Here is an 889,829-nt window from a genome sequence, read left to right as displayed (position 1 = left end):
CGCTTGCGAGCCAAGGTTCGATGTCAGCACGATCAGCGTCTGTTTGAAGTCGACCGTGCGCCCCTGGCCATCCGTCAGCATCCCGTCGTCCAGCACTTGCAGCAGAACGTTGAACACATCGGGGTGGGCCTTTTCCACCTCGTCGAACAGCACGACCTGATAGGGTCTGCGCCGCACGGCCTCGGTCAGAACGCCGCCTTCTTCATAGCCGACATAGCCCGGAGGCGCACCGATCAGTCGCGCGACCGAATGCTTTTCCATGAATTCCGACATGTCGATCCGCACCATCGCAGTGTCGTCGTCGAACAGGAATTCAGCCACGGCCTTGGTCAGCTCGGTCTTGCCCACACCTGTCGGGCCGAGGAACAGGAAACTGCCCAGCGGGCGGTTTTCATCATTCAGCCCAGCGCGCGCGCGGCGGACGGCGTTGGCGACAGCATGGACCGCCTCGCGCTGACCGATGACGCGGCGGCCCAGCTCGTCCTCCATCCGCAGCAGCTTGTCGCGCTCGCCTTCCAGCATGCGGGCGGTCGGGATACCGGTCCAGCGCTCGACCACTTCGGCGATCTGCTCGGGGCGGACGGTCTCTTCGACCATGACGCTTTCTGCCGTATCCGCCGCCGCGATATCGCGTTCCAGCTGCGGGATAATGCCATAGGACAGCTCGCCCGCCTTGCCGAGGTTCCCCTCGCGCTTGGCGATCTCCAGCTCGGCCCGTGCCTTTTCCAGCTTTTCTTTCAGGCCGCGCGCAGCTTCCATCTGGTCACGTTCCGACTGCCATTTGGCGGTCAGGCTGGCGGCGCGTTCTTGCAGATCCGACAGCTCACGTTCCAGCTTTTCAAGGCGATCCTTGCTGGCGGTGTCATCTTCCTTCTTCAGCGCCTCGGCCTCGATCTGCTTTTGCAGCACTTCGCGGTCCAGCGCGTCGAGCTCCTCGGGCTTGCTGTCCACTTCCATGCGCAGACGGCTGGCAGCCTCGTCCACAAGGTCGATGGCCTTATCGGGCAGGAAACGGTCGGTGATATAGCGATGCGACAATTGCGCCGCCGCCACCAAAGCCGAATCCGAGATCCGCACCCCGTGGTGCAGCTCGTATTTCTCTTTGATGCCGCGCAGGATGCTGATCGTATCCTCGACATTGGGTTCGGCCACGACGATGGGCTGGAACCGGCGGGCGAGCGCGGCGTCCTTCTCTATATACTTACGGTATTCGTCCAGCGTGGTCGCGCCGACGCAATGCAACTCGCCCCGTGCCAGCGCAGGCTTGATCAGGTTCGCCGCATCCATCGCACCATCGGCCTTGCCGGCACCGACCAGCGTGTGGATCTCGTCAATGAACAAGATCACCTCGCCCGCGGCGGCTTCGATCTCTTTCAGGATCGACTTCAGACGTTCCTCGAATTCGCCGCGATATTTCGCACCGGCGATCAGCGACCCCATATCCAGCGCCAACAGCTTTTTGTTGCGCAACGATTCAGGCACGTCGCCGTTGATGATGCGCAGAGCAAGGCCCTCGGCAATCGCGGTCTTACCCACGCCCGGCTCGCCGATCAGGATCGGGTTATTCTTGGTGCGGCGCGACAGCACCTGCATGGCGCGGCGGATTTCCTCGTCCCGGCCAATGATCGGGTCGATCTTGCCGGCCGCGGCATCCTCGGTCAGGTCGCGCGCATATTTCTTCAGCGCGTCAAAGCCGTCCTCGGCCCCGGCACTATCGGCGGTGCGACCCTTGCGGATATCATTGATGGCGGTGTTCAGCCCCTGCGGCGTCACGGCACCGGCGTCCAGCGCCTCTTTCGCCTTGGACTTGACCAGCGCCAGCGCCGTCAGCAGCCGTTCCACGGTGACGAAACTATCGCCCGCCTTGGTCGAGATCTGTTCCGCCTCGTCCAGCACGCGGCCGGTCAGCGAATCAAGGTACACCTGCCCCGCATCGCCCGACACTTTCGGCAGGCGGCTGACAGCCAGATCCACAGCCTCGCGCACGCGATCGGCCGCGCCACCTGCGCGGTTGATCAGATTGGCGGACAGACCTTCGGGATCGTCCAGCAGGGCTTTCAGAATATGTTCGGGCAAAAGGCGCTGATGCCCTTCGCGCATGGCAATCGTCTGAGCGGCTTGCAAAAAACCACGAGACCGCTCGGTGAACTTCTCTAAGTTCATGTGCATTCTCCCTTTCAAAGCGCCCCGGATGGTGATGACGCCCGCCCATGCGGCACGTCCCTATTGGGGCCTCTGGGCCATAATTGGGCATGTTGCGCTTATGATACAAGTGCGCCCGCGCCCTATTTGAATTGACTTGCCCGCCCCGCCCGTCCAGAAGGCAACCGTTTGTTCAGGAGATGCCCCAGATGCCACATGTTGATGACCGCCTTATCGTCGCCCTTGATGTTCCCAACGCCATCGCGGGCCTGCAACTGGCCGAAAAGCTGGGCGATGCGGCAAGCTTTTACAAGATCGGCCTGGGGATGCTGACCACCGGCGGCATGGCCCTTGCGCGCGAGCTAAAGGACGAACATGGCAAGCGCGTCTTTCTGGATATGAAACTGTTCGATATCGGCGCAACGATTGAATCGGCCGCGCGCGGCATCGCGCAGTTCGACCTCGATTTCCTGACCGTCCACGGCGATCCCCATGTGGTCAATGCCGCCAAACAGGGCGCGGCAGGCAAAGACCTGAAAATCCTCGCGGTGACGATCCTAACCTCGCTTGACCGCGCCGATCTGGATGCGGGCCTGATCCGCAGCGGTGACATCCCCGAGATCGTCGCCGAGCGTGCCGCCCGCGCCTTTGCCGCCGGTGCCGATGGCGTCATCGCCAGCCCGCAAGAGGCCGCGCTGATCCGCGCCCTGCCCGAGGCCGCCGGTCGCCTGATCGTCACCCCCGGCGTGCGCCCCGCAGGCGCGGCTTTGGGCGATCAAAAACGTGTCGAAACCCCCGCCAGCGCGATTGCCGCAGGGGCGGATCATATCGTTGTCGGCCGCCCGATCTGGCAAGCGGCAGATCCCGCCGCCGCCGCCCGCGCTATCGTGGCCGAGCTGCCCTAACGGCGATTATCGTTGATATCATCGCGGAAGGTGCGACGCTCGCCCTTCCGCGCGCCAAAGGCCAGACGCAGCGCGATATAGGCCGCCAGCGAAAACAGCGCGAACATGAGCAGCAGCCACGGCACCGACGTCAGCCCCAGCAGCACCACGATCCCCGTCAGCACCGCGCCAATCGCAAAGCCCAAGAATATGAACGCGGGCACGACCACTTCGATGATCGCAAAGACGACCCCCGCGCAGACCCAGGCCCACCAGACGGTCATCAGCGCCGTCATTTCAGCCGTCCCCCCAGCATCTTGAACGCATCGGCAAAGGCATCCAGCGCATTTGCCGGCAACACGATGGTCTGGTTGCCATTCGCGCCAGACAGTTTCGTCAGCCCCTCGACCTGTTTCAGCGCGACCTGATACTGCGCCGCCTCTAGGCCGTTTTTGGCGATCGCCTCGGCGACGACGCCCGTGGCATAGGCCTCGGCATCCGCCTCGATCCGGCGGGCTTTCGCGCCCTGTTCGGCGGCATATAGATCGGCGTCCGCCTGCAATTCGACCGCGCGTTTGCGCCCTTCGGCCTCGGTCACGACGGCGCGGCGGGCGCGTTCGGCGTTCAACTGCTGCAGCATCGCCGAGCGGGTCGCCTGATCCAGATTCACATCCAGAATCTCGGTGCGGGTCACCTCGATCCCCCAGTCATCGACCTGATCGGCCAGTTGAACACGGATCGCCTCGATCAGCTGGCCGCGGTTGGACTGCACCTGATCCAGCTCGATCCGGCCAATTTCCGACCGCACGATCCCCGCCACCGTGGTCTGGATCGCCGCATCCACATCGCGGATACGGTAGACAGATTTTTCCGGGTCATTGATGCGATAAAAGACCGAGGTTTCGACCGAAACCAGCACGTTATCCGAGGTGATGGCATCTTGCTCGGTCGCAGGCATCTGCCGTTCCAGCACCGAGATGCGATGCGCCACGCGGTCAAGGAAGGGCACGATAAAGTTGATCCCCGGCCCCAGCACCGAATGCAGACGGCCAAACCGCTCGATCACGAATTTTTCGGACTGCGGCACGATGCGAATGCCCCAGAAAATGCTGATGACGACAAAGGCCGCCACCAAAATCAGGATCAGGCCCGTTCCGGATATATCGCTGGGCATTGCTGCCTCCTTTGCAAATCTGCGTAGATTTTTGGCATTTTCGGCCTAAAGGTCAAGAAAAACAGGATATTCACCGGCGACAAGCTGCCACTTTCACGTTCTGTTCCGCCCTGCTATTATGGGTCATGCCCAGCCTGTGCCGCTCTTGTCTGTCCGTCTTCGACGATGCGCCGCCGCGCTGCCCGGCGTGCCGCAGCCCGCGTATGCTGTCCCATCCCGAACTTTTCGACCTTGGCATTGCCCATATGGATTGCGACGCTTTCTTTGCCAGCGTGGAAAAGCGCGACAATCCCGCACTGCAGGACAAGCCCTTGATCGTCGGCGGCGGTACGCGGGGCGTCGTGTCGACCTGCTGCTATATTGCGCGGGTGCGCGGCGTGCGCTCGGCCATGCCGATGTTTCAGGCCAAAAAGCTCTGCCCCGATGCGGTGGTCGTGCCGCCGCGCATGTCTGTCTATGCCGAGGTCTCGCGCCAGATCCGCGCCATGATGGACGCGCTGACCCCCGCGATCGAGCCGCTCTCACTGGACGAAGCGTTCTTGGATCTGCGCGGCACCGCCCGCCTGCACCACGCCCCGCCCGCGCTGGTCATGGCGCGGCTGGTGCGCCGGATCGAACAGGAATTGGGACTGACGGCCTCGGTCGGGCTGTCGCATAACAAATTCCTGGCCAAGATCGCCTCTGATCTGGAAAAGCCGCGCGGGTTTTCGGTGATCGGTCAGGCCGAGACGCTGGCTTTCCTTGCGCCCAAATCCGTGCGGATGATCTGGGGCATCGGCCCTGCGGGACAGGAACAGCTGGAACGTGCCGGTATCCGCACCTTTTCCGACATCACCCGCTGGGACAGACAGGCCCTGCACGAGCGGTTCGGCGCGATGGGCAGCCGCCTCTATCACCTTGCACGCGGGCAGGACGCCCGCCCCGTCGCCCCCGACCGCGCGCTCAAAGGCATCTCGAACGAGACGACGTTTGACGTGGATACATCCGACCCCGATCTGCTGGATGGCCATATCTGGCGCATGGCGGAAAAGGTATCGGGGCGCGCGAAGGCGCATGATATGGCGGGCTGGACGGTGACGCTGAAACTGAAACGCGCCAACCACACGCTGATCACGCGGGCGCGCAAGCTGGATCGGCCGACACAATTGGCCGATGCGATCTACCGCACCGCCCGCCACCTGTTTGATGCGGTCGGCAACCAAGGGCCCTATCGCCTGCTGGGCGTTGGTATCAGTGACCTGCTGCCCGCACGCGATGACGATCGCCAAACCGACCTGCTGGACCCCGATGCGCCCAAACGCGCCGGGGCGGAACGCGCCACCGACGCGATCCGCGCCCGCTTTGGCAAGGATGCGATCATCAAGGGGCGCAGCCTGCGTTAGGCGCGCGGCTTGAATACCCGCGTCGTCGAGGCTGGATGGCGCAGCAGCGCGGCGGGCGGGCGCACAGGGCGGCGCACCAGCTCGCCCGCGCAATTGGGGCAAATACCGCCCAAGACATCCTCGGCGCAATCGACGCAGAAGGTGCATTCAAAGGTGCAAATCCGCGCATCGCGCGATTCTGGCGGCAGGTCGCGGTCGCAGCATTCGCAACCGGGTCTCAGTTCCAACATCTTATCCCCCGACATAAAGAAAATGGGGCCCTGAGGCCCCATTCTTTTAGTTCACATCGAAATGCATCGCCGTCACCTGGCCAAACTTGCCAGAGGCGCGAACCTTGTCCAGCACCGCCTCGTCGGGGCGGCCATCGACATAAAGCACCGCAATCGCCTCGCCGCCCTGATCCGCGCGGCCAAGGGTGAAGTTCGCGATATTGACGCCATTCTCGCCCAAGATACCGCCCAGAGTGCCGATCACACCGGGGACGTCTTTGTTGGTCGTATAGATCATATCGGCACCGATCTCGGCATCGACGTTGATCTCTTTGATCTGGATAAAGCGCGGCTTGCCATCGCTGAACACGGTGCCAGCCACCGAACGGGTGCGCTGCTCGGTGGTGACGGTGACTTTGATATAGCCTTCAAACGCGCCGGCTGCATCTTGCTGCGTGGTCGATATCTTGATCCCGCGATCCTTTGCGATGACCGGCGCAGACACAAGGTTGGTATCGGGGTTGAACTTGCGCATGATGCCCGCAATCACGGCCGAGTTCAGCGCCTTCAGGTTCATGGTCGAGGCCACGCCATCAAACAGGATATTGATCGCGACAATCGGCTCGTTGGTCATCTGACCGATGAAATTGCCAAGATGACCCGCCAGTTTGATCCACGGGCCCATGATCTTGGCTTCTTCGGCCGTGACTGATGGCATGTTCAGCGCATTGGTCACCGCGCCGGTCAGCAGGTAATCGGCAATCTGTTCGGCCACTTGCAGCGCGACATTTTCCTGCGCTTCGCTGGTCGATGCGCCAAGGTGGGGCGTCACGACAACGTTGGGCAGGTTGAACAGCGGGCTTTCCGTTGCAGGCTCGACCTCGAACACGTCGAAAGCGGCGCCGGCGACATGTCCGGATTTGATCGCCTCGGCCAGCGCGGCTTCGTCCACCAGACCGCCACGGGCGCAGTTGACGATACGCACACCGGGCTTGGTCTTGGCGATCGCCTCGGCCGACAGGATATTGCGGGTCGCATCGGTCAGCGGCACGTGCAGCGTGATGAAATCGGCGCGGGCCAACAGATCATCCAGCTCGACCTTTTCGATCCCCAGTTGCGTTGCGCGATCTTCGGTCAAGAAGGGGTCATAGGCGACAACCTTCATACGCAGACCTTTGGCACGGTCACAGACGATCGAGCCGATATTGCCCGCACCGATGACGCCCAGCGTCTTGGCGGTCAGCTCGACCCCCATGAAGCGCGACTTTTCCCATTTGCCCGCATGGGTCGAGGCCGACGCCTCGGGGATCTGGCGCGCCACGGCCATCATCATTGAAATGGCATGTTCGGCGGTGGTGATCGAATTGCCAAAGGGGGTGTTCATCACGATGATGCCCTTTTTCGACGCGGCGGGAATGTCGACGTTATCGACACCGATCCCGGCGCGGCCGATCACCTTCAGATTGGTGGCTTGCTCGATCAGCTTTTCGGTGACCTTGGTCGCCGAACGGATCGCCAGCGCGTCGTAATTGCCGATGATCTCGGCCAGCTTTTCTTTGTCTTTACCCAGCTTGGGCTGGAAGTCGACCTCGATGCCGCGATCACGGAAGATCTGCACGGCGGCGTCAGAGAGTTCGTCGGAAATCAGAACCTTGGGAGCCATTTTCAGGTATCCTTGGTGAAAATTTTAGGGGGTCTGCGGGCGCTTTGGCCCGCAGTGAATTACGCTTGAGCGGCGAGTTCGGCCTGATAGGCCCACTCGAGCCAGGGCAGCATCGCGGCGACATCAGCCGTCTCGACCGTCGCACCGCACCAGACGCGCAGGCCCGCAGGCGCATCGCGATAGGACGCCGCATCCAGCGCCGCGCCCTCGGCCTCAAGGCGTTTTGCAACGCCCTTGGCAAAAGCCGCGCCGTCTTTGATGGCGGGGTTGGTGAATTTCAGGCAGACCGAGGTGTTCGACCGCGTGGCCGCATCCTCGGCCAGATTGTCGATCCAGTCGCGCGTGGCGCAAAAATCAAAGATCGCCTGCGAATTGGCGTCGGCGCGCGCCTGCAGCCCTGTGAAACCGCCGACCGATTTGGCCCAGTTCAGCGCAAAGATGTAATCCTCGACACAGAGCATCGACGGGGTGTTGATCGTCTCGCCAACAAAGATCCCCTCGATCAGCTTACCCTTCGAGGTCAGGCGGAAGATCTTGGGCAGCGGCCATGCGGGGGTGTAGCTTTCCAGACGCTCGACCGCGCGGGGCGACAGGATCAGAACACCGTGGCCACCCTCGCCGCCCAGCACTTTTTGCCAGCTAAAGGTGACGACATCCAGCTTGTCCCAGGCCAGATCCTGCGCGAATGCGGCCGAGGTCGCATCGCAAATGGTCAGGCCGGCGCGGTCCGCGGGGATCGCATCGCCGCTGGGCAGGCGCACGCCCGAGGTGGTGCCGTTCCACGTGAAAACAACGTCTTTGTCGAAATCGACGGTGGCAAAATCAACGATCTGCCCATAGGGGGCTTTTTTGATCTCGGCGTCCAGCTTTAGCTGTTTGACGACATCGGTGACCCAACCCTCGCCAAAGCTTTCCCAAGCCAGCATTTCCACCGGGCGCGCGCCCAGCAGCGACCACAGCGCCATTTCCACAGCGCCGGTGTCCGAGGCAGGCACGATACCGATGCGGTAATCAGCCGGAACGCCCAACACTTCGCGTGTCAGGTCGATCGCCTCTTTCAATTTCTTTTTGCCAATCGCGGCACGGTGCGAGCGGCCGACGGGCGCGTCGGACAAGGCTTCAAGCGACCATGTCGGGGGTTTTGCGCAGGGGCCCGAGGAAAAACGCGGGTTCGCCGGCAGCGCAGCCGGTTTGGTGGTGGTCATGTCTGGTATCCTTACAGATAATCGCCCCCCGTTGGGGAGGGGTGTCCCACCGCCGTGGCTACTCTTGCCCCAAAGTAAAATCAAGTGATGTTTTTACGGCACCTGCCGCCTGATGTGGCTTTATGACAACGGATGCGCGCGAAGTATCATGGGCGCTGTCGCGGCCCCTGCGGACATATTGCCGAAGCTACGCAAGCCCGCTATCGCGCACGGCTTCAGCACCAAAGGATAGCCCATTGAAAACCTTCGCCATTCCTGCTGCCGCTTTGGCGGTATCGCTTGTCGCCAGCCCCTTGTTCGCCCAAAGCACTGACACGCTGCAATACGCCATCTATGGCGGCGCAGGCGTCTCAAGCGATGACCGCGAGGCGAACGATCATACGCAGCTGGCGATCGGCATGATGTATAAGGTCACGAACAGCCCGCTGGTTGTCGGCTTTGACATCGCGCGCGAGGGGATCAAATCCGATTCGACCTGGTATCGCAGCAACGCAGACCGCACAGCGATGTCGTTCAACTTTCTGGTCGGTGCGAACCTGTATCAAAGCGGCACGCATCGCATCGACGCCGCCCTGCTGGCTGGCGTGCGCGAAGAGGCGCAGTCCTGCCGTCGGTCCTATCTCGGATATCAATGCTATGCCGATACGGCGCCCAACGTGGATTACACCGGCAACTTTGGCGCCGTGCTGACGGTCTCGTTCGATCGTTTCGTCATTGGCGCGCGCGCCACCAGCGAAAGCACGCAATTGCTGGTCGGCTTCCGTTTCTAAGACTTAAACAACCGGAAAGCCCCGGCATTTCCCGGGGCTTTTGCCCTTCAAGCCGCATGGACTTCGCAATGGCGCGGGTGCATCGTTGGCACAGACTCACCCGATGAAGGGCATTTAAATGCAAGGGTTCATGGCCGCGATGGCCGATCCGGCGGCCTGGGCCGCGCTGGTCAGCCTGATCGCGATGGAGATTGTGCTGGGGATCGACAACCTTGTCTTTCTGGCATTGCTGACCAATCAGCTTCCCGAACATATGCGCCCGATGGCGCGCGCTGTGGGCCTTGGGCTGGCGCTGATCGTGCGGCTGATCGGGCTGGCCGCGATTGCCTGGGTGGTGACACTGACGACGCCCGTGTTCAGCGCCTTTGGCCACGGTTTTTCGGTCCGCGATATGATCCTGATCGGCGGCGGGCTGTTCCTGATCTGGAAAGCGACGGTCGAGATCAGCCATATGATCAACCCCGACTTTTCCGAGGAAGACGCCGGGCCAAAGGTTGGCGCCGCCAGCTTGATGATCGTCATCGTACAGATCCCGATTTTCGATATCATCTTCTCGGTCGACAGTATCATTACGGCCGTCGGCATGACCGATCATCTGCCGGTGATGATGATCGCGGTGGGCGTGGCGATATTGGTGATGCTGTTCGCGTCAGGGCCGCTGGCGCGGTTCTTGCAAGATTACCCCAGCCTGACCGTGCTGGCGCTGGGGTTCTTGCTGCTGATCGGCGCGACGCTGGTGGCAGATGGCTTTGGCAGCCACTTTCCGCGCGGCTATATCTATAGCGCGATGGCGTTTTCGGCAGTGGTCGTGGCGCTGGATCTGATGATGCGGCGCGCGGCGCGCATCCGGCGGGTCAAGGGGCGGCGCCTGAAATAGCGCCGCCGGATGGCTTTATTTACGGGCGGCGAAGGCCAGGAAGATCGCCGCCCAGCCCTGCAACAGCAGGTCGATGGCAAGGATTGCGCCCAGCACAAACAGGCTGTTCACCGGCCAGCCGATCAAGATCACAAGGCCCGCAAGCGTTGTGACCACGCCCGCCAGCACGATCCACCATTTGCCAAGGTCGGGATCGACGCGCCATCCCATGATGATCCGCACGACTCCGCCGACAATCAGCACCGCGCCCAGCAGCAGCGTCAGCACCGAGCTGGCAAAGACCGGGTTGGAAAAGGTGACAAAGCCTGCCGCGATATAGATCAGGCCGCCGATCAGCCAATAAAGACGGCTCCAGCCGGTGGCGCGAAAGACCTGCACGATCTGCGCGGCGCCCCCCAGGATCATCAACAGGCCGACGTAGTAAACCGATGCGACGGTGGCAAGGAACAGATTGCCCAGTGCCAGCACGCCCGCAAGCACCATGACGATTCCAGCGGCCAGGATCCATCCCCAGTTGCGCCGCAGCTCGTCCCGCACCTCAGTTCCGAATGAAAGCAGAAACGCCATTTTGGCCTCCTCTGATAGGCTTTCATCGGGGACATAGCCTTGTTTGCAAGGACTTTCTTCCCCGTGGGGAAGGTTTTCCGCCCCATGCGCTGACGCTAGGACATTTCCGTGTGGGTTTCACCAGAAAGTTGCACAATGTTTGACGCATCGCGCGTTGCGCCAGACTGTGCGGCGGCCAGCAGGCGGTCAAGGTTATCTTCGGCCCAGCCCGCCAGCGCGGTGACTTTCTCGGCCGCCTCATGGCCGATGGGGGTCAGCACATATTCCACATGGGGCGGCACGGTTTTGAAATCGATCCGCTGCACGATGCCATCGGCTTCCAGCGCTTGTAGGGTTTGGGCCAACATCCTCTCGCTGACGCCATCGACGCGGCGACGCAGGGTGCTGAACCGCTGCTGACCGTCCAGCATCAGCGCGACCATCACCAGCACACCCCAGCGGCTGGTCAAATGCGACAGCACACGGCGCGAGGGGCATTTACTGCTGAGGACATCAGCCGCCAGCATATCTTCGCCGTGTTTGCGCAGGATCTGGGGATTCATGACACTTACCTTTTTGTAGGTTCTTACATTTCGTAAGTCTTGGCGCATATGATGGTGCAGAGCCATGGATGCAAGGAGAATCGCCATGACAATCGCTGTTACAGGGGCCACCGGCCAGCTCGGTCGCCTGGTTATTGCGCAGTTGAAGGAAAAAGTGCCCGCCGATCAGATCGTCGCGCTGGTGCGCGATGTGGCCAAGGCCGCAGATCTGGGCGTCACCGCCCGCGCCGCCGATTACAGCCAGCCCGATAGTCTGGAAGTTGCGCTGGCAGGCGTTGATAAGCTGCTGCTGATCTCGTCCAGCGAAGTCGGCCAGCGCGCCGCCCAGCATGCCAATGTGATCGCCGCTGCGAAATCCGCGGGCGTCACGCATATCATCTATACCAGCCTGCTAAAGGCTGACGAATCGCCCCTGTCGCTGGCGGATGAGCACCGCGAGACCGAGGCGCTGCTGAAGGCATCCGGCCTGACCTATACGATCCTGCGCAACGGCTGGTATACGGAAAACTACACCGGCAACCTTGCGGGTTCGGTTGCGGCTGGCGGTCTGATCGGAAGTGCGGGCGAGGGTCGCATCGCATCTGCCCCGCGCGCAGATTTCGCAGCCGCCGCTGTCGCTGTGCTGACCGGCACCGGCCACGAGGGTAAAACCTATGAGCTGGCGGGCGATACATCCTATACGCTGGCCGAACTGGCTGCCGAAGTGGCGGCGCAAACCGGCAAGCCCATCGCCTATAATCATCTGGCCGAGGCGGATTATGCCAAGACGCTGGAAGGCTTTGGCATTCCCGCCAGCTTTGCCGAGGCGATCGCCTCGTGGGACACGGGTGCCTCGAACGGCGCGCTGCACCACGAGGGGAATGACCTGTCGCGGCTGATCGGTCGCCCGACCACGCCGCTGGCCGATGTCGTGCGCGATGCGCTGAAGGGTTAAGACCCGACCCGCTGCACACCGTCCGTCCAGACCACTACGATATTGGGACGGCTGGCGGTGTGCAGCACCTTTTCCAGCAGGCGCAGGCCTGTGGCACCAAACGGGCGAATGGTGCCCTCGGCGCGCAATGTGTCAATCGCCATCGCGTCAAATTTCATCCCCACTTCGAACGCGCCGACCGGCAGGCCCAGTGCCTGTGCGCCGCCACGCGTGGCAAGGTGGAAGGCCGTTGCCATATCAATCGCGGGTTCGGCCGTGCCACGCGCGTCCGCCGCGATATCCGCATCCACACCGCGCGCGCGAATGCGCGAGGCAGCGACCGTCATGCGCGCCGCCTCGAAAATCGAGGGGTTCGGGCCGCCCGAGATATCGGTGCCAAGGCCGGTGTTCAGCCCGATATCCAGCGCGCGGCGCAGCGGAAACACCGCCCCCGCAAAATAGGCGTTCGAGGCCGCGCAATGCGCAACGCCCGCGCCGTGATCGCGGAGCAGCTCCATATCGGACGCGCTCAGATGCGTGCCATGGGCAAAGACGGAATATTCGCGCAGCAACCCGTAATGGGCAAAACTTTCGGCGTCCGAACGCCCGGTGCGGGCGCGCACAAACCCGTGCTGCCAGTCGGATTCGGAAATATGCGATTGCACACGCACGCCGGTCTCGGCCGCAAGCTTGCCTAGGCCATGCAGACATTCATCGGTGCAGCTGGGAATGAAACGCGGCGTGATCGCGGGGGCGACCAGACCGTCCTTGCCCGCAATCGCGTGGATATGGTCGATGACGGCGCGGGTGCCGTCAATGGCGTCAGTGGCCGAGGCATCGCGGTAGAAATCGGGGCAAGCATCGGGGTCGTCCATCGCGACCTTGCCGATCACGGCGCGCTGGCCACGGCTGAGGCAGATCTCGGCCAAAAGGTTCGTCGCAGGCACATGGATCGTCGCAAAATGCAGCGCGGATGTGGTGCCAAGCGCCAGCATATCGGCGATAAGCGTATCATAGACCGTGCGGGCGAAATCCAGATCGGCGTAACGCGCCTCGAGCGGGAAAGTATAATGCTGCAGCCAATCCTCGAGTGGCAGGTCCAGCGCGCTGCCGAGCTGTGGATATTGCGGCGCATGGACATGCAGATCGACAAAGCCGGGGATCAGGATCTGGCCAGCGGGCAGCACCAGCGCATCGGGGTGATCGGCGCCCTCGGTCACTGCGACAATCGTGCCGGTCTCGTCCAGCGAGATCAGCACATCGGTGAATTCCTGTACCTCGCCCAGACGGGGCGCGTGAAACGCATGGGCTTTGATATGGTGCAGGCGCATCGCGGACTCCTTTATGGGCATGAACGCGGTTTAGCGCTGTGCACAGGTCAAGGCAAATGCGGCAATGCTTGCCAAGGCGCGGGAATTGGGCAAGCCTGCGCCCCGTTAGTCTGTCCCGCCACTTACCCGAACAGAAGAAGCCCCCATGACAATCGAACTTTTGCAGACCTCGCCCCTTGCCCCCGCGCTGGTCGAAAAGATGCGCGCGCATTTCACCGTGCATCAGCTGTATAATGCCCCCGACCCCGAGGCGCTGCTGGCCGAGGTCGGCCCCCGCATCCGCGCCGCGACCAGTGGCGTTGCGCCCGCAGATCTGATCGCGCGCCTGCCAGCGCTAGAGATCGTCGCCAACTTTGGCGCGGGCTATGACAAGGTTGATACCGATGCCTGCGCCGCGCGCGGCATTCGCGTCACCAATGCGCCTGCCCAGATGCTGAACGACGTGGTGGCCGAGCTGACCGTCGGGATGATGATCGGGCAGGAGCGCCGCATCGCTTGGCACGATGATTTTGTGCGCGCCGGCAAATGGCTGACGGGCCATGCGCCCCTGACCGGCACATTGACGGGCAAAAAGGCCGGTATCGTCGGCATGGGCCGCATCGGGATCGAGATTGCGGAACGTCTGGTGCCGATGAAGATGGAAATCCTTTATACCGCCCGCAGCGCAAAGCCCGAGCTGCCCTATCGCTATGTGGCGGATCTGGTGGAACTGGCGCGCGAAGTGGATTGGCTGGTCGTCATCGTGCCGGGCGGCGCGGGCACGTCAAAGCTGATCTCGCGCGAGGTGCTGGAGGCTTTGGGGCCACAGGGTCAGATCGTGAATCTGGCGCGCGGCACCGTCATTGACGAAGCCGCCATGGTCGAGCTGCTGCAAGCGGGCGGCTTGGGCGGCGCGGCGCTGGATGTGTTCGAGAACGAGCCGCAGGTGCCCGAAGCGCTGTTTGCCATGGAGAATGTGCTGCTGCTGCCCCATATCGGCGGCGCGGTCGAGGCGGCGCGCACTGCGATGGGCGATCTGATGCTGGGCAATCTGCTGGCGCATTTCGAGGGCCGCCCCCTACTGACGCCCGTGGTCTAAGCAGCTTCCCTTGCGGCGCGGGCGGCACTAGAAGGGGGCAAATCCCCTTCCCTGCCCGCGCGAGGCCCCATGTTTACCGCAACGCTTTTGACCGATCCGCAGAACCCCGCTTTAGAGGGCGGGCTGATCGCTGCGCTTTCCAAAACATGGGGCGGCGGCGAGGCCCGCTGGCTGGCGGCGGGGGAAGCCGCGGAATTCGACATGCCCGCCCTGCCCGCCGATCAATGGCAGGCTTGGGCTGATCTGCAGGCCATCGGCGTTGATCTGGTGGTGCAGCCATCGGCAGGCCGCAAAAAGCACCTGCTGCTGGCGGATATGGATTCGACCATGATCCGGCAGGAATGCATTGATGAGCTGGCCGCCGAGGCCGGCGTTGGCCCCCGCGTCGCCGATATCACCGCCCGCGCGATGAATGGCGAATTGGATTTCAACGCCGCCCTGCGCGAACGTGTCGGCCTGCTGAAGGGACTGGACGAGAGCGTCATCGACCATGTGCTGGCGACGCGCATTACCTATACCCCCGGCGGGCGCGATCTGATCGCGACGATGAAGGCGAACGGCGCCTATTGCGCGCTGGTCTCGGGCGGGTTCACCGCCTTTACCGCCCGCGTCGGCGCGGCGCTGGGGTTCGACGAGAACCGCGCCAATACGCTGCTGGCGGCGGATGGCCGACTGACGGGCGAGGTCGCCGATCCGATCCTGGGCCGCGAAGCCAAGGTTGCCGCACTCGAAGAGCTGCGCGCGCGTCTTGGCCTTGGGTATGAGGCGGTGATGGCGGTGGGCGACGGCGCGAATGATCTGGGGATGCTGGATCTGGCTGGTGCGGGCGTTGCGCTGCACGCAAAACCCGCCGTGGCGGCGCAATGCGATATCCGCATCAATCACGGCGATCTGTCGGCACTGCTGTTCATTCAGGGCTATACCCGCGCGGAATTCGCGGCCTGATCATGTTGGAAGTCGCACCTGATATTCTGATGCTGCTGATCGCGGCCGCATTTCTTGCGGGCGTCGTCGATTCCATTGCGGGCGGCGGCGGGCTAATCACCCTGCCGGTGCTGATGCTGGCAGGCGCACCGCCGGTGACCGCGATTGCCACCAACAAGATCCAAGGCGTCTTTGGCACGGCGATGGCGACCTATAGCTATGCGCGGGCGGGGCATGTGGACTTACGCAAACAGATCTGGCCTGCCGCTGCGGCCTTTGTCGCATCGGTGCTGGGCGCGCTGCTGACCAGTTCGCTGCCGGTCGAGGCGATCCGCATGGGCCTGCCGATCCTGCTGATCGGTATCGCGCTGTTTTTCGCGCTGAAGCCGGGCCTCAATGATATCGACCGCCGCCAGCGCATCACGCCGCTGCTGTTTGGGGCCAGTGTCGTGCCGCTGGTCGGGTTCTATGACGGTTTGGTCGGACCCGGCGCGGGGGCGTTCTATATGATCGGCTTTGTCGCGCTGGCCGGTTACGGCGTGCTAAAGGCCACGGCGCATACCAAACTTTTGAACCTGTCGTCGAATGTGGGCGGGATGCTGGCCTTTGCCGTGGTCGCAACCCCGTGGTGGATCACGGGGCTGCTGATGGGGCTGGCGCAGGTCGCGGGCGCCTATGTTGGATCGCGCCTTGCCATGCGGGTCGGCGCCAAGATCATCAAACCGCTGCTCGTCATCACCTCGACGGTGCTCGCGATCCGCCTGTTGATGGGTTAAGCGGCGTCCAGACGCGCATAACGACCACCTGCGGCGACCAGCTCGGCATGGGTGCCGGTCTCGATAATCTGACCGTCTTCCATGACGAAAATGCGGTCGGCATTGCGGATCGTTGCCAGCCGGTGCGCGATGACCAGCGTGGTGCGGCCAACGGCCAGACGGTCGAGGGCGCCTTGGATCTCGCGCTCGGTCTGGGTATCGAGGGCGGATGTCGCCTCGTCGAGGATCAGGATCGGCGGGTTCTTCAGGAACAGGCGCGCGATGGCGACGCGCTGTTTCTGGCCACCCGACAGCATGACGCCGCGCTCGCCCACGATGGTATCGAGGCCTGCGGGCATACCGGCGATCATATCGGATAGCTGCGCAAGGGCGGCGGCCTCCATAATCTCGGCATCAGTCGCACCCAGGCGGCCATAGCCGATATTGTCGCGCAAGGTGCCGCCGAACAGATAGACATCTTGGCTGACGATACCGACTTGGGCCCGAAGGCTGGCCAGCGTCAGGTCGCGCAAATCGGTGCCGTTCACGGTGATCTGGCCGCCCGTCACATCATAGAATCGCGGCAGCAGCGCCAGAAGCGAGGTTTTCCCCGCGCCCGAGGGGCCGACAAAGGCCACCGTCTCGCCCGGTTTCACGGCGAACGAGACACCTTTGAGCACCTCGCGCCCGTTGGAATAGGCGAAATGCACATCGTCAAAGCGGATATCGCCGGTCAGGACGGGGGCATCTTTCGCGGTGGCGCGGTCGGCGATATCGGGGTCGATCGACATCAGTTCTTGGAAGTTCTTAAAGCCTGCGATGCCGCGGGGATACATCTCGATCACGGTGGCGATCTTATCGAGCGGGCGCAGGAACACGTTCACCAGCAGCAGAAAGCCGACGAAGCCGCCCGTGGTCAGGCTGCCGTCCAGCACAAAAGCCGCGCCTGCGACCATGACGATGATCTGCGTTGCGCGCATCCCCACATAGTTCAGCGCGTTAGAGCCTGCCATATAGCGATAGGCGTCGATTTTGGTGTTGCGATAGGCGGCATTGTCCTTGGCAAACAGTTTGCGCTCGTGTTCCTCATTACCAAAGGCCTGGACGACGCGGATACCGCCGACGTTTTCCTCGAGCCGGATGTTAAATCCCGCGACGCGGGAATAGATCGCGCGCCATGTCTGGGTCATGCGACGGCCAAAGAACAGCACCACAAGGAACGAGACCGGCACCACGATCAGCGTCAGCAGAGCAAGCGGCACATGCAGCATCGCCATCAGGCAGAACGCGCCGATAAAGGTCATCACGGCGATGAACAGATCCTCGGGGCCGTGGTGGGCGACCTCGCCGATTTCCTCAAGGTCGCGGGTGACGCGTGCGACCAATTTGCCGGTGCGCTGGGTGTCGTAATAGCTCCACGACAGCTTTTGCAGATGGTCAAAGGCGCGGCGGCGCATCTCGGTCTCGATATTGATGCCCAGTTGGTGGCCCCAATAGATCACGACATACATCAGATAGGCGTTCAGCCCGTAAACCCCCGCCAGCGCCAGCGCGGCAAAGACGGTCAGTTGCAGATCGCCCAAGGGGATCAGGCTGTCGATGAACCAGGTAATCGCCAGCGGAAAGGCAAGTTCCAAGAGGCCCGAGACAACGGCCGAGCCAAAATCAAGGATGAACAGCTTGCGCCACGGTCGGTAGTAAGAGAAAAATTCGCGCAACATCACTCGCACCCACATTCGAAATCAGGCGCAAAGAATGCCTGATGGGGCGCGAAGTCAACCCGCAGTGATGTCACGCGCGGTGGGGGATGGGCGGCTGAACACGGGCTTGCCGGGCAGGCTCTCGGGGTTCCAGCGATAGCCGCCCACGCTGAAGGCGCGCAGATCGGTCGGATCGGTGATGCGGTTATCCATCGCGAAACGCGCCATCGCGCCGCGCGCGCGCTTGGCATAGAATGACACGGTTTTACCGACGCCGTTCTTCACCTCGAGGAAGGTCGGCTCGATCACCATCAGCTTGAGCGCCTTGCGGTCGACGACTTTGAAATATTCCTGACTGGCACAATCGAGCAGGAATTCGGTGCCCAATGCCTCGGCCTGATCGTTCAGCGCGCGGGCGATGCGATCGCCCCAATAGGCATAAAGCGTGTTGCCTTTTTCCGTGGTCAGGCGGCGACCCATTTCCAGACGATAGGCCTGGATCGCGTCCAGCGGGCGCAGCATTCCGTAAAGGCCGGACAGAATCCGCAAATGATCCTGCGCATAGGACAAAGCCGGTGCATCCAGCGTGGCCGCATCAAAGCCCTGATAGGTATCGCCGTTGAATGTATAGATCGCGGCCTTTTCATGATCCGGGCCGGGATGATTGGCAAAGCTTTGGAAGCGCGTGCGGTTCAGCTGCGCCAGTTCTTCGGACAGATCCATCATGGCGCGGATCTCGGCCACGGATTTTTGCTTCATCAAGCCCGCCAGATGCGCGGCGTCCTTTTGCCAGGCGGGCCGGGTCGTCGTGGTCGGGTTCGGCGTCAGATCCAGCGCCTTGGCAGGCGAAATTACACAAAGCACGGGCAGCAGTCCTTATTGGTCGCGGGTCTAGTTTGCGCGCTCTATGGCGCGAAGAAAAGCCGCGCCGAAGCGCTCGGCGTGTTTTTCGCCGATCAGGCGGGTCATCGCATCCATGTCATGGGGGCGCGCCTTGGCCACGCGCGCGAGTTCCGCCGACGACAGGCTCATGGGTTTGTCAAAGCCGCTGGTCCCCCGCTGCAGATCGGCCTGCGCCGCCAGCAGCAGGTCATAAAGCTGCCCGCCCGCCTGTCCGGCAAGCCTGCGGCGCATCGGATGCAGGCGCGCGGCCTCGCCGGTCAGAACGGCAAGGAATTCCTCGCCATAAAGCTCCAGCTTTTTCACGCCGACGCCGCTGATGCGGGCCATATCGTCAAGGGTCTCGGGCTGCGCGGCGACCATTTCGGCCAAGGTCTTGTCGGGAAAGATGACATAGGCGGGCACGCCCTGTGCCTTCGCCAGCGCCGCGCGTTTGGCGCGCAGGGCGGAAAACAGCGGCGCATCCTCCTCGGCCACAATGGCACGCACGGTGGGGGCGGATTTCGCGACCTTCAACGCATCAGATCGCAAGGTGACCGGCTGTTCGCCCTTGAGCACGGGACGCGCGGCCTCGGTCAGGTAAAGCGCACCGTGGCGGGCGCTGTCGGGGCGCAAAAGGTCGAGGCCCATCATCTGGCGGAACATGCCCTGCCACTGCGGCCGCGACCAGCCATTGCCGACGCCAAAGGTCGGCAGGGCATCATGGCCACGCTCGCGCAGTTTATCGGTCGCATTTCCGGTCAGGATATCAATGATATGGCCCGCGCCAAAGCTTTGCGCGGTGCGGGCGATGGCAGACAGCGCCATGCGCACGGGCGTCGTCGCATCGAACAAAGCGGGCGGCGCATCGCACAGATCGCAGTTCTGGCACGGCGGCGGCGGTGCCTCGCCAAAATAGGTGAGCAACCCGTGGCGGCGGCAGGTCTGCGCCTCGGCCAGACCCAGAAGGGCGTTCAGGCGGGCATGGTCGGCGGCCTTGCGGTCATCGGGGGCGGCGCCTTCGTCGATCTGGGCGCGGCGGTAACGGATATCGTCGGCGCCAAACAGCGTCAGCGTCTCGGCCGGGGCACCGTCGCGGCCGGCGCGGCCGATTTCCTGATAATAGCCCTCGATCGATTTGGGCAGATCGGCATGGGCGACCCAGCGGATATCGGGTTTGTCGATGCCCATGCCAAAAGCGATGGTGGCAACGACGATCAGCCCGTCTTCTTGCTGGAAACGCTCCTCGGTCTCGCGCCGCAGGTTCGGCTCCATGCCGCCGTGATAGTGGCAGGCGGGGATGCCCGCTTCGCGCAGGGCTTGGGCCAGCACTTCGGTCTTGGCGCGGGTGCCGCAATAGACGATACCGGACTGCCCCTTGCGCGCAGAAGCAAAGCGCAGGATCTGCTGGCGCGGTCCGTCTTTCGCCGCAAAAGCGAGGTGGATGTTCGGGCGATCAAAGCCGCGCAGAAAGGTCGCGGGGGCATGGCCGCCGAACAGCTTTTCGACAATCTCAAGCTGGGTTTCGGGGTCGGCGGTGGCGGTAAAGGCCGCCAGCGGCACATCCAGCGCGCGGCGCAATGCGCCGATGCGCAGGTAATCGGGGCGGAAATCATGGCCCCATTGGCTGACGCAATGCGCCTCGTCCACCGCGATCAGGCCGACGCCGACGCGTTCCAGCATCTGCACAGTGGCCCCGGCGGCAAGGCGTTCGGGTGCCAGATACAGCAGCTTCATCTGACCATCGGATAATGCGCGCCAGATGGCGTCATTTTCCTCGGGCGTGTTGGCGGATGTCAGCGCGCCTGCGACAACGCCCTGCTGCGTCAGCCCGCGCACCTGATCGCGCATCAGCGCAATCAGCGGCGAGACCACAACCGTCACCCCGCCCCGGCACAGCGCAGGTAGCTGATAACACAGCGACTTGCCCCCGCCTGTCGGCATGATGGCCAGCGTATTCTGGCCCTGGGTCACGGAATCGACGATTTCCTCTTGCCCGGGGCGAAAGGCGTCAAAGCCGAAGACCCTGCGCAGGGTTTCGTATTTTTGCATCAATTAATAGAAAGCGGCGGCGTTGCTGCGCAGCAGCATTTCCAGCACATAGATCGCCAGAATGACCAGCAGCGGTGCCCAGTCGATCCCGCCCATCGGCGGCACAAGGCGGCGCACGGGGGCAAAGACCGGCTCGGTGATGCGGACCAAGGTATACCAGATGCGCGCAACAATCGGCTGGCGCAGGTTCAGCACTTGGAAGGTGATCAGCCAGCTCATCGCGAAATAGATCAGGATCACATAACGCGCCAGCGCAAGGATCAGCAGCAGAAATTCCAGCAATGTCGACATGGCCCCACCTGTATCAGCACAAGAATGAACTAAGGCGAGAGGGTGCGAAGGGCAATCCCTGCCCGCCCATCAAAACCGTTTCGCCGATGACAAAGCGGTGCTAGCGTGGTGAAAACAGCATACAGGCCCCAACATGAGACCCGTCCTTGCCGCTTTAGCCATTGTGATGGCGCTTGGCGCCTGCCGCGCCGAAGGTCCCGATCCGACATTACAGGCCCATCTGTCCGACAGCCGCGTCGCGCGTGAGGCCTTTGGCTATCAAAGCACAGCCTCCAGCGCCTCGGTCGGGCCGGTGGGCGGCTATGCGGTGGGCTGTCAAGCGGGGGCGATGGCGCTGCCCGAAACAGGCCCGACATGGCAAGCGATGCGCCTGTCGCGAAATCGCAACTGGGCCCAGCCCGAGACGCTGGCCTTTGTGCAAGACCTCAGCCGCTATGCCGCGACATTGCCGGGGTGGGAGGGGCTATATGTCGGCGATATGAGCCAGCCGCGCGGCGGGCCGATGCTGTCGGGCCACGCCAGCCACCAATCCGGCCTCGATATGGATATCTGGATGCTGCCGCCCAGCCGCCTTGACCTGACCCGGAGTGAGCGCGAGGCGATCTCTTCGCGCGATATGCAGCGCGCGGGCGGGGCCTATGTGAACAGCAGCTGGACGCCCCAGCACGCCGCACTGGTGCAGCGCGCCGCCCAAGATCCCCGCACCGCGCGGATCTTTATCTTTGGCGGGGCCAAGGTTGAACTGTGCCGCACTGCGACGGGCGATCGCAGTTGGCTGAACAAGGTGCGCCCTTGGGCCGGGCATAATACCCATTTCCACGTGCGGCTGAACTGCCCCGCCGGCGCGCGCTATTGCGAGGATCAGGTGCCACCCCCGCCCGGTGACGGCTGCGCCGAGGCCGAAGAATTCGTCGCCAATATCCTGAACCCACCGCCGCCGCGTCCGCGCGATCCCAATGCGCCGCCGCCGCGCGGGCCGCTGCGGGTGAATGAACTGCCTGCGCAATGTTCGCTGGTCTTGGCCGCGCCGTAATCGCGGTCGCAGCGCTGGCCACGGGTGCGGCGGCCGAGGCCGTCGTCACCCCGTGGCACGTCGATGCGCCGTGGTTCGGGGGGTTCTCAGGGATTGATCTGTCTGATGACGGTCGTGATTTCATCGCGCTGTCGGATCGCGGCTATCTGGTGGCGGGCGCGTTCACGCGCACGGCTGATGGCGCGATTGCCGCGATCACCGTGCTGGATCACGCGCCGCTGACGGACACAGACGGCGCGGTGTTGCAAGGGCCGATGGGCGATAGCGAGGGGATCGCGCGCGCTGAGGGTGGCACGCTGTTCATCAGTTTCGAACATCAGCCGCGTGTGACGCGGCAAATGGGGCTGCATGGCTTGCCCGAAATACTGCCCCGCCACGCCGATTTCGGGGCCCTGCCCCGCAATCGCGCCCTCGAGGCGCTGGCGGTTGATTCCGGTGGCGGGCTTTACACCCTGCCCGAGGGCGGCGGGCCGGTTTACTATCTGGGGCCGGGCAGCCGTGATTGGCAGATCATTTTTCATCTGCCCACGGATGGCCAAGGCTGGGCGGCGGTGGGCGCAGATTTTGGGCCTGATGGGCGGCTTTATATTCTAGAGCGCGCCTTTCGCGGCATCGGTTTTCAATCCCGCATCCGCAGCATGACGCGCGATGGCACTGATATAAGGGGGGAATTCACCAGTGCGATGGGCCGCTTCGGCAATCTGGAGGGGATTTCCGTCTGGCAGGGCAAAGATAATCTGGTCGCCACATTGATCGCGGATGATAATTTCGGACGCCTGCTGCCCAGCCAGATCGTTGAAATACAGCTCTTGACGGGCGAGTGACGCAGGTTTAACGCGCCGCCTGTCCGGCATGTGCCGGGCCAAGTCCTCCGGTCACCTTGTCAAAACGGACAGAGATCCATGAAATTCCTCCCTGGCGTTATTGCCATGGCTGCGACTGTTGTCGCGTCCAACATCCTTGTTCAGTTCCTGATCCTTGACGGGATTCTGACCTGGGGTGCCTTCACCTATCCGATCGCCTTCCTGATCAACGAGGTCACCAACCGCGTTTACGGCCCCAAAGCCGCGCGTCAGGTGGTCTTTGCCGGTTTCGTCACCGGGATCATCTGCTCGCTGATCGGCACGCAAATCATGCTTGAATTCGGCCCCGCTGTGGCGATCCGCACGGCCTATGCCTCGGCCATTGCCTTTGGCGCGGCGCAGCTGCTGGATATTGCCGTGTTCAACCGTCTGCGCACGCAGGCGTGGTGGAAAGCGCCGCTGATCTCGTCGATCTGCGGCTCGATCCTGGACACTGTGCTGTTCTTTACCATCTCGTTCGCGCTGTTCATCACCATCTTTGGTGCGGTGGCCGACGAACAGATCGCCTGGGCGTCCGAGACCGTGCCGCTGCTGACCTTTGGGCCGGATGCGCCGCTGTGGGTCTCGCTGGCGATTGCGGATTGGGGCGTGAAAATGGCGATTGCCGTCATCGCGCTGGTGCCATTCCGCGCCTTTGTGCGTTATCTGATGGCGAGAACCGCCTAAGGACACGCGATGCTGCATATCTCGGATCAGATCACGATACAGGATTGGGAACTGACCGAGCAGTTCGTCCGGGCCTCGGGTCCGGGCGGGCAGAATGTGAACAAGGTCTCGACCGCGGTTGAACTGCGGTTCGAGGCCGAGCGATCCCCCACCTTGCCTGATCCCGTCAAAAGGCGGCTGAAACGGCTGGCGGGCTGGCGCTGGACGGGGGACGGCGCGATTATTATCGCCGTGCAGGACACCCGCAGCCAAGCCCGCAACCGCGAGATCGCCCGCGAACGTCTGGCCGAGCTGATCCGCGCCGCGCTGGTGGTGCCAAAGCGGCGCATTGCCACCAAACCCACCGCGGGGTCCGTCCGCCGCCGTCTGGATGCGAAAAAACGCACCGGCGCGGTGAAATCGCTGCGATCCAGCCCGGGTGAAAGCGAAGACTAGCGAGGGCGAGGACTAAACCTTTACCTCGAAATACTGCTGCTGGCCGACGCCAAAGACGCGCTTATAGCGTTCGATCTGGTCCGCGGGGCCCATGGCTTTGCCCGGATTATCCGACAGTTTCACCGTCGGGCGGCCATTCACAGACGCCGCTTTCACCACGATGCTAAAGGGCGCAAGGCGGTCGCCGGGGACAAGGCCGATGAAATCATTGGTCAACATCGTGCCCCAGCCAAAGCTGACCTTGATGCGGCCATAGAATTGCTTGTGCAGCGCCAGCATCTTGTCGACATCCAGCCCGTCCGAGAAGATCACCAGCTTTGTCGTCGGATCTTCGCCGCGATCACGCCACCAGCGAATGGCGAGTTCCGCCTTTTCTGCCGGATCGCCGGAATCGATGCGAATGCCTGTCCATGACGCCAGCCATGCGGGGGCGTTTTTCAGGAAACCTTCAGTGCCGAAAGTGTCGGGCAGGATGATGCGCAGATTGCCCTCGTGTTCGACCTGCCAATCTTCCTGCACCTGATAGGGCGCGGCGGCAAGTTCCGCATCGCTATCCGCGAGCGCGGCGTAGATCATCGGCAGCTCATGCGCGTTGGTGCCAATCGCCTCGAGGTCGCGGTTCTTGGCGATCAGGCAGTTCGAGGTGCCGGTGAAACTATCGCCCAAGCCCTCTTGCAGCGCCTGCACGCACCAATCCTGCCACAGGAAGGAATGGCGGCGGCGGGTGCCAAAATCGGCGATGCGGATCTCGGGCACTTCGCGCAGCCGGTTCACCTTTTCCCAGACCTTGGTCATGGCGCGGGCATAGAGGACCTGCAGCTCGAACCGGCCCATATCGCGCAGCACCGCGCGCGAGCGCAGCTCCATGATGATGGTCAGGGCGTGGATTTCCCACAGCATCACCTCGGGCCAGCTACCTTCAAAGGTCAGCTCATATTGGCCGTCGCGCTTTTCCAGATGATAGGCGGGCAGACGCAGGCGTTCGAACCATTCCATGAAATCGGGGCTGAACATCTGACGCTTGCCATAGAATGTATTGCCGCGCAGCCATGTGCTTTCACCGCGCGACAGCGACAGGGTGCGCACGTTATCCAACTGTTCGCGCAGCTCGCCCTCGTCAATAATCTCGGCAAGGCGCAGCGAGGTGTTGCGGTTGATCAGGCTGAAGGTGACATGCGCATCGGGCCGGTTGCGGCGCACCGATTGGCACATCAGCAGCTTGTAGAAATCGTCGTCAATCAGCGAGCGCACGATCGGGTCGATGCGCCATTTGTGGTTCCAGACCCGGGTTGCAATATCGACCATCGGGGTCTCCCTTACTTGATAACGACGCCAGCCTCGGCCATGGTTTCCAGCGCATCGGCCAGCGAGCCGTTCAGGTCGATCCCGCGCGAGAGGCCGGTGTCGACACTCACCGCATAGCCAAGGCGCGCCGCATCCACCGCAGAATAATTCACGCAAAAATCCGTGGCGAGGCCGACCAGCGTCACGCGCGTGATGCCGCGCGCGCGCAAGTAGCCATCAAGGCCTGTCACCGTGCTGTGGTCGTTTTCAAAGAAAGCCGAATAGCTGTCGATGCCGGGGCGGAAGCCTTTGCGGATCACCAGATGCGCCGCATGCACATTCAGCGCGGGGTGGAAATCCGCGCCGCCTGTGCCTTGGACGCAGTGATCGGGCCACAGCACCTGCGGGCCATAGGGCATGTCGATCACGCTATAGGGGCTCTGGCCTGCATGGCTGCTGGCAAAGCTGGAATGACCTGCGGGGTGCCAATCCTGCGTCAGCACCACGGTCTGGAACTGCGCCATCAGATCATTGATGCCGGCGACGATCTGATCCCCGCCCGCCACGGCCAAGGCACCGCCTGGACAGAAATCATTCTGCACGTCGATGACGATCAGAGCCTCATTTTCCGGAAAGGGATCGCGCGTTTGCATGGCAATTCTCGTGCAAGGATCTGTTACATGGCGAATGGGTAAGCAGCATTGCCACCATCGTCAATGCCCCCGCTTGTCAGTCCGCGCGCACGGGACTAAGGACAGGGCATGTTCACCGTTGCTGCGCTTTATCACTTTACCCGCTTTCCCGATCCGGCCGCCCTGCGCGGGCCGCTGCAGGCGCTGTGCCGTGAGGCGGGCGTCTATGGCACGCTGCTGCTGGCGCCCGAGGGGATCAACGGCACCATCGCCGGCCCCCGCGCGGGGATCGACGCGCTGATCGCGCATATCCGCGCCCTGCCCGGCTGCGCAGATCTGGTGTGGAAGGAAAGCCATGCCGAGGAACAGCCCTTTTTGCGGATGAAAGTGCGCCTGAAACGCGAGATCGTCACAATGGGCCAGCCCGATGTGAACCCGCTGGCGCGCACCGGCCATTACGTCGCCCCCGCCGATTGGAACGATTTGATCTCGGCCCCCGATGTGGTGGTGATCGACACACGCAATGATTACGAGGTCGCCATCGGCACGTTCGAAGGCGCGATCGACCCCAAGACGAAATCCTTCAGCGAATTCCCCGCCTGGTGGCAAGAACACAAGCAGGAATTCGCGGGAAAGCGCGTCGCCATGTTCTGCACCGGCGGCATCCGCTGCGAGAAATCGACGAATTACCTGCTGAACGAGGGTGTCGCCGATGTGTACCACCTGCAGGGCGGTATCTTGAAATATCTGGAAGATGTGCCGGTGGATGACACCAAATGGCAGGGCGAATGTTTCGTCTTTGACGGCCGCGTGGCGTTGAAACACGGTCTGGCCGAGGGCGACCACACCCTGTGCCACGCCTGCCGCATGCCGCTGTCGCCCGAGGATCGCGCGCTCAATTCATTCGAGGAAGGCGTCTCGTGCCTGCATTGCATCGCCGAGACATCTGACGTGGACAAGCTGCGCTTTCGCGAGCGGCAAAAACAGATCGCACTGGCAAAGGCGCGGGGCGACCAGCATTTGGGGCAAGCGCCCCATCTGGATACGGAGACAGATTAAGGCATGAAGATCAGCGCGCGGCATATCCTTGGGCTTGTTTTGGCAACTCTGGCGGGATTTGGCGCCTACGCTTTGAAAATGCCGCTGCCGTGGATGATGGGGCCGATGCTGGTGATGGCGGCTTTGTCCATCGCGCGCGCGCCGATTGCAGGGCCGGGTCGCATCCGGCCCTTTGTCATTCCGATCCTTGGTGTGATGATGGGATCGCGCGTCACGGTCGAGATGTTTGGCCAGATCGGCGATTGGGCACTGGCGGTGATTGGCCTTGTGCCGGTGCTGATCGTCTCGGCCTGGATCGGCTATGTCATCTATCGCAAGACGTTGAAGATGGACCCGGTGACCGCGTTTTTCAGCGCCATGCCGGGCGGCCTGAACGAGATGTTCGTGCTGGGCGCGGCGGCGGGCGGCGATGATCGCCAGATCGCGCTGGCCCATGCGACGCGGATCATGATGACGGTCTCGCTGATCGCGCTGCTGTTTGGCGCGATTTACGGCGTCAGCACCAGCAACAGCGGCGGCAGCAATTGGGTGGCCTTGGATGTGCCAAGCGTGCTGGACTATGCCCTTCTAGCCGCTTGCGCGGTGCTGGGGCGGACGGTGGCGCGCCTGTTGCATCTGCCTGCGCCCGACCTGATGGGGCCGATGGTGCTGTCAGGCGCGGCGCATATGATCGGCTGGGTACAGGTGCCGCCCCCCACTGTGCTGGTCAACGGCGCGCAGATCATTATGGGCGCCACCATCGGTGCGCGGTTTCTGGGCCTGCCCGCCCGCGCTGTGCTGCGCGCGATGGTGCCCTCGGCCATTGTGGCGATGATCATGATCGGCACCACCTATCTGTTCGCGCTGGGACTGACGCAGATCACCGACATCCCGCCGCCGCAGGCCTTCCTTGGCTATGCTGCGGGCGGCGTGACCGAGATGAGCCTGCTGGCGTTGGCGATGGACGAAGAGGTCGCCTATGTCTCGACCCTGCATATCTTGCGGATCGTGCTGATCATTGCCGTGGCGCAGCCGATCTTTCTGGGCCTGCGCCGCTATCTCGTCCGCGCCTGAGGGCGAATGCGCAGGATTCGGGTTGGCGCGGATAGGGGCATGGGTTTTCCTTTGGCCATCGGACCAAAGGAAAACCCATGCCGTTCCAGATCGAGGGGCTAGACCCTGCGGATTTCGCCCCGCTTTTCACCCTGAGCGATAGCGCATTGCAGCGCATGAATGCGCGGCGCGTTGTGGTTGATGCCCATCCGGGCACGCCCTGCCGCATCAGCCTGACGGATGCCGCGATTGGCGAGACGGTGCTGTTGATCAACTATGAACACCAGCCTGCGCACACGCCCTTTCAATCGCGCCACGCGATCTTTGTGCGCGCGGGTATCGCGCAAGCGCGGCCCGAGGTCGGGACGGTGCCGCCGTCGTTGCTGACACGGCTGATCTCGCTGCGCGGCTTTGATGTGGATGATATGATGATCGCGGCGGATGTGGTCCCGGGCCATGATCTGGCGGCCGCGCTGGCCGAAGTGTTTGAAAATGCGGATGTATCCTATGTCCATCTGCATTACGCCAAACAGGGCTGCTTTGCCGCACGCGCGCGTCGGGCGTAAAGCAGCGGGCGTAAAAAAGGGCCCCGCAGGGCCCTTTTGATTAAAAGTCGAGGTTCGCGACGCTGAGGGCGTTGTTCTGGATGAACTCGCGGCGCGGCTCGACCACATCCCCCATCAGCTTGGTAAAGATGTCATCGGCCTCGGTCATATCATCAACGCGGACCTGCAGCAGGGTGCGGGCATCGGGGTCCAGCGTGGTTTCCCACAGCTGTTCGGGGTTCATCTCGCCCAGACCCTTATAGCGTTGCAATTGCAACCCGCGCTCACCCTCGGACAGGATGGCTTTCAGCAGGTCCAGCGGGCCATTGATCAACTGGGCACGATCCTTGCGCACCAGCGTCGCGGGCAGGCCGTAGACCTCTTGCAGCGACTGGGTAAAGCTGCCCGCGCGGCGGCTTTCGCCCGAGCGCAGCATCTGCCCGTCCAATGTCCGCACCTCTTCAACGCCGCGCAGGATACGGGCCAGACGGATACCGCGATCTTGCGTGATGCGGCCAATCCAGCCGCGCTCGTATTCAGCGGCGATCAGATCCAGACGCGTGGCAACACGGTCGGCCACGCCCTGCAAATCGCTGTCCACCACGCCCGGCACAAAGGCACCGGCGATGGCAGCCTGTTCCAGAATATGGCGCTGATAGCTGGTTGGGAAGGCGTCAAGAACGCGGCGCAGCTGGCGCGCTTCCTCGATCACGCGCAGCAGATCGGCGCCCGCAAGCTCCATCCCGTTGCCCAGTTTCAGCACGGTGGCATCCGCGCCCTGCTGGATCAGATATTCGTCGTAAGCAGCCTGATCTTTCAGGTAAACCTCGGACTTGCCACGCGACACCTTATACAGTGGCGGCTGCGCGATATAGACATGGCCCGCCTCGATCAACTGCGGCATCTGACGGAAGAAGAACGTCAGCAGCAGCGTGCGGATATGCGCGCCATCGACGTCCGCATCGGTCATAATGACGATCTTGTGGTAGCGCAGCTTGGCCAGATTGAACTCGTCGCGGCCAATGCCGGTGCCAAGCGCCATCACAAGGTTGCCGATTTCGGCCGAAGACAGCATCCGGTCAAACCGCGCGCGTTCGACGTTCAGGATCTTGCCGCGCAGCGGCAGGATCGCCTGGGTCAGACGGTCGCGGCCCATCTGTGCCGACCCACCGGCCGAGTCACCCTCGACGATGAACAGTTCGGTTTTCGAGGGGTCTTTCTCGGCGCAGTCTTTCAGCTTGCCGGCCATGAAATTCACGTCCAGCGCGGATTTGCGGCGCGTCAGCTCGCGCGCTTTGCGGGCGGCTTCGCGGGCTTGGGCGGCCTCGATAATCTTGCCGACGATCATGCGGGCCATCTGCGGGTTCTCTTCGAACCATTCGGCCAGCTTTTCGCCGACAAGGTTTTCAACCGCGGGGCGCACCTCGGACGAGACCAGCTTGTCCTTGGTCTGGCTCGAGAATTTCGGATCAGGCACTTTCACCGACAGGACACAGGTCATCCCCTCGCGGGCATCATCGCCGGTCAGGTCGATCTTTTCCTTTTTGGCGATGCCGCTGTCTTGCGCATATTTGGTGATGGTGCGCGTCAACGCCGCGCGGAAGCCCGCAATATGGGTGCCGCCGTCGCGCTGGGGGATGTTGTTGGTAAAGGGCAGCACGTTTTCATGGTAGCTGTCATTCCACCACATCGCGACCTCGACACCGATACCGGCGCGCTCGCCCACCATAAAGATCGGCTCGGGCATGATCGCGGTTTTCGAACGGTCGAGGTATTTGACGAACTCGCGCACGCCGCCGTCGTAATAGAGTTCCGTCTTCAGCGGCTGGGCGGGGCGCTCATCCTCAAGAACGATACGCACGCCCGAGTTCAGGAAAGCCAGCTCGCGCAGGCGGCGTTCCAGCACGTCATAGGAATATTCAAGGTTCGAGAACGTGCCCTCGTTCGCCGCGACACGCACAGCGGCAAGGAAGCGCACCTCGGTGCCACGCTCGCCGTCCGAGGGGCCGAGGTCTTTGACGTGCTGGACGACATTGCCATGCTCGAAACGCGCGTGATATTCATGGCCGTCGCGCCAGATGCGCAGCTCGAGCCATTCCGACAGCGCATTCACCACCGAGACGCCAACGCCGTGCAGGCCGCCCGAGACCTTATAGGCGTTGCCGCTTTCATCCGTATTGTTGAATTTGCCGCCCGCATGCAGCTGGGTCATGATGACTTCAGCCGCCGAGACGCCCTCTTCGGCATGAATGCCGACCGGGATGCCGCGACCGTTGTCGCGCACCGAGACCGAGCTATCGGCGTGAATCTTGACGTAAACGCTGGTGGCATGACCGGCCAGCGCCTCGTCGATGCCGTTATCGACGACTTCATAGATCATGTGGTGCAGACCCGAGCCGTCATCGGTGTCACCGATATACATGCCCGGGCGCTTGCGCACGGCGTCCAAGCCCCTCAGAACTTTGATGGAATCGGCGCCGTAATCACCCGGCTGCGGCTTGGGCTCGCTCATTCGGTTTATCCCGTATAGTCTACCGGACGAGTATAGCCGAGCGGGCCGGGAATGTCACGTCCGGCCCGCCATTTAAGCCCTTTTATGCATTAATAAACGTAGGCCATGCTGCCCAGCGGCACGCGGTTGTACAGGTCGATCACATGGCTGTTGTACATGCGGAAACAGCCGTTCGAGCTGGAGCTGCCGATCGAGGCGGGCTGCACGGTGCCGTGGACGCGGATCGCCGTGTCGCGGCCGTCTTGATAGAAATACAGCGCACGCGCCCCTAGCGGGTTCGTCGGGCCGCCAGGCATACCATCACGATAGCGTTCATAGGCGGCGGGGTTCCGCTCGATCATCTCATCGGTCGGGCGCCACGAGGGCCATTCGACCTTGCGCTGAATGCGCGCGCTGCCGTGCCAGCCGAGGCCTTCCGAGCCGATGGCGACGCCGTAACGGATGGCGCGGTTCTCGGGCAGAATGAAATACAGGTGATAGGCCGCCGAGACGATATGAAAGCTGCCCGGCTGCAATCCGGCCTGCACCGGCACGATACGCGCCTGATAACGTTCGGGGATCTGGTAATTGCCCTCGACATTCGGCGGCAGGGTCAGATCGTCACTCGTCACTTCGGGGGTGACGGTCATACGCAGCGGCGTTTGCGCCAAGGCCAGCGCGGGCGCAGCAATCATCCCTGCGGCAGCCCCCAAAATTAATTTTCTACGCGTTGTCATCTTGTCCTCCGACAGCGGATTCTAGCATCATTCAGCAACAAAACACTGAACACACACTATAACTTACGTAAAAGACTAGGCAGGCGGATCACTGCTTTCAATCTTTGGCCATGCGAAAGAATGAAAAAAGGCCCCGAGCGATGCTCGGAGCCCACAACTTTTACGAGAAGACCCGGCCTTATTCGCTGGCTTCGGACGTCTCTTCTTTGGCGATTTCTTCGCCGGTGGCTTGATCGACGATCTTCATCGACAGGCGCACCTTGCCGCGATCGTCAAAGCCCAGCAGCTTGACCCAGACCTCTTGGCCTTCTTTCAGCACATCCGAGGGATGGTTCAGGCGGCGGTTTTCGATCTGGCTGACGTGCACCAGACCATCGCGCTTGCCAAAGAAGTTCACGAAAGCGCCGAAATCGACCAGTTTGACAACGGTGCCTTTGTAGATGCCGTTGATTTCCGGCTCTGCCACGATCGACCAGATCATGTCATAGGCCTTCTTGATCGCTTCGCCGTTCGAGGATGCGATTTTGATCGTGCCGTCGTCGTTGATGTCGACCTTGGCGCCCGAGGTTTCCACGATCTCGCGGATGACCTTGCCGCCCGAGCCGATCACTTCACGGATCTTGTCGGTCGGGATCTGCATCGTCTCGATCCGCGGCGCATGGGCCGAGAAAGCGTTCGCGGTGGTCAGCGATTTCGCCATTTCGCCCAGGATGTGCAGGCGACCGGTGCGGGCCTGCGCCAGTGCTTTGCGCATGATCTCGGGCGTGATGCCCGCGACTTTGATGTCCATCTGCAGCGAGGTGATACCAGCTTCGGTACCCGCCACTTTGAAGTCCATATCGCCCAGGTGGTCTTCGTCACCCAGAATGTCGGTCAAAACAGCCCACGAGCCGTCTTTTTCCAGCACCAGGCCCATGGCCACGCCAGCAACCGGTGCCTTCAGCGGGACGCCTGCGTCCAGCATCGACAGCGAGCCACCGCAAACCGACGCCATCGAGGACGAACCGTTCGATTCGGTGATCTCGGACACGACGCGGATCGTGTAGGGGAAGTCGGTGTTGGCCGGCAGAACAGCCTGCAGCGCGCGCCATGCCAGCTTGCCGTGGCCGATTTCGCGGCGACCGGGCGAGCCTACGCGACCCACTTCGCCGACCGAGTAGGGCGGGAAGTTATAGTGCAGCAGGAAGTTCGATTTGAAGTTGCCGTGCAGCGCGTCGATGAACTGCTCGTCATCGCCGGTACCCAGCGTGGTGACGACCAGACCTTGGGTCTCGCCGCGGGTGAACAGCGCCGAGCCATGCGCGCGCGGCAGCAGGCCGGTTTCCGACACGATCGGGCGCACTTCGTCCAGACTGCGACCGTCGATACGGCGGCCATGCTTGACGATGTCGCTGCGCAGAACGTCGGATTCCAACTGCTTGATCACAGCGCCGAGGCTGCTGTCAGCCAGCTGTTCTTCGGTCAGGCCAGCTTTGATCTTGGCGACGGCGGCGTCGATCGCGGCGACGCGGTCTTGCTTGGTGCGGATCGCGAAAGCGGCGCGCATGTCTTCGCCGCCCAGCGCGGTGACAGCCGCCAGCAGGGCCGAAGTGTCAGCCGGTTGGAAGTCGAAGGGCTCTTTGGCGGCGTCTTCGGCCAGATCGATGATCAGGTCGATGACCGGCTGCATTTGCTCATGTGCAAAAACAACGGCGCCCAGGATCTCGTCTTCCGACAGCTCATAGGCTTCGGATTCGACCATCATCACGGCGTCTTTGGTGCCGGCGACGACCAGGTCCAGACGCTGCTCCGATTTATTGCGGATGTCGTGCAGCTCGTCGATGGCGGGGTTCAGCGTATAGGCGCCGTTCGAATAACCGACGCGTGCCGCACCGATCGGGCCCATGAAGGGGACGCCCGAAATGGTCAGCGCAGCCGAGGCTGCAATCATCGCAACGATATCGGGGTCGTTGACCAGATCGTGCGACAGCACGGTGGCCATGACCAGAACTTCGTGTTTGAAACCTTCGACGAACAGCGGGCGGCACGGACGGTCGATCAGGCGCGAAATCAGGGTTTCGCGCTCGGTCGGGCGGGCCTCGCGTTTGAAGAAGCCGCCCGGAATTTTACCGGCGGCATAGTATTTCTCTTGGTAGTGGACGGTCAGCGGGAAAAAGTCCTGACCGGGCTTGGGAGCCTTGGCAAAGGTCACGTTTGCCATGACGCTGGTTTCACCCAGCGTTGCAATCACGGAACCATCCGCCTGGCGGGCAATCTTGCCAGTTTCCAGGGTGAGGGTCTCGTCCCCCCACTGGATGGATTTCTTGATTTGATTAAACATCGGTTTTCCTATCCGGGCCTCCGATCGAGGCCGTTTGCGTAGGGGCCGTATGCCCCTGGCCCTATGGTTTGGTGGGCTGGCAGGCGGGTCGGGCCCGGCCCGTTGCCTCATCCCAGAAATTCAACGTATGCGGGCCGCACTGTTGCCAGCGCGGCCCGTTATTGATTAGCGACGCAGACCCAGGCGCTCAATCAGGCTCTGGTAGCGTGCTTCGTCCTTGCCTTTGACATAGTCGAGCAGCTTGCGGCGCAGGGCCACCATCTTCAGAAGGCCACGGCGACCGTGGTTGTCCTTCTTGTGGTATTTAAAGTGCTCGGTCAGGGTCGCGATGCGCGACGACAGGATCGCGACTTGCACTTCGGGCGAACCGGTGTCGCCTTCTTTGATCGCGAATTCTTTCAGCAGGCGGGCTTTTTCTTCGGGCGTAATCGACATCACTGTCTCCTTATGTAACGACAAAATGGGCCATGCCGGGATGTCGTCCAGCATGGTCCGATAGATCCTGACACACACGGGGCATGAAAGGATGCGTGCCCATAGCCGAGATTCTTATAAAAGAAAAGCGGCAACAGACCCAGCGTCAGCTGTCTGGGCTGGGGTTTTGGGTGGCGGATTGCTTATCCGCCTGCCGATCCGCCCAGCGCTGCAGCCATTCCGTGCCGCTGGTGTCGGTGATGTCATCGGCGGCAGGCGTCAGCACGATGCGATCCAGTGGCAGATCGGCCTGCCCCTCAAAGAAAGCCAGTGCCACCCCATCCGCCAGCAGCATGACGCCGCCCTGCCCCGCCGCGGTGGTCAGGACGGGGGGCGTATCGCCATCATAGAGCACCTCGATCAGGTCATCATCCGAGATGTAATCCTGCACCTCGGCGAAACCCTCGGCCCCTTGGGCGGCGGTCAGCACAAAGGTATCAGCGCCGGTGCCGCCGTGGCCGATATCCAGCGCGCCAAGGTACAAGCGGTCATCCCCCGCGCCGCCGTTCAGCCAGTCACGCGTGGCCTGCCCCGCCGGTTCGCGCCCGTCCAAAATGTCATTGCCCGCGCCGCCGAACAGAGTGTCCGATCCAAGGCCCCCGACCAAAATGTCATCGCCCGGCCCGCCATGCAGCACATCATCGCCGCTGCCGCCGTGCAGGTAATCATCGCCATCGCCGCCATGGATCAGGTCATCGCCCGCCTCGCCCAGCAGGATATCATCCCCGGCGCCGCCATAGAGCTTGTCATCCCCATCGCCGCCGATCAGCACATCATTGCCATTGCCGCCCAGCAGTTCGTCATCGCCCGCGCCGCCCTCTAGCCGGTCGTCGCCGTCGTCGCCCAGCAGATAGTCGTTCAATGCGCTGCCCTGCAGCACCTCGCCGCCCTTTGCCGCCCAAGCGAGGATGCCTTGCAGCGGATCAAGGGGGGCCGGGGTTGTGATCTCGATAGGGTCGTCCTCGTCCAGCAGATCGCCGCCCGCTGTTGCCGGTTCATCGTCGGGCTTCGGAAGAGGGTCGTCGTCTTCCTCGGGCGCGGCGCGGCCGAAATCCAAGATGGGCGACAGCGCATAGCCTGCGGCCATCAGCCCCAAAAGACCCAATAATGCAAACATCGCCCACACCCGAACAAAAGGGATACATGGGCGATGTCATAGCACGCAGCGCAGCACGCGCGGCGCTCAAAGTTAGAGATTGGTTAACGCAGCCTATACGCCGACGATCACCCGCGCAGGGTGCAGTTCGCTGCCGCGATACTGGCCGATGGCCAGGGCGCGACCGTCGACAGACACCCAGGCTTCATCGCCGAACTCCAGCCCCGGCGCAGGAAAGACCAGCGCGGGATTGCCGTTGCGAAACCGTGTCAGGCTGGCTTCGGGGCAGGTCACCATGGGCAGATCGGCCAGTGCAACCTCCAGCGGTTGCAACAGATCATCCAGCGCGGGGGTGCGGGCCAGGCTTTCGACCTGTTCCATCGTGACAGCCCCCTTCAACGTGAAGCTGCTGGACCAGATGCGGCGCAGCTTTAGCACATGACCATAGCAGCCCAGCGCCGCGCCCAGATCGCGCGCGATGGACCGGACATAACCGCCCTTGCCGCAGGTCATTTCCAGCACCGCATGATCGGCATCTAGGCGATCCACCAACAGCAGGCTTTCGACGAACAGCGGACGGGCCGCGATTTCAAATTCTTGCCCCTCGCGGGCCAGATCATAGGCGCGCTCGCCGTCGATCTTGATGGCGGAAAAGGCGGGCGGCACCTGCATGATATCGCCGACAAAGGCGTTCAGCGCCTCTTTGATGGCGGCATCTGTAGGGCGGGCGTCGCTGGTTGCGACCACTTCGCCCGAGGCATCATCCGTGCTGGTGCTGGCGCCAAAGGTGACGGTGAATTCATAGGCCTTCAGCGCGTCGGTGACATAGGGAATGGTCTTTGTCGCCTCGCCCAGCGCCACGGCCAAAAGGCCGGTTGCATCGGGGTCGAGCGTGCCGGCATGGCCCGCCTTTTGCGCGTCGAACGCCCAGCGGATCTTGTTCACCACCGCAGTCGAGGTGATCCCCGCCGGTTTATCGACGATGACCCAACCCGAAATATTGCGACCCTTGCGTCCACGCGCCATGAAAAGACCCTGTTTTTAAACCTTCGCGGCGCTTATCCCCCTGCCCTGCGCGGGTCAACCGCCCGCAGAGGGTTGGCTGCCGACAACGCCCAGCACAGGCCCCATCGCGACGCCGCCATCACGGCGGCCAATCTCGGGCGCCCAAAGGCGCGAGACGCGGCCATCCAAATACAGCGCCTGATTGATCCCAAGGCCGTCGCGGAACAGCCGCCCGAACTGGTGGAAGGTCACCGGCTGGCGCGAGATGGCAAAGGTCGCCGTGCGCCCGTCATCGGATGTGCCCACCCCGTTGCGGATATTGCGCGAGGTGCTGTCGGGCAAAAACCGGGGGTGCAGCGCACCATCGATCACCAGCATCGGCCCCGATTGCGTGGCAAAGCGGCAGGTCGGCGGATCATCGGCAAAGCGGCGCGATTCGATCACGCGGGCGCTGCCCTGCTGCACGCAAAAGACGCCATTGGGCAGCATGCCGAAATTGCCGGGGCCTGCGGATGTGACGATACCGGCCTGCTGGTCGCCCTCTTCGATATACAATCCCACAGGGCGGCGGTCGGCGTGATACATGCCCGCATTCATCGCAAAGGCCAGCGGACGGCCCAGCGCGGTCTCGATCGCCGCGAAATGGCCATAGGGCTTGCCGTCCTTGTCATTGAGGAACAGGCGCAGATCATCCGTCTGCATATCGACGGTGCAGATCGTGTAATCCGCACCGTCAAACGTCATGGCCCGGCAATTGGCGGCGGCAACCGGCGCGGCCCAAAGACCGAACAGGAAGGCCAGCCAGCGCAACAGTTTAGGCGTCTTTTTCCGCGTCATCGTCTTGCTGATCTGCAGCCACATCCTGACGGACGTGATCGTTTTCGAACAGGCGGCGCGTCTCGTCCATGCGATCAAAGGTGCGGTCAATTTCGAACCGCAGATCGGGCACGAACTTTAGCGTCATGCCATGGCCGATCATGTGGCGGATCTCGGATTTATTGCGGCGCAGCGCGGCCAGGACCAGATCGGCATTGCCGCCGCCCAAAGGCAGGACATAGGCGGTCGCGACCTTGAGGTCGGGCGAGGTGCGCACTTCGCCCACGGTGATCGAGGTGCGTTGCAATTCGGGGTCATGCACTTCGCCACGCTGCAAAACGCTGGACAGCGTGCGGCGGATCAGCTCGCCCACGCGCAATTGGCGCTGCGAGGGGCCGTTGAAGGCAGGGTCATTGGGAAAACGGTTCTTGCTCATAGCTGTCAAATAAGGGTTTGGCCGGTGAAAGCCAAGCGTGCCTTTGCCTTTGGCGCGCAGCCCGCCTAAAGTCGCGCGGAATTCAGAACGGGGAAGATGATGGAACTGCCGGGGATTGTCGTCACAGGCGCATCGGGGCGCATGGGGCAGATGCTGCTGCGCGAAGTATTGGCGTCAAGCAAATGCCGCCTTGTGGGCGCGCTGGTGCGGGTGGGCAGCCCGTGGATCGGACAGGATGTCGGCACCATGCTGGGCGGGCAGCCGATTGGTGTCACTGTCAGCGATGATGCGGTCGCAGCCTTTGCAAAGGCGCAAGGCGTGCTGGATTTCACCAGCCCCGAGGCCAGTGTGGAATTCGCCGAACTTGCCGCGCAGGCCCGCGCGGTGCATGTCATCGGCACCACCGGCTTTGAACCCGCGCATATCCAAAAGCTGCTCGCCGCCACGCGCCATTGCGTCGCCGTGCGGGCCGGAAATACCAGCCTTGGGGTGAACCTGCTGGTCAAGCTGACCCAGCAGGTCGCCGCCGCGCTGGATGCCGATTTCGACATCGAGATCGTCGAGGCGCATCACCGCAACAAGGTCGACGCGCCATCGGGCACCGCCTTGATGCTGGGCGAAGCGGCGGCGGCGGGGCGCGGCGTGGATCTGGACGCGGTCTCTGACCGGGGCCGCGATGGGATCACTGGCGCGCGCGAGCGGGGCCATATCGGCTTTGCGTCCGTGCGCGGGGGCGATGTCGTGGGCGAGCATGACGTGATTTTTGCCGCCAATGGCGAGCGGATCGTCCTGCGCCATTTGGCCACTGACCGGGCAATCTTCGCCCGCGGCGCGCTGAAAGCCGCACTATGGGGGCAGAACAAAGAACCCGGCGCCTATGACATGATGGATGTGCTGGGGCTTTAGGCAATTGCTGGCGGTTCGTGCAAAAACAGCAAGGCCGCGCGTGATGGGACAGTTGCAGGGGCCTCTCGCCCTCCCTATATAGCCCGTGATCCGGCAAGGGGTTTTATACCCAAATGCCGTAACTGTTACGAACCGGCTGGGGTGCCTTTGGGGCCTTGGCCGCTCAAACCGCCTGTTGGAAAGGGATTTGAAATATGTCGAAAGTCATTGGCATCGACCTTGGAACCACGAACAGCTGCGTCGCCATCATGGACGGATCGCAGCCCCGTGTGATCGAGAATGCCGAAGGCGCGCGGACCACGCCCTCGATCGTCGGCTTCACCGAAGGTGAGCGACTGGTCGGGCAAGCCGCCAAGCGCCAAGCTGTTACCAACCCCGAAAATACCGTCTTCGCCGTCAAGCGCCTGATCGGCCGCCGCGTCGACGATGCGGCTGTGACCAAGGACAAGCACCTTGTGCCCTATGCCATCGTCAACGGTGGCAATGGCGATGCATGGGTCGAAACCCGCGGCGAGAAATACTCGCCCGCCCAAGTCTCGGCCATCATCCTGCAAAAGATGAAAGAAACCGCCGAGAACTATCTGGGCGAGACCGTGACCCAAGCCGTCATCACCGTGCCGGCCTACTTTAACGACGCCCAGCGTCAGGCCACCAAAGACGCCGGCAAAATCGCCGGTCTTGAAGTGCTGCGCATCATCAACGAGCCGACTGCCGCAGCGCTGGCCTATGGCCTTGATAAATCGGGCACCAAGACCATCGCCGTTTATGACCTTGGCGGCGGCACGTTCGACGTGACCATTCTGGAAATCGACGACGGCCTGTTCGAAGTGAAATCGACCAACGGGGACACGTTCCTGGGCGGCGAAGACTTTGACATGCGCATCGTTCAGTTCCTGGCCGAAGAGTTCAAAAAAGAGAACGGCGTTGACCTGACCAAGGACAAAATGGCCCTGCAGCGTCTGAAAGAAGCCGCTGAAAAGGCCAAGATCGAGCTGTCCTCGGCCCAACAGACCGAAATCAACCAGCCGTTCATCTCGATGGGTACCAACGGCCAGCCGCTGCACTTGGTGGTCAAGCTGACGCGTTCCAAACTGGAAAGCCTGGTCGAAGACCTGATCAAAAAGTCGATGAAGCCCTGTGCCGACGCGTTGAAAGACGCGGGCGTGTCCAAAGGCGAGATCGACGAAGTGGTTCTGGTCGGCGGTATGACCCGTATGCCCAAAGTCATTGAAGAAGTGACGAAATTCTTCGGCAAAGAGCCCCATAAGGGCGTGAACCCCGACGAAGTTGTGGCACTGGGCGCGGCCATTCAGGCCGGCGTTCTGCAAGGCGACGTGAAAGACGTTGTCCTGCTGGACGTGACCCCGCTGTCCTTGGGGATCGAGACTCTGGGCGGCGTGTTCACCCGTCTGATCGACCGCAACACAACGATCCCGACCAAGAAGAGCCAAGTCTTCTCGACCGCCGAGGACAACCAGAACGCCGTGACCATCCGCGTCTTCCAAGGCGAGCGTGAAATGGCCGCGGACAACAAGATGCTGGGCCAGTTCAACCTGGAAAACATCCCGCCCGCACCGCGCGGTATGCCCCAGATCGAGGTGACCTTCGACATCGACGCCAACGGCATCGTCTCGGTTTCGGCCAAGGATAAGGGCACGGGCAAAGAGCACCGTATCACGATCCAAGCCTCGGGCGGTCTGTCGGATGCCGATATCGAGCAGATGATCAAAGACGCCGAAGCCAACGCCGATGCCGACAAGGCCCGCCGCGAAATGGTCGAAGTGCGCAACCAGGCTGAAAGCCTGATCCATTCGACCGAAAAGTCGGTCGTGGATCACGGCGACAAAGTTGACCCCTCGACCATCGAAGTGATCGAGCTGGCCATCGCAGCGCTGAAGGACGAGCTGGAGAATGACAACGCGGATAAGATCCGCGCGGGCATCCAGAACGTGACCGAAGCCTCGATGCGTCTGGGCGAGGCGATCTACAAGTCGCAGCAGGCCGAAGCCGAGGGCGACGCGCCCAAGGGGGATGCTGGCAACAAAGGCGATGACGACATCCTCGATGCCGATTTCGAGGATCTGGGCGAAAACCCGCGTCGCTAAGCGCCGCGAGACTGTCAAAGGGCCGGCCCTAGGGTCGGCCCGAATTTTGCCCTGGAGACATAGCCGATGGCAAAACGTGATTATTACGAGGTGCTGGGCGTTTCCCGTGGGGCCGGCGCCGATGAGATTAAAAAGGCCTATCGCACCAAGGCCAAAGAGCTGCACCCCGACCGGAACAAAGACAACCCTAACGCCGAAGAACAGTTCAAAGAGGCTAATGAAGCCTATGACGTTCTAAAGGACGAAGATAAAAAGGCGGCCTACGACCGCTTTGGCCATGCCGCATTCGAGGGCGGAATGGGCGGCGGCGGCGGTGCGCGCGGCAATGCGGGCGCAGGCGGATTTGGCGCCTTCTCGGATATATTCGAGGATCTGTTCGGCGATTTTGGTGGCCGTTCGGGCGGCGGCGGGCGGCAACGCGCGCAGCGCGGCTCGGATCTGCGCTATAATATGCGGATCACCTTGGGCGAGGCCTTTGCGGGCACGCATAAGACGATCACCGTGCCGACATCCGTGTCCTGCGGCCATTGCCATGGATCGGGCGCCGAGGATGGGTCTGAACCTGTCACCTGCCCCACCTGTGGCGGCATGGGTAAGGTGCGGGCGCAGCAGGGCTTTTTCACGGTCGAGCGCGCTTGCCCGACCTGTAACGGCCTGGGCCAGATCATCAAGAACCCCTGTTCGGTCTGCCACGGCGCGGGCCGGGTCGAGCGTGAAAAGCAACTGTCGGTGAATATTCCGGCAGGCGTTGAAACCGGCACCCGCATTCGCCTCTCGGGCGAGGGCGAGGCTGGTATGCGCGGCGGCCCTGCGGGCGATCTGTTCATCTTTATCGAGGTGCGCGACCACGAGCTGTTCCAGCGCGACGGGCTGCATCTGTATTGCCGTGTGCCGGTGTCGATGGCGACAGCGGCTTTGGGCGGCGATATCGAGGTGCCGACGATTGATGGTGGCAAATCGCGGGTCAAGATCCCCGAGGGCAGCCAGAACGGGCGTCAGATGCGTCTGCGCGGCAAGGGTATGCCCGCCCTGCGCAGCAAAGAGTTCGGCGATATGTTCATTGAACTTGCGGTCGAGACTCCGGTCAACCTGTCCGCCAAGCAAAAGGAACTGCTGCGCGAATTCGACAAGCTGGGCGAGGCGCGCAACAACCCCGAAAGCACGAATTTCTTCAGCGCTGTCAAAAACTTCTGGGACAGCATGAAGGGTTAAAAAGGGCGCCTACGGGCGCCCTCATCATGTCAGAACGGCGCTTTGGCCGTGAAACGCAGGGTGCGCCCGCCATCGGGGTGGCGCAATTGCAGCGTTTCCGAATGCAGCATCAGGCGCGGGAAATCACGCGCGGGCCCCGTCGCATAAAACGGATCGCCAAGGATCGGATGGCCGATCTCAAGCATATGCACCCGCAATTGATGCGAGCGGCCGGTTTTCGGCATCAGCCGCATCCGGCTTTCGCCGCCGCCCGTCCTGACCCGTTTCCAGTCAGTCTGCGCGGGGCGGCCATTTTCATGGTCCACCATTTGCAGCGGCCGGTTCGGCCAGTCGACGATCAGCGGCAGGTCGATATGGCCTTCGGGCGCCGCAACCTCGCCCCAAACGCGGGCGATATAGATCTTTTTGGTCTGGCGGTTTTCGAATTGCAGACCCAGATGGCGCTGCGCATGGGGGGTCAGGGCAAAGACCATGACGCCCGAGGTGTCGCGATCCAGCCGGTGCACCAACAGCGCAGTGGGAAAGACGCGCTGCACGCGGGCGATCAGGCAATCGGCCAGATGCTCGCCCTTGCCCGGCACCGACAGCAGGCCGGACGGCTTGTCCACCACGACGATCTCGTGATCCTGATGCAGGATGACCAGCGGGTCCTGCGGGGGGGAATAGATATCGTCCAAGGGCGCCTCGTATCAGATCACCCCCGAATTATGCAGCAAAGCGCGTGGGCGCAAGATCGGGGGGCTGGTCAAGGGGGCCATTCATGGGTCAACTGCGAGAAAGATTCGTAAGGGGTGACGCATGTCTGGATTGCAATCATGGGCCAAGGTTCTGCCGCAGCTTGTCGCGGTGGCCGCAGGGCGCGCGCCCGCTGATCTGGTCATTCGCGGCGCAAAAGTCGTCAGCGTCCACAGCCGCGAGGTGATGGAGGGCTGGGATGTCGCCGTGATCGCGGGCCGCTTTGCCTATGTCGGGCCGGATGCCAGCCATTGCATCGGCGCTGCGACAAATGTGGTCGATGCGGGCGGGCGCTATCTGATCCCGGGCCTGTGCGACGGGCATATGCATATTGAATCGGGGATGCTGATCCCCGCCGAATTCGCCGCCGCCGTCATCCCGCACGGCACCACCACCATGTTCACCGACCCCCATGAGATCGCGAATGTGCTGGGGCTGGACGGCGTGCGGATGATGCATGACGAGGCGATGGCGCAGCCGATCAATATCTTTACCCAGATGCCCAGCTGCGCGCCATCGGCCCCCGGCCTTGAGACCACGGGATACGAGATCACCCCCGAAGACGTGGCCGAAGCGATGCATTGGCCCGGTATCATCGGTCTGGGCGAGATGATGAACTACCCCGGTGTGGCACATGGCGACCCCAAGATGCTGGCCGAGATTGCCGCGACGATGGATGCGGGCAAGACCGTCGGCGGCCATTTCGCCAGCCCGGTGCTGGACAATGCCTTTCACGCCTATGTCGCGGGCGGCCCCGCCGATGACCACGAAGGCACGCGCGAGGCCGATGCCATCGCCCGCGTCCGTCAGGGGATGCGCGCCATGCTGCGGCTGGGCTCGGCCTGGTATGATGTGGAAAGCCAGATCACGGCGATCACGGAAAAAGGCCTCGACCCGCGCGGCTTTATCCTGTGCACCGACGATTGCCATTCCGGCACGCTGGTGAACGAGGGGCATATGAACCGCGCTTTGCGCCACGCCATCGCCTGCGGTGCCGATCCGCTGGTGGCGCTGCAAATGGCGACGATCAACACCGCGACGCATTTCGGGCTGGAACGCGAGGTCGGCTCGATCACCCCCGGTCGGCGCGCGGATATGATCCTGACATCCGACCTCAGCGCGCTGCCGATCGAGGTGGTCTTTGCCCGCGGCGTGAAAGTGGCCGAGGGTGGCCGGTTGCTGGTGAATTGCCCGCATTACGACTGGCCAGACCGCGCCCGCCAGACGGTGAATATGCAGGCGCTGGAACACACCGCCTTTACCGTCCACGCGCCCGAGGGTGCCAATACCGCCACCGCCCGCGTCATTGGCGTTGTGGAAAATCAGGCCCCGACAAAGGCGCTGACATTCGATCTGCAGGTGCAGGACGGCCGCGTCATGCCCGATCAGGCGCAGGACGTGGCGCAAATCGCGCTGGTCGAGCGGCATCAGGCCACCGGCAAAGTGGTGAACGGCTTTGTCTCGGGCTTTGGCTATCGGGGCAAGATGGCGCTGGCCTCGACCGTGGCGCATGACAGCCACCATATGATTGTGGTGGGCACCTGTCGCAAAATGATGGCCGCCGCTGCGAACCGCCTGCATGAGGTCGGGGGCGGCATCACCCTATGGGCCGAGGGCGAAGAGCGCGCGCTGGTGCCGCTGCCCATCGCGGGGCTGATGTCCGATCGTCCCGCCGTCGAAGTGGCCGCCGCCGCAGAACGCCTGATGCAGGCGATGGCGGACACCGGCTGCACGCTGAACAATGCCTATATGCAGCATTCGCTGCTGGCGCTGGTGGTGATCCCCGAGATCAGGATTTCCGATCTGGGTATCGTCGATGTGACGCGTTTTGAAATTACCGACTTGCTGGTGAGTGAATGAAATTGATCACGCCCCCCGCCGCCCCACATGAAAGCTTCATCGACCCCGGCGCGGCTGTCGCCCATCTGCAAAAGCTATATGCCGAGGCCACGGGCTTTTTGCGCAGCGCCTTTCTGGAGGCACTGACCAAGGGCCGCCCCGCTGGCCGCGTGCGCGCCTATTACCCAGAAATTCGCGTCACAACAGATAGTTACGCCCGCACGGATTCGCGCCTATCCTTTGGCCATGTGGCCGAGCCCGGCACCTATGCCACCACGATCACGCGCCCCGATCTGTATCAAAACTATCTGATGCAGCAGATCGGCATTCTGATGCGCAACCATCAGGTGCCGGTGACGATTGGGGTGTCCTCGACCCCGATGCCCGTCCATTTCGCCGTCGCGGGCGATGACGGCGTGACCATCCCGCAAGAAGGCGCGCTGGATTTCGTGCTACGCGATGTGTTCGATGTGCCGGATCTGGCGACGACGAATGACGATATCGCGAATGGGCTGCATTTCCGCTATCCCGATGGCGCGGCGCCGCTGGCGACCTTTACCGCGCAGCGCATCGACTATTCGCTGGCGCGCCTTGCCCATTACACCGCCACGAACCCGCGCCATTTCCAGAACTTTGTGCTGTTCACAAACTATCAGTTCTATGTCGAGGAATTCGAGGCCCATGCCCGCCATATGCTGGCAGACCCAGCCAGCGGCTATACCGCGTTTGTCGGGCCGGGCAATGTCACCATTACCGCGCCTGACGCGCCGCTGCCTGCGCCCGCCAAGATGCCGCAAATGCCCGCCTATCACCTGACCCGCGCCGATGGCGGCGGGGTGACGCTGGTGAATATCGGGGTCGGGCCGTCGAATGCGAAAACGGCGACGGATCATATCGCCGTGCTGCGCCCACACGCCTGGATCATGGTTGGGCATTGCGCGGGCCTGCGCAATTCGCAGAACCTTGGCGATTTCGTGCTGGGTCATGCTTACCTGCGCGAGGATCACGTGCTGGATGACGACCTGCCGCCGTGGGTGCCGATCCCCGCGCTGGCCGAGATTCAGGTCGCATTGGAACATGCGGTCGAGGAGGTCACCGAACTGAGCGGCTACGAGCTGAAACGCATCATGCGCACTGGCACCATCGCATCCATCGACAACCGCAATTGGGAACTCTCAGACCCGCGCGGGCCGGTGCAACGTTTGTCGCAATCGCGCGCCGTCGCGCTGGATATGGAAAGCGCCACGATTGCCGCCAATGGCTTTCGCTTTCGCGTCCCTTACGGCACCCTGCTATGCGTATCCGACAAGCCGCTGCACGGCGAATTGAAGCTGCCCGGCATGGCGTCGGATTTCTACAAAACGCAGGTCGCCCGGCATTTGCAAATCGGTCTGCGCGCCATGGAGCTTTTGCGCGATATGCCGCTAGAACGTATGCATTCGCGCAAGTTGCGCAGCTTTGATGAGACAGCTTTCCTGTGAATTCGCGTAAACCAGCCGCAAAAGGACTTGCAAAGCCTCGCATTTCATAGTGCAGCTACCGAAGCAAACCGCGTGTTTCGGCGTTAACATTCGCAAAATCCGAGATGCGCGGCAACGTTACAGGAGAACGACATGGCAAACCAGATGACCAAGACCCAGCTTGTTGCGGCTCTTGCTGAAGCGACCGGCACCGACAAGAAAGCCGCAGGCGCAGCAATCGAAGCGCTGGGCAAGATCATCACCGACGAAGTCGCCGCTGGTGGCGCTGTAACCCTGCCCGGCGTCGGCAAGTTCTATTGCCGCGAGCGTCCGGCCCGCGTTGTGCGCAACCCGCGCACCAACGAAAGCCATGAGAAGCCCGCCGACAAAGCCGTCAAGGTCACCGTCGCCAAGGCGCTGAAGGACTCGGTCAACGCCTAAGCGTCAGACCTGTTCGATATGAAAAGGCCGCCCCGAGGGGCGGCCTTTTTTGTTAACCGATCTGACCGCGAATGCCGCCGGTCTGACCGCGATCCAGCAGCAGGTGGTCGGCCAACACAAGGGCCATCATCGCCTCGGCCACGGGCACGGCGCGGATACCGACGCAGGGGTCGTGGCGGCCCTTGGTGATGACCTCGAGCGGCGTGCCATCGGTGCGGATCGACTGGCGCGGCGTCAGGATCGACGAGGTCGGCTTGACCGCGAAACGCAGCACAATGTCCTGCCCCGTGGAAATCCCGCCCAAGATCCCCCCCGCATGGTTCGAGCTGTAGCGGATATCGCCATCCTCGTAATAAATCTCGTCCGCATTCTCGCTGCCGCGCAGGGCGGCGGCAGCCATGCCTTCGCCGATCTCGACCCCTTTGACGGCGTTGATCGACATCATGGCGCTGGCCAGATCGCTGTCGAGCTTGCCATAGATTGGCGCGCCAAGGCCGACGGGCACGCCCTGTGCCACAACCTCGATCATGGCACCGACGGAATCGTGGTCCTTGCGGCGCAGGTGATCCAGCGTGTCGTTCCACAGCACGGCGGTTTCGGCATCGGGGCACCAGAAATCATTGCGGCCGATTTCGTCCCAGTCAAAGCGGCTGCGGTCAATGGAGCGTGTGCCCATCTGCACCATATAACCGGTGATTTTGACCTGCGGTGCCAGCGCCTTCAGCACCTCGCGGGCGATACCGCCAGCGGCGACGCGCGCCGCAGTCTCGCGCGCGGAAGAGCGTCCACCACCGCGATAATCGCGGATGCCGTATTTCTGGTGATAGGTGATATCGGCGTGACCGGGACGAAAGCTCTGGGCGATATCGCCATAATCTTTCGAGCGCTGGTCGGTGTTGCGGATCAGCAGTTGGATCGGGGTGCCGGTGGTCTTGCCCTCGAACACGCCGGACAGGATCTCGACCGCATCGGCCTCTTGCCGCTGGGTGGTGTTGCGGTTCTGGCCGGGTTTGCGCTTGTCCAGCCAATGCTGCAGCAGCGCCTCGTCGACCGCAATGCCGGGCGGGCAGCCGTCCACGACAGCGCCCAGCGCCGGCCCGTGGCTTTCACCCCAGGTGGTAAAGCGGAACAGGTGACCAAATGTATTCAGGCTCATGCCTATTTCCCCCCTTTGCAGATGTTAGGGTCAGACTTAGGGGAAAGTGTAACCCGATGAAAGGGCTTGCGCGCCATCACGCTTGCGCTAGTGTTTACGGCACCTCGGGGTGTCCCTGTTTTGGGGCTGAGATGCGGGCGAAGGCCTGTCGAACCCGTTGAACCTGAACCGGCTCATACCGGCGGAGGGAATGGTCAAGGCACGCGGTTTCGCGGCCAACGTCATCTTTCCGTCCGGCGCTTTTCGAAAGGAACCAGCCATGCGGAAGACCGCAGCACTGGCCAGCGCAGGACTTATCATCACGGCGGGGGTTGCCCTTGCCGATACGCCTGTGCTGACCATCTATACCTATGACAGTTTCACCAGCGAATGGGGCCCCGGCCCGGCGGTAAAGGCCGCGTTCGAGGCCGAATGCGCCTGCACCGTCGATTTCGTCGCCGCTGGCGATGGGGCGGCGCTGCTGGCGCGGCTGCAGATGGAGGGCGGCACATCGGATGCCGATATCCTGCTGGGGCTAGACACCAATCTGACCGCCAGCGCAGTGGCGACCGGCCTGTTTGCGCCGCACGGCGTGACGCCCGATGTCGATCTGCCGATCGCGTGGGATGACCCCACCTTCCTGCCCTATGACTGGAGCCATTTCGCCCTGATCGGGCGCGAGGGTGGCCCTGCGCCCGCATCCTTCCGCGCGCTTGCGGATTCGGACGCGTCCGTGATCATCATGGACCCGCGTTCGTCCACGCCCGGCCTTGGGCTGCTGATGTGGGTCAAGGCGGCTTACGGCGATGAGGCGGGCCAGATCTGGGCCGATCTTGCGGATAATATCGTGACCGTGACGCCCGGCTGGTCCGAAGGCTGGGGCCTGTTCCTTGAGGGCGAGGCCGATCTGGTGCTGTCCTATTCCACCTCGCCCGCCTATAATATCGTGGTGGACAACGATCATTCGCTGCGCGCCCTGCCGTTTTCTGAGGGGCATTACATGCAGGTCGAGGTTGCCGGCAAGCTCGCGGGCAGCGATCAGCCCGCGCTTGCGGATCAGTTCCTGCGCTTCATGCTGACGCCTGCGTTTCAATCCGCGATCCCCGAAACGAACTGGATGTATCCCGCCGTCATGCCCGAAGGCGGCCTTGGCGAGGGGTGGAGCACGCTGCTGCAACCCGAGGTCAGCTTGCTGCTGTCCCCGGACGAGGCGCAGGCCCTGCGTTCGGCGGCGGTTGACGAATGGCGCGACGCGCTGTCGCAATAAACCTTGGGCTGGGGGCAGCGGTCGCTGCCCTTTGCCTGCTGCCCCTTTGGGCGGTGGCGCGCGCGGCCGTGGGGCCGGGCGCGCTGTCTGCCGCTGATTGGCAGGCCATCCGCTTTACCATCTGGCAGGCGTTTTTATCGGCGGTCTTCTCGGTCGGCCTTGCGATTCCTGTGGCGCGCGCATTGGCGCGGCGCAGCTTTCCGGGGCGAGGCCTGTTGATCTCGCTGCTGGGCGCGCCGTTCTTGCTGCCGGTGCTGGTGGCGGTGCTGGGGATTTTGACGATTTTCGGGCGCGGTGGGCTGCTGAACAGCGGGCTCGCGGCACTGGGACTGCCACCGTTTTCCATTTACGGGCTGCACGGCGTCGTGTTGGCGCATGTGTTTTTCAACCTGCCGCTGGCGGTGCGGCTGATCTTGCAGGGCTGGCAGAGCATTCCGGCCGAACGCGTGCGTCTGGCGCGATCGCTGCGCGCGCCGCAGTTTCGCGTGCTGGAATGGCCGATGCTGCGCGAGGTTGTGCCCGGTGCGCTGGTGCTGATCTTTCTGGTCTGCCTCACGAGCTTTGCGGTTGCGATCACCTTGGGCGGCGGGCCGCGCGCAACGACGCTGGAACTGGCGATTTATCAAGCGGTGCTGTTCGATTTCGACCTTGCCCGCGCCGCGCGGCTGGCGCTGGTGCAATACGGGCTTTGCGCGGTTGCGGCGGGTGTTGCGGGGCTGATCGCAAGGCCGGCCAGCTTTGGCGCGGGGCTGGGCCGCAGCATTGCATTGGGCGGCGGCAGTCGTTTGTTCGACGGCGTGGCCATCGGGTTGATGGCCGTGTTTCTGTTGCTGCCGCTGGGCGCGGTGCTGGTGCGGGGCGCGATGGGCTTGAGTAGTCTGCCAGCGACCGTTTGGGCATCAGCGCTGGTCTCCGTCACGGTTGCATTGGGGGCGGTGGCAATGGTGCTGCTGATCGCCGTGCCGATGGCATTGCTGGGCGGGCGGATCGGGCGCGGGTTGGCGCTGGCAGTGCCGCTGGCCAGTTCCTCGCTGGTGCTGGGCGCGGGGGCGTTTTTGCTGCTGCGCGGACTCGTGCGACCGCAAGATGCCGCGCTGGGGGTGACGATGGTGGCGAATACGCTGATGGCGCTGCCCTTTGCGCTGCGCATATTGTCCCCCGCCGCAGATCAGGCGCGCGCGGAGTATGACCGACTGGCGGCGGCGCTGCGCCTGCCTATTTTGGCGCGCCTGTGGATCGTCTATCTGCCGCGGATGCGCCGCCAGATCGGCTTTGCGGCGGGGTTGACCGCTGCGATGGCGATGGGCGATCTTGGGGCAATCGTCTTTTTCGCGGCCGAGGGTCAGGCCACCCTGCCCCTGCTGATGCAGCGCCTGCTGGGCGCCTATCGCACCGAGGCGGCGGCGGGCGTGGGTCTGGTGCTGGTGATCCTCAGCTTTGGCCTGTTTTGGCTGTTCGACCAATGGGGGCGCGGGAATGCTGCAACTTGACCAGTTGAATATTCGGCAAGATGCCTTTGCCCTTTCGGCAGACTGGACGCTGGCGCGCGGGCGGTTTGCGGCGGTGATCGGGCCGTCAGGCGGCGGGAAATCGACGCTGCTGTCGGTGATCGCGGGGTTCTGGGCGGCGCAATCGGGCCGCATCCTGTGGGAGGGCGCGGATCTGACACCGCGCGCGCCCGAAGGCCGCCCGATCAGCATCCTGTTTCAGGACAACAACCTGTTCCCGCATCTGAGCGTGTTGCAAAACCTGACCCTCGCGCTGCGCCCCGCGCTGCGGCCCACCGCCGATGAGCGGGCACAGATCGAAAACGCTTTGGCGCAGGTCGGCCTTTCCGGCCTGTCCGCGCGCAAGCCGGGGCAGTTATCCGGCGGGCAGCAAAGCCGCGCGGCGCTGGCGCGCCTATTGCTGGAAGGCCGCCCGCTGGTGCTGATGGACGAGCCGTTTTCGGCGCTCGGCCCCGCCCAGCGCGTGGAGATGCTGGAGCTGACCGCCCAGACCCTGCGCGGCGCGGGGCAGACGCTGTTGATGGTGACGCATGATCCCAAGGATGCCGTGCAGATCGCCGACGATCTGGTGCTGGTCGCGGGTGGCATGGCCCATGCCCCGCGCGCTGTGCCGGAGGCGATCAGCGATCCGCATCCTGCTTTGCGGGATTACCTAGGCGATTACCAATCCTCATCCTTTGCGGCGCGGCTGGGCCTGTAGGGGGCCCAGATCTGGCGGTTCACCATGAACAGCAGCCACGCCAGCACTGCCAGAAAGCCGACCGCGGTCAGGCCGAATGTCTTGCGCTGGTCCTGCTTTGGCTCGGCCGTCCACATCAGAAAGGCGGCGATGTCCTGCGCCTCTTGGGTCAGGGTCGCGGGTGTGCCGTCCTCATAGGTGACGTCATCGCCGATCAGCGGCGGCTCCATCTGCGTCCAACTGCCGGGCACGGTAGGATTGCCATCGCCGTCGCGGCATGCGGGCGGGAAACCACCGCTTTCAAAGGCGATGTTGTAAAAGCCGGGAAAGTCCGCAGGCGCGCAGGCGGGGGCCTCGCGATAGCCCGCAATATAGGATGCGATGTAATCGGCGCCGCCCATGCCGCGCCACAGCCGTTCGAACCCTGCGTGGCCGGTGCGGGCCTTGGCCATCAGCGACAGGTCGGGCGCATGTTCCTCGGCGCTTTGCAGGAAATAGTCGGTAGGGATGCCGGTGCGAAAGCCGCCTGCGCCGTCCGGCACCTCGACCCCGGCGGCATAGGCGCGGGTCTGATCTTCGCTCAGCGCGGCCCCCCCCACATCCGCAAGGCTGCGAAAGGCGACATATTCCAACCCGTGGCAATTGGCGCAGACCTGCGTGTAGACCTGCAAGCCGCGCTGCAATTGGTTGCGGTCATAGCTGCCAAACGGGCCGTCAAACGAGAACGAGAAATCGGTGACCTCGGCCGCAGCAAGGCCGGGCAGCAGCATCAGGGCAAGGGCGAGGCGCTTCACTCTGCATCCTCCGGCAGGTTGTGGCGGCGGGCGAAATCGGCGGCAACACTCTGGGGGGCGCGGCGCACGCGTTCCAGCAGCGGCGACAGCGGCAAGAGGATCAGGAAATAGGCGAACCAATAGGCCGTCGCCCATAGCGCGATGGTCGGATAGAGACCGGTGGGCGGCATGGCCCCGACCCAAGTCAGCAGCGCAAAATCCGCGACCAGAAGCCAAAAGGCGATCCGCTGCATGGGACGATAGCGCCCCGAGATCGCACGCCCGCGATCCAGCCACGGCGCCAGCATCAGCACCACGCCAAAGCCCAGCATCGCCAGCCCCCCCATCAGCGTCGCATCGACCGCGCCGCCGCTGCCCCAATGCAGCAGCCGCACCAGCCACAGGTCGGATGTAAAGGCGCGCAGCACCGCATAGAACGGCAGGAAGTACCATTCGGGCACGATATGCGTGGGGGTGACCAGCGGATTTGCAGGTTCGTAATTCACCGGATGGCCGAGGACATTCGGCGCAAAGCCCACCAGCGCGAAAAAGCCGACCAGCACCACTGCCAGCGCGAACAGGTCTTTCATCACGAAATAGGGCCAAAACGGCAGCGTATCGCGGCGGTCGCGGACGGGCACGCCGCTGGGATTGCTGTTGCCGGTGTGGTGGAACGACCAGACATGCAGCGCAACCAGCGCCACCATCAGCACCGGAAACAGGTAATGCAGCGCGTAAAAGCGGTTCAGCACCGGCTGGCCGACGGCGCTGCCACCCAGCAGCCAGCTTTGGACCCCCTCGCCCACGAACGGGATGGCGCCGAACAGGCTGGTGATGACCGATGTGCCATGCAGCGACATCTGCCCCCATGGCAGCACATAACCCATGAAAGCCGTCGCCATCATCAGAGCGTAAAGCAGGATGCCGATGACCCAAGTCACCTCGCGCGGGGCGCGATAGCTGCCATAGAACAGGCTGCGAAAGACGTGGAAATAGACCGCCAGAAAGAACAGCGAAGCGCCGTTCATATGGATATAGCGGATCACCGCGCCGCCGCGCACATCGCGCATGATATGTTCGACACTGGCAAAGGCCAGATCGACATGCGGCACGTAATGCATGGCCAGCGCAAGGCCGGTCGCCATCTGCATCACCAGCGTGAACACCAGCACCATGCCCCAGATCCACATCCAGTTCAGGTTGCGCGGCGTCGGTGTCAGCATGAACCGCCGGCCAAAGCCGATCACCGGCAGGCGGGATTCAAACCAGCGACCAAGGCGGCTGCGGGGTTGCCAATTATCGCGCCCGTCCTGCATCAGCCCAGCTCGATCGTTGTATCGTCGATGAAAATAGCGCGCGGTACCGGAAGGTTGCGCGGCGCGGGGCCTTTGCGGATGCGGCCGGCCGTGTCGTAATGCGAGCCGTGGCAGGGGCAGAACCAGCCATCGTAATCGCCGGACTGGCCCACAGGCACACAGCCCAGATGGGTACAGACGCCCATCTGCACCAGCCAGATCCCATCAGGCGAGAGCGCGCGGTTCGCGTCATCGGCGGGGGCGTTCGGATCAAGGTTCGCGTTGCGGGCAAGGCCGTCGGGTAGCTGATCGGGGTGGTCAGCGCGCGCGCGTGCGATTTCCGCATCGGTGCGGGCGCGGATAAAGACGGGGCGGCCCTGCCATAGGACGGTGATCTGCTCGCCGCGCTGAACGGCGCTGATATCGACGCGGATCTTCGCTTCGGCCAGCACATCGGCAGAGGGGTTCATCTGATTGACCAGCGGCCAGACGGCGGCACCCGTGGCCACCACACCGGTGCCGATCGCAGCCACTTTCAACAGATCGCGGCGCGGTGCGTCCAGATGCGCATCATCATTGCCCAGCGCGTCGTCCTGTTGTGGTTCGTCCTGCATCAGCCTGCCCTTTCAATTGGGCCGCAATCTAGCCCCGATTATCAGGGGGGGCCATCCAAGGGCGTGATGAAAATCACACGGGATGGCGATTTAATGCCTCGCATCTGCGTGAGCGCGCGATTCTGTCAATTGCATGTTAACCTGACAGCGCATAACTGCGAGGAAATAGCCATTTCCCAGCCATCCTTGCCCGAGTTCTGTCCCATCATGTCCGCTTGTCTCCGCCTTATCCCTGCTGCCCTTGTTGCGATGGCCGTTTTTCCGGCCTCGATCGCTATGGCTGAGGTTGAGCTGGGCGTTTATGGCGGCGTGCAATCCGCCCCCCACAGCACCGTCACGATCGACGGCGACAGCGTGCTGGCGGATCGCGACTTCACCGCCGGTTGGGACGGCAATTCGCTGGAGGCGCCACCCTATTGGGGTATTCGCGCCACGTGGTGGCGGCATGACAATATCGGCTTTGGCCTCGATTTCACACATGCCAAGGTTTACGCGGATGGCCAGACTCTGGCAAATTCCGGCCTTGATACGCTGGAATTCACCGACGGGCTGAACATTCTGACGCTGAATATCTATCGTCGCTGGCCCGAAGCGCTCAGCTTTGGCACGCCCTATGTGGGTGGCGGTCTGGGGATCGCGATCCCGCATGTCGAGGTTGAGGGCGCCGGCAGCAGCACGCTGGGCTATCAGGTCACCGGCCCGGCCGCGTCCTGGGTTGCGGGCCTCAGCTATCCGATTGCGGATAATTGGTCGGTGTTTGGCGAATATAAAGGCACCTATTCGATGAATACGGCCGATCTGGATACCGGCGGCACGCTGGAATCGAATATCATCACCAATGCGGTGAATGTCGGCGTCACCTTTAGTTTCTAATAAAAAGCCCCGCGTGATGCGGGGCTTTTTATTTCAGATCGCGCAACCATCGGGGCCGCAGGCATCTGCATTCGCATCGCCAAAGGATTTCAGCGCTGTGCGCCCACTTTCCGCCCAGATCTGATCCAGCGCGCGGGCAAACAGGGCAGGCTCTTGCGCGCCCGAGATGCCGTATTTGCCGTCGATGACAAAGAACGGCACGCCATTGGCACCAAAACGCTGCGCTTGCGCCTGATCGGCGGTGACATCGGCGATATAGGCGTCGGATGTCAGCATGCTCTGCACCTCGCCGCGATCCAGGCCGATCTCGGAGGCCAGATCCAGCAGGGCGGCGCGCTCGACCACATGGATGCCATCGGTGAAATAGGCCGCGTAAAGGCGGTCGAGGGCCAGATCACCCAATCCCTTGTCGCGGGCGAATTTTATGATGCGATGCGCGTCGGTGGTATCACCGGTTTTCGCCCCTTCGGTATTATAGACCAGCCCCTCGCCAGCCGCAGCATCCACGACGCGGCCCATCATCTGGCGGATCTGATCAGGGCCGCCACCGTATTTACGGCCGAGCGAGGTGACGACCTCTTCGGGTTTGCCACCTGGATCAAGGCGATAGGCGTGATGCGTGACCTCGACCCGCCCGGCGTGCGGAAAAGCGGCCAGCGCCTTTTCAAAGCGCGCCTTGCCGATCCAGCACCATGGGCAGATCACGTCGGACCAGATCTCGACCTTCATTACATCACTGGGCATTACATCATCGGCCATCGCCGCACCTCATACCATGTTACTGGCGAAAGATAGTGGCGCGCGCGCCATTGGCAAGGCGCATACCCGTGATGATCAGGCGCGTGCCGGGGGTGATTTCACGCGCAAGGCGGATCAGATTGGCGCGCGCCATGGCGATGCAACCCGCGGTCGGCGCGCCGCGGCGGCGCCATTGATGCAGGAAAATCGCCGACCCCCCGCCCGCCCGCGCAGCGGGATAATTCCAGTCGGTGACGATCACGATGTCATAAAGCGGGTCCGGGCGGCGCATCGCCTCGTGGCTATAAGCATAGGGAGCGCGGACCATGTGGTTATAATCGGGCTGGCCGCTGGCGTCCGACCACAGATCCCGCGGGCCGATGGCTTTGGCGCCGGGCACAGGCGGCGGCAAACGGTCAGGACGATACAGCACCTGCAGCAACCGCATCGGCGCGTCAGGGGTGGCACCGTCCCCCTCATGCTTGGTCCGCGACAGCCCCGCACGGCCGATGGTGCAAGGGATGCGCCGCCCCCGCCAGATCAGCCCCATCGGCGTCAGCCGCAGCACATCTTTCGCCATCACCCCGAAATCCCTGCAATAATCCTGAAATATTCCGCCCAAAATGACACGAGCGCGTGACCCTTTGTAGCATTTCTTGCAACCCGCGCCGCGAAGGGCCACCTGCTACACGAAACACACACGGTAAGTCATGGAGACGTGAACATGGCCCAATTGAAAAAAATCCTGCTGGTCGATGATGATGACGATCTGCGCGAAGCCCTCAGCGAACAGCTGGTGATGACCGAAGACTTTGACGTTTTCGAGGCGAACAGCGGCCATACCGCGCTGGAAAAGATCAAGGACGCCCATTACGACCTGATCATTCTGGACGTCGGCCTGCCCGACACCGACGGGCGCGAGCTGTGCCGCGTCATGCGCAAGCAGAATGTGAAATGCCCGATCATCATGCTGACCGGCCATGACAGCGACAGCGACACCATTCTGGGCCTTGATTCGGGCGCGAATGATTATGTGACCAAGCCGTTCAAATTCCCGGTGCTTTTGGCCCGCCTGCGCGCCCAGCTGCGCACGCATGAACAATCCGAGGACGCTGTCTTTGCCCTTGGGCCCTATACCTTCCGCCCGGCGCATAAGATGCTGGTGACGGCGGATGACAAGAAAATCCGCCTGACGGAAAAAGAGACGAATATCCTGAAGTTCCTCTATCGCGCGCCCGAGGGCGTGGTGCAGCGCGATGTGCTGCTGCATGAGGTCTGGGGCTATAACGCGGGCGTCACCACCCATACGCTAGAGACGCATATCTATCGCCTGCGCCAAAAGATTGAGGCCGACCCCTCGAGCGCGCAGTTGCTGGTGACGGAATCGGGCGGCTATCGTCTGGCTGTGTAACGATTATTGCGACTGGCTGGCCCACAGGCTGACCTTGGCCGATGCCGTCAGCCGGTCGCAAAATTAACTTCTCATCACGCATTAATGAATTAATGTGAACATAACGCATTTTTGGAGTGTGTCATGTTTCGCAACGCTATGATGGCCGCCGCTGCGGTCGCCACCCTTGTCGCCGCGCCAGCAATGGCCCAGACCGAGACGATCCGGTTTCAGAACAGCTCGGGTCTGACGGTGATGTATCTGTATTCCAGCCCCACCCATAACGACAGCTGGGAGAATGACCTGCTGGGCAATCGAGTGCTGGAAAATGGGCGCAGCTTTGATCTGACCATCCGCAACGTGTCGAATTGCTCGTATGATCTGCTGATCGAATTCAGCAATGGGCGCAGCACGCGCGATGTAGTGGATGTGTGCCGGGTCGGCACCTATGTGATCCGCTAAGGAAACCGCGCGGGCGGGGCTTATGTTTCCCGTCCGCACCCTCTAGGGTGGCCTCGCCAAGCCAGAGGATGCGCCATGACCTTTACCCTTGCCACCTGGAACATTAACTCGGTTCGCCTGCGGGCGGAACTGGTTGCGCGGCTGCTGCGCGAAGAGCTGCCGGATGTGCTATGCCTGCAAGAATGCAAATCCCCGGTCGAACTGATCCCGACCGAGATTTTCCGCGCGCTTGGCTATCCCTATATGATCGCGCGCGGCCAAAAGGGCTATAATGGTGTCGCCATCCTGTCGCGCCTGCCCATGCGCGAGGTGGGCGCCCATGATTTCGCCGACCTTGGCCATGCCCGCCATATCGCGGGTCAGTTGGACAATGGCGTCACGATCCACAACTTCTATGTCCCCGCAGGCGGCGATATTCCCGACCGCGAGCAGAACATCAAATTCGGCCAAAAGCTGGATTACCTGACCCAGATGCGCGACCATTTTCACGGGGAAAAGCCGCAAAAGGCGATTCTGGTCGGAGATCTGAACATCGCCCCGCGCGAGGACGACGTCTGGAATCACAAGGCGCTGCTGAAAATCGTCAGCCACACTCCGATCGAGGTCGATCATCTGGGCGCCGCGATGGATTCGGGCGATTGGGTGGATATCACCCGCGCCAATATCCCCGAGGGGCGTCTTTATAGCTGGTGGTCCTATCGCTCGCCCGATTGGGATGCTGCGGATAAGGGGCGGCGGCTGGATCACATCTGGGCGACACGCGACATTGCGGCGGCGGGCCATTCCAGCCGCGTCTTGCGCCCGGCGCGCGGATGGGAAGGCCCATCGGATCACGCACCGGTTTTCGCGACCTTTGACCTTTAATGCGCGGCGGTTCGGTCGCCGAAAATGGCCGAACCAACCCGCACATGCGTCGCCCCATGGCGGATCGCGACGTCGAAATCGCCGCTCATCCCCATGGAAAGACCTGTCAAACCGTTGCGCGCCGCCATTTCGGCCAGCATCGCGAAATGCGGCGCGGGGCCCTGATCGGCGGGCGGGATGCACATCAGACCTTTGACCGGCAGATCCATCGCGCGCGCGGCGGCCACAAGGGAATCGACCTCCTCCGGCAAACAGCCCGCTTTTTGCGGCTCGGCCCCCGTATTGACCTGAACGAATAAATCCGGGCATTTGCCCAATTCCTGCGCAAGGCGGGCGAAAGTCTCGGCCAGGCGCAGGCGGTCCAGCGTGTGGATCGCATTGAACAGCTCCATCGCCTGACGGGCTTTGTTCGATTGCAGCGGCCCGATCAGATGCAGATCGACATCGCCGTAAGTGGCGCGAAAGTCGGGCCATTTTCCCATCGCCTCTTGCACGCGATTCTCGCCAAAAACCCGTTGTCCTGCGTCCAAAACCGCTGCAACTCGGTCATTTGGTTGCACTTTTGAGACGGCGATCAGCGTCACATCGGCAGCAGAACGATCGCAATCCAACGCCGTATCGCGGATGCGTGACAGAATATCTGAAAGAGGCATATCAGGCGGCTCGCATATTGTTTGGCGCGCCGGTGGCACGCGCTTTTGTCCTGCATATCGTGATCCCAGAAGCGGCGCTACCTGTGTGGCGACATTGCATCAGGTTGGCGCTACGCAGAAATTCTCAAGTCAATTTGCTTGTCTGAAAGTGCCGCAACGCGCAAACAATCGCTCAATGCTAGGCAAACTGGCATTCTCGGGAATGCAACACGAGGGACATTTTATGAAACGCATCCTTCTCGCTTCGGCCGCGCTGACCGCCTTTGCAGGCGCCGCTGCTGCAGAAATCAGCTTCAACGGCGATGCTCGTCTGGGCTACAACGACACCGCGATTGAAAACGACGGCTTCTACTGGCGCCTGCGCATGAACATCGCTGCCAGCCAAGAGCTGGACAACGGTCTGACCTTTGGTGGTAGCGTTCGTTTCGACCTGATCGACAACGGCTACATCAGCGATCCGGCTCTGGACACCAACAACCTCAAACTGTTCTTGGAAGCAGGCGAGCTGGGCGGTCTGTACTTCGGCGACTACGAATTCTCGGCAGTCGACGCATGGAAAGCTGCTGGCCCGATGTTCGCTGACGGCTTCTCGGAGCAAGACGGCGAGAAGACCCTGCGCGGCGACATCAACTACGGTAACGTCGCTGTTTCGGTTTCGACCCCGATCAGCAGCACCACCGGCAACGACAACGCTTCGGAAAGCCAACTGGGTCAGTGGAACTTCGCTGCCTCGACCACTTTCGGCGCATTTGACGTTGTGTTCGCCTACCAAGGCGAAGGCGATGACGACTACTTCGCAGAAGCTGCGCTGGGTGACGACATCAACCCGAACGAAATCATCGGTCTGTCGGTTGGCACGACCTTTGCTGGCGCTTCGGTTCGTCTGGCCTATGCAACCACCGACTACAAAGTCGCTGGCACCACGCAAAGCTCGCTGGGTCTGACCGCAACCTACCCGCTCGGCCCTGTCGCTCTGACCGGCTGGGTGATCTTCGAAGACGGCGACGTCTCGGACGCGATGGACGAAGACCTGTTCTACGGCGCACGCGTTGCTTACGCTGCAAACGGCTTCTCGATCTCGGCTGACTACGGCGAGCGTCTGGCCAACAACCTGTCGATCGGCGGCCGTGACGCACGTCTGGCAGTCGAAGGTGGCTACGACCTGGGCAACGGCATCAACCTGAAAGCCGGTTACCTGTCGCGCGACTCGTGGAGCATCGGTTCGGGCGAAGCCTACTACGTCGGCGGCACCTACGATCTGGGCGCTGGCGCAACCCTGCTGGTTTCCTATGCTGACGCAGACGACACCTCGGCCGGCTACCTGTCGGACGACGAAGTTGGTGCGCCCGCTTACCAAAACGGCGCGACCATCGAAGTTTCGTTCAAGTTCTAATCTTAGAACTTGGCACTTCGCTAAAGGGAGGGCAGCCTGCGGGCTGCCCTTTCCTTTTTCAGCCTATGGCAACGGGCGCAAACATTGGCTAAACCATCGGTAACTGCCGTAACTGCCCTTCAAAGGACTGCTTTCTCCGATGTCCCGCTATTCTGCCGCCGAAATCGAAGCCAAATGGCAAACCGCTTGGGACGAGGCCGAGGCCGCCAAGGCCGTCCGCTCGGACGATAAGCCGAAATATTACGTCCTTGAGATGTTCCCCTATCCGTCCGGGCGCATCCATATGGGCCATGTGCGCAACTATACGATGGGCGATGTGATTGCGCGCTATAAACGCGCAACCGGCCATGCGGTGCTGCATCCGATGGGCTGGGACGCGTTCGGGATGCCCGCGGAAAATGCCGCGATGGCTTCGGGCGGCCACCCCAAGGACTGGACCTATCAGAACATCGCGGACATGCGCGATCAGATGAAGCCGCTGGGTTTCTCGATCGACTGGAGCCGCGAATTCGCGACCTGCGATCCTGAATATTACGGCCAACAGCAGGCGCTGTTCATCGACATGCTGGCCAAGGATCTGGTCTATCGCAAGAATGCGGTGGTGAACTGGGACCCGGTCGATATGACCGTGCTGGCCAATGAACAGGTGATCGACGGCAAGGGCTGGCGTTCGGGCGCCGATGTCGAGCGGCGCGAGCTGACGCAGTGGTTCTTTAAAATCTCGCATTACTCGGACGAATTGCTGAGTGCGCTGGACGGGCTGGATGACTGGCCCGCCAAGGTCAAGCTGATGCAGGCGAACTGGATCGGCCGCTCGCGCGGGTTGCAATTCGCATTTTCAGTGACCGATGAGGCGGCCGCTGGCACTGACCGGATCGAGGTTTACACCACCCGCCCCGATACGCTGATGGGCGCAAGTTTTGTCGGCATCTCGCCCGATCACCCGATCGCGAAAAAGCTCGAGGCTGAGAACGCCGAGATCGCCGCATTCTGTGCGGATGCCCGTAAAGGCGGCACGACCGAAGAAGCGATTGAAAAGGCGGATAAAAAAGGCTTTGATACCGGGCTGCGCGTGCGCCATCCGTTCGATACCGCCTGGGAGCTGCCGGTCTATATCGCGAACTTTATCCTGATGGATTACGGCACCGGCGCGATCTTTGGCTGTCCGGCGCATGACCAGCGCGATCTGGATTTCGCGCGGAAATATGATCTGCCGGTCGTCTCGGTTTTGCGCCCCTTGGGTGATCAGGATTATGTCGCGCCCGAAGATGGCGGCGCGGCCTATGCCCCGCCCAAGGGCGAAAAGATTGCCTATGTCGGCGGTTTTGCGGGTGACGAGCAGCAGACCGGCAACGAGGGTATCGAAAGCGCCATCGCCTTTTGCGAGAGCAATGGCGTTGGCCACGGCGTGACCAAGTTCCGTCTGCGCGACTGGGGTCTGTCGCGTCAGCGCTATTGGGGTTGCCCGATCCCCGTCGTGCATTGCTATAGCTGCGGCACAGTGCCGGAGAAAAAGGAAAATCTGCCGGTGCGCCTGCCCGATGACGTCACTTTCGACGTGCCGGGCAACCCGCTGGATCGTCATCCGACCTGGCGCAACACCGCCTGCCCCGTGTGCGGCGGCGCGGCCCTGCGCGAGACGGATACGATGGACACATTCGTCGATAGTAGCTGGTATTTCACCCGCTTTACCAATTCCCATGCCGCGACCCCGACCGTTCAGGCCGATGTCGATTACTGGATGAACGTCGACCAATATATCGGCGGCATCGAACATGCGATCCTGCACCTGCTGTATTCGCGGTTCTTTGCCCGCGCGATGCATGCGACGGGTCATCTGCCCTCGACCGCGACCGAGCCGTTCGATGCGCTGTTCACGCAAGGCATGGTGACGCACGAGATTTACAAAACCACCGACGCGAATGGCCGCCCCGTTTACCACTTCCCCGAAGAGGTCGAAGGCGGCGTGCTGAAAGCGACGGGCGAGACGGTCGAGATCATCCCCTCGGCCAAGATGTCGAAGTCGAAGAAGAACGTCGTCGATCCGATGTCGATCATCTCGAGCTATGGCGCCGATACCGCGCGCTGGTTCGTGCTGTCCGACAGCCCGCCCGAGCGTGACGTGGAATGGACCGCGTCTGGCGCCGAGGCCGCGCACCGCCATCTGTCGCGCGTCTATCGCATGGCCTGGGATATCGCCCATGGCGAGGATGCGGGCGACGCCAGCGCCGATCAGGATCTGCTGCGCCAGATGCACCGCGCGATTGCGGATGTCACGGGCGGCGTGTCCAGCTTTGGATTTAACGCAGCGATTGCAAAGCTTTACGGCTTTACCAGCGCGCTTTCGAAATCCAATGCCTCAGCCGCTGCCAAGCGCACCGCGATGCTGGCCCTGGCGCAGCTTATGGCCCCCATGACCCCGCACCTGTCCGAAGAGATTTGGACGATGCTGGGCGGCACGGGCCTGTGTGTCCTGTCGGATTGGCCCAAAGCCGACGAGGCGATGCTGGTCGAGGATAGCGTCACCCTGCCGATCCAGATCAACGGCAAGCGCCGCTCGGAAGTGACCGTCCCCAAAGACATGCCCGCCGCCGAGATTGAAAAGCTGGTGCTGGCCGATCCCGCCGTACAAAAGGCGCTGGACGGCAATGCGCCCAAAAAGCTGATCGTGGTGCCGGGACGTATCGTCAATGTGGTTGCCTGATCCCCTCAAAACCACGCGCCGCGCCGCCCTTTTCGGGGCGGCGGCGCTGCTGGCAGGCTGCGGTTTCGCGCCCGCCTATGGCACGCGCGGCGCAGGCAGCCACCTGCTGAACCGCATCCGCTATCAGGTGCCCAATACCGCTTTGGGCTATCGCCTACGCCAATCGCTGCGCGATTCATTGGGGGAAGGCACGGATATGGTGCTGGATGTGAATGTCACGACAGGTGTGTTGACCTCGGCCGAGACGCGTAGCGGCGAGATTTTGCGTTATACCCTGCCCGGCACCGCCACCTTTACCCTACGTGATTCGGCGGGTGGAACGATTACATCGGGCAGTGTTGATGCCTTTACCGGCTATTCGGCATCTGCATCCATTCGCGCGGTCGAGACGGCGCAAATCGATGCTGAAGACCGCCTTGCCCGGCTGCTGGCCGAACGGATCATTACCCAATTGTTGGTCGCGGCACCCGCCCGATGAAGCTGAACGCCCGCGATGCTTTGACCTATTTCCGCAAGCCCGATCCTGCGGGAATGGGTGCGCTGATCGCGGGCGAAGACAGCGTCCGCGTGGCCGAACGGCGCCGTCAGTTGCTGACCGCGCTCCTCGGGCCGAATGCCGAATCGGAAATGCGTCTGACCCGCATCGCCGCGGCTGATCTACGCAAAGACGGTGCGCTGCTGCTGGATGCGCTAAAGGCCATTGGCTTTTTCCCCGGCCCCCGCGCCGTGTTGCTAGAGGATGCAACCGATGGGCTGACGCAGCAGATCGGCAAGGCAATGAAGGACTGGGCGCAAGGCGACGCGCAGCTGATCATCACCGCAGGCGCACTGACCGCCCGCTCGTCTTTGCGTAAATTGGCCGAAGCAGCGCCGCGGTTTGCCGCCGTGGTCCTTTACGATGATCCGCCCGGCCCCGAGGAAGTGGCACAAATGCTGGCGGAAGCTGGCCTCAGCACTGTCGCGCCCGAGGGCAAGGCCGCAATCCTTGCCCTGTCCAAGCTGCTCGATCCGGGTGACTTCCGTCAAACCATTGAAAAGATATCACTTTATAAAATTGGCGACAGTAGTCCCGTCGGGCTGGAGGATATCGCAGCCTGCGCACCGCAAAGCCATGAGGCCGATACCGACACGCTGATCGCCGCCGTAGCCCTGGGCCAGCGCGAGGCGATCGCCGGACAATTGCGGCTGCTTTATGCGCAAGGCGTGCAGCCGGTCGGCCTGTGTATTGCCACCTTGCGGCATTTTCGACAGCTGCACGGCGCGATGACCTATCCGGGCGGCGTTGCAGAGGGGCTGACCCGTGCGACCCCGCCCGTCTTTGGCCCGCGCCGCGATGCGATCATTGCCCAGTCGCGCGGCTGGAACGTGGCCCGCGTCGAGGAAGCACTGCATTCGATACTGGAAACGGATCTGCGCCTGCGCGCCAGCAACCCACCCCCTGCGGGGCCACTGGTTGAACGGATGCTGTTGCGGCTGGCGTCTTTTGCCCGCGCGCAAACGCGCTAAGCAGATATGAAAAAGGCGGGGCATTGCCCCGCCTTTGCCGATCTCCGGACAGCATCGGCTGCCAGGGATCGCTTCGAATTAGTTGTTCGAAGCCAGAGCAACCAGACCGACCAGAACGGCGATCGGCAGGATGATGCCCCACGACGAGGTGGGAGCTTCGGGCTCAACGATGACGACGGGGGGCTCAACAACTTCAGCAGCGAAGCCGCCTGCAATAGCCGAACCGGCGACGGTGGTGGCCAGAGCGGCCGCGATCAGGGTTTTGGTGAGGCGCATTTTTTGCTCCAGTTTTGAATTCAAAGCGTGTTAACCGCTGTGACCTATTGATATCCCAAGCGGGTTTCTTGTCCAACGCACAAGATAGGGGTAAGCGATCAAAGCCGATTAAAGCGCAAATATGCAACACTTGGCGAGACATATTGACGAGATGCCGCGATTTTCTGCTGCTGATCCAGCCAATAAATGTTGTCAAAGATCATTTGCGCGCCACTGCACCGCTCATTCACGCGGGTTGCAGCCAAGGTGGACAGGGCTAAAGCGACCTCTTCTTCGCCGGCAATGGTAAACGTGCAGGTGAAATTCTGGCTTTCGATCTGACTTTGGGCATTCAACCGCTCGACAATACGGGTGACTTGGCCGGTGCCGCTGCGAATCGCTGATAGCAGGGCTTCGGGGTCGATTGCGCCTGTGGTCACCAGATCATCACCGAACCCGCGCGAGGACAGCAGCATCCCTTGGTTCAGGGTGAACTGAAATCCTGATTGGGTCAGATAGGTTTCATGCAGCCCCGAACGCTGCTGCAGCCGTGCCATTTCATTCAGACCTGCGGCATTGACCGTGACGACCAAGAAGTCCTGTGGTTGCGCGGCAATCACATCGGGCGCAAAAAGCGCGGGATCAACGGTTGCGGCGGGCGCATCATCGGCCGGACTTATGACCGCGCTGGCCATTTGACCGACGGCACTCAGCGGTCCCTGCACAGCCTGACAGGCCGCAAGGCTGATCATCGCGCCCGCGGCCAGCAAGATTTTCAGTTTCATTGCCAGAACTGCCCCCAGCCTTCATCCAGGGCCGATTGGTGCCCCGTACGCACCAGATCATACAGATCGCCGGTGCCGCGCACCCGCGCACCGCCATCACGCAGCGGGCCGTTCAGCGCGACATTGCGTTCACTGCGCGTCGCGCGACCGATAAAGCCATCCAGCGGTACGGTCAGGCGAATGCCCTTGGTGAACGAGCCGCTGCCATAATCCGAAAACGGCATATCGGTCATGGTGACAAAGCCGCCGACGCGCCAGCCATTGGCGAATTCGCGATCAAGGCCAATGGTCGCGCCCCAATCGCCGGCCAGGTAACGGCCGACATCCGCGCGCGCAAGGAAGCCGTTATCAAAGTCGTAATAGCCTGAAACGAAAACAGAAACGGTCTCGTAATCCTGAAAATCGAACAGCATGTCATAGTCGCGCTTGACGACATAATCCAATTCGACCCCGACCGCCCATCGGCTATCGACGGGTTTATACAGCACCTCGGCCGAGGCACCGCCATAGGCGGCCTCCAAAAGTCCAAAGGTCACACGGGTATAGATGTCGGTCGCGGGGCGTTCATACCAGGCCAGCGCAAGGCGGCTGATCCCCGGGCCGTCGGCGCCATATTGGCCGCCATCACGGCGCACCGTTTCATAATCGGGATTGGGGATCGGCAGGTCATCTTCGATATTCGACAGCAGACGCTGGCTGAGAACACCGTCAACGATCAGGTTCGGCATGATCGCATAGGATGCGTTCACCTGCACGCCCAAGGCCAGCTCGGCATCACGCCCGTCGCCGCGGCTGAACTGGCCCAATGTCGGGCCAAAGCCCCATTCAAAACGCGGCTGCGGCAGCGCCGTGATCTGGCCCGTCCCTGCCGCATCGCGCAGGTCCATCGCAGCGGCAATCGCGTCGGTGCCGCCAACGCGGTTCTCCCACCGCTCGAGGTCGGCGCGGCGGAAGGTGGCGCGGCTCAGAGGGATGCCGTTGCTGACAGGCTCTAGCACAAAGCTGTCGATTTGCGCCGGCATCTGCGCGGACAGCACCCGCAGCACACGGCCAACGGCCTGCGCCTCGGCGCGATAGCGTGTGTTCTGGTACTGGATACGTGCGGAAGTTGCCGTCATTTCAATGGCATGAAGCGTTACCCCCTCAGCCGCAAGGGCAGCTGTCAGGCGGGTGTTCAGATCGGCAGGGGCGTTCGCGGGCGCGCTGCTGCGCGGGGTGATCGGCTGGGGTGGATTGCCGGTGCCCTGTGTTGCACCGTTGCGGCCCGGATACAGATAGAACGTGCCCGACAGGCCAAAAGTGTTACCATAAAGATAGGCTGCACTGAGATTGAAGGTATTATTCGGCCGCCATGTCAGGCCAAGGTTCACCGGCGATTCACGATCAAACAGCGGATCGCCCAGCGCATCGCGATAGCCGTCATCGGTGGAATATTCGACTTTCAGCGTGAAATCATCGTGGAAAGCCCATTCTAGCCCGCCAAATACGGCCATCGGCCCGTGGAACAGATGCGACAGGCTGGTATCGGTGCTGAAGCTGGGGTCAAAGGCATCGCGATCATCCAAGCCCAGCAGATTGTCGAACGACCCATCCCCCGCCAGGCGGCCCCAGCCCAGACCCGCCGTGACGCGTACACTGTCTGACAGCGTCTTAGTCGCGACCAGATATTCACCCGAATTATAGCCGCCGGTGATGTCGTTCACGCCCAGCGCGATGGCGGGCCATAGCCCCTCCTCGCCGCGGATGTTCCAGCGCAGATTGAACGCACGGGCGTTATAACGCGCGTCCCCGTCGAATTCAGGCACGATCCCCAATGTGTAAGAGGCGAATAGCCAGTCGGTCACCTGGAACCCAAGGTTCAGGCGATACTCACCGCCGGCATAAGAAACTGTGGTACCCAAGGTTGCATCGGGTGACGGCATCGCGCCGGGCATTTCGATCAGCCCGGGGGCGCCGTGCAGCGAATAGGTGACGCCGCGTTCTTGCGCCTGCACAAGGGCGGTCGAGGCAAGCAGGGCAGAGACCCCGAAGGCAAGAGAGCGGATCATCGTTTATCCTTTGGCCGTGTTCACGAAAGATTAACCTGCCCCGCGCGCATTTGCCAACTGCTTCGCATAATAGACGGCGGCAGATTGCCCGGCGCGCAGACCGGTGGCAAAGCAGCCCGTTAGCAGATAGCCGCCGGTCGGGGCCTCCCAATCCAGCATCTCACCCGCCGCAAAGGTGCCCGGGCGCACGCGCAGCATCAGATCATCATCCAGCGCGTCAAACCGCAGGCCGCCCGCGACCGAGATTGCCTCGTCCAAGGGGCGGGGGCCAGCGTGGTGGATCGGCAAGGCTTTCAGCAGCGGCGCAAGGTCATCAGGCAGCGGCCGGGCGAATTCCTGCACCAATGCGATGGCGGCGGGGGCAAGGCCTATGGTTTTACGCAAGTGATTGGCAAGGCTTGACTTTCCACGCGGGCGAGCAAGGCGCTGGCGCAGATCCTCCACCGCCAGATCGGGAAAGAAATCCACCATCAGCGGCGCCTCTTCGCGCAAGGGACGCGACAACGGATAGATCCCGCCGCCCTCGATCCCGCGGGCCGAGATCACCCATTCGCCGCGACTGATCTGATCGCCCGCATGCAGCGCCGCGCCCTTGATCGGCGTGCCAAAATGCGGGGCCATATGGCCACTCCACAGCACATTCAGGCCCATATTTGCAGGGGCGAAGGGCGCGGTGTCCGGGATGAAATCCGCCCAGCCGCCATCGCTGCCCAAACGCGCCCAACTGGCACCACCGCAGGCCAAAACAGTGACGGCGGGCGTCAGCGCCTGCGGCCCCTGGGGCGTGTCGAACAGCAGCGCCTCGCCCTGCCACCCCGTCCAATGCCAGCGCGTGCGCAAGGTGACGCCAAGCCCGTCCAGCCGCGCCAACCATCCGCGCAGCAGGGGCGAGCCTTTCATCACCAGCGGGAACACCCGTCCGGTCGAGCCGGTAAACACCTGCTGTCCAAGGCGAATGGCGAAATCCTTGACCGCATCCGGCCCGAAATCCTGCAAGGCCATGCGCAGCGCAGGCTGCAACGGGTGGAAGGCACGCAGGAAATCCTCCAGCGGCTCGTCTTTGGTCAGGTTCAGCCCGGATTTTCCCGCCATCAGGAATTTACGGGCCGGGCTGGGCATCGCGTCGACAATCAGCACGCGCAGGCCGGCACGGGCCATCGCCTCGGCCGCCATCAGACCCGCTGGCCCAGCGCCAACGACCAGCGCTTCGCATGATTTCGCCTGTTGCCCTTGATCAACCATGCCCGCCCCGGTTTACGGCTTTTCATAAATTGAAAGCCCGTCTAGCATCTTGGCGGGTTACGGACCATCCAGCACAGTCAATTGTAGCGTGAAGGAAAAACGATGTCTCGGTTTCATAAGGTTGGCGGCGCAGCCGCATTGGCTTTGGTGCTGGCAAATCCGGCTTATGCAGATCTGACCGCAGATCAGCTCTGGGATGCGACCAAGGCAGGGATCGAGAGCGCCGTTGCGCAAAACGAGGGGCTGAGTGTTACAATCGGCACCGAGAACCGCACAGGCGATACCGTTACCCTCGCGGATATTGCGATCATCGTCGACAGTGCGCCCACTTATGTCGCGGTCAATATCCCGTCGATCACACTGACCTCGCGCCCTGACGGCACGGTGCTGATGGATCAGTCGGACAGCTATGATTTCGAGATCCGTATCGACGACCCCGAATCCACATCCGCGACGCCTGATCAGATCACCCTGAAACTGGTGGGTTTCCAGGAGAATGACGAGACGATCTTTTCCGGCACACTTGAGGATTTGCAGATCGCCTATAGCGTTCCGCGCTCGGGCATTCGGATGCCAGCGGGCGGTCTCAGCATCAGCGGCGCGGATGCAGCCGATGTCCCGCAGATCTCGGGCGAGCTGACCTATTCCGGCCTTGCGGGCACGTTGGGTTATAAGACCGAGGGCGCGCTGCTGTTGCTGGACAGCGATATGACGATCGCCAGCGCCGCGCTGTCGCTGAAAGTCGTCGACCCCCAAGAGGGGACATTTACGCTGAACGGCGCATTTGCGGAAATGAACGACAAGCTGGATGTGGCGCTGCCGCTGAATGGGCTGACGTCGATGCAGGCGGCCTATGACAACGGGCTGCGGATGGAGCAGGATTCGACCGTCGGGGCCAGCAGCTTTGATTTCACCATGCGCGGCCCGTATGACATGCCGATGGACGGCAATATGACCATAGGCAGCCTGACCAGCACCAGCAATATCAGCCGCGATCTGGTTGCGATGGATTTCGCTATGGGCGACGTTGCACTCAGCAGCAGCATGACCGGACCGCTGGGCACGATCGGTCGTTTCGAGATGGGCTTTGACATGGCCTTTGCCGAGACAGCGGATCTGCAACCCTATGCGATCACAACGAAAATCACAGATCTGGTTGCATCGGACATGATCTGGGCAATGGTCGATCCCGGCGGTCAACTGCCGCGCGACCCCGCCAGCATGGATGTGACACTGAATGGCGAATGGCAGGTGCAGGGCGATGTGTTTGACGAGGCGGCCTTGGCCAGCGGTGCAGCCACGATCATCCCGCGCAGCTTTGGCTTTGCGCCGCTGAACATCAGCGCGCTGGGTGCCTCGATCACTGGTGGCGGCACGTTCGAGCTGGGCCCGGATATGGATGCGGACATGCCCATCACCAATGGCAGCGCCGAATTCACCCTGATCGGCATCGACGCACTGCTGCAAAAGCTGAATGCGATGGGGCTGATCCCGCCGGATGCGGCGATGGGCGCGACCTTTGCGCTGCAGGGCTTTACCACGCAGGTTGATCCGCAGACCCGCACCACCAAGATCGAAGTGAATAACGGTGTCATCAACCTCAATGGCATGGTGATCCCCGGATTCCAGTAAATCGCGCTGCGGGCTGGCTCTTGGGCTTTGGGGTGATTACATTGCCCCAAAAGCCAAAAGGAAGACGCTATGCCTCTGGACCCGATGTCCGACCGCCATGACCTGGCCCGCATCACTGCCGCACTGCTGGATGCGGCGCGCAAGGCCGGGGCGACATCGGCAGATGCAATGGCCGTCGCGGGCACATCCGTTGCCATTGATGTGCGTGATGGCCGTCTGGAACAGGCCGAGCGTTCCGAAGGCATCGATATCGGCCTGCGCGTGATGATTGGTCAACGACAGGCGGCCGTGGGCGCATCTGACGCTCGCGATATCACGATCGAACGCATGGCCGAACGTGCCGTTGCCATGGCGCGCGAGGCCCCCGAGGATCGCTATATCGGCCTTGCCGACCCCAGCCAACTGGCCTCTGACCTCGATATGGCGCGGCTGGAGCTGTATGATGCCACCGCAGAGCCCGATCCTTCGGCGCTGGAATCCGACGCCCGTGCGGCGGAAGAGGCCGCGATGAATGTCGATGGTGTGACGCAGGTGCAGGGCACCTCGGCCGCCTATTCGCACCACAAAATCCATATGGCGGCCTCGAACGGGTTCGACGCGGGCTATATGCGCACGGGGCGGAACATTTCCTGCGTTGCGATCTCTGGCAGTGGCGCCACGATGCAGCGGGATTGGGATGCCGATACGCGGGTGTTTCAGGCCGATTTGCGCGACCCTGCTGATATCGGCCGCATCGCGGCCGAACGCGCTGTCGCCATGCAAGGGGCGCGCAAGATCGCCTCGGGCCATTTCCCCATTCTGTTTGACGAGCGGATCGCGACAACGCTGATCGGCAATTTGATGAATGCGGTGAATGGCTTGGCCGTTGCGCGCGGCAGCTCGTTCCTGCGCGATGCGATGGGCAAACAGGTGCTGCCCGCAGGCATGTCCCTGGTTGAGGAGCCGCACCGCAAACGGATCGGCGGATCGCGCCTGTTCGATGCCGAGGGGATCGCCACCCAGCGCCGCGCCATTGTCGAGGACGGCGTGCTGCAAAGCTGGACGCTGGATCTGGCCTCAAGCCGCCAACTGGGTTTGACGACGACCGCAAACGCCAGCCGCGGCACCTCATCGGCGCCCAGCCCCAGCGCGGGCAATCTGCGGCTGACGGCGGGCACGGCAAGCCGCGCGGATCTGATCGCACAGATGGGGACTGGCCTGCTGGTGACCTCGTTCATCGGCGCGACGATCAACCCAAACACGGGCGATTATTCGCGCGGCGCCAGCGGTTTTTGGGTCGAGAATGGCGAGATCCAGTTCCCCGTCCACGAAGTGACCGTAGCCGGTAACCTGCGCGAGATGCTGCTGAATCTGGTCGCCGCCAATGACGGACGCGAGGATCTGAGCCGCGTGGTCCCCTCATTACTGGTGGATGGCATGACAATCGCAGGCGCGTAATGGGTCTGTTTTCCCCGCTGGCAAAGCGGCGCGGCACGGCGGCAGAGGCAACGGCCCCGGCCCGCCCTGATGGCGTCTTGCTCTGGGTGCATTGCCCCAGCGCCGCCCGGCTGCCCATCGTGGCAAGCCTTGCGGCCAGCCTGCGCGCCGACGGGGAAGATCTGTCCATACTGGTCACCCTGCCCCCCGTGGCCAAGGACCAGATCACCGTGCCCGCCCCCACAGCGCGTGCGGATTTTATCATTACATCTCAACCTGTTGACGCCGCAGAGATCACCGCATTTTTGGACCATTGGTCACCCGATCTGCTGATCTGGATGGAGGGTGATCTGCATGCGCCGCTGCTGAAAGCCACGCATCTACGTGGCATTTCGGCGCTGCTGGTGGATGCGCATTCTGACCGTCTGCCGCCCCTGCGCGCGAACTGGCCCCTGCGGCTGAACAGCTCGCCCACGACCCTGTTCGACCGCGCGCTGGCCAGCGATGGTGCGACCGCACGCCGCCTGATCCGTGACGGCCTGCCGCCCGCGCGGGTCGAGGTGAACGGCCTTTTGGATTCTGTTCCCGCCGCCCTTCCCTATAACGAGGCCGAGCGCGCCGATATGGCCGCCGATCTGGGCACGCGACCGGTCTGGCTGGCTGCGGGCGTCACGCTGGCCGAATTGCCCGAGGTGATCTTGGCGCAGCGCAGCGCGCTGCGCAGTGCGCATCGGCTGCTGTTGGTGCTGCTACCCGCCGATCCCAAGGACGAAGGCGCTTTTGCCGCCGCGCTGGGTGCGGCGGGGCTGGTTTACGGTTTGCGCGCCGAAGATGATTCCGTGGATGAGACATCCAGCGTGCTGCTGGCGGATTCCGCGATTGAGCTGGGCCTGTGGTATCGGCTGGCCAGCATGACATTCATGGGCGGCACATTGCGCCCCGGCGGCCAAAGCCGCCATCCGTTCGAGCCTGCGGCGCTGGGGTCCGCCGTGCTGGCAGGCCCGAATGTGCAGCCCTTTGGTGCGGCCTATCTGCGGCTGGAACGGGCGGGTGGCGCGCGGCTGCTGCGCTCGGGCGAGGAATTGGCCGCGACCATAGACCAGCTGCTTGCCCCTGATAAAACAGCGAAAATGGCGCTGGCCGCGTGGCAGATCACGACGACCGGGGCCGAAGGCACGAACCGCATCGTCGATCTGGTCAAGCTTTACCTTGAGCGGCAGGGCGCAGCATGAGGGCGCCCGGCTTTTGGCAAAACCCGCCAGCGCGGCCCGGCTGGCAGGCTTATGTGCTGGCGCCGCTGGGTTGTCTTTATGCCCGCATGACCGCGCGCCGCCTGCGCCAAAGCGGGATGCGGGCGGATGTGCCGGTCATTTGCATTGGCAATATCAACGCGGGCGGCACCGGCAAAACCCCCACCGCGATGGCGCTGATTGCGCTGCTGCGTGCACGCGGGCATCAGGTGCATGTCGTCTCGCGCGGGTATGGCGGTAGTCTGTCCGGGCCGGTTCAGGTCGACCCCGCCCGCCATAGCGCGGCGGATGTCGGCGACGAGCCGCTGCTGCTGGCGCTGCAAGCGCCGACCTGGGTCGCGCGCGATCGCGCCGCAGGCGTGCAGGCGGCACAGGCGGCCGGGGCCGCGGTCGTGCTGCTGGACGATGGTTTTCAGAATCCGGCGGTGGTCAAAGACCTGTCGATTGTCGTGGTCGATGCCGCCCAAGGTTTCGGCAACCAGCGCCCGATCCCGGCGGGTCCCCTGCGCGAGGGATTGGCCGCCGGCCTTGCCCGCGCCGATCTGGTGCTGACCATTGGCGCGCAGGACCTTTTCACCACGCCGCTGCCCGTGCCGCGTCTGCAAGGCACGCTGGTGCCGATGGAGACGGGGATGCCATGGGCGGGCCTACGCGCCCTGGCCTTTGCCGGGATCGGCAATCCGGCGAAATTCTTTGCGACCCTGCGCGGCCTTGGGGCCGATGTGGTGGTGGAAAAACCGCTGGACGATCATCAGCCCCTGACCGAGGCGCTGATGGCGCGCCTGATGGCCGAGGCAAAGGCCGCGAGTGCCCGCCTTGTCACCACCGAAAAAGATGCGATCCGCCTGCCCGAGGCCTTTCGTGGCGAGGTGCTGGTGCTGCCCGTGCGCCTGCAGATCGCCGATGATACCGCGCTGATCGCCGCGCTGGAACGCCTTGGCCTATAAGCAAAAAACCCCGCCGAGGGCATGACCCAAGGCGGGGAGGCAGCGCGCCTTGTGGGACGCAAATACCAACCAAGGCGCTGACGTAAACTTTTGGATCAGTCGCCCATCTCGTCGCGGATCTGTTGGCGCAGCGCGTCGATCGGCACATTCTGCCCGTCGCGCTTAAAGTGCCAATAGGTCCAACCATTGCAGCTAGGCGCGCCTTCCAGACGGGCACCGACCTGATGGATCGAGCCGGTATGATCGGTCGCAACCAGCGTGCCATCGGCGCGCACCTTGGCGCTGTGGCGGCCGTTCAGGCTTTGCAGCTCTTCGCCCGGGCGCAACATGCCGCGCTCGACCAAAAGGCCGAATGCGACGCGCGGCTCGGCGCGTTTTGATGTGGTGACGGCCAGTGCCTCGGCCGACAGCGGGCGGACTTTGGCAAGGCGGCGGGTGGCAACCTTGCGGTAGCTTTCCTCGCGCTCGATCCCGATGAAATGACGGCCCAGCATCTTGGCAACAGCGCCGGTGGTGCCGGTGCCAAAGAATGGATCAAGCACGACATCGCCGGGATTGGTCGTTCCAATCAGCACGCGATGCAGCAGGCTTTCGGGCTTTTGCGTGGGATGCGCCTTGGCCCCGTCGTCACCTTTCAGGCGCTCATGTCCGGTGCAGATCGGCAGCACCCAGTCCGAGCGCATCTGCACCCCTTCGTTCAGCGCTTTCAGCGCCTCATAGTTGAACGTCGGCTTGGCATTTTCGGATTTCGCGGCCCAGATCAGCGTTTCATGCGCATTGGTCAGGCGCTTGCCACGGAAATTCGGCATCGGGTTCGACTTGCGCCAAATCACATCATTCAGCAGCCAATAGCCCTGATTTTGCAACTCGGCCCCAAGGCGAAAGATGTTGTGATAGGAACCAATGACCCAAATCGCGCCATTAGGTTTCAACAGGCGGCGGGCCTCGGCCAGCCAAGCGCGCGAGAACGCGTCATAGGCGGCAAAGCTGTCGAATTGATCCCAATGGTCATCCACGGCATCAACACGGCTGTTGTCAGGGCGGTGCAACTCGCCCTTCAGTTGTAGATTATAGGGCGGGTCCGCGAAGATCAGATCGATCGACGCATCCGGAAGCGCGCGCATTGCATCTATACAATCGCCCGCAATTATACTGTCGAGGGGTAGCGCTTGCGCGCCCCCTGCACTGGTTTTTGCCATTATACTGCCTCATCCCGGCGGATTTTTCCGCTCTCGTGTAGGGCGAAGATGGGCGAGGTTTGCGGCCAAGTCAAAATGTTTATTGTATCAAGGCGTTGGCTTTATGCCTTGATACAAGATGTTGTGCACAGGCTTGAACGAACGGCGATGATGCGGTGTTACCCCATGGGCAATCAGCGCGGCGCGATGGGCGGCGCTGGGGTAGCCGGCGTTCCGCTCCCAGCCATAGGCCGGAAACTGTTGCGCCAGATCCACCATAATGCGGTCGCGCACCACCTTTGCGATAATGGATGCGGCTGCGATGGAAAGTGATCTGGCGTCACCGCTGATCAGTGCCTCGGCGGGCAGGCTTAGGTCTTTGGGCAGCAGGTTGCCATCGACCAGCACGTAATCGGCAGGCAACCCCGCCAGCGCGCGGCACATCGCGACATGCGAGGCGCGCAGGATGTTCATCTCGTCGATTTCCGCGACAGTTGCATGGGCGATGGACACCTGCGCCACCGCCATAATCTGGTCGAACAGGGCATCGCGGCGCTTGGCCGATAGCTTTTTGGAATCGTTCAGGCCTTCGGGAATGTTCGCGGGATCAAGGATCACCGCCGCGGCCGTCACCGGCCCCGCCAGCGGGCCACGGCCCACCTCGTCCACGCCCGCGACGCGCGCAAAGCCACGCGCCTGCGCGGCCAGTTCAAAACTGTAATCGGGTCTATCTGTCATGGCGCATCCAGATCATTTCCGCGCCAAAAGGACAAGCGCGCCGCAGGCGGGACAACAGGACGGCGGCGCGCTCGGCCCCTGACTGCATGGGCCGCGGCTGTCAGGCAATAACAGCGGCGTGTCATCCAATGACCGCCCGCGCGGCGGGGCGATGATTTTCTTGCGATGCGGGCGGGACATGGGCAATGATAAGGGATGAAAGCTCTACCCTTCAGTCTTTTCATCATGCTTATGTCGATGGGCGCGGCCCATGCGGCCTGCTATGTCGATTACAAAGCCAAGCAGGACGATCCGCTGCGCCTGTTATATGGGGTTGCACAGATCAACGGCGAATGCAGTATCGCGGCTGCAACAGCCGAGATATCCGCGCGCCTTGCGGCGGCAGGTTGGCAATTGCTGGACGTGCTGGATACGTTCGACGAGACAGGGCTAGAGGAGCGACGCGCAAGTGCAGGGGAAAACTACCTCCGCTACTGAGATCAAGCTGGTGGGCAATCGCGCCGTCGCGATTGGCGTGGGCGCTGTGGTGCTGTTCCTTTCCCTTGCCGCCGTATTCTTGCTGGTGAACCTGCCGGACTCATCCGCCTTTGACAGCCGGGTCGAACAGCTCTTCGTTGAAAACGCCGATCTGACCGGCTTTGCCGAGCTGCGCCTGCTCGAGATCCTCGCCCAATCGGGCACCGCGTTTTCCGAGACGCTGGCCTCCTATCGGATGATCATTTTCGTGCTGCTGGTGTTTGCGGTGGCGCTGCTGATCGCCTCGATCACGTTTCTGGTCATCTTGCTGCAACAGAACCGCCGTATCGCGACGATTGAACGCAAGGGGATCGAGGTCAGCTCGCTGGTAGTGAACCGCGCGGAAAACACCGTCGTGCTGAATGATTTTGCGCTGAAGCTGACCGATGCCGCCATCGAGACCATCGCCGTTCTGGCCGAAGCGCGGATGGACGACGAATTCCTGACCGGCGCCGAGATCGAGGGCGTGATCACCGGTCGCAATGCGGTCGATTGTGACGAAGCGGCGGGCGCGACGCGGATCAAACGGCTGCGCGACACGCTGGGCAATCAGATGATCACCGAAATGCTGGTCAAGAATGTGGCGCGCCGCGGCTATGTGCTGGCAATCGACAAATCAGTCATCCAGGTAATTTAGCGCGATATCAAAGGCTTTGCGCATCACTGTCGGCAGGCCATTGGGATCGAGCGCGATGAAACTGCCACTTTCAGGATTCGCGCCCTGCCCGACATGCGCATAACAAACCGTCAGTTCCAAATGGAAATGCGTGAACGTATGCAGCGCGGGGTCAGGCGCGACCTGCCAATCAGCAGCCAGAGGCGGCGCGGCGGCGGGTTTATCCACGGCCCATTCACCCCCCGGCCATCCGAGCATACCGCCCAGCAGGCCTTTGTCCGGGCGACGCTCTAGCAGATAGGCGCCATCGGCGCGGCGCGCGATATAGGCGGTGCCACGGCGCAGCGGCTGCGGCTTTTTCGGCAGTTTGCGCGGCAGCGTGGCGGCCGTGCCAGCGGCGCGGGCAAGACAGCCAGCGGTCAGCGGGCAAATGACGCAAGCCGGGCTTTTGGGGGTGCAGATCGTCGCGCCCAAATCCATCACCGCCTGCGCGTAATCACCGGGGCGGGTGTCGGGCGTCAGGCGGGCGGCATGTACGGTCAGTTCGGGTTTCGCCTTGGGCAGCGGAGTCTCAACATTGAACAGGCGGGACATGACCCGCTCGACATTGCCATCGACCACGGTTGCGGGGACGTCATAGGCAATCGCCGCCACCGCCGCCGCCGTATAGGGGCCAACGCCCGGCAGCGCCAAAAGCCCCTCTAGCGTCTGCGGAAAGACCCCGCCGTGATCGGCGACCACGGCGCGGGCGCATTTGAGCAGGTTGCGGGCGCGGGCGTAATATCCCAGACCGGCCCAAGCCTCCATCACATCGCTGTCGGGCGCGGCGGCCAGATCCTGCACGGTTGGCCAAAGGGTGGTGAATTTCACATGATAGTCGCGCACGGCGGCAACGGTGGTCTGTTGCAGCATCACCTCGGACATCCAGACGTGATAGGGGTTCGGGCGCACCCCCGCCTTGCGATCAGCGGGCGAGACGCGCCAGGGCATTACCCGCGCATGGCGGTCATACCAGTCCAGAAGTTGGTCGGATTCGACGATCATGTCTTTTACGGACAATCGGCCCCTGCCTTTACGCTGCACGCATAGAATTTAGCGGATTTCTTTGACAGATCCCTTGGCCAAAGGCCAGTCTTGGCCGTATTATCACGCCATGAAACCCAGATCAGGCAGCAAATTCCGACTGACCGGCGCGCTGGTCGCGCCGCAGATCCGCAATGCCAGCGAAGAGCGTGGCTTTGCCGTCGTCCGCCTGCTGACGCATTGGCCCGAAACCGTAGGTAGCGCGCTGGCCGCGACCTGTCGGCCCGTCAAGATCAACTATGGCCGTGGCGGCGTTGGCGCGACGCTGGTGCTGCTGACCACCGGCGCGCAGGCCCCGATGCTGGATATGCAGCGCGACGCGATCCGCCAGCGCGTGAATGCCGTCTATGGCTATAATGCCATCGCCAAGGTTTTGATCACCCAAACCGCCGCCACCGGTTTTGCCGAGGGTCAGGCCGCGTTTTCACCGGCGCCGCCCCTCGCCCCGCCCGCAAAATCACCCGAAGTTCAACGCGCAGCTGCAGGTATTACACATTCTGTTCAGGACACGGGTTTGCGACTTGCGCTTGAGGCGCTTGCGGCCAATGTTCTCGTCAAATCAAAAGGCAAGCCCAAGGGGAACCTATGACCATCATCCGTAACGCCGCCACCGCGGCCGCCATTGCACTTGCAGGCAGCTTTTATGCAGGCACTGCCATGGCACAGGACGCCGCCGCCACGACCGAGGCTGCCGCGCCTGCCATCACCGAGATGGCCGTCGGTGCCGAGGACGCGCCGATCACCTTTATCGAATACGCGTCCTTCACCTGCCCGCATTGCGCCAACTTTCACAACAACCAGTATCAGCAGCTGAAAGAGAACTACATCGACACCGGCAAGGTGCGTTTCGTGTTCCGCGAAGTGTATTTCGACCGCTTTGGTCTGTGGGCCTCGATGATTGCGCGCTGCGGCGACAACAATACCCGTTTCTTTGGCATCAACGACCTGCTGTATGAAAACCAGCAAGGCTGGATCGGCAGCGGCGACCCTGCCGAGATTGCCAACAACCTGCGCGCCATCGGCCGCGAGGCGGGCATGAGCGATGCCGCCATCGACGCCTGCATGGCGGACCAAGCCTTGGCCGAAGGTCTGGTCGGCTGGTTCACCGAAAATGCCGAGCGTGACAATGTCACCGCAACGCCGACGCTGTTCATCAACGGCCAGCAATACGGCAATATGAGCTATGAGAACCTGGCGGCCATTCTGGACGCCGAGCTGGCGAAGGCCCAGTAAACCCTTAGCGGGCGGGCCGCAGGGTCTGCCCCTTTTGCAAGACGGGGGTCAGCGTCACGCGCTGGCCCCCTTCCATTTTCGGGTCGATGTGGCGCGCGGCGATAATCTCGGCCGCTTTTTGACCCGCCTCGCGGCGGCAGGCGTCCATCGTGGCAAGGCGCAGCGGCAGACCATCCAGCAATTCAATATTGTTGAACCCGGCAAGACCGATATCGCCCGGAATATCGCGACCCCGCGCGATCAGTTCCAGCAATCCGCCCGCGCCGACCATGTCATTGGCATAATAGATGAAATCGAGATCCGGCGTCCGCTGCAGCAGGCGGACGGTTTCCTCGCGCCCCTTGGCCAGCGCGGAGGATCCGGCATAGATCGTGCGATCCGCAATCGACAGGCCATGCGCGGCAATCGCGGTTTCAAAGCCCTCAAGACGTTTGCGGGCGCGCAGGTCATGTTCCATCCCGGTGCCGACAAAGCCGATCCGCTTGTAACCGGCGGCGGCGATGGCATCGCCCATCTTTTGACCCGCGCGGCGCTGGGAAATACCAACCATCGCATCAACCGGCTCGCCATCCACGTCCAGCACCTCGACCACGGGGATGCCAGCGCGTTTCATCATGGCGACGCTGGCCTCGGTATGCTCGAGCCCCGCGATAATCACACCGGCGGGACGCCATGACAGCATCTCGAACAGGACTTTTTCCTCTTTTTCAGGCGAATAATCGGTGACACCGACGACAGGCTGCAGGCCGGTGCCGTCCAGGGCCTCGGAAATGCCCGATAGCACTTCGGGGAACACCAGGTTTCCAAGTGACGGGATCACCACCGCGACCAGATTGACGCGCTGCGACGCCAGCGCGCCTGCGATCTTGTTGGGCACATAGCCAAGGCGGCGGGCGGCCTCCTGCACTTTCAGGCGCGTGGCCTCGGATACGTCGCCCTTGCCGCGCAGCACGCGGCTGACGGTCATTTCGCTGACGCCCGAGGCTTCAGAAACATCACGCAGAGTCAGTAGTCGCTGGCGCGGTCGTGTCACGTTAGATCCTCGGGCTTCGTCATTCGAATGACATTAGCGCCTAGCCCGCTGTTTTCATAGACCGCTGCATACCGAATTTGGGGCAGCAATTGACCTTTGCCTGAAAATGAGGACAAGGGAGGGTGCTGGACGGCCCCGTAGCTCAGGGGATAGAGCGACCGCCTCCTAAGCGGTAGGTCGGTGGTTCGAATCCACCCGGGGTCACCAGTCTGATTTCATCGTGGCAGTGAAACCGTATGGCTGATCATCTGCGCGCCTTGCCAGTGGTGCAGCTCTAACCTTGGCGTCGTTGCCATTGGCCGGTGCGGTGCCGCGCCCGAAAACGACAGCCCCAACCCATGCCCAATGGCTGGTGCGGTACTGCACGACACGCCCTGCCACAGGGCGCTGATGGCGCGATGGCTGTGACCTGCGATGAGCCGCACGATCTGGCCCGTTTGTAGCATATCCGCCAGCACCGCCCGCCCCGCAAACCCATGCCGCTCCAGATGCGGCAGGCCGGTGGGGAATGGCGGGTGGTGCAGCGCCAGCAGCACCGGTTTTGACGCGGCGCGCAGTTGCGCATCTAGCCACGCAAGATGGCGCGCCTCTAGCCCCGGCAGGCCGTTTGGCAGCGTCGTTTCCAGCGTGATCAGATGCAGATCACCAAGATCCGCGGTAAAGCTCAGATGATCGGGGGCGAAATCGGCCCAATTTTGGAATGCAGCGCGAAAGGCGTCGGGGTCGTCGTGATTTCCGGGCATCGGCAGCACGGGCACGGGCGCCGCGTGCAGCAGCGCCAGCGCGGGGCCGTAATCACTGGTGCTGTGGTCATTGATATCGCCGGTCAGCACTATGGCATCGGGCTGCACATCCAGCGCGCGGATCGCCGCAAAGGCGTCGCGCGTGGCCTGATAGGGATCATGGAACGGATCGGCCCCATCCGCGCGCAGATGCAGATCGGTCAGCTGCGCGATCAGCGTCACAACAGGTTCCCCCGCCGCCCCATCAGCGACAGCACGATCAGCGGCAGTGCTGTGGTGATGATGATCGTTACAAAGGCCATTGCCATGCCCAAACCCACCGAGCCTTGTTCGAATTGCCGCCAGATATAGGTCGAAATGGTGCGCACGCCGACCGGCGCCACCACGACCGAGGCCACAAGTTCGCGCGTTGCCACCGCAAAGACAAGCAGCATCGACGCCAGCAGGCTGGGCGCGATCAGCGGCAGCAGGATGCGCCGGAACGCCACCATGGGACGGGCGCCAAAAACGCGGGCCGCGGCCTCGAGGTTGTCGCCCACCTGATGGAAGGCGGCCGTCGCATAACGCACCGGCTGCGGCAGCAGGATGCAGCAATAGGCCAAAAGCAGTATGAAAACAGTGTTATAGGGCGTCATCGGCAGCCAAGGCTGGTTCCACGCCAGGATCAGCCCGACCGCCACCACGATTCCCGGCAAGGCCGATGGCAGGATCGTCAACACATCCAGCAGCCCCCTGCCCCTGGCCCGCGATTTCACCACCGCATAGGCCGAGACCGCCCCCAGCAGCCCCGCAAATAGCGCGGTCGCCACGCCCAGCGTCAGGCTGGTGCCAAGGGCGCGCAGCGCGCCGGTGCTATCCGTCAGGATCGCCGCAAAATTGTTGAGCCCCATATTCTGCCACGCCAGCCCGCCCGAGATCGTGCGGCTCAGGGCCGTCGCCAGAATGGCCAGCAGCGGCAGGATCGTGGCGACAAAGCCGACAAGCGCGAACAGCGCAACGACCGGAACAGTCCACGGCCCCAGCGCCCTTTTCGCGCCGCCTTGCGGTTTGCCGGTGGTGGTCTGCCAATTCTTGCGCGTCAGAATCCAGCGTTGCAGCAAGAAGGCGCCAAACGACAGCGCGACCAGCACCAGTGACAGGATCGCAGCCCCCGGCAGGTCAATCGGCCAGTCCGAAACGCGCAAGTCAATTGCCGTCACCAGCACGTCGAATCCGGCGCGACGCCCCAGCGCGGCGGGGGTGCCATATTCCTCAATCGCCATGGAAAAGACCAACAGCAGGCTGGCGGCAAGCCCGGGCGTCGACAGCGGCAATGTGATCCGCCAAAACGCGCGCAGCGGCGTCGCGCCAAACACACGGCCGACATCGGCGTAACGCGCGCCTACCGCCTCGACCGTGCGCGAGACGGCAAAATAGATCACCGGAAAAGCGTTCAGCATCATCACGAAAACAATGCCGGGAACCGAGAACAAAAACCCCGCCAGATCAAAGCCCAGCAGCTGATACAGATAGCCGCGCGGTTGCAGCGTCATGATCCAGCCCAGCGTCGCGATATAGGGCGGGATCATAAAGGGGATCAGGAATAATACATCCCACAGCAGCGCCCCCGGCACGCGAAACAGCGCGCGCATCACCGCCAGCGGCACGGCAACCAGCGCAGAAAGCAGTGCGACCGCCACCCCCAGCAACAGCGTATTGCCGGTCATGCCGATCAGTTTCGGATCTGCAAAAGCCGCCGCAAGCGCGCTAAAAGGCGCAGCCAGCGAGCCGCGCCCCAGTTGCGGATAGACCGCTTGCAGCAGGATGAACAGGAAAGGCACGGCCACCACGACCAACAGCCCCGCCGCTGCCAGAATGACAACGGGACTGGTCTGCGACTGCGTCTTGGCCATGCTTTGTCTTTCTTACTGTGCGAACTTACTGCGCGAAGGTTTCGGCGAAAGTGGCCAAAGTCTCGCCGCGCGAAGCATAGACCGCAGCCGCATCAATCGGCAGAATCGTCAGATCGGCGATCAGCGGACGGTTTGCCGCCACATCGCTGCGCGCGGGCATCAGGTTCTGGCCCGCGACAATCGCCTGACCCGCATCCGACAGGATGTAATCGACGAAGGCCTTAGCATCATCCTGATTTTGCGACCATTCCATGATCATCACCGGGCGGGGCGCGATCACCGTGCCGCTGGCCGGAAAGATCACCTCGATCGACTCGCCTTTGGCCTGACCGTTCAGCGAGATGTAGTCCACTGCACCGAACACAGCCGCTTTTGCGCCTTGCAGGACGGGGTTCAACGCCTCGGCATTGGCGCCGGCAACGATGGCGTCATTGGCTGCAAGACCGTTGAACAGATCCCAGCCTTGGCTGCTGGCCAGTGCGGCGACCAGCTCGAACGTCGCGCCCGATTGGGCGGGATCGGGCAGCGTCACGAGGTTGTTGAAATCAGCGCCGGTCAGGTCCGACCACTCGGTCGGGCGCGGCGTGCCGGAATTGGGGTTCCACGCGATGGCAAGCGCCGAGACGCCCTGTGCGACAGCGGTGTCGGTTTTCAGAAAGTCCGGCACGCTGGCGGCGTTCGGGCTGGTATAGGGCAGCAGCCAGCCGCGTTCGGTAAAGTCGGTTGCCGTATCCCACGACGCCGAGATCAGCACATCAACGACGGGATTTGCGGCCTCGGCCTCGATCCGGGCCATGACTTGGCCGGTGGTCGCCTGAAAGAATTCGATATTGATGCCGGTCTCGGCCTTGAACCCCTCGGCCAGCTGTTCGATCAGCGCGGCGGGGCCAGCGGTATAGACGGTGACATCGGCAATTGCGGCTTGCGCGGCAAAGATCGCAGCGGCGGCAGTGCTGGCGCGCACAAATGTGGTCATCATGGATCTAGTCCTTAGACGAGGGTTAGGGAGCTATCGCCCGCTGGGAACCAGCGCAGGCGGTCGGAGATGATCTCCAATCCGATGCGATCCCCCGGACGCATGCGGATATTGCTTGAAAGCGAAACGGTTTGCGGCGCGGTGCCGCCATCCAGCGCAACCGCGACCGCATAGGCGGTGTCACGGTATTGAACGCCCGTCACCGTGCCGGTCAGATCGGCCGCATCCAGCCCGACAACACGCAAAGCGCGCGCGGTGATCAGCAGGCGCGCGGCGGCGCTATCGGGGCCAGCCAGCGCAAAGCGGCGCCCACCAGATGCCCAACCTACACCGCTGCGCTGCATGTCGATGACCGTGCCAAGGCGTAGAAATTCCGCGACTTTCGCGCTGGCGGGGGATTCGATCAACTGATCGGGAGGGGCAAGCTGGGCAATCATGCCCGCCTCCATCACCGCGACCTGATCGGCAAGGGTCAGCGCCTCGGACTGGTCATGGGTGACATAGATTGCGGTCAGGCCAAGGCCGCGGATCAAGGCCCCCAGCTCGGCCACCATCACCTCGCGCAGCTCGCGGTCGAGGTTCGATAGCGGCTCGTCAAACAGCACGATATGCGGCTCGGCCACGATAGCGCGGGCGATGGCGACGCGCTGCTGCTGGCCGCCGGACAAAGCTGCGGGCGAGCGATCCGCCATCGCGCCAAGGCCGACACGCTCCAGCGCCTCGGTCACGCGGGCCGTGCGATCAGCGCGGGGGATTTTGCGCATCTCGAGGGGGAAAGCGACGTTTTCGGCAACGCTCATATGCGGCCAAAGGGCGTAATCCTGAAACACCATGCCCAGGCCGCGCCGCTCGGGCGGCAGGAAAACGCTGTCGCTGGCCATCACTTGGCCGTCGATATGCACCTCGCCCGCCGTGGGCGCCAGCAGGCCAGCGACCAGACGCAGCAGCGTGGTCTTGCCGCAGCCCGAGGGCCCCAGCAGCGCAAGCGTTTCGCCGGGGTTCAGCGCCAGATCAATGCCGCGCAGGATTTGGGTATCGCCATAGGTCAGCCGCAAGTCACGCGTGGCGACGGCAGGCGTTTGGACGGGGTGGTTCGATTGAAACATTGTGATCGCAAAGCGGCTTCTTTCCGCCGCATCTACGATCTGACTGCGAAGCTTTTATGACGGATCTTGTTATTCGCCCGCGCCCAACAGGGCCTGCAATCCACGCCTGTAATCGGGATACAGCAGGCTGACGCCCAGATCCGCCTTGATCTTTTTGTTACAGATGCGGCGGCTTTCTTCATAAAAGCTGCGCGCCATCGGGGTCATCTCGGCGGTGTCGAAGTCTTCCAGTGGCGGCACGGGCAGGCCCGCAAGCCCTGCGGCATAGGCGATCACATCCGCGTTGGGCGCGGGCAGATCATCGGCCAGATTATAGATGCCGGGCTTGCGCTGCACCATCGCGGCCAACAGCACCTGCGCAATGTCATCGACATGGATGCGCGAGAAGACCTGCCCCTCGCGGTGGATGCGGCGCGCCTGCCCGGCCCGCAACCGCGCGAAAGGCGCGCGGCCCGGCCCATAGATACCCGCGATGCGAAAGATATGCGCCTGGTCCGACACATCCGCCCAGGCGCGTTCCGCCATCAGGCGATCCGCCGAACGATTGGCGACGGGGCTGACAGGCGTTTCCTCGTCCACCCACGCGCCCTGATGATCGCCGTAAACGCCGGTGGTGGACAGATAGCCAAGCCAATCGGGGCGGCGATGCGCCACCAGTCCCGCGACGGTGGTAAAGAAAGGGTCCTGCCCCCCGACCGGCGCGGCCGAGATCAGGATATGCGTCGCCCATGCAATATGGGGCGCAAGATCGCTGCCCGGCCATTGGATTGCGGCACCGTCGCTGCGGGATGTGCCGCGCAGCTGCCACCCTTCGGGCAAAATTCGGGCCAGCGCCTGCGCGACATAGCCATGGCCAAGGGTCAGCAGCCGCATGATTTACACCGCCGCGAAGGTGCGATCCAGCAGCGCCTGCAGCGCATCGGCGTCGGCTTGTGTAAAGGCATCGGGCAGGTCGCTGTCGATATCAAAGACGCCAATCAGATGGCCCGCGCCATCGCGCACCGGCAGCACAATCTCGCTGCGGGTCGAGGAGGAACAGGCGATATGGCCAGGAAAGGCCTCGACATCCGGCACCAATTGCACCTCGCCGGTGCGCGCCGCCGCACCGCAAACCCCGCGCGAAAAAGGGATTTGCAGACAGCCGTGACCGCCCTGATAGGGGCCGATTTTCAGCATTTCGGGGGCGGTGACACGGTAAAAACCCGTCCAGTTGAAACGGTCATCCGCGTGATGCACTTCGCAAGACAGGGTCGCCATCAACGCAACCGCATCTGTTTCCCCTTCGACCAGCGCCGCGACGGTTTTGGCAAGCTCGGTATAATCGACAGTCATGATTTTCCGCTATGGTTAGTTTAGCTGCACTTGCAGCGCATAGACTCCATCCGTCAGATGGCCGAACATATTGGGCACATCGGGATGGTCAACGGGATCGCCGGTTGGGTCCAGCACCAGGTTCTGCTCGGACACATAGGCGACGTAATAGGATTCGGCGCTTTCGGCCAGCAGGTGATAGAACGGCTGATCTTTGCGGGGGCGGATGTCTTCGGGGATCGACTGATACCAGCCTTCGGAATTGGCGAATTCGGGGTCCACATCAAAGACCACACCGCGGAACTGATGCACGCGGTGCCGAACGATCTGCCCCAGATGAAATTTAGCGCGCCGCGTCTGCATTTTTTCTCCTGTCATGGGGCAATCATGCTGGATTTACGGCGGCATGTCCATGCGGGCACCATGGGCCGCCCCGCGCGTCCGACACGTCTGCGTGAGGGAACCGGCAGGAACGCGCCCGCGTAAAATCCCATGGTTCCCAAAAGCCGACCCTTGGGTTACACTTTCCCCCAATATAATAATAAACATGTGGCCCGAGGCAGATGAGCAGAACCATTCGAGCCCTGTTGCTTGTGATTCTTGTCGCAGGCTGTGGGAGCCGTGAATTCAGCGCCCCCCGGAATCTGGACGACGCGTGCAGCATCGTTGCACAGCGCCCGCAATATTTGCGTGCCTTCCAGCAGACCGAGCGCACATGGGGCATTCCGGTCGCCGTGCAGATGGCGATCATTTATCAAGAGAGCAAGTTCATCGGCAATGCACGCCCGCCGCATCAATATGCGTTGGGTGTCCTGCCGATCGGGCGACAATCCTCGGCCTATGGCTATAGCCAGGCTTTGGATGGCACGTGGGATGATTATCTGGCGTCTTCTGCGGGCCGATCACGCGCGCAGCGCCATGAAATCCGCGACGCGACCGATTTCATGGGCTGGTATATGACCGCCACCACGCGTGAATTGGGTATCCCCCTGAACGATACGCGTAACCAATATCTGGCCTATCACGAGGGCCGCGCCGGTTATCGCCGCGGCACCCATAATTCCAAGGCATGGCTGGTGCGTATCGCCGCCGAATTGGAAGGCCGGGCGATCATGTATGACGCCCAGCTTCGGTCTTGTGGCCGGATCTAGCCGGGTTTAACCGGCGCGCCGCATCTCGCTTTCGATATTAAAGATGCTGTCGGAAATCTGCCCACCAATGCGGATTTCCGAGAGTGTCGTCGTGGTGCGACCACCGGCCTGATCAATCACCGTCCATTGCCACAGAGTCATCGGGCTGATCTGAAAGACCAGCTCGATCGCGCCGTATTCGGGGTGGCTGGGGTCCTGCGCGGTGACAATCGCGCGGTTGCCGTCCACCTGCATGCCGCGCACCATATTACGACGGCCAAGGTCGACGTTGCGCTCTAGAATGATATTCAGCGGCGTCTGGTTCAGCGGATAGCGATCCGGCGGCAGGTTCGAGCGTGGATCAAAAATCGCAAGCTGCCCGCCCGAGGCCAGCATCCGGCCATTATCCGGCGGATCATATTCGAACCGCATCCGGCCCGGCCGCTTGATATAGATCGCGCCTGCCGATTGGCTGCCGTCTGCATTCGCCTGTGTGAAACGCCCCTCGGCGGTGGTCAGCCCGTTCAGATAGGCTGAAATATCGTTCAGCGTGACTTGCTGTGCAAAGGCGGGCAATGCGCCGCCCAAGGTTCCTGCGCTCAGCGCCATCGCGCTGGCCAAAAGGTCACGTCGGTTTAGTCTCATCTTTCAATTCCCCCAAGGGCCATACCCTATATGTCGGGGGAGGGGCGGGGCAGTCAATGACAGCCCGGCCGTTAGGCGATAACAGAGCCGTGCTTACGGCTCGGGTAGCAAGATTTCGCGCTTGCCGACGTGGTTTGCGGCGGTCACGACGCCTTCTTCTTCCATTTGCTCGACCAAACGGGCGGCTTTGTTATAGCCGATGCCCAATTTGCGCTGGATATAGCTGGTCGAACATTTGCGATCGCGCGCGACAATTGCGACGGCCTGATCGTAAAGCGCATCCTCGCCCGAGGAATTGCCCCCGCTGTTCAGGCCCAGCACCGCGTCGATATCACCCTCGATCTCGTCATCAGGACCCTCGACCACACCCGATTGATAATCCGGCGGCCCATAGGTTTTCAGATAGTTGACGATCTCTTCGACTTCCTCGTCGGACACAAACGGGCCGTGGACACGGGTCACGCGCCCGCCGCCTGCCATGTAAAGCATGTCGCCCATGCCCAAAAGCTGTTCGGCCCCCTGTTCGCCCAAGATCGTGCGGCTGTCGATTTTCGAGGTGACCTGAAAGCTGATCCGGGTCGGGAAGTTCGCCTTGATCGTGCCGGTGATCACATCGACCGAAGGCCGCTGCGTCGCCATGATCAGGTGAATGCCCGAGGCGCGCGCCATTTGCGCAAGACGTTGGATGCAAGCCTCGATTTCCTTGCCCGCAACCATCATCAGATCGGCCATCTCGTCGACGATGACCACGATGAAGGGCAGCAGTTGGGGCTGGGTTTCCTCGGTCTCAAAGATCGGATCGCCGGTTTCCTCGTCAAATCCGGTCTGGATCGTGCGGCTGAACATCTCGCCGCGCGCCAGTGCATCGCGGACGCGGCCGTTATACCCTTCGATATTACGCACGCCCATGCGGGACATCTTGCGATAGCGCTCTTCCATCTCGGCCACGACCCATTTCAGGGCGACAACGGCCTTTTTGGGATCGGTCACCACGGGCGACAGCAGATGCGGGATGCCGTCGTAAACCGACAGTTCCAGCATCTTGGGGTCGATCATGATCAGGCGGCATTCATCCGGCGACAGCTTATACAGCAGCGACAGGATCATCGTGTTGATCGCCACCGACTTACCCGAGCCGGTGGTTCCCGCGATCAGCAAGTGCGGCATTTTGGCGAGGTTGGCGACAATCGCCTCGCCGCCGATGTCCTTGCCCAGCGCCAGCGGCAGGCGCATCTGTTCATTGCCATATTCGCGCGCCTCGAGGATCTCGCGCAGCACGACCTTTTCGCGATGGGCGTTGGGCAGTTCGATCCCGATCACCGAACGCCCCGGCACGGTCGAGACACGCGCCGACAGCGCCGACATCGAGCGGGCGATATCATCAGCAAGACCGATGACGCGGCTGGCTTTCAGACCCGGCGCGGGCTCTAGCTCGTACATCGTCACCACGGGGCCGGGACGGACCGAGACGATCTCGCCCTTGATGCCATAATCATCCAGCACCGATTCCAGCAGGCGGGCGTTTTCCTCTAGCTGATCGTCGGACAGGTCATGGCGGGTGATGTCGGTCGGGTCGCTCAGCAGCGCGATCGGCGGCAGTTCATAATCGGCAAAGCGACTTTTCTCGACCTTGGCGCGGGTGGCGGATTGGCCAGCGCGTTCCAGCCCGCCAAGACCGACGGCACGGGTCACGCGCGCCTCGGGGCGGGCGCGGGTGTCGCCGGTCGCCTCCCAGCTTTGGCCCGCATCCAGCAGCAGATCCTCGCCCAGATCCGCCATATCGGGGTCGAAAATGTTCAGCGGCGGCTCGTCCGCAATATCATGCAGCGCAGCATTGGTGTTCGCCGTCAGATCCAGCATCGGCGCAGGCGCCTGGCTGTAAAGCGGCGCGGCCATGGGCACGGTGGTCTTGGGCAATACGGCAGCGGACGCATCCGGCAGGGCGCTTGGCACGGCGCTTGGCATGCGCGGGCGCGCCGGCGTTGGCGGCACGGCGCGGGCCGGCTGTTCGGGTGCGGGGGCCGCGCTGCGCGGGCGATGCGGCATCGGCGGCAAGACATGTTGACCGCTGTCAACCACAACAGCGGCGGATTTGGGGCTGTGAAAATGCGCGGGCCGCGCGGCTTTGGGTGGCAGGGCAATGCCGTCGGCCATCACCGCATTGGCCATAACTGCAGGCGCCGCCGCCATCACAGTTTCCATAACAGGGGCCGCTTGCACAGCGGTCTCGGCCACGAACATCGCATGGCTAGCGGTCAAAGGCGGCTCGATCCGCTGACCTGGCTCTGCCATCACCATCCGGCGCGGACGCGGCGCGGGTTGCGGCGCCACCAATGGGTTGATCACGCCCTCATCATCCTTGCGCGCGGCAATCGCCTGCGAGATTTTGCTGCGGATACGGTCGCCATCGGGCATGTCCACCGCGCCGCTGCGCGGGGCGCGGGGGACCAGCTCGGGTTCGGGCATCTCGGTGCTGCGGGAGTTTTCAATCCCGGCCGCGCGGCGCAACATCCCCGATGCACGCGATAAAAAGCCCGCCTGTTCACGCGGCGCGTCATCCGCCTCGTCATAGCGGTGAATATGGGGCGCGACATCGGCGAAGCTGGGCGGATAGGGCGCGGGGCTGTCGCCAAAGTGGCGCGGCATGTCATCTTCGTCCAGCGGCACATGGCGCGCCTCGGGCGGCGGCGGCACGGGCGAGGCCATGCGCGGTGCAGCCTGAGTTTGCTGCGGGCGGATGACAGCGGTGCGGCGTGCCTCGGATACGGGCGCATGCATTTGCGGCTCTGGCTGCATCTGCGGTTGCGGCGCAAAACGCGGCATCTCCCGCGCATCAAAGCGCGGATCATTGCGCGAGAACATACTGCCCTGCCCGCCCAGCGTCACCTGCGGGTGGCGGTCGTCATCGCCGTAATCGTCGTAATCACGCTCGTCCTCAAAGACGAAATCCTGATCATCGGCATAGCCATAGGGCGGCAGATCCTGCGCCAAAGGCGCGCTGCGGTGCTGGCTGCGGCGCGCATTCAAGCCCTCGGATGCGCTACGCGACAGCGCCGCGCCGCGATCGGCCGCACCTTTGAGGAAGGTGGCCCCCGCCATCGCCCCCGCCAGCGAGCCGCCAAAAACGGCGGCGGTGGTGCGACGCGCCTCGCGCAGGGTGATGCCCAGCGCATAGAAAATCAGCACGGCCGAGGCGCCGAACAGCAGCATCGACAACATACCGGTCGCAAAGGAATTGCCGATAGGTATCAGCGTCAGCACCATCGACAGGACGGTGTAACCCAGCATCCCGCCAGCGCGATAGTTGAAGCTGCCCTGCCCGTCGGGCGCAAGTGTCGCCAGAAACAGCGCCGAGATCACGATGGCGACGGGAATGAAGGTCGCGCGGGCCATGGCGCGTTCTTCGCCCCGATGCAGCACGAAACGCAGGCCCCAGACCACCATCGCCAGCGGCACGATCCACGCCGCCTTGCCCACCACCATGAACATCGGATGCGACAGCGAGGCCCCCAGCGGCCCCAGCCAATTGCGCACCGGCGCGTCGGTGGCGTTCAGCCAGTTCGGGTCTTCGGGCGAATGGGTTACCAGCATCAGCCACACCAACAGGCCCGCAAAGGCAACCAGCCCGCCGATCACCTCTTTGCCGCGGCGCTCGATCAGGCTTTGCAGGTCACCGCCCAAAAGCGGGTCGCGGTCGCGTGTTGGATAGGCCATGTGTTAGCCCCCCTCGGTGCCATAAAGGCAGTTACGGATCAGATGCAGCGCACGTTCGGTCGTGGCGGGGTCATCCACCAGCGCGACGCGGATATAGCCCTTGCCGGGGTTTTCGCCCGCAACGTCGCGCGACAGATAGGACCCCGGCAGCACGCGCACGCCGGTTTCAGTCCACAGTTTCACGGTCGCAGCCTCGTCGTCTGGCACCGGCAGCCACAGGAAAAACCCGCCTGCGGGCGGCATATAACCAGGGACATTGCCGAAGATCCGGTCGGCAATCGCGAACTTTTCCTGATAGAGCGCGCGGCTGGCGACCACATGCGCCTCATCCGCCCAAGCGCGTTCGGACACGCGTTGCAGCGGCATCGGCAGCGGCGCACCGTTATACGAGCGCAGCTGGCGGATCAGCGCGATCGAACGCGGCCCGCCCGCGGCAAAGCCAGACCGAAGGCCCGGCAGGTTCGAGCGTTTGGACAGCGAATGGAAAATCACCACGCGCTCAGGATCGGCGCCCATTGCATGGGCCACCTGCAACGCACCCGCAGGCGGGGTGTCGCGGTAGATCTCGGCATAGCATTCGTCGGCGAAAATCTTGAAATCGTGCTTTTCCGCCAGTGCGATCAGGGTCTGCCAGTATTCAACGCTGGCCACCGCCCCCTGCGGGTTCGCGGGCGAGCAGATATAGGCAATCGTCGTGCGATCGAGCACATCGGCGGGCAGCGATGCGAAATCAGGCAGGTGGCCAGTGTCGGCGGTGGCGCGGACATAGACGGGCTCGGCCCCAACCGACAGGCTGGCGATGGCATAGACCTGATAGAACGGGTTCGGCATCAGCACGACGGGTGGCTTGCCGTTTTTCAACTCCGGCGACAGCGCGACGGCGGCGTTATACAGCCCCTCGCGCGTGCCGTTCAGCGATGTGATCTGCGCGGGCGGCACGTCAATGCCATAGCGGCGCTGGAGCCATGCGGAAATCGCGGCCAGCAGCTCGGGCGTGCCCTCGTTCGGGGGGTATTTGCTGAACTCGGCCACATGCTGGGCCAGCACCTCGGGGACGAAATCGGGAAACGCGTGGCGCGGCTCGCCAATCGTCATCGACACGGGTGCGCCACCTGCGGGCAGGTGGTCGATCAGCTTGCGCAGGCGCGGGAATGCGTATTCCGGAAGACCGGAAAACCGCTCGGGTTCGTTCATGACTGCCTCAGGTTCGGGGTCGTTTGATGCCCCTTTGGCCTGAAAACTAAAGGAAACCCGACGTCCCTGTCCAGAAGAACGCGCAAAATCACGCGATCTGGGCGTGAAAATGTGGCTTTTATGTGGCCAGCGCGGCCTCGGCTGCCTTTGCAAGGCGCAACAGCGCGCCCTGCTGTGCGGGCAGCGCGTTCAAGAGCAGCCCCGTCATCGGCTGATCCAGCGGCAGGTTGACCGAGGCAAGGCCGAACAGATTGGCCAGCCGCGTATTGCGCAGGGCCTGCAGGTTCACCTGTTTGTAATAGGCGCTATCGCTTGTCAGTCGGCTGATGCTGGGCGCCGTAATCGGCGCTGCGGGACATAGGATGGCGTCATAGCCTGCGGTCGCGGACGCATAGGTGCGGCGCAGCGCGTGCAGCTCGTCCCAGGCGGCGATGTAATCAGGGGCCGCAACCTGCTGACCCGCCGAGATGCGTTCATAAATCTGGTCGAACATCTTATGCGGCGCGGGGGTGATATAATCGCGCCAATAGGCCCAAGCCTCGGGCGCGTAAAGCAGCGCGGCAAGGGGATAGGCGGCGGCAACCTCGGGCAGCACGATGCGGGTGATTTGCGCACCGGCGCGGGCCAGCCGGTCAAGGGCCTGTTCAAATGCCATGCTGACGGCGGGCTCTAGCCCTTCGCCAACCACCGTATCCATGACGGCGAGGCGCGTGCCGTGCAGGCTGGCGCCCGACAGATCCACAGCGGCACCGCCCAGCGCCGCATCCAGCAGCGCCGCATCCTCGACCGAGCGCGCCAGCGGGCCGATGGTGTCAAAGCGGCGGCACAGCGGCACTATACCCTCCAGCGGATGCGCGCCATGCGCGGGTTTGAACCCGACAAGGCCGTTCCACGCTGCAGGCAGCCGGATCGAGCCGCCGGTATCCGACCCGATTGCCCCCGCCGCAAGGCCGTAGGCCAGCGAGGCCGCCGCACCAGAGGATGACCCCCCCGGCACCAGATCCGGGCCGTTGATATTGGGGGGCGTCGCGGTGATCGGGTTATAGCCAAGGCCGGAAAAGGCGATCTCGCTGAGATGGGTTTTTCCCATAAAAACAAGGCCGGATGATGTGCCTTGGGCCAGAACGGGCGCATCGGCGGATGGGGTGCGGCCCTCCATCAGGGCGGTGCCGGCCTCGGTCGCGATGTCTTTGCTGTCGATCAGGTCTTTCCAACTGACCGGCACACCATCAAGGGGGCCAAGGCGGGCACTCGATTGTGCGCGGCTGCGGGCGGCGGCAGCCTCGGACAATGTGCGATCGGGCGCGGTGCGGGCATAGATGCGGGCGGCGTCAGGGTGGTTCGCTGCCGCCTCAAGGTAACATTCCGCCAGGTCCACGGGGTCGATTTTCCCCGCCCCGATCCCGCGTCCCAGATCAGCCGCTTTGGCAAACAACCATTCTTGCATCACGCATCCCCTTGCATTTCCCCCAGCCTAAACATGAGATTCCATGATGGACAATCGCCCGCGCGCATCCTAGCACCATTGGCATGGAAAACATGCGCGCAGATGTGCTGATTATTGGCGGCGGGCTCAATGGCCCGGCACTGGCGCTGGCGCTGACCCGCGCAGGTCAGCGCGCGGTGGTGATCGACGCACTGCCGGTGGATCTGCGCAGCGCCGACACATTCGATGGCCGCAGCTATGCTTTGTCGGCTGGCACCGTACGAATGCTTCAGCGGCTGGGCGCATGGCCCGCGGCCCATGCCACCGCGATCCGACAGATCAAGGTCACCGATGGCCGCGCGGGCGAAGGCCCTGCCCCCTTCATGCTGCATTTCAACGCCGCCGAGGGCGACAACGGCCCGATGGGTCAGATGATCGAGGATCGCTATCTGCGCCGCGCTTTGCTGTCAGCCATAGATGCCAATCCCCGCGTCACCCATATCGCGCCCGCAAAAGTGGTCGCCCAAAATGTGGATGCGCGCGGGGCCAGTGTCACATTGGACGATGGCCGCATGTTCCACGGGAAACTTTTGGTCGGCGCGGATGGCAAATCCAGTGGCACGGCGGAACGTGCAGGCCTGACGCGCAGCCCCCTGCCCTATCATCAGATGGCGATCACCTGCGCGATTGCGCATGAGCGGCCGCATGATGGCATCGCGCATCAGTTCTTTATGCCCGGCGGGCCACTGGCGATCCTACCCCTCACAGAAAACCGCAGCTCGATCGTCTGGAGCGAGGACGAGACCCGCGCCCGCGCGCTGATGGCGATGGATGATGCAGACTTTCTACAGGCTCTGCGCCCCGCTTTTGGCCGCTTTTTGGGGCAGATCAGCCTTGCCACACCGCGCAGTGCTTTTCCGCTGGCGCTGTCGCTGCTGGAGGCCTTTGTCGCGTCGCGCGTCGCGCTGGTGGGGGATGCGGCACATGGCCTGCATCCTGTTGCGGGCCAAGGGCTGAACGCGGGGATGCGTGATGTGGCGGCGCTGGTCGATGTCCTGACCGATGCCCGCAAGCGCGGCGAGGATATCGGCGCGACTGATGTTTTGGACCGCTATCAAAGCTGGCGCCGCCCCGAGGTGCTGGCCCTGGCCGCCGTGACCCATGGCACGACCAAATTGTTTTCCAATGACGATCGCCTGTTGCGCGGTGTCCGCGATATCGGGCTGGGCGTGATCAACGCCATCGCCCCCCTGCGCCGCGCCATGATGCGCGAGGCGGCGGGCATCACAGACAGCCTGAACGGCCTGCCGCGCCTGATGCGCTAGGCAGGAAAGACCTGAACAGCGAGGGCGTCGAGCGCCGCCGCATCCACGGGGCTGCGCTGCAATACACCGCGATGCAGATCATTCGCCGCGCCCGCGCGCTGTGCCATATGCGCCAGCAACAGTGCCGCCGCCGCGGGCAGTGCCAGATCATGCGCCAATGCAAAGCGTTTCACGGCTGGCTCGCGCATGACGATCCGATAGGGCGGTGCCTTGTCCGGATCATATCCGTTCGAGAAATTCACCCTGCCCCCTTATGCAGCGCCGCCATCGGTCGCCAGCATATAGCCCGCGCCGCGCACGGTTTGCAGATAGCGGGGCTGACGGCTGTCGGGTTCCAGCTTGCGACGCAGGCGGGTGATCTGCACATCGACGGCGCGTTCTTGCAACGGCTCGGGGCCGCGGCTCATTTCCTCGACCAGTTCGGTGCGGCTGACGACGCTGCCTGCCCGCGCGGCCAGAACACGCATCAACTGCGCCTCGGTCGCGGTCAGACGTTGCAAGGTGCCGTGAAGCCACAACTCGCCGCGATCCGCATCATAGCGCGCCGCGCCCATATGCAGAACTTTATGCGTGGGGACGCGCGCCTCGGCCACTGGGGTGCGGCGCAGGACGGCATTGATGCGCAGCAGCAGCTCCTTTGGCTCGAACGGCTTTGGCAGATAATCATCTGCACCCGCCTCGAGACCCGAAATCCGGTCCGATGTCTCGCCTCGCGCGGTCAGCAGCAGCACAGGCACGCCAAGTCGCGCGCGGATATCGCGGCAGAAATCGATGCCATTCTCGCCCGGCATCATCACGTCCAGCACGACCAGATCGAACTCGAGCCCCTCGAGCAGACGCCGCGCATGGGCGGCGTCGCGGGCGGCGGTCACAAAAAAGCCGCTCCGTTGCAGGAATTTTTGCAACAGCGCACGGATGCGCGCATCATCATCGACGATCAGCAGATGGGGCTGTTCCATTGCGGCCCTCCGGTGCCTTGATCCTAGCGCCCACCCGATGTGGAAGAAACGCCTGTTAAGCTTTCATAAATGCGTCTTTCTTCCGCGTCCATCATCGCTTCCAAAACGGTGCGGAATCCCGCAACAGCCACCGGCCCTGCGGCGCGATAGGCGCGGCGCATCCGTTCGGTCTGCACATCGGCCAGCTCGAGTTCCAGCGCGGTACCTTTGGTGGTCAGATAGAGGTGGCGTTCACGCTTGTCATCGGGGCCAACGCGCGATTCCACCATGGCATCATCAACCAGAACCCGCAGCACGCGGTTCAGGCTTTGCTTGGTAATGCCCAAAATCGCCAACAATCCGTTCACCGTTACACCCGGTCGGCGATGGACAAAGTGCAGCACACGGTGATGCGCGCGGCCATAGCCGTAATCCAGCAAGATCAGATCGGGATCGGCGGTAAAGCCGCGATAGGCGAAATACATCGCCTCGATTCCCTTGCGCAGCTGATCGTCCGTCAGGAACAGCAGTGCCTGACCGCCCTGAAATCCGCTGTTATCAGCCATGGGTCTTCCTCTCATTCTTTTGACTTAGAATACGTCAGTGTCGTTGACATTCCAAGTTCGAAGCGCTACTTACGCCTCAATTTCGCGCAACATTATATCACAAACCACGATGCTGGCGAAACAAAGTGAAATCAGGAGGGCACGGCAATGGCCGGGAACTATGACGATCGTGACGGCAAAATCTGGATGGACGGCAAATTGGTCGAGTGGCGTGACGCCAATGTCCATATTCTGACGCACGCGCTGCACTATGCCTCATCGGTCTTCGAAGGGGAACGCTGCTATAACGGCAAGATTTTCAAAGGTATCGAACATTCGCAGCGCCTGCGCGCTTCGGCGAATATGCTGGACATGGAAATCCCCTATTCGGTCGAAGAGATCGAAGCCGCAAAATACGAAATGCTCAAAGCGAATGGCTGGACTGACGCCTATGTGCGCGCGGTCGCCTTTCGCGGTGCAGGTTCGGAAATGGGTGTCTCGGCTGTTGGCAACCCCGTCCGTCTGGCCATCGCAGGCTGGGAATGGGGCGCCTATTACGGCGACGCCAAAACCAAAGGCGCGCGCATCGACATCTCGAAATGGAAGCGCCCCTCGCCCGAGACGATCCCCGTCGCCGCGAAAGCCGCTGGCCTTTACATGATCTGCACCATGTCCAAACATGCGGCGCAGGCCAAAGGCTATTCGGACGCGCTGTTCATGGATTACCGCGGCTATGTGGCCGAGGCGACCGGTGCCAACATCTTCTTTGTGAAAGATGGCGAGGTTCACACCCCGCTGGCGGATGCCTTCCTGAACGGCATCACGCGTCAGACCGTCATCCAACTGCTGCGCGACAAGGGCATCACCGTCCACGAGCGTCATATCGAGCCGTCCGAGCTGGAAACCTTCCAGCAGTGCTGGCTGACCGGCACCGCCGCCGAAGTGACCCCCGTGTCGTCGATCGCCGATATCTACAATTTTGAAATCGGCGCGCTGACGCTGGATATCGCCGAGACCTACGAGCGCCACGTGCGCGCCTAAACCACAAAGGGCGGCCTTCGGGCCGCCTTTTTCATTTAGACCGGCGGCGTTGCCTTGCGCTGGCGGGCGCGCTGTTGGCCCAGATAGCGTTCGCGCAGGATGATCATAATCCCCGCCGCGATGATAATGGCGGCCCCGATCAGCATGGTGATGGTTGGCACCTCGCTGAAGATGAAATAGCCGACGATCAGCGCAAACAGCATCGAGACATATTCAAACGGTGCGATCAGCGAGGCATCGGCATAGCGATAGGCCGAGGTCATCAGGATCTGTGCCACCCCGCCCGTCACCCCCACCAATACCAGCAGCGTAAACTGGAACGGCGACGGCATGACCCAGCCCCACGGCACCGTCAGCAGCGATAGCGCCGCCGATGAGATCGAGAACCAAAAGACGATGGAGGCGGTGCTTTCGCTATCCACCAGTTTTCGCACGATAATTTGCACCAATGCCGCAAAGAATGCGGCGCAAAGCGCCAGGGTGACCCCAATGGGGCTGCCGCCCTCGGCGCCCAGGCTGGGCCATAATACAATCAGGACGCCAGCCAGCCCCATGACGACCGCCGAAATGCGGAATTTGCGGACACGTTCGCGCAGCAGCACGGCCGCCAAAATCACCACCAGCAGCGGCGCGGCATAGCCGATGGCCGTCGCCTCGGGCAGGGGCAACAAGGCAATCGCGGCAAAGCCAAACATCATGCTGCTGGTGCCGATAATCCCCCGCATCAGATGACCCATCGGATTTGCGGTTTTCAGGCCTGTCCGCAACTCGCCCCGCATCATCAACCAGATGATGATCACGGGCGCCGCGAAAATAGATCGGAAAAACACGGATTCTCCAGACGGGATCTCGTCCGAGACGTATTTCACCATCGATGCCATGATCAGGAACAAAAGGACTGACAAGACCTTGAGCGCGATGCCGTGAAGCGGATACATCCGAATGCACTTTTAACGTTGGGGTTTCGCTTGCTCTGCCTGATCGCCGGCGGAAAGAAAAGCGGAAACAGGCCCGCCCGCCATGGGGCAGGCCTGCTGCAAAGAGGTCAGGCGTAGACCGATTCCTTGCCGAAATGCTTGGTCAGCATATAATAGACAACAGCGCGGTATTTATTACGCTCGGATTTGCCATAGGCCTCGACCACTTTGGCGATGGCGGCATCCAGATCAGGGCCGTCTTTCAGGCCCAGTTTTTTGACGAGGAAGCTGGCTTTCACCCGATCAAGCTCGGACTGGTCGCTGGCGGCAACGGTTTCCGCATCGGCGCTATAAATGGCAGGGCCAACACCAATGGTGACTTTGGTCAGCAGCGCCAGATCGGGCGTCACACCCAGTTTCTCGCGCAGGTCCGTCGCGTATTTCGCGATAAGATCGTCTCGTTTACCCATCATTCACTCCTTCAACATGAACATTGGCCAGATGAATAGGGCCATGTTCACCGCGGAATGACGTTAAGGCAAGCGCGTATTGCAAAAGAAAAGGGGGCCGGGTGAAACACCCAGCCCCCTCATTTACCTCAGGAATGCAACTAACCGAGGAAATTAGAAGCGCATCTGTGCGCCAAGGTAGACGTTACGGCCAGCGCCATTGCCGCTTTCGATGCCCCACGGCACATAGACTTCGTCCGTGGCATTGGAAACCTTTGCCGTGACGCTAAAGGCATCTGTCACGTCATAGGATGCGAAGACATCCCACAGGCCATAGCTTTCGGTGGTGTCCTTGGTCGAGAACGCAGTGCCACCCGACGTATAGCTATAGGTGACACCCGTGGTCAGCGCGCCGTTCAGGAAATGTCCGGCAACTGTCGCCGCATAGGTGTGCGACGGCTGCAGATCATAAGCCGAACCATCGGGAATATCCGAATCCGAGTCCGTATAGGACAGAACGGCCGAGATCAGGTCGCTCTCATAGGTGGCCTCGATCTCAAGACCTTCGGTGCGCGTCGTGCCATCGATGTTGACATACTGATAAGTCGTCAGCGTGCCCGCCGTCACGGTAGTCGTCACGTTGGTGATGTAGTTGTCGACATCCAAGATGTAATAGGCAACGCGGGCGTTCAGGCTGTCACCGGCGGTGAACAGGTTGTCTTTGGCGATGTTGAAGCCAAGTTCACCGCCACGGGCGGTCTCGGCCTCGAGGTTGGGGTTGCCGATCAGCGCGTGGATACCCATGCCATAGGCCGAATAGTCACGCACCGTATCCATCAGCGTTTCCTGCGCCGTCGGCGCACGCGAGGTTTGGTACAGCGAGAGATACGGCTGCAGCCAGTCGTTCGACTGATAGGCAATCGTGAATTTGGGATCGATGCTCGTTTCGTCGATATTCACATATTGGCTGGCAATCGGCGAGCCGGTGCCGCCAACGTAATCGCCTTCGACCTTATATTGCGACAGACGCACGGCGCCGGTCAGCTCCCACGGGCCGTTGACGAAAACATTTTCCGAGAACAGCGAAACACGCGAGCCTTCGCCCTGCACCGGGGTCAAGCCGCCATTATTGCCGCCGATTTCGTCAAAGTTGAACTCGAGACCATTGGTCGAGGTCAGATCAAAGCTGCCGACAGTTGCAACGCTGGTGTTCGACAGGTTGCCGCCATAGGTCTCGACCTCGTAACGGCGGCCGATGAACGAACCCGAACCCGTCAGGCTGCCAACGTTTTCGGTGCCGGTGAAGCTGTAATAGACGCTTGCACTCAGATCGATCAAATCGCCACTCGACAGACGATAGGACAGTTTGGCGATATCCGAGTTCATGTCTTGGTAATACGAGTTCGCGCCAAAGCTCGCCTCGTTGTGTAGGACAAGGAAATCAATGGATTGTGCGGCATCGATAGCATAGCCAAGGCGCGCCATGACAGCCTGTGTGTCGCGCGACGAATTCGCGATCGTGGTGCCTTCACCATCTTCGGTTTCATCAGAGGTGCGCTTGGTGATCGCCGCCATGACCGAATACTGACCCGAAACATAGCCCGCGCCCAAGGTGCGGGTGAAATCGCTGTCGGCCGTCCCATAGCTGAGACGTGCGAAGCCGCCAAAGCCCTCACCATCGACCAGATCCTCGGCACGCAACAGACGGAAGTTTACCGAACCCGCAAGACCAGCGCCGCCCGTCGTGACCAGCGCGCCGCGCGTAACGGTGATGCCCGACACGAAAGCAGGCTCGACATAGGCATAGCTTTCGCCATCGCCCGACGCCGGGTTGAAACGGTAGTTCTGGGGGATACCCTCGATATCCGTTGCGACACGGCCGTTGCCCGACAGGCCACGGATTGCAACCGAAACGCCGGGCTGGCCGGCTTCGTTGTTGTTGGTCATGACGCCCGGAACCTGACGCAGCACATCATCAATACGTGCCGTGCCGCCTTGGGCGGTGACCGCGCTGCCTTCCAGGATCGTGGTGTTCTCGCCCGCGTAAACCGGGGTGCCATCCTCGGAATATCCGATAACGATGCGGCCCAGGTTCGTCGCGCTATCTTGGGCGACGGCAGGAACGGCCAGCAGCGCAACACCCAGCGCGATGGCAGTTGTATTGATCAAGCGAATGCGGTTGTTCATATGCGAACGTCCTCGTTCAAAGCCCGCGCGCGCGAGCCGGAGAAATGGATGGGAGGCTGTGCAGAAAGCGGGATCATGATCCCGTCCTGACGATGCGCGCTTGAAGCTGGCTTTGGCTGCTGGTGCAGCGTGAAATCCGCTCTGGCTGGCGACCTGATGATGGCGTTGCCAGACCTGACAAAAAAGATCAACAATAATCGGCGGATTTTGGATTATGGCGCATTTGGGGCCATCACAATTTGATGACCTGCGGCAAAAACAAAACGGGCCGCACAGCGCGGCCCGTCTTTTTAGGCAGGCAGATCTTAGTAGCGGTAATGCTCGGGCTTGAAGGGGCCTTCGACGGTTACGCCAATGTAATCAGCCTGTTGCACCGACAGCTCAGTCAGTTTCACGCCGATCTTTTTCAGATGCAGACGGGCGACTTTCTCGTCCAGATGCTTGGGCAGGATATAGACGCCGGGGGCATATTCATTGCCCTTGGTCCACAGTTCGATCTGCGCCAGCACTTGGTTGGTGAAGCTGGCGGACATGACAAAGCTGGGGTGGCCGGTCGCATTTCCAAGGTTCAGCAGGCGGCCTTCGGACAGCAGGATGATGCGGTTGCCCGAGGGCATCGCGATCATATCGACCTGCTCTTTGATATTGGTCCACTTGTGGTTTTTCAGCGCGGCGACTTGGATTTCGTTGTCGAAGTGGCCGATATTGCCGACGATCGCCATATCCTTCATGCGGCGCATGTGTTCGATACGGATGATGTCGCGGTTGCCGGTGGTGGTGATAAAGATATCGGCCGTCTCGACGACATCTTCCAGCGTAGTGACCTGAAAGCCGTCCATTGCCGCCTGCAGCGCGCAGATCGGGTCGATTTCGGTGACGATCACGCGCGCACCGGCACCCGCCAGCGACGCGGCCGAGCCCTTGCCCACATCGCCATAACCGCAGACGACGGCCACTTTACCAGCCATCATCACATCGGTCGCGCGGCGGATACCGTCGACCAGCGACTCTTTACAGCCGTATTTGTTGTCGAATTTCGACTTGGTGACGCTGTCGTTCACGTTGATCGCGGGGAACGGCAGCTGGCCTTTCTTGTGCAGATCATACAGGCGATGCACACCGGTCGTGGTTTCTTCGGACACGCCTTGCAGCGCGGCGCGCTGTGCGGTGAACCAGCCGGGGCTGGCGGCCAGACGTTTTTTGATCTGGTTGAACAGGCAGATCTCTTCTTCGCTGGTCGGCACTTCGATCAGGCTGGTCTCGCCCGCCTCGACCCGCGCGCCGATCAGCACGTAAAGGGTCGCGTCACCGCCATCGTCGAGGATCATATTCGCCGTGCCTTCGGCAAACTGGAAGATCTGGTCGGTATAGGTCCAGTATTCCTCGAGGCTTTCGCCCTTGACCGCAAAGACCGGCGTGCCGGTGGCGGCGATGGCCGCTGCGGCGTGATCTTGGGTCGAAAAGATGTTGCAGCTGGCCCAGCGCACATCCGCGCCCAGCACTTTCAGCGTTTCGATCAGCGCCGCCGTCTGAATCGTCATATGCAGGCTTCCCGCGATACGGGCGCCTTTCAGCGGTTGGCTCTTGCCGAATTCCTCGCGCAGCGCCATCAGGCCCGGCATTTCGGTTTCAGCGATGTCCAGCTCCTTGCGGCCAAAATCCGCGAGTGCAATATCTTTGACGATGTAATCGTGCGCCATTGCGGCGGCTCCTTGATCTGATCCTTTGGGTTGCCGCAGGTTTAGCATTGGATGCGTAAAGGAACAACCAAGGCAGGAGCGATGATGCAGCGCGCTTGGCAAAGGATGCTATCGGGACGGCGGCTGGATTTGCTGGACCCGTCACCTTTGGATATCGAAATCGAGGATATCGCCCACGGCCTGTCGTTCGTGGCGCGCTGGAATGGGCAGACGCGGGGTGATCACGCCTATTCCGTGGCCGAACATTCACTGTTGGTCGAACAGATTTTTGCGCGCGACAATCCAGGCATGGCCGAGTGGCGGCTGGCGGCGCTGCTGCATGATGCACCGGAATATGTGATCGGGGATATGATCTCGCCGGTAAAGGCCGCTGTTGGATCAGGCTATGCCGATCTGGATACGCGGCTGACGGCAGCGGTGCATCAGCGGTTTGGCCTGCCCGCGCGCCTGCCTGCGGATGTGAAACGGCGGATCAAAGCTGCCGATAAAATATCGGCTTGGCTGGAAGCGGTCGAGATTGCAGGGTTCACCGCTGCCGAGGCGGATCGGCTGATCGGGCGCTGCACGTTGGGGGCGCGCGAGGGGCTAGCGATACGCTTGCGTCCCGCGTCCGAGGTCCGGGCAGATTTTATTGCCCGGTTCCAGTCGCTTACTTAGGGCTGCGCTTGGCCAGAATACGCTGCAAGGTGCGGCGGTGCATATTCAGGCGACGCGCGGTTTCCGACACGTTGCGGTCGCATAGCTCGTACACGCGCTGGATATGTTCCCAGCGGACGCGGTCGGCGCTCATGGGATTTTCGGGCGGTACGGGATGGTCGGATCGGCGCGCAAGCAGCGCATTCGTCACATCTGTCGCATCGGCGGGCTTTGACAAATAATCAATCGCACCGATTTTTACAGCCGCAACAGCGGTTGCAATCGCGCCATAGCCCGTCAGCACCACGATGCGACAGTCAGGACGGCTTTCCCGCAAGGCCTCGACCACATCCAGGCCGTTGCCATCTTCCAGCCGCAGATCAACGACAGCGTAAGCTGGCGGGTTCTGTGCGACCTCAGCTTTGCCGGCGGCGACGCCTTCGGCCAATTGGACCGCAAAGCCCCGCTTTTCCATCGCTTTTCCAAGACGTTTTAGAAAGGCGTCATCATCATCGACCAAAAGCAGGCTACGGTCCCTGCCCAGATCAAGTTCCTCGCTATCCATACGCTGATAACCTTTTGTCGCGTTCGATCAGGTGCCACCACGGGGGAATTGCCGGTGGGGGCTGCGCGCGCACCCTAATGCGCAGGTGAAGCAGCGTCAATCCGCCGCATATCCTGCGGCAAAACACGATCTTGTCGCAGTTTTGCGACAGATTCGCAGCTGGCCAAGGCTGCTGATTGATCATTTGCCGCGCAAGGCAGACAATAGCCGCACGAAACTTCGCCCGTCAGGACACAATATGGCTGCCAAACCCAACCTTGCCGGCGTAGACGACGCGCCCGAGCTATTTCCCGACGTCGGCAGTGAAAGCCATCTTTTCACCACAACGCGCGAGTCGAACCTGGTGCGGTTGCGCACGCTGGTTCTGGTGCGTTGGATGGCGATTTTCGGGCAAGTCGGCGCAGTTTGGGCGGCGGTGTCGATATTCAACCTGCAAATCGCTGTCGGCCCCGTTGCCGTTGCAATCGGCCTGTCGCTGGCGGTGAACGTGCTGTCGACGGTGCTGTTTCCGCAAAGCACGCGGCTATCGGCACGGCAGGCCATGTCCTTTTTGGTGCTGGATGTCGTGCAATTGGGGATGCTGCTGTATCTGGTCGGCGGGTTGAACAACCCGTTCGCGCTGCTGATCATGGCGCCGGTGACGATTGGTGCGACCGTGCTGACGCGGCGCGGCATTTTGCTGCTGGCAGGCCTGACGATTTTGGTGATCTCGCTGCTGCGGGTCTTTTATGTGCCGATGGTGCTGGCCGACGGGTCGATGCTGCAAATGCCGGATATTTTCCTGTTCGGCTTTTGGCTGGCGCTGGTGGTCGGCGTGGTGTTCCTGTCGGTCTATGCGCGGCAAATCACGCGCGAGTTGCAAAAGATCAACGAGGCGCTGCTGGCCACACAGATGGCACTGGCGCGCGAGCAGAAGCTGACCGACCTTGGCGGCGTGGTCGCCGCCGCTGCGCATGAGCTGGGCACGCCGCTGGCGACGATCAAGCTGGTCGCGTCCGAACTGGTGCGTGATCTCAGCAAGCAGCCCGACCTGCGCGATGATGCGATCCTGCTGCTGGATCAGGCCAACCGTTGCCGCGATATCCTGCATTCCATGGGCCGCGCCGGCAAAGAAGACCGCTTGCTGCTGCGCGCCCCGTTCGAAGCGCTGCTGCGCGAAGCGGCCGAGCCGCATTTGGCCCGCGGCAAAGAGGTTTTGTTCCTTGTGGCCGAGGATGTCGCCCCCGAATCAGGCCACCAACCCACCGTATTGCGCCGCCCCGAGGTCATTCACGGCTTGCGGAACCTGATCCAGAACGCGGTCGACTTTGCACATTCCACCGTGCGCGTGGAATATTACTGGGACCATATCCACCTGCGCGTGTGTATTCGCGACGATGGCGAAGGTTTTCCGCCCTCGGTCATCGGACGCATTGGCGATCCTTTTGTGCATCGCCGCCGTCCGGCAGAAAACGCCAATCGCCGACCCGGATATGAGGGGATGGGTCTGGGCCTGTTTATCGCTAAGACCTTGTTAGAACGATCAGGTGGGCGACCGACCTTCTCGAATGCGGTGCCGGAATTCGACTTTCCGGGGCATGGCGCAGTGGTCACCGTGGTCTGGCCGCGCGCATTAATCGAGGCGCCGCCCCTGGATATGATCGATGGATTTGGTGAAAATCGGCCATTTCGCATTTAACGTTTATACGCAGATTTACTCAACTTTTACGTGTTAATGCCTCCGCGTCAGCGCCGAGATATTAACCCGGTATTAATCTATTGATTGAAATCTCGCTCCAGGGAACGGCCGGGGCGGGCAATGAAAAATGCCATGGAATAGTCTGAACGGGATCACTGATCTGACGCCGCTGGCATTGGCCTTTTGGGTCTTGTCCATTTTGATATTTGTTACCGCCATTGCGGGCTTGATCACCGTAGGGTTGATCCGCCGCAAAAGGGATCAGTTGCGCAATGCGACGCAGCCGTTAGCCATGTTCCTATTTGATGACGGGGTGTTACAGGTCGCCGATGGGGATGCGCAGCAATTCATGCCAGGCGATAAGCAGCGCGCCTTTACGGAATCAACCCTGATCGCCCAACTGACATTGCGTTTTGCCGATCTGCCGCGGCGCATTGATGCGATGGGCGGGCATGGCTATCTCATGCTGAATGAAAACAATGGGCCACTTGCGTTGCGACTATTGCGGCGCGGGCCGTTATGCCGGATCGAGATGGCGACCCGAACAATGGCCGCGACCGATAGCGCCTCGTCCGAGGATCAAATCCTGCGCGCTATGGCAGAAGATAGTCCGCAGGCCATTTGGGTCACCGATCCTGATGGCCGCGTTTTATGGGCCAATGCCAGCTACTTAGACTTATTGCCGGCGAATGCGCCCGTCAGTTGGCCACTGCCGCAGGTGTTCAAGGATTCTGATGCCCTACGCACCAGCCTGACGGTCCAAGGGAAAGTGCACGACTTTTCCATCAGATCCAGTCAGCGCGGCCCACATAAGATGCATTTCGCGACAGATATTACCGCGATCACAGCCGCCGAGACTGCGCGCAAACAATTCCTGAATGGCATCGGTCAGATCTATGCCGGCCTGCCCATGGGTATCGCACTGTTCGATGCCAGTCGGCGCATGATGCAATTCAACCCGGCGCTGACCGACCTGACCGGACTGTCGACGGCTACATTACTGCAGCGTCCGACACTGGCAAACTTTCTTGACCACCTCAGGGATTCGCATCTGCTGCCCGAGCCGCGCGATTATCTGAACTGGCGCGCGCGGCTAACCTCGCTCGAGGCCGGCCACAGTCCCAGCCTGTCGGAAACATGGCATCTGGGGGATGGCCGCACGCTGCGTGTGACCGCCCAGCCCTACCCCGACAACGTTATGGCGCTGTTATTTGAAGATATTTCATCCGAGGTTCAAATGACCCGCGCCTTTCGGGCCGAGCTGGATACGCTGCATGGTGTGATTGGCGCGCTGGATGAGGCAATCGCGGTCTTTGCCCGGACAGGAACGCTGATCGTCGCCAATGCGGCCTATTACGACATGTGGGCGCTGCATGATGATATCGTGGCGCCGCTCTCTTTGGACAGCGAAATTGCCCGTTGGCACAGGCAGTTCGCCTCCGCCGCGCTGGCCCGGGCGACCACGGGGCTGCGCAACAGCGATCCGATTGCCCTTGATCTATGTTGGCATCCGTTGGACGATGAGACCGAATTGCGCGCAAATAGCATCGGAAGCGGCCGCGTGATGGTGGGGTTTCGCGCCATCTTGCAGGGCAGACGCAGTACTAGCGCAGGCATTCGCTTTAGCGCTTAGGGGCGCTTCACGCTTGCGATAAGCCGCGCCGCCTGCCACATCTGAAACATGCAACTGACCATTCTTCTTTCAAGCGAGGCCGAGACCGCCACGCTCGCCGCCCGTCTTGCACCGCGCCTTGCTGCGGGTGATATCCTGTTGCTGAACGGCCAGATTGGCGCAGGGAAATCCTTTTTTAGCCGCGCGCTGATACGGGCACGCCTTGGCAATCCGACCGAGGATGTGCCCTCGCCCACCTTCACGCTTGTGCAAACCTATGAGGCGGATGTGCCGATCTGGCATTGCGATCTTTACCGCCTGACCCATCCGGATGAGGTGATCGAACTGGGCCTGACCGACGCCTTTGACACTGCGATTTGCCTGATCGAATGGCCCGATCGCTTGGGCAGTATGACCCCTGCCAGCGCCCTGACCCTTGATTTCATCGCGCTTTCAGATGGGACGCATCAAGTCACCCTGACCGGATCAAAACAATGGGACGCAAAGCTCGATGATCTTTGATGAAAGCGCGCGCCTGTTTGGCCTGCCGCCGGGTGCAGATTTTCCTGCCGCACTGATCGCCGGTCTGCATGATCGCATGGCGGGCCGCGCGCCCGAGGACTGGGCCCGCGTCACCCTATATGTGAACACAGCGCGGATGCAGCGCCGCCTGCGCAACCTCTTTGATCAAGGCGGCGCGATGATCCTGCCGCGAATCCGGCTGGTGACGGATCTGGCGCTGGACCCCGTTGCAGCCGATCTGCCGCTGCCCGTTCCCGCCCTGCAGCGTCGGCTAGAGCTGACGCGCCTGATCGCGCGACTATTGGAAAGCGCGCCCGACCTTGCCCCGCGCGCGGCGCTTTACGATCTGGCCGATAGCCTGGCGGCGCTGATGGATGAAATGCAGGGCGAGGGCGTCAGCCCCGATGTGATCGCCGCGCTGGATGTGTCGGATCAATCCGGGCACTGGCAGCGTACGCTGGAATTTCTAAAGATTATCAGCGGTTATTTCGACCAGACCGGCCAGCCCGACCGCGAGGCGCGTCAGCGTATGGTGATCGAACGGCTTGTCGCGCACTGGCAAATCGCACCGCCCACCGACCCGATCATCATTGCCGGATCAACCGGATCGCGCGGCGCGACACAACTGCTGATGCAGGCCGTGGCGCGCTTGCCGCAAGGCGCGGTCGTGCTGCCTGGCTTTGATTTTGACATGCCAGACCATGCGTGGGAGGCGATCGGCAGCGCTGTCGCCGCCGAGGATCACCCGCAGTTCCGGTTCCGCAAGATCGCGGACGGGCTTGGGCTGGCGTTGCACGATATCCGGCCTTGGACATCGTCGAATGCCCCCGACCCCGCGCGTAACCGACTGATATCACTTTCACTGCGACCTGCGCCCGTGACCGACCAATGGCGGCTTGAGGGAAAGGATCTGGGTGATCTGAACCTCGCCACCGCGCAAATGACCCTGCTCGAGGCGCCATCGCCCCGGCTTGAGGCGCAGACAATTGCGTTGCGCCTGCGCGCGGCGCTGGACGAAGGACGAACCGCCGCGCTGATTACGCCAGACCGGATGCTGACCCGGCAGGTTGCCGCAGCACTTGACCTTTGGTCAGTTAAACCCGATGATAGTGCGGGTCAGCCGCTGCCATTGTCGCCGCCGGGTCGGTTATTGCGACAGGTCGCGCGACTGTTCGGCCAACGGCTGGATGCGGAAAGCTTGCTCTCGCTGCTGAAACATCCGCTGACACATGCCGATGCGAACCGTGGCCAGCATTTGCTGAACAGCCATGATCTAGAGCGGTATATCCGCGACCGGGGCATGCCCTTTCCCACAGCCACCGCCCTGCTGAAATGGGCTGGTCAAGAAAATGCACCAGATCATCGACGCGCATGGGCCGAGTGGGTCATTCATTTTACCAACGATCTGGATAGGATCAGCACACGCCCGCTGTCCGCTCATCTGGCGCATCTCATTGACACCGCAGAGGAAATTTCGCGCGGTCCAGCCCTGTGGGAGGAGGCGGCAGGTCGCAAGGCCCGCGCCGTCATCGCCGATCTGCAACTGAACGCTCCCCACGGCGGCGAGATGGAGCCACGCGACTTTACCGCGATCCTTGATGGTGTTCTGCGCGGGGCCGAAGTGCGCAATCCCGATACCGGCCATCCAAACCTGCTGATCTGGGGCACGCTCGAGGCGCGCGTGCAGGGGGCGGATCTGGTCATCTTGGCGGGGCTGAACGAAGGCATTTGGCCCGGTGCATCTGCCGCAGACCCCTGGTTGAACCGCGCCTTGCGCGCGCGCGCCGGGCTGCTGCTGCCTGAACGCCGCATTGGCCTTGCCGCGCATGATTATCAACAGGCCATCGCCGCCCCCGAGGTTTGGCTATCGCGCGCGATCAGGTCCAGCGATGCCGAAACAGTTGCCGCGCGTTGGGTCAATCGCCTGACCAATCTTTTAGAGGGGCTGCCCGACCAAAACGGTCCTGCCGCTTTGGCCGCAATGCGTGCAAAGGGGGATGCCTGGCTGGCCCGTGCCAGCGCTATGTCGCAACCAGACACACGCCTTCCCGCCGCTGCACGCCCCGCGCCGCGTCCACCGCTTGCCGCGCGGCCGACCAAACTCTCGGTCACCGGGATCGAGACATTGCTGCGCGACCCCTATGCGATCTATGCCCGCCATGTTCTGCGGCTGAACGCGCTGGGGCCGCTGAACCAAAGCGCCGATGCGCGGATGCGTGGCACGGTCATTCACAAAGTTTACGAGGATTTTATAAACTCGGGCACAGCGCCCGATGCGGCCCATGCCCTTGCCTTGCTTGATCAATTCGCAATTGCCGCGCTGGATGAGGACTGCCCTTGGCCCGTCACAGCACGGCAATGGTTGTCGCAGATCCGCCGCGCCGCGCCCTATTTCCTGCAAACCGAAGGCGAGCGTCAGGCGAAAGGCACCCCCACACTGCTGGAAAAGCGCGGCGAGATTGCCCTTGGCCGTCACGATTTCACGCTGGTCGGGAAAGCGGACCGGATCGACCTGCAGCCTGACGGACAGGCGCTGATCTATGATTATAAAACCGGCGCGCCCCCCAGCGCCAAAAGCCAGCGCTATTTCGACAAACAACTGCTGATCGAGGCAGCGATGATTGCGCGCGGCGCGTTCCAGCAGATCGGCCCACGTGATGTGGCTGGCGCGGAATTCATTGGCCTGGGGTCAAAACTTGCCACCGTGCCCGCCCCGCTGGATGAACTGCCGCCCGCGCAAATCTGGGCCGAATTGCAACAGTTGATCGACGCTTGGATGCAATATCCGCGTGGATATACCGCGCGCATCGCGCCGTTCGAGATGAAATATGCTAGCGATTACGACCATTTGGCGCGCTATGGCGAATGGGGCGACAGTGATCTGCCGCAGCCCGAGGATTTGGCATGACTGATTTAGCAACCCAGCGCCAGGTGCAGGCCGCGCGCCCCGACGCGTCGACTTGGCTGTCGGCGAATGCGGGTTCGGGCAAGACGCGCGTGCTGACCGACCGCGTCGCGCGGCTGCTGCTGGGCGGGGTCGATCCGCAGAATATCCTGTGTCTGACCTATACCAAGGCCGCCGCTGCCGAGATGCAGAACCGTCTGTTCCGCAGCCTTGGCCAATGGGCGATGATGGATGACGCGGCGCTGCGGGAAAAGCTGACCACGCTTGATGCCGCGCAATCCACTGATGCCGCGCAACTTGCGACCGCCCGCCGCCTGTTCGCGCAGGCGATGGAAGTGCCCGGCGGGCTGAAAATCCAGACCATTCACGCCTTTTGCGCCTCGGTGCTGCGGCGCTTTCCGCTGGAGGCCGGCATCTCGCCCGCCTTTCGAGAAATGGAGGATCGCGCGGCCGAGCTGCTGCGCGAGGATGTGGCCGAACGCATGGCCCTTGGTCCCGCGCGCGATCTGATTGATGGAGTCATGCGGCATCTGGGGGGTGGTAGTTTCAGCAGCCTGTTGGCCGCGATTACCGCGCGCCGTCAGGCCTTTATCGGCCCTGCCGATCACGCTGCGCTACGCGCCGCGTTGAACCTGTCCGCGACCGCCAGCCGCAATGATGCGCTAACCTTGGCGATCCAGCCCAGCGACCGGCAGTTGGCGCAAGAGATCAGCGCCGCTTTTCAGGGCCAGACCAAGACCTATACCGAATTCGCCGCGGCACTGAACCGCCTGCAATTCGACGCGCCCGGCGCGGATGATATGGCGGTGCTGCACCGGCTGTTCACCTTCAGCGACGGGGCCTCGAAATCGGGTCGGTTCCCGCAAGCGAACCATGCCAAAGCCGTCGCCGCGATGGAGCCGATTGCCGAGGCGGTCTTTGATTGGATGGACCGCTATGCTGCGGCGCTGGATCTGTTGAACAGCTTGGATACGCTAGAGAAAACCATCGCGCTGGATGATTTCGCGCGTGCCTTTGTACCCGCCTATGAGGCGGAAAAGCTGCTCAGTGGGCAGTTGGATTTTGACGATCTGATCGAAAAGACCCGCGCGCTTTTGCAAGATTCCGCTGTCGCGCAATGGGTGCTGTTCCGGCTGGATGGCGGCATCGACCATATTCTGGTGGACGAGGCGCAAGACACCTCGCCCCGGCAATGGCAGGTCATCGCCGCGCTGGCGCAGGAATTTGCGGCGGGCGATGGTCGCAGCAAGGCCGAGGCGCGGACGATTTTTGTCGTCGGCGATATGAAGCAGTCGATTTATTCGTTCCAAGGCGCAGATCCGCGCGAATTCCAGCGGATGCGCGACGATTTCGCGGCGCGCCTTTCCGATGCGGGCAGCGGGTTGAACACGCTGGCGCTAGAGCATTCTTTTCGGTCCAGCTGGGCGATCTTGCGTCTGGTGGATGCGGTGTTTGTCGGGCGTCAGGACAGCCTTGGCGATATCTCGACCCATATCGCGTTCAAAGGTGATCTGCCCGGCCGCGTCGATCTATGGCCCGCCATCCCCAAGGCCGATGACAAACGCGAAAATGGCGATTGGTTCGCTCCCGTCGACCTGCAAAGCCCGGCGCATCCCAGCCGCATTCTGGCCGATCAGGTCGCCGATGCCTGCGCGGATATGGTCGCAAATGCCTATCTGCCGAACCACGACGGCAAAACCCGGCGCAAAGTGTCCGAGGGCGATATCCTGATCTTGGTGCAGCGCCGTTCCGATATTTTTGCACATGTGATCGCGGCGCTAAAGGCGCGCGGGCTTCGCGTTGCGGGCGCCGACCGGCTGCGGATTGGCGCAGAGCTTGCGGTGCGCGATATCATGGCGCTGATCAAATTCCTCAGCCTTGCCGAGGATGACCTGTCGCTGGCGGCCGCGCTGAAATCGCCGCTGCTGGGGTGGAACGAACAGATGCTGTTCACCCTTGCCCATCACCGCCCCAAAGGCGCGCCGCTGTGGCAGGCCCTGCGCAGTGCCGATCATGCTGACACTTTGGCGATGTTGAACGACCTGCGCGATCAGGCCGATTTCCTGCGCCCCTATGATCTGATCAACCGGCTGCTGCTGCGCCATGATGGCCGCCGCCGCTTGCTGGCGCGGCTGGGGACCGAGGCCGAGGACGGCATCGACGCGCTGCTGGCGCAGGCTTTGGCCTATGAGGAAGGCAATATCCCCAGCCTCACCGGTTTCATCGAATGGATGGAGGCGGATGAGCTAGAGATTAAACGCCAATTGGGCAGCGGCGCGGACCAGATCCGCGTGATGACGGTGCATGGATCAAAGGGGCTCGAATCCCCGATCGTCATCATGCCCGACACCGCCAAACGCCGCCCCAGCAATGACGGCACGATCGCGCTTCACCCTGATGGCATGGCGCTCTGGCCCAGCAGCCCCGCGCCTGCCGCGGTGCAGGCGCTGCGCGAGGCCTCGGCCGAGGCGCGCGCGGACGAGAGCCTGCGCCTCTTGTATGTCGCGCTGACCCGCGCTGAAAGCTGGCTGATCGTCTGTGCCGCGGGCGAGACGGGTGAAGGCAGCGATAGCTGGTATGGGCTGGTCGAGGATGCAATGAAGGCGCTCGATACGGTGCAGGGCCCGCGCGGCATGCGGCTTGCACATGGCGATTGGGATGGCCTGCCCGTCGCAGCGCCATCCCAAACGACCGCCGCATCACCTGCCCCGGTCTCAGACGCGATTTTGACCGGCGCAGTTCCCGACATGCCAGTTGCAGCGGCACAGGCACTGTCGCCTTCCGATCTGGGCGGCGCAAAGATCGTGCCAGAGGAGCAATCCGTGCCGGATGACGCCTTACAAGAGGTCGCAAAGCTGCGCGGCACGATCATTCACCTCTTGCTGGAACATCTGCCGCAGATCGCACCGGCGCAGCGGCAGGCGCATGGCACCCAATTGATCAATCTGGTCGAGGATCACGCGCTGGCAGGCCCCGCCGCTGATCTTGTTGCTGATGCGCTGGCCATCCTCGAGAACCCGGATAATGCGATCCTGTTTGGCGGTGACAGCCTGCCCGAGGTGGCGTTGAGTGCGGCGGTTGGCGGCCAGCGCCTGCACGGGATCATCGACCGGCTGCAGGTCACCCCAGCCCGCGTCACGGCGATTGATTTCAAAACCAATCGCATCGCGCCCGCCTCGCCCGCCCAGATCCCCGAGGGGATCTTGCGCCAGATGGGCGCCTACCACGCGATGCTGGCGGCGATTTATCCCGATCGTGTGATTGATGTGCGCATCCTCTGGACGGCAAGCGGTCAGTTGATGCAGGTTGATCCAACTGCCGCGTCTGGGGCGCTGGGACGCGCCCTTGACGCTATGGCCCCCCAGCCCTACCTGTAGTGCAAGATTTATCGCCCCCACCCAAAGGAGGGAAACATGTCCAAAAATACCGTCGCCGTTACCGATTCCAGCTTTGAGCAGGACGTCGTGAACGCAGATGTGCCTGTCGTTGTTGATTTCTGGGCCGAATGGTGTGGCCCTTGCCGTATGATCGGTCCGGCTTTGGAAGAGCTGGCCAGCGAATACGGCGAGAATGTGAAGATCGCAAAGGTGAACGTGGACGAGAACCCGGGCATTGCCTCGGCCCTCGGCATTCGCGGCATCCCTGCGCTGTTCATCTTTAAAGAAGGCAAGATCGTCTCGACCCGTGCCGGCGCTGCGCCCAAAGCTGCGCTGAAATCCTGGATCGACGAGTCGGTCTAAAGATCTAGGGCCGCCCGATGGGGCGGCCCTTTTCATTACACGGGACGATAGGCTGCGGCCAAACGTTCCCAGACCAGCGCATAATAGGCGTCGGCATCGATATCCGGCAGATAAAGCGCATTCGCGGGCTTGCCCGTCACGCTGCGCCAATCGACGACGGTCATACCGCGCGTGGGCGCCTGCAGCGCAATCTCCACATTCACATGACGGCCCGCGAAAATCTCGGGGCGCAGGATATAGGCGACCACGGTCGGGTCGTGCAGCGGGCCGCCATCGGTGCCGTCCTGACGCGCGTTATAGGCCTTGTTCGCAATCAGCAGGTGATAGAACGGCTCGATATGCGGCTGGGGATAGGCGCGCAGCGCATTCATGCGGGGCGTGGTCGTCAGCGCCTTATGCGTGCAATCCAGCGGGATCATCACCACCGGCACGCCGCTGTTCATCACGCGCCAAGCGGCCTCGGGGTCGGCATAGATGTTATATTCGGCGGCGGGGGTGATATTGCCACCCTCGGTGCGCGCGCCGCCCATCAGGACAATCTCGCGCAGGTGGCCGGCCAGTTTCGGCTCGAGCAGCATCGCCAATGCGATGTTGGTCAGGGGCGCAAGACAGGCCAGTGTCACCGTGCCCTTGGGGCGGGACATGACCAGCTCGACGATTTTTTCGGGGGCAAAGCCCGCGGCGGCGGTGGCTTTGGGTTCGGGCAGGTCATAGCCGTCGAAACCCGTGCGGCCATGGACATGTTCGGCGGTCTCAAGCGGCACCATCAGCGGGCCCTCGGCACCTTTATAGACCGGCACATCGGTGCGGTTCACCAGCTCTAGCGCCATCAGCGCGTTGCGGGTGGTGTAATGCAGCGGCACATTGCCACCCACTGTCGTAATCGCCAGCAGGTCAATTTCATCGGGCGATCCCAGCGCCATCAAGAAGGTTACGGCATCATCGGGCGATGGGTCGGTGTCGATGATAATGGCGCGGCGATCGTTGGGCATCCGGGGTCCTTTCGCGGAATTTCGCCCCATTTCCACCCTGATCGCGCCCAGTTTCAAGCCCCTATCCGCGCGCCCCTTTTCCTTTCGGTCATTCATGCGCATATGTCCCCCAAGGATTAAAGGAGAGCCCGATGAGCCAAAGTGATTTTCCCGGCTGGCACGGCACGACGATCATCGGCGTGCGCAAGAATGGCAAAGTGGTCATCGCGGGCGATGGTCAGGTCAGCCTTGGCCAGACCGTGATCAAAGGCACCGCCCGCAAGGTGCGCCGCCTGAACCCCGGTGGTCGCCCCGTGCTGGTCGGCTTTGCCGGATCGACCGCAGATGCCTTCACGCTGCTGGAACGGCTTGAGCGCAAGTTAGAGGCCGCCCCCGGCCAGATGGCCCGTGCCTGTGTCGAACTCGCCAAAGACTGGCGCACCGATAAATACCTGCAAAAGCTAGAGGCGATGCTGATCGTCACCGATGGTGATGCGCTGCTGGTCGTCACCGGCGCAGGCGACGTGCTAGAGCCGGAACATGATGTCGCCGCCATCGGATCGGGCGGGAACTATGCCCTTGCCGCTGCCCGCGCGCTGATGTCGACCGATCTTGATGCCGAGAATATCGCCCGCCGCGCCATGTCAATTGCGGCCGAGATCTGTGTTTACACCAATGGGAACGTGACGCTGGAACAGCTGTCAGCCCCGAAAAACCCCGATCTGTTGCCCGCCTGAATATCGGAAGAATGACAATGACCGACCTAACTCCCCGCCAGATTGTCGCCGCGCTGGATCGCCATATCGTCGGCCAGCATGATGCCAAACGCGCCGTTGCCGTCGCGCTGCGCAGCCGCTGGCGGCGCAATCATCTGGATGATGCGATGCGCGACGAGGTTTATCCAAAGAACATCCTGATGATCGGGCCGACCGGCGTTGGTAAAACCGAAATCTCTCGCCGCTTGGCGAAACTGGCGCGCGCACCCTTTATTAAGGTCGAGGCGACCAAGTTCACCGAGGTCGGCTATGTTGGCCGTGACGTGGAACAGATCATCCGCGATCTGGTCGATGCCGCCATTATCGAGACCCGTGAATATATGCGCGCCGATGTGCGCCAGCGTGCCGTTGCGAGCGCCGAAGAACGCGTTATCAGCGCGATCGCAGGCGAAGGCGCGCGCGAGCAGACCCGCGAGATGTTCCGCCAAAAGCTGCGCAACGGCGAGTTGGACGGCACTGAAATCGAGATCGAGGTGCCCGATACCGCCGCCCAGCCACAGTTCGAGCTGCCCGGACAGCCCGGCATGGGGAATATGGTCAATCTGGGCGATATCTTTGGCAAAGCTTTTGGTGCGCGCCGCGTGAAAAAGCGGCTGACCGTCGCAGAAAGCCATGATGCGCTGCTGAATGACGAAGCCGACAAGCTGCTTGACGATGAGGCGGTGAAGGTCGCTGCGCTGAAAGCCGTGCAAGAGTCCGGCATTGTTTTCATTGATGAAATCGACAAAGTTGCCGCCCGCAGTGATGCGCGCGGTGCCGATGTCAGCCGCGAGGGTGTCCAGCGCGATCTGCTGCCGCTGATCGAGGGGACGACGGTTTCGACCAAACATGGGCCGGTGAAAACCGACCATATCCTGTTCATTGCGTCGGGCGCGTTTCACGTTGCAAAGCCTTCGGATCTGCTGCCCGAGTTGCAGGGTCGCCTGCCGATCCGCGTCGAGCTGACGGCCCTGACCGAGGATGATTTCATCCGCATCCTGACCGAGACGGAGAACGCCCTGACCCGCCAATACACCGCCTTGATGGCGACCGAGGACGTCGATGTCAGCTTTACCGAAGACGGCATCGCCGCCATCGCCCGCATCGCCGCCGAAGTGAACCAAAGCGTCGAAAACATTGGCGCCCGCCGCCTTTATACGGTCATTGAGCGCGTGTTCGAGGATCTGTCGTTTGACGCGCCCGAGCAATCGGGGCAACAGGTGGTGATCGACGGCGCCTATGTTGACCGCCATCTGGGGCAGCTTGCACGCCAAAGCGACCTCAGCCGTTACGTCCTTTAACCATCAGGCCTCTATGACCAAAACGCTCTATATCGCCGGCCCCGAGGTGTTCTACCCCGATGCCAAAGCTGTGCTGGCCCGCAAACGTGAAATGGCCGCCGATTACGGATTTGACGTGATCGGCCCCGGCCTTGGCTTTGGCACCTTGCCCGCTGACAAACGCGAAGCGGGCATCGCCATCGCCCGCATCAACGAACAGGTGATGCAACGGGCCCAGGTGATGATCGCCAATATGACCCCGTTTCGCGGTGTCAGCATCGACCCCGGCACCGCATTCGAGGTCGGCTTTTTCTGCGCGCTGGAACGCCCGGTCTTTGCCTATACCAACGACCCGCGCGACTTTGGCCCGCGGACGGCGGATGAATGGTATAAGGGCGAGGTGGCGATGGACGACACCGGCCATATGCGCGCAACAGTTGATGGCCAATCGGTCGAGGCGCATGGCTTTGCCGATAATCTGATGCTGGACGGCGGAATTTTGTCGCGCGGCGGCAAAGTGCTGCGCCCCGCGGGCGATGTGCTGCTGCCGACATCTGACCTGACGGTCTATGAAGAAGCTTTGAGAGCGGCGCGCGATGCGCTGAACGCCTAACGACGGCGGCGCAAGTAGACGTAATAGGCGCCCATGCCCCCGTGGCTGATGTGGGCTGGGCGCACCTCTAATACCATTCCATGCAGGGGTGCCATGCGCAGCCATTGCGGCACCGCGTGGCGCAGCACACCCATGCGGGACGGCATCGGCGCAAATTCCTCGCGCTGTTTGCCTTTGCCGGTGATCACCAGAACCAACCGGCGTCCCATCATATGCGAATGGGCGATGAAGGACAGCAAGGCAGGATGCGCCTCGTCCATGGTCATGCCATGCAGATCGATGCGCCCCTCGGGGTGCAGCTTGCCGCGCACCATGGTCTTGTGGGTTTTCGCATCCATCTGCAGCGGTGCACGCGACAGGCTTTCATGGATCGGGGGGGCGATGTCATGCCTGGGCTTTTTCGTGCCCGCCTTTTGCCCCAACCGGAACGGCGCCGGGGCCAAAGGCGTGAACACCGGCGCGGGCACATCAACCACAACCGGTGCTTTCATCGGGCTGGCAAGCGGCGTGAAGCCGCTTTTGTCCAGCTTTAGGCGCGTATCGCGCCGCGTGACGAGATCCCAAAGGGCGCGCTCATCCGCGCTTGCATTGCGACCACGCCGCGCCATCCCACATCAACCGCCCGTCGCAACCAGCGTCCAGTTCGGATCGGACGCGCCCATCTTGCGGGCAAAGGTCCAGACGTCTTTCTGGCGTTTTGCAACATCAGGTGCGCCCTCGACAACGGTGCCATCGGCATCGCGCACCACGGATGTCATCTCGGCGACAAAGCGGACGACTAGCTCTGCCTCGCCCGTAGCGGGATCAAAGGCGGCATCATCCAGACCAACGTCGCGGATACCGATGAAATGCGCCTCGACTTTAAGGCCGCGGGCCTGGCGGTCAGCAATCACACCCGCGAAGGCATCAAAAACCTCGGGCGCGATAAAGCCGCGCACGGGTTCGATATCACCCCGCTCGAACGCCATCAGGATCATCTCATAGGCCCCGCGCGAGCCGGACAGGAATTCGCTAAGGCTAAAGCTGGGCTCGGCCTTTTTCATCTGGCCGATGATCAAGGCGGTGGCGCTACCTTCGGGGACATGATCGACGATATCACGGTCGGGGCCGCCCTCGATCACATCCAGGGTCGGACGCTTGCGCGCTTCTTCGGGGGGGACCTGCGCAATCGGCTTTTCGAACCCGTCACGTGACCCCAGCACCGATCGCAGGCGCAGGATCAGGAAAATCGCGATCGCAGCGAGGATGATGATCTGGATGATCGGAGAGTTCATGTGGTCCCTTTCCCGCTTTCGGCCCGCAGAAGGGGCCGGATGTGGTAAAATCTACTGTTCGCACCTATCTATGCATCAGCTTGACGCAAGTCTACCTTTTGCCCAACGGGAAATACCCGAAAGCTCGGAGAGAGAGATGCCTTTATTTTGGCTGTTCCCAGCCCTGATCCTGATCGAGATCGCTGCCTTTGTGATGATCGGCAGCGAAATAGGTGTGGGGCTGACATTGCTGTTGGTGCTGGGGTCAACGGCTTTAGGTGTCTGGACGCTGCGCCGTCTGGGCCTGCAGGCCGCACAGGCCATGCAAAGCGGTTTCGCCTTTGCTGCGCGCGGGGGACGTGAAAACCCTGTCCAGCAGATGGGCGACGGCACATTAAAGGCATTCGCCAGCGGTCTGTTGATCGTTCCGGGCCTTGTCAGCTCTGCGCTGGGTGCGGTGCTGCTGATCCCTGCGGTACGCCAGTTTCTGTGGCAGCGCCTGCAAAGCCGCCTGAACATCCGCACCGCCAGCTATGGCGCCGCCCATGGGCGCAACGAGGGCGTCATTGACGGAGAGTTTACCGAAGTTGATACGCGCGCCCCGCAGGTTGGCGGCGCGGCGAACGAGAATTCGGTCTGGCGGCAACACCCGCAGGATGATCAGAAATAAGGCAGGCGATAGGCATTGAAGCCCCTTGCCCTAACCGCTACCACTGTGGCGACCCTTATCAGGCCGGAGAAAAACAATGTCCGATAGCCCCGAAACCACGCCGCAAGGCGCAGCACCCGCCGCGGGCGAACCGGTTCGCGTCAACACGCGCATCCTGACGCAATATATCCGCGACCTGTCGTTTGAAAACGTCGTCGCCCGCAAAGGCATCACCGGCACCCCGCAGCCCGAATTGCAGGTGCAGGTTTCACTGGATGCGCGCAAGCGGTCGGATACCCAATACGAAGTCATCACCAAGCTGAACCTGACGTCGAAAACGTCGGGCTCGAACGAAGTGCTATTCGTGCTGGAGCTGGAATATGCCGGCGTCTTCCACATCGAAGGCGTGCCCGCTGAACAGCTGCACCCCTATCTGCTGGTAGAATGCCCGCGCATCACCTTCCCGTTCGTGCGCCGCATCGTGGCGGATGTTGCGCGTGATGGCGGCTTCCCGACCGTGAATCTCGATATGATCGACTTCTTTGGTCTGTACCGCAACGAGCTGGCGCGCCGCGCCGCCGCTGCAAAAGAAGGCGCAGAACCCGCGCCGCAGACGATCCAGTAATTACGAATTCCACGCCGCCTCTGGCCCGAGTTTCTCGACAAAGGCGGCGTGGGCCTTGGCCTCATCCTCAGTCAGACGTGTTGGCAGGGGGTTAGGGCGCGGCTGTGGGCGCCATGCGCTGCGCGTGACATTGCCCTGAGCGGGCGTGCTCGCCGCCGCTGAAAGGCCAAAGTCGGGCTGACGCCCGCCGATCAGCTCTAGATAAACCTCTGCCAGAATTTCACTATCCAGCAGCGCGCCGTGCAAGGTGCGTTTTGAATTGTCGATGCCAAAGCGGCGGCAAAGGGCATCCAGCGAGTTCTGCGCCCCCGGAAAGCGTCTGCGCGCGATCAGCAGCGTATCCACCGCGCGTGCAGGTGCGATCAGCGGCTTTTTCACCCAGCCCAGTTCGGCGTTCAGGAATTTCACGTCAAACGCCGCATTGTGGATCACAAGGTTCGCATCGCCGATGAAATCCAGAAAATCCTGTGCAACTTGCGCAAAAAGCGGTTTGTCCGACAGGAATTCGGCACTCAGGCCATGCACCTTGAACGCATCTTCGGGCATGTCACGCTGAGGGTTGATGTATTGGTGATAGGTGCGGCCCGTCGGCAGATGGTTCAGCAGCTCGACACAGCCGATTTCGACGATACGGTCACCGGTCTCAGGCTCGAACCCGGTGGTTTCTGTATCCATTACGATTTCACGCATCAGCCTCACCTGTGATCTGCTGCAGTATCTGCTGCACGCGGGCGCGGGCGGCATCGATACTGGTTGTCTCGATTATATAATCCGCACGGGCGCGTTTTTCAGCATCGGGGATCTGCCGCTGCAATAGCTGCTGGAACAGGGCGTCGTCCATCCCTGCCCGCGCCATGACCCGGGCGCGCTGCACATCGGGCGCCGCGGTGACAACGGTTACAGCGTCGAGCCACAGGTCTGCCCTGATCTCGAACAGCAGCGGAATATCGAACAGCAGCACCGGCGCATCCGCGTGTTCGGCAATGAAATCCGCGCGATCTGCGGCGGTCAGGGGATGGACGATATCCTCCAAAGCCTTGATCTGGCCGGGGTTGTCTTTCAGCAGTTGGCGCAACTTCAACCGATCCACCGCGCCGTCCTGAATTGCGGTGGTAAAAATTTTTGACAATGGCGCAACCGCCGCCCCGCCCCGCTGGTAAAGTTTGTGAACCACGGCATCGGCATCCCAAACGGGGACTCCCTCTGCCTTGAAAAGGCCAGCCGTTGTTGACTTGCCCATCCCGATCGAGCCTGTCAGCCCCAGCAGAAAGCTCATGCGAGGGCGGCCTGCCGCAGGGGCTCATCCACTTCGGGGCGCTGACCGAACCAGCGTTCAAAGCCGGGAACCGCCTGGTGCAAAAGCATCCCCAGACCGTCGACGGTGGTGGCACCACGCGCCTGCGCCTCGGTCAGGAAATGCGTCATCAGGGGGGTATAAACGATATCATTCACCACCTGCCCGCGCCGAAAACCCGACAGATCAAGGCGCAATTCCGGCTGCCCCTGCATCCCCAGCGCGGTGGTGTTGATAATTGTGGCCGCGTCGCCGATCGCCTCGCCCGATGTCACCCATTCAATTGTGCGAATGCGCGCGCCGAAATCTGCACGCAGCCCCTCGGCCTTTGACCGCGTGCGGTTGGCAAGGATCACCTCAGGCACGCCAGCCTCAAGCAGCGCGACAATCACCGCACGCGCAGCCCCCCCGGCCCCCAGAACCAGCGCGGGGCCCGAGGCGGGATTCCACTCTGGCGCCTCTTGCTTGATATTGGCAAGAAAACCGTAACCATCTGTATTATCTGCGTAAATTTTACCGTCACGAAAGGTCAGCGTATTTGCAGCCCCGATCAGCGTCGCGCGATCACTGATCGCATCCGCAAGTTCCAGCGCACGCACCTTATGCGGGATCGTCACATTCACGCCGACAAACCCCATCTGCGGCAGGGTGTGCAGAACCTGCGCCAGATCGCCATCTTCGACATGCAGCGGCACGTAATGCCCCGTCAAACCATAGCGGGCCAGCCAGTGGCCATGCACCTTGGGCGAGCGCGAATGTGCGATCGGGTTGCCGATCACGCCGGCAAGGGGAATGCGATGTTCAGTCATGACGGAATGATACCACGCAAGGATAAATAAGAAAGCAACTCGAGCAAAGGCAGCCCGAGCACATTGAAATAATCACCGTCAATGCGTGTGAAAAGACGCACCCCTTCGCCCTCAAGCTGATAAGCGCCGACGCATTCACCAATCGCGGGCCAATTGCGCGCAACATAGCTATCCAGATAGCTATCGGACGCATCGCGCATGGCCAGGCGCACCTCGCCGACATGGCGCCATTGCGGTTCGCCATCCTTGTAAATAACGGCCGCAGACAGCAGCTTATGCACTTTTCCGCGCAGCAGTTTCAGTTGTGCCAGCGCGTCGGCCGGTGTTTCCGGCTTGGACAAAATCTGACCGTCAATCTCTAGGATCTGGTCGCAACCAATCACAAGCGCGGCAGGCGCACGCATCGCGCCGCGCATCGCCTTCATCTCGGCCAAAGCATCGGCGATATCGCGTGGCTTTGCCCCCTCGGCCTGCAGCGAGGCACGAATGGTTTCTTCATCCACGCGCGCTTGCTGCACACGGAAGGTGATTCCAGCCTGTGTCAGCAACTGCGCGCGAATGGCCGAGCCAGAGGCCAAAATGATGTCGGGCTGATTTGCCATCCTGTGTATAAATCCTTGGATAACTCTGCGCGGGACTCTGTCGAGAATTTCGCCGAAATCTGCCCCGCACCTTCGCGGTGGAGAAAGCCCTGAGTCCCCCCCTGATTCAAGCCCGATTCCTCCACAGTGGATAAGGATAAACCAAGCGTTGTTGAAAGGCTGCACTTTCTCTCATAATTTTCAGTTAAATAACTGATATATTTAGATATATATCACAGTACATCGAACCGCAAAAATCCTGATAAGCCTGTGGGTAAGTCAAGAATGACCACTTATCCACTGCCCTACTGAATCATCAATCTTTCTTTATCTTTATCTTATTAAGGATAGAGAGACCGGTTGCGCCTTGGTTGACTCACCGGGCTTGATACCCTATGTCAGGGCCAAGCTTCCCCGTTCGGGGCAAAAGCTCTCCCTTTTACATTGACGCGCGATTTGCTGGTCACCAGCCATACAGGCGATTTCCATGAGCGAAGAATTCCGTTTGAACCTTTCCGACCTGAAGGCGCGTAGCCCCAAGGATCTGCTGGCGCTGGCCGAAGAGCTGGAAATCGAAAACGCATCGACGATGCGTAAAGGCGACATGATGTTCGCCATCCTGAAAGAGCGCGCCGAAGAGGATTGGACCATCGGCGGCGACGGTGTGCTGGAAGTGCTGCAAGACGGCTTTGGTTTCCTGCGCAGCCCCGAGGCAAACTATCTGCCCGGCCCCGATGACATTTATGTCAGCCCTGACATGATCCGCCAATATAGCCTGCGCACCGGCGACACCGTATCGGGCGTGATGCAAGAGCCGTCCGAGACCGAGCGTTATTTCGCCCTGATCACGGTCGAGACGATCAACTTCGAAGATCCCGACCGCGCCCGCCACAAGGTTGCTTTCGACAACCTGACGCCGCTTTATCCCGACGAGCGCCTGAAGATGGAGATCGAGGACCCGACTATCAAGGATCGCTCGGCCCGGATCATTGATCTGGTCGCACCGATTGGTAAGGGCCAGCGCGCGCTGATCGTGGCGCCGCCGCGCACCGGTAAAACCGTGCTGCTGCAGAACATCGCCCATTCGATCGAGGTGAACCACCCCGAGTGCTATCTGATCGTGCTGCTGATCGACGAACGTCCCGAGGAAGTGACCGACATGCAGCGTTCGGTGAAGGGCGAGGTTGTGTCCTCGACCTTTGACGAGCCTGCGACCCGTCACGTCGCTGTGGCTGAGATGGTCATTGAAAAAGCCAAACGTCTGGTCGAGCATAAGCGCGATGTCGTCATCTTGCTGGATTCGATCACGCGCCTTGGTCGCGCCTATAACACGGTTGTGCCGTCCTCGGGCAAGGTGCTGACCGGCGGTGTGGATGCAAACGCCCTGCAACGCCCCAAGCGCTTCTTTGGTGCTGCGCGTAATATCGAAGAAGGCGGCAGCCTGACCATTATCGCCACCGCGCTGATCGATACCGGCAGCCGCATGGACGAGGTGATCTTTGAAGAATTCAAGGGCACCGGTAACAGCGAGATTGTGCTGGACCGTAAGGTCGCAGATAAGCGCGTCTTCCCGGCTGTCGATATTCTGAAATCGGGCACCCGTAAGGAAGACTTGCTGGTTGATGCGAAAGATCTGCAGAAAACCTATGTGCTGCGCCGTATTCTGAACCCGATGGGCACAACGGATGCGATGGACTTCCTGATTTCCAAGCTGAAGCAGACCAAGTCCAATTCCGACTTCTTCGACTCGATGAATTCGTAAGGCCCTGTGATGGATACGATCTTCGCACTGGCCACCGCCCGCGGCCGTGCGGGGGTCGCTGTCATTCGACTGTCCGGGCCTGCGGCGCGGACAGCCGTTGAACAATTGGCCGGTCCCCTGCCCGTTCACGGTCGCAGCTTGCGATTGCTGCGCGAGGGGGCTGAGGTGGTCGATGAGGCCTTGGTGCTGAGTTTTGATCACGGTCGCAGCTTTACCGGCGAGGTTGTGGTCGAGCTGCATTTGCACGGCAGTCCCGCGATTGTGCAGGCGGTCTTGCGCATCTTGGGGAATAACGCCGATTTGCGCGCAGCCGAAGCGGGTGAATTCACGCGCCGCGCATTGGAAAATGGTCGCCTTGATCTGGCCCAGGTCGAGGGGCTGGCTGATCTGATCGACGCCGAAACTGAAATGCAGCGTCGCCAAGCGATGCGCATTTTTCAGGGTGCGATGGGCGCCAAGGCGAATGTCTGGCGCGCAAAACTGCTGCGCGCCGCGGCGCTGATCGAAGCCACGATTGATTTCGCCGACGAAGATGTCCCCGTCGATGTCCGCCCCGAGGTCGAGGGACTGCTGGTGGATGTTCTGATCGCGCTTGAGGCAGAGGTGGCTGGGGTTTCCGTCGCCGAACGTCTGCGCGATGGGTTCGAGGTTGCGATTGTCGGCCGCCCGAATGTCGGAAAATCTACGCTTCTCAATTATTTAGCGGGTCGCGATGCGGCGATCACCTCTCATGTTGCAGGCACAACCCGCGATGTGATCGAGGTGCGCATGGATATCGCGGGTCTGCCCGTGACATTGCTGGATACCGCTGGACTGCGCGAGACGGCGGACGAGGTCGAGCAGATCGGCATTGCTCGCGCGCGTAGCCGCGCTGAACTTGCCGATATTCGTGTTCATATTGTTGCGGCGGACGAGCTGCCCGAGCTACCCATTCAACCCGGTGATATCGTGCTGCATCCGCGCGGCGACGAGACTGGTGATGTGAACGGGATTTCCGGCCTGACCGGTTATGGTGTGCAGCGGCTGACCGGACATATCGAACAGGAATTGTCTGCGCGCGTCGCCTCGGTCGGGGTCGCCATGCGCGAGCGGCACCGGCTGGCGATGGTGCATGCCATAACGCTGATGGCCGAGGTTATTGACCTTTTGCCCGATGCGGTAGAAAAGGCCGACTTGGTTGCCGAGGATCTGCGCCTCGCCATCCGCGCTATCGATTCCCTTGTCGGGCGGATCGATGTCGAGGATATTCTAGGCGAGATTTTCTCCAGTTTCTGCATCGGCAAATAGGAGTGTTTCACGTGGAACATCTGGATTTCGATGTTGTCGTTGTTGGTGGCGGCCACGCCGGGGCCGAGGCTGCCAGTGCAGCTGCGCGCAAAGGGGCGCGAACGGCCCTTGTGACATTGTCGCAGGCAGGCATCGGTGTGATGTCCTGTAACCCTGCGATTGGCGGTCTGGGGAAAGGGCACCTCGTGCGCGAGGTTGACGCGATGGACGGTGTCATGGGCCGCGTCGCCGATTACGCTGGCATTCAGTTCCGCATGTTGAACCTGAAAAAGGGTCCAGCGGTACAGGGCCCCCGCGCACAGGCCGACCGTGCACGTTATCGCACACAGATGCAGCGCGAAATTATGGCGACCCCCAACCTGACTGTCGTTCAGGGCGAAGTCGTTGATCTTGTTGTAAAAGACGGTGTTGTTACTGGCGTTGAACTTGCGGATGGCGCGCAGATTGCGACCCGCGCTGTGGTGCTGACGACCGGCACGTTCCTGCGCGGCGTTATTCACATCGGTGATAAATCCCACGCAGGTGGCCGCATGGGCGAGCAGCCCTCGGTCCGTTTGGCGGAACGGATGCGCGCGCTGGCCTTGCCGCTGGGCCGATTGAAAACGGGCACCCCTCCCCGTCTGGATGGTCGCACGATTGACTGGTCGGTGTTGGAAAGTCAGCCGGGCGATGATGTGCCGGTGATGTTTTCATTCTTGAACAAAGTGCCACCCGCACGCCAGATTTCTTGCGGAATCACGCATACGAATGCGCGCACGCACGATATCATTCGCGAAAACCTATCACGTTCGGCGATGTATGGCGGCCATATCGAGGGGATCGGCCCGCGTTATTGCCCCTCGATCGAAGATAAAATTGTGCGCTTTGCGGACAAGGAATCGCACCAGATTTTCCTCGAGCCAGAAGGGCTGGACGATCATACGGTCTATCCCAACGGAATCTCGACGTCGCTGCCACAGGATGTTCAGGCCGATTATGTGCATTCTATCAAAGGGTTAGAAAACGCCGTCATTACCCAGCCCGGCTATGCGATTGAATATGACTATGTCGATCCGCGTGCGCTCAGCGCCTCGCTAGAGGTCAAGGCCCTGCCTGGCCTATACCTTGCCGGTCAGATCAACGGCACGACCGGATATGAGGAAGCCGCCGCCCAGGGGCTGGCCGCTGGACTGAATGCTGCTGCCAAAGCATTAAGCCAAGAGGCCATGATCTTCAGCCGCGCAAATTCCTATATCGGCGTGATGATCGACGATCTGATTACCCGTGGCGTGACCGAACCCTATCGCATGTTCACCTCGCGCGCAGAGTTTCGCTTGTCGCTGCGCGCGGATAATGCGGATCAGCGCCTGACAGAATGGGGTCGCGAGAATGGCGCGGTGAAGGACGCGCGTTGGCAGGCCTATGCCGCCAAGCGCGATGGCCTGAATGATGTCCGCGCGCGGCTTGAGGGCGTGAAATTCACCGCCCGCGCGCTGGCGGCGGCTGGCGTCAACATTAATGCGGATAAAGAAAGCCGTGACGGTCTTGGTGTACTGGCGTTGTCGGATACCAGCTTTGATACGATCATCAGCCTTGCGCCCGAGATGTCTGACGTGCCGGGTGATATACAGGCGCAGATCAAGCGTGACGCCCTTTATTCCAGCTATATGGATCGGCAGAACCGTGACATTGCCGCGCTGCAGCGTGATGAAAATCTGACCATTCCGGCTGAAATGAGTTTCACTGCCCTGCCCGGCCTGTCTAGCGAACTCGCCCTGAAACTGGGCCGCATTCGTCCCGGTAATATGGCGCAGGTCGCTAAAATCGAGGGCATGACGCCCTCGGCCATGTTGCTGATCTCCATCGCGGTGCGCCGCTTTGGCGCAATGAGCCAGTCGGCATGACGGATCTGGTGAACCTCCTCCCTAACGTCAACGTTTCACGTGAAACCGAGGCGCTGCTGCGCGAATTCGCCGCGCTGATCCTGAAATGGACGCAAAAGATCAATCTGATCTCTGCCGCATCCGAGGACGAGATATGGCAACGCCATATCCTTGATTCCGTTCAGGTTTATACGGCGCTTCCCCAGGATTTTCAGTGGAAAACCTGGGCAGATTTCGGCAGTGGCGGCGGCCTTCCGGGCATTATAATCGCCGTTTTAGCGCGCGAAACGGGTGGTCAGGTTGTGATGGTCGAAAGCGATCAGCGCAAGGCGACCTTCTTGCGCACCGCTGTTCGCAGCCTTGGATTGACCAATGCGCGCGTCGAATCCAAACGCATCGAAGCGCTACCGGCGCTATCGGCGGATGTCATTTCGGCGCGTGCGCTTGCGGCGCTGGACATGCTGTGTGCTTTTGCGGCGCCCCATTTGCAGACCGGCGGGATCTGTCTTTTTCCCAAAGGCCGCCGCGCCGGCGCAGAAATACAGCAGGCCCGCAGCCTCTGGACCTTTGACCTGACCGAGATTCCAAGCCAGTCTGGCGACGGCACGATTCTGCGGCTAGAGGGGCTTCGTCATGTCTAAGATAATCGCCATCGCCAACCAAAAGGGCGGCGTGGGGAAGACGACGACGGCAATCAATCTGGCGGCAGCCTTGGCTGAAAATGCACGTCGCGTGCTGCTGATCGACCTTGATCCGCAGGGCAACGCCTCGACAGGGTTCGGAATCACGCCCGATCAGCGCGATACCACGACCTATGATGTGATATTGGGCGAGGCAAGCCTGGCCGCAGCGACGCAGAAAACCGCGTTCGAAAACATATGGTTAGTGCCCGCGACAACGGATCTGTCATCGGCAGATATCGCGGTTGTTGACGATGAACGACGCTCGTTCCTGCTGCGTGATCGTTTGCGCGGCGCAGTGAGCGCGTTTGATTACGTGCTGATCGACTGCCCGCCGTCGCTGAACATTCTGACGATCAATGCAATGGTTGCCGCCCATTCAGTGCTGGTACCGCTGCAAAGCGAATTTTTCGCCCTCGAGGGGTTGTCGCAGCTGATGTTGACCGTGCGCGAAGTGCGATCCGTTGCGAATGCGGACCTGCGGATCGAGGGTATCGCCCTGACCATGTATGATAAGCGCAACAACCTGTCGCTGCAGGTCGAGGCTGACGCGCGCGACAATCTGGGCGAGCTGGTTTTCCGCACCGTAATTCCGCGTAATGTGCGGCTGTCGGAAGCGCCCTCTTTCGCGATGCCGGTTTTGTCGTATGATCCGACCTCAACCGGCGCCGAAGCCTATCGTCGACTTGCCGAAGAACTTATCGCCCGCGAAAATTAAAAGGAGCTGCCATGGCCGAAAAACCCGTCCGAACCCGTGCTTTGGGCCGTGGATTGTCGGCTTTGATGGCTGATGTCGCCGCCGATACCAACGAAGAAAAACCGCGTAGGCCTGATATGCGTGTTCCAATTGAACATGTTCACCCCAACCCTGATCAGCCACGTCGTCATTTCGACGAAGAGGCTTTGGACGAGCTGACCGCCTCGATCCGTGAAAAAGGCATTATCCAGCCGCTGATCGTGCGCGCGGACCCCGGTCGGCCGGGGCAATATCAGATCGTCGCGGGTGAACGCCGTTGGCGCGCGGCGCAGCGCGCCCGTCTGCACGAGGTTCCGGTCGTTCATCGCAGCTATTCCGACACGGAAGTGTTGGAAATCGCAATCATCGAGAATATCCAGCGCGCAGATTTGAACGCGATTGATGAGGCCGCCGGCTACCGTCAATTGATGGAGCGTTTCGGCCATACGCAAGAGCAGATGGCGACCGCCCTTGGCAAAAGCCGCAGCCATATCGCGAACTTGATCCGTCTGCTGCAACTGCCTGATACCGTTCAGGAAAAGGTTGTACTGGGCGCGCTGTCTGCGGGCCATGCCCGCACGCTGATCGGGCACCCAAAGGCCGAAGAGCTTGCACAGCACATTGTCACGCGCAACCTTTCGGTGCGCGAGGCCGAGCGTCTGACCCGCGATCCCGCCTCGCCGGGGTCAAAGCCGCGTCCACGCGCGACAAAGTCCGAGCAGGCGAAGGACGCCGATACTGTCGCGTTGGAAAAAGAACTGTCTGCGACATTGAAAATGGATATCAGCATCGACCACCTTCCGGGCCAGGAAAGCGGATCGATTACACTGAGATATAAGGATTTGGCGCAGCTGGACGACGTGCTGCGGCTGCTGTCTGGCGGCTAATCCGCCAGAACTTCGCGCAAAATCGCGTTCAGAACAGGGCGACCCGCAGTGGTCGTCCGCAGGCTATCCCCCACCTGTTCCAGCATGCCGATCTCGATCACGCGGTCGATATTGGCTTGCAGGCGCGCGCCGCCCAAACGGTAGAGCCGTGCCTTACTGATGCCTTCAGACAGGCGCAGGCCCATCATCACGAATTCTTCCAACTGATCGGTCGGTGTCAGCGCTGCGCGAACGGTTTCTGATTTCCCCGTCTTTTCAACGTCTTCCAGCCAGCGTCCGGGCGCGAGCGGCGTCTCGGTCGCATAGCGCTGGCCGTTCAACGTCAACCGTCCATGCGCGCCGGGGCCAATGCCCGCATAATCGCCATAGCGCCAATAGACGGAATTGTGCCGGCTTTCGGCCCCTGCCCGTGCGTGGTTGGAAATCTCATAGGCGGGAAAGCCAAGCCGATCTGCGACCTCTTGCGTGATGTCCCACATCTCGTCGGCGTTGTCTTCGTCGGGCAATCCGCGCAGCAGGCCGCGATCATAGCGCGCGCCAAAGGCTGTATTCGGCTCGATCGTCAGTTGATACAGCGACAGGTGATCGACCGCCATCGACAAGGCTTCGCTGAGTTCCGCCCGCCAATCTTCTGGCGTTTGATGTTGTCGGGCGTAAATCAGGTCAAAGCTGACGCGGTCGAACACGTCGCGCGCAATGTCAAAGGCGGCGCGGGCCTCGGTCACCGAATGCATCCGCCCCAGCGCTTTCAGATCCCGCTCGTTCAGCGATTGCACGCCCATCGAGATGCGGTTGACCCCGGCGTCGCGATAGCCATGAAAACGCCCCGCCTCGACCGAGGTTGGGTTTGCTTCCAGCGTAATCTCGACATCATTCGCCAAGCTCCAGCGGGCGCGGACGCGCGAGAGCACGCGATCAACAGTCTCGGGCAGCATCAAACTGGGCGTGCCGCCGCCAAAAAAGACCGAGTTCAGCACCCGCCCTTCGGTTTCAGCGGCGATGCGGTCAATCTCGACCTCATAGGCGGCGGCCCAGCGGGATTGGTCGATATGCTGCGCGACATGGCTGTTAAAGTCGCAATAGGGGCATTTGGCCATGCAAAATGGCCAATGGATATAAAGGCCAAAGCCCCCGTCGCGCCAATCCTCTGAGCCGGAAAAACTATGCAAAGCAGCCCTTTACCAGTTTCTCAAACGCATTGGCACGATGGCTGATGAAGTTCTTTTCAATCTGGTCCATCTCGCCAAAGGTTTCTGTCATCCCGTCGGGCAGGAAAATCGGATCATAGCCGTGACCATGTTCGCCGCGCGGCGCGACGATTTGGCCGTGGACTTCGCCTTCGAACACTTCGTCATGGCCGTCGGGCCAGGCCAACACGAGGGTACAGCAAAATTTGGCACGCCAAGGCGTCGCGGCGCCGGTGGCACGCAGCTCATCATGGACGCGCGCCATCGCCATGACGAAATCGCGCCCATTCGGCCCTTCGGACCAATCGGCGGTATAGACGCCGGGCGCGCCATCAAGCGCCTCAATCGACAGGCCGGAATCATCCGCCAGCGTCGGCAGACCCGTGGCCTTGGCGCCTGCATGTGCCTTGATCCGGGCATTCTCGACAAAGGTGGTGCCGCTCTCGACCGGTTCGGGCAGGTTGAAGTCCGCGTTCGAGACGATATCCATCCCGAACACATCCAGCAGCGCGCGGATCTCGTCCAGCTTGCCACGGTTATGGGTCGCGACCAGCAGCTTTGCGCGTTCCAAACGGCGGGTCATTTCACCGCCTCTAGCTGCGCGGCGGCCAGCCATGCATTGCCCTGCGTCGCCAGATCAAGCAACGTATCCATCTGCGCACGGCTGAATGTGGCACCTTCGGCGGACATCTGAATTTCGACCAGACGATCGGCAGTCATGATGAAATTGCCGTCAACGCCCGCTTCGCTATCTTCGGGATAGTCCAGATCCAGCAGCGCTTGCCCGGCATAGATGCCGCAGCTGATCGCCGAAACCGGCGCCGACAGCGGATCGCTAATGATGACACCTGCTTTCAACAGCTTGTTCACCGCCAAACGCAAGGCGACCCAACCGCCGGTGATGGCCGCACAGCGCGTGCCGCCGTCGGCCTGAATCACATCGCAGTCGATGGTGATCTGACGCTCGCCCAAGGCCACACGATCCACGCCCGCACGCAGGGCGCGGCCTACAAGCCGTTGAATTTCTTGGGTACGGCCGGATTGTCCGTCTTTTGCCTCGCGCTTCATCCGCGAATGGGTCGCGCGGGGCAGCATGCCGTATTCTGCGGTCACCCAACCCAGCCCCGAGTTCTTCAGGAACGGCGGCACGCGCGCGTCCAGCGATGCCGTGCACAGCACATGCGTATCGCCCATTTTGATCAGGCACGACCCTTCGGCATGCCGGCTGACGCCGGTTTCAATCGTGACTTTACGCATTTCATCGGGCTTGCGGCCGCTGGGACGCATGGGACACCTCATATCTGTCGCTCTAGCGGGGGACATAAACCCCGAATGCCCCGACGCCAAGGGCGTTTGGCGCTTTGCCTGATTGAGTTTTCCCCCCGCTTTTCCCATATTACGGTGAGAGGCCAAAGATGTCTGATAAAACGCTACCTTTAGACGAAATGAACGCCCGCTCGCGCGAGGTGTTTCGACGCGTTGTTGAAAGCTATCTTGATACCGGCGCGCCGGTGGGGTCGCGCACGCTGACGCGCAATATGACGGAAAAGGTCAGCGCCGCGACCGTGCGCAATGTGATGCAGGATCTGGAATATATGGGTCTGCTGGGTTCGCCCCATATCAGCGCGGGCCGTGTGCCGACGCAGGCGGGTCTGCGGATGTTCGTTGACGGGCTGATGGAGGTGTCCGACCTGTCGGGTGATGACCGGCAAAAGCTGGATGCGACGCTTTCGGGCGAAGGTGATGTGGCATCGGCGCTGGATCGCGTGTCCTCGGCGCTCTCGGGTGTGACGCGCGGGGCCAGCGTTGTGCTAACGCCCAAAACCGACAGCGCGCCGATACGGCAGATCGAGTTTGTCTCACTCTCGCCCGACCGCGCGCTGGTGGTGCTGGTGTTTGCGGATGGCCATGTTGAAAACCGCTTGTTCACGCCGCCAGCGGGTCTGACCCCCTCTGCCATGCGCGAGGCCGCGAATATGCTGAGCGCGATTGCAGGCGGCCGGACGCTGAGCGATCTATCGGTGGTGGTTGCGGCTGAAATCGATGCGCGCCGGCAAGAGATTGACAGCCTGGCAAGCGCGCTGGTGCAGGCGGGTGTGGCCGCCTGGGTGCAGGAAAAGGGCGAAAAGACCGGCCGTTTGATCGTACGCGGCACGGGGAATCTGTTGGCCGATACGGATGCGGGCGAGGATCTGAACCGTATCCGCAACCTGTTTGATGATCTGGAACGCCAAAGTGATATCGCCGAATTCCTCGATTTGGCCCGTTCTGGCGATGGTGTGCGCATTTTCATAGGGTCAGAGAACAAGCTTTTCTCTTTGACGGGTTCCTCTTTGGTGCTGTCTCCCTATATGAACGCTGACCGTAAGATCGTTGGCGCCATCGGCGTCATCGGACCGACACGACTGAATTACGGTCGGATTATTCCGATCGTGGACTATACCGCGCAACTAGTTGGCAAGCTGATTGCCGAGCGTAGCTGAGGAAGAAAGATGCAGGACGACAACAAGGATCTCCAGTCGCTGGACGAAATGCTGGAAGAGGCCGAGGCTGAAGAACTGGAAGCCGAGGATCTGGCCGCCACGCTGGAAGCCACCCTTGCCGAGCGGGACGAGCTGAAAGACCGCTTGCTGCGCGCTTTTGCCGATAGCGAGAATATGCGCAAGCGCGCCGACCGCGACCGCCGCGAGGCCGAGAATTATGGCGGCTCGAAACTGGCGCGCGATATGCTGCCGGTTTACGACAACCTGACCCGCGCGCTCGAGGCAATCACCGACGAGCAGCGCGAGGCGAATGCTGCCCTCATCGAGGGGATCGACCTGACCATGCGCGAGCTGGTTGCCGTTTTCGCCCGTCATGGCATCAAACAGATTGCCCCCGCAGCCGGTGACAAGTTCGATCCGCAGCAGCATGAGGCGATGTTCGAAGCCCCCGTCCCCGGCACCAAATCCGGCGAGATTATTCAGGTGATGCAGGTCGGCTTTATGCTGCACGACCGTTTGCTGCGCGCGGCAAAGGTCGGCGTCTCGTCTACACCCGCCTAATGTGAGTGGCCCGCCCCCAAAAGGCGGGTCATTTCTTTTCCAGCAGGCCCTGCAATTCATACACCAGATCCAGCGCGGCGCGCGGGGTCAGCTCGTCCGCGCTCATGCCGCGCAGGCGATCCTCGACCGCTGATGGTTTCGCTTTTGCTGGCGGAGGTGCGGCGGGGATGGCGGCGAACAGCGGCAGATCGTCGATCAGTGCTTTTGGTTTATCGCCGGTGCGCTCGCCGGCCTCTAGCGTCTCCAGCACGGTGCGGGCGCGCGCGACGACCGATGCGGGCAGGCCCGCAAGGCGCGCCACCTGCACGCCATAACTGCGATCGGCGGTGCCCATGCGCACCTCGTGCAGGAAGATCACATCCCCCTCCCATTCGCGCACAGTGACGGTGGCATTGGCGACGCCGTCCAGCCGCTGCGCAAGTTGGGCCATCTCGTGGTAATGGGTCGCAAAGATCGCGCGGCAGCGGTTCACCTGGTTCAAATGCTCTAGCGTTGCCCAAGCAATTGATAAACCATCATAAGTTGCCGTGCCGCGCCCGATTTCATCCAGCACGACCAGCGCGCGGTCATCGGCCTGGTTCAGGATCGCAGCGGTTTCCACCATTTCGACCATAAAGGTCGACCGCCCCCGTGCGAGGTCGTCGGATGCACCGACGCGGCTGAAAATCTGGCTGACCATGCCGATATGGGCGGATTCTGCCGGAACATAGCTGCCCATCTGGGCAAGGATCGCAATCAGCGCGTTCTGGCGCAGAAAGGTCGATTTACCCGCCATGTTGGGGCCGGTCAGCAACCAGATGGAATCCTGGCTCAGATCGCAGCTATTGGCGACAAAGGGCTGCCCCGCCTTGCGCAGCGCCTGCTCAACCACCGGGTGACGGCCGCCGGTGATCGCAAAGGCGCGGCTGTCGTCCACCTGCGGGCGCACCCAATCCAGCGCCAGCGCCAAATCGGCCTGCGCGCAGGCCAGGTCGATCTGCGCCAGCGCGCGCGATAATGCGCCGATGGGGCCGGATTGATCCAGAATCGCCGCGCGGAACATATCGTAGAACCGCTTTTCCAATCCCAGCGCATGGCCGCCCGCGTTCAGGATACGGGTTTCCAGCTCGGACAGTTCCAGCGTGGTAAAGCGGATCTGGTTCGCAGTGGTCTGGCGGTGAATGAACGTCTCGTTCAAGGGCGGCGCCAGCATCTTTTCGGCATGGGTGGCGGTGGTCTCGATGAAATAGCCCAGCACGTTATTATGCTTGATCCGCAGGCTAGAGACGCCAGCGGTTTCGGCGTAGCGCGCCTGCAGGCTGGCGACAACGCCCCTGCCCTCGTCGCGCAGACGGCGGGTATCGTCCAGCTCTGCGTCATAGCCACCCGCGACAAAGCCACCATCGCGCGCCAGCAAGGGCGGCTCGGCCACAAGCCCGGCGTCCAGTAGGCCCAAAAGATCATCCAGCCCGCCAAGCGCGGCAAAGGCTTCGGCCAAACCATCGGGCAGCGCGTCGGTTGGCAGTGCTGCAATCGCGCCGGCGACCGCGATCGTATTGCGGATCGCCGCCATATCGCGCGGGCCGCCGCGTTCCAGTGCCAGACGTGACAGCGCGCGTTCAATATCATGGACGCTTTGCAACTGGTCGCGCAGCCGTTCCGCCAGCATTCGGTTTTCCAGCAGATAGCCCGTTACCTCTAGCCGCGACTGGATCGTCGGCAGATGGCGCGAGGGGGCGGCAAGGCGCCGCTCGAGCAGGCGGGCGCCCGCCGCGGGTCTGGGTGCGGTCGATGGCGTCCAGCAGCGATCCAGCGCGCCCGCCACCTTGCGCTTGCGTCAGCTCTAACGACTTGCGGGTCGTGGCGTCGATCTGCATCAGGCTGTTCAGCCCCTCGCGCACGGGCGGCCGGATCAGCGGAAGCTTTCCTTTTTGCGTAATTGCGATGTAATCGGCAATTGCACCCATGGCGGCAATCTCGGCGCGGGTAAAGCTGCCAAAGGCATCCAGCGAGGCCACATTATATAGATCGCACAGGCGTTTAGCCGCATTGGTGCTGTCAAATGACGCGCGGCCCAGTGTGGTCACCGTTGCACCGGCACTGCGCGCAATTTCATCGCTGGCACTGCCATCGGCCAGCAGCATCTCGCGCGGGGATAGACGCGCAAGTTCGGGCGCAAGACGGGCGGGCGGGCATTCCATGACCACCAGCGCGCCGGTGGAAATGTCGACCCAGGCCAGCGCCCCCTCGTCGCGCACCTCGGCATAGGCGGCAAGATAGTTGTGGCGGCGCGCCTCGAGCAGGCTGTCCTCGGTCAAGGTGCCGGGGGTGACAAGGCGCACCACGGCGCGATGCACGACGGATTTTGATCCGCGCTTTTTCGCCTCGGCGGGATCTTCCATCTGCTCGGCGACGGCGACGCGAAACCCCTTGCGGATCAGGGTCAGCAGATAGCCTTCGGCGGCATGGACAGGCACGCCGCACATCGCGATATCCTCGCCCATATGCTTGCCGCGTTTGGTCAGCGCGATATCCAACGCAGCGGCGGCGGCCAGCGCATCGTCAAAGAACATCTCATAGAAATCGCCCATGCGGTAGAACAGCAGCGCATCGGGGTTTTCCGCTTTGATGGTCAGATATTGCGCCATCATCGGGGTTGCGCCGTCAACGGCTACCACGTCGCTCATTCTTCTCTCCGCTTTGGGCTTTGGTCTTTTATGCGGGATTTTGGCCCGCGCTGCCAGCCGTAACGCGCGATCTTGCCCAGTGGCGGCCCGATCCATTAAGGATGGAGCAACGCGGGATGAGGAACGCAAAGCATGACAATCTGGAATTTGGGGTCGATCAACGTCGACAACACCTATGCGCTGCATCATATCGTAGCGCCCGGCGAGACGATCGTGGCCAGCAACCTGCTGACCGGACTGGGCGGCAAGGGCGCGAATATGTCGGTTGCGATGTCGCGCGCGGGCGGCAAGGTTGTCCATATCGGCGCGGTTGGTCGCGATCTGGATTGGCCGGTGGCACGCCTTGCCGAATATGGCGTCGATACGGGTTTTATCGCCACGGTGGACGAGGCGACGGGCCATGCGATCATCACGGTCGACCGCTCGGGCGAAAACGCGATCATCGTCTATTCGGGTGCGAATAATGCCGTCCCCCTTGAGGTGCTAAAGGCCGCGCTGGCCGAGGCGAAGATCGGTGACCGTTTTGTCATGCAGAACGAGACCAATAATCAGGCCGAGGCCGCACGTCTGGCCCGCGCGGCCGGTCTGTGGGTTGCCTATGCCGCTGCGCCCTTTAGCGCGGCTGCAGTCGAGGCTGTCCTGCCCCATATCGACTTTCTCATCCTGAACGAGGTCGAGGCCGCGCAGCTACAAGAGGCCACCGGCAAAGCGCCGCAAGATCTGGGCGTGCGCGATGTGATCGTCACTTTGGGCGGCGATGGTGCCGCCTGGTATGGCGAGGATGGCGTGCAAAAGTTTCCCGCCATCAAAGTCACCCCCGTGGATACCACCGGCGCGGGCGATACGGTCACCGGCTATATTATCGCGGGCCTCGACAATGGTTTGCTGATGCCCGAGGCGATCAATCAGGCGATGAAAGCGGGCGCGTTAATGGTCATGCGCCATGGCACAGCCGATGTGATCCCGAAACTGCCGGAAGTTCAGACTTTTTCGGTTTGAACGCTTGCGACAGGGGCTGATCCGGTGCCTGATGGGTGAAAATCCATCAGGTGAGCCGCACTATGTCCACGAACACCCATGTCTCGACCCATAAGGCCGAGGAAGACGCCCGCAACGAATCCCTGCTTTACTATGTGAACGGCCGCATCGTGCCACGCGCCGATGCCGTTGTTTCCATTTACGATTCCGGCTTCATGCTGGGTGATGGCGTGTGGGAGGGGATGCGCCTTTACGACGGCAAATGGGCCTTTATCGACGAGCATATGGAGCGTCTGTTCGAGGCCGCAAAGGCCATCGACATGGATATCGGCATGACACCGGATGAGGTGAAGCAAGCCGTCTATGACACGCAGGCGGCGAACCAGATGCAGGGCGATGTGCATTGCCGGTTGATGGTCACGCGCGGCGTCAAGACCCGTCCCTTCCAGCATCCCCGCCTGTCGCAGCAGGGCCCGACCGTCGCGATCATTATGGAGCATTCCAAGCCCTCGATCCCGCGCCCGATCCGCCTTGCGACTGTGCCGCATCTGCGCGGCCTGCCGATGACGCAGGACCCAAAGCTGAATTCGCATTCCAAACTGAACTGTATCCTTGCCTGTATCGCCGCCGAAAAGGCGGGCGCGGACGAGGCGCTGATGCTGGACGTGCACGGTTTTGTGAACACAACCAACGCCTGCAACTTTTTCATTGTGAAAAAGGGCGAGGTTTGGACCAGCACCGGCGATTACTGCATGAACGGCATCACCCGCCGCAAGGTGATCCAGGTCTGCCGCGAAAATGGCATTCCGGTGCATGAGCGGAACTTTTCGCTGGTTGACACCTATGTCGCGGATGAGGCGTTCTTGACCGGCACTTTTGGCGCGCAAACGCCTGTCGGCACGATTGATGGCCGCACCATCGGCACGGGCGAGATGGGCCCGATGACCCTGCGCCTGCGCGGTCTTTATAAAGAACTGGTAAACCGCACATGACGACCCGCATCGCCATGTGGTCGGGCCCCCGCAATCTGTCGACCGCGCTGATGTATGCTTTTGGCGCGCGCGGCGATTGCGATATCTGGGACGAGCCATTCTATGCCGCCTATCTGAAGGCGACCGGCATTGACCATCCGATGCGCGACGACATCATCGCCGCGCATGAGGATGACCCCGCCCGCGTTGCCGCCGCCTGTCGCGGCCCTGCCCCGCACGGCGCACCGGTATTTTATCAAAAGCATATGACGCTGCATATGGTGGACGGCTTTGACCGCAGCTTTATGCGCGACTGCATCAACGTGTTCCTGATCCGCCATCCGGCACGGGTCATTGCCAGCTATGCCCGCAAACGTGATCAGCCAACGTTAGATGACATCGGATTTCCGCAACAAGAACAACTGTTTGATGAGGTAACCGGCTGGCTGGGACATCGCCCGGTTGTGGTCGACAGCCACGATATCCGCGCCGATCCGGCTCGCACGCTGGCTGCGCTTTGTGCCGCAATCGGCATTCCCTATACCGACAATATGCTGCGCTGGCCCGCTGGCGGCCATGCGGATGATGGCGTTTGGGCGCCGCATTGGTACGGCGCGGTGCATGGGTCCAGCGGCTTCGAGGCGCCCGAGGGTGATCTGCCGGTCTTAAGTGGTGCGTTTCAGGCGCTCGCCGATGCGGCGCTGCCCTATTACCAGCGTCTCGCGCAGTATCGGATCACGCCTTAAATATAAGGTCGCAATGCGTCCCGCACATGGCCCCCATGCAAAACTATGGGGTGCTGTGTGCAATTGCATACCGTATATCTGCCTATGGACGGACGAAGGAGATGCACCATGACGGACGCCCCGACCCAAACAAAGCCCGCAGCAGCGATCATCGCGAAACCTGCGGCAAAAGCCCAAGATAACAAAGCCGCCTGCGATGCTGCCGAAAAGGCACTGGCGCAGATGTATGGCTATTTCTCGCGCGCGGCCTGAAACAGCCAGCTTGATGCGGATAAAAATAAAGGCCGGGGGAAACCCCGGCCTTCTGTGTTTCAACCGCTTGAAACGGCTTACTTTTTCACGCGCGCATTGCGGTTTGCAACCAGACGCAGGCGCAGGGCGTTCAGGTGGATAAAGCCTGCTGCGTCCTTTTGATCATAGGCGCCTGCATCTTCCTCGAACGTCACGTGCTTTTCGGAATACAGCGAGTAATCCGACCAACGTGCGATCGTGCGCGCAACGCCCTTGTACAGTTTCAGGCGGACGGTGCCGGTGACATATTCCTGCGTGTGGTCGATCAGCGCCTGCAGGGCCTCACGCTCGGGGCTGAACCAGAAGCCGTTATAGATCAGCTCGGCATAGCGCGGCATGATGCTGTCTTTCAGGTGACCCGCACCCGAATCCAGCGTGATTTGTTCGATGCCGCGGTGGGCTTCCAACAGGATCGTACCGCCGGGAGTCTCGTAGACACCGCGCGATTTCATACCGACGAAACGGTTTTCCACGAAATCCAGCAGGCCGATGCCGTGTTTCGCGCCCAGCTCGTTCAGCTTGGTCAGGATGCTTGCGGGGGACATCGCCTCGCCGTTGATGGCGGTGGCGTCACCCTTTTCAAAGGTGATTTCGATGATTTCGGGCGTGTTCGGCGCATCTTCCACGGCGACGATACGCTGCGCGACATAATCGGGCGCTTCCTCGGCGGGGTTTTCCAGAATTTTGCCTTCGGACGAGGTGTGCAGCAGGTTCGCATCGACCGAGAACGGCGCCTCGCCACGTTTGTCCTTTGCAATCGGAATCTGATTTTCCTCAGCAAAAGCAAGAAGTTGCGTGCGCGACATCAAATCCCATTCGCGCCAAGGTGCGATGACCTTGATCGCCGGGTCGAGGGCGGCGACGCCCAGTTCGAACCGCACTTGGTCATTGCCCTTGCCGGTCGCGCCGTGCGCAACTGCATCGGCACCGGTGGCCTGTGCAATTTCAACCAGCTTTTTCGAGATCAGCGGACGCGCGATCGAGGTGCCCAGCAGATAGAGCCCCTCATAAACCGCATTGGCGCGGAACATCGGGAAGACAAAGTCGCGCACGAATTCTTCGCGCAGGTCGACGATATGGATATTCTCTTCCTTGATGCCCAGCAGCAGCGCCTTTTGGCGCGCGGGCTCCAGCTCTTCGCCCTGACCTAGATCGGCGGTAAAGGTCACGACTTCGCAACCGTATTCGGTTTGCAGCCATTTCAGGATGATCGAAGTATCGAGACCACCGGAATAGGCGAGCACGACCTTTTTCGGTGCGGGCTTTTGTGCGGACATTGCAAGGCTCCGTCGGAGTGAAACAGTTTTGCGATGGGTCTAGGGCGTTTTTTACAAGGCCACAAGGGCGTCCGCGTGAAACCGCAACTGGACGCGCATTCGGCGGCGGTCTAATGAATGACGCATGAGCACTTTTGTCGAAAACGCCCGCGCCGCGACGCTTGCCCTGCGCGATCTCTTTCCCGAGACGCCTCTGCAGCGCAATGATTACCTGTCCCAGCGATATGAAGCCGATATTTGGCTGAAACGCGAGGATCTGACGCCCGTGCGCAGTTACAAGATTCGCGGCGCTTTTACGGCGATGCGGATGGTACTGGCGCGCGATCCGGCGCAGTCGCATTTTGTCTGTGCAAGCGCAGGCAACCACGCGCAGGGTCTGGCCTTTGCCTGCAAGCATTTTGGCGTGAAAGGCACGATCTTCATGCCGGTGACGACGCCGCAGCAAAAGATCGACAAGACGCGCGCCTTTGGCGGTGAAAACGTGCAGATCCGTTTGATCGGTGACTATTTCGATCAATCCCTGTCGGCGGCGCAAAAGTTCTGTGCCGATCAGGGCGCCTATTTCCTTGCGCCTTATGATGATCCTGATGTGATCCTAGGCCAATCGACCATCACGGTCGAGATCATGGAACAACTGGGCCGTGCGCCCGATGTGATGATCGTCCCCGTCGGCGGAGGCGGCCTGTCAGCGGGCACCACCAGCTATATGCGCGCCATCAAAGCGGATACGAGTTTCCGTTTCGTCGAGCCGACCGGTGCGGCCAGCCTGTCGGCGGCCGTCGCTGAACACGCGCCTGTCACGCTGAACAAGGTCGATGGCTTTGTCGATGGCGCAGCCGTCGCCCGCATCGGCAAGCATAATTTTGATGCGCTGGATTGGGTCAGCTCGGGCTCTGTCCTGCGCGCGCCCGAGGATCGTATCTGCGCCACGATGATCGAGGTGCTGAATATCGAAGGCATCGTGCTGGAGCCTGCAGGGGCCCTGTCGATCGATGCGCTGCAGGACATCGCCGATCAGATCCGCGGCAAGACCGTGGTTTGTGTGGTGTCTGGCGGTAATTTCGATTTCGAACGTCTGCCCGAAGTCAAAGAGCGCGCCCAGCGGTATCGCGGGCTAAAGCGCTATTTCATCCTGCGCCTACCCCAGCGCCCCGGCGCGCTGCGCGATTTCCTGATGATGCTTGGTCCCGATGATGATGTGTCGCGGTTCGAATATCTGAAAAAGAACGCACGCAACTTCGGGACGATCCTGCTGGGTCTGGAGACGACCAAGCGCGAGAATTTTGATATCCTGCTGAAACGCATGACCGAAGGCGGCTTTGGCTATCAGGACATCACCGAAAATGAAATGCTGACCAGCTTCTTGCTGTAGGGCCATGAGGGAGAAAACATGACCACGAATGCAAGCCTTGGGCGCGAGACTGTCCGTCACGGGATTTCCATGGTGCTGCGCAATTGGCGTCAGGCACTGGCGGTATCGGTCGGGCCGGCGCTGATCGGCATCGCCTGTTTGTTTGGCCTGCAATTCGCCACGGGCGTCGATGTCTTTGGCCTGATGACCTATAGTCCCGGCCCCGAAGAGGTCCCCTCGTTCGAGGAATTGCTGACGGCGTTGATCATATTCGTCGTCTTTATCTTTATCTCGGCATGGACGGCGGTGTCGTGGCACCGCTTTGTTTTGCTGGAAGAATATCCCGGACTGCTGCCCCGCATCCCGCAAAACGAATTGGCGGGCTATATGTGGAAGACGATTGTCGTCTCGGCCATGCTGGTTTTGATCCTTGTGCCTGTCAGCGCTGTGATCGGCATTATGATGATGGGACTGGTGTTCCTGCCCAGCATCATCGTCGGCACGCTGGGCGGTTTTGCCATTACGCTGGTGGTCATGTGGCTGTCGCTGCGCTTTGGCCTTGTGTTGCCAGCGGCTTCGGTCGGCGCAAAGATGGGCGTGTTTCAGGCCTGGCGGGCGACGAACCCTGTGTCGGGCCAGATCTTTGTGATCGCGGTTATTGTCACGCTGCTGAATGTGGTGCTGTCGCTGATCGTATCGGTGTTTGACGGTATCTCACCAATGCTCAGCTTTGGGCTGAATATCGGCGTTTTGTGGTTCAGCACGCTGCTGGGCCTGTGCCTGCTGACCACGCTTTACGGTGTATTGGTCGAGGGGCGGGAACTGCCCGCCCACTGATTACAGCAGGCGGCGCAGCCAAGCGCGCTCGCCGCTGTTTTCCAACATCTCCAGCGCATCGGCGATATCCATCCAAAGAGCGGTATGGCCGGGCTCGCTGGGGGCGCTGATCTGGCGCACGGGCCGCGCCACATAAAGCATACATAGCTTTTCTGCCCATAGATCATATTCCGGCATGTAGCAGAACCGACGATAGGCCCCGACGCGGCGCGGTTGGGTGATGTGCCAACCGGTTTCCTCGCGCACTTCGCGCATCAGGCCCTGCGTCGGGCTCTCGCCTTTTTCAATCCCGCCGCCGGGCAATTGAAATTCGGCATCGGGCATTTGCAGCGTTGTCAGAATGGAATTGCCGCGCAAAATGATCCCATAGGCACCCGGGCGCAGCGTGTAACGGATGTCGGCGCGGACGGATTCGCCAAAACGGGGGATCATCGCATACCTCTTTAAGATTCTGGTTTACCGCCCTATATGATCGCGGTAACGCAATCCGTCCAGTTCGAGGATTATAAATGACCCAAGGCACCCAACTCGCCTGGGACGATACGGTTTTGCCGTTCCAGCTTGACCTTGCCGATGTGCGCGGTCGAGTGGCGCGGCTCGACGGCGTCCTGCAAGACGTGCTGCGCCAGCACAATTACCCCGCCGCGATCGAAGGTCTGGTGGCCGAGGCTGTCCTGCTGACCGCGTTGATCGGCCAGACCATTGACCTGCGCTGGAAGCTGTCCATTCAGGTGCGCGGCGATGGCCCGGCCCGGATTATCGCGACCGATTATTACGGGCCCAGCGAAGACGGCCAGCCCGCGCGCATTCGCGGTTACGCCAGCTTTGACCCCGACCGTCTGGACCCCGATGCCGAGCCCTTCAGCCTGATTGGCGAAAAAGGCTATTTCGCGATCCTGATCGACCAAGGCGAAGGGACCGAGCCCTATTCGGGGATCACCTCGCTCGAGGGCGGCTCGCTTGCGGCCTGTGCCGAGGCCTATTTCCGCCAATCGGAGCAGATCCCGACGCGGTTCGCACTGTCCTATGGCCGCTCACACGAGCCGGGCCGTGGCGAGCGGTGGCGTGCGGGCGGCGTGATGCTGCAGCACATGCCCAAAGCCTCGTCTTTGCTAAAGGTCGGTGAAGGTCAGGTCGCGCCTGTCGCCCTGCCCGAAACCGATGACGGCGAAAACTGGAACCGCGCCAATGTTTTGTTGGATACGGTCGAAGAGCTCGAGCTGATCGGCCCGAACGTGACCTCGACCAGCCTGTTGACGCGCCTGTTCCACGAAGAGCAGCCCCGCGTGTTCGAAACGCAAGCGGTGCAGTTCGGCTGTTCGTGTTCCGAGGATAAGGTGCGCCAATCGCTGTCGATCTATTCGCAAAAGGATATTGCGCATATGGTCACGACCGAGGGCACCGTCACCGCAGACTGCCAGTTCTGCGGCGCGCATTATGTGCTGGACCCAAAGACCGTCGGCTTCGTCGGTGACAAGCCGCCAGGTTTCTAAAACAACTTTCTAAACCATTCCCCGCGCGGGCGCGATCTGCGCGGGGATTTTTACAGGTCTGCCGATGAAGTTAGACGCCGATTGGCTGCACCACAGCGCTTTGCAGGACATATGTGCCACGCTGACCGGCGCGGGACATCAGGCGTGGTTTGTGGGTGGCTGTGTGCGTAATGCGGTGATTGGCGGTGGCGCGACGGATGTCGATATGGCCACTGACGCAACGCCTGCGCAGGTTAAAGCCGCATTATCCGGTCTTCGCACCGTTGATACCGGCATCGATCATGGCACAATCACCGTGCTGACCGCGCAGGGCCCGGTCGAGATCACCACATTTCGCCGCGATGTCGAAACGGACGGGCGCCATGCGCGCGTCGTATTCGGCACCGACTTGGCCGAGGATGCGGCGCGACGCGATTTCACCATGAACGCACTTTACGCCGCGCCCGATGGCACGCTGGCCGATCCGGTGGGCGGCCTGCCCGATGCCCTGTCGGGCACCGTTCGTTTTATCGGCGATGCGCCGACCCGCATCCGCGAGGATTACCTGCGCATCCTGCGGTTCTTCCGCTTTCACGCGTGGTACGGCGAGGCTGGGGCGATTGATGCGGACGGTCTTGCCGCCTGCGCCGAGCTTGCCGACGGGATCGAGGGGCTCTCGCGCGAACGCGTCGGGGCCGAGATGCGCAAACTGTTGTCCGCGCCCGACCCCGCGCCCGCCATTGCGGCGATGGCGCAGTCGGGCGTGCTGCTGCGTATCCTGCCGGGCGCGGGCCTCGGCACCCTGCCCGCGCTGGTGCATATCGAGGGGCTAATGGCCCTGCCGCCCGCGCCCATGCGCCGCCTTGCCGCGATCGGCGGCGAAGATGCGGCTCGCCTGCTGCGCCTGTCGAATGCCGAGGCGCGCGTGCTGGCGCAAATGCAAAACCCGCAGCCATTGCATGAGGCGGCCTATCGGTATGGCGCGGATATCGCGCTGGATATGGCCGTGATTACCTATGCCAGCCTGTCGCAAATGCCGCCCGCTGATCTGCGCGCCCGCGCGGGTTGGGCGGCAGCGCAAAAATTTCCGCTTAAATCCAGCGACCTACCCCTGTCCGGCCCCGCATTGGGGCAGGCCCTGCGCGCGGCTGAAGCGCGCTGGATCGCATCCGATTTCTCCCTAGGCAAAGACGAACTGAAGGGTTGACCATGCCGATTATCGAGGCGCTGACACATCACGCGATGGGCCGTCTGGCCGATGGTACTTTGGTGCCGCGCACCCTGCCCGGCGAAGAGGTCGAGGTGAAGGATGACGGTTCTGCCCGGATCATCACCCCCTCGCCTCGCCGCGTGGCACCGCCTTGCCGTCATTTCAAAACCTGTGGCGGCTGCGCCATGCAACACGCGGACGATGCCTTTGTCGCGGACTGGAAGGCCGAGATTGTCGCCCGTGCCCTTGCCGGTCAGCAGTTGAGCGGCGAGATTGCGGGCACCCTTACCTCGCCCGCCCGCAGCCGTCGCCGCGCAAAATTCACCGGGCGCCGCAACAAATCCGGCGGTGTCATCGGCTTCAAGGCGCGCGGTTCGGACATGCTGGTCGAGGTGCCCGATTGCCAGTTGATCGTACCGGAAATCGCCGCGCTGATGCCCGCACTGGCCGAGGTTGCGAACCTTGCCGCCTCGCGCAAGGCGGAGGCGGGCCTTCTGGTCACGCAATCCACCGCCGGTGCCGATTTGCAGGTCGAGAGTGAACGGACGCTGACGCCCGAGCTGGTCGGCGATCTGGCCCGCATCGCGGAACGTGCGGGTTTTGCGCGAATCACCTGGGGTCAAGAGAGTGCTGTTTTGCGCGCCCCGCCTGTCCAAAACATGGGCGCGGCCCCCGTAGTGCCGCCGCCCGGATCATTTTTGCAGGCGACCGCCGAGGGGGAAAATACCCTGCTAAATAAGGTGCGCGAGGCCATAGGTGATGCGTCCCGTGTGGTCGATCTGTTTGCGGGCTGCGGCACATTCTCGCTGCCCCTTGCGAGTAAAACCGAGGTTCACGCCGTCGAAAGTGTCGCCCCCATGATCGAGGCACTGCAGCGCGGTTGGCGCGCCGCGGGCGGCTTGCGCAAGCTGACGACCGAGGTGCGCGACCTGTTTCGCAACCCGCTTTTGCCAATTGATCTCAAAGACTTTGACGCGGCGATTATCGACCCGCCCCGCGCCGGGGCCGAGGCGCAGGTGCGCCAACTGGCTGCCGCAAGCGTGCCGGTGATTGCCATGGTATCGTGCAATCCCGTGACCTTTGCCCGCGATGCGCGCATTCTGGTCGAGGCGGGTTTTCAGATGGGCCCGATCTGGGTCGTCGATCAGTTCCGCTGGTCGACCCATGTCGAGCTGGTGACCCGTTTCACAAGGGTGTGAGGGCTATCGCCGCGAATTTTGCACACTTTGCGAAACGCCCGTCCTGCGCTATGGAAAGAAAAAAACCACGGCATCAATGCCGCGCAGCGTAGACGAGCAGGACAGTGACAGAATTTACCCGACGCGCCCTTCTTGGCGGCGCCGCCCTCTTAACGGTAGCAGCATGTGCGCGGCGCCCTGACGGCCCGCCGGTGATTATACCTGACCCCAATACGCCGGTGACGCATTTGCTGGCCTATAAGGGGAACCGTAGCCTCTATCTGATGGCGAATGATACGGTCGTGCGCAGCTATAATTTCGGCCTTGGCTTTCAGCCCGTGGGGCACAAACAGTTCGAAGGCGACGGTAAAACGCCCGAGGGGATCTATACGATGGATCGCCGCAATCCGCGCAGCGCCTATCATCTGTCGGTGGGTATTTCCTATCCGAACCTTGCTGATCGCGAATATGCCAAACAGTATAATCGCAGCCCCGGCGGCGATATCTTTATCCATGGCACACCGCAGCGCTTTGTGGGCGCGGGCGACTGGACGGTCGGCTGTATGGCCGTGACCAATGCCGAGGTCGAAGAGATCTACCGCCTGGTACCGCTGGGTGCGCGCATCCACATTTTCTCGTGATATCAGCGGGTTGAATGATCGCCCTTAACGGGCGATCACCAATGTCCACCAGATTTTGCCGCCGTCTTCTTGCAGCCAGGCAAGGCCCATGCGGGTCGCGCTGCTGTCCAAAATGACATCACGGATATCGGGGTTTTCCATCCAGACCGACAGGGTTTGGATCTCGTTCTCGTAGGATTCCGAGATTGCCTCGCCCACCAGCGCGCCCGGATAGCCGACGCGGCGCAGCCGATCCAGCGGCGACGAGCCGTCCGAGCCAAAGTGCCACGGGCGGTTCTGAATCGCCATGTCGCGCGAATGGGTCGCGGCGGCCGCGTTCAGCTGCGCATCCAGTTGCAGGGGCGATGCGCCGCGCGCAGACCGCAGCGTATTGATCGATTCCAGCATACGGAACGGGATCGCGGCGGCCTGCTCGGGCCCGATGCGATAGATGGTTGGCAGCGGCAGGCCGTCAGGCCCGATGCGTGCACGCGTAGCGCCGCTGGTGCAGGCGGCGACAAAGGACAAAGCAATCGCAGACAAAAAAGCACGGCGCAGCATGGTCTTCCCCTTGGGTTGTTGTCCTCTCTTTATCTGCTTCACTGTTGCGCTTCAAACCCTCTCACCAAATTTGACACTTGTGTGAATTGCGGCAAAGGCGCGGGCACTCTATTTGCGGTATGAGCAAAGAATCCCGAAGGGGCAGGAGCAACGACATGGAAGACACGTTCAAAACAGGGCTGAGCCGCCGTCGCTTCATCGCATCAGGCGTGACATTGGGGGTGGCCGCGCTGGCGGCACCGGCGCTTGCCATGGAAAACACCACGCAGATGGAGGCGCCGATTTCGCAATCGGTGCAGCGTAACGTCTCGGCGTTCCACATGCGCGATTGGCGGCCCTATTTCACCGATCTGCGCAACGGTGCCATCTTGTGCGATCTGGAATCGCGCGCGGTGCACTTTTGGTCGCAGGACGAAAGCATCTATCGCCTGTATCCCTCGTCCGTCCCGCTGGACGAGACGCTGACCCGCCGCGGCCGCACCCAAGTCGTGGAAATGCGCGAGAACCCGACCTGGCGTCCGACCCCGTCGATGCGCGAGCGTAACCCCGAATGGCCCGCCGTGGTGCCGGGCGGCGATCCGATGAACCCGCTGGGCGTGCGCGCGCTGTATCTGTCGTGGGAATATTACCGCATTCACGGCACGCATGACACGCGCAAGATCGGTCGTCCGTCCTCGAACGGCTGTGTCGGTCTTTATAACGAGCACATCATCGAACTTTACGGCTTTGCCCGTAACGGCACCCAAGTTTACGTGCTGTAAAGTGAAAACGCCGGCCTTGGGGCCGGCGTTTTGCATTCAGATCCAACCCTTTAGGTTGTCGGTGACAAGGCGCGTCAGCAACGCGACGTGATCGGGATTGGCGTTCAGGCAGGGGATATAGGTGAAGACCTCGCCGCCGGCATGTTCAAAGCTCTCGCAGATCTCGCCGTTGATTTCTTCCAGCGTCTCGATGCAATCGGCCGAAAATGCGGGCGAGCAGATGGCGATGCTTTTTTTGCCTGCTTTGGCCAGCTCTGCGACGTGGTCGACGGTATAGGGCTTTAGCCATTCCTCGGGGCCAAACCGCGACTGAAAGGTCGTGATGATCCGATCCTCGTCCCAGCCCAGTTCCGCGCGCAAAAGGCGCGTGGTCTCAAGGCATTGGTCGCGATAGGGGTCGCCCATGCGGATATAACGCTCGGGCATGCCGTGATAGGTGCAGACCAACAGGTCGTGTTCCTTGCCCGACGCGGCAATGCCGGTGCGGATCGAATTGGCCAGCGCGGCGATATAGTCCGGCTCGTGGAAATAGGGCTGAACGGTGCGGATCGCGGGCTGTTTCAGCGTCTTTTGCGCGGCCTCGAACAGTTTGTCATTGGCGGTCGCGGTCGTTGCGGTGGAAAACTGCGGATAGAGCGGGAAGAACACGATCTTGTCGCAGCCCGCATCGACCATCTCTTGCAGCTTTGCCGGGGTCGAGGGATTGCCATAGCGCATACAGAAATCAACCACGACACGGTCGCCGAATTGCGCGTGCAGCGCGGCGCGGATGCCATCGGTTTGATCGCGGGTAATGGTGCGCAGCGGGCTTTCATCCCGCTCGTTATCCCAGATCAGCTTGTAATTGGCGCCGGTCGCATAGGGGCGGCGCGACAGGATCAGCAGTTGCAGGATCGGTTGCCACAGCCACGCAGGATAGTCGATGACCCGTTTATCCGACAGGAATTCATTCAGATAGCGGCGCACTGACCAATAATCGGTTGCGTCCGGGGTTCCTAGATTGGCGATCAATACACCGATCTTGCTGTCACCTTGGGTCACGTTCAACATCTCTATCTCTTGTCCTGATCCAATGCGGGTTCAGTCAGTTATTTTGGGCGCGCCGTCAACCGATGACGGGGCAAGGCGGGCCAGAACCTCGGAAAGGTGATGGCGGGCACTGCCGGGGCGCAGGGGTTGCGGTTGGTCGGGCGAGGGCGCCCATCCGGTTAAGAATACGATCTCAAAGGTTGATCGGATCTTTCCGTCCATGTCGGAAAAGCGATCATTCATGATCTGGGCCGTGCGCAGAAACAGGGTGCGCGGCGTCGGGCGGCGCAGGCGGGCAGCCAGCGCGTTCTGCTCGCCCATGCCGCGCAGATCGGCGGCCAGCGCGAATAGATGCGGATGTGTCACCTCCAGCGTTACGCTATCGGCCACCGGCAGAGCCAGCCCCGCACGTTGCAGCAGCGCACCAAGGTCGCGGATCTCGCCCATCGGCAGCACGCGCGGCGACAGGCCGCCGGTCAGCGCGACCTCGGCCTCGGCCAGCGCGGCGCGCAGTTGATGCAGCGTTTGGCCGCCAAACAACGGCGCGATCAGCAAGCCGTCAGGGCGCAAGGCGTGGCGGGCCTGCACCAGCAGACCGATCGGATCATTCGCCCAATGCAGCAGGCTATCCAGTACGATCAGGTCATGGGCTGCACCGGGCAGGGGCAGGTGATCGCCTTGGGGCGCCTGCGCGGGCAAATCGGGCCAGAGCGCAGGAAAATCCGTCACTACCAGCGGCGCCGTAAAGCTTCTGTTAACCAGCGCGAGCCTCTCCTGCACCTCATCGCGGATGATCTCGCGCAGGAACAGCGCGGGGGCGCGCAAAGCGCGGCGACGGTGCAGGGCAAGGGCGGTCTGATCGGTCAGTCGTTCCATAGGGTATGGTTTAGCGCGCGGGGCAGGGTGATGCAAAAGATGATCGTCGGTCGGCTGATGGATCGAATTGCGCATGTGATCTATCCGCCCGGCTGCATGGGATGCGCCGCACCGGTGGTGGGGGAAAATGCGCTGTGCGGGCCCTGCTGGGCTGCCGCGGGTTTTATCGCCGGGGCAAGTTGTACACTGTGTGCGGTGCCGCTGCCGGGGGCGGGCGATGCAGTCTGCGATGCGTGCCTGTATCACGCGCCGCCCTGGGATCGGGGGCGCGCGCTGATGGTATATGAGGGATTGGCGCGGCAGTTGATCCTGCAGTTGAAACACGCGGACCGGACGGATCTGGCACCGGCCTTGTCCAGTTGGTTGATGCGGCGCGCAGGTGATTGGTTGCCCGGCGCGGTGATCGTGCCGGTGCCGCTGCATTGGACGCGGTTGCTGCGGCGGCGCTATAATCAAGCGGCGCTGCTGGCGCAGGGGCTGTCCGCGCGGGGGGGCGCGGATGTTGCGGTCGATGCGCTGGTGCGGCTGCGGCGCACAAAGGCGCTGGAGGGGCACAGCCGCGCGGCGCGTTATCGCGCGTTGGATGGTGCGATTCACCCGCACCCCCAGCGCGGCGTGCGGATGCAGGGGCGAGATGTGGTGATCGTCGATGATGTGATGACCAGCGGCGCGACACTGGCGGCGGCAACCTTGGCCGCACGGGCGGCGGGTGCGACATCGGTTTCGGTTCTGGCACTGGCCCGCGTGGTGAAATCGCGTTAACCTATGGCGATATGCCGTCAGGAGACGCCGATGAAACCCGTTCAAATCTATACCACCCCGACCTGTGGCTATTGCGCCGCCGCCAAACGCCTGTTGACCAGCAAGGGCGTCAGCTATGCCGAGGTGGATGTCGCTGCCCATCCCGCGCGCCGCGCCGAGATGATGGAGCGCGCCGGCGGCCGCCGCACCGTGCCCCAGATTTTCATTGACGGTCAGCATGTTGGTGGCTGCGATGACCTGTATGAACTGAACGAGACGGGCAAACTTGACCCGATGTTGCAGGACTAAATGATGCGGGCCGGGCTGATCCAACTGTCGGTGGGCGATGATCCGGCCCAAAACCTTGCGCAGACGCTGCCGCTGTTGCGCGATGCTGCGGCGGACGGCGCGGGGTTCCTGCTGACGCCCGAGGTGACGAATTGCATCACCCCCTCCGCCGCCCGCCGTGCCGAGGTGCTGCGGCGCGAGGCGGACGACCCCACACTGGATGCCCTGCGCAACGAGGCGGCGCGGCTGGGCGTCTGGCTGTCGATCGGCTCGATCTCGGTAAAAACCGACGAGGCGCGCTATGCCAATCGCAGCTTTATGATTGATCCCACCGGCCGGATCGTCGCGCGCTATGACAAGATCCATATGTTCGATGTGACGGTCTCGGCCAGTGAAGTGTATCGCGAATCCGCGACTTTCCGCCCCGGTGACACGGTTGTTCTGGTCGAAACGCCCTTTGGCAAAGTCGGCGTAACGATCTGTTATGACGTGCGTTTTCCAGATCTTTACCGCAGTCTTGCGCAGGCGGGGGCCGATATCTTGCTGGTGCCTGCTGCCTTTACCCCCGCGACGGGTGCCGCGCATTGGCACACGCTGCTGCGCGCCCGCGCGATTGAAAACGGCGCCTATGTGCTGGCGGCGGCGCAAACCGGCACGCATCCCTCTACCGTGCCTGTTGATCAACCCCGGCGCACCTATGGCCATACCTTGGCCGTCTCGCCTTGGGGTGAGGTCCTCGTCGATGCGGGCGAGGCGGTCGGGTTCACCTGCGTCGATCTGGATCTGGCTGCGGTGGCCGATGCCCGTGCGCGCATCCCTGCACTGACCCATGACCGCCCCTATACGCTGGACATAAAATCATGAGCGGCGAGGGCGACGACCTTGCCATCGTGCTGTTTTCCGAAATTCTGATGCTGGAGCAGCTTGTCTCGACCGCGCTGAGCCGTGCCCTGCCGCGCGGGATGGAGCTGTCGCATTTTTCGGTGCTGAACCATCTGGCGAATACCGGAGGCGAGAAAACCCCCGCCCAGCTTGCCCGCATCTTTCACCTGACCAAAGGCGCGATGACCAATACTTTGCGCAAATTGGAATGGGCGGGTTGGGTGCATATTCGTCCCGATTGGGATGATGCACGGCGCAAACTGGTTGCGATCAGCCCGGCCGGTCGCGCCGCGCGCGACGCCGCCGTTGCCGCCATCGGCCCCCTGGTGACCGAGGCCGCCAGCGCCGTCGGCCCCGCCAAAGTGCGGGCGGCGCTGCCGGTGCTGCGGGACCTGCGCCAGAAAATGGCGCAGCTCGAGGCGGCGGATTAGTCGCGCACGGCGGCTGTGACGTAATTCACTGACAGATCGCGCGCCGACAGGCTCCAGCTCCAAGCAATTGGGTTGAACACCATGCCGGTGCGATCAATCGCGCGCAGGCGCGCCTGCGCTAGCAGATCATACAGCTCGTTCGGGGTGATGAACCGCTGCCAGTCATGCGTGCCTTTGGGCAGCCAGCCCATCACATATTCCGCGCCGACAATCGCCATGGCAAAGCTTTTGGGTGTGCGGTTCAGCGTGGAACAGATATGCAAGCCGCCCGGTTTCAGCAGGTCATAACAGGCGCGCAGAAAGCCAAGGGGATCGGCCACATGTTCGATCACTTCCATATTCAGCACGATATCGAATTGCTCGTCCGCGGCCGCCAGCGCTTCGGCGGTGCCGATGCGATAGTCGATATCCAGCCCGACCTGCGCGGCGTGAACCTTCGCCACCGGAATATTGCGCGGGGCAGCGTCAACGCCCACGACCGTCGCCCCAAGACGCGCCATCGGCTCTGACAACAACCCGCCGCCGCAGCCGATATCGAGCAGCCGCAGTCCCGCAAAGGGCAGATCATCCGACAGATCGCGCCCGAAATGTGCCGCAATCTGGGCCGTGATATAATCCAACCGGCAGGGGTTCAGCATGTGCAGCGGTTTGAATTTGCCGTTCGGATCCCACCATTCTGCGGCCATCGCCTCGAATTTTGCGACCTCAGCGGGGTCAATGGTGGTTTTGGTCTCGGACATTTGAATTTCCGCTCTGGCAACTGGGGTGCGTTACATGCATCTTTACCCTATCTACAGCGCTTGGCCAAAGGACGCCACGGACAAGGGACATGGATAAAGAACTCGGACACAGATCAGCGACGCCGCAGCTATTTGCGCCGCAGGCCCCCTATGACCAGCGCATGCTGGACGTGGGCGATGGGCATTCGATCTATGTCGAGCAGGTGGGTAACCCCGCCGGTATTCCTGTCGTGGTGCTGCATGGCGGGCCGGGGGGCGGGTGCAGCCCCGCGATGCGCCGCTATTTCGACCCTGCCATTTATCGCGTCGTGCTGTTTGACCAGCGCGGATGTGGCCGCTCGCGCCCGCATGCGCAGGTGGCGGCCAATACGACATGGCATCTGGTTGCGGATATCGAGCTGATTCGTGCCACGCTGGGCATTGAAAGCTGGGTGGTATTCGGCGGCAGTTGGGGCGCAACGCTGGCGCTGATCTATGCGCAAAGCCATCCGACGCGCGTACGCGCGCTGGCGCTGCGCGGTGTGTTTTTGTCGACGCAATCGGAACTCGATTGGTTCTATGGCGGCGGCGCAGGGCAGTTCTGGCCGGCGCAATGGGATCGCTTTAGCACCGCTATCCCGAAAGACGAGCGTCACGATTTGATCGCCGCCTATCACCGTCGCCTGTTCAGTGGCGATTACGCGACCGAGGTTGCCTTTGCGCGCCTGTGGGCCGGGTGGGAAAATGCGCTGGCCGCGATTGACAGCGACGGCCATCCGTCCGAGCCGCCCGCCGAATACGCCCATGCCTTTGCGCGGCTGGAATGCCATTATTTCGCGAACGGCGGTTTTCTGGATGCACAGACGGGGATCATGGCGCGGATGGATCGGATCGCCGATATCCCCGGCATTATCGTGCAGGGCCGGTATGACATGATCTGTCCGCCCGCCGCTGCCTATCGCCTGCATCAGGCCTGGCCGGCCAGCCGCCTTGTGATGGTGACCCGCGCCGGTCATGCTTTGTCCGAAAGCGGCATCACGACCGAGCTGCTGCGCGCCATGGATTTCTTCGCGGAGATGGAGCCATGGTAGAGCAAGGCCTGCGCCCCATCCAACGTATCAGCCGCCGGGGATTGATGGCCTCGGGCATGTTCGCGGGCCTTTTCGCGGCGGCGGGCAAGCCGGTGTCGGCGGGCACAGGCGGCACGTTGCGCATTGCGCTGCCGGGCGCGGATGCCGCCGACAGTTGGGATCCGCGCGGCCACGGCGGGTTGTTCATGCAGGTTGCAGCGCAGGGGGCGGTGTTTGACTGCCTGACCGAGGTGGCCGCCAGTGGCGAGCTGCGCGGCGAGTTGGCCGAAAGCTGGGAATGCTCTAGCGACGCCACCCGCTGGCAGTTCAAGCTGCGCCATGATGCGGTGTTTCACGATGGACACGCGCTGACATCTGCAGATGTGGCGGCATCACTGCTGGTGCATCGCGGGGGCGCTTTGGCGGGCTTTATCGTCGATCAGATCGCCCATATCGCGACGCCGCGCGCGGATGTTGTGGATATCACGCTGCACGCGCCACATGTCGATTTTCCGTTCCTTCTGGCTGCGCCGCAGTTGATCATCGCGCCGGGTGGCGATTTCAGCGCAGGTGTCGGCACCGGGCTTTACCATGTCGTGGATTTCCAGCCGGGCCGCAGTGCCGCATTGCGCCGTGTGCCGCAGCATTACAAAGACGGTCAAGCGGGCTGGTTCGCCGAGGTCATGTTGACAGCCGCAACCCCCGATGTGGCGCTGCGCGGTCTGCGCGCGGGTGATTTCGACGCGATTGGCGATCTGGACGAGGCGACCGGCGCAGAGGCCGCGCAGGATCACCGCCTTGCGCTGGCGGTCACGCGTGGCAATCGCAAGTTGGTCATTCCGCTGGCGGCCCGCGATGCGCTGGCGGCGCGCGGTGTCGATCGCGCGGGCTATGCTGGATCGCTGGGGATGATTTCAGGCGATCACCCGCTGGGGCCTGCGCAAGTGTCGCTGCCCGCCAGCGTCGATTTTGATCCCGACCTTGCGATGCCGGCGCTGGCCCCCCCGCAGCTTTTCAGCGGCGGCTTGACCGAGGATTGGGCCTTTTCGCTGGCGGCGCAAACCGGCGGGCCGCTGGCGGCGCTGGGCGCGGACCCCGCCTTTGCCAACCTGCTGCAAGCCGCCCGGGCCGAGGGCGACTCGGTCCGCCGCGCGCAGATTTACACCCGCCTCCAGCATATGGCCGAGACGGAAGGCGCCGCGCTGTGGCCCGCCGCGCTGCCCTATATCGACGCGCATTCCCGCCGCCTGTCACATGCGCAGGCGCTGGGCACACTTGCGCCCCTGGACAGCGCGCGGATCGCCGAACGTTGGTCTTTCGCCTAAGGGCGTTTGCCTCAGTGCTTGACCTTTGGGCCTGCAGCGGCTATCTAGCCCTCAACAGCGGCGTCTTGATCCAACGGGTCAGGGTTCCACCGATTGATCTCAACGGGCCGCGCGCCCGTTTTTTTGTTTTAAGGGGTCCAGAAATGTCAGACCTGATTGCCCGCGCGGCGATTGACCGTCGTGTCGCAGAAATCGTTCAACCCGTTATCGAAGATATGGGCTTTGAACTGGTGCGTATTCGCGTGATGACCGGCAAGGAAACCACCTTGCAGATCATGGCGCAAAAGCCCGATGGCACGATCGAGGTGGATGATTGCGCCGCAATCTCGACCGCCGTTTCGGCTGTTCTCGATGTCGAGGACCCGATTGTCGAAAACTACACGCTGGAAGTGTCCTCGCCGGGGATCGACCGCCCGCTGACGCGTCTGAAGGATTTCGATCTGTGGGACGGCTATACCGCCAAGATCGAAACCGAAGAGCTGATCGACGGTCGCCGCCGTTTCAAGGGCGAGCTGCGCGGTACCGAGGGTGATGAAATCCTGATCGAGCTGGACGACGCGGCCGAGCCCGTCACCATCGGCTTGAAATTCGAATGGCTGTCCGATGCCAAGCTGGTCCTGACGGACGAGCTGATCCGCGACGTGCTGCGCGGGCGCAAGGATGCCGGTCTGATCAACCAAGAACAGTTCGATGAGGTGGAAACCATCATCGACGCCGAAGAAGACAGTGATGATGCGACACCCGTCGCCCCTGAGGAGAAACACTGATGGCAATCACCTCTGCCAACCAGCTGGAACTGCTGCAAACCGCTGAAGCTGTTGCACGCGAAAAGCTGATCGACCCCAGTCTTGTGGTTGAAGCGATGGAAGAATCGCTCGCCCGTGCGGCCAAAAGCCGTTACGGCGCCGATATGGACATTCGTGTCCATATCGACCGCAAGACCGGTCGCGCCCATTTCAGCCGGGTGCGCACCGTGGTCGAGGATGATGCGGTCGAGAATTACCACGCCGAAATGACGGTCGATCAGGCCAAGCTGTATATGTCGAACCCTGAGGTCGGCGATATCTTTGAAGAAGAGATCCCGCCGGTCGATCTGGGCCGTATTGCCGCCCAAAGCGCCAAGCAGGTGATCTTGCAAAAGATCCGCGAAGCCGAGCGTGATCGCCAATACGAAGAGTTCAAGCACCGTCAGGGCACGATCATCAACGGCACCGTCAAGCGCGAAGAATACGGCAACCTCATCGTCGATGTCGGCGCTGGCGAGGCGATTCTGCGCCGCAATGAAAAGATCGGCCGCGAAAGCTATCGCCCGAACGACCGCATCCGCTGCTATGTCAAAGATGTGCGCCGCGAAGTGCGTGGCCCGCAGATCTTCCTGTCGCGGACCGCGCCCGAATTCATGCGCGAGCTGTTCAAGATGGAAGTCCCCGAGATCTATGAGGGCGTCATCGAGATCAAAGCCGTGGCCCGTGACCCCGGTTCGCGCGCGAAAATCGCCGTGCTCAGCAACGACAGCTCGATCGACCCGGTCGGTGCCTGTGTCGGTATGCGCGGTAGCCGTGTGCAGGCCGTCGTCGGCGAGCTGCAGGGCGAAAAGATCGACATCATTCCGTGGAACGAGGACATGCCGACCTTCTTGGTGAACGCGCTGCAGCCCGCAGAAGTCACCAAAGTCGTGCTGGACGAAGATGCCGAGCGTATTGAAGTTGTTGTTCCCGATGACCAACTGTCCTTGGCGATTGGTCGCCGCGGTCAGAACGTGCGTCTGGCCAGCCAGCTGACGAACCTCGACATCGACATTATGACCGAATCCGAAGAGTCGAAGCGTCGTCAGGCCGAATTCGAGGCGCGCACCAAACTGTTCATGGAAACGCTGGATCTGGACGAGTTCTTTGCCCAGCTGCTGGTCGCCGAAGGGTTCACCAACCTCGAGGAAGTCGCCTATGTCGATCTGGACGAGCTGACCACGATCGAAGGCGTCGATGAAGCCACCGCAGGCGAAGTTCAGGCCCGCGCCCGTGACCATATCGAAAGCCAGAATGAAAAGGCCCTCGAGGCAGCCCGTGCACTGGGTGCCGAAGACAGCCTGATCAGCTTCCCCGGTCTGACCCCGCAAATGGTCGAGGCTTTGGCGAAAGATGGTGTGAAAACGCTGGAAGATTTCGCCACCTGCGCCGACTGGGAACTGGCGGGCGGCTGGACGACGGTCGAAGGCAAGCGCGTCAAAGACGACGGCGTGCTGGAGCCTTTCGATCTGAGCCTGGAAGAAGCGCAAACCATGATCATGACCGCGCGCGTGTCGCTGGGTTGGGTCGATGCGGCTGAACTTGAAGCTGCAACCGAAGAAGAAGAGGAGGCCGAGGACTGATCGGTTCTCGGGTAAGGACAAAGGCATGACCAGAGGCGGACGCAATAATCAGCGCGACGAGGCCGAGCGGCGTTGCATCGTTACGGGCGAAGTGCAGCCCAAGGCGGGGCTCGTGCGCTTTGTCCTCGGGCCTGACAATACGGTCGTGCCCGATCTGCTGGAACGCCTGCCGGGCCGGGGCATGTATGTCTCGGCCACGCGGGCGGCAATCGCAGCGGCGGGGCGCAAGGAATTTGCCCGCGCCGCAAAGGCTGCTGTGATCGTTCCAGAAACGCTTGCAGATGATGTGGAACGTCAGCTTGTGCGCCGGGTGATCGATCTGATCGCATTGGCGCGCAAAGCAGGCATCGCGATCTGCGGATTTGAAAAGGTCAAGGCGCAGCTTGATAAGGCGCAGTTTGATACCCGCGCCGTGCGGGTGCTGCTGCAGGCCGATGACGGATCAGAACGCGGCAAGGCTAAATTATGGACGCCGACAGGTGCGCGCTATTTCAGCTGCCTGTCCGCCGAAGAATTGGGTTTTGCATTCGGTCGACAAAGTGTAATACATGGCGCGCTCGCGGCTGGTGCATTGAGTGACCATGTTGTAGAGGACGCCTCGAAGCTGCGTGGCATGCGCGAGGATGACGGCAGTCAGGGGATTGCCGGGAAGGATATTGAAGCCAGATGAGTGATAGTGACGGCAAGAAGCCCCTGGGGCTGCGCGGGTCCGGTTCGGCGCCCGGCAATGTAAAACAGAGCTTCAGCCACGGCCGCACGAAAAATGTGGTCGTTGAAACCAAGCGCAAGCGCGTTGTGGTGCCAAAGCCTGGTGCCGCTGCGGGATCTGCTGGTGCTGTTGCGGGCGGTGATCCAACCCGTCGTCCGGCTGGCATCACCGATGCCGAGCTGGAACGGCGCATGAAGGCACTGGCGCTGGCCCGTGCCCGCGAAGCTGATGACAATGCGCGTCGCGCCGCCGAAGAGCAGGCCCGCGCCGAAGAGCGCGAGCGTCGTCGTGCCGATATCGAAGCCAAAGAGCGTGAAGAGCGCGAAATGGCGGCAGCGGCCGAAGAAAAGCGCAAGCGCGAAGAAGAAGAGGCTGCCCGCAAGGCCGCCGAGGCTGCTGAAAAGCAAGCCGAGAAGAAAGTCGCCCCCGATCGTCGCCCGGCCCGCACCGCAGCACCTGCTGCTGCAGCGCCGACGACGACGCCCGCTGATGCACAGGCCGCAGCCGGTGCAACCGGCCCGCGCAAAACCGATCGCGACCGCACCGATGTGCGCGCCGATGCACGCGGTGACAAAACAGCCAAGGCCAAGCCGGGCCGCGAGGACGAAGGTCGCCGCGCCGGCAAGCTGACCGTTGCACAGGCAACGGACGGCGAAGGCCGCCAGCGTTCGATGGCCGCCATGAAGCGCAAGCAAGAGCGTGCGCGTCAAAAAGCCATGGGCGGCACGGTCGAGCGCGAAAAGATCATCCGCGATGTGCAGCTTCCCGAAGCGATCACCGTGGGCGAGTTGGCCAACCGTATGGCCGAGCGTGTGGCTGATGTGGTCAAGTTCCTGATGCGTAACGGCATTATGGCGACGACCAACCAGTCCATCGACGCAGATACCGCGCAGCTGGTTGTCGAAGAATTCGGCCACCGTGTTGTGCGCGTCTCGGATGCTGACGTCGAGCAGGTGATCGATACGGTTGTCGACAAGGCCGAAGATCTGTCGCCGCGTCCGCCGATCGTGACCATTATGGGCCACGTCGACCACGGCAAGACCTCGCTGCTGGATGCGATCCGCAAGGCGAACGTGGTCTCTGCCGAAGCGGGCGGTATCACGCAGCACATTGGTGCCTATCAGGTGACGACGGATAGCGGGGCGGTTCTGACCTTCCTCGATACGCCCGGTCACGCGGCGTTTACCTCGATGCGGGCCCGCGGCGCGCAGGTGACGGATATCGTCGTGCTGGTGGTGGCTGCTGATGATGCGGTCAAACCGCAAACGGTCGAGGCGATCAGCCATGCCCGTGCAGCCAACGTGCCGATGATCGTGGCGATCAACAAGATCGACAAATACGAGGCGAACCCGCAAAAGGTGCGCACCGATCTGCTGCAATACGAAGTCGTTGTCGAAGAAATGGGCGGCGATGTGCAGACGGTCGAGCTGTCGGCGAAAACCGGTCAGGGCATCGACACCCTGCTGGAAGCCATCGCGCTGCAAGCCGAGATTCTGGAACTGCAAGCCAACCCGAACCGTGCCGCCCATGGCGCCGTGATCGAGGCGAAGCTGGACGTGGGTCGCGGCCCCGTTGCCACGGTTCTGGTGCAAAACGGCACGCTGCGTCAGGGCGACATTTTCGTGGTCGGCCAAACCTGGGGTAAAGTCCGTGCGCTGGTCAACGACCAGGGCGAGCGTGTGACCGAGGCTGCGCCTTCGGTTCCGGTCGAGGTTCTGGGTCTGAACGGCACGCCGTCGGCAGGTGACGTGTTGAACGTCGTCGAAACCGAACAGCAAGCCCGCGAGATCGCCGACTACCGTGCGCAAGTCGCCAAAGACAAACGCACCGCCGCTGGCACTGCGACCCTTGAACAGCTGATGGCCCGCGCCAAAGCCGACAAGGACATCGCCGAGCTGTCGGTTGTGGTCAAAGCTGACGTGCAAGGTTCGGTCGAGGCTATCGTTCAGGTGCTTGAGAAGATCGGCAACGAAGAGGTGCGCGTGCGCGTGCTGCATTCGGGCGTCGGTGCGATCACCGAAAGCGATATCACGCTGGCCGAGGCTTCGGGCGTGCCGGTTATCGGCTTTAACGTCCGTGCCAATGCTGCGGCCCGTAACGTCGCCCAGCAAAAGGGTGTCGAGATCCGCTATTACTCGATCATCTATGATCTGGTGGACGACATCACCGCTGCCGCATCGGGCCTGCTGAAAGCCGAAGTGCGCGAGCGCTTTATCGGTTACGCCTCGATCCGCGAAGTGTTCAAGGTTTCGGGCGTCGGCAAGGTTGCTGGCTGCCTGATCACCGAGGGCGTGGCGCGTCGCTCGGCTGGCGTGCGTCTGCTGCGTGACAACGTGGTGATCCACGAGGGCACGCTGAAGACGCTGAAGCGCTATAAGGACGAAGTGTCCGAAGTGCCATCGGGTCAGGAATGCGGCATGGCCTTCGAGAATTACGAAGACATTCGCGCAGGCGACGTCATCGAGATTTTCGAGCGCGAAACGGTCGAACGCAGCCTGTAAGGCAGCATGAATGTTCTGAAAAGGCGGCCCCTCGGGGTCGCCTTTTTCTTTATGTGGTGCGCCTCATGATAGACATGAATATTATGAGGCGCCCGCATAGTTGACTTACCCGCCGGCTGAGGCGATCTAGCCCTTTATGCGCGGGCCTTTCCTGTAAATTCAGGGGCAAAGGTCTGCTGAATGTAAGACGGCCTGCGTTGGCGGGCCGAAGTAAGGGGTAAGTCGCGATGACGACTGAAACAACCATCCGCCGCCGCGCGCCGTTCCGCGCCGATCACGTCGGCTCGCTGCTGCGTCCCGCTGCTGTGCAGGCCGCGCGCCAGCCGGGCGTGCCCGCCGCTGACCTGCGCGCCGCAGAAGACGCCGGTATTCGCGAGCTGGTGCAGCTGCAAAAGGACGCCGGCCTTGGCGTTTTCACCGATGGCGAGGCGCGTCGCGCCTTTTGGCATTACGATTTCATGGGCCTGCTGACCGGCCTTGATATGAAGCCGTCGAACCGCAGCCTGCCGTTCAAGACCGAACACAAGACCACGCCGGTCGAGCCGCATCTGACCGGCGCGCTGGATTTCCCCGCTGATCACCCGATGCTGGAACATTTCACTTTCGTGCGTAATCTGGTGAAGCCGGGCGAGGGTATTGCGAAAATCTCGATCCCCGGTCCTTCGGCGCTGCATTTCCGCACGCCGACCGAGAATATCGAATACGCGCCCTATCTGGATCAGGAAAAACTGTTCCACGACACGGCCGAGACCTACAAAAAGGCCGTGCAGGCGTTTTACGACGCCGGTTGCCGTTACCTGCAGCTGGACGACATCTTCTTTGCCTATCTTGGCGATGAAAAGCAGCGCGAGGAGCGCCGCGCCATGGGCCAGGATCCCGACAAGCTGATCGCCAGCTATGCCGCGATGCTGGAAGCATCGATCAAGGATCGTCCCGCCGACATGGTGATCGGTATGCATATGTGCCGCGGCAACTTCCGCTCGGCCCATGTGGCCGAGGGCGGCTATGACGCCGCTGCGGATGCGATCTTCAACCACACCTCGGTCGATGTCTATTTCATGGAATATGACACCGAACGCGCGGGTGGCCTTGCGCCGCTAAAGCTACTGCCCAAGGGTGACAAGCGCGTCATGGCCGGATTCATCACCACCAAGACGGGCGAGCTGGAACAGGCCGATTGGCTCAAGCGCAAGTTCGACGAAGCCGCGCAATATGTCGATATCGACCAATTGGGCATCGCGCCGCAATGTGGCTTTGCCTCGACCGAACACGGCAATGCAATCACCGTCGACGACCAAAAACGCAAGCTGGAGCTGGTCGTGAACACCGCCCAAGCGATCTGGGGCGAGAACTAAGCCCCCGGCGCCCCGGCCTTCGGGGCGCCCCTTTTCCCAAAGGACATGACATGACCAGATTTCCCCGGCTGGCCGCTGCCGCCGCACTGCTTTTTGCTGCCCCGGTTTTGGCGATGCCTGCCGCGGCTGAAACCCTGCGTTTTGCCCATTTCGTGGCGCCGACCCATACGCTAACCGAGGCGATCGTAACCCCGCTGACGACAGGCGTCGCGGCGTCCGGCCTCGAGATCCGCACCTATCCCGCGGGCGAGCTGGGCGCAGGCCCGGCCGAGCAATATATCCGCGCGGTGCAGGGTGTTGCCGATATCGTCTGGGGTCTGCCGGGCTATACATCTTCGCAATTCCCGCTGTCGATGCTGACCGAATGGCCGGGCGCGCTGCCCCAGGGCATGACCGGCGCTGATTTCTTGTGGAACGGCGTCGATGCAGGCCTGCTGGCGCGCGAATATCCCGCGACCGTGCCGGTGGCGCTGTGGACGGCCGAGGATGCCGTTCTTGTGCTGCGCGACCGCATTGTCCGCCAGCCCGCTGACCTCGCGGGGCTGAAAATCCGCGTCTCTAGCGCAGTGTCGGGGCAGGTGGTGCAAGCCTTGGGTGCCAATCCGGTGCAGATGCCCGCAGGCGATGTGTACAACGCGCTGCAACCCGGGCTGATCGACGGCGTTGTGATCGGCTCCAGCGGCATCAGCGATTTCCGTTTTGACGAGGTGCTGGGCCATGTTGTGACCGGCATCCCGCTGGGCAACCAATCCTTTTTCGTCGTCGCCAACGCCGCCCGCATCGCCCGCCTGCCCGCGGCCGAGCGCGCGGCATTCGAGGCGGCATCGGGCCGCGATCTGTCCCGCCATGCCGAGGCTTTGTGGAACGCCAAGGGCGAGGCGGCCATCGCTGGCCTGCGCGCCCGCGACGCCGCGATCGTCATCGACCTGACCGAGGCCGAGATCGCCGCGTTCGAAGCCATCCTGCTGCCCCTGACCGAGGCCGCTGTGACGGATCAAGGCCTGAGCGATGCCTTTGCCACCATGCGGGGCGCTGAATGACCAAGGCGCTGACCCTGTTCGGCCATCTTGCCGCGCTTTGCGCCCGACTTGCGGGCGCAGCATTACTGGCGATGACCGCGCTGCTGCTGGCGGATGTGGTGGGGCGGGCCTTTGGCCATCCGCTGTTCGGCGCGCAGGAACTCGGCGAGATGGGCCTGCTGATCGTGATCTTTGGCGCGGTGGCGCTGCTGGATCATCGCGGCGGCCAGATCCGCGTCGACCTGTTCGCCAGCGCCATGCCCAAGTGGTTGCAGGCGAGTGTTGATCGCCTCAGTGCGGGGCTGACCGCCGCGCTGTGGTTCACCTTGGCCTATGCCACCGTCCAATCGGCGCAGTTGTCGCAGATGTTCGGGCTGAAATCCAACATTCTGGGCCTGCCCAAGGCCCCTTTCCAATATGCGCTCGCCGCCTTCGTCGCGATTGCGGGCGTGGGTGCGCTGCTGCGGCTGTTTCAAAAGGTGAAACATGATTGACACCTTGGCCGGCCTCGCCGGTGTTTTCGCGCTGCTGGCGCTGATCCTGCTGCGTATTCCGGTTGCGGTTGCGATGTTTGCGGTCGGCTTTGTCGGCATCACGCTGATGTCCGGCCTGCCGGTCGCGATGGGGCTGCTGGCGTCGGAAAGCTATACATTGGCCAGCAAGTTTGAACTGGTGGTGATCCCGCTGTTCATTCTGATGGGCAATCTTGCGACCCGCACCAGCACCAGCCGCGCGCTTTATGCGGCGGCCTATGCCGCTGTCGGGCGGATGCGCGGCGGCCTTGCGCAGGCAACGCTGGTGGGCTGCGGTGCGTTTTCAGCGCTCAGCGGCTCGTCCATCGCCTCGGCACTGACGATGGGCAAGGTCTCGCTGGCCGAGATGGAGCGCTATCGCTATTCCCCGCGCCTTGCCACTGCGACCGTCGCGGCGGGCGGCACGCTGGGGATTTTGATCCCGCCCTCGACCGGGTTCGTCATCTACGCCATCCTGACCGAGCAATCCATCGGCCGTCTGTTCCTTGCGGGCTTCCTGCCGGGGCTGCTGCTGCTGGTGCTGTTCATGGTGACGGTCGCGATCATCTGCCGCCTGCACCCCGAGGCTGGCCCTGCGGGCGAGGCCGTGCCGCGCGCCGCCGCAATCCGCGCCTTTGCCCAGGCGTTGCCCGGCCTGTCGATCATCCTTGTGACCATCGGCGGGCTTTATGCGGGGCTGTTCTCGCCCGTGGAATCCGCCGCCGTAGGGGCGGGGCTGCTGGCGATCATGGGCCTTGCGCGGCGCGAGATTAACCTGCGCGATCTGTGGGATGCGGGCCGTGATGCGGCGCTGACTTCGGCCACGGTGATGCTGATCCTGATCGGCGCGCATCTGTTCAACCCGTTCATGGCGCTTAGCCATATTCCGCAGACGATTGGCGGGTTCCTGACAGGCTCGGGCTTTGCGCCTTGGGTTGTTATGGGATTGATTATCCTATGCTATATCGTGCTGGGCATGTTCATGGACGGCTTTGCCATGCTGGTGCTGACGCTGCCGATCTTTTTCCCTGTCATTACCGCCCTGGGGTTTGATCCGATCTGGTTCGGTGTGATTGTGATGATCGTGCTGGAGATGGGGCTAATCTCGCCGCCCGTGGGGATGAACGTGTTCATCGTGAATTCCGTCGTGCCCCATGTGCGCCAGACCGAGATTTTCCGCGGCGTCGTGCCGTTCTGGCTGGCGATGATTGTGGGGGTTCTGATCCTGTCGTTCTTCCCGATGATCGCGACCGCGCTTCCCGATCTCGTGATGGGGGCAAGCCTGCGCTAGGGCGCCTTTGGTTAGGCACGATCTTTACTTGGGTCAGATCGTGCCTAACTATGCTTCTGTCAAATGACAGAAAGCTTCATAGAATGACTGATCTTTTCGGCTCATACCAGCTGGGTAAGCTGGTGTTGAAAAATCGCGCGGCCATGGCACCGATGACCCGCGCCCGCGCCCCGCAGAACGTCCCCGCCCCTGAAATGGCCCGCTATTACGCCCAACGATCCGGTGTCGGCCTGATCGTCACCGAGGGCACGGTCGTCAGTGCCAGCGCCTCGGGCACCGTTGATTGCCCCGGTATCTGGTCCGAGGAGCAGGTCGCAGCCTGGCAGCCCGTCACCGCCGCCGCCCATGACCAAGGCGCTGCGATCTTTACCCAGCTTTGGCATGTTGGCCGCGTCAGCCATGAGCTGGTGCAGCCGAACGGCGCGCAACCTGTCAGCGCCAGCGCCAAACAGGCACAGGGCGCGATGGCCTATGTGCGCCACCCCGACGGCACGCATGGCTTTGTGCCAGCCTCGGTTCCCCATGCGCTGACGATTGACGAGATCGCAGGCGTGGTCGAGGATTTCGCGATTGCCGCCGAAAACGCCATCAAGGCCGGTTTCGATGGGGTCGAGATCCACGGCGCCAATGGCTATCTGGTCGAGCAATTCATCAACGCCACCGTCAACGACCGCGACGATATTTATGGCGGCTCGATTGAAAATCGCATTCGGTTCGCGCTGGAGATTGTCGATGCTTGCGTCGCGCGTATTGGCGCGGATCGTGTCGGCATCCGTCTGACGCCGTTTGGCCGTGTCAGCGGTATGGCGGGCTATGAGGGCGAGGGCGAGACCTATCTGGTGCTGGCGCGCGCGCTCTCCAGCCGTGGCCTCGCCTATGTCCATCTGATGGATCAGAACGTGGGCGGCACCTGGACCTTGCCCGAGGGTTATCTGGCGCAGTTCCGCGCCGCCTGGAATGGCCCGCTGATCCTGGCGGGCGGTCTTGATCTGGAAAAGGCGAATGCGCTGCTAGAGGCAGGTTTGATCGACATTGCCGCCTTTGGTGTGCCGTTGATCGGCAACCCCGATCTGATCGCGCGTTTGCGCAACGGCTGGCCGCTGGCCACCCCCGACCGCGCCACGTTTTATGGCAGCGGATATGAGGGATATACCGACTATCCGACCTATACGCCGGTTTCGGCCTAGGCATGAAAAAACCTGCTACGCATGGCGTAGCAGGTTTAGTATTCCAACAGTCCCCGGATGTATTTCTACCTCGGGGTCATACGGCTGTTACACCGATGCGCCAGACACCAAACGGTTACCAACGCGTAGTACCAGGCGCCCATCCTCCAACGCCCGAACCAGCTGTCCTTGAACAAAAACGCTGGCAGTCACTTTGATCGTCCGTAACATGACATCCTCCCAAATGCCGTGCGTTTATGCACATTGCGGGTGTGATGACTATTTTGCAATCAAAAAGTAAACAATTTGAAAATAAAACCGCTGCGCTATAGGGCGCGCAGAGAAGGCAGCAGTGGCAGGTCAGCGGGCGGCATCGGATAGTCATCCAAGCTATTGATATCGGCCCATTCGATCGCCTGGCCTTCGCGGCCATGCGGGGTGCCCTGCCAGTCGCGGCACAGGTAAAGCGGCATCAAAAGGTGAAAATCGGGATAGCTATGGCTGGCAAAAGCCAAGGGTGACAGCGATTGAGCGCTGGCGGTAATCCCCAATTCCTCATCCAATTCGCGAATCAGCGCGACTTCGGGTGATTCGCCGGGCTCGATTTTGCCGCCCGGAAACTCCCACAGCCCTGCCAGCGACTTTCCGGCAGGGCGCTGCGCCAGCAGCACGCGCCGGTCTTTGACCAGCGCGACAGCGGCAACCAGAACCAGCTTCACGAGCGGTAATCCGCGTTGATGTCGATATAGCCATGGGTCAGATCGCAGGTCCAAACGGTGCTGCGACCCTCGCCCAGACCCAGATCGACGCCGATGACCAGCTCTTGCTGTTTCATATAGGCAGATGTCGCATCCTCGGAATAATCGGGATCGCGATAGCCATTGCGGGCGACCCAGATATCGCCAAAGCGGATCGCCAGCAGGTCGCGATCTGCGGCAGCGCCGGATTTGCCGACCGCCATCACGACGCGGCCCCAGTTCGCATCCTGACCTGCGATTGCGGTTTTCACGAGGGGCGAGTTCGCAATCGCCATTGCCACCTTGCGAGCGTCCAGATCGTCAGCCGCGCCGGTGACCTGCACCTCGATAAATTTGGTCGCGCCTTCGCCGTCGCGGACGACTTGCAGGGCAAGATCGCGCATCACATCGGTCAGGGCGGCGGTGAAGTCCGCATTGCCCGCAACTTGCACACCGCTGGCACCGGTTGCGGCAACCAGAACCGTGTCCGAGGTCGAGGTGTCGCTATCGACCGTGATGCAGTTGAAGGTGCTGTCGGACGCGCCCGACACAGCCGCCTGCAGGCTGGCGTGGTCGATCAGCGCATCGGTAAAGATATAGACCAGCATCGTCGCCATATCGGGCGCAATCATGCCCGAGCCTTTGGCGATGCCGGAAATGGTGACGGTCTTGCCGCCGACATTCACCGTGGCGCTGGCGCCTTTGGGGAAGGTGTCGGTGGTCATGATCGCACGGGCTGCCGCGTCGATGGCACTGCCGTCCAATGCGCCTTGCAGCGCGGGCAAGGCGTCGATGATCCGCTGGTGCGGCATCGGCTCGCCAATGACGCCGGTGGACGAGGTGAAGACGCGGTCTTCGGACAGACCCAGCAGTTCGGCGGTCGCAGCCGAGATCGCAGCGACCGAAACCGCCCCCACCTTGCCGGTGAAGGCGTTGGAATTTCCGGAATTTACGACAATGGCCGCCCCGCCCGTGGCAGGCAGGCCGTTTTTGGCCTGACAATCCAGCACGGCTGCCGAACGGGTGGACGAGCGTGTGAACACACCCGCCACCACCGCGCCCGCGTCCAGCACGGCCAGCATCACATCGGTGCGCCCCTTATAGCGCACGCCGGCCGCAGCCGTTGCAAAACGCACCCCCGCAATCGCGGGCAGGCTGGGGAAGGCGGCAGGGGCAAGAGGCGAGACGGCCATCGTCATTATTCCTGGTTCAGCAGTTCGACGTTGAGAAGTGCGGTCGGGTCAAAGGTGGTCAGATCTGTGCGCGACACCTCGGACTCTGCCTCAAGACCGTTCAGAATTTCGGTCAGCGTGTCCTGACGGACTTGGCCTTCCAGTTCGGTGCGGATCTCGGCGATCGTGGGCAGCGATTGCGGACGGGCTTCGTGCACGGTGATGATGTGGAAGCCAAATTGCGATTCAATCGGCGCGGACAGCGTGTCGAACTGACCCGCTTCGCCCAGCTCCACCACGGCATTGGCAAAGGGCTCGACCATCATTTCGGGGGCGAACCAGCCCAGCTCGCCGCCAGCGGCGCCCGAACCGGTATCCAGCGACAGCTCTTGCGCGACGGTTGCGAAATCCTCGCCGGCGTTCAGGCGGGCGATGACGGCATCTGCCTCTTCCTGGGTCGCGACCAGAATATGCGCGGCGCTGTATTCATTGCCGGGGGTGACGCCGTCGAAGGCGCGGTCATAGGCGGCTTGCAGCGTCTCGTCGGTCACAGCATCTGCCAGCAGATCCTGCACGGCTTCATAGGACAGCAGCTCGCGGCGCTGATTGGCAAGGGCCATCTCAACGGCGGCAGGAACCTCGGTGACCTGTTCAGCCAGCAGTTGCTGTTGCACCATCTGATCGACAAGGCTGGGCAGCAGCACATCCGCGGGCAGCTGGCGATATTGCTGCGGCAGGGCCGAATAGGCCAGCAGCATCTCGCCCAAAGTGATATCAGTGCCGTTGACGCTGGCGATCACAGTGTCGCGCGTCGGCGCTGCGGGGGCGTCTTGTGCCAGTGCGGGGGCAAGCGCCAGCAGCGACAGCGACAGGCCGAGAGCGGCACCGCGGCTGGCGGTAAACAGGTTACGTTTGGCCATAAAATCTTCCTTGTTCGGTCGCTAAACTGCGGCGACGTTGACACTAAGACACCAGCCCCTTACATCCCCAACGGGCTTTGGCTGCCCTTGGGCCGCCGTTTCGGGGCCTACCGGCGCCTTATTACGCCTTGGGCGCCGACACGACAAGCATCGCGGCCCTCACAGTCGGATGAAGTAGCAGGCGCGTATAGAGCAGTCGGGGACGACGAGACATGCTGGGATTTGAAACGCTGACGCGAAAGATCTTCGGGTCGGCAAATGACAAGAAAATCAAGGCAACGCGTAGCCTTATTGCGAAAATCAACGCACTCGAGCCGCAGTTTCAGGTCCTTGATGATGCCGGGCTGATCGCAAAGACCGAAGAATTCCGCAATCGCCATGCCGGCGGAGAATCGCTTGATGCGCTTCTGCCCGAGGCGTTTGCAAACTGCCGCGAGGCGGCGCGCCGCACATTGGGCCTGCGCGCCTTTGATGTGCAGCTGATGGCGGGTGTTTTCCTGCATCAAGGCAATATTGCCGAAATGAAGACGGGCGAAGGCAAGACGCTGATGGCGACTTTCCCGGCCTATCTGAATGCGATCCCCGCCAAGGGCGTCCATATTGTTACGGTGAACGACTATCTGGCCAAGCGCGACGCTGCGATCATGGGTCGGGTCTTTGCTGCGCTGGGGATGACCACTTCGGTTGTCTATCCGCAGCAGCCCGATGGCGAGAAAAAAGACGCCTACGCCGCCGATATCACCTATGCCACGAATAACGAGCTGGGTTTTGACTATCTGCGCGACAATATGAAGGGCGATCTGGCGCAGATGAACCAGCGCCCGCATTTCTATGCGATCGTCGACGAGGTCGACTCGATCCTGATCGACGAGGCACGCACGCCGCTGATCATCTCGGGTCCCTCGCAGGATCGCTCGGATCTGTATCTGGCCATCGACAAGGTCATCCCCGAGCTGACCGCCGAGCATTACACCGTCGATGAAAAAGCACGTAACGTCACGCTGACCGATGAGGGGAACGAGTTCCTCGAGGATCGCCTGCATCAGCTGGAAATCCTGCCCAAGGACCAGTCGCTGTATGATCCGGCCAGCACGACCATCGTCCACCATGTGAACCAAGGTCTGCGCGCGCATATCCTGTATGCCCGCGACAAGGATTACATCGTCCGCGACGGCGAAGTGGTGCTGATCGACGAATTCACCGGCCGTATGATGGTCGGTCGCCGCCTGTCCGAGGGCCTGCATCAGGCCATCGAGGCCAAAGAAGGCGCCAAGATCCAGCCCGAGAACGTGACGCTGGCGCAGGTAACCTTCCAGAACTACTTCCGTCTTTACAAAAAGCTGGCCGGCATGACCGGCACCGCGCTGACCGAGGCCGAAGAATTCGGCCAGATCTATGGTCTGGGTGTTGTCGAAGTGCCGACCAACCGTCCGGTGGCCCGTGTCGACGAGCATGACCAAGTCTATCGCACCGCGCGCGAAAAGTTCGAAGGTGTGGTGGCCGAGATCAAGACCGCCCATGCCAAAGGTCAGCCGATCCTTGTGGGCACCACCTCGATTGAAAAGTCCGAGCTGCTGTCGAGCCTGCTGCAGCAAGCCGGTATTCCGCATAACGTCCTGAACGCCCGCCAGCACGAGCAAGAGGCGCATATCATCGCCGATGCGGGCCGTTTTGGTGCGGTGACGATCGCCACAAACATGGCCGGTCGCGGCACGGACATTCAGCTGGGCGGCAACGTCGACATGAAGGTTCTAGAGGCTGTCGCCGCCGATCCGAATGCGAACCCCGATGCCTTGCGCGCCCAGATCGAGGCCGAGCATGCCGAGGAAAAGCAGAAGGTGAAAGAGGCGGGCGGCCTGTTCGTTCTGGCCACCGAGCGCCACGAATCGCGCCGCATCGACAACCAGCTGCGTGGCCGTTCCGGCCGTCAGGGTGACCCGGGGCGGTCGAACTTCTTCCTGTCGCTGGAAGATGACCTGATGCGGATCTTTGGCTCGGATCGTCTGGATTCGGTGCTGTCAAAGCTGGGCATGAAAGAGGGCGAGGCGATTGTGCACCCTTGGGTGAACAAATCGCTGGAACGCGCGCAGGCCAAGGTCGAAGGCCGCAACTTTGACGTCCGCAAACAGCTGCTGAAATTCGACGACGTGATGAACGATCAGCGCAAGGTGATCTTCAGCCAGCGCCGCGAGATTATGGAAGCGCAGGATCTGTCGGAAACCGTTGGCGATATGCGCGAACAGGCGATCGAGGATCTGGTTGGCGATTTCATGCCCTATGGCAGCTATGCCGACCAATGGGATCTGGAAGGGCTGCAAAAGGCTGTGGCCGAGCGTCTGGTGCTGGATCTGCCGCTGGCCGATTGGCTAGCCGAAGAAAATATCGACCCCGAACAGGTCCGCGACCGTATTATCGAGGCTGCGGCCAAGCGCGAGACCGCGCAGGTCGAGGCCTTTGGCGTCGATACATGGCGCTCGGTCGAGAAACAGATGTTGCTGCAGGTTATCGACGCCAAATGGCGCGAGCATCTGCTGCGTCTTGAGCATCTGCGTTCTGTTGTCGGCTTCCGCGGCTATGCGCAGCGCGATCCGCTGAACGAATATAAGAACGAAGGCTTCCAACTGTTCGAAGAGCTGCTGGAATCTTTGCGTCAGGAAGTGACGACCAAGCTGGGTCAGATCCGCCCCATCTCGCGCGAGCAGCAAGAGGCGCTGATGAACCAGATGCTGGAGCAGCAGCGCCAGCGTGCCGCCGCCGAGGCTGCCGCCGCAGGCGCGCCCGCAGCCCCCAGCGCCCCGCAAGTGGCTGTGCGACCGGTGGGTCTGCCCACCGCCGCACCTGCCGCCCCAGAGGCTGCTGGCCCGCGTCCGGGCTTTGATGAGAATGACCCCACCACTTGGGGCAACCCCTCGCGCAATGATCCTTGTCCCTGCGGTTCGGGCAAGCGGTTCAAGAACTGCCACGGGGCCCATTGATGATGCGGGCGGGCGTTGTTTTGGCTGTGATGCTGACAGCGCCCGCTGCGCTGCCATGGGTCGCGCCAAGCGCGGCACAGGCGCGCGATTGCGGGGTGGATCTGACGGTCCAGCCCGCCGCCACCGCCGGCCTTTTGGACATCACGCTAGATGCGCCATGTGCGCCGGGCCAGATGGCCACCATTTTCCACGATGCGTTATCTTTTCAGAGCGTGCTCGATAACGAGGGGCACCTTGGGGCACAAATCCCGGCGCTTGCGCGTGAGGCGCTGGTGATGGTCAGCCTGCCCGACGGTACCAGCGCGCTGGCGCAGACGAGCGCAGATTCTGGCCCGCCCCTGACGCTGTTGCTGCCCGAAAATGCCGCCGCATCGCTGTTCAGCATTCCCGAATCCACCCCCATTGGTCAGGCCGGGTTTTATTGGTCCGGCGCGCAACCGGTGCAAATCCGCGTTGATGACGCGCTATGCGGACAGGAACTGCTGGCGTCGGTGCTCAGCGTGGATGGCGATCATCAGACCACCTTGCGGCCCTTGCAGGTTGCACTGCCCGCTTGTGATGCGGCTGAGGGGCTGACCGTCTCCCTCTCGCTGGGCGGCTAGATCAGCCCTTCGGCGCGAAAGCTGATCTCGCGCGCGCGGCCGATGACCAGATGGTCATGCAATGTCAGCCCAAGCACGCGCAACCCTTCGTCAATTTGCTTGGTGATCGCGATATCCTGCGGCGAGGGGGTCGGATCGCCCGAGGGGTGATTATGCACCAAGATCAGCGCCGAGGCGTTCAGCTCTAGCGCGCGTTTCACCACCTCGCGCGGATAGACAGGCACGTGATCGACCGTGCCGCGCGCCTGTGCCTCGTCTGCGATCAGGATGTTCTTGCGGTCAAGAAACAGGATACGGAACTGTTCAATCTCGCGGTGGGCCATGACGGTATGGCAATAGTCCAGCAGCGCGTCCCAGCCCGATAGCACAGGCCGCTGCATGACGCGCGCACGGGCAAGGCGGTGGGCGGCCGCCTCGATAATTTTCAGCTCTGTCACGACCGAGGGGCCGACCCCCTCGATCTGTTCCAGCCGCTGCGGCGGGGCAGAGAGCACGGCGTTGAAATCGCCAAAGCGTTCCAGCAGGCGGCGCGCCAGCGGTTTCACATCTTGTCGCGGGATGGCGCGGAACAGCACCAGTTCCAGCAGCTCGTAATCGGGCAGGGCATCCGCACCGCCCGCCATGAACCGGCTGCGCAGGCGCGTGCGGTGGTCGCGTATGTAACTGGGCAGCTTGCCGACCTCTGCGGGCGCGGCGGTTTCGTCCGTGTCCCGGCCCGCATCGAACGGTAAAAAAGAGTCCTGAAATCCCGCCATAGCGCAACCTTGCGGCAGGATTGGTGAATAATGGGTTAATCTTCACGAAAAGCTGATGACAAGCCTTGTTGCGGGTCCCTGTCGTTCCTATCTCGCGACGGAAAACTATCATTCAGGACGGGAGAACTATGGACGTCGCGCTAAAGTATTTCAAATGGCCCTTCATCGTGACGGCCACAGGTTTGATCCTGTCGTTCTGGCTGGGCTGGAACTCGGGCCCCGGCGGGATGTCCCCCGCACTTAGCTTCCTGTTTGTCGGTATTGTGCTGGCGATCTTGGAAATTTCGCTTTCATTCGACAATGCGATTGTGAATGCGAACAAGCTGAAAGACATGACCCCCGTCTGGCAGCGCCGCTTTTTGACCTGGGGTATTCTGATCGCCGTTTTCGGTATGCGGGTCGTGTTCCCGGTGCTGATCGTGGTGGTCGCGGCGCGGATCGGGCCGATTGAAGCGATCTGGCTGGCCGCAACGGATGAGGCGCAATACGCCGCCATCATCAACGAGGCCCATCCCTCGATCGCAGCGTTTGGTTCGACCTTCCTGATGATGGTCGGCCTGAAGTTTTTCATGAACAGTGAAAAAGACGTCCACTGGATCGGTGGGTTCGAGCGTTGGCTGAACCATTTCTCGAGCGTGCGCGGTTTCGAAGTGGCGCTGGTGCTGGTCATCGTCATGATCTTCAGCAATTTCGTCCCCGAGGGCGAAGAGCTGACGTTCCTGACATCGGCCATCTACGGCCTGCTGACCTTCCTGATCGTCGAGGTAATCGGCCACCTGTTGGATGAGCAGCAAGCCGCGCTATCGACCGCCGCCAAGGGCGGTTTCGGCGCGTTCCTTTACCTGGAAGTGCTGGATGCCAGCTTCAGCTTTGACGGTGTGATCGGGGCATTCGCCCTGACGCAGAACCTGTTCCTGATCGCCATCGGCCTGGGTATCGGTGCGATGTATGTGCGTTCGATGACCATCATGCTGGTCGAGCGCCAGACCCTGGCGCAGTTCCGTTACCTGGAACACGGCGCGTTCTATTCGATCCTGATCCTGTCGGTGATCATGCTGATCCAGACGCTGCACATTCATGTGCCAGAGGTGATCACGGGCCTGCTGGGCGCGGGCTTTATCGCCACCGCGCTTTGGGCCTCGATCCGGTACAATCGGGCGGCGCTGAACAAATAAAAAACAGCCCGTGGCGAGTGATCGCCACGGGCTTTTCTTTTCCTATCGCGCAGCGCCCCAGCTGAGCGAGGCATGGCGGCGGGCAAAAGATTCCAGCAAGAAGCCGATCATCAGCAGCGTTAGACCTGCCCAGAATGCATATTCCCAGTTCGTATTGCGCGGCGTGTAGTTCACGAAAACAAAGCCGCGACATTGGTCGATGATATGGAACAGCGGGTTCCACAGGAACAGCGGCAGCATCATCGCGGGCAGTGAATTCGCGAGGAACATCTTGCCAGACGCGATCATGTTGATGCGTTGATACGCGCTCGAGACCATGCTGATAAAATTGGGAAACCATACTTTCAGCGAGTAGAACACCATTCCAATGCCGACGCCGGTAAACCAGGCTAGCAAAACCATCCCGATCGCGGCAATAGGATGGGCGATATGTAATGGCGCAATTACTGCGTGATACAAAAACAGCACAACGATCAAAGACAGAATCTGCAGATATAGCGCTGCAAGTGCCGCAGAAAGAATGATGATCAGTGTGTTCAGCGGCCGATGCAGCGACATCGGCGAGGTTGGCCCCTGCGCGCCTGACACGGCACCGATCGCCTTTACATGGGTAAAGAACACAAAGATGCCAGATAGCATGTAAAGGATGAAATCCCCTGGCAGCCAGGAATCGTTCATCCGCATAACCGACATCATCAGATAGAAGCCCAAAAGCATCAGCATCGTCTGTGCGATGTTCAGCAGCAGCGCGATGATCGGATTTCGATGGGTTTTTCGCACGTTATAGACGGTTTGGTGGTAGGTCAGCAGCAGCATGCTCCAATAGCTGGGCGTTCCCGCATGCGTGGATTGACTGGGCTGCATCACGGCTCTCCTGATCCAAGATCACGGTCTGTCGGCGGGTTTGCCGCTTTTTCGGGCGGTTGCATCTGTATTCCTTGCCGACAGATGTATAACGCATCATAAATGCCGCTGTGATTGTAGGCAACACTGGGGTCCGGTCGTGAACTTTGAGACGCTGACGCAACAGATGCGCAGCCTTGCTTTGCAAGCAGGTGCCGAAATTCTCCGCATTTACGAGGGTGAAGATCTGGGCGTTAGCCTTAAATCCGACGAAAGTCCCGTAACCGCCGCGGATGAAGCTGCCGATAAAGTGATCGCGGCGGGCCTGCGTGCCGCCTTTCCAGACGTTGCGCTGGTCACTGAAGAGCAATCCGCGACGCATGGTCAAAGTTTAAGCACATTCCTGATCGTCGATCCGCTGGATGGTACGAAAGAGTTTATTCAGCGTCGCGGCGATTTCACGGTGAATATTGCCTATGTGAAAGACGGCGTGCCAGTGCGCGGTGTGGTCTATGCGCCCGCGAAAGGCCGCCTGTTTTATACGCAGGCCGATGGCACTTCGGTCGAGGAAATCGGCCCCTTCGGCGATACGCCGGGCCCGGTGCAGGCGCTGACGGTTTCGACGCCTGATAATGCGGCGCTGATGGTTGTTGCGTCGAAATCGCACCGCGATCAGGCGACCGATGATTACATCGCGAAATACGCCGTGCGCGATATGACCAGCGCCGGATCATCGCTGAAATTCTGCCTTGTCGCGACCGGCGAGGCTGATCTTTACCCCCGTCTAGGCCGCACCATGGAATGGGATACGGCGGCGGGGGATGCTGTGTTGCGCGGTGCGGGCGGCACTGTGCTGAACTTTGACGATCACAGCCCGCTGACCTATGGCAAGGCCGGTTTCGCCAATCCCTTTTTCATTGCCGCTGCCCCCGGTGTCGAGCTGAAAGCCTGAATAAATCAATGTCCGTTCTGGTCGTAATTCCCGCGCGATTCGCGTCAACGCGCTACCCTGGCAAGCCACTGGTTGCGCTAAAGGGCGCGGATGGCACTGCAAAAACGCTGATCGAACGCTCGTGGCTGGCTGCGATGTCGGCCAGCGGCGTGGACCGCGTGGTCGTTGCCACCGACGATGCGCGCATCAAGGCCGCCGCCGAGGGTTTCGGTGCCGAAGTCGTCATGACCGCCACCACTTGCCGCAATGGAACTGAGCGCTGCGCCGAGGCGCTGGACGTGCTGGCGGCCCAGTATGATATCGTGGTGAACCTGCAAGGCGACGCGCCGTTGACCCCGGCCTGGTTCGTCGAAGAGCTGGTTGCACAGCTGCGCGCCGCGCCCGAGTTTGACGTCGCAACGCCCGTACTGCGGACCCATGGCGCCGCGCTAAATGGTTTTCTTGAGGATCGCCGCGCGGGCCGTGTGGGCGGCACGACCGTCGTTTTCGCCGCCGATAAACGCGCGCTCTATTTCTCGAAGGAAGTGATTCCCTATCGCGGGAAAACCTATGCCGATGATGACGAGACACCTGTGTTTCACCATGTCGGTGTCTATGCCTATCGCCCGGCGGCGTTGCAGCGCTATATCGCTGCGGCGCCCTCGGCCCTCGAGGATCTGGAGGGGCTTGAGCAATTACGCTTCCTCGATATCGGCGTGCCCGTTCTATGCGTCGAAGTCGAGGCACGCGGTCGCGCCTTTTGGGAGCTGAACAATCCCGAAGACGTGCCGCGTATTGAAACAATGCTGTTTCAGATGGGCCTTAACTAAGACTGTGATCCACCTTTTTGCGGTGGGCCACGGGCGGCCTTGATTGCCGCACAAAAGCGTTACAACATTAGCCTGACAACAGGCACGATTTTAAAGAACAGAGAGAGATTTCCAATGAGGAAAGTTCGCAAAGCTGTATTCCCCGTCGCAGGTCTGGGTACCCGTTTTCTGCCCGCTACCAAGGCCGTGCCAAAGGAAGTTCTGACGCTGGTTGACCGCCCCTTGATCCAATATGCGATCGACGAGGCCCGCGAGGCCGGTATTACCGATTTCATCTTCGTCACTGCGCGCGGTAAATCTGCGCTGGAAAACTACTTCGACCAGAACCCTGAACTTGAGCGCGCCCTGCTGGACGCCGGTAAAACCAAGCTGCTTGAGGCGCTGGCCCCCAGCAATATGGACAGCGGCGCCATTGCCTATGTGCGCCAGCACAAGGCGCTAGGTCTGGGTCATGCGGTTGCCTGTGCGTCCAAGCTGATCGGGGACGAGCCCTTTGCCGTTATCCTGCCTGATGATGTGATCGCGGCGCAGCCCTCGTGCCTCAAGCAGATGGTCGAAGCCTATGAAGAGATCGGCAATGAAGGCTGCCTCGTTGCGACGATGGAAGTGCCCGATTCGATGATCTCTTCCTATGGCGTGTTGGATGTGAAAGCTGGCGAGGGCCGTCTGGTCGAGGCCAAGGGCATGGTTGAAAAGCCAAAGCTGGGCACCGAGCCGTCGAACCTTGCGGTGATCGGCCGTTATATCCTGTCGCCGCGTGTTTTGCAGAACCTGACCGAGATCAAACCCGGCGCAGGTGGCGAGATTCAATTGACCGACGCCATTGCCGCCGAATTCGCCAAAGGTGGCAAGGTCTGCGGTTACCGTTTCGATGGTCAGCGCTTTGACTGCGGATCGAAAGCGGGTTTCTTGCAGGCGACGGTGCATTTCGGCCTGAACCATCCCGAGCTGCGCGAAGAGCTGGCTGATTACCTGCGCCACATCGTGAACGACGAACTTGGTGCAACGGTCTGATCAGACCTCGGGGCTAATGGGTCGGCTGCAGCAGAAAATCGCTGCGGCCGATCATAATATCCGTTTGGATTTGCGGCGCAGGCGGTTGCTGCGCCGGTCGCTGAAGTCACGCGGCGTGATGCGCCCGCTGTACGATCGCACCGCCGCTATCGGTGCGGATGACATTCTGGCAGTTGTTGTGCTGCGCAACGAAATGCAGCGGTTGCCGCATTTTTTGGAACATCACCGGCAGCGCGGAATCAGCCATTTCCTATGTGTCGATAACGGCTCTGACGACGGATCGCGTGATTATCTGGCCGCGCAACCCGATGTTTCGCTGTGGGTTACAGATGCGGCCTATCGCAATGCGCGCTTCGGTCTGGACTGGGCCACATCTTTGTTGGCGCGCTATGGCCACGGCCACTGGTGCCTGACGCTGGATGTGGATGAGCTGCTGATCTATCCCTATTACGAGACGCGCGATCTTTATGCGCTGACGCATTGGCTGCGCGGGCAGGGATTGGATCGCTTTCCCGCGATGATGCTGGATCTTTACCCCAAAGGCCCGCTGGGCAGTGCTGCCTCTGCGCGCAACCCGCTGGATCAACTCCAGTGGTTCGATGCCGGCAATTATACCATCGCAGTGCAACCCAAGATGCAGAATCTATGGATACAGGGCGGCGTGCGATCGCGTGTCTTTTTTTCAGATGCGCCGCAAAAAGGGCCAACACTGACCAAAGTACCGCTGATCTTTTGGCATCGTGATTATGTTTACGTCAATTCGACCCATTCGGCACTGCCTGCGCGGCTGAATTGGTTCTATAACGAGGCTGGGGAAATGCCCTCGGGTGTGCTGCTGCACACGAAGTTCATGGATACGATCGTCGCGAAATCCGCCGAAGAGCTACAACGTGGGCAGCATTTTGCCCGTCCGGCGCAATATCGTGATTATCATGCGGCGCTGACCCAGCATCCTACGCTATGGTCAGAACATTCGACACGTTTGACCAGTTGGCGGCAACTAGAGGCGCTGGGTTTGCTATCGCGAGGCGGGTGGATATGACGCTCGCTTTTAAATAGAAATCCGGGCAAAATGCCGTTTATGCTAAGTTTTTGTATCTTTCTTGTGACCTGCCAGTGTGTTTTGTGAATGCCCCTGACCCCCGGACAATTGAACCGTGCCAATTCTTGATACCTGGCGACTTCGAAATCAGCGACTGCTGGGGCTGCTGCGGGCACGGATCCGCGGGCGGGACCTGAAGCTGACAATGGACCGCACGGCGCAGATCGCGCCCGATGCGATCTTGCTTGTCACCACAGTGCGCAATGAACGCGTCCGCCTGCCATATTTCATGGATTATTACCGCAAAATGGGCGTCGGCCATTTTCTGGTCATTGATAACGGCTCGGATGATGGCACGGTGGAATATTTGCGCGATCAGCCGGATCTGTCGCTGTTCCAAACCAATGCCAGCTATGCGCGGGCGCGCTATGGTATTGATTGGATGAATGATATTTCGCGCCGCTATGGCACGGGACATTGGATCATCACGGTCGATGCGGATGAATTGCTGGTCTATCCCCATTGCGATACGCGCCCCTTGCGCGCGCTGACGGACTGGCTGGACGCGCTAGAGCTGCGGTCATTTTCCGCCATGCTGCTGGACACCTATCCCGAGGGGCCGATTGCAGCCGCCACCTATCGCGAGGGCCAGAACCCGCTGGAAGTTGCGCCATGGTTCGACAGCGGCAATTATGCGATCAGCCGCAACCCGCGCCTGAAAAACCTTTGGATTCAGGGGGGTGTGCGGGCGCGTGCTTTTTTTAGCGATAATCCCATCGGTGCGCCGGCGCTGAACAAGATACCATTGGTTAAATGGGCCTCGCATATGGTCTATGTCAGCTCGACCCATATGCTTTTGCCGCGGGGCTGAATCTGGTTTACGATAGCTGGGGTGGGGAAAAGGCGTCAGGTGTGCTGATCCATACGAAATTCGTCGGCACCTTGGTCGCGCGCGCAACCGAAGAGGCTGGGCGTGCCGAACACTATCGCGGGGGGGCCGAATATCGCGCCTATACCGAGACGCTGGATGATGACACGCGGCTGTGGTCGGATCAAAGCGTGCGTTATATCAATTGGCGGCAGCTGGAAGTGCTGGGCCTGATGTCCAAGGGGAATTGGGCATGACCCTTGGTATTGTCATGCTGGCGCATCGCGACTTTGACCGTGTGGCCCAATTGGTGCGGTTCTGGGTGCGTGGCGGTAGTCCGGTCGTTGTGCACATCGATAAAAAAGTGCCGCGCGGAATTTATGATGCTTTTGTCACCGATATCGCCGATTTGGGGGATCGGGTGGCTTTTGCCCCGCGCAAAGCCTGCGAATGGGGGCAATGGGGGATCGTTGATGCGACGCTGGCGGCATCCGACGTCATGCTGCGCCGCTTTCCCGAGGCGACACGTATCCTGCTCAGTTCAGGCTCTTGCCTGCCGCTACGTCCATCGGCGGAATTGCAGGCGTTTTTGGATGAGCGTCCGGGTGTTGATTTCATAGAAAGCGCCACCACCGCCGAGGTGCCGTGGATCGTCGGCGGTCTGTCGGATGAACGTTTTTCCCTGCGGTTTCCATTCTCGTGGCGCTATCAGCGGCGGCTGTTTGATATTGCGGTCGGCTCGCAGCGCTTGCTGCGGATCAAACGGCGTATGCCGGCGGGGATCGTACCGCATCTGGGGGCGCAATGGTGGTGCCTGACGCGCACAACGCTGGATGCGATTGTGAACGATCCGCGCCGGCGCGAATTTGATAGCTATTTCCGCTGGGTGTGGATTCCGGATGAAAGCTATTTCCAGACCTTGGTGCGGCTGCATTCGAAACAGATCGAAAGCGCCTCGCTGACGCTGGCGAAATTCGACCGGCAGGGACGGCCTGCCGTGTTCTATGACGATCACCTGCAGCTGCTGCGCCGCTCGAACTGCTTTATGGCGCGCAAGGCATGGCCGCGTGCAGATGTTCTGTACACTACCTTTTTGGAGGATCGCCCCGTCGATCCGGACCGCGGTTTGCCAGATCCGGGTAAGATCGACCGGCTCTTTGCCAGCGCTTCGGATCGGCGCGGACGTGGGCGGATCGGGCTTTATATGCAAAGCCGCTTTCCCGCGACCGGGCGCCGCGACATCCTGACCGCCGCCCCCTATGCCGTGTTCGAAGGGTTCTCTGAGGTCATCCAAGGGTTCGAGCCATGGCTGCAACAGACCGCAGGCGGGCGCGTCCACGGCCATCTGTTCGGGCCTGAACGCGTTGAATTCGCGGGCGGCGTGTCGATTTTCGCAGGCAGTATGTCCGACAGCGCGCCGCTGCGCGATTATAACCCAGCGATGTTCCTGACGAACCTGATCTGGAACACCCGGGGCGAGCGGCAGGTCTTTCAATTTGGCCCGGCAGATAATCAGGCGATCACCTGGGCGATTGCCAAGGACAGAAACGCCAGTATCTGCGTGATTTCAGGCGCTTGGATCGTGCCGATGTTCCGCGCGGGCGCCAATGCCGAACGCATCCGCGCGCAGGCGGCCGAGCTGCAAAAGCTGGAGGCCGAACATATCGAGGCGCTGCGATCGGACTGGTCGCGCACGCGGGTGCGGGTTTGGTCGCTGTCTGAATTCCTGATCGACTATCGCGCCGTCATGCAAGAGGCGATGGTCAATATCGGCGCGGGGCATGTCTCGCTGACTGATCTGCCGCCGCTCTATGAGCTTGAAGGTCTCAGCGAGTTCCTGCAAGAGCTGAAGAATTCCGGAATGCACCCCTATTTAATGGGCGATCTGACCCCGACGGCGCGCGCCGCGGGCAAAGCACGCCCAAAGCCCTATCTACCAAGGTGATCAATGCCCGATTTTGACAGCTTTGTCGTATTTGCCGAAATGCGCACGGGATCGAACTTCCTCGAGACGAATTTGAACACAATTCCCGGTGTCGCCTGTCTGGGCGAGGCGTTCAATTCGCAGTTCATCGGCTATCCCAATCTGACCGAGCTGTTGGGTATCAGTTATGAGGATCGCCTGGACGATCCTGCGCCGCTGTTGAAAAAAATACGCGGCAAGCCAGATGGCGTGTTGCAAGGATTTCGTTTTTTCAGCAATCACGACCCCCGCGTTTTGGGGAAAATCCTGCCTGACCCAAAGGTCGCAAAGATCATCCTGACCCGCAACCCGATCGATAGCTATATCAGCCGCAAGATCGCGTCGGCGACCGGCCAGTGGAAAGTGACGAATATCACCAAGGCGCGCCGCGAGGTGGTCAGCTTTGACAGTCCCGAGTTCGAGGCGCATTTGCAGGCGCATCAGGAATTCCAGTTGACCCTGATGCACGGGTTGCAGGTCACCGGCCAGACCGCCTTTTACATCGATTACGACGATTTGCATGATCTGCAGGTGCTGAACGGGCTGGCCGCTTTCTTGGGCGTCGCAGGGCGGCTTGAAATGCTCGACCAGAAGGTGAAAAAGCAAAACCCCGAAGATATCGCTGACAAGGTCGAAAACTTCGCCGAAATGGAGCAATCGCTGGCGCGGCTGGATCGTTTCAACCTGTCGCGCACCCCGAATTTTGAACCCCGTCGTGGCCCGGGCGTGCCGGGTTATATCGCCGCTGGTAAAAGCAATCTGTTGTATCTTCCCATTCTTTCGGGGCCGGTTGATCAGGTGGTGGGGTGGTTGCAGGCATTGGATAACGTCGCGCCGATACAGGATTTCACCATGCGCAGTATGCGCCAGTGGATGCTGGCGCGCCCCGGTCATCGTAGTTTCACCGTGCTGCGCCACCCGTTGGCGCGCGCCCATGATGCGTTTTGCCAGCATATCCTATGCGAAGATGGCCAAGGTTTCCGCCAGATCCGCAACAATCTGGTCCGCCAGTTCAACATGCCGATCCCTGAGGGCGATGTCATCGTCCATGCCGATGATCTGCTCCATGCCGAGGCGTTCAAGATTTTCCTAGGTTTCCTGAAAGCGAACCTGTCCAGCCAGACCGCGCTGCGCATCGACCCGTCTTGGGCCTCGCAGGCGAACTTGCTGCAAGGTTTCGCGCAATTCGTCGTGCCCGATATGGTGCTGCGCGAGGATGAATTGGCCGAGGGTCTGGCGCTGATCAGCATGCAGATCGGCCATAGCAGCCCACCTGACCTGCAGCCGCAGCCCGACCCCCACGCCGCGCGTTTGGCGCGGATCTATTCGCCCGCGCTAGAGGGTCTGGCGCGCGAGGCCTACGCCCGTGATTACATGGCCTTTGGTTTTGGTGATTGGCGGCCGCTGTCAGCGATCTAACAGCGCCGCGGTATCTGTCAGCGCGGCGAAATCCGCGCCAAGATGCGCCATGGTCACGTCGAAGATCACTTGCGCGGATTGGTTTGCATGGGGCAGCGAAAACCCCAGCACGGCGTCGGTCGGCACCGTCATGCGAAAGCCCAGATCCGCGCCATGGCGCACGGTGCTATTGATACAAAAGCCCGCAACCGCACCGACCACGGTCAGATCGCTCAGGCCATTTTCGCGCAAATGGGTCTCTAGCCCGGTCGATGTAAAACTGGACGAGGTGGTTTTCACGAAAACCGCCTCGCCATCCGCCGCAAGGGCGCAGGGCATTGGCGGGAAACCCGCCGCATCGGGGTGGAAGTCCGAGGCGGGGTGATCCTCGCGGTGGCGGATATGGATGACCGGCAGGCGCTGTGCGCGGAAATGCCGGGCAAGCGCCGCGATCTTGTCGCCAGCATCTGGGTTCACGCTATCCTGCCCGCGATCCAGCCGGTGCTGCATATCCATCTGCATGTCGATAATGATCAAAGCCCGCATCATGCGCCCCCGCTGCACATCTCGTTTCTAAAATCACACTAGCGTCATTGCGCCGGGCCGTATATGCCGCAAGGGCCGGTGTATCATCGAACCCGCCTGACGGGCTCGCCTGTTGGGCAAGCCCCGCGCGATTGGCGCCTTCGATCGACACGGCCCCATTTCTTGCGGGACACCACCAATGACACCGACTGAAAAGCCGTTCTGGCGGACTTTCCTTTTCTTTTTGCTGCCGATGATGGCCGCCAATATCCTGCAATCGCTGCAGGGGACGATCAACAACATCTTTGTTGGTCGGCTGCTGGGCACCGAGGCTTTGGCCGCCGCATCGGTGTTTTTTCCGATCATGTTCCTGTTCATCTCGTTCCTGATCGGCATGTCGGCGGGCGGATCAGTGCTGATCGGGCAGGCCTTTGGCGCGCGTGAGCATGAGAAGGTCAAGGCGATCACCGGCACCATCCTGACGGTCGTTGTGATTGGCGGCATCATCATCGGCGCGCTGACGGCAACTTTTGCGCGTGAATTGATGATGTTACTGGGCACGCCCGCAAATATTCTGGATGATGCGGTCCGCTTTGCGCGGATCAGCTTTATGTCGATGCCGGTGATTTTCCTGTTCTTCGTCTCGTCTGCAATGCTGCGGGGCGTCGGTGATACAGTGACGCCGCTTTATTCACTGCTGCTGTCGACGGTCATCGGCGCGTTCATCACGCCCGCGCTGATTCTGGGTTGGTTCGGCTTGCCGCAACTGGGGGTCGAGGCCGCGGCCTTTGCCTCGATGATCGCGTTTACGGTCTCAACCGTGGCGCTGGGGTTCTATCTGCATTGGCGGCGGCACCCAATGGCGCCCGATGCGGCGCTGGTGCGCAACCTGAAGCCCGATCTGAAGATCCTGCTGCTGACGCTAAAGCTGGGTATTCCGACCGGCATTCAGATGATGACCGGCGCGATTGCGGGCATCGTGATCGTCGGGCTGGTGAATGCGTTCGGATCGAATGCGACGGCGGCCTTTGGGGCGGTGAACCAGGTCCTCAGCTATGTGCAGTTCCCGGCGATCTCGATCTCGATCGCGGCGTCGATCTTTGGCGCACAGGCGATTGGTGCGGGCCGCGTCGACCAGCTGCATCGCGTGGCGAAAACGGCGCTGATCATGAACCTGGTGCTGACCGGCACGCTGGTTCTGATCGTCTATCTTGGTTCGGGCCTGCTGGTTGGGCTGTTCGTCACCGACCCCGAGGTTGTCGCCCTGAGCGAGCTGCTGCTGCATATCGTGACATGGTCCAGCATCCTGTTCGGGGCGGGCGCTGTGCTGGGCGGCATCATGCGTGCATCGGGCACGGTGCTGCCCCCGATGATCGTGGGTATTTTCTGCATCGTCGCCCTCGAGGTGCCGCTGGCGATCCTGTGGTCTCGTATGTTCGGCATTCAGGGCATCTGGTGGGCCTATGCCGTGAACTTCAGCATGATGATGGTGCTGAATGCGCTGTATTACTGGTTTGTCTGGCGCCGCAAATCCATCACGCGCCTGATCTAGCAGCCGCGCGCAGGGCCGCGATATTGCGGCCATAGACTTCGGGGGCGGCGGTGGAGCCGCCCTTGAACACGGCCGAGCCTGCGACCAGCACATCGGCCCCGGCGGCGATGATCGCGCCCGCATTGTCGGGGACGACGCCGCCATCCACCTCGATATGAATGGGACGGTCGCCAATCATGGCGCGCAGGGCCGCGATCCGGGGCAGCGCGGCGGGGATAAAGCTTTGCCCGCCAAAGCCGGGGTTCACGCTCATCACGCAGATCAGGTCAATGTCGTCCAACAGCCATTGCACGCCGTCCAGGCCCGTGCCGGGGTTCAGCGCGAGGCCCGCCTTTGCGCCCGCCTTGCGGATGGATTGCAGCGTGCGGTGGATATGGGGCCCGGATTCGGGGTGGACAGTGATCACATCCGCGCCTGCACGGGCGAAATCGGCAATCCAGTCATCGGGGCGCGCCACCATCAGATGCACATCCATGACCGTCCGAATATGCGGACGAAACGCCGCCGCCGCCACCGCGCCAAAGGTGATATTGGGAACGAAATGCCCGTCCATCACATCCACATGCACCCAATCGGCGCCCTGATCCTCGACGGCGCGAATCTCGGCCCCGAAATTGGCGAAATCCGCCGAAAGGATCGAGGGGGCAATTTTGGGGCTGCGATCAAAGGTCATCGGACATCCTGTGCAAAGCGTTGCTTTGCAGCTAATCACGTTCGCAGGAAGCCTGCCAGAGCCACCTTTCAACCGCTTGGGTTTCATGATGAAACCCTGCTCATCACGCGCTGCAAAGGAGTGTCAGATGAAATCTGTTCCGCGCTGGAAGGACCCTGCCATGGGGCTGTTCCGCATCATCGCCGTATTCGAAGGGTTCACCACCCTCGCGCTGTTTCTGGTGGCGATGCCGATGAAATATATCTGGGATAATGACAGCCTGATCCGGTCAACCGGGATGATCCACGGCTATGCGTTTTTGGCCTATATCATTGGGATGATTGTGGTTCTGCCGGGGCTGCGCACCGGCGTCATGGGCTGGCTGCGGACATTCCTGTTCAGCCTGTTCCCCTTTGGCACGTTCATCAACGAGACGTGGCTTCACCGCCAGCATCTGGCGGTGAAAGCTAATCTTACGCCAGCTGCGTAGCGGGCGCGTCGGTCAGAATCGTGTGCAAGGTTGCGGGGTCTGAATTCGCCCGCAGCTTTGACAGCACATTCTGGTCGCGCATCGTGCGCGACACCAGTGCCAGTGCCTTCAGGTGGTCGACCCCCGCATGTGCGGGGGCCAGAAGTGCAAAGACCAGATCCACCGGTTGGCGGTCAATCGCATCAAAATCCATCGGCTTTTCAAGGCGGATGAACATCCCTTGGACGCTATCGATGCCATCCATGCGGGCATGGGGCAGGGCGACGCCGTGGCCGACACCGGTCGGGCCAAGGCTTTCGCGTTCCAAAAGTGCTGTCACAACCTGTTCCGTATCAAGGCCATAGCAGGTTTCTGCCAGCTCGCCCAAGTCTTGGAACAGGCGCTTTTTGCTGCTCGAACTTGCGAGCACCTTGATTGCATTGGACTGAAGGATATCGCCAAGCTTCATAAGGGATCCTGTCTTTCCGGGTCTTATAATCCGGAGTTGCGCGGGTCGATCCAGCCGATATTACCATCTTCGCGACGGTAGACCACATTCAGCCCGCCATGTTTCTCGTTTTGGAACATCAAGACGTGGGCATCTGCCAATTCCATTTGCATCACGGCCTCGCCCACCGAAAGCGAGGGGATCTGCGTTGGCATGTCCGCCACGATCGTGGGGTGGTTGTCCTCGCTCTCGTGTTCGTCATCGTCCTCTATTGGCGCGAGGATATAGGAGGATCCGGCCAGAAGTTCAACCGGCAGCGGACGCGTGGCGTAATGGTCTTTCAGGCGGCGCCGACTGCGGCGCAATTGTTTCTCCATCCGATCGACGGATTGGCCAAAGGCGATATAGACCTCGCTGTCGCGACCGCGCGACTGGGCGATCAGACCCGATGACAAGTGGACCGTAATCTCGCATGTGAATTCATGGGCGATACGCGAGAAAAGCACGACGGCGCTGGTAGGCCGTGCGGCGTATTTCTCCATGATTTCGTCGATTTTGGTACGCACATGCAATTGCAGCGCTTCGCCGACATCAATCTGTTTTCCACTGATCTGATAACGCATGGATTCCTCCTGCTAGCGTTGCCGCCGCGGTTCTGCGGCGGACAGGTCCTCGACGGCACCCGCAAGCCGGGGGCGTCGCTCGTGGATCCTCCTTTCTTGCGGGGTTCCGTCACCCCTATTCACGCATCAGAGCTGTTACAAAGTCAACGAAATTGGATGTGACGTATTGTGATCCGCAAGGGTCAGCCCATTGAAAAGTCAGCGCCCAGATAGACACGGCGCACATCGTCATTTGCGATGATTTCAGCGGTCGTGCCTGACATCAGCACCTGTCCATCGTGCAAAATATAGGCACGATCCACGATCTCTAGGGTCTCGCGCACATTGTGGTCGGTGATCAGCACGCCAATACCGCGGGTTTTCAGCTGCGCAACCAATGCGCGAATCTCTGCCACTGCGATGGGGTCGACGCCGGCATAGGGCTCGTCCAGCAGCACATAGCTGGGGCCGGCGGCAAGACAGCGCGCGATCTCGGCGCGCCGCCGCTCGCCCCCCGACAGCGCCAGTGCGGGCGAGCGGCGGATATGGGTGATTGAAAACTCGGCCAGCAGCTCTTCCAGCTTTTCGCGGCGGCGGGCATGGTCGGGTTCGGCGATTTCCAATATCGCCATGATGTTATCCTCGACCGACATGCCGCGGAAAATCGACATCTCTTGCGGCAGATAGCCGATGCCAAGGCGCGCGCGGCGATACATCGGCAGGTTGGTCACATCGCGCCCGTCCAGGCTGACCTGCCCGTCATCGGCCTGCACAAGGCCCGCAATCGCATAGAAACATGTGGTCTTGCCCGAGCCGTTCGGCCCCAGCAGGGCGACAACCTCGCCGCGTTCCAATCGCAGGCTGACATCGCGGATCACGGTGCGGCGGCGATAGCTTTTGCGCAAATGGCGCACATGCAAACCCGTTTCGGGCGCGGGATGGATCAACGGGGCCATTTAATTCCCCGGCAGTCGGGTGCGGACATTGCCATCCAATTGCGCGGTGCCAGCGGCCAGATCCGCGGCCATCCGGTCAGAGGCCATGATCAGCCCGCCTTGGGTCAGCAGCACGTTATCTTCCAAAACCAGCGCGCCATCGCCGATATCATAGGTGGCGCGGTCGGATTCGGCAGCCTCGGTCGGGGTGGTGAATGTGACGCCGCCTTCCAGCAAAATACGGGTGATTTGGCTGGTCACGCTGCTATAGCTGACATTCGCGATCTGCGCGCCAATGCGGATATCGCCCTGAATAATCACTACATTGCCGCTGAAGATCGCGGTCTGGCTGCCTTGGTTCACATTCAGGGTTTCTGACGTAATCTCGACCGGTTGCGAGGGGTCAGCCCGCATCCCCGGCATAGCGATACTGGTTTGCGCCAGCAGCGCGGCAGGCGACAGCGACATTGCGGCGACAAGGCCAAGCGGGCGCAGCCAGTTCATTCAGTGCTTCCTTCTGTCGTCGGCGCATCTTCGCCCGGACGGGTTCCTTGCGGCAGATATAGCAGTCGCACGCCGCCCGAGAAAACCATTTGCACCCCGTTTTGTGCATTTCCCGACGTGGCAATCATATGGCCGGCGGTCAACTGCCCAAAGGGCGACCGCGCCTCCATCGCACCATCGGTTTCCAGCGTGGCTGCGGGCATGTCGATGGTCATCCCCGATGTTTCCATATGCAGGCCGTCGCCACTTTGGATATGCACCAGCCCGCCGAAATACGCGATTTGCGGCAGCGAGGCATAGGTGCCCTCGCCCGCGACCAGGCTGACGGTGCGCCCGCCCGGCAAGATCGCGTCTCCCTCGGGGCGCAGCATCCGCAGATTGCTGCCGAATGCCTCGCCTTCGGACCCGGGCAGGGGGCGCAACTCGTCCGCGATCACTGACAGGGTCGAGCCATCGCCCGCCACCCCGCTAAAGCGCGGCTGCGAGATGCGGGGGTCCTGCGCGATCTGGTTAATGTCGCTATAGGGGATTTCCTCGGGCGGGGTGTTTGAGCGCGCGAACAGAAATAGCGTCGCCATCATCGCCAGTGCGCCCATTGGCAGCACGACTTTCAGCATCGCGATCAGACGGGAATAGGCGTCTAGCCCGGATGGCATGGCCCGTTCCCTTCAGTGAAATGCGGCGCTTTTGATCGTCTCAATGTGCAAAGATGTCGTTTTCTTGCCAACCTTCAAGGTCGAGTCTAGCCCGCGTCGGCAGAAAATCAAAGCAGGCCTGCGCAAGGCCTGTGCGTCCCTCGCGCGCAAGCAGCGCGTCCAGATGCGCGCGCAGGCGGTGCAGATACAGCACATCGGATGCCGCGTAATCCAGTTGGGCGGGCGTCAGGCTGGCCGCGCCCCAATCCGACTGCTGCTGATGTTTCGAGATATCGACCCCGATCAGATCCTGCAGCAGGAATTTCAGCCCATGGCGTTCGGTATAGGTGCGCACCATTTTCGACGCGATCTTGGTGCAATAGACCGGCTGCGCCAGCGCGCCAAAAGCGTGATACATCGCGGCAATGTCAAAGCGGCCATAGTGGAACAGCTTCAGGATATTGGCGTCTTCCAGCATCCGCGCAAGATTTGGCGCACTGCGCTGGCCGGGGCTGATCTGGATCATATGGGCATTGCCATCCCCGCCCGAGATCTGCACCAGACACAGCCGGTCGCGGTGCGGGTTCAGGCCCATTGTCTCGCAGTCGATGGCAATAACAGGGCCAAGATCCAAGTCGTCGGGCAGGTCGTTTTGATACAGGAAATTGGCCATTTCTGCTCCGATCAGGGTTTCCCTGCAGATATCGCCCGACCCCACAGGGGTCAACCGCGATGCCATTGGCATTTTGTTAACCTTTTGGGTGCAAATGAGGGGTGCAGATATCAGGGGAATGGTTTGGAACAGGCTCGGATTGCGATCTTGCGCCCGAAATCGGTGCGCAGCGCCCTGCGCTACAGCCTGGGGCTGGGACGGCGCATCGAACTGGTCATTGGGCTGCGCAGCCTAAATCTGCACCCGATCAAGCCCGCCCATGCGGCAGATCAGTTTCCATTCATCGGTTGCGACCGGCTGGACGGATAGCCGCGACGATTTCACCAGCGCCATGTCCGCAAGCGCGGGTGTTGCCTTGATCGTATCCAGCGTGACGGGACGCGGCAGCTTTTCAACCGCAGTGACACTGACGCAATCCCAACGCGGGTCATCGGTTGTCGGATCTTGGGCGGCAGGCGCGATCACACGCATGATGCCGACGATCTCTTTGCCGATGTTCGAATGATAAAAGAACACCAGATCGCCGACCGACATTGCGCGCATATTGTTGCGCGCCTGATAGTTGCGAACGCCGCTCCATGCGCCGCCCGCAGGGCCAAGCGCCTGCTGATGATCCCAGCCAAATTCATCTGGTTCGGATTTCATCAGCCAATAGCGCATCAGCCGATGACCTTTTTCCATTCTTGGATCGTGACCTGTTCGAACAGGCCCGCCTTGCCATAGGGGTCACCCGCTGCCCAGTCCTTGGCCGCTTGCAGGCTGTCCGCCTCGATCACGATCAGCGATCCGACCATTTGGCCTGCCTCGTCCAAAAACGGCCCGGCAAATGCGACCTTGGTCGTGCCGAGGAACGCGACATGGGCGTCGCGATTGGCCAGACGGGTTTCAAGCGCGCCGGTCTTGTCGCGGCAGATAATGGCAAAGTGCATTCATTCCTCCTTCAGGGGCCGCGCCAGCAGATCCTGCATGGCGGCGGCTGGTGTTGTCTCGCCCCGGGTCAGTTGGGCGACCGTGGCGGTGATCGGCATCTCGATGCCCAGACGCGCGGCAAGTGCGCTTGCGGCGCTTGCGGTGGCGACGCCCTCGACAGTCATGCCTGCATCTGGCGCGCGACTCTCGCCCAGTGCAAGGCCAAAACGATAGTTGCGCGACTGCGCCGAGGTGCAGGTCAGCACCAGATCGCCAAGCCCCGAAAGACCGGCGAGCGTCTCGGGCCGTGCGCCCAAAGCCAGCGCCATCCGGCTCATCTCCGCATAGCCGCGCGTTAGCAGCGCGGCGCGGGCAGAATCGCCAAATCCAGCGCCGATGGTCGCGCCGCAGGCGATCGCCATGACGTTTTTCAGCGCGCCGCCCAGTTCTGCGCCGCGCAAGTCGGTGGTGCGGTAAAGGCGCAGGGTCGGGGTCGAGAGGGCAGCTTGCAGCATCTCGCCCACCGCCTCATCCGCGCAGGCCAGCGTCAGCGCGGTGGGCAATCCGCGCGCGATATCGGCGGCAAAGCTGGGGCCCGTCAGCACGGCGGGGATTGCATCGGGTACGGTTGCAGCAATGGTGGCGCTGGGCCCGTCCAGCGTTTCAAGGTCGATGCCCTTGGCGCAGGCCACCAGCGGGCGGCCCCCAAGGCGCGCGGCGTGTTTGATCAGGAACGGACGCAACGCCTGCGCCGGTACGGCCAGCAAAATGACCGAGGCTTGATCCAGCGCCTCTTTCAGCGAGGTGACATGCACATTCTTTGGCAGTTTGACGCCGGGCAGACGCGGGCTTTCGCCCGTCCAGTTCATCGTCGTCTCGGCCGTGATGTCGCGCACCCAAAGTTGCACGGCGCGCTGGGGATCAGCGCGGGCGATGGTCACCGCCAGTGCTGTTCCAAAGGCGCCTGCGCCAACCACGCAAATCGTCATGCTTTCGCTCCTTTTTTGCCAGCGCCGAGGAGGGGCGCGGCGGATGTATCGAGGGGCCAGCGCGGGCGGGCCGACAGGTCAAGGCCGCTGATCTGGCCGTTTTGCAGGGCCTCATAGCCCGCAAAAGCGATCATGGCGGCGTTATCGGTGCACAGCGCCAGCGGCGGCGCGACAAAATTCGCACCCATCTGCGCTGCAAGCTGCGTCAGTGCCGTGCGGATCGGGCCGTTTGCAGCCACGCCGCCCGCGACAGCAAAGGCGGGCGCGCTGGGCGCCAGCGCGAGGTATTCAATCAGCGCGCGTCGGGATTTCTCGTGCAAGATATCGACCACCGCCAGTTGAAAGGCGGCGCAAAGATCGGCGCGATCCTGCACCGTGATGCCGCCTTTTTCCTCCACTACCGCATCACGGGCGCGCAGCAGAGCTGTTTTCAGGCCAGAAAATGACATATCGCAACCGGGCCGATCCAGCAGCGGACGGGGCAGGGGAAAGCGGCGAGGATCGCCTTTTGTGGCCTCACGCTCGACCGCGGGGCCGCCGGGTTGCGGCAGGCCCAGAAGTTTCGCGGTTTTGTCAAAGGCTTCGCCCGGGGCATCGTCAATCGTGCCGCCAAGACGGCGGAAGTTGTCCGGCCCCTCAACCAGCAGAAACTGGCAGTGTCCGCCCGAAACCAGCAGCAACAGATAGGGAAAGTCCAACCCATCCGTCAGGCGCGGTGTCAGCGCGTGGCCAGCCAAATGATTGATCCCGATCAATGGCTTGCCGGTCGCCAGTGCCAGCCCCTTGGCGCACATGACGCCTGCCAGAACCCCGCCGATCAGGCCGGGGCCGGCGGTGACGGCGATGGCATCGATCTGATCCAGCGGCAGGCCGGACCTTTGCAGCGCGTCCTCGACACAGATGTCGACACGTTCGGCATGGGCGCGGGCGGCAATCTCGGGGACGACGCCGCCAAAATCGGCATGCAATTCGGTCTGGCCCGCGACGACCGAGGACAGGATCTCGGCATCTGATCCGTTGATGCGCAGCACGGCGGCTGCGGTATCATCGCAACTGGATTCAATGCCAAGGATGGTGAGTGCGGTCGTCATAGCAAGTGTCCCAAGGGGCGGGTTGCGCCCTGTCGCCCAGCAGGTAACATTTGCAGTCAAGCGAAACAACGGTGCGAGGGGCGAATGGCCGCGACATTGCTGCTGACCCGCCCGCTCGGCGCGGCCCAGCGATTTTTGGATGGGCTGGGGGTCGAGACGCCCCATCTGATCAGCCCGATCATGCGGATCGTCCCGCTGACCCCGCAGGTGTTGCGCGTGCCAAAGGCGCTGGTGCTGACATCGGAAAATGGCGCGGCGGCCTTGGCGCGCCTTGATCTGCCGCCCGGCCTGCCCGCGTGGTGTGTCGGCCTGCGCACAGCCGAGGTTGCCCGCGCCAATGGCGCCGATGCCATCGTGGCAGGCCCCGATGCCGCGCATTTGCTGCCCCGCATTCTGGCCGAGGGCGGAAATGGCCCTTTTTTGCATTTGCGCGGCGCGCATGTTGCCGCAGATGTGGCCGTGGCGCTACAGTCGGCGGGGCGTGTTTGCGATGCTTTGGTGGTCTATGATCAGCAGGATTGCCCGCTTTCACCCGCCGCCCTTGCGCTATTGAATGGCACAGCGCCTGTGGTTCTGCCGCTGTTTTCACCGCGATCTGCGGCTTTGGTGGCGAAAGCGGGGCCATTTGCGGCCCCATTGATCATCGTGGCCATCAGCCCGGCTGCGGCAGCATTGGCACCATCCGCCGCAAAGGTTTACGTTGCGCCCACGCCTGAACTTTCGGCAATGCAGCGCCTTGTCGCGCAAGCCGTTGGCGAAGCGGGTTGAAGCCCGCGCCGGGGCGGTTAGATTACAGTCTAAATAGCGTGATGGGAGAGTTCCATGCCAGATCCCGAGATCAAGCAAGACGAAGCTGTGCTCCCACCTGCGCCCGCGCGCGATCCGGCGCCCAGCGATGCGCCCAAACCCGTTGACGAGGTCGCGCCCAAGAAAGCCAGCGCTGCCGTGCCTTTGGTGCTGGCGGGGGTGGTTGCGGCGGCCTTGGGCTATGGTGCGGCTTACCTTGGCCTTGGGATGCAATTCAGCCCGCTTGCACAGCGGATGAGCGCGATTGAGGCGGATCTGGCCGCGCGCCCCGACCCCAGCGCCGCGCTGGATGCGCTGCGCACCGCCGTCGAGGCCCAAGGCGCCGCACAAACCGATATGCAGACCGCACTGGCGGATCAGATCGCCGCCGCGATTGCGCCGGTCGCTGCCCAGATCGAGGCGTTCGAGAGCCGTCTGAACACGGCCGAGGCAGCCCCCAGCGGTGCACCCATTGATACGTCGGCCTTCACGGCCGAGATCGACGCTTTGCGCGAACAGCTTGCGGCCCAAGGCGCGCAGTTGCAGGATTTCGCCTCCGCACGCGCGACCGAGGTGGCCGAGGCGACACAAACAGCCGTTGCGGCCGCGACCGCCGCTGCCAGCGATGCGCAACAACGTCTGATCGCTGCGACCCAAGACCGTCTGCGTGCCGCGATTGACAGTGGCGCAGGCTTTGCCGCGGCGCTGGCCGATCTGCAGGCCGAGGGTGTCGCGATCCCGCCCGCCTTGCAAAATATTGAAACCGTGCCGACCCTTGCGCAATTGCAGGACGATTTCCCCGCCGCCGCCCGTGCGGCGCTGGTTGCCGAACGCGGCAGTGAAAGCGGGTTGATGGGCTTTTTGCAGAACCGTTTTAACCTGCGCTCGGTCGCGCCGCGCGAGGGGACGGACGCGGATGCCGTTCTGTCGCGTGCGGGCGCGGCTGTTGCGACGGGCGATTTGACCGCAGCCTTGGCCGAGGTTGCAAGCCTGCCCCCGGGGGCGCAGGCTGCGATGGCTGAATGGACGGGCGCCGCGCAGGCCCGTTTGGATGCCGAGGCCGCCGTGGCCGCCATCTCACCGGCAGAATAGTGCAGAGGGAATGATGATCTGGTCACTGCTTAAAATCCTGACCTTCGTTGTGATCGTCACCGGTGTGACGGCCGGTGCCGTTTGGTTGGCAGAAATGCCCGGTGGTGCGGTTGTCACCCTTGGCGGGGTCGAGGTGACCCTGCGCCCGCTGGAAAGCGTCGTTGCGATTGCGATCGTGATGCTATTGTTCTGGGCGGTGCTGCGCCTGCTGGGTCTGCTGCTGGCGGTGCTGCGGTTCATCAATGGCGATGACACGGCCGTTTCGCGTTATTTCAGCCGTGGGCGCGAGCGTAAGGGTATGAAAGCCCTGTCCGACAGTGTGCTGGCGCTGGCCGCAGGCGAGGCGAAAGAGGCGCTGGCCCGTGCCAAAGTCGCGGATAAATACCTCGGCGCGCCTGATGTGACACATGTGCTGCTTGCCCATACCGCCGAGCGCGCGGGCGAGACCCATCTGGCCGAGGAAACCTATAAAGAATTGCTGACCAGCGATCGCACCCGCTTTGTCGCGTTGCAGGGGCTGATGAAGCAAAAGCTGACGGCTGGTGATACCGTCACTGCGCTGAAACTGGCCGAAGCCGCGTTCAAAGCCCGCCCCGAGAATGTCGAGGTGCAAGATGTTCTGCTGCGGTTGCAGGCTGAAAGCAGCGATTGGGCCGGTGCGCGTGCAACCTTGGGCGAAAAGGCACGGCGCGGCGCGCTGCCGCGTGATGTCTATCGCCGCCGTGATGCCGTGCTGGCCCTGTCCGAGGCGCAGGCCGTCTTTGACGACAAGGTGCCAATCGATGCGCGCGAACGCGCGATCGAGGCGAACCGTCTGTCCCCCGATCTGGTGCCCGCCGCCGTCATGGCCGCGCGCAGCTATATCAAGGATGGCAACCCGCGCTATGCCACGCGTGTCCTGCGCAAGGCCTGGGAAGTGCAGCCCCACCCCGATCTGGCCGAAGCCTTTGCCGAGATCATGCCCGACGAACGTCCCGACCAGCGTCTTGCGCGATTCGAGACGCTGACCAACCTGCGTACCGATCATGCCGAAAATAAAATGCTGCGGGCCGAGCTGCTGATCGCCAATGGTGATTTCCCGGCGGCGCGGCGCGCCTTGGGTGAATTGGTCGAGGGGGCGGATGCAACCTCGCGCTCGCTTGCGCTGATGGCCGCGATCGAGCGGGGCATGGGCGCTGACGAATCCGTGGTGCGCGGCTGGCTGACCCGCGCTTTGACGGCCCCGCGCGGGCCGCAATGGGTTTGCGGCCAATGCGGCAAGGTGCATGCGCAATGGCTGCCGGTCTGCGCGTCCTGCCATGGTTTTGACACTTTGGCCTGGACCACGCCGCCTGCCAGCGATTTCGCTATGCCAGGCGGCGCAGCAATGCTGCCGCTGATCGTTGGCGCGCCCGTTGCGCCGGTTGATCTGTCCGGCGATGTGGTTGAACAGGCGGTGAAACCGGCCCCAACGCCCGCGCCGCAGACCAAGGTCGAGGATGCGGAAGAAGAGGTCATTCTGCCGCCACCCCCTGACGTCGAGTTGCCCGAAGAAACCGATACACGACGCGCAAATTAGGTCTTTCCCTTGACGTTTCAGGATGCTATTTGCCGCGCGTCGCCGCTGTAGCTCAGCTGGTAGAGCACGTCATTCGTAATGATGGGGTCGGGGGTTCGAGTCCCTTCAGCGGCACCACTACCAAACAAAACCGCCGCCCCGGACAGGGCGGCGGTTTTGTTTTGGGCAAATGAAAAGGCCCCGCAGGGCCCCTTCGTTATTCCGGTGTTTTCAACCCCAGATGCGCGCGCAAGGTCTTGCCCGCATAGGATTTACGGTAAAGGCCGCGCTCTTGCAGCACAGGCACCACCAGATCGACGAAATCATCGACCCCGTCGGGCATGCTAGCGGGGATGATGTTGAACCCGTCTGCTGCGCCCGATGTGAACCATTTTTCCAGATCATCCGCGATCTCGTCCGGCGCGCCGACGACAATGCGGTGCCCGTGCGAGGCGATGGCCAGCGCCGCCAGATCGCGCAGGCGGTAATTCTCCTCGCGCGATTTTTGCAGCAGCATCTGCACGCGGCTTTGGCCGTGGACATTGGGACCGGGTTCGGGGACGGGGCCTTCGGGGTCATAGGTCGACAGGTCATAGCCCCAACGGCCCGAAAGCTGGCGGATACCGGCGGCGATATCGGTATTGTCCTGCAGCAGGGCGAATTTCTCGCGCGCCTCGGCATTCGTGCGGCCAACGATGGGCATGACGCCGGGCATGATCAGCGGCAGGTGGCCATCCGTGCGCCCTGCCGCAGCCTTGTACAGCGCGTCACGGAAGGCGAGGCCGTCAGCAATCGAATCCTGCGCGGTAAAGGCCACATCGGCGACCGAACCCGCAAGGCCGATGCCATCGCCCGAGGAGCCGGCCTGAAAGATCACGGGCTCGACCTGCGGCATGCGCGACAGGTTCAGGGGGCCGCGCACCTTATAGAACTGGCCCGCGTGGTTGATGTCATGGACGCGGTGACGGTCGACCATCGTGCCGCTGGCTTTGTCCAGCGCCAGCGCGCCCGGTTCCCACGAATGCCACAGGGCGCGGCAAACGGCGATATATTCGGCGGCGCGGGCATAGCGGGTGGCGTGATCCTCTAGCTTGTCCCAGCCGAAATTCTGCGCCGCGCGGTCGGATTGCGAGGTGACGACATTCCAGCCGACGCGCCCGCCCGACATATGATCGAGTGATGCGAACATGCGCGCGATATTCAGCGGTTCCGAAAACGAGGTCGAGACCGTCGCGACCAGCCCGATGCGGCTGGTGGTAGCGGCAATCGCGCCCAGCAGGGTCAGCGGTTCAAACCCGCCGGGGCGGCCCTGCTCGTCCAGCACCGGACCGACCAAATTATCGGCCAGAAAGAATGCGTCGAACAGGCCTTCCTCGGCCTTTTGGGCGGTGCGGATCGCCCAGGCCAGATCCTCGGGGTGGCCTTCGGCATCGTCGCGGCGCCACGCATAGGGGTGACGGCCCAGCGGCAGGTGGAAAAGGCCGAAATGCATCTGACGGTCTGTCATGGTCTATCCTTTAGGCGTGCTGCAAAGGGTTGCGGCGGAAACGGCTTTGGGCGGGATCGCTGTCGAGGATCGCGTCCAGAAGTTTGCGGGTATAATCATGCTGCGGTGCGCCAAAGACCTGATCGCGCGGGCCGGATTCGACGACCTTGCCCTGGCTCATCACCGCAACCTTGTCCGAGACGGCGTAAACACTGTCGAGGCCGTGGGCGATAAAGATCGTTGTCAGGCTGAATTCGGATTTCAGGCGCTGCAGCAGGGCCAGAATCTCGGCCTGAACCGAGACATCGAGCGCCGAGACAGGCTCGTCACAGATCAGCAGGCGCGGCCGCACCGACAGGGCGCGGGCAATGCCGACGCGCTGGCGCTGGCCGCCCGACAGTTGGTGCGGAAAGCGGGTTGCCATATCGGGGGACAGGCCGACTGTTTCCAACAGGCGGGCAGCCTCGTTCGCGGCCACGGTGCGGGACAGGCGGCTGAGGGCATAGAGGGGCTCGGTAATGATCGCGCCGATCCGCATACGCGGGTTCAGGGATGAAAACGGGTCTTGGAACACCATCTGCACATCGCTGCCAGCACCGGCGGGGCCATTGAGCAGGTCGCGCCCGTCAAACAGCACGCTGCCACTATCGGGGCGTTGCAATCCGGTGATGATCTTGGCCAGTGATGATTTCCCTGACCCCGATTCGCCTACGATGCCCAGCGTCTCGCCCGCCGCGAGTTGCAGCGAGACGTGATCCAGTGCCAGCGTTTTGCCGTCATAGCGCTTTGTAATATCGCGCAACTCTAGCAGAGGGGCTTTCGCGGCCTCGGGTGCGGCACTAGGCGCGCCGGTGCGGACCACAGCGGGCACATGGGGGGCAAGGCCGATCAGCTTTTGCGTATAGGGATGCTGCGGGCTGCGGAACAGTTGGGTCACGGGGGCTGCTTCGACAATCGCGCCGTGCTGCATGACGGCGACGCGGTCGGCGACCTGCGCCACCACCGACAAATCATGCGTGATGAACAGCACGCCTACGCCGGTCTGTGCCGCGGTCTCGACGATCAGCTCTAGCACCTGCGCCTGCACCGAGTTGTCGAGCGCGGTGGTCGGCTCGTCACAGATCAGCAGCGAGGGCTCGCCGGCCATGGCGATGGCCAGCATCACGCGCTGACGCATCCCGCCCGATAGTTGGTGCGGATATTCGTCCAACAGCTGTGCGGGGCGGGCAAGGCCCATGCGGGCCAGCAGGTCGGTTGCAACCGCGCGGCGCTGGGCGCGGGCGAGGCCGCGTTTATAGAACAGAACCTCGCCAATCTGATCGCCGATCGTCAGCACGGGATTGAGGGATGACAAAGGTTCTTGAAACACGATGCCGACCTCGGCCCCGCGCAGGGCGCGCCAGCCCTCCGGGGTCATCCGGGTCAGGTCGTGGCCGTTCAGCGTCGCAGTATCGGCGGTGAATTCAGCCCCGCGCGGCAGCAGACCCAGCGTGCTGAGGGCGGTCAGCGTTTTGCCCGATCCACTTTCGCCGACCAGTGCCACGATCTCATTGCGCGAGACATTCAGATCAACGCCGCGCACCAAGGTGGTGTGGCCCTCATCGCGCGGCAGGCTGATTGCGGCGTTACGATAGGTCAGAACGGGGGTCATGCCGGATGCCTCGGGTCTAGATAGTCACGCAGCCAGTCACCCAGCAGGATGATGCTGAAAACGGTCATGGTGACCGCCACGCCAGGGAAGGTTGCAACCCACCAGCTGGTGGCCAGCGACTGACGCCCCTCGGCCAGCATTTGCCCCCACGAGATACCGGGTGCCTGAATGCCAAAGCCCAGGAACGACAGCGAGCTTTCCAGCAGGATCACCGCGCCGATATTCAGTGTGGCAACGACGATAAAGGCGGGCAGGATGTTGGGCAGGATGTGCCGCCCCAGCAGCGTCGCACCTGACACGCGGGCAATCCGCGCCGCAGCGACGAAATCGAGGTCTTTGACGCGCAAAACTTCGGCCCTGACCATGCGGGCATAGACGACCCAGTTGGTCACGGCGATGGCGACGATCAGCGGCATCAGCCCCGATCCGACGACCAGCGCGACCACCAGCATGAACAGCAGCGTCGGGATCGCCAGCACCGCGTCGATGATGCGCATCAGCACCAGATCAACCCAGCCGCCGCGCAGCCCAGATATCAGCCCCACGACCAACCCGATAAAGGCCGATAGCGACACGGCGGCCAGCCCCACGATCAGTGATGCGCGCGCGCCATAGATGATGCGCGACAGCATATCGCGACCCTGACCGTCTGACCCCAGCAAAAAGAACTGGCCGTTGGTGCCCGATAGCGGCGGCAGGTTGCGCGCAGGCAGGCTGCGCCGGGTGGGATCGGCCAGCGGCAGCAGATCGGCAAAGACAGCCGACAGCACAATCACCGCAAACATCACGATGCCCAGCATGGCCGCGCGGCTTTTCAGCAGCGATTTCAAGGCGGGTGAGAGATGAGTCATAGCGTCACAACCGGATGCGGGGATCAAGCAGCCGATAGGCCAGATCCGTCAGAAAATTCAGCACCAGCGTCATAATGGTGATGACGAAAACCGCGATTTGGATGACCGCCATATCCTTTGTATAGATCGCTTGCACGATCAGCTGCCCAAGGCCGGGCCACGAGAACACGGTCTCGGTCACCAGCGCGCCTCCCAGCAGTGCGATGATATGCAGCGATGTCATCGTGACGGTGGGAATGGCTGCATTTTTCAAGGCATGTTTGAAAATCACCACCCGGTCAGGGATGCCCTTTGACATGGCGGTGCGGATGTAATCTTGGCCCAGCACTTCCAGCATACTGGCGCGGACAAGCTTTGCCAGATCGGCGGCAAAGCCGGTGCCCAGCGTGATCGCGGGCAAGATCAGATGCGCGAAACTGCCCGAACCCGATACCGGCAACCAGCGCAGCCAGACGCCAAAGATCAGGATCAGCATGATCCCGACCCAGAAATTCGGCATGGCTTTGAACAAAACCGCTGTGCCCGAAACGGTGTAATCCACCGCGCTATTGTGGCGCAAAGCCGCGATAATGCCGGCAGGAATTGCGATGATCAGCGCCACGACCAGCGCGCCGAATGTCAGCAGCAGCGTCGCGGGCAGGCGGTCCAGCACAATGGGCAGGGCCGATGTGCCATAGCGATAGGATGTGCCGAAATCCCCCTGCAGGATATTCGCCATATAGCGGACATATTGAATATGCGCCGGCTGATCGAGGCCCCAGGCGGCAATCAGTGCCGCCCGGTCTGCCTCGGTCGCATCATCCGGGATCATCATGGCCGTGGGGTCGCCCGTCAGGAAAACCAGAACAAAGACGATCAGCGACACGATATAAAGAACGGGAATCGCTTGCAGAACAAAGCGCCCCAAGGCCCGGATGATCATACGCGACGGGCCCCTTCGGCGGGGATCATCTCGTCAAAGCGGCCGTCAAAGCTGATACGCGCGTTCACGCCATAGATGGCTTGAGGGTACAGCAGGCCGATGCGGGCGCGGGCGTCGGTCATGATCTGCTGGCCCTCGCGCAGGATCGCCAGACGCTCCTCCTCGGTCGGGGCGGCAGCGGCTGCGGCCTCCAGCCCGTCGAACGTCGCATCGTGCCAGTCGTTGTTGAAACGGTTCAGGATCGAGCGCGGCAGCAGGATCGAGGCGTCGGTATACGACCCCATGCCCCACAGATACATATCGCCCAGCTCGAAACTGTTCAGGCGCGAGTTGAAGACGCTCCAGTCCAGCACTTCAAGACGGGCGTCCAAACCGATGTCTTGCAGATAGCCGACAACAGCCTCGGCAATCTCGCGGTCTTTCACATAACGGCCTGAGGGGCTGGAGAGGGTGATCGTGGTGCCTTCGGCGCCCGCCTCGGCAATCAATTCGCGCGCGCGGTCAGGGTTAAAGGTGCTGTCATCGCCGGTCAGATCGGGGTTGAAGCCCGGAATCTTTGGCGGAAACAGGCCGCGCGTCGGGGCGGCAAAGCCCTCGACGACAAACTCAGCCAGCTCGGGGCGGTTGATGGCAAGGTCGATGGCCTCGCGCACCAGCGGGTTCGCGGTGGCGCTGCCTTCGGCGACGCGGACATGCAGCGCGATATTGCGCGCGATGTCAAAGCTGACGACCTGTGTGGCGGGGTCAGCGGCGATACGGGCGATGTCCTCGGGCGGGATGTTCACCGCGATATCGACGCCGCCGGTGATGAATTCCGCCACGCGGGTCGAGGTTTCGGGGATCGCGCGCACGACGATCTGTTCCCAATGCGGGGTGCCGCCCCACCAGTCGGTGTTCGCATCCAGCACGACGCGGTCGGCCTTGCGCCATTCGCGGAATTTATAGGGGCCGGTGCCGATGGGGTTCTCGAAGAACGCCTCTTTGCTGGCCGCAGCCTCGAAGGCGGCTTTGGGCAGCAGGCCGGCACCATTACCAACCAAGCTGTGCAGCAGCAGCGCGTCGCGGCCGTCGGTGATAATCTCGATCTGATAGGGCGACAGGACGTTCGCTTCTTTGATGGTGCGAAAACGCGCGGTGCTGCGCAGCTTTGCATCGCCTTGCGTGCGCTCGATCGTGAATTTCACATCTTCGGCGGTAAAGGGGCTGCCGTCATGCCATTTCACATCATCGCGCAGATCAAAGATCCAACGAATCTGATCTTCGGTCGTCCAAGACGTCGCAAGGTTCGGCGTGAAGACCAGCGTCTCGCCCGAGAAATCCTTGTTCACGAGGTAATCGTAAAGATTGACCAGCGTCGCCTCGGTGCTGTTGTTGGCATGGTCGGCCGGGTCCAGCGAGAGAATGTCATTCCCCTGCGCAATGGTCAGCGTGGTGCTGGACTGCGCGCGGGCCAGGCCCGGAAAACCAAAAGAGAACAGCGCAGGCGCAGCGGCCGTGGCGCCAAAATACTTTAATACATCGCGACGATTGGTTGCCATTTGAAACTTCTTTCACGGATCTTGCAGCCGCCCCGACTTTCCGGGGGACCTTGTTCGCGACAGCAATAGCATTCTACAGCAAGGGTCGGCTTCCAAAGTCCGCCCCCAGCTTGGCATTGCTATGCTGTCGCACTGGGGTCGGACGATGATTTTATTTCCCAAGACGATTCGATTGGTCGGGAATCGCGGGATTAGCCCTCGCGGTGGATCGGATCGATCCACGGGACATTCTCGGGCTGCTCGACCGGGTCGATGTCGGTGATATTCACCACGACGGCCTCGTTGTCCGAGCGCACCAATACGCATTCCAGCGTCTCATCGGGGTTCGCATTGATTTCCTGATGCGGCACATAGGGCGGCACATAGATGAAATCGCCGGGGCCAGCTTCGGCCACGAATTCAAGACGTTCGCCCCACCGCAGGCGCGCGCGGCCACGCACGACATAGATGACGCTTTCCAGCGGACCATGATGGTGAACGCCGGTTTTGGCGTTGGGCGCAATGGCAACGGTGCCGGCCCAGATCTTTTCCGCACCGACGCGGGCGTGGTTGATTGCGGCCTGACGGTACATGCCGGGGGTCTGCGCGGTATTTGCATCCAGCTTGTCGCCGGGGATGACGCGCACGCCATCGTATTTCCACGGCGCATCGGACGGCGTATCGTGGTGATGATGGTCGTGATCGTGATCGTCGTGAGAGTGGTCGTGAGGCATTGTCCGGCTCCTGTCGCAAGCATCATGCGAGTCTGGGGCGGGGGGTAGCCTGGGTCAACTGGCGCAAGGTGGAACAAGAATGCCAATATTGCGCCAGTTTATAGAATAATACTGCTGCCCTCAGGCCTTGGTGCCCAGCCTTTGGCCGACGCCATGCCGGTCCAGCAGCGGCTGCCACCAGCTTTCATTGGCCAAATACCAATCTACCGTCAGCGCAAGGCCCTGCTCGACCGTGACCGAGGGGCGCCAACCGAGTTCGGTGCGAATGCGTTCGGGTTCAATGGCATAGCGTGCATCATGGCCGGGACGGTCGGTGACAAAGGTAATCTGGTCGGCATAGCTGCCGCTGGTTTTGGGCTGTTTCTCGTCCAAAATCGCGCAGAGAGTTTGCACCAGTTCAAGGTTGGTGCGCTCATTCTCGCCGCCGATATTATAGCTGCGGCCGAGTTTACCCTTTTCCAGCACTGTCAGCAGGGCGGTCGCGTGATCCTCGACATAGAGCCAGTCGCGAATGTTCGATCCATCGCCATAAATCGGCAGGGGTTTACCGGCCAAAGCGTTCAGGATGATGACGGGGATCAGCTTTTCGGGAAAGTGGAAGGGCCCGTAATTGTTGGAACAATTCGTCAGCACAACCGGCAGCCCATAGGTTTCGTGCCAGGCGCGCACCAGATGATCCGACGCGGCTTTGCTGGCGGAATAGGGGCTGCGGGGATCGTAGGGGGTATCCTCGGTGAATTTCACCGCCGGGTCATGGGGCAGCGATCCGAAGACTTCGTCGGTTGAAATATGGTGAAAGCGGAAACCCTCGGGCTTGCCGCGACCCTCCCAATAGGCACGGGCGGCCTGCAGCAGCGTATAGGTGCCCATCACATTCGTTTCGACAAAAGCCCCCGGCCCGTCGATCGAGCGGTCCACATGGCTTTCGGCGGCCAGATGCATGACGGCATCGGGGGCGTGGCGCGCGAACACGGCCTCGAGCGCTGCGGCATCGCGAATGTCGGCCTGTTCAAAGGCATAAAGCGGGCTATCCGCAACCGATGCCACGTTATCGAGGCAGGCTGCATAGGTTAGCGCATCAAGGTTCACCACATGATGGCCCGCCGCCACCGCCTGTCGCACCACGGCCGAGCCGATGAAACCGGCGCCGCCGGTAATCAGGATTTTCATGACTTATCCCTTGAAATCAAAAGGCGAATCAAAATCAGAAAGCGGCACCGCGCGCAGATCCTTGTCCGATAGCAGCGGCTCGCCTTCAAGCGGCCATTCAATGCCGCAGCTATCCCACAGCACCGCACCGTCGCAGTCGGGGGCATAGTAATCGGTGCATTTGTAAACAACCTCGGTCTCAGGCTCGAGGGTGACGAAGCCGTGCAGGAACCCCTCGGGGATCAGCAGTTGGCGACCGTTTTCAAAGCTGAGTTCAACCCCAACCCATTTGCCATAGGTGGGGCTGCCCTTGCGGATATCGACCGCCACATCAAACAGCCGCCCGCGCCCGCAGCGCACCAGTTTCGCCTGCGCATGGGGGGGCGATTGGAAATGCAGCCCGCGCAACGTGCCGACTCGCATCGACAGCGAGTGGTTGTCCTGCACGAAATCATAAACAAGGCCCGCATCAGCCATACGCTGCCGGTTCCAGCTTTCCGAGAAAAATCCCCGTGCATCGCCGTGACGTGCGGGTGTTACAATCATCACGCCGGGAAGCGAGGTTTCTTCAATCATTGTAAATGGTTCCGCTGCTAGGTTCGGTCCCCGCGCGCGCGGGTTAATCATGCGCTAATGGACGCATTGCTCGGGCACAATAGTCAACGCGAAACTTACGATATGATGAAGAGAAATCTTAACTTATCGCATATCTTGTGCCGGGCGGCGCCGCGTCGCAAGCTATGTTGGCATATTCAAGGATGCCAAGATGCCCCCTCTTACGATCCGCAGCCTGCGCCCCGATGATTCCGCGCAATTGATCGAGATCTACCGCCACGAATCGGTGCTGGCCTATACCGCGCAGGTGCCGCATCGGTCCGAAAGCTTTTGGCGCGACTTTTATGTGACGCGCGATCCGGACGCGGTCGAGCTGGTAGCAGAGGTGCAGGGCCGCGCCATCGGGCACCTCGGCCTCATCCAGAATCGCAATCCGCGCCGCAAGCATGTTGCCAGTTTCGGCCTTGCCGTGCATCCCGATTTTCAGGGGCAAGGCGCGGGCGGGGGCCTGATTGCCGAGATGCTGAACATGACCGACAATTGGTTGAATATCCTGCGGGTCGAGCTTTCCGTGTCCGTCGATAACGCGCGTGCCATCGCACTTTACCAGCGCTATGGCTTTCAATCCGAACATGAAACCCGGTTTGATTTGTTCACAGGCGGCCGTTTTGTGAACACGCTGCATATGGCGCGGTTCCATCCGAACTGGGCCGATCTGGTCCCCGGCCAGCCGATTTAAATACGTCAGGCTTGTTTTTGCGGGCAAAGGCATTAGTATACGCTGATGTCATGGCCCCGTCGGGCCTGGAGGGACAGTTGGAACATACCCCGTTACGAGGGTTCGGCATCAAGCGCGCGGCATCAAGCGCGTGTCCCGTGGCTGCGCGCCACGATGCTCCGACACTTACGCCCCCTTCAGATGGGGACGACGACCCCGACCCTTCCCCGTCTGACCGATGTAGGCGGCTACGCTTTTCCGCGTGGCCGCATCTAAGCCTGAATTTTGATCCGCCTTTGAACCGTGCTGCATTCAGCGCGGCTTTTGGCGTGTCCCCTTTCCCCCTTACCGGAGACCAAACCCGTGTTGTTTGAATGGATGTCCGACCCCGCCGCCTGGGCCGGCCTAGCGACGCTGATCGTGCTAGAGATCGTGCTAGGTATCGACAACCTTGTGTTTATCGCCGTGCTGGCCGACAAATTGCCCCCCCATCAACGCGAGCGCGCCCGTATCATCGGCCTGTCGCTGGCGCTGGGGATGCGCTTTGTGCTGCTGGCGTCCATCGCGTGGATTGTCACGCTGCAAACCGACCTGTTCCATCTGTTTGGACATGGTTTCTCGGGGCGCGATCTGATCTTGATCTTTGGCGGCCTGTTCTTGCTGTTCAAAGGCACGATGGAGCTGCATGAGCGTCTGGAAGGTCACCATTCGACCAAGGCGCAAAACCCGGTGCACGCCGCGTTCTGGCAGGTTCTGCTGCAGATCGTCGTGCTGGATGCGGTCTTTTCGCTGGATAGCGTGATTACGGCTGTGGGCATGGTTCAGCATCTGTCGATCATGTATATCGCTGTTATCGTTGCGATGTCGGTCATGCTGCTGATGGCAAAACCGCTGATGTCATTTGTCTCGAAACACCCGACGGTTGTGATCCTGTGTCTGGGCTTTTTGATGATGATCGGTTTCTCGCTGATCGTCGAAGGCTTTGGCTTCCACATCCCCAAAGGGTATCTCTATGCCGCAATCGGCTTTTCGGTCCTGATCGAGGCGCTGAACCAGATCGGTCGCCGCAACCGCGAGCGCTTTATCTCGTCGGGCGATTTGCGTGACCGCACCGCTGACGCCGTGCTGCGTCTGCTGGGCGGCAGCAAGGGCGAACAACTGGGCGGCACCGCCGATATGATCGCCGAGCAATCCGCCTCGCAAGAGCTGTTTGCCCGCGAAGAAAAGGAAATGATCCAAGGCGTTCTGACGCTGTCCTATCGTCCTGCCACCTCGGTGATGACGCCGCGCAGCGACATCGACTGGATCAACCTCAGTGATGATCTGGACACGATCCGCAGCCAGATCTTGTCGCAGGGCCATGCCCGCTATCTGGTCTCGAACGGTGCGTTGGATGACTTTATGGGCGTGGCGCTGACCCGCGATCTGATGCGCGACCTGCTGACCGAAGGGCGCATCAATCCCGAGCGTTCGGTGCGCGAGGCGCTGGTCGTGCATGAAAGCGTCTCAGTGTTGCGCCTGATTGAACAGCTGCGCAGCTCGAACGTGCAGATGGCGGTGATCGTGGACGAGTTCGGCTCGTTGGAGGGGATCGCGACCCCGACCGATGTGCTAGAGGCCATCGCCGGTGACTTCCCCGACGAGAACGAGGCCCCCGCGACCGAAGTTCTGGGCGCGGATGGATCATGGCTGTTGGACGGCTGGGTCGATATTCGCCGCGCCTCGCAACTGCTGGACGTTGACCTTGAGGATGATACCGAGCGTTATTCGACCCTAGCCGGCTATCTGCTGCGCCACATGCGCCGCATGCCGCAAAACGGTGATACGCTAGAGGTCGAGGGCCTGCTGTTCGAGGTTGTCACAATGGACGGCAACGCCATCGACAAGCTGCGTGTGAAAAAAGTAGCGGCTGGCGTCTAAGGCGAGATAAGTGTCGAAAATCTAAGGGGGCGGCGCGGCATTGCATTGGCAATCCGCGCCGCCCCTGTCATGTGTGGCGCCTGCCTCTTATTGCTGGTTCCCCGTTCATTGCGCCCCATCGACATCGCCTTTTTCACCTGCATTTGCCTTGTCTGGGCGATCAATCTGATCGTCAGCCGGGTGCTTTTCACCACATTCGACGTCGCGCCGATCTTTTACGCGACATTGCGATTCATATTGGTGGCGGTGATTCTATCGCCCCTGCTGTTTCCGCTGCCGCCGCGTGTCTGGGGCTTTGTCGGGATCGGCCTGCTGATGGGCGGTTTGCATTTCGGGCTGAATTTCATGTCGCTGGCCACGGCACCTGCGGGCACGGTGTCGATCGTGCTGCAATCCAGTGTGCCCTTTACCGCCGTTTTGTCGTGGCTGTTGCTGGCCGAGGTGATCACACTGCGCATGACGCTGGGCATTATCCTGTCGCTTTGCGGTGTGCTGGTGGTGATCTGGAAACCCGGCACCAGCCTGCTTGAGCCGGGTCTGATCTTTGCACTGGGGTCCGCAGGATGTATCGCGCTGGGCTCGGTTTTGTTGAAACGGATGCCGCCGATTGGCCCTTACCGCTTTCAGGCGTGGTCGGCGGCGGTCTCGATTATTCCGCTGGTGATCATGACCTATCTGCTGGAGTTCGACCGTTGGGGCAGTGCGGTCGCCGTCGGTTGGCCGTTCTGGGGGGCCTTGGCCTTTTCCGTGCTGCTGGTCACGATGTTCAGCCATGTCGGCTATATCCGCCTGCTGCAGCGTTATCCGGCCAGCCTGATGGCGTCATTGGGGCTGATGATGCCGCTGATGACCATCGCGCTGGGCGCAGTTCTGCTGGATGAACAGGTCAGCCTGATCATGCTGGCGGGCGCGGCAATTGCCATTGCGGGATTTGTCGTCGTGCTATGGGCGCCACGTCCGCGCCCCTAGGGTATCATCCCTTCGACACCAAATTGTTGCACAGCTTTTACATTCCCGGCGCATCGGCTGCGCTGGCGCCATTGGCGCGTCTTAACAGCCGAGATGTGATATGACCAAGATCATGGGCCACCGTGGGGCCCGCAACCTATGGGCGGAAAACTCGCTTGAAGGGTTCCGCGAAGTGCTAAAGCTGGAGGCCGAGGGGCGCGGCGTCTCGGGCGTCGAATGCGATGTGCATCTAAGCCAAGCGGGCGAGGTGATCGTCATCCATGACGCCACGCTGTCGCGCACCACAAGCGGCACCGGCGATGTCCGCGCGCTGTCGCCCGAGGCGCGCAAAGCCATCACGCTGCGCGATGATACCGGCGCGATGACCGGCAATCATCTGGCGACTTTGGACGAGGCGCTGGATGTGATTCTGGCCCATCCCAGCGCGATTTTCTTTATTGAAATCAAGTCGGACGACGATCACAAGCCCTATCCGGGCCTGGCCGCCGCCGTCGCAAACCTGCTGCGCGCGCGGGCGGTCGATCCCGCGCGGATCTGTATACTCAGCTTTGATCTGTCGGTGCTGTCCGAATTGCACGAGATCGCCCCCGAATTTCCGCTGATGCTGTGCATCTATGAAAAGAACGCGCAAATCTATGGCGGGCTCGAGGCGCTGCTGCACAAGATCGACGGTTGGGTGGCCTATGCGGCCTTCCATAACCTTTATCTGGAAACGCGCTTTGACCGTGTGGCGGCCCTGCGCGCGCCCGAGCGTCTGACCGTCTGGACGCCCAACAGCGCCGAGGAACTGGCCCGCTGGATCGCCCGCGGCGTGGCCTATGTTCACACCGACCGCCCCGACATCGCCCTTGCCCTGCCGGGTGCCGAATAAAGCGGCGTCACCAAACCTTCATGGCCGTGCCATCCAAGCGCCACATCCCTTACTTATCTGGCGCCCCATGCCGGTCTGACCGGCGCGGATCATCCATACGGGAGTTCAGGATGAAAAAGACCCTTTTGGCCTCTGGCACGGCCCTCGCCCTGCTGGCCCAAGGTGCCTATGCACAGACCGAAGTCACGTGGTGGCATTCGATGTCGGGCGAACTTGGCACCAAGCTGGAAAGCATCACGGCCGATTTTAACGCCAGCCAAAGCGACTATACCGTGACCCCGATCTATCGCGGCAGCTACGAAGAATCGCTGGTCGGCACCATCGCTGCCTTCCGCGCGAACGAGCAGCCCGTTCTGGTTCAGGTCTACGAAGTTGGCACCGGCACGATGATGGCCGCCAAAGGCGCCGTCTATCCCGTCTACCAACTGATGGCCGATACCGGCCTGCCGTTCGACCCCAGCTCGTATCTGTCGGCTGTCGTCGGTTACTATTCGGACACCGAAGGCAATATGCTGTCGATGCCGTTCAACTCGTCGACCCCGATCCTGTATTACAACAAAACCGTGTTCGAAGCCGCTGGCCTCGACCCCGAGCAGCCGCCGCAAACCTGGGCTGAAGTTGAAAGCTTCTCGCGTCAGATCATCGAGGCCGACGCCGCAAGCTGCGGGATCGCGCTGTCCTATGCTGCGACCTGGGTCGGCACCGAGAATTTCTCGGCCTGGCACAACCAGCCCATCGGCACGCTGGAAAATGGCTTTGGTGGCCTGGCGACCGAGCTGCAACTGAACGGCCTGCTGCAAGTGCGCTTCTGGGAAGATCTGAAGAAGTGGCAGGACGAGGGCGTGTTCCGCTATGGCGGCCCTGCAGGCGGTGCTGAAGCTGCGCCGTCGTTCTATGCGCAAACCTGCGCCATGTTCATCGGCTCGTCCGCCTCGCGCGCTGGCATCATGAACAATGCCACCGATTTCGAAGTCGGCTTCGGCTTTCAGCCGCATTACGACGACGTTGCTGGCGCACCGCAAAACTCGATCATCGGCGGCGCGACCCTGTGGGTTCTGCGCGGTCATGACGAGGCCGAATACCAAGGCGCGGCGGCTTTCCTGAACTATCTGTCGAGCGCCGAAGTGCAGGCCGACTGGCACCAGGCGACCGGCTATCTGCCGATCACCCAAGCCGCCTATGACCTGAGCACCGAGCAAGGCTATTATGAAGCCAACCCCGGCTCGGACACGTCGATCCGCCAGCTGACACTGAACGCACCGACCGAAAACTCGAAAGGTCTGCGTTTTGGTAACTTCACGCAAATCCGCGCTGTGTTCGACCAAGAGCTGGAAGCGACCCTGTCGGGCGCGAAAACCGCTGAACAAGCGCTGAACGATGCGGTCGCCAACGGCAACCAGATCCTGCGCGATTTCGAAGCGGCCAACCAGTAACCACACCAATCAGACAGCGGGGCGCGCGTTACGCCCCGCTGTTTTTGCTATCGGCTGGGGGGCGCCATCCGCTCCGCTGCTTTTCCTATCGGCTGAGGGGCGGCCATCCGTCCCGCAGCTTTTCCTATTTCCGGACAGGTTCCATGCAATCGAAACGCGCCATCTTCCCCGGGCAGTGGCTGCCTTGGGTGTTACTGGCTCCACAGCTGGCCATCACGCTTATCTTCTTCATTTGGCCGGCAGGGCAGGCGGTCTGGTTTTCATTCCTGCGACAGGACCCTTTTGGCCTGTCCTCGACCTTCATCTGGTTTGACAATTACGCGCGCATTTTCCGCGATCCGTCCTATCTGAAAGCGATCAATCGCACCGTGGTGTTTGCCGTGGGCGTGACGGTGCTGGCGATGTCGATCTCGATCCTGCTAGCGGTGGCGGTGAACCGCGTCATCCGCGCCAATCGCGTCTATTCCACGCTGCTGGTCTGGCCCTATGCCGTGGCCCCCGTCGTTGCAGGCGCGCTGTGGTGGTTCATGTTCAACCCGACACTGGGCATCTTGCCCCATGCGCTGAAGGCATTCGGCATCACCTGGAACCACCGCATCGACGGCAATCAGGCCATGCTGATGGTCATTCTGGCCGCGACGTGGAAACAGGTGTCCTATAACTTCCTGTTCTTCCTGGCCGGTCTGCAATCCATCCCGCAATCCCTGACCGAGGCCGCTGCCATTGATGGCGCCGGGCCTATCCGCAGGTTCTGGACGATTGTCTTCCCGCTGCTGTCGCCGACGACCTTCTTCTTGCTGATCATCAATATGAACTACGTGCTGTTCGACACATTCGGCACGATTGATGGCGCCACCGCAGGCGGCCCCAATGCCGAGACGACGACCCTTGTCTACAAAGTCTATGCCGATGGCGTGAAGGGCCTAAACCTTGGCGCATCTGCCGCACAATCGGTCGTGCTGATGGGATTTGTGATCCTGCTGACCTTCATCCAGTTCCGCTATGTCGAGCGGCGCGTGCAATATTAAAGGTCCGGATCAATGGTTGAAAAACGTCCCCTTTTGACAATCCTGTCGCATGTCGTGCTGATCCTTGGCGTGCTGGCGGTGATCTTTCCAGTCTATCTGGCCTTTGTCGCCTCGACCCACCCGCAATCAACCTTTCTCAGCGGCGTGACGCCATTGCTGCCGGGCGATCAGATGCTGAACAACTATGGCCGGATGCTGATGGATGGCAATTCGCTGGCCGGCGCGCCGCCACTGCTGCAAATGTTGCAGACCACGATTGTCGTGGCGGTGCTGATCACGATCGGCAAGGTGTTTATCTCGTTCCTGTCGGCCTATGCGATCGTCTATTTCCGCTTTCCGTTCCGCGGCTTGGCATTTTGGACAATCTTCGTCACGCTGATGCTGCCGGTCGAGGTGCGGATCATCCCGACATTCGAGGTGGTCGCGAACCTTGGCCTGCTCAATAGCTATGCGGGCCTGACGCTGCCGCTGATCGCATCGGCCACCGCGACCTTCTTGTTCCGCCAGTTCTTTCTGACCGTGCCGGACGAGCTAGCCGAGGCTGCGCGCGTCGATGGTGCAGGTCCCTTGCGCTTTATGAAAGACATACTGCTGCCGCTGTCGCGCACCAATATCGCGGCGCTGTGCGTGATCATGTTCATCTATGGCTGGGTGCAATACCTGTGGCCGATGCTGATCACCACGGATCAGAAATTCTACACAATCGTCATGGGGATCAAGCGCTTGCTGGATATCGCCGACGGTGAACCTCAATGGAATATCGTGATGGCGGGCGTGATGCTGGCCATGTTGCCGCCGGTTCTGGTGGTGATCTTTATGCAAAGGCTTTTCGTTAAAGGCCTTGTCGAGACGGAGAAATAACAGATGGCTGGCATTGAAATCAGCAACCTGCGCAAGACCTATGCTGGCGGTGTTGAGGCGATGAAAGGCATCGACCTCAAGATTCAAGACGGTGAAATGGTCGTGCTGGTCGGCCCCTCGGGCTGCGGCAAGTCGACCCTTTTGCGCATGATCGCGGGGCTAGAGACCGTGTCCTCGGGCGAGATCCGCATCGGTGATCGTGTCGTGAACGAATTGGAGCCGGCCGAGCGTGACATCGCCCTCGTGTTCCAGAACTATGCGCTTTATCCGCATATGACGGTGCGTGGAAATCTGGAATACGGGCTGAAAAACCGACGCACCCCGCGGGCCGAGATCGACGCGCGTGTGGCTGATGCGGCGAAGCTGCTCGAGATCGAAAAGTTCCTTGATCGCAAGCCGCGCGCCCTATCGGGCGGCCAGCGTCAACGCGTCGCCATGGGTCGCGCGATTGTGCGTCAGCCCAAAGTCTTCCTGTTTGACGAGCCGCTGTCGAACCTGGATGCGAAGCTGCGCGGGCATATGCGGGTTGAAATCCGTCGCCTGCAACGCCGCCTTGGCACAACCTCGGTCTATGTGACGCATGACCAGCTAGAGGCGATGACCATGGCCGACCGTTTGGTCGTCATGTCAAACGGCGGCATCGAACAGGTTGGCACGCCACTAGAAGTGTACGCCCGTCCCGCATCCTTGCATGTCGCCTCGTTCATAGGTGCGCCGGGGATGAACCTGATCCCGATCGATGATCTGCGCGCGGTGGCTGCCTTGCCCGACTCGCTGCCCTTCAATACCGGCACTTTGGGCATCCGCCCCGAGGAAATCCGCCTTGATCCTGTCACAGGGCCCGCGCTGACCCTGACGGGGCAGGTCGATGCGGTCGAGTTGGTCGGGGCGGAAAGCTTTGCCTATGTTCACGTGAGCGGACTGAAGCAAGAGCTGATCCTGCGCCACAGCGGCGCATCTACCGCGCAGCCCGGCCAGCAGGTGACGTTCAGCCTGCCCTTCGCTGCCATGACCGCCTTTGACCGTGAAACGGGCAAGCGGATCGATTGACGCTTTATAGATCTGAAAGCGCGGCCAATAGGGTCGCGTTTTCGCTTTCAAAGTTCCTGGATATTCCCGGTGCGAATGCCCTAAACCGCTTCATTTCCGCCTTGGCCCCGACATGGTCACCTGCGGCGATCAGCGATAGCACCACATTTCGGAAAAGTTTGCTGCGAAACGGCGACACGAATTGCGCGATCCGGCAATGGCGCGCCGCTTGTTGTGGGTTCCCCAATTTTTCATAGGCTTGGGCCGCGCATACAGCGACGTCTGAATATGCGTATAGGAACCGAGGGTCACCTTCGATCGTCGCGATAATGCCTGCATAATCACCTGCTGCTTCGAGCGCATCAATAGCCAGCTTTTGTTTCAAGAAGGCACCGCGCTGGATCAGCGACATAATCAGCCCCTCCAGGCGGTCCAGGGCGTTCTCGCTGAGGTAGATGCCGACATGTCCGTCCTTGTGCATATTCGGCAGGCCATCGGTCGTGTCGAAATCATGATCGGCAAAAAAGTGGATATGTCGTGCGCCAGACACGCCCGCATGCATATGAAAATCGCCAAAGCGATGCCGAGCGGTCTGTAAGTGGCTGATTTCTATTAATGTTGCGCCCTTTTTGGCATAGAGCATATTGGTGAAACCGGCCCCATGGCCCGAGATCATAATATCAACGCCCTGCATGATCTGCGCCTGTTCAAGCGGGGTATAGTCTTCGAAATACAGTGTCTTGAAACCCAGCGTCTCAAGACGCGCGATCAACTCGTCCTCGCCCACAATATTGCGGCTTTTGCCTGACTTTCGGCCCACATAGATGCGTTTTCGGATGGGCGTTTCACTGGGTATTTCAACTGCGCCGACGCGATGCAGGTAAAGCGCCTCGTCGCGCGCGCCCCATGCGATAGCCTTCATATTCTCGTATTGCGGCTCGGGGTAATCGCCAGATACGAATTTCGTCTCGCGCGGGGGCGAGGCCAGATCGCGCAGATGGCTGAAATAGTGCTGAAGATTGAATGGGATAATCGCACGATTATAGGCGATTTCCTTGTTCCGAAATGACACCCTATCCAACAGTTCTGGATAGAAAAGGCGAATGGATTCAACGACAAAGGCGCTAGGCGGCTTTGGGTCTGCCGTTATGATGTGAATGGGGCCTGTAAGGGCGAATTTCCGGTATAGGCTGAAGTAGATCAGCGTTTCCGATGTGAAGTGGTAAAAGTTTGTCGCGTTCTTCATCTCGATGACGAAGGGCAGTTTTTCCAGCATCTCACGCGGTTGTTGTGCGGTTGGGATCACCGCATTGGGCCGCGAGATTGCTTCGGTCAGCTGCGCCACGGTCATGCGGTCCTGCTCGCCCGCGCGATCTCCCCACAGCAACCGCTTGCGGACGCGCCGCCCGGATGCACCGCTAAGCAGCAGTTTCCCGTTCACACGCGGCAGGCGGGCCTCATAGGTGAAATTCTCGACCACCAATGGCACGCTGGGCAGCAGCAGGTCGCCGTCAATCAGCGCCTGATCTTTTTTATTCAACATCGCTGTACGCAATGCGCCCGCCTGTCCGGGGTCCTCGGTCGCGATGATGTAATCCACACGCGCCCGCTCGACTTTCTGGGGAAGGGGCATGGTGCTGCCAGGGAAAAGATGAATGCCCTTGTCACGGGTAGGGTCAAAAATCTCGTCAAATTCGGTGTTATCCATCGGAAAACCCTGCATCATGCTTTAAATCGCGCCGCCTCGGTGGCCGAGAAATATCATCACTTCCCCTGCCATCCTAGCGCTATGAAGGTAAATCTTCATATATCTCATGGGTTTCTGATCTTGCGATGGCAGGATAGGCTGCCGCATCGGTTCACCACTCTTTTTGGGTGGCAGGGTTATCGAACGGCCGGGCGCCCGTCGAATTTTAACCTTTTGGTGATCCTTGCCGTAACTATGACGCGGATGCCGCCCTCAAGCGATCAGGGCCTGCAGGCTTTGCCGCTGCTGCCCATCGCTGTCAAAGTTTTCCGGGGAAAGCCAGGCCTCATAGGCGGGGCGCAGTGATTGCCAATCCTCGAGCGTGATCGCAAACCAAGCGGTGTCGCGGTTTTCACCCTTCATTACCATATGGTTGCGGAACAGTCCCTCGTATTGAAAGCCAAACCGCAGCGCAGCCTTGCGCGATGGGGTGTTCAGCCCGTGGCATTTCCATTCGACCCGGCGATATCCCAGCGTATCAAAGGCATAGCGCAGCAGCAGATAGATGGATTCTGTGGCGGGCCGTTTGCGCGCCGCCAGTGGCCCCCAATAGATATGGCCGATTTCCAGCACGCCATGTGCCGGATCGATGCGCATCAGCGCTTGGCGTCCCGCAACCGCGCCCGATGGCGCGTCAATCAGCGCGAACATCAGCGGGTCGCTGGTGGTTTGGAACCCTGCGATCCACGCCTCCATGTGCTGGACCGAGGCGGGCGGTTGGTCGAACAAATAGGCGAAACGCGCGTCAATATCAGCGGTCGAGCTGGCGGTGAACAGACTTGCCGCATGTCGCGCCTCTAACGCCTCGAGGCGGCAGTAACGCCCCTGCAATGTGACACGTTCGGGGCGGGGGCGGGCGGTCCAGTTGGAAAGATCCATCACATTATCCTTGCTTTGCGGCTATTAAATCCGGCGAATGCGCATGAGACAAGGCTCGCGGTGTTTCCACCGCGAGCCTCTTTCGCACAGCAAGGTTGCAGTTGCCTGCGGGTATCCGCCCTTATTGCGGCAGGGCGAAGACGTAGACGGCGTTACCGATGGCGGTCGAGTCGACTCGCTCGCCAGCCAGTGCCGAGTTCAGGCCCGAGCCATAGCTGACACCACCACCTGCGATGGCGACATATTGCATGCCGTCAACCTCGTAAGAGATGGCCTGGCCCGACGCGACGGTTGCAAGGCGGGTCTGCCACAGGGTCTCGCCGGTTTCTTGGCTGAGGGCGCGGAAGTAACGATCCGTACCACCGTTGAACAGAACGCCGCCGCCGGTCGACAAGACGGGCGAATAGTTCGCCGCAGCACGTTCGACCGACCACAGCGTACGACCCGTGCTGATGTCGATCGCGTCAATACGACCGATCATATCCTTGCCGGGCGGCAGCTTGGTCACGTTGCTGGTGTTATAGACGTCCATCGAGGTGAATTCCTGATCGACGGCCATCATGTCATAGCAGACGTTGTTCAGCGGGATGAAGTAGATGCCGCTGTCGGGGTTCAGTGCGGCCGACGGCCAGTCGCGGCCGCCCAAGAAGGTCGGGCAGACGTCATATTCAACATCCAGTTCCTTCAGGATCGCATCTTCGTTCACGGTCACGATGCCGTTTTCGTCGATGGATTCGATCATGTTCTGGTAGTTGGTATCACGGGCCCACAGGAATTCGCCGGTTTCGGCGTCGAACTGCCACATGGTGCCGGTTTTGCACGGAACGCCGGTCAGCACGCGACGCTCGCCAGTTGCGGCGTTCGGGTTGATCGACTGCAGACCTTCCATCTCGGTCGAGGGTTGGACATCCACATTGGTGACCATCATCTCGAACGTGCATTCCTGGTCCCAGTTGTCGCGGGGCAGGGTCTGGTGACGCCAGACAATCTCGCCCGTGTCAGGACGCACGGCGAAACGGGTGTTCGTGCCGTACAGCGTGCCGCCCGGGGTGCCGCGTTGGGTTTCCGACGCCGGACCCACAGCGGTCGAGCCGTAGTGGACAAGGTTGGTGACGGGGTCATAGGTGATCTGGCCCCAGGCACCGGTCATCCAACGGGCTTCGTAATCGTTGCCCCAAGTCTCATCACCCTCTTCGCCAGCGCGCGGGATGAAGTAGTTGCGCCACAGCTCTTCACCGGTGGCCGAGTCGTGGCCCGAGACAAAGCAGCCGAACGGCGAGTATTGGCAGGTCGAACCGGCAACGATCACGCCGTTTGCCACGATCGGGCCCGACGAGTTCGAAACCATGTCTTCGCCTTGGCCGCGGTCGACGTCGAACGTCACTTGGCCAGTTGCGGTGTCGAGGGCGACCAGGTGGTTGTCCCACGAAACAAAGTAAACGTTGGTGCCGTACAGCGCCATGCCGCGGGTCGGCTCGCCAAAGCTGTTCAGCGTGGCGATGTTCGGCAGTTGGCGGCGGTGTTCCCAGATCAGATCGCCAGTTTTGGCGTCGATGGCCTGGATCACGTCGCCCGGGTTTGCCAGATACATGACGCCGTCATGGATCAGGGGCGTGACTTGGACTTTGCCCGGCTGCATGCCGCGCGCCCAGACCAGTTGCAGTTGGCCGACGTTCTCAGTCGTGATCTGCGTCAGGGGCGAGTGACGGTAGTTTTCTTGGTTCTGACCGTAGCTGATCCATTCACCAGCGGGCGGGTTCGCCAGCAATTCATCGGTGACGGGGGTCACTTGAGCAAAGGCGGGTGCGGCAAGCAATGCAAGTGCGCCAGCACTGGCCCAAAGCAGCGAAGTCGGTTTCATCTCTGTCCTCCAGATGGGTTGGTGCAGCGGTCACCCTCCCGGGGCCAATGCTGCACCGCCGCAGCACGTGCGACAATCTGACGCTGTGACATTTTGCGTCACCGTTCAAGCGGAAAATCACGAAAATCCCGCGCAATTGTGATCACGCAATGAAGATTTTCTGTTTTTGCGAATAATTCGCAAATTCTGCTTGCTAATGCGAATAATTCGCAACTAGGGTGACTTAACGAAAGCTGAAGGGGTGGAATATGTCTGGGACGATGATGCGTTTGCTGGGTGCTGTTGCGGCAACGGCGCTGATGACAAACGCGGCGATGGCGAATGATGCACGGCTGAAAGTGGTGACCACCTTTACCGTGCTGGCCGATATGGCGCAGCGCGTGGCGGGTGATGCGGCAGATGTCGTGTCGATCACCGTGCCCGGTGCGGAAATCCACGGATACGAGCCGACGCCCCAAGATATCGTCCGCGCCCAAGGGGCCGATCTGATCCTGTGGAACGGGTTGAATCTGGAACTGTGGTTCCAGCAATTCCTGAACAATTTGGGGGATGTGCCCTCGGTCACGCTGACCGACGGGATTGATCCGATTTCGATTTCTGGCGGGGATTATGACGGCCGTCCCAATCCCCATGCGTGGATGGGTCTGGATAACGCCATCATCTATATCAACAATATCGAAGCGGCCCTTGCGCAGCACGACCCGGGCAATGCGAGCATTTATGCCGCGAATGCCGATGCCTATCGCGACGAGCTGCGCGCGGTGCTAGAGCCATTGCGGGCCGAGATCGCCGCCGTTCCCGAGGCGCAGCGCTGGTTGGTCACCTGCGAAGGCGCGTTCAGCTATCTCGCCCGCGATTTTGGTCTGCACGAGCTGTATCTGTGGCCGATGAACGCGGACCAGATGGGCACGCCGCGCCAGGTGCGCGCGGTCATCGACGGCGTGCGCGAACATCATATTCCGGTCGTCTTTTGCGAGAGTACCGTCAACACCGGCCCCGCCAAACAGGTCGCGCGCGAGACGGGCGCCACCTATGGCGGTGAGCTTTACGTCGATAGCCTGTCCGAACCCGATGGCCCGGTGCCGACATATCTCGATTTGTTGCGTGTGACGTCGGAAACCGTTGCGCGCGGCCTGACCGGCGCGGCACAATAAACTATTAAATCAGGGCGACCGACCCATCCGGCAGGACAAGCACATGAGCCACCCCACCCCATCCCCCGCCCCGCAGCATGACAGCGATCCGGGCGGCGGGATCCACGCGGAGGGCATCACCGTTACCTATCGCAATGGACATACCGCCCTACGCGATGCCAGTTTCGAAATCCCAAAGGGCACCGTTACGGCGCTTGTGGGGGTGAACGGCGCCGGAAAATCCACGCTTTTCAAGGCGATCATGGGCTTTGTGCCCTTGGCCAAGGGGGATATCCGCCTGCTTGGCCGTAGCGTGCGCGAGGCGTTGAAACAGAACCTTGTCGCCTATGTCCCGCAGTCCGAGGAGGTCGACTGGACCTTTCCGGTACTGGTCGAGGATGTGGTGATGATGGGGCGCTATGGCCATATGGGCTTTTTGCGCCGCCCCTCAAAGGCGGATCACGCGGCGGTCGATATGGCTCTTCAGCGCGTGAATATGCAAGAATTCCGGCACCGCCAGATTGGCGAGCTGTCGGGCGGCCAGAAAAAGCGCGTCTTTCTGGCGCGCGCGCTGGCCCAAGATGGCCGCGTGATCCTGCTCGACGAGCCGTTCACCGGCGTCGATGTGAAAACCGAGGAACAGATTATCACCCTTTTGCGCGAGCTGCGGGACGAGGGGCGCGTGATGCTGGTCTCGACCCATAACCTTGGATCGGTGCCCGAGTTTTGCGACCGCGTGGTCTTGGTCAAGGGCACTGTCATTGGCTATGGTCCGACCGAGACGACCTTTACGCGCGAAAATCTCGAGGCAGCGTTTGGCGGCGTGTTGCGCCATTTCACTCTTGGCGGCGATGCGCTGCATGATGACGACGACGGTCGCCACGTGACGATCTTTAGCGATGACGAACGCCCGCTGGTGCAATATGGCGAGCGCACCCACACCCGCGAGGGTGCGCAATGAGCGTGCTATTTGAGCCGTTCACCTACAGCTATATGATGAACGCCATGTGGGTCTCCGCGCTGGTCGGCGCGGTTTGCGCATTCCTGTCGGCCTATCTGATGCTGAAGGGCTGGTCGTTGATCGGCGATGCATTGTCCCATGCGGTCGTGCCGGGGGTGGCGGGGGCCTATATGCTGGGGCTGCCCTTTGCGCTGGGCGCGTTTTTCGCGGGCGGCCTTGCTGCGGCGGCGATGCTGTTCCTGTCGGATCGCACGGGCCTAAAGGTTGATGTTGTGATCGGGCTGATCTTTACCTCCTTCTTTGGTCTTGGGCTGTTCATGGTCTCGATCAATCCGATGTCGGTCTCGGTTCAGACGATTACCATGGGCAATATCCTTGCCATCACGCCCGAAGATACGCTGCAACTGGCGATCATCGGCGTTGTCTCGCTGGCGATTCTGCTGCTGAAATGGAAGGATCTGATGGTCGTGTTCTTTGACGAGAACCACGCCCGCTCTATCGGTCTGCGTCCCAATGTGCTGAAAGCGGTGTTCTTTGTGCTGCTGGCGGCCTGTGTGGTGGCCGCAATGCAGACGGTTGGCGCGTTTTTGGTGATTGCGATGGTGGTGACGCCGGGTGCCACAGCCTATCTGCTGTGCGATCGTTTTCCGCGCCTGATCGCGCTGTCGGTCGCCATCGGCACGCTGACCAGCTTTTTCGGCGCCTATATTTCCTATTATCTGGATGGCGCGACGGGCGGCATCATCGTCTGCCTGCAAACGCTGATCTTCCTTGCTGCGTTCATCTTTGCGCCCAAACACGGGCTGCTGGCAGCGCGGGCCAAGGCGCGCGCTGCCCTGCGTGAAAGCGAGGCGGCATGATGCTGGATACATTGCTGCTGCCGTTCCAATTCGCCTTTATGCAAAACGCCTTTTTCATCGCGGCAATTGTCGCGGTGCCCACTGCGCTGCTGTCGTGCTTTTTGGTGCTCAAAGGCTGGGCGCTGATGGGCGATGCGGTCAGCCATGCCGTGCTGCCGGGGATCGTGCTGGCCTATATCTTTGGCATCCCGTTGATATTCGGCGCTTTTGCGGCTGGGCTGTTTACATCCATTGCAACGGGATATCTGGCTGAAAACAGCCGCGTGAAACAAGACACAGTCATGGGGGTGGTGTTCTCGGGGATGTTTGGCCTTGGGATCGTGCTTTACACATCGATCACCTCGGATGCGCATCTCGACCATATCCTGTTCGGCAATATGCTGGGCGTCGGGGCGGATGATTTGTGGACGGCGGGCGTGATCGCGCTGGTGGTGTCGGTGCTGCTGCTGCTGAAGTGGAAGGATCTGATGCTGCATGCCTTTGATCCGGCGCAGGCGCGCGCCTCGGGGCTGCCGGTGCGTGTACTGCATTACGGGCTGCTGACGGTGCTGTCGCTGACGATCGTGGCGACGATGACGGCGACGGGCCTGATCCTGGCGGTAGGCCTGCTGATCGCACCGGGGGCGATTGCCTTTTTGGTCACGCGCCGCTTTGGCAAGATGCTGGCGGTTGCCGTTGCTGTCTGTCTGTTTGGGATGCTGGGCGGGGTCTATGCCAGCTTTTATCTGGACAGCGCCCCCGCGCCGACGGTCGTGTTGATCCTGACCGTGCTGTTTCTGGCCGCCTTTGCCCGCAAATCTTATCTGCAGCGCAAGACGGCGGCCATGTTGTAGGCTTAGTCGCGCAGCGCCGCCGGTGTCAGATCGCTGGCATTGCGCGCAGGGCCCCCCGACAATTGCACGCCCGTGACCTCCATGCGGAACATCATCGCATCGGGCAGTTGCAAATACAGCTTTGCCTTTGGAAAGCGCGCCAGATAAGCGGCGCGCGCGTCCACATCCTCGCCCGCCGCGATGCGGTGCGCGCGGCCAACCAGCGTCATGCGCGGATTGGTCAGCAGATCTTTGACGCCAAAGGGCGCCAGCACCAGCGAGATGCGGTTATCGGCCAGAATATTGCGCACATGCAGCGCAAGGCCTGCGCCGAAAAAGACCGGTGTGCCGTCCGGCATCACCGCCAAATTCGTCACTGTGCCATAGGGATACCCGCCGGGGTCCAGCGTCGATAGCGCCGCCGCCGGTGAATTGCGCAGCAGCTCGCGCCCGCAGGCGACAGCGTCGAATGCTGCGCCAAGCGCCGCGTTGATCTCAGCGGGGCGGGGCGTGATGGGATCGTCTTGCATGAGGCTGCCTCAGTGGTGATCATGGTCGATGGCGCGCATCGTATGATGGGTTTCGTGGTGCAGCTCGAGGTAGCGGGTCACGATGGGCGGGCTGCCCTCGGGGAACAATTCCCGCAGGTTCAGGCCAATGGCCGCATCGGCCTGTGTGATCCGCTGGTTCTGGCGAATGTAATCGGTCCAAGTCGGGGCTTTATACCGCTCGACCCAGTGGTCTGTCGCGGATAAATCGCGCGCCAATGTCCAGTTGCGCGCGCCGTCGCGCATACGGATGCGCTTGCGGTCCTGCATCAGGTGCAAAAAGCGGTCGGTGTTTTCGGGCGGGACGGTATAGACGATCTGCACCACAATCGGTCCGCTGCGCGGCGACAGCGCCAGATCGACAGTGGGTTCCTGAAAACGGTTCAGCGGCTCGAGGTTGCGGCTGACGCGGGGGGGCATCGGCCAGATCAGACCCGTTGCAGCCACCAGCAGCATTGTGCCGGCCGCCAGCAAAAAGGTGGGCATCAGGCCGAAATCCTCGGCCAGACGGCCCCAGAACCAGCTGCCCAGCGCGAAACCTGCAAACATCGAAGTCTGATACAGCGCCAGCGCCCGTCCCACGACCCAGCGCGGCGCGGCCATCTGGACCGAGACGTTGAACAGTGACAATGTCATCACCCAGACGCCGCCCGCCAGCAAAATGGCGGGCATCGCCATCCACAGCTGGCTGGACAGTGCGACCAGCACCAGCATCGCCGAAAAGATCAGGCTGACGGTGGCAACGATTTTCTCGGACAGGAATCGCCCTTGAATACGCGGTCCCAGGAAAGCGCCGCCGACGGCACCGACGCCAAAACTGCCCAGCAGCAGACCAAAGACCAGCGGCCCGCCGCCAATTTGCTGCGCCGCAACCACCGGCATCAGTGCTTGCAAAATCACCGTGCCAAACCCGAACAGGCCCGACCGCAGGATGATCCGCAGCAGGTCTTGCGACATGCCGACATAGCGCAGCCCGGCCATTACGGCGGGCAGGATGGTTTCGGGCGGCAATGTCCGCTCGCGCTGGGGTGCTTTCCAGGTGCCGATGGCGGTCAGCGGCCCCAGATAGGTCAGTGCATTGACGGCAAAGGCGCCCACCGGCCCGATCGTGCTGACGATAAGGCCGCCTACTGCCGGCCCCATGCTGCGCGCAAGGTTAAAGCTGATCGCATTATAGCTGACCGCCATCGGCAGCTGATCTCGCTGCACGATATCGGCGACCGAGGCCTGCCACGACGGGTTGTTCAGCGCATTGCCGCAGCCGACCAAAAAGGTGAACCCCAGCAGAACCCAAGGCGACAACCACCCCATCAGCGCGAACAGCGCCAACAGCGCCGAGATGACCATCATAAAGCTTTGGGTCATCAGCATGACTTTGCGGCGGTTGTAGCTGTCGGCAATGGCACCGCCGATCAGCGACAGGATCACCACCGGCAGCGCATTGGCCGCCTGCACCAGCGCGACCATATCGACCGACGAGGTCAGCGCCATCATCAGCCATGCCGCCCCCACCGCCTGAATCATCGTGCCAAAGCCCGAGCCAAGGTTGCCTGCCCACAGATTGCGGTAGGTTGCGTTCGAAAATGGGGAAGGGACTGCTGCTGTATCTGACATGAAACCAGCCTGCGCCTGGCAGGATCGTAAAGGGTGTGCCTCCGTCATAGCCTGTTCCACGGGGTTGTGAAGCCCCTAGGGCATTGATTGACCTTATCCCCTTGCAGATTAGGATGGGTGACAGCCCGCACACAGGAAAGGACCTGCGATGAGCGAGAAAGCAATGATTGACCCGGCCATGGTTGACCGTCTGGCCGAAGTGGCGGTGAAAGTCGGCCTGCGTCTGGAGGCAGGGCAGGATCTGGTGCTGACTGCGCCCACGACCGCACTGCCTTTGGTGCGCCGGATCGTCGCCCATGCCTATGCGGCGGGCGCGAATGTCATCACGCCGATCCTGTCGGACGAGGCGATCACGCTGGCGCGGTTTGAAAACGGCCATGACGCGACTTTCGATAAGGCGGCGGACTGGCTCTATCGCGGGATGCGCGAAGCCTTCGACAACAATGCCGCGCGACTGGCGATCTCGGGCGATAATCCGATGATGCTCTCGGCGCAGGACCCTGCCAAGGTTGCCCGCGTGAACCGCGCGACATCGGCGGCCTATAAACCCGCGCTGGAAAAGATCTCGGGGTTCGACATCAATTGGTCGATCGTCTCATACCCGAACCCGGCCTGGGCCAAGCTGGTCTTTCCTGACCTGCCCGAGGACGAAGCGATTGTCGCGCTGGCCAAAGCGATCTTTGCCGCATCACGCGTGGATCAGCCTGATCCGGTGGCGGCGTGGAACGCACATAACGCCAATCTGGCGCAGAAATCCGGCTGGTTGAACGGGCAGCGCTTTGCGAGCCTGCATTTCACCGGCCCCGGCACCGATCTGATGGTCGGCCTTGCGGATGGGCATGAATGGCACGGCGGCGCCTCGCTGGCCAAGAACGGTATCACCTGCAACCCGAACATTCCGACCGAAGAAGTGTTCACCACCCCCCACGCCCTGCGCGTCGAGGGCTATGTCAGCGCGACCAAGCCGCTGTCGCATAACGGCACGCTGATCCGCGATATCCGCGTCCGGTTCGAGGGTGGCCGCATTGTCGAGGCTCATGCCGCGACCGGCGAGGAGGTGCTGCAAAAGGTGCTGGATATCGACGAGGGCGCCCGCCGTCTGGGCGAGGTCGCGCTGGTGCCGCATTCCTCGCCGATCTCGGCTTCGGGCGTGCTGTTCTATAACACTTTGTTCGACGAAAATGCCGCCTGCCACATCGCGCTGGGCCAGTGCTATTCCGACTGTTTCGTCGATGGCGCGAAACTGACCCCCGAACAGATCAAGGCGCAGGGCGGCAATTCCAGCCTGATCCATATCGACTGGATGATCGGTTCGGGCGAAGTGGATATCGACGGCGTCGCCGCTGACGGCACCCGCACCGCGGTCTTCCGCCGCGGTGAATGGGCGCTTTAGTCAGCAGGTTCCGTCTTCGTTAATCGCCTCGTCCCCGCAATAGAGCGCGGGGTCGAGGTCATATTTTTGTGCCAGCATGGCAAAGGTGCCATCCGCACGGATATCGTCCAGCAGCCCCTCGACATGGCGGCGCAGGGTCATATCGCCCTTCCAAAAGCCGAACCCCAGGGCAAAACGCTCGGTATCGCCCGGCACCCAGCCTAGGTCATAGCCCTCGTCCTCGCTGAAATTGGCCTGCGCGGTAAAGGCATCGGTGATCGCATAAACAAAGCGGCCGCTGTCCAGCCCGCCGCGCAGATCGCGGACGTTGTTCACCACGACGGGCGAGACGCCGATACTGCGCAGATGCTGGCCAAGGGTAATGCGGTTCAGCCCCGACAGACCGGCAAGGAATCCCGCCTGATCACCGCTGCTGATCTCTGGCGCGCCTGCGGTGGCAATCAGCGCCCAGCCTGCCTGTAGATAGCCCTCGGACGTGTCCATATAGGATCGCGTTGTGTCCGATAGCACCACACCGCCCGCCACCATTTGGCACTGGGCGCGGGTGATGTGCCAGCTGCGCGGGTTGATATCGCGGGTCATTGCGGCATTGCGACTGAAACTGAGCTGCCAGCCGGCGCGGCGGGCGATCTCGGTCACCAGATCGACGTCAAAGCCGGGCGCGGCGGCCTGACCGGTCACCATGGGCGGTGCGACTTGCGGAATGCAGACGGAAATCCGGCCCGCTTTGTCGATCTGGCTCAGCGATGTGTCGGGCGGCAAAAAGCCTGCACCAAACAGCACCGCAAAACAGACCGCCAGCGGGACAAAGCCCTTCCATGCACGCATACGAGGGTTTGCCATGGGTCAGACCTTTCTGAATTCCCACATGGCGGCGAGGAACAGCACCACGGCCATAATTCCCACCACTTGGAAGCCAAGCATCGGGGCGAATTGGTTGAAGTTGATCAAGATGCCACGCATCGCATCCACGGCATAGGTCAGCGGGTTCCATTCCACCACGATCACCAGCCATTCGGGATAGACCACCAGCGTCTGCGCCCGCGTCAGCGCGGGGTCCAGCGGAAAGACCGAGCTGGAGGTGAAATACAGCGGCAGGATGATGGCGTTTGAAAAGACACCAAAGCCTTCAAAGCCGCGGATGTAATTGGCAACGATAATGCCAAAGGATGTCAGGCCGAACGATAGCACGAACATCAGCGCCAACGCTTCGAAAAATTGCGGCCACAGAATTTGCACACCGACGAAACGCGCGACCGCCAGCACCATACAGCCGTGGATCACTGCGGTCGTCGCGCCGCCCAGCACCTTGCCCAGCAGCACCAGATTGCGCGGCATAGGCGAGACCATCACCTCGCGCAGGAAGCCGAATTCGCGGTCCCAGATCAGAGACACCGCCGATTGCACCGAGGTATAAAGGATGTTCAGCACCACCACGGCAGGGAAGATGAATTGCAGATAGGTATAGGGCACGACAAAGCGCGTCTCGCCGTAAACCTCGCCCCGGAAATAGGGGTTCAATCCGATCCCCAGGATCAGCACCCACAGCAGCGGACGGCTGACGCCGCCGATCAATTGGCCCTTGTCCCGCAGCGCGCGTTTCACTTCGCGCAGCCAAATGGCATAGACCCCAACGAGATAGCCCATGACAGATCCTTTCACGCCGTATGGCCGAGATGGCCGGTTTGGCGGCCGTGGAATTCAGATGCGGGGTCCGACAGGACCAACTCGCGGATACGCGACCACAGATAGGTGCGCAGTTCGATATAACGGGGGTCCGCGCGCAGGGCTTCGCCTTCGCGCGGGCGGGGCAGGTCGATATCAACGGTTTCCAGCACGCGGCCCGCGCCCATGACGACCACACGGTCGGCCAAGGTCACGGCCTCGTCCACCGAATGGGTCACGAACATCACAAGCGCGCGGCGGCGTTCCCACAAGGACAGCAGCTCGGTTTGCATCAACTCGCGCGTTTGGGCATCTAGGCTGGCAAAGGGCTCGTCCATCAGCAGGATTTTCGGCTCGACCGCCAAGGCGCGGGCAAGGGCGACGCGCTGGCGCATACCGCCCGATAGCTGCGCCGGATAATTGCCTGCGACGCGCGACAGCCCCACCAGTTCCAGATAATGGCGCGCGCGGGCGTCGCGTTCGGATTTGGTCATGTCCATATCCATCAGCGCAAAGGTGATGTTGGACAGCACCGTCTCCCACGGGATCAGGCGAAAGGATTGAAAGACGAAACCTGCATCAGGCCCGGGATTGGGCGGCGCGCCTTTCAGCAGCACGCGGCCACCATCGGGCGCTAGCAACCCATTCGCCATCCGCAGCATCGTCGTCTTGCCGCAGCCCGACGGGCCGACCAAGGCGATAAATTCCTGATCGGCCAGCCGCAGGTTCACATCGCGCAGCGCAAAGGTTTCCGTCCCGTCGGGGCGCAGGAAGCTTTTCGAGACATTCTCCATCACCAAACCGGCGCTGGATTGCTCTGAGACGGGACGGTCCATTGTCATCTGCCTACTTTAGCGCGTAACGGCATCGGAAATATCCGAGGTGCCAAGGGTTTCCAGCGCGCGGTCAATCGGGCCGAAGTCCACCCATTCGGCCAGCGTCACTTCACGTACGCCTTGGAATTCTTCGGTCTGATAGGCCCAGTTGGCGGTAAAGTTCAGCTCGTCCGCAGACAGGCCGCCATTCACGCTCCAGCTGGTGGTAAAGGCCGCAGCCAGTTGCTCCAGCGTGTCAGCCGACACATCGGGGCGGGCGGTAGTCATGAAATCCACCCAAAGCTGGCTGTTTTCAGCGACATCGCGGCTGGCGCGGATGATGGCGCGGGTGATGCCGTCAACTTCGGCCTGACGGTTTTCCAGCGTTTCGAGAGTGACGATGTTCACTTTGTTCACCACGGGCGCGGCGGCATAGAAATCATCGACATTGGTGATGATATGCAGGCCGGTGCGGTCGGGCAGCGACAGCCAGATCCCCAACGAAACGGTCGTTGCATCCACCTGACCTGCCGACAGCGCCTGCGCACGCACGGCGGGCTGGCCAAGGGCCACAACCTCTACCGCATTCGTGTCAACGCCATTGGTCGACAAGACATTCATCGACAGCGAATAATCGAGGCTGCCGACGCGGCCGACGCCAAAGCTATGCCCCGCGATATCGGCAAGCGATGCGATCTCTTCTTTGCCGATGATCTGATAGGGCAGCGCCTTGTTCGGGGTCAGGACGGCGCGCAGGTCATCGGCGCCATTGGCGACCAGCTGCAGCAGCCCGTCGACCGAGATATTCGCCATCTCGCCCGCGCCCGCCTGAATGGCCGCCAGCGCCGAGGGCGTCTGTTCGACGCGCACCAGCTCTAGCTCGACGCCTTCTTCGGTAAAGTAACCACCGGCGACGGCGAAATCGATGATCGAGTTCGGCACCAGCGGCGGCTCGAGATCGGTGACGATCATGCGGAACGGTTCGGCATGGGCCGCACCGGCTGCGATAAGGGCAAGCGCTGAGGCCAGCGCGAGTTTATGTGTCAGTTTCATTGCATCCTCCAGTCAGCAATGGTCCAAGTCATCCGCCCTGCTTCCATCGGGCAAGGCGAATTTCGATGTGGCGCAGAATTTCCGTCACGACGACGCCGATCAGCGCGAGGCTGAGGACGACGACGAAATATTCGGCCATGCGGAAGCTGTTGCCATAGGTGGCCAGCAATCCGCCAAGTCCACGGACCGAGGTGTAAAGCTCGGCCACGACAGTATTGATCAACCCGATGGTTGCGCCGATGCGCAGGCCCGCGATCAGATAGGGCAGCGATCCGGGCAGTACGATGCGCCAATAGATGCGGCGGCGTTTCGCGCCCACGGATCGCGCCATCTCGATCAACTCGCGGTCGACCTGTTGCACGCCGGTATAGGTGTTCATCACGATCGGCATCACCGCGCCCATGAAAACCACGGTGATCTTCGCCTCTAGCCCAAGGCCCAGAAACACGATGATCAGCGGAATGAACGCGACGCGCGGCGTTGCGGCCAGCGCATAAAGGTAGACCTCTAGCGTTTTGCCCAGCAGCTTCAGGCTGCCCATCACCAGCCCCAGTGGCACGGCGACCAGAATGGCAAGGCCATATCCACCAAGGAAGACTTGCAGGCTATCGCCCAGCGCGGTCAGCAGGCGGCCGTTTTCGATCAGCCGCCAAAAGGCGTCATAGGTTTGCAGCGGCGAAGGGATCAGGTTGCGCGAGACGTTTTCGGACGCCAGCCACCACAGCAGCAGCAACAGCCCCAAAAACGCCAGCCGCAGCACCGCGATCGCGGCGCCGTTATCGGCCAGATCCTGCTTTTTGCGCCGCACCGCTTCAGCCATTACGCGCCCCTTTGCGGGCGGGTTTGGCGGGGCCTGCCTCGCGCAGATCGCGGCCCGTCAGGCCAAGGAACACGCTTTCCAGCGAGGGCTGGTGCAGTTCCAGTCCGCTGGACAGCGGGCCGATTTCGGCCATCAGACCGGCCAGATCCTCGGTCCCGGTCAGCGGCAGCACCAGCGTATCGCCCGCGCCCGGTTGCGCGGTGGGAAAGCGGCTGCGCAGCGCGCTGGCGGTATCGGGGCTGGTCGGGCGCAGACGCAGGGTCGTGGTGCCATGCGCGTCTTTCAGCGCTTGGGGCGCATCATCGGCAAGAATCATGCCGTGGTCGATGATGCAAACGCGGTCGCAACTGTCGACCTCGTCGATGTAGTGAGTGGTGACCACGACCGTCAGATCCGATCCCGCACGCAGGCGGCCCAAGTGGTCCCAGATCGCGGCGCGCGATTGCGCATCCAGACCCACGGTCGGCTCGTCCATGAACAGGATGCGCGGTTCGTGCATCAGGGCGCGGGCGATTTCCAACCGGCGCTTCATCCCGCCCGATAGCGATCCAACGGTGGCGTCGATCCAATCCGACAGATCGACCAGTTCCAGCACCTCGAGCAGCCGCTTTTTGCGGGCGCGGTACGGCATCTGATAGACCATGCCGTGGAATTCCAGATTCTCGCGCACCGACAGGCGACTATCCACGGTGGGGTTCTGGAACACCACGCCGATATTGCGGCGCACGGAGAGCGGATTCTTGCGGGTGTCGAAACCCGCGACGCTGGCGGTTCCCTTATCTTGCTGACGGATGGTGCACAGAATGTCGATCAGCGTTGATTTTCCGGCGCCATTGGGGCCCAGCAGGGCAAAGATGCTGTTTTTGGGCACCGTCAGATCGACGCCTTTCAGCGCCTCGATCCGGCCAAAGCGTTTCGAGATTCCGCGAACCTCGATGGCATTTACAGCGTCTGCGGGTGTGGTCGTGCTCATGTCAGGATCCCCAAACCGCGACAGCGGCGTAGAAAGAAGTCGTCCAGCGGGTCCTCGGTTCCCAAAGTCAGGAAATGCCAGCTGAAACGCCGGAATGTTTGGCCAAGGTCCTGCTGCCAGGATGTCACCGCCCGGGTATAGGCGGAAAGGGTGGCGGAATCGAGGCGAACGTCAATCTCGGCGCCGCTCTCTTGATCTTCTAGTGTCATGACGCCCTGCCCAAGGGCGGTCGGGTCACGCTCGATCGGGGCCAATAGCTGGATGCCGAGCACCTCTTGTCCGGCGGCGGCGGCCAGCGGCAATTGCGCGGCCAAGCCCTCGTCCCACCAGTCGGAAATGATGATCATCAGCCCGCGTTGCGACTGCGCGGCGCGCAAAAGCGGCGTCAGGTCCAGCGCGGGGCCTGCCTCGGCGGTCGCAATCTCGTCAAACAGGATCTCGGCCCGCTGGGTGCCTTGCAGGCGCGGCCCCAGGTGCAGGGCGCCGCCGCGCGGGGCAGCTACCTGCACGCGGTCACCGGCGGCAAGGCCGACAAAGCCAAAGACCTGCGCAATCTGCCCCGCCACATCGCGTTTTTCCGCCATCGAGGCCGAGGTATCCAGCACGATTGTGATCGGCACCTGACGCATCAGGGCATATTCGCGGATCACCGCCTCGCCGCTGCGGGCCATGACATAGGCATCCAAGTGACGCGTATCATCGCCGGGCTGATAGGGGCGGTGGTCGATGAATTCGATCCCCGGCCCTTTCGTCCGCGACCGCCGCTCGCCCGTGCCGACAGAGGGCTGGGCCAGCGAAGGCACCAGCTTTGCTGTCATCAACTGTTCCAGCAGGGCGGGATTGGGTCGCATCAGAGCTTGCCCACCGTCTTGTCAAAGATTGCGGCGATCAGGGCGCTGGTATCAATGCCGTTTGCGCGCCCCTCGAAGTTCAGTTGCAGGCGGTGCGCCGAGATCGCGGGCAGAACCGCGCGCACATCGGCCGAAGACACATGGTTGCGCCCCTCGACCATGGCATGGGCCTTGGCGGCCATCACCAGAGCCTGCGCGCCGCGCGGGCTGAGGCCAAAGCGGATGTTGCGGCGCACCTCGTCGGTTGCAATCGGGCTGTCGGGTTGCGTCATCAGCACAAGGCGCGCGATCGCATCGACCATTTCGGGCGCGATGGGCACCGCGCGCACCAGCTGTTGCAGCGCCAAAATGTCATCGGGGGTGATCGACTGCTGTTGTACGGCCTGTGTTGCGCCCGTGGTGCTGGTCAGGATGCCTGCCAGCGTCGCTTGGTCAGGATAGGCCACATCGATACGGAACAAAAAGCGGTCGGTCTGCGCCTCGGGCAGGGTATAGGTGCCCTCCATCTCGATCGGGTTCTGGGTGGCCAGCACAAAGAACGGCTTGGGCAGTTGATGCGTGGCGCCCCCTGCGGTGACGGTGCCCTCTTGCATCGCTTCCAGCAGCGCCGATTGCGTGCGCGGCGTGGCGCGGTTGATCTCATCCGCCAGCAAAAGCTGGGTAAAGATCGGGCCGGGGCGGAATTCCAGACGATTGCGCCCCTCGGCATCGGGCACCAGCACGTTCGCGCCGGTGATATCGGCGGGCATCAGGTCGGGGGTGAATTGCACGCGCGCAAAGCCAAGGCCGGTCGCCGTGGCAAGGCTGCGTACCATCAGCGTTTTACCAACGCCGGGCGGGCCTTCCAGCAGCACGTGACCGCCCGAGATCAGCCCCAGCAGCAGCAGGCGCACGGCGCTTTGCTGGCCGATGACGGTGGTTTGCATACCTTGCAGCGTTGCCGTCAGCGCGCCGCGCAGACGGGCCAGCATTTCGGCATCGGTTTCAGCGATGGTCATGGACGTGCTCCTTCCGGGGCCGGGCGGCTTTGGCTGCCCCGGCGTCTAAGAATACGAATGTCAGCATAACGCCGGATCAGGTCCAGCAGGAATAGCGCAAGGGCGATCAGTGCAAGCAGCGGCACTGCGCCCGCAAACTGCCACTGGGTGCCCGACAGGTCGGCCTGTAGCGCAGCAAGGGTTGTCTCGGCCCCGCCGGTCATCGCGGCAAGGGCCAAAGTGCCAGCGATGCTGCGCGTGTCATCTGCGGCCGGGGCAAAGGCCTCATACCAGCTGGCGCTGGGTGCGGCGGGCGTACCCTCGCCTGCGCCAAGGGGAATGGCGGCGATGCTGTCGGCGGTCAGCGTAGCGTCATAGCGTCCGGTCAGCCCGCGCGCCAGCGTGCCGCGATAAACCCCGCCGCCGACGCTATGCAGGTTCACCAGATCAGTGCCTTGGTTGGTCCGCACCTCGGCCACGGGGCGCAGGCCCAGCACCGGCTCACCCTCGCGCGAGAGGGCGGTCAGCGTGACGGCGAGGGATTCGTGATCGGGGGCCAGTGTCAGGATCAACCCGCTGGTCGGGGTGACGGGTTGGAAGGCGCGCAGGCTATCGGCCCATAGCGCGCCATAGCCCGGCAGATCATGCCATGGTGCCGTCCAGTCGCTGGTCACATCCGAGGCAAAGGCCATAACCTGACCATTGCCGACGCGCCACCATGCCAGCAGGGGCATGTCTTCGCCCTGCGCATCGGGCGCGGTCATGGCCAGCGTCGCCTCGGGCTTTGCCGTAGTCAGGACAAAGGCGTTGATCGGCGGCAGGCTAGCGGGCATGGCGCGCAAGAAGGGGGCGGTGACGCCCGTCCAGACCGGCTGGCTGGGTTCCTCGTTCAGCGGGTTCGAGAACATCATCGCCTCTTGCGCGAGGATCGAGGGCAGGGCCTCGAAATCGCGGCTGATATGGGCGACGCCATTGCCGAGGCGGGCGATATTTTCTGCTGCGCCGGTATCTGCGCCCACACCGATTGCAACCGCCGAGACGGTGGTGCCATCCGCTGTGATCTGGCGCAGAATGCCCTCCCAATCGCCGGGCTGGCTCAGGCCGTCCGTCATGACGATGATATGTTTGGCGGGCGACTCGCTGCGCTGCAATTCGCGATAGGCGGCCACAAGACCGGGATAGATCGCCGTGCCGCCGCCGGTATCCACGCGGTCCAGCGCGATCTGCGCCGCCGGGATATCCAGGGTCGACAGCGGCACGACGGTCGTTTCTTCGGTATCAAACACGATGACGCCGATCTGGCTTTGCGGGTTCAGCAGTTCCAGCGCCGACAGGGTCGCATTCTTTGCGACGCCCAGCCGATTGCTGTCACCCACCGCCTGCTGCATCGAGCCCGAGCGGTCGAGAACGAAAACCATCGTCACCTCGGGCGCTTCACGTGGCACGCGGGCCGAAAGGGGCGACAGCTCTTCCAGCGGAGTCTCGAAATATCCACCGGGGCCAAAGGACTGCGGGCCGCCCATGATCAGCAGACCAAGGCCGTATTCATTGACCATGCGCTGCAACATGCGCTGGGCATAGGGCTCGATCTCGAGCGCGGGCGTGTCTACCAGCACGACGCTGCCATAGGGCGCCCAGTCGCGCAGATAGGTCGGGGTTTGGGCGGGGTTCAGCAAGGTGATATCGACCATGCCTTGATCCAGCAGCAGTTGCACGACGGCCTCGCCCTCGGCCCGGTCAGCCGCGATGACGGCGACGGGGCGCTGCGGACCCGGACGGATGATCAGGCCCGCGGTTTGGGTTGGCAGCACCGCGCCCGTTGTCAGCAATTCGGCCTGCAAGAAAGCCTCGGGGCTTTCCAGCTCGGGCAGCAACGTCTCGATCCGGTTGTCGCCCGAGTGCAAGGCGACCGGGACTTCGGACAGCATTTCGCCATCCAGCGTCAGGCGCAACGTTGCATCAGTGGCGGCGGGTGCATGGACCAGCAAGGTCACGGGCAGCGGCTCGCCTTGCATGGGACGGCCGGTCAGCTCGAGGCTGCGCAGAACGGGCGCGCCGCTCGGCGGGGCGGGCGCGATGTAATGGATGGGCAGGCGCGAGGTCAGTGCAGGATCGGTAATGGGCGAGGTCGCAATCGGCGCGCCCAGCAAGATGGCACCCGCTTGCGTGGAGGGCAGGCTGGCATTGGCCAGTTCAATCGCGAGCGCCGCTTGCTGCACGCCTGTCGCCGCCGCCTCGGGGCCGGCGGCACTGATCTGCGGCAAGGACGAGGCGGTTGTCATGCTTTGCTGGTCAAGGCGCAAACCGCTTTGCGTGCTGGCACCTTGCACATCAATCGCCACCAACCCAGCGGCAGCCGAGGGCTGCGGCACCGGCATATTCAGTGCGGCCGCCAGCATGATGACGCTTGCCAGTGTCGCCGGGACAGAGGGCAGACCAAACCGCCCGCCGCGGCGGCGCGCCGCCAGCACGGTATCGGCGATAATACAGGCGGTCGCGGCCAGCAGCAGCCACAGGCGCAGGTTTGCGCCGGTGGTGGCGATATCGTTGCGTGCGGCTTGATCCGCCACGATTTGCCCCAGCGGGCGACCGTCAGGATAGCAGGGCTGGGCCGCCGTGCAGGCCAGCAGCGGATCTGCGGGCGCCAGCCACCCCATCACCGACGCGGTCAACAGCGCCAGCGCCGGATCATTTTGCCAGTTCGAGCTGCGCGGGTCGAAGGCCAGCCAAGCCTGACGGATGCCGTCGATCTCGGCCAGTTGGATCAGCGGCTGCCCCGCCGCGGATAGCAGGACATCCGCCCCCGCGATGACCGGCAGTTGATAGGCCGGGCCGGGCAGCAGCGGTTTCAGATCAATCCCCGCCAGCACCGGATTGTCGGTCTGCCACGCGTCGGGATCGGATTGCGCCAGTCGCGCGGGGGCGTCTTGGCCCGCCAAATGCGCGGCACCGATCCACAGCGTCGGCAGCGCGGGCGCGCGGTCAATCGCGACGCCGTCCACGATCGCGGCGCGATAGGTGGACAGGTCGGCAGGTACCGCGCTGGATTGATAAAGTGCCGTATCGGGCAGTGCACGCAGGGCGTTCAGCCAAGGCTGCTGTCCCTCGCCAAAATAAAGATATGCATTTTCGGCGGCGGGCGCCTCGGTCTGGAATGTGCCCAGCAGGCGTCCGTCCAGACTGACCGTCAGCAAGCCGGGGCCGGGCAGATTCAGCGTTTCCATGACATTGATGCGGCCTGAGACCGAACGGCCCAGCGTCTTTTCCACCCAAGGCAGCGGCGTCACACCGGGACCATCGGCATATCCCAGCACAAGGCGCGCGCTCTCGACGCCCTCGGCCATTGCGATCTGGCCCGACAGGCGGAAGCTATAGGGCTGTGCGGCAGGGGTGAGCGTATAGCTCATCTGCGTCGGCGGGACGTCGGACAAGATGACATGGCGCGCAGTTTGATCCGCAGGCAAGGGCGTATCGCCCAGCACAACCAGCGCGGCTGTGCCATCGGGGTCAATCATCTGACGCCGTGTCTCGATCGCGCGCCAATCCGTTTGCGGCGATGGGGCGGCGCGCATCGCCGCGCGGGCGCGGTTGATCAGATCCTCAGCCTCCAGCGTACCGGAGTTCTGGCGCGCGGCGATCAGGCGCGGCGCGCTGCCGCCCGCCAGAACAGAAACCGCGCGCGCCTGCGCGAATTCATGGGTCAAGGCGGCGGCCAGCGCGGTCGTATCCTCGGGCAGGGGGCTGTCGATAATGAGGATGCTGTGATCGGCGGGGCGTGCGCCGATAAAGGGCTGCGCCAAGGCCAGCGCGGCAAACAGCACCGCCAAGATTTGCAGAACAAGCGGCCATGTCAGCGGCGGCCATTGGCGCGACCGCCGCGCCGCGCCGGACGGGATCGCCAGCGCATGCCATAGCCGCAGGCTGGGCACGATCACCTGCCGTTTGCGCTGGGCATGCAGCCACAGAACAAGCGCCGACAATGCGCCGATCAGCAAAAATGCCGGAAACAAAAGGCCGAAATTCATTGTGTCGGCCCGTTCTGCGAAGTGCTGCTGCGGTCAAGGTAACGTGCGATCATGGCGCGGGCAGCGGGCGGAATATCCAGACGCGCCGCGCCCATCGCCGCGCGGGCAATCTGGGTATCGTCAAAGCCGCCGCTGCTGCCGCTTGCGGCATCGCCGCCCGCGCCCGCCATCGGGGGGGCGGCGTCGATGCGGATACGGTTGCCCGTTGCCTCGGCATTCGAGGAAAGGGTCATATCATTTGCGGCGGTTATTTCGGGGCCGGCGGGCGTGGTGTCGTCCGCCAGCTCTTGGCTGCCGCCGCCCGCCATTTCGCTTTCGCCCTTGCCGGATTCCATGGCCGCGCCGATGGGCGCGCCGCCTATCATTTCCAGCTCGGCATCGTCCATGCGGCGCGGTTCGCCCTCATCGGGGGCAACGCCGCCCTCAAGATCGACATCCGAGGGACGCATCGCGCTGGCATCGACGTTCGACAGCAGCTCTGTCTCGTTCCGGTCGCTATAGAGCGCCTCGAGCCGTGCGTCATCGCGCTCATAAATATCGACAAAACCTTCTTCGGCGCGCTGGGCTGCGCGTTCTGCGGCGCGGGCTTCGCTGGCGATCTGTTCGTCAATATTCTGCGCCATCTGCTGCGCAGAGAAACTGTCTGGCTGACCCATCCAACTGGGCGGCGTGTCGCCATAGGCGCGCCGCGCATGTTCCAGCAGATCCGAGACTTCCTGCTGCAAGGCGGCATCATCGGGGGCATTCGCCAATTCCTCGGCCGCCTCGGTCAAGGCGCGGGCGACGGCGGCCAGATATTCATTTCCACTTTCGCGCGCATCCTCGGCAATGCGGGTGGCGATGGTGTTGACGGATTCGTCCAGCGCGGGAATGGGCGCTTCATCGACGGCTATTGTGTCGTCCAGCGGCGCATTCTCCAGCGCGCGCTGGTCGGCCAGCCAGAAGTTCGCACCCATCACAACGATCAGGGCCACAGCCGCACCAATGGCGGGCAGGCCGGGCAGGGCGATAATGCCGCGCGGGTCGATCTGGCGGGCGGCTTCGGCCTGATCTTGCAGCAGCACACGGCCGACCGGGCCGGGTTCAATATGATCCAGCGCAAGGCGGGTCGCCGTCGCATAGGCCTGATCGCGCCCCGCACGGCGGTCGATCAGCCACAGCAACCGTCCGCCCGCGCCGCGATTGATCATCATCGTGATCAAAAGGCCAAAGGTCAGCGCGCCAAACACAATCGGCAGTGCTGGAAAGCCGCTGCCGGCAAGGCGCATGATCAACACCACCAGCGCCGCAACCAGCCCTGCCAGCAGGAACACCAATAGCGCATTGCGCTGCTTCCAGCGGCGCAGCACCACGCGGGCGGGCGCCATCAGGCGGCGTTCGGGATCAATCACAGAGGGCGTGGCAGGCAGGTCGGTCATCTATAGGCGTCCGGGCAGCAGCAGGCTGGCAAGGCTTTGCAACAGCCCATTCAGCCCCAAACCGCGCCCCACATAGAACAAGGCGATCAGCGCGGCTCCGATAATCCAGGCAGGCGGCATCCGGCGATAGACGGCGGGGGCCACGGCTTTCAGTACATAACCACCGGCAAAGGGCGGCAGGGGGATCAGGTTGATCACCGCGGTCGCCGCGCAAATCGGGGCAAGCGTCGTCAGGATGTTTTGGATATTCAGGCCAAAGGGCGGCGGGAACAGTGTCACCGCATAGGCACTTGCCCAGAGGGCAAGATTTCCCAGCAGCACCAGCACCGCCATTGCGCCCAGCACCGCGATCACCGAGCCAATTGCGCCGCCGTGCAGCTTTTTCGGGTCGACATCCAGCGGTTTGGCCCAGCCAAAGCGCACCAGCACCACGCCGACCATCGCGATCCACGAGATTTGCGTCGCCGGGTTTGGTTTGCTGCGCCCGTCATAATGCGGGCCACTATCGCCCATCAGGCGGAACATCCACGACAGCGCCGCGCCGAAAAGGCTGATCGCAACCAGCCCACCGATCACACGCAGCACGACCTGCCAAAGCGTAAGGTCAAAGACCGGGATCATCCTATCCCTCGGGCAGCATGTGGTGTTTGACCTGCAGCGCGTTGATCGTGCCGTCGGCCTCTAGCGCGGCGATCGCGTCGCTCAGCAGCGTATTCAGGTAACCGTCCTGCGCACGGGTCGCGATACCGATGGCCGAGGTGCGGGCCGAGAACGGCAGGCTATCCATCAGGAAAATCTTGGGATCATCGCCCATATCTTGGCGTGCAAGGTAAAAGCCTTGGCGCCAGATCATGCCGACATTGGTCGAGCCGTCCAGCACACGTTCTACGACACGGGCATTGTCGTGATAGGGGGTGCGTGCCCAACCGGGCGTGTTATTCGTATACGAAATCAACTGGCTATCGCCGGGCGTGGTCATGCGGATGCCGACGCGTACCGGCACTGTCAGATCAGCAGCCGTGTGGATCTCGGGGTCGGCGGTGAACATGACCGATTCCACAGTGATATAGGGACGCGTCACGCGCATCCATTCGGGCGCATTGCTGTTTGCGACATAGCCAAGGAAGGCATCGCAGGTCTGTGCCAGCAACACGAAAATCTGCTCATCGCTGATCGGCAGGCGATAATCGTAACGGGTGGGCGTCGAGCCCAGATCGCCCTCGCGATAGGTGGCCAGCGTGACCTCGGTGAGCAGCGCATCGCCAAGGGCGCGGGCCAGATCCTGTTCGAATTCCGACAGTGCGTTGAAGCCGTTATAGCAAAAGACAAGCCGGTTATCTTGGCTGGTACGTTCGGTGTAAAGATCACGCGATACAACCTCGTTCTGCGCCAAAGCGGCAGTTCCAAAGCAGGTCAAAAGCGCGGATGTGACATAACCGCACAGTTTAGCATGTCTCATCTCTTTTTCTCCGAACATCTGTTGTTCTTAAAGGTTTATTGGGTCTGTAACAGAAACGCTAGCGTCAATTTGCCGCAAGTTTCAGCAATATGCAAAGAGTCAGGGCACGCGGCCCCCAATCTATATGACAAAGGGCCCCGCAGGGCCCTTTGCTATTGACGTCATGCTGTCAGCTTATTGCTGGGGCAGCGCGAAGACGTACATCGCATTACCGATCGCGGTCGAGTCGACCGGCTCGGCCAGGGGACGGTTGTGGAACGAACCATAGGTCGTGCCGCCGCCGCCGATGGCGATGTATTGGACGCCGTCGATCTCGTACGAGACAGCTTGGCCCGAAGCGACAGTCGCCAGACGGGTCTGCCACAGGGTCTCGCCGGTCTCTTGGCTGAGAGCGCGGAAGTAACGGTCGGTGCCGCCGTTGAACAGAACGCCGCCAGCGGTCGACAGGACAGGCGCGTAGTTCGAGGCTTCGCGCTCAGCGGTCCACAGGGTGCGGCCTGTGCTGATGTCGATGGCGTCGATACGGCCAACCAGCTCTTTACCCGGTGCCATTTTGGCGGTCAGGCTTTGGTTGTACACGTCCAGCGAGCTGAATTCCTGGTCGACAGCTTCGATATCCATGCAGGTGTTGTTCAGCGGGATAAAGTAGATGCCGGTATCGGGGTTCAGCGCAGCCGACGGCCAGTCACGGCCACCCAGCAGCAGCGGGCAGACGTCATAGGGGGTGTCCAGCTCGGTCAGAACTTTCGACTCGTCGACGGTCACGATGCCGTTTTCGTCGATCGATTCGATGATGTTCTCGTAGCTGGTGTCACGGGCCCACAGGAATTCGCCGGTTTCGGCGTCGAACTGCCACATGGTGCCGGTTTTGCACGGAACGCCGGTCAGAACGCGACGCTCGCCGGTGGCGGCGTTCGGGTTGATCGAGCGGACGCCGTCCATGTCAGCTGCGGGCTGCACGTCAACGTTGGCAACCATCATCTCGAAGGTGCACTCTTGGTCCCAGTTGTCGCGGGGCAGAGTTTGGTGACGCCAGACGATCTCGCCAGTCTCGGGACGGACAGCGAAACGGGTGTTGGTGCCGTACATGGTGCCGCCGGTGGTGCCGCGCTGGGTTTCCGAAGCCGGGCCAACAGCCGACGAGCCGTAGTGGACAAGGCCGCCAACGGGGTCATAGGTGATCTGACCCCAGACGCCGGTCATCCAACGGGCTTCGTAATCGTTGCCCCAAGTCTCATCACCCTCTTCGCCAGCGCGCGGGATGAAGTAGTTGCGCCACAGCTCTTCACCGGTGGCCGAGTCGTGGCCCGAGACAAAGCAGCCGAACGGCGAGTATTGGCAGGTCGAACCGGCAACGATCACGCCGTTTGCCACGATCGGGCCCGACGAGTTCGAAACCATGTCTTCGCCTTGGCCGCGGTCGACGTCGAACGTCACTTGGCCAGTTGCGGTGTCGAGGGCGACCAGGTGGTTGTCCCACGAAACAAAGTAAACGTTGGTGCCGTACAGCGCCATGCCGCGGGTCGGCTCGCCAAAGCTGTTCAGCGTGGCGATGTTCGGCAGTTGGCGGCGGTGTTCCCAGATCAGATCGCCAGTTTTGGCGTCGATGGCCTGGATCACGTCGCCCGGGTTTGCCAGATACATGACGCCGTCATGGATCAGGGGCGTGACTTGGACTTTGCCCGGCTGCATGCCGCGCGCCCAGACCAGTTGCAGTTGGCCGACGTTCTCAGTCGTGATCTGCGTCAGGGGCGAGTGACGGTAGTTTTCTTGGTTCTGACCGTAGCTGATCCATTCACCCAGCGGGCGGGTTCGCCAGCAATTCATCGGTGACGGGGGTCACTTGAGCAAGCGCAAAGGAGCTATAGCTTGCAAGCGCGGCAACGCTCGCAACCAGCAAAGACGACGTCTTCATCAGGTTTTACCTTGTTTGGGATGGAGGGTTGGTAAAGGAGGATTGGCCGACCGTAGCCGGCCAATCTGGTAGGTTGCTTACCGTCAAGCGGTTGGCGACCCTGCGTTTAGTTGGGGTTACGGCCCATCATCAGGCTGCCGAGCAGCGCTTCGTCCGAGGTCAGTTCCGTCTCGCCCGGCTCTGCGCCGTGCGATTGCAGAATGAACGCAACGATTTCAACATAGGTATCGTCGCTCAACGAGTGAGGCGCGCCCATCGGCATGTTGTCGCGGGTGTAGTTGAAGTAGTCCAGCAGCGGCTTGTCAGCATACTTGTTGTTGATGACAGGGCCGATAACGCGCGGACCACCCGACGAGCCGCGAGCGGTCGGGCCGTGGCAGCTTGCGCAGCTGGTCATCCATGCAGCCTGGCCAGCTTCGGCCTGGGCTGCAGTGTAAACGCCGTCGTAGATCGAAGTGGCGGCGCCAGCAGCGGCAGCAGGTGCTTCTTCGGTAGCTGCAGTATCAGCGGCCGGTGCGGGACGTTCGATGTTGCTGAACGCCAGTGCCCCGGTCGTTCCGGCCAGCAGTGCTGCAAGTGCAAGCGCGCCGCCCAGAGTGGTTTTGTTTTTCATTTTAGCTTCCTTTACCTTGCTGCGTCGCAGGCCGGACAAGGTGCCGACATCTGCGAGCAGCCCCTATATAACGGCCGCAAACAGAAATGTCAGTCTTTGCCGGACAACTCCGCCTTGGGTGTTTCAGCCCCCTGACGCCGTGTCTGCGGGCCGGGATTGGGTGCAAACCACATTTTTCCCCAAATGAAGTCAAGTGGTGTACCAAGGGGGTAAATCGGCCTCAGCCTGCGACAATTTCCAGATTGCGCACTGAAATTATGTCGATTTTCCGCAAACACCCCGCGACGATATGGCCGTGCCGCGCAGCTTTATGCGCTGTTTGGCAAAATGCCCTGTGATTGTCGCAGGCAGAATTTTTTCATCGCATTTGCGTGAAAGTCAGAACTGTGATCACGCTGGTCGCAAGTGATGTAGAATAAATGTGATCGGCGTCCTTGCGCCGATTCAGGCGCCTTTCCCCAGGTGATTCGCGGGCGGTGTCGGGGGTGGTTTTCAGGCGCCGCTTGGGCCGATCACTTAGGATTGTGCGGATTGGCGGGGCCTTGCACGCAGATCACGGCATGTTCAGCAAGAATTCGCGCAGTCTGGCGCCAAGCAGGGCTTTTCCGCTTATGTGCTTTGTTGCTAAACCTGCGCTATCGGGTTGAAGACGATCCGCCCTTTGGACGGCCTATGGGTCAGCCTGCCGGGTCGGGTTGCAGAACAAGACGGCTTGGAGGCTGCAATGATTTCACGACGGATGCGTGGCGTGCGTGCGCTGGCGACGGGGTTGGCTGTGTTGGCGGGGATCTCTCCCGCTTTTGCGCAGCAGACGACCTCGAACCGCGTTGCCGCCTTTACGAACTGGAACGTCTACGAAGAGCAGTCGCCCCGCGAATGCCTGGCGCTGTCGGTGCCGCAGGACTGGAGTGCCGTAAACGCCAGCGGCGCGGCGACCCAGGTTTCGCGCGGGTCGATCTTTTTGTTCGTCTTCTATCGCCCCGGCGACAGCGTCAGCGGTCAGGTTGCCTTTACCGGCGGCTATCCGTTCCGCGAAGGCTCGACCGTGACGCTGACGGTCGACGGCACCGCCTATAACATGTTCACCGAAGGCGAATGGGCATGGCTGTCCTCGTCCGAGGAAGATGCCCGTGTGGTTGCTGCGATGCGTCGCGGCTCGCGCGCGGTGGTCGAGGGGGTCTCGGGGCGCGGTAACCGCACCACGGATAACTTCTCGCTGTCGGGTGTGACGGCGGCCATCGACGACGCACAGCGCCGCTGCGGCTAACCCGGCTGGCGTGAAAACGTGATTTTCGCCGCGTAATTTGGCGTAGAACCCATTTGGGTTTTACGCTAAGACGCGCGTCTGTTGTTTATTGCGAGTGACGCCATGACCGCCACGGCCACCAGCTTCCAGCCTGTCCCCCAGCCCGACCCTGCAAAGGCGCCGGTGACGCAAGATATGCTGACCATCCCGCGCAAGCTGCCCGATGGGCCTGCGAATCTTGTCGGCATGACGCGTGACCAGATGCGTCAGGCGATGATCGACATCGGCGTGCCGGAAAAGCAGGCCAAGATGCGCATGGGTCAGCTGTGGCAGTGGATCTATGTCTGGGGCGTGCGTGATTTCGCGCTGATGACGAATCTGGCCAAAGACCTGCGCGCCAAATTGGCCGAAACCTATGTGCTGGCCGTGCCCGAAGTTGTGACGCGCCAAGTGTCCGAAGATGGCACCCGCAAATATCTGGTGCGCATCGCCGGCGGCCACGAGGTCGAGGTCGTTTATATCCCCGAGACCGATCGCGGCACGCTGTGCGTGTCCAGCCAAGTCGGCTGCACGCTGACCTGTTCCTTTTGCCATACCGGCACGCAAAAGCTGGTGCGCAACCTGACCACCGCCGAGATTGTCGGCCAGGTCATGGTCGCGCGGGACGATCTGGGCGAATGGCCGCATCCGGGGCAGGATGTCAGCGAGCTTGGCCCCCGCCGTCTGTCGAATATCGTGCTGATGGGCATGGGCGAGCCGCTGTATAATTTCGAAAACGTGCGCGATGCGATGAAGATCTGCATGGACCCCGAGGGGATTCAGTTGTCGCGCCGCCGTATCACGCTGTCGACCTCGGGGATCGTGCCGGAAATCGCGCGCACCGCGGTCGAAATCGGCTGCCAACTGGCCGTCAGTTTCCACGCCACCACTGACGACGTGCGCAACGTGCTGGTGCCGGTGAACCGCAAATGGAATATCGAGGCGCTGCTGACCGCGCTGCGTGAATATCCCGCGCTTTCGAATTCTGAACGGATCACCTTTGAATATGTGATGCTGCGCGGCGTCAATGACAGCGACGACGATGCCCGCCGTCTGGTCGAGCTGATCCGCGGCATCCCTGCCAAGATCAACCTGATCCCGTTCAACGAATGGCCGGGCTCGCCGTATCAGCGCTCGACCAAGGCGCGGATCGAGGCCTTTGGTGATATCGTCAACCGTGCAGGCTATGCCAGCCCCGTGCGTCGTCCGCGCGGCGAAGATATCATGGCCGCCTGTGGCCAGTTGAAATCCGCAACCGAGCGTGCCCGCAAATCGCGCGCCCAGATCGCTGCCGAAGTCGCAACCGGCGCCTAAGGCTTTCCCACAAGGACATTCCGATGAAGATCAAGCTGAACGCCGTCGAATTTGACGTTCTGGCCGTGCCGCGCGCATTGCGGACCGCGATTGTGCAGCAACCCTCGATCCGTCCCGGCACCCTGCGCGAGGTGTACACCCATACCCGCGCCGAGGGCGGCAAGATCGTTGGCCCCGCATCGCCGCAATCCGAGGCGCTGCTGCCCAATGGCGTTAGCTTTTTCATCCCCAAACCCGGCGTGACCCCTGTCGAAATCGCCGAAGGTCCCTCGCGCAAAATGTCCGAACGTTTTGTCGAGGCGATTGGCGCGCGCGACATGCGCGAGGTGCAAGATGCGATCTATCGCCTGTTCGGCTCAAGCCGCCGCGCGCTGCCGCTGAAGGAATTCGCCGCGCTGAACGGTGCCTGTGACTGGCGTATGCTGATGGGCACGGATTTCGCCGTTGTGCATCTGTCCGCCAGCGCCCGCAATCTGTCGGCCTATGTCGTACTGCCCGCGCAGGTCGGCTTTATCGCCACCGTGACCGAGGAAGGCGAGGGCCTTGCCGCCGTGCAGGCGCAGCACCCGAACCTGCTGAACAGCCGCCCCGGTTTTATCATTCCGCCGCTGAGCGAGCCCGCCCAGACCGCCCGCCGCATCGCGCTGGAACAGCGCGTGCGCGAGCTTGCGAACGAGCTGGACGGCCGCACCCCGGCCGAACTTGCGCCCGATGATCCGCGCCAAAGCGAGGCGCAGCGCCTGTCGATCGAATGGGCTGCCTTGTTTCCGCGCAATGGCCAACAACCCGCACAACGCCAAAGCGCGAACGTCAACTAGTCCGATTGCCAGCCCTCTCTCGTCGCGTTATCAGCCTTGCTGACACGAATAGGAGAGAACCATGTCGAATGCCGCCCTTGAAGCCGCCATCGAGGCTGCGTGGGAAGACCGCGCAGCCCTGACCCCCGCCAGCCGTGGCGAGGCCGTTGATGCCATTGAGGCAACGTTGGAAGCGCTGGATAAGGGCAAGTTGCGCGTGGCTGAACGTCAGGCCAACGGCGATTGGCATGTGAACCAGTGGGCCAAAAAGGCCGTGTTGCTGGGTTTCCGCATTAAAGACATGGAAATCCACGACGGCGGCCCGCAAGGCGGCACGTGGTGGGATAAAGTCGACAGCAAGTTCAAAGGCTGGGGCGAAGCGGATTGGCGCGAAGCCGGTTTCCGCGCGGTGCCGAACTGCGTTGTGCGCCGCTCGGCCTATGTGGCGCCGGGCGCGGTGCTGATGCCCAGCTTTGTGAACCTTGGTGCCTATGTTGATGAGGGCACGATGGTTGACACCTGGGTCACCGTCGGCTCTTGCGCGCAGATCGGCAAGAACGTCCACCTGTCGGGCGGCGTCGGTATCGGCGGCGTGCTAGAGCCAATGCAGGCTGGCCCCACCATCATCGAAGACAACTGCTTTATCGGTGCGCGTTCGGAAATCGTCGAAGGCGTGATCGTGCGCGAAGGCTCGGTCATTTCGATGGGCGTGTTCATCGGCAAATCGACCAAGATCGTGAACCGCGACACCGGCGAGGTTACCTATGGCGAAGTGCCGCCCTATTCGGTGGTCGTCTCGGGCTCGATGCCGTCGAAGAACGGCGTGAACCTCTATTGCGCGGTGATCGTCAAGCAAGTCGACGCCAAGACCCGCTCCTCGACCGGCATCAACGAGCTGCTGCGCGATTAAGTGGAACCAATCCCGTGCTGGCGCGTTGTAGGTTCAATGCCCTCAATATTTTGGAGCGAGACATGGGACTGGGAATTCTTGGAAATATCATCATCGGTGGTCTTGCAGGATGGTTTGCCAGCATGATCATGAAGGCTGATACGGGGCTTATCCTCAATATCATCCTCGGGATCGTCGGTGCGGTTCTGCTCAATATCGTGCTGGCCGCGCTTGGCATTTATGCAGCAGATGCGTGGATTCCGCAGCTGATCGTGGGCCTGATCGGTGCCTGTATCTTGATCGCCATCGGGCGCGCCGTAAAACGGTAACGGCCGTTACACGGGAAACAAATGGGGGGCGGGGCCGCAAGGCCTCGCCCTTTTCGCATGTTGACAATGGACGCGCAGGCAGACAGCAAAGCCGCACAGCCGAAGGAGCCCGAGATGTCCGAAGAGAGACCCGAGAAAACCAAACGTCCGCAGCAAGTCTATACGCTGGTGGTCGAAGTTGGACGCCATGATGGTGACGGGCTGCCGGACAACGCCACGGGCGCCGCGCTGCTGTGCTATGCCAGCGGCGTCGACGAGGCCGAGGCGGTGCGCGAGACCGTCGCCATTCTAAAGCAGGCCGATATGGCCCCCTTGGATGTCACGGGCTATGGCACGCTGGAAGATCGCCTGCGCGATGGCCCCGAGGTCTCGGACGAAGAACACGAGTTGATGGAGCGCGCTTTGGCTGAAAACAGCGTCGTCGTCGCGCAAGTCACGCCCTTTACCGGTGACAACGCATGAGTTTCGATGCCGTCAAACTGACCGCCGATCTGATCAAATGTCCCTCGGTCACCCCGCATGAGGGGGGGGCGTTGGTTCTGCTGGAACGCGCGCTGACAGATGCCGGTTTCGCATGCACCCGCGTCGATCGCGGCGGCATCAGCAACCTGTTTGCCCGCTGGGGCCGCAAGGGCGCGAACCGCAGCTTCGGCTTTAACGGCCATATCGACGTGGTGCCGGTGGGCGATGCCAGCCAGTGGACGTTTGATCCGTTCGGGGCGGAAATTGTCGACGGCTATATGTATGGGCGCGGCGCGGTGGATATGAAATCGGGCGTCGCGGCCTTTGTCGGCGCGGCGATTGATTTCACGCGCAATACCCCGCCTGATGGCGCGATTGTGCTGACCATTACCGGCGACGAGGAAGACGTCGGCGAGGATGGCACCCGCGCCTTGCTGGATTGGATGGCCGAGAATGGCGAGGCGATGTCCGTCTGCATCGTGGGCGAGCCGACCAGCCCCGAAGTTTTGGGCGATATGATGAAAATCGGCCGTCGCGGCTCGGCCACGGTATGGTTCACGGTGACGGGTCAACAGGGCCATGCGGCCTATCCGCAGCGCGCGCTGAACCCGATGCCCGCGATGGCGCGGCTGATGGATAGGTTGTCGTCGCGCGTGCTGGACGAGGGCACCGATCACTTCGACTCGTCCTCGCTGCAGGTTGTGACGATTGATACCGGCAACGGCGCAACGAATGTGATCCCGGGCCAGACGCGCGCCACGATCAATGTGCGGTTCAACGACATCCACACCGGCGCGAGCCTTGTCGATTGGATGCAGGCCGAGGCGGATAAAGTCGCCGCCGAATTCGGTGTGCAAGTGGCTCTGCGCAGCCGCATCTCGGGCGAAGCGTTCCTGACCCCGCCCGGCGCGCTGTCGGATCTGGTGGCGGCGGCGGTCAAGGCGGAAACCGGACTGTCACCGGTGCTGTCGACCAGCGGCGGCACATCGGATGCGCGTTTCGTGAAATCGCATTGCCCCGTCGTGGAATTCGGCCTTGTCGGCAAGCGGATGCACGGCGTCGATGAACGGGTCGAGATCGTTCAGATCGGCCAGCTGCAAGCAATTTATACCCGCGTGCTGGCCGATTATTTCGCCTGACCCTGTTAGCGCAGCCGCTCGAGCAGGCTGCGCGAGGGGTAGCCATCCGCCGTCAGCCCGTTCGCGCGCTGATAGGCGCGGATGGCGTTCAGGCTGTTGCTGCCCAAAATCCCGTCTGCTCCGCCGGTGTTATAGCCCGCGCGGGTCAGGCGTTCTTGCAACTGGGTGCGCTCGGCGCGGTTCAGGGGTGCCTCATCGGGGAAGCTGGCCGAGAATCGCGGGCCGCCGCGCAGGCGGTCTGCCAAATGGCCGACGCCAATCACATAGGAATCCGACGCGTTATAGCGCGAGATCACCGTGAAATTGCGGAAAATCATGATCGCCGGGCCATTCGCGCCGGTCGGCAGCAGGATCGAGGCCTCGCCGCCGGGCAAGTTGCCATTTGCCGCGCGCACGCCCATCGCCGCCCATTCCGAAACGGGACGGTTCGCGCCCTTGCCGGTCAATGCATAGTTGAAGCCGCTGGGTAGACGCACCTCAACCCCCCACGGCTGGCCCGAGACCCAACCATGGCGCGACAGATAGGCTGCGGTCGAGGCAAGGCCGTCGGTCGGGTCGTCCGACCAGATATCGCGCCGTCCGTCGCCGCGAAAATCCACGGCATATTCCAAAAACGAGGTCGGCATGAATTGGGTATGCCCCATCGCGCCCGCCCAACTGCCCAGCATATGTTCGGCATCGGTGTCATTCGCCTGAATGATCCGCAGCGCGGCGATCAGTTGGTTTTCAAAGAAACTGGCACGCCGCCCGTCATAGGCCAGCGTCGAGAGGGCCGAAATGATCGGCACATCACCGCGCCGCGCGCCGTAATTCGATTCCATGCCCCAGACGGCCACCACAATATGGCGGTCGACGCCATAGCGCTGCTCGATCTGCGATAGCAGGTTTGCATGTTGCGCCAGCATGGCACGGCCATTTTCGACCCGCGCGTCAGATGCGGCGGTCGACAGATAGGCCCCCAATGCGCGGGTGAATTCGGCCTGATTGCGATCATTCTCGACCACATTCGGCAGATAGGTGGCATTGCGGAACGCCGCATCAAAGGTGCGGGCGCTGATGCCTGCGGCCAGCGCGCGGGGGCGGAAGCTGGCCTGCCAGTTCAAATAACCTGCATTCGTCGCACCGCGCATGGTGGATGTTCCCTGTTGGCTGGCGGCAGGTTGTTCAGCATTCGCCCAACGGTTGGCGCTGACATTGCCCCAGCCGCAACCGGTCAGCGTAAGGGCGGTCGCGCAAAGCATTGCGCTGCGAAAAAGATGGGCCATGACTGCTCACTTCACCTGGGTTAGAGGGGCCTGAAAACGGGCATTCGCCCTTATAATCGGCAGTGTAACGCAGCCATGGCCAATTGCCTACCCGTCAGACCGAACGGACGGATTAGATGGTGATATTCGCCGAGCCACCATCGAGCATGATATTCTGCCCGATGATAAAGCCCGCGTGCTGCGAACAAAGGAAAGCACACGTCGCGCCGAATTCGCCCGCTGTGCCATAGCGGCCCGCGGGGATCGAATTCTGCCGGCGGGTGCTGGCTTCGTCCAATGTGATGCCCTGCGCGGCGGCGACACCTTTATCAAGGCTGGTGGCGCGGTCGGTGGCGTGGATGCCGGGCAGCAGATTGTTGATCGCAATGCCGTAACGCGCGACCTGACGCGAGGTGCCCGCGACAAAGCCGGTCAGACCGGCGCGGGCGGTATTTGACAGGCCAAGCTCGGCAATCGGGGCGCGCACGGCGGCGGAAGTGATATTCACCACGCGCCCCCAACCCTTGGTGATCATGCCGGGCAGCATTGCCTGCATCAGCGCGATCGGGGTCAGCATATTGCCGTCAAAGGCCTTGATGAAATCCGCGCGGGACCAATCCGACCAATTGCCGGGCGGCGGGCCGCCGGCATTGGTGACCAGAATATCGACTTGGCCCGCAGCAGACAGCACGCGGGCGCGGCCGTCCTCGGTGGTGATATCGGCGGCGACGGTGGTGACCTGAACATCATAAAGCGCGCGGATCGCCGCTGCCGTTTCTTCCAAAGCCTCAATCCCGCGCCCGTTCAGCACCAGATCGACGCCCGCCGCGGCCAGCGCCTCGGCACAGCCACGACCCAAGCCTTTTGAACTGGCCCCCACCAGCGCGCGCTTGCCCTTGATCCCCAGATCCATCCGTTCCTCTCCCCTTAACTGCGTTTGCGCAGCACCTTGCGTTTTTCCTTTGCCGCGACCTTGGCCAGTTTGGCGCGGGATTTGCCCGGCATCCGATGCCCGCTCTTGCCGCCGCCGCCGCGTGGGCCGCGCGCCATGATCTGGCCGTCGCGCTCGATCAATTCCAGCGTGATGCCACCGGTTGCCGCCGTTGCCTCGGCCAGACGGACGGTGACGCGCTGGCCCATCTCGAACACGATGCCGCTGTGGCCGCCCATCAACGTCTGGCTTTCGCGGTCATAATGGAAATATTCATTGCCGAGGCTGCGGATCGGCACAAGACCATCCGCACCGGTGTCGTCCAGCCGGATGAACAGGCCGAATTTCATCACGCCGCTGATGCGCCCCGTCATCTCCGCCCCGATCCGTTCGGACAGAAATGCCGCCAGATAACGGTCGGTCGTGTCGCGTTCGGCCACCATCGAGCGACGCTCGGTCGCCGAGATCTGCTCGCCGGTTTGCTGCAATTCCTCGATATCCGCAGGCGTTAGCCCGTCGCGCTTATAGCCCGCGAAATGATTGGCCGAGATCAGCGCGCGGTGGACGATCAGGTCGCTATAGCGACGAATGGGCGACGTGAAATGCGCATAATTGCGCAGCGCGAGGCCGAAATGCCCAAAGTTCTGCGGGCTGTAATAGGCCTGCGTCATGCTGCGCAACGTGGCGATATTGATGACCTCGGCCTGATCCGAATTTGCGGCTTGCGCCAGCAGGCGGTTCAGATGGCGCGTGTGCAGCACCTGACCCTTAGCCAGTTGCAGACCCGAGGCCTGCGCCATTTCGCGCAGGGCCTCGAGCTTTTCGGGGGCGGGTTCCTCGTGGACGCGGAACAGCAGCGGGGTCTTTTTCTTGTTCAATTCCTCGGCGGCGGCGACGTTGGCCAGCACCATGAATTCCTCGATCAGCTTATGCGCATCAAGGCGTTCTTTGAACGCAACCGAGGTGACCTTACCCTCGTCCGACAGGATGATCTGGCGTTCGGGCAAGTCCAGCTCTAGCGGCTGACGGGCGGCGCGGGCGCGCAGCAGCGCATCATAGGCGGCGTAAAGCGGTTGCAGCACAGGCTCTAGCAGCGGGGCCGTTGCCTCTGACGGGGTGCCGTCGATCGCGTCCTGCACCTCGGCATAGGACAGCGAGGCGCGCGATTTCATCACGCCGCGAAAGAACGTATGGCCGGTCTTGTGGCCCTCGGCATCAATCACCATCCGCACGGCAAGACAGGCGCGCGGCACGTTGGCATGCAGGCTGCACATATCGCCCGACAGGCGATCCGGCAGCATCGGCACCACGCGGTCGGGGAAATAGGTCGAGTTGCCGCGCTTTTTCGCCTCGCGATCAAGGGCGGAACCGGGCGTCACATAATGCGCCACATCGGCAATCGCGACCCACAGGATAAAGCCGCCCGCGTTGTCGGGATCAGCCTCGGCCAGCACGGCATCATCGCGGTCGCGGGCGTCCGGCGGGTCGATGGTGACAAGGGCCAGATGCGTCAGATCGGTGCGGCCATCAAGGCTGGTCACAGCTTCGGCGGCGTCCGCCTCCATCACCGCCGCATCGGGGAAATGGTCGGGGATGCCGTGTTGACGAATGGCGATCAGGCTGACGGCGCGTGGCGCGGTCGGATCGCCCAGACGCGCGATGATACGGGCCTTTGGCAGGCCAAGGCGCCCTTTGGGCCCGGCTTGTTCGGCCTCGACCAATTCGCCATCAAGCGCGCCGCCCGATAGGCCCTGAGCCACAACCCATTGCCGATGGTCCGCTTTGTCCACCGGCATAATGCGACCGCCCTCGCTGTCCTGACGGTAAACGCCAAGGATGCGCAGCGGATTGGTGCCAAGGCGGCGGATGGTGCGGGCAGTGTAATCGTGATCTTCGCCGTGCGTGGCGGTCAGCTTGGCCAGCACCCGCTCGCCCGCAGCGATGGCGGGATCGCCCGGCTGCGCGACCAGCAAAATGCGCGGCGGATCGCCCGCGCCATTCCATTCCAACGGGCGCAAAAAGATATCGCCGTCGGCGTCCTGTTCCTCGACCTCGACAACGGAAATCGGGGGCAGCTTGTCGGCCTCGCGATAGCTGCGCGACCGCTTTTGCAAATGGCCCTCATCCTCAAGCTCGCGCAATACACGCTTGAGGTCGATACGGGCAGCGCCCTTGATGCCGAAGGCCTTGGCGATGTCGCGTTTGGCCGTGAGGGTGGGATTATCGGCGATCCATTGCAGGATCGCCTCGCGCGAAGGTATCTGGTTCATATGCAGCCGTTAGCACGGCTGCAACGCGTCGTCACAGGCTATCTGCAAATTCGCGCAAAACGCCGGCATAAACATCGCGTTTAAAGGGCACGATATCGGGCACAAGCTGGTCCACATCCGACCAGCGCCATTCCGAGAATTCAGGATGGTCGGTTGCGATATTCACATCGCTATCGGTGCCATTGAACCGCAGCAACACCCAGGTTTGGATCTGGCCGCGATATTTACCGCCCCACATTTTGCCCAACAGTTCGGGCGGCAGGTCATAGGTATAGGTGCCCGCGCTGATCCGGTCGACCGAGACCTTATCCGCCGTGACGCCGGTTTCTTCCCACAGCTCGCGCAGGGCGGCGGTGGTGGCATCCTCGCCCGCGTCGATCCCGCCTTGGGGCATTTGCCAGGCGGGGCCGGGGTTGTCGATGCGCTTGCCGGTGAAAACGCGGCCGTCCGCGTTCACCAGCATGACGCCCACACAGGGGCGATAGGGCAGATCGCTCATTGTGCGCCCCGCTGCACATTCATGGCCGAAAGGCCTGTCAGGATGTCGATGGCATAGGCCATTTGGTAATCCTGTTGGCGCAGCGCGGCGGTCGCCTCGGCGCGTGCGCGCTGTTCCTCGAGGTGCTCGCGTTCGTCATCCGACAGGTTCGGATTGTTCAGCGAGCCGCGCAGGCTGGCCTCGGTGCGCAGGGCGCCAGCGGCGGCGGTTTCCTCGGCGTCGGGGCTGGGTTGGGGCTGTTCGACGATGATGTCGGGCGAGATGCCGACCGCTTGGATCGAACGACCCGATGGGGTGTAATACAGCGCCGTCGTCAGCCGCATCGCGGCATCGCCATCCAGCGGCATCAGCGTTTGGACCGAGCCTTTGCCAAAGCTTTGCGTGCCGACGACAATCGCGCGGCCATGATCCTGCAGCGCGCCTGCCACGATTTCCGATGCCGAGGCAGAGCCGCCATTGATCAGCACAACCAAAGGTTTGCCGTCGATCAGATCACCGGGAGTGGCGTTATAGCGGTCGCTTTCCACCGGATCGCGGCCACGGGTCGAGACAACCTCGCCGGTTTCCAAAAACGCATCCGAGACATAGATCGCCTGATTCAGCAGGCCGCCGGGGTTGTTGCGCAGATCCAGCACGACGCCGTCGACATTGTCGATGCCGCCTGCGGCTTCCAGCTGTTCGGCAATGCCCGCTGCCATATTGTCATAGGTCTGATCGCTAAAGGTCGTCAGGCGAACGACGATCGAACGTCCTTCGGTGCGGACGCGGGCGGCGGTCAGGCGGATGGTGTCGCGCACCAGTGTCACGTCAAATGCCTCGGACCGGCCCTCGCGCGCGATGGTCACGGTGACTTCCGAGCCTACGGGTCCGCGCATCAGTTCGACCGCATCATCCAGCACAAGGCCCATCACGCTTTGACCATCAACAGCCGTGATGAAATCGCCCGCTTGCAGCCCGGCCACATCGGCGGGGGTGCCATCCATGGGCGAGACAACCTTGACCCAGCCGTCTTCTTGCGTGACCTCAAGGCCGAGGCCCCCGAACGAGCCGCGTGTCTGCACCCGCATATCGGCGGCATCATCTGCCGACAGATAGCTGGAATGCGGGTCGAGCGAGGTCAGCATGCCGTTGATCGCAGCCTCGATCAGCTGCTTTTCGTCGACTTCTTCGACGTAATTGGCGCGGATGCGCTCTAAAATCGTGCCGAACAGGTCCAGCTGCTCGTACAGGGTCTGGTTGCCTTCCTCCTGGGCCAGCAGGGGCGCGGCGAATTGCGTGGTGACCAAAAGCCCAAGGGCGGTGCCGCCCAGTGCCGAAAGCAGGTATTTTTTCATTATGCGTATCCTTGCAGCGGACATAAAAGCCGCGTTCCGGGGATTTTGGTTTTCAATGTGCTGCAAACCAAGCTGCCGGATCAACGGCAGATTGCCCTTCGCGAACCTCAAGATAAAGGGTTTCCGACAGGTTTTGCGCGGAACCACTGTTTGCTTGCATCAAAAGCGCGTCACCATCAGGCGATGATCCGCCCATCAGGCCGACGGGCGTGCCTTCGGGAATGATCTGACCGACCGCACCAAAGCCTTGTTCCAGCCCGGTCATGATGAACAGGACATTGGGTGCAGGCTCCAAAATGACCACAACGCCCATATCCAGCAGCGGCCCGACAAAGCGGACGGTGGCGGCGATCGGGGTGGTGACCAGCGCATTGGGACGGGTCGCGATGACCAGTCCGGGGCGCCGGACGCCTGCGGCATCTTGTTCGTTAAAGCGGCGCAAAATGTCGCCCGTCACCGGCAGGTCCAGCCGACCCATGCGGTTCCATGCCTCGGTATCCATCTCGACCAGTTCGGTATCGATCGTCTGCGACAGGCCCGAGGCAAAGGCCGAGAGGGTCTCGGACGAGGTCAGCAGCAGGCTCATCGCGATGGGGTCTTCCGTAAAGCGCTGCGGCAGGTCGGCGCGGTTCGACATGGCGCTGGCCAGTTCCTCGCGCGCGCTTTGGGCGCCGGCAAGGCCCTGCTCCAGCGTGGTTGCGGCGCTGTTTTGCAGCAGCTCGAGGTCGTTCAACTCTTGCAACTGGGCGCGCAGATCGGCGGCTTCGGCGTCCAGGGCGGGGGCGATCTCGCCCATCAGCATCCCGGCGCGCAATGTACCGACGACGCCCGTGGGGTGCAGCATATGCAGCTGGGTGGGCGTGCGCTCCATCGTTTGCATCGTGGCCAACAGATCGCCGATTTCGCCCGCGCGGGCGTTGAACGATGTCATCAGCGTGGTCTTGCGCACGGCCACGCGGCGCAGCCCCTCGCGCAGGGCGTTCAGGCCGTCCTCATAGGCATGGAGCGTTTCCGACAGCGCGGCGATGCGGTCTTCGGCGGTCTGGGCATTGTGCAGACGGGTCGAGGCCGCCTCCAGCGCCTCGGCTGCGGCCCGCGCCACATCGGTGGTGTTTTGCTGGGCGGCGACAGGCGCGGCAAGCGCCGCCAGCAGCAGAATGGGAAAGAACCGTTTCATCGCCGGATCAGGCTTTGCCCTGTCATTTCCGGCGGTTGCGGCAGGCCCATCAGATCCAGAATCGTCGGTGCCACATCAGCCAGACGACCATCGCGCAAGGTCGCGCCCCCCGGGCCGCCGATCAGCGCAACCGGTACCAGATTGACGGTATGGGCCGTATGCGGCCCGCCGGTTGCCGGGTCGATCATCTGTTCGGCATTGCCGTGATCGGCGGTCAGCAGCATCGCGCCACCCGCCTGCTCCAGCGCCGCCAGTACGCGGCCAAGGCCCTTATCCACGGCCTCTAGCGCCTTCACCGTCGCGGGAATACTGCCGGTATGGCCGACCATATCGGGGTTGGCATAGTTGGTGACGATCAGATCGTAGCCCTTCTCAATCGCCGCGACGAAGGTGTCGGTGACCTCGGCCGCAGACATTTCGGGCTGCAGATCATAGGTCGCGACCTTGGGCGAGGGCGGCATGTGACGCTCTTCGCCGGGATAGGGGGTTTCCACCCCACCGTTCAGGAAAAAGGTCACATGGGGGTATTTCTCGGTCTCGGCCAGACGGAACTGGGTCAGGCCCTGTGCTGCGACCCATTCGCCCAGCGTGTTGACCAATTTGCGTTTGGGGAAAACGGTGGCGAGCCAAGCGTTCAGCTGGCTGGAATATTCCACCATTCCCAGTAGCGCGACCAAGGGCGGCAGCGGCCCGCGATCAAATCCCGCGAATTTCGGATCGGCAAAGCACGCCAAAATCTCGCGCGCGCGGTCGGCGCGGAAGTTCAGGCAGAACAGCCCATCGCCGGGCGCAAGGCCTGCGTAGTCGCCAATGATCGTAGCGGGGACGAATTCATCCAGCGCGCCTGCGGCATGGCTTTGGGTGACGGCGGTGACGGCATCGGGGGCGCCGTGCTGGGCGTGGCCGCGCGCAATGGCGTCATATGCGGTCTGAACCCGCTCCCACCGGTTGTCGCGGTCGAGGGCGAAATAGCGGCCAATCACCGTGCCGACCTTTGCCCCTGCGGGCAGGTGATCAACAAGCTGTTGCATGAAGGCGGGCGCGCTATCGGGGGCGACATCGCGACCGTCGGTGATCGCATGCAGCACCACCGGCACGCCCGCGCCTGTGATGATCCGCGCCGCCGCCAGCACATGGTTGATATGCCCATGCACGCCGCCGTCCGAGATGACGCCCAGCAGATGCGCCGCACCGCCGCTGGTTTTCAGCGCACTGATAAACCCTTGCAGCGCCGCATTTTGCGCCAGATCGCCGGTTTCAATCGCCAGATCAATCTGGCCAAGATCCATCGCCACCACGCGGCCCGCGCCAATATTGGTGTGGCCCACCTCGGAATTGCCCATCTGGCCGGTCGGCAGGCCGACATCGGGGCCAAAGGTGATCAGCGTCGCATGGGGGTTGCTGGCCATCACCGCTTTGAAATTGGGGATGTCCGCCTGCAAGGTCGCATCACCTGCCGGATTAATGCCGATGCCCCAACCATCAAGAATGCACAGAACGACAGGTTTGGGTCGGGTCATCTTTGGCTCCGGCATAGGAATTGGGGCATAGGGATGGATCAGGCGGGGTCGCGCGTTGCGCCCGGTACCCACAGAATATCAGCCGCGCCATTGTCATTTGCAATGCGGGCGGCGGTGAAAAGCCAGTCGGACAGGCGGTTCAAGTAGTGCACAGCCGCCGGATTCACATCACCCGTCGCGGCGCGTAGCTGGCTGGCAAGCCGTTCAGCCCGCCGCACGGTGGTGCGCGCAAGATGCAGATGCGCCGCAAGCGCGCTGCCGCCGGGCAGGATAAAACTGCGCAGGGGGTGCAAAATCGCGGTCATGGCGTCGATTTCAGCCTCGATCCGGGCGACTTGGGCGGGAATGATCCGCAGCACCGGATAAGGGGCACCCGCGTCCAGATCTATGCGCGGGCGCGACAGGTCAGCGCCCAGATCGAACAGCTCGTTCTGCACGCGGGAAATCGCCGCTGCCGCATCACTGTTGGCATGAAGGCGCGCAAGACCCAAGGTCGCATTCGCCTCGTCCACCGTGCCATAGGCCTCGACCCGCAAATCATGCTTTGCGGTGCGGCTGCCATCGGACAGGGCAGTTGTGCCATCATCACCCGTGCGGGTGTAGATGCGGTTCAACACGACCATTAAAGGCCCCGCGCGGCCAGATAGGCAAAGAAGAAGATCACGGATACCGCCTGCAGGCCGATCCGCCAGCGCATCAGGCGGTTGGCGTTGCGCTGATAGAATTCGCCGCGCTTGGCGAAAGACCCCATGCCCAGCAGCAGAACCGCCAGCGTCGCCAGCATGCTGATGCACATCAGAACGAACAGGAAATTCACAAGCATCAGGCGCATCCTTTTTGGGCTATATCGCGCCTTTCTACCCCTTTCGGCGTCTTAGTGCCAGTACGCAGGGCGCGATGCCGACTTCACAACTTCGGCGCTGCCGGTTAGACCGGCTGCATGACCGATACCCCTGATGACCCGCTGAACCCGCAAGAGCTGACCGAGACGCTGCGCCGCGCGATTGGCGACCGGTATCTGACCTATGCGCTGTCGACGATTATGCACCGCGCGCTGCCCGATGCGCGCGACGGGCTAAAGCCCGTGCATCGCCGCATCCTTTACGCGATGCGCGAGCTGCGTCTGGCCTCGGGCGGGGGATTCCGCAAATCCGCGAAGATCGCGGGCGACGTGATGGGTAACTTTCACCCGCACGGCGATGCTGCGATCTATGACGCGATGGCGCGTTTGGCGCAGGATTTCAACGTTCGCTATCCGCTGGTCGACGGGCAGGGGAACTTTGGCAATATCGACGGCGATAGCCCCGCCGCCAGCCGCTATACCGAAGCCCGCATGACCGCCGCCGCCGAGGCGCTGCTGGCGGGCCTTGACGAGAATGCAGTGGATTACCGTGGCAACTACGACGGCACCCAAGAGGAACCCGTCGTGCTGCCCGCCGCTTTTCCGAACCTGCTGGCGAACGGATCGTCCGGCATCGCGGTCGGTATGGCGACGAATATCCCGCCCCACAATCTGGACGAAGTCATCTCGGCCTGTCTGCATCTGATCCGCGCCCCCAGTGCGGATGATGATTCGCTGCTGGCGTTCATCCCCGGCCCCGATTTCCCCACCGGCGGCGTGATCGTCGAAGACCCCGAGAATATCCGCCAGGCCTATCGCACCGGTCGCGGCGCCTTCCGCCTGCGCGCGAAATGGGAAATCGAGGATCTGGGCCGTGGCCAATGGCAGATCATCGTCACCGAAATTCCCTATCAGGTGCAAAAATCCAAGCTGATCGAGCGTTTGGCCGAGCTGATCGCCCTGAAGAAAGTGCCAGCCCTCGCCGATGTGCGCGATGAAAGCGCCGATGACGTCCGCATCGTCATCGAGCCGCGCGTCCGCACCATCGAGCCCGAGATGCTGATGGGCATGTTGTTCAAGAATTCCGAGCTGGAAATCCGGTTCAACATGAACATGAACGTGCTGATCGACGGCGTAACACCCAAGGTCTGCTCGCTGAAGGAAGTGCTGCGCGCCTTCCTTGATCACCGCCGCGAGGTGCTGCAACGCCGCACGACGCATCGGCTGGAAAAGATCGACCACCGGCTGGAAGTTCTGGCAGGCTTTATCACCGCCTATCTGAATCTTGACCGCGTCATCGACATCATCCGCTATGACGAGGACCCAAAGGCCGCCTTGCAGGCCGAGGATTGGGGCCTGAAAATCCCGCGTGCAGCAGATGAAAGCCGTTATGTCTCGCCGCTGGGCCGTCCGGTCGCGGCGGGCGGTCTGACCGAAGTGCAGGCCGATGCGATCTTGAACATGCGTCTGCGCAGCTTGCGCCGCCTCGAGGAAATCGAGCTGGTGAACGAGCGTGACGCCTTGCAGGCCGAACGCGCTGGGCTGCATGCGCTGATGGGCGACGAAAAGCTGCAATGGTCGCGCATTTCGGACGAGTTAAAGGATGTGCGTAAACAGTTCGGCAAGACCAGCAAGGGCGGCGCGCGTCGCACCGCCTTTGGTGAGGGCAAAGAAGTGGCCGATGTGCCGCTGGAAGCGATGATCGAACGCGAGCCTGTCACCGTGATCTGTTCTGACATGGGTTGGATTCGCGCGATGAAGGGCCATATCGCGCTGGATCAAGAGATGAAGTTCAAGGACGGCGACAAAGCCCGTTTTGCCTTCCATGCGGAAACGACTGACCGGCTGCTGGCCTTTGCTTCGAACGGGCGATTCTATACGGTTCTGGCCGCGAACCTGCCCGGCGGGCGCGGCACGGGCGAGCCGCTGCGCCTGATGGTCGATCTGCCCAATGACGCGCAAATCGTCGATCTGCTGATCCACCGTCCGGGGCAAAAACTGATCCTTGCCTCGAGCGCGGGCGATGGCTTTATCGTGGCCGAGGATGATGTGATCGCGCAGACCCGTGCGGGCAAACAGGTGCTGAACCTGTCCGAAGGCGCGAGCGCGCTGATCGTGAAGCCCGTGCAAGGCGATCACGTCGCTTGCGTCGGCGATAACCGCAAGATGCTGGTCTTCGCGCTGGACGAGCTGCCGGAAATGGCGCGCGGCAAAGGCGTAAAGCTGCAAAAGTTCAAGGATGGCGGGCTGTCGGATCTGGTCACGCTGACCTTGGCGCAGGGCCTTTCGTGGAAAGAAAGCGGCGGCCGCACGCGGTCCGAGCCTGATCTGAGCGAATGGCTGGGCAAGCGCGCAGGCACCGGCCGCATGGCGCCGCGCGGTTTCCCCAGGGATAACCGTTTCAACTGACGTTGCTGAAATGCTGCGACCGGGCGCTTGACCTTTTGGGGTCGCGCCCGGTCTCTTGATTCAGCGGCCTAAAAATCATATGTCGCGCCCGAAGTGAATCGGGGCCGGGTGGCCACGGCGCACCCCGTCCAGCGGCGAAAGCCGCTGTTGCTAGCACCAGGAGAAGCCATCATGGCAAAGGCAAAGTTTGAACGTAACAAACCGCACGTTAACATTGGCACGATTGGCCACGTTGACCACGGCAAGACGACGCTGACCGCTGCGATCACGAAGTATTTCGGTGAATTCCGCGCATACGACCAAATTGACGGTGCGCCCGAAGAGCGTGCACGCGGCATCACGATCTCGACCGCTCACGTGGAATACGAGACCGAAGCGCGCCACTATGCGCACGTTGACTGCCCCGGCCACGCCGACTACGTCAAGAACATGATCACCGGTGCTGCCCAGATGGACGGCGCGATCCTGGTCTGTGCTGCGTCGGACGGCCCGATGCCGCAAACGCGCGAGCACATCCTGCTGGGCCGCCAAGTGGGTATTCCCTACATGGTCTGCTACATGAACAAGGTTGACCTTGTTGACGACGCAGAGCTGCTCGAGCTGGTCGAAATGGAAATCCGCGAGCTGTTCTCGTCGTACGAGTACCCCGGCGATGACATTCCGATCATCCAAGGTTCGGCGCACCAGGCGCTGATCGGCGAGCGCAAAGACATCGGCGAGGACTCGGTCCGCGCGCTGATGGCTGCTGTCGACACGTATATCCCGACGCCTGCACGTGCTGTTGACCAGCCGTTCCTGATGCCGATCGAGGACGTTTTCTCGATCTCGGGTCGTGGTACTGTGGTGACCGGCCGCGTCGAGCGCGGTGTGATCAACGTTGGCGACGAAGTTGAGATCGTCGGCATCCGCGACACGAAGAAGTCGACCTGCACGGGCGTTGAGATGTTCCGCAAGCTGCTGGACCGCGGCGAAGCTGGTGACAACGTTGGTATCCTGCTGCGCGGTATCGACCGCGAAGGCGTTGAGCGTGGCCAGGTTCTGGTCAAGCCCAAGTCGGTTACCCCGCACACCGAGTTCGAAGCCGAGGCGTATATCCTGACCAAGGAAGAAGGCGGCCGTCACACGCCGTTCTTTGCGAACTACCGTCCGCAATTCTACTTCCGCACGACCGATGTGACCGGCACTGTTGAGCTGCCCGAGGGCACCGAGATGGTGATGCCGGGCGACAACCTGAAGTTCAACGTCACGCTGATCGCGCCGATCGCCATGGAAGAGAAGCTGCGCTTCGCTATCCGTGAAGGCGGCCGCACCGTCGGTGCAGGCGTCGTCGCACGCATCATCAAGTAATCTGGGCAACCAGTGAACTTGGAAGGGCCGCCCAATGGGCGGCCCTTTTCCTTTGCGGCAACTGGGTTAAAATGGCGTAAGACCTCTTGCGTCAGACGGTTATTCCGATTACTCGGTTCTTGGCCTAGGGGTATAGCTCAGTTGGTAGAGCGACGGTCTCCAAAACCGTAGGTCGCGGGTTCAAGCCCTGCTGCCCCTGCCACAATCCCACATATGATAATCGCCTGCGCGCATCCCCGCTGATGCGGATAAAATTCGCATGTTTGTCATTTTCCGTTCAAATTGCGCCCTTAGCCGCATGTCCTGACACTTCTGACGTGAAAGGACACCGAATGGTCACCCGTCGCAATCTTTTGGCCGCTGGCCCCGCCGCCGCACTGCTGACGCCGCTGATGGGCGCAACGCCTGCACAAGCGCAAGCCGAGGCGCGCGGTCCGTTCCGCTTTGGCCTGATCACCGACCCGCAATATGCGCCGGTTGTCCCCAATGCTGCAGGCGTGCGCTTCTATGCCAATTCCCTGTGGAAGCTGGACGCGGCGATTGCCGATCTGAACACGCATGACGATCTGGAATTTGTCGTGACCCTTGGCGATATCATCGACCGCCATTGGGAAAGCTTCAGTCACATTCTGCCAGTCTATGACAAGTCAAAGCACAAGAATCACTTCGTGCTGGGCAACCATGATTTCGATTTCGTGCCCGAATGGCTGCCCTCGGTGGTGCGCACGGTGGGTATGCCCGCGCCTTATTACCATTTCGCCGTCAAAGGCGTGCGTTTTATCGTGCTGGACGGCAATGACGTGTCGACCTTTGCCCCGCCTGTGGGCGATCCCCGCCGCGAGGTTGCGGCCCAGCGTCTGGCCGCGCTGCGCGAGGCGGGCGCCCCCAATGCGCAAAGCTGGAACGGCTCGCTGTCGGATGAGCAGATGGTCTGGCTGGAGGCCTGTCTTGATGCGGCTGAGGCAGCGGATGAACGCGTGATCATCCTGTGCCACTACCCCGTCTTTCCGGCGAACAACCACAACCTGTGGAACGACCAAGAGATTGTTGCCCTGCTGGCGCGCTATGGCAATGTGATGGCCTATTTCAACGGCCATAACCACGAAGGCAATTACGGCGAGAACGCTGGCCAGCATTTCGTGAACTTCAAAGGTATGGTCGATACGCCCGACACCACCGCCTATGCGATTATCTCGGTGCTGGATGACCGGATCGAGATCGAGGGCTTTGGCCGCGAGGAAAGCCGCACGCTGATGTTCAGCGCCGCGCTGTAATAAAAAAATGCCGCCCCGGCAGGTCCGGGGCGGCATGTCTTTTCAGGCTTAGCGGCCGTCAGGCCAGCATATCGCGCACCAGCGGGATCACCTTGGTGCCGAACAGCTCGATCCCGCGCATCTGGGTGCTGAACAGCTGCGGGCCTGCGCTGTATTTCAGCGTAAAGCGATCCAGATCCAGCGCCTTGACGTTATCGGCGATCTTGCGGGCGACGGTTTCGGGGCCGCCGACATACAGCGAGCCATGGCTGATTTCGCGCAGGAAATCGGCCTTTTGCAGGGGCGGCCAGCCGCGCTCTTTGCCGATCAGCGCATGCATCTTTTGGTAGCCCTCGAAATATTCCTCCTGCGCCTCGGCGTCGGTGGGGCCGACATGGCCGGGGGAATGCATGCCGATCGGCTGCGGCTTGGTACCGAACTGGTCATGGGCGCGCTTGTACAGGTCGACATAGGGCTTGAACCGGCTGGCCGCGCCGCCAATGACCGCCAGCAGCATCGGCATGTTGTACGAGGCCGTGCGCACCACCGATTCGGGGCTGCCGCCGACACCGATCCAGGTTTTGATCGGGGCTTCGGGGCGGGGATAGACGGTGACTTTCTTCAGCTCGGGGCGGATGGTGCCTTTCCAGCTAACCTTTTCCTCTTTCAACAGCAGCGACAGCAGATCCAGTTTTTCGCTGAACAGCTTGTCGTAATCCGACAGATCAAGGCCGAACAGTGGGAAGGATTCCGTGAACGAGCCACGGCCCAAAATCATCTCGGCGCGGCCATTCGACAGCGCCTGCACGGTCGAGAACCGCTGATAGACGCGGATCGGATCGTCCGAGGATAGGACTGTCACGGCCGAGGCGAGTTTGATCTTTTCGGTTTTTACCGCCAGTGCGGCCAAAACCGGCTCGATCGCCGAGACGGCGAAGTCGGCGCGGTGGTGCTCGCCGACGCCAAAGACATCGACGCCGACCTGTTCGGCCAACTCGCCCTCGGCGATCAATTCGCGCAACACTTGGCCATGCGAGGTGGGCTTGCCGCCCGGCAGACGGGTCACGTCGCCGAATGTATCAAGGCCGAATTCAATCTGCTTTGCCATGGAGTTATCCTTTGCAACTTATGCCGCAATCCGGTCGCGGCTGGCTTGGATGTGAACTTAAAGCGTGATCGCCCCATGCGAAAGGCGCAGGAACGCACAGACAATGTTCGCGAAAGGCTAAAGTTTCAGGCGATAGCGCAGCAGGTTGCGGATGGCATAGGCGCGGTGACGCACAACGCGAATACGCTTATTCCACCAGCCGCGCAGGCCTTTGATCTGGCTACGCCTTGCGCCGTATGCCGCGATCTCGCTGGGGGCGTCACTTGTTTGGATCAGGGCTGGGGTTATCGCGCCGCTTTTACCGTGGCGCGCTGTGACTTCTTTGAGATGGACATCCCACGGCGCATAGATCGGCACGGCGGTCTCTAGCACGGCTTTCGCGCCGGCGCGGGAATAGACGATGGCGGCGGTGCCAACCGCGAATTCATGGGCGGCAAATAAAGTATGGCCGCCCTCTGCGGTGATGGGGCTGTGACCGCGCAAGGTGCGGGGATAGAGGTGCAAAAGCTGCCAGCCGGGCAGCTTTTCATCAAAAAGCGCTATGGCCCGTTCGACCTTTGCGGTGAAATCCTCTGCGACCCAGGCATCATCCTCGAAGATAATCGCGTAAGGCGCGTCGCCCGCCATAAAGCGGTTCAGCGCATCAATATGGGACAGGCAGCAGGCAACCTCGCCGCCGAGCAGGCCGCGCCCGAAAAAAGCGACCGCAGCTTTCGCGCTGTAGGACGGAAAGCTGGCAGGGCTGACATGGCGACCGTCAACGGCTGCAACCCGTTCATATGCGATATTTTCTGGCTGGATATGTGCTGCGAAGGCCCGCAGCCGTTCGGGATTGTCGTCGAGGTTGATCACGTAATAGGATATCTGCAACGAAAGCCCCTTGGCGAAAAGCAGGTGGTCCAAGCTTATCCGCCCTTGTTGTGCTTGAACAATCGCTTTCCACCGGCTATTGAACCCGCCAATCCTGCGGACTTATGTCAGCACTCACAGGTAACACATTAAAGGCAGCGTTATGGCCCGCACCAACCCGATCCAGTTCGCCCAACAGGTTCGCGCCGAAATCGGCAAGATCACCTGGCCGACGCGTCGCGAAGTCACGGTAACGACGCTGATGGTTGTGGCGATTGCCGCGCTGGCTGCGCTGTTCTTTTCGGCCGTCGATATTTCGATCCGCTTCCTTTTGGACGTGATCCTCGGCTATTTCCGCGGCTAAGGCCCAAGCGAACAAGGGCTTCGGGGGTTGAACCCGTTGCCCTTGCACTGTAATAGCGCCCCAAACTCCCTGTCTGGCGTGCGGCGAATCAAGTTGCGCGCCGCTTTTTCATTTCAGGCGGGGCATGATGAAACGGGGCATTGCCCCAGCAGACGACGAGGTTCTTGAGAGATGGCGAAGCGCTGGTATTCGGTTTCGGTTCTTTCGAACTTCGAAAAGAAGATCGCCGAGACAATCCGCACCAAAGTGGCTGAACAGGGTCTGGAAGATCAGATCGACGAAGTACTGGTGCCGACAGAAGAAGTCATCGAAGTGCGCCGCGGCAAGAAAGTCACGACCGAGCGTCGTTTCATGCCCGGTTACGTGCTGGTCCATATGGAAATGTCCGACAAGGGCTTTCATCTGGTGTCGTCGATTAACCGCGTCACCGGTTTTCTGGGCCCGCAAGGCCGCCCGATGCCGATGCGCGATGCCGAAGTAAACGCAATCCTGAACCGCGTTCAGGACGTGGCCGAAACGCCACGCATTCAGGTGCGTTTCGAGATCGGCGAGAAGGTCAAAGTCAACGACGGCCCGTTCGAGGGTTTCGATGGCACCGTCGAGGAAGTCGATGGCGACGCACAGCGCCTGAAGGTCACCGTATCGATCTTTGGCCGCGCAACGCCGGTCGAGCTGGAATTCACCCAGGTCCAAAAGCAGGGCTAAGGGTGCGGCCGCCCCAAAAGGGCGGTTCGTGGGAGATGAGGGTGCCGCGGCATCCGATCCGACCACGCAACTGAGTGCTGGCAAGGACGCGTCCGCGCCAGAGTTGGAAAAGGCGGGGTCACCCGCTATGAACCGAAGGAGGCCACCATGGCCAAGAAAGTTATCGGTTCGCTGAAGCTGCAAGTTAAAGCAGGCCAAGCGAACCCGTCCCCGCCCGTCGGCCCCGCACTGGGTCAGCGCGGCATCAACATCATGGAATTCTGCAAGGCGTTCAACGCCAAGACCGCAGATATGGAGCCCGGCTCGCCCGTTCCGACCGTGATCACCTATTACCAAGACAAGTCGTTCACGATCGAGACCAAGTCCTCGCCCGCGTCCTACTTCCTGAAAAAAGCTGCTGGCCTGAAGCCGGTTGGCAAGCGTAACCGTCCCAAGGGTTCGGTGAAGCCGGGTAAAGAAGTTGCAGGCACCGTGACGCTGGCTCAAGTCCGCGAAATCGCTGAAGCGAAATTCAAAGACCTGAACGCCATCGACATCGAAGGCGCGATGCAAACCATTATCGGCTCGGCGAAGTCGATCGGTATCGAGGTGAAAGGCTAAATCATGGCTAAACTCGGTAAACGCACCACCGCCGCTCGCGAAGCTTTCGCAGGCAAAGAAAATCTGGCGCTGAACGACGCTGTTGCTCTGGTCAAGGCCAATGCAACCGCCAAGTTCGACGAAACCATCGAAGTCGCGCTGAACCTGGGTGTTGACCCGCGTTACGCTGACCAAATGGTGCGCGGCTCGGTCAACCTGCCCAACGGCACCGGTAAAACCGTGCGCGTTGCAGTGTTCGCCCGCGGCGAAAAGGCTGAACAGGCCAAAGCTGCCGGTGCTGACATTGTTGGCGCAGAAGACCTGATGGAAATCGTCCAGTCGGGCAAGATCGACTTCGATCGTTGCATCGCGACCCCGGACATGATGCCCATCGTTGGTCGTCTGGGTAAGATCCTCGGCCCGCGCAACCTGATGCCGAACCCCAAGATCGGCACCGTGACGGTTGACGTCGCTGAAGCTGTCGAAGCTGCCAAAGGCGGCCAAGTGACCTTCAAAGTCGAAAAAGCAGGCGTGATCCACGCTGGCGTTGGCAAAGCCTCGTTTGGCGCTGACAAGCTGGCTGAAAACATCGCGGCTTTTGTTGACGCGGTTGCTAAAGCCCGTCCGACCGGCGCCAAAGGCACCTATCTGAAGAAAGTCTCGCTTTCTTCGACGATGGGTCCTGGTGTTTCGGTTGACGTCGCCAGCGCTTCGGGTAAGTAAGGCGCCTTATAAGAATCTTCCGACTCACCCTGTCTGGGGTGGGCCGGGATGGCCAGGCGGCGAAAGCCGCCTTGTCCTGTCCGAGACGGAGGGCCGGGGGAAACTCCGATAAGACCTTCCTGAGATGGGAAACGAGAACACGATTTCCGTTCGTGCCACCGCGGCACCTACGGGCGGTCATGGCCTCGGGACCCTGAAATTGGACCCGAACGGCCCCGTTTGCGCGGGGTCAAATTGAGCCGGGGGAAACCCCAAACTTGGAGTGAAACTGTGGATAGAGCACAAAAAGAGTCTCTGGTCGAAGAACTCGGCCAAATCTTTGAACGCTCTGGCGTCGTAGTGGTTGCCCGCTACGAAGGCATGACGGTTGCACAAATGCAGGACCTGCGCGCGAAAATGCGTGACGTAGGCGGGTCCGTTCGCGTTGCCAAGAACAAGCTCGCCAAGATCGCCCTGCAAGGTAAGCCCTGCGAAAGCATTGCTGACTACCTGACGGGCATGACCGTTATCTCCTATTCCGAAGACCCCGTGGCAGCTGCCAAGGTCGTCGACGCATATGCCAAGACCAACGACAAGCTGGTCATCCTCGGCGGTGCGATGGGTGATAGCGCTCTGGATCCTGCCGGCGTCAAGGCCGTCGCCCAACTGCCCTCGCGCGAAGAGCTTATCGCTCAGGTCGTGTCGTGCATTGGTGCGCCTGCCTCGAACATCGCTGGTGCGATCGGCGCGCCTGCTTCGAACATCGCGAGCATTCTCTCGACCATCGAAGAGAAAGCTGCATAAGCAATCCGATGTCTTTTGGGCCTTGAACGGCCTGACGTTGGAACACATCTAATACGAACGGGAAGCATAAAATGGCTGATCTGAAGAAACTCGCTGAAGAAATCGTCGCACTGACGCTTCTGCAAGCTCAAGAACTGAAGCAAATCCTGAAAGACGAATACGGCATCGAGCCCGCCGCTGGTGGCGCCGTCGTCATGGCTGGCCCGGCTGCTGCTGGCGAAGCTGCTGAAGAAAAGACCGAATTTGACGTCGTCCTGAAAGACGCCGGCGCGAACAAGATCAACGTGATCAAAGAAGTTCGTGCAATCACCGGTCTGGGCCTGAAAGAAGCTAAAGACCTGGTCGAAGCTGGCGGCAAAGTTAAAGAAGGCGCAGCTAAGGCTGAAGCTGAAGAAATCAAGAAGAAGCTGGAAGAAGCTGGCGCCAAGGTCGAACTGGCCTAATCCGTGCGCGAGGCCTCAATGGCTTCTTGATTTTCAGGCTGGGTTCGCACATGTTGCGAGCCCAGCTTGACCTGTCTTGGAGGGTGGTTCTACCATAAAGGTATCGAACCATCGCCCTGGGCAGGTTCCACAGGTCGGGAGGCAGCCCTTGGGAAGGCTGCCATGAATAGACCTGAACCCCCATTTCTCCATGGGCGCGCGCCGATGCCCGACGGCCCGCTTGCTCAGAGATCGAAAGGTGACGACGCACATGGCTCAGTCCTTCCTTGGCCAGAAACGCCTGCGCAAATCCTACGGCAAGATCCGTGAAGTCCTAGAGATGCCGAACCTCATCGAGGTTCAGAAATCCTCTTACGACCTGTTCCTGAAGTCGGGTGATGCCGACAAGCCTCAGGACGGCGAGGGGATTCAAGGCGTTTTCCAATCGGTATTCCCGATCAAGGATTTCAACGATACCGCCGTGCTGGAGTTCGTGAAATACGAACTGGAAAAGCCCAAATATGATGTCGAAGAGTGTCAGGCTCGCGACATGACCTATTCCGCGCAGCTGAAAGTCACGCTGCGCCTGATCGTATTTGATATCAGCGAAGACACGGGCATGCGCTCGGTCAAAGATATCAAAGAACAAGACGTTTACATGGGGGACATCCCCCTGATGACGCAAAACGGTACCTTCGTTGTGAACGGCACCGAACGCGTGATCGTCAGCCAGATGCACCGCAGCCCCGGCGTGTTCTTTGACCACGACAAGGGCAAGACGCACAGCTCGGGCAAGCTGCTGTTCGCCTGCCGCATCATTCCATATCGCGGCTCGTGGCTGGACTTTGAATTCGACGCCAAGGACCTCGTGTTCGCGCGTATCGACCGCCGCCGCAAACTGCCGGTGACGACGCTGCTCTATGCCCTGGGCATGGATCAAGAGGGCATCATGGATGCCTATTACGATACCGTCGAATACCGTCTGGAAGCCAAGTCCAAAGGCTGGATCACCAAGTTCTTCCCCGAGCGTGTGCGCGGCACCCGCCCGACCTATGATCTTGTCGATGCTGCATCGGGCGAAGTCATTCTGGAAGCTGGCGAAAAAGCCACGCCCCGTATGGTCAAGAAATGGATCGACGAGGGTAAGGTCACCGACCTGCTGGTCCCGTTCGAACATATCCTGGGCAAATTCGTCGCCAAAGATATCATCAACGAAGACAACGGCGCGATCTATGTCGAGGCTGGCGACGAGCTGCTGCTCGAGCGTAACCGCGACGGCGAAATCACTGGTGGCTCGCTGCAAGAGCTGCTGGAAGCGGGCTTTACCACTGTTCCGGTGCTGGACATCGACAATGTGAACGTCGGTGCCTACATCCGTAACACCATGGCTGCCGATAAGAACATGGGCCGCGAAGGCGCGCTGATGGATATCTATCGCGTCATGCGCCCGGGCGAGCCGCCGACCGTCGAAGCCGCGTCCGATCTGTTCGAAACGCTGTTCTTTGATAGCGAGCGTTACGATCTGTCGGCTGTTGGTCGCGTGAAGATGAACATGCGTCTGGATCTGGATGTGGCCGATACCGTCCGCACCCTGCGCCGCGACGACATCATCTCGTGCATCAAGGCGCTGGTCGAGCTGCGCGATGGCAAAGGCGAGATCGACGATATTGACCACTTGGGTAACCGCCGCGTTCGCTCGGTCGGTGAGCTGATGGAAAACCAGTATCGCGTCGGCCTGCTGCGCATGGAGCGCGCGATCAAAGAGCGTATGTCCTCGGGCACGCCTGCGATCGACACCGCCATGCCGCAAGATCTGATCAACGCCAAGCCCGCCGCGGCTGCGGTACGCGAGTTCTTTGGCTCGTCGCAGCTGTCGCAGTTCATGGACCAAACGAACCCGCTGTCGGAAGTCACCCACAAGCGCCGTCTTTCGGCTCTGGGGCCGGGCGGTCTGACGCGTGAACGTGCGGGCTTTGAGGTGCGCGATGTACACCCGACCCACTATGGTCGTATGTGCCCGATTGAAACGCCCGAAGGTCCGAACATCGGTCTGATCAACTCGCTGGCGACCTATGCCCGCGTGAACAAATACGGCTTCATCGAAACCCCCTACCGTAAAGTGGTCGAGGGTAAGGTGACGGACGACGTGCAATACATGTCGGCCACCGAAGAAATGCGCCACACCATCGCGCAGGCCAACGCGATCCTCGACGACGAAGGTCGTTTCGTGGACGAGCTGGTCGATACCCGTCAGGCCGGTGACTATACGCTTGCTACACGTGAAACAGTTGACCTGATTGACGTTTCACCCAAGCAGCTGGTCTCGGTCGCCGCCTCGCTGATCCCGTTCCTTGAGAATGACGATGCGAACCGCGCACTGATGGGCTCGAACATGCAACGTCAGGCCGTGCCGCTGCTGCGCGCAGAAGCACCGCTGATCGGTACTGGTATCGAAAGCGTCGTTGCACGCGATTCGGGCGCCGCCATTATGGCCCGCCGCGCCGGTGTCGTTGACCAAGTCGACGCCCAGCGTGTCGTGATCCGTGCGACCGAAGATCTGTCGCTGGGCGATGCGGGCGTGGACATCTATCGTCTGCGCAAATTCCAGCGCTCGAACCAAGATACCTGCATCAACCAGCGTCCGCTGGTGAAGGTGGGCGATCTGGTCGGCAAGGGCGAAGTGATTGCTGACGGCCCCTCGACCGAAATGGGCGAGCTGGCTTTGGGCAAGAACATCGTCGTCGCCTTCATGCCCTGGAATGGCTACAACTACGAAGACTCGATCCTGATCTCGGAGCGTATCGTTTCGGAAGACGTCTATACCTCGATCCATATCGAGGAATTCGAAGTCGCCGCACGTGATACAAAGCTGGGGCCGGAAGAGATCACCCGCGACATCCCGAACGTCGGTGAAGAAGCTTTGCGCAACCTCGACGAGGCTGGCATCGTTTACATCGGCGCGCATGTTGGCCCGGGCGATATTCTGGTCGGCAAGATCACTCCCAAGGGCGAAAGCCCGATGACGCCAGAAGAAAAACTGCTGCGCGCCATCTTTGGTGAGAAGGCCTCGGACGTTCGTGACACCAGCCTGCGTCTGCCCCCGGGCAACTACGGCACCATCGTCGAAGTGCGCGTGTTCAACCGCCACGGCGTCGACAAGGACGAACGCGCCCTGCAGATCGAGCGTGAAGAGATCGAAAGCCTGTCGCGCGACCGCGATGACGAGCTGGCGATTCTGGACCGCAACATCTATGCGCGCCTGAAGCAGGTTCTGCTGGGCAAGATGGCTGTGAAGGGCCCCAAGGGGTTCAAGGCCAACACCCAAGTGACCGAAGAGGTTCTGGGCGAGTTCAGCCGTGGCCAATGGTGGCAACTGGCCGTTGAGGATGAAGACGATGCGAAAATCGTCGAAGCCCTGAACGAACAGTATGAAAACCAAAAGAAACAGCTGGACGCGCGTTTCGAAGACAAGGTCGAGAAAGTCCGTCGCGGCGACGATCTGCCTCCGGGCGTGATGAAGATGGTCAAAGTGTTCGTGGCGGTAAAGCGCAAGCTGCAACCGGGCGATAAGATGGCTGGTCGTCACGGCAACAAGGGCGTGATCTCGCGCGTGGTTCCTGCAGAAGACATGCCGTTCCTGGCAGATGGTACCCCCGTCGACTTCTGTCTGAACCCGCTGGGCGTGCCCTCGCGGATGAACGTCGGTCAGATCCTGGAAACCCATATGGGTTGGGCCTCGCGTGCGCTGGGTCTGCAGATTGACGAGGCGCTGAAAGGCTATCGTCGTTCGGGCGATCTGACCCCGGTCAAAGACGCGCTGCGCTTTGCCTATGGCGACGAAGTCTACGCTGAAGGCTTTGAAACCGCGAGCGAGGCTGTCTTCCTCGAGCGTGCTGAAAACGCGACCCGCGGTGTGCCAATTGCAACGCCCGTCTTTGACGGCGCCAAGGAAGCGGACATCAACGACGCGCTGGCACGTGCTGGTTTCGACACGTCGGGCCAATCGGTTCTGTTCGATGGCCGCACTGGCGAGCAATTCGCCCGTAAGGTCACCGTCGGCGTGAAATACATGCTGAAGCTGCACCACCTTGTCGACGACAAGATCCACGCGCGATCGACCGGGCCGTACTCGCTTGTCACGCAGCAGCCGCTGGGTGGTAAGGCACAGTTCGGTGGCCAGCGTTTCGGGGAGATGGAAGTTTGGGCCCTCGAAGCCTACGGCGCCGCCTACACCTTGCAGGAAATGCTGACGGTGAAATCGGACGACGTGGCCGGCCGGACCAAGGTCTATGAATCGATCGTCAAGGGCGAGGACAATTTCGAAGCGGGCGTGCCCGAATCGTTCAACGTGCTTGTGAAGGAAGTGCGTGGCCTTGGCCTGAATATGGAACTCCTGGATGCGGAGGATGACGCGTAAGGGGGTCATCCCCCTTACCGCCTCTCTCACCCCGCGCCCTCATTCAAGGAATGTGAAATGAACCAGGAACTGACCAACAATCCGTTCAACCCGCTGACGCCGGCGAAGGCATTTGACGAGATCAAAATCTCGCTTGCCTCGCCCGAGCGTATTCTGTCGTGGTCCTATGGCGAGATCAAAAAGCCCGAGACCATCAACTACCGTACGTTCAAACCCGAGCGTGACGGCCTGTTCTGTGCGCGTATCTTTGGCCCGATCAAAGATTACGAATGCCTGTGCGGCAAATATAAGCGCATGAAATACAAGGGCGTCGTCTGCGAGAAGTGCGGCGTCGAAGTCACCTTGCAAAAAGTCCGCCGCGAGCGGATGGGCCACATCGAACTGGCAGCGCCCGTTGCGCATATCTGGTTCCTGAAGTCGCTGCCCAGCCGGATCGGCCTTGTGCTGGATATGACGCTGCGCGACCTCGAGCGTGTGCTGTATTTCGAAAACTACGTCGTGATCGAACCCGGTCTGACCGACCTGTCCTATGGTCAACTGCTGACCGAAGAACAGTATATGGATGCGCAAGACCAGTTCGGTCTTGACTCGTTCACGGCCAATATCGGTGCCGAAGCGATCCGCGAACTGCTGGCTGCCATTGATCTGGAAGCGCTGGCCGAAGAACTGCGCGCCGAGCTGAAAGAAGCCACCGGCGAGCTGAAACCCAAAAAGATCATCAAGCGTCTGAAGATCGTTGAGTCGTTCGTCGAGTCGGGTAACCGTCCCGAATGGATGATCATGACCGTGATCCCGGTCATTCCGCCGGAACTGCGTCCGCTGGTTCCGCTGGATGGCGGCCGCTTTGCGACCTCGGATCTGAACGATCTGTACCGCCGCGTGATCAACCGGAACAACCGTCTCAAGCGTCTGATCGAACTGCGCGCCCCCGACATCATCGTCCGCAACGAAAAGCGGATGCTGCAAGAATCGGTCGATGCGCTGTTCGACAACGGCCGTCGTGGCCGCGTCATCACTGGCGCGAACAAGCGTCCGCTGAAGTCGCTGTCGGATATGCTGAAGGGTAAGCAAGGTCGCTTCCGTCAGAACCTGCTGGGTAAACGCGTCGACTTCTCGGGCCGTTCCGTGATCGTGACCGGTCCCGAGCTGAAGCTGCACCAGTGCGGTCTGCCCAAGAAGATGGCGCTCGAGCTGTTCAAGCCGTTCATCTACTCGCGTCTTGAAGCCAAGGGTCTGTCCTCGACCGTCAAGCAAGCCAAGAAGCTGGTCGAGAAAGAGCGTCCCGAAGTTTGGGATATCCTGGACGAAGTGATCCGCGAACACCCCGTCTTCCTGAACCGTGCGCCGACGCTGCACCGTCTGGGGATTCAGGCGTTCGAACCCACGCTGATCGAAGGCAAAGCGATCCAGCTGCACCCGCTTGTTTGTTCGGCATTCAACGCCGACTTCGACGGTGACCAGATGGCCGTTCACGTCCCGCTGAGCCTCGAGGCACAGCTGGAAGCCCGCGTCCTGATGATGTCGACGAACAACGTTCTGTCGCCAGCAAACGGCGCGCCGATCATCGTTCCGTCGCAGGATATGGTGCTGGGCCTGTATTACACGACCATCATGCGTGAAGGCATGCTGGGCGAGGGCATGTCCTTTACCTCGGTGGATGAGGTCGAACTGGCGCTGGCCGCCGGTCAAGTGCACCTGCACGCCAAGATCTCTGCCCGTATGCCCCAGATCGACTCTGAGGGTAACGAGGTCATCACCCGCTTTGAAACGACCCCGGGCCGTCTGCGCCTTGGCTCGCTGCTGCCGAAGAACAACAAGGCACCGTTCGAGCTGGTGAACCGTCTGCTGCGTAAGAAAGACGTGCAGAACGTCATTGATACCGTCTACCGCTACTGCGGTCAGAAAGAATCGGTGATCTTCTGTGACCAGATCATGGGCGCTGGCTTCCGCGAAGCGTTCCGTGCTGGCATCTCGTTCGGCAAGGACGACATGGTTGTTCCTGACACGAAATGGACGCTGGTCGATGAGACCCGCGATCAGGTCAAGGACTTTGAACAGCAGTATATGGACGGCCTGATCACCCAGGGCGAGAAGTATAACAAAGTTGTCGATGCTTGGTCGAAGTGTAACGACCGCGTCACCAACGCCATGATGGATACCATTTCGGCCCCGCATTTCGACGCCAATGGCGCCGAAGAAGAGCCGAACTCGGTCTATATGATGGCGCACTCGGGTGCACGTGGCTCGGTCACGCAGATGAAGCAGTTGGGCGGCATGCGCGGCCTGATGGCCAAGCCTTCGGGCGAGATTATCGAAACGCCGATTATCTCGAACTTTAAAGAAGGCCTGACCGTTCTGGAATACTTCAACTCGACCCACGGTGCCCGTAAGGGTCTGTCGGATACGGCGTTGAAGACCGCGAACTCGGGTTATCTGACCCGCCGTCTGGTGGACGTTGCGCAGGACTGCATCATCCGTATCGATGATTGCGGCACCGACCGTGCGATCACTGCGACTGCAGCTGTCAATGACGGCGAAGTCATCTCGTCGCTGGGCGAACGCGTTCTGGGCCGTGTCTCGGCCGATGACGTGCTGCGTCCGGGCACCGATGAGGTGATCGTCCGCGCTGGCGAGCTGATCGACGAGCGTCGCGCCGACATGATCGAGACCGCGCATGTGAACAAGATGCGTATCCGCAGCCCGCTGACCTGTGATGCGGACGACGGCATCTGTGCCAAGTGCTATGGTCGTGACCTGGCACGCGGTACGCTGGTGAACATTGGTGAGGCTGTCGGCATTATCGCCGCACAGTCGATCGGTGAGCCCGGCACGCAGCTGACGATGCGTACGTTCCACATCGGCGGCGTGGCTATGGGCGGTCAAAAATCGTTCCTGGAAGCCAGCCAATCGGGTCGCATCGAATTCCGCGACGCGCAGCTGATCGAAAACACGCAAGGCGAGCAAATCGTTATGGGCCGTAACATGATCCTCGCGATCATGGACGAAACCGGCGAAGAGCGCGCGCAGCACAAGGTCGGCTACGGCTCGAAAGTGTTCGTGAAGGATGGCCAGATCATCGCACGCGCCGACAAGCTGTTCGAATGGGACCCCTATACCCTGCCGATCATCGCCGAAAAGGCAGGTACCATCCGTCTGACGGACCTGGTGGCTGGTCTTTCGCTGCGTGAAGATACCGACGAAGCAACGGGCATGACCCAGCGCATCGTGTCGGATTGGCGTTCGGTGCCGCGCGGCAGCGACCTCAAGCCCGAGATCTTCGTGGTCGACGGGGAGGGCAACCCCGTGCGCAACGATGCGGGTCACCCCGTGTCCTATCCGATGTCGGTCGATGCGATTCTGTCGCTGGAAGACGGTCAGACCGTATCTGCGGGTGACGTTGTTGCGCGTATCCCGCGTGAGGGCGCCAAGACCAAGGATATTACCGGTGGTCTGCCGCGCGTCGCGGAACTGTTCGAAGCTCGTCGTCCCAAAGACCACGCAATCATCGCCGAAATCGATGGCTATGTGCGCTTTGGCAAGGACTACAAGAACAAGCGTCGCATCTCGATCGAGCCTGCGGAAGACGGTGCGGATCGCGTCGAGTATATGCTGCCCAAGGGCAAGCACATCCCGGTGCAAGAAGGCGACTTCATCCGTCGCGGCGATTACATCATGGACGGCAACCCCGCGCCGCATGACATCCTGGCGATCTTGGGTGTCGAGGCGCTGGCTGACTACATGATCAACGAGGTGCAAGAGGTCTATCGTCTGCAAGGCGTGAAGATCAACGACAAGCACATCGAGGTGATTGTCCGTCAGATGCTGCAAAAGTGGGAGATCTCGGATTCGGGTGACACCACGCTGCTGAAAGGCGAAACGGTCGACAAGATCGAGTTTGACGAAGCGAATGAAAAGGCGATGGCCCGCGGTGGTCGTCCGGCACAGGGTGAACCGATCCTTCTGGGTATCACCAAGGCCAGCCTGCAAACGCGTTCGTTCATCTCGGCGGCGTCGTTCCAGGAAACGACCCGCGTGCTGACCGAGGCTGCTGTCCAAGGTAAGCGCGACAAGCTGGTCGGCCTGAAAGAGAACGTCATCGTCGGTCGTCTGATCCCGGCAGGGACCGGCGGCGCGACCTCGCGCATTCGCCGCATCGCTGCGGATCGCGATGGTGCCGTGATCGCCGAGCGTCGCGACGAGGCCGAGGCCGCTGTGGCCCTGGTTGCGCCTTCGCTGCGCGGCCAAGACTAAAATAAAGGGCCCCTGGAAACGGGGGCCTTTTTCCCATCCGGGTCTTTTGATGATCTCACTTGCTGTAACCTTTGTGTGCCGGTTCTCTTATCTGGGAGATGGCGGTTTTCAGGTTGAACACGAAAGCCTCGAGGCCCGTGCGGCCTTTCTTTATGATCGCAAGCGGCTGCTGCAGCGTTTCGCATGGTTTGAACATGTAACCCTGCCGGCGATCCGTTATCAGACCGATCCCAACTTTACCTTTTTGCTGATGACCGGCGACAGCCTGCCTGATTGGGCGCTGGAAAAGCTGCGGGCGCTGCTGGCCGATGTGCCGCAGGCCGTGATCATGCAACTGCCGCCAATGCGTCACCGCGATGCCTGCCATCAGGCGATGACCGATCTTGCCCCGATCGAGGGGGCGACCCATTACGCGCTGACCCGTCTGGATGACGATGACGCTGTCGCGCTGGATTATGTCGAACGCTTGCGCCTGGATTTTGGCCCTGATCTGCAGCGCTTTTGGGCGCGCAACCGGATGCTGGCACTGGATTACACGCGCGGCATGGTGCTAGAGCAGGGCGCTGATGACGGCGCGCCGCTCGATCCGCGTATCATGCAACTTGCGACGGCGGGCCTTGCGCTCATCTTTGGCCCGCACCGCCGCGCGGATCTGTTTCGTTTCGCACATCATAAACTGGCCGGCCGGATGACGGTCCTTAGCCAAGAGGATGATGTGATGTTCGTGCGCGGCGTGCATGGCCAGAACGATTCGAACGCAAGCGGCCAGCGCGGTCTGCCGTGGGAGATTGTTGAAATCGACCTTGACGAGACGCTGATTGCACGCTTTGCCATAGAGCGGGCCAATCTGGCCGCTGCGCTGAAGGCGGCAGAGCTTTCCTAGGCCCGTAATGGGTGGATCATGGCGGATATGAAAAGCAACCTGCGCGGCGCGGGGTTGATGGCTGCGGGCATGGCGTCATTTGCGGCCTCGGACACGGTCATGAAGGTGCTGGGCGGCACCTATCCCCTGTTTCAACTGTTATTGCTGCGGGGCTTGGGTGTGATGCTGTTGCTGGGCGGTGTCTGTCTTTTGCGCGGCTATTTTCGCCTGAAAATCAGTCCGCGTGATGCCTGGTTCATGTTCCTGCGCGTGATGGGCGAGGTGGGCGCCGCCTGGCTATTTCTGACTGCGCTGTTCAGCATGAATTACGCCGATGCTTTGGCGATCTTGCAGGCCTTGCCGCTGGTCGTCACCCTTGGTGCCGCGCTGTTTCTGGGCGAGCGTCTATCCGCCGCGCGTATTGCCGTCATCATCGTTGGATTCTTTGGCGTGATGGTCATCATCCGGCCCGGCGGCTCGGCTTTTTCATGGTATGCGTTGCTGGTCGTGTTGTCGGTGATCAGCGTCGCGTTGCGCGATCTGGCCTCGCGCAAAATGTCGGAGCAGATCCCGACGGTTTATGCGTCATTCATTGGCGCGGCCGGGGTGACGCTGTCGGCGCTGATCGCGGCGTTCGGCACGCCATTCGTGCCGATGCCCGCGCATGATTCGCTGTTGCTGACCATTGCCGTTGTCGGCATCGCCGGCGGTTATGTCGGGACGCTGGCCGGTGTGCGGGTAGGGGACATCAGTTTTGTCGCGCCGTTCCGCTATACCAGCCTTTTGACGATGATCATCGCCAGCGTCATGGTCTTTGGTATCTTCCCTGATATCTGGACACTTTTGGGCGCAACCATCGTGGTAGCCAGTGGGTTGATGTCCCTTTGGGTCGAGCAACGTATCGCCCGCGCGCTGGATGCAGGCGCGCGCTTGGGGGCGGGTTGACAGCCCAAGCGACTCTGCCTATAGACCGCCGTGAACCTAAGGGCGCAATGTGCCCTGTGGGGACATAGGGATAGTCTAAGGTCATGATGCGGGCTGGCAAAGCTCCCATCCTCTGCGAGACCCACCGCATTGTTCTGCAGGTAGCGTGAACAGTGCGGGCCTTTTGTGCTTTGCGGGTGCCGCAGGGCATCCGATAGAAACCGCGGACCTTCGGGGCCGCACACAAGTGTTAGGAAGCGGGGAACACAGCCCAATGCCAACGATCCAACAGCTGATCCGCAAACCGCGGCAGCCGAAAGTGACCAAGTCTAAGTCGCAGCACCTGGAAGGGTGCCCGCAAAAACGTGGCGTTTGCACGCGCGTTTACACCACCACCCCGAAAAAGCCGAACTCGGCTATGCGTAAGGTCGCCAAAGTGCGCCTGACCAATAGCTTCGAAGTCATCAGCTATATTCCGGGTGAAAGCCATAACCTGCAAGAACACTCGGTCGTGCTGATCCGCGGCGGCCGTGTAAAAGACTTGCCGGGTGTGCGTTACCACATCCTGCGCGGCGTTTTGGATACCCAAGGCGTCAAGAACCGTAAGCAACGCCGTTCGAAATACGGCGCCAAGCGTCCGAAGTGAGGTTGAGCCATGTCGCGTCGTCACGCAGCTGAAAAGCGCGAAGTTCTGCCTGATGCCAAATTCGGCGATCGGGTTGTTTCGAAGTTCATGAACAACCTGATGGTCGACGGTAAGAAGTCGGTCGCAGAGCGCATTGTCTACAACGCATTCGACCGCGTTGAAGGCCGTGCGAAGAAGGCCCCCGTGGAAGTGTTCCACGAAGCCCTCGACAATATCAAACCCTCCGTCGAAGTGCGCTCGCGCCGCGTCGGTGGTGCTACGTACCAAGTTCCGGTTGAAGTGCGCCCCGAGCGTCGCGAAGCCCTGGCGATCCGTTGGTTGATCGATGCGTCCAAAAAGCGCAACGAGAACACCATGGAAGAGCGTCTGGCTGGCGAGCTGATGGATGCATCGAACAACCGTGGCGCTGCTGTTAAGAAGCGTGAAGACACCCATAAGATGGCCGATGCCAACAAGGCATTCAGCCACTACCGCTGGTAAGGAAGTCCATCCATGGCACGCGATTATCCGCTGAACCTCTACCGCAACTTCGGGATTATGGCGCACATCGACGCGGGTAAAACCACGACGACTGAGCGCATCCTGTATTACACCGGCAAGTCCCACAAGATCGGCGAAGTCCATGACGGCGCCGCGACCATGGACTGGATGGAGCAAGAGCAAGAACGGGGTATCACCATTACCTCGGCTGCGACGACGACGTTCTGGGAACAGACCTACAACGGTAAAGACCCGATCTCGGAGAAGCACCGCTTCAACATCATCGACACCCCCGGACACGTGGACTTCACCATTGAAGTCGAGCGTTCGCTGGCGGTTCTCGATGGTGCGGTTGCTCTGCTGGACGCCAACGCTGGTGTCGAGCCGCAGACCGAAACCGTGTGGCGTCAGGCTGACCGCTACAAGGTGCCGCGGATCGTGTTCGTCAACAAGATGGACAAGATCGGCGCCGACTTCCAAAAATGTCTCGACATGATCAAAGACCGCACGGGCGCAACGCCTGCGCCGGTTGCGTTCCCGATCGGTGCCGAAGACAAGCTGGAAGGCATTGTCGACCTGCTGACTATGGAAGAATGGGTTTGGGAAGGTGAAGACCTGGGCGCAAGCTGGGTTCACCGTCCGATCCGTGACGAGCTGAAAGACGAAGCTGAAACCCGTCGCGCCACGCTGGTTGAACTGGCTGTCGAGATGGACGACGCTGCGATGGAAGCCTATCTCGAAGGCAACGAGCCCTCGACCGACGAGCTGCGCAAGCTGATCCGCAAGGGTACGCTGGCGATGGCCTTCGTTCCGGTTCTGGCTGGTTCGGCGTTCAAGAACAAAGGCGTTCAGCCGCTGCTCAACGCTGTGATCGACTACCTTCCCGGTCCCCTTGATGTTCCCGCTTACATGGGCTTCAAACCGGGCGACGAAGAAGAAATTCGTAACATCCCCCGTTCGGCGGATGATGCGCAGCCCTTCTCGGCGCTGGCGTTCAAGATCATGAACGACCCCTTTGTTGGCTCGCTGACGTTCACCCGTATCTACTCGGGCGTTCTGAAGAAGGGCGATCAGCTCATCAACTCGACCAAAGGCAAGCGCGAGCGCGTCGGTCGTATGATGATGATGCACGCGATCAACCGCGAAGAGATCGACGAAGCGTTCGCTGGCGACATTATCGCGCTGGCAGGTCTGAAAGAAACCACCACGGGCGACACCCTGTGTGATCCGGCCAACCCGGTGGTTCTGGAAACCATGACCTTCCCCGAGCCCGTGATCGAGATCGCTGTCGAACCCAAGTCGAAAGCTGACCAAGAGAAGATGGGCCTGGCCCTGCAACGCTTGGCTGCTGAAGACCCGTCCTTCCGCGTCGAAACCGACCTCGAGTCCGGTCAGACGATCATGAAGGGCATGGGCGAGCTGCACCTCGACATTCTGGTCGACCGTATGCGTCGCGAATTCAAGGTCGAGGCGAACATCGGTGCGCCGCAAGTGGCCTATCGCGAAACCATCTCGGGCCCGGCAGATCTGGACTACACGCACAAGAAGCAAACCGGTGGTACCGGCCAATTCGCGCGCGTCAAACTCGAGATCCGTCCGACCGAGCCGGGCGAAGGTTACTCGTTCGAATCGAAGATCGTTGGTGGTGCTGTTCCCAAAGAATACATCCCCGGCGTCGAGAAGGGCATCAAGTCGGTCATGGACTCGGGTCCGCTGGCAGGCTTCCCGGTTATCGACTTCAAGGTTGCGCTGGTTGACGGTGCTTACCACGACGTCGACTCGTCGGTTCTGGCTTTCGAAATCGCCACCCGTGCAGCAATGCGCGAAGGCCTGAAGAAAGCTGGCGCGAAGCTGCTCGAGCCGGTGATGAAGGTCGAAGTTGTGACGCCCGATGAATACACCGGGTCGATCATCGGCGATCTGACCTCGCGTCGCGGTATGGTCCAAGGCCAAGATACCCGCGGCAATGCGATCGTGATCAACGCGATGGTCCCGCTGGCCAATATGTTCGGCTACATCAACAACCTGCGCTCGATGTCCTCGGGCCGTGCGCAGTTCACGATGCTGTTCGACCACTATGAGGCCGTGCCGGAGAACATCTCGCAAGAGATCCAGAAGAAATACGCCTGATCAGGCGGGGCGGGCCGGCAACGGCCCGTCTGACCCCATTGGAAATCGGCGCCTAGCCGCCTGACCAAATCTCTGAAGGAGCCATCATGGCAAAGGCAAAGTTTGAACGTAACAAACCGCACGTTAACATTGGCACGATTGGCCACGTTGACCACGGCAAGACGACGCTGACCGCTGCGATCACGAAGTATTTCGGTGAATTCCGCGCATACGACCAAATTGACGGTGCGCCCGAAGAGCGTGCACGCGGCATCACGATCTCGACCGCTCACGTGGAATACGAGACCGAAGCGCGCCACTATGCGCACGTTGACTGCCCCGGCCACGCCGACTACGTCAAGAACATGATCACCGGTGCTGCCCAGATGGACGGCGCGATCCTGGTCTGTGCTGCGTCGGACGGCCCGATGCCGCAAACGCGCGAGCACATCCTGCTGGGCCGCCAAGTGGGTATTCCCTACATGGTCTGCTACATGAACAAGGTTGACCTTGTTGACGACGCAGAGCTGCTCGAGCTGGTCGAAATGGAAATCCGCGAGCTGTTCTCGTCGTACGAGTACCCCGGCGATGACATTCCGATCATCCAAGGTTCGGCGCACCAGGCGCTGATCGGCGAGCGCAAAGACATCGGCGAGGACTCGGTCCGCGCGCTGATGGCTGCTGTCGACACGTATATCCCGACGCCTGCACGTGCTGTTGACCAGCCGTTCCTGATGCCGATCGAGGACGTTTTCTCGATCTCGGGTCGTGGTACTGTGGTGACCGGCCGCGTCGAGCGCGGTGTGATCAACGTTGGCGACGAAGTTGAGATCGTCGGCATCCGCGACACGAAGAAGTCGACCTGCACGGGCGTTGAGATGTTCCGCAAGCTGCTGGACCGCGGCGAAGCTGGTGACAACGTTGGTATCCTGCTGCGCGGTATCGACCGCGAAGGCGTTGAGCGTGGCCAGGTTCTGGTCAAGCCCAAGTCGGTTACCCCGCACACCGAGTTCGAAGCCGAGGCGTATATCCTGACCAAGGAAGAAGGCGGCCGTCACACGCCGTTCTTTGCGAACTACCGTCCGCAATTCTACTTCCGCACGACCGATGTGACCGGCACTGTTGAGCTGCCCGAGGGCACCGAGATGGTGATGCCGGGCGACAACCTGAAGTTCAACGTCACGCTGATCGCGCCGATCGCCATGGAAGAGAAGCTGCGCTTCGCTATCCGTGAAGGCGGCCGCACCGTCGGTGCAGGCGTCGTCGCACGCATCATCAAGTAATCGTCACTTTTTGACGGTTTCTGAGACTGCCCCGTAAAAGGGGTCTTGACAGGGCGGGAAAAACCCGCCCTGTGCGCATACGAATTTAGGTTCGATGTGGCTGTGCAATCCCGCCCACTCACCTCTCAACCTATAGCCGCGAAAGGCACTAAAATGGCATCTTCGAGCCAAACCATTCGCATCCGCCTCAAGGCGTTCGATTACCGCGTGCTGGATGCCAGCACGGCTGAGATCGTATCGACCGCGAAGCGTACGGGTGCATCGGTCCGCGGACCGATCCCGCTTCCCAACAAAATCGAGAAGTTCACGGTTCTTCGTGGTCCGCACATCGACAAGAAGTCGCGCGACCAGTTCGAGATCCGCACGCACAAGCGTCTTCTGGATATCGTCGACCCGACCCCGCAAACCGTGGACGCGCTGATGAAGCTCGACCTGGCTGCTGGCGTTGATGTCGAGATCAAGGTCTAAGGAGCGTAGAACATGACTAATCTGCGTTCTGGTACGATCGCCAAGAAAATCGGCATGACCCGTCTGTTCCTTGAGGACGGCCGTCAGGTTCCGGTTACCGTTTTGCAATTCGAAAACCTGCAGGTTGTTGCACAGCGCACCGTCGAGAAGGATGGCTACACCGCCGTTCAGCTGGGTGCTGGCACCGCCAAGGCCAAGAATGTCACCCAACCCATGCGCGGTCACTTTGCCGCTGCTAAGGTTGAGCCCAAGCGTAAGCTGGCTGAGTTCCGCGTCACCCCCGAGAATCTGATTCCCGTTGGTGCCGAGATCATTGCTGACCATTATGTTGCCGGCCAGTTCGTCGACATCTCGGGCACTTCGATCGGTAAGGGCTTTGCCGGTGTTATGAAGCGCCACAACTTTGGCGGTCTGCGTGCATCGCACGGTGTGTCGGTCTCGCACCGCTCGCACGGTTCGGTGGGTCAGTGTCAGGATCCTGGCCGCATCTTCAAAGGTAAGAAGATGGCTGGTCACATGGGTTCGGCCCGCGTCACCACGCAAAACCTGCAAGTTATCCGCACCGACTCGACCCGTGGTCTGGTCATGGTGAAGGGCGCTGTCCCGGGTAACAAGGGTGGCTGGGTCACCATCAAAGATGCCGTCAAGAAAAAGCCCGCAGAGAACATCGCGTTCCCCGCAGCTTTGCGTGACACGGCTGTCGCCGTTGAAGGAGGCGAACAATGAAGATTGATGCGATCAATCTCGACGGCGGCGCCGCCGGTTCCGTCGAACTCAACGACGCGATCTTCGCGCTAGAGCCGCGTGCAGACATTCTGCACCGTCTGGTGCGTTGGCAGCGTGCGCGTGCCCAACAAGGTACCCACAAGGTCCTGGGCAAGTCGGAAGTCAGCTACTCGACCAAGAAGATCTACCGCCAAAAAGGCACCGGTGGCGCACGTCACGGTTCCAAAAAGGCACCGATCTTCCGTCACGGTGGTGTCTACAAAGGCCCGACCCCGCGTTCGCACGAGCATGACCTGACCAAAAAGTTCCGCGCTTTGGGTCTGAAGCACGCCCTGTCGGCGAAAGCCAAAGCAGGCGAGCTGGTTGTGATCGAAGCTGCAACCGTCGCTGAAGCCAAGACCGCACTGCTGGCAAAGCAGCTGTCGAACCTGGGCTGGAAGCGTGCGCTTGTGATCGACGGCGCTGCCGTTGATGAGGGCTTTGCCCGCGCTGCGCGCAACATCGCTAACCTGGACATTCTGCCCTCGATGGGTGCGAACGTCTACGACATCCTGCGCAGTGACACTCTGGTGCTCACCAAAGCGGCTGTCGAAGCTCTGGAGGCACGTCTGAAATGACCGCCAAACCCGAACAGTACGATGTGATCCGCAAGCCGATCATCACTGAAAAAGCAACGCTGGCGTCGGAATCGAACGCTGTTGTTTTCGAAGTTGCGATCGACGCGACCAAGCCGCAGATCAAGGGCGCTGTTGAAGCCCTGTTCGGCGTCAAGGTGAAGGCCGTGAACACGACCATCACCAAAGGCAAGGTCAAGCGTTTCCGCGGCCAACTCGGCACGCGCAAAGACGTCAAGAAAGCCTATGTTACCCTGGTTGAGGGTAACACCATTGACGTTTCCACCGGTCTCTAATAGGGACTGCCCATTCTGCGGCCGGGATTCGTTCCCGGCCGCAGCTTTTACGCCTAACGGGACCTTCGGGGCCCTTCACGTGTCGGGCATGACTGCCCGCAAAGCAAACGGAAGACAGAAGCATGGCATTGAAGTCGTATAAACCGACGACGCCTGGCCAGCGTGGGCTGGTTCTGATCGACCGTTCGGAGCTTTGGAAAGGTCGCCCTGTCAAGACCCTCACCGAGGGCCTGACCAAGTCGGGTGGCCGGAACAATACCGGACGCGTCACGATGTGGCACAAAGGCGGTGGCGCAAAGCGTCTGTACCGCATTGTGGATTTTAAGCGTCGTAAGTTCGACGTTGCAGCCACCGTTGAGCGGATCGAATACGATCCGAACCGGACTGCATTCATCGCGCTGATCAAATATGAAGATGGCGAGCAAGCATATATCCTGGCTCCGCAGCGTTTGGCTGTGGGTGACCAAGTGGTTGCTGGCGCTAAAACCGACGTGAAACCCGGTAACGCGATGCCCTTCTCGGGCATGCCGATCGGTACGATCGTTCACAACGTCGAGCTGAAAGCCGGCAAGGGCGGCCAATTGGCGCGCGCTGCAGGCACCTACGCTCAATTCGTCGGCCGCGATGGCGGCTACGCTCAGATCCGCCTGTCCTCGGGCGAGCTGCGTCTGGTGCGTCAGGAATGCATGGCCACCGTCGGTGCCGTGTCGAACCCCGACAACTCGAACCAGAACCTGGGTAAAGCCGGTCGTAAGCGCCACATGGGCGTCCGTCCGACCGTTCGCGGTGTCTCGATGAACCCGATCGACCACCCGCACGGTGGTGGTGAAGGTCGCACCTCGGGTGGCCGTCACCCGGTTACCCCGTGGGGTAAGGGCACCAAGGGTACCCGTACCCGTAACAAGAACAAGGCGTCGTCGAAGCTTATCCTTCGTTCGCGTCACGCCAAGAAGGGGCGCTAATCCATGGCTCGTTCTGTTTGGAAAGGCCCTTTTGTTGACGCTTACGTGCTGAAAAAAGCCGAAGCTTCGCGTCAATCTGGCCGTAGCGAAGTGATCAAGATCTGGTCGCGTCGTTCGACAATCCTGCCGCAATTCGTCGGCCTGACGTTCGGCGTCTACAACGGGCATAAGCATATCCCCGTTGCTGTCACCGAAGAAATGATCGGCCAAAAGTTTGGTGAATATTCGCCGACCCGTACCTACTACGGGCACGCTGCGGACAAAAAAGCGAAGCGGAAATAAGTCATGAGTAAGGCAGCTAATCCCCGCCGCGTGGCTGACAACGAAGCGATGGCGAAAGCCCGCATGCTTCGCACGAGCCCGCAAAAACTGAACCTTGTTGCCGGTCTGATCCGTGGCAAGAAGGTTGACAAGGCTCTGACAGACCTCACCTTCTCGAAGAAGCGTATCGCGCAGGACGTCAAGAAGTGCCTGCAATCCGCGATTGCAAACGCCGAGAACAACCACAACCTGGACGTCGACAACCTGATCGTTGCCGAAGCCTTTGTTGGTAAGAACCTGGTAATGAAGCGCGGTCGTCCGCGTGCCCGTGGCCGCTTCGGCAAGATCATGAAGCCGTTCTCGGAAATCACCATTACCGTCCGTCAGGTCGAGGAGAAAGCCTAATGGGTAACAAGGTTAACCCCGTCGGCATGCGTCTTCAGGTCAACCGGACCTGGGACAGCCGTTGGTACGCCGATACCAAAGACTACGGCAACCTCCTGCTCGAAGACCTGAAGATCAAGGACTTCGTCCGTAAGGAAGCCAAGCAAGCTGGCATCAGCCATGTTGTGATCGAGCGTCCGCACAAAAAGTGCCGCGTCACGATCCATGCCGCCCGTCCGGGCGTCATCATCGGCAAAAAAGGCGCTGACATCGAGACGCTTCGCAAGAAGCTGTCGGCCCTGACCGATTCGGAGCTGCACCTCAACATCGTTGAAGTGCGCAAGCCCGAGCTGGATGCCGCACTGGTTGGCGAGTCGATCGCACAGCAACTTGAGCGTCGCGTTTCGTTCCGTCGTGCCATGAAGCGCGCGGTGCAAAACGCAATGCGCATGGGTGCCCTGGGTATCCGTGTGAACGTTGCTGGCCGTCTGGGCGGTGCAGAAATTGCCCGTACCGAATGGTATCGCGAAGGCCGTGTGCCGCTGCACACCCTGCGCGCCGACATCGATTACGCGCTCTCTGAAGCTCAGACCGCCTATGGTATCATCGGGATCAAGGTCTGGATCTTCAAGGGCGAGATCCTGGAACACGATCCGCAGGCACATGACCGTCGTATCACCGAAGCGCAGGAAACTGCCGCTCCGCGTGGCGCTGGCGGCCGCCGCGGCGATCGCTAAGGAGTAGAGCAGATGCTGCAACCGAAGCGCACTAAATTCCGCAAACTGCACAAAGGCCGGATTCACGGCGAAGCGAAAGGCGGCTCGACGCTGGCTTTCGGTACCTTCGCTCTGAAATCGACCGAACCCGAGCGCGTCACTGCGCGTCAGATCGAGGCGGCTCGCCGTGCGATCACGCGTTACATGAAGCGTCAGGGCCGTGTTTGGATCCGTATTTTCCCGGACACCCCCGTGACCGGTAAGCCCACCGAAGTTCGGATGGGTAAAGGTAAGGGTTCCATCGAATACTGGGCAGCCAAAGTTAAACCTGGCCGCATCCTGTTCGAGATCGACGGCGTCTCCGAAACCATCGCACGCGAAGCGCTGCGTCTGGGCGCGATGAAGCTGCCGGTCAAGACCCGCACTGTGGTTCGCGAAGACTGGTAAGCTGATCGGCTTATCGACAGTTAGACCGCCGCCCTGGCAACGGGGCGGCGGTTTTCTTTTGCGGCGCCCATTTGCTGTGGGTCCCATTTCGTTTGGGTCGCATTTCCTTGGGGTCAAGGAATAAGACTCTTTGCCCTTGCGTGGCTGACCCCACGGTGCTATGCGCGGCAAGTCAGATTCTAGACAAAATAACCCACCAGACTCAGGGTCACCTTCAAAAGGGCCTTCTGGTGCAAGTAGGGGAAATGGGAATGAAAGCCCAAGAACTGCGTGACAAGACGCCCGAGCAACTTCGGGAAGATCTTGGTGCTCTGAAGAAAGAAGCGTTTAACCTGCGCTTCCAACAAGCAACCGGCCAGCTTGAGAACAGCTCGCGCATTCGTGCCGTCCGTCGTGACGTTGCGCGTGTGAACACTATTCTCAACCAAAAAGCAGCAGCTGCTGCTTCGGAGGCTTAAGATATGCCCAAGCGTATCCTTCAGGGTGTCGTCACCTCGGATAAGAACGAACAGACCGTGACCGTCCTGGTCGAGCGTCGCTTCAAGCACCCGCTGCTGCAGAAGACTGTTCGTAAGTCGAAAAAGTATCGTGCGCACGACGAAGCCAACACGTTCAAGATTGGCGACATGGTTCGCATTCAAGAATGTGCGCCCAAGTCGAAGACCAAGCGCTGGGAAGTCATCGTCGGTTAATGCTGACGGTTGCAACCTTTTAATCGAAACCCCGGGATAAGGCCTGACTGCCAGGCCCCCGTAAGGTCGGGAGAAACCACATGATCCAGATGCAGACCAACCTGGATGTTGCTGATAACTCCGGCGCCCGCCGAGTTCAGTGCATCAAGGTATTGGGCGGTTCGCACCGCCGGTATGCTTCCGTGGGCGACATTATTGTCGTTTCCGTCAAGGAAGCTATTCCGCGTGGCCGCGTGAAGAAAGGTGACGTCCGTAAGGCTGTCGTCGTTCGCACCGCCAAGGAAGTCCGTCGCGAGGATGGCACTGCCATCCGCTTTGACCGCAACGCGGCTGTCATCCTGAACAACAACATGGAGCCCGTCGGCACCCGTATTTTCGGGCCGGTCGTGCGCGAGCTGCGCGCAAAGAACTTCATGAAAATCATCTCGCTTGCGCCGGAGGTGCTGTAATGGCTGCCAAACTCCGTAAAGGTGATAAGGTCGTCGTTCTGACCGGCAAGGACAAAGGCAAAACTGGCGAGATCGTCAGCGTTGACCCCAAAGCCGGCCGTGCCATCGTTGATGGCGTGAACGTTGCGATCCGCCACGTAAAGCAAAGCCAGACCAACCAGGGTGGCCGTCAGTCCAAAGCGCTGCCGCTCGACCTGTCGAACCTGGCCATCGTTGATGCAAACGGCAAAGCCACCCGCGTCGGCTTCCGCGAGGAAGACGGCAAGAAAGTGCGCTTCGCCAAGACCACTGGGGATGCGCTCTGATGCTGGATAACGCAACTTACACCCCGCGCCTGAAGGCTGACTACACCGCACGCATCCGCGCTGCGCTGAAGGAAGAGTTCGGCTATAAGAACGACATGCAGATCCCGCGTCTGGACAAAATCGTCCTGAACATCGGCTGCGGTTCGGAAGCCGTTCGCGACAGCAAAAAGGCAAAGTCGGCGCAAGAAGACCTGTCGACCATCGCTGGTCAAAAGGCCGTCGTCACCAAGGCAAAGAAGTCGATCGCTGGCTTCCGCGTCCGTGAAGAAATGCCGCTGGGCGCCAAAGTCACTCTGCGTGGCGATCGTATGTACGAGTTCCTTGACCGTCTGATCACCGTTGCAATGCCCCGTATCCGCGACTTCCGCGGCGTGTCGGGCAAAAGCTTCGATGGTCGTGGCAACTACGCCACCGGCCTCAAAGAGCACATCGTGTTCCCCGAGATCAACTTCGACAAGATCGATGAGAACTGGGGCATGGACATCGTGATCTGCACGACCGCGAACAACGATGCTGAAGCCAAGGCGCTGTTGAAACACTTCAACATGCCCTTCAACAGCTAAGCGCGGCAGGAGAGAGATTTATGGCTAAGAAATCCATGGTCGAACGCGAACTGAAGCGCGAGAAACTCGTCGCTCAGTATGCCGAAAAGCGCGCTGCGCTGAAGGCTGTCGCTAACGACAAAAACGCTTCGGTTGAAGAGCGTTTCAAGGCTTCGCTGAAGCTGGCCGAGCTGCCCCGCAACTCGTCCGCAACGCGCCTGCACAACCGTTGCCAACTCACCGGGCGTCCCCACGCCTATTACCGTAAGCTGAAGATCAGCCGGATCATGCTGCGCGAGCTTGGCTCGAACGGCGAGATCCCCGGCATGGTCAAGTCGAGCTGGTAAGGAGAGCGATCAATGAATGATCCTATCGGCGATATGCTGACCCGCATCCGCAACTCGCAAGCACGTGGCCGCTCGACGGTTGTCACGCCCGCTTCGAAGCTGCGCGCATGGGTTCTCGATGTCCTGCTCGACGAAGGCTACATCCGTGGCTACGAATCGGGTGTCGACGCGAACAACCAACCCACCTTTGAAATCGGCCTGAAGTACTACGAAGGCGCCCCCGTGATCCGCGAAATCAAACGCGTATCCAAGCCGGGTCGTCGCGTGTACATGGGTGTGAAAGATCTGCCGTCGGTCCGTCAGGGCCTGGGCGTCTCGATCGTTTCCACTCCCAAGGGCGTCATGTCCGATGCACATGCACGTGCTGCCAACGTTGGCGGCGAAGTGCTGTGCACCGTATTCTAAGGGGGTCCTGGAATGTCTCGTATTGGTAAGAAGCCTGTGGCAATCCCCGCCGGCGTCACCGCGACCGTTTCGGGCCAGTCGATTGAAATCAAAGGCCCCAAAGGTACTTTGAACTTCAAGGCGACTGACGACGTAACGCTGGCAGTGGAAGACGGTGCTGTCACCGTCACGCCGCGTGGCCTGTCGAAGCGTGCCCGCCAACAATGGGGTATGTCGCGCTCGATGGTGGAAAACCTGATCACTGGTGTGACCAAGGGTTTCCGCAAAGAGCTGGAGATCACCGGTGTGGGTTACCGCGCCAACCTCCAAGGCAATGTCCTGAAGCTGTCGCTTGGCTATTCGCATGACGTAAACTTCGAAATTCCGAAGGACGTCACCGTGACCTCGCCCAAGCAGACTGAAATCGTCATCGAAGGTATCGACGCACAACGCGTTGGCCAAGTGGCGGCAAACATTCGTGAATGGAAAGCGCCCGAGCCCTATAAAGGCAAAGGTATCAAGTACAAAGGCGAATTCATCTTCCGCAAGGAAGGGAAGAAGAAGTAAGGAACGCGATAATGGCAAGCAGCAAGCGGGAACTGTTCCTGAAGCGCCGTATGCGCGTTCGGAACAAATTGCGAGCAGTGAACGCGGGGCGTCTTCGCCTGTCGGTTCACCGTTCGTCCAAGAACATCAGCGTCCAGCTGATCGACGACGTAGCGGGCGTAACTGTCGCCGCAGCTTCGACGCTCGAGAAGGAACTGGGCTACGTCGGCAAGAACAACATCGAAGCAGCAAGCAAGATCGGCGCGACTATCGCCGAGCGTGCCAAGGCTGCCGGTGTGTCGGAAGCTTATTTCGACCGTGGTGGCTTCGTCTATCATGGGAAGATCAAGGCTCTGGCCGATGCCGCGCGTGAAGCCGGCCTGAAGATCTAAGGAGACGAGATATGGCAGAACGTGAAAACCGCCGGGACCGTCGCGACCGCGAGGAAGCCGCCCCGGAATTCGCCGATCGTCTCGTGGCGATCAACCGCGTGTCCAAGACCGTCAAAGGCGGCCGCCGCATGGGCTTTGCAGCCTTGGTGGTCGTCGGTGACCAAAAGGGCCGCGTAGGGTTCGGCAAGGGCAAGGCGAAAGAAGTGCCCGAAGCGATCCGTAAGGCAACCGAGCAAGCGAAACGCAGCATGATCCGCGTTCAGCTGCGCGAAGGCCGCACGCTGCACCACGATATCGAAGGGCGCCACGGCGCTGGTCGTATCGTGATGCGCACCGCAGTTCCCGGTACCGGGATCATCGCGGGTGGTCCGATGCGTGCTGTCTTTGAAATGCTGGGCGTCCAAGACGTCGTTTCGAAGTCGCTGGGTTCGCAGAACCCTTACAACATGATCCGTGCGACCATGAATGCCCTGAAGTCGGAACAATCGCCCCGTGCGGTTGCCCAGCGTCGTGGCAAGAAAGTCGCTGACATTCTGCACCGCACCGGCGAAGCCGCCGAAGCCGTCGAAGCGTAAGGAGCTGACAAATGGCTAAGACCATCGTCGTCAAGCAAGTTCGCTCGCCCGCTCGTCGTCCTGCTAAACAGCAGGCTACGCTGATCGGTCTGGGGCTGAACAAGATGAACCGCACCCGCGAGCTGGAGGATACTCCTTCGGTCCGTGGTATGGTGAATTCGATTTCCCACCTCGTCGAGATCATCGAAGAGCGTGGCTAAAAGACTGGGCCAATCCCGAGGAATCGGGGTTGGCCTTTTCCTTCGGGCAGGGTAATCCCTGCCCATCATTTTTTCCGTGTTTGGCTTCTCCGTCGCTGGGTCGCCAATTCCGGCATAAGGAGAGCGACATGAAACTGCATGAACTGCACGATAACGAAGGTGCAACCAAACGCCGTAAGCGCGTTGGCCGTGGTCCGGGTTCGGGCAAAGGTAAGACCGGTGGTCGTGGTATCAAGGGTCAAAGCTCGCGTTCGGGCGTGGCAATCAACGGTTTTGAAGGCGGCCAAATGCCGATCTACCGTCGTCTGCCCAAGCGTGGCTTCAACAAGCCCAACGCCAAGCATTATTCGGTTGTGAACCTGGGTCTGATCCAGAAGTTCATCGACCTCGGCAAGCTGGACATCGCAGGCGAAGTCACCGAAGAAGCGCTGATCGCTTCGGGTCTGGTGCGTCGCAAGCTGGACGGCATCCGCATCCTCGCCAAAGGCGAGCTGACTGCTAAAGTCGCTTTCGTCGTCACCGGCGCGTCGCAAGGCGCAGTCGAAGCGGTTGAAAAGGCTGGCGGTTCGGTGAAGATCATTCCTCTTCACGCTGCTGCGGCCGAGTAAACGGTTGTAAGGCGCGCCCGTCGCGCCTAACTTCCTGTTATCTTTTCCTGTGCCGCTGCCTGGACAGACCGGGTGGCGGCGCTTTCATGACAGAGAGAGCGCCCTCGCATGGCATCTGCAGCAGAGCAAATGGCGGCAAACCTCAGCTGGTCGGCCCTTGGCCGGGCAACCGAGCTGCGCCAGCGCATTTTCTTCACCATCATGCTGCTGATCGTCTACCGTCTCGGGACCTATATCCCGGTTCCTGGTATTGACGATCTGGCACTTCAAAATTTCATGGAAGGCGCAGCTGCCGGCATTGGCGGTATGCTGTCCATGTTCACCGGCGGTGCGCTTTCGCGCATGGGTATCTTCGCGCTGGGGATCATGCCGTATATCTCGGCCTCGATCATCGTGCAGCTTCTGGCCTCGCTTTGGGAGCCGTTGAAGCAACTGAAGAAAGAGGGCGAGCAAGGCCGCCGCAAGATCAACCAATACACCCGCTACGGCACGCTGGTTCTGGCGATTTTCCAAGGTTTCGGCATCGCTGTCAGCCTTGAGGCCGGTAACATGGTGACCGACCCCGGTCTGGCCTTCCGTCTGAACGCGGTTGTGACGCTGGTTGGCGGCACGATGTTCCTGATGTGGCTGGGTGAACAGATCACCGCACGCGGTATCGGTAACGGTATCTCGCTGATCATCTTCATCGGTATCATCGCGGAAATTCCGGCTGCACTGGCGCAGTTCTTTGTCCAGGGCCGTACGGGCGCCATCAGTACGGGTGCAATCCTGCTGATCTTGGTTGTCGTGCTGCTGACACTGACCTTTGTCGTGTTCATGGAGCGCAGCCTGCGCAAGATCCACATCCAATATCCGCGCCGACAGGTGGGGATGAAGATCTATGACGGCGGCTCGTCGCATCTGCCGATCAAGGTGAACCCGGCGGGCGTGATCCCGGCGATTTTCGCCTCGACCTTGCTGCTGCTGCCGACGACGCTTGCAACCTTTAGCAGCACCGCGGCCACTGGCCCGGTCATGAGCTGGATTCTGGCCTATTTTGGTCAGGGCCAACCGCTTTATCTGCTGCTGACGGTGCTGATGATCGTGTTCTTTACGTACTTCTACACCAAGGAAGTGGCGTTCAAGACCGAGGATGTCGCCGACAACCTGAAGAACCAAAACGGCTTTATTCCGGGTATCCGCCCGGGCAAGCGCACGGTTGAATATCTGGATTACGTCGTGAACCGCGTGCTGGTTCTGGGCGCGGGCTATCTGGCACTGGTTGTGCTGCTGCCTGATCTGCTGCGCACCGAGCTGGGCATCACCGCCTATATCGGCGGCACCTCGATCCTGATTATTGTTTCGGTCGGGATGGATACGATCCAGCAGGTTCAATCGCATCTTCTGGCGCACCAATACGAAGGTCTGATCCAGAAATCGCAACTGCGCGGCCGTAAAACGACAACGACTAAACCCAAGGCAAAAGGACCTTCGCGTCGATGAATATTATCCTACTGGGACCGCCGGGCGCCGGCAAAGGCACACAGGCCCGGATCCTGGTCGAACAACGCGGAATGGTTCAGCTCTCGACGGGTGACATGCTGCGCGAGGCCCGTACCTCGGGAACCGAGATGGGCAAGCGCGTGGCAGAGGTGATGGATAAAGGTCACCTCGTCACCGACGAGATCGTCATTGGTCTTATTCGCGAGCGTCTGGAAAGTGGCGATGCGACGGGCGGCTATATTTTTGATGGCTTCCCCCGCACGCTGCGGCAGGCCGATGCGCTTGGCAAATTGCTGAGCGAAATCGGTCAGGACATCGAACATGTCATCGAGATGCAAGTGGATGACGAAGTGCTGGTCGCACGCGTGTCGGGTCGCTCGACCTGCGCAAGCTGCGGCGAGGTTTACCACGATGTCACCAAGCCGATCCCGGCGGATGGCAAATGCACTGTTTGCGGCAGCACCACCTTTACCCGCCGCGCCGATGATAATGCCGAATCGCTCAAGACCCGCCTGATGGCCTATTACAAACAGACCTCGCCTTTGGTCGGCTATTACTACTACGCGCATAAGTTGCGCATGGTGGACGGGCTGGCGGAAATCAGCGAAGTCTCGGGCCAGATCGCGGGCTTTCTCGACGGTCCGACAAAGCTTTGATCTTATGGGGGAGGTGGGCTTGACGTTGCATCATTTCCCCCTTAATGAAGCCCATCCCGCATTGCGGGGCAGAATCGCCTGTTTCGCGCACGTTTTAATGGGCGAGACTACCTGAACTGATGGCCCAAGGATTTGAATCTGCGGGCTGTCGTTGTGAAAAAAGGTTCCGGGACTACGGAATCGCAACGAAAGGAAGCAACGTGGCACGTATTGCCGGCGTTAACATCCCGACTGGAAAGCGCGTACCTATCGCTCTTACTTACATCACCGGTATCGGTCCGACTTCGGCAGAAGCTATCTGCGCGGCTGTCGGTATCGAGCCGACCCGTCGTGTCAACGAACTGTCGGACGCTGAAGTCCTGGCGATTCGTGAACATATCGACGCGAACTACACCGTCGAAGGCGACCTGCGCCGCGAAGTGAGCATGAACATCAAACGTCTGATGGATCTGGGTGCTTACCGTGGTCTGCGTCATCGCCGCAACCTGCCGGTTCGCGGTCAGCGTACGCACACCAATGCCCGCACGCGCAAAGGCCCCGCAAAGGCCATCGCCGGCAAGAAGAAGTAAGGAGACTCCGACATGGCTCGTGATACCCGCCGTGGGGGCAAGAAGAAGGTCTCCAAGAACATCGCCGCTGGCGTGGCGCATGTGAACTCGTCGTTCAACAACACCAAGATCCTGATCTCGGACGTGCAAGGCAATGCGATCGCATGGTCGTCGTCGGGCACGATGGGCTTCAAAGGCTCGCGTAAGTCGACGCCTTATGCGGCTCAGATGGCTGCCGAAGATGCTGGCCGTAAGGCGCAGGAACATGGTGTGAAGACGCTGGAAGTCGAAGTGCAAGGCCCCGGTTCGGGCCGTGAGTCGGCGCTGCGTGCGCTGGCCGCTATCGGCTTTAACATCACGTCGATCCGCGACGTGACCCCGATCGCACACAACGGCTGCCGTCCGCCGAAGCGTCGTCGCGTCTAATCTACGAACCCTGTTGGCAGGGCCACTCCGACTGCGGAGCGGCCCTGCCTTCGTCATTGCAACCTCGGGCGTCCGTCCATCTGGACATGGGGACGGACAGGAATGGAGGGACACATGATCCACAGGAATTGGTCCGAGCTTATCAAGCCGACCCAACTCGATGTTCGCCCGGGTGCCGATGCGGCCCGTCAAGCGACCATCGTTGCCGAGCCGCTAGAGCGTGGCTTCGGTCTGACGCTGGGCAATGCGCTGCGCCGCATCCTGCTGTCGTCGCTGCAAGGTGCCGCTATTACGGCCGTGCAGATCGACAACGTCTTGCATGAATTCTCCTCGATCACTGGCGTGCGCGAGGATGTGACTGATATCGTTCTGAACCTGAAGGGCGTCGCCATCCGCATGGATGTCGAAGGTCCGCGTCGTGTGTCGATCCAGGTCAAAGGCCCGGCTGTCGTCACGGCTGGCGACATCAGCGAATCGAACGGGATCGAGATCCTGAACAAGGACCATGTGATCTGCCACCTGGATGATGGTGCGTCGCTGTACATGGAACTGACCGTCAACACCGGCAAAGGCTATGTCGCGGCTGACCGCAACAAGCCCGAAGATGCGCCCATTGGCCTGATCGCCATTGATGCGCTGTATTCGCCGGTCAAGAAGGTCTCGTATGACGTGCAGCCGACCCGCGAAGGTCAGGTGCTGGATTACGACCGTCTGACGATGAAGATCGAAACCAATGGCGGCCTCTCGCCCGAAGACGCGGTGGCTTATGCTGCGCGTATTTTGCAAGACCAGCTGTCGATCTTCGTGAACTTCGACGAGCCTGAATCGGCTCTGGGCGGCGCGGCGGATGACGGCCTTGAATTCAACCCGCTTCTGCTGAAGAAGGTTGACGAGCTGGAGCTGTCGGTCCGTTCGGCAAACTGCCTGAAGAACGACAATATCGTCTACATTGGCGACCTGATCCAAAAAACCGAAGCCGAGATGCTCCGCACCCCGAACTTCGGCCGCAAGTCGCTGAACGAGATCAAAGAAGTGCTTTCGGGCATGGGTCTGCACCTTGGCATGGATGTCGAGGAATGGCCGCCGGAAAACATTGAAGAGCTGGCCAAGAAATACGAAGACCAGTTCTAAGACATTCGCGGGGTGGGAAACTGCCCCGCGTTTACTAGGGCCTAAAGCCCCAAGGGCGCACCGACCATGACCGGTGCCAGACAAAGTAAAATTTAGGAGTTAAACTCATGAACCATGGTAGTGGCTATCGTAAGCTGAACCGCACCCACGAACACCGCAAAGCGATGTTCGCAAACATGGCCGGCTCGTTGATCGAGCACGAGCAGATCAAAACGACTCTGCCCAAAGCCAAAGAATTGAAGCGCGTCATTGACAAGCTGGTGACCCTTGGCAAGCGCGGCGACCTGCACGCCCGCCGTCAGGCCGACGCCCGTCTGAAGCAAGACATCCACGTCGCCAAGCTGTTCGAAATCCTGGGCCCGCGCTACAAGGACCGTAACGGTGGTTACGTCCGGGTGCTGAAGGCTGGTTTCCGTTATGGCGACATGGCTCCGATGGCGATCATCGAGTTTGTCGACCGCGACGTCGCAGCCAAAGGCGCAGCAGACCGCGCCCGTCTGGAAGCCGAAGACATCGTCGAAGCATAAAAGCTTCGCCCTTGTGGCAAATCAAGGCCCCGCCCGCGATCGCGCGGCGGGGTTTTCTTTTGCCAATTTCTGTTTTGGCTTTATTTTGGGCCTTATTTTAAACATTATGTCGCGTGATTATTCACACGTTTGACTGGAATTTATTCACACCCATTGACGTTGGGGCCATGCGGCCCGACATTCATCAACAGGGCCATCCACCAGCGACGACGGTGTGTTGACTGCGCCCTGTGTAACCTGTCTAAAAAGATATGTCCCTGCGTATAGGTATTGATAAGCACATAGCCCAACTTGAAGCACTTTCGCCGGGTGGGATCTTCTACGCACTCCACATCCGGTTCGGAATGCCAATGCTGCATTATCAATCTTTCCCGCGGGGCTGGACAGAACGTTACACAGAGGAGGCCTTTGCACTACGCGATCCGATTATTGCTTGGGGGTTCAGCACGATCGGCACCGCGCGTTGGAGCGAAATCGACCTTCCCGACCCGTTCAATATTATGGGGCAGGCGCGGGAATTCGGCATGATCTATGGCCTGTCTGTTTCGGTCGGGCCTATGAAATCACGCACGATTGCATCGGCGACCCGCGGTGACCGCGAGTTTTCCGATGACGAGATCGCCCAATTTTCCGGTCTTATCAGCCGGCTTCACGACTTTACCGAGCCCCCCCGGTCATTGACCGAAGCGCAGATCGAGGCCTTGCGATGCATCGCTGAGGGAGATCGTCATGCAGCCGCTGCGGCACGCCTGAATATTTCTGAAAGCGCCTTGAAAGCGCGGCTGACAGCCGCACGGACCGCATTATTGGCCCGCACAACGGCCGAAGCCATTCAGCGGGCCAGAGACTACCGACTGCTGTGAATCCTCTCTTGTGACGGTGTGAGCCGGGCCTTGCCCCTCAACCACCTCACCAGAGAGAAACCATGCAAAGCACAACGCTTTCCTTCGCCAATCTTCACAACCATGGCGAGCTTTTCGTTAATATTTTGCGCGCAAGACGCGAATCGTTCATTATCCGCCGCCAATGGGACCTTCCCGAAGCGATGGGAATGGAATTTGACCAATATGACACGCCCGCCTCGCGCTGGGTGGCTGTGCATGATGACACGGGCCGCGTCATGGCGGGGGTGCGCCTGACACCATCGACCGCGCAATGTGGGATCTATACCTACATGATCCACGACGCACAGCGCGGCCTGCTCGAGACGATCCCGACCGACCTGCTCTATGAGACCGCCCCGATCGAGACCGGGGTGTGGGAGGTCAGCCGCGGCTTTGTCTCGAACGATCTGCCCGCGGGCCTGCGGGCGCGGGCGCGTGTGCAATTGGTGCAGCAGATGATGACCGCTGCCCGCAGCGAGGGGATCAGCAAAATGGTGGCGCTGCTGCCGTCGAACTGGAACCGCTGGGCGGCGCGCTGCGGCCTGAAGATGAGCGCGGCAGGCCGCAATATGAATATGGGCGGCATCGACTATCAGGCGGTCTGGATCGATTTCGCGGATAACCTGCACTAGAAACCAGTGCCCGCCCGCTGCGCTGGCAATGCGGCGGGCGACCCCTTATATATCAGCCTATGCCAGACCTTTTTGACACAGCTGACAGCCCTGAAAAACCCGCAGGCCCGCGCCCGTTGGCCGACCGGCTGCGCCCGCGTGCGCTGGGGGATGTGATCGGACAGGAACAGGTGCTGGGGGCGGATGCACCCTTGGGCATCATGCTGGCCTCGCATTCGCTGTCCTCGCTGATCCTGTGGGGGCCGCCCGGCGTTGGCAAGACCACCATCGCGCGGCTGCTGGCCGATCAGACATCGCTGGCCTTTGTGCAGATCAGTGCGATTTTCACCGGTGTCCCTGACCTGAAAAAGGTGTTCGAGGGCGCCCGCCTGCGCCGCGCAAACGGTCAGGGCACGCTGCTCTTCGTCGATGAGATCCATCGCTTTAACAAGGCGCAGCAGGACAGTTTCCTGCCGCATATGGAAGATGGCACAATCGTGTTGGTCGGGGCGACGACGGAAAACCCCTCGTTTGAATTGAATGCTGCGCTGCTGTCGCGGGCGCAGGTGTTGGTGCTGAACCGGCTGACGCTGGCTGATCTTGAGCGCCTGGCGCAGCGCGCCGAACAAGAACTGGCGCGCAAGCTGCCGCTGAACGGCCCCGCCCGTGATGCGCTGCTAGAGATGGCGGACGGCGACGGCCGCGCCTTGTTGAACCTGATCGAACAGGTCATGGCCTGGCGCGTGCAGCAGCCGCTGACCACCGACGATCTGTCGCGCCGCCTGATGAAGCGTGCCGTGCGTTACGATAAATCGGGGGACGAGCATTACAATCTGATCTCGGCCCTGCATAAATCGGTGCGTGGCAGCGATCCTGATGCGGCGCTGTATTGGTTCAACCGCATGCTGCTGGGCGGCGAGGACCCCCGCTTTTTGGCCCGCCGCATGGTGCGGATGTCGGTCGAGGATATCGGCCTTGCTGATCCGCAGGCGCAGACGATCTGCCTGCACGCCTGGGAGACCTACGAGCGTCTTGGCAGCCCCGAGGGGGAACTCGCGCTGGCGCAGGCGCTGATTTACCTCTCGCTCGCGCCCAAATCGAACGCGGGTTACATGGCCTATTCCGCCGCCAAGGACGCCGCGCGCAAAACCGGATCTGCCGCGCCGCCCAAACATATCCTGAACGCACCCACGCGGTTGATGAAAGATCAGGGATATGGCGCGGGCTATGCCTATGACCACGAGGCCGAGGACGGGTTTTCAGGCCAGAACTATTTCCCCGATGGCATGAAGCGCGGGGTCTATTATCTGCCCGTCGATCGCGGGTTCGAGCGGGATTTGAAGAAACGGGTCGAATTCTTTGCCGGATTGCGTGCGAAACGTCAGACGCGCGACGGTGGTGATTGACATTGCGTCCCTTGCGGGGCAGGGCGTGCGGATGCTGAATTCATTGATCCTGATTGCGGCAGGCGGAGCCATCGGTGCTGTGCTGCGGGCGCTGGCCTTGATGGTCGTTGCTGCCCCGGTCGGAACCCTTGTGGTAAATGTCATCGGCTCGGCCCTGATGGGCGTGCTATGGGTGATGCTGCCGCGATCTGGGATCATGCCTGCCTTCTTGATGACCGGAATATTGGGCGGGTTCACGACTTTTTCGGCCTTCTCGCTGGATAGCCTGCGCCTGATCGAGGCGGGCCGTCCGCTGGAGGCTTTGGTGTATATGGGCGGATCCGTGGGTCTGTCCGTGCTGGCGGTCTTTGCTGGCGCGATGATTGCGAGGACGATGATATGAGTGGTGTGCAAACCATTACCGTGGCTGAGGGCGAGGGCGATCTGCGTCTGGACCGCTGGCTGCGCAAGAAATTCCCCAATCTGACTCAGGGTCAGATTGAAAAGATGTGCCGCAAGGGCGAGCTGCGAGTCGATGGCGGTCGCGTCAAGTCGAACGCGCGCCTTGAAGACGGCCAGAACGTGCGCATCCCGCCCTTGGGCGCCGAGATCGAGCAGCAGGCCCCGATGGCCGTGCGCACGCGCGTCACGCGCTCGGATGCCGAGATGATCCAAGCCGCTGTGCTGTGGAAAGATGAACATATCATCGTGCTGAACAAGCCGCCGGGTCTGCCCTCGCAGGGCGGCTCGGGTCTGGGGGATCGCCATGTCGATGGCCTGACCGAGGCGCTGATGTTCGGTTATAAAGACCGCCCGAAGCTGGTGCACCGTCTGGATAAGGACACGTCGGGTCTGTTGCTGCTGGCGCGCACCGATCGCGTCGCGCGGGCTTTGTCCGAGGCGTTGCGTCATCGCAATGTGCGCAAGATCTATTGGGCCGCTGTCGCCGGTATCCCGACCCCTTGGGCCGGTTCGGTGAAATACGGTCTGGTGAAAATGGGCCGTCGCGGTGATGAAAAGATGCATTGCGTCCATCCCGCCGCCGTCGCCACGACCGAGGGCGCAAAGCGCGCCCATACCGATTACGCGGTGCAAGATCAGGCGGGTCAGCGTATGGCGTGGATGGCGCTGGTGCCGATCACCGGCCGCACGCACCAATTGCGCGCGCATATGGCTGAAATCGGCCATCCGATCATCGGTGACGGCAAATATGGCGGCTCGAACGCGGAAAACGCGGGCGACGGCTGGGGCGCGGGCATTGGCGGCGGCGTGCAGAACAAGCTGCACCTGCATGCGCGCACGCTGATCATCGAACATCCGATCACCAAAGAGACGCTGACACTGCAGGCGCCGCTGCCGGCGCATATGCAAAGCACGTGGGATTATCTGGGCTGGAACGTGGCACATGCGCCGCTCGACCCGTTCAACATGCCGGATAAATAATGCGTTTGGTGATCTTCGATGTCGATGGCACGCTGATCGACAGCCAGAATAATATCGTGGCCAGTGCTGAGGCGGCTTTTGCCGCGCTTTCGCTTGCCGCGCCCGCACGGGCGGATGTGCTGCGCCTTGTCGGCCTGTCGCTGCCCGAGACGATGGTGCGCCTTGCCCCCACCGCCACGCAGGCCCTGCGCGACGATCTGGTGCAGGCCTATAAGGACAGTTTTCGCACCATGCGTCTGCAGGGGCATGATGCGCCGATGTTCCCCGGCGCGCGCGATGCGGTGCTGCAATTGGCGGGCGCGCCGGGCACGATGCTGGCCATCGCCACCGGCAAATCGCGGCGCGGCCTCGAGGCAATGCTGGACCAGCACGAGCTGCGCGGCCTGTTCCACAGCACGCAGGTTGCGGATGATCACCCGTCTAAGCCGCACCCCTCGATGGTGCTGGCCGCGCTGGCGGAAACCGGTGTCGCGGCGCGCCATGCGGTGATGGTGGGCGACACCAGTTTCGACATGGATATGGCCGCCGCCGCAGGTGTGCGCCGGATCGCCGTTGGCTGGGGCTATCACGCGCCCGAGCTGCTGGTCGCCGATCACCATATTTCGCGATTCGACGAACTCGCGCCGATTTTTGACCAGATGACGGAGCTGGCCGATGGCTGACTGGGCCCCCAAACGTTTTTGGAAACAGGCGACAATCTCGCAGCAGGGCGAGGCTTGGGCCGTGCTGCTAGACAGCCGCACGCTGCGCACCCCCGCGAAAGCGCATCTTCTGGTCGGCAGTGCTGAACTGGCGCAGGCCGTCGCGGATGAATGGCAGGCGCAGGGCGAGGTCATCCGCCCCGATACGATGCCCTTTACGCGTGCAGTGAATGTCGCGATCGACCATATCGGCGAAAAGCGCGACGCCGTTGTGGCCGAGATTGCCGGCTATGGCGGCACCGATATGCTGTGCTACCGCGAGGAAGAGAGTGACGCTTTGGCGCAGCATCAGGCCGCCCAGTGGGACCCATTGCTGGATTGGGCGGCGGATCATTTTGGCGCAAGGCTGGTCGTGCAGCAGGGAATCATGCCCGTCGCTCAGGACCCGATCGCGCTGTCGCGCCTGCAAGACGCCGTCGCCGCACACTCCGATATTGGCCTTGCCGCCCTTCACGACCTCGTCAGCCTGTCCGGCTCGCTGATCTTGGGACTGGCGGTGGCGCATGGCCGCCTGAGCGCGGATGAGGCCTGGACCCTGTCGCGTCTGGATGAGAACTGGCAGATTGCCCAATGGGGCGAGGACGAAGAAGCTGCTGAAATGACGCGCACAAAAGCCGCCAGTTTTTTAAGCGCCGCCCAACTTTATGCGGTCAGCCGGTAGGCAGGCGTCAATCCGCGCAATTTTTTTCGACATATCGGTCAAAAAACACCTGATCCATTTCCTGAACTCCTGTCTTCTAATGCTTGACGGTCAAATGGCTTTGCGGCCAAGCTGACTGGCAAGCCGTGGGGTTACCCCGACTTGGGACCCTGCGGTGGCTTCGCCACCGTCTGCCGCATGACGCGGTGGGCGTAACGACTGGCCAAAATCGGGCCAGCGGATCAGGGAGAGAAGAAGAATGAAGAAATCGCTAGTTTTCTGTGCGATGGGTGCATTGGCAATGGGCACTGGCCTTGCGCAAGCGGCCACGCTCGACGACGTTAAGGCGCGCGACGTGCTGAACTGCGGCACCAACACCGGTCTTGCGGGCTTTGCAGCGCCCAATGCAGACGGCGTTTGGGAAGGTTTTGACGTTGCTGTTTGCCGCGCTGTTGCGGCAGCCGTTCTGGGCGACCCCACCAAAGTGAACTTTGTGCCGACCACCGGTGCCACCCGCTTTACCGCGCTGGCATCGGGCGAGATCGACATGCTGTCGCGCGTCACCACCTGGACCTTCCAGCGTGACGTCGAGCTGGCTTTTGATTTCGTCGGCGTGAACTATTACGACGGCCAAGGCTTTATCGTTCCGACTTCGCTGGGCGTCACCTCGGCGCACGAGCTGGACGGCGCGACCGTCTGCATCCAGACCGGCACCACGACCGAGCTGAACCTGGCCGACTTCTTCCGCGCCAATGGCATCAGCTATGAGCCGGTTCCGATTGAAACCAACGCCGAAGGCCAACAGCAATATCTGGCTGGCGCCTGCGACGCCTATACCACCGATGCATCCGGACTGGCCGCCACCCGCGCCACTTTCGAGGCGCCCGGCGATCACATCATCCTGCCCGAGATCATCTCGAAAGAGCCGCTCGGCCCGGTCGTGCGTCACGGCGACAACCAATGGGGCGATATCGTCCGCTGGAGCTTCTTCGCGCTGGTCGCGGCTGAAGAATACGGCATCACCTCGGCCAATATCGAGGAACTGTCGGCCGGTACCGACAACCCCGAGATCAACCGTATCCTCGGCACCGAAGGGAATCTGGGCGAGCAGCTGGGTCTGGACGCTGAATGGGCCAAGCGCGCCATCGCAGCCGAAGGTAACTACGGCGAGATTTTCGCGAAATACCTCGGCACCGATACGCCGATTGGTCTGGATCGCGGTCTGAACGCACTGTGGACCCAGGGCGGTCTGCAATACGCGATGCCCTTCCGCTAAAGACATCGGCGCGATCCCACGGGGTCGCGCCTTTTCCATTTCTGGCCGCAATGGCAGCCAGTGACTGCGTGGACGGGACTGTAGATCCCCCCAAGTATAAGCCGCGCACGACAGGGAGAATTTTATGTCGATTTCGACACAGCCTCCGAAAGAGTCCTTTCAAATCGGACAGTTGCTTTCGGATACCCGCTATCGCTCCATCACCATTCAGATCATCGCGCTGATCCTGTTCGCGCTGGGATTCTGGTGGCTGGTGGGGAATACGATAGAAAATCTTTCAAGGCTTGGTAAAACATTCAGCTTCAGCTTTCTGGGGCAGCGCTCGAACTACGACATCAACCAGCGCCTGATCTCATATGACAGCACATCGACCCATGGGCGGGCGGCGGTCGTCGGCATCCTGAACACGCTGCTGGTGGCGGCGATGGGCTGTGTGCTGGCGACGGTGATCGGCGTTATGGCAGGTGTGCTGCGCCTGTCGAAAAACTGGATCGTGGCGCGTCTGATGGCCGTCTATATCGAGGGTTTTCGCAACGTGCCGCTGCTGCTGTGGATCTTGCTGATCTATGCGATGGTCTCCGAATCGACGCCAGCCCCGCGTGCCTTTGGCAGTGGCGATGCATCGATGCTGCTATGGGATTCGATCGCGATCACGAACCGCGGCATCTATATTCCTGGCCCCGTTTTCACGCCCGGCGCGTGGCTGGTGCTGGCCGCATTCATCGTCGGTCTTGGCGTCGCCTGGCAACAATGGAGCGCCTCGCGCAAGCGTCAGATCGCGACCGGCACGCCGCCGATGTCGCGCTGGCTGGCGGCGGGCATCGTGCTTGGGATCACCGGCCTCGTCTATCTGCTGCAAGGCGGCATTGTTTTCACGCTGCTGTTCCTGCTGCAGTTGGCCATTGTGGTCGCGGTCTTCATCTATACCCGCCGCGCTTTGCGCCCGGCACTGAAATATGTGCCCTCGCAAACGGCCGCCTCGACCGCTGCGGCTTTGGCGGGAATCGTGGCGCTGCTATGGGCGCTGTATATCGCGCCGATCATCTGGGCCGCGCTGACCACGCCCTTTGGCGCACCTGCGTTTAACCCCTCGATCGCGCTGGATATTCCGGCACTGGGCGGGTTCAACTTTACCGGCGGCTTTAACGTGCGCGCCTCGCTGGTGGCGCTATGGCTGGCGCTGTCGCTCTACACCGGCGCCTTTATCGCCGAGATCGTCCGCAGCGGCATCATGGCTGTGCCCAAGGGCCAGTCCGAGGCCGCCGCCGCGCTGGGTATGCCGGCAGGCCGTTCGATGACTATGGTGATCTTGCCGCAGGCGATGCGTGTGATCGTGCCGCCGATGATCTCTCAATATCTGAACCTGACCAAGAACTCCTCGCTGGCGATTGCTGTGGGTTACATGGATGTGCGCGCCACTTTGGGCGGCATCACCATCAACCAAACCGGGCGCGAGCTGGAAGGCATGTTGCTGATGGGGATGTTCTATCTTGTCCTTAGCCTGATGATTGCAGGCGTCGGCAACTGGTTCAACGCCCGCGTCAAATTGAAGGAGCGCTAAGATGGCCGATTCCAAAATCGCCTATGTGCGCGAGACGATGCTGCCGCCCGAAGCCCCGCCGGGGAATGAAAGCGGTGCATGGAGTTGGGTGCGCGCCAATCTGTTTTCCAGCTGGCTGAACATCATCCTGACGATTGCGTCGGTCTATGCTGTCTATTGGGTCGTCTCGCATGTGGCGCCCTGGATGCTGGGAGGCATCTGGAACGCCAGCTCGCTGGCGGAATGCCGGCTGATCCGCGATGAAATCTATGGATCGGGCGCGAATGTCGCCTGTTTCGCGGTGATTACCGAACGTTGGCCGCAATTGCTGTTCGGCTTCTATCCGCGCGACGGATATTGGCGCATTGTGCTGGCCTTTGTGCTGTTCCTGATCGCCATCGCGCCGATCCTGTTTCAGTCGCTGCCGCGCAAAATGCTGTGGTTCTCGCTGCTGACCCCATTCATCATGTTCACCCTGATCTGGGGCGGCACGATTTGGGGCCCGGTCTCGGTGATTATCGCTATCGCTGTGACCATCGGCTGTGCCGCCTATGTCACGCCCCGCTATGGCGCGATTCTTGGCATTGTTGCGGCGGTCGTCGTCGGGCTGCTGTTCTTTCTGAACCCCTTTGCAATGATTGCAAATCGGCTCGGTATCTCGGGCAATCCGCTGGGCTTTGCCTTTCCTATCGTTGGCGCGCTGACCCGCATTGGCGAGATCGCATTGCCGGGGGTGGGCCTGCCGGGGGTTGCGTCGCGTGATATCGGTGGCTTTACCCTGTCGTTCATCATTGGCATCTCGGGCATCGTCCTGTCGCTGCCGCTGGGCATCTTGCTGGCGCTGGGTCGCAAGTCGAACATGTTCATCATCAACAAGCTGTCTGTGGCGTTTATCGAGATCATCCGCGGCGTGCCGCTGATCGTCTGGCTGTTCACCGCCTCGCTGCTGCTGAATTATTTCCTGCCGCCGGGGTCGAATTTCGACCTGATGCTGCGGGTGATCATCATGGTGACGCTGTTCTCGGCCGCCTATATTGCCGAAGTGGTGCGCGGCGGTCTTGCCGCGATCCCCAAGGGCCAATACGAGGCGGCTGATGCGCTGGGGCTGGATTACTGGCGCGCGATGCGGCTGATCATCCTGCCACAAGCGTTGAAAATATCGATCCCCGGTATCGTGAACACCTTTATTGGTCTGTTCAAAGATACGACGCTGGTGGTGTTCATCGGCATGATGGACCCGGTGAACCTGCTGAACTCGATCCGTGCGAATACCGCGTGGAACGGCATCTATTGGGAGCTGTTCTTGTTCGTCGGGCTGATGTTCTTTGTCGTCTGCTTCTCGATGTCGCGATACTCGATCTACCTGGAAAAGCGCCTGCGGCGCGAACACCGATAGGGGGCACATATGTCCATGACCGCACAAACCGCCGCCCAAAATGACGTTGCCGTCCAAATCAACGGCATGAACAAATGGTACGGCGCCTTCCACGTCCTGCGGGACATCAACCTGACCGTCTATGCGGGCGAGCGGATCGTGATCTGCGGCCCGTCGGGGTCGGGCAAATCATCGCTGATCCGCTGTATCAACCGGCTGGAAGAGCACCAATCCGGTCAGATCGTCGTCGACGGCACCGAACTTACCTCTGATCTGAAGAACATCGACCGCGTCCGGTCCGAGGTTGGGATGGTGTTCCAGCACTTTAATCTTTTCCCGCATCTGACGATCCTCGAGAACTGCACCCTTGCGCCGATCTGGGTGCGCAAGATGCCAAAGAAAGAGGCCGAAGAGCTGGCGATGCACTACCTGACCAAGGTGCGCATCCCCGATCAGGCGCTGAAATACCCCGGCCAGTTGTCGGGCGGCCAACAGCAGCGCGTCGCCATCGCCCGCAGCCTGTGTATGAAGCCGCGCATCATGCTGTTCGACGAGCCGACCTCGGCCCTCGACCCCGAGATGATCAAAGAGGTGCTGGACACGATGATCGAGCTTGCGGACGAGGGGATGACCATGCTGTGTGTGACCCATGAAATGGGCTTTGCACAGGCCGTGGCGGATCGCGTGATCTTTATGGACCAAGGCCAGATCGTCGAGCAGAACGAGCCCAAGGAATTCTTCAACAACCCGCAGTCCGAGCGGACGAAGCTGTTCCTCAGCCAGATCCTGAACCACTGACCAACTGGAAGGCGATTGTCCACATGATCAGGGCAATCGCCGCCTCCAGCACCCGCCAGGCCCGCGCATCGGCAAAAATGGGCCGCAGATAGCGCGCGCCATAGCCAAGGGCGAAAAAGAACAGCAGCGATGCGGTTGCCGCCCCGGTGCCAAAGGCCAAAAGGTCATCGGGAAAGCGGGTCGAGACTGCGCCCAGAAAAACCACCGTATCCAAATACGTATGCGGGTTCAGCCATGTCAGCGCGAGACAGGTCATCACCGCCGCGGGCAATGTCAGGGCAGGGCGGGATTTATCCGGCTCTAGCCCGCCGCTGCCAAATAGCGCGGAATACAGGCTGCGCGCGCCATAGATGATCAGAAACGCCGCGCCGCCATAACGCAGCAGCATTTCCAGCCATGGCAGGGTTTGAATCAGGCTGCCAAAGCCACCAACCCCCAGCGTAATCAACGCGATATCTGACGCGATACAGATCAGACAGATGACAAGGATATGTTCGCCCCGCAGCCCTTGCCGCAGGACGAACGCGTTTTGCGCGCCAATGGCGACGATCAGGCTAAGGCCCATCGCAAGGCCGGTGAGAAAGACAGAGAGTTCCATGCCCTTGCCTTAGGTGCCGGCATCAGTTTAATCAAATTAAAGAAACTGATGCGAATTTAGGAATTCTAATCATGCTGGATTATGCCGCCGCCCGTGCCGTCGCGCTAATCGTGCAGACTGGCAGCTTTGAGGGGGCGGCCCATCGCCTTGGCGTGACACCCTCGGCCATCTCGCAGCGCGTGCGGCATCTTGAGGAGCGTTTGGGCACCGTTCTGATCCAGCGCGGCACGCCCTGCCTTGCCACCGCGCAGGGGGATTGGCTGTGCCGCCATATGGAAAAGCTGGGCATGCTCGAGGCGGAATTGATGCAGCATCTGCCTGCCTTGGCCGATGGCACAAGCCTGCCGGTCTCTGTGCATATTGCGGTAAACGCCGATAGTCTGGGGGCCTGGTTTTTGCAGGCGATGGCGGCGTTTGGGCAGCAGAACAACACGCTGCTGGACATCGCGCTGGATGATCAGGATCATACCAGCGACTGGCTGCGACGCGGACAGGTCAGCGCTGCCGTGACCGCGGATGCGCGCGCGGTGCAGGGCTGTCATATCCAGTTTTTAGGGAAAATGCGCTATCGCGCGACGGCAAGCCCTGCCTATGTCGCGCGCTATTTTGCGGATGGGATCACGCCTGAGGCGCTGATGCGCGCGCCCGCGCTGCGCTTTAACCGCAAGGATATGTTGCAACAGCAATGGGCCAAGCAGGTTTTTGATGCCGCGCCCCAATTGCCGACGCATTGGTTGCCCGCCGTGCAGGGCTTTGTCGATGCGGCGCGCCTGGGGATTGGTTGGGGCATGAACCCCGAAGTATTGATCGCCGACGATCTGGCCAGCGGGCGTCTGGTCGAATTGGTGCCGCAGACGCCGCTGGACGTGCCGCTGTACTGGCAGGTCAGCCGCCTTGCGATGGATGGCCTGGCGGGGCTGACCCGCCAGATCCGTGCCGCTGCGGCTGAGGCGCTGATTTAGCGCCCGCCTGGCTTTAACGGCGACTGGTGCGACGCGGCGGCGGGTTCGGATTGCGAATGATCGATCCCGCACCATGTTCGGTGAACAGCTCTAGCAGCGTTGCATTGGGCAGGCGACCGTCAAGGATCACCACGGCGCGCACGCCAGCCTCGATCGCGTCCAGAACGGTTTCGGTCTTTGGGATCATCCCGCCCGAAATCGTGCCATCTGCAATAAGCTCTAGGATCTGCTCGGGATCAAGCTGGGTCATCACCTGACCCTCTTTATTCTTGATTCCCGCGACATCGGTCAGCAACAGCAGGCGGTCGGCTTTCAGCGCGCCCGCGATGGCACCCGCAGCAGTGTCGCCGTTGACGTTGAACGTCTCGTTATCGGCCATGCCGGTTGCGACGGGGGCGACGACGGGGATAATGCCGGCGGTGAACAGATCGCGCAGCACCTGCACGTTCATCTCGACCGGTTTGCCGACAAAGCCCAGCTCGGGGTTGTCGGCGACGCAGACCATCAGGTCGTCATCCTTACCCGAAATGCCGACGGCGCGGCCGCCCTGGTCGTTGATCGCCTGCACGATGCGCTTGTTGACGACGCCCGACAGCACCATTTCGACCACTTCGACGGTGGCCTTGTCGGTCACGCGCTTGCCGCGGATGAATTCCGATTTGATGCCCAGCTTTTCCAGCATCTCGTTGATCATCGGGCCGCCGCCGTGGACGACCACGGGATTGACGCCAACCTGACGCATCAGAACGATATCGCGCGCGAATTCGGCCATCGCCGCGTCATCGCCCATGGCATTGCCGCCGAATTTCACGACAACAGTCGCGCCCGCATAGCGCTGCAAATAGGGCAAAGCTTCGGCCAGCGTTTTGGCCGTCGATATCCAGTCGCGGTTCATCTTTTGCAATCTCATGGCGGCCCCAAGGGCAAAGGGTTTCGAGGGGGTCTTAAGGCCAACCGAAGCCCCTGCCAAGCGCGTTTGGCGGCCTCGGCTAGATTAGGCCGGCGATAATCGCGCGCAACGTCTCGATCCCGTCGCCCTTTTCGGACGAGGTCAGCACGACCTCGGGATAGGCGGCGGGGTGCTTTTTCAGCGCGCCTTTCACCTGTTCGAAATTCGCCGCAAGCTCGGCTTTCGAGACTTTATCCGCCTTGGTCATCACCACCTGGAAGGTGACGGCGGACTTGTCTAACAGGTTCATGATCTCGTCATCGACCGATTTCACCCCGTGGCGCGAATCGATCAGCACAAAGGCGCGGCGCAGGGTCTGGCGACCCGACAGATAGGACTTCAGCAGCTTTTGCCACTTTTCGACCACGGCAAGCGGCGCATTGGCATAGCCATAGCCGGGCAAGTCGACCATATAGCGGTCTTCGCCCAAGGCAAAAAAGTTCAGCTCTTGCGTGCGGCCGGGCGTGTTCGAGGCGCGCGCCAGCGATTTACGACCCGTCAGCGCATTGATCAGCGAGGATTTCCCCACGTTCGAGCGGCCCGCAAAGCAGATCTCGACCCGGTCGGCGGGGGGCAGGCCGGACATGGCCACGACGCCTTTGACGAAATCGACGGGGCCCGCGAACAGCAGGCGGCCGGCTTCGGCGGTGAACGTGTCAGGCGTCGGCGCCTCGGTGAACGTCATTTCCATTACAGCACCTCAATGCGGTCGCCCGGGGTCACGACGCCATCGCGTGTGACATGGGCGAAAATGCCAAAATCTTGCGCGCCAACGCGCTGGCGCAAACCGCCCAGCGTATCGGCGTCGATCAGGCCGGTTTCAGTATTCGCGCTGGTGGCGGTGCAGCGACCGATCGGTTCGGTCACCTTGAGCTCGGCCTCGCCAATGCGCAGGGTTTTTCCCACCAGATCGAACTCGGCCCAAGGGGCAAGGCCCTCGACCCATATATTCGCGCGCCAGCGGTCACGCGACAGGTCCACGCCCATCTGCTGCGACAGATCCGCAAGCGAGGCGGTGAAGTTCAGCGAGATTGTCACATCGCTTGTATCGGTCATCGCACGGCCCGCCTGTGCAAGGCCAACGGGGCGGAACCGCTCGGGCGGGCTGATGGGCCGCAGCCAGTCGATAAAGCCCTGCACCGAGGCGCTATCATGCGGGTTCAACCCATAGGCGCCGATCTGGGGGTGCTGCAGAGCAATCTCACCCGTCGCCTCGTTCAGCTGCGCTGTCATCGCCATCAGCGCGGGCGTGCGCGCCGCGCGTTGGAAGTTGATGCAGGGCACCCAGGCGGGGTTTGCGGCGTCGTATTTCGACAGATCATGGGCCACGGCCCAGATCCGATCAAAGGGGAAACCCTCGCCGGCGGTCAGCCGGGCGAGGGTCACCTCTTCGCGTCCATGCGCTTTGATCGGGTGGCGCCAAAGGCTAACCACCTTCATCTCATCACTCATGTCTTGTCCTTGGTCTCTTTATCTTTCGCGGGCTCTTTTGGCTTACGCTTAAAGCCGCCAAGAATATTGCCGAACAGATCCGGGCGGTGCCCGTGATAGGTCATGATCGAATATTGCTGCACAAAGGTGATCACGTTGTTGGCGATCCAGTACAGCACCAGGCCCGACGAGAAACTGCCCAGCATGAACATGAACACCCACGGCATCCACGCAAAGATCATGCGTTGGGTCGGATCTGGCGGCAACGGGTTCAGCTTTTGCTGCAACCACATCGATAGGCCAAGGAAGATCGGCAGAACGCCCAGCGAGAAGATAAAGAAGAAGCTGTCGATCTCGGGCGTGCCCCAGGGCAGCAGGCCAAACAGGTTCAGGATAGAGGTCGGATCAGGCGCCGACAGATCCTGTAGCCAGCCGATCCACGGCGCGTGACGCAGCTCGATCGTGACAAAGATCACTTTATACAGCGAGAAGAAGATCGGAATCTGCACGATCATCGGCAGACAGCCCGAGGCGGGGTTCACCTTGTTCTTCTTATACAGCTCCATCATGCCGGTTTGCAGGGCCTGACGGTCGTCCTTATGGCGGGCTTGCAGCTTTTCCAGCTCGGGCTGCAGTTCTTTCATGCGCGCCATCGAGACATAGGATTTATAGGCCAGCGGCAGCACGATGGCTTTCAGGATCAGCGTCAGGGCAATGATCGACCAGCCCATATTGCCGATATGCTGGTTCAGCCAGTGCAGCACCGAGAAGATCGGCTTGGTCAGGAAGTAGAACCAACCCCAGTCGATCGAATCGATAAAGCGCGGCACACCATCTTCGTTTTGGTATTCGCGGATGGTCGCCCATTCTTTCGCGCCCGCAAACAGACGGGTCGAAATGGTGACCTCGGCACCGGCGGCGACGTCCTGGCGGGGCATGACAGCCTCGACCTGGAAGATATCGCGGCTGGGCAGGTATTTTTGCACCGAACGGAAGGGCTGGCCCTGTTCGGGGATCAGCGTCGTCATCCAATAGTGGTCGGTAAAGCCGATCCAACCCGATTCCTGCGCCTCGGCCACTTCGGCGGGAACACCCAGTTCCGCGTCGTTCATGTCCGACATCTTGGAATACTTCATCTCTTCCAGACGGCCATCGGCCATACGGACGATACCCTCGTTCAGGATAAAGAACTCGCGCAGGCCCTCGGGCATGCCGTGGCGGCGGACAAGGCCGTAGGGGCGCATCTCGACCGCGGCGTCGCCCATGTTCTGCACCGATTGGTCGACGGTGAACATGTAATCGGCGTCGATGGCAAAGGTCGTGCGGAACACCTGACCCGCGCCGTTATCCCAGACCAGCGTCACGGGCGTTTCGGGGGTCAGCGTGTCATTCGCGCTTTCCAGCGACCACAACGTGTCGGGGCCGGGGACGGCCTCGGGCGCGATGCCCTGCGCTGCGGCCCAACCGAACGAGGCGTAATAGGCGCCGCGTTCACCTACGGGGCGCAGAAGGCGCACGGTGGCCGAATCCTCGTCGATGGTCTCTTGGTAATCGCTGAGGAACAGATCGTCGATGCGACCGCCCAAAAGCGAGATCGAGCCCGACAGACGCGGCGTTTCAATGCCGACGCGCGCCGCCGTTGCGGGGCTGGCGTCTGCGTCGGTGATCGCCTCAAGCGAGCCTGCCGTCGATCCCGCGCCACCGACGGGCAAAGTGCCGTCCGTCGCAACCGAGGTGGTCTGTTCATCCGTCAGCGTTGGGTTCGTGGCTTCTGGTGGGAACAGAAAAAACCACACGACGATGACGACCAGGCTCAGCACCGTGGCGAGAATGAGGTTCTTGTTCTGGTTTTCCATATGGCTTGCTTGCTTTTCGTGTCGCGCGAAAGGGTCAGCGCGGTTCAACAGTCCGAGGGGCCAAAGGTCAAGCGCTTTCGGGGCAGCGCTGGGCCGATGGGCCGGTTCTTCAGCTTAGTTTAGGCACATCACGGTCATTTGCATCGATTCGTGGGCCAGCTTGCAGCCCGATAAAGTCGAACAGCTTGGGGTCCAGCAGATGCGAGGGGCGCGCATTCATCAGCGCGCGGAACATCACCTGACGGCGGCCGGGGCTATTGCGCTCCCATCCGTCCAGCAGTTCTTTCACCTGTTGGCGCTGCAGCCCCTCTTGCGAGCCGCACAGATCGCAAGGGATGATCGGATAGTGCATGGCGCTCGCGAATTTCTCGCAATCGGCCTCGGCCACATGAGCGAGGGGGCGGAAAACGAACAGATCGCCGTCCTCGTTCAGCAGCTTTGGTGGCATCGTCGCCAGCCGTCCGCCGTGGAACAGGTTCATAAAGAACGTCTCGAGGATATCGTCGCGGTGGTGGCCCAGAACGACGGCGCTACAGCCTTCCTCGCGCGCGATGCGATAGAGGTTGCCGCGGCGCAGGCGCGAGCACAGCGCGCACATGGTGCGGCCCTGCGGGATCTTGTCGACGACGATGGAATAGGTGTCCTGATATTCGATGCGATGGGGCACGCCCATCTTGGTCAGGAATTCAGGCAGCACGGTCGCGGGGAAATTCGGCTGCCCTTGATCAAGGTTGCAGGCCAGCAGATCAACAGGCAGCAGGCCGCGCCACTTCAACTCGTTCAGCACCGCCAGCAGGGTATAGCTGTCCTTGCCGCCCGACAGGCAGACCAGCCAGCGCTGACCGGGCACAATCATGCCGTATTGGTCAATCGCCTCGCGCACATTTTGCACGATGCGCTTGCGCAGCTTTTTGAATTCGGTGGATTTGGGGGCGCCGTAGAACAGCGGGTGGATATCGTCCGCGATATCGTCATCATCAAACATGATGGTCGCCCTTGCAGCTATGGTGGTTTGGCTTGGCTTTAGGTTTTGCTTTGGGTTCTGGCACGTTGTCGATGCCCGACCCACCCCAGGGATGGCAACGGGCCAGGCGGCGCAGGGTCAGCCAGCCGCCTTTCAATCCGCCATGCTTTTCCAGCGCCTCAAGGGCATAGGTCGAACAGGTCGGGTGATAGCGGCAATATTGGCCGATCCACGGCGACAATACCAGACGATAGGCTTTGACCGGCAGGGCGAACAGGCGCGCCAGCGGGGTCATGACGGGATCACCCCGCGGGCAGACAGATCGTGCAGGCGCGCAACGGCGCGGGCCAGATCCACCTTCATCTGTTCGAAATCAGCACTGGCAGTGGTGCCATTGCGCCCGACCAGCACATAATCCCAGCCCTCTAGGCCCGCCACAGGCAGCACGGCGCGAGCAACCTCGCGCAGGCGGCGTTTGGCATGGCCGCGCGCGACGGCATTGCCGACCTTTTTGGAACAGGTAAAGCCCACGCGAATCCCGGCGATATCCTCGCCCGCCTCACGCTTGCGCGCCTGCAGGTGGAAACCGGTGGTGCCTTGGCGAAAGGCGCGGGCGGCCAGCAGAAAATCCCGGCGCTGGGTGATAATCGCCAGCCCGGATTTCTGTACTTTTGGACGCGGTGGCAGGCGCGGCCGCTTGCGCGGCGCTTCAAATGACAAAACCGCCGGCCCCCTGACGGAGGCCGTCTGGCCGTCCAACAGGGGCACCGGCGGTGTCATAGCCAGATCCTATGTCGGATTAAGCCGACAGAACCTTGCGACCGCGTGCGCGGCGTGCGTTCAGGATTTTACGGCCAGCTTTGGTCGCCATGCGAGCGCGGAAGCCGTGACGCGCCTTACGGACGCGGTTCGAAGGTTGGAATGTGCGTTTCATCGCGCGTCTCCGTCAGGGGGCGATGCGCATACCACAGGAATCGCAAAGCCAAATTCGTTCAGGTGCCGTCCTTTAAGGGGGCCTTGCCGCCCTGTCAACGTGAATGGGTCATTTTCTGCGCCATTACAGCCGGGGGGTTGGCGTTTTCGCGTTCATACCTATTTGAGAAAGGTGTGAATAGGCCTGTAGTTGCAGGAAAAACGGGTGGGCGGTCTGGGATTGGGCGTGATGAGGCTGTATAACAGCGCTGGCAAGACTGGCGCTGCCAAGGGGAAATGATGCTCAAGTCACTCTCGGGCCGCTTTCTGATACTGACGACAGTTCTGGTGCTGCTGGCCGAGGTGATGATTCTTGTGCCGGCCCTGACCGGTTTTCGCGTGGATTACCTGATGCTGCGGCTGGAACGCGCGCAGATCGCCTCGCTTGCGCTGCTGGCGGATGTCGATGTCCCCGACAAAGTGCAGACCGAACTTTTGGAAAATGCCGAAGTGTTCAACGTCGTGCTGCGCAGGAATGACGTGCGGCAACTGGTGCTGTCCTCGCCCGTGCCTGGGCCGGTGAACGCGACCTATGATCTGCGCACCGCCTCGCAGCCCGAACTGGTGCGCGATGCACTGGTCAGCCTGTTCAATAATCAAAACAGCATTATCCGTGTGATCGGCTATCCGGTGCGCGATGCCGGCCAGATGATCGAGATTACGATGGAATCGGGCCCTCTGCGGGCGGCGATGGTGGATTACGGGCTGCAATTGCTGGTGATATCGGCCGCGCTATCTGCGGTCACCGCTATGCTGCTGTTGGTCGCAGTGCGCGGGCTGCTGTTGCAGCCTATCCAGCAACTCGTCGGCAATATGCGCGATTATGCCAGCGACCCCGAGGATGCCCGCCGCATCATCATCCCCGGCCAAGGCGTGACCGAGCTGCGCGAGGCCGAAGAGGCGTTGCGCGATGTGCAGACGCAACTGACCAGCCTGCTGCGTCAAAAGGACCGGTTGGCGCAGCTTGGATCTGCCGTGGCAAAGATCAGCCACGATCTGCGCAATATCCTGACCTCGGCGCAATTGTTCACCGACCGGCTGGAAACCTCCAAGGACCCCGCCGTCCAGCGCCTTGCGCCAAAGCTGGTCGGCTCGATCACCCGCGCGGTGAACCTGTGCGAGACGACGCTGGCCTTTGGTCGCGCCGAAGAGCCGCCACCCCGCCTGTCGCGATTCGCCCTTGCCGTGGCTGTCGCCGAGGTGATCGACGCCGAGCGTCTTGCCGCGGGCGAGCATGACATCTCTTTTGCCGAGGATGTGCCAGGCGACATGGTGCTGCTGGCTGATTCTGAACAGTTGTACCGCGTGATCTCGAATCTGGTGCGCAATGCGCGTCAGGCGATCGTCACCAGTGAAAAGCCCGGCGAAATCGGGATATCGGCCCAAGAGGATGCTGACTGCTGGTGGATCACCGTGCGCGATACCGGCCCCGGCCTGCCCGCAAAGGCGCGCCAGCACCTGTTCCAAGCCTTTCAAGGTGGTGTCAGCAAGGGTGGGGCGGGCCTTGGCCTGACGATCTCGGCCGAGCTCATTCGCGGCCATGGCGGACGGCTAGAGCTGCTAGAGACATCGGATGCGGGCACAACCTTCCGCATCGCTTTGCCCAAACACCGCACCGAAGATATTCCCGTGCCTGCCGTCACGGAACAGGAAGAGGCCTGATTTTTCCCCTTGCGGCCCTCGGCGCCCATGGCTAGAAGGGCCTCACTCTAAAGCGGACTGGTAGCTCAGTTGGATAGAGTACTTGACTACGAATCAAGGGGTCGGGGGTTCGAATCCTCCCCAGTCCGCCATTTAGAGCTTTTAGCTCCCCAGAACATGATATGATCGCCTGACGCAAAAGCTTTGTGTCATCGTATGATCTGTGGCGATGCACGGGTGTGTATAAGCGTCTGTGTTTATAAAAATAGACGCCCGAAAATCGGGGGCACGGCGTGTGGGCTTGCGCTATACATCTGTCATGTTGTTCGATCTTCCAGATTTCCAAACCCTTTATGATGCGCTGTTGGCGCGCGATGACCGTTTCGACGGGCAGGCCTATGTTGGGGTGTCCTCAACCGGGATTTTCTGCCGTCTGACCTGCCCTGCGCGCAAACCAAAGCCGGATCACTGCACCTTTTACGCCACGATCGGCGAATGTATTGCGGCGGGCTATCGCCCCTGCAAGCGTTGCCATCCGCTGCATGCGGCGGCTTTGGCGGACCCGAGCATCGCTGCGCTGCTGGACGCGCTAGAAGCGCAGCCCGATTTTCGATGGTCTGAGGGTCATATCGCGAAAATGGGCTATGACCCCTCGACCGTGCGGCGCAGCTTTCGGCGGCAGTTCGGTATGACCTTTCTTGAAATGGCGCGGCAGCGCCGCCTGCGCGAGGGATTCACCACGCTGGCCGAGGGCGGCAAGGTGATCAGCGCACAGGTGGATGCGAGTTTCGAATCCGCCAGCGCCTTTCGCGCCGCCTTTGCGCGGCTGCTGGGTGTTGCGCCGGCGGCGTTGCGCCCCGATCGGCTGATGCGCGCGACATGGATCCCGACGCCCCTCGGCGACATGATCGCCGTCGCCAGTCAAAGTCATCTGCATCTGCTGGAATTCGTGGATCGCAAGGCATTGCCCGCGGAACTTGCGCGCCTTCAGGCCGCCACGAAAGAGGGGATAGGGATTGGCGCCATGCCCCCGTCTGAACAGGCTGCGCGCGAGTTGGACGATTATTTCGCCGCGCGGACCGATCGTTTCGAGACGCCGCTGGCCGCTGCGGGCAGCCCCTTTACGCAATCCGTTTGGGATGCATTGCGCGAGATTCCAGCGGGCGAGACGCGCAGCTATTCCGATATTGCCCGCCGTATCGGCCGCCCGACCGCGATGCGGGCCGTTGCCCGCGCCAATGGCGCCAACCAAATCGCCCTGATGATTCCCTGTCACCGCGTGATTGGCGCAGATGGGTCGCTGACCGGCTATGGTGGCGGGCTATGGCGCAAGCAGCGCCTGATCGAGATCGAGCGGCAGTTGAAAGCGACCGTTTAGCCCAGCGCCTTTGCAATGCGCGTCAGGATTGCAATTGTCTCAGGCGTTGCGGCATCGCGGGCAAGTTGTTCGGATTGGCGCACGGCCAGATGTGCCTTTGTCAACGCTGCGCGGCCTGTATCTGTCAGCTCGGTGCGCTGGATGCGACCGTGATCAGCGTCCGGGGTGCGGGTGATCAGCCCGGCCTGCTCTAGCTTGACCAGCATGGCCTGCATCGTTTGCGGGGTGACAAAGGTGCGCCGCGCCAGTCGCGCATTCGAGGCGCCCGGCTCGGCCTCGAGGCTTGCCATCACGGAATACTGCGGCGCGCTCAGGCCGATGTCGCGCAACTGCCGATCCATATGCAGGCGCATCGCCTGCTGCGCGCGTTTCAGCGCATAGCCGACGGTGTCATGGGGCAGGAATGTGTCGTCATCGGGGCTTTTCATATCAGCTTGCTTATATTATATCAGCTCACTGACAATAGCCTTAGCCCCGCAAAAGGACAACCCAAATGCCCCATCTGATTGGCCCGGATTTCATCGGCATCCAAGTCGCGGATCTGGACGCTGCCCGCGCGTTTTACACCGAGGTTGTCGGCCTGACCGCCGCGCCGTTTGCCCCGCCCGGCGCGGTCGTGTTCCAAACCGCGCCTGTTCCCTTTGCCGTGCGCCTGCCGGTCGAGGGGTTCGATCCGTCGAAGGCATTGGGACATGGGATCGCGCTATGGTTTGGCTGCGACGATGCCGATGCGCTGCATCAGCATCTGATCGCACAAGGCGTCACGATCGCCTTTGCGCCAAAGGACGGCCCTTTTGGACGTTATTTTGCCTTTCAGGACCCCTTCGGCTATACGCTTACCGCCCATACGGTGCAGTAAGCGGCCTAATGCGCGTTGATGGCCGCGAAAGTCGCGTCATAGCGGCCCTCGGCCTCGGCGCGGCGTTGAAAGCCGACGCGCTGGACCATGATCTCTCCCGGCACGACGTCCTCGGACATGATCTGCACCACCTCGGCGGTAAAATCCGCGAGCGGTAGTGCGGCGGGGTTCTGGGATTGGCCGGGGGTCAGATCGGTGGCGACAAGGGGCGGGGCGATCTCGTGCACGGCGACCGAAGTGGCGCGCAACTGGTGGCGCAGCGATTGCGTCCACGAATGGATCGCGGCCTTGCTTGCTGAATAAACCGCGTGGCTTGCGCGCGGCACAAAGGCAAGGCCGGAACTGACCGTCACCACGGCGGCCTGTGGCTGTCCGATCAGATGCGGCAACAGCAGCGCCGCCAGTGTGATCGGTGCGGTCAGATTGGTGGCGATGGTGCGCGCGGCCACATCCAGACTGATGGGATCGGCGGTGTAATCCTCGGCCTCCATAATGCCGGCGTTCAGGATCACGGTATCCAGCGCGGGATGGTCCGTGGTGACAATCGCCGCAAAGGCGGTCAGCGCGGCGGGGTCCGTCACATCCAGCGCATAGCCCGCCATGCCGGGATTAGCGGCCAGCGTCGCTTTCAGGCTGCCCGCATTGCGGCCGGTGATGATGATGCGGTTGCCGCGGGCGGCCAGCGCCACAGCCAGCGCCTGGCCGATGCCGGAATTGCCGCCGGTGATCAAAATGGTGCGATTGGTAAAGCTCATGTCGCCTCTCCTTGGTGATGGCAGACAGATGCGCGCTCTGCTATCATTATGAAAGTAGGCACCCAAAATATCTATACTTACCAAAAAGAGAGTAAGACCATGCGCGCTGACGCCCTGCGGGCAGAATTGAACGATCTGCCGCAACCCGATCCCGAGCTTGAGCAGCTGGTAGTCGAGATTATCGGCCGCGTTGCCGATAAATGGACGATGCTGCTGATCGAGACCCTGACCGAGCGCGGCGCATGCCGCTTTGGCGAGCTGTCGCGCGCCTGCACCGGCATCAGCCAGAAGATGCTGACACAATCCCTGCGTGCCATGGAACGCGACGGTCTTGTCACCCGCACCGTCTATCCGGTGGTGCCGCCAAAGGTGGTTTACCAGCTAACGGATCTGGGCCTTGGCCTTAGCAAAGCGTTCTGCGCCGTCTGGATCTGGGCCGAGGAAAACCGCGCGCAGATCACGCAGTCGCGCGCCGATTATGCGGCGCGGCAGGGGGAATAGCCCTTCATCCGCCACTGCGCGGGTGCTATGCCCGCGAATACCCGCGCAAAAGGATCGGACATATGACGGACGGAAACGGCGGCAAACGCCACAGCCTTGGTCGTGCGGGCTTTTTTGCGCTGGGCTGTCTGATGGTTGCGCTGGGCTTTATCGGGGCGTTCCTGCCGCTGATGCCCACGACGATTTTCCTGATCCTCGCCGCATGGTGCTTTGGCAAATCCTCGCCCCGGCTCGAGGCTTGGCTGCTTGATCATCCCCGTTTCGGCCCCAGCCTGCGCGCGTGGCGGGCCGAAGGCGCGATCCCCCGCCGTGCCAAATATATGGCGGCGGGCGGGATCACATTTGGCTATGTCGTGTTCTGGATCGCCGCCCGACCGGGGCTGGTTCTGGCGCTGGTCGTGGGCGTTATCATGGGCGCGATCGCGCTATGGATCTGGACGCGCCCCGAACCCGCTGGCCGGTGACTAGCCCGGCAGGGTGACGATGAGCGGGCCGGTATCAGTGGCCACAACGGTATGTTCATACTGCACACAGGGCGCGCTGGGCGAGGCATAGAGCGTCCAGTCATCCTCACCGCCCTCGGCCCATAGCCCGCCGGTGGACAGAAACGGCTCGACCGTCAGGACAAGGCCCTTGTTGATCCGCCGCTTTTCGCCGCGCGTGGGCCAGGTGGCGATTTCCTTTGGCTCTTCGTGCAGGCTATGCCCGATGCCGTGGCTGGCCAGATTCTGGATCAGCGTATAGCCGCGTTCGTTCGCAAAACGGCCAATGGCCTTGCCGATGCCGGCCAGCGGGCGGTCGCTGGCGACCTGCGCCATGCCGATCTGCGTCGCGCGTTTGCCATCGCGGCACAGCCGGTCTAGGCGCGGATGCACGACCCCCGACCGAAAAGTGGCACCCGTATCGGCGAAATAGCCGTTCTTCGAGGCGGAGACGTCAATATTCACCAGATCGCCGGTGCGAATGGCGCGGGTGCCGGGAATGCCATGCGCGATCTCCTCATTCACCGAAATGCAGGTCGTGCCGGGGAAATCATAGGTCGATTGCGGCGCAGACATTGCCCCCTCACGTTCCATATAGGCGCGGCCGATCGCGTCCAGCTCGGCGGTGGTGATGCCGGGCTCGATCGCTTTGGCCATGGCCTGCATCGTATTGGCGCAGATGCGGCCAATCTCTTGCAGGGCCTCTAACTCGTCTTGGTGGGTAATGGTCATAGGATCTCGCGCGGCTGTTTGGGTCATATTTAGCGCGGATCACCTGCAAACTAAAGCCTTGGCGCTCATCTTTGTGTTGACAGCTACGCAACTATGCAGAAACTTTTAGCGGCAGAGTTTGGCATTTTACCACGGGTGTAAGATGGAATTAGCACTGGGACGGCGTGTTTATGAACTAAGCGACATCGTCGGCCGCGTGCGCCGCGCCGCAACAACGACAAGGACAACATCCGTGCCCGCGCCAGGGAATGTCGCGGGGCAGGTGGTCACCACCAATGTGCAAGAGACGATCCAATTGGATCTGGCCGATGGCACCCCCTATCCGCTGCATATCTGGAACACCGGCCTGATCGCCGAGGAGGGCGATATCCTGCATTCGCTGTGGCTGACGCCTAAAGGCAAGCCCGATGCCACGCTGGTCGCGATCTATGACCGCACCTCGGGGCAAGAGGTCTGGCTGGATGCGAACCTTGTGCGATTGTTCCGCCTGACCGAACCGATGTGGAAGGGGCTGGTCGTTGCCTTTTTTATCGGCGTGCTGGCCTTTGGGCTAATTCTGGCGATCCTGCCGGTGCTGGGGACGTTGGCCATTGTGCTGCCGGTGCTGTTGCCTATCCTGACATGGCGGATGGACCGCGCCGGGCGCGCGCAGATCGCCGCGCTGAAAACCACCGCGCGCCAGCGGTTTGCGGCGCTCAGAACCGAGACTTTTGCGTGAAATTTCTAACCCTTACGATGGCCCTCTTTCTAGCTGCCAGTGCGCTGGCCGCGCAAGATCTGCCGCCCGAGATCACGGCCGCCACTGATGCGCTGATGGCCGAATGCCGCGATGTGGGCGGCGAGCCGGGTTATAGCGCCAATTATATCACCTCGACCGATCTGAACGGTGACGGCCAGCCGGATTATCTGCAAAACGTCATGGAATTTGGCTGCGCGGGCGCATGGTCATACTTTTGTGGCAGCGCGGGCTGTCCGGTGACGATCTGGCTGTCGACGCCCAATGGTCTGCACCGCGCATGGTCCGGCGTCGCGCAAGAGGCACGGCTAGAGGGCGCATCCGTCGTCCTCTTTCTCCACGGCGCGTTTTGCAATCCGCCCGCCGCAGGGGTCGAGGGCTGCGAGAGCACGCTGAGGTTTACGCCCTAGCGGGCACCCTGCTGCGGCTGCGCAATGCAGGGCAGGGGCGCATTGCCCGGTGTGAAAATACACAGGCTGGGCGGGGCGGCGGCCGGCGCGGGGCGCGGATCGAGGCGCCCCATCGAGGCGCTGGCGGGTAACGCGGCCCCCAGCAGCAAAAGTGTCATCAGGATTGGCGGGGATATGCGGCGCATCTGTAACCTATGAGTGAATCTATCCCAATCTATGCGCGCGCCACGTAATTGCCGCATGAGCGGCCTGCAAATTCGTGTAATATTTTGTAACCTGCTGACGCGGCGTCTTTCTGAGGCAGGCCTAAACGCGTATGAGGATTGCCATGCAAAAACCCAGCTATGATACGCCGCGCCGCGTCGCGCTTGTGGAAGATGATGTCGATCTGCGTGGCCTGACCGCCGCCCTTTTGGAAGAAGAGGGTTTTCTGGTCAGCGCCTTTGCCGATGGTCATATGCTGGATGCCTATCTGTTGCATGAACATCCTGATGTGCTGCTGCTGGATGTGATGCTGCCGGGCGAAGATGGTCTGTCAATCTGCCGCCGTCTTGCGCCGAATGCGCCCTATCGCATTATGATGCTGACGGCGCGTGGCAGCGATATCGACCGCATCGTCGGGCTGGAATTGGGGGCGGATGACTATCTGCCCAAACCCTTTAACCCGCGCGAATTGGTGGCCCGTGTGCGTGCGCTGCTGCGGCGCGGCGTGCTGACGGACGAGGCGACGGGCCGCGAAATTGCTGAATTCCTGAATTGGCGGCTGGATTTTGCCGCGCGGTCCCTGACAGATCGCGATACGGCGCAAGAGGCCGGGCTTTCCTCGGGCGAGTTCGAATTGCTGGTGCAGTTCGTCATCGCGCCGGGCCGTGTGCTCAGCCGCGATCATCTGCTGGACACCACCCGTGGCCGCATGAGCGGCCCGTTCGACCGCGCCATCGACGTGCAAGTGTCCAAACTGCGGCGCAAGCTGGGGGATGACGGTGCCAGCATTATCAAAACGGTGCGCGGCGGCGGCTATGTCCTCAGCTGTGCCGTCCGGCGGAGCCGCGTATGAAACGTCTTGGCCTAGGGCCGCGGCTGATGCTGTTCATCGCGCTATGCATGTTGCTGGCGCAGGTTGTCAGCGTGTCGCTGTATTTGTCGGATCGCGATACCACCGCCAGTGGTCGCCGCGTCCTGCCTTTTCCCGACCAGCTCGAGGCGCTTGTCGCCCTGATGGATACGGCCGATCCCGAGGATCGAATGCTGCTGCTGCGCGCGGTCGCCACCGAACACACGCAGGCCTGGCTGACCCCGCTGCCGATCGAGAACGGCCTTGACCCGCAAAGCCACGAAGCGACCACCATGCTCGAGGGTTACAGCGCCTGGCTTGCGGAATATTCCGTGGTGCTGGGCAGCCATCCGCTGGAAGTATCGGTCGCGGATGTGCGCAAAAGCTTTTTGCCGGTCGAGCTGCGCTTTTCCGTCGTGCCCCAGCGTGTAAGGGTGTCGGTGCAGCTGCATGACGGCACATGGTTGCATGTGCTGCGCCGTCCTTCGCCGGGGTTGTCATTTGTGGGCCTGCCGCTGGGCATGTTTGCGGCGCTGCTGTTGACGGGCGTTGCGGTGCTGACGATGTTGATCGTCTGGCGCGAGACGAAGCCCCTGCGCCGTCTGACCGCCGCCGTCGATGCCTTTGGTCGCGATCTGAAGCCGCGCACGCTGCCATTGCCGCGCCCGCCGGATCTGCGGTTCTTGGTCTATGCCTTTAACGAGATGCAGCAGAATATCTCGCAGGCCGACCGCAGTCGCAGCGATATGATCGCGGCGCTCTCGCATGATATCCGCACGCCTTTGGCGCGCCTGACGCTGCGCATCCGCAAGCTCGACCCCGAGATCCGCGCCGCCGCCGAACGCGATATCGAACGCATTACCCGTGTCGCCGATGGCGCGGCCCATTTCACCGAGGCTGAGACCATCACCCTTGATGAACAGGTCGATCTGCGCGTGCTGATGCTGCAGGTTGCGCAGGATTACGACCTGATCGTCGATGATAACGCCCCGCAGCGTCCTGCGCTGATCAACGGCAGCGCCGCACTCCTCGAGCGCGCCTTGTCGAATATGGTCGAGAACAGCCGTAAATATGCGCGTAATACGCGCTTTACCCTGACACCGGGCAGCAGCGAACATGTCGTTGTGGTCGAGGATGACGGCCCCGGTATCCTGCCCGAAGATCGCGCCCGCCTGTTGCAACCCTTTCAACGCGGCCAGATCGCGCGCACGGATGACAAGTCCGAAGGGGTGGGGCTTGGCCTTTACCTTGCGAACCGTATCATCGCGCGCCATGGCGGCAGCCTGCTGCTCGAGGATGCGGTGCCTGCGGGCCTGCGCCTTGTGGTGACGCTGCCCGCCTATTCCGACCGCGCCGCACGCACCGCACCTGCGGGCGGGCGCCGTTTCTGCTGAGGGAATGCTGCTTTACGCTACGCTCATCAAGCGTTTGCGCGCGAAATGGCCCTTGTGCGTCCCAGCATTTGGCTGATAGACCCGCAGGCGGAGACGTGGCCGAGTGGTCGAAGGCACACCCCTGCTAAGGGTGCAGGCCCCTAAAGGGTCTCGAGGGTTCGAATCCCTTCGTCTCCGCCACCCACCCCCTCTGTTCCGGCAATATGCCGCCCGCGTGCGGCGCGAGCGCGCTGGTCAATCCTTGCTGTGTCCGCGCGTTAAAGCGGCCAGCAGGCTGCGCTCGGATCGGATCAGGTAGGTCTCAAGATATGCGGCTGCGGCGGCAAGCTTGTCGTCTTGCAGCAGGTGCAGCAGCTCGGCGTTCATCGGCACGAATGGCCCATGCAGGAACGCGTCGTCGTGCATTTGCCCGAAGGCCAGACGGAGTTCGGCCAGCAGGTTTTCGAAATTGGCCGTCAGGCGCGCGCTATCGCTGAGGTCGACCATGGCGCGGTGAAATGCGATATTGGCTGTGCCGACCGCGCGCCAATCCTCGTTGTGTTGGGCGCGCTTGGCCTCGTCCACAATCTGGGCCATGCGCAGCAGCGCGGGGTGGCCGGGGTTCGCGGCGCGCACGGCGCCACCTTGGATGATATGGCGCGCGCGATAGATGTCGATAATGTCGCCCGCATCGGGCGCGGCGACAAAAACCCCGCGATGGGGTTGGTAATCCAGCAGATTCTCGGCCGTCAGTTCGCGAAATGCCTCGCGCAAGGTGTTGCGCGAGATGCCAAAATGCGCGGCGATTTTATGTTCTGACAGCTTTTCGCCTGCCGTCATCTCGCCCGAAATCAGCATTTCGCGCATTTGGCTGACCACCTGCCGGACAAGCGTCGTCTGATCTTCAGCGGGCATGGCTTTGCTTTGGGGCGCGAGGGGGGGCATGGGGCCTCTTACTGGCTGGAATATGCTGAAGAATACATCAAAAGATGCCTCTATGTCGCACTATGCTAGCGAAAGTTCCATGAAAAGTATCGCCGCATTTGATTGAACAATTGCAAATCTATTATTGAACATATTAGCTGTGGACAGCAATGAGGTGAGTGACGTGCGATTTCTGCCGGGCGGTTCGGATGGGCTGGTGATTGAACTTTCTGGGCTCGCTCAGACGCTGGCTTTGTTTGATCGCCTGCAAGAAGCAGATTTGCCCGGGCTGCACGCGGTGATCCCGGGGGCACGCACGCTTTTGCTGAAATTCGACCGCTTTCAAACATCAGCACATGCGTTGCAGCAGGCGGTTGCCGCCTTTGGCGCGATTGGCACCGCCGCGCGTAGCGGCCTACAGCATGATATCCCCGTGATCTATGATGGCGAAGATCTGGACGAGGTCATGCGCCTGATGGGGTTGGATAAACCCACATTGATCGCCCGCCACGGCGCGGCCCATTTTAGCGTGGCTTTTACCGGCTTCGCGCCAGGCTTTGCCTATCTTTACTGCGCGGACCCCGCCTTTGATTTGCCGCGCCGCACCGTGCCGCGCGTCGCGATCCCGGCGGGTGCTGTTGCGCTGGCGGGGCGGTTTGGCGGGGTTTACCCGCGTCAAAGTCCCGGCGGCTGGCAGATCATTGGTCGTACCGATGTGCCGATGTGGGATATGTCGCGCCCGCGTCCCGCGCTGTTTATGCCCGGCGATACGGTCCGCTTTCGTGCGGCATCGCAGATGGATGTCACGATCCTGCCACCTGCGCCAAAGCCGCCCGCATCACCGCAATCTCCCTTGGCGTTTCGCGTGCTGCGCGCGGATCGGCCCGCGCTGTGGCAAGATGGCGGGCGCGATGGATTTACGGGGCAGGGCGTCGGACAGTCCGGCGCGATGGATCGTGCCGCGATGGGGCGTGCGAACCGCTTGCTGGGCAATCCGGCGGATGATCCGGTGATCGAGGTTTCACTCGGCGGGTTGCAACTGCGGGCCGAGGCCGCGCTGACCATCGCGCTGTCCGGCGCGCCGGCGCCCTGCAACATCACCACGACAGGGGGTCGCAAAATTACTGTGCCGCACGACCAGCCATTCGCGCTGGATGCAGGTGACGTTGTGCGTTTGGCAGTGCCGCGGGCTGGGATTTACAGCTATCTGGCGCTGCGGGGCGGCTATGATATCGCACCCGTGCTGGGATCTGCCGCGACGGATACGCTGGCGCAGCTTGGCCCGATGCCACTGCGCGCCGGGGATGCAATCCATGGCGCGGGGCGCTCCGCGCAGGCGGTCGCTGATGCCGCATTGGGGCCGGACCTGCCCGCGCGCGGGTCTGACGTCATCCTTGATGTCATTCCCGGCCCGCGCACAGATTGGTTCACTGCGACGGGTTTTCAGACCTTTGCCACGCAAAGCTGGACGGTCTCGGATGCCGTCGACCGTGTGGGTATGCGCCTGACCGGCGGCGCGCCCATTGAACGCGCGCATCTTGGTGAAATGGTGTCCGAAGGCACCCCGACAGGCGCGATCCAAGTGCCGCATTCCGGCTATCCGCTGGTGTTCCTGCGCGATCACCCGCTGACGGGCGGCTATCCTGTCATCGCCGTCATCGCCGATTACCACCTTGATCTGGCAGCGCAAATTCCGCCCGGCGCGCGCGTGCGCTTTAACCCCATTGCGCATTTCGCGCCCGTGACCGCTGACATGCAGGAGATGCATTCATGAAAAAGCTGCTGATCGCCAATCGCGGCGAGATCGCCCTGCGTATCATCCGCGCCGCCCGCGATTACGGGGTTCAGTCCGTCGCGATCTATGCCGAAGATGACTTTAACGCCCTGCACATGCGCGCCGCGGACGAGGCGTTTGGTCTGGGTGCAGGCCGCCCTGCCGAGACCTATCTGAATATCGAAAAGATCATCGCCATCGCCCAGCGCGCAGGGGCCGATGCCGTCCACCCTGGCTATGGCTTTTTGTCCGAACGCGTCGAATTCGCGCAGGCGGTGATCGACGCAGGTCTGATTTGGGTCGGGCCGCGCCCCGATGTCATTGCGGCGCTGGGCGATAAGGTCGCGGCGCGGCGCATCGCGCAGCAGGTCGGCGCGCCGCTGGTCAAGGGCTCGGACGGACCGCTGGCGGATGGGGCCGCCGCGCTGGCGTTCGCGCGCGAGGTCGGCCTGCCGCTGGCGATCAAGGCCGCCTTCGGGGGCGGCGGACGTGGGATGAAGGTCGCGCATCATCTCTCCGAAGTCGCCGCCCTGTTCGACGCCGCCCAACGCGAAGCGGTCGAGGCCTTTGGGCGCGGCGCCTGTTACGGCGAGCAGTTCCTGACCCGCCCCCGCCATGTCGAGGTGCAGGTCATCGCCGACCAGCATGGCAATGTGCAGGTGCTGGGCACCCGCGATTGCAGCTTGCAGCGCCGCAACCAGAAACTGGTCGAAGAAGCGCCCGCGCCTTTCCTCAGCGACGCCCAGCGCGACCGCCTGCACAGCGCCGCGCGCGATATCTGCGCCGCAGCGGGTTATACCAGCGCGGGGACGGTTGAATTTCTGCTGTCATCCGATGGCGTGATTTCCTTTCTCGAGGTGAACACCCGCCTGCAGGTCGAACATGGCGTGACCGAGGAAGTCACCGGCCTCGACATCGTGGTCGAACAGCTGCGCATCGCGGATGGTCTGCCATTGTCGATCACCGACACGCCCGCCCCGCGCGGCCATGCCATTGAATTTCGCATCAATGCGGAGGATCCGGGCCGTGGCTTTTTACCGACGCCCGGTCAGATCACCGCCTTTAACGCGCCATCGGGGCCGGGGTGCGCGTCGATAGCGGCGTCGATGGCCGCTCGGTGGTGCCGGGTGTGTATGACAGCCTGCTGGCCAAGCTGATCGTCACCGGCCCGACGCGCGCCATCGCGCTGGCGCGTGCGCGCCGCGCCTTGGCCGAGTTCCAGATCGAGGGCGTGGCAAGCGTGCTGCCCTTTCACCGCGCGATTGTCGACGCGCCCGCCTTTATCGGCACCGAGGGTTTCGGCGTTTACACCAACTGGATCGAAACCCAGTGGCAGCCGCCCGCACCCGCGCCGCGCGTCGACCCCGTCGATCCGCAGATGATCCGCAGTTTTATTGAGATTGACGGCAAGCGCCACGCGCTCGGCCTGCCGCTGGCGCTGTTTGCAGGTGCCGCGCCACCCGCCCAAGCCGCCGCGCCAGAGGCAAGCGCAGGCGAGATCTGCGCGCCTTTCGCGGGCAGCTTGCTGCAATGGCTGGTCGCTGACGGGGATGAGGTTCATGAGGGCACGCCGCTGGCCGCGATCGAGGCGATGAAGATGGAAACCCAAGTCATTGCGGAGGCCGCTGGCCGGATTACCCTTGTGGCCGAGGCGGGGGCGATGCTCGCCCCCGGCCAAGTGATCGCGCGTCTGCGCTAAACTCTAGGTCAGCGCGGCAATGGCTGCGCTGGCGCTGACCTTGCCCATGGGCAGGGCGGCGATGATGCGGCTGACATCCGCAGCCGTCACGCCAAAGCGCAGCGCGAAACTGGCGGGATCGGCGGTGATACTGTCGAAATCCAGCGCCATCAGCGCATCACCATCACCCATCACCTCATAGCTTTTGCCGTTTTGCGTCAGCACCATGCGCGCGACCTGCGGCGGCAGGCTGTTGTCGTGATGGATCGCGGTGCCCGCGATGACCCGTGCGATATCTGCGGGCAGATCGGGTCCGATCAGCGGCACGACGGTGCCGGTCAGCAGGCCTTGCGCCGCAAGGCAAGGCAGCGACAGCGCTGCGCCCAGCAAGCTGCGATAGGGGCCGCGCGCCTCGGCACCGGGCACCAGCCAGACCGTTTCATGGGCGAACAGGCTGATCCGCGCATCATCCGCAGGTGCGCCGCCCAAATCTGCGCGCATCTTGAGCGCCGCATCAATCGTGGCAAAGCCGACACCGCTGGCGGGATAGGGTTTCAGCCCGACCTGCTTCAGGTCAAAGACGCGGCTCGCCAGCGTATCAAGCAGGCGCTGGGCGCCGCGATCGTCGAAATAGGACTGTGCCCAGCCGTTCTGCCCCTCGAAGCTTTGGTCGGCGGCGGTGGCATCCATCAGTTGCACCAGCAGCGCGGCCTCGATCCCGGCGCGGGCGGCGCGCATCAGGTCCAGCCGCCATTCATCGGTTTCCTCGATCATGCAGCGGGTGTGGCCTGCGGATGCATTTGCCGCCAGCGAGATCGCCCGCGCGGTCTGCGCCGCATCCAGCCCAAGGCCAACGCTCGCCGCCGCTGCCGCACCGATATTGCCGAACATCGATGTTGGGCGGAAACCTTGTTTATGCGCTTGCAAGCCATAGGTGGCGGCGACGGGCATCTCGGCGGCATAACCGGCTGCGACGGCGGCATAAAGATCGTCGGTGCCACTGGCCAGCGCGGCGGCGATCACCATTGGCGCGATATGGCAGCGGCCCTCGTCAAACCAGTCATCTTGGGCACGGGCATAGATCTGCGCGGCGAGGCGGCCAGCCAGCGCGACAGGGCCGCTCTCGCCCGGCAGAACAAGCCGCTCGGTCGGACGCGCGGGGCTGGTGGCAAGGGTCAGGTTATGCGCCAGAATAGCGCGCAGGCGCGGCAGGTCGGGCTGGGCCGCGGCCTGATGCGCAAGGGCGGCAAGGCGGCGGCTGATCGAGGGTTCTGTCATGGTCGGCTTTCGGTTTTAGGGGCGTTCGGGGGCGGCAACGCGCACGCCCGCCTGTTCCAGCGCATGGCGCAGGTGTTCGGCATTGCGGACGGCATGCGGCTCGTCCCCGTGCAGGCAGATCGTGTCAGGTTTCACGGGAATCAGCGTGCCGTCATGGGCGATGATGGTGCCCGTGTCCAAAATGCGCAAAATGCGCGGCACGATCACGGCTGGATCATGCAGCATCGCATCCGGGTGGCTGCGGGGCAGCAGCTTGCCATCGGGCGCATAGCCGCGATCGGCGAAAATCTCGCGCGCGATCGGCGCGCGCAAGGCCAGCGCCGCATCCTCGAGTGCCGTGCCGGGCAGCACGAACTGGATAGCCCCCGGCAGCACACGCGCGGCGGCCCCAAGGCAGGCATCCGCCATGGCGCGATCCACCATCGCCATATTGCTGAGCGCGCCGTGCAGTTTCACGTGACGCAGCTCGACATCCACAAGGCGCGCGATGCCGATCATCGCCCCGATTTGCGCCGCGACCAGACTGGCCAGTTGATCGGCCGTGAACCCCGGTATAGGGCGGCGGCCAAAGCCCTGCAAATCGGCAAAACCCGGATGCGCGCCGACAGCGACCCCTGCGGCCTTGGCCAGCCGCAGGGTTTTCGCCATCACCTCATGATCGCCCGCGTGAAAGCCGCAGGCGACATTGGCCGAGGTGACGATCCCCAGCATCGCCGCGTCATCGCCCATCTGCCAGGCGCCAAAACTTTCGCCCATATCGGCATTCAGATCGACGGTCAGTGACATGGGTTACCTCGACATCAACTCTGGCAGGAACAGGATGATCTGCGGAAAGACCGACATGATGATCGCACCCAATACCAACAACAGGAAGAACGGAAAGGCCGCGCGGATTGTGCGGGTAAAGCTGTCGCCCGTCAGCCCTTGCAGTACGAACAGGTTCAGGCCCACCGGCGGGGTGATCGCGCTCATTTCAATCACCAGCACCAGAAAGACGCCGAACCAGATCGGATCAAAGCCCGCATTCACGATCAGCGGAAAGGCGATAGGCAGCGTCATCACGATGATCGAGATGCCATCAATGAACATGCCAAGGATGATATAGAACACCAGCAGCACCGCGATCAGCATCCACGGTTGCAGGTTCATCTGCACGAACATATCCGAGATCGTCTGCGGCACATGCATATAGGCAATTGCCGCCGACAGCACAGCCGAGGAGGCGATCAGGATCGTGATCATCGCCGAGACCCGCAGCGCGCTGCGCAACGCATCCAGAAACAGCCGCAGCGAGAATTGCCGCGACGCGGCGGTAATCAGGATTGACCCCATAACCCCCATTGCCGCAGCCTCGGACGGGGTTGCGATGCCGGTATAGATCGTGCCCAGCACGAACCCCATCAGCAGGATCATCGGCGCCAGAATCCAGATGCCTTGGGCGAATTCGCGCAAGGTGGGTCGCGCGCCCTCGCTGGGGGCCAGCGCCGGGTTCATCTTGCAGCGGATGGCGATATAGGCCGAATACATGATCGCCAGCACGATCCCCGGCACGATGCCCGCCATGAACAGCTTGGCGATCGAGACATTGGCCGAGATGCCGTAAATCACCAGCGAGATCGACGGCGGGATCAGCAGCCCGAACGTCCCCGCACCCGCAAGCGAGCCGGAGGACAGTTGGTGGTCATAGCCGCGGGCCTTCAGCTCGGGGATGGTGATTTTGCCAATCGTGGCGGCGGTCGCGGGGCTAGAGCCGCAGACAGCGGCGAACATGGTGCAGCCCAAGACATTGGTATGCAGCAGGCCCCCCGGCAGCAGCCGCGCGAAAGGCGAGATGCCTTGGAACAGGCGGCGCGACATGTCCGTGCGCACGATAATATCGCCCATCAGGATGAACAGCGGGATGGCCGCCAATTCCCAAGACACCATCTTTGAGGCAAAAATGGTGCTGGTGATCGACCCGATCCGCGCAAAGGAAAAATCCATCACGAAATGCAGGCTAAGGAGGGCCACCATCACCAGCCCCAAAAAGACCCAGACCCCCATGCCCAGCACAAGGAAGATCAATGAAATAAGCACCACAGGTGCGATTGCGGCTTCCATCGGTTAAATCTCCAACGCGCGTTCGGTGGTGTCGCCGACAAAAATCAGGCGCAGCAGGCGCACGCAGATATGCAAGAACAGCAGGGCCAAACCGATGACCGGAAAGATATCCAGATACCATTTGGGGAATGAAATCATATAGGTCGCAAGGCTGCCGCGGTTAAAACTCCGCTCGAAAATCAGATAGATGTAATACCACAGCCAGCCGGTAAGGGCGGCGGCGGCGGCGGTGCAGATCAGTTCCATCACATAGCGGATGCGATCGTTCACCATCTGCTGCACGATGTTCACGCGGATCATCGATCCCGATTCCATCGCCCAGGCCAGCGTCATAAAGGTCGCAATCGATAGGCCGTTCGCCACGATGGCATCCGCCATATAGGTCGAGCGCGAAAACAGCCGCAGCACGACCTCTAGCACGATGGTCAGCAGCATGACCGTCACCAGAACCGCGGCGAATGTCGCCGCGATCAGGTTCAGACCGTGAGAGAAGCGCGAAATGACATGCAGCCATTTCGGATCGGTTTTCGCGGCTGTTTTCATCTGGATCAGCCGACCTTGGCTTCGAAATCAGCCAGCAGGGCGGCGCCTGCGTCACCTGTGGTCGATAGCCATTCGGTGCGGGCGTCATTGCCCGCGCTTTGCAGTTGGGCAAAGGCGGCGGGGTTCGGCTCGCGCTGCACATTCATGCCATGCTCTTCCAGCGTGGCAAGACCGGCGTTCAGCACTTCGATCACTTCGGTCCAGGCGAAATCGACGGTCTCTTGACCGATCTCGCGCAGGCCCTCTTGCACTTCGGGGGGCAGGGCCTCGAACGCGTCGCGGTTCACATGCGCGCAATAGCTGGCCAGCGAATAGAAGAACAAGGTAAAGTTGCTCAGGTAATCCCAGCACGAGATCGACGCGCCGCCGTCCGCCGAGGTCAGCATCGCATCCAGCGCGCCCGTCGATAGCTGCGGCACCACATCGGTCCATGCGATCTGCAAGGGCGCACAGCCCGCATTCGCCATCGTGCGGGTCGAGATGCTGTCAAAGGTGCGGATGCGCAGGCCGCGCAGGGCCTCGACCGAGTCGATCGGGTTTTTCGAATGGATGCCAGCGGGCGGGCTGGGCGATCCAAACAGCAGGACCTGGCCGTATTCCTCAAAGATATCGCCATAATAAGGGCTGGCGGTATCCCACAGCAGGCGTGATTCCTCGATGGATTTCACCAGGAAGGGCAGGTTCGACACGTTGAACAGCGGGTTGATCCCGTTCAACTGGGTGACAAGCGTGGTTGCGGCCTGCACGGCGCCGGTTTCGACCGCGTCAAAGTGATCGGCCGATTTATACCCCAGCGCGCCGCCGCCTTGATAGACGACCTCGAGCTGATCGCCGAACCGCTCGTTCACGCGGCTGATAAAGAAATTGGCGGCACGGCCGGGCATCAGGCTGGCGACATATTCGTCGGCGAAATCCCATTTGGTCCCGGCGGCAAAGGCCGGGCGGCCAAGGGCACTGGCCGCCAAAAAGCCAGAGCCCAGTTTCAAAACGGTTCTGCGTTGCATTTTACTCTCCATGTTGTGAAAGCGGCCGAGGTTTTCCCCGTGCCGCGCTTTGGTCTTATTTTACGCAAGTTCCGGCATCGATCGTCAGCGTATTGCCGGTGACGAACCGCGCCTGATCGGACAAAAGCCAGGCGACGGCATTGGCGATTTCCTCGGGTTCGACCCAGGCGATGGGCATCAGATGGCGCTGTTTATAAAGGGCCATCAGATCGTCCATTGTCGCATCCTCGCGCTGAAAGGTGCGGCGGGCATGGGCGATATCATCCACCATCGGCGTGCGGACGGATGTCGGATGCACCGTGTTCACGCGGATATTCAGCGGCCCCAGCTGCTGCGCGAAAGACCGCATCAGCCCGACCACCGCATGTTTCGATGCCGCATAGGCCATGAACCGCGCCGCGCCCCGCAGGCCCGAGATCGAGCTGGTCAGCACAAGGCTGCCGCTTTGCTTTTCGGCCAGAACCTCGGCCACGGCGCTGGCGGATTGAAAGACGCCTTTGACGTTCACATCCATCGTCAGATCGAACACCGCGTCAGTACCGTCGAACAGCCCGCCTTCCAGGCAGACGCCCGCATTCAGAAAGCCCCCGTCCAGCGTGCCAAAGGCCGCAACGCCAGCGGCGACGGCCGCACGCATATCCGCGCGCGAGGTGACGTCCCCCGGCACCTGCAACAGGTTCGCGCTGACGCGGGTCTCAGCATCCCAGCGGTCGCTGGCGATGACATTCGCGCCCTCGGCCAAAAGGCGCGTGACAGTGGCTGCGCCAATGCCGCCCGCAGCGCCGGTCACGAAAAAGGTCTTACCTTGCAACAGGCTCATGATGCCGCCCCATTTTTGGAATATTTCATGCCGCGTTTGCGCCAGAATTTGGAACTCAGCCGATAGGTCAGCGCGGTGAATGGCCATTGGGTGACGACCTTGCCGCTGGCGTTGCGGAAATAGTTGTTCGATGTCGCCCAGACCGTCTTTTGCAGGCGGGCTTGGATCCATGCGTTAAAGCGTTGGGTCACGGCAGGGTCCGCCTCGACCGTATCACTGCCGCTGCGCGCCATGTCGCGAATGCAGCGCGCCGCGAAATCGGCGTGCGATTCCAACAGGTAGACCAGAGGGCCGGAGTTGGTGTTCGGCCCATACATCATGAAGAAATTCGGAAAGCCCGGCACGGCGACACCGGACAAAGCCTCGGGCTCGCCCGCCCAGACATCATGCAGTTCGCGCCCGCCCGTGCCCTGCACCGATAGCGTGTAAAGGTAATCGGTCGCCTTGAACCCCGTCGCCAGCACCAGCACATCCAGCGCGTGCGGCGTGCCGTTTTGGTCGATGACGCGGTCTGGCGTCAGTTCAACGACTTGCGGCGCGACGGTGACATTGTCCTGCGCGATCGAGGAATAATAGGTGTCGCAATAGACCGGGCGCTTGCCCCAGACCGGATAGTCGGGCGTCACCATGGGGATCAGCTCTGCGCGGCGTGCCAGCTCGTGGCGCATATAGGCCAGGGCGCCCTCGCGCAGTTTGGTGTTGGCGGGGGTGCCTGCCATCTGGTTGCGCCCCCCTGCGCGTTCACGCTCGTAAGCAATGAAATGCTTCAGCCGAAGCAGCTTATGCCCCAGCCAGCTGCGATAGCGCTGCCGCTCGGCGGGGGTATAGGGGCGGTTGCCCTTGCGCAGCACCCAGTTCGGCTCGCGTTGAAAGACGGTCAGGTGATCTGCGACCTTGGCCGCTTCGGTCACGATCTGCACCGCGGTTGAGCCTGTGCCCACAACCCCAACCCGTTTACCCGTCAGGTCATAGCCCTTGGGCCAGCGCGCCGAATGGATGATCGCGCCACCAAATCCGGTGCCTTCAGCCCATTTGGGGTAATTGGGGACGTTCAAAAAGCCGACAGCGGTGATCACGGCATCAAAGACCGCCGTCTCGCCGCTACCCAGCGTCAATGTCCATTGATGCGTCGCCGCGTCCCAAGCCGCGCCGCGCACGCCGGTGCGCAGCCGCAACCGGGGCCCCAGGTTCAACGCATCCCCCGTGCGCTGCAGATAGGCCAACAGCTCGTCCCGCGCGCAATGGGTGCGCGTCCAGTCGTTGCGGTTGAACGAGAAGGAATAGATATGCGAGGGGGTGTCCACCTCGGCCCCCGGATAGCTGTTATCCAGCCAGGTGCCCCCCAGCGCGTCCGATTGCTCGAACAAGGTGAAATCCTCGATCCCGTATTTCATCAGGCGCTGGGCGGCGGCGATGCCGGAAAAACCGCCGCCGATAATGGCGACGCGCGGCGCTGTCTTGCTGGTCAATTCTGTATTCCGTCCTGGGCGTTTTGGGCATTCAGCCAGTCCGCCATGGCGTGCAGACAGGTGGTGACAGCGGGGCAATAGGTTTGTGCAAGGAAATAGCCGTGGATCAGACCGATCCCCGGATCGACCGTTACATCAGCCCCCGCGGCCCGCGCCTTGTCGGCATAGGCGGTGCCGCTGTCGCGCAGCACGTCGTTTTCGGCCACCGCAAGCATCGTCGGCGGCAAGCGGTGCAGTTGATCGCTCAGCAGCGGTGCGGCCAGCGGGTCGCTCAGGTATTCCTGCGCCGGGCAATAGGTGTCCCAATAGGCCTGCATCGTGTTTTTCAACAGCACCGGCCCATTGGCGAATTCGTCATAAGAGGGGCGGGTATTATCCGCATCCAGCGCCGGATAAATCATCAGCTGCGCCTGCAGCGGCACATCTGCATCCAGCGCGGCCAGCGTCACCGCCGCAGCGATATTCCCCCCCGAGCTGTCGCCCGCCGTCGTGATCCGCGCAGGGTCGATCCCCAGCGCGGTGCATTCAGCGATCATCCAGCGCAGAACGGCAAGGCCCTGATGGACGGGCAGCGGAAACACCGCCTCGGGGGCAAGGGCATAATCGACGCTGACCACAACCATATCGCACAGCCGCGCGAAATTGCCGGTGATGTCCCATGTCGTCTCGGCGCTGCCGCGCACCCAGCCACCGCCGTGGAAATACAGCATTGCAGGGCGCGTACCATGCGTCTGGCCAAAGACACGCACACGGATCTTGCCCGCCCCAAAGGGCACGAAATGCTCGGCGCTCGGGATGGCGTCGTTGATCGGATCACGTTTTTCGCGGGTGATATTTTCGAACAAAAGCCGCTGACCGGCCATGCCAGCCGATGCCGGCAATGCCGCCCAACGCGCGGTCCAGTCCCGCAAAAATCCGACGAGGTTCTGGTCCAGCACTGCATCCCTCTTACAATCTTATCAACATTGCTCAACAATTTCACCGCCACGATAAAATGCAAGGAAAATATTGTCGGATGCTTTGACGTTGGGGGAATGGGATGCTGCGATGATTGTAAGGGCGGCGGCGGTGCCTATTTTTTCACCGCTGATCTGCATGAAAAAAGGGGCGCCAAGGCGCCCCTTTTACAGGAAAATCCGGTCTTTTACGGCGCCAGGCGGTCGATGGCGAACAGGGTCGTCGTGCCGCTGACTTCGTTGCCGACCATCAGCACCGGGCGGCCTTGTGCGTCGGGGCTATCGGCGGCGGGGATGAAGTACAGGCCCTCGGCCCCAAGGTCGGTGGTGGTGCCGCCTTCCTCGGAATGCGCCAGCGAAAAGTCGCGGTTGTTGATATAGGTGACAAATGTCGCGTTTGCAGGCTCGGTGATGTCATAGACCATGACGCCGCCGACACGTTCGAACCCGATGAAGCCGTAGAGACGGCCGTCGATCTCGCCAATCGCTGCGCCTTCAGGCTCGGGGCCTTTGTTGACCGAGCGACGTTTCAGTTGCGTTTCGCGGTGCGCATGGTCGGCGTTGAAATAATCGGGGTTCGCGGCAAGGGTGATTTCCTCGAAATCGCTGCCCGAATCCCAGACCAGCTCCAGCGCGCCCTCGCCAACCTTAAAGATCGAGGCCGAGCGGCCACCAAAGGTGTAAAGCGCGTCGTACACGCATTCTGCGGCGACATATTCGCCGATTTCGGCATAGCCCAGCGCCTGCACTTCGGCGGTCGACAGCGAGGGGTTGCACTCATTCGCAACGCCAAGGGTCGAGGTCACCAGCAGCTTGCCAATCGCAGTGTCTTCTTGCAATTCGGCGGCGTTGGGGAAGGCGGTCGCGTCCAGTTGCAGATCCTCGATCGCGAATTCTTCCAGCCACCAGCCGTCTTCGTCATAGGCGCGGGCATCGCCCTCGTTCGCGGTCAGGATATAGGTCTCGCCCGCCACCTCGAACACACGGATCGTATCGGGCAGCAGGATGCCGAACACCGGCCAGTGGCGGATATTCACCTCGCCCTTGCGGCTGGTATCCAGACCCGCACCCGACCATGCGCCATTTTCCGACCAGTCTTTAAAGCCCAGCGGCAGCACATCGGTGATGGTCGCGCTGGCAATGTCGATGACAGCGATGGCGTTGTTTTCCTGCAGCGAGGCATAGGCGGTGGTGCTGTCGCTGGATACCTCGACCCATTCGGGTTCGAAATCCTGCGCGGCGCTGGCACCGGGGCCAAAGATGCGGACGCCGGCTTCGCGCAGCGCGTCTTCCTGCCCGTTATAGGCGCGGAAATCGGCGGTGCGGACATTCGCTTGCGTCACAGTCGCGGCACCGCCCGAGATGTCGATGACCGAGATCGAGCCCTCGGGGTCGATGCCGAAATCTTCGCGCGGCTCGCCTTCGTTCACGACCAGCACCCAATTACCATCGGGCGAGAAGGTCAGGGCGTCGGGCAGGGCGCCCACTTCGACCGTGGCCAGGATCGCGCCGTCGATATCGGCCAGCACGACAAAGCCATTGTCGGTGACGGTATTGTTCTGCACCGCCATCGCGACCACGCCGTTCTTGATCGAGATCGAGTTCACACCCGCGCCGACCTCGGTCAGGGTGATCGTATTGATGACGACCGGCTGGGTCGGATCGGACAGATCCATCACATCCACCGCGCCAGCGGCGGCGTTGATGACGAAGCCGCGCTTGGACGCCGCGTCATAGGTGACGATCTCGGCGGCCGATTCTTCGTAAATACCGGATTGATGGGTGCCCAGCACCGAAAGTCCGATGGCTGCGCCTTCGGCGGCATAGACCAACGGCACATCTTGCGCCACAGCGGGGGCGGCCAACAGCGCGCTAACGACAGCGGCGCCCGACAAAAGCCGCGCATGCGCGGAAAGCGAAGGTAGGGTCATGGTGCGGGGTTTCCTAAAAACTGACCCCGCCCTGCTAGTGGCCCACCCTCACAATTTTATGACACTCAGGCGGCGGCCCGCACGGCGGCGATCATGCGGGCGCTGAGATCATGCAGATTGTCGCGATCGGCAATCGTCGTCGGGCGCGGATCGGCATCCGACACCATCACCACGCTTAAGGCCAGCTCAGGCACAATATACAGCATCTGCCCGCCATAACCCCAGGCATAGGCGATCTGCTCGCCCCCCAGTTCCCGCAAGAACCAGCCGTAACCATAGCCGTCGCCGCTATAGACCGAGCGTGTGTAGGATTGCCACGAGGCGCGGACCCATTCTGCGGGTATCAATTGCGTGCCATCCGGCGCGCGGCCGCCGTTGCGATACAGCTCGCCAAAGGCCAGCAGCGATGCGGGCGTCATCGCCATCTCGTTGCCGCCAAGGTAAATGCCCTGCGGATCGCGTTCCCAGCCGGTGATATCGAAATCGGGCAGCACGCCCAGCCACTCGCGGGCCAGCGACAGGGTCGATTGACCGCTGACGCGCGTCAGGATCGCCGACAGCAGATGGGTTGATCCGGTGGAATATAACATGCGCCCGCCGGGTTCGTCGTCAAAGGGGCGCGCCAATGCGTTCCTGACCCAATTGCCGCTGCTGACCCAATTGCCGTAATTCGCCCCCGATGTGCGCCCAAGGCCCGCCCGCATGGTCAGCAAATGGCCGATGGTCACATCATTCAGGCGCGGGTCGGGGTTTGCGGGCAGGTCCCCCGCCAACAGGGGGGCGATGGGCTGGTCCGCCCCCTCCAGCAGACCGCGCGCCACGGCGATGCCGACCAGCGCACCGATGATCGGCTTTGAGGCGGATTTGATATTGGTGGCGGCCTCGGCGCTCTGGCTATTATAGCCCTGTGCCACTATGGTTTCGCCGTTTTGCGCGATGGTGATGGCGCGCAGCGGCGCCAGGCCCGCAGCCTCATCCAGCAGCGCAGAAAGAGGGGCGCTTTGTGCAAAAGCGGGGCGCATCAGCATGGGCAGCGCAAGGCCTGCGGCGATGAAATGGCGACGAGACGGCATCAAGGCTCCTGCGCGGCGAATGGGATGTCCCATCATGGCGCAAGATTGCAGCCGCGCGCGATCACGCTTGCGTTTATACGGCGGATTGCTGCAGAGCGGGCGCCGGTGCCACGATGGGCAGCTCTGGATGCCCGCCCCATTCTGCCCAAGACCCGTCATAGACCGCGCCCTGCGGCAGGCCTGCGACGACGCGCGCAAGGGTGATGATCGTCGCCGTCAACCCACTGCCGCAGCTGGCAATCACGGCGCGATCCGCGCCCGCGCCAAGCGCGTCAAATTGCGCGCGCAGGCTTGCGCCGTCGCGCAATGTGCCGTTTTCATTCAGCAAGTCCGCATAGGGCATGTTCAGGCTGTGCGGGATATGGCCGACGCGCATCGTCTTGCGCGGCTCGGGGTCGGTACCTGCGTAACGCCCGGCAAGGCGCGCATCCAGCAGCAGCTCGTCTCCGGTGGTGAGGTTCGCCAGCACATCCCCGGCCCGGCGCAGGCGTTCGGGGCGCAGTTTGAAGGAATAGGGCGAGGTCGGGGCGTAATTTTGTACGCCGCTGTCAACGGGGCGTCCCTCGGCCTGCCATTTGGCAAAGCCGCCATCCAGAATCGCCACATCGTCAAAACCGAACAGCCCCAGCAGCCACCAGCCGCGCGCGGCGCCTGTCACATGGCGCTGGTCGTAAAACACCACCCTTTTGCCCGGCCCAATACCCATCGCAGCGGTTGCAGTCATCATGCGCAGCAGCGGCGGCACCATGGTCGGCAGATCGGTATCCGTATCCGAGACGCTGTTATGATCCCAAAACGCCGCCCCGGGAATATGCGCCGCCTGATATTCGCGGCGGCCATCCCATGGCTCGTTCGGCAGGTATTGCGTTGCATCGAACACCAGAACATCCGGGTTCGTCATGTTATCTGCCAGCCAGTCCGTCGATACGAGCGGAGGAAACCGATCCATTTGCGCACCTCGCGATGTGATACAGCAACGTAACATAAATACACGACAAAACCAATAGAGATAATATTGTTTATCTATCAACCCCTTAAATTAAAGGGGCAGGGTGGAATACTGGCCGCCCGGCACCTGCCTGCATCCTTGACAGATTGACGCAGCTATAACGCAGTGCACGTTGCCATAGGTTAATCCTATTGTTTCCATAGCAAGACGGGCTGCGACATTTTGTCTAGCTTTGATTCACGGTGCAAGCGCATCGGTTAACGCAACATCTAGCCAAGGGATGGACATCATGGCCTGGATCAAGCCCAAATTCTTCGAAACGCCGGTCGGCATGGAAATCAACATGTACGCCTGCGCCGAGCAAGCCAAGACCACCAAGTAAGGTGATCAAAGGCGGCCGCACCTGAACAGCCGGAGAAAGCCTATGTTTATCCGCCTTTTAGGGACGGCCGCCGGTGGCGGGCTACCACAGTGGAACTGCGCTTGCGCAGGGTGCACGGCGGCCCGTAACGGGGATGCGCCCCAAAACGGCCAGTTTTCGATGGCACTGTCCGCCGATGGCGAGGACTGGCTGCTTTTGAACGCATCCCCTGACATTCGCCAGCAACTGCTGGAGACGCCTGACCTGCATCCGCGCTCTCTCCGTGATAGCCCGGTCAAGGCGGTGTTGCTGACGAATGCCGAGATTGACGCTGTTGCGGGGCTGCTGACCCTGCGCGAGGGGCATGCCTTCGACCTTTGGGCCGATGGATCTGTGCTGGAGACCCTTGGCAAAAACAGCATTTTCGACGTGCTGACCCGCGTATCGCGCCGGAACCTTCCCCAAGGGGAAGAATTCCAGCCGCTCGCGGGACTTTATGTCACCTCTTTCCCCGTTCCGGGCAAACCCGCCTGGTATCTCGAGCAATCGGGCCAAGCGGCGGACGATGGCGACACGATCGGCCTGCGTATCCGCGCGAAGGACAAGACCGCTTTTGTAATCCCAGCGTGCGCCGAGATTACCGATGATTTACGCGCCCGCGTCAGCGGGGCAGATGCGCTGTTTTTCGACGGCACACTCTGGCGCGATGACGAGATGATCCGCGCGGGCCTTGCGCAAAAGACCGGAGCCAGCATGGGACATGTCTCGATCTCGGGCGCGGCGGGCGTGATCGCACGTCTGCACGATATCCCGCTCGGCCAGCGCGTGCTGGTGCATATCAATAATTCCAACCCCGTCCTACGCCCAGGAACCTCCGAATATGCGCAGACCATCGCCGCAGGCTGGGTCGTCGGGCAGGCAGGTATGAGTATGACGCTATGAAAGACATCATTCTAGACCCGACCCCCCGCACGCTGGACACGCCCGAGGCGCTGGAATTGCGGCTGCGCGAAATCGGCGCCGCGCGCTATCACAACCTGCATCCGTTCCATCACCTGCTGCACGGCGGCAAGCTGAACAAGGGTCAGGTGCAGGCCTGGGCACTGAACCGCTATTATTATCAAAGCTCGATCCCGATCAAAGATGCCGTGGTGCTGTCGCGCTTTCGCGACCATGCGGTGCGGTTGGAATGGCGCCAACGGATCGAGGATCACGATGGCAATACGCATGGTGAGGAAGGCGGCATCGAGCGCTGGCTGGTGCTGACCGACGCGCTGGGCCTGCCGCGCGATTACGTCACCTCGACCGTCGGCATTCTGCCCGCGACGCGGTTTGCGGTGGATGCCTATATCAATTTCGTCCGCGATCGCAGCCCGCTCGAGGCGGTGGCATCCGCGCTGACCGAGGTTTTCGCCGCCAATATCCACAAGGAACGCATCGCGGGGATGCTCGCGCATTATGATTTCGTGAATCCCAGCGTGATGGCCTATTTCACCCGCCGGGTGGCGCAAGCCAATAAGGATGCGGATTTCTGTCTTGATTACGTCAAGCGCAATGCCCGCACCCCCGAAGAGCGCCAGCGCGTGGTCGAGGCGTTGATCTTTAAATGCAATGTCCTGTGGACCCAGCTTGACGCGCTGCAACATGCCTATGTCGAGGGGCATCCCCCGCCCGGCGTGTTCAATCCGGCGGAGTGGGCGTGATGCAGGGCCGCCTGACGATTGCCGAGGATATGCCCCTGCGCCTGCACCGCCAAGTGCGGCTGCGCTGGGACAAGGCACGCGGGCTGTGGCTGCTGCTGGCCCCGGAAAAGATCCTTGTGCCCGATGAAACCTGTGTCGCCGTTTTGCAAGAACTCGACGGCGGCCCGCTGTCAGGCGCGATCAACCGCTTGGCTGAAAAATACGCCGCCCCGCGCGATGTGATCGCTGGGGATGTGATCGAGGTTCTGCAAGACCTCGCGAACCGCGGCTATCTGCTATCGGAGGAGGCAATCCCAAATGGATGACCCATTTCGCATCGTCGGCAAAGCGGTTGACGCCCGCAACACCTATGGCCTGCCGCTGGCGGTTCTGGCCGAGCTGACCCACCGCTGTCCGCTGCAATGCGGCTATTGCTCGAACCCGATCCAGTTGGAACAGGCCAGCCGCGAGATGACGACCGAGCAATGGTGCAGCGCCATGACCCAGATGGCGGACTTGGGCGTGTTGCAGATCCACTTTTCGGGCGGCGAGCCGACCGTGCGCAAGGATCTGGAACAGTTGGTGCAACATGCCTCGGATGTGGGGCTTTATTCGAACCTGATCACCTCGGGCGTGATGATGACGCGTGATCGGATGTTCCGGCTGGCGGATGCGGGCCTGAGCCATGTGCAGGTGTCCATTCAGGGCGCGACGGGGCAGATGTCCGATCTGATCGGCGGGTTCAAGAATGCGTTGCCGAAAAAGCATGACACCGCCACTTGGACGCTGGAGGCGGGCCTTGCGCTGACGGTGAATGCCGTTGTCCACCGTCAGAACCTGCCCGAGCTGCCGCAGATCATTGAAAAAGCGGTGGAATGGGGCGCTGCACGCCTCGAGGTCGCAAACGTGCAATATTACGGCTGGGCGCTGAAAAACCGCCAAGCCCTGATGCCGACCTTTGCCCAGCTGGAGGACACGACCAATATCGTCAACGAGGCCCGCGCGCGGCTGAAGGGTATTTTGGAAATCGACTATGTGATCCCCGACTATTACGCCGCGCGGCCAAAGCAATGCATGGGCGGCTGGGGGCGGCAGTTCTTCAACATCAGCCCCTCGGGCCATGTGCTGCCGTGCCATGCCGCCGAGACGATCACCGAGCTGCGTTTCGACAGCCTGAAAGAGCGGACGTTGGAATGGATCTGGCATAACTCCGATGCGATGAATTGTTTCCGCGGCACCGACTGGATGCCCGAGCCGTGCAAAAGCTGCGCGTTCAAGGAAATCGACTTTGGCGGTTGCCGCTGTCAGGCCTATGCTTTGGCCAAAGACGCCTCGGCCACCGATCCGGCCTGTGCGAAATCGCCGCTGCACGAGGCGATCTTTCGCACCGCGATGGCGGAATCCATCGCATCCGAAGATGACTTTATCTATCGCAACTTCGCGAATGCACGCGCGGATAGCTGACGGATAGTTGACTGCGACAATCTCGCTGATTGACGGCGGGGCGGCGCGGGCGTTTGGCAGAGGGATCAATCCCAGCCATCCCGCGCCACCTGCGCCAAGCGAGCCCGAAATGATCGTCCGCAAGCGACCCAATGCCCTTTTGATGCTGTTCGTCATAAAAGGAGGGGTCATTCAGCGGATTTTTCCGCAATTGCTGGTGGTTGGTGCGATGTCGACCCTGATCGTCTGGGCGCATCATACCTATCCCTCCGTGGTGCCCGGCGTGAACCCTGCGCCTTTCGCGCTGATCGGGATCGCGCTGTCAATCTTTCTCAGCTTTCGCAACACCGCCAGTTATGATCGCTGGTGGGAGGGGCGCAAGCTGTGGGGGCTGATCATCCAGACCAGCAATGACATCTCGCGCCAAAGCGTGGTGCTGGATGATGGCGCGCCATCTCCATCGCCCGCGCGGCGCAAGCTGCTGGAGCAGGTCATCGCCTTTGCCAGCGCGACGGTTATCGTGCTGCGCGCGGGCGGCCATCGCAGCGCGGGCGCGACGCCCCTGCATACGATCAGCCCGCCCGAGGCGATCTTGCATCAGATGACGGCCGAGGTTGGTCAGCTTTTGCGTGCGGGCGCGTTGCAGGCGGGCGAGGCCTATGCGCTAAACCGCCATATCGCGACGCTGTGTCAGGCGCAGATCTCGTGCGAGCGGTTGCTGAACACGCCCTTGCCCTTTGCCTATACGCTGCTGTTGCACCGCACGGCCTATCTGTTTTGCTTTTTGCTGCCCTTTGGTTTTGCCGATTTTCTGGGCTGGGGCACACCTTTGGCGGTGATGCTGGTCGCCTATACGTTCTTTGGCCTCGACGCGCTGGGCGACGAGCTAGAGGAGCCCTTTGGCCTGATGCCGAACGATCTGCCCATCGCCGCCTATGCCCGCGCGGTCGAGATCAATATGCGCGCCGCCATGGGCGAGGCGAACCTGCCCGCCGCGATGCAGCCGAAAGATTGCGTCCTCACCTGACCGCTTGCGGCAAGCGGACGGATCGCGGATCATGGTGCCATGTTGATCCGCGATGAAACCCCAGCCGATAGCCCCGCTATTACCACCTTGATTGCGGACGCCTTTATGGGCGCGGCGGATCGCGGGGCAGGATCTGGGCTGGTTCGGCCTTGGGCCTCTTGCTGTGCGGAGCGATCTGCAAAGGCAAGGGATCGGCGCCGCTTTCGCTTTGCAGCTCTTGCGCTTGCGCGCCGATCGCCCGCATACCCCGCGCCTGAACGGCGTAAAGCAGATATGTGATAGGGATCACGAAACCTGTTGCAGCGGCTTGTCGTTCTTTGCATGCCGCCCCAGCAGGCTTGCAATTTCGCTGCCTTTTGGCACGGGTCGCGCCAGTTCGCGCGCTGCGCCGATTTGTGCGAGATCTGGGAATAGCGTGAAAATCTCGATACGCGCAGCATGGGGCAGGCTGCGCAGCGCGATCGGACCAGTGTGCAGGCTTTCGGTCAGCGCGCCATTGGATATGACGATCTCGTGCCGATCAAAAAGCATGTGGAAATAGCGGACATCTTGGCTTTCGGGTTCGATAAAGATTCCGGGCAGCGCTGTGAGCTTGACGGCAGGCACCAGAACCTCGTCCTGATCAAACATGCGCGCGGCGATCTTGGATTGCACCAGCACGCGGTGTTGCGGGGACACGAGCAAGTCCTGCGTCGGCAATCCGGTACCCAGCGCGCCCGCGCTGATGCGGATGGGACGCAGTTTTGGACGGGCGGCAAGGGCCGCAGCAGAAACAAGACTTTCACCAACCCAGCGCAGGATTTGCGGCCCGTTATCCCTAGTCACCACCAGATCGCCGGCAACCAGATCCTCAATCCGTTTCGGGCCATTGGGGGTCTCGATCAACGTGCCGGCGGTAAAACAGGGCGCTGCGACGGCGAGGCCTGTGGTTGTGTCGAAGGCCACCGGCTGGAAATCAAGCGTCGACACGTCCAGCGCATCCAGCTCGGCCTGGGTCGCGTTCGAGATGATGACGAAATCCCCCGGCGCAAACAGACCGGGCGGTGCAAGTGGCAACATGGTCACCACGCTGGCCAGCACATAGGGTCCCGCGGCGCCTTCATAGCGCAACAGGTCGCTGTACTGGGCGAAGAAATCGAGGCTGAGGATGTCGCCGACTTCGAACAGGTCACCGGATTCGCCGTTACTCCAGGTGGCATTGGCGCCCCAGCTGATGCTCGAACGCTCTGCCTCGACAGATCCATCCGAGTTATAGATTACCTTGTACACATGTAGAAAAATGAAACTTGCCATCTTTAACCCCGCTTGTCCGAGGTTTACGATTGTTTCGTGTTTTCGAAATGTAAAGTATTTTGGTCCAGTCCCGCATTTCGTGCCTGAAACCGCCGCTTGCCATGCCAAAATGGCCATGGCGACCCCACCAGGAATCGAACCCGGAACCTAGCGCTTAGAAGGCGCTTGCTCTATCCAGTTGAGCTATGGGGCCGTCGCGGGCGGTTTGGCGTGGAACCGCCGTCTTGTCAACGCCGCCCAGCCGCCCATGCTGTGACATCCCCCGCAGGCGCATCGCCCATGATGGTGCGGGCCAGCCCTTCGCCCATCAGCGCGCCCAGCTTGAACCCGTGACCCGAACAGGCGCTAAGCAGCCAAGCGGCCGATCCTGCCTTTTCAATGACGAAACGCTCGTCATCCGTCACAGTGTAATAGCAGACTTTGGGTTCAAGGATTTTATACTGGTCGAAATCCTTGAAAGCGGTTTGTGCGGCATGCAAGACCGGCGCAATGTCGAAATCGGTGGCGATGCGGTCATCGTCGCCGTGGCCGATGCGGGTAAAGCGGTGATCGCCGATTTTCAGGCGGGTGCCATTGCGCGGCGGCAGGATATAGGCGCCAAAATCGGGGCCGACGTCGATCATCACCGGGGCCTCGGCCCAAGCGCTGGCGTGATGGGCGGGCGGTTCCAGATAGAGCACCAACTGGCGCGAGGGTTTTAGCCGATCCGCCATCCCCGGCAGCAGGTTCGTGACCCAAGCGCCCGCCGCGATCACCACCAGATCGGCGCTATGGACCCTATCGCCGACAGTGACGGTTGCCGCCTCGGTATCGATTGCGGTGACTTTGGAATGCGGGTGCATCTCGACGCCGTTTTCCGCAAGCCATGCCGCCAGATCGCGCACAATGCGGCCGGCGAAAAGAATGCCCGAGCCGCCGGCCTCGAACGCGCTGGTGATGCCGTTCAGCGACACGAAAGGCAAGCGCGCGGCCAGCTCGCCCAGCGGCAGGCGGCGATGCGCGATCCCGAGGGGCGAGAGATCGGCGGCCACCTCGTCATAATGATCCTCGCCGCCGCGCGCGGCATAGATGATGCCGGTGGGCAGATAGTGATCGGCGCCGATATCGGCAAACATGCGGGCATAGGTGTCGAAGGCATGCGGCATCAGCGCAGCATAGCCCGGCAGGCCGCCATAGGTATGGCGGGTGATCCGGTGTTCGTCGTTCGAGCTGGCGGTAACGCTAGGGATCGCGCCTTGGTCGAAGAGCATCACCTCGGCTCCGCGTTTGCGCAGGGCCCAAGCCGTGGACATCCCGCCAATTCCCGCGCCGATGATTGCGACTCGCATCCGATCACTCCCTGATACAGCCTTGTTTTCACGCAGCATTGCCCAAGGCGTGACCGGATGGAAGGACTTTGTTACTCGGGCGCGATGGCCTTTTCGCCAAGGCGCTGGGCGGTGGATTTCAGTTTGTCGACCAGCGTGGCCAAGGCGGCATCCGTGATCCCCAGCGGCAGGCTGCGCAGTTGCAGCGCCGCCACCACGCGGCCCGCGCCGTCCCGCACCGGGGCAGAGATGACGCGGATACGCTCATCCGCCGGGATTGTTGCGGGTTCATAGCGGTCGGCCAATGCGGCAATCGCCCCCAGCAGACGGCGGTGGCCTGCAGGTGTCAGACGATCCTGGCTGAGCGCGGCGGCATCGCGGTCAATCGCGGGGTGATGGGCGGATTCGAGCAGTACCGAATAGCCGCGGTCCCGCACACGCGCGAGGCTGTCCGTCAGGCTTTGGCGCAGGGCATCATCCAGCGGTGTCGGCGCGCGCGCCAGCCAGTCATCAACGCCCGCCTGATCGCGCCACGCGACGAACAACTGCCCCGAGGGCGGCACGAACGGCAGGCGATTGCCCAAAAGCTGCGGCAGCGTATCGGTATCGGGGGCGGCGGCGCTGGCCAGCAGGACCAGCTCGTGGTCGATCTGGCCCATCAGGCCAACCTCAAAGCCGGTCTCCTCGCCCAAAGCCTCCATATAGGGGCGGGCGCGTTCGGCAAGGCGCAGCGGCGCGAACAGATCTTGCCCCGGGCGCATCACCAGCGAGCGGGGCGAGAAACGGCCATAGCCGCCTTGGAAAAACAGCAAGGGCATGGTGTCATGGGGGGCGTCCAGGTCTTCGACCGCGACAAAGACCAGATCATGGTCGCCCGCATCGATCACACGGTCGACGCGGCCCTCGATCCAGGCCACCGCGCCGTCCAAAATGGGCAGACCATTGCGCGAGGGGTGCCACGCCACCCCCGCCCATTTATCCGTTACCGCGCGCGAGGCAAAGCGGCGACACAGGTCGGTATCATCCGCCGAGATCACATTGAACACCAGGCGATCTGCGTGCTGCATCCGCGCATAGGTGCCCGAATTCTTCATCGGCATATAGGCGACCAAAGGCGGCTCTAGCGAGACTGAGGTGAAAGATCCGACAACCATTCCAATCGGTTCGCCCTGTTGATCCAGCGCCGTGACCAGCACGACGCCGGTCGGGTAATGGCCCATCACGCGGCGAAAATGTTTATCGTCCCATGGGGCGGGCGTTGCGTCAGACATCCACTTCTCCTTTTGCAGATCGCGCACGGTCAAGGGGCGGCGATCCAAGATCGCAAGGTGCGACGAGTGCGTGGCAGGGGCAAGTGCGATTTTCGCGCGCGGGGCGGATAAAGGATGGGCACCCTAAAACCAGCGCCCAATTGCAAGAATTGATATCGTTCCCTGCGTCGCGGTCACCGGCGCGGCAAAGCGCAAGGTCACGTTCGATGCGCCCACCGCCGTTGCATAGGCCCATGCGATATTTGCCGCGACCGGCGTCGCACTGACGCTGGGGGCCGAGATAAAGGCCACCGGATAGGTCAGCGATGAGGCGCCAGAGATGAAATTGCTGCCCTGCGCCGTATTTGCCGTCAGCGTGCCCGAGCTGCGCCAGCAGATTTGCGTGCCATTGGCCAGGCGCAGATAGGAGCCGTTGGTATTCGTGCCGCTTTCGATCACCGCACCGGTTGGCACGCCTGCGGTTTGTGCGACCGTACCCAGCAACATGCCCAGATGCACCAGCGCATGGCCCTGAGCCGTGCCGCCCTGCGGCAATTCCACCGCGCCCGTCGCGCCATTCGCGTGCAGGGCGGTGTGGAATGTGCCGCCATCGGCCGAGACTTTGACGCTGAAGTGATCCTCGCCCGCAAGGCCCATTTCCGCGCGGCCCGACCAGCCGGACTGAAACAGCAAGCTGGCGGTATCAGCGGGGGCGGCTTTGTTCACCTTCAACTGGTGGCCCCCTGCGCTGTTATACAGCAGCGTGGCCGGGCCATGCGCCGCCAGGACATTCACGCTATCAGCGGCGGCATTGATGCCCAGGCGCGGCAGGTTGTTCATGCCCGCGCTGCCGATCACCTGCCACGCGCCGTCCGTGCGCACCAGCAGGTTTTGTGTGGCTTTGTCCCAGATCCGCCAGCCATCTGCGGGTGTGATCGGGTGCCAGCCGCCATCCAGCGCGCCGACCAGCACATTGTCCAGCCCCGTCCAAGCTCCGCTGCCACCGCTGCCTACCAGCCAGCACTGGCCATCCGCAGGGCTGAGGGGCGGCACGTTCAGCACCGTGCTTTCAACGCAGGCTTGCAGCGCCGTATCCAGCCGCTGCAGCGATTCATTCACCGTCACATGCTTTTGCGCTTGGGCGGGCTGCACCAAAGGCAGCGCGAGACGAGTGGTGGTTTGCGACATAGAGGCCCCCTTTGACATGATGGCCCTTGCCTAAGCTGCGCGTGTTAACAGGGCGCGGCGGGGGCGTGCGTTGCGTCAGAAATCCATGCCCGCGACGGCGCGGGACTGATCGCGGGCCAGCAGATGGGCGACATCGGAAAAGGCGCTCCAACCGCTGGCAAGGAAATGCTGTCCGCGCGCCAGCAGCAGCATATCGGCAAAGGCATGCACGACCTGCGCGCGGTCGCGGTGACCGGATTGGCCACCGGGAAGATGCGCGAGGGGACGGCCCAGCGCTTGTTCCAGCGGCGCGATAATCGCGGCGCTATCGCTGGCGACAAAGATACTGCCCCGACGCCCGCGCAGCGCTGCCAAAAATCGCGCTGGTTGAGACAGCGCCCGCCAATGGGTCAGCGTGGCGGTGCTTGTCGCGCTCCATTGGCGGGGGTCGTCGCTGGGCTGGCTCCAGCCGCTGGCGCCCTCGGCCCGGATATGGGCGGTGGTGGCAAAGCGGCGCGCAAAGGGCGCGATCAGCGCGCTTACTTCGGGCGCGGGGATCAGCGCATGCAGATGTGGCCGCAGATCCTGCGCGCCGGGATGGTTCAGCACATCGGCGCTGCGGATATAGGCGTCGCGGTTCGGGTCGAGCCGGATCGGATGGGGGCGGTTGCCGGCCGGCCCCTCCATCGCGTCATGGCGACTGGCGGTCGGGTCGTCAAAGGTGGTCAGGGCTGTCAGACCTTGCAGCAGATCGGTGACCGCCGCGCCGCAATGGGCATCCGTGGGCCAGATCAGGTGCAGATGGCGCCCCGTCGCTGCCGCAAGGCTTTGGCCCGAGGCCAGCGTGCGCAGCCGATTCCCCAATCCGTGCTGCACCTCAAGGAAAATGTGGCGATCAAGGTGCAGGGCGGGTTGCGGCATCTGGCCCCGCTTGGCCGCGCGGCGGGCGGCTGCGGGCGGCAGGTGCAGCGATGCGGGGCCAAGCATCCGATAGCTGGCAAGGCTGCGCGCCATTTGCCGAAAATGCAGCGGCGCGCGTATGCGGGGGGCGGCGGTGAAATGGTCGGGGCCGATGGCGTGGAAATGGCGGCTGGGGCTGTTTGCATCCCAGACCGGCATCAGATCCGCCAGCGCGCGGTTCATTTGGATATGAAGCGCGGGGCTGCCATCCGCGCCGCGCAGCGCGTCTGAATGGGGCAGATGCGACAGGCTGCCGGGGGCGATCAGGCGGCGGGTCAGCCCTTGGGCCAGCAGGCGCGTATATAGATCGTCATCGTCCCAGCCATAGCCCTCAAACCATTCGTTAAAGCCGCCGATCGCTGCCAGATCGGCCTGCGCGGCGATAAAGCTGCCGTTCAGATGTTGCTGCCCCTGCGGCGCGCGGCGCCAGTTGCCGGTGATAAAGGCGCCGGGCGCGGGCGCGTTCACGGCCAGTGCCCAAGGCGCGGCGGTGATATCGCAGTCGAGCTTCATCACATTGCGGAACCGCGCCAGCCGCAGGCCCAGATTATAGGCCGAGGGCAGGTGCCAGCCTTCGGCCTCGACCCGGATCAGGCGCAGGCGCGGGTCGGCGGGCAGATCGGCGCGGCGGATCGGCGGGGCCGAGGCCCAGTCAACCACGATCACCTCATCCACCGCCATCGCGAGCCATGTCGGCAGGGCGCGATGCAAAAAGACAAGGCGGTTGCCGCAGGCCGTGATCAGCGATAGGCCGGGCGGCAGCATCGTCATGACCGTTTCCGCAACAGCAGCACGGTTTGCCAGCCGTAGCCCTGCGGGATCACGCGGCGCAGATCGAACCATCGTGTCAGGCGTTGGGTGAGCGCGTCGCGATCATAAATCACCCGCTGCGCCCAAGGGCCGCTGCGGGTCATCAACATTTGCCAATCCTGTGTGTGATAGCTGGTGTCGCGATCCAGCGCGGCCAGATGCTGATGCGAGGCATGTTGCGGCTGGATGCGCCGGATCTCGGCCAGCGTTTGCGCATCGGTGATGGATATATAAAGCCGCCCATCTGGTTGCAGGATGCGGCGCAGTTCAAGCAGCCATGCATCCGCCAGATCGCCGATATGGGTAAAGACCGATCCGGCATAGATCAGCGCAAAGCTGCGATCCTCGAAGGGCAGATGTGGCGCGGTTGTGGTCAGCGCGAAATCAAACGGGGGTGACAGGTTGTCCTGCGCCCAAGCGATCGCCTCGGCATGGATGTCGACGCCCCAGATCTGCGGCGAGACGCCGGTCAGGTGGCGGATCATCCGGCCGCTGCCGCAGCCGAAATCCAGCACCGGCCCGTCAATGGTGAACCCGTCTGCTGTCAGCGCATCGCGCAGGCGCTGGGCGTCATGCGCGCCGCCTTGCAGGTAAAGGCTGTCATCATATTGCCCGTCCCTAAGCCCATAGTAATGGCGCAGATGCGGGGGCGGCAGGGCGGCGGGATGGGCGGGGCGCCCAGGCCGCATCAGCCCCGCAGCGCTGCGCGGCGCGCCGATATAGGTGCCGGACAGATTGGGCAGCACCAGCGGATCAACGGGCGGCGGAGGGGGGCGGCGGAACATCGGTTAGCTCCAGGCATGATGGGTGCGAAAGGGGCCATCCTCGCGGACAAAGGCGATGTCGATCTGCCCCAGCGCCCCGTCGCGCGGGCGCATACGCGGCGAGAAAAGCCCGTGGACGGCAAAGTGATGGCCGCGCATGAAGGCAATCATTTCGGCGAAATCGCCTAAAGCTGCCTCGCCCGCGGGGTGGAATAAATTCGCCTCGGCGACGACCAGATCTGCGCGGGCCAGCAGTGCCGCCCCTCCGCGCAAAACGGCAAGGTCATGGCCCTGGCAATCGGTTTTGATGACCAGTGGCCGGGGCAAATCGCGTTGCGCGAACAGGCGATCCAGTGTCTCGACCCGCACCAGCGTGCCGCCGTAACGTGCCCCCCAGACCAGCGATGCGCCCTCGACCCCCTGAGGCACATGCAGCGGCGCAAGACCGGGGCGATCGGCAAGGGCGATGGCATAAGCCTCGCCGCGATGCGCCCGGGCGAGGGCGTCGATGCGCGAGGCAAGGCTGGGGGCGGGCTCAATGAAAATGTGCAGCGCATCGGGAAAGGTCGCGGTCAATTCAGGCGTGCCATAGCAGGTACCGACATCAATGACCGATCCGGCGGTGAACCCCTGATCGCACAGGCGTTGCAGATAGGCCGCCATACTGGGTAAATCCTGGGTCATGCGGCTGCCAGATGCTGGAGGGCGGGAGCCGGCGTCAGGCCGATGCGGATCAGCGCGGCCGCCATGGCGCGCGCGGCGGTGATGCGCCAGGCGTCGAACGCGTCAGGGTCGAAGGCGGCTGCGGCGGCGCAGTCTTGAGGGGACGCGGCCGTGGCCAGCGCATCCAATGGTAGCTGCGGCAATTGCATCGTCTGGGCAAGTTCTGTCGTGCGGGCGTCGATGGGCGACAAAATCCCCGGAACGCCTGCCGCCAGTGCGGCCAATGTGCCATGCGCGCGGGTTCCCAATGCCAGATCGCAACCGCGCAGCCACCCGATCCATGTGCGGGCGTCATGGGGGACATGGCCGCTCTGCATCAAAATCTGGGCCGCATCCTGACGCCCAAGTGCGGCACAAAGCGCGGGTGCGGGTGGATGTTGCCCTGCTGCCGCGCCACAGGCATCGGCGCCGCCCGATGCCAGCAGCCAAAGGCCGCCGCGCTGCGCGACATGGGAAAACAGCCGCTGCTCTGCGCGCCGATGCAGGGCGCTGCGCGGATTATAGGGGTCGCCCGCATGAATTGCACAGCGCGGCATCGGGTGCCACGCGGCGCGGGCCAGACCCTTTGCAATCACATGCCCCAGCCGCTGCGCCGGGTTCAGAAAGACTGATGGGCACCCAAGGACGACCCCCTGCAACCCCAGTTCCGCTCCGATCCGGGCCGAGCGCGCACCGCGATAGGTGATCAGAACAGCTCGCGCGCGCAGAATGCCGACCAGCCGCATCAGGCTGGCGTGGCCGCGCAGCGCGGCGCCCTCTTGTGTATCGGCGCCCAAGCCAAAGACGGCAATAGGGCAGTCGGCCTGTTCCAGAAAATCAGAAAGCGGGTCCCAGTTGGCGGGGCGCAAGTGATTGGCGGCGGGCAGCACCAGCAGGTCACGCCGTTTGGGCAGGGCATAGGGCGCGCCGCCGCCGATCTGGTGTAGCGGCGCGGCGATCATCTGCGCCGTTGCCAGTTGAAAGACCAGATTTCCAGCGTTGCCGCCCATCAGATCAAGCTGCCGCCGCATATCCGGCGTGGGCGGGATATGGCCAAGAGAGCCTAGGAAAAGAACGCGGGGCGATGTCATGGGGGCAGGCTAGGGGGCGCGCGGTAACAGCGGGTTAATGGCCGCGTGCAATCATCGGCCCATGACAAATGCTGAACAAAATGCGCGCGCCTATGCGGTTATGGCGGATCACCTGTATCAATTGGACCGCCATGTTGTGCTGGGCCTTGCGCCGCCCGCGCGTTGGGCGGGCCTTGCGGCGTACCAAAGCGCCGCCACACAGGCCGACAGGGCCGAGATCGCGCGGCTTGAGGAGGCGCTGATCCGGCTGGAGGCGCATCAGATCTGGATGGAGCGCACCCTTTCGTGGCGTATCACCGCGCCACTGCGCTGGGCGCGGGACCGCGTGCGGCAGGCTCAGGCCGCGATAGGGGCCTCGTATGCGGCGATCGCATCATCGATCTGGTCAAAATAGGTCAGCGTGCCGCCCTCTAGCACCATGCCAGCCGTGCAGAGGTTCCGCAGTTCCGCAGCGGCATGATTGACGATGATCGCGCCCGCCCGCTCGAGCCGCGCCTCGAGGTGGCTGCGGCTTTTTTGGCGAAAGTTGGTGTCGCCGACGGCGGTGATCTCATCCACCAGATAGGTGTCAAAGGGGATGCCGATGGACATGCCAAACGCCAGCCGCGCCCGCATTCCGGCGGAATAGCTGCGCACGGGGGCGTTGAAATGGGGGCCAAGCTCGGCAAAGCCCTGTACGAAATCGACCAAAGCATCGCTATCGACGCCGTAGATCCGCGCCGCAAAGCGGGTGTTCTGCTGCCCCGTCATATCGCCATGCAGGCTGCCCGAAAATCCCATCGGCCACGAGACCGAGCCGCTTTGCGTGATCCGCCCGCGATCTGGCAGCACCAGCCCACCGATCATATCCAGCAAGGTCGATTTGCCCGCCCCATTGCTACCCAAAAGCCCGACCGAAACACCGGCTGGGATGGTCAGAGAGACATTTTGCAACAGCATCTGGGGCGCGGAATGGGCGGTGGCGCGAAAGCCTTTGGTCACAGAATCAAGCCGGATCATTTTCTGTCTCTCAGTGCGTAGTATATCAGAACGCCGATCGCCCAAGTTAGGTTGCAAAAAAAAGCAGTTAGCCCCCAAATTAACCAACGCTGGGGGTATTCGGACCGCTCGGCGGGCGCGGGCGGAATAAAGGGCGCGACAAAGCGGCTTTGGCGGGCGGCCTCGGCCCGGGCGACGTCCTGTGCGGCAAGCGCGCTGAGATAAGCGCTTTGGGCAAAGTCCCGCAGCGCAACAAGGCGTTCATAGGCGGTCAGCAGGGCGACATAGGCGTGATCCTCGCCAAATTGTGCGCGCTCAATCCCGATGCGGGCGGTGATCGTATCGATGCGCAACTGCGCCTGTGCAAGGCGTGGATCGCCGGGCGCGGCGGTGGCCAGCAGCATATCGCGGTCGATCATGGCGCTGGCGGCCTGTGCCTGCAGGGCCTGCAGAATGCTCATCTGGCCCAAGACATCCTCGGCGGGGTCGATCATTTGGTTGCGGGCGCGAAAGGCGGCAAGATCGGCGCGGGCGGTGATCAGGCGCTCAAGACTGCGGGTGACCTCGGACGCGGCCTGATCTGTGGCATCGGCATGGGCAAGGGCGGCCACGTCGGTGATCACGCGCTGGCTTTGTGCCAAGATCGCATCCGCGATCCGCTGCGCGTCCCCGGGATCAAAGGCCTGCACGCGTAAAAAGATCAGCCCGCTGGCGGGGTCCTGACGGACATGCACCATGCGCTGCCAGTAACGGGTCAGATCCTCAATCGTGCCAGAGGGGTGAAAGCCAAAGACCGGATCGCGCGGGGTGGCGCGGGCAAACATCTGGCGCAGGTCCAGCTGCGCATCCAGCGCCGCAACCAGGGCGGGGCTGCGCAGGAATTCATACAGCATGTCACTGTCGCGCTGGGTCGACCCGCCCGCCGTCCCGGTCAGCGCGGCCCAGCCGCCCAGCATATCGCCTGCGCTGGACGCCTGTTCGGGCAGGGTGATCGCGAAAGCGATGGGGGTTGCATATTGATCGGCCGCGCGCAGCCAAAGGTACCCGCCCGTCAGCGCGAGCGGCAAAACCACCATCAAAAGATAGGCCAGCGCCAGTCCAATATGCCGCCGCCGCACCCGCGCCTGCGGTAGCCGCGCAAGCGTGATCGCAGCCTCGAGCCGTGGGGCTGCGCCGGATTCGACGGTGGAATCAGGGATATGGGGCGAAAGCGCTGTCATTAAGCGTCTTCTTGCCACAGTCAGGGTTAAATATTCGGTAAGTGGCCCCCAATGGGCCGCCAAAGATTGACGTGCGCGAGGTGGCAGGTATGGTGGCGCCAGATAAAAAGGGCAGCACGCCCGGATGGGTCCCCGCCTCATTAAGGCAAATCGGGGCCCGGCGGGTCGGAGGGACGATGTCAAATTCAGGATTGTTGCGCGGGGCTCTGGTCACGTCGCTCGCGTTGCTTTTGGCCGGTTGCGCCATTCCGCGCGGCGCCGCATTGCAAAGCGAAGTCGTATCGGTACAACCGATGGACGGCCAGATTTCGGTCGATCCACAGGGCGGTTACGCCGTATTCCCGGTCACCTCAACCAGCCTGCCGGTCATTTCGCAATGGCCCGCGATCACGCTGAACAATGATGCGTCACGCCTGAACTGGCTGCGCCGTCAACCGCAAAGTCCGTCGGTCATCATGGCACCGGGCGATACGATTGCGATCACCATATGGGACAACGGCCAGAATTCGCTGCTGGTCGGCGAAGGTGGCCGTTTGGCCCAGCTGCAGGACGTTGTCGTTGCTGCCAATGGCCAAGTGACGCTGCCCTATATCGGCGGCGTTGAGGTTGGTGGCCTGAGCACGGATGCGGCGCGCGACCGGATTGAACAGCTTTATGCGCAAACGCTGCCTTCGGCCCAGGTTCAGATGAACGTGACGCCTGGCCGTTCGAATGCGGTGAATTTGGTGTCGGGCATGGGTGCGCCGGGTATCTATCCCATGGTCGACCGCGATATGACGGTTCTGGCCGCATTGTCGCAAGCGGGTGGTGTGAACGTCGATCTGCCGAACCCGCAGGTGCGCCTGATGCGCGGCAACAGCGTTTACGGCATCCAACTGTCGCGCCTGCTGACCGAACCTGCGCTGGATACCACGTTGCAGGGCGGCGACCGCATTATCGTTGCGCCTGAATCGCGTACCTTCTTGTCGCTGGGCACGACCGGTACACAGGCCCGCCATGTCTTCCCCGATCAGGACGTCACCGCACTGGGTGCGCTATCGCTGATTGGCGGCGTATCTGCCGAGCGCGCCGATCTGCGCGGTATCATGGTGCTGCGCAACTATCCGGCCAGCGCGGTGCGCGCCGATGGCTCGGCCGGCCCGCCGAACCAACGCATGATCTTTACGCTGGATCTGACCTCGGCCGATGGCCTGTTTTCCGCCGGGCAATTCCAGATCATGCCCGATGACGTTGTCTATGGCACGGAAAGCCCGCTCAACAGCACCCGCACGGTTGTTAGTCTGATCGGATCGCTGGTTGGGGTCGCAAACTCGGTGCAATAAGCGCTGGATTTACGGTAAAAATGTCGGGGCTAGAGGATGAAATCCTCGGCCCCGATTTCGTTTAAGAGGTTCACAAAGATCTGCATATCGGCAGAGCCATCGCCGGTGACATCCGCCTCGATGATCAGCCAGCCTTGGTTCCACGTCGCATAACGTAACTCGCCCGCCATGCCAGAGAATGCGTTTGCCCCGATAAAGGTAAAACTTTGGTGCCCATCCGCCAATTGATCGGCATCGATGGCAGACAGGTCGATGCGATCCTGGCCGCGGGTAAAGTTATTGATCAGATCACGCGTGCTCTGGCCCGGCGGGCTGTCGGCGATATCCTTGTACAGGAAGATATCAGGCCCGGTTCCCCCGACCAACCAATCGCGGCCTGGGCCGCCATAGAGGATATTCGACCCCGCCTTTGCCGCCAGCCAGTCATTCCCGGCGCCACCTTCCAGATAGTTGTCGCCGTAATTGCCGACCAGCAGATTATCCAGCTCGTTGCCATAGCCATTCAGATTGGCATCGCCCAGCAGGCGCAAATTCTCGACATTGGCAGGCAGGGTATAGGTGATCTCGGCATAGACGGTGTCATTGCCTTGGTCCGGGTTCTCGATCACCATATCGCCAGGGTCATCGACATGGTAATTGTCATCGCCCACGCCGCCATACATTGTATCCGCGCCGCGCCCGCCGATCAGCCAGTCATTCCCCGCATTGCCATAAAGCGTGTCGTCCCCGTCCCAGCCGAACAGCACGTCATTGCCACCATAGCCGCGCAATGTGTCGTTGAACTGCGTGCCTGCCAGACTGTCCGAGGCCGAGGTGCCGCCAAAATTCTGCCCCCGCGTCGCTTGCACCGGCGGCAAAGGTGCGGGCAGCGCGGTGGCGAACAGATCGTCATAGTTGAGCGCCGCCAGATCCAGTGGCTTTTGATCGGCGGTGAAAATCTCGAGCAGCTCGGCGCCAAAGCGGATGATCGCGCCGCTTGCGGTCTGGCTGATGTTCAGTGCTGCAATTCCACTGGCACCCCAGCTGGACAGGTCTATGCGATCTTTGCCGAGCTGAAATCCTTCGATCACGTCAGGTTGGCTGTCGCGCATCAATACGAACAGGTTCGCCCCCGGACCGCTGACCATGCGATCGGGCCCCGCACCGTCGTAAATGATATTATTGCCGCCCCCGGCGATGATCGTATTGCTGCCAGCGCCGCCGACCAGAATGTCATTGCCGGTGCCGCCGATGATCATATTGTTGCCCGGGCCGCCAAAGATGTAATTATTGCCGGCCACCCCCTCGAGGTGATCATTGCCAAGGCCGCCGATCAGAATGTCATTGCCCGCGCCGCCGATTACAATGTCATTCCCCTCTAGCGCATAGACCGTAACGCCACCATCGCCGGCCTGCAGCACATCATGGCCACCGGTACCGATCAGCATGTCTTCGGACGCGGCGCTGGGGACTGCAACATTGGTTTTGGGCAAGGTTGGGGGGATGTGGGTCAGATTGATCAGGTCGGTGATGCTTAGATTCGCGATGTCGATCGGCTGGCCGTTGGCGCTGTGAACAGTCAGATTGAAATTGCCATAGCTGACCTGAAATCCGGTCTCGGTCGTGGTCAGGGTCAGTTGATCCAGACTGCGGATCATGCCCCATTTCGACAGATCGATCCGATCCTCGCCCAAGGTAAAGTCAGTGATGCTTTTGACCTGACGACCGGCAGCGATGACAAACAGATCGGCCCCCGCGCCACCGGTAAAGGCACGTGCGCCGCCCGGATCAACGATCACGTCATCGCCTAATCCTCCGGCGCGGCCATTTGTGGTGGTGGTGCCGTCCGGCGCCCAGCGAAAGGTTGAAATACCTCCCTCGACCCCTGATGCGATGTGAAAGGTGATGTCATCTGCGCCGCTGCTTGCCGTGATGGCCGTGATGTTTTGCAGCCCGGCCTCGATCGTGTCGGGGACATGCGCGCGGGCGATCAGCCGACCGCCGGGCAGGAGTTGAAAGATGGTAAAGCCGTCATCGCCGCCCCCTGCGATGACATAGCTTTGGCCCTGATGGGTCACAGCTGTCATGGCTTGTAGCGTGTCAAAGCGGCTATTGCGGTCATCCAGAACGTGATCTGTCAATGTCAGACCGCCGCCCGCATCCAGATGCAGCACCGAGATTGAGCTGCTGCCCGCCGCGCCGACCAGCAGATAGGTCTCGCCCGCAACGACCAGTGTTTCAATGGCTGTCGGCGCGGCGATCCACAGACCCGTATCAGGCCCGATGGAGGAGGCCTCGACCAGGCTGCCGTCGCTTTGGATGCGCCACAGGCTGAGGCCGGTGTCCTGGCTGCTGGCGCCAGCAAGATAGGCGGTGCCATCGCTGGTAAAGCTATGCAGTGTCTGTAGATCGCCCGCGAAAATCTCATCCGTGTCACGGGTGAGGCTTTGGCCGATGGGCAGGCCCGCCGCATTCAACGTGATCTGCAACACCCCGCCGCCTGCTGCTGCGAAATACAACGCCTGACCATCTGCCAACGGCGCGCTGACCGCTGTCATTGCCGCGACCGCAACGAGGGGGCTGACCAGATGCGCCCCGATCGACAGCGTGCCCCCGGTCAGGACGATTGGCAGCGCGACACCCGCGGCCATTGTGCCCCCCAGCAGCCGCGCTGCATCGCCGGATGTGCCGGTCTGCCCCACCTCTAGCGCACCATCCGCGCCAATGGACCAGCGCGTCAGCGCGCCATCATGTGCACCTGTGCTGTAGATGAAACCGTTCAGCGCCACCAATGACCCGACCGTCAGGGCGGGCGGCCCGTCTGGGCTGCTGAGGATCGGGGTGCGGGCGATGAATTGCGGCAGCGGCATGGCCAGTCTCCTCGGGTGGCCCCTTTGGTTTCAGGCCGGGCGTGGTCACATGCAATGAATTGATCTATCGTCTTTGATTTAAATCAGGCAGGAATTCTGCGTGCGGATCGATGCTGCGGGGCCGCGCTTTCCAACGCTTTGATGCAGCAGGAAAAACAGGACAGACTATGGCCAAATCGCGCGCGGCGGCGCTGCATAGCGAATTAACCTTACGCAAACTTCAGGCGTTTTCGGTGGTCGCGCATCTGGGCAATATGACCGAGGCCGCGCGCCAGATGGGCGTGGCGCAGCCGACGCTGTCGCAGCTTGTCGCCGGGCTCGAGTCGCTGGTCGGCACGCCGCTGTTTTTGCGCACGGGCGGCGCGCTGGTGCTGACCGACGCGGGCGAGGCGCTGCTGCGCAAGGCCGATGCCGTGCTGTCCGAATTCGACGATTTCACCACCACGATGGACAGTCTGACCGTCGACCGCCCGGTGCAGCTGCGCGTGGCGGGGGTGCCATCGGTGATGCGTCTGCTGTTGCCCCCCGCGATGGCCGAGCTGCGGCGCGCCTTTCCCGGTGCGAATGTCGATGGCCACGAACATTCGCCCGCCGAGATCGTGAACCTGCTGTATCAGCGCACGGCGCATATGGGCGTGCTGGGCGCAAATACCGTGCCGGAAATGTCGGCGGGCTTTACACAGATGCCGATCTATCTGGACCCGACCGTGCTGGTCAGCCCGCCGGACGCGCCCGATGATCTGCCATTTTTGCATGTCGATCTGGGATCGGCGGGATCACAGCGCGTGGCGCAATGGTTTGCGCGACGTTTCCCGCGCGCGCGTAGCCTGATGCATCTGCGCAGCTATGAGACCGCCGTGCGCTTTGCCGAAGAGGGGCTGGGGCGCTGCGTGGCGCCGCTGGTGTCCTGCCTTGATAGCCAGCGCAGCACGGGGCTGCGGGTGCAAGTGATTGACGATCTGCCGCCCCGCCGCCTTGTCGCCCTGATCCCGCAGACGCATCTGCGCATTCAGGCCTATGCTGGATTGGTCGAGGCGTTGGGCAACGCCGCGCGTGCGCGCATTGATCCGGTCGCGGCAGCGCTGCCGCATTTGGGCTAGGCGCGGGCCAGGATCTGCGCGCCGATCCGCGCGGCAAAGCGGGCGCGGGCGGCTGCGATCCGGGCGGGATCGCGCCACAGCGCGGCAAGGCGCTGCTGCGCGCGGCTGTAATCGCGCGCCAGGCCAAGTGTCGCGTCAGGGATCACGCCCGGATCACATAGAACGCTGGGGGGCAGCCCGAGGCGATGGGCTGCGTGATCTGGCGGCGCGATCACCAGCGGCAGCGCGCCGCAAGCCATTGCGTCAAATAGCTTTTCGGATAGGTAATGAGGGTGCAGAGTATTTTCGATCGCCGATATCACCCGTGCGCGGCCATCAAGGCGCGCGATTTTCGTCTGGTGCCACGCGCTGCTGCGCTGGCCCGCGCCGGCCCAACCGGTGCCGAAGATCACTGTCCTTGGGCCGCGGTGATGCAAGGCCAGCCCTGTGCGCCGGGCAGACAGGCCGCGCAGGCCACTATGGGCGATGTCGTTAAACGCCTCGGGTCGGTGGGCGATGGCAAAGGCAAAGTGCCATTTGGCTTGGGCCCACAGGTCCAGCCAATCTTGCGCGCTACGCTTGGCATTGCGGGCGAACAATTGGCGGTAGGTCTGTTCAAAGCCGTGATCCGTCAGCGGGAAATACGGCAGGCCGTCGGGCGCGTAGACATCGGAATTGGCATGGGTGATCTGCGCCACGCTCAGGGCGCCAATCGCGCCGGGCAATGTCACGTCTAGCATGTCAGGGTGGGGATTATGCAGCAAATCCCAGAACGGCTCCTCTGATAGCAGCAGGGTTGGCTTGGGCACGACCATCTGCGCGTCATGGGGATGCGCGATGAGCTGCAGATCAAAGGGTCCGTCTGTGGTGATTGCAATCCTATCACCCCAATAAGGGCGCAGTGCCGCATAAGCGGGCGGCATAAACGCCCGATGTGGCCCCACGGGTTTGAGGCGCAGTGGCGCACGCGATATGATCGGCGGTGCGGGTGCCATCTGCGTCATCGCCCATTGGTGTAAATTGGCCGCAAATCCTGCGAAACTGCGCCGCCAGTCGCCGTCGGGTAAAAGCGGGGCGGTCTCGGCCAGTGCGTCACGGTATTGCAGGCGGCGCTTGTCCCCAATAGCCGTCAATCGGCCCGGATGGTGCAGCACGCAGATATGATCGCTGACCAAAACCTTTTGTGCGCGTGAAAAGGCATGCCAATGGGGGCGTATATCCTCGTGCAGGAATGTCGCGCCGTGGCGGATCTGATGCGCGCGCAAAAACCCCGTCCGATACAGGCGGTTCCACGGGTAATTCTGTACCTGCGCAAGGCTAGGCAGCGCAGCCAGCGGCACCTGCTGCACGGCCTGAATGCCAAGGCGTAGGGCGCTCCAGATCTCTTGATCATGGGGTGGCAAGTGGCCCGCGCCCTCATCATGCTGGAACAGGCAAATATCAAAAGGCTGGTTTTGCAGGTCGCGCAGTAGCTGTCCAAACGGCGCAAGAATCTGGTCATCCGAATCCAAGAACAGGACATAGGGCTTTTTGACCTGCGCAAGGCCAAGGTCGCGCGCGCTGCCCGGACCCGTGGCAATGTCGCTGCTACGCAGGACGCCGCGGGCTGCCACGGGCGGCGAGGAGCCATCGTCGACAAGCACGGTTTGACCGAAATTGAACGGCTTTAATTGCGGTAACAGGCGGGCCAGACCTTGCGGATCATTGTGAACCGGCACGACCACCGCAATATCGCGCGCACGCATCTATTGGCGCCCCGGTAAATGTCCCAATTGCAGATCATGCAACGTCAGGCAAAAATCCTGCGCGGGCGGAAGAAACAAGATGAACTCGCGCCAGCGGCTGAGGGGGAGCGGGTCGGAGCAGGCGCCGAAGTGATACCCTGTCTGAGGCAGCACCAAGGCCGGGCGATCAAAGGGGATGTCGCGAAATCGCGCGCCGCCCTGTGGCACGCGCAGCACCGCATAAACGGGCAGGGGCGGGATGGCCGCCGCCCGCAGCGCGAACGCAATCCCCGCCTTTGGCCTGAAAAGCGACACGCGAAAAGGCAGATGCAGGCCCAGCCATGCGCCGGGCGTCATGCAATTCACCTCCAGCTCGATCACGCGCCGCGCCGGGCTGGACCAGCGGATCTGGTAATTGCCACTAGGATCAGCGTGCAGCCTGATGCTGCGGATCGGGCCGGGTTGCAGGCGCGGCCGATGCAGCGCGCGCTGGGGCAGCGCTTGGCGGTAAAGGCGCCATACGGCCAATGGCATCCTCATCGCGCGACGGCCTTTGCATAGCCATAGCGCAGCAGTGCCAGACCCATCGCAATTGCCGTCATCGCCAGTGCCGCCACATAAAGCGGTGCAATGAAATCACCACTGTATTCGGCGTAAAACCCCTGCCGCATCAGGCCTGTGATATGCAGCAGCGGGTTCAGCCACAGGATCAACCCCAAGGGCCCGGTCAGCGCGGCGGGGGGCAAGCCCTCGTATAAAAAGAACACGCCCGAGGCAAAGATCAGGGGCCGCGACAGCACCCCCCATATCCGATCCCAGCTGGGGAAATACGCGATCAGCGCCGCATTCATCAGCCCGATGCCAAAGCCTAGCGCTGCAGTCAGCCCCAGCGCGCTGGCAATGGCCGCGGGGGCCAGCGCTGCGCCGGTATCGCGCGTGGCCATAATCACGCCGATCACGGCGCAAAACACAGCCAGTTGCGTGATCCCGTGCAGCGCCAGTCGCGCGATCACCAGATCCATCCATGTGATGCGCGGATAGCTGAGGATCGCGCGCGAGAATCGCAAACTGTCCTTCAGGCGCTGCGACAATTGAAAGAACATCTCGAACGGCAAAAAGCCGGTCGCATAGAACAGCAGGAAATCCCGCCCCAGCGGCGGCGTCGGGATAATCAGTGCAAAACCAATCGCCAATAGGGTGATAATCCCAAAAGGCGCAAGATAGGCCCAGGCATAGCCCAGATACGAGCGACCGTAAGTCGCGCTCATGTCGCGCAAGATCAGCGCGAAAATCACCCGTGCGGCGGGCAAAACAGAGGAAAAGACAGGATGCGCCATAGTCTGAACATCGTCGCAATATCTTAGCAACAGGTTGATGCGGCGCGAAAAGTGGCGGCGTCCATTTTATCACGACGATACTTATCGACTATCCAGACTTGCGCTTGCACGCTAGTCTTTGATCGGCAATCAATGTGCGAAAGGCTGTCGTGAATGAAGGATGTTCAGATGCTCGACCGGACCGAGGGCGCAGATGCCAAGACTGCCCTGCTGATCATTGGCGGCGGCGCAAGCGGCGTTTTGCTGGCGGCGCATGTGCTGCATCACATGGGCGATGCGCCAAAGGGTGCGGTCACGATCGTCGAGCCGACGGTGGCTCTGGGTCAGGGCATCGCCTATGCGACGACCGATCCCGACCACCTGCTGAACACCCGCGTCCATAATATGAGCGCCTTTCCCGACCAGCCGCATCACTTCGCCGACTGGCTGGCGGCGCGCCCCGCCTATGCGGGCTATGATGACCACAGCTTTGTGCCGCGCATGGTTTACGGGGCCTATCTGGCGGATCTGGTGGCCGCGCCTTTGGCGGATGGGCGGCTGATCTGGCGGCGCGCGCGGGCCGTCGCGCTGCGCGAGGGGGCGGCAGGCGTTGTCGCGCGGCTGGATGATGGCGCAAGCCTTGTGGCGGATCGTGCCGTGCTGGCGACGGGGCATGTGGTGCCCGGCACGGGCGACGGGTTGGCCGCTAGCGCATGGGACAACGTGTCGGTCGATGATCAAGAGGGTCGCGTGGTGATCATCGGATCGGGCCTGTCGATGGTGGATCAGGTGCTGTCGCTGTTGAAGTCGGGCCACCGTGGTCCAATTGTGACCGTTTCGCGCCGGGGTCAGATGCCGCGCCCGCACCGCCCGGCCGCGCCGCTGGAGATCGCTGAAAGTGATGTACCATTTGGCGGCACAGCCAGCCAACTTTTCGCCTTTGCCCGCGCACAGGCGCGACGGGCCGAGGCGCAGGGCGGCACATGGCGCGATGCGGTGGACGGCATTCGCCCCTATGTGCGCCGCATCTGGGCCAGCCTCGACCTTGCAGCGCGCAAGCGGCTTTTGAAACATGCGGATGTCTGGTGGGATGTGCACCGCCATCGTATCCCCGAGGCCTCGGACACGACGATCTCGGCGGCGATGGCGCGCGGGCAGTTGACCCAGTTGCGTGCCGCCTATCTGGGGGCCGAGCGCTCGGCAGGGCAGGTGATCGCCCGCCTGCGCCCGCGCGGCCAAAGGGACGAGATTTCGCTGCCTGCCGCCGCGATCATCGACTGTCGCGGCATCCGCAATGATCCCGCCGCCCATGCCAGCCCGCTGATGGCGGATCTGTTCGGGCAAGGTGTGCTGCGCGTCGATCCGTTGGGGATCAGCCCCGATGTTGACGCCGACTGCCACCTGCGGGGCAAGGATGGTACATCCGCCGCGCATATTCTGGCGGTGGGCCCGGTCACGCGCTCGGCGTTTTGGGAGATTACCGCCGTGCCCGATATCCGCAGCCAGACCTGGCAAGTGGCGCAGGATATCGCGCCGCTGCTGGTCAAGGCACGGATTTAAGTTCCGTCACCACGTCGTACGCATCGGCGCGATAGATCGCGCGCGACAGTTCGGCCACGCGTCCTGATTGCAGATAGGCAGTGCGCTCGATCCGCAGGACGGCGGCGCCGGGCAAGATGCCCAATGTCGCCGCATCGCGCGGGGTGATGTTCGCCGCCGAAATCCGTTGGATCGCCCGCACGGGCGCGGCCCCCAGCGCGTCCAACTGTGCATAAAGCGAATCGGTCACCGCCATCGGGTCAGGCAGGATCGAGGCGGGCAGCGAGCTGCGCTCGACCCCGATCGGGCGACCATCCAGCCAGCGCACGCGTTCCAGCCGCGCGACCTTTTCCGACAGATCAAGGCCGAGGGTCATCAATTCCTCGGTCGTGGGGGCGTGCAAGGCGCGCGCCATCCAGATCGATTCGGCGGCAAGTCCGCGATTGCGAAACACTTCGGTAAAGGATGGCAGCCGCGCCTGGCGCAAGGTGACCGACCCGCCCAGCAGCGGATTGCCGACCTGCATCGGCTCGGTCGCGGGGGCTTGGGTGATGAAATTGCCCGATCCCTGTTGGCTGCTGATTTCTTGTGTGGCGATCAACTGCGCCAGGGCTTTGCGCACGGTCACACGGCTGACGCCGGTATTGCTGGCCAGATCGCGTTCGGGTGGCAGCGGATCGCCCGGATGCAGGCGGCCATCGCGCACCAGATCACGGATCGCGCGGGCAAGGCGCAGATAGAGCGCGCTATCCGCGCTTTGGCTGGCCATGGCGCTGTTCAGGTCGTCGTAATTCATTGCTCTGCCCGCAGGTTGCAATACCAATACAATACCATTTTATCGCGAATGGCGAGGCGTTTGGGGGATTCTTGTCATATTTGGCATGATATAAGGGGGTGATGCGTAATAATCAGGCAAATTTATAGTATCCGGCCTTCATCTGGCATGTTTATTTGACCTGTGGCTGAAATTGGTATTACAACGACCAAACAACCGCCGGAGAGAAGAATGGCCCAGCTATCGCTGCGAGATGTGCGCAAGAACTTCAAAGGCACCGAAGTGCTGCGCGGCATCGACCTTGAAATCGGCGACCGCGAGCTGGTGGTCTTCGTGGGGCCTTCGGGTTGCGGCAAGTCGACCCTGCTGCGGATGATCGCCGGCCTTGATGATATGACCAGCGGTGAGTTTTTGCTGAACGGCGCCTCGATGCGGGATGTGCCGCCGTCAAGGCGCGGCATTGCGATGGTGTTCCAGTCCTATGCGCTTTACCCGCATATGGATGTCTATGAAAACATGGCCTTTGGTGCGCGCCTGCAAGGTCTGGATAAGGACGAGGTTGATCGCCGTATCCAAGAAGCCGCGCGGATGCTGCGCCTTGAGCCGCTGCTCAAGCGCAAGCCGCGCGAGTTGTCGGGCGGCCAGCGCCAGCGTGTCGCCATTGGCCGCGCCCTGACGCGCAAGCCCGAAGTGTTTTTGCTGGACGAGCCGCTGTCGAACCTTGATGCGGCGCTGCGATCCGATGTGCGGCTGGAAATTGCCAAGCTGCACGAGGATATCGGCGGCACCATGATCTATGTCACCCATGATCAGGTCGAGGCGATGACGCTGGCCGATAAGATCGTGGTGATGAATGCGGGCCGCATTGAACAGGTCGGCGCGCCGCGCGAGCTATATGAACGTCCGGCCAATACGTTTGTTGCGACCTTTATCGGCTCGCCCCGCATGACGCTGATCCGCGCGACGCGGAAGGGCGATGCCTTTGCCGTCGCAGGCAGCGGCGCGGTCGAGCTGCCCGGCGCACCTGCCAGCGGCACAGAAGTCACACTGGGCGTACGCCCCGATGCCTTTGAAATTGCGCAGGGCGGTCAGGGCTTTGGTGCCGAATTCGTCTATTCCGAATATTTGGGCAATGACGCCTATGTCTACGCCCGCCTTGGCGATGGCACGCTGGTCAGCGCCCGCACCGATCCTGCGCCGCGCCCCGAGCGTCCGGGCGAGCGCATCACCCTGCGCCCCATTGCGGCTGCGGTGCATTTCTTTGACGGCGAAAGCGGCCAAAGGCTGTGATCGAATAAGATCTAAAAAGGCGCAAAAGCGCCAAACCCAACCGGAGGAACCATGAAGAACCTGTTTCGCACGACTGCGATCGCTTTAGTCGGCTTTTCCGCCGCCGCCCCCGCCTTCGCGCAAGAGTTAAGCTTCTGGAGCTGGCGTCAGGAAGACCGCGCCGTCTATGAGGATATCATCAGCGATTTCGAAGCCGCGAACCCCGGCATCACCGTGAATTTCGAGACCTTTGAGGCGACGAATTATAACACGATCCTGTCGACCGCGCTGGCGGGCGATGCTGGCCCCGATGTGATGATGGTACGCGCGCATGGCGGTTTGGAAATGGTCGCCTCGGGTGGCTATCTGATGCCGCTGTCAACCGAAAGCGTGCCGGGCGTTGCGGGCTTCCCCGAATCGGCGCTGGCCGCCGAGACGCTGCGTTCGGACGAGACGCTATATGCCGTGCCCTTCGCCTCGCAAACGCAATTCATCCTGTATAACAAGGGCCTGTTCGACCAGATGGGCCTGTCCGAGCCGCAGACCTGGGACGATCTGATCGCCACATCCGAGGCGCTGAAGGCCGCGGGCCTGTTCGCATTCGGCAATGGCACCGGCACCGCATGGCAGGCTGAAACCATCGCCACTGCGATCATCGCATCGGTCATTGGCAAGGATTTCTACGACGACCTGCTGGCCGGAAATGCCGATTTCACCGATCCGCGCTATGTCGGCGGTCTGGAAAAGCTGCAAGAGATTTCGGCCTATTTCCCCGATGGGTTCACGGGTCTGGACTATGCGGCCTCGCAACTGCTGTTCACTTCGGGCCTTGCGGGCATGTTCGCGGGTGGCTCGTATGAGGTGGCGAACTTCCTTGCGCAGAACCCTGATATCGAGGTTGGCGTCTTTGCTGCCCCGGGCCTTGCGGCCGAAGATCCCAAGCTGGTCGGCGTCTATTATGACGGCGGTTATGCGGGTAACGCGACGACTGAACATCCCGAGGCCGTGCTGACCTTCCTGAACTATCTGACCACCGTTGAATTTGGCCAGAAATTCGCGAACGAGCTGGGCAATATCACCCCCATTCCGGGTGTGACCTTTGAAAATCCGATGCTGCAACGCGTTTCGGATCTGAACCAAAGTTCGGTGCCCTACATCATGCTGACCAACTTCCGCTTTGGCGAGCCGACCGGTTCGGTGCTGCTGCAAGCCGAGGTTCAGCGCATGTTCGCAGGCCAGATCGACGCCGCGGGCGCAGGCCAAGCCATCACCACCGGCCTTGCCGCTTGGTATGCGCCCTTCCAGCAATAATGCCTTGGCGGGCTGATGCGTCAGCCCGCTGCCTCCTCCCTCTCGCCGCCGGAAATCCCCATGTCCACTGCACCTGATTTGACGACGATTGCCCCGCGGCGATCCGGCCTGCGGCTGACGGGGCGGGGCATGTGGATCACCTTCCTTTTGGTGCCGCCGATGGCCGTGATGGGGCTGTTCGTGATTTATCCGATCCTGTCGGCCTTTGCCTATGCGTTCTTTGACTGGAACGGGCTGCGGCGGGGCGATTTCGTCGGCTTGCAAAATTTCGCGACGATCCTGTTCGATCCCGTCTATTCCGGCACGCTGTGGAATGCGTTTCGCAACAATATCATCGTCTTTGTCGCGCTGATGGTGATCCAGAACGGTCTGGGCTTCGTGCTGGCCTATTGCCTGTGGCGCGAATTGCCCGGCGCGCGGTTCCACCGCGTTGCGGTCTTTTTGCCAGTGGTGCTATCGACGGTCATCATCGGCTATCTGTGGAAGCTGTTCTTTCACCCGATCTTTGGCGTCGTGAACCAATTGCTGAAATCGGTAGGCCTTGATGCGTTGGCGCAGCCCTGGCTGGGGCAGGCCGAAACCGCGCTGCCTGCGCTGATTTTCGTCAACGCTTGGGCCTGGGTCGGCTTTCCGACGCTGGTGTTTCTGGCCGGTCTGCAGCGCATCCCCTCTGAATTGCTGGATGCCGCGCGGATGGAGACGGACAGCGAAGTGACCCTGATCCGCAAGATCATCTGGCCGCTGATCGCGCCCTCGGCCACCATCGTTTTCGTGTTGCTGTTCATCGGCGCCTTCAACTTTTTCGAACTGCCCTACATTATGGTCGGCCTTGAGGGCTCGCCCTATGGCTCGTCCGACGTGCTGGGGTTGATGTTCTATCGCACTGCCTTCGGGAACGTGTCGTCCGCGACGCAACAATTCGGGCTGGGGTCCGCCCTTGCGGTGCTGATGTTCCTGTTCATCGCCGTTTTCGCCACCATCTGGACTATGCATCTGCGCAAGCGGGAGATCGAAGTATGAGTGCCGCCCCCATCACCGGCAACCGCGGCATTCTGGCGACATTCGGCCGTGACGGGCTGATCCAGATCATTCTGATCGCCAATTCGATCCTGATGCTGGCGCCTGTCATCATCATGGTGATGTCGGCGTTCAAGACGAATATGCAGATCTTTCAGGACCCGTTCGGCATCCCGAATTTCACGGATCTGGCGAATTTCGCGACCATTATGACGCGGTCGAATTTCCTGCGTTACCTGTGGAATTCGGTCTTTGTGACGGGCGTGTCGATGGCGCTGATCCTGTCGCTGGGGATGATGGCCGCCTATGCGATCGCGCGCTATGATTTCAAGGGCAACGCCTTTGTGCTGCTGTTCTTTATGGCGGGGCTGATGCTGCCGTTGAAACTGGCGATCATCCCGCTGTTCATTCTGTTTCGCGACCTTGGCATCATCAACACGCATTGGTCGCTGATCGCGATCTATGTCGCGATGGGGCTGCCCTCGACCGTGTTCATCCTGACCGGCTTTATCCGCACCCTGCCGCGCGAACTGGAGGACGCCGCCCGTATGGATGGCGCATCCGAGGCGCGGATCATGTGGTCGGTGATGATTCCGCTGTGCCGTCCCGCCATGGTGATCGCCGGCATCTATAACGTCGTGCCGATCTGGAACGATTTTTTCTTCCCGCTGGTTTTCGTCCAAAATGACGCGCTAAAGACGCTGCCGCAGGGCATGACGACCTTTATGGGCGAATATTCGACCAATTACGGTGCGCTTTTCGCGGGTCTGACGCTGGCCGCCGCGCCCATCACCATCCTTTACATTCTGCTGTCAAAGCAGTTCATCAACGGCATGACATCCGGAGCCGTTAAATGACACTGTTTCAAAAGGGCGGGCTGATCGTTTCCTGTCAGGCCCGCGCCGATAATCCTTTGCATGGCCCCGTCTTTATGGCGGCCATGGCGGAAGCCGCCGAAGATGGCGGCGCGGTGGCGCTACGCGTCAATGGGGTCGAGGATATCTCGGCCATCAAAGCGGTCACGCATCTGCCGGTGATCGGCATTTTCAAAATGTTCGACCACGATCCTGTTTACATCACACCAATGCTGGGGGCGGTCGACGCGCTGGTCGAGGCAGGGGCGGATATCATCGCCTATGACGCCACCTTCCGCGCGCGCCCCAAGGGCGACCCGGTCGAGGCGATTTTAGAGCGTATCCACGCGCATGGTAAACTCGCCTTCGCCGATATCTCGACCTTCGACGAAGGCGTTGCCGCCGCCGCGGCGGGCGCGGATATCATCGCGACCACGCTTGCGGGCTATACCGCCGAGACGCAGGGCACCCGCGGGGCCGGGCCGGATCTGGAACTGGTGCGCAGGCTGTCGCAAGCCCTGTCGATCCCGGTGATTGCCGAGGGGCGCTATAACACACCCGCACTTGCGGCCAGTGGTTTGCAGGCGGGCGCTTATGGCGTTGTCGTGGGCACCATGATTACCAACCCGCGCGAAATCACCCGCAGCTTCGTGCAGGAACTACAGCAAGGTTAAGCATCGCGCCCCCAAGACGCGGTGCCTGAAGGATGAGGGCTGAATTGGGCTACTATCTGGGTATCGACGTTGGGGGCACCGGCACGCGCTGGGTCGTCATCGACGCCAATGGAGACGAGGTCACGCGTGGCCGCACGGATGGGGCCACGGGCCTCATCTATGATGCGGCCAGCCTCGCCGCCTTTGTCGGCGCGATGGAGGCGGTGCGCGAAGGCTCGCCGGGGCCGCTGTCTTATGTGCATCTGGGCATCACCGGCGCGGGGTTTAACCGCCATGCCGCGCTGGACGAACAGGTGAAGCTGGCTTTTCGGATTGGCGAGGGCGCCTTTTCCTATTCCAATGATATGGTGCTGGCCTGGCACGCGGCCTTTCCAAATGGTGGTGGGCATATTGTGTCCGCCGGGACAGGCTCGATCGGCCTCACGTTCAAGGACGGCGAGCGCATCGCGGTTGGCGGGCGCGGGATTATGATTGACGATGGCGGCTCGGGCACATGGATCGGGCTGCGCGCGCTGGACCGGCTTTATCGGCTGATCGACGAATGCGGCGCGCCAAAGGGCGCTGAAATTCTGGCGGACAAGCTGTTTGCGGCCATGGGCGGGGCCGAATGGGACGCAACGCGCGCCTTTGTCTATGGCCGTGACCGTGGCCAGATCGGCACGCTGGCCATCGCCGTGGCCGAGGCGGCCCATGCAGGCGATCCGATTGCGATGGATATGATGATGCGCGCGGGGCAAGAGCTTGCCCGTCTGGCGCGTGCGCTGGTGGATCGCGCGGGCCCGGCGCCCATCGGCTTTGTCGGCGGCGTCATGCGCCTGCACCCTTCGATCCGGGCCGAGGTTGAACGCGCCTTGCCCGGATATGACCTGCAATTCCCCACTATTGATGCCGCGCTGCAAGCCGCGCGCATTGCCCGCGCCGCGGCGCAGAACTGATCAGAGGCCAGCATGACCAACAGCACCACCGAATCCTTTGCCCACCGCTTTGGCGCGATTGAAAACTGGCCAACCGCCGAGGTTGTCGATGCGATGATCGAGGGGCAGATGGCCGCGATTGCCGCGATCGGCGCGGCGAAACCGCAACTGACCGCCGCGATTGATGCAGCCGCAGAGTCGCTGCTGGCGGGCGGGCGGCTGATCTATCTGGGGGCGGGCACATCGGGCCGCCTTGCGACGCTGGATGCGGCAGAGCTGCCGCCGACCTTTAGTTGGCCATATGAGCGCGCGATTGCAGTCATGGCAGGTGGGCCAAAGGCGATCACCCATGCCGTTGAGGGTGCCGAGGACAGCACCACGGAATCGGTCGAGGCGTTGAAGGCGCTGAACCTGGGTGCGCATGATGTTGTGATCGGGGTTGCCGCATCGGGGAATACGCCTTTTGTCATCGCGGGTCTGGATTACGCCAATTCCCTCGGGGCGGTGACGATCTCGGTCTATAACAACGTTTTTGGCAAACTGGGCGAGGTGGCGCGTTTTCCGCTGCTGGGGGCGACCGGGGCCGAGGTGATCGCAGGCTCGACCCGTATGAAGGCGGGCACGGCGCAAAAGGCGCTGCTGACCTGCCTGTCGACCGGCATCTTTATCCGCATGGGCTATGTCTATCGCGGCCGCATGGTCGAGATGCGACCGACCAATATCAAATTGCAGGCCCGGGCCGAACGGATGGTGGCAGAATTGGCGGATGCAAGCCTGCGGGACGCAACCGCAGCCCTCGCCGCCGCCGAGGGGTCCATCAAGGTGGCTGTCGTCATGTTGCTGTCATCCATTGATGCCGCAGAGGCAAAGCTGCGACTGGAACAGGCACAGGGAAAGCTTCATGCCGCTTTGACGCAAAATGTTGGTAATTAATTCTACCACTTGCAAGGATTAACGGCTAACCAAAGAGGGATAGCACAGCGCCGTGCCAGACCATTGGATCACGTCAATGACTCATGCCCAAGATACTGCCGTCAAACCTAAAGCTGAAACTTTATCTGCCGTCCAATTAACCCACCTGCAACGATTGGAAGCCGAAAGCATCCATATCATGCGCGAAGTGGTTGCGACGGCAGAAAACCCCGTGATGCTGTATTCAATCGGCAAGGATTCGTCGGTTTTACTGCATTTGGCGCGCAAAGCCTTTTATCCCGCGCCGCCGCCTTTCCCGCTATTGCATGTTGATACGACGTGGAAGTTCCGCGCCATGTATGACATGCGCGAAGCCGCTGCCGCCAAGGCGGGGATGACCCTGTTGGTGCATCAAAACCCCGAGGCGAAGGCCAAAGGCATTAACCCTTTTGAACATGGCGGCCTGCATACCGACATGTGGAAGACCGAAGGGCTAAAGCAGGCGCTGGATCATTATAAATTCGACGTTGCATTCGGCGGCGCGCGCCGCGACGAGGAAAAGTCCCGCGCGAAAGAGCGTGTTTTTTCTTTCCGCACCGCACAGCACCGCTGGGAGCCAAAGGCGCAGCGGCCCGAGCTGTGGAACCTTTATAATACCCAAAAGAAGAAGGGCGAATCGATCCGCGTCTTTCCGATCTCGAACTGGACCGAGCTTGATATCTGGCAATATATCCAGCTCGAGCAGATCGACCTTGTGCCGCTGTACTTCTCGGCGCCGCGCCCGACGGTCGAGCGCGACGGTATGCTGCTGATGATCGACGATGAACGTTTCCAGTTCCGCGAAGGCGAGGAAGTGGTCGAGCGTTCGATCCGGTTCCGCACCTTGGGATGCTATCCGCTGACCGGAGCAGTAGAATCGACGGCGGCTACGCTCTCCGAGGTCATTCAGGAAATGCTGCTGACCACGACATCGGAACGGCAGGGACGGGCGATTGACCATGACCAATCCGCCTCGATGGAGAAGAAGAAGCAAGAGGGTTACTTCTGATGACCGACGACGTGAAAAGCCATGCCTATGAGGCGGACCGCCTGATCGCCGAAGACATCGATGCCTATCTTAGCCAGCATCAGCATAAATCGCTGCTGCGCTTTATCACCTGCGGCTCGGTCGATGATGGGAAATCGACGCTGATCGGGCGGTTGCTGTATGATAGCAAAATGATCTTTGAAGATCAGCTTGCGGCGCTGGAAAGCGATTCAAAGAACGTCGGCACGCAAGGGCAGGATATTGACTTTGCACTGCTGGTGGATGGCCTCGCCGCCGAGCGCGAACAGGGCATCACCATCGACGTGGCTTATCGGTTCTTTACCACCGACAAGCGCAAGTTCATCGTCGCCGATACCCCGGGCCATGAACAATATACCCGCAATATGGCGACCGGCGCCTCGACCGCCGATTTGGCCGTTATTTTGATTGATGCGCGCAAAGGCGTGCTGACGCAGACGCGGCGCCATTCTTATCTGGTCAAGCTGCTGGGCATTCCGAATGTCGTGCTGGCGATCAACAAGATGGATCTGGTTGATTATAGTGCCGCGACCTTCCACCAGATTGTTGCAGATTACAGCGCCTTTGCTGAATCCATCGGGCTGAATTCCTTTGTCCCCGTGCCGATATCGGGTCTTAAGGGCGATAATATCGTCGAAAAATCCAGCGCGATGCCGTGGTATCAGGGCCCGACGCTGATCGCGCATCTAGAGACGGTGCCGCTGGGCGATACATCGCAAGAAAAGCCCTTCCGCATGCCGGTGCAATGGGTGAATCGCCCGAATCTGGATTTCCGCGGCTTTACCGGCCTGATCGCCGCAGGCGCGGTGCGCCCCGGCGACCGCGTCCGTGTGCAGCCCTCGGGCCGCGAATCGACGGTGAAAGAGATCGTCACCTTTGACGGCAATCTGGATCTGGCCGTTGCGGGTCAATCGGTATGTCTGACGCTGAATGACGAGATCGACTGCTCGCGCGGGGATGTCATCTCGACCGCGCTGGCGCCGGCCGAGACCGCCGACCAGTTTGAAAGCACGATCATCTGGATGGACGAGGCTGCGATGCTGCCGGGCCGTCCCTATATTATGAAGCTCGGCACCCAACAGGCCGCCGTCACGATCACCGAGCCGAAATACGAGGTGAACGTGAACACGATGGAGCGTCTGGCGGCGAAAACGCTGGGGCTGAACTCGATCGGTGTGTGCAATATCTCGACCGATCGGCAGATCACCTTCGCGCCCTTTGGCGACAATAAAACGCTGGGTTCGTTCATTCTGATCGACCGGGCGACGAATGCGACGGTCGGGGCGGGGCTGATCAACTTTAGCCTGCGCCGCGCCCAGAACATTCACTGGCAATCGGTGGATATCAACGCCGAGGCCCATGCCGCGCAAAAGGGCCAACAGCCCAAGCTGGTCTGGTTCACCGGCCTGTCCGGTTCCGGCAAGTCCACCATCGCCAATATGGTCGAGAAAAAGCTGTTCGCTCTGGGTAAGCACAGCTTCTTGCTGGACGGCGATAACGTGCGCCACGGGCTGAACCGCGATCTGGGCTTTTCCGACGCCGACCGGGTGGAGAACATCCGCCGCGTCGGCGAGGTGGGCAAGCTGATGGTCGAATCCGGATTGATTGTGCTGACGGCATTCATCTCGCCCTTCCGCAACGAGCGGCAGATGGTGCGCGACATGCTGCCCGCTGGAACGTTCATCGAGGTCTTTATCGACACGCCTCTGGCCGTTGCTGAAAGCCGCGATGTAAAGGGGCTGTATCGCAAGGCGCGGGCCGGGCAGCTCAAGAATTTCACCGGTATCGATAGCCCCTATGAGGCACCTGAAAGCCCTGATCTGCATGTTGATACGACCGCGATTTCTGCCGAAGACGCCGCAGAGATGATCGTCGCCCACATCATCGGCTGATCGCGCCAATACCAGAGTGATTCCATCACACCCCCGCTTGCACGGTCTCTTTCACGAGGTCGCGCAGGCGGGGGTGTTTGTTTTCGGGGGTGAGCACGTGGAAAATGTAGAAATGGTTAATTTACCTAGCGTATCTAACGTCTTGATTTTGTTCATGCCGAGTCATCTAATTGTTGTAAATCAGTCGCATAGACGATCTATGTCCGATAATACTCCTCGCAAGACAGTCGCCATCTGTTAATAAATTCGCATCTGCGGGGCGCTGATGCGTCGCGGCAATGGTGTTAATTTCGTTCGACGGAGATCCAAATGATCAAGAAGTTTATCGTCGCGAGTGCTGTGGTCGCAGCCTCGGTTGGTTCAGTAAATACGGCCGTCGCTGGCGGCCTGTCGCAAGAGATCGTTGAAGCGCCTGTCGTCATCCCGGTTGCGCCGGTACTGACGAACCGCTTTGCTGGTGGTTATGTCGGTCTGGGCTATGGCCATGTGGTCAGCAGCGATGACCGCGTTGGCATGGTCGATCAAACCACAAACCTGCTGACAGGCGTTCTGGGCGACTTGGATCTGGAAGGTGGCGCCGCCATCTTGCAAGCCGGTTATCGTTGGGCGAATGGCAATCTGGTTTATGGTCCCACGCTGCGTGTGCGCGGCGGCGGCATCGACGCCGAGCTGACGGGCACCAGCACCGGCTCTAGCACCGTGAACTGGGAAGCCGCGCTGCGCGGCAATCTGGGTTATACTGTGACGCCGAGCCTGCTGCTGTATGGTTTTGTCGGCTACACCTATGCCGAGGTCGAGTATGACGTCGCGGGTGCGATCAATGTGGCTGAAACCGTTAACTTTGGCGGTGTGAATGCAGGCCTTGGCGCGGAATATGCGCTGAACGATAATTGGTCGCTGTTCGGCGAATACGAATATGCCGGTTACGAGGGCAAGAATCTGGTTGATCCCGCCATTAACCAGCACACACGCCCGACACCTGACTTCCACAGCGTGAATATCGGTGTGAACTTCAGCTTCTAAACCCGCCGGGGCATAGATGTATAAAAGCCACAAAGGCCGCGTTTATGCGGCCTTTTATTATATTTTTAGCGTGCATTTCTGTTAAATAGGCCGCAAAATTAAGCCCATGCCGTTAATTTGGTATTAATCTTCTAAATTTCGTTAACCATTTGTTAACTATGGCGGCATAATCGCGAAGAATGAGGCGAAGGCTGAGCGGGTTGTCCATCCCAACCCGATAACAAATGAAACCCAAGTCACAGGTGTCCAATATGAAAATGAATCGTTACTTCGCTGCAACCGCTATGGTTGCTCTTGTTGCCGCAAATACGGCTTCCGCAGGCGGTCTGACGGCTGAAGTCGTCGAACCCGTTGTGGTTGTTCCTGTCGTCGCTCCGGCGGCTGCAACCCGCTTTACCGGTGCATATGTCGGTGCTTCGCTGGGCTACACCTTCTCGGAAGATGACCGCGTTGGCGTTCACACGCCCGCTGGCACTTTCCTGGGTGACATCGGCGAATTTGAACTCGCTGGTCCCAGCGCTGCGATCTTCGGTGGTTACCGTTGGAACAGCGGCAAATGGGTCTTTGGTCCGGAAGTCAGCGTCCGTTTCGGCGATGTCTCGGATGACATCAGCTATGCTGGCCCGATTCCTGCTGCCTCGACCGGCACCAAAGAGCTGAACTGGGAAGCTGCGCTGCGTGCGACCCTGGGTTACGAAGTGACCCCGACCACGCTGGTTTACGGCTTCCTCGGCTACTCGGCTGTCGAATATGACTACGTCCTGAACGGCGCGATCACGCTGGACGAAACCGTCAGCCAGAACGGTCTGACCGCTGGTCTGGGTGTCGAGCACGCCCTGAATGACACCTGGGCTGTGCGCGGCCTGTATGTCTACAACGACTATGACCGCGAAAACCTGACCGGTTCGGGCGGCCGTTACACCACCGACACCACCCAACTGCACACCGTGAACGTTGGTCTGGTCTATAGCTTCTAATCCTTCGGGACTTTAGGCCAAAGGCCGCCCCTTGGGGCGGCCTTTTTCATTCTGGGTCGTGGTAGATATGTGTGCCGCCGTTCGGATCGGTCACTTGCCAGCGCCCATCTGCGCCGCCGTCGAAATAATCAGCGGTGATCGGCACCTTGCCAAAACCGCCGGGAATATCCAGCACATAGGTCGGCAGCGCCGACCCCGATATTTGCCCGCGCAAGGCCCGCATCAGCGCGCGTCCCGCCGCGATCGTGGTGCGGTAATGCGATGTGCCACGCGCCAGATCGCAGTGATGCAGGTAATAGGGTTTCACGCCCAGCCGCAGCAGGGTGGTGAACAGGCTTTTCAGCACCGCAACAGAATCATTCACACCGCGCAACAGCACAGATTGCGACAGCAGCGGCACACCAGCGGTGCGGAGCAGATCGAGCGCGGCAACCGCCTCGGGGATGAATTCTTGCGGATGGTTCGTATGCAGCACCAGCCATGTCTGCAAACCCGGCGCGGTCAGGGCGGCGATCATCTCGGGCGTGATGCGGTTTGGCGCGACGACCGGCACGCGGGTATGGATGCGCATCAGCCCGACATGCGGGATCGCGGCCAGCGCGGTGGTAATTTCGTGCAAGCGGCGCGGCGACAGGCTGAGAGGGTCGCCGCCGGTCAAGATCACCTCGTTAATCGCGGGGGTGCGGCGGATGTAATCCAGCGCGGCGGCGACATCACCGGCGGGCAGCACGCCGTTTTCGCCGACGACCTCGCGGCGAAAGCAAAACCGGCAATAGACTTCGCAGACCTGCGTGACGTGGAAAATGACGCGGTCGGGATAGCGATGCGTGATGCCCTTGGTCGGGGAATGGGCACCGTCGCCGATGGGATCGGTCAGCTCAGACGGCAGCACGTTCAACTCGCGACGGTCAGGGACGAATTGCAAGCCCACGCCATCATCCGCGCGTGTGATGGCAGTGCGCATCTGCGGCGTGATGCGCATCCGGAACGTCTCTGTGACAGGACGCAGCGCGGCCGCATCCGCGGGGCTGATCAACCCATCGGGCACCAGATCCGCGGGCTGTAGGGCCACGTGCTTGCGCAAATCAGCCCCCAAAGCCGCCGCTGCTGGCCGATCCACCAAAACCGCCAGTTGAACGTACGGTCGATTGGCTCATCGGGGCCGCTGCGGGGCGGGCACTGGTATTGCCGGTGTTGCGGACGCTTTGACCGCTGGCAGCATTCGAAAAGCTGGCGGCATTCACACGGGTATTGCCGGAATTATTCGCAAATGTGCTGCTGCGATCCGATGTCGTATACCCGCCCGAAGCCTGTGAATAGATCGGCTGGCTGGCGTTGCGACCACCCGACAGCATATTGCCCATCATGTAACCCATCAGCAGCGGCATAAAGAAACTGCCCATGCCACCGCCTGAATTCTGCGCCGTATCGGTGCAGTTCCCCGCGCCATATTCCGCCTCGCAGGTCGCCAGCGCGTCATAGCGGGGCGCGTTCGCCTCGTGCATGGCCTGCGCCTCGGTCGCGGCGGTGTCGCAGTCACTGCGCAGGATGCTGCTGCCACCGGCGTCAGCGGCGGCATAGCAGGCATTCGCGTCGGGGAACAACTGGGCGTCCATCTCGGTCACTTCGGGACGGCAGGCGGCCAGTGCAAAGGCGCTGACGGTCAGGCCAATGGTGAGGGGCATCAGGCGGGAAGATCGTTTCATATGCGGTTCATTCCTGGATGATATGGGGCACAAAGCGGCTGAGGTTTTGCGTGATCGGGGATTGATCCTCGCGCAGGCCAAGGCCGACGCAGGTCTCGCCCGCAATCCACGCGCCCAGCACGGGGCGATAGCCGTCAAAGACGGGCAGGGGGTGATAGGCCTGCACGATTTCCGGATATTGATCATAGCTGCGGTCTTCGGCGCGGGCGATGGTCTGGCCGTCCGGGCCCAGGATCGTCACCGAGGCCCCCTCGCGCGAGAACAGCGGCTTGCGCACTGTGCCATGGGGCATGTCATCGGCGCCATGCGCGTCATCGGCGAAATATGACGGCAGCAGGTTCGGGTGGCCTTTGAACATGTCCCACAGCACCGGCAGGATCGCCTTGTTCGAGACCAGCGCCTTCCACGGCGGCTCGATCATGCGCAGATGCGCGCCTGCAAGGTTTTCGGCAAAGGGTTCGGCCAGCAGGTTTTCCCACGGATAGAGCTTGAACAACACGCCCATAACGCGGGATTGGTTATCTGCGAACTGGCCGGTCTCGGTCAGGCCGATCTCGTGCATCGGGGTGTAATGCGCGCCAAGGCCTGCCTCCCGCGCGGCCCAGGCCAGCGTCTCGACGGTGCCGTAATCTTCGGTGTTATTCGCGACGGAGGCGAAATGCACATCGGTGCCGCGCGCGAAAATTTCGGCGAAACGCTCGGCGATGGCCTCGAAGGTGCGGTTGAACTGATCGGTGCCCTGCGGCAGATGCCCAAGGCCGATCTGATCTTGCAGCCAATCCCATTGGAACGAGGCGGATTCGAACAGCGAGGTCGGCGTGTCGGCGTTATATTCCAGCAGCTTGGCGGGGCCGTTGCCGTCGTAAGCCAAATCCATCCGGCCATAAAGCTCGGGCTCGGCGGCGCGCCAGCTGTTCGCGATGTAATCCCAATGCGCAAACGGCAGGCCCATGCGGGCCATCAGATCCTCGGAGGTGGTGATCCGGGCGACAGCTTCGCGCACCATCGCGTGCAACTGGGTCGAGGGGTCCTCGATGTCATCCTCGATCTGCGCAAGGGTAAAGCGATAGGCCACGTCCTCGGCCCAATAAGGTGCGCCATACATGGTGTGAAAGGTAAAGCCGGCGGCTTCGGCCTTGTCTTGCCAATCGGGGCGGGGCGGGAGGCTGATGCGGTGCATGGATCTCGACTTGACGGAAGGTTCCCCCTGCAAATGGCCATTTTTCGCCAGCGTGCAAGAGTTTTCGACGGAAATCGGCAGATGCACCGTTCAATTGCCAGGACATTCACGAAAGGACAATGGATGACCCAGCAAAGACCGGATCAGCCAGACGATATCACCCGCCGCCGGATCATGCAGCGCCTTGTGGCCGCCGTGCCATTGGCGGCCATTGGGGCAAGCGCCGCAAAAGCAGAGCCAAGCGCGGATATCGCACTGGCCGCCGCGACGATGGGCCTGATCACGACGAACGTCTGTGCGGTAAAACCCGAGACGACCGAAGGCCCCTATTACATCGACCCCAAACTGGTGCGCAGCGATATTACCGAGGGCAAGGCGGGTATCCCGCTGCGCCTGAGCATTCAGGTCGTGACCGCGGATTGCCGCCCGGTTGCCGGCGCGCGTGTCGATATCTGGCATTGTGATGCGCAGGGGAATTACTCGGGCTATGCGAACCAGGGCTCGGACGGGACGCTGAATACCGAAGGGCAGACCTTTTTGCGCGGCACTTGGCCTGCCGATGAGAATGGCATTGCGACATTCGATACGATCTATCCCGGATGGTATCGCGGGCGCACCACGCATATTCATTACAAGATCTATCTGGACGAGCGCACTGTCCTGACCAGCCAGATCTTTTTCCCTGATGCGCTGAGCGAATATCTGTTCCTGAACGCCGCCGCCTATCAGCGCAGCGATACGCGCGACACGGTGAACAAGGGCGATGGTATCGCCGCAGAGGCGGGCGAGGGGGCCTATTGCGCGATCCGCGAACAGGCGGACCGTTATATCGCCGCGCTGGTGGTGGGGATCGACCCTGACGCCACATGGACCGAAGGTGGCCAGGGTATGGGCGGCCCCGGTCGCGGTGGTCCCGAGGGTGGCCCTGGCGGCGGTATGCCCCCCGGCCCCCCGCCCGAGGGCAGCGCCCCGCCCGGACAAATGCCCGGCCAACCGCCCGAGGCTGGCGATCCTGCCGATCGCGTGCTGTTCCCGGACGGCGTATAAAAAAGGGGGCCTCGGCCCCCTTTTCCTTAATCTTCGCGGAAGCGCCGCTTGCTGAGGGCCGCGGCCATCAAGGTGCGGGTATATTCCTCGGCCGGGGCATCGAACACCTGCGTGGTCTCGCCCTGTTCGACGATTTTGCCCGATTTCATCACCACGATGTAATCCGACAGCGCGCGCACCACCGACAGGTCGTGGCTGATGAACAGATAGGTCAGCCCGTGCTTTTCCTGCAGGTCGCGCAGCAGCGTTACGATCTGCTTTTGCACCGAACGGTCCAGCGCCGATGTCGGCTCGTCCAGCACGATTACCTTGGGGCGCAGCACCATGGTGCGGGCGATGGCGATCCGCTGGCGTTGTCCGCCCGAGAATTCATGCGGGTAACGGTTGATCATATCGGCATCGAGGCCGACCTCGACCAGCGCTTCGCGCGCGCGGGCAGCCCGTTCGCGTCCAGACAGCTCGGGCGCGTGGATCTGCAACCCTTCGGTGATCACCCGTCCCACGGTCATCCGGGGCGAGAGCGAGCCAAACGGGTCTTGGAACACCAGTTGCAATTGCTTGCGATAGGGGCGCATCGGACCTTCGCCATAAGGCAGCGGCTTGCCAAGGTAGGCAATCGTGCCATCCGCAGGCAGCAGGCGCAGCAGCGCACGCCCCAGCGTTGATTTGCCGGAACCCGATTCGCCCACCACACCAATGGTTTGCCCCTGACGCAGGTTCAGCGACACATCATTCACCGCGGTAAAGACCTGCTTTTTGAACAGGCTTTTGCCAATGTTGAAATGCACCGCAACATTCTGCCCGTTCAACACCGAGGGCGCATCCGCAGGCGGCGGCGCTTTGGTGCCTTCGGGCTCGGCCGCCAGCAGCATCTGGGTATAGGGATGCTGGGCATTGGCGAACACTTGGGTTGCGGGGCCATCTTCGACCACTTCGCCCTTGCGCATCACGCAGACATGGTCGGCAAAGCGTTCAACGATGCCAAGGTCATGCGTGATGAAAATGATCGCCATGCCAAGGCGCTTTTGCAGATCGGCCAGCAGGGTCATGATCTGATCTTGGATGGTCACATCCAGCGCGGTGGTCGGCTCGTCCGCGATCAGCACATCGGGGTCATTGGCCAGTGCCATCGCGATCATCACGCGCTGACGCTGTCCGCCCGAAAGCTCGTGCGGATAGCTGTCGATGCGGCGCTCGGGCTCGGGGATGCCGACCAGTTTCAGCAGCTCGAGAATGCGCGGGCGCGCGGCCGATTTCGACAGGCCGCGGTGGTGGCGCAACGGCTCGGCCAGTTGGGTGCCGATCGTGTAAAGCGGGTCAAGCGATGTCATCGGCTCTTGGAAGATCATGGTGATCTTGTTGCCGCGCACATTGTTCAACTGCTTTTCGCCAAGGCCGATCAGGTCCTGACCACGATACAGCGCCTGACCTGTCGCGCGTCCGTTACGCGACAAAAGGCCCATGATCGCCATGGTGGTCTGGCTTTTACCCGAACCGGATTCGCCGACGATGGCGAGGGTCTTGCCCGCCTCGACATCAAAATTGATGCCGCGGACGGCTTCGACGTCGCCATCATCGGTTTGGAAGGTCACGCGAAGATCGCGGACCGAAAGGACGGTTTCGCTCATTTAGCGCTCCTTCGGGTCGAGGCTGTCGCGCAACCCGTCGCCCAGGAAGTTCAACGCGAAAAGAATGATCGTCAGCGTCGCCGCCGGGAAGATCAGCTGATAGGCCGCGCCGCGCATGTTATTGGCGCCTTCGGAAATCAGCAGACCCAGCGAGGTCAGCGGATCTTGCACGCCAAGGCCCAGGAACGACAGCAGGCTTTCCAGCAAGATCGCCTTGGGCACCAGCAGCGTCATAAAGACGATGACGGGGCCAAGGGCGTTCGGAATGATGTGACGGGTCAGGATACCCGCACGGCTGGCGCCCAGCGCCTCGGCAGCTTGCACAAACTCGCGCCGCTTCAGCGACAGGGTCTGGCCGCGGACGATGCGCGCCATATCAAGCCATTCCGTCGCCCCGATGGCGATAAAGATGATCGCCATAGATCGACCAAAGAACACCAGCATCAGAATGACGAAAAAGATGAACGGCAGCGAATACAGAATATCCACGACGCGCATCATGATATTGTCAGCGCGACCGCCCAGATAGCCCGAGATCGCGCCATAGGTCACGCCCAGCACCAGCGCCATGACGGATGCCAGCACGCCGATCATCAGCGAGATGCGCATTCCGATAAAGATCCGCGTCATCAGATCGCGGCCAAGGTTATCGGTGCCCAGCAGGAAATAACGCCGTTCGACCTGCACCGACAGCGTGCCGGTGCGGCCATCCTCGGACAGCTCCAGCGCAGGCGCGCTGAACAGGTTCGAGCGTTCGAAATAGCGCAGCACGCGCGTGTCGATTGCCTCGTCCGAGGTGATATTGACCGACAGTGTGCTGCCGTCCAACACAGGCTCGTCGCCCGTCAGCCGGGTGCGGCTGAATTCGCGTGCAAAGCCGGGCAGGATATTATCAGCCTTGGGATAGGCTTCCAGCGAGGGGGCGACGCGCACATATTGCTGATAGATCCGCTCGGGCGGATGGGGGCTGAGGATCGGGCCAAAGATCGCGATCAAAGTCATCGCGACCAGCACGATCAGCGAGGCCATCGCCGCGCGATTGCGCCGCAACCGGCGCATGGCATCTTGCCACAGCGAGCGCGACTCGCGTGCGCCGCCAGTGGGGATGGAAGTTGCGTCAGTCATAGCGCACCCTCGGGTCAAGCCAGGCGTAAGCCAGGTCGACAAGCAAATTGAAAATCACGACGAAGATCGAAATCACGACCACCGTGCCCATCACCAGCGTATAGTCGCGGCCAAGCGCGCCTTGCACAAAGTAACGGCCGATGCCGGGAAGTCCGAAAATCGTCTCGACCACGACCGAACCGGTCAAAAGGCCGGCGGCTGTCGGGCCCAGATAGGACACGGCAGGCAGCATCGCCGCGCGCAGGGCGTGAACACCAACCACGACGCGGGTCGGCAGGCCATAGGCGCGCGCGGTGCGGACGTGGTTTGCGCTTAGGGCCTCGATGGTCGAGCCGCGCACCAGACGCGCGATCACGGCAATTTGAGGCAGCGCCAGCGTGATGATCGGCAGAACCCAATAGGCCGGATTCGCATTCGACCAACCGCCTGCGGGCAGGATGCCAAGGATCACACCAAAGAACATCGACAGCAGCGGTGCGATGACAAAGTTCGGTGTGGTGATACCAAAAGTCGCCAGCGCGACGATCAGATTATCCAGCCAGGAATTCTGCCGCAGGGCCGCGAGCGCGCCCAAAAACGTGCCGATAATGCTGGCGAACAGCAGGGCAAGACCGCCCAGCATGATCGACACCGGCAGGCCGGCCGCGAACAGATCATTCACGCTGAAATCGCGGCGGGTAAAGCTGGGGCCTAGATCGCCGTGCAGCAGGTTCTTGATATAAAGGACATATTGTTCCCAGAGCGGCGCATCCAGATTATAGGCGCGCATCAGATTTTGCATGATCAACGGATCAAGTGGCCGTTCAAGGTTGAAGGGGCCACCAGGGGCAACCCGGATCATGAAGAAGGTCAGGGTGACGATGATGAAGATCGTCGGGATGGCGCTTGCGAGGCGCCGGAGCGTGTATCCAAGCATTGGGGTATCCTCAATGCAAGCGGGCAGGAGCCATTGGCCCCCGCCCGCAAGTTAGCGTTTCATACGATCAGTTAACCGAGAGCCAGCGGCTCAGGTGATCGTCCATAAGGTTGTCCTCATAGCCCGAAATGGACGGAGATACGAGGGCGCGCGACGAATACCACAGGATCGGGATGATCGGCAGCTCGTCCAGCAGGATCGTCTCGGCCTGAGCCAGAATCTCGGCGCGGGCGGCCAGATCGGTCTCGGTCGCAGCGGCGTCGATCGCGGCGTCATAGTCAGCATTCACCCAGCGCGGGTAGTTGAACTGGACGTCCGATTGGAACAGGAACAGGAAGTTCTGCGGATCGTTATAGTCACCGATCCAGCCAGCGCGGGCGATGTCATACATGCCGCCTTGCTGCAGGTAGCTGAAATAGGACGCGCCTTCGACTTCGTCCAGCTCGCCGGTGATACCGATGTTCGACAGCATGTCAGCAACTGCTGCCATGGTGTTGCGGTGGTTTTCCGAGGTGTTGAAGCGCAGCTTGACGGTCAGGGTGCCCGGTGCAACGCCAGCTTCTTCCAGAAGGGCCTTGGCGGCATCTTCGCGGTCCAGCAGGTCTTCGTCGGCATAGGGCAGCATCACGCCGCCATCGACGTAGTTCACGATGCCCGGGGGCACCAGCGAATAGCCCGGCAGCATGGTGTCGCGCCAGACTTCGGTCGCGATAAAGTCACGGTCGATCACCAGCGAGATGGCCTGACGCACGCGCGGATCGCGCAGCGGGCTGCCTTCTTCGCCCTTGATCGGCAGGTAATAGGTGCCGAGGTAGGGGACGACGTGCAACTCTTCGGCCAGGTTCGCCTCGAGGTAGTCCATCTGTTCGGTGGGAACGTCGGTACAGATCTGGATCTCGCCGGCTTCAAAGCGGCGCAGGCAGGCAGCGCGGTCTTCGAAGGGGATATAGTTGATCTGGTCGATCGCAACGTTTTCAGCGTCGTGGAAGTTGGTGTTCTTCGACATGACGATCATGTCGTTCGGGGTGAACGACACCAGTTGGAACGCGCCGTTGGTGACCATGCGGCCCGCTTGGGTAAAGCTGTCGCCGAATTCTTCGACCGAAGCGGCGTGGATCGGCAGACCGGTCTGGTGGGTCAGCAGTTCCAGGAAATAGGGGGTCGCGGACGACAGGGTGATTTCCAGCGTGGTCGCATCGATCGCGCGGACGCCCAGAGTGTCAGCCTCGGCCTCGCCCGATGCGATCGCTTCGGCGTTCACGATCGGGAACAGCATGTTGGCATAGGGCGCAGCCGTCGCCGGGTCCATCAGGCGGCGATAGGCGTAGAGGAAGTCTTCGGCGGTGACAGCATCGCCGTTCGACCATTTCGCATCGTCACGGAAGTGGAACGTGTAAACCAGGCCGTCTTCCGAAATGTCCCAGCTTTCAGCAACGCCGGGGATCGTGCTGCCGTCAGCAGCCTTGGTGACCAGACCTTCATACAGGTCGTTCATCAGGCGGCTTTCCGACACGGTCGAAGTGCGGTGGTGATCCAGCGTCGAGGGGTCAGTATCGTTGCCGCGGTTCAGCACGACCTGCGCGCTGGCCATGCCGGCTGTCAGGGCCAGCACGCAGCTGGCCGAAAGAAGATGGCTGAGTTTCATTGTTTTCTCCCGTAATGAACCTCTCATTCGCGTTATGATCCACAAGGGCAAGGGTGTCTGGCAATAAAATTACTTAACTTCACGGTAAAAAATTTTGATTGACAGTGTGAATGCTGAACCTGCGCGCACCTTTCGCCGCATGACTTGGGGTGGGGCTTTGTGCCAGATTGACAAGGTGTGGGCGAATCACCTGCCCATTTGACGATTTGCCCCGGCGGCAGAGGACGATAATGCACCGCGTGACCATCACGATTGAGACCGCTCTTTTGGACGAGCTGGACGCCTATATGGCCCGATCGGGCGCCAGCAACCGGTCCGAGGCTTTGCGTGATCTGGTGCGCCGCGGGCTGGCGCAGCAGGGCGCCGAGGTGGGCGAGGCGCAATGCGTCGGTGTTGTCAGCTATACGCTGGACCCATCGGTGCGTGCATTGGGCCGCCGCGTGCCGCAAAGCCGTCAGGATCGGCATGATCACACGATCGCCGCGCTGTCGGTGCCGCTTGACCACGATTCAGCGGTCGAGATTGCCGTGATGCGCGGTCGCGTGGCGCAGGTCAGCGCCTATGCCGAAGGGCTGTTTCTAGAGCGCGGAATTCGCCACGGCAAACTGTCATTGATTCCCGTGCAACATGACGTGGAAACACACACCCACGAGGGCGGCGAGCCGCATGAGCATTCGCATCTGCGCGTGCGCGAGAGTTTTTAACCCGCGCGCAGCATCAGCTGGGCAGAGTCGAAATAGCGGTCGATCAGCACGTCGAAATCGAAATCCAGTACGAAGCCGCAGTCGGTTTCCAGCAGCGCATCGGTGCGACGCGTGTCGAAATGGACGATGGTGTCATAGATCTGCCGCAGCTCGGTATCAGCCGTCTCGCTTGCTTCGGCGGCGAGGATTTTGGCAGAAAGCGCAGGGGCAAAGGATGCGTTCCTGCTGCGCCGCGCGGCGGCAGCCTTCCATTTTTCAAAGACCTCGGCGTTGAAATGCAGCAGGCTGACGCCCTTTTTGCGCATCCATGCAAGGTTGTTCGTCCGCGTGTTGGTGCCGATAAAGACGGCGTTATGCTCGCGCACTTCGATGTTCTGGATGCCGGTGCGATGCGCGGATTTCCCGAACGCATGGCTCATCAAACCGCGCCGCTTTGACAAAAGTTCCGCCATATCGCCGTAAATCTGCTGCGCATCCTCGTCGGTCATGCGCATACGAAACAGATGGTGATGGGCGGGCAGGTCGCTGATCAACTGCTCGCACGGGCGAATGATGGCGGTTTGAATGTCAGCGGGTAGGGCGGCAAGGCGTTCGGATAGCCTGCCATTCTCGCATAGCACCAACTCATCGCAGTCAAGGCGCAGTACCCAGTCAGTGGTCACGCGCGGATAAAGATAGGTGCCGGCCTGTATTTGCGGCGGGCCAGCGTAATCGGGATCAATCCCCATCTGTGCACGCAGATCGGCGGTAAAAGGGATACAGGTGATCCGAGGGTGGCCTTGCAATCTGGCGATAAACGGATCGTTTTCATCGTGGAAAATGATGTAAATCTGGTCCGCGCCCATATCGAGATACCACGCGACAAAGCGCATGACCTCGTAAGGGGTGTTGCGCATCACGGTAATCACAGACCAGCTAGCAGACATGGACCCTCACGCGGTGTTCAAGCGTGAAAATTTCCGAGCGTCGCTGCAGATGCAAGCGCAATCGTCAGGATTGTCTATGCTGGGTAAAATTTAAGTTGTGGTAGCCCGTAGGGGAGTCGAACCCCTCTTCCCAGAATGAAAATCTGGTGTCCTAACCGATAGACGAACGGGCCACACAACTTGTTATACGCCCTCTTCCAAGGAAGAGTGGTAGCCCGTAGGGGAGTCGAACCCCTCTTCCCAGAATGAAAATCTGGTGTCCTAACCGATAGACGAACGGGCCAGTCTTGGCGTGAGGCGGCTTTTAGTTAAAGACCCTGCGCGGGGCAAGGGGTTATTTGGATATTTCTGCCAGAAATCGGGCGCTCAGCTGCTTGCCTTTGCGGCATCCTCGATGCGCAATTGGGCGCTGGCACGGCCCTGCCAGTGGTTCACCTCAAGCCGTCCGACCACATGCACGCGCTGGCTGCCGGAATGGGTCAGCAGATGTCCCAGCGGCGATTGCGCGGCATTAAAGGCGATCGCATCAAGCCGCGCGCCAAGGCCATCGCCCAATGTGACCTTCAGGTGGTCGCTGCCGACGGGTTTGACATATTGCACCACGACATCGGGCAGCGCAAAGCGTGGCGCGGGGGCCGAGGCGCCGAACGGCCCGGCCTGTTCCAACTGTTCGATCATGGCGACCGTCGCCGCGCCGGGCATCAGCAGCGCATCAATGCGCAAATCACTGGGGCCACCTGCGCCTGCGCCCTGACGGGCCAGCAGTTCCGACAGGCGTGCCATGGCAGGCTCTAAATTCTCGCGCGTGACCGTCAGGCCCGCCGCCATCTTATGGCCGCCGCCTTTCAGCAGCAGGCCCTCAGCCGCAACGCGTTGGATCGCAGCGCCAAGGTCAACGCCGCTGACAGAGCGGCCCGAGCCTTTGCCGATCCCGCCGTCAAAGCCGATCACCACGCTCGGGCGGTTCGTCGCCTCTTTGATACGGGCGGCGACAATGCCGACGACACCGGGGTGCCAGCCCTCGCTTGCGGCCCAGACCAGCGGTGCCTCGAGGCCGCGGGCCTCGGCCTGCGCGATGGCGGCGTCGCGGACAGCGGATTCAATCGCCCGCCGCTCGGTGTTCAGCGCATCAAGCTGCGCGGCCATGGCGGCAGCCTCATGCGGGTCGGTGGTGGCCAGCAGCCGCGCACCAAGGTCCGCGCGGCCAATACGGCCGCCCGCGTTCACACGCGGGCCAAGGATATAGCCAAGGTGATAGCTGCTGGGGGCGCTGTCGATCCGCGCCACATCGGCCAAAGCCACAAGGCCCGGACGCGCGCGGCGGCCCATGACCGCCAGCCCCTGCCGCACCAATGCACGGTTCAGGCCAACCAGCGGCGCCACATCGGCGACCGTTGCCAGCGCGACCAGATCCAGAAGGCTGGTCAGATCAGGCCCTTGCAGCCCGCCCGCGCGCAACTGGCGGTTCGCCTCGACCAGCGCCAAAAAGACGACGCCCGCCGCGCAGAGATAGGTCAGATCGCCGCTTTCGTCCTGCCGGTTCGGGTTCACCACGGCCAGGGCAGGGGGCAGGGTCTCGCCGCCTAGGTGGTGGTCCAGTACGATGACATCGGCGGCTGTGGCCGCGCCCAAAGCCTCGTGCGAGAGGGTGCCGCAATCGACGCAGATGATCAGGTCGTGGCGCGCCGCCAGATCCGCCATGGCCGGAACATTGGGGCCATAGCCCTCGTCAATGCGGTCGGGGATATATAGGGTCGCCTGCAGACCAAAGTTGCGCAGCCAATCGATCAGCAGCGCGGATGAGGCGCCGCCATCCACATCGTAATCGCCAAAGATCGCAATGCGTTGCCGTGTCTGCACGGCCAGCACCAGCCGCGCCGCTGCCTTTTCCATATCCCGCAGGCTGCGCGGGTCGGGCATCAGATCGCGCAGGCGCGGGGTCAGAAAGCCCTCGGCCCCGTCGGCGTCAATGCCGCGCTGCGCCAGCAGCGCGGCCAAGGGGCGCGAAAGCCCGAGTTGCTGGGACAAAGCCTCGGTCAGGCGGTCGGTTTCTAGATCGGGGCCGACCCAAGCGCGGCCCGTGACAGAGTCTGTAACGCCTAGAAAAGACACTTTGCCCCTTTCATCTTACTTGATCGGGCAGCGGTAAGTGATGCGACGCACCGAACCCGTTTTCGACCGCATCAGCACGGTTTCCGTGGTGAAGAAACCCGGCTCGCGTTTGATGCCGCGCAGCAGCGAGCCATCGGTGACGCCGGTGGCCGCGAAAATGACATCGCCCGTGACCAGATCGTCGCGGGTATAGATGCGGTTCAGGTCGGTGATCCCCGCTTTGGCCGCGCGGCCACGTTCATCATCATTGCGGAACAGCAGGCGGCCATAGATCTCGCCGCCCATGCATTTCAGGGCCGAGGCCGCCAGCACACCCTCGGGTGCGCCGCCCGAACCCATATACATATCGATGCCGGTCGTTTCGGGGTCGGCACAGTGCATGACGCCCGCAACGTCGCCATCGGTGATCAGGCGAATGGCGGCGCCGGTGCCGCGCACTTCGGCGATCATGTCTTGGTGGCGTTCGCGGTCCAAAATGCAGACGGTGATATCCGCGGCTTCGACACCCTTGGCCTTGGCCAGCGCATAGACGCGTTCGGCAGGCGACATATCCAGCGAGACGGTATTGGCCGGAAAGCCGGGGCCAATGGCCAGCTTGTCCATGTAAACGTCGGGCGCGTGCAGCAGCGTGCCGCGCGGCGCCATGGCGATCACGGTCAGCGCGTTCGGCATGTCTTTTGCGGTCAGCGTCGTGCCTTCCAGCGGGTCGAGGGCGATATCCACCGCAGGGCCGGTGCCGGTGCCGACTTCTTCGCCGATATACAGCATCGGGGCTTCGTCGCGCTCGCCCTCGCCAATCACCACGACACCGGCGATGTCCAGCATGTTCAGCTGGGTGCGCATTGCGTCGACGGCGGCCTTGTCGGCGGCTTTTTCATCGCCACGCCCCACCATCGCGGCAGAGGCCAGCGCGGCGGCTTCGGAGACGCGGGCAAGGCCCAGCGACAGCATGCGATCATGGAATTCCGGCGCAGTGGTCATCACGTTTTCCTTGTTCTGACGCGGCGGGGGGAGCGTCCCCGCGCCTACCTTTCCTGCCCTAGCCTTATGGGCCAGAGGCGACAAGCATGTGAACGCTAACGCTTTTCGCCTCGGCCGGATTCGCCCAAAAACTCAGAGGCTTTCGATGCGAAGTGCCACGGTTTCACCCGTCACGACGGCGGTTTGCGGCAGGGCCTCGAGTGCCAGTTCCACGGCGCTGCGCATCGTCTTGTGTGTGACGATCAGCACCGGGGCGGCGCTGCCATCATGGCCGTATTGGCGCATGCGGTCGATGGAAATGCCGTTATCGCCCAAGATTCGTGCGACTTTCGCCAGCGCGCCGGGTTTGTCGTCCAGCTGCATACGGATGTAATAGGGCGCAGGCACCGCCGAGCGCGCGGCGGGCTGCGCCACAAGGCTGGTCGCCGGAATGCCGAATGTCGGCATCCGGATGCCGCGTGCGATATCAATCACATCCGACATGATAGCGCTAGCGGTCGGGCCTGAACCCGCGCCCGGGCCGCGCAGCACGATCTGGCCAACGGCGTCCCCCTCTAGCACGACCATATTGGTGCCCCCTTGCAATTGGCCCAGCGGCGAATGCGCGGGCACAAGGCAGGGGGTCATGCGCTGTTCCAGCCCGCGGCCGGTCAATTGCGCGACGCCCAGCAGCTTGATGCGAAAGCCAAGGTCGGCGGCGTGGCGAATATCCTCGATCGTGATGGCGCCGATGCCTTCCAGCTCGACCGCATTGAAATCGACCTTACTGCCAAAGGCGATGGCCGACAGCAGCGACAGCTTGTGCCCCGCATCGATGCCGCCCACGTCCAACTGCGGGTCCGCCTCAAGGTAGCCCAGCGCGCGGGCCTCCTCGAACACTTCCTCATAGGTCAGGCCCGCGCTTTCCATGCGGGTCAGGATGTAATTGCACGATCCGTTCATCACCCCCATGACGCGGGTGATACGGTTGCCGGCCAACCCCTCGGTCAGGGCCTTGATCACGGGGATACCGCCCGCGACGGCAGCCTCGAACCGCAGGACGCGGCCCGCGCCCTCGGCCTTGGCGGCGATTTCATTGCCGTGGATGGCCAGCAGCGCCTTGTTGGCGGTGACGATGTCTTTGCCGCTATCCAGCGCGGCAAGGGTCGCCGCGCGCGCGGGGCCTTCGTGGCCGCCCATTACTTCGACGAAAACGTCGATATCATCACGTTTGGCCAGCGCGACAGGGTCGCTTTCCCAGGCATAGCCATCCAGCGCGACGCCGCGATCCTTATTATTGCTGCGGGCCGAGACGGCGACGATCTGGACAGGGCGACCCGCACGGGCCGCAAGCATCTGCCCATGCTCTTGAATAATGCGAATAATGCCGGTGCCCACGGTTCCAAGGCCAGCAATCCCAAGGCGGAGCGGAGCAGTCATCGCAATATTCCTGTAAAGTGGTCTGCGCGGTTGGTTAGCCTGTCCCGCGTCTAGGTGCAACGCATCAGGCGTCAGTTTGCCCGCAATGCGGCTGCACGGGCGCGCAGCGCGGCGGCGCGGGCGTCCAGATCGTCTTGTGTTGCGGTCGGATTGGTCGCGCCAAGCGCGGCGGCATCGCGCATCATAGGATCGACATTGATCAGCGCCGGATAGCTCTCCGGCGCCGGGCGCGTGCTGACATCGGGAATTGCGCAGGCGGTCAGGCCGAGAGCAGCAACAAGCGGGATCAAAAATCGCATCTATTTCTCCGTCACGGTCGGGAGGGTGGCGGGCGTTGGGGCGGCGGCAAGGGGCGAGATCGGCGCCTCGATCAGGTCTTCGATAAAGATAGATAACAACTGCGGGCGCCCACTGACACCGGCTTTGCGGTAAATGGCGTTTGTTTGTGCCTTTACGGTGCCTTCAGAGGTTTGCCGCATCTGCGCGATTTCGGACAGGCTGAACCCTTTGATCGCGAAAAGCGCCACGTCCCGCTCGGCCGGGGTCAGGCCCCATTGCAGGAATTTCTCCTGCAGCAGATCCATGAATGCGCCAGAGGCGGCGCGCAACTGGCTTTCGGCCCGTTTCGCGCGGCGCAACGCATCGCGCAGCGTGACAATGCCCATGGCGACGCCGATCAGCAGGCCGCAGGCGGCGCCGATCTCGATAAACTCGTTTACCTCCCACGCCAGCGGCGGCAGGCCCAGCACCGAGATCAGCGTGTTCCATAGGAACAGCACCGCGCAGACCAACTGCACGATCAGCAAGGCGATGATGCCAAAGCGGCCGGGCATCAGAGACGATATCCTGTCTGATGGCGGGGCTTAGTCATCATCGTCATCGTCGCTATCATCATCGCTGTCGTCATCGTCATCATCATCGTCGTCATCCGATGACAGGCCGCCTGCGCTGCCACTGCCGCCATCATCGGGCGTGAAAAGCTGTGGAATGCTTGCGGCGCCGCTTGCCGCGCTGCGCATATAGTCGCGCAAAATCTCGCCCGTGGCGGGGACGATGACGATCTCGCGGTAAAGGCCGCTGTCTGACCAGGCGCGAAAGCGCAGCCGACCCAGCAGCGTCTGGTCAACCTCGATCCGGGTGAAACCCTGCGCGGTCAGCTGGCTGACGATCTGAGTCTGCACAGGGCTTTGGGCGAGCGCCTCGAGCGGGGCGGCGGCAAGGCTGAGGCCAAGGGCCAGCGCGCAAAACCATTGAAGCGGCAGATGTCGCAGCAGTTTTTCCTCCTGTCGGATGGGGTCGCCCCCGCGCCTTGGCTGCGGGGGCTTTGGGTCAAATGATATTAGTCACGGTCATAACGGTCATCGTCGTCGTCGTCATCATCATCATCGCGATCATCGCGATCATCACGGTCGTCGTCGCGATCGTCATCGCGGTCATTCCAGTCATCGCGGTCATCATCATCCCAGCGGTCATCATCCTTACCACCGGTCTGGCCGCGACCGGGGCGATCATCTTCGTCGTCGTCGTCGCGCTCAACCCAGACGCCCGGGCGGGTGTCGTCATCGCGCTCGACCCGTTCCTGCGTTTGATAAAGGAGCGCGCCCGTGATCGCGTCATAGACAGCCTCGATATCATCCTGCCCGCGAATCGCATTCACCTCGATGCGCGCGCGGCCTTGTTCGATCTCGACGCGGGTAAAGCCCTCGGCCTGATATTGCGCGATCAACTGCTCGACGAGGGTCGGCTGCGTTTGGGCAAAGGCGGCGCCAGCGGCGGTCAGGCTGAGGGCACTTGCGAGTGCGGCCATCAGATAGCGGCCATTCAGATAAGAATTGGGCATTGTCGTCTCCTGTGGATTGTCGACCCGGAACCGACCGGGTCTTCACAGGGGTCAAAAACGCCATCCGCACCGCCCGGTCTATTGAACCTGGGTTGGTTGCCAGGGGTCTAAACCCTTTGCAGGCGGGCATAAACGCAGGTTTAGAAGGGGGGCAGTCCTTGTTTTGCAGCGCGACGTTACGTGCACCTGCCGGCTTTGCAAAAATTCCCCCTTTTCTTCGCCAAAGCCCTCGTCTATACGCGCCAAGCCTACCTGATCACAGTGCGGATGTGGCGGAATTGGTAGACGCGCAGCGTTGAGGTCGCTGTGGGGTAACACCCGTGAAGGTTCGAGTCCTTTCATCCGCACCATTCAGATTTTGATCAACGCGCAGTGAAAACTGCCATAGGTGTTCCACTATGCACAGAGGTGCCGTCAGTTATCGCGCAGGCGCGTGATCTCGCGCAGCACGATCGATATCGCCTCTGCATCGCCCGCGCGGGCTGCGTCCAATGCCGCGTCGATGCGTGTCCAAGACGGGTGATCATCCGCCACCAAATGGCCGTCCAGATGTGCAACCATCACGGCATGGGCATAGATCGCCCTATATTTCGCTTGGCGCAGCGCTGCATAGCGCCAGTTCTTTAACCGTTCGTGAATGGATATGCCGTGCATCGTTCGAATGTGGGCGGGCCGAGCCGGATTTTCAATCGGTGCACCCCCTTTCGGCGCGCGATTTCATGCGGTTATTGCGGTACTTATCGCGGCCGGATTGGCATGCGTGAGGGCAGAAATCTAAAGAAAAATCGCGATATTGCGGATTTATTGTTTGCATTGCCAATGTGTTAACGGATTTTTGTTAACCTATGGTTAACTTTTCTTAAATATTCAAAGCTGTGAATGTGTGGTTATTGGACATTAGACCAAAATTCGAAGGAATTTCATTGTGATGAACGCGTCCTCGCTAGATAAAATCGAATCAGCACCGGTCCGGAAATTCATTCGCCCTGCGTTGCCGCAGACTGGTAGAATAGACCTTTTTAACCATTATCCCGACGGCCCGATGTGGGCAGGTGACGGCAACCGCAGTCTAGAGGTGCGTGTCAGCTTTGATCGCCTTTACGCCTATAAACCTGAGGTGCTGCTATCGCTGGCTGCGGTTGATTCCGCGCGCGAGCAGAACCTGCGGTATGATCTGCGGGTGAAAGATGTGGATACCAATGGATTCACCATTCACTTTGCAACTTGGAGCGATACGCGCATTTCATTGGCGACGGTCAGCTGGTTCGCTTTTGGCACGGCACAGTAAAATCACCGGGCCGTGAGATCAGGGAATAATGAACAGCGTGATATCGTGCTGAACGCCGTCAACCCATAGCGGGAAATGCACGCGGCCCCAGCCGGTCGCGATCAGATTGATCGCCAGAATATAGGGGCTTTCCGTGCTGGCGGGAAACAACAGCTTCATCCCTGCGTCGTCTGCTGCGCTGACGGTCGATGGCGAGACGCGTGTGATTTCGATGTTATCCATCAGGGCTTGGCCAAGGACAATTTCGTGATCGGCGGCGGGGCCGTCAAAAATCATCACAGCCTCGCCCGCGCTACCGCGTTGAATGATGCGGGGCATCTCGATCACGGCGCCATTGACGGATAATTGCTGCACGGACCCGGCGGCTGTCGCAAGCAGCGATCCGACGGCAATGAACAGCAGTGTCATTGCAATAATGATAGGGGCAAGACTGCGTGTCAGGCGCCATGCCCAGTCGCGCGGCGGGCGCTGGCCTGCATGCGATGCAATCGGTGTGTGATGGAAAGTCATGACGTCCCCCTTGCCCTTTCGCGCTTCTTCACAGAACGAACGAGGATAAAGGGTAAAGGTTCCGCAGCTTTGCGGCGCGGCGCGAAAAAAATCGCGCCGCTTGGGCCTTAGCCCATGACGATGATCCAGATCGGCAGGCTGAGGATGGAAATCGTGGTCGCGATCAGCACGGATGAGGCGTTTACGCGGCGGCCCACCCCGTACATATCCGCGAATAGATAGGCATTGACGCCGGGGGCCATCGCGGCGGTCAGCACCATTGTGTTCAGCGCAACGCCCGTCATGCCAAAGCTTTGGCCGAACAGATAGGTCAGCACCGGGTGCAGCCCCAGGCTGATCGCGCTGACCATCAGGATCAGGCGCATGTCGCCCTCGGGGCGCAGGCGATACAGCACGGCACCCAGACCGAACAGGGCGGCGGGCACAGCGGCGCGGCCGATCAGATCCATGGCCTCGCCAATGGTGTGATAGATCGGGATGTTCAGCACGTTGACGACAACGCCCGCCAGCACGCCGATCACCAGATTATTGGTAAAGATCGACCGTGCGACTTTGCGTGCGACCATCAGCGGCGTCTGCCCGACGTTGCGCGCGATTTCCATCGCGGTGATGCCCAGAAAATAGGTGAAAGGCGCGTGCATCGACACGATGGCCAGCACCGTATCCATCGATTCGGGGCCGTAGGCGCGATCATTGATCGGCAGTCCCAGCAGCATCGAGTTCGAGAACAGGCAGGCAAAGCCAATCGCAATCGAATCTTCCCATGGGCGTTTGGCCCATAGACGCGCGCCGGCGATACCCACAAAGAAACACACGGTCGCGGGGACATAGAAACTGACCACCAGCGAGGGTGAAAAGCTATGCGCCAGATCCAGTTGCGAAATCCCGCGGAACAAGATGCACGGCAGGGCAAAGCCTTGGGCGAATTTCATCAATCCCGCCACGGCGGTTTCGCTCATCCCGCCGCGCCACGCGACCAGATAGCCCGCCCCCAGCACAAGGAAAACGGGCAGGATGACATCAATAATTGCAAGCATAGCAAACCTTGGTCGTGCGTTGGGTCAGGCGGGCGGCCATGCCAAAGCACAAGGTCGTCCAGTTCAGGAAAATTCAGGCGCGAAAGCGCAAAACCATCCCGTCAAAGGCGGGGGTCACCCCGGCCATAAGCTCTTGACCAAGGGTCTGGTAGTCCAAATCAACATGCATATTGGTCAAAACGGCTATTTTGGGCGCTGCGCGGTCAATCCAGCCTAGTGTCTGTGCAACATGCGAATGCGAGGGATGCGGTTTATAGCGCAGGGCATCGACGATCCAGCAATCAAGGCCGGAAAGCTGTGGCCAAACATCCTCGGGAATCAGGGAAACATCGGGGATATAGGCGATATCGGCGAACCGAAAGCCAAGGGCGCTGATATTGCCATGCTCGACGCGCAGCGGCTCGAACGTGATGGGCCCGCCTGCGCCCGTGATGGTGACCGGCCCCTCGATCAGGCGTTGCACGCAGATCGGCGGATAGGGCGAGCCTTCGGGCGTTTTAAAGATATAGCCAAAGCGATGCGTGATTGCAGCCGTTGTCGATGCATCCATCCAGACATCCAGCCGTTGATCACCGTTGAACGATATGGCGCGCAGATCGTCGATGCCATGGACATGGTCGGCATGGGGATGGGTATAAAGCACCCCGTCCAGCGTGCGCACATCGGCAGCCAGCAACTGCTGGCGCATGTCGGGCGAGGTGTCGATCAGCACCTGCGTGCGGCCCTGATCTGTTTCACGGGTGACAAGGATCGAACAGCGCGTGCGGGTGTTCTTTGGCTCGAACGGATCGCAGTCGCCCCATTCCCCGCCCAGACGCGGCACGCCGCCGGATGACCCGCAGCCCAAAATCCGTACACAGATGTCAGCGCTGTCCTGCATCTCAGGCCGCCTTTGTGAACAGCCGGTCGAAGTTTTCAGACGTCAGCCGCGCGAAATCGGCATAATCGAGACCAAAGGTCTCGGCGGCGCGGGCGGCGGTCAGCGCGGTAAAGGCAGGCTCGTTGCGCTTGCCGCGATGGGGGGGCGGCGCAAGATAGGGGCTGTCGGTTTCCAGCAAGATGCGATCCAGCGGCATGGCACGGAAAATATCGCGCAGCTCGCCGCTTTTGGGAAAGGCAGTGATGCCCGACATCGACAGGTAAAAGCCCAGATCCACCGCCGCACGCGCCAGTGCCGCGCCCGAGGAAAAACAGTGCATGACGCAGGAAAACGGCGCTTTGCGGTGCTCTTCTGCCAGAATCGCAGCCATATCGTCATCGGCATCGCGGGCGTGAATGATCAGCGGCAGGCCGGCCTCGGCGGCAGCGGCACAGTGGATGCGCAGCGATTGCTGCTGAATGGCGGCGCTATCCGCTGAATAGTGGTAATCGAGGCCGGTCTCGCCAATGCCGACGAATTTGGGGTGCTGGGCAAGGGCGACAAGCTGATCGACTGTGACCAGCGGCTCCTCGGCCGCGCGCATCGGGTGGATGCCGGCGGCATAATAGACGCCGGGATAGCTTTCGGCGATGGCGCGCACGCGCGGCTCTTGATCAAGACGGGTGCAGATCGTGACCAGACGTGTGACGCCAGCCGCCGTGGCACGGGCGATAATCTCGTCCAGCTGGCCGTCGAAATCGGCAAAATCAAGGTGGCAATGGCTATCGACGATAGCGGCAGGGGCGGTCATGGTCAGGCGCTTTCTGGGTAGCAGGGCTACGGCAGCTTGCGCAGCGCGCCCTCGATCTCCAGCAGGGTATCAAGGATGAGCATCGCGGGGTCAAGGTTGACCGCCAATCCCTGTCGCAGCTTGGCCGATAATGTCTGTTGCAGGTCAGCGAACAGGCGCGCAGCGCCGTCATGGGGCGCAAGGCGCTGCAAAACGGCGGTTTCATGTGGGCTGGCGGCGGGCAGGGGCGCACCCAAAATGCCGGCGCGGGCCGCACGGGACAAAAACAGGTCAATCAGATCGACCAGCAGGGCCAGCCGCCCATCCGCCCCCCGCGCTGTCACCGACGCAATAAGCTGGGTGGCGCGCGGGCGATCAAAGCGCGGCATGCCATCCATCACGGCCACCAGATCGGCGTAAAGCTTCAGTCCGTCATGGGCCACGATCCGTGCGGCGGCCCCGGCCGAGCCTTGGGCCAGCGCTGATAGCGCGGCGCCATCCTCGGCCTGCAAAATCGCGGCCAGATCATCCCCCGTCAGCGGCGCCAGCGGCAGAACGCGACAGCGCGAGCGGATCGTGGGCAGCAGCCGCGCCGGTTGATGCGCGATCAGCAGCAAAACCGCACCGGCCGGCGGCTCTTCCAGCAGTTTCAGCAGGGCGTTCGCGGCATTGGGGTTCATATCATCGGCGGCATCGACGATCACCACGCGCCGCCCGCCATCTGTCGCCGACAGGCCGAAAAAGCTGCCAAGCTGGCGCATGGCGCGCACGGTGATGACGCTTTCCAGCCGGTCGCCTTTTTCATTCGGGCCGCGCTTGATGACCAGCAGGCGCGGGTGACTGCCCGCACGGATCAGGCGCAGGTCGGGATGATCATCGGGCAGATCCATGCCCGATGTTGGCGCGCCCGCCAGCAGCCATGCGGCGGCGCGATAGGCAAAGGTCGCCTTGCCGATGCCCTGCGGTCCTGTCAGCAGCCAGCCCGAATGCATCCGGCCACTGGCGGCGGCATCGGTGAATTCGTGTTCGGCGCGTCCCTGGCCCAGTAGCACATGCGATTCGCGGGGTGGGGCATTCCCGCGACGGCGGTCGGATCGGGAAGGGTATCGTCGCTCATCGTGCGTCAAACGCGGTCAGGATACGGGCGGCGACGGCATCAATTGTGCCCGCGCCGTCGATCACGATGCAGCGCTGCGGCTGCGCATGGGCGATATCCAAATAGACCGCGCGCATCTTTTGTTGCAGCGGCAGGCCGAATTCCTCGAACCGCAGCTCGTCCGTGCTGCGGGCAAGGCCGCGTGTGAGGCTGGCGGCTGGATCGGCGTCGATCACAAAGGTCAGATCAGGCTCGCGCCCGATCATCAGCGCGTGCAGCGCATCGACGATGCCGCGCAGATCGCCGCGCGTTGCGCCCTGATAGGCACGGGTCGAATCGGCAAACCGATCGGTGATAACGATTTGACCGGCGGCCAGCGCAGGCAGGATCGTCTTTTCCAGATGGTCGCGCCGCGCGGCCGTGAACAGCAGTGTCTCGGTCTCGGCCGACCAGCGGTCGGTGGCGCCGGTCAGCACAAGGCGGCGAATCTCTTCGGCCCCCGGGCTGCCGCCCGGCTCGCGCGTCAGGACGACATCATGTCCGCGCCCGCGCAAGGCGTCGGCCAAAACGCGCGCCTGCGTGGATTTGCCCGAGCCGTCGATCCCCTCGAAGCTGATAAAAAGTCCACAAGTCATAAAGGATCAGGCACCCTGATCTGCGGCACCGCCGACTTTGCCCAGCAAAATCATCGCCGAGCCCATAACGCGGTTCACAAAACCACCCGCCGGCACATCTGTTTCAGCGACCAAAGGCACGGTCATCTGCGGCATCCCCTCGCGGTCGATTACCAGCGTGGCCAGTTCCTGTCCGGCGGTGATCGGTGCGGCAATCGGGCCGTTATAGACGACCTCGGTCGTCATTTCATTCGCACTGGTAGTGGGCACCAGAATTTGCAGATCCTGACCCAGCGCCAGTTGCACACGGGGCGCGGCGCCCATCCAGACATCGGCCGTGCCGCCAGGGATGATATCACCCGCTTTGCCAAGATCCTGCAGCGCGAACTGGCGGAAGGCCCAGTTGATGATCCGTTCCGATTCGTCGCGGCGCGCGGCCTCGGACTCAAGACCGGTGATCACGAAAATCACGCGGCGGTCGCCTTGGCGGGCGGACCCTGCAAGCCCGTAGCCTGCCTCGGACGTATGGCCGGTTTTCAGGCCGTCCGCACCGATGCCAAGCGACAGGATCGGGTTGCGGTTTTGGCTGTTCGAGGGGACGCGACCGTCATAGTGAAACTCGGTTTCGGCAAAAATCGGATAAAAGGTCGGGAAATCCTCGATCAGATGGCGCGACAGCGTGCCCAGATCGCGCATCGACATCAGATGACCTGCCGCCGGCCAGCCGTTCGAGTTCATGAAATGCGAGTTGGACATGCCCAGCTCATGCGCGCGGGTCGTCATCAGCGCGGCAAAGCCACCCTCGGTGCCATCGGGGGATAGGGCCTCGGCCAGTACGCAAGAGGCATCATTGCCCGATAGAATAATGACGCCGCGCAGCAGATCTTCGACATGGGGGCGGTCTTGCGTGTTCAGGAACATCGACGAGCCGCCATAGTTCATGCAGTGCTGCGAGACGCGCAGCTCATCCGTCAGATGCAGACGCCCGTTCGAGACGGCCTCGAACGCCATATAGATCGTCATCAGTTTCGACATGGATGCAGGGGGCAGAACCTCGTCCGCATTGTGATCCAGCAGCACCGTGCCGGTCGTCTGATCCAGCACATAGGCGGCGCGCGCCGAGGTGACAAAGCTTTGCGCCATGGCGCTGCTTGTGCCCATCGCCAGCACGGCAAGGCCCGCGATCAGAGTATTCAACTTGCGCGACATGGCGATTCCTTTTCGGCGGAAGGACTGGATTTTACCCGGCAAAAGACCGGGATCTGTCAGCTTTTGCGCAGAATAACGGTGAAGTTTACATATGAAAAGCCATCCGCGCGCGCCGCAAAGCCCCGCATCGGCAAAGATACGTGAGCAGGCTTGATGTGACTTAACGTCACCCATTAGTGGCAATCGTCTTTTGCGGGGCTTTCTTATCTTGCTCCCTTCGGCCCCCCTCGCTAGAACGAACGCATTTGGTGGGGGAGCGTTAGGTCACGCATCCCTCAGTCTTTGCTAGATTCCGGGGAGAGCCACATGGCAGACGCCGCCATTCACGGCCATGACCACCATGAGAAGCAAGGCTTCTTCACGCGCTGGTTCATGTCGACCAACCACAAAGACATCGGTCTGCTATACCTTGTAGCGGCTGGTGTTGTTGGTTTCATTTCCGTCCTGTTCACCGTCTACATGCGCCTTGAGCTGATGGATCCGGGTGTTCAGTACATGTGCCTTGAAGGCGCACGTCTGATCGCGGATGCCTCGCAGACATGTACGGCGAACGGACACCTGTGGAACGTCATGGTTACCTACCATGGTATTCTGATGATGTTCTTTGTGGTTATCCCCGCATTGTTCGGTGGTTTTGGTAACTATCTGATGCCGCTGCAAATCGGCGCTCCGGATATGGCCTTCCCGCGTATGAACAACCTGTCGTTCTGGCTGTTCATTGCCGGTACCGCGATGGGCGTGGCTTCGCTGTTCGCACCGGGCGGTGACGGTCAGCTGGGTTCGGGCGTTGGTTGGGTTCTGTACCCGCCGCTGTCGACCCGCGAAGCTGGCTATTCGATGGACCTCGCGATTTTCGCGGTTCACTTGTCGGGTGCCTCCTCGATCATGGGCGCGATCAACATGATCACGACCTTCTTGAACATGCGCGCCCCCGGCATGACGCTGCACAAAGTGCCGCTGTTCTCGTGGTCGATCTTTATCACGGCTTGGCTGATCCTGCTGGCGCTGCCGGTTCTGGCTGGTGCAATCACCATGCTGCTGACCGACCGTAACTTCGGCACGACCTTCTTCAATCCTGCTGGCGGCGGTGACCCGATTCTGTACCAACACATCCTGTGGTTCTTTGGCCACCCGGAAGTGTACATCATCATTCTGCCCGGCTTTGGCATCATCAGCCATGTCGTGTCGACCTTCTCGAAAAAGCCGGTCTTCGGTTACCTGCCGATGGTCTATGCAATGGTGGCAATCGGTGTTCTGGGCTTTGTCGTCTGGGCGCACCACATGTACACCGTTGGTATGTCGCTGACCCAGCAATCCTACTTCATGCTGGCCACCATGGTGATCGCGGTGCCGACCGGCATTAAGATCTTCTCGTGGATCGCCACGATGTGGGGCGGCTCGGTTGAGTTCAAATCGCCGATGCTCTGGGCCTTTGGCTTTATGTTCCTGTTCACCGTGGGTGGTGTGACCGGTATCGTGCTGGCCCAAGCGGGTCTGGACCGTGCATATCACGACACCTATTACGTGGTGGCGCACTTCCATTATGTGATGTCGCTGGGTGCGATCTTTGCGATCTTCGCCGGTATCTACTTTTACATGCCGAAGTTCTCGGGCCGCGCTTTCCCGGAATGGGCTGCAAAGCTGCACTTCTGGACCTTCTTCATCGGTGCGAACGTCACGTTCTTCCCGCAGCACTTCCTGGGACGTCAGGGTATGCCGCGCCGTTACATCGACTATCCCGAAGCCTTCGCGCTGTGGAACAAAGTCTCGTCCTATGGTGCGTTCCTGGCCTTCGCCTCGTTCCTGTTCTTCATCGTGATCTTTGTCTACACGCTGGTTGCTGGCCGCCGCGAGACCCGTCCGAACCCGTGGGGCGAATTCGCCGATACGCTGGAATGGACGCTGCCTTCGCCGCCTCCGGCCCACACGTTCGAAACGCTGCCCAAGCGCTCGGACTGGGACAAGCATCCCTCGCACTAAGCGACAGGAGTTTAGGAATTGCCCTATGAATGGGTGAAACCACGCGCGGCCCCGGAGGAATCCGGGGCCGTTGCCGTTTCACATCCACCAATTGCCGAATTGCACCTCTGGCCCTATCGCTCGCTGCCGCTGCGGGGGTTCGTGACCTTTATGGTCATCACGCTGCTGCTGATCGCGGTGCCGCTGACGGTGGCGCTGGGATCGCCTGTGCTATGGGGCGTGCTGCCGTTCTTTATGCTGACGATCTGGGGCCTTTATCTGGCCTTTCGCCGCAACTATCGCGACGGGCATGTGCTGGAACGGTTGTTGGTCTGGGATGACCATGTCCAACTGATCCGCACCGGCACCTATGAGCGCCGCCGTGAATGGGAAGCAAACCCCCATTGGGTGCGCCTGACCCTGATCCCCGAGGGCGGCCCCGTGCCCAATTACATCACTCTGCGCGGCAGCAACCGCGAGGTCGAGATCGGCGCCTTCCTGTCCGAGGAGGAGCGTCAGGCGCTGGCCGCCGAGCTGCGTCCCCTGTTCGGGCCGCGCCGCTAGCGCGGGGCGTAGCGGCGTTTAGCGGGGCGCTGTATGCGCGGTGCTGGTTATGGCAGGCCCGATGTGCTGAACCCGCTTATGGCAGGTCCGCCGGGGCGCTATAGCCGCGCCGGAGAGCGCGGGTACCTCAGCGCGGCATGGTCGGATGACGGCAGGCCCCCTCTATGCAGCAGGATGGCATCCCCCGCATCTGTGTGCCGCTCCAGGCGGATCAGCTGTGGTTGTTCGATCCGCGCGACACAGATGCGGCAGCGGACCTAGGTGTCGATCCCGCATGGTCGCAGGCTTCTTGGCAGGGCGCGCTGGTCGAGGGGAGCGAGCGGCCCTCGTGGCAGATCGCGGATGCGGCGCGGCGGGCAGGGGCGGATGGGATCATCGACCCCTCGCGCCAGATTGCGGGCGGCTGGCATGTCACGCTGTTTCGCTGGGATCATGTCAGAGTCGCAGGGCCGGGCGTGCTGCTACCCCAATAATGCCAGCCCGAAATGCAAAAAGCCGCCCCAAGGGGCGGCTTTCGCAATCGGGGGACCAAGTGAATTACTTGATCTTGCCTTCTTTGTATTCGACGTGCTTGCGCACAACCGGGTCATACTTGTTGACGGTCATTTTCTCGGTCATGGTGCGGGCGTTCTTTTTGGTCACATAGAAGTGGCCGGTGCCAGCGGTCGAGTTCAGGCGGATTTTAATCGTGGTAGGCTTTGCCATGGGTTTACTCCTATCGCACGGGTGCGGTGGGCAGCCCTTCGCGTGAATTCTTACAGACCCGCCTTTTAGCGTGCCTATCGCCCGAGTCAACCGCAAAAGCCAAGCGGTGATGGGCCAATAAAATAACTGCGCGGACAGCCTATAAGCCGGATTTTGTCCAGGGGGTTTCCCCCCGTGGATGACCATTCATCTTAGCGCCATGTTACCATGACACCTCTAGCTGCCAACCCGGACCCCTCGGGCTAAAGCATCCCTACGGCGATATCCAGATTGCTCTGGACCATGCTCCCGCGCGGGGTCCCTATTTGGCATTGCTCCCGGTGGGGCTTGCCATGCCGGTCCTGTTGCCAGTCCCGCGGTGGGCTCTTACCCCACCGTTTCACCTTTACCCCGACATGCAGGGTAGTTTCTTTTCTGTGGCGCTTTCCCTCGGGTTTCCCCGGCCGGGCGTTACCCGGCACCGTGCTTGTTGGAGTCCGGACTTTCCTCGAACGCCGCAAGGGCGCCCGCGGTCATCCAGCCATCCGCGCGAGGGGGGAATTACCCCGCCCATCAGGCGGGGTCAATGGCATGAGGGGCTTAGCGGCCCGCAGCCGCGCGGAAGGGCGCGGGGTCCCAGCCACAGGCAAAGCCGTCGCCATCGGGGTCGATGCCGCGCCAGTCACGCTCGGGGCCGCCACGGGCCAGAAAATCGCGCTGCGCCTCGTCGGCCGAACTATAGGCGGCGCAGTTGCGCTGGAAACGGCCTTCGCTGGCCCACATGAAACGCGAGTACCAGGCCTGACCCTTTTGGTTCGGGGCGTTCAGCGCATATTCGACGATATTGGGGCCGGTGTTGCCGGGGTTCGTCGGCAGCGCGGTCGGCTGCACAACCTGATAGGCGGCGCGTTGCTGCGCGATCAGGGCGGCATCTTCCTCGATGCTAACGCGCGAGGACAGCGTCTCGAAATCTTCCTGCGTCGAAATCCCGGTCGAGGCGATGCCCGTATTCGTGGGCGAGGCTTGCACCCCAGCGGTGCGGTTCGCATCAGCGGGGGCGCTGGTAATCGGGCTGCTGCCTGCCGCCCCAAGGGGGGCCGAGCTGACGGCAACGGGGGCGCTAAAGCCCGCGTTGCTGCCGGTGTTGCTGCTGTAATCTTGCGATGACTGACACGCGGCCAAAGCCGAAAGCGCCACCATCGAAAGCAAAATCCGTTTCATCGCAAGATCCATTAAGGGTTTTTAGAAAGTTACCACCAGCGGGCGGGCTTGGCCACAAAGCCTGCGGCACGTTCCAGTGAATAGGCAATGTTCAGCAAATCACCCTCTTCCCACGGCTTGCCGATCAGTTGCAGGCCAAGGGGCAGGCCCTTGCTGTCTTGTCCGGCTGGCACCGAGATGCCGGGCAGGCCGGCAAGGTTCACGGTGATGGTGAAAACATCGTTCAGATAGGCCTGCACCGGATCTGCGCTCTCCATCCCCAGCGCAAAGGCCGAGGAGGGCGTTGCAGGCGTCAGGATTGCATCGACACCCGCCGCAAAGGCCTGTTCAAAGTCCTGTTTCACCAGCGTCCGCACGCGGCGGGCGCGGTTGTAATAGGCGTCATAAAAGCCAGCCGACAGCACATAGGTACCGATCATGATGCGGCGCTGCACCTCGGGGCCAAAGCCTTCGGCGCGGGTCTTTTCATACATCTCGTTGATGCCGTCGCCAGCCGAGAGCTGTGCGCGGTGACCAAAGCGCACGCCGTCATAACGCGCAAGGTTCGAAGAGGCTTCGGCAGGCGCGATCACGTAATAGGCGGGCAGGGCGTATTTCGTATGCGGCAGGCTGATATCGACGATCTTGGCGCCCGCATCTTTCAGCATGGCGATACCGTCATCCCACAGCTTTGCAATCTCGGGCGACAGGCCGTCGATGCGGTATTCGCGCGGGATGCCGATGGTCTTGCCGCGAATATCGCCGGTCAGGGCGGCTTCGAAATCGGGCACGGCCAGATCGGCACTTGTCGAATCCTTGGAGTCGGTGCCGGACATGGCGGTCAGCATAATCGCTGCGTCGCGCACGTCCTTGGTCATCGGGCCCGCCTGATCCAGCGAGGAAGCATAGGCGATAATGCCCCAGCGCGAGACGCGGCCATAGGTCGGCTTGATGCCGGTGACGCCGGTGAAGGCCGCAGGCTGGCGGATCGAGCCGCCGGTATCCGTGCCGGTGGCGGCCAGACACAGATCGGCCGCAACCGCCGCAGCCGAGCCACCCGACGAGCCGCCGGGCGTCAGCGCCGCATCGCTGCCCGCCGCGCGCCACGGGTTCACCGCCGGGCCATAGACCGAGGATTCGTTGGCCGAGCCCATGGCGAATTCGTCCATGTTCAGCTTGCCCAGCATCACCGCGCCATCACCGAACAATTTGCTGGTGACGGTCGATTCGTATTCCGGCTTGAACCCCGCCAGAATGCCGGATGCCGCCTGGCTTGCGACGCCTTTGGTCGCGAACAGGTCTTTGATGCCCAGCGGGATGCCGCACATATCGGGCGCATCGCCCGCTTTCAGGCGCGCATCGGCGGCATCTGCCTGCGCGCGGGCAATGTCGGGCGTCTTGTGGACATAGGCGTTCAGCGCATCCGCGCCTTCGATCGCGCTGATATAGCTGTCGGTCAGCTCGCGGCTGGTCAATTCGCCTTTGCGCAGCAGGTCGCGTGCGGTGGCGATGGTCAGTTTACTGATATCGGTCATTCCACCACCTTCGGAACGGCAAAGAACCCTTCACGGGCATCGGGCGCATTGGCAAGGACGGCGGCTTGTTGTTCGCCGTCGGTCACAATGTCTTCGCGGCGCTTCAGGCGCATGGGCGTGACCGAGGTCATCGGCTCGACGCCCTCGACATCCACTTCGTTTAGCTGTTCGATGAATCCGAGGATCGCCGAGAATTCCGAAGCCAGCGCGGGCAGGGCCTCTGGTTCAACCCGTATCCGGGCGAGTTTTGCCACCCGGCGGGCGGTCTCGATGTCGATCGACATGCTGTTCTCCAACTGCGACTAGTCGTTGATGCGTTTAGCGCCCGCCGTCCTTTACCGCAAGGCGGGCACGCGGTTGTTATGCGATGCGGGCTGGATAAGCGGGGCGTGGGGCGTAAACTGATCCGATCAAGCAAAGGATTGGATCATGAATATCATTTGGCTGGGACATGGCAGCTTTCGGATCGAGATTGGCGATCAGATCCTGTTGGTCGATCCGTGGCTGACGGATAACCCCGTTTTCCCGACGGCAAAGCGGGATGAGGCCGTCGCGGGCACGACGCATATCCTGCTGACCCACGGCCATTCGGATCACGTCGCCGATGTGCTAGAGGTCGCCGCCACCACCGGCGCGCCCATCATCGCCATCGCCGATCTGGCGGGCTATCTGCACAAGACCCAAGGCGCGCAGACCATTGGCATCAACAAGGGCGGCACGCTGCGCTTGGGTAATGTCGCGGTGACGATGGTGAACGCCAGCCATTCCTCGACCCTTGCGGGGCCGGATGGGTTGGTGGCGGTCGGGTCCGAGGCGGGCTTTATGATCGCGGGCGAGGGGCATGTGATCTATTTCAGCGGCGATACCGACATCATGGCCGATATGGCCTGGATGGGAGAGCTGCACGCGCCGGACATCGGCATCCTCTCTGCCGGTGGTCACTATACGATGGATATGAGCCGCGCGGCCTGGGCCGCAAAGAAATATTTCCATTTCGAGACGGTGATTCCCTGCCATTACCGCACCTTCCCGCTGCTGGAACAAAACGCCGATGCGCTGAAGGCCGGCCTGCCGGGGGTGGATGTGATCGAGCCAGACGTGCTGGTCCCGATCACCATCGCGGCAAAGTAATCAGAACAGGTCGTAAAGCGTCGCCTGCAGGGGCTGGCGCTGCGCGCCAAAGCGGACGACGACGGTATTTTGCTCGGGCAGGAGGTAGACAACCTGTCCGAGATGCCCCGTGAAATAGGCGAATGGCCCGGCGACATTCTCGCCCGCGCGATCCATGACATTGTGACTGATGTGATAGCCGTAAAAGCGGTCTTGGCGCTGTTCTGGGGACAGCGTGGGCAGGAACAAATCATTCCACAGCGGCTGCGGCAGGAAGGGCGCCTCTGGCGTGCCGTTGTCCAGCAGGTAACGCCCCACCATCAGCCAATCGAGGGGGCGGGCGTAGAGGCAGCAATAGGCTGTCGCGCCGCCAGACATCGGATAGGCGCGCCATGATGCGGTTTGCGCGCCTGCGGGCTGCCAGATCAGCGTCGACAAAAGCGCGGGCAGGCGCTGTTGATAGACCTGTTCCAATACCGCCCCCAGCACCGCTGAATTGGAGCTTTCATAGCGGAAGGTGCCTGCAACCGCCGCGTTGGGGTGCAGGCGCGGCAACAGACGCTCGATCCCAAAGGCATGCAGCTCGGCCACGCCGCTAAAGGCAGAGAAATCACCATCTTCCATTTGCTTAGTTTGCAGCCCGTGCAGCTCCAGCCCGCTGGTCATGGTCAGCACCGCGCGGATGGTGGTGTCCGGCGATTCGGGGCCAAGATAATCCGACAGCGGATCATCCAGCGAGGCGATTTTGCCATCGGCCACCGCGCGGATGATCATCGCGCCTATCAGGCTTTTCACCATCGAATAGGAATTGAAGCGATCCTCGCGCGCGAGGCCCGCCGTATATTCCTCATATTCCAGCACGCCAGCCCGCTCCATCAGCAGGGCGCGGCCGGAGGTGTTGACCAGCCGATCATGGGCGGCGGCGGGCAGGGCGCGGCCAGCAGGCGGCGCGGCGGGGGTCTGTGCGCCCGCAACCTCTAGATAGGTGCCGCTGGTGGGCCAGACCTGCCCCGGAAACCCCTCGCGGGCGAGAACAAGGATTTGCGGCGCGATCACCCACAGCCCGGCGAGGGTAAGGACTGCAATCGCGATAACGCCCAAAACGATTCGGCGCAGCCAGATACGGAAAACGGACATCCCACCCTCTTTTCGTGAAAGCTAGCGCTGCAGCGGTGTTTTTGAAACACGAAACCCGCCAAGCAAAGCTTGGCGGGTTTTCGAGGGTAGTGGTGCCCAGAAGAGGACTCGAACCTCCACGTCCTTGCGGACACTGGCACCTGAAGCCAGCGCGTCTACCAATTCCACCACCTGGGCCGGTTGTGTGAGGCTGTATCTAGGGCTGCCAGCGGGCGGCGTCAACACGATTTTTTACGGATTTGACATGTCCTGACGTCAATGACTTGCCTGCCCTAGGGTGCGGCTGTAGCATCGCGAAAACCGAAAAAGGGCGGGCATATGTCAGGCATTGTAACGGTATTCGGGGCCAGCGGCTTTTTGGGGCGCTATGTGGTGCGGCGGCTGGCGCAGGCGGGATGGCGGGTGCGGGCGGCGGTGCGTGATCCGAACCTTGCGCTGTTCTTGCGCCCCTATGGCGCCGTCGGTCAGGTCGAGCCTGTGGCCTGCAATATCCGCGATGCCGCATCGGTCGCGCGCGTGCTGGATGGCGCAGATGCCGCGATCAATTGCATCGGCATCCTGACGGAACTGCGTGCCAATACATTCGACGCCGTGCATCACTTGGGCGCCGCGCTGATCGCCCGCACGGCGCGGGCGGCGGGCGTGCAGCGGTTGGTGCATGTCTCGGCCCTTGGGACGGGCGGGCAGGGCAGTGCCTATTTCGACAGCAAGGCGGCGGGCGAGGCGGCGGTGCTGGCCGCGTTCCCATCTGCGGTTGTGGTGCAGCCTGCGGTGATGTTCGGGCGCGACGATCACTTCTTCAATCGTCTGGCTGGCCTTGCGCGGCTGCCGGTGTTGCCGATTGTGGGCGGCGATGTGAAAATGCAGCCGGTCTGGGTCGATGATGTCGCCGCGGCGATTGTCACCGCGCTTGCGCCCGATTTCGCCGCGGGTACCTATCCGCTGGCCGGGCCCGAGGTGATGACAATGCAGCAGATCGCGCAGCAGGTCCTGCAGGTGACGCGGCGCAGCACGCGAATCGTCGATCTGCCCCTAGGCCTTGCGCGTTTTGCGGCGGGCATTGCCGAATTTGGCCATCGCGCCAGTTTCAGCATCCTGCCGGTGCCGCTGTCGCGCGACCAGATCGCGATGCTGTCCTATACACATCATTTGCCGGACGGCAGCGGTTTTCAGCCCTTTGGCATCACGCCTGCGCCAACTGGGGTTGTGCTGCCCGATTATCTGTGGCGTTTCCGCCCTGCCGGGCAGTTCACCGCAATCCGCGAGTCGGCGGCAAAGCTGCGCGACGCGAAGGGCGCTGACTGACAGGACATTCCATGGTCGATAATAATCTGTTCCTCTCTGCCTTTTTGGGCGTGATCGAGGGGCTGACCGAGTTTTTACCCGTTTCATCGACCGGGCATTTGTTGATCGCGGGCCATTTCCTGGGGTTCGAAAGCCCCGCCCGCGTGTTCGAGGTCGCAATCCAGTTGGGCGCGATTCTGGCCCTCGTTGTCTATTATTTTGCGCGTCTTTACGGCGTGGCACGCCGCATCCCGCACGATCCGCTGGCGCGGCGTTTTGTGCTGTCGGTGCTGATCGCCTTTTTGCCCGCCGTCTTCATTGGTGTTTTGGCGCATGATCTGATCAAGCGGGTGCTGTTCGAATCGACCGCGACGATCGCTGTGGCGCTGATCGTCGGTGGGGTGATCCTGCTGGTGGTCGACCGCATGAAGATCACGCCGCGTTATCGCGATCCGATGGATCTGCCGCTGCCGATGGCGCTGAAAATCGGCCTTGTACAATGTATCGCGATGATCCCCGGCGTTTCGCGTTCGGGGGCGACGATTGTCGGCTCGCTGCTGATGGGCGTGGAAAAGCGCGCGGCGGCCGAGTTTTCGTTCTTTCTGTCCATCCCGACGATGTTCGGCGCGGTGGCCTATGATCTGTTCAAGAACCGCGATGCCCTTAGCGGCGCGGCTTGGGTGGATATCGCGGTTGGCTTTGTCGCGACCTTTATCGTGGCGCTGATCGTGGTGCGCTGGCTGCTCGATTACATCTCGCGCCATGGTTATGCACTATTCGGCTGGTGGCGAATCACCCTTGGGACGGTGACGCTGATTGCCCTCGCTTTGGGCTTTGGCGCGAATTAGTCACTCCTGCTGACCTAATTTTTGCAATTTTGCACGCGAGCGTCCAAAAAAACTCGCTTCAAATGCCATTTAGGTCAGTCGTGCTGACTTTTATTCTGAAACAGGCCGGATTATTCACGCTACAAGCAGCTGCGTGAAGGATCATGCTATGGCCACTGAAAAGATGTTGAAGTTCGTCACTGTCCCCCGCCTCATGCCTGAAAAGCGTGATGCCGATGCGCGTACGCAGGACTTTGACGAGATCTACCGCGAATTCGCCGCGAATAAAGCGGCCGAGCAAGCCTCGCGTTGCAGCCAGTGCGGCGTGCCTTATTGTCAAGCGCATTGCCCGCTGTCGAACAATATCCCCGATTGGCTGCGTCTGACCGCCGAAGGCCGCCTGCAAGAGGCCTATGAGATCAGCCAAGCGACCAATACCTTCCCCGAGATCTGCGGCCGCATCTGCCCGCAAGACCGCCTGTGCGAGGGGAATTGCGTGATCGAACAATCCGGCCATGGCACTGTGACCATCGGCTCGGTCGAGAAATATATCACCGACACCGCTTGGGAAAACGGCTGGGTCAAGGCGCATCTGCCCGAGATTGAGCGCAGCGAAAGCGTCGGCATCATCGGCGCGGGCCCTGCGGGTCTGGCGGCAGCGGATGTGCTGCGCCGGGCGGGCGTTCAGGTCACCGTCTATGACCGTTATGACCGCGCGGGCGGCTTGATGACCTATGGCATCCCCGGCTTTAAGCTGGAAAAAGATGTCGTCATGCGCCGCATCAACCAGTTGGAACAGGCTGGCGTGCAATTCGTGCTGAACTGCAATGTGGGCGATGACATCAGCTTTGACGCTTTGCGCGGCAAACATGATGCGGTGCTGATTGCGACCGGCGTTTACAAGACGCGTGATCTGGCGGGCGATAATGCGGATGCCGCCGGTATCGTGCGCGCGCTCGATTATTTGACCGCCTCGAACCGCAAGAACTTTGGCGATGATGTTGCTGAATACGACAACGGCACGCTGAACGCCGAAGGCAAGCGCGTCGTGGTGATCGGCGGCGGCGATACGGCGATGGACTGCGTCCGCACTGCGATCCGCCAGGGCGCGACCTCGGTCAAATGCCTGTATCGCCGCGATAAAGCGAATATGCCCGGCTCGCAGCGCGAGACGAAGAATGCCGAAGAAGAAGGCGTCGAATTCGTCTGGCTGGCCGCACCCGCTGGCTTCACCGCCGATGCGGGCACTGTGACCGGCGTGAATGTGCAGCGTATGCGTCTGGGCGCGCCCGATGCTTCGGGCCGTCGCAGCCCCGAGCTGATCGAAGGCGCCGATTACATCGAGGATGCCGATCTGGTCGTCAAAGCGCTTGGCTTTGAGCCCGAGGATCTGCCCAAGCTGTGGGGCGTTGACGGGCTGGAAGTGACCCGCTGGGGCACGGTGCGCGCGCAATTTGGCACGGGTCAGACCAACCTTGATGGCGTGTTCGCGGCCGGTGATATCGTGCGCGGCGCTTCGCTGGTTGTCTGGGGCATTCGCGACGGACGTGACTGCGCCACGGCAATTCTGGATTATCTGGGCCAAGCCGCCAGCGTCGCGGCGGAATAGCTCCGCGCGCGGCGCGGGCAAGGAGTGGATATGACACATTTTCGCCTTTTCAGCCTCGTCCCCGCTTTTGCTGCGGTCGCAACCCTGCTGCCGCTGGCGGCCGGCGCGCAGCAACAGCGTAACCCGAACACCACCTTTGCCGTGCCCGCCGGATGCGAGGCACGGCTGACGGTGCAGGGCCGCGCCTGCGTCGTGTCGCATCACTTTACCTGCAGCGCCGACCCCGAAGGCTATCAGCGCCGCATCGACATCAATGAAGAAGGCCCGGTCTATGTCGGCATGATCGACGCGGAAACGCAGTGGATCGAAAGCCGCCATCTGCGTTCCGGCCTGACGGAACAGCTTTTGCCGAACCCGGCCGATCCGGCCAGCCTGTCTGATCTGATCGCCACCGGGCGGGACGATTATGACTTCTCGACCACCAGCAGTGCGCCCGGTCAGCAGCCGTTTGTCATGAACTATCGTGGCTATGACCGCCTGACCGGCGAGACGCTGACGGTGGATGGCGAGACGCTGGATCAGACCGAATTCAGCATCCGTGCCTTTGACGCGGCGGGCCAATTGGTCTGGCAGTCCGAGGGCAACGAATACATTAGCCGTGAATGGCGCCATTTCCTGTCGGGCAGTTCGACCATCTCGACGTCCGAGGACACATTCACCGATGATAATAGCCCGGTGCGCATCAGCCGCCCCGGCGAGGCTGGCTTTTTGTCCGCCGTTCCCGCTTTTGGCTGTGGCGATCTGATGTCGTCCCTGCCGCAACCCCCATCTTTGAAGGAGTCTCGCCATGAGCAGCTATGACGCAACCTGGGTTGCAGCCGAGGAAGCCAAGCGTAAATGGATGTCCGAGAATTCGCTCTATCGCGAAGAGGATGAGCATTCCTCTTGCGGTGTGGGCCTTGTTGTCGCCATCGATGGCACGCCCTCGCGCTCGGTCGTGGAAAAGGGCATTACCGCGCTGAAAGCCATCTGGCACCGCGGCGCAGTGGATGCCGATGGCAAGACCGGCGACGGCGCAGGCATCCATATCCAGATCCCGGCTCCGTTCTTTCACGACCAAGTCCGCAGCACCGGGCACGAGCCTGCAACCGACAAGCTGATGGCCGTCGGGCAGGTCTTCCTGCCGCGCACCGATTTTGGCGCGCAAGAGCGCTGCCGCACCATCGTCGAGGCCGAAGTGCTGCGCATGGGCCATTACATCTATGGCTGGCGCCACGTGCCGGTGGACACATCTGTCTTGGGTGAAAAGGCGAATGCGACCCGCCCCGAGATTGAGCAAATCCTGATCCGCTGCGAAAAAAACATCGACGCCGAGCAGTTCGAGCGCGAGCTGTACATCATCCGTCGCCGCATCGAGAAAGCCGCCGCTGCCGGTCAGGTCAACGGCCTCTATATCTGTTCGCTGTCCTGCCGCTCGATCATCTATAAGGGCATGATGCTGGCCGAGCAGGTCGCGGTGTTCTATCCCGATCTGATGGACGACCGTTTCGAGTCGGCCTTTGCGATCTATCACCAGCGCTATTCGACCAACACTTTCCCGCAATGGTCGCTGGCGCAGCCCTTCCGCATGCTGGCCCATAACGGCGAGATCAACACGCTGAAGGGCAACATCAACTGGATGAAAAGCCACGAGATCCGCATGGCGCACGGCGCCTTTGGCGACATGGCCGAGGATATCAAGCCGATCATCCCCGCTGGCACTTCCGACTCGGGCGCGCTGGATGCCGTGTTCGAGGTGATGGTGCGCGCCGGTCGCAATGCGCCGATGGCGAAAACCATGCTGGTGCCCGAAGCCTGGTCGAAAAACGTCGGCGAGATGCCCAAGGCTTGGGCCGATATGTATGCCTATTGCAACACCGTGATGGAGCCGTGGGACGGCCCCGCCGCGCTGGCGATGACCGATGGTCGCTGGGTCTGCGGCGGTCTGGACCGCAACGGCCTGCGCCCGATGCGCTATGTCGTGACGGGCGAGGGGATGCTGATCGCAGGCTCCGAAGTTGGCATGGTGCCCGTGAACGAGCGCACCGTTGTCGAGAAAGGCGCGCTTGGCCCCGGCCAGATGATTGCCGTCGATATGCAAACCGGCAAGCTGTACCACGACCGCGAGATCAAGGACAAACTGGCCGCCGCCCAGCCCTTTGGCGATTGGGTTGAAAAGTCGGTGTCCTTCTCGTCCACCGTTGTCACGCTGCCCGAAAAGCGCCTGTTCTCGGGCGCAGCCCTGCGCAAGCGGCAGATTGCGGCTGGCTATTCGGTCGAGGAGCTGGAGCAAGTCCTGACGCCCATGGCCGAGGACGGCAAGGAAATGATCGCCTCGATGGGCGATGACACGCCGGTTGCGGTGCTGTCCAAGCAATACCGCCCGCTGTCGCATTACTTCCGCCAGAACTTTAGCCAGGTCACCAACCCGCCGATCGACAGCTTGCGCGAAAGCCGCGTGATGTCGCTGAAGACGCGCTTTGGCAACCTCAAGAACGTGCTGGACGAAAGCAGCAACCAGACCGAAACGCTGGTCATGGACACGCCGTTCATCTGCACCGGCGAGTTCGAGGAGCTGCTGCGTCAATTCGATGGCGCGGGCGTTGTCACCATCGACTGCACCTTTGATGCGGGCAGCACCCAAGACGCGCTGCGCGGCGGGCTGGAACGTATCCGCGCCGAGGCCGAAGATGCCGTGCGTTCGGGCGCGAGCCATATCGTGCTGACCGATGAATTCCAGTCGGAAACCCGTGTGGCGATGCCGATGATCCTTGCGACCTCGGCTGTTCATAGCTGGTTGACGCGCAAGGGCCTGCGGACTTTCTGTTCGTTGAACGTGCGCGCCGCGGAATGTATCGACCCCCATTACTTTGCCGTGCTGATCTCCTCTGGCGCGACAACCGTGAACGCTTACCTTGCCGAGGATTCCATCGGCGACCGGATCGAGCGCGGCTTGCTGGACGGCACGCTGGAAGATGCGATGCGCCGCTATCGCGAGGCGGTGAATGCCGGCCTTTTGAAAATCATGGCCAAGATGGGCATTTCGGTCATCTCGTCCTATCGCGGCGGCCTGAATTTCGAGGCTGTCGGTCTGTCGCGCTCGATGGTCGATGAATATTTCCCCGGCATGCAATCGCGCATCTCGGGCATCGGTCTGATCGGCATCCAGCACAAGGCCGAACAGGTCCATGCTTTGGGCTGGAAGGGCGGCCAGGACGTGTTGCCGATCGGCGGCTTTTACAAGTCGCGCCGTTCGGGCGAAAAGCACGCTTGGGAAGCGCAGACGATGCATATGTTGCAAGCCGCCTGTGACCGCGCCAGCTACGAGCTGTGGCAGCGCTATTCGCAGGCGATGCAGGCGAACCCGCCGATCCATCTGCGCGACCTGCTGGCGATCAAGCCGCTGGGCGGCGCCGTGCCGATCGAGGAAGTGGAAAGCATCACCTCGATCCGCAAGCGCTTTGTGACGCCCGGCATGAGCCTTGGCGCGCTCTCGCCCGAGGCGCATATGACGCTGAACATCGCCATGAACCGCATCGGTGCGAAATCCGACAGCGGCGAGGGCGGCGAGGACCCGGCGCACAGCCATCCGCTGCCCAACGGCGACAACCCTTGTGCCAAGATCAAACAGGTGGCTTCGGGCCGTTTCGGTGTGACCGCCGAATATCTGAATGCCTGCGAGGAACTGGAGATCAAGGTCGCCCAAGGCGCGAAACCCGGCGAAGGTGGCCAGCTGCCCGGCATGAAAGTGACCGAGCTGATCGCCCGTCTGCGTCACTCGACCAAGGGCGTGACGCTGATCTCGCCGCCGCCGCACCACGATATCTATTCGATCGAGGATCTGGCGCAGCTGATCTATGACCTGAAACAGATCAACCCGCGCTGTAAAGTGACGGTCAAGCTGGTCTCGTCCTCGGGCGTTGGTACGATTGCGGCGGGTGTGGCCAAGGCCAAGGCCGATGTCATTCTGGTCTCGGGCCATAACGGCGGTACGGGCGCAAGCCCGGGCACATCGATCAAACACGCGGGCCTGCCGTGGGAGATGGGCCTGACCGAGGCGCATCAGGTTCTGACGATGAACAACCTGCGTGATCGCGTCACTTTGCGCACCGATGGCGGTCTGCGCACCGGCCGCGATATCGTCATCGCTGCGATGCTGGGGGCCGAGGAATACGGCATCGGCACTGCTGCGCTGATCGCGATGGGCTGTATCATGGTGCGTCAGTGCCAGTCGAACACCTGCCCGGTGGGCGTCTGCACCCAGAACCCCGAACTGCGCCAGAAGTTCACCGGCTCGGCCGATAAAGTGGTCAACCTGATCACCTTCTATGCCACCGAAGTGCGCGAGATTCTGGCCAGCATCGGTGCGCGCAGCCTGGATGAGGTGATCGGCCGCGCGGATCTGCTGTCGCAGATCAGCCGTGGTTCGGCGCGTCTTGACGACCTCGACCTGAACCCGCTGCTGATCCAGGTGGATGGCTCCAAGCGTCACACCTATGACCGCAGCCGCCCGCGCAACGCGGTGCCGGACACGCTGGACGCCGAAATCGTCAAGGACGCGCAGCGGTTCTTGAACGACGGCGAAAAGATGCAGCTTGATTACGCGGTGCAGAACACGCTGCGCACCATCGGGACGCGCGTCTCTAGCCATATCGTGACCAAGTTCGGGATGCGCAACAGCCTGCAAGACGATCACCTGACGCTGAAGCTGACGGGATCGGCCGGTCAAAGTCTGGGGGCCTTTGCGGTCCACGGGCTGAAGATCGAAGTGTCTGGCGAGGCGAATGACTATGTCGGCAAGGGCCTGTCAGGCGGCACGATTATCGTGCGCCCGCCGATGTCCTCGCCCTTGGTTGCGGCGGAAAACACGATCATCGGCAACACCGTGCTTTATGGTGCGACCGACGGTTACCTGTTTGCGGCTGGCCGTGCGGGCGAGCGTTTCGCGGTCCGTAACTCGGGCGCAAAGGTCGTGATCGAAGGCTGTGGCACCAACGGTTGTGAATATATGACCGGCGGCACGGCTGTGATCCTCGGCACGATTGGCGCGAACTTTGGCGCAGGCATGACGGGCGGTATGGCGTATCTTTATGATCCCGAAGGGCGTGCCTCGGCGATGATCAATATGGAAACGCTGGTCACCTGTCCGATCACCGTCACCCATTGGGAGGCCGAGCTGCGCGCGATGATCGAGCGTCATGCCCACGAGACAGGATCGCGCAAGGCGATCGAGATCTTGGCGAATTGGGATGCCGAAGTGCCGAACTTCTTGCAGGTCTGCCCGACCGAGATGCTCGCCAGCCTGAAACATCCGCTGACGACCGAAGTGGTCGCAGTTCCCGCAGAATAAGAGAAAGCCCCGCCCCGTGCGGGGCTTTTTCATTAACAGGGGCTTCATCCCTTGCACGTTAGTCTGACCCTGCAATTTGGCGGGGTCGGCATGGCACAGACGGGAAATCAGCGCATCATTATCAAACGCAAAAAGGTGGTCGCGGGCGGCGGCCATCATGGCGGCGCGTGGAAGGTCGCCTATGCCGATTTCGTCACCGCGATGATGGCGTTCTTTTTGCTGATGTGGATCATCAATTCCATCACCGAAGAGCAGCGCGACGGGTTGGCGAATTTCTTTGCCACCGGAACGCCTGTCAGCACGGTCAGTGGCGGCGCGGATGGTATGTTCGGTGGGCGCGACAGCCAATCGCAGCAGGTCGGCCCCGCTGTCGGCAGCGGCATGGATTACATCACGGGCCGGATGCCCACCGCGCGCGGCGCCAGTGCCGCCCAATCCAGTGATATCCTCGCACTCGAGGATATCGCGCGGGTGCTGTCCGGCCAAAGCGGCGAAAGTCTGGTCGATGACGCGATCCAGCGCCATATCATCACACGCATGACGGACGAGGGGCTGGTGATCGAGGTGTTTTCCACCCCCGATGCGCCGGTTTTTCAGCCCGGTGGCACAGTGCTGACGCCGCTTAGTCTTGCGATTATCCAGATGATTGCCAGCGTTGCGGCGCAGGTGGAGAACGGTATCGCTGTGGCGGCGCATCTGCCGCAACAGGCGGGCACTGATCAGGGCGCATGGGCGCTGACAGCCGCCCGCGCCGATACTATACGCGCCGCGCTGGAGGGGGCAGGCGTCGCGCCCGTGCGCCTGCGCCGCGTGACAGGTCACGCTGACCGCAGCCCGATCACCCTTGATCCAACGGTACAGCGCAATGATCGCGTTGAAATCACCGTCCTGCGCAATGGTCGCTGACGGATTGTTAAGACCCTCTGCCTAGCCTGAGCATCACGGATGATTCCCACAGTTGAAAAGGTGCCGCATGTCTATTTCTTCTTCGATGAACGCAGGCGTTGCGGGCCTGTCGGCCAACGCGAACAAGCTGGCGACGATCTCGGACAATATCGCGAATTCCTCGACCAACGGCTATAAGCGCGCCCAGACCGAGTTCTATGCGATGGTCATCGGCAGCAGCAGCACGAAATATACCGCAGGCGGCGTGCGCACCACCGCGACGCGGGTGATTGATGAACGCGGGCCGCTGGTCTCGACCAGCAATGCAACTGATATCGCGATCAGCGGGCGGGGCTTTTTGCCAGTCACCACGCTATCCGCGATTGAAGCGGGCGGCGCGCTGCCGTTTCAAATGACGACGACCGGATCGTTCAGCCCGAATGCGGCGGGGTATCTGACCACTGCCAGTGGCCATGTGTTGATGGGCTGGGCGGCCGACAGCACCGGATCAATCGGCACGCAGTCGCGCGACACGACATCGGGCCTGACGCCGGTGCGCGTGCTGACGAACCAAGTGGTAGGGTCCCCCACAACGCAACTGACACTGGCCGCGAACCTGCCTGCGACGTCGACCGAGGCGGGCGCCACCGGCACGGTCGAGACGCAGGTCATCGAATATTACGACAACCTTGGTAAGACCAAAACGCTGAGCGTGAATTATATCCCCACCGTTCCCGCGACGGGCGAATCGAACACCTGGACGGTCGAGATCTATGACGACGCCCAGGGCGGGGCGCTGGTTGGCACCTATGATCTGGTGTTCGATGATTCGCGCACGGGGGGCGGGCGATTGCTGTCGGTGACCACGATTGCGGGTGGCCCCTATGACCCTGCGACGGGTCTCATGTCGATCGATGTCGCCTCTGGGCCGCTGACGATCAACCTTGGCGTGCCGGGGCAGGCGGATGGGATGACGCAATTGTCCGACGGATTTGCACCCGTGGCCGTGACACGCGATGGGGCGCCCTCGGGCACGTTGACGGGGGTCGAAGTGGATGCAAGCGGCAAGCTTTATGGCACCTACAGCAACGGCCTGACACGGCTGCTGTATCAGATTCCCGTGGTTGATGTACCCAATGTGAACGGTTTGCAGGCCTTGGGCAGCCAGACCTATGCGGTCAGTCAAGACAGCGGCGCGTTCTTTTTGTGGGACGCGGGCGCGGGGCCGACCGGCGAGATGCTGGGCTATGCGAGTGAGGGATCTGCCGTCGATGTGGCGACGGAGCTGACGCAGATGATCCAGACCCAACGTGCCTATTCCTCGAACGCCAAGGTCATCCAGACCGTGGACGAGATGCTGCAGGAAACCACCAATCTGAAACGTTAACGGAGCCGCGCCATGAGCCTGACCTATTCGCTGGGCAATGCTTTATCTGGCCTTGCCGCCGTCTCGCGCCAGACCGAGGTGATTTCATCCAATATCTCGAACGCGCTGACCGAGGGCTATGCGCGGCGCGAGGTGGCGCTGTCCGCCAGCTCCATCGGCGGGCGCGGCGCGGGGGTGACGGTTGATGGCGTCACGCGCGCGGTGAATGCCGCGATCACAGCGGATCGGCGGGCCGCACAGACACATATGTCGGGGGCCCTCGCGCTATCCGACGGCTTGGCGCGGCTTGAGGTTGCGATGGGCAGCGCCGCAGATGCGGGTTCCATCGCGGGTCGGATTGGCGCGCTAGAGCAGGCTTTGGTTGCCGCTGCGGCGGAACCCAGTTCCGATGCGGGGCTGCAGGCGGCACAGCAGGCGTTGCAAGCTGTGGTCAGCACCCTGAACGCCAGCGCGGCCAAGGTGCAGCAAATGCGCGTCGATGCCGATGCGGATATCGCCACGCAGATCAAAGCGTTGAACACCAGCCTGACACAGATTGCCGCGCTGAACACGCAGATCAGCCGTGCGCTCACCACAGGTGCAGATGCGGCGGGGTTGATGGATCAGCGCGCCATACTGATCGATCAGGTCGCCTCGCTTGTGCCGCTGACCGAAGTGCCGCGCGACAATGGGGCCGTCGCCCTGATGGCGCCGGGCGGGGTGATGCTGGTCGATAACAGCGCAGCAACATTCAGCTTTACGCATTCCCACACGATCACCGCCGATATGACACTGGAGAACGGGCTGCTGTCGGGTGTGCTGGTCGATGGCCGTCCGCTGGATGCGAGCGGCGGGATGGGCAAGCTGGCGGGCGGCACGCTGGGCGCAGCCTTTGCCCTGCGTGATACGGTGCTGACGGCCGCACAATCGGGGCTGGATGAGATTGCCGCCGATCTTGCGCTGAAGTTCCAAGATAGCGCGAATGACCCCAGCATTGCTGGAGGTCTTGGCCTGTTTACCGATTCAGGCGGTCTTGTTGATCCCAGCGATGCAACAGGACTTTCCGCGCGGCTACGGTTGAACACGCTGATTGACCCCGCCCAAGGCGGCAGCGCGCAACTTTTGCGCGACGGCCTGTATGGCGGCGGCACCGCCGTGGGCAGCGCGGTGCAGCTCAACCGCTGGTCGTCGGCACTGGGCCAAAGCAGCGCGCTGGCCGCCGGCGTTTTGAACGACATCGCTGCCGCGCGCGTCAGCAGCGATCGCGAGGCCAGCTATCAATCCGCCCTGTTCAACAGCCTGTACAGTGCCGAGGCCGCGCAGGGCGTCGATACCGACCGTGAAATGCAGAAATTGCTTTTGATCGAAACCTCTTACGCGGCGAATGCCAAGGTCCTTCAGGCCGTGGACGGAATGCTGCAAACCCTGTTGGAGATTTGACATGGCCTTTACACCGCTCAGTGACCTAGGTCGTCATTTCGCGAACCAGCAGGCGAATGTGCAGATGCGAGAGCGTTTGGCCATCCTGACGGCCGAGGTCGCATCCGGCGAGGCGCATGATTTGCCAGCGCAGCTGGGCACGCGGGCCAATCAGTTCGCCGCACATGACTATCGTCTTGGCATGATCGCCAGCTATTCAAAGGCGGGGAGTCTGATGGCCACGCAGCTTGCCGCAGCACAAAGCGCGCTGGAAAATATCGACCTGCAGCGCAGCACGATCAGCACACAGCTGATTGCCATCAGCCCGCAAGCCACACAGGTTGAACTCAGCGCCGGGGCCGAGGCGGCGCGCAACGGCTTTGCCCAGCTGATTTCGGCCCTCAACACCCAGATCGGCGGCGTGACGCTATTCGCGGGCACGGCATCTGGCGCCCCGGCGACAGCTTCGGCGGATGTCATGCTGAGCGCCATCGAGACCTATATCGGTGGGGCCGTCACGGTCAGTGATGTCCAAAATGGTATCGCGGAATGGTTCGCGGATATTTTTCCGACTGATCCAGCCGAAGGATATCAAGGCAATACGCAAAATATGGGACGGCAGATCGACAAGGATCTATCCGTCGCGTTGGACGTGCGCGCGGATGATCCGGTGGTGATGCAACTTCTGCAAGATCTTGCGACCGCCGCGATTGCCGACCGGCTTGGCTTTTCCGGGGTCGCGCAGGCGCAGCTTTTGAACAAGGCGGGTGAGGGGCTGATAACCCAGGCCAGCGGCCTGACCGAAGTGCGCGCCCGCGTAGGTCTTGCAGAGCAAACGCTTGCGCAAAGCCAGACGCGATTGGCCGCCGAAAAAACCAGCCTTGGCACAGCCCGCAATGATCTGGCGCAGGTGGATACGTTCGAGGCCGCGACAGCCCTGCAGGCAGTCTCGGACCAGCTCGAGTTGCATTATACGCTGACGGCGCGCCTCGCGGCGCTGACACTGACCAATTATCTGAGGTAGAGATGCGTGCAATTTTGCTGGCGGCCTGCGCCGCGATGGCGCTGGTCACTGTTCCCTTGCAGGCCGCGCCGACGCGGCTAAAGGATCTGGTCGAATTCGACGGCGTCCGCGGCAATGATCTGGTTGGATACGGTCTGGTCGTCGGCCTGAACGGCACGGGAGATGGCATCCGCAACGCGCCCTTTACCGAAGAGATTATGGCCAATGTGCTGGAACGCCTTGGCGTGAATATTACGGGCGAGCAATTTCGCCCGCGCAATGTCGCGGCGGTCATGGTCACCGCGCGCCTGCCACCCTTTGCGCGTGCGGGCAGTCCGATGGATGTGACCGTATCCGCGATTGGCGATGCCTCCAGCCTGCTGGGCGGCACATTGGTTATGACGCCGCTTAATGCTGCAGATGGCGAGATATACGCCGTTGCGCAGGGTACAATCATCGCCGGTGGCTTTTCGGCCGAGGCGCAGGCGGCCCGCGTCACGCAGGGCGTTCCAACGGCCGGCGTCATTCCGGCAGGGGCGACGATTGAGCGCGAGGTTGATTTTGATTTTCGCACCCTCAGCAATGTGCGTCTTGCGCTGCGCACGCCGGATTTTACCACGGCTGCGCGGATTGAAACGGCTGTGAACCAGACCTTTGGTCGCGCGGTCGCTGTGATGCAGGACGCCGGCACCGTCATTGTCAGCATCGCGCAGACCCAAGCCTCCTCACCCGCCCATGCCATGAGTCAGATTGAGAACATCCTGGTCGAGCCGGAAATCCGCGCGCGCGTGGTGGTTGATCAACGCTCGGGCACGATTGTGATTGGCGAAGACGTGCGGATCAGCCGTGTCGCCGTCTCGCAGGGGAGATTGACTGTGCGGGTCGAGGAAAGCCCGATGGTTGTGCAGCCAAATCCGTTCTCGAACGGCGAGACGGTTGTTGTGCCGCAAAGCACCGCGGCGCTGTCGGTCGATCCGGGCACAGGCGGCATGGCCGAGGTGAACACTGGCACCTCTTTATCTGAATTGGTCGCAGGCATGAACGCCTTGGGCGTCGCGCCGCATGATATGATCGATATCCTGAAAAGCATCCGCGCCGCTGGCGCGTTGCATGCCGAATTCATCGTCTACTAGGGCGCAGGTCGCGCGCCCTAGCGGTTAGAAATAGTTGCGAACCAGACTGCTGGCGAGCAGGCTCCAGCCATCGGCGACGACAAAGAAGGCCAGTTTGAACGGCAAGGCGACGACCGCAGGTGGCACCATCATCATCCCCATCGACATCAGCACCGCCGCAACGACCAAATCAATGATCAGAAATGGCAGGAAGATCAGAAAGCCGATCTGAAAGGCGCGCGACAGCTCGCTGAGAAGAAAGCTGGGCACCAGCGTTGACAGCGGCGCGTCCGTCACGGCAACGCCCACAGTATCAGGACGCAGGCTGGCCATGGTCTGGTAGGTCGTCGGATCGACGCGCCCGGACATAAAGGTCTGAAACGGGGCCATGGCCGCGCGCAGGGCTGCATCCACCGGCAGACGATCTTCCAGCAAAGGGGCGATGCCATTCGCCCAGGCCTCATCAAACACCGGCGCCATGACATACCATGTCAGGAACAAGGCCAGCGTCACGATCAGCATATTGGGCGGCGATTGCTGTGTCCCAAGGCCTTGTCGTAGGATCGAAAGCACCGTCACCATGAACGGAAAGCTGGTGAACATGATCGCCAACGCGGGCACAAGGCTGATCAGGGTCACCATGACCAACAATTGCACCGAGCGCCCGGCGACCGAACCCTCGCCAAAGTCTAACCCGAGGGATTGGATATCCACTCCCTGTGCACCCGCCGCCCCCGCCAAAAGGGTTAGTGCGACGCTGAACAGCGCGATGGCCCGCATGTTAAAGGTGCTCGCCGGGGGTTGTGGCGACTTCGGTTAGACGCACGGCAAGTTGGCCGGGCTCGTCTTCGGATTCTTGCAATTCGCCGCGGGCGATCAAGCGGTCGCCGATATAGATCTCGACCGGATCATCAATGCGGCGGTCGAGTTGCAGCACGGCGTTTTCCTCCAGCGCCAGCAGTTCGCGCACCGATGGGCGGCTGCGGCCGACGGCGATTGTAACCTCGATCGGTACGTTCCACAGGGCGGGATTGGCACCCTCTAGCAGGGGTTTGGCGTCAGGCAGAGTGTCGGACATGGTTTTCCTCGGGCTGCGGTTTTGCGATAATGTGCGCGGCGATCTGCATCAGATCCTGTAAACATGTATGAATGGCCTGCACATCGAGGCAGGTTTCCCCCGCCTTCGTGCCGATCAACACCATGCCGGGCGGCAGTTCCGTGCGCAGTTGCAAGCTGCAATAGCTGGGAAGTTGCGCGGCATGGGCCGTCATCAGGGCGTGATCCTCGGGTGCGAGGTCGATCGTGATATGTGCGGGCAGATCCTGCGCAGCGGCCTGATCCAAGGCCTCGGCCAAGTATAGGCGCAGGCTGGTGCCGCGCGTTCCAGGTAAAAGCTGTTGGCACAGCGCGTCAAAAAAGGGCGTCAGGCTGGCCAGGACGGTGCGGCGTGCATCGCTGTGGGTAAAGGCCAGCGCGCTAAAATGGGCGGCCAGTTCTGTCAGCGCATGGGCGGTGCGGGCCGCCTCGCGCTGTTCGCATTCGGCCATCGCATCGGCATAGCCGGCCAGATAATCCGCGCTCGGCCCCGCAGGCACAGCGGGGGCGGGGTCAAATGAGGTCAAATCGACAGGGCGCCGCATCATCATGGCTTATCCGTGATCGGGCTTGCGCCCATCCTCGACCCAAGATTGCAGCAGGCGCACCGAATCCTCTTGCCGGTCAGCGATCAGCGCCGTCAGCCGTGCGACCGGGTCGGGTGCATCCAGCGCCGCAAAACCGTCAGCCATCGGCATCGCCATCGCAAAGGAATCGTCCAACAGCGGCGGCAGGCTATCGACCTGCGGCTTGGGCCGCAGCAGTGGCCGCAGCACGAATAGCCCAAGGATCAGCGCGACCAAAGCCAGCGCGCCAAATTGCACCAATTGCATCGGATCGAACAGGCGGGCGGGTGCGGCAACAGCCTCGGTTCCTAGAACGGGCGGCGCCACAAAGGGCATGGCGCGCAGGGTGATCACATCCCCTCGCGCCGCGTCGAAGCCGACGGCAGAGGCCACAAGCTCGCGCAGCGCCTCTAACTCATCCGGGGCGCGGGGCGCGGCCTCGGGGCCGGTCGGCTCGTTCACCAGCACCGCAACGGTCAGGCGGCGGACGGCGCCGGGGGCGCGCAGCACCTCGCGGCTGGTTTCGGACAGTTCGTAATTGGTCACGTTCCGGCTTTCACGGTCCTCGCTGCTCGAACTGCCAGCCTCTTGATTGGCCGCGCCGTCGGGCAGGTTCGAGGCGACGGTCACACTGCCATCTGCATTGCCCTGACTGCGCCGCGCGGTTTCCGAGACATCGTTCGAGACGACAACACGTCCCTCGGGATCAAGGCGACGCTCGAAAATTGATTCGGTATCGGTCACGGTCTCGACCGCCAGCTCCACCACGGCATTTCCGGCACCAACCCGCGCCTCGAGCAAACTGCGGACGCGGTTGCGCAGCTCGTCCTGCCGCGTATCGGCCAGTTGCGCATTGTCGGGCGCGGCAATCAGCCCGGCCTTTGCATCGATGACCGCGACATTCCCCGGATCAAGCCCCGGCACAGCCGCCGCGATCAGCGAGCGGAACGCCTGTGCCTGTTGTTGGCTGGCCGACCCGCTTGCCATTGTGACGGTCACCGCGGCCGTCGCGGGTTCCCCTTGTTGAAAGACGCGGGCTGCGGGGGGCGATATATGGACACGTGCGGCTTGCAGGCCGGGAACGGCCAGAATCGTGCGCGCCAACTCGCCCTCTTTCGCGCGCCAATAGGCGGCATCAAACATTTGCGCAGTGGTGCCAAAGCCCGACAGATTGTCCAGCAGCTCATACCCTTGCGCGCCGGGCGCAGGCAGGCCAGCACCGGCAAGGGTCATACGCAGCAGATCACGCGATGCGGCAGGCACATAGATCGCATCGCCGCGCACCTCGAACGGCAGCCGCTGCTGTTCCACGGCGGCGACAACCTCGGCCGAGGCGGCGGGATCAAGGCCCGCATAAAGCAGCGCCATATCCGGACGTCCCACACCCCGTGCAAGGCCAATGACGGCCAAAAAGATCCCCAGCGTTGCGGCCACCAAGATGATTCGCCGCCGCAGGGAAAAGCCAGACCAAAGGGCCAAAAGATTTTGCACGATACGCTCCGTCCTTGCTGCGGCGGCTTCTGCCGATGCGCTCAGTAAAGACCTGCGCGCCTTAACAATCGGTTAGTCCCTGCGCTCTAATTTCGTGCCTGTAACAACGGACAAGGAGAATCCTGATGGTCGCTCTGGCAGATGCGCAAAGCAGCGCCCCAAAAGGGCGTGGAAAGATGCTGTCGATGATTGTGGCGGGCGTCCTGGGCCTGGCTGGCGCGGCGGGCGGCTATCTGGCGGTGGCGCAGGGATTGGTGCGGCTGCCGGGCGGCGATGTGCCCGTCGAGGCAGCGTTTTCCGCGCCCGAGCCTGTCAGCTTCATCGCGATGGAGCCGTTGATCGTAAATCTGCCGACAGCCAGCGCGGGCCGCTATTTGCGCTTTACCGCCCAGCTCGAGGTGCCTGCCGCCAGCGCCCCCGAAGTTGAACGCGTAATGCCCCGAATCACGGATGTGCTGAACGGCTATTTGCGCGCGGTGACCCCGGCCGATCTGGCTGATGCCAGCGGGCTGATGCGCATGCGCGGCATGATGCTGCGCCGCGTGCAGGCCGTCGCGGGCGAGGGGAATGTCCGCAACATTCTGGTGATGGAGCTGGTGGTCAATTGATGGACACGGGGCTGGGCATGATTGCTGATGTTTTGATGATTTCGGCGGCGCTGGCGGCTGCGATCTATTGTCATGTGCTGTCGCGCCGCTTGCGCGCCTTTACCAATCTGGAACGCGGCGTGGGCGGCGCGGTCGCGACATTGGCGCGGCAGGTGGATGAGCTGCAACGCGCGCTAAACGCCGCGCGCACGGCGGGGGATCAATCGGCAAACAGGCTTGATAGTGCGAATCGCAAGGCCGAGGACACCACCCGCCGGATCGAGTTGTTGCTGGCTGCGATGCATGACTTGCCCGATAGCGCGCCAGCGCCAAAACCCGCCAAACCGCGCCGCCTACGCAAAACGCCTGCGCCAGCCGCCGATTTGCCCAGCTTTTTGCGCGCGGACAACGAGGTGCCGCGATGAGGACATTGCAAGTTGTTGTGGGGTTATTGGCGGTCTCGGGGCTGATCCGTTTTGGTCTTGTTGCTGGCAGCGCGACAGCTGCCGAGGGGCTGCCGCCGAGCCTGGATCTGCCCGCAAGCGCTGAGGAGGGCTGTGGTGCAAGCGCGGCCGTTTTGGCGGCGCTGCAATCGCGCGAGGGGCAGGTGGCCGCGCGCGAGGGGGCGGTGGCGGATCGCCTGCGCGCACTGGATGTCATCGAGCAGCGCGTCACCGCGCAGCTTGCCGCCCTCGCGCAGGCTGAGGCGGATTTGGCGGCAACCATGGCGCTGGCGGATCAGGCGGCAGGCAACGACCTTGCAACTTTGGCCGCCGTCTATCAGGAAATGAAGCCCGAAGAGGCGGCCGCGATTTTCACCGCCATGGACCCCGTCTTTGCCGCCGGGTTTTTGGCGATGATGCGCCCGCAAACCTCGGCTGCGATATTGGCGCGGCTTGAGCCTGCACAAGCCTATGGAATCACAGCTATTATTGCCGGTCGAAATACAGGTGCGCCAACGCTTTAGCCGCTGCCGTGCGGTCTTTCATGCGAAATTGTTAGGGGAAACGATGTTTGGGCTGGTTGGAATTGTGGTCGTCTTTGTGATGGTCTTTGGCGGATATCTTTTGTCCGGCGGCAAAATGGGCATCGTGATTGCCGCCCTTCCGTTCGAGATGATGATCATCTTTGGCGCTGCCGTTGGGGCATTTTTGCTGGCAAACAGCATCGGGATTGTGAAGGCGACGCTGAAAGCCCTGCCGCTGGTGTTTAGGGGCGCGCGCTGGAAAGCCAATGATTACCGCGATTTGCTGGTTCTGCTGTTTGAGCTGATCCGCCTTGCCCGCGCAAATCCTGTCGCGCTTGAGGAACACATCGAGCAGCCCAGGGCCTCGTCGATTTTCGCGCAATACCCGCGCATTCTGGCCGATCATGAGGCCGTCAGCCTGATCTGCGATACCTTGCGGGCCGCTGGCATGAATTATGACGATCCGATGCAGGTCGAGGAGGTCTTGGAAAAGCGCCTAGAGGCCAGTCGCCACCACGCGCTGCAACCCGTCCATGCGTTGCAAACCATGGCGGATGGACTGCCCGCGCTGGGCATCGTTGCGGCGGTTCTGGGGGTGATCAAAACCATGTCCTCGATTGATGAGCCGCCTGCGGTGCTGGGCAAGATGATTGGCGGCGCGCTGGTTGGCACGTTTCTCGGGGTTTTTCTGGCCTATGGTTTCGTTGGCCCGATGGCCGCACGGCTGCAATCCATCTGCGACGAGGACGCGCATTTCTATCAGCTTATCCGCGAGGTGCTGGTCGCCAATCTCTATCAACATGCGCCGCCCCTGTGCATCGAGGTTGGGCGGCAAAGCACGCCCGAAAACCTGCGCCCCGGCTTTGCCGATCTGGAAATGGTGTTGAAGGCCAGCAAGGAGGCGGCATAGATGCGTGCGATCCCGTTCATTATTCTTGCCTTACTCGGCCCGCTGCCCGTGATTGCGCAGGAACTGGTGCCGCAGGACATCACCGTGCGGGCGGGACGCCACCCCAGTTTTACCCGGCTGACCTTCCCCCTTCCTGCGGATGCGACATGGCAGTTGGGCCGCGATGGCGCGAGCTCATATCTTTTGCGTATCAATGGTGTAGCGGTCAGCTTTGATACGCAGCAGGTCTATCAGCGCATCGGTACTGAGCGGATCGCAGCACTTGCACCCGATGGGTCGGATTTCGGCCTGACGCTGGGTTGCGCGTGCTATGCGGATGCGTTCATCGCCGCCCCCAACCTGCTGGCGGTTGATATCCGCGACGGAGTCCCCCCGCCGACCGCCCGGTTCGAGGCTGCGCTTGACCCTATTCTGCCGCTGCCGGATATCGCGCGACCGCTGCCTTTGGTTTTTCTGCCGTCGACAGCCGCAGCGCCGGTTGTCGATCTTGGCCCGTTCGAGCGGGCTTTACAGGAATCTTTCGCGCGCGCTGCAGCACAGGGTCTGGTTGATGCAACGGTTCCCGTGATGCGCCCCGCCCCGCGCTGCCCGATCCGATTGAGGCGCCCCTTGTCGCGGCGCCAAGCATCCGTGCACAGCCGGGCATTGCCGTGCAGACCAGCATAGACCGCGATTCCGGTCCGCCCGCGCGCGATCGGCTTTCGCGCAGCGGCGCTGAATGCCTGCCGGATGCAGCATTCTCGCTTGCTGCCTGGGGCGCGGGGGTGACATTGCAAGATGCGGTATCAACAGGATTTTCCACGCTTTATACCGCGAATGAGGCTGTGACACGCGACGGCGTTGCGACACTGGCCCAAAGCTATTTGCACTTCGGATTTGGGCGTGAAGCCAGTGCGATTGCCGCAGTTTATCCGCTTGCTGACCCGGGGCTGGCGCGTTTGGCGGCGCTGGGACGGATCATTGATGAGGTGCCGGTGGCCACACCTGCGTTTGGCGATCAGCATGGCTGCCTTGGCGCTGTTGCGCTTTGGGCGGCGCTTGAGGCCGGACAACTGCCGCCGCTGCGGCCCGAGGATCGCATTGCCATGACGACCGCGCTGCGCGACTTGCCCGAACCGCTGCGCGGCCAGATGGGGCTGCGCCTTGCGCGCCTGACCCTTGATGCCGGCGATATCGAGGGCGCACAGGCGATCATGGATATCGGCTCGACCGCACGCGCCTATGGGGCCGAGGGGGTCACCAGCCTGATCGCTGATAGCATGGCTGGTGCATCCGCTGCGGTTTCCGTGTTGCAGCAGGCCCAGCAAAGCGGTGCTGTGGTTGATCCGGCCAGTTTAATTGCCCTGACCGATGCGGTGTTACAACGTGGCGAGGCTCCGCCCACAGCCCTGTTCGATATGGTATCTAGCGCGCGTTACAGCCTGCGCGGCACGGCTTTTGCGGCTGATCTGGCGCGCGCGCAGATGCAGCTTTTGCTTGCGGATGGCCAGGTTGCGCAGGCCAAAGCCTTTCTGGCGCAGCCCGATCTTGGCCTGTCGCCACCGCAGGCCGCGACGATGGGCGACCTGCTGCTGCTGGCGCAGACCGACAGACTTTCGGATTTCGCGTTCTTGGGTGAAGTGCTGGCGCTGGACCCCAACACAATCGGGGCCATTGCCGGAAATTCAGCGGCAAAGCGTCTGATCAACCTTGGTTTTGGTGAGCAGGCTCTGGCGCTTTTGACACCGCCTGCCACAGGCGAGGCGATGGCCGAGCGGCGCTATTTGCGGGCCGAGGCTGCGCAGATGACGGGCCGCACGGCGGTTGGCCTTGCCGCATTGACGGGCTTGACCGATCCGCGTGCCGAGGTGTTGCGACAGGCGCTGCAAGATCCCGCACATGCGGCCGATAACGCGACCGATCAGGCGTGGCGTCGCGGCGATTGGGCCGCTTTGGCGAATACAGGCGACGCGGTGCTGCAGGCGGTTGCCACAGAGATCACCCAAGGTCCGACTCCGGCCGATAGCATTGCCACCTTGGCGCAGGCGCAGGCGGTCATCACGCAGTCACAGGCGGCGCGGGATATGGCGTCAGGCTTGCTCGACCGCTTTGCCCTGCCGCGCTAACGCTTCCTTCACCAGAATCGGGCAGCTTGGGGCGAACACGCAACCATGATGGAGGCGGTATGTGGCGTCTGGTTTTCTGCGCGGCTCTGCTGTGGTCTGGCGCGGCGCTTGCCGACCAATGCACCGATGCCGCCAATCGCGCCGCACAGCGCCACGGTGTCCCGCCACCGGTGCTGATCGCCGTGTCAAAGGCCGAGACCGGACGACATCGCGACGGCAGGTTAGAGCCTTGGGCCTGGACGATAAATCATGCGGGGCGAGGCTACTGGCTCGACAGTCGCGCCGACGCGCTGACGCAGGCCCGCAACCTGCTGGCGCAGGGAGAGACGAATTTTGATAGCGGTTGTTTTCAGATCAACTGGCGATGGCATGGGCAGGCTTTTTCGGATGTCAGTCAGCTTTTCGACCCGGATCAAAGTGCGGATTACGCCGCGCGTTTCATCCGCCGTCTTTATGACGAATTGGGCAATTGGTCGGTGGCGGCAGGCGCTTATCACTCGCGCACGCCTGCGTTGGCGGCGCACTACCGTCAGAGGTTTGATCAGATTTTGACCGCGATGAATGACCCTGCTGCGGGCACAGCAACGCGGGCGCTGCGGGTCAATACATTTCCACTGCTGCAATCCTCGGGCGCGCCCCGCGGTTTGGGGTCGTTGATGCCGGGGCGGAGCTAGAATGATCATGGATATGCGCAACCTTTTCAGCCCGACTGTCGCACTCGCACTGGCGCTGCTGACCGTTATTATCATGATGGTGCTGCCCATGCCGTCCTGGGTGCTGGATATCGGCCTTGCGGTGTCATTTTCCTTGGCGATTTTGATCTTTACCGTCACGCTATTTGTCGAGCGTCCGCTGGATTTTTCCTCCTTCCCGACCGTGCTGTTGGCGTCACTGCTATTGCGATTGTCACTGTCGGTCTCCTCGACAAAACTGATCATCGGGCAGGGTCATACCGGCACCGATGCAGCTGGACATGTCATTGAGGGCTTTGCAAATTTCGTCATGGGCGGCTCGATCATGCTGGGGCTTGTGATCTTTTGCGTGCTGCTGATCGTGAATTTTATGGTCATCAACAAAGGCGCCGCCCGCATGGCCGAGGTGGGCGCCCGTTTCGCGCTGGATGCGATGCCCGGCAAGCAATTGGCGATTGATGCAGATATGGCCTCGGGCGCGATCGACCATGCCGAGGCCCGCGCCCGGCGCGAGCGTGAGCAGGCCGAGACAACGTTCTTTGGCTCGCTCGACGGCGCGTCGAAATTTGTCAAAGGCGATGCCGTTGCGGGGCTGTTGATTACCGCGCTGACGCTGGTCGCGGGGCTGGCATCAGGCGTTTTTGTGCAAGGGATGGCGATTGGTCAGGCTTTTGAAACCTATGCCATTTTAACGGTTGGGGACGGGTTGGTCAGTCAAATTCCGGCGGTGATCATCTCGGTCGCATCGGCGCTTTTGCTGGCGCGGGGCGGCGCGAACGGGGCGGTGGATTTGGCGCTAATCGGCCAGCTTGGCCGCCAGCCCGCACCACTTTTCACCGTTGCGGCGCTGATGCTGGTTCTGGCGCTGGTGCCCGGCCTGCCCACGCTGCCTTTCCTTGGTGCTGCGCTGGCGCTGGGCTATGGCGGTTATCTCAGCTCGCGTGCCCTGAAATCCCGGCAAAAGGCGAAATCGCAGCCGCAGATCCAGCCCGCCGCACCGCCGCGCACCATGGGCGACGTGATGGATATCGACGATATCCATGTCGAATTTGCCCCCGATCTTGTTGAAATGGTGCTGGATCCTGCCACCGGGCTGGACGCGCGGATTGCGACGATGCGCAACCATGTGGCGACAGCCTTTGGATTGCTGCTGCCCGAGATCCGGCTAACGGATAACCCGGCGCTGCCGGTCGGTAGCTATGTCGTTTTGGTGCAAGGGGTAGAACAGGCCCGCGCCGTGCTGCGCCCCGGCCGTATGTTGGCGCTGCTGCCCAGCCCCGAGGCGGCGGCCCCCAGCGGCGAGGATGTGAGGGAGCCCGTCTATGGCGCGCCGGCGCGCTGGATCGCACCGGATGTGCAGGCCGATGCCGCGCTGCTGGGCATGACCACCGTCCAGCCTGCCGAAGTTCTGGCGACCCATCTGCTAGAGGTGATCAAGCGCAACTTTGCCCGCCTGATGACGCATAAGGCGCTGCGTAAGCGGCTGGATGAAATGGTAAATCTGTCAGATACACCGCGCGCTGATGCCAATCGAAAATTCATTGACGAGATGGTTCCAGACCGCGTCCCGGTTGATCTGCTGTTGGCTGTGCTGCGCCTGCTGTTGGACGAACGTGTCTCAATCCGTAACCTGCCGCTGATCATCGAATCCGTGGCCGAAGCCCGCGCATTGGCTGCAAATCCGGAGGCTGTCGCCGAACATGTCCGTCAACGTCTTGGTTTCCAATTGGTGGCCGAGCTGCGCCGCGCCGACGGCACCATTCCATTGGTGCAGCTTGCGCCAGAATGGGAGGAGATTTTCACCACCTATCAGATCGGTGCCGATCGCAGCGTACAAGACGTCGCGCTGCCGCCCGAGGAATTCAACCGCCTAGCTACTGCGATTGCCGACCGGATCGGCGCCGCCAGTGATCAAAACAGCTACCCCGCTTTGGTCACATCGGGGCGGCGACGGCGCTTCCTGCGCACTGTTTTGCAGGCGAAAGGCATCCCCAATCCGGTCCTGTCGTTCGAGGAAATCGGCGTAGACGCCCGGCCCGCCTTGGTCGGTGTGGTTGCCGCATGAGCGCGTTGCATCCCTTGGCGGCGCTACTGGAGCCGGTTGGTTTTGCGGCCTTTCTTGTTTTTCTGCGGGCGGGTGCATTTTGTGCGTTGCTGCCTGCCTTTGGCGAGCAAACCCTGCCGCTTCGGCTGCGCCTCAGTGTTGCGATCGCAATGACAATGATCACGCTGCCCGCTGTTTTGCCGCTAATGCCGCCGCCGCCCGTGCAGATCTCTCAGATGGGCGCGCTGCTGCTGACTGAAATTGGGGCAGGGCTGATATTTGGTCTCAGCCTGCGACTGCTGGTCTGGGCGTTGGAAACAGCCGGTGCCATTGCCGCGCAATCGGTGGGTGTGGCGCAGATTTTTGGGCCGGGCATGACGGCGGAACCCTCGAGTGCCTTTAGCCAGATTTTCATTATGGCAGGTTTTGCGCTGGCCTGCGCGATGGGGCTGCCCGTGCAGGCGGTTGCGATGATGATCGGCAGCTATAACGTGATCAGCCCCGGTATTTTTCCAGCGCCAGATATGTTGGCCCAAGCGATATTGCCCGGATTTAGCGAGAGTTTTTCGCTGGCCGTCCGGCTGGCCGCGCCCTTTTTCATTGCGGGGCTGCTTTATAACCTGACGCTTGGTTTTGTGAATCGTGCCATGCCGCAGATGATGGTGACCTTTGTCGGCGCGCCGGCGCTGACGGGGATTGGTATCGTGCTGCTATTGCTGGCAAGCCCCGTTCTGCTTGGCATTTGGGTCCGGGCCTTGGGCGCTGCCTTTGGGATACCATTTGGCGTGGCGCCATGAGTGAGGAGGCGGCGGGCGCCGATAAATCCCACGATCCAACCCCGAAAAAGCTAGAGGATGCGCGTAAAAAGGGTGACCATCCAAAGTCCGCCGACCTGACTATCGCAGCAGCCTATGGCGGCTATTATCTTGGCCTGACGGCTTTGGGCGCCGGGCTTGCGCTGGCCGCCGTGAACCAGCTGGGCGGCTTGCTATATCATGCAGATGGCCTTGCCACGGATGCCTTTTCTGCCCCCGCACATGTGGTGCTTCGCCCACTTCTATCGATCACGAGCCTTGCGGTCTTGCCGCTTATTACCGTTCCAGCCATGCTTGCGCTGCTGAGCCTTTTTGCACAACGTGCGCTGGTTTTCGCGCCCAGCAAGCTGGTGCCAAAGCTGTCACGGATCTCGCCCCTTGCGGTGGCAAAGCAGAAGTTCGGTCTTGCCGGGATAATCGAATTCCTGAAAAGCGCGGCAAAACTGCTGCTTTATACAGGGGCGCTTGCGTGGTTTTTGTCGACGAATTTTGATGAGATCGCGGCAACTCCCGCCATGCCCGCGCGTTCTGTGCTGGTTTTTATGGGGCAGATGCTGGCCGCTATGTTGCTGATCGCACTGGTGATCTCGTTGGTGCTGGGGGTTCTGGATGCGGTTTGGCAGCAGATACGTCACCTTCGCGATAACCGGATGAGCCGCCAAGAGGTGATGGACGAAATGAAGGAAAGCGAGGGCGACCCCCATACCCGTCAGCAACGCCGTCAGCGCGGGATTGCCATTGCGATGAACCAAGTCGCAGCCGAGGTGCCAAAGGCCAGCGTGATCATCGTCAATCCGACCCATTACGCGGTTGCGCTGCAATGGCAGCCCGACAGCCGCCGCGCGCCGGTCTGCCTTGCCAAAGGGATCGACGAAGTGGCCTTGCGCATGCGGCAGATCGCGCAAGAGCATGGCGTGCCAATCCAATCCGACCCGCTCACCGCCCGCGCGCTTTACGCGCAAACCGAGGTCGGGCAAGAGATCAGCCGCCAGCATTATGCGGCGGTTGCCGCTGCAATCCGATTTGCCGATGACATGCGCAGACGCGCAGCAAGGGGGTGAACATGGCCGCAAATGACCACCATAGTTTGGCCGCATTGGGGCAGGTCACGGCCCTTATGCGTGCCGCGGCCGAGGGAAGACTTGCCGCTTTGCGCGCCCGCGCGCAACAGACAGAGGCGCAGCGCCGCGCGCTGGACAGTGCCGCCAAGCAGGTCTTTGATCCTGCGGCCAGCGCGGATAGTGGCGCAGTTGAACAGGCCTCCCTGCATTGGCAGCGCTGGGTCGAGCAGCGCAGACGCGCGCTCTTGTCCGAGGAAAGCAAGCTCCACGCCGAGATTCAGAATCAACTGCCCCACCTGGCAATCGCGGTTGGGCGTGATGAAACGGTCGCGCGCCTGAGGGCGGATGCGGTGGCGCGGCAAAGGCGGGAAAAGGACTAGTATTCCTGACGGCTAAGGTCAGTCACCAATATATCATGCACCCCATTGCCGAGTGTCTCAACGGCGGCGCTTTTCAGGCGGTCACGCAGGCGCCGCATTACATCCGGCGCGGTGAACAGCCCGTCAAATCCCCCCGTATTCGCATGATCGTAAAGCACCTGCAGGAATTGGTCGCGCAATTTGGGCATCGCCGGGGCGACGATGCTGGCTTGCGCCGCGTCAATCTCGATGCCGAGCGCTGCGACAACGATGGCGCGGGTCATTTCATCACGCAAGATCGGCACGACGAAGGGCTCATCCAGCGGCACATAGGTATGTGTCGGTGGGATGATGGTCGGCACGGCCTCGACCGCAGGGCGGGCCGTGATGATGCCTGCCCCGATCCCCGATGCAGTGCCGATCACAGTCAGTATCATGGGCAGAAGGATCTTTTTCATCAGCACACCTTAGAACGGGGCAATGCGGTCGATAATCTGTTGCCCATAGCGCGGGCTTTGCGCGACCGAGATCGGCCCGCGCCCACCGTATGAAATTCGGGCCGAGGCGATGCGGTCATAGCTGACCTCATTTTGGCGATTGATGTCTGCGGTGCGGACAAAGCCGGTCACAGTCAATTCGCGAATTTCGTTGTTCACCCGGATTTCCTGACTGCCAATGATTTCCAGCGCCCCATTGGGCAGGGTGCCGATTACGGTTGCCGCAACGCGCAAGGTCAGGCGCTCATTGCGGCTAACCGAGCCTGTCCCATTGAAATTGCTAGAAGAATCCAGCTGGATTCCCGGATTCAGCGTTGCCCCGCCATGCAGGACTTCTGCGGCGCGTTCGGGCAGGCCCAGCAGGGCTCCAACGCTCATATCCTGTGATGCGGTGCGGCTTTGGCCTGAGGAATTCGAAAATTCTGCCCGATCGTTGATCGAGATTACGACCGTCAGAATATCCCCCCGCTGCATCGCGCGCCGGTCGCCCAGCAGAGAGTTGCGCGTGCCGGACCACAGCGAAGCGCCAGTATTGAGAGGGCCTAACGACATCGGCATGTCTGACGACACCATGGCCAGATGCTCATCCGACATCAGGCTGGGTGTCAGCTGCGGCTGGCCGACCAAAGGCGTGCCGCCACCGCAAGCCGACAGTGTCATCGCGCAGGCGAGGAGCAGGCTAGGGCGTAACATAGGCCGTCCCCTCGACCCCGATGCGGGCCATGATGGTGGTGCGCGATTGCAAATTCATGACGCGGATCAGATCGCCGGGGCCGGCGCGCTCTAATGCGCGCCCCTCGGCCATGATCGTCAGCGCGCCGCGAGTAAATTGCATGGCAATGACCTGATTGCGCTGCACAATCGCGGGTTGGCCGAACTGACTGGCTTGCAAGGGGCGCCCCGCATAGATCGGGGTGCGCGCCTCGAGGCCGATGATCTCGGAGGGATCGGTGATGGCGCCGGGCACCTCGCCTGGGCGCAGGCCCAACAGATCTGCGGTTATGATGCCATTGGCGGGCAGGTTGCGCTGTGCCACGACATAATCCGCCTGCGCGGTGCCCGCGATCAGGGACAATGCAAGTGCAAGCGCCCTCATCGAATTTGAACCATGGCTGCCAGCATCTGATCGGCCGCTGAAATAACCTTTGAATTCAGTTCATAACCGCGCTGGGCGGCGATCAGATCGGTCACCTCGCGCACCGCATCGACGGTGCTTTGTTCCAGATAACCCTGCCGCAAGGTGCCGAGCCCATCTTCGCCGGGCACCGCCACCATTGGCTGCCCAGAGGCGGCCGTCTCGAGATAAAGGTTTGATCCCATCGCCTCGAGCCCGCGCGGATTCACGAACATCGCAAGGTTCAGCTGCCCTAAAAACTCCTGTTCGACGGCATTGGTAAAACTGGCATAGACCTCGCCATCGGCGTTGATCGCGACGGATTGCGCGTCCTCGGGGATGACAATGCCGGGGGCGACCTCCAGCCCGCCGGCGGTGACGATCAGCCCATCGCCTGTCAGTTTCAGCGCACCATCGCGGGTGTAACCGATGCGGCCGTCGGGCAAAGCGACTTCGAAATAACCTTGCCCCTCGATCGCCACATCCAGTGAGCCGCCGGTTTCCTGCACCGCGCCCTGGCCCAGCATGGGCGAGACGGCGGTGGTGCGCACGCCCATCCCCAGTTGGATGCCGGTGGGCAGGATCGTGCCATCGGTGGCCGCAACCGTGCCTGCGCGCTGTACCTGTTGATAATGCAGATCGGCGAATTCCGCGCGGCGCGGATTATAGGCGGTGGTGTTCATATTCGCGAGGTTGTTCGAAATCACCTCGACCCGCGTCTGTTGGGCCAACATGCCGGTGGCAGCGATATCCAGAATGCGCATGGTTTCTCCTAGCGGCTCATCAATTGGACGGTGGATCGGATACGCTCATCCTCGCGGTCGGCGAGGCTTTGGCCGAATTCATAGGCGCGTTGCACCTCGATCATGCGGGCGATCTGCGCGATGGCGTTGACGTTCGATCCCTCCAGATGGCCTTGGCGGATCTGCCCCTCAAGGTAGGGCATGTTGTCATCACTGAAAAAGCCGGTGCCGCTGGTGCGGGTGACGGACAATGGATCGGTCGGGGTGAAAAGCCCAATCTGACCAATGACATCGCCCCCCGCCGAGATCGTGCCGTCCGCGCCGATCAGCACCGGACCCGCCTCTGCCGGGATCATCACCGGCGCCTCGCCCGCGTCCAGCAGAGGATAGCCGTCGGCACTCAGCAGCACGCCATCGGGGCCAAGCGTAAAGGCACCGGCGCGCGTCAGCATCGGGCCTTCGGGGTGGTCGATCATGAAAAAGCCTTCGCCTTCAATCGCAAGATCGAAACTTGCGCCCGTCGCGCCGATATCACCCTGGCTGAAATCGGTCTGCCGCACGCGGGCGGTGGCCAGTGACAGCGACTGGCTTTGCGGCCCAAGGCGCACGACATATTCGCTGAACGCCACGCCTTCGGCCCGATAGCCGGTGGTGTTCGCATTCGCGATATTATTGGCAATGGCGCGCATCTCGTGCAGCAGGCCGGTTTGCCGCGTCAGTGAGGCATAGCCTGTGTTATCCATGCCTTACCCTCCAGCAATCAGGGGCACTAAAACGCCGTGAAAATAGGCGGTGAGGGTGCGGGTCATGAACCCCATCGTTAGCCAGAACACGACCACAATCGCGGCGAGTTTCGGCACAAAGGTCAGGGTCATTTCCTGCACGGATGTCAGCGCCTGAAACAGGCCAACGATCAGGCCCGCGACCAACGCCACGACCAAAATTGGCGTCGACATCAGGAAAGCGGCCCAAAGGCCCGCGCGCAACGTGTCATAGATCTGGGCCTCGGACAGCATTAGACCGCCATCCGTAGAATTTCTTGATAGGCCTCGACGACCTTGTTGCGGATGGTCACAGCCGTCTCGATCGCCAGCTCGCTTTGCGCCAGCGCGGTGACCAATGCATGGGGATCATAATCGCCGGTCATGGCGCCCATCGCGGCGGCCTCTCCTTGTTGTAAGGTGGCGGCGAATTCGGCGGCGGCAGAACTAAAGTAGCTGCCCGCACTATCGCTGACCTGGGGCTGTGCCCGCACCGCATCATAGGCGCGCGAGGCAAGCGTGCTGCGAATATCCATCTGAAATCCCTATCGACGAAGCAGATCAAGTAAAGAGGTCGACATCTGGCGAACTTGGTCAAAGACCTTCAAATTCGCCTCGTAACTGCGGCTCGCCTCGCGCGCGTCGGCGATCTCGATCAGAAGATCGACGTTCGAGCCGCTATAATTCCCCTGATCATTGGCAAGGGGATGCGCGGGGTCGTAAATCTCGGCCAAAGGCGCGCGATCCAGACGCACGCGGCTGGCCTCGACCGTGCCGTCATTGGCATGCGCCGCGCGAAAGCTGACCAATTTGCGGTGATAGCCGGGCGTGTCGGCATTCGCGATATTTTCCGAGGTAAACCGCATACGGCTGGCTTGCGCCTGCATTCCGCTGGCTGCGATGGATAAAGTGGTTGAAAAATCAGCCATCCCTATCCCCCGATCGCCGTGCGCAGCATGGTTAGCCCGTGGCGATAGATCGACAGGGCCTGATTATGTTCGCGCTGGGCATCAATCGCGGCCAAGGTCTCAAGCTCCAGCGAGACAGAGTTGCCATTGGGCGATTCCTCGACCGCGGCACGCTGGATGTTGGTCGGCGCAAGACCGTCGCCCGCCAGATGATGCGCCCGGGTTTGGCGCAATGCGCTGCCGGGCAGGGCACCGGCATAGGCCTCGGCAAAGCCGCCGATGGTCTGCGCGCGATATCCGGGCGTGTCGGCATTCGCGATATTGATAGCGGTTTGATTGATCCGCTGGCTGGCATGCGCCGCCATATCAGCAGCCGTGCCAAACAGCGCGAGATTTTGATGCATCGGGCGCTTTCCTTTGTGGTTTCAACCAAGATTTAAGGCTGATTCCTTAAAGAGAGGTTGTGCCGGGCTGATCACGAGGGATTTTTACATGCGCGCGAAAAAACCAGATCATGATCAATTGGTTATGATGAACAGGCTGACCGAGGCGATGGCGGATGGGCCGCAGTCAAAACCTGTCGGCCGCATTTTGCGCGCAACCGGTGGCACGCTGGGGATTGCCGGATTGGCGGCATTTAGCCGCCTTGGCGACCGAATCACCGTCCTTGCTCATGGCGGCCCGCTGCAGGCAGAGGTGATCCGCGTCGGCGTGGAGGAGGTCACCGCCGTGCCCGAAGGCGTCGCGGATGGCGTCGCCGTCGATGATCGCGTCATCTTGCAAGGCGCGCCGCGCTTTTGCCCGGATGACAGCTGGATCGGGCGTGTGATTGATCCCGATGGCGCGGCTTTAGACGGGCGGCCGCTGCTGCACGGCCTTGTCCCGCGTGATCTGCGTCAATCGCCGCCGCCTGCCGCCGCACGTCGCGCGATGGGGGCGCGGCTGCGGACTGGATATATGGTGTTCGACACGTTGCTGCCCATCGTGCAGGGTCAGCGCCTCGGCCTTTTTGCCGGTTCGGGCGTCGGCAAATCGACACTGCTTGGGGGGCTTGCCCGCAGTATTGCGGCGGATGTCATCGTCATCGGCCTTGTGGGTGAGCGTGGCCGCGAGGTGCGCCATTTCATCGAGGAGGTGCTTGGCCCGCAGGGTATGGCGCGTGCCGTGGTGGTCGCGGCAACATCGGATGCCGCGCCGCAACAGCGCCGGCGCTGCGCTTGGGCTGCGACAACGGTGGCTGAATACTTTCGCGATCAGGGGCGACAGGTGCTGTTGATGCTGGATAGCGTCACCCGCTTTGCCGAGGCGCATCGCGAACTGGCCTCCGCTGCGGGCGAGGCTGCGGCCCTGCGCGGCTATCCTGCCTCGACCGGTCCCACGATTGCCGCACTGTGTGAGCGCGCCGGGCCGGGCATGGGCCAGCAGGGCGATATCACCGCGATCTATTCGGTGCTGGTGCAGGGGTCGGATATGGAGGAGCCGGTCGCCGATATGCTGCGCGGCACGTTGGATGGCCATGTCATTTTGGATCGCGCTATTGCCGAGAGCGGGCGTTTCCCGGCGGTCGATGTGCTGCGTTCGGTGTCCCGGTCGCTGCCGGCAGCGGCCAGCCTGCCGGAAAACGCGCTCATTGCCGAGGCCCGCAGCCATATGGGGCAATATGATCGCGCGGCGCTGATGATCCGGGCAGGGCTCTATGTCGGGGGTAGCGATCCTATTGTCGATGCCGCAATCGCCGCGCGTCCGGGGCTAGAGAACCTGTTGGCGCAAAGCAACCTGCCGTCCAACGCCGCCGCTTTTGCCGCGCTGCGGCAGGTGCTGACGCCGCTGCGCGTGGTTGGGCGGGGATGATCAGCCGCCCAGAAGTTTCAGCGCCACTGATGCGGGCGAGTTGAGGCTGCTGTTATTCATCTCGCTGCGCAGCATGAACAGCCTGATCAGTTTTTCCTGGACGGCCGGGTCGGTGAAATCGGCAAAGCTTTCAACGCCAAAGGTTGCTTTGGCACGGGCCATGAATTGCTGTTTTTGTTGATCAATATCGATCTGGCCAAAACCCGTCGGAAAGCCGAGCGCCGTTTCGAACACCGAACGCAAGGGGCTGTCGCCCATCATCGCGAACCATTGCGCGCTATCGCTGGTGGCGTGTTGCATCACATCACTGATCCCCCCCGACAGATTCAGCGCCAGACGCATCGTGTTGTCCTGCTCGCCCACGGCAAGCTCAAAGGATTCGGCGGTGTAACGAGCCAGAATCGTATCTGCGAAACCCGCGTCAGCCGTGCGCGCACCGCCCTCGTTCCCGAAGCCAAAGGCATTGGCCAGCGCGGCATAGCGCTTGTCCGATAGTTTATTGGCAAAGGCCGTTTTGTCATCCGTGCCCTCGACCAAGACGCGCTTGATAAAAGCCTTTGCGTTCAGATCGTCTTGCAGGCCAAAGGCGCCCAACGCGACCGATAGCAAGCGGCGATCAGCAAGCAGATCCTCGGGCGTTTGGATTTTTGCGATCGTGTCGCGAAAGTATGTGCTGTTCATCGCAACCTCGCCTGAGGCGGCGAAGACGGCGGTCTGGCGTTCCAGCGTTTGGCTGAGGAAACGCCAACCGGTATAGCCGGACAGGGGCAGAACGGGCTGAAACGACATCTAGGCCTCCGCCGCTGGTGTCAGCAGCCGCTCTTCGCGCGGCAGCAGCGCGCGCAGACGGCGCAACGCACGGTAATAATCCTCGGTAATGCTGGCGGCGGTTGCATCGGCCAATTGGCGGCGACTGTCCGGATCGACCAGCGCTTGGCTGAGTTGTTCAATCCCGTGCAGCAGTTGGCGGCGCCCCTCGGCCCGGTCGCAATCGCCGGTCAGCAGCAGTTGCGCGATATAACAGACGCGGCGCACCGGTGTCGTCGCCTGATCAGGCGCAATCGCATCGCGCAGGCGCAGGATGTTCGCCTTTGGCGAGACGACTGATAAACGCGAGCGTTTGTCGCCGTTTTCGATGACAGCGCCATTGATCAGCACACGCTCATGCGGGGCGAGTTTGAGAACAAGGCCAGCCATTATGCAGGCTCCTTTTGCCGCGGGGCCAGCCCGAGCAGCATGGCGCGGTTGATATCGATCAGCGGCGCAAGGTCCGCGCCCTCACGCAGCACTTTGCTGGAATGATCCAGCGTGAATTCGGCAAGATAAAACAGCCGCGCGCGCAGATCAGCAGGCAGTTGGTTCTGGGCGCTGGCGACATCGGCCGCAAGCCATGTCCACAGGCGACGATTGTCGTGCAGCGCTTTGACCTTGGTTGGGAAATTCGCACCCTCGGCGGCGATCAGCGCGGCTGTAATGCGCGAGAAAATCGCCTGTTCCGTGCTGCGGGTATCGCGCAAGCCGAGCAGGGCATTGCCATAGAACGAGCGCGCCATTTCGATAGCGTTCATTGCAGGTCCTTTCAGGACGGGGCGTCAGATGGCTTTGCCATCACGGAAAAAGGGCCGGAGTTTCCCCCGGCCCCGCCGTTTACTGGAACAGCGACAGCAGCGATTGCGGCGATTGGTTCGCGATCGACAGCGCCTGAATGCCCAGTTGTTGTTGCACCTGCAGCGCCTGCAGACGGGCCGACGCCTCTTCCATATCGGCATCCACCATCGCGCCAATCCCCGATTTTAGCGAATCGTTCAGCTTGCCGACAAAATCCGCTTGGGTCGAGATACGGCTTTCCACCGCACCAAACGCCGATGACGCATCAATCGCCGTCTGCACGATGCTGTCGATATTGTTCAGCGCGGCCAGCGCGCCTGCATCCGATGTCACGTCGATCGTGTTCAGCAGGCTGAGGCCGCCCGCACCGGCGTTCTTGAACTGCGCGCTGACCGTCAGGTCATTGCCGCCATCATTTGTGAAGGCCAGCGTGCCGGGGGTGCCCGAATCGTAATCTACGCTCAGATCCGCAATGCCCAGCGCGTCGACGGCATTTTTCAGGCCGACGGCGATCAGGTCAGCCGGTGTGGTCGCGGCAACATCAGCCTCGGACACGGTATAGGTTGCCGTCTTGCCGCCGATATTGAGCGAGATTTTATCGCCCGCCGCATAGGTCGCGGCGGCGTCGATTTCGATGGTGCCGGTACCGCCGCCACTGTCGAGGTTAAAGGCAGCCGCATCGCTATTGGCGGTGACGCCATCGGTGGCCGCGCCAAAGACTGCGGTCGCCACATAGTCGCCGGTCGACAGGTTCTGGCCCGCGACATCAATGGTCGACACGCCCACCGTGCCATCGGCGCGCCGATCCAGCGAGGCGAGGAAGCTGGAGGTTGTGGTGCTGCCGTCGATCAGGTTCATACCGCTGAATTGCGCGGTCGAGACGATATTGCGGATCTGCTCGATATCCGCATCGATCGCCGTTTGCAGTTTGGCGCGGTCGACGTTCGCGGTCTGCGCGTTGACGATATTGTCTTTGATCGCGTTCAAACGTTCGGTGATCGACTCGGCGGCCTGACGGGCCACCGAGACAGTCGATTCGCCAAGGCTGAGCGTGTCCTGAATGGCGGTAAAGCCCTGAACATCCGATTCCATCACCTTGGAAATGGCCCAGACGGCGGCGTTATCCTTGGAATTCGCGACCGATTTTCCGGTCGAGATCTCGGCCTGCACATTGGTCAGGGCGCTGTTGGTGGCTTTCAGGGTCTGCAGCGCAACCATTGCGCCGTTATTGGTCAAAATGCTGGACATCGCGTCCTCCTGGGGATGGCGCTTTTGCGCCGGGGTTTCGGATGGCGGATTACCCGAAAAGGGGCCGCCTGCCGTTCTGACATCCCACCCCCAAACCCTTGGAGGCGTCCCGTTCTGGTCTGATCGTTATGGCGCCTTGGCTGTTAACAGGGACCTAATGCGCACGGCGCAATAGGTTGGATTTTAGGCTTTGCGTTCAAAGGCTGGGGGCGCGGCAGGATAGGCGGCGCGATCACCGCTGGCGCTATAGGTGCTAAAGGACGGGCGCGGCTTTGGTTGATGCGCATCGCGCAAACCCCGCAGCGCGGCGGCAATCAGGCCTTGATTGCGCTGGGCCGCTTGGCTGATGCGCGCCAGATCGGCTGCGGATAGCTGCGGCATTCCATGTTCCAGCTGCGCGAGCAGAGCCTCTTTCTCGGTGCGCAGCACGTCCAGGGCGGTAAAATCGGCGGCCATGATCCCGCGGCGCTCGGATTCAAACAGGGCCAGAATGCGCTGGGCCGGTGGGTTACGGGGCATCGTGATCACCGCGCGCGGCAAGCGCCTGATAGAGCGATTCGGCAAGGCCGATCCCGCCCGCTTTCACCATTTCACGCGCCTGCGCCTCAAGCAGGAAGGTGCTGAACTCATCTGATCCGGTGCCGCCCATTGCGGCCTGCGCGCGGCCAAGCCCCGCAGATTTCAGCATTTCGGCCAGAAAACTGGTCTCTAACGCCTCTGCTGCGTCGCGTAATCGCGTCTGTGGGGCGGTGGGGGGCAAAGGGGGGATGTGCATCGCAAAACCTTTCATGACTTTGGCGCAGTGTCGCGGCGCGAGGTAAAGAAAGCGGTAATCATCTACGACTAGGGTCCCCCTGTGACGATGACGCATGGGGGCGGGGATGGAGCTGAATATCGCAACGCTATTGACCGGGACAGAGGCGAGGTCGCTGCCAGCCGTGCAGGTGAAAACGCTGCTCGATGAGATTGAGACCGCCGAAACCACTTTTGCCGATCTTTTTGTTGTGATCCCGACACCATTACCCGCGCCCGCGCCTTTGCCGCCCGCGCTGGGGGCAGAAGATCTGCCCGCAGAGGCGCCCGTGCCCGAAGATCCGGCCATTGCGCCCGATGCCGCGATGCCGTCCACGTTAAGCCTATCCGCGCCAATGGAGGCGTCTGTCACCGAGAAATCTGACACTGAGAAACCTGAAAACCCCGAGCGGCCCGAGACGCTTGCAGCGCCCGCGCCATTGAAGGCACCGCTTGTACCGACGCCTCTCGCACAGGCGGTTTTACTGCTGCAGGTGGCCCCGGCACCGGTCGCGGCTGACGCAATGACCCAAAGCCTTGCGCCTGTCGTGCCTGCGCCTGCGCCGGCGCCGCCCCGGTCGCGGGGCACCTTGCCTGAGCTTGCCCCACTTGCCGCGCCTTTGAATTTGCCGCGCGCTGACGGGGACGCACCATCGCTGGTCGCGGCGGCGCCCATAACCACATCGGATGATTCCTTGATGCCGATCCTTTCCACGGCGCTTTCCACGGCCCCGTCAGATTTGGACATCGTTGCGCCCCCCATACCCGAGGCGCGGGCCGAGGTTGTCGTCGAACAGACTCGCTTGGCCCAAACCACTCGCGATTCTGCCGTGCAGACCTCTGCCCCGCCCGCATCGCCGACAGCCGCGCAGGCCGTTGATGTCGCGCGCCAGATCGAGGCTGCAATCTCGCGCAGCCGCGACGGCGCGCTTGAGATTGCGCTCTCGCCCGAAGAGTTGGGCCGTCTGCGCCTGACATTGTCCGAGGGGCAGAACGGCTATAGTTTGCAGGTTGTCACGGATCGGCCCGATACGCTGGATCTGCTGCGTCGCCATATCGATGTGTTGGCGGCAGAACTGCGTGATCTGGGCTATGGCACGTTGGATCTCAGCTTCCAGCAGCAGGGACAGGGTGATGCGCATACGCCTTATGGGGGGCAGGGCGCGGAAAATGCCGATGCCGCACCTCAGATTGTCACGCTGCGCCCGCGCGGTGACGGCCAGTTAGATATGCGGATGTGAGGGGGGAATATGGTCACCACGACGGGCGTCACGCCAACCACAACCGCAAATACGGCCACCACCAGCACGCAGGCGGCGCTGTCGTCTGATTTCGAGACATTCCTGAAAATGCTGGTTGCGCAGGTGCAGAACCAAGACCCCCTGAACCCGATTGATTCCAACGAATATGCCGCGCAGCTTGCGACTTTTTCCGGGGTCGAGCAGCAGGTCCAGACCAACCAATTGCTGAACCAGTTGATCGCACAGACGGGCATCGGCAATCTGGGCGCGATGTCCGGCTGGATCGGCAAAGATGTGCGGGTCGCCGCAGCCGCCTCGTATGAGGGCGCACCCGTGACCCTGTCACCGAACCCGGCGGCCTTGGCAGATCGGGCCGAAGTGGTGGTGAAATCCAGCGATGGGACAGAGGTTCACCGCTTTGCCATCCCGGTCAGCGCGGAATCTGTCAGTTGGGACGGCACAACCGCAGACGGCGGCACCGCGCTCGAAGGTCTCTATACGTTCGAGGTTGCAAGCTATGTCGGCGATACGCTGATCCTGCAAGAGCAGGCCGAGGTTTATACAACCGTGCGCGAGGTCCAATCCGCAAGCGGGGCGCAATATCTGATCGTCAGCGGCGGCGTCGCCGTCAGCCCATCCGCCGTGACGGCGCTGCGCGGTTAGTGCAGCAGCGCCCCGAGGGTAAAGCCAACAAGTGCAATCACCGCGCCCGTCAGCGCCCATAACAGGGGGCGCGATTTTGGCGCCTGTGTCTGCGGCGGGGTCGAGAATGCGATCACGCGACGTTCAGCCAGATCGGGCAGGCGGGGTCCAAGGCGGGCCAGCACTTTGGCCGCTTCGCTCAGATCGGCAAGGAAGGCGCGCGGGCCGATATTGTCACGGACGTAATCCTCGATCACCGGGCCGCTGGTGTTCCAGATATTGCTGCGCGGATCGATATGGCGGGTGACACCCTCGACCACGACCATGGTGCGCTGCAACAAGATCAGCTCGGTGCGGGTCTGCATGCCGAAACGCTCGGTCACATCGAACAGTTGCGACAGCAGTTTGGCCATCGACATGCGCGAGGCGTCCATCCCGAAAATCGGCTCGCCAATCGCACGCAGCGCGCGGGCAAAGGCGTCGATATCGCGGTCGGCGGGGACATAGCCCGCTTCGAAATGCGCCTCGGCGACGCGGCGATAGTCGCGTTGTACGAAACCATACAGAATTTCCGCATAGACGCGGCGCGTATAGGTATCAAGCTGGCCCATAATGCCGAAATCCAGCGCGATGATCTGACCATTGGGCCCAATACGCAGATTGCCCTGATGCATGTCGCCGTGAAATAGCCCATCGCGCAACGCATGGCGCAGGAATTGCTGCAGCAGGCGCTGCGCCAGCGCGGCCCGGTCGATCCCGGCGGCATCCATCGCCTGAAGGTCGGCGGCCTGTATCCCCTCGACCCATTCCATGGTCAGCACGCGGCGCGCGGACAGATCCCAATGCACCTTTGGCACATGGAACATCGGATCGTCATGGGTCTTGGCGCGGAATTCCGAGGCCGACGCCCCCTCGATCCGCAGGTCCAGCTCGTCCTGCACGACGCTTTCAAAATGATCGACGACATCGCTGGGACGCAGGCGGCGGGCCTTGGGGGCCAGCGTCTCGATCAGCTTTGCGCAAAAGCGAAAGGCGTCGATATCGCGGCGGAACGCCTTGTCGATACCGGGCCGCAGAACCTTGATCGCGACAGTCTCGCCCGTCTCGCGCACCACCGCGCGATGCACCTGCGCGATCGAGGCGGCGGCGACGGCGGGGGAAATCTCGGAAAAAAGCGTATCAACCGGTGCGCCCAGTTCGCGGGCAATCTCAACGCGCGCCTCGTCCAGCGCAAAGGGGGGCAGGCTGTCTTGCAAAATGCGCAGCTCGGCCGCCAGATCAAATCCGATCACATCCGACCGGGTCGAGATGATCTGACCGAATTTGATATAGGCCGGCCCCAGCGCTGTCAGCGCGCGGGTGGTCGGCGGCAGCGCGGGGTCGCCCCGATAACCCAGCCATCGAAACGGAAAGGCCAGCGTGTGCAGCGCGATCCGCAACGGGCGGGGCGCATCGACCGCGTGCAGCACCTGCGACATGGCGCCGGTGCGCTCGAACGTGGCGCCGGTGCGGATCAGCCGCCAGATATGAAGGACCGCGCGCAAGGTCAGATCTTCCAGCCCGAATGCAGCGCCGCAATGCCCAGTGACAGATTGCGATAGGCGGCGTTTTCAAAGCCCGCCGCGCGGATCATACCAAGGAACGTGTCTTGATCGGGGAATTTGCGGATCGATTCGACCAGATATTGATAGCTGTCGCGGTCATTCGCGATGATCTGGCCCATGCGGGGGATCACGTTGAACGAATAAAGGTCATAGGCTTTTTGCAGCGCGGGGTTCGGCAATTGGCTGAATTCCAGCACCATCAGCCGCCCACCGGGACGCAGCACGCGGTAGGCCTCGGCCAGCGCAACCTCGGGGCGGGTGACGTTTCGGATGCCAAAGCTGATCGTATAGACGTCAAAGCTGTTGTCGGGAAAGGGCAGGGCCATCGCATCGCCGACCACCCAATCCAGCTGCGCGGCCATATCCTCGGCCTCGGCGCGTTGGCGCCCGGCGATCAGCATGGGCTCGGTCAGGTCCAGCACGGTGGCATGGGCGCCGCCCGCGCGCCGCAGGAACCGGAACGAGATATCGCCCGTGCCGCCCGCCACATCCAATAGGCGCTGGCCTGCGCGCGGCGCCAGCCAGTCCATCATCGCATCTTTCCACAGCCGGTGGATGCCCACCGACATCACGTCGTTCATAATGTCGTATTTACTGGCGACCGAGCGGAACACCCCTTGCACGCGGCCGGACTTTTCGCCCTCTGGCACGTTCTGAAAACCGAAATGGGTGGTCTTTTGATCATCCGTTGCCATGGGCCCGCGCCTTATCTTGTGCTGCTTAAGGGGATAGCCGCTGCGGGGGGGCAAGGCAAATGCTTGTTCCCGCGTGCCCCCGCGCCTATGTTCACGGGCCAATAGACAGGAATGCGCCATGCCCGAACTGCCCGAGGTTGAAACCGTCCGCCGCGGCCTTTTGCCGGTGATGGAGGGGCAGGTGATCGCAGCCGCCGATGTACGCCGTCCCGATCTGCGCTGGCCGTTTCCACCCGATATGGCGCAGCGCCTGACGGGCAAGCGCGTGCTGTCGCTGCGGCGGCGGTCGAAATACATCCTTGCCGATCTGGACAGTGCCGAGACGCTGCTGATCCATCTGGGCATGTCGGGGCGGATGCTGATTTCGGGCGTGATGATCGGCGAATATGAACATGCGCGGGCGCTGCCGGAAAAGCACGACCATGTGGTGCTGGACATGGCAGGGGGCGCGCGGATCGCCTTTAACGACGCGCGTCGCTTTGGGGCGATGGATCTGATGGCGACAGACGCCGTCGATCAGAACCCGCTGATTGCGGTGCTGGGGCCCGAGCCCTTTGGCAATGATTTCTCGCCCGCCTATTTGGCGGCGCGACTTGCGGGGCGCAAAACACCGATCAAATCGGCGCTGCTGGACCAGCATATCGTGGCGGGCCTTGGTAATATCTATGTCTGCGAGGTCCTGTTTCGCGCCCGCATCCACCCCGCGCGCCTTGCGGGGGATTTGACCGCGCTTGAGGCCGATCGCCTCGTCCCCCTGATCCGCGATGTGCTGGACGAGGCGATTCGTGCTGGCGGCTCGAGCTTGCGCGATTATCAAAAGACCGACGGCACTTTGGGCTATTTCCAGCATGCCTTCCAGGTTTATGGCCGCGAGGGGCAACCCTGTAGCACGCCGGGCTGTATCGGCACGGTGGCACGAATCGTCCAAGCGGGCCGTTCCAGCTTTTTCTGCCCGCTCTGTCAGGCCATCCATCGCTGAAAGCACAAGATTCCTGCCTATTGCGTAAAACAACGGCCTTGCCCCTGTTGACTTGCCTGCCACTCGGGCCTAAGGACACGTCCTCAGATGAATTAGCCCAGACGGGATCGAGATAACATGGCAAATACGCCCCAATCCGCCAAGCGCGCCCGTCAGAACGCGGCTCGCTTTGCAGTGAACAAGATGCGCCGTTCGCGTATCCGCACCTACCTGCGCAAGGTTGAAGAGGCTCTGGCCTCGGGCGATCAGGCTGTTGCAGCCGAAGCGCTGAAGAACGCCCAACCCGAGCTGATGCGCGGCGTGACCAAAGGCGTCTTCCACAAGAACACCGCCTCGCGCAAAGTGTCGCGTCTGGCCGCTCGTGTGAAAGCACTGGCAACCGCATAATCCAGCGCAGATCCTTAACGGATCGCCGGAATTGTGAACGAATGATGAAAGGCGCGCCGCTTTGGCGCGCCTTTTTCTTTGGTCATGGTTCATCTTTGCTTTCCGCAAGGTTTTTTCAGTGATTCCCAACCCTTTGAGGAAATCTCGTTTTGTTCCAAGGGGTTCTTGTGGTCGCCGCGCCCGAATCTACCGCCCATAGCGTCAAGTTTTGACGTGGGTGTCGGTTAATCTTTCGTGCCCCCTTGGTCCAATGTGACACAGCAGTGACAAAGAATCCGTGGGATTCAAAAGCCTGGCGGATTCGGGCGATCAAGGCGGCCTGTCAAGCGCGTTGTTCGGTTGAACCCAAGGCCGAACCCCCGCTAATTTCACCAAGCGATTCACGTCGTTTCTGGGGAAACATGGGAAGCGCCTCCCGATTTGGGACCGACATGCTGCAGGGCATGATCGTGGTCGTTTGACCGCGAGCGATATCCTGTTGCCTGTTGGCCAATCAGAGGCTGCCGACCAGCCCGCTCCTCCTGCCAGAGGAGAGGGTGCATATAGGCCGGTCTTCGGGCTGGCATATAAGTGGCAAGGCCAATGGCCGCCTTTCGGGCGGGCAGTAGGGTTTTTGTTTGCGTCAACCTGTCAGCCCTTTGGGGCAGGCAGGGGCGCCCTTGGGTGACGTTGCGATGGGGCTGTGCCGGCAGGGCAGGGCCATGGATGTCACGATGGGGGGCGCGCATGACGAAGGCCGGTTGGGTGCAGGTTCAGGACAACCTGAAAGCTGCTGTTGGGGTAAACAACTTTACCAACTGGATTGCGCCGCTTGAGCTGGACAGCTTGGCGGATGGCGTTGCGACCTTTTCGGTGCCGACGAATTTCATTGGCAATTACGTCTCGACCAATTTTGGCGAGCTGATCCTGTATCATCTGAACCGGCTTGGCATTCAGGTGCAGCGTTTGGGCTTTATCGCTGCAGCGGCGCGTCCCAGCCTGCGCGGGGGCCTGCGCGCGGCCACCCCGCGCCGTGTGGGCGGTGCCGCCCGTCTGGCCGAGCCTGCCGCCCCCGAGGCTCCGGCCGCGCCTGCGCCCGCCAAATCCAACGCTATCCCTGCCGCCCAGCTGGATGCGCGTTATACATTTGACCGCTTTATCGTCGGCAAATCCAACGAGCTGGCCTATGCCGCCGCGCGCCGCGTGGCGCAGGGCGGGCCGGTCGGCTTTAACCCGCTGTTCATGTATGGCGGCGTCGGCCTGGGGCAAAACCCATCTGATGCATGCCATCGCGCATGAGCTGCGCCGCCAGCAGCCCGATCTGAACGTGCTCTATCTGTCGGCCGAGCAGTTCATGTATCGCTTTGTCTCGGCCTTGCGCGATAAAAAGGCGCTGGATTTCAAAGCCATGCTGCGCTCGGTCGATGTGCTGATGATCGACGACGTGCAATTCATCGCGGGCAAGGAATCGACGCAGGAGGAATTCTTCCACACGTTCAACGCGCTGGTCGATGCACAAAAGCAGGTCATCATCTCGTCTGATCGTGCGCCGGGCGAGATCCGCGATATCAATGATCGCATCAGCTCGCGCCTGCAGGCGGGGCTGGTGGTGGATCTGCACCCGTCGGATTTCACCCTGCGCCTTGGGGTGCTGGAATCGCGCGCCAAAACCGCCGCTGCCGCCTATCCGCATGTCGTGCTGGAAGAGGATGTGCTGCCCTTCCTCGCGCATCGCATCAGCAGCAATATTCGCGTGCTGGAAGGCGCGCTGACGCGTCTGTTCGCCTTTGCGGGTCTGGTGAATAAATCCATCAGCATCGCGCTGACGCAGGATTGTCTCGCCGATATCCTGCGCGCCTCGGAACGCAAGGTGACGGTCGAGGACATCCAGCGCCGCGTCTGCGAGCATTATAACATCCGCATCGCCGATATGGTCGGGCCCCGCCGCGTCCGCGCCTTTGCCCGTCCGCGTCAGGTGGCGATGTATCTGTCGAAAAAGATGACCAGCCGCTCGCTGCCCGAGATTGGCCGCCACTTTGGCGGGCGTGATCACACGACCATCATGCATGGCGTGAAAAAGATCGAACAGTTGATCTCGTCGGACAGCCAGATGGCCGATGATCTGAAGGTGCTGAAACGCGCGCTGGAGGCCTGAGACAGGCCCTGACCCTAAGCCGCGCCTTGCGCCCGGCGGCCATTGCGCTAAGGTCGCCCTGACAAGTTTTCGGAGCAAGCATATGAAGTTCAGTATCGAACGTAGCGCCCTGTTGAAGGCCGTCGCCCAAGCGCAGTCGGTTGTCGAGCGGCGCAACGCGATCCCGATCCTGTCCAACGTGCTGATCGCCGCCGAAGGGGCCGCCGTGCAGTTCCGCGCCACCGACCTTGATATCGAGGTGCAGGACAGCGCGGTTGCCATGGTGGAGCAGGCCGGTGCGGCAACCGTCAACGCCGCCATGCTGAACGAGATTGTCCGCAAGCTGCCCGACGGCGCGCTGGTCGCGATCACCTATGATCCCAGCGCCGAGCGTCTGACGATTGCCGCAGGTCGTTCCACCTTTACCCTTGCGACCTTGCCGCAGCAGGATTTCCCGGCGATGGCCTCGGCTGATTTCGAGGCAAGCTTTACCGCGCCCGCGCCGCTGCTGCGCCGCCTGTTCGATAAGTCGAAATTCGCGATCTCGACCGAGGAAACCCGTTACTATCTGAACGGCGTCTATTTCCACATCGCCACCGGCGAAGAGGGGCCGGTGCTGCGCGCTGTTGCCACCGATGGCCACCGTCTGGCCCGCATTGATGCGCCGCTGCCCGATGGCGCGGCGGGGATGCCCGGTGTGATCGTGCCGCGCAAAACCGTGGGCGAGCTGCGCAAGCTGCTCGACGACGACAATGCGCTGATCGCGGTCTCTGTCTCGGAAACCAAGATCCGGTTTGCGACGCCGAATATCACCCTGACCTCCAAGGTGATCGACGGCACCTTCCCCGATTACACGCGCGTCATCCCGACCGGCAATACCCGCAGGCTAGAGGTTGACGCCGCCGAATTCGCCAAGGCCGTCGACCGCGTGGCGACTGTCTCGTCCGAGCGTTCGCGCGCCGTGAAACTGGCGCTGGAAGATGATCGCCTGCTGCTGTCGGTGCAATCGCCCGATACGGGCGCCGCCGAGGAAGAGCTGGTCGTCGCCTATGCCGACGAGCGTCTGGAAATCGGGTTCAATGCCAAATACTTGCAGGAAATCGCCGCGCAGGTGGATCGCGAGAATGCGGTCTTTATGCTAAACGGTCCCGGCGATCCCGCCCTGATGCGCGAAGGCGGCGATACATCGGCGGTCTATGTCGTGATGCCGATGCGCGTTTAACGCGCCATCATGGCCGGACTTGCACTCAATGCCCTGAAACTCTCGCATTTCCGCTCGCATAAACGGGCGGAATTGGCGTTTGATGGTCGCCCTGTCGCTTTTGTCGGCAGCAATGGTGCGGGCAAAACCAATCTGATCGAGGCGATCTCGCTGCTGTCCCCCGGGCGGGGCCTGCGCCGCGCCGTGACCGAGGATCTGGCCCGCCGCCCAGAGTCGGTCGGGTGGAAAGTGCAGGCCAGCCTGACCCGGCTGCATGAGAGCCACGAGGTAGAGACCGCCGCCGCCCCGGGGGAATCGCGCACCGTCCGCATCGATGACAAGCCCGCGCCGCAGGTGGCGCTGGCTGCGATCATGCCGATTGTCTGGCTGGTGCCCGCGATGGACCGCCTGTGGATCGAGGCCGCCGAGGGGCGTCGCCGTTTCCTTGATCGCATGGTGATGAGCTTTGCCCCCGATCACGCGGCGCTTGCGCTGGAATATGAAAAAGCGATGCGCCAGCGCAACCGCCTGCTGAAAGACGGTGTGCGCGATGCACATTGGTACGCCGCGATCGAGCGGATCATGGCGAAATCCGGCGCCGAGATGACCCGCAACCGTCTTGCCCTGATCGAGCGGCTGCGCGATGCGCAGGCCAGCGCCGATACCGCCTTTCCCGCCGCCGATCTGACCCTGACAAGCGAAGGGCCAAGCCCCGTGGACGAGGCCGCGCTGGCGGATGCGCTGGAGGGGAGCCGCCCGCGCGATCTGCTGGCCGGGCGTTCCTTGGTGGGGCCGCACCGCGCTGATTTGTCGGCGATCTGGCAGGCCAAGGGCATGATTGCGGCCGATTGCTCGACCGGCGAGCAAAAGGCGCTGCTGATCTCGCTGGTGCTGGCCAATGGGCGCGCGCTGGCCGAGGATCGCGGCGTCGCGCCGATTCTGCTGCTGGATGAGGTCTCGGCCCATCTGGACGCCGCACGCCGCGCCGCGCTTTATGATGAGATCACCGCGATGGCGGGACAGACCTTTATGACCGGCACCGAAGTGCAGCTTTTTGCGGGCCTCGGGCCGCGCGCCCAGGGCTTTGCGGTCGAGGAAGGCCCGGCAGGCTCGACCATCACGGCGGTCGATCTGCCGGGCTAGGGTCTAGTCGCGCAGTTTTGCGGTGCGCAGATAGGGCAGGACGGTTTGGAAATTATCGAACCGCGCCTTGGCATCTTCGTCGCTGATGGTCAGCGGCACCACGACATCCTTGCCCGCTTCCCAGTTCGCAGGGGTCGAAATGCCATTCTTTGCAGATGTTTGCAGCGCATTCAGCGCGCGCAGCACTTCGGCAAAATTGCGCCCGACATTCATCGGATAGATCATCGACAGTTTCAGCTTTTTATCCGGCCCGATGATGAACACGGCGCGGACGGTGGCCGTGTCATTGGGGGTGCGCCCCTCGGGCAGATAGGCCTCGGCAGGCAGCATGTCGAAGGCCTTGGCCAGCTCCAGACCCTTATCCGCCACAATCGGGAAGGTCGGAGCCGCGCCGCCGACGGTTTCGATATCGGCTTTCCATTTCACATGTTCCTCGACGCCGTCGACCGAAACGCCCAGCACCTTGGTGCCGCGCTTGGCCCATTCATCGGCCAGTTGCGCCACGGCGCCGAATTCTGTCGTGCAAACGGGCGTAAAATCCTTGGGATGCGAAAAGATCACGGCCCAAGCGTCGCCGATCCAGTCATGCAGCTTGATCGTGCCTTGATCGGTTTCTACGCTTAGGTCAGGAATGACATCATTAATGCGAAGGCTCATATCGGACTCCTTTCAGTCGGGCGGGCGGGCCCTATCTCGTGATCGAGTATAGCTTTTGCCCAAATGGGAGCCAGCGCCCGCTGCAGGGATATTTTGCTATAGTTCGCCAGTTGAGGAGAATAAAATGATCGAGAAGCGCGCTTTCTATATTGGCGGACAGTGGGTTTGTCCTGCGGCCCCGCGCGACCATCAGGTGATCAACCCCTCGACCGAGGAGGCCTGCGCCGTGATTTCGTTGGGTGATCAGGTAGATACGGACAAAGCCGTCGCAGCGGCAAAGGCGGCATTCCCCGCTTGGGCCGTGACGCCGCTGGATCTGCGCCGCACCTATGTCGAGCGGATTTTGGCGCAATATTACATCCGGGCCGAGGAAATGGCCCAGGCGATCAGCATGGAAATGGGCGCGCCCATCGACTTTGCCCGCAACTCTCAGGCGCCCTGCGTGTCCGAACATATCGAGGGGTTCCTGTCGGCCCTGGATCGCATGGAATGGGCGCATGACATGGGGCCCGAGGCGCCCGGCACGCGGATCGTGAAACACCCCATTGGTGTGGTCGGCCTGATCACGCCGTGGAACTGGCCGATGAACCAGGTGACGCTGAAGGTGATCCCCGCGCTGCTGGCGGGATGCACGCTGGTTCTGAAACCGTCCGAGGAAGCGCCGCTGTCGTCCATGCTGTTTGCCGAATTCGTTCATGATGCGGGCGTGCCTGCGGGTGTGTTCAATCTGGTGAATGGCGATGGGGCGGGGGTCGGTACGCAGATGTCCAGCCATCCCGATATCGCGATGATCTCGTTCACCGGCTCGACCCGCGCGGGCAAGGCGATCAGCCGCACCGCCGCCGAGACGCTGAAACGCGTGACGCTGGAACTGGGCGGCAAGGGTGCGAATGTGATCTTTGCCGATGCGGGCGAGGAGGCCGTCACCAAAGGCGTGCGCCGCATGTTCAACAACGCTGGCCAGTCCTGCAACGCCCCCTCGCGCATGTTGGTCGAGCGTCCCCTTTATGATCGCGCTTTGGAAGTCGCGCGCAAGGCGGCCGAGGAAACCACCGTCGCCCCCGCCGCCAAAAGTGGCAGCCATATCGGCCCGGTCGTGAACCGCGCGCAATGGGACAAGATCCAAGATCTGATCCAATCCGGCATTGATGAGGGCGCAACCTTGCTTGCAGGGGGCACCGGCCTGCCCGAGGGGCTCAACAAGGGCTATTTCATCCGCCCCACCGTCTTTGCCGATGTCCGCCCCGGGATGCGCATTGAAAAGGAAGAGATTTTCGGCCCCGTCCTGTCCATGCTTCCCTTTGATACCGAGGAGGAGGCGATCCAGATCGCCAATGACACCGAATACGGCCTGACCAATTACGTCCAGACCGCTGATAAGGCGCGCGCCCGCCGCCTTGGGTTGCAGTTGAACGCCGGTATGATCGAGATGAATTATCGCAGCCTTGGCGATGGCGCCTTCTTTGGCGGCGTCAAATCATCGGGCACGGCGCGTGAAGGCGGCATCTGGGGTATCAATGAATTCCTGATCGAAAAAGCGATTTCTGACTGGAATTAATGTGCAGCAGCGCACAGCCCCTCTGTCGGGGCTGCGCTTTATGCGGGCCGCGAATGGATTAGATTCCCCTCAACATCTTATGGAGGGGCATCATGCTAACCCAGATCAAAGGCCTGCATCACATCTCGTCCTTGGCGTCCGACGCCAATCGCACGAATGCGTTTTTCACCCGCACCCTGGGCCTGCGCCGCGTGAAAAAGTCGGTGAACCAAGACGCGCCCGATATGTATCACCTGTATTACGGGAACGCGCTGGGGGATCAGGCCTCGGCGATGACCTTTTTCCCCATACCCCATGCCCGCCCCGGTCGGCGCGGCACGGGCGAGGTGGGCGTGACCAATTTCACCGTGCCAAAGGGCAGCCTCAGTGCTTGGGCGGATCGGCTGGCGTTGGGCGGGGCCACGGATATCGCCTTTGGCCAATCGTTTGGCGCGGCGCTGGTCGCGTTTACCGCGCCTGACGGCGATAGCTTTGCGCTGATCGAGGGGGATGACCCCCGCGCGCCTTGGACGGGGAGCGGGGTCGGCGAAGATATGGCGATCCGCGGCTTTCATTCCGCAAGCCTCCGGCTGAAAGATTCGGGCGCCACGCGCGAGCTGCTGCATTTCATGGGATATCAAGACCTTGAGAGCAACGGCGCTGTCACCCGCCTGCATCTGCCCGACGGGGAACATGCCGCGATCATCGACATTGAAACGCTACCAACCATCGAGCGCGCCCGCCAAAGCGCGGGCACCGTGCACCATATCGCTTTTGCCGTGCCCGACCTGATCGCCCATGAGGAGGTGCGTAAAACGCTGGAAGATACCGGCTGGGGCGTCACGCCCTCGATCGACCGGTACTATTTCCAAGCCGCCTATTTCCGCACGCCGGGCGGCGTGTTGTTTGAAATCTCGACCAATGGGCCGGGGTTCGATGTGGACGAGGATAGCGCACAGCTGGGCCAGAACCTGATCCTGCCCCCGAAATTCGAGGCGCACCGCGATCAGATTGCTGCCGCCTTGCCGCACATGGAGGAATGAATGACCTATCACGCTTTGCGCAGTGCGGGGGATGAACCCCGCCTGCTGCTGACCCTGCATGGCACCGGCGGCACCGAGGAACAGTTCCACGCCTTTGGCCAGCGCCTGCTGCCCGGCGCGCATATCACCTCGCCACGCGGCGATGTCTCGGAATCGGGGGCCTTGCGCTATTTCAAGCGTCTGTCCGAGGGGCGCTATGACATGGATGATCTGGCGCGTGCGACGGATAAGCTGGGCGCGTTCATCGACGACGAGCGCGCCCAGACAGAGGCGACACGCATCTCGGCGCTGGGCTATTCCAATGGTGCCAATATCTTGGCGGCGCTATCGTTTCAGCGGCCCGATCTGATCGACGATCTGATCTTGCTGCACCCGCTGATCCCGTTCACTCCGCCTGCGCGCGATTTCACGGGGCGGCGCGTGCTGATCACGGCCGGTAAAACCGACATGATCTGTCCGCGCGAAAGGACCGCCAGCCTTGCGCAATATTACACCCAGTGCGGCGCGGATCTGCATCTGTTCTGGCACGAGGGCGGGCACGAAATCTCTGCCCGCGAAGGGGACGCCGTCAGGGCCTTTGTCGCGGGGTAAAAATCGTTTTTTCCCAAGGGGGTTGGCCTAGAAATCTATGGCCAGCCCTTTCTTTTCCCAATCGCCATAGCGCACCGGCTCTAGCCCGTCGCGGCCCCCAAGTTCGGGGGCCATTGCGGCGGCGGCCTCGTCCAGCGCCTTGCGGCGTGCGGCAGCCTCGGCCAAGGCGCGCTTGGCGGCTTCAGGCAATTCCGTGGTATCAGCCATCTCGCGACCTTTCGGTTATCTGCTATATGCTGTTATACGCCCGATAACATCCGCAACAACCCATCCGAGACCCCATGAGCGATAGCCTGATCCCCCGCCGTGCAGCCCTGAACTTGCTGAATGCGGTGACTGTGGACCACAGGCTACTCAGTGAATGCACCGCGATCTTTGATCCGCTCTCGCCGCCGGATCGCGCCCGTGCGCAGCGGCTGGCGACCTCGGTGCTGCGTGCCGCCAGCCGCGCGGATCGCTGGTTGAAACCACATCTGAAAAAACGCCCGCCCGTGCAGGTGCAAAACGCCCTGCGCCTCGGTGTGGTTGAGATTGCCGAAGGCGCGGCCCCGCACGGCGTGGTGAATGATATCGTGACGCTGCTGGCCGATGGCAAACGCACCGCGAATTTCGCGGCGCTTGCCAATGCCGTGCTGCGCAAGGGCGCGGATCTGCCGCAGCAATGGGGCAAGCTGGCGCTGCCACAACTGCCCGACTGGCTGCGCGAGCCGTTGCGCGAGGCCTGGGGTAATAGCGCGATCAACGCCATCGAGCGCGCGCATTTTCGCGGCGCGCCCCTTGATCTGACGATTCCGCGCGATACGGCTGATTGGGCAGCGCGCCTTGGCGGTCTGGTGTTGCCGACGGGGTCAGTGCGGCTGGACGGGCATGGCATGGTCAGCACCTTGCCGGGCTTTGCCGAGGGGGCGTGGTGGGTGCAAGATGCCGCGGCCGCACTGCCGGTGCGGTTGCTGGGCGATCTGCGCGGCCAGCGCGCGCTGGACATTTGTGCCGCCCCCGGTGGCAAGACAATGCAGCTTGCCAGCGCAGGGGCCGAGGTGACGGCCCTCGATCTGTCCGCCAACCGCCTGCAGCGCGTCGCCGAGAATCTGGCCCGCACCAATCTGAATGCGACCATTGTGCAGGGCGATGCGCTGGAATTCACCACCACCGGTTGGGATGTCATCGTGCTGGATGCGCCTTGTTCCGCCACCGGCACCATCCGCCGCCATCCCGATCTGCCCTTTGCCCGCGACGGGGCCGAGATTGGCAGCCTGATCGCGCTTCAGGCCCAGATGATCGACCACGCACTGCGCTTGCTGAACCCCGGCGGCCGCCTGTTGTTCTGCACCTGCTCGCTACTGCCCGATGAGGGCGAGGTGCAGGTTGAGGAGGCGCTGGCCCGCCATCCCGGTCTGCGCGTCATCCCGCCCGAACTGCCCGAAATCGAGGCAGACTGGATCAGCCCCGAGGGCGGTGTGCGTCTGCGGCCCGATTATTGGCCCAGCCTTGGCGGCATGGACGGTTTCTATATGGCGGTGCTGTGCGCGCCCTAGCACAATTGCGGCGGGGCGGGCGTGACAGCCCTTGGCCCTGACAGTATTGTCGTTCCGAATCCCGATTAGCGGCTGCGTAGGCAGCCGGCAGACGAGGCCGCCCGCGTGACCGCCATTCCCGATTGGACCGCCCGAGAGGCCTTCCTGAACCGCTTTTACGCGCGCCGCGCTGGGCGGGGCCGCAAGGTGCCAAGCTTTGCCGCGTTTCCCGAACCCGCCACCATGGGCGAGGCAGATCGCGGACGGCAGATTCTGGACGGTAAATTCGTGCTGGACGGCCGCTTGGTCGAGGTGCTGGGCGCATCCATCTGGCATAACAAGCTCTATGGCGCGGCATTGCAGGAATGCGACTGGCTGAATGATCTGGCCGCCCTTGGCGATCAAAAGGCCCGCGCCCGTGCGCAGGCCTGGGTCTGGGACTGGATCGCGCGCTTTGGTCGGGGCGAGGGCTGGACACCGCAATCGACCGCGCGGCGGCTGATGAACTGGCTGCACCATGCCGAGTTCCTGCTGCAAGGCATGCAAGGGCCCGCACAGCGCAACTTCATGCAAAGCCTTGCGCGGCAAACGATCTATCTGGCCCGTGCATGGCAGTTCGTCCCGGTCGGGCAGGGGCGCGTCAGCACGCTGGCGGGACTGAATGCCGCGCTGCTGGCGCTGGACGGGTTGTCGCGCCTGCGGCCAAAGGCCGAGGCCGCATTTTTGCGCGCGCTGTCGGATGTTGTGGGGCGCGAGGGGCAGATCGCCTCGCGCAACCCCGCCGAGGCCGCTGTGCTGTTTTGCGATATCGTGGGTGTTGCGGTCCGGCTGCATGCGACCGGACAGGCCATGCCGCCCGCATTGCAAAACGTGATCGAGGTGATGGCACCGTTGTTGCGGGGCCTGCGGCACGGCGATGGGACGCTGGCGCGGTTGCAAGGCAGCAATGGCGGCAATCCGGTGGCGCTGGATGCGGCGCTGGCGCAGGCTGGCGTGCGTGCGCCGGCAGGGGCGCGGCTGCATATGGGATTTGCCCGCATCTCTGCGGGGCGGTTGGTGCTGATCGCCGATGCGGCGCCCGCACCTGCGGGGGGGCATGCCTCGGCCACGGCGATTGAAATTTCTGTCGGGCGGCGGCTGCTGGTCACGTCTTGTGGCGATGGATCGCCCTTTGGCACCGATTGGCGGCAGGCCGGGCGCGGCGCGGCCAGCCATTCGACCCTTGTGCTCGAGGGCGGCGCGAAACCGGCCGAGGTCATGTATGCCCGCACCCCGATGGACGGCGGCACGCGGCTAGAGCTGGGGCACGATGGTTGGCGCGCGGCCCATGGGCTTGTGCATGCCCGCCAGATCGACGTCGATATCGCCGGTCGCGTGGTCATGGCCGAGGAAATGCTGATGACCATCGATGCCGCTGATCAGGCCCGGTTCGACCGCGCGCTGGTGCTGTCGGGCGGACGCGGCGTTGACTTTGCCTTGCGCTTTCACCTGCATCCCGATGTGACCGTCGTGCCGCAGGACGACCCGCTGGTGCTGAACCTTGTACTGAAAAGTGGCGAGGTTTGGGCGCTGTCGCATGATGGGCAGGCGCGGATGACGGTCGAGCCCTCGGTCTATGTTGAAAATGGTGTGGCAAGCCCGCGCAGTACGCAACAGGTGGTTTTAATGGGGCGCGCAATGTCCTATGCGACGCGCATGCGCTGGGCATTGGGCCGCGCGACTGGCTAATGGGGACTATGATGACGGATATTCAACCTTTGCGCCGTGCGCTGCTGTCGGTATCGGATAAAACCGGCCTGATCGACCTTGCCCGTGCGCTAGAGGCGCGCGGCGTTGAACTGTTGTCCACCGGCGGCACCGCAGCCGCGATCCGCGCGGCGGGTCTGCCCGTGAAAGACGTCGCCGAAATCACCGGCTTTCCCGAGATGATGGACGGCCGCGTGAAAACCCTGCACCCGATGGTGCATGGCGGCCTGCTGGCCCTGCGCGACAATGCCGAACATCAGGGCGCGATGGAACAGCATGGGATCAGCCCGATCGACCTGTTGGTCGTGAACCTTTACCCGTTCGAGGCCACCGTCGCGCGCGGTGCCGATTATGACGAGGTGATCGAGAATATCGACATCGGCGGCCCCGCCATGATCCGCGCCGCCGCGAAAAACCATGCTTTCGTCAATGTCGTCGTTGATGTCGCCGATTACGATGCCCTGCTGGCCGAGCTGGAGGGGAACGCGGGCGAAACCTCGCTGGCGTTCCGTCAGCGTCTGGCCCAGACCGCCTATGCCCGCACCGCCGCCTATGACACCGCTGTCTCGACCTGGATGGCTGGCGCGATTGGCGAGGCGGCCCCCCGCCGCCGCAGCTTTGCCGGCGAGATTGCCCAGACCCTGCGCTATGGCGAGAATCCGCACCAATCGGCTGCCTTTTACCTCGATGGCTCGAACCGTCCGGGTGTGGCGACCGCGCAGCAGCTGCAGGGCAAAGAGCTGTCCTATAACAATATCAACGACACCGACGCCGCGTTCGAACTGGTGGCCGAGTTTGATCCCGCATCCGGCCCTGCTGTTGCGATTATCAAACATGCGAACCCCTGCGGCGTGGCGCGCGGTGCGACGCTGGCCGAGGCCTATACAAAGGCCTATGATTGCGACCGCACCTCGGCCTTTGGCGGGATTGTCGCGCTGAACCAGCCGCTGGACGCCGCCACCGCCGAGGAAATCGTCAAGATTTTTACCGAAGTCGTCATCGCGCCCGGCGCGTCGGATGAGGCCCGCGCCATCTTTGCCGCCAAAAAGAACCTGCGCCTGTTGGTGACGGACGGCCTGCCCAACCCGCAAGCGCCGCAACTGGCCTATCGCCAAGTGGCGGGCGGCATGTTGGTGCAGGACAAAGACGTCGGTCATATCGACATCGCCGATCTGCAGGTCGTGACCAAGGCTGCGCCTTCGGATGCGCAATTGGCGGATCTGCTGTTCGCATGGACTGTCGCCAAACATGTGAAATCCAACGCCATCGTCTATGTAAAAGACCAAGCGACCGTCGGCATTGGCGCAGGCCAGATGAGCCGCGTCGACAGCTCGCGCATTGCAGCCCGCAAGGCCGAGGATATGGCCGAGGCTTTGGGCCTGCCCGAATCCCCCGCCAAGGGCGCGGTCGTTGCATCCGATGCGTTCTTCCCCTTTGCTGACGGCCTGCTGGCCGCAGCGGCGGCGGGCGCGGTGGCTGTGGTGCAGCCGGGCGGTTCGATGCGCGACGCCGATGTGATCACGGCGGCGGATGAGGCGGGTCTTGCGATGGTGCTGACCGGCATGCGGCATTTCCGGCACTAAGATGCGGTTGGTTCTGTGGTCCGCATTTTGGGTCTTTGTGGTCGATCAGGTCAGTAAATACCTGATCCTGCACCGCATGAACCTGATCTGGCACGGCAGCATTGATATCTGGCCGCCCTATCTGCGCCTCAGGATGGCATGGAATCAGGGCGTGAACTTCGGCCTGTTCCACGGCATGGATCTGAAATGGCTGCTGATTGCGGTGGCCATTGTCATCTCTGGCGTGGTGCTGTGGTGGATGCGGCGGGGGGATGAAAAACCCCTCGCGCGCGTCTCGGCCGGTATTTTGGTGGGCGGTGCCATCGGCAATGTCGTCGACCGGCTGATCTATGGTGCCGTCGCGGACTTTTTGAACATGTCCTTTCCCGGTTTTGATAATCCCTATGCGTTCAACGTCGCCGATATCGCGATTTTCGCAGGCGCGGCGGGGTTAATCCTGTTTTCCGGCGGCGCTTCGCGTGATCCGAAACAGGGGGACAAACAAGGGGTGACGGGGCAGGGGCAGTCGGGTAAAAGACCGGCCAAGACAGTCGTTGCCAAGGATAAAGGGCGCAAGTGATGCAAAAGACGCTGCTAGTCATGGGCCTTGGCCTGCTGGTCACCGCAAGCTTTGCGGGGTGCTCGCGTTACAATGACATCGCCCCCTTTCAGCCCGGCGCCCTGACCGAGCGTGAGCTGAACTATACCGCGAACCCGCCGCTGAGCGCGCCGACATCGAATACACTGCCGGTGCCGACCTATAGCGGCCAATAATCCAGGGGCGTGAATTGGGCGGCTGATCTTTGCCGCCCATCGTAACGTCAAGTGATCACGACCGCGTATCCCCGGCTTGCGAAGGCGCGTTCAAGGCTTACTGTAAGTCTTGACGTGATTTGGGGAGGCCGGGGATATGGTTCATCGTGTGGTTGCAGCGGGCTTTGCCCTAGCACTGGCGGCAATGGCCGCACTTTCCCCCCAGATCGCGCTAGCGCAGGATAACGTGACCACGCATCAGCTGGAAAACGGCCTCGATATCGTCGTGATCGAGGATCACCGCGCCCCCGTTGTCACCCAGATGATCTGGTATCGCGTGGGGTCTGCGGACGAGCCGAAGGGTCAAGGCGGCATCGCGCATTTTCTGGAACATCTGATGTTCAAGGGCACGGATACGATGGCCTCCGGCGCGTTTTCCGCGGCTGTCGCTGAAAACGGCGGCGAGGATAACGCCTTTACCAGCTATGATTACACCGCCTATTTCCAGCGCGTTGCCGCTGACCGTCTGCCGTTGATGATGCAGATGGAAGCGGGCCGGATGCGCGGTCTGCTGCTGACGCCCGAGGAAATCGCGACCGAACGCAATGTGATCCTCGAGGAGCGCAACCAGCGCACCGATTCCAATGCAGGTGCGCTGGCGCAGGAACAGGCCCGCGCTGCGCTCTATCTGAACCATCCTTACGGCTTGCCGGTGATCGGCTGGCGGCACGAGATCGAAGGGCTGGACCTGCCCGAGATCCGCGCCTTTTACGATCTGTATTATGCGCCCAATAATGCCATCCTTGTCATCGCGGGCGATGTGAACCCCGCCGATGTGATCGCCTTGGCCGAGGAATATTACGGCCCGATCGCGCCATCGGACAACCTGCCGCCGCGCACCCGCCCGTCCGAGCCGCCGCAACTGGCCGCGCGCCATCTGGATTTCAGCGATGCCCGCGTCGCGCAGCCCTATCTGACGCGCACCTATATCGCGCCGAACCGCATTTCGGGTGAGCAGGGGCAAGCTGCTGCGCTGACCTATCTGGCGGAAATTCTGGGCGGCTCCAGCTTTACCTCGGTTCTGGGGCAGGCTTTGGCCTTTGAAAATCCGATCGCGCTGAATGTCTATGCCGGTTACGGCGGCGCGGCGGTCGATAGCAGCACGTTCAGCCTGTCGCTGGTGCCCGCGCCGGGTATCACTTTGGCCGAGGCCGAGGAGGATCTGGACGGTGCGCTGCAGCGCTTCCTTGATCGCGGCGTTGATGAGTCGCAACTGGACCGTATCCGCACGCAGCTGCGTGCCTCGGAAATCTATGCCCGCGATGACGTCTTTCATCTGGCGAACCGCTATGGCGCGGCGCTGGCCTCGGGGCTGTCAGTGGGCGATATCCAAAGCTGGCCCGAGGTGCTGCAATCTGTCACTGCGGACGAGATCATGCAGGCCGCCCGCGATGTGCTGGATGCCCGCCGCTCGGTCACGCTTTTCGTGACACCTGAAACGCCTGCGCCCGAGGGGAACTGAAATGCTGCGCTTTATCCTTCCGCTAACCCTGGCGCTGTTTGCCACGACCGCGCGGGCCGAGGTTGAAATTCAGGAAGTCACATCGCCCGGCGGCGTGAACGCCTGGCTTGTCGAACAGCACGAGATCCCGTTTCTTGCGCTGGAAATCCGCGTGCGCGGCGGCGCCAATCTGGACGAGCCCGGCAAGCGCGGCGCAGTAAACCTGATGACCGCCGTGATCGAGGAAGGCGCGGGCGAACGCGATGCCGTCGCTTTTCAGACCGCGCGCGAGGAGCTGGCCGCCAGCTTTTCCTTCTCGGTCTCGGACGACAGTTTCGGCGTCTCGGCCCGCGTGCTGACCGAGAATCGCGACGAGGCTCTTGCCCTGCTGCGCGAGGCGCTGATCAGCCCGCGGTTCGACCAAGATGCGATAGATCGCGTGCGCGCGCAGGTGATCTCTGGCATTCAGTCGCAGACGCAACGCCCGAATGTGATCGCGTCATCGACCTTTAATGCCGAGGCTTTTGGCGATCACCCCTATGGCACCGCGCTGGATGGCACGATTGAATCGGTGAGCGCGCTGACCCGCGACGACCTGCTGGCCGCCCATCGCAATGTGGTGACGCGCGACCGCCTTTACGTCTCGGCTGTTGGCGACATCACGGCCGAGGAACTCGGCACCCTGCTGGACAATCTGTTGTCCGATCTGCCCAGCAACGCCCCCGCGCTGCCACCGCATGTCGAGCCGGCGACGTTTGGCGGGATCACCGTCGTGCCGTTCCCCGGCCCGCAGTCGACGATCTATTTCGGTCACGAGGGGATCACCCGCGACGATCCCGATTACATCACCGCCTATATCCTGAACCACATCCTCGGCTCGGGCGGGTTTGAATCGCGCCTGATGCAGGAATTGCGTGAAAAGCGCGGCCTGACTTATGGCGTTGGCACTTATCTGGTGCCGAATGATCTGTCCGAACTGATTGTTGGCGGCTTTTCTACCTCGAACCAATCGGTGGCCGAGGCGATCGAGCTGGTGCGCGGCGAATGGCAGCGCCTTGCGACCGAATGGGTGACGCAGGCCGAGCTGGATCGTGCGAAAACCTATCTGACCGGACAATATCCGCTGCGCTTTGATAGCAACGCCAATATCGCTCAGATCATGGTGGGAATGCAGATGATCGACCTGCCAACGGATTATGTGCTGAACCGTAATGATCTGGTGAATGCGGTGACGCTGCAGGATCTGAACCGGGTCGCCTCGCGCATATTGAACCCTGATGCGCTGCATTTCGTGGTGGTGGGCGAGCCGGTCGGGCTGGACGCGAACCAGTGAGCGCACCGCCCACCATCCAGCAACTGGGCGAGGATATCGTCAACCGCATCGCGGCGGGCGAGGTGGTCGAGCGCCCCGCCTCGGCCGTCAAGGAACTGGTCGAGAATGCGCTGGATGCGGGCGCGCGCCGGATTGATGTGACGATTGCCGATGGTGGGCGCACGCTGATCCGCGTGGTTGATGACGGATGGGGCATCGCGCCTGCGCAACTGCCGCTGGCTTTGGCGCGCCATGCGACGTCGAAAATCGACGGCTCGGATCTGCTGAATATCCATACATTCGGGTTTCGGGGCGAGGCTCTGGCCTCGCTGGGTGCAGTGGGGCGGTTGTCGCTGACCTCGCGCCGCGCCGGCGAGGAAGGGGCGCAGATCACCGTGAATGGCGGCGCGACGACCCCCACTCGCCCCGCCGCGCTATCGGGCGGCACAGTGGTCGAGCTGCGCGATCTGTTTTTTGCCACCCCCGCCCGCCTGAAATTCCTGCGTAGTGATCGTGCCGAGGCGCAGGCCGTTGCCGATGTCATGCGCCGCCTTGCCATGGCCGAGCCGTTCGTCGCCTTCACCCTGCGCGACGCCAGCGGCGGCGAGGATCGTCAAGTCCTGCGCGTCAATGCCGAAACCGGCGATCTGTTTGATGCGCTGCATGGGCGTTTGGCGGCCATCTTGGGCCGCGAATTTGCCGAAAACGCGGTGCGTGTCGATGCCGAACGCGACGGCTTCCACATGACCGGCTATGCCGCGCTGCCCACCTATTCGCGCGGCGCGGCGGTGGCGCAATATCTGTTCGTCAATAACCGCCCCGTGCGGGACAAGCTGTTGATCGGCGCGCTAAAGGGCGCCTATGCCGATCTGCTTAGCCGCGATCGCCATCCGGCGGCGGCGCTGTTCGTCAGCTGCGATCCGCAACTGGTGGATGTGAACGTGCATCCGGCGAAATCCGAGGTGCGTTTTCGCGATCCGGCGCTGGTGCGCGGGCTGCTGGTCAGCGCGGTGCGCCATGCGCTGCTGACGGCGGGGCATCGCGCCTCGACCACGGTGGCGGATGCGACGCTGGCGGCGTTTCAACCCGAACCTGCCTTTGCGCCGCGCGCTTATCAGATGCCGCTGGGCGGCGGCTATGGCAATCCCTCGCCGCAGGCGCTGCGCACCGCTTGGTTCGCCCAAAGCCCTGTATCGTCGCCCGCCGCACCGCAGGGCTTTGCCGAGGTCGCGCAGCCCTCGGCCCGCATCGACGACCCGGTGGGCGATGACAATATGCCCCTTGGCGCGGCGCGGGCGCAGATCCATGAAAACTACATCATCGCCCAGACCGCGCGCGGTATGGTGATTGTCGATCAACATGCCGCACATGAACGGCTGGTCTATGAGCGTCTGAAAGAGCAGATGGCGCATAGCGGCGTCGCGGCCCAAGCCCTGCTGATCCCCGATATTGTCGAGCTAGGCGCGGCGGGGGCCGGTCGGCTGTTGGCACTGGCGAATGATCTGTCGCGCCTTGGCCTGACGATCGAGCCCTTTGGCGGCGGATCGGTCGCCGTGCGCGAGACGCCCGCCATCCTTGGCGAAGTCGATAGCCCCGCTTTGCTGCGTGATATTCTGGACGAGCTGGATGACAGCGAGCAGACCAGCCTTTTGGGCGCGCGTTTGGACGCCGTGCTGTCGCGTGTTGCCTGTCATGGCTCGATCCGCTCGGGCCGCCGGATGCGCGCCGAAGAAATGAATGCCCTGCTGCGCGAGATGGAGGCGACGCCCGCCTCGGGGCAGTGCAATCACGGCCGCCCCACCTATGTCGAACTGCGCCTGATCGATATCGAGCGCCTGTTTGGCAGGCGCGGTTAGCTAGCCGGTTGCCCTGCCGCTAGATGGGCGTTAGCGTGCATTTAAACCGCAGATAGGGATCGGGAACATGGGTATCGGGCAGATGCTGAAAATCGCATGCGCGGGCGTGATCGCCAGTGTTGCAGTTGCAAGTGCAGCGGGCGCGCAGCAGGGCGGTGATTACGGCACTTACGGCGGCGCTTATCTGGACTGGCTCAGCCCGCTGGCGATTTCATCCTATGAATGGCCGTTCAAACATGGTCCGATTTCAGTGATCGCGCCGGGTGCGAATGGCGCGGTCCAGACCTATACGCTGGTGCCTTGCCAAGATGGCGCAGCGGTCTGCAGTGGCAGCGCCATCGGCGCGGTCAGCGTAGACGGGCTGACAACCGTGGTCTCGGGTCTTTATGGGCGCACCTTCTATCTGGGGATGGGCGGCCATGGCGTGATTGACGCGGGCGGTGTGCAATCTGTGCTTGCGTGGGATACGCAAGGCAATGGTCCCAATCGCTAAGGGGGATTTCTAGATGCGAGACTGGCAAGGCCGCACCTATTGGCTGATCGGTGCCAGCGAGGGAATTGGGCGCGAGTTGGCGACATTGGTCAGCCGCGCGGGGGCCGAGGTGATCCTGTCGGCCCGCAATGCCGAGCGACTTGAAGAACTGGCCGCAACTCTGCCCGGCCGCGCCCGTGTGCTGCCGATGGATGTGCGCGACAGTGCCGCCGTCAAAGCCGCGGCCGAGGCTGCGGGGCAGGTTGATGGCGTCATCTTTATGTCGGGCGTCATGTCGCTGATGCGCGCCGCAGGCGGCAGCGCCGGCTGGTCTTTCGAGGCGGCCGAGGTCATGGCCGATACCAATTTCACCGGCGCCGTGCGCGTGATCAGCGCCGTGCTGCCGCAAATGTGTGCGCGTGGCACCGGGCATATCATGCTGGTTGCCTCGCTCGCCGCCTATCGCGGCCTGCCGGGTATGGCGGTTTATGGGGCCTCCAAAGGCGGGGTCATGCAGATGGCCGAAGGCCTGCGCGCCGAGCTGCAAGATACTGGAATTCTGGTACAAGTCGTCAATCCCGGCTTTGTCGATACGCAGATGACGCGCGAGACCGGCCTTGCCATGCCGCTGCGCCTTTCGGCCGAGCAGGCCGCGCGCGAGATGTTTGAACATATGAACACCGACACCTTCCGGCGGGGCTTTCCGCTGGCCATGTCATGGTCGATCCGGCTGGCGCGGTTCCTGCCCGATTGGCTATGGATGCGGCTTATTCGTTAACGCGCTTGGATTTTTTAGCGGCAATTTCAACCGCTGCCCTGTCATTTTTTGGGCAGCGTGAAAACGCCGAAAGCGGTTATCCTTTGTTATCAATCCGTTACAATTCGCGGATTTTGGCCGATGTGGCGGAAACTCCGCCCTGTGCCGCCTGCGCCCGCAGCATGGGTTTTACCTTCGGCCCAAGGGTTTAAGTGAATAACAACGCAGCAACACTGCGGCTTTATTCAAATGGAGGGATGCCATGCAAACTCGCAATATCTTTGTCATCGCAGCAATCGCGGCCGTGACCGCAGCCGGTGCGCAGGCCCAAACCAGCGCCTTTGCAAACCAAGACCGTATCGACGACACGATCGAAGATCTGCGCGACGACATTGCTGATGACTTTGACCGCGACGTCGACGCCTTTGGCAACGAAGGTCGCGCTTTGGGCTTTACCGGCTCGCTGGCGGCACGCGCCAATGTCGCCACCGGTAACAGCGAATCGACCGATGTCGGTGTCGGTGGTAACTTTGGCTACTTCGACGGTATCAACGGCCATGCCGTCGCGCTGAGCTACGCTTATTCGGAAGATTCCGACGCGGCTGAAACCAATCGCCTGATGCTGAGCTATGACTACACCCGCGAGCTGTCGTCGAGCATCTATGCCTACGGTAAAGGCATCTATATCGACGACAAGTTCGGCTCCTACACCAAGGACACCTTTGTGGGTGCCGGTCTGGGTTATCGCATCTTCAACGATCCGGCTATTCAATGGTCGATCGCCGCTGGCCCCGGCTTCCGCTGGGCTGACGTCGAAGACGGCAGCAGCATCGAAGAAGTGGCTGTCAGCATCTCGTCCGACTACTACTACCGTCTGAGCGAGACCCTGGCGTTCACCAACGATACGGATGTCATCTGGTCGGAAAGCGACACCTATATCACCAACGATCTGGGTCTGACCGTCAGCATGACTGACTCGCTGGCGCTGCGTGGCTCGATCTTTACGCAATACCACACCGATCCGCTGCCCGGTTACAGCAGCACCGACAACACTTACGGCCTGTCCGTGGTGTATTCGTTCTAATCCCTGCCATCGGCAAGGAATGGAAGGGCGGCCTATGGGCCGCCCTTTTGCATTCGCGGCGCGGAAAATTTCATTTATCCTGAACCAAGGCGCGGGTTTCGCGTTGGGAAAGCAAGGAGATATCAGATGCGCCATAAAATCTACCTCGCCCTTGCCACGATGTTACTGCCCGGTGCCGCGTTGGCCAATGATGCCGCGCTGCTGCTGGGGGTGGAACGATACGAGACGCTGGGCCGTGTCGCCCGCGGGGCGGATGTGGCAAATGCCAATGACGGGCTGACGGCGCTGGGTTTTCGCGTCGCCGTGCTGCCCAATGGGCGGGCTGAACCAACCCTGACCGCCGTTCAGACCTGGCTGGACACGATCCCGGAATCCGAGCGCATCGTCGCGGTTCTGTCGGGCCGCTTTGTCACCGATGGCAGCCGCACCTGGTTCCTGACAGCCGAGGCGGGCACCCCCTCGCTGCTCGGCCTTGGCGATACCGCGCTATCGCTGGAAAGCCTGCTTGAGGTGATGGCCGCCCGTCAGGGCCGCGCGCTGCTGGTGCTGGCGCCCGAGGCGCAGGGCGGCGCGATTGATCCCTATCTGTATGAAGGCATCGGCGCGCTGGATATCCCGCAAGGCGTCAGCGTCGTGACGGGCGATCCCTCTGCCGTTGCGGGCTTTGCGACCGAGGATTTGACCCAGCCCGGCGGTGATCTGCTGCAACTGGCGAACCGGCGCGGCGGCCTTGGCTGGCAGGGTTTTGTCCCCCGCAGCGGCTTTGTCCTGATGCCGCTTGAGGCGGTGCCGGCTGGCCCCCCGCAGCCGACCGCCGAACAAACCGCCGCCGAGGAGGCGCTGTGGCAAGGCGCGCAGGCCCTTGATTCGGTCGAGGCCTATCGCAATTATCTCGCCCGCTATCCGATGGGCATCTATGCCGCGCTGGCCGAGGAGGCGATTGCCGCCATCGTGGCCGAGCCCAATCGCGCCGATCGGATGATCGAGGAGGCGATGAACCTGACCGCCGCGCAGCGCCGCACCATCCAGCAGAACCTGCAACGCTTGGGCTTTGATCCGCGCGGCGTCGATGGCATCTTTGGCGCGGGCACACGCGCCGCGATTTCGGCGTGGCAGCGCGGGAATGACTTCCCGCCCACCGGCTATGTTGCCAGCGCCCAGTTGACCCGGCTTGAGGCGCAGGCCGCCCGCCGCACCGCCGAGGCCGAGGCCGAGGCCGCCCGTCAGGCGCAGGCCGCCGCGCTGGCGGATCAGGATTTCTGGCGCGAGATCGGCGCACAGGGCGACGCGCCGGGCCTGCGCGCTTACCTCGAGCGCTACCCGACCGGGGCCTATGCTGCGATCGCCACCGAACGGCTGGCTGCGATCGATGCCGAAATCCAAGCTGCCGCCACCGCGCGCGAGACATCCGCTTGGGCCGCGGCCGAGGCCGCCAATACTCCCGCCGCCTATCAGGATTATCTGCAGGTCTATCCGCAGGGCCGATTCGCACCCGAGGCGCGCGCCCGTATCACCGCGGGCACAGCACCAACGCCCGACGCGCCGCCCACTGTGCCACCCGCTGACGACGCCGCAGCCAGTGCCGAGGCGGCGCTGAACATCAACGCCATGACCGGCCGCGTGGTCGAGGATCGCCTGAATGCGCTGGGGTTCAATCCGGGAACCGTCGATGGGGTATTCGATGATGAAACCCGCGCCGCGCTTCGCCGTTATCAAGAGGCGCGGGGCTTGCCGGTGACCGGGTATCTGGATCAGCAGGTGTTGGTGCGTCTGCTGGCGGACACATTGATCCCGGGTGTCGGCCAATAAAAAGGGGCGGGCAATAAAAAGGGGCGGGCCAGATCGGCCCGCCCTCTACAGCCGTTGCCCCGTCTTAGCGACCGGCGGGCGTGAAGCTTTCAAACGACATCCGCACCAGCGCGCGCGAATCGGTGCTATACAGTTTCAGCGCCAGCACATAGGTGCCGGGGCTGACGCGCGACAGCATGATCGGGTCAAGCGAGCCGTTGCTGTCATCGGCAAAGGCCACTTCGCGACCGAAATCGTCGAACAGCACCAGAACCGGATCAGCCGCGCCATTGGCGACAGCCTCGATCGCGACAACGCCGGTATCTGTCACCTCGAACGAGAACCAGGTTGCGGCCGCACCCGTTGCTTGGATATCCGCACGGTGGCGCGCGGGCAGGGCGCCCAGATCGGTCACCGGATGGCTGCCATCCAGCGGCGGGCTGGCCTCGGCGCGGTCGATCATGCCGCGCATTGCAGCGGCAGGGTCATAGGTGCTCAGTGCGACATCAACCGGCAGCGAGCCATCATTATAGGCCCGCAGGTTGATGCAGTAATTGCCGGCTGGCAGCGTGTTCATAAAGTCGATGCGCGAGTTCAGCCCATCGAAATCGTCATTCTCGGCCAACCAGGTGTTATTGCCGTCATAGACCGCAATGATCGGATCGGCGCTGGGATTTGCCGCGGTGACGGTCAGGGCGGTCGGCTCGGCCAGGGTAAAGCCCAGATAGGGCGAATTGTTCGGCACGGCGGAAATCGTCACCGGCCCGGTGCTGAAATCAATCGCAGCCTCGCCAAAGGGACGCTCGGCGGTGGCGAATTCGCAGGTGCCGCTGGTGGCCCAAGGATCGGTATAGCCAGAATCAGGATCGCTCCAGGTGTCGGGGTTCATACCTGCGGTCAGCGCTGGCGTGTCATCGCGGCCCAGACGCAGGTAGGCCGTGGTGCCCGATCCGTCAAAGGTGCGCGCGATCATGCAATAGGTGCCGGGCGCAAGGCTGGTTTCCAGACGCGCCGACAGGTTGCCACCCGAATCGTCATCCGAATTCACGAAATTCCCGGCTTCGTCGTAGACCTCGACCAGCGGGTCGCCCCCGTCCGAGGATTCCGCCTCGAGGCGAACATCGGTCTGTGCGCTGACGGTAAAATAGGACACATGCCGTCCGCCCGACATGATCAGGGACATTTGGTCAAAGGGGTCGGTGAGTGTGTTAAGATCCGAGGTGTCGGCCGCGCCGCCGATCCACGTGCCACCCGCGCCCATCGTGCCGCAGATCGCGTCTTGCGCCATGGCCGGCAGCGCCGTGCCCATCGCGAGTGCAGCCCCTAGGCCGACCCGTTTCAATCCCGTTTTCAGTGTCATGCTGCGCATTCCTTCCTCCGTGCGAGGGTGTGCAATGGCGGCATAATTGCGGTCTTTCACAGCTTCGTGCAAGCGAATGATGACCAATCAGTAAAAACCCGCGCATCGGGTGATGCGCGGGTTTCTTAACTTCTATCTGACCGGGGTCAGTGCTTCGCTGAAATCAGCCCTGACGGGCTTTAAAGCGACGCTGCGTTTTGTTGATAACGTAAACGCGGCCTTTGCGGCGCACGATACGGCAATCGCGGTGACGCTGCTTGAGCGAGCGGAGCGAGTTAGCGACCTTCATGTGGTCTCTCCTCATATCTCGGCGCTCTGTTTGCGCCTCGGGTTGCATTTTGGCCGCCCTTGCGGGTTGCCGGTGAATTTCATGGTGGGCGGTACAAGGTTCGAACTTGTGACCCCTACGATGTCAACGTAGTGCTCTACCACTGAGCTAACCGCCCCTTACAGCTGTGTCGCTTTCGCGTTCACCGCTGCGGTGTAGCGGGTCTATAAAAGGTGTTCGGGGTGGGTTCAAGGGGCTTTTACCACCCGCCCCAAGTGATTAGGCTGGTTTTCAGAGCGCGCCGTTGCGTCATGCAAAGTGAAATGAACCAAACTCCCCTGCCCAAAGGCCATGATCTGCATCTGCCTGCGCACGGCGATTCGCCCGTTCTCTTTGCGGCGGGCCATAGTGGGCGCTATTATCCCCCCGATTTTCTGGCGCAGGTGCGGCTGAACCCGCTGCAGATTCGCGCCTCTGAAGATGCCTATGTGGATCAGCTGTTCGGCGCGGCCCCCGCCTTGGGGGCAAAGCTGCTGGTTGCCCGTTATCCGCGTGCCTATCTGGATTTGAACCGTGCGGCGCATGATCTGGACCCCGCCTTGATCACGGATCTGCCGCGCCGCGTCGCGGGCCTCAATCTGCGCGTCATCAGCGGCCTTGGTGTTATCCCGCGTGTGGTGGGGCCGGGAAAGCCGATCTATAGCAGCAAGATCCCCTATGCCGAGGCCGCGGCGCGCCTCAGCCATCTCTGGCAGCCCTATCACGCCGCATTGGCGGGCCAGATGCTGGCCGCGCAGCGCCAGTATGGGCGGGCGATACTGTTTGATTGCCATTCGATGCCATCGGATGCGGTGGGGCTGGGCGGCCCGAATATTGTGCTGGGCGATCGTCACGGCCGCGCGGCGGATGTCGCGCTGCGCAACCAGACCATTGCCGCCTTTCGCGCCCAAGGGTTCCGCGTCGCGGTCAATCACCCATTCGCAGGCGCCTATGTGACCGAAACCTATGGCCGCCCCGCCGACGGCTGGCACGCCATCCAGATCGAGGTGAACCGCGCGCTCTATCTGGATGAGGCGCAGGTTGTGCCGCACGGCGGCTTCGCGCCCCTGCAAGCGCGGCTGACACGCGTGATGGCACAGTTGATCGGCACCGATCACGCCCGCATCGCCGCCGAATAGTCAGCCCAGACTGACAGCCACCGATTTCAGTACCGCATGGCATCCCAGCCCCGGCTGCAACCCCAGCGCCATGCGCGAGCGTTGCGTGACCCGCGCCAGCGCCCGCACCTCACCCAATTGCAGGCCGATCAGCACACCGCCCGCATCATCGGGCTGCAGGTCGCGGATCACCGCAGGCAGGATATTCAGCGCCGACAGCCCTTGCGGGCGCTCAAGCGCGATCATCACATCTTGCGCGGCAATACGGATCTGGCGCGTCTCGCCGGGCGCGCCTTGCAGGCGTGGCACCAGAATATCACCCGCAGGCGTGGTCATGCGTGTCACTTCGCCCGGCTCATGCGCGGCGATACGGGCGCTGATCACCGCACCGATCGCGCGGGGGCCAAGGGCCTTGACGCTTTCCGGGCTGGACATCACATCGGCCAAGGGGCCAGCGGCCACCACGCGGCCCTGATCGACCAGCACAAGATCCTGCGCCAGCCGCAGGATTTCCGGCACCGAATGGCTGACATACAGAATCGGCACGCGGCTATCGCGGCGCAGGCGTTCCAGATAGGGCAACAGTTCGGCCTTGCGCGCTTCGTCCAATGCCGCAAGAGGCTCGTCCATCAACAGCAGATGCGGGCGCGACAGCAGTGCGCGGCCAATGGCGACACGCTGCTTTTCGCCTCCCGATAGCGCGGATGGGGGGCGATCCAGCAGATGGTCGATCCCCAGCAGCGCCACCACTTCGTCAAAATCTGGCCCCGCCGCCTTGGGCGCAAAGCGCGCGCCATAGGTCAGGTTGCGGCGCACATTCATATGGGGAAACAGCCGCCCCTCTTGAAAAACATAGCCGATCCGGCGGCGCGGCGGTGGCAAAAAGATGCCCTTGGCACTGTCGAACAGCACGGCATCCCCAATTGCGATCCGCCCGGACTGCGGGTGCATCAGCCCGGCGACCGCGTTGATAATACTGGTTTTACCGGCGCCAGAGCGTCCAAACAGCGCGGTGACACCCGCGCCGGTGCGAAAATCCAGGTCCAGTTTGAAGCCGCCAAAGTCATGGCGCAGCGAAACATCAATCATGCGCTTTGCCCGATCATGCGGCTGATGCGCCGCGCCAAAATCTCGGAGACCAGCACCGCAGATAGCGAGATGATGATCGAGATCACCACTAGCCGCATTGCTGCATCACCCCCGGTCGGGCTTTGCAAAAAGGCGTAAATGGCCGAGGGCAGTGTCTGCGTTTGACCGGGGATGTTGGACACAAAGGTGATCGTTGCGCCAAACTCGCCCATCGCTTTGGCAAAGCTCAGGATCGTGCCGGTCAGAATGCCGGGCAGGGCAAGGGGCAGGGTCACGGTAAAAAACACCGCCAGCCGTCCCGCACCAAGGGTGGATGCGGCCTGTTCCAGTTTGGGGTCAGCCGCCTCGAACGACAGGCGGATGGCGCGTACCATCAGCGGGAATGCCATGATCGCCGCCGCCAGCGCCGCGCCCGTCCAGCGAAAGGAAAATGTCAGGCCAAGGGTCTGTTCCAAAAATGCACCCAAAGGCGCGCGGCGGCCAAATGTTTGCAGCAGCAGATAGCCCGTAACGACGGGCGGCAGGATCAGCGGCAGATGGACAAGGCCGTTCAGCACCTCGCGCCCCGGAAAGCGCCAGCGGGCCAGCGCATAGGCGATGAAAATCCCCAGCGGCAGGCTGCACAGGCAGGCCACCAGAGACACCTGCACCGACAGTTTCAGCGCGGCCAGTTCCGCCGCGCTGAGGTTAAATCCTGCCAGCCAATCGATCATTGCAGGGTGACGAAGCCGAATTCCGTAAAGACGTCGGACGCGGCGGGCGTCTTCAGGTAGTCAAGGAAGGCATGGGCGGTATCGCTGCTATATTCTTTAATCAACGCAACCGGATAGGTGATGGGGCCGTGGCTGTCTGCCGGGAATGTGCCATAGATCGCGACATTCGGGTCGGCGGCGGCATCGGTGCTATAGACGATGCCATAGGGCGCCTCGCCCAGACCCACCAGCGCCAAGGCTGCGCGCACGTTATCCGCTTGCGCCACATTCGGCGCAACGCTGTCCCACAGGCCAAGGTTGGTCAGGGCTTCTTTGCCGTAAACGCCGGCTGGCACGGAATCCACCAGCGCCATCGCCAGTTTCTCATCGCCCAAAAGGCCGATCAAGTCGAGGTTCGCGTCAATCGTGACCGGCGCGGCGGGGGCTTCGTGCGAGACGATCACCAGCGAATTGCCCAGCAGGTCGCTGCGGGTGCCATCCTCGATCAGGCCCAGCCCTTCGACATAGTCCATCCAGTCGATTGCGGCCGAGATGAACATCGCGGCAGGCGCGCCCTGTTCGATCTGGCGCGCCAGTGCGGACGAGCCCTCATAGGACACCGTCACCGTATTGCCGGTTTCCGCCGTCCAATTGGCGATGACCGCATCCAGACTGTCTTTCATGCTGGCGGCGGCGAAAACGGTGATATCTTCGGCCATTGCCGAGCTGGCCATCAGGCCGCCAATGAGGGTGGCGGCGAATGCGATCTTGCGGTTCATGGGATAACCTGTGTTTCGATGTGTTTACGCGAACATATCGAACCCATGCGGCAGGGCAAGCGCTTTACGCGTCGCCGCCGGTGCGCAGATGCGCGCGAATCTTTGATAAGGGCGCCGCGCCCTTGCTGTGCAGCACTTTTTCCAAGGCACGATAGGCGGCTAAAACTTCCGCGCCCGTGGGGGTGACCTGCGCCGTGCCACCGCTTGCGCCACCGCGCGCGGACAGGACCAAGGGTGTCGTGAAACTGCGGTTCATCTCCTCGACCAGTGACCAGGCGCGCTTATAGCTCATCCCCATCAGGCGTCCCGCGGCCGCGATCGAGCCCTCGGCGTGGATATGTTCCAAAAGTGCGGCTTTGCCGGGGCCGAAAACGGCGTCATCGGCGAATTGCAGGCGCAGTTTAATGGCGGTGATCGGGTCATCTTGTGTCATGGCGTGATCCTAACGCGCGCGCGGCCCATGGCAAGCGGCGGCGCGTGTCACATCAGCGTGCCCCCTGTAAATTCCGCTTTGAGTGTCAGGCGCTTCTGCGGCAAATAGGGGATATGAGGCGGCACCTGACCCAATTTATGATCTGCTTTGCGCTAATAGCGGCGGCGATGCTGGTGGCATTGACGCCTGCGGTTGCGCGGGGCGTTGCGGCTGCGCCCTGCGCGGCGACGCAGGTCTGCTATATGCCGGGCACAGCGCCGGTCAAAGTCGCACTGCCCGACCAATGCCCCGCCTGCCTGCCGCTGCGCGCCTTTGAAACCGCGATGCCGCCCCGCGCCGCGCAAGTGGCGGTGCGATCTGCTGATATGCCCCAGCCGCGCGGCCTTACTGCCGGCGGGCAATGGCGGCCGCCGCGCGGCGTGATCTGAACCGGAACCTTCCTTTCAGATCAAACGGATATCATTATGAAACGTCGCAGTTTTGTCACCGCGCTTATCGCCGCGCCCTTTGTCATCACGCGCCCCGCTGTGGCGCAGGTGCCCGCAGTCGCCATCGCTTTCCCGCTGCAAACCCCGATCCATGTCACCAAATCCGGCCTGCGCGCCCGCGATGCCGAGGCGCTTTCCCTGTGGTATCAGACACATGTCGGCCTGCAGGAATTATCGCGCGAGGGTGCGACGATCCACCTTGGCGCGGGCGGCATCACCTTGCTGGAGATCACCGAGGTCGAGGGCATCGTCCTTGCCCCCATGCGCGTTGCGGGGCTGTATCACAACGCCTATCTGCTGCCCTCGCGCCATGATCTGGCGCGCTGGGTGCTGAATGCCTCGAACCTTGGGATGCGCATCGACGGCGCGGCGGATCATCTGGTGTCCGAGGCGATCTATCTGACCGATCCCGAAGGCAACGGGGTCGAGATCTACGCCGACCGTCCCGCCGATGAATGGGAATGGAACAATGGGCAGGTCGAAATGGCCAGCCTGCAAATCGACTTTCAGGGCATGGTTGCCGAACTTCAGGGGCAAGAGACCCGCTGGTTCGGCGCGCCCCCCGGCACCTGTTTGGGCCATGTGCATATGAAGGTTGGCGACACTGCCCGCGCCTCGGCGTTTTGGCGCGAAACCATGGGTTTTGACGCCGTGCGCGAACGGATGGGCGCGTCCTTCCTGTCGACAGGCGGCTATCACCACACGATTGCGGTCAACGAATGGAACAGCTTTGGCGCAGGGCCCCGCGATCCGATCCATGTCGGGCTTGATTTCGTCGAGCTGGGCGGCAGCGCCGTCACCGCCGCCGCCAGCTATCAAGATGACTGGGGCAATTCCATCCGCATGGCGGTCTAGATCGAGACCTTTTCCAGCAGCCCCTCGCGCGTGACATCGGCGCGGGGGGCCGACAGCACGACATCGCCGCGGTTCAGCGCCACGAATTCATCGGCAAGACCGTAAGCAAAGTCAAAGAACTGCTCGACCAGCACGATCGCCATTTTTCCCTCGTCGCGCAAGCCCGCGATGACGCGGCCGATGTCCTTGATAATATTGGGCTGAATCCCCTCGGTCGGCTCGTCCAGCAGCAGAACGCGCGGCTGGGTGATCAGCGCGCGGGCAATCGCCAATTGCTGCTGCTGCCCGCCCGAAAGATCGCCGCCGCGCCGATGCGCCATGTCCTTTAGCACGGGGAACAATTCATAAATACGATCGGGGATCTTGTGATCGGCGCGGGGCAGGCAGGCGAAGCCGGTCATCAGGTTTTCAGTCACGCTCATCATGGGGAACACCTCGCGCCCCTGCGGCACATAGGCGATGCCGGCGCGCGCTGCGCCATTGGCGCTGTAATGCCCCATATCGCGCCCATCGAGGCGGATCGTCCCCTTGTCAAAGGGGTGCCGCCCTGCGATGGCCTTTAGCAGGGATGTTTTCCCCACCCCGTTGGTGCCCATCACCGCCGTCACCTGTCCCATGCGGGCGGTCAGGGAAATGCCGTGCAAAATCTCGCTCTGGCCGTATTTCAGCGTCAGGTTTTCTACATCCAGCATGTCAGCGCCCCAGATACACGTCGATCACCTCTTGGTTCGCGGTGACATGGTCAAGGCTGCCCTCGGCCAGCACGCGGCCCTCATGCAGCACGGTCACGCGGCAATCGAGGCGGCGGATAAATTCCATATCATGTTCGACCACCACCACGGCACGGGTCTGCGCCATCCGCTTGAGCAGATCGGTGGTATGTTCCCGCTCGGCCGGTGTCATCCCCGCCGCAGGCTCGTCCACCAGCAGAAGGCGCGGCTCTTGCGCCAGCAACATGCCAATCTCCAGCCATTGCTTTTGCCCATGGCTGAGTTCGCCGGAAATGCGGTGCAGATGGGCGGAAAGGCCAACCTCGACCGCGATCTCCTCCATCCGCAGGATATCGGCCGCGGTCGGGCGCGACAGCAGAACGGCAAAGGGCGCGCGCGGGTTTTTCAGCGCCATCAGCAGGTTATCCCGCACGGTTTGGGCCTCGAACACAGTGGGGCGCTGGAATTTGCGGCCCAGACCCATGCGAGCGATCTTCGCCTCGTTCATGCCGACCAGATTGACCGCCATCTCGCCCCACAGCACGCGGCCCGTATCGGGTCGTGTCTTGCCGGTGACGATATCCATAAAGGTCGTTTTGCCAGCCCCATTGGGGCCGATAATGGCGCGCAGCTCACGCTCGGCCACCGAAATCGACAGATTGTTGATGGCGCGGAACCCGTCAAACGTGACCGAAATGCCTGAAACCTCCAGCAGCGCGTTCATTCCTTGCGCTCCTTGCGGCTGGGGATCAGGTCAAACAACCCGCCGACCCCTTTGGGAAAGAACAGCGTGACCAGCACGAAACTTGCGCCCAACAGCACCAACCACCATTCCGTCCAGCGGATCGTGTAGAACCCCAGGTTGATCGGCGGCGCCGCGCCACCCGTGAACCAGCTGGACAGCAACGAGACCGCAACCGCCCCGATCACCGCGCCATAAAGCCGCCCGCGTCCGCCGATTGCCACCCAGACCGCCAGATAGATCGAGGCGATGGGCGCGACCTCTGCCGGGTTGATGATCCCCGCCTGCGGATAATAGAGGGCGCCCGCGATCGCGGCGACACAGGCGGTGACGGTAAAGATGAACAGCTTGAACCCCTCGACCCCATAACCCAGAAACCGCACCCGCGCCTCGTCATCGCGGATGGCGCGGATCACCGATCCCATTTTGCCCGAGGTGATAAAGGCAAAGAACACATAGCCCAGCCCCAGTGCGAGAGCCGAGGCCCAGAGGAACACCACCGCGATGAAGTCCTGCCCCCAGTGATCCAGCCCCGGCAGATTTTGCAGCCCCGACAGGCCGTTATTGCCGCGCAGACCCGAATCGTTCTGGAAGAGCCACAGCGACAGCGCCAGTGTCATCGCTTGGGTCAGGATCGACAGATAGACGCCGGTGACACGGCTGCGGAACGCCAGCCAGCCGAACACCAGCGCCACAAGGCCCGGTACCAGCACGACCATCGCCAGTTGCAGCGGCAAGCTATGGGCAAATCCCCAGACCCAGGGCAATTCAGACGTGCCGACGACGCCGAAAATCTGGCTTGCGACGGCGTTTTTCACCTCTAGCGCGGTGGGGGGCAGCGGCGATGCCGCCAGCGTGCCCGCGACGATCATTTCGGTGCGCGCATACATCAGCCATTGGCCGATGGCGTAACCGCCGATGCCGAAAAACGCCATGTGTCCTAGGCTGAGGATGCCGCAATAGCCCCAGATCACATCCATCGCCACCGCCACCAGCGCAAGGCACAAAGTGCGCCCCAGCACCTTGACCATGGATGTCGAAACCGCCCCGATTCCGATTTGCGACAGCAGCGTGGCGACGACCGTAAACACCGCCAGCACCAGCAGAAACCACAGCACCGAAGGGTTCTTTGCCAAAAATCCACCCTGCATGTCAGACTCCCGCCGCGCGGCCCTTCAGCGCGACGATGCCGCGCGGACGGAACTGGATAAAGATGATGATAAACAGGATCATATAGGTCTGCGCGGCGAGGGTATTCGAGGGGTTGAACCATTCGATCCCCTTTTGCATGACACCGATCAACGTGGCACCCGCCAGCGTGCCCCAGACATTGCCGACGCCGCCGACGACCACGGCCATAAAGCTTTGCACGATGTAGTTCGATCCCATCTCGGACGTGACCTGCGCATAAAGGCCGATGCCGACCCCCGCGATCCCCGCGATGCCTGATCCAAGGCCAAAGGTCAGCATTTTCACCCGGTCTGGGTTGATCCCCATACTGGCCGCCATGCCGGGGTTTTGCGTCACGGCGCGGATTTCCAGCCCCAACCGGGTGCGGTTCAGGATGACCAGCAGCAGCGCCAAAAACACCAGCGCCAGCACGAAAATCGCGATGCGAATCCATGAGATCCCCAGCACGTCATTGTAAATCCACGCGCCACTCAGCCACGAAGGCGCGGTCACCGGACGCGCTTGGGTGCCAAAGATGATTTTGGTCAGTTGTTGCAGTGCGATGGAAATGCCGAATGTCGCCAGCAGCGTTTCCAGCGGGCGATTGGCCAGATGGCGGATCACCAACCGCTCGAGCGCGATGCCCGCAATGGCCGCGACCAAAAACGCGGCAGGCAGCGCCACGATCAGCGCGACGGTGTAATCGGGAATAAAGAGCTGCACGACATAGGCGGTGTAAGCGCCCATCATAATGAACTCGCCATGCGCCATATTGATGACGCCCATGACGCCAAAAGTGATGGCAAGGCCAATGGCGGCGAGGAAGTAAATCGAGGCCAGCGACAGCGCATCCAAACTGATATCCGCGACCTGAAACAGCCCGACACGCGTCGTCGCACTGGCCAGCGCGGCCGCCGCGGCATCGGTGATCTGCACATTCGACGTCTCATATTGCGACCAAAAGGAATGCGCGGCCAACGCGGCATCCATATCGGCAGGCGTCACGCGCGGGGCGACGGTGCCACTGGCGGCCAGCGCATCATAGGCGCTGGTGCGCGCGGCATCGGTATTCATCTGCGCCACCGGCATCCCGCCGACAAAACCGCCGTCGATATTGGCGATCAAAGCCTCGCGGATCTGCGCAGGCGTGACGGGCGCGGGGGCAAGGCCCGCGCTGATCAGCATCCCATAGGCGGCATCACGCGATAGTGCGCGGCTGCCCGGCTCTAGCACTGCGGCGATATTCACGCCCTCTGGCACAGTCGCACCCACGGCCGTCGTGCTGCGCAGCAACTGGTTCAACAGGGCGCGCGTCTCGGTCGAGACATCTGTGCCCAGCGCGCTAATCGCCGCCACGCGCGCGTCGATATCAGTATCGAACCGCGCGATCAGCATCTGCAACACGCGTTCTTTGCGGGCGTAAAGGCCGGGGTCATCCTCCTCGGCCAATGTCTCGCGCAGTGGCTCTAGATAATCGGCGCTGGGGTCGCGGGCGATGGCGGCGACCGCGCTTGCGCGGCGGGCGGGATCGGGGTCGGTCAGTTGGAATTCGATCAACGCCGATGCGATCACTCCGCGCACACCGGCGTTTGGGATCAAGGCTGCAACCTCGCGCGGGGCGGCGGTGCCAGCGGCCTCCAGCGTCGTGATATCAAACAGGTTAAAGCCGTCAGCGGTTTGCTCGGCATAAAAGAACAGCCCGTCTGCGGCGCGCTGATACAGCGCACGCCCCTGCCAACGCTCCAACAGCAGCGGCAGGGCGGGGTCTTCGGTGGCCAACAGGCGATCCAGCGTCTCGCCCACCGTGCGGCGCGAGGGCTGCGCGATCGCGCCCGGATCAACCTGCAGCGCATCCTGCAGCGTCTGGGCGGCCACCAATTTGGGCGCGCCAAAACTGAAACACAGGGCGAGGGCAATAAGCAAAACGCGGATCATGACGGCCTATACCTGACGGGCAAAAGGCTGGCCCCGCGTAGGGGCCAGCCAAAGGATCAGTAGTTCGAGGTCAGCTGCACGCAGGTCTGGGTCTGGGTGTTATACATACCGCACTTCAGATCGACCCAGTCGGCTTCCAGAATGGCCGATTCGGGCAGGAAGTCGGTCCAGGCATCGCCCGGCACCGGCTCGGTCTGGCTGATGATATCGAACTGGCCATCGGCACGGATCTCGCCGATCAGCACAGGCTTGGTCAGGTGGTGGTTGGGCAACATTTCAGCGATCCCGCCCGTCAGGTTCGGAAAGGTCTGGCCCGGCAGCGCGTCGATGACGGCATCGACATCGGTGGTGCCGACCTGTTCGACCGCATTCACCCACATGTTAAAGCCGATGTAATGCGCCTCCATCGGGTCATTGGTCACGCGGGTATCGCTGCCGATGAATTCATGCCACGCCTCGATAAAGGCCGCGTTTTCAGGCGTGTCGGCGGACATGAAATAGTTCCAGGCGGCCAGATGGCCAACGAGGCCAGCGGTATCAAGGCCCGACAGCTCCTCCTCACCGACCGAAAAGGCAACGACCGGAATATCATCCGCCGAGACACCCTGTGCGGCCAGTTCGGTGTAAAAGCCGATATTCGCATCGCCGTTGATGGTCGAGATCACGCCCACCTGACCGCCGCCCGCGCCCAAAGCCACGACGTCGGACACGATGGTCGCCCAGTCGGAATGGCTAAAGGGGGTGTAGTTCACAAAGATATTCTCAGGCGCGATTCCCTTGTCGATCAGATAGGCCTCGAGGATGTTGTTCGTGGTGCGCGGATAGACATAGTCAGTGCCCAGAAGGGCAAAGCTGGTCACACCCAGCTCTTCCAGGAAATAGTCAACGGCAGGAATGGCTTGCTGGTTTGGTGCCGCGCCGGTGTAGAACACGTTGCGCGAGGATTCCTCGCCCTCATATTGCACCGGATAGAACATCAGCCCGTTCAGTTCCTCGAGTACCGGCAGCACGGCCTTGCGCGAGACGGATGTCCAGGCGCCAAAGATCACATCCACCTCATTCACGGTCAGCAGATCACGCGCCTGTTCGGCAAACAGCGGCCAGTCCGAGGCAGGGTCGACAACGACGGTTTCAATCTCGCAGCCCAGCAGCCCGCCCGCCGCGTTTTGCTGCGCGACCAGCATCAGCATCGCATCTTTCAGCGTGGTTTCGGAAATCGCCATCGAGCCGGACAGCGAATGCAGCACGCCGACGCGGATCGGGCAGGCATCTTGCGCCAGCGCAGCGCCGGCACTGGCGACAACCGCCAGCGCAGACAAAGTGGATAGAGTGGCAAGTCGCTTCATAAAAAGTTGCTCCCTGTTGCGGCCAAGGGGTGGCAGCAGCGGCTGCGCAAAAGGCAAGCAGACGCTGGCCAGCCAACTTTGGCGGCAAATGTTGGCGGCATCGCCCGGCTGGGCTATGCGCTAATGATGGATGGACTTTGTGGTGCGTTATTGGGACGAGGCCTCGCCCTGCCTTCACGCTAGGCGGCGTTCCGATTACCGATCAAATACGATGCGTATTTCCGCCATGTCATGTCGCAGTTTTGCGCGATCTTGCGTCACAATTTGTCCAACTGCTCAATTCCGTGGCGGCAAAAATACGCCGATGCGCCAATCCCCGCGCCAAATGGCCGCGATATGGGCAGATTCGCAGCGCGGTTTTCCCGCTGTTCCGTTCAGCGCTTCGTGCTAGGTCCGGATAAAGCGATGATGAAAGGGCAGGCCATGCGTCTGATTATTGACACCGATACCGCAGGCGATGACTGCTTTTCCATGCTGCTGGCGCTGCACCAGCCGGGTGTGACGGTCGAGGCGGTCACTATTTGCGGCGGTAACATCGACTTCGACCAGCAGGTCGAAAACGCGCTTTATACGCTGGAGGTCGCAGGCAAGGGCGGCAAGGTGCCGGTCTATCCCGGCTGCCGCCGCCCCATGATGCGCAAGCCGATCGACGCCGAATATGTCTTTGGCGAGGACGGGATGAGCGACGCGCATTACCCGCGCGCCCACCAACGCCCCGAGGCCAGCCACGCGGTGCAAGCGCTGATCGACATCGTCATGTCCAACCCCGGCGAGATCACCATCCTTGCCCAAGCGCCGCTGACGAATATCGCCGCCGCCGTGGTGCAAGAGCCGCGCTTTGCGGGCGCTGTAAAGCATCTGTGGATCATGGGTGGCACCGATAATTCCCTAGGAAATGTCACCCCCGCCGCCGAGTTCAATTTCTACGTCGACCCCGAGGCCGCGCAGATCGTGATGAATGCGGGCTTTGCCTGCACATTGTCCACATGGACGCTTTCGGTGCAGGATTCGGGGATTTTGGCGGCCGAACTGGCGGATATCGCCGCCCTCGATACGCCACTGTCGCGCTTTTTCACGCAAGTGAACCAAGCCAGCGTCGATTTCAGCATGGCGCGTTATGGCGTCGGCGATTCGCTGCATCCCGATGCGCTGACCTGCGCCATCATGCTGGACGAGAGCCTGATTCTGGAATCCGGTGACTGCGTCGTCGATGTCGAAACCCAAGGTCGCCTGACGCGCGGCTATAGCAGCGTCTCCTCGCCGCGTCTGCCCGCGCAAGAGGTTGCCGACCCCGAACTGGGCAGCGCCACCCCCGCCAATGCCCGCGTGATCCGCCGCGCCGACCGCGCCGCATTCGTGCAGATGATGCGCCGCGCGTTGGGGGCGTAAGATGCTGACGCGCCTGTGGAATAGCCCGCAAATCCTGCTGACACTGGCCAGCCTGTTCTGGGCAGGGAATTTTGTCGTCGGTCGCGCCATCCTGACCGAGGCACCGCCCGTTGCCATGGCGTTTTGGCGCTGGGCGCTGGCGATCATTCCGGTGGTGCTGGTGGCGCGCGGGCGCGTCGATGTGAAACACGAACTCGCGCTGGTGCGTCGGCACTGGCTGATCATCGTTGTGCTGGGCGTGTTGGGGATCAGTTGCTTTAACACTTTTGTCTATCTGGGCCTGCGCGAGACAGCTTCGATCAACGCGCTGTTGATGCAATCGGCGATGCCGCTGCTGATCTTGCTAGCCTGTTTCGTGCTCTACCGGGAACGCCCGCTGCCACAGCAGATCATCGGGGTTGTGCTGTCGCTGGGCGGGGTGATCTTTATCGCGGCGCGCGGGCATCTGGAAACGCTGACCAGCCTTGGTTTCAACACCGGCGATCTGTGGGTGCTGGCGGCTGTCGTGGCCTATACGTTCTATTCCGCACTGCTGCGCAAAAAGCCCGCGATGCACCCGCTCAGCTTTCTGGTGGCGCTCTTTATCGTTGGTGCGCTGGCGCTTTTGCCGCCCTATCTCACTGAGCATGCCAGCGGACAGGTGATGCGCCTGACGCCGCAAATGGTCGCCGCACTGGCCTATTTGGTGATCTTTCCCAGCTTTCTGTCCTACCTGTGTTTTAATCGCGGGGTCGAATTGCTGGGCGCGGGCCGCGCCGGGCTGTTCATCCATCTGCTGCCGGTTTTTGGCAGCGCGCTGGCGGTGATTTTCCTGGGCGAGCGGTTCGAAAGCTTTCATCTGATCGGTGCGGTGCTGATCGGGGTGGGTCTGTTGGTCGCGGCGAGACGAGGCCGGTCGGCCCGGCGGAAGATGAGCTAAAAAGTTAACCAAGGACGCAGATTTCCTTTGGCGCGGACACGCCAGACGCTATGCTAAGTCAGGTTTAAAGTGACGCTGGCGTGTTCGACGATAATTTATTCATTCATATCAGTGTGAACGCTCTGCGCGGAAATGGCCGCAGCTGGGGTGATACGCAATTTGCCGAGGGGCTTGTACGGGCGATCGGGCGCATCCCCGGTTGCGGCGCAGCGCTGCTGTTTCGCGGCGAAGTGCCCGATGTCACGCCGGGGCGCGATGTGGTGCTGCGCATCGTCGGCCCCTATCTCGAAGAGCCGTTACCCGATGTGCCGAACATTTTGTGGATGATCACCCCGCCGAATTTGGCAACGGCGGGCATGCTGCGTCGTTATCAGCATATCTTCACCGGCGCGCAGCTGATGACAGATTATTTTACCAGCTTCGGTATCCCGACCACGCCTCTCATGCAGGCGACCGAGCCGAGCCATTTTCATCCATCAAAACGCGAGGATGGCGCCGCTGATCTGCCGATCATCTTTGTTGGCAGCTACGCCCCCCGCGCCGAACGGCCGCTGGTCGTCGAGGCGGTGCAATCCGGTTTTGACGTCAAAATCTGGGGTATGGGTTGGGAAGGGATTGTGCCTGACCGCTATATTCAGGGCACGCGCGTGAATTATCACGAACTCGCCGCGCTTTATGCCCGTGCGCGCGTCGTACTGAACAGCCACGCTCCCTATATGGCCGGCTACGGCATCATGAGTAACCGCAGCTATGATGCGCTGTCGGCTGGCGCACATGTCGTCTCGGATCTGATCCCGGGGTACGAGGTGCCCGATCTGCCAGAATTATTCCAGGCGCGCGGGCGGATCGAGATGGTGCTGCATCTGAACACGCTGCTGACCAGCCCCCCCATAACCCCTGCTGCGCGGCTGGACATGCATGCACGCGTGCAGGCGGGCTATAGTTTTGACAGGCGGGCCGAGCAATTCGTACAGGTCGCCCGCAGGCTTTTGGCCGAAAACAATGTGCCGCCCTGTGCCGTTCGCCGCGCCCCGGCGCGGGCGCTGGATCTGTCGTCGCCCGGCGTTGGGGGGGAAACCCAGTCCCAAGGCATGCTGTCCGCAGCGCGCGAAATCACCGCGATTGCCGGTCAAATAGGCAATATGTCTCAGCCCGCCCCGCCTGCCGAAGTATATGGCGGGGTCATTCATCCCTTGATGGCTGACCTGCGTCAGGTGCAGCGCTTTGCCCGCACCCTGTCTGATCCCGTGCAACTTGAACAGATTGCTGCCGGGGCCCGCCGCCTGCAAGAGGTGACCGACGACGCTGCGAATCCGCTGCCGTTACGTGTCGCCGATTTTGAGCGCGATGCGATGTTGACCCGCTGCCTGCGCAATATGCCGCTATGGGCGCACCAACCACAGGATTATGTGACCGAGACGCGCAAGCGTCACCTTGTGCTGCAACCCCGCCGCGAAGCGCCCGCGCCCGCGCGTCCCATCGGCGTCTTTTTACATCTTTATTACCAAGAGCTTGCCCCGGTTTTCGCGAAACGTCTTGCGCAGATTCCGCTGCCCCTTAGCCTGTATGTCTCGACGGATACGGCCGAAAAGGCCGCCCAGATCGAACGTGCCCTGCCACAGGCGCAGGTGCGCGTGCTGCCGAACCGCGGTCGCGATATCTTTCCAAAGCTCTACGGCTTTGGTGATGCCTATGCCGACCACGATATCGTTCTGCATCTGCATGGAAAGAAATCCCTACATTCCAGTATGTTGGATGAATGGCTGTCGCATATTCTGGACTGCCTGCTTGGTGATCCGGCGGATGTAAACCGCATCCTTTCGCTGTTCGACAGTGTCCCAAGGCTGGGGATCGTCATGCCAGTGGTACATCGCTCGGTGCTCAATGCGGCGCATTGGGGGTTCAATCGCGATATCGGTGCGGAACTGGCCTATCGCATGGGGATGGCGACACCGTTACCCGAAAACGATGCTCTGCAGTTTCCGGCAGGATCGATGTTCTGGGCGCGCACGGCCGCGCTGCAACCGATTTTGGATCTGGCGCTAGAGGCCAGCCATTTCCCGCCCGAAGCGGGCCAAGTCGACGGCACACTTGCCCACGCGGTCGAGCGGATGCTGGGCGTCGTCTGTCGCGCCGGTGGCTATTACATGCTGCCGGTTGCGGGGTCGTCCATGCGCTACTACCCGCGCTATCAACAAAAACTCGGCAATAACCGCGCCGTGGCCGAGGCGCTTGCGCAGGGGGCGTTCGATGTCTGCTAGTGCGATCATTACCGTCGGCGCGCCGATGCTGCCTGATCTGCCGCGCTACACTGCGCTGTTGTCCGAGGCGATTGACGCCGCTTGGCTGACAAATGGCGGCGTTCTGCACCAACGTCTGGAAATGGCGCTGGCTGCTGATCTGCCGGGGCGCACGGTTGGGTTGGCGGCCTCGGGGACGACAGCGCTGATGATGGCGCTGCAACTGGGAGACCTTCCCCCCGGGGCCGAGGTGATCACCCCTGCGATCAGCTTTGCCGCAACAGCGCAGGTGATCCGCTGGTGTGGGTTTCAGCCGGTTTTTGTCGATGTCCAGCCCGACAGCCTGAACATCTGCCCCGATGCCGTGCGTGCGGCGATCACGCCGCGCACCGCGGCGATCATGCCGGTCCATCTGCTGGGCCAGCCCTGCGATACAGATGCGCTTGCGGATATTGCGCGCCAACACAGGCTGTGGCTGGTCTATGATGCGGCCCATGCCTATGGCGTCACATGGCAGGGGCAGCCGATCGGTAACTTTGGCGATGCAACGGCTTTTTCGCTGCATGCGACCAAGCTGCTGCATACGGGCGAGGGCGGGTATATCGTCACCCATCCCGAAAACGGTGCGGCGATGCGCCGAATGCGCAATTTTGGTCTGGACCAAGGGCGACCCGTTGGCTTTGGCATCAACGGCAAATTATCCGAGGCGCAGGCCGCGATGGGTCTGGCGCTGCTGCCCGATCTTCCGGCTGAAATTGCCGCCCGCCGGGATTTGCGTTGCCGTTATGACGCCGCTTTTGCCACTCTTCCCGATGTTTCCATTCAAGCTGCGCGGGGCGGGGCCAGTGATAACCTGACCTATTATGCGCTGCGCCTGCCGCCGGCGCGCCGTGCTGGCCTGTTCAACGCGCTGGCCGCGCAGCATGTTTTCGCGCGCGATCACTTTCCGCTGCTTTGCGGGCCGGGCACTGCTTTTCCGGATGCGCCCGTGATCACCGCAGCACCGCATCCCATCGCGCCAGCGCGCGCGGGTGAAGTGATCTGCCTTCCTTTTCACGGTCGGTTAAGCACGGCAGATCAAGCTAAGATCATTCAAGTGACCACAGGGTTCATAAAAGGCGATTTATGATGAAATCGACTGCGGAATATGACGAAGTCGTCGTCTTTGGCACGCGCGGCAATGCGCTTTTGATGCTGAACGAGGCGGAGCTGCTCTGGCAGGGGCGGGTCCGCGTTGTCGCGATGGTCGATGAACTCTCTAATGGTCACCTGCACCCCGTTTTAGGTGTGCCCGTTCTGTCGCGAGATGAACGACTAAAGCTTTATCCAGATGTGCCTGTTCTGATCATGGCGGGCGGGATTCCGCTGCGAAAGCGTATTTTTCACGACCTTGTCGCCGAGGGGGCGACGATTGGAAACATTTCGACACTCGGTATGGAGGGCGTGGACAAAGGCACGATCTTTTCGCACGGCACGATTTGTGGTCCGCGCACCCGGATTGGGCCTAATACGCGTTTTGGAATTGGCACGCTGATCGAGGCGACGCTGGTCGGGCATGATGTCACAGTGGGTGATTTCGCCGTTCTTAGCGCGGAATGTCTGGTTCTTAGCCATATCGACATCGGAGCCGAAGTGAATATCGCCCCTGGCGCCGTGATTATGAACGGCACGCCACAGCGCCCTATTCGCATCGGCGAGGGTGCTGTGATTGGTGTCGGCGCTGTCGTGTTGCGCGATGTGCCAGCAGGCGCAAAGATGATCGGCAATCCCGCGATGCCGATCCGCAAATGGCTTAAGTTGCAGAAGATGCTGGACGAGATGTAAGCCGCTGCAGGACGGCCGCACCATAGGTTTTAAAGGACGTGTGCTGCGCCACCATTTTCCGCGTCGCCCGGCGTAAAGCGGGCGTGTTCGCCTGTGCCTGCGCCAAAGCCGCGCGGACGAAACCAGCCTGATCGCCGGGCGTGATAAAGGTGCCGAGGCTGTCTGCGACGCCGATCAATCCGATATCCGCCGCATAGCCGACAAAACGGGTGCCAACGGCAGCCGCTTGGATCACGGTTGTGGGGCCGGGATCTTGCCGCGATGTCAGCAAATAGGCATCTGCCGCACGATACCATGCAAGGGAATCGGATACGAAACCAGGCGTGATCAGTTTGATCCCATCATCCTGCGCCTGTTGCACCATGATACGGCCCGCTTGCTGTAGCTGACCAAGCCAGACAAAGGTCGCGTCCGGTAGGTTTGCCGTAATGTCGCGCGCGGCGTCGATGAAAAGGTCCAGACCTTTTCGATATTCGCCGGTGCCCGCGCCGATGAACATGGGGGCTGCCCCGAACTGTCGTTGCGCGTCGCGAAAACTTTGCATTGTCGTTTGCGGTAGCGTGATGCCGGGCTGAATTGTCGGCAGCGCCCCCAATGCATCGGCTAGACCGGCAGCCTGTCGCGGAATTGATCCGATCAGCGTTGCGCCCGCGCGCTGTGCATCTTGCAGGGACGGCATCAAATTCTGCGCGTGGATGTACTGTGCCATCTCGTGGATGAGGATGACACATGGGCTGCCCTGCGCGGCCAGATCGGCGCCAAAATGCGCGGCCGCAGCGGTGGTGATCAAGGCAGGCACCATCTGTGGCATTCCCGTGCGCAGGCCGATCGGGTCCCATCCTTCGGCCCCGATAAACACCGGGCCGATCTGCTCGAAAAACGGCAGCAGCGGCCCAGCTTGCATCAGAAAGAAAACCGGGTCCCAGCCCTCGGCCTTGAAATAGAGCGCAAGATCGCGCGCCAGAATCGGTACGCCCGTCGCCTGTGCGCTATGGACAAGAATCAGAATCGGCTTTTTCAGACCCTGCGTTTTCGCCGCGCTAGCGGCGCGTGATTCGTCAAAGCTGCGGATTTGCGGGCGCGGCAGATAGCCCAGCGCCTTGCCAATCGTCACATAGTGCAGAAATGGGCGGGGCTGTTCGGGCAATAGATACGTATTTGCATAGAAATGCGCATCAAAATCTGCCGATGGCGATCGCTGTTCATGGTCGCCATGTTTGACGAAATGGAAATAGGCATCGGCATTCAAGCTGCGCAGGTCAGGATATGTCTCGCGGTAATAGGCCGGATCTATTAACGGATGCGGCTGGCGTGCCTCGCCGCGGCGCATTCGGTTGACCATATCCTCGATCGCGGTTTGTGCGCCGCCCGCCTGCCAGTCTGGATAACGCGCCTTGTAATAAGAGGTCGAAAAATATGGCGTAGGATCAAAGCCTTTTGCGTCGCCAGCCGTGTTGAAATGCTCCTCTGTCGCGCGCAGTCCAAGCCGGGTTTGCTTGCGATAAAAGACTTCGTCAAAGAGCATAGACATGGTCAGTGGCCTCTCGGTCTGCGGCGCTGCGCGTGATATTGCGTTAATATAACGCGATCTTCCGCTGTGGATCAAAATATTGCGGAATCGGCCTAAGATTTCGTGAACGAAGTGATTGCGTGCTTGGGCGATCACGGAAAATTTCACATAGATATGAGGTGACCTAACGGAATATCCTGCAAAAGATGTGTCATCCCGGCAACATATCAGGTATTCCTGACTAAAATACTCGTCGACGCGTGCCCTATCTCGTAGCGACGGTTCACGGGCTTAATCGCTCGCGCAGCCAGCCTCTGTTTTGGTCCTTCGGGGGCAAACGGGGCAAGCCGATTGATAGAAACGACGGTAGATGGATTGTCATGACTCTCGGCAAGGTTTTCGCGATGCGCCTCATTTTGGCTTTGGTTTTGGGGCTGTTTGCCTCGGTTACGGGTGGCGCGCTGCTGGCCCAAGAGGCGCCCGCGCCTGACGCGGCAGTGCCCGAAGTCACTGTTCCTGAAGCACCTGTTCCCGAGGCCGCAGCACCCGAGGCTGTGACGCCCCAGACGACGGCACCCGCGCCTGCACAAGCCGAGCCCGTCCAAATCGAAACCGGCCTTGGCGGCCATGATATGTCGCCCATGGGCATGTATAATCAGGCCGATGTGGTCGTGAAATCGGTGATGATTGGCCTTGCTGCTGCGGCGATCGTGACTTGGATCGTGCTGGTTGCGAAATGGCTGCAACTGACCGGTGCCCGTGGCCGCGCCCGCCGCACACTGCGCCTGCTGGAACAATCGCGCAGCCTGTCGGACGCCAGCGCCGCCCTTGCCGGCCGCAGCGGCGCCCCCGCGCTGCTGGTGCGTGCCGCCTCGGACGAGATCGCGGCGTCGCAAGATGTGCTGGGGCAGGTGGACGGCGAGGGCGTGAAAGAACGTGTCGCCTCGCGCATGAACCGGATCGAAATTGCCGCCGGTCGCCGGATCGGGCGCGGTGTCGGCCTGCTGGCCACCATCGGCTCGGTCGGGCCGTTTGTCGGCCTGTTCGGCACGGTGTGGGGGATCATGAACAGCTTTATCGGCATTGCCGAGACGCAGACCACCAACTTGGCCGTGGTGGCACCGGGCATCGCCGAGGCGCTGCTGGCGACGGCGCTGGGCCTTGTGGCTGCAATTCCAGCGGTGGTGATTTATAACGGTTTTGCCCGCGCGATCACCGGATACCGCCAGCTTTTGGGCGATGTTTCGGCCTCGATTGGTCGTTTGGTCAGCCGCGATCTTGACCGTATCGCAGTCAGCATGGGACAGGGGCGGTAATCGATGGCAGGCGGGATCAAGGAAAATTCCGAAGACGATATGGACGTCGCGCACGAGATTAACGTGACGCCCTTTATCGACGTGATGCTGGTGCTGTTGATCATCTTTATGGTGGCGGCACCGCTTGCGACGGTTGATGTGAACGTGGATCTGCCGGTGTCGAACGCGACCCCCGCGCCGCGTCCCGAAGCGCCGCTGTTCGTGTCGCTGAAAGATGACCTGTCGCTGCTGGTGGGCGTCAATCCCGTCACCGCCGAGGGTCTGGCCGCTGCGCTTGACGAACATACCGGCGGCGACCGCGAGGCGCGCGTGTTCCTGCGCGCCGATCAGGCCGTTGCCTATGGCGATGTGATGACGACGATGAACAATCTGCGCGCGGCGGGCTATGTCCGCGTGGCGCTGGTGGGTCTTGAATCGGCAAATTCTGTCGCCATTCCCGCCCCGGAGGCCCAATAGATGGCCGCCCGCCGCCCCATGACCGAAGAGGTCGCGCGCCTGACGGCGGGCGAGGTCTCGCTCTGGGCCGGGGCCAGCGCCACGGTGATCGCGGCTGTGTTGGGCGGTATCTGGCTGGTGCCGCAACTGCTGCCCCCGCGCGAGGCGATGGCCGGGTCGCTGAACCCGGTCTCGGTCGAGCTTGCGCAATTCGACGCCTCGCCGATGACCGAAACGCTGGATGTGGCCGAGGGCGAGCTGTCTGCCGCATCCGAAGCCGCCCCCGAGGTTGCGCCCGAACTGGTGGACGAGACCGCCGAGCCTGACCCCGAGCCCGAGGTTACCCCCGAAGAGCTGCCACCCCCCGAGGAGGTGCAGCCCGAGGAAACCCCGCCCGAGGAAGTGCAACCCGAAGAGCTGCCGCCAGAAGAACTCCCACCAGAAGAACTCCCTCCCGAAGAGGTCCTCCCCGAGGAACTGCCCCCCGAGGATCTGCCGCCTCCGCCGCCCGAGGAGCCGATCGACATCGCGCCCGAGATCGACGTACCCGATCCGGCCGTCGCGCTTGCGCCCGTCGAAGTGCCCCCCGATGAGGTGCTAGAGGAAGTCCCCGAGGAAGTCGCCGCGGCGGTTCCCAGCCCGCCGCGCCGTCCCAACCCGCCACCACCGCCGCCGCGCGAAGAGCCGCGCCGCGCGCCGCCGCCCGCAAGCGCCTCCAGCGCCTCGGCGCCGCCGCCAACCCAGCGTCAGGCGGAACAGGCCGTGTCGCAACAGGCCGCCGTGGGTGTGGGGGCCAGCCAGTCCGAGATTTCGCGCTGGCAGTCGCGTCTGCGCACGCATATCGAGCGGCGCCGTGGATCGAACAATCGCCTGCGCGAGCGCGGCGATGTCGGCCTCAGCATCCGCGTTGACCGCGCGGGTACGCTGCAGGCGGCGCAGGTGATCCAGTCGTCTGGGAATGCCGAATTGGACCAACATGCGCTGGCCACCGTGCAGCGCATCGGCGGTATGCCCGCCCCGCCCGAGGGGATCACGGATGCGGGGCTGCAGGTGACATTCGTCCTCAGCTATACCCGCTAGGCCGCGAGGAAGTCCAAAACCGCGCGGTTAAACGGTGCAGGCTGGGTCACGTTCATGGCGTGGCCCCCCTCGGTCATCAGCACCAGCGCGCTGCCCGCGATCCCCGCGGACAGGCGCGCGCTGCGCTGCCACGGCACCAGCAGATCATCGCGGCTGGCGATGACCAATGTGGGTGCGGTGACGTCGGACAGACGCGCGTCGATGTCAAAGCTGCGCAGCGCATGGATGCGGCGTTTGATATTTGCCGCGCCTTGGAAATGCGCAAGACCGTGGGCTTCTTCCGCCGCCAGTCGTTCCGCATTCTCGGCCATCCATGCGGCGGGATACAAAAACAGCGGCTGCGCGTGCAAAAACGCCTCGACCCCGACATGATCCAGCAGCGCGAGGCGCGTGTCGAAGCAGCGGCCCGAATGCGGGTCAGCGCGGCTCCAGGCATTGATCAGCACCAGTTTCCCGATGCGATCGGATGCGCGCAGCGCCAGATCCAGGCCGATCAAACCGCCCAAAGCATGACCCATGATATGCGCGCGCGCCGTGCCGCTGGCGTCCAGCACCGCCAGCAGATCATCGGCCATATCGCCTATGGTCAGCCCATCGGGCAGATCGCCCCCCGTGCGCCCGCAGCCGCGCTGGTCATAGGTGATGACGCGATAGCGGGCGCGCAGCGCATCCAGCTGCGGCCCCCAATAGCCCGCCACCCCGCCAAGACCGGATGACAGAATGATGGTTTCGGCATCCTGCGCCGGGCCGTCCAGCACATCGTAGATCACGGCTTACCGATATGGGCGACGGTTGCGATCTCGACCAGTGCGCCGGGCTTGACCAGCCCCGCCTGCACGCAATAGCGCGCGGGTTTGTCACCCGGAAAATAGGTGGCGTAAACCTCGTTCACGGCGGCATAATTCGCCCAGTCGGTGACAAAGATATGGTTCATCGTCACATCATCCATCGTGCCGCCAGCGGTCTCGATCACCGATTTGATGATCTCGAGGACATGGCGCGTCTGCGCCTTGGCATCGCCCAGATGCACGACGTTATTGTCCTTATCAAAGGGCAAAGTGCCCGAGACATAGACGATCCCATCGGCCTTGGTGCCGGGGGAGTAGGGGGCGAGCGGCTTGCCGCTGCCTGCGGGGGTGACGATTTCCTTGGGCATGATCAGACCTCTGCTTGATCTGGTGCAATCTGGCTGATCGCACCGCAAAAATCGGCTGTGTTGGACACCCAGCCAAAGAACTTCTCGATGTTATAGATGGCCGCCTCTTGCATCACCTTGGGGCCAAGGTGATGGGTGGCATCCTCCAGCACGACGCCGAAATACTCCAAATGGAACGCATCGCGCAGGCTGCTTTCGACGCAGACATTGGTGGCAATGCCGACAAAGACCAGATTACGGATGCCGCGCGCGCGAAGCGTGCTGTCCATGGTCGAGTTGAAGAACCCCGAATAGCGCGTTTTGGCGACGACGATATCGCCGGGTTGGGGCGTCAACTGATCCACAATGGCGTAATCCCACGTGCCCTTGGCCAGCAGTTGGCCTTGGGTTTCGGGGTGGGCGCGCATGTGTTTAAGCGCATTCGATTTGTGGAAATTGGGCGAGCCTTCGCCCCCCGCCTCGACATAATCCGCATCCCAGCCGTTCTGGAAATAGATGACGGTGACCTTGGCTGCGCGCGCCGCATCAAGCGTCAGGCGGATATTCTCGATCACCGATTGCGCGCCCGAGATGTCAAAGCCCGCGATATCGACATAGCCGCCCTCGGTCGAATAGGCGTTTTGCATATCGACGACAACGATGGCGGTGTCGTCAGCGTTGATTGTCAGCGCCTCGGGGCGCGAGGGCAGGGTGACTTTGCGGCCCGCGCGCCCGCCGGTGGTATCAACCGTGGCGCTCATTCTGCGGCCTCGACCATGATATGCTGACGGGACTTCATCAGGGGTTGGACAAACTGGCCGAACTTCTCGATCCCTTCAAGGAAATCGTCAAAGGTCAGCATGACGCCGCCGGTGCCGGGCACGTCGGCCATCTCGTCCAGCATGGCCGCAACCTCGGCATAGCTGCCGATCAGCGTGCCCATATTGATATTCACCGCCGAGACCGGGTTCGACATGTGCCTCACATTGGTATCGCTGCCCGATTTCGTATCCGCCGCGCTTTGCAGGCCCAGCCATTTGATGGCCTCCTCGTCGACGCCGGATTTATACAGCTCCCATTTGGCCCAGGCGGCCTCAGAAGTTTCCTCGGCGATGACCATTGTCAGGACAAAGGATTTCAGATCGCGGCCGGTCTTGGCAGAGGCTGCCAGCAGGCGCTCGTTCGTGGGCGCAAAGCCCTTGGGCGTGTTGACACCCACGCCAAAGCAGAAACTGTAATCGGCGTGCTGGGCGGAAAAGGCGAGGCCCTTATCCGAGGAGCCGGCGCAGATCAGTTTCACGTCGCCCTGCGGCACGGGCTTCATGTGGCAATCCTCCATCTGAAAGAAATCGCCCTTGAAATCCGACTGGCCAGTGGTCAGCAAGTCTTTCAAAACCGTGGTATATTCCGTCAGATAGCCATAGCGGTCGCCGAAATAATCATCCCCCGGCCACAGGCCCATTTGGCTGTATTCGGGCCGCTGCCAGCCGGTTACTAGATTGACCCCGAACCGCCCGCCCGAGATCGAATCGATCGTCGTCGCCATTCGCGCCACAATCGCGGGCGGCATCACCAGCGTCGCGGCGGTGCCGAACAGCTTGATCTTGCTGGTGACGGCGGCAAGGCCGGCCATCAGCGTAAAGCTTTCCAGATTATAGTCCCAGAACTCGGTCTTGCCGCCAAAGCCGCGCAGCTTGATCATCGACAGGGCGAAATCGAACCCATAGCTTTCGGCTTTCAGGGTGATCGCCTTGTTCAGCTCAAAGCTGGGCTTATACTGCGGCGCTGTCTCCGAGATCAGCCAGCCGTTGTTTCCGATCGGGATAAAGACACCGACTTCCATTTCATCCTCCGACGGGGCGCTGCCCACGTAACTGTTGCTGCCCCCATGCGATGGCGGCGCGCGGATGAAATCACGAAAAAATTGACCAAAAGAAAAAATTTGACCTAGCGGAACATGGTCTGCACAGAATTCAGTCGGAAAACCGGCCCATATGCGCGCTATTCCAGCGGCGCGCAGATTTCAGCGAGTCCCGGCAGCAGCAGGGCCACGGCGCTTTGCAGGTGCTGCGCGACCGCATCGGGCGGCATTGGCGTGCCCATCATGGCGCGGCTGACAGCTTCGGTCACCAGCATGTCGTGGAACAACACGGCTGCCGCCGCACAGCCGGGGCCGCCCCCCAGAAAGCCCGCAATGATCCGCTGGCTTTGGCGGGGGCCAACCTCGTACCAGCGGGCCATCAGCGCCGGAAACTGGTCCGAGGCCGCCGTCACCATGCGCTGGAACGCGATATGGCGCGGCGTCAAAAGCTGCCTCAGCAGCGTGCGCCCCAAAATCATGAGGCCAGCAGCGCGCGGCGTATCGCCGAGCTGCAACTGGACCAGCGGCGACAGCAGCTCGGCGCAGAGCGTGTCGACCACAGCGGCGAACAGACCCTCTTTGCCGCCGAACTGGCGATAGATATTGGTTTTCGATCCCCCCGCGATGGCGACGACCTCGTCCACCGTCACGCTGGCATAGCCCTTGGCCAGAAACAGCGTGGTCGCGGCGGCGATCAGCGCTTGCTGGCGGGCAAGGCCGCGCGCGGTCAGGGCGGGGGTCTCGGTCATGTCCTATCCTTTGGCCGTGTTGCGGTCGACATACTGACCATAGAGCAGCGAGCCAATCACAATCGCAATCCCCAGCGTCTGCACCGCGGATGGCACAATCCCTCGCACCAGCGCATCCAGCACAAAGGCGGTGATCGGCGTCAGCAGCAGCATCGGTGCGACCGCCGCCGGCCCCACGCCCTTGATGCCGGTGAACCACAGCACAAAGGGCAGGGCGGTGATGGCCAGCGCCAGAATGGCCAGACCCAGCACATTGGTCGCGGTGATTGCGGGCGGGATATCCCCAAGGATCGCGGCGATAATCGCCAGTTCGATCCCCGCGATGATCATCTGCCACGCGGCCATGGTCACGACCGAGACCGGCGGCTTCCATTTGCTATAAAGCGTGCCGCCCAGTGCAACCGACAGCGCCGCGCCAAGGGCCGCCAGAACGCCGATCAGATCCAGCGCCGCGCCGCCTTGCAGCACCACCATCGCGACGCCGACGACGCCCGCCGCCACCGCGATCAGCTTGCCGCCTGCGGGCCGCACCCCCAGCAGCGGCAGCGCCAGCAGCACCATGAACAACGGCCCAAGCGCCTGAAATGTCGCGGCAACCCCGCCGGGCAGGCGGATCGCGGCCACGAACAGCAGGCCAAAGAACAGCCCGTTGTTCAGCGTGCCCAGCACGATCATCTTGCCCCACCATCCCGCAGGCGGCAGCGCCCGTGCGAACAGCAGCAGCGGCAGCCCGCCGCCCAGCGCCCGCACCGCCGCGATGAACCACGGGTTATGTGGCAGCATCGTCGTCGTCAGAATATAGGTGAATCCCCATAGGATCGTGGCCGCGGCTGCGGCCGCTTTGGGTGAAAGTGGCATGATGTCTCGCATGAAAGTTTGATACGATATCGTATTATTATGATACGAATTGGTATCATTTATGCGCAGAGTCAACCCATGCCCGAAAACGTGATCCGAAATGCAAAAAGCGACCCAAGGGCCGCTGCATCAATCGTAAATAGGGGAAATGGTGGGCGACCCTGGAATCGAACCAGGCGTGGGTCTCCCCGGCGGAGTTACAGTCCGCTGCCGCACCTTGCAGCTCGTCGCCCCCGTGCCTGAAACAGGCAGCGGATGGCGGCGAAATACCTGCCAAGCTATGGGGCGTCAACAGGAAAAACCCTGCGCCACCGTCCGGATCACGCCTTTTGCCACCTGTCGTTGCGGCAGATGCGTGAAAACACTAGGTAGAACGGGATCGGGGCGCAGATTCGGGCTTGCGCCCCCCGCCGAAGCACCGCCATTACGGCCCGAAGATTGCGGTAGGGGAATTGCCATGAAAAAGCCAAAATGGGTGATTGAAAAAGAACAGGCCCGCCGCGTCTCGGCGCAGGAAACCGTGTGGCTGTTCGGCCTGCATGCGGTGCGCGACGCGCTGCTGAACCCCGAGCGCACCCGTCTGCGCCTGGTGGTGACGCAAAACGCCGCCGACAAACTGGCCGACGCCATCGCCGCCAGCGGGATGGAGGTCGAGCTTTCCGACCCGCGCAAATTCGCCGCCCCCATCGACCCCGAATCCGTGCACCAAGGCGCCGCGCTGGAAGTGAAACCGCTGGATTGGGGCAGCCTTGCCGATGTGGCGCTATCGCTGAAGGACAATGGCCAGCCGCCGCGCCTTGTGCTGCTGGATCGCGTGACCGATCCCCATAACGTCGGTGCGATCCTGCGCTCGTCCGAAGTGTTCGGCGCGCTGGCGGTGGTCGGCGTGCAGCGCCATTCCGCGCCCGAAACCGGCGCGCTGGCAAAAACCGCATCCGGCGCGCTCGAGCGTCAGCCCTATATCCGCGTGCGCAACCTTGGCGATGCGATGGATGAACTGCGCGCCATGGGCTACCTGTTGCTGGGCCTTGATGGCGAGGGCGAGCAGACCATCGAGCAGGCGATCGAAGGCCGCCGCGACCGCCCTGTCGCGATCGTCATGGGCGCCGAAGGTCCGGGCCTTCGCGAAAAGACGCGCGAGCTTTGTGACCACCTTGTCCGCATCCCTGCGGCGGGGGGCTTTGCCTCGTTGAACGTGTCGAATGCGGCGGCGGTTGCCCTTTACGCTGTCTCGGTCCGCGATTAACCTTTCATCACGTTTTCTTGAGTAACGCTTTTCTGTGGCGCATTGCTGCATATGTGCAACTGCAAGGAGCGCAATCTTGGAACCCGCGTTTCTTGTACTGTCCCTCGTTCCACACCTTTGCCCGGGCCTTGTCCCGGGCATTTTTTCAGGATCACGCCATGTCGACTGAAAAACACGCCCCCGAAAAAAAGGCATTGGAAAAAGCCCGCCGCATCGCGATTGTCGGCTTTTCCGCCAACCCCGCACGCCCCAGTCATTCGGTTGCCCGCTTTTTGCAGGCGGCGGGCTATGATCTGGTGCTGGTGAACCCCGGTCTTGCGGGGCAGGACCACCTTGGCACAAAGGTCGTTGCAACATTGGCCGAGGCGGGCCGGATTGATCTGGTCGATGTGTTCAGGAACAGCCACGCGATCCCCGCGCTGGTGGATGAGCTGCTGGCGCTGCCCTATGCGCCGCATACCCTGTGGCTGCAGCTGGGCATCACCAACCTCGCGACGCTTGCGGCATCCGAGGCGGGTATCGCGGTCGTGGAAGACCGCTGCACCGCCATCGAATATCAGCGCCATTTTGGCGCTAGTCGAATTAACCCTTAGGCCGCTTTACCCCTTAGGGCGGGCGGCTTTCTCGGCAAGGCCGGATTGTGCCTCGCGGCGCGAGAGTTCCGCCTCGATATCGGCCAGCGTGACATCACGCGCGGCACACATGACCAGCAGGTGATAGATCGTGTCGGCAGCCTCGCCGATCAGCGCGTCGCGGTCACCTTTGACGGCCTCGACAATCGCCTCGACGGCTTCTTCACCGAATTTCTGCGCGCATTTCTCGGGGCCGCGCGACAGCAGCTTGGCGGTCCAACTGCTGTCTGGATCGGCGGATTTGCGGGCCAGGATCGTGGCGGCAAGGTTTTGCAGCGACATCAGCGCCTCCTAAAAGCGAACCGGAATACCGGCCTGATCGAGATGCGCCTTTACCTCGGCGATGGTAAAGGTGCCAAAGTGAAAGACCGAGGCCGCCAGCAGCGCCGACGCGCCGCCCTTTGTCACGCCATCGACGAAATCATCCAGCTTGCCGACCCCGCCCGAGGCGATGACCGGAATATCCACCGCGTCCGATACGGCGCGCGTCAGCCCCAGATTATAGCCGTCCTTGGTGCCGTCACGATCCATCGAGGTCAGCAGGATCTCTCCCGCGCCTTTGGCCGCGACCGTGCGGGCGAATTCCACGGCGTCGATGCCGGTGGATTTGCGCCCGCCATGGGTGAAAATCTCCCACCGGCCCGGCGCTACGGTTTTGGCGTCAATCGCCACCACGATGCACTGGCTGCCAAAGCGCAAGGCGGCCTCGGTCACCACATCGGGATTGACCACGGCGGCGGAGTTAAAGCTGACCTTGTCGGCCCCCGCGAGCAGCAGGGCGCGCACATCATGATGCGTGCGCACGCCGCCCCCGACCGTCAGGGGCATGAAACAGGCCTCGGCGGTGCGGGTCACCATGTCATACATCGTGCCGCGATTTTCATGCGTGGCGTTGATATCCAAAAAGCACAGCTCATCCGCGCCCGCGGCATCATAGGCCTTGGCCGCATCCACCGGATCGCCCGCGTCGATCAGATCGACAAAGTTCACGCCCTTGACCACGCGGCCATCGGCCACGTCGAGGCAGGGGATCACGCGGGTTTTCAGCATTTATTCCTCCAGCGCGGCCAGCGCCGCCGTCAGATCAATCGCGCCATCATAAAGCGCGCGGCCCGAAATCGCGCCCGCGATGACGCCGGTATCGCGCAGGGTGATCAGATCGCTGAGTTGCGACACCCCGCCCGAGGCGATGACCGGGATCGAGACAGCCCGCGCCAGATCCGCCGTCGCCTGCACATTCGGCCCCTTCATCGCGCCATCGCGCAAGATATCGGTATAGATGATCGCGGCGACGCCCGCGTCCTCGAAACTACGGGCAAGGTCAGTGACCAGCACATCGGTTTCCTCGGCCCAGCCGCGCGTGGCGACGCGGCCGTTCCGCGCATCAATCCCCACCGCCACATGGCCGGGGAAAGCGCGGGCCGCTTCGCGTACCAGATCGGGGTTTTCGACCGCGACAGTGCCCAGGATAACGCGCTGCAGGCCCTTTTTCAGCCAGGCTTCAATCGTCGCCAGATCGCGGATACCGCCGCCCAGTTGCGCGGGGATGTTCACCTGCGCCAAAATCTCGTCCACCGCGCCGCCGTTCACGGGGGCACCCGCAAATGCGCCGTTCAGATCGACCAGATGCAGCCATTTCGCGCCCGCCGCCTGAAAGGCCAAAGCCTGCGCGGCAGGGTTGTCGTTGAACACGGTGGCCTGATCCATCTCGCCATGCACAAGGCGCACGGCTTGGCCGTCTTTCAGGTCAATCGCAGGATAAAGGATCATGTCAGGGGGCCCAGTGTAGGAAGTTGGCAATCAGGCGCAGGCCGGTGGCTTGGCTTTTCTCGGGGTGGAATTGCGCGCCGACGATATTGTCGCGGCCCACAATGGCGGTGATCGCGCCGGCGTAATCCACATGCGCCAAAAGCTGCGCAGGATTGTTCACGCGCATGGCCCAGCTATGGACGAAATAGGCGTGATCGCCGGTCTTGATGCCGTCCAGTATGGGGTGGGGGCGTCGATCACCAGATCGTTCCAGCCCATATGCGGCACTTTGAATGTGGGGTCGGCAGGGGCGATGCGGGTGACCTCGCCGTCGATCCAACCAAAACCATCCGTTAACTGATATTCATGACCGCGCAGGGCCAGCATCTGCATTCCGACGCAAATCCCCAGAAAGGGACGCGCGCGGGTGGTGACAGCCTCAAAGATCGCCTCTTGCAGACCGGCGACATCTTGCAACGCGGTGCGACAGGCCGGAAAGGCGCCATCGCCCGGCAGCACGATCCGGTCGGCGCGCGCCACGACATCAGGATCGGAAGTGACGATCACATCGCCGCCATCCGTTTCCCGCGCCATCCGCTCGAACGCTTTTTGGGCCGAATGCAGATTGCCGCTGTCGTAATCAATCAGCGCCGTCAGCATTTATAGCGCACCCTTGGTCGAGGGGATCGCATCCGCTTTGCGCGGGTCAACCTCCAGCGCATCGCGCAGGGCGCGCGCGACGGCCTTGAACGCGGCTTCGGCAATGTGGTGGCTGTTAAAACCATGCAGCTGGTCGATGTGCAATGTGATGCCACCGTGCGTTGCAAGCGCTTGAAAAAACTCGCGAACAAGCTCGGTGTCAAAGCTGCCGATCTTCCCCGTGGGGAAGGCGACATTCCACACCAGATAGGGGCGACCGGACAGGTCCAGCGCCGCACGCACCTGCGCATCGTCCATCGGCAGATGGCATTCGCCATAGCGGCGGATACCGCGCTTGTCGCCCATCGCCTGCGCAATCGCCTGACCCAGCGCAATGCCGGTATCCTCGACCGAATGGTGATCGTCGATATGCAGATCGCCCGTGCAACGCACCGTCATGTCAATCAAGGCGTGGCGCGACAGCTGATCCAGCATGTGATCAAAGAATCCGACCCCGGTGGCATTGTCGTAAATGCCGGTGCCGTCCAGATTGACCGTGACCGAAATATCCGTCTCGGCGGTTTTACGCGTGATGGTAGCGCTGCGCATGATGGCCTCACAAAGCTGATGGCTTTGCAATAGACGAGGGGCGGTGCAGATAAAAGCCATTTAACACCCCTGCGACACTGGTTAAGGTTCTGGAACAGACAGGAGGATACGGCGTGCCACCGCACTATACCGATGCCGAACTGGCCGATCTGGTCGCCTGCCCGCGCTGTGATGCGCTGTACCACGCCCGTATCCCGGAAAAGGGCGAGCGTGCCGTCTGTGCGCGCTGCCACACTGTCTTGATCGCACCAAAGCGCAAGGCGGGCATGATCATCATCATGCTGGCGGTGACGGTGGTGATCCTTGTCATCGGCGCGCTGGTGTTCCCGTTCATGTCGATCAGCGCCTCGGGGTTTTCGAACCAGACCACGCTGATCGAAGTGGCGCTGTCGTTTCAATCGGGGTTGCTGGTCGCGGTCTCGCTGATCTTTATCGCGGCGGTGATCTTGTTGCCGCTGACGCGCGCCGCGCTGATCCTGTATGTGTTGGGGCCGGTGGTGTGGGACAGGCCGCCCCTGCGCTGGGCGCTGCCCGCCTTTCGCCTGTCCGAGGAACTGCGCCCCTGGGCCATGTCCGAAATTTTCGTGATCGGCTGCGCTGTCGCGCTGGTCAAGGTGACCGATCTGGCCAGTGTCAGTATCGGCCCCGCCTTTTGGATGTTCGCCGTGCTATGTGTTGTGACCACGGTGCAGGACCTGTTCATGTCGCGCTGGATGGTCTGGCAGGCGATGGAGGATCTGTCCCGCAAGGCCAAGGCCGCTGGCAATCCCACCACCCATCCGGTCGAGACGGCTGCCCATGGCTGATCCCGATACCATCCCCAAAACCGCCCGCTCTGAAGGGTTGGTCGGCTGCCAAAGCTGTGGCCGCGTCTGGCGCATGGGCACCGAGCGCTGCGGCCGCTGCGGCAACCACCTGAAATCGCGCGATACCCGCAGCCTCAGCCGCGTCTGGGCGTGGTGGCTGGCGGGGGTCATGCTGTATATCCCCGCGAACCTTTACCCGATGCTGGAAACCCGTGTGCTGTTCAGCACCAGTTCCGACACGATCATCGCGGGGGCCGTGCATATGTTCCACATGGGATCAGCGGGGGTGGCGTTCATCATCTTGCTGGCCTCGGTCGGGATTCCGCTGGCGAAATTCATCACCATCGCTTGGCTGGCGCTGTCGGTTGGACGGCGCGGCAGCCGCGTGAATCCCGCGCACCGACAAGTGCTGCACGAGGTCGTCGATTTCATCGGGCGATGGTCGATGATCGACGTCTTTGTGGTCGCCATTACCTCGGCCCTTGTGCAACTTAGCTTTGCGGTGACCATTGTGCCTGGGCCTGCGGCCCTGTCCTTTGCCCTTAGCGTCATCTTTACCATGCTTTCGGCGCAAGCCTTTGATACACGGCTGATATGGGACAGCATTCCTGTAGACGCCGACAAGACACAGACCCCGCAAGCAAAGGGCCCCGTTCATGAGTGATCCCATCCCCGACGTTCCGGTGAAGCCCGCGCGCCGCAGCCTTACCAGCCGCCTGTCGATTGTCTGGCTGGTGCCGATTATCGCGCTGATCATCGCGGTCGGCCTTGCCTGGCAGAATTACAACGACCGCGGCCCCTTGATCGAGATCGTGTTCGACGATGCCTCGGGTGTGCGCGCGAACGAGACCGAGCTGCGTTATCGCGATGTTGGTGTCGGCATCGTTGAAAGCGTCGGCTTTACCGATGACCTGGATCAGGTCGTGGTTTCGGTGCGCATCGACAAGGCCGTCGCGCCTTATGTCGATACCGGCGCGCAATTCTGGGTCGTACGGCCCGAGGTCACGACCCAAGGGGTCACCGGCCTCGATACCGTCTTGTCGGGCGTCTATCTGCAAGGTCTGTGGGATCGCACGCCGGGCGAGAGTGAAAACCGGTTCGAGGGGCTGCCCAGCGCGCCACTGCTGGCCACGGGCCAACAGGGGCTGCGCGTGCTGCTGCGATCCAGCGATCAGACGCTGACGGGCAACAGCTCGATCATCTATAAGGGGGTCGAGGTGGGCCGGGTCGGCCCCGCGACTGTCGCCGCCGATGGGCAGACCGTGCAGGCCGAGGCGGTGATCTTTGCCCCCCATGATGCGCTGGTGACCGAGGCGACGCGGTTCTGGAACAGCTCTGGCTTTTCGGTCTCGCTGGGGCCGACGGGCGCGGCGCTGAACTTTGGCAGCCTTGCGACGCTGATCTCGGGCGGCGTCACCTTTGATACATTCGTGTCGGGCGCGCCGCTGGCGCAGGACGGCACGGCGTTTGATGTCTTTGGCGACAATTCCGCCGCGCGTTCCAGCCTGTTCACGCGTCAAGACGGCCAGCCCGTCAATCTGGTTGCCGTGTTCGAGGGCAATGTCACCGGCCTTGCCGTCGGTGCGGCGGTGGAACTCGAGGGGCTGCGCGTTGGCGAAGTCTCGGGCATCAACGGCTATTTCGATACTGACCGCTTTGGTGATGACAATCTGCGCCTGCAGGCGGTGCTGTCGATCCAACCCTCGCGCCTTGGGCTTGAGGGAGACAGCAGCGCGATGGAGACGCTGGACTATCTGCAGCAGCAGGTGCGCGAAGATGGTTTGCGCGCGCGGCTGGTGACCGGCAGTCTGCTGACCGGCGGCCTCAAGGTACAATTGCTGCGCGATGCGGATGCGGTCGCGGCAGAAATCGACATGAATGCCCAACCCTATCCCGAAGTGCCCGCGACCCAGTCGCAGATCACCGATGCCGCGACGACGGTCGAGGGGACGCTGGCGCGCGTGAACGATCTGCCGATCGAGGAGCTGATGCAAAGCGCCATCGGTTTCCTTGATAACGCCTCGACCCTGGTGGGCAGCGCGCAGACGCAGGCCATTCCGGGCGAGGTGGCCGCGCTGCTGGGCGATGTGCGCAACCTGACGGGCGCGCCCGAAGTGCAGGCTCTGCCTGCGCAACTGGGCGCGACCATGGCCAGCATCACCGGCGCGGTCGAGGATCTGCGCGCCGTCATGTCCGATCTGCGCGACGCCGATGCGGCGGGCCGCATCCTAGAGGCCGTCGATCAGGTGCAGGCGGTGGTCACCGATGTCGGCACCGGCCTTGAAGGTCTGCCAGAGCTGTTGGCAACCGTGGACGAGCTGGCGCAAAGCTGGCGCGATTTGCCGCTAGAGGGCGTTGTGACGCAGGCCGAAAGCTTCCTTGCCACAGCCGATTCCGTGCTGGGCGATCCGCGCACGCGGCAATTGCCGGCGGATATATCGTCCGCGCTGGACAGTCTGCGCGCCGTGCTGGACGAGGCGCGTGACGGCAGTCTGATCGCGAACGCCAATAGCGCGCTGGCCTCGGCCAGTCGGGCCGCGGATCAACTGGCAACGGCGACCGATGGTCTGCCCGCCCTGTCCGCGCAGGTGAATGCGTTGGTGGTGCAGGCGGGCGGCACTTTGTCCAGCTTTGACGAAAACGCCAGCCTGATGCGCGATTTGCGCCTGGCGCTGCGGCAGGTCAACAGTGCCGCAACCGCGATCAACGATCTTGCCCGTGCGCTGGAACGGCGCCCGAACTCGATCCTCTTTGGCCGATAGGAGAGTTGTGATGAAAGCCCTTATTCCGTTTGCCGCGCTGATGGCGCTGGCTGCCTGCTCTAGCCCGACGCTGTATACTGCCGAGGCACCGGTGCCGCTGGATCAGCGCGCCTCTATCGCGTTTTCCACCGTCGAAGTGGCCGAGCTGTCGCTGCCGCGCTATGCGTCGGGGCCGGATATTTACAGCGAGGGCGCAGGCGGCGCGCTGACGGCGATGTCGGGCGTGAACTGGGCCGACGATCCGGCGCCCGCGATGACGGCGAGTCTGGTGCAGGTGCTGACGGGCATGACCGGCGCGCGCATCGCCGCCGAGCCTTGGCCCTTCCGATCCTTCCCGCAGGTGCGGGTCGAGGTGCGCGTCACCACGATGGTCGCGCGCGAGAACGCCGGTTTTGTGATGATTGGCCAGTATTATATCGCGGGTCAGGAAGACGGCCTGCGCGAGCGGGCGCGCCCCTTTGCTGTGCAGATCCCGATGCGCGATGGCTATGACGCCGCCGATATCGCCGCCGCGCGCGGGCTGGCCGTGGCCGAGCTTGGCCGCCAGATCATCGCTGGCGGCCTCAGCTGATCTTCAGATCCCGAAGGGGATCCAGATCGTTTTCACCTCGGATGCGGCCCGCAGGATCTGGGCCATATCCGGGGCGCTGGGGCCGCTTGATACGCGTTTGAGATTGCTGGCAGAAAGCCGCTCGACCTCGGCCACCAGCGCCTGATCGCCATACACCCAGGCCGCATCCAGATCGGCATGCTGCGCGATGGGGGCGGCCAGGTCACTTTGCACGCCAGTGATGATATTCACGACGCCCCCCGGCACATCGGATGTGTCCAGCACCTGATAGAGCGCGGTCGCCACCAGCGCATAACGCGCGCTGGGCACCAAAGTGATGCGGCTCCCCAGCGCCAGCGCCCCCGCTATCAGGGCCACGGGGGCCAGCAGGGCCGAATCCTCGGGGCAGAGCGCGGCGATCTTGCCGACCGGTGTTTGCAGCGCCAGCGCGAGACCGCCAAAGGGCACGCCTGCCACGCGGCCATCGTATTTATCGGCGACAGCGGCAGCGGTGAACAGCGCGTCGATCGCGGCACTGACCTCGGCCGCGCCTGCGCCGCCGAAACTGTCGATCAGCGCCGCGAATTCCGCCGCGCGGGCCGACAGATTCTCGGCGATGAAATACAGGATTTGCGCGCGGTTGTGGCCGGTGGTCTTGGCCCAGCCCTTTGCAGCATTCATCGCCTCGACAGCATTGCGCAAATCCTTGCGGCTGCCCGCGCCGACATGGCCCGCCAGCGCGCCCGTGGTGTCATGCAAGGCGATGGAATAGCCGCTGTCAGGCCGCGCCTGTTTGCCGCCGATATAGAGTTTGGCCGTGCGGTCGACCTGTTCCAGCACCGGCAGGGCGACAGGTTTCGATTTTAGCGCGGGTGCAGCGTGGTTTGTCATACGTGTATAGGCGGCCAGCCCCTCGGGCCCGCCTTCGCGGCCATATCCGCTTTCGCGCATACCGCCAAAGGGCGCGGCGGCGTCCAGCATATTCGCGCCGTTCACCCAGATCACGCCCGCCTCGAGTTGCGGTGCGATGGCGAGGGCGGTGTTGATATTTTCGCTAAACACGCTCGCGGCAAGGCCGTAGCGGGTGTTATTCGCCAGCTCGACCGCCTCGGCGGGGGTGCGGAAGGTGGTCGAGACCAGCACCGGCCCGAAAATCTCTTGCTGCATCAGCGCGTCCGATGGCGAAAGGCCGGTGATCAGCGTCGGCGGATAGAAACTGCCACGCGCGGGCAGCGGGCAGGGGGCTGTGTGAACTTCGCCCGCCGTATGCGCGCCAACCAGTGCCGTGATGCGCTGGAGTTGCACCGGATGGACAATCGCGCCGATGTCGATGGATTTGTCCAGCGGATCGCCGATGCGCAGGCTTTCCATGCGGCGTTTCAGCTTTGCGATGAACCGCGCTGCGATGGGTTCGTGCAGCAGTAGTCGCGATCCGGCGCAGCAGACCTGGCCCTGATTGAACCAGATCGAATCGACCACACCCTCGACCGCGGCATCGAGGTCGGCGTCGTCAAAGACGATAAAGGGCGACTTGCCGCCCAGTTCCAGCGTCAGGGCCTTGCCGCTGCCAGCGGTGGCCTGACGGATGATGCGGCCCACCTCGGTCGAGCCGGTGAAGGCGATCTTGTTCACATCGGCGGCAACCAGCGCGGCACCGGTGTCGCCATCGCCGGTGACGATGTTCACAACACCCGCAGGCACGCCTGCCTGCTGGCAAACTTCTGCAAAAAGCAGCGCGGTCAGCGGCGTGTATTCGGCGGGTTTCAGCACGACGGTATTGCCCGCCGCCAAGGCGGGCGCGACCTTCCACGCCAGCATCAGCAGCGGAAAATTCCACGGGATGATCTGGCCGCAGACGCCATGCGCGCGGGCATTGGGGTTCTGCGCCTCGAACAATTGCGCAAGACCTGCATGGTAATAAAAATGTCGCTGCGCCAAGGGGATATCCGCATCGCGCGATTCGCGGATCGGCTTGCCGTTGTCCAGCGTTTCCAGCACGGCGAACAGGCGGGCGTGCTTTTGCAGCAGCCGCGCGATGGCATAGAGCACGCGGGCGCGGGCAGGGCCGCCCGCCTTTTCCCATGCAGGCTGCGCGGCGCGTGCGGCGGCGACTGCGGCGGCGATATCAGCCGCGCTGCCCTGCGACACCTGCGCCAATTCCGCGTCTGTGGCGGGGTTCACAGTTACGAAAGTCGCGGCAGGGGCGGTGAAAGTGCCGTTGATGAAATGGCCAAAACGACCCTCATGCGTGGCGATCCATGCGAGGGCTTCGCTCGCGCTTTCCGGGGCGGGGCCATATTCCATGGTTTCAAAAATCTCGGAGAGTGTGGGCATGGGATTTCTCAGGCCAGAGCGTGGCGATAGGCGGCGGAGTAACCGCCCGTGACATAGTGATCGAGCTGGCGTTCGATATCGCCCAGCAGCGAGGAGGCACCAAAGCGGAACAGGTCGGGTTGCAGCCAGCGCAGCCCCAGCTCCTCGCGCATCAGCGACAGATAGGTCAGCGCGTCTTTCGCCTTTGAAATGCCGCCGGCGGGTTTATAGCCGACGTAAATGCCGGTGCGGTCGTGGTAATCGCGGATCTGGCGGATCATGGTCAGGCTGACGGGCAAGGTGGCATTCACCGCCTCTTTCCCGGTCGAGGTTTTGATGAAATCGGCCCCCGCCATCATGCAGATCAGGCTGGCGCGGGCAACGTTTTCCAGCGTGCCCAGCTCGCCCGTGGCGAGGATCGCCTTTATATGCGCCTCTCCGCAAGCCTCGCGCATCGCCAGCATCTCGTCATAAAGCGCCTGCCAATTGCCTGACAGCACATGGCGGCGCGAGATGACGATGTCGATCTCCTGCGCGCCTGCGGCCACGCTTTCGCGGATCTCCTGCAGACGCAGGTGCCATGGCGAGAGGCCCGCAGGAAAGCCCGTGGATACAGCGGCGACGGGAATATCGCTGCCTTGCAGCGCATCCACCGCCGCGCCGATCATATCGTGATAGACGCAGACTGCGCCGGTCGTCAGGCCCGACATTCCCAGCCTGTCCAGCACCTCGGGGGCGATGGGCTGGCGGGCCTTGGCGCACAGGCGGCGGACGCGATCAGCCGTGTCATCGCCCGAAAGCGTCGTCAGGTCGATCAGCGACACGGCTTTCAGCAGCCATGCCGCCTGATAATCCTTTTTCACGCTGCGCCGTGCGGGCAGGCTGGCGCAGCGGCGGGTGATGGCGGGCGTGTTGACGCGCGCGCCCAGCACCCAGTCCAGATCCAGCGCCATGCCAGGATTGCGGGTCAGTGATGTCATGCTTGCCTCCCACAGGTCTTGGCCAAGTGTCGCATGGGGGCGGCAGGCTATCAAGCGCTAGGGTTTTTGACCTTCGGACATCTTTTGAATGGCCGCAACGCCGCTTTCGCCCAAGGGGACGACCGCGAACGGGCCGCCAAGGCGGGTCAGGGCCTTGTCCTGCGGGTCGGGAATACCGGCTTTGGCGAAAAGCGAATGGGCCCAATCCTCGGCATTATCGACGGGGCGATAACCAAGGAAGGCGGCTTTGGCATTATCCACCGGGCTGCGGGTGTTGTTCGACACGCCATAGATCACGGTAAAGCCGACGACGGGGCTGTCGATGGCGCGCGTCACTAGTTGCACCATGTCGCGATGGCTGAGCCATGTGCCAAGGGCGCGGATATTCTGCGGCTCGGGCGTGCAGGACAGGATGCGCAGGCAGACCGATTCAACGCCGCGCTTTTGCCAATACATGCGGCCCAGATCCTCGGCAAAGCACTTGGCGAGGCCATAGAATGTGTCGGGGTTATGGGCGACGGTGGTATCGGCGCCGGAATTTGTGTGCTCGAGGCCCACCGCGTGGATGGACGAGGCATAGACCACGCGGCGGACGCCGTGGCGGTGGGCCGCTTCCCAGATGTTATAGGCACCGACGAAATTCGGGCCGAGCAGCTCCTCGAACGGCTTTTCATCCACGATGGCGCCGAAATGGACGACCATATCCGCACCTTCCAGCAGCGGCGCGATCTCGTCGAATTTGGCGATATCGGCGATGTGAAAGGTTTCGTTGTCGTAAAGCCCTTCGGGGCCGGGTTGGATGTCGGTGCTGACCAACTGGTCACACATCTTGGACAGGGGGCCGCGCAGCGAGGTGCCGAGCGCGCCACGGGCGCCGGTGAGGACGATTTTACGCATCTTGGTTCCTTAGATAATGGCACGCTCGCGCAGGGGCGTGCCTGATGCGATACGCTCATATCCCAGCGCGCCAAGGTCAAGGGTGCGGGTGGCGCAATAGATCACAAGTTCGGATAACGCACGCCCAACGGCAGGGGCCTGTTGTAACCCGTGGCCGGAAAAGCCGTTTGCGAACAGGAAATTACGGCGCTCGGGATGCGGGCCGATGATCGCATTTTGATCCAGCGTATTGTAATCGTAATGGCCGACCCAAGTGTTGATCAGGCGCAATTCCTCGAACGCGGGGATGCGGGCTGCGATTGTGGGCCAGACATGATCCTCCCAGATCGCGTGATCCATGGTGAAATCATCGGGGTCGACGGCCACGTCCAGATCGGGCGGGCAGCCGATCATGTAATAGCGGCCGTCCGATCGCATATGCACGCCCACAGGGTCGATGGTCAGCGGCAGATCAACGGGCAGGGGGCGGGCGGCCTCGGCAATAAAGGTGAAACGGCGGCGCGCCTCGATCGGGATGCGCAGGCCGGCCATCGCGGCCACCTCGGCCCCGCGGGTGCCGGCGGCGTTGATGATATGGCCGGCGCTGATGGTTCGCCCGCTGGCAAGGGTGATGCGGTTATCGGCGCTGATGGCGGTGACGGTATCGGTAAGGAAGGTCGCGCCCTGCGCCCGTGCCTTGATCCGCAGCCAGTCGAACATGGTGCCACCGTCGAAATACCCCTCATCCTTGGTATTGAACGAGCCGCCAAGGATGCCGTCGAGATTATAAAAGGGGAAAAGTGCCGCGATCTCGTCCGGCGTCAGGATCTGCGTCTCGGCCCCCAGCGCGCGCTGCATCTGGGCGTTGTCGCGCAGCACATCCAAAAAGGCGGGCGTGTTGGCCAGATAGAGATAGCCGAAGTTCTGCAAGACGATATCGGGGGCCGCATCATCCTGCATATACTCTTTGAATTGATGGATGAAATCACCGGCAAAGCGGCTGATGCGGACATTCACCTCGGAACCATATTGCAGGCGAATGCAGGAATTCGTGTGCGTGGTCGCGGCCCAGGCATAGGTCGGGTCGCGCTCGACCACCAGGACGCGGCCGGTGAAGTCGGGATTGCGCGTCAGCCAAAAGGCGGCGGATGATCCCGTCATCGCCCCGCCGATAATCACCACATCATAGGCGTCTTGCATGTCCCACCTTTGGCTTTGGTGACGAAATGCTAGCGCGGCTTGCCTTAAACACAAAGACGCACCGCGATTGCGATGCGTCTTTGCTGCAGCAGAGAGAGGAAAGGACGAGAAGTGATCGTTACTTGGTCAGGATCAGCTTGCCTGCGCGGGTAATGCGCAGATTGTAAACCTGATCACCCAGAATGATGCGCGCCTGACCGTTCTTGCCGGTCAATTCGCGGGCGTCATAGGTGGGTTGTTCGGCCACGAGGGCCTTGGTGATTTCGGGTGAGAGCGGCGCGGCCATCATTGGAGTGTCTCCGTCTCCTCGATGCGGTCAAACATACGCTCGAGGCTGATGTCATCAGTAAGGTGAAAATCTTGGATCAGGGTCATCAGCTCGCTCCGAAGACTAGACCATGCTTGGCCTTCGGCGGGTTCCGGCTGAACGGGGGCAAAAATGGCCATGGCAGTCCTCGTCTCACATAAGTGATGATGATTCGGCTTGCCCTGCCTTTGGCCGGGTTGGCTTGATACCTAATAGTTGACAGAAATAGTTGGTTTAGTCAACGGGCCTGTTAAAGGCTAATTTTTCAACATCCTGAGACCCTGCGTGACATCCGCGCGCACGGCAAGGCGCAGGCTGGGTTCATCCCCCGCGCGCAGGGCCGCCAGAATCAGGCGGTGGTGCTGCGGCGGCTCGGTTCGGCGCAGGCGGCCATAGAGTTTGCGCATCGTCGGTCCCAATTGCAGCCAGACGGTTTCGGTCATGGCCAGAAACGCCGGCGCCTGCGCCCGCAGATACAGGGCGCGGTGGAATTCAAGATTCATGCGGATATAGCCGACGGGGTCCTGCCGGGCGATGGCCTGGCTGATGCCCTGGTTGATCACTTCCATCCGGTCGATCAGCGCGAAATGCGCGCGGGGCAGCGCGCGTGAGGCCAGCTCCGGCTCGAGCAGCGCGCGCAGCGAGGCCAGTTCCTCGAGGCGTTCATTCGACAGCTCGGGCGTGGCCACGCGGCCCGAGCTGGACATGACCAGCGCGCCCTCGGCAATCAGACGGCGCACGGCTTCGCGCGCGGGGGTCATTGAAACGCCAAATTGCGCCCCGATGCCGCGCAGGGTCAGCGCCTCGCCGGGGGGCAGCTCGCCATGAACGATCATCAGGCGCAGTTGTTTATACACGCGTTCATGCGCCGCAATCGTGGCATCCGCGGTGGGGCGGGCCGTTGCCTCGGGGGGCGCAGAGACGGGGTGCGTGACCATATAGCGTTACTCGGGTGCAGTGAAATCAATACGTTGCAGATGGGACCCATGCTGGCGCAACCATTGGCGCGCGCTGGCATGGTCCGGGAAAAGACGTGCGACCTCGGCCCAAAAGGCGGGCGAATGGTCCATATGTAGCAGATGTGCGACCTCATGGGCCGCGACATAATGCAACACCGGTGGCGGCGCCATGACAAGGCGCCAGCTAAACATCAACGCCCCGTCCGAGGTGCATGACCCCCAGCGCGAACGTGTATCGCGCAGGGTAAGGCGTGTGATCGGGCGGCGCGCAAGGCGGGCGTAATGGTCGGCGGCACGGCTGATATCATCGCGCGCCTGCACCTTGAGATAGGCGGCAAGCCGCGGCCCAAGGCTGGCCGCCCCCGGCACGATCAGGGCTCCGCCCTCGGCCCGCACACCGCGGCCTGTGCCTGCGGTAATCACATGCGCTGTTCCGCGCAGGGGCAGCGAATCACCGATCATCACCCGCCTTGGCCCGCCCATGGGCAGATGCCTGCGGATCCATTCGGCCCGGCTTTGGGCAAAGCGCAGCGCCTCGTCCAATGATGCGCGCGGCGGCAGGGTCAGCGTCACCGCGCCATCATGCTGCGACACCCGCAATGTCAGCCGTTTAGCGCGCGCATTGCGGCGCAGCTGCACGGCGATCGGGCCATCAGCGTCGATCGTGAATTGGGCGGGGTAGGGGCCATAGGCAGGGTTTTGACCTGTGTTTTCAGTGATGCGCGGTGCGCGTTGCGGGCGGGCTGTGGATGTGACATACAGCGCCTTCGCAAAAACCTGTGCAAGTGGCATTGTCAAAGGCTTTGACACTCATATCTGCTTATGGCAGGGGACGGCGAGTTATCGCAAGGCCAAGGATTATCCGAAGCCGCCTTGCCGCGTTTACCAAAGGGCCGCGTGGCCCGTTTCCAAAGGGATCCGGAATGCCCAAAGCTGAATGGGGAACCAAACGTCTTTGCCCGACCACCGGCAAGCGTTTTTATGACCTGAATGCCAATCCGATTGTCAGCCCCTATACCGGGCTGGTCGTCAGCATCGACACGGCGCGCGGTCGCTCGATCATGGCCGATGCTGCCGATGGCGCGAAGAAGCTGAAAGGCTTCGACGAGGATGATGATCTGCTGCTGGATGATGATGTCGAAGGCGATGACGCCGACCTCGCAGATGAGGTTCTGGAAGATGACGACGAGGACAATGTCTCGTTCGACGATCTGGGCGATGTCGCAGCCAACGACGACGAATAATCTTGCGGGTCAGCGGATTTGCTGACCCAAAGTCACGGAAGCCGGGCGTATCTTTTCGCTTGATCTCGCCCGGCCCAGACCCTAGAGAGACGCCATCAGCGACGAAAGTCGAAGATAACGGGGCCTTAGCTCAGCTGGGAGAGCGCTTGCATGGCATGCAAGAGGTCAGGGGTTCGATCCCCCTAGGCTCCACCAAATCCCCCATTGGTGCATCTTGAACATCCGTTGATGACGGGTTGTTGTTATACCGTCAAAAACCCCGCAAAGATGTCTTTGCGGGTGCGTTGCTGTGTTCAGCGCACCTTTGCGTAGATCAGGCAGTCGCGCGGCGCGTCCGAGATATTCGGATGGACGAAATAGCGGCGCAACAGGCCCTCGCGCTGCATCCCCGCCTTTTCCATCACGCGGGCAGAGGCCGGATTATCCACATCGCAAAACGCCTCGGCCCGGTGAATCGCCGGATGCGACAGGGCGTGATCAACCAGCCAGCGCATCACCTCGGACGCGCAGCCTTGGCCCCAGGCGGATGCGCGCAGGACATAGCCATAGCTGAGGCGGTGACCGAAGAGCTGTGGGTGGAACATGCCGATGATCTGATCGGGCTGCGCAAGCGGGCGCGCGACAACCGCAAAGCCAGTGCCGCGATCCCATTGGTCCGCTGCGATCTGTAAGAACGCCGCCGTGTCGCTGACGCTTTCATGCGGCCGCCACGCAAGATAGCGCGTGACGTTCCGGTCCGTGCCATAGGCGTCGAAAATGGCTTGGGCGTCATCAGGCGTGGCTTGGCGCAGGTGATAGCGCGATGTCTGAAAGGTGGTGGGCAGGCGATAGGGTGCTGTCATGGGCTGAACCTATCGCATGGGCGGCGCATCGCAAGTCACCCGCCTTGAAGCTGGTCGCGGATTATTTTATGCGAGCCGCAGGTAGTCCCCAAAATCGCAAGCTGCTGGCCCGTGACGCGGGCGCGAGGTTTCATGCCCCACGAGATTTTGGACGACGATGCCCATCGCATGATGGATCTGTATTTGCAGCGCTGGGATTTGCTGCACCGCGCATTGCGCAAGCGCGTCGGCTCGCATGATCTGGCGGATGAGGCGATGCAAGAGACGTGGTTCCGCCTGCGCCGTGTTGTCCAGCGGCGCGAGGCGGTGCGTGATCCAAAGGCCTATATTCTGATGGTCGCCGCCAATATCAGCATCGACCTGATCCGGCGCGAGCGGCGTCATATCATCGGCCATGACAGCGATGCGGCGGTGATTGGCGCCGTGGCAGATGAGATGCCGACCGCCGAGGCGGTTTTGATCGGCCGTTCGCAATTGCGGCAACTGGTGCAGGTGTTGATGGGGCTAAAGCCAAAAGCGCGCGAGGTGCTGATCATGAACCGCTGCGCTGGCATGACCCACCGCGAAATCGCAGCGCAGATGAAGATATCGGACCGGATGGTCGCCGAATATATGACCCAGGCTCTGCGGCATTGCCGCGATGCGTTCCGCGCTTTGGAGGATTAAGATGCCCCGCAGCTTTCCCGATACCGCGCTAAGCGATGAGGCCCTGGACTGGATCATCCGCCTGCATGCGGGCGGCGCGACCGAGGCGGATTGGCAGGCCTGGGCGCTATGGCGTGCGCAGGGCGATATGTTCGATGCTGCCGCGCGCGAGGCAGAGGCGCTGTGGCACGGCCTTGGGGCGGCGGGGCATCAGGTCAAGCGCGGGGCGCTGACACGCCGGACCGTGTTGGGCGGCGGTGCGGCGGTCGTCCTTGGTGCGGGATTGCTGCAAACCGGCGCGCTATTGCCGGATTACAGCACCATGGCGGCCGAGCGGCGCGATATCGTTCTGGCCGATGGCACGGCGGTTGCGCTGAACGCGCGCACCGCACTGAACCTTGACGCGCGCGGTGTCGCCATGCTGCGCGGGCAGGCCACATTTGATGCAGCGCGCGATCTGCTGCTGACTGTCCCCGGCGGCGAGGTGCATGCCGCTGCCGCACGTTTCGACGTCGATTTGCTGGCAGGAGGTCTGGCGCTGACCTGTCTAGAGGGCGCTGTGACGCTGCATTTTGGCGGACGCAGCGCGCGCTTGCAGGGGGGCGAGCGGCTGTTCACCGCAGGCTGGCAACGGGCGCGGGTCAATCCCGCCGATGCGCTGGCATGGCAGCGTGGCAAGCTGATCTTGGATCAGCGTCCCTTGGCCGAACTTGCCGCCAGCCTCGAGCGGTATCGCAGGGGGCGGATCGTGATCTGGGGCGATCAGGTCGCGGATTTGCGGGTCTCGGGCGTGTTTAATATGGCGGATGGGGATCTGATTTTGCAAAGCCTTGCGGGGCCGCTGCCGATCACGTTCACCCAATTGCCAATGTTCAGCGTGATCCGCCGCGCCTGACATCGCAAAAAATATTACGAAATTTCCTGTAAAGGTGGCGCGCTGGCTTCGTCCCTTAATTAACTGCCAGCCAGACGATCGATCCAGCCAGGCGTCATTCAATGCGGGCTGGACGATGGGACAAGTGAAAAGCCGTTTGCGCTTGGTAAAAGCGCTGATGTTGACAAGTGTGGCAGCGGCAACGCTGGCCTTGGGCGCGCCGGTGCTGGCGCAAGATGGCCCTGTGCTGGCGTTGCAGGTGCCGGCGCAGGATCTGGGTGTGGCACTGACGGCGGTGGGCGATCAGGCGGGGGTCAGTATATTCTTCCCCTCTGGCATTGTTGCGGGCCGTCAAAGCCCGGCGCTCAGCGGTGATTATTCGGTCGAACAGGCGCTGGTGCAGTTGCTGGCGCAGACCGGGCTGACCTATCAGTTCACCAGCCCGACCAGCGTTGTGATCTCGCAGCCGCTGGCCGATGTGGACAGTGACACGCTGGTGCTGGGGCCGGTGCGGGTGGTCGCAAGTTCCGCCGCCGCCAGCGCTGTTGAGGCCGCGGCCGAGCGGGTGCAGGATACCTATCGCGGCGTGGCCGCCAGCGCGCATCTGTCGGCCGAGGATATCGCGGCGGCGCGCGGCGCCTCGCCGGGGGATATGCTGCGCGGTATTGCGGGCGTGATGAACGCGGAAAACCGCAATTCGGGCGCGCTGGATGTGAATATTCGCGGCCTGCAGGGGCAGGGGCGCAGCCCCGTGGTACTGGACGGCGCGCTGCAGGAATCGACGGTTTATCGCGGTTATTCCGGCATGGCGGGGCGCACCTATATCGATCCCGATCTGATCGGCGGCCTCAGCATTGAAAAGGGCCCCAGCATGGGCGCGGATGCTACCGGCGCGGTCGGCGGCGTGGTGCGGGCGCGGACGCTGTCGCCCCATGATATTCTGGCCCCTGATGGCACATGGGCGCTGCGGCTGAATGCGGGCCTGACGGGCAATAACGACACGCCGCCCACCGCCACGACCGTCGGTGGCAGCGAGCCTGCCGTGCGCAACTATGACCGCCCCGATTTCCTGGATCTGAACGGGCATAATGCCTCGGCGGCATTCGCCTATCGCACCCAGACGGCGGATTTTCTGGCCGCCTATGCGCAGCGCGAAAACGGCAATTATTACACGGGCGAGCGCGGCATCCCCGTCAGCGAATGGAACGGCGGCGCGCATCCGTTTGAAAACGGCGAGCAGGTGATCAACTCGTCGATCGAGACGACATCCTATCTGCTGCGCGGCGTGTTCCGGCCCGTTTACGGCCATACGTTCGATCTGTCCTATCTGCGCTATGAAGGACTGTCGGCCGAGATGAAGCCCTCGCAGCTGATGTATGGCGATACGCCCTATCAGACCGTGACAGACGTCAGTGTCGATACCTATACTGCGCGCTATCGCTATAACACCGGCAACCCGCTGGTCGATCTGCGCGCCGATCTGTGGGCGACGAGGGTCGATAGTTTCAACATCGATCCGGTGCGGCTGGATTATGGCAGTTTTCAATATAACGGCGATATGTTTGCCGCGACCCTGTCCGAGCGTTGGGGCGCAACCGTGCATAATACCTCGGTCTTTGAAGGGGCGCCGGGGCGGCTGTCGCTGAACTACGGCTTTGCCTATGATCACGAGGATTTCGGCAAATCGGATGATTGGGAACGGCTGAACGCGCTTTATCCGGGCCGCTCTTGGGACCCTGTACGGACGGGCTGGCGCGATCAGACCAGCGCTTTCATCAATGCAACCTATAACCCGGCGGATTGGGCGACCTTTACCCTTGGTGCGCGCTATATCCATAACGAGGTCACCGACAGCAATACCGGCTCAAGCTGGGTGCTGGGTGGCATCAGCAATCATGACGCCGCCGAAGGGATCGCGCCCGCGTTCTCGGCGCTGATCGAGCCGGTGCAGGGCCTGCAATTTTATGGCCGCTATGCCGAGGCCCTGCGCGCCGCCAGCCCCTTTGAGGCGACCGAAGGCTTTTCCGGTTCAGTCAATCCCTATTGGGATCTGAAGATGGAGCATGCCCATAACACTGAACTCGGCATCAACGTGAACCGCTTTGCCGTGTTCCGCCCGGATGATGCATTCAGTGCAAAGCTGAGCTGGTTCAACAACGAGATCACCGATTACATCACGCTGGGGCAAGAGCGACTGACCGCGCCCAATGGCAATTCGACCGAAATTCAGGTGCGCACGAATATCCCCGAAGTCTCGATGCGCGGTTGGGAATTGTCCGCGCGTTATGCCGTTGGCAGCAGCTATCTGGCGCTGGGCGCGACGGAATATACCGATATTTCCAGCTGCTACCGCAGCACGGCGTCGCAGCCGATCAGCTGCTATGACGGGATGCCGCAGACCTCGGCGTCGTGGTTCGTAAACCATATCCCGCCAGAGCGGACCTTCTCGGCCACCGTTGGAACGGCTTTGATGGATGAGCGGTTGAACTTGGGTCTGCGCTATAACCGCGTTGTGCGCGCCCCGGCCTATGAGCTGTTCGACCTGTTCGGCAGCTATCAAATCAATGATCGCACCAGCCTGTCATTCGCTGTCGATAACCTGTTCGACATCTATTACGTCGATGCCCTCAGCCTAGGCGAAGGTGTCGCGGTGCTGCCTGCGCCCGGTCGTACCCTTAGCCTGAACTTTACCACCACCTTGGGCGATGGCACGCCTGAGCGCAGCTCGTCCGCGGCAGTGCGCAATTACATGGCGGCCCAAGCGGATGCGCGCAGCAGTGCGGTCCAGCCCTTTGATGGCAATTGGGGTGGCGCCTATGCCGGTCTGACCTTTGGCGCCGCGCGCTTTGCGGCCGAGGGCGAGACCTATGCCGGTGATGGCAGCTATAACGCCAATGCCGCCATCGAGCGCACCGATACCGCCGCCTCTTCGGCCGTTGCGGGGCTGCAATTCGGCTATCGCAAGCAGCAAGACAGCGGTCTGGTTCTGGGCGTCGAGGCCAGCGTCGATTTCGCACGCGGCCGCGCCCAGCAATATATGATTGATGAAACGCTGGACGTCGATCGTTGGGGCGAGAACAACACCCGCGCCGCAGATTACACCCATAGCTGGGGCGCAACCGCGATGCTGCGCGGCAGTGTCGGCCAGACCTTTGGGCGCGCGCATCTGTTTGCAACCGCCGGCCTTGGTATGATGGAAGAGCATCAGACGCGGACGCAATATCGCTTGGTCAGCGGCATCGTGAACTATCCCTCGTTCAGTGAAACGGACAGCCAATTGCGCACCGGTGTCGTGGTGGGCGCGGGGATGGATTATGCCTTCTCGAACGCGCTGTCGCTGCGGGGGGAATATGTCTATGGCTACTACCCCGAAAAGAACTTCAACTTTGATCGGGCCAGTAATGGCACAACAGCCGCAGGACTGCTGGACCAGATCGGCCGTCAGGCGGGCAGCGAGCTGCACACGCACGCATTGCGGATCGGCCTGAACTATCGGTTCTGATCTGTCGGAATAGCCAAGGATAAAAGCAGGGTCGGGGTCGCGCAAAACGCCCCGGCCCTGTCGCTTTTCTGGGCGCTCATTAACCTTTGCAATGCAGGGCAAGGGCGGTGCCGGACGCAAAGTCAGGCTGCCCGCGTTGCCGCCTTGCCACGCCTTCGCAATCGGTAAACCTGCGTCCCGACGTAAACCTGTGCGATTATCGATCCGTTTGGTCTAATTTTGGGCCCAAGGCGGTTGCCCTAGACCCCTTGGGTTGCCTATGGTTCGCGCAGATTGCGTCTGCTTTCGCCTAAATCTCAGACTGAGCCTAATTTTTAGGCGGTTGCGGCTGATCACGACTGAAAAAACGGGAGAGTATCATGAAGAAAAGCCTATTGATGGCGACTTTGTTCGCCTCGGTTTCGCTCGCAGGTGGCGCATTCGCGCAAGACTTGCGGATCGGCCTGAACGAGGATCCGGATTCGCTGGACCCGGCCCAGTCGCGCACCTTCGTGTCCTCGCTGGTTTATGAACAGCTGTGCAGCCGCCTGTTCAACACCGACCAAAACATGCAGATCATCCCCGAACTGGCCACCAGCCATAGCTGGTCGGAAGACGGCATGACACTGGTGCTGCAACTGCGCGAGGGCGTGACCCACCACGATGGCACGCCGTTCAACGCGGCCTCGGCGGTGCGCGTGTTTGAACGCAACATGAACCTGCCCGTGTCGAACCGCAAAGCCGAGCTTGGCTCGGTCGAAAGCGTCGAGGCGACCGGCGATCATGAACTGACCATCCATCTGAAATCGGCTGACGTGACGCTGCTGGCGCAGCTCGCGCACCATGCGGGCCGCATGTATTCGCCCGATGCCGCCGACGCCGCCGGCGAGAACTTTGGCCAGAATCCGGTCTGCTCGGGCCCCTATAGCTTTGTCAGCCGCAGCGAAGGCGATCGCATCGTCCTTGAGAAATTCGCCGATTACTACGACGCCGATGAATTCCACTATGACCGCGTGATCTTTATGCCGATCCCGGACACGACCGTCCGTCTGGCCAACGTGCGCGCGGGTGATCTGGATATTGTCGAGCGCACCGCGCCCGCCGATGTCCCCAGCGTCCAAAGCGACAGCCGCCTGCAATTGTTCCAGATCCCGAACATCGGCTATCAGGGCATCACGATCAACGTCGGCAACGGCGCCCGCGCCGAAGGGCCGCTTGGCTCGAACCCGCTGGTGCGTCAGGCCCTATCGCTGGCCATCGACCGCGAGGCGTTCAACCAAGTCGTGTTCGAGGGGCTTTATGTGCCCGGCAACCAATGGGCGGCTCCCGGCAGCGGTTGGTATGACGAGCGCTTCCCCGTGCCCGCGCGCGATGTCGACCGCGCCCGCGCACTGTTGGCCGAGGCTGGCGTAGAGCTGCCCCTGCGGGTCGAGCTGCAAACCGGCAACAGCCCTGTCGCGATGCAAGCGGGCCAAGTCATTCAGGCGATGGCCTCGGAGGCGGGTTTCGAGATTTCGCTGCGTGCCACCGAATTTGCGACGCTGCTGTCGGAAAACGTCGCCGGTAACTTTGACATGTCGCTGCAAGGCTGGTCGGGCCGGATCGATCCGGATGCGAACATCCACCCGTTCGTCCACACCACCGGCTCGAACAATGACGAGCATTACGCCAACGCCGAGATCGACCAGATCCTTGACCAAGCGCGCCAAGAACCCGATCCCGCCGTGCGTAAAGAACTCTATGACCGCACGACCGAGATTCTGCAGAACGATCTGCCGCTGCTTTATCTCTATCACATTCAATACTTCTTCACCCTGCGTGACGGTATCGAAGGTTTTGCACCCTATGCTGACGGCATCATCCGTCTGCGCGGCGTCCAAGGCTAATCACTAGAAGTCACGAAGCCGCCCTGTGCGCCGCCCGAAATGGCTGCGGGCAGGGCGGCTGTCCCGTATAAGAGGGAAACCCGCGCGATGATGCGTTTTGTTCTAAACCGCGTGCTGGTGGCAATTCCGACCCTGATATTGGTGTCGATCTTTGTCTTCATGCTGCAAAAGCTGCTGCCCGGCGACCCGATCCTGGTCATGGCCGGCGAAAGCCGCGACCCCGCCACGATCGAAATGCTGCGCGAGCGGTATCACATGAATGATCCCGTCCTGATGCAGTATTTCTATTGGCTGGGCGATGTGCTGCGCGGGGACCTTGGCCGCTCGTTGCGCACCGGGCTGCCGGTGAGCGACCTGATCTTGCAAAAGCTGCCTGTGACGCTGCAACTGGCGGTCATGTCGATGATCTTCGCCATGCTGATCGGTGTGCCTGCGGGCGTGATCGCAGCGGTCAAGCGCGGAACTCTTTGGGATTATCTGGCCAATGGCGTGGCGCTGTCTGGCCTGTCGGTGCCGAATTTCTGGCTGGGGATCATGCTGATCTTGCTGGTGTCGGTGAATTTGGGCTGGCTGCCGGCCTCGGGTTACGAGTCGCCCTTTGTCGATCCGTGGCGCAGTCTGCAAACAACGATCATGCCCGCCATCGTGCTGGGCACGGCCATCGCAGGGACGCTGATGCGGCACACGCGATCCGCGATGCTGGGTGTGTTGCAGGCCGATTACGTCCGCACCGCGCGTGCAAAGGGCCTTAGCGAAAAGATCGTCGTGCTGCGCCATGCCTTTCGCAATGCCTTGCTGCCCATCGTTACGCTGTCTGCCGTCATGTTCGGCGAGCTGTTGGCCGGCGCCGTGCTGACCGAGCAGATTTTTACCATTCCCGGCTTTGGCAAAATGATCGTCGATGCCGTGTTCAACCGTGATTACGCGGTCGTGCAGGGCGTGGTGCTGGTCACCGCCACCAGCTTTATCGTTATCAACCTGTTGGCTGACGTCCTTTATGTCATGCTGAACCCGCGTATGAGGGCAACCCTGTGACCGATACAGTCGTTCCCACCGCGGCCGACGTGCCGCCCCGCCGCCAGAACCGCACCTGGCGCAAATTCAAACGCAACCGCGCAGCGCTGGTCGGTGCGATTGTGGTGCTGTTCTTTGCCGCTCTTGCGCTGCTGGCGCCGCTGCTGCCGATCCCGAACCCGACGGCGACCGACTGGATGCTGGTCAGGAAACCGCCCTCCGCCGCGCACTGGTTCGGCACGGACGAGCTGGGCCGTGATATCCTGTCGCGCATGATCTGGGGGGCGCGGGCCTCGCTGCAGGCGGGGGTGATTTCGGTCGGGATCGCCGTCGCATTTGGCGTGCCGCTGGGTCTGCTGGCGGGCTATTTTGGCGGCTGGCTGGACCAGATCATCGCACGGATCACCGATGCGATGCTGGCGATGCCGTTCCTGATCCTCGCGATCGCATTGGCCGCGTTTTTGGGGCCGAGCCTGCAAAACGCCATGATCGCCATCGGTATTTCCGCCATGCCGGTCTTTGTTCGCCTTGCGCGCGGGCAGGCCCTGTCCGTCAAAACCGAGGATTATGTCGAGGCGGCCCGTTCCATCGGCATCAGCAACCTGCGCATCATGGGGCGCTATATTCTGCCCAATATCTTCCCGCCCATTCTGGTGCAGGCGACGCTGACCATCGCCACCGCCATCATTGCCGAGGCATCGCTGTCCTTCCTTGGCCTTGGCCAACAGGCACCCGAACCCAGTTGGGGTGCGATGCTGGCCACCGCCAAGAACTTCCTGACGCAAGCCCCGTTCATGGCGGTCGCGCCGGGTATTGCGATCTTTTTGGTGGTCATGGGCTTTAACCTGCTGGGCGACGGCCTGCGCGATGCACTTGACCCGAGGGATAACGGATGACCAAAGGCGCGATTTCCTCAACCCACGCGCTGGCCACACAGGCTGGCGCGGATATTCTGGCGGCCGGGGGCAACGCGTTTGACGCGGCCGTGGCTGCCGGCCTCGTGCTGCAAGTGGTCGAGCCGCATCTGAACGGCCCGGGTGGCGATCTGCCCGCGATCTTTTGGAAAGACGGCAAGGCACAGGTTCTATGCGCCCAAGGGCCGACGCCTGCGGGTGCGACCATTGCCCATTACAAGGCCGAAGGTCTGGATCTGATCCCCGGCGATGGTCTTTTGGCCACCGTCATTCCCGGCGCGTTTGACGGCTGGATGCTGCTGCTGCGCGATCACGGCACGATGGAGCTGGCCGATGTCATGCGTGCCGCGATCCGCCTTGCGGACGAGGGTCATCCGATCCTTGATCGTGCGGTGGATACGGTCGCAAAGCTGGGTGATTTCTTTACGCAGCATTGGCCCGGATCGGCCGCGCTGTGGTTGCAAGGCGGCGTGCCGCCGCAAAAGGGCGGCCTGTTCCGCAATGCCGATCTGGCAAACACATGGCGCCGCATTGTGGATCTGGCCCAAGGCGAGACGCGTGAGGCGCGCATTGATGCCGCCCGCGACGCCTTTTATCGCGGTTTCGTGGCCGAGGCGATTGGCGAATTCTGCGCCGGTTTCAAGGCCATGGATGAAAGCGGCACCGCCCATAGTGGGGTGCTGACCGCCGCCGACATGGCAGGCTATCGCGCCGGATACGAGGCGCCGCTGACCTATGATTACAACGGCTGGACACTGGCCAAGACCGGCCCTTGGGGCCAGGGCCCCGTCCTTGCACAAGCGTTGTCGTTGCTGCCCGCCGATGTGATGGCCGGGATTGATACCACCAGTGCCGATTTCGTCCATCTGGTGATCGAGGCGCAAAAGCTGGCCTTTGCCGACCGCGATACCTATTACGCCGACCCCGCCGTGGTCGATGTGCCGATGGATGCGCTGCTGTCCGATGCATATGCCAGCGCCCGCCGCGCCCAGATTTCGGACAAAGCCGACAACACGTTGCGCCCCGGCACCGCGCCGGGGTTCGCAGCGCAGGTCGCGGCGATGGCCGATGCGCTGGAACGCCTCAGCCGTCCCGAGGGCGCGGTCTACGAGCCAACCATGGCCCATCTTGCAACCGACAAAGGCACCATCCCGCGCGGCGATACCGTCCATCTGGATGTGATCGACCAATGGGGTAATATCGTCTCGGCCACGCCCTCGGGCGGGTGGTTGCAAAGCTCGCCCACCATCCCCGGCCTTGGCTTTTGCCTGAACTCGCGTGCGCAGATGTTCTGGCTAGAGCCTGATCTGCCCGGATCGCTGGCACCGGGTAAACGCCCGCGCACCACACTGTCGCCCAGCCTTGCCTGGCATCAGGACGGCCGCATTTTGTCATTCGGCACACCGGGCGGCGATCAGCAGGATCAATGGCAATTGCTGTTCTTCGTGCGCTTTGCGGCCCAAGGCTTGGACCTGCAAGCCGCGCTGGATGCGCCGATGTTCCATTCGACCCATATGCCCGCCAGCTTCTATCCCCGCTCGCGCGAGCCGGGCGGTCTGGTGGCCGAGGGCGATCTGCCTGATGAAACCCTCGAAGCTCTGCGCGCCAAAGGCCACGTCCTGCGCGTGGTGCCCAAGGGCAGCGTTGGCCGCCTGACCGCCGCCCTGCGCCATCCCGATGGCCGGCTGGAAGCCGCCGCAACCTATCGCGCCACCTATGGCGGCGCAAAGGTGCTGGTCTGATGAGCGCCAGCACACAACGACCGGAGATACCTATGACCCCCGTTCTTTCCCTGCGTGATCTGCGCGTCGCTTTTTCGGTTGATGGCGACTGGCGCGAGGTGCTGCACGGCATCTCGCTGGATGTGATGCCGGGCGAGACGGTTGCCATCGTGGGCGAAAGCGGCTCGGGCAAATCGGTCACCTCGCTGTCGATCATGGGGCTTTTGCCCAAGACCTCTGCCCGCGTCAGCGGCTCGATCACGCTGAACGGGCGCGAGTTGGTGGGTCTGCCGCAAACGCAGATGCAAAAGCTGCGCGGCGGCGATATGGCGATGATCTTTCAAGAGCCGATGACCTCGCTGAACCCGGTGTTCACCGTCGGCCAGCAATTGGCCGAGGCGATCAGCGCGCATCGCAAGCTATCCGCCGCCGAGATCCGTGCCGAGGCGATCCGTCTGCTTGAAAAGGTGCGCATCCCCAATGCCGAGGCGCGGCTGAAAGCCTATCCGCATGAATTCTCGGGCGGGATGCGCCAGCGGGTGATGATCGCGATGGCGCTGGCGTCAAAGCCGAAACTGCTGATCGCGGACGAGCCGACGACGGCCTTGGATGTGACGATCCAGGGCCAGATCCTCGATCTGATCAAGACGTTGCAGGAAGAAGAGGGCATGTCCGTCCTGTTCATCACGCATGACATGGGCGTCGTGGCCGAGGTTGCGGATCGCACCATTGTCATGTTCCGCGGCGATGCGGTCGAATCCGGCCCGACGGCGCAGATCTTTACCCAGCAGCAGCACCCCTATACCCGTGCCCTGCTGGCCGCTGTGCCCAGCATGGGCGCGATGGAAGGGCAGGCCCATCCGCTGCGCTTTGGTATCGTTGACAAGGAAACCGGCCTTGCCAGCCCCGAGGTGCCGCTGGATACCCCGGTGGATACCTCGGCGCCGATCCTCAGCCTGCGCAATCTGGTCACCCGTTTCGACGTGAAGGGCGGCTGGCTGGGGCGCAAAACCGGCGCGGTTCATGCGGTCGAGAATGTCTCGTTCGATCTGTTCCCGCGCGAGACCCTGTCACTGGTGGGCGAATCCGGTTGCGGCAAATCGACCATCGGCCGATCCATTATGCGCCTGACCGACAGTATCGCGGGCGAGATCCTGATCGATGGCGAGGATATGCGCACCATGCCCAAATCCCGCCTGAACAGCCTGCGCCGCCAAGCGCAGATGATCTTTCAGGACCCCTTTGCCAGCCTGAACCCCCGCATGACCATTGCCGAGGCGCTGACTGAACCCTTCTTGACCCATAAGATGGGCAGCCGCGCCGAGGCGCGGGCCAAGGCCGAGCATTTGATGGAACAGGTGGGCCTGTCGCCTGCGATGCTGTCGCGTTTTCCGCATGAGTTTTCGGGCGGGCAACGCCAGCGCATCTCGATCGCGCGGGCGCTGGTGCTGGACCCAAAGATCATCATTGCCGATGAAAGCGTCTCGGCGCTGGATGTTTCGATCAAGGCGCAGGTGGTCAATCTGTTGATGGATCTGCAAGATCGCCTAGGCCTGTCGTATCTGTTCATCAGTCACGACATGGCCGTGGTCGAGCGCGTCAGCCACCGCGTCGCGGTGATGTATCTGGGCGAGATTGTCGAGATCGCGCCCCGCGAAGCGCTGTTCGCCAATCCGCAGCACGCCTATACGAAAAAGCTGATTGCCGCTGTGCCGGTGCCCGATCCCGCGCGTCGGGGGCTGCGCCGTGCCATCAGTAATGACGAGATCAAAAGCCCGATCCGCGCCGTGGATTATGTGCCGCCAAAACGGCACTACCGCGAAGTGGGCGCCGGGCATTTCGTCATGGAGGCCTGAGCGCATCTCCCCGGCCGATGTCACCATCGGCCGGGGATTTTCCTTTGCGACTAGGCCGACAGTTCGCGCCGCACGATTTCTGCGCCTGCGCTGAGGGCCGCAAGCTTGCCGGTCGCAACAGCGCGGGACAAAGGCGCCATGCCGCAATTGGTACACGGGAACAGATTCTCGGCATCGACGAATTGCAGCGCTTTGCGCAGGGTATTCGCGACCTCCTCGGGCGTCTCGACCGTGTTGCTGGCGACATCGATCGCGCCGACCATCACCTTTTTGCCACGGATCAGCTCGATCAGATCCATCGGCACATGCGAGTTCTGGCATTCCAGCGAGATCATATCGATGTTGGATTTCTGCAGCTTGGGGAAGACATCCTCATACTGCCGCCATTCCGCGCCCAGCGTCTTCTTCCAATCGGTATTCGCCTTGATGCCGTAACCATAGCAGATATGGACGGCGGTCTGGCATTTCAGACCCTCGATCGCGCGTTCCAGCGTGGCGACGCCCCAGTCATTCACCTCGTCGAAAAAGACGTTAAAGGCAGGCTCGTCGAATTGGATGATATCGACGCCCGCGGCCTCAAGTTCCTTGGCCTCTTGGTTCAGGATAACCGCGAATTCCCAGGCCAGCTTTTCGCGGCTTTTGTAATGCGCGTCATACAGCGTATCGATCATGGTCATCGGACCGGGCAGGGCCCATTTGATCGGCTGTTTGGTCTGCGCGCGCAGGAATTTGGCATCCTCGACAAAGACCGGCTTTTGCCGCTCGACCGCACCGACGACGGTGGGGACGCTGGCGTCATAGCGGTTGCGGATGCGCACGGTTTCGCGCTTTTGGAAATCAACACCGCTGAGATGTTCGATAAATGTGGTGACGAAATGCTGGCGGGTCTGCTCGCCGTCGCTGACAATATCAATGCCCGCGTGCTGCTGATCGGCCAGCGACAGGCGCAGCGCGTCTTGCTTGCCCTCGACCAGGCCCTCGCCCTCCAGCTTCCAAGGCGACCAAAGAGTCTCGGGCTGGGCCAGCCACGCGGGTTTGGGCAAGCTGCCTGCGGTCGAGGTTTGTAGAAGTTTTGTCATCAGATAGACCTTGTATTATCTTCAGAAAGATTGCGCGGCAGACCATTGCGCAAGGGTGAATTGGTTCGGCTTGATAAAGTGCTCTTCGGCGAACTTGCCCTGTGCGATGCCCAGACGGCTACGTTCGTCGCGATCATAGGTGATCTGCGTGGTCGCATAATCGCGGTGGGTCAGGCTGGGTTGATAGACTTTTCCCGCTGCGGCATTGGCGTTGTAAATCTCGGGGCGATAGATTTTCTGGAATGTCTCCATCGTGCTGATGGTGCCGATCAATTCAAGGTTGCTGTAATCCCCCAGCACATCGCCCGCGCAATAAAAGGCCAGCGGCGCGACACTGCCCTTTGGCATGAAAAACCGCACCCGCAGCCCCATCTTTGCGAAATACTGATCGGTCAGCGAGGGGGCGTCCTGACGATATTCGACGCCGAGGATGGGATGCCAGTTATCGGTGCGCTGATAGGTTCTGCTGCTGGACGCGCTCAGGCAGATCACTGGCGCTTTGGCGAATGTGTCGCGATAAATCGGGGCGTTCACAAAGCATTGGAACAGCTTGCCGTGCAGATCGCCAAACGTGTCGGGCAGCGCGGCATCGGGCGCGCGCTTTTTCAGCGTCGGCAGCAGCACGCTGAAATCGTAATCGCGCACATAGGACGAGAAGTTATTCCCGGCGATACCGTCAATACGCGTGTTGCGGTGATGGTCGATGATTGTCGTTTTCAAAATCTCGATCAGGGGAAAGGCATCCGCTCCGCCCGCAATCTCGACCGAGATGATGTCCAGCGCGAGGCCGTAACGATCGGAATCGGGATTGTCCCAATCCGCCAAGGCGTTGAAACGATTATTGATCATCGTCAGCGCGTTGCGCAGGTTTTCTTGGCGGTGCGCGCCCCGGGCCAGATTGGCAAAATTTGTGGTCGCCCGCGTATTGGTGGCGGGGTGATAATCCTCGTCAAAGCGAATGCTTTTAAGGGAGAAGGTGAATTCGCTATTCATCGTGGCATGCCTTCTGAACGGCCCGCACGCGCGGGCCGGGACAACGAAAAGAGACCTCGCGAGCGTGTCGCGAGGGGCGCTGTCACCTTTGCGGATGGGCCGCCACCGACCGCCCACCGCAGTCGGAACAGGTGAATGATCGCGGCAGGTTTCCTGACTTGCGGGTCTTCGCCTTGTCCGGCCTTCCCAGCGCAACGCGCGCCAGTGGCCTATCGGACAGGCTTTCCGCCTACAGTTGCGGGGGCAGTTCCGGATCTTGCCCGGATTCCCTTTTACCCGAGGCTTCCCCCGGCACCTTGATCTGGTCGCAAAATCGGGCGGAACGGCGTCTATGTCAACGCAGGGATAGCATCGAAATTCTCATATAGATTATGAGCTGGGGCGCGTTGCTGATGGCTGGCCTGCGCCAGATTTCAGCGATTGCGCAGGCGGCGCACGGTGTAATCGCCAAGGAATTGCAGCAGGCTGACCAATGCGATCAGGATGACGATCACGATGACCATCACGGTGGTATCAAAGCGCTGATAGCCATAACGAATGGCCACATCTCCTAGGCCGCCCGCACCCACAGCCCCGGCCATGGCGGATGCACCGATCATTGTCACGACGGTGATGGTCAGGCCGCCGACGATGCCGGGCAGCGCCTCGGGCAGCAGGACATGGCGGATGATATGGGATCTGCGGCAGCCGATGCTTTGGGCGGCCTCGATCAGGCCGGGGTCGACCTCGCGCAGCGAGACCTCGACAATACGGGCAAAGAACGGGATCGCGGCGATGGACAGCGGCACAATCGCCGCCCAAACGCCGATCGTGGTGCCGACCAACATGCGGGTGAACGGGATCAGCGCCACCATCAGCACGATGAATGGCACCGCGCGAAAGCCGTTCACCACAAGGCCGATGATCCGGTTTGCCAGCGGCGCCGCGATAATGCCGCCGGGGGCCGAGATCACCAGAAATACCGCCAGCGGGATGCCGACCACGACAGTGATCACCGCCGATGTGCCAACCATGAACAGCGTGTCGAAAAAGGCCTGCCAGAGGCGGTTAATCATTTGCGGCGACATAACCAATAACCTTTGTTGTGGCGGCAAAGCTGGGGATTTGCACCGGCTGTTCTTGCTGCGGCAGCGCCAGGACGACCTGACCGACCAGATGCGCGCCGATCTGTTCCAGATTGGCACCCAAAATGCGCGCGCCGGGCAGGGCGCTGGCGATGGCGTCCATCTGTACCTGCTGGCCGCCGTCAAAGCGCAGCTCGATCACCACATGGTCGCCGCGCTGTGGCGCACTGCGCAGGCGGGCGGCGATGTCTTGGGGCAGGGCGCGGGCAAGGGGTTGCAGCAGCGATTGCGTCGCGGGATGCGCGGGCGCGCCAAAGACGCGCCAGACCGGGCCTTCTTCGGCAATGCGGCCTTGATCCAGCACGACGACGCGCTGGCAAATCTCGCGGATGACGCTCATCTCATGCGTGATCAGGATGATGGTCAGGCCGAGCTGGCGGTGCAGATCGCCCAGCAGGCTCAGGATCGACAATGTGGTTTCGGGATCAAGGGCAGAGGTCGCCTCGTCGCATAGCAGGATATCGGGGCGGCTGATCAGGGCGCGGGCGATGCCGACGCGCTGCTTTTGCCCGCCCGAGAGGCGTGCGGGATAGCTGTCGCCTTTCCCCTCTAACCCCACCAGCGCCAGCACCTCATCGACGCGGGTGGCGATCTCGCGCGCAGGCACGCCCGCAACTTTCAGCGGCAGGCCGACATTCTCGCGCACGGTCTTTGCCGAGAGTAGATTGAAGTGCTGGAACACCATGCCGATGCGGCGGCGCAGCGCGACAAGGCCGCCCTCGTCCAGCGCGGCGATATCCTGACCATCCACCAGCACGCGTCCACTGGTGGGCTGCTCTAGCCGGTTGATGGTGCGCAGCAGGCTGGATTTTCCCGCGCCAGACCGCCCGATCATGCCGAAAATCTCGCCCTTGGCGATGTCGAGAGTGATATCGCTGAGCGCAGTCACATCCTGCCCGCCGCGATGATAGATTTTGCCAAGACCGTCAAAGCGGACGGCAGAGGGCGGGGATGCGCTTGGCATGGGCGGGGGGACTCGCAATCGCTATTTCTCTCAGGCGGCACTGTAACCATGGCGGCGCGCCAAAGCCATAAGGCTGGGTCAGGGCACCAAGGGCCGCGCGGGGTCCTGCGCCCATTCCATCAGCGAGCCATCATAGACCCGCGTGTCATCAAGGCCCAGCAGCAGCCGCCCAAAGGCGACATTGCTGGCGGCAACGCCCGCGCCGCAATAGGTGATGGTGGCCTGATCCGCCGCGATCCCCTCGGCGGCGTAAAGCTGCGCGAGGTCATCGGCGGACAGAAAGCGGCCATCCGCGCCGACCAATGCGCTGGTCGGCAGATTGCGGCTGCCGGGGATATTTCCCTTGCGGCCATAGGTGATGGCGGCGGTACCTGCAAAGTAATCGCGCCCCAACGCATTGACCAATATGGCATCGCCGCTGGTGACGGCCTGTTCGACGCGGGCGGTATCGGTGAAAAAGGCGGCGCGGTCATCGCGCCAGGCAAAGGGCTGGACGGGCAGGGGGCGTGGGCGCGCCGGGCCGGTGTCCACGGGGCGATCCTCGGCCCGCCATGCCATAAGCCCGCCATCCAGCACTTTGACCTGCGAAAACCCATAGGCACGCAGCGTCAGCCACAGCCGCACGGCCCAGCCGGGCTGCGCGCTGGAATACACCACCACGCGGGACGCCGCACCGATGCCGAGCCGTGTCGCGGCGGCTGCAAAATCGGCAACCTCGGCCAGCGTGAACAGCAGCCCCGGCGCTGGGCGCGACAGGTCGCGTTCCAGATCGACGAATTGCGCGCCGGGGATATGGGCGGCCTCGAAATCGGCCTGACCCGTCACGATGTCGAACGTGCGTGCGGCATTGGGCACCAATGTCGTGGTCGCGTCCAGAATGACCAGATCCGGGTCGGCCAACGCCGCCTGCAGATCGGCGGTCGAGATCAGATATTCACTGTGACGCGATGACATCGGGCCGCTCCTTAATCCTGCAGCCAGCGCAGGGAATAGAGGTTCTCATTCGAGGCAAAGGCCTGATGGATCGCGGCGCGTGCAGCCTCGGAATTGTAATAGATCGCGATGAACTGCTGGATCTCGGCATCATCGGCCTTTTCGCCGCGCGTCACGAATTGGATCGAGAAATCAGCAACCTCTTGATCCGAAAAGACGATCGCCTGACCGGCTTTCTCGACCAGACCGGCGTTCACGATCTGGGCGGGCAGGCCCTGCACCAGATCCAGATCCTGCATGGCGTGAACCAATTGGGTGCCTTCGATCTCGACAATGTTCAGATTGCGCGGGTTTTGGATAATGTCATCCACGGACACCAGATAGCCCTTGCCCTCGGCCAAGGTGACCAGACCTGCCGCTTGCAACAATTGCAGCCCGCGCCCCTGGTTCACCGGATCACTGGCAACGCCGACTGTCGCGCCATCGGGCAGCGCGTCCAAGCTGTCATAGCGGTTCGAATACAGCCCGATGCGCGGCTGATAGCCCGAGCCGACGCTGACCAGATCGGCGCCCGTGGCCTCGACCTGAGCGGCAAGGAAGGGGCCGTGCTGGAAGTAGTTCAGATCCAGATCGCCCGAGGTCAGCGCCACATTAGGGATCGTCCAGTCGCTGAATTCGATCACTTCGATCTCCATACCGGCGGCGCGTGCATCAACGGCAGCGGCCTCGATGGAATCCGAAGCAGCGCCGGGAATGACGCCGATGGTCAGGGCCGCCGCAGGGCCGAACCATGCAAAGGCGGCAAGGCCCGCGCCAAGACGCGTGGCCAATGTCAAGGAACGCATAAGCGGAAATCCTGATAAAAGTTTAAGGGCTCGTTGCCGTACAGATAAACGGTTTGCCACCGGAATGCATCCACGCGGGGCAGTGCGATTTTGGGCGATTTTCTATGTAAAAATAGAATGTTATTTCCTTTGCCTGCGCATATGTCACTTACGTCTTGGCTTGCGGCATGGATCGGCTGGCGATCAGCGTCCTGCGCATGCAATGCTGCACGAGATCACGGGAATGTGATTGAAATATGTGACGCAGTTGCAACATATTCCTGACAAAATTCATTTGATATCTGCGGGATTCCGTAAATGCCTTGCACCTTGTAGGTGAAATCCGCCACTTCGGCGGCGTTAGCCAATGATAGCCAGCACAACATCAACTTTCGCGTCCGCAGCCGGCCGAAAGATTCCTGTGTTTGGTTCGGCCATCGCACGTAGTCTTTCCGTCGCTCTGGTCACCGGAACACGACGGAGCCCTCCTGATGCCTACCCTTCCTTCTCGCCCCCGCTCGGGGATCCTTGCACTGCTGTGCGGCACTGCCATAGCAATGGTGCCCGCTGTCGCCAGCGCGCAAAGCACCGCGACCGACCTTGGCCTGATCGTTATTGGCTCGGCATCGGGTGTCGCGACAACGCTGCAAGATGCCCCCGCCGCTGTGACTGTGATCGACAGTGAAACCATCGCCGCCGAAGGCGCACGCGATCTGAACGACATCCTGCGCACCATCCCCGGCCTGAACCTGACCCAAGGCAACAGCGGTATCGGCGAGATTTCGATGCGTGGCCTGCCCGCCAACCGCACGCTGACGCTGGTGAACGGTCGCCGTGTCAGCACGGGCGGCACGGTTGTGCGTGACTATCTGGGCGATCTGACCCGCATCCCGCTGGACGCCATCGACCGGATCGAAGTTGTGCGCGGCCCGATGTCGACGCTGTACGGCTCGGACGCCATGGGCGGTGTGGTGAACATCATCCTGAAAGAGCCGACCGATGTCTGGTCGGGTTCGGTGACCGCTGAATATTCGTCCGGTCCCGCCGATACGACAGCAGACAACGCGCAGATCTCGGCCTATTTCAGCGGCCGCCTGACCCAGCACCTGACCGCCGCTTTCTGGGGCAAGGTCTATGAGCGCGAAGCGACCGAAGATTACAGCTATACCACCGACGCCGGCGCCGCTGCCACGGTCACCTCGGGCGAGGGGTCGCGCACCAAAGAGCTGGGCGCAAATCTGATCTGGTCGCCCAATGACACGATCGAATGGGGCATCGAGCTGACCGCCAGCGACGAGCGCTATCTGTCCTATCAGGCGCATGACACCCGCCGCCTGCAGACCTATGACCTGACGCTGACCAATGAATGGCAGCTGGGTGCGGGTCAACTGTCCAGCTACCTCAGCTATCAGAACAGTCAGAATGCGCCGTGGGATACCACGAACACCACTTGGAAAGACGCAACCGAATATAACACGATCAATTTCGAGACGCGTTATTCGAATGCAACCCAGATCGCGGGCCGTTATCTGGAGTATACGCTGGGTCTGAACCTGTCGCATGACGAGTTGTCGGACACCAACACCAACTCGAGCGGCGCGCTGATCGAAGGCGAAATGAGCACGGCTGCCCTCTATGCCGAGGCACGCTATGACATGACCGATTCTCTGCGTCTGACCTATGGTCTGCGCGCAGATTCGAGCGAGGAATACGGCACGCACGTTACCCCGCGCGTCTATGCCAACTATGATTTCGGCAATGGTCTGGTGCTGAAGGCGGGCTTTGCGCAGGCGTTCAACGCGCCGGATCTGCGCTCGCTGAACCCGAACTATCTGCTGACCTCGCGTGGCAACGGCTGCAAACCCTATCCGGGTCCTTGCTATATCACCGGTAACCCCGATCTGGTGCCCGAGACGTCGGATAGCTATGAAATCGGTCTGAACTATCAAGGCAGCGATGTGTCGTGGGAGCTGACCGCGTTCTATAACGAGCTGACCAACATGTTCGGCGCGGCCAAGACTGGCGAGACCAGCTCGAACGGTTACGCGATCTTTGAACGCACCAATATCGACGAAGGCACCACGGCCGGACTTGAAGGTGGTCTGTCGTGGAATATCTCGCCCGATCTGACTTGGACGAATTCGTTCACCTATCTGGCGAAGTCGGAATTCTACTATGAATTCTTGGATACGCCCTTCCCGATGGCCACCACGCCGGAGCTGAACATCACCACCGCGTTGAACTGGCAGGCGAATGATGCGCTGACCCTGGGTGCAAGCGTGACCTATGTTGGCAAGCAAGTCGGTTACATCACCGAAGAAGAGCTGAGCAGCGAAGAAGCCCGCGCCGTGCCGGCAGGTCAGAACAGCGATCCCTATATGCTGGTCGACCTGTCGCTGGCCTATGACCTCAGCGACAATGCCCGGATCAACTTTGGCATCGACAACGTGTTTGACGCGCAGCCCGATGACACTGTGTCCTACCGCGAAACGGGCCGTCTGTTCCGCATCGGCATCACGACCAGCTTCTAAAAGAAACGTCAGGCCGCAGCTTAGTGCTGCGGCCTTTCACTTTGCGACCAGACCTCACGCACAAGGGTCGCGATCTGGGTTAATTGCCGCCCCAATGGGTTGCTGCGCCGCCAGACCATGCCGATGCGGCGTGTCGGCTGTGGCGGGGCAAGGCGAGAGACCGTCACCTTTGCCCCGCGTGTTTCGACCTCTAGCGCCATTTCCGGGATCAACGTCACCCCGATCCCCGCGCTGACCATCTGCACCAATGTCGCAAGCGAACTCGCCTCCATCAGATCGCGTGCGCGCATCTTGTCGATACTGCAAAACGACAGAGCCTGATCGCGGAAACAATGGCCTTCCTCAAGCAGCAGCAGGCGCATCTCGCGCAGCATATCGGCGCTGGGTACGGGACGGTTCGCATCAGTGGCGGGGCGCACCAGTACGAAATCCTCGTCAAACAATACCTCTTCATGCAGGCTTGGCTCGGACGTCGGCAGCGCGACAATGGCGGCATCCAAACTGCCCGCCAGCAGATCATCCAGCAGCTTGCGCGTCACCGTTTCGCGCGGCTGCAAATCCAGCGCGGGATAGCGCGCCGACAGTGTTTTCACGAGGCGCGGCAGCAGATAGGGCGTGACGGTTGGAATGACACCCAGCCGCAGCCGCCCGCTGATATCGCCACTGGCGGCCCGCGCCAGATCGCCCAGCTCGTCCATCGCCTGCAAGATGCTTTGCGCCCGCGCGGCGAATTCCTCGCCCAAAGGGGTCAGATGGGTCTGGCGCGCACCGCGTTCGATCAGGGGGACGCCGGTGATCGTCTCTAGCTCTTTGATCTGCAGCGACAGGGCGGGCTGGCTGATCGCGCAAACCTCTGCTGCGCGGCCAAAATGGCCGTGGCGGGCAAGCGCGGTGAAGTAGCGTAGGTGTTTGATGGTCAGGTTTTTCATTTGAAAAACTTATCACACAGGTCAGAAAATTCAATTGGGATTTATGTATTTGCTTTGATAGGGAGGGCGCAATCGCTACGCAATACGCAGCTTTAGGAGATCCAGATGGACGGCAATACGACTTCGCAAGGCAAATGCCCTGTCGCGCATGGCGCGATGACCGAAACCGGTAAATCGGTGATGGAATGGTGGCCCAATGCGCTGAATCTGGACATTCTGCACCAGCATGACACCAAAACGAACCCGCTGGGCGCGGATTTCAACTATCGCGCCGCGCTGAAGGATCTGGATGTCGATGCGCTGAAAGCCGATCTGCGCGCGCTGATGAACGACAGCCAAGACTGGTGGCCTGCTGACTGGGGCAGCTATGTCGGCATGTTCGCGCGTGTGGCGTGGCATGCTGCGGGCTCCTATCGCACCGCCGATGGTCGCGGCGGCGCCAACACCGGCAACCAGCGCTTTGCCCCGCTGAACAGCTGGCCCGATAACGTCAACACCGACAAAGGCCGCCGCCTGCTGTGGCCGATCAAAAAGAAATACGGCAATAAAATCAGCTGGGCCGACCTGATCGTGCTGTCGGGCACGATTGCCTATGAGGTTGCGGGCCTGAAAACCTTTGGTTTCGCCTTTGGCCGCCAGGATATCTGGGCGCCCGAAAAAGACACCTATTGGGGCAATGAAAAAGAATGGCTGGCCCCCTCGGATGAGCGCTACGCCAATGTCGAGGAACCTGCCTCGCTTGCGAACCCGCTGGCCGCTGTGCAGATGGGTCTGATCTATGTGAACCCCGAGGGCGTGAACGGCAATTCCGATCCGCTGAAAACCGCCGCCATGATGCGCGAGACCTTTGCTCGTATGGGGATGGATGACGCGGAAACCGTGGCGCTGACGGCTGGCGGTCACACGATCGGCAAGACCCATGGCAATGGCAGCGCCGCTGATCTGTCGGCTGATCCCGAAGCCGCCGCGCCAGAGTTCCAGGGCCTTGGCTGGATGAATACCAAAGGCCGCGGCATTGGTCGCAACACTGTCGTCTCGGGCCTTGAAGGCGCCTGGACGACCGAGCCGACCAAATGGGACAACGGCTTTTTCACCATGCTGTTCAACCACGAATGGCATCTGGTGAAATCGCCCGCTGGTGCCATGCAGTGGGAGCCGATCACCATCGCCGACGCCGACAAGCCCGTCGATGTCGAGGATGACGCGATCCGCCACAACCCGATGATGACCGATGCGGATATGGCGCTGAAGGTCGACCCGATCTACCGCGAGATTTCGCTGCGCTTCATGAACGACTTTGACGCGTTCTCGGACGCCTTTGCCCGCGCGTGGTTCAAACTGACCCACCGCGATATGGGCCCGAAATCGCGCTATGTCGGCCCCGACATCCCGGCCGAGGATCTGATCTGGCAAGACCCGATCCCCGCAGGCGCGACGGGCTGGGACGTGGCTGCGGTCAAGGCAAAGATCGCCGCCTCCGGCCTGTCGGTGCAGGATCTGGTTGCGACCGCTTGGGATAGCGCGCGCACCTATCGCGGCTCGGACATGCGGGGCGGCGCGAATGGTGCGCGTCTGCGTCTTGCGCCCCAGCGCGAATGGGAAGGCAATGAGCCCGCGCGTCTGGCGCGTGTGTTGACGGTCTTGGAAGACATCGCGGCCAGCAGCGGCGCGAGCATCGCTGACGTCATCGTTTTGGCTGGCGGTGTCGGGATCGAACAGGCGGCAAAAGCGGCCGGTTTCGATGTCACCGTGCCCTTCACCGCGGGTCGCGGCGATGCAACCGAGGCGCAGACCGACGTGGACAGCTTTGACGTGCTCGAGCCTGTCGCCGACGGCTTCCGCAACTGGCAAAAGGCCGATTACATCGTCAGCCCCGAGGAAATGCTGCTGGACCGCGCCCAACTGCTGGGTCTGACAGCCGCCGAGATGACCGTTCTGGTTGGCGGTTTCCGGGCGCTGGACGTGAACTATGGCGGCGCGAAAACCGGCGTCTTCACCGACCGCGCGGGCAGCCTGACGGCCGATTTCTTTGTCAATCTGACCGATATGGCCTATCAATGGGTGCCGACCGGCAAGGATCTGTACGAGATCCGCGACCGTCGCACCGGTGCGGTGTGCTGGACGGCCAGCCGCGTTGATCTGGTGTTCGGCTCGAACTCGATCCTGCGCGCCTATGCCGAAGTTTACGCGCAGGACGATAATGCGGGTAAATTCGTGCAGGACTTCATCGCGGCCTGGGTCAAGGTGATGAACGCCGACCGCTTTGATATCGCCGCCTAATCGTCAACCTATAGGTTGAAATCGGGTCAGCAGGGCATAGGTCCTTGCTGACCCTTTTTATTTGTCCCAGAGGTTCCTGATGCTGAAATACCTGCTGCCTGTCGCCGTGATGCTGTGTGCGGCCCCCGCTGTCGCGCAATATGTCGGCCCCGCCGGCGCGCCAGAGGGCGTCTCGCCCGGCTACCCGCTGACAACCGTGGCCGAGATCAAGGCTGACCCCCGCGATGACGCCAATGTCACGCTGGAAGGATTCCTGATCCGCCAGATCGACCGCGAAACTTATGTTTTCCGCGATGACACCGGCGAGATCGAGGTCGAGATCGACGAAGATGACTTCCCCCGCCAGCCCGTCAGCGAAACCACCCGCGTCCGCATCGAGGGCGAGGTTGATACCCATCGATTGCGCGATACCGATATCGACGCGGATCGCGTGATGATTCTGGAATAATCCCGTCAGAACCCTTTCCAGAAATCGACAAAGCCTGATTTATAGATGAACATCTCGGTCTGGAATTCCGTATTGAGGGCCGCAATCTGTGCAGGAAGATGTTCAAGGTCGGGGTAACCTGCCTTGAACAAAAACCAGCTTTTGGCTTTTGGCGCGTAGATGGACGCGGCGTAGCCCCATTGCTGCATCAGGACCTCCATGCTGGCATTCGTGTGGAATGCGCAATGCACGATGGGCCTTAGGTAGAACCAATCAGGATCTGCCGGCACCCTGTCACAGATCACCGAATGCAGCATCAGAACCCCATCGGATGTGACCAAATCATTCAGCGCGTCCAGCGCCGCGCGGGTGGTGACATGTTCGAACATGGCGCTGTTTATCACCAGACGCGCGGGCTGGGGCGGGCGTGCCGGATCATGGCCATCTGACGCGATATATTTGTCATATGTCGCGATATGGTGGTCGAAGTAGCGTGCCATAATTCCGGCAAGTGTGCCGTGGCCGGCCGCATAATCCAATGTGCGCCCCAGATCCACAATGCCGTTTCTTCCCAAAATCGCCAACGCCAGCGCCTGTTCCGCATATGGGGGTTGGTTAAAGCCGCGCTGGGCGAGGGGCAGGGCCTCGAAATAGGCATGTGCGGCGTTATTGAGTGCGCCAAACGCATCATCAGACATATCCTGATGGGTTTTCGAGGCGACAAATCCGCAGGCATCGCAGCGGTGATAATCGGCGCTAAAGCCCGCATAGGGCAGCGCTGCCGGAAGATCGTTATAGGTTTTCGTGAAATAATAGCGCATCGGCGCGGCGCAAATCAGGCACGTCGTGACATCCGTCATCATGATCCCTGCAGTCGCTGTTGAGCGTGTATGACTAATGACGCTGCGCGCGCGGATCTTGTCAATCACGATCACAGCCAAGATTGCAGGCTGGGCGATATAAAGGGGGGGAGTGGTACCACCTCCCCGGCTCGAACGGGGGACCCCCAGATCCACAATCTGGTGCTCTAACCAACTGAGCTAAGGCGGCACTGAGGGTCAATTAACGCCCGATTTCGCGGATTGCAAGTGCCTAGCGGCGCATTTGGCGGGTGAACGTTACGGGAAGCAGGGGTGCTTGCATTGCGCCGCCGCTGCGACTAGCTGGAATGCAATCAACTCTTAAGGGCATGCATCCCATGGGCATTAACAACGAACGCGATATCGAAGCTAATATTCAGATCGGGCCGACCGATCGCGGTATGGTGCGCATCTTTATCGAAGCGGGCACGGTCGAGATTCCGATGGATTTCGATCCCGAAGAAGCCGAAGAAATCGCTGAGGAAATCCTCGCCGCTGCCGCCGCAGCGCGTGCGGCGAACGGCGGCGGCAAGGGCAAGAAAAAGCGCTAAACCTTAGTGATTGTCGGGCGCCCCCGTGATGCGCCCGCGATCATCCAGTGCAATGGGTAGACGGCCGATAGATTCGCGCCGCGCCCATGGCACCATGGCATTGCCATGCGCCAGCAGGAATGTGGTCGCGCGCGGCGCATCATGTTTCGCCAAATCGCGCAAGGCGCTGGCCAGCGCGCGCTGCACCATCTGATCGCGATCCGCTGCCAGCGGTGCCAGCAACACCAGCAATTCATCACGGCGCGCAAGATCCGCCGCTTTGGGCATTTTCAGGCGCAGGTTCGGACGCGCCACCAATGCGAAAGCCGCGCGCAGCGCAGCATTTTCATGTGAAACCCAAGGGGTGATCTCGGCCAAGCGTTCCGGCGCAGCCTCGATCCTGCGATCCAGCGCCCGGGAAACCGATTCGATCAGCGCCCATTCCTCGGCCCCGGCGCCAAGTTCCGCGATCCAGCCGGTCAGCGCCGCCCAGATGGCATCATCGGGACGCATACGGGCCTGTGTCAGCAGCTTTGCCGCCAGAATGCGCGCGTCTTGCGTGCCAAAGGCCCATAGGCGTGCAGCCAGTTCAAGGCGCGCGGGCAGCTCGTTTGCGGGGCGCAGCTCGCGCGCCAGCCAGTCGATCATCTCGGCGGGGGTCGGGTCCCAGCCCTCGACGCGGAGTTCTTCCTCCAGCGTCACAAGGCGGCATTGCAGGTCATCAGGCAGGCTCATGTCTTGTCTTTCTTGGCGCGCAGGCGGGCCATCAATGCGCGGGCAAGGCCCGGCTTTTCAACTTGGCGGGCGCGGCCGATGGCCAGCGCGCCGGGCGCGACATCATCGGTGATCACCGACCCTGCCGCTGTAAACCCTTCGTTTCCGATGGTGATCGGCGCGATCAGGGTCGAATTCGACCCGATAAAGGCACGATCACCGATTGTGGTGCGATGTTTGAACACGCCGTCGTAATTCACGGTGATGGTGCCCGCACCGATATTGGTGCCTGCGCCGACATCGGCATCCCCGATGTAGGACAGGTGGCTCGCCTTGGTGCCCTCGCCGATGGTGGCGTTCTTGACCTCGACGAAATTGCCGACATGGGCGTGTTCGGCCAGCTCTGCGCCCGGGCGCAGGCGGGCATAGGGGCCGACAACCGCCCCGCGCGAGACATGGGCCCCCTCAAGATGCGAAAAGGACCGAATGCGCGCGCCTGATTCAACGGTCACGCCGGTGGCAAAGACCACATAGGGCTCAACCACAGCATCACGGCCCAGCAGCGTGTCAAAGGCGAAATGCACAGTATCGGGCGAGACCAACTGCACGCCGTCTTCCAGCGCATCGCGGCGGGCGCGGGCCTGAAAGATCACTTCGGCGCGGGCAAGCTCGGTGCGGGTGTTGATGCCAAGGGTCTCTTCCTCGGGGCAGGTGACGACACCCGCGGATAGACCCGCAGCACGGGCGATGGCCACGATATCGGTCAGATAATATTCAGCCGCTGCATTCTCGTTCTTGAGCTGCGCCAGCAGCGCGGGCAGACGTTGCGCGCTGGTGCAGATCACGCCGGAATTGCACAGGCGGATGGCGCGGGTGGCGGCATCCGCGTCCTTATATTCGACAATCGCCTGCAGATCCTCGCCGTCCATGACAAGGCGACCGTAACGGGCGTCGGGGTCTGCGGCCTCGAACCCCAGCACCACCAGATCGCGCGTCTTTCGCGCGTCTTGCATGGCTTCTAGCGTCGCGGTGCGGATGAAGGGCGTGTCGCCAAAGGTCACAAAGACATCGCCGCTGGTCCCTGTCAGCGCGGGCATCGCCATTTGCGCGGCGTGGCCGGTGCCAAGCTGCTCGGCCTGCTCGACAATGATCGCCTCGGGGTTCCAGTGGGCCGCGGATTTGGCGACGGCCGCGCCCTCATATCCGGTGACGACGATGACGCGATCAGGCAGCAGGCTGTCTGCCAGGCGCAAGGCATGGGCGATCAGGGGGGCGCCGCCGACCTCATGCAGGACTTTAGGCAGGTCCGATTCCATGCGCGTGCCTTTGCCGGCGGCCAGAATGACGAAATTGCTGGGCATGGGGGCCTCCTAAGCCTGAGAATCCCCTGCTTTTAGCGCGGCAAGGCGCAATCACAAGGCGCAACTTTCCATTACCGCTGGGGCGGCTAAACTGGGCCCACTGAAAACAGGAGCCCGTGATGCGCAGTGTGATTTTCGACCTTGATGGGACGCTGGCCGATACCAGTCTTGATATGATCAACGCTGGGAATGCCGCGCTGGAGGGGATCGGGATTGCGGGCAGCCTTGGCCCGGATGATGCGGGCACGGCCTTTGGTGGCGGTATGGCCTTGATGAATCTGGGTTTCCAGCGGGCAGGGCGCAAAGATGTGCCGGTGAAATCCATCCACTATCCGCTGTTCATCAAGGCCTATTGGGGGGCGCTGAGCAGCCATACGGTTCTTTATCCGGGCGTTGCGGATGCGATCGAGGGGCTGCGCAGCGCGGGTTACGCCGTCGGTATCTGCACCAACAAGCCCGCCGCGCCTGCGGACGAGTTGCTGCGCCGGCTGGGTGTGCGCGATCTGTTCGGATCGCTGGTCGGGGCCGATACGCTGCCGGTCAAAAAACCCGACCCCGCCCCGCTGTTCGAGGCGATTCGCCGCCTTGGTGCGGATTTGTCACGCGGCTGCCTTGTGGGTGATACGATCACCGACTTTAAAACCGCGCGGGCTGCGGGGGTGCCCTCCGTACTGGTGACATTTGGTCCGGGGGCTAAAATCGTTGCAGATCTTGCGCCCGATGCCACCATTTCAAGCTATGTTGAACTGACCCAAGTGATTGATCGGTTAAACTTGTAGAGGCTTGGTTGACCCTGCGTTTGAACCCTCTATAAGGTGAGACAATAAGTCGCGATTGCAGTCGCAAAATACCCATCGCTCGCACCCAGAAGGAGGCACGTCGTGGGACAATTGCTGCAAGATTACCTGCCCATCCTGATCTTTTTGGGATTGGCCACCGTGCTGGGGATCATCTTGATCCTGGCGGCCGTCGTGGTCGCCGTGCGTAACCCCGACCCTGAAAAGGTCTCGGCCTACGAATGTGGGTTCAATGCCTTTGACGATGCGCGCATGAAGTTCGACGTGCGCTTTTATCTGGTCTCGATCCTGTTCATCATTTTCGACCTTGAGGTCGCCTTCCTGTTCCCATGGGCGGTGTCCTTTGCGGGGATGAGCATGGTGTCCTTCTGGTCGATGATGGTCTTTTTGGCCGTGCTGACCATCGGCTTCGTTTACGAATGGCGCAAGGGGGCATTGGAATGGAACTGAACCAGCTATCGACCGGGGCGCAGGGCAGTGTGCAGACCGGGCGCAATAGCGCTGGCGCCGATGCGGATCATGCCGCGCTGGTGCTGGGGCGCGCCGTGCAGGACAAGGGTTTCCTTGTCACCTCGACCGCGGATATCATCAACTGGGCACGCACTGGCAGTTTGCACTGGATGACCTTTGGCCTTGCCTGCTGCGCTGTTGAAATGATGCAGCTTTCCATGCCGCGCTATGATCTGGAACGCTTTGGCACCGCCCCGCGCGCAAGTCCCCGTCAGGCCGATCTGATGATCGTTGCAGGCACGCTGACGAATAAAATGGCCCCGGCTTTGCGCAAGGTCTACGACCAGATGCCCGAGCCGCGCTATGTCATCAGCATGGGGTCCTGCGCGAATGGCGGCGGCTATTATCATTACAGCTATTCGGTGGTGCGCGGCTGCGACCGGATTGTGCCCGTCGATGTCTATGTCCCCGGCTGCCCACCCACGGCCGAGGCGCTGCTCTATGGCATTATGCAACTGCAACGCAAAATCCGCCGCACCGGCACGATTGTCAGGTAGGGACTATGCAGGATCTGGCGACCTATCTGCGTGACATGGCCCCGGGCGCGCCCACCGCGCAACTGGCCTATGGCGAGCTGACACTGACCAGCACTTTGACGGATCTGCCGGCGCTGCTGATGTTCCTGCGCGACGATGTGCAATGCAGGTTCAGCACGCTGGTCGATATCACCGCTGTCGATTATCCCGCGCGGATCAAGCGGTTCGATCTGGTTTACCATTTCCTCTCGATGCATCTGAATCACCGTTTGCGCCTGAAGGTGGCTGTTGCGGATGGGGAAATGCCGCCCTCGGCGATACCTGCCTATCCCGCCGCCGATTGGTTCGAGCGCGAGGTGTTCGACATGTTCGGCATCCTCTTTACCGGCCACCCCGATCTGCGCCGCTTGCTGACGGATTACGGCTTTTCCGGCCATCCCTTGCGCAAGGATTTCCCGACCACCGGCTATACCGAAGTGCTCTATGACGAGGTTGAAAAGCGCGTCGTCCATGCGCCGGTGCAATTGGTGCAGGCCTATCGCCAGTTCGACTTTCTGTCGCCGTGGGAGGGGATGGGCAATACGCTGCCGGGCGATCAGACGGGCAAGGGGGATGCGACATGAGCATCGAGGTGATCGCCAAAAGCGCATCCGACGATCTGGAAAAAGTGCGCAATTTCAACATCAACTTTGGCCCGCAGCACCCTGCGGCCCATGGTGTGCTGCGTCTGGTGTTGGAGCTGGATGGCGAGATTGTCGAGCGCTGCGACCCTCATGTCGGCCTGCTGCATCGCGGCACCGAAAAGCTGATGGAAAGCCGCACTTATCTGCAGAACCTGCCGTACCTCGACCGCCTCGATTATGTGGCGCCGATGAACCAGGAACATGCCTGGTGCCTTGCGATTGAACGGCTCGCCGGGATCGAGGTGCCGCGCCGCGCCAGTCTGATCCGCGTGCTGTTTTGCGAGATTGGCCGCGTGTTGAACCATCTGATGAACGTGACAACCGGCGCGATGGATGTGGGCGCCTTGACCCCACCGCTGTGGGGGTTCGAGGAACGCGAAAAGCTGATGCTGTTCTATGAACGGGCCTGCGGCGCGCGCCTGCATGCCGCCTATTTCCGCCCCGGCGGCGTGCATCAGGATCTGCCGCCCGATCTGATCGCGGATATCGACGCTTGGGCGATCGGTTTCCCGCAGTTCCTGGATGAGCTGTCGGGTCTGCTGGTGGAAAGCCGCATCTTTAAACAGCGGCTGGTCGATATCGGCAATATCAGCGCGGACGAGGCCATCGCCATGGGCTTTTCCGGCGTCATGGTGCGCGGATCGGGGCTGGAATGGGATCTGCGCCGCGCGCAGCCCTATGAATGTTATGACGAATTTGAATTCGACATTCCCGTCGGCACCAAGGGCGATTGCTATGATCGCTTTCTGTGCCGTGTCGCGGAAATGCACGAATCGACCAAGATCATCCGCCAAGCCTGCGAAAAGCTGCGCAACTGCCCCGGCGAGGTGATGGCATATGGCAAGCTAGCGCCGCCCAAACGCGCCGAGATGAAGACATCGATGGAGGCGCTGATCCATCATTTCAAACTCTATTCCGAGGGCTTCCACCTGCCCGCGGGCGAGGTTTACGCCGCCGTCGAGGCGCCAAAGGGCGAGTTCGGCGTCTATCTGGTCAGCGATGGCAGCAACAAACCTTACCGCGCAAAGCTGCGCGCGCCGGGCTTTGCGCATCTGCAGGCCATGGATCACATGACAAAAGGGCATCTTCTTGCCGATGTGACGGCCATTATCGCCACGCTTGATATCGTATTTGGCGAAGTTGACCGCTAGTCTGGTCCCAGTGATGTGAAGAAAAGGATGCGCAACATGGTGATCAGATTTGTGAAACCCTTGGCTCTGCTGGTTGTGGGCGCCGCGCTTGCAGGCTGTACGGCCGATATGTTCCCGTCGATGACGCGCGCGCAAGGGCCAGCCGGCACGGCCGCGCCCGTCGCGCCCGCCCCGCAAACGCCGCCCGCCTCGAACCTGCCGCCGGCAGATCGTCTGGTGGCGTCGATCGAATCCGAAGGATGCCTGCTGCGTCAGAACAATGTGGCCTCTGTGCTGCTGCGTGCCAATCTGACCCAACAGGAATTGATGGACCTTGCCCCCCAACTTGCCGCTTCGGGTCGTGCCGAAGTGACATCGGATGGCAGCGTTCGGGTCATTTCACCGCGCTGCGCCTGATTTAGGGCCGCGCCACCCCCCGGAGAGGGCAGATGCTACGCCGACTTCACCCCGACCAGCCCGCCAGCTTTGCCTTTACCGCCGCCAATGCGGCTTGGGCACAGCTACAAATCGCGAAATATCCTGCTGGCCGTCAGGCCAGTGCGATCATTCCGCTGCTATGGCGGGCGCAGGAACAAGAAGGCTGGCTGACGCGCGCCGCGATCGAGCATGTGGCAAACATGCTCGAGATGCCCTTTATCCGCGCGCTGGAAGTGGCGACATTCTATTTCATGTTCCAGTTGCAGCCCGTCGGCGCGGTCGCGCATCTGCAGATCTGCGGGACGCTGTCCTGTATGCTGTGCGGGGCCGAGGATCTGGTCAGCGTCTGCCGCCAAAAGATCGCCGCCCAGCCACATAGCCTGTCAGATGATGGCAAGCTGTCGTGGGAAGAGGTCGAATGCCTTGGCGCCTGCACCAACGCGCCCATGGCCCAGATCGGCAAGGATTATTACGAGGATCTGACCGCCGAAGGCCTGTCCGATCTGATCGACGCGCTGCGCGCGGGCGACGTTCCACAGCCCGGCCCCCAAAACGGCCGCTTTAGCGCCGAGCCTTTGGGCGGCGCAACGGTGCTGCAAAACACCCCCGGCGACAAACAGGCGCTTAATGCCAGTTTGACGCTGGCCACCACCATCAACGACACGATCAAGCGCATTGACGGCACTGAAGTGCCTCTGCGCCACCCAAGGGGCGAGACGACTTTATGAACGACAGTGACAAAGACCAACGTGTCGCCGCGCAGGGCCGTCGCCTTGCCATCGGTATTGTAATCGTTGGTGTTTACTGGATTGCCGCCACATGGATTGGCGGCGCGATGGGCCTGACAAATCGGGTGCGCGCGCTGCTGGATCTGATTGCACTGGCGGGTTTTGGATGGGTGCTGTGGGGGGCGTTTCAGCTCTGGCGCGCCCGGCGGGATGATAGCAAGGGCTAGAATATGCTAAGCGATCAAGATCGGATCTTTACGAATATCTACGGCCAGCACGACCGTAGTCTGGCCGGGGCGCAGATGCGCGGCCATTTCGACGGCACTGCCGGGATCATCGCCAAGGGGCGCGACTGGATCGTGAACGAGATGAAAGCCTCGGGCCTGCGGGGCCGGGGCGGGGCGGGGTTCTCGACCGGCCTGAAATGGAGCTTTATGCCCAAGGACAGCGATCGCCCCGCCTATCTGGTGGTGAACGCCGATGAATCCGAGCCCGGCACCTGCAAAGACCGCGAAATTCTGCGTCACGAGCCCTTTGCCCTGATCGAAGGGTGCCTGGTGGCCAGTTTCGCGATCAACGCCCATGCCTGCTATATCTATATCCGCGGCGAATATATCCGCGAGCGCGAGGCCCTGCAGGCCGCGATTGACGCCTGCTATGATGCGGGGCTGCTGGGCGCGAATGCTGCCGGATCGGGCTGGGATTTCGATCTTTATCTGCATCACGGCGCCGGCGCCTATATCTGCGGCGAGGAAACCGCGCTGCTGGAAAGCCTTGAGGGTAAAAAGGGCATGCCGCGTATGAAGCCACCGTTTCCGGCAGGCGCGGGGCTTTATGGTTGTCCGACCACGGTGAACAACGTCGAATCGATTGCTGTTGCGCCGACCATTTTGCGGCGCGGTGCCAGTTGGTTCAGTGGCTTTGGCCGCCCGAATAATGCGGGGACGAAACTGTTCGCGATCTCGGGCCATGTGAACCGCCCCTGTATCGTCGAGGAAGAAATGTCGATCCCGTTCCGCGAATTGATCGACCGCCATTGCGGCGGCATTCGCGGCGGTTGGGACAATCTGAAAGGCGTGATCCCGGGCGGCTCGTCGGTGCCGGTTCTGCCCGCATCGGTGATGGGCGAGGCGATCATGGATTTCGACTGGCTGCGCGCGCAGCAGTCGGGTCTGGGCACGGCGGCCGTGATCGTCATGGATCAGTCGGTCGATATCGTGAAAGCGATCTGGCGGCTGTCGAAATTCTACAAACATGAAAGCTGCGGTCAGTGCACGCCCTGCCGCGAAGGGACCGGCTGGATGATGCGCGTGATGGAACGTCTGGTCGCAGGCACCGCCGATCCTGCCGAGATCGACATGCTGATCGAAGTCACCAAACAGGTCGAGGGCCACACGATCTGCGCGTTGGGCGATGCGGCGGCCTGGCCGATCCAGGGCCTCGTCCGCCATTTCCGCCCCGAGATCGAAGCCCGCCTGCATCAAGGTCGGATTGCCGCCGAATAGTGTGGATTTCGCCCGCTGCTATTGCATGACAGCGCCCGCGCCCCCAGTTTGACCCTATAAAAACCGGGGGCGATCATGCGTCATATTCTAGCTGCGATCACCATTTTTGCGACCAGCCTTTCGCTGCCCGCCATGGCACAGAATCGCCCGCCACTGGGGCAAGTGCCGCAGGTGACCGAGCCGCTGGTCGTTGCGGCGATGGTCTATGAAATCGACCGGGTGTGCGGTGCGCTCAATATCCGCCTGCTGCGCGGCATCGGCTTTTTGAATGGAATCAAATCCACCGCGCGCAGCCTTGGCTACTCCAATGCCGAGATTGACGCTTTCGTCGATGATCGCACAGAAAAAACCCGGCTTGAGGAGGTTGCGCGCAGCCGTTTGCGCGAGCGGGGCGCGATTCCTGACCAGCCCGAAACCTATTGCGCCCTTGGTCGCGCTGAAATCAGCGCCGGATCAGAGGTCGGGCGCCTGCTGCGTTAGCACCTGTCATCAAACCGCTGAAAAAATAACGTAACGTCAGAAAAAGTGGGCAAATTGTCGCGCTTTGCTCTGGTGCTTGGTGGCGGATTTAGATAGGGTCAAATGGACCTCACCACGGATCGTATACCGTGGGATACTAGGGACACGCAGGTATGCAAGACCTACGCAAGATCAGTATCGACGGACGGGTAGTCGAAGTGCCCGCCGCAATGACCCTGATACAGGCCTGTGAGGCTGCCGGGGTCGAAATCCCCCGTTTTTGCTATCACGAACGGCTGTCGATTGCGGGCAATTGCCGCATGTGTCTGGTCGAAGTGGTGGGCGGCCCGCCAAAGCCGACCGCCTCTTGCGCGATGCAGGTGCGCGATCTGCGCCCCGGCGCCGAGGGGCAGCCGCCCGTGGTGCTGACACAAAGCCCGATGGTGCAAAAGGCGCGATCGGGCGTCATGGAATTCCTGCTGATCAACCACCCGCTGGATTGCCCGATCTGCGATCAGGGCGGCGAATGCGATCTGCAAGATCAGGCGGTCGCCTATGGCAAGGCGACCAGCAGGTTCACTCTGCCCAAACGCGCCTCTGACGACCTCGATCTGGGACCTTTGGTCGAGACTCATATGACGCGCTGCATCAGTTGCACGCGCTGTGTGCGTTTCACCACCGAAGTTGCGGGCATCACCCAGATGGGCCAGACCGGACGGGGCGAGGATGCCGAGGTCACATCCTATCTGGGGCAGACGCTGCAATCGAATTTGCAGGGCAACATCATTGATCTGTGCCCGGTGGGGGCGCTGACCTCGAAACCCTATGCGTTCAACGCCCGCCCGTGGGAGCTGACCCGCACGCCAAGCGTGGATGTGATGGATGCGCTGGGCAGCAATATCCGCGTCGACACCCGCGGGCGCGACGTGATGCGCATCCTGCCGCGCAACCATGATGGCGTGAACGAGGAATGGATCTCGGACAAGACGCGTTTCATCTGGGATGGATTGCGACGCCAACGCCTTGACCGGCCCTATATCCGCGAAGATGGCCGTCTGCGTGCGGTGGCGTGGGACGAGGCTTTGGCGCTGGCGGGGACAAAGCTCGCGGGGGGCAAAGTTGCGGGGCTGGTCGGTGATTTGGCACCGGCAGAGGCCGCCTATGCGCTGAAATTGCTGGTCGAATCCCTTGGGGGGCGGGTGGAATCGCGGCTGGATGGTGCGGCGCTGCCGTTGCAGCGCGGCGGCTATGTCGGCACGGCCAGCATCAACGATATTGATGTCGCGCGGCAGATCACGCTGATTGGCACCAACCCGCGCGTGGATGCGCCGGTGTTGAACGCGCGTATCCGCAAATCCTGGATCAAGGGGGCCGATGTGACCCTGATCGGGCCGGCGGTCGATCTGACCTATGCTTATACCCATGCCGGCACGGGCCGCGCCGCGCTGGCGGCACTGCCGCGTGAGCCTGTAGATGGCGCGCTGTTCATTATTGGCGCGAGCGCGCTGACCGGCACGGATGGCGCCGCCGTTTTGGCCGAGGTCTTTGCCGCCGCCGCCGCGCAGGGGGGCAAAGTGCTGGTGCTGCATACAGCCGCCGCGCGTGTTGGCGCATTGGATGTCGGCGCTGCGACCGAGGGCGGCGTTCAAGCCGCGCTGACGGGTGCCGATGTGGTCTATGCCCTTGGCGTCGACGAGATCGACATCCCCGAGGGGCCCTTTGTGATCTATCAGGGCAGCCACGGTGATCGCGGCGCGCATCGCGCTGATCTGATCTTGCCCGCTGCCTGCTATACCGAGGAAAGCGGCCTGTTTGTGAACACCGAAGGGCGCCCGCAATTAGCGCTGCGTGCGGCTTTCCCGCCCGGCGAGGCGCGCGAGAATTGGGCGGTGCTGCGCGCCGTATCGGGTGCGGCGGGGCGGGTGTTGCCCTGGGATAGCCTTGCGGGGTTGCGCCAGCATCTGGTGCAGGCGCATCCGCATCTGGCGCGCCTTGATGTCGTGCCCGAAAATCCCGCGCCCGATCTGCCCCTGGGCAGGCTGGGCAGTGGCGATTTCGCACTACCCGATGTCGATTTTTACCTGACGAACCCGATTGCCCGCGCCTCGACCCTGATGGGGCAACTTGCGGGACAGGCGCGCAAACGCGCCATCGCGGCGGAGTAGCGGATGCCCCTGTTTTTCACACAAAACCCCTTTGGCATTGTGCTGCTGATCCTTGGCCAAAGCCTGCTGGTGATGGTCTGCATCCTGCTGGCACTGGCGTTTTTGATGTATGCCGACCGCAAGGTCTGGGCGGCAGTGCAGCTGCGGCGCGGCCCGAATGTGGTCGGGCCATGGGGCTTGCTGCAAAGCTTTGCCGATTTCCTGAAATATATCGTCAAGGAAGTCATCGTGCCCGCCGGCGCGGATCGGTTCGTCTTCTTCCTTGCGCCGCTGCTGTCCTTTGTGCTGGCGATGGCCGGCTGGGCGGTGATCCCGTTCAGCGATGGCTGGGTGCTGGCCGATATCAACGTCGCGATCCTGTATATCTTTGCGGTCTCCTCGCTAGAGGTTTACGGCGTGATCATGGGCGGCTGGGCCTCCAATTCGAAATACGCGTTTTTGGGGGCGCTGCGGTCGGCGGCGCAGATGATTTCCTACGAGGTCTCGCTGGGCCTGATTATCATCGGGATCATTATCTCGACCGGATCGATGAACCTCTCGGCCATCGTCCATGCGCAGGACGGCGCTTATGGCATCTTCTCGTGGTATTGGGTCGCGCATTTCCCGATGCTATTCCTGTTCTTTATCTCGGCTTTGGCGGAAACCAACCGCCCACCGTTCGACCTGCCCGAGGCGGAATCGGAACTGGTTGCGGGCTATCAGGTCGAATATTCCTCGACCCCCTTTCTGCTGTTCATGATTGGCGAGCTGACGGCCGTCGTGCTGATGTGCGCACTGGTCACGCTGCTATTCCTCGGCGGCTGGCTGTCGCCTATTCCGGGGGTGGCGGACGGGATATTCTGGTTCATCCTGAAGGTGCTGGCCTGTTTCTTTATCTTCGCCTTGGTCAAGGCGACAGTGCCGCGTTATCGCCACGACCAGCTGATGCGTATCGGCTGGAAAGTCTTCCTGCCGCTGTCGCTGGGGTGGGTCGTGTTGGTCGCTTTCCTTGCGAAATTTGAAATCTTGGGCGGGACTTGGGCCCGCTGGGCCATAGGGGGCTAGAGGCATGTCGCAGATCGACTATACCCGCGCCGCAAAATACTTTCTGCTCAAAGACGTTTGGGACGGCTTTCGGCTGGGGATGAAATACTTTTTCCGACCGCGCCCGACGGTGAATTACCCGCATGAAAAGGTGCCGCTCTCGCCGCGCTTTCGCGGGGAACATGCGCTGCGCCGCTATCCCTCTGGCGAGGAACGCTGCATCGCCTGCAAGCTCTGCGAGGCGATCTGCCCCGCGCAGGCCATCACCATTGATGCCGAGCCGCGCGATGACGGCAGCCGCCGCACCACGCGCTATGACATCGACATGACGAAATGCATCTATTGCGGCTTTTGCCAAGAGGCCTGCCCCGTGGATGCGATCGTCGAAGGCCCGAATTTCGAATTCGCCACCGAATCCCGCGAAGAGCTGTTCTATGACAAGGACAAATTGCTGGCGAATGGCGATAAATGGGAGGCGGAAATTGCCCGCAACTTGGCGGCGGACGCGCCTTATCGTTAAGGGGGCATCATGGCTTTCATCTTTTACGTTTTCGCCGCTGGCACGCTGATCGGCGGGCTGATGACGGTGACGGCGCGCAACCCGGTCCATGCGGTGCTGTGGCTGATCTCGGCCTTCCTGTCGGCGGCGGGGCTATTCGTGCTGCAAGGCGCGGAATTCGTCGCGATGATCCTGATGATCGTCTATGTCGGCGCGGTGGCGGTGCTGTTCCTGTTCGTCGTGATGATGCTGGATGTGGATTTTGCCGCCCTGCGCGCCAAATCGCGGGCCTTTGTGCCTGTGGGGGTCGTCATCGGTGCAGTGCTGGCCGCGCAGCTGGTGATGGTCTTTGGCGATTGGAGCGCAGCGCCCGGCGCATCAGCGCGCCTTGCCACACCCACGCCTGCGGGCGTCGATAATACACATGCTTTGGCACTGATCCTCTATGATCGCTATTTCATCGCCTTCCAATTGGCGGGGCTGGTGCTGCTGGTCGCGATGATCGGGGCGATCGTGCTGACCATGCGCCACCGGCAGGATGTGAAACGCCAAAATGTGCTGGAGCAGATGTCGCGCGATCCCGCCAAGGCGATCCGCATGGCAAACCCCGGCAGCGGGCAGGGATTGGATCGGAGCAAATCATGATGATCACCCAAGGCCATTACCTTGCTGTCGCGGGCATCCTCTTCGTGATCGGCGTGTTCGGCCTGTTCCTGAACCGCCGCAACGTCATCATCCTTTTGATGTCGGTCGAGCTGATCTTGCTGGCGGTGAATATCAACCTTGTGACCTTTTCCACCAGCTTGGGCGATCTGACGGGGCAGGTGTTCACCCTGTTCGTGCTGACGGTTGCGGCGGCGGAATCGGCCATCGGCCTTGCGATCATGGTGACATTCTTCCGCAAGCGCGGCGCGATCGGCGTCGAAGATGCGAATGTGTTGAAAGGCTAAGTGATGGAGCAGGCGATCCTTTTAGCCCCCCTCGCGGGCGCGGTGCTTGCGGGTTTTGGCTGGCGCACCATCGGGCAGCAGGCGGCGACGATCCTGGCCAGCGCGCTATTGGTGCTGGCGGCGGTGCTGTCGTGGATCATCTTCCTTGGCTTTGACGGCGATACACGGGTCATACAGCTGCTGCGGCTGATTGATGTCGGCACGCTGCATGTCGATTGGGCGATCCGCGTCGACCGGTTGTCGGCGATCATGCTGGTGGTGATCAACTCGGTCTCGGCGCTCGTCCATATCTATTCGCTGGGCTATATGGCGCATGATGATAATTTCGCCCATGGCGAAAGCTATCGGCCGCGGTTCTTTGCCTATCTGTCGCTGTTCACCTTTGCGATGCTGCTGCTGGTCACGGCCGATAACCTCGTGCAGCTGTTTGTCGGCTGGGAGGGGGTGGGCCTCGCCTCTTTCCTGCTGATTGGGTTCTATTTCCGCAAAGACAGCGCCAATGCCGCGGCGATGAAAGCCTTTGTCGTGAACCGCGTCGGCGATCTTGGCCTTTACCTCGCGATGATGGCGCTGTTCCTCTCGACCGGGTCGCTGAATTTCGACGTGATCTTTACCCGCGCCCCGGCGCTGGCCGAGGGGGGGATCCCCTTTCTCTGGCGTGAATGGACGGGGGCCGAGCTTGTTGCCCTGCTGCTGTTCGTCGGCGCGATGGGCAAATCGGCGCAGCTTTTCCTGCACACATGGCTGCCCGACGCGATGGAGGGGCCGACGCCTGTCTCTGCCCTGATCCACGCCGCGACCATGGTGACGGCGGGCGTGTTCCTGCTGTGCCGCATGTCGCCGATCTTGGAATATGCGCCGCTGGCGACGGGTTTTGTCGTCGTGCTGGGGGCTGCGACGGCCTTTTATGCCGCGACGGTCGCGCTGGTGCAGAACGATATCAAGCGTGTCATCGCCTATTCGACCTGTTCGCAGCTGGGCTATATGTTCGTGGCTGTCGGTGTCGGCGCTTACGGCGTTGCCATGTTCCATTTGTTCACCCATGCGTTCTTCAAGGCGCTGCTGTTCCTTGGCGCAGGCTCGGTCATCCATGCGACGCATCATGAACAGGATATGCGCCATTACGGCGGGCTGCGGCGCGATATCCCGCTGACCTTTGCGCTGATGATGATCGGCACGCTGGCGATCACCGGTGTTGGCCTTCCGCTGACGACCTATGGTTTTGCGGGATTCCTGTCGAAGGATGCGGTCATTGAGAGCGCCTTTGCGGGCGCAGGGTTCTGGCCTTTTGCGGTGCTGGTGCTGTCCGCCGCGCTGACCAGTTTCTATAGCTGGCGGCTGATCTTTCTGACCTTCTTTGGCAAGCCGCGCTATGATGAGCATCACCATCACCCGCATGAAAGTCCTGCGGTCATGTGGGTGCCGATGGCGGTGCTGGCGGTGGGCGCGGTGCTGGCCGGTATGGTCTGGTATAGCGATTTCTTTGGTCATGCCGATCAGGTCGGGGCCTTTTTCGGCATTCCCGTCCATGATGCTGGCGATCACCATTATGAATTTGTCGGCCTGCCGGGCGAGGGGGCGCTGTTCATCGCCGCCGGTAACCACGTGCTGGAAGCCGCGCATGAGGTGCCGACTTGGGTCAAGCTTGCACCGTTCTTTGCCATGCTGATCGGCCTTGCCGTGTCGGTGGTTTTCTATCTGATCCGCACCGATCTGCCGGGCAAGCTGGCGGCGCGGCTGCCGGGCGTCCATGCGTTCTTGATGAACCGCTGGTATTTTGACGAGGCTTACGACCGCCTGTTGGTGCGCCCCACCCTCTGCCTTGGCCGCATCCTGTGGCACAAGGGCGATGAGGGTGCGATTGATGGATCGATCAACGGTATCGCGATGGGTCTGATCCCGCGCGCCACGCGGGCGCTGTCGCGGGCGCAAAGCGGCTATTTGTTCCACTACGCCTTTGCGATGGTGGTGGGCGTTGTGGGGCTGCTGCTGTGGCTGTTCCTGTTCGGAGGGGCGCGCTGATGCTGCTGTCGCTGGTCACATTCCTGCCCGCGCTGGGCGCGCTGGTGCTGGCGCTGTTCACGCGCGGTGAAAGCCCCACTGTCCAGCAAAACGCCCGCTGGGTCGCGCTGGGGGTGACGATTGCCACGTTCGCGGCCTCGCTTTTCATCCTTGCGGGCTTTGATCCCGCCTATGACGGCTTTCAGTTTGTCGAGGATCGCGCCTGGGTCATGGGCATGTCCTATCGCCTTGGGGTGGACGGGATTTCGGTGCTGTTCGTCCTGCTGACGACATTTCTGATGCCGCTGGTGATCCTGACGGCTTGGCCGGTACAGGACCGCACCCGCACGCTGATGATCGCATGGCTGGTGCTGGAGACGCTGATGATCGGCGTGTTCACCGCGCTTGATCTTGTGCTGTTCTATCTGTTTTTCGAGGCTGGCCTGATCCCGATGTTCCTGATCATCGGCGTCTGGGGCGGCAAGAACCGCGTCTATGCTGCGTTCAAATTCTTTCTTTATACCTTCCTCGGCTCGGTGCTGATGCTGGTAGCGATGCTGGTGATGTATTGGGAATCGGGCACCACCTGTATCGCCGCCTGCGGCGAAGGCGCGATCGAGCTGATCGCCTATCCTTTCCCGGTTGCGGGCGGGATGCAGGTGCTGCTGTTCTTGGCCTTCTTTGCCAGCTTTGCGGTGAAAATGCCGATGTGGCCGGTGCATACTTGGCTGCCGGACGCCCACGTGCAGGCGCCGACATCAGGCTCGGTCATTCTGGCGGCGGTGCTGCTGAAGATGGGCGGCTATGGGTTCTTGCGCTTTAGCCTGCCGATGTTCCCCGTCGCATCCGACATGCTGGCCCCGCTGATGCTGTGGCTATCGGCGATTGCGGTGGTCTATGCCTCGCTGGTGGCGCTGGTGCAAAGCGATATGAAAAAGCTGATCGCCTATTCTTCGGTCGCGCATATGGGCTTTGTGACCATGGGGATGTTCGCGCTGAACCGGCAGGGGGTGGATGGCGCGATCTTTCAGATGATCAGCCACGGGTTCATTTCCGCCGCGCTGTTCCTGCTGGTGGGCGTGATCTATGACCGGATGCACACGCGCGAGATTTCGGCCTTTGGCGGCCTGTTGAACCGTATGCCGGCCTATGGCGCGCTGTTTTTGCTGTTCACCATGGCGAATATCGGCCTTCCAGGCACATCGGGTTTCGTGGGCGAGTTCCTGACCTTGCTGGGGACCTATCAGGCGAACACATGGGTCGCGCTGGTGGCGGGGACGGGGATCATCTTTTCGGCGGGCTATGGGCTGTGGCTGTTCCGCCGCGTGATCATGGGGCCGATCCTGCACAAGCCGCTGGAGGCCATTCAGGATATCACCCCGCGCGAGGCGGCAATCTTTGTTCCGCTGGTGGTGATGACGATCCTGCTGGGGGTCTATCCCTCACTGGTGACCGATATAACCGGCCCGTCCGTACAGCGGCTGGTCGATCATGTTGCGGCCGAACTTGCTGCCGCAAACCTCAGCGCGAATGGAGGGTTCTGATATGGCTGCCGACCTCGCCCTGATCTGGCCCGAGATTGCGCTGGTGCTCTTTGCCGTCCTGGCCCTGATGTGGGGTGCCCTGCGCGGTCAGGATCGCGAGGGGCCGTTGCTGAACACGATCAGCGCCGCCGTGCTGGCTGTTATCGGCGTCGCTGTCGCCTTTCGCGGCGACGGTGCGGGCTTTAACGGGCTGCTGCAGATCGACGCCTTTGCCCGCTTTGCGCAAGCGGTGATCCTGCTGTCCGCCGCCGCCGTGCTGGCCACGGGCCAAAGCTGGCTGGCGGGGCAGGGGCTGATGCGGTTCGAATATCCCGTGCTGGTCGTGCTGGCGGTGGTTGGCATGATGGTGATGGTCAGCGCCACCGACCTGATCACCCTTTACATGGGGCTCGAGCTGCAAAGCCTTGCCCTCTATATCCTTGCCGCGATCCGGCGCGAGGATGAGGCCTCGTCCGAGGCAGGTCTGAAATATTTCGTCTTGGGCGCGCTATCGTCCGGCCTGCTGCTTTATGGCGCCTCGCTGACCTATGGCTTTGCAGGCACGACGTCGCTTGCCGGCATTGCAGAGGCCGCCGCCAGCGCCAATATCGGATTGCTGTTCGGCCTGGTCTTTCTGCTGGCGGGGGCGGCGTTCAAAATATCGGCCGTGCCGTTCCATATGTGGACGCCGGATGTTTACGAGGGCGCGCCGACCCCTGTCACCGCCTTTATGGCCGCCGCGCCAAAGGTGGCGGCGATGGCGATGCTGGCGCGGCTGGTGCATACCGGCTTTGCCCCCGTGCTGCCCGACTGGCAGCAGATCATCGCCGTGCTGTCGGTGCTGTCGATGTTCCTTGGGGCGATTGCCGGTATCGCGCAGCGCGATATCAAACGGCTGATGGCCTATTCCTCGATCGCGCATATGGGCTACGCGCTGATCGGCCTGACCGCAGGCACCACGCTGGGGGTCGAGGCGATGCTGGCCTATATGGCGATTTACGTCACCACCAGCGTCGGTGCCTTTGCCTTTATCTTGTCGATGCAGCGCGATGGGCAGCCGATCAGCAGCCTGTCCGCGCTGCAAGGTCTAGGCTGGGCGCAGCCCGGGCGGGCCTTGGCAGTGATGGCGCTGATGATCAGCCTTGCGGGCGTGCCGCCCTTTGTCGGTTTCCTCGGCAAGATCTATGTTTTGCGGGCGGCGGTGGATGCGGGGCTGGTTTGGCTTGCGGTGGCGGGGGTCGTCGCCTCAGTCATCGGGGCCTATTATTATCTGCGCATCGTTTACCTGATGTATTTCACTCCGGCTGAAGGCGCGCTAGAGACAGGCAAAGGCTGGGCCGCACCTGTGGTGCTGGCGCTGGCGGCGCTGGCTATGGTGGCGGGCGCGGTGAACCTGCTCGGACTGGAATCATTGGCGGCAATGGCGGCGCAATCCCTTGTTTACTGATCCCGATTGGCCCGCTGGCGTCGATCGGATCATCTTTGACAGTATCGACAGCACCATGTTGGAGGCGCGCCGCCAACTGGCACTGGGCCTGACGCGGCCCTTGTGGATCTTGGCGCATGATCAAACCGCGGGCCACGGGCGGCGGGGCAGGGCGTGGACGCATCCGGCGGGGAATTTCGCGGGCACCGTTGTTTTCCGCCCCGGCGGCACGCCGCATAGCGCGGGCCTGCGGTCTTTCTTGATGTCAAACGCGCTGCGCACTGCGCTGTCGGCCTTTGTCGATCCGGCGCGCCTTGGGCTGAAATGGCCCAATGACGTGCTGCTGGACGGTGGCAAGATCGCGGGCATCTTGCTGGAAAGCAGCGCGCAAGGCGCCGCCGTCGATTGGCTGGCGATTGGCGTCGGCGTGAACCTTGCGATGGCCCCGGACAGCGACGGCGCCGCTTTTGCTCCCGTCGCTTTGGGCGCGCATCCGCCGCACCCCGAGGTGTTCCTGACCCATCTGGCGCGCGCCTTTGCCGCGCAAGAGGCGATTTTTGCGACCGACGGCTTTGCCCCCATCCGCAATGAATGGCTGAAACACGCCGTCATGCGCGGCAAAACCATCACCGCCCGGCTGCCCAATGTCACCTATGAGGGGCGCTTTGACGGTATCGACGATGACGGCAACCTGATGCTGACCTGTGCCGACGGCCCCCGCACCATCGCCGCGGCCGAGGTACATTTCGGCCCCGCGCCGCACCAGCCCTAGACCAAATTCGCGCGACTGCCTGTAATTTATCGCCGCAGGGGGCTTGCATCCTTGCGCGCAGAGGGCGATGTGCAATGCAACCGGATCGCGCAAGATCTGAAACTTTGCGGGGTTATCCCGCTTCCCCTTACTCCAATATCAAGGAAATTCTATGTCTCAGGAACGTCTGATCTACCTTCCCCTCGGCGGCGCGGGCGAGATCGGCATGAACGCCTATGTCTATGGCTATGGCAAGCCGGGCGAGGAACGGTTGATCGTTGTCGATCTTGGGGTGGCTTTCCCCGATATGGACACGACCCCCGGTGTCGATCTTATTTTTGCCGATGTCGCATGGCTGGAAGCCCGTCGTGACCGCATCGAAGGCATCATCATCACCCATGCGCACGAAGATCATATCGGTGCCATCGGCCATCTGTGGCCGCGTCTGCGCGCGCCGATCTATGCGCGCAAATTCACCGGACTGATCGCCGCAGGAAAACTGGAAGACACCGGCGCGCCGATCAAATCCGTGCTGAATATTGTCGAGCCTTGGCCCGCGCAAACCATCACTATGGGCCCGTTCAGCGTCGGCTTTTTGCCGATCAGCCACTCGATCCCCGAAAGCGCCGGTCTGATTATCGACACGCCCAAGGGTCGCATTTTGCACACTGGCGATTTCAAAATCGACGTGAACCCCGTTGTGGGCGAAGCCTTTGACGAGGCGCTTTGGTCCCGTGCGGCCGAGGGTGGCGTCAAGGCGCTGATGTGCGATTCCACCAATATTTTCAGCCCGCATGCGGGCCGTTCCGAATCGACCCTGTCGACCGAGATCGAAAATCTGATCGCCAGTGCCGATGGTATGGTCGTTGCGACGACCTTTGCCTCGAACGTGGCGCGCCTGAAAACCATCGCGAATGCCGCGACGGCTGCGGGTCGGCGCATTTGCCTTTTGGGCCGTGCGATGCGCCGCATGGTCGAGGCCGCACTGGAAACCGGCATTCTGACCGATTTTCCGGCGGTTATCTCGCCCGAAGAAGCCGCCGACATGCCGCGCCACAAGCTGCTGCTGCTGGTGACCGGATCGCAGGGCGAGCGTCGCGCGGCATCCGCGCAACTGGCAAATGGCAGCTATCTGGGGTTGAAGCTGAAAGAGGGCGATCTATTCCTGTTCTCGTCGAAAACCATTCCGGGCAATGAACGCGGCGTGATCCGCATCATGAATATGCTGTCGGAAAAAGGTGTCGATATCGTTGACGACGCCGGTGGCCGTTACCATGTCTCGGGCCACGCCAACCGTCCCGACCTGCAGCGTATGCACCGCATCGTGAACCCGAAGCTGGTCGTGCCGATGCATGGCGAACACCGCCATCTGCGCGAGCATGTGAAACTGGCCGAGGAAAGCAATATTCCGGGCTTTCTTGCCGTCAATGGGATGATGCTGGATCTGACCGGTGATCGCCCGCAAGTCGCTGAATATATCGACACCGGCCGCACCTATCTGGACGGGTCGGTGCAGATCGGCGCGATGGACGGCGTTGTGCGCGACCGTATCCGCATGGCGCTGAACGGCCATGTCACGGTGACGCTGATCATTGACGAACACGACGAGCCGCTGGGCGATCCGTGGTGCGAGACCATGGGCTTGGCCGAACTTGGCCGTGGCAATGTCCCCGTTGTCGAGGCGATCGAGGCCGAGCTGGCAAAGCTGCTGCGCCGCTTGGACGACAAGACGCTGCTTGATGATGACAAGCTGGAAAAAGAGCTGCGCAAATCCACGCGCAACGCGGTGAACGCTGAAATCGGGCACAAGCCCGAAGTCACGGTGATCATCTCGCGTCTGGTATAAGAAAAATGCCGCGACGATGACCTCGTCGCGGCATTTCTTTTTGGTTGGTTCAGGGCTGTCTTAGTCGCGGCACAAATATACCGCGCCGCCGACACCGACGACAGTCACCGCGCCAGCGGTCAGCAGGGCAGGAGCAGAGACAGCCGCCGTCAGCGCCTGCGCGCCTGCGCCCAACGCATTCATGATCGCGCCGCCCTGACCGGTCAGCATCACCGTGCCAGCCGTGCCCGCAACGGCGGTCACACCATCGCCGACATCGTTGATCTCTTGCCCGGTGGCGATTTCAGCGCCGCGCCGCAGGATATCGCCCGAGGCATCCGCCGCCATATTCACATATTCACAGGTCGTGCGGCGGCATTCACCGCGATAGTTGCGCGCGCCGGGCGCAAGCAGCCAGGCGCTGTCTTCGTCGGCGCGGGTCAGGCAATAGTCCGCGGTATCCTCGAGCCCCATCATCCGGCCAATAAAGGCGATGGTGACGGTCGAATCGCAAACGGGATAGTCGCCATCGCGCCCGCGCCCGTTCCATGCATTCGTCATCCGCTCGCGCCAGCCAGAGCTGCGGTCGGTGACCGTGCCCTCGACGATGATCAGATGCTGTTCATTCACATGGGCGGTGCAGGTCTGATCTTGCGCCGCCGCGGGCGTCGCAAGAATCAGCGCCAGCGGCAGCGCCAAAAGGGCAGATGATATCAAACCCAGACGCAGCATGGTTTACGCCGAGACCTTTTTGCGACGCTCGGCAAAGCTGAGGCGGATGAAATCGGGCACATCCGCGCCCCATCCGGCAACGCCACCATCATCGCGACGATGTTTGCGGTCGTCCTTGCGGCCCTCTTTGTGGTCGTGACGCTCATGACGCTCTTCGCGGGGGGCGATGGGCGTCTCAGCGACGGCAACCTCGGCCTGCGGCTCGTCGCGGCGCGGTTTGCGGCGGCGCGACTTTTCAGCGGGGGCAGGGGCGGCAGCGACGGGCGCGGCGACAGCTTCGACCACGTCTTCGACAGGCGCGGCTTCGGGGCGATTGCGTGCCAGACGCGGTTTTTCGCGGCGGGGACGCTCGGTCTGTTTGTCCTCGGCGGGCTTTTCAGCGCGCGGCTTGCGGGCCGGGGGCAGCTCTTTCAGCGGGCTTTCGACGCGGGTGATGGTGCTTTGCACCAAAGCCTCGATCGCGGCGAGGTTCTTTTCATCGCGCGGCACGCAGATCATGAACGTGCTGCCGGTGCGACCGGCGCGGCCCGTGCGGCCAATGCGGTGGACGTAATCCTCGGCATGGCTTGGGACGTCAAAGTTGAACACATGGCTGACCGATGGAATATCCAGCCCGCGCGCCGCCACATCCGAGGCCACGAGGAACTTGACCGAGCCATCACGGAACCCGTCCAGCGTGCGCATACGCTGCGACTGGTCCAGATCGCCGTGGATCGGCTCGGCATTATAGCCGTATTTTTTCAGCGACTTGGCGACGATATCGACATCGATCTTGCGGTTGCAAAAGATGATCGCATTGGTCAGCGTTGCGGATTCGGCCTCGATTAACGCGCGCAGCACGGCCCGCTTTTCCGACGGCTCGCGCTCTTTGCTGCTGCCTTTGAACTGCACCACGGCTTGGGTGATGTTCTGGTTGGTCGTTGCGGCACGCGCCACTTCGATCCGCGCGGGCGCCGACAGGAACGTGTTGGTGATCCGCTCGATCTCGGGGGCCATGGTGGCGCTGAAGAACAGCGTCTGGCGGGTAAAGGGCGTCATTTGGAAAATACGCTCGATATCGGGGATGAACCCCATGTCGAGCATCCGGTCGGCTTCGTCCACAACCATGATCTGCACGCCGGTCAGCAGCAGTTTGCCGCGCTCGAAATGGTCAAGCAGGCGGCCGGGGGTTGCGATCAGCACGTCCACGCCGCGGTCGATCAGCGTGTCTTGATCCTTGAACGAGACGCCGCCAATCAGCAGCGCCTTGGTCAGTTTGGTATACTTCGCATACATGTCGAAGTTTTCGGCCACTTGGGCGGCCAATTCGCGGGTCGGGCATAGCACGAGGCTGCGCGGCATCCGCGCGCGGGCGCGACCACGCGACAGCAATTGGATCATCGGCAGCGTAAAGCTGGCGGTCTTGCCTGTGCCCGTCTGGGCGATGCCCAGCACGTCACGGCCGGCCAGAGCCTCGGGGATGGCACCGGCTTGGATGGGGGTCGGCGTCGTATAGCCTGCTTCGGCAACAGCCTGCAGAACCTTTGGGTCCAGGTTCAGATCGGAAAACTCGGTCATTCGCGTCCTGTCATTGCGGGGGTCGATCCACGCAAGAATGAAAGAAAGGGACGCGTGGGTCTGGGCGTCCCGTCGGATCCCCTGCCGTATGCAGGGTCAAGCGCAATTATCTGATATGGGCCTTTGCGTCAATCATAACAGGGTTTTTGCAGTCAAATGTGACAGGATTGCAGGGGCTGCACGTTGACGCCCGGCCTTGCCGTGGTAAACCGCAAGACATTCGGCCAAAATGCCACGGCAAAACCACCGCGAAACCAAGGCGGAAATCCCGCCCGAAGGACTAAAATGAACCTGTTTACCCAGATGCGGGCACTTGTGATTGCGTGCCTCGACCAACTTGCCACGGAAGGCGTGATCCCTGCGGGGCTGCCCACGGACAATGTCGCGGTCGAGCCGCCGCGCGATGCCGGTCATGGTGACATGGCAACCAATGCCGCGATGGTTCTGGCGAAACCCGCAGGCGTGCAGCCGCGCGTGATCGCCGATGCGCTGGCCGCGAAACTCGTTCTTGATCCGCGTGTCGCCAGCGCTGAAGTCGCAGGCCCTGGCTTTTTGAACCTGCGTCTATCGGCTGATATCTGGCAGGGCGTCGTGAAAGCGGTGCTGAGCGATGCGGGCTTTGGCCGCTCGACCCTGGGCGCGGGCAAGCGCGTGAATGTGGAATATGTCTCGGCCAACCCGACCGGCCCGATGCATGTGGGCCATACGCGCGGCGCGGTGTTTGGCGATGCGCTGGCCTCGCTTTTGGCCTATGCCGGTTATGATGTGACGCGCGAATATTACATCAACGACGGCGGCGCGCAGGTCGATGTGTTGGCGCGTTCGGCCTATGAACGTTACCGCGAGGCGCATGGCCAGCAGCCCGATATCCGCGAGGGTCTGTATCCCGGCGACTATCTGATCGAGGTCGGACAGGCGCTGAAGGAAAAATACGGCGATACGCTGCTGGACAAGGGCGAGCAATATTGGCTGGCCGAGATCCGCGAATTCGCCACCTTGCAGATGATGGAAATGATCCGCGGCGATCTGGCGATGCTGAACGTCAAGATGGATGTCTTTTCGTCGGAAAAGGCGCTGTATGGCACCGGCAAAATCGAAGCCGCCATCGCAAAGCTGGAAGAACAGGGCCTGATCTATGAGGGCGTCCTCGAACCGCCAAAGGGCAAGCTGCCCGAGGATTGGGAGCCGCGCGAGCAGACCTTGTTCCGCTCGACCCTGCATGGCGATGACGTCGATCGCCCGATCAAGAAATCGGACGGGCAGTGGACTTATTTTGCACCCGATATCGCCTATCACTATGACAAGGTGCAGCGCGGCTTTGACCTGCTGATCGACGTATTCGGCGCCGACCATGGCGGCTATGTCAAGCGGATGAAGGCCGCCGTTTCGGCCCTGTCTGGCGGCACCGTGCCGTTGGATATCAAGCTGATCCAACTGGTCAAGCTGTTCAAAAACGGCGAACCCTTTAAGATGTCGAAACGTGCGGGCACCTTTGTGACCCTGCGCGATGTGGTCGAACAGGCCGGTGCCGATGTGACCCGTTTCGTCATGCTGACGCGCAAAAACGACGCGCCGCTGGACTTTGACTTTGACAAGGTGCTGGAGCAGTCCAAGGACAATCCGGTCTTTTATGTGCAATACGCCCATGCCCGCGTTCATTCGGTGCTGCGCCGCGCGCAGGCGGCTGGGCTTGACGTGTCGGATGCCGCGCTGATCGGTGCCGATCTGACCCGCGTCGGGCACGAGGCCGAGTTGAAAGTCATGCGCCAACTGGCCGAATGGCCGCGCCTGATCGAGATTGCCGCACGTGGAAACGAGCCGCACCGTATCGCGTTTTACCTGTATGAGCTGGCGTCTGATTTCCACGGCCTGTGGAATCGCGGCAATGACGATACGGCGCTGCGCTTCTTGCAAGAGGGCGATGCCGAGACCTCGCAGGCGAAAATCGCCCTCATCCGCGCCGTCGCTGTTGTGATTTCCGAGGGTCTTGGTATCCTTGGCGTTACTCCGGTTGAGGAAATGCGCTGAACAAAAGCGCCCCTGCCGGTGTTCGGGCAATTTAGCTGGGCGGGCCCTGTCACGGGGCGCGCCCCCGCAGCACGAGGCGCAGGCAGATGGCAAGCATAACCGAGGGCCGTTTTGGCGGTGATGATCGGCAGCCGCCGGGCGGCAAAGGCCCGCGCAATGTGCTGCAGATGGTTTGGCTTTGCGTCTCGCTGGGGTTGATGGTTGCGGTCGGCGTCTGGGGCTATCGTTTGCTGCTGCGCGAGGCGGCGGGCATCCCCACCGTCCATGCCAGCACTGGCCCCGTGCGCACCGCGCCCGAGGTGCCGGGCGGCTCTACGGCGCAGAATATCGGCCTATCCGTCAATGCCGTGCTGGCACGCAATCCCGATAGTATGATGGAAAGCGATGTGGTCATTCTGGCCCCGCAGGGCGCCGCCCTGTCGCGCGAGGATCTGAGCCGCCAGTCCAGCTATCTCTCGGCTGCAGGCGCGATGCCATCGGGCATATCGGATGATGTGCTGTCGGCGGGCGAGGTGTTGCAGATTGCGGGGGCGGATGATCCGGTCGAATCCATTGACGATCTGTTGTCGCAATTGATCAATCCGCCCGTCATCGCCGCCGCGCCCGAGGCTGCCGCCCCCAGCAGCAGCGGCATTCCCCGCCCGCGCACCCGCCCGACCAATGGCGCGGTCACGGCGTTGGCCGTTGCCGCCGCGCAGGCGCCCGTTGCCAGCGCGCCGCAATCGATCTCGGCCGATGTGCCCGCCGGCACGCCGCTGGTGCAGCTTGGCGCCTTTCCCAGCACCGAGGGCGCGGCCAACGAATGGACACGTCTGTCCCGCAATTTTGCCGATTTCCTGCGTGGCAAGACCCCCGTCATCCAACAAGCGACGAACGGCGGTAATGTGATTTACCGCCTGCGCGCCTCGGGCTTTACCGATCTCGAGGATGCCCGCCGCTTTTGCGCATTGATGGTTGCCGAAAACGGCGCCTGTATCCCTGTCTCAGCAAGTTGACCCCAAACATGCATCACTCCGCTGTCATTTTCGGCTGCGCCGGTCCCGTTCTGCTGCCTGATGAGGCGGCGTTTTTCCGCGCCGCCCAGCCTTGGGGCTTTATTCTGTTCGGCCGCAATGTCGAAGATCCGGCGCAGCTTCGCCGTCTGACCGCCGATCTGCGCGCGGCTGTCGGCTGGGACGCGCCCATCCTGATCGACCAAGAGGGCGGCCGCGTCCAGCGCCTGCGCCCGCCGCATTGGCGCAGCTTTATCCCCGCGCTGGACCAGATGGAACGCGCGCGCGATCCGCTGCGGGCACAATGGCTGCGGAACCGCCTGATCGCCGATGATCTGCACCGCGTCGGAATCGACGTGAACTGCGCCCCGCTCGCCGATCTGGTCGAGGCCGAGACGCATAGCTCGCTGCGCGGTCGTCTTTATGGCGAAACGGTCGACGGTGTCGTAGCCGGGGCACGCGCGGCAGCCGACGGATTGCTGGCCGGCGGCGTGCTGCCTGTGCTGAAACATATCCCCGGCTATGGCCGCGCGACGGTCGACAGTCATCTGGAATTGCCGAGCGTCACCCAGCCGCTGGAGGAGCTGCTGGCGCGTGATTTTGCGCCCTTTATGCAGCTCAATGATATGGCGATGGGGATGACCGCACATGTGGTCTACACCGCCATCGACCCCGATCTGCCCGCCACCGTATCGCCTGCGATGATCGCACTGATCCGCCAGACCATCGGCTTTGACGGGCTGCTGATGAGTGATGATGTGTCCATGAATGCCCTGTCTGGCACGATCGCCGAACGCGCCGCGGCCACGGTCGCCGCGGGTGTCGATCTGGCGCTGCATTGCAATGGCGACATGATCGAGATGCAGGCCGTCGCCGCCGCTGTGCCGCAAATGACCGTTGCAGCCACGGCCCGCGCCACCCGTGCATTGGGCCAGCGCCGCCCGCCCGGTGATTTCGATGCGGGTGCCGCTTGGGCCGACTTGCAGGATCAGTTGAATGGCTGATCCGGTATTGGACAGTGTCGGCGAGCGTCTGGAGGCCGAGGCGCTGATCGTCGATGTCGGCGGCTTTGAAGGGCCGCTCGATCTGCTGCTGACCCTGTCGCGTACGCAAAAGGTCGATTTGCGGCAGGTGTCTATCCTGGCGCTGGCGCAGCAATATCTGGCCTTTATCGACGCGGCCAAGGCGCTGCGGCTAGAGCTGGCCGCCGATTATCTGGTGATGGCGGCCTGGCTTGCCTATCTGAAATCGCGCTTGCTGCTGCCCGCTGATCCCAAGGCCGAAGGCCCCTCGGGCGAGGAACTGGCCGCGCATCTGGCCTTCCAGCTCGAGCGGCTGGACGCGATGCGCGAGGCGGCGGCAAAACTGATGGCGCGTGACCAACTGGGGCGCGAGCGGTTCACACGCGGCGATCCGGGCGAGATGGTGCGCAACCGCACCCTGCGCTGGACCGCCAGCCTGACCGATCTGATGCAGGCCTATGCACGGCTGCGCACGCGCGAGGAATTTCGTCCCTTCGTGCTGGATCGCGATGCGATTATGACGCTGGATCAAGCGCTTGAACGGATGCGTAATCTGATCGGCTTTGCGGGCGACTGGACCGAAATCAGCGGCTATCTGCCCGATGGCTGGCGCGAGGCGCCTGAAAAATGGCGCTCGGCCACAGCGGCAACCTTTGCCTCGGCGCTGCAACTGGTAAAGGAGGGACGGGCAGAGCTGCGTCAGGATGGCACCTTCGCCCCGATTGAAATTCGTAAACGAGGCGAGAATGTCTGATCTGACCCAAGCGGCCCGTATGCTTGAGGCGGTGCTTTTCGCCAGCCGCAAGCCGCTGAACCCGCGCCAACTGGCCGCGCGTTTGCCCGAGGGCGTCGATATCCAAGGCGCACTTGCCGCGCTGCTGACGCATTATGCCGGTCGCGGTGTCGAACTTGTCCGTGTGGGCGAGGCCTATGCTTTTCGCACGGCCGGTGATCTGGCGCATCTGATGCGCGAAGAGGTCGAGGAGACCCGCAAGCTTTCACGCGCGGGTATCGAGACGCTGGCCATCATCGCCTATCACCAGCCCGTCACCCGCGCCGAGATCGAGGATATTCGCGGCGTTTCGGTGAACAAAGGCACGCTTGATCAGTTGATCGAACTTGAATGGGTGCGCTTGGGCCGTCGCCGCCTGACCCCTGGGCGTCCGGTGACCTATGTGGTCACGGAAACATTTCTTGATCAGTTCGGGCTTGAAACTGCGCGCGATCTGCCTGACCTTAAGGAAATGCGGGCGGCGGGGCTTTTGGAAAGCCGTTTGCCGCCAGTGGTCACCGTGAAGTCCCATGAAACCGAGGCGCTCGATCCTGATAGCGTCGCTCAAGACGAGGACTAGGCCGATGCAACGACTGATTTCCATGCTGCTGAACATGTTTATGGGCAGCAAAGGCGCGAATAAATCCCCGCAAATGCGCCAAGCCCGCAAAGTGACAAAGGTGCTGCGCCGCTTTACGCGGTTTTAGGCGCTTTCCAGCGGCGGTGCACCCAGAACCATTGTTCCGGGTTCGCGGCGACCCGCGCCTCTAGGCGGCGGGTGGCTTCCTGCATCATGGTCAGCGGATCGCTATGCGGGATCGGCGCCTCGAGCGTGGGGGTAAAGCTGAGGCCGTCGCCCGAACGCGTGCCGAAATAGGGAATCAGCAGGGCGTTGAATTTCAAGGCCATCTCGGCGGCGGACAGCGAGGTCAGCGCAGGCTGGCCCAGATAGCTGATCGGCGCCCCGCCCACATCATGTACGTCAAACAGCAGCGTCGCCATGCCGCCCGCGCGCAGATGTTTCACGAATCCCATCGTGCCACGGCGGCCTTGCGGGAAAACGGGGCCCGAGACATCTTCCATCGTGCGGATGTAATGGCTGTTGAAATAGGGGTTGCGCATCGGGCGATAGATGCCACCGATGACATAGCCCATGCGGTGCAGGATGTGGCGCGGCACTTCGTAATTGCCAAAATGCGCGGTCAGAAACAGCACCGGACGGCCTGCGGCTTTGGCCTCGGCCAGCGCGTCCAGCCCCTCGCCGGTGATCTCGGTCGTGGCAAGGCGCGCACCAAGGTCTTTGTTCGAGTAATTCTCGATCAGGGTGCGGCCCATGTTATCCAGCACATAGCCCGCGATCTGCCGGCGGCGCAGTGCGGTCAGCTGCGGATCAATCATCGCAAGGTTCACTTCCGCGCGCTTGCGATAGCCCGCCAGCGGCCCGATGACTTTGCGTGTGATTGCCCCCATCATCGCAACCCGCCGCTCATAAGGCAGGGCCATTGCCAAAGCCAACAGCCCGCGCAGGGCGCGATCCGTCACCAGATCGGCGAATGATCCGTCAAGCGCATCGGCGGGGGGGGATGTCTGGGCCATGTCTGTCCGGTGTTGTGATCCCCCCGTGATCGCAAGCTTTCTCAAAAAGAGCAACCCTTTCGGGTGCATGCAGCTATGCCTCATCGTCGGGTGCGGTGTTCATCAGGTTCACTTCTCCCTGATCAGCGGCCTCGCGCAGGGTGGCAACGATCACCCCCATCGCCTTTTCCACATCGGCGCGGCGGGGCCTGTCCATCGCTGCGGCCTCTTCGCGCAACGTGTCGCCAAGGCGCTGCGGGATATTGGCCAACAGATAGGCCGTCGTCGCACCGTCGTCGGTCTCTTGTCCTTGGGTCGCGGCGATGACGGTGGCCAGATCGGGCGGGTCGATCTTGCGCAGGATTTTCGGCACATCCTGCGGATAAAGGCGTGTCGGAATATGGGCATAGGTGAAAATCGCGCGGCGCACCTGATCGGCAAAGGCGGGATCATCTTCGCCCAAACCCTCAAGCACAGTGTCGCGGGTGCGCTGGGTGCTGGCGTTCAGGATCGCACCGACGCGCTGGTCGGGCGGGCGGTCAAAGGCCGGTGCCTCGATCGCGCAATAGTCGCGCACAATTGCCTGCCCGATGCGATGCAGCGCCAATGGGCTGACGTGGTTTGCACGGGAAAAGGCCAGCGCGACACGGCGGGCGCGTTCGCCCGGAATGCGCGACAGCGCCTCGGCCGCGCGGTTGACGGGCAGGCGAGATAGGATCACTGCGGCGATTTCGATGCTTTCGCGCGACAAAGGCGCCGCAAGCTCATCCGGCTTCATCTGCCGGATCTGTGCCCAGGGATCACTGCCGACCCGCGCCGCCGCCTCGGACCGCAGGCGGGCCGCAGCGCCCGGGCTGAGGTGCTGCGCAACGCTGGCCAGCGTCCCCTCCATATCGGCGGGGGCGGCAAGGCCCAGCCCCTCCAGCTCGGCAATGAATTCGGACACAACCGCATTCATCGTCGCGCGATCGACAAGGCGCAGGTTGCTGATTTCATGGGTCAGCCGCACCTGCACATCCTCGGGCAGGCGGGCGAGGGGGGGCGTCTGCCCCTCGCGCAGCAGGGCCTGCACCACGATGGCGGCTTTGGTGGCGCGGGAATAATGGTCGATATGTTGCACGTGCGGGGCACCGGATTGGGAGAGGTCCCCCAACCCTGCGCCCCGCCGCGTTAATACGGGGTTACGCTGCGCCGAAAACCCGGGCGAAAATCGTATCCACATGTTTGGTGTGATAACCGAGGTCGAATTTTTCCTCGATCTGTGCAGGCGTCAGCGCGGCGGTCACTTCGGCATCGCCCAGCAGTTCGGTTTTGAAATCCGCGCCCTGTTCCCAGACCTTCATCGCGTTGCGCTGCACCAGACGATAGCTATCCTCGCGCGAGACGCCCGCTTGGGTCAGGGCCAGCAGCACGCGCTGCGACATGACCAAGCCTTTGAACTGGTTCATATTGCGCAGCATGTTTTCGGGATAGATCACCAGCTTTTCCACGACACCGGCCAGACGGTTCAGCGCAAAATCCAGCGTGATGGTCGTGTCCGGGCCAATGGCACGCTCGACGGACGAATGGCTGATGTCACGCTCGTGCCACAGGGCGACGTTTTCCAGCGCGGGGGTCACCGACATGCGCACCAGACGGGCAAGGCCGGTCAGGTTTTCGGTCAGCACAGGGTTGCGCTTATGCGGCATGGCCGAGCTGCCCTTTTGGCCGGGGCTGAAGAATTCTTCGGCCTCCAGTACCTCGGTGCGCTGCATGTGGCGGATCTCAATCGCGATGTTTTCAATGCTGCTGGCGATGACGCCAAGGGTTGCAAAGAACATCGCATGGCGGTCGCGCGGGATGACCTGCGTGCTGATCGGTTCTGGCGCGAGCCCCAGTTTTTCGCAGACATATTCTTCGACAAAGGGGTCGATATTCGCGAACGTCCCCACCGCGCCCGAGATGGCGCCGGTCGCAATCTCGGCCCGCGCCGCCAGCAGACGGCTGCGGCCGCGGTCCATTTCAGCATAGAAACGGGCAAAGGTCAGGCCCATCGTGGTCGGCTCGGCGTGGATGCCGTGGCTGCGACCGATGCGGACGGTGTCCTTGTGTTCAAAGGCACGGCGTTTCAGCGCGGCCAGCACCTTGTCCATATCGGCCAGCAGGATATCGGCCGCGCGCACCAGTTGCACGTTCAGCGTCGTATCCAGCACGTCGCTGCTGGTCATGCCCTGATGGACAAAGCGCGCATCATCAGCGCCGATATGTTCGGCCAGATGGGTCAGAAAGGCGATGACGTCATGTTTGGTGACCGCCTCGATCTCGTCGATACGGGCGACGTCGAATTCCACATCCTTGGCGCGCCAGACGGCTTCGGCATTGGCCTTGGGGATCACGCCCAGCTCGGCTTGCGCGTCGCAGGCATAGGCCTCGATCTCGTACCAGATCTTGAACTTGGTCTCGGGGGACCAGATGGCAACCATTTCGGGACGGGAATAGCGCGGGATCATCGGCGGGCCTTTGGTTGGGATGGGATGGGCGCGTCATATGCGGCGCGTGCCGCATGGGCAATGAAAAAGGGCGCCCAGAGGCGCCCTTTCCCGTAAAACAAGCCGCAATTAGCAGCTGTAGTACATTTTGTATTCGACCGGGTGGGGGGTGTGCTCGTAAGCGTACACTTCTTGCCACTTCAGTTCGATATAGGCTTCCAGCTGATCTTTGGTGAACACGTCACCAGCGGTCAGGAAGTCCATGTCGGCTGCCAGCTCGGTCAGCGCCTCGCGCAAGCTGCCGCAAACGGTCGGGATTTCGGCCAGCTCTTCGGGCGGCAGATCGTACAGATCCTTGTCCGAAGCTGCGCCCGGGTCGATCTTGTTCTTGATGCCGTCAAGGCCAGCCATCAGCAGAGCTGCGAAAGCCAGATAGGGGTTCGCCGACGGATCGGGGAAGCGGGCTTCGACGCGCTTGGCTTTGGGCGACTCCGACCACGGAATACGGACGCAACCCGAGCGGTTACGGGCCGAATAGGCGCGCAGAACGGGGGCTTCAAAACCCGGGATCAGGCGCTTGTACGAGTTGGTCGAGGGGTTGGTGATCGCGTTCAGCGCTTTCGCGTGCTTCAGGATACCACCGATGAAATACAGCGCCTCTTGGCTGAGGTCGGCGTATTTGTCGCCCGCGAACAGCGGCTTGCCGTCTTTCCAGATCGACATGTTCACATGCATGCCCGAACCGTTATCGCCAGCGATCGGCTTGGGCATAAAGGTTGCCGATTTGCCATAGGCATGGGCAACGTTGTGAATGATGTATTTGTATTTCTGGATGTTGTCGGCTTGCTCGGTCAGGCCGCCGAAAATCATGCCCAGCTCGTGCTGCGACGAGGCCACTTCGTGGTGGTGCTTGTCGACTTTGATGCCGATGCGCTTCATGGTCGACAGCATTTCGCTGCGCAGATCTTGCGCATCGTCGATCGGGTTCACGGGGAAATAGCCGCCCTTGACGCCCGGGCGGTGGCCCATGTTGCCAGCTTCGTATTTCGTGTCGCTGTTCCACGCGGCATCAACGCCATCAACTTCGAACGAAACTTTGTTCATCGAAACCGAATAGCGGACGTCGTCGAACAGGAAGAATTCAGCTTCCGGACCGCAGTAGAAAGCATCGCCGATACCCGAAGACTTCAGGTAGGCCTCGGCCTTCAAAGCGATCGAACGGGGGTCGCGCGCATAGGCTTCGCCGGTGTCGGGCTCGACCACGTTGCAGTGCACTGCAATCGTCTTTTCCGCATAGAAGGGGTCGACATAGGCGCTGTCGCTGTCGGCCATCAGCTTCATGTCGGACTGGTCAATCGACTTCCAGCCAGCGATGGACGAGCCGTCGAACATGAAGCCTTCTTCGATGAAGTCTTCGTCGACCAGATCGGCAACGACGGTTACGTGCTGCAATTTGCCTTTGGGATCAGTAAAGCGAATGTCGACATAGGCGGCATCCTCTTCCTTGATCAGTTCCAGAAGCTTGTAAGTGGTCATCTTCGATATCCTTTCGGAAGATATATCCCGAGGCTTATTGCGTGCCTCGGCAATGCCGATAGTTAGAGCGCGTCGTCGCCGGATTCGCCAGTGCGGATGCGAATGGCCTGTTCGACGGGCGAGACGAAAATTTTACCGTCGCCGATTTTGTCCGTTTTTGCAGCGGTGATGATCGCGCCGATGGCGGCTTCGACCTGCTCGTCGGGCAGTACCACTTCGATCTTTACCTTGGGCAGGAAGTCGACGACATATTCGGCCCCACGGTAAAGCTCGGTATGCCCTTTTTGGCGGCCGAACCCTTTGACTTCAGCGACAGAAAGCCCTTGGACCCCGATGTCTTGAAGCGCTTCCTTAACCTCATCGAGCTTGAATGGCTTGATGATCGCCTCGATCTTTTTCATGGTCGGCTCCCGTCTGGACTTGCTTCTCATCGAAAACCACAAGGGCAGAGCCGCCTCAATTGGTGGCAGCATTTTGGGCGTTAAAAGGCGCGTGTTTCAGAGGGGCGTGACTAATTTTTAGGCATATTTGCGCAAAAATAGTGCGAAATGAAAACATGCCGCCAAAAGCGTTAAAATGGTGCGGGCGGAGGGACTTGAACCCCCACGCCTCTCGGCGGCAGAACCTAAATCTGCTGCGTCTGCCAATTTCGCCACGCCCGCACCTGTCACAAAACCTGCAATCACGACCGCCGGTTTTGGTGCGCCCTTATTGTCCGGCGCGGGCGGGCCGTCAAGCGGGTCTGCGCGCAAAAATGCAGATGCGCGCAGATGTCGCTGTTTTAGCTGGCATTATCCGCGGTGACGGGGCCGATCAGGGAACATGTCGCAGCCACTGCGGATCTTCGAATTTGCTGCTGGCCAGCGCCTCGGCGGCGCGGCGTTCATCTGCTGTGATCGCGCCGGTGCTGCCTCCGTTCAGGTCGGTAAAGGTCGCCTTCATCCGTGTGATCACTTCATCGCGCGGCAGGCCCGTCTGGCTGCGCACGGGATCGACGCGCTTTTGCGCGCTGGTGATTCCCTTGTCCGACAGCTTTTCGCGGCCGATGCGCAAGACCTGGAACATCTTATTCACATCAACATCATAGGACATGGTGGCATGGTGCAGCACGACGCCGCCCGCAAACCGCTTTTGCGCCGCACCGCCGATTTTGCCCTTTGAACTGGCGATATCATTCAGCGGTTTATAGACCGCATCCACGCCCAATTCGTTCAGGGCCTTGATGACCCACATATCAAGGAAGGCGTAAGAGGCGGCGAAATCCATATCGGCGACCAAAGATTCGGGCGCGTAAAGCGAATAGGTGATGGCGGACCCCGGCTCGACGAACATCGCGCCGCCGCCGGTGACGCGGCGGACGGTTTGGATGCCATGGGATTGGGCGGCCTCCAGATCAACCTCGTTCGAGAGCGATTGGAAATTGCCGATGATGATGGCGGGGCGATCCCATTGCCAGAATCGCAGCGTCGGTGCGCGGCGCCCGGCGGCAACTTCGCGCGCCAGCACCTCGTCCAGCGCCAGATGCATGGCGGGGCTTTCGGGGGCGCCATCGATGATCTGCCAGTCAAAATCGCGCCAGGTTTTGCTCAGGCCCAGGGCGCGGCGCACGGCGGTGGTGATGTCGGCGGCGGTAAATCCCACGAGTTGCGTGCCGGGGCGCAGGCCCGCGGTAATGGCGGCGGTGGTCTCGGCCGGCGAGAGATCCGCGGGCAGGCCGTTCAGCGCGGCAAGGATATCGTCCAACGCCTCTGCCGGCTCTAGAAAGAAGTCGCCCGAAATGCGCACATCGGCCAGTTTGCCGTCCACCTGTTCAACATCGGCAATGACCAGCTTTCCACCTGGAACTTTATATTCGCCATGCATTGCAAATCTCCTTCACGCGCATTGGGGTTTTCGCCATCTTAGGCGCAACTTGACCAAAGGACGAGAGGAACCACCATGACACGCATTCTGGCCATTGCAGGCAGCCTGCGGGCGGCGTCATTCAATGCCGCGCTGCTGCGCGCGGCTCTCGCCGAGACGCCCGAGGGCACCACGCTGGACATCGGCGATATGCATGGCGTGCCCCTTTACGACGGGGATCTGGAAGAGGCCGAGGGGCTGCCCGCGCAGGTCGTGGCACTGCAGGGGCAATTGGCGGCAGCCGATGGCCTGCTGCTGGTCAGTCCCGAATACAATGGCAGCATTCCCGGCGTGCTGAAAAACACCTTGGATTGGATGTCGCGGGGCAAGGGACTGGCCGCGTTCAAGGGGAAACCTGTGGCGGTGATCGGCGCCTCGCCCGGCGGCTTTGGCACGGTGCTGGCACAGGCGCATTGGGCGCCGGTGATGCGGTCGCTGGGGATGCGGCCATGGCATGACGCGCGTCTGATGGTGTCGCGCGCGGGCAATGTGTTCGATGCGGATCTGAACCTGACCGACGACGCCGTGCGCAAGCAGCTCGCCGACTATCTGGCGGGTTACGCCGCAAGCCTGCGGTAACAGGCCTGCGGTAAAACGAAAAAGGCCGGGCGATGGCCCGGCCTTTTGTCTTGGTGGCCGTCAGGATTATTCCTGACGGTTGCCGAACAGTTGCAGCAACATGACGAACATGTTGATGAAGTCCAGATACAGGCTCAGCGCGCCCATGATCGCAGCCTTACCCAGCCATTCGCTGTCGCCGGTGACGGCGTGCTGAATGTAGGTATTCTTGATGTTTTGCGTGTCATAGGCGGTCAAGCCAGCGAACAGCAGCACACCCAGAACCGAGATCGCCATTGCCAGCGGGCCCGAGCCGATAAAGATGTTCACGATCATTGCGACCAGCAGGCCGACCAGACCCATGATCAGGAACGTGCCCCAACCCGAGATGTCACGCTTGGTCGTGTAGCCATACAGCGACAGCGCCGCAAAAGCGATTGCGGTGATCAAAAAGACCTGAACGATCGAGGTGCCCGTGTAGATCAGAAAGATCGAGCTGAGCGACAGGCCCATGGCGGCGGCATAGACATAGAAGAACAGCTGCGCACCAGCCGCCGAGACGCGGTTGATCAGCGCGCCAAAGGCGAAAACCATGCCGATCGGCAGCAGCATGATCACCCATTTCAGGGGCGAGGCATACAGCGCGTAACCAAAATCAGTCAGATAGCGGCTGCCCATTTGCGCGGCAGCAGCATTGGGGTCGGTGGTCACGGCAAGGCCCGACACAGCCCAAGCGGCCAGTGCGGTGATGACCATGCCAATCGACATGGTGCCGTAAACTTTGTTCATATGGGCTTTCAGGCCCTGGTCGATCGCACCGGCGCGAACCCCGGCCGAACTGCGGATCGTGTCAAATTGCGCCATAGAGTCCTCCAGCGAATACAGTCAACATGATTGGCGCGGGTCCTGTGCAGGAGCTCGCGCCGTCAGGACTGAATATCGTGGATGCGCGGCCCTATTTCAAGAATAACAGGTCTAACCCCCCAGATTTTTCACAATTAACCATGAATTCCGGGTGTTCGTGCAAAAATGCCGCCCTTTTGGGGCGGCACGGCTGTTTCACATCTGGGTTTCGCAGTTGCGAACGATTCGCGCCTCAGCGTTTAGGCGTGTCCCACAACTTGCGACCTGCCTCGGCCTGCACTTCGTCACGCGACAGGCCCAGATCCTTCAGCAGATGGTCATCCAACTGGACAAGATGGCGGCGCTCTTGGCGGACACGCAGCGCAAACGCCAAGCGTGCAATCAAGCTGACGCGGGCGGTGACGGGGCTGGTGAGTGCAACAAGGCGGGACATGGTCTTTTCCTTTGTGAATAACATCTGCGGCGTATTCCGCAGGCTTGCTCTAACGCGGTAATTTGCATAAATAAAATGAATGTTTGTCAGGTATTAAATCAGGAATCTTGATGTGTCGCGCACCCTTGATCTGACGGCCCTGCGGTCCTTTGTTGCCGTGGCGGAAAATGGCGGTGTGACGCGGGCGGCGGGGCTGCTCAATCTGACGCAATCCGCGGTCTCGATGCAGTTGAAACGGCTGGAAGAAAGCATCGGCGTTGCTTTGTTTGAACGGGCGGGGCGCGGCCTTGCGCTGACGGGGGCGGGGGATCAGCTTTTGTCCTATGCGCGCCGGATGATGGTGCTGAACGACGAGGTCTACGCCCGTCTGAACGCGCGCGGCTATGAGGGTGAGGTGACCCTCGGCGTACCGCAGGATGTGATCTATCCGGTCATTCCCCGCATCTTGCAGCAATTCGCCCGCGATTTCCCACTGGTGCAGGTGCATCTGATTTCCTCGTTCACCCTGATGCTGAAAGAGCAATTCCGCCGCGGCGAGATCGACGTGATGCTGACCACCGAGGACGAGCTGGGCGAGGGCGGCGAGACGCTGGCGCAGCGCGAGTTGATCTGGGTCGGCGCGCCGGGCGGTGCCGCTTGGCGCAAGCGTCCGCTGCCGCTGGCGTTCGAGCGCGCCTGTATCTTTCGCTCGTTCGTGCAGCGGCGGCTGGATGAGGCGGGCATCGATTGGCAGATGGTTGTGAACAGCGAATCCACCCGCACGATCGAGGCGACGGTCAGTGCCGATCTGGCGATCCACACCTATATCGCCGGGGCCGAGCCGCCCCATCTTGAGCGGATCCCCCATGACGGTGGACTGCCTGATCTGCGTGCGTTCAACATCAATCTCTACCATGCCGTGCATGGCGAAAGTGCCAGTGTTATGGCCATGGTCGATCTGATCCGCCGTGCCTATCGCGCGATGTGATTCCCGCGCAAAGCCCTTAGCTCGCTAAGAAATATGCGCTAAATCGCCTAAAACATGGGCGATTTTTGCGCAAAATCCTCTAAAAATACAGTTCAGCCTATACAAAAGGATAGGGTGACGGCCCCCCTGACCAAGTGTCAAATAGCACCAGAGATCGGTCGCAAGACCTGCCCTTTGATCCGACGCTGGACAGGGTGGACACGCGGCGGTTGCATGGGTGACAGGGGATGCAGATGGCGCATACGGTTGATGTCTATGTTGGGAAACGCATCCGGCAACGGCGGTGGCTGATCGGGATGACCCAGCAGCAGCTGGCCGAACATGTTGGGATCAAATTCCAGCAGATCCAAAAGTATGAAACCGGCGCCAATCGCGTCAGCGCCTCACGGCTGTGGGAGATCGCCCATGCGCTGGGCACATCGATCTCTTATTTCTACGAGGGCATGAACGCCGCCGCGACCGAGGATAGCACTCTGAACGAAGAGCTATGGGGCCGCGAGGCGATGGAGCTGCTGCGCTCGTATTACGCCATCCCCGAAGATCAGCGCCGCCACATCTTTGAATTGGCGCGGGTTTTGTCCGACGCGGCTTGATCGCAACCGCAGGCTTGGGTTACGGGTGGGCCACCATATAAGGGGCCGTCCGATGACCAGAGTATCGCCTGCGCTTGCCGCTGATCTGCGCCGTGTTGCGCATCTGCTGGCCGATGCCGCCCGGCCTGTGACATTGCAACATTTCCGGCGCGGGATTGCGGCGGATAACAAAGGCCCGGCAAAGGGTGTCGCCTTTGATCCGGTCACCATCGCCGACCGTGAAAGCGAAATGGCCATGCGCGCGATCTTGGCGCGCGAGCGTCCGGATGACGCGATCTTGGGCGAAGAATTCGGCCATCAGCCGGGCAATAGCGGGCTGACTTGGGTGTTGGACCCCATCGACGGCACCCGTGCCTATATCGCCGGTGCGCCGACCTGGGGTGTGTTGGTCGCAGTATCCGATGACCAAGGCCCGCTGTTCGGCCTGATTGACCAACCCTATATTGGCGAGCGTTTCGCAGGCGGCTTTGGCCGCGCTGAATGCGTCGGCCCGCAAGGCACCAGCGCGCTGCAGACCCGAGCCGCCCGCGCCCTGTCTGATGCCATCGTCATGACGACCTACCCCGAGGTTGGCACCCCCACCGAGGCCGCCGCCTTTCACACCGTCGCCGCGCAGGCGCGTCTGACCCGTTACGGCATGGATTGCTATGCCTATGCCATGCTGGCGGCGGGTCAGATCGATCTGGTGATCGAGGCGGGTCTGCAATCTTATGATGTCCAAGGACCCATTGCGGTGATCGAGGGGGCGGGCGGCATTGTCACCGATTGGCAAGGCGGTCCCGCTTGGAACGGTGGCCGTGTACTGGCCGCCGCGAATGCAGAGGTTCATGCCGAGGCTTTGGCGATCCTTTCGCAGACTTTATAGCCTGTCGAACACCGACCCCATGCGCGGCGAGAACAGTCGCTCATAGGTTTTCATCAGATGCAGATCGGTCATTGCGGCCACGTGGTCGCAAATCACGCGCGGATCATCAGCTGCGGCGCGATAGCGGGCATAGGCGTCAGGTGGCAGCAGGCGCTTGGGGTCAGATTGCAGCGCCTCGCATACGGTGACGACCATCTGCTGGCCTTTGAATTCAAGGTGCTGGACATTCGGGCTGTCGATCACCTGCTGGAAAACAAAATCCTTTAGCGCCGCCAGGAGTTTGCTCTGCGCATCCGGCAGGCCGACATTCCAGCGCAGCAGCGGCGCGGTAAACGCCGCCTTTTCGACAAAGGCGATGGGCCGCACCAGATAGCCGACAAGGGCGCCGATGATCTTTTTGCGCGTGTTTCCCGCGCCAAAAAGCTGTGCGATCAGATCGCCATAGGGATCGTTGCTTTTCTCTTTTTTATCCGCATCGCGCCGGCCCGCCATGAAATCCTGCCATAGCTCTGCCCGGATCGCGCTGCGTAGCAACTCGGGCGTCACAAGGTGCAGGGCGATGGCATCTTCGAAATCATGGATGCCATAGGCAATATCATCCGCCAGATCCATGATACTGCAATCAAGGGATTTATGCAGCGTTTTGCCGTGGCCGCCCGGCTTTGGCACCCAGTCGCCAAAGGTCGCGCGATCGCTGTCCGACAGCGGCGCAAGGACCCAGTCGACGGCCTCTTGCTCGGCGGCGAAATAGCCCTTGGGCGGTTTGCAGGCCGCGATATCCAGCGTCTTGAAGAGGGTCGGCCCGCTTTTCAGCGCGGGCACCAAAAGGGGGTTTTGCAGCACCGGCAGGGCGGCAGGGTATTTCAACACGCCCAGTAGCGTGCGGCGCGTCAGATCCGCGCCGTGGGATTGCGAGAAACTCTCGAGCCGCGTCAGGATGCGCAGGGTCTGGCCGTTGCCCTCGAACCCGCCTGCGTCCCGCATCGCATAGTTCAGCGCAACCTCGCCGCCGTGACCAAAGGGCGGATGCCCCAGATCATGGGCGCTGCTGATCGCCATGATCATGCTCTGATCGGGCAGATGCGGCACGGCGGGATGGTCAGGATCGTGCGCATTCAAGGTGCGCATCAGACCAGTGGCGATTTGCGCCACCTCCAGCGAATGGGTCAGGCGGGTGCGGTAAAAATCGCTATCGCCCAGCGACAGGATTTGTGTCTTGCCCTGCAGCCGCCGAAAGGCGGCGGAATGGACGATCCGACCATAGTCGATATCGCCATCCGTCCGATAATCGCCTTCGCGTTTTCCAAAGCCACTGCGGCGGGCGATCCAGTCCATTATGTCTCTCGGCAGGGATGCGTTCAGCGACCACTGTCGAAGAAAGCAACGCCCTGCGCAAGCTTAACGCACCTGCTGCGCCATCCGCCCTGTTGCGCTGCTGGCCCAGGCGATAAACGCCAGCCCCAGCGCGATCAGTGACAGGATCGCCCCCGCCCAGTTGGGCGCGGCAAAGCCAAAGCCCGCCGCGATGGTCGCGCCGCCGACCCATGCGCCCATCGCATTGCCCAGATTGAACATGCCGATATTCACCGATGCGGCCATCGTCGGTGCGCCCGCAGCACTGGCGCGATCCATCACCAGCTTTTGGATCGGTGCAACCGTGGCAAAGCCAAAGGCGGCCATGAAAAAGACCGAGGCCGATGCAATGACGCCGCTGCCGACATTCAGCCAGAACACCAGCAGCACCAGCGCCTGCGCGGCCAGCGTCACGAACAGCGTGCCAAACAGCGACCGGTCCGCGAACCGCCCGCCCAGCCAGTTGCCAACCGCCAGACCCAGCCCGAACAGCACCATGATCCGCGTCACGCCCGCATCGGAAAAGCCCGCCTCATGGATCATCATCGGCGCGATATAAGTGATCGAGGTGAAGAAGGCCGCGGGGCCAAAGACCGTGATCCCCATCGCCAGCAGCACTTGCGGGTCGATAAAGGCGCGCAGCTCGGACCGCAGCGCGATCGCCTTGCCGCCCGCAATGCGCGGCACCCACAGCGCGATGCTGGTCATGGTCACGACGCCAATCGCCGCCGACAGCCAAAATACCAACCGCCAATCAAAGGCTTGGGCCAGCCATGTGCCCGCCGGGACGCCCACCAGATTGGCCAAGGTCAGCCCCGAAAACATGAATGCAATCGCGCTGGCCTGTTTGTCCCGCGCCACCAGCGACGCCGCGATGATCGAGCCGACGCCAAAGAACGTGCCGTGGTTGAACGCGGTCAGGATGCGCCCCGCCAGCGCCATGGGCAGCGTTGGCGCCAGCGCGGTCACGATATTGCCCAGCGTGAAGATCAGCGCGAGGCCGATCAGCAGCGCCTTGCGCGGCACCCGCGCGCCCAGCACGGTCAGGATCGGCGCGCCGACAAAGACCCCCAGCGCATAGGTGGTCGCCATCAGACCGGCTTGGGGAATATCGACGCCGAAATCTGCAGCGATCTGGGGCAGGATGCCGGCGACGACGAATTCGGTCAGACCAATGCCGAATGCGCCAATCGCCAGCGCGAATAGCGCAACTGGCATGAAATCTCTCCGAATAAGTATAGATTGCAGCCGAATATCATTCGGCGTTATCCTCGATATGAGAGATCATGTTAGGAATGGAAAGCGTGATGAGCGTGGATCATCAAGAAACAGACAGTATTCGGCAGATCCGTCATCGCCCGGCCGATCTTGATGCGATTGACCGAAAAATATTAGGCGCTTTGGCGGTGGATGCCTCATCCTCTTATGCCGAACTCAGCCGGGTGGTGAATCTGTCGGCGCCTGCGGTGCATGACCGGGTGAAGCGCCTCAAACGTGACGGCGTCATCAAATCGACGGTGGCGGTACTGGATGGCTGCAAGCTGGGCCGGACGCTGTTGACCTTTCTGGTGGTCGATACCAGCAGCTATAGCGCCACGCGCAAGCTGCTGAAATTCACCGACCGCCCCGAGGTCGAGGAGCTGCACACCGTCGCGGGCGACGGCTGTGTCCTGATCAAAGTCCGCGCCGTCGATACCGAAGGGCTGGAAAGCTTCCTGATGGAAATCCAAAGCCTCGAGGGCGTGCGATCCGTCCGCAGCTATATCACGCTGTCGACCTTTATCGAACGCGGCCCTGCGCCGGAGTAGCGTTGAGTGCACAGGCACATGATCCAAGATGCGGGCTATGCACTGAAATATCGCTTGCGCTTGATCAAGCCGAACGGCCGCTGACCGACGCAGAGCTTGCCGGAACCTATCCTGCCCGCGCGGCCATCCGCGCCCCGTTCACCCACACATCCCGCACCGCGCGGTCATCGCCCATCAGCAGTGTCGGGAATAGCGCCTCCCAGAAATCTGCGGCGCGCGCGCTGCGCTGGGCGATGGCGGGGGTCGAGGCGAGGTCGAGGATCACCAGATCCGCCTCGGCCCCCACGCCTAGGTGACCGATCCGCCCCTCTTGCCGCAGGGCGCGGGCGCCGCCTTCGGTGGCGAGCCACATGAGTTGCGCAGGGTGAATAGCTGTGCCGCGCAGTTGCGCGATCTCATAGGTTGCGGCCATGACGCGCAGCATGGAAAAACTGTTGCCGCCCGCCGTATCCGTCGCAATGCCGACGCGGATCTTGCCCGCGAGCCCCGGCAAATCGAACAGCCCAGACCCCAGCACCGTGTTCGAGGTCGGGCAATGCGCCAGCGATGCGCCAGCATCACGCAGCCGCGCAATCTCGCGCCCCGTCAGGTGAATCGCATGGCCATAGATCGCGCCTTCGCCCAGCAGACCAAAGGCCTCGTAAGTATCCAGATAATCACGCGATTGCGGGTAGAGACCCTTGACCCATTCCACCTCGTCGACCTGTTCGGACAGATGGGTCTGCATCAGCGCCTCGGGGCGTTCGCGCCACAGATCGCCAAGGGCGCGCAGCTGTGCCTCGGTCGAGGTGGGGGAAAAGCGCGGCGTGATCGCATAAAGCGCGCGGCCCACCCCGTGCCATTTGTCCAGCAGCGCCTTGCTGTCGTCATAGGCGGATTGCGCCGTGTCGCGCAGGAAATCAGGCGTGGTCTCGGGCCGGTCCATACAGGTCTTGCCCGCAACGACCCGCATCCCGCGCTGGGCGGCGGCCTCAAAAAAGGCATCGACGCTGCCGGGGTGGATCGTGCCGAAACTTGTCAGCGTCGTCGTGCCATGCGCCAGCGCCAGATCCAGCGTGCGGTTTGCCATCGCACAGGCATAGGCGGGGTCGGCAAAGCGTGCCTCCTCGGGGAAGGTATAGGTGTTCAGCCAGTCGATCAGCCGTTTGCCCCAGCTGGCGATAATGCCGGTCTGCGGGTAATGCATATGGGTGTCGATGAACCCGGCCGAGATCAGCGCGTCGCCATAATCGGTGACCTCCGCATCAGGGTGGCGGGCGCGGAGGCTATCCGCCTCATCCACGGCAGCGATCACGCCGCCCTCCAGCAGCACAGCGCCGCGGCGGCGATGGTGCGCCACGGCCGTCCATTCGGTTTCAAACGGGTTACCGTCAAATGACAGCACCTGACCCAGAAGCAATTGTTTTGTCATATCGCCAGTTTATGTGCCTTTGCGCGCGGCGTAAATCGCCGCTGTAGTGCTGGGCCGCCCTTGCCGCGGGGCAGCGGTGGTCTATGCTAGTGGAAAAGGCAGACGGAGGCGCTTATGGATCAGCACGACGAAAAGATCATCGACGCCGAAGAAAGCTATGGCCTGTCGACACGCCTGTTCGACGAGGTGTTGGACGCGATCGAGGCCGATGATGCCCCGGCCATTGATGCGGCGCTGGAGCCGCTGCACGCCGCCGATATCGCCGACCTGATCGAGCAGTTGAACACCCGCGACCGCCGCGCGCTGCTGCAACTGTGGCCGAACGGCGTGGACGGCGAGATCCTCTCGGAGCTTGACGAAAACCTGCGCGACGAGGTGATCGCGCAACTGAACCCCGATCAGTTGGCCGAGGCTGTGCGTGATCTGGAATCCGATGACGTCGTTGACCTTGTCGAATATCTGGATGCGCCGCAACAAGAGGCGGTGCTGGATGCGCTGGACGCCTCTGACCGGGTGGCGGTTGAAAAGGCACTGGCCTACCCCGAGGAATCCGCCGGTCGCCTGATGCAGGTCGAGGTCGCAAAAGCGCCCGAGCATTGGACTGTGGGCGAGGCGATAGACTTTCTGCGCTCGGATATCGCGCTGCCCGATCAGTTCTATCACCTTGTGCTGGTCGATCCGCGTATGCGCCCCATTGGGCAGGCAACGCTGGGCCGGATTCTGTCCTCGGCGCGCGCAACGCCGCTAAAGGACATTCTGGAAGAGACGTTCATCACCTTTAACGTCAATGATGACGAAGGCGATGTCGCCCGCGCCTTTAACCAATATCACCTGATCTCATCCCCCGTGGTGGACAGCGATGACCGGCTGGTCGGCGTGATCACCATCGACGATGCGATGATCGTGCTGGACGAGGAGCATACCGAAGACATGCTGCGTCTGGCCGGTGTCGGCGAAAACGCCACCATCAGCGACAGCGTGTTCGAAACGGTGAAACAGCGTTTCCCCTGGCTGTTCGTGAACCTGATCACGGTGAATATCGCCGCGCTGATTGTCGGGCTGTTCGACCAGACCATTGCGGCCTATGTGGCGCTAGCGGCGTTGATGCCGGTCGTCGCCTCTATGGGGGGATCGGCGGGGACGCAGTCGCTGACGGTTGCGGTGCGCGCGATTGCGACGAATGACCTGACGGCGTCCAACGCATGGCGGGTGATCCGGCGTGAAATGTTTGTGGGGCTGCTCAATGGCTTGGTCTTTGCGGTCGTTATGGGCGCGGTCGGCACATTCGGCTATGGCAGTGCGCTGCTGGGCCTGACGCTGGCACTGGCGATGCTGATCAACCTTGTGGTTGCGGCGCTGGCAGGCGTGCTGGTGCCGGTCGTGCTGGATAAGCTAAAGCTGGACCCGGCGCTGGCCTCGGGCACGTTTGTGACAACGACCACGGATATGGTGGGCTTCTTTGCCTTCCTCGGCCTTGCGACGGTGATCCTGCTATGACGATTGACGATGAAAAGATCGCGTGCCGCGCCCGCGCGGCCGCGCGCCGCGCACTGGCCCATGCGGCTGCGGACGACCGCGCAAGCGCGCGTCTGGCGCAGGTGCTGGGCGAATATGCGGGGCAGGTGATCTCGGGCTATGTCGCCATTCGCACGGAAATCGACCCGATGCCCGCGCTGCGTATCGCCGCAGGGCAGGGCAGTCGCATCTGTCTGCCGGTGATCGACGCGCCCGCAACGCCGCTGCGCTTTCGCGCCTATACGCCCGGCGATGCGCTGGCCGACGGGGCGCTGAATACATTAGAGCCTGCCCATGGCGATTTCCTGCGACCGGATGTCGTGGTGCTGCCGATGCTGGCCTTTGCGCGCGATGGTCGCCGTCTGGGCTATGGCGGCGGTTATTACGACCGCACCTTGCAGGCCCTGCGCGAGACGGGACCCGTCGTGGCCATCGGCTTTGCCTATCAGGCGCAGATGGATGACGATCTGCCGACTGATCCCTATGACCAGCCCCTTGATCTGATGGTCACCGATCAGCAGATCATCGACTTTAGACGATAACTCTTGCAGCGCCCGCGCAGCAGGTTTACGCGGCGGCCATGAAAATATTGTTCCTTGGTGATGTTGTTGGCCGCGCCGGGCGCCGGGCCGTAACCGAAAACCTGCCGCGCCTGCGCGAGGCGTGGCGGCTGGATTTTGTCGTCGTCAATGGCGAGAATGCCTCGGGCGGCATGGGCCTGACGGGCGCGCATTGCAAAACCTTTCTTGAGGCCGGCGCCGATGTGGTCACGCTGGGCGATCATGCCTTCGACCAAAAGGATATGCTGCAATATATCGAGACCGAGCCCCGCGTCATCCGCCCGCTGAACTTTTCCAAAGTCGCGCCGGGCAAAGGCGCGCGCGTGTTCGAGGCGCGCGGCGGCCGCAAGGTGCTGGTGGCCCAAGTGCTGGGGCAGGTCTTTATGAAGCGGCCCTTTGATGATCCGTTCTCGGCGCTGGAAACCGTGCTGAAAACGCATCCGCTGGGCGGTCTGGTGCAGGCCAGCCTGATCGATGTCCATTGCGAGGCGACCAGCGAAAAGATGGGCCTTGGGCATTACTGCGATGGCCGCGCCTCGGTCGTGGTGGGCACGCATACCCATGTCACAACGGGCGATGCGCAGATCCTGCCGGGCGGCACCGCCTATATGACCGATGCCGGTATGTGCGGCGATTACAATTCGGTCATCGGCATGGACAAGGCCGAGCCTTTGCGCCGTTTCATCACCGGCATGCCCCGTGACCGCTTTACCCCCGCCGAAGAAGAAGCGACCCTGTCGGGCCTTTACGTCGAAACCGATGACCGCACCGGCCGCGCCACCCGCGTCGAAATGGTGCGCCAAGGCGGCCGTTTGCAGCAAAGCGGGCCGCTTTAACCCCTTTTTGCAGGCGCTGGGGTTGTCGGACAAGCGCCCGCTGACATATAGAAACGCCGATCTATTCCACTAAGGATATGCAGAACCATGGCCGGCCATTCCAAATGGGCTAACATTCAGCACCGCAAGGGCAAGCAGGACGGGATCCGCTCGAAACTGTTCTCGAAGCTTGCCAAGGAAATCACCGTCGCCGCCAAGATGGGCGACCCCGATCCCGATAAAAACCCGCGCCTGCGTCTGGCGGTCAAGGAAGCCAAGTCGAATTCGGTGCCCAAGGACGTGATCGACCGCGCGATTAAAAAATCGCAAGGCGGCGATGCGGAAACCTATGACGCGATCCGCTATGAGGGCTATGGCCCCAACGGCGTTGCCGTGATTGTCGAGGCGCTGACCGACAACCGCAACCGCACCGCATCGAATGTGCGCTCGTTCTTTACCAAGACCGGCGGCAACCTTGGCGAAAGCAATTCGGTCGCCTTCATGTTCGATCGCAAGGGCGAGATCGCCTATAAGGCCGAGGCAGGCGACGCCGATACCGTCATGATGGCCGCGCTGGAGGCTGGGGCTGATGATGTCGAGTCGGACGACGAGGGTCATTGGATCTATTGCGGCGATACTGCGCTGAACGAAGTGTCCACCGCGCTCGAAGCTGCGCTGGGCGAGTCGGAAACGGCGAAATTTGTCTGGCAGCCGCAAACCACCGCGCCCGTCACTGATCTTGAGACGCTGCAAAAAGTCATGCGTCTGGTCGAACTGCTTGAGGATGATGATGACGTACAAAACGTCACCACCAATATGGAAGTCTCCGACGAGCTGATGGCGGAATACGCCGAAAGCTAAAATGCAATGGCCAGCCCTATCGGCTGGCCATTTTCACCCCTGCTGGCCGGGAAATGTCTGAAAGACAAACCACGCGCCGACCAGGATCAGGCCAAAGCCGACCAGTTGGTTCCAGCGCAGCGGCTCGCCCAGATAGAAAATCGAAAACAGGATAAAGATACCAAGGGTCAGCACCTCTTGGATCGTTTTCAGCTGCGCCGCGTTGAAATAGCCGTGGCCGATGCGGTTCGCGGGCACCTGCAGCATGTATTCGAACAGCGCGAGGCCCCAGCTGATCGCGATCACAGCCAGCAGCGGTGCGGATTTGAACTTTAGGTGGCCATACCACGCAAAGGTCATAAAGATGTTCGACAGCAGCAAAAGCCCGATCGTCTGGACGGGAATAGGAAGCTGAGGCATGGATATCTCGGGGGAAAGGGCTGATTCGCCCTCATTCCTAGCGGTTGGCGGGCGGCTACGCTATGGTGGTTTCATCGGGGTAGGGTGATGATGCGACGGATTGCTTTGGCTTTGGCGATAGGTATGGCAAGCGGCGCATCGGCGCAGCAGGTCATCGCGCCATCCGGGGTCGAGGTGCAACTCTATGATGTGCGCTTTGACGAGGATGCGGCGCGGTTCCGCTTTGTCGCGCCTGTGCTGGCAGGTGTGGCCGAGGTGCCCGATAGCTGGACCGCCGATGCGACCTGGCTTTGCACCTATCTGGCGCTGCCGGCGCTGTCGGCAAATGATGTGACGCCCGCGCAGGTCGTCGTGTCTGTCTCTGGCGCCGAGGTGCCATTTGGCGAGGCAACGCCCGATGTGCCGCAGTTTTTCGAAGGTTTCGCAGTCGCCGATGGTGCCTGCCAATGGGGATTGTTCTGATATGATTAAACACCGCGGCTTTCCGGGGCGGCTGCAAGGGACGGATTTCCAATTCGTCATCCGCCGCGCCCACAAGGACGGTGCCACCAAACTGACCGCGCGCGAGCGCTTTTCCGACCGTCGCCCTGCCGACCGCGAGGCTGATCGCGGCTTTCTGCTGGCCCTGTGGGAAAACTTTGGCGAAGAGCCGTTCGAGCGCGGCAATCTGGATGCAGGCCGCCTGTCATGGGTACTGGGCCGCGAGGTCGTCCCGGCCGAACCCGAAGCCTTTGACCCCGAAAGTTACGAGGCCCTGCTGCGCGTTGATGCAAACAAGCTGCGCGCGAACTTTCCAGGCCTGATTGATTAACGTTGCGTGATCGGCGATATTCCGTTCACGGGGCTTTGATGGAACATGTCTGCCTTGCGAGGCGTTGCGCCTTTGATAGAATAACCGCAACAACAGGACATTAACCGATCCCCCAACGGGGCAGGAGAGACAGATATGAAAAACATCGTGAAATTCGTCGGCGCCGCCGCGATTGCCGTAACCCTTGCTGCTTGCGGCGACACCGATATCGAGCGTGGCGCAACTGGCGCGCTGATCGGTGGCGCAGCGGCTGCTGTGACCGGCGAAAGCGTCATGAACGGCGTGCTGATCGGTGGCGCTGTTGGCGCCGTCAGCTGCTCGGTCGCACCGGGTGCGCCGAACTGCTACCGCTAAGCTTTCGCGCTTAGACAGATGAAAGGCCGCCCGAAAGGGTGGCCTTTTTTATGATCTGCGCCTATCCGCGACCCAGCGCGTTGTTGATCTCTTGCACACGCAGCGGCATCCGGTCGATGGACCTTATGATCTCGCGCAGGCTCCAGCTATCGGGTTTGCGCAGCTCGACCCGCCCATCCTTTTCCACCAGCACCAGACTGAAGCCGCGCGGGCGCAATTGGCGGCGGATGGCATTGGCCTCGGCAGGGGTTGTATCGGTGATGACCATGACATCGCGCAGGGCCAGCGCCTCGGGGTCCTCGGCCAGCAGTTCCAACTGGCGCTGGAATTGCGGCTGCGCGGGGCTATCCGCAAAAATCACCAAAAGTCGTGCGATATAGGCCAGTTCCGCCATTTCGAGGCCGGCGGCATCGAAGATCTGGGTGCGGTCCTCTTGCCACAGGGCGATCGCAGCGGCGGTGGGACTTTCATCTTGAGCCTTTGCCGCGAAAACGCTGCCCATAGACAGGGCGAGGGCAAGGCCAAGGGCGGCGGCGGTGCGTCGTGTCATCATGCTCATGCCAAAGATATAGGCGTAGCTGCGCTGATCGCGAAGGGAAAACGCATGAAAAAGGGCGCGATCCGCGCCCTTTTCGTCATCGTGATCGCTAGAGCCTCGCCGCGCGTTAGCCTTCGGCAGACATTTTATAGCTGACATCGCGGTGATCGACACCGGGTGCAGTTTTTTTGCGCCGCTCGATCAGGCGGTTCAGCCCGTTCACATAGGCCTTGACCGAAGCGGTGATCGTATCGGTATCGGCGGACATGCCAGTCGCGATACGGCCGTCTTCCTCGATCCGCACGGATACGGTCGCCTGCGCATCTGTCCCTTCGGTCACCGCATGGACCTGATAGACATGCAGCACGGCGTCATGCGGGAAAATCGTCTTGATCGCTTTGAACGCCGCATCAACGGGGCCGTCGCCGGTTGCATCCGCCGCCTTGTCGACGCCGTCGACGGTCAGGGTCAGCAGCGCCTCGGCCGGGCCTTCGGTGCCGCAGATCACGCGCAGACGCTTGACCTGCAGCGTGTCATGCACCTCGTTCGTATCGGCATCTTGCACCAGCGCAATCAGGTCGTCGTCATAGACTTCCTTTTTGCGGTCGGCCAAGGCCTTAAAGCGCACGAACAGATCGTTCAGCTGGTTATCGGCCATCTCGATGCCCAGCTCGCGCATTTTGGCGCGCAGTGCGGCGCGGCCCGAATGTTTGCCCAAAGGCAGCGACGTGCCCGCCAGACCGATATCGGCGGGGCGCATAATCTCGAACGTATCTGCCGATTTCAGCATACCGTCTTGGTGGATGCCGGATTCATGCGCAAAAGCGTTCTTGCCGACGATCGCCTTGTTGAACTGCACCGGAAAGCCCGAAACCGTCGCCACGCGGCGCGAGATATGCATGATCTTGGTCGTGTCGATTTTGGTGTCGAAGGGCATGATGTCATGGCGCACGCGCATGGCCATCACGACCTCTTCCAGCGCGGTATTGCCTGCGCGCTCGCCCAGACCGTTGATCGTGCATTCGATCTGACGGGCGCCCGCCTCGACCGCCGCCAGCGAATTTGCCGTCGCCATGCCCAGATCGTTGTGGCAATGGGTCGCAAAGATGATCTCATCCGCGCCCGGCACACGTTCCAGCAACATGCGGATCAGATCGGCGGATTCGCGCGGCGCAGTATAGCCGACTGTGTCGGGGATATTGATCGTGGTTGCACCCGCCTTGATCGCGATTTCCACCACGCGGCACAGGTAGTCATGTTCCGTGCGCGTTGCATCCATCGGCGACCACTGCACATTGTCGCACAGATTGCGGGCATGGGTCACGGTCTCGTGGATACGCTCGGCCATCTGATCCATGGTCAGGTTCGGGATGGCGCGGTGCTGCGGCGAGGTGCCGATGAACGTATGAATGCGCGGGCTGGCTGCGTGTTTCACCGCTTCCCACGCGCGGTCGATATCGCGGATATTGGCGCGCGACAGACCGCAAATCGTGGCGTTCTTGGTGATTTTTGCGATCTCGCTGACCGCCTGAAAATCGCCTTCCGAGGCAATCGGGAAACCCGCCTCGATGATATCGACGCCCATCTCGTCCAGCAGATGCGCGATTTCCAGCTTTTCGGCATGGGTCATGGTCGCGCCGGGCGACTGCTCGCCATCACGCAAGGTGGTGTCGAAAATCAGGACGCGGTTTTTGTCCGATGCAAAGTTATTCTGGATACGGTTCTGGGGCATGACGGCAACTTTTTTCTATTTTTCTGAAGGGGCGATCTGGCGCGGAGATACCTCTGAGCGGTCGCGCCAAAAGGCACGCTCAGAGGCCGCTAAGGAGGAGGAGCCCGCGTAGGCCAGCATCCGCCGGCACAAAAACAGAAATGATGCATCCAGAAGTGATCATGTGGCGCAATATAACCAGCTAAACATCAGGTGAAAGCGAAATCTTTGGCAATGCGCCAAAAAATTCCGCTATTCGGAAACAGCGGGCGCGTCAGCCGCGGGTGGCACCACTAGCGGTTCAACCATCGCGCCATCTTGCCATTCGCCGGTTTCGACCGTGCCATCGGGATAGGTCAAGCGGCCATGGCCGTCGCGGCGACCGGCGCGGAAATTGCCCTCGTAAACCTCGCCGCCGGGGTAGGTGGCGGTGCCTTGGCCGTCCATCTCGCCCTCGCTCCAATAGCCGGTATAGTTGAAACCGTCGGCCATGGTCAGCGTGCCCTGACCGTTTCGAACGCCGCCCGCAAAGCCACCCATATAGACCGAGCCATCGGCATAGCGTGCCGTGCCCTCGCCATCGCGCAAGCCATTGGCCCAGGCACCGTCATAGCTTGCACCATCCGCCGCAGTCATGCGGCCGGTGCCATGCATACGGCCATCGGCAAATGCGCCGACATAGCTGTCGCCATTGGCGAAAGTGACCGTGCCTTGGCCGGACATGGTGCCATTGGCCCATTCGCCATCATAGCTGGCGCCATCGGCATAGGTGATCTTGCCGCTGCCGCTGGCCTGGCCATTTTCGAACCCCGCCACCAGCACCGCGCCATCGGCATAGGTCACGGTCGCGACGCCAGACAACGCACCATCGGCCCAGACGCCTTCCGCTCGATAGCCGTTCGCGCCGGTAAACAGGCCCTGACCGCTGCGCTGACCCGCGCGAAAGCCGCCGGTATAGCTATCACCATTGGCATAGGTCAGCGCGCCCTCGCCATCAAAGAAACCACTGGCAAAGCCACCAGTATAGCTATCGCCATTGGCCAATTGCATCTGGCCCTGACCGGTCATCGCACCGGCGCGCCAATCGCCGGTATAGGTGGTGCCATCGGCCTGTGTCAGCGTGCCCTCGCCATCGGGCAGGCCCGCATCGACGCCGCCCTCATAGGTTGCGCCATCGGCATAGGTGATGCGACCTGCGCCATCGCGCACGCCATTCACCCAATCGCCCGCATAGCTGAACCCGTCGGGCATGGTCAGCGTGCCCTCGCCGCTGGGCATATTGTTCTGAAAGCTGCCCTCATACCGGCTGCCATCGGCATAGGTCAGTGTGCCGGTGCCATGCAGGCGCCCATCGACCCATTCACCGGTATAGCTGCTGCCATCGGCATAGGTGATGGTGCCGGTGCCCTCGGGCTTGCCGGCTGAAAAGCTGCCCTCGTAAATATCGCCGCCAGGAAAGGTCGCGCGCCCGATCCCGCGGATCTCGCCTTCGAACCACTGGCCGGTATATTCGTAACCGTTCGGCAAACGGTAACTGCCCTGACCGTGCTGGCGGCCATTCAGGAATTGACCCTCATAGATGCCGCCATTGGCATATTGCTTGACCTCGACCCCTTGGGCGACGGCCTGCATGGCAACCGCACCGCCAACAAGGCCGCCGATCAGGGTCAAAATACGCAGGGCGGGGCGAGGCATCTGGATTTCCGTCATTAGGGGCATTGCGGCGACAGTATCTGCCTCGCGCTGGCCTGACAACTTTTCCAGCAGGGCACGGGCGGGGATCGGCGAAAATTGATCGCGCTTTCCCTCGGCCCGCGATCTGGTAAACCCTTGGACAAGATGCTGCAAACTAGAGGGTGTGACTATGGGCGAGACTTTCCGCCTGACGCTGGCTCAGCTTAATCCGGTCGTGGGGGATATCGAGGCAAATGCCGCGCGTGCGCGCCGCGTTTTCCATGACGCCCGCGCTGCTGGCAGCGATTTCATCGTCCTGCCCGAGATGTTCCTGATCGGCTATCAGGCACAGGATCTGGTGCTGCGCCCTGCATTTCAACGCGATGCGGCAGCGGCGCTGGCGCAGCTTGCGCGCGATACCGATGGCGGCCCGGCCCTTGGCATCGGCCTGCCATGGCGCGAGGGGGATGAGCTGTTCAACGCCTATGCGATCTTGTCCGGCGGCAAGGTGCAGGCGATGGTGCGCAAGCATGAACTGCCCAATTACGGCGTCTTTGACGAGCGGCGCTATTTCGCCGCTGGCCCGATTTCCGGCCCTGTCGCCTTTGAAGGTGGCCCGCGCATTGGCCTGCCGATTTGCGAAGACGCCTGGTTCCCCGATGTCGCCGAGGCGATGGCCGAATCAGGGGCCGAGATTTTGGTCGTCCCCAACGGCTCGCCCTATTCGCGGGGCAAATATGATGTGCGCGTGCAGCGCATGGTCTCGCGCGTGACGGAAAACGATCTGCCGCTGGTCTATCTGAACATGGTCGGCGGGCAGGATGATCAGGTGTTCGACGGCGGCTCGTTCGTGCTGGGGCATGGCGGCGGACTTGCCGCGCAACTGCCGTTCTTTACCGAGACCGTCAGCCATATCGACTTTACCCGCTGCGAGACCGGCGGCTGGCAGCCGCAGCGCAGCACGCTGGCGCATGTGCCCGATGAACATGCGCTGGACTATCAGGCGATGACGACCGCGCTGCGCGATTACGTGCGCAAATCCGGCTTCTCGCGCGTGCTGCTCGGGCTGTCGGGCGGCATTGATTCCGCGCTGGTTGCGGCGATTGCGGTGGATGCCCTCGGCGCAGAAAACGTGCGCGGCGTCATGCTGCCCTCGCGCTATACATCCGATCACAGCCTCGAGGATGCCGAAGTCTGCGCCCGCGCGCTGGGGATCAAACTCGATACGGTCGAGATCGCAGGGCCGGTCGCGGCGGCCGAGGCGGCGCTGGCACCGCTGTTTGCGGGCCATGACGCCGATCTGACCGAGGAGAACATCCAGTCCCGTATGCGCGGCCTGCTGCTGATGGCGCAGTCGAACAAATTCGGCGAGATGCTGCTAACCACCGGTAACAAAAGCGAAATGTGCGTGGGTTATGCCACGATCTATGGCGATATGAACGGCGGCTATAACCCGATCAAAGACCTGTATAAAACCCGCGTCTTTGCCGTGGCCGCGTGGCGTAACGCCAACCATTTCGACTGGATGGCCGGCCCCGCAGGCGAGGTGATCCCCACCCGTATCATCACCAAACCCCCCAGTGCCGAGCTGCGCCCCGATCAAAAAGACGAGGATTCGCTGCCGCCTTATCCGGTGCTGGATGCGATTTTGGATCTGATGGTGGATCGCGACGCCTCGGTCGCCGATTGCGTCGCGGCGGGTTATAACCGCGAGACAGTGAAACGGGTCGAACATCTGGTCGCGATCAGCGAATACAAACGCTTTCAATCCGCGCCGGGCGTGAAACTGTCGCGCCGCGCGCTGTGGCTGGATCGTCGCTATCCGATCGTGAACCGCTGGCGCGACAAAGCCTAGTTTTCTGGGCTTAAGCGGGCTGCAGCGCGCCGCGCGCGGAAATGGCGCTCCAGGCGTTGTTCACCGCGATCAGGCGTTTTTCGGCCAGTTTGATCGCCTCGGCGGGAACGCCGCGGGCGGTCAGGCGGTCGGGGTGATTCTCGCGCACCAGATGGCGCCAAGCGGCCTTGATATCGTCAATGGGCGCATCGGGCGCCACGCCCAGAACGTGATAGGGGTCATTTTCGGCCCCCGGCATATCGGCGGGCAGGGCGCGGGCGCGAATGCAGGCAAATTCCGCCTCGGTAAAGCCAAAGATTCGCGCGACTTCCTTCAGGAACATATTCTCGGCGGGGTGATAGTCTCCATCGGCGATGGCGATGTGAAACAGCCCTTCCAGCAGGTCTTTCAGCGTGTCGGGATGGTCGCGGAACATGTCCGCGACATGGCGCGCATAGGCGTCAAAGCCCGCAACATCCTGCCGCGCAAGATCGTAAACCCTTGCGACATGGCCACAATCTGCGTCGGAAATCTCGAACACATCGCGAAAGGCCGAGACCTCGTCCCGCGTCACCTGACCGTCGGCCTTGGCGATTTTCGCGCCCAAAGCGATGACCGCAATGGTAAAGGCCACCGAATGTTCCGGCGGATTGCGCAAGCGCTCTAGCGCTGCGAACAGGCCTTCGCCGTGCAAAAGTGCGGCCAAAGCCTCGGATATGCGGGACCAAATCGACATAGGCTCTTATCTGACAGGGGGTTACACGTCGTCCAGTGAATTTCCCGTCAGGCGGCTGTAATATTGTTAAGCAAGGTTAACAGTGCCATGCGGGCCGATAAAGCTGGCGGTCAGGGCCAGTGGCCCCTCGGTCAGCGTTACGCGAGGATCGCCAAGATGCCCGATCAGCCAGTCCCGCACAAGCGCCACTTGCGGATGGCTGATGTGCAGATTTTGCAACCGTAGCCCACTATCAGCCAAAACGGTCGAGGGATGCTGCCCCGCCGTCCATTCGATCAGTGTCGGAAAAGCGCCGTCCAGCGGCAGCGATCCATCCTCGGGCACAGTGATATTCCATCGCAGCGCGCCGCGTTCCAGCGGTGTCACCACGCCTGCATCCACCGGCGTCTGGAATTCCGCCAGCCCCTCAGCGCGGCAAATCCAGTTGCCGATACGCGACACCTCGGGCGGATGATCCAGCCCGAACCAGCGCGGGCCACTATGGTCTGCCTCGGGATCGGGGGCGATCACCTCGAAATAGAACCCATCACCCATGCCCAGCAGGCAGTTATGTGTGCCATAGCGCGCATGTTTGCCGCCCGGACGGGGGCGGATGCCCAGGCGCGCCTCGACCCAATCGCAGCCCTCGTCCAAGGTGCGGGCGCAAACGGCGATGTGATCCAGCGCCAGACTAGACATCCAGTTCCTCGACGAAACGGGCGTTCTCCTGAATATATTGGAAGCGCAATTCGGGCTTTTTACCCATCAGACGCTCGACCAGATCGGATGTCTCGCCCGGCTCATCGTCGTTGATGGTGACGCGGATCAGCTTGCGGGTTTTGGGGTCCATCGTGGTTTCTTTCAGGTCTTTGGCATCCATCTCGCCCAGACCTTTGAACCGCTGCACATCGATCTTGCCGCGCCCGCCCAGACCCTTTTGCAGCCAATATTCCTTTTCCGCATCATCCGCGACATAAAGGCGGTTCGCGCCCTGCGTCAGACGATAGAGGGGCGGGCAGGCCAGAAACAGGTGACCCTTTTCGATCAGCGGCCGCATTTGCGTAAAGAAAAACGTCATCAGCAGGCTGGCGATATGCGCGCCATCGACGTCCGCATCGGTCATGATGATGATGCGCTGATAGCGCAGATCCTCGGTGTTGAACTTGGCTCCCATCTGCACGCCAAGCGCCTCGCAAATATCGCTCAGCTCTTGGTTCTGGTTCAGCTTGCCCGCCGCCGCGCCCATCACGTTCAGTACCTTGCCGCGCAGAGGCAGGATGGCCTGCGTTTCACGTGAACGCGCGCCCTTGGCAGATCCGCCCGCCGAATCGCCCTCGACCAGGAACAATTCGGTATTGTCGCGGATCTTGGCCGAGCAATCCGTCAGCTTGCCGGGCAGGCGCAGCCGCTTGGTCGCGGATTTGCGCTGGGTTTCCTTTTCCTGCCGGCGGCGCAGACGCTCTTCGGCGCGCAGCACAAGGAAATCAAGGATCTCGCGCGCGGATTTCGGGTCCGCCGCCAGCCAGTTGTCAAAGTGGTCGCGCACCGCGAGTTCCACCCATTTCGCGGCTTCCTCGGTCGACAGGCGATCCTTGGTCTGGCCCACGAAAGACGGCTCGCGAATGAAAATCGACAGCAGCGCGCAGCCGCCGGTCAACAGATCCTCGCGCGTGATATCCTTGGCCTTGCGGTTGTTCACCCGCTCGCCATAGGTTTTCACGCCCTTCAGCACGGCGGCCCAGAAACCAGCCTCGTGAGTGCCGCCCTCGGGCGTGGGGACGGTGTTGGTATAGGACAGGATGAACCCGTCGCGCATCGCCGACCAGTTGATCGCCCATTCGACCGAACCCGGGACGTTGAACTTCTCCTCGAAGCTGACCTTTCCGGCAAAGGGCTTATCCGCGTAGGTCTGGGTGTCCTTCATCACATCGGCCAGATAATCGGCAAGGCCGCCGGGGAATTTGAATGTCGCCTCGGCCGGTGTCTCGCCATCGTCAATGGCGGTCTTCCAGCGAATCTCGACACCCGAGAACAGATAGGCCTTGGATCGCACCATCTTGAACAGACGCGCGGGTTTCAGTTTCAGCGATCCGAAAATCTCGGCATCGGGGTGAAAGGTGACGGATGTGCCCTTGCGGTTTGGCGCTGCACCGACCTTTTGCACCGGCCCCTGCGGCACGCCGCGCGAAAAGCTTTGGACATAGAGCTCGCGGTTACGCGCCACCTCGACCCGCATCAGATCGGACAGCGCGTTCACCACTGACGACCCCACGCCGTTCAACCCGCCCGAGGTCGAATAGGCCTTGTTCGAAAATTTCCCGCCCGCGTGCAGCGTGCAAAGGATCACTTCCAGCGCGGATTTATCGGGGAATTTCGGGTGCGGATCGACGGGGATACCGCGACCGTTGTCGCGCACGGTGACGGAATAATCCTCGTGCAGCTCGACCTCGATCCGGTTCGCATGGCCTGCAACGGCCTCATCCATCGAGTTATCGAGGATTTCCGCCACCATATGGTGCAGCGCGCGTTCATCCGTGCCGCCGATATACATGCCGGGGCGTTTACGGACGGGTTCCAACCCTTCCAGAACCTCAATCGAGGCGGCGTTATATTCATTGCCCTGCGCCCCGCTTCCGGCCAGAAGGTCGTCCGCCATATATCACCTCGAAATTTGAATTTTGCCGATTATGACAAAAGGGCGGCGGGATTAGAAGGGCCGCCGCCCTTTATGCCCGATTTACGCTTCGGCTTCGCGCAGGGCCCACATCTCTTGGAACGCCGGGCGGGCCTGTTGGGTCGCAAGATAGGCCTTGACCGCGGGATAGGCATCAAAGGCGCCTTTCAGCGCGGTGGCATAGCGCAGAACTTCGCACAGATTGATATCGGCGACGGTAAAACGCTCGCCCACCAGATAGGCGTGTTTGGCGAAATGCACCTCTAGTGCCTTCAGCGGGCGGGCATAGGCCTCGGCCGCCTCGGCCAGGGCCTCATCGGTTGCGCCTTTGCCGACCAGCACCTGAATGCGCAGGGTGTGGGGCTCCAGCTCGGTCGCGGCAAACAGCGCCCAGTTGGACATTGCACCGGTTTCCATCGCGTTTTGCGGCCCCAGCTTGTCGCCATAGACGCGCGCCAGATACAGGTTGATCGCCAGCGATTGCGTCAGCACCAGATCGCCGTCTTTCAACACCGGCACCGTCGCCATCGGGTTCAGGGCCAGAAAATCGGGGCTTTTGGTGTTGAACGGCGCATCCGCCGCCAGCGGATCGGCGATACGGCTAGAGGGGATCGTGCGCACCAGCGGCAGTTTCAACCCTGCCTCTAGCGCGAGCCAGACATTGCGCGTCGCGCGGCTTTTATAGACACCATAAAGTTCAGGCATAGGCACGTCTCCCTTCAATTATCGTTCTGTCAGTTTCAGCTCGATGCGGCGGTTTTGCGCGCGCGCCTCTGGCGTATTTGCGGGGTTCAGCGGCTGGTATTCACCAAAGCCGTTCGCGGCGAGGCGGTTCGGGGGGATCCCCTCGTTCTGGATCATGTATAGCACGACCGACAGGGCGCGGGCCTGCGACAATTCCCAGTTATTGGCGAATTCGCCGGTGCCAGACAAGGGCGTGTTGTCCGTATGGCCATCAACGCGGATCACCCAGTCGATCTGGCTGGGAATCTCGGATGCGATCCGGCGCAAAAGGGCCGCGACATTGGCGATCTCGGCATCGCCTGCCGCAGATAGCGTGGCGCTGCCGGCCTCAAACAGCACTTCCGAGGAAAAGACGAAACGGTCGCCGACGATCTGGACGCCATCTTGCCCATCCAGCAGCGCCCGCAGCGAGCCAAAGAATTCCGAGCGATATTGCTCGAGGCTCTCGGCCTCTTCGGCCAGACGGCGCGCTTCTTCCTCGAGGCGGATTCGCTCGGCCTCTTCCAGCGTGCGGGCACGGCGTTCCTCGGCCGCGACGCGGGCGAGGGCGGCGTTCAGTTGCGAGCCAAGGCTTTCAATCTGTACCTGCGCCACACTATCCGCCACGGCAGAGGCATCGAGCAGCCCTTGCAAGTCGCCCAATTGATTGCGCAGCGCGGCGGCCTGCGCGTTCAGCGCCTCGACCTGCAGCTGCGCCTGGGACGACATCTCTTGCTGCTCAGACAATTGTTGTTGTGCCAGCGCCAGCAGCGCCCGCCTGTGCCTCGGCATCGGTCAGGGCGGTATCGCGCGCCCCCTCCAGCTCGGCCTGCGCGGCGCGGGCGGCGGCCAGCAGGGTCAGGGTTTCTTCGGCGCGCGCGCGCTCGGATTCCAGCGATAGCGTCATCGCAGTCAGTTCGGCATCGGCATTCTCCAGCCGCGCGCGCAGCGCCTCGGCGGCCGCCGCGTCCAGCAGCGCCTGCGCCTCGAGGTCCGAGATCTGCCCCGCCGCGCTATCCGCATCCGCGCGCAAACTGGCGATCAGCGCTTGCAGCGCCTCGCGCCGCGTCTCGGCCAGACGGGCCTCCTCGGCGGCAGTGTCGATCTCGCCTTGCATCTGGGTGCGACCCGCGATCAGGGCGGCGACCTGCGCCTCGTAATCAGTGATCTGATCGCCAGCGGTCGCCAGCGCGCTGTCACGTTCGGCCAGCGACTGGCTGAGCGTATCAATCAGCGATTGCCGCTCGGCATTTTGCCCTTCCAGCGCCGCGGCACGGCTGCGCTCGGAGCCCAGCGCGGCATTCAGCGCGGCCAGATCGGTGCTGAGCTGCCCCAGTTGCTGTTCTTGTCCTGTCACTTCCTCGCGCAGCACGAATTGCACCACGGTAAAGATCGACAGGACGAACAGCAAAACCAGCAGCAGGCCGGTCATCGCATCGACAAACCCCGGCCAGACATTGGTGTTAAAACGCTCGGTGCTGCGGCGCATGGCTTAACTCGCAACGTCGCGCAGGGTGCGGGTCAAATGCGCGATATCGGCGCGCAGCTCGGCCATGCTTTCCTGGCGGCTGGCGGTCAGCTCCTCGATCACGCGGTTCATCTGCCCGTCGATCGAGCGTAGGCGCATCCGGCTTTCAGGGTCGAACCCGTCCGCGACACCTTCGCGCCGGGCCAGCAGCTCGACCAGTTGTTCCTGGCCGGTGGCGATCCGCGCCAGCGCGGCATTGTCGCTTTCCATCCGGCCCATCATGGCGGTCAGACCGCTCGCTACCGTCTGCATCTGCGTCGCGGTCTGGGCGCTGATGTCCTGCGCATCGGTCATCTGGCCTTGCAGCTTGGCAAGCTGATCGGACAACTGCCCCATCACCAGCGCCAGCACCGAGGTTTCCGTGCCGCCATCACCCTCGCCGCCGCCCGCGCCCGAATAGGTCACGCGGGTAAAGGACGACAGCCAATCCTCGAGTTCATTGTAAAAGCGGTTCTGGCCGCGTCCGGCGAACAACTCGAGCAGGCCGATGATCAGCGATCCGGCAAGGCCCAGCAAGGATGACGAGAATGCCGTGCCCATGCCGCCTAGTTGCGCCTCGAGCCCCGCTTGCAGCCGCGCGAAAATCGCGGCGCCGGTTTCCTCGCCTTGCGGGTTCAGCGAACGGATCGTGTCGACCAGCGCCGGCACAGCGGTCGCAAGGCCATAAAACGTGCCGAGCAGCCCCAGAAAGATCAGCGTATTCGCCAGATAGCGGCTGAACTCGCGCGCCTCGTCGATCCGTTGCCCGACCGTTTCCAGAATCGTGCGGCTGGACGAGGGCGACAGATGCAGGCGCTGATTGCGCGATGATTTCAGCAGCGCGGCCAGCGGTGCCAGCATGGGGGGCGTGCGCTCGGGCACGCCTTGGGGCAGGCGGACGAATGTCTCGATCCACGAAATCGCGCGCGCCAGCGCAAAGACCTGCATGAAACAGGCGACGACGCCCAGCACAAAGACGCCCGCGATCAGCCCGTTCAGATAGGGGTTTGTCCAGAAAATCCCCTCGATCGTGGTGTGGACGATCCAACCGCCGACGACGACCAGCGCCAGCACGACCAGCATCGACAGCAATTGCCGCAACGGCTGCGAGAATTGATCCTTGGTTGCCGTGGACTTCAGTTCCATCAGTGCAATCTTTCTGCCGAGAATTACCCTTGGGCAAAGCAATAGGCCGTGTCGCGGCGGATTTGAACGCCTTTTCGCGCAAACCCGCTGGCAATCTGGAGCTTTGGCCCGTCAGCGACTAGGAAGATGGCAATGTAACGCTGTGATGGAGGCCGTCATGCGCCGCTTGTTGATCATCTGGGTGCCGCTGCTGCTGCTGGGGCTGTTTTGCGGCTATTGGCTTGTCGCGCAGGCGCAGATCAAACGGGCTGTGACGGTGGCGATGGAACGGCTGCCCGCTTATGGCTGGCAGGCCAATCTGGACACGCTGCATCTGCGCGGCTTTCCCTTTCGCTTTGATGTGATGGCGACCGATGTCAGCGCCGAAAATCTCGCAGGCACGCTGGCTTGGCAGGCGCCCGCGCTGAATATCCACGCCTTGTCCTATCAGCCGAACCGTATCGTCGCCGCGCTGCCGCCGCAGCAGCAGGTCACGCTTTATGGCCAGCGCATTGATGTCCAATCGGCGGATATGCGGGTCTCGACCCATGTTGGTCTGTCCCCCGATCTGCCGCTGGACGAGGCTGTGCTTGAGGCCCGCGATCTGGCGCTGACCTCGGAATTTGGCTGGCAGGCGCAGGTTTCGCATCTGTTGTCGGCGTTGCGCGCCGCGCCCGATGTGCCCGCAGATAGCCCGCCGACCTATGATGCCTATACGCGGGCGCAAAATCTGGTGCTGCCCGAGGCGATCCGCGCCGCCCTTGATCCCAGCGGCGTGCTGCCCGCCGCGGTGGCGAGCGTTGAATTCGATACCCGCCTGTCCTTTGACGCGCCCATTGACCGCTATCTGACACCGCAGGTTGCGCCGACGTCGGTGAACCTGCGTCGCATCCACCTGCAATGGGGGCAAATGCAGCTGACCGCCACCGGCACATTGCAGCCAGGCAGCAACGGCCTGGCCGAGGGCGAGATCGCCCTGTCACTGAACGGTTGGCAGCAATTGGTCACGCTGGCTGAAAACGCGGGCGCGCTGGTGCCTGATCGCGCGCAGCAACTGCGGTTTTTGCTGGGGGCGGCTGCGGGCGGGGGGGATCGGCTCAGCCTGACCTTAACCGTATCGCAAGGGGTTCTCAGCTATGGGCCGGTGCCCTTGATGCCGCTGCCCCGGATGCTGCAGCCACAAACGCCCTGAATGTTAAAAGCGCGGCCCCTTGCGGGGACCGCGCTTTTGCAAGGCCAGTGCCGGTGATCAGATGATCAGGCGGCGCGGGCTTCTTCTTCGGCGGCGTGACGACGCTCGCTCTCTTCGCGCGACAATGCAACCGAGGTGCGCACACCTTTGGCAACAAAGTCCATCAGACCGCTGACAACGCGCTCGTTCGGGTCGATCCCGGCACAGGACAGAACTTCGCGACCATCGCGCGAGCGTGCCCAACGGGCGATTTGCTCGGGACCATTGCCGTATTTCTTGTCATCTGCGATCGCATCATCAAGGGCCGCCAGAACGACAGCGGCAAACAGCTTACGCGCACGGTTGCCCTGTTCGTTATTGTAGGCAGTGCTGTCGACGAATTCCTTCATCTGTTTCCCCACAGTATTTAGCATGTCATTGTTCAGGCGTCAGGCAATACGCCAGTGTGGCCCGAATCAGGGTTTTTAATTTTGCATGGCTGTCATGCATCTAGGGCATGACTTGCCTGATTAGCAGGCATTTTGTGAACGGACCTGATCTGCGCAGCGATTGCTGCGGTGCTGGTGCAGCAGGGCCACAGCTTGTCAGATTGCCGCACCCTCGATATAGGCGCGCAGAGCGCGGGTTCAACCCGCTTCCCAATCCCTCGAAGGGCATCATGGCCAAGATTAACGCGAACGAAATCAAACCCGGCTTCATCCTTGATCATGATGGCGGCCTGTGGGCTGCGGTCAAAGTGGACCATGTGAAACCCGGCAAGGGCGGTGCCTTTGCACAGGTCGAGCTAAAGAACCTGCGTGATGGCCGTAAGCTGAACGAGCGTTTCCGGTCCGAAGACAAGGTCGACTCGGTGCGTCTGGAACGTAAAGATCAGCAATTCCTGTATGAAACCGACGGCATCCTGACCTTTATGGATACCGAGACGTTCGAGCAGACCGAGCTGTCGTCGGACCTGTTGGGCGACCGCCGCCCGTTCTTGCAAGACGGCATGACGATCATGATCGAGTATTTCGGCGACGAGGCGCTGAACGTCGCCCTGCCGCCCAAAGTCACCTGCCGCATCGCCGAGACCGAGCCGGTGATGAAGGGTCAGACCGCCGCGAAAAGCTTTAAGCCTGCGATATTGGATAACGGCGTGCGCGTCATGGTGCCGCCCTTTGTCGGCCCGGACGAGCTGATCGTCGTCAACACCGAAACCATGGAATATTCCGAGCGCGCCTAAGCGATTGGACGGCTGTAAAAAGGGCGTGGTGCGACTAGCGCCGCGCCTTTTTTCATGGTCTGACTGGCTGAAAGCCATGCAGGACAGATGATGCACGTGACCCCCCAGCAAGAACGCGATCTGATCGCCATCATGCAAGACGCCGCGCGGGCCGAGATCCTGCCCCGGTTTCGCAACCTTCACGCGGATGAAATTTCGACCAAATCCCATCCCGGCGATCTGGTCACCGCCGCGGATATTCTGTCCGAACGCCGCATGACCGCCGCTATTCCTGCCGTGATGCCCGGCGCGGTGGTGCTGGGCGAAGAGGCGATCTCGGTCGATCCTATCCTGCGCGATCAGATCGGGCTGGCCGCCACATCCGTGATCCTCGATCCGGTCGATGGCACGTGGAATTTTACCAAAGGCGTCGCGCTATTTGGCATGATCCTTGCGGTTGCGCACCGCGAAGTACCTGATTTCGGTGTGCTTTTCGATCCCGTCGCGCAGGATTGGGTTGTCGCCCACGCGGGCCAGCCGACGCGTTTTGTCACCGCTGACGGCTTTAGCCAAAGCGTCCACACCTCGGACGAGCGCGACCCGGCCAAGATGACCGGCTTTGTTCCGTTCGAGATTATGCACCGCCACCACCGCCAGACGGTCACCGCCGCGATGGACGGCTTCGCCAGTGCGACGGCTTTGCGCTGTTCTTGCCACGAATACCGCATGATCGCGCGCGGTCAGGCCGAATTTCTGATCAGCCACCACAAGCCCAACCCTTGGGATCACGCGGCGGGCGTCGTCGCGGTCAAAGGGGCAGGGGGCGTTGCGCGTTTCATTGATGGTGAGGATTACAACGTCGCCCGCCCGCATGGCTATCTGGTCAGCGCCGCATCCGAAGAGATCTGGCAGATGGTCGCGGATCGGTTCCGTTTTTTGCAGGCCGACGCGGTCTAATCGGGCAGGCGTGTCACGCGCGCGCTGCCTGCGGTCATCTCGCCGCCCGCGCGGTCGAACCGCAGATAGGCAATCGCCTGATCGCCCGCGCGTGTCAGCAGCTGCCCGGCCTCGCGATCGCCGGCCATGATCACCGTGCCGGGGGCGGCATCGCCCACCACCTGCACGCGCGCAAGGCCCTTACGCAGCTCGGTTTTATGTTTCATGCGGGCGGTGACTTCCTGCCCGACATAGCAGCCCTTGCGGAAATCGACGCCGTGCAATCGCTCGAACCCGTTTTCCAGAATATAGCTCTCGCCGGTCAGCTCCGCGCCCATCTCGGGCACCAGCAGATCGACGCGCAGCGCGTCCCAATCGGTCGCATCCGAGACATCCGCCGCGCCATACAGCCGCCAGCCCAGACGCGGATCACGCGGATCGGCCAGCGCGCCCGCGGGCGCATCCCCCGTGCCGCGCGAGACCACCAGATCCGTCTCGGCAATCTGCACATCGGCGCGCAACCGATACATCGACAGGCGCGGGATCAGCGCCGCCGCCGCGCCCGCATCCACGTCCAGCAGCAGACGGCTGCCATCCTCGTGCAAAAAGAAATCGGCGATGAACTTGCCCTGCGGCGTCAGCAGCGCGGTATAGACCAGCGCGCCTTCGGCCCGTTTCACATCGTTGGTCACCAGATTTTGCAAGAACGGCAGGCGATCCGTGCCAGTGATGGCAAAGACTTTACGGGCATGGGTCATTCGTCGGTCTCACTTTCGGCGCTGCTGCGGAACTGCATCGCATATAGATCGGCATAGATACCGCCGCGTGCAAGCAGCTCGTCATGCGTGCCCTGATCGACCACGCGTCCCGCATCCATCACCACGATACTATCGGCGTTGCGGATGGTCGACAGCCGATGCGCGATGACCAGCGTGGTGCGCCCGTGCGAGAGCTGTTCCAGCGCCTGTTGCACCAGCACCTCAGAGCGTGTGTCGAGGGCGGATGTCGCCTCGTCCAGCAGCAGCACGGGCGTGTCGCGCAGCAGCGCGCGGGCGATGGCGACGCGCTGGCGTTGCCCCCCGGATAGGGCCGATCCGCGCGGGCCGACCGGGCTATCCAGCCCCTCGGGCAGGGCTTTCAGGAAATCGGTGACATGGGCGGCGGCCAGCACATCCTCTAGCATGGAATCCTCGGGCGCGGGGCGATCCAGCAGGATATTGTCGCGCAAGCTCTCATCGAACAGTGCCGAATCTTGCGAGACCACGCTGAACAGGTCGCGCAGATCATGCAGCGCGAAATCCTTGTTCGAGATGCCGTTGATCAGCACCGCGCCGGACGAGGGGTCGATCAGACGCGGCAACAGGTTGAACACACTGCTTTTGCCCGCGCCAGATGCGCCGACCAGCGCTGTCGTCTTGCCCGCAGCCGCCGTAAAGGTGACGCCGTGCAGCACTTCGGTGGTGCCGTAATCCAGCCGCACATCTTGCAGGCGGATCTCGGGCGGCGCCTGTGGGATGGGTTGCGGGCGGTCCGTCGGGGTAATGCTCGCCGCGATATCAAGGACGGATTTCAACCGCTCGAGCGCCACCTGACCCGCTTGCCATGACCCCGACAGCCCCGCCAGCCGCCGCAGCGGCCCAAAAACCGAGGCCATGGCGGTGAAAAAGGTCATGAACTGGCCCATGGTCTTTTCGCCGCTGAGGATCTCGCCGCCGCCCAGCACCATGACGCCCATGAACCCAAGGCCGGTCATGATATCCACCAGCGAGGGGATCGCGGCCTTGCCAGCCGCCGAGGATGTCGCAAGGCGCACCTTTTGCCCCAACAGGTCGCGATAGCGGCGGCTTTGATAATCCTCAAGATTGTTCAGCTTGACGGGGTTGATGCCGTGGAACACCTCGTCCAGTCGGGTCGAGAGCGTCCCCTCGACCTCGCGCGATTTGCGGGTCAGGCGGCGGACAAGACGCTGCACAACCAGCGAGGGCGCGACCAGCAGCGGAATGCCCACCAGCGCGATCAGCGTCCATTGCCAATCGGTCACCAGCGCCACCGCAAACAGCGCCAGCACCGCCGCCAGATCGCGGCCAAGGCTGATCAGGATCATCGCGGTGATGGATGTAATGCCGTTCACATCACCCTGCACCCGTTCGATCAACTGCCCCGGCGGATGCTGTTGGTGAAAGCTGCCATCCAGCGTCATCAGATGCGACAGCAGGCGCGCCCGCAGCCGTGCGCCAACCAGTTCATTGACCCGCGTCACAAGGATCTTTTGCCCCAGCGAGGCAAAGGCCCGCAGCGTAAAGATCGCCAGCATCGCAAGGCCGATGCCCCATAGGGCGGCGCGGCTGCCGCCTTCGAAAATGCTGTCGAACATCGGCTGCATCATCACGGCGAAACTGGCGAGGGTCGCCCCCTCGATCGCCATCAGGATGATCGCAATCAGCAACAGCGGCCAGTAGCGGCCCAGAAACTCCTGCCAGTACCATCTGAACAAATGCGGCTGCATATCCGGCGTTTGTTGGGCACTGTCAGGGGCTGGGATGGTCATCTACGAAAACTCTCCGTGGCGGCGTCGCGATCGTATTTCGTCGCGAACCATTCTTCGATCCCTATCGGGTATCGCCGGAAGTCGTTTTCGTAAAGGTCCAGCACATGATCAAGCACCCCGGTTTGCGAGGCGCGGATGTGCAAATAGCGCAGCGATAGCTGCTTGCGCGCCTGCTCTATCGTTGCGCCTTGCATCCCCAGCAGATAAAGCGCGCCCGCTAGTCCCGCGCGGTCGGCCCCCGATTTGCAATGCATCAAAAACGGGCGCGGCAGGGCGCGAAACGTGTTGAACAGGCGCAGCACCTCGTCGCGTTTGGGGGCGCGGCGCGCCTCGAGCGAAACGGAATAAAGGTGCAGGCCCAGTGTGTGGCAGGCGGCAGCCTCGAACCGGTTCGCGGCGCTGGGACTGCTGCCGCGCAGGGTCAAAATGGCCTTAATGCCTTGATCACGCAGGCGGCGCAGACGGCCAAATCCTGCATGGTTCGACCGCCATACATCATCGCATACCTTGGCCTGATTGCACCATGTGTAACGCAGTACGGCATGGTCGAGGAACAGAAAATCCAGCGTGTCGCGCCAACCCGAGGGGCATGTAACGCGGCCGGTATCAATCATGCGTGGCTCCGTCGGGCTGAGCGTCGGCATGGCCAAGCACACGGGAGTCCACCGATCAGACATAATCGGTTGCGGGGCGGCGTTATATACGTTCATCTGTCCCGTTCCGGCCAAAGGGCCCTGGTGATCATCTGCAATGCGGTCGCCATGTTTGTAAAGTTTTATGTCGCCGTTATGAACCGAGCAAGTCACCTTGTCGAAAATCTGGCGGTCGCTTGCCCGTGGGTCATTGACGTTCTGAAAAACCTGTCACATGGCTGAAGGCCAAGATCCCACCCCAAGCTGACAGTCTGGACTTAACATGTTTGCCAATGGCAGAACCCATCTTGCGATTCCCGGCCCCTCGGTTACCCCCGACGAGGTCCTGCGCGCCATGCACCGCACCTCGACGGATATCTACGGCGGCGCGCTGCTGGATATGACCGTCTCGATCTATCCCGATCTGCAAAAGCTGGCGCGCACCGCCAGCGCGCTGCCGGTGATCTATCTGGGCAATGGTCACGCGGCGTGGGAAGGGGCGATTGCCAATACGCTGGCGCGCGGGGATCGCGTGCTGGTGCTGGCGACCGGCAATTTCGGCATCGGCTGGGCCAATCAGGCGCGCGCCATGGGGGCCGAGGTGGTGGTCGTTGATTTCGGCCTGACCACTGGCATTGACCTGTCGCGGACCGAGGAAGCCCTGCGCGCCGATCTGGCCAGCGGCACGCCCTATAAGGCCGTGTTGATGAGCCATGTCGATACGGCGACCTCGCTGTGCAATCCGGTGTTGCCGGTGCGCCAGGTGATGGATGCGGTGGGTCATCCGGGCCTGTTGATGGTCGACTGCATCGCGTCGCTGGGTTGCGACCGGTTCGAGATGGATGCCTGGGGCGTCGATGTCATGGTGGCGACCAGCCAAAAGGGCCTGATGGTGCCGCCCGGCATTTCCTTTGTCTATTTCGGTGCCAAAGCGCTGGCCGCGCGCGAGGGCGTCGGCTTTGTTCCTGCCTATTGGGATCTCAAGCCCCGCGCCAATCCGCCTGCGTTCTATGGTCTGTTTGGCGGCACCCCGCCGGTGCAGCACCTCTACGGTCTGCGCGCCGCGCTGGATATGATCATGGCCGAGGGGCTAGAGAATGTCTGGGCCCGCCATGCGGGTCTGGCGCAGGCCGTCTGGGCCGCGTTTGATGCCTGGTCGGCGGGCGGACCGGTATCGCTGTGCCTGTCTGATCCCTCGCTGCGCTCGCACGCTGTGACGGCGGCCTATGCGGGCCCCGGCAACGGCGATGCACTGCGCGGTTGGGTAACCAAATTCACCGGCGTCACGCTGGGCGTCAGCCTCGGCCGCGATCCGGCGGCGGATTATTTCCGCGTCGGTCACATGGGCCACGTGAACGCGCATGACGTCTTTGGCGTTTTGGGCGCGATGGATGCGGGTCTGAAGGCGCTGGACATTCCCCACGGGGAAGGTGCGCTGGCGGCCGCGACCAAGGTGATCGCCGCCGCAGCTAAAAAAGCGGCCTAAGCGCCCTGATTTGCCGCCGCGATCGCCTTTGGCAGCGCGGCGGCAAAGGCATCCAGATCGGCGGTCGTGCCCGCCGAGACGCGGATGCAACGGTTAAGCGGGCTGACGCCCGGCATACGCACGAAAATTCCATCTTTGATCAGACTGTCCAGCACGCGGCGCGCAAAGGCGCCGTCCTGACCGCAATCTAGGGCGACGAAATTCGTGGCCGAGGGCAGCACGCTAAGGCCGTTGTCGGCAGCGATGTCGGCAATGCGGTTGCGGGCCACGGTGACACGGGCGCGCACATGGTCGATCCAGGCTTGATCCTGAATGGCGGCCAGCGCGCCGATCTGCGCGGTGCGGTTCATGCCGAAATGATTGCGCACCCGGTCAAAGGCCGCGATCAGCCCCGCCGGCCCGATGGCATAGGCGACGCGCGCGCCTGCCATGCCATAGGCCTTGGAAAAGGTGCGCATGCGGATCACGCGCTCCTCCTCGGGGTGCAGGTCGGGGGCGGTGCCCTCGGGCGCAAGTTCGATATAGGCCTCGTCCAGCACCAGCAGGCTGCCAGCGGGGACAGCGTCGATCATACGCTGGATCACATCGGCGCTGTGCCACGTGCCCATCGGATTGTCGGGGTTGGCGATATAGATCAGCTTTGCCTGCACCTCGGCTGCCTTGGCGATCAGGGCGGCGGGGTCCTCGTGGTCATCGTTATAGGGCACGGTGACCAATTCGCCGCCAAAGCCTGCGACGTGGAAGTTGAAGGTGGGATAGGCCCCAGCCGAGGTGACGACCTTATCCCCTGCCGCGACCGTCAGGCGCACCAGCAGGCCCAGCAGCGTGTCGATGCCCGCATCAATGGCGATGTTTTCAGGCGGCACGCCATGATAGGCGGCAATGGCCGCACGCAGATCGTGATTTTCCGGATCGGCATATTGCCAGACATGTTCGGACGCCGCCGCCATCGCCGCAATCGCGCGGGGCGAGGGGCCGAACACGCTTTCATTGGCGCCGATCCGCGCGGCAAAGGGGCGGCCTGCGGCGCGCTCTTGCGCCTCGGGGCCGACAAAGGGGACGGTGGCGGGCAGGCTGGCAGCAAGGGAGGTGAGGCGCGCATCGCTCATGTTCGGGCCGATCTTTGCAAGTGATACGCCATGCCTAGCGCAGGCGGCGGCGGGGGCGCAACACCAGACCCTTTTCATGCACCGCTTCAGCCGCTATTGGGTGGCCCTAACAGATGTGCAGAAAAGGCGACCGAAATGCCGATGGAAAAGACTTTTGACGCCGCCAGTGCCGAGGCGCGCCTTTATCAGACATGGGAAAGCGCGGGCGCTTTCCGTGCGGGCGCGAATGCGAGCCGCCCCGAGACGTTTTCCATCGTCATTCCGCCGCCCAATGTCACCGGCAGCCTGCATATGGGCCATGCCTTTAACAACACGCTGCAGGATATCCTGACGCGCTGGCACCGGATGCGCGGCTTTGACACGCTGTGGCAGCCCGGTCAGGATCACGCCGGTATCGCCACGCAGATGGTGGTCGAGCGCGAGCTGGCCAAAGCCGGTCTGCCCGGTCGCCGCGAGATGGGCCGCGAGGCTTTTCTAGATAAGGTCTGGGAGTGGAAAGAGCAGTCCGGCGGCACGATCATCCAGCAGCTGAAGCGCCTTGGCGCCAGCTGCGACTGGGATCGCAATGCCTTTACCATGGACGAGCATTTCCAAAAGGCCGTCATCAAAGTCTTTGTCGAGATGTATGCCAAGGGGCTGATCTATCGCGGCAAACGTCTGGTGAACTGGGACCCGCATTTCGAGACGGCGATCTCTGACCTCGAGGTCGAGAATGTCGAGGTTGCGGGCCATATGTGGCATTTCAAATACAAGCTCGCCGGCGGCGAGAGCTATGAATATGTCGAAAAGGACGAAGACGGCACTGTGACCTTCCGCGAGATGCGGGACTGGATTTCCATTGCCACCACGCGTCCTGAAACCATGCTGGGCGATGGCGCGGTTGCGGTGCATCCAAGCGATGCGCGCTATGCGGCCATTATCGGCAAGATGATCGAGCTGCCGCTGACCGGTCGTCTGATCCCGATCATTGCCGATGAATATCCCGATCCGACCTTTGGCTCGGGCGCGGTGAAGATCACCGGCGCGCATGATTTCAACGACTATCAGGTCGCCAAACGTCATAATCTGCCGCTGTATCGTCTGATGGACACCAAGGCCGCGCTGCGCGCTGACGGCCTGCCCTATGCCGAGGCCGCCGCCCGCGCCGCCGAGATCGCGGCGGGCGCGGCGACGAACGAGGAAGAAATCGACAGCCTGAACCTGGTGCCCGAGAAATATCGCGGCATGGATCGGTTTGAGGCGCGCAAGGCGATCATCGCCGATATCGGCGCGCTGGGCCTTGCCGTGACGCGTCTGGTCAAGACCATCGACAAGGAAACCGGGGCCGAGGATCTGAGCCGCGAGGCGGTGGTCGACAGCAAGCCGATCATGCAGCCCTTTGGCGATCGGTCGAAAGTCGTGATCGAGCCGATGCTGACCGACCAATGGTTCGTCGACACCAGCAAGATCGTCGGCCCCGCGATTGATGCGGTCAGGAACGGCGATACGCAAATCCTGCCCGAGCGCGACGCCAAGGTCTATTTCCACTGGCTGGAGAATATCGAGCCATGGTGCATCAGCCGCCAGCTGTGGTGGGGCCACCAGATTCCGGTTTGGTATGGTCTGGATCTGGGCGCCTCGAACTATCGCGATGACGAGAATGACGGCGCGCTGGACGAGGTCGAGATCATGCGCCTTCTGTCCTCGGACCGTTTGGTCCATGCGGGCGCGGTCTATCATTGCGCCGCCGATTTCAGCGGCGTGGTCGAGAATTTCCGCGACGAGATCGCCGATACGCCGATGCCGCTGTCGCATGCCCGTATCGTCGAGGTGGCGGACCGCGCTGCCGCGATCGAGGCGCTGGCGGCAGGCCTTGCGCAATATAATCTGACGCAGGACCCGACTGTGCTGGTCTATCCGGTCTGGCGCGATGCGGATGTGCTGGATACCTGGTTCTCGTCGGGCCTGTGGCCCATCGGCACGCTGGGCTGGCCCGAGCAGACGCCCGAGCTTGCGAAATACTTCCCGACCAATGTGCTGGTCACCGGCTTTGACATCATCTTTTTCTGGGTCGCCCGGATGATGATGATGCAGCTTGCGGTGGTGGATGATGTGCCGTTCAAGACGGTCTATGTCCATGCGCTGGTGCGGGATGAAAAGGGCAAGAAGATGTCCAAGTCGCTGGGCAATGTCCTCGACCCGCTGGTGCTGATCGACGAATATGGCGCGGATGCGGTGCGGTTCACGCTGACGGCGATGGCGGCAATGGGCCGCGATCTGAAACTGTCGACGCAGCGTATCGCGGGCTATCGCAATTTCGGCACCAAGCTGTGGAACGCCCACCGCTTTGCCGAGATGAACGATGTGTTCGCCGCGCGCCCGGCCGATGGCCAAGCGCCCAGGGCCAGCCAGACCGTGAACCGCTGGATCATCGGCGAGACCGCCCGCGTGCGCGAAGAGGTCGATGCGGCGCTGGACAGCTATCGTTTCGATGTGGCCGCGAATGCGCTTTATGCCTTTGTCTGGGGCAAGGTCTGCGACTGGTATGTCGAGTTTTCCAAGCCGCTGCTGTCGGGCGAGGATATCGCGGCGCGGGACGAGACGCGCGCCACGATGGCCTGGGTGCTGGATCAATGTCTGGTGCTGCTGCATCCGATCATGCCGTTCGTCACCGAAGAGCTGTGGCAGACCACCGGTCAGCGTGACCGCCTGCTGGCGCTGTCGGATTGGCCGACCTATGCCGCCGCCGATCTGGTGGATGCAGGCGCGGATGCGGAAATGTCCTGGGTCATCTCGGTGATCGAGGGCGTGCGTTCGGTGCGGGCGCAGATGAACGTGCCTGCGGGTCTGCAAGTGCCGGTGCTGCAGCTGGAGGCGGACGAGGTCGCGCGCGGCGCTTGGGGCCGCAACGAGGTGCTGATCAAGCGTCTGGCGCGGATCGACAGCCTGACCGAGGCGGCCGAGGTGCCCAAAGGCGCGATCACCGTGCCGACCGCTGGCGCGACATTTGCGCTGCCTTTGGCCGACATTATCGACGTTGCCGCCGAAAAGGCGCGCATCGGCAAGGCGCTGGACAAGCTGGCCAAGGAACTCGGCGGTTTGCGCGGTCGCCTGAACAACCCGAACTTCGTGGCTTCCGCCCCCGAGGAGGTTGTCGAGGAAGTGCGCGAGAACCTGTCCCTGCGCGAGGCGGAAGAGGCGCAGATGCGCGCCGCCTATGACCGCTTGGCCGAGATCGGCTGAATGAAAAAGCCGCCGGAGTGATCCGGCGGCTTTTTACTTTACGGCCTGATGCCAAGGTTCGCGGCGATGGCCAGCGACAGGTCTGGCTTGTTCAGCGTGTAGTAATGCAGATGGTCCGCGCCCGCCTGCATCAACTGCTGCGACATTTGGGTGGCAAGGTCGATGGCGACGGCGGTGGCGTCATTGGGTGCTGCCTCGAACGCTGCGATGACGGCGGGCGGGATATGCGCGCCGCAGCTTTCGGCAAAGCGGCGGGCACCCGTCCAGTTTTCCACGGGTAAAATGCCGGGGATGATCTTGCCGGTGATGCCTGCCTTTTCGCAAAGATCCAGAAAGCGGAAATACGCCTCGGTATCAAAGAAAAATTGCGTCAGCGCCGAATCCGCACCTGCGTCGAATTTGCGTTTCAGCCATTCGACATCCTGCGCGGTATTGGCGGCATCGGGGTGGCGTTCGGGATAGGCACCGACGCGCAGCTTGAATTTGCCGGTGGCGGCAAGGGCGGCGATCAGCTCGACCGAATTTTGGAACCCATCGGGCTGCGGGGTAAATTTGCCCGCGCCCTTGGGGGGATCGCCGCGCAGGGCGACAATCTGGGTGACGCCCGCAGCCGCATAATCATCGGCGATGGCCAGCGTCTCGTCGCGCGTTGCGTTCACACAGGTCAGATGGGCGGCGACATTGAGGCCCGTGGCCTTGTGGATCGCCACGACCGCCTCTTGCGTCAACTGCCGGGTGGTGCCGCCCGCGCCGTAAGTGACCGAGACGAATGCGGGGCGCAGCGGTGCCAGCGCCTTGACCGTATCCCACAGACGAAACGCCGCCTCGAGATTGCGGGGCGGGAAGAATTCAAACGAGATGATGGGCGCGGACATGATGATTCCCGAAAATGACGCTCACTTGTGCCACAGCCGCAAATGTGAGACAAATTCATAATATTCAATAATATCATGAGTCATTCCTCATATGCATATCGAATTCCGCCATTTGCGCACGATCAAGGCCATCCATGATGCGGGCGGTCTGGCGAAGGCGGCTGACCTTTTGAACATGACGCAAAGTGCGCTGTCGCATCAGGTGAAGAATATCGAGGATCAGGCCGGGGTCGAGCTATTCGTGCGCAGATCCAAGCCGCTGAAGCTGTCGGCGGCGGGCAAGCGGTTGCTGGTGGCTGCCGAAAGCATCCTGCCGCAGATCGCCGCGCTGGAGGCCGAGTTCAAAAGCCTGGCCGGGGGCAGTGCAGGGCGGCTGCATATCGCGATCGAGTGTCATGCCTGTTTTGAGTGGCTGTTTCCGGTGATGGAGCAGTTCCGCAAGCTATGGCCCGATGTCGATGTGGATATCCGTCCCGGCCTTGCCTTTGGCGCGCTGCCTGCGCTGCGGCGCGAAGAGGTGGATGTGGTGATCTCATCCGACCCCGAGGCCAGCGATGACGTCACATTCTTGCCGCTGTTCGATTATGCGCCCACCTTTGTCGCCAGTTGCCAAAGCCCGCTGGCGGCCAAGCCCTATGTCACCGCCGAGGATTTCCGCGATCAGGTGCTGATCACCTATCCGGTCGAGCGCGCGCGTCTGGATGTGTTCTCGCAACTGCTGACCCCCGCCAAGGTCGAGCCTGCGATGATCCGGCAGGTGGAGCTGACGGCGATGATCCTGCTGCTGGTTGCGTCCAATCGCGGGGTGGCGGTGCTGCCGGACTGGGTGGTGCACCAGCAGCGCTATAAGGCGGATTACGTCATGCGCCCGCTGACCGAGGGCGGCATATCCCGCAGTCTTTACGCCGCCGTGCGCGAGGGCGATGCCGAGCGGCCTTTCGTGCAGGATCTGGTGCGTCTGGCGCAGGCGCAGGCGGTGATGTTGCAAAACGGGCAGGCAAACGGCTTTTGAAAAAGGGCGAATTGCCCTTGCTCCACAGGGGGCAAGCGCCTATAGCACCGGCCTGACCCCTAAAGACTTATTACTCTGGAGTGCGTGATGGCTATCGGCAGCGCTAATCTGAACGTTATGATCAAAGTTGCGCGCTCGGCTGGACGCGCGCTGATCAAGGATTTCGGCGAAGTCGAAAATCTGCAGGCTTCGATGAAAGGCCCCGGCGACTTTGTCAGCCGCGCTGATCGTCGCGCCGAAGAAACCATTCGCAACGGGCTGATGGAAGCCCGTCCCAGCTATGGCTTCCTCGGCGAGGAAACCGGCATGATCGAAGGCGAAGATCCGACCCGTCGCTGGGTTGTCGATCCGCTGGATGGCACCACGAACTTCCTGCACGGCCTGCCGCATTGGGCGGTGTCGATCGCGCTGGAACACAAGGGCCAGATCGTCGCCGGTGTCGTTTACGATCCGGTCAAGGACGAGTGCTTTTACGCTGAAAAGGGCGCAGGCGCCTGGATGAACGAGCAGCGTTTGCGCGTCTCCTCGCGCACGAAGCTGCTGGAATCGGTGTTTGCGACGGGTATCCCGTTTGCGACGCAGCGCACCTTGCCCGCCACGTTGCAGGATCTGGCGCGTATCATGCCGACCTGTGCCGGCGTGCGCCGCATGGGCGCGGCAGCGCTGGATCTGGCCTATGTCGCCGCTGGCCGTTTCGAGGGTTATTGGGAGCGCGAGGTGAAGATCTGGGATATCGCCGCCGGTATGATCATCGTGCAAGAGGCGGGCGGTTTCGTCGGCCCGATCCGCGATGACCACGATCCGCTGGTGCATGGCGATATCGTTGCCGCGAATGGCGAGATCTTTGACAAATTCGCGAAACTCGTGCGCGCGCGCCCCGAGGCTGCGATCCCGACCGAATAAGTCTTTGGGTTCCCACCGCATTAAAAAGCCCCGCCAGATCGCTCTGGCGGGGCTTTTGTTTTAGGCGGCCTTGCCGACCTCGGCCAACAGGGCGGCGTTGCCGCCTGCGGCGGTGGTGTCGATGCAGATGTGCCGCTCGTGCATGATATGGGCGATATCGGGCTGGCTGGTGATCAGCGGCACGATGGCCCCTTTGCGCTGGGCAAGGGCGCGTTCGATCTCGCGCGCGCGCGTCTCATCCCCCCACCACAGCACAGCGGCGATGTCGGCGCTGGTGTAATCGGCAGCGCCGGTCATCGCCACGCCGCCAAGCGCGCGGACAGCGGCGGTCTGTGCGGCAACATCCTCGGGCGTTGGACCAGCACAGAGGATCTTGCCGCGCGGCGACAGGATCAGCTCGTTCGTCTCGCCGGTCGGGCCGGGCATGAAACCGGCGCGGGTTGCGCGGGTTTCAGGCGCGGCAAAGCGGGGCAGATAGTTCGGGCCGCCCGCCTTGGGGCCAGTGCCAGACAGGCCCTCGCCGCCAAAGGGTTGGCTGCCGACCACCGCGCCGATCTGGTTGCGGTTCACATAGATATTGCCCGCATGAATGCGGTGCGACAGGTCGGCGACGCGCGATTGCAGGCGGGTGTGCAGGCCGAATGTCAGCCCATAGCCCGAGGCGTTGATATCATCGACGACCTGGTCCAGATCCTTGGCGGCAAAGGTGGCGATATGCAGCACGGGGCCAAAGACCTCGCGCTCGATCGCCGTGATGCCCGGCACCTTGATCATTGCGGGGGCAAGGAAATGGCCGCCAGCGGGGGCTGCGCCCTGGTGCAGCAGGGTGCCGGTAGCGCGGGCGGTGTCGACATGCGCCGCGATCTTGTCGCGCGACATACCGTCGATCAACGGGCCAACGTCGCTGTCCAGATCCCACGGGTCATCCAGCGACAGCAGATCCATTGCGCCGCGGATCATGTCGGTGACGCGATCGGCGATATCCTCTTGCACGTAAAGCACGCGTAGCGCCGAGCAGCGCTGCCCGGCCGAGCGGAAGGCGCCGTTGATAATGTCGCGCACGGCGGCCTCGGGCAAAGCGGTGCTGTCGACAATCATCGCATTGATGCCGCCGGTTTCCGCGATCAGCGGCGTGCCGGGGGCCGCGTTCTCGGCCATCGCCTTGCGGATCGCCTGCGCCGTCGCGGTCGAGCCGGTAAAGGCAACGCCCGCAAGGCGCGGCGAGGCGGTCAGCGCCGCACCGGTTTCCGCGCCGCCCGGCATCAGTTGCAGCGCGTGGGCGGGAACGCCGGCTTGCAGCAACAGGGCGACGGCTTTGTCTGCGATCAACGGCGTTTGCGGTGCGGGCTTGGCGATGACGGCATTGCCTGCGGCCAGCGCGGCGGCGACTTGGCCACTGAAAATCGCCAGCGGGAAGTTCCACGGGCTGATGCAGACCCAGGTGCCACGGGCGGCGCGGGTGCCTGCCGCCTCCGCCTCGGTCGCGTAATAGCGCAGGAAGTCGACGGCCTCGCGCAGTTCAGCCACCGCATCGGGCAGGGTCTTGCCTGCTTCGCGCGCGAGCAGCGCAAAGAATTCGCCGAAGTTTTCCTCGTAAAGATCGGCGGCGCGGCGCAGCACGGCGGCACGGGTTGCAACCGGTGCGTCCCAGTTCTGCGCAAGGTCAAAGGCAGCGCTGCAGGTGGCGGCATCGGCGCTGGTGACGGTGCCGACCTGTTCCAGCGTCGCGGGGCTGAGGACGGGGGCGATGACGCCCGTGCCCGCGCCGGTGGCAAGGCGCGGCGCGGCTTGCCAGTGATGGGTCGCAAAGGGGGCGCGGGCAGCCTCGACCGCTTGCAGCGTCGGGATATCGGTCAGATCGAACCCGGTGGAGTTCACGCGGCCTGCGCCAAACAGGGCAGGGCCCGCGGGCAGGGCAAGGCCCGGTTGATGCAGGCCAAAGGGGTCGGTGGCGACGGCCTCGGGGCTGATCGCCTCGTCCATGATCTGGTTCACAAAGCTGGAATTGGCGCCGTTTTCCAGCAGGCGGCGCACCAGATAGGCCAGCAAATCGACATGTTTGCCAACCGGCGCATAGGTGCGGCAAGAGGTGCCATGCGTGCTGCGCAGCAGCTTGTGCAATTGCTCGCCCATGCCGTGCAGACGCTGGAATTCCCAGTCGGTCACGGCAAGGCCCGCCGCGCGGGCAAGGAACAGCACCGCGCTGACCGTATGCGCGTTATGGCCCGCGAATTGCGGATAGACGTGATCCACCATGGCGAACAGTTTGCGGGTGTTGGCGATATAGGAAATGTCGGTGTGATGCTTGCGGGTAAAGACCGGGAAATCGGCCAGACCCTCGACCTGTGTGCGCTTGATCTCGGCGTCCCAATAGGCGCCTTTGACAAGGCGGATCATGATCTTGCGATCATAGGCCTTGGCCAGCGCATAGAGGAAATCAATCGTCGCGCCGCAGCGTTTGCCGTAAGCCTGCACGACAATGCCAAAGCCGTCCCATCCGGCCAGCTCTGGCTGCGCGATCACCCATTCGATGATGTCCAGCGACAGTTGCAGGCGGTCGGCCTCTTCGGCGTCGATGTTCAGGCCCATATTGGCGGCTTTGGCCTGACGGCACAGTTCCAGCACGCGGGGGGCCAGTTCCGCCATCACGCGGTCACGCTGGGCAACCTCGTAACGCGGATGCAGGGCCGAGAGTTTGATCGAAATGCCGGGGTTTGTCTTGATCGAGCCATGGGTGCAGCGCGTCGCGATGGCGGCAATGCCAGCCTCGTATTCGCGGAAGTATTTATCGGCATCGGCGGCTGTGCGCGCGGCCTCGCCCAGCATGTCATAGCTATTGGTAAAGCCCAGCTTTTCAAAGGCTTCGGCGTTCTTTAATCCTTGGTCGATGGTCTCGCCCAGCACGAATTGCTTGCCCATCTCGCGCATGGCAACGCCGGTGGCGGCGCGGATCACGGGCGCGCCGAGGCGGCGGATCGCACCGCGGATCGCGCCTTTGTCGGTGTCGTTCAGCACGGTGCCGGTCAGCATCAGGCCCAGCGTCGCGCTGTTCACCAGCAGCGAGGGCGATTTGCCCGCATGGCTGCCCCAATTGGCGGGGGCGATCTTATCTGCGATCAGCGCATCGGCGGTGGCGGCATCGGGAATGCGCAAAAGCGCCTCGGCCATGCTCATCAGCGCCAGACCCTCGTCAGACCCCAGGCCGTATTCGGCCATGATCGTCTCCATCAGGCCGGGGTTCTTTTGCGCGCGGATCTGGCGGACCAGATCTGCCGCATCGGCGCTGATCTGGGCGCGGCCCTCGGGCGTCAGATCGGCGGCGGCGACCAGCGCGGTGATGGCCACAGCCTCGTCGGTCAGATTGGCGGCGTCGATGGCGGCGCGCAGGGCGGGGAATTGCGATTGCATGGCGATCTCGGGAATAAGTTGACGGTCTTTATTATCCGATCCTGAAAAGTCGATTTGCCTGTCTATTGCGATATGATAGCGTGGATTGACCAAAGAAAGCGAAAAATCGTGACGATAGAGACTGTCGATCTGGACGGATATGACCGAAAGATACTTGATGCCCTTGCGGTAGACGGGCGCATCCCGCTGACCGCGCTGGCGGACCGGATCGGGCTGTCGAAAACGCCGACTCAGGCGCGGGTGAAACGGTTGGAGGAAAGCGGCGTCATTCGCGGCTATCGCGCGCTGATTGATCCGGTGCGGCTGGGCCTTGATCACGTCGCCTTTGTCGAGGTGAAGCTGACCGATACGCGTGAGGCGGCTTTGGCGCGGTTCAACGCCACCGTCGCCAAAGTGCCCGAGATCGAGGAATGCCATCTGATCGCGGGTAGTTTCGATTACCTGCTGAAAGTGCGCACGCATGATATGCGCGAATACCGCCGCGTGCTGGCCGAGGCGATTTCGACCCTGCCGCATGTGGCGTCCACCTCGACCTATGTGGCGATGCAGGCGGTCAAGGACGAGGGGATCGCGGGCGCGCCTGCTTGACACCCCAAGGGGCGAGCGTTAGCCAAAGGTTAATGGTCGGTTTGTTGCATTCCCGATCAGGCCAGCCCGGGTCACTCCAGCCAGCCGTCATTTTCACGTGACTGCTGGGGCGAAGGGCGATGAATTCCGACGAGACTGACTTGGCGCAAAGCTTTTTGCGCGCGCGCCCGATGTTGCTGCGCTATGCGCGTGGCCGCACCGGCGAGGCGTCCGAGGGCGAGGATATCGTGCAAGATGCCTGGCTGCGCGTGGTGCGCCATGCGCCTGCCGTGCTGGCCGCGCCCGTGCCCTATATGCTGCGTGTCGTGCGCAATCTGGCGATTGATCATGGCCGTGCGCAGTCGCGCCGTCTGCGCCATGACGAGGTGGATGCGCTGCTGGATGTGCCCAGCGCTAGCCCCGGCCCCGAACAAAGCGCCATCGCGAAATCGGAATTGCAGCATTTCGTGCGGATCCTGCGCGATCTGACCCCCCGTCGCCGCGATATTTTGATCGCCGCGCGGCTGCGGCGCGAACCCTATGCCAGTATTGCGAAACGGCATGGTGTGTCGACACGCACTGTTGAATATGAGGTGAAAATGGCGCTCGAGGAATGTCTCAGCCGGATGCAGGATGTGGGTGGCGGCCTTGGCGTTTTGCCGGGGCGGCGCGGTTAGCAGCCCAAAGGGGAGGGCCCAGCGATGGCCAGGCCAAAGACGAGTGAATGCGGCGGCCCCGAGCAGGCGGGGGCATGGGTGGCCCTGATCGCATCGGGGCACGCGACGGCGGATGATGCGCGCCGCCTGCACGACTGGCGCGCCCAAAGTGCGGCGCATGAGGCGGCGTTTGTCGCTGCAACGCGCGCGTGGCGGACCCTTGGGCCAGCGCTGGATCAGGTGGCGCCGGTGCCTGCGCCGCAGATGTCGCGGCGGGGTGTGCTGACGGGGGGTGTGATTGCGGCGCTGTCACTGGGCGGTGTGGGCGTGGCGACGGCGGCGCTGCTGCATGATGGCGCGGCCTTTGTCGTGGCCACGGGCGGGCGCGAGATGGTGACGCTCGCCGATGGCAGCCATGTCGCGCTGGATGGCGGCACGCGGATGACGCCCCAGATGGCCGCCGGCCGTCGCGGCCTGCGCCTGATGGCGGGGGCCAGCGTGGTGCAGGTGGCCGCGCAAGAGGCAAGCCCCTTTGCTCTGCGCACCGATGGCTGGCAGGCCAATATCCAGCCGGGCAGCGAGGTCGCCGTGACGCTGGGGCCGCGCAGCGATTGCGTCGAATGCCTGTCTGGTGCGCTGGACCTTGGGGGGCAAGCACTGCACGCGGGGCAGCGCCTGCTGCGCGGCAGTGATGGCAGCGTCGCGGTGGCTGATGTGCCGGCGCATCTGATGGCCAGTTGGCGCGACGGGCTTTTGGTCTTTCAGGACAGGCAATTGGCCGATGTGATCGCCGATCTGAACCGACACCGCGCGGGGCGCGTGGTGATTATGAACCCTGCGATGGCGGGGCGTCTGGTGTCAGGCGTGTTCCATTTGGCCAGTCCCGATGACGTGCTGGCGCAGATCGAAATGGCGCTGGATCTGGAAGTGATGCATTTGGGCCGCATGGCGGTCATTACCTGATCCAATCCGTCAAAAAATTGCCGCGCTGTCTGCGGGAGGCCGGGTGCCGCATCGTTAACCCACTGAGCGCGCGAAAATGCGCCTTTGGGACAGTGAATGATGCGACATAGTTCAAGAAGATGGCAGGTCTTGCTGCGGCAGACGGCCCTGCGCCTATCGATGGCAATGATGGTAGGGGCGGCGTTTGCGCCTGCGGCCCATGCGCAGCAGATGGTGGATTACACCGTCGCGCCGGGGCCGCTGCAGGTGGCGCTGACCGATTTCTCGCTGCAAGCCGGTGTGCAAATCCTGTTTGATAGCGAGCTGACGGCGGGGCTTTCCAGCCTTGGGCTGCAAGGGCCGCGCGCGGTGGATGGGGCGCTGGCGCAATTGCTGGCGGGCACGGGCCTCACGTGGCGCTATAGCAGCGCCGGGGCGATCGTGATCCTGCGCGATACGGTCGTGCTGGATCTGGGCCCTGACGAGCTGATGATCGGCGCGGTGCGCGCGGTTAGCACCGTGACGGGCGCCGCAGCGCCCTATGCCACGGCGGGCGCGACCAGCCATATCGCACAGGAAAACATCCAGAATTTCCGGGGCAGCGCGGTATCGGACATCTTCCGCGGCACGGCCGGGGTCATGTCGGGCGATGCGAGGAATGGCGGCGCGGGCATGGATGTGAACGTACGCGGGATGCAGGGCTTTGGCCGTGTCGCCACCACCATCGACGGCGCTGAAAACAGTATTTCGGTTTACCAAGGTTATCAGGGTTCGGCGAACCGCAGCTATGTCGATCCCGATTTCATCGGCGGCATTGATATCACCAAAGGCTCGGACGTGGCCTCGCGCGGGATTGCGGGCACGGTCGCGATGCGAACGCTGCGCGCCGACGATATTCTGGCCGAAGGCGCATCCGTCGGCCACCGCCTGCGGATCGAGCTGGGCACCAATACCGCCAGCCCCGAGGACGGCGCGGTAGCGGGTTATGCCTGGCCCGGCCTTTATTCGACGCCGGTGGCCGTGCCATCCGCGCAGGGGCTGGATCGACCCGCCGCGCTGCGTCCGACGCAAGGCTCGCTGAGCTTTATGACCGCCGTGCGCGACGGTGATTTCGACCTGCTGCTAGGCTATGCCTATCGCCGTCAGGGCAATTACTTTGCTGGTGAAAACGGCGGGCAGGGGGCTGAGCCGGTCGATATTGGCCGGGTCGAAAGCTGTAACGCCTATGGCTATTGCCAAGTCTGGGACCCCTATATCGACAACCTCGGCAGCACCAACTATCGCCTTGGCGAGGAAGTGCTGAACAGCGAGCTGGAGACCCATTCGATCCTGATCAACGGCACCCGCCGCTTTGGCGCGGATGCGACGCTGCAACTGGGGTATAACGGCTATTTCTCTGAGGCGGGTGACCGTCTGGCCTCGCGTCTGAACGGCGACCGCGTGCAGGATGTGCAATCGACCCGCACCACCGGCACGGATGTGCATGGGGTGACGGCGCGCTATCGCTGGAATCCGGCAGACAACGACATGATCGACCTGCGCGCGAATTTCTGGCTGACACGCCTTGCCCAGCGGCAGGTCAGCCGCAGCCTTGTGCCGTCGGGCGTGATTGGCGAGTTGCAGCAGCGCTATCGCATCGGTTGGGATGTGACGAAATATGGCGGCGATATCAGCAACGAAAGCCAGTTCCGTTTCCAGAACGGTCAGGATTTGACGCTGTCCTATGGCCTCTCGTATATCAGCGAGGATGTTGACCCGTCCCTTTATGGGCCGATCCTGAACAGCTATGCCCGGCTTGAGGGCGAGCGCGAGGAGGCCTCCGCCTATATCCGCGCCGCGTGGAAGCCGCTGGATTGGCTGACGGTGAATGGGGGCTTGCGCTATACCCATGCCGATCTGCATGACGGCGGCGATTACGAGACGCAAACCACCGCCTATTTCGACCGCGATCCCTTTGTCAGTGGCGGCGGTTTCAGCCCCAGCGTCGGCGTCACATTCGATCTGCCGGGCGAAACGCAGCTTTATGCCAACTGGTCCAGCACTCTGCGCTATGCCAGCCTTTATGAAAGCGCGATGGTCAGCTCGTTCACGCTGGCACCGATTGGCGTCGAGCCCGAGCGGGCGAATAACTGGGAAGTGGGCGTGAACCATATTCGCGACGGGCTGTTTACCGACAGCGACAGCGCGATGGTGAAGCTGAGCTATTTCAACTGGAATGTCGAAGATTACATCGGCCGCCAGTATAGCTATCATCTGCAGCCCAATGGCTCGACCTATCAGGGGATGCAGATCCTGAACTTTGACAGCGCCACATTCGAGGGGCTAGAGCTGTCGGCGCGCTATCAAAACGGCGGCTTTACCGCTGATTTCGCGGCCAGCTATTTCCTCGATATGGGCTTTTGTCTGACGGCGGGCGTGTGTGATAGCGCGACGCTGTATTCGGACTTTGCGACGAACCATGTGCCGCCGGAATATACGCTGGATCTGACCCTCAGCCAGCAGCTGATGGACGAGCGTCTGACACTGGGCGGGCGCGTCTCGCGCGTCGGGCCGCGGGCGATTGACCACGGTCAGGTCACTGCGCAGGGCATGTCGCAGTTCATCTCGCTGGTGAATTGGGAACCCTATACGCTGGTTGATCTGTTCGCCGAATACCGTCTGAACAGCGATGTGACCCTGTCCTTCCGGGTCGAGAATGCCACCGATCAATATTATATTGATCCGCTGGGCCTGATCACCACGCCGGGGCCGGGGCGCAGCTTTTACTTTGGGCTGACTAACAGCTTTGGGGCGGGCAGCGATCTGCCGGCGCTGCTGTCGGGTCATGTCAGTGACCGCAGCAATGGCCGCGATTGGGCGGGCTGGCATGCGGGTCTGTTCACCGGCTTTAACAGCACCGAAAACGACACAAGCTTTACCGCGCTGGATGGCAGCACGAATAGCATCACTGCGAATGAAGGCTTTGTCGCCGATTTCAACGGCGCGCTGGTGGGCGGTCAGGTCGGGTATAACTGGCAATTCGCCAATGGCCTAATCCTGGGCGTGCAAGGCGAGTTCAGCCGTCCCGATCAACGCGCCGATATCGAAATCCTGTCGAACGAAGGCACGCTGGCGGGCACAGCCAACTTGGCGGCCGGCTATCACCAGCAGATCGACTGGAATGCGGCGCTGAATCTGCGTGCGGGTTATGCGTTCAGCAATGATTTCAACATGTATGGTCTGGCCGGTGTCGCACGTCAGGAAGAGACGTGGTTCCGTGACAGCTATACGGCTGATTACGCCTCGCGCTATATGCCCAATGGCAATGGCACCACCTTTGCCGGGCTGGAGGAGATCGACGTCTCGCGCAATGGGATCAATATCGGCTTTGGCGCGGAATATGCGCTGAACGATAATTGGTCGATCTGGGGGCAGTTCAACCGCACCTTCTTCCGCAAGACCGAGGTGCAGTTCACCGAGGCGCGCGAGGGCACCTCGCTGGATTACACGATGCCGGTGCAGGTGGGAACCGAGACGGTCGAGATCCCGGCCTATCCCGAACTTTGCGCCATTCTTCCAGACTATTGCGTGCCGCAATATTTCGAGAATCCGATCTATGAATATGTGCCGGTCGAGGGCACCTATACCAATGTGAACGGGCGCACAGGCATCAGCGATATGACCAATGACAGCTTCCGCATCGGATTCACCTATCGCTTTTAAGCGGGCATACCCTGCCGCGCGACAGCGGCAGGGATGACATAGCAAAGGGCGCCGCAGTGATGCGGCGCCCTGGTTGTTTTGGCGGCCCTAGGATCAGCGCAGGATATATTCGGCGGGGATCACGATGCTGCGCTGGGGCACACTTGCGGGCGGCACCGGCAGCGGCGAGGCGCGATAGGCCATCGCCACCGCCGCCTGATCCAGCAACGTATAGCCCGAGCTGCGCGCAAGACTGGCGGAGATCACATTGCCCGCATCATCCAGCGTGATGCGGATCAGCGGCGTGCCTTGCTGGCGGGCGGCGCGCGCCTCGGCGGGATAGGTGATAAAGCGGTTCACATGGGTGTTCACGCGATCCTGCCATTGCTGGGGCGAGATATTGGGCACCTGCTGGCTGGTCACGTTCTGCGTCGCGGTTGCCGTGTTGGCGCGGGGCGCCTCGACCTCGCGCGGTGCGGATTGGGTCGAGGCCATCGCCCGCTGCTGAGGTGGCGGCGGGGGCGGCGCGGTGCGCAGGTTTTGCGGCCGCGACGGCGGGCTGAGGGCCAGCGCGGGGGTTTCGACCTCGGGCAATTCTTCAACCTCGATCGGATCGGGGTCGGGGGGGGGTGCGGCGGGGGGAAGTTCCTCGGGCGGCTCCTCGTCCAGCGGCTCGGGCGGCACTTCGGGCGGCGGCTCGAGGGGTAGATCCTCGGGCGGGGCCTCGGGCAGGATTTCGGGCGGCACCTCGCGGATTTCATCCGGGATCGGCTCGTCCGGGACGGGCGCGTCGATTTCCTGCTGCGGGGCCTGATCGGGGGTCTCGGGGGCCAGATCGGTGCCGGGGGCCTCGACCTCGGGGGCGGCGATCTCGGGCGCGAATTCCATCATGATGGCGGGCGGCGGCGCGGCGGGCCCGTCGGGCGTGCGCGGCGCGCGGGTGGCGGCAAAGACCGCGCCACCGATCAGCGCACAGATCGCAAGGGTCGAGACGCCCCAGCGCAGGCCCTCGGCCCAAAGGGATGTGCGCAGGTGCTGCGGCCCGATCAATTCGCCCGACCGGCGGGCAAAGCTGATGATATTGGCCGCGGGCCGCAGCAGCAGCGGGCCTTGGGCGCTGTCAAGGACCGCGCGGCGCGACAGGTTCAGGGGCGGCTGTGTCATGGGCTGGGGGGGGCGCTTTGCGCCATTGCGCCTTCTTGCGCGACCAGCGCGATCTGCACATATCCGGCGCTGCGCATCAGGTTCATCACCGCCATCAGGTCACCGTAAGGCACGCTTTGATCGGCGCGCAAAAAGATGCGGCGGTCGCGTTGGCTGCCTGTTGCGGTATCCAGTGCGGTGCCCAAAGTCTCGCGCGGCAGGTCGTCATTGCCGATGGCCAGCGTCAGATCGCTGCGCAAGGATACAAAGATCGGCTGATCCTCACGCGCGCTGGGCGGGGCATTGGCGGTGGGCAGATCGACATTCACATCGACGGTGGACAGGGGCGCTGCGACCATAAAGATGATCAGCAGCACCAGCATCACGTCGATAAAGGGGGTGACGTTGATCTCGTGCGAGACGTCCATATCCTCGTCATCGCCGCTGTGTTCGCGGATACCGCCCGCCATTATTCTGCCTCCGGCGCGGCGGGCACTTTGCGCCAGTCCAGATCGCGGCTGACAAGGCGTTCAATCGTGGCGCCGGCATCGGTCAGGATCTGGCGATAGCCGGTCACAGCGCGGGCAAAGCCGTTATAGATGACCACGGCGGGGATGGCGGCGACCAGGCCGATGGCGGTGGCCAGAAGCGCCTCGGCAATGCCGGGGGCAACGACGGCAAGGTTGGTGGTCTGCGTCTCGGCAATGCTGACAAAGCTGTTCATAATGCCCCAGACGGTGCCGAAAAGGCCGACAAAGGGCGCAACGGCCCCGACGGTGGCCAGAATACCCGTGCCGCGCTGCAAACGACGACCCGCGCCCGCCGACAGGCGTTGCAGGCGCGATGCGATACGGTCTTTCATGCCGTCGCTGCCCGCGTAATCCAGCGCCCCCAGCGACAGGCGCGCCTCATCCTCGGCGGCGCGCACCATCAGGGCAATGGCACCGCGCTCGCCCTGAAAGGCGATGATCGCATCTTCCAGACGTGTGGAGGCAGCCAGCAGCTTGAGCCCGTTGCGGGCGCGGCGGCGGGCGCCCCACAGCTCTAGCGTTTTGCCAAGCCACAGCACCAGCACGGTGACCGTCGCCAGCGCCAGGCCGATCATGACGCCTTTGACGACCCAATCGGCGGCCATGAACATGCCGACGGGCGACAGGTCATGGGCGATGGATGCGGCGGGTTCGGGCGCGCGTGTTGCGTCCAGTGCCGGTTCGATTTGCGCAGGTTCGATCTGGGCAGGTTCGATCCGGGCGGGCGCGGTCTCTTGCGCGGCAGCGGGTGCGACCATCATGACGGCAATCAGCAAGGCAAAATGGCGGGTCGTCTGGGCGAGTGATTGCAGCATGGGGGTCCGAAGCAGCTAAAGGTGGAAAAAGGCAGAGCTGCGCCCGCTGACGGGTGGCCCTATCTATAAGACGATGCGCGGTCGCCGATACCGAAGCTTAGCCGCAGAAATAATGCGAAAAATCGGACCGCATCTGTTTCACGTCGCGTTTTGTGGCGCGGGGCATTGGCTTAGCCAGATCGGCAAGCTAGAAGAGGGGCGTGGCCGCTTGCCGGAACCGGTAGACGGAACGCACTTAAAATGCGTCGTGGTCATCCACGTGCGGGTTCGAGTCCCGCAGCGGCTACAAGGCTTTACACGATATTGGCCAGCGCGCGGTCTTTGCGGCGCAGGTGCCATAGGCCCAACAGCGCGCAAAAGGCGAAGACCGAGATCACCAGTGCTAGCCACAGCGCGGCCTGCGGGCCAGCGGCTGTCAGAATGGCCGCGACGATGGGCGGCGCCGAGGCAAAGGCGAGGTTCAGCGGCACCGCCATTTGTGCCGAGGCGCGCGCATAAGCGCCGGCCGGGAACACATCCAGCGGCAGCGTGGCGCGCGCGACGGCGGTGATCCCGCCCGCCACGCCGTAGAGCACGGCAAAACCCATCGTCGCTGAAAAGCCAGCGTTCGCGATCAGGAAAAAGAAGCTCAGCGGAAACAGCGCGGCACCGGTCAGGCCCATGATCAGCGGCGGAATATAGCGTCCGGCAAAGAAATCCAGCACGCGCCCGCCCCATTGGGCGATGCCGATCACGGCGGCGGCGAGCATCGCCTCGGCCGGGGTCAGGCCGCCCGCTTCGAACAGGATGATGATGGTCAGCGCAAAGCCCCAGGTCACAAAGCCGTTCGCGGCAAAGCTGCTGGACAGCAGGATCAAACGCAGCGGGTCGATACGGCTGGGCGCGGTGTCTGCCTGCACGGTCTTGCTGGCGCGCGGCTTGCGCGCAAGGGCATAGATATGCAGCGGCACGCAGACAAGCAGCACCAGTGCAGCGAAAACCAGCACCGCGCCGCGCCAGCCCCAGATCCCTTGCAAAAGGCCCGTCAGTGGCCAGACGATGGTGGGCGTGAGGCCTCCGGTAAGGATCAGAATCCCCAGCGCTTGGCGGGCTTTATCGCCCGCAACCTCGGTCACGGCGATCTGGGCAGGCGTGGTCAGCATCCCCGCGCCCGCGAGGCCGATCAGAATCCACGCCGCCAGAAAGCTAAGCGGTCCTTGCGCAAAGGCCAGTGTGACCAACCCCGCGACCGCCAAAAGCGCGCCGGGGATCATGACGCTGCGCGCGCCGCGCCGTTCAAATATCGGCGCGAGCGGCCAAGAGGTCACGGCCATCAGCACCAGCATCACCGTCGGCCCGGCCATGATCATCGGCAGCGGCATCTGTAGATCCGCCGCCATCGCAGGGCCGATCACGGCAGGCAGCCAAAACATCGACCCCCAGCCAATGAATTGCGTGACCGACAAAGCGGCCACAACGCGTGCGGTTGCAGAGTGGAGAAGTGCCATGGGGACCGTGCCGAGCGCCGCGATTTGATGCGACATGCTTTGCATAGGCCGATATCGGTGCGGATGAAATGGGGATCAGCTGGGCCCAGATGTGTTTTTCGCAGCGCCAAGGCGCAGGTCCAGCACCATGTCCCACCGATCGAGGCCCGGACCATAGCCGTCCAGCGTCACTTTCACGGGGGTAAAGCCAAAGCGGGCGTAGAAGCCTTGGGTATGTTGGCTGGTGTTGAGGGTGATCTTATCGACACCCTCTGTCGCGCGGGCGAGGGCGATGCGGGCCATTGTCAGATGACGGCCGATGCCTTGGCCCTGCAGATCGCGCGCGACCATGCCCCATGACAAAAAGGACGCGCGCTGGTCGGCCAGCACTTGCAGCCCGCCGCAGGCGATGATGCGCCCTGCCTGTTCCAGCACAATATAGGGGCGGCGCAGCACCTGATCCGCGAGGAAAGCGACATAATCCGCGCGCTCGGACGGGTCAAAGAAATGCGGCACATTGCCATCGAACAGCGCAAGGCAGGCGTCATGATCGGCAGGCTGATAGCTGCGCGTCGTCACATCGGTCATGGGCGGTTACAGTTTAGACAGCAGCGGTTGCGGGCGCGTCAGGTTTTCGGGGCGCAGCAGGCGGTCAAGCTGTTCGCGCGTGAGTAACTGCCGCTCCAGCACGATTTCCGCGACGCCGCGGCCAGATCGGTGCGCCTCTAGCGCGACCTCGGTGGCGTTGCGATAGCCGATATAGGGGTTCAGCGCGGTGACGATGCCGATCGAGTTTTCCACCGTCATGCGTAGCTGGTCGCGGTTGGCGGTGATGCCGCGAATGCAATGCGCCTCAAGCGTCTGGCACCCGGCGGTCAGATGCGACAGGCTGCGGTGCAGCGAGTAAAAGATGATCGGCTCGAACGCGTTCAGCTGCAATTGGCCGGCCTCGGCGGCCATGGTGATGGTCATGTCATTGCCGATCACCTCGAAGGCGATCTGGTTCACCACCTCGGGAATCACAGGATTCACCTTGCCGGGCATGATGGACGATCCGGCCTGACGGGCGGGCAGGTTGATCTCGTTCAGACCGGCGCGGGGGCCAGAGGACAGCAGCCGCAGATCGTTGCAGGTTTTCGACAGCTTGACCGCCACGCGTTTGAGCACGCCCGACAGTTGCACGAAAGCGCCGCAGTCCTGCGTCGCCTCGACCAGATCGGGGGCGGTGATCAGATCCTCGCCCGAGATCAGGGACAGACGCTCGCGCACAAGGGCGGCGTAATCGGGGTGGGCGGTGATGCCGGTGCCGATGGCGGTGGCACCAAGGTTGATCTCGCGGATCAGGTCCGAGGCCTCGTGCAGGCGGGACTGATCCTCGGCCAGCATCAGGGCGTAGGTGCCGAATTCTTGGCCAAGGGTCATCGGCACCGCGTCTTGCAACTGGGTGCGGCCCATTTTCAGCACGTCGGAAAACTCGGCGGATTTGTCGGCAAAGGCCAGACGCAGCCCGTCCATCGCCTGCACCAGCCGCCCGATCCCCGTCCAGGCTGCCAGTTTCAGCGCGGTCGGATAGACGTCATTGGTGGATTGGCCCAGGTTCACATGTTCATTCGGATGCAGCCGCGCGTAATCGCCGCGCCTATGGCCCAGCAGTTCCAGCGCGCGGTTCGCGATGACCTCATTCGCGTTCATATTGGTCGAGGTGCCTGCACCGCCCTGGATCAGGTCGACGACGAACTGATCGTGCAGTTTGCCATCGCGAATTTCCAGACAGGCGGCGATGATGGCATCGGCGATCTCGGGCGACAAAAGGCCGAGGGTGGCGTTCGCCTCGGCCGCGGCCTGTTTGATCATGGCCAGGGCGACGATCAGGTCGGGGGTCTCGGACAGACGCTGGCCGGTGATCGGGAAATTCTCGACCGCGCGCAGGGTGTGGATGCCCCAATAGGCAGATTGCGGCACCGCGCGATCACCCAGCAGGTCGTGTTCAAGGCGGGTATCAGCGGTCAGGATCGTATCGGTCATTGTCGCCCCGTTCAGGAAAGCCCCGGAATTGCAGCGAGCTTACATGAAATTTCGGGCGACGGTCAAAATGTTACGCGTCGCCCGAAGGGATCAGTTGACGGCTTCGAACGTATCAGGGAAAGAGTTCAGCCCGGCAAAGCTGGGCGATTGCACATGGAGCCGTGACAGCGAGACAAGGCGGTCATTGCGGGTTGCAGTCAGAAAGCCATGGGCACCGGGGGCGACGGTTTCCAATGCGTCATGCGAGGTCTGCGCCGTCTGGCCGCGATCCTCCATATGGTCGAACATCAGGTAATCGGCGTTCATCTCGCCCATCATTTCGGCACTGAAATTGCCGCGCTGTGCGTCAGCCGGGATTTCATCGCTGTTCTCGGACTTTGGCGCATCTGGCTGGAACGGGTTCTGGCGTCACGGGAGGCGGGCGTCGCATTTGCTACTGGAGCGCGTAATTTGCAGCAAGCCATGTCGTGAATACGACCAATTTCCATGCAAAAACCCCCGAAGGCGGAGGGAGACCTTCGGGGGCAGCTCTGTGTCAGGGGGAGAGAACAGAGTTAGAAAATGCCGATCACATAGAAGATTACGATCACAAAGATCGGCACACCCAGAAACCAAGCAATAATGCCCTTCATCGGGATTCTCCTTGCTGATGTGACGGTTACTTGTTCTTGAAGTAGTCGTCGATCTCGCGCTCGACCTCGTCTTTGGCGAGGCCATAACGCTCTTGGATCTTGCCGGCCAGCTTTTCGCGCTCGCCGTCGATCTGCGTCAGATCGTCATCGGTCAGCTCGCCCCATTTGGCTTTCACATCGCCGGTCAGCTGTGCCCATTTACCTTTTACGATATCCCAGTTCATGTCGTTCTCCTTTTAGGATGTGGCAAGATTTGGTCTGTTATGAATCATAGGTAGGGCGGGGCGTTTCGGATTTAAACCCCAGTAAAATAAAGGGTTTATGCCATGGGCAACGTCCTGCCGACGCGGTTTGGTTCCATGGTTTTGAAAATAATTTGGCGCAGCGCGCAGGCGGCGCTTTCATTTGTAACGCCAGTGTGTAGGGTGCGCCCTGACAATTTTCAGGCAGCGAGCAGGTCAAATGCCCATTATCCGCGCAAAAGAAAAACTGTTATCCGTCGCATTGATCGGCGCCATGGGGCTGGCGGCGATGCCCGCACAGGCGCTGACCATCGGCGTCATTCCCGGCATGATCGCCGATTCCATTGAGGCCGCCGCCGAGGTCGCCCGCGCCGAGGGTCTCGCGGTCGAGGTGGTCGAGTTCCTGGATTGGACGACCCCCAATGTGGCGCTGTCGGCGGGGGACCTTGATGCGAATTACTTTCAGCACGTGCCGTTCTTGCAGGATGTGAATGCCGCAACGGGCTTTGATCTGCAGGTGGTGGATATCGGCGTGCTGTCGCGGCTTGGCCTTTATTCCAACCGTTTCGACAGTATCGACGCGATCCCCGAGGGCGCGCAGGTTGGCCTTGCAAGCGACCCCACGAACCAAGGGCGCGGCCTGCGCCTGCTGGCCGAGGCGGGGCTGATCACGCTGTCGAAAGACACCTATGATGTGACGCCCGATGATGTGGTGGAAAACCCGCGCGCCCTGCGTTTTGTCGAGGTGGACGGCCCGCAATTGATCCGGTCGATGGATGATCTGGATGTGGTGCAGGCCTATCCCTCGCTGCTGGTGAATGCGGGCCTTGCCGATAAGGCGAACCAGCCGCTGATCCTGTCGGCCCCGGACGAGGATCAATTCGCGATCCATTTCGTCGCGCGCGCGGAAAACAGCGCGGATGCCGAGCTGCTGCGCTTTATCGAGATTTTCCAAACCGCCCCCGAAGTGCGCGCAGCGATCGACGCGGCTTATGTCGGCTATCGCGATCTTTATGTGCTGTCGTGGGAAGAGGGCGCTGAGTAAGCATCAGCGCTAAAAGACGGGTCGCCCTTATAAAGGGGCAGCCCGTCGCAGCCAGGGTGTCCGATTTGGCTGGTGGCATTAAGGGCTGTATGCGGACCTCTGTCACTCTTGATAGCACAGCATTTTAAATGTCGATGTATGGGTTAAAGCACGGTATCGGCGTCTAGCGATATAACCTATGGTTTCGAGATCGTTGTGATGTGGGACTGCTCAAACAGACCTGCTGTCTACCAACGATTCTGTGTAATTAGCCAAATAGGAAGGCCCAACTATGAAATTGCGCGTTTGCCTCATTTTGATTGCCTTGGCTGGCTGCTCATCGACGTCTCAAACGTCGGGAACCCTACAAGTGGATCCAGAAACGATCAGACGGTGTGAACCTATCTGGGAAACTGGTGGGTGGGACTCGCTTGATCATTGTGTAACGATGCAAACAGAAATCATCGCGATGGCTAATGATCAGAGCCGTATGCTGGGGCTCGACTAGCAGACGTCCCCTTTTTCCTCTCGCGTGACAAAAGAGCGTATCCAATTCATTTAAGGCGTGGTGCCAAATGCTCCGCTGAAAAGTCTTTACTGGCTTCTTTGGGTATACTTTGGTGGCCGGATGTTTTCCTTTGGGATTAAGGGTGAATTTTCGTGAGAAATGCTGAGCGACCGCTTGCGTCCCGCAAAGCGGACCTCAGCCTCTTTCTCCCGAGCTGACAGCCAAATGCCTGCATCGGGCGGCCTGCTTTCCATTCGTATCTTCGGCGCAGGCCGCTTTGAAAGCTGCCGTCTGTCATCTATCCATGAAAAAGGGGCCTTGCGGCCCCTTTTAAAATATCACCGGCGGCGGTCGCGGCGGGTGTTCATCGGTTGGAAGGCGACGCCGACATGGGCCTCGCAATAGGGTTTACCCGATTGCACCGGCAGGCCGCAGAACCAGAAATGCGGGGTCGAGGGATCGCCCACCGGCCATTTACAGGTCTTTTCGGTCAGCTCCATCAAGGTTAGCTTGCGCGCGACCTTTTCGACTTCGCTGACTTTGGCCAGAGCCTCGGCGCTGATCTCATTGGCCGAGGGCTGCGGCGGCAGCGGCTGGCCGGCGGGGACGATGGCGCGGCGGATCGCGGCGCCGGGGATCTCGTCCAGGTCATCGGCATCATTATCGTCATCGCCCTTCGGAGATATCCTCCTGATCATCTTCGGCATCGACTTCGTCGATATCGGACAGATCGTCATCCATCCCCACGGGTGCGGGGGCGAACAAGACCGGCGGGGGCCGCGGGGGCGGGACCTGAGGCGCTGCGGCGGGGGGGGGGGGGGGGGGGTGCGCTGGGGCGGGGGCGGCTCCGCGCCGAACCCCCGGGGCTGGGGGGACTGCAGTGGTTCCCTCGCCCGCGGTGCGGTTCGACAGGCCCAGACGGTGCACTTTGCCGATCACGGCATTGCGGGTGACGCCGCCCAGTTCCTTGGCGATCTGGCTGGCGGACAGGCCTTCGTTCCACATTTTCTTGAGCGTTTCGACACGCTCGTCGGTCCAAGACATGCTTTTCTCCGGCAAGGGCCACCCGAGGGGCGACATTGAATAACCAAAACCCCGCCCAGAGGGCGCCAGGCCCGCATGGGGCAAGCAAGGCTGGGGCTGCGGTGCAACTAGATACTACTTGCAGGTGGTGAAGTGCAACCCTTTGAGGCGCGAAATCCCGTTGCATCAGCGCGCGGCGCAAGCTATGGCAGCGCCATGACCTATGCATATGTGATCCTTTTCACTCTGCCGCGACGCCGACGCTGATTTTCAGTATCGGCCGGTGACGCATGCCGGTCAGCCCCCGCTGGCCATGGTCAGCATTTCCCCCCGCTTATAATCTGGCCCTTGGTGTCGCTTTGACAGGCTAATCGTGCGTTCGGGCGTTGACACCCCGATGGCACTGCGGCACCAAAAGGCCTTGATCCATAGGAATACCGTGATGATCTCGCCTATTTTGCCGACATATAACCGCGCCCCTTTGACCTTCGAACGCGGCGAAGGATCCTGGTTGATCACGACGGATGGTGACCGCTATCTTGATTTCGCGGCGGGGATCGCGGTGAATGTGCTGGGGCACGCAAACCCCGTTCTGGTCGAGGCGCTGACGGCGCAGGCCAATAAAATGTGGCATGTCTCGAACCTCTATCACATCGCCGAGCAAGAGGCTTTGGCCGAGCGGTTGGTCGAGCATAGCTTTGCCGACACATGCTTTTTCACCAATTCGGGTACTGAGGCTGCGGAATTGGCCGTCAAGATGGTGCGCAAGTTCTGGACGACCGAGGGCCAGCCCGAGCGGTTCCGCATCCTGACATTCGAAGGCTCGTTCCACGGACGGTCGTCGGCGGCAATCGCGGCGGCAGGATCGGAAAAGATGGTCAAGGGCTTTGGCCCGCTGCTGCCGGGCTTTACGCAGTTGCCTTGGGGCGATGTCGCGGCGATCCGCGAACATATTTTCGCGGATGATATCGCCGCCGTGATGTTCGAGCCGGTGCTGGGCGAGGGCGGTATTCGTCCCGTGCCCGACGCCGATCTGAAGGCGATCCGCGCGCTGTGCGATGAGGCAGGCGTGCTGCTGGTGCTGGACGAGGTGCAATGCGGGATCGGCCGGACCGGCAAGCTGTTTGCCTATGAATGGGCGGGGATTTCGCCCGATATCATGATGGTCGGCAAGGGCATTGGCGGTGGTTTCCCGCTGGGCGCGCTGCTGGCCACGGAAAACGCGGCCAAGGGGATGACGGCAGGCTCGCACGGGTCGACCTATGGCGGCAACCCGCTGGCCTGCGCGGTCGGCAATGCGGTGATGGATGTGGTTGCAACGCCGAAATTCCTGGGCGAGGTGAACCGCAAGGCGGGCCTTCTGCGGCAGGGCCTCGAGGCGCTGGTCGCCTCGCATCCCGATGTATTCGAGGAAGTGCGCGGCGCGGGTCTGATGATGGGGCTGAAATGCAAGCCGCCGGCGGGCGAGCTGGTCAACGCCGGCTATGCCGCCAATGTGCTGACCGTGGGCGCCGCCGATAATGTCGTGCGTCTGCTGCCTGCGCTGAACATCCCCGATGCGGATATTGCCGAGGGGCTGCAGCGTCTGGATGCGGCGGCAACGGCGCTGGGAGGCAAATGATGCAGCATTTCCTGGACATCAACACCACCCCCGCCGATCAGCTGCGCGGTATGATCGACAAGGCGCTTGCGATGAAGCAGGCGCGTGCTGGCCTGCCCAAGGGGGCGGGTGATGCCGATCAGCCGCTGGCCGATCGCATGGTCGCGCTGATCTTTGAAAAGCCCTCGACCCGCACCCGTGTCTCGTTCGATGTGGGCGTGCGCCAGATGGGTGGGCAGACGATGGTGCTGTCGGGCGCCGACATGCAACTGGGCCATGGCGAGACCATCGCCGATACCGCCCGCGTGCTGTCGCGTTATGTCGATATGATCATGATCCGCACATTCGAGGAGGCGACCCTGCTTGAGATGGCGGAATATGCCACCGTGCCAGTGATCAACGGGCTGACGAACCGCACCCATCCGTGCCAGATCATGGCCGATATCCTGACCTATGAGGAACATCGCGGCCCGATCACCGGCAAAAAGGTGGTCTGGTCGGGCGACGGGAACAATGTGTTCCATTCCTTTGTCCATGCGGCGCAAAAGTTCAATTTCGACCTGACGTTCACCGGGCCGCAGCCCCTTGATCCCGAAGCCGGAATCGTCGCCGAGGCGCGCGCGGCTGGCGCGAATATCGTGATCGAGCGTGATCCGATGAAGGCGGTCGAGGGCGCGGATCTGGTTGTGACCGATACATGGGTGTCGATGCATGATCCGGCCTCGGCCAAAGAGCGCCGCCATAACCAGCTACGCGGCTATCAGGTGAATGACACGCTGATGGCGCGGGCGAAATCGGATGCGCTGTTCATGCACTGCCTGCCCGCCCACCGCGAGGATGAGGTGACATCGAGCGTGATGGACGGCCCGCATTCGGTGATCTTTGATGAGGCCGAAAATCGCCTGCATGCGCAAAAGGCGGTCATGCGCTGGTGCCTCGGGGTATAACGGAAAAGGCCGGGCGATTGCCCGGCCCTTTTTTATAGGTGGGCTGTCTTTACAGGCCGAAGGTGCGGGTAATGACGAAAACGGCGGCGCGGAACATCGCATAGACGACGCCGCTGACCACGATCATCGAGATGATCCCCGTGATGATACCGCCCAAGATCCAAAGCCCGTCGCGTTCTAGCACTCCCAATGCGATAATCGCGATGGCGAGGGCGGGCAGCATATTCCCCAGCGGGATCGGCAGCGCGAGGGTGATCGCCAGTACCAGACAGATGCCGCCGATGACCCGCTCCATCTTGCCGTTGAGCAAGAATTGCAGGCGGGGCGAGGTCAGACGTTCGGCCTTTTCCAGCCAAGGGTTCATACGCATGACCAGCGCGACGAAATCCTTGCGCGCCAGCGAGCGGTCGGCGATCACTTTGGGCAGCCAGGGGTTATGTCCCAGCATCATCTGCAAGGTCAGATAGACCAGCGGCACGCCAAGGATCGCCGAGGTGCCGGGCGGTGTCGGAATAACGTTGGGCAGCGCGAACAGCAGCATCAGCGCGCCAAAGGCCCGCCCGTCCATCGCCTCAAGCAACATGCGGATCGAAATCCGTTCATCCGTGCCGTTCATGGCAATACCGCGCAGCACGGCGGTCAGGCCATGGCGCGGCGGCGGGTTCATCGGATCGGGAGGGGTCTGCGAGGCGCTGGCGGTCATATAGGGTGCTCTTGTTGCGGGCCGAAGGGCTAATGTGGCGCGCCTGCGCGCCCATGTCGAGACATCCCACAGCTTTGTGACGCTTAGGTGGCCGCGAATGCGATCAGCAAATCGCGCAGCCCGTCCTCATCCACCAGCGCGGCGGCCTCTGCTGCGCTGAACCATTGGCGCTGGCGGCGGTCGGCCTCGGGGTAATCGTCCAGCAGTTTGCGCACGCGCAGGGCATAGACCTGCACCGCGCCCAGAACCTCGTCGCCGCCCAGGGTGCGTTTCGTACCCATGTAATGGCCGATCGAGCGCGGCTGCGCCTTTGCCTTTTTCACCCCGGCTTCTTCCCAGGCCTCGGCAAGGGCGGCGTCAATCGGGGATTTGCCGGGCAAGGCCCAGCCTTTTGGGATGATCCAGCGGCCAGAAGTGGCGGAAACCAGCAGAACCTGAGGCCCGGCGGGCGTGGGTTGCCAGCATAATGCGCCGATCTGATGATAAAGCGGGTCGGCATGCGCCGCCAGCTTGCCCCAGCCCTTTGTTGTCGTCTTGACCCCGCGCAGCGTTACAAGGCGTTGCTCCAGCTGCTCTTTACGCTGTGCGATGGGGCCTTTGGGCGGCGGCATTTGGACGGCCATGGGTCGAGGTATTCCTTTCACTGTCCTGCCAGACTGCAATCTATCACAGGCGTGTCAACCGATGATGACAGTTTTAAGTGCTGCGCGGTTCTGCGCGCAGGTTTAAGTGCCGCGCGGTTTGGCACGCAGGGTCGGATCGGCGGCGCGGGGGTCTTCGGGCCAGGGGTGGCGGGGATAGCGGCCGCGCATGTCTTTGCGCACATCGGCATAGGAATTCGTCCAAAAACCCGGCAAATCCGTCGTTACCTGCACCGGTTTGCCACCGGGAGACAATAGGGTGATACGCAGGGGCTTCACGCCGATCATCGGATGGCGCGTCGTGCCGAACATTTCTTGCAGGCGGATCTCGATACTGGGGAAATCGCCTGCATAATCTATAGGCACTTTGCGGCCCAAGGGTGTTTCGAATTGCGCGGGTGCGGCTTGATCAAGGCGCTGCATCTGGCCCCAATCAAGGCGGCCACGCAGCGCATTTAACATATCAAAGCGCCGCCAATCCGCCGCCGTGCGCAGGCCGCTCAGATGGGGCAGCAACCACGCCTCCGCCTCGGCCAGCAGGGTGTCATCATCCATGGCAGGCAGGTCTGGCAATAGCTGGACGCGGGCGCGCAAGCGCTGGGCGGCATCCGACCAGTTCAAGCCAAGGTCGCGCACCCCCGCCAGCATGGGCGCGGGCGATGGCATCGGGCGGGGCGTCCGGCCATGCGCGGTCCGACAGGGCAATCGCGCCCAGCATCTCGCGCTGGCGGGCCAGCACGCGGCCCTCGCGCGGGGACCATTCCGTGATCCTGTGCAGTGTGATCTGATCCGCCAGCAGGTCGCGGATCTCGCTTTCGGTGATACTGAGGGCGGCGCGGATGCGGGCCTCGCGCGGGTTGCCATCGGTGTCGGTAATGACCAGCAGCGGCTGGCTGGCAAGCGCGTCGTCATCGGCCATAACCGCGCCCTTGCCGCCCGACAGCAGATAGCGCGGCTGATCGCCCGCGCGGCGTTGCGCGATGCGGTCGGGATAGGCGAGGGCGGCCATCTGTGCGTGCGACAGGTCGGCCTGCGGCCCCGCAAGCGCGGCAAGGCGCTTTGCCTCGGTCCGGATGCGCGCGATGACGGCGGGATCGGCGCGCGGATCACCGCGTTGAATGGCAGCAAGACGGGGCAACAGATCACTGCCCGCGCCGCGCATCGGGTCACGCTCGGCCATCAGCGCCGCAAGGGGGGCGCTGGCGGGGCCTGCGCGCAGCAGCATATGGCCAAGGCGGGGATGCAGGGGCAGGGCGGCCAGTTGGCGGCCATGGGCGGTCATCGCGCGGCCATCCAGCGCGCCAAGACCCTGCAGCAGGGCGCGGGCCTCGGCCAAGGTGCCCTCGGGTGGCGGGGTCAGGAAGGGCAGGCGGTCATCGCCCCAGAGCGCAAGCTCCAGCGCAAGGCCGGTCAGATCGGCGCTTTCGATCTCGGGCGGGGGGAAGGGCAGCAGGGCGCCATCCTCGCCGCGCGTCCACAGGCGATAGGCGCGGCCGGGGGCGGTGCGGCCCGCACGGCCCGCGCGCTGGACCGCCTCGGCGCGGGTGACGCGTTCGGTGACCAGCCGTGCCATGCCGCTGCCGGGGTCGAACCGCGCCCGCCGCGCCCGCCCGCCATCGACGACGACGGTAATGCCGGGGATGGTCAGCGAGGTTTCAGCGATGGATGTCGCCAGCACCACGCGGCGGCGCGCCGCATCAGGGGTCAGCGCGGCGCGCTGGGCGGCAAAGGGCATATTGCCGAACAGGGGCCGGATCGCGAAGCCGTCACCAAGACGGGCAAGCTGGGATTCCAGACGGCGAATCTCGGCCTCGCCGGGCAGAAAGACAAGGATATCGCCAGTGGTCTCGGCCGCCGCCCGCGCGATCAGATCGGCGAGGGCATTTTCCAGCCGCGCCTTTGGTGCAAGGGGGCGATCAAGATAGATATGATCCACCGGAAAGCTGCGCCCCTCGGCGGTTAGGATCGGGGCATCCTCCAGCAAGGCGGCGACGGGCGCAGCGTCCAAAGTGGCGGACATGACGATCAGCAGCAGATCGGGGCGCAAGGCGGCGCGGACCTCTTGCACCAGCGCAAGGCCGAGGTCAGCTTGCAGCGAGCGCTCGTGAAATTCGTCAAAGATCACCGCACCGATGCCCGCCAGTTCTGGGTCGGTCTGGATCATGCGGGTCAGGATGCCTTCGGTCACCACCTCGATCCGGGTGGCGGCGCTGGTGCGGCTCTCGCCGCGCATCCGATAGCCAACGGTTTGGCCGACGGATTCCCCCAAGGTTTCGGCCATACGTTCGGCTGCGGCGCGGGTGGCAAGGCGGCGCGGCTCTAGCATGATGATGCGGCCCGCGGATAGATTTGCCTCCAGCAGGGCAAGGGGCACGCGTGTCGTTTTGCCTGCGCCCGGGGGCGCTTGCAGCACGGCGCGGCCCGCAGCCTTTAGCGCGGCGATCAGGTCGGGCAGCAGGGGATCAATCGGCAATTGCATGGCGTCTTATCGGTGCTTGCGCCGGGTTTGACCAGAGGCGGGCTTCGTGGGAAAGGGGCGTATGAAAACCGCGCTCAAGGGAAAATTGCAGCTATTGCCAGAGACCGTCTTTGACGGAGCGCATCTGCATGCGACGCATTTTGCGGGGGCGGCGGGGCCGAACGGACAGCAGCTGATGGTGGTCTTTGATTACCGCAAAGAGGGGCGCGCGGGTTTTTCCGCCGCGACCCATTCCAGCAGCTATGCGCGCCAAGGCTATGGGCAATTGTCGATCCGCACGGCGCAGAATGACTGGTATCTGAACGGCGATACGGCGGCGCTAGAGGCGGCTTTGCCCGCCATCGCGGCGCGCTATACGCGGGTGCATCTGCTGGGCTATTCCATGGGCGGCTTTGGCGCGCTGCGCTTTGCACGGGCGCTGGGGGCAAAGCGGGCGGTGGTGATCTCGCCGCAATTCTCGCTCGATCCCGGGGTGGCGCCGTTCGAGGGGCGTTATCCGCCCCTCGCCGTCACCGATGATCTGGGGCGGCACGGGACAGCGGATTTGCAGGGCATGATTCTGTTCGATCCCTTTGTCCCCGAGGATCGCGCGCATGCCGCGCTGATCGGGCGGGCGTTCCCCGGCCTTTCGCGGCTGCTGCTGCCCTTTGGCGGGCATCCGGCGATCCGGACATTGCGCGCGACGCGGGCGCAATGGTGGGTGCAGCGGGCGGCGGCATTGGGATGGGATGATGCGCCCTCGATCCGGGGGGCGCATCGCGATGCGCGGCGCCTGTCGCAGGGCTATTGGCTGCGGCTGGCGGCACAGGCGGCGCGCCTTGGGCATAGTGCGCTGGGCGATGTTGCGCGCGCGCGGGCGGCCGCGCTTTTGCCGGTCGCAGGTGACGCTGAAGGCGGGGAATCGACTTGACCTTGGCGGGGATTCCCCTTAACTGCCCGGAAGCTAATTTGGTAGCGCGACCCTCTATGGGCCTGCTATCGTTATGAACCGTTGTGCCAATCTCGTCGCATCAAGCGTCGTATGGCCTTGATACGAAGGACTAATACCATGTCGCGCCGTTGCGAATTGACCGGAAAAGGCCCGATGGTGGGCAACAATGTAAGCCACGCAAACAACAAGACCAAGCGTCGTTTCTTGCCGAATCTGCAAGATGTCACGCTGCAGTCGGATGTGCTGGGCCGTTCGTTCACGCTGCGCGTGTCGGCTGCTGGCCTGCGTTCGGTGGATCACCGCGGCGGTCTGGACGCCTATCTGGCCCGCGCCAAAGACGTTGAGCTGTCGGACAACGCGCTGAAGCTGAAAAAAGAAATCGCCAAGGCAACCGCTGCTGTCGTAGCTGCCTAAGCGACCTTTCGGTTGAATTGAAAACCCGGTCTGCAGCGATGCAGACCGGGTTTTTTTATGGCTGCTCACAAAAGCGGATGCGGTTGCCGAAGGGGTCATGCACCTCAACCGTCAGGCCCCAGGGGGCCTGTTCCAGACCGGGGCGGTTATAGCGATAGCGCTTGTCCGTCAGCTCGGTATGAAAGGCGCGGATGTTCTGCATTTTGACAAAGATCGTCGTGCCGGGGCTGGCATCGCCGTGATGTTCGCTGAGATGCAGGGTAAGCCCCGCGCGCATGATGCCCATGTAAAGGGGCGCGCTCGCGTGAAAGCGGTGTTCGAACGTGACGCCAAAGCCTAGAAAATCCAAGTAGAACTCACGGGCCTTATCGACGTCGAACATGCGCAGGATCGGGCTGCAATCGGTAAAGCGCGGTGCGGTATCGGCGTCCAAGATATCCCCCCGGGATGGGCCGCTTAGCCGCAGCGGCTGGCGGCGGTGTTGGTAAAGGCGCGGTAGCGCGTCCAGAAGTCACGATCGCGCTGGCTGCTGGATGTGCGCATCGCCTGTGCGCGGTCAGGCTCGCCAAAGAAGTCGGCGGCGCGGCGCTGCTCGCTGCCAGACAGGGTCTGGTCGGCGACGTTCTGCACGCAGGAACACAGCTGGTAATTCGCGGCGGACCGGCCGCCTGTCATGCAGGCCTCGGATATCGCGCCGCGCGGGCCGCAGGCTGTCAGGCCAAGGGCGAGTATCGCGGCCAGGCCCCATGTTGTGACGGTTTTCTTTTGCATGGCCTGCCCCCATTCGCCAATTTTTCCGCCATTATGACGCAAAAGGGGCAGTCCGACAACGGCTGCCCCTTCTCACATGAATGCGAGGATGCGATTAGCTGTCCATCTTCAGGGCCGAGATAAAGGCCTCTTGCGGGATGTCCACCTTGCCGAACTGGCGCATCTTCTTTTTGCCGGCTTTTTGCTTGTCCAGCAGCTTACGCTTGCGCGTCGCATCGCCGCCGTAACATTTCGCCGTCACGTCCTTGCGCATGGCGGACAGGGTCTCGCGTGCGATGACCTTGCTGCCGATGGCGGCCTGGATCGGGATCTTGAACATATGGCGCGGGATCAGCTCTTTCAGCTTTTCGACCATGGCGCGGCCACGCATATCGGCGCGGTCGCGGTGCACCATCATCGAGAGCGCATCGACAGGCTCTTCGTTCACCAGAATCGACATTTTGACCAGGCTGTCTTCTTGGTAGCCCGACAATTGATAGTCAAAGCTGGCATAGCCCTTGGTCACCGATTTCAGGCGGTCGTAGAAATCGAACACGACCTCGTTCAGCGGCAGATCGTAAACGACCATGGCGCGGTTGCCCGCATAGGACAGATCCAGCTGTACGCCGCGGCGATCTTGGCACAGCTTCAGGATATCGCCGAGGTAGTCATCGGGCACCATGATGGTCGCCTTGATGCGCGGCTCTTCGATATGATCGACCAGCGTCAGGTCGGGCATATCGGCGGGGTTGTGCAGATCCATCTGCGTCCCGTCCCGCATAAAGAGGTGGTAAACCACCGAAGGCGCAGTCGTGATCAGGTCGATATTATATTCGCGCTCTAGCCGGTCGCGGATAACTTCAAGGTGCAGAAGCCCCAAGAAGCCGCAGCGGAAGCCAAAGCCAAGCGCGGCCGAGGTTTCCATCTCGTAGCTGAAGGAGGCGTCGTTCAGCGCCAGCTTTTCGATCGCGTCGCGCAGATCTTCGAATTCGGCCGAATCGACCGGGAACAGACCGCAGAACACCACAGGCTGCGCGGGCTTAAAGCCGGGCAGGGCGGCGGTCGTGCCCTTTTTCTCGTGGGTGATCGTGTCGCCGACGCGGGTGTCGCGCACCTGTTTGATGCTGGCGGTGAACACGCCGATCTCGCCCGGGCCAAGCTGGGCAATATCGGTCATTTGCGGTTTCAGCACCGCCAGACGGTCGACGCCGTAGACGGCGTTCGTTGCCATCATGCGGATGCGGTCGCCCTTTTTGATCGTGCCATCCATGACGCGGATCAGCACGACAACGCCAAGGTAGCTGTCATACCAGCTATCGACCAGCATTGCCTTCAGCGGCGCATTCGGGTCACCCTTGGGCGCGGGCAGGCGGTGGACGATGGCCTCTAGCACCTCGTGGATGCCGACGCCGGTTTTGGCAGAGACAAGGATCGCATCGGACGAATCGATGCCGATCACATCCTCGACCTGCGCGGCAACGCGGGCGGGTTCGGATGCGGGCAGGTCGATCTTGTTAAAGACAGGCACGATTTCGTGGTTCGCGTCCAGTGCCTGATAGACGTTGGCCAATGTCTGCGCCTCGACCCCTTGGGTCGAATCGACGACCAGCAGCGATCCTTCGACCGCGCGCATCGAACGGCTGACCTCATAGGCGAAGTCGACGTGTCCGGGGGTGTCGATCAGGTTCAGAACATAGTTCTCGCCGTTATCCGCCTTGTAATCAATGCGGACGGTGTTGGCCTTGATCGTGATGCCGCGCTCGCGCTCGATATCCATCGAGTCGAGCAGCTGCTCTTTCATGTCGCGTCCGGCAACTGTTCCAGTTTCCTGAATCAGGCGGTCAGCAAGCGTGGATTTGCCGTGGTCGATATGGGCCACGATGGAAAAATTGCGGATGTGATCAAGCTCGGTCATGGCGCTGCTATGGGGGCGAATTTGCATTCCGTCAAGCGGCGTGCGCGCCCGCATGCGCCTTTTATCGCTGGATCAGGCCATTGCAGGGGCGGGCTGCATCGCCGGTTCGAAATCCTTGCACAGAAAGGCCGAAACAGCGTTGAAAAACTCGGTCGGTTTTTCGGCCTGCAACCAGTGCCCGGCGCCCGGCAATTTCGCGAAATGCGGGCGGGTGAACATGGCGCGGATCGTATCGCGATGTTCGGGCAAGACGTAATCAGACAGCGCGCCGCGCAAGAACAGCGTGTGGCCGCCATAGGTCAGCCCCGTTTGCGGAAAGCCCGAGATGGTGCGGACCTCGCGTCCCAGCGTCTCGAGGTTTAACTTCCAGCGCTTGTGCGGCAGATCGAGGCTTTGCAGCAAAAGGCCCGTCGTATCGCTATCCATCCCCAGCGCGGCTGCCGCCTCTGCCCGGGTGCTGACGGCGTCCAGATCAACGGCCTGCATGGCGTTGATGCTGGCAATATGGCTGTGGCCGTAAGTCACGGGCGCGATATCGGCGACGACCAGACGGTCGACCAGTTCAGGACGGGTCAGGGCCAGCATCATCGCGGCTTTGCCGCCCATCGAATGGCCGATGACATCTGCGCGCGAGCCCAGCTTATCCTCGATCACCTGCGCCAGATCCTGCGCCATGGCGAAATAATTATGGTCGGGATACCATGGGCTGCTGCCGTGGTTGCGCATGTCGACGGCGATCACCTGGCGCCCCTCGGCGGCCAGACGCCGGGCAATCACGCCCCAGTTGCGCCCCGAGCCGAACAGCCCGTGTGCGATCAAAATGGGGCGGCGTGTCCCCGGTTCGCCATGTGTGATCGTGTTCAACATGCAGCACTCTTAACGCATTGCGCGAAGGTCGCGCCAGAGACGTTGAGCGCGCCGCGCACCATTGGTAAAGCACCTTTATGAATCAGGATCACTTGCACAATCAGACCGAAGAGATCCGGCAGCTCTTGCGTGAAAAGCACGGGCTGCGGGGGTCAAGCTTGCAGCGGCAGCTGGAACGCGGCGGACGGCTATTGCCGCGCGCCGTGCGCAGTGAGGCATGGTATTTGGCACAGATCGACGAGCTGTCCAAAAATCCCAAGCTGTTGAAAATGGTTGACTTTGAACATGCTGATCGCGCCGCAAGCGTGGTGCGCAGCCATCTGGAATCCATCAATCCGCTGGATCGTTTATGGGGCCGGATGCTGAGCTTTTTTGCCACGATGGCGCTGGCGGTCTTGGTGCTGACGGGGCTGTTCGTCCTGTGGCACCTGACGCGCGGGTAAACCATCACCCATGAATAAGGGTGCTGCCCGCGACAATCGGCAGCACCCTTTGTGATCACATTAACCGGTGGTTGTGATCACAGGTTCGGATAGATCGGGAATCGTTGGCACAGGGCCTCGACCTCGGCCTTGACGCGCGATTCGATTTCGCCGTTCCCTTCGTCGCCATTTGCAGCCAGTCCATCGACCACCGCGACGATCCAACGGGCGATCTGGCGGAACTCGTCTTCCTTAAAGCCGCGCGTGGTGCCGGCGGGGGTGCCAAGGCGGATGCCGCTGGTGACAAAGGGCTTTTCGGGGTCAAACGGCACGCCGTTCTTGTTGGTGGTGATATGGGCGCGGCCCAAAGCCGCCTCGGCCGCCTTGCCGGTCACGGATTTCGGGCGCAGATCGGCCAGCATCAGGTGGTTGTCGGTGCCGCCCGAGACGATGTCGATACCGCCTTTTTGCAGCTCATCGGCCATGGCCTTGGCGTTCTTGACCACTTGCGCGGCATAGTCCTTGAACGAGGGCTCTAGCGCCTCGCCAAAGGCCACGGCCTTGGCAGCGATCACATGCATCAGGGGCCCGCCTTGCAGGCCGGGGAAGACCGCCGAGTTGATCTTTTTGGCGATCGCCTCGTCATTGGTCATGATCATGCCGCCGCGCGGGCCGCGCAGGGATTTATGCGTGGTGGTGGTGACAACATGCGCATGCGGCACCGGCGAGGGGTGCTGACCGCCTGCGACCAGACCCGCGATATGGGCCATGTCGACCATCAGATAGGCGCCAACCTCATCCGCGATGGCGCGGAAGGCGGCCCAGTCCCAAACGCGGCTATAGGCGGTGCCGCCTGCAACGATCAGCTTGGGCTTATGCTCCAGCGCCTTGGCGCGGATATCGTCCATATCCAGGTATTGGTCCTGCTGACGCACGCCATAGCTGACCACGTTGAACCATTTGCCCGACATGTTCACCGGCGAGCCATGCGTCAGGTGACCGCCCGAATTCAGGTCGAGGCCCATGAACGTATCGCCCGGCTGCAGCAGCGCGAGGAATACGGCCTGGTTCATCTGCGAGCCCGAATTGGGCTGCACGTTCACATAGCCGACATCGAACAGTTGCTTGGCGCGATCAATCGCCAGCGTCTCGACGATATCGACATATTGGCAGCCGCCGTAATAGCGCTTGCCGGGATAGCCTTCGGCATATTTGTTGGTCAGGATCGTGCCCTGGGCCTGGATCACGGCCAGCGAGGCGATGTTTTCCGAGGCGATCAGCTCGATCTCGTCGCGCTGGCGACCAAGCTCAAGGGTGATTGCATCAAAGACGGCGCTGTCGCGCTGGGCGAGGTCTTGGGTGAAGAACGCGGTGGTGTCGGTCATCGGGGCCAATCCTTATGTCGGCGGGGCGTGCGATGGCCGCGTCTTACCGCAAAGGCAGCGGCGAATTGAAGGGAAAATCGGTGCGGGCAGGGGGCGGATGCTTGCCTTTTAACGCCTGCGGCCCCAGAAAATGGGCGAACTGCCGTGAAAGGCCCGTCGATGTCCCAGCCTTTGCTTCATTTCGCGGCAAGCCGCGCCCCCCTTGCGCAAGAGGCGCTGGCCGAGCTGACCGCGCTTTACGGGCAGGCCCCGCTGGATCAGGCCGAGGCGATCGTGGCGCTGGGCGGTGATGGGTTCATGCTGTCCACTCTGCATGCTCCGCGCCCCGATGGACTGCCGGTTTACGGCATGAACCGCGGTACCGTCGGCTTTTTGATGAATGATTACCGCCCCGATGACCTGCATGCCCGCATCCGCGCCGCCGAGGTCGAGGTGATCAACCCCCTGCATATGCGCGCGACTGACACCAGCGGCACTGTGCGCGAGGCGCTGGCGATCAACGAAGTCTCCCTGCTGCGCACCGGTGCGCAGGCGGCAAAGCTGCGGGTTTTCGTCGACGGACGCCTGCGCATGCCCGAGCTGGTCTGTGATGGCGCGCTGGTCAGCACGCCCGCAGGATCGACCGCCTATAATTACTCGGCCATGGGTCCGATCCTGCCGATTGGCTCTGAGGTTCTGGCCCTGACGGCGATTGCGCCCTATCGCCCTCGGCGGTGGCGCGGCGCGGTGCTGCCGCGCGCCGCTGTCATTCGGATCGAGGTGAATGACCCCGCGATGCGCCCCGTCATGGCGAATGCTGATTCGCAGCCTTTTGCCGATATTGCGGTGGTCGAAGTGCGGTCCGAGCCTGCGGTATCCCATCGGATTCTGTTCGATCCGGGTCACGGGTTGGAAGAACGCCTCATTTCTGAGCAATTCGCCTGAGCCAGCGGTGCTGATCCGCCTGCAAATGGCCGGTTGCGATATGAACCCTAGGTCATAACGACAAGTTCATATGCGCGCCACAAAACCTGTGCTGAACTGATCTGGTTCAACAGGAAAGGGCTGCGTCATGCGCGGGGTTTTGGGGTTTGTCACGACATATATTGCACCTGCAGTTCTGCTGCTTGCGGTGGGTGTTGGGACAAGCTGGCTTATGACCCAAAGTGCGGGCGTTGCCGCGCCGGTCCTGCCCGATGCGGGGCTGGCGGTTGTGGTGGATGGCTGCCTTGGCGCACCTGCGCGCGCGCCCTTGCCCGCAAGCGGCGATAACGGCGGCGAGTTCATGGCGTTGTCGGCCAAGGATATCGCCCGCGCCCTGGATCAATGCGGCGGTGTCAGCGGTGCTTTGCCGTGGGATCTGGGCGCGCTTTAGGTCAAGTCCAAAGATATCTTGAAACATGGGGCTCAGGGCCTCAATCTAACCCTATGAAAGATGGGGGATCTGATGTCTTTGGTCGATGATGCGCGGGCGATCCGCGAAAAGGCCTATGCGCCCTATTCGAATTTCAAGGTCGGCGCCGCGATCCGTGCGACATCCGGCAAGGTCTATGTCGGCGTGAATGTCGAGAATGTCGCCTATCCCGAAGGCACCTGTGCCGAGGCGGGCGCCATTGCCGCCATGATCGCGGGCGGCGACACCCGCATTGCCGAGGTTGCGGTGATTGCCGACAGCCCGGCGCCGGTGCCGTGTTGCGGTGGTTGCCGTCAAAAGCTGGCGGAATTTGGCGATGCGGATGTGCCGGTGACGCTGGCGACAGTTGCGGGCCAAAGCCTTGCCACTACCATCGGGCAGATCCTGCCGGGGGTTTTTAATATCTCGCATATGCAAAAGGCCTGAGTGTTGGACGCGCGCGGGTTGATCGTCGCGCTGCGCGACGGGCAAGGGGCTTCGCCCGATGCGATCCGCGCCTTTGCGCGCGGGCTGGCGGATGGCACGGTATCCGATGCGCAGGCGGGAGCCTTTGCGATGGCGGTGCTGCTGCGCGGGCTCGGCGATGCGGGCCGCGTCGCGCTGACTGCGGGGATGCGCGATTCGGGCGATGTGCTGCGCTGGGATCTGGACCGGCCGGTGCTGGACAAGCACTCGACCGGGGGCCTCGGCGATTGCGTCTCGCTGATCTTGGCGCCCGCGCTGGCGGCGGCGGGTGTTGCGGTGCCGATGATTTCGGGGCGCGGCCTTGGCCATTCGGGCGGCACGCTGGACAAGCTTGAGGCGATCCCCGGCCTGTCCGTCGCAGGAGATGAGGCGCGTCTGCGCCAGCTGATCCGCGATGTCGGCTGCGCGATTGTCGGCGCATCGGGGCGTATCGCGCCTGCGGACAAGCGCCTTTATGCGATCCGTGATGTGTCGGGGACGGTGGAAAGTCTGGATCTGATCACCGCTTCGATCCTGTCCAAGAAACTGGCGGCGGGGTTGCAGGGGCTGGTGCTGGACGTCAAGGTCGGATCGGGCGCGTTCATGCGCGATCTGGCGCAGGCCAAGGCACTGGCGCGCGCGCTGGTGGAGACAGCGAACGGGGCGGGCTGCCCGACATCCGCGCTGATCACCGATATGAACGAGCCTTTGGCCCCCCGCGATGGGCAATGCGCTGGAGGTCCGGGCCGCGCTGGATGTGTTGCAAGGCACGGGCGGGCGTTTGCGCGATGTGACGCTGGCGTTGGCGCAGCGGCTGGGCGTGGATGTCACCGCGGCGCTGGACACGGGCCGCGCGCTAGAGGTGTTCGCGCAGATGATCGCGGCGCAGGGCGGCCCTGCGAACTTCGTCCCGCGCGTGGATCACTACCTGCCCAAGGCCGCCGTGATCCGCGATTTGCCTGCGCCGCGCGCGGGCTATCTGGGGGGGTGGGCCGGGGTCGATCTGGGCCTTGCGGTGGTGAATATGGGCGGCGGGCGGCGGGTCGAGGGCGATGTCATCGACCCCGCCGTCGGGCTGTCGGATATCTTGCCGATCGGGACGCCGTTGGCCGCGGGGCAGGCGGTGCTGCGCATCCATGCGCGGGATGAGGCGTCCTGTGACATCACGGCGCGCGCCGTGCTGGCGGCGATGCAGATCACCGATGCGCCCCCTGCGGCGCGCCCGCTGATCTTGGCCGAGGTGCTCTGATGCCGCGCGCCTTCCTTTTGGTGATGGATAGCGCCGGCATTGGCGGCGCGCCTGACGCGGGCCAGTTCTTTAACGGCGCCGTGCCCGATACCGGCGCGAATACGATTGGGCATATTGCGCAGACGCGCGGCCTGCAGGTGCCAGTGATGGCCAGCCTCGGCCTTGGCGCGGCGATCAAGGCGGCATCGGGGCTGCTGGTCGATCTGCCGCCGCCAACGCTAGGCGCCTATGGCGCGGCGACGGAAATCTCGCCCGGCAAGGACACGCCCTCTGGTCACTGGGAAATGGCGGGGGTGCCGGTGCCGTGGTCTTGGACCTATTTCCCCGATATCGTGCCTGCCTTCCCGGGTGCCGTCACGGCGCGGATTTGCGAGCTGGCGGGCACGGCGGGGATTTTGGGCAATTGTCATGCCTCGGGCACGCAAGTGATTGACGATCTGGCAGAGGAACATATCCGCACCGGCTGGCCGATTTGTTACACCTCAGCCGATAGCGTGTTGCAGATCGCCGCGCATGAGGCGCATTTCGGGCGCGCGCGTCTGATTGATATCTGTGCCGCGCTGGCCCCGATGCTGCATGCGATGCGGGTGGGGCGGGTGATCGCGCGGCCGTTCATCGGTGACGCGGCGCAGGGCTGGCAGCGCACGCCCTATCGCCGCGATTTCGCCATCGCGCCGCCCGCGCCGACGATCCTCGATCGCGCGAAAGACGCGGGTCACCCCGTTCATGCGATTGGCAAGATCGGGGATATCTTCTCGATGCGGGGGATTGATGACTGCGCCAAGGGGCGGGATGCCGATCTGATGCAGGCGCTGCAGGCGCGCGTTGCGGATGCAGCGGACGGCGCGCTGGTTTTCGCGAATTTCGTCGAATTCGACACGGATTATGGCCACCGCCGCGATGTCGAGGGTTATGCCCGCCATCTGGAATGGTTCGACGCCGCGCTTGGCCGTGTCATTGCGGCGCTGCGCCCGGATGACCTGCTGATCGTCACCGCCGATCACGGCAACGATCCCACATGGGTCGGGTCGGATCACACGCGCGAACGGGTGCCGGTGCTGGTCCATGGCGCGGGGGTGCGGGACTTGGGGCCTCTGGCGTTTGTTGATATGGCCGCGTCAATCGCGGCGCATCTTGGCCTGCCGCCTAACGGTATCGGAAGGAGTTTTCTGTGACCGCATCCTTGGAATTTCGCGATCTGCCCAAGATCGAACTGCACCTGCACCTCGAGGGCGCGGCCCCGCCCGCCTTTATCCGCGGTCTCGCGCGCGAGAAAAGCGTCGATATCGGCGGGATCTTTGACGAGAATGGCAATTACACCTATCGCGACTTTGACCATTTCCTAAAGGTCTATGACGCGGCTTGCACCACCTTGCAGGGGCCCGAGGATTTCCACCGCCTGACGCTGGCGGTGCTGGAAGAAAGCGCCAGTCACGGCGTGATCTATACCGAAAGCTTCCTCTCGCCCGATTTTTGCGGCGGTGGCGATTTGGCGGCGTGGCGCGACTATCTGGCCGCGATCGAGGCGGCTGCCGCCGAGGCCGAGACGAGGTTCGGCATCACCATGCGCGGGATTATCACCGCCATCCGCCATCTGGGGCCGGACCAGTCCCGCAATACCGCCCGCGTCGCGGCGGAAACAGCAGGCGATTTCATCACCGGGTTCGGCCTTGCCGGGGCCGAGCTGATGGGCCGCCCGGGCGATTACACCTATGCCTTTGACGCCGCGCGCGAGGCGGGCTTGGAGCTCACCGCCCATGCGGGCGAATGGGGCGGGCCGGATATGGTCGCTGACACGATCCGCGATCTGCGCGTGTCGCGCATCGGGCATGGCATCAACGCGATCCATGATCTGGCGCTGGTGGATGTGCTGGCCGAGACCGGCACCGTGCTAGAGGTCTGCCCCGGATCGAATGTTTTCCTGAACGCCGTCAAGGATTGGCCCAGCCATCCCATCGCGCGACTGCGCGACCGCGGGGTGAAGGTTACGGTCTCGACCGACGATCCGCCCTATTTTCTGACGACGATGAGCGATGAATATGCCAATCTGGCGCGGCATTTCGCCTTTGGCCCCGATGATTTTGCTGAATTGAACCGCACAGCGCTTGACGCCGCCTTCTGTGATGCGAAGACCAAGGAAAGACTTGCCGCACGATTGGAGAAAGCATGACCACCCCCACCCTTGCACCTGTTACCGTGGTCAACCACCCGCTGGTGCAGCACAAACTGACCCTGATGCGCGAGAAAGAGACCTCGACCGCATCCTTCCGCCGCCTGCTGCGCGAGATCAGCCTGCTGCTGGCCTATGAGATCACGCGCGAGTTGCCGATGACCCTGCGCCGGATCGAGACGCCGATCCAAGAGATGGATGCGCCGACGATCGACGGCAAAAAGCTGGCGCTGATCTCGATCCTGCGGGCCGGCAACGGGCTGATGGATGGTATTCTTGAGCTGATCCCCGCCGCGCGCGTGGGTTTCGTCGGCCTTTACCGCGACCCCGAGACGCTGCAGCCGGTGCAATATTACTATAAAGTGCCGCAGCAGCTGGAGGACCGCGTGACCATCGTGGTCGATCCGATGCTGGCGACCGGCAATTCAACCGCTGCGGCGATTGATTTGCTGAAAGCCTCGGGTGCGAAGGACATCCGCTTCCTGTGCCTGCTGGCCTCGCCCGAGGGGATCGCGCGTCTGCAAGAGGTGCATCCGGATGTCTCGATCGTCACGGCGGCGATCGACGAAAAGCTGGACGATCACGGCTATATCGTGCCCGGCCTTGGCGATGCGGGCGACCGCATGTTTGGCACCAAGTAACGATGGCGCGGCGGGCGATCCTTGCATTGCTGCTGACCCTGCCGCTGTCTGCGGCGGCCGAAGGCGCGCCGCCGCGTGATATGATCACCCCCGAGGGCTGCGTGCTGATGCGCGCAACCCTTGGGGCAGATGTGATCTGGGCCGAGGTGCTGGGTCCAGACGGTCAGCCGTGGTGCCCTGCGCCCACGATTGTCGCGCCGGTTGCCCCCGCTGCGACCCCCCGACGCCCGGCGGTTGTTCCGCCGCAAGTGCAGGCGCGGGCAGGGGATCGTTTCGTGCAGGTCGGCACCTTTGCCGCACCGGAAAACGCGACCCGCGCCGCCGCGCAATTGCGCGCGCAGGGTTGGCCGGTGGCATTTTCGGATATTACGGTGAACGGCGTGCCGATGCGCGGCGTGGCGGCTGGCCCCTTTGCGGGGCAATCGCAAGTGCAAGCGGCGCTAGAGACCGCGCGCCGGATCGGCTTTCCGGGGGCCATTCCGCAGTAACCTAGGCCGCAATCGCCTAGTTATTGGGGCCTAGTTATTACAGATACCCAAAAGCCCCACCCAATCATTATCATTCAGCACGTCGCCAGCGACGGGCGTGCTGCCTGCTGCGGTGACGGGCGGCAGGGACTGTTCCAACAGCTTATGCGCGTAGTTCACCATCGGGGCCTGCGGCAGATCGCCGGTGGTCAGCAGGCTGGCGGTGGCGGCAAAGCCTGCATCCTCGAGCAGCGGGCGCAGCGCATCGGCACTGGTGGGCGCTGTGGCTGTGGCGATGACCAGCGCGGCAAGTTCGGCCGGATCAGCGGCGCGGGTGATCGCCTGTTGCGACAATACGATTGTGCGTCCGGGCAGCACGGCAGGGGCAAAGGGCGGCCCCGGCAGCACGACGATCTGGCCGCGCCAATTGGGCCCCAGCGCATTGCGGCGCAGCTGATCGAGCGCGCGCACGCCAAAGGGGTCGCGGCAACTCGTGCCGGATTCGGCCTGCATATGACCCAAGATCGTGGCACCAATCTCGGCCCGTTTGGCCAGCGGCACCACGCTGAGCGTCTGGTTGCGCACCAGGATCGGCAAGAACACCATGACAGCGACGGCGAGGGTCACAAGGCTGCCCAGCACAAACAGCCGCAGCGGCAGGCGACGCTTTTGGGGTGCATCAAGGGCGGCCATGACCTTGGCCAATGCCTCGATCATCAGCGCGTCATCCAGCGTGAGTTGTTCATCGCCGGTCAGATCGGGGGAATAGCTGACGGTTGCGTCATCCGTGCGCGGCAATGCGCGAATCGCGGGCAAGGACCAATGTGTCAGCGGGCGGCCGCTGTCATCGCTGAGAACAAGGGTCGCATTGCCAAAGGACACAACAACGCTGCGCGCAGGCGCATCCAAGGCCGGGCGCCATAGTCCAAAGGATTCTAGCCGCGAGTACTGCTTCAGCGCCGTCATATACCTGCTCTTTTTCCGGCAGGATAATGCTTTGGGGCGGGCTTTGACAGGCAGAAGTTGCACTCTGCCGCAAAGACCCGCCCCATCGCGTGATTCATTGAAAATGAGGACTTAGGCCGCGTTCGCGGTGCTACGGGCGGCAATCTCGCCCTCGCCCCATGCGATCTCGCCGCGCAGCTCGGCGATGGCGGCGTCCAGCGTTGCGCGCTGGGCTTCCATCTCGGCCAGATGCACCAGCGCCAGTTCGCGCGCGCGGGTTAGTTGGGTCATTTGGTTGTCGTTCAGCGCATAGAGTTCCAGCAGCTGACGGATTTCTTCCAGGCTAAAGCCGAATTTCTTGCCCTTCAGGATCAGTTTCAGACGGGCGCGGTCGCTGCGGGTGAACAGCCGCTTGGTGCCTTGGCGGATCGGGAACAGCAGTTCCTTGGCCTCATAAAAGCGCAGCGTACGCGGGGTCACGTCGAAGGCTTCGCACATCTCGCGGATGGTCATCGTCTCGGTCATTGCAGTCATACCTTGCAAACGCGGGAGTGGGCCCGCGCGGGGGGTTAAACGTTTTCGCATAAAGCGGTGGGATGCACCGGCGGATCAGACCGCAGCGTTACCAATCAGGTCGCGGCGTTGTCCGGGCAGGCCGGTGCGATGAGGGGGGCGGATAGACTAAAACTTTTTTTGACACAACTGGTTCCAGCAGGGTCATCGCGGCTTTTTGCCACTTTAGGGTTTCAGCATGGTCTGCGAGCGGTTCCGAAGGGTGCGCAATTCACGAATCGTGCTCTCTAATTGCTTGCGGCGCTCCTCGAGTGCGGCAAGCTGGCTGTCGGCGGCCTCATACCATTTGCGCAGCTGTGCCTCGATCCCCTCTTGGTCGTACAGCAGCAGCCAGCGGCGGATATCCTCAAGGCTAAAGCCGAATTTGCGGCCGCGCATGATCAGTTTCATCCGCGCCTGTTCGCGCGCACCATAGAAACGGTTGCGGCCCTGCTTTTCGGGGGAAAGCAGCTCGATATATTCGTAATAGCGCAAAGTGCGCGGCGTGACGGCAAAGGCCGCACACATTTCTTTCAAATTCAGACGTTCAATGATGGCGTTCATGGCAAAACTTTGACGACGGGCTTATGGCGACGTAACGTAATAATTTCAGCGCCCCACGGCAAGAGTGCAGGGGCAGATCATTGGGTTGAACCTGCGCCCATGCTGGTTGATCTTGCGGTGAACACCAACCAAGGGGCAGGGGATGGCAGCAGCAGACGCCACGACAGATTTCATCGCAATGGCACAGAATTTTGTGACATCGCTGCCGCAGGCGGCGGCGCTGCAACTGCAGATCGAGGCGATTGGCCACGGCATGGCGCAGATGCGGCTGCCCTATGCGGCGCATTTGGCACGTGATGCGGCCAGCGGCGTGCTGCATAACGGGCCGATTGCGACGCTGATCGACACCTGCTGCGGTGTCGCAAGTTTTAGTGATCCGCGCATTGGCGGCGTGACAGCAACGCTGGATTTGCGGCTGGATTACCTCCGCGACGCGACGCCGGGCCAAGATATCACGGTCGAGGCGCGGGTGCTGCAAGTGACGCGTTCGGTCGCTTTTGTCGAGGCGCGGGCCTTTGATGCGGATAAATCGGTGCCTGTGACGACGGCCAAGGCGGTCTTTACCGCCGTCATGCGCGAGGGTGGTAAATGAGCCATTGGTTGGATGAGGCGCTTGTCGCCGTGCCCTATGCCCAATTCCTGGGTGTGCGTCTGATGTGGCAAGATGCAGCGCCCATCGGGCTGCTGCCTTATCGCGAAGAATTGATCGGCGTGCCGACGCCGCCTGCGCTGCATGGCGGGGTTTCACTGGCGTTTCTAGAGGTCACGGCGCTGGCGACATTGATGCAGGCAACCGCCGGTCAGATGGCCGAGACGACGGGCGCGCAGCCGTTGGAATGGCCGCGCACGATCGATCTGTCTGTGGATTATCTGCGTCCGGGGCTGCAACTGGACGCCTATGCCCGCGCGCGCATCACGCGGGCGGGGCGGCGTTATGCCACCCTATCGGTCGCCGCCTGGCAAGAGGACGAATCACGTCCCTTTGCGCAGGCGATCGGGCATTTCCTGATGCCCGAATCCTAACGCCCGAAGTTTAAAGCCATTCGGCGCGGCCGGTGCCCACGGCATCGGCCACATTGGCAAAGCCGTCGCGCGCCAGCAGCGCATCCAGATCGCGGGCAATATCCGCCACCATCGAGATGCCGCCGTAAACCAGCGCGGTGTAAAGCTGCACGGCGGATGCCCCCGCGCGGATCTTTGCATAGGCCTGCGCGCCTGTGGCGACGCCGCCGACGCCAATCAGCGGCAGATCGGTCATGGTGGACAGGCGGGCAAGCACGCGGGTCGATTTCTCGAACAGCGGCGCGCCCGAGAGGCCGCCTTTTTCCGCAGCATGGCGACTTTTCAGCCCCTCGCGCGACAGGGTGGTGTTGGTCGCGATGATTGCCGACAGGCCCACCTCGCCCGCCACGGTGGCGATATCGGCCAGTTCATCCTCGGTCAGGTCGGGGGCGATCTTCAGGAAGATCGGCAGCGGGCGGGCAAGGCCCGCATTCGCGGCCATCACGCCGTGCAGCAGCGCCGACAGTGCCGCACGCCCCTGCAGATCGCGCAGCTTTTCGGTGTTGGGCGAGGAAACATTCACCGTCGCGAAATCCAGATGCGCACCGCAATGAGTCAGCACGCGCGCAAAATCGCTGGCGCGGTCATCCGAATCCTTATTCGCACCAAGGTTCAACCCAATGACGGCGCCCGAGGGACGGTGGGCCAAGCGCTGGGCGGCGGCCTCCATCCCCTCGTTATTAAAACCGAAACGGTTGATGGCGGCGCTGTCCTCGGTCAGGCGGAACAGGCGGGGTTTGTCGTTGCCGGGTTGGGCGCGCGGGGTGATGGCGCCGACTTCCAAAAAGCCAAAGGCGCTTTGCGACAGGGGCGCAAGGGCGGTGGCGTTTTTATCCATGCCAGCGGCCAGCCCCAGCGGATTGGGCAGAGGCAAGCCTGCAACCGTGGTCGCCAGGCGCGGCGTGGTCACCGGCCCGCCTTTGGGGCCAAGGCCCAGTTGCAGCGCGACCAGTGCGGCGCGGTGGGCAAGTTCGGGGTCACATTGGCGCATCAGGCCAAGGCCAAGGGTCTCAAGGGCGCGCATTAAAGCTCCGGAAAAATATGGCCGTCATCGCCAAGGGGCAGGGGCTTGGCCCAGACCACCTCGGCCAGCGACAGGCTGCGGTAAAGATGGGGGAACAGCGTATCGCGCGCGGGTTCCCATTTCAGGGCCGCGCCGCAGGCGTCCACATCGACGGCCAGCAGCCATAGGCCGGTCTCATCCGTGAAATATTTCGCGGCCGTGGCGGCGACGGTCTCGGCGGTCGAGAAATGGATATAGCCGTCGGCCAGATCGACCGGCGCGCCAAGGGTTTCACCAGCAGCCTGCAAGGCCGCCCATTCGTCAGAGCGAAGAATTTTATAGATCAACATGATGCCTTTCCTGATGCGCGGGCGCGGCGCAGTGGTCAAGCCTTAAGCGTCGTAACCCTGTCACTTACGTTTTTTACCAGTTGTTCCAACCGCAGGCTTTGACAGTCCGCGTGTTCATACGCCACGATAGCCCCAGTCATATAGGGAGAATAAAAATGCTGGCCCGTTTCCTTTCCGGCGCGGCTGTGCTGGCGATCAGCGCCACCGCCGCACAGGCAGATTTCACGCTGACGATCCTGCACACCAACGACTTCCACGCCCGCTATGAGCCGATTTCCAGCTCGGATTCGACCTGTTCTGCGGCTGCGAACACCGAGGGTAGCTGCTTTGGTGGCACCGCGCGTCTGGTAAATGCCGTGGCAGATGCCCGGGCGCGCGCCGAAAACTCGATCCTTGTGGATGGGGGCGATCAATTCCAAGGCACGCTGTTCTACACCTATTACAAAGGCGCCGTTGCCGCTGAATTCATGAACCAGCTGGGCTATACAGCCATGACGGTCGGCAACCACGAATTCGATGACGGCCCCGAAGTTCTGCGTGATTTCGTGGCGGCTGTCGATTTCCCGATCCTGATGTCGAATGCCGATATTTCGCAAGAGCCAGAGCTGGCGGGCAGCATCCAGAAATCGACCATTGTCGAAGTGGGCGGCGAGCGGATCGGCCTGATCGGCCTGACCCCGCATGACACGCACGAGCTGGCAAGCCCCGGCCCCAATGTCATCTTCACCGACCCCGCCGAATCCGTGCAAGAACAGGTCGATCAACTGACCGCCGAGGGGATCAATAAGATCGTCCTGCTGTCGCACTCGGGTCTGAACGTCGATATGGATGTCGCCGCGCGCGTGACGGGCATTGACGTGATCGTGGGCGGTCACGACAATTCGCTGCTGTCGAACACGATCGAGGGCGCCAAAGGCCCCTATCCGGTGATGGTCGGCAATACCGCCATCGTGCAGGCCTATGCCTATGGCAAGTTCCTGGGCGAGCTGAACGTGACGTTTAACGATGCGGGCGAAATCGTCACCGCCGTGGGCGAGCCGCTGCTGATCAACAATGAAGTGCCTGAAGACGAGACCGTGGTCGCCCGCATCGCCGAGCTTGCGATCCCGCTGGACGAAATCCGCAACGAGATCGTCGCGCAAAGTGGTGGCGAGATCAACGGTGACCGGAACGTCTGCCGTCTGCAAGAATGCTCGATGGGCAATCTGGTGGCCGATGCGCAGCTGGCGCGTGTGGCCGGTCAGGGTGTCACCATCAGCCTTGCAAACTCGGGCGGTCTGCGGGCCAGCATCGACGCAGGCGAAGTCACCATGGGCGAAGTGCTGACCGTGCTGCCGTTCCAAAACACGCTGGCGACCTTTACCACCACGGGCCAGGGCATTGTTGATGCGCTGGAAAATGGTGCAAGCCAGATGGAAGATGTCGCGGGTCGTTTCCTGCAGGTTGCCGGTCTGAAATACACGGTTGATCCTGCCGCCCCCGCAGGCAGCCGTATTTCGGATGTGCTGGTGCAAGAGGCTGACGAATGGGTGCCGATTGATCTGGCAGCGACCTATGGCGCGGTGACCAATAACTATGTGCGTAACGGCGGCGACGGCTTTGCGGCCTTTGTTACGGCCGAGAATGCCTATGACTTTGGTCCCGATCTGGCCGATGTTGTGGTGGAATATCTGGTCGCCAGCGGCCCGTATCAACCCTATGTCGATGGCCGTATCACTGTGAAGTGATCCGCATAAGGCATTGTTATAAATAAGTGAAAGGGGCGCTTTGGCGTCCCTTTTGCGTTTTCGCTATTCGCCGCCCGCGCGTGCGCTATGCTGGCGCCAGCAAAGTCGAGGGGAGTCGTAATGACCCAAAAGATTGCTCTGGCCATTCTACTTGCCGCAAGCACCGCCTTGCCCGCGATGGCCCAAGAGACCCGTACCATCACTGGCGAGATCGCCTATCTGCAACGTATCGCGCTGCCCGAGGTCGCCCAGGTGCGTGCCGAGGTGCGCGGTCCGCATGATGTGCTGCTGGCGCAATATAACCAGCCCACCGGCGGCGCGCAGGTGCCGCTGCCCTTCACGCTTGAGATCCCCGATGATGTCACTGCGCGCCTGACCGTGTCTATCGCATTCGAGGGGCAGGTGCGTTGGCTGGCGCCCAGTGTGGATCTGCCGTTGGGCGGCGATGATATCGCGCTTGGCACGCTGCAAGCTGCGCCTTTTGTTGCGGCGGGGTTCACCTCGTCCTTTAACTGCGAGGGCGAGATCATCAGCGCGGGTTTCGTGAACGACACGATCGTCATCACGCGCGAGGATGGCAGCCAGCGGATCATGCCGCAAGTGATCGCCGCCTCGGGTGCGAAATTCGCCGATCCCGATAATCCCGATCAGACGTTCTTTTGGAACAAGGGTGACAATGCCACGATGCGCATGGACGGCATCCTCAGCGAATGCGCGGTTGTCGCGGATGCGCAGGCTGCCCCGTGGCGTGCCAGCGGGTTCGAGCCGGGCTGGCTGATCGAGATCACCGGCGACAATTACACGCTGACCCGCATGGATGAGGATGACGTGATCGGTGTGCTGCCCGAACCCACCTGGCAACAGGGCGCGGTGGTCTGGGCGATCAGCAATCCCGAGATGCAACTGCGTGCCGCGCCTGAGGTTTGCTATGACAATGCGACCGGCATGCCGCATCCTGAAACGGTCAGCCTGACCCTTGGCGATGGCACGGTGCTGCAAGGATGCGGCGGCAATCCGGCCAGCTTACTGCAGGGCGAGACATGGCGCGTGACCGATCTGAACGATCTGGGCGTGCCCAGCGATGGCGATGGGCTGATCCGCTTTGCCGCCGATGGCAGTGTCAGCGGCCAGTCATTTTGCAACAATTTCATCGGATCTTACGAGATTGGCGGCGAGGCAATCTCGATGGGGCATCTGGCGTCGACGCTGAAAATCTGCGGCGCGCAGGCCGATTACCGCGAGGAAGGCTTTTTGAAAGCGCTGCGGGACACGGTCATGTTCAGCTTTGACGCCAGCGGCGGGCTAGAGCTGCGCGATCTGGCGGGCACGGTGATCATCCGCGCATCGCGCTGATTGACGTAAGGGGGCAAGAGGTTCACCCCCTTGCCCTTTGACCCAAGCCCGGCCTATATGGGGGCAGAGCGGCGGGTATGGTGTAATGGTAGCGCCTTAGCCTTCCAAGCTAATGGTGCGGGTTCGATTCCCGCTACCCGCTCCAATCCCCTTTTTATTTATCCGGCCCGACAATCGCGAACCACGCGCCCTGCGGGTCTTGTGCAATCGCGATATAGGCGGGGCCGGGAACTTCGCTGGGGCCATGATGCACAAGGCCGCCGGCCTCTTGGATCGTTTGCACCACCGCGCCGACCGAGCCATCCACCCCGAAATAGGGCAGCCATGCCGGCACCGGCGCATTGCCCAGACCTTGGAAAGCGCCGATATCCGCGCCTTTATGGCTGAATAGCTGATATTTCCCCATATCGCCCATATCCATGGCCTGAGACTTCGACCACGGAAAGAGACCTGCGTAAAAGTCAAAGGCGGCAATGGGGTCGGTGGTCATCAGCTCGTTCCAGTTGCCGTGACCGGCCTTGTTCTGGTTGAACGCGCCATCGCCCGCATCGACCTTTGCGATATCATCGACCGACATCTCGGACATATCAGCCTGCAAAATGCCGAACACCGCGCCTTGGGGATCGGCGGCAATCGCATAGCGGCCGGTGCCGGGAATATCATCGGGGCCGCGATAGATCTGGCCGCCCGCGGCCTTGATATCGGCGGCGGTCTTGTCGCAGTCATCGGCTGCGAAATAGATCAGCCAGTTGGGCGGCGGCGGGTCTTCCTGATCGGCGGTGGACATAAAGCCTGCGACCATTTCCTCGCCAGATTTGCCGAGGTGATAGTCCATCTCCTCCATGCCGCCGTCGATCATCTGCCAGCCGAAAATCTTGCGATAGAACTGGCCTGCGGCACGAATGTCTTCAGTGCCCAGTTCATACCAACAGGGCGTGCCTTGGTAACCCATGCGTTTGCTCCCTAAGAACGATCAAGTGAATGGCGGTCGGAATCGTAGATCACATCAAAGCCGCCCCAGATCATGCGCGCGCCGTCAAAGGGCATCTCGGCATGATGGGATTCAGGATCGTAATCCGCCTCCATCTGGCGGGCGGCGGCGTCGCATGTCGCTTTGTCGGCCCAAGCCGTCCAGCTGAACAAGATCACCTCGCCATCCTCTGCCTTTGTGGCGCGGTAAAAATCGGTCAACTCGCCATGGGGCACGTCCACGCCCCAGTTTTCAAACAGGCCAAGGCAACCAAGGGGCGAGAACATCTCGGCCCAGCCGCGCTCGGCCTCGGCGATATAGGCGATCTTGTTGCTGGCGGGCACGGCCAGCACAAAGCCCTGAATGTAATCCGCGCCCTTGTCGGTGCCGCTGCTGACCACGGGGGCAAAGCCGCCGAACATCATGCGCGCACCATCGAATGGCATCTCACCGGGCAATTCACTGGGGTCGAGGGTTTCCATCTCGGCCCAGGCTTTGTCGGCGGTGGCCTCGTCTGGCCATTCGATCCATGAAAAGACGATGCTTTCGTCTGGTGTCGACAGGGTTGCGCGCTGAAAGTCGGTGGTGTCACCGGCCTGAATATCCGCGCCCCAGGTTTCCACCATGCGTACTGCGCCAAGGCGCTGGAACAGCGGCCATGAGGTGCGGGCATAGTCGGTGTAAATCTCTTTGCTGGCCGTGGGCACAGCGATCAGCGTTCCGCTATAATAGGTCATAACTGGCCTCTTGTGTGGGAAAGACTGTAACGTAGCGTCAGGATCGCACGGGCGCCGCGCGCTTGCAATCCTGCGCCGCAAGGTGGATGAAGGTCGGCCAAGCCTTGCCCGTTCCTCAGGCGGCGGGTTATGGCTGGTCAATGACGGCGAAGGGGGCTGCAATGGCTGATCCGAAGTTTATCCATCTGCGGGTGCATACCGAATATTCCCTGCTGGAAGGCGCGATCCATGCGGGCGATCTGCCAAAGCTGGCGAAAGCCGCCGGAATGCCTGCGGTCGCCGTCACTGATACCAATAACCTGTTCTGCGCGCTGGAATTTTCTGAAAAAGCCTCGAAATCCGGCATTCAGCCGATCATCGGCTGTCAGGTCGATCTGACCTATATGAAGGTCGAGGCGGGCAAGCGCGCCGAGGACCCGGCCCCGATCGTGCTGCTGGCGCAATCCGAGGTTGGTTATGCCAATCTGATGGCGCTGAATTCCTGTGCCTATCTGGACAAGGGCGGTGCGCTGCCGCAGGTGACGACCGCCGATCTTGCGGCTCATGCCGAGGGGCTGATCTGCCTGACCGGCGGCCCCGATGGCCCGCTGGGCCGGATGATCCGCGCTGGACAAGACAATGCCGCCCGCCTGCTGCTGGAACGCCTCGCCGCGATTTATCCCAACCGCCTTTATGTCGAGCTGCAGCGCCACCCGATCGAGGGCGGCTTGCCGGATGCGGAGGCGCAGACCGAGCGGCCCTTTATTGAATGGGCCTATGCGCTGAACCTGCCACTGGTTGCGACCAACGATGCCTATTTCAAGGATGAAGGCTTCTATGAGGCGCATGACGCACTGATCTGCATCGCCGAGGGCGCCTATGTCGACCAGCAAGAACCTCGCCGCAAGCTGACGCCGCAGCATTATTTCAAATCGCAGGCCGAGATGGCGACCCTGTTCGCCGATCTGCCCGAGGCGCTGGAAAACACCGTCGAGATCGCGAAACGCTGCGCGTTCAAAGCCTATAAGCGCGACCCTATTCTGCCCCGTTTCGCGGATGACGAGGTCGAGGAGCTGCGCCGTCAGTCGAAAGCCGGTCTGCAAGCGCGCCTTGATGTGATCCCCCATGCGGCGGAATTGCATGTCTATTGGGATCGCCTGGAATTCGAGATGAATATCATCGAGAAGATGGGCTTTCCCGGTTACTTCCTGATCGTGGCGGATTTCATCAAATGGGCCAAGGACGAGGGTATTCCGGTGGGGCCGGGGCGCGGTTCGGGTGCGGGCAGTTTGGTCGCCTATGCGCTGACGATCACCGACCTAGACCCAATCCGCTATAGCCTGCTGTTCGAGCGGTTCCTGAACCCCGAACGCGTCTCGATGCCGGACTTTGATATCGACTTTTGCATGGATCGCCGCGAGGAGGTGATCCAATATGTGCAGGGTAAATATGGTCGCGACCGCGTGGCGCAGATCATTACATTCGGTGCGCTGCTGTCGAAAGCCGCTGTGCGCGACGTGGGCCGTGTGCTGCAGATGCCCTATGGACAGGTTGACCGCCTGTCCAAGATGATCCCCGTCGAGGGGGTCAAGCCCGTCTCGATCGCGCAGGCCCTGAAAGACGAGCCGCGTCTGCGCGAGGAGGCGGATCGCGAGCCTGTGGTTGCGCGGCTCTTGGACTACGCGCAGCAGGTCGAGGGGCTTTTGCGCAATGCCTCGACCCACGCGGCGGGGGTGGTGATCGGCGACCGGCCGCTGGATCATCTGGTGCCGCTTTACCAAGATCCGCGATCGGACATGCCCGCGACCCAGTTCAATATGAAATGGGTCGAACAGGCGGGGCTGGTGAAATTCGACTTTCTGGGCCTGAAAACCCTGACCGTCATTCAAAACGCGGTCAGCCTGATCCGCAAATCCGGCCGCCATTTGCACGAGGCGGCAGATGGCACGGTGCTTTATACCCCGCCCAAGGGGGCCGAGGATGATATCGGCGCGATCCCGTTGGATGATGCGAAATCCTATCAGCTTTATTCCGACGCCAAGACCGTCGCCGTCTTTCAGGTTGAATCGACCGGCATGATGGATGCGCTCAAGCGCATGAAGCCGACCTGTATCGAGGATATCGTCGCACTGGTGGCCCTCTATCGTCCCGGCCCGATGGAAAACATCCCGACCTATTGCGAGGTGAAGAACGGCCAGCGCGAGATCACCTCGATCCATCCGACCATCGACTTTATTCTGGCCGAAACGCAGGGCATTATCGTTTACCAAGAACAGGTGATGCAGATCGCGCAGGTCATGGCGGGCTATAGCCTAGGGGGCGCCGACTTGCTCCGCCGCGCCATGGGTAAAAAGATCGCCGAGGAAATGGCGAAAGAGCGGCCCAAGTTTACCACGGGCGCGAAAGAAACCCATAATATCGACGAGAAAAAGGCTGGCGAAGTCTTTGACTTGCTCGAGAAATTCGCGAATTATGGTTTCAACAAATCGCACGCGGCAGCCTATGCGGTGGTCAGCTATCAGACCGCCTGGCTAAAGGCGAACCACGCGGTCGAGTTCATGGCCGGCGTCATGAACTGCGATATCCATCTGACGGATAAGCTGGCAGTCTATTTCCAAGAGGTGCGCCGCGGGCTGAAGCTGGGCACGGTGCCGCCCTGCGTGAACCGCTCGCTGGCGACGTTCGACGTGGTGGATGGCAAGTTGGTCTATGCGCTGGGCGCGCTGAAAAACGTCGGCGTTGATGCGATGCGGCTGGTGGTCGAGGCACGCGCGGGCAAGCCCTTTGTGACGCTGTTCGATTTTGCCCGCCGCGTTGATCTGAAACGCGTCGGCAAGCGCCCGCTGGAAATGATGGCGCGCGCCGGTGCCTTTGACGTGCTGGATAGCAACCGCCGCCGCGTGCTGGAATCGCTCGATGCGCTGGTGGCTTATTCGGTCGCGGTGCACGAACAGCGCAGCTCGAACCAGGTATCGCTGTTTGGTGAAGGCGGCGATGACCTGCCCGAGCCGCGCCTGCCCAACGTTCCCGACTGGCTGGCGGCCGAGCGTTTGGGCGAGGAATTCAAGGCGATCGGCTTTTACCTGTCCGGTCACCCGCTGGATGATCACATGCCGGGCCTGCGCCGCAAAGGTGTCCTGACCCTGTCGGAAGTCGAGGGCAAGGCGCAAAACGGTGCGTTTCTGGCGCGGATGGCGGGGGTTGTCTCGGGGCGGCAAGAGCGTAAATCGGCACGTGGCAACCGCTTTGCCTTTGCGCAACTGTCTGATCCGTCGGGACAATACGAGGTCACGATTTTCTCGGACGTGCTAGAGGCGGCCCGTCCCCTGCTTGAGGCAGGCACGCAGGTCATCTTGCAGGCCGAGGCGACGCTGGAGGCGGATCAGCTGAAACTGCTGGCGCGATCCTTTAGTGCCGTGGGCGAGATGGACACTGGCGTCGAGGGGTATCGCATCTATATCGACCGCGAGGAGGCGCTGGCGCAGGTGTCATCGGTGCTGGAAAACGCCATTGCGGCCAAGGTGCGCGCCCCGCGTGGCCATATCGCATTCGAGATCATCGTGCCGGATGTGGGCGAGGTAAAGATCGAGGCCCCCCGGACCTATCCGCTGAACCCGCAAATCCGCGCGGCATTGCGCGCGGTGAACGGGGTGCAGGAAGTCATCGAGGTCTAACCCCTTACCAGTGCGGCGGGCGCTGGTCGGCGGCGGGGCTGTCCATCAGCTCCGCCTCGCGGTTGGCGTCGCGTTCGATCAGGAATTGCACGCGGCGGGTCAGCAGCACCAGTTCTTGATCCTGGCGGTGGATGACATCGGACAGATCCTCGACCATCCGCGTCAGATGGGCGATCTTTTCTTCCAGTAGGGTTTGCATGTTATCGGTGCTCATGGCGGCAGCTTGGCAGGTCGCGAAGTTTTTGCAAAGGGGAAGGTGGCGCATTGCCCTATGGTTCTGGGCGGTTTAAAGCCTGTTTCACCCAAGATACGCAGGACCAGACCATGGCCAAGGACAAGACAAGGGCCCGCCCGCGGGCCGAGACCCCCAAGGGATTTCGTGATTATTTCGGCGCCGAGGTCACCGAGCGCGCAGAAATGCTGCATCAGATCGCCGGGGTCTATCATGCCTATGGCTTTGATGCGCTGGAAACCTCGGCGGTCGAGACGGTCGAGGCGCTGGGCAAGTTCCTGCCCGACGTCGATCGCCCGAACGAGGGCGTGTTCGGCTGGCAGGACGAAGATGCCGATTGGCTGGCGCTGCGCTATGATCTGACGGCGCCGCTGGCACGGGTCTATTCCCAGTTCCGCAACGATCTGCCGACACCCTATCGCCGCTATGCGATGGGGCCGGTCTGGCGCAATGAAAAGCCGGGCCCGGGCCGTTTCCGCCAGTTCTATCAATGCGATGCCGACACAGTCGGCGCGCCCTCGGTCGCGGCGGATGCCGAGATTTGCGCCATGCTGTCCGATACGCTGGAAGTCGTCGGCATCCCGCGCGGCGATTACATCGTCAAGGTGAACAACCGCAAAGTGCTGAACGGCGTCATGGAAGTAGCGGGCGTTCTGGACCCCAGCGATCCCGATAAATTCGTAACCGAGCGCGGCATCGTGCTGCGCGCCATCGACAAGTTTGACCGGCTGGGCGATGCGGGCGTGCGCGCGCTGCTGGGCGCGGGCCGCAAGGACGAGTCCGGCGATTTCACCAAAGGCGCGGGCCTGTCGGCCGAGCAAGCCGATATCGTGATGGGCTTTATGTTCGCGCGCCGCGACACCGGCGTGCAAACCGCTGCGCGTCTGCGCGAATTGGTGACGGGTTCTGCCATCGGCGCGACCGGCGTGGACGAGTTGGAAACCATTGCCGAGCTGCTCGAGGCGCAGGGCTATGGCGCGGATCGCGTCATGATCGACCCCGCTGTGGTGCGCGGCCTTGGCTATTACACCGGCCCCGTGTTCGAGGCCGAGTTGACCTTTGAAATCCTGGATGAAAAGGGCCGTCCGCGCCAGTTCGGCTCGGTGTCCGGCGGCGGGCGCTATGATGATCTGGTCAAGCGGTTCACCGGGCAAGAAGTGCCCGCAACCGGCGTCTCGATCGGGGTTGACCGCCTGCTGGCCGCGCTGCGCGCCAAGGGGCGCATGGGGCAGCAGACCGCGCAGGGGCCTGTCGTTGTCACAGTGATGGACCGCGACCGCATGGCGGATTACCAATCCATCGTGGCCGAGCTGCGCCGCGCCGGTATCCGCGCCGAGGTCTATCTGGGCAATCCCAAGCAATTCGGCAACCAGTTGAAATACGCCGACAAACGCAACGCGCCCATCGCGATTATCGAAGGCGGCGATGAAAAGGCGCGCGGCGTCGTGCAGATCAAGGATCTGGTCTTGGGCGCGCAGATCGCGGCTTCGGCCAGCCTCGAGGAATGGAAAGACCGCCCCAGCCAATACGAGGTCGCGCGCGCCGACATGGTTGCGCGGGTCAAGGCGATCATCGCGGGGCAGGCATGATCCCGACTGCATCGAAAGCTGCCGCGCGGGCGGAAGCTGCGCGGATTCTGGCGCTGTTCACCGCCGCGGGCGCCGAGATCGTCGAGGCTGATATCCTGCAGCCCGCTGATGTGCTGCTGGACCTTTATGGCGAGGATATCCGCGCCCGCGCCTATGTGACCAACGACCCGCTTCGGGGCGAGATGATGCTGCGCCCCGACTTTACCGTGCCGCTGGTGCAGATGCATATGGCGGCGGGCGCGGGGCCGGGGCGCTATGCCTATGCGGGCGAGGTGTTCCGCCGCCAAGAGGTCTCTGCCGGGCCTGCCGAATTCATCCAAGTCGGGTTCGAGCTGTTCACCGAACAGGCCGAGGCGGATGCCGATGCCGAGGTTTATGCAACCATCACCGCCGCGCTCGGCGATCTGAACGTGCAGGCGGCGATGGGCGATATCGGGATTCTGGTCTCTGCCGTGCGCGCGCTGGACACGTCTGATGCGCGCAAGGCGGCGCTGCTGCGTCATGTCTGGCGGCCGCGCCGGTTCCGTCTGCTGCTCGACCGTTTTGGCGGGCGGCAACCTTTGCCCGCGCCGCGCGCCGATGTGCTGGCGGATGCGCCGCCCGCCTTTGGTCTGCGCAGCATGGATGAGGTCGCCGCGCGTCTGGATGCGATGCGCGAGGATGCCGCGACCCCGCCGATCCCGCCCGCGCAAATGGCGCTGTTTGACGAGATTCTGGCCGTCGCCGCCCCCGCGCCGCAGGCGCTGCGTGAGCTTCGCGATATTGCCAGCCGTTACGCCGGGATCGCGCCCGCCGTCGCGCGCCTGTCCCTGCGGATGGAGGCGCTGACCGCCCGCGGCATCGATCTGGCCGAAGTTGCCTTCGAGACCACCTTTGGCCGCACGGCCCTCGAGTATTACGACGGGTTCGTCTTTGGCCTTTATGCGGCGGGGCGTCATTTCCCTCCCGTTGCCAGCGGCGGGCGCTATGACGCGCTGACCCGCGTTTTGGGGCAGGGGCGTGCCGTGCCTGCCGTGGGCGGTGTGATCCGTCCCGAAATTGTCGTCGGCTTGAAGGGGGCTTGATCCATGCCGTTGAAGCTGGGTGTGCCGTCCAAGGGGCGGCTGATGGAAAAGACCTTTGACTGGTTCGGCGCGCGGGGCCTGCGTCTGCGCCGGGCGGGCTCGGATCGCGATTACGCCGCCGTGGCCGAGGGTCTGGGCGGGGTCGAGGTGGTGCTGCTGTCCGCCGGAGAGATTCCGCTGGAACTCGCGGCGGGCCGCATCCATCTGGGCGTGACCGGCACTGATGTGCTGCGTGAAAAGGTTGCGAACTGGCCGGCGCAGGTCGAGGAATTGGCGCCTTTAGGCTTTGGCCATGCCGATCTGATCATTGCGGTGCCGAATCACTGGGTGGATGTGGAAACGCTGGACGATCTGGACGCCGCCGCCGCCGCGTTTCGCCGTGATCATGGGTTCCGTTTGCGCATCGCCACGAAATACCACCGCCTTGTGCGCGAATATATGCAGGCGCATGACATTGCTGATTATCAACTGGTCGATAGCCAAGGCGCGACCGAAGGCACCGTCAAGAACGAGACCGCCGAGGCGATCGCGGATATCACCTCGACCGGCGAGACCTTGCGCGCCAATGGGCTGAAGATTTTGGGCGATGGCCCGATTCTGGCCAGCCAAGCGACGCTGTTCCGCGCGCGGGGCGCCGAATGGTCTGACGATGTGCAGGACACCTATGCGCGCCTGCGCCAGATGCTGGCGCTGTAGGCAATATAAAAGGCCGCTGCCCGGGAGGGGAGCAGCGGCCTTGAGATCACCTTGGGCGAGGCGCCGGATGGAGGCGCCAACATGCCCTGGGATGATTAGCGTGCCAGCTTGCCGCTGACGATCGCGTCGATGTCGGCGTGGGTCAGGCCGATGTCAGCCAGTTCGTGGTCCGACAGCGACATCAGAGCGATGCGGGTCTGGCGCATTTCGTTCCAAGTGGCGACGCGTTGCAGCAGACGTGCAAAGAAGTTGCCGTTGGTGTTTGCATAAGCGGTGGTGTTCAATTCGTAGGTGGCCATTGCCTTGATCCTGTTCATCTGGATGTGGGCCGTTTTGCCCACCGTGGGTGCCGCGCTGCGGCGTTGTCTTCGTGTCTTGTGAGCCTCAGATAGTGCGGTTCCGCGGCCACCACTAGTTCTTATATCGCATGGTTATTATGCGCTGTTTGCATACCGCTGCATGAATATTATGCGAAATTGAAATGACACATCACAGGGCGTGATGGGTCAGCCGAAAATAGCGAGAAAATTCACGCCTTGGCGCGTGTTCGCTATTTGTGCTAGTCGTTGGGAAAGCGGCGAAAAGGGGCAGCCATGCGTGTGTTGGGAATTGATCCGGGGCTGCGGAACATGGGTTGGGGGGTGATCGACGTGCAGGGCACCCGCATCAGCCATGTCGCGAACGGGATTTGCCATTCTGCGGGCGATGATCTGGCCGCGCGCTTGCTGTCCCTGCATGGCCAATTGACCCGTGTGTTCGAAACCTATGCCCCCGATACGGCGGCCGTCGAAAATACCTTTGTGAACCGCGACGCGGTGGCCACGCTGAAACTGGGGCAGGCGCGCGCGATTGCGCTGCTGGTTCCTGCGCAAGCGGGGCTGAGTGTCGGGGAATATGCGCCAAATGCGGTGAAAAAGGCCATCGTCGGCGTGGGCCATGCAGACAAAGGGCAGGTTGAACATATGGTGCGCCTGCATTTGCCGGGGGTGAAGCTGGTCGGTGTCGATGCCGCCGATGCGTTGGCGATTGCCATTTGCCACGCGCATCACAGCCAAAGTGCGGGCCATTTACAGGCGGCGATTGCGCGGGCGGATCAACGTATAAATGTAAGGGCGCGGGGATGATCGGCTGGCTGTCTGGACGGATCATTGAAAAAAGTGGCGATCAGATCCTGCTGGATGTGCGGGGGGTCGGCTATATCATCCATGTCTCGGATCGGGTGATGGCCAGCCTGCCCGGCGTGGGCGAGGCGGTGGCGCTTTATACCGATCTGCTGGTGCGCGAAGATCTGATGCAGCTCTTCGGCTTTACATCGCGCACGGAAAAAGAGTGGCACAAGCTGCTGATGGGCGTGCAGGGTGTGGGGGCCAAGGCCGCGCTTGCGATCATGGGGGCGCTGGGCGGCGACGGGTTGTCGCGGGCGCTGGCGCTGGGCGATTGGTCCAGCATTGCCAAGGCCAAGGGCATCGGCCCCAAAACCGCGCAGCGCGTGGTGATGGAGTTGAAGGGCAAGGCGCCGACCGTCATGGCCATGTCTGGCGGCGCGGAAAGTCTGGATGCGGTGATCGAGGATGACGGCCCCGCACCAAAACCTGCTGCGCGGCGCGCAAGGCCTGTGTCCAATGCACAGCCCGATGCTTTGTCTGCGCTGGGGAATTTGGGCTATAGCCCATCAGATGCGGCGGCGGCGGTGGCGCAAGCGGCGGGCGAGGCGCCGGATGCCGATGCCAGCGCGCTGATCCTTGCGGCGCTGAAGCTGCTGGCGCCAAAGGCATAAGAAATGATTGAATCAGACCCTACCCTGCGCGCTGATCCCTTGCCCGAGGATAACCCCGACCGCGCCCTGCGTCCGCAGGGCCTTGATGAATTCGTGGGGCAGGCCGAGGCGCGCGCCAATCTGCGCATCTTTATCGAAAGCGCCCGCAGACGGGGCGAGGCAATGGATCACACCTTGTTCCACGGCCCGCCCGGTCTGGGTAAAACCACGCTGGCGCAGATCATGGCGCGCGAGCTGGGGGTGGGGTTTCGCATGACCTCTGGCCCCGTGCTGGCGAAGCCGGGGGATCTGGCAGCGATCCTCACGAATCTCGAGCCGCGCGATGTGCTGTTCATCGACGAGATCCACCGTCTGTCGCCTGTGGTCGAGGAAGTGCTTTATCCCGCGATGGAGGATTTCGCGCTGGATCTGGTGATCGGCGAGGGGCCCGCGGCCCGCACGGTGCGGATCGATCTGCAGCCCTTTACATTGGTCGGGGCAACGACGCGCCTGGGGTTGCTGACGACGCCTTTGCGCGACCGCTTTGGCATCCCGACCCGGCTGGAATTCTATACGATTGAGGAGTTGAACCTGATCGTCCGGCGCGGGGCGCGCCTGCTGGGGGTGCCCACCGATGATGATGGCGCGCGCGAGATTGCCCGCCGGGCACGTGGCACACCGCGTATCGCCGGCCGCTTGCTGCGCCGTGTTGTCGATTTCGCGCTGGTCGAGGGCGACGGGCGCATCTCGCATGCGCTTGCGGATATGGCGCTGACACGGCTGGGCGTGGATGATCTGGGCCTTGATGGCGCGGACCGGCGCTATTTGAATATGATCGGCGATACGTTTGCAGGCGGCCCGGTCGGGATCGAGACCATTGCCGCCGCGCTTTCGGAAAGCCGCGACGCGATTGAAGAAGTGATCGAGCCCTATCTGTTGCAGCAGGGCCTGATCCAGCGCAGCCCGCGCGGGCGGGTGTTGACTTTGGCCGCGTGGCGGCACATCGGATTGGAACCTCCGCGCCCCCAAAGTGACTTGTTTGGCTAAAGAATGCTTGATGTAACGCCCTATTTCACCCGTCCCGATGGCACCTATACTTTCGCGCGCTGGCGCAGGCCCTTGGTGCCGGTGATTTTCGGGCTGGCGGATGAAAGCCTGCCGATCTTCAAGGGCGCGATCGAGGCGGTTGCCGCCATCGCGCGCCACGGCTTTGCCGAGACGGACCCAGAGCAAGGTGCGAATCTGATGATCTTTGTGCTGCGCGACTGGGCCGAGTTGGAAGCCGCGCCCGAGATTGCCGAGCTGATCCCCGAGATCACCGCCGCGCTGCCGCGCCTCATCGAACAGGACGCGCGCAGTTACCGATTGTTTCGGTTTGAAACAGATGGCGCTATCCGCGCCTGTTTCGCCTTTTTGCGCGTGACGGGGGCCGATGACGAGCCTGCCGCCGAGGATCTGGCGCTGGATCAGGCCGTGCGCGCCATGCTGACCTTTGGGGCAGGGGCCGCGCCGCAGGTGCTGGCAAGCAGCGGCGGCGGCACGGTTGTGCATCCCGATATCGCCGCGATCCTGCGCGCCGCCTATGACCCCGTGCTGCCCGATGCGGCGGGGGATGCAAGCCATGCGTTGCGCCTGTCTGCGCGGGCCGCGCGATGACCCATCAGTTTGCGCTTCGCGTCTATTACGAAGATACCGACCTTGCCGGTATCGTCTATTACGCCAATTATTTGAAATACATAGAACGTGCGCGCAGCGAATGGGTGCGGGCGCTGGGCATCTCGCAAACTGCGCTAAAGACGGACAGCGGCGTGGTCTTTGCGGTCCGCCGGGTCGAGGCGGATTACCTGACGCCCGCGCGGTTCGAGGATGATCTGATCGTGGAAACCATCTTGCACGCGATGACGCCCGCGCGCCTTGTGCTGGATCAGCGCGTGCTGCGCGGCGCCGAGGTCTGCTTTGCCGCCCGCGTCACGCTGGTCGCGATCAGTGCCAGCGGTGCGCCGGTGCGCCTGCCTGCGGCCTTGCGGGATGCGCTCTGCTGACATTTGCGCGACGATGCGCCGCTTTCGCGATTGCCCATTGGAATAGGGCCTGAAGCTGCGCTATAATGCGCAATAAGCTGGCCCGAAGATGGCCGCACCCGCGGGTAACAGAGCAGAGATATGGATATTACGCACGACCTTACGATGTGGGCGCTGTTTGCCCGCGCGACGCTGATCGTCAAGATTGTGATGATCCTTCTGGTACTGGCCTCGGTGTGGTGCTGGGCCATTGTTGTCGACAAATACATCCAATACCGCCGCGCCAAGGCCGAGGCCGAGCAGTTCGACCGCGCCTTTTGGTCGGGCGAGCCGCTGGATTTGCTCTATCAACAGATCGGCCCCAACCCCGATGGCGCCAGCCAGCGCGTCTTTGCGGCCGGTATGGGCGAGTGGCGGCGCAGTCACCGCACCGATGGTGCGCTGATCCCCGGCGCGCTGTCGCGGATCGAGCGGGCGATGGATGTCGTGATCGGCAAGGAATCCGAGCGGCTGCAAAAAGGCCTGCCAGTGCTGGCGACGGTCGGTTCGGTTGCGCCTTTCGTGGGTCTTTTCGGCACCGTCTGGGGCATTATGAATGCCTTTGTGGAAATTGCCGCGCAGCAGAACACCAATCTCGCGGTCGTGGCCCCCGGTATCGCCGAGGCGCTTTTTGCGACCGGCCTTGGTCTGGTGGCTGCTATTCCCGCGGTTATCTTCTATAACAAATTCAATACGGATGCTGATCGTATCACCGCAAGCCACGAGGTTTTTGCGGATGAGTTCTCGACCATCCTGTCGCGCCAGTTGGACGCCTGATCCATGGGCGCGGGCGTCATGAAATCGGGCGGCGGTGGCGGACGGCGCAAGCGTGTCCGGCGCAGCCAAGCCATCTCGGAAATCAACATCACGCCCTTTGTCGACGTGATGCTGGTGTTGCTGATCGTGTTTATGGTCGCCGCGCCCCTGATGACGGTCGGCGTGCCGGTTGAACTGCCAAAGACCGAGGCATCGGCCCTGCCGATCGATCAAGAAGAACCCCTTAGTGTCACGATCACCGCCGATGGGCTGGTGATGATCCAAACCACCGAAGTGCCCCCGGCCGAACTGGTCACCCGTCTGCAGGCCATCGCGGGCGAGCGTGCCAGCGATCGCATTTATTTGCGGGCGGATGGGGCCAATTCCTGGGATATGGTGGCACAGGTGATGGGCGCGCTGAATGCGGGCGGCTTCTCGAATATCGGGCTGGTGACGGATACGGGCGGATCGACTTTCGCTCCGCAACCGCAATAACGGCGGATTTCAAGTGGAACGGCTTGGCTTGAACACAATCGGCGCCAAGGTATCGGCGATCGGGCATGTGGCTCTGATCGTCTGGATGATCTTTGGCCTTAGCCTTGTCTCGGATCCGCTGGAGTTCGAGTTTCCCGATGTCTCTGTGATTTCGGGCGCGCAATTTGACGAATTGGCGGCGAATACCTCGCCCCAGGTGCAGACCGATGTAACCGCGACTGATGCGGCCAGCGCCGAGGCACCGCCCGAAGTGGCCCCGATGCCGCCCGAGCGTCCCGTGCAGCAACAGACCCCGACGCCGGCGGAAACGCCCGTCGAGACGCCCCCCGCGCCCGAGGCCGCCCCGACCCCGGTGCCGGTTCCCGATGTGGCGCCCGTGATCGAGGCGCCCCCCGCGCCGGTACCTGATGCGGCCCCGAGCGCGCCCGTGGTTGCGCCGCAGGTGGTCGAGGCGCAGCCCGCCCCTCAGGCGCCTGACGCCGGTGCCCCCGATGCCGCAGTCGCCCCGCGTCCCGTGCCGCGTCCCGCTGACCGCATTGCCCCCGAGGCCGCCCCCGCGCCGCCCTTGCAGGCGCAAGAGGCGCCGACTGCACAGGCCGCCGTCTCGCCCGACGCCGACACGCCCGATGTGGCCGACGAAGCGCAGGAGCAAACCGCCCCGCCCGAGGCGACCACCCAGACCGTGACCGAGGCGGATCGCCCCGCCGCCGCGCCCACGAACGTGCCGCGCCCGCAGTCGCGCCCGCAGCGTCAGGCCGCCGCGCCCACGCAAAGCGCGACGCCGCAAACCCCGCCCGCGTCCGAGGCCGCCGCCAGCACGCCCGCTGCCAATAACAACGACGATATTCTGGCCGCGCTTGCCGCCGCACAGGACACGCCCTCGGCCAGCACCTCCGCGCCGCAGGTGCAGATGAGCGGCGCGGAACAAGATGCGTTCCGTATCGCCGTGCAGGGCTGTTGGGCGGTTGATCCGGGGGCGGCTGCGGCGCAGGTAACGGTTGTTGTGGGCTTTGAGCTGGATACCAGCGGCCGCGTGATCGGCAATAACGTCCGGATGGTCAGCAGCAATGGCAGCGGCGCGGCCGAGCAGACCGCGTTCGAGGCCGCCCGCCGCGCCGTGTTGCGTTGCCAAGGCGATGGCTATCCGCTGTCGCAGGCGGTGCTGGCCAGCGGCCAAAGTTTTGAGATTGAATTCGATCCCAGCCAGATGCGCCTGCGTTAACCCCAAGGGCGGCGGGGACCTGCGCAAATTGGCCACAGTCGGGCCAAGGTTATCGCATGACACGACGTAAAAATGAACAATAGCAGTCGTTCGGGGTTTAGACATCACCGGCAGGCTGACGAAAACCAAAGCCGCCTGAGAATGCAGGCAAGTGAGGATAGCAGTATGAACAAGTTCATGGCGCTTGTGTTGACCGCCGCTTTGGCCGGGCCGTTCGCGGCCATGCCCGCGCTGGCGCAACAAGGTCCGCTGCGGATTACCGTGACGCAGGGCGTGATCGAGCCGCTGCCGATCGCCGTGCCCACCTTTCAGGCCGAAACCGCAGGTGCGGCCGAGGTCGCGAACCAGATCAGCCGCCTTGTGGCGCAGGATCTGACCGGCTCGGGCCTGTTCCGCGAGGTGCCAGCCTCGTCCTTTATCAGCAACCACGCGATGTTCGATCAGGCCGTGGCCTATGCCGACTGGCGTGCGATCAACGTGCAGGGTCTGGTGACCGGCGCGGTATCCGTTAGCGGCAACCAACTGACCGTGAAATTCCGTCTCTATGATATCTATACCGGCGCCGAACTCGGGCAGGGCCTGCAGTTCAACGGCTCGGTTCAGGGCTGGCGGCGTATGGCGCATAAGGTCTCGGATGCGGTTTACAGCCGCATCACCGGCGAGAGCGGTTATTTCGACAGCCGCGTCGTCTTTGTCGCCGAAAGCGGCCCCAAGGATAACCGCCTGAAGCGCGTCGCGATCATGGATTATGATGGCGCCAATGTGCAGTATCTGACCGATGCCAATTCGCTGGTGCTGGCCCCGCGGTTCTCGCCCACGGGCGCGCAGATCCTTTATACCAGCTATCAATCGGGTGCGCCGCGTATCAATCTGCTGGATGTCGCCAGCGCCAGCGCGCGCCAATTGCCGACCGAAGTGGGCGAGATGGCCTTTTCGCCGCGCTTTTCGCGCGATGGCGGCAGTGTGATCTATTCGCTGGCCAATGGCGGCAATACCGATATCTATCGCACCGACATCCGCACCGGTGGCCACACCCGCCTGACCAATGCGCCGTCGATCGAAACCTCGCCCTCGCTGTCGCCCGATGGCAGCCAGATCGTGTTTGAAAGCGACCGCTCGGGCACCACGCAGCTGTATGTGATGGGCGCCAATGGCGGCGAAGCGCGCCGGATTTCCTTTGGCGACGGGCGCTATGGCACCCCGGTCTGGAGCCCGCGCGGTGACATGATCGCCTTTACCAAACAACAGGGCGGCCGTTTTCACATTGGCGTGATGCGCACCGATGGCTCGGAAGAGCGACTGCTGACCTCCTCCTTCTTGGACGAGGGCCCGACTTGGGCGCCCAATGGCCGGATGTTGATGTTTACCCGTGAAACACAGGGCGAAACCGGTGGGCCGTCGATCTATTCGGTTGATATTTCGGGACGCAACCTGCGTCAGGTCGCGACTGGCAGCTTTGCATCCGACCCCAGCTGGGGCCCCTTGCAGCCCTAAGCTACGCTTTGCGCGGGGAAGGCTTCGTGTTAGCCTGACCCCGCTATCCTTCACGCGCGGGCAGGATCGCGCCGCAATTACAGGTTAACCTATGCATAAGTTTCTGATCGCGGGTCTTTTGGTTTCGGCCGTGGCGCTGTCGGCATGTAGCCGCCCCGACCGCTCGGCCACGGGTGACAGCAACAGCCCCTACGGCGCTGGCGGTTACGGCCAGGGCGTGGGTGCGGGCGGCGCGGGCAGCGCGAGCGATCCGACCAGCCAGGCCTATTTCAACCAGACGATCGGGGATCGCATCCTGTTCGCTGTCGACCAGTCCAGCGTTTCGTCCGAGGCGTCGCAGATCCTGAACGGTCAGGCGCAATGGCTGCAAACCAACAGCCAATATGGCATCGTGATCGAAGGTCACGCGGACGAGCAAGGCACCCGCGAATATAACGTCGCATTGGGCGCGCGCCGCGCCAATGCGGTGCGCGAATATCTGATCTCGCGCGGGATCAGCGCCAACCGCATCCGCACCGTCAGCTATGGCAAAGAGCGTCCGATCGCAGTGTGCTCGGCCGAAAGCTGCTACACGCAAAACCGTCGTGCTGTGACCGTGATTTCGGTCGGCGGTATCAGCTAATTCAGAAAGGCGGGCGGCCATGATCAGGAAAGCCGCATTGATGATTGGGGTGGCATTGCTGCCCCAATTCGCCGTCGCGCAGGACGCGGCGACGCTGGCCGATATTCGCCAGCAATTGACGACACTTTATGCCGATGTCTCGAACCTGCGGGCGGAACTTACCGCATCGGGCGGGCTGTCCGGCGGGGTTGCCGGCGCGACGCCGCTGGACCGGTTGAACTCGATCGAGGTGGTGCTGCAGCAGATCACCGCCAAGACCGAAGAGCTGGAATATCGCATTTCCCGCGTCGTATCGGACGGCACCAATCGCATTGGCGATCTGGAATTCCGCCTGTGCGAGCTAGAGCCGAATTGCGACATCGGCAGCCTTGGCAATACGCCGACTTTGGGTGGCGGCACGGGCAGCAGCTCTGCCGCAGCGCCCGCCCCATCCGTGACGACACCGCCGACATCCGGCGGGTCCAGCCAAATGGCTTTGGGCGAACAGGAAGACTTTGCGCGGGCGTCGGAGGCGCTCGCGCAAGGTGACTTTCGCAGCGCCGCTGACGGTTTTGCGACCTATCTCCAGACCTACCCGGGCGGCGCGCTAAGTGCCGAAGCCATGCTGCGCCGGGGCGAGGCGCAAGAGGGGCTTGGTCAGATCAGCGAGGCTGCGCGCTCGTTTTTGGAAAGCTTTGCCGGTGCGCCGGACGGCGCCTATGCGCCGCAGGCTTTGCTAAAGCTGGGCCTTGCGCTGGGGCAGATGGGGCAGGATACCGATGCCTGCCTGACCTTGGGCGAGGTTGCGCTGCGCTTTCCGGCCGACCCGGCCGTGGCCGAGGCAGCAACAGCGATGCGCAATTTGAACTGTGCCTGACCTCAGCAAAGATCCGCGCGCCATTGCGCGCGCCTTTGTGACCCAGGTCACCGGTCGGATCGGTGTTGCCGTATCGGGTGGCAGCGATTCGCTGGCGGCACTGCTGCTGCTGCACGAGGCCGCGCCCGGCCGCATTTGGGCGGCAACCGTCGATCACAACCTGCGCGCGGATTCCGCTGCCGAGGCCGAGATGGTGCAGCGGTTTTGCGCTGCGCGCGACATTGCGCATTATACGCTGCCATGGCAGCCGGCGGATATGGCGGGCAATCTGCCCCATCGCGCCCGCATCGCCCGCTATAGCCTGCTGTCCACCTGGGCGCGCGAGGCGTTTTTGGCCGGTGTTGTTATCGCACATAACCGCGAGGATCAGGCCGAGACCTATCTGATGAACCTGGGCCGCAGCGCCGGGATCGACGGTCTGTCCGCGATGCGTGACCGCTGGCGCGTAGAGGGGGTGCCCTTCTATCGCCCCTTCATGGCTTTGTCGCGCAAGGCGCTGCGGGATGTGCTGCGGGCGGGCGCGATCTCGTGGGTTGATGATCCGACCAATGATGATCCGCATTACCAGCGTGTCCGTCTGCGCCGCTTGTTGCCGCAGCTGGCCGAGGCGGGGATTGAAACGACCGATATCACCCGCGCGGCGCTGCATTTATCCCAAGTGTCCGAAGCCCTTGATTGGGCCCTGACCGCAGCCGTCGGTGATCCAACCACACCCGCGGGCGAGATCGTTTTGCCGGTTGCGCAGTACCGCAGCCTCCCTACGGCCATGCGCTATCGCCTGCTGCTGCGGGCGCTGGATTGGATCGGTGGCCCCGCCTATCCGCCCCGCGGTCCCGAGCTTACGGGCCTTGACCAAGCTCTGTTTGGGGCGTCGCGGCGGACGTTGGGGGGGTGTCTCTTCACCAGCGGCGCGCGCCATTTGCGTATCACGCGCGAGGTCGCGGCTGTCGGCGCTGCGGTGCCGGCGGGCGTGTTGTTCGATGGTCGCTGGCAGCTGGCGGGCCAGTTGCCACAGGGCGCATTGATCGGGCGGTTGGGCGGCGCCATCGCGGAATTTCCCGATTGGCGCGCCAGCGGCTATAGCCGCGCCAGCCTGATGGCCGGGCCTGCCATTTGGCAAGCGCAACGGCTGATTGCGGCCCCGCTGCTGCAGCCGGACGCAAAATGGCAGGCGGAAGTGGTGCGCAAGTTCAATATGACGCCGCTTTCGCATTGAACATCGGGCGCGCGGCCTTATCTTAGGGTGCAAGAACTTTGCCACGGCCCTCCATCCATTTTGGGGCCGGGCTGCGATCATGGGAGAAGATTTTTGGGTAACGCTCGGAATATTGGTTTTATCGTCGTTATCTTCCTGCTGCTGCTGGGGCTGTTTCAGGTATTCTCGGGCAACGATAACTCCAACGCGGCGAACAACCCGCGCTATTCGGATTTTGTCGCAGCCGTGGATGCAGGTAACGTGACCAGCGTGACGCTGAATGGCGAGCAGGTTGTTTACCGCACGACCGATGGCCGCCAGATCAGCACGGTGCGCCCCGCCGATGCCCAAACCACCCAAATGCTGCTAGAGCGCAACATCCCGTTCGAGGCCCGCAGCCAAGAGCAATCGACCCTGCAGGCGTTTTTGCTGTCGATGCTGCCCTTTGTTCTGCTGATCGGTGTGTGGATCTATTTCATGAACCGCATGCAAGGCGGCGGTAAGGGCGGTGCGATGGGCTTTGGCAAATCGCGGGCCAAGATGCTGACGGAAAAGCAAGGCCGCGTGACGTTCGAGGATGTCGCCGGTATCGACGAGGCGCAAGAAGAGCTGGAAGAAATCGTCGAATTCCTGCGCAATCCGCAAAAATTCAGCCGTCTGGGCGGCAAGATCCCCAAAGGCGCGCTGCTGGTCGGCCCGCCCGGTACCGGTAAGACCCTGCTGGCGCGTGCGATTGCGGGCGAGGCGGGCGTGCCGTTCTTTACCATCTCGGGTTCGGATTTCGTGGAAATGTTCGTCGGTGTCGGTGCGTCGCGTGTGCGTGACATGTTCGAACAGGCGAAAAAGAACGCGCCCTGTATCCTGTTCATCGACGAGATCGACGCCGTTGGCCGCGCCCGCGGTGTCGGTTACGGCGGCGGCAATGACGAGCGCGAGCAGACCTTGAACCAACTGCTGGTCGAGATGGATGGTTTTGAAGCCAACGAAGGCATCATCATCATCGCTGCGACCAACCGCCGCGACGTTCTGGACCCTGCGCTGCTGCGTCCGGGCCGTTTCGACCGCACGATCCATGTGTCGAACCCCGATATCCGTGGCCGCGAGAAAATCCTGTCTGTGCATGCCCGCAAGGTGCCTTTGGGCCCCGATGTCGATCTGCGCATCATCGCACGCGGCACGCCCGGTTTCTCGGGTGCCGAGCTGATGAACCTTGTGAACGAGGCTGCGCTGCTGGCGGCACGCGCCAACCGCCGCTTTGTCGGTATGGTTGATTTCGAAAATGCCAAGGACAAGGTGATGATGGGTGTCGAGCGTCGCTCGATGGCTATGACGCAGGAGCAAAAGGAAAAAACCGCCTATCATGAGGCTGGCCACGCGATTGTCGGGATGAAGCTGCCTAAATGCGACCCGGTGTATAAAGCGACGATCGTGCCGCGTGGCGGTGCGCTGGGGATGGTTGTCAGCCTGCCCGAGATCGACAAGCTGAACTACCACAAAGAAGAGGCCGAGCAGAAGATCGCCATGACGATGGCCGGTAAAGCCGCCGAGATCATCAAATATGGCCTGGAAAATGTCTCGTCTGGCCCGGCGGGTGATATCCAGCAGGCCTCGTCCTTGGCGCGCGCGATGGTGATGCGCTGGGGCATGTCGGACAAGGTCGGCAATATCGACTATGCCGAGGCCCATGCCGGTTACCAAGGCGGTGGCAGCGCGGGCGGCCTGTCGATTTCGGCCCATACCAAAGGTCTGATCGAGGAAGAGGTCAAGCGTCTGATCGACGAGGGTTATGACCACGCCTTCAAGATCATTCAGGACAATTACGAAGAGTTCGACCGTCTTGCGCAGGGCCTTTTGGAACATGAAACGCTGACCGGCGAGGAAATCGGCCGTGTCATGCGGGGTCAGCCGATCGGTGGCGGCAATGATGATGATATCGAGCCGCCGGCGCCTTCGGTGACCTCGGTGCCCAAAACCCGCCCCCGCCGCGAGGCACCGGGGATGGAGCCGGAACCTTCGGCGTAACATTTGACGAAAGGGCCGCGATCTGCGGCCCTTTTGCATTTGCGGCGCCAGTTTCTGGGTCAGTGGCTTGAGGCGCGCTTGCCGGTGCGTTAGGGAAGGCTGAAAATCAGCGTTCAGGGGTGCGTCATGGCGGCAGTAATTATCGACGGCAAGGCTTTTGCGGCCAAGGTGCGCGCGCAGGTCGGCGCTGCGGTCACGGCGCTGAAGGCGCAGGGCATCACTCCTGGACTGGCCGTTGTGCTGGTTGGCGAAGATCCCGCCAGCCAAGTTTACGTCCGCAATAAGCATCGCCAGACCATCGAGGTCGGTATGAACAGCTTTGAGCATCGCCTGCCTGCCGAGACGCCCGAGGCTGACCTGTTGGCGTTGATTGCGCAGTTGAACGCCGACACGGCCGTTGACGGTATCTTGGTGCAATTGCCGCTGCCCGCACATCTGAATGCCGAGCTGGTGATCAATGCGATTGATCCGACCAAGGATGTCGACGGCTTTCACATTGATAACGTGGGCAAACTCGTCACTGGCCAGAAATCCATGGTGCCCTGCACGCCGCTGGGCAGCCTGATGCTGCTGCGCGACAGCCTTGGTGATCTGAACGGCCTCGAGGCGGTCGTGATCGGCCGCAGCAATATTGTCGGCAAGCCGATGGCGAACCTGCTGCTGCAACAGGGCTGCACGGTCACAATCGCGCATTCGCGCACGCGCGATTTGCCTGCTGTGGTGCGCCGCGCCGATATCGTGGTGGCTGCCGTCGGCCGCCCCGAGATGGTCAAAGGCGAGTGGCTAAAGCCGGGCGCGACGGTGATTGATGTCGGTATCAACCGCATCCAGCCCGCAGGCGCGGACAAGGCCAAGCTGGTCGGCGATTGCGATTTCGATAGCTGCGCCGCGGTCGCGGGGGCGATTACGCCGGTGCCGGGCGGCGTCGGGCCGATGACGATTGCTTGCCTGTTGGCAAATACGCTGACCGCCACCTGCCGCCGCTATGGCCTGCCCGAGCCGGTGGGGCTGACGGCCTAAACTTCGACCCAAAAGGTGACGGGGCCGTCGTTGACCAGCGCGACCTTCATATCCGCGCCAAAGATTCCGTTGGCATGGGGAATGCCAAGGGCCGCGACCTCGGACGTGAACGATTCGTATAGCTGCCGCCCCCGCTCCGGCGGGGCGGCATCGGAAAAGCCGGGGCGGTTGCCTTTGGTCGTCGCGGCAAGGGTGAACTGGCTGACAATCAGCGCGCTGCCGCCCGTATCCATCAGCGACAGGTTCATCTTGTCCTGCGCGTCGCGAAACACCCGCATCTTTGACAGTTTCACCGCCATACGCGCGGGGGCCGTGTCGTCATCGTCCTTCATCGCGCAGACCAGGATCAGCAGCCCGGAGCCAATCTCGCCCACCACCGCGCCATCGACACGGACCGACGCCTCGGACACGCGTTGAATCAAAGCGCGCATAGCTGTGCCCGTGTCGGCCCGTTCGCGCCGGCTTGCGCCACGCAATAGCCCGCCGCGCGCGTGCCTTGCAGCATGGCGGCGTGCAGATCCTCGGCACTGAGGGTGGCGATGGCGTCTTTTGTCAGCAGGCCCGCGTCATACAGCGCGGCTAACGTCCCCGCGTTGAACGTATCGCCTGCGCCCACCGTATCCACCACATGCGGCACATGCAGCGCCGCGACCGAAACCCGCGTGCCGCAGCGGCCAAAGCCGCGCGCGCCGCGACTGTCCATTGTCAGCAGCACCAGCTTTGGCCCCATATCCAGCAGCTTTTGCGCCTGATCCGCCATATCGCCGGGGCCGACCAGCCAATCCAGATCCTCGTCGCTGATCTTCACGATATCGGCGCGGGTGATCATGCGATCCAGCCGCGCGCGGTAGGCGGCCTCGTCATTGATCAGGGCCGGGCGGATGTTCAGGTCAAGCATGGTAAGGCTGCTCTCGCTCGCGCGGGCTTGGAACGCCTCATAGACAGCGCCGCAGGGCTCGGCGGCAAGTGAGATGCCGCCGAACAGATAGCAGGCGGCAGAAGTGTCTGGAATGTCGCTGACAGCCAGCATACGGCCAGCCGAATTTTCGTCATGGAATGAATAGCTTGCGCGGCCATCCAGCAGATGCACGAAGGCCAGCGTCGTCGGCAGCGCGCGAATGGCGGATGGGGCAGTATCCACCCCCTCATCCGCCGCGACCGAGATGATCATCTGCCCGAATGGGTCAGAGGACAGCCCCGTGAACAGCCCGACAGGCGTCCCGAGCCGCCCCAGCGCGATCGCGGTATTCAGCGCCGCGCCCCCTGTCACCGGCACATAGGCCTTGCGCCCCAGCATATCGCTGGAGGGCAACATATCAATCAAAGCCTCGCCGCAGCACAGGATCATCGTCTTATCCATTGTAACCCAAGAAAGCCACGCCCGCCGCCAGTGCGCCCACGGCAAGGACGAGGAAAAAGATCTTCCACGCCGACCACGGACGTTCGCCCTTGACCTTGCCGGTCTGGGCGTTGACCACGAAACGATAGCTTTTGTCGCGGTATTTATAGGCCGCGACCCAGATCGGCAGAAGCACATGTTTCAGCGTCACGTCATTATGTTCGACATGTAGGCGGTCGATCTGCTGGCGGTCGCCGCCGATCTGACGGCGGACGTCGCCCTCGATCACGGCGCGCATCTTTTGCTGGCCAATATCAAAGCCTTCCTCGGGGCCGAGGGCATAGCCTTCGGCGCGGAAACCGGACAGGAATTGCGGGTCGTAGGGCAGCAGTTGCGACAGATCCCACGGCTCGAGCGCGTCGGTGTAATCGCGCGGCAGGGCGTTTTCCGCCAGAACCAGCACATCGTCAAAGACACGGGCCGTCTGGCCGGATACCCGCGTCCAGCGAATGCGCTGTACCTGTTCGGTATGGCGCTTGCCATCGCGCATCACAGTGCGGGTTTCATAGTAAATATCGCCGCGCTGGCCAGTATACTCGCTGCGAGAGTTCGAATCGAATGTCCAATAGGGCACATAAATCCCCGACATCGACCGCCCCTTGCGCGCGTATTCCTGGAGGCCATTGGGCGCAAGCCACAGGCTGCCCAGCCATTTCGTCATCGCATCACGCGCCGCACGCTCGTCCAATGTGAAGGGCACCAGCGCTTGCGGTTTGATCTGGCGATGCGCGCCGGTGTCCGTCACCACGGGCGTTGCGCAAAACGGGCAGGCGGCGGCATGGGTGCCTTCTTGAAACTCGCTTTTCGCGCCGCAATTGGGGCATTGGATGAAACGCGTCGTTTCATATTCCGCATCGCGCACCAGATTGGCAAGGACGAGGTTATAGTCCAATTCGCGCAGGGCGTCGCTCATGGCGCCGCGCAAGGATATATGCTGCACATGGCCGCAATGATCGCAGCGCAGCTCGGTCTGCCCGGGGGCAAAGGTCAGGTTCGCGCCGCATTGCTCGCACGGAAAGCGGTGCTCCTCGGCGGTATCAGCGGCGCTGGCGCGCCGGCGGCGGGGGATATTGGGAAGGTCGGTCATCTGGAGCCCTGAGGGATGCGGGCGCGCATATCACGCCCGCAGAAAAGGGTTACACGCCGGGCGGGGGCGGCGGGGGCTGAACGGTGAAAAGCTGCGCCAGCGCGTTCACCTCGTCGGCGCGTTTCCAGCCGTCTTGGCCCGGCGTCCATACGTGGCTGTCGCGGGTGAGCGTGCCGGTCTGCGCCATCCGACCCAGATCCGCGCGCGAGAACGGGCCGCTTGTCTGCCCGTCCTTTGCAATATGCCAAACGCCATCGGCGGGCGGCGGCGGGGGCGGCGCGGCAGCGGCGGGGGTGGGCGCCGCGCCCCAAGGGCCAGCCGCCCCGCCAAGGCCAAGGCCGATCCCCATGCCCATGCCAGCGCCTGCGGCACCGGGGTTCTGCGCGGGGGCGGTCATCGCCTCGGCCGCCGAGAATTGCGCATAGCGGTTCAGATCGCCGACGATGCCCATCGAGGTGCGATTATCCAGCACCTTCTCGACCTCGGCGGGCAGCGAAATGTTCTCGATATAAAACTCGGGGATGATGATGCCGTATTCGGCGATGATCGGTGCGATGGCTGTGGTGATCAGCTTGCCAAGGTCAGCGGTATTCGCCGCCATATCCAGCACCGGCACATCACTGGCCGCCAGAATGCGGCTGACCGCCTGCACCACGACATTGCGGATTTGCAGGCTGATTTCCTCGGTCGTGAATTCGCCGTCGGTGCCGACAATCTCGCGCATGAAGGCGGCCGGATCGCTGACACGCATCGAAAATGTGCCGAACGCGCGCAGACGCACCGGCCCAAATTCCGGATCGCGGCACATGATCGGATTTTTCGTGCCCCATTTCAGATTGTTAAAGCGCGTGGTGTTGACGAAATACACCTCGCTTTTGAAGGGCGATTTAAAGCCGTGATCCCAGTGCTGCAAGCTGGTCATGATCGGCATATTGTTGGTTTCCAGCATGTAAAGGCCGGGGCCGAACACATCGGCCAGTTGCCCCTCATGCACGAAAACAGCGGACTGCCCCTCGCGTACGGTCAGTTTGGCGCCGTATTTGATCTCGTGCCCCTCGCGCTCGAAACGCCAGACCATCGTGTCGCGCGTGTCATCCGTCCAGTGGATGACGTCGATGAATTGGCCGGACAGGAAGTCAAGAATGCCCATCATAAGGGTCTCCTTATCTACGCCGCGCCTAAGCAGGCGGGACGGTCATCAGTTCGGTTGCGATCTGGTTGACGATCGGGGTTGCCTCGTCAATCGTCATCCCAGGGCGCAGGCGAGGGTCGTAAAGCATTTTCAGCAACAGCGCGTCATGCGTCGTCAGCAGGGCGAATTCCTCGCTGTCATTAAAGATCGAGGGGCGCACCATCATATCATCGTTGGCAAGGCCAAGCCCCTGCGCCAGCTCCTCGTTGATGCAGGCGCTGCGGATCAGCTGGGGATGCTCGCCCCGGATCAGCGCGATGGCGCGGGTATAGGTGTTGCTTTGGCCGGTCTCGCCAAAGGCGACGACCAGACATAGCGTGCTGCGGTCGGGGTTCATCAGCGCCAGCATCGCACTGTCACTGATGCCCGGAATGAATTGCCGCAGCATGGGCGCAAAGCTGGAGCGATCATCCTCGCCCGCGAAGATCACCAGATAATTGGGGTCGCTGGCATTGGGCGTGATCGACAGGCCGCTGATCTCGGCCAGACGCGCGGCATAGGCGGTGACCTCGGCCCGGTCGGTTTGGCGCTGTTCCAGCGGAACGGTGGCGCCGAATACGGTCTGCATCCGGATCGGCTGTTCCCAGCGACGCAGATGCGATTCGCTGGCGCGGGCCGCGAAACGGTGGCCAAGATCCGTATATTCGTCGAACAAAGCGACACGGATAAAGTTGCGCGCCAACACGGTATCGGTGAATGGCGCATCATGGCCATCATCGGTGCGTAACAACCCGCGCCCGCGCAGGTCATTTTGCAACCGGACATAATATTGCGCCAGCGCCTGACTGGTGGCCGAGGGGAGGGCCACGACCTCGGCCTGCACCGGGCGCTCACGCGGCGAGATGGCGCGCGGCGCCTCGGCCTCGGGCACCGGCTGCTCCTCGGCGCAGCCGATCAGCAACGACAGGGCGCATAGCCCTGCCGTCCAAGTCATCAGCCTGTGGCGCGTGGGGCGCATCATTACCCTGCGACGGGCATTTCGCGCGCTTTTGCCGAAACCAGCGTGTCGCGCAGATCGGATTCCAGGCGTTGCAGATCAGCCTCGGCGGCGGCGCGCTTGGCTTTGCCCTCGTCGGCGATTTGCAGGCTTTCGTTGATCGTGGCGATCAGATTGGCATTCGCGGCCTTCACAGCCTCGATATCAAAGACGCCGCGCTCGATTTCGGTGCGGATGGCTTTGTTCGCCTCGCGCAGGTTTTCAGCGTTCTTGGTCAGCAGGTCATTGGTCAGGTCATTCGCGGCCTTAACGGCTTTGGCTGCCTCGGACGAGCGTTGGATCGTCACCGCCTGCGCCAATTGGGTTTCCCACAAAGGCACGGTATTCACCAAGGTCGAATTGATCTTGGTCACCAGCGATTTGTCGTTTTCCTGCACCAAGCGGATCGAGGGCAGCGATTGCATTGTGACCTGACGCGTCAGTTTCAGATCGTGGACGCGGCGTTCCAGATCATCGCGCGCGGCACGCAGATCGCGCAACTCTTGCGCCTTAATGATGGCCTGATCCTCGGGCGCGCCTGCGGCTTCGGCCTCTTTGGCGGGGATGGTGGTGCTGTCAAGCTCGGCCAGTTTCTCTTCGCCCGCCGCAATATAGATCGCCAGCTCGTCATAGAAATCGAGCGTCTTTTCATACAGCAGATCAAGGCTTTGAATGTCTTTCAGCAAGACATGTTCGTGTTTGAGCAGATCGTCGGAAATCTTGTCGATCTGGCTTTGCACTTCCTCGAAACGCGCGACGAATTTGGCCATGGGCGCAGCGCGGCCCAGCAGCTTTTCCCACCAGCTTTGATCGCGGCGCACATCCAACTCGCTGACCGAAAAGCCGCGGATCGTCGTCACCATATCGCGCAGGCTATCACCGGCGGGGCCGACGTCCTTGTTTTTGACGCCCTGCAGCATCGACTGGCTGATCACCTGCAGTTCCGACTGCGCGCGCGAGCCAAAGCCGATGATCGACTGGGTGTTCGTCATGTCGATTTCGGCGATACGCTGGCGGATCTCGGTCGATTTGACGGTGTCGGCCTGCGCCAGAGGCACAATCTCGGCGGCGGGGGTGGGGGTTGGCAGCACGGTGGCCGTCACTTTTTCAACATCTTTCAAGGCTGCGGTCGCGGCTTCGCGGATCGTTTCAGACATGGGAACCTCTTGCGATTAGGGTTACTCGGTCGGGATGCCTTCGCGCTGCAGTCGTTCGCGCAGGACTTTGATTTCAATATCCATATCAGTGCGGCCGCCCTCTAGCATACGGGTTGTGGTGGCGGCGAACTGGCCTTGCAAATCATCTAGCAGGGTTTCGTAGTCATTGCGCGCCCCTTCATCACTGGTCCGGCGATAAACATCGACGAATTTCACCGTCGCATCGCGCGCACCCATCAGGTAGACGCCCAAGAATTTGCGCGCGGCGGTCAGATCGCGGGGATCTTCCTCGACCGTGCGGATCATGCGGCGGGCGCTGGCGATGACGCCTTCGGCCTTGGCCGACAGACTGCGCAGGTTCAGCGTCGCGATCTGCTGGCTGATGGTGGCAAGATAGCTTTCCGCCTCGTCCACGATGCGCGCCACGCGGTCTTGCTGAAAGGTATCGATCCCTTCGGCGCGTTTGTCACGCATGGGATCAAGGCCAAAGGCGATCAGCGACAGCACGGTTGCAATGACGCCATAGATCGCGCCCTCCTCGAACGAGGTATCGGCCGAGACGGCCATGAACAGCGTGCCGATCCCGAACAGCACCGCGGCAAAGATTTTGCGCGGGATGGCCGGGCGGCGGGCGATGGCGCGGGCCTCATAAGCGGCTTCGGCCCGCAGCCCTTCGCGCAGCAGCCAAGCGGCAAGGATCACGCCGCCGCCGCCCAAAAGGCCAAAGGCCAGCTCTTCGGCGCCGCGAAACAGCGACAAGCCTGCGGCCAAAAAGCCGGGGATCATCAAAATGCGGGCGCGTTTGCCGCCTTTTGACAGCTTCCGCTCTTCCTCGCGGTTGTCGCGAATGGCTGCGCGGGCGGCGTCGCTTTCGCCTTTGCCGCGCGGCGAGAATTTACCCCCGAATGCACGCGCCATATTCAGCCCCCGATCCAGCCAAACGCGGTGCCGTAAAGCAAAGCGATCAGCAAGCCATAGCAGGTGGGGCGCAAAAAGCGTGGCATGGGCTCTCCTCATGTCGTGCGGCAATGTTGCGCGCTCTGCCATAGAAATTAGGGCGTTACCGTGAAACGGCAAGACGCTTTGCAATGATTTTCATGCGCTGGAACGCGAAAGACACCCCGTAGGGTGCCTTTCCATGGATTTTGCGGTGGTTTCCTGCCGCTTTAGCCCGGTCGTTTACTTGTCATCGCGGCGCGGCGGGCGGCGATTGCCGCCTTGGGGCGCACCCGAGGGACGGCGATCACCGGACGGCCGGTCGCCGCGAGGTTTGTCCCCGAAACGGGGCTTGTCACCAAAGCTGCGCGGCTTATCGCCAAAGCTCGGGCGGTCGCCGCGTGGTTTGTCACCATAAGGCCGGTCACCGCGCGGCTTGTCGCCATAGGGACGATCACCACGGGGTTTGTCGCCGAAGCTTGGGCGGTCGCCACGGGGCTTGTCGCCGAAACGAGGCTTATCGCCAAAGCTCTTACGCTCGCCGCGCGGGGCGTCGCCCTCGGTGCGCGGTTTGAAGCTGCGGGGCTTGTCACCAAAGCTGGGACGATCCCCCGAGGGACGGTCGCCATAAGGGCGGTCGCCGCGTGGTTTGTCGCCATAAGGCCGGTCACCGCGCGGCTTGTCACCATAGGGACGGTCACCGCGAGGCTTGTCGCCAAAGCTTGGGCGGTCGCCGCGGGGTTTATCGCCGAAACGAGGCTTATCCCCAAAGCTCTTACGCTCGCCGCGCGGGGCGTCGCCCTCGGTGCGCGGTTTGAAGCTGCGAGGTTTGTCGCCGAAGCTGGGACGGTCCCCCGAGGGACGGTCGCCATAAGGGCGGTCGCCGCGTGGTTTGTCGCCATACGGCCGGTCGCCACGGGGTTTGTCGCCGTAGGGACGATCACCACGAGGCTTGTCGCCGAAACTTGGGCGATCACCACGGGGTTTATCGCCGAAGCGCGGCTTGTCACCAAAGCTGGGACGATCACCGCGTGGGGCGTCGCCCTCGGTGCGCGGTTTGAAGCTGCGAGGCTTGTCGCCGAAGCTGGGACGATCGCCCGACGGGCGGTCGCCATAAGGGCGGTCACCGCGTGGTTTATCGCCGTAAGGGCGGTCGCCACGGGGCTTGTCGCCGAAACTTGGGCGATCACCACGGGGTTTATCGCCGAAGCGCGGTTTGTCGCCAAAGCTCGGACGATCACCGCGCGGCTTGTCGCCAAAACGCGGCTTGTCGCCAAAAGAGGGACGATCACCATAGGACGGGCGGTCGCCAGAGGGCTTGGCACCGGGTTTGAAGCCGGGCTTTGCCGGACGGCCGCGCTTGGGCGTCTCGTCTACGATCTTCTCGTTGCGGATGATGCGGCGGCTGCGCTGCAGATCAGGGGCGTCCTGGTCCAGACCCAGCTGATCGCGCAGCACTTTGCGGCGCACTTCCTGCACTTCGCCCGCTTCCAGCGCGCCCAGTTGGAATGGGCCATAGGAAATGCGGATCAGACGGTTCACGACAAAACCCAGCGCTTCCATGACGCGGCGGATCTCGCGGTTCTTGCCTTCGCGCAGGCCGATCGTCAGCCAGGCATTCGCGCCTTGCTGGCGGTCCAGCTCGACATCCATGGGCTGATATTCAATGTCATCAACGGTGATGCCGGCGCGCAGCTTGTCCAGCTCGGGCTCGGTCACTTCGCCGTTCACGCGCACGCGGTAGCGGCGCAGCCAACCGGTGGCGGGCAGCTCTAGCTTGCGCTTGACCTCGCCGTCATTGGTCAGCAGCAGCAGCCCTTCCGAGGTCAGGTCGAGGCGGCCAACCGTCATCACGCGGGGCAGGTCCTCGGGCAGGGCGTCGAACACGGTCTCGCGGCCGAGTTCATCTTTATTCGTCGTCACAAGGCCCGAGGGCTTGTGATACAGCCACAGGCGCGGCGGCTCGGCTGCGGCGACGGGCTGGCCGTCGACGCTGACACGGTCGCGATCTGCGACGTTGACGGCGGGTGAATTGATCACCTTGCCATTGACGCTGACGCGTCCGTCAAGGATCATGCGTTCAACATCGCGGCGCGAGGCTATGCCTGCGCGGGCCAATACTTTGGCAATGCGTTCGCCAGTCGCGGCGGGCGCTGCATCTTCATGCGGGGGAGTGGTGGGGTCCTGGTTCATCCGCGCCTCTTACTGCTTTGTGTTCGCCCTTGCCAGAGCGATCTTGGCAAAGCGATTTTGGCCAGAGGGCCCTTGCCAGAGCGATCCACGCCGGTTCATGAAGAAAGAATGCAATTCCGATCCTATATGATCCACGCGCTAGAGGAAGCCAAACTTGCCGCCATGCGCGGCGAGGTGCCGGTGGGCGCGGTTGTCATTGGGCCGAGTGGCCAGATTATCGCCCGTGCCGGCAACCGCACGCGCGAGTTGCATGACCCGACCGCCCATGCCGAAGTGCTGGCGATCCGCGCCGCTTGCGCCGTGATCGGGTCTGAACGGCTGATCGACCACGATCTTTATGTGACGCTGGAACCTTGCCCGATCTGCGCTGGCACGATTGCCGCTGCGCGCATCCGGCGGCTTTACTTTGGCGCCGAAGATCCAAAATCGGGCGGCGTGCTGCATGGGGCGCGCGTGTTCAACCACCCGCAATGTCATCACCGCCCCGAGGTTTACGGTGATCTGGGCGCCCCCGAGGCCGAGACTTTGCTGCGCGATTTCTTTGCCGCAAAGCGGTTATAGCGGGCAATTGGTTAATTTTTGCGCGCCATCCGTGGCAAGGTTACCACAGAAATTCGCGCGTCAGTGGGGAACCGATACGCCGTCTCCGGCGTTTTACCGCCATAGTTAACGGGTGATTTGCGTTCAAATGCAAGATGACAAGGTAGTGAGCGGGCTTTCGCCGCCCGATGAAACGGCCCCCGGCACTTTGCCGCCAACCTTTAAGTTGTTATGAAATGAGTCGTATTCCGTTAGCTAGGCCCGTTCACATGTCATTCGCACAGCCCGCTGTCTCTCGTCGCTTTGCCTTGGCCGCCTTGGGCGGTTTTTCTTTGATGGCCGCCTGCGCGCCCGTGCCCGAGGTCGCCGCGCCCGAGCCGGTGGTCGGCGGGGTGCCGCTGTCGCAAATCGTCGAGGGTTACGGTCTGATCGAGGATGAGGGCTATCGCCTGCCGCCGGTCTCGCCGCAATATCTGCAAGGCGTGAACCGCCGCGTGCTGATGCGCTATCCCGGCGAGCTGCGCCCGGGCACGATTGAAATCGATCCCAACGCAAAATTCCTCTATTGGATCATGCCCGACGGCATGGCGTGGCGCTATTCGATCGGCGTCGGAATCGAAGGTGTGGGCCTGCGCGGCACCACGATCATCCAGCGCAAGGCGAAGTGGCCGGGCTGGACGCCGACCGCAAACATGCTGCGCCGCGATCCGGCCCTGTATGGCCCGTTCCGTGGCGGTGTGCCAGGCGGCCTTGCCAGCCCCTTGGGCGCACGCGCGCTTTATCTGTACCGCAATGGCAGCGACACCTATTACCGCATTCACGGCACCAACGATCTGGAATCCATCGGGAACTCTGGCTCGGCGGGCTGCATCCGCCTGTTCAACCACGATATGATCCATCTGTATGATCTGGTGCCGAACAGCACCCGCGTCGTCATCCGCACCTATGCTGATTCGGTGCGCATCGAAGGGTCGGCGATGGCCAATCGCGGCATCGAACTTGCCCCCTATCTGATCACGCCCGAGCAGCTGTTCAACGGCGAAGAGGGTGGGCGCGCGGATGAGCTGGCCTCGGTCTCTGGTCGCGGCTAAGCTGGCATAAATCAAACAGCGGGGCGTTGATGCTGAAGATCGTGAAATGGGTGTTCATCGTCGCGCTGGCGCTGCTGGTGGGTGGGGTGTTGCATTACAACCTTCCGCGCCATGATATCGTGCGCATCATCGGCACGGAAAACCGCCGTGTCACGCCCGGCTGGAACAGCATGTTCTATAGCAACGCAGAACCCGGCAGCGCCGCGGGCCAAGTGCGCGATGTGTTCTTTATCAACACTGCCTTGCCAAATGGACGCGAGCGGGTGTTTCGCAACGAGGATACCGGCTGGGGCTGGCCGCCCTATTTCAAATTCAGCGCCTATGACATTCAGGCGCAGGTGGCGAATCTGGCCTCGACCGCCGAGGCGCCGCGCTGGGTCGCGGTGCGCCATTACGGCTGGCGTAACCAGTTCCTGACGATTTTCCCCAATGCGGTGAAGGTTTGGGAAGTGCCGGGGCCTGACACGCGGATTATTCCGTGGTTCAATATTATTTTCCTGACGGTGTCAGTGGCGCTGGTCTGGGCGATTGCCGCGCGGGTGATCCGCTGGCGCCATCGCCGCCTGCAACCGGCGCTCGACCGGCTGGATCAACGCATTGACGCACGCCGCGCGGGGATCTCGCGCTGGTTCAAGGGGAAGTAAGATGAGTGGCATTGGGCATAACGGCGGGCCGGGCAATGGCGACGGGTTTTTGCGCCACTGCTGGCGCATGGCACGGCGCGAGCTGATCGGCGGCGGTGGCACATTGCCGATCGAGGTTGTGCGCGCGCGCGTCGCCCGCGCCAAGGCGCTGGGGCTGGATTACAAGACTTATGCCGGTGTGCGCGCGACGACGGGCCGTGATCTGGTGGCTTTCCTCTATTCCTCGAATGCGCTGGGCGTGTTCCGCCCGGGGCAGGTGATCGCGGATGCGCCGCTGCTGCGTCTGCAGGCCAGCGCCGCTCAGCCGCATCTGGGGCTGTCGGGGCGGGCGCTGCCGGGGTTGCTGGATCAGATCGCCGCGAAATCCGAACTTGCGCTGCCGCGTTTTGGCACCAACTGGGGCGAGATGCGCGATGATCTGAAAGCCTGGCTGATGGCCCAAGGCCTGCCGGGCGACGCCGTTTTGATGATCGGCGAGACCGATCACGAGCGTGAGTTGATGACCGCAGGGGGGCTTGCGGGCTTTATTTCGGGTCAAAGCTTCCTTGGGGCAGGTGCCGGGCGTTGACCTTGGCCGCCCGATGGGGCAATGGACGCGGCCTGTAGGCCGGACAAAGGGGTATCGTCGCGTGGGCTCGAATCGGAATGAACAGCGCCGGATGCGTTCGGCTGCGCGTCTTTACGCGGTGCAGGCTTTGTTCCAAATGGAAGCGGCCGGAGTGACGGTGACGCGTGTAACGCGCGAATTCGAAGACTTCCGCTTTGGCGCCAGTATCGACGGCGAAGAGCTGGTCGAAGGCGATGTCACCCTGTTCCGCACCCTGATGCAGGATGCCGTGAACAATCAGGCGCAGATCGACCAGATGACCGACCGCGCTTTGGTCAGCAAATGGCCGATCGCCCGCATCGACCCGACCCTGCGCGCGCTGTTTCGCGCCGCCGGGGCCGAGTTCATGCTGAAAGAGACCCCAGCCAAGGTCGTGATCGTCGAATTTATGGACATTGCCTCGGCTTTTTCGGCCGATCCGAAAGAGCCGAAATTCGTCAACGCGGTGCTGGATCACATGGCGCGCGAGGCGAATCCCGCCGATTTCGCAGAATAAAAGCAGAATGATAAAAGGGCGCCGCGCGGCGCCCTTATTTTTCAGTCCAGCGGGTTGCCTTCGATATTCGACAACAGGCCGCGCATGATGCGGCTGCCGTCCTCGGTCCATAGCCCGTCATACCAAGCCTGCGTCTCGGCCATGTCAAAGCCATGCGTTTCGGCGGCGCGGCGGCGGGCGCGCAGCACCAATTCGCCCGCGCGCGGCGCGCGGCGGTTCTGATAGCGGATCAGCGCGTCTTGCACGCCCAGCGTATTGACCTGCAGCGCGATGCCCAGCACGACCGCATCCTCCATCGCCATACAGCCGCCCTGACCGATATCGGGGCTGGTGTTATGGGCGGCATCCCCCAGCAGCGCCACGCGGCCACGCGTCCAGGTGTGGAACGGCGTGATGTCGAAAATCTCGACGCGGTTGGTGCGCTCGGGTTCGATCGCGTCGATCAGGCGCTGCACGGGGGCGGCGAAATCCGCGAAATGCTGGCGCAGGGTGTCTTTGAAATCGGCGCGCTCGACGGTCTGGCCTGCGGGGCCGGGGACATCAAAGAAGAAATAGAACCGCCCATCTGCAACCGGCATGACCGAGGCGCGCTTGCCATCTGCGACAAATGTCGTCCAACGGTCTGCGGGGGCGATGGCGGGATCAATGGCGACAAGACCGTTGAAATTCACATAGCCGGAATAGTCGCGGGGCAGTTTCTCGCCCAGCACATAGCTGCGCACCAGTGAATGCGCCCCATCTGCACCGATCAGATAATCGCCGCTGGCCACGCTGCCATCGGCAAAGCGGGCGTGAACCTGGCTCTCATCCTCCCAGACCTCGACCAGTTCGGCGCCAAGGGTAATGTTTTCGCGTCCGCAGGCGTCCATCAGCATATTCTGCAGTTCCGCCCGCGCGACGGGATAGGCGCGCTGACCGGCGGTTTCATAGACGGGCGCAAGGTCAAAAGCGGTCATGGTGCGGCCTGAATGCCCCTCGACATAGGCCATGCTGTCCATCTGGCCGCCAAGGGCGCGCACCTGTGCCTCAAGCCCCAGAAAGTTCAGGCATTTCACGCCGTTCGACCACAAAGACAGCGCGGCACCGACGGGGCGGATTTCGCGCACGCGTTCATAAACCGCGACCTCATGCCCGATGCGTTGCAGCGCGATGCCCGCGCATAGGCCGCCCATACCCGCGCCAATGATGATCGCCTTCATGACCGCATTCTCCGTTCAAAATATCGGGGCGATGTTCTGCGGCCCGGCAAGATAAGTCTATATCGCCCGGACAAATTCCGCAGCGTCCTGTGCCCGCGTGCCCGCGATTTGCCCGAAGTTAGGGCGAAAGCAGGGGCAGGTTATTCTTCAAATGCCGCACCACCAGACGGCGTCCGGCCCGGCTGGACGCCAGCGGGCGGGCAGGCGGCGGCGTGTCGTCATAATCACGTAACTCTGGAAAGAGGGTGAAAATTTCTTCCTGCGCGGCGGGGCTGATGGCGCGCATGGATTCCGCGCCGGTATAGAGCGATTCGGTCGGGGCGCCATTGGCACTGACCACCTCGTGCTGGTCGAACATCATGTGGTAATATTCGACCGCACTCACGTCTTCGGCAATATCGATACCTTCAACCTGCAACAGCTGTTTTGCGGCGATCAGCACTTCGGCGCTTTCAAACAGCCGCCGCGCGATGCGCGAGCGGACCAGCATACGGTGCTGCTGAGATACCAGAAGATCATCTTGCGGCACGCCGCGCCCAAGGGCTCCGGCCTTGATGCGCACCGGGCGCAGGCTGGGAAAGGTTTCCAACTCGTCCGCGTCAAGGTTGCGCTTGCCAATCCAGCGAATCGGGCGCGCGCCATGGTCCCGGGTCATCACCAGATCGCCGGGGGTCAGGTTCTGGATCAGAACCGGCCCACCTGCCGTTTCAATCCATGTGTCACGCGTGAAACATGGCACCGAGATGTAATTCGCGCTGATGGTAATCGGGCCGCGCAGCGCGCCGCCGGCGTCAAAGATGTCATAAGCGACCCATGCCTCGACCTCGAGCGCGGCGGCGCGGCCGCGTTCGCGCAAGGCCAGCCGCCAGCCGTCCGGCAGGCTAAGGGACAGGCTTTCAATTTCGCCGTCGTTGTAATGGCCCGACACCACAATCGAGCCGCGAAAACCCTGCGTGACATTAACCGCAACGGTATCATCTTCGCCTGTGAAATAGACGGGCAGCAGATAGCTTCCCTCGCCATCGGCGTTTAGCGTAACCTCGGCCATGCAACTCTCGCGTAACGTCCCCAAGCATAAGGGGAAACCGTGGCACCCAATTTCACCCCTAGGCTATCATTCCCCTGACGAATAACAAGAATATTGCCGCCTTTGCGGTGAAGCTTATAAATGCGGCTGGCACGAATGGCTTGACTGCTCCCTCGTGCCGCTGACCCTTTGGACAGGAGCCTGTCATGCGTATCGGCCTTTATCCCGGCACCTTTGATCCGGTCACCAACGGCCATCTGGATATCATCCGGCGCGGCGCGGCGCTGGTGGATCGGCTGGTGATCGGTGTTGCGATCAATGCAGGCAAGGGGCCGCTGTTCGGCGTGGACGAACGTGTCGCGCTGCTAGAGGTCGAGGTCGCCGCCATCCCGGCGGATATCGCCGTCGTTCCGTTCGAGACGTTGCTGGTGGATTTTGCGGGCAAAGTTGGCGCGCAGGTGATCATTCGCGGTCTGCGGGGGGCGGCGGATTTTGAATATGAATTCCCGATGACCGGCATGAACCGCACCCTCGCCCCCGATATCGAGACGGTCTTTTTGATGGCCGAGGCGCGCCATCAGGCGATTGCCTCGCGTCTGGTCAAGGAAGTGTCGCGGCTGGGGGGGGATGTGTCGGCTTTTGTGCCGCCGGGCGTCCAGCAGGCGCTGGCCGATAGATGGAAATAGGGCGCCCCGCAGGGCGCCCTAAACCTTAGATCAGCTTGCCAAGGGCAACCGCCGTATCGGACATACGGTTCGAGAAGCCCCATTCATTGTCGTACCACGACAGGATGCGGACCATATTGCCGTCCAGCACTTTGGTCTGGTCCAGCGCGAACACGGACGAGTGCGAATCGTGGTTGAAGTCGCTCGAGACCAGCGGCTCGTGCGTGTAGCCAAGGATGCCTTTCAGCGGGCCGTCAGCGGCGGCGATGATGGCGGCGTTCACTTCCTCGACGGTGGTCGGGCGCGCGGCTTCGAACGTCAGGTCGACGACCGAGACATTCGGGGTCGGCACGCGGATCGAGACGCCGTCCAGCTTGCCCTTGAGTTCCGGCAGCACAAGGCCAACGGCCTTTGCCGCACCGGTCGAGGTCGGGATCATCGACAGCGCAGCGGCGCGGGCGCGATAGAGGTCCTTGTGCATCGTATCCAGCGTCGGCTGATCGCCGGTATAGCTGTGGATCGTGGTCATAAAGCCTTTGGTGATGCCGATGGCGTCATGCAGCACTTTGGCCACGGGCGACAGGCAGTTGGTGGTGCACGACGCGTTCGAGACGATCATGTCTGCGGCGGTCAGCGTATCGTCGTTCACGCCGAACACGATGGTCTTGTCTGCGCCGGTCGAGGGGGCCGAGACCAGCACGCGCTTTGAGCCGTTTTCCAGGTGGATCTTGGCCTTGTCCGCGTCGGTGAAGATGCCGGTGCATTCCAGCGCGATATCGACGTCGCCCCAGGGCAGATCAGCCGGGTTGCGGATCGCAGTTACGCGGATCGGGCCGCGGCCCGCATCGATCGTGTCGGCGGTGGTGGTGACGGTGCCGGGGAAACGGCCATGCACCGAATCATAGCGCAGCAGGTGGGCGTTGGTTTCAACCGGACCCAGATCGTTGATCGCCACAACCTCGATATCGGTGCGCCCCGATTCAATGATCGCCCGCAGCACATTGCGTCCGATGCGGCCGAAGCCGTTGATCGCCACTTTCACAGCCATTTTGAACCCTCTTCACGGTTTCTAGCGGGCGAATTACCCGCGTTGCCGACACCATTGCGATTTCAGCGAAAAGGTCAACGCCGCGCCGATCCCCGCGCGGCATGTTAACGCCAAAACTGAATCCAATTCAGCAGATCCAGAAATTTGCGTGCCAGAAACAGCAGCGCTGCCCCGTGATTGAACAGCATATCAGCCCCGACAAGGAGCAGCAGCAGCAGGGCAAAGGTCAGAGCGATTTGGTTCGTCATGGCTTTCTTTTACGCGCGATGGCAAGCTGAGGGGAAGGGCGAGTTAGTTAGAATGCGCGCTTTCGTGCAGCCTTGCCCATATAGGACATGATATGAGCGGCTTATTGGCTTTGCTAGATGATGTGGCGGCGATTGCGAAAGTTGCGGCTGCCTCGATTGATGATATCGCGACCCAGACCGTAAAGGCCGGATCAAAGGCGGCGGGGCTGGTCATCGACGATGCCGCTGTGACGCCCAAATATGTGACGGGTTTCAAGGCAGATCGCGAATTGCCGATGGTCTGGCGCATCGCACGCGGATCGATCTTCAACAAGCTGGTGATCTTGCTGCCGATCCTTTTGGCGCTGAATTATTTCCTGCCGTGGATCATCACGCCGCTGCTGATGCTGGGGGGGCTCTATCTATGTTACGAGGGGGCCGAGAAGGTCATCCATTACATCCGCCCGCAAGATCCCGTCGCCCATGCCGAACATGAAACCGGCGATCCGGCCAAGCTGGAAGAATCCCGTGTGGCAGGCGCGATCAAGACCGACTTTATCCTGTCGGCCGAGATTATGGTCGTCTCGCTGTCGGTGATCGAGGTCGGCGGCTTTTGGATGGAGGCGGTGACGTTGGCTGTGGTCGGTCTGGCCATCACGGCGCTGGTTTACGGCGGCGTTGCCCTGATCGTGAAGGCGGATGATATCGGCGCCGCGATGCATCAAAACGGCCGACTTGGTGCGACGCGCGCGTTTGGGCGCGGGCTGGTGGTCGGGATGCCGCCGTTTCTGGCGGTGCTGTCCTTTGTCGGCACACTGGCAATGCTGTGGGTGGGCGGCAATATCCTGACGCATGGCGCATCGACGCTGGGCTGGCCGCTGGTCTATGACGGTATCCACCATTGGGCGGTGGATGCGGGCAATATGCTGTCGGGGGCGCGCGGCTTTGTCGAATGGTTCGTCACAGCGGCGCTGGATGGGATCGTCGGCCTGTTGATCGGGTTGATCGTGGTGCTGGTTGTGACACCCTTTATGCGCGGCAAGGCGCACTGACAAAAAGGGCCCCTCGCGGGGCCCTTTCTTTATGGTTAGCCGATCAGGCCTTTGGCCTTCTGCGCCACATTGGCGGCGGTGATGCCGAACTTTTCATACAGCACTTCGGCCGGGGCCGAGGCGCCAAAGCCCTCCATGCCGACAAAGGCCGCTTTCGCCTCGCGGCCGCGCTCGCCCAGCAGCAGCCAATCCCAGCTTTGGCGCACGCCCGCCTCGATCGCGATACGCGCGGGGCCTGCGGGCAGGACGCGCTTGCGATAGGCTTCGTCCTGCGCGCGGAACAGCTCCATCGAGGGGACCGAGACGACGCGGGTGCCGATGCCTGCCGCTTCCAGCTGGTCGCGGGCAGCCAGCGCGATTTCCACTTCCGAACCCGAGGCCATCAAGATCACCTGACGCTTGCCTGTCGCCTCGGCCAGCACATAGGCGCCCTTGGCGGTCAGGTTGGTGTTGGTATGGGTCTTGCGCACTGTCGGCAGGTTCTGACGCGACAGCGCCAGCACCGAAGGGGTCGAGGTCGAGGTCAGCGCGATTTCCCAGGCCTCTGCCGTTTCCACCGTATCGGCGGGGCGGAAGACATAGGTATTGGGCGTTGCGCGCAGCATCGACAGATGCTCGACCGGCTGGTGGGTCGGGCCGTCTTCGCCAAGGCCGATGGAATCATGCGTCATGACATAGATCACCGGCGCACCCATCAGCGCCGACAGGCGCATCGCGCCGCGGGCATAATCGGTAAAGGCCATGAACGTGCCGCCATAGGGACGCACGCCGCCATGCAGCACCATGCCGTTCATCGCCGCCGCCATACCGTGTTCACGGATGCCGAAATAGACATAGCGACCCTTGCGATTCTCGACCCCAAAGGTGCCCAGATCTTTGGTCAGCGTGTTGTTGGAACCCGTCAGGTCAGCCGAGCCGCCGATGGTTTCCTTCATCAGCGGATTGACGACATCCAGCACCATTTCCGACGATTTGCGCGTCGCGACCTTGGGTTGCTTTTCGCTGATCTCTTTCTTTAGGGCGCGGATCTTGGCGGGCAGGCCTTTGGGGGCCTCGGCGCGGAAGATACGCTCGAAATCAGCCTTTTTGGTGTCCGACAGCGCGTTAAAGCGGGCGGTCCATTCGGCATGTGCGGCGGCGCCGCGTTGGCCCATGGCTTCCCAGCCTGCTTTGATCTGGGCGGGCACTTCGAATGCGCCAGCGGTCCAGCCATAGGCGGCTTTCGCATCGGCGATCAGCTTGGCGTCGGTCAGCGCGCCATGGCCTTTCGACGTGTCCTGCGCCGACGAGCCCAGCGCGATATGCGTCTTGCATGCGATCATCGAGGGGCGCTTGTCTTTCTTTGCGGCCTCGATCGCGGTGTTGATCGCAACCGGATCATGGCCGTCGATTTCCTGCACATGCCAGCCCGATGCGGCGAAACGCGCAGGCTGGTTGGTGACATCGGCGATATCGACCTTGCCGTCGATGGTAATGCCGTTGTTGTCCCAGAAGACGATCAGATGCGACAGCTCTTGCTTGCCGGCAAGGCCGATGGCCTCTTGGCTGACGCCCTCCATCAGGCAGCCGTCGCCCGCGATGACATAGGTATAGTGGTTGATCAGGCTGGTGCCGAAACGGGCGCGCAGGTGTTCCTCGGCAATGGCAAAGCCGACCGAGTTGGCGATGCCCTGACCCAGCGGGCCGGTCGTCGTCTCAATGCCGGCGGCATGGCCGTATTCCGGGTGGCCAGCCGTGCGAGCCCCCCATTGGCGGAAATCTTTGATCTGTTGCAGGGTGATATCCTCATACCCTGTCAGATACATCAGCGCGTAAACCAGCATCGAGCCATGGCCTGCCGACAAAATAAACCGGTCGCGGTCAGCCCAACGCGGGGCTTTGGGGTCAAAGCGCAGGTGTTTTTCAAATAGCACGGTTGCCACATCGGCCATGCCCATCGGCATGCCAGAGTGGCCGGAATTTGCAGCAGCAACAGCGTCCAGCGTCAATGTGCGGATTGCCGCGGCCTTCATCCAGTGATCGGGGTGGGCGGCGCGCAGGGCAGCGATATCCAAGGTCTTGATCCTTACTTCGGGAAAAGGCGTTCGGAAATTCATAGCAGTCAAAAGCGGCAGTTCAAGCGAAACGCGCGACAGGAGTGCGTTTGACGCCAGTCAATTTGCCAATCTGTGCCGACAAGGGCGCTGCGGGGTTTGCGTGCTCTACGCAATCGTGATCTAATGCAAGGACTTGAGTGATGAAGTTGAAGGCCGCAGACATGCACGAACGGATCCGGGATCGGAGCGCGGGGCAGGGATGACGCAGGATAGTCAGCAATTCGCACCGCTGGGCGCTGATCGGATCGCCGATGCCGCCGCACGGGTCGAGGCGGCGCTCAGCCGTATCGCGGGGGTGCTGCAGGCATCCGCGTCCGGACCTTTGCATGCGGGGCACGCGGCGGATACATCCGAGCAGCTTGCTGCGGCGGAGGGGCGTTTTGCGGTTTTGGAACAACAGCTTGCCGCACAGGGCAGCCGTCTGGCGGAAATTGATGATGAGCTTTACCGCTTGCGCCAATCCAATGCCGAGCTGCGCGCCGTGGCCGAGGAAATGCGGGGCAGCCTTGCCGCCAATGTCGCCGATCCCCGCCTGATCAATCGCGCGATGGAGGCCGAGATTGCCGCGCTGCAAGCCAGCCGCGCCGCCGATCTGGCCGAGGTGTCCGCCGTCATTGCGGGCCTTCGCCCACTGGTCGCGAACAGCGCCCGCCCATCCCACCAATTTCGCGCCGCCGATTTTGAGGAGCAAGAGTGATGCCGCAGATCAATGTTATGATCGGCAACCGTCAGTTTGAGGTCGCCTGCAATCCCGGCGAAGAGCAGTTTGTCACCGGCGCCGCCGCGCGTCTTGATACCGAGGCGCAGGCCTTTGCCGCGCAGCTAGGCCGGATGCCGGAATCGCGGATGCTGTTGATGGCAGGGCTGATGCTGGCCGACCGCACGGGCGCGCTTGAAGAAGAGCTGACCGCGCTGCGCCACCATGTTGGCACGCTAGAGGCGCGCCTTGCCCAGACCCCAACCCGTGTTGAGGTCGAGGTGGAACGTGTGGTCGAGGTGCCCGTGGAAGTGCCCGTCGAGGTGCAAGTCGAAGTCGAGCGCTTGGTCGAAGTGCCGGTCGAGGTGATCTCGGAAGAGGTCGTCGCCGCCTATGAGGCGATGGTCGAGCGGGTCGAGGCGCTGATGCGCGCGGCAGAAACCCGGTTCGGGATCGAACAAAAGTAAAGCCGCTGGGGACCTCGCAGCGATAAAAAGGCCGGGGAATGCCCCGGCCCTTTCGTTTTAGGCGTTGGCTTCGCGGATTTTATCCGCAGATTCCTTGTTAAAGGCGATGCCCTCGTTCGTGAACAAGGTGTCCAGCTCGCCCGACAGCACCATTTCGGTGACAATGTCGCAACCGCCGACAAATTCGCCTTTGACATAAAGCTGCGGAATCGTCGGCCAGTCCGAGAAATCTTTGATGCCTTGACGAATGTCGGCATCGGCCAGCACGTCGACATCGGCAAAATCGACAGCCATAAAGTTCAGCACGCTGGCGATACGGCTGGAAAAGCCGCATTGCGGCATCATTTTCGTGCCCTTCATGAACAGTACGACGTCGTTGCCGGCAATGGTTTCGCGGATTTGGTTAAGGGCTACATCGCTCATCTTTTATAATCCTGTGGCTGGGCCAAAATTCTAAAGTCGAATTATTCCGGCGCCTTGGTGGTCAGCGCAAGGGCGTGGAGGGCACCGTTCGCGCCCTCCATCTGATCCTTGAGCGCCGCATAGACAGCGCGTTGCTGTTGCACACGGTTCAGGCCGCGGAAGCTTTCGTCGATGACTTCAGCGGCCCAGTGGTTTCCGTCTCCGGCCAGATCGGTGATCGTAATACGCGCGGCGGGAAAGGACGCGCGGATCAGATCCTCGATTTCCTGTGCTTCGATGGCCATGTGGCGGCTCCTGACTGTTGCTCTCGTCAATTTAGGTGCCGGGCATGCGTCCGGCAATGGGGTTAGAGGCCGAGTTTTCCGGCAAAGCTGTCACGATAGGTGGCGCGCAGCGTCGCAAGCGGCGCTTTGTCCGCTCCAAACGCCACGGTATCGCCGCCAAATTCGCCGTAGATCACCGCAGCGATGCCTTCGCCCGCGGCCGCATCAACCAGCGCGGCGACCTGTTCACGCGGCACGGCCAACAGATAGCGGCCCTGATCCTCGCCAAACAGCTGCGCGGTATCCTCGGCTGCGACGCTGACGCCGGTGCCTGCGGCCTCGGCCATCTCGAAGGCCGCCAGCGCAAGGCCGCCGTCCGACAGGTCGGTACAGGCGCGGATCCGCATCCGGTTGGTCAGGATGAATTGACCGTGCAGGGCCTCCTCCTCCAGATCCACGCCGGGCGCATCGCCGTCTGCGCGGCCAAAGGCCTCGAGCAGCAGGGCCGATTGGCCAAGGTGGCTGCCGACGCGGCCGATCATGATCAGCGCGTCGCCCGCCTGTGCAGGCCCTGCGATCATGTCGCCAAGGTCAGCAATCAGACCAACGCCGCCAATGGTCGGGGTCGGCAGAATGCCGTTGCCGTCGGTCTCGTTATACAGCGAGACGTTGCCCGATACGATGGGGAAGTCCAGCGCGCGGCAGGCGGCGCCGATACCTTCGATCGCGCCAACCAACTGGCCCATGATCTGCGGCTTTTCGGGGTTGCCGAAGTTCAGGTTGTCGGTGGTCGCAAGGGGCGTGGCACCCACGGCGATCAGGTTGCGATAGGCCTCGGCCACGGCCTGCTTGCCGCCCTCGATCGGGTTCGCTTTCACATAGCGCGGCGTCACATCCGAGGTGAAGGCGACGGCCTTGTTGGTGCCGTGGACGCGCACGATGCCCGCGCCGTGACCGGGCACTCGGATCGTATCGGCGCCGACCTGATGGTCATATTGCGACCAGACCCACTGCTTTGCCGCATGGTTGGGCGAGGAGATCAGCGCGGTCAGGCCCGCAATCGGCGTGATGCTGGGCACGCCTTCCAGCGGGGCGGCGGGGGGCGTCGCAACCCAAGGGCGGTCGTATTCGGGGGCAGAGGAGGCCAGTTTCGACAGCGGCAGATCGGCCTTGATCTCGCCGTTCAGCATGATCAGGAAGCGGTCTTCGGCAATCGTCTCGCCAACGATGGCGAAATCCAGATCCCATTTTTCAAAGATCGCGCGCGCCTCGGCCTCGCCCTCGGGCTTTAGCACCATCAGCATCCGCTCTTGGCTTTCGGACAGCATCATCTCGTACGCGGTCATCGCGGTTTCGCGCACGGGCACCAGTTCCAGATCAAGGCGAATGCCAAGGCCGCCCTTGTCACCCATCTCGACCGCCGAACAGGTCAGACCCGCCGCACCCATATCCTGGATCGAAATGACGGCATCCGAGGCCATCAGCTCCATACAGGCTTCCATCAGGCGCTTTTCGGTAAAGGGGTCGCCGACTTGGACGGTGGGGCGCTTGTCCTCGATCGTGTCGTCGAACTCTGCGCTGGCCATGGTCGCGCCGCCGACGCCATCGCGGCCGGTTTTTGCGCCAAGGTAAACCACCGGCATCCCGACGCCCGAAGCCGCCGAATAGAAAATACGGTCGGCATCAGCCAAGCCCGCCGCAAAGGCGTTCACAAGGCAGTTGCCATTATAGGCGGGGTCAAAGCGCACTTCGCCCGCAACCGTCGGCACGCCGAACGCGTTGCCGTAACCGCCGATACCGGCGACGACACCCTCGACCAATTGGCGCGTCTTGGGGTGGTCGGGCATACCAAAGGACAGTGCGTTCATCGCCGCCATCGGGCGCGCGCCCATGGTGAACACATCGCGCAAAATACCGCCCACGCCCGTCGCCGCGCCCTGATAGGGCTCGATATAGCTGGGGTGGTTATGGCTTTCCATTTTGAACACCAGCGCCTGACCGTCGCCGATATCAATGACGCCCGCATTTTCACCCGGGCCGCAGATGACCTGCTTGCCGGTGGTATGCAGCGTGCGTAGCCATTTCTTGGAGGATTTATACGAGCAATGCTCGTTCCACATGGCCGAGAAAATGCCAAGTTCTGTAAAGCTGGGCGTGCGGCCGATGATCTCTTCGATCCGCTGATATTCGTCGGGCTTCAGTCCGTGAGAGGCAATCAGATCGGCGGTGATCTGCGGCTCGCGGAACGCGGTCTCGGTCGTCATGGTTTATCCCCCAAGGCTGGCGCTATGGGGCCTATTAGGCGAGGTCGCGCAAAAGGGGAAGCGGGGGCCGTGTCGCAGCGGCAGAAAAACCGTCAACAAGACAAAAAAAAGCCGGGGCTATAAATAGGCCCGGCTAAGTCCAACAGGGAGGTATGAAGATGATGAGCCGTAAAGCATCATCGCCTTCGATTGCTGAAATAGGTGGCACAGTGTGAATGGGCAAGGGGTCGGCCTACCCAGTCAGCGCAAGTCTGCCATGCGCTGACTGCAAGGGTTAAAAATTAATCAGGCACAGCGTCCGCAGGCGGGGCGGATTCGCGCAGTTTCCGGCGATGGGCGATCAGCTCATCTTGAATGAAATCGCGGAATGCGGCGATGCGGCGCGATTGGCGCAGCTCTTCGGCATAGGCGATGAACACCGGAATTTCGCTTGATTCGAGATAGGGCAGCACGCGGCACAGGTTCGGACTGTCTTCGGTCACATAGTCGGGCAAGATGCCGATGCCGATGCCTGCCAGCACGCCCTGCAGCACGCCATAATAGGTGTTCACCGTCAGCGCAGAGGCCATGTCGAACGTCATCAGCCGTTGCGACAGGTTGATCGCGGCAACCGGCTGGGGCGAGTTCAGGCTTTGCGAGATCAGTCGGTGCTGGGCGATATCCTCGAGCCGGTTGATCGGGGGCGAGTTCTGCAAATATTCGGGCGTCGCATAAAGGCGCATCCGCACCGCCATCAGCCGTTTGCGGATGACATCGGCCTGGCTGGGCTCTTTCAGGCGGATGGCGACATCTGCCTCGCGCATGGGCAGGTCAAGGATACGCTCCTCGAGGATCAGGTCGATTTTCAGGTCGGGGTATTGGTCGTAGAGCTTGCCCAGACGTGGCGCCAGCCACATCGTGCCAAAGCCGGTGGTCGTCGTCACCTTGAGCGTGCCAAAGACGCCATCCTCGCTGTCGCGGATGCGCGCGGCGGCGGCCTCTAGCCGCTTGTTCATGCTGCGCGTCGCCTCGAACAGCAGTTCGCCCTGTTCGGTTAATATCAGCCCACGCGCATGGCGGTGGAACAATGTGGTATCGAGCGCCTCTTCCAGCGCGCGGATCTGCCGTGACACCGCGGATTGGCTGAGGTGCAGCGTATCTCCCGCATGGGTCAAACTGCCCGCATCAGCGACGGCATGAAAGATCCGCAACTTGTCCCAGTCCATCGCCTTTTCCTTTGGCTCCCCCTCTTGGCTGTCATATATAGTGGAAGTGTCTGAAAAAAACATGGATTCCGTACGTCAAGGGCGATTTCCCGCCACGCTGTGTTGCGCGAGTGATGGATTTTTGACCGGATCAGGCTTATGTGGCCCGCAAGGGGCGATTTAAGCCCAATGACAGGCCCGATAGGGGCGAAAGGGCGATGCGATGGCGGTCGGCGTATTTGACAGTGGTCTGGGTGGATTAACCGTTCTGGATGCGGTGGCGAAACGCTTGCCGGATCTGCCGCTGGTTTACTTTGGCGACAATGCCCATGCGCCTTATGGGGTGCGAACCTCCGATGATATTTACAACCTGACCGTCAGCGCCACGCAAAAGCTGTTCGATAACGGCTGTGATCTGGTGATCTTGGCGTGCAACACGGCCTCTGCCGCCGCGCTGAAACGGATGCAGGAAAACTGGGTGCCCGAGGGCAAGCGTGTGCTGGGCGTGTTCGTGCCCCTGATCGAGGCGCTGACCGAACGTCAGTGGGGCGATAACACCGCCCCGCGCGAAGTGGCCGTGAAACACGTCGCCTTGTTCGCCACACCCGCAACTGTGGCCAGCCGCGCCTTTCAACGCGAGCTGGCGTTCCGCGCCATCGGGGTCGATGTCGAGGCGCAGGCCTGCGGCGGCGTGGTTGACGCGATCGAGGAGGGCGATCTGATCCTGGCCGAGGCGCTGGTGCGCAGCCATGTTGAGGCGCTGAAGCGGAAAATGCCGCGCCCCGATGCCGCGATCCTTGGCTGTACGCATTACCCGCTGATGGAAAAGGTCTTTGCCGATGCCTTGGGCGACGGCGTTCAGGTGTTCTCGCAGGCGAACCTTGTGGCAGAATCGCTGGCCGATTACCTGCAGCGCCATCCTGAAATGGTGGGGCCGGGGATGGAAAGCAAATTCCTGACAACCGGCGATCCGGCGCGTGTGTCCAGCCATGCGATCCAGTTTCTACACAGACCGATCAACTTTCAGAAAGCATGATCACCCATCGGCCCCCATGCGGTTGCGGGTGGGGGCCGTCTGGCGTAAGGGCATCGCCAGACACATAGAACGCCCGCCACTTATACATAGGGGAAGCCATGCCGTTCAACGTCGCCATTTTGGGAGCCTCGGGCTATACTGGGGCCGAGCTTGTGCGCATCATTGCCACGCATCCCGAACTGCGCATCGCCGCGCTGTCGGCGGATCGCAAGGCGGGCATGGCCATGGCTGATGTCTATCCGCACTTGCGTCATCTGGACCTGCCACGTCTGGTGCAGACGTCCGAGATCGACTTTGCGGGCATTGATCTGGTGTTTTGCGCACTGCCCCATGGCCTGAGCCAAGCTCTGGTGCGGGATCTGCCGCAACATCTGAAGATCGTCGATCTGGGCGCGGATTTCCGTCTGCGCGATCCTGCGGAATATGAAAAATGGTATGGCGCGCCGCATGTGGCGACCGATCTGCAGCAAGAGGCCGTTTACGGCCTGTCGGAATTCTATCGCGACGACATCAAATCTGCGCGTCTGGTGGCCGGCACCGGCTGCAACGCCGCCACCGTCCAATTCGCGCTGCGCCCGCTGATCGAGGCTGGCGTCATCGATCTGGACGAGATCATCTGCGATCTGAAAAACGGCATCTCGGGCGCGGGGCGCAGCCTGAAGGAAAACATGCTGTTCGCCGAGCGGTCCGAGGATGTCGCGGGCTATTCCCAAGGCGGCAAGCACCGCCATCTGTCCGAGTTTGATCAAGAATTCTCGGCCATTGCGGGCCGCCCGGTGCGGATCGTCTTTACGCCGCATCTGGTGCCGATCAATCGCGGCATTCTGGCGACGATTTACCTCAAGGGCGATGCGCAGGCGGTCTATGACGCGCTGGCCAGCCGCTATGCGGACGAGCCGTTCATCGTCGTGCTGCCCTTTGGCCAGCTTCCGGCGATGTCGCATGTGCAGGGATCGAATTTCTGTCATATTGGCGTCACTGCCGACCGCATCAGCGGGCGCGTGCTGGTGGTCTCGACGCTGGACAATCTGAACAAGGGCTCGTCCGGGCAGGCGGTGCAAAACGCCAACCTGATGCTGGGCCTGGATGAGACGATGGGCCTGATGCTGGCCCCTGTATTCCCGTAACGGAGAGTTATTATGGCCGGTATGAAGGGTTTGAAAAAGCAACGCCGCATTCAGATTATTGCGGTTGCGGCTGTGGCGCTGGCGCTGTCGACAGGATTGATCGGCTATGCGATGCGCGACGGCATCAGCTTTTTCCGCTCGCCCACGCAGGTTCTGGCCGAGCCGCCGCATGAGAACGAGCTGTTCCGCATTGGCGGTTTGGTCGAAGAAGGCTCGATCGTGCGCGGGCAGGGCACCTCGATCGTGTTCAATGTGACCGATGGCGGCGGCACTGTGCCGGTCGCCTATACCGGCATCGTGCCGGATTTGTTTGCCGAAGGGCAGGGCGTGGTTGCGCAGGGCCGCTATATCGACGGGCGTTTCGAGGCCGTCGAGATTCTGGCCAAGCATGACGAAAGCTATATGCCCAAGGAAGTTGTGGACGCGCTGAAAGAGCAGGGTGTTTACCGCGACGACGCCGAAAGCTGATCGCCATCGCGGCGGTAGGGGAAAGACATGACAGTTGAACTGGGACATTTTGCGCTGATCCTCGCCTTTGCGGTGGCGATCTTGCAAATGATCGTGCCGATGTATGGCGCGCAAAAAGGGTGGCGCGGCTGGATGGCCTTTGGCGCGCCCGCGGCGACAGCGCAGGCGGCACTGGTGGCTTTCTCGTTCGGGGCGCTGACATGGGCGTTCGTCACTTCGGATTTCTCGCTGAAACTTGCGGTGGTGAATTCGCATACCGACAAGCCGCTGATCTATAAGATCTCGGGCGTGTGGGGGAACCACGAAGGCTCGATGCTGCTGTGGCTGTTCATCCTTGCGATCTTTGGCGCGGCGGTGGCCTGGTTCGGCGGCGATCTGCCCGAGCGCCTGCGCGCCCGTGTGCTGGCGGTGCAGGCCTCGATCTCGGTCGCCTTCTATGCGTTCACGCTGTTCACTTCGAACCCGTTCGAGCGGATGGTGATCGCGCCCCTGAACGGGCAAGATCTGAACCCGCTGCTGCAAGACCCCGGTCTGGCCTATCACCCACCGTTCCTTTACCTTGGCTATGTCGGCTTTTCGGTCGCCTTCTCGTTCGCGATTGCCGCGCTGATCGAAGGCAAGGTCGATGCGGCTTGGGGGCGTTGGGTGCGCCCGTGGACATTGGCCGCATGGTCGTTCCTGACCGTCGGCATCGCGCTGGGCTCGTGGTGGGCCTATTACGAGCTTGGTTGGGGCGGTTTTTGGTTCTGGGACCCGGTCGAGAATGCCTCGTTCATGCCCTGGCTGATCGGAGCGGCGCTGCTGCACTCGGCCATCGTGGTTGAAAAGCGCGAGGCGTTGAAAAGCTGGACGGTGCTGTTGGCGATTCTGGCCTTTGGGTTCAGCCTGCTGGGCACTTTCATCGTGCGTTCGGGCACGCTGACCTCGGTCCATGCCTTTGCGTCGGACCCCGCGCGCGGGTCGGTGATGCTGGCGATCATGGGCTTTTACCTTGGCGGCGGCCTGACCCTTTATGCCGCCCGCGCCAGCGCGATGGAGGCCAAGGGCGTCTTTAGCCTTGTCAGCCGCGAATCCGCGCTGGTGATGAATAACGTGCTGCTGGCGGTTGCCGCCTTTGTCGTGCTGATCGGTACGATCTGGCCGCTGGTGACCGAGGTGATCGGGCGCACCGTATCGGTTGGCCCGCCGTTCTTTAACGCGGCTTTCACGCCCTTTATGATCGCCCTGTCGATCATCCTGCCGCTTGGCTCGGTGCTGGCGTGGAAACGCGGCACGCTGGGCAAGGCGCTGCAACAGATGTGGGGCGCGGCTGTGCTGGCCTTTGCGCTGATGGCTTTGGCATGGGTGATGACCGGTGGCAGCACCATTTTGGCCCCCATCGGCGTGCTGCTGGGCACCTGGGTTGTCGCGGCATCTGCCGTTGATGTCTGGGCGCGCACGGGGCGCGGCGATATCCGTGGCCGGCTGTCGCGTCTGACCCGTCTGCCGCGCGCGGATTGGGGCAAGGCCGTCTCGCATATCGGTTTTGGGGCCACGATCCTTGGCGTCGCCCTCAGCCTGTCGCTGGTCAAGGAAGATATTCGCGTCATGAATATCGGCGATACGTTCGAACTGGGCAATTACACCTTTAATCTGACCGCCGTAAACGAGCTGCAAGGCCCGAACTATCTGACCACCATGGCCGATGTCACCATCAGCCGCGATGGCCAAGAGGTCGCCTCGCTGCATCCGGAAAAACGCTTTTACCCCTTCGCAGGTATGCCAACGACCGAGGCAGGGATCAGCAGCAATCTGTTGCGCGATGTCTATGTCGTGCTGGGTGATCCGCAAGTGGGCGGTGGCTATGCCATGCGCAGCTATATCAAGCCCTTTGTGAACTGGATCTGGATCGGCGCGGGGCTGATGGCCATCGGGGGCGGTATCTCGCTGTCCGACCGCCGTCTGCGTGTGGCGGCGGGGGCCGCGAAAAAGGCCACGCGCGCGGCCGGAGTGCCCGCAGAATGAAGCGCCTGCTTGCGGCCCTTGGCCTTGCGCTGACCCTCGGCCTGTCGGCCGCGCCGCCTGTCTATGCGGTGCAGCCGGACGAGGTGCTGTCCGACGCGGGCCTTGAGGCGCGGGCGCGGGCGATCAGCGTGAACCTGCGTTGCCCGGTCTGTCAGAACGAAAGCATCGACGAATCCCATGCCGAGATTGCGCGCGACCTGCGTTTGCTGGTGCGCGAGCGTCTGGTGGCAGGCGATACGGACGAACAGGCCGTCGATTTCATCGTGGCGCGTTATGGCGAATACGTGCTGCTGAACCCGCGCGCCAGCGGCATGAATGCGATCCTATGGGGCGCGGCACCTGCGTTCTTTCTGGTCGCTTTGGGCGTGGCCATCATCGCGATCCGGCGCCGTTCACGCGCCGAAGTTGCAGCGCCGCTGACGGACGAAGAGAAAAGACGCCTCGACGATCTGCTGGGCAAAGACTGAAAAAGGGCGCCGCGAGGGCGCCCTTTCTTTTTGGCGTTTGACGTCTCAGCGTTTGTCGATGCTGACGTAGTCGCGCAGGCTCTCGCCCATATACAGCTGGCGGGGGCGACCGATCTTCAGTTGCGGATCTGCAAGCTGTTCCTTCCACTGCGAAATCCAGCCCACCGTGCGCGCTAGCGCAAAGATCGGCGTGAACATCGAAGTGGGGAAGCCGATCGCCTCGAGGATGATGCCCGAATAGAAATCGACGTTGGGATACAGCTTTTTCTCGATGAAATATTCGTCCTGCAGGGCGATGCGTTCCAGTTCTTTGGCGACTTGCAGGGTCGGGTTGTTCTCGATCCCCAAAAGGGCCAGAACCTCGTCTGCGGTCTGCTGCATGATCTTGGCGCGCGGGTCAAAGTTCTTATAGACGCGGTGACCAAAGCCCATCAGGCGGAACGGATCGGATTTATCCTTCGCCTTGGCGATATATTCGGGGATGCGCTCGACGGTGCCGATCTCGCGCAGCATTTCAAGGCAGGCTTGGTTCGCACCGCCATGCGCCGGCCCCCACAGGCAAGCAATGCCCGCTGCAATACAGGCGAACGGATTGGCGCCCGACGACGACGCCAGACGCACGGTCGAGGTCGAGGCGTTTTGTTCGTGGTCGGCATGCAGCGTGAAGATACGATCCATCGCGCGGGCGATGATCGGATCGACGTGATAGGGCTCGGCCGGGACGGCAAAGCACATGTGCAGGAAGTTCGCCGCGTAATCCAGATCGTTGCGCGGATACACAAACGGCTGGCCGATCGAATATTTATAGGCCATTGCCGCAATCGTCGGCATCTTTGCGATCAGACGGATCGAGGCAACCTCGCGGTGCTGCGGGTCGTTGATATCGGTCGAATCGTGGTAAAAGGCAGACAGTGCGCCCACCACGCCGACCATGGTCGCCATCGGATGCGCATCGCGACGGAAGCCACGGAAGAAATACTGCATCTGCTCATGGATCATCGTGTGACGCGTCACCAGCGTCTCGAAATCCGTCAACTGTTTGGGGGTTGGCAGCTCGCCGTACAGCAGCAGATAGGCAACTTCCAAAAAGCGGGACTGCGTTGCCAGCTGCTCAATCGGATAGCCGCGGTGGGTCAGAATGCCTTGGTCGCCGTCGATAAAGGTGATGGCGGAGTCGCAAGCTGCGGTTGATGTAAAGCCGGGATCATAGGTGAAAACACCTGCCTGACCGTAAAGCTTGCGAATGTCGAGCACATCAGGGCCGTTGGTGGGGCTGAGGATCGGCACGTCAAAGCTTTGATCATCAATCGTCAGCTTGGCAGTCTTTTGGTCGGCCATATGGGTTCCCCTTGCTGGGACCGCGCGCGGGGGAGGCCCCGCTCGCGGCTGTGGCTGGATCACCCTGCCACATGGCCGAGCAACCCCAGATTCAGATGGATGCATCCTTTAGGCGGGCGATGGATTCGTCGCGGCCTAGAATCAGCATCATGTCGAATACGCTTGGGCTTACGGTGCGTCCGGCAAGGGCGGATCGCAAGGGGGCTGCAAGCTTGCCGAGCTTGGTCCCATGCTTTTCCGCGACCTCTGTCACCAGATGCTCTAGCGCCTCGCGTTCCCAGCTAACACCCGGCAAACCTTCCGTCAATTCGTTCAGTATGCCACGGGATACCGGATCAAGCGCCGCCGCCGCTTTTTCATCGGGGGTGATGGGGCGACAGGTTAGGGCGAAATGCGCCTTTTCCAACAGTTCGGGAAAGGTTTTCGCGCGTTCTTTCAACGTATACATGCTGCGCAGCAGCAGGTCTTCTTGCGCAGGATCAAGCGCGGGCGCGCCGGTTTTCGCAAGAAAAGCAGTCAGTTGCGCGAAAAGATCAGTATCCTCGGTGCGGGCGATATGCTGGCCGGACAGATGCTCTAGCTTTTTGGTGTCAAAGCGCGCGGGTGCGCGGCCGATCCCTTCCAGATTGAACCATTCCTTGGCCTGTGCGTCGGTAAAGAATTCGTCGTCGCCGTGGCTCCAACCCAGACGGGTCAGGTAGTTGCGCATACCGGCGGCGGGATAACCCAGCGCCTGATATTCCGAGGCCGCCGTGGCGCCATGGCGTTTCGACAGCTTTTTGCCATCGGGGCCAAAGATCAACGGGATATGCGCCATGACCGGGAAATCCCAGCCCATCGCGTCATAGATCATCTTTTGGCGAAAGGCATTGTTCAGATGGTCGTCGCCGCGAATGACATGGGTCACGCCCATATCATGGTCATCGACCACCACGGCCAGCATATAGACGGGCGTCCCGTCCGAACGCAGCATGACCATATCGTCCATTTGCTCGTTGCTGACGGTGACATCGCCCTGCACGGCGTCATGCACGGTCTGCGCGCCGGTTTGGGGCGCTTTGATCCGGATCACGAAGGGCAGGTCGGGATGCTGGCTTGAGGGTACATCGCGCCAGGGCGAGCGGAACAGGGTCGAGGTGCCTTCGGCCCGGGCCTTTTCGCGAAACGCTTCGATTTCTTCTTGCGTCGAGAAACACTTATAGGCCTTGTCCTGCGCCAGCAGTTCGCGTGCGACCTCGGCGTGGCGGGGCGCGCGCTCAAACTGGTGGATCGGCTCGCCGTCCCAGTCGATACCCAGCCACGTCAGGCCGGCCAGAATCTCGGCGGTGTTTTCGGGGGTCGAGCGGGCGCGGTCGGTATCCTCGATCCGCAGCAGGAACTTGCCGCCTTGGTTGCGGGCGAACAGCCAGTTGAACAGAGCCGTGCGCGCCCCACCGATATGCAGCGCGCCGGTGGGCGAGGGGGCAAAACGCGTGACGACGGGTTTCGAGAGGGACATCGGGATCAGCCTTGTTTGCATAAGCCGTTAATCATTCGCTAACCACGCAGCGGCTAGCCTTATGCTGTTGGGAATAGTCACCTTGTGTCCCGATAACAAGTGTGGGGGGCCGGATAACAAGTGCGGGGCACGGCCTTTCGCAATGCGCTGGTGCGCGTGATAGATGATCAACGGGGCGCGCTGCTGCCGTGGATTCCGGTGCTGCTGGGTGCGGGGATGGCGGCCTGGCTGGCGCTGCGGGCCGAGCCGGGGCTGGCTATTTACGCGGCGGTGGTGATGCTGTTGATCGGCGGTGCCGCGCTGCGCAACGTGCCGGGCGGGGCGGTCGTATTGGTCGCGCTGGGGTTTTTGCTGGCGGCGCTGCGGGGCTATACGCTGGAGGCGCCAGTGCTGTCGCGCGACTATTACGGGCCAGTTATGGGGCGCATTGTGGCGGTCGATGCCAATCAGGCGGGCGCGATGCGGCTGACTATGGATCAGGTGGTATTGAACCGCGTCGCCCCGCATCAGACGCCGGCACAGGTGCGGGTCAGCCTCAGCGGGCGGCAGGGATTTTTTGACCAGACGCCGGGCACCGTTGTTAGGATGACGGCGCGCCTGACACCGCCAAATGGTCCGGTCGAGCCGGGCGGCTTTGATTTTCGCCGCTACGCCTGGTTTGAACAATTGGGCGCGGTCGGCAATACCGCCAATCCCGTGGTCGACGCGATGCCCACCGCCGCGCAGGATCTGTTCATTGATCGCTTGCGAATGCGGATGTCCGGCGCAATCCGCGACCATATCGCGGGGGATGCTGGCGGCTTTGTTGCGGCGGTGCTGACGGGGGATCGCCAAGGGCTATCGCCTGCGGTCAATCAGTGGATGCGGGACACCAGTCTTTATCACCTCGTGTCGATTTCGGGCGTGCATATGGCGCTGCTGGCGGCGTTCGTCTTTGCGCTGGTGCGCGGCGTGGTGGCGCTGGTGCCGCCCGTCGCGCTGCGGGTGTCGTCGAAAAAGTTGGCGGCGTTGGTCGCGCTGCCGGTTGCGGCGTTTTACCTTGCGCTTGCGGGCCGCGATATCGCGACGGAACGCGCTTTCATTACCGTCGCGGTCTCGCTGATCGCGGTGTTGCTGGATCGGCGGGCGATCTCGCTGAACACCGTAGCATTAGCGGCCACGCTGGTATTGGTGCTGCGGCCCGAGGCGGTGTTGAACGCCGGGTTCCAGATGTCCTTTGCGGCAGTGGTGGGGCTTGTGGTGATGTTTGACACGCTGCGCCTTGCCCGCGCGCGCTGGCCGGGCTTGCGGCGCTGGCGGGCGCTGGGGTGGCTGCTGTTGCCGATGGGCGTCTCGTTGGTCGCGGGGCTGGCGACCGGGCCCTATGCGGCGGCGAGTTTCAACCGCATCGCCCATTACAGCCTGCCTGCGAATATGCTGGCCGAGCCCGCCATGAGCTTTCTGGTCATGCCTGCGGGTATTTTGGCGCTGATCCTGTGGCCCGTGGGTCTTGGCCCCGCCGCGCTGTGGGTGGCCGAGCAAGGCACCCGCTGGATTCTGTGGGTGGCCGAGGTGATCGCGGCTTGGCCCTATGCCGTGTCCGCCGCTGTTACGCCGCAGCCCGCTGTCATGCCATTGCTGACGTTGGGCGCGATTTGGATTGTGCTGTGGCGCGGCTGGGGGCGGTGGCTGGGCGCACCGGTGGTTGTGCTCGCGCTGACCCTATGGGGCGCGACGCAGCGGCCCGCGCTGCTGATCTCGTCCGACGGGGCGGCGGTGGCGGTGCTGGGGCCAGAGGGGCGGGTGTTTTCCAAGCCGCGCGGTGCGGGCTATGCGGCCAGCAACTGGCTGCTGTCCGATGGCGAGATGGTCGCGCAAGCCGAGGCCTTTGAACGCCCTGGATTTACGAGGCAGGACGGGCGCCTAGTGGCTGAAGTCGGCGGCCAGCGCATCTTACATCTGACAACGGCGGCGGCGGTGCGGGCGGCTGCGGATTGTGGCGGCGCGGATATTGTCATCGCGGCGCATGACCTGCCACCGATCACAGGTTGCCGCGTGTTCGACCGCCGCGCCTTGCGCGACAGCGGCGCGGTTGCGGGCTGGCCCACGGCACAGGGTCTAAGGCTGGAAAGCGTGGCCGAAAGCTCCGGCCAGCGCCTGTGGATCCGCTAGCGCGGGATATCGAAATCCGGCGCGGCCAGTTCCCAATTCTCGAACTGGAAACCGGGGCTGACGGTGCAACTGACCAGCGTGTAATCCCCGGTCGAGCGTGCCGCCTGCCAGTGATGGGCGGGCACGATCAGCTGCGGCGCCTCGCCCGCCAGCAGATCAGCCCCAAGGGTGTGATCGACCGCTGGGCCTTGGGTCGTCGCTGCGATCGACAGCACCAGCGGCGCGCCCGCGTGAAACAGCCAGATCTCGGCCGCGTCGACCTTGTGCCAATGGCTGACCTCGCCGCCTTTCAGCAGAAAATAGATCGCGGTGCCGCTGGGGCGGTTGCCCGCGTCCTCAGCATCGCTGCGCCATGTCTGGCGGAACCAGCCCCCTTCAGGATGGGGCTGGAGGCCAAGCTTGGCGATGATCGCATCAGCGGTCATTAGCGCAGGCCAATCAACGCAGGATCGAGCGGCCTGCAAAGACAGCGCCCGCGCCCAGCATTTCCTCGATCCGGATCAGCTGGTTGTATTTTGCGAGGCGGTCCGAACGCGACAGCGAGCCGGTCTTGATCTGGCCGCAGTTCGTTGCAACTGCCAGATCGGCAATCGTGGTGTCTTCGGTTTCACCCGAACGGTGCGACATCACGGTGGTATAGCGGGCGCGGTGGGCGATATCGACGGCGCGCAGCGTTTCCGACAGGGTGCCGATCTGGTTCACTTTCACCAGCATCGAATTGCCAACACCCTGCTCGATCCCGTCGGTCAGACGCAGCGGGTTGGTCACGAACAGATCGTCGCCGACCAGTTGCACCTTGTCACCGATCTTGTCGGTCAGCAGCTTCCAACCGGCCCAATCATCCTCGGCCATGCCGTCTTCGATCGAGATGATCGGGTAATCCGCGACCAGTTTCGCCAGATAATCCGCGTTCTGTTCGGGGGTCAGCACCAGATTCTCGCCCGAGAGGACGTAGTTGCCGTCCTTGAAATATTCGGTCGAGGCGCAGTCCAGCGCGAGGTAAATGTCGCGGCCGGGCGTATAGCCGGTCTTTTCAATCGCGCGCAGGATGAAATCCAGCGCTTCGCGGGTCGAGGCGATGTTCGGTGCAAAGCCGCCCTCGTCGCCGATGCCGGTCGACAGGCCCGCTTGGTGCAGTTCTTTTTTCAGCGTGTGGAAAACTTCGGCGCCCATGCGGATCGCGTCGCGGATATTGTCCGCCGCCACCGGCATGATCATGAATTCTTGGAAATCAATCGGGTTATCGGCATGTTCGCCGCCGTTGATGATGTTCATCATCGGAACGGGCAGGGTGCGGGCCGAGGTGCCGCCGATGTAACGGTACAGCGGCTGGTTCGTGAACTCGGCCGCTGCCTTTGCCACCGCCAGCGAGACGCCGAGGATCGCATTCGCGCCGAGGCGGCCCTTGTTCGGGGTGCCGTCGATTTCGATCATCAGCGCGTCGATGTCTTCTTGTTCGGTCGCGTCAAGGCCGACCAGCTCTTCGGCCAGCTCGCCATTGACGGCGGCGACAGCCTCGAGGACGCCTTTACCGGCATAGCGCGACTTGTCGCCGTCGCGCTTTTCAACGGCCTCATGTGCGCCGGTCGATGCGCCCGAGGGCACCGCCGCGCGGCCAAATGCGCCGCTTTCCAGCAGCACATCAACTTCAACCGTGGGGTTGCCACGACTATCAAGGATTTCGCGGGCTTGGATGTCGACGATGCTGCTCATGGCAAAACTCCCGTTGGCGCCTGTGTCGGGGGTGTCTTACCCCGCATTGACGGCACGGAAAAGAGTTTTGGCACCAAGCGTTAGCGCTTAGCTGCGCGCTTCGCGCACGCGTTTGCGCTCACGGTAGATCGCATAAAGGCCCGAACCCACGATCAGCGCCGATCCGACCAGTGTCCAGGTGTCCGGACGCTCGCCAAACACCAGCGCGCCCAGAATCATCGCGAACAGCAGGCGCGTATAGCGAAAGGGGATGACGGCCGAAATCTCGCCAATCCGGGACGAGATGATCAGCGCGACATAAGCGCCAATCCCTGCGGTCATGCTGGTCATCACCGGCAGCCATTGCATCCCTTGCGGCACCGGCAATTCCCCCTGTGCAGCAGCGATCACAAGACCCGCAAAACCCGCGAACATAAAGCCCCAGCTGGCCACCGGCAGCGAGGCAATATGATCGGGCACGCGGCGGGTGATCACATCGCGCACCGCCATCGCCATCACCGCGGCAACGGCCCAAAGCGTGCTGACGTTGAACCCCTCGAGACCCGGACGCACGATGACCATCACACCGATAAAGCCGACACCGACCGCCGCCCAGCGCCGCCAGCCGACTTTCTCGCCCAGAAAAATCGCGGCACCGGCCATCACCGCCAGCGGCAGCGCCTGTGCAACGGCGCTGGCCAAGGTCAGCGGCACGGTTGTGATCGCCATGACGAAACAGGCGGTGCCGATCATCTCGGTCACATTGCGCAAGATGACGAAGGGGTGGAAAAAGTCGCGCGAGAACACATTTTCGCGGCGGATCGTGGCGGCGATCGCTAGGACCAATGCGCCGCTAAAGCCGACAATGGTCAGGATCGTACCCTGCGGCAGCGATTGGTTCGCCAGTTTGAACATCACATCTTCGACGGCAAATCCTGCCATCGCGAGGGTGAGCAGGATGGCCGCGCGAAAATTGTTCAATTCAGGTCTTCTTTTCCGGGGATTGGCTGTCGCGCAGGCCATATAGTTCAAGGCGGTGGCCGACAAGGCGATAGCCGAGTTTGCGGGCGATGGCCTCTTGCAGGGCCTCGATCTCGGGGTCGATGAATTCGACAACCTCGCCCGAATGCATGTCGATCAGGTGATCGTGGTGGTCGCGGTCGGCATCCTCGTAACGGGCGCGGCCATCGCCGAACTCGTGACGTTCCAAAATGCCGGCCTCTTCCAGCAGTTTGACCGTGCGATAAACCGTGGCGATGGAAATACGCGAATCGACCGCCACGGCGCGGGCGTGCAGCTCGGCCACATCGGGGTGATCATCGGCCCCTTCCAAAATCCGCGCGATGGTGCGGCGTTGGTCGGTCAGGCGCAGGCCCTGCGCCTCGCAGCGGCCGAGGATCGAATGTGCCATAAGCTACCCCCCTAGACGTTAGGAAATGCTAACCAGCGCGTGGCGCTTTTTGCCGGCCGAGAGTTTGACCGGCACTTCCAGATCAGCGGCGGTGAACAGACGGCCGGCATCGACCGTCGTCTCGTCATTCACCTTAAGGCCGCCTTCGGCGATCAGACGCTTGCCGTCCTTGCCGGTTTTGGCCAGACCCGAACGCACGACCAGTTGCGCAAGGCTGATGCCGTCGCCGACCTCATCCACGCTCAGGGCCAGTTGCGGCAGATCATCACCGACGCCGCCGTTCTCGAACACTTCGCGGGCGGTGGCCTCGGCTGCGGCTGCGGCCTCGGCACCGTGCAAGAGGGTCGTGACCTCGTTCGCAAGGATGATCTTGGCGGCATTGATCTCCGACCCGCCAAGGTTGCCCAGACGATCACATTCCGCGACCGGAAGCTCGGTATAAAGCTTGAGGAAGCGGGCGACATCCGCGTCGGTCGAATTGCGCCAGAACTGCCAGAACTCATAGGGCGACAGCATATCCCCACGCAGCCAGATGGCGCCGTTTGCGGATTTACCCATCTTTTTGCCGTCCGACGTCGTCAGCAGCGGCGAGGTCAGGCCATAGATTTCCTTGTCGATCACGCGGCGCGTCAGGTCGATGCCGTTGACGATATTGCCCCATTGATCCGACCCGCCCATCTGCAGCAGCGTGCCATAGCGGCGGTTCAACTCGAGGAAGTCATAGGCCTGCAAAATCATGTAGTTGAATTCGAGGAAGGACAGCGATTGTTCGCGATCCAGACGCGATTTCACCGATTCAAACGACAACATGCGGTTGACGCTGAAATGGCGACCGATATCGCGCAGGAATTCAAGGTAGTTCAGGCTGTCCAGCCATTCGGCATTGTTCAGCATCTTGGCGCCGTTCGCGCTGTCGTCATAGCGCAGGAAGCGGGCAAAGACCTGCTGCATACCGGCGATATTCTCGTCGATTTTGGCAGGTGTCAGCAGGGGGCGCTCGTCGCTGCGGAAGCTGGGATCGCCCACCTTTGTCGTGCCGCCACCCATCAGGGTGATCGGCTGGTGGCCGGTCTTTTGCAGCCAGCGCAGCATCATGATGTTCAGCAAGTGACCCACATGCAATGACGCGGCGGTCGCGTCATAGCCAATATAAGCCGGGACGACCTGAGACATCAGGGCTGCATCCAGGGCCTGATAGTTCGTGCAGTCGGCGATATAGCCGCGCTCGATCATCACTGCCAAGAATTCCGACTTTGGTGTGTAGGTCATTTTCCTCATCCGACATTAAGTTCAGGCCCTCTCTATAAGTCGGTGCGGCGGGCAGGAAAAGCCGTTGTTTCACGCAACGCGCGGGCACGCCGCCGCTATTTAACGCGCCCTCGCTAGATTTCGACCCATCTGCAAAGCATGGGGGCGGCGATGGCTATTGATCTGAACCTCGGCGAGACGGGCCGGATTCTGGCCGTTTGCCGCGCGCAGGCGTTGGATGCGGCCCAGACCGCCTATGTCCTGGCAACCGCCTATTGGGAGACGAACCGCACCATGGAACCGGTCGAGGAGGCCTATTGGCTGTCCGATACCTGGCGGCGCAGGAACCTGCGCTATTACCCTTGGCATAGCCGCGGTTTTGTGCAGCTGACCTGGGAGGCGAATTACCGCAAAGCGGGTGCGCGGCTCGGGCTCGATTTGCTGTCCGATCCCGATCTGGCCCGCGATCCGCAGATCGCAGCTGCGATTCTGGTGCGCGGCATGGTCGAGGGTTGGTTCACCGGCAAAAAGCTGGGCGAATACGTGCATGGCACCCGCCACGGTTTTTACGAGGCGCGCCGCGTGGTGAACGGGCTGGATCGCGCCGCCGATATCGCCGTGATCGCCGAATGCTATCTGCGCGCGGTAAATCCCGCCCCTGTGCCCTGGATCGTCAAAATTTTTCAATATCTTACACAAAGGAAATCGGCATGAATACCGCGCCTTTTGTTCGCATCGCGCTGCGTTATATTGCGGGCGGCTTGGTCAGCTATGGCATTTTGACGCCCGAGGGGGCCACGGCCTTTGCCAGCGATCCGCAGGTGATCGCGCAGGCCTCGATCGTGCTGGGTGCGGCAACGGCGGCGCTGACCGAAGGGTTCTATGCCCTCGCCAAGCGCTGGGGCTGGCGCACCTAAGGCGGGATGACCTTGCGGCAGACCCTGTCTTTGGGATCGGAACATGGCATCTACGGCGTTGGAATCTGGTTGAACTGCGCCGCGCGGATCGTTAAACGCAGGGATATGCGGGCGTGGTGGAATGGTAGACGCGACAGACTCAAACTCTGTTTCCGAGAGGAGTGCCGGTTCGAGTCCGGCCGCCCGCACCATCAGTTTCCTTGAATGCGACGGTCAATCTGACGGCTGGGGAATTGTCAATTTTTGATGGAATGACAGACGATATATCGGTTGTATTATGCCGTCTTGCGCATCGGTTCGCTCAGACGGCTATCGCAGCTCGTCGTGACCTCAGGGCACCCCTCTATATTGGGCTGATCACCTGTAGCCGTGCCTAGCTAGATAGGCGGACGGCAGGGCAGGCCGTGGAAATGTCCGAAATATCGGATGCTGCGCAACACGCCAATCCTATTGGCGTGTTGCGCTATCATCGCTTTACGATGGCAGGCGGATCATACCGGACTGGTAAATGCGCCGCCCGTGCGGAACATCCATTGTCGCCCGCAGAAACATGCTGCCCTCGACATAGCGGACCATGGCAATATTGCTCCACCAGCCCAGACCAACGGTCTGATTTATCAGTGACATATATGTTGTGCCGTCAGCCATGCGACAGCGGACGTGACCGGTCTGGATGGCACCTTTCATCCGCACTTGGGGGCGGCCAAAGACATCGTTGAGGCTCTCGGACGTCCCTTCATGTCCTTCAGCCCAGCACCTCGCGCCGTCGGTTCCCTGACCGGTCAGGGTCAAACTGAAAGTCTGCTGCTCGTCACTTACGCCTAGAACGTGGCGACCGTCTGCGTCGACACATGCCGCCAAGGCGCATAGGGCAAGCAGGCCAAGTAACTTCTTCATAAGTATAATTCCTTCGTCTGATCATGACATCATGATCACGCGTATGTGAGGGTTCATGCTATCGCAAGTGATTGCAACGGTTTCGACCCTGCATTGCCCAGCCCCGTGCCGCTAAAGCCGCGAAAATATACGCAAGAGCGACATCATGTGCCGTCCACGAAAAGTTGATCGGCTGGCAAAATGTCGCTCGCAATTCGTGCCGAAATAGCGAGAACACGCCGTCACATCACCGTCAAGGACACCCACATTGCTGCCGTGCAGGCGCGGTGCCAGTCTCGTGTTGCAAGCATGAATTTGCAAAATGGAGTAAGACAATTGCGCTTCCAAATCTTCGCGGCAACTGCTGCCGCTGCTATGATCGCAACCTCGGCTTTTGCACAGGCGCCTGCGATGCCTGACATGGACGAGGCTGTCGCCGCTGCTAACAATCAACTGGGCGTGCTGGAATATTGCGCGGCCGAAGGCCATATCGAATCCACCGCCGTCGAGGTGCAAGAGCGCCTGCTGCAGGTCCTGCCGCCCGCAAGCGATCCGACCGCTGTCGAGGCCGCTTATGCCGCCGGCAAGGAAGGCACGATTGCCGTGTCGGGCACTGAAATGTCGCTGGCCGATGCCGCGACCGGCCAAGGCACCGATGTTGCCGCCCTTTGCCAACAGCTGGGCAGCATGGTCGAACAGGCTGGCGCGTCGCTGCCGAACTAAATCTGCCATTCGCGCAGGAAAGGGGCTCCTTCGGGGGCCCTTTTTGCATGCGATCTGGTGATTTCATTTCGCATCCCGCGATGCTAGCAAGAAGAAAGTTTAAAGGGGCGGGTTATGGCGCGGACTGAACAATCCTTTGTCGTCATCGGGCTGGGCGCGTTTGGCGCCGCTGTCGCGTCCGAGCTGGCCCGTTTTGGCAATCGCGTCATGGGCATTGATCTGGACGAACGCCGGGTCGCCCAGATGGTATCCGTGCTGCCGACCGCGCTGATTTTGGATGCGACCGATGAAATTGCCCTGCGCGAGGCCGGCGTCGACCGCTATGACGTGGCGCTGGTGGCGATTGGCCAGAATATCGAGGCCAGCATCCTCGCCACGATGAACCTGCGGCTATTGGGTTTGGAAACCGTCTGGGTCAAGGCTGCCAGCCGCGTGCATCACCGGATTTTGGTGAAAATCGGTGCGGATCGTGTCATCTTGCCGGAACAGGAAATGGGTCGCCATATCGCACAGATGCTGAACAATCCGGTGGTGCAGGATTATGTCAGCCTCGGCAATGGGTTCAATGTTGTCAGCATTGAACTGCCCAAGGCACTGGACGGCGCAACGCCAAAGTCTTTGGGCCTTGTCGGGCGGGAAGAGCCGCGCCTGATGGCCGCGATGCGCGGCACGCAACAGTTGGACATTGCCAATCCCGACCTGCGGTTTGCCCCCAATGACAAGCTGATCCTGCTGGGCAGGCGCGTCGTGCTGCAGGCTTTTTCTGATGGGTTGTAGGCCGTGAAAACCGCCGTCAAAGGCTGGGCGGCGCGGTTTTTATCGCTGCCCCCGCCGCTGGTTGTCGCGGGGATCTATATCGCCACCATCACCATGGGCGCGAGCCTGATGATGCTGCCTATGGCGCAGGCCATGCCGATGCGCTGGTCGGATGCGTTCTTCATGGCAACCTCGGCGGTGACGGTCACGGGATTGGCGGTGGTTGATGTCGGCTCGCATCTGTCGTTGCTGGGGCAGGCGGTGCTGGTGACGCTGGTGCAGTTGGGCGGGCTGGGGTTGATGACTTTTGCCGTCCTGATCCTGGAAATCGTCGGGCGTCCTGTCGGCCTGATGGGCGAGGCTTACTTGCGCGAGGATCTAAAACAAAACGCCCTGTGGCGCGTCGGGCGGTTGGTGCGGCGCATTGCAGTCGTCGTCTTTGCGATCGAGGCTGTCGGCATCGCCATCCTTTGCCTCAGCTTTATTCCTGACCTTGGCTTTTGGCCGGGGCTTTGGGCGGCGATCTTTCACGGTATCGGCGCGTTCAATAACGCGGGCTTTTCTATCTTTCGCACCGGGTTGATGGAGTATGTCGCGGATCCCATCGTGAATTTGGTGATCCCAGCGCTGTTTATCACCGGCGGCATCGGCTATTTCGTTCTGCATGACCTGATCTATAAACGGCGCTGGCGCTATTGGTCGCTGAACACGCGGATCATGCTGGCGGGGACGGCCGTGCTGATCCCATGGTCGGTGCTGATGTTCGCCGCGCTGGAATGGACCAATCCCGCGACATTGGGCGGCCTTGATGGCATCTGGCCGCGTATCGCCGCCAGTTGGTTTCAGGGCGTCACGCCGCGCACGGCGGGATTCAATACGCTGGATATCAGCGGCATCCACGACAGCACGGCGATGCTGTTTATCTCGCTGATGCTGATCGGGGGCGGGGCGACATCCACGGCGGGCGGCATCAAGGTCACGACCTTTGTCGTGATGATCCTGGCCACCATCGCCTTTTTCCGGCGTCAGACTCAGCTGCATATCTTTGGCCGTGGCATCGGGCCGGACGAGGTGCTGAAGGTCATGGCGATTGTGGCCGTCAGCCTGGTGCTGGTGTTTTGCGGGGTGTTTTTGCTGTCGCTGTCGCATGATGGCCATTTCCTCGACATCGCGTTCGAGGTGGCCAGCGCCTTTAGCACCACGGGCCTGTCGCGCAACTACACGCCCGAACTGAATGATTTCGGGCGGTGCGTGATCATGGTGATTATGTTCATCGGGCGCCTTGGGCCGCTGACCTTGGGCTTTTTCCTCGCGACGCAATTGTCGCCGCGTGTCCGCTACCCGCAAGAGCGGATCCATATCGGGTAGCGGGATCTGGCCCTAGCTTGCGGATTTCATCTGTGACAGGCAGCCTGTGCCACCTGCGGCCATCACTGATTGCGAGCCGCGCTGCACCGCACGGCGCAGGACTTCCTCGGGTGCAAGGCCAGAGAGCCATGCATCCAAAAAGCCCGCATTGAATGAATCGCCCGCGCCGATCGTGTCGACGACAACGGTCTTTGGCGCCGTGACGCTAAAGCGCGTGCTGCCAACCGCCAGCATCGCCCCCGCGCTGCCGCATTTCAGCGCAACGACCGGAAAATGCTGCGCCAGAATGTCCAGCGCGGCTGCGGGCGCGGTCTTGCCGGTAAGGGCGGTGGCCTCGTCCATATTGGGAAAGAACACATCAACCCCGCTGGATGCCGCCAATAGGGCGGGGCCGTGGATCAGGCTTTCGTCCCAACTGGGGTCTAGCGAAATCGTCAGACCCGCCATTTTCGCCGTCACGATCAGCGCGGGATTCTCCGCCAGGGTGGCATATTCGGCGATATGCAGGTGCCGCAATCCTGCGCCATGCAGCGCGGCGGCCGCTTGGCTGGGCATGCCGCGCGGGCTGCGACGGGTGATAAAGGCACGATCCTCGGGCGTGACAATCGCGACGGTCAGTTGCGGTCCGGCATCAGCGGCGCGTTCGACATAGGTCAAATCAAGATCAAGCGCTGTCAGTTCAGACGCGATGGCCACAGCAATCGGGTCAGTGCCAAGGCGCGCCAGCAGATGTGCGGGCCGCCCCGCCGCCACCAGATGGGCGGCGGTAATCACCGCCCCGCCACCAGGTGTCAGGCTAAAGCTTTGGGCATAGACCTCGCGGCCGGGGGTGGGGGGGGCGTCAAGCTCGGCAAAGGCCAGATCTGCATAGATCCGGCCCAGGCTGAGGACGCCCTCGCCATTATTCTTGGACGTCATGCGCGACCTAGCGCCTTTTCTGTTTGTGCGTCGAACACATAAAGCACGCCGCGCGTGACCGATGCGGTCACGGTGCTGCCGACAACGGGCAGGACACGGCCGGGGGCCGATCCGACCAGCGGCTGACCCGCCACTTCCATATGCACCAGCGTTTCGGCGCCAAGCGGTTCAATCGCGGTGACCACGGCCTCGAGCGTGGCATCGCCGGGTACGCCGACCTTCAGGTCATGGGGGCGCAGGCCGACCATCACTTTGCCCGCCGGCAGGTTGGCACCAAAACCGGGCAGAGTGCTGTTGCCCAGACGCAGGTTCACGCCATCGCTTTCCCCCTCGATCACATTCATCGACGGGCTGCCGATAAAGCGCGCCGTGAACACATCGACCGGATTTTCATAGAGGTCCAGCGGGCTGCCCACCTGCAAAATCCGCCCATCACGCATGACGACGATCTTGTCCGCCATGGTCATCGCTTCGACCTGATCATGGGTCACATAGACGATGGTGGTGCCCAGGCGCTGGTGCAGGCGTTTGATTTCAATGCGCATTTGTCCGCGCAACTGCGCATCAAGGTTCGACAAAGGCTCGTCGAACAGGAACGCCGAGGGGCTGCGCACCATGGCGCGTCCGATGGCGACGCGCTGACGCTGGCCGCCCGACAGGGCCGCCGGACGACGATCAAGGTAAGGCGTCAGGCCCAAGGTCTCGCCCGCCTCGCGCACAAGGCGGTCTTTTTCCGCCTTCGGCAGTTTCGACGTATAAAGGCCAAAGGCAATGTTCTGGCCGACCGTCATATGCGGATAGATCGCGTAATTCTGGAACACCATCGCGATATTGCGCTGTTTCGGCTCGAGCTGGTTGACCACCTTGCCGCCGATTTTCAGCGCGCCGCCCGAGATATCCTCGAGCCCCGCAATCATGCGCAAAGTGGTGGATTTGCCGCAGCCCGAGGGGCCGACGAAAACCACAAACTCGCCGTCTTCGATTTGCAGGTCGATGCCATGGACGGCACGAACCTTGCCATAGTCTTTAACCAGACCTTCCAGTTCGATTTTGGCCATCAGGCGCTTTCCTTCAACAGATTGAACGCGGTTGCCAGATCGGCATCAGCCGCACTTTGGGTCGCGATAAGGGTTGCAAGCTGGGCGGCAAAGCCCGCGTTTTGGGTTTTATAGCCACTGATGGCCTGGGCAAGCGCCTCGGGGGCGGGGCCGCCGGTGCGGTCGCGCACCGCCACGAAATACTCGGGCGAGGTGATCTGGGCAAAGGCCGCCGCGTCAATCTGCGGATCGCGGCCGGTTGCGTGTTTGAACGCGGTCACAAAGGGCGCATAGCCATCGGTGGTCAGATCACCTTCGGCGGCGACGACGGCACGGGCGACGGCGGCGGCGATCTCATGCCCTTCGCGGAAGGACAGGCCCTCGCGCCGCACGGTGCTGTCGGCAAGTTCGGTGATCGTGATGCAGGACCTGCGGATATTGCTGGCGACCCGCGCGGGATCGACCTTGATCTGCGCCACCAGCGCGGCCAACAGGGTCAGAACGCGGCCTGCGACCTCGAACGCCTGATAGCCGGTTTCTTGGGTCTCACCCTCGCTGTCGTTCATATCGGTGAACGGGGTGTTATGCATGATGGTCAGCATAGAATGGGCGCGGCCCACCGTTTGGCTGGCCAGATGGCGCAGATGTTCAATCGGCACCGGATTGCGCTTTTGCGGCATGATCGAGCTGATCTGCACCAGCGCGTTCGGCACATAGATCTGGCCGACCTCGAAACTGGTCCAGAATTGCAGATCCTGGATCGGGCGACCAAGGTGCAGGAACATCAGCTCCATCGCGCTATAGGTCGATGTGATGTAATCGACCGAGGCGATGCAGGAATAGGAATTCTGCAAAGGCGCGGCAAAGCCCAGCAGCTCTGCCACGCGTTCGCGGTTGATCGGAAAGCCCGAGGTCGTGATCGCCGCTGCGCCCATGGGCGACAGGTTCACGATGCGATAGGCCTCGAACAGGCGCTGGATGTCGCGGGCGAGGATCTCGGCCATGGCGGACAGGTAATGCCCAAGGGTCGAGGGTTGCGCCGGCTGGCCGTGGGTATAGGCGACGATCAATGTCGCCGATTCCGCCTCGGCCTTGGCCACAATCGCGCCGTGCAGGGCGATAGCCTGTTCGATCAGCAGGTTCAGCCGCGCCCGCAGGCCCAGCTTGAACAAGGTGTGGTCGATGTCATTGCGCGAGCGCGCAGTGTGCAGGCGGCCGCCTAGTTCTGCCCCGACGCGGGCCTTCAGCTCTTTCTCGATCAGGAAAAAGTAATCCTCGACCTCGCCGGTATAGGTCAGCGTTGCGGGGTCGATTTCCGTGTCCAGCGCGGCGCGGGCGACGGCGATCTTGCCCGCATCAGCGGCAGGCAGGATGCCGGTTTCCGCCAGCATCACCAGATGGGCGCGGTCAATCGCGCCAAAGGCGGCGACATGGTGCGTTTTTGCGCCGTCAAACAGCGGGCGCAGCACGGTTTCCTTATAGACAGGATCGGGGAATACCGATCCGTCCGTCAGTCTCGGGTCATTCGGGTTCGACATATCTTAGCCTTTCAGCCCGGCCAGCATCACGCCACGCACGATAAAGCGTTGCAGCGCAAGGAATACCAGCAAGGTCGGAATTGTCGCCAGCGCGGCACCGGTCATGATGCGCTCCCACCGGACAGCCTCGCCCACGGCGAAAGAGTTCAGGCCAACGGGCAGGGTGTAAAGATCAGGCGACGTGGTCGAAATCAGCGGCCACAGGAACGCGGTCCAGTTGCCAAGGAAGGTGAAAATCGCAAGCGCGGAAATCGCGGGCAGCACCATGGGCATGGCGATCTTCCACCAGATGGTGAATTCGTTCAGCCCATCGACGCGCGCCGCCTCGAGGAAGTCATTGGGCACGCCTTCAAAGAATTGCTTCATCAAGAAGGTGCCAAAGGCCGTCATCATGCCGGGGAACATGATGCCCCAGTGACTGTCCAGCCAGCCCAGTTTCGCCGACATCATATACCACGGGATCACCAGCATCTCGGTCGGGATCATCAGGGTCGACAGGATGGCGATAAAGACGATGTTCTTGCCGCGAAAATCGAATTTCGCCAGCGTGTAACCCACAAGGCTGTCAAAGAACACGTTCGAGGCGGTGACCGCCACCGCGATGATCATCGAATTATAGAACCAGCGGATGAACCGCCCGTCTTGCAAAATATCGATATAGTTCGCCAGTGTCGGCGCCGCCGGGATCAGCCGCAGATCGAACGTGTCCGATGCGGGCTTTAGCGAGGTCGAGAACATATAAAGGATGGGCAGCGCCATCAGAAAACCGCCGAGGATCAGCAGCGTCCATGCGATCACGCGGCCGGGGCGAATATTGCGCCGATTGGCGGCAAGTTCGGTCGAGGCGCTCATTTCTTGTCCCTCAGCAGCCACAGTTGCAGCAGTGAAATCAGCAGCAGCACAAGGAACAGAATAACCGTCTGCGCCGAGGCATAGCCCATGCGGAAGCTGGAAAATGCGGTCTGATAGATCAGCATCACCAGCGGTTTAGTGGCATTCAGCGGCCCGCCGGGATCATTGGCGGTCAGCGATTGCACTTGGTCGAAAATCCGCAAAAAGCCGATGGACGACAGGACAACAAGGAAGATGGTGGTGGGTTTCAGCAGCGGCAGGGTGATCTTGCGCAAGATGGCCCATTCGCCCAGCCCGTCGATCCGCGCCGCCTCGTAGAACGAGGACGGGATCGCCCGCAGGCCCGCCATAAAGATGATGATCTGAAATCCAAGGCCCGCCCAGATGGCCGGAATGGTCGCCGCCATCAGCGCCTGATCGGTCGAGCGCAAGAAGGGTTGTTGTTCCAGCCCGATCGAGGTCAGGAACGAGTTGATCATTCCGATCGGTACCGGCTGATACAGGAACCGCCACACCCAGCCCATTGCCGCAGCCGTGGTCAGATAGGGCAGGAAATACAGCGCCCGGATCAGACCATGCATAAACCGCACGCGGTCAAGGTAATAAGCAATGGTAAACGAGATCACCAACGAGACCGGCGTGCCGATCAGCAGGTAAAGAAACGTATTGCCGAAAACTTTCCAAAAGACGGGGTCCGCATACATTCGGGCATAGTTCTCAAGCCCGATGAAAGACGGTCCCCGCCTGATATTTCCATCTGTCAGCGACAGCCAAAAGGCGTCAAACGTCGGATAAAAGCGGATAACGACATAGAACAGCACGGGAATGGCCAAAAAGGCCCAGGCCCAAAGCACATGCTTTGTGCGAATTCCCAGCCTATTCCAGAGGCCGGGGCGGCCCTCTGCCGCCCCATTTGGATCTGTCACTGACATAGCTGCGCCTTAGCGTAGGTCGTTGATGATGGCCTGTTCGGCCTGACCTGCGATATCCAGCGCCTCTTCCGGGCTTAGACCTTCTAGGAAGACGCGGTTCGCGGCATCCAGCATGATCTGGCGCTGACCGGATTCGTCATAGAAACGCGTGGTATGTGCGTATTCCAGACCGCGCAGGAACGGGCCATAGATCGGGTTCGCAAGGTTCTCTTCGCTCAGCGCCGTGGTGCGGCGGGCAGGCAATTCGCCCACGACATCCAGCCAGACCGTCATGGCTTCTTCGGACGACAGATAGGCCAGGAACTTTTGTGCCGCTTCCAGCTCTTCGCCGGTCACGTCGGCACCGATGCCGTTCGCGAAATAGGACGAATAGTTGCCACGTTCGCCTGCCGCATTCGCCGGCAGTTCGGTCACGCCCCATTCGAACGGGTTGGCGGCAAAGCCACCCAGACGGAAGGTGCCATCAATGGTAAAGGTCGCAAGGCCCGCACGGAAGGCGGCTTGGCCCTCGTCCATAAAGCCGGGCGCGCCCACATGCTGCGCGGTGTTCAGTTCCGTATACCAACGGAAGGCGGCTTTGCCCTCGTCCGAAGTATAGGCGACATCGCCATTCTCGTCATAAGGCACGCCGCCGAACTGGCGCACCAGCGCCTCGCGCCACCAATGGTGATCCTGACCGCCCATCTCGACCGTCAGACCGATCGAGGTGTAGTTGCCGGCACCGTCACGTTCGGTCGAGGCCGCAGCCTGTGCGATCAGCTCGTCCAGCGTGGTCGGGGGGCTGTTCGGGTCAAGACCAAAGGCGGTCATGCGGTCTTTGTTATAGAACAGCGCCAGCGAGCGCACGGCGGTCGGCAGGCCGTAATAGCTGCCATCACGCGACATGGCCGAAACGATGGGGAAGAAGTCGGCTTCGATCTCTGCCGCCGGGAAGACGGCGGGGTCCAGCGGCTGCAGCAGATCCTGCGCGATGAAGTTATCCAGCCAGCCGTAGAAGAATTGCACCACATCGGGGCCTTGGCCCGCCATCGTGCCCGCGACCACACGGGTCGGGTAATCGGCGTAGGGGAAGGTCACATGCTTGACGGTGATGTCGGGGTTTGCCGCCTGGAAATTGGTGATCAGCTGATCGACCGCAGCGACGCGGGTATCAAACACATATTGCCAATATTCGATCTCGACCGCCGAGGCGGCACCGACCGACAGAAAGCTGACACCACTGGCCAGCGCTGCGATCTTTGACAGTTTACGCATCGTCTTCATTCCTCCTGATGGCCGCGCTCCTCTGCGGCGCTTTGGTTTTCTCAGACGGCCATTCGCCGGGCCATTCCACCCCTCATGTTCCGGGATCGGCGGGCGTTCTGTCAATAACTTAATTCACTTGAGTTATTTTTATGATCCTTTACCTTTCGCCCTGCATCTAAAAAGAATGCAGCTTCTGCCTGTGGCCCTTGTGGCGATATGAAATTGGTCAGTCGGGCCATGGGCGGGCAGGTGTATTTACGAGATACGGGGATGGTTTCCGCCATGACAACCGCCGAAGGCGCAACAGAAAAACGCAAACGTGCCATCGGCGCCAACCCTGAACGCAATCGCGCCCATAACCGCAGTCTGGTGCTGAATTTACTGCGCGAACATGGCCAGATCGGCCGTGCCGCTATGGCGCGCCATACGCGCCTGACGCAGCAGGCCGTGGGCAATATTATCGATGAATTACTGCTGGAAGGCATGGTGATCGAGACCGGCCGCCTGCGCGTTGGGCGCGGTCAGCCCGCCCGTCAATTCGCCCTCAATCCCTGCGGGCCGGTCAGCCTCGGGGTCGAGATTGCGGCGGGCCATCTGGCGATTGTTTTCCAGGCACTGACAGGGGCGATTCGGGCCCGCAGCATCGTGCCTTTGGCCGATACCGCCCCCGCGCCGGTGATTGCCGCACTGGTCGCGCAGATCGAAAAGCTGAAATCCGAGGCGGGTGCCCCCGAAATCATCGGCATGGGCGTCGTCATGCCCGGCCCGTTCGAGATCGAGGGCATCAGCGCGGTCGGGCCTGCAACGCTAAAGGGCTGGGCGGGCCTCGATCCTGCGGCACTGATTGCAGATGCGACGGGCATTGGCACGGTTGTCTATGAAAACGATGCGACCGCTGCGGCTGTTTTTGAAAGCTTGCACGGGGTAGGGCGCGGATTGCGCGATTTTTGTCATGTGTATTTCGGGGTGGGTCTGGGCCTTGGCTTGATCCATGACGGTCGCCCCTTGCGCGGTGCCTTTGGCAATGCGGGCGAGATCGGCCAGATCGCCGTGCCCCCGCGCGGGGGTGGCGCGGCGGCGGCGCTCGAGGATCGGGCCTCGGTCTTTGCGCTGCGGGATTTCCTGCGCGAGACACGCGGCGCGCCCGATGATCTTGACCTGCTGGCCAGCCTTGATCCGGCTGAGGACCCCGCCTTGCAGGATTGGATCGCCCGCGCAGCGGATCAGCTTTCTCCTGTGCTGGCGATTTTAGAAAATATTTTCGACCCCGAGACGATAACACTCGGCGGGCTGATGCCGCGCCCGATCATCGAGGCGATGATCGATTGCCTCCAGCCGTTGCCGGTCACCGTCTCTAGCCGCAGCGCACGCGGTTTGCCGCGTCTGATGCTGGCGCAGACCGGCCCCTATACGGCGGCGCTGGGCGCGGCAGCCATGCCATTCATGGATCAAAATACGACCGCAACACTGCGGCAATAACAGGATACGAGGGATAGAATGCTGACTGATCGCAACCGTTTGTTCCGCAGGATCGCTGATCCGCGCATGGTGCGTCTGGCGCGGGCGCTGGGGCGCCTTGGCTCGACCGTGACGATGATGAACACGGGGGCGCATCCGGATGATGAACAGACCGAGCTGCTGGCCTGGTTCAGCTTTGGTCGTAATATGCGCGTTGTGATCGCCTGTTCCACGCGCGGCGAGGGCGGCCAGAACGCACTGGGGCCCGAGCGCGGCGCGGCGCTGGGCCTTGTCCGCTCGCGCGAGCTTGAGGAATCGGCCCGCGTCATTGATGCGGATATCGCATGGCTGGGTCATGGCCCCGTCGATCCGGTGCATGATTTCGGCTTTTCCAAGGACGGCAAGGACACGCTGGAACGCTGGGGCCGCGCGCGCGTCATCGACCGCCTTGTGCGGGCTTACCGCGAATACCGTCCCGATATCGTGCTGCCGACTTTCCTCGATGTGCCGGGCCAGCACGGCCACCATCGCGCCATGACCGAAGCGGCCGAGGCGGCCCTCGCCCTTGCGGCCGATCCCACCTATGAGGTTGACGGCCTCGCGCCCTGGCGCGTCGCGAAATATTACCTGCCTGCGTGGTCGGGCGGTGGCTCGACCTATGACGATGAGCTGCCGCCGCCGCCCGCAACGGTGGATGTGCGGGTCGAGGGGTTCGATCCGGTCAGCGGCATGCGTTATGACCAGATTGGCGAGGCGTCGCGCGGGTATCATGCCTCGCAGGGCATGGGCACGTGGCGCGCCACCCCGCGCCGCCACTGGGCACTGCACGGTACCGCCCCCGAGGGGGATATCCTCGACGGCCTGCCCGCCACGCTCGGGGCGCTGGCCGACGTCGCCGGTGCGCCTGCGGAACTGGCGCTTGCGGCATCTGAAATCGCAAAGGCCCGCGCCGCTTTCCCTGATGATCAGGCCATGATCACGGCGCTGGTCGCCGCGCATAAAGCGTTTTCTGCGCCCATGGGCGCTGATTTCGACGCTCTGCACGGCCACCGCATCCGCCAGAAAATCGCCGAGGTCGAGGCGGCGCTGGCTCTTGCCGCTGGGGTCGATGTGGCCGCATGGCTGCAAGATCCGCTGGTGCCGGGGCGCAGCGCGACGCTGGCGGTCTGGGTGAATGCGGGCCATGCCACCTTGCGCGGTATTGCCGCCGCCGCCAGCGACGGCATCGCGCAAAAGGGCGGCAGTGAGGAGCGTGACGGCCTGCATCTGCTGACCCTTGCTGTCCCCGCCGATCTGTCGCCCGCTAGCCGCTATTTGCCCGGATGGGCGCGCCTTGGCGGCAACGGCATTTTGGCGGCTAGCGTCACGGTCGAGGTGGGCGGTATCACCTTTGCCCTGCCGGTAGACCTCGAGGAAGAGCCGCTGCTGCAACCGGCTGCCTCGGTCACACCATCGGCGGATGCGGTGCTGGTAAACCTGAATGACCCGCAGCCCGTCCATTTCGCGATGACCGGCACCGCTTCTGCCGCGTCGCTGGGGCTTGGGTCGATTGACGGGCTGACGGTTGAAAATGCGGACGGGCATGTCACCTTGACCGCAAGCGGCCTTGCGCCCGGCAAAACCCGCCTGCCGATTTCCGTCGCAGGCGCTGCAGGATGGCAGGCGAAACCGATCAACTACGGCCATATCGGCCGCTTGGCGCAGGTCGTGCCTGCGGGGGTGGATATCCTCGCCCTCGATCTGAAAATCCCTGACGGCCGCGTGGGTTACATCGGCGGCGGCGCGGATCGCGTTGGCCTGTGGCTCGAGCGGATGGGCGTCGATGTGGTCGATCTGGATGCCGAGGCGTTCGATGCCGCGCGCGCCAATGGCTTTGCGGGCTTTGATACGCTTGTGGTCGGCATCTTTACCTTTGGCCTGCGCCCCGATCTGGCCGCCGCAACCGCCGATCTGCGCGCCTGGGTCCATGCGGGCGGCAATCTGGTGACGCTCTATCACCGCCCCTGGGACAATTGGAAACCGGACGAGACAACGCCCGCGCACATGGTCGTCGGCAGCCCCTCGCTGCGCTGGCGGGTGACGCGGCCGGGTGCGCCGGTGACGATTCTTGAGCCTGATCACGACCTGTTGGCGGGCCCGAACACCATCACCCATGCGGATTTCGACGGGTGGGACAAGGAACGGGGCCTCTATTTCCTGTCGTCTTGGGATCAGGTCTACCAGCCGCTGCTGGCCATGTCCGACCCGGACGAGCAGCCGCTGCTGGGATCGCTGGTCACCGGCCGCATCGGCAAGGGGCGGCACACGCATACCGCGCTGGTGCTGCACCACCAGATGGACCGCCTTGTGCCAGGCGCCTTCCGGTTGATGGCGAACCTGATCCAGCCCGCGTAAATGAAGCCCGCCACTGCCCTTGATGATCAGACCTCTGCCGCCGAGATGCGGCAGGGGATGACATGGGTGCTGCTGGATATGGCGCTGGTCAGTGCCATGACGGTGATGGTGAAAAAGGGCGGTGTCGATTTTCCGGCGGTGCAGATGGTGTTCTTCCGCTCGCTCGTCGGGCTGGTTGCCGTGCTGCCGCTGGTGCTGCGGCATTGGCGGGTGATCCGGCAGACCCGCAACGTGAAACGCAATGTGTTCCGCGTCACCTGCAACGCGGTCGCGCTGTCTTGCAACTGGGGGGCGCTGACGATCCTGCCGCTGGCCACCGCCAATGCGATCGGCTTTTTGCGGCCGCTGATCGTCATGGTCATGGCGATCTTTTTACTGTCCGAGCGTGTGACCGGCTGGCGCTGGGCGGGTGCGGCGCTGGGGCTGATGGGCGTCGGCGTCATGCTGCTGCCCAGCCTGACCGGCATGGGCGAGGCGCAAGACCATTTGCTGGGTTACGCCTTTGCGGGGGGCGCAATCTTGTTTGGTGCGATGGCAACGATCCAGACCCGCGCGCTCAAGGGCGAGAATACCACCGTGATGATGGTGTTCTATACCGTCGGACTGACGCTGTTCACCGCGATCCCTGCGTTTTTCGTCTGGCAGCCGGTGGCATTGCATCACCTGCCGCATCTGCTGGGGATCGGCATCATCGCGCAGGTGGCGCAATATTGCTATCTGCGCGGCTATCAACTGGCCCCTGCCAGCAAACTCGCACCGCTGGGTTATCTGTCGCTGATCTTTGCGACCGTTATGGGCTATGTGTTCTTTGACGAGGTGCCGACCGTTTACACGGCCGGCGGAGCCATCGTCATCATTATCGGGCTGATCGTGGCGCGGCGCGCCTGATCTGCCTTACTGCACGCAGTCGTTGGTGGGCGCGGCCCGCACGATCGGGAAGCAGCTGGCCCAGGCCTCGGTGCGGGGCGGCCAGGGGGTCAGGAAGTCGGGGCTTTCTTCCAGTTGCAGCACGCCTTGGGCCTGCAGATCCTTCACGCGGCCATCCAGATATTCTTTGATGACGCTGACCTTGCCATCCGTGACGGTGGCGATCCACACATCGTTCACGACCTGACGGTTGCCGCGCTGAAAGGTGCGGAATTGCACTTCGGCGGCGATGCGGCCGGTGTCCACGTCAATGTAAAAGGCATCGGCGGGGAAGTAGAGGCTGGTATCGGTCGCCGCGCCGCAGAACGCTTCGAGGTCGGCCATGATCGCCTCGCGGCCATTCACGGCGCTGGTCGGATACGAGAACGAGACGTCATCGGTGATGGCATTCGCCATCGCGTCGCGGTCGCAAACGGCCCAAGCGGTGGCCAGATCAAAGATCAGATCTTGCATGACAGCGCGGTCGCTGCCTGCGGTCTCGACGGTGCCCGCAAAGAACACGCCGGGGCGCACTTCGGTATCGGCAAAAACGGGGGCGGCGATACTGGCCGCAATGGCGAAAGAGGCAATGAGCTTTTTCATAGGGTTAATCCTGTTGGAGGAGGGGGAGGTTCATCGCGCGGCTTTTTGCAGCCGCTGCGATATTCGCAAAAAGACAGGCGGTGGTGACGGGGCCGACGCCATCGGGCACCGCCGAGACCAGCGCGGCGTGCCCCATCAGCGACGGCAGATCGGCATCGCCCACAAGGCTGCCGTCTTTTGGAATAATGGCCAGATCCAGAATGCGGCCGCCTTTGGCAATGTTGTCAGCTGTCAACAATGCGGGTACGCCAGCGGCGCTGATCACCAGATCGGCGGCGCGGGTATGGCGCGCCAGATCGCGGGTCTGGATATGGCAGGTGGTCACCGTCGCGCCCGCGTCCAGCAGCAGCATTGCCAGTGGTCGCCCGATCAGGCGCGAGGCACCGATCAGCACAATCTCGGCCCCCGCAAGATCGCCGAGGATCGCACGGGCGCAGATCAGGCTGGCCTGCGCGGTGGCGGCGGGGCGCAGCGTTCCATCGCCCAGCAGCAGCGGGCCTGCATGGTTGGGATGCTGGCCGTCGATATCTTTGCCCCCGCCAATCGCCTGTGCGGCACCCATCGGCGTCAGGCCAGATGGCAGCGGATAAAGCGTCGCGATGGCGTCGACACGCGCATCCGCCGCAAGCTGCGCTAACTGTGCATCGGCGTATCCCATCGGGCGCAGATCGATCCCAGCGCCTCGCGCCAGCGTGATCTGCCGGTTCAGATAGGCGCGGGCGGGGGCGCTGCTGTCGTCAAACAGCGTCACACACACGGGTGCGCGGCCCAGCGTGGCGATATCGGCGCGGACCCCCTGCAAAATATCCGCCGCCAGATCAAAGCCGGTGAAGATCGTGGTCACTGCAGCGCACTCCCCAAGGCCGAGGCGGTTGCCTGCATACGGGGGGCCAGCTTTTCGGCGATCTCGGTCGCGTCATGGCCGTGGGTCGGGAAGATGATCGACAGCGCCCCCGTCACGCGGCGCATCCCGTCGAAGACCGGCACGGCCAGCGAGGCGACCCCTTCGACATATTCGCCGTCGGCCATGCAATAGTCAAGGCGGCGGCAATCGGCAAAGATCGCATCCAGCCGCGCGGCATCGGTTTCGGTCTGGGGCGTATGGGCCTGCGGCGACAGACGCGACAGGATCGCGCTGCGCTCGATATCGGGCAAAAAGGCGACGATCACACGTCCCACGGCGGTCGGCAACAGCGGCGCGCGCGAGCCGACGGTGACCATGTTCAGCGTGAAACGTGCGGGCAAAAAGGCATGGGCGACATAGACGGCCTCGGTATCGTCCAGCATGGCAAAGCTGACGGATTCGCCGATATCCTCGGCGGCGGCGCGCAGCAGCGGGTGGACGATCTGGGGCAGGCTGCGCCCCTCGATAAAGCCGCGGATCAGGCGCAGGATATGGGGGGTCAGCTCGTATTGGCCGCGATCGGCGCTGGCATAGCCCTTTTTCTCCAGCGTACGCACAAGGCGGCGCACGACGGTGCGGTTCATGCCCGTGCGGGCGGCCAGTTCGGGGATCGACAGGCGCCGCTCGTCCCCGGCAAAGGCCTCGATCAGATCCAGCCCACGCGCCAGCGTTAGCGAGATTTCCTTGTCGTCCTCGAACAGGGCGCGGTTTTCGTCAGTTGCGGGCATGGCTGTGTTTTTCCAGCGCGAGGTTGATCAGATTTTGCAGCAGCATCGCGCGCGTCAGCGACCCGACCGAGCCATGGGCGGGCGTTACAGCCCCGGCGATAGCGCTGACATCAGCCGCGATATCCGACACCATCGCGCCGTCATCGCCGTAAGTGATGCCAACGCCAACCACAGTGGCCCCCGCGCGGATCATATCGGCGCGGATCAGCTCTGGATGGCCAGCGGCGGCGATCACCACATCGGCATTGCGGGTAAAGGCTGCGATATCAGGCGTCTGGCTATGCAGCAGGGTGACACTGGCATCCACACCGGGGGCCGACAGCACCATCGCCAGCGGACGCCCGACCAGTAAGCCGCGCCCGATGATGACCACATGCTTCCCCGCCAGCGGCACATTATACCCGCGCAGCAGCGACAGCACCGCCATCGGTGTGCAAGGCGGGATGCCGCCCTTACCGGTGATCAGGCGACCAAGGTTTTCGGGGTGCAGGCCGTCGATATCTTTGTCCGGCCTGATCGCGGCGGCGATGGCCTGTTCGTCATGGCCCTCGGGCAGGGGAAATTGCACAAAGAACCCGTCGACGCTGGGGTCATCGTTCAGGCGGGCGACCTCGGCCAGCACCTGTTCGGGGCTTGCCCCCGCAGGCAGGCGAATGCGCAACGCCTCGATCCCGATTTCGCGGCAATCTTTATGTTTGCGCGCGACATAGGATTCGCTGGCCGGGTTATCCCCGACCAGCACGGTTGCCATCACAGGGCGTATGCCGCTGGCGGCGACGCGCTCCGTCATCTGTTGACGTAACTTGGCCGCAAGCGCGTCGCCATCCAGCAGCAGCGCCATGATGTCAGAGACCGATTTCGGGGTTGATAAAGCGGTTGGTCACCACATCATCCACCGTCACATCAGGGTTGGCGCGGTCGTCCAGCATCGGCTTGACCAGTTCCAGCATGGCAGCCGCGCGGTCCAGATCGAAATCGCCGATGGTGGCGTTGTTGCCGTTACCGACGATACCGCGGTCGCGCTGGGCGGCTGCGGAATAGGCGTTCAGTTCAGGCGTGGCGCGCCACCAGCTGGCCGAGAAGCCGCCCGCAGTGAAGTCGGCGATGAGCTGGTTCACTTCGGCGGGGTCGTTGATGTAGTCAACGGCCGCCTGCTGCATGATCGGCACCAGCAGCTCAAGACAGGGGGCCAGCTCCTCGAGGCGGGGCTGCGCGACCGAGACCATGCCGGTGATCGTCGGATAGCCCAGCTCGTTCACGGTGACAGCATCGACGGGCTTGGCCCAGTTCATGCCATTCGACAGGTTGAACACTTCGGTCGTGACGAAGCCTTGGTTCAGCCAAGTGCCGTTGTTGGCGACAAAGTTTTCCAGATCGCCGCGATAACCCTCGACAAAGGCATCGCGCGAGACGCCCTGTTCGACCAGCCACAGGCCAAAAGTGCGCGTGATGGTCGAGACATAGATCATGCCCGCGCCGCTTTCGCCGAACGCCTTCAGATCATCGACCGAATGGAAGCCATCGGGATAGGTGCCGGTATCCCAGATCAGGCCCGACGGCGCGATATCCAGCGGGACAAAGACGCCGACAACCGGGAAGAGGTTCGAGAAGATATAAGCGTTGTCCAGCTCTTGGAAGCCCAGATGCGGGATGACGCCCGCCTTGGAATTGCCGTTGAACAGCGCGGAATAGGCCGTCTCGCCATCGCCGAGGCCAATGCCGCCGCCGCCTTCGAGGATTGCCAGTTCAATGCCGGTCGCACCCAAGGGGCCGCGATAGGCGCCCGATTCCATCGTGCCGCCCGCACCGATCATCTGGTAAAGGCCGCCGTGTTCGGCCTGCGCCAGCCAGTCTTTCTGGATATAGAACGGGCTGGGGCAGACGTCTGCCAAGGGCGTGGTGTAATGGGCGGTGGCGAATTCGCCAGCCGATGCAGTGGTGCCGGCAAATGCGGCAACCGATGCGGTCAGTGCAGTCAAAATGCGGTTCATGGCTTTTCCCTGTTGGAAGGAGGATGTTATCGTCTTATGCCCATTGGGCTTTTCGTCAGCTCTTGCGTTCTGCTGTTTCATACCAGCTGGCGAAAATGCGGTTCCCGACCAGCGTGAACACCACGAAAATACTGATCGACAACGTGGCCGAGGCGATCAACGCGGCATACATCTGTTCGTATTTGAAATCTGTCTTGGCGTTGACCAGCATCTGCCCCAAACCGCCGCGGCCTGCCATAAAGAACAGCTCGGACGTGACGGCAGCGATGACCGCCATGCTGGTCGAGATGCGAAAACCGGCAAACAGCGCCGGGGCGGATGACGGTAGGCCCGCTTTGCGCAGCATCGTCCACCAGCTTGCGCCTTGCAGGCGGAACAGGTTCAGCACGCCTTGGTCCAGGCTTTTCAGCCCCAGCAGTAAGGTGGTCGGAATGGCGAAAAAGGTGAACAGGATGACGATCAGCACCTTTGGCATAAAACCAAAGCCCAGCGCCGACTGGATCAGCGGGATGATCGCCATGATCGGGATGGATTGCAGCGCCACCAAAAAGGGATAGACCGCGCGCTCCATCACGAAAAAGCGGAACATGATGATCCCCAGCGCCATGCCGATCGGGATCGAAAAGGCAAGGCCGGTCAGCGCGATGGTCAGCGTCGTCAGACTGCGGCTGCCCAGTTCCGCCCAGACAGCGGGCTGCGACAGCGCCTTGTCCCACATGCCGCTGGCCGAGGGCATCAGGAACTGACGATGCGCGGGCAGGCTTTCACGCACCACCCAATAGAGCAGCACCACCAGCACACCCATGATCAGAGGCGGCAGGAAGGTCGCGGCGAATTTTTGCGCGGGCGTGCGCGGCGGCGCGACGGGGGTAGGGGCATAGGCCTCGGTGCGGATTTTGGGAGCAATCTCGGTCATGTCAATCATTCCTCAATCGCGTGGCGTAGCGCGACGGACACCTCGCCGGCGATGCGGCTGAATTCGGGATCATAGCGCAGCTCGGGCTGACGGGGATAGGCGAAGGGGATCGGGAAATCGGCGATGATGCGGCCGGGGCGGCGGCTCATGACGATGACGCGCGAGGACATATAAACAGCCTCGGGGATCGAATGGGTGATGAACATGCCGGTAAAGCCGTTGCGCAGATAAAGGGCGATCAGCTCGTCGTTCAGGCGTTCACGCGTGATCTCGTCCAATGCGCCGAACGGCTCGTCGAACATGAAAACAGCGGGGTTCAGCGCCAACGAGCGCGCCAGCGATGCGCGCATCCGCATCCCGCCCGACAGGCGTTTGGGATAGTGGTTTTCAAACCCCTTGAGGCCGACCAGCTCGATCTGTTCCAGCGCGACGCGGCGGCGTTCCTCGGGCGGGATGCCGCGCAGCTCCATCAGCAGCTCGACATTGGGCAGCACCGTGCGCCAGGGCAGCAGTGTCGCATCCTGAAACGTGTAACCCAGGTTCGAGCGGTCGACACGGATCTGCCCGCCGGTATGCGCCTCGAGCCCCGAGGCGAGCTTCAGCAGCGTCGATTTTCCGCAGCCCGAAGGCCCGACGACCGAGACGAACTCGCCCTTGCGGATGGTCAGATCGATCCCCTCTAGCGCGATCGTGCCATCGGGATATTGCATCGACACATCGTCGAAACGCAGGGCCAAAGTGGCCAGATCGGGCTTTTCAGTATCGGTCGCAGAATGTGTCACGGCTTGGCCTTTCAGAACTTCAGCATCGCCTGGCGCACCTTGCCCAGATAGGCATCAGTGTCGGCGCGGGTCACATTGTTCATGTCATACAGCGCATGGTAGCTGACCTTGACCAGCGGGTTGCACACAACGCGCAGGAAACGGGTGCCGTTCTTGCGCGGCGGATCGCCCAGAAACCATGCGCGCCATTTTTTGGAGCCATAGGTGGTCACCGTCGCCAGCTTTTTGATGTTCATAAGGCCAGGGCCCATCTGGCCATCGCGCAGTTTGAACGACACATCGGGAATGAATACGCGGTCGATATAGCCTTTCAGGATCGCTGGCCAGCCAAAGCTCCAGACCGGATGGCACAGCACCAGCGCATCGCAGCTTTCCAGCCGGCGGACGTAATCATCGACCAGCGCGCGGTTCGCGGGCACGTCGTGGTAACTCTCGCGGTCGGCAAGGCTAAGGACGGGGTTGAAGCCGTCTTTGTACAGGTCGAGGTCGTCGACCTCGTGTCCGGCCTCGATCAGGCTGTCGACGACGGTGCGGTGCAGGGCGGCGTTAAAGCTGTCTTCCTGCGGATGGGCGTAAATGACGTGAACTTTCATGGCTTTACTCTTGGAACAGGAAGGATTTGCCAGCTTCGGGCTGCCAATCGGGATGGGTCCAGGCGATCATCTTGCCGGGGTTCATCAGGCCTTTGGGATCGGTCTGACGTTTGAATTCCAGTTGCGAGATATCGGTGCGCTTCATGCCGCCTTCTTCCAGCGTGACGCGGTGCGGGTTGAAGACGGTGATGCCAAAATCGCGCTCGAGTTCCGCGATCAGTGCTTCCAGCCGTTCTTCGGTGGTGAAACGCACGATGGGCATGGCGACGGGGCTGACGACGCCGGAAAAGCGGGTGTATTCGAAATGCAGCATGATCTCATCGCCGAAATGCTGGTCCAGCGCGGTGATGGTTTGGGCCATCGCATCGCGCGGGAACATCATCTGCAGATAGGTCAGGCTGGGGTCGGTCTTGATCGCGCGCAGCGTCGTGTGGTTCCACGCCATCTCGAACACGGCAGGTAGGCGCAGGGCGGGGTCGGCCAGATCGGCGCGATAGACAAGCTCTGCCGTCGGCCAATTTTGCAGGTGGGATTCGAACGCGGGCAGGTCATCCCGGCGCACCATGGCGGCGATCACACCGCGCCCCACGCCGACGAACGGGCGGAAACGCTGGAAGAACAGCTCGGGGATCGGCGCGGCAAAGGTCGAGAGCATCCGCAAAAGCACCCCCTCATCCTCGCCCAAACTGATCGCGAGGGTGTTGGCACTGATGAAATCGGGGGTGGTGATCATCACATCGACCCAATCGACAGCCGGGTCGATGGGCAATTCAATCTCGGTCATCACGCCGTTCACGCCGTAAGCATGGGCGGCTTTATGGATGTCATCGCCGGTCAGATCGAGGATGCGGGGCGCTGCCTCCATCGTCACCAGACGCACGCGGCGGATATTGGCGGGATTGCGCAGGCCGCCCCAGCGAATGGCGCCAACGCCGGACGAGCCGCCCGCGATAAAGCCACCGATGCTGGCGGATGCCGTGGTCGAGGGGAAGAGGCGGATCTCGCGGCCGTTCTCGCGTAGGTGATGCTCGATATGTTCGATCACGGTGCCCGCGCGGACGCAGATGCTGTCCTCATGCAGCGCGGTGATGCCAGTCAGCTTGTTCGTATGCAGCACGACGCCGCCTTGCAGCGGCATGGCCTGGCCGTAATTACCGGTGCCGCCGCCGCGCACGGTGACGGGCACGTCATGGGCATAGGCGGCGGCGAGGATGCGGATCACCTCATCCTCGTCCTTGGGCGAGACGACCAGATCGCCGACAAAGCCATCGAGCTGCCGTTTCAGGATCGGTGAATACCAAAAGAAATCGCGGCTTTTTTGACGGACGATATGAGGGCGGTCTTCGACCTCGATCCCGTCTATTGCGGCGCGGAAGGCGTCTAGGTTCATTGTCCTGTCCTTTGCGGCAAGGGGGCTCCGGCGCGCAGCACCGTGCGGTTTTCATGCGCGCGCGAAAACAGATCGGCCCAGTCATAGGCATCGAAAATGATCAGATCGGCAGGGCGGCCATAGCCGATGACACCCGCTTGCAGCCCCATCGCGCTGGCGGGGGTGCGGGTGATGGCTTGCAGCCAGTGGCCTGCATCGCCCTCTAGCTGGGCGATCAGCAGGCCGGCGCGCATCACCTCGAACATGTCATAGGCGCCGTAAGCGTAGAACGGGTCCTGCACATTGTCGGATGCAAAGCTGACCGGCACGCCCGCCGCCGCCAATTCCTGCACGCGGGTCATGCCGCGCAGGGGTGACATCTGCCCCGGCGCACGGCCCATCAAAAAGGCGTTCGACAGCGGCAGGCTGATGACATGCACGCCCAGAGCCGCCATGCGCTCAACGATCGGCTGCGCCACACTGGGTGATTGCGCCGAGAGCTTGCAGCAATGGCTGAGGGTCACGCGCCCCGCAAAACCGGTGCGGGTCATCGCATCCAGCACGGATTCGATCCCGCGCGCGCTGGCATCGGCTGTCTCGTCAACGTGGAAATCCACACCAAGGCCCGCACCCGCCGCCTGTTCGAAAAAGCGGTCGATCATCGCAGGATCGCAGCCCTGACCCGAGATATAGCCGCCCGCGAGGCCCCCTGTCGCCGCGATCTGGGCGCAGCGATCGGCGAAACTGTCCTCGATGGCACGCTCGATCCGCATCAGGGCGACGGGCTCGATCGTCAGGCGGCCGGCCCAGCGCTGTTGCAGCCGCACCAAGGCCTGCCAGCCGGGGTTGTCGTTCGGGGCCTGCATGCTGTCGATATGCGAGCGCAGCGCGACGGTGCCCGCGCGATAGGCGGCCTCGGCGGCGCGCTCCATCCGCGTATCCAGATCTGCGGCGGTGCGGTTCGGGGCGTCTTGCATGGCAAGGCCGACGGCTTCGTCCAGCCCGGTGCGGCTAACGCCTGCACGCTGGGCGGTATAGGTTTTGTCCAGATGCACATGCGCGTCGACAAAGCAGGGCAGGACGATCTTGCCGCCCAGATCCTGCGGCGCGCCAAGGCTGGCGGGGGCGATTTTGCCGCCCGCGATGGGCAGGTCGAGTTCAATCAGCCCATTGCCAAGGTCGCGGCCCGACAGGCCTTCGGCCAGCGCGGCGGGGATGCGGGCGTTTTTCAGCACGCGGTTCATGCGGCACCTTTTGGCAGGGGATGAGCGGCGACCTCATCCAGCAGTTTGCCAAAGCGCTGGGCAGAGTGGGTGACCAGCTCTGCGCCCAGTGCGGCGGTGGCGCTGGCGGCATCACCGGCGGCGCCTGCGGGGTGCAGATCCTCGGCGCACCAGCCGGTGGTGACATTGCCCATCATGCGCAGCACGGTATTTTGCGCGGCCACGGCGCTGGATGCAGGCACGAAATGCTGCGCCTGGGTCATATCCACAAGGTCGGGGCGGAAATGCAGCATGGCGGCGGTTTCCACCAGCCCGCCGTGAATCCCCTCGGCCTGTTCGCGCGGGGATACTGCGCCCTCGGGAAAGCCCATGCCGATCCAGCCCGCGGTGACGGCCAGCATGTCATGTTTGATGCGCAAGGATCGCACCAGCATTTGCAGCACCGGCACATTGCCGCCATGGGCGTTGATGCACACAAGACGCCGGATGCCGGCGCGGGCGACGCTGGCACCAATTTGTTCCAGCACCGCCAGCAGGGTCGCGCCGTCCAGCGTCAGCGTGCCGGGGAAGTGAATATGCTCGTCCGATTTCGCCACAGCGATTGTCGGCAAGATCAGCACAGTGGCGGATGCGGCATGGGCGGCGGAAAGCCGCGCCATTTCCTCGGCCAGCAGGCTGTCGGTGTTCAGGGGCAGGTGGGGGCCGTGTTGTTCTGTCGCGCCAACCGGCAGCAGCGCCACCGCATCATGCAGCGAGGCGTTAAAGTCGGTAGCACGCAGATCTGACCAGTATTGATGGGGCATTTGATCGTTTATCGAACATTGGGTCGTTTATATGTTCGTGACCGGTGAGTTTCGGCGGTGCAAGGGGCGCGCACATAAAACCGGGGGGCCATCTGCCCAAGGGTCAAAATTTGTGCGACTTTTGTGACAGCGGCCTGATTTATGGTCGACCTATAGTCGCGGGGTTGATCATTCCCGCCGCTGCCGTCAAAGACGGTCGATCTATGCAGGAGAAAGCAATGAAAGCGCTGGAGCCGACCTCCATCCGCCCGCCGTTCGGGCAGTATTCATCGGGCGTGTCGGTTGCAGCGCCGCAGCAATGGGTCGTGACCTCGGGCCAGCTTGGCGTTGGCCCTGACGATGTCGCGCCGCAAAGCGTGCTGGAACAGGCGCGGATCTGCTTTGCCAATTGCGGCGCGATCCTGGCCGAGGCGGGCCTTGGGCCGCAGGACGTGGTGCGCGTTGCGGGCTTTGTCACCGCGCGCGAGGATTTCGCCGCCTATATGCAGGCGCGCGATGAATGGCTGGCGGATGCGCCCGTGAAACCAACCTCGACCTTGCTCATCGTCACGGGCTTTACCCGCGCGGAATTCAAGGTCGAAGTCGAAGTGATGGCGGCCCGCTGATGATCCCTGTTGATGAGATTTTTCTGGTCACCGCACCGGGCCTTGAGGATGTACTGGCCGATGAGGCGCGCGCGCTGGGCCTGAATGTGACAGGTGTGATCCCGGGCGGCGTGACGGTTGCTGGCGGCTGGCCTGCCGTTTGGCGCGCCAATGTCAAACTGCGCGGTGCGGTGCGCGTGCTGGCGAGGATCGCGTCCTTTCGCGCGATGCATCTGGCGCAGTTGGACAAACGCGCGCGCAAGATCGCTTGGGATCAGCTGCTGCGCGCCGATGTTCCGGTGCGGGTCGAGGCCACCACCGTGAAGTCCAAAATCTATCACGCCGGTGCCGCCGCGCAGCGCGTGGAAACCGCGATCCGCGAGACTTTGGGCGCGCCGATTGCGCAAGATGCGCCGATCACCATCAAGGTGCGGATCGAGGATGACCTGGTCACCATCTCGGTCGATACCACGGGCGAGTCGTTGCACAAACGTGGCCATAAGCTGGCGGTGAACAAGGCCCCGATCCGCGAGACTTTGGCCGCGCTGTTCCTGCGTCAATGCGGCTATAGCGGCCAGATGCCGGTGCTGGACCCGATGTGCGGATCAGGCACGCTGGTGATCGAGGCGGCCGAGGTTGCGATGGGCCTGCCTGCGGGTCGTGCGCGTGATTTCGCGTTTGAACAATTGGCGCAGGTCGACCGCGCCGCGCTGGCGGGGCTAAAGGCGGGCGGGCGCAGTACCGATCTGCGCTTTTACGGCAGTGACCGCGACGCAGGCGCTATCCGCATGAGCCGCGATAACGCCGCCCGCGCCGGTGTGGGCGAGATCACGATGTTTGACGTGAAACCGATATCCGAGATCACCCCGCCCGAAGGGCCGGCAGGTCTTGTCATCATCAACCCGCCTTATGGCGCGCGTATCGGCGAGAAAAAGACTCTGTTCGGGCTGTACGGTGCGATGGGCAAGGTGCTGACCGAGCGGTTCAAAGGCTGGCAGGTCGGCATCATCACCGCCGATAGCGGCCTTGCCAAAGCCACGGGCCTGCCGTTCCTGCCCGCAGGCCCCGTTGTGGCGAATGGCGGTCTAAAGGTGCAGTTGTTCCGCACCGATCCGCTGTAATTCAGCGTTTGGTGGCGGCAAGGCAGATCAGAGAGCCTGCCGTCACAAGGCTGGCGCCCAGCCAAAAGTTTAAGCCCGGCACCATGCTCAGCAGCACGGATGACAGCATCACGGATAGCAGCGGCGAGAAATAAGACGCCGTTGCCATCAGCGTCAGGTTGCCGTGGTTCACACCATAGGTCCACGCCGAATAGGCCAGGGTCGTCAACACGCCAAAGGTCAGCACCATCATCGCGCCCTTGCTGTTATAGACCAGTGTCGGTTGGTCGCTGACCCCGTAATAGACCCATAGCAGCGCCGCAGTGGCCAGCAAGAATAGCGGCACCGCGCTGCGCCCCTGCGCCATGCCCTTGGTCAGAATCGTATAAAGCGGCCAAGTGATCGCGGCGATAAAGGCCAGAATATAGGGCAGGGGATTGCTGCCGATATTATGGACCATCGCCGCCAGCGAGAAATTCGCGCTGCCGGTTGCGGCCCAGAACACGCCCAAAAGACAGATCAGAATGCCGGGAATGACCATGATCCCCGCCCGCGCATGTCCCGCCCAAATCGCAAGTGCGATGGTGAAGGACGGCCACAGATAGTTGATCAGGCCAACCTCGACCGATTGGGCGCGGGTCTGGGCAAAGCCGACGGCCAGCGCCAGCGCGATCTCGTATGTGACGAACATCGCGCCGCCGATCAGCAGATAGCGCGGGGAATGACCGCGAAAGGCCTTTGGCCCGGCATGGATCAGCGCGACAATGCCGCTGACGGTAAAGATCAGGGCCGAGCCGCCGATCGGCCCGAAGATTTCCGAGATATTGCGATAGAGGCCGACAGTGGCGCTCCACATCAGGATCGCACTCATGCCCACAAGCGTTGGAGGATCAATCCGTCCACGCGAAAAGCCCGCCGCTGCAACGCCGAACATAGGTCTGCCTCAATTTAAGAAAGGTGGCGGCTGCGGTGTTTCCACCCAGCCTGACGCGCGCCATAAGCTTTCCGATTTGCACCGGCAAGATGCAAAAAATCATGGGGGCAGGACAAAGAAAAAGGCCCCCAAAACCGGGGGCCTTTGTAGCTTAGAATTCCAGGGCGCGGTCGCCGTTTGCATCCTTGATGCGGTTTGGCAGACCCATCCGGTTCAGCAGGTTCAGGAAGGGCTTGGGGTCAAGCTCTTCGACGTTCGCCATGGTTTTCACATCCCATGTACCGTCCGCGACCAGCAGTGCGGCGGCGACAGGCGGCACGCCTGCGGTATAGGAAATGCCCTGCGCGCCGGTCTCGGCATAGGCATCTTCGTGATCGGCGACATTATAGATGAACACCTCGGCCGGTGCGCCATCTTTGGTGCCGCGCACAAAGTCCCCGATGCAGGTCTTGCCGGTGTAATCGGGCGCAAGGCTGGAGGGGTCGGGCAGCACGGCCTTGACCAGTTTCAGCGGTACGACTTCCAGCCCTTCGGCGGTTTTCACCGGCTTCTCGGACAAAAGGCCAAGGTTGTTCAGCACGGTGAAGACGTTGATATAGTGATCGCCAAAGCCCATCCAGAACCGCACATCCGCATCCGGATAACGCGCGGACAGCGAGTGAACCTCGTCATGGCCGGTCAGATAGGCCTTCTGGGTGCCGACGACCGGCATGTCCCATTCCTTGCCGACTTCGAACATCTTGTTCGACTGCCATGCGCCGTTCTGCCACGAATAGACTGTGCCGGTGAATTCGCGGAAGTTGATTTCCGGGTCGAAGTTGGTCGAGAACCAGCGGCCATGGCTGCCCGCATTGATATCAACGATATCAATGCTTTCGACCGTATCCAGATAATCGTCGGCGGCAAGGCGGGCATAGGCATTGACCACGCCCGGATCAAACCCAACGCCCAAGATAGCGGTGACGCCCGCGGCCGCGCAATCGGCGCGGCGCTTCCATTCGTAATTGCCATACCACGGCGGGATCTCGCAGATCTTGGCGGGATCTTCGTGGATGGCTGTGTCCAGATAGGCGGCACCCGTCTGGATACAGGCCTCTAGCACATACATGTTCACGAACGCGGAACCCACGTTGATCACGATCTGGGCGCCTGTTGCCCGGATCAGATCGGCGACGGCGGCAGTGTCCATCGCATCGACGCTATGGGCCGTAAAGCTGCCTGCAACCTTCATCGCGCCCTTGTCAGCCACGCTTTGAATGATTGCATCGCATTTCGACTTGGTGCGCGAGGCAATATGCAGATCGCCAAGCCGATCGTTATTTTGTGCGCATTTATGCGCGACAACTTGGGCGACGCCACCGGCGCCGATAATGAGGACGTTCTTTTTCACTTCGAACCGTCTCCTTTAAGGACAGAGGGAAGGGCCTCACTCAGCCGAGGCTGGAGGCATAGTCGGCATAGCCGAATTCACGCGCAACGGTCATGCTACCATCCAATTCGCGGATCACGATGGAGGGCATCTTGACGCCGTTGAACCAGTTTTTCTTGACCATTGTATAACCCGCCGCATCGGCAATCGACAAACGATCGCCGACCTGCAGGGGTTTGGGAAAGGTGAAATCGCCGAAAATATCGCCCGCCAGACAGGACTTACCCGCGATCTGATAGGGATAATCGCCCGATGTCTCCATCTTGGCGGTGGTGCGATAGATCAGCAGATCCAGCATATGCGCCTCGACCGAGCTGTCGACGATGGCAAGGTCTTTGCCGTTGTTCAGGATGTCCAGCACCGTGACCTCTAGCGAGGTGGTGTTGGTGATCGTCGCTTCGCCCGGCTCGAGATAGACCTGCACACCCATGTTCGCGGCAAAGGCCTTGAGGCGCGCGGCGAGTTTCTCCAGCGGATAGCCCTCGCCGGTGAAATGGATGCCGCCGCCAAGGCTGACCCAGTCGAGCTGGCGCAGAATCTCGCCAAACTCGTCCTCGATCCGCGTCAGTTGCCGGTCGAACAGGTCGAAATCGCCATTCTCGCAATTGTAGTGGATCATGACGCCGGTGATCAGCGGCAGCACCGCGCGGATCTTGTCCACATCCCATTCGCCAAGGCGCGAAAAGGCGCGCGCGGGATCGGCCAGATCAAAACCGCTGGTCGAAAAGCGCGGGTTCAGCCGCAATCCACGCGCGACCTTGCTGGAGGCCGCCTCGAAGCGCGTCAGCTGCCCGATCGAGTTGAAGATGATCTTGTCGGCGTAGCTGACAGCCTCGTCGATCTCGGCATCGGACCAACCGACGGAATAGGCATGGGTTTCCTTGCCGAACTTCTCGTGCCCCAGGCGCAGCTCGTACAGCGAGGACGAGGTCGTGCCGTCCATCACCTCGGCCAATTGGTCAAAGACCGGCCAGGTGGCAAAGCATTTCAGTGCAAGCAGTGTCTTTGCGCCCGACAAGTCCCGCAGTCGGTTGATGATCTGAAGATTGCGCGAAAGTTTCGTGCGGTCGATCAGGTAGAAGGGTGTCTCTATCACCACGCATCCCCCAAAGGCCAAAATAATAAGGGCCGTCCTATACGGCCCATTCCCCCTATGCGCAAGGTCAGGCGCAATTTTATGACAAACGCGCCACCGCCCATTCGGCTGCATCGCGCAGCACCGGGTCTTCGGCGTTCAGATGCCGCTGGGCGCTGGCGCGCAGATGCGGTTTGCCCGAGTTGCCGATGGCATACATCACATTGCGCAAAAGGCGGTTCACGCCGATTCGCTTGATCGGATTGCCGGAAAACCGCGCGCGAAAGCTGGTGTCATCCAGCCCCGCCAACTCGTCCAGCGGCGGATTTCCTACATCACCATGATAGCGGATATCGCTGGCCTCGACCGCGAATTTGTTCCACGGGCAAATCGCAAGGCAATCGTCGCAGCCATAGATGCGGTTCCCCAGCTTGCCTCGCAGGTCCAGCGGCACCGGGCCGGAATGCTCGATCGTCAGGTAAGAGACGCATTTGCGCGGATCAAGCCGCCCCGGCCCGATAAAGGCCTGCGTCGGGCAGATATCCAGGCAGGCCGTGCAACTGCCGCAACTGGGGCGCACGGGCTGGTCGGGTTCCAAATCCAGCGTGGTGAAAATGCAGCCCAGAAACACCCAATTGCCGAAATCGCGCGACAGGATGCAGCCGTGTTTGCCCGTCCAGCCAAGACCCGCCTCGCGCGCAAGGGGGCGCTCCATCACGGGGGCGGTGTCGACGAAAACCTTGATCTCAGAGCCGGGGGCCTGTTCGATCAGCCAGCGACCGACGCGTTTCAGGCGCTTTTTCACCAGATCGTGGTAATCCTTGCCCTGCGCATAGACGCTGATTGCGCCGCGGGCTGGGTCCTCTAGCGCGTCCAGCGGATTATAGGTCGGCGCATAGCTTTCGGCGAGCATGATGACCGATCGCGCTTGCGGCCACAGCGCGGTGGGGTCCGCGCGCCAGTCGATACGGTCTTCCAGCCACTGCATCTCGCCATGCATCCCGTCGGCGACAAAGGCGCGCAGACCGTCACCATCCTTGCGGATACTGTCGGGGCGGCAGATGCCCATCGCGACAAAGCCCGCATCCAGCGCGGCGGCCTTCAGCCGCGCTTTCATGGTATCAGAAGTCTGGGGATCAGAAGTCGAGGTCGGCATAGTGGGGGGCGGGTAAAAAGCTGGGGATCTGGTCAGCAAGCAATGACCGGAACGCCGGGCGGGATTTGATTTTCGCATACCAGTCGCGCACCAGATCCGAACGGTTCCAATCCACGTCCGAGATGTAATCCAGACACGACAGATGCGCAGCCGCGGTGAAATCGGCCAAAGTCATATCATTCCCGGCCAGCCAGCGACGGCTTTCCAGCAGCCAGTTCATATAGTCGAGATGATATTTCACCGCCCGCGCGCCTTCTTTGATGCGGGTCGAATCGGGATAGCCGCCGCCTTGCACCTTTTTAAAGATACGCTCGGTCAGCAATTTATTGGTGACCTCGTTAAAGAACTTATCGTCGAACCAGCCGATCAGGCGGCGCACCTCGTATTTTGCCTCGGCCCCTTGGGGCATCAGGGCGGGGGTGGGGACGATGTCTTCCAGATATTCGCAGATCGCCGTGCTTTCGGTTAAAAAGCGGTTTTCCAGCTTGAGCACCGGCACTTTGCCCGCAGGGTTACGGCGCATCAGATCGGGGCTTTGCTCCCAATAGCGCTCTTCGACCAGCTCGACCTCGATCCGCTTTTCGCCAAGGCACAGGCGGACTTTGCGGCAGAACGGCGAGAGGGGATAATGATAGAGGCGTGTCATGGCAGCTCGGCAATATCTGGGTGGATGGCCCCTGAATGCAGCGAACCGGCCGCGCAATCAAGTAGAAGCCCGTCTTCCCTTTGGAAAATAGGCGCGCGATCTTAGGAAAAACAGGCGGCGCGGGCTGTGCCGCGTATTGTCGCAGCGCCATCCATGATGGATGAGGCCCGCCGGTTCACAAAGGCGCTGGGGTCTAGGGGCGAGCGTTCTTTCGGATTTGGCAAGATCGCCGCCAACAGCGCCGCTTGGCGATTGGTCAGATTGGCGGCGCTGGTGCCAAAGTAATGTTGGGCGGCGGCCTCGACCCCGAACACGCCGCGGTCGAATTCGGCGATGTTCAAATAGACCTCGAGGATGCGGCGCTTTGACCAGAACAGCTCGATCACCGGGGTCATCAGCGCCTCTAGCGATTTGCGAAGCCAGCTGCGACCGTGCCACAAATAGACGTTCTTGGTCACCTGCTGGCTGATGGTCGAAGCCCCCCCCAGACGCGAATCAATCGCAAAGCGGATCGCATCCAGATCAAGGCCCCAGTGAGTGCAGAAATTGGCATCCTCGGCGGCGACGGCGGCCAAGGCCATGGCGGGGGCGATGCGATCCATCGCGACCCATTCATGGCGCACACCGCCCTGACGGAACGATTCGGCGACCATATAGGGCGTGGTCGGCGGGCGGACAAAGGCGAACAACAGCACCAGCAGCAAAAAGAGCGCCACCAGCCCGCCAAACCCCATTGCCGCGTATTTCGCCCCGCGCACCAGCCAGGCGCGCCACGGCAGCTTGCCACGCGCGGGTCGCGCAGCAGCGGATTTACGTGCAGGTCTTTTGGCTTTTTGCGCGCTCATCCCCTGCATTAGGCATGGGCGGGGCTTTCGGTCAAGCGGGCTTACCAGCAGGAAATTTGTGCGGTGATCAGGCGGGCGCGTGTGCTGACAGCCTCGGGTGCGATGGGGGCGCTGATCACGGCAAGCGGGGCGGGGGCGTTGATCAGGCGCGCAATGGCGCCCGATGAGGCCGCGATCTGAACCGTCTGCGGCAGGCCCGCCGTTTGCGGCAGCAGCATACCCACGACATCTCCGCCCGCATCCAGCAGCGGCCCGCCAATATCGCCGGCTGTTGCCTGCATGGTCAGGCGCAGGTGATCGGCAGTGCCCGTCAGCCCATCCAGCGCCGTAATCTGGCCGGGCGTGGTGCTGGCCTGCGCAAGGGTGTGGCCATAGGGATAGCCCGCGCCGGTGATCGCGGCGCCATCTTGCGGGGTTGCGAATCGGGCGACGGCGGTAGGGGCGATGCGCAGTTCGGGCTGCAGCAGGGCCATCTCGCCGGCGGTTTGGGTGATACGGGCGGGTGTGTCGCCGTTCAGCGCGATGCGGCTGCATTGCGCAAGGGGCGCGGCAGCCGTCAGCACCAGGCCTTGGGCGTCAATGTAGATCCCGGCCTGCACAAGGCGCGGCGCGTCCAGCGACAGGCCGGCGGTCAAGGCTGTATCGGCCTGCGCAGCGGCGGCGGGCGCCGCAAGCACGCCGGGAATGGCACGGAAGCTTTGCTGCATCCGCGCGAACAGACGGTCGAATGCGGGATCTGCGGCCGGCCAGATCAGGCCATAGCCTTTGATCGCGCCGTCATGCAGGCCCGCTTCGATCCGAATGCGGCTGTCGCCGCTGGCGCCGGTGATGCTAAGGCCCGTCGCGCTGACCTGCACATCCGCACCCGCAGGGACAAAGGGCAGCGATTGCAGCGTCGCCGCAAGGCTGGCCAGACGCGCGCGGTCGCCGGGCTGCGAGATCAGCAGCACCGCATATGCGCCATCATCCGACTGCCAGCGGGCAAATGGCGGCGTCACCTCTTGGAAATTGACCACAGCGGTCGGCAGATCAATCTCGATCCCCGCCATGTCATAGACCGTGCGCTCTATCCCCAGATCATCCAGCACAGCGTTATACTGCGCCATCAGGGCGGCGCGCTGGTCGGTGGTCAGAACGCCGGTCAGCGGGCTATAGCCGTTCTGCGCCTGCCACGCGGCCATCGCATCGCGGGTGCCACGCCCGAACAGCCCGTCAATCGCGCCGCCATACACGCCCGCATCGCGCATTGCGCTTTGCAACAGGCGTTTGTCGCCGTTGCTGAGGGCACCTTCCGCGGCGAGGGCTTGCTCGACCGTTTCGGCTTGTGCGGTAGGCGCGGGCTGTGGGTTTATAGGCTGCGGGGTGACGGGCAGCGGAGTGACGGGCGCGGGGCCGGGCGGCGGCACATTCACCGGGCGGCCACTGTTCATCGGGATCGGCAGCGGCGTGCTGGCGACACCCAGGCCAATCGGCCAGAATTGCTGCCGGAACTGCGCGCCGTCCACAATATAGCTGTCATTGGGGGCCTGCGCCTCGGTCATCAGCTGATCAAGATAGATGGCCGCATCTGTGCGACTATAGGGGCCCAATACAATCGCATACCAGCCGCTGGGCAGGGCCCAACCCGAGACATCGGGCAATGCACCGGCATAGGCCCGCACGCGCTGCTGGGCCATCGCAAGGGTGGGCTGCGCCTCGACCTGGATATAGGCGCGGGTGCTGTCCTGGGCGGTTGCGCTGCCTGCGCTGATGCAAAGCATGGCGGCGAAAACCAGATGGTGCAAGGCAACACGAAGACGGGGCAGCATGGCTATTCCTTTGGGCGCTTTATGCGCCGACCTTAGCGGGACTGCGGCCCTTGGCCAGCCCAAAAGCGCGGGGTTCATTGACCCTGTGGCCCTCTCGCAATAAGGAAACGGCAATGATGAGGCGCCAACGGCGGCGCGAGCGATAACCCCGAGGTTGCGATGACGGACACCCGCGCCCCCCGATCTTTCCAAGAGATCATCCTGCGGCTGCAAAATTATTGGGCCGCGCAAGGCTGTGCGGTGCTGCAACCCTATGACATGGAAGTCGGCGCGGGCACCTTTCACCCCGCCACCACGCTGCGCGCGCTGGGCAGCAAGCCATGGGCAGCCGCCTATGTGCAGCCCTCGCGTCGCCCGACGGATGGCCGCTATGGCGAGAACCCGAACCGCCTGCAGCACTATTACCAATATCAAGTTCTGGTGAAGCCAAGCCCCCCCAACCTGCAAGAGCTGTATCTGGGCAGCCTTGATGCGATTGGTATCGACACCCGTCTGCATGACGTGCGTTTTGTCGAGGACGACTGGGAAAGCCCGACGCTGGGTGCCTGGGGTCTGGGCTGGGAGGTCTGGTGCGACGGTATGGAAGTGTCGCAATTCACCTATTTCCAGCAGGTCGGCGGCCATGATTGCAAACCCGTCGCGGGCGAGTTGACTTACGGCCTCGAGCGTCTGGCGATGTATGTGCTGGGCGTCGATCACGTCATGGACATGCCGTTCAATGACCCCGATGCGCCGATCGCACTGACCTATGGCGATATCTTCCACCAGACCGAGGAAGAATATTCGCGCCACAATTTCGATGCGGCCAATACCGAAAAGCTGCTGAAGCATTTCGAAGATGCCGAGGCTGAGTGCAAAGCGTTGCTCGACCAGCCCGCCATCGACCCCAAAACCGGCAAGCGGATCATTATGGTGCATCCGGCATATGACCAATGCATCAAGGCCAGCCATCTGTTCAATCTGCTGGATGCGCGGGGCGTGATTTCGGTCACTGAACGCCAGGCTTATATCGGCCGCGTCCGTACGCTGGCCAAGGCCTGCGCCGACGCCTTTGTGCTGACCGGCGCCGCTGGTTACGTGCCCGAGGAGGCCGCCCAATGAAATCTCAAACCATGGCCCGGCTGATGCTGGGCGGGATGCTGGCCTTTGCGCTGATCTTTGGCGCGGGCATGTATTACACCCAAGTTTACGCCTATTATAATCGCCTGACCCCCGAAGAGATCGGCCCTGTCACGCTGCTGCGCAATGACGGCACCGCAGCCGAGCTGTCGGTCACCGCGCTGCAAGCGATTGACAGCAATTCGAGCCCGCTGCGGTTCCGTGCCTGTTTCGCCGCCACCACCCCGCCGGTCGAGATTGCCGCGAATTTCGCGCCCTATCCGGGCGCGACACCACTGGTCGGCCCCGGCTGGTTCGACTGCTTTAACGCCCGCGAAATTGGCGAGGCGCTGGAAGCGGGCGCCGCGCAGGCCTATCTGTGGCAAGAGAACGTCCATTACGGCATCGACCGTGTGGTGGCTGTCATGCCCGATGGCCGTGCCTATGCGTGGAACCAAATGAACCGTTGCGGCGAGGTCGTCTATGATGGCGAAGCCGCGCCCGAGGACTGCCCTCCTGCACCGGAAGTATAAGTATGGCCGACCTGCTGATCGAACTGTTTTCTGAGGAAATCCCGGCGCGGATGCAAACCCGCGCGGCTGATGACCTGCGCCGACTGGTCACCGATGGTCTGGTCGAGGCTGGCCTGACCTATGAGGGGGCAGGTGCCTTTTCGACCCCGCGCCGTTTGGTGCTGACGCTGTCGGGCCTGACCGCGCAATCGCGCGCTGTGCGCGAGGAACGCAAAGGCCCCCGCACCAATGCCCCCGAGGCGGCATTGCAGGGCTTTTTACGCGCGACCGGCCTGACGGTTGATCAGCTGGACGTGCGCGGCGATACCTATTTTGCCGTCACCGAAAAGCCTGGGCGTGCAGCACCCGAGATTATCGCCGAGGTGCTGACCAGTGCTGTCCGCAATTTCCCTTGGCCCAAATCCATGCGCTGGGGATCGGGCAATTTGCGCTGGGTGCGCCCGCTGCATTCGATCATCTGCCTGCTGGATGATCAGGTGGTGCCGGTGGATATCGATGGCATCGTGGCGGGCAACACCACGCGCGGTCATCGTTTCATGGCGCCGGGCGTGATCACCGTCACCGGCTTTGCCGATTACGAAGAAAAGCTGCAAGCCGCCCGCGTCATGCTGCGCGCCGATCAGCGCGCCGATACGATCTGGACCGATGCCACCAATGCCGCCTTTGCCAAGGGGCTAGAGGTCGTCGAGGACAAGGGTCTGCTGGCCGAGGTCGCGGGCCTTGTCGAATGGCCGGTCGTGCTGATGGGCCCGATTGGCGAGGCTTTCCTCGGCCTGCCGCCCGAGGTGCTGCAAACCTCGATGCGCGAGCATCAGAAATTCTTCTCGCTGCGCAATCCCGCGACCGGCCGGATCGAGGCGTTCATCACCGTCGCCAATATCCTGACCGCTGATGATGGCGCGACGATCCTGCAAGGTAATGGCAAAGTGCTGGCTGCGCGCCTGTCGGATGCCCGATTCTTTTGGGAAAACGACCTGCGCACCGTCTCGCGCGCGGGTCTTGAAGGGATGGCCGCGGGCCTTGCCAATGTGACCTTCCACAACCGCCTTGGCAGCCAAACCGACCGTATCGCGCGGATCGAGGCGATGGCCCGTGCGCTGGCCCCCGTCACTGGCGCAGACGCGGATGAGGCGGCGCTGGCCGCCCGTGTGGTCAAAGCTGACCTGCGGTCTGAAATGGTCGGGGAATTCCCCGAACTGCAGGGCACGATGGGCGGCTATTACGCCCGCGCCGCTGGCCTGTCTGACGCTGTCGCCAATGCCTGCAAGGGCCATTACCAACCGCTGGGTCCCGATGATGCTGTGCCGCATGAGGCCGTATCGGCCACCGTCGCGCTGGCCGACAAGCTGGATACGCTGACCGGCTTTTGGGCAATGGATGAAAAGCCGACCGGCTCGAAAGACCCCTTCGCGCTGCGCCGCGCTGCGCTGGGCGTGATCCGGCTGGTGCTGGGGAATGGGCTGCGCTTGCCGCTGCGCGATACGCTGGCTGCGCCGCTGGCCGCGAATTTCGCCGCAAGTGGCACGGCGGGCGAGACTGCGCCTGTGGCCGAAAACCTGCTGGGCTTCTTCCACGACCGCCTGAAGGTCTTCCTAAAGGACGAGGGCCTGTCGCATGATGTGATCGACGCTTGCCTTGCGATGCCGGGCAATGATGATCTGGATCTGTTGGTGCGCCGCGCCCGCGCGCTGCAAGCCTTCCTGAAAACGGATGACGGCGAGAACCTTGTCCAAGGGTTCAAACGCGCCAATAATATCCTGACCCAGGCCGAAGCCAAAGATGGCGTCGAATATTCATTCGGTGCCGATCCGGCCTTTGCCGAGGATGAAGTCGAGCGTGCCTTGTTCGCGGCCCTGACGCGCGCCGAGGGGCAGATCACCCCCGCCATCGCCGCCGAGGATTTCGCCGGTGCCATGGCCGCGATGGCCGCACTGCGCGCGCCGATTGATGCGTTTTTTGCGGGTGTTCAGGTGAATGCGGAAAACGCGATCGTGCGGCGCAACAGGCTGAACCTGCTGGGACAAATTCGGACGATCTGCCTGCAGGTTGCCGATCTTTCGCGGTTGGTCGGCTGATGGCCCGCGGCGCGCCTGCGTCCGACCGCCCCGCCTCGCGTGATATGGGGGCGCTGCGCGCGCTCTGGCCGTTCTTGCGTCCCTATCGGTCGCAACTTTTGGCGGCGCTGGGCGCGCTGGTGCTGACAGCGCTGGTGTCGCTGGCACTGCCGATTGCCGTGCGCCATGTTGTCGACGGCTTTAGCGCGGAAAACGTCGCCGTGCTGGACGGCTATTTCCTGCTCGCCTTGGGCGTTGCAGGCCTGTTGGCGGTGGGGTCTGCCGCACGGTTCTATCTGGTGAACCGGCTGGGCGAGCGGGTGATCAGCGATATCCGCAAATCCGCCTTTGCCCGCATGATTTCCATGAGCCCCACGTTCTATGAGCGTATCCTGACGGGCGAAGTGCTGTCGCGTATCACGACCGATACCACGCTGATCCAATCGGTGATCGGTGGCTCGGTCTCGTCGGCGCTGCGCAATCTGATCATGCTGGCGGGCGGGCTGGTGCTGCTGTTTATCACGGCCGCGAAACTGACTTTGCTTGTCATGCTGGTCGTGCCACTGGTTGTGGTGCCGATCGTCTTGCTGGGGCGCCGTTTGCGCGTTCTGGCGCGCGAGAATCAGGAATTGATCGCACGGTCTGCCGGGCAGGCGTCGGAACAATTGCTTGCCGCGCAGACCGTCCAGACCTTTACGCATGAATCCGCCAGTCGCGATAGTTTCAATACGACGACCGAGGCGGCGTTCCAATCGGCGCGCAACCGCGTCAGCACCCGCGCCGCGATGACGGCTGTGGTGATGTTCCTAATCTTTGCCGGCGTTGTTTGCGTGCTGTGGATCGGGGCGCATGATGTGCGTGCGGGCCGCATGTCTGTGGGCGAGCTGGTGCAATTCGTCGTCCTCGCCATCATGGTCGCCGGTGCTGCCGGCGCCCTGACCGAGGTCTGGGGCGAGCTGCAGCGCGCCGCCGGCGCGACCGAGCGTCTGGTCGAGCTGCTGGAGACCGAGGACCCCGTCGTTGATCCGGTGCAGCCGGTGTCAGCGCCTGATCTGCGCGATGTGCCGATCCATTTCGATGATGTGACCTTTAGCTATCCGGCGCGACCGGATGCGCCTTCGCTGAACCAGATCAGCTTTACCATCGCGCCGGGCGAGACCGTGGCGCTGGTCGGGCCGTCGGGTGCGGGAAAAACCACGATCATCCAGATGCTTGAGCGTTTCTATGATCCGCAATCGGGCGCGATCCGGCTGGGCGATACCGATCTGCGCGATATGGCGCGTGCCGATTTTCGTGCGCAGATGGCTCTGGTGCCGCAGGACCCCGCGATCTTTGCCGCCACCGCGCGCGAGAATATCCGCTTTGGCCGCCCCACCGCCACCGATGCCGAGGTCGAGGCTGCCGCCCGCGCGGCCGCCGCGCATGACTTCCTGATGGCGCTGCCCGAGGGCTATGACAGCTATGTCGGCGAGCGTGGCATCATGCTGTCGGGCGGTCAACGTCAGCGTATCGCCATTGCCCGCGCGATCTTGCGCGATGCGCCGGTGCTGTTGCTGGACGAGGCGACATCCGCATTGGACGCTGAAAGCGAAGCTGCGGTGCAAAAGGCGGTCGAGCAATTGGCGCGTGGGCGCACCACGCTGATCGTCGCGCACCGTCTGGCGACGGTGAAACGTGCCGATCGCATTCTTGTTTTTGAGCAGGGACGTCTTGTCGCGCAGGGCACGCATGATAGCCTTGTCGCCGAGGGTGGGCTTTATGCCCGGCTGGCCCGGCTGCAATTCATCGCTGCCGACGCCGCCTAAAGACTGGTCGGGAGGACTACCATGGTCGCATTTGCAAGCGTCGCTGACCGCGCCGCAATCGAGGCGCATACGCCATGGCCCCCCGCGGATTTCCCCGCCACGTCCTGGCAGATGGTACAGCGCGCCGCCGATCAGTTCGGCGCGCGCCGGGGCGTCACCTTTCAACTGCTGTCCGATCCGCGCGCACGGGCCGAGACGCTGACCTGGTCGCAGGTGCGCGATAAGGTCGGTCAAACGGCAAACCTGCTGCGCAGCCTTGGCGTGAGCGAGGGCGACACGGTCGCGCTGCTGCTGCCCAATTGTACGGAAATGGTCCTCAGCTATTTCGCGGCGCAAACGGCGGGGATTGTCTGCCCGATTAACCCCCTGCTGGAACCCGAACAGATCGCCAGCATCCTGCGCGAGACGGGGGCCAAGGTGCTGGTCACGCTGAAATCCATGCCCAGTTCCGATGTGGCGCAAAAGGCGGCGCTGGCGCTGGTTCTGGCGCCCGAGGTGGAAACGGTGCTGGAGGTTGACCTTGCCCGTTATCTGCCGTTTTTCAAACGGATTATCGCGGGTTTCATGCGTCCCAAACTGGACGTGCAGCATCAGGCCAAGGTGGTGGATTTCACCCGCGCCATCGCCGCGCAGCCGGTCGATCCGGTGTTCGAGGTTGGCACCCACGACCGCGTGGCCTCTTATTTCCACACCGGCGGCACGACGGGCCTGCCAAAGGTCGCGCAGCAGCGGTTTTCCGGCATCACTTATAACGCATGGGTCGGGGCGCATGTGCTGTTCACCGAACGCGATGTGATGATGTGCCCGCTGCCACTGTTCCATGTCTTTGGCTCGGTCGTGGTGCTGGGGATGGCGACGGCCTCTGGGGCGGAACTGGTGTTGCCGACGCCTGCAGGCTATCGCGGCAAAGGCGTGTTCGACAACTTCTGGAAGCTGATCGCCCGTTATCGCGCGACCTTTCTGATCACCGTGCCCACGGCGATTTCGGCGCTGATGCAGCGGCCGGTGGATGCGGATATCTCGTCACTGAAACTGGCGATCTCAGGCTCTGCCGCGCTGCCGGTCGAGCTGTATAAACGGTTCGAGGACGCCGCAGGCCTGACCATCTGCGAGGGTTACGGCATGACCGAGGCGACCTGCCTTGTCGCTGTGAACCCGCCGAACGGCCCCAAGAAAATCGGCTCGGTCGGGATTGCGGTGCCGCATACCAAAATCCGCGTCATTGATCCGGTGACGCAATTCCCCTGCGCTGTCGGCGAAGTGGGTGAGATATGTGTGCAAAGTCCCGGCGTCTTTCCCGGCCATACCTACACCGAAGATGCGCGCAATGCCGACCTGTTTTACCCCGGCGCGGATGGCCAGCCGCTGTGGCTGCGCACGGGTGATTTGGGCAAGCTGGACGCGGACGGCTATATCTTTATCACCGGTAGGTCCAAGGATCTGATCATTCGCGGTGGCCATAATATCGACCCCGCTGAGATCGAGGAGGCGCTGGCCGCGCATCCCGAGGTGGCTTTTGTCGGGGCAGTTGGCCAGCCCGATCCGCATGCGGGCGAGTTGCCCTGCGCTTATGTCGAGCTGGTGCGTGATGCGACGATCACCCCGACAGAGCTGACCGCCTTTGCCCGCAAGCATATTGCCGAGCGCGCCGCTGTGCCGCGTCATATCGAGGTTCTGGACGAGCTGCCGAAAACCGCTGTCGGCAAGATTTTCAAACCGGCTTTGCGCAAGCTGGCGATCCAGCGCGTGCTGGACGAGGCATTCAAACATGCGGGGCTGGCAGCCACGGTTGCGCTGGTCGAGGAAGACCGCAAGCGCGGTCTTGTGACCTATATCGCGCGGGGCGATGGCTTTGACGAGGATGCGTTTCGCGCCCTTATGGGGCGCTATGCGCTGGTCTGGGATTGGGCACCCGCCAGTTAATGGCGGGTGGTGCCGTCCGGCGGAAATTCTGAATCGATCAGTTTTTCAAGCTCTTGCAGCGCTTCTTCCTGCTCGTCGTTATCCTCGGATGCAATGCGATAGTTGCCGCCCAGCCAACGGCCCAAATCCACATCGGCGCAGCGCGCCGAGCAAAAGGGCTTATATTCCGCCACCGTCGCTTTGCCGCAGATGGGGCACTTACTGGCCATTGGCCCCCTCCAGCAATTGGGCAAGGGGCAGACGCTCGCGTTTGCGCTGCAGCTCGAACAGGCCCATCGTGGTCCAACCGACAAGGCTGGTCTCGATCGGGTCCAGTTTGAACGAGGCGCGCAGGCTTTGTTCAACCTGCTTGCGGTGCGCCTTGGACATGGGGGCGAAATCGACGGCGATCTGGCCGCCAAGGCCGCGCATCCGCAGCGCACGGGGCAGGGCGCGGGCGGCGGCAAGGTTCGCCTTTAGCGCGGCGGCGGGGGATGTGTCGCCGCCGGTGTTCACATCAATCGCAACCAGCGCACGGGTGGTCTCGACATACATCGTGCCTTCGCCGATTTCGACGCGGGTCTCGGCCAGATCCTCGATCATCTGATCGACGCCTTCGCGCGCAAAACCGCCGGGGATCGTCTCGATATCGGGGGCCGACCATTCGCGCCACGCCAGGTCGTGCGGGCCATCGCCTTCGGTCAGGGCCTCTGGCTCGGTGCCCTCGGCATCGGCCATGACGGCGACGGCCAGATCGAGCATTTCGCGGATATCGTCATAGATATCATCCTCGTCCGCGCCTGCGGCGGATGAACGGATGATCAGGCCGAATGTGCCCTCATCCGCGCCTTCCATCGCCTCATGCGCGATGGCGGCAAGGCGGTCGCGCTCTTCCTCGTCGTCGATCTGGCGCGAGATATTACGACCGGGCGCGCCGGGGGTAATGATGGCGAAACGGCTTTTGAACAGCACGCGGTCTGTTACGGGGACGGCTTTGCCATCCTCGGCGATGCCGGTCACTTGGACCAGCATGGCCTGACCCGGATGCAGACCTTTGCCCTGACGCAAGAACGCCGTGCCGCCCGGGATACGCAGCATCATGCCGCCCTGACCCTTCAGCGGGCGGTCGCAGATGGCACGGAAAATGGCGCCGGTACGTACCTGATCGCTGTCGATCAGCAGGTCATCAAGGCGGCCATCCACCAAAAGGGCAGCGGCTTCGCGCCCCTGATAGTGGTCAAGGACGATTCTGCGGCCCTTCATGTGTTATTCCCCGTTCGCGATTATCGTGTCGGCGGCGCGATAGCCGGCCGTATGCAGCAAAGCTGCGGTCTCGGACAGCGGCAGGCCAACGATAGCGCTGAACGATCCACTGATCCAAGGGATAAAGGCCGCGGCGCGGCCCTGAATAGCATAGCCGCCGGCCTTGCCCGCCCATTCGCCGCTGGCAATATAGGCGTTCACTTCGGCATCGGACAGCACTTTGAATTTGACGACCGACTCCACCACGCGATGCCAGCTGTCTGCGCCGCGCCCGACCGAGATCGCGGTGATCACACGGTGGCGGCGGCCGGACATGGCGTAAAGAAAGCTGGCCGCCTCGGCTGCATTTTCGGGCTTGCCCATGATGCGGCGGCCCATAGTGACGGTCGTGTCGGCGCAAAGCGTCACCGCATCATCGCGGGCCGGCAGGGCTGCCAGCTTTTCACGCGACATGCGGGCCACGTAATCACGCGGCATTTCCAGCTTTGCGGGGGTCTCGTCGATATCGGCTGGGGTGATCGCATCGGCTGCGATGCCAAGCTGCCCCAGCAGCTCGGCCCGCCGCGGCGAGGCCGAACCCAGTATCAGCCGCAGGCCCATCATGGGCACGCGAGCTGTCAACGGAAGCGGTAGTTGATCCGACCCTTGGTCAGATCGTAAGGGGTCATTTCGACCTGGACTTTGTCGCCTGCCAGAACGCGAATGCGGTTCTTGCGCAGTTTGCCTGCCGTGTGCGCGATGATCTCGTGGCCGTTCTCTAGCTCGACCCTGAACGTCGCGTTCGGCAGGAGTTCCTTGACGACACCCGGGAATTCGAGCAGTTCTTCCTTGGCCATGTGATCTCCTGATAGCACCATCCGCCTGGTGCGGACGGGTGCTAGATGCGCCGACTGCGCCCGCTTTTCAAGGGCAAAGACTCATTTGGCGGGATAGCAGTGCGAATTTACAGTGGCTGTTCGGCCATGGCGGGGCTGCCCCAGCGATCTGTCAGGGCCTGAATGATCATGTCGCGCGCGTCGCGATAGGCCGCAAGGCGGGTCTCGCGCGATTCGCCAGCGTTGGTTGGGTCGATGATCGGCCAGTATTCGACATTCATGTGGAAATACTGGCTCAGCTCCAGCACCCTCGCCTCGGATGCGGGCGACAGGGCCACGACAAGATCAAAGGACGACAGATCATCACCCCAATCCTGCATCTCGTCAAAAGATCGCACGCGGTGGCGCGACAGCTCGACCCCGATTTCGGAACAGGCGGCGATGGCAAAGCCATCAATTTCCAGATCCGACCGCACGCCCGCCGATTGCACGTAACAATCACGGCCATATAGCTTTTTCATAATCCCCTCGGCCATGGGCGAGCGGACGGAATTCTGATCACAGCAAAACAGGATCGAGGCCGGCAGCGGCGCTTTCATAGCACGTCCTCGCACAGGGCCGAGACCAGCGTGAACAGGCGGCGCGCGGTGGCGGCATCCAGTTCCGCCTTGCCGTGCAGGCGTTCTTGCAAAATGCTGGCGCCTTCATTGTGAATGCCGCGCCGCGCCATATCGATCGCCTCGATCCGGGCGGGCGGCATGGATTTCACCGCGCTATGATAGCTGCCGCAGATCTGGGCGTAATCCTTGAACACCTGCCGGAACGGCCCCAGCGCCAATTGAAAGGCCACGGTCGGATCGTGGGATTCGCTGGTCACGGTAAAGTGCAAGCGACGATCCAGCAGCGCCAGATGCAGGCGATAGGGACCTGCGGGCAGGGGATAGTCGGGGCGCGGAGGGATCGCAAAGGCGTTCTCCTCCAACAGATCACGGATCGCCACCTGCCGCTCTTGCAGGGCCTGATGCGAGGCATGGCCCCCCTCGGCCAGCGTGATGGCGATCAGCCGGTTCATTCCTCGTTCAGCGCCTTGAGCCGCGCGGTGACGGACAGGCCGTGTGCCTGAAGGCTTTCCGAGGCGGCCAGCACTTCGGCGGCGGGGCCTATGGCGCGCAAAGCCTCGGGCGTCATGCGGGCGATGGTGGTGCGTTTGATGAAATCCATCACCGACAGGCCCGACGAGAATCGCGCCGAGCGCGCGGTCGGCAACACGTGGTTGGGGCCGCCGATGTAATCGCCGATCGCCTCGGGCGTCCATTGGCCGAGGAAAATGGCGCCAGCGTGATCAATCTGGGTCAGCAGGGCCTCGGGGTCGGCGGTGCAGATTTCCAGATGCTCGGGCGCGATACGGTTTGAAAGCTGAACCGCCTCAGCCATATCGCGCACGATGATGATGGCGCCAAAGTCACGCCAGCTTTCGCCCGCGATCTCGGCACGGGCAAGGGTGGTCAGCAGTTTTGCGACCGAGGTCTCAACCGCGGCGGCAAAGGCAGGGCTGTCGGTGACCAAAATCGACTGTGCGCTGGCGTCATGTTCGGCCTGCGACATCAGATCAAGCGCGATCCAGTCGGGGTTGTTGTCGCCATCGGCGATGACCAGAATTTCCGACGGGCCGGCGATCATATCAATGCCGACCTTGCCGAATACGCGGCGCTTTGCAGCGGCGACAAAGGCATTGCCGGGGCCGGTGATCTTATCCACCGCCGGGATCGTCGCGGTGCCATAGGCCAGTGCGGCCACCGCCTGCGCGCCGCCGACGCGGTAAACCTCGTCCACGCCCGCCAGCCGCGCGGCCAGCAGCACCAGCGGATTCGCCACGCCATCGGGCGTCGGCACGGTCACGGCAAGGCGTTTGACGCCCGCAACCTTGGCCGGGATCGCATTCATCAACAGCGACGAGGGATAGGACGCAAGGCCGCCCGGGACATAAAGGCCAGCGGCTGCAATCGGCGTCCAGCGCCAGCCGAGCTCCGCGCCCGCATCATCCATCCAGCGCGCATCCTGCGGCATCTGGGCGGCATGATAGGTGCGGATGCGTTCGGCGGCCAGTTCCAGCGCCTCTGCCTCGATCGGGGGCACTTTGGCGATCAGGGCGTCGATCTCGGCCTCGGAAAAGCGGATCGTCTCGGGGGTCAGGCTAAGGCGGTCAAAGCGCGCGGTCAGCTCGATCAGGGCCGCGTCGCCGCGCTGGCGCACGTCGCTGATGATGCCCGCCACAATGGCATCCACATCGGGGCTATCCTCGCGCTTCATCCCCAAAAGGGCAGTAAAGGCCTGTTCGAAATCAGCGTCCAGCGTGTTCAGATGCAGCGGCATGGCGGTCTCCTTTGCCGTCGCGATTAGCGGCGTGCGCGCCGGGGTGCAACCGCGAGTTTAATCCGCATGGCGCGGCACCTTGCCCGAGGGGGCGCGATAGGGACGGCTGACGTCCTGCAGCGTGATGTTCAATGCCTCGAGGTCGAGCGCGATGACACCATCACCGGCAAGCGTCAGTGTCAGCGTGCCTGTGCCGTCTGCACCGGGGGTAAAGTCCAGCGCCAGCAGCGACAGCACCAAATCTTTCTGCGCTGGATCAAGCCCTTGGCTGCGCACCTTTACCACATCGTCAAAATGCAGAACCGATTGCACGCGCTCTGCGCGGCGACGGCGGCCATTGGCGTTCAGCGGATCTTCCCAACGAAAGCGGTTCAGCAACAGCGCGAAACGGCGCTGACGCGGCTGCCAGACCATCTCGCTGGCGGGCAGGATCGCGTCCTGCACCAATGCGGAAATCACGCCAAGGTCGGCGGTCTCATGCGCGATCAGGCGCAGCGGACGCTCATCGCCATCGGCAAAGCTTGCATCTTCGGTCATGTCATTGCGCCCTTTATCTCGCGGTGTTGGCCTATATTTGGAACAATCGCAGCCGCGATCAAGTGGGCTATCCTATTGGTCTGGCTGATCTTCGGATGTGGGCTCGGGTGCCTCGTCCTCCTCGGCGCTGGCGGCGCGCGCCTTCATTTGCGCTTTGCGGCGGGCGATATTCGATTTCAGCGCGGCTTTCAGGCGCGCATCGCGGGATGAGGCGGGGGGCTTGGTCTGTGTCATGGGGGTAATTTAATCCTGGCGGCGCGATCCGTCCAGCGCGTCCTGCCGCGATCCCCGCGCATCCCGCCGCAGCGTCAAGTAAATTTCCCCCTTGCGCATGGCGACAGCTTCGCTAAAAGCCGCCTCAAGGTTGCTGTGGTAGCTCAGTGGCAGAGCACTCCCTTGGTAAGGGAGAGGTCGAGAGTTCAATCCTCTCTCACAGCACCAGCCTTTCCAGACACTTAAGACACCGCGAGAGAGTTATCGTAGGTTCATTGAACCGAGCGAAGCTTTCCGAATTCGAGCGCGTCTGCCGCCTTTCGAAGGTGGTCGGGTGAGAATCGCCCATACGTGCTGAACGTGACGCTCGGGTTGCTGTGCCCAAGGTACTGCGCAACTTCGAGAATTGGCACGCCTGCCTCGACCATATGGACCGCGGCCGTGTGCCGAAGCACGTGCGGGGTAACTCCCTTAAGACCTGCCTTTGCGCAAGCGTTTCGGAAGCCCGTCTTTATCGAACCGATTTGGCCGCCTGCATATTCGACGACGAATTCCGACATTGCATGTGCCTTAGCTGCGACCAGCGCAGCGCGCAGTGTATTGTTGATCGGGACAACCGCGCGGCCCTTTCGTGGCCCTTCGCCCTCCAGGCGAAGATTAATCTGACCCCTGATCATGTCGACCCGATCCCAGGTGAGTTCAAGGATCGCGCCCACGCGGCCGGCGGTGGTCAGCATCAATAAAATGGCTAGCCTGATGTGGGGGTCGCCATCCACTGACAACAGACGATCAATCTCGGCGCGCGAGAGATAGCGCTCCTTTGGAGACGGCATTGCGGGGCGCTCGATATGCGGCGCATGCTCAATCATACGGTGCTTTTCCGCCCATGATAGGCTTGTGCGCAGATGCCCGAGTTCAGTACGAATCGTACCGTCTTTTCTACCGATCGCCCGCCGCTTCTCAACATAATCTCTGCAATCCTGAGTCGTAATCTGATGTGGCTCCAGGGCGCCAAATACGGGCAGAATCGTCTTGCCAGTGTCGATCATGTGGTGGTCAATCCTGCGGCCTGCCTTGTCCTTTCGATAAGCGGACCAGATGTCTGAAACCGTCAGAGCGCGCGCAGCCGCCGCTTGGTGAAAGATCGATCGAGCTTCAGCTTCGGCTTCCGTTGGAGTTGTTGCGTCGAGCTTGTATCTGCGCCGCCCTCCGTCTGGATCTGTCCAGGTGACACAGTATCCACCACGGAGTCGTCCGACTCGATATTCTGACATTGTTCGTGTTCCTCGACGATCGACTTGGGAATTCGCCAAGACTTTCCGACTCGAAAGCCCTGTAGCTTGCCATCTCTTAGCATTTTTCGGACGGTCTCGCCTGAGCATTCCCAATGCTCTGCAAGTGTGTCGGCCGTGTAGTGCTTGATGTCAGGTTTCTGTGCGCGCTGGGCACTCATGATCATTCCCTCCTCTTAAGCTGATGTATTGCTTGCCGAAAGACGCTCGAGCTGGGCGAAGAGATGGGCGTTGAGGTCGGAAAGACGTGTACTCATGGCTGGACTCTCTCAATCAAAATGGAGTTCGACAACGTCGACCTCGGGGTCGACCAGATGAATGATGGGGGCCTTACGGCCGATCCGGCGAGTCCAGCCGCGTGCCTGGACGATATCGCGCACAGTGATCGGTGCTATACCGAGGCGGTCAGACAGCTGCGCAACGGTGATCGCGCCGCCGGTCTGTTTGATCAAGCCGTGGATGCGGCAGGCATGGGCCTCGGCCAAGAAAGGGCGCGATGTCATTCTGACTCTCCGAACAGCGGTTTGCGCGGTAGCGTCGTGAGCCAAGCGTCTATCTCTGATGCTGGGATGATTTTCCATGTGACGTAGTCGGGCAGTCCTTTGGGTTTTCGCGAGTGATGGGTGGCAGTTGGCGCGGTTGGGCGCGGTGATGTTGATGCTCGAGCGCTGTGATGTGCGTCCCAATACAATCGGCGCAATTCCGCGATGAATTTGCGCATCGTTGGGATGTTTGCTCGTGTCCCGTCCGGGATGTCGATGCCAGAGGCTGCTATGTCGTCGAGCAGATCGTCCAGCTCGGCGCGCTTGAGCTTGTTCTGGTCGAACAGTAGATATGCTGGCCGCTCCATCAGAATGGGATTTCATCGTCGCCCAGATCACGTGCGGCGCGCTGGGCGGTGTCATCGGGGCGCTGGTAGCTGCCGGATGAATAGCCTTCGCCATCGTGGCGATTGTCATCCTGGCTGCGGCCATCGAGCAGGGTGAGCTGGCCGAAGAATGGGCGGAGTGCAATCTCGGTCGTGTAGCGATCGGTGCCGGACTGATCCTGCCATTTACGGGTCTCCAGCTTGCCTTCGATGTAAACCTTGCTGCCCTTTCGCAGATACTTCTCCGCGACGTTGGCGAGGCCGTCATTGAAGATGGCGACCTTGTGCCATTCCGTGCGCTCCTTGCGCTCGCCGGTGTTCTTGTCGCGCCACGTCTCGCTGGTGGCGATGTTGAGGTTCACGACCTTGCCGCCATTGGGAAAGCTGCGCACCTCGGGGTCGCGCCCTAGGTTGCCGATCAGGAAGACCTTGTTGACCGAGCCTGACATCAGGACGCGCCCTCGATAAGGCGAGACACCGCAGGCGCCACGCCCAACTGTGCCGCCTGCAGCTCGATCGCGAGGCGATCTTCGAGCCAGTCGCGCTGGGCAAGCAGATGCGGCGCGGTGTGCTGGACGTGCATGTAGCCAGCCAGCCGATCGGACAGTTTCAGGTACGCCTTATCGATCGTAGAAAGATTGATGTGGATGCCAAGGCGCTCGCGGGCGGCACGCTCGACCTCGTCAATCGCCTGGGCGAGGGCAGGGTTGTCGCGCTTGGCTGGCCAAGGCACATCGCCAACGCGCGGCTCGCCTGCGTCGTGATGCAATGCCGCGTCAAGCAGCGCCGCGCTGGGCGAGGGATGCAGGGCAAGGATGATCTGCGCGACCCGCGCGTGATGTTCTGCCAAGGTCTCGCGAATATGGGCCATGTCGGCGTTGGCGTGCCAGCGGGTGCAGTAGCCACCCCGCAGGATTTCGCGCAGGTTCCGTTCAGATGTCGCGTTGGGTGTAAGTGCGTCAAAAATGTGGTCACGCATCATGCCGCCCTCATCGGCATCAGTATCCAGCAGGCGTCGGGATCATCGGAAACTATGGTCGCTGGATCGTTAGGCCGTTCAGTGGACGCGCGAAGGGTGAATTCCGGCGTGACCTGTGCCTGTTTGTTCAGATATTTGACATTGAAGCCATGGCGCCCAAGATCGAAGTTGGGTGATGCCCCAACAGGCACGGATACAGATTCGTCCTCACCTTCATGCATCAGGTGCATCTTGCCATCCGAGGTAATTGTTGCGGCCGCCGCGATGTGGCCCCTGACTGCTTGTGAGAGGCGGTGCGCCTTTGTCACGATTGCGCGGGTGAAGTGCGCCTCGCAGTTCGTTTCATGTTTGGGGATGACCCGCGTGTAATCAGGGAATGTGCCGTCGATCATCTTGGAGTGAAGGATCCAGTCGTCACCCTCGATGATGCCCCTGTTTTCCTCAAATTGCATTTTGATTGGGGTGTTCGACTTGGGATCTAGCAGCCCGCGAAACACATCGAGCGCAAATCTTGGAAAAATGACGCCTGCGAGGTTGGGCGCTTCGATATTGCTGTCGATTACTGCCATCCGATGGCCGTCTGTGGCGACAGCGCGCAGCGTGCTGCGCTCGGGTGCTGTGATCAGATAGATCCCATTGAGGTAATACCGGGTCTCTTCGGTGCTGACGCAATGGCGAGATAGATCGAGAATGCGCGATAGCTCCGCGCCGCTCCCGGTGAAGCGGGCAGCGTCTTTCATGTCCCAAGCTGGAACGGTGGGGAAGTCATCGTGCTGGATGCGCTCGCGCAGCCGCAGGGTGGTTTCCTGATCTGTGATCGTGATCAGAGCATCCTTGCCCTCGATATCGGGTGTGCGCGTGACCGTCACTGGGCCTGCCGCCAAAGAGGCAAACTTTTGCAGCACCTCCGCAGAGACTAGAAACGGAACGGTGCCCGTTGTCTCTGCCTCGAGCTTGATTGTCAGCAAGTTGTCCAGATCGGTGGCGCGAAGTGTGACCTCGCCCAGCCCGCTAGAAATTGAGATATATTTGAGGGCGGGAATTGCTGCCCATTGCTGCACGGTGCGCTGTAGCGATGTCATGGCTTTGCGCAGCGCATGGCGGTCGATGATTGCTGAAACAGTATCGGTCATGCTGCATTCCTTTTCTGGGTAACCAGATGCTCGATCACGCAGGACAGGCCCGCGACGGTCTGGACGGATTCAATTGCGGCGTCGGAGATTTCGATGCCGAAGCGGACCTCGATTTCCATGAACAGCTCGATCAGGTGGAGGCTGTCTAGGCCCAGGTCGTGGCGCAGGTGCGCGGTGGGCGCGGTGCGTTCCGGCAGCAGGCCGAACAGCTCTTCGAGGATGTCGGCGAGGCCGCGCTGGGCGTCGGACACGGTCATCGGCCGGACTCCTTTTCCCGCAGCAGGTCCAAGCAATATTGCGCGATGACCGGCACGGCATTGAGCTGATCGGCGATCTCGCTCAGCAGCTGATCGGGCTGCGCCACCAGGCTACCTGCGATCGCCACAGCAAAAGGGGGCGCCTGATCGTAATGCGGCAGCTCAACAGGGGCGGCCAGTATTAGGGCGTGTGGCTTGGTCATTTCGCTGCCATAGACCGATGACGCGGTGTGCGACCAGGTTCCGAGCCGCTTGCTGCGCGCGATGAGGCTTTCAAGCTCGTGGATCATTGCCGCGCTCATTGCCCGGTCTCCGCGCTGGGCAGGCGGCAGTTGATGACCGGATCAGTGGCGCAGGTCATATGGGGGCCAGCCGCTGGCGACAGTGCACGCGCCCACTGGATGGTCGGCCACGCATGCCACGCAAGCAGCGCGATCCCCAGTATCATCGGGGCAATCGAGAGGGCGAAGGAGACGCGGCTCATGCTGCAGCTTCCTCGGCTAAAACGTGGTCGATCAGCCGCGCGAGGTCGGCAATGCTCGTGGCCTCGGTCGCCTCGGCATCGTTGATCTCGATGTCGAACAGATCCTCGGCTTTTACGCAGAGGTCGACCAGATCGAGGCTGTCCATGCGCAGGTCACCGCGCAGGCTCGTGCTGGGCAGGATCTCGGCCGCGATGTGAAAATCCTTGGCGATCAGGAAGATCAGCCGCGCCTCTGTGTTCGTGAAGCCGTTCATCGCGGTAGCCTCAGGACGCCAGCGAGGCGGCGGGCGCCGAAGGGCCGTTTGCGGGGCGACGCAAAGCCCAGTCGGCCAGCGCGGCGCCGTCGACCTCGCAGTCGCGGTGCAGGGAAATGTCAAAGAAGCCGCGGGGCCGGGCCAGAGTGACGCGGCTTGCGCGGATGTGGTCGCGAACCAGCGTTTCACGCAGGTCCTGAGCCGACATCAGGCCGTCAGGGTGGGCGTAAAGAATGCTCATCAAGTTCTCCATCTGTGACCGTCTGCGAGGGTGAGTCGCTGCGGGATATGAAGTTAAAATATCCACTAAATGTGGATATGCAATTTAAAATTCACACATGGTGGATTTTAGTTGTCATGATGAGGCAAGAGAGTTGCGTGAAATCCGCCGAATCGGATGTTGGATGCGAAAAGGCCCGCACTGATAATGCGGGCCTCTGCTTGAAATCTGTTCGGGTGGGGCGCTATCAGGGCGTCGGGTATTTGATGGCTGTCTGCCGTAGACGCTCGGCGTGAGAGTAGATGTCATCTAAACTTTCAACGACTACTCTTTCTTCTGCTTCTCCATCGAAGAGGCCTAGGTATTTGGTAGAGCGGTTGAAGTGGAGCCTAGCTATCGGACGACGGTTGTTGTCGTCAGCGAGTATTCCGCAGTAGCTCTTTTGGTCACGCATGCTGACCCTGCCGGGCTTTATCACCGAAGACACAATCGCTTTGACGATCATGAATCCTTCAACTTCATCCTGAGTCGTCACAATCTCAGCATCTGGAACGACCGGTTCTTCGGCAATTTCAGCAGCAGTGTCAGTTGTTGCTAATGCGGAGGACAAACGTTCTTGGACAGAGTCGCGGATTATTTCACGGAATGCCGACTTTACTAGCCCTCGGTATTGATCGAGCACGGCTGCAGTGAAGCGGCCCTCGTGAACAGGCGCGGCTAAGACCCGCACGAATTCATCTGATGGTGCGTCCATGTGCTTGTTGATCTCGGTTTTCAACGCGGATGTGTACTTCAGGCGCTCAGCATTCGCGAGAATGCCGTCTACATCGAAGCCAGATTTCTCGAACTTCTTGAGTTCACCAAGCACCTGGCTATTCGGCTCGGTGATGTCGAAGGTGAAAAATGGCCTTGTATCAAGCTTATTTGGCTCTTCTAAGTCGCTGTGGAAGTGGAAAAATCTCCCGTTCGTGAGAACCGCAAATTTTGCGCTAGTCACGGAGAAGTATCTGTAAAGTTGTGCGAGGTGCACTTTGTCCAAGTTGGTGCTGATCGGCTTGCATTCGATCAATATGCGAATCTCGCCATCGAGCTTTATCGCGTAGTCTACCTTTTCGCCCTTCTTACCTACAGCATCTGCCGTAAACTCGGGAATGACTTCACCCGGGTTAAATACGTCGTAGCCGAGTGCCTGGAGGAACGGGAGGACAACCGCAGTTTTGACAGCCTCCTCCGTGAGCATCGTGTTCGCGTGCTGTTGGACGCGTTCAGTCAATACCTTAAGTGTTGCGTCGATCGACATACGTTGTTCTCCCGATTCTGCTCCAGGCATCCTCGGAAACTATAAGCCTCACTGTCCACAACATAATTTGCCATCCTGACAAAGAGGGATTGAACAAAACGGGAACAAGTTTAGTATGGCTTGAGAAGGGGCGAGTGCACGGCGGAAAAAGAAATAGACAGGCGGCTGGATCGGATGATCGAAATTGCAGATGAGCTGGACGTGCCCCTAGACCATGTGGTCAAGCACATGGGGAGATGTGATCAGAGTACCTTTTTGAGATTGTCCGGCAGACCGTCTCTTCTTCCGCGGTATATGAAGTCCAAGTCAACGCCGTAGAGGTCGCAGAGCGCCTCGGCACTTTCGACGGGTATACGCCTGATTCCGGTAACCCAGTTGTTGTATGTGGAATGGCCAAAGTGGTGTTTTTCAGCCCAGTCCTTTTGGTTGAGATCTGAGAAAACCTTACGGATCGCCTCGAGGCGATCACCAATTTCAGCATATTGTCCAGGTTCAGAACGCTTGTTGCCCATGCTTGAATAATTCACAAATTGTGAAATCTTAGGCAAACCACTAAATGTGGACTTGCTATAATCCACATTGTGTGGACATAGTGAGGTCATGACAGCAGCATCCAATCTAGCAAACGCCCTTGGGCGTAGAAAAATGGCAGATACAGTTGGTGTTTTGCCCACGGCTGTAAGCAATGCGATCGTTCGAGGCCGTTTCCCATCATCCTGGTTCATCGCCGTAAAAGCGATCGCTGATGAGGCAGGCTTGACCTGTCCACCCGAGCTTTTTGGAATGAAATCTCATGTCACAGTACATGGAGCTCAGCCGCTTTGCGATCAAGGTGAGGGGGCATCAAAATGACCATTGCCCTCTCCCGGCAACATGATGAACTGCTGCTACAGGCGTTGGCCATGCGCCAGTCTGGCAAGCCTCTCGATGTGATCGGCGGCGCGCTGGGCATGCCGCGCAGCAATGTGGGGCTCTTCACCATCGCGGTGCGAGACGCTGACCTTCGCGAAAGCGGGGAGCCTGCAGCGGTCGTTGAGCTTGGCTACCAGTGGAAAAAGCGAAGGGGAGGTCGGCCATGAGTGCCCTTCCTACCCGCCAGGATGATGAGCTGATCCTGCGCGCGCTAGCGATGCGCGTGCGCGGCATTTCACTGTCCGAAGTTGGCGACATTCTCGGTGTTGGAAAAAGCACGATCGGTATGGCCACGCAGGCGGTATTCGAAGCCGATCTGCGCGAAAGCGGTGAGCGCGCCGCTGTTGTCGATCGCGGTTATCGCTGGCCCAAACATAAAGGGGCGCGGCGATGACGGCGTTCCCGATCGAGCAATACGATCTGATTATGGCTGACCCGCCTTGGAGCTTTGCGACCTATTCGGCAAAGGGGCAGGGCAAGTCCGCAGATGCGCATTACGCGACGCGTGATCTGCGTTGGATCTCCGAGCTGCCCGTCGCCTCGATAGCGGCGCCTGACTGCTTGCTTTGGCTGTGGGCGACCAACCCCATGCTTCCCCAGGCGCTGACGATGCTGCGGTACTGGGGCTTTACATTCAAAACCGCGGGCCACTGGTCAAAGCGCAACCTGGTCACGGGCAAGCTCGCGTTTGGCACGGGCTATATCCTGCGCTGCGCGGGCGAGCCGTTTTTGATCGGGACGCGGGGCAACCCCAAGACGACCCGCAGTGTGCGCTCCGTCATCGAGGGCGCCCGACGCCAGCATTCCCGCAAGCCCGAGGAAGCCTTCACCGCGGCCGAGCGGCTAATGCCCAGCGCGCGCCGCATCGAATTGTTCAGCCGCCAGGAGCGCGCGGGCTGGGATGTCTGGGGCGACCAGACTGACCGCTTCCCTGCGCCTGCGGCGATGTCCCAACCTGAGGGGGTAGCATGACCAAAGATTTTACGATCACGATCAATGTGACTAACAAGCCCAAAATTCGATCCGCTATTTACATCGCGGGTGCGCAGGTCGGTGTCATTGGCATCGGCATTGTGACGCAAAGCGTGGCTATGCAGTGGGTGGGTTTTTGCTTTCTCATCCTTTGGCTCATAGGTGCCACAAAAGCCTGGCAAACCAAAAACTCTGATCTGACGATCGACCAGGCATTTGTTCGCCTCAGCCAGATTCAGCGGGAGGCGGACAATTGAGCATCCCGATGAAGAACACCGAGGCGGACATCAATGTGGCCGAGAAGGTCGCGGGGGTGGCGGCCGACGAGATCCGCTCGATCGTGGCGCGCTATGAAGCGCTCGAGGCTGAGAAGAAGTACGTCGCTGAGCAGATGAAGGAGGTCATGGCCGAAGCCAAGGGGCGCGGCTACGACACCAAGGTCCTGCGCAAGGTGATCGCGCTGCGAAAGCGCGACCAGAATGACGTGGCCGAGGAAGAAGCGATCTTCGACCTCTATAAGCAAGCGATGGGCATGTAATGGAATGCTCGCAGATAAACTTTGCCGATATTGCGGCGCCGTGCACCCGCCCCATGGACGGAGCGAGGCAGGGCCTCTCAGCGAACGCAAGCGCGTCGGCTATGTCTGGGCATGCAACGCGCATCGAGAGCAGCTCGAGGCTGACTGGCTCGCCAGCGGCGTGGCAGGCGTATCGCGACGCCTGCGCCCGCCAGATGAATCTGTGGGCGTCAATGGCATGGCTGAGCCCGACGCCCGAGGAACTTGACGCCTGTGTGGCAGAGCACCGCATCCTTGATCGCGAGATCCAGCAGTTGCGCCGGCAGGCTGCCGCCACAGGCCCAGCGCCGGTATGGCTGCGGTCGCAGGAGGAGATGGTATGACCCACCTCGGCACCATTGAACTTGCTTGGCCGGTCAATGCGCTCAGCCCGAACGCGCGGCCACATTGGTCGGATCTAGCCAAGGCGAAGAAGTTCGCGCGCATGGATGCGTGGCTGCTATGCCGCGCGGCCAAGATCCCCGCCCAGCGCGCTGATGCGTCGCTACACCTGCGCTTCACCTTCCACCCCAAGGTCAAGCGCGCACGCGACTTAGATAACCTGCTCGCCTCAATGAAAGCCGCGATTGACGGGATACGCGACGCGCTGGGCGTGGATGACAGTCGGTTCAGCTTCGCCATGTGCATGGGGCCGGTTGTGCGGGGTGGCAAGGTCGTTGTGGATATTATTGCGATGAAGAGAGCGGACGAAACAAGACGCGTCCCTCCACCTGATCATCCGGTGCTTGGATATCCAGGATGATGTGCAGCGGATCATATCCTCAGTCTTTAGAGGTCAGCAAATCATATCTGGGAATCATAAGGCCGGAGACAAAGGAGCATAAATCCACATCTCCGGCCGGGCCCCCAACTGCTTGGAACAAGTGGAAGACCTGTCGACCTAGCTACGGGCGGGAAACTGCCCCTGCAACCAGAACTAATTTGGGTGAGCGGAAATGAGCCATAAGGCAAACTACTGGCTGGCAAGCCTCGACCCCAATCGCGTGAAGGCTGGGGCCTTCCGAGTGCTGTTCCATCTGTGCGATCACCACAATGACGAGACCGATCCCGCGCTGGCTTGCTACCCCTCTCAGGCGCGGCTGATGGAGAAGACCGGACTGTCGAATGGTGCGTTGAATTCAGCCCTCGCCACCATGGAAGAGGATGGTCTGATCATCCGTCGCAAGTCCACCGCGCCGGGGAGCAAAGAGCGCCGCACCTACTACATCTTGGGGTGCGACTTTGCCCCGCGCGCTGAACAAACTCCATTTTCTGGAGTTAGTGCAAACTCCGGCCCACAGGAGCCAGTTGCCGAACAAACTCCAGATTTGGGCGCATCAAACTCCAGTTTTGAGCCTATCAAACTCCGGCCCACCGGAGAGGAACCGGTAAGAACCGGTAAGAACCGTTCCGGTGCGGGCGCGCGTGCGACGCGCGACGGGACGGATTTGGATTTGGGTGATGATCAAGGCCTAGATGTAGGGCAGGGCGATCAGATCACCGCGGGCTTCTGGGCAGACTTGTTGCAGGCGCTGAACATCGATCCGATGAAGCTCCCGGCGCGCTGGGCGGGTAAGCAGGCCCGGGCCGATGTCGCGGCATGGCTGGGGATGGGGTTTTCGCCGGACCAGGTGATCGAGGTTGCCAAGGCCAGCCGCCAGCAGATGCCCCAAGCCCCGAATGGCCCCAAAGCGCTGGATGCCCGCATGGCGGCCGCGGCGAGTGCGAAGCCCGCAGGAGGGCGCGCCTCGATGGATGAGATGGCGGCGTTCTGGGCCAGCAAGATCACCGCGCCCGGCTATATCGCGCCCAGCGCCATCAGCCCCGCATTGGCACGCCACATGCTACAGCGCGAGATGATTGCGCCCGACCAGCTGCGAGCGAGGGGGATATCGTTTTGACGAATGTTGCCCATATCCCCGCGCCGGCGACACGCCGCGCCCGTGAGGCCGATGCGCTATCTGCCTCGGGAATGCCGATAATGCCTGAGCGTGTCTGCATCGTCAGCGTGCGCCGTAGCGACGGAGCGGATCTGGTCGCAGGCCACGCCGGGATGTCGTTGGGCGAGGGGCAAGAGTACGTCCGCGCCGATCTGTTGAACGTGGCGATCATCCGTGCCGAGAGCGCTGGGGCCCGCATCCGCGCGGCGCTGGTGAAGGGGGAGTTGGGGGAATGATCAGTCGCATCCGGCAATGGCTGTGCCGCCATCAATGGCGCGTCTGCCGCTTTCAGTCCCTCACTCCTGGCACAGACATCGAATGCACGAAGTGCGGGAAGCAGGAGAAGCATTATCATGGCTACTGGTCCAAAGGCGCCCCCAATGACTGACGATCTGGCTTGCCAGATGATGCCCGCCCGCGGCACCCGATATCGTGAAATGTCTATTCAGCGCGCGCTGGAGTGGGCATTTGGTACCGAGTTTGCGCGAGTGGACTTCGACCAGACCGACTCATTGGACCGGGATATCGTCATGGGAGGGCGCGACACGCTTTCGGTGCTGGCCGACCGTGCCATTCTTGGATGCAAGGTGGACGGAGGCGGAAGCAGCGAGCCGCATCCTGATGCGCAGTCTCTCGCCGCTGCCGTAAAGATGCTGCCGGATGGCTACGGCGGCCGCCGGATGGCCATCCAGATCATGACACTTGCGCGCGCTGGGCGTTCGCCGGACTGGATACGGAACAGCGATGTGCGGGTTAAGCCCAGAACCTGGGCACAGAACCAGCATGGTCGCTACGCTGTTGTCGAGGATCTTCCCGAAGAGAAGAAGCTGATCAGGGGGCGCGTTCGCCGCTATACGCCGCAGATCTGCCCGATCATATACACACCGGATGCGCGGACTATCGCGGCGGCGCGCCGCAACTATCTCGATTGGTGGGGGGCCTTGACATACATCGCATGGACGGTCGCTCATTGGCAGTTCGACCGCATTGTCCTGACCGATGCGATGCCACCGATGACGCCATGGATAATCCCAACGAATCCCACTTGAAATAGGTAGCCCCCCCTTGCTAAGTTGCATGTAGAATAATTGCGCCCGCTGGTTGTAACCTGCGGGCTTCTTCATTGGTGGCGCTCGCAAGGCGTTGCGATCCTGCTGCTAATGTGAGCCAAATATCCCAGCATCAAATGGGAGTTCACTCAGTGCAGAAGTTCTTCATCTCGTCGTTCGCCATGCTGATCAATATCGGCGTAGTTGTTGGCGCGATTTTTGTGGTGATCGGCGCGATCAGCGCTTTTGCTCAGACAGGCAATCTGTTCGCACCGATCGCTATGTTGGGTGTCGGATTCGTGGGTATCGTGGGCGGCGCGGGCACGCTCTATGTTCTTCTCGGCATTTATGACAGCACGCGCGCGACCTATGAGCTGCTCGCGGAGCAGGCCCGCCAAAAGTAAACGCGCTGGGCAGGTTGGCCCGCTGGCCAGAACACCAGTGGGCCGCCCACATCACTTTGGTCTCTCGTAGCGCCTAACCCCGTTCATCACGTAGGGCGAATTGTAGGTCATCTCAGTTGTTCCGTCGAACAGCTCCAGCATGGGGAAGCGCTCGACGAAGCGCTGCGCGTCTTCCATAGAGCGGAAATGCCAGCACGATATGTCACCTGCGGGAATGTGCAGCGATGTCGTGGTGTACTCGCCCAAGCCTAAAGTCAGGCGCGTCCATTCGTAAGGGTCGTTGTCGCGACCCAGACCATGAAAGCCCAGTTCAGGAACCCTGAAACGCAGCGTGATGGGCCACGCGTCCCTGTCCTTCTTCTCCTGCGTTGTTGATCGCCTTGTCATGCTCGCTCCATCATAATGATGCGCGAGAACATAAGAAGAACATTGGAGCGAGTCACATCACAAAGTTCGATCGTGAAGCTGCTGTAGGATCAGACCTGCGCTGTGCCGTAGAGCGCACGGGTTAAGCAGTGAATATCATAGGGCTTTCTAAAAAACTCTGCGCCAGCGGGAAGCTCTGCCACATCGACTGAACTACGGCCGGAGGCAACGATCACCCGGATCGTGGGGTGATTGCACGACACGCGGTGCGCTAGATCGATTCCATTCATAGAACCCGGCATGTCCACATCTGTGAATAGGACGGAAACCGGATCATTTCCCGCGAGCACAACTATCGCGTCATCCGCGTTGGCTACAGCAAGAACAGAAAGGCCGGCGCGTTCGATGACCATGGTCACCACCCTGCGCAACTGATGATCATCTTCGACGACTAAGACTTTGGCGCTGGGAGAGACGCCCGTTTGATCAAAAGCCATGCCAGACAATCCTCTCTGTTATCCGGTTTCACAGATGCGGAACGCGCGAATAAGCAACCTGTTCCACTGGTATCCGACTAAATTATGAACAGGACCCTATGATCCTGATCCGCGCCCATAATTTGCGCGCTCAGGATCAATTTGGTGAGCGAGGATAAGGTCGATCAGCGGTGGACATCTTCGACCAACAGCTCGTGTTTGGTGCCTGTGTTCGCAAGCCAGCTGAACTTGGCACCGGCGCTGAGGCCGATCAGTGCAACACCGATCGGAGTCGCAACCGAGATACGGCCTTCATTGATGTCCGCGTTCTCTGGCAGCGCTAGAGTGACGGTCTGGCTTTTACCAGTAGTCTCGTCGCGAAATGTGACAGTGCTGCCCAGATCGACGGTGTCGACGGGTAAGGCCGCGCTTTTCACGACTTTGGCGCGGGACAGTTCGTCGACGAAATGCTCTGCGAGCTCTGGATTGCGGCGCTCCAAGCCTTCGGCCAGCCGCTCGAGGACGGCCATTGTAGCGTCCGATATGACGACGCGCGGCAATTTGGTTTTGCTCACTTGAGACTTCCTTGTGTGTACCCATGCTGACCGATGCAAAGATCAAGTCGGCGAGGAGAGGGATGTGAGGAGATAGCAAGAGAGAATGCGCCCCAATCGCCGGGGCGGTGGCCAGCGGGGTATTACGCTGGCAGCTGGTATGGTCTCATCAAGCTCATGTGATGAAGCTGGGGTCTCGGGCCTTTAAAGTCAAGGATGTGGCCACGAGCCGAAACGTTGGGCTAAGTCGTTTCCGTCATAGCGACGGCCACCGTCGCCTGCATGGCCTCGAAGTCTGGAAGATGCTGAGGCGACATGTCTTTGTAAGGGATATGTGGGGCTGTCAGTTGACTGGCTTCGGTATAATGTTGGAACAGTAGAAGAATAACGAGCCGCCACCTAACGCAGCAACCGCGCACCAGAAGCGGAACCAAAAGGGCGACCTCGATCTGCTCCTCGACTCCGATAATCGGATGGCTGTGTGCAGGTGCTGCAAGAACAATCTAACTTGGAGGCAAGGTATATGTAGGCATCGAAACTTAGGGCTAACAGGGCTGAATGAATGCTCTGAATATCTCTGCTCCAAGAAGCGATGCGCCCAACCCAATTTCGGCTCATGCGCAATTATCTTACAGACAGCTTTAAGGGCTTCTGGCTGAGGTCTAGGCCACTGGCCTTCTTCTATCGGCCCAGAGTAAGGGCTTCAATTCAGAGAGCTCTTTATCCGTCAGGATGCAGAACCCATGGTCAGCTATGTATCTCTGAATCGTCGCTGAAATGTATCGCGACGGTACTGGCCCTATAAATCGTGGCCAGTTTGTTTCGTCAAATTCGCCAATTTTTTTGAAGCATTCAGATGACAAATAAATAATTGGTCGCTCTGGCTCGCTTTTTGACGTTCGAACACAGGAAATATAGTACTGGCGCCCCATCTTATGTCGTCGGTGAGACATGTTGTCTCTAGTGGTAAAGTTGTTCATTAGGTTAGCTCTCTATCTATTGATTCCTCTAATTAATTTGAACAGGCTTCTTACACTGTACGGTCGACGGACACGCATTGTGGCAACCAGTAGCGACCTCCATTAATGAGAAATATCAGTATATTGGAGCGGTAATAAATGGCGAAGGGGCCGCATTATCAGCGGCCCCTTCACTAATTTCATCCAATAAAAATCAGAAGCTATATGTGACGCCCACGCTGATAGTATGCAATTCGATTGAAGCATTGGTCACACGGCCACCTGCTGGCGCAATCAGCTCTTCTTTGCCGTAGCCGGAATAAGCATATTCGCCGCGAAGCGCCCAGCTGTCGTTGAACGCATACTCACCACCAAACCCCGCAGTGACGCCGTCCAGGCTTACGGTCTCATCGAGGTTGATCGCACCAGTCGTGACATAATCAACTTCGCTGCGCGTGTATCCTACGAAGCCGTATACCATGCTGGTCGGTGAAATTTCATAGCCTACGGTTCCGCGGATCGCCGCTTCCCAACTGATTTCGCTGCTTGCATTGGTAGCTGCAGGAATGGGGCCCGGGTAGTCCAAGTCGTCTGTAATATCACCGAAGCGCACATTCAGCTCAGGGCCAAAAAGCCATTTGCCGCTGTTCCAACGGTAACCACCAAAAAGGCTTCCAGCTGCTCCACTGACTTCGAGATCCCCAACGTCACCAACGTAAGTTCCGGTGGGTGTATGAATGCCCAGACGATCTTCACCGCCAAAGGAGTAGGAGATAGCTCCACCGACATAACCGCCGGCAAAACGGTTAGCCACAGGAGCAGACATGACAGGCACTACAACTGCGGGTTCCACAACCTCAGCGGTAAGACCGCCAGCGGAGGCGCCGCTGGCCGCTACCATGACTGCTACAGCCGAAGTGATAATGTAACGATTGATGCTCATTTCACACCTTTAAATGGAATGGATTTAAGACAGTACTAGGGCACACGCTGTTGTTAGCGAGGACCAGCTTCCGTACAACAAGGCTACTCTAAATAGGTTGCAAAATAGTAGATAGTCATCTGCAAGTGGATGCCATTTGCGTCAATTTTGACACTATAGCGAACTTTCGCATGTACAGAATGCTTGCGTTGTGTGCTGATTGAGCTGTTAAATTTGGATTTCCCTTGACCTCCCTCAGGAGCAAACTGTTCAACCGGAGCGGGTGTAATCTGGATATTTCATGGCAGTGGATGAGGCAGGATAGCCAAACTTCGTTAGCCTTTGCGGTAATCTGCGGAAGCTCAAGTGTGATCTCTCTAGCGCATTCAGCCTTTCCGGCTGTCATGATTCTCTACGTCAGTAATGATCAAAGCATTGAAAGTTTGTATGATCACATCGCGCCTGTCACGCTTCCGTCGCACTGACGGCCACCGTCGCCTGTATGACCTCAAAGCATGGAAGATGCTGCGGCGGCAGATCTTTGTGCGGGATATGTGGACCTGTCAGTGGCCTGGTTGCGGGGTGATGCTGGCGCAGCCGAAGAGGGATGAGCCGCTGCCACCGAACGCGGCGACGGCGCACCACAAGCGAGACCACAAGGGCGACATTGATCTGTTCCTCGACCCGGACAATTTGATGGCCGTGTGCAAGCAGTGTCACGACCGCTCCATTCAGGAGGCGACGCACAGGGGCTTCATCGCTGGGCACGACGAGGATGGCAGGCCGATCGATCCCGCGCATCCCTGGGCGCGCTCAGGGGCATTGGGCGCATCGTAGTCGGGGAGGGCCGGCCCACCCCCCTAGATTTTAAAGACCCCCCGTCTGGCGCCACACCCGCGTCCCCCCTTCGTTTGCACTGAGAAGCGGTTCAAAAAGGGGGTAGGGGTCGGGGGGCATTCTTGAGGTGACCGATGGCCGCAAAAAAGCCGCAAATGCCGCGCTATGACGCTGTTTTTAGGGGTGATGAGGCGCGTGTTTCACTCGCAAAACTGCTCTGGAAAGAGGTGATTGCCGCACTTGAAGAGGTTTCCGCACTCAGCCGGGTGAATCTGGCGCGTGCGGACCGCTATGTGCGCGCGAAGGTGGAGTTCGAGGCGCTCTATCCGGAGGCGGCAGAGGCGGGCCCGGTGACGCGCGGGCCGAACGGGGGCGAGGTGTTCAGTTTTACCTGGTCGGCCGTCGAGAAGTTGAATGACCGGATGCTGAAGCTGGAGCGGGCGATGTTCGGGGAGGCACAGGCGCGGCCGCCGGCCGAGAAGCCGAAGAAGGGGAGCGCCCCGGCAGATGAGTTCCTCGGATCTTACAACGGATTACGCCAATAGGGTTTTGTCCGGCGATATCATCGCAGGCAAGTTCGTGCGGGCTGCGTGCCAGCGGCACTTGAACGATCTGCGGGAGGGCGCGGCGCGCGGGCTGAATTTCGATATAGATGAGGCGGCGCGGGCCTTCCGGTTCTTTCCGGCCATGTTCACGGTCACGGCCGGCGCGAAGGCGGGCGAACCGTTCCATCTGCTGGAATGGATGCAGTTTGTGGTGGGCAGCTTGTTCGGTTGGCGCAATGCCGATGGCACACGGCGCTTTCGCCAGGCTTGGATCGAGACAGGGAAGGGCCAGGCCAAATCACCGCTGATGGGTGCGATCGGGCTTTACATGATCGGCTTCAACGGCGTGCCGCGCGCCGAGGCCTATGCCATCGCCAACGACAAGGACCAGGCTAAGGTCCTTTTCTCGGATGCGGTTGCGCTGTGCCGCGCGCCGATCCCGGGCAAGGATGGCGCGACGCTCGAAAGCGTCGCCAAGGTGAAGATCCGCGGCGTCGGCGACAACGCGTGGAAGATCGAGGTGCCAGAGAGCGGCGCTAAGTTCTTGCCGGTCGCCTCGGCCGACAGCATCTCGGGGCCGAAGCCGATCGCGGTCTTTGCCGACGAGGTGCACGAGATGCGCACTGACAAGGCGATCCAGCTTTGGAAGGCGGCGATCGACAAAATGCCAGGCGATCCACTGATGATCCTTGGCACCAATACGCCAGCGGCCGATCAGGCGGTGGGCACGGATTATAGCGAGTTTTATCAGCGCGTCGCGCTGGGGATGATCGAGGACGATAGCGCCTTTAGCTATATCGCCCGGGTCGACGTCGACGATGACCCGTTCAGCGATGAGAGCTGCTGGGTGAAGGCGCTGCCTGCGCTTGGCGTCACCTATCCGATCGACAACGTGCGCCGGCGGGTCGAGACTGCGAAGCACATGCCGTCCGAGCGGCTGGCGACCGAGCGGCTCTACTTCGGGCGCCCTGTCGGATCGTCTGGCTTTTGGCTGGCTGACGAAGCTGCCTGGCGCGCGGTGCTGGGGCCGGTGGCGGAGGACGATATGCGCGGCACGCCCTGTGTGCTGGCGCTGGATTTGTCCAAGAAGAACGACCTGACTGCGCTTTCTGCGGTCTGGCGCGATGATGATGACCAGCTGACGGCAAAGCTTTGGTATTGGACCACTGAGGGCGGGTTAGAGCGGCGCGAGGCCGAGGATCGCACGCCCTATAAATCCTATATCGCGGGCGGTGACCTGATCGCGGTGCGGGGCGAGGTGATCGATTACACCTTCGTCGCGCAGCAGGTGAAGGAGCTGTGCGTCGCGCAAGAGGTTGAGGCGCTGGTGGTTGACCCCGCCTATGTCTCCGACTTTATCGCGGCCTGTGAGCAGATCTCGTTCGAGGTCTGGCGGTACATGGGGCCCGATGAGCCTGAGGGCACGGGCCTGAAGATCGTGACACACGCCCAGGGCACACGCATTGCTTTCGAGGGGCGGCAGCTGTGCATGCCACATTCGATCACGCACATGACGGACAAGATCCTCAAGCGCGAGATCCTGATCGCCGAGAACAAGATGACCCATGTCTGCGCCGCGAACACGGTGCTGATCTCGGACGGACAGGGCAATCAGGCATTCGACAAACAGCGTCAGCGCGGCCGTATCGACGGCATGGTCGCGCTTGCAATGGGCGTGGGCGCCACCAAGGCCGACCGCAAGGGGCGGCGCAGCTACATGGAAGGCGGGGTATTGTTCACATGAAGCTGTGGCCCTTCGGACAAAAGAACACGGATCCCGGCACGGGCAATCGGTTTTACCAACAGAACATCGTCGAGCGCGCTGTGTCCGAGCACCAGAAGCAGCTGCGGGTCACTGCCTCGTTGGCGGCCGGCATGCGGATCGCGGAAGGGGTGGCAAGCCTGCCGATCACGGTTGGCAAACTGGGCCATGACCGGCTGGGCCGCGCGATCCGCACGCCGATCCGCGCGGGCGAGCTGACCGAGCGCCTGACGCTCGCGCCCAACGACTGGATGACGCCGACTGAGTTTGTCGAGACCCTGACAATGTGGGCGGTGTTCCGGGGCGTAGGGCGGGCCTATATCCATCGCGGCTATCGCGGGCGCATCCGCGCGCTGATCCCGATCAATGACGGCGGGGTCACGATCCGCCGCGATTATGACACCGGCAAGGTCTGGTACGATGCCAATATCCCCGGCCTTGGCTTCTTGTCGAACCTAACGCGCCGCGACTTCATTGAAGTGACCTGCCCGAGGTGGAACGAGATCGAGGGGCTGAACATCACGGCCGAGATCGGCAAGGTGCTACGCCTCGCGCTGACCCTCGAGGATCGCCAGATGGAGGATGGCCGAAAGAAGGCCGTGCCGGGCTACATCACCACCGATCAGCAGCTTTCCAAGGACTCTGCCAAGATGGTGAAGGAAGCACTGAAGGACAAGCTGCCGAACACGCCGGTGTTTGATAGCGGCACCAAATACAACAGCATCATCCCGACGCAGGCCGAGCTGCAGCTGCTCGAGACGCGGCGATTCATTATCGAGGAGGTGGCGCGTGCCTATGGCATCCACCCGATCTTCTTGGCGCATGACGCGGCGGGGCAGTCGCTGACGCGGATCTCGGATGCGATGGATTACCACGTGACGATCACGCTGGGGCCTTGGGTTAAGCGCTGGGAGGAAGCGATCCGGTTCTCGCTGCTGGGTGCGGATGAATACGTCGATTTTGACGAGACCCAGTTCTACCGCATGGATCTGGCCGCGCGCGCTGATTACGCGGCCAAGTCCCTGGGCAACAATGCCGCCTGGGAAACGCCGAACAGCATTCTGGAATGGCTGGGCAAGAACCCGGTCGAGGGCGGTGACGCATTGCCCGCGGCCGGCGGCGCGCCAATCACCGAATAGGGGCAGATCATGGCAATGGAATTTAAGCTGGCGCGGCTCGATGCAAAGGCCGCGACCGAAGAAGGCGTGTTCGTCGGCTATGCCTCGCGCTTCAATGTGGTCGATCAGGGCGGCGATATGGTGCGCCCGGGGGCCTATGCCAAATCGATCGCGGGCCAAAAGTCGGTGAAGCTGCTGTGGCAGCATGATGCAGCGCAGCCGATCGGGGTTTGGACGTCGATCAGTGAGGACGAGAAGGGGCTGCGCGTCGAAGGACGTCTGGCGCTGGAAACGGTCAAGGGCCGCGAGACCCATGCGCTGATGAAGATGGGCGCCATCGAGGGATTGTCGATCGGCTATCGCACCAAAGACGCCGATATCATCGACGGTATCCGGCACCTCAAAGAGATCGACCTGTGGGAGATCTCGGTCGTGACCTTTCCGATGGAAGACGGCTCTGGCGTCGATGCCGTGAAATCCTCGGTACAGATCATGCGGGCGGCGAAGGATGGTGACTTCGCGCCCCTGAAGAAATCCGTGGAGGTGGCCCTGCGTGACGCGGGCCTCCCGGTTTGGCTGCGCAAGGCGATTGCCGCCCGCGCGCCAGAAGCTCTGGGCGATGGACAGCGCGACGCGTCCGCTTCGGAGACCGCGAAGGCGATCAAGGACGCCTTCAAGTTCTAACCGTCCATCGAAAGGATAAACCATGGACTTGGAAATCAAAGAGGCCCTCGATAACGCGAGCAAAACGCTGGCCGAGGTGAAGAAGGCGCAGGTTGATCTCAGCGACCAACTGAAGGTGCTGGACCAGAAGAAAGCCTCCGGCGAGGATATCACCGATATCAAGGGTCACGTCGAGGACAGCCGCAAGGGCCTGACCGAACTGGGCGATCAGGTCGCCGACCTGACCAAAAAGCTGTCGCATCGCGGCGCTGATCTGGAAGGTAAGTCGCTGGGCCGGATCATCGCCGAGCATGACGAGTTCAAGACCCTGAAGGATGACCGCAAGGCGCGTTTCGAGGTCAAGGATGTGACCACCGGCAGCTTTGGCACCATCGACTTGCCGGGCGGCGTACGCCGCGGCTCGCGCGGGCTGATCCAGCCGGTCAATCAGGCTCTGTTCCTGCGCGATATCATCCCCACGGCCGCGACCACGGCCGCCGTGATCGAATATCTGCAAGAGAGCGGCTACACCAACAATGCCGGCGTGGTTGCCGAAGGCGCGCAGAAGCCGCAGTCCGAGCTGGACTTCGAGCCGAAGGCAGCGCCGATGGTGAAGATGGCGCACTTCTTCCGGGTCACAGAAGAGACACTGGACGATGTTGACGGCATGGAAGCCTATATCAATCAGCGCGGCCTCTACGGCTTGCAGCTGAAGGAAGAGGGCGAGCTGCTGAATGGCCCCGGCACCACTGGCCGCATCGATGGCCTGCTGGCGAACTCCACCACCTATGACAGCGGGCTGGTGCCCGGCATTACGCCGGTCAACGCCATGGATGATATCCGCATCGCTATTGCGCAGGTGGCCGAGGCGGATCTGCTGGCCTCCGCCATCGTGATGAACCATCTGGACGCTGCCGCGCTGGATCTGGCGAAAGATGCGGATGGTCGCTATCTGCACCCGGCTTTTGCCGGCAATACCGCATGGGGTCTGCCGGTCGTCCGCACCAAGGGCCTGCCGCAGGGCAAGTTCATCGTCGGCGGCTTTATCGGCAACACGCTGATTTGGCAGCGCAAGGGGATCGAAGTGCGCCGTTCGACCGAGGATCGCGACAACTTCGTCAAGAACCTGGTTACCATCCTTCTGGAAGAACGGCTGCAGCTGGAAACGCTGCGTCCCGAAGGCATCGTCTATGGCGATCTGACGGCCGCCGGCGGCGAGTAACCAACTGGGGCGGGGCCGCTGGGCCCCGCTCTGCTGGCTGGAGGGTGAGCATGGATATTCAGCAAACGAGCGAGGCAACGGGCGTGATTATCACCCTCGAGGATGCCAAGAAGCATTGCCGCGCCGATGACTTCGGCGATGATGATGCGCTGATCAGCCTCTACATCGACGCGGCGGTGGATTGGGTGCAATCGGTCTGTCAGACGCGCCTCGAGCGCGCGGAGTTCACCGCAACGGGATCGCGCTTTGATCTCGGCTTCGCGGGTTATCCCGATCCTGAGATCACCAGCGTAGGCTATGTCGATGATCTGGGCGCCGCAGTGACGCTCGACGCCAGCCGCTACGCTCTGCGCGATGGCCGCCTGATCGTATACGGCGCGGAGAATGTCGCGTCGGCGAGGGTGGTGTTCGTGGCGGGCCTCGGGCCCGGTAATGTGCCGGCGCGCCTCGTGCAGGCGATGCGCATGCTGGTCGCGCATTGGTATCTAAATCGCGAAGCCGTTGGTGCAGGTCTCGCCCAGGTGCCGCTTGGCGTGCGCGACATGGTCGCAACCTACAGGAGCTTCGCATTCGGATGAGCACTGCGGGCAAACTGATCGAGCGGGTTCAGTTCGAGTCGCCGGATATGCGCACTGGCATTTGGACCCATGAATACGAATGCCGGGCCGAATTCATCTATGCGCGCGGCGGCGAGGCGGTTTATGCGGCGCGTCTGGAAGGGCGGTCTGTGTTCAAGATCAAGATCCGCCAATGCGCCGCTGCGCGCGAGATCCTGCAATCATGGCGGATGATCGACATGCGGCGCGCCACCTACGAGGGCGATGTGCCGCAGACAGGCGTTTACAATATCCGCGAGGTCGATCCGATCAGTGATCGCGCCTGGATCTATCTGCTGGTGGAGGCGGGGGTGGCATATGGTTAAGGGACTCGACGCTGTGCGCCGTAAATTGCGCACCCATGCCAAGGCCGCGATCGAGGCGGGGCGGTCCCAAGCCCGCAAAGAGGGCGAAGAGATCGCGAGCCTTGCCCGTGCATTCGCGGGTGCATCGGATGGGGATCTGGCAGCGTCGATCCGCGTTGAGGAGGCTGATGCAGTCATGACCAGCCAGGGCAGATCAGGCTTCATTGGGGTCGTTGTAAGGGCGGGTAACGACGCGACGATCGTTACCAATAAGCAAGGCGAGCGCTTCCAAAACGCGAAGCTCCAAGAGGTCGGCACGCAATCAATGCCCGCAAAGCCTTTCTTCAACCCCGCAAAGCGTTTGCGCCGCAAGCAGGCCATGGCAGCAATACGGCGGGCGGTGCGCAAAGCATGGAAGGAAGGTGGCTGATGTCATCACCAGCGACGGAACTGCAAGACGCCATTGAGGCAGCGGTGCGGGCGGATGCTGCACTTATGGCAATCATTGCCGGCATCTATGACCGGGTGCCGGATCGCCCTTGGGGAGCTGCTAATGGCTACATCAGCTTCGGGCCTTGGGACAGCGTCTCACAAGAAGGCGGGTGCCAAGCGATCGAGGATGTATCTTTGCAGCTCGATGCCTGGTCGAACCGGACGGGCCGCGCGCATTGCGAAGAGATCATGCAACGGCTGCGGCGGATCATGGGTCAAGTCCAGACAGATCGACATCCAATCGTGGCACGGGGCGATCCATTTAGCCAGGTCCTGCGCGATCCCAACGGACTGACGCTGCACGGTGTGCTTCGCTACGAATTCCAGATGGAGCGCTATGATGGCTAAAGCGATCTTCCACCGTGACTTCCACTACACCAGCCGTCTGCGCAATGCGGGATGGTCAGCCAAGGCGGGTCCAGATCCTCAGCACTTCCCGCAAGAGTTTATAGATGCGGCGGTCAGTGCGGGTTGTGCCACAGTGCCACCTCCGCGCCGCAGCACGCACAAAACCCCTGACGACCCTGCGCAGCCCTGACCGGCTGCATTTTTGTTTGCAACACGAGGAGATCGCCAAAATGGCAGCGCCTTTTCATGAAGAATACCACGAGCTCGTGTTCGAGTTCTCTGAAGACAACGGCACTACCTGGGCACGTAATTGCGTGATCATGGGCGCCGATGTGACACGGACGGCATCGACCAGTGAGACCGAAACGGTCGATGATTGCGACGACGAGAGCAAACCGAACAACGTAAGCGTGCGGGTGCAGAGCCTTGCGGTCAGCTTTTCGGGCACCGGCAACTGGACGCAGGGTGGGTATGATACCTTCCTGAAAAAGTTCTATGCGGGCGACAGCACTGAAATGCTGGCGCGGATCGGCAATCTGAACGCAGGCGCCGGCGAGATCGAATACGAGACTGGCCCGATCATCATCACCAGCCTTGGCCAGTCACGCGTCAAGGGCGCGGTGGTTTCCGCCTCGGTTGAGGCACGCTTCGCAAAAACGCCAACCCGCAGCCTGAAGGTCGGGTCCTAATGGCGGAGGCACAGGTCATCAATTGGACCTGCGGCGAGCATGCGTTCCGGCTTCGTATTGGCGAGGCCGAAGCGCTTGACGATCTAACGCCGCAAGGCATCGCGGATTTCCGCTTCCGCTGCCGGCAGGGGATCGAGCGTGGCTCGCTCGGCTTCTCGCCGGTGCGGGTGCGCGAGGTCATTGATTGCATTCGCCTGGGACTGATCGGCGGCGGTATGGAAGGGGATGCTGCGCGCGCGCTCGCTTTGCGCGCGATGGAGGAGGCCGATTTCGCGGAGCTCGTAAAGATCTGCTACGGCATCGTAACAGGCTTTTTCTCCGGCAAGGATCACGATCAGCCGGAAAAGCCAGTGGCGGCGGAGATGACGGACGAGAACGGTTAAGGTTCTCGCTCCTCTATGGCAGCGGGGCCGTGATGGGGTTCGCCCCCGAACAGGTCCAGCGCATGAGCCTGTGGGAGTTCCACAGCGCCTTCGCCGCCTGGAAGCGATTTAACGGCATCAAAACGGAAGGTGGCGGCGAGGTGACTCTCGATCGCCTGAAGGCACTTGGGGTGAAATGATGGCTTCAGAAGATCCGCTTGAGCTCCCAGTTGGGTTGTCCGAGAAACAGTTCACCCAATCCATTGTGCGGCTCGAGGGCCGTCTGGCGAAAATGGAACGCGACGCGACAACAAAGTTCCAGCGCCAGAATGCGACTTTAACCCGATCCTTCAAGGATATGGAGACACAGATCGGGCGCAGCCTCAACAATATCAAAGCGCGGGCAGGCTCGATCCTTGCGCCTTTGGCGGCGGCGCTTGGCGGCCGCCAACTGATAGCGATGACCAGCGCCTGGACGGATATTACCAGTCGCGTGAATAACGCGGCTGGGTCGATGGATCGCGGCACCGATGTCATGGAGCGTGTCAGCGACATGGCGCGCCGGACTTACTCCGATCTGCGCATGACGGCGGACAGCTATATTAGCTTCGCGTCTGTGCTTGGCGATCTCGGAGTCGCGACAAATACCCAGCTCGACTTCGTCGAGAGCCTAAACAATGCTCTGGTTGTCTCCGGTGCGAAAGGCGATGTCGCCTCGCGTGTGATGAATGCACTGTCGAACGCGATGGCGCTCGGGACGTTGCAGGGCGACAACCTCAACACCGTCATTGCGTCCGGGGGGCGGGTGGCACAGGCGCTCGCAGCATCGATGGGCGTCACCACACTCGAGCTGCGCAAGATGGGCCGGGATGGCAAGATCGGACGGGCGGAGCTGCTCGGGATCACCTCGCAGATGGCAAAGCTGCGCGATGAGGCTGCGGCCATGCCTGCGACGATCCAGGATGGCTTCATGCTGCTGAACAACGCGCTGCTGGAATATATCGGTCGCGGTGATGATGCGGTGGGGATCTCGGCGCGCATCGCCGATGCGTTGACGATCATTGCGGATAACTTCGACACGGTTGCAGATAAAGGTCTGAAAGTCGCGGCGGTTTTGGCTGGGGCGGTACTCGGTCGTTCTGTCGCTGCTCTTGCGGTGCGTTTTGGCACCGGTGCCGTTGAGATCATGAAATACGTTACAGCCATGCGCGCAGCCTCGAGCGTGGGCGGTCTTGCTGCGGCGCTTGGCGGCATGAGTGCTGCGGCAGGGCCTCTGGGCATTTTGCTCGGTGGTGTCGTTGCCGGCGGGCTGGTGATGTATTCGGATGCTGCACTGAAAGCCGAAGGCCGGACGCAGCGTGTAAGTGACGAGCTGGAGCGCCTAGGACTTGTTGCGCCGCCGGCCGCGAGTGCGATTGATGCGGTGGGCTCCGCTCTTGATGGATTGGACGGACGACTGGCAAACTTGCGCGACTTGCGTGAGGAATTGGAGAAAGTCTCGACGGTTGACTTGCAATCGATCGTCGATCGCGCCGGGAGCGCGGGCGGCTTGTTCGGTGGTTGGGGTCGGGGTGGTGAAGAAAAGGATGCCCTCAGCGCAGTTCGGGACTTGGCAGTAGAGTTCGGCGCCCTTCGCATCAGCGCTGATGATGTGATCCGTTCTCTAGAGAGCATTGATACGTCGAGCTTCACAGAGGATGGGCGGGAGATCATCAGCCTTCTTGCAAATCATGTGCGTGCCACCAGTGCGATGCGCGATGCAATTGCGCAGTCTGGTATGAGCGACATTCTTTCTGATCAGTTGGAGGCCGTGCGCGAGTTGGATCGCTATTTGAAGGGTCTTCAATATGATGACATCGCGAGCGAAACCATCGCGCAATTGATGGCTGTCAGGGTCGCATTGCAAGAAGGAACTATGTCCGCGTACGAGGCGCAGCAGGCTTTGCAAGACATCGGTGAAGCCGATCCAAACGTTGCACCATTTCTGGGTCGTATTGCACAGATGACGGGAGCGCTTGCTGATCTGATTAGGACAGCTGATCGCGCGTCAGCGGCCGCCGCACTGGCATCTGATCCGTCGCTCGCGGCACGCGCCGCCGCTGCGACGGAGTATGGGGCGTCACGTAGCGAAGGGCAGCGGATCGAGCGCGAGGCTGCGGATTACGTCACAGAGGCCAATCGTCGCAACGGTCTGACACGTGAAGCACTTGCGCTGGAAAATGAGATCGCAAGCGTTCGTCGGCAATCGCTCAGTGATGAGGTGCAGCTGACCGAGGCCCAGATCCGTCATATCGCTGCTGGTAATCTCGCGGCGCAGGACGCAAGGCGCGAGCAAGGCCGATCGGGACGCAGGCGCGATGACACGCCTTATACGGACGCAGTCAAATCGATCCGGGAGGAGACCCAGGCTTTCCAAATCGAGGCTGCTGCAATTCTTTCTGTGGCTGATGGCACGCGAGACTATGGTGATGCGCTGGAGTTCGCACGTAAGCGGGCTGAGCTGTTGCACGCGGCGCAACAGCAAGGTCGCGCGATGACGCCGGAACTGATGGCGGAGATCGATGCACTTGCACAGGCCTATGTGACGGCAGGCCTCGGGGCTGAGGAAGCCGCCGAAAAGCTCGGCAAGATCAAGGAGGCATCCGATACCGGGCGCGCGACATTGGAAGATTTCTTTGGCTCGATCATCGATGGGTCGAAATCGGCGCGCGAGGCTGTTGCGGATTTGCTGATGCAGATTGCTAAGGTGCAGATGGTCAAGGGGATGATGGGGCTGATTGGCTCGACCTCATGGGGCGGCGGCCTGATTAATGCGATCGGCAGCGGCCTTAGCTATGACACCGGCGGATACACTGGACCCGGCGGGCGGTATCAGCCTGCGGGCATTGTGCATAAAGGTGAGGTCGTATGGTCGCAGGATGATGTAAGTCGCGTGGGCGGGCCGGCGGCCGCAGAAATGCTACGTCAGACTGCGGGCATACCTGGCTACTCGGAAGGGGGGCTGGTCGGCATGCGACTTCCGGCGATGTCCAGCTTGACCACTGCTGACCATGCCGGCCCGCAGTCCATGTCGGTGGCGATCACGGTCGATGTCAGCGGAGCGCAAGGGGATGCCGCGATCGAAGAGCGCGCCGCCGTCGGCGCCAGAGCCGCTATGACACAAGTGCTCAGCGATTATGACAAGCGGTTCAATGTCAAAGTCCGCAATGCAATGGTAGAAAGAAGGAAGACCAGATGACCCTGCCGGATCTCTACCCGCTGGCTTTCCTCGGCGATCTGATCGCCACGCGCGCAGAGGTCAGTCTGAAGCTGCAACGCTATGACGAGATGTCCGGCGGTGGCGACGGGCGGCGGTGGGCGGCTGAGCTCGCGCCGCCGCTGTGGACAGCCAGCTTTGACCTCAATAACCTCTCGCGCGACTGCATCGGCCGCGCGCGGAGCACCGATGCGCGGTTCCGGGCGCTCGGCACCAATCGGGCTTTTCTGTGGGCCGATCCGACCTACAGCGGGCCAGCGATTGGCGCGCCGGCGCATCTGGTGAATGCCGACGTGCGGGTCGCGGGCTTCTCGGCTGATCGCACACGGATCACATTCTCGGGCTTGCCTGCGGGGTTTGAGTTCGCGGCCGGCGATCGGTTCAGTGCGCCTTGGGGCACGGGGCGCTATTACCTGGGCGAGATCGCGGACGGCGGCGCGGTGGCGGGTGGCAGTGTGCAGGTGGCGGTCTATCCCTATCCGCCGTTGTCGCTGCAAGTCGGGGCGCAGATCGAACTGTTGCGCCCTGTCTGCCGCATGTTCGTGCCGGACGACGGATACACGCCCTATAGCTATCGGCGCGGTTCAGCGGCGACCGGCGCGAGCGTCACCATGTTGGAAAAGCGATGATCAGCCCGATATGCGCTTCATGTTGAACACCATGACGCTGTCCGGGCGTTGGGGACTACGCGCCGTGCCTTCAATTGCTGCACTAGCTGTCAATTTTCCGGTGATCTTCAGGTCGAGTTCATTAACCCCGAAGACCGGCGGAATGTCGAGTTTGTCCATATGTGTTCCGACGTGCACATCGGCCAACAGCTTCTGATCTTCTATGCGATAGCTTCCAAGGAAATATCGCTTGGAATCGCCGCCGCGCAGGCTGCCGTCCTCGAGGACGACGACGCCTCCGCCGGAACCCAACACCGTCTCGAACTCAACACTATAAAAACCGTCAATCATGGCGTGTCACTCCCTTATAGGTTGCGTGGCCAGATAATGACTCAAGGGTTTGTCAGATGTCTACCCTTGCCTAAGCCTTTCTAGGAAAATGATAATGCGCACATACGACGCACAATTTGCGGCCAGCCTTACGGCGGCGCGGGACGGGGGCATTGCCCCCGTTTACTTTTTCTGGGTGCTGGCGCGGCCGCGTGCTGGCGGCGCGGAAGTGCCGATCGGGCTGTGGTCTGGCGATGAGGATATCACGCTGACGCTAACGCAGCCCGATGGCAGTAACGTCTCGCGGCACTACTTCGGCGGGGTAAACCTCAAGGTCGAGGATCTGACCTATGTCGGCGATCTGACCGATAACCCGGTGGCGGTCTCGACCAGCCAAGGGGTGGATGCCGCGCAGCTGCTGGCGCGGGGCTATGATCTGCGGCTGGCCTATTGCGAGATCCACGCCACCACCATGACAGGCGGCGCGTTTACGGCCGCGCCCCAGCTGCAATGGGTCGGCATCATCGACGCGGGGCCGATCAATACGCCGGGCGAAAACGGCGAGGGCGGCATCACCTATCAGATCCGCTCCGAGATCATGTGGCAGCTGACCGCGCGCAACCCCGCCAAATCATCCGACGCCCATCAGAAGCGTCGTAACCTTATCGACCGCTTTTGCGAATTCGCCGCGGTCATCGGATCGAGGTCTGTCCAATGGTACAAAAAGGATCGCTGACCCGCCTGCCGGACTGGCGGGCGCGTCTCAGCCATGCGCTCGATATCCAGCGGGATCATCCGTTTGAGTGGGGCCGCCATGATTGCGGGCTGGGCTTGGCGGCCGGCGCGGTCGAGGCGATCACGGGCGAAGATCTGCGCCCCGCCTGGGCCAATTACAAAACACCCACTGGCGCGCTGCGTGTGCTGCGCAAGGCGGGCTATGAGAGCCTGGGCGATGCGATGGCGGCGCTGCTGCCAGAAGTGCATCCGGCCTTCGCCCAGATCGGTGATCTGGCGCTGCTGGACGGCGAGGGGCAGATCGGCGCGCTCGGGGTCATCGATATCTCCAGCGTGATCGTGCTGGACAAGACAGGTCACGCGCGGGTTCCGCGCGACCAGATCAAGCGGGCTTTCAAGGTAGGTTAATATGACACGCATCTGGACGCTGGTCCTGACGGTGGTCGCGCTGATGAGCGTGGCCGCCCCGGCTGCGGCTGACCCGGTGACGGGCTGGCTTGCCGTCAATGTCTTTGGCTGGGCGGGTGCCACCATAGGCGCGTTTTTGGCTAGCGCGGTTGTCAGCCTCGGCACCGGCATCCTTGGCGCGGCGCTGACCGGCGTGGCGGCGCAGCAGGGCCAAAATTACGATGTGAAGTTCGATGTCGAATTCGGCGACGATACCGCGCTGACCTTCACCGCCGGCGACTTCGCGACGGCGGGCAAGCGCCGGTTTATCGCCAAATGGGGCCGCGAGACGCGGTTCATCACCGAGGTGATCGAGATCTCGAGCCTGCCACAGGGCTTTGCGGGCGCATGGGTCAATGATGAGCGCGCCGACCTGGTCGCGGGCAAAGTCGGAACAGTCGTCACGGGTCTTTCGCTCTTTGGCCCGTCCAGTATCCGTTCGCTGCCCGCGCATGATATTGGCGCAGTACCTGCCACCCATACCGTTGTCGGCTGGCCGCTGTCGAATATGAAGGATGACGAGGGCGAGGGCGACCTCGGCGCGCGGATCTGGGTCAAATGGATCGACGGCACGCAAACCGCCGCTGATCCGTTCCTGCTGTGGGCATTTGGCGAGGATGCAGATTACCCGTGGACGGCCAACCATATCGGCACCGGCAAGACCTATGTCATCGTCACCACGCGCTTTGATAGCGAGACGCTGACCAGCTATCCGACCTATCTATGGGAGCCGGAGCCGCTGCCGCTCTATGACCCGCGCTATGACAGCACGGCGGGCGGGCAGGGCGCGCAGCGCTGGGGCCAGCGCGCGACCTATCAGCCCAGCCGCAATGCGGCGGTGATCAGCTACAATATCGCACGCGGGATCTACTGGGGCGATGAATGGCTGTTCGGCGGCAAGAACATGGCGCAGTGGCGTCTGCCGCTGGCCGAATGGATGGCGGCAATGAACGCCTGCGACATGCCGGTCGCGCTGGCCGAGGGCGGCACGGAACCGGCCTACCGCGCCGGTCTGCAAATCACGGTCAGCGATGAGCCGCTGGGGGTGATGGAGGAAATCGGCAAGGGCGCAAACATGCGCTATGCCGAGGTCGGGGGGATGCTAAAGCCCGTGGTCGGCCTGCCGGCCGCGCCGGTGTTTGCCATCACCGATGCGGATATCGTCATCAGCGAGGGGCAGAGCCTGACGCCCTTTGCGCCGGCAAGCCAGACGTTCAATGCGATCACGGCGACCTTCCCGGACCCCACCGCCAAGTGGGCCTCGCGCGATGCGCCCGAGTATATCTCGGAAGCGGGCGTGGCGGCTGACGGCGGGCGGCATCTGCCGACCTCGCTCAGCTATCCGGCGGTGCCCTATCCGCACCAGGTGCAACGGCTGATGCGGGCGCAGCTCGAGGACTATCGCCGCGATACTATCGTGGAGTTCAGCCTGCATCCCGGCGCCTATGCGCTTGAGCCGCTGGTGGACACGATCAGCTGGACCAGCGCCCGCAACGGCTATGACGCAAAGCAGTTCGTCGTTGAGCAGGTGACCAAGCTGCCCGGCATGAATGTCACCGTGCGCCTGCGCGAGGTCGATCCCGCCGATTACGATTGGTCGCCGAGCTTCGAGCTGCCCTATGATAGCGTGGCCCCGGTGCCGGAGATCCCGTGGGTGCAGGCCATCGACGGCTGGACGGCGGTCGGCGACGAGGTAGCCGATGATGCAGGCGTGGGGCGGGTCGCTGCGATCCGCGTCGGCTGCGCGGGCGATGCCATAGGCATCGCGCAAGCGCGCATTCAGGCAAGGCGTCTGGGAGCAAGCGAGCCGACCTTTGACGTCATGCGCCCCTATGATCGGCCCTATCAGTGGCGGATCACCGGCGTTGCACCGGCGTCTGTCTACGAGGTGCGCGGTGCGCTGATGTCCGAGCTGACCGGCGGCTATGTCTGGTCGGGCTGGATCACGGTCACCACGCCCGCGATCCAGATGCAGGAGGGCGATCTGCCGGACGGCTTTGTCGCCCGGATTGAGGAGATGGCGGCGGCGCAGGGCATTCAGCCTGTGGATGCGCTGCCCGATGCGGGGGCGCGGGCCGATCAGCTGGTGATGATCCGCACCACGGGCGAGATCTGGCGCTGGGATGCAGCGGCGGGGGTTTGGACGCAGAATGTCTTTGCTGGGGTCTCTGCGGCGTCGCTTGATAAAACAAAGTTTGCGGCGGGCCTCACGGTGCCAGAGGTGGTCGATGTGCTGCCGGCCACAGGCTCGGTCGGCGACATGCTGGTGCTGACGACAGATCAAAAGATCTATCGTTGGGATAGCGAGCTTGGCGCATGGTCTAATAAGACCGATGGCGGCGATATCGTCGTCAACACCCTGACGGGTGCTGCGTTCATGGCGGGCGCCGTTGGGGCGCGAGAGATCGCCACAGGTGCACTTCGCGCGCATCATGTGCTGATCACTGGCGGCTCCTTGGTGCCGGATTATCTCTATCAGGATCTCGGCACGCCGGTCGGGCAGGGCGGGCGCTCGTGGTTCTGGAACGCCGCGCAAGGCGTCGTATTCCAGCAGCGCTTTGTCGATACGCAAAATGGCAATAATTACGGGCCGCAAGGGGTAGGGATCCAGCTGAATACCGCGCCTAGCACGGTCACAGGGAATCCTTGGGCCTGGGTTCTAAGTGGCGAAGTGTTTCCGATCAAAAGCGCCACGTCCTATTCGTTCGAATTGGGCTACTGGGTGAGCGGTGGGAGCAGGACTTTGTTCCGGATTACCTATCTGGACAGGGATGGAAACTACGTCGGAGAGCTCGGCCACATCGCTTTGCATGGCGCTGCGTGGATCAACCGGTTCAGTGTCAGTGGCACCTCTCCCGCCACTGCGAAAACGGCAAAGCTCGAGGTCTACATCGACCCCAGTTATGGTCGGCCTGTCCTCAACATCGGGTCAGCGCAACTGCTGGAGCGCAACGCCGTGCTGCTCATCGTCGAGGGCGGCATCCAAACCCAACACCTAACGTCCCAAATCGTCACTGCGGACAAGATGGCGGCCAATTCCGTCACCGCGGCAAACGGCGCGATCGCGGATCTTGCGGTCAACACATTGCAGATCGCGGGCAATGCGGTGACCGTCCCGGCTTATGCGTATTGGGAGCCAAGCAGTCCGACCTTTGTCACCAACTCGGCGGACTACCCGCTGCTCGAGCTGACTGTCGATCGGCGCGGCCTCGCCACGATGATCACCGCGAATGCACAGCTTGATGGCAGCTCGACGGACATGCGGATCGTTGTGTGGCTCCTGCGCAATGGTCAGCAGGTCGGTGGGTCCTACGGTTATGGTGGCGCATGGCGGCAGTCATCGGTCATTAACTTTGTCGACTGGGATACAGGCCAAGGTCCGACGACCTACACTTTGATGGCGCGGACGGTGGTGCACGCCTCGAATGTTTACCAGCGCTATCTGTCGGCGCACCAATTCCGGAGATAGCCATGCAGCAAGAGGTGCCGTTTACCCTTTATCGGCTGGATACCGGAGAGATCGCGGCGTTTGTGGTCGCCGATCCGACAATCAGTGTCCCTGCGGGCTTTGGACTTCTGCAGGGATACTGGTCGGCTGCGACGCATTGGGTGCGGGGGATGCCGGTCGAGCTGCCGCCGCGCCCGGATGATCGCCATGTCTGGGACCCTGTCGCATGGGATTGGGTCATCAATCCTGATCTCGATACCTACCAATGGGCGCAGCTGCGGATGGAGCGCACGCGGCTGCTCGCGGCCTGCGACTATCGCAGCCAGCCAGACTACCCGCAAAGCGATGAGGCGCGCGCCGCGTGGCTCGCCTATCGGCAGGCGCTGCGAGATCTGCCCGGCAACCTTACAGATCCGGCGCAGGTGAGGTGGCCGGATCTGCCGGGGTAAAGGGGACGTCAGCGATACTTCTGACTGTCGCGTTCATTTATTTCGCGAATGACATTCCCGGGATTTCCGCCGCAGATGACATTTGGCGGCACCTCTCCACGGACAACCGAACCGGCGGCGATTACACTGCCCGAACCAATCGACGCGCCTGGCAACACCGTCACGCCAGCGCCAATCCAGACATCATCTCCAATAGTGATGGGATGCGCGTATTCTAACCCCTTGTTACGCCTTTCGGCATCTAGCGGATGACCAGCGGTGTAGATGCCAACATTCGGTGCGATGAAGCAGTTGTTGCCGATGGTAACCTTCGCTCCGTCAAGGATCACAAGGTTCACGTTGGCATAGAAGTTTTCGCCGACCTCGATGTTAAATCCGTAATCGCAATGGAATTGGCCGTCGAACGTGATGTTCTGGCCGGTTTTGCCGAGCAGACCCTTCAGCAGCTGTGTCCGTTTCTCGTCCTCGTCGGGATGCAGATTGTTAATTTCGAATAGGATGCGCTTAGCGGCGCGACGTTTCGCGAGCAAGGCAGGGTCGTAATTTGCATCATATAGCAGTCCGGCTGCGGCCTTCTGCAACTCGTTCATATTGGTCTCCGGTGTGCCGAGAGATTGGCAGTGGTCGTGTAAGGTCGTGCTTACAATGAGATAGGAGAACAGGCAAAAGCCTGACTGTCGACTTGCCGTTTAGTGGCGGCTTTGCCCCTATTAAGCTTCCTTCAGTGGCTAGCATTGTTAGCCCGAACCCGCCCTTTGAGGCGGGTTTTTCTTTGCCCAAACCTATCCAATAGAAAGGCCAGTCATGGCGATCACGACCGTCACGGTTACGGGCGAGCTGCGCGATATCGCGGGTGCGCCGCAGAATTTGAGCCTGATCCGCTTTACCCCGCGCGGCTGGGACAAGAGCGGCGCTGCGATCATCACCGGCGCGCCGATCGATGTAACGGTGACGGGCGGCGCGTTCAGTGCCTCGCTGTTCCGGCAGGACTTGGGGCAGGGTGTTGTCTATGACGTAGCCTATGTCCTGCCGCGCGAACGGATCACCACTATTGGCAGCATTTTTATCGACGGCCCCGGCCCCTTCGCTTTGGCTGATCTGCTTGGCGTGCCGGTGCCCTTCGGCGTCACGGTGACGCTGGTCGAGGGGGGCAGCTGGCCGCCGCCGGCCGATCCCAATCCGCTACATTGGTATGCGAGGGTCAAATGATCGAATTGGACTTTGCAAAGATCCGCGCCCTGCGCATCGCGGGCCGCGATGTGACTGAGCTGCGGCGCGGGGCCGTGCTGATGTGGGCCAAGCCGCCCGAGATCTCGCTCGCATCTGGCAGCGGTTACGCTGGGTCGGTCTATGCGGCCACGCAGCCCGGTGGTCAGTGGTTTGCCGATGGCGTGCCAATCCATAGCGCGACAGACCAGACATGGGTCATGACCGATGCCTATGAGGGCGCGGTGATCCAGTATGATATCGCGATTCAGCCCCAGTCGGTCGAGATCTCGATCACCTCGGGCGCGGGCTTCGCTGGCTCTGTCTACAGCGCGTCGCGCGGGGGCGGGCAGTGGTATGCGGACGGCCTGCCCATCCCCGGCGCGCGCGGTCAGACATGGACAATGACCATCGCACTCGAGGGCGCGGCGATCAGCTACATCACATTCACCGCGCCGCGCAGTAACCGCATCCAGATGTGGACGCCGACTGTGCTTGCGGCCGCGCTTAAGGAGGGCTGGTGGTCGATGCGGCGCGGTGTCCAGCTTGCCGCTGATGATCGTGTGGCGGCCATCGCTGACAGCTTCGGCTTGCGGGATATGTTGCAGACCAGTGCAAGCCTTCAGCCGCGCACGGTCGTGCAGATGGGGCGCAGGGTGATGACCTTCGCGCAGGAGGAACAGACCTACCTGCTGGCGGCGTCGTCGCATTACGGGCGGTATGTCTACGCCGTCGCGCAATACAAAACCGGCGTCGAAACCATCTTCGCCAGCTATGCGACGCTTTGGGGCATGATCGGCAGCGGTGCCGGTCGTGTGCGCGGCAATCGCGACACAAACGGATTGCAGCAAACCCCGCTGGTCCGCATGAATGGCCACGCACCGACGGCTGCTGTCCTGCCGATGGCGGGGGCCGTTCTGGGCACTGCCCCGCACCGCAACAGTGAGGCGCTGCGCGCATGGGGCATCGGTGCTGGCCAGTCTGCCAGCTTTGGCTGGGATGGTCTGATTGCGGAGGTCATTGCCCTGAGCAATGAGCCGAGCGCTGACGACCACGACCGGCTTTCTGGATACCTCGCCCACAGCTGGGGGCAGGCGGATAGCCTGCCCGCCGCGCACCCTTACAAATCACTTGGCCCAAGGATTGACTGACATGACCCAGAAATATTGGACGGGCGCCGAAGCCGCCATCATCGCTGCCGAAGCCGCCGCCACCGCGCTGGTGACTGGCCTGCCGGAATACCGCGACGGGCAGGAGGTCGCCCCCGAGGCCCGCGTCACCGCCCGCTGGGCAGAACCGCGCGAGACCGCCACGCCGGGCACCTTCGCGATTCCTGCCTATCCGGGCATGGATGTGCCCGAAGGGTGCGCTGAGGCGGATGGGGTGAGTTTGCCCAAGGTGATGGAGGATGAGTTGGGCTGAGCGACGGGCTGCTTAAGTGACAAGCTAACTAAGGAACTTTCGGTAGGCGTTAAGCATTTATTAGTGAATGGAAAACACATTCATCAGATGTGCTCTGAACGAGCTGTATATGACCATAGGTGGTTTCTTTCTGTTCAGTTAGGGGGACAAAAATGGATTTAGATAGCCTCGATCGCCGCGAGCTGGTTCAACTCTTAGTGGAAATTGATCAGGCGCTAGTCAGCGTGGATGACAGGAATAGAAAGTGCGCCCTTAGGGCGGCTGAGCATGCGGTCTCGAGATTTGGACTGTCATTGAACCAACTTGCGGATGATATCAGGTCAATGAAAGAGGTAACCCCTCGTGGTGTTGCGCGTTATCGCAATCCAAGCAATCCCGCTCAAACTTGGTCAGGGCGTGGTAGGCGTCCAACTTGGGTACATGAGCTGGGTTTGAAGGGTCTAACTCTCGACGATTGTGCCTTATGAAGGATTGAACATCGATCACCGCGTTCGACAAGTATACGTCAACCAACCCCAACCCGCCCATTGTGGCGGGTTTTTCTTTTGCCCCATGCTCATGTGAGGAACACCATGGCAGACGCCTTTCAACACCATGCAGTAGGCATGGACAGCCCGGCATCCAATGCCGCCAGCATCACGCCCTCGAACACCGATGATCTGCCGCATGTCCCGCGCGCGCTCTATGCGCTGGGGGAGGGTAACGTGCGGGTGACCATGCGCGGCGGTGGCGATCCCGTGGTGCTGCCGATCCTCGTGGGGGTGCCGCTGCCGGTGCGCGTCTCGCGCGTCTGGGCCTCGGGCACCACGGCCACCGGCCTCGTCGGAATCTGGTAATGCTGGCCCTTGGCTTTGGCCTGACCGCCCTTGCCGCGCTGGCAGGCGCGCGGGCGGGGGCGGTGCCGGTGATCTCGCTAGCGTCCAGCAGCGGATACGCGGGCGCAGAACTCGTCTCGAGCGTCGAGGGCCAGTGGTATGCGGACGGCGTCGCCATCCCCGGCGCTTGGGGCGGTGCGCTGATGATCACGCCCGACCTCGAGGGTGCGGCGATATTCCTGCGGGTGGATCCGCATATCTGGGTCAGCGATGGCGATCCGGGCTATGCAGGCAGCAGCTATCAATCCAGCGTCTTTGGCCAGTGGCAGGCCGATGGCGTCGACATCCCCGGCGCGGTGGGGCTGCGCTGGCAGATGACGCCCGCTTATGAGGGCGCGGCCATCAGCCTCGATTATCGCCCGATCATTCGGATCGTGCAGGGCGCGGGCTATGCCGGATCGCGGCTGCGCTCGAACCTGCCCGGCCAGTGGTTTGCGGACGGCGTGGCGATCCCCGGCTCGATTGGCCGGGACCTTATCATCAGCCCCGCGCTGGAGGGCGCGGCGATTTCTCAGGATGCGGAAGTGACAATCATGCAAAGCAATACGATCCAGATGTGGGTGCCAGAGCGCGCGCTGACCGCGCCGCAAAAGGCCAATGGTGGACTATGGCTGGGCGAGGATCGGACCACGGTCGAGCGCAACGGCGCGGATTACGTCACCGCGTGGCGCGACAAGTTTGGCGTGCGGGACATGACCCAGCCCACAGCCGCCAATCAGCCCCGTGCTGGCACATTTCGGGGTATGCCTGCCGTCATCTGGGACAAGTCCCCGGCCTACCAATATCTGCAACCGCCTGCGGCTTTTGCACCGATGTGGTGGCTCATCCTCGCGGAATTTGCCACGGGCGTTGAGATCATCAGTGGCACGTCAACGGGCAGTGCGATCTATACGCAGATCCTCGGTAACGGGCAGGCTGCGCTTGCGCGTGTGTCGTTCCAGCAGCCGGATGCCGTGCAATCCGGGACGAGTGCGATCCGGCTGAACGCGGCTGATACTGAGGTGTCGTCGGGCATTTTCCCGATGCCGATGGGGTCGATGTCGTTCGGGGTTAGTGCCAGCGCTTCTTGGTGTATCGGTCGGGGCTTTGATGCAAACAACAACCGCCAGTGGGTCGGGCCGATCCTTGGGGCCATCGCCCTGGGGGTGGTGCCGGATCTTGCCACGCGCCATCTGATCGAGGCTTACATGCACTGGCGTCACGGCCTCGAGGAGCGCTTGCCCGCGAACCATCCCTATCGCAACGCGCCGCCCCGCGTGCAGTGATCGGATCGCGGCTGATGTAATTACTCCAGGAGTACTGGCCGCAATTCGCGGGCCTGCAGTTTTGCTGGAGAAGTTGCCTCGTATTCCCGAAGTGCTTCGCGCGCGGCCTTCGAAAGGCCGTAGCACGCGATGTAGTCGAGTAATGCGTCATAAAGCTTCTGCTCTCTGGCGGTTGTCATCTTGATGATCCCCCTCATCCAACCGCGACCATCAAACAATAAACATAGTTAACGGACAGTTAACTTACATGCGCTGGAGCCAATATGTCAGACCAATCACCTTTGCGCAGCCCCGAATTCTGGGGCGGCGTCGCGGTCGCGCTTATCGTCAAGGTGCGCACCACACAGCAGCTTGGCGCATGGCAGGTGATCAGTACCTTGATCGTCGCTGTCGGTGCAGCGTGGCTGGCCACGGACTGGGTGTCAGCCATGACCAATACCCCCAAGGCTGTGGCGGCCGCGATGCTCACGCTGACGGCCGAGGGCATCATGCGTTGGATCTTGATCGCGGTAAATGATCCCAAGCAAGCGATCGAGCTTTGGAAAGCCTGGCGGAAATAGCTTTAACCTAAGCCTTCGGCCCAGCCCATCGGGTTACACCAGCGGTCTCTGGATGGGTTGGGTATTTTTTACGTGGCGGTCAAACATGGCGGCAAGGTCTTTGCCGCTTGGTACCGGGCGCGCTAGCTCGCGTGCAGCGCCGATTTGCTCTAGCTCCGGGAAGATCGATAATATTTCGGCGCGCGCTTGCGAAGAGAGGCTGCGAAGCGCCACGGGACCCGTATGCATGCTCTCGCTTTCTGCGCCATTCGATAGGACGATCTCATGGCGATCGAATAGCATGTGGAAGTATTCAACGCTGTCACACTCATCGACGCTGTAAATGCCGGGTAGGGCCACGAGCTTCACAGCGGGAACCAGGATCTCAGCCGCGCCGAACATCCGAACTGCGATCTTTGACCGTACCAAGATGCGATGCTGCGGTGAAACCCGCAGATCTTGGGAGGGAAGCCCTTCTCCTAAAGCCCCCGCAGAAATATGGATGGGGCGCAGCTTTGGTGTTGCCTTGAGGGCTGCGCCTGAAACCGTTGACGATCCAATCCAGCGGATCGGCTGCAGCCCGTTGTCGATGGTATCCACTAGATCTCCGGCGCGCAGGTCCTCGATAGGGACCATGCCAGACATCGCCATGATCAGCGTGCCGCGCGTAAAGCAAGGGGCGACGACGGCCTGTCCGGTCAATGTATCGAAAGCGACAGCTTGGAATGAAAGTGCTGCAATCTGATTGGCATTCAAAGGATTCTGTGAAAACACCATCAGCATGCCCGGCTGATAAGTTTCCCCAAATGCGCCGAAATTTACCACCTCGGTAAGGATTATGTCGTCGTCTGCTCCGAGGTATTTTACGGTGAAAAGACCGGAGATAACGAGCGTTTCGTCAGGCGAAAATAGCGCTCCCGATGAACCGTTAGTGGTTGTACCCGAAGTCCCAAACCATGATCCCGGTGGGTCGAGTTCGTAGATGCCGGAACTATTTTTGGTGACTACTAAACCGCTGCTGAATTGGAATGTGGCCATTTTCGAGATTCACCTTTGTATATTCGATATTTATGAAGACTGAATCGCGGCACTTTGTAAACGAAAAGTCGCTGAGCAGGCGCATCCAACGTCCACTCAGCTGCTTGAAATTGGTTCGCTAGTCCCCGCCTCGTGCGGGTTTTTTCATTTTCAGGAGGTATCGATGCAGATCGATCTTTCGCTGGGGGAAACCCGGCGGATCCTAGCGGCGTGCCGCAGGGCAGGGCTTTTGCGCGCACAGACGGCCTACGTGCTGGGAACCGCATATTGGGAAACCAACCGCACCATGTTGCCGGTGGAAGAAGCTTACTGGCTCTCCGACGCGTGGCGCGAAAAGAACCTGCGCTATTACCCCTGGCATGGGCGCGGGTTCGTGCAGCTGACGTGGAAAGCCAATTATCAAAAAGCCTCGGCCAAGATCGGCGTCGATCTGATTGGTGATCCGTCCCGCGCGATGGAGCCGGACGCTGCCGCGCAGATCCTTGTCCACGGTATGATCGGCGGTTGGTTCACCGGCAAGAAGTTGGCCGATTACATCGATGGCGCGCGGGTCGATTTCGTCGGCGCTCGGGCCATCGTCAATGGCAAGGATAAGGCCGCCGAGATTGCGGCCATCGCAACAGCCTATCTTGCAGCGCTGCCGGAGGATCAGGGCAGCATCTGGCTGCGGATTTTCAAAGCCTTCTGGGGCATCATTACGGGAAAGAAACAATGACCGCTGTCTGGGCGCGCATCATCATGCGCTATCTGTCCGGTGCTCTGGTAAGCGCTGGCTTTATCTCTGCCGATTTTGGCGCGCAGCTCGCCACGGATGCAGAGCTGCATGGGGTGCTGGTCATGGCGCTTGGCGCTGTGTTGGCCGTGATCGCGGAGTGGGCCTATCGGCTCGCCAAGCGCTTTGGCTGGGCCACCTGATGGACTGGCTGATTGGGATGATCATCGGCGCGGGGGCGATAGCCGTCGCGTGGTGGCAGGGACGGCGCAATGGTCGCGCCGAGGTGCGCCAGCAGCAGGCAGAGGCTGCTGCGAATGCAGACGCAAAACGGGACGAGATAGATGCGCAGATCGCTGATGATGTTGACTTGGCTAATCGCGCTAAGCGCGCTGGCCTCGTGCGGCGAGAGAATTGAGGCGGGTTGCGCGGGCTGGCGGCAGATCCAAGTGGCTGGCGCGACCGTGGACTATCTGGCCGATCAGGATCCGCAGGCCCTGCGGGCACTGATTGGCCATCAGGATTTCGGGGTGGCGTCCGGGTGTTGGTAAGATGAGAGAGCCCGAAGGCTCTCCTACTTTTTTATACCACGAGCGGCCGATTTGCTTGCATATGCCGCATTGCGAGCCTGCGCCCCTTGCGGCCGGTAAGCATGGGGCGTGCTTCGATAGGCGCTTTCTCCTGATCAAGAAGATTTGGAAACAGCGCGAAGATCTCGCGACGTGCCTCGGCTCCGACACCTTTTAAAGCCTGAGCGCCGGTATAGAGCGATTCAGTTTCAGCGCCGTTAGAGAACACGATTTCGTGCTGGTCGAAAAGGAAGTGATGATATTCAACTTCCGTAAGATCAGTGGCGATATCAATACCTCCAAGCTGCAATAATTGCTTGGCTGCAACGAGCACTTCGTCGCTCTGTATCATCTTCTGCGCGATTTTAGAGCGAACTAGTACACGGTGCTGCGGCGAGACCATCAAATCTTGCGATGGGATGTTTACACCCAGCGCACCAGCTTTGATGCGAATGGGACGCAGGTGTTGATTTACGATAATTTCAGCTGCCGAAAGCTTGCGAACACCGACCCATTTAACGGGTTTGGCACCATTATCTTTGGTCATCACAAGGTCGCCGACCTGCAACGTCTCGACCATACGGTAACCATCGGGAGTAAGGATCATCGTGCCTGCAACAAAGCAAACGATGTCGTTAATCTCGCCAGGTGGAATGGTCATCGTGCCGTTAGGGTCAAACGTCTGTGAGTTGATGACCTGATTCAGGATATTGTTGACCGCGTTAGGGCCACCCAGAAGTCCCAGCACCGGGGCAACGATTGGGTTGGTCAGAAGATCTGTAAGTGGCAGTGTGAGCGGCGTTGACGTTCCTAGCGCGTTAACCGTGATAGTCACAGTCAGGTTTGCTGCGTCTAGAGGTGCGTCGCTGATGATGTAAAGTTGGTCATTCTCGTCAACAAAGTAGTCGACGTCCACCGGGTTCAGCCGAACCGTTGCCCCCAAAAAGGCATTGCCGACTGTTAGGCCGGCAGTCTGGAAAGTGCCAGAACCCGCGTAAGTTCCAGGCACTGGCGAACCGCCAATGATCGGGGCGAGATAGTCGCCGCCCTGGACCGTTTCAGGCGTAGAGCCATCGCCGACCCCATCGACGTTATACTGACTAAACAGCGTCGATGTGCCGAAGGCATTAAGAATGTTGGTTGAGGGAAGAGTTAAGATGGGTGTGGGCAGACTAAGGTTAACCACCGCACCATTTACTGCAGTTAAGTAAGGCATGTTAAGCTCCTGATATCACCGATTAAGTTACAAACTTTAAACGAGAAAAACTCTCGTTTTCGCAGGCGTTTTTGAGCGAATTATAGTCTACGGACGTTATGCCTTTACGGCATAAGTTACCTTAACCCTGCGTTAATTTAAGTAAATAGAAAAGTATACTAGCAAGCGATTCTTGTGTGCGGCCTCTTGCAAGGCATTGAAACCTAACTTCAAGCCTAATCCCGCTCGACGATCAAAACTCATCTTTTATGGGGTTTTGTAGTGCACGCGCCTCATTCAAACCCGCGCGCAGCCAAGTGCGCAGCGCGGCGCGTTGGGTCAGAATGACAGGCATGGCCTTGGGGTGGATCCGTACGATCGTCGCATTCGGATCGCAAGTAAGGGCGGCGAACAGGTTGTCTGTCGTCTCGCCGTCCGCCTTTTTGCGCACGCTCGGTCAGTCTGGCACATAGAGGCCCGCGAACATGGCGGGCCGGTAGTCGGCAAGGTGAAACCATACGTTGCCTTTTCCCTTGCCTGCAGGCTCGGCAAAAGAGGTCAGAGGCACAAGGCAGCGGTGCGCAGTGCCCAGCCAGCGCCGCCAGTGGGGTGAGCTGGTGTTGCGGATGTTGGTCACGCCTCGATCGACCGCGTGCCCCTCCAGATAGGTCTCTGGCGTCGGCAGGCCGCAGCGGGCAGTTTGCAAGATGATCTGATCGCCCTCGGCCCGCACAATCGGCGCCAACTGGTCGGGATAAATCTCTGGCTGCGGCTCATAATTTCCTAGGCGATCCACCACCTCATTGGGTTTGAAGAGCCGCGCCATCGCCTCTTGAGTGGAAGTGTGGCTGTAGAGATTGCACATGGATTTCTCCGTATGGGAAGCGCTAAAGTGTTCTGGTAATGTTCCTGTCCGTTAGGAGAGCGTCACATGCCAGCGGTGCCGACCACCAACAAATTCCGCAATCGCAGCGTCAGTGATTGTGCGCGCGACAGTTTGCTGATCGCAATGCAGTGCACCGGCTGCAAGCAGCAGCGGTATTACTGGGCCTCTGATCTGGTCAAGGTATTGGAGCCGTTCCACGAGGCCCATGTCCCGCCCTGGCCATGTGCGGCGTGCCGGACAGGAGAGTGGATGGTGATGCGATGGATGTTTCCCTATCCTGAACTGATGCAGCGGATCGGCAAGATCCGGCGGCCAGTGGGGCGGGTGACCAAGTGGATCTAGCGGGATGAAGATGCCTGAGCGTGTAAGATCTAGTGGAAGTTTCCGGTACGCCGATTTTGCTTGGTGCCTCGGGTCGTGATTCTCGCCGTTACTTGTTCGAGCGGCGCGCAACACAATCCGCGGATTTCAGGCTCAGGTGATGGGTTTGCTGTCATGCCAATTCGGCCTCTTGGGACTGGATAGCCTATCTGGGGAGTGCTCGTTGGTTCGTTGAACCTGCAAATGGGAACAAAGGCTGCACATCGGCCTGTGTAGGCTGTAAAAAGAGCGCTTCATTGTGCAAATATCAAATACTTGGGCACAGATCACATTCTTGGTAAGGGAGAGGTCGAGAGTTCAATCCTCTCTCACAGCACCAGCCTTATCCCCCTATAGATCACAGCCTTCCGCAACCATGCGGATCATAATCGGCATGTTTTCGCGGGCAATGTCCCCTCACTTCAACCGCAGTCTTGCGCCGCGATGCGGTGGTTGCCTTGTGCTAAACGCCAGGACCGCGTTTTGTGATAAACACGTCATACCGTGTCGATTTCCCCAAGATCTGATGCGAAGGGGCGGGGATGCCCGCCATGGCGTCACCTTTGCGCGGCCATTTAAGGACGACTCGCTTTTTCGCATGCGCAAGGGCGACGCGCATGAGATCGGCGGCATCCTCGTCAAAGCCGACGATCTCGCGCACTTGGCGCAGCTCTAGCTTAACCAATGCCGAGCTGCGGCGCGGGGGATGCATCGGGTCGACGAATATGACATCGGGCGACAGGCCGGGCAGCAGCTGCATTGCATCGCCATGAAGCAATGTCATTCGGTTGATAATGTCTGCAAATTCAGGCCCTGCGGCGCGCGCTTCATCCATGCCGGCGCGCAATAAGGCGTACATCTGGGCAGAACGCTCGATCATCGTCACGTTCGCGCCCAGCGAAGCGAACAAGAATGAGTCGCGCCCCAAGCCAGCGGTCGCATCCACGACATTCATGTCTTGCCCGGCGCGAAAGCCCAGCGCGCGCGCGATCGGTTGTGATTTGCCGCCACCGGACCTTAGCCTATAAGCGACCGCTCCAGTTACGAAATCTACACGCAACGCATTCATATTGCGCCTCTCTTAGCTATCGAAAGCACATGCGCCAATGGCTGTGGGCGCATGGCGGGCCCCGCTGTCATATCCAAGGCTGCGGGGATTTGCGACCTCACATTTGTGTTCAGATCGGCTGGCGTTTAGGCCCCTGTCGCGTGTTGAAATCGGCTGATGGCTGCGCAAACCCAAATAGCGCAGGCGGCCATGCAAGTCTGCCGATGGGCCTGCCTGTGTAATGGCCGCAATTATAGCCCGATCTGGACAGGCTTTTGGTTTTTCAAATGCCGCGCAATCAGTGCTGCCGCATCTTTGCCCGCAGGCGTTGAACGGGCAAGCGGCCTTGGCACGCCAAGCGCGGCGAGCTCTGGGAAGATTGCGAAAATCTCGGCGCGCGCTGCGCTCGACAGGCTGCGCAATGCGATTGGGCCGGTGTGCAGGGTTTCGGTGATCGCGCCGTTTGACCTCACCATCTCATGTTGATCGAATAAAATATGGAAATACTCCACCGGATCACAGGAGTTATCGGTGAAAATGCCGGGCAGGGCGGTCAATTTTACCGCTGGAACAAGAACTTCAGCGGCTCCGAACATCCGATCGGATATTTTAGAGCGGATCAGCACGCGATGCTGCGGCGAAACAACAAGATCATGCGCCGGGACACCCGCACCTAGGGCGTCGGCGCTGATTTGGATCGGCCGCAGTTTGGTATTTGACGAAAGTGCATTGCTGCAGATCCTGCTTGAGCCGATCCAGCGAATGGGTTGCAGTCCATTATCGATCGTTTTGACAAGATCGCCTATGCGTAACGCCTCGATCGCGATATCCCCGCGATCTGTTTCGATGAATGTACCCGCCGTAAAGCAAGGCGCAAGCATGTAGCGAGAAATATCAAATGAAATTGGAGGCTTGTCGGGAAGATATCCCGCTTGATGCGTATTATGCATGACTTGAAATGGCTCGCCCGCGTCTGGGATATCGCCAATAAATCCATATACCGGTGCGACATAATTGATTTGGGACGTCAATTTTTCAGGATCGAGCAGCAAAACCTCCATAACATCAAAGTCTTTTCCGCCTGGTGAACTGCTCCAAGTATGACCAAAAAAGACAAAGCTTCCCGCAGGAAAGGTGGGGCCATGTTGTTGTGTGAAATCTTCGGCTGTTGTATTCACGCCGAATTGGGGCAGTAGATCAATAAGATATGTCAGGTATTGGTCATAGCTGGGATTGGTCCCCGCCGTCTGTTCCCGATAAACGTCCAACGCCGATCTATAAGCGGCCGAAGAGAAGACGTTGCTATCGGTATTGACAATTATGGCGTCGGAATAGGTGCTTAGCTTACCTTGATCGTTGTCCACAACGTCGTAACCAGCCGCGGGAGTGCGGATCTGAAGGGTAAAGGTTGGCATGTGATTCTTTCATATCGGCGTTTCTTAACCTTTTATGTAATACCGACGTGATGCGTCAATTTATTGATATGTCTGGTGCATCTGGCGGCGCTTATGATCAGGCGGCTGGACCAAGATGGGGGCTTTGCAGGGGCTTTTGACCATCAAAGTCCGCTGATGCACGCTGACGCAACTGCCACCGCGTATGAAAATGTCATATGCAATTTTGGCGCGATTTAAGCCGGATCAAGGTGGAAGGCCGTCGGCCGTTGGCCCGCGCCTTTCAGCCATGCGCGGCTACAGTCCAATGCCTCGCGGATGGTCTGATCCATATCGAGGTAGCGATAGGTGCCCAGGCGGCCGATAAACGTCACATGCGTTTCCTGTGCCGCCAGCGCGGCATAGCTGTGGAGCAGGTCTTTGTCGCGTGATTGGCGCGTGGGGTAAAAGGGGATATCGCCCGGCCCGCAGGCGCGTGAGAATTCGCGGTACAGTACCGAACGGGCATGCTGCTCCCATGGTGCGAAATGTTTATGCTCGGTTATGCGGGTATAGGGAATCTCAAGATCGGCATAATTCATGACGGCGCAGCCTTGATAGTCGCCGTCGTGATAAAAACGCTCAAACTCCAGCGTGCGATAGGTCAGTCGGCCCAGCGTATAGCCAAACCACGCATCGATGGGCCCAGAATAGAAGATATGGTCATAGCCTTTGATCTCGTCGCGCCTGACATGGGTGTTCAACCGCACTGCAATGCGCGGATGATCCAGGATGCGCGCCACCATCGCTGTATAGCCGTCCTTTGGAATGCCTTGGAATTGTTGGCAAAAGTAATTGTCGTCATAGGAAAAGCGCAGCGGTAGGCGTTTGAGGATCGCCGCAGGCAGGGCGCTGGGCGGGCAACCCCATTGCTTGTTTGTGTAGCCCTTGAAGAACGCCTCGTAGATCTCGCGGCCGACCATTTGCAGCGCCTGTTCTTCAAAGCTTTGCGGGTCTGTGATTGTGATGTCGGCTTTGGCAGCAATAAAGGCGCGCGCCTCGTCGGGTCGCAGGGCGGTATTGAACAGCTGATTGATCGTGTGCAGATTGACCGGCAGCGCGTAAACAGCGCCCCGGGTCGTGGTTTTGACACGATTCTGGTAGGGCATGAAAGTTGCAAAGGCGTTCACGTAATTCCAGACTTCGCGATCATCGGTGTGGAAAATATGTGGGCCATAGGTGTGAACCATGATGCCTGTATCGGCATCGCGGGCGGTATGACAATTGCCGGCGATATGGGCGCGGCTGTCGGCCACGGTGATGAACTGTCCTGCGTCAGCAAGCTGACGGGCAATCACCGCGCCAGAAAGGCCTGCCCCGACGACCAAGCATTTCTTCATCGCCCCTTACCGATCCCCCAGATAGCTGCGTAGGTTTTAGCACCGCAAGGGTAAGGAAGCGGTTAATCAGATTAGCGATTGGTCATCCATGGATAGGCCGAGCTTGCAAAGCGCTCGCTGGCTTCGGCGGCTTCGGGGCGCTGGCTGGCAACGGTGGCGACCAATGCCTCGATAAGGCTCAGGATCGCGGCAGAGGACGGGGAGGGCGCGTTCAACTCCTGCTTTGCGGTCACATAAAGCGCGACCTGCGCCAGCGGCACCAGCGGCGAGCGCGGGCTATCCGTGATTGCCAGCACCGGGATGCCCGCGCCTTTGGCGAAACCCGCCATATCTATCGTGTCGCGATAGTAATGCGGAAAGGCGATGGTGATGACCAGATCCTGCGGCCCCATCCGGGTCAGCGTGCGAACCGCCCCTACCGCGCCACCGCCCGAGGGGACGGTCTGCGCATCACAGCCGGTCATCACGAGGCCGATGGCCAACATGCCGCCCAGATGCGCAGAAAGGTCAAAGCCCGCGACAAAGACACGGCGCGCCGCGATGATTTGTTGCACAGCGGCCTCGAGCGAGGCGCTGTCCAAGCTGGAGGCGGTCGCGCCAATGCTTTCCAGATCCTCGGCAAAGGCGGCTTGCGCGATATCCATAGCACTGCGCTTTTCGGCCTGACGGCGTTTCAGCCGTTCAACAGGGACAAAGAAATCCTCGAACGCACGGATCAGATCGGCGCGAAATTCGGGATAGCCTGCGTAACCCAGCGCTGTGGCGAACCGGTTTGCGGTGGCGACCGACACATCCGCCCCGGAAACGGCATCATTGATACTGAGACGTGCGACGCGCAGCGGCTCGGCCTGAACCAAGGCGGCAAAGCGGCGCTGTGCCTCGCTCATGGCGGGCAGGGCGTTTTGAATGGCCCGCGCGACTGTACTTTCAGCCGGAAGCCCAGAAAATAGGCGGTTGCCGTGGTTCATCGCGGGTCTCCGGAAAAAAATTACGTGTAAATCATATTACATCTTGATTGTGACGATGTAAGAAAAACTACATGCCTGCAACAGATGCCTAAAATCTTTACAGGGATGCTCAAGACGATGACAACTGCTCTTCCTCTTTCGCGCCGTAGCCTTTTGGCCCTTGGCGGTGCGGCTGCTGCAGGTTTCAGCCTGCCGCGTATGGCGATTGCGCAATCCATGCCGGTCGTCTCGACCGCGCTGGGCTGGATTCCCAACGCTGAATATGCCGGCCTGTGGGTCGCGATCGAAAAGGGGTATTTCGCCGAAGAGGGGATCGAGATCGCCTATACGCCGGGCGGCCCGAACGCACCGGGCGTTTTGGTGCGACTGGCGGCGGGGCAGGCGGATTTTGCAGGTGGCGACTGGATCCCGCTGTTCGAGACGCTGAACCGTGACAATGATTTCGTTGTTCTGGGCGCCGCTTTCCCTGCCAACCCTGCGGCGCTGATGTCGCTTTCTGCCAACCCCGTACTGACCCCGGCGGATCTGGTGGGCAAGCGTATCCTCAGCCAAATGCCGGCGGATAAGAACACCATCGATTTCATTCTGACCAAAGCCGGTCTGCCCCTGGACTATGAGATGGTGCCGACCGGCTTTTCGCCCGAGCCGCTGCTGGCGGGCGATGGCGATGTCTATATGGCCTTTGCCACCAACCAGCCGATCACCTTTGAAAAGATGGGCATGGTCGCGGGTCAGGATTTCCACGTCACGCTGCTGCGCGATTTGGGCTATGATGTGCCCGCAGGCCCCATTGTCGCAAAGCGCGATTATGTGGCGCAAAATCGTCCGCTGGTCGTTGGCTATCTGCGCGCGCTGCTGCGTGGCTGGATCGAGAACGGCGCCAACCCGGCCTATGGGGCCGAGCTGGGTGCGACGAAATATGGTGTCGATTTCGGCCTCGATCTGGACCAACAGATCCGCCAGAGCGAGCTGGGCCAGCCGCTGACGGCCGTTGCAGGCGCGCCCGGCCCATTCTGGTTCGATCCCGCGCTGTACGAGACGAACATTCTGCCTGTTGCCGCCGCCGCAGGCCTGACAGGGCTGCCCGCCGCCAGCGATCTGATCGATCTTGGCCCGCTGGAAGAGGCGATTGCCTCACTTTAATCCCCTATCTCCCCGGGCTGTGCAGCCCGGGGAATCCCTTTGACGGAATACGCGCGTGACCAAAGATCCTGCCATCAGCCTTTGCGGTGTCTCAAAAAGCTTTAAACTCGAGGGTGGCCGCCAGCTGACCGCGCTAGAGGGCATCGATCTAAGCCTTGCACCGGGTGAATTCGTCGCGCTGCTGGGGCCCTCGGGTTGTGGCAAAAGCACGATCTTGCGGTTGGTGGCAGGGTTGGACACGGCAACCACCGGCAGTGTCAGTATCGAAGGACGCAGCCCCGCCGCGCTGTCAAAGGCGCATAGGCTGGGCGTTGCATTTCAAGATCACGCCTTGCTGCCATGGCTTTCGATCGCGCAGAATATCGCGCTGCCATTCCAAGTTGCCGGGCAAAGCGTCGATCATGCCCGCGTGGCCGAACTGATCGCGTTGGTGGGGCTGACGGGTTTTGAACACGCGCGACCCAGCCAGTTGTCAGGCGGAATGCGCCAGCGCGCATCCATTGCGCGGGCGCTTGTATTGCAGCCGGATGTTTTGTTGCTGGACGAGCCCTTTGGCGCATTGGATGCGGTCACACGCCGCCACATGAATGTGGAACTGCAGCGTATCTGGTCGACGCGCACGCTGACGACGCTGCTGGTCACCCATGCGGTGGACGAGGCTTTGTTCCTTGCAGACCGTATCTTGGTCATGTCGGGCCGACCGGGCCGTGTCATCCGCGATCTGCGCGTGCCCTTTGGCCGCCCACGTGATCCCTCGGTGATGCGCGATCCTGAATTCCACCGTCTTGTCGATGAGTTGACCGAGGCGCTCGAGCCATCGGGTGCGCAATGACACGGCTGACAAAGCTGCTGCCTGGCATTTTAGGTATCGTCATTTTCGCAGCGGGGTGGGAGCTGATCGGCCAGTATCGTCTTGCCGGACTGACCTGGCCACCTCTGAGCACCGTGTTGGGATTTTTGGGTAATCCTGCGAACCATGCGCTGTTGCAACGCGCGGCTACAGCCAGCTTTGTGGCGGTCGGGCTGGGCTATGTCTTTGGCGTGGGGATCGGTTTTGCGCTGGCTGCGCTGGTGCGGGTTTGGCGGGTGACACGGCCGGGGATCGACCGCTTTGTCGCCTTGATCCATGCAACGCCGGGCATCGCCCTTGCGCCTGTGTTCATGGTTTTGTTGCAGCGCGACCAGATCCCGGTCGCGATTGCCGCGCTGGCGGTCTTTTACCTTGTCTATGTCGCGACGACTTCGGGCCTCGAGGCCGCGCATCGCGCCCATCATGATCTGTTCAGCGTGCTGGGCGCAAAGCCGCAAACCCGCTTTTTTCGTCTGGAAATACCTGCGGCGCTGCCCGCGATCGTGTCCGGCCTGAAGCTTGCTGTACCGGTCGCCTTTATGGGGGGGATCGTGGGCGAATGGTTCGGCGCCTCGCGCGGACTGGGGTTGTTGATGATTTCCGCCATGCAGAATTTCCAGATCCCGCTGCTGTGGTCGGCGGTGCTGCTGGTCATGGTGCCATCACTTGCGCTCTATCTGCTGATGACCCAAGCAGAACGCCTTGTCGCGCGGAGGTTCGCATGACCTTTTTGTCGCGCAACTGGCCGATCCTGCTGCTGCTGGCGATCTGGCAACTGGGGGTCTCGCTGTCGGGGCTGAATTCCATCGTCTTGCCCGCGCCGCTGCCAGTGCTGATGGATATGCTGGGCAATCCGGGGCTCTATGCTGTCAATACGTTGCAAACCTTGTGGACGGCCTTTGCCGGGTTGTTGATCGGTTCCGCCCTTGGTGTGCTGGTGGCCTGTCTCGCCTATGCCTCGCGGTTTTTGGCCGGGGTGCTGACGCCGTTTGGTCTGATATTCTCATCCGTGCCGGTGGTGGCGCTGATCCCGATCATTGCGCGTATACTTGGCTATGGCAGCACAACGGTCATCGCCATCGTCGCCATTGCCGCCTTTTTTCCGACCTTTGTTTTTGTCGGCAAAGGCCTGCAACAGTTGCCGCGCGGGGCGGACGACCTGATGCGCGTGTTGGGGGCCGGGCGTCTCAAGCGCTTCAGCCGCCTCGTCCTGCCCTCTGCCGTGCCGGATATGATGATCGCCCTGCGCCTGATCGTGCCGGAATCGGTTCTTGCTGCCATTTTGGCCGAGTATCTGATGGGCCGCAGCGGGCTGGGCTATGTTTTCGCACAGGCAACCAGCCGTTTCGCCATGGAGCGCGCCTTTGGCGTCTCGCTGGTGGTGACGCTGACGGCCGTGCTTTGTTTTTTCCTCGCGCATCGGGCCGAGCGGGCCGTTAAAGCCCGCTGGTCGTAAGCGCCGCACCAACCCCGAAGGAGACTATTATGGCAATCAAGGTGCAGCAACCGCCCGATCCGTGGCAACGCACGACGACCCAGCACGGCTTTGCCGCGGATGAGGTTATCTCGTGTATCCAAAAAAGCCTGCGTCGCGGCTTGCTGGAAAATGCAATCCTGCTGGGCTGGGAAATGTTCCTGACCAGCCCCGAAATGGAAGAAATGCTGTGGTCGCGCCTGTGCGTGATCGCGGTCGAGGATGTGGGGCTGGGCAATCCCGGCCTGCCCTCGATTATCGAGACGCTGTATCAGCAGCATATGCGCTATCCGCGCCCGGCTGGCGACCGCTTCCTGTTCGCCGCCCATGCCATCCGCATGATCGCAGGCTCGGTCAAGGAACGCACATCGGATGATCTGGTGAACTGGGCGCGCCGCTCGGTTGAGCTGGGCGAGCGTATGCCCGAGATCCTGGATATCGCGCTGGATATGCACACCGGTCGGGGCCAAGAAATGGGCCGCGATTACCGGTTTTTCATGGAGGAAGCGTCCGTTGTGATCCCCGAGATGGAAGGCAAGGATCAGACTTGGAAAAACTGGATCATCAAGGCGCTGGACGAAGGCAAGCTGACGTGAGCCACATCCGTAAAAAGGTCTATATTGCGGGCCCGGATGTCTTCTTTCGCAATGCCTCCGAGGTCATGCGCAAAAAGGGCGAGATCGCGCTGGAATACGGTTTCGATCCCTCGACCCTGGCTGAGGATGATCTGGACCCTGTCGGGAAAACCGCGCGACAGTTCGGCATCAGCATCGGCCTTGCGAACGAGCGCAAGATGGACGAGGCGGATTTTATCATCGCAAATCTGACCCCGTTTCGCGGGATATCGGCTGATGTCGGTACCGCGTTCGAGGTGGGCTATATGCGTGCACAGGGTAAACCTGTGTTTGCCTATACGAACACGGATCGCGACTATTTCACGCGCCTGAGTGCCGATTATTACGCGGGCGCCCAGCCCGAGGTGATCGACGGCGTGGCGCGCGGGGCCGATGGGCTGATGATCGAGAACCACGACATGGTCGACAACCTGATGTTGGATACAGCAGCCGAGGAAAGCGGCGGCGCCTTTGTCGTGGGTGCTGTCGCGGCCGACGCTGATCTTTTAGGTGACCTTCAGGCGTTTCGCGATTGTCTGGCGGCGGCACGCGCCTATTGGGACGCGCGCACGTCTTAAAGAAAAACCCCGGGCGGCGTATGCGGCCCGGGGGTCATGTTTAGAAATCGAAAAGATCGCCAAGGAAGCTTTCACGGCGCCGTCCACGCCGTCCGTCGCGGCGGTCGTCGTCATCGTCGTCATAGCGATCCCCGCGCCCACGGTCATCGCGATAGCGGCCGCCACGGTCATCATCGCGGTGACGATCGGGCTGGGGGGCCGCTGCGGGCGCAGGCGCGGCCGCAACGACCTGCTCGGAACGCTCGACAATCTTGTCCAACTCGCCGCGATCCAGCCAAACGCCGCGACAGGTCGGGCAATAGTCGATCTCGACCCCGTTGCGGGATGTCATCACCAGGGTCTCGTTATCTACCGGGCACTTCACTTGCGTCTCCTCGATTGGCGCATTCACATTGCAAGTGGGGGTGCAAAGGGGGCGCATCAAGGCACGCGGGTCTGCGCGGCCGTTAAACCTATCACCTGATCGGCAAATAGCCGCCGATCTGACTGACATATATGTCAGGGTTAGACCTCTTTATCATTTATATCAGCACGATAGGCGATGCGCAGCAGGCCCGCCGCCACAATACAGCCCATCGCGATCATGGCGAATGGCGTGCGATAAGTGCCGAATAATTGCACGATCCCGGCAAAGGCGGTGGTCGATATCATGACGCCAAAGAAGGTTCCGCACATCAGCGCAGCGGTTGCAGCGCTGGCATAGGCGGGCGGGGCGCAGCGGTCGGCCTCGGCAATCAGGACGCCGGACCAGCCGCTGGACAGCAGGCCGATCACGATCAGCAGCGCGGTAAGCAGCAGCGCCGAAGGGGCAGGCGTCAGCACCAGAACAAGCGTGGTCGCGGCCAGTGCCAAGGCCAGCCAGATCAGCACGCGCAGACCGCTGCGGAAAAAGTCCGCCAGCGCGCCGGTGCTGATCCGCCCCAAGATGCCGGCGATTTGCAGCAGTGACAGGCCTGCGCCGGCGGTGATCGGGTCGATCTGCAGATCCACCACCAGCAGCAGGACGATAAAGGTCGACACGCAAAGCTGTGCCGCCGCCAGCAACATGCCCGAGGCAAAGATCGCCTTGAAACGCGGAAAGCCAAAGACTCGGATCAGATCGCGTAGCGGCGCTTGCAGCACGCGCTGGTCGCGTTGGCGGTCATCGTCCCAGCCTTTGTGCACCAGTTGCAAAACCACGCCCAGCGTCAGACTGAGGAGCGCAGGCAGGCACAGCGCCGCCTGCCAATTGACGTGATGCGCAATCCATGCGGTGACGATGCCGCCCATCGCGCCGCCGATCGGCACGCCCGCTTGTTTAATGGAAAACAGCAGGTTGCGCCTTGCAGGGGGCGTAAAGCGGCGCAGCAGATGGCTGGCGGCGGGGTTCGGCAGCCCATAGGACAGTCCCATCAGCACCAGTCCGGGCAGCAGCAGCGCGCCCAGACCCGATGCGATACAGGCCACGCCCAGTGCCATCGCCAGCAGCGCGATCTGTGATGTACGCCCGCCGCCCAGTCGCCGCACCATATTCGACGCGATCAGCGAGCTGAAAAGCGCAACGCAATAAATGCCCGAGATCTGCACCCCGACGATCCATGCGGGCAGGCCAAAATCGGCGGCATAGAACACGCTGGCCACCGGCAGTGACAGCAAACCATAGGATGTCATTGCCTGAATAGCGGTGGTCAGCCCCACAACCAAAATCGGGTTTTCGGCAGGCGCGCGCGGCGGCTGTCCTGCGGGATCGTCAGTCATCTTCAGGCTTTCGGGATCAGGCGTCTGCCCCTAACTTGTCACACAAGACGGCAGGGGCAAGGCTTGGTGCGTCTGTCGCCTAAACTTGACGCATATGTCGCAGGCTCTAGGCAAAACAAAAGGCCCGTGCCTGACGGCCGGGCCTTTGTGTTTAATATGGAGCGGGCGAGGCGATTCGAACGCCCGACCCTAACCTTGGCAAGGTTATGCTCTACCCCTGAGCTACGCCCGCTTCCGTGTTGGTATGGGCTAATTATGGGTTTCGACCTTGGCGCGCAAGGGGAAAAATCGCTCCCCTTGCGACGACCAAACGTCAACTGTCAAAGGTCAACCCAGCGCATATCCGGCCCCGCGCACCGTGCGCAGAGGGTCGGTGCCGCCGTGGATCATCAAGGCCTTGCGTAGACGTCCGACATGGACATCGACGGTGCGGCTATCCACGTAGATATCGCGGCCCCAGACGCGATCCAGCAGCTGCTCGCGCGACCAGACGCGGCCGGGACGCTCCATCAGCGTGGTCAGCAGGCGAAACTCGGTCGGGCCCAGGCGCAGCTCGTTGCCGTCGCGGGTGACGCGGTGGGTCTCGCCGTCAAGGGTGATATCCTCGAACCGCAGCACGCCGCCGATGGTGGCGGGGCGGGTGCGGCGCAGCTGGGCGCGGGCGCGCGCCAGCAGTTCCGTGATGGAATAGGGCTTGGTCACATAATCATCGGCGCCGGTTTCCAAACCGCGCACCTTGTCGCCCTCTTCGGAACGGGCCGATAACATGATCACCGGGATCGCACGGGTTTCAGCCCGCGCTTTGATCTGGCGGCAGATCTCGATCCCCGAAACGCCGGGCAGCATCCAATCCAAGACGATCAGATCTGGCGGCTCTTCGGCCAGTTGCAACAGCGCCGAATCACCGTTCGGCGCTGTTGATACCCGGTAACCCTCGGCTTCGAAGTTATAGGCCAGAACTTCGCGCTGGGCGGGTTCATCTTCGATGACAAGAATATGGGGCAGTTGGCTTGCCATTGCTTAGTCTACCTTACCGATGAAGGGGGTTTCATCTTCTTTGGTGCGCGGCTCTTCGGGACGGTTGCCGGTGGTCACATAGATGACCTGCTCGGCGATATTGGTGACGATGTCGCCCATCCGTTCCAGGTTCTTGGCCACAAAGTGCAGATGCATACAGGCGGTGATGTTGCGCGGATCTTCCAGCATATGCGTGAAGAATTCGCGGAACAGCGCATTATACATCTGGTCGATTTCAGTATCGCGCCCGATGATTTCCTGCGCCAGCGTAGCGTCGCGCTGCACAAAGGCGTCCAGCGTGTCTTTCAGCATCCGCTCGACCTCGCGGGCCATGCGGCGCAGCGTGGCGTCCGATTCGGTGATGGCGCGCTGTTCTGCCAGCACCGTCACGCGTTTGGCGATATTCTTGGCGTAATCGCCGATCCGCTCGAGGCTGGACGAAATCCGCAGCACCGACAGGATGATGCGCAGATCTTTCGACACCGGTGCGCGCAGCGCGATGGTGCGGGCGGCCTCGTCATTGATCTTTTCTTCCAGCGCGTCGATTTGCTTGTCGGCGGCGCGGATCTGTTCGGCCAGTTCGACATCGCGGGTCGAAAGGGCTTCGATACTGCGGCCGATGGCGTCCTCGACCAGACCGCTCATCTTAAAGATCAGGGCTTGGATCGTCTCGAGGTCGCGGTCATAGGCCGAGACAATGTGCTGTTCGCTCATATCACGCTCTCCTTAGCCGATACGGCCCGAGATGTAACTCTCGGTGCGGGGGTCTTCGGGGTTGGTGAAGATTTTGGTGGTGTCGTCGAATTCCACCAGATTGCCGAGGTGGAAGAAGGCGGTCTTTTGGCTGACGCGCGCGGCCTGCTGCATCGAGTGGGTCACGATCACCACCGAATAGGTGGCGCGCAGCTCGTCGATCAGCTCCTCGACCTGAGCGGTTGCAATCGGGTCAAGCGCCGAGCAGGGCTCGTCCATCAGCAGCACTTCGGGTTCGGTTGCGACAGCGCGGGCGATACACAAACGCTGTTGCTGGCCGCCGGACAGGCCGGTACCGGGCGAATGCAGGCGGTCTTTCACTTCGTTCCAGATCGCGCCGCGCCGCAGGGCGCGCTCGACGATGTCGTCCAGATCGGCCTTGTTCTTGGCCAGACCGTGAATGCGCGGGCCGTAGGCCACGTTGTCATAGATCGATTTGGGGAAGGGGTTCGGCTTTTGGAACACCATGCCCACTTTGGCGCGCAATTGCACCGGATCGACCTTTGGGTCGTAGATGTTCTCGGCGTCCAGCAGGATCTCGCCCTCGACACGCGCGCTTGCGATCGTGTCGTTCATCCGGTTCAGCGTGCGCAGGAAGGTCGATTTCCCGCAGCCCGACGGGCCGATAAAGGCGGTGACCGTGCGGTCGTCGATGTCGACATTCACGTCTTTGATGGCGTGGGTGTCGCCGTAATAGACCTGCACATTGCGGGCCATGATCTTGGGGTTGTTCATTTTTTATGACCTTTAAGCAGGCTTACCATTTACGCTCGAACCGGCGGCGCAGCAGAACGGCGAGGAAGTTCATCAGCAAGAGGAACACCAGCAGCAGGATGATCCCGCCCCAAGCGCGTTCATAGAAGGCCGGGTCAGCGCGTTTGGCCCATTCATAGATTTGTGCAGGCATGGCCGAGTTCGGTGCGTTGAATGCAGCGTCGACACTCCCGGGGTAGTTCGAGGCGATGAACCCCACCATCCCGATCAGCAGCAAGGGCGCGGTTTCCCCCAAGGCCTGTGCAAGGCCCAGGATCGTGCCGGTCAAAATGCCCGGCATTGCCAGCGGCAGCACATGGTGGAACACCGCCTGCATCCGCGACGCCCCGATCCCCAAAGCCGCGTCGCGGATCGAGGGCGGTACCGCTTTGAGCGCCGCGCGGGTCGAGATGATGATCGTCGGCAGCGTCATCAGCGTGAGCACAAGGCCCCCCACCACCGGCGCGGATTGCGGCAGGTGCATGATCTGGATGAAGACCGCAAGGCCAAGGATACCGAACACGATGGACGGCACCGCTGCAAGGTTCGAGATATTCACCTCGATCAGGTCGGTAAAGCGGTTCTGGGGGGCGAATTCCTCGAGATAGATCGAGGCGGCGACGCCGATTGGCAGCGACAGCGCCAGAACCACCAGCATCATCGCAAGCGAACCCAGCATCGACACACCGATACCGGCCTGTTCGGGGCGCTGATCGGATGCATCCGAGCCGAAGATGAAGTTCCAGTTAAAGCGGCGTTCAATCACGCCGGCATCGCGCATCTGGTCCACGACGTTCAGCGCGGCGGGCGACAGATTACGGTCGCGGGCCAGGCTTTCGCGTGACACACGGCCTTTCATGTAACCATCGACGCGCGAGGAGGCGAGAACCTCCAGTTCGACGGTTTGGCCGATCAGGCTCGGCTCGGCCAGCACGCGGTTACGTACTTCGGCGGCGGCGGAGGACGACAGGATCTGGGCCAGCGCGGCAGGCTCCATATCGGTGGTGATCCCCTCGCGCTCTAGGGTCGAGGCCATCGCGCCTTGCAGCAGCGAGCCGTAGCGCAGCGTTGTGGCACGTGCCAGATCAGCCGGTTCGCGGTTGCCGTTCGGGTCCAGCACCGATTCTTCCAGCGGCACCTGGATTTTCACGAATGTCTGCGTGAAGGCGCCGATGCCATTACCAAAGATCGACCACATCAGCGCGATCAGAAAGCCCATGGCGATCAGCAGCGCGCCGATCCCATAGGCGCGGAACCGCGCTTCGGCTGCGTTGCGCTTTTTGGTGCGCGCATCGGGGGCAAGCAGCGATTGTTTCGGGGTTGTGTTCATATCGGTCATTCGTATTGCTCGCGATATTTGCGCACGATGGCCATCGCGAGGACGTTCAGCCCCAGCGTAATGACAAACAGCGTCATCCCAAGAGAGAAGGCGACAAGCGCTTCTGGCGACGAGAAATCCGCATCTCCGGTCAGCTGGCTGACGATCTTTGCGGTGACGGTTGTCATCGCATCGAACGGGTTCAGCGACAGCACACCGGCGGCACCTGCGCCCATCACGACGATCATCGTCTCGCCGATGGCACGGCTGGCGGCCAGCAGGATCGCACCGGCGATACCGGGCAGCGCGGCGGGCAGCACAACCTGACGGATCGTTTCCGACCGCGTGGCACCCAAGCCCAGCGAGCCATCGCGCAGGCTTTGCGGTACCGCGTTGATGATGTCATCGGACAGCGACGAGACAAAGGGGATGATCATGATCCCCATCACGACGCCTGCGGTGATAACAGCCGTGCCACCGCGCATCCAGCCAAGGCCGAGCATACCGGTCGGGCTGAACCAGCTCATCAGCAGCGGGCCGACGACGATCAGGGCGAACAGGCCGTAAACGATGCTGGGGATACCGGCCAGCACCTCGAGCATCGGCTTGCCGATGGCGCGGATGCGGGGGCTTGCATATTCCGACAGGTAGATCGCCGAAAACAGGCCCAGCGGCACCGCAACCAGCAGCGCGATGAACGAGATATACAGCGTGCCCCACAGCAGCGGCAAAATTCCAAGGCGCGAATTGACGCCGCCTGCAGAGGGGCTCCAGGTCAGGCCAAAGAAAAAGTCCAGCGCAGGATAGGCTTGGAAAAAGGCGATCGTATTGAAAATCAGCGCGACCACGATGCCGACGGTGGTCAGGATCGCGATGGATGCGGATGCGATCAGCAGGGTGCGGACGGCAGCCTCGACACGGGGACGGGCGCGGAACTGAGCATTGGTGCGCGACCAGGCATAAGCGGTGCCGGCAAGGGCCAGTGCAATGGCCGCGATGCTCATCCACATGCGGCCCGCCGTATTCGCGGCAAACGATAGTTGCGCGGCTGCGGCGGTCGGACCCTCGGCACTGATGGCACTGCCTGCGGCCAGTTGGTCGGCCATACGGTGGACGTCGGCCAGCAGCAGGCTGGCAGAGCCGCTGTTTTGCGCGGCATCACCCAACGCTTGCAGGGCGATATGGTTCACATAGGCGGGCTGGATGACCAGCCAGACCAAAATCAGCAAAAAAGCCGGAGCCATCGCCCAGATGGCAACGTTCCAGCCGTAATATCCGGGAAGCGAGTGCAGCGCGCGGGTGCTGTGTCCAGCGGATTGCATAGCGCGGCTACGGCCTAGCCAGTAACCAATCGCCGCGATGGCGAGAATGACGATAAGCGTCCAAAGTAAAGGCATGGGAGTCCTGCCGCGAAAGTTGCCGGGGGCGGCCTGTTGGCCGCCCCCGCTTGATCATCAGTTCGAAGCCATCACGGTTTCGTTGGCGATCAGGGCCTGGGTCTCGGCCAGTTCCGGATCGGACACCAGACCGTATTGGGCCAGCGGGCCAGCCGGGCCAGCCATGTCGTCCGACATGAAGAATTCAGCGTATTCTTTCAGGCCGGGGATGACGCCGATGTGGGCTTTCTTGATGTAGAAGTACAGCGGGCGCGACACGGGGTAGGTGCCGGTTGCGATCGCTTCGACAGTCGGCTCGATGTCCGACATGGTTGCAACGCGCAGGGTGTCGGTGTTGTTTTCGTAGAACGACAGGCCGAAGACGCCCAGCGCTTGCGGGTTTGCCGCGATGCGGGCCAGCGTTTCGGTGTAGTCGCCGTCGATGTCGACCGAGACGCCGTCGGTGCGCAGGGCAACGCAGGCAGCCTCGTCGCCGCGTGCAGCGCTCAGCACTTCAGCCGCGCCCGATTCTTCGCAACCAGCAACCAGAACTTTTTCGTCAAACACTTCGCGGGTGCCGTGACGGGTGCCGGGGATGAAGGCCAGGATCTGCTGTGCGGGCAGGGCGGGGTTTACTTGGTCCCAAGTGGTGTAGGGGTTCGGGACGATTTCGCCGTCGACGACGACTTCAGCGGCCAGCGCCTTGTACCAGTCAGCGGGGGTGAAAGCGAATTCCGGGCCGTTCAGCGCCGAGGCAAACACGATGCCATCATAGCCGACGCGGACCTCGATAATGTCGGTCACGCCGTTTGCGGCGCAGGTCTCGATTTCGCCAGCGCGGATCGGGCGCGAGGAGTTGGCGATATCGGTTTGGTTTTCGCCGATGCCAGCGCAGAAACGCTGCAGGCCGCCCGACGAGCCACCCGATTCAACAACGGGAACCGGGAATTCAGGGAAGTTCTCGCCGAACGATTCGGCAACGATCGAGGCATAGGGCAGAACGGTGGACGAGCCGGCGATCTGGATGTTGTCGCGGGCCTGAGCGGCGCCAGCAACAGCGGCGATGGCGATTGCCGAAACGCAAACGGTCTTCAACGACATGACATACTCCTGTGTCGTGGGTGCGGTGGTAGCGCTGTGGCAGCACCGTCGCCCGGGGATCTAAGGGATCCGTGCGTAGGGAATGTGACATGAACGTAACAGAATTATGACAGTGCAGAAAGTTCCTTCACGCCGCGTGTGAACTGGCAGCATGGGGCAGCAGGAACGTGTGATCTGCGGTGGGGGCATGGTTCACCCGCAACGCGCAGCCATAGGCGCGGGACAGGTTTTCGCTGGTCATCACATCTTGCACCGCGCCCGCCGCCAGAATCGCGCCATCGCGCATCAGCACAACATGATCGGCATAAAGCGCAGTCAGGTTCAGGTCGTGCATGACCGCAACCACGCCGCCGCCCGCGCGTGCAAAGTCGCGCGTGATATCCATGACCAGCAGCTGATGGCCGATATCGAGGGCCGAGACCGGCTCGTCCAGAAACAGCCATGACGGTTTGCCATGGGCCATCGGCTCCCAGACCTGGCACAGGGTGCGGGCCAGATGGACGCGCGACTGCTCGCCCCCTGACATCTGTTGGTAATGCTGCTCGGCCTTATCTTGCAGCCCCACACGTTCCAGCGCGCGGCGCGCCAGCGTGCGGTCGGCGGCATGGACGCCGGCCTGCAGGCCAAGGCGCACGACCTCGATCGCGGTGAAGGGAAAGGCGAGGCTGGTGGCCTGCGGCATCACCGCACGCATCGCCGCCAGTTGCCACGGCTTTAACGCATTGATCGCGCGACCGTTGATTTCAACGCCGTCACCATTACCGATCTCGGCTGTCAGCGCTTTCAGCAAGGTGGTCTTGCCCGACCCGTTCGGCCCGACGATGGCGGTCAGGCGGCCCCCTGCGGCCGTGAAATCCACACCCTCGAGGATCTGTTTGCGCCCCAGTTTGACGCTGATCTGTCGTGCTGTCACAGTCATAGGTCGACCACTCCGCGTTGCCGCAGCAGCACCCACAAAAAGACGGGGCCACCCAAAACGGCTGTCACAATACCAAGAGGAAGTTCGGCAGGTGCGACGATGGTGCGGCTGATCATATCCGCAAGCAGCAGCACAATCGCGCCCAAAAGACCCGCGTTCACCAGCAAATGTCGGTGATCCGGCCCTGCGGCCAGACGCAGGAGGTGCGGGACGACGATGCCGATAAAGCCGATGCCGCCCGACACCGCCACCGCCGCGCCGGTTGCGCCCGCAACCGTCAGGATCGCGACGGATTTCATCTTTTGCACCGGAATGCCCATATGGGCCGCCGCCGCCTCGCCCAAAGCCAGCGCATTCAGCGACCGCGCCAGAAACGGCGCAACTGCCAGTGCGATGACGATCAAGGGCGCGGCGCTGAGGACCTTTGGCCAGTTCGCACCGGCCAGCGATCCCATGCCCCAGAACGTCAGATCGCGCAGCTGATTGTCATTGGCCCGATACACAAGGATGCCCGAGATCGCGCCCGTCAGCGCCCCCAGCGCAATTCCCGCCAGCAGCATCGTCGCAATCGAGGTGCGCCCCGAGCGCGTTGCAACCGCATAAAGCGCCATCGTCGCACCCCAGCCGCCGACAAAGGCCGCCGCCGGCACCAGCCAGCCGCCGACAAAAGCCAGCGCCGCCGCCGGAAGGAATCCGCCCAGCACAATCGCCGTAATCGCCCCAAGGCTGGCGCCTGCGCTAACCCCGACCAGACCAGGATCGGCCAGCGGGTTGCGGAACAGACCCTGCATGACCGCGCCCGAGACGGCAAGGCTTGCGCCCACCAGCACGCCCAGCACCATGCGCGGGATGCGCACTTGCAGCAGAACGATCTGGTCGATCAGCGCGATCTCTTCGCCGCGCCACAATTGGCCTAGAACCTTGGTCACCGACGTGCCGGATGCGCCGAACATCACCGATGCGCCGCAGGTCACAACCAGCGCGGCGATCAGCAGCAGGGTTAACCTGCGGGCGCGAACCTCGCGCGGGTCGGCGTTATCCACGCTGGCGGCATGTGATAGGGCGAAAGTCATGGGCTTAGTTTCCGGCGTAAAGCGCGTTATGCAACTCCAGCGCGGCGGCGCCGGTGCGGGGGCCAAAGCCCAGCAGATAGATGCCATCCATGCGGATCACGGCCTGATTTTGACCTGCGGGGGTCGAGGCCAGCACGGGCATCGCCCATAGCTCGTCATTCGCCGCATCCAGATTATGACCGCGGTCCATCATCAAGATGAAATCGGGGGCAGCGGCGGTGATCGCCTCGTCGGTCAGGGGCTTGTAACCCTCGACGCCCTGCACGGCATTGACCGCGCCCGCCAGTTCAATGATCGCATTGCCGCCGGTCTCGCTGCCTGCGGCCATCACGCGGCCACCATTGGTCGAGATGATGAACAGCACGCGCTTGCGCTGATCCTCGGGGATCTCTGCCGCTGCGGTGGCGGCGGTCTCCAGCTCCGCTGTCACAGTGGCCGCCAGCGCGGCGGCCTCGGCCGCATGGCCGGTGGCTTCGCCGATCAGGTTGATTTTCTCGACGATCTGGGCGGCATCCCAGCCCGCAGGCACCGTCACCCACGGGATCGAGGCGGCTTTCAGAACGTCGATCGTCTCGACCGGCCCCGCGTCAGGTTCGGCGATGATCATATCAGCATTCACCGACAGCACGCCTTCGGGCGACAGGGCGCGGACATAACCGACATCGGGCAGCGCCTCGGCAGCGGCGGGATAGGTCGAGGTCAGATCGCGCGCAATGACCTTATCCTCGGCACCGATGGCGAACAGGATTTCGGTGACGGACGAGCCCAGCGACAGGATGCGATCCTGCGCCTGAGCGCCCGTGGCCACCGCAATTGCGATGGCCGAGGTCAGCAAAAGGCGCCGCATTATGCGACCTCTTCGACTTGGGCCGAAGGCAGAGCCTCGACCAAGGCGTTCCACATCGGGCGATGTTCCATACCCGGCTTTTGCACGCCAAAGACCTGCAAGATGATGTCGCCTTCGGCGTCAAATGCCTCGATCGAAATCGCATCGCCGCGGCTGGTCGGTTTGGTCACAGCCCAAACTTCGGCGATTTTATCGGCGCGCAGGTGCAGGTTGAAACCGGGGTCCATGATGTTCTGCCACGGGCCCATCGGCATCAGCTTATAGATCGGGCCGGTGTGGATCTGGATCATGCCGCGGTTGCCGACAAAGATCATGATGCCGATCTCTTGTGCGACAACACCGTCCAGCATGGCTTGGAAAGCGGTCTTGTCCAGCAGGCGGGCATAGGGCGCACCGACCGTGTGGTAAGCACCCAGACGGTTCATGCCAAGGCCGCTGACCATACGCAGGAATTGGTGCGTGTCGGTCATCGCTTGCCAATCGGCGCGCAGGGCGTCGGCTTTGCTCGGGTCGGCTTTGGGGCCTTGGACGGCGGGACGGGCGGTGGTCTCGACCACATCCGACTGCTCGGGCAGGCGCAGCGCGTCTTTCACGGCCTCGAGCGCCTCTACGTTCGAGCCCTCGCGCAGGAAGATTTTGTGAACCGCATCGCCTGCGCTGTCAAAGACCTGAATACTGCGGCGGGTGCCGGTTTCGGTCTCTTTTTCCAGCACAAAGCCATGCACCCAATGTTTGGGGAAGGTGCGCAGATCAATGTTCGGGTTCAGCACGGAACCCGCATGGGGGTTCGCGTGATATTCCGAATAGGTGCCGACCTTTTCATGGACGCAAGCCTCGTTCCGGGTCAGGGCCATAACCTCGCCCAAAGCGGGGATCAGGGGCATCAGCTGATCAGGGTTTGCGGCAATGCGCGTGACGCCGTGACCCACATAGGCGGCGACCAGCGCGGCCTCGGAGACGCCAAGGCTTTCGGCCAGATCGCGGTCGCGCGCCTTGGGATTGTCAGCGCGGGCTTGACGGATTTCGGCCGGGGTCGGAATTTGGGCGTGGGTATCGGCTGCAGCCATGATGCACCTGTGGTTTGAAGCTGGCGTATCTGGCTGCGGCCCGCACGAGGGGAAATGCGGTAACGTGGCTGGTGATCACCGTTCCTCTTGAACGGCATTGTTGATTAATTTACTCGGAGATGCAGGTATAGGCAAGGCGGCTGCGCGCTGCGCGCGCCGATTGCTTTGGTCTCCACCGCCTATGAACAGGCTGCGAAACAGATTGTAAACTGGAATGCACATGATCCAAACGCGCATGATTTCTTCGCTGGCCGTAGGCCTTGCGCTTTTCGCAGCGGCTGCGCCGCTCGCCGCCCAGCAGGTCACCCCCGGCCGCCTAGCGGTCGAGGCGAACGCCAAAGAGGATGTAAACGGCGCCTGTCGCGTGTCGTTCGTCGTCGGCAACGGGTTGGAAGAAAACCTTTATAAGCTGAGTTTTGAGGCCGTCGTGATGGATACGGCAGGCGAGGCGGCGCAATTCACCTTGCTCGAGTTCACCGAAGTGCCCCAAGGCGCGGTGCGCGTGAAGCAGTTCGATCTGCGTGGGCGCGCCTGTGATGACGTTGGCCAAGTGATCGTGAACCGCACCCTGACCTGCGAGGCGGTCGGCCTTGACCCGCAGGCCTGCGCACAAAATCTTGATGTCGCCAGCCGCATCAGCACCCCCGATGTGACCGAAGGACAGATCAGTGTCGAGCTGAACCGTCTGGAATCGTTCGAGGGCAGCTGTCGTCTGACCTTTGTCACCCGCAACGGGTTATCACAGCCCCTGGGCGGCATGATGGCCGAAACCGCGCTGTTCGACACGAACGGCGGGCTGTCGCGTTTGACGGTGTTTGAACTCGGCGATGTCGCCGCAGGCCAGACCCGCGTGCGCCGCTATGAAGTGACGGGCAGTGCCTGTGACGGTTTGGGCAATGTGCTGGTGAACGATTGGCAAAGCTGCACCGTTGAGGGCACTGAGGCCGGCGCCTGCACCGCCGCGATCAATGTGACGTCCCGCACGGCAATCGGCCTGCTTCAATAAGCGCAGCCATTGACCTGAAAACGGCCGCTGCAGGGACAGCGGCCGTTTTGTATTTTACGAGACCATCATTTCCTTGGTCGCGGTCAGCGATACCTTTGGATAATCACGCGCCACGCGGTCGATGTCCCATTGCAGACGGGTCAGGAAGACCAGATCGCCATCGTTATCGGTGGCGATATGTTGTTTGTTGGCGCTGACAAAGGCCTCGACCGCATCCTTGTCACCCGACACCCAGCGCGCCGAGGTGAATTGCGAGCTCTCGAGCCGCACAGGCAGGCCGTATTCAACCTCGATCCGGCTGGCCAGCACCTCGAATTGCAACGCGCCGACGACACCGACGATAAAGCCCGAGCCAATGGACGGTTTGAACACTTTCGCCGCGCCTTCCTCGGCGAATTGCATCAGCGCCTTTTCCAGATGTTTGGCTTTCATCGGATCGCCCGCACGAATGTTTTGCAGCAGTTCGGGGGCAAAGCTGGGGATGCCGGTGAAATGCAGCATCTCGCCCTCGGTCAGCGCATCGCCGATGCGCAACTGGCCGTGGTTCGGGATGCCGATGATGTCACCGGCCCAAGCCTCTTCGGCCAATTCGCGGTCGGCCGCCAGAAACAGCACGGGGTTCGTCACGGCCATCGGCTTTTTTGAGCGTACATGGATCAGCTTCATGCCGCGTTCAAAATGGCCCGAGGCAAGGCGGATAAAGGCCACGCGGTCGCGGTGGCGGGCGTCCATATTCGCCTGCACTTTGAATACGAAACCGGCGACTTTGCCTTCGCCTGCAGGCACCATCCGCTCGGCCGCCTTTTGCGGCTGCGGCTCGGGGCCGAATTCGCCGATGCCGGTCATCAATTCTTTCACGCCGAACGAATTGATCGCCGAGCCGAACCAGATCGGCGTCATCGAGCCCTCGAGGAAGCGCTCGCGGTCAAAGGCGGGCATCAATTCGCGCGCCATTTCGATCTCTTCGCGCAGTTTTTTTAGCATATCTGTGGGGATATGTTCCGCGAGTTTCGGATCGTCCAACCCGCTGATCGAGACGGTTTCCGCGACGCGGTTACGGTCGGCGCGGTCCATCAGCTCTAGCCGGTCATGCAGCAGATCGTAACATCCCAGAAAGTCGCGGCCCGACCCGATGGGCCAGCTGGCGGGCGAGACATCGATGGCCAGGTTTTCCTGGATCTCGTCGATGATCTCGAACGTATCGCGGGCCTCGCGGTCCATCTTGTTACAAAAGGTCAGAATCGGCAGATCGCGCAGGCGGCAGACCTCGAACAGCTTGCGGGTCTGGCTTTCCACGCCTTTGGCGCCGTCGATCACCATCACAGCCGCATCCACCGCGGTCAGCGTGCGATAGGTATCCTCAGAAAAGTCGCTGTGGCCGGGGGTGTCGACAAGGTTGAAACGGAACTGACCAAAGTCGAACGACATGGCCGAGGCCGAGACCGAAATCCCGCGATCTTGTTCCATTTTCATAAAGTCCGACCGCGTGCGGCGCGCTTCGCCCTTGGCGCGCACCTGACCCGCCATCTGGATCGCACCCCCGAACAGCAGGAATTTTTCCGTCAATGTCGTTTTGCCCGCGTCAGGGTGCGCGATGATCGCGAAGGTGCGACGGCGGGCGATTTCAGCGGGGAGGGGCGAGGTCTGGTTTTGCATGGCGCGGCTATAGGCGATCCGCGCGTCTACGGCAAGAAATGCTAGCGCCAGTCGTTCTGGGCGACGGCAGGCAACGGCAGGCCTTGGGCCACGGGGGCGCTATTGGCTGTGTGGGGCGGCGGGGCCTCGATCATCAGGCAGTCGACGGCGACCCCGGCCACGGCAAGGCTGCGATGGCGATGCGGCAGGATCTGGACATAGTGCTGCACCATCGGCTCGATCTGGCGGATATTACTGCGGCCGATCATATCACGGATCAGTCGCCCACGGATGCGGTGACGCGGCCCAAGGATCAGATCGGATTGATTGCCCGCACTGCCCGCAGGCACCAGCACCGGCGCCATATCCCGCGCGGCCATCAGCTGCGAGCGGCCGATCCAGTTGACGGTGATCATATTGCCATCGCCCGACATCAGATGTTGTCCGACCTGCACGTCGCTTGCCGCAATGCGTGATCCATCTGCCAGCGTCAGCAGCGTATCATGCGTGAATTGCAGCATCGGCGTGCCAAACAGGCGATGGCGTGCGTTTCGCTGGGTGACTGCGGCCAAGCGATATTCAAAGCCACGATTCAAAGGCGATAGGGGCAGGGCATAGACCGCAATCGCGATGCCGCCCTTTTCCTCGACCAGCAGTAGCACTTCTGCCACGCGGCCATTGCGATCCAGCAGCAGCAACACACTATCGACATGCAGGCTATGGCCCGCTGTCCCGATGCTCGAGCCGGGCGCGATCATCAAGCGGCCGGTTTCTGCAACGGCAAAGCTGAGACGCGCGGGCGCTGCCTCGCGGTCAAGGGTGTAATAGTCGTCCGGCAATAGACCTGCTGCAAAGGTCAGGCTGTCGCCCAGCGCAACGCCATCCGTCACGGTCAGATCCACGCCGCGATAAACCATCAAAGACTGCGAAAAAAGGCCGCCCGACGTTGCTTCCATACCGCCCGTCACCCCAATCATTCCGGGGAATTCCCTAAATCTAATGCAAGCATGTTCTGTGACAGGTTATTCAGTCAAGTATTCGTTAATGGTTTGTTAATTAATGTGATGGGGTGCGCGGTATATTGCCTATAAATAACGTCCCGAGCGGTTTCTACTGCGGCGGCGGCGTGAAAAGCTGCGGCAGAACGTTAACACTATCAATGTGATCGGTGCGCAGTTGCTCCATCCCGCCGGTGGTCTCACACCAGCACTGCAATGACCAGATGCGTCCCCAATAGTCAATCCGCAGGGGTCTGACGATCCGCTCTGACGGCGGGGAAGCGCTGGCGCTGAGGCTAAGGCGCAGCTTTTGGCGGCGGGCAATCGCGCTGCGCAAAACGGGCAAAAAATGAAAGCCGCGCGCGGCTTCGGCGACAGCCGCGTTGACGCCGGGGCCGCTGAGGGCCCAGCGCCGATCTGCATCGCTGAGATCCGCAGACAGCGCCGCATCGACCTTATTCGACAGGCTTTGCGCGGCGGCGCGTAGGCCGATGTCATCGGCCTCGCCCAAAATGGAGAGGCCGATATGGAGGGCCTCGATCTCGTCTAGGCTAAGGTTCAGGGGGGGCAGCGTAATGGCGGCGGTAATGTGATAGCCCTGTCCGGGCGTGCCCGCGACCGGCAGGCCCGAATCGATCAGCGTTGCCATATCGCGATAGATTGTGCGGTCGCTGACGCCGGTTTGCGTCGCAATATCATGGGCAGACAGCAGGGCACCGCCAGGCGCGCTGCGCAGAATTTGCATGATCTGGAACAGGCGTTGATTGCGCGGTGATGGCATTTTAGCCTCTCGTTCTTGGCTACTGACATGTTTTTGTCGCGGATTTCGAAAAATGCAACCTTATTGCGCCACCCACCCCGTGGCACGCTTTGACTTCCGCCCATCCGCAGGCGCATCACAGGGCATGGATTTATTTCACCGGTGCCATGGGCGCATCGGTTGCTGCGGAGAGTGACATGTTTAACAATATCGGCCCGATGGGCATTCTGCTGATCGCTGTCGTTGTTCTGGTGCTGTTTGGCCGGGGCAAAATCTCGAACCTGATGGGTGAAGTCGGCAAGGGCATCACTGCGTTCAAACGCGGCGTGGATGACGGCAAAAAAGAGCTGGAAGTATCCGCAACCGAACTGCGCGATGTGACCCCGGCTGCGCCTGTCGCAACCCCGGTTGCCGAAGAAGCGCCCAAAGACCGCGTCTAATCAATTAGAAGAGCGGCGTAATTTCGAACGGGGCATAGCGCATGTTTGACTTAGGCATGGGAGAGATGGCGATTATCGGCATCGTCGCCCTGATCGTTGTGGGCCCAAAGGACCTGCCGATTTTGTTTCGCAACATTGGCAATTTCGTCGGCAAGGCGCAGGGTATGGCGCGTGAGTTTTCGCGCGCCATGAATGCCGCCGCCAACGATTCTGGCCTCAATGAGATTAACCAAACGCTGCGCTCTGCCGGTCAGTCGCTGAATACCGCGACCACCGCGGCCAAGAAACCGACGGCTTATGGCGCACAAAAGCTGCGTGAGGCCGCTGGCCTGACAGGCGCAACGCCCGAGGAAACCGCGGCAAAGGCTGCGGCGGATCAATCTTTGCGTGATACCGGTGCGGCGGCGATGACGCGCAATACCGAAACCGCCTCGCTTGCGGGTGTCGGGCGTCCCAACCTGGTGCCGACAGCGCCAGTTACTGCGCCCGTTGCTGCGCCAGTTACTCCACCCGTCACATCTGTTGAAACGGCCGCTGCATCCACACCAGTTGCCGAACCTGCCGCTGCGCCTGTAACGACGCCCGTATCCGCGCCGATATCTGCGCCCGAGAAATCGCAATGAGCAAAACCAACGAGATCGAAGACACTGCAGCCCCGCTGATCGAGCATCTGGCCGAACTGCGCAATCGCCTGATCTGGAGCGTGCTGGCCTTTGTCGTCGCGATGACGATTTGCTTTTTCTTTGCAACGCCCGTGTTCAACGTTTTGACCGGGCCGCTATGCGTGGAATTGGCAAAACGGGGCCAGGATTGCCAGCTGATCTTTATCAGCCCGCAAGAGGGCTTTTTTGTCGCTGTACGCATCTCGATGCTGGGCGGATTGATCCTGTCCTTTCCGGTGATCAGCTATCAACTTTGGCGGTTTGTCGCGCCGGGCCTGTATAAGCAGGAAAAAATGGCGTTTCTGCCGTTCCTGCTGGCCTCGCCCTTTATGTTCTTTTTGGGCGCGGCGTTCTCGTTCTTTATCGTCATGCCAATGGCTTACGCGTTCTTTCTGGGTTTCCAGCAGTTCGCGCCCGATGGCAGTGCGGTGGTCGATCCCAATATCGCGCCAATGGCCAGTGTGGTGTTTCAAGGCTCGGCACAAGAATACCTGTCCCTGACCATGGCGCTGATCGTGGCATTCGGCCTGTGTTTCCAACTGCCGGTGCTGCTGACCTTGCTGGGCCGGGTCGGAATCGTGACTGCGGCCGGCCTGAAATCGGTGCGTAAATATGCGATCGTTGGCATTTTGGTGCTGGCAGCGCTGGTGACGCCCCCCGATGTCATGAGCCAGATCATCCTGTTCGCCGCCGTCTACCCGCTTTATGAAATCTCGATCTTCCTCGTCCAACGCTATGAGAAAAAGCGCGAGGCCGAGCTGCGGGCCGAGGGCCTGTGGGTCGATGACGAAGAGTTGGACGATCAAGAACATGCAGTTGGCACGGATTTAGCAAAGAAACCATGAACGCACTTGACCGGATCGCCGCCGCGCTAGAACGCATGGCCCCCGCACCTGTTGCTGCGCCAGATTTTGGCGCGGCAGCTTTTGTCTGGCACACCAGCCCCGACCGCCTTGCCCCGGTGGATCATGTCAGCCGCGTTGATGTCGATCTGTTGGTCGGTATCAACCGTGCCCGCGATACGTTGCTGGCCAATACGTGCCAGTTCGCGGCGGGCCTGCCCGCGAATAACGTGCTGCTGTGGGGCGCGCGCGGCATGGGGAAATCCAGCCTTGTGAAAGCCGTGCATGGCGCTGTATCCGCCGATTTGCCCAGCCTGAAAATCGTCGAGGTGCAGCGTGAAGATTTGCCCTCGATCAGCCGCTGTCTGAATCTGCTGCGGGGCCGGCCCGAACGGTTCATCCTGTTCTGCGACGACTTGTCGTTCAGTCACGACGATCAGCATTACAAAGCGCTCAAGGCGATTTTGGATGGCGGGATCGAGGGGCGGCCCGAAAATGTTGTGCTTTATGCAACGTCGAACCGCCGCCACCTGATGCCGCGCGATATGATCGAGAACGAGCGTCAAGCCGCCGTCCACGAATCCGAAGCGATTGAGGAAAAGGTCTCGCTGTCAGACCGGTTCGGCCTGTGGTTGGGTTTTCATGCGGCGGATCAGGATGAATATCTGCAGATGATTCGCGGCTATTGCGATGCCTATGGGATTGAGATCGACGACGCCACTTTGCGTGCAGAGGCGATTGAATGGCAGGCGACGCGTGGCAGCCGTTCGGGCCGTGTGGCGTGGCAATATTTCACCGATCTTGCTGGACGGCGCGGCGTAACGATCTGATTTTGGGCCGTTTCGCCCCAGTTGCGATTGATAATCATTATTAAGTCATTGTTTTTGCTTGACTATTTTTGGTGCGGGTCATAAATCGCCCGCATCGGGGAGTAGCGACCGCATCATCTGATGTGGGGGCATGTCAACATATTCGCGCGGGAGACGCGCGTGGCATGTCCGGCAATGAGGCTTTGCGAGACCGTGGCGAAGGGACCCTGCGGGCGGGGTCCGTCTATCGCCCGGATCTGCCCTTATGGAATTTCAAATGACACCTGTAGCTGTCGGCGTTTTGGCCGTCTCGATGTCCGTTGATGCCTTTGTCGCTTCGGTCGGAAAAGGGGCGGGGGCGCAAAGGGTCAAGTTCGGCACCGCGCTGCGGACGGGCCTGATCTTTGGCGTGGTTGAAATGATCACCCCCCTGATCGGTTGGGCTTTGGGCATTGCGGCCAGCCAATATATCGACGCGGTGGATCACTGGGTGGCCTTTGCCCTGCTGGCCGCGGTGGGCGCGCATATGAAGTGGCAGGCCTTGCAGCATCAGCCTGATGCCCCGCGCGGCGATACAACGCTATGGGCAACGGTTCTGACGGCCATTGGCACCTCGATCGACGCGATGGCCATCGGCGTATCGCTGGCATTCCTAGAGGTGAATATTCTGTTGATCGCATTGGCGATCGGAACAGCAACCATGCTGATGAGCACGGGCGGTATGCTGGCTGGCCGTCTGCTGGGCCAGCGGTTTGGCCGCGTGGCCGAGGCCTTGGGCGGGATTGCCCTGATCGGCCTCGGTAGCCTGATTCTATTCGAACATCTGACGGCAGCGGCGGGTTAACCCCGCCGCCTTGGGGTTAGCCCCAGATGGCGACAAATTCGCGCCATTCGCCCTTGCTCATGCCAGAGGTCTCTTGCGTGACCGCTTCGCCCGCAAGACGGCGCTTGATGACATCAACCGCCTGCGTCGACATCGACACTGCGCCCAGGCGGTAATCCTCGAACGCCTTATAGGCGAAGGGCACCCAGTCTTTCACGATCTCGCACAGGGCATCGGCATAGACGCGGATTTCGTATTGCGCATGGGCATCGGCGCGCAGGCGCAGGAAATGCAGCAGGTTGTGCAGATCCACCTTCCAATACCATTGGGTATAGATATTGGCGGGCAGGTTCATGCGGGCAAGTTCGCGCGCAAGGCCCTGCTGACCTTCTTGGCTGATCATTGCCTCGTAATGGTCATAGGCGCGACCTGCGTCATCCTTTAGCCACGCGAGTACGCGGGCGGCTTCTTCGCCCGACAAAGCCTCGCCGCGGCCTTGGTTGTTGACGACCGATTGCGCGGCCAGATGCTCGGCCGAGGGGATGTAGAATTCGCGGTCCAGAATCGAATAGCGACCCGAATATTCATTCACATTCGCTGTGCGGTGACGGATCCATTGGCGGGCCACAAATACCGGCAGTTTCACGTGCAGCTTAACCTCGCACATCTCGAACGGGGTCGAGTGCCAGTGCCGCATCAGGTAACGGATTAGCCCTTCGTCATTGCTGACCGATTTGGTGCCGCGCCCATAGGAGACGCGCGCGGCCTGCACGATGGCGCTGTCATCGCCCATATAATCGACAACACGGACAAAACCGTGGTCCAGCACCTGATGCGCTTTGTAAAGATGCGCCTCCATGCCGGGGCTGACTGCGCGCAACGTGGTCGCGCTTTGGCCGCGCTGGGCCTCGATCTCTTGGTGTTGCTCGGGGCTCAGGGGCATTGTCTTCTCCGGCTGGTTCGCCTTCGCAATACGGCGGGCGCGTTTATTTTGCCAGCCTCTTGTGGACCTCATCCAGATCGATTTCGGCGATGGGATTCTTGTTTGCCGGATTTTCGAAGTCGTATTTGAACAGGCGGAAGTCACGTTTGTACATGTCGAAAACGAGATGCATCGACAGGTCGTCAAAGTAGTCCTCGACCGGATGCAGACGCTTGGGGCCATGGCCCTCGCTTTCGTTAAAACGCGGAATTTCCTTGATATCTACCGGCTGCGGCGTCTTGGTGCTGCGCAGCACATCGGCCATGCCCTCGTTGAACTTTTCGGTCCAGAAGATCTTGTCATAGCGTCCGCCATTGGCGATGAAGGTCGAGATATGCCCCGACATGGCGGACCAGTGAATATCGGGCTCCATCGGTTTGCGGAAGCGGATCGAATCGCGCGCGAACAGCAAAAAGCGGCGGAAGCTTTTGATCTGGTCGAATTCGAAATTGTCCTCGGGCGAGCCAACCTCGATCCCGTATTTCTGGATCAGGGCGGGCACCAGATTGCCACGATACCGGCGCCCGTTGCGCTGGATGCCAGCGATCTTGTCAAAAAACGACGACAGGATCCGCGTATAGGGGTTGCGTACACAGGTGAAGACATAGGTCTGGTGGTCGCTGACCGCCTTTGAGATCAGGTCTTGGCTTTCGGGCCGGTTCCATTTGTGCAGCCCTTGTCCGGCATCATGGATGTCCCCATCAAAGAAGCGCCCATGATCCGAGTAATACATGATCTGACCGATGGTCGAGCAGGCGCATTTTGGCACAACACGATAGATCATGCTTTCGCTTTCGGTCATCCAAGTGCCGGGAAAACTCATTTGTCGTGTCTCTCCATAGAGTTGCGCTGCTTTTTGAACCAACTGTTAGCCAATCTTTAGAAGAGACTGGCGTAGGCATGCAAACAAGAATTAGTATTGCAGTACATAGTAAATATTTAATCTGGCTGGCATGCTTGGCCACAGTTACGCAAGTTGTGCGCATATGACAAAGATAGCCTTCATTCTGCTGTGCCATAAAGATCCGAAAGCGATCATCAATCAAGCGGTTCAATTAACCAGCGGGGGGGATTGCGTTGCGATTCACTTCGACGGGCGGGCCTCTGGCGAGGATTTTGATGAAATTCAGCGCGGTTTGTCCGCGAACCCTGGGGTAACCTTTGCCCGCAGACGCCTGAAATGCGGGTGGGGCGAGTGGTCCTTGGTCGAGGCGACGATCGAGGCCATCCGTGCCGCCGAAAAGGCTTTTCCCGACGCCACCCATTTTTACATGGTGTCGGGCGATTGTATGGCGGTCAAGTCGGCCATCTATACGCATAAATTTTTGGCAGCCGAGAACGTAGACTACATCGAGTGTTTCGATTTCTTTGAAAGTGACTGGATCAAGACAGGATTCAAGGAAGAACGGCTGATCTATCGCCACATCTTTAACGAACGTACGAATCGCAAACTGTTCTACTGGAGCTTTGATCTGCAGCGCAAATTCCGCCTGACGCGTGACGTGCCGCATGATCTGCAGGTGATGATCGGCTCGCAATGGTGGTGCCTGCGCCGCTCGACCATTACAGCCATATTGAAATTCATCGACAAGCGCCCCGATGTGATGCGATTCTTTCGCACCACCTGGATTCCGGACGAGACGTTTTTCCAAACCTTGGTACCGCATCTGGTGCCTGAAAAAGAGATCCGCCGTCGCACGCTGACCTTTTTGATGTTCTCGGAATACGGGATGCCAGTAGTGTTCTATAACGACCATTACGACCTGCTGGTCTCGCAAGACTACCTGTTCGCGCGCAAAATATCGCCCGAGGCCAAGGATCTGCGGTTGCGGCTTGGCCAGCTTTACGGCTCGGAACGTGATGATTTCAAAATCTCGAACGAGGGTCGTAACCTCTTCAAGTTTCAGACCAATCGTGGACGCACCGGACAAAGATTCTCACCGCGATTCTGGGAGGAGATCACCTCAGTTGGACGCGGGCGCGAGATCTTGGTCGTCGTGTGCAAGAAATGGCACGTCGCAAAGCGCCTCGTGCAAGAGGCATCGCGTCTCACCGGGCTGCCGTCGCTGGAATATATGTTTAACGAAGATCGCGCCCCTGTGCCGGATTTGGGCGGTATCCAGACCACTGTTGAAAAACGCACCCGCCACCGCCGCGCTTTGCTGCGCATGTTGTTCGAATATTTCGATTCGGATCGGATGATCGTCTGCCTTGACCCCTCTAACGTCGAGCTGATGAGCGATTTTGACGCGGATCGCAGCACGATGCGGGTTTTGGAAATCGAATGCGAAATGTCGGACGATTTCCTGCGCGGCCATGCGACGCGGGTGGGGCTGGCGTCGGATCATTCCTCTGGCGACTTGCTCGAACGGCTGTTGCCTGCCGTACGTGCCGATTTGCGACTGGAAAGTGACCGTTTGCGCGACATGGGATTTGAACATTTTCATCGCATCCGCGAAAATGGTCATGAGGGCGAGAATATTGCCGCGTTGGTCGAGTTCTTTGGTATCAAGCCTGATCTTGCAGCGTCGATTAATAATTCGTCCAGTATCTTCGCCGATTAACGGAGTTTGCCGCGCGTGACCACGACCTATGATCCGAACAATATTTTCGCCCGTATCCTGCGCGGTGAAATCCCGAATAATACTGTGCTGGAAACGGACCACGCGCTGGCCTTTCGCGACATTCACCCACAGGCGCCGACCCATGTGTTGCTGATCCCAAAGGGGCCCTATGTTGATTTCGGCCATTTCGTGGCCGAGGCCTCGGCCGCCGAGCAGGCGGGTTTCAACGCCGCGCTGGATGCGGTGCTGAAGGCGCTGGAGCTGCCCGCCGGTTTCCGTGTCATCGCCAATGCCGGACCGGATTCGAACCAGGAAGTGCCGCATTTCCACCTGCATATTCTGGGTGGCCGTAACCTTGGGCCGCTGCTGCCCGCCTGAAAGGGGATGACGATGAATAGCCTGACCCAAATGCAAGCCCGCGCGCTGACCCGTCCCGCGCCCGTGACGCGCGAGGTTGCCACCACGCGCATCGCCTGTGATGGGCTTACGGAAAATGCCGCGCTTGGCCATCCGCGCGTCTGGCTGACCATTCCGGCGGATAGCGATTTCATCGATTGCCCCTATTGCGACGCGCGTTATATCCGCGCGCCGGGCGCCGCCGAGGGCCACTAGCCGCTCTGGCCAGCGGGGCCGGTTTCTGTCAAAGCTTTTGGACGTTATTTCGGGACAGGAGCGCAGCATGACCGGTAAAGAGACCGCCCCCTTTGGCAAGGGCAGCCATCTGCATCTGATCGATGGCTCGGCCTATATTTTCCGGGCCTATCACGCGCTGCCGCCGCTGACGCGTAAATCCGACGGCCTGCCCATCGGCGCTGTTGCGGGCTTTTGCGCCATGCTGCAGCGCTATGTCGAAAACAATAACGGCCCCGAGGCGGCGACCCATATTGCGGTGATTTTCGACAAGGGCTCGATCACCTTCCGCAACGATATCTATCCCGAATATAAAGCGCACCGCCCGCCACTGCCCGAGGATCTGCGCCCGCAATTCCCGCTGACCCGCGCCGCAACCGCCGCCTTTAACATCGCCTATAAAGAGATCGAAGGGTTCGAGGCCGACGACATTATCGCCACCCTCGCGCGCGAAGCGGCCGAGGCGGGCGGGCGCGTTACCGTCATTTCATCCGATAAAGACCTGATGCAATTGGTCGGCCCCGCCGTTTGCATGTTCGATCCGATGAAGAACAAGCTGATCGACGCCGACGGTGTGATTGAAAAATTCGGCGTCGCGCCGGACCGTGTGGTCGATGTGCAGGCCTTGGCGGGGGATTCGGTTGATAACGTGCCCGGTGCGCCTGGGATCGGGATCAAGACCGCCGCGCAACTGATCGGTGAATATGGCGATCTGGATAATCTGCTGGCCAATGCCGCACAGATCAAGCAGCCGAAACGCCGAGAAACGTTGATCAATTTTGCCGACCAGATCCGCGTCTCGCGCCGCCTTGTGCAACTGGATGCGCAGGTGCCGCTGGATTTCACGCTGGCCGATCTGGTTCTGCGCGCGCCCGAACCCGAGGTGCTGCTGGGCTTTCTGACCGAGATGGAATTCCGCAATATCTCAAAACGCGTCGCCGATAAGATGGGTGTCGATGCGCCGATGATCGCCGCCGCGACCGCCAAGGGCATTGCCGAAAAATCCGCACCGAAAACTGTCGCGCCGCCGCCGCCCGATGCGCCGATTGACCATGCGGCCTATGTGAATATCAACACGCCCGAGATGCTGGCCGATTGGATTGATGCAATCCGCGCGCAGGGCTATGTCGCCTTTGACACCGAAACCACCAGTTTGGACGAGATGCAGGCCGAGCTTGTCGGCGTCTCGCTGGCGCTGGTGCCGGGGCGTGCGGCCTATATCCCATTGGGCCATCGCATGGCGGCGGGGGACGACCTGTTCGCCGACAATCGCCTGACCGAAGGGCAGTTGCCGCTAGAGGTTGTGCTGAACGCTCTGCGCCCGGTGCTCGAGGACCCGGCGGTGCTGAAGATCGGCCAGAACATCAAATATGATGTCAAGATTATGGCGCGCTATGGCGTCCATCTGGCGCCGGTCGATGATACGATGCTGCTCAGCTACGCGCTGCATGCAGGCCTGCACAATCACGGCATGGACGAGCTGTCCGAACGCTATCTGAACCATCGCCCCATCCCGATCAAAGAGTTGATCGGCTCGGGCAAATCCGCCGTCACCTTTGATCATGTGCCGGTCGAAAAAGCCGTGGCCTATGCCGCCGAGGATGCGGATATCACGCTGCGCCTGTGGCAGCATTTCAAGCCGCAATTGCCGCAATCCCGTGTCACCACTGTGTACGAGACGCTGGAGCGCCCGCTGATTCCCGTGCTGACGCGCATGGAAATGGCGGGGGTGCAGGTGGATCGCGATACGCTCTCGCGCATGTCGAACGCCTTCGCGCAAAAGATGGTGCAGCTGGAAGAGGAAATCCACGCTGCCGCTGGCCGTAGCTTTAACGTCGGATCACCCAAACAACTGGGCGAGATTCTGTTTGATGAGATGGGCTTTCAGGGCGGCGTGAAAGGTAAAAACGGCGCATGGGGCACCGGTGCCGATGTGCTGGAGGATCTGGCGACCGAGCATGCTTTGCCAGGCCTGATCCTGGATTGGCGGCAAGTGGCCAAGCTGAAATCGACCTATACCGACGCGCTGCAAGACCATATCAACCCAGATAGCGGTCGCGTGCATACGTCCTATTCGATTGCGGGCGCGAATACGGGGCGCCTCGCCTCGACCGATCCGAACCTGCAGAACATCCCTGTCCGCACCGAGGAAGGCCGCCGTATCCGCGGTGCCTTTGTCGCGCCTGCGGGTAAGGTGCTGGTCTCGCTGGACTATAGCCAGATCGAGCTGCGCATTCTGGCCCAGATCGCTCAGATTGACGCGCTGAAAGAGGCGTTCCAGCAGGGCCTCGACATTCACGCCGCCACTGCGTCCGAGATGTTCAACGTGCCGCTGGATCAAATGACGCCCGAGATCCGCCGTCAGGCCAAGGCGATCAACTTTGGCGTCATCTATGGCATTTCGGCCTTTGGCCTTGCGCGCAATCTGCGCATTCCGCGCGATCGGGCGCAGGGCTTTATCGATCGCTATTTCGAGCGTTTCCCCGGCATTCGCGCCTATATGGACCAGACCATCGCCTTTGCGAAGGAAAACGGCCATGTGCGCACGCTGTTCGGTCGCCGCATCAACACGCCCGAGATCAATGCCAAGGGCCCCCATGCGGGCTTTGCGCGCCGCGCCGCAATCAACGCCCCGATCCAAGGGACGGCGGCGGATATCATTCGCCGCGCGATGATCCAAATGGACCCCGCCATCGCGCATTTGCCCGCGCGGATGCTGTTGCAGGTGCATGACGAGCTGCTGTTCGAGGTCGAGGAGAACGCTGCGGACGAGCTGACCGCCATCGCCAAGCGCATTATGGAAGGCGCGGCAGATCCTGCTGTGCATCTGGATATCAAACTGGTGGTCGACGCCGGACGCGGCCAAAACTGGGCCGAGGCGCATTGATGATCACCTATCGCGACGCCATTCCAACCGATGCCGCAGGCATGTCCCGCGTGTTGCAGGACATTATCACCCTGACGGGCCGCCAGCGCGCCAGCGATGAGGCCTTTTGCCTGCGCAGCTATATTGAGAACCCCGCCAATGTGAAATGCACGGTGGCGGTGGACGAAGCGGGGCAGGTTATGGGTTTTCAATCCCTGACAATCGCGGGGCCGGATAATGCCTATGGCACGCCCGAGGGCTGGGGCTCTATCGGCACCCATGTCAGCCCGGCGGCGCATGGCAGGGGCATCGGGCGGACGCTGTTCCAGCATACACGTGCGGCAGCCGAGGGCGCGGGCGTTGAGCAGATCGATGCCTCGATCGGGGCGGATAATCCCGAGGGGCAGGGCTATTACGGGGCCATCGGCTTTGCCACGTGGCGCGAAGCGAACGGGCGCGTGCAGAAAGTCTTTCGTATCGCAAAATGAAAAACGCGGCCCCTTGGGGCCGCGTTTTCCGTTTTAGTTCACCGATTTGGCTTCAACCAGCGTCGGGGCATTGCTGGTGATCTCGATCCGGCGGGGCTTCAGCGCCTCGGGTACTTCGCGAATCAGGTCGATATGCAACATACCATTTTCGTGGCTCGCGCCTTGGACGCGGACGTGGTCGGCCAGTTGGAAACGACGCTCAAACGCGCGGGTGGCGATGCCGCGATGCAGGAATTTGCGCGTGGTCGTGTCATCAGCCTTGCGGCCGGTCACGATCAGCGCATGGTCACGCAGCTCGACATCCAGATCGGCGTCGGCGAAACCTGCGACAGCGACCGAAATGCGCCATGCATCATCGGCGGTTTTTTCAATGTTATAGGGCGGATAGTTGGTTTGGCCGGCGTCCGCGCTTAGGGTGCGGTCAAGCATATCGGCGATTTGATCAAAACCAACGGTTGCACGGTGCAGCGGTGCAAGATTAAAGGTACGCATGGTCATCCTCATGTAAGCGATAACAAAGGTTTAGCCCTCCATTCGATGGCAGGGCGGGTATTGCGGGCCCGCGAGGCGGCATCCCGATGACCTTCATTTGGGGGTGATTTTGGGGGATTCAAGACCCTAGCGGCGCGGCTCGGCCCCGCTGCTGGCAGAGGCGTCAAAGGCGGCACGCAATGCGCCGATTTGCTGGGGCAGGTTCACCCCAACCACCACATCGCGCCCGCGCATCTGCCCGATGGCCGACACCAGCGCGACGATCTGCGGCGTGCCGCCGCGATTGGCCAGAATCGGCGCGCCCGAGCCGCCAACCTGCAAAGCGCAGCCGAAAATGTAAACGCCGCCATCTTGTGCAATGCGGCGACATTCATCCTGCGTCTGATGCGCGCCCGCCGGGCCTGTGCCATAGGCAATGACGTTCAGCGCCCCTTCCAACGGGATGACGCTGGCGATCGGCAGCGGGGTTATACCGGCCAGCGGGGTGATGGGTTGATACAGCTCGAGCAGTGCAAGATCCGCGCGGCTGCGGGCGGCTGCGCCACTGGCGCGGGTGTCCGGTTGGTGGTCGGGGTGGATCACGATGCGGCGGATCTGACGGTACGCATAGGCGCGGCCGTTGGTAAATCCGGCTTGAAAAACAATGTCCTGCGCTGGAATGCGTGCGCCGGTGTCTGCGTCGAACAGGCAATGCGCGGCCGTCAGTACCTGATCTGGTGCGATCAGTACGGCGGTGCAATGACCGGCGTCCTCGATTTCGATCCGGCCAACGGCCCCTTCGCGCGCGTGATCCTGCGCAAGGGCGGGCGCAGCGGACAAGAGGGCCGCGATGAAAACAGGCAATACCTTTGGCATGACGTGCCTCCTATGCCTTTGTTGCAAGGCGGGACTGCTCGCACAAGGCATGACATTTTCACTTTCTTGCGCGAATGAGATAGCAATAGGCGCAGGCGGTCGCAGGGGACGCGGATGAATCTGATCGAGTTGTTAATTATCATCGGGTGGAAGGATCTGGCCGTGCTGGCGATGATCGCGGTGATCTGGCTGGTTCTGGGCTTTGTGATCGAACATCCCTCGGCGCGGCGCCCGTCGGTCTCGCGGCTGATGGAGGGCTATCGCCGCGCCTGGATGGAGGATTTCAGCAAGCGCGAGAATCGCGTGTTCGATGCGACGATTATCTCTAGCCTGCGGCAGTCGACCTCGTTCTTTGTCTCGACCTGCCTGCTGGCGGTTGGCGGCCTTTTGGCGCTGATGGGGAATATCGACCAGTTAAGCGGCGTCGCCGAGCAACTGACCCATCAAAACGAATCGCAATTGCTGTGGCAGCTGCGGCTGCTGCCCGCGACGGTATTTCTGATCATCGCCGTGTTGAAATTCATCTGGTCGAACCGGTTGTTCGGCTATTGCTCGATCCTGATGGGATCGGTGCCGATCGATAAGGACAGCCCCCAAGGCCCCGCCCGTGCGGCCCGCGCCGCCGAGCTGAATATCCGCGCCGCCATATCGTTCAACCGCGGTCTGCGCGCGATGTATTTCGCGCTGGCGACGCTGGCTTGGGTGATGGGCGATGCGCTGCTGGTGATCTCGGTTCTGGCCGTCACGGGCTTTCTGTGGTCGCGCGAATTCGCGTCACGCTCGCGCGATGTGATGTTGGACGGCGCGGACGACCACTAAGCGTTCGCCCGCCGCCCCTCGCGCAGCCAGCCGGTCAGCATCAGCGCCGCCGCGATCAGCAGCCAGCCCCAAGGCGGCAGCAAGGCGTTGATATCTAGCGCCGTGACCCGAGACACATCGCGCGGCGTGATGCCGATCCAGCCCTCGCCAAAGGCGCTTTGCCCGGCGCGGGCGGTGCGGATATCGGGCGTGCCATCTGACAGATGCACCACCCCGCCACCTGTCGCGGTGGTTGCGGGCGACAGGATATCAGCGGTCGCGATGGTTTCTTCGAATTCGCGCGGCTGGGCGGGGCCAGCCGCGATGACAGCGTCCAATTCGCCATCCGTCAGGCGGTAAAGACCGGCCTCGGGCGCGCGGAACAGTGCCTCGAACCGGCCGGGGGCGACTTCGGTCGGTTGCACGGTGACGGTGCTGCCATCGGGCTGGGTGATGGTGACCTGTGGCGCATCCTCGGCCATGGTGCGGCGGATGATGCGCAGGGTCTGGCCCTGCGGCTCGGCCCAAAGGGCCTCTTCCTCGAGGTCCGGCTCTTGCATCAGCCAATGCGCAAGGCGGCGCAGCAATTCGTTCTGCGGGCCGCCGCCGTCAAAGCCGCGTGTCCACAGCCATGCCTGATCGGATGACATCAGGGCGACACGCCCTTCGCCCACGCGGTTCAGGATCAGCAGTGGATTGTCGCTTTCATCCGCCATGACGATCTCGGCATTCGGATCGGGCGTCACAGCCAGCAGACGCAGCCAACGGCCCCACAGCGGATTGCCATCCTCGTCCACGCCCGACAGTTCCGGCAGACCCGCCGTCACCGGATGGCGCTGGCCAAGTTCGGTCAATTGCGGGCGGAAGGCCTGATCGAACACCTGTCCGGTGGGCCGTGCGGGCAGGATGAACCCCAGCGGGGATCGCGCGATGGATTCCGCACCCGCAAATTCCGGCCCCGTCGAGACCAGTACCGCGCCGCCACCTTGCACGTAATTGACCACATTCATCATGTAATCATCGGGGATCAGCCCCCGGCGGCGATCGCGGTCAAAGATGATCAGATCGAAATCGTTGATCTTATCGACGAACAATTCACGCGTCGGAAAGGCGATCAGCGCCAATTCCTCGGACGGGGTCGAATCGACAGCGTCCGAGGGGCGCAAAATGGTGAAATGCACCAGATCGACGGCGGGGTCGGATTTCAGCAGATTGCGCCATGTCCGCTCGCCGGCATGTGGCTCGCCCGAGACCAGCATCACGCGCAGTCGGTCGCGCACGCCGTTGATCTGAACGACGGCGGTGTTGTTGCGGTCGGTCAACTCGCCATCCGCGGTGGGCGTTTGAAACTGCAACACGTTCATGCCGCCATGGGGCAGCGTGAGGGGCAGTTCGATATCGCGGCCGACGGGGACGGTGAACGTCATCGGATCGCCGCCGTCGATGGCGATGGTCAGCGGCACGGGGCCGCTCTCTGGCGCAGCGCCTTGATCCTCGATCCGCAGGGTCAGGGTGACAGGCTCGTCCAAAATGGCAAAGGCGGGCGCATTGCGGACAATCAGGCGGCGGTCCCAGTCGTCTGGCTCGCCGGTCAGCAGCAGATGGGTCGGCGCGGGCAATTCGGGCGTCACGGCCAGATCATGGGCGCGGCCATCGGTCAGCAAGATAATCCCGGCAATGCGCGCAGCGGGTTCCTCGGCCAGCGCGTTCGACAGGGCGGTCAGCAGGCGGGTGCCATTGTCATCCTCGCCATTGCGGACAGGGATGATGCGCATTTCGGTATTGGGCAGGGCCTCGATCTGGCGGGTGATCTGATCAAGGGCGCTGGCTGTCTGCGCCTCGCGCGTGCCGATGCGCTGGCTGGCGGTTTCATCCACCACGACCAGCACGATATCGGACAAAGCATCGCGCGTCTCGCGCATCAGCGATGGGTTCGCCAGCGCCAGCGCCAGTGCGAGCGCCGCCAGCGCGCGCCACCCCCAGCCGCCAAGGCCGCGCCACAATGCCAGCAGGCCGATGACCAGCGCCAGCGCCAGCGCCGCCCAGACCAGCGGCCAGCTCAGCAGCGGCGCAAAGATAACCGAGCCTTCCATCAATTCCCCAAACGGTTCAGCAATTCAGGCACATGTACCTGATCTGATTTATAGTTGCCGGTCAGCACATGCATCACCAGATTAACACCAAAGCGCAAAGCCATTTCCCGCTGGCGGTCGCCAGCAAGACCGCGCCCCACAGGCAGCAGCGGCGCGCCATCGGGCCGTGTGGCCCATGCGCCCGCCCAATCATTCGCGCCGATGACCACGGGCGTTACATTGTCGTTGAGGTTGCGAAAGGGCATGCCCTCTGCCAGTTCCTCGGGCGGGGCGGCCTCGACCCACAGGTCGCTGGTGAACCGCCCCGGCGCGCTTTGCAGCAGGTAAAAGCTGCGCGTCAGGATGTGGTCGGCGGGCATCGGCTCGAGCGCGGGAATATCAAGGGGCAGTGCAATTTCCTGTAGGCGGCGGCTGGCAGGTGTCGCGCCAAAGGCGCCGATTTCCGCGTCGCGCGTGTCGAAGACGATCATGCCGCCGGTGCGCAGGTAACGGTTCAAACGCTGATAGGCCTCGCGCGAGGGCAGCGGGCTTTGGGCGGTCACCGGCCAATAGATCATCGGAAAAAACGCCAGCTCGTCGGTATCCAGATCCAGCTGGATCGGGCGGCTGGTGACAATCGTGCTGCGCAGGGCCAGCGCGCGCGACAGGCCCGTCAGCCCCGCCGAGACGATGCTATCCACCTCGGGATCGCCCGAGGATACATGCGCCAGCACCACTTGGGAGGTGGCCGAAATTGCGAAACCTGCGTCGAAATCCTGCGCGCTGGCAGGGCGCGGCAGCGGGGCAAGCGCGATCAGCAGCAGTGCCGCCAAACCGCGCCCGCGCAGGCGCCCCGACAGGGCGGCGCTGGCCAGTGTATCCACCAACAGCAGCACGATTGCGGCCATCAGCAACCACGGGCGCAGCGCAACCGCCGCCGCACCATCGCTGCCCAAAACCTGCACCCCAGCGGGCCAGATGGCCGGGGCCAGCGTGTCACCCGCGCTCATCGCATTGACCGCGATCCGCCGCCCTTGGCCCGCATAAAGACCTGGCGGCGTTGCGGCGGCGGCCCGCGCGACGGCCAATTCCTCGCCGGTGATCGGGGCCAGACTGTCACTGCTATGCAGCGCGCCAAAGGCATCCAGCACCTGATCGGGGGCCCAGCGCGTGCCCGCCAGCGAGGCCTCATCCAGCGCGGTGCCAGAGGCCAGCGACAGGCGCTCGAGCATCTGAACGAACAGGCCAGAGAGCGGCAGATTCGACCATTCGGGGGTGGCGGTCACGTGAAACAGCACGATCTGTCCCTGTCCCAGCATTTCGCGCGTGACCAGTGGCGTGCCGTCGGACAGTTGCGCAATGACCCGCGCGGCAAGGGTGGGGTCGGGCTGCGCGACCACTTGCGCGGTGACCTCGACATCATCCGGCACCGTCAGGCCAAAGAAAGGCGATCCTTCGGTGAAAGCGGCCAGTGTTTTAGGCTCACCCCAACTGAGGGCGCCACCAACCGACCGCCCGCCTGCGCGCAGGCGCACCGGCAGCAGCGGATCAACCGCGCCGCGCCCCATATCAGAGGCGGCAAGGCGCGGCCCCGCAAAACGCACCAGCAGCCCGCCTTGATCGACCCAAGTCTCGAGCGTTGCGGTCTCGTCAGGGGTCAGGTTGGCGATGTCGACCAGCACGATCACATCGGGGCCCGCGCGCATGGCGGTGGGCAGGTCGGTCTCGATCAGATCGGCGCTGGGGGCAAGGGCTTGGCGCAGGTAATGCGTGGGCGACAGCAGGTTCACCGCCTCGCTGCCGCCAGCAGGTGCGATCAGCGCAACCTCGCGGCGGCGCAGGCGATCATCGGCAAGTGCGGTTGCACCTGCCGAGGGCGCCGTGCCAAGGTCAAATCGCGTCATACGCGCCAGCAATTCAGGTGGCAGTTCAAAGCGGACATCGGCTGCCGTCGCATCGGCGGCAAAATCCGCGCTCGCCGTAGCCAGCGTGCGGGCGATGCCATTGGGATCGGTGCCTTGGGCCAGCACTGGCAGGCTGAACGCCGGGCCTGCGGTGCTGCGCTGCACTGTCAGATCGACGCCGCCATCCTCAAAGACAGGCGGCAGGATCGCAAAGGTTGGGGCGGTTGCCTCGATCACCTGCAATGTGCCGCGCTGTTGCAGGGCGTTGGCCAATTCCGCGCGGCTGCTGCGCGCAAGGCCGTCTGACAGCCAGATCGTATCAAACGTGCCGTCGATCGTCTCTAGCCAAGCGGGGAGGGCATCGGGTTGCCATGCGCGGGGCTGCAGCCCCTCGATCATGCCTTGCAGATCGGCGGGGTTGCGAAACAGCGGGCCATCTGGCGTGGGGGCCGTCAGCACCTCGATCGCGGTGGGGCGGTCCGCTTCGCCCGCAATCGTGGCAATACGTGCGCGGGTGGCGTCCCAATCTGCCGCTTGCGCCCAAGATCCATCGACCAGAATCAGTAAAGGCCCGCCGCCCGTGACACGCGTTGTGCTGTTCAGTACCGGACCGGCAAAGCCGAGGATCAGCGCCGCCACAGCCAGCGCACGCAGCAGCAAAAGCCACCACGGGGTGCGGGCGCTTTCCGCCTCGGGATCGGGGATGCCCAGCAGCAGCGCGACGCCCGGAAAGCGCCGCGTCAGTGGCGCGGGCGGCACGGCGCGCAGCAGCCACCACAATGCGGGCAGGGCGATCAGGCCCAGCAGCAGCCATGGGCTGGTGAAAATCAAACCGCTCATGCCGATACCCCATCAAGCGCGCCGTAAAGCCACAGCAGCGACTGGCTGGCGGGCGTATCGGTATGCAGCGTGTGAAAGCGCCAACCCGCGCTGGCGGCCAGCCCAGCGACCGCATCTTTGCGGGCGGCAAGGCGCGCGCGATAGGTCTCGCGCAGGGCATCGGCCTTTAATGTGTCGTGCCGGATTGCGCCGGACATGCTGCGAAACAGTGTGCGGCCGGTGAAGGGAAAGGATTCCTCGGTGGGGTCCAGCACCTGCACCAACAGCCCCGTGCAACCGCGCCCCGTGGCGCTGGCAATATAGGCTTCCAGCGCCGCCAGATCGCCAAAGAAATCCGAAAAGATCACCACTTGCCCGCGCGGCGGTGCCATCGCGGGCGGGGCGCTTGCGTAATCATGATCGCCTTGATGCAGCAGCGCGGCGGTCAGGCGTTCCAGTTGCAAGCGGCCGCGACGGGGGGGCAGGTCGGCGGTCAGATAGCCGATCCGCTCGCCGCCGCGTTCCAGCAAAACCGCCAGTGCCAGCGCCAGTCGCTGCGCGATCTGCGCCTTGCTGGGATGGTTCGCGTCCATCGCATAGCGCATCGCGGCGCTGTCATCGACCCAAAGGCTGAGGCTTTGCGCCAATTGCCATTCGCGATCCTGCACAAAAGCCGTATCCCCCCGGGCCGAGCGGCGCCAGTCGATGCGGCTGGCGTCATCCCACGCCTCGGCCGGACGGTATTCCCAGAACGTATCGCCCAGACCCGCGCGGCGACGGCCATGCGTGCCGGGGGTGATCGTCGCCGCCAGCGCACGTGCCGCGGCCAGCAGGGCAGGCAAGGCATGGGCCAGCTTTTCGCTGTCAGCCCGCAGGCCCGTGTGCAGATCAGCAGAATGGGCGGTTTGATCGCTCATGCGGCGGCATCGAGGCCTGTGGTTTCAGTCACAAGGCGGGCGACCAGCGCGGCCACAGTCTCGCCCCGGGCGCGGGCGGCAAAGCTGGCGGCCATGCGGTGGCCAAGGACGGGGCCTGCCAGCGCCGCCACATCGGCCATGTTGGGGGCAAGACGTCCGTTCAGCAGCGCCTCGGCCCGTGCCAGCAGCATCAGCGCCTGCGCGGCGCGGGGGCCGGGGCCCCAGGTGATATTCTCGCGGATGTAATCGGGGGCGGTGGGATCGTCGGGACGGCAGGCGCGCACCAGATCAATGATCGCATCGACCACCGTTTGCCCCACCGGCACGCGGCGCAGCAGGGTTTGGGCGGCCAGCAGTTGATCGGGGGTAAAGATCGCCGTCGCCTCGGCCTCGTCCGTGCCGGTCGTGGCCAGCAGGATCTCGCGCTCGGTCTCGCGGCTGGGGTAGGGGACGTCGATCATCACCAAAAAGCGGTCGAGCTGCGCCTCGGGCAGGGGATAGGTGCCCTCTTGTTCCAGCGGGTTCTGCGTTGCCAGCACATGGAACGGGCGACCCAGCGGGCGGTGCTGACCGGCGATGGTCACCTCGCCTTCCTGCATCGCTTGCAGCAGCGCGGATTGGGTGCGGGGGCTGGCGCGGTTGATCTCATCCGCCATCAATAGCTGGCAGAACACCGGCCCTTCAATAAAGCGGAAGCTGCGCGTGCCGTCGGCTGCGGTTTCCAGCACTTCCGACCCCAGAATATCGGCGGGCATCAGATCGGGGGTGAACTGCACGCGGCTGGAATTCAGCCCCAGCACCTGCGCGATCGTGCCGACAAGGCGCGTTTTCCCCAGGCCCGGCAGACCCACCAGCAGCGCGTGGCCGCCCGCCAGTACAGCCCCCAGCGCCAGATCGACGACCCGTTCTTGTCCGATCACGCGGCGGGCAATACTGGCGCGCGCGGCGATCAGTTGGGTTTGCAGGGCCTCTACCTCGGCTAGCAGCGTGTCGTCGTTGGACATGGGTCCCCCAAAATCGGTTCTGTGATCGGTTTAGGTCTAACCATAGAGGGGCAAAACAGAAAAACACAGATGGGTGAAAGAATTTCCCGCTCTTGCGCCAAGCTTGGCCTGCGCGCACCATGGGACCATGACCCATGATGCGCCCCTTGCCAATCACCTGACCCGTTGCCCCACCGCCTTTGATCCCGCACGGGGGGCGGATGTTGTCCGTCTGTTGCCTGATCTGCCAGCGGATATTGCCTCCTTGATTGCGGGCACCGCGGGCTCTAGCCCCTATCTGGCCCGCCTGATCGAGCGTGAGCATGACTGGCTGGCCCCGGCACTCGATGCGCCGCGCCGTGCGGTGGATCAGGTGATCGCCGCACTCGGCGACATTGCGCCCGATATTTTGGGCGCGGGACTGCGGCAGGCGAAACGGCGCGTCGCGCTGATTGTGGCATTGGCTGATCTGGGCGGCGTCTGGCCGCTAGAGGATGTGACCGGCGCGCTGACCCGTCTGGCCGATGCCGCAACCGATGCCGCGATGAAAGCTGCGCTTATGGCCGAGGTGGCGCGCGGCAAGCTGCCGGGCATGAGCGCTGACGATGTGCAATCGGGGGCGGGAATGGTCGCGCTGGCGATGGGCAAGATGGGCGCGGGCGAGCTGAATTATTCGTCCGATATCGACCTGATCTGCCTGTTCGACGATAGCCGCTTTGACCGCGACGCCTATCCCGATGCGCGGGCCTCTTATGTGCGGGCGACGCGCAAGATGACGGCGCTTTTGTCGGATATCACCGCCGAGGGCTATGTCTTTCGCACCGACCTGCGCCTGCGCCCCGATGCGTCTGTCACGCCCGTTTGCGTCGCCATGAGCGTGGCCGAGCAATATTACGAGGCCGAAGGGCGCACATGGGAACGTGCCGCCTATATCAAGGCCCGCGCAGCGGCAGGCGATCTGCAGGCGGGGGCGCGATTCTTGCGCGCGCTGCGCCCCTTTGTCTGGCGGCGGCATCTGGATTTTGCCGCTATTCAGGATGCCCATGACATGCGCCTGCGCATTCGCGATCACAAAGGTCTGAATGGCAGGCTGAACCTGCTGGGCCATAATATGAAACTGGGGCGCGGCGGCATCCGCGAGATCGAGTTTTTCACCCAGACCCGTCAGCTGATCGCGGGCGGGCGCGATGACAGCTTGCGTCTGCGTGGCACGGTGCCGGGTCTGATGCGCCTGAGCGAAACCGGTTGGATCACGCCCGAGGTGGCCGAGGATCTGACCGATCACTATCGCGCGCATCGGCTGGTCGAGCATCGCCTGCAAATGCTGAACGACGCCCAAACCCATGATCTGCCGGTCACCGAGGAAGGCTTTGCCCGCCTTGCCGCCTTTATGGGCACCAGCACCGCCGATCTGAAAGCCGACCTGACCCGCCGCATCAAGGCGGTCGAGGCATTGACCGAGGATTTCTTTGCCCCCGACGACAGCGCAACCGCGCGCGAGGCTGATTTTGGCGCCGAGGTGATTGCGCGCTGGCGCTCTTATCCCGCGCTGCGATCCGTGCGCGCCGGGCAAAGCTTTCGTCGCCTGCGCCCGCGCATCCTGTCGCGCCTGCAACAAGCCGCAAAGCCCGAAGAGGCGCTGGCGGTCTTTGATCAATTCCTGTCCGGTCTGCCTGCGGGCGTGCAATTGTTCGCGCTGTTCGAGGCGAATGAGAACCTGCTGAACCTGCTGATCGACATTTGCGCGACGGCGCCCGCGCTCGCGCAATATCTGTCGCGCAATGCGGGGGTGCTGGATGCGGTGATCGGTGGCAGCTTTTTCGCGCAATGGCCCGATGATCTGCCCGCCGAGCTGCACACCGCCATCGCCCGCGCCCCCGATTACGAGGCAAAGCTGGATGCCGCGCGGCGCTGGATGAAGGAATGGCATTTCCGCATCGGCGTCCATTTCCTGCAGGGGCTGACCGATGCCGAAGGGGCAGGCACCCAATATGCGGCGCTGGCCGATAGCGTGTTGCAGGGAATCTGGCCGGTTGTCAGCGCGGAATTCGCCCGCCGTCATGGAGCGGCACCGGGGCGCGGCGCGATTGTGGTTGGGATGGGCTCGCTGGGCGCGGGGCGGCTCCATGCGCAATCGGACCTTGACCTGATCTTGATCTATGATGCGCAAGGCGTCGATGCCTCGGACGGGCCGCGCCCCTTGGCGGTGTCCAGCTATTTCGCGCGGTTGACGCAGGCCTTGGTCACGGCGCTTTCCGCGCCCATGGCCGAGGGACGGCTTTACGAGGTGGATATGCGTTTGCGTCCCTCGGGGCGGCAGGGGCCGGTTGCGACAGGCTGGGGCGCGTTTCGCGCCTATCAAACGGATGAGGCCTGGACATGGGAGCATCTGGCCCAGACCCGCGCGCGTCCCATCGTGGGCGACGCCGGCCTGATGGCGGAATTCGAGGGGTTTCGCCGGGATTTGCTGGCGCTGAAAGCCGGCGGGGCAAAGGTGCGCGCTGATGTGTTGGACATGCGCGCCCGTATCAGCGCGGCAAAACCGCCGCAGGGCGATTGGGACGCCAAAATCGGCCCTGGTCGTTTGCAAGATATCGAATTGTTCGCTGAAACCATGGCGCTGCTGGCCTCCAATCCGGCCCGCACAGTGCAAGACCAACTGGCCGTCGCCGATCTGCCCGAAGGCGAGCGCCAAACCCTGCAAATCGGCGCGCGATTGTTCTGGCAATTGCAATCCGCGCAGCGGCTGCTGACGGCAGGGCCGTTATCAGCAGATGCGTTAGGCGCGGGCGGGCGGGCGTTCTTGCTGCGCGAGACCGGCCAGCCTTCGGTCGTCGCACTGAACGCCGCGATCGAGCAGGTGGCAGCACGCGCCGCAGGCGTGATCGAAACACATCTTTCCGCGGACGGGCAAAGCGCCTAAATGGGGCCATCATGACAGAACATACACCAGATCCCGCCACCACCTATGCCACCGTCCGCCTTTCGCCAAAGGCCGACGCCCGCGCCATCCGCCACGGTTTCCCGTGGGTCTACAGCGATGAGCTGGTGCTGGATCGTCGCACCAAGGCGCTGACCCCCGGCACGTTCGCCGTGCTAGAGGATGCCGAGCGTCGCCCCATGGCGATCGTCACGGTGAACCCCGCCAGCCGTATTGCGGCGCGCGTGATGGATCAGAACATCGAGGCCGTGATCGACACGGCGTGGCTCGCTGCGAAACTGACCCGTGCGCTGGCGCATCGCACCCGCCTTTACGATCAGCCGTTTTATCGCCTTGTCCATGCCGAAGCTGACGGTCTGCCGGGCGTAGTGATTGACCGCTTTGGCGACACCGCTGTGATCCAGCCCAATGCGGCATGGTCCGAGCGGATGGTGGAAAATCTTGCCGATGCACTGGCGGAGGTCACCGGCGTTACGACGATCATCAAGAACGGCGAAGGCCGCGCCCGCAGCCTTGAAGGTCTGCCCGAGGAAATGGCCGTGCTGCGCGGCACTGCGCCCACGGCGCCCATTGCCGTGCCGATGAATGGCGCGACCTATATGGCCGATGTGATGGGCGGTCAGAAAACCGGCCTGTTCTATGACCAGCGCCCGAACCATGCCTTTGCCGCCAGCCTGTCGCGCGGCGTCAAGGTGCTGGATGTGTTTAGCCATGTCGGCGGCTTTGCTTTGGCGGCTTTGGCGGGTGGCGCGGCCAGCGCGCTGGCGGTTGATGGATCGGAAAACGCCCTGACATTGGCCAGCGCAGGGGCGGCGGCGATGGGGGTCGAGGATCGTTTCGCCACCCGCAAGGGCGATGCCTTTGCCACGCTCGAGGCTTTGGCGGCCGAGGGTGAGACGTTTGATATCGTGATCTGCGACCCGCCCGCCTTTGCGCCCAATAAAAACGCGCTGGAAGCTGGGCTGCGTGCCTATGAACGCATCGCCCGCCTTGCCGCGCCCTTGGTGGCCGAGGGCGGCTATCTGGTGCTGTGTTCCTGCTCGCACGCCGCCGATCTGACGAAATTCCGCAACGCCTCGGCGCGCGGGATCGGGCGCGCTGGGCGGCGCGGTCAGATCATCAACACGGGCTACGCCGGCCCCGACCACCCGCTGCTGCCGCATCTGGCGGAAAGCGGCTATCTGAAGTCGGTCTTTTTCCGGCTATGAGTGCCAAACATGAGTGAAAGCCCGCGCGTTGTCGTCGACACCTGCGTCCTGTTCCCAACGGTCCTGCGCGAGCTGACCTTGGGCGCGGCGGCGCGGGGGCTGTTCCGGCCGCTATGGTCGGAACGCATCTTGGGCGAATGGCAGCGCGCGGTGATCAAGCTCGGCCCCGCTGCCGTCGCGCAGGTCGAGGGAGAGATCGCCATGGCGCGTGTGCATTTTCCCAAAGCGCTGGTCAGCTATCAGCCCGCGCTGGAGGAACGGCTCTATCTCCCCGACCCGAACGATCGTCATGTGCTGGCGGCGGCGATTGCGGGATCGGCGGATGCGATCCTGACAATGAATGCCAGCGACTTTCCCCGCAATATTCTGTCCGAAGAAGGCGTCCTGCGCGTTGATCCCGATGGGTTTTTGACCGATCTGGCCCAAAAGCATCCCGATCAGATGCGCGCGGTTGCGGACGAAGTTCTGGCGCGCGCCAATCATTTCGCGCCAAAGGATGCCGCGCCTTGGCGCCTGCGTGCGCTGCTGAAAAAGGGGCGACTCAATCGCCTGGGCAAGCTACTCGACCCTTAGGCCCCATTTGGCGGCATTCGCCTCGATCGCGGCGATGCGCTGGTCGGGGCGGGGGTGCGAGATCAGCCATGCTGGCTGCGCGCCGAGGTTTCCGGTCATGCCGTCCAGCTTTTTGAACATCGAAATCTGATGCTGCACGCCGATCCCGGCGCGGCCCAGCAGGGCGGTGGCATAGGCGTCCGCCTCGTATTCATCGCTGCGCGACAGGCGCGCGGCAAAGGCGCTGGCCGCAAGTCCGGCCAGCCACGGGCCAACGCCCGGCAAAAAGCGGCCAAACAGCACCATCAGCGCGGTGCGCAGGGCGTTTTGTCCGGCAAAGTCAAAGATACGCCGCTTGCCATGACCCAGCGCGACATGGCCGAGCTCATGCGCGATGACGCTGGCGATTTCCTCGGCGGTGATTTCGCCCGCTGCATAGGCCTTGAGAAACCCGCGCGTGATGAAAATCCGGCCATCGGGGGCCGCAAGGCCGTTGATCGCCGCAATCTCAAGGATATGCACTTTCACCGTCGGCAGATCCAGCGCGCTGCCCAGCTGTTTCGCCATGGCGTTCAGGCGTGGCTCGACCAGCGGGGTGGATTGTCGGTCCAGCATCTGCCGCGTCCGCCGCACCGCCAGCCAATAGCTGACCAGCGGCCAGGCGATCAGCAGGACAAAGGGCAGCAGGCGCAGCACCGCGGCGCCTTAGCTGGCCATGCGGGTGATAACGATCAGCGCGGTGACGCCGATGATAAAGCCGAACACCCCGTGAACCGCCGCCCATTGCGCCAGATCCAGCGCCTTGCCACCACGACGCGATGCGCGCCATGCGCCAAGGGCGGCGCCCAGTATCAGACCAGCAAGGGGAAGGAGCATGGTTTTGTCCGCATAAAGTGTTGCAATCTGCCTCATGCCCTAGCTGTTGTGGTCTGTTCTGTCCATACCGGTCACGAAACTGCCACCTGTTTCAGCAAATGGTGAAGTGATGAGCCGCATATTCAGTGAAACGCAATTGTCGCGTGACTTTGTTCTGACAGGACGCTAATAGCCGCTCATCAGGGGAGCTGGCGCAGGTCAAAACCCGGGCGCTGGCTTGCGAATGACAGGGGAGCAGCCATGAAAGCAGAAGTATTTCTGCCCGACGATTATCGTCCCGCCGAGGATGAGCCCTTCATGAACGATCTGCAGCTGGAATACTTCCGGCGCAAGCTGCTGGGCTGGAAAGCTGATCTCCTCAGCGACAGCCGCGACACGATCGAAGGCATGAAGGATCAAACGCGCAACATCCCCGATCTGGCCGATCGCGCCAGCGAGGAAACCGACCGCGCGTTGGAACTGCGCACCCGCGACCGCCAGCGCAAGCTGGTCAGCAAGATCGACGCCGCACTGCGCCGTATCGACGAGGGTGAATACGGCTATTGCGAAATCACGGGCGAGCCGATCTCGCTCAAGCGTCTGGATGCGCGTCCGACCGCCACCATGACCCTTGAGGCGCAAGAGCGGCATGAGCGTCGCGAAAAAGTACATCGTGACGACTAATGTCTGACGATAGATCCGTCGCCGTGATCGGCGGCGGTATCGCTGGCACCTGCGCCGCGTTGGCTTTTGCACAGCGCGGGGCGCGCGTCACACTTTACGAACGCGCGCCGCAGATTCGCGAATTTGGCGCGGGGCTGCAGATTACGCCCAACGGTGCGCGGGGCTTGCAAGCCTTGGGGATTGATCTGTCAGCGGGTCTTACCGCGCAGGCGGTCGCGCCCCATGATGGGGTGACGGGCAGGGCGATTGCCCGCTTTGACCTGACGCAGCTCTCCGGCCCCCCTTATCGTTTCTTTCATCGCGGCACGCTGATCGGTCTTTTGGCCGATGCGTGCACGCGGGCGGGCGTGGATATCCGCACGGGCCAGCAGGTTCTGGATGCAACGCCCGATGGCGCGGTGGTGACCGCCGCAAGTCCCGCACATTACGATCTGGTCATTGGTGCGGATGGTGTCCATTCCATCGTGCGCCAGCGCCTTGCGCCCAGCACGCCGCGCTTTTCCGGCCAAGTCGCATGGCGCGGTGTGATTGCGGGCGATCATCCGCCTGAGGCGCGTATCTGGATGCTGCCCGGCCATCATGCTGTCACCTATCCGCTGCCGGACGGCCAGATCAACATCGTCGCCGTGCGTGAGCGCAAGGCCTGGGCACCCGAGGGATGGAGCCATCCCGACGCCACCGAAAACCTGCGCGCCGCGTTTTGCGATGCTGCGCCGGAATTGGCGATGATGCTGGGGCAGATCGCGCAGCCGATGCTGTGGGGGCTGTTCCTGCATCCGGTCGCGCCGGTTTGGCGCGCGGACAGGCTGGTGATGATCGGCGATGCCGCCCATCCGACGCTGCCTTTCCTGGCGCAGGGGGCGAATTTGGCGATCGAGGATGCGGTGACGTTGGGGGCCGCCGATGATCTTGCGGCATGGGAAGCGGCGCGCATCCTACGCACCAGCCGCGCGATTGCAGCGGCAAATCGCAATGCCAAGAATTACCACCTGCGCGGCCCCGCCCGCGCGCTGGCGCATAGCGGATTGGGGATGATCGGGCGGTTTGCGCCCGCGCGCTTTTTACAGTCGATGGATTGGCTGTATGGGTTTGACCCGTCTCAGGCGTCCAGCTCGACCCAGACCGGCACGTGATCCGAGGGCTTTTCCCTGCCCCGCGCATCCTTTTCGATCCATGCGTTTTGCAGCAGATCAGCGCATTGCGGCGTCAGCAGGAAATGGTCGATACGGATGCCATTGTCGCGCTGCCAAGCACCGGCCTGAAAATCCCAAAATGAATAATGCCCGGGCCCTTGGGTGATGGCGCGAAACGCATCGGTAAAGCCTAGGTTCAGGATGCGGCGGAACGCATCGCGTGTTTGCGGCAGATAAAGCGCATCCTCCAGCCATTCGGCGGGGTTCTTGGCATCCTCGGCCTGCGGGATCACGTTGTAATCGCCGGCCATAAAGGCGGGCTCCTCGGACGCCAGCAACGCCTCGGCACGTTTGTGCAGACGCTCCATCCATGCTAGCTTATAGTCATATTTCGGGCCGGGGGCGGGGTTGCCATTGGGCAGGTAAAGGCCGCAGATGCGCACGGCGGTCTTACCGATCACCGTGGCCTCGATCCAGCGCGACTGCTCGTCGTTGTCATCGCCGGGCAGGCCGCGCGTCACATCCTCCATCGGCAGTTTCGAGGCGATGGCAACGCCATTGAACCCCTTTTGGCCATGGGTCTCTAGATTATAGCCCAGATCCTCGATGGCGCTGCGGGGAAAGCCCTCGTCGACGGATTTGATCTCTTGAAAGATCGCCACATCGGGGGATTCGCGGGTCAGCCATTCGGTGACCGTCTCTAGCCGCGCCTTGATGCCGTTGATGTTATAGGTCGCAATGCGCATGGTTTACCCCGATCTTTTCGCCGTTATGGCGCGCAGGGCAACCGCGCACAAGCTTAGATCGAGAATGACGTGCCGCAGCCGCAGGATGTGCTGGCGTTCGGGTTTTCGATCACAAAGCGCGCGCCGATCAGCGCATCGGAAAAGTCGATCTGCGCCGAAGCCAGAAACGGCAGCGAGACCTGATCCACCACAACCTTTTCGCCCGCGCCCTCTAGCACAAGGTCATCGCCCTGCGGTGCGTCCAGCGTGATCTGGTATTGGAAACCCGAACATCCGCCGCCTTCCACCGCAACGCGCAGGGCTTTGCCCTGTTTGGCCGCGCCAATCTGGGCAAGGCGTTCAAATGCGCGAGGGGTCACAGTCGGGGGCAGGGTGAACATGGCACAGCCTAAACTATCGGTTGGAACTTGCGGTCAGACAGCCATCAGATAGGCTGTCTCCGCTAATATAAGAAGGGAATGCCATGACCACAAGCTGGCCCGAGGGCTCTTACGGCACACTTGCCTCCTATGCCGCCGACCCGGCCAGAACGCGCGGACGTCTTTACCCCGAGGAAGAGAGCATCCACCGCTCGCCCTTCCAGCGCGACCGTGACCGGATCATCCATTCATCTGCCTTCCGCCGCCTCAAGCATAAAACCCAGGTTTTTCTAGAGCATGAGGGCGATTACTTTCGCACGCGCCTGACCCATTCGATCGAAGTGGCGCAGGTTGCGCGCACGCTGGCAGGCTCGTTCGGCCTGAACCAAGAGCTGGCAGAGGCCGTCGCGCTGGCCCATGACCTCGGGCATACACCTTTTGGTCATACGGGCGAGGATGCGCTGGATGCGCTGATGAAACCTTACGGCGGCTTTGATCACAACGCGCAGGCGATCAAAATCGTGACATCGTTGGAACGTCATTACGCCGATTTCGACGGGCTGAACCTGACATGGGAAACGCTAGAGGGGATTGCAAAGCACAACGGCCCGGTGCCTGCGCCCGTCGCCTTCGCCCTTGCGGATTATGATGCCCGCCACCCGCTGGATCTGCACACCTATGCCAGTGCCGAGGCGCAGGCCGCCGCGCTGGCCGATGATATCGCCTATAACCACCACGACCTGCACGATGGGCTGCGGGCCGAGCTGTTCTCGACCGATGAGCTGGCCGAGCTGCCGATCTTGCAAGATTGCTTCGCCGAAGTTGACCGCAAATACCCCGGCCTGAACTATTATCGCCGCCGGCACGAGGCGCTGCGCCGGTTCTTTGGTGTCTTGGTCGAGGATGTGATCCATGTGACCCGCACCAATCTGGCCGAGTTGCAGCCCCAGACGGCCGATGATGTGCGACATGCGGGCCGGGCGATGGTGCGATTCTCGGACGGGCTCTGGGCTGATCTGAAGGTGATCCGGGGGTTCTTGTTCACCCGTATGTATCGTGCGCCGGGCGTTGTGATGATGCGGCAAGAGGCCACCAAAGTCATCGAGACGCTGTTCCCGCTGTTCATGGAGCAGCCGGATGAGCTGCCCCGCCAGTGGCGCGCTGATGTCGAAAAAGCGCAGGATCAACAGGCGCTTGCGCGGATCGTGTCCGATTACATCGCAGGCATGACCGACCGTTTCGCCATCGAGACCTATGCGCGATTGGTGGACGAGGATATGACCGACCGCACGCGCGCGCTGCGCATTCTTTAAGGCGCTGTTTACGCCCCCTGCCTTATCTTGTTTCGGAACGGACAGGGGGTGCATATGGCGGGTGGGCTTAAAACCATGCTGGGACGCGGCAGGCCGCATATCCCCATGGGCGGCGCGCAGCCGCAGCGCGTGCTGCGTCAGTCCTTTGCGCGCGCGCTGACCGAGGTTGGCGGCCTGCGCGCGACGCTGGCATTGCCAGATGTGGGCGAGGGGGTGCTGGACGATATCCTGCCCGCGCTGCCCGACGGGATGATCCTGTTTTCGCTGGTTTGCGATGGCGATATCGTCGGCCTTATGGCCTTTGATGCCCAGTTGCGCATGGCGGTGGTCGAGGCGCAGACCCTGGGCGAGCCATATCATGCCAGCATGCCAGAGCGTCCGCGCACCTCGGTGGATGAGGTGTTGTGCCAACCCGTCGCGGATCGCTGTATCACCGATCTGATTGCCGAGGCTTTGGCCGCGCCCACCAGTGGGTGGTCGGTGCAAGCCTGGGTCGAGGGGGTCGTTTGTGATCGGCCATTCTCGGGGGGGCGCGATGCGGCTTTTGCCCTCAGCCATGGCGCCTATCGCCAGATGCGGATCGGGGTCGGAATCAGTGCCGAGCGCGCCGGCAGTCTGGTCCTGCTGCTGCCGGTCGAGGGGGCCCGTGCCGCTGTCGCGCAGCGCCGCAAATTGGCCGAGGATGCCCCCGCCCGCGCGGTCGAGGCCAGCCGTTCCCGCCATGCAGGTTGGTCGCTGTCGATCAACCGCAATGTCATGGGCGCGGCGGTAGATCTGCAGGCCGTGCTGCACCGGATGCGCCTGCCGCTGTCGCAGATCGAGGGGTGGGCCGCGGGTGATGTGGTCATGATGCCCGGCGCAAGCCTAGCCGCTGTGCGGCTGGTGGGGGTGGCGGATACGCCGGTTGGCACGGGCCAATTGGGTAAGGCGGGCGGGATGCGCGCGATCCGGATGAAAGAGGGTGCGGCGCCGCTCGCGCTGGAAGATATGGAAGCGCTAGGGGGCAAGGGCTGGGAAAACCGCGCAAGCCTTGCGGGGTAATCTCGCGGTTAATCAACCAGCCCCGTTGATTGCCACCGGACCGATGCTTAGGTAGCGGTCATGGAGATACAAAGCGAACATATCGACGAAAAGTCGCGTTACTGCGCTGATATGGCTGCCCTTGCGGCCGTCGCCGAAGGCGCGTCCGATGTGTTTCGTGTGCTGTCCAACCCGCAGCGCTTGCGTATTCTATGCGCGCTGAACAGCGGCGCATGTTGTGTCTCGCAGCTTGAGGATAATCTGGGCGCAAGCCAAGCCTATGTCTCAGGTCAGTTGGCGCGGATGCGCAGCGAGGGTGTGGTGACCTGTGCGCGTGCAGGACGGCAGATGGTCTATTCCATCGCCGACCCGCGGTTGCAGGCTGTGCTTGCAGGCCTTGCGCAGGCTGTGGCGCAGATTGCTGCCTCTCAGATGGCTGTCTCAGCGCAGGATCAGGCCGACAACCACCAGCATCAAACCGATAAATGACAAAAAGAACGCGCCAAGATTGACCGGCGCGACCTTTTTCACGACTTCTTGCAGCGCCTCGGGCGAGGCGCCACGGCGGCGCGCGCCCAGCACCTGCACCAGCGTCCATACCACGCCCGCAAGGCCGCTCAGGGTGACGATCGCTCCGATCCAGATCAAGCTTTGCATGGCATTTCCCCTTTGATTGCTTGATCTCGCCTAGCGGCTGCATCGGCGCAGCGCAAGCCGTTGCGGGCGCGCGGCGCAGGTTGTAGGACGTCTGCATCACCATTTCAGCAGATCAAGCCTTCAGGGAAACCCATGTCCGATATCACCAGCACCAGCGTTGCCGCCGATGAAATCCGCTCGATCGTCGAGCGCTATGAAACGCTTGAGGCTGAAAA

At 61.9% G+C, this 889,829-nt stretch carries 904 protein-coding genes, 20 tRNA genes, 1 other RNA gene, 10 pseudogenes and 3 riboswitches (2 of these 938 cut by a window edge); of the genes and pseudogenes, 489 read left to right on the top strand and 446 right to left on the bottom strand.

Annotated elements, in window-relative coordinates:
* Positions 1–2,163, bottom strand: partial view of an ATP-dependent chaperone ClpB gene (gene clpB, locus KVU_RS12445; RefSeq protein ID WP_014538078.1) — the 5' portion only. The gene continues 450 nt to the left of window position 1, outside the view; only the first 2,163 of its 2,613 coding nucleotides appear in the window; its start codon is at positions 2,161–2,163; its stop codon lies off the left edge, out of view.
* A gap of 179 nt (positions 2,164–2,342) precedes the next feature.
* On the opposite strand from clpB, the gene pyrF reads away from it, so the two are divergent.
* A complete protein-coding gene (gene pyrF / locus KVU_RS12440) occupies positions 2,343–3,047 on the top strand; it encodes an orotidine-5'-phosphate decarboxylase (protein WP_014538077.1) in 705 nt (234 codons plus the stop codon).
* On the opposite strand, the gene KVU_RS12435 is transcribed toward pyrF, so the two are convergent.
* Both KVU_RS12435 and KVU_RS12430 read right to left on the bottom strand, forming a co-directional pair.
* Positions 3,044–3,322, bottom strand: a complete 279-nt coding sequence (locus KVU_RS12435) for an NfeD family protein (RefSeq protein ID WP_013382859.1) — start codon at positions 3,320–3,322, stop codon at positions 3,044–3,046. The two genes, pyrF and KVU_RS12435, sit on opposite strands and share 4 nt — an antisense overlap.
* On the bottom strand, positions 3,319–4,200 hold the full coding sequence (locus KVU_RS12430) for an SPFH domain-containing protein (protein ID WP_013382858.1): 882 nt from the start codon (positions 4,198–4,200) through the stop codon (positions 3,319–3,321). The genes KVU_RS12435 and KVU_RS12430 overlap by 4 nt, the downstream gene beginning before the upstream one ends.
* A 125-nt stretch (positions 4,201–4,325) precedes the next feature.
* Between KVU_RS12430 and KVU_RS12425 the strand changes: the two genes are divergently transcribed.
* Positions 4,326–5,582: a DNA polymerase IV gene (locus KVU_RS12425; protein ID WP_014538076.1), complete on the top strand. Its 1,257-nt coding sequence runs from the start codon at positions 4,326–4,328 to the stop codon at positions 5,580–5,582.
* On the opposite strand, the gene KVU_RS12420 is transcribed toward KVU_RS12425, so the two are convergent.
* The 3 genes from KVU_RS12420 to KVU_RS12410 are packed head-to-tail and all read right to left on the bottom strand — an operon-like array spanning position 5,579 to position 8,659.
* On the bottom strand, positions 5,579–5,812 hold the full coding sequence (locus tag KVU_RS12420) for a DUF1272 domain-containing protein (RefSeq protein WP_014538075.1): 234 nt from the start codon (positions 5,810–5,812) through the stop codon (positions 5,579–5,581). The genes KVU_RS12425 and KVU_RS12420 overlap by 4 nt on opposite strands.
* A gap of 46 nt (positions 5,813–5,858) precedes the next feature.
* Positions 5,859–7,454, bottom strand: a complete 1,596-nt coding sequence (gene serA, locus KVU_RS12415) for a phosphoglycerate dehydrogenase (protein ID WP_013382855.1) — start codon at positions 7,452–7,454, stop codon at positions 5,859–5,861.
* 59 nt (positions 7,455–7,513) lie between these two features.
* Positions 7,514–8,659, bottom strand: coding sequence for a phosphoserine transaminase (locus KVU_RS12410; protein WP_013382854.1), 1,146 nt, complete (start codon positions 8,657–8,659; stop codon positions 7,514–7,516).
* Between the two features lie 236 nt (positions 8,660–8,895).
* Here KVU_RS12410 and KVU_RS12405 point away from each other — a divergent pair, with 236 nt between their 5' ends.
* A complete protein-coding gene (locus KVU_RS12405; protein WP_013382853.1) occupies positions 8,896–9,429 on the top strand; it encodes a hypothetical protein in 534 nt (177 codons plus the stop codon).
* A 118-nt stretch (positions 9,430–9,547) separates the two neighbouring features.
* Positions 9,548–10,306 carry a TerC family protein gene (locus KVU_RS12400; protein ID WP_013382852.1) on the top strand — a complete coding sequence of 253 codons (759 nt, stop codon included), beginning with the start codon at positions 9,548–9,550 and terminating at the stop codon, positions 10,304–10,306.
* 15 nt (positions 10,307–10,321) lie between these two features.
* Here the strand turns inward: KVU_RS12400 and KVU_RS12395 are convergent, their stop codons facing one another.
* Both KVU_RS12395 and KVU_RS12390 read right to left on the bottom strand, forming a co-directional pair.
* A complete protein-coding gene (locus tag KVU_RS12395; protein WP_013382851.1) occupies positions 10,322–10,873 on the bottom strand; it encodes an HdeD family acid-resistance protein in 552 nt (183 codons plus the stop codon).
* A 95-nt stretch (positions 10,874–10,968) separates the two neighbouring features.
* A complete protein-coding gene (locus tag KVU_RS12390; RefSeq protein ID WP_013385589.1) occupies positions 10,969–11,415 on the bottom strand; it encodes a winged helix-turn-helix transcriptional regulator in 447 nt (148 codons plus the stop codon).
* Positions 11,416–11,500: 85 nt separating this feature from the next.
* Here KVU_RS12390 and KVU_RS12385 point away from each other — a divergent pair, with 85 nt between their 5' ends.
* Entirely contained in the window at positions 11,501–12,349 is an 849-nt protein-coding gene (locus KVU_RS12385; RefSeq protein WP_013385588.1) for an SDR family oxidoreductase, read from the top strand.
* On the opposite strand, the gene KVU_RS12380 is transcribed toward KVU_RS12385, so the two are convergent.
* Positions 12,346–13,659, bottom strand: a complete 1,314-nt coding sequence (locus KVU_RS12380) for an amidohydrolase family protein (protein WP_013385587.1) — start codon at positions 13,657–13,659, stop codon at positions 12,346–12,348. The two genes, KVU_RS12385 and KVU_RS12380, sit on opposite strands and share 4 nt — an antisense overlap.
* 145 nt (positions 13,660–13,804) lie before the next feature.
* Between KVU_RS12380 and KVU_RS12375 the strand changes: the two genes are divergently transcribed.
* The 3 genes from KVU_RS12375 to KVU_RS12365 all read left to right on the top strand — a co-directional run bounded on the left by KVU_RS12375 (position 13,805) and on the right by KVU_RS12365 (position 16,437).
* Positions 13,805–14,737: a 2-hydroxyacid dehydrogenase gene (locus KVU_RS12375; protein ID WP_013385586.1), complete on the top strand. Its 933-nt coding sequence runs from the start codon at positions 13,805–13,807 to the stop codon at positions 14,735–14,737.
* Positions 14,738–14,806: 69 nt separating this feature from the next.
* Positions 14,807–15,682, top strand: a complete 876-nt coding sequence (gene serB, locus KVU_RS12370) for a phosphoserine phosphatase SerB (RefSeq protein ID WP_013385585.1) — start codon at positions 14,807–14,809, stop codon at positions 15,680–15,682.
* Between the two features lie 2 nt (positions 15,683–15,684).
* On the top strand, positions 15,685–16,437 hold the full coding sequence (locus KVU_RS12365) for a TSUP family transporter (protein ID WP_013385584.1): 753 nt from the start codon (positions 15,685–15,687) through the stop codon (positions 16,435–16,437).
* Here KVU_RS12365 and KVU_RS12360 read toward each other — a convergent pair.
* From KVU_RS12360 to KVU_RS12345, 4 genes are read right to left on the bottom strand one after another with little or no spacing between them, the layout of a single operon-like run.
* On the bottom strand, positions 16,434–18,137 hold the full coding sequence (locus KVU_RS12360; RefSeq protein ID WP_013385583.1) for an ABC transporter ATP-binding protein: 1,704 nt from the start codon (positions 18,135–18,137) through the stop codon (positions 16,434–16,436). The two genes, KVU_RS12365 and KVU_RS12360, sit on opposite strands and share 4 nt — an antisense overlap.
* A 54-nt stretch (positions 18,138–18,191) precedes the next feature.
* Positions 18,192–18,980 (bottom strand): peroxide stress protein YaaA, encoded by a 789-nt coding sequence (yaaA, locus tag KVU_RS12355; RefSeq protein WP_013385582.1) that lies wholly within the window; start codon positions 18,978–18,980, stop codon positions 18,192–18,194.
* 27 nt (positions 18,981–19,007) lie between these two features.
* Positions 19,008–21,047: a DNA helicase RecQ gene (gene recQ, locus KVU_RS12350; protein ID WP_013385581.1), complete on the bottom strand. Its 2,040-nt coding sequence runs from the start codon at positions 21,045–21,047 to the stop codon at positions 19,008–19,010.
* A 3-nt stretch (positions 21,048–21,050) separates the two neighbouring features.
* Positions 21,051–21,338 carry a YggT family protein gene (locus KVU_RS12345; protein WP_013385580.1) on the bottom strand — a complete coding sequence of 96 codons (288 nt, stop codon included), beginning with the start codon at positions 21,336–21,338 and terminating at the stop codon, positions 21,051–21,053.
* Positions 21,339–21,471: 133 nt separating this feature from the next.
* On the opposite strand from KVU_RS12345, the gene mepA reads away from it, so the two are divergent.
* The 4 genes from mepA to arfB all read left to right on the top strand — a co-directional run bounded on the left by mepA (position 21,472) and on the right by arfB (position 24,335).
* Positions 21,472–22,371, top strand: coding sequence for a penicillin-insensitive murein endopeptidase (gene mepA / locus KVU_RS12340; protein WP_013385579.1), 900 nt, complete (start codon positions 21,472–21,474; stop codon positions 22,369–22,371).
* Positions 22,344–23,195: an esterase-like activity of phytase family protein gene (locus tag KVU_RS12335; protein ID WP_013385578.1), complete on the top strand. Its 852-nt coding sequence runs from the start codon at positions 22,344–22,346 to the stop codon at positions 23,193–23,195. The genes mepA and KVU_RS12335 overlap by 28 nt, the downstream gene beginning before the upstream one ends.
* A gap of 78 nt (positions 23,196–23,273) precedes the next feature.
* The gene (locus KVU_RS12330) at positions 23,274–23,900 is read left to right on the top strand and encodes a queuosine precursor transporter (RefSeq protein ID WP_013385577.1); all 627 of its coding nucleotides are present in this window, start codon (positions 23,274–23,276) and stop codon (positions 23,898–23,900) included.
* Between the two features lie 9 nt (positions 23,901–23,909).
* Entirely contained in the window at positions 23,910–24,335 is a 426-nt protein-coding gene (gene arfB / locus KVU_RS12325; RefSeq protein ID WP_014538074.1) for an alternative ribosome rescue aminoacyl-tRNA hydrolase ArfB, read from the top strand.
* A 12-nt stretch (positions 24,336–24,347) separates the two neighbouring features.
* Here the strand turns inward: arfB and pncB are convergent, their stop codons facing one another.
* A complete protein-coding gene (gene pncB / locus KVU_RS12320) occupies positions 24,348–25,640 on the bottom strand; it encodes a nicotinate phosphoribosyltransferase (RefSeq protein WP_013385574.1) in 1,293 nt (430 codons plus the stop codon).
* A gap of 11 nt (positions 25,641–25,651) precedes the next feature.
* Positions 25,652–26,272 (bottom strand): bifunctional nicotinamidase/pyrazinamidase, encoded by a 621-nt coding sequence (gene pncA / locus KVU_RS12315; protein WP_013385573.1) that lies wholly within the window; start codon positions 26,270–26,272, stop codon positions 25,652–25,654.
* A gap of 108 nt (positions 26,273–26,380) precedes the next feature.
* Here pncA and trhO point away from each other — a divergent pair, with 108 nt between their 5' ends.
* From trhO to KVU_RS12300, 3 genes are all read left to right on the top strand, one after another.
* Positions 26,381–27,310 (top strand): oxygen-dependent tRNA uridine(34) hydroxylase TrhO, encoded by a 930-nt coding sequence (trhO, locus tag KVU_RS12310; protein ID WP_013385572.1) that lies wholly within the window; start codon positions 26,381–26,383, stop codon positions 27,308–27,310.
* Between the two features lie 3 nt (positions 27,311–27,313).
* Positions 27,314–28,363, top strand: a complete 1,050-nt coding sequence (locus KVU_RS12305) for an AbrB family transcriptional regulator (protein WP_014538073.1) — start codon at positions 27,314–27,316, stop codon at positions 28,361–28,363.
* Positions 28,364–28,440: 77 nt separating this feature from the next.
* On the top strand, positions 28,441–28,908 hold the full coding sequence (locus KVU_RS12300; RefSeq protein WP_013385570.1) for a DUF1203 domain-containing protein: 468 nt from the start codon (positions 28,441–28,443) through the stop codon (positions 28,906–28,908).
* Positions 28,909–28,948: 40 nt separating this feature from the next.
* Here KVU_RS12300 and gyrB read toward each other — a convergent pair whose 3' ends face one another.
* From gyrB to rbfA, 8 genes are all read right to left on the bottom strand, one after another.
* The gene (gyrB, locus tag KVU_RS12295; RefSeq protein WP_013385569.1) at positions 28,949–31,399 is read right to left on the bottom strand and encodes a DNA topoisomerase (ATP-hydrolyzing) subunit B; all 2,451 of its coding nucleotides are present in this window, start codon (positions 31,397–31,399) and stop codon (positions 28,949–28,951) included.
* 89 nt (positions 31,400–31,488) lie between these two features.
* Complete coding sequence (locus KVU_RS12290; protein ID WP_013385568.1) at positions 31,489–32,115, bottom strand: L,D-transpeptidase; 627 nt, start codon at positions 32,113–32,115, stop codon at positions 31,489–31,491.
* A 178-nt stretch (positions 32,116–32,293) separates the two neighbouring features.
* Positions 32,294–34,435: a polyribonucleotide nucleotidyltransferase gene (gene pnp / locus KVU_RS12285; RefSeq protein WP_013385567.1), complete on the bottom strand. Its 2,142-nt coding sequence runs from the start codon at positions 34,433–34,435 to the stop codon at positions 32,294–32,296.
* 165 nt (positions 34,436–34,600) lie between these two features.
* Positions 34,601–34,870, bottom strand: a complete 270-nt coding sequence (rpsO, locus tag KVU_RS12280; RefSeq protein WP_013385566.1) for a 30S ribosomal protein S15 — start codon at positions 34,868–34,870, stop codon at positions 34,601–34,603.
* A 145-nt stretch (positions 34,871–35,015) separates the two neighbouring features.
* A complete protein-coding gene (locus tag KVU_RS16375) occupies positions 35,016–36,026 on the bottom strand; it encodes a calcium-binding protein (protein ID WP_013385565.1) in 1,011 nt (336 codons plus the stop codon).
* A 93-nt stretch (positions 36,027–36,119) separates the two neighbouring features.
* Positions 36,120–37,031 carry a tRNA pseudouridine(55) synthase TruB gene (gene truB, locus KVU_RS12270; protein ID WP_013385564.1) on the bottom strand — a complete coding sequence of 304 codons (912 nt, stop codon included), beginning with the start codon at positions 37,029–37,031 and terminating at the stop codon, positions 36,120–36,122.
* Positions 37,032–37,085: 54 nt separating this feature from the next.
* Positions 37,086–37,847 (bottom strand): phosphodiester glycosidase family protein, encoded by a 762-nt coding sequence (locus tag KVU_RS12265; RefSeq protein ID WP_236953112.1) that lies wholly within the window; start codon positions 37,845–37,847, stop codon positions 37,086–37,088.
* Positions 37,825–38,262, bottom strand: a complete 438-nt coding sequence (gene rbfA / locus KVU_RS12260) for a 30S ribosome-binding factor RbfA (RefSeq protein WP_013385562.1) — start codon at positions 38,260–38,262, stop codon at positions 37,825–37,827. Before rbfA ends, KVU_RS12265 begins: the two co-directional genes overlap by 23 nt.
* A 96-nt stretch (positions 38,263–38,358) precedes the next feature.
* On the opposite strand from rbfA, the gene dapB reads away from it, so the two are divergent.
* The 3 genes from dapB to dnaJ all read left to right on the top strand — a co-directional run bounded on the left by dapB (position 38,359) and on the right by dnaJ (position 42,485).
* Entirely contained in the window at positions 38,359–39,168 is an 810-nt protein-coding gene (gene dapB, locus KVU_RS12255; RefSeq protein ID WP_044008093.1) for a 4-hydroxy-tetrahydrodipicolinate reductase, read from the top strand.
* A gap of 194 nt (positions 39,169–39,362) precedes the next feature.
* Positions 39,363–41,273, top strand: a complete 1,911-nt coding sequence (gene dnaK / locus KVU_RS12250) for a molecular chaperone DnaK (RefSeq protein ID WP_013385560.1) — start codon at positions 39,363–39,365, stop codon at positions 41,271–41,273.
* Between the two features lie 66 nt (positions 41,274–41,339).
* Positions 41,340–42,485, top strand: a complete 1,146-nt coding sequence (gene dnaJ, locus KVU_RS12245) for a molecular chaperone DnaJ (RefSeq protein WP_060486229.1) — start codon at positions 41,340–41,342, stop codon at positions 42,483–42,485.
* Between the two features lie 29 nt (positions 42,486–42,514).
* On the opposite strand, the gene KVU_RS12240 is transcribed toward dnaJ, so the two are convergent.
* Entirely contained in the window at positions 42,515–43,162 is a 648-nt protein-coding gene (locus KVU_RS12240; protein ID WP_013385558.1) for a pseudouridine synthase, read from the bottom strand.
* Between the two features lie 121 nt (positions 43,163–43,283).
* On the opposite strand from KVU_RS12240, the gene KVU_RS12235 reads away from it, so the two are divergent.
* From KVU_RS12235 to KVU_RS12225, 3 genes are all read left to right on the top strand, one after another.
* Positions 43,284–45,080, top strand: a complete 1,797-nt coding sequence (locus KVU_RS12235; RefSeq protein WP_013385557.1) for an adenine deaminase — start codon at positions 43,284–43,286, stop codon at positions 45,078–45,080.
* Positions 45,077–46,540: an AMP nucleosidase gene (locus tag KVU_RS12230; RefSeq protein WP_014538069.1), complete on the top strand. Its 1,464-nt coding sequence runs from the start codon at positions 45,077–45,079 to the stop codon at positions 46,538–46,540. The genes KVU_RS12235 and KVU_RS12230 overlap by 4 nt, the downstream gene beginning before the upstream one ends.
* A gap of 132 nt (positions 46,541–46,672) precedes the next feature.
* The gene (locus KVU_RS12225; protein WP_013385555.1) at positions 46,673–46,960 is read left to right on the top strand and encodes an HU family DNA-binding protein; all 288 of its coding nucleotides are present in this window, start codon (positions 46,673–46,675) and stop codon (positions 46,958–46,960) included.
* 52 nt (positions 46,961–47,012) lie between these two features.
* Here the strand turns inward: KVU_RS12225 and aroC are convergent, their stop codons facing one another.
* Positions 47,013–48,116: a chorismate synthase gene (aroC, locus tag KVU_RS12220; protein WP_013385554.1), complete on the bottom strand. Its 1,104-nt coding sequence runs from the start codon at positions 48,114–48,116 to the stop codon at positions 47,013–47,015.
* Positions 48,117–48,211: 95 nt separating this feature from the next.
* Positions 48,212–48,324: riboswitch (TPP riboswitch) on the top strand.
* Positions 48,325–48,375: 51 nt separating this feature from the next.
* Between aroC and thiB the strand changes: the two genes are divergently transcribed.
* Genes thiB through KVU_RS12205 form a run of 3 tightly spaced genes read left to right on the top strand, consistent with a single transcriptional unit; the run spans position 48,376 to position 51,570 of the window.
* Complete coding sequence (thiB, locus tag KVU_RS12215) at positions 48,376–49,362, top strand: thiamine ABC transporter substrate binding subunit (RefSeq protein WP_013385553.1); 987 nt, start codon at positions 48,376–48,378, stop codon at positions 49,360–49,362.
* Complete coding sequence (locus tag KVU_RS12210) at positions 49,338–50,852, top strand: thiamine/thiamine pyrophosphate ABC transporter permease ThiP (protein WP_013385552.1); 1,515 nt, start codon at positions 49,338–49,340, stop codon at positions 50,850–50,852. The genes thiB and KVU_RS12210 overlap by 25 nt, the downstream gene beginning before the upstream one ends.
* Complete coding sequence (locus KVU_RS12205) at positions 50,839–51,570, top strand: thiamine ABC transporter ATP-binding protein (protein WP_014538066.1); 732 nt, start codon at positions 50,839–50,841, stop codon at positions 51,568–51,570. Before KVU_RS12210 ends, KVU_RS12205 begins: the two co-directional genes overlap by 14 nt.
* Here the strand turns inward: KVU_RS12205 and KVU_RS12200 are convergent.
* Genes KVU_RS12200 through petA form a run of 3 tightly spaced genes read right to left on the bottom strand, consistent with a single transcriptional unit; the run spans position 51,531 to position 54,231 of the window.
* Positions 51,531–52,343, bottom strand: coding sequence for a cytochrome c1 (locus tag KVU_RS12200; RefSeq protein ID WP_013385549.1), 813 nt, complete (start codon positions 52,341–52,343; stop codon positions 51,531–51,533). The genes KVU_RS12205 and KVU_RS12200 overlap by 40 nt on opposite strands.
* Positions 52,340–53,638, bottom strand: coding sequence for a cytochrome b (locus KVU_RS12195; RefSeq protein WP_060486228.1), 1,299 nt, complete (start codon positions 53,636–53,638; stop codon positions 52,340–52,342). Before KVU_RS12195 ends, KVU_RS12200 begins: the two co-directional genes overlap by 4 nt.
* Positions 53,638–54,231: a ubiquinol-cytochrome c reductase iron-sulfur subunit gene (petA, locus tag KVU_RS12190; protein ID WP_013385546.1), complete on the bottom strand. Its 594-nt coding sequence runs from the start codon at positions 54,229–54,231 to the stop codon at positions 53,638–53,640. The genes KVU_RS12195 and petA overlap by 1 nt, the downstream gene beginning before the upstream one ends.
* A 207-nt stretch (positions 54,232–54,438) precedes the next feature.
* Here petA and KVU_RS12185 point away from each other — a divergent pair, with 207 nt between their 5' ends.
* On the top strand, positions 54,439–55,104 hold the full coding sequence (locus tag KVU_RS12185) for an outer membrane protein (RefSeq protein ID WP_014538065.1): 666 nt from the start codon (positions 54,439–54,441) through the stop codon (positions 55,102–55,104).
* Between the two features lie 33 nt (positions 55,105–55,137).
* Here the strand turns inward: KVU_RS12185 and KVU_RS12180 are convergent, their stop codons facing one another.
* Complete coding sequence (locus KVU_RS12180) at positions 55,138–55,863, bottom strand: DsbA family oxidoreductase (RefSeq protein WP_013385544.1); 726 nt, start codon at positions 55,861–55,863, stop codon at positions 55,138–55,140.
* Between the two features lie 19 nt (positions 55,864–55,882).
* On the bottom strand, positions 55,883–56,422 hold the full coding sequence (locus KVU_RS12175) for a L,D-transpeptidase family protein (RefSeq protein ID WP_013385543.1): 540 nt from the start codon (positions 56,420–56,422) through the stop codon (positions 55,883–55,885).
* A 144-nt stretch (positions 56,423–56,566) separates the two neighbouring features.
* On the opposite strand from KVU_RS12175, the gene KVU_RS12170 reads away from it, so the two are divergent.
* The 3 genes from KVU_RS12170 to KVU_RS12160 all read left to right on the top strand — a co-directional run bounded on the left by KVU_RS12170 (position 56,567) and on the right by KVU_RS12160 (position 58,558).
* A complete protein-coding gene (locus tag KVU_RS12170) occupies positions 56,567–57,253 on the top strand; it encodes a response regulator transcription factor (RefSeq protein ID WP_013385542.1) in 687 nt (228 codons plus the stop codon).
* Between the two features lie 123 nt (positions 57,254–57,376).
* On the top strand, positions 57,377–57,694 hold the full coding sequence (locus KVU_RS12165; protein WP_013385541.1) for a hypothetical protein: 318 nt from the start codon (positions 57,377–57,379) through the stop codon (positions 57,692–57,694).
* A gap of 75 nt (positions 57,695–57,769) precedes the next feature.
* Positions 57,770–58,558, top strand: a complete 789-nt coding sequence (locus tag KVU_RS12160) for an exodeoxyribonuclease III (protein ID WP_013385540.1) — start codon at positions 57,770–57,772, stop codon at positions 58,556–58,558.
* Here the strand turns inward: KVU_RS12160 and KVU_RS12155 are convergent.
* Positions 58,555–59,211 (bottom strand): YggS family pyridoxal phosphate-dependent enzyme, encoded by a 657-nt coding sequence (locus KVU_RS12155; RefSeq protein WP_013385539.1) that lies wholly within the window; start codon positions 59,209–59,211, stop codon positions 58,555–58,557. The two genes, KVU_RS12160 and KVU_RS12155, sit on opposite strands and share 4 nt — an antisense overlap.
* Before the next feature lie 223 nt (positions 59,212–59,434).
* Here KVU_RS12155 and KVU_RS12150 point away from each other — a divergent pair, with 223 nt between their 5' ends.
* The 4 genes from KVU_RS12150 to holA all read left to right on the top strand — a co-directional run bounded on the left by KVU_RS12150 (position 59,435) and on the right by holA (position 64,814).
* Complete coding sequence (locus KVU_RS12150; RefSeq protein WP_013385538.1) at positions 59,435–60,604, top strand: porin; 1,170 nt, start codon at positions 59,435–59,437, stop codon at positions 60,602–60,604.
* A gap of 139 nt (positions 60,605–60,743) precedes the next feature.
* A complete protein-coding gene (leuS, locus tag KVU_RS12145; RefSeq protein WP_013385537.1) occupies positions 60,744–63,308 on the top strand; it encodes a leucine--tRNA ligase in 2,565 nt (854 codons plus the stop codon).
* Positions 63,295–63,786, top strand: coding sequence for an LPS assembly lipoprotein LptE (gene lptE / locus KVU_RS12140; RefSeq protein ID WP_013385536.1), 492 nt, complete (start codon positions 63,295–63,297; stop codon positions 63,784–63,786). Before leuS ends, lptE begins: the two co-directional genes overlap by 14 nt.
* Positions 63,783–64,814 (top strand): DNA polymerase III subunit delta, encoded by a 1,032-nt coding sequence (holA, locus tag KVU_RS12135; RefSeq protein ID WP_013385535.1) that lies wholly within the window; start codon positions 63,783–63,785, stop codon positions 64,812–64,814. The genes lptE and holA overlap by 4 nt, the downstream gene beginning before the upstream one ends.
* 78 nt (positions 64,815–64,892) lie before the next feature.
* Here the strand turns inward: holA and KVU_RS12130 are convergent, their stop codons facing one another.
* From KVU_RS12130 to KVU_RS12115, 4 genes are all read right to left on the bottom strand, one after another.
* Positions 64,893–65,090 carry a hypothetical protein gene (locus tag KVU_RS12130; RefSeq protein WP_013385534.1) on the bottom strand — a complete coding sequence of 66 codons (198 nt, stop codon included), beginning with the start codon at positions 65,088–65,090 and terminating at the stop codon, positions 64,893–64,895.
* Between the two features lie 98 nt (positions 65,091–65,188).
* Positions 65,189–65,854 carry a YjbF family lipoprotein gene (locus tag KVU_RS12125; protein WP_013385533.1) on the bottom strand — a complete coding sequence of 222 codons (666 nt, stop codon included), beginning with the start codon at positions 65,852–65,854 and terminating at the stop codon, positions 65,189–65,191.
* Positions 65,851–67,902 (bottom strand): YjbH domain-containing protein, encoded by a 2,052-nt coding sequence (locus tag KVU_RS12120; protein ID WP_013385532.1) that lies wholly within the window; start codon positions 67,900–67,902, stop codon positions 65,851–65,853. Before KVU_RS12120 ends, KVU_RS12125 begins: the two co-directional genes overlap by 4 nt.
* Positions 67,903–67,932: 30 nt before the next feature.
* Positions 67,933–69,144 carry a TIGR03862 family flavoprotein gene (locus KVU_RS12115; protein WP_013385531.1) on the bottom strand — a complete coding sequence of 404 codons (1,212 nt, stop codon included), beginning with the start codon at positions 69,142–69,144 and terminating at the stop codon, positions 67,933–67,935.
* Positions 69,145–69,246: 102 nt separating this feature from the next.
* On the opposite strand from KVU_RS12115, the gene KVU_RS12110 reads away from it, so the two are divergent.
* From KVU_RS12110 to lpxK, 4 genes are all read left to right on the top strand, one after another.
* Complete coding sequence (locus tag KVU_RS12110) at positions 69,247–70,776, top strand: hypothetical protein (RefSeq protein WP_013385530.1); 1,530 nt, start codon at positions 69,247–69,249, stop codon at positions 70,774–70,776.
* A 69-nt stretch (positions 70,777–70,845) separates the two neighbouring features.
* A complete protein-coding gene (locus KVU_RS12105; protein WP_013385529.1) occupies positions 70,846–72,213 on the top strand; it encodes a TldD/PmbA family protein in 1,368 nt (455 codons plus the stop codon).
* Entirely contained in the window at positions 72,213–73,424 is a 1,212-nt protein-coding gene (locus tag KVU_RS12100) for a 3-deoxy-D-manno-octulosonic acid transferase (protein ID WP_014538063.1), read from the top strand. Before KVU_RS12105 ends, KVU_RS12100 begins: the two co-directional genes overlap by 1 nt.
* Positions 73,421–74,389 (top strand): tetraacyldisaccharide 4'-kinase, encoded by a 969-nt coding sequence (gene lpxK / locus KVU_RS12095; RefSeq protein ID WP_013385526.1) that lies wholly within the window; start codon positions 73,421–73,423, stop codon positions 74,387–74,389. The genes KVU_RS12100 and lpxK overlap by 4 nt, the downstream gene beginning before the upstream one ends.
* 95 nt (positions 74,390–74,484) lie before the next feature.
* On the opposite strand, the gene KVU_RS12090 is transcribed toward lpxK, so the two are convergent.
* The gene (locus KVU_RS12090; protein ID WP_013385525.1) at positions 74,485–75,588 is read right to left on the bottom strand and encodes a site-specific DNA-methyltransferase; all 1,104 of its coding nucleotides are present in this window, start codon (positions 75,586–75,588) and stop codon (positions 74,485–74,487) included.
* An 87-nt stretch (positions 75,589–75,675) separates the two neighbouring features.
* The gene (gene rnhB, locus KVU_RS12085) at positions 75,676–76,305 is read right to left on the bottom strand and encodes a ribonuclease HII (protein ID WP_013385524.1); all 630 of its coding nucleotides are present in this window, start codon (positions 76,303–76,305) and stop codon (positions 75,676–75,678) included.
* 195 nt (positions 76,306–76,500) lie between these two features.
* Here rnhB and KVU_RS12080 point away from each other — a divergent pair, with 195 nt between their 5' ends.
* Positions 76,501–76,782, top strand: coding sequence for a hypothetical protein (locus KVU_RS12080; protein WP_014538062.1), 282 nt, complete (start codon positions 76,501–76,503; stop codon positions 76,780–76,782).
* Complete coding sequence (locus tag KVU_RS12075; RefSeq protein ID WP_014538061.1) at positions 76,754–77,458, top strand: winged helix-turn-helix domain-containing protein; 705 nt, start codon at positions 76,754–76,756, stop codon at positions 77,456–77,458. The genes KVU_RS12080 and KVU_RS12075 overlap by 29 nt, the downstream gene beginning before the upstream one ends.
* Here the strand turns inward: KVU_RS12075 and mutY are convergent.
* Positions 77,438–78,481 carry an A/G-specific adenine glycosylase gene (gene mutY / locus KVU_RS12070; protein ID WP_060486227.1) on the bottom strand — a complete coding sequence of 348 codons (1,044 nt, stop codon included), beginning with the start codon at positions 78,479–78,481 and terminating at the stop codon, positions 77,438–77,440. The two genes, KVU_RS12075 and mutY, sit on opposite strands and share 21 nt — an antisense overlap.
* Before the next feature lie 109 nt (positions 78,482–78,590).
* On the opposite strand from mutY, the gene KVU_RS12065 reads away from it, so the two are divergent.
* Positions 78,591–79,109: a DUF721 domain-containing protein gene (locus KVU_RS12065; protein WP_236953110.1), complete on the top strand. Its 519-nt coding sequence runs from the start codon at positions 78,591–78,593 to the stop codon at positions 79,107–79,109.
* Complete coding sequence (locus KVU_RS12060) at positions 79,106–79,753, top strand: DsbA family protein (RefSeq protein ID WP_013385520.1); 648 nt, start codon at positions 79,106–79,108, stop codon at positions 79,751–79,753. Before KVU_RS12065 ends, KVU_RS12060 begins: the two co-directional genes overlap by 4 nt.
* 4 nt (positions 79,754–79,757) lie before the next feature.
* Here the strand turns inward: KVU_RS12060 and KVU_RS12055 are convergent, their stop codons facing one another.
* Positions 79,758–80,786 (bottom strand): LacI family DNA-binding transcriptional regulator, encoded by a 1,029-nt coding sequence (locus KVU_RS12055; protein WP_014538059.1) that lies wholly within the window; start codon positions 80,784–80,786, stop codon positions 79,758–79,760.
* A 131-nt stretch (positions 80,787–80,917) separates the two neighbouring features.
* Here KVU_RS12055 and KVU_RS12050 point away from each other — a divergent pair.
* Positions 80,918–80,993, top strand: a tRNA-Arg gene (locus KVU_RS12050).
* A gap of 8 nt (positions 80,994–81,001) precedes the next feature.
* On the opposite strand, the gene KVU_RS12045 is transcribed toward KVU_RS12050, so the two are convergent.
* The 7 genes from KVU_RS12045 to hspQ form a co-directional block, all read right to left on the bottom strand.
* Positions 81,002–81,751: a metallophosphoesterase gene (locus KVU_RS12045; protein ID WP_013385518.1), complete on the bottom strand. Its 750-nt coding sequence runs from the start codon at positions 81,749–81,751 to the stop codon at positions 81,002–81,004.
* Entirely contained in the window at positions 81,748–83,421 is a 1,674-nt protein-coding gene (locus KVU_RS12040) for an ABC transporter permease (RefSeq protein ID WP_013385517.1), read from the bottom strand. The genes KVU_RS12045 and KVU_RS12040 overlap by 4 nt, the downstream gene beginning before the upstream one ends.
* A 25-nt stretch (positions 83,422–83,446) precedes the next feature.
* Positions 83,447–84,400, bottom strand: coding sequence for an ABC transporter substrate-binding protein (locus KVU_RS12035; RefSeq protein WP_013385516.1), 954 nt, complete (start codon positions 84,398–84,400; stop codon positions 83,447–83,449).
* A gap of 11 nt (positions 84,401–84,411) precedes the next feature.
* Positions 84,412–85,503 (bottom strand): ABC transporter ATP-binding protein, encoded by a 1,092-nt coding sequence (locus KVU_RS12030; RefSeq protein ID WP_013385515.1) that lies wholly within the window; start codon positions 85,501–85,503, stop codon positions 84,412–84,414.
* Positions 85,504–85,572: 69 nt separating this feature from the next.
* On the bottom strand, positions 85,573–86,376 hold the full coding sequence (locus KVU_RS12025; RefSeq protein ID WP_013385514.1) for an SDR family oxidoreductase: 804 nt from the start codon (positions 86,374–86,376) through the stop codon (positions 85,573–85,575).
* 3 nt (positions 86,377–86,379) lie between these two features.
* On the bottom strand, positions 86,380–86,835 hold the full coding sequence (locus KVU_RS12020; RefSeq protein ID WP_013385513.1) for a GAF domain-containing protein: 456 nt from the start codon (positions 86,833–86,835) through the stop codon (positions 86,380–86,382).
* Between the two features lie 15 nt (positions 86,836–86,850).
* Entirely contained in the window at positions 86,851–87,177 is a 327-nt protein-coding gene (gene hspQ, locus KVU_RS12015; RefSeq protein WP_013385512.1) for a heat shock protein HspQ, read from the bottom strand.
* A gap of 200 nt (positions 87,178–87,377) precedes the next feature.
* Here hspQ and KVU_RS12010 point away from each other — a divergent pair, with 200 nt between their 5' ends.
* Complete coding sequence (locus KVU_RS12010; protein WP_014538057.1) at positions 87,378–87,965, top strand: transglycosylase SLT domain-containing protein; 588 nt, start codon at positions 87,378–87,380, stop codon at positions 87,963–87,965.
* 6 nt (positions 87,966–87,971) lie between these two features.
* On the opposite strand, the gene KVU_RS12005 is transcribed toward KVU_RS12010, so the two are convergent.
* From KVU_RS12005 to KVU_RS11990, 4 genes are all read right to left on the bottom strand, one after another.
* Positions 87,972–88,589 carry a LolA family protein gene (locus tag KVU_RS12005; RefSeq protein ID WP_014538056.1) on the bottom strand — a complete coding sequence of 206 codons (618 nt, stop codon included), beginning with the start codon at positions 88,587–88,589 and terminating at the stop codon, positions 87,972–87,974.
* A gap of 93 nt (positions 88,590–88,682) precedes the next feature.
* On the bottom strand, positions 88,683–92,303 hold the full coding sequence (locus KVU_RS12000; RefSeq protein WP_014538055.1) for a DNA translocase FtsK: 3,621 nt from the start codon (positions 92,301–92,303) through the stop codon (positions 88,683–88,685).
* A gap of 3 nt (positions 92,304–92,306) precedes the next feature.
* Positions 92,307–93,497, bottom strand: coding sequence for an aminotransferase class I/II-fold pyridoxal phosphate-dependent enzyme (locus tag KVU_RS11995; protein WP_013385507.1), 1,191 nt, complete (start codon positions 93,495–93,497; stop codon positions 92,307–92,309).
* A gap of 118 nt (positions 93,498–93,615) precedes the next feature.
* Complete coding sequence (locus KVU_RS11990) at positions 93,616–94,944, bottom strand: amidase (RefSeq protein WP_013385506.1); 1,329 nt, start codon at positions 94,942–94,944, stop codon at positions 93,616–93,618.
* Positions 94,945–95,027: 83 nt separating this feature from the next.
* On the opposite strand from KVU_RS11990, the gene KVU_RS11985 reads away from it, so the two are divergent.
* Positions 95,028–96,248 (top strand): UbiH/UbiF/VisC/COQ6 family ubiquinone biosynthesis hydroxylase, encoded by a 1,221-nt coding sequence (locus KVU_RS11985; RefSeq protein ID WP_013385505.1) that lies wholly within the window; start codon positions 95,028–95,030, stop codon positions 96,246–96,248.
* Here KVU_RS11985 and KVU_RS11980 read toward each other — a convergent pair.
* Genes KVU_RS11980 through KVU_RS11970 form a run of 3 tightly spaced genes read right to left on the bottom strand, consistent with a single transcriptional unit; the run spans position 96,245 to position 97,752 of the window.
* Positions 96,245–96,490, bottom strand: a complete 246-nt coding sequence (locus tag KVU_RS11980; protein ID WP_013385504.1) for a hypothetical protein — start codon at positions 96,488–96,490, stop codon at positions 96,245–96,247. The two genes, KVU_RS11985 and KVU_RS11980, sit on opposite strands and share 4 nt — an antisense overlap.
* A 9-nt stretch (positions 96,491–96,499) precedes the next feature.
* The gene (locus KVU_RS11975; RefSeq protein WP_013385503.1) at positions 96,500–97,207 is read right to left on the bottom strand and encodes a response regulator; all 708 of its coding nucleotides are present in this window, start codon (positions 97,205–97,207) and stop codon (positions 96,500–96,502) included.
* Positions 97,208–97,230: 23 nt separating this feature from the next.
* Positions 97,231–97,752: a MarR family winged helix-turn-helix transcriptional regulator gene (locus KVU_RS11970; protein ID WP_013385502.1), complete on the bottom strand. Its 522-nt coding sequence runs from the start codon at positions 97,750–97,752 to the stop codon at positions 97,231–97,233.
* A gap of 147 nt (positions 97,753–97,899) precedes the next feature.
* On the opposite strand from KVU_RS11970, the gene KVU_RS11965 reads away from it, so the two are divergent.
* Positions 97,900–98,772 (top strand): branched-chain amino acid aminotransferase, encoded by an 873-nt coding sequence (locus KVU_RS11965; RefSeq protein WP_013385501.1) that lies wholly within the window; start codon positions 97,900–97,902, stop codon positions 98,770–98,772.
* Positions 98,773–98,807: 35 nt separating this feature from the next.
* Here the strand turns inward: KVU_RS11965 and KVU_RS11960 are convergent, their stop codons facing one another.
* From KVU_RS11960 to ahcY, 4 genes are all read right to left on the bottom strand, one after another.
* A complete protein-coding gene (locus KVU_RS11960; RefSeq protein ID WP_013385500.1) occupies positions 98,808–99,710 on the bottom strand; it encodes a DMT family transporter in 903 nt (300 codons plus the stop codon).
* Positions 99,711–99,817: 107 nt separating this feature from the next.
* Positions 99,818–100,159: a DUF2853 family protein gene (locus KVU_RS11955; protein WP_013385499.1), complete on the bottom strand. Its 342-nt coding sequence runs from the start codon at positions 100,157–100,159 to the stop codon at positions 99,818–99,820.
* 153 nt (positions 100,160–100,312) lie between these two features.
* The gene (locus KVU_RS11950; protein WP_013385498.1) at positions 100,313–102,325 is read right to left on the bottom strand and encodes a TonB-dependent receptor domain-containing protein; all 2,013 of its coding nucleotides are present in this window, start codon (positions 102,323–102,325) and stop codon (positions 100,313–100,315) included.
* A 305-nt stretch (positions 102,326–102,630) separates the two neighbouring features.
* The gene (gene ahcY / locus KVU_RS11945) at positions 102,631–104,025 is read right to left on the bottom strand and encodes an adenosylhomocysteinase (RefSeq protein ID WP_013385496.1); all 1,395 of its coding nucleotides are present in this window, start codon (positions 104,023–104,025) and stop codon (positions 102,631–102,633) included.
* A gap of 84 nt (positions 104,026–104,109) precedes the next feature.
* Here ahcY and KVU_RS11940 point away from each other — a divergent pair, with 84 nt between their 5' ends.
* Entirely contained in the window at positions 104,110–104,682 is a 573-nt protein-coding gene (locus KVU_RS11940; RefSeq protein WP_013385495.1) for an HD domain-containing protein, read from the top strand.
* Here KVU_RS11940 and KVU_RS11935 read toward each other — a convergent pair.
* On the bottom strand, positions 104,675–105,226 hold the full coding sequence (locus KVU_RS11935) for an ActR/PrrA/RegA family redox response regulator transcription factor (protein ID WP_013385494.1): 552 nt from the start codon (positions 105,224–105,226) through the stop codon (positions 104,675–104,677). The genes KVU_RS11940 and KVU_RS11935 overlap by 8 nt on opposite strands.
* Positions 105,227–105,311: 85 nt before the next feature.
* Here KVU_RS11935 and regB point away from each other — a divergent pair, with 85 nt between their 5' ends.
* The 6 genes from regB to trxA all read left to right on the top strand — a co-directional run bounded on the left by regB (position 105,312) and on the right by trxA (position 115,683).
* Positions 105,312–106,904, top strand: a complete 1,593-nt coding sequence (gene regB, locus KVU_RS11930; protein WP_013385493.1) for a sensor histidine kinase RegB — start codon at positions 105,312–105,314, stop codon at positions 106,902–106,904.
* A 127-nt stretch (positions 106,905–107,031) separates the two neighbouring features.
* Complete coding sequence (locus KVU_RS11925) at positions 107,032–108,537, top strand: PAS-domain containing protein (RefSeq protein WP_013385492.1); 1,506 nt, start codon at positions 107,032–107,034, stop codon at positions 108,535–108,537.
* A gap of 48 nt (positions 108,538–108,585) precedes the next feature.
* Positions 108,586–109,038, top strand: a complete 453-nt coding sequence (gene tsaE, locus KVU_RS11920) for a tRNA (adenosine(37)-N6)-threonylcarbamoyltransferase complex ATPase subunit type 1 TsaE (protein WP_013385491.1) — start codon at positions 108,586–108,588, stop codon at positions 109,036–109,038.
* Positions 109,028–111,946 (top strand): double-strand break repair protein AddB, encoded by a 2,919-nt coding sequence (addB, locus tag KVU_RS11915; protein WP_013385490.1) that lies wholly within the window; start codon positions 109,028–109,030, stop codon positions 111,944–111,946. The genes tsaE and addB overlap by 11 nt, the downstream gene beginning before the upstream one ends.
* Positions 111,943–115,320 carry a double-strand break repair helicase AddA gene (gene addA, locus KVU_RS11910; RefSeq protein WP_014538051.1) on the top strand — a complete coding sequence of 1,126 codons (3,378 nt, stop codon included), beginning with the start codon at positions 111,943–111,945 and terminating at the stop codon, positions 115,318–115,320. Before addB ends, addA begins: the two co-directional genes overlap by 4 nt.
* Positions 115,321–115,356: 36 nt before the next feature.
* Entirely contained in the window at positions 115,357–115,683 is a 327-nt protein-coding gene (gene trxA / locus KVU_RS11905) for a thioredoxin (RefSeq protein WP_013385489.1), read from the top strand.
* A 35-nt stretch (positions 115,684–115,718) separates the two neighbouring features.
* On the opposite strand, the gene KVU_RS11900 is transcribed toward trxA, so the two are convergent.
* Complete coding sequence (locus KVU_RS11900; RefSeq protein ID WP_013385488.1) at positions 115,719–116,675, bottom strand: nucleoside hydrolase; 957 nt, start codon at positions 116,673–116,675, stop codon at positions 115,719–115,721.
* A gap of 131 nt (positions 116,676–116,806) precedes the next feature.
* On the opposite strand from KVU_RS11900, the gene hslV reads away from it, so the two are divergent.
* From hslV to KVU_RS11885, 3 genes are read left to right on the top strand one after another with little or no spacing between them, the layout of a single operon-like run.
* A complete protein-coding gene (hslV, locus tag KVU_RS11895) occupies positions 116,807–117,391 on the top strand; it encodes an ATP-dependent protease subunit HslV (RefSeq protein WP_013385487.1) in 585 nt (194 codons plus the stop codon).
* Positions 117,392–117,408: 17 nt separating this feature from the next.
* Complete coding sequence (gene hslU, locus KVU_RS11890; protein ID WP_060486226.1) at positions 117,409–118,710, top strand: ATP-dependent protease ATPase subunit HslU; 1,302 nt, start codon at positions 117,409–117,411, stop codon at positions 118,708–118,710.
* 13 nt (positions 118,711–118,723) lie between these two features.
* On the top strand, positions 118,724–119,302 hold the full coding sequence (locus KVU_RS11885; protein ID WP_013385485.1) for a nucleoside 2-deoxyribosyltransferase: 579 nt from the start codon (positions 118,724–118,726) through the stop codon (positions 119,300–119,302).
* Here the strand turns inward: KVU_RS11885 and KVU_RS11880 are convergent.
* Both KVU_RS11880 and KVU_RS11875 read right to left on the bottom strand, forming a co-directional pair.
* Positions 119,299–119,910 (bottom strand): Smr/MutS family protein, encoded by a 612-nt coding sequence (locus KVU_RS11880; RefSeq protein WP_013385484.1) that lies wholly within the window; start codon positions 119,908–119,910, stop codon positions 119,299–119,301. The two genes, KVU_RS11885 and KVU_RS11880, sit on opposite strands and share 4 nt — an antisense overlap.
* A 6-nt stretch (positions 119,911–119,916) precedes the next feature.
* Entirely contained in the window at positions 119,917–120,576 is a 660-nt protein-coding gene (locus KVU_RS11875; RefSeq protein ID WP_013385483.1) for a Tim44/TimA family putative adaptor protein, read from the bottom strand.
* Positions 120,577–120,712: 136 nt separating this feature from the next.
* Between KVU_RS11875 and KVU_RS11870 the strand changes: the two genes are divergently transcribed.
* Positions 120,713–121,225: an FxsA family protein gene (locus KVU_RS11870; RefSeq protein WP_013385482.1), complete on the top strand. Its 513-nt coding sequence runs from the start codon at positions 120,713–120,715 to the stop codon at positions 121,223–121,225.
* A gap of 76 nt (positions 121,226–121,301) precedes the next feature.
* On the top strand, positions 121,302–121,829 hold the full coding sequence (gene secB, locus KVU_RS11865) for a protein-export chaperone SecB (protein ID WP_013385481.1): 528 nt from the start codon (positions 121,302–121,304) through the stop codon (positions 121,827–121,829).
* Here secB and dnaQ read toward each other — a convergent pair whose 3' ends face one another.
* The 4 genes from dnaQ to KVU_RS11845 are packed head-to-tail and all read right to left on the bottom strand — an operon-like array spanning position 121,830 to position 124,534.
* A complete protein-coding gene (gene dnaQ / locus KVU_RS11860) occupies positions 121,830–122,519 on the bottom strand; it encodes a DNA polymerase III subunit epsilon (RefSeq protein ID WP_014538049.1) in 690 nt (229 codons plus the stop codon).
* Positions 122,512–123,105 carry a dephospho-CoA kinase gene (gene coaE / locus KVU_RS11855; protein WP_013385479.1) on the bottom strand — a complete coding sequence of 198 codons (594 nt, stop codon included), beginning with the start codon at positions 123,103–123,105 and terminating at the stop codon, positions 122,512–122,514. The genes dnaQ and coaE overlap by 8 nt, the downstream gene beginning before the upstream one ends.
* Positions 123,102–123,932, bottom strand: coding sequence for a shikimate dehydrogenase (locus KVU_RS11850; RefSeq protein WP_013385478.1), 831 nt, complete (start codon positions 123,930–123,932; stop codon positions 123,102–123,104). Before KVU_RS11850 ends, coaE begins: the two co-directional genes overlap by 4 nt.
* A complete protein-coding gene (locus KVU_RS11845) occupies positions 123,929–124,534 on the bottom strand; it encodes a Maf family protein (protein WP_013385477.1) in 606 nt (201 codons plus the stop codon). Before KVU_RS11845 ends, KVU_RS11850 begins: the two co-directional genes overlap by 4 nt.
* 466 nt (positions 124,535–125,000) lie before the next feature.
* Between KVU_RS11845 and rho the strand changes: the two genes are divergently transcribed.
* From rho to KVU_RS11815, 6 genes are read left to right on the top strand one after another with little or no spacing between them, the layout of a single operon-like run.
* On the top strand, positions 125,001–126,275 hold the full coding sequence (gene rho, locus KVU_RS11840) for a transcription termination factor Rho (RefSeq protein ID WP_013385476.1): 1,275 nt from the start codon (positions 125,001–125,003) through the stop codon (positions 126,273–126,275).
* A gap of 9 nt (positions 126,276–126,284) precedes the next feature.
* Positions 126,285–127,562, top strand: coding sequence for a tRNA uridine-5-carboxymethylaminomethyl(34) synthesis GTPase MnmE (gene mnmE, locus KVU_RS11835; RefSeq protein WP_013385475.1), 1,278 nt, complete (start codon positions 126,285–126,287; stop codon positions 127,560–127,562).
* Positions 127,563–127,573: 11 nt separating this feature from the next.
* Complete coding sequence (gene mnmG, locus KVU_RS11830) at positions 127,574–129,445, top strand: tRNA uridine-5-carboxymethylaminomethyl(34) synthesis enzyme MnmG (RefSeq protein ID WP_013385474.1); 1,872 nt, start codon at positions 127,574–127,576, stop codon at positions 129,443–129,445.
* Positions 129,442–130,065: a 16S rRNA (guanine(527)-N(7))-methyltransferase RsmG gene (gene rsmG, locus KVU_RS11825; RefSeq protein ID WP_013385473.1), complete on the top strand. Its 624-nt coding sequence runs from the start codon at positions 129,442–129,444 to the stop codon at positions 130,063–130,065. The genes mnmG and rsmG overlap by 4 nt, the downstream gene beginning before the upstream one ends.
* Complete coding sequence (locus KVU_RS11820) at positions 130,058–130,822, top strand: ParA family protein (RefSeq protein ID WP_013385472.1); 765 nt, start codon at positions 130,058–130,060, stop codon at positions 130,820–130,822. The genes rsmG and KVU_RS11820 overlap by 8 nt, the downstream gene beginning before the upstream one ends.
* Positions 130,823–130,833: 11 nt before the next feature.
* Complete coding sequence (locus tag KVU_RS11815; RefSeq protein WP_013385471.1) at positions 130,834–131,727, top strand: ParB/RepB/Spo0J family partition protein; 894 nt, start codon at positions 130,834–130,836, stop codon at positions 131,725–131,727.
* On the opposite strand, the gene hemW is transcribed toward KVU_RS11815, so the two are convergent.
* From hemW to rph, 3 genes are read right to left on the bottom strand one after another with little or no spacing between them, the layout of a single operon-like run.
* On the bottom strand, positions 131,724–132,896 hold the full coding sequence (gene hemW, locus KVU_RS11810) for a radical SAM family heme chaperone HemW (RefSeq protein WP_013385470.1): 1,173 nt from the start codon (positions 132,894–132,896) through the stop codon (positions 131,724–131,726). The two genes, KVU_RS11815 and hemW, sit on opposite strands and share 4 nt — an antisense overlap.
* Positions 132,889–133,497, bottom strand: a complete 609-nt coding sequence (gene rdgB, locus KVU_RS11805; RefSeq protein WP_013385469.1) for an RdgB/HAM1 family non-canonical purine NTP pyrophosphatase — start codon at positions 133,495–133,497, stop codon at positions 132,889–132,891. The genes hemW and rdgB overlap by 8 nt, the downstream gene beginning before the upstream one ends.
* A complete protein-coding gene (gene rph, locus KVU_RS11800) occupies positions 133,494–134,201 on the bottom strand; it encodes a ribonuclease PH (protein WP_013385468.1) in 708 nt (235 codons plus the stop codon). Before rph ends, rdgB begins: the two co-directional genes overlap by 4 nt.
* Positions 134,202–134,329: 128 nt before the next feature.
* On the opposite strand from rph, the gene hrcA reads away from it, so the two are divergent.
* Together hrcA and KVU_RS11790 are read left to right on the top strand one after the other, a co-directional pair.
* Positions 134,330–135,397 (top strand): heat-inducible transcriptional repressor HrcA, encoded by a 1,068-nt coding sequence (gene hrcA, locus KVU_RS11795; RefSeq protein WP_013385467.1) that lies wholly within the window; start codon positions 134,330–134,332, stop codon positions 135,395–135,397.
* A gap of 9 nt (positions 135,398–135,406) precedes the next feature.
* Positions 135,407–135,958, top strand: coding sequence for a nucleotide exchange factor GrpE (locus KVU_RS11790; protein ID WP_013385466.1), 552 nt, complete (start codon positions 135,407–135,409; stop codon positions 135,956–135,958).
* A gap of 28 nt (positions 135,959–135,986) precedes the next feature.
* Here the strand turns inward: KVU_RS11790 and mutS are convergent.
* Positions 135,987–138,624, bottom strand: a pseudogene (mutS, locus tag KVU_RS11785) (DNA mismatch repair protein MutS).
* A 132-nt stretch (positions 138,625–138,756) separates the two neighbouring features.
* Between mutS and KVU_RS11780 the strand changes: the two are divergent.
* The 4 genes from KVU_RS11780 to KVU_RS16140 all read left to right on the top strand — a co-directional run bounded on the left by KVU_RS11780 (position 138,757) and on the right by KVU_RS16140 (position 141,571).
* Positions 138,757–139,623 carry a ribokinase gene (locus KVU_RS11780; RefSeq protein ID WP_013385464.1) on the top strand — a complete coding sequence of 289 codons (867 nt, stop codon included), beginning with the start codon at positions 138,757–138,759 and terminating at the stop codon, positions 139,621–139,623.
* Positions 139,624–139,685: 62 nt separating this feature from the next.
* Positions 139,686–140,594 (top strand): D-amino acid aminotransferase, encoded by a 909-nt coding sequence (locus tag KVU_RS11775; protein ID WP_013385463.1) that lies wholly within the window; start codon positions 139,686–139,688, stop codon positions 140,592–140,594.
* The gene (locus tag KVU_RS11770) at positions 140,591–141,319 is read left to right on the top strand and encodes a sulfotransferase-like domain-containing protein (RefSeq protein ID WP_013385462.1); all 729 of its coding nucleotides are present in this window, start codon (positions 140,591–140,593) and stop codon (positions 141,317–141,319) included. The genes KVU_RS11775 and KVU_RS11770 overlap by 4 nt, the downstream gene beginning before the upstream one ends.
* A gap of 108 nt (positions 141,320–141,427) precedes the next feature.
* Positions 141,428–141,571 (top strand): hypothetical protein, encoded by a 144-nt coding sequence (locus KVU_RS16140; RefSeq protein WP_013385461.1) that lies wholly within the window; start codon positions 141,428–141,430, stop codon positions 141,569–141,571.
* A gap of 77 nt (positions 141,572–141,648) precedes the next feature.
* Here the strand turns inward: KVU_RS16140 and KVU_RS11765 are convergent, their stop codons facing one another.
* Entirely contained in the window at positions 141,649–142,887 is a 1,239-nt protein-coding gene (locus tag KVU_RS11765) for an argininosuccinate synthase (protein WP_013385460.1), read from the bottom strand.
* Positions 142,888–143,011: 124 nt separating this feature from the next.
* Between KVU_RS11765 and ilvA the strand changes: the two genes are divergently transcribed.
* Both ilvA and KVU_RS11755 read left to right on the top strand, forming a co-directional pair.
* Positions 143,012–144,259 (top strand): threonine ammonia-lyase IlvA, encoded by a 1,248-nt coding sequence (gene ilvA, locus KVU_RS11760; RefSeq protein ID WP_013385459.1) that lies wholly within the window; start codon positions 143,012–143,014, stop codon positions 144,257–144,259.
* 18 nt (positions 144,260–144,277) lie between these two features.
* Positions 144,278–145,075: a hypothetical protein gene (locus KVU_RS11755; protein ID WP_013385458.1), complete on the top strand. Its 798-nt coding sequence runs from the start codon at positions 144,278–144,280 to the stop codon at positions 145,073–145,075.
* Here the strand turns inward: KVU_RS11755 and KVU_RS11750 are convergent, their stop codons facing one another.
* Positions 145,076–145,507: an NUDIX domain-containing protein gene (locus KVU_RS11750; protein ID WP_013385457.1), complete on the bottom strand. Its 432-nt coding sequence runs from the start codon at positions 145,505–145,507 to the stop codon at positions 145,076–145,078.
* Positions 145,508–145,584: 77 nt separating this feature from the next.
* On the opposite strand from KVU_RS11750, the gene hslO reads away from it, so the two are divergent.
* The 4 genes from hslO (at position 145,585) to KVU_RS11730 (ending at position 149,576) form a co-directional block, all read left to right on the top strand.
* Entirely contained in the window at positions 145,585–146,568 is a 984-nt protein-coding gene (gene hslO / locus KVU_RS11745) for an Hsp33 family molecular chaperone HslO (protein WP_013385456.1), read from the top strand.
* Positions 146,569–146,632: 64 nt separating this feature from the next.
* Complete coding sequence (locus KVU_RS11740) at positions 146,633–147,754, top strand: CCA tRNA nucleotidyltransferase (protein ID WP_013385455.1); 1,122 nt, start codon at positions 146,633–146,635, stop codon at positions 147,752–147,754.
* A 2-nt stretch (positions 147,755–147,756) separates the two neighbouring features.
* Entirely contained in the window at positions 147,757–148,956 is a 1,200-nt protein-coding gene (locus KVU_RS11735; RefSeq protein WP_013385454.1) for a class I SAM-dependent RNA methyltransferase, read from the top strand.
* Positions 148,957–149,147: 191 nt separating this feature from the next.
* Complete coding sequence (locus KVU_RS11730) at positions 149,148–149,576, top strand: L,D-transpeptidase family protein (protein WP_013385453.1); 429 nt, start codon at positions 149,148–149,150, stop codon at positions 149,574–149,576.
* A gap of 24 nt (positions 149,577–149,600) precedes the next feature.
* Here the strand turns inward: KVU_RS11730 and dalA are convergent, their stop codons facing one another.
* Positions 149,601–150,116: a divisome-associated lipoprotein DalA gene (dalA, locus tag KVU_RS11725; protein WP_060486290.1), complete on the bottom strand. Its 516-nt coding sequence runs from the start codon at positions 150,114–150,116 to the stop codon at positions 149,601–149,603.
* A 155-nt stretch (positions 150,117–150,271) separates the two neighbouring features.
* Here dalA and KVU_RS11720 point away from each other — a divergent pair, with 155 nt between their 5' ends.
* Entirely contained in the window at positions 150,272–150,877 is a 606-nt protein-coding gene (locus KVU_RS11720) for a L,D-transpeptidase (RefSeq protein WP_013385451.1), read from the top strand.
* Between the two features lie 36 nt (positions 150,878–150,913).
* Here the strand turns inward: KVU_RS11720 and hemH are convergent, their stop codons facing one another.
* Together hemH and KVU_RS11710 are read right to left on the bottom strand one after the other, a co-directional pair.
* On the bottom strand, positions 150,914–151,927 hold the full coding sequence (gene hemH / locus KVU_RS11715; RefSeq protein WP_013385450.1) for a ferrochelatase: 1,014 nt from the start codon (positions 151,925–151,927) through the stop codon (positions 150,914–150,916).
* Positions 151,928–151,957: 30 nt separating this feature from the next.
* Entirely contained in the window at positions 151,958–152,782 is an 825-nt protein-coding gene (locus tag KVU_RS11710; protein ID WP_013385449.1) for a methyltransferase domain-containing protein, read from the bottom strand.
* Positions 152,783–152,812: 30 nt separating this feature from the next.
* On the opposite strand from KVU_RS11710, the gene KVU_RS11705 reads away from it, so the two are divergent.
* The 4 genes from KVU_RS11705 to KVU_RS11690 are packed head-to-tail and all read left to right on the top strand — an operon-like array spanning position 152,813 to position 155,124.
* Complete coding sequence (locus KVU_RS11705; RefSeq protein WP_014538044.1) at positions 152,813–153,544, top strand: ComF family protein; 732 nt, start codon at positions 152,813–152,815, stop codon at positions 153,542–153,544.
* A 30-nt stretch (positions 153,545–153,574) separates the two neighbouring features.
* Positions 153,575–153,832: a glutaredoxin 3 gene (gene grxC, locus KVU_RS11700; protein ID WP_013385447.1), complete on the top strand. Its 258-nt coding sequence runs from the start codon at positions 153,575–153,577 to the stop codon at positions 153,830–153,832.
* 3 nt (positions 153,833–153,835) lie between these two features.
* A complete protein-coding gene (locus tag KVU_RS11695) occupies positions 153,836–154,675 on the top strand; it encodes a carbon-nitrogen hydrolase family protein (protein WP_193365317.1) in 840 nt (279 codons plus the stop codon).
* The gene (locus KVU_RS11690; protein ID WP_013385445.1) at positions 154,672–155,124 is read left to right on the top strand and encodes a MarR family winged helix-turn-helix transcriptional regulator; all 453 of its coding nucleotides are present in this window, start codon (positions 154,672–154,674) and stop codon (positions 155,122–155,124) included. The genes KVU_RS11695 and KVU_RS11690 overlap by 4 nt, the downstream gene beginning before the upstream one ends.
* On the opposite strand, the gene ubiG is transcribed toward KVU_RS11690, so the two are convergent.
* Positions 155,121–155,864, bottom strand: a complete 744-nt coding sequence (ubiG, locus tag KVU_RS11685) for a bifunctional 2-polyprenyl-6-hydroxyphenol methylase/3-demethylubiquinol 3-O-methyltransferase UbiG (protein WP_014538043.1) — start codon at positions 155,862–155,864, stop codon at positions 155,121–155,123. The two genes, KVU_RS11690 and ubiG, sit on opposite strands and share 4 nt — an antisense overlap.
* Before the next feature lie 89 nt (positions 155,865–155,953).
* Between ubiG and pip the strand changes: the two genes are divergently transcribed.
* From pip to KVU_RS11630, 11 genes are all read left to right on the top strand, one after another.
* Complete coding sequence (gene pip / locus KVU_RS11680) at positions 155,954–156,934, top strand: prolyl aminopeptidase (RefSeq protein ID WP_014538042.1); 981 nt, start codon at positions 155,954–155,956, stop codon at positions 156,932–156,934.
* Positions 156,928–158,238, top strand: coding sequence for an ABC transporter substrate-binding protein (locus tag KVU_RS11675; RefSeq protein WP_236953108.1), 1,311 nt, complete (start codon positions 156,928–156,930; stop codon positions 158,236–158,238). The genes pip and KVU_RS11675 overlap by 7 nt, the downstream gene beginning before the upstream one ends.
* A gap of 143 nt (positions 158,239–158,381) precedes the next feature.
* Positions 158,382–159,005, top strand: a complete 624-nt coding sequence (rimP, locus tag KVU_RS11670) for a ribosome maturation factor RimP (protein ID WP_014538041.1) — start codon at positions 158,382–158,384, stop codon at positions 159,003–159,005.
* Positions 159,005–160,606: a transcription termination factor NusA gene (nusA, locus tag KVU_RS11665; RefSeq protein WP_013385440.1), complete on the top strand. Its 1,602-nt coding sequence runs from the start codon at positions 159,005–159,007 to the stop codon at positions 160,604–160,606. Before rimP ends, nusA begins: the two co-directional genes overlap by 1 nt.
* A 25-nt stretch (positions 160,607–160,631) precedes the next feature.
* Positions 160,632–161,276 (top strand): RNA-binding protein, encoded by a 645-nt coding sequence (locus KVU_RS11660; RefSeq protein ID WP_013385439.1) that lies wholly within the window; start codon positions 160,632–160,634, stop codon positions 161,274–161,276.
* Positions 161,273–163,816, top strand: coding sequence for a translation initiation factor IF-2 (infB, locus tag KVU_RS11655; protein ID WP_013385438.1), 2,544 nt, complete (start codon positions 161,273–161,275; stop codon positions 163,814–163,816). The genes KVU_RS11660 and infB overlap by 4 nt, the downstream gene beginning before the upstream one ends.
* Before the next feature lie 227 nt (positions 163,817–164,043).
* Positions 164,044–165,171 (top strand): 5-methyltetrahydropteroyltriglutamate--homocysteine S-methyltransferase, encoded by a 1,128-nt coding sequence (locus KVU_RS11650; RefSeq protein ID WP_013385437.1) that lies wholly within the window; start codon positions 164,044–164,046, stop codon positions 165,169–165,171.
* Between the two features lie 50 nt (positions 165,172–165,221).
* Entirely contained in the window at positions 165,222–166,211 is a 990-nt protein-coding gene (locus KVU_RS11645) for a TRAP transporter substrate-binding protein (RefSeq protein ID WP_014538040.1), read from the top strand.
* The gene (locus KVU_RS11640) at positions 166,208–166,684 is read left to right on the top strand and encodes a TRAP transporter small permease (RefSeq protein ID WP_013385435.1); all 477 of its coding nucleotides are present in this window, start codon (positions 166,208–166,210) and stop codon (positions 166,682–166,684) included. Before KVU_RS11645 ends, KVU_RS11640 begins: the two co-directional genes overlap by 4 nt.
* Positions 166,677–167,993 (top strand): TRAP transporter large permease, encoded by a 1,317-nt coding sequence (locus KVU_RS11635; RefSeq protein ID WP_013385434.1) that lies wholly within the window; start codon positions 166,677–166,679, stop codon positions 167,991–167,993. Before KVU_RS11640 ends, KVU_RS11635 begins: the two co-directional genes overlap by 8 nt.
* Positions 167,994–168,076: 83 nt before the next feature.
* Positions 168,077–169,180, top strand: coding sequence for an alkene reductase (locus tag KVU_RS11630; RefSeq protein ID WP_013385433.1), 1,104 nt, complete (start codon positions 168,077–168,079; stop codon positions 169,178–169,180).
* A gap of 305 nt (positions 169,181–169,485) precedes the next feature.
* On the opposite strand, the gene mutT is transcribed toward KVU_RS11630, so the two are convergent.
* The 3 genes from mutT to KVU_RS11615 are packed head-to-tail and all read right to left on the bottom strand — an operon-like array spanning position 169,486 to position 171,988.
* Positions 169,486–169,878: an 8-oxo-dGTP diphosphatase MutT gene (mutT, locus tag KVU_RS11625; protein WP_013385432.1), complete on the bottom strand. Its 393-nt coding sequence runs from the start codon at positions 169,876–169,878 to the stop codon at positions 169,486–169,488.
* Positions 169,875–171,089, bottom strand: a complete 1,215-nt coding sequence (gene argJ, locus KVU_RS11620; protein ID WP_013385431.1) for a bifunctional glutamate N-acetyltransferase/amino-acid acetyltransferase ArgJ — start codon at positions 171,087–171,089, stop codon at positions 169,875–169,877. Before argJ ends, mutT begins: the two co-directional genes overlap by 4 nt.
* 5 nt (positions 171,090–171,094) lie before the next feature.
* A complete protein-coding gene (locus KVU_RS11615) occupies positions 171,095–171,988 on the bottom strand; it encodes a peptidylprolyl isomerase (protein WP_013385430.1) in 894 nt (297 codons plus the stop codon).
* Between the two features lie 212 nt (positions 171,989–172,200).
* On the opposite strand from KVU_RS11615, the gene secA reads away from it, so the two are divergent.
* Together secA and KVU_RS11605 are read left to right on the top strand one after the other, a co-directional pair.
* The gene (gene secA, locus KVU_RS11610; protein ID WP_014538039.1) at positions 172,201–174,963 is read left to right on the top strand and encodes a preprotein translocase subunit SecA; all 2,763 of its coding nucleotides are present in this window, start codon (positions 172,201–172,203) and stop codon (positions 174,961–174,963) included.
* On the top strand, positions 174,963–175,565 hold the full coding sequence (locus KVU_RS11605) for a hypothetical protein (protein WP_013385428.1): 603 nt from the start codon (positions 174,963–174,965) through the stop codon (positions 175,563–175,565). The genes secA and KVU_RS11605 overlap by 1 nt, the downstream gene beginning before the upstream one ends.
* Here KVU_RS11605 and radC read toward each other — a convergent pair.
* Positions 175,562–176,320, bottom strand: a complete 759-nt coding sequence (gene radC, locus KVU_RS11600) for a RadC family protein (RefSeq protein ID WP_013385427.1) — start codon at positions 176,318–176,320, stop codon at positions 175,562–175,564. The genes KVU_RS11605 and radC overlap by 4 nt on opposite strands.
* Before the next feature lie 128 nt (positions 176,321–176,448).
* Between radC and KVU_RS11595 the strand changes: the two genes are divergently transcribed.
* The gene (locus KVU_RS11595; RefSeq protein ID WP_013385426.1) at positions 176,449–177,495 is read left to right on the top strand and encodes a DUF475 domain-containing protein; all 1,047 of its coding nucleotides are present in this window, start codon (positions 176,449–176,451) and stop codon (positions 177,493–177,495) included.
* A gap of 42 nt (positions 177,496–177,537) precedes the next feature.
* On the opposite strand, the gene KVU_RS11590 is transcribed toward KVU_RS11595, so the two are convergent.
* Complete coding sequence (locus tag KVU_RS11590) at positions 177,538–178,359, bottom strand: ABC transporter permease (protein WP_013385425.1); 822 nt, start codon at positions 178,357–178,359, stop codon at positions 177,538–177,540.
* Positions 178,360–178,498: 139 nt separating this feature from the next.
* Here KVU_RS11590 and cysQ point away from each other — a divergent pair, with 139 nt between their 5' ends.
* From cysQ to KVU_RS11555, 7 genes and pseudogenes are all read left to right on the top strand, one after another.
* Positions 178,499–179,290: a 3'(2'),5'-bisphosphate nucleotidase CysQ gene (cysQ, locus tag KVU_RS11585; RefSeq protein ID WP_013385424.1), complete on the top strand. Its 792-nt coding sequence runs from the start codon at positions 178,499–178,501 to the stop codon at positions 179,288–179,290.
* Positions 179,291–179,298: 8 nt separating this feature from the next.
* Entirely contained in the window at positions 179,299–180,099 is an 801-nt protein-coding gene (kdsB, locus tag KVU_RS11580; protein WP_013385423.1) for a 3-deoxy-manno-octulosonate cytidylyltransferase, read from the top strand.
* Positions 180,100–180,213: 114 nt separating this feature from the next.
* Positions 180,214–181,113 (top strand): UTP--glucose-1-phosphate uridylyltransferase, encoded by a 900-nt coding sequence (locus KVU_RS11575; protein ID WP_014538036.1) that lies wholly within the window; start codon positions 180,214–180,216, stop codon positions 181,111–181,113.
* Between the two features lie 16 nt (positions 181,114–181,129).
* Entirely contained in the window at positions 181,130–182,155 is a 1,026-nt protein-coding gene (locus KVU_RS11570) for a glycosyltransferase family 2 protein (RefSeq protein WP_013385421.1), read from the top strand.
* A 115-nt stretch (positions 182,156–182,270) separates the two neighbouring features.
* A pseudogene (locus KVU_RS11565) lies at positions 182,271–183,280 on the top strand (glycosyltransferase family 2 protein).
* Positions 183,277–184,968 carry a DUF5927 domain-containing protein gene (locus tag KVU_RS11560; RefSeq protein WP_014538035.1) on the top strand — a complete coding sequence of 564 codons (1,692 nt, stop codon included), beginning with the start codon at positions 183,277–183,279 and terminating at the stop codon, positions 184,966–184,968. The pseudogene KVU_RS11565 and the gene KVU_RS11560 overlap by 4 nt, the downstream one beginning before the upstream one ends.
* A 3-nt stretch (positions 184,969–184,971) precedes the next feature.
* On the top strand, positions 184,972–186,405 hold the full coding sequence (locus tag KVU_RS11555; RefSeq protein ID WP_014538034.1) for a hypothetical protein: 1,434 nt from the start codon (positions 184,972–184,974) through the stop codon (positions 186,403–186,405).
* Here the strand turns inward: KVU_RS11555 and KVU_RS11550 are convergent.
* Positions 186,394–186,933, bottom strand: a complete 540-nt coding sequence (locus tag KVU_RS11550) for an isochorismatase family protein (protein WP_013385417.1) — start codon at positions 186,931–186,933, stop codon at positions 186,394–186,396. The two genes, KVU_RS11555 and KVU_RS11550, sit on opposite strands and share 12 nt — an antisense overlap.
* A gap of 175 nt (positions 186,934–187,108) precedes the next feature.
* Between KVU_RS11550 and KVU_RS11545 the strand changes: the two genes are divergently transcribed.
* On the top strand, positions 187,109–188,461 hold the full coding sequence (locus KVU_RS11545; protein WP_013385416.1) for an MATE family efflux transporter: 1,353 nt from the start codon (positions 187,109–187,111) through the stop codon (positions 188,459–188,461).
* On the opposite strand, the gene rpe is transcribed toward KVU_RS11545, so the two are convergent.
* On the bottom strand, positions 188,445–189,134 hold the full coding sequence (gene rpe, locus KVU_RS11540) for a ribulose-phosphate 3-epimerase (RefSeq protein WP_013385415.1): 690 nt from the start codon (positions 189,132–189,134) through the stop codon (positions 188,445–188,447). The genes KVU_RS11545 and rpe overlap by 17 nt on opposite strands.
* Before the next feature lie 127 nt (positions 189,135–189,261).
* Here rpe and KVU_RS11535 point away from each other — a divergent pair, with 127 nt between their 5' ends.
* Positions 189,262–189,603 (top strand): DUF3817 domain-containing protein, encoded by a 342-nt coding sequence (locus tag KVU_RS11535; protein WP_013385414.1) that lies wholly within the window; start codon positions 189,262–189,264, stop codon positions 189,601–189,603.
* Here the strand turns inward: KVU_RS11535 and KVU_RS11530 are convergent.
* The 10 genes from KVU_RS11530 to tsaD all read right to left on the bottom strand — a co-directional run bounded on the left by KVU_RS11530 (position 189,587) and on the right by tsaD (position 196,368).
* Positions 189,587–190,051, bottom strand: a complete 465-nt coding sequence (locus KVU_RS11530; protein WP_013385413.1) for a PTS sugar transporter subunit IIA — start codon at positions 190,049–190,051, stop codon at positions 189,587–189,589. The two genes, KVU_RS11535 and KVU_RS11530, sit on opposite strands and share 17 nt — an antisense overlap.
* Before the next feature lie 23 nt (positions 190,052–190,074).
* Entirely contained in the window at positions 190,075–190,653 is a 579-nt protein-coding gene (gene hpf / locus KVU_RS11525; RefSeq protein ID WP_013385412.1) for a ribosome hibernation-promoting factor, HPF/YfiA family, read from the bottom strand.
* Between the two features lie 182 nt (positions 190,654–190,835).
* The gene (gene lptB, locus KVU_RS11520) at positions 190,836–191,588 is read right to left on the bottom strand and encodes an LPS export ABC transporter ATP-binding protein (protein ID WP_013385411.1); all 753 of its coding nucleotides are present in this window, start codon (positions 191,586–191,588) and stop codon (positions 190,836–190,838) included.
* The gene (locus tag KVU_RS11515) at positions 191,589–192,071 is read right to left on the bottom strand and encodes an LptA/OstA family protein (RefSeq protein WP_013385410.1); all 483 of its coding nucleotides are present in this window, start codon (positions 192,069–192,071) and stop codon (positions 191,589–191,591) included.
* Positions 192,068–192,727 carry a hypothetical protein gene (locus tag KVU_RS11510; RefSeq protein WP_013385409.1) on the bottom strand — a complete coding sequence of 220 codons (660 nt, stop codon included), beginning with the start codon at positions 192,725–192,727 and terminating at the stop codon, positions 192,068–192,070. The genes KVU_RS11515 and KVU_RS11510 overlap by 4 nt, the downstream gene beginning before the upstream one ends.
* A 40-nt stretch (positions 192,728–192,767) precedes the next feature.
* The gene (locus KVU_RS11505) at positions 192,768–193,379 is read right to left on the bottom strand and encodes a ribonuclease D (RefSeq protein ID WP_014538033.1); all 612 of its coding nucleotides are present in this window, start codon (positions 193,377–193,379) and stop codon (positions 192,768–192,770) included.
* Positions 193,380–193,610: 231 nt separating this feature from the next.
* Complete coding sequence (locus tag KVU_RS11500) at positions 193,611–194,039, bottom strand: EVE domain-containing protein (RefSeq protein WP_013385407.1); 429 nt, start codon at positions 194,037–194,039, stop codon at positions 193,611–193,613.
* Complete coding sequence (locus KVU_RS11495; protein ID WP_013385406.1) at positions 194,039–194,308, bottom strand: YciI family protein; 270 nt, start codon at positions 194,306–194,308, stop codon at positions 194,039–194,041. Before KVU_RS11495 ends, KVU_RS11500 begins: the two co-directional genes overlap by 1 nt.
* Positions 194,309–195,277 (bottom strand): NAD(P)H-dependent glycerol-3-phosphate dehydrogenase, encoded by a 969-nt coding sequence (locus tag KVU_RS11490; RefSeq protein ID WP_013385405.1) that lies wholly within the window; start codon positions 195,275–195,277, stop codon positions 194,309–194,311.
* On the bottom strand, positions 195,274–196,368 hold the full coding sequence (gene tsaD, locus KVU_RS11485) for a tRNA (adenosine(37)-N6)-threonylcarbamoyltransferase complex transferase subunit TsaD (protein ID WP_013385404.1): 1,095 nt from the start codon (positions 196,366–196,368) through the stop codon (positions 195,274–195,276). The genes KVU_RS11490 and tsaD overlap by 4 nt, the downstream gene beginning before the upstream one ends.
* An 84-nt stretch (positions 196,369–196,452) precedes the next feature.
* Between tsaD and KVU_RS11480 the strand changes: the two genes are divergently transcribed.
* The 4 genes from KVU_RS11480 (at position 196,453) to KVU_RS11465 (ending at position 199,921) form a co-directional block, all read left to right on the top strand.
* Positions 196,453–197,136: a uroporphyrinogen-III synthase gene (locus tag KVU_RS11480; RefSeq protein ID WP_013385403.1), complete on the top strand. Its 684-nt coding sequence runs from the start codon at positions 196,453–196,455 to the stop codon at positions 197,134–197,136.
* Positions 197,137–197,190: 54 nt separating this feature from the next.
* Positions 197,191–198,246, top strand: coding sequence for a COG4223 family protein (locus tag KVU_RS11475; protein WP_013385402.1), 1,056 nt, complete (start codon positions 197,191–197,193; stop codon positions 198,244–198,246).
* A gap of 13 nt (positions 198,247–198,259) precedes the next feature.
* Positions 198,260–199,804 carry a heme biosynthesis protein HemY gene (locus KVU_RS11470; RefSeq protein ID WP_013385401.1) on the top strand — a complete coding sequence of 515 codons (1,545 nt, stop codon included), beginning with the start codon at positions 198,260–198,262 and terminating at the stop codon, positions 199,802–199,804.
* A gap of 41 nt (positions 199,805–199,845) precedes the next feature.
* Positions 199,846–199,921: transfer RNA gene (locus KVU_RS11465), tRNA-Thr, on the top strand.
* 79 nt (positions 199,922–200,000) lie between these two features.
* Here KVU_RS11465 and KVU_RS11460 read toward each other — a convergent pair.
* From KVU_RS11460 to rfbC, 8 genes are all read right to left on the bottom strand, one after another.
* Positions 200,001–201,290 carry an NtaA/DmoA family FMN-dependent monooxygenase gene (locus KVU_RS11460; protein ID WP_013385400.1) on the bottom strand — a complete coding sequence of 430 codons (1,290 nt, stop codon included), beginning with the start codon at positions 201,288–201,290 and terminating at the stop codon, positions 200,001–200,003.
* A gap of 10 nt (positions 201,291–201,300) precedes the next feature.
* A complete protein-coding gene (locus KVU_RS11455; protein ID WP_013385399.1) occupies positions 201,301–202,920 on the bottom strand; it encodes a dipeptide ABC transporter ATP-binding protein in 1,620 nt (539 codons plus the stop codon).
* Positions 202,917–203,771, bottom strand: coding sequence for an ABC transporter permease (locus tag KVU_RS11450; RefSeq protein ID WP_049776492.1), 855 nt, complete (start codon positions 203,769–203,771; stop codon positions 202,917–202,919). The genes KVU_RS11455 and KVU_RS11450 overlap by 4 nt, the downstream gene beginning before the upstream one ends.
* A 4-nt stretch (positions 203,772–203,775) precedes the next feature.
* The gene (locus KVU_RS11445) at positions 203,776–204,693 is read right to left on the bottom strand and encodes an ABC transporter permease (protein ID WP_013385397.1); all 918 of its coding nucleotides are present in this window, start codon (positions 204,691–204,693) and stop codon (positions 203,776–203,778) included.
* Complete coding sequence (locus KVU_RS11440; protein ID WP_013385396.1) at positions 204,690–206,231, bottom strand: ABC transporter substrate-binding protein; 1,542 nt, start codon at positions 206,229–206,231, stop codon at positions 204,690–204,692. The genes KVU_RS11445 and KVU_RS11440 overlap by 4 nt, the downstream gene beginning before the upstream one ends.
* A gap of 191 nt (positions 206,232–206,422) precedes the next feature.
* Positions 206,423–206,944: a cupin domain-containing protein gene (locus KVU_RS11435; protein WP_013385395.1), complete on the bottom strand. Its 522-nt coding sequence runs from the start codon at positions 206,942–206,944 to the stop codon at positions 206,423–206,425.
* A gap of 120 nt (positions 206,945–207,064) precedes the next feature.
* Complete coding sequence (gene rfbB / locus KVU_RS11430) at positions 207,065–208,114, bottom strand: dTDP-glucose 4,6-dehydratase (RefSeq protein ID WP_013385394.1); 1,050 nt, start codon at positions 208,112–208,114, stop codon at positions 207,065–207,067.
* Positions 208,115–208,117: 3 nt separating this feature from the next.
* A complete protein-coding gene (gene rfbC, locus KVU_RS11425; protein ID WP_013385393.1) occupies positions 208,118–208,669 on the bottom strand; it encodes a dTDP-4-dehydrorhamnose 3,5-epimerase in 552 nt (183 codons plus the stop codon).
* Positions 208,670–208,859: 190 nt separating this feature from the next.
* On the opposite strand from rfbC, the gene KVU_RS11420 reads away from it, so the two are divergent.
* The 8 genes from KVU_RS11420 (at position 208,860) to KVU_RS11385 (ending at position 217,498) form a co-directional block, all read left to right on the top strand.
* Complete coding sequence (locus KVU_RS11420; protein ID WP_013385392.1) at positions 208,860–209,387, top strand: GNAT family N-acetyltransferase; 528 nt, start codon at positions 208,860–208,862, stop codon at positions 209,385–209,387.
* 342 nt (positions 209,388–209,729) lie between these two features.
* Entirely contained in the window at positions 209,730–211,286 is a 1,557-nt protein-coding gene (locus tag KVU_RS11415; protein ID WP_013385391.1) for a TerC family protein, read from the top strand.
* A 108-nt stretch (positions 211,287–211,394) separates the two neighbouring features.
* On the top strand, positions 211,395–212,255 hold the full coding sequence (locus tag KVU_RS11410) for a DMT family transporter (RefSeq protein ID WP_162491181.1): 861 nt from the start codon (positions 211,395–211,397) through the stop codon (positions 212,253–212,255).
* 100 nt (positions 212,256–212,355) lie between these two features.
* Entirely contained in the window at positions 212,356–213,126 is a 771-nt protein-coding gene (locus KVU_RS11405; RefSeq protein ID WP_013385390.1) for a glycerophosphodiester phosphodiesterase family protein, read from the top strand.
* A 110-nt stretch (positions 213,127–213,236) separates the two neighbouring features.
* Positions 213,237–214,559 carry a sn-glycerol-3-phosphate ABC transporter substrate-binding protein UgpB gene (gene ugpB, locus KVU_RS11400; RefSeq protein WP_013385389.1) on the top strand — a complete coding sequence of 441 codons (1,323 nt, stop codon included), beginning with the start codon at positions 213,237–213,239 and terminating at the stop codon, positions 214,557–214,559.
* Between the two features lie 143 nt (positions 214,560–214,702).
* On the top strand, positions 214,703–215,587 hold the full coding sequence (ugpA, locus tag KVU_RS11395; protein ID WP_013385388.1) for a sn-glycerol-3-phosphate ABC transporter permease UgpA: 885 nt from the start codon (positions 214,703–214,705) through the stop codon (positions 215,585–215,587).
* A gap of 12 nt (positions 215,588–215,599) precedes the next feature.
* Entirely contained in the window at positions 215,600–216,448 is an 849-nt protein-coding gene (ugpE, locus tag KVU_RS11390; RefSeq protein ID WP_013385387.1) for a sn-glycerol-3-phosphate ABC transporter permease UgpE, read from the top strand.
* A gap of 3 nt (positions 216,449–216,451) precedes the next feature.
* The gene (locus KVU_RS11385; RefSeq protein WP_013385386.1) at positions 216,452–217,498 is read left to right on the top strand and encodes a sn-glycerol-3-phosphate import ATP-binding protein UgpC; all 1,047 of its coding nucleotides are present in this window, start codon (positions 216,452–216,454) and stop codon (positions 217,496–217,498) included.
* A gap of 4 nt (positions 217,499–217,502) precedes the next feature.
* Here KVU_RS11385 and KVU_RS11380 read toward each other — a convergent pair whose 3' ends face one another.
* The 3 genes from KVU_RS11380 to KVU_RS11370 form a co-directional block, all read right to left on the bottom strand.
* A complete protein-coding gene (locus KVU_RS11380; protein WP_236953107.1) occupies positions 217,503–218,822 on the bottom strand; it encodes a glycosyltransferase family 61 protein in 1,320 nt (439 codons plus the stop codon).
* Positions 218,823–219,437: 615 nt separating this feature from the next.
* The gene (locus tag KVU_RS11375) at positions 219,438–220,103 is read right to left on the bottom strand and encodes a GNAT family N-acetyltransferase (protein ID WP_013385384.1); all 666 of its coding nucleotides are present in this window, start codon (positions 220,101–220,103) and stop codon (positions 219,438–219,440) included.
* Between the two features lie 121 nt (positions 220,104–220,224).
* The gene (locus KVU_RS11370) at positions 220,225–221,964 is read right to left on the bottom strand and encodes a pyrroloquinoline quinone-dependent dehydrogenase (RefSeq protein WP_014538026.1); all 1,740 of its coding nucleotides are present in this window, start codon (positions 221,962–221,964) and stop codon (positions 220,225–220,227) included.
* 248 nt (positions 221,965–222,212) lie between these two features.
* Between KVU_RS11370 and KVU_RS11365 the strand changes: the two genes are divergently transcribed.
* The 4 genes from KVU_RS11365 to KVU_RS11350 are packed head-to-tail and all read left to right on the top strand — an operon-like array spanning position 222,213 to position 225,751.
* Entirely contained in the window at positions 222,213–223,118 is a 906-nt protein-coding gene (locus KVU_RS11365; protein ID WP_013385382.1) for a metal ABC transporter substrate-binding protein, read from the top strand.
* 43 nt (positions 223,119–223,161) lie between these two features.
* Positions 223,162–224,058, top strand: a complete 897-nt coding sequence (locus KVU_RS11360; RefSeq protein WP_013385381.1) for a manganese/iron ABC transporter ATP-binding protein — start codon at positions 223,162–223,164, stop codon at positions 224,056–224,058.
* Positions 224,055–224,918 carry a metal ABC transporter permease gene (locus tag KVU_RS11355; RefSeq protein WP_013385380.1) on the top strand — a complete coding sequence of 288 codons (864 nt, stop codon included), beginning with the start codon at positions 224,055–224,057 and terminating at the stop codon, positions 224,916–224,918. The genes KVU_RS11360 and KVU_RS11355 overlap by 4 nt, the downstream gene beginning before the upstream one ends.
* A complete protein-coding gene (locus KVU_RS11350) occupies positions 224,918–225,751 on the top strand; it encodes a metal ABC transporter permease (protein WP_013385379.1) in 834 nt (277 codons plus the stop codon). The genes KVU_RS11355 and KVU_RS11350 overlap by 1 nt, the downstream gene beginning before the upstream one ends.
* Positions 225,752–225,753: 2 nt before the next feature.
* Here the strand turns inward: KVU_RS11350 and KVU_RS11345 are convergent, their stop codons facing one another.
* Both KVU_RS11345 and KVU_RS11340 read right to left on the bottom strand, forming a co-directional pair.
* Positions 225,754–226,260, bottom strand: a complete 507-nt coding sequence (locus KVU_RS11345; RefSeq protein ID WP_013385378.1) for a HugZ family pyridoxamine 5'-phosphate oxidase — start codon at positions 226,258–226,260, stop codon at positions 225,754–225,756.
* 9 nt (positions 226,261–226,269) lie between these two features.
* Positions 226,270–227,892, bottom strand: a complete 1,623-nt coding sequence (locus tag KVU_RS11340) for an MFS transporter (RefSeq protein WP_014538024.1) — start codon at positions 227,890–227,892, stop codon at positions 226,270–226,272.
* 148 nt (positions 227,893–228,040) lie between these two features.
* Between KVU_RS11340 and KVU_RS11335 the strand changes: the two genes are divergently transcribed.
* The gene (locus KVU_RS11335; protein ID WP_013385375.1) at positions 228,041–229,285 is read left to right on the top strand and encodes an aminopeptidase; all 1,245 of its coding nucleotides are present in this window, start codon (positions 228,041–228,043) and stop codon (positions 229,283–229,285) included.
* On the opposite strand, the gene KVU_RS11330 is transcribed toward KVU_RS11335, so the two are convergent.
* The 14 genes and pseudogenes from KVU_RS11330 to KVU_RS11265 form a co-directional block, all read right to left on the bottom strand.
* Entirely contained in the window at positions 229,286–230,128 is an 843-nt protein-coding gene (locus KVU_RS11330) for a substrate-binding periplasmic protein (protein ID WP_013385374.1), read from the bottom strand. It abuts the gene before it with no gap.
* Between the two features lie 3 nt (positions 230,129–230,131).
* Positions 230,132–230,932: an ABC transporter permease gene (locus KVU_RS11325; RefSeq protein WP_013385373.1), complete on the bottom strand. Its 801-nt coding sequence runs from the start codon at positions 230,930–230,932 to the stop codon at positions 230,132–230,134.
* Between the two features lie 11 nt (positions 230,933–230,943).
* Positions 230,944–231,786 carry an ABC transporter ATP-binding protein gene (locus KVU_RS11320; RefSeq protein WP_013385372.1) on the bottom strand — a complete coding sequence of 281 codons (843 nt, stop codon included), beginning with the start codon at positions 231,784–231,786 and terminating at the stop codon, positions 230,944–230,946.
* A 15-nt stretch (positions 231,787–231,801) separates the two neighbouring features.
* Complete coding sequence (locus KVU_RS11315; RefSeq protein WP_013385371.1) at positions 231,802–232,818, bottom strand: ABC transporter substrate-binding protein; 1,017 nt, start codon at positions 232,816–232,818, stop codon at positions 231,802–231,804.
* A 28-nt stretch (positions 232,819–232,846) separates the two neighbouring features.
* Positions 232,847–233,638, bottom strand: coding sequence for an ABC transporter permease (locus tag KVU_RS11310; protein ID WP_013385370.1), 792 nt, complete (start codon positions 233,636–233,638; stop codon positions 232,847–232,849).
* The gene (locus KVU_RS11305; RefSeq protein ID WP_013385369.1) at positions 233,631–234,611 is read right to left on the bottom strand and encodes an ABC transporter ATP-binding protein; all 981 of its coding nucleotides are present in this window, start codon (positions 234,609–234,611) and stop codon (positions 233,631–233,633) included. The genes KVU_RS11310 and KVU_RS11305 overlap by 8 nt, the downstream gene beginning before the upstream one ends.
* On the bottom strand, positions 234,608–235,462 hold the full coding sequence (locus KVU_RS11300) for a DUF58 domain-containing protein (protein WP_013385368.1): 855 nt from the start codon (positions 235,460–235,462) through the stop codon (positions 234,608–234,610). Before KVU_RS11300 ends, KVU_RS11305 begins: the two co-directional genes overlap by 4 nt.
* A complete protein-coding gene (locus tag KVU_RS11295) occupies positions 235,462–236,460 on the bottom strand; it encodes an AAA family ATPase (RefSeq protein WP_013385367.1) in 999 nt (332 codons plus the stop codon). The genes KVU_RS11300 and KVU_RS11295 overlap by 1 nt, the downstream gene beginning before the upstream one ends.
* A complete protein-coding gene (locus tag KVU_RS11290) occupies positions 236,457–240,464 on the bottom strand; it encodes a VWA domain-containing protein (protein WP_014538023.1) in 4,008 nt (1,335 codons plus the stop codon). Before KVU_RS11290 ends, KVU_RS11295 begins: the two co-directional genes overlap by 4 nt.
* Complete coding sequence (locus KVU_RS11285; RefSeq protein WP_013385364.1) at positions 240,461–241,882, bottom strand: hypothetical protein; 1,422 nt, start codon at positions 241,880–241,882, stop codon at positions 240,461–240,463. The genes KVU_RS11290 and KVU_RS11285 overlap by 4 nt, the downstream gene beginning before the upstream one ends.
* Entirely contained in the window at positions 241,883–242,503 is a 621-nt protein-coding gene (locus KVU_RS11280) for a zinc metalloprotease (RefSeq protein ID WP_013385363.1), read from the bottom strand. It lies immediately after the preceding gene.
* A gap of 1 nt (position 242,504) precedes the next feature.
* A complete protein-coding gene (locus tag KVU_RS11275) occupies positions 242,505–243,341 on the bottom strand; it encodes a transporter substrate-binding domain-containing protein (RefSeq protein ID WP_236953106.1) in 837 nt (278 codons plus the stop codon).
* 174 nt (positions 243,342–243,515) lie between these two features.
* Positions 243,516–245,256 (bottom strand): annotated as a pseudogene (locus KVU_RS11270) (pyrroloquinoline quinone-dependent dehydrogenase).
* 106 nt (positions 245,257–245,362) lie between these two features.
* A complete protein-coding gene (locus KVU_RS11265) occupies positions 245,363–245,869 on the bottom strand; it encodes a c-type cytochrome (protein WP_013385360.1) in 507 nt (168 codons plus the stop codon).
* Between the two features lie 724 nt (positions 245,870–246,593).
* Between KVU_RS11265 and KVU_RS11260 the strand changes: the two genes are divergently transcribed.
* From KVU_RS11260 to dapE, 7 genes are all read left to right on the top strand, one after another.
* Complete coding sequence (locus KVU_RS11260; RefSeq protein ID WP_013385358.1) at positions 246,594–247,136, top strand: invasion associated locus B family protein; 543 nt, start codon at positions 246,594–246,596, stop codon at positions 247,134–247,136.
* 102 nt (positions 247,137–247,238) lie between these two features.
* Positions 247,239–248,468, top strand: coding sequence for a dual-specificity RNA methyltransferase RlmN (rlmN, locus tag KVU_RS11255; RefSeq protein ID WP_013385357.1), 1,230 nt, complete (start codon positions 247,239–247,241; stop codon positions 248,466–248,468).
* Between the two features lie 23 nt (positions 248,469–248,491).
* Positions 248,492–249,286 carry a hypothetical protein gene (locus KVU_RS11250; RefSeq protein WP_014538021.1) on the top strand — a complete coding sequence of 265 codons (795 nt, stop codon included), beginning with the start codon at positions 248,492–248,494 and terminating at the stop codon, positions 249,284–249,286.
* 61 nt (positions 249,287–249,347) lie between these two features.
* Positions 249,348–250,175, top strand: coding sequence for a 2,3,4,5-tetrahydropyridine-2,6-dicarboxylate N-succinyltransferase (gene dapD, locus KVU_RS11245; protein WP_013385354.1), 828 nt, complete (start codon positions 249,348–249,350; stop codon positions 250,173–250,175).
* 62 nt (positions 250,176–250,237) lie between these two features.
* Entirely contained in the window at positions 250,238–250,483 is a 246-nt protein-coding gene (locus tag KVU_RS11240) for a GlsB/YeaQ/YmgE family stress response membrane protein (RefSeq protein ID WP_013385353.1), read from the top strand.
* A 114-nt stretch (positions 250,484–250,597) separates the two neighbouring features.
* Positions 250,598–250,945 carry a DUF8846 family protein gene (locus KVU_RS11235; RefSeq protein ID WP_013385352.1) on the top strand — a complete coding sequence of 116 codons (348 nt, stop codon included), beginning with the start codon at positions 250,598–250,600 and terminating at the stop codon, positions 250,943–250,945.
* Positions 250,942–252,084, top strand: coding sequence for a succinyl-diaminopimelate desuccinylase (gene dapE / locus KVU_RS11230; protein WP_014538019.1), 1,143 nt, complete (start codon positions 250,942–250,944; stop codon positions 252,082–252,084). The genes KVU_RS11235 and dapE overlap by 4 nt, the downstream gene beginning before the upstream one ends.
* Before the next feature lie 5 nt (positions 252,085–252,089).
* On the opposite strand, the gene KVU_RS11225 is transcribed toward dapE, so the two are convergent.
* The 9 genes from KVU_RS11225 to KVU_RS11185 all read right to left on the bottom strand — a co-directional run bounded on the left by KVU_RS11225 (position 252,090) and on the right by KVU_RS11185 (position 261,882).
* A complete protein-coding gene (locus tag KVU_RS11225; protein ID WP_013385350.1) occupies positions 252,090–253,349 on the bottom strand; it encodes a lytic murein transglycosylase in 1,260 nt (419 codons plus the stop codon).
* A 112-nt stretch (positions 253,350–253,461) separates the two neighbouring features.
* Positions 253,462–254,241, bottom strand: a complete 780-nt coding sequence (locus KVU_RS11220) for an SDR family oxidoreductase (protein ID WP_014538018.1) — start codon at positions 254,239–254,241, stop codon at positions 253,462–253,464.
* 14 nt (positions 254,242–254,255) lie between these two features.
* Positions 254,256–256,529: a ribonuclease R gene (rnr, locus tag KVU_RS11215; RefSeq protein ID WP_013385348.1), complete on the bottom strand. Its 2,274-nt coding sequence runs from the start codon at positions 256,527–256,529 to the stop codon at positions 254,256–254,258.
* A 31-nt stretch (positions 256,530–256,560) separates the two neighbouring features.
* Positions 256,561–257,028: an RNA pyrophosphohydrolase gene (locus tag KVU_RS11210; RefSeq protein ID WP_013385347.1), complete on the bottom strand. Its 468-nt coding sequence runs from the start codon at positions 257,026–257,028 to the stop codon at positions 256,561–256,563.
* Positions 257,025–258,362, bottom strand: a complete 1,338-nt coding sequence (locus KVU_RS11205) for a S41 family peptidase (protein ID WP_013385346.1) — start codon at positions 258,360–258,362, stop codon at positions 257,025–257,027. The genes KVU_RS11210 and KVU_RS11205 overlap by 4 nt, the downstream gene beginning before the upstream one ends.
* Positions 258,363–258,414: 52 nt before the next feature.
* Positions 258,415–259,539: a murein hydrolase activator EnvC family protein gene (locus KVU_RS11200; protein ID WP_013385345.1), complete on the bottom strand. Its 1,125-nt coding sequence runs from the start codon at positions 259,537–259,539 to the stop codon at positions 258,415–258,417.
* Complete coding sequence (gene gpmI, locus KVU_RS11195) at positions 259,536–261,059, bottom strand: 2,3-bisphosphoglycerate-independent phosphoglycerate mutase (protein ID WP_013385344.1); 1,524 nt, start codon at positions 261,057–261,059, stop codon at positions 259,536–259,538. Before gpmI ends, KVU_RS11200 begins: the two co-directional genes overlap by 4 nt.
* 38 nt (positions 261,060–261,097) lie before the next feature.
* Positions 261,098–261,682 carry a cob(I)yrinic acid a,c-diamide adenosyltransferase gene (locus tag KVU_RS11190; protein ID WP_013385343.1) on the bottom strand — a complete coding sequence of 195 codons (585 nt, stop codon included), beginning with the start codon at positions 261,680–261,682 and terminating at the stop codon, positions 261,098–261,100.
* A complete protein-coding gene (locus tag KVU_RS11185; RefSeq protein WP_013385342.1) occupies positions 261,682–261,882 on the bottom strand; it encodes a twin transmembrane helix small protein in 201 nt (66 codons plus the stop codon). Before KVU_RS11185 ends, KVU_RS11190 begins: the two co-directional genes overlap by 1 nt.
* A gap of 117 nt (positions 261,883–261,999) precedes the next feature.
* On the opposite strand from KVU_RS11185, the gene KVU_RS11180 reads away from it, so the two are divergent.
* From KVU_RS11180 to KVU_RS11165, 4 genes are all read left to right on the top strand, one after another.
* Complete coding sequence (locus KVU_RS11180; RefSeq protein WP_013385341.1) at positions 262,000–264,309, top strand: DNA topoisomerase IV subunit A; 2,310 nt, start codon at positions 262,000–262,002, stop codon at positions 264,307–264,309.
* Positions 264,310–264,480: 171 nt separating this feature from the next.
* The gene (tuf, locus tag KVU_RS11175) at positions 264,481–265,656 is read left to right on the top strand and encodes an elongation factor Tu (RefSeq protein ID WP_013385324.1); all 1,176 of its coding nucleotides are present in this window, start codon (positions 264,481–264,483) and stop codon (positions 265,654–265,656) included.
* Positions 265,657–265,782: 126 nt separating this feature from the next.
* Positions 265,783–265,858, top strand: a tRNA-Trp gene (locus KVU_RS11170).
* A 130-nt stretch (positions 265,859–265,988) separates the two neighbouring features.
* Positions 265,989–266,930 carry a metallophosphoesterase gene (locus tag KVU_RS11165; protein WP_013385340.1) on the top strand — a complete coding sequence of 314 codons (942 nt, stop codon included), beginning with the start codon at positions 265,989–265,991 and terminating at the stop codon, positions 266,928–266,930.
* Between the two features lie 58 nt (positions 266,931–266,988).
* Here KVU_RS11165 and KVU_RS11160 read toward each other — a convergent pair whose 3' ends face one another.
* On the bottom strand, positions 266,989–268,017 hold the full coding sequence (locus KVU_RS11160; RefSeq protein WP_013385339.1) for an Atu2307/SP_0267 family LLM class monooxygenase: 1,029 nt from the start codon (positions 268,015–268,017) through the stop codon (positions 266,989–266,991).
* Between the two features lie 117 nt (positions 268,018–268,134).
* Positions 268,135–268,920: a glycosyltransferase family 25 protein gene (locus KVU_RS11155; RefSeq protein WP_013385338.1), complete on the bottom strand. Its 786-nt coding sequence runs from the start codon at positions 268,918–268,920 to the stop codon at positions 268,135–268,137.
* 109 nt (positions 268,921–269,029) lie between these two features.
* On the opposite strand from KVU_RS11155, the gene secE reads away from it, so the two are divergent.
* The 52 genes from secE (at position 269,030) to KVU_RS10895 (ending at position 312,751) form a co-directional block, all read left to right on the top strand.
* On the top strand, positions 269,030–269,230 hold the full coding sequence (secE, locus tag KVU_RS11150; RefSeq protein ID WP_013385337.1) for a preprotein translocase subunit SecE: 201 nt from the start codon (positions 269,030–269,032) through the stop codon (positions 269,228–269,230).
* A 171-nt stretch (positions 269,231–269,401) separates the two neighbouring features.
* On the top strand, positions 269,402–269,935 hold the full coding sequence (nusG, locus tag KVU_RS11145) for a transcription termination/antitermination protein NusG (RefSeq protein WP_013385336.1): 534 nt from the start codon (positions 269,402–269,404) through the stop codon (positions 269,933–269,935).
* 147 nt (positions 269,936–270,082) lie between these two features.
* Entirely contained in the window at positions 270,083–270,535 is a 453-nt protein-coding gene (gene rplK / locus KVU_RS11140; protein WP_013385335.1) for a 50S ribosomal protein L11, read from the top strand.
* A gap of 3 nt (positions 270,536–270,538) precedes the next feature.
* The gene (rplA, locus tag KVU_RS11135; protein ID WP_013385334.1) at positions 270,539–271,237 is read left to right on the top strand and encodes a 50S ribosomal protein L1; all 699 of its coding nucleotides are present in this window, start codon (positions 270,539–270,541) and stop codon (positions 271,235–271,237) included.
* A 270-nt stretch (positions 271,238–271,507) separates the two neighbouring features.
* On the top strand, positions 271,508–272,020 hold the full coding sequence (gene rplJ, locus KVU_RS11130; RefSeq protein WP_013385333.1) for a 50S ribosomal protein L10: 513 nt from the start codon (positions 271,508–271,510) through the stop codon (positions 272,018–272,020).
* Positions 272,021–272,091: 71 nt separating this feature from the next.
* Positions 272,092–272,463 carry a 50S ribosomal protein L7/L12 gene (gene rplL / locus KVU_RS11125; RefSeq protein ID WP_013385332.1) on the top strand — a complete coding sequence of 124 codons (372 nt, stop codon included), beginning with the start codon at positions 272,092–272,094 and terminating at the stop codon, positions 272,461–272,463.
* Positions 272,464–272,713: 250 nt separating this feature from the next.
* The gene (gene rpoB / locus KVU_RS11120) at positions 272,714–276,859 is read left to right on the top strand and encodes a DNA-directed RNA polymerase subunit beta (protein WP_013385331.1); all 4,146 of its coding nucleotides are present in this window, start codon (positions 272,714–272,716) and stop codon (positions 276,857–276,859) included.
* A 57-nt stretch (positions 276,860–276,916) separates the two neighbouring features.
* Entirely contained in the window at positions 276,917–281,110 is a 4,194-nt protein-coding gene (gene rpoC / locus KVU_RS11115) for a DNA-directed RNA polymerase subunit beta' (protein ID WP_013385330.1), read from the top strand.
* A 49-nt stretch (positions 281,111–281,159) separates the two neighbouring features.
* Positions 281,160–281,993: a glycosyltransferase gene (locus KVU_RS11110; RefSeq protein WP_013385329.1), complete on the top strand. Its 834-nt coding sequence runs from the start codon at positions 281,160–281,162 to the stop codon at positions 281,991–281,993.
* A gap of 18 nt (positions 281,994–282,011) precedes the next feature.
* Positions 282,012–282,917: a DMT family transporter gene (locus KVU_RS11105; RefSeq protein ID WP_013385328.1), complete on the top strand. Its 906-nt coding sequence runs from the start codon at positions 282,012–282,014 to the stop codon at positions 282,915–282,917.
* Between the two features lie 253 nt (positions 282,918–283,170).
* Entirely contained in the window at positions 283,171–283,542 is a 372-nt protein-coding gene (gene rpsL / locus KVU_RS11100) for a 30S ribosomal protein S12 (RefSeq protein ID WP_044008087.1), read from the top strand.
* A gap of 9 nt (positions 283,543–283,551) precedes the next feature.
* Complete coding sequence (rpsG, locus tag KVU_RS11095; protein ID WP_013385326.1) at positions 283,552–284,022, top strand: 30S ribosomal protein S7; 471 nt, start codon at positions 283,552–283,554, stop codon at positions 284,020–284,022.
* Between the two features lie 12 nt (positions 284,023–284,034).
* Complete coding sequence (fusA, locus tag KVU_RS11090) at positions 284,035–286,152, top strand: elongation factor G (protein WP_014538014.1); 2,118 nt, start codon at positions 284,035–284,037, stop codon at positions 286,150–286,152.
* 86 nt (positions 286,153–286,238) lie between these two features.
* Positions 286,239–287,414 (top strand): elongation factor Tu, encoded by a 1,176-nt coding sequence (gene tuf / locus KVU_RS11085; RefSeq protein ID WP_013385324.1) that lies wholly within the window; start codon positions 286,239–286,241, stop codon positions 287,412–287,414.
* Positions 287,415–287,567: 153 nt separating this feature from the next.
* A complete protein-coding gene (gene rpsJ / locus KVU_RS11080; protein ID WP_013385322.1) occupies positions 287,568–287,882 on the top strand; it encodes a 30S ribosomal protein S10 in 315 nt (104 codons plus the stop codon).
* A 21-nt stretch (positions 287,883–287,903) separates the two neighbouring features.
* Entirely contained in the window at positions 287,904–288,608 is a 705-nt protein-coding gene (gene rplC, locus KVU_RS11075; RefSeq protein ID WP_193365345.1) for a 50S ribosomal protein L3, read from the top strand.
* The gene (gene rplD / locus KVU_RS11070) at positions 288,605–289,225 is read left to right on the top strand and encodes a 50S ribosomal protein L4 (RefSeq protein ID WP_013385320.1); all 621 of its coding nucleotides are present in this window, start codon (positions 288,605–288,607) and stop codon (positions 289,223–289,225) included. The genes rplC and rplD overlap by 4 nt, the downstream gene beginning before the upstream one ends.
* The gene (locus KVU_RS11065) at positions 289,222–289,518 is read left to right on the top strand and encodes a 50S ribosomal protein L23 (RefSeq protein ID WP_013385319.1); all 297 of its coding nucleotides are present in this window, start codon (positions 289,222–289,224) and stop codon (positions 289,516–289,518) included. The genes rplD and KVU_RS11065 overlap by 4 nt, the downstream gene beginning before the upstream one ends.
* Positions 289,519–289,640: 122 nt before the next feature.
* Positions 289,641–290,480 (top strand): 50S ribosomal protein L2, encoded by an 840-nt coding sequence (gene rplB, locus KVU_RS11060; RefSeq protein ID WP_014538013.1) that lies wholly within the window; start codon positions 289,641–289,643, stop codon positions 290,478–290,480.
* 3 nt (positions 290,481–290,483) lie between these two features.
* Positions 290,484–290,762: a 30S ribosomal protein S19 gene (gene rpsS, locus KVU_RS11055; protein WP_014538012.1), complete on the top strand. Its 279-nt coding sequence runs from the start codon at positions 290,484–290,486 to the stop codon at positions 290,760–290,762.
* 3 nt (positions 290,763–290,765) lie between these two features.
* Positions 290,766–291,146 carry a 50S ribosomal protein L22 gene (gene rplV / locus KVU_RS11050; RefSeq protein WP_014538011.1) on the top strand — a complete coding sequence of 127 codons (381 nt, stop codon included), beginning with the start codon at positions 290,766–290,768 and terminating at the stop codon, positions 291,144–291,146.
* Positions 291,146–291,862, top strand: coding sequence for a 30S ribosomal protein S3 (gene rpsC, locus KVU_RS11045; protein WP_013385316.1), 717 nt, complete (start codon positions 291,146–291,148; stop codon positions 291,860–291,862). The genes rplV and rpsC overlap by 1 nt, the downstream gene beginning before the upstream one ends.
* A 12-nt stretch (positions 291,863–291,874) precedes the next feature.
* Positions 291,875–292,288: a 50S ribosomal protein L16 gene (rplP, locus tag KVU_RS11040; RefSeq protein WP_013385315.1), complete on the top strand. Its 414-nt coding sequence runs from the start codon at positions 291,875–291,877 to the stop codon at positions 292,286–292,288.
* A 251-nt stretch (positions 292,289–292,539) separates the two neighbouring features.
* Positions 292,540–292,746, top strand: a complete 207-nt coding sequence (gene rpmC / locus KVU_RS11035) for a 50S ribosomal protein L29 (protein ID WP_044008216.1) — start codon at positions 292,540–292,542, stop codon at positions 292,744–292,746.
* Positions 292,747–292,749: 3 nt separating this feature from the next.
* A complete protein-coding gene (rpsQ, locus tag KVU_RS11030; RefSeq protein WP_013385314.1) occupies positions 292,750–292,980 on the top strand; it encodes a 30S ribosomal protein S17 in 231 nt (76 codons plus the stop codon).
* A gap of 80 nt (positions 292,981–293,060) precedes the next feature.
* Positions 293,061–293,429, top strand: coding sequence for a 50S ribosomal protein L14 (gene rplN / locus KVU_RS11025; protein ID WP_014538009.1), 369 nt, complete (start codon positions 293,061–293,063; stop codon positions 293,427–293,429).
* Positions 293,429–293,734 (top strand): 50S ribosomal protein L24, encoded by a 306-nt coding sequence (gene rplX / locus KVU_RS11020; protein WP_013385312.1) that lies wholly within the window; start codon positions 293,429–293,431, stop codon positions 293,732–293,734. Before rplN ends, rplX begins: the two co-directional genes overlap by 1 nt.
* Positions 293,734–294,297: a 50S ribosomal protein L5 gene (gene rplE / locus KVU_RS11015; protein ID WP_013385311.1), complete on the top strand. Its 564-nt coding sequence runs from the start codon at positions 293,734–293,736 to the stop codon at positions 294,295–294,297. Before rplX ends, rplE begins: the two co-directional genes overlap by 1 nt.
* A 20-nt stretch (positions 294,298–294,317) precedes the next feature.
* Positions 294,318–294,623, top strand: a complete 306-nt coding sequence (gene rpsN, locus KVU_RS11010; RefSeq protein WP_013385310.1) for a 30S ribosomal protein S14 — start codon at positions 294,318–294,320, stop codon at positions 294,621–294,623.
* 12 nt (positions 294,624–294,635) lie between these two features.
* On the top strand, positions 294,636–295,028 hold the full coding sequence (gene rpsH, locus KVU_RS11005) for a 30S ribosomal protein S8 (RefSeq protein WP_013385309.1): 393 nt from the start codon (positions 294,636–294,638) through the stop codon (positions 295,026–295,028).
* Between the two features lie 12 nt (positions 295,029–295,040).
* A complete protein-coding gene (gene rplF / locus KVU_RS11000) occupies positions 295,041–295,574 on the top strand; it encodes a 50S ribosomal protein L6 (RefSeq protein WP_014538008.1) in 534 nt (177 codons plus the stop codon).
* 11 nt (positions 295,575–295,585) lie between these two features.
* Positions 295,586–295,945 (top strand): 50S ribosomal protein L18, encoded by a 360-nt coding sequence (gene rplR / locus KVU_RS10995; RefSeq protein ID WP_013385307.1) that lies wholly within the window; start codon positions 295,586–295,588, stop codon positions 295,943–295,945.
* A gap of 11 nt (positions 295,946–295,956) precedes the next feature.
* Entirely contained in the window at positions 295,957–296,520 is a 564-nt protein-coding gene (gene rpsE, locus KVU_RS10990) for a 30S ribosomal protein S5 (RefSeq protein ID WP_013385306.1), read from the top strand.
* An 11-nt stretch (positions 296,521–296,531) separates the two neighbouring features.
* The gene (gene rpmD, locus KVU_RS10985) at positions 296,532–296,720 is read left to right on the top strand and encodes a 50S ribosomal protein L30 (protein WP_013385305.1); all 189 of its coding nucleotides are present in this window, start codon (positions 296,532–296,534) and stop codon (positions 296,718–296,720) included.
* A 128-nt stretch (positions 296,721–296,848) separates the two neighbouring features.
* Entirely contained in the window at positions 296,849–297,328 is a 480-nt protein-coding gene (rplO, locus tag KVU_RS10980) for a 50S ribosomal protein L15 (RefSeq protein WP_013385304.1), read from the top strand.
* Between the two features lie 108 nt (positions 297,329–297,436).
* Entirely contained in the window at positions 297,437–298,810 is a 1,374-nt protein-coding gene (secY, locus tag KVU_RS10975) for a preprotein translocase subunit SecY (RefSeq protein ID WP_014538007.1), read from the top strand.
* Positions 298,807–299,466, top strand: coding sequence for an adenylate kinase (locus KVU_RS10970; RefSeq protein ID WP_013385302.1), 660 nt, complete (start codon positions 298,807–298,809; stop codon positions 299,464–299,466). Before secY ends, KVU_RS10970 begins: the two co-directional genes overlap by 4 nt.
* A gap of 200 nt (positions 299,467–299,666) precedes the next feature.
* Entirely contained in the window at positions 299,667–300,035 is a 369-nt protein-coding gene (rpsM, locus tag KVU_RS10965; protein ID WP_013385301.1) for a 30S ribosomal protein S13, read from the top strand.
* 12 nt (positions 300,036–300,047) lie between these two features.
* The gene (rpsK, locus tag KVU_RS10960) at positions 300,048–300,440 is read left to right on the top strand and encodes a 30S ribosomal protein S11 (protein ID WP_013385300.1); all 393 of its coding nucleotides are present in this window, start codon (positions 300,048–300,050) and stop codon (positions 300,438–300,440) included.
* A 114-nt stretch (positions 300,441–300,554) separates the two neighbouring features.
* Positions 300,555–301,571 carry a DNA-directed RNA polymerase subunit alpha gene (locus KVU_RS10955; protein ID WP_013385299.1) on the top strand — a complete coding sequence of 339 codons (1,017 nt, stop codon included), beginning with the start codon at positions 300,555–300,557 and terminating at the stop codon, positions 301,569–301,571.
* Positions 301,572–301,678: 107 nt separating this feature from the next.
* Positions 301,679–302,098, top strand: a complete 420-nt coding sequence (rplQ, locus tag KVU_RS10950) for a 50S ribosomal protein L17 (protein WP_013385298.1) — start codon at positions 301,679–301,681, stop codon at positions 302,096–302,098.
* 251 nt (positions 302,099–302,349) lie between these two features.
* Positions 302,350–302,961, top strand: coding sequence for an autoinducer binding domain-containing protein (locus tag KVU_RS10945; RefSeq protein ID WP_014538005.1), 612 nt, complete (start codon positions 302,350–302,352; stop codon positions 302,959–302,961).
* Positions 302,962–303,023: 62 nt separating this feature from the next.
* Positions 303,024–303,614 (top strand): acyl-homoserine-lactone synthase, encoded by a 591-nt coding sequence (locus tag KVU_RS10940; RefSeq protein WP_013385295.1) that lies wholly within the window; start codon positions 303,024–303,026, stop codon positions 303,612–303,614.
* A 59-nt stretch (positions 303,615–303,673) separates the two neighbouring features.
* Positions 303,674–304,999 carry a replication-associated recombination protein A gene (locus KVU_RS10935; RefSeq protein WP_013385294.1) on the top strand — a complete coding sequence of 442 codons (1,326 nt, stop codon included), beginning with the start codon at positions 303,674–303,676 and terminating at the stop codon, positions 304,997–304,999.
* A 31-nt stretch (positions 305,000–305,030) separates the two neighbouring features.
* Positions 305,031–305,381 carry a fluoride efflux transporter FluC gene (locus KVU_RS10930; protein WP_013385293.1) on the top strand — a complete coding sequence of 117 codons (351 nt, stop codon included), beginning with the start codon at positions 305,031–305,033 and terminating at the stop codon, positions 305,379–305,381.
* Positions 305,378–306,421: an RluA family pseudouridine synthase gene (locus KVU_RS10925; protein WP_013385292.1), complete on the top strand. Its 1,044-nt coding sequence runs from the start codon at positions 305,378–305,380 to the stop codon at positions 306,419–306,421. Before KVU_RS10930 ends, KVU_RS10925 begins: the two co-directional genes overlap by 4 nt.
* A complete protein-coding gene (locus KVU_RS10920) occupies positions 306,421–307,083 on the top strand; it encodes an HAD family hydrolase (RefSeq protein ID WP_013385291.1) in 663 nt (220 codons plus the stop codon). The genes KVU_RS10925 and KVU_RS10920 overlap by 1 nt, the downstream gene beginning before the upstream one ends.
* Positions 307,076–307,783: an ATP12 family chaperone protein gene (locus KVU_RS10915; RefSeq protein ID WP_013385290.1), complete on the top strand. Its 708-nt coding sequence runs from the start codon at positions 307,076–307,078 to the stop codon at positions 307,781–307,783. The genes KVU_RS10920 and KVU_RS10915 overlap by 8 nt, the downstream gene beginning before the upstream one ends.
* A gap of 238 nt (positions 307,784–308,021) precedes the next feature.
* Complete coding sequence (locus KVU_RS10910) at positions 308,022–309,038, top strand: amino acid ABC transporter substrate-binding protein (protein ID WP_013385289.1); 1,017 nt, start codon at positions 308,022–308,024, stop codon at positions 309,036–309,038.
* Positions 309,039–309,162: 124 nt separating this feature from the next.
* A complete protein-coding gene (locus KVU_RS10905; protein ID WP_013385288.1) occupies positions 309,163–310,599 on the top strand; it encodes an amino acid ABC transporter permease in 1,437 nt (478 codons plus the stop codon).
* 1 nt (position 310,600) lies between these two features.
* Positions 310,601–311,974, top strand: coding sequence for an amino acid ABC transporter permease (locus KVU_RS10900; RefSeq protein WP_013385287.1), 1,374 nt, complete (start codon positions 310,601–310,603; stop codon positions 311,972–311,974).
* A 9-nt stretch (positions 311,975–311,983) separates the two neighbouring features.
* Positions 311,984–312,751, top strand: coding sequence for an amino acid ABC transporter ATP-binding protein (locus tag KVU_RS10895; protein ID WP_013385286.1), 768 nt, complete (start codon positions 311,984–311,986; stop codon positions 312,749–312,751).
* On the opposite strand, the gene KVU_RS10890 is transcribed toward KVU_RS10895, so the two are convergent.
* Complete coding sequence (locus tag KVU_RS10890; protein ID WP_013385285.1) at positions 312,729–313,349, bottom strand: LysE/ArgO family amino acid transporter; 621 nt, start codon at positions 313,347–313,349, stop codon at positions 312,729–312,731. The two genes, KVU_RS10895 and KVU_RS10890, sit on opposite strands and share 23 nt — an antisense overlap.
* Positions 313,350–313,420: 71 nt before the next feature.
* On the opposite strand from KVU_RS10890, the gene KVU_RS10885 reads away from it, so the two are divergent.
* Positions 313,421–314,311, top strand: a complete 891-nt coding sequence (locus KVU_RS10885) for a LysR family transcriptional regulator ArgP (protein WP_013385284.1) — start codon at positions 313,421–313,423, stop codon at positions 314,309–314,311.
* Positions 314,312–314,324: 13 nt separating this feature from the next.
* Here KVU_RS10885 and argB read toward each other — a convergent pair whose 3' ends face one another.
* The 8 genes from argB to rpmH form a co-directional block, all read right to left on the bottom strand.
* Positions 314,325–315,206, bottom strand: coding sequence for an acetylglutamate kinase (gene argB, locus KVU_RS10880; RefSeq protein ID WP_060486286.1), 882 nt, complete (start codon positions 315,204–315,206; stop codon positions 314,325–314,327).
* Positions 315,207–315,300: 94 nt separating this feature from the next.
* Positions 315,301–315,951 carry a ribosome biogenesis GTP-binding protein YihA/YsxC gene (gene yihA, locus KVU_RS10875; protein ID WP_013385283.1) on the bottom strand — a complete coding sequence of 217 codons (651 nt, stop codon included), beginning with the start codon at positions 315,949–315,951 and terminating at the stop codon, positions 315,301–315,303.
* Entirely contained in the window at positions 315,951–316,712 is a 762-nt protein-coding gene (locus tag KVU_RS10870) for an MOSC domain-containing protein (protein WP_013385282.1), read from the bottom strand. Before KVU_RS10870 ends, yihA begins: the two co-directional genes overlap by 1 nt.
* The gene (yidC, locus tag KVU_RS10865) at positions 316,709–318,547 is read right to left on the bottom strand and encodes a membrane protein insertase YidC (protein ID WP_013385281.1); all 1,839 of its coding nucleotides are present in this window, start codon (positions 318,545–318,547) and stop codon (positions 316,709–316,711) included. The genes KVU_RS10870 and yidC overlap by 4 nt, the downstream gene beginning before the upstream one ends.
* A gap of 109 nt (positions 318,548–318,656) precedes the next feature.
* On the bottom strand, positions 318,657–319,532 hold the full coding sequence (gene ttcA, locus KVU_RS10860; RefSeq protein ID WP_013385279.1) for a tRNA 2-thiocytidine(32) synthetase TtcA: 876 nt from the start codon (positions 319,530–319,532) through the stop codon (positions 318,657–318,659).
* Positions 319,525–319,806 carry a membrane protein insertion efficiency factor YidD gene (yidD, locus tag KVU_RS10855; protein WP_013385278.1) on the bottom strand — a complete coding sequence of 94 codons (282 nt, stop codon included), beginning with the start codon at positions 319,804–319,806 and terminating at the stop codon, positions 319,525–319,527. Before yidD ends, ttcA begins: the two co-directional genes overlap by 8 nt.
* The gene (rnpA, locus tag KVU_RS10850) at positions 319,803–320,291 is read right to left on the bottom strand and encodes a ribonuclease P protein component (protein WP_014538003.1); all 489 of its coding nucleotides are present in this window, start codon (positions 320,289–320,291) and stop codon (positions 319,803–319,805) included. Before rnpA ends, yidD begins: the two co-directional genes overlap by 4 nt.
* Positions 320,292–320,310: 19 nt before the next feature.
* Positions 320,311–320,445 (bottom strand): 50S ribosomal protein L34, encoded by a 135-nt coding sequence (rpmH, locus tag KVU_RS10845; protein ID WP_013385276.1) that lies wholly within the window; start codon positions 320,443–320,445, stop codon positions 320,311–320,313.
* A gap of 278 nt (positions 320,446–320,723) precedes the next feature.
* Between rpmH and KVU_RS10840 the strand changes: the two genes are divergently transcribed.
* The 3 genes from KVU_RS10840 (at position 320,724) to KVU_RS10830 (ending at position 323,502) form a co-directional block, all read left to right on the top strand.
* Entirely contained in the window at positions 320,724–322,145 is a 1,422-nt protein-coding gene (locus tag KVU_RS10840; RefSeq protein ID WP_013385275.1) for a sensor histidine kinase, read from the top strand.
* Between the two features lie 54 nt (positions 322,146–322,199).
* A tRNA-Arg gene (locus tag KVU_RS10835) sits at positions 322,200–322,276 on the top strand.
* Between the two features lie 167 nt (positions 322,277–322,443).
* Positions 322,444–323,502, top strand: a complete 1,059-nt coding sequence (locus KVU_RS10830; RefSeq protein WP_044008215.1) for a bifunctional transcriptional activator/DNA repair enzyme AdaA — start codon at positions 322,444–322,446, stop codon at positions 323,500–323,502.
* On the opposite strand, the gene KVU_RS10825 is transcribed toward KVU_RS10830, so the two are convergent.
* A complete protein-coding gene (locus tag KVU_RS10825) occupies positions 323,499–323,930 on the bottom strand; it encodes a MarR family winged helix-turn-helix transcriptional regulator (RefSeq protein ID WP_013385273.1) in 432 nt (143 codons plus the stop codon). The genes KVU_RS10830 and KVU_RS10825 overlap by 4 nt on opposite strands.
* A 65-nt stretch (positions 323,931–323,995) precedes the next feature.
* On the opposite strand from KVU_RS10825, the gene KVU_RS10820 reads away from it, so the two are divergent.
* Positions 323,996–324,361 (top strand): VOC family protein, encoded by a 366-nt coding sequence (locus tag KVU_RS10820; protein WP_013385272.1) that lies wholly within the window; start codon positions 323,996–323,998, stop codon positions 324,359–324,361.
* A gap of 5 nt (positions 324,362–324,366) precedes the next feature.
* Here the strand turns inward: KVU_RS10820 and KVU_RS10815 are convergent, their stop codons facing one another.
* Positions 324,367–325,116 carry an SDR family oxidoreductase gene (locus KVU_RS10815; RefSeq protein WP_014538000.1) on the bottom strand — a complete coding sequence of 250 codons (750 nt, stop codon included), beginning with the start codon at positions 325,114–325,116 and terminating at the stop codon, positions 324,367–324,369.
* A 99-nt stretch (positions 325,117–325,215) separates the two neighbouring features.
* On the opposite strand from KVU_RS10815, the gene KVU_RS10810 reads away from it, so the two are divergent.
* Positions 325,216–325,617, top strand: a complete 402-nt coding sequence (locus KVU_RS10810; RefSeq protein WP_013385269.1) for a winged helix-turn-helix transcriptional regulator — start codon at positions 325,216–325,218, stop codon at positions 325,615–325,617.
* Positions 325,618–325,679: 62 nt separating this feature from the next.
* Positions 325,680–326,081, top strand: coding sequence for a YbaN family protein (locus KVU_RS10805; protein WP_013385268.1), 402 nt, complete (start codon positions 325,680–325,682; stop codon positions 326,079–326,081).
* Here the strand turns inward: KVU_RS10805 and map are convergent, their stop codons facing one another.
* Positions 326,082–326,831 carry a type I methionyl aminopeptidase gene (map, locus tag KVU_RS10800; protein WP_014537999.1) on the bottom strand — a complete coding sequence of 250 codons (750 nt, stop codon included), beginning with the start codon at positions 326,829–326,831 and terminating at the stop codon, positions 326,082–326,084.
* A 142-nt stretch (positions 326,832–326,973) separates the two neighbouring features.
* Here map and KVU_RS10795 point away from each other — a divergent pair, with 142 nt between their 5' ends.
* Together KVU_RS10795 and KVU_RS10790 are read left to right on the top strand one after the other, a co-directional pair.
* Positions 326,974–327,549: a hypothetical protein gene (locus KVU_RS10795; RefSeq protein WP_236953105.1), complete on the top strand. Its 576-nt coding sequence runs from the start codon at positions 326,974–326,976 to the stop codon at positions 327,547–327,549.
* A complete protein-coding gene (locus tag KVU_RS10790) occupies positions 327,546–327,977 on the top strand; it encodes a hypothetical protein (RefSeq protein WP_236953104.1) in 432 nt (143 codons plus the stop codon). The genes KVU_RS10795 and KVU_RS10790 overlap by 4 nt, the downstream gene beginning before the upstream one ends.
* On the opposite strand, the gene KVU_RS10785 is transcribed toward KVU_RS10790, so the two are convergent.
* A complete protein-coding gene (locus tag KVU_RS10785) occupies positions 327,974–328,162 on the bottom strand; it encodes a hypothetical protein (RefSeq protein ID WP_013385264.1) in 189 nt (62 codons plus the stop codon). The two genes, KVU_RS10790 and KVU_RS10785, sit on opposite strands and share 4 nt — an antisense overlap.
* 143 nt (positions 328,163–328,305) lie before the next feature.
* On the opposite strand from KVU_RS10785, the gene KVU_RS10780 reads away from it, so the two are divergent.
* The 3 genes from KVU_RS10780 to KVU_RS10770 all read left to right on the top strand — a co-directional run bounded on the left by KVU_RS10780 (position 328,306) and on the right by KVU_RS10770 (position 330,605).
* Complete coding sequence (locus tag KVU_RS10780; protein WP_013385263.1) at positions 328,306–329,034, top strand: response regulator; 729 nt, start codon at positions 328,306–328,308, stop codon at positions 329,032–329,034.
* Positions 329,031–330,425: a sensor histidine kinase gene (locus KVU_RS10775; RefSeq protein ID WP_162491180.1), complete on the top strand. Its 1,395-nt coding sequence runs from the start codon at positions 329,031–329,033 to the stop codon at positions 330,423–330,425. Before KVU_RS10780 ends, KVU_RS10775 begins: the two co-directional genes overlap by 4 nt.
* A gap of 89 nt (positions 330,426–330,514) precedes the next feature.
* Positions 330,515–330,605, top strand: a tRNA-Ser gene (locus tag KVU_RS10770).
* A 54-nt stretch (positions 330,606–330,659) separates the two neighbouring features.
* On the opposite strand, the gene KVU_RS10765 is transcribed toward KVU_RS10770, so the two are convergent.
* The gene (locus KVU_RS10765) at positions 330,660–331,349 is read right to left on the bottom strand and encodes a GntR family transcriptional regulator (RefSeq protein ID WP_014537996.1); all 690 of its coding nucleotides are present in this window, start codon (positions 331,347–331,349) and stop codon (positions 330,660–330,662) included.
* A gap of 163 nt (positions 331,350–331,512) precedes the next feature.
* Here KVU_RS10765 and KVU_RS10760 point away from each other — a divergent pair, with 163 nt between their 5' ends.
* The 3 genes from KVU_RS10760 to KVU_RS16260 are packed head-to-tail and all read left to right on the top strand — an operon-like array spanning position 331,513 to position 334,801.
* Positions 331,513–333,102 carry a 5-oxoprolinase subunit B/C family protein gene (locus KVU_RS10760; RefSeq protein WP_013385259.1) on the top strand — a complete coding sequence of 530 codons (1,590 nt, stop codon included), beginning with the start codon at positions 331,513–331,515 and terminating at the stop codon, positions 333,100–333,102.
* The gene (locus KVU_RS10755) at positions 333,099–334,259 is read left to right on the top strand and encodes an acetyl-CoA carboxylase biotin carboxylase subunit (protein WP_254660351.1); all 1,161 of its coding nucleotides are present in this window, start codon (positions 333,099–333,101) and stop codon (positions 334,257–334,259) included. The genes KVU_RS10760 and KVU_RS10755 overlap by 4 nt, the downstream gene beginning before the upstream one ends.
* Positions 334,187–334,801: an acyl-CoA carboxylase biotin carboxyl carrier protein subunit gene (locus KVU_RS16260; protein WP_254660350.1), complete on the top strand. Its 615-nt coding sequence runs from the start codon at positions 334,187–334,189 to the stop codon at positions 334,799–334,801. Before KVU_RS10755 ends, KVU_RS16260 begins: the two co-directional genes overlap by 73 nt.
* A gap of 3 nt (positions 334,802–334,804) precedes the next feature.
* On the opposite strand, the gene KVU_RS10750 is transcribed toward KVU_RS16260, so the two are convergent.
* The 11 genes from KVU_RS10750 to KVU_RS10700 form a co-directional block, all read right to left on the bottom strand.
* A complete protein-coding gene (locus KVU_RS10750) occupies positions 334,805–336,058 on the bottom strand; it encodes an MmgE/PrpD family protein (RefSeq protein WP_013385256.1) in 1,254 nt (417 codons plus the stop codon).
* A 15-nt stretch (positions 336,059–336,073) separates the two neighbouring features.
* Entirely contained in the window at positions 336,074–336,844 is a 771-nt protein-coding gene (locus tag KVU_RS10745) for a LamB/YcsF family protein (protein WP_013385255.1), read from the bottom strand.
* Between the two features lie 3 nt (positions 336,845–336,847).
* The gene (locus KVU_RS10740) at positions 336,848–338,158 is read right to left on the bottom strand and encodes a TRAP transporter large permease (protein WP_013385254.1); all 1,311 of its coding nucleotides are present in this window, start codon (positions 338,156–338,158) and stop codon (positions 336,848–336,850) included.
* Between the two features lie 3 nt (positions 338,159–338,161).
* Entirely contained in the window at positions 338,162–338,701 is a 540-nt protein-coding gene (locus KVU_RS10735) for a TRAP transporter small permease (protein WP_013385253.1), read from the bottom strand.
* 5 nt (positions 338,702–338,706) lie between these two features.
* Positions 338,707–339,705: a TRAP transporter substrate-binding protein gene (locus KVU_RS10730; protein WP_013385252.1), complete on the bottom strand. Its 999-nt coding sequence runs from the start codon at positions 339,703–339,705 to the stop codon at positions 338,707–338,709.
* A 55-nt stretch (positions 339,706–339,760) separates the two neighbouring features.
* Entirely contained in the window at positions 339,761–340,525 is a 765-nt protein-coding gene (locus KVU_RS10725) for an SDR family oxidoreductase (protein ID WP_013385251.1), read from the bottom strand.
* Entirely contained in the window at positions 340,522–341,994 is a 1,473-nt protein-coding gene (locus KVU_RS10720) for a flavin-containing monooxygenase (RefSeq protein WP_014537994.1), read from the bottom strand. Before KVU_RS10720 ends, KVU_RS10725 begins: the two co-directional genes overlap by 4 nt.
* Positions 341,991–342,932, bottom strand: coding sequence for an alpha/beta hydrolase (locus tag KVU_RS10715; RefSeq protein ID WP_013385248.1), 942 nt, complete (start codon positions 342,930–342,932; stop codon positions 341,991–341,993). The genes KVU_RS10720 and KVU_RS10715 overlap by 4 nt, the downstream gene beginning before the upstream one ends.
* Positions 342,933–343,138: 206 nt before the next feature.
* A complete protein-coding gene (locus tag KVU_RS10710) occupies positions 343,139–344,881 on the bottom strand; it encodes a choice-of-anchor I family protein (protein WP_013385247.1) in 1,743 nt (580 codons plus the stop codon).
* Positions 344,882–344,946: 65 nt separating this feature from the next.
* A complete protein-coding gene (locus tag KVU_RS10705; RefSeq protein WP_013385246.1) occupies positions 344,947–345,954 on the bottom strand; it encodes a serine hydrolase domain-containing protein in 1,008 nt (335 codons plus the stop codon).
* A gap of 73 nt (positions 345,955–346,027) precedes the next feature.
* The gene (locus KVU_RS10700) at positions 346,028–346,903 is read right to left on the bottom strand and encodes a sulfurtransferase (protein WP_014537993.1); all 876 of its coding nucleotides are present in this window, start codon (positions 346,901–346,903) and stop codon (positions 346,028–346,030) included.
* 289 nt (positions 346,904–347,192) lie between these two features.
* On the opposite strand from KVU_RS10700, the gene pqqA reads away from it, so the two are divergent.
* From pqqA to KVU_RS10670, 6 genes are read left to right on the top strand one after another with little or no spacing between them, the layout of a single operon-like run.
* Positions 347,193–347,285 carry a pyrroloquinoline quinone precursor peptide PqqA gene (gene pqqA / locus KVU_RS10695; protein WP_013385244.1) on the top strand — a complete coding sequence of 31 codons (93 nt, stop codon included), beginning with the start codon at positions 347,193–347,195 and terminating at the stop codon, positions 347,283–347,285.
* Between the two features lie 42 nt (positions 347,286–347,327).
* Entirely contained in the window at positions 347,328–348,206 is an 879-nt protein-coding gene (gene pqqB, locus KVU_RS10690; RefSeq protein WP_044008086.1) for a pyrroloquinoline quinone biosynthesis protein PqqB, read from the top strand.
* A complete protein-coding gene (gene pqqC / locus KVU_RS10685) occupies positions 348,203–348,967 on the top strand; it encodes a pyrroloquinoline-quinone synthase PqqC (RefSeq protein WP_013385242.1) in 765 nt (254 codons plus the stop codon). The genes pqqB and pqqC overlap by 4 nt, the downstream gene beginning before the upstream one ends.
* The gene (gene pqqD, locus KVU_RS10680; protein ID WP_013385241.1) at positions 348,967–349,272 is read left to right on the top strand and encodes a pyrroloquinoline quinone biosynthesis peptide chaperone PqqD; all 306 of its coding nucleotides are present in this window, start codon (positions 348,967–348,969) and stop codon (positions 349,270–349,272) included. The genes pqqC and pqqD overlap by 1 nt, the downstream gene beginning before the upstream one ends.
* The gene (gene pqqE, locus KVU_RS10675; RefSeq protein WP_014537991.1) at positions 349,265–350,410 is read left to right on the top strand and encodes a pyrroloquinoline quinone biosynthesis protein PqqE; all 1,146 of its coding nucleotides are present in this window, start codon (positions 349,265–349,267) and stop codon (positions 350,408–350,410) included. The genes pqqD and pqqE overlap by 8 nt, the downstream gene beginning before the upstream one ends.
* Before the next feature lie 7 nt (positions 350,411–350,417).
* Positions 350,418–351,416 carry a bestrophin family protein gene (locus KVU_RS10670; RefSeq protein ID WP_013385239.1) on the top strand — a complete coding sequence of 333 codons (999 nt, stop codon included), beginning with the start codon at positions 350,418–350,420 and terminating at the stop codon, positions 351,414–351,416.
* 103 nt (positions 351,417–351,519) lie between these two features.
* On the opposite strand, the gene KVU_RS10665 is transcribed toward KVU_RS10670, so the two are convergent.
* The 10 genes from KVU_RS10665 to KVU_RS10620 all read right to left on the bottom strand — a co-directional run bounded on the left by KVU_RS10665 (position 351,520) and on the right by KVU_RS10620 (position 360,760).
* Positions 351,520–351,705 (bottom strand): hypothetical protein, encoded by a 186-nt coding sequence (locus KVU_RS10665; protein WP_060486284.1) that lies wholly within the window; start codon positions 351,703–351,705, stop codon positions 351,520–351,522.
* Positions 351,702–352,709: a Hint domain-containing protein gene (locus KVU_RS10660; RefSeq protein ID WP_013385238.1), complete on the bottom strand. Its 1,008-nt coding sequence runs from the start codon at positions 352,707–352,709 to the stop codon at positions 351,702–351,704. Before KVU_RS10660 ends, KVU_RS10665 begins: the two co-directional genes overlap by 4 nt.
* A gap of 116 nt (positions 352,710–352,825) precedes the next feature.
* Positions 352,826–352,902: transfer RNA gene (locus KVU_RS10655), tRNA-Arg, on the bottom strand.
* 34 nt (positions 352,903–352,936) lie between these two features.
* Positions 352,937–354,037 carry an NAD(P)/FAD-dependent oxidoreductase gene (locus KVU_RS10650; RefSeq protein WP_013385237.1) on the bottom strand — a complete coding sequence of 367 codons (1,101 nt, stop codon included), beginning with the start codon at positions 354,035–354,037 and terminating at the stop codon, positions 352,937–352,939.
* A 71-nt stretch (positions 354,038–354,108) separates the two neighbouring features.
* Positions 354,109–355,287, bottom strand: a complete 1,179-nt coding sequence (locus KVU_RS10645; protein WP_013385236.1) for a flavin reductase — start codon at positions 355,285–355,287, stop codon at positions 354,109–354,111.
* 123 nt (positions 355,288–355,410) lie between these two features.
* Entirely contained in the window at positions 355,411–356,454 is a 1,044-nt protein-coding gene (locus tag KVU_RS10640; protein ID WP_162491179.1) for a DUF2793 domain-containing protein, read from the bottom strand.
* Positions 356,455–356,529: 75 nt separating this feature from the next.
* On the bottom strand, positions 356,530–358,164 hold the full coding sequence (locus KVU_RS10635; protein WP_014537989.1) for a galactosyltransferase-related protein: 1,635 nt from the start codon (positions 358,162–358,164) through the stop codon (positions 356,530–356,532).
* The gene (locus KVU_RS10630) at positions 358,161–358,988 is read right to left on the bottom strand and encodes a class I SAM-dependent methyltransferase (RefSeq protein ID WP_013385232.1); all 828 of its coding nucleotides are present in this window, start codon (positions 358,986–358,988) and stop codon (positions 358,161–358,163) included. Before KVU_RS10630 ends, KVU_RS10635 begins: the two co-directional genes overlap by 4 nt.
* A 3-nt stretch (positions 358,989–358,991) precedes the next feature.
* Positions 358,992–359,651 (bottom strand): FkbM family methyltransferase, encoded by a 660-nt coding sequence (locus tag KVU_RS10625; protein ID WP_014537988.1) that lies wholly within the window; start codon positions 359,649–359,651, stop codon positions 358,992–358,994.
* On the bottom strand, positions 359,648–360,760 hold the full coding sequence (locus tag KVU_RS10620; protein ID WP_014537987.1) for a glycosyltransferase family protein: 1,113 nt from the start codon (positions 360,758–360,760) through the stop codon (positions 359,648–359,650). Before KVU_RS10620 ends, KVU_RS10625 begins: the two co-directional genes overlap by 4 nt.
* A 61-nt stretch (positions 360,761–360,821) precedes the next feature.
* On the opposite strand from KVU_RS10620, the gene KVU_RS10615 reads away from it, so the two are divergent.
* Positions 360,822–361,154, top strand: coding sequence for a hypothetical protein (locus KVU_RS10615; protein ID WP_044008079.1), 333 nt, complete (start codon positions 360,822–360,824; stop codon positions 361,152–361,154).
* Here KVU_RS10615 and KVU_RS10610 read toward each other — a convergent pair.
* Together KVU_RS10610 and KVU_RS10605 are read right to left on the bottom strand one after the other, a co-directional pair.
* Positions 361,097–361,759 carry an ABC transporter ATP-binding protein gene (locus KVU_RS10610; protein ID WP_013385229.1) on the bottom strand — a complete coding sequence of 221 codons (663 nt, stop codon included), beginning with the start codon at positions 361,757–361,759 and terminating at the stop codon, positions 361,097–361,099. The genes KVU_RS10615 and KVU_RS10610 overlap by 58 nt on opposite strands.
* Positions 361,756–362,958, bottom strand: a complete 1,203-nt coding sequence (locus KVU_RS10605; protein WP_013385228.1) for a KpsE/RkpR family capsule polysaccharide export protein — start codon at positions 362,956–362,958, stop codon at positions 361,756–361,758. Before KVU_RS10605 ends, KVU_RS10610 begins: the two co-directional genes overlap by 4 nt.
* Before the next feature lie 176 nt (positions 362,959–363,134).
* Here KVU_RS10605 and KVU_RS10600 point away from each other — a divergent pair, with 176 nt between their 5' ends.
* Positions 363,135–364,280: a polysaccharide biosynthesis/export family protein gene (locus KVU_RS10600; protein WP_014537986.1), complete on the top strand. Its 1,146-nt coding sequence runs from the start codon at positions 363,135–363,137 to the stop codon at positions 364,278–364,280.
* A 29-nt stretch (positions 364,281–364,309) separates the two neighbouring features.
* Here the strand turns inward: KVU_RS10600 and KVU_RS10595 are convergent, their stop codons facing one another.
* Positions 364,310–367,129: a calcium-binding protein gene (locus tag KVU_RS10595; RefSeq protein ID WP_013385226.1), complete on the bottom strand. Its 2,820-nt coding sequence runs from the start codon at positions 367,127–367,129 to the stop codon at positions 364,310–364,312.
* A gap of 167 nt (positions 367,130–367,296) precedes the next feature.
* Here KVU_RS10595 and KVU_RS10590 point away from each other — a divergent pair, with 167 nt between their 5' ends.
* The gene (locus tag KVU_RS10590) at positions 367,297–368,229 is read left to right on the top strand and encodes a LysR family transcriptional regulator (protein ID WP_236953103.1); all 933 of its coding nucleotides are present in this window, start codon (positions 367,297–367,299) and stop codon (positions 368,227–368,229) included.
* Here the strand turns inward: KVU_RS10590 and KVU_RS10585 are convergent.
* The 3 genes from KVU_RS10585 to KVU_RS10575 are packed head-to-tail and all read right to left on the bottom strand — an operon-like array spanning position 368,226 to position 371,269.
* Positions 368,226–369,953, bottom strand: coding sequence for a glycosyltransferase family 2 protein (locus KVU_RS10585; protein WP_013385224.1), 1,728 nt, complete (start codon positions 369,951–369,953; stop codon positions 368,226–368,228). The genes KVU_RS10590 and KVU_RS10585 overlap by 4 nt on opposite strands.
* Positions 369,954–370,472, bottom strand: coding sequence for a hypothetical protein (locus KVU_RS10580; RefSeq protein ID WP_013385223.1), 519 nt, complete (start codon positions 370,470–370,472; stop codon positions 369,954–369,956). It lies immediately after the preceding gene.
* Positions 370,469–371,269 (bottom strand): ABC transporter permease, encoded by an 801-nt coding sequence (locus KVU_RS10575; protein WP_013385222.1) that lies wholly within the window; start codon positions 371,267–371,269, stop codon positions 370,469–370,471. Before KVU_RS10575 ends, KVU_RS10580 begins: the two co-directional genes overlap by 4 nt.
* A gap of 153 nt (positions 371,270–371,422) precedes the next feature.
* On the opposite strand from KVU_RS10575, the gene KVU_RS10570 reads away from it, so the two are divergent.
* Positions 371,423–372,808 (top strand): FAD/NAD(P)-binding protein, encoded by a 1,386-nt coding sequence (locus tag KVU_RS10570; protein ID WP_013385221.1) that lies wholly within the window; start codon positions 371,423–371,425, stop codon positions 372,806–372,808.
* On the opposite strand, the gene KVU_RS10565 is transcribed toward KVU_RS10570, so the two are convergent.
* Entirely contained in the window at positions 372,792–373,583 is a 792-nt protein-coding gene (locus KVU_RS10565) for a GntR family transcriptional regulator (RefSeq protein WP_013385220.1), read from the bottom strand. The two genes, KVU_RS10570 and KVU_RS10565, sit on opposite strands and share 17 nt — an antisense overlap.
* A gap of 210 nt (positions 373,584–373,793) precedes the next feature.
* On the opposite strand from KVU_RS10565, the gene KVU_RS10560 reads away from it, so the two are divergent.
* The 11 genes from KVU_RS10560 (at position 373,794) to KVU_RS10510 (ending at position 385,471) form a co-directional block, all read left to right on the top strand.
* On the top strand, positions 373,794–374,852 hold the full coding sequence (locus KVU_RS10560) for an ABC transporter ATP-binding protein (protein WP_013385219.1): 1,059 nt from the start codon (positions 373,794–373,796) through the stop codon (positions 374,850–374,852).
* Positions 374,853–374,903: 51 nt separating this feature from the next.
* A complete protein-coding gene (locus KVU_RS10555; RefSeq protein WP_013385218.1) occupies positions 374,904–376,142 on the top strand; it encodes an extracellular solute-binding protein in 1,239 nt (412 codons plus the stop codon).
* A gap of 60 nt (positions 376,143–376,202) precedes the next feature.
* Positions 376,203–377,162, top strand: coding sequence for a carbohydrate ABC transporter permease (locus KVU_RS10550; protein WP_013385217.1), 960 nt, complete (start codon positions 376,203–376,205; stop codon positions 377,160–377,162).
* Positions 377,159–378,016 carry a carbohydrate ABC transporter permease gene (locus KVU_RS10545; protein ID WP_013385216.1) on the top strand — a complete coding sequence of 286 codons (858 nt, stop codon included), beginning with the start codon at positions 377,159–377,161 and terminating at the stop codon, positions 378,014–378,016. The genes KVU_RS10550 and KVU_RS10545 overlap by 4 nt, the downstream gene beginning before the upstream one ends.
* Complete coding sequence (locus tag KVU_RS10540) at positions 378,013–378,687, top strand: N-acetylmannosamine-6-phosphate 2-epimerase (RefSeq protein ID WP_013385215.1); 675 nt, start codon at positions 378,013–378,015, stop codon at positions 378,685–378,687. The genes KVU_RS10545 and KVU_RS10540 overlap by 4 nt, the downstream gene beginning before the upstream one ends.
* A 32-nt stretch (positions 378,688–378,719) precedes the next feature.
* A complete protein-coding gene (locus KVU_RS10535) occupies positions 378,720–379,622 on the top strand; it encodes an N-acetylglucosamine kinase (protein WP_044008078.1) in 903 nt (300 codons plus the stop codon).
* Positions 379,623–379,634: 12 nt separating this feature from the next.
* Positions 379,635–380,534 (top strand): N-acetylmuramic acid 6-phosphate etherase, encoded by a 900-nt coding sequence (locus KVU_RS10530; protein ID WP_013385213.1) that lies wholly within the window; start codon positions 379,635–379,637, stop codon positions 380,532–380,534.
* A 76-nt stretch (positions 380,535–380,610) separates the two neighbouring features.
* A complete protein-coding gene (cysD, locus tag KVU_RS10525) occupies positions 380,611–381,561 on the top strand; it encodes a sulfate adenylyltransferase subunit CysD (RefSeq protein WP_013385212.1) in 951 nt (316 codons plus the stop codon).
* Positions 381,561–383,471 carry a sulfate adenylyltransferase subunit CysN gene (gene cysN, locus KVU_RS10520; protein WP_013385211.1) on the top strand — a complete coding sequence of 637 codons (1,911 nt, stop codon included), beginning with the start codon at positions 381,561–381,563 and terminating at the stop codon, positions 383,469–383,471. The genes cysD and cysN overlap by 1 nt, the downstream gene beginning before the upstream one ends.
* Before the next feature lie 309 nt (positions 383,472–383,780).
* Complete coding sequence (locus KVU_RS10515; RefSeq protein WP_013385210.1) at positions 383,781–384,494, top strand: outer membrane protein; 714 nt, start codon at positions 383,781–383,783, stop codon at positions 384,492–384,494.
* Positions 384,495–384,745: 251 nt separating this feature from the next.
* Positions 384,746–385,471 carry an outer membrane protein gene (locus KVU_RS10510; RefSeq protein ID WP_013385209.1) on the top strand — a complete coding sequence of 242 codons (726 nt, stop codon included), beginning with the start codon at positions 384,746–384,748 and terminating at the stop codon, positions 385,469–385,471.
* A 46-nt stretch (positions 385,472–385,517) separates the two neighbouring features.
* On the opposite strand, the gene KVU_RS10505 is transcribed toward KVU_RS10510, so the two are convergent.
* Genes KVU_RS10505 through KVU_RS10495 form a run of 3 tightly spaced genes read right to left on the bottom strand, consistent with a single transcriptional unit; the run spans position 385,518 to position 388,357 of the window.
* On the bottom strand, positions 385,518–386,543 hold the full coding sequence (locus KVU_RS10505) for a lysine-2,3-aminomutase-like protein (protein ID WP_060486315.1): 1,026 nt from the start codon (positions 386,541–386,543) through the stop codon (positions 385,518–385,520).
* A 13-nt stretch (positions 386,544–386,556) separates the two neighbouring features.
* Positions 386,557–387,177, bottom strand: coding sequence for a DUF1190 domain-containing protein (locus tag KVU_RS10500; RefSeq protein ID WP_014537982.1), 621 nt, complete (start codon positions 387,175–387,177; stop codon positions 386,557–386,559).
* A 7-nt stretch (positions 387,178–387,184) separates the two neighbouring features.
* A complete protein-coding gene (locus KVU_RS10495; RefSeq protein ID WP_193365316.1) occupies positions 387,185–388,357 on the bottom strand; it encodes a glutathionylspermidine synthase family protein in 1,173 nt (390 codons plus the stop codon).
* Positions 388,358–388,480: 123 nt separating this feature from the next.
* Here KVU_RS10495 and KVU_RS10490 point away from each other — a divergent pair, with 123 nt between their 5' ends.
* A complete protein-coding gene (locus tag KVU_RS10490) occupies positions 388,481–389,404 on the top strand; it encodes an intradiol ring-cleavage dioxygenase (RefSeq protein WP_013385205.1) in 924 nt (307 codons plus the stop codon).
* A gap of 26 nt (positions 389,405–389,430) precedes the next feature.
* On the opposite strand, the gene KVU_RS10485 is transcribed toward KVU_RS10490, so the two are convergent.
* From KVU_RS10485 to KVU_RS10470, 4 genes are all read right to left on the bottom strand, one after another.
* Entirely contained in the window at positions 389,431–391,032 is a 1,602-nt protein-coding gene (locus KVU_RS10485; protein WP_013385204.1) for an ABC transporter ATP-binding protein, read from the bottom strand.
* Positions 391,033–392,157, bottom strand: a complete 1,125-nt coding sequence (locus tag KVU_RS10480; RefSeq protein WP_013385203.1) for an ABC transporter permease — start codon at positions 392,155–392,157, stop codon at positions 391,033–391,035.
* Positions 392,150–393,073 carry an ABC transporter permease gene (locus KVU_RS10475; RefSeq protein WP_013385202.1) on the bottom strand — a complete coding sequence of 308 codons (924 nt, stop codon included), beginning with the start codon at positions 393,071–393,073 and terminating at the stop codon, positions 392,150–392,152. Before KVU_RS10475 ends, KVU_RS10480 begins: the two co-directional genes overlap by 8 nt.
* 67 nt (positions 393,074–393,140) lie before the next feature.
* On the bottom strand, positions 393,141–394,718 hold the full coding sequence (locus tag KVU_RS10470; RefSeq protein WP_013385201.1) for a peptide ABC transporter substrate-binding protein: 1,578 nt from the start codon (positions 394,716–394,718) through the stop codon (positions 393,141–393,143).
* Positions 394,719–394,948: 230 nt separating this feature from the next.
* Between KVU_RS10470 and nikR the strand changes: the two genes are divergently transcribed.
* On the top strand, positions 394,949–395,422 hold the full coding sequence (gene nikR, locus KVU_RS10465) for a nickel-responsive transcriptional regulator NikR (protein WP_013385200.1): 474 nt from the start codon (positions 394,949–394,951) through the stop codon (positions 395,420–395,422).
* Here the strand turns inward: nikR and KVU_RS10460 are convergent.
* The 10 genes from KVU_RS10460 to KVU_RS10415 all read right to left on the bottom strand — a co-directional run bounded on the left by KVU_RS10460 (position 395,419) and on the right by KVU_RS10415 (position 402,700).
* Complete coding sequence (locus KVU_RS10460; RefSeq protein WP_014537981.1) at positions 395,419–396,348, bottom strand: glycosyltransferase family protein; 930 nt, start codon at positions 396,346–396,348, stop codon at positions 395,419–395,421. The two genes, nikR and KVU_RS10460, sit on opposite strands and share 4 nt — an antisense overlap.
* Positions 396,349–396,446: 98 nt before the next feature.
* Positions 396,447–396,521 (bottom strand) — tRNA-Glu (locus tag KVU_RS10455).
* Between the two features lie 35 nt (positions 396,522–396,556).
* Positions 396,557–396,631 (bottom strand) — tRNA-Glu (locus KVU_RS10450).
* Between the two features lie 83 nt (positions 396,632–396,714).
* Complete coding sequence (recJ, locus tag KVU_RS10445; RefSeq protein ID WP_013385197.1) at positions 396,715–398,460, bottom strand: single-stranded-DNA-specific exonuclease RecJ; 1,746 nt, start codon at positions 398,458–398,460, stop codon at positions 396,715–396,717.
* Positions 398,461–398,475: 15 nt separating this feature from the next.
* The gene (glpX, locus tag KVU_RS10440) at positions 398,476–399,441 is read right to left on the bottom strand and encodes a class II fructose-bisphosphatase (protein WP_013385196.1); all 966 of its coding nucleotides are present in this window, start codon (positions 399,439–399,441) and stop codon (positions 398,476–398,478) included.
* Positions 399,442–399,573: 132 nt separating this feature from the next.
* Entirely contained in the window at positions 399,574–400,860 is a 1,287-nt protein-coding gene (locus KVU_RS10435) for a homoserine dehydrogenase (protein ID WP_013385195.1), read from the bottom strand.
* Between the two features lie 71 nt (positions 400,861–400,931).
* Entirely contained in the window at positions 400,932–401,159 is a 228-nt protein-coding gene (locus KVU_RS10430) for a hypothetical protein (protein WP_013385194.1), read from the bottom strand.
* On the bottom strand, positions 401,160–401,693 hold the full coding sequence (locus KVU_RS10425) for a helix-turn-helix transcriptional regulator (protein WP_013385193.1): 534 nt from the start codon (positions 401,691–401,693) through the stop codon (positions 401,160–401,162).
* 30 nt (positions 401,694–401,723) lie between these two features.
* Entirely contained in the window at positions 401,724–402,041 is a 318-nt protein-coding gene (locus tag KVU_RS10420; RefSeq protein ID WP_013385192.1) for a hypothetical protein, read from the bottom strand.
* 158 nt (positions 402,042–402,199) lie between these two features.
* On the bottom strand, positions 402,200–402,700 hold the full coding sequence (locus KVU_RS10415) for a hypothetical protein (RefSeq protein ID WP_013385190.1): 501 nt from the start codon (positions 402,698–402,700) through the stop codon (positions 402,200–402,202).
* Between the two features lie 263 nt (positions 402,701–402,963).
* Here KVU_RS10415 and KVU_RS10410 point away from each other — a divergent pair.
* A tRNA-Leu gene (locus KVU_RS10410) sits at positions 402,964–403,050 on the top strand.
* Positions 403,051–403,114: 64 nt separating this feature from the next.
* Here KVU_RS10410 and KVU_RS10405 read toward each other — a convergent pair.
* The gene (locus KVU_RS10405) at positions 403,115–403,354 is read right to left on the bottom strand and encodes a hypothetical protein (RefSeq protein ID WP_013385189.1); all 240 of its coding nucleotides are present in this window, start codon (positions 403,352–403,354) and stop codon (positions 403,115–403,117) included.
* Positions 403,355–403,742: 388 nt separating this feature from the next.
* Here KVU_RS10405 and KVU_RS10400 point away from each other — a divergent pair, with 388 nt between their 5' ends.
* The gene (locus KVU_RS10400) at positions 403,743–403,988 is read left to right on the top strand and encodes an H-type lectin domain-containing protein (protein WP_013385188.1); all 246 of its coding nucleotides are present in this window, start codon (positions 403,743–403,745) and stop codon (positions 403,986–403,988) included.
* A gap of 18 nt (positions 403,989–404,006) precedes the next feature.
* On the opposite strand, the gene KVU_RS10395 is transcribed toward KVU_RS10400, so the two are convergent.
* The 7 genes from KVU_RS10395 to KVU_RS10365 all read right to left on the bottom strand — a co-directional run bounded on the left by KVU_RS10395 (position 404,007) and on the right by KVU_RS10365 (position 410,103).
* Positions 404,007–404,498 carry a hypothetical protein gene (locus tag KVU_RS10395; protein ID WP_013385187.1) on the bottom strand — a complete coding sequence of 164 codons (492 nt, stop codon included), beginning with the start codon at positions 404,496–404,498 and terminating at the stop codon, positions 404,007–404,009.
* A gap of 107 nt (positions 404,499–404,605) precedes the next feature.
* Positions 404,606–405,535 carry an AEC family transporter gene (locus KVU_RS10390; protein ID WP_013385186.1) on the bottom strand — a complete coding sequence of 310 codons (930 nt, stop codon included), beginning with the start codon at positions 405,533–405,535 and terminating at the stop codon, positions 404,606–404,608.
* A gap of 73 nt (positions 405,536–405,608) precedes the next feature.
* Entirely contained in the window at positions 405,609–406,415 is an 807-nt protein-coding gene (locus KVU_RS10385; RefSeq protein WP_013385185.1) for an MBL fold metallo-hydrolase, read from the bottom strand.
* A gap of 1 nt (position 406,416) precedes the next feature.
* The gene (locus KVU_RS10380) at positions 406,417–407,205 is read right to left on the bottom strand and encodes a TatD family hydrolase (protein WP_013385184.1); all 789 of its coding nucleotides are present in this window, start codon (positions 407,203–407,205) and stop codon (positions 406,417–406,419) included.
* A 26-nt stretch (positions 407,206–407,231) separates the two neighbouring features.
* Entirely contained in the window at positions 407,232–408,236 is a 1,005-nt protein-coding gene (locus KVU_RS10375; protein WP_367750228.1) for a DNA polymerase III subunit delta', read from the bottom strand.
* Between the two features lie 61 nt (positions 408,237–408,297).
* Entirely contained in the window at positions 408,298–408,915 is a 618-nt protein-coding gene (gene tmk / locus KVU_RS10370) for a dTMP kinase (protein ID WP_013385182.1), read from the bottom strand.
* Between the two features lie 6 nt (positions 408,916–408,921).
* Complete coding sequence (locus tag KVU_RS10365) at positions 408,922–410,103, bottom strand: D-alanyl-D-alanine carboxypeptidase family protein (protein ID WP_014537978.1); 1,182 nt, start codon at positions 410,101–410,103, stop codon at positions 408,922–408,924.
* Between the two features lie 306 nt (positions 410,104–410,409).
* Here KVU_RS10365 and ctaD point away from each other — a divergent pair, with 306 nt between their 5' ends.
* From ctaD to KVU_RS10350, 3 genes are all read left to right on the top strand, one after another.
* Positions 410,410–412,083 (top strand): cytochrome c oxidase subunit I, encoded by a 1,674-nt coding sequence (gene ctaD, locus KVU_RS10360; protein ID WP_014537977.1) that lies wholly within the window; start codon positions 410,410–410,412, stop codon positions 412,081–412,083.
* An 18-nt stretch (positions 412,084–412,101) separates the two neighbouring features.
* Entirely contained in the window at positions 412,102–412,626 is a 525-nt protein-coding gene (locus tag KVU_RS10355) for a DUF2244 domain-containing protein (RefSeq protein ID WP_013385179.1), read from the top strand.
* A 164-nt stretch (positions 412,627–412,790) separates the two neighbouring features.
* A complete protein-coding gene (locus tag KVU_RS10350; RefSeq protein ID WP_013385178.1) occupies positions 412,791–413,099 on the top strand; it encodes an RES domain-containing protein in 309 nt (102 codons plus the stop codon).
* Positions 413,100–413,163: 64 nt separating this feature from the next.
* On the opposite strand, the gene rpmG is transcribed toward KVU_RS10350, so the two are convergent.
* From rpmG to gatC, 5 genes are all read right to left on the bottom strand, one after another.
* On the bottom strand, positions 413,164–413,331 hold the full coding sequence (gene rpmG / locus KVU_RS10345) for a 50S ribosomal protein L33 (protein ID WP_011750518.1): 168 nt from the start codon (positions 413,329–413,331) through the stop codon (positions 413,164–413,166).
* Positions 413,332–413,457: 126 nt separating this feature from the next.
* Positions 413,458–413,859, bottom strand: an RNA gene (rnpB, locus tag KVU_RS10340) — RNase P RNA component class A.
* A 51-nt stretch (positions 413,860–413,910) separates the two neighbouring features.
* Positions 413,911–414,531: a hypothetical protein gene (locus KVU_RS10335; RefSeq protein ID WP_148225666.1), complete on the bottom strand. Its 621-nt coding sequence runs from the start codon at positions 414,529–414,531 to the stop codon at positions 413,911–413,913.
* Between the two features lie 29 nt (positions 414,532–414,560).
* Positions 414,561–416,045 (bottom strand): Asp-tRNA(Asn)/Glu-tRNA(Gln) amidotransferase subunit GatA, encoded by a 1,485-nt coding sequence (gene gatA, locus KVU_RS10330; protein WP_013385176.1) that lies wholly within the window; start codon positions 416,043–416,045, stop codon positions 414,561–414,563.
* A complete protein-coding gene (gatC, locus tag KVU_RS10325; protein WP_013385175.1) occupies positions 416,042–416,329 on the bottom strand; it encodes an Asp-tRNA(Asn)/Glu-tRNA(Gln) amidotransferase subunit GatC in 288 nt (95 codons plus the stop codon). The genes gatA and gatC overlap by 4 nt, the downstream gene beginning before the upstream one ends.
* Positions 416,330–416,474: 145 nt before the next feature.
* Here gatC and KVU_RS10320 point away from each other — a divergent pair, with 145 nt between their 5' ends.
* Positions 416,475–417,176 carry a metal-dependent hydrolase gene (locus KVU_RS10320; RefSeq protein ID WP_013385174.1) on the top strand — a complete coding sequence of 234 codons (702 nt, stop codon included), beginning with the start codon at positions 416,475–416,477 and terminating at the stop codon, positions 417,174–417,176.
* On the opposite strand, the gene KVU_RS10315 is transcribed toward KVU_RS10320, so the two are convergent.
* The gene (locus KVU_RS10315; RefSeq protein WP_013385173.1) at positions 417,177–418,292 is read right to left on the bottom strand and encodes a serine hydrolase domain-containing protein; all 1,116 of its coding nucleotides are present in this window, start codon (positions 418,290–418,292) and stop codon (positions 417,177–417,179) included.
* A 90-nt stretch (positions 418,293–418,382) separates the two neighbouring features.
* Positions 418,383–418,469 (bottom strand) — tRNA-Leu (locus KVU_RS10310).
* A gap of 141 nt (positions 418,470–418,610) precedes the next feature.
* Here KVU_RS10310 and KVU_RS10305 point away from each other — a divergent pair.
* From KVU_RS10305 to KVU_RS10260, 10 genes are all read left to right on the top strand, one after another.
* Positions 418,611–419,597 carry a complex I NDUFA9 subunit family protein gene (locus KVU_RS10305; protein ID WP_013385172.1) on the top strand — a complete coding sequence of 329 codons (987 nt, stop codon included), beginning with the start codon at positions 418,611–418,613 and terminating at the stop codon, positions 419,595–419,597.
* A gap of 11 nt (positions 419,598–419,608) precedes the next feature.
* A complete protein-coding gene (locus KVU_RS10300) occupies positions 419,609–420,424 on the top strand; it encodes an undecaprenyl-diphosphate phosphatase (protein ID WP_013385171.1) in 816 nt (271 codons plus the stop codon).
* 148 nt (positions 420,425–420,572) lie between these two features.
* Positions 420,573–422,012, top strand: a complete 1,440-nt coding sequence (locus tag KVU_RS10295) for an NAD(P)-dependent oxidoreductase (RefSeq protein WP_013385170.1) — start codon at positions 420,573–420,575, stop codon at positions 422,010–422,012.
* Between the two features lie 30 nt (positions 422,013–422,042).
* On the top strand, positions 422,043–422,813 hold the full coding sequence (locus KVU_RS10290; RefSeq protein ID WP_013385169.1) for a hypothetical protein: 771 nt from the start codon (positions 422,043–422,045) through the stop codon (positions 422,811–422,813).
* On the top strand, positions 422,800–427,341 hold the full coding sequence (gene gltB / locus KVU_RS10285; protein ID WP_013385168.1) for a glutamate synthase large subunit: 4,542 nt from the start codon (positions 422,800–422,802) through the stop codon (positions 427,339–427,341). The genes KVU_RS10290 and gltB overlap by 14 nt, the downstream gene beginning before the upstream one ends.
* A gap of 90 nt (positions 427,342–427,431) precedes the next feature.
* Entirely contained in the window at positions 427,432–428,247 is an 816-nt protein-coding gene (locus KVU_RS10280) for a flagellar motor protein MotB (RefSeq protein ID WP_236953102.1), read from the top strand.
* A 67-nt stretch (positions 428,248–428,314) separates the two neighbouring features.
* The gene (locus KVU_RS10275) at positions 428,315–429,613 is read left to right on the top strand and encodes a flagellar hook protein FlgE (protein WP_013385166.1); all 1,299 of its coding nucleotides are present in this window, start codon (positions 428,315–428,317) and stop codon (positions 429,611–429,613) included.
* Between the two features lie 12 nt (positions 429,614–429,625).
* Positions 429,626–431,032: a flagellar hook-associated protein FlgK gene (gene flgK / locus KVU_RS10270; RefSeq protein ID WP_013385165.1), complete on the top strand. Its 1,407-nt coding sequence runs from the start codon at positions 429,626–429,628 to the stop codon at positions 431,030–431,032.
* Position 431,033: 1 nt separating this feature from the next.
* Complete coding sequence (locus tag KVU_RS10265) at positions 431,034–432,035, top strand: flagellin (RefSeq protein ID WP_013385164.1); 1,002 nt, start codon at positions 431,034–431,036, stop codon at positions 432,033–432,035.
* Between the two features lie 2 nt (positions 432,036–432,037).
* Complete coding sequence (locus KVU_RS10260; RefSeq protein WP_013385163.1) at positions 432,038–433,147, top strand: flagellar basal body P-ring protein FlgI; 1,110 nt, start codon at positions 432,038–432,040, stop codon at positions 433,145–433,147.
* Between the two features lie 24 nt (positions 433,148–433,171).
* On the opposite strand, the gene fliP is transcribed toward KVU_RS10260, so the two are convergent.
* Genes fliP through fliF form a run of 4 tightly spaced genes read right to left on the bottom strand, consistent with a single transcriptional unit; the run spans position 433,172 to position 436,278 of the window.
* Positions 433,172–433,906: a flagellar type III secretion system pore protein FliP gene (gene fliP / locus KVU_RS10255; RefSeq protein WP_013385162.1), complete on the bottom strand. Its 735-nt coding sequence runs from the start codon at positions 433,904–433,906 to the stop codon at positions 433,172–433,174.
* A gap of 1 nt (position 433,907) precedes the next feature.
* The gene (locus KVU_RS10250; protein WP_013385161.1) at positions 433,908–434,204 is read right to left on the bottom strand and encodes a FliM/FliN family flagellar motor switch protein; all 297 of its coding nucleotides are present in this window, start codon (positions 434,202–434,204) and stop codon (positions 433,908–433,910) included.
* Positions 434,185–434,772 carry a FliH/SctL family protein gene (locus KVU_RS10245; protein ID WP_013385160.1) on the bottom strand — a complete coding sequence of 196 codons (588 nt, stop codon included), beginning with the start codon at positions 434,770–434,772 and terminating at the stop codon, positions 434,185–434,187. Before KVU_RS10245 ends, KVU_RS10250 begins: the two co-directional genes overlap by 20 nt.
* A 3-nt stretch (positions 434,773–434,775) precedes the next feature.
* Positions 434,776–436,278: a flagellar basal-body MS-ring/collar protein FliF gene (gene fliF, locus KVU_RS10240; protein ID WP_013385159.1), complete on the bottom strand. Its 1,503-nt coding sequence runs from the start codon at positions 436,276–436,278 to the stop codon at positions 434,776–434,778.
* Positions 436,279–436,403: 125 nt separating this feature from the next.
* Here fliF and KVU_RS10235 point away from each other — a divergent pair, with 125 nt between their 5' ends.
* From KVU_RS10235 to KVU_RS10185, 11 genes are read left to right on the top strand one after another with little or no spacing between them, the layout of a single operon-like run.
* Positions 436,404–436,886, top strand: a complete 483-nt coding sequence (locus KVU_RS10235; RefSeq protein ID WP_236953101.1) for a flagellar basal body-associated FliL family protein — start codon at positions 436,404–436,406, stop codon at positions 436,884–436,886.
* Between the two features lie 17 nt (positions 436,887–436,903).
* The gene (locus tag KVU_RS10230) at positions 436,904–437,290 is read left to right on the top strand and encodes a hypothetical protein (RefSeq protein WP_013385157.1); all 387 of its coding nucleotides are present in this window, start codon (positions 436,904–436,906) and stop codon (positions 437,288–437,290) included.
* Positions 437,287–437,832 (top strand): MotE family protein, encoded by a 546-nt coding sequence (locus tag KVU_RS10225; RefSeq protein WP_013385156.1) that lies wholly within the window; start codon positions 437,287–437,289, stop codon positions 437,830–437,832. The genes KVU_RS10230 and KVU_RS10225 overlap by 4 nt, the downstream gene beginning before the upstream one ends.
* Before the next feature lie 43 nt (positions 437,833–437,875).
* Complete coding sequence (gene motA / locus KVU_RS10220) at positions 437,876–438,742, top strand: flagellar motor stator protein MotA (RefSeq protein WP_013385155.1); 867 nt, start codon at positions 437,876–437,878, stop codon at positions 438,740–438,742.
* Complete coding sequence (locus tag KVU_RS10215; RefSeq protein ID WP_164928156.1) at positions 438,743–439,408, top strand: hypothetical protein; 666 nt, start codon at positions 438,743–438,745, stop codon at positions 439,406–439,408.
* Positions 439,393–440,847 (top strand): hypothetical protein, encoded by a 1,455-nt coding sequence (locus tag KVU_RS10210; RefSeq protein WP_164928155.1) that lies wholly within the window; start codon positions 439,393–439,395, stop codon positions 440,845–440,847. The genes KVU_RS10215 and KVU_RS10210 overlap by 16 nt, the downstream gene beginning before the upstream one ends.
* Before the next feature lie 59 nt (positions 440,848–440,906).
* Complete coding sequence (locus tag KVU_RS10205; protein ID WP_013385153.1) at positions 440,907–441,521, top strand: transglycosylase SLT domain-containing protein; 615 nt, start codon at positions 440,907–440,909, stop codon at positions 441,519–441,521.
* A gap of 1 nt (position 441,522) precedes the next feature.
* Positions 441,523–443,604 (top strand): flagellar biosynthesis protein FlhA, encoded by a 2,082-nt coding sequence (gene flhA / locus KVU_RS10200; protein WP_013385152.1) that lies wholly within the window; start codon positions 441,523–441,525, stop codon positions 443,602–443,604.
* On the top strand, positions 443,601–444,380 hold the full coding sequence (locus KVU_RS10195; protein WP_013385151.1) for a flagellar biosynthetic protein FliR: 780 nt from the start codon (positions 443,601–443,603) through the stop codon (positions 444,378–444,380). Before flhA ends, KVU_RS10195 begins: the two co-directional genes overlap by 4 nt.
* Positions 444,377–445,459, top strand: coding sequence for an EscU/YscU/HrcU family type III secretion system export apparatus switch protein (locus KVU_RS10190; RefSeq protein WP_013385150.1), 1,083 nt, complete (start codon positions 444,377–444,379; stop codon positions 445,457–445,459). The genes KVU_RS10195 and KVU_RS10190 overlap by 4 nt, the downstream gene beginning before the upstream one ends.
* Positions 445,460–445,461: 2 nt before the next feature.
* Positions 445,462–445,839, top strand: a complete 378-nt coding sequence (locus KVU_RS10185; protein WP_013385149.1) for a hypothetical protein — start codon at positions 445,462–445,464, stop codon at positions 445,837–445,839.
* Here KVU_RS10185 and KVU_RS10180 read toward each other — a convergent pair.
* The 9 genes from KVU_RS10180 to KVU_RS10140 are packed head-to-tail and all read right to left on the bottom strand — an operon-like array spanning position 445,836 to position 450,245.
* On the bottom strand, positions 445,836–446,276 hold the full coding sequence (locus KVU_RS10180) for a flagellar basal body-associated FliL family protein (RefSeq protein ID WP_013385148.1): 441 nt from the start codon (positions 446,274–446,276) through the stop codon (positions 445,836–445,838). The two genes, KVU_RS10185 and KVU_RS10180, sit on opposite strands and share 4 nt — an antisense overlap.
* Positions 446,277–446,285: 9 nt before the next feature.
* Positions 446,286–447,008, bottom strand: a complete 723-nt coding sequence (gene flgH, locus KVU_RS10175) for a flagellar basal body L-ring protein FlgH (protein WP_013385147.1) — start codon at positions 447,006–447,008, stop codon at positions 446,286–446,288.
* A complete protein-coding gene (gene flgA, locus KVU_RS10170) occupies positions 446,995–447,411 on the bottom strand; it encodes a flagellar basal body P-ring formation chaperone FlgA (protein WP_013385146.1) in 417 nt (138 codons plus the stop codon). Before flgA ends, flgH begins: the two co-directional genes overlap by 14 nt.
* Positions 447,408–448,193 (bottom strand): flagellar basal-body rod protein FlgG, encoded by a 786-nt coding sequence (flgG, locus tag KVU_RS10165; RefSeq protein WP_013385145.1) that lies wholly within the window; start codon positions 448,191–448,193, stop codon positions 447,408–447,410. Before flgG ends, flgA begins: the two co-directional genes overlap by 4 nt.
* 8 nt (positions 448,194–448,201) lie before the next feature.
* Positions 448,202–448,915, bottom strand: a complete 714-nt coding sequence (locus KVU_RS10160) for a flagellar hook-basal body complex protein (protein WP_013385144.1) — start codon at positions 448,913–448,915, stop codon at positions 448,202–448,204.
* A 3-nt stretch (positions 448,916–448,918) separates the two neighbouring features.
* A complete protein-coding gene (locus tag KVU_RS10155; protein WP_013385143.1) occupies positions 448,919–449,188 on the bottom strand; it encodes a flagellar biosynthetic protein FliQ in 270 nt (89 codons plus the stop codon).
* Positions 449,188–449,469, bottom strand: coding sequence for a flagellar hook-basal body complex protein FliE (gene fliE / locus KVU_RS10150; protein WP_013385142.1), 282 nt, complete (start codon positions 449,467–449,469; stop codon positions 449,188–449,190). Before fliE ends, KVU_RS10155 begins: the two co-directional genes overlap by 1 nt.
* A gap of 9 nt (positions 449,470–449,478) precedes the next feature.
* Entirely contained in the window at positions 449,479–449,862 is a 384-nt protein-coding gene (gene flgC, locus KVU_RS10145) for a flagellar basal body rod protein FlgC (protein ID WP_013385141.1), read from the bottom strand.
* 2 nt (positions 449,863–449,864) lie between these two features.
* Positions 449,865–450,245 (bottom strand): flagellar basal body protein, encoded by a 381-nt coding sequence (locus KVU_RS10140; RefSeq protein ID WP_013385140.1) that lies wholly within the window; start codon positions 450,243–450,245, stop codon positions 449,865–449,867.
* 88 nt (positions 450,246–450,333) lie between these two features.
* On the opposite strand from KVU_RS10140, the gene KVU_RS10135 reads away from it, so the two are divergent.
* Positions 450,334–451,692, top strand: a complete 1,359-nt coding sequence (locus tag KVU_RS10135; protein WP_013385139.1) for a FliI/YscN family ATPase — start codon at positions 450,334–450,336, stop codon at positions 451,690–451,692.
* Here the strand turns inward: KVU_RS10135 and KVU_RS10130 are convergent, their stop codons facing one another.
* The 6 genes from KVU_RS10130 to KVU_RS10105 form a co-directional block, all read right to left on the bottom strand.
* On the bottom strand, positions 451,693–452,481 hold the full coding sequence (locus KVU_RS10130) for a DUF1217 domain-containing protein (protein ID WP_013385138.1): 789 nt from the start codon (positions 452,479–452,481) through the stop codon (positions 451,693–451,695).
* A complete protein-coding gene (gene flbT / locus KVU_RS10125; protein WP_013385137.1) occupies positions 452,482–452,889 on the bottom strand; it encodes a flagellar biosynthesis repressor FlbT in 408 nt (135 codons plus the stop codon).
* The gene (gene flaF / locus KVU_RS10120; protein ID WP_013385136.1) at positions 452,889–453,260 is read right to left on the bottom strand and encodes a flagellar biosynthesis regulator FlaF; all 372 of its coding nucleotides are present in this window, start codon (positions 453,258–453,260) and stop codon (positions 452,889–452,891) included. Before flaF ends, flbT begins: the two co-directional genes overlap by 1 nt.
* A gap of 79 nt (positions 453,261–453,339) precedes the next feature.
* A complete protein-coding gene (locus tag KVU_RS10115; protein WP_014537972.1) occupies positions 453,340–454,548 on the bottom strand; it encodes a flagellin N-terminal helical domain-containing protein in 1,209 nt (402 codons plus the stop codon).
* Between the two features lie 183 nt (positions 454,549–454,731).
* Positions 454,732–455,067, bottom strand: coding sequence for a hypothetical protein (locus KVU_RS10110; protein ID WP_013385133.1), 336 nt, complete (start codon positions 455,065–455,067; stop codon positions 454,732–454,734).
* Positions 455,057–455,323 (bottom strand): rod-binding protein, encoded by a 267-nt coding sequence (locus KVU_RS10105; RefSeq protein ID WP_013385132.1) that lies wholly within the window; start codon positions 455,321–455,323, stop codon positions 455,057–455,059. Before KVU_RS10105 ends, KVU_RS10110 begins: the two co-directional genes overlap by 11 nt.
* 106 nt (positions 455,324–455,429) lie before the next feature.
* Here KVU_RS10105 and KVU_RS10100 point away from each other — a divergent pair, with 106 nt between their 5' ends.
* Positions 455,430–456,581, top strand: coding sequence for a flagellar hook-length control protein FliK (locus KVU_RS10100; RefSeq protein WP_236953100.1), 1,152 nt, complete (start codon positions 455,430–455,432; stop codon positions 456,579–456,581).
* A gap of 9 nt (positions 456,582–456,590) precedes the next feature.
* Positions 456,591–457,244 (top strand): flagellar hook capping FlgD N-terminal domain-containing protein, encoded by a 654-nt coding sequence (locus tag KVU_RS10095; protein WP_013385130.1) that lies wholly within the window; start codon positions 456,591–456,593, stop codon positions 457,242–457,244.
* Here KVU_RS10095 and ubiB read toward each other — a convergent pair.
* Entirely contained in the window at positions 457,241–458,767 is a 1,527-nt protein-coding gene (gene ubiB / locus KVU_RS10090) for a 2-polyprenylphenol 6-hydroxylase (RefSeq protein ID WP_013385129.1), read from the bottom strand. The two genes, KVU_RS10095 and ubiB, sit on opposite strands and share 4 nt — an antisense overlap.
* Positions 458,768–458,769: 2 nt before the next feature.
* Positions 458,770–459,522 carry a bifunctional demethylmenaquinone methyltransferase/2-methoxy-6-polyprenyl-1,4-benzoquinol methylase UbiE gene (gene ubiE / locus KVU_RS10085; protein WP_013385128.1) on the bottom strand — a complete coding sequence of 251 codons (753 nt, stop codon included), beginning with the start codon at positions 459,520–459,522 and terminating at the stop codon, positions 458,770–458,772.
* A gap of 118 nt (positions 459,523–459,640) precedes the next feature.
* On the opposite strand from ubiE, the gene mutM reads away from it, so the two are divergent.
* From mutM to recF, 5 genes and pseudogenes are all read left to right on the top strand, one after another.
* The gene (gene mutM, locus KVU_RS10080) at positions 459,641–460,501 is read left to right on the top strand and encodes a bifunctional DNA-formamidopyrimidine glycosylase/DNA-(apurinic or apyrimidinic site) lyase (protein ID WP_013385127.1); all 861 of its coding nucleotides are present in this window, start codon (positions 459,641–459,643) and stop codon (positions 460,499–460,501) included.
* A gap of 117 nt (positions 460,502–460,618) precedes the next feature.
* Positions 460,619–460,888, top strand: a complete 270-nt coding sequence (gene rpsT / locus KVU_RS10075) for a 30S ribosomal protein S20 (protein WP_013385126.1) — start codon at positions 460,619–460,621, stop codon at positions 460,886–460,888.
* A gap of 726 nt (positions 460,889–461,614) precedes the next feature.
* Positions 461,615–463,022, top strand: a pseudogene (gene dnaA, locus KVU_RS10070) (chromosomal replication initiator protein DnaA).
* Between the two features lie 82 nt (positions 463,023–463,104).
* The gene (dnaN, locus tag KVU_RS10065) at positions 463,105–464,223 is read left to right on the top strand and encodes a DNA polymerase III subunit beta (protein ID WP_013385124.1); all 1,119 of its coding nucleotides are present in this window, start codon (positions 463,105–463,107) and stop codon (positions 464,221–464,223) included.
* A 9-nt stretch (positions 464,224–464,232) separates the two neighbouring features.
* The gene (recF, locus tag KVU_RS10060; RefSeq protein WP_013385123.1) at positions 464,233–465,345 is read left to right on the top strand and encodes a DNA replication/repair protein RecF; all 1,113 of its coding nucleotides are present in this window, start codon (positions 464,233–464,235) and stop codon (positions 465,343–465,345) included.
* A 3-nt stretch (positions 465,346–465,348) separates the two neighbouring features.
* Here recF and KVU_RS10055 read toward each other — a convergent pair whose 3' ends face one another.
* Positions 465,349–466,002 (bottom strand): peroxiredoxin, encoded by a 654-nt coding sequence (locus KVU_RS10055; protein ID WP_013385122.1) that lies wholly within the window; start codon positions 466,000–466,002, stop codon positions 465,349–465,351.
* A 124-nt stretch (positions 466,003–466,126) separates the two neighbouring features.
* On the opposite strand from KVU_RS10055, the gene KVU_RS10050 reads away from it, so the two are divergent.
* The 3 genes from KVU_RS10050 to KVU_RS10040 all read left to right on the top strand — a co-directional run bounded on the left by KVU_RS10050 (position 466,127) and on the right by KVU_RS10040 (position 469,173).
* Entirely contained in the window at positions 466,127–467,560 is a 1,434-nt protein-coding gene (locus tag KVU_RS10050; protein WP_014537971.1) for an aldehyde dehydrogenase family protein, read from the top strand.
* Positions 467,561–467,652: 92 nt separating this feature from the next.
* Positions 467,653–468,582: a VOC family protein gene (locus KVU_RS10045; protein ID WP_014537970.1), complete on the top strand. Its 930-nt coding sequence runs from the start codon at positions 467,653–467,655 to the stop codon at positions 468,580–468,582.
* On the top strand, positions 468,583–469,173 hold the full coding sequence (locus KVU_RS10040; protein WP_013385117.1) for an alpha/beta hydrolase: 591 nt from the start codon (positions 468,583–468,585) through the stop codon (positions 469,171–469,173).
* A gap of 27 nt (positions 469,174–469,200) precedes the next feature.
* Here the strand turns inward: KVU_RS10040 and KVU_RS10035 are convergent, their stop codons facing one another.
* Positions 469,201–469,380 carry a DUF1674 domain-containing protein gene (locus KVU_RS10035; RefSeq protein WP_013385116.1) on the bottom strand — a complete coding sequence of 60 codons (180 nt, stop codon included), beginning with the start codon at positions 469,378–469,380 and terminating at the stop codon, positions 469,201–469,203.
* Positions 469,381–469,454: 74 nt separating this feature from the next.
* Here KVU_RS10035 and KVU_RS10030 point away from each other — a divergent pair, with 74 nt between their 5' ends.
* The 13 genes from KVU_RS10030 to KVU_RS09970 all read left to right on the top strand — a co-directional run bounded on the left by KVU_RS10030 (position 469,455) and on the right by KVU_RS09970 (position 483,539).
* On the top strand, positions 469,455–470,708 hold the full coding sequence (locus tag KVU_RS10030; protein ID WP_013385115.1) for an RsmB/NOP family class I SAM-dependent RNA methyltransferase: 1,254 nt from the start codon (positions 469,455–469,457) through the stop codon (positions 470,706–470,708).
* Positions 470,709–470,813: 105 nt separating this feature from the next.
* Positions 470,814–472,415 (top strand): heparinase II/III family protein, encoded by a 1,602-nt coding sequence (locus tag KVU_RS10025; RefSeq protein WP_013385114.1) that lies wholly within the window; start codon positions 470,814–470,816, stop codon positions 472,413–472,415.
* Between the two features lie 11 nt (positions 472,416–472,426).
* Positions 472,427–474,016 (top strand): bifunctional phosphoribosylaminoimidazolecarboxamide formyltransferase/IMP cyclohydrolase, encoded by a 1,590-nt coding sequence (gene purH, locus KVU_RS10020; RefSeq protein WP_014537969.1) that lies wholly within the window; start codon positions 472,427–472,429, stop codon positions 474,014–474,016.
* 1 nt (position 474,017) lies between these two features.
* Positions 474,018–474,575 carry a signal peptidase II gene (gene lspA, locus KVU_RS10015; RefSeq protein WP_013385113.1) on the top strand — a complete coding sequence of 186 codons (558 nt, stop codon included), beginning with the start codon at positions 474,018–474,020 and terminating at the stop codon, positions 474,573–474,575.
* Positions 474,575–474,769 carry a hypothetical protein gene (locus KVU_RS10010; protein ID WP_014537968.1) on the top strand — a complete coding sequence of 65 codons (195 nt, stop codon included), beginning with the start codon at positions 474,575–474,577 and terminating at the stop codon, positions 474,767–474,769. Before lspA ends, KVU_RS10010 begins: the two co-directional genes overlap by 1 nt.
* A 136-nt stretch (positions 474,770–474,905) precedes the next feature.
* Complete coding sequence (locus tag KVU_RS10005) at positions 474,906–476,270, top strand: M16 family metallopeptidase (RefSeq protein WP_013385111.1); 1,365 nt, start codon at positions 474,906–474,908, stop codon at positions 476,268–476,270.
* Between the two features lies 1 nt (position 476,271).
* Positions 476,272–477,582 carry a M16 family metallopeptidase gene (locus tag KVU_RS10000; protein ID WP_014537967.1) on the top strand — a complete coding sequence of 437 codons (1,311 nt, stop codon included), beginning with the start codon at positions 476,272–476,274 and terminating at the stop codon, positions 477,580–477,582.
* Positions 477,579–479,417 carry a DNA mismatch repair endonuclease MutL gene (gene mutL, locus KVU_RS09995; protein ID WP_014537966.1) on the top strand — a complete coding sequence of 613 codons (1,839 nt, stop codon included), beginning with the start codon at positions 477,579–477,581 and terminating at the stop codon, positions 479,415–479,417. Before KVU_RS10000 ends, mutL begins: the two co-directional genes overlap by 4 nt.
* A 67-nt stretch (positions 479,418–479,484) precedes the next feature.
* Entirely contained in the window at positions 479,485–479,910 is a 426-nt protein-coding gene (locus KVU_RS09990; protein ID WP_013385108.1) for a hypothetical protein, read from the top strand.
* A 13-nt stretch (positions 479,911–479,923) separates the two neighbouring features.
* A complete protein-coding gene (locus KVU_RS09985) occupies positions 479,924–480,667 on the top strand; it encodes an SDR family NAD(P)-dependent oxidoreductase (protein WP_013385107.1) in 744 nt (247 codons plus the stop codon).
* A complete protein-coding gene (locus KVU_RS09980; RefSeq protein WP_158304742.1) occupies positions 480,646–480,858 on the top strand; it encodes a hypothetical protein in 213 nt (70 codons plus the stop codon). Before KVU_RS09985 ends, KVU_RS09980 begins: the two co-directional genes overlap by 22 nt.
* 50 nt (positions 480,859–480,908) lie before the next feature.
* The gene (locus KVU_RS09975; protein ID WP_013385105.1) at positions 480,909–481,730 is read left to right on the top strand and encodes a DUF481 domain-containing protein; all 822 of its coding nucleotides are present in this window, start codon (positions 480,909–480,911) and stop codon (positions 481,728–481,730) included.
* Positions 481,731–481,856: 126 nt separating this feature from the next.
* Positions 481,857–483,539: a peptidoglycan-binding domain-containing protein gene (locus KVU_RS09970; protein ID WP_014537965.1), complete on the top strand. Its 1,683-nt coding sequence runs from the start codon at positions 481,857–481,859 to the stop codon at positions 483,537–483,539.
* A 64-nt stretch (positions 483,540–483,603) separates the two neighbouring features.
* Here KVU_RS09970 and KVU_RS09965 read toward each other — a convergent pair whose 3' ends face one another.
* From KVU_RS09965 to KVU_RS09955, 3 genes are all read right to left on the bottom strand, one after another.
* Positions 483,604–484,878 carry a peptidase gene (locus tag KVU_RS09965; protein ID WP_014537964.1) on the bottom strand — a complete coding sequence of 425 codons (1,275 nt, stop codon included), beginning with the start codon at positions 484,876–484,878 and terminating at the stop codon, positions 483,604–483,606.
* 163 nt (positions 484,879–485,041) lie between these two features.
* Complete coding sequence (gene ykgO, locus KVU_RS09960; RefSeq protein WP_013385102.1) at positions 485,042–485,167, bottom strand: type B 50S ribosomal protein L36; 126 nt, start codon at positions 485,165–485,167, stop codon at positions 485,042–485,044.
* A gap of 82 nt (positions 485,168–485,249) precedes the next feature.
* Positions 485,250–485,324, bottom strand: a tRNA-Val gene (locus tag KVU_RS09955).
* 133 nt (positions 485,325–485,457) lie between these two features.
* On the opposite strand from KVU_RS09955, the gene KVU_RS09950 reads away from it, so the two are divergent.
* The gene (locus KVU_RS09950; protein WP_013385101.1) at positions 485,458–486,324 is read left to right on the top strand and encodes an N-formylglutamate amidohydrolase; all 867 of its coding nucleotides are present in this window, start codon (positions 485,458–485,460) and stop codon (positions 486,322–486,324) included.
* Here KVU_RS09950 and modC read toward each other — a convergent pair whose 3' ends face one another.
* The 4 genes from modC to KVU_RS09930 all read right to left on the bottom strand — a co-directional run bounded on the left by modC (position 486,325) and on the right by KVU_RS09930 (position 489,296).
* A complete protein-coding gene (gene modC, locus KVU_RS09945) occupies positions 486,325–487,392 on the bottom strand; it encodes a molybdenum ABC transporter ATP-binding protein (RefSeq protein ID WP_013385100.1) in 1,068 nt (355 codons plus the stop codon).
* Entirely contained in the window at positions 487,389–488,105 is a 717-nt protein-coding gene (gene modB / locus KVU_RS09940) for a molybdate ABC transporter permease subunit (protein WP_013385099.1), read from the bottom strand. Before modB ends, modC begins: the two co-directional genes overlap by 4 nt.
* Entirely contained in the window at positions 488,102–488,863 is a 762-nt protein-coding gene (gene modA, locus KVU_RS09935) for a molybdate ABC transporter substrate-binding protein (protein WP_013385098.1), read from the bottom strand. The genes modB and modA overlap by 4 nt, the downstream gene beginning before the upstream one ends.
* A 64-nt stretch (positions 488,864–488,927) precedes the next feature.
* Positions 488,928–489,296: a winged helix-turn-helix domain-containing protein gene (locus KVU_RS09930; RefSeq protein ID WP_013385097.1), complete on the bottom strand. Its 369-nt coding sequence runs from the start codon at positions 489,294–489,296 to the stop codon at positions 488,928–488,930.
* 167 nt (positions 489,297–489,463) lie between these two features.
* Between KVU_RS09930 and KVU_RS09925 the strand changes: the two genes are divergently transcribed.
* Positions 489,464–489,724 carry a hypothetical protein gene (locus KVU_RS09925; RefSeq protein ID WP_236953098.1) on the top strand — a complete coding sequence of 87 codons (261 nt, stop codon included), beginning with the start codon at positions 489,464–489,466 and terminating at the stop codon, positions 489,722–489,724.
* A gap of 36 nt (positions 489,725–489,760) precedes the next feature.
* Entirely contained in the window at positions 489,761–490,639 is an 879-nt protein-coding gene (locus tag KVU_RS09920) for a VOC family protein (RefSeq protein WP_013385095.1), read from the top strand.
* Here KVU_RS09920 and urtE read toward each other — a convergent pair.
* From urtE to urtA, 5 genes are read right to left on the bottom strand one after another with little or no spacing between them, the layout of a single operon-like run.
* The gene (urtE, locus tag KVU_RS09915; protein ID WP_013385094.1) at positions 490,636–491,331 is read right to left on the bottom strand and encodes an urea ABC transporter ATP-binding subunit UrtE; all 696 of its coding nucleotides are present in this window, start codon (positions 491,329–491,331) and stop codon (positions 490,636–490,638) included. The genes KVU_RS09920 and urtE overlap by 4 nt on opposite strands.
* Position 491,332: 1 nt before the next feature.
* Positions 491,333–492,073 (bottom strand): urea ABC transporter ATP-binding protein UrtD, encoded by a 741-nt coding sequence (gene urtD / locus KVU_RS09910; protein ID WP_013385093.1) that lies wholly within the window; start codon positions 492,071–492,073, stop codon positions 491,333–491,335.
* Positions 492,070–493,242, bottom strand: coding sequence for an urea ABC transporter permease subunit UrtC (urtC, locus tag KVU_RS09905; RefSeq protein WP_014537963.1), 1,173 nt, complete (start codon positions 493,240–493,242; stop codon positions 492,070–492,072). Before urtC ends, urtD begins: the two co-directional genes overlap by 4 nt.
* A gap of 1 nt (position 493,243) precedes the next feature.
* Positions 493,244–495,196 carry an urea ABC transporter permease subunit UrtB gene (urtB, locus tag KVU_RS09900; protein ID WP_013385091.1) on the bottom strand — a complete coding sequence of 651 codons (1,953 nt, stop codon included), beginning with the start codon at positions 495,194–495,196 and terminating at the stop codon, positions 493,244–493,246.
* 56 nt (positions 495,197–495,252) lie between these two features.
* Positions 495,253–496,542 carry an urea ABC transporter substrate-binding protein gene (urtA, locus tag KVU_RS09895; protein WP_013385090.1) on the bottom strand — a complete coding sequence of 430 codons (1,290 nt, stop codon included), beginning with the start codon at positions 496,540–496,542 and terminating at the stop codon, positions 495,253–495,255.
* 423 nt (positions 496,543–496,965) lie between these two features.
* Here urtA and KVU_RS09890 point away from each other — a divergent pair, with 423 nt between their 5' ends.
* From KVU_RS09890 to KVU_RS09870, 5 genes are all read left to right on the top strand, one after another.
* On the top strand, positions 496,966–497,931 hold the full coding sequence (locus KVU_RS09890) for a nucleoside hydrolase (RefSeq protein ID WP_193365315.1): 966 nt from the start codon (positions 496,966–496,968) through the stop codon (positions 497,929–497,931).
* 1 nt (position 497,932) lies between these two features.
* Positions 497,933–498,850, top strand: a complete 918-nt coding sequence (locus KVU_RS09885) for a DMT family transporter (RefSeq protein WP_013385088.1) — start codon at positions 497,933–497,935, stop codon at positions 498,848–498,850.
* Positions 498,851–498,930: 80 nt separating this feature from the next.
* Positions 498,931–501,111: a rhamnan synthesis F family protein gene (locus tag KVU_RS09880; protein ID WP_013385087.1), complete on the top strand. Its 2,181-nt coding sequence runs from the start codon at positions 498,931–498,933 to the stop codon at positions 501,109–501,111.
* Complete coding sequence (locus KVU_RS09875; RefSeq protein WP_014537962.1) at positions 501,101–502,219, top strand: DegT/DnrJ/EryC1/StrS family aminotransferase; 1,119 nt, start codon at positions 501,101–501,103, stop codon at positions 502,217–502,219. The genes KVU_RS09880 and KVU_RS09875 overlap by 11 nt, the downstream gene beginning before the upstream one ends.
* The gene (locus KVU_RS09870; protein WP_013385085.1) at positions 502,216–502,914 is read left to right on the top strand and encodes an LbetaH domain-containing protein; all 699 of its coding nucleotides are present in this window, start codon (positions 502,216–502,218) and stop codon (positions 502,912–502,914) included. Before KVU_RS09875 ends, KVU_RS09870 begins: the two co-directional genes overlap by 4 nt.
* Here KVU_RS09870 and KVU_RS09865 read toward each other — a convergent pair.
* Positions 502,883–504,445 (bottom strand): glycosyltransferase, encoded by a 1,563-nt coding sequence (locus tag KVU_RS09865; protein WP_014537961.1) that lies wholly within the window; start codon positions 504,443–504,445, stop codon positions 502,883–502,885. The genes KVU_RS09870 and KVU_RS09865 overlap by 32 nt on opposite strands.
* A 359-nt stretch (positions 504,446–504,804) precedes the next feature.
* On the opposite strand from KVU_RS09865, the gene exbB (KVU_RS09860) reads away from it, so the two are divergent.
* Genes exbB (KVU_RS09860) through KVU_RS09850 form a run of 3 tightly spaced genes read left to right on the top strand, consistent with a single transcriptional unit; the run spans position 504,805 to position 507,255 of the window.
* Entirely contained in the window at positions 504,805–505,740 is a 936-nt protein-coding gene (gene exbB, locus KVU_RS09860) for a tonB-system energizer ExbB (RefSeq protein ID WP_013385083.1), read from the top strand.
* A 3-nt stretch (positions 505,741–505,743) separates the two neighbouring features.
* Positions 505,744–506,196, top strand: a complete 453-nt coding sequence (exbD, locus tag KVU_RS09855; protein ID WP_013385082.1) for a TonB system transport protein ExbD — start codon at positions 505,744–505,746, stop codon at positions 506,194–506,196.
* Positions 506,197–507,255, top strand: coding sequence for an energy transducer TonB family protein (locus KVU_RS09850; RefSeq protein ID WP_014537960.1), 1,059 nt, complete (start codon positions 506,197–506,199; stop codon positions 507,253–507,255). It abuts the gene before it with no gap.
* On the opposite strand, the gene rutD is transcribed toward KVU_RS09850, so the two are convergent.
* The 7 genes from rutD to KVU_RS09815 all read right to left on the bottom strand — a co-directional run bounded on the left by rutD (position 507,252) and on the right by KVU_RS09815 (position 512,091).
* Positions 507,252–508,025, bottom strand: coding sequence for a pyrimidine utilization protein D (gene rutD / locus KVU_RS09845; RefSeq protein ID WP_014537959.1), 774 nt, complete (start codon positions 508,023–508,025; stop codon positions 507,252–507,254). The genes KVU_RS09850 and rutD overlap by 4 nt on opposite strands.
* Positions 508,022–508,411, bottom strand: a complete 390-nt coding sequence (rutC, locus tag KVU_RS09840) for a pyrimidine utilization protein C (RefSeq protein ID WP_013385080.1) — start codon at positions 508,409–508,411, stop codon at positions 508,022–508,024. Before rutC ends, rutD begins: the two co-directional genes overlap by 4 nt.
* A 2-nt stretch (positions 508,412–508,413) precedes the next feature.
* Positions 508,414–509,151, bottom strand: a complete 738-nt coding sequence (rutB, locus tag KVU_RS09835) for a pyrimidine utilization protein B (RefSeq protein ID WP_013385079.1) — start codon at positions 509,149–509,151, stop codon at positions 508,414–508,416.
* Entirely contained in the window at positions 509,148–510,233 is a 1,086-nt protein-coding gene (rutA, locus tag KVU_RS09830; protein ID WP_014537958.1) for a pyrimidine utilization protein A, read from the bottom strand. The genes rutB and rutA overlap by 4 nt, the downstream gene beginning before the upstream one ends.
* A 158-nt stretch (positions 510,234–510,391) precedes the next feature.
* Positions 510,392–511,000 (bottom strand): TetR/AcrR family transcriptional regulator, encoded by a 609-nt coding sequence (locus KVU_RS09825; RefSeq protein ID WP_013385078.1) that lies wholly within the window; start codon positions 510,998–511,000, stop codon positions 510,392–510,394.
* Positions 511,001–511,003: 3 nt separating this feature from the next.
* Positions 511,004–511,858 (bottom strand): DMT family transporter, encoded by an 855-nt coding sequence (locus tag KVU_RS09820; RefSeq protein WP_013385077.1) that lies wholly within the window; start codon positions 511,856–511,858, stop codon positions 511,004–511,006.
* Positions 511,859–512,007: 149 nt separating this feature from the next.
* Positions 512,008–512,091: transfer RNA gene (locus KVU_RS09815), tRNA-Tyr, on the bottom strand.
* Between the two features lie 224 nt (positions 512,092–512,315).
* Here KVU_RS09815 and rlmB point away from each other — a divergent pair.
* Both rlmB and KVU_RS09805 read left to right on the top strand, forming a co-directional pair.
* Entirely contained in the window at positions 512,316–513,104 is a 789-nt protein-coding gene (gene rlmB, locus KVU_RS09810) for a 23S rRNA (guanosine(2251)-2'-O)-methyltransferase RlmB (RefSeq protein WP_013385075.1), read from the top strand.
* Between the two features lie 158 nt (positions 513,105–513,262).
* A complete protein-coding gene (locus KVU_RS09805) occupies positions 513,263–513,697 on the top strand; it encodes a CoA-binding protein (RefSeq protein ID WP_013385074.1) in 435 nt (144 codons plus the stop codon).
* 6 nt (positions 513,698–513,703) lie between these two features.
* Here KVU_RS09805 and KVU_RS09800 read toward each other — a convergent pair whose 3' ends face one another.
* The 5 genes and pseudogenes from KVU_RS09800 to hisB all read right to left on the bottom strand — a co-directional run bounded on the left by KVU_RS09800 (position 513,704) and on the right by hisB (position 516,733).
* Positions 513,704–514,018 (bottom strand): phosphoribosyl-ATP diphosphatase, encoded by a 315-nt coding sequence (locus KVU_RS09800; protein ID WP_013385073.1) that lies wholly within the window; start codon positions 514,016–514,018, stop codon positions 513,704–513,706.
* A gap of 9 nt (positions 514,019–514,027) precedes the next feature.
* The gene (gene hisF / locus KVU_RS09795; protein ID WP_013385072.1) at positions 514,028–514,786 is read right to left on the bottom strand and encodes an imidazole glycerol phosphate synthase subunit HisF; all 759 of its coding nucleotides are present in this window, start codon (positions 514,784–514,786) and stop codon (positions 514,028–514,030) included.
* On the bottom strand, positions 514,787–515,506 hold the full coding sequence (hisA, locus tag KVU_RS09790; RefSeq protein WP_013385071.1) for a 1-(5-phosphoribosyl)-5-[(5-phosphoribosylamino)methylideneamino]imidazole-4-carboxamide isomerase: 720 nt from the start codon (positions 515,504–515,506) through the stop codon (positions 514,787–514,789).
* Position 515,507: 1 nt separating this feature from the next.
* Positions 515,508–516,145: pseudogene (gene hisH / locus KVU_RS09785) on the bottom strand (imidazole glycerol phosphate synthase subunit HisH).
* On the bottom strand, positions 516,146–516,733 hold the full coding sequence (gene hisB / locus KVU_RS09780; protein ID WP_014537957.1) for an imidazoleglycerol-phosphate dehydratase HisB: 588 nt from the start codon (positions 516,731–516,733) through the stop codon (positions 516,146–516,148).
* Positions 516,734–516,846: 113 nt separating this feature from the next.
* On the opposite strand from hisB, the gene KVU_RS09775 reads away from it, so the two are divergent.
* From KVU_RS09775 to KVU_RS09760, 4 genes are read left to right on the top strand one after another with little or no spacing between them, the layout of a single operon-like run.
* Positions 516,847–517,539, top strand: coding sequence for a paraquat-inducible protein A (locus KVU_RS09775; protein WP_013385067.1), 693 nt, complete (start codon positions 516,847–516,849; stop codon positions 517,537–517,539).
* Positions 517,532–518,203 carry a paraquat-inducible protein A gene (locus KVU_RS09770; RefSeq protein ID WP_013385066.1) on the top strand — a complete coding sequence of 224 codons (672 nt, stop codon included), beginning with the start codon at positions 517,532–517,534 and terminating at the stop codon, positions 518,201–518,203. Before KVU_RS09775 ends, KVU_RS09770 begins: the two co-directional genes overlap by 8 nt.
* Positions 518,196–520,301 (top strand): PqiB family protein, encoded by a 2,106-nt coding sequence (locus tag KVU_RS09765; protein WP_013385065.1) that lies wholly within the window; start codon positions 518,196–518,198, stop codon positions 520,299–520,301. The genes KVU_RS09770 and KVU_RS09765 overlap by 8 nt, the downstream gene beginning before the upstream one ends.
* A gap of 10 nt (positions 520,302–520,311) precedes the next feature.
* Positions 520,312–520,872, top strand: a complete 561-nt coding sequence (locus KVU_RS09760) for a PqiC family protein (protein ID WP_013385064.1) — start codon at positions 520,312–520,314, stop codon at positions 520,870–520,872.
* Positions 520,873–520,875: 3 nt separating this feature from the next.
* Here KVU_RS09760 and KVU_RS09755 read toward each other — a convergent pair whose 3' ends face one another.
* The 8 genes from KVU_RS09755 to KVU_RS09720 all read right to left on the bottom strand — a co-directional run bounded on the left by KVU_RS09755 (position 520,876) and on the right by KVU_RS09720 (position 528,296).
* Positions 520,876–523,185, bottom strand: coding sequence for an aldehyde dehydrogenase family protein (locus tag KVU_RS09755; protein ID WP_013385063.1), 2,310 nt, complete (start codon positions 523,183–523,185; stop codon positions 520,876–520,878).
* 8 nt (positions 523,186–523,193) lie between these two features.
* Positions 523,194–524,144: a deoxyribose-phosphate aldolase gene (deoC, locus tag KVU_RS09750; RefSeq protein ID WP_013385062.1), complete on the bottom strand. Its 951-nt coding sequence runs from the start codon at positions 524,142–524,144 to the stop codon at positions 523,194–523,196.
* A gap of 57 nt (positions 524,145–524,201) precedes the next feature.
* Entirely contained in the window at positions 524,202–525,041 is an 840-nt protein-coding gene (locus KVU_RS09745) for an NAD-dependent epimerase/dehydratase family protein (protein WP_013385061.1), read from the bottom strand.
* A 9-nt stretch (positions 525,042–525,050) separates the two neighbouring features.
* A complete protein-coding gene (locus KVU_RS09740; RefSeq protein ID WP_013385060.1) occupies positions 525,051–526,220 on the bottom strand; it encodes an NAD(P)/FAD-dependent oxidoreductase in 1,170 nt (389 codons plus the stop codon).
* 118 nt (positions 526,221–526,338) lie between these two features.
* Positions 526,339–526,509, bottom strand: coding sequence for a hemin uptake protein HemP (gene hemP, locus KVU_RS09735; RefSeq protein WP_014537955.1), 171 nt, complete (start codon positions 526,507–526,509; stop codon positions 526,339–526,341).
* Positions 526,506–526,667 (bottom strand): hypothetical protein, encoded by a 162-nt coding sequence (locus KVU_RS09730; protein WP_156771221.1) that lies wholly within the window; start codon positions 526,665–526,667, stop codon positions 526,506–526,508. The genes hemP and KVU_RS09730 overlap by 4 nt, the downstream gene beginning before the upstream one ends.
* Before the next feature lie 117 nt (positions 526,668–526,784).
* Positions 526,785–527,465 carry a GntR family transcriptional regulator gene (locus KVU_RS09725; protein ID WP_013385058.1) on the bottom strand — a complete coding sequence of 227 codons (681 nt, stop codon included), beginning with the start codon at positions 527,463–527,465 and terminating at the stop codon, positions 526,785–526,787.
* A gap of 6 nt (positions 527,466–527,471) precedes the next feature.
* The gene (locus tag KVU_RS09720) at positions 527,472–528,296 is read right to left on the bottom strand and encodes a M48 family metallopeptidase (RefSeq protein WP_254660349.1); all 825 of its coding nucleotides are present in this window, start codon (positions 528,294–528,296) and stop codon (positions 527,472–527,474) included.
* 113 nt (positions 528,297–528,409) lie between these two features.
* Between KVU_RS09720 and KVU_RS09715 the strand changes: the two genes are divergently transcribed.
* Both KVU_RS09715 and KVU_RS09710 read left to right on the top strand, forming a co-directional pair.
* The gene (locus KVU_RS09715; RefSeq protein ID WP_013385056.1) at positions 528,410–528,730 is read left to right on the top strand and encodes a TIGR02300 family protein; all 321 of its coding nucleotides are present in this window, start codon (positions 528,410–528,412) and stop codon (positions 528,728–528,730) included.
* Between the two features lie 119 nt (positions 528,731–528,849).
* Positions 528,850–528,925 (top strand) — tRNA-Ala (locus tag KVU_RS09710).
* Between the two features lie 98 nt (positions 528,926–529,023).
* On the opposite strand, the gene KVU_RS09705 is transcribed toward KVU_RS09710, so the two are convergent.
* Positions 529,024–529,572 carry a GNAT family N-acetyltransferase gene (locus tag KVU_RS09705; RefSeq protein WP_013385055.1) on the bottom strand — a complete coding sequence of 183 codons (549 nt, stop codon included), beginning with the start codon at positions 529,570–529,572 and terminating at the stop codon, positions 529,024–529,026.
* A gap of 132 nt (positions 529,573–529,704) precedes the next feature.
* On the opposite strand from KVU_RS09705, the gene KVU_RS09700 reads away from it, so the two are divergent.
* From KVU_RS09700 to KVU_RS09665, 8 genes are all read left to right on the top strand, one after another.
* A complete protein-coding gene (locus KVU_RS09700; protein ID WP_014537953.1) occupies positions 529,705–530,238 on the top strand; it encodes an RNA polymerase sigma factor in 534 nt (177 codons plus the stop codon).
* A 1-nt stretch (position 530,239) separates the two neighbouring features.
* Positions 530,240–531,112: a FecR family protein gene (locus KVU_RS09695; protein ID WP_014537952.1), complete on the top strand. Its 873-nt coding sequence runs from the start codon at positions 530,240–530,242 to the stop codon at positions 531,110–531,112.
* A 157-nt stretch (positions 531,113–531,269) separates the two neighbouring features.
* Positions 531,270–534,593 (top strand): TonB-dependent receptor domain-containing protein, encoded by a 3,324-nt coding sequence (locus tag KVU_RS09690; RefSeq protein ID WP_236953096.1) that lies wholly within the window; start codon positions 531,270–531,272, stop codon positions 534,591–534,593.
* 359 nt (positions 534,594–534,952) lie between these two features.
* Entirely contained in the window at positions 534,953–536,458 is a 1,506-nt protein-coding gene (locus tag KVU_RS09685) for an ABC transporter substrate-binding protein (protein ID WP_013385052.1), read from the top strand.
* Between the two features lie 87 nt (positions 536,459–536,545).
* A complete protein-coding gene (locus KVU_RS09680) occupies positions 536,546–537,493 on the top strand; it encodes an ABC transporter permease (RefSeq protein ID WP_013385051.1) in 948 nt (315 codons plus the stop codon).
* Positions 537,490–538,368 carry an ABC transporter permease gene (locus KVU_RS09675; protein ID WP_014537951.1) on the top strand — a complete coding sequence of 293 codons (879 nt, stop codon included), beginning with the start codon at positions 537,490–537,492 and terminating at the stop codon, positions 538,366–538,368. Before KVU_RS09680 ends, KVU_RS09675 begins: the two co-directional genes overlap by 4 nt.
* The gene (locus KVU_RS09670; protein WP_013385049.1) at positions 538,365–540,128 is read left to right on the top strand and encodes a gamma-glutamyltransferase family protein; all 1,764 of its coding nucleotides are present in this window, start codon (positions 538,365–538,367) and stop codon (positions 540,126–540,128) included. Before KVU_RS09675 ends, KVU_RS09670 begins: the two co-directional genes overlap by 4 nt.
* 32 nt (positions 540,129–540,160) lie before the next feature.
* Entirely contained in the window at positions 540,161–541,963 is a 1,803-nt protein-coding gene (locus tag KVU_RS09665) for an ABC transporter ATP-binding protein (RefSeq protein ID WP_013385048.1), read from the top strand.
* Between the two features lie 50 nt (positions 541,964–542,013).
* On the opposite strand, the gene KVU_RS09660 is transcribed toward KVU_RS09665, so the two are convergent.
* The 6 genes from KVU_RS09660 to KVU_RS09635 all read right to left on the bottom strand — a co-directional run bounded on the left by KVU_RS09660 (position 542,014) and on the right by KVU_RS09635 (position 547,901).
* Entirely contained in the window at positions 542,014–543,042 is a 1,029-nt protein-coding gene (locus KVU_RS09660; protein WP_013385047.1) for a methionine synthase, read from the bottom strand.
* A gap of 21 nt (positions 543,043–543,063) precedes the next feature.
* Entirely contained in the window at positions 543,064–544,035 is a 972-nt protein-coding gene (locus tag KVU_RS09655) for a DUF1852 domain-containing protein (protein WP_013385046.1), read from the bottom strand.
* Positions 544,036–544,161: 126 nt separating this feature from the next.
* A riboswitch (cobalamin riboswitch) is annotated at positions 544,162–544,349 on the bottom strand.
* Between the two features lie 99 nt (positions 544,350–544,448).
* On the bottom strand, positions 544,449–545,102 hold the full coding sequence (locus KVU_RS09650; RefSeq protein ID WP_013385044.1) for a methionine ABC transporter permease: 654 nt from the start codon (positions 545,100–545,102) through the stop codon (positions 544,449–544,451).
* Positions 545,083–546,123, bottom strand: a complete 1,041-nt coding sequence (locus tag KVU_RS09645) for a methionine ABC transporter ATP-binding protein (protein ID WP_013385043.1) — start codon at positions 546,121–546,123, stop codon at positions 545,083–545,085. Before KVU_RS09645 ends, KVU_RS09650 begins: the two co-directional genes overlap by 20 nt.
* A gap of 78 nt (positions 546,124–546,201) precedes the next feature.
* Positions 546,202–547,077 (bottom strand): sulfurtransferase, encoded by an 876-nt coding sequence (locus KVU_RS09640; protein ID WP_013385042.1) that lies wholly within the window; start codon positions 547,075–547,077, stop codon positions 546,202–546,204.
* A gap of 11 nt (positions 547,078–547,088) precedes the next feature.
* On the bottom strand, positions 547,089–547,901 hold the full coding sequence (locus tag KVU_RS09635; protein ID WP_013385041.1) for a MetQ/NlpA family ABC transporter substrate-binding protein: 813 nt from the start codon (positions 547,899–547,901) through the stop codon (positions 547,089–547,091).
* A 470-nt stretch (positions 547,902–548,371) separates the two neighbouring features.
* On the opposite strand from KVU_RS09635, the gene KVU_RS09630 reads away from it, so the two are divergent.
* The gene (locus KVU_RS09630) at positions 548,372–550,411 is read left to right on the top strand and encodes a TonB-dependent receptor plug domain-containing protein (RefSeq protein ID WP_236953095.1); all 2,040 of its coding nucleotides are present in this window, start codon (positions 548,372–548,374) and stop codon (positions 550,409–550,411) included.
* A 20-nt stretch (positions 550,412–550,431) separates the two neighbouring features.
* Here KVU_RS09630 and KVU_RS09625 read toward each other — a convergent pair whose 3' ends face one another.
* On the bottom strand, positions 550,432–551,340 hold the full coding sequence (locus tag KVU_RS09625) for a hydrogen peroxide-inducible genes activator (protein WP_013385038.1): 909 nt from the start codon (positions 551,338–551,340) through the stop codon (positions 550,432–550,434).
* Between the two features lie 105 nt (positions 551,341–551,445).
* On the opposite strand from KVU_RS09625, the gene katG reads away from it, so the two are divergent.
* Together katG and KVU_RS09615 are read left to right on the top strand one after the other, a co-directional pair.
* Positions 551,446–553,620: a catalase/peroxidase HPI gene (gene katG, locus KVU_RS09620; RefSeq protein ID WP_013385037.1), complete on the top strand. Its 2,175-nt coding sequence runs from the start codon at positions 551,446–551,448 to the stop codon at positions 553,618–553,620.
* 79 nt (positions 553,621–553,699) lie between these two features.
* Positions 553,700–554,068 (top strand): YgiW/YdeI family stress tolerance OB fold protein, encoded by a 369-nt coding sequence (locus KVU_RS09615; protein ID WP_013385036.1) that lies wholly within the window; start codon positions 553,700–553,702, stop codon positions 554,066–554,068.
* Between the two features lie 5 nt (positions 554,069–554,073).
* On the opposite strand, the gene KVU_RS09610 is transcribed toward KVU_RS09615, so the two are convergent.
* Positions 554,074–554,910, bottom strand: a complete 837-nt coding sequence (locus tag KVU_RS09610) for a methyltransferase domain-containing protein (RefSeq protein WP_014537949.1) — start codon at positions 554,908–554,910, stop codon at positions 554,074–554,076.
* A 110-nt stretch (positions 554,911–555,020) separates the two neighbouring features.
* A tRNA-His gene (locus KVU_RS09605) sits at positions 555,021–555,097 on the bottom strand.
* A 148-nt stretch (positions 555,098–555,245) separates the two neighbouring features.
* Between KVU_RS09605 and KVU_RS09600 the strand changes: the two genes are divergently transcribed.
* On the top strand, positions 555,246–555,458 hold the full coding sequence (locus tag KVU_RS09600) for a DUF6324 family protein (RefSeq protein WP_013385034.1): 213 nt from the start codon (positions 555,246–555,248) through the stop codon (positions 555,456–555,458).
* Between the two features lie 3 nt (positions 555,459–555,461).
* On the opposite strand, the gene KVU_RS09595 is transcribed toward KVU_RS09600, so the two are convergent.
* A complete protein-coding gene (locus KVU_RS09595; protein WP_013385033.1) occupies positions 555,462–556,172 on the bottom strand; it encodes a DNA alkylation repair protein in 711 nt (236 codons plus the stop codon).
* Positions 556,169–557,512, bottom strand: coding sequence for a bifunctional UDP-N-acetylglucosamine diphosphorylase/glucosamine-1-phosphate N-acetyltransferase GlmU (glmU, locus tag KVU_RS09590; protein WP_013385032.1), 1,344 nt, complete (start codon positions 557,510–557,512; stop codon positions 556,169–556,171). Before glmU ends, KVU_RS09595 begins: the two co-directional genes overlap by 4 nt.
* Before the next feature lie 119 nt (positions 557,513–557,631).
* Between glmU and KVU_RS09585 the strand changes: the two genes are divergently transcribed.
* The 20 genes and pseudogenes from KVU_RS09585 (at position 557,632) to KVU_RS09490 (ending at position 576,422) form a co-directional block, all read left to right on the top strand.
* Positions 557,632–558,291, top strand: a complete 660-nt coding sequence (locus KVU_RS09585) for a phosphoglycolate phosphatase (RefSeq protein ID WP_013385031.1) — start codon at positions 557,632–557,634, stop codon at positions 558,289–558,291.
* 102 nt (positions 558,292–558,393) lie between these two features.
* Positions 558,394–558,759 (top strand): NADH-quinone oxidoreductase subunit A, encoded by a 366-nt coding sequence (locus tag KVU_RS09580; RefSeq protein ID WP_013385030.1) that lies wholly within the window; start codon positions 558,394–558,396, stop codon positions 558,757–558,759.
* On the top strand, positions 558,750–559,316 hold the full coding sequence (locus KVU_RS09575) for a NuoB/complex I 20 kDa subunit family protein (RefSeq protein WP_013385029.1): 567 nt from the start codon (positions 558,750–558,752) through the stop codon (positions 559,314–559,316). The genes KVU_RS09580 and KVU_RS09575 overlap by 10 nt, the downstream gene beginning before the upstream one ends.
* Positions 559,317–559,321: 5 nt before the next feature.
* On the top strand, positions 559,322–559,918 hold the full coding sequence (locus KVU_RS09570) for an NADH-quinone oxidoreductase subunit C (RefSeq protein WP_013385028.1): 597 nt from the start codon (positions 559,322–559,324) through the stop codon (positions 559,916–559,918).
* Positions 559,915–561,129, top strand: coding sequence for an NADH-quinone oxidoreductase subunit D (locus KVU_RS09565; RefSeq protein ID WP_013385027.1), 1,215 nt, complete (start codon positions 559,915–559,917; stop codon positions 561,127–561,129). The genes KVU_RS09570 and KVU_RS09565 overlap by 4 nt, the downstream gene beginning before the upstream one ends.
* A 36-nt stretch (positions 561,130–561,165) precedes the next feature.
* Complete coding sequence (locus KVU_RS09560) at positions 561,166–561,525, top strand: hypothetical protein (protein WP_013385026.1); 360 nt, start codon at positions 561,166–561,168, stop codon at positions 561,523–561,525.
* 32 nt (positions 561,526–561,557) lie between these two features.
* Positions 561,558–562,253, top strand: a pseudogene (nuoE, locus tag KVU_RS09555) (NADH-quinone oxidoreductase subunit NuoE); the annotation flags it as partial.
* Between the two features lie 17 nt (positions 562,254–562,270).
* Complete coding sequence (locus KVU_RS09550; RefSeq protein WP_013385024.1) at positions 562,271–562,501, top strand: DUF5337 domain-containing protein; 231 nt, start codon at positions 562,271–562,273, stop codon at positions 562,499–562,501.
* 3 nt (positions 562,502–562,504) lie between these two features.
* Positions 562,505–563,779 carry an NADH-quinone oxidoreductase subunit NuoF gene (nuoF, locus tag KVU_RS09545; RefSeq protein ID WP_014537947.1) on the top strand — a complete coding sequence of 425 codons (1,275 nt, stop codon included), beginning with the start codon at positions 562,505–562,507 and terminating at the stop codon, positions 563,777–563,779.
* Between the two features lie 75 nt (positions 563,780–563,854).
* The gene (locus KVU_RS09540) at positions 563,855–564,259 is read left to right on the top strand and encodes a DUF5333 domain-containing protein (protein WP_013385022.1); all 405 of its coding nucleotides are present in this window, start codon (positions 563,855–563,857) and stop codon (positions 564,257–564,259) included.
* A gap of 152 nt (positions 564,260–564,411) precedes the next feature.
* Entirely contained in the window at positions 564,412–566,403 is a 1,992-nt protein-coding gene (gene nuoG, locus KVU_RS09535; RefSeq protein ID WP_013385021.1) for an NADH-quinone oxidoreductase subunit NuoG, read from the top strand.
* 3 nt (positions 566,404–566,406) lie between these two features.
* On the top strand, positions 566,407–567,447 hold the full coding sequence (gene nuoH / locus KVU_RS09530) for an NADH-quinone oxidoreductase subunit NuoH (protein ID WP_013385020.1): 1,041 nt from the start codon (positions 566,407–566,409) through the stop codon (positions 567,445–567,447).
* 4 nt (positions 567,448–567,451) lie between these two features.
* The gene (nuoI, locus tag KVU_RS09525) at positions 567,452–567,946 is read left to right on the top strand and encodes an NADH-quinone oxidoreductase subunit NuoI (RefSeq protein WP_013385019.1); all 495 of its coding nucleotides are present in this window, start codon (positions 567,452–567,454) and stop codon (positions 567,944–567,946) included.
* Positions 567,947–567,955: 9 nt separating this feature from the next.
* Positions 567,956–568,570, top strand: coding sequence for an NADH-quinone oxidoreductase subunit J (locus KVU_RS09520; RefSeq protein ID WP_013385018.1), 615 nt, complete (start codon positions 567,956–567,958; stop codon positions 568,568–568,570).
* Positions 568,570–568,875 (top strand): NADH-quinone oxidoreductase subunit NuoK, encoded by a 306-nt coding sequence (gene nuoK / locus KVU_RS09515; RefSeq protein WP_044008073.1) that lies wholly within the window; start codon positions 568,570–568,572, stop codon positions 568,873–568,875. Before KVU_RS09520 ends, nuoK begins: the two co-directional genes overlap by 1 nt.
* Before the next feature lie 3 nt (positions 568,876–568,878).
* On the top strand, positions 568,879–570,897 hold the full coding sequence (gene nuoL / locus KVU_RS09510; protein WP_014537946.1) for an NADH-quinone oxidoreductase subunit L: 2,019 nt from the start codon (positions 568,879–568,881) through the stop codon (positions 570,895–570,897).
* The gene (locus KVU_RS09505; RefSeq protein WP_013385014.1) at positions 570,897–572,420 is read left to right on the top strand and encodes an NADH-quinone oxidoreductase subunit M; all 1,524 of its coding nucleotides are present in this window, start codon (positions 570,897–570,899) and stop codon (positions 572,418–572,420) included. Before nuoL ends, KVU_RS09505 begins: the two co-directional genes overlap by 1 nt.
* 1 nt (position 572,421) lies before the next feature.
* Entirely contained in the window at positions 572,422–573,846 is a 1,425-nt protein-coding gene (gene nuoN, locus KVU_RS09500; RefSeq protein ID WP_014537945.1) for an NADH-quinone oxidoreductase subunit NuoN, read from the top strand.
* A complete protein-coding gene (locus KVU_RS09495; RefSeq protein WP_013385012.1) occupies positions 573,836–574,597 on the top strand; it encodes a biotin--[acetyl-CoA-carboxylase] ligase in 762 nt (253 codons plus the stop codon). The genes nuoN and KVU_RS09495 overlap by 11 nt, the downstream gene beginning before the upstream one ends.
* A gap of 151 nt (positions 574,598–574,748) precedes the next feature.
* The gene (locus tag KVU_RS09490) at positions 574,749–576,422 is read left to right on the top strand and encodes a ribonuclease J (RefSeq protein WP_013385011.1); all 1,674 of its coding nucleotides are present in this window, start codon (positions 574,749–574,751) and stop codon (positions 576,420–576,422) included.
* Positions 576,423–576,482: 60 nt separating this feature from the next.
* Here KVU_RS09490 and KVU_RS09485 read toward each other — a convergent pair whose 3' ends face one another.
* Together KVU_RS09485 and KVU_RS09480 are read right to left on the bottom strand one after the other, a co-directional pair.
* Positions 576,483–577,133, bottom strand: coding sequence for a hypothetical protein (locus KVU_RS09485; RefSeq protein WP_013385010.1), 651 nt, complete (start codon positions 577,131–577,133; stop codon positions 576,483–576,485).
* 3 nt (positions 577,134–577,136) lie between these two features.
* On the bottom strand, positions 577,137–578,690 hold the full coding sequence (locus KVU_RS09480; protein ID WP_013385009.1) for a DEAD/DEAH box helicase: 1,554 nt from the start codon (positions 578,688–578,690) through the stop codon (positions 577,137–577,139).
* Positions 578,691–578,975: 285 nt separating this feature from the next.
* On the opposite strand from KVU_RS09480, the gene argS reads away from it, so the two are divergent.
* From argS to KVU_RS16370, 6 genes are all read left to right on the top strand, one after another.
* The gene (argS, locus tag KVU_RS09475) at positions 578,976–580,718 is read left to right on the top strand and encodes an arginine--tRNA ligase (RefSeq protein WP_013385008.1); all 1,743 of its coding nucleotides are present in this window, start codon (positions 578,976–578,978) and stop codon (positions 580,716–580,718) included.
* Between the two features lie 86 nt (positions 580,719–580,804).
* Positions 580,805–581,713 (top strand): SPOR domain-containing protein, encoded by a 909-nt coding sequence (locus KVU_RS09470; RefSeq protein WP_014537943.1) that lies wholly within the window; start codon positions 580,805–580,807, stop codon positions 581,711–581,713.
* An 8-nt stretch (positions 581,714–581,721) separates the two neighbouring features.
* Positions 581,722–582,714, top strand: coding sequence for a glycoside hydrolase family 3 N-terminal domain-containing protein (locus KVU_RS09465; protein WP_014537942.1), 993 nt, complete (start codon positions 581,722–581,724; stop codon positions 582,712–582,714).
* A complete protein-coding gene (locus KVU_RS09460; RefSeq protein WP_013385004.1) occupies positions 582,707–583,486 on the top strand; it encodes a segregation and condensation protein A in 780 nt (259 codons plus the stop codon). The genes KVU_RS09465 and KVU_RS09460 overlap by 8 nt, the downstream gene beginning before the upstream one ends.
* Positions 583,479–584,084: an SMC-Scp complex subunit ScpB gene (gene scpB / locus KVU_RS09455; RefSeq protein ID WP_014537941.1), complete on the top strand. Its 606-nt coding sequence runs from the start codon at positions 583,479–583,481 to the stop codon at positions 584,082–584,084. Before KVU_RS09460 ends, scpB begins: the two co-directional genes overlap by 8 nt.
* A gap of 4 nt (positions 584,085–584,088) precedes the next feature.
* The gene (locus KVU_RS16370) at positions 584,089–584,211 is read left to right on the top strand and encodes a hypothetical protein (protein ID WP_013385002.1); all 123 of its coding nucleotides are present in this window, start codon (positions 584,089–584,091) and stop codon (positions 584,209–584,211) included.
* Here the strand turns inward: KVU_RS16370 and KVU_RS09450 are convergent.
* The 7 genes from KVU_RS09450 to lplAB form a co-directional block, all read right to left on the bottom strand.
* Positions 584,198–585,100: a lysophospholipid acyltransferase family protein gene (locus KVU_RS09450; RefSeq protein WP_013385001.1), complete on the bottom strand. Its 903-nt coding sequence runs from the start codon at positions 585,098–585,100 to the stop codon at positions 584,198–584,200. The genes KVU_RS16370 and KVU_RS09450 overlap by 14 nt on opposite strands.
* Before the next feature lie 73 nt (positions 585,101–585,173).
* A complete protein-coding gene (locus tag KVU_RS09445) occupies positions 585,174–586,199 on the bottom strand; it encodes a flagellar motor switch protein FliG (RefSeq protein WP_013385000.1) in 1,026 nt (341 codons plus the stop codon).
* Positions 586,200–586,260: 61 nt separating this feature from the next.
* Positions 586,261–587,568 carry an adenylosuccinate lyase gene (gene purB / locus KVU_RS09440; protein WP_013384999.1) on the bottom strand — a complete coding sequence of 436 codons (1,308 nt, stop codon included), beginning with the start codon at positions 587,566–587,568 and terminating at the stop codon, positions 586,261–586,263.
* 108 nt (positions 587,569–587,676) lie between these two features.
* Positions 587,677–589,083 (bottom strand): type I glutamate--ammonia ligase, encoded by a 1,407-nt coding sequence (gene glnA / locus KVU_RS09435; protein ID WP_013384998.1) that lies wholly within the window; start codon positions 589,081–589,083, stop codon positions 587,677–587,679.
* 62 nt (positions 589,084–589,145) lie between these two features.
* Positions 589,146–589,484 (bottom strand): P-II family nitrogen regulator, encoded by a 339-nt coding sequence (locus KVU_RS09430; RefSeq protein ID WP_013384997.1) that lies wholly within the window; start codon positions 589,482–589,484, stop codon positions 589,146–589,148.
* A gap of 176 nt (positions 589,485–589,660) precedes the next feature.
* A tRNA-Leu gene (locus KVU_RS09425) sits at positions 589,661–589,745 on the bottom strand.
* Between the two features lie 151 nt (positions 589,746–589,896).
* The gene (gene lplAB, locus KVU_RS09420) at positions 589,897–590,946 is read right to left on the bottom strand and encodes a lipoate-protein ligase LplAB (protein WP_013384996.1); all 1,050 of its coding nucleotides are present in this window, start codon (positions 590,944–590,946) and stop codon (positions 589,897–589,899) included.
* A gap of 75 nt (positions 590,947–591,021) precedes the next feature.
* Here lplAB and KVU_RS09415 point away from each other — a divergent pair, with 75 nt between their 5' ends.
* On the top strand, positions 591,022–591,564 hold the full coding sequence (locus KVU_RS09415) for an NADPH-dependent FMN reductase (RefSeq protein WP_013384995.1): 543 nt from the start codon (positions 591,022–591,024) through the stop codon (positions 591,562–591,564).
* Positions 591,565–591,630: 66 nt separating this feature from the next.
* On the opposite strand, the gene KVU_RS09410 is transcribed toward KVU_RS09415, so the two are convergent.
* Positions 591,631–592,407 carry a Bax inhibitor-1/YccA family protein gene (locus KVU_RS09410; protein WP_014537939.1) on the bottom strand — a complete coding sequence of 259 codons (777 nt, stop codon included), beginning with the start codon at positions 592,405–592,407 and terminating at the stop codon, positions 591,631–591,633.
* Between the two features lie 232 nt (positions 592,408–592,639).
* Positions 592,640–592,840, bottom strand: a complete 201-nt coding sequence (locus KVU_RS09405) for a DUF1127 domain-containing protein (RefSeq protein WP_014537938.1) — start codon at positions 592,838–592,840, stop codon at positions 592,640–592,642.
* A 112-nt stretch (positions 592,841–592,952) separates the two neighbouring features.
* On the opposite strand from KVU_RS09405, the gene KVU_RS09400 reads away from it, so the two are divergent.
* The 3 genes from KVU_RS09400 (at position 592,953) to hisN (ending at position 595,265) form a co-directional block, all read left to right on the top strand.
* The gene (locus KVU_RS09400) at positions 592,953–593,807 is read left to right on the top strand and encodes a LysR family transcriptional regulator (protein WP_060486278.1); all 855 of its coding nucleotides are present in this window, start codon (positions 592,953–592,955) and stop codon (positions 593,805–593,807) included.
* A gap of 233 nt (positions 593,808–594,040) precedes the next feature.
* On the top strand, positions 594,041–594,400 hold the full coding sequence (locus KVU_RS09395; protein ID WP_013384991.1) for a helix-turn-helix domain-containing protein: 360 nt from the start codon (positions 594,041–594,043) through the stop codon (positions 594,398–594,400).
* A 52-nt stretch (positions 594,401–594,452) separates the two neighbouring features.
* Positions 594,453–595,265 carry a histidinol-phosphatase gene (hisN, locus tag KVU_RS09390; RefSeq protein ID WP_013384990.1) on the top strand — a complete coding sequence of 271 codons (813 nt, stop codon included), beginning with the start codon at positions 594,453–594,455 and terminating at the stop codon, positions 595,263–595,265.
* Here hisN and KVU_RS09385 read toward each other — a convergent pair.
* Positions 595,260–596,600 (bottom strand): anti-phage deoxyguanosine triphosphatase, encoded by a 1,341-nt coding sequence (locus KVU_RS09385; RefSeq protein WP_013384989.1) that lies wholly within the window; start codon positions 596,598–596,600, stop codon positions 595,260–595,262. The two genes, hisN and KVU_RS09385, sit on opposite strands and share 6 nt — an antisense overlap.
* Before the next feature lie 63 nt (positions 596,601–596,663).
* Positions 596,664–597,836 (bottom strand): MFS transporter, encoded by a 1,173-nt coding sequence (locus tag KVU_RS09380; RefSeq protein ID WP_013384988.1) that lies wholly within the window; start codon positions 597,834–597,836, stop codon positions 596,664–596,666.
* Positions 597,837–597,925: 89 nt separating this feature from the next.
* Between KVU_RS09380 and KVU_RS09375 the strand changes: the two genes are divergently transcribed.
* On the top strand, positions 597,926–598,426 hold the full coding sequence (locus tag KVU_RS09375) for an Lrp/AsnC family transcriptional regulator (protein WP_236953094.1): 501 nt from the start codon (positions 597,926–597,928) through the stop codon (positions 598,424–598,426).
* Positions 598,427–598,532: 106 nt separating this feature from the next.
* Here KVU_RS09375 and guaD read toward each other — a convergent pair whose 3' ends face one another.
* Complete coding sequence (gene guaD / locus KVU_RS09370; RefSeq protein WP_013384986.1) at positions 598,533–599,837, bottom strand: guanine deaminase; 1,305 nt, start codon at positions 599,835–599,837, stop codon at positions 598,533–598,535.
* A 114-nt stretch (positions 599,838–599,951) separates the two neighbouring features.
* On the opposite strand from guaD, the gene mgtE reads away from it, so the two are divergent.
* The 4 genes from mgtE to KVU_RS09350 all read left to right on the top strand — a co-directional run bounded on the left by mgtE (position 599,952) and on the right by KVU_RS09350 (position 603,588).
* On the top strand, positions 599,952–601,334 hold the full coding sequence (gene mgtE / locus KVU_RS09365; protein WP_013384985.1) for a magnesium transporter: 1,383 nt from the start codon (positions 599,952–599,954) through the stop codon (positions 601,332–601,334).
* Positions 601,331–601,894 carry a 5-formyltetrahydrofolate cyclo-ligase gene (locus KVU_RS09360; RefSeq protein ID WP_013384984.1) on the top strand — a complete coding sequence of 188 codons (564 nt, stop codon included), beginning with the start codon at positions 601,331–601,333 and terminating at the stop codon, positions 601,892–601,894. The genes mgtE and KVU_RS09360 overlap by 4 nt, the downstream gene beginning before the upstream one ends.
* 38 nt (positions 601,895–601,932) lie before the next feature.
* Positions 601,933–602,748 (top strand): TIGR00282 family metallophosphoesterase, encoded by an 816-nt coding sequence (locus KVU_RS09355; protein ID WP_014537935.1) that lies wholly within the window; start codon positions 601,933–601,935, stop codon positions 602,746–602,748.
* A gap of 87 nt (positions 602,749–602,835) precedes the next feature.
* Entirely contained in the window at positions 602,836–603,588 is a 753-nt protein-coding gene (locus tag KVU_RS09350) for a YebC/PmpR family DNA-binding transcriptional regulator (RefSeq protein ID WP_013384981.1), read from the top strand.
* A gap of 33 nt (positions 603,589–603,621) precedes the next feature.
* On the opposite strand, the gene KVU_RS09345 is transcribed toward KVU_RS09350, so the two are convergent.
* Complete coding sequence (locus tag KVU_RS09345) at positions 603,622–603,987, bottom strand: DMT family protein (RefSeq protein ID WP_013384980.1); 366 nt, start codon at positions 603,985–603,987, stop codon at positions 603,622–603,624.
* 87 nt (positions 603,988–604,074) lie between these two features.
* On the opposite strand from KVU_RS09345, the gene KVU_RS09340 reads away from it, so the two are divergent.
* The 3 genes from KVU_RS09340 to KVU_RS09330 all read left to right on the top strand — a co-directional run bounded on the left by KVU_RS09340 (position 604,075) and on the right by KVU_RS09330 (position 605,152).
* The gene (locus KVU_RS09340; protein WP_162491178.1) at positions 604,075–604,449 is read left to right on the top strand and encodes a DUF6497 family protein; all 375 of its coding nucleotides are present in this window, start codon (positions 604,075–604,077) and stop codon (positions 604,447–604,449) included.
* 1 nt (position 604,450) lies between these two features.
* Complete coding sequence (locus KVU_RS09335) at positions 604,451–604,798, top strand: hypothetical protein (RefSeq protein ID WP_014537933.1); 348 nt, start codon at positions 604,451–604,453, stop codon at positions 604,796–604,798.
* 135 nt (positions 604,799–604,933) lie between these two features.
* Positions 604,934–605,152, top strand: coding sequence for a hypothetical protein (locus KVU_RS09330; RefSeq protein ID WP_013384976.1), 219 nt, complete (start codon positions 604,934–604,936; stop codon positions 605,150–605,152).
* Positions 605,153–605,213: 61 nt separating this feature from the next.
* Here KVU_RS09330 and KVU_RS09325 read toward each other — a convergent pair whose 3' ends face one another.
* The 3 genes from KVU_RS09325 to KVU_RS09315 form a co-directional block, all read right to left on the bottom strand.
* Positions 605,214–605,702, bottom strand: coding sequence for a DUF4174 domain-containing protein (locus KVU_RS09325; protein WP_013384975.1), 489 nt, complete (start codon positions 605,700–605,702; stop codon positions 605,214–605,216).
* 115 nt (positions 605,703–605,817) lie between these two features.
* A complete protein-coding gene (locus tag KVU_RS09320; protein ID WP_013384974.1) occupies positions 605,818–607,422 on the bottom strand; it encodes a 2-isopropylmalate synthase in 1,605 nt (534 codons plus the stop codon).
* A gap of 231 nt (positions 607,423–607,653) precedes the next feature.
* Positions 607,654–609,096, bottom strand: a complete 1,443-nt coding sequence (locus tag KVU_RS09315; RefSeq protein WP_236953093.1) for a 2-isopropylmalate synthase — start codon at positions 609,094–609,096, stop codon at positions 607,654–607,656.
* A gap of 169 nt (positions 609,097–609,265) precedes the next feature.
* Here KVU_RS09315 and KVU_RS09310 point away from each other — a divergent pair, with 169 nt between their 5' ends.
* Positions 609,266–610,930, top strand: coding sequence for an NAD+ synthase (locus tag KVU_RS09310; RefSeq protein ID WP_013384972.1), 1,665 nt, complete (start codon positions 609,266–609,268; stop codon positions 610,928–610,930).
* A 10-nt stretch (positions 610,931–610,940) separates the two neighbouring features.
* Here KVU_RS09310 and KVU_RS09305 read toward each other — a convergent pair whose 3' ends face one another.
* The 6 genes and pseudogenes from KVU_RS09305 to KVU_RS09280 all read right to left on the bottom strand — a co-directional run bounded on the left by KVU_RS09305 (position 610,941) and on the right by KVU_RS09280 (position 617,674).
* Complete coding sequence (locus KVU_RS09305; RefSeq protein WP_013384971.1) at positions 610,941–611,645, bottom strand: molecular chaperone DjiA; 705 nt, start codon at positions 611,643–611,645, stop codon at positions 610,941–610,943.
* A gap of 66 nt (positions 611,646–611,711) precedes the next feature.
* Positions 611,712–612,323 carry a VOC family protein gene (locus tag KVU_RS09300; RefSeq protein ID WP_013384970.1) on the bottom strand — a complete coding sequence of 204 codons (612 nt, stop codon included), beginning with the start codon at positions 612,321–612,323 and terminating at the stop codon, positions 611,712–611,714.
* Complete coding sequence (gene parE, locus KVU_RS09295; protein WP_013384969.1) at positions 612,316–614,280, bottom strand: DNA topoisomerase IV subunit B; 1,965 nt, start codon at positions 614,278–614,280, stop codon at positions 612,316–612,318. The genes KVU_RS09300 and parE overlap by 8 nt, the downstream gene beginning before the upstream one ends.
* An 81-nt stretch (positions 614,281–614,361) precedes the next feature.
* On the bottom strand, positions 614,362–615,003 hold the full coding sequence (locus KVU_RS09290; protein WP_013384968.1) for a glutathione S-transferase family protein: 642 nt from the start codon (positions 615,001–615,003) through the stop codon (positions 614,362–614,364).
* An 18-nt stretch (positions 615,004–615,021) separates the two neighbouring features.
* Positions 615,022–616,510, bottom strand: a pseudogene (locus KVU_RS09285) (peptidoglycan -binding protein).
* Positions 616,511–616,513: 3 nt separating this feature from the next.
* Positions 616,514–617,674 (bottom strand): MotA/TolQ/ExbB proton channel family protein, encoded by a 1,161-nt coding sequence (locus KVU_RS09280; protein WP_013384966.1) that lies wholly within the window; start codon positions 617,672–617,674, stop codon positions 616,514–616,516.
* Between the two features lie 157 nt (positions 617,675–617,831).
* Between KVU_RS09280 and KVU_RS09275 the strand changes: the two genes are divergently transcribed.
* The gene (locus tag KVU_RS09275) at positions 617,832–618,845 is read left to right on the top strand and encodes a DUF2125 domain-containing protein (RefSeq protein ID WP_236953092.1); all 1,014 of its coding nucleotides are present in this window, start codon (positions 617,832–617,834) and stop codon (positions 618,843–618,845) included.
* A 65-nt stretch (positions 618,846–618,910) separates the two neighbouring features.
* Here the strand turns inward: KVU_RS09275 and KVU_RS09270 are convergent, their stop codons facing one another.
* Complete coding sequence (locus tag KVU_RS09270) at positions 618,911–619,234, bottom strand: DUF6280 family protein (protein ID WP_013384963.1); 324 nt, start codon at positions 619,232–619,234, stop codon at positions 618,911–618,913.
* 269 nt (positions 619,235–619,503) lie between these two features.
* Between KVU_RS09270 and efp the strand changes: the two genes are divergently transcribed.
* Positions 619,504–620,067, top strand: a complete 564-nt coding sequence (efp, locus tag KVU_RS09265) for an elongation factor P (RefSeq protein WP_014537931.1) — start codon at positions 619,504–619,506, stop codon at positions 620,065–620,067.
* A gap of 87 nt (positions 620,068–620,154) precedes the next feature.
* A complete protein-coding gene (locus KVU_RS09260; protein WP_254660348.1) occupies positions 620,155–621,003 on the top strand; it encodes an inositol monophosphatase family protein in 849 nt (282 codons plus the stop codon).
* Here the strand turns inward: KVU_RS09260 and ygfZ are convergent.
* The 3 genes from ygfZ to KVU_RS09245 are packed head-to-tail and all read right to left on the bottom strand — an operon-like array spanning position 621,000 to position 624,144.
* Positions 621,000–621,740 carry a CAF17-like 4Fe-4S cluster assembly/insertion protein YgfZ gene (gene ygfZ, locus KVU_RS09255; RefSeq protein WP_013384960.1) on the bottom strand — a complete coding sequence of 247 codons (741 nt, stop codon included), beginning with the start codon at positions 621,738–621,740 and terminating at the stop codon, positions 621,000–621,002. The genes KVU_RS09260 and ygfZ overlap by 4 nt on opposite strands.
* The gene (locus KVU_RS09250; RefSeq protein ID WP_014537929.1) at positions 621,737–623,530 is read right to left on the bottom strand and encodes an ABC transporter ATP-binding protein; all 1,794 of its coding nucleotides are present in this window, start codon (positions 623,528–623,530) and stop codon (positions 621,737–621,739) included. The genes ygfZ and KVU_RS09250 overlap by 4 nt, the downstream gene beginning before the upstream one ends.
* Entirely contained in the window at positions 623,527–624,144 is a 618-nt protein-coding gene (locus KVU_RS09245) for a dual specificity protein phosphatase family protein (protein WP_013384959.1), read from the bottom strand. Before KVU_RS09245 ends, KVU_RS09250 begins: the two co-directional genes overlap by 4 nt.
* A gap of 301 nt (positions 624,145–624,445) precedes the next feature.
* Here KVU_RS09245 and KVU_RS09240 point away from each other — a divergent pair, with 301 nt between their 5' ends.
* Entirely contained in the window at positions 624,446–625,648 is a 1,203-nt protein-coding gene (locus KVU_RS09240; RefSeq protein WP_013384957.1) for a pyridoxal-phosphate-dependent aminotransferase family protein, read from the top strand.
* On the opposite strand, the gene KVU_RS09235 is transcribed toward KVU_RS09240, so the two are convergent.
* Complete coding sequence (locus KVU_RS09235) at positions 625,645–626,757, bottom strand: pyridoxal phosphate-dependent aminotransferase (RefSeq protein ID WP_013384956.1); 1,113 nt, start codon at positions 626,755–626,757, stop codon at positions 625,645–625,647. The genes KVU_RS09240 and KVU_RS09235 overlap by 4 nt on opposite strands.
* 135 nt (positions 626,758–626,892) lie before the next feature.
* Between KVU_RS09235 and KVU_RS09230 the strand changes: the two genes are divergently transcribed.
* Positions 626,893–629,979 (top strand): valine--tRNA ligase, encoded by a 3,087-nt coding sequence (locus KVU_RS09230; RefSeq protein WP_013384955.1) that lies wholly within the window; start codon positions 626,893–626,895, stop codon positions 629,977–629,979.
* A gap of 38 nt (positions 629,980–630,017) precedes the next feature.
* On the opposite strand, the gene metF is transcribed toward KVU_RS09230, so the two are convergent.
* Positions 630,018–630,854, bottom strand: coding sequence for a methylenetetrahydrofolate reductase [NAD(P)H] (gene metF / locus KVU_RS09225; protein ID WP_014537928.1), 837 nt, complete (start codon positions 630,852–630,854; stop codon positions 630,018–630,020).
* 91 nt (positions 630,855–630,945) lie between these two features.
* Here metF and KVU_RS09220 point away from each other — a divergent pair, with 91 nt between their 5' ends.
* Positions 630,946–631,866 (top strand): LysR family transcriptional regulator, encoded by a 921-nt coding sequence (locus KVU_RS09220; RefSeq protein ID WP_014537927.1) that lies wholly within the window; start codon positions 630,946–630,948, stop codon positions 631,864–631,866.
* Positions 631,867–631,953: 87 nt separating this feature from the next.
* Complete coding sequence (locus KVU_RS09215; protein WP_013384954.1) at positions 631,954–632,769, top strand: inositol monophosphatase family protein; 816 nt, start codon at positions 631,954–631,956, stop codon at positions 632,767–632,769.
* Positions 632,770–632,829: 60 nt separating this feature from the next.
* Here the strand turns inward: KVU_RS09215 and putA are convergent, their stop codons facing one another.
* Positions 632,830–636,177 (bottom strand): bifunctional proline dehydrogenase/L-glutamate gamma-semialdehyde dehydrogenase PutA, encoded by a 3,348-nt coding sequence (putA, locus tag KVU_RS09210; RefSeq protein WP_236953091.1) that lies wholly within the window; start codon positions 636,175–636,177, stop codon positions 632,830–632,832.
* Between the two features lie 108 nt (positions 636,178–636,285).
* On the opposite strand from putA, the gene KVU_RS09205 reads away from it, so the two are divergent.
* From KVU_RS09205 to KVU_RS09190, 4 genes are all read left to right on the top strand, one after another.
* Complete coding sequence (locus KVU_RS09205; RefSeq protein WP_013384952.1) at positions 636,286–636,765, top strand: Lrp/AsnC family transcriptional regulator; 480 nt, start codon at positions 636,286–636,288, stop codon at positions 636,763–636,765.
* A 119-nt stretch (positions 636,766–636,884) separates the two neighbouring features.
* On the top strand, positions 636,885–637,421 hold the full coding sequence (locus tag KVU_RS09200) for a sigma-70 family RNA polymerase sigma factor (protein WP_013384951.1): 537 nt from the start codon (positions 636,885–636,887) through the stop codon (positions 637,419–637,421).
* A 24-nt stretch (positions 637,422–637,445) separates the two neighbouring features.
* Positions 637,446–638,363: a FecR family protein gene (locus tag KVU_RS09195; protein WP_014537925.1), complete on the top strand. Its 918-nt coding sequence runs from the start codon at positions 637,446–637,448 to the stop codon at positions 638,361–638,363.
* A gap of 159 nt (positions 638,364–638,522) precedes the next feature.
* A complete protein-coding gene (locus KVU_RS09190; RefSeq protein ID WP_044008202.1) occupies positions 638,523–642,044 on the top strand; it encodes a TonB-dependent receptor domain-containing protein in 3,522 nt (1,173 codons plus the stop codon).
* Between the two features lie 93 nt (positions 642,045–642,137).
* On the opposite strand, the gene KVU_RS09185 is transcribed toward KVU_RS09190, so the two are convergent.
* Genes KVU_RS09185 through exbB (KVU_RS09175) form a run of 3 tightly spaced genes read right to left on the bottom strand, consistent with a single transcriptional unit; the run spans position 642,138 to position 644,511 of the window.
* A complete protein-coding gene (locus KVU_RS09185; RefSeq protein ID WP_013384948.1) occupies positions 642,138–643,187 on the bottom strand; it encodes an energy transducer TonB in 1,050 nt (349 codons plus the stop codon).
* Positions 643,184–643,636, bottom strand: coding sequence for a TonB system transport protein ExbD (gene exbD, locus KVU_RS09180; RefSeq protein ID WP_014537923.1), 453 nt, complete (start codon positions 643,634–643,636; stop codon positions 643,184–643,186). The genes KVU_RS09185 and exbD (KVU_RS09180) overlap by 4 nt, the downstream gene beginning before the upstream one ends.
* Entirely contained in the window at positions 643,636–644,511 is an 876-nt protein-coding gene (gene exbB / locus KVU_RS09175; RefSeq protein ID WP_013384946.1) for a tonB-system energizer ExbB, read from the bottom strand. The genes exbD (KVU_RS09180) and exbB (KVU_RS09175) overlap by 1 nt, the downstream gene beginning before the upstream one ends.
* A 202-nt stretch (positions 644,512–644,713) precedes the next feature.
* Here exbB (KVU_RS09175) and KVU_RS09170 point away from each other — a divergent pair.
* Positions 644,714–644,797: transfer RNA gene (locus KVU_RS09170), tRNA-Leu, on the top strand.
* A 7-nt stretch (positions 644,798–644,804) separates the two neighbouring features.
* On the opposite strand, the gene KVU_RS09165 is transcribed toward KVU_RS09170, so the two are convergent.
* The 5 genes from KVU_RS09165 to KVU_RS09145 form a co-directional block, all read right to left on the bottom strand.
* Positions 644,805–645,998, bottom strand: coding sequence for an MFS transporter (locus KVU_RS09165; RefSeq protein ID WP_197504068.1), 1,194 nt, complete (start codon positions 645,996–645,998; stop codon positions 644,805–644,807).
* Between the two features lie 75 nt (positions 645,999–646,073).
* Entirely contained in the window at positions 646,074–646,565 is a 492-nt protein-coding gene (locus KVU_RS09160) for a GNAT family N-acetyltransferase (RefSeq protein ID WP_013384944.1), read from the bottom strand.
* 6 nt (positions 646,566–646,571) lie between these two features.
* Positions 646,572–648,002 carry an aspartate ammonia-lyase gene (aspA, locus tag KVU_RS09155; RefSeq protein ID WP_013384943.1) on the bottom strand — a complete coding sequence of 477 codons (1,431 nt, stop codon included), beginning with the start codon at positions 648,000–648,002 and terminating at the stop codon, positions 646,572–646,574.
* A 90-nt stretch (positions 648,003–648,092) separates the two neighbouring features.
* Positions 648,093–648,308 (bottom strand): hypothetical protein, encoded by a 216-nt coding sequence (locus tag KVU_RS09150; RefSeq protein ID WP_236953088.1) that lies wholly within the window; start codon positions 648,306–648,308, stop codon positions 648,093–648,095.
* A 352-nt stretch (positions 648,309–648,660) separates the two neighbouring features.
* Positions 648,661–648,858, bottom strand: a complete 198-nt coding sequence (locus tag KVU_RS09145) for a CsbD family protein (RefSeq protein WP_013384941.1) — start codon at positions 648,856–648,858, stop codon at positions 648,661–648,663.
* Positions 648,859–649,096: 238 nt separating this feature from the next.
* Between KVU_RS09145 and KVU_RS09140 the strand changes: the two genes are divergently transcribed.
* Positions 649,097–649,921 (top strand): MetQ/NlpA family ABC transporter substrate-binding protein, encoded by an 825-nt coding sequence (locus KVU_RS09140; RefSeq protein ID WP_013384940.1) that lies wholly within the window; start codon positions 649,097–649,099, stop codon positions 649,919–649,921.
* Positions 649,922–650,746: 825 nt separating this feature from the next.
* Here KVU_RS09140 and KVU_RS09135 read toward each other — a convergent pair.
* Positions 650,747–651,452: pseudogene (locus tag KVU_RS09135) on the bottom strand (GcrA family cell cycle regulator).
* 421 nt (positions 651,453–651,873) lie between these two features.
* Between KVU_RS09135 and KVU_RS09130 the strand changes: the two are divergent.
* Complete coding sequence (locus tag KVU_RS09130; protein ID WP_044008201.1) at positions 651,874–653,052, top strand: aspartate aminotransferase family protein; 1,179 nt, start codon at positions 651,874–651,876, stop codon at positions 653,050–653,052.
* Positions 653,052–653,978, top strand: coding sequence for an ornithine carbamoyltransferase (gene argF, locus KVU_RS09125; protein ID WP_013384936.1), 927 nt, complete (start codon positions 653,052–653,054; stop codon positions 653,976–653,978). The genes KVU_RS09130 and argF overlap by 1 nt, the downstream gene beginning before the upstream one ends.
* 49 nt (positions 653,979–654,027) lie before the next feature.
* Here argF and KVU_RS09120 read toward each other — a convergent pair whose 3' ends face one another.
* From KVU_RS09120 to hrpB, 3 genes and pseudogenes are all read right to left on the bottom strand, one after another.
* Positions 654,028–654,681: an exopolysaccharide biosynthesis protein gene (locus KVU_RS09120; protein ID WP_013384935.1), complete on the bottom strand. Its 654-nt coding sequence runs from the start codon at positions 654,679–654,681 to the stop codon at positions 654,028–654,030.
* An 83-nt stretch (positions 654,682–654,764) separates the two neighbouring features.
* Entirely contained in the window at positions 654,765–655,304 is a 540-nt protein-coding gene (locus KVU_RS09115; protein ID WP_013384934.1) for an NUDIX hydrolase, read from the bottom strand.
* 102 nt (positions 655,305–655,406) lie between these two features.
* Positions 655,407–657,801 (bottom strand): annotated as a pseudogene (hrpB, locus tag KVU_RS09110) (ATP-dependent helicase HrpB).
* Between the two features lie 61 nt (positions 657,802–657,862).
* On the opposite strand from hrpB, the gene KVU_RS09105 reads away from it, so the two are divergent.
* A complete protein-coding gene (locus tag KVU_RS09105) occupies positions 657,863–658,711 on the top strand; it encodes an alpha/beta fold hydrolase (RefSeq protein WP_013384932.1) in 849 nt (282 codons plus the stop codon).
* Between the two features lie 138 nt (positions 658,712–658,849).
* Positions 658,850–659,146, top strand: a complete 297-nt coding sequence (gene rpmB / locus KVU_RS09100) for a 50S ribosomal protein L28 (protein WP_013384931.1) — start codon at positions 658,850–658,852, stop codon at positions 659,144–659,146.
* Between the two features lie 55 nt (positions 659,147–659,201).
* Here the strand turns inward: rpmB and KVU_RS09095 are convergent, their stop codons facing one another.
* The 4 genes from KVU_RS09095 to KVU_RS09080 all read right to left on the bottom strand — a co-directional run bounded on the left by KVU_RS09095 (position 659,202) and on the right by KVU_RS09080 (position 662,678).
* On the bottom strand, positions 659,202–659,579 hold the full coding sequence (locus tag KVU_RS09095; RefSeq protein ID WP_013384930.1) for a glyoxalase superfamily protein: 378 nt from the start codon (positions 659,577–659,579) through the stop codon (positions 659,202–659,204).
* A gap of 23 nt (positions 659,580–659,602) precedes the next feature.
* Positions 659,603–659,917 (bottom strand): hypothetical protein, encoded by a 315-nt coding sequence (locus KVU_RS09090; protein WP_013384929.1) that lies wholly within the window; start codon positions 659,915–659,917, stop codon positions 659,603–659,605.
* A gap of 94 nt (positions 659,918–660,011) precedes the next feature.
* A complete protein-coding gene (lepA, locus tag KVU_RS09085; protein WP_044008071.1) occupies positions 660,012–661,811 on the bottom strand; it encodes a translation elongation factor 4 in 1,800 nt (599 codons plus the stop codon).
* Between the two features lie 72 nt (positions 661,812–661,883).
* Positions 661,884–662,678, bottom strand: a complete 795-nt coding sequence (locus KVU_RS09080; protein ID WP_013384927.1) for an alpha/beta fold hydrolase — start codon at positions 662,676–662,678, stop codon at positions 661,884–661,886.
* A 77-nt stretch (positions 662,679–662,755) separates the two neighbouring features.
* On the opposite strand from KVU_RS09080, the gene KVU_RS09075 reads away from it, so the two are divergent.
* Entirely contained in the window at positions 662,756–663,121 is a 366-nt protein-coding gene (locus KVU_RS09075) for a hypothetical protein (RefSeq protein WP_013384926.1), read from the top strand.
* Positions 663,122–663,198: 77 nt separating this feature from the next.
* On the opposite strand, the gene glyA is transcribed toward KVU_RS09075, so the two are convergent.
* On the bottom strand, positions 663,199–664,485 hold the full coding sequence (glyA, locus tag KVU_RS09070; RefSeq protein WP_013384925.1) for a serine hydroxymethyltransferase: 1,287 nt from the start codon (positions 664,483–664,485) through the stop codon (positions 663,199–663,201).
* Between the two features lie 159 nt (positions 664,486–664,644).
* On the opposite strand from glyA, the gene KVU_RS09065 reads away from it, so the two are divergent.
* From KVU_RS09065 to KVU_RS09030, 8 genes and pseudogenes are all read left to right on the top strand, one after another.
* Entirely contained in the window at positions 664,645–665,409 is a 765-nt protein-coding gene (locus tag KVU_RS09065) for an NAD kinase (protein ID WP_013384923.1), read from the top strand.
* Between the two features lie 127 nt (positions 665,410–665,536).
* The gene (locus KVU_RS09060; RefSeq protein ID WP_013384922.1) at positions 665,537–665,839 is read left to right on the top strand and encodes a hypothetical protein; all 303 of its coding nucleotides are present in this window, start codon (positions 665,537–665,539) and stop codon (positions 665,837–665,839) included.
* A 72-nt stretch (positions 665,840–665,911) separates the two neighbouring features.
* Positions 665,912–666,304, top strand: a complete 393-nt coding sequence (locus tag KVU_RS09055) for a cytidine deaminase (protein WP_013384921.1) — start codon at positions 665,912–665,914, stop codon at positions 666,302–666,304.
* A 3-nt stretch (positions 666,305–666,307) separates the two neighbouring features.
* Positions 666,308–667,571 (top strand): annotated as a pseudogene (locus tag KVU_RS09050) (thymidine phosphorylase).
* On the top strand, positions 667,571–668,746 hold the full coding sequence (locus tag KVU_RS09045; protein WP_013384919.1) for a phosphopentomutase: 1,176 nt from the start codon (positions 667,571–667,573) through the stop codon (positions 668,744–668,746). The pseudogene KVU_RS09050 and the gene KVU_RS09045 overlap by 1 nt, the downstream one beginning before the upstream one ends.
* The gene (locus KVU_RS09040; RefSeq protein WP_014537919.1) at positions 668,743–669,741 is read left to right on the top strand and encodes an adenosine deaminase; all 999 of its coding nucleotides are present in this window, start codon (positions 668,743–668,745) and stop codon (positions 669,739–669,741) included. The genes KVU_RS09045 and KVU_RS09040 overlap by 4 nt, the downstream gene beginning before the upstream one ends.
* Positions 669,738–670,382, top strand: coding sequence for a uracil phosphoribosyltransferase (upp, locus tag KVU_RS09035; protein ID WP_013384917.1), 645 nt, complete (start codon positions 669,738–669,740; stop codon positions 670,380–670,382). Before KVU_RS09040 ends, upp begins: the two co-directional genes overlap by 4 nt.
* Positions 670,383–670,384: 2 nt before the next feature.
* Positions 670,385–670,870 (top strand): SPOR domain-containing protein, encoded by a 486-nt coding sequence (locus KVU_RS09030; RefSeq protein ID WP_013384916.1) that lies wholly within the window; start codon positions 670,385–670,387, stop codon positions 670,868–670,870.
* 30 nt (positions 670,871–670,900) lie between these two features.
* Here KVU_RS09030 and KVU_RS09025 read toward each other — a convergent pair whose 3' ends face one another.
* The 3 genes from KVU_RS09025 to KVU_RS09015 all read right to left on the bottom strand — a co-directional run bounded on the left by KVU_RS09025 (position 670,901) and on the right by KVU_RS09015 (position 672,910).
* Positions 670,901–671,815, bottom strand: coding sequence for a M48 family metalloprotease (locus KVU_RS09025; protein ID WP_013384915.1), 915 nt, complete (start codon positions 671,813–671,815; stop codon positions 670,901–670,903).
* A gap of 111 nt (positions 671,816–671,926) precedes the next feature.
* Complete coding sequence (locus KVU_RS09020) at positions 671,927–672,328, bottom strand: MerR family transcriptional regulator (protein ID WP_014537918.1); 402 nt, start codon at positions 672,326–672,328, stop codon at positions 671,927–671,929.
* Between the two features lie 204 nt (positions 672,329–672,532).
* Entirely contained in the window at positions 672,533–672,910 is a 378-nt protein-coding gene (locus KVU_RS09015; protein ID WP_013384913.1) for a MerR family transcriptional regulator, read from the bottom strand.
* 142 nt (positions 672,911–673,052) lie between these two features.
* Here KVU_RS09015 and KVU_RS09010 point away from each other — a divergent pair, with 142 nt between their 5' ends.
* On the top strand, positions 673,053–673,502 hold the full coding sequence (locus KVU_RS09010) for a PaaI family thioesterase (protein ID WP_013384912.1): 450 nt from the start codon (positions 673,053–673,055) through the stop codon (positions 673,500–673,502).
* A complete protein-coding gene (locus tag KVU_RS09005; RefSeq protein WP_013384911.1) occupies positions 673,499–673,933 on the top strand; it encodes a PaaI family thioesterase in 435 nt (144 codons plus the stop codon). Before KVU_RS09010 ends, KVU_RS09005 begins: the two co-directional genes overlap by 4 nt.
* A 10-nt stretch (positions 673,934–673,943) precedes the next feature.
* Here the strand turns inward: KVU_RS09005 and KVU_RS09000 are convergent, their stop codons facing one another.
* Both KVU_RS09000 and KVU_RS08995 read right to left on the bottom strand, forming a co-directional pair.
* Entirely contained in the window at positions 673,944–674,996 is a 1,053-nt protein-coding gene (locus tag KVU_RS09000) for a quinone-dependent dihydroorotate dehydrogenase (RefSeq protein WP_013384910.1), read from the bottom strand.
* Positions 674,996–675,325 carry a DUF952 domain-containing protein gene (locus tag KVU_RS08995; RefSeq protein ID WP_014537917.1) on the bottom strand — a complete coding sequence of 110 codons (330 nt, stop codon included), beginning with the start codon at positions 675,323–675,325 and terminating at the stop codon, positions 674,996–674,998. The genes KVU_RS09000 and KVU_RS08995 overlap by 1 nt, the downstream gene beginning before the upstream one ends.
* A 155-nt stretch (positions 675,326–675,480) precedes the next feature.
* On the opposite strand from KVU_RS08995, the gene KVU_RS08990 reads away from it, so the two are divergent.
* The 3 genes from KVU_RS08990 to KVU_RS08980 all read left to right on the top strand — a co-directional run bounded on the left by KVU_RS08990 (position 675,481) and on the right by KVU_RS08980 (position 678,550).
* Positions 675,481–677,052 carry a bifunctional metallophosphatase/5'-nucleotidase gene (locus tag KVU_RS08990; protein WP_013384909.1) on the top strand — a complete coding sequence of 524 codons (1,572 nt, stop codon included), beginning with the start codon at positions 675,481–675,483 and terminating at the stop codon, positions 677,050–677,052.
* A gap of 120 nt (positions 677,053–677,172) precedes the next feature.
* Positions 677,173–678,405, top strand: coding sequence for an META domain-containing protein (locus KVU_RS08985; protein ID WP_013384908.1), 1,233 nt, complete (start codon positions 677,173–677,175; stop codon positions 678,403–678,405).
* 71 nt (positions 678,406–678,476) lie between these two features.
* A tRNA-Gly gene (locus KVU_RS08980) sits at positions 678,477–678,550 on the top strand.
* Between the two features lie 9 nt (positions 678,551–678,559).
* Here KVU_RS08980 and KVU_RS08975 read toward each other — a convergent pair.
* Together KVU_RS08975 and KVU_RS08970 are read right to left on the bottom strand one after the other, a co-directional pair.
* The gene (locus tag KVU_RS08975) at positions 678,560–679,357 is read right to left on the bottom strand and encodes a VOC family protein (protein ID WP_013384907.1); all 798 of its coding nucleotides are present in this window, start codon (positions 679,355–679,357) and stop codon (positions 678,560–678,562) included.
* A gap of 11 nt (positions 679,358–679,368) precedes the next feature.
* Positions 679,369–680,112 (bottom strand): DUF1428 domain-containing protein, encoded by a 744-nt coding sequence (locus tag KVU_RS08970; RefSeq protein ID WP_013384906.1) that lies wholly within the window; start codon positions 680,110–680,112, stop codon positions 679,369–679,371.
* Positions 680,113–680,273: 161 nt separating this feature from the next.
* On the opposite strand from KVU_RS08970, the gene dnaE reads away from it, so the two are divergent.
* Positions 680,274–683,765 (top strand): DNA polymerase III subunit alpha, encoded by a 3,492-nt coding sequence (gene dnaE, locus KVU_RS08965; protein ID WP_013384905.1) that lies wholly within the window; start codon positions 680,274–680,276, stop codon positions 683,763–683,765.
* Positions 683,766–683,769: 4 nt separating this feature from the next.
* Here dnaE and KVU_RS08960 read toward each other — a convergent pair whose 3' ends face one another.
* Positions 683,770–683,979 carry a SlyX family protein gene (locus KVU_RS08960; RefSeq protein WP_013384904.1) on the bottom strand — a complete coding sequence of 70 codons (210 nt, stop codon included), beginning with the start codon at positions 683,977–683,979 and terminating at the stop codon, positions 683,770–683,772.
* Between the two features lie 110 nt (positions 683,980–684,089).
* On the opposite strand from KVU_RS08960, the gene hisS reads away from it, so the two are divergent.
* Genes hisS through hisG form a run of 3 tightly spaced genes read left to right on the top strand, consistent with a single transcriptional unit; the run spans position 684,090 to position 687,346 of the window.
* On the top strand, positions 684,090–685,586 hold the full coding sequence (hisS, locus tag KVU_RS08955) for a histidine--tRNA ligase (RefSeq protein WP_044008069.1): 1,497 nt from the start codon (positions 684,090–684,092) through the stop codon (positions 685,584–685,586).
* Complete coding sequence (locus KVU_RS08950; RefSeq protein WP_013384902.1) at positions 685,583–686,650, top strand: ATP phosphoribosyltransferase regulatory subunit; 1,068 nt, start codon at positions 685,583–685,585, stop codon at positions 686,648–686,650. The genes hisS and KVU_RS08950 overlap by 4 nt, the downstream gene beginning before the upstream one ends.
* 3 nt (positions 686,651–686,653) lie before the next feature.
* Positions 686,654–687,346, top strand: a complete 693-nt coding sequence (gene hisG / locus KVU_RS08945) for an ATP phosphoribosyltransferase (RefSeq protein ID WP_013384901.1) — start codon at positions 686,654–686,656, stop codon at positions 687,344–687,346.
* A 95-nt stretch (positions 687,347–687,441) separates the two neighbouring features.
* Here hisG and KVU_RS08940 read toward each other — a convergent pair whose 3' ends face one another.
* Positions 687,442–687,645, bottom strand: coding sequence for a DUF1127 domain-containing protein (locus KVU_RS08940; protein ID WP_014537915.1), 204 nt, complete (start codon positions 687,643–687,645; stop codon positions 687,442–687,444).
* Between the two features lie 294 nt (positions 687,646–687,939).
* Between KVU_RS08940 and ruvC the strand changes: the two genes are divergently transcribed.
* The 14 genes from ruvC (at position 687,940) to folD (ending at position 700,844) form a co-directional block, all read left to right on the top strand.
* Positions 687,940–688,470, top strand: a complete 531-nt coding sequence (gene ruvC, locus KVU_RS08935) for a crossover junction endodeoxyribonuclease RuvC (protein ID WP_013384899.1) — start codon at positions 687,940–687,942, stop codon at positions 688,468–688,470.
* Complete coding sequence (ruvA, locus tag KVU_RS08930; protein WP_013384898.1) at positions 688,467–689,123, top strand: Holliday junction branch migration protein RuvA; 657 nt, start codon at positions 688,467–688,469, stop codon at positions 689,121–689,123. The genes ruvC and ruvA overlap by 4 nt, the downstream gene beginning before the upstream one ends.
* A gap of 3 nt (positions 689,124–689,126) precedes the next feature.
* Positions 689,127–690,149: a Holliday junction branch migration DNA helicase RuvB gene (gene ruvB / locus KVU_RS08925; protein WP_013384897.1), complete on the top strand. Its 1,023-nt coding sequence runs from the start codon at positions 689,127–689,129 to the stop codon at positions 690,147–690,149.
* Positions 690,150–690,152: 3 nt separating this feature from the next.
* The gene (locus KVU_RS08920; protein WP_013384896.1) at positions 690,153–690,758 is read left to right on the top strand and encodes a hypothetical protein; all 606 of its coding nucleotides are present in this window, start codon (positions 690,153–690,155) and stop codon (positions 690,756–690,758) included.
* Complete coding sequence (gene ybgC / locus KVU_RS08915; protein WP_013384895.1) at positions 690,755–691,144, top strand: tol-pal system-associated acyl-CoA thioesterase; 390 nt, start codon at positions 690,755–690,757, stop codon at positions 691,142–691,144. The genes KVU_RS08920 and ybgC overlap by 4 nt, the downstream gene beginning before the upstream one ends.
* 120 nt (positions 691,145–691,264) lie before the next feature.
* Complete coding sequence (tolQ, locus tag KVU_RS08910) at positions 691,265–691,939, top strand: protein TolQ (RefSeq protein ID WP_014537914.1); 675 nt, start codon at positions 691,265–691,267, stop codon at positions 691,937–691,939.
* 3 nt (positions 691,940–691,942) lie between these two features.
* Entirely contained in the window at positions 691,943–692,413 is a 471-nt protein-coding gene (locus KVU_RS08905) for an ExbD/TolR family protein (RefSeq protein ID WP_013384893.1), read from the top strand.
* A 13-nt stretch (positions 692,414–692,426) separates the two neighbouring features.
* Entirely contained in the window at positions 692,427–693,635 is a 1,209-nt protein-coding gene (gene tolA, locus KVU_RS08900) for a cell envelope integrity protein TolA (RefSeq protein WP_014537913.1), read from the top strand.
* 165 nt (positions 693,636–693,800) lie between these two features.
* The gene (gene tolB / locus KVU_RS08895; protein ID WP_013384891.1) at positions 693,801–695,129 is read left to right on the top strand and encodes a Tol-Pal system beta propeller repeat protein TolB; all 1,329 of its coding nucleotides are present in this window, start codon (positions 693,801–693,803) and stop codon (positions 695,127–695,129) included.
* A gap of 91 nt (positions 695,130–695,220) precedes the next feature.
* Positions 695,221–695,751: a peptidoglycan-associated lipoprotein Pal gene (gene pal / locus KVU_RS08890; RefSeq protein WP_014537912.1), complete on the top strand. Its 531-nt coding sequence runs from the start codon at positions 695,221–695,223 to the stop codon at positions 695,749–695,751.
* Between the two features lie 19 nt (positions 695,752–695,770).
* A complete protein-coding gene (ybgF, locus tag KVU_RS08885) occupies positions 695,771–696,607 on the top strand; it encodes a tol-pal system protein YbgF (RefSeq protein WP_013384889.1) in 837 nt (278 codons plus the stop codon).
* Positions 696,600–697,823: a tRNA lysidine(34) synthetase TilS gene (gene tilS, locus KVU_RS08880; protein WP_013384888.1), complete on the top strand. Its 1,224-nt coding sequence runs from the start codon at positions 696,600–696,602 to the stop codon at positions 697,821–697,823. Before ybgF ends, tilS begins: the two co-directional genes overlap by 8 nt.
* A gap of 93 nt (positions 697,824–697,916) precedes the next feature.
* The gene (gene ftsH / locus KVU_RS08875; protein WP_013384887.1) at positions 697,917–699,824 is read left to right on the top strand and encodes an ATP-dependent zinc metalloprotease FtsH; all 1,908 of its coding nucleotides are present in this window, start codon (positions 697,917–697,919) and stop codon (positions 699,822–699,824) included.
* A 126-nt stretch (positions 699,825–699,950) separates the two neighbouring features.
* Complete coding sequence (gene folD, locus KVU_RS08870; protein WP_013384886.1) at positions 699,951–700,844, top strand: bifunctional methylenetetrahydrofolate dehydrogenase/methenyltetrahydrofolate cyclohydrolase FolD; 894 nt, start codon at positions 699,951–699,953, stop codon at positions 700,842–700,844.
* On the opposite strand, the gene dtd is transcribed toward folD, so the two are convergent.
* The 8 genes from dtd to KVU_RS08830 form a co-directional block, all read right to left on the bottom strand.
* A complete protein-coding gene (gene dtd / locus KVU_RS08865) occupies positions 700,841–701,275 on the bottom strand; it encodes a D-aminoacyl-tRNA deacylase (protein WP_013384885.1) in 435 nt (144 codons plus the stop codon). The two genes, folD and dtd, sit on opposite strands and share 4 nt — an antisense overlap.
* Positions 701,263–702,192, bottom strand: a complete 930-nt coding sequence (locus KVU_RS08860; protein WP_013384884.1) for a carbohydrate kinase family protein — start codon at positions 702,190–702,192, stop codon at positions 701,263–701,265. Before KVU_RS08860 ends, dtd begins: the two co-directional genes overlap by 13 nt.
* Before the next feature lie 4 nt (positions 702,193–702,196).
* Entirely contained in the window at positions 702,197–703,330 is a 1,134-nt protein-coding gene (locus tag KVU_RS08855; RefSeq protein ID WP_013384883.1) for a TFIIB-type zinc ribbon-containing protein, read from the bottom strand.
* A gap of 49 nt (positions 703,331–703,379) precedes the next feature.
* Positions 703,380–704,480 carry an SPFH domain-containing protein gene (locus KVU_RS08850; protein ID WP_164928160.1) on the bottom strand — a complete coding sequence of 367 codons (1,101 nt, stop codon included), beginning with the start codon at positions 704,478–704,480 and terminating at the stop codon, positions 703,380–703,382.
* 28 nt (positions 704,481–704,508) lie between these two features.
* Complete coding sequence (locus KVU_RS08845) at positions 704,509–705,483, bottom strand: DUF2927 domain-containing protein (RefSeq protein WP_014537910.1); 975 nt, start codon at positions 705,481–705,483, stop codon at positions 704,509–704,511.
* Positions 705,483–706,655 carry a toxic anion resistance protein gene (locus KVU_RS08840; protein ID WP_013384880.1) on the bottom strand — a complete coding sequence of 391 codons (1,173 nt, stop codon included), beginning with the start codon at positions 706,653–706,655 and terminating at the stop codon, positions 705,483–705,485. Before KVU_RS08840 ends, KVU_RS08845 begins: the two co-directional genes overlap by 1 nt.
* Before the next feature lie 21 nt (positions 706,656–706,676).
* On the bottom strand, positions 706,677–707,573 hold the full coding sequence (locus tag KVU_RS08835; protein WP_236953086.1) for a 5-bromo-4-chloroindolyl phosphate hydrolysis family protein: 897 nt from the start codon (positions 707,571–707,573) through the stop codon (positions 706,677–706,679).
* A 261-nt stretch (positions 707,574–707,834) separates the two neighbouring features.
* The gene (locus KVU_RS08830) at positions 707,835–709,784 is read right to left on the bottom strand and encodes a pseudouridine synthase (protein WP_013384878.1); all 1,950 of its coding nucleotides are present in this window, start codon (positions 709,782–709,784) and stop codon (positions 707,835–707,837) included.
* A 108-nt stretch (positions 709,785–709,892) separates the two neighbouring features.
* Here KVU_RS08830 and KVU_RS08825 point away from each other — a divergent pair, with 108 nt between their 5' ends.
* The 5 genes from KVU_RS08825 to nusB all read left to right on the top strand — a co-directional run bounded on the left by KVU_RS08825 (position 709,893) and on the right by nusB (position 713,162).
* Complete coding sequence (locus tag KVU_RS08825; RefSeq protein ID WP_013384877.1) at positions 709,893–710,345, top strand: nucleoside deaminase; 453 nt, start codon at positions 709,893–709,895, stop codon at positions 710,343–710,345.
* Positions 710,346–710,593: 248 nt separating this feature from the next.
* Positions 710,594–711,415, top strand: coding sequence for a L,D-transpeptidase (locus KVU_RS08820; RefSeq protein WP_013384876.1), 822 nt, complete (start codon positions 710,594–710,596; stop codon positions 711,413–711,415).
* Between the two features lie 29 nt (positions 711,416–711,444).
* Complete coding sequence (locus KVU_RS08815) at positions 711,445–712,059, top strand: DUF1523 family protein (RefSeq protein WP_013384875.1); 615 nt, start codon at positions 711,445–711,447, stop codon at positions 712,057–712,059.
* Between the two features lies 1 nt (position 712,060).
* Positions 712,061–712,627, top strand: coding sequence for a hypothetical protein (locus KVU_RS08810; protein WP_013384874.1), 567 nt, complete (start codon positions 712,061–712,063; stop codon positions 712,625–712,627).
* A 91-nt stretch (positions 712,628–712,718) separates the two neighbouring features.
* Positions 712,719–713,162, top strand: coding sequence for a transcription antitermination factor NusB (gene nusB / locus KVU_RS08805; RefSeq protein WP_013384873.1), 444 nt, complete (start codon positions 712,719–712,721; stop codon positions 713,160–713,162).
* A 41-nt stretch (positions 713,163–713,203) separates the two neighbouring features.
* Here the strand turns inward: nusB and hpxO are convergent, their stop codons facing one another.
* Together hpxO and KVU_RS08795 are read right to left on the bottom strand one after the other, a co-directional pair.
* Positions 713,204–714,361 carry an FAD-dependent urate hydroxylase HpxO gene (gene hpxO, locus KVU_RS08800; protein ID WP_013384872.1) on the bottom strand — a complete coding sequence of 386 codons (1,158 nt, stop codon included), beginning with the start codon at positions 714,359–714,361 and terminating at the stop codon, positions 713,204–713,206.
* 118 nt (positions 714,362–714,479) lie between these two features.
* Entirely contained in the window at positions 714,480–715,409 is a 930-nt protein-coding gene (locus KVU_RS08795; protein WP_013384871.1) for a Hint domain-containing protein, read from the bottom strand.
* A gap of 185 nt (positions 715,410–715,594) precedes the next feature.
* On the opposite strand from KVU_RS08795, the gene coaD reads away from it, so the two are divergent.
* Positions 715,595–716,074 carry a pantetheine-phosphate adenylyltransferase gene (coaD, locus tag KVU_RS08790; RefSeq protein ID WP_013384870.1) on the top strand — a complete coding sequence of 160 codons (480 nt, stop codon included), beginning with the start codon at positions 715,595–715,597 and terminating at the stop codon, positions 716,072–716,074.
* 25 nt (positions 716,075–716,099) lie between these two features.
* Here coaD and gap read toward each other — a convergent pair whose 3' ends face one another.
* Both gap and KVU_RS16135 read right to left on the bottom strand, forming a co-directional pair.
* On the bottom strand, positions 716,100–717,101 hold the full coding sequence (gap, locus tag KVU_RS08785; protein WP_013384869.1) for a type I glyceraldehyde-3-phosphate dehydrogenase: 1,002 nt from the start codon (positions 717,099–717,101) through the stop codon (positions 716,100–716,102).
* Between the two features lie 104 nt (positions 717,102–717,205).
* Entirely contained in the window at positions 717,206–717,349 is a 144-nt protein-coding gene (locus KVU_RS16135; RefSeq protein WP_013384868.1) for a hypothetical protein, read from the bottom strand.
* Between the two features lie 92 nt (positions 717,350–717,441).
* Here KVU_RS16135 and KVU_RS08780 point away from each other — a divergent pair, with 92 nt between their 5' ends.
* Entirely contained in the window at positions 717,442–718,380 is a 939-nt protein-coding gene (locus KVU_RS08780; RefSeq protein WP_013384867.1) for a DUF808 domain-containing protein, read from the top strand.
* A 35-nt stretch (positions 718,381–718,415) separates the two neighbouring features.
* Here the strand turns inward: KVU_RS08780 and tkt are convergent, their stop codons facing one another.
* Positions 718,416–720,434 (bottom strand): transketolase, encoded by a 2,019-nt coding sequence (gene tkt, locus KVU_RS08775; RefSeq protein WP_014537909.1) that lies wholly within the window; start codon positions 720,432–720,434, stop codon positions 718,416–718,418.
* A 241-nt stretch (positions 720,435–720,675) separates the two neighbouring features.
* Here tkt and KVU_RS08770 point away from each other — a divergent pair, with 241 nt between their 5' ends.
* On the top strand, positions 720,676–721,173 hold the full coding sequence (locus KVU_RS08770) for a hypothetical protein (RefSeq protein WP_013384865.1): 498 nt from the start codon (positions 720,676–720,678) through the stop codon (positions 721,171–721,173).
* Positions 721,173–721,640 (top strand): cell division protein ZapA, encoded by a 468-nt coding sequence (locus tag KVU_RS08765; RefSeq protein ID WP_013384864.1) that lies wholly within the window; start codon positions 721,173–721,175, stop codon positions 721,638–721,640. The genes KVU_RS08770 and KVU_RS08765 overlap by 1 nt, the downstream gene beginning before the upstream one ends.
* 57 nt (positions 721,641–721,697) lie before the next feature.
* Here the strand turns inward: KVU_RS08765 and grxD are convergent, their stop codons facing one another.
* From grxD to KVU_RS08745, 4 genes are all read right to left on the bottom strand, one after another.
* Positions 721,698–722,063 (bottom strand): Grx4 family monothiol glutaredoxin, encoded by a 366-nt coding sequence (gene grxD, locus KVU_RS08760; RefSeq protein WP_013384863.1) that lies wholly within the window; start codon positions 722,061–722,063, stop codon positions 721,698–721,700.
* A gap of 41 nt (positions 722,064–722,104) precedes the next feature.
* The gene (locus KVU_RS08755) at positions 722,105–722,347 is read right to left on the bottom strand and encodes a BolA/IbaG family iron-sulfur metabolism protein (RefSeq protein WP_013384862.1); all 243 of its coding nucleotides are present in this window, start codon (positions 722,345–722,347) and stop codon (positions 722,105–722,107) included.
* Positions 722,348–722,409: 62 nt separating this feature from the next.
* Positions 722,410–724,590 (bottom strand): phosphoribosylformylglycinamidine synthase subunit PurL, encoded by a 2,181-nt coding sequence (purL, locus tag KVU_RS08750; RefSeq protein ID WP_013384861.1) that lies wholly within the window; start codon positions 724,588–724,590, stop codon positions 722,410–722,412.
* 281 nt (positions 724,591–724,871) lie between these two features.
* A complete protein-coding gene (locus KVU_RS08745; protein ID WP_014537907.1) occupies positions 724,872–725,795 on the bottom strand; it encodes a LysR family transcriptional regulator in 924 nt (307 codons plus the stop codon).
* A gap of 202 nt (positions 725,796–725,997) precedes the next feature.
* Between KVU_RS08745 and murI the strand changes: the two genes are divergently transcribed.
* The 5 genes from murI to KVU_RS08720 all read left to right on the top strand — a co-directional run bounded on the left by murI (position 725,998) and on the right by KVU_RS08720 (position 730,876).
* The gene (murI, locus tag KVU_RS08740) at positions 725,998–726,810 is read left to right on the top strand and encodes a glutamate racemase (RefSeq protein ID WP_013384859.1); all 813 of its coding nucleotides are present in this window, start codon (positions 725,998–726,000) and stop codon (positions 726,808–726,810) included.
* Positions 726,811–726,908: 98 nt separating this feature from the next.
* Entirely contained in the window at positions 726,909–727,937 is a 1,029-nt protein-coding gene (gene argC / locus KVU_RS08735) for an N-acetyl-gamma-glutamyl-phosphate reductase (protein ID WP_013384858.1), read from the top strand.
* Between the two features lie 21 nt (positions 727,938–727,958).
* Positions 727,959–728,405 (top strand): cytochrome c maturation protein CcmE, encoded by a 447-nt coding sequence (gene ccmE / locus KVU_RS08730; protein WP_044008197.1) that lies wholly within the window; start codon positions 727,959–727,961, stop codon positions 728,403–728,405.
* A gap of 27 nt (positions 728,406–728,432) precedes the next feature.
* Positions 728,433–730,409 (top strand): heme lyase CcmF/NrfE family subunit, encoded by a 1,977-nt coding sequence (locus tag KVU_RS08725; protein WP_014537906.1) that lies wholly within the window; start codon positions 728,433–728,435, stop codon positions 730,407–730,409.
* Positions 730,406–730,876 (top strand): cytochrome c-type biogenesis protein, encoded by a 471-nt coding sequence (locus KVU_RS08720; RefSeq protein ID WP_013384854.1) that lies wholly within the window; start codon positions 730,406–730,408, stop codon positions 730,874–730,876. Before KVU_RS08725 ends, KVU_RS08720 begins: the two co-directional genes overlap by 4 nt.
* A gap of 45 nt (positions 730,877–730,921) precedes the next feature.
* Here the strand turns inward: KVU_RS08720 and KVU_RS08715 are convergent, their stop codons facing one another.
* Together KVU_RS08715 and gltX are read right to left on the bottom strand one after the other, a co-directional pair.
* The gene (locus KVU_RS08715) at positions 730,922–732,214 is read right to left on the bottom strand and encodes a citrate synthase (RefSeq protein ID WP_013384853.1); all 1,293 of its coding nucleotides are present in this window, start codon (positions 732,212–732,214) and stop codon (positions 730,922–730,924) included.
* Between the two features lie 91 nt (positions 732,215–732,305).
* On the bottom strand, positions 732,306–733,712 hold the full coding sequence (gltX, locus tag KVU_RS08710) for a glutamate--tRNA ligase (protein ID WP_013384852.1): 1,407 nt from the start codon (positions 733,710–733,712) through the stop codon (positions 732,306–732,308).
* 120 nt (positions 733,713–733,832) lie between these two features.
* Here gltX and KVU_RS08705 point away from each other — a divergent pair, with 120 nt between their 5' ends.
* Positions 733,833–735,863 carry a ComEC/Rec2 family competence protein gene (locus KVU_RS08705; protein ID WP_060486273.1) on the top strand — a complete coding sequence of 677 codons (2,031 nt, stop codon included), beginning with the start codon at positions 733,833–733,835 and terminating at the stop codon, positions 735,861–735,863.
* Here KVU_RS08705 and KVU_RS08700 read toward each other — a convergent pair.
* From KVU_RS08700 to tyrS, 5 genes are all read right to left on the bottom strand, one after another.
* Positions 735,860–736,288 (bottom strand): cupin domain-containing protein, encoded by a 429-nt coding sequence (locus KVU_RS08700; RefSeq protein WP_013384851.1) that lies wholly within the window; start codon positions 736,286–736,288, stop codon positions 735,860–735,862. The two genes, KVU_RS08705 and KVU_RS08700, sit on opposite strands and share 4 nt — an antisense overlap.
* 13 nt (positions 736,289–736,301) lie before the next feature.
* Positions 736,302–737,576, bottom strand: a complete 1,275-nt coding sequence (gene eno / locus KVU_RS08695; protein ID WP_013384850.1) for a phosphopyruvate hydratase — start codon at positions 737,574–737,576, stop codon at positions 736,302–736,304.
* A gap of 87 nt (positions 737,577–737,663) precedes the next feature.
* On the bottom strand, positions 737,664–738,536 hold the full coding sequence (locus KVU_RS08690) for a DMT family transporter (RefSeq protein WP_013384849.1): 873 nt from the start codon (positions 738,534–738,536) through the stop codon (positions 737,664–737,666).
* 1 nt (position 738,537) lies between these two features.
* Positions 738,538–738,966 carry a Fur family transcriptional regulator gene (locus tag KVU_RS08685; RefSeq protein WP_013384848.1) on the bottom strand — a complete coding sequence of 143 codons (429 nt, stop codon included), beginning with the start codon at positions 738,964–738,966 and terminating at the stop codon, positions 738,538–738,540.
* 18 nt (positions 738,967–738,984) lie between these two features.
* Positions 738,985–740,235 carry a tyrosine--tRNA ligase gene (gene tyrS, locus KVU_RS08680; RefSeq protein ID WP_013384847.1) on the bottom strand — a complete coding sequence of 417 codons (1,251 nt, stop codon included), beginning with the start codon at positions 740,233–740,235 and terminating at the stop codon, positions 738,985–738,987.
* Positions 740,236–740,385: 150 nt separating this feature from the next.
* Here tyrS and KVU_RS08675 point away from each other — a divergent pair, with 150 nt between their 5' ends.
* The 3 genes from KVU_RS08675 (at position 740,386) to KVU_RS08665 (ending at position 741,322) form a co-directional block, all read left to right on the top strand.
* A complete protein-coding gene (locus KVU_RS08675; RefSeq protein WP_013384846.1) occupies positions 740,386–740,928 on the top strand; it encodes a glycoside hydrolase family 19 protein in 543 nt (180 codons plus the stop codon).
* Positions 740,925–741,131 carry a Pam3-gp28 family putative phage holin gene (locus tag KVU_RS08670; RefSeq protein ID WP_013384845.1) on the top strand — a complete coding sequence of 69 codons (207 nt, stop codon included), beginning with the start codon at positions 740,925–740,927 and terminating at the stop codon, positions 741,129–741,131. The genes KVU_RS08675 and KVU_RS08670 overlap by 4 nt, the downstream gene beginning before the upstream one ends.
* 107 nt (positions 741,132–741,238) lie before the next feature.
* Positions 741,239–741,322, top strand: a tRNA-Leu gene (locus tag KVU_RS08665).
* Between the two features lie 283 nt (positions 741,323–741,605).
* On the opposite strand, the gene KVU_RS08660 is transcribed toward KVU_RS08665, so the two are convergent.
* The gene (locus tag KVU_RS08660; RefSeq protein WP_162467564.1) at positions 741,606–742,028 is read right to left on the bottom strand and encodes a hypothetical protein; all 423 of its coding nucleotides are present in this window, start codon (positions 742,026–742,028) and stop codon (positions 741,606–741,608) included.
* A 315-nt stretch (positions 742,029–742,343) separates the two neighbouring features.
* Between KVU_RS08660 and KVU_RS08655 the strand changes: the two genes are divergently transcribed.
* The 3 genes from KVU_RS08655 (at position 742,344) to KVU_RS08645 (ending at position 744,854) form a co-directional block, all read left to right on the top strand.
* A complete protein-coding gene (locus tag KVU_RS08655; RefSeq protein WP_236953085.1) occupies positions 742,344–742,730 on the top strand; it encodes a pore-forming ESAT-6 family protein in 387 nt (128 codons plus the stop codon).
* A 114-nt stretch (positions 742,731–742,844) separates the two neighbouring features.
* Positions 742,845–743,507: a potassium channel family protein gene (locus KVU_RS08650; protein WP_013384842.1), complete on the top strand. Its 663-nt coding sequence runs from the start codon at positions 742,845–742,847 to the stop codon at positions 743,505–743,507.
* A gap of 3 nt (positions 743,508–743,510) precedes the next feature.
* Positions 743,511–744,854 (top strand): TrkH family potassium uptake protein, encoded by a 1,344-nt coding sequence (locus KVU_RS08645; protein WP_013384841.1) that lies wholly within the window; start codon positions 743,511–743,513, stop codon positions 744,852–744,854.
* 12 nt (positions 744,855–744,866) lie between these two features.
* On the opposite strand, the gene KVU_RS08640 is transcribed toward KVU_RS08645, so the two are convergent.
* From KVU_RS08640 to KVU_RS08610, 7 genes are all read right to left on the bottom strand, one after another.
* On the bottom strand, positions 744,867–745,772 hold the full coding sequence (locus tag KVU_RS08640; protein WP_013384840.1) for a carbohydrate kinase family protein: 906 nt from the start codon (positions 745,770–745,772) through the stop codon (positions 744,867–744,869).
* Complete coding sequence (locus KVU_RS08635) at positions 745,769–746,830, bottom strand: ABC transporter ATP-binding protein (protein ID WP_013384839.1); 1,062 nt, start codon at positions 746,828–746,830, stop codon at positions 745,769–745,771. Before KVU_RS08635 ends, KVU_RS08640 begins: the two co-directional genes overlap by 4 nt.
* Positions 746,830–748,347, bottom strand: coding sequence for an argininosuccinate lyase (argH, locus tag KVU_RS08630; RefSeq protein ID WP_013384838.1), 1,518 nt, complete (start codon positions 748,345–748,347; stop codon positions 746,830–746,832). The genes KVU_RS08635 and argH overlap by 1 nt, the downstream gene beginning before the upstream one ends.
* A 3-nt stretch (positions 748,348–748,350) precedes the next feature.
* Complete coding sequence (locus tag KVU_RS08625) at positions 748,351–749,199, bottom strand: carbohydrate ABC transporter permease (RefSeq protein ID WP_013384837.1); 849 nt, start codon at positions 749,197–749,199, stop codon at positions 748,351–748,353.
* Complete coding sequence (locus KVU_RS08620; RefSeq protein ID WP_013384836.1) at positions 749,196–750,131, bottom strand: carbohydrate ABC transporter permease; 936 nt, start codon at positions 750,129–750,131, stop codon at positions 749,196–749,198. Before KVU_RS08620 ends, KVU_RS08625 begins: the two co-directional genes overlap by 4 nt.
* 9 nt (positions 750,132–750,140) lie before the next feature.
* Positions 750,141–751,394, bottom strand: coding sequence for an extracellular solute-binding protein (locus KVU_RS08615; protein ID WP_013384835.1), 1,254 nt, complete (start codon positions 751,392–751,394; stop codon positions 750,141–750,143).
* A gap of 101 nt (positions 751,395–751,495) precedes the next feature.
* Positions 751,496–751,660, bottom strand: coding sequence for a hypothetical protein (locus tag KVU_RS08610; protein WP_162467563.1), 165 nt, complete (start codon positions 751,658–751,660; stop codon positions 751,496–751,498).
* Here KVU_RS08610 and KVU_RS08605 point away from each other — a divergent pair.
* Genes KVU_RS08605 through KVU_RS08595 form a run of 3 tightly spaced genes read left to right on the top strand, consistent with a single transcriptional unit; the run spans position 751,659 to position 756,116 of the window.
* The gene (locus KVU_RS08605) at positions 751,659–752,855 is read left to right on the top strand and encodes an ROK family transcriptional regulator (protein ID WP_236953083.1); all 1,197 of its coding nucleotides are present in this window, start codon (positions 751,659–751,661) and stop codon (positions 752,853–752,855) included. The two genes, KVU_RS08610 and KVU_RS08605, sit on opposite strands and share 2 nt — an antisense overlap.
* Before the next feature lie 18 nt (positions 752,856–752,873).
* A complete protein-coding gene (locus KVU_RS08600) occupies positions 752,874–755,228 on the top strand; it encodes a PIG-L family deacetylase (protein WP_013384833.1) in 2,355 nt (784 codons plus the stop codon).
* A complete protein-coding gene (locus tag KVU_RS08595; protein WP_013384832.1) occupies positions 755,229–756,116 on the top strand; it encodes a DMT family transporter in 888 nt (295 codons plus the stop codon).
* 6 nt (positions 756,117–756,122) lie between these two features.
* Here KVU_RS08595 and KVU_RS08590 read toward each other — a convergent pair whose 3' ends face one another.
* Genes KVU_RS08590 through KVU_RS08540 form a run of 11 tightly spaced genes read right to left on the bottom strand, consistent with a single transcriptional unit; the run spans position 756,123 to position 766,046 of the window.
* Positions 756,123–756,737, bottom strand: coding sequence for a nuclear transport factor 2 family protein (locus KVU_RS08590; RefSeq protein ID WP_014537902.1), 615 nt, complete (start codon positions 756,735–756,737; stop codon positions 756,123–756,125).
* Positions 756,738–756,741: 4 nt separating this feature from the next.
* Positions 756,742–757,581 (bottom strand): bifunctional 5,10-methylenetetrahydrofolate dehydrogenase/5,10-methenyltetrahydrofolate cyclohydrolase, encoded by an 840-nt coding sequence (locus KVU_RS08585; RefSeq protein ID WP_013384829.1) that lies wholly within the window; start codon positions 757,579–757,581, stop codon positions 756,742–756,744.
* Positions 757,578–758,369: an IclR family transcriptional regulator gene (locus KVU_RS08580; protein WP_060486272.1), complete on the bottom strand. Its 792-nt coding sequence runs from the start codon at positions 758,367–758,369 to the stop codon at positions 757,578–757,580. Before KVU_RS08580 ends, KVU_RS08585 begins: the two co-directional genes overlap by 4 nt.
* Positions 758,356–759,210, bottom strand: coding sequence for a bifunctional methylenetetrahydrofolate dehydrogenase/methenyltetrahydrofolate cyclohydrolase (locus KVU_RS08575; RefSeq protein ID WP_013384826.1), 855 nt, complete (start codon positions 759,208–759,210; stop codon positions 758,356–758,358). The genes KVU_RS08580 and KVU_RS08575 overlap by 14 nt, the downstream gene beginning before the upstream one ends.
* Before the next feature lie 4 nt (positions 759,211–759,214).
* The gene (locus tag KVU_RS08570; protein WP_013384825.1) at positions 759,215–760,360 is read right to left on the bottom strand and encodes a hypothetical protein; all 1,146 of its coding nucleotides are present in this window, start codon (positions 760,358–760,360) and stop codon (positions 759,215–759,217) included.
* 55 nt (positions 760,361–760,415) lie between these two features.
* On the bottom strand, positions 760,416–761,276 hold the full coding sequence (locus tag KVU_RS08565; protein WP_014537901.1) for an ABC transporter permease: 861 nt from the start codon (positions 761,274–761,276) through the stop codon (positions 760,416–760,418).
* Between the two features lie 5 nt (positions 761,277–761,281).
* Entirely contained in the window at positions 761,282–762,058 is a 777-nt protein-coding gene (locus KVU_RS08560; protein WP_013384823.1) for an ABC transporter ATP-binding protein, read from the bottom strand.
* An 11-nt stretch (positions 762,059–762,069) separates the two neighbouring features.
* Complete coding sequence (locus KVU_RS08555; protein ID WP_013384822.1) at positions 762,070–762,651, bottom strand: NAD(P)H-dependent oxidoreductase; 582 nt, start codon at positions 762,649–762,651, stop codon at positions 762,070–762,072.
* A gap of 4 nt (positions 762,652–762,655) precedes the next feature.
* A complete protein-coding gene (locus tag KVU_RS08550; protein WP_013384821.1) occupies positions 762,656–764,041 on the bottom strand; it encodes an FAD-binding oxidoreductase in 1,386 nt (461 codons plus the stop codon).
* Complete coding sequence (locus tag KVU_RS08545; protein ID WP_013384820.1) at positions 764,038–765,264, bottom strand: amidohydrolase family protein; 1,227 nt, start codon at positions 765,262–765,264, stop codon at positions 764,038–764,040. Before KVU_RS08545 ends, KVU_RS08550 begins: the two co-directional genes overlap by 4 nt.
* Positions 765,261–766,046 carry a creatininase family protein gene (locus KVU_RS08540; protein WP_013384819.1) on the bottom strand — a complete coding sequence of 262 codons (786 nt, stop codon included), beginning with the start codon at positions 766,044–766,046 and terminating at the stop codon, positions 765,261–765,263. Before KVU_RS08540 ends, KVU_RS08545 begins: the two co-directional genes overlap by 4 nt.
* Positions 766,047–766,264: 218 nt before the next feature.
* Here KVU_RS08540 and KVU_RS08535 point away from each other — a divergent pair, with 218 nt between their 5' ends.
* Both KVU_RS08535 and KVU_RS08530 read left to right on the top strand, forming a co-directional pair.
* Complete coding sequence (locus KVU_RS08535; RefSeq protein ID WP_013384818.1) at positions 766,265–766,651, top strand: RidA family protein; 387 nt, start codon at positions 766,265–766,267, stop codon at positions 766,649–766,651.
* A complete protein-coding gene (locus tag KVU_RS08530) occupies positions 766,651–767,751 on the top strand; it encodes a THUMP domain-containing class I SAM-dependent RNA methyltransferase (RefSeq protein ID WP_013384817.1) in 1,101 nt (366 codons plus the stop codon). Before KVU_RS08535 ends, KVU_RS08530 begins: the two co-directional genes overlap by 1 nt.
* A gap of 1 nt (position 767,752) precedes the next feature.
* Here KVU_RS08530 and yddG read toward each other — a convergent pair whose 3' ends face one another.
* The 7 genes from yddG to KVU_RS08495 all read right to left on the bottom strand — a co-directional run bounded on the left by yddG (position 767,753) and on the right by KVU_RS08495 (position 775,623).
* Positions 767,753–768,664 carry an aromatic amino acid DMT transporter YddG gene (yddG, locus tag KVU_RS08525; RefSeq protein ID WP_013384816.1) on the bottom strand — a complete coding sequence of 304 codons (912 nt, stop codon included), beginning with the start codon at positions 768,662–768,664 and terminating at the stop codon, positions 767,753–767,755.
* 151 nt (positions 768,665–768,815) lie between these two features.
* Positions 768,816–770,054 carry a saccharopine dehydrogenase family protein gene (locus KVU_RS08520; protein ID WP_060486271.1) on the bottom strand — a complete coding sequence of 413 codons (1,239 nt, stop codon included), beginning with the start codon at positions 770,052–770,054 and terminating at the stop codon, positions 768,816–768,818.
* Between the two features lie 40 nt (positions 770,055–770,094).
* Positions 770,095–771,189 (bottom strand): carboxynorspermidine decarboxylase, encoded by a 1,095-nt coding sequence (locus KVU_RS08515; protein ID WP_044008194.1) that lies wholly within the window; start codon positions 771,187–771,189, stop codon positions 770,095–770,097.
* 79 nt (positions 771,190–771,268) lie between these two features.
* Complete coding sequence (gene queG, locus KVU_RS08510; protein WP_013384813.1) at positions 771,269–772,285, bottom strand: tRNA epoxyqueuosine(34) reductase QueG; 1,017 nt, start codon at positions 772,283–772,285, stop codon at positions 771,269–771,271.
* 19 nt (positions 772,286–772,304) lie between these two features.
* Entirely contained in the window at positions 772,305–772,970 is a 666-nt protein-coding gene (fzlA, locus tag KVU_RS08505) for an FtsZ-binding protein FzlA (RefSeq protein ID WP_013384812.1), read from the bottom strand.
* A gap of 101 nt (positions 772,971–773,071) precedes the next feature.
* Entirely contained in the window at positions 773,072–773,815 is a 744-nt protein-coding gene (mtgA, locus tag KVU_RS08500) for a monofunctional biosynthetic peptidoglycan transglycosylase (RefSeq protein WP_014537897.1), read from the bottom strand.
* Positions 773,816–773,856: 41 nt separating this feature from the next.
* Complete coding sequence (locus tag KVU_RS08495) at positions 773,857–775,623, bottom strand: serine protease (RefSeq protein ID WP_014537896.1); 1,767 nt, start codon at positions 775,621–775,623, stop codon at positions 773,857–773,859.
* 159 nt (positions 775,624–775,782) lie between these two features.
* On the opposite strand from KVU_RS08495, the gene KVU_RS08490 reads away from it, so the two are divergent.
* Genes KVU_RS08490 through KVU_RS08470 form a run of 5 tightly spaced genes read left to right on the top strand, consistent with a single transcriptional unit; the run spans position 775,783 to position 783,036 of the window.
* Positions 775,783–776,724 carry a glycine--tRNA ligase subunit alpha gene (locus KVU_RS08490; protein ID WP_013384810.1) on the top strand — a complete coding sequence of 314 codons (942 nt, stop codon included), beginning with the start codon at positions 775,783–775,785 and terminating at the stop codon, positions 776,722–776,724.
* On the top strand, positions 776,721–777,254 hold the full coding sequence (locus tag KVU_RS08485; protein ID WP_013384809.1) for a DUF6446 family protein: 534 nt from the start codon (positions 776,721–776,723) through the stop codon (positions 777,252–777,254). Before KVU_RS08490 ends, KVU_RS08485 begins: the two co-directional genes overlap by 4 nt.
* A gap of 2 nt (positions 777,255–777,256) precedes the next feature.
* Positions 777,257–779,329 carry a glycine--tRNA ligase subunit beta gene (glyS, locus tag KVU_RS08480; RefSeq protein WP_013384808.1) on the top strand — a complete coding sequence of 691 codons (2,073 nt, stop codon included), beginning with the start codon at positions 777,257–777,259 and terminating at the stop codon, positions 779,327–779,329.
* On the top strand, positions 779,329–781,113 hold the full coding sequence (locus KVU_RS08475) for an ABC transporter transmembrane domain-containing protein (protein ID WP_013384807.1): 1,785 nt from the start codon (positions 779,329–779,331) through the stop codon (positions 781,111–781,113). The genes glyS and KVU_RS08475 overlap by 1 nt, the downstream gene beginning before the upstream one ends.
* A gap of 21 nt (positions 781,114–781,134) precedes the next feature.
* Positions 781,135–783,036 carry an acyl-CoA synthetase gene (locus KVU_RS08470; RefSeq protein WP_014537895.1) on the top strand — a complete coding sequence of 634 codons (1,902 nt, stop codon included), beginning with the start codon at positions 781,135–781,137 and terminating at the stop codon, positions 783,034–783,036.
* On the opposite strand, the gene KVU_RS08465 is transcribed toward KVU_RS08470, so the two are convergent.
* The 9 genes from KVU_RS08465 to KVU_RS16130 all read right to left on the bottom strand — a co-directional run bounded on the left by KVU_RS08465 (position 783,033) and on the right by KVU_RS16130 (position 788,237).
* Positions 783,033–783,245: a DNA gyrase inhibitor YacG gene (locus KVU_RS08465; RefSeq protein ID WP_014537894.1), complete on the bottom strand. Its 213-nt coding sequence runs from the start codon at positions 783,243–783,245 to the stop codon at positions 783,033–783,035. The genes KVU_RS08470 and KVU_RS08465 overlap by 4 nt on opposite strands.
* The gene (locus tag KVU_RS08460; protein ID WP_013384803.1) at positions 783,235–784,278 is read right to left on the bottom strand and encodes a ribonuclease E/G; all 1,044 of its coding nucleotides are present in this window, start codon (positions 784,276–784,278) and stop codon (positions 783,235–783,237) included. The genes KVU_RS08465 and KVU_RS08460 overlap by 11 nt, the downstream gene beginning before the upstream one ends.
* A 3-nt stretch (positions 784,279–784,281) precedes the next feature.
* Positions 784,282–784,881 (bottom strand): Maf family protein, encoded by a 600-nt coding sequence (locus KVU_RS08455; protein WP_013384802.1) that lies wholly within the window; start codon positions 784,879–784,881, stop codon positions 784,282–784,284.
* 14 nt (positions 784,882–784,895) lie between these two features.
* Positions 784,896–785,114 carry a translation initiation factor IF-1 gene (gene infA / locus KVU_RS08450; protein WP_013384801.1) on the bottom strand — a complete coding sequence of 73 codons (219 nt, stop codon included), beginning with the start codon at positions 785,112–785,114 and terminating at the stop codon, positions 784,896–784,898.
* Between the two features lie 107 nt (positions 785,115–785,221).
* Positions 785,222–785,692, bottom strand: a complete 471-nt coding sequence (locus KVU_RS08445) for an arsenate-mycothiol transferase ArsC (RefSeq protein ID WP_013384800.1) — start codon at positions 785,690–785,692, stop codon at positions 785,222–785,224.
* The gene (locus KVU_RS08440) at positions 785,689–786,165 is read right to left on the bottom strand and encodes a UPF0262 family protein (RefSeq protein WP_013384799.1); all 477 of its coding nucleotides are present in this window, start codon (positions 786,163–786,165) and stop codon (positions 785,689–785,691) included. The genes KVU_RS08445 and KVU_RS08440 overlap by 4 nt, the downstream gene beginning before the upstream one ends.
* Positions 786,162–787,466, bottom strand: coding sequence for a histidinol dehydrogenase (hisD, locus tag KVU_RS08435; RefSeq protein ID WP_014537892.1), 1,305 nt, complete (start codon positions 787,464–787,466; stop codon positions 786,162–786,164). The genes KVU_RS08440 and hisD overlap by 4 nt, the downstream gene beginning before the upstream one ends.
* A 57-nt stretch (positions 787,467–787,523) precedes the next feature.
* Positions 787,524–788,003, bottom strand: coding sequence for a DUF2948 family protein (locus KVU_RS08430; RefSeq protein WP_013384797.1), 480 nt, complete (start codon positions 788,001–788,003; stop codon positions 787,524–787,526).
* Positions 788,004–788,075: 72 nt separating this feature from the next.
* Positions 788,076–788,237, bottom strand: coding sequence for a hypothetical protein (locus KVU_RS16130; protein WP_013384796.1), 162 nt, complete (start codon positions 788,235–788,237; stop codon positions 788,076–788,078).
* 132 nt (positions 788,238–788,369) lie between these two features.
* On the opposite strand from KVU_RS16130, the gene KVU_RS08425 reads away from it, so the two are divergent.
* Positions 788,370–788,444, top strand: a tRNA-Thr gene (locus KVU_RS08425).
* A gap of 44 nt (positions 788,445–788,488) precedes the next feature.
* Here the strand turns inward: KVU_RS08425 and KVU_RS08420 are convergent.
* The 14 genes from KVU_RS08420 to KVU_RS08355 form a co-directional block, all read right to left on the bottom strand.
* Complete coding sequence (locus KVU_RS08420) at positions 788,489–789,265, bottom strand: tyrosine-type recombinase/integrase (RefSeq protein ID WP_236953081.1); 777 nt, start codon at positions 789,263–789,265, stop codon at positions 788,489–788,491.
* Between the two features lie 62 nt (positions 789,266–789,327).
* Positions 789,328–789,675: an excisionase family DNA-binding protein gene (locus KVU_RS16255; RefSeq protein ID WP_148225663.1), complete on the bottom strand. Its 348-nt coding sequence runs from the start codon at positions 789,673–789,675 to the stop codon at positions 789,328–789,330.
* Positions 789,676–789,777: 102 nt separating this feature from the next.
* Complete coding sequence (locus KVU_RS08410) at positions 789,778–790,011, bottom strand: LexA family transcriptional regulator (protein ID WP_013384794.1); 234 nt, start codon at positions 790,009–790,011, stop codon at positions 789,778–789,780.
* Positions 790,008–790,358 (bottom strand): hypothetical protein, encoded by a 351-nt coding sequence (locus tag KVU_RS08405; RefSeq protein WP_044008067.1) that lies wholly within the window; start codon positions 790,356–790,358, stop codon positions 790,008–790,010. Before KVU_RS08405 ends, KVU_RS08410 begins: the two co-directional genes overlap by 4 nt.
* Positions 790,358–790,825, bottom strand: coding sequence for a single-stranded DNA-binding protein (gene ssb / locus KVU_RS08400; protein WP_013384793.1), 468 nt, complete (start codon positions 790,823–790,825; stop codon positions 790,358–790,360). Before ssb ends, KVU_RS08405 begins: the two co-directional genes overlap by 1 nt.
* The gene (locus KVU_RS08395) at positions 790,825–791,358 is read right to left on the bottom strand and encodes a YfbR-like 5'-deoxynucleotidase (RefSeq protein WP_013384792.1); all 534 of its coding nucleotides are present in this window, start codon (positions 791,356–791,358) and stop codon (positions 790,825–790,827) included. Before KVU_RS08395 ends, ssb begins: the two co-directional genes overlap by 1 nt.
* Positions 791,355–792,488: a DNA polymerase III subunit beta gene (locus KVU_RS08390; RefSeq protein ID WP_013384791.1), complete on the bottom strand. Its 1,134-nt coding sequence runs from the start codon at positions 792,486–792,488 to the stop codon at positions 791,355–791,357. Before KVU_RS08390 ends, KVU_RS08395 begins: the two co-directional genes overlap by 4 nt.
* Positions 792,485–792,745, bottom strand: coding sequence for an acyl carrier protein (locus KVU_RS08385; RefSeq protein ID WP_013384790.1), 261 nt, complete (start codon positions 792,743–792,745; stop codon positions 792,485–792,487). The genes KVU_RS08390 and KVU_RS08385 overlap by 4 nt, the downstream gene beginning before the upstream one ends.
* The gene (locus KVU_RS08380; protein ID WP_236953080.1) at positions 792,742–793,035 is read right to left on the bottom strand and encodes a hypothetical protein; all 294 of its coding nucleotides are present in this window, start codon (positions 793,033–793,035) and stop codon (positions 792,742–792,744) included. Before KVU_RS08380 ends, KVU_RS08385 begins: the two co-directional genes overlap by 4 nt.
* Positions 793,036–793,043: 8 nt before the next feature.
* Positions 793,044–793,229, bottom strand: coding sequence for a hypothetical protein (locus KVU_RS08375; RefSeq protein ID WP_013384788.1), 186 nt, complete (start codon positions 793,227–793,229; stop codon positions 793,044–793,046).
* Positions 793,226–793,483, bottom strand: a complete 258-nt coding sequence (locus KVU_RS08370; protein ID WP_013384787.1) for an acyl carrier protein — start codon at positions 793,481–793,483, stop codon at positions 793,226–793,228. The genes KVU_RS08375 and KVU_RS08370 overlap by 4 nt, the downstream gene beginning before the upstream one ends.
* A gap of 10 nt (positions 793,484–793,493) precedes the next feature.
* Positions 793,494–793,724: a hypothetical protein gene (locus KVU_RS08365; RefSeq protein ID WP_013384786.1), complete on the bottom strand. Its 231-nt coding sequence runs from the start codon at positions 793,722–793,724 to the stop codon at positions 793,494–793,496.
* 226 nt (positions 793,725–793,950) lie between these two features.
* Positions 793,951–795,003, bottom strand: coding sequence for a type I restriction endonuclease (locus KVU_RS08360; protein WP_014537890.1), 1,053 nt, complete (start codon positions 795,001–795,003; stop codon positions 793,951–793,953).
* Positions 795,004–795,245: 242 nt separating this feature from the next.
* Entirely contained in the window at positions 795,246–795,728 is a 483-nt protein-coding gene (locus KVU_RS08355) for a helix-turn-helix domain-containing protein (protein WP_162467590.1), read from the bottom strand.
* A 123-nt stretch (positions 795,729–795,851) separates the two neighbouring features.
* On the opposite strand from KVU_RS08355, the gene KVU_RS08350 reads away from it, so the two are divergent.
* The 10 genes from KVU_RS08350 to KVU_RS08305 all read left to right on the top strand — a co-directional run bounded on the left by KVU_RS08350 (position 795,852) and on the right by KVU_RS08305 (position 800,836).
* A complete protein-coding gene (locus KVU_RS08350; protein ID WP_044008065.1) occupies positions 795,852–796,082 on the top strand; it encodes a hypothetical protein in 231 nt (76 codons plus the stop codon).
* The gene (locus tag KVU_RS08345) at positions 796,079–796,309 is read left to right on the top strand and encodes a hypothetical protein (RefSeq protein ID WP_013384785.1); all 231 of its coding nucleotides are present in this window, start codon (positions 796,079–796,081) and stop codon (positions 796,307–796,309) included. Before KVU_RS08350 ends, KVU_RS08345 begins: the two co-directional genes overlap by 4 nt.
* The gene (locus KVU_RS08340; protein WP_013384784.1) at positions 796,306–796,887 is read left to right on the top strand and encodes an MT-A70 family methyltransferase; all 582 of its coding nucleotides are present in this window, start codon (positions 796,306–796,308) and stop codon (positions 796,885–796,887) included. The genes KVU_RS08345 and KVU_RS08340 overlap by 4 nt, the downstream gene beginning before the upstream one ends.
* Positions 796,884–797,144 (top strand): hypothetical protein, encoded by a 261-nt coding sequence (locus tag KVU_RS08335; protein ID WP_014537887.1) that lies wholly within the window; start codon positions 796,884–796,886, stop codon positions 797,142–797,144. Before KVU_RS08340 ends, KVU_RS08335 begins: the two co-directional genes overlap by 4 nt.
* Positions 797,145–797,152: 8 nt before the next feature.
* Positions 797,153–797,425, top strand: a complete 273-nt coding sequence (locus KVU_RS08330; protein ID WP_049776479.1) for a DUF2312 domain-containing protein — start codon at positions 797,153–797,155, stop codon at positions 797,423–797,425.
* A gap of 358 nt (positions 797,426–797,783) precedes the next feature.
* Positions 797,784–798,206, top strand: a complete 423-nt coding sequence (locus KVU_RS08325; protein WP_049776478.1) for a RusA family crossover junction endodeoxyribonuclease — start codon at positions 797,784–797,786, stop codon at positions 798,204–798,206.
* A 193-nt stretch (positions 798,207–798,399) separates the two neighbouring features.
* Positions 798,400–799,344, top strand: coding sequence for a helix-turn-helix domain-containing protein (locus tag KVU_RS08320; protein WP_014537885.1), 945 nt, complete (start codon positions 798,400–798,402; stop codon positions 799,342–799,344).
* Positions 799,341–799,619, top strand: a complete 279-nt coding sequence (locus KVU_RS08315; RefSeq protein ID WP_236953079.1) for a hypothetical protein — start codon at positions 799,341–799,343, stop codon at positions 799,617–799,619. The genes KVU_RS08320 and KVU_RS08315 overlap by 4 nt, the downstream gene beginning before the upstream one ends.
* 144 nt (positions 799,620–799,763) lie before the next feature.
* The gene (locus tag KVU_RS08310) at positions 799,764–800,432 is read left to right on the top strand and encodes a hypothetical protein (RefSeq protein WP_049776477.1); all 669 of its coding nucleotides are present in this window, start codon (positions 799,764–799,766) and stop codon (positions 800,430–800,432) included.
* Positions 800,433–800,584: 152 nt separating this feature from the next.
* Entirely contained in the window at positions 800,585–800,836 is a 252-nt protein-coding gene (locus KVU_RS08305) for a hypothetical protein (protein WP_013384778.1), read from the top strand.
* A gap of 51 nt (positions 800,837–800,887) precedes the next feature.
* Here KVU_RS08305 and KVU_RS08300 read toward each other — a convergent pair whose 3' ends face one another.
* From KVU_RS08300 to KVU_RS08285, 4 genes are all read right to left on the bottom strand, one after another.
* Complete coding sequence (locus KVU_RS08300) at positions 800,888–801,223, bottom strand: hypothetical protein (protein WP_044008064.1); 336 nt, start codon at positions 801,221–801,223, stop codon at positions 800,888–800,890.
* Between the two features lie 89 nt (positions 801,224–801,312).
* On the bottom strand, positions 801,313–801,699 hold the full coding sequence (locus tag KVU_RS08295; RefSeq protein ID WP_044008063.1) for a response regulator: 387 nt from the start codon (positions 801,697–801,699) through the stop codon (positions 801,313–801,315).
* Between the two features lie 164 nt (positions 801,700–801,863).
* Positions 801,864–802,253 (bottom strand): nucleoside diphosphate kinase regulator, encoded by a 390-nt coding sequence (gene rnk, locus KVU_RS08290; protein ID WP_013384777.1) that lies wholly within the window; start codon positions 802,251–802,253, stop codon positions 801,864–801,866.
* 1,152 nt (positions 802,254–803,405) lie between these two features.
* The gene (locus KVU_RS08285) at positions 803,406–804,134 is read right to left on the bottom strand and encodes an outer membrane protein (RefSeq protein ID WP_236953078.1); all 729 of its coding nucleotides are present in this window, start codon (positions 804,132–804,134) and stop codon (positions 803,406–803,408) included.
* A gap of 426 nt (positions 804,135–804,560) precedes the next feature.
* Between KVU_RS08285 and KVU_RS08280 the strand changes: the two genes are divergently transcribed.
* The 15 genes from KVU_RS08280 (at position 804,561) to KVU_RS08215 (ending at position 816,937) form a co-directional block, all read left to right on the top strand.
* Complete coding sequence (locus KVU_RS08280; protein ID WP_060486270.1) at positions 804,561–804,950, top strand: HNH endonuclease; 390 nt, start codon at positions 804,561–804,563, stop codon at positions 804,948–804,950.
* A 134-nt stretch (positions 804,951–805,084) separates the two neighbouring features.
* Positions 805,085–805,495 carry a P27 family phage terminase small subunit gene (locus KVU_RS08275; RefSeq protein WP_014537880.1) on the top strand — a complete coding sequence of 137 codons (411 nt, stop codon included), beginning with the start codon at positions 805,085–805,087 and terminating at the stop codon, positions 805,493–805,495.
* A gap of 58 nt (positions 805,496–805,553) precedes the next feature.
* Positions 805,554–807,239, top strand: coding sequence for a terminase large subunit (locus KVU_RS08270; RefSeq protein ID WP_254660347.1), 1,686 nt, complete (start codon positions 805,554–805,556; stop codon positions 807,237–807,239).
* Positions 807,236–808,396, top strand: a complete 1,161-nt coding sequence (locus KVU_RS08265; protein WP_014537879.1) for a phage portal protein — start codon at positions 807,236–807,238, stop codon at positions 808,394–808,396. The genes KVU_RS08270 and KVU_RS08265 overlap by 4 nt, the downstream gene beginning before the upstream one ends.
* A gap of 9 nt (positions 808,397–808,405) precedes the next feature.
* Positions 808,406–809,059: an HK97 family phage prohead protease gene (locus KVU_RS08260; protein ID WP_013384773.1), complete on the top strand. Its 654-nt coding sequence runs from the start codon at positions 808,406–808,408 to the stop codon at positions 809,057–809,059.
* Positions 809,060–809,081: 22 nt separating this feature from the next.
* A complete protein-coding gene (locus KVU_RS08255; RefSeq protein ID WP_013384772.1) occupies positions 809,082–810,260 on the top strand; it encodes a phage major capsid protein in 1,179 nt (392 codons plus the stop codon).
* A gap of 50 nt (positions 810,261–810,310) precedes the next feature.
* Complete coding sequence (locus tag KVU_RS08250; RefSeq protein ID WP_013384771.1) at positions 810,311–810,838, top strand: head-tail connector protein; 528 nt, start codon at positions 810,311–810,313, stop codon at positions 810,836–810,838.
* Positions 810,835–811,182 carry a head-tail adaptor protein gene (locus KVU_RS08245; RefSeq protein ID WP_013384770.1) on the top strand — a complete coding sequence of 116 codons (348 nt, stop codon included), beginning with the start codon at positions 810,835–810,837 and terminating at the stop codon, positions 811,180–811,182. The genes KVU_RS08250 and KVU_RS08245 overlap by 4 nt, the downstream gene beginning before the upstream one ends.
* Before the next feature lie 13 nt (positions 811,183–811,195).
* Entirely contained in the window at positions 811,196–811,591 is a 396-nt protein-coding gene (locus KVU_RS08240; RefSeq protein WP_013384769.1) for a hypothetical protein, read from the top strand.
* Complete coding sequence (locus tag KVU_RS08235) at positions 811,591–812,001, top strand: DUF3168 domain-containing protein (protein ID WP_013384768.1); 411 nt, start codon at positions 811,591–811,593, stop codon at positions 811,999–812,001. Before KVU_RS08240 ends, KVU_RS08235 begins: the two co-directional genes overlap by 1 nt.
* Positions 812,002–812,231: 230 nt before the next feature.
* Positions 812,232–812,690, top strand: a complete 459-nt coding sequence (locus KVU_RS08230) for a hypothetical protein (RefSeq protein ID WP_013384767.1) — start codon at positions 812,232–812,234, stop codon at positions 812,688–812,690.
* Positions 812,690–813,073 (top strand): GTA-gp10 family protein, encoded by a 384-nt coding sequence (locus KVU_RS08225; protein WP_013384766.1) that lies wholly within the window; start codon positions 812,690–812,692, stop codon positions 813,071–813,073. The genes KVU_RS08230 and KVU_RS08225 overlap by 1 nt, the downstream gene beginning before the upstream one ends.
* Before the next feature lie 32 nt (positions 813,074–813,105).
* Positions 813,106–813,252, top strand: coding sequence for a hypothetical protein (locus KVU_RS16125; RefSeq protein ID WP_013384765.1), 147 nt, complete (start codon positions 813,106–813,108; stop codon positions 813,250–813,252).
* A complete protein-coding gene (locus KVU_RS08220) occupies positions 813,252–816,290 on the top strand; it encodes a tape measure protein (protein WP_236953077.1) in 3,039 nt (1,012 codons plus the stop codon). Before KVU_RS16125 ends, KVU_RS08220 begins: the two co-directional genes overlap by 1 nt.
* Positions 816,287–816,937, top strand: a complete 651-nt coding sequence (locus KVU_RS08215; protein WP_013384763.1) for a hypothetical protein — start codon at positions 816,287–816,289, stop codon at positions 816,935–816,937. Before KVU_RS08220 ends, KVU_RS08215 begins: the two co-directional genes overlap by 4 nt.
* On the opposite strand, the gene KVU_RS08210 is transcribed toward KVU_RS08215, so the two are convergent.
* A complete protein-coding gene (locus tag KVU_RS08210; RefSeq protein ID WP_013384762.1) occupies positions 816,938–817,267 on the bottom strand; it encodes a GrlR family regulatory protein in 330 nt (109 codons plus the stop codon).
* Between the two features lie 94 nt (positions 817,268–817,361).
* Between KVU_RS08210 and KVU_RS08205 the strand changes: the two genes are divergently transcribed.
* Genes KVU_RS08205 through KVU_RS08190 form a run of 4 tightly spaced genes read left to right on the top strand, consistent with a single transcriptional unit; the run spans position 817,362 to position 822,325 of the window.
* A complete protein-coding gene (locus tag KVU_RS08205) occupies positions 817,362–817,982 on the top strand; it encodes a hypothetical protein (protein ID WP_013384761.1) in 621 nt (206 codons plus the stop codon).
* Positions 817,961–818,389: a DUF6950 family protein gene (locus KVU_RS08200; RefSeq protein ID WP_013384760.1), complete on the top strand. Its 429-nt coding sequence runs from the start codon at positions 817,961–817,963 to the stop codon at positions 818,387–818,389. Before KVU_RS08205 ends, KVU_RS08200 begins: the two co-directional genes overlap by 22 nt.
* Position 818,390: 1 nt before the next feature.
* Complete coding sequence (locus KVU_RS08195) at positions 818,391–821,897, top strand: phage tail protein (protein ID WP_013384759.1); 3,507 nt, start codon at positions 818,391–818,393, stop codon at positions 821,895–821,897.
* 2 nt (positions 821,898–821,899) lie between these two features.
* Positions 821,900–822,325 carry a tail fiber assembly protein gene (locus KVU_RS08190; protein ID WP_013384758.1) on the top strand — a complete coding sequence of 142 codons (426 nt, stop codon included), beginning with the start codon at positions 821,900–821,902 and terminating at the stop codon, positions 822,323–822,325.
* Positions 822,326–822,333: 8 nt separating this feature from the next.
* Here KVU_RS08190 and KVU_RS08185 read toward each other — a convergent pair whose 3' ends face one another.
* Positions 822,334–822,915 carry a sugar O-acetyltransferase gene (locus KVU_RS08185; protein WP_013384757.1) on the bottom strand — a complete coding sequence of 194 codons (582 nt, stop codon included), beginning with the start codon at positions 822,913–822,915 and terminating at the stop codon, positions 822,334–822,336.
* A 214-nt stretch (positions 822,916–823,129) separates the two neighbouring features.
* Between KVU_RS08185 and KVU_RS08180 the strand changes: the two genes are divergently transcribed.
* The 6 genes from KVU_RS08180 (at position 823,130) to KVU_RS08155 (ending at position 827,093) form a co-directional block, all read left to right on the top strand.
* Positions 823,130–823,534: an ASCH domain-containing protein gene (locus KVU_RS08180; RefSeq protein WP_013384756.1), complete on the top strand. Its 405-nt coding sequence runs from the start codon at positions 823,130–823,132 to the stop codon at positions 823,532–823,534.
* Entirely contained in the window at positions 823,531–824,682 is a 1,152-nt protein-coding gene (locus KVU_RS08175) for a hypothetical protein (protein WP_014537876.1), read from the top strand. Before KVU_RS08180 ends, KVU_RS08175 begins: the two co-directional genes overlap by 4 nt.
* Position 824,683: 1 nt before the next feature.
* The gene (locus KVU_RS08170) at positions 824,684–824,953 is read left to right on the top strand and encodes a hypothetical protein (protein ID WP_013384754.1); all 270 of its coding nucleotides are present in this window, start codon (positions 824,684–824,686) and stop codon (positions 824,951–824,953) included.
* 152 nt (positions 824,954–825,105) lie between these two features.
* Positions 825,106–825,420, top strand: a complete 315-nt coding sequence (locus KVU_RS08165; protein ID WP_014537875.1) for an H-NS histone family protein — start codon at positions 825,106–825,108, stop codon at positions 825,418–825,420.
* A 105-nt stretch (positions 825,421–825,525) separates the two neighbouring features.
* Positions 825,526–825,789, top strand: a complete 264-nt coding sequence (locus tag KVU_RS08160; protein WP_014537874.1) for a spike base protein, RCAP_Rcc01079 family — start codon at positions 825,526–825,528, stop codon at positions 825,787–825,789.
* Positions 825,789–827,093 carry a hypothetical protein gene (locus KVU_RS08155; protein WP_014537873.1) on the top strand — a complete coding sequence of 435 codons (1,305 nt, stop codon included), beginning with the start codon at positions 825,789–825,791 and terminating at the stop codon, positions 827,091–827,093. The genes KVU_RS08160 and KVU_RS08155 overlap by 1 nt, the downstream gene beginning before the upstream one ends.
* Positions 827,094–827,113: 20 nt before the next feature.
* Here KVU_RS08155 and KVU_RS08150 read toward each other — a convergent pair whose 3' ends face one another.
* A complete protein-coding gene (locus tag KVU_RS08150; RefSeq protein WP_156771220.1) occupies positions 827,114–827,272 on the bottom strand; it encodes a hypothetical protein in 159 nt (52 codons plus the stop codon).
* 84 nt (positions 827,273–827,356) lie between these two features.
* Between KVU_RS08150 and KVU_RS08145 the strand changes: the two genes are divergently transcribed.
* Complete coding sequence (locus tag KVU_RS08145) at positions 827,357–827,653, top strand: hypothetical protein (protein ID WP_013382973.1); 297 nt, start codon at positions 827,357–827,359, stop codon at positions 827,651–827,653.
* Positions 827,654–827,686: 33 nt separating this feature from the next.
* On the opposite strand, the gene KVU_RS08140 is transcribed toward KVU_RS08145, so the two are convergent.
* Positions 827,687–828,670, bottom strand: coding sequence for a Hint domain-containing protein (locus KVU_RS08140; RefSeq protein ID WP_236953075.1), 984 nt, complete (start codon positions 828,668–828,670; stop codon positions 827,687–827,689).
* A gap of 163 nt (positions 828,671–828,833) precedes the next feature.
* Between KVU_RS08140 and KVU_RS08135 the strand changes: the two genes are divergently transcribed.
* From KVU_RS08135 to KVU_RS08125, 3 genes are read left to right on the top strand one after another with little or no spacing between them, the layout of a single operon-like run.
* Positions 828,834–829,385, top strand: a complete 552-nt coding sequence (locus KVU_RS08135) for a carboxypeptidase (protein WP_162467566.1) — start codon at positions 828,834–828,836, stop codon at positions 829,383–829,385.
* On the top strand, positions 829,382–829,585 hold the full coding sequence (locus KVU_RS08130) for a hypothetical protein (RefSeq protein WP_013382976.1): 204 nt from the start codon (positions 829,382–829,384) through the stop codon (positions 829,583–829,585). The genes KVU_RS08135 and KVU_RS08130 overlap by 4 nt, the downstream gene beginning before the upstream one ends.
* Positions 829,585–829,800, top strand: a complete 216-nt coding sequence (locus KVU_RS08125; protein WP_013382977.1) for a hypothetical protein — start codon at positions 829,585–829,587, stop codon at positions 829,798–829,800. The genes KVU_RS08130 and KVU_RS08125 overlap by 1 nt, the downstream gene beginning before the upstream one ends.
* 164 nt (positions 829,801–829,964) lie before the next feature.
* Here the strand turns inward: KVU_RS08125 and KVU_RS08115 are convergent, their stop codons facing one another.
* From KVU_RS08115 to KVU_RS08105, 3 genes are all read right to left on the bottom strand, one after another.
* Entirely contained in the window at positions 829,965–831,167 is a 1,203-nt protein-coding gene (locus KVU_RS08115; protein WP_013382978.1) for a Hint domain-containing protein, read from the bottom strand.
* 232 nt (positions 831,168–831,399) lie between these two features.
* The gene (locus tag KVU_RS08110) at positions 831,400–831,597 is read right to left on the bottom strand and encodes an SOS response-associated peptidase family protein (protein WP_013382979.1); all 198 of its coding nucleotides are present in this window, start codon (positions 831,595–831,597) and stop codon (positions 831,400–831,402) included.
* 6 nt (positions 831,598–831,603) lie between these two features.
* A complete protein-coding gene (locus KVU_RS08105; RefSeq protein WP_013382980.1) occupies positions 831,604–832,011 on the bottom strand; it encodes an SOS response-associated peptidase family protein in 408 nt (135 codons plus the stop codon).
* Between the two features lie 66 nt (positions 832,012–832,077).
* Here KVU_RS08105 and KVU_RS08100 point away from each other — a divergent pair, with 66 nt between their 5' ends.
* Complete coding sequence (locus KVU_RS08100) at positions 832,078–832,374, top strand: hypothetical protein (RefSeq protein WP_013382981.1); 297 nt, start codon at positions 832,078–832,080, stop codon at positions 832,372–832,374.
* A 481-nt stretch (positions 832,375–832,855) separates the two neighbouring features.
* On the opposite strand, the gene KVU_RS08095 is transcribed toward KVU_RS08100, so the two are convergent.
* The 4 genes from KVU_RS08095 to KVU_RS08080 all read right to left on the bottom strand — a co-directional run bounded on the left by KVU_RS08095 (position 832,856) and on the right by KVU_RS08080 (position 837,181).
* Complete coding sequence (locus KVU_RS08095) at positions 832,856–833,461, bottom strand: class I SAM-dependent methyltransferase (RefSeq protein WP_013382982.1); 606 nt, start codon at positions 833,459–833,461, stop codon at positions 832,856–832,858.
* Between the two features lie 230 nt (positions 833,462–833,691).
* Positions 833,692–834,855 carry a Hint domain-containing protein gene (locus tag KVU_RS08090; protein ID WP_013382983.1) on the bottom strand — a complete coding sequence of 388 codons (1,164 nt, stop codon included), beginning with the start codon at positions 834,853–834,855 and terminating at the stop codon, positions 833,692–833,694.
* A gap of 215 nt (positions 834,856–835,070) precedes the next feature.
* Positions 835,071–836,213, bottom strand: coding sequence for a UDP-galactopyranose mutase (gene glf, locus KVU_RS08085; RefSeq protein ID WP_013382985.1), 1,143 nt, complete (start codon positions 836,211–836,213; stop codon positions 835,071–835,073).
* A gap of 71 nt (positions 836,214–836,284) precedes the next feature.
* Positions 836,285–837,181 (bottom strand): MurR/RpiR family transcriptional regulator, encoded by an 897-nt coding sequence (locus tag KVU_RS08080; protein ID WP_014537869.1) that lies wholly within the window; start codon positions 837,179–837,181, stop codon positions 836,285–836,287.
* 117 nt (positions 837,182–837,298) lie between these two features.
* Here KVU_RS08080 and KVU_RS08075 point away from each other — a divergent pair, with 117 nt between their 5' ends.
* Genes KVU_RS08075 through KVU_RS08050 form a run of 6 tightly spaced genes read left to right on the top strand, consistent with a single transcriptional unit; the run spans position 837,299 to position 841,840 of the window.
* Positions 837,299–838,324, top strand: a complete 1,026-nt coding sequence (locus tag KVU_RS08075; RefSeq protein ID WP_236953074.1) for an ABC transporter substrate-binding protein — start codon at positions 837,299–837,301, stop codon at positions 838,322–838,324.
* 55 nt (positions 838,325–838,379) lie between these two features.
* Positions 838,380–839,156, top strand: coding sequence for an ABC transporter ATP-binding protein (locus tag KVU_RS08070; protein WP_013382989.1), 777 nt, complete (start codon positions 838,380–838,382; stop codon positions 839,154–839,156).
* Entirely contained in the window at positions 839,153–839,899 is a 747-nt protein-coding gene (locus tag KVU_RS08065) for an ABC transporter permease (protein WP_014537868.1), read from the top strand. Before KVU_RS08070 ends, KVU_RS08065 begins: the two co-directional genes overlap by 4 nt.
* Positions 839,896–840,630: an ABC transporter permease gene (locus KVU_RS08060; RefSeq protein WP_013382991.1), complete on the top strand. Its 735-nt coding sequence runs from the start codon at positions 839,896–839,898 to the stop codon at positions 840,628–840,630. Before KVU_RS08065 ends, KVU_RS08060 begins: the two co-directional genes overlap by 4 nt.
* Before the next feature lie 29 nt (positions 840,631–840,659).
* Positions 840,660–841,244, top strand: a complete 585-nt coding sequence (locus tag KVU_RS08055) for an ATPase AAA (protein ID WP_013382992.1) — start codon at positions 840,660–840,662, stop codon at positions 841,242–841,244.
* On the top strand, positions 841,241–841,840 hold the full coding sequence (locus tag KVU_RS08050; RefSeq protein WP_013382993.1) for a nucleoside 2-deoxyribosyltransferase: 600 nt from the start codon (positions 841,241–841,243) through the stop codon (positions 841,838–841,840). The genes KVU_RS08055 and KVU_RS08050 overlap by 4 nt, the downstream gene beginning before the upstream one ends.
* Before the next feature lie 40 nt (positions 841,841–841,880).
* Here the strand turns inward: KVU_RS08050 and KVU_RS08045 are convergent, their stop codons facing one another.
* The 13 genes from KVU_RS08045 to KVU_RS07985 all read right to left on the bottom strand — a co-directional run bounded on the left by KVU_RS08045 (position 841,881) and on the right by KVU_RS07985 (position 853,801).
* On the bottom strand, positions 841,881–842,171 hold the full coding sequence (locus KVU_RS08045; RefSeq protein WP_013382994.1) for a TFIIB-type zinc ribbon-containing protein: 291 nt from the start codon (positions 842,169–842,171) through the stop codon (positions 841,881–841,883).
* Positions 842,172–842,344: 173 nt separating this feature from the next.
* Positions 842,345–843,577, bottom strand: coding sequence for an MFS transporter (locus KVU_RS08040; protein WP_013382995.1), 1,233 nt, complete (start codon positions 843,575–843,577; stop codon positions 842,345–842,347).
* 157 nt (positions 843,578–843,734) lie between these two features.
* Positions 843,735–843,809: transfer RNA gene (locus KVU_RS08035), tRNA-Gly, on the bottom strand.
* A 95-nt stretch (positions 843,810–843,904) separates the two neighbouring features.
* The gene (gene phoB / locus KVU_RS08030; protein ID WP_013382996.1) at positions 843,905–844,594 is read right to left on the bottom strand and encodes a phosphate regulon transcriptional regulator PhoB; all 690 of its coding nucleotides are present in this window, start codon (positions 844,592–844,594) and stop codon (positions 843,905–843,907) included.
* Between the two features lie 3 nt (positions 844,595–844,597).
* Positions 844,598–845,308: a phosphate signaling complex protein PhoU gene (gene phoU / locus KVU_RS08025; protein ID WP_013382997.1), complete on the bottom strand. Its 711-nt coding sequence runs from the start codon at positions 845,306–845,308 to the stop codon at positions 844,598–844,600.
* A gap of 12 nt (positions 845,309–845,320) precedes the next feature.
* Positions 845,321–846,082 carry a phosphate ABC transporter ATP-binding protein PstB gene (gene pstB, locus KVU_RS08020; RefSeq protein ID WP_013382998.1) on the bottom strand — a complete coding sequence of 254 codons (762 nt, stop codon included), beginning with the start codon at positions 846,080–846,082 and terminating at the stop codon, positions 845,321–845,323.
* Between the two features lie 22 nt (positions 846,083–846,104).
* Entirely contained in the window at positions 846,105–847,439 is a 1,335-nt protein-coding gene (gene pstA / locus KVU_RS08015) for a phosphate ABC transporter permease PstA (RefSeq protein ID WP_013382999.1), read from the bottom strand.
* Positions 847,436–848,815, bottom strand: a complete 1,380-nt coding sequence (gene pstC / locus KVU_RS08010; RefSeq protein WP_013383000.1) for a phosphate ABC transporter permease subunit PstC — start codon at positions 848,813–848,815, stop codon at positions 847,436–847,438. The genes pstA and pstC overlap by 4 nt, the downstream gene beginning before the upstream one ends.
* Before the next feature lie 57 nt (positions 848,816–848,872).
* Entirely contained in the window at positions 848,873–849,895 is a 1,023-nt protein-coding gene (locus tag KVU_RS08005) for a substrate-binding domain-containing protein (protein WP_013383001.1), read from the bottom strand.
* Between the two features lie 127 nt (positions 849,896–850,022).
* Positions 850,023–850,814: a heme ABC transporter ATP-binding protein gene (locus KVU_RS08000; RefSeq protein WP_013383002.1), complete on the bottom strand. Its 792-nt coding sequence runs from the start codon at positions 850,812–850,814 to the stop codon at positions 850,023–850,025.
* Complete coding sequence (locus tag KVU_RS07995; protein ID WP_060486269.1) at positions 850,811–851,887, bottom strand: FecCD family ABC transporter permease; 1,077 nt, start codon at positions 851,885–851,887, stop codon at positions 850,811–850,813. Before KVU_RS07995 ends, KVU_RS08000 begins: the two co-directional genes overlap by 4 nt.
* A 4-nt stretch (positions 851,888–851,891) precedes the next feature.
* Positions 851,892–852,734 carry a heme/hemin ABC transporter substrate-binding protein gene (locus tag KVU_RS07990; protein ID WP_060486268.1) on the bottom strand — a complete coding sequence of 281 codons (843 nt, stop codon included), beginning with the start codon at positions 852,732–852,734 and terminating at the stop codon, positions 851,892–851,894.
* The gene (locus tag KVU_RS07985) at positions 852,734–853,801 is read right to left on the bottom strand and encodes a hemin-degrading factor (RefSeq protein WP_013383006.1); all 1,068 of its coding nucleotides are present in this window, start codon (positions 853,799–853,801) and stop codon (positions 852,734–852,736) included. Before KVU_RS07985 ends, KVU_RS07990 begins: the two co-directional genes overlap by 1 nt.
* A 220-nt stretch (positions 853,802–854,021) precedes the next feature.
* Between KVU_RS07985 and KVU_RS07980 the strand changes: the two genes are divergently transcribed.
* On the top strand, positions 854,022–854,807 hold the full coding sequence (locus KVU_RS07980) for a hypothetical protein (RefSeq protein ID WP_013383007.1): 786 nt from the start codon (positions 854,022–854,024) through the stop codon (positions 854,805–854,807).
* Positions 854,808–854,861: 54 nt separating this feature from the next.
* Here the strand turns inward: KVU_RS07980 and KVU_RS07975 are convergent, their stop codons facing one another.
* From KVU_RS07975 to KVU_RS07965, 3 genes are all read right to left on the bottom strand, one after another.
* On the bottom strand, positions 854,862–856,463 hold the full coding sequence (locus KVU_RS07975) for a peptide chain release factor 3 (protein WP_013383008.1): 1,602 nt from the start codon (positions 856,461–856,463) through the stop codon (positions 854,862–854,864).
* A 41-nt stretch (positions 856,464–856,504) separates the two neighbouring features.
* A complete protein-coding gene (locus KVU_RS07970) occupies positions 856,505–857,359 on the bottom strand; it encodes a Hint domain-containing protein (protein ID WP_236953073.1) in 855 nt (284 codons plus the stop codon).
* 193 nt (positions 857,360–857,552) lie between these two features.
* Positions 857,553–858,221 (bottom strand): helix-turn-helix transcriptional regulator, encoded by a 669-nt coding sequence (locus KVU_RS07965; protein ID WP_013383010.1) that lies wholly within the window; start codon positions 858,219–858,221, stop codon positions 857,553–857,555.
* Positions 858,222–858,397: 176 nt separating this feature from the next.
* On the opposite strand from KVU_RS07965, the gene KVU_RS07960 reads away from it, so the two are divergent.
* From KVU_RS07960 to KVU_RS07940, 5 genes are all read left to right on the top strand, one after another.
* Positions 858,398–858,640, top strand: a complete 243-nt coding sequence (locus KVU_RS07960) for a twin-arginine translocase TatA/TatE family subunit (protein WP_013383011.1) — start codon at positions 858,398–858,400, stop codon at positions 858,638–858,640.
* 41 nt (positions 858,641–858,681) lie between these two features.
* Positions 858,682–859,263, top strand: coding sequence for a twin-arginine translocase TatA/TatE family subunit (locus KVU_RS16180; protein WP_014537865.1), 582 nt, complete (start codon positions 858,682–858,684; stop codon positions 859,261–859,263).
* Positions 859,260–860,147: a twin-arginine translocase subunit TatC gene (gene tatC, locus KVU_RS07950; RefSeq protein WP_013383013.1), complete on the top strand. Its 888-nt coding sequence runs from the start codon at positions 859,260–859,262 to the stop codon at positions 860,145–860,147. The genes KVU_RS16180 and tatC overlap by 4 nt, the downstream gene beginning before the upstream one ends.
* Positions 860,144–860,974, top strand: coding sequence for an ATP-binding protein (locus KVU_RS07945; protein WP_013383014.1), 831 nt, complete (start codon positions 860,144–860,146; stop codon positions 860,972–860,974). Before tatC ends, KVU_RS07945 begins: the two co-directional genes overlap by 4 nt.
* Before the next feature lie 84 nt (positions 860,975–861,058).
* A riboswitch (yybP-ykoY riboswitch) is annotated at positions 861,059–861,206 on the top strand.
* Positions 861,207–861,230: 24 nt separating this feature from the next.
* Positions 861,231–861,797, top strand: coding sequence for a manganese efflux pump MntP (locus KVU_RS07940; RefSeq protein ID WP_148225651.1), 567 nt, complete (start codon positions 861,231–861,233; stop codon positions 861,795–861,797).
* Between the two features lie 16 nt (positions 861,798–861,813).
* Here KVU_RS07940 and thyX read toward each other — a convergent pair whose 3' ends face one another.
* Positions 861,814–862,719, bottom strand: a complete 906-nt coding sequence (gene thyX / locus KVU_RS07935; RefSeq protein ID WP_013383016.1) for an FAD-dependent thymidylate synthase — start codon at positions 862,717–862,719, stop codon at positions 861,814–861,816.
* A 43-nt stretch (positions 862,720–862,762) separates the two neighbouring features.
* Entirely contained in the window at positions 862,763–863,581 is an 819-nt protein-coding gene (locus KVU_RS07930; protein ID WP_013383017.1) for a sulfotransferase family protein, read from the bottom strand.
* Positions 863,582–863,744: 163 nt separating this feature from the next.
* Here KVU_RS07930 and KVU_RS07925 point away from each other — a divergent pair, with 163 nt between their 5' ends.
* The 5 genes from KVU_RS07925 (at position 863,745) to KVU_RS07905 (ending at position 869,306) form a co-directional block, all read left to right on the top strand.
* The gene (locus tag KVU_RS07925; protein ID WP_014537864.1) at positions 863,745–865,322 is read left to right on the top strand and encodes a DUF5928 domain-containing protein; all 1,578 of its coding nucleotides are present in this window, start codon (positions 863,745–863,747) and stop codon (positions 865,320–865,322) included.
* Between the two features lie 15 nt (positions 865,323–865,337).
* Positions 865,338–865,700 carry an HIT domain-containing protein gene (locus KVU_RS07920; protein WP_013383019.1) on the top strand — a complete coding sequence of 121 codons (363 nt, stop codon included), beginning with the start codon at positions 865,338–865,340 and terminating at the stop codon, positions 865,698–865,700.
* 12 nt (positions 865,701–865,712) lie between these two features.
* Positions 865,713–865,934, top strand: coding sequence for a zinc-finger domain-containing protein (locus KVU_RS07915; RefSeq protein WP_013383020.1), 222 nt, complete (start codon positions 865,713–865,715; stop codon positions 865,932–865,934).
* Between the two features lie 67 nt (positions 865,935–866,001).
* Entirely contained in the window at positions 866,002–868,839 is a 2,838-nt protein-coding gene (polA, locus tag KVU_RS07910) for a DNA polymerase I (protein ID WP_014537863.1), read from the top strand.
* The gene (locus tag KVU_RS07905; RefSeq protein ID WP_013383023.1) at positions 868,839–869,306 is read left to right on the top strand and encodes a GNAT family N-acetyltransferase; all 468 of its coding nucleotides are present in this window, start codon (positions 868,839–868,841) and stop codon (positions 869,304–869,306) included. The genes polA and KVU_RS07905 overlap by 1 nt, the downstream gene beginning before the upstream one ends.
* 33 nt (positions 869,307–869,339) lie before the next feature.
* Here the strand turns inward: KVU_RS07905 and KVU_RS07900 are convergent, their stop codons facing one another.
* Positions 869,340–869,798: an Hsp20 family protein gene (locus KVU_RS07900; RefSeq protein ID WP_013383024.1), complete on the bottom strand. Its 459-nt coding sequence runs from the start codon at positions 869,796–869,798 to the stop codon at positions 869,340–869,342.
* A 126-nt stretch (positions 869,799–869,924) separates the two neighbouring features.
* A complete protein-coding gene (locus KVU_RS07895; RefSeq protein WP_013383025.1) occupies positions 869,925–870,653 on the bottom strand; it encodes a trypsin-like serine peptidase in 729 nt (242 codons plus the stop codon).
* Positions 870,654–870,767: 114 nt separating this feature from the next.
* Here KVU_RS07895 and KVU_RS07890 point away from each other — a divergent pair, with 114 nt between their 5' ends.
* Positions 870,768–871,472: a DUF599 domain-containing protein gene (locus tag KVU_RS07890; protein WP_013383026.1), complete on the top strand. Its 705-nt coding sequence runs from the start codon at positions 870,768–870,770 to the stop codon at positions 871,470–871,472.
* Here KVU_RS07890 and KVU_RS07885 read toward each other — a convergent pair.
* The 4 genes from KVU_RS07885 to KVU_RS07870 are packed head-to-tail and all read right to left on the bottom strand — an operon-like array spanning position 871,469 to position 878,167.
* Positions 871,469–873,544: a membrane protein gene (locus KVU_RS07885; protein ID WP_014537861.1), complete on the bottom strand. Its 2,076-nt coding sequence runs from the start codon at positions 873,542–873,544 to the stop codon at positions 871,469–871,471. The two genes, KVU_RS07890 and KVU_RS07885, sit on opposite strands and share 4 nt — an antisense overlap.
* A complete protein-coding gene (locus tag KVU_RS07880) occupies positions 873,544–876,267 on the bottom strand; it encodes a DUF4159 domain-containing protein (protein WP_014537860.1) in 2,724 nt (907 codons plus the stop codon). The genes KVU_RS07885 and KVU_RS07880 overlap by 1 nt, the downstream gene beginning before the upstream one ends.
* Positions 876,264–877,163, bottom strand: a complete 900-nt coding sequence (locus tag KVU_RS07875) for a DUF58 domain-containing protein (protein ID WP_014537859.1) — start codon at positions 877,161–877,163, stop codon at positions 876,264–876,266. Before KVU_RS07875 ends, KVU_RS07880 begins: the two co-directional genes overlap by 4 nt.
* Positions 877,160–878,167: an AAA family ATPase gene (locus tag KVU_RS07870; protein WP_013383030.1), complete on the bottom strand. Its 1,008-nt coding sequence runs from the start codon at positions 878,165–878,167 to the stop codon at positions 877,160–877,162. Before KVU_RS07870 ends, KVU_RS07875 begins: the two co-directional genes overlap by 4 nt.
* A gap of 127 nt (positions 878,168–878,294) precedes the next feature.
* Here KVU_RS07870 and KVU_RS07865 point away from each other — a divergent pair, with 127 nt between their 5' ends.
* Genes KVU_RS07865 through KVU_RS07855 form a run of 3 tightly spaced genes read left to right on the top strand, consistent with a single transcriptional unit; the run spans position 878,295 to position 882,868 of the window.
* The gene (locus tag KVU_RS07865; protein ID WP_014537858.1) at positions 878,295–881,069 is read left to right on the top strand and encodes a [protein-PII] uridylyltransferase family protein; all 2,775 of its coding nucleotides are present in this window, start codon (positions 878,295–878,297) and stop codon (positions 881,067–881,069) included.
* Between the two features lie 11 nt (positions 881,070–881,080).
* Complete coding sequence (locus tag KVU_RS07860) at positions 881,081–882,295, top strand: RSP_2647 family RNA methyltransferase (RefSeq protein WP_013383032.1); 1,215 nt, start codon at positions 881,081–881,083, stop codon at positions 882,293–882,295.
* A 9-nt stretch (positions 882,296–882,304) separates the two neighbouring features.
* Positions 882,305–882,868: an RSP_2648 family PIN domain-containing protein gene (locus KVU_RS07855; RefSeq protein ID WP_013383033.1), complete on the top strand. Its 564-nt coding sequence runs from the start codon at positions 882,305–882,307 to the stop codon at positions 882,866–882,868.
* On the opposite strand, the gene KVU_RS07850 is transcribed toward KVU_RS07855, so the two are convergent.
* Positions 882,854–883,543, bottom strand: a complete 690-nt coding sequence (locus KVU_RS07850; protein WP_014537857.1) for a M48 family metallopeptidase — start codon at positions 883,541–883,543, stop codon at positions 882,854–882,856. The genes KVU_RS07855 and KVU_RS07850 overlap by 15 nt on opposite strands.
* Before the next feature lie 9 nt (positions 883,544–883,552).
* The gene (locus KVU_RS07845) at positions 883,553–883,723 is read right to left on the bottom strand and encodes a hypothetical protein (protein ID WP_236953071.1); all 171 of its coding nucleotides are present in this window, start codon (positions 883,721–883,723) and stop codon (positions 883,553–883,555) included.
* A gap of 240 nt (positions 883,724–883,963) precedes the next feature.
* Between KVU_RS07845 and dksA the strand changes: the two genes are divergently transcribed.
* Together dksA and KVU_RS07835 are read left to right on the top strand one after the other, a co-directional pair.
* Entirely contained in the window at positions 883,964–884,386 is a 423-nt protein-coding gene (gene dksA, locus KVU_RS07840; RefSeq protein WP_013383036.1) for an RNA polymerase-binding protein DksA, read from the top strand.
* On the top strand, positions 884,386–885,519 hold the full coding sequence (locus tag KVU_RS07835) for an FAD-dependent oxidoreductase (RefSeq protein ID WP_014537856.1): 1,134 nt from the start codon (positions 884,386–884,388) through the stop codon (positions 885,517–885,519). The genes dksA and KVU_RS07835 overlap by 1 nt, the downstream gene beginning before the upstream one ends.
* Here the strand turns inward: KVU_RS07835 and xth are convergent.
* Entirely contained in the window at positions 885,486–886,265 is a 780-nt protein-coding gene (xth, locus tag KVU_RS07830) for an exodeoxyribonuclease III (protein WP_013383038.1), read from the bottom strand. The two genes, KVU_RS07835 and xth, sit on opposite strands and share 34 nt — an antisense overlap.
* Positions 886,266–886,318: 53 nt before the next feature.
* Positions 886,319–886,645, bottom strand: a complete 327-nt coding sequence (locus KVU_RS07825) for a HesB/IscA family protein (protein ID WP_013383039.1) — start codon at positions 886,643–886,645, stop codon at positions 886,319–886,321.
* An 83-nt stretch (positions 886,646–886,728) separates the two neighbouring features.
* Here KVU_RS07825 and KVU_RS07820 point away from each other — a divergent pair, with 83 nt between their 5' ends.
* The 3 genes from KVU_RS07820 to KVU_RS07810 are packed head-to-tail and all read left to right on the top strand — an operon-like array spanning position 886,729 to position 889,446.
* Positions 886,729–887,937 carry a deoxyguanosinetriphosphate triphosphohydrolase gene (locus KVU_RS07820; protein WP_013383040.1) on the top strand — a complete coding sequence of 403 codons (1,209 nt, stop codon included), beginning with the start codon at positions 886,729–886,731 and terminating at the stop codon, positions 887,935–887,937.
* Positions 887,938–887,991: 54 nt separating this feature from the next.
* Complete coding sequence (locus KVU_RS07815) at positions 887,992–888,978, top strand: flagellar motor switch protein FliM (RefSeq protein WP_060486267.1); 987 nt, start codon at positions 887,992–887,994, stop codon at positions 888,976–888,978.
* Between the two features lie 60 nt (positions 888,979–889,038).
* Positions 889,039–889,446 (top strand): ArsR/SmtB family transcription factor, encoded by a 408-nt coding sequence (locus KVU_RS07810; protein WP_013383192.1) that lies wholly within the window; start codon positions 889,039–889,041, stop codon positions 889,444–889,446.
* On the opposite strand, the gene KVU_RS07805 is transcribed toward KVU_RS07810, so the two are convergent.
* Positions 889,399–889,614 carry a hypothetical protein gene (locus tag KVU_RS07805; protein WP_013383193.1) on the bottom strand — a complete coding sequence of 72 codons (216 nt, stop codon included), beginning with the start codon at positions 889,612–889,614 and terminating at the stop codon, positions 889,399–889,401. The genes KVU_RS07810 and KVU_RS07805 overlap by 48 nt on opposite strands.
* Positions 889,615–889,746: 132 nt before the next feature.
* Here KVU_RS07805 and KVU_RS07800 point away from each other — a divergent pair, with 132 nt between their 5' ends.
* Positions 889,747–889,829 carry the beginning of a DUF2312 domain-containing protein gene (locus KVU_RS07800; RefSeq protein WP_013383194.1) on the top strand. It continues 166 nt past the right edge of the window, so the window shows 83 of its 249 coding nt (coding positions 1–83); the start codon lies at positions 889,747–889,749; the stop codon falls past the right edge of the window.

The organism is Ketogulonicigenium vulgare WSH-001 (assembly GCF_000223375.1).
GTDB classification, from domain to species: domain Bacteria; phylum Pseudomonadota; class Alphaproteobacteria; order Rhodobacterales; family Rhodobacteraceae; genus Ketogulonicigenium; species Ketogulonicigenium vulgare.
Note: the sequence above shows the minus strand (reverse complement) of the source record. Positions and strands in the feature narration are given on the sequence as shown.

Bases quoted from the DNA above. Each gene is read 5' to 3' on its own strand.
- pyrF (WP_014538077.1), top strand. From the start codon at position 2,343: ATGCCCCAGATGCCACATGTTGATGACCGCCTTATCGTCGCCCTTGAT.
- KVU_RS12435 (WP_013382859.1), bottom strand. From the start codon at position 3,322: ATGACGGCGCTGATGACCGTCTGGTGGGCCTGGGTCTGCGCGGGGGTC.
- KVU_RS12430 (WP_013382858.1), bottom strand. From the start codon at position 4,200: ATGCCCAGCGATATATCCGGAACGGGCCTGATCCTGATTTTGGTGGCG.
- KVU_RS12425 (WP_014538076.1), top strand. From the start codon at position 4,326: ATGCCCAGCCTGTGCCGCTCTTGTCTGTCCGTCTTCGACGATGCGCCG.
- KVU_RS12420 (WP_014538075.1), bottom strand. From the start codon at position 5,812: ATGTTGGAACTGAGACCCGGTTGCGAATGCTGCGACCGCGACCTGCCG.
- serA (WP_013382855.1), bottom strand. From the start codon at position 7,454: ATGGCTCCCAAGGTTCTGATTTCCGACGAACTCTCTGACGCCGCCGTG.
- KVU_RS12410 (WP_013382854.1), bottom strand. From the start codon at position 8,659: ATGACCACCACCAAACCGGCTGCGCTGCCGGCGAACCCGCGTTTTTCC.
- KVU_RS12400 (WP_013382852.1), top strand. From the start codon at position 9,548: ATGCAAGGGTTCATGGCCGCGATGGCCGATCCGGCGGCCTGGGCCGCG.
- KVU_RS12395 (WP_013382851.1), bottom strand. From the start codon at position 10,873: ATGGCGTTTCTGCTTTCATTCGGAACTGAGGTGCGGGACGAGCTGCGG.
- KVU_RS12390 (WP_013385589.1), bottom strand. From the start codon at position 11,415: ATGAATCCCCAGATCCTGCGCAAACACGGCGAAGATATGCTGGCGGCT.
- KVU_RS12385 (WP_013385588.1), top strand. From the start codon at position 11,501: ATGACAATCGCTGTTACAGGGGCCACCGGCCAGCTCGGTCGCCTGGTT.
- KVU_RS12380 (WP_013385587.1), bottom strand. From the start codon at position 13,659: ATGCGCCTGCACCATATCAAAGCCCATGCGTTTCACGCGCCCCGTCTG.
- KVU_RS12375 (WP_013385586.1), top strand. From the start codon at position 13,805: ATGACAATCGAACTTTTGCAGACCTCGCCCCTTGCCCCCGCGCTGGTC.
- serB (WP_013385585.1), top strand. From the start codon at position 14,807: ATGTTTACCGCAACGCTTTTGACCGATCCGCAGAACCCCGCTTTAGAG.
- KVU_RS12365 (WP_013385584.1), top strand. From the start codon at position 15,685: ATGTTGGAAGTCGCACCTGATATTCTGATGCTGCTGATCGCGGCCGCA.
- KVU_RS12360 (WP_013385583.1), bottom strand. From the start codon at position 18,137: ATGTTGCGCGAATTTTTCTCTTACTACCGACCGTGGCGCAAGCTGTTC.
- recQ (WP_013385581.1), bottom strand. From the start codon at position 21,047: ATGCAAAAATACGAAACCCTGCGCAGGGTCTTCGGCTTTGACGCCTTT.
- KVU_RS12345 (WP_013385580.1), bottom strand. From the start codon at position 21,338: ATGTCGACATTGCTGGAATTTCTGCTGCTGATCCTTGCGCTGGCGCGT.
- mepA (WP_013385579.1), top strand. From the start codon at position 21,472: ATGAGACCCGTCCTTGCCGCTTTAGCCATTGTGATGGCGCTTGGCGCC.
- KVU_RS12335 (WP_013385578.1), top strand. From the start codon at position 22,344: ATGTTCGCTGGTCTTGGCCGCGCCGTAATCGCGGTCGCAGCGCTGGCC.
- KVU_RS12330 (WP_013385577.1), top strand. From the start codon at position 23,274: ATGAAATTCCTCCCTGGCGTTATTGCCATGGCTGCGACTGTTGTCGCG.
- arfB (WP_014538074.1), top strand. From the start codon at position 23,910: ATGCTGCATATCTCGGATCAGATCACGATACAGGATTGGGAACTGACC.
- pncB (WP_013385574.1), bottom strand. From the start codon at position 25,640: ATGGTCGATATTGCAACCCGGGTCTGGAACCACAAATGGCGCATCGAC.
- pncA (WP_013385573.1), bottom strand. From the start codon at position 26,272: ATGCAAACGCGCGATCCCTTTCCGGAAAATGAGGCTCTGATCGTCATC.
- trhO (WP_013385572.1), top strand. From the start codon at position 26,381: ATGTTCACCGTTGCTGCGCTTTATCACTTTACCCGCTTTCCCGATCCG.
- KVU_RS12305 (WP_014538073.1), top strand. From the start codon at position 27,314: ATGAAGATCAGCGCGCGGCATATCCTTGGGCTTGTTTTGGCAACTCTG.
- KVU_RS12300 (WP_013385570.1), top strand. From the start codon at position 28,441: ATGCCGTTCCAGATCGAGGGGCTAGACCCTGCGGATTTCGCCCCGCTT.
- gyrB (WP_013385569.1), bottom strand. From the start codon at position 31,399: ATGAGCGAGCCCAAGCCGCAGCCGGGTGATTACGGCGCCGATTCCATC.
- KVU_RS12290 (WP_013385568.1), bottom strand. From the start codon at position 32,115: ATGACAACGCGTAGAAAATTAATTTTGGGGGCTGCCGCAGGGATGATT.
- pnp (WP_013385567.1), bottom strand. From the start codon at position 34,435: ATGTTTAATCAAATCAAGAAATCCATCCAGTGGGGGGACGAGACCCTC.
- rpsO (WP_013385566.1), bottom strand. From the start codon at position 34,870: ATGTCGATTACGCCCGAAGAAAAAGCCCGCCTGCTGAAAGAATTCGCG.
- KVU_RS16375 (WP_013385565.1), bottom strand. From the start codon at position 36,026: ATGTTTGCATTATTGGGTCTTTTGGGGCTGATGGCCGCAGGCTATGCG.
- truB (WP_013385564.1), bottom strand. From the start codon at position 37,031: ATGGCGCGTGGACGCAAGGGTCGCAATATTTCGGGTTGGGTCATCGTC.
- KVU_RS12265 (WP_236953112.1), bottom strand. From the start codon at position 37,847: ATGACGCGGAAAAAGACGCCTAAACTGTTGCGCTGGCTGGCCTTCCTG.
- rbfA (WP_013385562.1), bottom strand. From the start codon at position 38,262: ATGAGCAAGAACCGTTTTCCCAATGACCCTGCCTTCAACGGCCCCTCG.
- dapB (WP_044008093.1), top strand. From the start codon at position 38,359: ATGATGGAACTGCCGGGGATTGTCGTCACAGGCGCATCGGGGCGCATG.
- dnaK (WP_013385560.1), top strand. From the start codon at position 39,363: ATGTCGAAAGTCATTGGCATCGACCTTGGAACCACGAACAGCTGCGTC.
- dnaJ (WP_060486229.1), top strand. From the start codon at position 41,340: ATGGCAAAACGTGATTATTACGAGGTGCTGGGCGTTTCCCGTGGGGCC.
- KVU_RS12235 (WP_013385557.1), top strand. From the start codon at position 43,284: ATGTCTGGATTGCAATCATGGGCCAAGGTTCTGCCGCAGCTTGTCGCG.
- KVU_RS12230 (WP_014538069.1), top strand. From the start codon at position 45,077: ATGAAATTGATCACGCCCCCCGCCGCCCCACATGAAAGCTTCATCGAC.
- KVU_RS12225 (WP_013385555.1), top strand. From the start codon at position 46,673: ATGGCAAACCAGATGACCAAGACCCAGCTTGTTGCGGCTCTTGCTGAA.
- aroC (WP_013385554.1), bottom strand. From the start codon at position 48,116: ATGAGCCTGAATACATTTGGTCACCTGTTCCGCTTTACCACCTGGGGT.
- thiB (WP_013385553.1), top strand. From the start codon at position 48,376: ATGCGGAAGACCGCAGCACTGGCCAGCGCAGGACTTATCATCACGGCG.
- KVU_RS12210 (WP_013385552.1), top strand. From the start codon at position 49,338: ATGGCGCGACGCGCTGTCGCAATAAACCTTGGGCTGGGGGCAGCGGTC.
- KVU_RS12205 (WP_014538066.1), top strand. From the start codon at position 50,839: ATGCTGCAACTTGACCAGTTGAATATTCGGCAAGATGCCTTTGCCCTT.
- KVU_RS12195 (WP_060486228.1), bottom strand. From the start codon at position 53,638: ATGCAGGACGGGCGCGATAATTGGCAACCCCGCAGCCGCCTTGGTCGC.
- petA (WP_013385546.1), bottom strand. From the start codon at position 54,231: ATGCAGGACGAACCACAACAGGACGACGCGCTGGGCAATGATGATGCG.
- KVU_RS12185 (WP_014538065.1), top strand. From the start codon at position 54,439: ATGTCCGCTTGTCTCCGCCTTATCCCTGCTGCCCTTGTTGCGATGGCC.
- KVU_RS12180 (WP_013385544.1), bottom strand. From the start codon at position 55,863: ATGGCCGATGATGTAATGCCCAGTGATGTAATGAAGGTCGAGATCTGG.
- KVU_RS12175 (WP_013385543.1), bottom strand. From the start codon at position 56,422: ATGGCGAAAGATGTGCTGCGGCTGACGCCGATGGGGCTGATCTGGCGG.
- KVU_RS12170 (WP_013385542.1), top strand. From the start codon at position 56,567: ATGGCCCAATTGAAAAAAATCCTGCTGGTCGATGATGATGACGATCTG.
- KVU_RS12165 (WP_013385541.1), top strand. From the start codon at position 57,377: ATGTTTCGCAACGCTATGATGGCCGCCGCTGCGGTCGCCACCCTTGTC.
- KVU_RS12160 (WP_013385540.1), top strand. From the start codon at position 57,770: ATGACCTTTACCCTTGCCACCTGGAACATTAACTCGGTTCGCCTGCGG.
- KVU_RS12155 (WP_013385539.1), bottom strand. From the start codon at position 59,211: ATGCCTCTTTCAGATATTCTGTCACGCATCCGCGATACGGCGTTGGAT.
- KVU_RS12150 (WP_013385538.1), top strand. From the start codon at position 59,435: ATGAAACGCATCCTTCTCGCTTCGGCCGCGCTGACCGCCTTTGCAGGC.
- leuS (WP_013385537.1), top strand. From the start codon at position 60,744: ATGTCCCGCTATTCTGCCGCCGAAATCGAAGCCAAATGGCAAACCGCT.
- lptE (WP_013385536.1), top strand. From the start codon at position 63,295: ATGTGGTTGCCTGATCCCCTCAAAACCACGCGCCGCGCCGCCCTTTTC.
- holA (WP_013385535.1), top strand. From the start codon at position 63,783: ATGAAGCTGAACGCCCGCGATGCTTTGACCTATTTCCGCAAGCCCGAT.
- KVU_RS12130 (WP_013385534.1), bottom strand. From the start codon at position 65,090: ATGCGCCTCACCAAAACCCTGATCGCGGCCGCTCTGGCCACCACCGTC.
- KVU_RS12125 (WP_013385533.1), bottom strand. From the start codon at position 65,854: ATGAAACTGAAAATCTTGCTGGCCGCGGGCGCGATGATCAGCCTTGCG.
- KVU_RS12120 (WP_013385532.1), bottom strand. From the start codon at position 67,902: ATGATCCGCTCTCTTGCCTTCGGGGTCTCTGCCCTGCTTGCCTCGACC.
- KVU_RS12115 (WP_013385531.1), bottom strand. From the start codon at position 69,144: ATGGTTGATCAAGGGCAACAGGCGAAATCATGCGAAGCGCTGGTCGTT.
- KVU_RS12110 (WP_013385530.1), top strand. From the start codon at position 69,247: ATGTCTCGGTTTCATAAGGTTGGCGGCGCAGCCGCATTGGCTTTGGTG.
- KVU_RS12105 (WP_013385529.1), top strand. From the start codon at position 70,846: ATGCCTCTGGACCCGATGTCCGACCGCCATGACCTGGCCCGCATCACT.
- KVU_RS12100 (WP_014538063.1), top strand. From the start codon at position 72,213: ATGGGTCTGTTTTCCCCGCTGGCAAAGCGGCGCGGCACGGCGGCAGAG.
- lpxK (WP_013385526.1), top strand. From the start codon at position 73,421: ATGAGGGCGCCCGGCTTTTGGCAAAACCCGCCAGCGCGGCCCGGCTGG.
- KVU_RS12090 (WP_013385525.1), bottom strand. From the start codon at position 75,588: ATGGCAAAAACCAGTGCAGGGGGCGCGCAAGCGCTACCCCTCGACAGT.
- rnhB (WP_013385524.1), bottom strand. From the start codon at position 76,305: ATGACAGATAGACCCGATTACAGTTTTGAACTGGCCGCGCAGGCGCGT.
- KVU_RS12080 (WP_014538062.1), top strand. From the start codon at position 76,501: ATGAAAGCTCTACCCTTCAGTCTTTTCATCATGCTTATGTCGATGGGC.
- mutY (WP_060486227.1), bottom strand. From the start codon at position 78,481: ATGATCGTCGAATCCGACCAACTTCTGGACTGGTATGACCGCCATGCG.
- KVU_RS12065 (WP_236953110.1), top strand. From the start codon at position 78,591: ATGAAACCCAGATCAGGCAGCAAATTCCGACTGACCGGCGCGCTGGTC.
- KVU_RS12060 (WP_013385520.1), top strand. From the start codon at position 79,106: ATGACCATCATCCGTAACGCCGCCACCGCGGCCGCCATTGCACTTGCA.
- KVU_RS12040 (WP_013385517.1), bottom strand. From the start codon at position 83,421: ATGGCCAAGACGCAGTCGCAGACCAGTCCCGTTGTCATTCTGGCAGCG.
- KVU_RS12035 (WP_013385516.1), bottom strand. From the start codon at position 84,400: ATGATGACCACATTTGTGCGCGCCAGCACTGCCGCCGCTGCGATCTTT.
- KVU_RS12030 (WP_013385515.1), bottom strand. From the start codon at position 85,503: ATGTTTCAATCGAACCACCCCGTCCAAACGCCTGCCGTCGCCACGCGT.
- KVU_RS12025 (WP_013385514.1), bottom strand. From the start codon at position 86,376: ATGCGGCTGCTGACCCTTGGCCATGGCTATGTCGCGCAGGCGCTGGCC.
- KVU_RS12020 (WP_013385513.1), bottom strand. From the start codon at position 86,835: ATGACTGTCGATTATACCGAGCTTGCCAAAACCGTCGCGGCGCTGGTC.
- hspQ (WP_013385512.1), bottom strand. From the start codon at position 87,177: ATGCAGACGCGGCGCGCTAAATTTCATCTGGGGCAGATCGTTCGGCAC.
- KVU_RS12010 (WP_014538057.1), top strand. From the start codon at position 87,378: ATGAGCAGAACCATTCGAGCCCTGTTGCTTGTGATTCTTGTCGCAGGC.
- KVU_RS12005 (WP_014538056.1), bottom strand. From the start codon at position 88,589: ATGAGACTAAACCGACGTGACCTTTTGGCCAGCGCGATGGCGCTGAGC.
- KVU_RS12000 (WP_014538055.1), bottom strand. From the start codon at position 92,303: ATGGCCTATCCAACACGCGACCGCGACCCGCTTTTGGGCGGTGACCTG.
- KVU_RS11995 (WP_013385507.1), bottom strand. From the start codon at position 93,497: ATGAACGAACCCGAGCGGTTTTCCGGTCTTCCGGAATACGCATTCCCG.
- KVU_RS11990 (WP_013385506.1), bottom strand. From the start codon at position 94,944: ATGCAAGAATGGTTGTTTGCCAAAGCGGCTGATCTGGGACGCGGGATC.
- KVU_RS11985 (WP_013385505.1), top strand. From the start codon at position 95,028: ATGGAAAACATGCGCGCAGATGTGCTGATTATTGGCGGCGGGCTCAAT.
- KVU_RS11975 (WP_013385503.1), bottom strand. From the start codon at position 97,207: ATGGAACAGCCCCATCTGCTGATCGTCGATGATGATGCGCGCATCCGT.
- KVU_RS11970 (WP_013385502.1), bottom strand. From the start codon at position 97,752: ATGGCTGATAACAGCGGATTTCAGGGCGGTCAGGCACTGCTGTTCCTG.
- KVU_RS11965 (WP_013385501.1), top strand. From the start codon at position 97,900: ATGGCCGGGAACTATGACGATCGTGACGGCAAAATCTGGATGGACGGC.
- KVU_RS11960 (WP_013385500.1), bottom strand. From the start codon at position 99,710: ATGTATCCGCTTCACGGCATCGCGCTCAAGGTCTTGTCAGTCCTTTTG.
- KVU_RS11955 (WP_013385499.1), bottom strand. From the start codon at position 100,159: ATGGGTAAACGAGACGATCTTATCGCGAAATACGCGACGGACCTGCGC.
- KVU_RS11950 (WP_013385498.1), bottom strand. From the start codon at position 102,325: ATGAACAACCGCATTCGCTTGATCAATACAACTGCCATCGCGCTGGGT.
- ahcY (WP_013385496.1), bottom strand. From the start codon at position 104,025: ATGGCGCACGATTACATCGTCAAAGATATTGCACTCGCGGATTTTGGC.
- KVU_RS11940 (WP_013385495.1), top strand. From the start codon at position 104,110: ATGCAGCGCGCTTGGCAAAGGATGCTATCGGGACGGCGGCTGGATTTG.
- KVU_RS11935 (WP_013385494.1), bottom strand. From the start codon at position 105,226: ATGGATAGCGAGGAACTTGATCTGGGCAGGGACCGTAGCCTGCTTTTG.
- KVU_RS11925 (WP_013385492.1), top strand. From the start codon at position 107,032: ATGCCATGGAATAGTCTGAACGGGATCACTGATCTGACGCCGCTGGCA.
- tsaE (WP_013385491.1), top strand. From the start codon at position 108,586: ATGCAACTGACCATTCTTCTTTCAAGCGAGGCCGAGACCGCCACGCTC.
- addB (WP_013385490.1), top strand. From the start codon at position 109,028: ATGATCTTTGATGAAAGCGCGCGCCTGTTTGGCCTGCCGCCGGGTGCA.
- addA (WP_014538051.1), top strand. From the start codon at position 111,943: ATGACTGATTTAGCAACCCAGCGCCAGGTGCAGGCCGCGCGCCCCGAC.
- trxA (WP_013385489.1), top strand. From the start codon at position 115,357: ATGTCCAAAAATACCGTCGCCGTTACCGATTCCAGCTTTGAGCAGGAC.
- KVU_RS11900 (WP_013385488.1), bottom strand. From the start codon at position 116,675: ATGCCCAACGATCGCCGCGCCATTATCATCGACACCGACCCATCGCCC.
- hslV (WP_013385487.1), top strand. From the start codon at position 116,807: ATGAGCCAAAGTGATTTTCCCGGCTGGCACGGCACGACGATCATCGGC.
- hslU (WP_060486226.1), top strand. From the start codon at position 117,409: ATGACCGACCTAACTCCCCGCCAGATTGTCGCCGCGCTGGATCGCCAT.
- KVU_RS11885 (WP_013385485.1), top strand. From the start codon at position 118,724: ATGACCAAAACGCTCTATATCGCCGGCCCCGAGGTGTTCTACCCCGAT.
- KVU_RS11880 (WP_013385484.1), bottom strand. From the start codon at position 119,910: ATGGCGCGGCGTGGTCGCAATGCAAGCGCGGATGAGCGCGCCCTTTGG.
- KVU_RS11875 (WP_013385483.1), bottom strand. From the start codon at position 120,576: ATGAACTCTCCGATCATCCAGATCATCATCCTCGCTGCGATCGCGATT.
- KVU_RS11870 (WP_013385482.1), top strand. From the start codon at position 120,713: ATGCCTTTATTTTGGCTGTTCCCAGCCCTGATCCTGATCGAGATCGCT.
- secB (WP_013385481.1), top strand. From the start codon at position 121,302: ATGTCCGATAGCCCCGAAACCACGCCGCAAGGCGCAGCACCCGCCGCG.
- dnaQ (WP_014538049.1), bottom strand. From the start codon at position 122,519: ATGCGTGAAATCGTAATGGATACAGAAACCACCGGGTTCGAGCCTGAG.
- coaE (WP_013385479.1), bottom strand. From the start codon at position 123,105: ATGAGCTTTCTGCTGGGGCTGACAGGCTCGATCGGGATGGGCAAGTCA.
- KVU_RS11850 (WP_013385478.1), bottom strand. From the start codon at position 123,932: ATGACTGAACATCGCATTCCCCTTGCCGGCGTGATCGGCAACCCGATC.
- KVU_RS11845 (WP_013385477.1), bottom strand. From the start codon at position 124,534: ATGGCAAATCAGCCCGACATCATTTTGGCCTCTGGCTCGGCCATTCGC.
- rho (WP_013385476.1), top strand. From the start codon at position 125,001: ATGAGCGAAGAATTCCGTTTGAACCTTTCCGACCTGAAGGCGCGTAGC.
- mnmE (WP_013385475.1), top strand. From the start codon at position 126,285: ATGGATACGATCTTCGCACTGGCCACCGCCCGCGGCCGTGCGGGGGTC.
- rsmG (WP_013385473.1), top strand. From the start codon at position 129,442: ATGACGGATCTGGTGAACCTCCTCCCTAACGTCAACGTTTCACGTGAA.
- KVU_RS11820 (WP_013385472.1), top strand. From the start codon at position 130,058: ATGTCTAAGATAATCGCCATCGCCAACCAAAAGGGCGGCGTGGGGAAG.
- KVU_RS11815 (WP_013385471.1), top strand. From the start codon at position 130,834: ATGGCCGAAAAACCCGTCCGAACCCGTGCTTTGGGCCGTGGATTGTCG.
- rdgB (WP_013385469.1), bottom strand. From the start codon at position 133,497: ATGACCCGCCGTTTGGAACGCGCAAAGCTGCTGGTCGCGACCCATAAC.
- rph (WP_013385468.1), bottom strand. From the start codon at position 134,201: ATGCGTCCCAGCGGCCGCAAGCCCGATGAAATGCGTAAAGTCACGATT.
- hrcA (WP_013385467.1), top strand. From the start codon at position 134,330: ATGTCTGATAAAACGCTACCTTTAGACGAAATGAACGCCCGCTCGCGC.
- KVU_RS11790 (WP_013385466.1), top strand. From the start codon at position 135,407: ATGCAGGACGACAACAAGGATCTCCAGTCGCTGGACGAAATGCTGGAA.
- KVU_RS11780 (WP_013385464.1), top strand. From the start codon at position 138,757: ATGACAATCTGGAATTTGGGGTCGATCAACGTCGACAACACCTATGCG.
- KVU_RS11775 (WP_013385463.1), top strand. From the start codon at position 139,686: ATGTCCACGAACACCCATGTCTCGACCCATAAGGCCGAGGAAGACGCC.
- KVU_RS11770 (WP_013385462.1), top strand. From the start codon at position 140,591: ATGACGACCCGCATCGCCATGTGGTCGGGCCCCCGCAATCTGTCGACC.
- KVU_RS16140 (WP_013385461.1), top strand. From the start codon at position 141,428: ATGACGGACGCCCCGACCCAAACAAAGCCCGCAGCAGCGATCATCGCG.
- KVU_RS11765 (WP_013385460.1), bottom strand. From the start codon at position 142,887: ATGTCCGCACAAAAGCCCGCACCGAAAAAGGTCGTGCTCGCCTATTCC.
- ilvA (WP_013385459.1), top strand. From the start codon at position 143,012: ATGAGCACTTTTGTCGAAAACGCCCGCGCCGCGACGCTTGCCCTGCGC.
- KVU_RS11755 (WP_013385458.1), top strand. From the start codon at position 144,278: ATGACCACGAATGCAAGCCTTGGGCGCGAGACTGTCCGTCACGGGATT.
- KVU_RS11750 (WP_013385457.1), bottom strand. From the start codon at position 145,507: ATGATCCCCCGTTTTGGCGAATCCGTCCGCGCCGACATCCGTTACACG.
- hslO (WP_013385456.1), top strand. From the start codon at position 145,585: ATGACCCAAGGCACCCAACTCGCCTGGGACGATACGGTTTTGCCGTTC.
- KVU_RS11740 (WP_013385455.1), top strand. From the start codon at position 146,633: ATGAAGTTAGACGCCGATTGGCTGCACCACAGCGCTTTGCAGGACATA.
- KVU_RS11735 (WP_013385454.1), top strand. From the start codon at position 147,757: ATGCCGATTATCGAGGCGCTGACACATCACGCGATGGGCCGTCTGGCC.
- dalA (WP_060486290.1), bottom strand. From the start codon at position 150,116: ATGCTGCGCCGTGCTTTTTTGTCTGCGATTGCTTTGTCCTTTGTCGCC.
- KVU_RS11720 (WP_013385451.1), top strand. From the start codon at position 150,272: ATGGAAGACACGTTCAAAACAGGGCTGAGCCGCCGTCGCTTCATCGCA.
- hemH (WP_013385450.1), bottom strand. From the start codon at position 151,927: ATGTTGAACGTGACCCAAGGTGACAGCAAGATCGGTGTATTGATCGCC.
- KVU_RS11710 (WP_013385449.1), bottom strand. From the start codon at position 152,782: ATGGAACGACTGACCGATCAGACCGCCCTTGCCCTGCACCGTCGCCGC.
- KVU_RS11705 (WP_014538044.1), top strand. From the start codon at position 152,813: ATGCAAAAGATGATCGTCGGTCGGCTGATGGATCGAATTGCGCATGTG.
- grxC (WP_013385447.1), top strand. From the start codon at position 153,575: ATGAAACCCGTTCAAATCTATACCACCCCGACCTGTGGCTATTGCGCC.
- KVU_RS11695 (WP_193365317.1), top strand. From the start codon at position 153,836: ATGCGGGCCGGGCTGATCCAACTGTCGGTGGGCGATGATCCGGCCCAA.
- KVU_RS11690 (WP_013385445.1), top strand. From the start codon at position 154,672: ATGAGCGGCGAGGGCGACGACCTTGCCATCGTGCTGTTTTCCGAAATT.
- ubiG (WP_014538043.1), bottom strand. From the start codon at position 155,864: ATGTCCGAGACCAAAACCACCATTGACCCCGCTGAGGTCGCAAAATTC.
- pip (WP_014538042.1), top strand. From the start codon at position 155,954: ATGGATAAAGAACTCGGACACAGATCAGCGACGCCGCAGCTATTTGCG.
- KVU_RS11675 (WP_236953108.1), top strand. From the start codon at position 156,928: ATGGTAGAGCAAGGCCTGCGCCCCATCCAACGTATCAGCCGCCGGGGA.
- rimP (WP_014538041.1), top strand. From the start codon at position 158,382: ATGTCAGACCTGATTGCCCGCGCGGCGATTGACCGTCGTGTCGCAGAA.
- nusA (WP_013385440.1), top strand. From the start codon at position 159,005: ATGGCAATCACCTCTGCCAACCAGCTGGAACTGCTGCAAACCGCTGAA.
- KVU_RS11660 (WP_013385439.1), top strand. From the start codon at position 160,632: ATGACCAGAGGCGGACGCAATAATCAGCGCGACGAGGCCGAGCGGCGT.
- infB (WP_013385438.1), top strand. From the start codon at position 161,273: ATGAGTGATAGTGACGGCAAGAAGCCCCTGGGGCTGCGCGGGTCCGGT.
- KVU_RS11650 (WP_013385437.1), top strand. From the start codon at position 164,044: ATGACGACTGAAACAACCATCCGCCGCCGCGCGCCGTTCCGCGCCGAT.
- KVU_RS11645 (WP_014538040.1), top strand. From the start codon at position 165,222: ATGACCAGATTTCCCCGGCTGGCCGCTGCCGCCGCACTGCTTTTTGCT.
- KVU_RS11640 (WP_013385435.1), top strand. From the start codon at position 166,208: ATGACCAAGGCGCTGACCCTGTTCGGCCATCTTGCCGCGCTTTGCGCC.
- KVU_RS11635 (WP_013385434.1), top strand. From the start codon at position 166,677: ATGATTGACACCTTGGCCGGCCTCGCCGGTGTTTTCGCGCTGCTGGCG.
- KVU_RS11630 (WP_013385433.1), top strand. From the start codon at position 168,077: ATGACTGATCTTTTCGGCTCATACCAGCTGGGTAAGCTGGTGTTGAAA.
- argJ (WP_013385431.1), bottom strand. From the start codon at position 171,089: ATGGCCGTCTCGCCTCTTGCCCCTGCCGCCTTCCCCAGCCTGCCCGCG.
- KVU_RS11615 (WP_013385430.1), bottom strand. From the start codon at position 171,988: ATGGCCAAACGTAACCTGTTTACCGCCAGCCGCGGTGCCGCTCTCGGC.
- secA (WP_014538039.1), top strand. From the start codon at position 172,201: ATGCTGGGATTTGAAACGCTGACGCGAAAGATCTTCGGGTCGGCAAAT.
- KVU_RS11605 (WP_013385428.1), top strand. From the start codon at position 174,963: ATGATGCGGGCGGGCGTTGTTTTGGCTGTGATGCTGACAGCGCCCGCT.
- radC (WP_013385427.1), bottom strand. From the start codon at position 176,320: ATGGCGGGATTTCAGGACTCTTTTTTACCGTTCGATGCGGGCCGGGAC.
- KVU_RS11595 (WP_013385426.1), top strand. From the start codon at position 176,449: ATGGACGTCGCGCTAAAGTATTTCAAATGGCCCTTCATCGTGACGGCC.
- KVU_RS11590 (WP_013385425.1), bottom strand. From the start codon at position 178,359: ATGCAGCCCAGTCAATCCACGCATGCGGGAACGCCCAGCTATTGGAGC.
- kdsB (WP_013385423.1), top strand. From the start codon at position 179,299: ATGTCCGTTCTGGTCGTAATTCCCGCGCGATTCGCGTCAACGCGCTAC.
- KVU_RS11575 (WP_014538036.1), top strand. From the start codon at position 180,214: ATGAGGAAAGTTCGCAAAGCTGTATTCCCCGTCGCAGGTCTGGGTACC.
- KVU_RS11570 (WP_013385421.1), top strand. From the start codon at position 181,130: ATGGGTCGGCTGCAGCAGAAAATCGCTGCGGCCGATCATAATATCCGT.
- KVU_RS11560 (WP_014538035.1), top strand. From the start codon at position 183,277: ATGACCCTTGGTATTGTCATGCTGGCGCATCGCGACTTTGACCGTGTG.
- KVU_RS11555 (WP_014538034.1), top strand. From the start codon at position 184,972: ATGCCCGATTTTGACAGCTTTGTCGTATTTGCCGAAATGCGCACGGGA.
- KVU_RS11550 (WP_013385417.1), bottom strand. From the start codon at position 186,933: ATGATGCGGGCTTTGATCATTATCGACATGCAGATGGATATGCAGCAC.
- KVU_RS11545 (WP_013385416.1), top strand. From the start codon at position 187,109: ATGACACCGACTGAAAAGCCGTTCTGGCGGACTTTCCTTTTCTTTTTG.
- rpe (WP_013385415.1), bottom strand. From the start codon at position 189,134: ATGACCTTTGATCGCAGCCCCAAAATTGCCCCCTCGATCCTTTCGGCG.
- KVU_RS11535 (WP_013385414.1), top strand. From the start codon at position 189,262: ATGAAATCTGTTCCGCGCTGGAAGGACCCTGCCATGGGGCTGTTCCGC.
- KVU_RS11530 (WP_013385413.1), bottom strand. From the start codon at position 190,051: ATGAAGCTTGGCGATATCCTTCAGTCCAATGCAATCAAGGTGCTCGCA.
- hpf (WP_013385412.1), bottom strand. From the start codon at position 190,653: ATGCGTTATCAGATCAGTGGAAAACAGATTGATGTCGGCGAAGCGCTG.
- lptB (WP_013385411.1), bottom strand. From the start codon at position 191,588: ATGGCCCCGTTGATCCATCCCGCGCCCGAAACGGGTTTGCATGTGCGC.
- KVU_RS11515 (WP_013385410.1), bottom strand. From the start codon at position 192,071: ATGAACTGGCTGCGCCCGCTTGGCCTTGTCGCCGCAATGTCGCTGTCG.
- KVU_RS11510 (WP_013385409.1), bottom strand. From the start codon at position 192,727: ATGCCATCCGGGCTAGACGCCTATTCCCGTCTGATCGCGATGCTGAAA.
- KVU_RS11505 (WP_014538033.1), bottom strand. From the start codon at position 193,379: ATGGCCAATTTCCTGTATCAAAACGACCTGCCCGACGACTTGGATCTT.
- KVU_RS11500 (WP_013385407.1), bottom strand. From the start codon at position 194,039: ATGCGCTATTGGCTGATGAAATCCGAACCAGATGAATTTGGCTGGGAT.
- KVU_RS11495 (WP_013385406.1), bottom strand. From the start codon at position 194,308: ATGCACTTTGCCATTATCTGCCGCGACAAGACCGGCGCGCTTGAAACC.
- KVU_RS11490 (WP_013385405.1), bottom strand. From the start codon at position 195,277: ATGACGATTTGCGTGGTTGGCGCAGGCGCCTTTGGAACAGCACTGGCG.
- tsaD (WP_013385404.1), bottom strand. From the start codon at position 196,368: ATGACGACCGCACTCACCATCCTTGGCATTGAATCCAGTTGCGATGAT.
- KVU_RS11480 (WP_013385403.1), top strand. From the start codon at position 196,453: ATGGCCGCGACATTGCTGCTGACCCGCCCGCTCGGCGCGGCCCAGCGA.
- KVU_RS11475 (WP_013385402.1), top strand. From the start codon at position 197,191: ATGCCAGATCCCGAGATCAAGCAAGACGAAGCTGTGCTCCCACCTGCG.
- KVU_RS11470 (WP_013385401.1), top strand. From the start codon at position 198,260: ATGATCTGGTCACTGCTTAAAATCCTGACCTTCGTTGTGATCGTCACC.
- KVU_RS11460 (WP_013385400.1), bottom strand. From the start codon at position 201,290: ATGACAGACCGTCAGATGCATTTCGGCCTTTTCCACCTGCCGCTGGGC.
- KVU_RS11455 (WP_013385399.1), bottom strand. From the start codon at position 202,920: ATGACCCCCGTTCTGACCTATCGTAACGCCGCAATCAGCCTGCCGCGC.
- KVU_RS11450 (WP_049776492.1), bottom strand. From the start codon at position 203,771: ATGACTCATCTCTCACCCGCCTTGAAATCGCTGCTGAAAAGCCGCGCG.
- KVU_RS11445 (WP_013385397.1), bottom strand. From the start codon at position 204,693: ATGATCATCCGGGCCTTGGGGCGCTTTGTTCTGCAAGCGATTCCCGTT.
- KVU_RS11440 (WP_013385396.1), bottom strand. From the start codon at position 206,231: ATGGCAACCAATCGTCGCGATGTATTAAAGTATTTTGGCGCCACGGCC.
- KVU_RS11435 (WP_013385395.1), bottom strand. From the start codon at position 206,944: ATGCCTCACGACCACTCTCACGACGATCACGATCACGACCATCATCAC.
- rfbB (WP_013385394.1), bottom strand. From the start codon at position 208,114: ATGAAAATCCTGATTACCGGCGGCGCCGGTTTCATCGGCTCGGCCGTG.
- rfbC (WP_013385393.1), bottom strand. From the start codon at position 208,669: ATGATTGAAGAAACCTCGCTTCCCGGCGTGATGATTGTAACACCCGCA.
- KVU_RS11420 (WP_013385392.1), top strand. From the start codon at position 208,860: ATGCCCCCTCTTACGATCCGCAGCCTGCGCCCCGATGATTCCGCGCAA.
- KVU_RS11405 (WP_013385390.1), top strand. From the start codon at position 212,356: ATGACCAAGATCATGGGCCACCGTGGGGCCCGCAACCTATGGGCGGAA.
- ugpB (WP_013385389.1), top strand. From the start codon at position 213,237: ATGAAAAAGACCCTTTTGGCCTCTGGCACGGCCCTCGCCCTGCTGGCC.
- ugpA (WP_013385388.1), top strand. From the start codon at position 214,703: ATGCAATCGAAACGCGCCATCTTCCCCGGGCAGTGGCTGCCTTGGGTG.
- ugpE (WP_013385387.1), top strand. From the start codon at position 215,600: ATGGTTGAAAAACGTCCCCTTTTGACAATCCTGTCGCATGTCGTGCTG.
- KVU_RS11385 (WP_013385386.1), top strand. From the start codon at position 216,452: ATGGCTGGCATTGAAATCAGCAACCTGCGCAAGACCTATGCTGGCGGT.
- KVU_RS11375 (WP_013385384.1), bottom strand. From the start codon at position 220,103: ATGGATCTTTCCAACTGGACCGCCCGCCCCCGCCCCGAACGTGTCACA.
- KVU_RS11370 (WP_014538026.1), bottom strand. From the start codon at position 221,964: ATGAAACCGACTTCGCTGCTTTGGGCCAGTGCTGGCGCACTTGCATTG.
- KVU_RS11365 (WP_013385382.1), top strand. From the start codon at position 222,213: ATGTCTGGGACGATGATGCGTTTGCTGGGTGCTGTTGCGGCAACGGCG.
- KVU_RS11360 (WP_013385381.1), top strand. From the start codon at position 223,162: ATGAGCCACCCCACCCCATCCCCCGCCCCGCAGCATGACAGCGATCCG.
- KVU_RS11355 (WP_013385380.1), top strand. From the start codon at position 224,055: ATGAGCGTGCTATTTGAGCCGTTCACCTACAGCTATATGATGAACGCC.
- KVU_RS11350 (WP_013385379.1), top strand. From the start codon at position 224,918: ATGCTGGATACATTGCTGCTGCCGTTCCAATTCGCCTTTATGCAAAAC.
- KVU_RS11345 (WP_013385378.1), bottom strand. From the start codon at position 226,260: ATGCAAGACGATCCCATCACGCCCCGCCCCGCTGAGATCAACGCGGCG.
- KVU_RS11340 (WP_014538024.1), bottom strand. From the start codon at position 227,892: ATGTCAGATACAGCAGCAGTCCCTTCCCCATTTTCGAACGCAACCTAC.
- KVU_RS11335 (WP_013385375.1), top strand. From the start codon at position 228,041: ATGAGCGAGAAAGCAATGATTGACCCGGCCATGGTTGACCGTCTGGCC.
- KVU_RS11330 (WP_013385374.1), bottom strand. From the start codon at position 230,128: ATGGCAAACCCTCGTATGCGTGCATGGAAGGGCTTTGTCCCGCTGGCG.
- KVU_RS11325 (WP_013385373.1), bottom strand. From the start codon at position 230,932: ATGGGCTATCTCGTTGGGGTCTATGCCATTTGGCTGCGCGAAGTGAAA.
- KVU_RS11320 (WP_013385372.1), bottom strand. From the start codon at position 231,786: ATGGACCGTCCCGTCTCAGAGCAATCCAGCGCCGGTTTGGTGATGGAG.
- KVU_RS11315 (WP_013385371.1), bottom strand. From the start codon at position 232,818: ATGAAACTGACACATAAACTCGCGCTGGCCTCAGCGCTTGCCCTTATC.
- KVU_RS11310 (WP_013385370.1), bottom strand. From the start codon at position 233,638: ATGGCTGAAGCGGTGCGGCGCAAAAAGCAGGATCTGGCCGATAACGGC.
- KVU_RS11305 (WP_013385369.1), bottom strand. From the start codon at position 234,611: ATGAGCACGACCACACCCGCAGACGCTGTAAATGCCATCGAGGTTCGC.
- KVU_RS11300 (WP_013385368.1), bottom strand. From the start codon at position 235,462: ATGCGACCCAATCCCGCCCTGCTGGAACAGTTGATGACAGCAAAGCTG.
- KVU_RS11295 (WP_013385367.1), bottom strand. From the start codon at position 236,460: ATGACCATCGCTGAAACCGATGCCGAAATGCTGGCCCGTCTGCGCGGC.
- KVU_RS11290 (WP_014538023.1), bottom strand. From the start codon at position 240,464: ATGAATTTCGGCCTTTTGTTTCCGGCATTTTTGCTGATCGGCGCATTG.
- KVU_RS11285 (WP_013385364.1), bottom strand. From the start codon at position 241,882: ATGACCGACCTGCCTGCCACGCCCTCTGTGATTGATCCCGAACGCCGC.
- KVU_RS11280 (WP_013385363.1), bottom strand. From the start codon at position 242,503: ATGATCCCGGTCTTTGACCTTACGCTTTGGCAGGTCGTGCTGCGTGTG.
- KVU_RS11275 (WP_236953106.1), bottom strand. From the start codon at position 243,341: ATGAGACATGCTAAACTGTGCGGTTATGTCACATCCGCGCTTTTGACC.
- KVU_RS11265 (WP_013385360.1), bottom strand. From the start codon at position 245,869: ATGAAAAACAAAACCACTCTGGGCGGCGCGCTTGCACTTGCAGCACTG.
- KVU_RS11260 (WP_013385358.1), top strand. From the start codon at position 246,594: ATGATTTCACGACGGATGCGTGGCGTGCGTGCGCTGGCGACGGGGTTG.
- rlmN (WP_013385357.1), top strand. From the start codon at position 247,239: ATGACCGCCACGGCCACCAGCTTCCAGCCTGTCCCCCAGCCCGACCCT.
- KVU_RS11250 (WP_014538021.1), top strand. From the start codon at position 248,492: ATGAAGATCAAGCTGAACGCCGTCGAATTTGACGTTCTGGCCGTGCCG.
- dapD (WP_013385354.1), top strand. From the start codon at position 249,348: ATGTCGAATGCCGCCCTTGAAGCCGCCATCGAGGCTGCGTGGGAAGAC.
- KVU_RS11240 (WP_013385353.1), top strand. From the start codon at position 250,238: ATGGGACTGGGAATTCTTGGAAATATCATCATCGGTGGTCTTGCAGGA.
- KVU_RS11235 (WP_013385352.1), top strand. From the start codon at position 250,598: ATGTCCGAAGAGAGACCCGAGAAAACCAAACGTCCGCAGCAAGTCTAT.
- dapE (WP_014538019.1), top strand. From the start codon at position 250,942: ATGAGTTTCGATGCCGTCAAACTGACCGCCGATCTGATCAAATGTCCC.
- KVU_RS11225 (WP_013385350.1), bottom strand. From the start codon at position 253,349: ATGGCCCATCTTTTTCGCAGCGCAATGCTTTGCGCGACCGCCCTTACG.
- KVU_RS11220 (WP_014538018.1), bottom strand. From the start codon at position 254,241: ATGGATCTGGGGATCAAGGGCAAGCGCGCGCTGGTGGGGGCCAGTTCA.
- rnr (WP_013385348.1), bottom strand. From the start codon at position 256,529: ATGAACCAGATACCTTCGCGCGAGGCGATCCTGCAATGGATCGCCGAT.
- KVU_RS11210 (WP_013385347.1), bottom strand. From the start codon at position 257,028: ATGAGCGATCTGCCCTATCGCCCCTGTGTGGGCGTCATGCTGGTGAAC.
- KVU_RS11205 (WP_013385346.1), bottom strand. From the start codon at position 258,362: ATGAAAAAATACCTGCTTTCGGCACTGGGCGGCACCGCCCTTGGGCTT.
- KVU_RS11200 (WP_013385345.1), bottom strand. From the start codon at position 259,539: ATGAAACGGTTCTTTCCCATTCTGCTGCTGGCGGCGCTTGCCGCGCCT.
- gpmI (WP_013385344.1), bottom strand. From the start codon at position 261,059: ATGACCCGACCCAAACCTGTCGTTCTGTGCATTCTTGATGGTTGGGGC.
- KVU_RS11190 (WP_013385343.1), bottom strand. From the start codon at position 261,682: ATGGTCGTGTTGAACCGCATCTACACCCGCACGGGTGATGATGGCACA.
- KVU_RS11185 (WP_013385342.1), bottom strand. From the start codon at position 261,882: ATGCTTGTGAATTTCCTGTTCGTTCTGATGTGCATCAGCATGCTGGCG.
- KVU_RS11180 (WP_013385341.1), top strand. From the start codon at position 262,000: ATGACCGATACCCCTGATGACCCGCTGAACCCGCAAGAGCTGACCGAG.
- tuf (WP_013385324.1), top strand. From the start codon at position 264,481: ATGGCAAAGGCAAAGTTTGAACGTAACAAACCGCACGTTAACATTGGC.
- KVU_RS11165 (WP_013385340.1), top strand. From the start codon at position 265,989: ATGGTCACCCGTCGCAATCTTTTGGCCGCTGGCCCCGCCGCCGCACTG.
- KVU_RS11160 (WP_013385339.1), bottom strand. From the start codon at position 268,017: ATGGCAAAGCAGATTGAATTCGGCCTTGATACATTCGGCGACGTGACC.
- secE (WP_013385337.1), top strand. From the start codon at position 269,030: ATGGCCCGCACCAACCCGATCCAGTTCGCCCAACAGGTTCGCGCCGAA.
- nusG (WP_013385336.1), top strand. From the start codon at position 269,402: ATGGCGAAGCGCTGGTATTCGGTTTCGGTTCTTTCGAACTTCGAAAAG.
- rplK (WP_013385335.1), top strand. From the start codon at position 270,083: ATGGCCAAGAAAGTTATCGGTTCGCTGAAGCTGCAAGTTAAAGCAGGC.
- rplA (WP_013385334.1), top strand. From the start codon at position 270,539: ATGGCTAAACTCGGTAAACGCACCACCGCCGCTCGCGAAGCTTTCGCA.
- rplL (WP_013385332.1), top strand. From the start codon at position 272,092: ATGGCTGATCTGAAGAAACTCGCTGAAGAAATCGTCGCACTGACGCTT.
- rpoB (WP_013385331.1), top strand. From the start codon at position 272,714: ATGGCTCAGTCCTTCCTTGGCCAGAAACGCCTGCGCAAATCCTACGGC.
- rpoC (WP_013385330.1), top strand. From the start codon at position 276,917: ATGAACCAGGAACTGACCAACAATCCGTTCAACCCGCTGACGCCGGCG.
- KVU_RS11110 (WP_013385329.1), top strand. From the start codon at position 281,160: ATGATCTCACTTGCTGTAACCTTTGTGTGCCGGTTCTCTTATCTGGGA.
- KVU_RS11105 (WP_013385328.1), top strand. From the start codon at position 282,012: ATGGCGGATATGAAAAGCAACCTGCGCGGCGCGGGGTTGATGGCTGCG.
- rpsL (WP_044008087.1), top strand. From the start codon at position 283,171: ATGCCAACGATCCAACAGCTGATCCGCAAACCGCGGCAGCCGAAAGTG.
- rpsG (WP_013385326.1), top strand. From the start codon at position 283,552: ATGTCGCGTCGTCACGCAGCTGAAAAGCGCGAAGTTCTGCCTGATGCC.
- fusA (WP_014538014.1), top strand. From the start codon at position 284,035: ATGGCACGCGATTATCCGCTGAACCTCTACCGCAACTTCGGGATTATG.
- tuf (WP_013385324.1), top strand. From the start codon at position 286,239: ATGGCAAAGGCAAAGTTTGAACGTAACAAACCGCACGTTAACATTGGC.
- rpsJ (WP_013385322.1), top strand. From the start codon at position 287,568: ATGGCATCTTCGAGCCAAACCATTCGCATCCGCCTCAAGGCGTTCGAT.
- rplD (WP_013385320.1), top strand. From the start codon at position 288,605: ATGAAGATTGATGCGATCAATCTCGACGGCGGCGCCGCCGGTTCCGTC.
- KVU_RS11065 (WP_013385319.1), top strand. From the start codon at position 289,222: ATGACCGCCAAACCCGAACAGTACGATGTGATCCGCAAGCCGATCATC.
- rplB (WP_014538013.1), top strand. From the start codon at position 289,641: ATGGCATTGAAGTCGTATAAACCGACGACGCCTGGCCAGCGTGGGCTG.
- rpsS (WP_014538012.1), top strand. From the start codon at position 290,484: ATGGCTCGTTCTGTTTGGAAAGGCCCTTTTGTTGACGCTTACGTGCTG.
- rplV (WP_014538011.1), top strand. From the start codon at position 290,766: ATGAGTAAGGCAGCTAATCCCCGCCGCGTGGCTGACAACGAAGCGATG.
- rpsC (WP_013385316.1), top strand. From the start codon at position 291,146: ATGGGTAACAAGGTTAACCCCGTCGGCATGCGTCTTCAGGTCAACCGG.
- rplP (WP_013385315.1), top strand. From the start codon at position 291,875: ATGCTGCAACCGAAGCGCACTAAATTCCGCAAACTGCACAAAGGCCGG.
- rpmC (WP_044008216.1), top strand. From the start codon at position 292,540: ATGAAAGCCCAAGAACTGCGTGACAAGACGCCCGAGCAACTTCGGGAA.
- rpsQ (WP_013385314.1), top strand. From the start codon at position 292,750: ATGCCCAAGCGTATCCTTCAGGGTGTCGTCACCTCGGATAAGAACGAA.
- rplN (WP_014538009.1), top strand. From the start codon at position 293,061: ATGATCCAGATGCAGACCAACCTGGATGTTGCTGATAACTCCGGCGCC.
- rplX (WP_013385312.1), top strand. From the start codon at position 293,429: ATGGCTGCCAAACTCCGTAAAGGTGATAAGGTCGTCGTTCTGACCGGC.
- rplE (WP_013385311.1), top strand. From the start codon at position 293,734: ATGCTGGATAACGCAACTTACACCCCGCGCCTGAAGGCTGACTACACC.
- rpsN (WP_013385310.1), top strand. From the start codon at position 294,318: ATGGCTAAGAAATCCATGGTCGAACGCGAACTGAAGCGCGAGAAACTC.
- rpsH (WP_013385309.1), top strand. From the start codon at position 294,636: ATGAATGATCCTATCGGCGATATGCTGACCCGCATCCGCAACTCGCAA.
- rplF (WP_014538008.1), top strand. From the start codon at position 295,041: ATGTCTCGTATTGGTAAGAAGCCTGTGGCAATCCCCGCCGGCGTCACC.
- rplR (WP_013385307.1), top strand. From the start codon at position 295,586: ATGGCAAGCAGCAAGCGGGAACTGTTCCTGAAGCGCCGTATGCGCGTT.
- rpsE (WP_013385306.1), top strand. From the start codon at position 295,957: ATGGCAGAACGTGAAAACCGCCGGGACCGTCGCGACCGCGAGGAAGCC.
- rpmD (WP_013385305.1), top strand. From the start codon at position 296,532: ATGGCTAAGACCATCGTCGTCAAGCAAGTTCGCTCGCCCGCTCGTCGT.
- rplO (WP_013385304.1), top strand. From the start codon at position 296,849: ATGAAACTGCATGAACTGCACGATAACGAAGGTGCAACCAAACGCCGT.
- secY (WP_014538007.1), top strand. From the start codon at position 297,437: ATGGCATCTGCAGCAGAGCAAATGGCGGCAAACCTCAGCTGGTCGGCC.
- KVU_RS10970 (WP_013385302.1), top strand. From the start codon at position 298,807: ATGAATATTATCCTACTGGGACCGCCGGGCGCCGGCAAAGGCACACAG.
- rpsK (WP_013385300.1), top strand. From the start codon at position 300,048: ATGGCTCGTGATACCCGCCGTGGGGGCAAGAAGAAGGTCTCCAAGAAC.
- KVU_RS10955 (WP_013385299.1), top strand. From the start codon at position 300,555: ATGATCCACAGGAATTGGTCCGAGCTTATCAAGCCGACCCAACTCGAT.
- rplQ (WP_013385298.1), top strand. From the start codon at position 301,679: ATGAACCATGGTAGTGGCTATCGTAAGCTGAACCGCACCCACGAACAC.
- KVU_RS10945 (WP_014538005.1), top strand. From the start codon at position 302,350: ATGTCCCTGCGTATAGGTATTGATAAGCACATAGCCCAACTTGAAGCA.
- KVU_RS10940 (WP_013385295.1), top strand. From the start codon at position 303,024: ATGCAAAGCACAACGCTTTCCTTCGCCAATCTTCACAACCATGGCGAG.
- KVU_RS10935 (WP_013385294.1), top strand. From the start codon at position 303,674: ATGCCAGACCTTTTTGACACAGCTGACAGCCCTGAAAAACCCGCAGGC.
- KVU_RS10930 (WP_013385293.1), top strand. From the start codon at position 305,031: ATGCTGAATTCATTGATCCTGATTGCGGCAGGCGGAGCCATCGGTGCT.
- KVU_RS10925 (WP_013385292.1), top strand. From the start codon at position 305,378: ATGAGTGGTGTGCAAACCATTACCGTGGCTGAGGGCGAGGGCGATCTG.
- KVU_RS10920 (WP_013385291.1), top strand. From the start codon at position 306,421: ATGCGTTTGGTGATCTTCGATGTCGATGGCACGCTGATCGACAGCCAG.
- KVU_RS10915 (WP_013385290.1), top strand. From the start codon at position 307,076: ATGGCTGACTGGGCCCCCAAACGTTTTTGGAAACAGGCGACAATCTCG.
- KVU_RS10910 (WP_013385289.1), top strand. From the start codon at position 308,022: ATGAAGAAATCGCTAGTTTTCTGTGCGATGGGTGCATTGGCAATGGGC.
- KVU_RS10905 (WP_013385288.1), top strand. From the start codon at position 309,163: ATGTCGATTTCGACACAGCCTCCGAAAGAGTCCTTTCAAATCGGACAG.
- KVU_RS10900 (WP_013385287.1), top strand. From the start codon at position 310,601: ATGGCCGATTCCAAAATCGCCTATGTGCGCGAGACGATGCTGCCGCCC.
- KVU_RS10895 (WP_013385286.1), top strand. From the start codon at position 311,984: ATGTCCATGACCGCACAAACCGCCGCCCAAAATGACGTTGCCGTCCAA.
- KVU_RS10890 (WP_013385285.1), bottom strand. From the start codon at position 313,349: ATGGAACTCTCTGTCTTTCTCACCGGCCTTGCGATGGGCCTTAGCCTG.
- KVU_RS10885 (WP_013385284.1), top strand. From the start codon at position 313,421: ATGCTGGATTATGCCGCCGCCCGTGCCGTCGCGCTAATCGTGCAGACT.
- argB (WP_060486286.1), bottom strand. From the start codon at position 315,206: ATGAACCGCGACTGGATATCGACGGCCAAAACGCTGGCCGAAGCTTTG.
- yihA (WP_013385283.1), bottom strand. From the start codon at position 315,951: ATGGAAATGACGTTCACCGAGGCGCCGACGCCTGACACGTTCACCGCC.
- KVU_RS10870 (WP_013385282.1), bottom strand. From the start codon at position 316,712: ATGAGTGATGAGATGAAGGTGGTTAGCCTTTGGCGCCACCCGATCAAA.
- yidC (WP_013385281.1), bottom strand. From the start codon at position 318,547: ATGGAAAACCAGAACAAGAACCTCATTCTCGCCACGGTGCTGAGCCTG.
- ttcA (WP_013385279.1), bottom strand. From the start codon at position 319,532: ATGTTTGATGATGACGATATCGCGGACGATATCCACCCGCTGTTCTAC.
- yidD (WP_013385278.1), bottom strand. From the start codon at position 319,806: ATGACCCCGCTGGCGCGCCTGTTCGCCCTGCCGGTCAAAGCCTATCGT.
- rnpA (WP_014538003.1), bottom strand. From the start codon at position 320,291: ATGACACCGCCGGTGCCCCTGTTGGACGGCCAGACGGCCTCCGTCAGG.
- rpmH (WP_013385276.1), bottom strand. From the start codon at position 320,445: ATGAAACGCACATTCCAACCTTCGAACCGCGTCCGTAAGGCGCGTCAC.
- KVU_RS10840 (WP_013385275.1), top strand. From the start codon at position 320,724: ATGCTCAAGTCACTCTCGGGCCGCTTTCTGATACTGACGACAGTTCTG.
- KVU_RS10830 (WP_044008215.1), top strand. From the start codon at position 322,444: ATGTTGTTCGATCTTCCAGATTTCCAAACCCTTTATGATGCGCTGTTG.
- KVU_RS10825 (WP_013385273.1), bottom strand. From the start codon at position 323,930: ATGAAAAGCCCCGATGACGACACATTCCTGCCCCATGACACCGTCGGC.
- KVU_RS10820 (WP_013385272.1), top strand. From the start codon at position 323,996: ATGCCCCATCTGATTGGCCCGGATTTCATCGGCATCCAAGTCGCGGAT.
- KVU_RS10815 (WP_014538000.1), bottom strand. From the start codon at position 325,116: ATGAGCTTTACCAATCGCACCATTTTGATCACCGGCGGCAATTCCGGC.
- KVU_RS10810 (WP_013385269.1), top strand. From the start codon at position 325,216: ATGCGCGCTGACGCCCTGCGGGCAGAATTGAACGATCTGCCGCAACCC.
- KVU_RS10805 (WP_013385268.1), top strand. From the start codon at position 325,680: ATGACGGACGGAAACGGCGGCAAACGCCACAGCCTTGGTCGTGCGGGC.
- map (WP_014537999.1), bottom strand. From the start codon at position 326,831: ATGACCATTACCCACCAAGACGAGTTAGAGGCCCTGCAAGAGATTGGC.
- KVU_RS10795 (WP_236953105.1), top strand. From the start codon at position 326,974: ATGGAATTAGCACTGGGACGGCGTGTTTATGAACTAAGCGACATCGTC.
- KVU_RS10785 (WP_013385264.1), bottom strand. From the start codon at position 328,162: ATGCGCCGCATATCCCCGCCAATCCTGATGACACTTTTGCTGCTGGGG.
- KVU_RS10780 (WP_013385263.1), top strand. From the start codon at position 328,306: ATGCAAAAACCCAGCTATGATACGCCGCGCCGCGTCGCGCTTGTGGAA.
- KVU_RS10775 (WP_162491180.1), top strand. From the start codon at position 329,031: ATGAAACGTCTTGGCCTAGGGCCGCGGCTGATGCTGTTCATCGCGCTA.
- KVU_RS10765 (WP_014537996.1), bottom strand. From the start codon at position 331,349: ATGCCCCCCCTCGCGCCCCAAAGCAAAGCCATGCCCGCTGAAGATCAG.
- KVU_RS10755 (WP_254660351.1), top strand. From the start codon at position 333,099: ATGAAAAAGCTGCTGATCGCCAATCGCGGCGAGATCGCCCTGCGTATC.
- KVU_RS10750 (WP_013385256.1), bottom strand. From the start codon at position 336,058: ATGACAGAACCCTCGATCAGCCGCCGCCTTGCCGCCCTTGCGCATCAG.
- KVU_RS10745 (WP_013385255.1), bottom strand. From the start codon at position 336,844: ATGTCACTGACCGTCGATCTGAATGCCGATATGGGCGAAAGTTTTGGC.
- KVU_RS10740 (WP_013385254.1), bottom strand. From the start codon at position 338,158: ATGGAAGCCGCAATCGCACCTGTGGTGCTTATTTCATTGATCTTCCTT.
- KVU_RS10735 (WP_013385253.1), bottom strand. From the start codon at position 338,701: ATGAAAACAGCCGCGAAAACCGATCCGAAATGGCTGCATGTCATTTCG.
- KVU_RS10730 (WP_013385252.1), bottom strand. From the start codon at position 339,705: ATGCAACGCAGAACCGTTTTGAAACTGGGCTCTGGCTTTTTGGCGGCC.
- KVU_RS10725 (WP_013385251.1), bottom strand. From the start codon at position 340,525: ATGAGCCTGTTGCAAGGTAAGACCTTTTTCGTGACCGGCGCTGCGGGC.
- KVU_RS10710 (WP_013385247.1), bottom strand. From the start codon at position 344,881: ATGACCCTACCTTCGCTTTCCGCGCATGCGCGGCTTTTGTCGGGCGCC.
- KVU_RS10705 (WP_013385246.1), bottom strand. From the start codon at position 345,954: ATGCCGTCTCGTCGCCATTTCATCGCCGCAGGCCTTGCGCTGCCCATG.
- KVU_RS10700 (WP_014537993.1), bottom strand. From the start codon at position 346,903: ATGGATCGGTTTCCTCCGCTCGTATCGACGGACTGGCTGGCAGATAAC.
- pqqA (WP_013385244.1), top strand. From the start codon at position 347,193: ATGGCCTGGATCAAGCCCAAATTCTTCGAAACGCCGGTCGGCATGGAA.
- pqqB (WP_044008086.1), top strand. From the start codon at position 347,328: ATGTTTATCCGCCTTTTAGGGACGGCCGCCGGTGGCGGGCTACCACAG.
- pqqC (WP_013385242.1), top strand. From the start codon at position 348,203: ATGAAAGACATCATTCTAGACCCGACCCCCCGCACGCTGGACACGCCC.
- pqqD (WP_013385241.1), top strand. From the start codon at position 348,967: ATGCAGGGCCGCCTGACGATTGCCGAGGATATGCCCCTGCGCCTGCAC.
- pqqE (WP_014537991.1), top strand. From the start codon at position 349,265: ATGGATGACCCATTTCGCATCGTCGGCAAAGCGGTTGACGCCCGCAAC.
- KVU_RS10660 (WP_013385238.1), bottom strand. From the start codon at position 352,709: ATGGCAAGTTTCATTTTTCTACATGTGTACAAGGTAATCTATAACTCG.
- KVU_RS10650 (WP_013385237.1), bottom strand. From the start codon at position 354,037: ATGCGAGTCGCAATCATCGGCGCGGGAATTGGCGGGATGTCCACGGCT.
- KVU_RS10645 (WP_013385236.1), bottom strand. From the start codon at position 355,287: ATGTCTGACGCAACGCCCGCCCCATGGGACGATAAACATTTTCGCCGC.
- KVU_RS10640 (WP_162491179.1), bottom strand. From the start codon at position 356,454: ATGTCGCAAACCACCACTCGTCTCGCGCTGCCTTTGGTGCAGCCCGCC.
- KVU_RS10635 (WP_014537989.1), bottom strand. From the start codon at position 358,164: ATGACGATGCTGCCGCCCGGCCTATCGCTGATCACGGCCTGCGGCAAC.
- KVU_RS10630 (WP_013385232.1), bottom strand. From the start codon at position 358,988: ATGTTCCGCCGCCCCCCTCCGCCGCCCGTTGATCCGCTGGTGCTGCCC.
- KVU_RS10625 (WP_014537988.1), bottom strand. From the start codon at position 359,651: ATGACCCAGGATTTACCCAGTATGGCGGCCTATCTGCAACGCCTGTGC.
- KVU_RS10620 (WP_014537987.1), bottom strand. From the start codon at position 360,760: ATGACATCGCCCCGCGTTCTTTTCCTAGGCTCTCTTGGCCATATCCCG.
- KVU_RS10615 (WP_044008079.1), top strand. From the start codon at position 360,822: ATGACAAATGCTGAACAAAATGCGCGCGCCTATGCGGTTATGGCGGAT.
- KVU_RS10610 (WP_013385229.1), bottom strand. From the start codon at position 361,759: ATGATCCGGCTTGATTCTGTGACCAAAGGCTTTCGCGCCACCGCCCAT.
- KVU_RS10605 (WP_013385228.1), bottom strand. From the start codon at position 362,958: ATGACAGCGCTTTCGCCCCATATCCCTGATTCCACCGTCGAATCCGGC.
- KVU_RS10600 (WP_014537986.1), top strand. From the start codon at position 363,135: ATGTCAAATTCAGGATTGTTGCGCGGGGCTCTGGTCACGTCGCTCGCG.
- KVU_RS10595 (WP_013385226.1), bottom strand. From the start codon at position 367,129: ATGCCGCTGCCGCAATTCATCGCCCGCACCCCGATCCTCAGCAGCCCA.
- KVU_RS10590 (WP_236953103.1), top strand. From the start codon at position 367,297: ATGGCCAAATCGCGCGCGGCGGCGCTGCATAGCGAATTAACCTTACGC.
- KVU_RS10585 (WP_013385224.1), bottom strand. From the start codon at position 369,953: ATGCGTGCGCGCGATATTGCGGTGGTCGTGCCGGTTCACAATGATCCG.
- KVU_RS10580 (WP_013385223.1), bottom strand. From the start codon at position 370,472: ATGAGGATGCCATTGGCCGTATGGCGCCTTTACCGCCAAGCGCTGCCC.
- KVU_RS10575 (WP_013385222.1), bottom strand. From the start codon at position 371,269: ATGGCGCATCCTGTCTTTTCCTCTGTTTTGCCCGCCGCACGGGTGATT.
- KVU_RS10570 (WP_013385221.1), top strand. From the start codon at position 371,423: ATGAAGGATGTTCAGATGCTCGACCGGACCGAGGGCGCAGATGCCAAG.
- KVU_RS10565 (WP_013385220.1), bottom strand. From the start codon at position 373,583: ATGAATTACGACGACCTGAACAGCGCCATGGCCAGCCAAAGCGCGGAT.
- KVU_RS10560 (WP_013385219.1), top strand. From the start codon at position 373,794: ATGGCCCAGCTATCGCTGCGAGATGTGCGCAAGAACTTCAAAGGCACC.
- KVU_RS10555 (WP_013385218.1), top strand. From the start codon at position 374,904: ATGAAGAACCTGTTTCGCACGACTGCGATCGCTTTAGTCGGCTTTTCC.
- KVU_RS10550 (WP_013385217.1), top strand. From the start codon at position 376,203: ATGTCCACTGCACCTGATTTGACGACGATTGCCCCGCGGCGATCCGGC.
- KVU_RS10545 (WP_013385216.1), top strand. From the start codon at position 377,159: ATGAGTGCCGCCCCCATCACCGGCAACCGCGGCATTCTGGCGACATTC.
- KVU_RS10540 (WP_013385215.1), top strand. From the start codon at position 378,013: ATGACACTGTTTCAAAAGGGCGGGCTGATCGTTTCCTGTCAGGCCCGC.
- KVU_RS10535 (WP_044008078.1), top strand. From the start codon at position 378,720: ATGAGGGCTGAATTGGGCTACTATCTGGGTATCGACGTTGGGGGCACC.
- KVU_RS10530 (WP_013385213.1), top strand. From the start codon at position 379,635: ATGACCAACAGCACCACCGAATCCTTTGCCCACCGCTTTGGCGCGATT.
- cysD (WP_013385212.1), top strand. From the start codon at position 380,611: ATGACTCATGCCCAAGATACTGCCGTCAAACCTAAAGCTGAAACTTTA.
- cysN (WP_013385211.1), top strand. From the start codon at position 381,561: ATGACCGACGACGTGAAAAGCCATGCCTATGAGGCGGACCGCCTGATC.
- KVU_RS10515 (WP_013385210.1), top strand. From the start codon at position 383,781: ATGATCAAGAAGTTTATCGTCGCGAGTGCTGTGGTCGCAGCCTCGGTT.
- KVU_RS10510 (WP_013385209.1), top strand. From the start codon at position 384,746: ATGAAAATGAATCGTTACTTCGCTGCAACCGCTATGGTTGCTCTTGTT.
- KVU_RS10500 (WP_014537982.1), bottom strand. From the start codon at position 387,177: ATGAAACGATCTTCCCGCCTGATGCCCCTCACCATTGGCCTGACCGTC.
- KVU_RS10495 (WP_193365316.1), bottom strand. From the start codon at position 388,357: ATGCACCGCATCAGCCTCCCGCCCCGCCCCGATTGGCAAGACAAGGCC.
- KVU_RS10490 (WP_013385205.1), top strand. From the start codon at position 388,481: ATGACCCAGCAAAGACCGGATCAGCCAGACGATATCACCCGCCGCCGG.
- KVU_RS10485 (WP_013385204.1), bottom strand. From the start codon at position 391,032: ATGAGCGAAACCGTCCTTTCGGTCCGCGATCTTCGCGTGACCTTCCAA.
- KVU_RS10480 (WP_013385203.1), bottom strand. From the start codon at position 392,157: ATGACTGACGCAACTTCCATCCCCACTGGCGGCGCACGCGAGTCGCGC.
- KVU_RS10475 (WP_013385202.1), bottom strand. From the start codon at position 393,073: ATGCTTGGATACACGCTCCGGCGCCTCGCAAGCGCCATCCCGACGATC.
- KVU_RS10470 (WP_013385201.1), bottom strand. From the start codon at position 394,718: ATGAAACTCAGCCATCTTCTTTCGGCCAGCTGCGTGCTGGCCCTGACA.
- nikR (WP_013385200.1), top strand. From the start codon at position 394,949: ATGCACCGCGTGACCATCACGATTGAGACCGCTCTTTTGGACGAGCTG.
- KVU_RS10460 (WP_014537981.1), bottom strand. From the start codon at position 396,348: ATGTCTGCTAGCTGGTCTGTGATTACCGTGATGCGCAACACCCCTTAC.
- glpX (WP_013385196.1), bottom strand. From the start codon at position 399,441: ATGACCACTGCGCCGGAATTCCATGATCGCATGCTGTCGCTGGGCCTT.
- KVU_RS10435 (WP_013385195.1), bottom strand. From the start codon at position 400,860: ATGACTGCTCCGCTCCGCCTTGGGATTGCTGGCCTTGGAACCGTGGGC.
- KVU_RS10430 (WP_013385194.1), bottom strand. From the start codon at position 401,159: ATGCGATTTTTGATCCCGCTTGTTGCTGCTCTCGGCCTGACCGCCTGC.
- KVU_RS10425 (WP_013385193.1), bottom strand. From the start codon at position 401,693: ATGCCCGGCCGCTTTGGCATCATCGCCTTGCTGATCGTGCAGTTGGTC.
- KVU_RS10415 (WP_013385190.1), bottom strand. From the start codon at position 402,700: ATGCCCAATTCTTATCTGAATGGCCGCTATCTGATGGCCGCACTCGCA.
- KVU_RS10405 (WP_013385189.1), bottom strand. From the start codon at position 403,354: ATGCACGGCATATCCATTCACGAACGGTTAAAGAACTGGCGCTATGCA.
- KVU_RS10400 (WP_013385188.1), top strand. From the start codon at position 403,743: ATGTGGGCAGGTGACGGCAACCGCAGTCTAGAGGTGCGTGTCAGCTTT.
- KVU_RS10395 (WP_013385187.1), bottom strand. From the start codon at position 404,498: ATGACTTTCCATCACACACCGATTGCATCGCATGCAGGCCAGCGCCCG.
- KVU_RS10390 (WP_013385186.1), bottom strand. From the start codon at position 405,535: ATGCTTGCAATTATTGATGTCATCCTGCCCGTTTTCCTTGTGCTGGGG.
- KVU_RS10385 (WP_013385185.1), bottom strand. From the start codon at position 406,415: ATGCAGGACAGCGCTGACATCTGTGTACGGATTTTGGGCTGCGGGTCA.
- KVU_RS10380 (WP_013385184.1), bottom strand. From the start codon at position 407,205: ATGACCGCCCCTGCCGCTATCGTCGATAGCCATTGCCACCTTGATTTT.
- tmk (WP_013385182.1), bottom strand. From the start codon at position 408,915: ATGACTTGTGGACTTTTTATCAGCTTCGAGGGGATCGACGGCTCGGGC.
- KVU_RS10365 (WP_014537978.1), bottom strand. From the start codon at position 410,103: ATGTCGCGCAAGTTGAATACTCTGATCGCGGGCCTTGCCGTGCTGGCG.
- ctaD (WP_014537977.1), top strand. From the start codon at position 410,410: ATGGCAGACGCCGCCATTCACGGCCATGACCACCATGAGAAGCAAGGC.
- KVU_RS10350 (WP_013385178.1), top strand. From the start codon at position 412,791: ATGCAGCAGGATGGCATCCCCCGCATCTGTGTGCCGCTCCAGGCGGAT.
- rpmG (WP_011750518.1), bottom strand. From the start codon at position 413,331: ATGGCAAAGCCTACCACGATTAAAATCCGCCTGAACTCGACCGCTGGC.
- KVU_RS10335 (WP_148225666.1), bottom strand. From the start codon at position 414,531: ATGAAACGGATTTTGCTTTCGATGGTGGCGCTTTCGGCTTTGGCCGCG.
- gatA (WP_013385176.1), bottom strand. From the start codon at position 416,045: ATGACCGATATCAGTAAACTGACCATCGCCACCGCACGCGACCTGCTG.
- gatC (WP_013385175.1), bottom strand. From the start codon at position 416,329: ATGTCGATCGACATCGAGACCGCCCGCCGGGTGGCAAAACTCGCCCGG.
- KVU_RS10320 (WP_013385174.1), top strand. From the start codon at position 416,475: ATGAATATCATTTGGCTGGGACATGGCAGCTTTCGGATCGAGATTGGC.
- KVU_RS10315 (WP_013385173.1), bottom strand. From the start codon at position 418,292: ATGTCCGTTTTCCGTATCTGGCTGCGCCGAATCGTTTTGGGCGTTATC.
- KVU_RS10305 (WP_013385172.1), top strand. From the start codon at position 418,611: ATGTCAGGCATTGTAACGGTATTCGGGGCCAGCGGCTTTTTGGGGCGC.
- KVU_RS10300 (WP_013385171.1), top strand. From the start codon at position 419,609: ATGGTCGATAATAATCTGTTCCTCTCTGCCTTTTTGGGCGTGATCGAG.
- KVU_RS10295 (WP_013385170.1), top strand. From the start codon at position 420,573: ATGGCCACTGAAAAGATGTTGAAGTTCGTCACTGTCCCCCGCCTCATG.
- KVU_RS10290 (WP_013385169.1), top strand. From the start codon at position 422,043: ATGACACATTTTCGCCTTTTCAGCCTCGTCCCCGCTTTTGCTGCGGTC.
- gltB (WP_013385168.1), top strand. From the start codon at position 422,800: ATGAGCAGCTATGACGCAACCTGGGTTGCAGCCGAGGAAGCCAAGCGT.
- KVU_RS10280 (WP_236953102.1), top strand. From the start codon at position 427,432: ATGGCACAGACGGGAAATCAGCGCATCATTATCAAACGCAAAAAGGTG.
- KVU_RS10275 (WP_013385166.1), top strand. From the start codon at position 428,315: ATGTCTATTTCTTCTTCGATGAACGCAGGCGTTGCGGGCCTGTCGGCC.
- flgK (WP_013385165.1), top strand. From the start codon at position 429,626: ATGAGCCTGACCTATTCGCTGGGCAATGCTTTATCTGGCCTTGCCGCC.
- KVU_RS10265 (WP_013385164.1), top strand. From the start codon at position 431,034: ATGGCCTTTACACCGCTCAGTGACCTAGGTCGTCATTTCGCGAACCAG.
- KVU_RS10260 (WP_013385163.1), top strand. From the start codon at position 432,038: ATGCGTGCAATTTTGCTGGCGGCCTGCGCCGCGATGGCGCTGGTCACT.
- fliP (WP_013385162.1), bottom strand. From the start codon at position 433,906: ATGCGGGCCATCGCGCTGTTCAGCGTCGCACTAACCCTTTTGGCGGGG.
- KVU_RS10250 (WP_013385161.1), bottom strand. From the start codon at position 434,204: ATGTCCGACACTCTGCCTGACGCCAAACCCCTGCTAGAGGGTGCCAAT.
- KVU_RS10245 (WP_013385160.1), bottom strand. From the start codon at position 434,772: ATGATGATGCGGCGCCCTGTCGATTTGACCTCATTTGACCCCGCCCCC.
- KVU_RS10235 (WP_236953101.1), top strand. From the start codon at position 436,404: ATGGTCGCTCTGGCAGATGCGCAAAGCAGCGCCCCAAAAGGGCGTGGA.
- KVU_RS10230 (WP_013385157.1), top strand. From the start codon at position 436,904: ATGATTGCTGATGTTTTGATGATTTCGGCGGCGCTGGCGGCTGCGATC.
- KVU_RS10225 (WP_013385156.1), top strand. From the start codon at position 437,287: ATGAGGACATTGCAAGTTGTTGTGGGGTTATTGGCGGTCTCGGGGCTG.
- motA (WP_013385155.1), top strand. From the start codon at position 437,876: ATGTTTGGGCTGGTTGGAATTGTGGTCGTCTTTGTGATGGTCTTTGGC.
- KVU_RS10215 (WP_164928156.1), top strand. From the start codon at position 438,743: ATGCGTGCGATCCCGTTCATTATTCTTGCCTTACTCGGCCCGCTGCCC.
- KVU_RS10205 (WP_013385153.1), top strand. From the start codon at position 440,907: ATGTGGCGTCTGGTTTTCTGCGCGGCTCTGCTGTGGTCTGGCGCGGCG.
- flhA (WP_013385152.1), top strand. From the start codon at position 441,523: ATGATCATGGATATGCGCAACCTTTTCAGCCCGACTGTCGCACTCGCA.
- KVU_RS10195 (WP_013385151.1), top strand. From the start codon at position 443,601: ATGAGCGCGTTGCATCCCTTGGCGGCGCTACTGGAGCCGGTTGGTTTT.
- KVU_RS10190 (WP_013385150.1), top strand. From the start codon at position 444,377: ATGAGTGAGGAGGCGGCGGGCGCCGATAAATCCCACGATCCAACCCCG.
- KVU_RS10185 (WP_013385149.1), top strand. From the start codon at position 445,462: ATGGCCGCAAATGACCACCATAGTTTGGCCGCATTGGGGCAGGTCACG.
- KVU_RS10180 (WP_013385148.1), bottom strand. From the start codon at position 446,276: ATGAAAAAGATCCTTCTGCCCATGATACTGACTGTGATCGGCACTGCA.
- flgH (WP_013385147.1), bottom strand. From the start codon at position 447,008: ATGTTACGCCCTAGCCTGCTCCTCGCCTGCGCGATGACACTGTCGGCT.
- flgA (WP_013385146.1), bottom strand. From the start codon at position 447,411: ATGAGGGCGCTTGCACTTGCATTGTCCCTGATCGCGGGCACCGCGCAG.
- flgG (WP_013385145.1), bottom strand. From the start codon at position 448,193: ATGCGCATTCTGGATATCGCTGCCACCGGCATGTTGGCCCAACAGACG.
- KVU_RS10160 (WP_013385144.1), bottom strand. From the start codon at position 448,915: ATGGATAACACAGGCTATGCCTCACTGACGCGGCAAACCGGCCTGCTG.
- KVU_RS10155 (WP_013385143.1), bottom strand. From the start codon at position 449,188: ATGCTGTCCGAGGCCCAGATCTATGACACGTTGCGCGCGGGCCTTTGG.
- fliE (WP_013385142.1), bottom strand. From the start codon at position 449,469: ATGGATATTCGCAGCACGCTTGCCTCGCGCGCCTATGATGCGGTGCGG.
- flgC (WP_013385141.1), bottom strand. From the start codon at position 449,862: ATGGCTGATTTTTCAACCACTTTATCCATCGCAGCCAGCGGAATGCAG.
- KVU_RS10140 (WP_013385140.1), bottom strand. From the start codon at position 450,245: ATGCATCAAAATCTCGCGCTGTTTGGCACGGCTGCTGATATGGCGGCG.
- KVU_RS10135 (WP_013385139.1), top strand. From the start codon at position 450,334: ATGCGCGCGAAAAAACCAGATCATGATCAATTGGTTATGATGAACAGG.
- KVU_RS10130 (WP_013385138.1), bottom strand. From the start codon at position 452,481: ATGTCGTTTCAGCCCGTTCTGCCCCTGTCCGGCTATACCGGTTGGCGT.
- flbT (WP_013385137.1), bottom strand. From the start codon at position 452,889: ATGGCTGGCCTTGTTCTCAAACTCGCCCCGCATGAGCGTGTGCTGATC.
- flaF (WP_013385136.1), bottom strand. From the start codon at position 453,260: ATGAACGCTATCGAAATGGCGCGCTCGTTCTATGGCAATGCCCTGCTC.
- KVU_RS10115 (WP_014537972.1), bottom strand. From the start codon at position 454,548: ATGTCCAGCATTTTGACCAATAACGGCGCAATGGTTGCGCTGCAGACC.
- KVU_RS10110 (WP_013385133.1), bottom strand. From the start codon at position 455,067: ATGCCCCGTAACCCACCGGCCCAGCGCATTCTGGCCCTGTTTGAATCC.
- KVU_RS10105 (WP_013385132.1), bottom strand. From the start codon at position 455,323: ATGCACATCCCCCCTTTGCCCCCCACCGCCCCACAGACGCGATTACGC.
- KVU_RS10100 (WP_236953100.1), top strand. From the start codon at position 455,430: ATGGAGCTGAATATCGCAACGCTATTGACCGGGACAGAGGCGAGGTCG.
- KVU_RS10095 (WP_013385130.1), top strand. From the start codon at position 456,591: ATGGTCACCACGACGGGCGTCACGCCAACCACAACCGCAAATACGGCC.
- ubiE (WP_013385128.1), bottom strand. From the start codon at position 459,522: ATGGCAACGGATGATCAAAAGACCACCCATTTCGGTTTTCAGAACGTG.
- mutM (WP_013385127.1), top strand. From the start codon at position 459,641: ATGCCCGAACTGCCCGAGGTTGAAACCGTCCGCCGCGGCCTTTTGCCG.
- rpsT (WP_013385126.1), top strand. From the start codon at position 460,619: ATGGCAAATACGCCCCAATCCGCCAAGCGCGCCCGTCAGAACGCGGCT.
- dnaN (WP_013385124.1), top strand. From the start codon at position 463,105: ATGAAGTTCAGTATCGAACGTAGCGCCCTGTTGAAGGCCGTCGCCCAA.
- recF (WP_013385123.1), top strand. From the start codon at position 464,233: ATGGCCGGACTTGCACTCAATGCCCTGAAACTCTCGCATTTCCGCTCG.
- KVU_RS10055 (WP_013385122.1), bottom strand. From the start codon at position 466,002: ATGAGCCTTCGCATTAATGATGTCATTCCTGACCTAAGCGTAGAAACC.
- KVU_RS10050 (WP_014537971.1), top strand. From the start codon at position 466,127: ATGATCGAGAAGCGCGCTTTCTATATTGGCGGACAGTGGGTTTGTCCT.
- KVU_RS10045 (WP_014537970.1), top strand. From the start codon at position 467,653: ATGCTAACCCAGATCAAAGGCCTGCATCACATCTCGTCCTTGGCGTCC.
- KVU_RS10040 (WP_013385117.1), top strand. From the start codon at position 468,583: ATGACCTATCACGCTTTGCGCAGTGCGGGGGATGAACCCCGCCTGCTG.
- KVU_RS10035 (WP_013385116.1), bottom strand. From the start codon at position 469,380: ATGGCTGATACCACGGAATTGCCTGAAGCCGCCAAGCGCGCCTTGGCC.
- KVU_RS10030 (WP_013385115.1), top strand. From the start codon at position 469,455: ATGAGCGATAGCCTGATCCCCCGCCGTGCAGCCCTGAACTTGCTGAAT.
- purH (WP_014537969.1), top strand. From the start codon at position 472,427: ATGACGGATATTCAACCTTTGCGCCGTGCGCTGCTGTCGGTATCGGAT.
- lspA (WP_013385113.1), top strand. From the start codon at position 474,018: ATGCGGTTGGTTCTGTGGTCCGCATTTTGGGTCTTTGTGGTCGATCAG.
- KVU_RS10010 (WP_014537968.1), top strand. From the start codon at position 474,575: ATGCAAAAGACGCTGCTAGTCATGGGCCTTGGCCTGCTGGTCACCGCA.
- KVU_RS10005 (WP_013385111.1), top strand. From the start codon at position 474,906: ATGGTTCATCGTGTGGTTGCAGCGGGCTTTGCCCTAGCACTGGCGGCA.
- KVU_RS10000 (WP_014537967.1), top strand. From the start codon at position 476,272: ATGCTGCGCTTTATCCTTCCGCTAACCCTGGCGCTGTTTGCCACGACC.
- KVU_RS09990 (WP_013385108.1), top strand. From the start codon at position 479,485: ATGGGTATCGGGCAGATGCTGAAAATCGCATGCGCGGGCGTGATCGCC.
- KVU_RS09985 (WP_013385107.1), top strand. From the start codon at position 479,924: ATGCGAGACTGGCAAGGCCGCACCTATTGGCTGATCGGTGCCAGCGAG.
- KVU_RS09980 (WP_158304742.1), top strand. From the start codon at position 480,646: ATGGATGCGGCTTATTCGTTAACGCGCTTGGATTTTTTAGCGGCAATT.
- KVU_RS09975 (WP_013385105.1), top strand. From the start codon at position 480,909: ATGCAAACTCGCAATATCTTTGTCATCGCAGCAATCGCGGCCGTGACC.
- KVU_RS09970 (WP_014537965.1), top strand. From the start codon at position 481,857: ATGCGCCATAAAATCTACCTCGCCCTTGCCACGATGTTACTGCCCGGT.
- KVU_RS09965 (WP_014537964.1), bottom strand. From the start codon at position 484,878: ATGACACTGAAAACGGGATTGAAACGGGTCGGCCTAGGGGCTGCACTC.
- ykgO (WP_013385102.1), bottom strand. From the start codon at position 485,167: ATGAAGGTCGCTAACTCGCTCCGCTCGCTCAAGCAGCGTCACCGCGAT.
- KVU_RS09950 (WP_013385101.1), top strand. From the start codon at position 485,458: ATGCAAAGTGAAATGAACCAAACTCCCCTGCCCAAAGGCCATGATCTG.
- modC (WP_013385100.1), bottom strand. From the start codon at position 487,392: ATGATTGATGTTTCGCTGCGCCATGACTTTGGCGGCTTCAAACTGGAC.
- modB (WP_013385099.1), bottom strand. From the start codon at position 488,105: ATGATCGATTGGCTGGCAGGATTTAACCTCAGCGCGGCGGAACTGGCC.
- modA (WP_013385098.1), bottom strand. From the start codon at position 488,863: ATGAACCGCAAGATCGCATTCGCCGCCACCCTCATTGGCGGCCTGATG.
- KVU_RS09930 (WP_013385097.1), bottom strand. From the start codon at position 489,296: ATGACACAAGATGACCCGATCACCGCCATTAAACTGCGCCTGCAATTC.
- KVU_RS09925 (WP_236953098.1), top strand. From the start codon at position 489,464: ATGCTGGTGGCATTGACGCCTGCGGTTGCGCGGGGCGTTGCGGCTGCG.
- KVU_RS09920 (WP_013385095.1), top strand. From the start codon at position 489,761: ATGAAACGTCGCAGTTTTGTCACCGCGCTTATCGCCGCGCCCTTTGTC.
- urtE (WP_013385094.1), bottom strand. From the start codon at position 491,331: ATGCTGGATGTAGAAAACCTGACGCTGAAATACGGCCAGAGCGAGATT.
- urtD (WP_013385093.1), bottom strand. From the start codon at position 492,073: ATGAACGCGCTGCTGGAGGTTTCAGGCATTTCGGTCACGTTTGACGGG.
- urtC (WP_014537963.1), bottom strand. From the start codon at position 493,242: ATGCAGGGTGGATTTTTGGCAAAGAACCCTTCGGTGCTGTGGTTTCTG.
- urtB (WP_013385091.1), bottom strand. From the start codon at position 495,196: ATGATCCGCGTTTTGCTTATTGCCCTCGCCCTGTGTTTCAGTTTTGGC.
- urtA (WP_013385090.1), bottom strand. From the start codon at position 496,542: ATGAAGCGACTTGCCACTCTATCCACTTTGTCTGCGCTGGCGGTTGTC.
- KVU_RS09890 (WP_193365315.1), top strand. From the start codon at position 496,966: ATGCGTCTGATTATTGACACCGATACCGCAGGCGATGACTGCTTTTCC.
- KVU_RS09885 (WP_013385088.1), top strand. From the start codon at position 497,933: ATGCTGACGCGCCTGTGGAATAGCCCGCAAATCCTGCTGACACTGGCC.
- KVU_RS09875 (WP_014537962.1), top strand. From the start codon at position 501,101: ATGTCTGCTAGTGCGATCATTACCGTCGGCGCGCCGATGCTGCCTGAT.
- KVU_RS09870 (WP_013385085.1), top strand. From the start codon at position 502,216: ATGATGAAATCGACTGCGGAATATGACGAAGTCGTCGTCTTTGGCACG.
- KVU_RS09865 (WP_014537961.1), bottom strand. From the start codon at position 504,445: ATGTCTATGCTCTTTGACGAAGTCTTTTATCGCAAGCAAACCCGGCTT.
- exbB (WP_013385083.1), top strand. From the start codon at position 504,805: ATGACTCTCGGCAAGGTTTTCGCGATGCGCCTCATTTTGGCTTTGGTT.
- exbD (WP_013385082.1), top strand. From the start codon at position 505,744: ATGGCAGGCGGGATCAAGGAAAATTCCGAAGACGATATGGACGTCGCG.
- KVU_RS09850 (WP_014537960.1), top strand. From the start codon at position 506,197: ATGGCCGCCCGCCGCCCCATGACCGAAGAGGTCGCGCGCCTGACGGCG.
- rutC (WP_013385080.1), bottom strand. From the start codon at position 508,411: ATGCCCAAGGAAATCGTCACCCCCGCAGGCAGCGGCAAGCCGCTCGCC.
- rutB (WP_013385079.1), bottom strand. From the start codon at position 509,151: ATGAGCGCCACGGTTGATACCACCGGCGGGCGCGCGGGCCGCAAAGTC.
- rutA (WP_014537958.1), bottom strand. From the start codon at position 510,233: ATGGAAGTCGGTGTCTTTATCCCGATCGGAAACAACGGCTGGCTGATC.
- KVU_RS09825 (WP_013385078.1), bottom strand. From the start codon at position 511,000: ATGACCGAGACCCCCGCCCTGACCGCGCGCGGCCTTGCCCGCCAGCAA.
- KVU_RS09820 (WP_013385077.1), bottom strand. From the start codon at position 511,858: ATGCCACTTTCACCCAAAGCGGCCGCAGCCGCGGCCACGATCCTATGG.
- rlmB (WP_013385075.1), top strand. From the start codon at position 512,316: ATGAAAAAGCCAAAATGGGTGATTGAAAAAGAACAGGCCCGCCGCGTC.
- KVU_RS09805 (WP_013385074.1), top strand. From the start codon at position 513,263: ATGTCGACTGAAAAACACGCCCCCGAAAAAAAGGCATTGGAAAAAGCC.
- KVU_RS09800 (WP_013385073.1), bottom strand. From the start codon at position 514,018: ATGTCGCTGCAAAACCTTGCCGCCACGATCCTGGCCCGCAAATCCGCC.
- hisF (WP_013385072.1), bottom strand. From the start codon at position 514,786: ATGCTGAAAACCCGCGTGATCCCCTGCCTCGACGTGGCCGATGGCCGC.
- hisA (WP_013385071.1), bottom strand. From the start codon at position 515,506: ATGATCCTTTATCCTGCGATTGACCTGAAAGACGGCCAAGCCGTGCGC.
- hisB (WP_014537957.1), bottom strand. From the start codon at position 516,733: ATGCGCAGCGCTACCATCACGCGTAAAACCGCCGAGACGGATATTTCG.
- KVU_RS09770 (WP_013385066.1), top strand. From the start codon at position 517,532: ATGGCTGATCCCGATACCATCCCCAAAACCGCCCGCTCTGAAGGGTTG.
- KVU_RS09765 (WP_013385065.1), top strand. From the start codon at position 518,196: ATGAGTGATCCCATCCCCGACGTTCCGGTGAAGCCCGCGCGCCGCAGC.
- KVU_RS09760 (WP_013385064.1), top strand. From the start codon at position 520,312: ATGAAAGCCCTTATTCCGTTTGCCGCGCTGATGGCGCTGGCTGCCTGC.
- KVU_RS09755 (WP_013385063.1), bottom strand. From the start codon at position 523,185: ATGCCCACACTCTCCGAGATTTTTGAAACCATGGAATATGGCCCCGCC.
- deoC (WP_013385062.1), bottom strand. From the start codon at position 524,144: ATGACATCACTGACCCGCAATCCTGGCATGGCGCTGGATCTGGACTGG.
- KVU_RS09745 (WP_013385061.1), bottom strand. From the start codon at position 525,041: ATGCGTAAAATCGTCCTCACCGGCGCCCGTGGCGCGCTCGGCACCTCG.
- KVU_RS09740 (WP_013385060.1), bottom strand. From the start codon at position 526,220: ATGCAAGACGCCTATGATGTGGTGATTATCGGCGGGGCGATGACGGGA.
- hemP (WP_014537955.1), bottom strand. From the start codon at position 526,509: ATGATGGCCGCGCCGCTCTCACCCGAAATCACCAAGGCCCTCGTGGCC.
- KVU_RS09730 (WP_156771221.1), bottom strand. From the start codon at position 526,667: ATGGCCATTTTTGCCCCCGTTCAGCCGGAACCCGCCGAAGGCCAAGCA.
- KVU_RS09725 (WP_013385058.1), bottom strand. From the start codon at position 527,465: ATGGTCACGCACCCCGTCTCTGCGCCCCCCGAGGCAACGGCCCGCCCC.
- KVU_RS09715 (WP_013385056.1), top strand. From the start codon at position 528,410: ATGCCCAAAGCTGAATGGGGAACCAAACGTCTTTGCCCGACCACCGGC.
- KVU_RS09705 (WP_013385055.1), bottom strand. From the start codon at position 529,572: ATGACAGCACCCTATCGCCTGCCCACCACCTTTCAGACATCGCGCTAT.
- KVU_RS09700 (WP_014537953.1), top strand. From the start codon at position 529,705: ATGCCCCACGAGATTTTGGACGACGATGCCCATCGCATGATGGATCTG.
- KVU_RS09695 (WP_014537952.1), top strand. From the start codon at position 530,240: ATGCCCCGCAGCTTTCCCGATACCGCGCTAAGCGATGAGGCCCTGGAC.
- KVU_RS09690 (WP_236953096.1), top strand. From the start codon at position 531,270: ATGTTGACAAGTGTGGCAGCGGCAACGCTGGCCTTGGGCGCGCCGGTG.
- KVU_RS09685 (WP_013385052.1), top strand. From the start codon at position 534,953: ATGAAGAAAAGCCTATTGATGGCGACTTTGTTCGCCTCGGTTTCGCTC.
- KVU_RS09680 (WP_013385051.1), top strand. From the start codon at position 536,546: ATGATGCGTTTTGTTCTAAACCGCGTGCTGGTGGCAATTCCGACCCTG.
- KVU_RS09670 (WP_013385049.1), top strand. From the start codon at position 538,365: ATGACCAAAGGCGCGATTTCCTCAACCCACGCGCTGGCCACACAGGCT.
- KVU_RS09665 (WP_013385048.1), top strand. From the start codon at position 540,161: ATGACCCCCGTTCTTTCCCTGCGTGATCTGCGCGTCGCTTTTTCGGTT.
- KVU_RS09660 (WP_013385047.1), bottom strand. From the start codon at position 543,042: ATGACAAAACTTCTACAAACCTCGACCGCAGGCAGCTTGCCCAAACCC.
- KVU_RS09655 (WP_013385046.1), bottom strand. From the start codon at position 544,035: ATGAATAGCGAATTCACCTTCTCCCTTAAAAGCATTCGCTTTGACGAG.
- KVU_RS09650 (WP_013385044.1), bottom strand. From the start codon at position 545,102: ATGTCGCCGCAAATGATTAACCGCCTCTGGCAGGCCTTTTTCGACACG.
- KVU_RS09645 (WP_013385043.1), bottom strand. From the start codon at position 546,123: ATGCCAAGCGCATCCCCGCCCTCTGCCGTCCGCTTTGACGGTCTTGGC.
- KVU_RS09640 (WP_013385042.1), bottom strand. From the start codon at position 547,077: ATGTCATCGCGTCACAGTGAATATCTGATCTCGACCGCCGATCTGCAG.
- KVU_RS09635 (WP_013385041.1), bottom strand. From the start codon at position 547,901: ATGCGTTCCTTGACATTGGCCACGCGTCTTGGCGCGGGCCTTGCCGCC.
- KVU_RS09630 (WP_236953095.1), top strand. From the start codon at position 548,372: ATGCCTACCCTTCCTTCTCGCCCCCGCTCGGGGATCCTTGCACTGCTG.
- KVU_RS09625 (WP_013385038.1), bottom strand. From the start codon at position 551,340: ATGAAAAACCTGACCATCAAACACCTACGCTACTTCACCGCGCTTGCC.
- katG (WP_013385037.1), top strand. From the start codon at position 551,446: ATGGACGGCAATACGACTTCGCAAGGCAAATGCCCTGTCGCGCATGGC.
- KVU_RS09615 (WP_013385036.1), top strand. From the start codon at position 553,700: ATGCTGAAATACCTGCTGCCTGTCGCCGTGATGCTGTGTGCGGCCCCC.
- KVU_RS09610 (WP_014537949.1), bottom strand. From the start codon at position 554,910: ATGATGACGGATGTCACGACGTGCCTGATTTGCGCCGCGCCGATGCGC.
- KVU_RS09600 (WP_013385034.1), top strand. From the start codon at position 555,246: ATGGGCATTAACAACGAACGCGATATCGAAGCTAATATTCAGATCGGG.
- KVU_RS09595 (WP_013385033.1), bottom strand. From the start codon at position 556,172: ATGAGCCTGCCTGATGACCTGCAATGCCGCCTTGTGACGCTGGAGGAA.
- glmU (WP_013385032.1), bottom strand. From the start codon at position 557,512: ATGCCCAGCAATTTCGTCATTCTGGCCGCCGGCAAAGGCACGCGCATG.
- KVU_RS09585 (WP_013385031.1), top strand. From the start codon at position 557,632: ATGCGCAGTGTGATTTTCGACCTTGATGGGACGCTGGCCGATACCAGT.
- KVU_RS09575 (WP_013385029.1), top strand. From the start codon at position 558,750: ATGGAACTGAACCAGCTATCGACCGGGGCGCAGGGCAGTGTGCAGACC.
- KVU_RS09570 (WP_013385028.1), top strand. From the start codon at position 559,322: ATGCAGGATCTGGCGACCTATCTGCGTGACATGGCCCCGGGCGCGCCC.
- KVU_RS09565 (WP_013385027.1), top strand. From the start codon at position 559,915: ATGAGCATCGAGGTGATCGCCAAAAGCGCATCCGACGATCTGGAAAAA.
- KVU_RS09560 (WP_013385026.1), top strand. From the start codon at position 561,166: ATGGTGATCAGATTTGTGAAACCCTTGGCTCTGCTGGTTGTGGGCGCC.
- KVU_RS09550 (WP_013385024.1), top strand. From the start codon at position 562,271: ATGAACGACAGTGACAAAGACCAACGTGTCGCCGCGCAGGGCCGTCGC.
- nuoF (WP_014537947.1), top strand. From the start codon at position 562,505: ATGCTAAGCGATCAAGATCGGATCTTTACGAATATCTACGGCCAGCAC.
- KVU_RS09540 (WP_013385022.1), top strand. From the start codon at position 563,855: ATGCGTCATATTCTAGCTGCGATCACCATTTTTGCGACCAGCCTTTCG.
- nuoG (WP_013385021.1), top strand. From the start codon at position 564,412: ATGCAAGACCTACGCAAGATCAGTATCGACGGACGGGTAGTCGAAGTG.
- nuoH (WP_013385020.1), top strand. From the start codon at position 566,407: ATGCCCCTGTTTTTCACACAAAACCCCTTTGGCATTGTGCTGCTGATC.
- nuoI (WP_013385019.1), top strand. From the start codon at position 567,452: ATGTCGCAGATCGACTATACCCGCGCCGCAAAATACTTTCTGCTCAAA.
- KVU_RS09520 (WP_013385018.1), top strand. From the start codon at position 567,956: ATGGCTTTCATCTTTTACGTTTTCGCCGCTGGCACGCTGATCGGCGGG.
- nuoK (WP_044008073.1), top strand. From the start codon at position 568,570: ATGATCACCCAAGGCCATTACCTTGCTGTCGCGGGCATCCTCTTCGTG.
- nuoL (WP_014537946.1), top strand. From the start codon at position 568,879: ATGGAGCAGGCGATCCTTTTAGCCCCCCTCGCGGGCGCGGTGCTTGCG.
- KVU_RS09505 (WP_013385014.1), top strand. From the start codon at position 570,897: ATGCTGCTGTCGCTGGTCACATTCCTGCCCGCGCTGGGCGCGCTGGTG.
- nuoN (WP_014537945.1), top strand. From the start codon at position 572,422: ATGGCTGCCGACCTCGCCCTGATCTGGCCCGAGATTGCGCTGGTGCTC.
- KVU_RS09490 (WP_013385011.1), top strand. From the start codon at position 574,749: ATGTCTCAGGAACGTCTGATCTACCTTCCCCTCGGCGGCGCGGGCGAG.
- KVU_RS09485 (WP_013385010.1), bottom strand. From the start codon at position 577,133: ATGCTGCGTCTGGGTTTGATATCATCTGCCCTTTTGGCGCTGCCGCTG.
- KVU_RS09480 (WP_013385009.1), bottom strand. From the start codon at position 578,690: ATGACCGAGTTTTCCGATCTGAACCTGGACCCAAAGGTTCTGCAGGCT.
- argS (WP_013385008.1), top strand. From the start codon at position 578,976: ATGAACCTGTTTACCCAGATGCGGGCACTTGTGATTGCGTGCCTCGAC.
- KVU_RS09470 (WP_014537943.1), top strand. From the start codon at position 580,805: ATGGCAAGCATAACCGAGGGCCGTTTTGGCGGTGATGATCGGCAGCCG.
- KVU_RS09465 (WP_014537942.1), top strand. From the start codon at position 581,722: ATGCATCACTCCGCTGTCATTTTCGGCTGCGCCGGTCCCGTTCTGCTG.
- KVU_RS09460 (WP_013385004.1), top strand. From the start codon at position 582,707: ATGGCTGATCCGGTATTGGACAGTGTCGGCGAGCGTCTGGAGGCCGAG.
- scpB (WP_014537941.1), top strand. From the start codon at position 583,479: ATGTCTGATCTGACCCAAGCGGCCCGTATGCTTGAGGCGGTGCTTTTC.
- KVU_RS16370 (WP_013385002.1), top strand. From the start codon at position 584,089: ATGCAACGACTGATTTCCATGCTGCTGAACATGTTTATGGGCAGCAAA.
- KVU_RS09450 (WP_013385001.1), bottom strand. From the start codon at position 585,100: ATGGCCCAGACATCCCCCCCCGCCGATGCGCTTGACGGATCATTCGCC.
- purB (WP_013384999.1), bottom strand. From the start codon at position 587,568: ATGATCCCGCGCTATTCCCGTCCCGAAATGGTTGCCATCTGGTCCCCC.
- glnA (WP_013384998.1), bottom strand. From the start codon at position 589,083: ATGACCACTTACAAGCTTCTGGAACTGATCAAGGAAGAGGATGCCGCC.
- KVU_RS09430 (WP_013384997.1), bottom strand. From the start codon at position 589,484: ATGAAAAAGATCGAGGCGATCATCAAGCCATTCAAGCTCGATGAGGTT.
- lplAB (WP_013384996.1), bottom strand. From the start codon at position 590,946: ATGCATGGCGAATATAAAGTTCCAGGTGGAAAGCTGGTCATTGCCGAT.
- KVU_RS09415 (WP_013384995.1), top strand. From the start codon at position 591,022: ATGACACGCATTCTGGCCATTGCAGGCAGCCTGCGGGCGGCGTCATTC.
- KVU_RS09410 (WP_014537939.1), bottom strand. From the start codon at position 592,407: ATGGCGCAATTTGACACGATCCGCAGTTCGGCCGGGGTTCGCGCCGGT.
- KVU_RS09405 (WP_014537938.1), bottom strand. From the start codon at position 592,840: ATGTCCCGCCTTGTTGCACTCACCAGCCCCGTCACCGCCCGCGTCAGC.
- KVU_RS09395 (WP_013384991.1), top strand. From the start codon at position 594,041: ATGGCGCATACGGTTGATGTCTATGTTGGGAAACGCATCCGGCAACGG.
- hisN (WP_013384990.1), top strand. From the start codon at position 594,453: ATGACCAGAGTATCGCCTGCGCTTGCCGCTGATCTGCGCCGTGTTGCG.
- KVU_RS09385 (WP_013384989.1), bottom strand. From the start codon at position 596,600: ATGGACTGGATCGCCCGCCGCAGTGGCTTTGGAAAACGCGAAGGCGAT.
- KVU_RS09380 (WP_013384988.1), bottom strand. From the start codon at position 597,836: ATGCCAGTTGCGCTATTCGCGCTGGCGATTGGCGCATTCGGCATTGGT.
- KVU_RS09375 (WP_236953094.1), top strand. From the start codon at position 597,926: ATGAGCGTGGATCATCAAGAAACAGACAGTATTCGGCAGATCCGTCAT.
- guaD (WP_013384986.1), bottom strand. From the start codon at position 599,837: ATGACAAAACAATTGCTTCTGGGTCAGGTGCTGTCATTTGACGGTAAC.
- mgtE (WP_013384985.1), top strand. From the start codon at position 599,952: ATGGATCAGCACGACGAAAAGATCATCGACGCCGAAGAAAGCTATGGC.
- KVU_RS09360 (WP_013384984.1), top strand. From the start codon at position 601,331: ATGACGATTGACGATGAAAAGATCGCGTGCCGCGCCCGCGCGGCCGCG.
- KVU_RS09355 (WP_014537935.1), top strand. From the start codon at position 601,933: ATGAAAATATTGTTCCTTGGTGATGTTGTTGGCCGCGCCGGGCGCCGG.
- KVU_RS09350 (WP_013384981.1), top strand. From the start codon at position 602,836: ATGGCCGGCCATTCCAAATGGGCTAACATTCAGCACCGCAAGGGCAAG.
- KVU_RS09345 (WP_013384980.1), bottom strand. From the start codon at position 603,987: ATGCCTCAGCTTCCTATTCCCGTCCAGACGATCGGGCTTTTGCTGCTG.
- KVU_RS09340 (WP_162491178.1), top strand. From the start codon at position 604,075: ATGATGCGACGGATTGCTTTGGCTTTGGCGATAGGTATGGCAAGCGGC.
- KVU_RS09335 (WP_014537933.1), top strand. From the start codon at position 604,451: ATGATTAAACACCGCGGCTTTCCGGGGCGGCTGCAAGGGACGGATTTC.
- KVU_RS09330 (WP_013384976.1), top strand. From the start codon at position 604,934: ATGAAAAACATCGTGAAATTCGTCGGCGCCGCCGCGATTGCCGTAACC.
- KVU_RS09325 (WP_013384975.1), bottom strand. From the start codon at position 605,702: ATGACACGACGCACCGCCGCCGCCCTTGGCCTTGCCCTCGCCCTGTCT.
- KVU_RS09320 (WP_013384974.1), bottom strand. From the start codon at position 607,422: ATGCCCCAGAACCGTATCCAGAATAACTTTGCATCGGACAAAAACCGC.
- KVU_RS09315 (WP_236953093.1), bottom strand. From the start codon at position 609,096: ATGCCTCGCCCCGCCCTGCGTATTTTGACCCTGATCGGCGGCCTTGTT.
- KVU_RS09310 (WP_013384972.1), top strand. From the start codon at position 609,266: ATGGGCGAGACTTTCCGCCTGACGCTGGCTCAGCTTAATCCGGTCGTG.
- KVU_RS09305 (WP_013384971.1), bottom strand. From the start codon at position 611,645: ATGTCGATTTGGTCCCGCATATCCGAGGCTTTGGCCGCACTTTTGCAC.
- KVU_RS09300 (WP_013384970.1), bottom strand. From the start codon at position 612,323: ATGTCTAGTCTGGCGCTGGATCACATCGCCGTTTGCGCCCGCACCTTG.
- parE (WP_013384969.1), bottom strand. From the start codon at position 614,280: ATGGCGGACGACCTTCTGGCCGGAAGCGGGGCGCAGGGCAATGAATAT.
- KVU_RS09290 (WP_013384968.1), bottom strand. From the start codon at position 615,003: ATGCCTGAACTTTATGGTGTCTATAAAAGCCGCGCGACGCGCAATGTC.
- KVU_RS09280 (WP_013384966.1), bottom strand. From the start codon at position 617,674: ATGGAACTGAAGTCCACGGCAACCAAGGATCAATTCTCGCAGCCGTTG.
- KVU_RS09275 (WP_236953092.1), top strand. From the start codon at position 617,832: ATGCGCCGCTTGTTGATCATCTGGGTGCCGCTGCTGCTGCTGGGGCTG.
- KVU_RS09270 (WP_013384963.1), bottom strand. From the start codon at position 619,234: ATGAAGGAATTCGTCGACAGCACTGCCTACAATAACGAACAGGGCAAC.
- efp (WP_014537931.1), top strand. From the start codon at position 619,504: ATGGCCAAGATTAACGCGAACGAAATCAAACCCGGCTTCATCCTTGAT.
- KVU_RS09260 (WP_254660348.1), top strand. From the start codon at position 620,155: ATGATGCACGTGACCCCCCAGCAAGAACGCGATCTGATCGCCATCATG.
- ygfZ (WP_013384960.1), bottom strand. From the start codon at position 621,740: ATGACCCATGCCCGTAAAGTCTTTGCCATCACTGGCACGGATCGCCTG.
- KVU_RS09250 (WP_014537929.1), bottom strand. From the start codon at position 623,530: ATGACCATCCCAGCCCCTGACAGTGCCCAACAAACGCCGGATATGCAG.
- KVU_RS09245 (WP_013384959.1), bottom strand. From the start codon at position 624,144: ATGATTGATACCGGCCGCGTTACATGCCCCTCGGGTTGGCGCGACACG.
- KVU_RS09240 (WP_013384957.1), top strand. From the start codon at position 624,446: ATGTTTGCCAATGGCAGAACCCATCTTGCGATTCCCGGCCCCTCGGTT.
- KVU_RS09235 (WP_013384956.1), bottom strand. From the start codon at position 626,757: ATGAGCGATGCGCGCCTCACCTCCCTTGCTGCCAGCCTGCCCGCCACC.
- KVU_RS09230 (WP_013384955.1), top strand. From the start codon at position 626,893: ATGCCGATGGAAAAGACTTTTGACGCCGCCAGTGCCGAGGCGCGCCTT.
- metF (WP_014537928.1), bottom strand. From the start codon at position 630,854: ATGTCCGCGCCCATCATCTCGTTTGAATTCTTCCCGCCCCGCAATCTC.
- KVU_RS09220 (WP_014537927.1), top strand. From the start codon at position 630,946: ATGCATATCGAATTCCGCCATTTGCGCACGATCAAGGCCATCCATGAT.
- KVU_RS09215 (WP_013384954.1), top strand. From the start codon at position 631,954: ATGGCTATCGGCAGCGCTAATCTGAACGTTATGATCAAAGTTGCGCGC.
- putA (WP_236953091.1), bottom strand. From the start codon at position 636,177: ATGCAATCGCAATTCCCCGCCCTGCGCGCCGCCATCGACGCCGCCAAT.
- KVU_RS09200 (WP_013384951.1), top strand. From the start codon at position 636,885: ATGAATTCCGACGAGACTGACTTGGCGCAAAGCTTTTTGCGCGCGCGC.
- KVU_RS09195 (WP_014537925.1), top strand. From the start codon at position 637,446: ATGGCCAGGCCAAAGACGAGTGAATGCGGCGGCCCCGAGCAGGCGGGG.
- KVU_RS09190 (WP_044008202.1), top strand. From the start codon at position 638,523: ATGGCAATGATGGTAGGGGCGGCGTTTGCGCCTGCGGCCCATGCGCAG.
- KVU_RS09185 (WP_013384948.1), bottom strand. From the start codon at position 643,187: ATGACACAGCCGCCCCTGAACCTGTCGCGCCGCGCGGTCCTTGACAGC.
- exbD (WP_014537923.1), bottom strand. From the start codon at position 643,636: ATGGCGGGCGGTATCCGCGAACACAGCGGCGATGACGAGGATATGGAC.
- exbB (WP_013384946.1), bottom strand. From the start codon at position 644,511: ATGCTGCAATCACTCGCCCAGACGACCCGCCATTTTGCCTTGCTGATT.
- KVU_RS09165 (WP_197504068.1), bottom strand. From the start codon at position 645,998: ATGGCACTTCTCCACTCTGCAACCGCACGCGTTGTGGCCGCTTTGTCG.
- KVU_RS09160 (WP_013384944.1), bottom strand. From the start codon at position 646,565: ATGACCGATGTGACGACGCGCAGCTATCAGCCTGCCGATCATGACGCC.
- aspA (WP_013384943.1), bottom strand. From the start codon at position 648,002: ATGACCGATACGATCCTGACCGCTGATACCCGCCTTGAACACGACCTG.
- KVU_RS09150 (WP_236953088.1), bottom strand. From the start codon at position 648,308: ATGAACGCCGATTACCTGATGTTCGACCATATGGAGGATCGCGGCCAG.
- KVU_RS09145 (WP_013384941.1), bottom strand. From the start codon at position 648,858: ATGAACTGGGATATCGTAAAAGGTAAATGGGCACAGCTGACCGGCGAT.
- KVU_RS09140 (WP_013384940.1), top strand. From the start codon at position 649,097: ATGCCCATTATCCGCGCAAAAGAAAAACTGTTATCCGTCGCATTGATC.
- KVU_RS09130 (WP_044008201.1), top strand. From the start codon at position 651,874: ATGATCTCGCCTATTTTGCCGACATATAACCGCGCCCCTTTGACCTTC.
- argF (WP_013384936.1), top strand. From the start codon at position 653,052: ATGCAGCATTTCCTGGACATCAACACCACCCCCGCCGATCAGCTGCGC.
- KVU_RS09120 (WP_013384935.1), bottom strand. From the start codon at position 654,681: ATGACCGCCAGCGCCTCGCAGACCCCTCCCGATCCGATGAACCCGCCG.
- KVU_RS09115 (WP_013384934.1), bottom strand. From the start codon at position 655,304: ATGGCCGTCCAAATGCCGCCGCCCAAAGGCCCCATCGCACAGCGTAAA.
- KVU_RS09105 (WP_013384932.1), top strand. From the start codon at position 657,863: ATGAAAACCGCGCTCAAGGGAAAATTGCAGCTATTGCCAGAGACCGTC.
- rpmB (WP_013384931.1), top strand. From the start codon at position 658,850: ATGTCGCGCCGTTGCGAATTGACCGGAAAAGGCCCGATGGTGGGCAAC.
- KVU_RS09090 (WP_013384929.1), bottom strand. From the start codon at position 659,917: ATGCAAAAGAAAACCGTCACAACATGGGGCCTGGCCGCGATACTCGCC.
- lepA (WP_044008071.1), bottom strand. From the start codon at position 661,811: ATGACCGAGCTTGATCACATCCGCAATTTTTCCATCGTGGCCCATATC.
- KVU_RS09080 (WP_013384927.1), bottom strand. From the start codon at position 662,678: ATGTTGAACACGATCACACATGGCGAACCGGGGACACGCCGCCCCATT.
- KVU_RS09075 (WP_013384926.1), top strand. From the start codon at position 662,756: ATGAATCAGGATCACTTGCACAATCAGACCGAAGAGATCCGGCAGCTC.
- glyA (WP_013384925.1), bottom strand. From the start codon at position 664,485: ATGACCGACACCACCGCGTTCTTCACCCAAGACCTCGCCCAGCGCGAC.
- KVU_RS09065 (WP_013384923.1), top strand. From the start codon at position 664,645: ATGTCCCAGCCTTTGCTTCATTTCGCGGCAAGCCGCGCCCCCCTTGCG.
- KVU_RS09060 (WP_013384922.1), top strand. From the start codon at position 665,537: ATGCGCGGGGTTTTGGGGTTTGTCACGACATATATTGCACCTGCAGTT.
- KVU_RS09055 (WP_013384921.1), top strand. From the start codon at position 665,912: ATGTCTTTGGTCGATGATGCGCGGGCGATCCGCGAAAAGGCCTATGCG.
- KVU_RS09045 (WP_013384919.1), top strand. From the start codon at position 667,571: ATGCCGCGCGCCTTCCTTTTGGTGATGGATAGCGCCGGCATTGGCGGC.
- upp (WP_013384917.1), top strand. From the start codon at position 669,738: ATGACCACCCCCACCCTTGCACCTGTTACCGTGGTCAACCACCCGCTG.
- KVU_RS09030 (WP_013384916.1), top strand. From the start codon at position 670,385: ATGGCGCGGCGGGCGATCCTTGCATTGCTGCTGACCCTGCCGCTGTCT.
- KVU_RS09025 (WP_013384915.1), bottom strand. From the start codon at position 671,815: ATGACGGCGCTGAAGCAGTACTCGCGGCTAGAATCCTTTGGACTATGG.
- KVU_RS09020 (WP_014537918.1), bottom strand. From the start codon at position 672,328: ATGACTGCAATGACCGAGACGATGACCATCCGCGAGATGTGCGAAGCC.
- KVU_RS09015 (WP_013384913.1), bottom strand. From the start codon at position 672,910: ATGAACGCCATCATTGAACGTCTGAATTTGAAAGAAATGTGTGCGGCC.
- KVU_RS09010 (WP_013384912.1), top strand. From the start codon at position 673,053: ATGGCAGCAGCAGACGCCACGACAGATTTCATCGCAATGGCACAGAAT.
- KVU_RS09005 (WP_013384911.1), top strand. From the start codon at position 673,499: ATGAGCCATTGGTTGGATGAGGCGCTTGTCGCCGTGCCCTATGCCCAA.
- KVU_RS09000 (WP_013384910.1), bottom strand. From the start codon at position 674,996: ATGCGCGCCCTTGAGACCCTTGGCCTTGGCCTGATGCGCCAATGTGAC.
- KVU_RS08995 (WP_014537917.1), bottom strand. From the start codon at position 675,325: ATGTTGATCTATAAAATTCTTCGCTCTGACGAATGGGCGGCCTTGCAG.
- KVU_RS08990 (WP_013384909.1), top strand. From the start codon at position 675,481: ATGCTGGCCCGTTTCCTTTCCGGCGCGGCTGTGCTGGCGATCAGCGCC.
- KVU_RS08985 (WP_013384908.1), top strand. From the start codon at position 677,173: ATGACCCAAAAGATTGCTCTGGCCATTCTACTTGCCGCAAGCACCGCC.
- KVU_RS08975 (WP_013384907.1), bottom strand. From the start codon at position 679,357: ATGGGTTACCAAGGCACGCCCTGTTGGTATGAACTGGGCACTGAAGAC.
- KVU_RS08970 (WP_013384906.1), bottom strand. From the start codon at position 680,112: ATGACCTATTATAGCGGAACGCTGATCGCTGTGCCCACGGCCAGCAAA.
- dnaE (WP_013384905.1), top strand. From the start codon at position 680,274: ATGGCTGATCCGAAGTTTATCCATCTGCGGGTGCATACCGAATATTCC.
- KVU_RS08960 (WP_013384904.1), bottom strand. From the start codon at position 683,979: ATGAGCACCGATAACATGCAAACCCTACTGGAAGAAAAGATCGCCCAT.
- hisS (WP_044008069.1), top strand. From the start codon at position 684,090: ATGGCCAAGGACAAGACAAGGGCCCGCCCGCGGGCCGAGACCCCCAAG.
- KVU_RS08950 (WP_013384902.1), top strand. From the start codon at position 685,583: ATGATCCCGACTGCATCGAAAGCTGCCGCGCGGGCGGAAGCTGCGCGG.
- hisG (WP_013384901.1), top strand. From the start codon at position 686,654: ATGCCGTTGAAGCTGGGTGTGCCGTCCAAGGGGCGGCTGATGGAAAAG.
- KVU_RS08940 (WP_014537915.1), bottom strand. From the start codon at position 687,645: ATGGCCACCTACGAATTGAACACCACCGCTTATGCAAACACCAACGGC.
- ruvC (WP_013384899.1), top strand. From the start codon at position 687,940: ATGCGTGTGTTGGGAATTGATCCGGGGCTGCGGAACATGGGTTGGGGG.
- ruvA (WP_013384898.1), top strand. From the start codon at position 688,467: ATGATCGGCTGGCTGTCTGGACGGATCATTGAAAAAAGTGGCGATCAG.
- ruvB (WP_013384897.1), top strand. From the start codon at position 689,127: ATGATTGAATCAGACCCTACCCTGCGCGCTGATCCCTTGCCCGAGGAT.
- KVU_RS08920 (WP_013384896.1), top strand. From the start codon at position 690,153: ATGCTTGATGTAACGCCCTATTTCACCCGTCCCGATGGCACCTATACT.
- ybgC (WP_013384895.1), top strand. From the start codon at position 690,755: ATGACCCATCAGTTTGCGCTTCGCGTCTATTACGAAGATACCGACCTT.
- tolQ (WP_014537914.1), top strand. From the start codon at position 691,265: ATGGATATTACGCACGACCTTACGATGTGGGCGCTGTTTGCCCGCGCG.
- KVU_RS08905 (WP_013384893.1), top strand. From the start codon at position 691,943: ATGGGCGCGGGCGTCATGAAATCGGGCGGCGGTGGCGGACGGCGCAAG.
- tolB (WP_013384891.1), top strand. From the start codon at position 693,801: ATGAACAAGTTCATGGCGCTTGTGTTGACCGCCGCTTTGGCCGGGCCG.
- pal (WP_014537912.1), top strand. From the start codon at position 695,221: ATGCATAAGTTTCTGATCGCGGGTCTTTTGGTTTCGGCCGTGGCGCTG.
- ybgF (WP_013384889.1), top strand. From the start codon at position 695,771: ATGATCAGGAAAGCCGCATTGATGATTGGGGTGGCATTGCTGCCCCAA.
- folD (WP_013384886.1), top strand. From the start codon at position 699,951: ATGGCGGCAGTAATTATCGACGGCAAGGCTTTTGCGGCCAAGGTGCGC.
- dtd (WP_013384885.1), bottom strand. From the start codon at position 701,275: ATGCGCGCTTTGATTCAACGCGTGTCCGAGGCGTCGGTCCGTGTCGAT.
- KVU_RS08860 (WP_013384884.1), bottom strand. From the start codon at position 702,192: ATGATCCTGTGCTGCGGCGAGGCTTTGATTGATATGTTGCCCTCCAGC.
- KVU_RS08855 (WP_013384883.1), bottom strand. From the start codon at position 703,330: ATGACCGACCTTCCCAATATCCCCCGCCGCCGGCGCGCCAGCGCCGCT.
- KVU_RS08850 (WP_164928160.1), bottom strand. From the start codon at position 704,480: ATGGGCATTCTTGACTTCCTGTCCGGCCAATTCATCGACGTCATCCAC.
- KVU_RS08845 (WP_014537910.1), bottom strand. From the start codon at position 705,483: ATGATGCGCCCCACGCGCCACAGGCTGATGACTTGGACGGCAGGGCTA.
- KVU_RS08840 (WP_013384880.1), bottom strand. From the start codon at position 706,655: ATGTCTGAAACGATCCGCGAAGCCGCGACCGCAGCCTTGAAAGATGTT.
- KVU_RS08835 (WP_236953086.1), bottom strand. From the start codon at position 707,573: ATGGCGCGTGCATTCGGGGGTAAATTCTCGCCGCGCGGCAAAGGCGAA.
- KVU_RS08830 (WP_013384878.1), bottom strand. From the start codon at position 709,784: ATGAACCAGGACCCCACCACTCCCCCGCATGAAGATGCAGCGCCCGCC.
- KVU_RS08825 (WP_013384877.1), top strand. From the start codon at position 709,893: ATGCAATTCCGATCCTATATGATCCACGCGCTAGAGGAAGCCAAACTT.
- KVU_RS08820 (WP_013384876.1), top strand. From the start codon at position 710,594: ATGTCATTCGCACAGCCCGCTGTCTCTCGTCGCTTTGCCTTGGCCGCC.
- KVU_RS08815 (WP_013384875.1), top strand. From the start codon at position 711,445: ATGCTGAAGATCGTGAAATGGGTGTTCATCGTCGCGCTGGCGCTGCTG.
- KVU_RS08810 (WP_013384874.1), top strand. From the start codon at position 712,061: ATGAGTGGCATTGGGCATAACGGCGGGCCGGGCAATGGCGACGGGTTT.
- nusB (WP_013384873.1), top strand. From the start codon at position 712,719: ATGCGTTCGGCTGCGCGTCTTTACGCGGTGCAGGCTTTGTTCCAAATG.
- hpxO (WP_013384872.1), bottom strand. From the start codon at position 714,361: ATGAAGGCGATCATCATTGGCGCGGGTATGGGCGGCCTATGCGCGGGC.
- KVU_RS08795 (WP_013384871.1), bottom strand. From the start codon at position 715,409: ATGGCCGAGGTTACGCTAAACGCCGATGGCGAGGGAAGCTATCTGCTG.
- coaD (WP_013384870.1), top strand. From the start codon at position 715,595: ATGCGTATCGGCCTTTATCCCGGCACCTTTGATCCGGTCACCAACGGC.
- gap (WP_013384869.1), bottom strand. From the start codon at position 717,101: ATGGCTGTGAAAGTGGCGATCAACGGCTTCGGCCGCATCGGACGCAAT.
- KVU_RS16135 (WP_013384868.1), bottom strand. From the start codon at position 717,349: ATGACGAACCAAATCGCTCTGACCTTTGCCCTGCTGCTGCTGCTCCTT.
- KVU_RS08780 (WP_013384867.1), top strand. From the start codon at position 717,442: ATGAGCGGCTTATTGGCTTTGCTAGATGATGTGGCGGCGATTGCGAAA.
- KVU_RS08770 (WP_013384865.1), top strand. From the start codon at position 720,676: ATGACGCAGGATAGTCAGCAATTCGCACCGCTGGGCGCTGATCGGATC.
- KVU_RS08765 (WP_013384864.1), top strand. From the start codon at position 721,173: ATGCCGCAGATCAATGTTATGATCGGCAACCGTCAGTTTGAGGTCGCC.
- grxD (WP_013384863.1), bottom strand. From the start codon at position 722,063: ATGAGCGATGTAGCCCTTAACCAAATCCGCGAAACCATTGCCGGCAAC.
- KVU_RS08755 (WP_013384862.1), bottom strand. From the start codon at position 722,347: ATGGCCATCGAAGCACAGGAAATCGAGGATCTGATCCGCGCGTCCTTT.
- purL (WP_013384861.1), bottom strand. From the start codon at position 724,590: ATGACGACCGAGACCGCGTTCCGCGAGCCGCAGATCACCGCCGATCTG.
- KVU_RS08745 (WP_014537907.1), bottom strand. From the start codon at position 725,795: ATGGACTGGGACAAGTTGCGGATCTTTCATGCCGTCGCTGATGCGGGC.
- murI (WP_013384859.1), top strand. From the start codon at position 725,998: ATGGCGGTCGGCGTATTTGACAGTGGTCTGGGTGGATTAACCGTTCTG.
- argC (WP_013384858.1), top strand. From the start codon at position 726,909: ATGCCGTTCAACGTCGCCATTTTGGGAGCCTCGGGCTATACTGGGGCC.
- ccmE (WP_044008197.1), top strand. From the start codon at position 727,959: ATGAAGGGTTTGAAAAAGCAACGCCGCATTCAGATTATTGCGGTTGCG.
- KVU_RS08725 (WP_014537906.1), top strand. From the start codon at position 728,433: ATGACAGTTGAACTGGGACATTTTGCGCTGATCCTCGCCTTTGCGGTG.
- KVU_RS08720 (WP_013384854.1), top strand. From the start codon at position 730,406: ATGAAGCGCCTGCTTGCGGCCCTTGGCCTTGCGCTGACCCTCGGCCTG.
- KVU_RS08715 (WP_013384853.1), bottom strand. From the start codon at position 732,214: ATGGCCGACCAAAAGACTGCCAAGCTGACGATTGATGATCAAAGCTTT.
- gltX (WP_013384852.1), bottom strand. From the start codon at position 733,712: ATGTCCCTCTCGAAACCCGTCGTCACGCGTTTTGCCCCCTCGCCCACC.
- KVU_RS08700 (WP_013384851.1), bottom strand. From the start codon at position 736,288: ATGACCGCTGATGCGATCATCGCCAAGCTTGGCCTCCAGCCCCATCCT.
- eno (WP_013384850.1), bottom strand. From the start codon at position 737,576: ATGAGCAGCATCGTCGACATCCAAGCCCGCGAAATCCTTGATAGTCGT.
- KVU_RS08685 (WP_013384848.1), bottom strand. From the start codon at position 738,966: ATGGCACATTCGATCCTCGGCCGCTGCGAGGCGCAGGGCCTGCGCCTG.
- tyrS (WP_013384847.1), bottom strand. From the start codon at position 740,235: ATGACCTACACACCAAAGTCGGAATTCTTGGCAGTGATGATCGAGCGC.
- KVU_RS08675 (WP_013384846.1), top strand. From the start codon at position 740,386: ATGGCTATTGATCTGAACCTCGGCGAGACGGGCCGGATTCTGGCCGTT.
- KVU_RS08670 (WP_013384845.1), top strand. From the start codon at position 740,925: ATGAATACCGCGCCTTTTGTTCGCATCGCGCTGCGTTATATTGCGGGC.
- KVU_RS08660 (WP_162467564.1), bottom strand. From the start codon at position 742,028: ATGAAGAAGTTACTTGGCCTGCTTGCCCTATGCGCCTTGGCGGCATGT.
- KVU_RS08650 (WP_013384842.1), top strand. From the start codon at position 742,845: ATGGCGCGGACTGAACAATCCTTTGTCGTCATCGGGCTGGGCGCGTTT.
- KVU_RS08640 (WP_013384840.1), bottom strand. From the start codon at position 745,772: ATGACGTCCAAGAATAATGGCGAGGGCGTCCTCAGCCTGGGCCGGATC.
- KVU_RS08635 (WP_013384839.1), bottom strand. From the start codon at position 746,830: ATGGCCAAAATCGAACTGGAAGGTCTGGTTAAAGACTATGGCAAGGTT.
- argH (WP_013384838.1), bottom strand. From the start codon at position 748,347: ATGTCGAACCCGAATGACCCGAGACTGACGGACGGATCGGTATTCCCC.
- KVU_RS08625 (WP_013384837.1), bottom strand. From the start codon at position 749,199: ATGAGCGCCTCGACCGAACTTGCCGCCAATCGGCGCAATATTCGCCCC.
- KVU_RS08620 (WP_013384836.1), bottom strand. From the start codon at position 750,131: ATGTCAGTGACAGATCCAAATGGGGCGGCAGAGGGCCGCCCCGGCCTC.
- KVU_RS08615 (WP_013384835.1), bottom strand. From the start codon at position 751,394: ATGAAGACGATGCGTAAACTGTCAAAGATCGCAGCGCTGGCCAGTGGT.
- KVU_RS08605 (WP_236953083.1), top strand. From the start codon at position 751,659: ATGACAACCGCCGAAGGCGCAACAGAAAAACGCAAACGTGCCATCGGC.
- KVU_RS08610 (WP_162467563.1), bottom strand. From the start codon at position 751,660: ATGGCGGAAACCATCCCCGTATCTCGTAAATACACCTGCCCGCCCATG.
- KVU_RS08600 (WP_013384833.1), top strand. From the start codon at position 752,874: ATGCTGACTGATCGCAACCGTTTGTTCCGCAGGATCGCTGATCCGCGC.
- KVU_RS08595 (WP_013384832.1), top strand. From the start codon at position 755,229: ATGAAGCCCGCCACTGCCCTTGATGATCAGACCTCTGCCGCCGAGATG.
- KVU_RS08590 (WP_014537902.1), bottom strand. From the start codon at position 756,737: ATGAAAAAGCTCATTGCCTCTTTCGCCATTGCGGCCAGTATCGCCGCC.
- KVU_RS08580 (WP_060486272.1), bottom strand. From the start codon at position 758,369: ATGCCCGCAACTGACGAAAACCGCGCCCTGTTCGAGGACGACAAGGAA.
- KVU_RS08575 (WP_013384826.1), bottom strand. From the start codon at position 759,210: ATGGCGCTGCTGCTGGATGGCGACGCGCTTGCGGCCAAGTTACGTCAA.
- KVU_RS08570 (WP_013384825.1), bottom strand. From the start codon at position 760,360: ATGAACCGCATTTTGACTGCACTGACCGCATCGGTTGCCGCATTTGCC.
- KVU_RS08565 (WP_014537901.1), bottom strand. From the start codon at position 761,276: ATGACCGAGATTGCTCCCAAAATCCGCACCGAGGCCTATGCCCCTACC.
- KVU_RS08555 (WP_013384822.1), bottom strand. From the start codon at position 762,651: ATGAAAGTTCACGTCATTTACGCCCATCCGCAGGAAGACAGCTTTAAC.
- KVU_RS08550 (WP_013384821.1), bottom strand. From the start codon at position 764,041: ATGAACCTAGACGCCTTCCGCGCCGCAATAGACGGGATCGAGGTCGAA.
- KVU_RS08545 (WP_013384820.1), bottom strand. From the start codon at position 765,264: ATGAACCGCGTGCTGAAAAACGCCCGCATCCCCGCCGCGCTGGCCGAA.
- KVU_RS08540 (WP_013384819.1), bottom strand. From the start codon at position 766,046: ATGCCCCATCAATACTGGTCAGATCTGCGTGCTACCGACTTTAACGCC.
- KVU_RS08535 (WP_013384818.1), top strand. From the start codon at position 766,265: ATGAAAGCGCTGGAGCCGACCTCCATCCGCCCGCCGTTCGGGCAGTAT.
- KVU_RS08530 (WP_013384817.1), top strand. From the start codon at position 766,651: ATGATCCCTGTTGATGAGATTTTTCTGGTCACCGCACCGGGCCTTGAG.
- yddG (WP_013384816.1), bottom strand. From the start codon at position 768,664: ATGTTCGGCGTTGCAGCGGCGGGCTTTTCGCGTGGACGGATTGATCCT.
- queG (WP_013384813.1), bottom strand. From the start codon at position 772,285: ATGAAAGCGCGGCTGAAGGCCGCCGCGCTGGATGCGGGCTTTGTCGCG.
- fzlA (WP_013384812.1), bottom strand. From the start codon at position 772,970: ATGACACGCCTCTATCATTATCCCCTCTCGCCGTTCTGCCGCAAAGTC.
- mtgA (WP_014537897.1), bottom strand. From the start codon at position 773,815: ATGAGCGCGCAAAAAGCCAAAAGACCTGCACGTAAATCCGCTGCTGCG.
- KVU_RS08495 (WP_014537896.1), bottom strand. From the start codon at position 775,623: ATGCTGCCCCGTCTTCGTGTTGCCTTGCACCATCTGGTTTTCGCCGCC.
- KVU_RS08490 (WP_013384810.1), top strand. From the start codon at position 775,783: ATGACGGACACCCGCGCCCCCCGATCTTTCCAAGAGATCATCCTGCGG.
- KVU_RS08485 (WP_013384809.1), top strand. From the start codon at position 776,721: ATGAAATCTCAAACCATGGCCCGGCTGATGCTGGGCGGGATGCTGGCC.
- glyS (WP_013384808.1), top strand. From the start codon at position 777,257: ATGGCCGACCTGCTGATCGAACTGTTTTCTGAGGAAATCCCGGCGCGG.
- KVU_RS08475 (WP_013384807.1), top strand. From the start codon at position 779,329: ATGGCCCGCGGCGCGCCTGCGTCCGACCGCCCCGCCTCGCGTGATATG.
- KVU_RS08470 (WP_014537895.1), top strand. From the start codon at position 781,135: ATGGTCGCATTTGCAAGCGTCGCTGACCGCGCCGCAATCGAGGCGCAT.
- KVU_RS08465 (WP_014537894.1), bottom strand. From the start codon at position 783,245: ATGGCCAGTAAGTGCCCCATCTGCGGCAAAGCGACGGTGGCGGAATAT.
- KVU_RS08460 (WP_013384803.1), bottom strand. From the start codon at position 784,278: ATGAAGGGCCGCAGAATCGTCCTTGACCACTATCAGGGGCGCGAAGCC.
- KVU_RS08455 (WP_013384802.1), bottom strand. From the start codon at position 784,881: ATGATGGGCCTGCGGCTGATACTGGGTTCGGCCTCGCCGCGGCGGGCC.
- infA (WP_013384801.1), bottom strand. From the start codon at position 785,114: ATGGCCAAGGAAGAACTGCTCGAATTCCCGGGTGTCGTCAAGGAACTC.
- KVU_RS08445 (WP_013384800.1), bottom strand. From the start codon at position 785,692: ATGAAAGCGCCGCTGCCGGCCTCGATCCTGTTTTGCTGTGATCAGAAT.
- KVU_RS08440 (WP_013384799.1), bottom strand. From the start codon at position 786,165: ATGAACCGGCTGATCGCCATCACGCTGGCCGAGGGGGGCCATGCCTCG.
- hisD (WP_014537892.1), bottom strand. From the start codon at position 787,466: ATGCCGCTGCATCTGAACACGCTGGACGCTGATTTCGAACAGGCCTTT.
- KVU_RS08430 (WP_013384797.1), bottom strand. From the start codon at position 788,003: ATGACCGAAGATGCAAGCTTTGCCGATGGCGATGAGCGTCCGCTGCGC.
- KVU_RS16130 (WP_013384796.1), bottom strand. From the start codon at position 788,237: ATGACACAGACCAAGCCCCCCGCCTCATCCCGCGATGCGCGCCTGAAA.
- KVU_RS08420 (WP_236953081.1), bottom strand. From the start codon at position 789,265: ATGATCGACACTGGCAAGACGATTCTGCCCGTATTTGGCGCCCTGGAG.
- KVU_RS16255 (WP_148225663.1), bottom strand. From the start codon at position 789,675: ATGATCATGAGTGCCCAGCGCGCACAGAAACCTGACATCAAGCACTAC.
- KVU_RS08410 (WP_013384794.1), bottom strand. From the start codon at position 790,011: ATGACATCGCGCCCTTTCTTGGCCGAGGCCCATGCCTGCCGCATCCAC.
- KVU_RS08405 (WP_044008067.1), bottom strand. From the start codon at position 790,358: ATGGAGCGGCCAGCATATCTACTGTTCGACCAGAACAAGCTCAAGCGC.
- ssb (WP_013384793.1), bottom strand. From the start codon at position 790,825: ATGTCAGGCTCGGTCAACAAGGTCTTCCTGATCGGCAACCTAGGGCGC.
- KVU_RS08395 (WP_013384792.1), bottom strand. From the start codon at position 791,358: ATGATGCGTGACCACATTTTTGACGCACTTACACCCAACGCGACATCT.
- KVU_RS08390 (WP_013384791.1), bottom strand. From the start codon at position 792,488: ATGACCGATACTGTTTCAGCAATCATCGACCGCCATGCGCTGCGCAAA.
- KVU_RS08385 (WP_013384790.1), bottom strand. From the start codon at position 792,745: ATGACCGTGTCCGACGCCCAGCGCGGCCTCGCCGACATCCTCGAAGAG.
- KVU_RS08380 (WP_236953080.1), bottom strand. From the start codon at position 793,035: ATGATCCACGAGCTTGAAAGCCTCATCGCGCGCAGCAAGCGGCTCGGA.
- KVU_RS08375 (WP_013384788.1), bottom strand. From the start codon at position 793,229: ATGAGCCGCGTCTCCTTCGCCCTCTCGATTGCCCCGATGATACTGGGG.
- KVU_RS08370 (WP_013384787.1), bottom strand. From the start codon at position 793,483: ATGAACGGCTTCACGAACACAGAGGCGCGGCTGATCTTCCTGATCGCC.
- KVU_RS08365 (WP_013384786.1), bottom strand. From the start codon at position 793,724: ATGAGCATTCTTTACGCCCACCCTGACGGCCTGATGTCGGCTCAGGAC.
- KVU_RS08360 (WP_014537890.1), bottom strand. From the start codon at position 795,003: ATGTCGATCGACGCAACACTTAAGGTATTGACTGAACGCGTCCAACAG.
- KVU_RS08355 (WP_162467590.1), bottom strand. From the start codon at position 795,728: ATGAACCAGGATGATGGGAAACGGCCTCGAACGATCGCATTGCTTACA.
- KVU_RS08350 (WP_044008065.1), top strand. From the start codon at position 795,852: ATGACCATTGCCCTCTCCCGGCAACATGATGAACTGCTGCTACAGGCG.
- KVU_RS08345 (WP_013384785.1), top strand. From the start codon at position 796,079: ATGAGTGCCCTTCCTACCCGCCAGGATGATGAGCTGATCCTGCGCGCG.
- KVU_RS08340 (WP_013384784.1), top strand. From the start codon at position 796,306: ATGACGGCGTTCCCGATCGAGCAATACGATCTGATTATGGCTGACCCG.
- KVU_RS08335 (WP_014537887.1), top strand. From the start codon at position 796,884: ATGACCAAAGATTTTACGATCACGATCAATGTGACTAACAAGCCCAAA.
- KVU_RS08330 (WP_049776479.1), top strand. From the start codon at position 797,153: ATGAAGAACACCGAGGCGGACATCAATGTGGCCGAGAAGGTCGCGGGG.
- KVU_RS08325 (WP_049776478.1), top strand. From the start codon at position 797,784: ATGACCCACCTCGGCACCATTGAACTTGCTTGGCCGGTCAATGCGCTC.
- KVU_RS08320 (WP_014537885.1), top strand. From the start codon at position 798,400: ATGAGCCATAAGGCAAACTACTGGCTGGCAAGCCTCGACCCCAATCGC.
- KVU_RS08310 (WP_049776477.1), top strand. From the start codon at position 799,764: ATGACTGACGATCTGGCTTGCCAGATGATGCCCGCCCGCGGCACCCGA.
- KVU_RS08300 (WP_044008064.1), bottom strand. From the start codon at position 801,223: ATGACAAGGCGATCAACAACGCAGGAGAAGAAGGACAGGGACGCGTGG.
- KVU_RS08295 (WP_044008063.1), bottom strand. From the start codon at position 801,699: ATGGCTTTTGATCAAACGGGCGTCTCTCCCAGCGCCAAAGTCTTAGTC.
- KVU_RS08285 (WP_236953078.1), bottom strand. From the start codon at position 804,134: ATGAGCATCAATCGTTACATTATCACTTCGGCTGTAGCAGTCATGGTA.
- KVU_RS08280 (WP_060486270.1), top strand. From the start codon at position 804,561: ATGATCACATCGCGCCTGTCACGCTTCCGTCGCACTGACGGCCACCGT.
- KVU_RS08275 (WP_014537880.1), top strand. From the start codon at position 805,085: ATGGCCGCAAAAAAGCCGCAAATGCCGCGCTATGACGCTGTTTTTAGG.
- KVU_RS08265 (WP_014537879.1), top strand. From the start codon at position 807,236: ATGAAGCTGTGGCCCTTCGGACAAAAGAACACGGATCCCGGCACGGGC.
- KVU_RS08260 (WP_013384773.1), top strand. From the start codon at position 808,406: ATGGCAATGGAATTTAAGCTGGCGCGGCTCGATGCAAAGGCCGCGACC.
- KVU_RS08255 (WP_013384772.1), top strand. From the start codon at position 809,082: ATGGACTTGGAAATCAAAGAGGCCCTCGATAACGCGAGCAAAACGCTG.
- KVU_RS08250 (WP_013384771.1), top strand. From the start codon at position 810,311: ATGGATATTCAGCAAACGAGCGAGGCAACGGGCGTGATTATCACCCTC.
- KVU_RS08245 (WP_013384770.1), top strand. From the start codon at position 810,835: ATGAGCACTGCGGGCAAACTGATCGAGCGGGTTCAGTTCGAGTCGCCG.
- KVU_RS08235 (WP_013384768.1), top strand. From the start codon at position 811,591: ATGTCATCACCAGCGACGGAACTGCAAGACGCCATTGAGGCAGCGGTG.
- KVU_RS08230 (WP_013384767.1), top strand. From the start codon at position 812,232: ATGGCAGCGCCTTTTCATGAAGAATACCACGAGCTCGTGTTCGAGTTC.
- KVU_RS08225 (WP_013384766.1), top strand. From the start codon at position 812,690: ATGGCGGAGGCACAGGTCATCAATTGGACCTGCGGCGAGCATGCGTTC.
- KVU_RS16125 (WP_013384765.1), top strand. From the start codon at position 813,106: ATGGGGTTCGCCCCCGAACAGGTCCAGCGCATGAGCCTGTGGGAGTTC.
- KVU_RS08220 (WP_236953077.1), top strand. From the start codon at position 813,252: ATGGCTTCAGAAGATCCGCTTGAGCTCCCAGTTGGGTTGTCCGAGAAA.
- KVU_RS08215 (WP_013384763.1), top strand. From the start codon at position 816,287: ATGACCCTGCCGGATCTCTACCCGCTGGCTTTCCTCGGCGATCTGATC.
- KVU_RS08210 (WP_013384762.1), bottom strand. From the start codon at position 817,267: ATGATTGACGGTTTTTATAGTGTTGAGTTCGAGACGGTGTTGGGTTCC.
- KVU_RS08205 (WP_013384761.1), top strand. From the start codon at position 817,362: ATGCGCACATACGACGCACAATTTGCGGCCAGCCTTACGGCGGCGCGG.
- KVU_RS08200 (WP_013384760.1), top strand. From the start codon at position 817,961: ATGGTACAAAAAGGATCGCTGACCCGCCTGCCGGACTGGCGGGCGCGT.
- KVU_RS08195 (WP_013384759.1), top strand. From the start codon at position 818,391: ATGACACGCATCTGGACGCTGGTCCTGACGGTGGTCGCGCTGATGAGC.
- KVU_RS08190 (WP_013384758.1), top strand. From the start codon at position 821,900: ATGCAGCAAGAGGTGCCGTTTACCCTTTATCGGCTGGATACCGGAGAG.
- KVU_RS08185 (WP_013384757.1), bottom strand. From the start codon at position 822,915: ATGAACGAGTTGCAGAAGGCCGCAGCCGGACTGCTATATGATGCAAAT.
- KVU_RS08180 (WP_013384756.1), top strand. From the start codon at position 823,130: ATGGCGATCACGACCGTCACGGTTACGGGCGAGCTGCGCGATATCGCG.
- KVU_RS08175 (WP_014537876.1), top strand. From the start codon at position 823,531: ATGATCGAATTGGACTTTGCAAAGATCCGCGCCCTGCGCATCGCGGGC.
- KVU_RS08170 (WP_013384754.1), top strand. From the start codon at position 824,684: ATGACCCAGAAATATTGGACGGGCGCCGAAGCCGCCATCATCGCTGCC.
- KVU_RS08165 (WP_014537875.1), top strand. From the start codon at position 825,106: ATGGATTTAGATAGCCTCGATCGCCGCGAGCTGGTTCAACTCTTAGTG.
- KVU_RS08160 (WP_014537874.1), top strand. From the start codon at position 825,526: ATGGCAGACGCCTTTCAACACCATGCAGTAGGCATGGACAGCCCGGCA.
- KVU_RS08155 (WP_014537873.1), top strand. From the start codon at position 825,789: ATGCTGGCCCTTGGCTTTGGCCTGACCGCCCTTGCCGCGCTGGCAGGC.
- KVU_RS08150 (WP_156771220.1), bottom strand. From the start codon at position 827,272: ATGACAACCGCCAGAGAGCAGAAGCTTTATGACGCATTACTCGACTAC.
- KVU_RS08145 (WP_013382973.1), top strand. From the start codon at position 827,357: ATGTCAGACCAATCACCTTTGCGCAGCCCCGAATTCTGGGGCGGCGTC.
- KVU_RS08140 (WP_236953075.1), bottom strand. From the start codon at position 828,670: ATGGCCACATTCCAATTCAGCAGCGGTTTAGTAGTCACCAAAAATAGT.
- KVU_RS08135 (WP_162467566.1), top strand. From the start codon at position 828,834: ATGCAGATCGATCTTTCGCTGGGGGAAACCCGGCGGATCCTAGCGGCG.
- KVU_RS08130 (WP_013382976.1), top strand. From the start codon at position 829,382: ATGACCGCTGTCTGGGCGCGCATCATCATGCGCTATCTGTCCGGTGCT.
- KVU_RS08125 (WP_013382977.1), top strand. From the start codon at position 829,585: ATGGACTGGCTGATTGGGATGATCATCGGCGCGGGGGCGATAGCCGTC.
- KVU_RS08115 (WP_013382978.1), bottom strand. From the start codon at position 831,167: ATGCCTTACTTAACTGCAGTAAATGGTGCGGTGGTTAACCTTAGTCTG.
- KVU_RS08105 (WP_013382980.1), bottom strand. From the start codon at position 832,011: ATGTGCAATCTCTACAGCCACACTTCCACTCAAGAGGCGATGGCGCGG.
- KVU_RS08100 (WP_013382981.1), top strand. From the start codon at position 832,078: ATGCCAGCGGTGCCGACCACCAACAAATTCCGCAATCGCAGCGTCAGT.
- KVU_RS08095 (WP_013382982.1), bottom strand. From the start codon at position 833,461: ATGAATGCGTTGCGTGTAGATTTCGTAACTGGAGCGGTCGCTTATAGG.
- KVU_RS08090 (WP_013382983.1), bottom strand. From the start codon at position 834,855: ATGCCAACCTTTACCCTTCAGATCCGCACTCCCGCGGCTGGTTACGAC.
- glf (WP_013382985.1), bottom strand. From the start codon at position 836,213: ATGAAGAAATGCTTGGTCGTCGGGGCAGGCCTTTCTGGCGCGGTGATT.
- KVU_RS08080 (WP_014537869.1), bottom strand. From the start codon at position 837,181: ATGAACCACGGCAACCGCCTATTTTCTGGGCTTCCGGCTGAAAGTACA.
- KVU_RS08075 (WP_236953074.1), top strand. From the start codon at position 837,299: ATGACAACTGCTCTTCCTCTTTCGCGCCGTAGCCTTTTGGCCCTTGGC.
- KVU_RS08065 (WP_014537868.1), top strand. From the start codon at position 839,153: ATGACACGGCTGACAAAGCTGCTGCCTGGCATTTTAGGTATCGTCATT.
- KVU_RS08060 (WP_013382991.1), top strand. From the start codon at position 839,896: ATGACCTTTTTGTCGCGCAACTGGCCGATCCTGCTGCTGCTGGCGATC.
- KVU_RS08055 (WP_013382992.1), top strand. From the start codon at position 840,660: ATGGCAATCAAGGTGCAGCAACCGCCCGATCCGTGGCAACGCACGACG.
- KVU_RS08045 (WP_013382994.1), bottom strand. From the start codon at position 842,171: ATGACATCCCGCAACGGGGTCGAGATCGACTATTGCCCGACCTGTCGC.
- KVU_RS08040 (WP_013382995.1), bottom strand. From the start codon at position 843,577: ATGACTGACGATCCCGCAGGACAGCCGCCGCGCGCGCCTGCCGAAAAC.
- phoB (WP_013382996.1), bottom strand. From the start codon at position 844,594: ATGGCAAGCCAACTGCCCCATATTCTTGTCATCGAAGATGAACCCGCC.
- phoU (WP_013382997.1), bottom strand. From the start codon at position 845,308: ATGAGCGAACAGCACATTGTCTCGGCCTATGACCGCGACCTCGAGACG.
- pstB (WP_013382998.1), bottom strand. From the start codon at position 846,082: ATGAACAACCCCAAGATCATGGCCCGCAATGTGCAGGTCTATTACGGC.
- pstA (WP_013382999.1), bottom strand. From the start codon at position 847,439: ATGACCGATATGAACACAACCCCGAAACAATCGCTGCTTGCCCCCGAT.
- pstC (WP_013383000.1), bottom strand. From the start codon at position 848,815: ATGCCTTTACTTTGGACGCTTATCGTCATTCTCGCCATCGCGGCGATT.
- KVU_RS08005 (WP_013383001.1), bottom strand. From the start codon at position 849,895: ATGTCGTTGAAGACCGTTTGCGTTTCGGCAATCGCCATCGCCGCTGTT.
- KVU_RS08000 (WP_013383002.1), bottom strand. From the start codon at position 850,814: ATGACTGTGACAGCACGACAGATCAGCGTCAAACTGGGGCGCAAACAG.
- KVU_RS07995 (WP_060486269.1), bottom strand. From the start codon at position 851,887: ATGACTTTCGCCCTATCACATGCCGCCAGCGTGGATAACGCCGACCCG.
- KVU_RS07990 (WP_060486268.1), bottom strand. From the start codon at position 852,734: ATGCGGCGCCTTTTGCTGACCTCGGCCATCGCAATTGCGGTGGCCACG.
- KVU_RS07985 (WP_013383006.1), bottom strand. From the start codon at position 853,801: ATGGCTGCAGCCGATACCCACGCCCAAATTCCGACCCCGGCCGAAATC.
- KVU_RS07980 (WP_013383007.1), top strand. From the start codon at position 854,022: ATGATCCAAACGCGCATGATTTCTTCGCTGGCCGTAGGCCTTGCGCTT.
- KVU_RS07975 (WP_013383008.1), bottom strand. From the start codon at position 856,463: ATGCAAAACCAGACCTCGCCCCTCCCCGCTGAAATCGCCCGCCGTCGC.
- KVU_RS07970 (WP_236953073.1), bottom strand. From the start codon at position 857,359: ATGGTTTATCGCGGCGTGGATCTGACCGTGACGGATGGCGTTGCGCTG.
- KVU_RS07965 (WP_013383010.1), bottom strand. From the start codon at position 858,221: ATGCCATCACCGCGCAATCAACGCCTGTTCCAGATCATGCAAATTCTG.
- KVU_RS07960 (WP_013383011.1), top strand. From the start codon at position 858,398: ATGTTTAACAATATCGGCCCGATGGGCATTCTGCTGATCGCTGTCGTT.
- KVU_RS16180 (WP_014537865.1), top strand. From the start codon at position 858,682: ATGTTTGACTTAGGCATGGGAGAGATGGCGATTATCGGCATCGTCGCC.
- tatC (WP_013383013.1), top strand. From the start codon at position 859,260: ATGAGCAAAACCAACGAGATCGAAGACACTGCAGCCCCGCTGATCGAG.
- KVU_RS07945 (WP_013383014.1), top strand. From the start codon at position 860,144: ATGAACGCACTTGACCGGATCGCCGCCGCGCTAGAACGCATGGCCCCC.
- KVU_RS07940 (WP_148225651.1), top strand. From the start codon at position 861,231: ATGACACCTGTAGCTGTCGGCGTTTTGGCCGTCTCGATGTCCGTTGAT.
- thyX (WP_013383016.1), bottom strand. From the start codon at position 862,719: ATGCCCCTGAGCCCCGAGCAACACCAAGAGATCGAGGCCCAGCGCGGC.
- KVU_RS07930 (WP_013383017.1), bottom strand. From the start codon at position 863,581: ATGAGTTTTCCCGGCACTTGGATGACCGAAAGCGAAAGCATGATCTAT.
- KVU_RS07925 (WP_014537864.1), top strand. From the start codon at position 863,745: ATGACAAAGATAGCCTTCATTCTGCTGTGCCATAAAGATCCGAAAGCG.
- KVU_RS07915 (WP_013383020.1), top strand. From the start codon at position 865,713: ATGAATAGCCTGACCCAAATGCAAGCCCGCGCGCTGACCCGTCCCGCG.
- polA (WP_014537863.1), top strand. From the start codon at position 866,002: ATGACCGGTAAAGAGACCGCCCCCTTTGGCAAGGGCAGCCATCTGCAT.
- KVU_RS07905 (WP_013383023.1), top strand. From the start codon at position 868,839: ATGATCACCTATCGCGACGCCATTCCAACCGATGCCGCAGGCATGTCC.
- KVU_RS07900 (WP_013383024.1), bottom strand. From the start codon at position 869,798: ATGCGTACCTTTAATCTTGCACCGCTGCACCGTGCAACCGTTGGTTTT.
- KVU_RS07895 (WP_013383025.1), bottom strand. From the start codon at position 870,653: ATGCCAAAGGTATTGCCTGTTTTCATCGCGGCCCTCTTGTCCGCTGCG.
- KVU_RS07890 (WP_013383026.1), top strand. From the start codon at position 870,768: ATGAATCTGATCGAGTTGTTAATTATCATCGGGTGGAAGGATCTGGCC.
- KVU_RS07885 (WP_014537861.1), bottom strand. From the start codon at position 873,544: ATGGAAGGCTCGGTTATCTTTGCGCCGCTGCTGAGCTGGCCGCTGGTC.
- KVU_RS07880 (WP_014537860.1), bottom strand. From the start codon at position 876,267: ATGAGCGGTTTGATTTTCACCAGCCCATGGCTGCTGCTGGGCCTGATC.
- KVU_RS07875 (WP_014537859.1), bottom strand. From the start codon at position 877,163: ATGAGCGATCAAACCGCCCATTCTGCTGATCTGCACACGGGCCTGCGG.
- KVU_RS07870 (WP_013383030.1), bottom strand. From the start codon at position 878,167: ATGTCCAACGACGACACGCTGCTAGCCGAGGTAGAGGCCCTGCAAACC.
- KVU_RS07865 (WP_014537858.1), top strand. From the start codon at position 878,295: ATGACCCATGATGCGCCCCTTGCCAATCACCTGACCCGTTGCCCCACC.
- KVU_RS07860 (WP_013383032.1), top strand. From the start codon at position 881,081: ATGACAGAACATACACCAGATCCCGCCACCACCTATGCCACCGTCCGC.
- KVU_RS07855 (WP_013383033.1), top strand. From the start codon at position 882,305: ATGAGTGAAAGCCCGCGCGTTGTCGTCGACACCTGCGTCCTGTTCCCA.
- KVU_RS07845 (WP_236953071.1), bottom strand. From the start codon at position 883,723: ATGCTCCTTCCCCTTGCTGGTCTGATACTGGGCGCCGCCCTTGGCGCA.
- dksA (WP_013383036.1), top strand. From the start codon at position 883,964: ATGAAAGCAGAAGTATTTCTGCCCGACGATTATCGTCCCGCCGAGGAT.
- KVU_RS07835 (WP_014537856.1), top strand. From the start codon at position 884,386: ATGTCTGACGATAGATCCGTCGCCGTGATCGGCGGCGGTATCGCTGGC.
- xth (WP_013383038.1), bottom strand. From the start codon at position 886,265: ATGCGCATTGCGACCTATAACATCAACGGCATCAAGGCGCGGCTAGAG.
- KVU_RS07825 (WP_013383039.1), bottom strand. From the start codon at position 886,645: ATGTTCACCCTGCCCCCGACTGTGACCCCTCGCGCATTTGAACGCCTT.
- KVU_RS07820 (WP_013383040.1), top strand. From the start codon at position 886,729: ATGACCACAAGCTGGCCCGAGGGCTCTTACGGCACACTTGCCTCCTAT.
- KVU_RS07815 (WP_060486267.1), top strand. From the start codon at position 887,992: ATGGCGGGTGGGCTTAAAACCATGCTGGGACGCGGCAGGCCGCATATC.
- KVU_RS07810 (WP_013383192.1), top strand. From the start codon at position 889,039: ATGGAGATACAAAGCGAACATATCGACGAAAAGTCGCGTTACTGCGCT.
- KVU_RS07805 (WP_013383193.1), bottom strand. From the start codon at position 889,614: ATGCAAAGCTTGATCTGGATCGGAGCGATCGTCACCCTGAGCGGCCTT.